The 916,416-nt window shown below is 62.6% G+C and carries 844 protein-coding genes, 10 tRNA genes, 2 pseudogenes and 1 riboswitch (1 of these 857 only partly in view); of the genes and pseudogenes, 415 read left to right on the top strand and 441 right to left on the bottom strand.

Features of this window, described 5'->3' with window-relative positions; genetic code table 11:
- Positions 1-111 precede the first annotated feature (111 nt).
- The 9 genes from metK (at position 112) to ACPS74_RS16935 (ending at position 8,971) form a co-directional block, all read left to right on the top strand.
- Positions 112-1,302, top strand: a complete 1,191-nt coding sequence (gene metK, locus ACPS74_RS16975) for a methionine adenosyltransferase (protein ID WP_029649510.1) — start codon at positions 112-114, stop codon at positions 1,300-1,302.
- Between the two features lie 145 nt (positions 1,303-1,447).
- Positions 1,448-2,131 (top strand): tRNA (guanosine(46)-N7)-methyltransferase TrmB, encoded by a 684-nt coding sequence (gene trmB, locus ACPS74_RS16970; protein WP_029649511.1) that lies wholly within the window; start codon positions 1,448-1,450, stop codon positions 2,129-2,131.
- Between the two features lie 67 nt (positions 2,132-2,198).
- Positions 2,199-3,092, top strand: coding sequence for a thioredoxin family protein (locus ACPS74_RS16965; RefSeq protein ID WP_051381732.1), 894 nt, complete (start codon positions 2,199-2,201; stop codon positions 3,090-3,092).
- A 16-nt stretch (positions 3,093-3,108) separates the two neighbouring features.
- Positions 3,109-3,777, top strand: a complete 669-nt coding sequence (locus ACPS74_RS16960; protein WP_029649514.1) for an LON peptidase substrate-binding domain-containing protein — start codon at positions 3,109-3,111, stop codon at positions 3,775-3,777.
- Positions 3,778-3,791: 14 nt separating this feature from the next.
- Positions 3,792-4,016: a Trm112 family protein gene (locus tag ACPS74_RS16955; protein WP_026222882.1), complete on the top strand. Its 225-nt coding sequence runs from the start codon at positions 3,792-3,794 to the stop codon at positions 4,014-4,016.
- 14 nt (positions 4,017-4,030) lie between these two features.
- Positions 4,031-4,906, top strand: a complete 876-nt coding sequence (locus tag ACPS74_RS16950) for an acyl-CoA thioesterase (protein ID WP_029649518.1) — start codon at positions 4,031-4,033, stop codon at positions 4,904-4,906.
- A gap of 352 nt (positions 4,907-5,258) precedes the next feature.
- Positions 5,259-5,597 carry a P-II family nitrogen regulator gene (locus tag ACPS74_RS16945; RefSeq protein WP_029649519.1) on the top strand — a complete coding sequence of 113 codons (339 nt, stop codon included), beginning with the start codon at positions 5,259-5,261 and terminating at the stop codon, positions 5,595-5,597.
- A 32-nt stretch (positions 5,598-5,629) separates the two neighbouring features.
- Entirely contained in the window at positions 5,630-7,105 is a 1,476-nt protein-coding gene (locus tag ACPS74_RS16940; RefSeq protein WP_029649521.1) for an ammonium transporter, read from the top strand.
- A gap of 357 nt (positions 7,106-7,462) precedes the next feature.
- Complete coding sequence (locus ACPS74_RS16935; RefSeq protein ID WP_029651901.1) at positions 7,463-8,971, top strand: bifunctional metallophosphatase/5'-nucleotidase; 1,509 nt, start codon at positions 7,463-7,465, stop codon at positions 8,969-8,971.
- Here ACPS74_RS16935 and ACPS74_RS16930 read toward each other — a convergent pair whose 3' ends face one another.
- On the bottom strand, positions 8,972-10,420 hold the full coding sequence (locus ACPS74_RS16930) for an NAD-dependent succinate-semialdehyde dehydrogenase (protein WP_029651902.1): 1,449 nt from the start codon (positions 10,418-10,420) through the stop codon (positions 8,972-8,974).
- Between the two features lie 147 nt (positions 10,421-10,567).
- Between ACPS74_RS16930 and ACPS74_RS16925 the strand changes: the two genes are divergently transcribed.
- The 6 genes from ACPS74_RS16925 to ACPS74_RS16900 all read left to right on the top strand — a co-directional run bounded on the left by ACPS74_RS16925 (position 10,568) and on the right by ACPS74_RS16900 (position 17,197).
- The gene (locus tag ACPS74_RS16925; RefSeq protein WP_029651903.1) at positions 10,568-12,478 is read left to right on the top strand and encodes an extracellular solute-binding protein; all 1,911 of its coding nucleotides are present in this window, start codon (positions 10,568-10,570) and stop codon (positions 12,476-12,478) included.
- 66 nt (positions 12,479-12,544) lie between these two features.
- Positions 12,545-13,657, top strand: coding sequence for a microcin C ABC transporter permease YejB (locus tag ACPS74_RS16920; RefSeq protein WP_029651904.1), 1,113 nt, complete (start codon positions 12,545-12,547; stop codon positions 13,655-13,657).
- Positions 13,654-14,829: an ABC transporter permease gene (locus ACPS74_RS16915; protein WP_029651905.1), complete on the top strand. Its 1,176-nt coding sequence runs from the start codon at positions 13,654-13,656 to the stop codon at positions 14,827-14,829. Before ACPS74_RS16920 ends, ACPS74_RS16915 begins: the two co-directional genes overlap by 4 nt.
- Before the next feature lie 31 nt (positions 14,830-14,860).
- Positions 14,861-15,085 (top strand): hypothetical protein, encoded by a 225-nt coding sequence (locus ACPS74_RS16910; protein ID WP_029651906.1) that lies wholly within the window; start codon positions 14,861-14,863, stop codon positions 15,083-15,085.
- Positions 15,086-15,089: 4 nt separating this feature from the next.
- Positions 15,090-15,557 (top strand): type II toxin-antitoxin system VapC family toxin, encoded by a 468-nt coding sequence (locus tag ACPS74_RS16905; protein WP_055725729.1) that lies wholly within the window; start codon positions 15,090-15,092, stop codon positions 15,555-15,557.
- Positions 15,557-17,197, top strand: a complete 1,641-nt coding sequence (locus tag ACPS74_RS16900; protein WP_036242314.1) for an ABC transporter ATP-binding protein — start codon at positions 15,557-15,559, stop codon at positions 17,195-17,197. The genes ACPS74_RS16905 and ACPS74_RS16900 overlap by 1 nt, the downstream gene beginning before the upstream one ends.
- Here the strand turns inward: ACPS74_RS16900 and ACPS74_RS16895 are convergent.
- The 3 genes from ACPS74_RS16895 to ACPS74_RS16885 are packed head-to-tail and all read right to left on the bottom strand — an operon-like array spanning position 17,180 to position 19,934.
- Positions 17,180-17,689: a MaoC/PaaZ C-terminal domain-containing protein gene (locus ACPS74_RS16895; protein ID WP_029651909.1), complete on the bottom strand. Its 510-nt coding sequence runs from the start codon at positions 17,687-17,689 to the stop codon at positions 17,180-17,182. The genes ACPS74_RS16900 and ACPS74_RS16895 overlap by 18 nt on opposite strands.
- Positions 17,686-18,549, bottom strand: coding sequence for a C40 family peptidase (locus tag ACPS74_RS16890; protein ID WP_029651910.1), 864 nt, complete (start codon positions 18,547-18,549; stop codon positions 17,686-17,688). The genes ACPS74_RS16895 and ACPS74_RS16890 overlap by 4 nt, the downstream gene beginning before the upstream one ends.
- Entirely contained in the window at positions 18,546-19,934 is a 1,389-nt protein-coding gene (locus tag ACPS74_RS16885) for a leucyl aminopeptidase family protein (RefSeq protein WP_029651911.1), read from the bottom strand. The genes ACPS74_RS16890 and ACPS74_RS16885 overlap by 4 nt, the downstream gene beginning before the upstream one ends.
- A 283-nt stretch (positions 19,935-20,217) precedes the next feature.
- On the opposite strand from ACPS74_RS16885, the gene ACPS74_RS16880 reads away from it, so the two are divergent.
- From ACPS74_RS16880 to rpsI, 4 genes are all read left to right on the top strand, one after another.
- Entirely contained in the window at positions 20,218-20,568 is a 351-nt protein-coding gene (locus ACPS74_RS16880; RefSeq protein ID WP_275548818.1) for a P-II family nitrogen regulator, read from the top strand.
- Between the two features lie 31 nt (positions 20,569-20,599).
- On the top strand, positions 20,600-21,967 hold the full coding sequence (locus ACPS74_RS16875) for an ammonium transporter (protein ID WP_239754681.1): 1,368 nt from the start codon (positions 20,600-20,602) through the stop codon (positions 21,965-21,967).
- Positions 21,968-22,204: 237 nt separating this feature from the next.
- Positions 22,205-22,675, top strand: coding sequence for a 50S ribosomal protein L13 (rplM, locus tag ACPS74_RS16870; protein WP_029651914.1), 471 nt, complete (start codon positions 22,205-22,207; stop codon positions 22,673-22,675).
- 2 nt (positions 22,676-22,677) lie between these two features.
- A complete protein-coding gene (gene rpsI, locus ACPS74_RS16865; RefSeq protein WP_018407795.1) occupies positions 22,678-23,157 on the top strand; it encodes a 30S ribosomal protein S9 in 480 nt (159 codons plus the stop codon).
- Positions 23,158-23,215: 58 nt separating this feature from the next.
- Here rpsI and ACPS74_RS16860 read toward each other — a convergent pair whose 3' ends face one another.
- The 6 genes from ACPS74_RS16860 to ACPS74_RS16835 all read right to left on the bottom strand — a co-directional run bounded on the left by ACPS74_RS16860 (position 23,216) and on the right by ACPS74_RS16835 (position 27,285).
- Positions 23,216-23,566, bottom strand: a complete 351-nt coding sequence (locus ACPS74_RS16860; RefSeq protein WP_029651916.1) for a hypothetical protein — start codon at positions 23,564-23,566, stop codon at positions 23,216-23,218.
- Between the two features lie 34 nt (positions 23,567-23,600).
- A complete protein-coding gene (locus ACPS74_RS16855) occupies positions 23,601-24,896 on the bottom strand; it encodes an MFS transporter (RefSeq protein WP_029651917.1) in 1,296 nt (431 codons plus the stop codon).
- A gap of 27 nt (positions 24,897-24,923) precedes the next feature.
- The gene (locus ACPS74_RS16850; RefSeq protein ID WP_029651918.1) at positions 24,924-26,273 is read right to left on the bottom strand and encodes a peptide MFS transporter; all 1,350 of its coding nucleotides are present in this window, start codon (positions 26,271-26,273) and stop codon (positions 24,924-24,926) included.
- A gap of 70 nt (positions 26,274-26,343) precedes the next feature.
- Positions 26,344-26,808: a flavodoxin family protein gene (locus ACPS74_RS16845; protein WP_029651919.1), complete on the bottom strand. Its 465-nt coding sequence runs from the start codon at positions 26,806-26,808 to the stop codon at positions 26,344-26,346.
- A gap of 9 nt (positions 26,809-26,817) precedes the next feature.
- Positions 26,818-27,003 (bottom strand): hypothetical protein, encoded by a 186-nt coding sequence (locus ACPS74_RS16840; protein WP_029651920.1) that lies wholly within the window; start codon positions 27,001-27,003, stop codon positions 26,818-26,820.
- Positions 27,004-27,081: 78 nt separating this feature from the next.
- Entirely contained in the window at positions 27,082-27,285 is a 204-nt protein-coding gene (locus tag ACPS74_RS16835) for a DUF1289 domain-containing protein (protein WP_029651921.1), read from the bottom strand.
- A gap of 143 nt (positions 27,286-27,428) precedes the next feature.
- Here ACPS74_RS16835 and argC point away from each other — a divergent pair, with 143 nt between their 5' ends.
- Positions 27,429-28,364, top strand: coding sequence for an N-acetyl-gamma-glutamyl-phosphate reductase (gene argC / locus ACPS74_RS16830; protein ID WP_036242315.1), 936 nt, complete (start codon positions 27,429-27,431; stop codon positions 28,362-28,364).
- Positions 28,365-28,503: 139 nt separating this feature from the next.
- Here the strand turns inward: argC and ACPS74_RS16825 are convergent, their stop codons facing one another.
- Together ACPS74_RS16825 and ACPS74_RS16820 are read right to left on the bottom strand one after the other, a co-directional pair.
- Positions 28,504-29,580, bottom strand: coding sequence for a transglycosylase SLT domain-containing protein (locus ACPS74_RS16825; protein WP_036242333.1), 1,077 nt, complete (start codon positions 29,578-29,580; stop codon positions 28,504-28,506).
- A gap of 249 nt (positions 29,581-29,829) precedes the next feature.
- Complete coding sequence (locus ACPS74_RS16820) at positions 29,830-30,276, bottom strand: outer membrane protein assembly factor BamE (RefSeq protein ID WP_036242335.1); 447 nt, start codon at positions 30,274-30,276, stop codon at positions 29,830-29,832.
- Positions 30,277-30,455: 179 nt separating this feature from the next.
- Here ACPS74_RS16820 and ACPS74_RS16815 point away from each other — a divergent pair, with 179 nt between their 5' ends.
- From ACPS74_RS16815 to ACPS74_RS16775, 9 genes are all read left to right on the top strand, one after another.
- Positions 30,456-31,013, top strand: coding sequence for a YceD family protein (locus tag ACPS74_RS16815; RefSeq protein ID WP_036242337.1), 558 nt, complete (start codon positions 30,456-30,458; stop codon positions 31,011-31,013).
- A gap of 152 nt (positions 31,014-31,165) precedes the next feature.
- Complete coding sequence (gene plsX / locus ACPS74_RS16810) at positions 31,166-32,242, top strand: phosphate acyltransferase PlsX (RefSeq protein ID WP_018407784.1); 1,077 nt, start codon at positions 31,166-31,168, stop codon at positions 32,240-32,242.
- Positions 32,243-32,250: 8 nt separating this feature from the next.
- The gene (locus ACPS74_RS16805) at positions 32,251-33,228 is read left to right on the top strand and encodes a beta-ketoacyl-ACP synthase III (protein ID WP_029651925.1); all 978 of its coding nucleotides are present in this window, start codon (positions 32,251-32,253) and stop codon (positions 33,226-33,228) included.
- 245 nt (positions 33,229-33,473) lie between these two features.
- Complete coding sequence (locus ACPS74_RS16800; protein ID WP_029651926.1) at positions 33,474-33,827, top strand: integration host factor subunit alpha; 354 nt, start codon at positions 33,474-33,476, stop codon at positions 33,825-33,827.
- Between the two features lie 64 nt (positions 33,828-33,891).
- Complete coding sequence (gene radA, locus ACPS74_RS16795) at positions 33,892-35,292, top strand: DNA repair protein RadA (protein ID WP_029651928.1); 1,401 nt, start codon at positions 33,892-33,894, stop codon at positions 35,290-35,292.
- Positions 35,293-35,506: 214 nt separating this feature from the next.
- Positions 35,507-36,139: a CvpA family protein gene (locus tag ACPS74_RS16790; RefSeq protein WP_029651929.1), complete on the top strand. Its 633-nt coding sequence runs from the start codon at positions 35,507-35,509 to the stop codon at positions 36,137-36,139.
- Between the two features lie 99 nt (positions 36,140-36,238).
- The gene (gene purF / locus ACPS74_RS16785; RefSeq protein WP_018407779.1) at positions 36,239-37,735 is read left to right on the top strand and encodes an amidophosphoribosyltransferase; all 1,497 of its coding nucleotides are present in this window, start codon (positions 36,239-36,241) and stop codon (positions 37,733-37,735) included.
- A 236-nt stretch (positions 37,736-37,971) separates the two neighbouring features.
- Positions 37,972-38,268 (top strand): type II toxin-antitoxin system RelE/ParE family toxin, encoded by a 297-nt coding sequence (locus ACPS74_RS16780; protein WP_029651930.1) that lies wholly within the window; start codon positions 37,972-37,974, stop codon positions 38,266-38,268.
- Positions 38,269-38,274: 6 nt separating this feature from the next.
- A complete protein-coding gene (locus ACPS74_RS16775; protein ID WP_029651931.1) occupies positions 38,275-39,021 on the top strand; it encodes an SDR family NAD(P)-dependent oxidoreductase in 747 nt (248 codons plus the stop codon).
- Positions 39,022-39,042: 21 nt separating this feature from the next.
- Here the strand turns inward: ACPS74_RS16775 and ACPS74_RS16770 are convergent, their stop codons facing one another.
- Positions 39,043-39,591 (bottom strand): DUF992 domain-containing protein, encoded by a 549-nt coding sequence (locus tag ACPS74_RS16770; protein WP_029651932.1) that lies wholly within the window; start codon positions 39,589-39,591, stop codon positions 39,043-39,045.
- Between the two features lie 247 nt (positions 39,592-39,838).
- Here ACPS74_RS16770 and ACPS74_RS16765 point away from each other — a divergent pair, with 247 nt between their 5' ends.
- Complete coding sequence (locus ACPS74_RS16765; protein WP_029651933.1) at positions 39,839-40,693, top strand: EcsC family protein; 855 nt, start codon at positions 39,839-39,841, stop codon at positions 40,691-40,693.
- A 171-nt stretch (positions 40,694-40,864) separates the two neighbouring features.
- Here ACPS74_RS16765 and ACPS74_RS16760 read toward each other — a convergent pair whose 3' ends face one another.
- The 5 genes from ACPS74_RS16760 to ACPS74_RS16740 all read right to left on the bottom strand — a co-directional run bounded on the left by ACPS74_RS16760 (position 40,865) and on the right by ACPS74_RS16740 (position 45,099).
- Positions 40,865-41,272 carry an SRPBCC family protein gene (locus tag ACPS74_RS16760; protein WP_029651934.1) on the bottom strand — a complete coding sequence of 136 codons (408 nt, stop codon included), beginning with the start codon at positions 41,270-41,272 and terminating at the stop codon, positions 40,865-40,867.
- 231 nt (positions 41,273-41,503) lie between these two features.
- Positions 41,504-42,781, bottom strand: coding sequence for an alginate O-acetyltransferase AlgX-related protein (locus ACPS74_RS16755; protein WP_036242317.1), 1,278 nt, complete (start codon positions 42,779-42,781; stop codon positions 41,504-41,506).
- A gap of 5 nt (positions 42,782-42,786) precedes the next feature.
- A complete protein-coding gene (locus tag ACPS74_RS16750; protein WP_029651936.1) occupies positions 42,787-44,208 on the bottom strand; it encodes an MBOAT family O-acyltransferase in 1,422 nt (473 codons plus the stop codon).
- 262 nt (positions 44,209-44,470) lie between these two features.
- Positions 44,471-44,863 carry a PIN domain-containing protein gene (locus ACPS74_RS16745; RefSeq protein WP_029651937.1) on the bottom strand — a complete coding sequence of 131 codons (393 nt, stop codon included), beginning with the start codon at positions 44,861-44,863 and terminating at the stop codon, positions 44,471-44,473.
- Positions 44,860-45,099 (bottom strand): AbrB/MazE/SpoVT family DNA-binding domain-containing protein, encoded by a 240-nt coding sequence (locus ACPS74_RS16740; RefSeq protein WP_083481422.1) that lies wholly within the window; start codon positions 45,097-45,099, stop codon positions 44,860-44,862. Before ACPS74_RS16740 ends, ACPS74_RS16745 begins: the two co-directional genes overlap by 4 nt.
- A 122-nt stretch (positions 45,100-45,221) precedes the next feature.
- Here ACPS74_RS16740 and tyrS point away from each other — a divergent pair, with 122 nt between their 5' ends.
- The gene (gene tyrS / locus ACPS74_RS16735; protein WP_029651938.1) at positions 45,222-46,490 is read left to right on the top strand and encodes a tyrosine--tRNA ligase; all 1,269 of its coding nucleotides are present in this window, start codon (positions 45,222-45,224) and stop codon (positions 46,488-46,490) included.
- A 9-nt stretch (positions 46,491-46,499) separates the two neighbouring features.
- Here tyrS and ACPS74_RS16730 read toward each other — a convergent pair whose 3' ends face one another.
- Entirely contained in the window at positions 46,500-50,006 is a 3,507-nt protein-coding gene (locus ACPS74_RS16730; protein WP_029651939.1) for an AsmA-like C-terminal region-containing protein, read from the bottom strand.
- A gap of 123 nt (positions 50,007-50,129) precedes the next feature.
- Between ACPS74_RS16730 and ACPS74_RS16725 the strand changes: the two genes are divergently transcribed.
- Entirely contained in the window at positions 50,130-50,648 is a 519-nt protein-coding gene (locus tag ACPS74_RS16725; RefSeq protein ID WP_051381851.1) for a peroxiredoxin, read from the top strand.
- Positions 50,649-50,672: 24 nt separating this feature from the next.
- Here ACPS74_RS16725 and ACPS74_RS16720 read toward each other — a convergent pair whose 3' ends face one another.
- Positions 50,673-51,623: a tetratricopeptide repeat protein gene (locus ACPS74_RS16720; RefSeq protein WP_029651941.1), complete on the bottom strand. Its 951-nt coding sequence runs from the start codon at positions 51,621-51,623 to the stop codon at positions 50,673-50,675.
- Between the two features lie 321 nt (positions 51,624-51,944).
- Here ACPS74_RS16720 and rnd point away from each other — a divergent pair, with 321 nt between their 5' ends.
- A complete protein-coding gene (gene rnd, locus ACPS74_RS16715; RefSeq protein WP_018407767.1) occupies positions 51,945-53,117 on the top strand; it encodes a ribonuclease D in 1,173 nt (390 codons plus the stop codon).
- A 249-nt stretch (positions 53,118-53,366) separates the two neighbouring features.
- Positions 53,367-53,753 carry a hypothetical protein gene (locus ACPS74_RS16710; RefSeq protein WP_029651942.1) on the top strand — a complete coding sequence of 129 codons (387 nt, stop codon included), beginning with the start codon at positions 53,367-53,369 and terminating at the stop codon, positions 53,751-53,753.
- 83 nt (positions 53,754-53,836) lie between these two features.
- Here the strand turns inward: ACPS74_RS16710 and ACPS74_RS16705 are convergent, their stop codons facing one another.
- From ACPS74_RS16705 to ACPS74_RS16640, 14 genes are all read right to left on the bottom strand, one after another.
- Entirely contained in the window at positions 53,837-54,883 is a 1,047-nt protein-coding gene (locus ACPS74_RS16705; RefSeq protein WP_029651943.1) for a linear amide C-N hydrolase, read from the bottom strand.
- Between the two features lie 44 nt (positions 54,884-54,927).
- A complete protein-coding gene (gene ppx / locus ACPS74_RS16700) occupies positions 54,928-56,454 on the bottom strand; it encodes an exopolyphosphatase (RefSeq protein WP_029651944.1) in 1,527 nt (508 codons plus the stop codon).
- Positions 56,447-58,681 (bottom strand): RNA degradosome polyphosphate kinase, encoded by a 2,235-nt coding sequence (locus tag ACPS74_RS16695; RefSeq protein WP_029651945.1) that lies wholly within the window; start codon positions 58,679-58,681, stop codon positions 56,447-56,449. Before ACPS74_RS16695 ends, ppx begins: the two co-directional genes overlap by 8 nt.
- Positions 58,682-58,747: 66 nt before the next feature.
- A complete protein-coding gene (locus tag ACPS74_RS16690; RefSeq protein WP_029651946.1) occupies positions 58,748-59,443 on the bottom strand; it encodes a DnaA ATPase domain-containing protein in 696 nt (231 codons plus the stop codon).
- Entirely contained in the window at positions 59,440-60,657 is a 1,218-nt protein-coding gene (locus ACPS74_RS16685) for an AI-2E family transporter (protein WP_029651947.1), read from the bottom strand. Before ACPS74_RS16685 ends, ACPS74_RS16690 begins: the two co-directional genes overlap by 4 nt.
- A gap of 1 nt (position 60,658) precedes the next feature.
- Entirely contained in the window at positions 60,659-61,207 is a 549-nt protein-coding gene (locus tag ACPS74_RS16680; protein ID WP_029651948.1) for a CDP-alcohol phosphatidyltransferase family protein, read from the bottom strand.
- A gap of 6 nt (positions 61,208-61,213) precedes the next feature.
- Positions 61,214-62,035, bottom strand: a complete 822-nt coding sequence (locus ACPS74_RS16675; RefSeq protein ID WP_036242320.1) for an ABC transporter permease — start codon at positions 62,033-62,035, stop codon at positions 61,214-61,216.
- The gene (locus ACPS74_RS16670; RefSeq protein WP_029651950.1) at positions 62,032-62,946 is read right to left on the bottom strand and encodes an ABC transporter permease; all 915 of its coding nucleotides are present in this window, start codon (positions 62,944-62,946) and stop codon (positions 62,032-62,034) included. Before ACPS74_RS16670 ends, ACPS74_RS16675 begins: the two co-directional genes overlap by 4 nt.
- Complete coding sequence (locus tag ACPS74_RS16665) at positions 62,943-63,995, bottom strand: ABC transporter ATP-binding protein (protein WP_029651951.1); 1,053 nt, start codon at positions 63,993-63,995, stop codon at positions 62,943-62,945. The genes ACPS74_RS16670 and ACPS74_RS16665 overlap by 4 nt, the downstream gene beginning before the upstream one ends.
- Positions 63,992-64,765, bottom strand: coding sequence for a class I SAM-dependent methyltransferase (locus ACPS74_RS16660; RefSeq protein ID WP_029651952.1), 774 nt, complete (start codon positions 64,763-64,765; stop codon positions 63,992-63,994). The genes ACPS74_RS16665 and ACPS74_RS16660 overlap by 4 nt, the downstream gene beginning before the upstream one ends.
- Positions 64,766-64,806: 41 nt before the next feature.
- A complete protein-coding gene (locus ACPS74_RS16655; protein ID WP_029651953.1) occupies positions 64,807-65,286 on the bottom strand; it encodes a DNA polymerase III subunit chi in 480 nt (159 codons plus the stop codon).
- Between the two features lie 179 nt (positions 65,287-65,465).
- Positions 65,466-65,777, bottom strand: a complete 312-nt coding sequence (locus tag ACPS74_RS16650) for a BON domain-containing protein (protein WP_029651954.1) — start codon at positions 65,775-65,777, stop codon at positions 65,466-65,468.
- 58 nt (positions 65,778-65,835) lie between these two features.
- Positions 65,836-66,231 (bottom strand): DUF4383 domain-containing protein, encoded by a 396-nt coding sequence (locus ACPS74_RS16645; RefSeq protein WP_029651955.1) that lies wholly within the window; start codon positions 66,229-66,231, stop codon positions 65,836-65,838.
- Positions 66,232-66,552: 321 nt separating this feature from the next.
- Entirely contained in the window at positions 66,553-68,103 is a 1,551-nt protein-coding gene (locus ACPS74_RS16640; RefSeq protein ID WP_029651956.1) for a leucyl aminopeptidase, read from the bottom strand.
- Between the two features lie 389 nt (positions 68,104-68,492).
- On the opposite strand from ACPS74_RS16640, the gene lptG reads away from it, so the two are divergent.
- The 8 genes from lptG to aat all read left to right on the top strand — a co-directional run bounded on the left by lptG (position 68,493) and on the right by aat (position 76,544).
- Entirely contained in the window at positions 68,493-69,578 is a 1,086-nt protein-coding gene (gene lptG, locus ACPS74_RS16635) for an LPS export ABC transporter permease LptG (RefSeq protein ID WP_029651958.1), read from the top strand.
- Entirely contained in the window at positions 69,578-72,160 is a 2,583-nt protein-coding gene (locus tag ACPS74_RS16630; protein ID WP_029651959.1) for an LPS-assembly protein LptD, read from the top strand. The genes lptG and ACPS74_RS16630 overlap by 1 nt, the downstream gene beginning before the upstream one ends.
- 79 nt (positions 72,161-72,239) lie before the next feature.
- On the top strand, positions 72,240-73,028 hold the full coding sequence (locus tag ACPS74_RS16625) for a DsbA family protein (protein ID WP_029651960.1): 789 nt from the start codon (positions 72,240-72,242) through the stop codon (positions 73,026-73,028).
- A gap of 92 nt (positions 73,029-73,120) precedes the next feature.
- Positions 73,121-73,564 (top strand): type II 3-dehydroquinate dehydratase, encoded by a 444-nt coding sequence (gene aroQ, locus ACPS74_RS16620; RefSeq protein ID WP_018407746.1) that lies wholly within the window; start codon positions 73,121-73,123, stop codon positions 73,562-73,564.
- Positions 73,565-73,571: 7 nt separating this feature from the next.
- Positions 73,572-74,096, top strand: a complete 525-nt coding sequence (gene accB / locus ACPS74_RS16615) for an acetyl-CoA carboxylase biotin carboxyl carrier protein (protein ID WP_029651961.1) — start codon at positions 73,572-73,574, stop codon at positions 74,094-74,096.
- 13 nt (positions 74,097-74,109) lie between these two features.
- Positions 74,110-75,468 carry an acetyl-CoA carboxylase biotin carboxylase subunit gene (accC, locus tag ACPS74_RS16610; protein WP_029651962.1) on the top strand — a complete coding sequence of 453 codons (1,359 nt, stop codon included), beginning with the start codon at positions 74,110-74,112 and terminating at the stop codon, positions 75,466-75,468.
- Positions 75,469-75,486: 18 nt separating this feature from the next.
- Positions 75,487-75,807, top strand: a complete 321-nt coding sequence (locus ACPS74_RS16605) for an MliC family protein (protein ID WP_036242326.1) — start codon at positions 75,487-75,489, stop codon at positions 75,805-75,807.
- Positions 75,808-75,875: 68 nt separating this feature from the next.
- Positions 75,876-76,544 carry a leucyl/phenylalanyl-tRNA--protein transferase gene (gene aat / locus ACPS74_RS16600; RefSeq protein ID WP_029651963.1) on the top strand — a complete coding sequence of 223 codons (669 nt, stop codon included), beginning with the start codon at positions 75,876-75,878 and terminating at the stop codon, positions 76,542-76,544.
- Here aat and ACPS74_RS16595 read toward each other — a convergent pair.
- Both ACPS74_RS16595 and ACPS74_RS16590 read right to left on the bottom strand, forming a co-directional pair.
- Positions 76,541-77,296: a DUF2155 domain-containing protein gene (locus tag ACPS74_RS16595; protein WP_029651964.1), complete on the bottom strand. Its 756-nt coding sequence runs from the start codon at positions 77,294-77,296 to the stop codon at positions 76,541-76,543. The genes aat and ACPS74_RS16595 overlap by 4 nt on opposite strands.
- An 86-nt stretch (positions 77,297-77,382) precedes the next feature.
- Complete coding sequence (locus tag ACPS74_RS16590; protein ID WP_029651965.1) at positions 77,383-77,790, bottom strand: NADH:ubiquinone oxidoreductase subunit NDUFA12; 408 nt, start codon at positions 77,788-77,790, stop codon at positions 77,383-77,385.
- Positions 77,791-77,916: 126 nt separating this feature from the next.
- Between ACPS74_RS16590 and ACPS74_RS16585 the strand changes: the two genes are divergently transcribed.
- Positions 77,917-79,128 (top strand): FAD-dependent oxidoreductase, encoded by a 1,212-nt coding sequence (locus ACPS74_RS16585; protein WP_029651966.1) that lies wholly within the window; start codon positions 77,917-77,919, stop codon positions 79,126-79,128.
- Between the two features lie 152 nt (positions 79,129-79,280).
- Here ACPS74_RS16585 and ACPS74_RS16580 read toward each other — a convergent pair whose 3' ends face one another.
- The 3 genes from ACPS74_RS16580 to ACPS74_RS16570 all read right to left on the bottom strand — a co-directional run bounded on the left by ACPS74_RS16580 (position 79,281) and on the right by ACPS74_RS16570 (position 81,467).
- On the bottom strand, positions 79,281-80,102 hold the full coding sequence (locus ACPS74_RS16580; protein WP_036242346.1) for a YncE family protein: 822 nt from the start codon (positions 80,100-80,102) through the stop codon (positions 79,281-79,283).
- Positions 80,103-80,335: 233 nt separating this feature from the next.
- A complete protein-coding gene (locus ACPS74_RS16575; protein WP_029651968.1) occupies positions 80,336-80,905 on the bottom strand; it encodes an SRPBCC family protein in 570 nt (189 codons plus the stop codon).
- Between the two features lie 10 nt (positions 80,906-80,915).
- Positions 80,916-81,467, bottom strand: coding sequence for an SRPBCC family protein (locus tag ACPS74_RS16570; RefSeq protein WP_029651969.1), 552 nt, complete (start codon positions 81,465-81,467; stop codon positions 80,916-80,918).
- Between the two features lie 211 nt (positions 81,468-81,678).
- On the opposite strand from ACPS74_RS16570, the gene ACPS74_RS16565 reads away from it, so the two are divergent.
- Genes ACPS74_RS16565 through ACPS74_RS16555 form a run of 3 tightly spaced genes read left to right on the top strand, consistent with a single transcriptional unit; the run spans position 81,679 to position 84,136 of the window.
- Positions 81,679-82,095 (top strand): hypothetical protein, encoded by a 417-nt coding sequence (locus ACPS74_RS16565; RefSeq protein ID WP_029651970.1) that lies wholly within the window; start codon positions 81,679-81,681, stop codon positions 82,093-82,095.
- A gap of 31 nt (positions 82,096-82,126) precedes the next feature.
- Positions 82,127-83,272 (top strand): extracellular catalytic domain type 1 short-chain-length polyhydroxyalkanoate depolymerase, encoded by a 1,146-nt coding sequence (locus ACPS74_RS16560; protein WP_029651971.1) that lies wholly within the window; start codon positions 82,127-82,129, stop codon positions 83,270-83,272.
- 48 nt (positions 83,273-83,320) lie between these two features.
- A complete protein-coding gene (locus tag ACPS74_RS16555; RefSeq protein ID WP_036242329.1) occupies positions 83,321-84,136 on the top strand; it encodes a lysophospholipid acyltransferase family protein in 816 nt (271 codons plus the stop codon).
- A gap of 186 nt (positions 84,137-84,322) precedes the next feature.
- On the opposite strand, the gene ACPS74_RS16550 is transcribed toward ACPS74_RS16555, so the two are convergent.
- Positions 84,323-85,231 (bottom strand): GNAT family N-acetyltransferase, encoded by a 909-nt coding sequence (locus ACPS74_RS16550; RefSeq protein ID WP_029651973.1) that lies wholly within the window; start codon positions 85,229-85,231, stop codon positions 84,323-84,325.
- Positions 85,232-85,515: 284 nt separating this feature from the next.
- Between ACPS74_RS16550 and ACPS74_RS16545 the strand changes: the two genes are divergently transcribed.
- The 6 genes from ACPS74_RS16545 to ACPS74_RS16520 all read left to right on the top strand — a co-directional run bounded on the left by ACPS74_RS16545 (position 85,516) and on the right by ACPS74_RS16520 (position 92,422).
- On the top strand, positions 85,516-85,914 hold the full coding sequence (locus ACPS74_RS16545; RefSeq protein WP_239754706.1) for a hypothetical protein: 399 nt from the start codon (positions 85,516-85,518) through the stop codon (positions 85,912-85,914).
- A gap of 664 nt (positions 85,915-86,578) precedes the next feature.
- A complete protein-coding gene (locus ACPS74_RS16540; protein ID WP_029651974.1) occupies positions 86,579-90,217 on the top strand; it encodes a vitamin B12-dependent ribonucleotide reductase in 3,639 nt (1,212 codons plus the stop codon).
- Positions 90,218-90,289: 72 nt separating this feature from the next.
- Entirely contained in the window at positions 90,290-90,493 is a 204-nt protein-coding gene (locus tag ACPS74_RS16535) for a hypothetical protein (protein WP_055725730.1), read from the top strand.
- A 399-nt stretch (positions 90,494-90,892) separates the two neighbouring features.
- The gene (locus tag ACPS74_RS16530) at positions 90,893-91,465 is read left to right on the top strand and encodes a hypothetical protein (protein ID WP_018407723.1); all 573 of its coding nucleotides are present in this window, start codon (positions 90,893-90,895) and stop codon (positions 91,463-91,465) included.
- A gap of 84 nt (positions 91,466-91,549) precedes the next feature.
- Entirely contained in the window at positions 91,550-91,906 is a 357-nt protein-coding gene (locus ACPS74_RS16525) for a hypothetical protein (RefSeq protein WP_239754708.1), read from the top strand.
- A gap of 39 nt (positions 91,907-91,945) precedes the next feature.
- Positions 91,946-92,422: a hypothetical protein gene (locus ACPS74_RS16520; protein WP_239754710.1), complete on the top strand. Its 477-nt coding sequence runs from the start codon at positions 91,946-91,948 to the stop codon at positions 92,420-92,422.
- On the opposite strand, the gene ACPS74_RS16515 is transcribed toward ACPS74_RS16520, so the two are convergent.
- The gene (locus ACPS74_RS16515; RefSeq protein WP_202968012.1) at positions 92,419-92,757 is read right to left on the bottom strand and encodes a septal ring lytic transglycosylase RlpA family protein; all 339 of its coding nucleotides are present in this window, start codon (positions 92,755-92,757) and stop codon (positions 92,419-92,421) included. The two genes, ACPS74_RS16520 and ACPS74_RS16515, sit on opposite strands and share 4 nt — an antisense overlap.
- Positions 92,758-93,198: 441 nt before the next feature.
- Between ACPS74_RS16515 and ACPS74_RS16510 the strand changes: the two genes are divergently transcribed.
- The 5 genes from ACPS74_RS16510 to glyS all read left to right on the top strand — a co-directional run bounded on the left by ACPS74_RS16510 (position 93,199) and on the right by glyS (position 98,499).
- A complete protein-coding gene (locus ACPS74_RS16510; RefSeq protein ID WP_425622385.1) occupies positions 93,199-93,810 on the top strand; it encodes a hypothetical protein in 612 nt (203 codons plus the stop codon).
- A gap of 82 nt (positions 93,811-93,892) precedes the next feature.
- On the top strand, positions 93,893-94,318 hold the full coding sequence (locus tag ACPS74_RS16505; RefSeq protein ID WP_029648924.1) for a hypothetical protein: 426 nt from the start codon (positions 93,893-93,895) through the stop codon (positions 94,316-94,318).
- 116 nt (positions 94,319-94,434) lie between these two features.
- Positions 94,435-95,397, top strand: a complete 963-nt coding sequence (gene trxB / locus ACPS74_RS16500; protein WP_029648925.1) for a thioredoxin-disulfide reductase — start codon at positions 94,435-94,437, stop codon at positions 95,395-95,397.
- A 77-nt stretch (positions 95,398-95,474) separates the two neighbouring features.
- Positions 95,475-95,969, top strand: a complete 495-nt coding sequence (locus ACPS74_RS16495; protein ID WP_239754713.1) for an endonuclease domain-containing protein — start codon at positions 95,475-95,477, stop codon at positions 95,967-95,969.
- A gap of 55 nt (positions 95,970-96,024) precedes the next feature.
- Positions 96,025-98,499 (top strand): glycine--tRNA ligase subunit beta, encoded by a 2,475-nt coding sequence (gene glyS / locus ACPS74_RS16490; protein ID WP_239754724.1) that lies wholly within the window; start codon positions 96,025-96,027, stop codon positions 98,497-98,499.
- Between the two features lie 3 nt (positions 98,500-98,502).
- Here glyS and ACPS74_RS16485 read toward each other — a convergent pair whose 3' ends face one another.
- Complete coding sequence (locus ACPS74_RS16485; RefSeq protein ID WP_029651185.1) at positions 98,503-98,988, bottom strand: hypothetical protein; 486 nt, start codon at positions 98,986-98,988, stop codon at positions 98,503-98,505.
- Positions 98,989-99,083: 95 nt separating this feature from the next.
- On the bottom strand, positions 99,084-100,310 hold the full coding sequence (locus ACPS74_RS16480) for a penicillin-binding protein activator (protein ID WP_029651186.1): 1,227 nt from the start codon (positions 100,308-100,310) through the stop codon (positions 99,084-99,086).
- Positions 100,311-100,493: 183 nt separating this feature from the next.
- Here ACPS74_RS16480 and rsmI point away from each other — a divergent pair, with 183 nt between their 5' ends.
- Both rsmI and ACPS74_RS16470 read left to right on the top strand, forming a co-directional pair.
- On the top strand, positions 100,494-101,408 hold the full coding sequence (rsmI, locus tag ACPS74_RS16475; protein WP_029651187.1) for a 16S rRNA (cytidine(1402)-2'-O)-methyltransferase: 915 nt from the start codon (positions 100,494-100,496) through the stop codon (positions 101,406-101,408).
- A gap of 161 nt (positions 101,409-101,569) precedes the next feature.
- On the top strand, positions 101,570-101,950 hold the full coding sequence (locus tag ACPS74_RS16470) for a YraN family protein (protein WP_029651188.1): 381 nt from the start codon (positions 101,570-101,572) through the stop codon (positions 101,948-101,950).
- Positions 101,951-101,954: 4 nt separating this feature from the next.
- On the opposite strand, the gene ACPS74_RS16465 is transcribed toward ACPS74_RS16470, so the two are convergent.
- Positions 101,955-102,701, bottom strand: a complete 747-nt coding sequence (locus ACPS74_RS16465) for a metallophosphoesterase (protein WP_029651189.1) — start codon at positions 102,699-102,701, stop codon at positions 101,955-101,957.
- Positions 102,702-102,858: 157 nt separating this feature from the next.
- On the opposite strand from ACPS74_RS16465, the gene ACPS74_RS16460 reads away from it, so the two are divergent.
- Both ACPS74_RS16460 and haoB read left to right on the top strand, forming a co-directional pair.
- The gene (locus ACPS74_RS16460; protein WP_029651190.1) at positions 102,859-104,568 is read left to right on the top strand and encodes a multiheme c-type cytochrome; all 1,710 of its coding nucleotides are present in this window, start codon (positions 102,859-102,861) and stop codon (positions 104,566-104,568) included.
- Between the two features lie 248 nt (positions 104,569-104,816).
- Positions 104,817-105,785, top strand: a complete 969-nt coding sequence (haoB, locus tag ACPS74_RS16455; protein ID WP_029651192.1) for a hydroxylamine oxidation protein HaoB — start codon at positions 104,817-104,819, stop codon at positions 105,783-105,785.
- Between the two features lie 9 nt (positions 105,786-105,794).
- Here the strand turns inward: haoB and ACPS74_RS16450 are convergent, their stop codons facing one another.
- Positions 105,795-106,664: a fatty acid desaturase gene (locus tag ACPS74_RS16450; protein WP_029651193.1), complete on the bottom strand. Its 870-nt coding sequence runs from the start codon at positions 106,662-106,664 to the stop codon at positions 105,795-105,797.
- Positions 106,665-106,880: 216 nt separating this feature from the next.
- On the opposite strand from ACPS74_RS16450, the gene tolQ reads away from it, so the two are divergent.
- The 4 genes from tolQ (at position 106,881) to tolB (ending at position 110,816) form a co-directional block, all read left to right on the top strand.
- A complete protein-coding gene (gene tolQ, locus ACPS74_RS16445; protein ID WP_029651194.1) occupies positions 106,881-107,624 on the top strand; it encodes a protein TolQ in 744 nt (247 codons plus the stop codon).
- A gap of 9 nt (positions 107,625-107,633) precedes the next feature.
- Positions 107,634-108,083, top strand: a complete 450-nt coding sequence (locus ACPS74_RS16440) for an ExbD/TolR family protein (protein WP_018407708.1) — start codon at positions 107,634-107,636, stop codon at positions 108,081-108,083.
- 11 nt (positions 108,084-108,094) lie between these two features.
- Positions 108,095-109,249 (top strand): hypothetical protein, encoded by a 1,155-nt coding sequence (locus ACPS74_RS16435; protein ID WP_029651195.1) that lies wholly within the window; start codon positions 108,095-108,097, stop codon positions 109,247-109,249.
- 247 nt (positions 109,250-109,496) lie between these two features.
- A complete protein-coding gene (gene tolB / locus ACPS74_RS16430; protein ID WP_029651196.1) occupies positions 109,497-110,816 on the top strand; it encodes a Tol-Pal system beta propeller repeat protein TolB in 1,320 nt (439 codons plus the stop codon).
- 73 nt (positions 110,817-110,889) lie between these two features.
- On the opposite strand, the gene ACPS74_RS16425 is transcribed toward tolB, so the two are convergent.
- Positions 110,890-111,564: a hypothetical protein gene (locus tag ACPS74_RS16425; protein ID WP_029651197.1), complete on the bottom strand. Its 675-nt coding sequence runs from the start codon at positions 111,562-111,564 to the stop codon at positions 110,890-110,892.
- 123 nt (positions 111,565-111,687) lie between these two features.
- Here ACPS74_RS16425 and ung point away from each other — a divergent pair, with 123 nt between their 5' ends.
- Positions 111,688-112,356 (top strand): uracil-DNA glycosylase, encoded by a 669-nt coding sequence (ung, locus tag ACPS74_RS16420; RefSeq protein ID WP_029651198.1) that lies wholly within the window; start codon positions 111,688-111,690, stop codon positions 112,354-112,356.
- Between the two features lie 59 nt (positions 112,357-112,415).
- Here ung and ACPS74_RS16415 read toward each other — a convergent pair whose 3' ends face one another.
- Both ACPS74_RS16415 and ACPS74_RS16410 read right to left on the bottom strand, forming a co-directional pair.
- A complete protein-coding gene (locus ACPS74_RS16415) occupies positions 112,416-113,060 on the bottom strand; it encodes a glutathione S-transferase family protein (protein WP_029651199.1) in 645 nt (214 codons plus the stop codon).
- Between the two features lie 20 nt (positions 113,061-113,080).
- Complete coding sequence (locus ACPS74_RS16410) at positions 113,081-114,190, bottom strand: calcium:proton antiporter (protein WP_029651200.1); 1,110 nt, start codon at positions 114,188-114,190, stop codon at positions 113,081-113,083.
- 179 nt (positions 114,191-114,369) lie between these two features.
- Between ACPS74_RS16410 and uvrC the strand changes: the two genes are divergently transcribed.
- On the top strand, positions 114,370-116,358 hold the full coding sequence (gene uvrC / locus ACPS74_RS16405; protein ID WP_029651201.1) for an excinuclease ABC subunit UvrC: 1,989 nt from the start codon (positions 114,370-114,372) through the stop codon (positions 116,356-116,358).
- A 6-nt stretch (positions 116,359-116,364) separates the two neighbouring features.
- Here uvrC and ACPS74_RS16400 read toward each other — a convergent pair whose 3' ends face one another.
- Both ACPS74_RS16400 and ACPS74_RS16395 read right to left on the bottom strand, forming a co-directional pair.
- Complete coding sequence (locus tag ACPS74_RS16400) at positions 116,365-118,242, bottom strand: potassium transporter Kup (protein ID WP_029651202.1); 1,878 nt, start codon at positions 118,240-118,242, stop codon at positions 116,365-116,367.
- A gap of 344 nt (positions 118,243-118,586) precedes the next feature.
- Positions 118,587-119,000: a lysozyme inhibitor LprI family protein gene (locus ACPS74_RS16395; protein ID WP_029651203.1), complete on the bottom strand. Its 414-nt coding sequence runs from the start codon at positions 118,998-119,000 to the stop codon at positions 118,587-118,589.
- Between the two features lie 57 nt (positions 119,001-119,057).
- On the opposite strand from ACPS74_RS16395, the gene ACPS74_RS16390 reads away from it, so the two are divergent.
- The 3 genes from ACPS74_RS16390 to ACPS74_RS16380 all read left to right on the top strand — a co-directional run bounded on the left by ACPS74_RS16390 (position 119,058) and on the right by ACPS74_RS16380 (position 123,440).
- Complete coding sequence (locus ACPS74_RS16390) at positions 119,058-119,903, top strand: YihY/virulence factor BrkB family protein (RefSeq protein WP_029651204.1); 846 nt, start codon at positions 119,058-119,060, stop codon at positions 119,901-119,903.
- A gap of 81 nt (positions 119,904-119,984) precedes the next feature.
- A complete protein-coding gene (locus ACPS74_RS16385) occupies positions 119,985-122,465 on the top strand; it encodes an FtsK/SpoIIIE family DNA translocase (protein WP_029651205.1) in 2,481 nt (826 codons plus the stop codon).
- Positions 122,466-122,534: 69 nt separating this feature from the next.
- Complete coding sequence (locus tag ACPS74_RS16380) at positions 122,535-123,440, top strand: outer-membrane lipoprotein carrier protein LolA (RefSeq protein WP_029651206.1); 906 nt, start codon at positions 122,535-122,537, stop codon at positions 123,438-123,440.
- A gap of 89 nt (positions 123,441-123,529) precedes the next feature.
- Here the strand turns inward: ACPS74_RS16380 and ACPS74_RS16375 are convergent, their stop codons facing one another.
- From ACPS74_RS16375 to ACPS74_RS16335, 9 genes are all read right to left on the bottom strand, one after another.
- Positions 123,530-124,564 carry an aspartate-semialdehyde dehydrogenase gene (locus tag ACPS74_RS16375; RefSeq protein ID WP_029651207.1) on the bottom strand — a complete coding sequence of 345 codons (1,035 nt, stop codon included), beginning with the start codon at positions 124,562-124,564 and terminating at the stop codon, positions 123,530-123,532.
- A 35-nt stretch (positions 124,565-124,599) separates the two neighbouring features.
- Positions 124,600-124,968 carry a hypothetical protein gene (locus ACPS74_RS16370; protein ID WP_029651208.1) on the bottom strand — a complete coding sequence of 123 codons (369 nt, stop codon included), beginning with the start codon at positions 124,966-124,968 and terminating at the stop codon, positions 124,600-124,602.
- 70 nt (positions 124,969-125,038) lie between these two features.
- Positions 125,039-125,827, bottom strand: coding sequence for a succinate dehydrogenase iron-sulfur subunit (locus ACPS74_RS16365; RefSeq protein ID WP_029651209.1), 789 nt, complete (start codon positions 125,825-125,827; stop codon positions 125,039-125,041).
- Position 125,828: 1 nt separating this feature from the next.
- Entirely contained in the window at positions 125,829-127,661 is a 1,833-nt protein-coding gene (gene sdhA, locus ACPS74_RS16360; protein WP_029651210.1) for a succinate dehydrogenase flavoprotein subunit, read from the bottom strand.
- Positions 127,662-127,806: 145 nt separating this feature from the next.
- A complete protein-coding gene (gene sdhD / locus ACPS74_RS16355; RefSeq protein ID WP_029651211.1) occupies positions 127,807-128,202 on the bottom strand; it encodes a succinate dehydrogenase, hydrophobic membrane anchor protein in 396 nt (131 codons plus the stop codon).
- A gap of 13 nt (positions 128,203-128,215) precedes the next feature.
- On the bottom strand, positions 128,216-128,623 hold the full coding sequence (gene sdhC, locus ACPS74_RS16350; RefSeq protein WP_018407687.1) for a succinate dehydrogenase, cytochrome b556 subunit: 408 nt from the start codon (positions 128,621-128,623) through the stop codon (positions 128,216-128,218).
- A gap of 162 nt (positions 128,624-128,785) precedes the next feature.
- Positions 128,786-129,511 carry an outer membrane protein gene (locus ACPS74_RS16345; RefSeq protein WP_029651212.1) on the bottom strand — a complete coding sequence of 242 codons (726 nt, stop codon included), beginning with the start codon at positions 129,509-129,511 and terminating at the stop codon, positions 128,786-128,788.
- A 159-nt stretch (positions 129,512-129,670) separates the two neighbouring features.
- Positions 129,671-130,897: an MFS transporter gene (locus ACPS74_RS16340; RefSeq protein ID WP_029651213.1), complete on the bottom strand. Its 1,227-nt coding sequence runs from the start codon at positions 130,895-130,897 to the stop codon at positions 129,671-129,673.
- 167 nt (positions 130,898-131,064) lie between these two features.
- Entirely contained in the window at positions 131,065-132,588 is a 1,524-nt protein-coding gene (locus ACPS74_RS16335) for a PLP-dependent aminotransferase family protein (protein WP_029651214.1), read from the bottom strand.
- Positions 132,589-132,830: 242 nt separating this feature from the next.
- Here ACPS74_RS16335 and ACPS74_RS16330 point away from each other — a divergent pair, with 242 nt between their 5' ends.
- Positions 132,831-133,028 carry a hypothetical protein gene (locus tag ACPS74_RS16330; RefSeq protein WP_029651215.1) on the top strand — a complete coding sequence of 66 codons (198 nt, stop codon included), beginning with the start codon at positions 132,831-132,833 and terminating at the stop codon, positions 133,026-133,028.
- A gap of 61 nt (positions 133,029-133,089) precedes the next feature.
- On the opposite strand, the gene ACPS74_RS16325 is transcribed toward ACPS74_RS16330, so the two are convergent.
- The 3 genes from ACPS74_RS16325 to ACPS74_RS16315 form a co-directional block, all read right to left on the bottom strand.
- Positions 133,090-133,368 (bottom strand): hypothetical protein, encoded by a 279-nt coding sequence (locus ACPS74_RS16325; protein ID WP_029651216.1) that lies wholly within the window; start codon positions 133,366-133,368, stop codon positions 133,090-133,092.
- Between the two features lie 101 nt (positions 133,369-133,469).
- A complete protein-coding gene (locus ACPS74_RS16320; RefSeq protein ID WP_029651217.1) occupies positions 133,470-133,730 on the bottom strand; it encodes a hypothetical protein in 261 nt (86 codons plus the stop codon).
- Between the two features lie 160 nt (positions 133,731-133,890).
- Positions 133,891-133,965: transfer RNA gene (locus ACPS74_RS16315), tRNA-Val, on the bottom strand.
- A 251-nt stretch (positions 133,966-134,216) separates the two neighbouring features.
- On the opposite strand from ACPS74_RS16315, the gene ACPS74_RS16310 reads away from it, so the two are divergent.
- From ACPS74_RS16310 to ACPS74_RS16300, 3 genes are all read left to right on the top strand, one after another.
- Positions 134,217-134,396, top strand: a complete 180-nt coding sequence (locus ACPS74_RS16310; protein ID WP_018407662.1) for a YdcH family protein — start codon at positions 134,217-134,219, stop codon at positions 134,394-134,396.
- Between the two features lie 108 nt (positions 134,397-134,504).
- Positions 134,505-135,920: a protein adenylyltransferase SelO gene (locus ACPS74_RS16305; protein ID WP_029651218.1), complete on the top strand. Its 1,416-nt coding sequence runs from the start codon at positions 134,505-134,507 to the stop codon at positions 135,918-135,920.
- A gap of 102 nt (positions 135,921-136,022) precedes the next feature.
- A complete protein-coding gene (locus tag ACPS74_RS16300) occupies positions 136,023-136,238 on the top strand; it encodes a YdcH family protein (protein ID WP_029651219.1) in 216 nt (71 codons plus the stop codon).
- Positions 136,239-136,281: 43 nt separating this feature from the next.
- On the opposite strand, the gene ACPS74_RS16295 is transcribed toward ACPS74_RS16300, so the two are convergent.
- Positions 136,282-137,490, bottom strand: coding sequence for a cation:proton antiporter (locus tag ACPS74_RS16295; RefSeq protein WP_029651220.1), 1,209 nt, complete (start codon positions 137,488-137,490; stop codon positions 136,282-136,284).
- Positions 137,491-137,680: 190 nt separating this feature from the next.
- Between ACPS74_RS16295 and purE the strand changes: the two genes are divergently transcribed.
- Together purE and ACPS74_RS16285 are read left to right on the top strand one after the other, a co-directional pair.
- Positions 137,681-138,145: a 5-(carboxyamino)imidazole ribonucleotide mutase gene (gene purE, locus ACPS74_RS16290; RefSeq protein WP_029651221.1), complete on the top strand. Its 465-nt coding sequence runs from the start codon at positions 137,681-137,683 to the stop codon at positions 138,143-138,145.
- On the top strand, positions 138,145-139,221 hold the full coding sequence (locus ACPS74_RS16285) for a 5-(carboxyamino)imidazole ribonucleotide synthase (RefSeq protein WP_029651222.1): 1,077 nt from the start codon (positions 138,145-138,147) through the stop codon (positions 139,219-139,221). Before purE ends, ACPS74_RS16285 begins: the two co-directional genes overlap by 1 nt.
- Here the strand turns inward: ACPS74_RS16285 and nhaR are convergent.
- Positions 139,218-140,108: a transcriptional activator NhaR gene (gene nhaR / locus ACPS74_RS16280; protein WP_029651223.1), complete on the bottom strand. Its 891-nt coding sequence runs from the start codon at positions 140,106-140,108 to the stop codon at positions 139,218-139,220. The genes ACPS74_RS16285 and nhaR overlap by 4 nt on opposite strands.
- A gap of 185 nt (positions 140,109-140,293) precedes the next feature.
- On the opposite strand from nhaR, the gene ACPS74_RS16275 reads away from it, so the two are divergent.
- From ACPS74_RS16275 to ACPS74_RS16265, 3 genes are all read left to right on the top strand, one after another.
- On the top strand, positions 140,294-140,962 hold the full coding sequence (locus ACPS74_RS16275) for a carbonic anhydrase (RefSeq protein WP_029651224.1): 669 nt from the start codon (positions 140,294-140,296) through the stop codon (positions 140,960-140,962).
- 43 nt (positions 140,963-141,005) lie between these two features.
- Entirely contained in the window at positions 141,006-142,571 is a 1,566-nt protein-coding gene (locus ACPS74_RS16270) for a SulP family inorganic anion transporter (RefSeq protein ID WP_029651225.1), read from the top strand.
- A 132-nt stretch (positions 142,572-142,703) separates the two neighbouring features.
- Positions 142,704-143,393 (top strand): DUF2490 domain-containing protein, encoded by a 690-nt coding sequence (locus tag ACPS74_RS16265; RefSeq protein WP_036241977.1) that lies wholly within the window; start codon positions 142,704-142,706, stop codon positions 143,391-143,393.
- Between the two features lie 22 nt (positions 143,394-143,415).
- Here ACPS74_RS16265 and ACPS74_RS16260 read toward each other — a convergent pair whose 3' ends face one another.
- The 5 genes from ACPS74_RS16260 to ACPS74_RS16240 all read right to left on the bottom strand — a co-directional run bounded on the left by ACPS74_RS16260 (position 143,416) and on the right by ACPS74_RS16240 (position 148,379).
- Positions 143,416-145,425 carry an acetyl-CoA carboxylase biotin carboxylase subunit gene (locus ACPS74_RS16260; protein WP_029651227.1) on the bottom strand — a complete coding sequence of 670 codons (2,010 nt, stop codon included), beginning with the start codon at positions 145,423-145,425 and terminating at the stop codon, positions 143,416-143,418.
- A 73-nt stretch (positions 145,426-145,498) separates the two neighbouring features.
- Positions 145,499-146,134: an ATP-dependent Clp protease proteolytic subunit gene (locus tag ACPS74_RS16255; RefSeq protein WP_029651228.1), complete on the bottom strand. Its 636-nt coding sequence runs from the start codon at positions 146,132-146,134 to the stop codon at positions 145,499-145,501.
- Positions 146,135-146,341: 207 nt separating this feature from the next.
- Positions 146,342-147,685, bottom strand: a complete 1,344-nt coding sequence (tig, locus tag ACPS74_RS16250) for a trigger factor (RefSeq protein ID WP_029651229.1) — start codon at positions 147,683-147,685, stop codon at positions 146,342-146,344.
- 75 nt (positions 147,686-147,760) lie between these two features.
- Positions 147,761-147,845: transfer RNA gene (locus ACPS74_RS16245), tRNA-Leu, on the bottom strand.
- 216 nt (positions 147,846-148,061) lie between these two features.
- Positions 148,062-148,379 carry a hypothetical protein gene (locus tag ACPS74_RS16240; RefSeq protein ID WP_029651230.1) on the bottom strand — a complete coding sequence of 106 codons (318 nt, stop codon included), beginning with the start codon at positions 148,377-148,379 and terminating at the stop codon, positions 148,062-148,064.
- A gap of 112 nt (positions 148,380-148,491) precedes the next feature.
- Between ACPS74_RS16240 and ACPS74_RS16235 the strand changes: the two genes are divergently transcribed.
- The 3 genes from ACPS74_RS16235 to ACPS74_RS16225 all read left to right on the top strand — a co-directional run bounded on the left by ACPS74_RS16235 (position 148,492) and on the right by ACPS74_RS16225 (position 153,326).
- The gene (locus ACPS74_RS16235; RefSeq protein WP_370646317.1) at positions 148,492-149,844 is read left to right on the top strand and encodes a multicopper oxidase family protein; all 1,353 of its coding nucleotides are present in this window, start codon (positions 148,492-148,494) and stop codon (positions 149,842-149,844) included.
- Positions 149,845-150,095: 251 nt separating this feature from the next.
- Complete coding sequence (locus tag ACPS74_RS16230) at positions 150,096-151,028, top strand: crotonase/enoyl-CoA hydratase family protein (RefSeq protein WP_029651232.1); 933 nt, start codon at positions 150,096-150,098, stop codon at positions 151,026-151,028.
- Positions 151,029-151,031: 3 nt separating this feature from the next.
- A complete protein-coding gene (locus tag ACPS74_RS16225; protein ID WP_029651233.1) occupies positions 151,032-153,326 on the top strand; it encodes a putative bifunctional diguanylate cyclase/phosphodiesterase in 2,295 nt (764 codons plus the stop codon).
- Between the two features lie 17 nt (positions 153,327-153,343).
- Here the strand turns inward: ACPS74_RS16225 and ACPS74_RS16220 are convergent, their stop codons facing one another.
- Positions 153,344-154,036: an enoyl-CoA hydratase-related protein gene (locus ACPS74_RS16220; RefSeq protein WP_239754751.1), complete on the bottom strand. Its 693-nt coding sequence runs from the start codon at positions 154,034-154,036 to the stop codon at positions 153,344-153,346.
- A 409-nt stretch (positions 154,037-154,445) separates the two neighbouring features.
- Here ACPS74_RS16220 and ACPS74_RS16215 point away from each other — a divergent pair, with 409 nt between their 5' ends.
- A complete protein-coding gene (locus ACPS74_RS16215) occupies positions 154,446-155,024 on the top strand; it encodes a hypothetical protein (protein ID WP_018407643.1) in 579 nt (192 codons plus the stop codon).
- A 7-nt stretch (positions 155,025-155,031) separates the two neighbouring features.
- Here ACPS74_RS16215 and ACPS74_RS16210 read toward each other — a convergent pair whose 3' ends face one another.
- Genes ACPS74_RS16210 through proS form a run of 3 tightly spaced genes read right to left on the bottom strand, consistent with a single transcriptional unit; the run spans position 155,032 to position 158,338 of the window.
- Complete coding sequence (locus ACPS74_RS16210; protein ID WP_029651235.1) at positions 155,032-155,715, bottom strand: ABC transporter ATP-binding protein; 684 nt, start codon at positions 155,713-155,715, stop codon at positions 155,032-155,034.
- A gap of 5 nt (positions 155,716-155,720) precedes the next feature.
- A complete protein-coding gene (locus tag ACPS74_RS16205) occupies positions 155,721-157,001 on the bottom strand; it encodes a lipoprotein-releasing ABC transporter permease subunit (RefSeq protein ID WP_029651236.1) in 1,281 nt (426 codons plus the stop codon).
- Positions 156,998-158,338, bottom strand: a complete 1,341-nt coding sequence (proS, locus tag ACPS74_RS16200; protein WP_029651237.1) for a proline--tRNA ligase — start codon at positions 158,336-158,338, stop codon at positions 156,998-157,000. The genes ACPS74_RS16205 and proS overlap by 4 nt, the downstream gene beginning before the upstream one ends.
- A 176-nt stretch (positions 158,339-158,514) precedes the next feature.
- Between proS and ACPS74_RS16195 the strand changes: the two genes are divergently transcribed.
- Positions 158,515-158,850, top strand: a complete 336-nt coding sequence (locus ACPS74_RS16195) for a GNAT family N-acetyltransferase (RefSeq protein ID WP_370646318.1) — start codon at positions 158,515-158,517, stop codon at positions 158,848-158,850.
- Between the two features lie 105 nt (positions 158,851-158,955).
- Here ACPS74_RS16195 and ACPS74_RS16190 read toward each other — a convergent pair whose 3' ends face one another.
- The 3 genes from ACPS74_RS16190 to ACPS74_RS16180 all read right to left on the bottom strand — a co-directional run bounded on the left by ACPS74_RS16190 (position 158,956) and on the right by ACPS74_RS16180 (position 162,257).
- Complete coding sequence (locus ACPS74_RS16190; RefSeq protein ID WP_029651239.1) at positions 158,956-159,489, bottom strand: c-type heme family protein; 534 nt, start codon at positions 159,487-159,489, stop codon at positions 158,956-158,958.
- 54 nt (positions 159,490-159,543) lie between these two features.
- Complete coding sequence (locus ACPS74_RS16185; RefSeq protein WP_083481382.1) at positions 159,544-160,299, bottom strand: RNA polymerase sigma factor; 756 nt, start codon at positions 160,297-160,299, stop codon at positions 159,544-159,546.
- A 98-nt stretch (positions 160,300-160,397) separates the two neighbouring features.
- Positions 160,398-162,257: an ABC-F family ATP-binding cassette domain-containing protein gene (locus tag ACPS74_RS16180; protein ID WP_029651241.1), complete on the bottom strand. Its 1,860-nt coding sequence runs from the start codon at positions 162,255-162,257 to the stop codon at positions 160,398-160,400.
- Positions 162,258-162,398: 141 nt separating this feature from the next.
- Between ACPS74_RS16180 and ACPS74_RS16175 the strand changes: the two genes are divergently transcribed.
- A tRNA-Glu gene (locus ACPS74_RS16175) sits at positions 162,399-162,474 on the top strand.
- 128 nt (positions 162,475-162,602) lie between these two features.
- Here the strand turns inward: ACPS74_RS16175 and ACPS74_RS16170 are convergent.
- The 4 genes from ACPS74_RS16170 to ACPS74_RS16155 are packed head-to-tail and all read right to left on the bottom strand — an operon-like array spanning position 162,603 to position 168,533.
- Positions 162,603-164,648 carry a TonB-dependent receptor gene (locus tag ACPS74_RS16170; protein ID WP_029648911.1) on the bottom strand — a complete coding sequence of 682 codons (2,046 nt, stop codon included), beginning with the start codon at positions 164,646-164,648 and terminating at the stop codon, positions 162,603-162,605.
- Complete coding sequence (locus ACPS74_RS16165) at positions 164,645-164,962, bottom strand: hypothetical protein (protein ID WP_029648910.1); 318 nt, start codon at positions 164,960-164,962, stop codon at positions 164,645-164,647. Before ACPS74_RS16165 ends, ACPS74_RS16170 begins: the two co-directional genes overlap by 4 nt.
- A 47-nt stretch (positions 164,963-165,009) precedes the next feature.
- The gene (locus ACPS74_RS16160; RefSeq protein ID WP_029651242.1) at positions 165,010-166,215 is read right to left on the bottom strand and encodes a PepSY-associated TM helix domain-containing protein; all 1,206 of its coding nucleotides are present in this window, start codon (positions 166,213-166,215) and stop codon (positions 165,010-165,012) included.
- A gap of 2 nt (positions 166,216-166,217) precedes the next feature.
- Positions 166,218-168,533: a TonB-dependent siderophore receptor gene (locus ACPS74_RS16155; protein WP_239754762.1), complete on the bottom strand. Its 2,316-nt coding sequence runs from the start codon at positions 168,531-168,533 to the stop codon at positions 166,218-166,220.
- Between the two features lie 771 nt (positions 168,534-169,304).
- Between ACPS74_RS16155 and ACPS74_RS16150 the strand changes: the two genes are divergently transcribed.
- The 4 genes from ACPS74_RS16150 to ACPS74_RS16135 all read left to right on the top strand — a co-directional run bounded on the left by ACPS74_RS16150 (position 169,305) and on the right by ACPS74_RS16135 (position 172,095).
- Positions 169,305-169,982, top strand: a complete 678-nt coding sequence (locus ACPS74_RS16150) for a response regulator transcription factor (RefSeq protein ID WP_029648906.1) — start codon at positions 169,305-169,307, stop codon at positions 169,980-169,982.
- Positions 169,979-171,346: a sensor histidine kinase gene (locus ACPS74_RS16145; protein WP_029648905.1), complete on the top strand. Its 1,368-nt coding sequence runs from the start codon at positions 169,979-169,981 to the stop codon at positions 171,344-171,346. The genes ACPS74_RS16150 and ACPS74_RS16145 overlap by 4 nt, the downstream gene beginning before the upstream one ends.
- 255 nt (positions 171,347-171,601) lie before the next feature.
- A complete protein-coding gene (locus ACPS74_RS16140) occupies positions 171,602-172,042 on the top strand; it encodes a hypothetical protein (protein ID WP_239754764.1) in 441 nt (146 codons plus the stop codon).
- Positions 172,020-172,095: transfer RNA gene (locus ACPS74_RS16135), tRNA-Glu, on the top strand. The genes ACPS74_RS16140 and ACPS74_RS16135 overlap by 23 nt, the downstream gene beginning before the upstream one ends.
- 216 nt (positions 172,096-172,311) lie before the next feature.
- Here the strand turns inward: ACPS74_RS16135 and ACPS74_RS16130 are convergent.
- Positions 172,312-173,019: a Crp/Fnr family transcriptional regulator gene (locus ACPS74_RS16130; protein ID WP_051381805.1), complete on the bottom strand. Its 708-nt coding sequence runs from the start codon at positions 173,017-173,019 to the stop codon at positions 172,312-172,314.
- Positions 173,020-173,420: 401 nt separating this feature from the next.
- On the opposite strand from ACPS74_RS16130, the gene ACPS74_RS16125 reads away from it, so the two are divergent.
- Complete coding sequence (locus tag ACPS74_RS16125) at positions 173,421-173,774, top strand: hypothetical protein (protein ID WP_157055267.1); 354 nt, start codon at positions 173,421-173,423, stop codon at positions 173,772-173,774.
- Positions 173,775-173,959: 185 nt separating this feature from the next.
- Here the strand turns inward: ACPS74_RS16125 and ACPS74_RS16120 are convergent, their stop codons facing one another.
- The 6 genes from ACPS74_RS16120 to ACPS74_RS16095 form a co-directional block, all read right to left on the bottom strand.
- Positions 173,960-174,955 (bottom strand): polysaccharide deacetylase, encoded by a 996-nt coding sequence (locus tag ACPS74_RS16120; protein ID WP_029651245.1) that lies wholly within the window; start codon positions 174,953-174,955, stop codon positions 173,960-173,962.
- Positions 174,952-176,064, bottom strand: coding sequence for a hypothetical protein (locus tag ACPS74_RS16115; RefSeq protein WP_029651246.1), 1,113 nt, complete (start codon positions 176,062-176,064; stop codon positions 174,952-174,954). Before ACPS74_RS16115 ends, ACPS74_RS16120 begins: the two co-directional genes overlap by 4 nt.
- 108 nt (positions 176,065-176,172) lie before the next feature.
- Positions 176,173-176,760 (bottom strand): hypothetical protein, encoded by a 588-nt coding sequence (locus ACPS74_RS16110; RefSeq protein ID WP_029651247.1) that lies wholly within the window; start codon positions 176,758-176,760, stop codon positions 176,173-176,175.
- A gap of 45 nt (positions 176,761-176,805) precedes the next feature.
- Entirely contained in the window at positions 176,806-177,306 is a 501-nt protein-coding gene (locus ACPS74_RS16105; RefSeq protein WP_370646332.1) for a (2Fe-2S)-binding protein, read from the bottom strand.
- 11 nt (positions 177,307-177,317) lie between these two features.
- A complete protein-coding gene (locus ACPS74_RS16100) occupies positions 177,318-180,092 on the bottom strand; it encodes a xanthine dehydrogenase family protein molybdopterin-binding subunit (RefSeq protein ID WP_029651249.1) in 2,775 nt (924 codons plus the stop codon).
- 258 nt (positions 180,093-180,350) lie between these two features.
- Complete coding sequence (locus ACPS74_RS16095) at positions 180,351-181,586, bottom strand: M48 family metallopeptidase (protein WP_029651250.1); 1,236 nt, start codon at positions 181,584-181,586, stop codon at positions 180,351-180,353.
- A gap of 333 nt (positions 181,587-181,919) precedes the next feature.
- Here ACPS74_RS16095 and ACPS74_RS16090 point away from each other — a divergent pair, with 333 nt between their 5' ends.
- The 3 genes from ACPS74_RS16090 (at position 181,920) to ACPS74_RS16080 (ending at position 184,783) form a co-directional block, all read left to right on the top strand.
- Positions 181,920-182,321: a DUF423 domain-containing protein gene (locus ACPS74_RS16090; protein WP_029651251.1), complete on the top strand. Its 402-nt coding sequence runs from the start codon at positions 181,920-181,922 to the stop codon at positions 182,319-182,321.
- A 32-nt stretch (positions 182,322-182,353) separates the two neighbouring features.
- Complete coding sequence (locus ACPS74_RS16085) at positions 182,354-182,791, top strand: response regulator (protein ID WP_026222846.1); 438 nt, start codon at positions 182,354-182,356, stop codon at positions 182,789-182,791.
- Between the two features lie 153 nt (positions 182,792-182,944).
- A complete protein-coding gene (locus ACPS74_RS16080) occupies positions 182,945-184,783 on the top strand; it encodes an AsmA family protein (protein WP_239754789.1) in 1,839 nt (612 codons plus the stop codon).
- Positions 184,784-184,793: 10 nt separating this feature from the next.
- Here the strand turns inward: ACPS74_RS16080 and ACPS74_RS16075 are convergent, their stop codons facing one another.
- From ACPS74_RS16075 to ACPS74_RS16060, 4 genes are all read right to left on the bottom strand, one after another.
- Positions 184,794-185,006 (bottom strand): hypothetical protein, encoded by a 213-nt coding sequence (locus ACPS74_RS16075; protein WP_018407614.1) that lies wholly within the window; start codon positions 185,004-185,006, stop codon positions 184,794-184,796.
- Between the two features lie 178 nt (positions 185,007-185,184).
- A complete protein-coding gene (locus ACPS74_RS16070; protein ID WP_018407613.1) occupies positions 185,185-185,388 on the bottom strand; it encodes a hypothetical protein in 204 nt (67 codons plus the stop codon).
- Positions 185,389-185,547: 159 nt separating this feature from the next.
- Positions 185,548-185,618 (bottom strand) — tRNA-Cys (locus ACPS74_RS16065).
- A 94-nt stretch (positions 185,619-185,712) separates the two neighbouring features.
- Positions 185,713-186,198 (bottom strand): cupin domain-containing protein, encoded by a 486-nt coding sequence (locus ACPS74_RS16060; RefSeq protein WP_029651253.1) that lies wholly within the window; start codon positions 186,196-186,198, stop codon positions 185,713-185,715.
- 109 nt (positions 186,199-186,307) lie between these two features.
- Here ACPS74_RS16060 and topA point away from each other — a divergent pair, with 109 nt between their 5' ends.
- Together topA and rnr are read left to right on the top strand one after the other, a co-directional pair.
- A complete protein-coding gene (topA, locus tag ACPS74_RS16055) occupies positions 186,308-189,232 on the top strand; it encodes a type I DNA topoisomerase (protein ID WP_029651254.1) in 2,925 nt (974 codons plus the stop codon).
- A 143-nt stretch (positions 189,233-189,375) separates the two neighbouring features.
- The gene (rnr, locus tag ACPS74_RS16050) at positions 189,376-191,637 is read left to right on the top strand and encodes a ribonuclease R (protein ID WP_029651255.1); all 2,262 of its coding nucleotides are present in this window, start codon (positions 189,376-189,378) and stop codon (positions 191,635-191,637) included.
- Positions 191,638-191,821: 184 nt separating this feature from the next.
- Here rnr and ACPS74_RS16045 read toward each other — a convergent pair whose 3' ends face one another.
- From ACPS74_RS16045 to ACPS74_RS16035, 3 genes are all read right to left on the bottom strand, one after another.
- A complete protein-coding gene (locus ACPS74_RS16045) occupies positions 191,822-192,259 on the bottom strand; it encodes a hypothetical protein (protein ID WP_029651256.1) in 438 nt (145 codons plus the stop codon).
- Between the two features lie 18 nt (positions 192,260-192,277).
- Positions 192,278-192,472: a hypothetical protein gene (locus tag ACPS74_RS16040; RefSeq protein ID WP_157055268.1), complete on the bottom strand. Its 195-nt coding sequence runs from the start codon at positions 192,470-192,472 to the stop codon at positions 192,278-192,280.
- 161 nt (positions 192,473-192,633) lie between these two features.
- On the bottom strand, positions 192,634-193,629 hold the full coding sequence (locus ACPS74_RS16035; protein ID WP_029651258.1) for a hypothetical protein: 996 nt from the start codon (positions 193,627-193,629) through the stop codon (positions 192,634-192,636).
- Positions 193,630-193,998: 369 nt separating this feature from the next.
- Between ACPS74_RS16035 and rpmG the strand changes: the two genes are divergently transcribed.
- The 5 genes from rpmG to ACPS74_RS16010 all read left to right on the top strand — a co-directional run bounded on the left by rpmG (position 193,999) and on the right by ACPS74_RS16010 (position 197,270).
- Complete coding sequence (rpmG, locus tag ACPS74_RS16030) at positions 193,999-194,166, top strand: 50S ribosomal protein L33 (RefSeq protein WP_014892635.1); 168 nt, start codon at positions 193,999-194,001, stop codon at positions 194,164-194,166.
- 478 nt (positions 194,167-194,644) lie between these two features.
- A complete protein-coding gene (locus tag ACPS74_RS16025; RefSeq protein WP_029651259.1) occupies positions 194,645-195,058 on the top strand; it encodes a hypothetical protein in 414 nt (137 codons plus the stop codon).
- A gap of 4 nt (positions 195,059-195,062) precedes the next feature.
- Positions 195,063-195,809: a 3-deoxy-manno-octulosonate cytidylyltransferase gene (locus ACPS74_RS16020; RefSeq protein WP_029651260.1), complete on the top strand. Its 747-nt coding sequence runs from the start codon at positions 195,063-195,065 to the stop codon at positions 195,807-195,809.
- Positions 195,806-196,669 (top strand): prephenate dehydratase, encoded by an 864-nt coding sequence (locus ACPS74_RS16015; protein ID WP_029651261.1) that lies wholly within the window; start codon positions 195,806-195,808, stop codon positions 196,667-196,669. Before ACPS74_RS16020 ends, ACPS74_RS16015 begins: the two co-directional genes overlap by 4 nt.
- 166 nt (positions 196,670-196,835) lie before the next feature.
- On the top strand, positions 196,836-197,270 hold the full coding sequence (locus ACPS74_RS16010; protein WP_018407604.1) for an HIT family protein: 435 nt from the start codon (positions 196,836-196,838) through the stop codon (positions 197,268-197,270).
- 80 nt (positions 197,271-197,350) lie between these two features.
- On the opposite strand, the gene ACPS74_RS16005 is transcribed toward ACPS74_RS16010, so the two are convergent.
- Together ACPS74_RS16005 and ACPS74_RS16000 are read right to left on the bottom strand one after the other, a co-directional pair.
- Positions 197,351-198,931, bottom strand: coding sequence for a DEAD/DEAH box helicase (locus tag ACPS74_RS16005; RefSeq protein ID WP_029651262.1), 1,581 nt, complete (start codon positions 198,929-198,931; stop codon positions 197,351-197,353).
- A 242-nt stretch (positions 198,932-199,173) separates the two neighbouring features.
- A complete protein-coding gene (locus ACPS74_RS16000; RefSeq protein ID WP_029651263.1) occupies positions 199,174-199,530 on the bottom strand; it encodes a hypothetical protein in 357 nt (118 codons plus the stop codon).
- A 267-nt stretch (positions 199,531-199,797) separates the two neighbouring features.
- On the opposite strand from ACPS74_RS16000, the gene clpS reads away from it, so the two are divergent.
- Entirely contained in the window at positions 199,798-200,154 is a 357-nt protein-coding gene (clpS, locus tag ACPS74_RS15995) for an ATP-dependent Clp protease adapter ClpS (RefSeq protein WP_018407599.1), read from the top strand.
- Between the two features lie 9 nt (positions 200,155-200,163).
- The gene (gene clpA, locus ACPS74_RS15990) at positions 200,164-202,602 is read left to right on the top strand and encodes an ATP-dependent Clp protease ATP-binding subunit ClpA (protein ID WP_029651264.1); all 2,439 of its coding nucleotides are present in this window, start codon (positions 200,164-200,166) and stop codon (positions 202,600-202,602) included.
- A 111-nt stretch (positions 202,603-202,713) separates the two neighbouring features.
- On the opposite strand, the gene uvrA is transcribed toward clpA, so the two are convergent.
- Positions 202,714-205,713, bottom strand: a complete 3,000-nt coding sequence (gene uvrA / locus ACPS74_RS15985) for an excinuclease ABC subunit UvrA (protein WP_029651265.1) — start codon at positions 205,711-205,713, stop codon at positions 202,714-202,716.
- Positions 205,714-205,889: 176 nt separating this feature from the next.
- On the opposite strand from uvrA, the gene ACPS74_RS15980 reads away from it, so the two are divergent.
- The 4 genes from ACPS74_RS15980 to ssb all read left to right on the top strand — a co-directional run bounded on the left by ACPS74_RS15980 (position 205,890) and on the right by ssb (position 208,775).
- Positions 205,890-206,153: a hypothetical protein gene (locus ACPS74_RS15980; protein WP_029651266.1), complete on the top strand. Its 264-nt coding sequence runs from the start codon at positions 205,890-205,892 to the stop codon at positions 206,151-206,153.
- A complete protein-coding gene (locus ACPS74_RS15975) occupies positions 206,150-206,572 on the top strand; it encodes a type II toxin-antitoxin system VapC family toxin (protein WP_029651267.1) in 423 nt (140 codons plus the stop codon). The genes ACPS74_RS15980 and ACPS74_RS15975 overlap by 4 nt, the downstream gene beginning before the upstream one ends.
- Before the next feature lie 181 nt (positions 206,573-206,753).
- Entirely contained in the window at positions 206,754-208,064 is a 1,311-nt protein-coding gene (gene dctA, locus ACPS74_RS15970) for a C4-dicarboxylate transporter DctA (RefSeq protein WP_029651268.1), read from the top strand.
- A gap of 207 nt (positions 208,065-208,271) precedes the next feature.
- Positions 208,272-208,775, top strand: a complete 504-nt coding sequence (ssb, locus tag ACPS74_RS15965) for a single-stranded DNA-binding protein (RefSeq protein WP_018407593.1) — start codon at positions 208,272-208,274, stop codon at positions 208,773-208,775.
- A 13-nt stretch (positions 208,776-208,788) separates the two neighbouring features.
- Here the strand turns inward: ssb and lpxB are convergent, their stop codons facing one another.
- From lpxB to ACPS74_RS15895, 14 genes are all read right to left on the bottom strand, one after another.
- Complete coding sequence (gene lpxB, locus ACPS74_RS15960) at positions 208,789-209,931, bottom strand: lipid-A-disaccharide synthase (protein WP_029651269.1); 1,143 nt, start codon at positions 209,929-209,931, stop codon at positions 208,789-208,791.
- A 3-nt stretch (positions 209,932-209,934) separates the two neighbouring features.
- On the bottom strand, positions 209,935-210,723 hold the full coding sequence (lpxA, locus tag ACPS74_RS15955) for an acyl-ACP--UDP-N-acetylglucosamine O-acyltransferase (protein ID WP_029651270.1): 789 nt from the start codon (positions 210,721-210,723) through the stop codon (positions 209,935-209,937).
- Positions 210,724-210,860: 137 nt separating this feature from the next.
- A complete protein-coding gene (gene fabZ, locus ACPS74_RS15950) occupies positions 210,861-211,325 on the bottom strand; it encodes a 3-hydroxyacyl-ACP dehydratase FabZ (protein WP_029651002.1) in 465 nt (154 codons plus the stop codon).
- A gap of 66 nt (positions 211,326-211,391) precedes the next feature.
- Positions 211,392-212,462 carry a UDP-3-O-(3-hydroxymyristoyl)glucosamine N-acyltransferase gene (lpxD, locus tag ACPS74_RS15945; protein WP_029651001.1) on the bottom strand — a complete coding sequence of 357 codons (1,071 nt, stop codon included), beginning with the start codon at positions 212,460-212,462 and terminating at the stop codon, positions 211,392-211,394.
- Positions 212,463-212,544: 82 nt separating this feature from the next.
- A complete protein-coding gene (gene bamA / locus ACPS74_RS15940; RefSeq protein ID WP_425622384.1) occupies positions 212,545-214,908 on the bottom strand; it encodes an outer membrane protein assembly factor BamA in 2,364 nt (787 codons plus the stop codon).
- Between the two features lie 349 nt (positions 214,909-215,257).
- Positions 215,258-216,412, bottom strand: coding sequence for a M50 family metallopeptidase (locus ACPS74_RS15935; protein WP_029650997.1), 1,155 nt, complete (start codon positions 216,410-216,412; stop codon positions 215,258-215,260).
- A 55-nt stretch (positions 216,413-216,467) separates the two neighbouring features.
- Complete coding sequence (dxr, locus tag ACPS74_RS15930) at positions 216,468-217,715, bottom strand: 1-deoxy-D-xylulose-5-phosphate reductoisomerase (RefSeq protein ID WP_029650994.1); 1,248 nt, start codon at positions 217,713-217,715, stop codon at positions 216,468-216,470.
- A gap of 10 nt (positions 217,716-217,725) precedes the next feature.
- Positions 217,726-218,604 (bottom strand): phosphatidate cytidylyltransferase, encoded by an 879-nt coding sequence (locus ACPS74_RS15925; RefSeq protein WP_029650992.1) that lies wholly within the window; start codon positions 218,602-218,604, stop codon positions 217,726-217,728.
- Positions 218,601-219,380 carry an isoprenyl transferase gene (locus tag ACPS74_RS15920; protein WP_051381791.1) on the bottom strand — a complete coding sequence of 260 codons (780 nt, stop codon included), beginning with the start codon at positions 219,378-219,380 and terminating at the stop codon, positions 218,601-218,603. Before ACPS74_RS15920 ends, ACPS74_RS15925 begins: the two co-directional genes overlap by 4 nt.
- Positions 219,381-219,431: 51 nt before the next feature.
- Complete coding sequence (frr, locus tag ACPS74_RS15915) at positions 219,432-219,992, bottom strand: ribosome recycling factor (protein WP_014892614.1); 561 nt, start codon at positions 219,990-219,992, stop codon at positions 219,432-219,434.
- Positions 219,993-220,163: 171 nt separating this feature from the next.
- Positions 220,164-220,892, bottom strand: coding sequence for a UMP kinase (pyrH, locus tag ACPS74_RS15910; protein WP_029650988.1), 729 nt, complete (start codon positions 220,890-220,892; stop codon positions 220,164-220,166).
- A gap of 158 nt (positions 220,893-221,050) precedes the next feature.
- Entirely contained in the window at positions 221,051-222,040 is a 990-nt protein-coding gene (locus ACPS74_RS15905) for an SDR family oxidoreductase (RefSeq protein ID WP_029650986.1), read from the bottom strand.
- A 382-nt stretch (positions 222,041-222,422) separates the two neighbouring features.
- Entirely contained in the window at positions 222,423-223,349 is a 927-nt protein-coding gene (tsf, locus tag ACPS74_RS15900; protein WP_029650984.1) for a translation elongation factor Ts, read from the bottom strand.
- Positions 223,350-223,438: 89 nt separating this feature from the next.
- On the bottom strand, positions 223,439-224,479 hold the full coding sequence (locus ACPS74_RS15895; RefSeq protein WP_029650983.1) for a 30S ribosomal protein S2: 1,041 nt from the start codon (positions 224,477-224,479) through the stop codon (positions 223,439-223,441).
- A 422-nt stretch (positions 224,480-224,901) separates the two neighbouring features.
- Here ACPS74_RS15895 and ACPS74_RS15890 point away from each other — a divergent pair, with 422 nt between their 5' ends.
- A complete protein-coding gene (locus tag ACPS74_RS15890; RefSeq protein ID WP_029650981.1) occupies positions 224,902-225,093 on the top strand; it encodes a hypothetical protein in 192 nt (63 codons plus the stop codon).
- 180 nt (positions 225,094-225,273) lie between these two features.
- Here ACPS74_RS15890 and ACPS74_RS15885 read toward each other — a convergent pair whose 3' ends face one another.
- The 3 genes from ACPS74_RS15885 to cobO form a co-directional block, all read right to left on the bottom strand.
- Positions 225,274-226,185 carry a DMT family transporter gene (locus tag ACPS74_RS15885; RefSeq protein WP_029650979.1) on the bottom strand — a complete coding sequence of 304 codons (912 nt, stop codon included), beginning with the start codon at positions 226,183-226,185 and terminating at the stop codon, positions 225,274-225,276.
- Complete coding sequence (locus ACPS74_RS15880; protein ID WP_029650977.1) at positions 226,182-227,225, bottom strand: sterol desaturase family protein; 1,044 nt, start codon at positions 227,223-227,225, stop codon at positions 226,182-226,184. Before ACPS74_RS15880 ends, ACPS74_RS15885 begins: the two co-directional genes overlap by 4 nt.
- A gap of 180 nt (positions 227,226-227,405) precedes the next feature.
- Positions 227,406-228,026, bottom strand: a complete 621-nt coding sequence (gene cobO, locus ACPS74_RS15875; protein ID WP_029650975.1) for a cob(I)yrinic acid a,c-diamide adenosyltransferase — start codon at positions 228,024-228,026, stop codon at positions 227,406-227,408.
- A 48-nt stretch (positions 228,027-228,074) separates the two neighbouring features.
- A riboswitch (cobalamin riboswitch) is annotated at positions 228,075-228,270 on the top strand.
- Between the two features lie 51 nt (positions 228,271-228,321).
- On the opposite strand from cobO, the gene ACPS74_RS15870 reads away from it, so the two are divergent.
- Genes ACPS74_RS15870 through ACPS74_RS15815 form a run of 12 tightly spaced genes read left to right on the top strand, consistent with a single transcriptional unit; the run spans position 228,322 to position 240,857 of the window.
- Positions 228,322-228,507: a CbtB domain-containing protein gene (locus ACPS74_RS15870; RefSeq protein ID WP_029650973.1), complete on the top strand. Its 186-nt coding sequence runs from the start codon at positions 228,322-228,324 to the stop codon at positions 228,505-228,507.
- A gap of 12 nt (positions 228,508-228,519) precedes the next feature.
- Positions 228,520-229,182: a CbtA family protein gene (locus ACPS74_RS15865; protein ID WP_029650971.1), complete on the top strand. Its 663-nt coding sequence runs from the start codon at positions 228,520-228,522 to the stop codon at positions 229,180-229,182.
- Entirely contained in the window at positions 229,179-230,210 is a 1,032-nt protein-coding gene (cobW, locus tag ACPS74_RS15860) for a cobalamin biosynthesis protein CobW (protein ID WP_029650969.1), read from the top strand. Before ACPS74_RS15865 ends, cobW begins: the two co-directional genes overlap by 4 nt.
- A gap of 6 nt (positions 230,211-230,216) precedes the next feature.
- Entirely contained in the window at positions 230,217-233,645 is a 3,429-nt protein-coding gene (gene cobN, locus ACPS74_RS15855; RefSeq protein WP_239754803.1) for a cobaltochelatase subunit CobN, read from the top strand.
- Entirely contained in the window at positions 233,629-234,909 is a 1,281-nt protein-coding gene (cobG, locus tag ACPS74_RS15850) for a precorrin-3B synthase (RefSeq protein ID WP_029650121.1), read from the top strand. Before cobN ends, cobG begins: the two co-directional genes overlap by 17 nt.
- The gene (locus ACPS74_RS15845; protein WP_029650123.1) at positions 234,906-235,538 is read left to right on the top strand and encodes a precorrin-8X methylmutase; all 633 of its coding nucleotides are present in this window, start codon (positions 234,906-234,908) and stop codon (positions 235,536-235,538) included. Before cobG ends, ACPS74_RS15845 begins: the two co-directional genes overlap by 4 nt.
- The gene (locus tag ACPS74_RS15840; protein WP_029650125.1) at positions 235,535-236,299 is read left to right on the top strand and encodes a precorrin-2 C(20)-methyltransferase; all 765 of its coding nucleotides are present in this window, start codon (positions 235,535-235,537) and stop codon (positions 236,297-236,299) included. The genes ACPS74_RS15845 and ACPS74_RS15840 overlap by 4 nt, the downstream gene beginning before the upstream one ends.
- The gene (cobJ, locus tag ACPS74_RS15835) at positions 236,296-237,048 is read left to right on the top strand and encodes a precorrin-3B C(17)-methyltransferase (protein WP_029650126.1); all 753 of its coding nucleotides are present in this window, start codon (positions 236,296-236,298) and stop codon (positions 237,046-237,048) included. The genes ACPS74_RS15840 and cobJ overlap by 4 nt, the downstream gene beginning before the upstream one ends.
- On the top strand, positions 237,045-238,247 hold the full coding sequence (locus tag ACPS74_RS15830; RefSeq protein ID WP_029650127.1) for a bifunctional cobalt-precorrin-7 (C(5))-methyltransferase/cobalt-precorrin-6B (C(15))-methyltransferase: 1,203 nt from the start codon (positions 237,045-237,047) through the stop codon (positions 238,245-238,247). The genes cobJ and ACPS74_RS15830 overlap by 4 nt, the downstream gene beginning before the upstream one ends.
- Positions 238,226-238,642, top strand: a complete 417-nt coding sequence (locus ACPS74_RS15825) for a cobalamin biosynthesis protein (RefSeq protein ID WP_029650129.1) — start codon at positions 238,226-238,228, stop codon at positions 238,640-238,642. The genes ACPS74_RS15830 and ACPS74_RS15825 overlap by 22 nt, the downstream gene beginning before the upstream one ends.
- Entirely contained in the window at positions 238,639-239,403 is a 765-nt protein-coding gene (gene cobM / locus ACPS74_RS15820) for a precorrin-4 C(11)-methyltransferase (RefSeq protein ID WP_029650131.1), read from the top strand. The genes ACPS74_RS15825 and cobM overlap by 4 nt, the downstream gene beginning before the upstream one ends.
- A complete protein-coding gene (locus ACPS74_RS15815; protein ID WP_029650133.1) occupies positions 239,400-240,857 on the top strand; it encodes a cobyrinate a,c-diamide synthase in 1,458 nt (485 codons plus the stop codon). The genes cobM and ACPS74_RS15815 overlap by 4 nt, the downstream gene beginning before the upstream one ends.
- A 228-nt stretch (positions 240,858-241,085) precedes the next feature.
- Here ACPS74_RS15815 and ACPS74_RS15810 read toward each other — a convergent pair whose 3' ends face one another.
- Positions 241,086-242,345 (bottom strand): L,D-transpeptidase family protein, encoded by a 1,260-nt coding sequence (locus ACPS74_RS15810; protein ID WP_051381646.1) that lies wholly within the window; start codon positions 242,343-242,345, stop codon positions 241,086-241,088.
- Positions 242,346-242,497: 152 nt separating this feature from the next.
- Positions 242,498-243,463, bottom strand: coding sequence for an acetyl-CoA carboxylase carboxyltransferase subunit alpha (locus ACPS74_RS15805; RefSeq protein ID WP_018407560.1), 966 nt, complete (start codon positions 243,461-243,463; stop codon positions 242,498-242,500).
- Positions 243,464-243,636: 173 nt separating this feature from the next.
- Between ACPS74_RS15805 and ACPS74_RS15800 the strand changes: the two genes are divergently transcribed.
- Positions 243,637-244,521, top strand: a complete 885-nt coding sequence (locus tag ACPS74_RS15800) for an alpha/beta fold hydrolase (RefSeq protein ID WP_029648014.1) — start codon at positions 243,637-243,639, stop codon at positions 244,519-244,521.
- Between the two features lie 119 nt (positions 244,522-244,640).
- Here ACPS74_RS15800 and ACPS74_RS15795 read toward each other — a convergent pair whose 3' ends face one another.
- The 3 genes from ACPS74_RS15795 to ACPS74_RS15785 all read right to left on the bottom strand — a co-directional run bounded on the left by ACPS74_RS15795 (position 244,641) and on the right by ACPS74_RS15785 (position 250,333).
- Positions 244,641-245,867: a TolC family protein gene (locus ACPS74_RS15795; RefSeq protein WP_244471390.1), complete on the bottom strand. Its 1,227-nt coding sequence runs from the start codon at positions 245,865-245,867 to the stop codon at positions 244,641-244,643.
- Positions 245,868-246,007: 140 nt separating this feature from the next.
- Positions 246,008-249,154 (bottom strand): efflux RND transporter permease subunit, encoded by a 3,147-nt coding sequence (locus tag ACPS74_RS15790; protein ID WP_029648018.1) that lies wholly within the window; start codon positions 249,152-249,154, stop codon positions 246,008-246,010.
- Between the two features lie 9 nt (positions 249,155-249,163).
- Positions 249,164-250,333: an efflux RND transporter periplasmic adaptor subunit gene (locus tag ACPS74_RS15785; protein WP_051381648.1), complete on the bottom strand. Its 1,170-nt coding sequence runs from the start codon at positions 250,331-250,333 to the stop codon at positions 249,164-249,166.
- 300 nt (positions 250,334-250,633) lie between these two features.
- Between ACPS74_RS15785 and pepN the strand changes: the two genes are divergently transcribed.
- Positions 250,634-253,270 carry an aminopeptidase N gene (gene pepN, locus ACPS74_RS15780; protein ID WP_029648022.1) on the top strand — a complete coding sequence of 879 codons (2,637 nt, stop codon included), beginning with the start codon at positions 250,634-250,636 and terminating at the stop codon, positions 253,268-253,270.
- 135 nt (positions 253,271-253,405) lie between these two features.
- On the top strand, positions 253,406-255,844 hold the full coding sequence (locus tag ACPS74_RS15775) for a PAS domain-containing sensor histidine kinase (RefSeq protein ID WP_029648023.1): 2,439 nt from the start codon (positions 253,406-253,408) through the stop codon (positions 255,842-255,844).
- Here the strand turns inward: ACPS74_RS15775 and ACPS74_RS15770 are convergent.
- The 4 genes from ACPS74_RS15770 to ACPS74_RS15755 all read right to left on the bottom strand — a co-directional run bounded on the left by ACPS74_RS15770 (position 255,736) and on the right by ACPS74_RS15755 (position 260,242).
- Positions 255,736-257,148: a sensor histidine kinase gene (locus ACPS74_RS15770; protein WP_083481277.1), complete on the bottom strand. Its 1,413-nt coding sequence runs from the start codon at positions 257,146-257,148 to the stop codon at positions 255,736-255,738. The genes ACPS74_RS15775 and ACPS74_RS15770 overlap by 109 nt on opposite strands.
- The gene (locus ACPS74_RS15765) at positions 257,132-257,815 is read right to left on the bottom strand and encodes a response regulator transcription factor (protein ID WP_029648028.1); all 684 of its coding nucleotides are present in this window, start codon (positions 257,813-257,815) and stop codon (positions 257,132-257,134) included. Before ACPS74_RS15765 ends, ACPS74_RS15770 begins: the two co-directional genes overlap by 17 nt.
- A gap of 173 nt (positions 257,816-257,988) precedes the next feature.
- Entirely contained in the window at positions 257,989-259,506 is a 1,518-nt protein-coding gene (locus tag ACPS74_RS15760) for a Do family serine endopeptidase (RefSeq protein ID WP_051381647.1), read from the bottom strand.
- A 151-nt stretch (positions 259,507-259,657) separates the two neighbouring features.
- Complete coding sequence (locus ACPS74_RS15755) at positions 259,658-260,242, bottom strand: nucleoside 2-deoxyribosyltransferase (RefSeq protein ID WP_029648031.1); 585 nt, start codon at positions 260,240-260,242, stop codon at positions 259,658-259,660.
- Positions 260,243-260,299: 57 nt separating this feature from the next.
- Here ACPS74_RS15755 and ACPS74_RS15750 point away from each other — a divergent pair, with 57 nt between their 5' ends.
- Positions 260,300-260,983: a hypothetical protein gene (locus ACPS74_RS15750; protein ID WP_029648033.1), complete on the top strand. Its 684-nt coding sequence runs from the start codon at positions 260,300-260,302 to the stop codon at positions 260,981-260,983.
- Positions 260,984-261,035: 52 nt separating this feature from the next.
- On the opposite strand, the gene corA is transcribed toward ACPS74_RS15750, so the two are convergent.
- The 6 genes from corA to ACPS74_RS15720 form a co-directional block, all read right to left on the bottom strand.
- Entirely contained in the window at positions 261,036-262,040 is a 1,005-nt protein-coding gene (gene corA / locus ACPS74_RS15745) for a magnesium/cobalt transporter CorA (protein ID WP_029648034.1), read from the bottom strand.
- Between the two features lie 14 nt (positions 262,041-262,054).
- A complete protein-coding gene (gene grpE / locus ACPS74_RS15740; protein ID WP_029648035.1) occupies positions 262,055-262,651 on the bottom strand; it encodes a nucleotide exchange factor GrpE in 597 nt (198 codons plus the stop codon).
- A gap of 56 nt (positions 262,652-262,707) precedes the next feature.
- Positions 262,708-265,518: a [protein-PII] uridylyltransferase gene (locus ACPS74_RS15735; RefSeq protein ID WP_029648037.1), complete on the bottom strand. Its 2,811-nt coding sequence runs from the start codon at positions 265,516-265,518 to the stop codon at positions 262,708-262,710.
- Entirely contained in the window at positions 265,515-266,492 is a 978-nt protein-coding gene (gene gshB / locus ACPS74_RS15730; protein ID WP_036241116.1) for a glutathione synthase, read from the bottom strand. The genes ACPS74_RS15735 and gshB overlap by 4 nt, the downstream gene beginning before the upstream one ends.
- A gap of 138 nt (positions 266,493-266,630) precedes the next feature.
- Complete coding sequence (gene cysE / locus ACPS74_RS15725; RefSeq protein WP_029648041.1) at positions 266,631-267,470, bottom strand: serine O-acetyltransferase; 840 nt, start codon at positions 267,468-267,470, stop codon at positions 266,631-266,633.
- Between the two features lie 3 nt (positions 267,471-267,473).
- Positions 267,474-268,070 (bottom strand): LemA family protein, encoded by a 597-nt coding sequence (locus ACPS74_RS15720; protein WP_029648042.1) that lies wholly within the window; start codon positions 268,068-268,070, stop codon positions 267,474-267,476.
- Between the two features lie 137 nt (positions 268,071-268,207).
- On the opposite strand from ACPS74_RS15720, the gene ACPS74_RS15715 reads away from it, so the two are divergent.
- On the top strand, positions 268,208-268,630 hold the full coding sequence (locus ACPS74_RS15715; RefSeq protein ID WP_029648043.1) for a SufE family protein: 423 nt from the start codon (positions 268,208-268,210) through the stop codon (positions 268,628-268,630).
- 511 nt (positions 268,631-269,141) lie between these two features.
- The gene (locus tag ACPS74_RS15710) at positions 269,142-270,863 is read left to right on the top strand and encodes a tetratricopeptide repeat protein (protein ID WP_239754805.1); all 1,722 of its coding nucleotides are present in this window, start codon (positions 269,142-269,144) and stop codon (positions 270,861-270,863) included.
- 548 nt (positions 270,864-271,411) lie between these two features.
- On the opposite strand, the gene ACPS74_RS15705 is transcribed toward ACPS74_RS15710, so the two are convergent.
- Together ACPS74_RS15705 and ACPS74_RS15700 are read right to left on the bottom strand one after the other, a co-directional pair.
- On the bottom strand, positions 271,412-272,116 hold the full coding sequence (locus tag ACPS74_RS15705; protein ID WP_239754807.1) for a DUF6456 domain-containing protein: 705 nt from the start codon (positions 272,114-272,116) through the stop codon (positions 271,412-271,414).
- A 150-nt stretch (positions 272,117-272,266) separates the two neighbouring features.
- Positions 272,267-272,611 (bottom strand): helix-turn-helix domain-containing protein, encoded by a 345-nt coding sequence (locus ACPS74_RS15700; protein WP_029649922.1) that lies wholly within the window; start codon positions 272,609-272,611, stop codon positions 272,267-272,269.
- 147 nt (positions 272,612-272,758) lie between these two features.
- Between ACPS74_RS15700 and ACPS74_RS15695 the strand changes: the two genes are divergently transcribed.
- Positions 272,759-273,706 (top strand): IS1595 family transposase, encoded by a 948-nt coding sequence (locus tag ACPS74_RS15695; RefSeq protein WP_029649921.1) that lies wholly within the window; start codon positions 272,759-272,761, stop codon positions 273,704-273,706.
- Between the two features lie 52 nt (positions 273,707-273,758).
- Here ACPS74_RS15695 and ACPS74_RS15690 read toward each other — a convergent pair whose 3' ends face one another.
- Positions 273,759-274,184: a hypothetical protein gene (locus ACPS74_RS15690; RefSeq protein WP_029649920.1), complete on the bottom strand. Its 426-nt coding sequence runs from the start codon at positions 274,182-274,184 to the stop codon at positions 273,759-273,761.
- A 397-nt stretch (positions 274,185-274,581) separates the two neighbouring features.
- A complete protein-coding gene (locus tag ACPS74_RS15685) occupies positions 274,582-274,872 on the bottom strand; it encodes a hypothetical protein (protein WP_157055232.1) in 291 nt (96 codons plus the stop codon).
- Positions 274,873-275,560: 688 nt separating this feature from the next.
- On the opposite strand from ACPS74_RS15685, the gene ACPS74_RS15680 reads away from it, so the two are divergent.
- Positions 275,561-275,893, top strand: a complete 333-nt coding sequence (locus ACPS74_RS15680) for a DUF6477 family protein (RefSeq protein WP_029649918.1) — start codon at positions 275,561-275,563, stop codon at positions 275,891-275,893.
- Positions 275,894-275,967: 74 nt separating this feature from the next.
- Positions 275,968-276,786 (top strand): hypothetical protein, encoded by an 819-nt coding sequence (locus ACPS74_RS15675; RefSeq protein ID WP_029649914.1) that lies wholly within the window; start codon positions 275,968-275,970, stop codon positions 276,784-276,786.
- Between the two features lie 20 nt (positions 276,787-276,806).
- Here ACPS74_RS15675 and ACPS74_RS15670 read toward each other — a convergent pair whose 3' ends face one another.
- Both ACPS74_RS15670 and ACPS74_RS15665 read right to left on the bottom strand, forming a co-directional pair.
- Positions 276,807-277,892, bottom strand: a complete 1,086-nt coding sequence (locus ACPS74_RS15670) for a hypothetical protein (protein ID WP_239754819.1) — start codon at positions 277,890-277,892, stop codon at positions 276,807-276,809.
- Positions 277,893-277,919: 27 nt separating this feature from the next.
- Positions 277,920-278,456, bottom strand: a complete 537-nt coding sequence (locus ACPS74_RS15665) for a SixA phosphatase family protein (protein ID WP_029651517.1) — start codon at positions 278,454-278,456, stop codon at positions 277,920-277,922.
- A 138-nt stretch (positions 278,457-278,594) separates the two neighbouring features.
- Between ACPS74_RS15665 and ACPS74_RS15660 the strand changes: the two genes are divergently transcribed.
- Positions 278,595-280,301: a hypothetical protein gene (locus ACPS74_RS15660; protein WP_029651518.1), complete on the top strand. Its 1,707-nt coding sequence runs from the start codon at positions 278,595-278,597 to the stop codon at positions 280,299-280,301.
- A gap of 42 nt (positions 280,302-280,343) precedes the next feature.
- Here the strand turns inward: ACPS74_RS15660 and ACPS74_RS15655 are convergent, their stop codons facing one another.
- The 3 genes from ACPS74_RS15655 to ACPS74_RS15645 all read right to left on the bottom strand — a co-directional run bounded on the left by ACPS74_RS15655 (position 280,344) and on the right by ACPS74_RS15645 (position 282,636).
- A complete protein-coding gene (locus ACPS74_RS15655; protein ID WP_157055285.1) occupies positions 280,344-280,814 on the bottom strand; it encodes a hypothetical protein in 471 nt (156 codons plus the stop codon).
- Positions 280,815-280,894: 80 nt separating this feature from the next.
- Positions 280,895-281,653, bottom strand: coding sequence for a hypothetical protein (locus tag ACPS74_RS15650; protein WP_029651519.1), 759 nt, complete (start codon positions 281,651-281,653; stop codon positions 280,895-280,897).
- A gap of 182 nt (positions 281,654-281,835) precedes the next feature.
- Complete coding sequence (locus ACPS74_RS15645) at positions 281,836-282,636, bottom strand: enoyl-CoA hydratase (RefSeq protein ID WP_029651520.1); 801 nt, start codon at positions 282,634-282,636, stop codon at positions 281,836-281,838.
- A 331-nt stretch (positions 282,637-282,967) separates the two neighbouring features.
- Between ACPS74_RS15645 and ACPS74_RS15640 the strand changes: the two genes are divergently transcribed.
- The 6 genes from ACPS74_RS15640 (at position 282,968) to ACPS74_RS15615 (ending at position 289,407) form a co-directional block, all read left to right on the top strand.
- Entirely contained in the window at positions 282,968-283,657 is a 690-nt protein-coding gene (locus ACPS74_RS15640; protein ID WP_029651521.1) for an RluA family pseudouridine synthase, read from the top strand.
- Positions 283,658-283,718: 61 nt separating this feature from the next.
- A complete protein-coding gene (locus tag ACPS74_RS15635) occupies positions 283,719-285,257 on the top strand; it encodes a TldD/PmbA family protein (protein WP_036242077.1) in 1,539 nt (512 codons plus the stop codon).
- 3 nt (positions 285,258-285,260) lie between these two features.
- Positions 285,261-286,595 (top strand): TldD/PmbA family protein, encoded by a 1,335-nt coding sequence (locus ACPS74_RS15630; RefSeq protein WP_029651523.1) that lies wholly within the window; start codon positions 285,261-285,263, stop codon positions 286,593-286,595.
- 218 nt (positions 286,596-286,813) lie between these two features.
- Positions 286,814-287,800: an ABC transporter substrate-binding protein gene (locus tag ACPS74_RS15625; protein ID WP_029651524.1), complete on the top strand. Its 987-nt coding sequence runs from the start codon at positions 286,814-286,816 to the stop codon at positions 287,798-287,800.
- 15 nt (positions 287,801-287,815) lie between these two features.
- On the top strand, positions 287,816-288,610 hold the full coding sequence (locus ACPS74_RS15620) for an ABC transporter ATP-binding protein (RefSeq protein WP_029651525.1): 795 nt from the start codon (positions 287,816-287,818) through the stop codon (positions 288,608-288,610).
- Entirely contained in the window at positions 288,607-289,407 is an 801-nt protein-coding gene (locus tag ACPS74_RS15615) for an ABC transporter permease (RefSeq protein WP_083481401.1), read from the top strand. The genes ACPS74_RS15620 and ACPS74_RS15615 overlap by 4 nt, the downstream gene beginning before the upstream one ends.
- Before the next feature lie 4 nt (positions 289,408-289,411).
- Here ACPS74_RS15615 and ACPS74_RS15610 read toward each other — a convergent pair whose 3' ends face one another.
- Both ACPS74_RS15610 and ACPS74_RS15605 read right to left on the bottom strand, forming a co-directional pair.
- Complete coding sequence (locus ACPS74_RS15610; RefSeq protein WP_051381829.1) at positions 289,412-289,867, bottom strand: hypothetical protein; 456 nt, start codon at positions 289,865-289,867, stop codon at positions 289,412-289,414.
- 17 nt (positions 289,868-289,884) lie between these two features.
- A complete protein-coding gene (locus ACPS74_RS15605) occupies positions 289,885-291,282 on the bottom strand; it encodes a L,D-transpeptidase family protein (protein WP_239754839.1) in 1,398 nt (465 codons plus the stop codon).
- Positions 291,283-291,397: 115 nt separating this feature from the next.
- Between ACPS74_RS15605 and ACPS74_RS15600 the strand changes: the two genes are divergently transcribed.
- Together ACPS74_RS15600 and ychF are read left to right on the top strand one after the other, a co-directional pair.
- Positions 291,398-293,206 carry a di-heme-cytochrome C peroxidase gene (locus ACPS74_RS15600; protein ID WP_051381702.1) on the top strand — a complete coding sequence of 603 codons (1,809 nt, stop codon included), beginning with the start codon at positions 291,398-291,400 and terminating at the stop codon, positions 293,204-293,206.
- 118 nt (positions 293,207-293,324) lie between these two features.
- Positions 293,325-294,422 carry a redox-regulated ATPase YchF gene (gene ychF / locus ACPS74_RS15595; RefSeq protein ID WP_029648902.1) on the top strand — a complete coding sequence of 366 codons (1,098 nt, stop codon included), beginning with the start codon at positions 293,325-293,327 and terminating at the stop codon, positions 294,420-294,422.
- A 212-nt stretch (positions 294,423-294,634) separates the two neighbouring features.
- Here the strand turns inward: ychF and phaR are convergent, their stop codons facing one another.
- On the bottom strand, positions 294,635-295,261 hold the full coding sequence (gene phaR, locus ACPS74_RS15590) for a polyhydroxyalkanoate synthesis repressor PhaR (RefSeq protein WP_029648901.1): 627 nt from the start codon (positions 295,259-295,261) through the stop codon (positions 294,635-294,637).
- A gap of 244 nt (positions 295,262-295,505) precedes the next feature.
- On the opposite strand from phaR, the gene ACPS74_RS15585 reads away from it, so the two are divergent.
- From ACPS74_RS15585 to ACPS74_RS15570, 4 genes are all read left to right on the top strand, one after another.
- Positions 295,506-296,678 (top strand): acetyl-CoA C-acetyltransferase, encoded by a 1,173-nt coding sequence (locus tag ACPS74_RS15585; protein ID WP_029648900.1) that lies wholly within the window; start codon positions 295,506-295,508, stop codon positions 296,676-296,678.
- Between the two features lie 117 nt (positions 296,679-296,795).
- On the top strand, positions 296,796-297,521 hold the full coding sequence (gene phbB, locus ACPS74_RS15580; protein ID WP_026222828.1) for an acetoacetyl-CoA reductase: 726 nt from the start codon (positions 296,796-296,798) through the stop codon (positions 297,519-297,521).
- Positions 297,522-297,734: 213 nt separating this feature from the next.
- On the top strand, positions 297,735-298,862 hold the full coding sequence (locus tag ACPS74_RS15575) for a lysylphosphatidylglycerol synthase transmembrane domain-containing protein (protein WP_239754841.1): 1,128 nt from the start codon (positions 297,735-297,737) through the stop codon (positions 298,860-298,862).
- A gap of 13 nt (positions 298,863-298,875) precedes the next feature.
- The gene (locus ACPS74_RS15570; RefSeq protein WP_036242392.1) at positions 298,876-299,481 is read left to right on the top strand and encodes a L,D-transpeptidase; all 606 of its coding nucleotides are present in this window, start codon (positions 298,876-298,878) and stop codon (positions 299,479-299,481) included.
- Between the two features lie 36 nt (positions 299,482-299,517).
- Here ACPS74_RS15570 and ACPS74_RS15565 read toward each other — a convergent pair whose 3' ends face one another.
- The 3 genes from ACPS74_RS15565 to ACPS74_RS15555 form a co-directional block, all read right to left on the bottom strand.
- The gene (locus tag ACPS74_RS15565; protein ID WP_029652024.1) at positions 299,518-300,525 is read right to left on the bottom strand and encodes a sulfate ABC transporter substrate-binding protein; all 1,008 of its coding nucleotides are present in this window, start codon (positions 300,523-300,525) and stop codon (positions 299,518-299,520) included.
- Positions 300,526-300,633: 108 nt separating this feature from the next.
- The gene (locus ACPS74_RS15560; protein WP_051381857.1) at positions 300,634-301,533 is read right to left on the bottom strand and encodes a pirin family protein; all 900 of its coding nucleotides are present in this window, start codon (positions 301,531-301,533) and stop codon (positions 300,634-300,636) included.
- 75 nt (positions 301,534-301,608) lie between these two features.
- A complete protein-coding gene (locus ACPS74_RS15555; protein WP_051381856.1) occupies positions 301,609-301,809 on the bottom strand; it encodes a hypothetical protein in 201 nt (66 codons plus the stop codon).
- 283 nt (positions 301,810-302,092) lie between these two features.
- Here ACPS74_RS15555 and ACPS74_RS15550 point away from each other — a divergent pair, with 283 nt between their 5' ends.
- Entirely contained in the window at positions 302,093-302,353 is a 261-nt protein-coding gene (locus ACPS74_RS15550) for a hypothetical protein (RefSeq protein ID WP_193392197.1), read from the top strand.
- 616 nt (positions 302,354-302,969) lie between these two features.
- Here the strand turns inward: ACPS74_RS15550 and ACPS74_RS15545 are convergent.
- Positions 302,970-305,069 (bottom strand): elongation factor G, encoded by a 2,100-nt coding sequence (locus tag ACPS74_RS15545; RefSeq protein WP_029652020.1) that lies wholly within the window; start codon positions 305,067-305,069, stop codon positions 302,970-302,972.
- Between the two features lie 157 nt (positions 305,070-305,226).
- Here ACPS74_RS15545 and rph point away from each other — a divergent pair, with 157 nt between their 5' ends.
- A complete protein-coding gene (rph, locus tag ACPS74_RS15540; protein ID WP_018407504.1) occupies positions 305,227-305,940 on the top strand; it encodes a ribonuclease PH in 714 nt (237 codons plus the stop codon).
- Between the two features lie 128 nt (positions 305,941-306,068).
- Here the strand turns inward: rph and ACPS74_RS15535 are convergent, their stop codons facing one another.
- From ACPS74_RS15535 to coxB, 10 genes are all read right to left on the bottom strand, one after another.
- Positions 306,069-306,671: a GNAT family N-acetyltransferase gene (locus tag ACPS74_RS15535; protein WP_029652019.1), complete on the bottom strand. Its 603-nt coding sequence runs from the start codon at positions 306,669-306,671 to the stop codon at positions 306,069-306,071.
- A gap of 21 nt (positions 306,672-306,692) precedes the next feature.
- On the bottom strand, positions 306,693-308,099 hold the full coding sequence (thrC, locus tag ACPS74_RS15530) for a threonine synthase (RefSeq protein WP_029652018.1): 1,407 nt from the start codon (positions 308,097-308,099) through the stop codon (positions 306,693-306,695).
- Between the two features lie 93 nt (positions 308,100-308,192).
- Positions 308,193-308,930 (bottom strand): SURF1 family protein, encoded by a 738-nt coding sequence (locus ACPS74_RS15525; protein WP_029652017.1) that lies wholly within the window; start codon positions 308,928-308,930, stop codon positions 308,193-308,195.
- Entirely contained in the window at positions 308,927-309,304 is a 378-nt protein-coding gene (locus tag ACPS74_RS15520) for a DUF983 domain-containing protein (protein ID WP_018407500.1), read from the bottom strand. The genes ACPS74_RS15525 and ACPS74_RS15520 overlap by 4 nt, the downstream gene beginning before the upstream one ends.
- 71 nt (positions 309,305-309,375) lie before the next feature.
- Positions 309,376-310,266, bottom strand: coding sequence for a cytochrome c oxidase subunit 3 (locus ACPS74_RS15515; RefSeq protein ID WP_029652016.1), 891 nt, complete (start codon positions 310,264-310,266; stop codon positions 309,376-309,378).
- A gap of 76 nt (positions 310,267-310,342) precedes the next feature.
- Positions 310,343-310,939, bottom strand: a complete 597-nt coding sequence (locus tag ACPS74_RS15510; RefSeq protein ID WP_029652015.1) for a cytochrome c oxidase assembly protein — start codon at positions 310,937-310,939, stop codon at positions 310,343-310,345.
- Positions 310,939-311,115: a hypothetical protein gene (locus ACPS74_RS15505; RefSeq protein ID WP_029652014.1), complete on the bottom strand. Its 177-nt coding sequence runs from the start codon at positions 311,113-311,115 to the stop codon at positions 310,939-310,941. Before ACPS74_RS15505 ends, ACPS74_RS15510 begins: the two co-directional genes overlap by 1 nt.
- A 45-nt stretch (positions 311,116-311,160) precedes the next feature.
- Positions 311,161-312,093 (bottom strand): heme o synthase, encoded by a 933-nt coding sequence (locus tag ACPS74_RS15500; RefSeq protein WP_029652013.1) that lies wholly within the window; start codon positions 312,091-312,093, stop codon positions 311,161-311,163.
- A 113-nt stretch (positions 312,094-312,206) separates the two neighbouring features.
- A complete protein-coding gene (ctaD, locus tag ACPS74_RS15495) occupies positions 312,207-313,868 on the bottom strand; it encodes a cytochrome c oxidase subunit I (protein WP_036242400.1) in 1,662 nt (553 codons plus the stop codon).
- A gap of 55 nt (positions 313,869-313,923) precedes the next feature.
- Entirely contained in the window at positions 313,924-314,787 is an 864-nt protein-coding gene (coxB, locus tag ACPS74_RS15490) for a cytochrome c oxidase subunit II (RefSeq protein WP_029652011.1), read from the bottom strand.
- A 326-nt stretch (positions 314,788-315,113) separates the two neighbouring features.
- Here coxB and ACPS74_RS15485 point away from each other — a divergent pair, with 326 nt between their 5' ends.
- On the top strand, positions 315,114-315,650 hold the full coding sequence (locus tag ACPS74_RS15485) for an invasion associated locus B family protein (RefSeq protein ID WP_029652010.1): 537 nt from the start codon (positions 315,114-315,116) through the stop codon (positions 315,648-315,650).
- Positions 315,628-316,275 (top strand): hypothetical protein, encoded by a 648-nt coding sequence (locus ACPS74_RS15480; protein ID WP_239754843.1) that lies wholly within the window; start codon positions 315,628-315,630, stop codon positions 316,273-316,275. The genes ACPS74_RS15485 and ACPS74_RS15480 overlap by 23 nt, the downstream gene beginning before the upstream one ends.
- 77 nt (positions 316,276-316,352) lie before the next feature.
- Here the strand turns inward: ACPS74_RS15480 and ACPS74_RS15475 are convergent, their stop codons facing one another.
- The 5 genes from ACPS74_RS15475 to ACPS74_RS15455 all read right to left on the bottom strand — a co-directional run bounded on the left by ACPS74_RS15475 (position 316,353) and on the right by ACPS74_RS15455 (position 319,058).
- Positions 316,353-316,832 (bottom strand): ATP F0F1 synthase subunit B, encoded by a 480-nt coding sequence (locus ACPS74_RS15475; protein ID WP_029652008.1) that lies wholly within the window; start codon positions 316,830-316,832, stop codon positions 316,353-316,355.
- Positions 316,833-316,843: 11 nt separating this feature from the next.
- Positions 316,844-317,413 carry an ATPase gene (locus ACPS74_RS15470; protein ID WP_036242395.1) on the bottom strand — a complete coding sequence of 190 codons (570 nt, stop codon included), beginning with the start codon at positions 317,411-317,413 and terminating at the stop codon, positions 316,844-316,846.
- 89 nt (positions 317,414-317,502) lie between these two features.
- Complete coding sequence (locus ACPS74_RS15465) at positions 317,503-317,724, bottom strand: F0F1 ATP synthase subunit C (RefSeq protein ID WP_014892520.1); 222 nt, start codon at positions 317,722-317,724, stop codon at positions 317,503-317,505.
- A gap of 45 nt (positions 317,725-317,769) precedes the next feature.
- Positions 317,770-318,537, bottom strand: coding sequence for a F0F1 ATP synthase subunit A (locus ACPS74_RS15460; RefSeq protein WP_018407488.1), 768 nt, complete (start codon positions 318,535-318,537; stop codon positions 317,770-317,772).
- Positions 318,538-318,710: 173 nt separating this feature from the next.
- Complete coding sequence (locus ACPS74_RS15455) at positions 318,711-319,058, bottom strand: AtpZ/AtpI family protein (protein WP_026222820.1); 348 nt, start codon at positions 319,056-319,058, stop codon at positions 318,711-318,713.
- Between the two features lie 309 nt (positions 319,059-319,367).
- On the opposite strand from ACPS74_RS15455, the gene ACPS74_RS15450 reads away from it, so the two are divergent.
- Positions 319,368-319,967, top strand: a complete 600-nt coding sequence (locus ACPS74_RS15450; RefSeq protein ID WP_029652007.1) for a CPBP family intramembrane glutamic endopeptidase — start codon at positions 319,368-319,370, stop codon at positions 319,965-319,967.
- Here the strand turns inward: ACPS74_RS15450 and ACPS74_RS15445 are convergent.
- From ACPS74_RS15445 to smc, 5 genes are all read right to left on the bottom strand, one after another.
- On the bottom strand, positions 319,922-320,608 hold the full coding sequence (locus ACPS74_RS15445) for a ceramidase domain-containing protein (RefSeq protein WP_029652006.1): 687 nt from the start codon (positions 320,606-320,608) through the stop codon (positions 319,922-319,924). The two genes, ACPS74_RS15450 and ACPS74_RS15445, sit on opposite strands and share 46 nt — an antisense overlap.
- 57 nt (positions 320,609-320,665) lie before the next feature.
- Positions 320,666-321,091 carry a PIN domain-containing protein gene (locus ACPS74_RS15440; protein WP_239754852.1) on the bottom strand — a complete coding sequence of 142 codons (426 nt, stop codon included), beginning with the start codon at positions 321,089-321,091 and terminating at the stop codon, positions 320,666-320,668.
- Between the two features lie 14 nt (positions 321,092-321,105).
- Complete coding sequence (locus ACPS74_RS15435) at positions 321,106-321,348, bottom strand: type II toxin-antitoxin system Phd/YefM family antitoxin (RefSeq protein WP_029652004.1); 243 nt, start codon at positions 321,346-321,348, stop codon at positions 321,106-321,108.
- Positions 321,349-321,452: 104 nt separating this feature from the next.
- Positions 321,453-322,493, bottom strand: a complete 1,041-nt coding sequence (locus ACPS74_RS15430; RefSeq protein ID WP_036242385.1) for an AI-2E family transporter — start codon at positions 322,491-322,493, stop codon at positions 321,453-321,455.
- Positions 322,494-322,750: 257 nt separating this feature from the next.
- Positions 322,751-326,206 (bottom strand): chromosome segregation protein SMC, encoded by a 3,456-nt coding sequence (gene smc, locus ACPS74_RS15425; RefSeq protein WP_425622383.1) that lies wholly within the window; start codon positions 326,204-326,206, stop codon positions 322,751-322,753.
- Positions 326,207-326,684: 478 nt separating this feature from the next.
- Here smc and ACPS74_RS15420 point away from each other — a divergent pair, with 478 nt between their 5' ends.
- A complete protein-coding gene (locus ACPS74_RS15420) occupies positions 326,685-327,281 on the top strand; it encodes a gamma-glutamylcyclotransferase (protein WP_029648920.1) in 597 nt (198 codons plus the stop codon).
- Positions 327,282-327,402: 121 nt separating this feature from the next.
- Here the strand turns inward: ACPS74_RS15420 and ACPS74_RS15415 are convergent, their stop codons facing one another.
- From ACPS74_RS15415 to ACPS74_RS15400, 4 genes are all read right to left on the bottom strand, one after another.
- The gene (locus ACPS74_RS15415; RefSeq protein ID WP_239754853.1) at positions 327,403-327,837 is read right to left on the bottom strand and encodes a hypothetical protein; all 435 of its coding nucleotides are present in this window, start codon (positions 327,835-327,837) and stop codon (positions 327,403-327,405) included.
- A gap of 279 nt (positions 327,838-328,116) precedes the next feature.
- Positions 328,117-329,049, bottom strand: coding sequence for a glycine--tRNA ligase subunit alpha (locus tag ACPS74_RS15410; RefSeq protein ID WP_029648918.1), 933 nt, complete (start codon positions 329,047-329,049; stop codon positions 328,117-328,119).
- 32 nt (positions 329,050-329,081) lie between these two features.
- A complete protein-coding gene (locus ACPS74_RS15405; RefSeq protein WP_157055209.1) occupies positions 329,082-330,044 on the bottom strand; it encodes a hypothetical protein in 963 nt (320 codons plus the stop codon).
- A 182-nt stretch (positions 330,045-330,226) separates the two neighbouring features.
- A complete protein-coding gene (locus tag ACPS74_RS15400; protein WP_029648916.1) occupies positions 330,227-331,264 on the bottom strand; it encodes a hypothetical protein in 1,038 nt (345 codons plus the stop codon).
- Between the two features lie 924 nt (positions 331,265-332,188).
- On the opposite strand from ACPS74_RS15400, the gene ACPS74_RS15395 reads away from it, so the two are divergent.
- Positions 332,189-333,253, top strand: coding sequence for a DUF2778 domain-containing protein (locus ACPS74_RS15395; RefSeq protein WP_029648913.1), 1,065 nt, complete (start codon positions 332,189-332,191; stop codon positions 333,251-333,253).
- Positions 333,254-333,545: 292 nt separating this feature from the next.
- Positions 333,546-335,096, top strand: a complete 1,551-nt coding sequence (locus tag ACPS74_RS15390) for a radical SAM protein (RefSeq protein ID WP_029649882.1) — start codon at positions 333,546-333,548, stop codon at positions 335,094-335,096.
- Between the two features lie 96 nt (positions 335,097-335,192).
- Here the strand turns inward: ACPS74_RS15390 and ACPS74_RS15385 are convergent, their stop codons facing one another.
- The 3 genes from ACPS74_RS15385 to ACPS74_RS15375 form a co-directional block, all read right to left on the bottom strand.
- A complete protein-coding gene (locus ACPS74_RS15385) occupies positions 335,193-336,005 on the bottom strand; it encodes a hypothetical protein (RefSeq protein ID WP_157055231.1) in 813 nt (270 codons plus the stop codon).
- Positions 336,002-336,205 carry a hypothetical protein gene (locus ACPS74_RS15380; protein WP_157055230.1) on the bottom strand — a complete coding sequence of 68 codons (204 nt, stop codon included), beginning with the start codon at positions 336,203-336,205 and terminating at the stop codon, positions 336,002-336,004. Before ACPS74_RS15380 ends, ACPS74_RS15385 begins: the two co-directional genes overlap by 4 nt.
- 129 nt (positions 336,206-336,334) lie before the next feature.
- Complete coding sequence (locus tag ACPS74_RS15375) at positions 336,335-337,015, bottom strand: tRNA1(Val) (adenine(37)-N6)-methyltransferase (RefSeq protein ID WP_029649876.1); 681 nt, start codon at positions 337,013-337,015, stop codon at positions 336,335-336,337.
- A 243-nt stretch (positions 337,016-337,258) separates the two neighbouring features.
- Here ACPS74_RS15375 and ACPS74_RS15370 point away from each other — a divergent pair, with 243 nt between their 5' ends.
- Positions 337,259-338,269 (top strand): polyprenyl synthetase family protein, encoded by a 1,011-nt coding sequence (locus ACPS74_RS15370; RefSeq protein ID WP_029649874.1) that lies wholly within the window; start codon positions 337,259-337,261, stop codon positions 338,267-338,269.
- Positions 338,270-338,405: 136 nt separating this feature from the next.
- Here ACPS74_RS15370 and ACPS74_RS15365 read toward each other — a convergent pair whose 3' ends face one another.
- Entirely contained in the window at positions 338,406-338,735 is a 330-nt protein-coding gene (locus tag ACPS74_RS15365; protein WP_029649871.1) for a PsiF family protein, read from the bottom strand.
- A 162-nt stretch (positions 338,736-338,897) separates the two neighbouring features.
- On the bottom strand, positions 338,898-339,068 hold the full coding sequence (locus tag ACPS74_RS15360) for a hypothetical protein (RefSeq protein ID WP_157055229.1): 171 nt from the start codon (positions 339,066-339,068) through the stop codon (positions 338,898-338,900).
- A 153-nt stretch (positions 339,069-339,221) separates the two neighbouring features.
- Here ACPS74_RS15360 and ACPS74_RS15355 point away from each other — a divergent pair, with 153 nt between their 5' ends.
- Positions 339,222-341,384: a S9 family peptidase gene (locus ACPS74_RS15355; RefSeq protein WP_029649867.1), complete on the top strand. Its 2,163-nt coding sequence runs from the start codon at positions 339,222-339,224 to the stop codon at positions 341,382-341,384.
- A gap of 58 nt (positions 341,385-341,442) precedes the next feature.
- Here the strand turns inward: ACPS74_RS15355 and ACPS74_RS15350 are convergent, their stop codons facing one another.
- A complete protein-coding gene (locus ACPS74_RS15350) occupies positions 341,443-341,748 on the bottom strand; it encodes a hypothetical protein (RefSeq protein WP_029649865.1) in 306 nt (101 codons plus the stop codon).
- Between the two features lie 150 nt (positions 341,749-341,898).
- Between ACPS74_RS15350 and ACPS74_RS15345 the strand changes: the two genes are divergently transcribed.
- Entirely contained in the window at positions 341,899-343,197 is a 1,299-nt protein-coding gene (locus ACPS74_RS15345; RefSeq protein ID WP_029649863.1) for an O-acetylhomoserine aminocarboxypropyltransferase/cysteine synthase family protein, read from the top strand.
- A 695-nt stretch (positions 343,198-343,892) separates the two neighbouring features.
- On the opposite strand, the gene ACPS74_RS15340 is transcribed toward ACPS74_RS15345, so the two are convergent.
- The 4 genes from ACPS74_RS15340 to ACPS74_RS15325 all read right to left on the bottom strand — a co-directional run bounded on the left by ACPS74_RS15340 (position 343,893) and on the right by ACPS74_RS15325 (position 347,519).
- Positions 343,893-344,486, bottom strand: coding sequence for an outer membrane protein (locus ACPS74_RS15340; protein ID WP_029649861.1), 594 nt, complete (start codon positions 344,484-344,486; stop codon positions 343,893-343,895).
- A 289-nt stretch (positions 344,487-344,775) separates the two neighbouring features.
- Positions 344,776-345,831, bottom strand: a complete 1,056-nt coding sequence (locus tag ACPS74_RS15335) for an extracellular catalytic domain type 2 short-chain-length polyhydroxyalkanoate depolymerase (RefSeq protein WP_029649859.1) — start codon at positions 345,829-345,831, stop codon at positions 344,776-344,778.
- A gap of 51 nt (positions 345,832-345,882) precedes the next feature.
- The gene (gene cobU / locus ACPS74_RS15330; RefSeq protein WP_029649857.1) at positions 345,883-346,413 is read right to left on the bottom strand and encodes a bifunctional adenosylcobinamide kinase/adenosylcobinamide-phosphate guanylyltransferase; all 531 of its coding nucleotides are present in this window, start codon (positions 346,411-346,413) and stop codon (positions 345,883-345,885) included.
- Positions 346,410-347,519: a cobalt-precorrin-5B (C(1))-methyltransferase gene (locus ACPS74_RS15325; protein ID WP_029649855.1), complete on the bottom strand. Its 1,110-nt coding sequence runs from the start codon at positions 347,517-347,519 to the stop codon at positions 346,410-346,412. The genes cobU and ACPS74_RS15325 overlap by 4 nt, the downstream gene beginning before the upstream one ends.
- 92 nt (positions 347,520-347,611) lie before the next feature.
- Between ACPS74_RS15325 and ACPS74_RS15320 the strand changes: the two genes are divergently transcribed.
- The 4 genes from ACPS74_RS15320 to ACPS74_RS15305 all read left to right on the top strand — a co-directional run bounded on the left by ACPS74_RS15320 (position 347,612) and on the right by ACPS74_RS15305 (position 351,495).
- Positions 347,612-348,166: a YbhB/YbcL family Raf kinase inhibitor-like protein gene (locus ACPS74_RS15320; RefSeq protein ID WP_029649853.1), complete on the top strand. Its 555-nt coding sequence runs from the start codon at positions 347,612-347,614 to the stop codon at positions 348,164-348,166.
- Positions 348,163-349,125, top strand: coding sequence for an adenosylcobinamide-phosphate synthase CbiB (gene cbiB / locus ACPS74_RS15315; protein ID WP_029649851.1), 963 nt, complete (start codon positions 348,163-348,165; stop codon positions 349,123-349,125). The genes ACPS74_RS15320 and cbiB overlap by 4 nt, the downstream gene beginning before the upstream one ends.
- Before the next feature lie 153 nt (positions 349,126-349,278).
- Complete coding sequence (locus tag ACPS74_RS15310; RefSeq protein WP_029649850.1) at positions 349,279-350,580, top strand: polyhydroxyalkanoate depolymerase; 1,302 nt, start codon at positions 349,279-349,281, stop codon at positions 350,578-350,580.
- 75 nt (positions 350,581-350,655) lie between these two features.
- On the top strand, positions 350,656-351,495 hold the full coding sequence (locus ACPS74_RS15305) for a class I SAM-dependent methyltransferase (protein WP_029649849.1): 840 nt from the start codon (positions 350,656-350,658) through the stop codon (positions 351,493-351,495).
- A gap of 141 nt (positions 351,496-351,636) precedes the next feature.
- Here ACPS74_RS15305 and ACPS74_RS15300 read toward each other — a convergent pair whose 3' ends face one another.
- A complete protein-coding gene (locus ACPS74_RS15300) occupies positions 351,637-352,686 on the bottom strand; it encodes a WcbI family polysaccharide biosynthesis putative acetyltransferase (protein ID WP_036241709.1) in 1,050 nt (349 codons plus the stop codon).
- A 162-nt stretch (positions 352,687-352,848) separates the two neighbouring features.
- Here ACPS74_RS15300 and ACPS74_RS15295 point away from each other — a divergent pair, with 162 nt between their 5' ends.
- The 4 genes from ACPS74_RS15295 (at position 352,849) to ACPS74_RS15280 (ending at position 356,582) form a co-directional block, all read left to right on the top strand.
- Entirely contained in the window at positions 352,849-353,913 is a 1,065-nt protein-coding gene (locus tag ACPS74_RS15295; RefSeq protein WP_029649846.1) for a GSCFA domain-containing protein, read from the top strand.
- A 78-nt stretch (positions 353,914-353,991) separates the two neighbouring features.
- A complete protein-coding gene (locus ACPS74_RS15290; RefSeq protein ID WP_029649844.1) occupies positions 353,992-354,420 on the top strand; it encodes a DUF1772 domain-containing protein in 429 nt (142 codons plus the stop codon).
- 93 nt (positions 354,421-354,513) lie between these two features.
- The gene (lpdA, locus tag ACPS74_RS15285; RefSeq protein ID WP_029649843.1) at positions 354,514-355,938 is read left to right on the top strand and encodes a dihydrolipoyl dehydrogenase; all 1,425 of its coding nucleotides are present in this window, start codon (positions 354,514-354,516) and stop codon (positions 355,936-355,938) included.
- 77 nt (positions 355,939-356,015) lie between these two features.
- On the top strand, positions 356,016-356,582 hold the full coding sequence (locus ACPS74_RS15280) for a hypothetical protein (protein ID WP_029649841.1): 567 nt from the start codon (positions 356,016-356,018) through the stop codon (positions 356,580-356,582).
- Between the two features lie 301 nt (positions 356,583-356,883).
- Here the strand turns inward: ACPS74_RS15280 and ACPS74_RS15275 are convergent, their stop codons facing one another.
- Together ACPS74_RS15275 and ACPS74_RS15270 are read right to left on the bottom strand one after the other, a co-directional pair.
- Positions 356,884-357,027, bottom strand: a complete 144-nt coding sequence (locus tag ACPS74_RS15275) for a hypothetical protein (protein ID WP_018407452.1) — start codon at positions 357,025-357,027, stop codon at positions 356,884-356,886.
- A gap of 237 nt (positions 357,028-357,264) precedes the next feature.
- A complete protein-coding gene (locus ACPS74_RS15270; RefSeq protein ID WP_029649839.1) occupies positions 357,265-357,876 on the bottom strand; it encodes a L,D-transpeptidase in 612 nt (203 codons plus the stop codon).
- 278 nt (positions 357,877-358,154) lie between these two features.
- Between ACPS74_RS15270 and ACPS74_RS15265 the strand changes: the two genes are divergently transcribed.
- On the top strand, positions 358,155-359,057 hold the full coding sequence (locus tag ACPS74_RS15265) for a histone deacetylase family protein (RefSeq protein WP_193392183.1): 903 nt from the start codon (positions 358,155-358,157) through the stop codon (positions 359,055-359,057).
- Between the two features lie 88 nt (positions 359,058-359,145).
- On the opposite strand, the gene ykgO is transcribed toward ACPS74_RS15265, so the two are convergent.
- The 3 genes from ykgO to queC all read right to left on the bottom strand — a co-directional run bounded on the left by ykgO (position 359,146) and on the right by queC (position 362,537).
- Complete coding sequence (gene ykgO, locus ACPS74_RS15260) at positions 359,146-359,271, bottom strand: type B 50S ribosomal protein L36 (protein WP_018407448.1); 126 nt, start codon at positions 359,269-359,271, stop codon at positions 359,146-359,148.
- Positions 359,272-359,379: 108 nt separating this feature from the next.
- A complete protein-coding gene (locus ACPS74_RS15255) occupies positions 359,380-361,665 on the bottom strand; it encodes a TonB-dependent receptor (protein WP_029649835.1) in 2,286 nt (761 codons plus the stop codon).
- A gap of 128 nt (positions 361,666-361,793) precedes the next feature.
- A complete protein-coding gene (queC, locus tag ACPS74_RS15250; protein WP_029649832.1) occupies positions 361,794-362,537 on the bottom strand; it encodes a 7-cyano-7-deazaguanine synthase QueC in 744 nt (247 codons plus the stop codon).
- Between the two features lie 131 nt (positions 362,538-362,668).
- On the opposite strand from queC, the gene ACPS74_RS15245 reads away from it, so the two are divergent.
- Genes ACPS74_RS15245 through kdsA form a run of 3 tightly spaced genes read left to right on the top strand, consistent with a single transcriptional unit; the run spans position 362,669 to position 364,774 of the window.
- Positions 362,669-363,280 carry a glutathione S-transferase family protein gene (locus ACPS74_RS15245; RefSeq protein WP_029649830.1) on the top strand — a complete coding sequence of 204 codons (612 nt, stop codon included), beginning with the start codon at positions 362,669-362,671 and terminating at the stop codon, positions 363,278-363,280.
- The gene (locus ACPS74_RS15240; protein ID WP_029649828.1) at positions 363,280-363,921 is read left to right on the top strand and encodes a uracil-DNA glycosylase family protein; all 642 of its coding nucleotides are present in this window, start codon (positions 363,280-363,282) and stop codon (positions 363,919-363,921) included. Before ACPS74_RS15245 ends, ACPS74_RS15240 begins: the two co-directional genes overlap by 1 nt.
- A 13-nt stretch (positions 363,922-363,934) precedes the next feature.
- Positions 363,935-364,774, top strand: coding sequence for a 3-deoxy-8-phosphooctulonate synthase (kdsA, locus tag ACPS74_RS15235; protein WP_051381744.1), 840 nt, complete (start codon positions 363,935-363,937; stop codon positions 364,772-364,774).
- Here kdsA and ACPS74_RS15230 read toward each other — a convergent pair.
- Positions 364,771-365,160: a type II toxin-antitoxin system VapC family toxin gene (locus tag ACPS74_RS15230; protein ID WP_029649824.1), complete on the bottom strand. Its 390-nt coding sequence runs from the start codon at positions 365,158-365,160 to the stop codon at positions 364,771-364,773. The two genes, kdsA and ACPS74_RS15230, sit on opposite strands and share 4 nt — an antisense overlap.
- Complete coding sequence (locus tag ACPS74_RS15225; RefSeq protein WP_029649820.1) at positions 365,157-365,426, bottom strand: type II toxin-antitoxin system Phd/YefM family antitoxin; 270 nt, start codon at positions 365,424-365,426, stop codon at positions 365,157-365,159. The genes ACPS74_RS15230 and ACPS74_RS15225 overlap by 4 nt, the downstream gene beginning before the upstream one ends.
- 126 nt (positions 365,427-365,552) lie before the next feature.
- On the opposite strand from ACPS74_RS15225, the gene ACPS74_RS15220 reads away from it, so the two are divergent.
- Positions 365,553-366,635 (top strand): HoxN/HupN/NixA family nickel/cobalt transporter, encoded by a 1,083-nt coding sequence (locus ACPS74_RS15220; protein ID WP_029649818.1) that lies wholly within the window; start codon positions 365,553-365,555, stop codon positions 366,633-366,635.
- On the opposite strand, the gene ACPS74_RS15215 is transcribed toward ACPS74_RS15220, so the two are convergent.
- The 3 genes from ACPS74_RS15215 to ACPS74_RS15205 all read right to left on the bottom strand — a co-directional run bounded on the left by ACPS74_RS15215 (position 366,547) and on the right by ACPS74_RS15205 (position 369,653).
- Positions 366,547-367,785 (bottom strand): adenylate/guanylate cyclase domain-containing protein, encoded by a 1,239-nt coding sequence (locus ACPS74_RS15215; protein WP_425622382.1) that lies wholly within the window; start codon positions 367,783-367,785, stop codon positions 366,547-366,549. The two genes, ACPS74_RS15220 and ACPS74_RS15215, sit on opposite strands and share 89 nt — an antisense overlap.
- A gap of 569 nt (positions 367,786-368,354) precedes the next feature.
- Entirely contained in the window at positions 368,355-368,816 is a 462-nt protein-coding gene (gene queF, locus ACPS74_RS15210; protein ID WP_029649814.1) for a preQ(1) synthase, read from the bottom strand.
- Between the two features lie 60 nt (positions 368,817-368,876).
- Complete coding sequence (locus tag ACPS74_RS15205; RefSeq protein WP_029649811.1) at positions 368,877-369,653, bottom strand: hypothetical protein; 777 nt, start codon at positions 369,651-369,653, stop codon at positions 368,877-368,879.
- 239 nt (positions 369,654-369,892) lie between these two features.
- On the opposite strand from ACPS74_RS15205, the gene eno reads away from it, so the two are divergent.
- Positions 369,893-371,176 (top strand): phosphopyruvate hydratase, encoded by a 1,284-nt coding sequence (gene eno / locus ACPS74_RS15200; RefSeq protein ID WP_029649808.1) that lies wholly within the window; start codon positions 369,893-369,895, stop codon positions 371,174-371,176.
- 150 nt (positions 371,177-371,326) lie between these two features.
- On the top strand, positions 371,327-374,035 hold the full coding sequence (locus ACPS74_RS15195) for a valine--tRNA ligase (protein WP_029649805.1): 2,709 nt from the start codon (positions 371,327-371,329) through the stop codon (positions 374,033-374,035).
- On the opposite strand, the gene ACPS74_RS15190 is transcribed toward ACPS74_RS15195, so the two are convergent.
- Positions 374,032-374,775, bottom strand: coding sequence for a phosphodiester glycosidase family protein (locus ACPS74_RS15190; protein WP_029649802.1), 744 nt, complete (start codon positions 374,773-374,775; stop codon positions 374,032-374,034). The two genes, ACPS74_RS15195 and ACPS74_RS15190, sit on opposite strands and share 4 nt — an antisense overlap.
- 230 nt (positions 374,776-375,005) lie before the next feature.
- Here ACPS74_RS15190 and ribB point away from each other — a divergent pair, with 230 nt between their 5' ends.
- Complete coding sequence (gene ribB, locus ACPS74_RS15185) at positions 375,006-376,133, top strand: 3,4-dihydroxy-2-butanone-4-phosphate synthase (protein WP_370646320.1); 1,128 nt, start codon at positions 375,006-375,008, stop codon at positions 376,131-376,133.
- Between the two features lie 254 nt (positions 376,134-376,387).
- Here ribB and ACPS74_RS15180 read toward each other — a convergent pair whose 3' ends face one another.
- Together ACPS74_RS15180 and ACPS74_RS15175 are read right to left on the bottom strand one after the other, a co-directional pair.
- On the bottom strand, positions 376,388-377,374 hold the full coding sequence (locus tag ACPS74_RS15180; RefSeq protein ID WP_029649796.1) for a tyrosine recombinase XerC: 987 nt from the start codon (positions 377,372-377,374) through the stop codon (positions 376,388-376,390).
- A gap of 36 nt (positions 377,375-377,410) precedes the next feature.
- On the bottom strand, positions 377,411-377,734 hold the full coding sequence (locus ACPS74_RS15175) for a DUF1476 domain-containing protein (protein WP_029649793.1): 324 nt from the start codon (positions 377,732-377,734) through the stop codon (positions 377,411-377,413).
- A gap of 269 nt (positions 377,735-378,003) precedes the next feature.
- On the opposite strand from ACPS74_RS15175, the gene ACPS74_RS15170 reads away from it, so the two are divergent.
- The 5 genes from ACPS74_RS15170 (at position 378,004) to purQ (ending at position 380,953) form a co-directional block, all read left to right on the top strand.
- Positions 378,004-378,273, top strand: a complete 270-nt coding sequence (locus ACPS74_RS15170; RefSeq protein WP_026222811.1) for a hypothetical protein — start codon at positions 378,004-378,006, stop codon at positions 378,271-378,273.
- A 312-nt stretch (positions 378,274-378,585) separates the two neighbouring features.
- Complete coding sequence (purC, locus tag ACPS74_RS15165) at positions 378,586-379,380, top strand: phosphoribosylaminoimidazolesuccinocarboxamide synthase (RefSeq protein WP_014892432.1); 795 nt, start codon at positions 378,586-378,588, stop codon at positions 379,378-379,380.
- Between the two features lie 19 nt (positions 379,381-379,399).
- Positions 379,400-379,963 (top strand): Uma2 family endonuclease, encoded by a 564-nt coding sequence (locus ACPS74_RS15160; RefSeq protein ID WP_029649791.1) that lies wholly within the window; start codon positions 379,400-379,402, stop codon positions 379,961-379,963.
- A 64-nt stretch (positions 379,964-380,027) separates the two neighbouring features.
- On the top strand, positions 380,028-380,264 hold the full coding sequence (gene purS / locus ACPS74_RS15155) for a phosphoribosylformylglycinamidine synthase subunit PurS (protein ID WP_029649790.1): 237 nt from the start codon (positions 380,028-380,030) through the stop codon (positions 380,262-380,264).
- On the top strand, positions 380,264-380,953 hold the full coding sequence (gene purQ, locus ACPS74_RS15150) for a phosphoribosylformylglycinamidine synthase subunit PurQ (protein WP_029649789.1): 690 nt from the start codon (positions 380,264-380,266) through the stop codon (positions 380,951-380,953). Before purS ends, purQ begins: the two co-directional genes overlap by 1 nt.
- A gap of 3 nt (positions 380,954-380,956) precedes the next feature.
- Here purQ and ACPS74_RS15145 read toward each other — a convergent pair whose 3' ends face one another.
- Complete coding sequence (locus tag ACPS74_RS15145; RefSeq protein ID WP_029649787.1) at positions 380,957-381,649, bottom strand: winged helix-turn-helix transcriptional regulator; 693 nt, start codon at positions 381,647-381,649, stop codon at positions 380,957-380,959.
- A gap of 57 nt (positions 381,650-381,706) precedes the next feature.
- Here ACPS74_RS15145 and ACPS74_RS15140 point away from each other — a divergent pair, with 57 nt between their 5' ends.
- The 3 genes from ACPS74_RS15140 to ACPS74_RS15130 are packed head-to-tail and all read left to right on the top strand — an operon-like array spanning position 381,707 to position 383,147.
- Positions 381,707-382,141 (top strand): VOC family protein, encoded by a 435-nt coding sequence (locus ACPS74_RS15140; RefSeq protein WP_029649785.1) that lies wholly within the window; start codon positions 381,707-381,709, stop codon positions 382,139-382,141.
- Positions 382,138-382,494: a DUF1428 domain-containing protein gene (locus ACPS74_RS15135; RefSeq protein WP_029649783.1), complete on the top strand. Its 357-nt coding sequence runs from the start codon at positions 382,138-382,140 to the stop codon at positions 382,492-382,494. Before ACPS74_RS15140 ends, ACPS74_RS15135 begins: the two co-directional genes overlap by 4 nt.
- Entirely contained in the window at positions 382,494-383,147 is a 654-nt protein-coding gene (locus ACPS74_RS15130) for a glutathione S-transferase family protein (RefSeq protein ID WP_029649781.1), read from the top strand. The genes ACPS74_RS15135 and ACPS74_RS15130 overlap by 1 nt, the downstream gene beginning before the upstream one ends.
- A gap of 10 nt (positions 383,148-383,157) precedes the next feature.
- Here ACPS74_RS15130 and holA read toward each other — a convergent pair whose 3' ends face one another.
- The 4 genes from holA to ACPS74_RS15110 all read right to left on the bottom strand — a co-directional run bounded on the left by holA (position 383,158) and on the right by ACPS74_RS15110 (position 388,169).
- Positions 383,158-384,183 (bottom strand): DNA polymerase III subunit delta, encoded by a 1,026-nt coding sequence (gene holA, locus ACPS74_RS15125; protein ID WP_029649779.1) that lies wholly within the window; start codon positions 384,181-384,183, stop codon positions 383,158-383,160.
- A gap of 25 nt (positions 384,184-384,208) precedes the next feature.
- Positions 384,209-384,838 (bottom strand): LPS assembly lipoprotein LptE, encoded by a 630-nt coding sequence (locus tag ACPS74_RS15120; protein WP_347372276.1) that lies wholly within the window; start codon positions 384,836-384,838, stop codon positions 384,209-384,211.
- The gene (leuS, locus tag ACPS74_RS15115) at positions 384,825-387,461 is read right to left on the bottom strand and encodes a leucine--tRNA ligase (RefSeq protein ID WP_029649774.1); all 2,637 of its coding nucleotides are present in this window, start codon (positions 387,459-387,461) and stop codon (positions 384,825-384,827) included. Before leuS ends, ACPS74_RS15120 begins: the two co-directional genes overlap by 14 nt.
- Positions 387,462-387,605: 144 nt before the next feature.
- The gene (locus ACPS74_RS15110) at positions 387,606-388,169 is read right to left on the bottom strand and encodes an HdeD family acid-resistance protein (protein WP_029649772.1); all 564 of its coding nucleotides are present in this window, start codon (positions 388,167-388,169) and stop codon (positions 387,606-387,608) included.
- Between the two features lie 197 nt (positions 388,170-388,366).
- On the opposite strand from ACPS74_RS15110, the gene ACPS74_RS15105 reads away from it, so the two are divergent.
- Positions 388,367-389,038, top strand: coding sequence for a YggS family pyridoxal phosphate-dependent enzyme (locus tag ACPS74_RS15105; RefSeq protein WP_029649770.1), 672 nt, complete (start codon positions 388,367-388,369; stop codon positions 389,036-389,038).
- A gap of 214 nt (positions 389,039-389,252) precedes the next feature.
- Here ACPS74_RS15105 and ACPS74_RS15100 read toward each other — a convergent pair whose 3' ends face one another.
- The gene (locus ACPS74_RS15100; RefSeq protein ID WP_029651672.1) at positions 389,253-389,795 is read right to left on the bottom strand and encodes a L,D-transpeptidase family protein; all 543 of its coding nucleotides are present in this window, start codon (positions 389,793-389,795) and stop codon (positions 389,253-389,255) included.
- A gap of 82 nt (positions 389,796-389,877) precedes the next feature.
- Here ACPS74_RS15100 and ACPS74_RS15095 point away from each other — a divergent pair, with 82 nt between their 5' ends.
- The 5 genes from ACPS74_RS15095 (at position 389,878) to ACPS74_RS15075 (ending at position 394,798) form a co-directional block, all read left to right on the top strand.
- A complete protein-coding gene (locus ACPS74_RS15095; RefSeq protein WP_029651673.1) occupies positions 389,878-390,510 on the top strand; it encodes a winged helix-turn-helix domain-containing protein in 633 nt (210 codons plus the stop codon).
- 60 nt (positions 390,511-390,570) lie between these two features.
- Positions 390,571-391,041 (top strand): cyclic nucleotide-binding domain-containing protein, encoded by a 471-nt coding sequence (locus tag ACPS74_RS15090; RefSeq protein WP_029651674.1) that lies wholly within the window; start codon positions 390,571-390,573, stop codon positions 391,039-391,041.
- Positions 391,042-391,175: 134 nt separating this feature from the next.
- A complete protein-coding gene (locus ACPS74_RS15085; RefSeq protein WP_029651675.1) occupies positions 391,176-391,631 on the top strand; it encodes a hypothetical protein in 456 nt (151 codons plus the stop codon).
- Between the two features lie 136 nt (positions 391,632-391,767).
- Entirely contained in the window at positions 391,768-393,408 is a 1,641-nt protein-coding gene (locus ACPS74_RS15080) for an alpha-D-glucose phosphate-specific phosphoglucomutase (RefSeq protein WP_029648656.1), read from the top strand.
- Positions 393,409-393,478: 70 nt separating this feature from the next.
- Positions 393,479-394,798 carry a DUF3422 family protein gene (locus tag ACPS74_RS15075; protein WP_029648657.1) on the top strand — a complete coding sequence of 440 codons (1,320 nt, stop codon included), beginning with the start codon at positions 393,479-393,481 and terminating at the stop codon, positions 394,796-394,798.
- A 3-nt stretch (positions 394,799-394,801) separates the two neighbouring features.
- Here ACPS74_RS15075 and ACPS74_RS15070 read toward each other — a convergent pair whose 3' ends face one another.
- Together ACPS74_RS15070 and ACPS74_RS15065 are read right to left on the bottom strand one after the other, a co-directional pair.
- Complete coding sequence (locus tag ACPS74_RS15070) at positions 394,802-395,059, bottom strand: exodeoxyribonuclease VII small subunit (RefSeq protein ID WP_029648658.1); 258 nt, start codon at positions 395,057-395,059, stop codon at positions 394,802-394,804.
- Between the two features lie 33 nt (positions 395,060-395,092).
- On the bottom strand, positions 395,093-396,505 hold the full coding sequence (locus tag ACPS74_RS15065) for a cation diffusion facilitator family transporter (protein ID WP_036241402.1): 1,413 nt from the start codon (positions 396,503-396,505) through the stop codon (positions 395,093-395,095).
- 115 nt (positions 396,506-396,620) lie between these two features.
- Between ACPS74_RS15065 and ACPS74_RS15060 the strand changes: the two genes are divergently transcribed.
- From ACPS74_RS15060 to ACPS74_RS15050, 3 genes are all read left to right on the top strand, one after another.
- Positions 396,621-397,061 carry a VOC family protein gene (locus ACPS74_RS15060; protein WP_029648660.1) on the top strand — a complete coding sequence of 147 codons (441 nt, stop codon included), beginning with the start codon at positions 396,621-396,623 and terminating at the stop codon, positions 397,059-397,061.
- 408 nt (positions 397,062-397,469) lie between these two features.
- Complete coding sequence (locus ACPS74_RS15055; RefSeq protein WP_029648661.1) at positions 397,470-397,856, top strand: hypothetical protein; 387 nt, start codon at positions 397,470-397,472, stop codon at positions 397,854-397,856.
- 105 nt (positions 397,857-397,961) lie between these two features.
- The gene (locus ACPS74_RS15050) at positions 397,962-398,603 is read left to right on the top strand and encodes a DedA family protein (protein WP_029648662.1); all 642 of its coding nucleotides are present in this window, start codon (positions 397,962-397,964) and stop codon (positions 398,601-398,603) included.
- A gap of 19 nt (positions 398,604-398,622) precedes the next feature.
- Here ACPS74_RS15050 and ACPS74_RS15045 read toward each other — a convergent pair whose 3' ends face one another.
- Complete coding sequence (locus ACPS74_RS15045) at positions 398,623-399,114, bottom strand: DUF2244 domain-containing protein (protein WP_029648663.1); 492 nt, start codon at positions 399,112-399,114, stop codon at positions 398,623-398,625.
- Positions 399,115-399,162: 48 nt separating this feature from the next.
- Here ACPS74_RS15045 and nth point away from each other — a divergent pair, with 48 nt between their 5' ends.
- Positions 399,163-399,864 (top strand): endonuclease III, encoded by a 702-nt coding sequence (gene nth / locus ACPS74_RS15040; protein WP_029648664.1) that lies wholly within the window; start codon positions 399,163-399,165, stop codon positions 399,862-399,864.
- A gap of 293 nt (positions 399,865-400,157) precedes the next feature.
- Here nth and ACPS74_RS15035 read toward each other — a convergent pair whose 3' ends face one another.
- Together ACPS74_RS15035 and ACPS74_RS15030 are read right to left on the bottom strand one after the other, a co-directional pair.
- Positions 400,158-400,670: a hypothetical protein gene (locus ACPS74_RS15035; protein WP_051381690.1), complete on the bottom strand. Its 513-nt coding sequence runs from the start codon at positions 400,668-400,670 to the stop codon at positions 400,158-400,160.
- Positions 400,671-400,785: 115 nt separating this feature from the next.
- On the bottom strand, positions 400,786-401,634 hold the full coding sequence (locus ACPS74_RS15030) for an ATP-binding protein (protein ID WP_029648666.1): 849 nt from the start codon (positions 401,632-401,634) through the stop codon (positions 400,786-400,788).
- A gap of 130 nt (positions 401,635-401,764) precedes the next feature.
- Here ACPS74_RS15030 and ACPS74_RS15025 point away from each other — a divergent pair, with 130 nt between their 5' ends.
- The 7 genes from ACPS74_RS15025 to ACPS74_RS14995 all read left to right on the top strand — a co-directional run bounded on the left by ACPS74_RS15025 (position 401,765) and on the right by ACPS74_RS14995 (position 410,362).
- Positions 401,765-404,722: a bifunctional [glutamine synthetase] adenylyltransferase/[glutamine synthetase]-adenylyl-L-tyrosine phosphorylase gene (locus tag ACPS74_RS15025; protein WP_029648667.1), complete on the top strand. Its 2,958-nt coding sequence runs from the start codon at positions 401,765-401,767 to the stop codon at positions 404,720-404,722.
- A 125-nt stretch (positions 404,723-404,847) separates the two neighbouring features.
- A complete protein-coding gene (locus ACPS74_RS15020; RefSeq protein ID WP_029648668.1) occupies positions 404,848-405,750 on the top strand; it encodes a peptidylprolyl isomerase in 903 nt (300 codons plus the stop codon).
- 243 nt (positions 405,751-405,993) lie between these two features.
- A complete protein-coding gene (gene argJ, locus ACPS74_RS15015) occupies positions 405,994-407,241 on the top strand; it encodes a bifunctional glutamate N-acetyltransferase/amino-acid acetyltransferase ArgJ (RefSeq protein ID WP_029648669.1) in 1,248 nt (415 codons plus the stop codon).
- A gap of 8 nt (positions 407,242-407,249) precedes the next feature.
- Positions 407,250-407,930: an HAD family hydrolase gene (locus ACPS74_RS15010; RefSeq protein ID WP_029648670.1), complete on the top strand. Its 681-nt coding sequence runs from the start codon at positions 407,250-407,252 to the stop codon at positions 407,928-407,930.
- A gap of 67 nt (positions 407,931-407,997) precedes the next feature.
- The gene (locus ACPS74_RS15005) at positions 407,998-408,519 is read left to right on the top strand and encodes a carboxypeptidase-like regulatory domain-containing protein (RefSeq protein WP_029648671.1); all 522 of its coding nucleotides are present in this window, start codon (positions 407,998-408,000) and stop codon (positions 408,517-408,519) included.
- Positions 408,520-408,527: 8 nt separating this feature from the next.
- A complete protein-coding gene (locus ACPS74_RS15000) occupies positions 408,528-408,929 on the top strand; it encodes a (deoxy)nucleoside triphosphate pyrophosphohydrolase (protein ID WP_029648672.1) in 402 nt (133 codons plus the stop codon).
- A gap of 65 nt (positions 408,930-408,994) precedes the next feature.
- The gene (locus tag ACPS74_RS14995; RefSeq protein WP_029648673.1) at positions 408,995-410,362 is read left to right on the top strand and encodes a DUF2252 domain-containing protein; all 1,368 of its coding nucleotides are present in this window, start codon (positions 408,995-408,997) and stop codon (positions 410,360-410,362) included.
- Here ACPS74_RS14995 and ACPS74_RS14990 read toward each other — a convergent pair.
- Positions 410,343-411,410, bottom strand: coding sequence for a sensor histidine kinase (locus ACPS74_RS14990; RefSeq protein WP_029648674.1), 1,068 nt, complete (start codon positions 411,408-411,410; stop codon positions 410,343-410,345). The genes ACPS74_RS14995 and ACPS74_RS14990 overlap by 20 nt on opposite strands.
- A gap of 60 nt (positions 411,411-411,470) precedes the next feature.
- On the bottom strand, positions 411,471-413,486 hold the full coding sequence (gene parE / locus ACPS74_RS14985) for a DNA topoisomerase IV subunit B (RefSeq protein WP_029648675.1): 2,016 nt from the start codon (positions 413,484-413,486) through the stop codon (positions 411,471-411,473).
- Between the two features lie 194 nt (positions 413,487-413,680).
- Here parE and ACPS74_RS14980 point away from each other — a divergent pair, with 194 nt between their 5' ends.
- The 6 genes from ACPS74_RS14980 (at position 413,681) to ACPS74_RS14955 (ending at position 419,236) form a co-directional block, all read left to right on the top strand.
- Positions 413,681-415,231 (top strand): alpha/beta hydrolase, encoded by a 1,551-nt coding sequence (locus ACPS74_RS14980; RefSeq protein WP_029648676.1) that lies wholly within the window; start codon positions 413,681-413,683, stop codon positions 415,229-415,231.
- Positions 415,228-415,722: a DUF6790 family protein gene (locus tag ACPS74_RS14975; protein ID WP_029648677.1), complete on the top strand. Its 495-nt coding sequence runs from the start codon at positions 415,228-415,230 to the stop codon at positions 415,720-415,722. The genes ACPS74_RS14980 and ACPS74_RS14975 overlap by 4 nt, the downstream gene beginning before the upstream one ends.
- A 32-nt stretch (positions 415,723-415,754) precedes the next feature.
- A complete protein-coding gene (locus ACPS74_RS14970) occupies positions 415,755-416,516 on the top strand; it encodes an MBL fold metallo-hydrolase (protein WP_239754892.1) in 762 nt (253 codons plus the stop codon).
- A 266-nt stretch (positions 416,517-416,782) separates the two neighbouring features.
- Complete coding sequence (locus ACPS74_RS14965) at positions 416,783-417,769, top strand: ABC transporter substrate-binding protein (protein ID WP_029648679.1); 987 nt, start codon at positions 416,783-416,785, stop codon at positions 417,767-417,769.
- Positions 417,766-418,521: an ABC transporter permease gene (locus ACPS74_RS14960; RefSeq protein WP_029648680.1), complete on the top strand. Its 756-nt coding sequence runs from the start codon at positions 417,766-417,768 to the stop codon at positions 418,519-418,521. Before ACPS74_RS14965 ends, ACPS74_RS14960 begins: the two co-directional genes overlap by 4 nt.
- A complete protein-coding gene (locus ACPS74_RS14955; protein ID WP_029648681.1) occupies positions 418,463-419,236 on the top strand; it encodes an ABC transporter ATP-binding protein in 774 nt (257 codons plus the stop codon). The genes ACPS74_RS14960 and ACPS74_RS14955 overlap by 59 nt, the downstream gene beginning before the upstream one ends.
- Before the next feature lie 12 nt (positions 419,237-419,248).
- On the opposite strand, the gene ACPS74_RS14950 is transcribed toward ACPS74_RS14955, so the two are convergent.
- On the bottom strand, positions 419,249-419,926 hold the full coding sequence (locus ACPS74_RS14950) for an SDR family oxidoreductase (protein ID WP_029648682.1): 678 nt from the start codon (positions 419,924-419,926) through the stop codon (positions 419,249-419,251).
- 131 nt (positions 419,927-420,057) lie between these two features.
- Between ACPS74_RS14950 and ACPS74_RS14945 the strand changes: the two genes are divergently transcribed.
- Positions 420,058-421,218: a YjgN family protein gene (locus tag ACPS74_RS14945; protein ID WP_029648683.1), complete on the top strand. Its 1,161-nt coding sequence runs from the start codon at positions 420,058-420,060 to the stop codon at positions 421,216-421,218.
- Positions 421,219-421,222: 4 nt separating this feature from the next.
- Positions 421,223-422,287 carry a M48 family metallopeptidase gene (locus ACPS74_RS14940; protein WP_029648684.1) on the top strand — a complete coding sequence of 355 codons (1,065 nt, stop codon included), beginning with the start codon at positions 421,223-421,225 and terminating at the stop codon, positions 422,285-422,287.
- A 6-nt stretch (positions 422,288-422,293) separates the two neighbouring features.
- Here ACPS74_RS14940 and rpoH read toward each other — a convergent pair whose 3' ends face one another.
- From rpoH to ACPS74_RS14925, 3 genes are all read right to left on the bottom strand, one after another.
- Entirely contained in the window at positions 422,294-423,181 is an 888-nt protein-coding gene (rpoH, locus tag ACPS74_RS14935) for an RNA polymerase sigma factor RpoH (RefSeq protein ID WP_018407378.1), read from the bottom strand.
- Between the two features lie 183 nt (positions 423,182-423,364).
- Entirely contained in the window at positions 423,365-423,580 is a 216-nt protein-coding gene (locus ACPS74_RS14930) for a DUF2283 domain-containing protein (protein WP_029648685.1), read from the bottom strand.
- Positions 423,581-423,882: 302 nt separating this feature from the next.
- On the bottom strand, positions 423,883-425,403 hold the full coding sequence (locus ACPS74_RS14925; RefSeq protein ID WP_029648686.1) for a helicase HerA-like domain-containing protein: 1,521 nt from the start codon (positions 425,401-425,403) through the stop codon (positions 423,883-423,885).
- 153 nt (positions 425,404-425,556) lie between these two features.
- On the opposite strand from ACPS74_RS14925, the gene ACPS74_RS14920 reads away from it, so the two are divergent.
- From ACPS74_RS14920 to yidD, 14 genes are all read left to right on the top strand, one after another.
- Positions 425,557-425,910: a hypothetical protein gene (locus tag ACPS74_RS14920; protein WP_026222806.1), complete on the top strand. Its 354-nt coding sequence runs from the start codon at positions 425,557-425,559 to the stop codon at positions 425,908-425,910.
- Positions 425,911-425,981: 71 nt separating this feature from the next.
- Positions 425,982-426,629 (top strand): SCO family protein, encoded by a 648-nt coding sequence (locus ACPS74_RS14915; RefSeq protein ID WP_029648687.1) that lies wholly within the window; start codon positions 425,982-425,984, stop codon positions 426,627-426,629.
- A gap of 117 nt (positions 426,630-426,746) precedes the next feature.
- Complete coding sequence (locus ACPS74_RS14910) at positions 426,747-427,514, top strand: M48 family metallopeptidase (protein ID WP_029648688.1); 768 nt, start codon at positions 426,747-426,749, stop codon at positions 427,512-427,514.
- The gene (locus ACPS74_RS14905; protein WP_029648689.1) at positions 427,511-428,038 is read left to right on the top strand and encodes a DUF3280 domain-containing protein; all 528 of its coding nucleotides are present in this window, start codon (positions 427,511-427,513) and stop codon (positions 428,036-428,038) included. Before ACPS74_RS14910 ends, ACPS74_RS14905 begins: the two co-directional genes overlap by 4 nt.
- Positions 428,039-428,053: 15 nt before the next feature.
- Positions 428,054-429,046, top strand: a complete 993-nt coding sequence (locus ACPS74_RS14900; protein WP_029648690.1) for a bifunctional enoyl-CoA hydratase/phosphate acetyltransferase — start codon at positions 428,054-428,056, stop codon at positions 429,044-429,046.
- 287 nt (positions 429,047-429,333) lie between these two features.
- Complete coding sequence (pheS, locus tag ACPS74_RS14895) at positions 429,334-430,413, top strand: phenylalanine--tRNA ligase subunit alpha (RefSeq protein WP_029648691.1); 1,080 nt, start codon at positions 429,334-429,336, stop codon at positions 430,411-430,413.
- 194 nt (positions 430,414-430,607) lie between these two features.
- Positions 430,608-433,022 carry a phenylalanine--tRNA ligase subunit beta gene (gene pheT / locus ACPS74_RS14890; RefSeq protein WP_029648692.1) on the top strand — a complete coding sequence of 805 codons (2,415 nt, stop codon included), beginning with the start codon at positions 430,608-430,610 and terminating at the stop codon, positions 433,020-433,022.
- Positions 433,023-433,114: 92 nt separating this feature from the next.
- On the top strand, positions 433,115-433,411 hold the full coding sequence (locus tag ACPS74_RS14885; protein ID WP_239754896.1) for a hypothetical protein: 297 nt from the start codon (positions 433,115-433,117) through the stop codon (positions 433,409-433,411).
- A 500-nt stretch (positions 433,412-433,911) separates the two neighbouring features.
- Positions 433,912-434,427: a 50S ribosomal protein L10 gene (gene rplJ, locus ACPS74_RS14880; RefSeq protein ID WP_018407366.1), complete on the top strand. Its 516-nt coding sequence runs from the start codon at positions 433,912-433,914 to the stop codon at positions 434,425-434,427.
- A 42-nt stretch (positions 434,428-434,469) separates the two neighbouring features.
- Entirely contained in the window at positions 434,470-434,847 is a 378-nt protein-coding gene (gene rplL / locus ACPS74_RS14875; protein ID WP_029648694.1) for a 50S ribosomal protein L7/L12, read from the top strand.
- Positions 434,848-435,024: 177 nt separating this feature from the next.
- Positions 435,025-439,161 carry a DNA-directed RNA polymerase subunit beta gene (gene rpoB, locus ACPS74_RS14870; protein ID WP_029648695.1) on the top strand — a complete coding sequence of 1,379 codons (4,137 nt, stop codon included), beginning with the start codon at positions 435,025-435,027 and terminating at the stop codon, positions 439,159-439,161.
- Between the two features lie 156 nt (positions 439,162-439,317).
- Positions 439,318-443,496 (top strand): DNA-directed RNA polymerase subunit beta', encoded by a 4,179-nt coding sequence (gene rpoC, locus ACPS74_RS14865; RefSeq protein ID WP_029648696.1) that lies wholly within the window; start codon positions 439,318-439,320, stop codon positions 443,494-443,496.
- 103 nt (positions 443,497-443,599) lie between these two features.
- Complete coding sequence (locus ACPS74_RS14860; RefSeq protein ID WP_029648697.1) at positions 443,600-444,097, top strand: AAA family ATPase; 498 nt, start codon at positions 443,600-443,602, stop codon at positions 444,095-444,097.
- A 313-nt stretch (positions 444,098-444,410) separates the two neighbouring features.
- Positions 444,411-444,767 carry a membrane protein insertion efficiency factor YidD gene (yidD, locus tag ACPS74_RS14855; RefSeq protein WP_029648698.1) on the top strand — a complete coding sequence of 119 codons (357 nt, stop codon included), beginning with the start codon at positions 444,411-444,413 and terminating at the stop codon, positions 444,765-444,767.
- Here the strand turns inward: yidD and ACPS74_RS14850 are convergent.
- The 3 genes from ACPS74_RS14850 to ACPS74_RS14840 form a co-directional block, all read right to left on the bottom strand.
- Positions 444,764-445,333 carry a L,D-transpeptidase gene (locus ACPS74_RS14850; RefSeq protein ID WP_029648699.1) on the bottom strand — a complete coding sequence of 190 codons (570 nt, stop codon included), beginning with the start codon at positions 445,331-445,333 and terminating at the stop codon, positions 444,764-444,766. The genes yidD and ACPS74_RS14850 overlap by 4 nt on opposite strands.
- A 103-nt stretch (positions 445,334-445,436) precedes the next feature.
- A complete protein-coding gene (locus ACPS74_RS14845; protein WP_036241383.1) occupies positions 445,437-446,108 on the bottom strand; it encodes a phosphoribosyltransferase in 672 nt (223 codons plus the stop codon).
- A 7-nt stretch (positions 446,109-446,115) separates the two neighbouring features.
- Positions 446,116-447,240, bottom strand: coding sequence for a hypothetical protein (locus ACPS74_RS14840; protein WP_425622402.1), 1,125 nt, complete (start codon positions 447,238-447,240; stop codon positions 446,116-446,118).
- A 213-nt stretch (positions 447,241-447,453) separates the two neighbouring features.
- On the opposite strand from ACPS74_RS14840, the gene ACPS74_RS14835 reads away from it, so the two are divergent.
- The 3 genes from ACPS74_RS14835 to ACPS74_RS14825 all read left to right on the top strand — a co-directional run bounded on the left by ACPS74_RS14835 (position 447,454) and on the right by ACPS74_RS14825 (position 450,067).
- The gene (locus tag ACPS74_RS14835) at positions 447,454-448,098 is read left to right on the top strand and encodes a dienelactone hydrolase family protein (protein ID WP_029648703.1); all 645 of its coding nucleotides are present in this window, start codon (positions 447,454-447,456) and stop codon (positions 448,096-448,098) included.
- 61 nt (positions 448,099-448,159) lie between these two features.
- Positions 448,160-449,176, top strand: coding sequence for a ribose-phosphate diphosphokinase (locus ACPS74_RS14830; RefSeq protein WP_051381692.1), 1,017 nt, complete (start codon positions 448,160-448,162; stop codon positions 449,174-449,176).
- A 51-nt stretch (positions 449,177-449,227) separates the two neighbouring features.
- Complete coding sequence (locus ACPS74_RS14825; RefSeq protein WP_029648705.1) at positions 449,228-450,067, top strand: GNAT family N-acetyltransferase; 840 nt, start codon at positions 449,228-449,230, stop codon at positions 450,065-450,067.
- Here the strand turns inward: ACPS74_RS14825 and ACPS74_RS14820 are convergent.
- Both ACPS74_RS14820 and ACPS74_RS14815 read right to left on the bottom strand, forming a co-directional pair.
- On the bottom strand, positions 450,037-450,780 hold the full coding sequence (locus tag ACPS74_RS14820) for an SOS response-associated peptidase (RefSeq protein WP_029648706.1): 744 nt from the start codon (positions 450,778-450,780) through the stop codon (positions 450,037-450,039). The genes ACPS74_RS14825 and ACPS74_RS14820 overlap by 31 nt on opposite strands.
- Before the next feature lie 18 nt (positions 450,781-450,798).
- Positions 450,799-451,083 (bottom strand): hypothetical protein, encoded by a 285-nt coding sequence (locus tag ACPS74_RS14815; RefSeq protein WP_018407351.1) that lies wholly within the window; start codon positions 451,081-451,083, stop codon positions 450,799-450,801.
- A gap of 388 nt (positions 451,084-451,471) precedes the next feature.
- On the opposite strand from ACPS74_RS14815, the gene ACPS74_RS14810 reads away from it, so the two are divergent.
- From ACPS74_RS14810 to ACPS74_RS14800, 3 genes are read left to right on the top strand one after another with little or no spacing between them, the layout of a single operon-like run.
- Entirely contained in the window at positions 451,472-451,714 is a 243-nt protein-coding gene (locus ACPS74_RS14810; RefSeq protein ID WP_029648708.1) for a hypothetical protein, read from the top strand.
- A complete protein-coding gene (locus tag ACPS74_RS14805; protein ID WP_051381693.1) occupies positions 451,711-452,052 on the top strand; it encodes an antibiotic biosynthesis monooxygenase family protein in 342 nt (113 codons plus the stop codon). Before ACPS74_RS14810 ends, ACPS74_RS14805 begins: the two co-directional genes overlap by 4 nt.
- A gap of 29 nt (positions 452,053-452,081) precedes the next feature.
- Entirely contained in the window at positions 452,082-452,639 is a 558-nt protein-coding gene (locus ACPS74_RS14800; protein WP_029648710.1) for a peroxiredoxin, read from the top strand.
- On the opposite strand, the gene ACPS74_RS14795 is transcribed toward ACPS74_RS14800, so the two are convergent.
- Positions 452,623-453,579, bottom strand: coding sequence for a dimethylarginine dimethylaminohydrolase family protein (locus tag ACPS74_RS14795; RefSeq protein WP_029648712.1), 957 nt, complete (start codon positions 453,577-453,579; stop codon positions 452,623-452,625). The two genes, ACPS74_RS14800 and ACPS74_RS14795, sit on opposite strands and share 17 nt — an antisense overlap.
- Positions 453,576-454,643 (bottom strand): ornithine cyclodeaminase, encoded by a 1,068-nt coding sequence (locus ACPS74_RS14790; RefSeq protein ID WP_029648713.1) that lies wholly within the window; start codon positions 454,641-454,643, stop codon positions 453,576-453,578. The genes ACPS74_RS14795 and ACPS74_RS14790 overlap by 4 nt, the downstream gene beginning before the upstream one ends.
- Before the next feature lie 132 nt (positions 454,644-454,775).
- Between ACPS74_RS14790 and ACPS74_RS14785 the strand changes: the two genes are divergently transcribed.
- Entirely contained in the window at positions 454,776-455,192 is a 417-nt protein-coding gene (locus tag ACPS74_RS14785; protein WP_036241384.1) for an Lrp/AsnC family transcriptional regulator, read from the top strand.
- A 61-nt stretch (positions 455,193-455,253) separates the two neighbouring features.
- Here the strand turns inward: ACPS74_RS14785 and ACPS74_RS14780 are convergent, their stop codons facing one another.
- Together ACPS74_RS14780 and ACPS74_RS14775 are read right to left on the bottom strand one after the other, a co-directional pair.
- A complete protein-coding gene (locus ACPS74_RS14780) occupies positions 455,254-456,690 on the bottom strand; it encodes an ATP-binding protein (protein WP_029648715.1) in 1,437 nt (478 codons plus the stop codon).
- On the bottom strand, positions 456,687-457,412 hold the full coding sequence (locus tag ACPS74_RS14775) for a response regulator (protein ID WP_029648716.1): 726 nt from the start codon (positions 457,410-457,412) through the stop codon (positions 456,687-456,689). Before ACPS74_RS14775 ends, ACPS74_RS14780 begins: the two co-directional genes overlap by 4 nt.
- Positions 457,413-457,684: 272 nt before the next feature.
- Between ACPS74_RS14775 and ACPS74_RS14770 the strand changes: the two genes are divergently transcribed.
- From ACPS74_RS14770 to ACPS74_RS14735, 8 genes are all read left to right on the top strand, one after another.
- Positions 457,685-459,505 (top strand): SulP family inorganic anion transporter, encoded by a 1,821-nt coding sequence (locus tag ACPS74_RS14770; RefSeq protein ID WP_029648717.1) that lies wholly within the window; start codon positions 457,685-457,687, stop codon positions 459,503-459,505.
- Positions 459,506-459,565: 60 nt separating this feature from the next.
- Positions 459,566-461,563: a hydrogenase 4 subunit B gene (gene hyfB, locus ACPS74_RS14765; RefSeq protein WP_029648718.1), complete on the top strand. Its 1,998-nt coding sequence runs from the start codon at positions 459,566-459,568 to the stop codon at positions 461,561-461,563.
- A complete protein-coding gene (locus ACPS74_RS14760) occupies positions 461,560-462,513 on the top strand; it encodes a respiratory chain complex I subunit 1 family protein (protein WP_029648719.1) in 954 nt (317 codons plus the stop codon). Before hyfB ends, ACPS74_RS14760 begins: the two co-directional genes overlap by 4 nt.
- Positions 462,513-463,175, top strand: coding sequence for a hydrogenase-4 component E (locus ACPS74_RS14755; RefSeq protein ID WP_029648720.1), 663 nt, complete (start codon positions 462,513-462,515; stop codon positions 463,173-463,175). The genes ACPS74_RS14760 and ACPS74_RS14755 overlap by 1 nt, the downstream gene beginning before the upstream one ends.
- The gene (locus ACPS74_RS14750) at positions 463,172-464,620 is read left to right on the top strand and encodes a hydrogenase 4 subunit F (protein WP_029648721.1); all 1,449 of its coding nucleotides are present in this window, start codon (positions 463,172-463,174) and stop codon (positions 464,618-464,620) included. The genes ACPS74_RS14755 and ACPS74_RS14750 overlap by 4 nt, the downstream gene beginning before the upstream one ends.
- A gap of 17 nt (positions 464,621-464,637) precedes the next feature.
- Entirely contained in the window at positions 464,638-466,155 is a 1,518-nt protein-coding gene (locus ACPS74_RS14745; RefSeq protein ID WP_239754900.1) for an NADH-quinone oxidoreductase subunit C, read from the top strand.
- Between the two features lie 12 nt (positions 466,156-466,167).
- Positions 466,168-466,683, top strand: a complete 516-nt coding sequence (locus tag ACPS74_RS14740; RefSeq protein WP_029648723.1) for an NADH-quinone oxidoreductase subunit B family protein — start codon at positions 466,168-466,170, stop codon at positions 466,681-466,683.
- A gap of 257 nt (positions 466,684-466,940) precedes the next feature.
- Entirely contained in the window at positions 466,941-468,689 is a 1,749-nt protein-coding gene (locus ACPS74_RS14735) for a porin (RefSeq protein WP_029648724.1), read from the top strand.
- A gap of 118 nt (positions 468,690-468,807) precedes the next feature.
- On the opposite strand, the gene ACPS74_RS14730 is transcribed toward ACPS74_RS14735, so the two are convergent.
- A complete protein-coding gene (locus ACPS74_RS14730) occupies positions 468,808-469,839 on the bottom strand; it encodes an HAD family hydrolase (protein WP_083481304.1) in 1,032 nt (343 codons plus the stop codon).
- Between the two features lie 756 nt (positions 469,840-470,595).
- Positions 470,596-472,878: an HWE histidine kinase domain-containing protein gene (locus ACPS74_RS14725; protein ID WP_036241387.1), complete on the bottom strand. Its 2,283-nt coding sequence runs from the start codon at positions 472,876-472,878 to the stop codon at positions 470,596-470,598.
- A gap of 137 nt (positions 472,879-473,015) precedes the next feature.
- Between ACPS74_RS14725 and ACPS74_RS14720 the strand changes: the two genes are divergently transcribed.
- Together ACPS74_RS14720 and ACPS74_RS14715 are read left to right on the top strand one after the other, a co-directional pair.
- Positions 473,016-473,786 (top strand): DUF4239 domain-containing protein, encoded by a 771-nt coding sequence (locus ACPS74_RS14720; protein WP_239754902.1) that lies wholly within the window; start codon positions 473,016-473,018, stop codon positions 473,784-473,786.
- Positions 473,787-473,906: 120 nt separating this feature from the next.
- A complete protein-coding gene (locus ACPS74_RS14715) occupies positions 473,907-474,737 on the top strand; it encodes a class I SAM-dependent methyltransferase (RefSeq protein WP_029648729.1) in 831 nt (276 codons plus the stop codon).
- A 388-nt stretch (positions 474,738-475,125) separates the two neighbouring features.
- On the opposite strand, the gene ACPS74_RS14710 is transcribed toward ACPS74_RS14715, so the two are convergent.
- Together ACPS74_RS14710 and ACPS74_RS14705 are read right to left on the bottom strand one after the other, a co-directional pair.
- Positions 475,126-476,502, bottom strand: a complete 1,377-nt coding sequence (locus ACPS74_RS14710) for a tryptophanase (protein WP_029648731.1) — start codon at positions 476,500-476,502, stop codon at positions 475,126-475,128.
- 316 nt (positions 476,503-476,818) lie between these two features.
- Positions 476,819-478,129: a hypothetical protein gene (locus tag ACPS74_RS14705; RefSeq protein ID WP_029648732.1), complete on the bottom strand. Its 1,311-nt coding sequence runs from the start codon at positions 478,127-478,129 to the stop codon at positions 476,819-476,821.
- Between the two features lie 419 nt (positions 478,130-478,548).
- Here ACPS74_RS14705 and ACPS74_RS14700 point away from each other — a divergent pair, with 419 nt between their 5' ends.
- Positions 478,549-479,352: a lytic murein transglycosylase gene (locus ACPS74_RS14700; RefSeq protein WP_029648733.1), complete on the top strand. Its 804-nt coding sequence runs from the start codon at positions 478,549-478,551 to the stop codon at positions 479,350-479,352.
- Positions 479,353-479,426: 74 nt separating this feature from the next.
- Here ACPS74_RS14700 and ACPS74_RS14695 read toward each other — a convergent pair whose 3' ends face one another.
- Positions 479,427-480,179, bottom strand: coding sequence for a hypothetical protein (locus ACPS74_RS14695; protein ID WP_029648734.1), 753 nt, complete (start codon positions 480,177-480,179; stop codon positions 479,427-479,429).
- Between the two features lie 459 nt (positions 480,180-480,638).
- Between ACPS74_RS14695 and ACPS74_RS14690 the strand changes: the two genes are divergently transcribed.
- The 9 genes from ACPS74_RS14690 to ACPS74_RS14650 all read left to right on the top strand — a co-directional run bounded on the left by ACPS74_RS14690 (position 480,639) and on the right by ACPS74_RS14650 (position 496,131).
- Positions 480,639-481,406 (top strand): Bax inhibitor-1/YccA family protein, encoded by a 768-nt coding sequence (locus ACPS74_RS14690; RefSeq protein ID WP_018407322.1) that lies wholly within the window; start codon positions 480,639-480,641, stop codon positions 481,404-481,406.
- A gap of 112 nt (positions 481,407-481,518) precedes the next feature.
- Positions 481,519-482,247, top strand: a complete 729-nt coding sequence (locus ACPS74_RS14685; protein WP_029648735.1) for a cytochrome c biogenesis CcdA family protein — start codon at positions 481,519-481,521, stop codon at positions 482,245-482,247.
- Positions 482,205-483,422 carry a DUF1624 domain-containing protein gene (locus ACPS74_RS14680; protein ID WP_239754911.1) on the top strand — a complete coding sequence of 406 codons (1,218 nt, stop codon included), beginning with the start codon at positions 482,205-482,207 and terminating at the stop codon, positions 483,420-483,422. Before ACPS74_RS14685 ends, ACPS74_RS14680 begins: the two co-directional genes overlap by 43 nt.
- Positions 483,423-483,577: 155 nt before the next feature.
- Positions 483,578-486,172, top strand: a complete 2,595-nt coding sequence (locus ACPS74_RS14675) for an MMPL family transporter (protein ID WP_029648738.1) — start codon at positions 483,578-483,580, stop codon at positions 486,170-486,172.
- A 72-nt stretch (positions 486,173-486,244) separates the two neighbouring features.
- The gene (locus ACPS74_RS14670; RefSeq protein WP_029648740.1) at positions 486,245-486,817 is read left to right on the top strand and encodes a DUF2147 domain-containing protein; all 573 of its coding nucleotides are present in this window, start codon (positions 486,245-486,247) and stop codon (positions 486,815-486,817) included.
- A gap of 280 nt (positions 486,818-487,097) precedes the next feature.
- Positions 487,098-488,642: an efflux transporter outer membrane subunit gene (locus ACPS74_RS14665; protein WP_029648741.1), complete on the top strand. Its 1,545-nt coding sequence runs from the start codon at positions 487,098-487,100 to the stop codon at positions 488,640-488,642.
- Complete coding sequence (locus ACPS74_RS14660) at positions 488,639-489,877, top strand: efflux RND transporter periplasmic adaptor subunit (RefSeq protein WP_029648742.1); 1,239 nt, start codon at positions 488,639-488,641, stop codon at positions 489,875-489,877. The genes ACPS74_RS14665 and ACPS74_RS14660 overlap by 4 nt, the downstream gene beginning before the upstream one ends.
- Positions 489,878-489,889: 12 nt before the next feature.
- Positions 489,890-493,027, top strand: a complete 3,138-nt coding sequence (locus ACPS74_RS14655) for an efflux RND transporter permease subunit (protein WP_029648743.1) — start codon at positions 489,890-489,892, stop codon at positions 493,025-493,027.
- Positions 493,024-496,131: an efflux RND transporter permease subunit gene (locus ACPS74_RS14650; protein WP_029648744.1), complete on the top strand. Its 3,108-nt coding sequence runs from the start codon at positions 493,024-493,026 to the stop codon at positions 496,129-496,131. The genes ACPS74_RS14655 and ACPS74_RS14650 overlap by 4 nt, the downstream gene beginning before the upstream one ends.
- 1 nt (position 496,132) lies before the next feature.
- Here the strand turns inward: ACPS74_RS14650 and ACPS74_RS14645 are convergent, their stop codons facing one another.
- The 6 genes from ACPS74_RS14645 to ACPS74_RS14620 all read right to left on the bottom strand — a co-directional run bounded on the left by ACPS74_RS14645 (position 496,133) and on the right by ACPS74_RS14620 (position 504,266).
- Positions 496,133-496,420, bottom strand: a complete 288-nt coding sequence (locus ACPS74_RS14645) for a hypothetical protein (RefSeq protein WP_029648745.1) — start codon at positions 496,418-496,420, stop codon at positions 496,133-496,135.
- Between the two features lie 148 nt (positions 496,421-496,568).
- The gene (gene bluB / locus ACPS74_RS14640; protein ID WP_029648746.1) at positions 496,569-497,294 is read right to left on the bottom strand and encodes a 5,6-dimethylbenzimidazole synthase; all 726 of its coding nucleotides are present in this window, start codon (positions 497,292-497,294) and stop codon (positions 496,569-496,571) included.
- Positions 497,284-498,312, bottom strand: a complete 1,029-nt coding sequence (gene cobD / locus ACPS74_RS14635; protein WP_036241420.1) for a threonine-phosphate decarboxylase CobD — start codon at positions 498,310-498,312, stop codon at positions 497,284-497,286. The genes bluB and cobD overlap by 11 nt, the downstream gene beginning before the upstream one ends.
- Positions 498,309-499,766: a cobyric acid synthase gene (locus ACPS74_RS14630; protein ID WP_029648748.1), complete on the bottom strand. Its 1,458-nt coding sequence runs from the start codon at positions 499,764-499,766 to the stop codon at positions 498,309-498,311. The genes cobD and ACPS74_RS14630 overlap by 4 nt, the downstream gene beginning before the upstream one ends.
- The gene (locus ACPS74_RS14625; protein ID WP_029648749.1) at positions 499,763-500,557 is read right to left on the bottom strand and encodes a cobalt-precorrin-6A reductase; all 795 of its coding nucleotides are present in this window, start codon (positions 500,555-500,557) and stop codon (positions 499,763-499,765) included. The genes ACPS74_RS14630 and ACPS74_RS14625 overlap by 4 nt, the downstream gene beginning before the upstream one ends.
- A gap of 193 nt (positions 500,558-500,750) precedes the next feature.
- The gene (locus ACPS74_RS14620) at positions 500,751-504,266 is read right to left on the bottom strand and encodes an indolepyruvate ferredoxin oxidoreductase family protein (protein ID WP_029648750.1); all 3,516 of its coding nucleotides are present in this window, start codon (positions 504,264-504,266) and stop codon (positions 500,751-500,753) included.
- A 203-nt stretch (positions 504,267-504,469) separates the two neighbouring features.
- On the opposite strand from ACPS74_RS14620, the gene ACPS74_RS14615 reads away from it, so the two are divergent.
- The 3 genes from ACPS74_RS14615 (at position 504,470) to ACPS74_RS14605 (ending at position 508,090) form a co-directional block, all read left to right on the top strand.
- Positions 504,470-505,183: a DUF1007 family protein gene (locus tag ACPS74_RS14615; protein ID WP_036241390.1), complete on the top strand. Its 714-nt coding sequence runs from the start codon at positions 504,470-504,472 to the stop codon at positions 505,181-505,183.
- Positions 505,180-506,184, top strand: a complete 1,005-nt coding sequence (locus ACPS74_RS14610) for a high frequency lysogenization protein HflD (protein WP_036241397.1) — start codon at positions 505,180-505,182, stop codon at positions 506,182-506,184. The genes ACPS74_RS14615 and ACPS74_RS14610 overlap by 4 nt, the downstream gene beginning before the upstream one ends.
- A gap of 145 nt (positions 506,185-506,329) precedes the next feature.
- Positions 506,330-508,090 carry an AMP-binding protein gene (locus ACPS74_RS14605; RefSeq protein ID WP_029648753.1) on the top strand — a complete coding sequence of 587 codons (1,761 nt, stop codon included), beginning with the start codon at positions 506,330-506,332 and terminating at the stop codon, positions 508,088-508,090.
- An 8-nt stretch (positions 508,091-508,098) separates the two neighbouring features.
- On the opposite strand, the gene ACPS74_RS14600 is transcribed toward ACPS74_RS14605, so the two are convergent.
- The 4 genes from ACPS74_RS14600 to ACPS74_RS14585 are packed head-to-tail and all read right to left on the bottom strand — an operon-like array spanning position 508,099 to position 511,494.
- Positions 508,099-509,370, bottom strand: coding sequence for an adenosylmethionine--8-amino-7-oxononanoate transaminase (locus tag ACPS74_RS14600; protein ID WP_029648754.1), 1,272 nt, complete (start codon positions 509,368-509,370; stop codon positions 508,099-508,101).
- Entirely contained in the window at positions 509,367-510,002 is a 636-nt protein-coding gene (gene bioD, locus ACPS74_RS14595) for a dethiobiotin synthase (protein ID WP_029648755.1), read from the bottom strand. Before bioD ends, ACPS74_RS14600 begins: the two co-directional genes overlap by 4 nt.
- Entirely contained in the window at positions 509,999-511,132 is a 1,134-nt protein-coding gene (locus ACPS74_RS14590; protein ID WP_029648756.1) for an 8-amino-7-oxononanoate synthase, read from the bottom strand. The genes bioD and ACPS74_RS14590 overlap by 4 nt, the downstream gene beginning before the upstream one ends.
- 17 nt (positions 511,133-511,149) lie before the next feature.
- On the bottom strand, positions 511,150-511,494 hold the full coding sequence (locus ACPS74_RS14585) for a ClpX C4-type zinc finger protein (protein WP_029648757.1): 345 nt from the start codon (positions 511,492-511,494) through the stop codon (positions 511,150-511,152).
- A 152-nt stretch (positions 511,495-511,646) separates the two neighbouring features.
- Here ACPS74_RS14585 and ACPS74_RS14580 point away from each other — a divergent pair, with 152 nt between their 5' ends.
- The 3 genes from ACPS74_RS14580 to ACPS74_RS14570 are packed head-to-tail and all read left to right on the top strand — an operon-like array spanning position 511,647 to position 515,854.
- Entirely contained in the window at positions 511,647-512,132 is a 486-nt protein-coding gene (locus ACPS74_RS14580; protein ID WP_029648758.1) for a methyltransferase family protein, read from the top strand.
- Between the two features lie 37 nt (positions 512,133-512,169).
- Positions 512,170-514,923: a heavy metal translocating P-type ATPase gene (locus ACPS74_RS14575; protein WP_029648759.1), complete on the top strand. Its 2,754-nt coding sequence runs from the start codon at positions 512,170-512,172 to the stop codon at positions 514,921-514,923.
- A 43-nt stretch (positions 514,924-514,966) separates the two neighbouring features.
- Complete coding sequence (locus tag ACPS74_RS14570) at positions 514,967-515,854, top strand: SDR family oxidoreductase (RefSeq protein ID WP_029648760.1); 888 nt, start codon at positions 514,967-514,969, stop codon at positions 515,852-515,854.
- A 2-nt stretch (positions 515,855-515,856) separates the two neighbouring features.
- On the opposite strand, the gene ACPS74_RS14565 is transcribed toward ACPS74_RS14570, so the two are convergent.
- The 7 genes from ACPS74_RS14565 to ACPS74_RS14535 all read right to left on the bottom strand — a co-directional run bounded on the left by ACPS74_RS14565 (position 515,857) and on the right by ACPS74_RS14535 (position 522,674).
- Positions 515,857-516,783 (bottom strand): nickel/cobalt efflux transporter, encoded by a 927-nt coding sequence (locus ACPS74_RS14565; RefSeq protein ID WP_029648761.1) that lies wholly within the window; start codon positions 516,781-516,783, stop codon positions 515,857-515,859.
- Positions 516,784-517,156: 373 nt separating this feature from the next.
- Positions 517,157-518,419: a bacterial ammonia monooxygenase, subunit AmoB gene (gene amoB / locus ACPS74_RS14560; RefSeq protein WP_018408664.1), complete on the bottom strand. Its 1,263-nt coding sequence runs from the start codon at positions 518,417-518,419 to the stop codon at positions 517,157-517,159.
- A gap of 161 nt (positions 518,420-518,580) precedes the next feature.
- Entirely contained in the window at positions 518,581-519,339 is a 759-nt protein-coding gene (gene amoA, locus ACPS74_RS14555) for a bacterial ammonia monooxygenase, subunit AmoA (protein ID WP_014892304.1), read from the bottom strand.
- Between the two features lie 275 nt (positions 519,340-519,614).
- Positions 519,615-520,385 carry a bacterial ammonia monooxygenase, subunit AmoC gene (gene amoC, locus ACPS74_RS14550; RefSeq protein WP_026222791.1) on the bottom strand — a complete coding sequence of 257 codons (771 nt, stop codon included), beginning with the start codon at positions 520,383-520,385 and terminating at the stop codon, positions 519,615-519,617.
- Between the two features lie 571 nt (positions 520,386-520,956).
- A complete protein-coding gene (gene folK, locus ACPS74_RS14545; protein WP_029649668.1) occupies positions 520,957-521,436 on the bottom strand; it encodes a 2-amino-4-hydroxy-6-hydroxymethyldihydropteridine diphosphokinase in 480 nt (159 codons plus the stop codon).
- A gap of 2 nt (positions 521,437-521,438) precedes the next feature.
- Positions 521,439-522,284, bottom strand: a complete 846-nt coding sequence (folP, locus tag ACPS74_RS14540) for a dihydropteroate synthase (protein WP_036241678.1) — start codon at positions 522,282-522,284, stop codon at positions 521,439-521,441.
- A gap of 12 nt (positions 522,285-522,296) precedes the next feature.
- Positions 522,297-522,674 carry a 4a-hydroxytetrahydrobiopterin dehydratase gene (locus ACPS74_RS14535; RefSeq protein ID WP_018407292.1) on the bottom strand — a complete coding sequence of 126 codons (378 nt, stop codon included), beginning with the start codon at positions 522,672-522,674 and terminating at the stop codon, positions 522,297-522,299.
- A gap of 100 nt (positions 522,675-522,774) precedes the next feature.
- Here ACPS74_RS14535 and ACPS74_RS14530 point away from each other — a divergent pair, with 100 nt between their 5' ends.
- Entirely contained in the window at positions 522,775-523,743 is a 969-nt protein-coding gene (locus ACPS74_RS14530) for a beta-ribofuranosylaminobenzene 5'-phosphate synthase family protein (protein WP_029649663.1), read from the top strand.
- A 63-nt stretch (positions 523,744-523,806) separates the two neighbouring features.
- A complete protein-coding gene (locus ACPS74_RS14525) occupies positions 523,807-524,148 on the top strand; it encodes a hypothetical protein (RefSeq protein ID WP_029649661.1) in 342 nt (113 codons plus the stop codon).
- Between the two features lie 20 nt (positions 524,149-524,168).
- On the opposite strand, the gene ACPS74_RS14520 is transcribed toward ACPS74_RS14525, so the two are convergent.
- Together ACPS74_RS14520 and ACPS74_RS14515 are read right to left on the bottom strand one after the other, a co-directional pair.
- Complete coding sequence (locus ACPS74_RS14520; protein WP_029649660.1) at positions 524,169-524,540, bottom strand: cupin domain-containing protein; 372 nt, start codon at positions 524,538-524,540, stop codon at positions 524,169-524,171.
- Positions 524,525-525,235, bottom strand: coding sequence for an ABC transporter substrate-binding protein (locus ACPS74_RS14515; RefSeq protein WP_029649659.1), 711 nt, complete (start codon positions 525,233-525,235; stop codon positions 524,525-524,527). The genes ACPS74_RS14520 and ACPS74_RS14515 overlap by 16 nt, the downstream gene beginning before the upstream one ends.
- Before the next feature lie 162 nt (positions 525,236-525,397).
- Between ACPS74_RS14515 and ACPS74_RS14510 the strand changes: the two genes are divergently transcribed.
- On the top strand, positions 525,398-526,258 hold the full coding sequence (locus tag ACPS74_RS14510; RefSeq protein WP_029649657.1) for a tRNA nucleotidyltransferase: 861 nt from the start codon (positions 525,398-525,400) through the stop codon (positions 526,256-526,258).
- A 69-nt stretch (positions 526,259-526,327) separates the two neighbouring features.
- Here ACPS74_RS14510 and ACPS74_RS14505 read toward each other — a convergent pair whose 3' ends face one another.
- The 12 genes from ACPS74_RS14505 to ACPS74_RS14450 form a co-directional block, all read right to left on the bottom strand.
- The gene (locus ACPS74_RS14505; RefSeq protein WP_051381742.1) at positions 526,328-527,686 is read right to left on the bottom strand and encodes a hypothetical protein; all 1,359 of its coding nucleotides are present in this window, start codon (positions 527,684-527,686) and stop codon (positions 526,328-526,330) included.
- Between the two features lies 1 nt (position 527,687).
- Positions 527,688-528,209, bottom strand: coding sequence for a Mov34/MPN/PAD-1 family protein (locus ACPS74_RS14500; RefSeq protein ID WP_157055226.1), 522 nt, complete (start codon positions 528,207-528,209; stop codon positions 527,688-527,690).
- A complete protein-coding gene (locus ACPS74_RS14495) occupies positions 528,163-528,648 on the bottom strand; it encodes a DUF7665 family protein (RefSeq protein ID WP_029649652.1) in 486 nt (161 codons plus the stop codon). Before ACPS74_RS14495 ends, ACPS74_RS14500 begins: the two co-directional genes overlap by 47 nt.
- Positions 528,649-529,137 carry a hypothetical protein gene (locus ACPS74_RS14490; RefSeq protein WP_029649650.1) on the bottom strand — a complete coding sequence of 163 codons (489 nt, stop codon included), beginning with the start codon at positions 529,135-529,137 and terminating at the stop codon, positions 528,649-528,651.
- A gap of 86 nt (positions 529,138-529,223) precedes the next feature.
- On the bottom strand, positions 529,224-532,583 hold the full coding sequence (locus ACPS74_RS14485) for an ATP-dependent helicase (protein WP_029649648.1): 3,360 nt from the start codon (positions 532,581-532,583) through the stop codon (positions 529,224-529,226).
- A gap of 2 nt (positions 532,584-532,585) precedes the next feature.
- The gene (locus ACPS74_RS14480) at positions 532,586-533,203 is read right to left on the bottom strand and encodes a hypothetical protein (protein WP_029649646.1); all 618 of its coding nucleotides are present in this window, start codon (positions 533,201-533,203) and stop codon (positions 532,586-532,588) included.
- Positions 533,200-533,853: a hypothetical protein gene (locus tag ACPS74_RS14475; RefSeq protein ID WP_029649644.1), complete on the bottom strand. Its 654-nt coding sequence runs from the start codon at positions 533,851-533,853 to the stop codon at positions 533,200-533,202. Before ACPS74_RS14475 ends, ACPS74_RS14480 begins: the two co-directional genes overlap by 4 nt.
- A gap of 601 nt (positions 533,854-534,454) precedes the next feature.
- Positions 534,455-535,108: a ubiquinol-cytochrome c reductase iron-sulfur subunit gene (gene petA, locus ACPS74_RS14470; protein ID WP_029649642.1), complete on the bottom strand. Its 654-nt coding sequence runs from the start codon at positions 535,106-535,108 to the stop codon at positions 534,455-534,457.
- A gap of 185 nt (positions 535,109-535,293) precedes the next feature.
- A complete protein-coding gene (locus ACPS74_RS14465; protein WP_157055225.1) occupies positions 535,294-535,434 on the bottom strand; it encodes a hypothetical protein in 141 nt (46 codons plus the stop codon).
- Positions 535,435-535,565: 131 nt separating this feature from the next.
- On the bottom strand, positions 535,566-536,021 hold the full coding sequence (locus tag ACPS74_RS14460) for a hypothetical protein (protein ID WP_157055224.1): 456 nt from the start codon (positions 536,019-536,021) through the stop codon (positions 535,566-535,568).
- Between the two features lie 396 nt (positions 536,022-536,417).
- Positions 536,418-538,376: an enoyl-CoA hydratase-related protein gene (locus ACPS74_RS14455; protein ID WP_029649638.1), complete on the bottom strand. Its 1,959-nt coding sequence runs from the start codon at positions 538,374-538,376 to the stop codon at positions 536,418-536,420.
- Positions 538,377-538,454: 78 nt separating this feature from the next.
- Positions 538,455-539,480, bottom strand: coding sequence for a GlxA family transcriptional regulator (locus tag ACPS74_RS14450; RefSeq protein WP_051381738.1), 1,026 nt, complete (start codon positions 539,478-539,480; stop codon positions 538,455-538,457).
- 356 nt (positions 539,481-539,836) lie between these two features.
- On the opposite strand from ACPS74_RS14450, the gene ACPS74_RS14445 reads away from it, so the two are divergent.
- From ACPS74_RS14445 to ACPS74_RS14435, 3 genes are all read left to right on the top strand, one after another.
- Positions 539,837-540,832: a L,D-transpeptidase gene (locus tag ACPS74_RS14445; RefSeq protein ID WP_029649636.1), complete on the top strand. Its 996-nt coding sequence runs from the start codon at positions 539,837-539,839 to the stop codon at positions 540,830-540,832.
- A gap of 127 nt (positions 540,833-540,959) precedes the next feature.
- Positions 540,960-542,177, top strand: coding sequence for an LL-diaminopimelate aminotransferase (locus ACPS74_RS14440; protein WP_029649634.1), 1,218 nt, complete (start codon positions 540,960-540,962; stop codon positions 542,175-542,177).
- A gap of 152 nt (positions 542,178-542,329) precedes the next feature.
- Positions 542,330-542,797, top strand: coding sequence for a protein tyrosine phosphatase family protein (locus ACPS74_RS14435; RefSeq protein WP_029649632.1), 468 nt, complete (start codon positions 542,330-542,332; stop codon positions 542,795-542,797).
- Here ACPS74_RS14435 and dapE read toward each other — a convergent pair.
- From dapE to dapD, 3 genes are all read right to left on the bottom strand, one after another.
- Entirely contained in the window at positions 542,760-543,929 is a 1,170-nt protein-coding gene (gene dapE / locus ACPS74_RS14430; protein ID WP_029649630.1) for a succinyl-diaminopimelate desuccinylase, read from the bottom strand. The genes ACPS74_RS14435 and dapE overlap by 38 nt on opposite strands.
- A gap of 181 nt (positions 543,930-544,110) precedes the next feature.
- Complete coding sequence (locus tag ACPS74_RS14425; RefSeq protein WP_029651574.1) at positions 544,111-544,584, bottom strand: hypothetical protein; 474 nt, start codon at positions 544,582-544,584, stop codon at positions 544,111-544,113.
- Positions 544,584-545,441 (bottom strand): 2,3,4,5-tetrahydropyridine-2,6-dicarboxylate N-succinyltransferase, encoded by an 858-nt coding sequence (dapD, locus tag ACPS74_RS14420; RefSeq protein WP_029651575.1) that lies wholly within the window; start codon positions 545,439-545,441, stop codon positions 544,584-544,586. Before dapD ends, ACPS74_RS14425 begins: the two co-directional genes overlap by 1 nt.
- Before the next feature lie 411 nt (positions 545,442-545,852).
- Between dapD and ACPS74_RS14415 the strand changes: the two genes are divergently transcribed.
- On the top strand, positions 545,853-546,362 hold the full coding sequence (locus tag ACPS74_RS14415) for a DinB family protein (protein WP_029651576.1): 510 nt from the start codon (positions 545,853-545,855) through the stop codon (positions 546,360-546,362).
- On the opposite strand, the gene ACPS74_RS14410 is transcribed toward ACPS74_RS14415, so the two are convergent.
- The 12 genes from ACPS74_RS14410 to ACPS74_RS14355 all read right to left on the bottom strand — a co-directional run bounded on the left by ACPS74_RS14410 (position 546,359) and on the right by ACPS74_RS14355 (position 556,678).
- Positions 546,359-547,063 (bottom strand): pyrimidine 5'-nucleotidase, encoded by a 705-nt coding sequence (locus ACPS74_RS14410; protein WP_018407272.1) that lies wholly within the window; start codon positions 547,061-547,063, stop codon positions 546,359-546,361. The genes ACPS74_RS14415 and ACPS74_RS14410 overlap by 4 nt on opposite strands.
- 115 nt (positions 547,064-547,178) lie before the next feature.
- A complete protein-coding gene (locus ACPS74_RS14405; protein WP_029651577.1) occupies positions 547,179-547,874 on the bottom strand; it encodes an NAD-dependent deacylase in 696 nt (231 codons plus the stop codon).
- Positions 547,875-547,976: 102 nt separating this feature from the next.
- A complete protein-coding gene (gene argB / locus ACPS74_RS14400; RefSeq protein WP_029651578.1) occupies positions 547,977-548,843 on the bottom strand; it encodes an acetylglutamate kinase in 867 nt (288 codons plus the stop codon).
- A 250-nt stretch (positions 548,844-549,093) separates the two neighbouring features.
- A complete protein-coding gene (gene yihA / locus ACPS74_RS14395) occupies positions 549,094-549,747 on the bottom strand; it encodes a ribosome biogenesis GTP-binding protein YihA/YsxC (RefSeq protein ID WP_029651579.1) in 654 nt (217 codons plus the stop codon).
- On the bottom strand, positions 549,744-551,525 hold the full coding sequence (yidC, locus tag ACPS74_RS14390) for a membrane protein insertase YidC (RefSeq protein WP_029651580.1): 1,782 nt from the start codon (positions 551,523-551,525) through the stop codon (positions 549,744-549,746). The genes yihA and yidC overlap by 4 nt, the downstream gene beginning before the upstream one ends.
- A complete protein-coding gene (rnpA, locus tag ACPS74_RS14385) occupies positions 551,522-551,947 on the bottom strand; it encodes a ribonuclease P protein component (RefSeq protein ID WP_029651581.1) in 426 nt (141 codons plus the stop codon). The genes yidC and rnpA overlap by 4 nt, the downstream gene beginning before the upstream one ends.
- 32 nt (positions 551,948-551,979) lie before the next feature.
- Positions 551,980-552,114 carry a 50S ribosomal protein L34 gene (gene rpmH, locus ACPS74_RS14380; RefSeq protein WP_026222788.1) on the bottom strand — a complete coding sequence of 45 codons (135 nt, stop codon included), beginning with the start codon at positions 552,112-552,114 and terminating at the stop codon, positions 551,980-551,982.
- 292 nt (positions 552,115-552,406) lie between these two features.
- The gene (locus ACPS74_RS14375; RefSeq protein WP_051381833.1) at positions 552,407-553,525 is read right to left on the bottom strand and encodes a cytochrome-c peroxidase; all 1,119 of its coding nucleotides are present in this window, start codon (positions 553,523-553,525) and stop codon (positions 552,407-552,409) included.
- Between the two features lie 164 nt (positions 553,526-553,689).
- Entirely contained in the window at positions 553,690-554,355 is a 666-nt protein-coding gene (locus ACPS74_RS14370) for an SCO family protein (protein ID WP_162231979.1), read from the bottom strand.
- An 80-nt stretch (positions 554,356-554,435) separates the two neighbouring features.
- A complete protein-coding gene (locus ACPS74_RS14365; RefSeq protein ID WP_029651584.1) occupies positions 554,436-555,719 on the bottom strand; it encodes a selenium-binding protein SBP56-related protein in 1,284 nt (427 codons plus the stop codon).
- A 32-nt stretch (positions 555,720-555,751) separates the two neighbouring features.
- Positions 555,752-556,021: a DUF4242 domain-containing protein gene (locus ACPS74_RS14360; RefSeq protein WP_029651585.1), complete on the bottom strand. Its 270-nt coding sequence runs from the start codon at positions 556,019-556,021 to the stop codon at positions 555,752-555,754.
- Positions 556,022-556,084: 63 nt separating this feature from the next.
- Complete coding sequence (locus ACPS74_RS14355; RefSeq protein ID WP_029651586.1) at positions 556,085-556,678, bottom strand: TetR/AcrR family transcriptional regulator; 594 nt, start codon at positions 556,676-556,678, stop codon at positions 556,085-556,087.
- A gap of 545 nt (positions 556,679-557,223) precedes the next feature.
- Here ACPS74_RS14355 and ctrA point away from each other — a divergent pair.
- Complete coding sequence (ctrA, locus tag ACPS74_RS14350) at positions 557,224-557,925, top strand: response regulator transcription factor CtrA (RefSeq protein ID WP_018407261.1); 702 nt, start codon at positions 557,224-557,226, stop codon at positions 557,923-557,925.
- Positions 557,926-558,090: 165 nt separating this feature from the next.
- Positions 558,091-558,660 carry a DUF4142 domain-containing protein gene (locus ACPS74_RS14345; RefSeq protein ID WP_239754925.1) on the top strand — a complete coding sequence of 190 codons (570 nt, stop codon included), beginning with the start codon at positions 558,091-558,093 and terminating at the stop codon, positions 558,658-558,660.
- 97 nt (positions 558,661-558,757) lie between these two features.
- Here ACPS74_RS14345 and chpT read toward each other — a convergent pair whose 3' ends face one another.
- Positions 558,758-559,444: a histidine phosphotransferase ChpT gene (gene chpT, locus ACPS74_RS14340; RefSeq protein ID WP_029651588.1), complete on the bottom strand. Its 687-nt coding sequence runs from the start codon at positions 559,442-559,444 to the stop codon at positions 558,758-558,760.
- Between the two features lie 189 nt (positions 559,445-559,633).
- On the opposite strand from chpT, the gene cysQ reads away from it, so the two are divergent.
- Both cysQ and ACPS74_RS14330 read left to right on the top strand, forming a co-directional pair.
- A complete protein-coding gene (gene cysQ, locus ACPS74_RS14335; protein WP_029651589.1) occupies positions 559,634-560,491 on the top strand; it encodes a 3'(2'),5'-bisphosphate nucleotidase CysQ in 858 nt (285 codons plus the stop codon).
- A 126-nt stretch (positions 560,492-560,617) separates the two neighbouring features.
- On the top strand, positions 560,618-561,214 hold the full coding sequence (locus tag ACPS74_RS14330; RefSeq protein ID WP_029651590.1) for a DUF1134 domain-containing protein: 597 nt from the start codon (positions 560,618-560,620) through the stop codon (positions 561,212-561,214).
- A 39-nt stretch (positions 561,215-561,253) separates the two neighbouring features.
- On the opposite strand, the gene ACPS74_RS14325 is transcribed toward ACPS74_RS14330, so the two are convergent.
- Entirely contained in the window at positions 561,254-561,679 is a 426-nt protein-coding gene (locus ACPS74_RS14325) for a hypothetical protein (RefSeq protein ID WP_036242109.1), read from the bottom strand.
- A gap of 294 nt (positions 561,680-561,973) precedes the next feature.
- On the opposite strand from ACPS74_RS14325, the gene ACPS74_RS14320 reads away from it, so the two are divergent.
- The 3 genes from ACPS74_RS14320 to ACPS74_RS14310 all read left to right on the top strand — a co-directional run bounded on the left by ACPS74_RS14320 (position 561,974) and on the right by ACPS74_RS14310 (position 563,872).
- Positions 561,974-563,017, top strand: coding sequence for a hypothetical protein (locus tag ACPS74_RS14320; RefSeq protein WP_239754927.1), 1,044 nt, complete (start codon positions 561,974-561,976; stop codon positions 563,015-563,017).
- A gap of 154 nt (positions 563,018-563,171) precedes the next feature.
- On the top strand, positions 563,172-563,453 hold the full coding sequence (locus ACPS74_RS14315) for a YciI family protein (RefSeq protein ID WP_029651594.1): 282 nt from the start codon (positions 563,172-563,174) through the stop codon (positions 563,451-563,453).
- Entirely contained in the window at positions 563,453-563,872 is a 420-nt protein-coding gene (locus ACPS74_RS14310) for an EVE domain-containing protein (protein WP_029651595.1), read from the top strand. Before ACPS74_RS14315 ends, ACPS74_RS14310 begins: the two co-directional genes overlap by 1 nt.
- Here the strand turns inward: ACPS74_RS14310 and ACPS74_RS14305 are convergent, their stop codons facing one another.
- Together ACPS74_RS14305 and sucC are read right to left on the bottom strand one after the other, a co-directional pair.
- A complete protein-coding gene (locus ACPS74_RS14305) occupies positions 563,873-565,585 on the bottom strand; it encodes a tetratricopeptide repeat protein (protein ID WP_036242114.1) in 1,713 nt (570 codons plus the stop codon).
- A gap of 243 nt (positions 565,586-565,828) precedes the next feature.
- A complete protein-coding gene (gene sucC / locus ACPS74_RS14300; RefSeq protein ID WP_018407248.1) occupies positions 565,829-567,025 on the bottom strand; it encodes an ADP-forming succinate--CoA ligase subunit beta in 1,197 nt (398 codons plus the stop codon).
- Positions 567,026-567,376: 351 nt separating this feature from the next.
- On the opposite strand from sucC, the gene ACPS74_RS14295 reads away from it, so the two are divergent.
- Positions 567,377-568,024, top strand: coding sequence for a methyltransferase domain-containing protein (locus tag ACPS74_RS14295; protein WP_029651598.1), 648 nt, complete (start codon positions 567,377-567,379; stop codon positions 568,022-568,024).
- A 45-nt stretch (positions 568,025-568,069) separates the two neighbouring features.
- On the opposite strand, the gene ACPS74_RS14290 is transcribed toward ACPS74_RS14295, so the two are convergent.
- From ACPS74_RS14290 to ftsY, 6 genes are all read right to left on the bottom strand, one after another.
- Positions 568,070-568,145 (bottom strand) — tRNA-Glu (locus ACPS74_RS14290).
- A gap of 62 nt (positions 568,146-568,207) precedes the next feature.
- On the bottom strand, positions 568,208-568,768 hold the full coding sequence (locus ACPS74_RS14285; RefSeq protein WP_029651599.1) for a bactofilin family protein: 561 nt from the start codon (positions 568,766-568,768) through the stop codon (positions 568,208-568,210).
- Positions 568,769-568,854: 86 nt separating this feature from the next.
- A complete protein-coding gene (locus ACPS74_RS14280; RefSeq protein ID WP_029651600.1) occupies positions 568,855-569,808 on the bottom strand; it encodes a tyrosine recombinase in 954 nt (317 codons plus the stop codon).
- 50 nt (positions 569,809-569,858) lie between these two features.
- Positions 569,859-570,002 (bottom strand): hypothetical protein, encoded by a 144-nt coding sequence (locus tag ACPS74_RS14275; RefSeq protein ID WP_029651601.1) that lies wholly within the window; start codon positions 570,000-570,002, stop codon positions 569,859-569,861.
- Positions 570,003-570,152: 150 nt separating this feature from the next.
- Entirely contained in the window at positions 570,153-570,755 is a 603-nt protein-coding gene (locus ACPS74_RS14270) for a septation protein A (protein ID WP_029651602.1), read from the bottom strand.
- Positions 570,756-570,760: 5 nt separating this feature from the next.
- Positions 570,761-571,822: a signal recognition particle-docking protein FtsY gene (gene ftsY, locus ACPS74_RS14265; protein ID WP_029651603.1), complete on the bottom strand. Its 1,062-nt coding sequence runs from the start codon at positions 571,820-571,822 to the stop codon at positions 570,761-570,763.
- 176 nt (positions 571,823-571,998) lie between these two features.
- Here ftsY and ACPS74_RS14260 point away from each other — a divergent pair, with 176 nt between their 5' ends.
- Positions 571,999-572,253: a hypothetical protein gene (locus tag ACPS74_RS14260; protein ID WP_029651604.1), complete on the top strand. Its 255-nt coding sequence runs from the start codon at positions 571,999-572,001 to the stop codon at positions 572,251-572,253.
- A 24-nt stretch (positions 572,254-572,277) separates the two neighbouring features.
- Here the strand turns inward: ACPS74_RS14260 and ACPS74_RS14255 are convergent, their stop codons facing one another.
- Positions 572,278-574,431, bottom strand: a complete 2,154-nt coding sequence (locus ACPS74_RS14255) for a family 2A encapsulin nanocompartment cargo protein cysteine desulfurase (protein WP_029651605.1) — start codon at positions 574,429-574,431, stop codon at positions 572,278-572,280.
- A 58-nt stretch (positions 574,432-574,489) separates the two neighbouring features.
- Entirely contained in the window at positions 574,490-575,437 is a 948-nt protein-coding gene (locus ACPS74_RS14250) for a family 2A encapsulin nanocompartment shell protein (protein ID WP_239754933.1), read from the bottom strand.
- Positions 575,438-575,577: 140 nt separating this feature from the next.
- On the opposite strand from ACPS74_RS14250, the gene epsC reads away from it, so the two are divergent.
- Complete coding sequence (gene epsC, locus ACPS74_RS14245; RefSeq protein ID WP_051381743.1) at positions 575,578-576,510, top strand: serine O-acetyltransferase EpsC; 933 nt, start codon at positions 575,578-575,580, stop codon at positions 576,508-576,510.
- A gap of 45 nt (positions 576,511-576,555) precedes the next feature.
- Here the strand turns inward: epsC and ACPS74_RS14240 are convergent, their stop codons facing one another.
- Both ACPS74_RS14240 and ACPS74_RS14235 read right to left on the bottom strand, forming a co-directional pair.
- On the bottom strand, positions 576,556-577,044 hold the full coding sequence (locus tag ACPS74_RS14240) for a VOC family protein (protein ID WP_029649680.1): 489 nt from the start codon (positions 577,042-577,044) through the stop codon (positions 576,556-576,558).
- Positions 577,041-577,517 (bottom strand): MarR family winged helix-turn-helix transcriptional regulator, encoded by a 477-nt coding sequence (locus ACPS74_RS14235; protein ID WP_029649679.1) that lies wholly within the window; start codon positions 577,515-577,517, stop codon positions 577,041-577,043. The genes ACPS74_RS14240 and ACPS74_RS14235 overlap by 4 nt, the downstream gene beginning before the upstream one ends.
- A 240-nt stretch (positions 577,518-577,757) precedes the next feature.
- Between ACPS74_RS14235 and ACPS74_RS14230 the strand changes: the two genes are divergently transcribed.
- Entirely contained in the window at positions 577,758-578,228 is a 471-nt protein-coding gene (locus tag ACPS74_RS14230; protein ID WP_029649677.1) for a VOC family protein, read from the top strand.
- 143 nt (positions 578,229-578,371) lie between these two features.
- Here ACPS74_RS14230 and ACPS74_RS14225 read toward each other — a convergent pair whose 3' ends face one another.
- On the bottom strand, positions 578,372-578,680 hold the full coding sequence (locus ACPS74_RS14225) for a hypothetical protein (protein WP_029649674.1): 309 nt from the start codon (positions 578,678-578,680) through the stop codon (positions 578,372-578,374).
- A 1,751-nt stretch (positions 578,681-580,431) separates the two neighbouring features.
- Between ACPS74_RS14225 and ACPS74_RS14220 the strand changes: the two genes are divergently transcribed.
- Together ACPS74_RS14220 and ACPS74_RS14215 are read left to right on the top strand one after the other, a co-directional pair.
- Positions 580,432-581,337 carry a ferritin family protein gene (locus tag ACPS74_RS14220; RefSeq protein ID WP_026222778.1) on the top strand — a complete coding sequence of 302 codons (906 nt, stop codon included), beginning with the start codon at positions 580,432-580,434 and terminating at the stop codon, positions 581,335-581,337.
- A 91-nt stretch (positions 581,338-581,428) separates the two neighbouring features.
- Complete coding sequence (locus tag ACPS74_RS14215) at positions 581,429-581,908, top strand: ferritin-like domain-containing protein (protein WP_029648287.1); 480 nt, start codon at positions 581,429-581,431, stop codon at positions 581,906-581,908.
- Positions 581,909-581,923: 15 nt separating this feature from the next.
- On the opposite strand, the gene ACPS74_RS14210 is transcribed toward ACPS74_RS14215, so the two are convergent.
- The 9 genes from ACPS74_RS14210 to ACPS74_RS14170 all read right to left on the bottom strand — a co-directional run bounded on the left by ACPS74_RS14210 (position 581,924) and on the right by ACPS74_RS14170 (position 595,542).
- Positions 581,924-584,524 (bottom strand): PAS domain S-box protein, encoded by a 2,601-nt coding sequence (locus ACPS74_RS14210; RefSeq protein ID WP_029648288.1) that lies wholly within the window; start codon positions 584,522-584,524, stop codon positions 581,924-581,926.
- Positions 584,525-584,527: 3 nt separating this feature from the next.
- Positions 584,528-587,875, bottom strand: coding sequence for an NAD-glutamate dehydrogenase domain-containing protein (locus ACPS74_RS14205; RefSeq protein ID WP_244471395.1), 3,348 nt, complete (start codon positions 587,873-587,875; stop codon positions 584,528-584,530).
- Positions 587,876-587,951: 76 nt separating this feature from the next.
- On the bottom strand, positions 587,952-588,410 hold the full coding sequence (locus ACPS74_RS14200) for an ATP-binding protein (RefSeq protein WP_239754938.1): 459 nt from the start codon (positions 588,408-588,410) through the stop codon (positions 587,952-587,954).
- Positions 588,407-588,739, bottom strand: coding sequence for an STAS domain-containing protein (locus tag ACPS74_RS14195; RefSeq protein ID WP_029648291.1), 333 nt, complete (start codon positions 588,737-588,739; stop codon positions 588,407-588,409). The genes ACPS74_RS14200 and ACPS74_RS14195 overlap by 4 nt, the downstream gene beginning before the upstream one ends.
- A gap of 123 nt (positions 588,740-588,862) precedes the next feature.
- The gene (locus ACPS74_RS14190; RefSeq protein ID WP_029648292.1) at positions 588,863-590,140 is read right to left on the bottom strand and encodes a cystathionine gamma-synthase family protein; all 1,278 of its coding nucleotides are present in this window, start codon (positions 590,138-590,140) and stop codon (positions 588,863-588,865) included.
- A gap of 63 nt (positions 590,141-590,203) precedes the next feature.
- On the bottom strand, positions 590,204-591,463 hold the full coding sequence (locus ACPS74_RS14185) for an aminotransferase class I/II-fold pyridoxal phosphate-dependent enzyme (RefSeq protein ID WP_036241213.1): 1,260 nt from the start codon (positions 591,461-591,463) through the stop codon (positions 590,204-590,206).
- Positions 591,441-592,433 carry an NAD-dependent epimerase/dehydratase family protein gene (locus ACPS74_RS14180; protein ID WP_029648295.1) on the bottom strand — a complete coding sequence of 331 codons (993 nt, stop codon included), beginning with the start codon at positions 592,431-592,433 and terminating at the stop codon, positions 591,441-591,443. Before ACPS74_RS14180 ends, ACPS74_RS14185 begins: the two co-directional genes overlap by 23 nt.
- 51 nt (positions 592,434-592,484) lie before the next feature.
- Positions 592,485-593,930: a 2-oxoadipate dioxygenase/decarboxylase HglS gene (gene hglS, locus ACPS74_RS14175; protein WP_029648296.1), complete on the bottom strand. Its 1,446-nt coding sequence runs from the start codon at positions 593,928-593,930 to the stop codon at positions 592,485-592,487.
- A 73-nt stretch (positions 593,931-594,003) separates the two neighbouring features.
- Positions 594,004-595,542, bottom strand: a complete 1,539-nt coding sequence (locus ACPS74_RS14170) for an L-piperidine-6-carboxylate dehydrogenase (protein WP_029648297.1) — start codon at positions 595,540-595,542, stop codon at positions 594,004-594,006.
- A gap of 131 nt (positions 595,543-595,673) precedes the next feature.
- Here ACPS74_RS14170 and rocD point away from each other — a divergent pair, with 131 nt between their 5' ends.
- Positions 595,674-596,912: an ornithine--oxo-acid transaminase gene (rocD, locus tag ACPS74_RS14165; protein WP_036241214.1), complete on the top strand. Its 1,239-nt coding sequence runs from the start codon at positions 595,674-595,676 to the stop codon at positions 596,910-596,912.
- A 9-nt stretch (positions 596,913-596,921) separates the two neighbouring features.
- Here rocD and ACPS74_RS14160 read toward each other — a convergent pair whose 3' ends face one another.
- Positions 596,922-599,369 (bottom strand): GcvT family protein, encoded by a 2,448-nt coding sequence (locus tag ACPS74_RS14160; RefSeq protein ID WP_029648299.1) that lies wholly within the window; start codon positions 599,367-599,369, stop codon positions 596,922-596,924.
- A complete protein-coding gene (locus tag ACPS74_RS14155; protein ID WP_029648300.1) occupies positions 599,366-600,256 on the bottom strand; it encodes a choline kinase family protein in 891 nt (296 codons plus the stop codon). The genes ACPS74_RS14160 and ACPS74_RS14155 overlap by 4 nt, the downstream gene beginning before the upstream one ends.
- A 163-nt stretch (positions 600,257-600,419) precedes the next feature.
- Between ACPS74_RS14155 and ACPS74_RS14150 the strand changes: the two genes are divergently transcribed.
- The 5 genes from ACPS74_RS14150 (at position 600,420) to ACPS74_RS14130 (ending at position 606,048) form a co-directional block, all read left to right on the top strand.
- Positions 600,420-601,799, top strand: a complete 1,380-nt coding sequence (locus tag ACPS74_RS14150) for an ethanolamine ammonia-lyase subunit EutB (protein ID WP_051381666.1) — start codon at positions 600,420-600,422, stop codon at positions 601,797-601,799.
- A gap of 2 nt (positions 601,800-601,801) precedes the next feature.
- The gene (gene eutC, locus ACPS74_RS14145; RefSeq protein ID WP_029648302.1) at positions 601,802-602,587 is read left to right on the top strand and encodes an ethanolamine ammonia-lyase subunit EutC; all 786 of its coding nucleotides are present in this window, start codon (positions 601,802-601,804) and stop codon (positions 602,585-602,587) included.
- A gap of 117 nt (positions 602,588-602,704) precedes the next feature.
- On the top strand, positions 602,705-603,712 hold the full coding sequence (locus tag ACPS74_RS14140) for a methyltransferase (RefSeq protein ID WP_083481285.1): 1,008 nt from the start codon (positions 602,705-602,707) through the stop codon (positions 603,710-603,712).
- A gap of 3 nt (positions 603,713-603,715) precedes the next feature.
- Entirely contained in the window at positions 603,716-604,639 is a 924-nt protein-coding gene (locus ACPS74_RS14135) for an iron-containing redox enzyme family protein (RefSeq protein ID WP_036241215.1), read from the top strand.
- Positions 604,640-604,647: 8 nt separating this feature from the next.
- Positions 604,648-606,048 (top strand): phosphoribosylglycinamide synthetase C domain-containing protein, encoded by a 1,401-nt coding sequence (locus tag ACPS74_RS14130; RefSeq protein ID WP_083481286.1) that lies wholly within the window; start codon positions 604,648-604,650, stop codon positions 606,046-606,048.
- Here ACPS74_RS14130 and pdeM read toward each other — a convergent pair.
- The 4 genes from pdeM to ACPS74_RS14110 are packed head-to-tail and all read right to left on the bottom strand — an operon-like array spanning position 606,002 to position 611,932.
- The gene (gene pdeM, locus ACPS74_RS14125) at positions 606,002-606,700 is read right to left on the bottom strand and encodes a ligase-associated DNA damage response endonuclease PdeM (protein WP_029648307.1); all 699 of its coding nucleotides are present in this window, start codon (positions 606,698-606,700) and stop codon (positions 606,002-606,004) included. The genes ACPS74_RS14130 and pdeM overlap by 47 nt on opposite strands.
- Entirely contained in the window at positions 606,694-609,174 is a 2,481-nt protein-coding gene (locus tag ACPS74_RS14120; protein WP_029648309.1) for a ligase-associated DNA damage response DEXH box helicase, read from the bottom strand. The genes pdeM and ACPS74_RS14120 overlap by 7 nt, the downstream gene beginning before the upstream one ends.
- Positions 609,171-610,901 carry an ATP-dependent DNA ligase gene (locus ACPS74_RS14115; protein WP_029648310.1) on the bottom strand — a complete coding sequence of 577 codons (1,731 nt, stop codon included), beginning with the start codon at positions 610,899-610,901 and terminating at the stop codon, positions 609,171-609,173. The genes ACPS74_RS14120 and ACPS74_RS14115 overlap by 4 nt, the downstream gene beginning before the upstream one ends.
- Positions 610,898-611,932 carry a ligase-associated DNA damage response exonuclease gene (locus ACPS74_RS14110; RefSeq protein ID WP_029648311.1) on the bottom strand — a complete coding sequence of 345 codons (1,035 nt, stop codon included), beginning with the start codon at positions 611,930-611,932 and terminating at the stop codon, positions 610,898-610,900. Before ACPS74_RS14110 ends, ACPS74_RS14115 begins: the two co-directional genes overlap by 4 nt.
- Before the next feature lie 253 nt (positions 611,933-612,185).
- On the opposite strand from ACPS74_RS14110, the gene ACPS74_RS14105 reads away from it, so the two are divergent.
- The 8 genes from ACPS74_RS14105 (at position 612,186) to ligD (ending at position 620,601) form a co-directional block, all read left to right on the top strand.
- Positions 612,186-613,910, top strand: a complete 1,725-nt coding sequence (locus ACPS74_RS14105) for a thiamine pyrophosphate-binding protein (protein ID WP_029648312.1) — start codon at positions 612,186-612,188, stop codon at positions 613,908-613,910.
- Positions 613,911-613,924: 14 nt separating this feature from the next.
- Positions 613,925-614,482, top strand: coding sequence for a carboxymuconolactone decarboxylase (locus tag ACPS74_RS14100; protein ID WP_029648313.1), 558 nt, complete (start codon positions 613,925-613,927; stop codon positions 614,480-614,482).
- A gap of 167 nt (positions 614,483-614,649) precedes the next feature.
- Positions 614,650-615,042, top strand: coding sequence for a CsbD family protein (locus tag ACPS74_RS14095; RefSeq protein ID WP_029648314.1), 393 nt, complete (start codon positions 614,650-614,652; stop codon positions 615,040-615,042).
- A gap of 101 nt (positions 615,043-615,143) precedes the next feature.
- A complete protein-coding gene (locus tag ACPS74_RS14090; protein ID WP_051381667.1) occupies positions 615,144-616,199 on the top strand; it encodes an AI-2E family transporter in 1,056 nt (351 codons plus the stop codon).
- Positions 616,200-616,289: 90 nt separating this feature from the next.
- A complete protein-coding gene (locus tag ACPS74_RS14085; RefSeq protein ID WP_029648316.1) occupies positions 616,290-616,610 on the top strand; it encodes a hypothetical protein in 321 nt (106 codons plus the stop codon).
- An 18-nt stretch (positions 616,611-616,628) separates the two neighbouring features.
- Entirely contained in the window at positions 616,629-617,126 is a 498-nt protein-coding gene (locus ACPS74_RS14080) for a hypothetical protein (protein ID WP_029648317.1), read from the top strand.
- Positions 617,127-617,172: 46 nt separating this feature from the next.
- Positions 617,173-618,033, top strand: coding sequence for a Ku protein (locus tag ACPS74_RS14075; RefSeq protein ID WP_029648318.1), 861 nt, complete (start codon positions 617,173-617,175; stop codon positions 618,031-618,033).
- A 6-nt stretch (positions 618,034-618,039) separates the two neighbouring features.
- Positions 618,040-620,601, top strand: coding sequence for a DNA ligase D (gene ligD / locus ACPS74_RS14070; RefSeq protein ID WP_029648319.1), 2,562 nt, complete (start codon positions 618,040-618,042; stop codon positions 620,599-620,601).
- On the opposite strand, the gene ACPS74_RS14065 is transcribed toward ligD, so the two are convergent.
- Entirely contained in the window at positions 620,598-621,407 is an 810-nt protein-coding gene (locus ACPS74_RS14065; protein WP_029648320.1) for a Ku protein, read from the bottom strand. The genes ligD and ACPS74_RS14065 overlap by 4 nt on opposite strands.
- Positions 621,408-621,547: 140 nt before the next feature.
- Here ACPS74_RS14065 and ACPS74_RS14060 point away from each other — a divergent pair, with 140 nt between their 5' ends.
- Positions 621,548-621,835: a NepR family anti-sigma factor gene (locus ACPS74_RS14060; RefSeq protein WP_055725704.1), complete on the top strand. Its 288-nt coding sequence runs from the start codon at positions 621,548-621,550 to the stop codon at positions 621,833-621,835.
- Between the two features lie 499 nt (positions 621,836-622,334).
- On the opposite strand, the gene ACPS74_RS14055 is transcribed toward ACPS74_RS14060, so the two are convergent.
- The 8 genes from ACPS74_RS14055 to ACPS74_RS14020 form a co-directional block, all read right to left on the bottom strand.
- A complete protein-coding gene (locus ACPS74_RS14055; protein WP_018407191.1) occupies positions 622,335-622,538 on the bottom strand; it encodes a CsbD family protein in 204 nt (67 codons plus the stop codon).
- A 106-nt stretch (positions 622,539-622,644) separates the two neighbouring features.
- The gene (locus ACPS74_RS14050) at positions 622,645-623,160 is read right to left on the bottom strand and encodes a YchJ family protein (RefSeq protein WP_029648322.1); all 516 of its coding nucleotides are present in this window, start codon (positions 623,158-623,160) and stop codon (positions 622,645-622,647) included.
- A 115-nt stretch (positions 623,161-623,275) separates the two neighbouring features.
- On the bottom strand, positions 623,276-623,548 hold the full coding sequence (locus ACPS74_RS14045) for a formate dehydrogenase subunit delta (RefSeq protein WP_029648323.1): 273 nt from the start codon (positions 623,546-623,548) through the stop codon (positions 623,276-623,278).
- Positions 623,538-624,365 (bottom strand): formate dehydrogenase accessory sulfurtransferase FdhD, encoded by an 828-nt coding sequence (gene fdhD / locus ACPS74_RS14040; protein ID WP_029648324.1) that lies wholly within the window; start codon positions 624,363-624,365, stop codon positions 623,538-623,540. Before fdhD ends, ACPS74_RS14045 begins: the two co-directional genes overlap by 11 nt.
- Positions 624,362-627,241: a formate dehydrogenase subunit alpha gene (gene fdhF, locus ACPS74_RS14035; RefSeq protein WP_029648325.1), complete on the bottom strand. Its 2,880-nt coding sequence runs from the start codon at positions 627,239-627,241 to the stop codon at positions 624,362-624,364. The genes fdhD and fdhF overlap by 4 nt, the downstream gene beginning before the upstream one ends.
- Before the next feature lie 10 nt (positions 627,242-627,251).
- Positions 627,252-628,802, bottom strand: coding sequence for a formate dehydrogenase beta subunit (locus ACPS74_RS14030; RefSeq protein ID WP_018407186.1), 1,551 nt, complete (start codon positions 628,800-628,802; stop codon positions 627,252-627,254).
- Positions 628,802-629,275 (bottom strand): formate dehydrogenase subunit gamma, encoded by a 474-nt coding sequence (locus ACPS74_RS14025; protein WP_029648326.1) that lies wholly within the window; start codon positions 629,273-629,275, stop codon positions 628,802-628,804. The genes ACPS74_RS14030 and ACPS74_RS14025 overlap by 1 nt, the downstream gene beginning before the upstream one ends.
- A 125-nt stretch (positions 629,276-629,400) precedes the next feature.
- The gene (locus tag ACPS74_RS14020; protein WP_029648327.1) at positions 629,401-630,300 is read right to left on the bottom strand and encodes a LysR family transcriptional regulator; all 900 of its coding nucleotides are present in this window, start codon (positions 630,298-630,300) and stop codon (positions 629,401-629,403) included.
- A 189-nt stretch (positions 630,301-630,489) separates the two neighbouring features.
- Here ACPS74_RS14020 and ACPS74_RS14015 point away from each other — a divergent pair, with 189 nt between their 5' ends.
- The 5 genes from ACPS74_RS14015 to ACPS74_RS13995 all read left to right on the top strand — a co-directional run bounded on the left by ACPS74_RS14015 (position 630,490) and on the right by ACPS74_RS13995 (position 636,076).
- Positions 630,490-631,890 (top strand): HAMP domain-containing sensor histidine kinase, encoded by a 1,401-nt coding sequence (locus ACPS74_RS14015; RefSeq protein WP_029648328.1) that lies wholly within the window; start codon positions 630,490-630,492, stop codon positions 631,888-631,890.
- On the top strand, positions 631,887-632,531 hold the full coding sequence (locus ACPS74_RS14010; RefSeq protein ID WP_018407182.1) for a response regulator: 645 nt from the start codon (positions 631,887-631,889) through the stop codon (positions 632,529-632,531). The genes ACPS74_RS14015 and ACPS74_RS14010 overlap by 4 nt, the downstream gene beginning before the upstream one ends.
- A gap of 104 nt (positions 632,532-632,635) precedes the next feature.
- Positions 632,636-633,196, top strand: a complete 561-nt coding sequence (locus tag ACPS74_RS14005; RefSeq protein ID WP_029648329.1) for a DUF3280 domain-containing protein — start codon at positions 632,636-632,638, stop codon at positions 633,194-633,196.
- A gap of 156 nt (positions 633,197-633,352) precedes the next feature.
- Positions 633,353-634,771, top strand: a complete 1,419-nt coding sequence (locus tag ACPS74_RS14000; protein WP_029648330.1) for a D-alanyl-D-alanine carboxypeptidase family protein — start codon at positions 633,353-633,355, stop codon at positions 634,769-634,771.
- Between the two features lie 102 nt (positions 634,772-634,873).
- The gene (locus ACPS74_RS13995; protein ID WP_029648331.1) at positions 634,874-636,076 is read left to right on the top strand and encodes a CobW family GTP-binding protein; all 1,203 of its coding nucleotides are present in this window, start codon (positions 634,874-634,876) and stop codon (positions 636,074-636,076) included.
- Here the strand turns inward: ACPS74_RS13995 and ACPS74_RS13990 are convergent.
- On the bottom strand, positions 636,073-637,389 hold the full coding sequence (locus tag ACPS74_RS13990; protein ID WP_029648332.1) for a cation:proton antiporter: 1,317 nt from the start codon (positions 637,387-637,389) through the stop codon (positions 636,073-636,075). The two genes, ACPS74_RS13995 and ACPS74_RS13990, sit on opposite strands and share 4 nt — an antisense overlap.
- Positions 637,390-637,616: 227 nt before the next feature.
- Here ACPS74_RS13990 and ACPS74_RS13985 point away from each other — a divergent pair, with 227 nt between their 5' ends.
- Genes ACPS74_RS13985 through ACPS74_RS13975 form a run of 3 tightly spaced genes read left to right on the top strand, consistent with a single transcriptional unit; the run spans position 637,617 to position 639,073 of the window.
- Positions 637,617-638,384, top strand: a complete 768-nt coding sequence (locus ACPS74_RS13985) for a ComF family protein (protein ID WP_029648333.1) — start codon at positions 637,617-637,619, stop codon at positions 638,382-638,384.
- A 21-nt stretch (positions 638,385-638,405) separates the two neighbouring features.
- Complete coding sequence (gene grxC / locus ACPS74_RS13980) at positions 638,406-638,678, top strand: glutaredoxin 3 (protein ID WP_018407176.1); 273 nt, start codon at positions 638,406-638,408, stop codon at positions 638,676-638,678.
- Complete coding sequence (locus ACPS74_RS13975; RefSeq protein WP_029648334.1) at positions 638,675-639,073, top strand: DUF1178 family protein; 399 nt, start codon at positions 638,675-638,677, stop codon at positions 639,071-639,073. The genes grxC and ACPS74_RS13975 overlap by 4 nt, the downstream gene beginning before the upstream one ends.
- Before the next feature lie 193 nt (positions 639,074-639,266).
- Here ACPS74_RS13975 and ACPS74_RS13970 read toward each other — a convergent pair whose 3' ends face one another.
- The 3 genes from ACPS74_RS13970 to ACPS74_RS13960 all read right to left on the bottom strand — a co-directional run bounded on the left by ACPS74_RS13970 (position 639,267) and on the right by ACPS74_RS13960 (position 641,359).
- The gene (locus tag ACPS74_RS13970; RefSeq protein WP_255722950.1) at positions 639,267-639,401 is read right to left on the bottom strand and encodes a hypothetical protein; all 135 of its coding nucleotides are present in this window, start codon (positions 639,399-639,401) and stop codon (positions 639,267-639,269) included.
- The gene (locus tag ACPS74_RS13965) at positions 639,401-640,411 is read right to left on the bottom strand and encodes a hypothetical protein (protein ID WP_029648336.1); all 1,011 of its coding nucleotides are present in this window, start codon (positions 640,409-640,411) and stop codon (positions 639,401-639,403) included. Before ACPS74_RS13965 ends, ACPS74_RS13970 begins: the two co-directional genes overlap by 1 nt.
- A 249-nt stretch (positions 640,412-640,660) precedes the next feature.
- Positions 640,661-641,359 carry an imm11 family protein gene (locus tag ACPS74_RS13960; protein ID WP_051381668.1) on the bottom strand — a complete coding sequence of 233 codons (699 nt, stop codon included), beginning with the start codon at positions 641,357-641,359 and terminating at the stop codon, positions 640,661-640,663.
- Positions 641,360-641,621: 262 nt separating this feature from the next.
- Here ACPS74_RS13960 and ACPS74_RS13955 point away from each other — a divergent pair, with 262 nt between their 5' ends.
- Positions 641,622-641,987: an ArsR/SmtB family transcription factor gene (locus ACPS74_RS13955; protein ID WP_029648338.1), complete on the top strand. Its 366-nt coding sequence runs from the start codon at positions 641,622-641,624 to the stop codon at positions 641,985-641,987.
- The gene (locus tag ACPS74_RS13950) at positions 641,984-642,517 is read left to right on the top strand and encodes an SRPBCC family protein (RefSeq protein ID WP_029648339.1); all 534 of its coding nucleotides are present in this window, start codon (positions 641,984-641,986) and stop codon (positions 642,515-642,517) included. The genes ACPS74_RS13955 and ACPS74_RS13950 overlap by 4 nt, the downstream gene beginning before the upstream one ends.
- Before the next feature lie 997 nt (positions 642,518-643,514).
- Here the strand turns inward: ACPS74_RS13950 and ACPS74_RS13945 are convergent.
- From ACPS74_RS13945 to ACPS74_RS13935, 3 genes are read right to left on the bottom strand one after another with little or no spacing between them, the layout of a single operon-like run.
- A complete protein-coding gene (locus ACPS74_RS13945; RefSeq protein WP_029648341.1) occupies positions 643,515-644,117 on the bottom strand; it encodes a DUF1254 domain-containing protein in 603 nt (200 codons plus the stop codon).
- Positions 644,108-644,698, bottom strand: a complete 591-nt coding sequence (locus tag ACPS74_RS13940; protein WP_029648343.1) for a DUF1214 domain-containing protein — start codon at positions 644,696-644,698, stop codon at positions 644,108-644,110. Before ACPS74_RS13940 ends, ACPS74_RS13945 begins: the two co-directional genes overlap by 10 nt.
- A 15-nt stretch (positions 644,699-644,713) precedes the next feature.
- Complete coding sequence (locus tag ACPS74_RS13935; RefSeq protein WP_029648344.1) at positions 644,714-646,951, bottom strand: transglycosylase domain-containing protein; 2,238 nt, start codon at positions 646,949-646,951, stop codon at positions 644,714-644,716.
- Positions 646,952-647,092: 141 nt separating this feature from the next.
- Here ACPS74_RS13935 and ACPS74_RS13930 point away from each other — a divergent pair, with 141 nt between their 5' ends.
- From ACPS74_RS13930 to ACPS74_RS13760, 35 genes and pseudogenes are all read left to right on the top strand, one after another.
- The gene (locus tag ACPS74_RS13930) at positions 647,093-647,710 is read left to right on the top strand and encodes a YcgN family cysteine cluster protein (protein WP_029648345.1); all 618 of its coding nucleotides are present in this window, start codon (positions 647,093-647,095) and stop codon (positions 647,708-647,710) included.
- 410 nt (positions 647,711-648,120) lie between these two features.
- On the top strand, positions 648,121-648,663 hold the full coding sequence (locus ACPS74_RS13925; RefSeq protein WP_029648346.1) for a hypothetical protein: 543 nt from the start codon (positions 648,121-648,123) through the stop codon (positions 648,661-648,663).
- Complete coding sequence (locus ACPS74_RS13920) at positions 648,617-649,948, top strand: DNA-packaging protein (protein WP_193392171.1); 1,332 nt, start codon at positions 648,617-648,619, stop codon at positions 649,946-649,948. The genes ACPS74_RS13925 and ACPS74_RS13920 overlap by 47 nt, the downstream gene beginning before the upstream one ends.
- 177 nt (positions 649,949-650,125) lie before the next feature.
- Positions 650,126-651,283 (top strand): annotated as a pseudogene (locus tag ACPS74_RS13915) (phage portal protein); the annotation flags it as partial.
- A gap of 957 nt (positions 651,284-652,240) precedes the next feature.
- On the top strand, positions 652,241-652,648 hold the full coding sequence (locus tag ACPS74_RS13910; protein WP_029651529.1) for a hypothetical protein: 408 nt from the start codon (positions 652,241-652,243) through the stop codon (positions 652,646-652,648).
- Positions 652,649-652,703: 55 nt separating this feature from the next.
- Positions 652,704-653,015, top strand: coding sequence for a hypothetical protein (locus ACPS74_RS13905; RefSeq protein WP_239754946.1), 312 nt, complete (start codon positions 652,704-652,706; stop codon positions 653,013-653,015).
- Between the two features lie 29 nt (positions 653,016-653,044).
- Positions 653,045-653,356 carry a hypothetical protein gene (locus ACPS74_RS13900; protein WP_425622381.1) on the top strand — a complete coding sequence of 104 codons (312 nt, stop codon included), beginning with the start codon at positions 653,045-653,047 and terminating at the stop codon, positions 653,354-653,356.
- 154 nt (positions 653,357-653,510) lie between these two features.
- Positions 653,511-654,221, top strand: coding sequence for a phage portal protein (locus ACPS74_RS13895; protein ID WP_370646322.1), 711 nt, complete (start codon positions 653,511-653,513; stop codon positions 654,219-654,221).
- A gap of 9 nt (positions 654,222-654,230) precedes the next feature.
- Positions 654,231-654,473, top strand: a complete 243-nt coding sequence (locus ACPS74_RS13890) for a hypothetical protein (protein WP_029648571.1) — start codon at positions 654,231-654,233, stop codon at positions 654,471-654,473.
- A 57-nt stretch (positions 654,474-654,530) separates the two neighbouring features.
- Positions 654,531-654,878 carry a hypothetical protein gene (locus tag ACPS74_RS13885; RefSeq protein WP_029648572.1) on the top strand — a complete coding sequence of 116 codons (348 nt, stop codon included), beginning with the start codon at positions 654,531-654,533 and terminating at the stop codon, positions 654,876-654,878.
- A gap of 176 nt (positions 654,879-655,054) precedes the next feature.
- Positions 655,055-655,639 (top strand): RNase A-like domain-containing protein, encoded by a 585-nt coding sequence (locus tag ACPS74_RS13880; RefSeq protein ID WP_083481300.1) that lies wholly within the window; start codon positions 655,055-655,057, stop codon positions 655,637-655,639.
- A 19-nt stretch (positions 655,640-655,658) separates the two neighbouring features.
- A complete protein-coding gene (locus ACPS74_RS13875; protein ID WP_029648573.1) occupies positions 655,659-655,952 on the top strand; it encodes a hypothetical protein in 294 nt (97 codons plus the stop codon).
- 2 nt (positions 655,953-655,954) lie between these two features.
- Positions 655,955-656,191, top strand: a pseudogene (locus ACPS74_RS13870) (phage portal protein); the annotation flags it as partial.
- A 227-nt stretch (positions 656,192-656,418) separates the two neighbouring features.
- Positions 656,419-656,595, top strand: a complete 177-nt coding sequence (locus ACPS74_RS13865; RefSeq protein WP_029648575.1) for a hypothetical protein — start codon at positions 656,419-656,421, stop codon at positions 656,593-656,595.
- Positions 656,595-657,206 (top strand): HK97 family phage prohead protease, encoded by a 612-nt coding sequence (locus tag ACPS74_RS13860; RefSeq protein WP_051381683.1) that lies wholly within the window; start codon positions 656,595-656,597, stop codon positions 657,204-657,206. Before ACPS74_RS13865 ends, ACPS74_RS13860 begins: the two co-directional genes overlap by 1 nt.
- A gap of 152 nt (positions 657,207-657,358) precedes the next feature.
- Positions 657,359-658,585: a phage major capsid protein gene (locus ACPS74_RS13855; RefSeq protein ID WP_029648577.1), complete on the top strand. Its 1,227-nt coding sequence runs from the start codon at positions 657,359-657,361 to the stop codon at positions 658,583-658,585.
- 70 nt (positions 658,586-658,655) lie between these two features.
- Complete coding sequence (locus tag ACPS74_RS13850; protein ID WP_029648578.1) at positions 658,656-659,231, top strand: head-tail connector protein; 576 nt, start codon at positions 658,656-658,658, stop codon at positions 659,229-659,231.
- Positions 659,228-659,554, top strand: coding sequence for a phage head closure protein (locus ACPS74_RS13845; RefSeq protein ID WP_029648579.1), 327 nt, complete (start codon positions 659,228-659,230; stop codon positions 659,552-659,554). The genes ACPS74_RS13850 and ACPS74_RS13845 overlap by 4 nt, the downstream gene beginning before the upstream one ends.
- Before the next feature lie 10 nt (positions 659,555-659,564).
- On the top strand, positions 659,565-659,960 hold the full coding sequence (locus tag ACPS74_RS13840; RefSeq protein ID WP_029648580.1) for a DUF3168 domain-containing protein: 396 nt from the start codon (positions 659,565-659,567) through the stop codon (positions 659,958-659,960).
- 12 nt (positions 659,961-659,972) lie between these two features.
- A complete protein-coding gene (locus tag ACPS74_RS13835; RefSeq protein ID WP_029648581.1) occupies positions 659,973-660,380 on the top strand; it encodes a phage major tail protein, TP901-1 family in 408 nt (135 codons plus the stop codon).
- A 161-nt stretch (positions 660,381-660,541) separates the two neighbouring features.
- Positions 660,542-660,898: a gene transfer agent family protein gene (locus ACPS74_RS13830; protein ID WP_029648582.1), complete on the top strand. Its 357-nt coding sequence runs from the start codon at positions 660,542-660,544 to the stop codon at positions 660,896-660,898.
- A 62-nt stretch (positions 660,899-660,960) separates the two neighbouring features.
- Complete coding sequence (locus ACPS74_RS13825; RefSeq protein ID WP_083481301.1) at positions 660,961-661,134, top strand: rcc01693 family protein; 174 nt, start codon at positions 660,961-660,963, stop codon at positions 661,132-661,134.
- Positions 661,131-661,724: a phage tail tape measure protein gene (locus ACPS74_RS13820; RefSeq protein ID WP_029648583.1), complete on the top strand. Its 594-nt coding sequence runs from the start codon at positions 661,131-661,133 to the stop codon at positions 661,722-661,724. Before ACPS74_RS13825 ends, ACPS74_RS13820 begins: the two co-directional genes overlap by 4 nt.
- A gap of 15 nt (positions 661,725-661,739) precedes the next feature.
- Positions 661,740-662,378: a DUF2460 domain-containing protein gene (locus ACPS74_RS13815; RefSeq protein WP_029648584.1), complete on the top strand. Its 639-nt coding sequence runs from the start codon at positions 661,740-661,742 to the stop codon at positions 662,376-662,378.
- A 121-nt stretch (positions 662,379-662,499) separates the two neighbouring features.
- A complete protein-coding gene (locus tag ACPS74_RS13810; RefSeq protein WP_029648585.1) occupies positions 662,500-663,390 on the top strand; it encodes a DUF2163 domain-containing protein in 891 nt (296 codons plus the stop codon).
- Complete coding sequence (locus ACPS74_RS13805; RefSeq protein ID WP_029648586.1) at positions 663,387-663,818, top strand: NlpC/P60 family protein; 432 nt, start codon at positions 663,387-663,389, stop codon at positions 663,816-663,818. The genes ACPS74_RS13810 and ACPS74_RS13805 overlap by 4 nt, the downstream gene beginning before the upstream one ends.
- 137 nt (positions 663,819-663,955) lie before the next feature.
- Positions 663,956-667,837 carry a baseplate multidomain protein megatron gene (locus ACPS74_RS13800; RefSeq protein ID WP_029648587.1) on the top strand — a complete coding sequence of 1,294 codons (3,882 nt, stop codon included), beginning with the start codon at positions 663,956-663,958 and terminating at the stop codon, positions 667,835-667,837.
- Between the two features lie 8 nt (positions 667,838-667,845).
- Positions 667,846-669,441 (top strand): DUF2793 domain-containing protein, encoded by a 1,596-nt coding sequence (locus ACPS74_RS13795; protein ID WP_425622380.1) that lies wholly within the window; start codon positions 667,846-667,848, stop codon positions 669,439-669,441.
- 166 nt (positions 669,442-669,607) lie between these two features.
- On the top strand, positions 669,608-670,219 hold the full coding sequence (locus ACPS74_RS13790) for an N-acetylmuramoyl-L-alanine amidase (protein WP_029648155.1): 612 nt from the start codon (positions 669,608-669,610) through the stop codon (positions 670,217-670,219).
- A gap of 40 nt (positions 670,220-670,259) precedes the next feature.
- On the top strand, positions 670,260-670,436 hold the full coding sequence (locus tag ACPS74_RS13785; RefSeq protein ID WP_193392170.1) for a hypothetical protein: 177 nt from the start codon (positions 670,260-670,262) through the stop codon (positions 670,434-670,436).
- Between the two features lies 1 nt (position 670,437).
- Positions 670,438-670,659 (top strand): hypothetical protein, encoded by a 222-nt coding sequence (locus ACPS74_RS13780; protein ID WP_029648154.1) that lies wholly within the window; start codon positions 670,438-670,440, stop codon positions 670,657-670,659.
- On the top strand, positions 670,625-670,840 hold the full coding sequence (locus ACPS74_RS13775) for a hypothetical protein (RefSeq protein ID WP_210165920.1): 216 nt from the start codon (positions 670,625-670,627) through the stop codon (positions 670,838-670,840). The genes ACPS74_RS13780 and ACPS74_RS13775 overlap by 35 nt, the downstream gene beginning before the upstream one ends.
- Before the next feature lie 75 nt (positions 670,841-670,915).
- Positions 670,916-671,284: a PepSY domain-containing protein gene (locus ACPS74_RS13770; protein ID WP_029648152.1), complete on the top strand. Its 369-nt coding sequence runs from the start codon at positions 670,916-670,918 to the stop codon at positions 671,282-671,284.
- Positions 671,285-671,306: 22 nt separating this feature from the next.
- Complete coding sequence (locus ACPS74_RS13765; protein WP_029648151.1) at positions 671,307-671,984, top strand: response regulator transcription factor; 678 nt, start codon at positions 671,307-671,309, stop codon at positions 671,982-671,984.
- Positions 671,985-671,988: 4 nt separating this feature from the next.
- Positions 671,989-673,365, top strand: coding sequence for an ATP-binding protein (locus ACPS74_RS13760; protein WP_029648150.1), 1,377 nt, complete (start codon positions 671,989-671,991; stop codon positions 673,363-673,365).
- Between the two features lie 75 nt (positions 673,366-673,440).
- Here ACPS74_RS13760 and ACPS74_RS13755 read toward each other — a convergent pair whose 3' ends face one another.
- Positions 673,441-673,836: a DUF3126 family protein gene (locus tag ACPS74_RS13755; protein WP_018407137.1), complete on the bottom strand. Its 396-nt coding sequence runs from the start codon at positions 673,834-673,836 to the stop codon at positions 673,441-673,443.
- A gap of 122 nt (positions 673,837-673,958) precedes the next feature.
- A complete protein-coding gene (locus ACPS74_RS13750) occupies positions 673,959-674,471 on the bottom strand; it encodes a hypothetical protein (protein WP_036241169.1) in 513 nt (170 codons plus the stop codon).
- A 188-nt stretch (positions 674,472-674,659) separates the two neighbouring features.
- On the opposite strand from ACPS74_RS13750, the gene ACPS74_RS13745 reads away from it, so the two are divergent.
- From ACPS74_RS13745 to ACPS74_RS13720, 6 genes are all read left to right on the top strand, one after another.
- A complete protein-coding gene (locus ACPS74_RS13745) occupies positions 674,660-675,289 on the top strand; it encodes a DNA-3-methyladenine glycosylase I (RefSeq protein ID WP_029648148.1) in 630 nt (209 codons plus the stop codon).
- Between the two features lie 4 nt (positions 675,290-675,293).
- Positions 675,294-675,926 (top strand): HD family hydrolase, encoded by a 633-nt coding sequence (locus ACPS74_RS13740; protein WP_029648147.1) that lies wholly within the window; start codon positions 675,294-675,296, stop codon positions 675,924-675,926.
- Between the two features lie 21 nt (positions 675,927-675,947).
- The gene (locus ACPS74_RS13735) at positions 675,948-676,472 is read left to right on the top strand and encodes a tyrosine phosphatase family protein (RefSeq protein ID WP_026222762.1); all 525 of its coding nucleotides are present in this window, start codon (positions 675,948-675,950) and stop codon (positions 676,470-676,472) included.
- Entirely contained in the window at positions 676,432-677,460 is a 1,029-nt protein-coding gene (locus tag ACPS74_RS13730; protein WP_029648146.1) for an NUDIX hydrolase, read from the top strand. The genes ACPS74_RS13735 and ACPS74_RS13730 overlap by 41 nt, the downstream gene beginning before the upstream one ends.
- Before the next feature lie 86 nt (positions 677,461-677,546).
- Entirely contained in the window at positions 677,547-678,314 is a 768-nt protein-coding gene (locus tag ACPS74_RS13725; protein ID WP_029648145.1) for a hypothetical protein, read from the top strand.
- A 372-nt stretch (positions 678,315-678,686) separates the two neighbouring features.
- A complete protein-coding gene (locus tag ACPS74_RS13720) occupies positions 678,687-680,153 on the top strand; it encodes a DUF882 domain-containing protein (RefSeq protein WP_347371814.1) in 1,467 nt (488 codons plus the stop codon).
- A 100-nt stretch (positions 680,154-680,253) separates the two neighbouring features.
- Here ACPS74_RS13720 and ACPS74_RS13715 read toward each other — a convergent pair whose 3' ends face one another.
- Positions 680,254-680,379 carry a hypothetical protein gene (locus ACPS74_RS13715; protein WP_255722951.1) on the bottom strand — a complete coding sequence of 42 codons (126 nt, stop codon included), beginning with the start codon at positions 680,377-680,379 and terminating at the stop codon, positions 680,254-680,256.
- A gap of 184 nt (positions 680,380-680,563) precedes the next feature.
- Positions 680,564-681,526, bottom strand: coding sequence for a malate dehydrogenase (gene mdh, locus ACPS74_RS13710; RefSeq protein WP_026222759.1), 963 nt, complete (start codon positions 681,524-681,526; stop codon positions 680,564-680,566).
- Positions 681,527-681,767: 241 nt separating this feature from the next.
- Between mdh and ACPS74_RS13705 the strand changes: the two genes are divergently transcribed.
- The 3 genes from ACPS74_RS13705 (at position 681,768) to ACPS74_RS13695 (ending at position 684,140) form a co-directional block, all read left to right on the top strand.
- Positions 681,768-682,319: a hypothetical protein gene (locus tag ACPS74_RS13705; protein WP_029648143.1), complete on the top strand. Its 552-nt coding sequence runs from the start codon at positions 681,768-681,770 to the stop codon at positions 682,317-682,319.
- Positions 682,320-682,430: 111 nt separating this feature from the next.
- Positions 682,431-682,506, top strand: a tRNA-Lys gene (locus ACPS74_RS13700).
- A gap of 599 nt (positions 682,507-683,105) precedes the next feature.
- Positions 683,106-684,140, top strand: coding sequence for an AI-2E family transporter (locus ACPS74_RS13695; RefSeq protein ID WP_029648142.1), 1,035 nt, complete (start codon positions 683,106-683,108; stop codon positions 684,138-684,140).
- Between the two features lie 602 nt (positions 684,141-684,742).
- Here ACPS74_RS13695 and ACPS74_RS13690 read toward each other — a convergent pair.
- Positions 684,743-685,423, bottom strand: a complete 681-nt coding sequence (locus ACPS74_RS13690; protein ID WP_036241156.1) for an HD domain-containing protein — start codon at positions 685,421-685,423, stop codon at positions 684,743-684,745.
- 931 nt (positions 685,424-686,354) lie between these two features.
- On the bottom strand, positions 686,355-687,374 hold the full coding sequence (locus tag ACPS74_RS13685; protein ID WP_029648140.1) for a patatin-like phospholipase family protein: 1,020 nt from the start codon (positions 687,372-687,374) through the stop codon (positions 686,355-686,357).
- 376 nt (positions 687,375-687,750) lie between these two features.
- Here ACPS74_RS13685 and ACPS74_RS13680 point away from each other — a divergent pair, with 376 nt between their 5' ends.
- Complete coding sequence (locus ACPS74_RS13680; protein ID WP_036241163.1) at positions 687,751-689,352, top strand: alpha/beta hydrolase; 1,602 nt, start codon at positions 687,751-687,753, stop codon at positions 689,350-689,352.
- A gap of 73 nt (positions 689,353-689,425) precedes the next feature.
- On the opposite strand, the gene ACPS74_RS13675 is transcribed toward ACPS74_RS13680, so the two are convergent.
- Both ACPS74_RS13675 and ACPS74_RS13670 read right to left on the bottom strand, forming a co-directional pair.
- Positions 689,426-689,755, bottom strand: coding sequence for a hypothetical protein (locus tag ACPS74_RS13675; RefSeq protein ID WP_029648138.1), 330 nt, complete (start codon positions 689,753-689,755; stop codon positions 689,426-689,428).
- 131 nt (positions 689,756-689,886) lie between these two features.
- Complete coding sequence (locus ACPS74_RS13670) at positions 689,887-690,933, bottom strand: AI-2E family transporter (protein WP_036241162.1); 1,047 nt, start codon at positions 690,931-690,933, stop codon at positions 689,887-689,889.
- 1,056 nt (positions 690,934-691,989) lie between these two features.
- Here ACPS74_RS13670 and ACPS74_RS13665 point away from each other — a divergent pair.
- A complete protein-coding gene (locus ACPS74_RS13665) occupies positions 691,990-693,015 on the top strand; it encodes an adenylate/guanylate cyclase domain-containing protein (RefSeq protein ID WP_029648135.1) in 1,026 nt (341 codons plus the stop codon).
- A 248-nt stretch (positions 693,016-693,263) separates the two neighbouring features.
- Positions 693,264-694,292 carry a hypothetical protein gene (locus tag ACPS74_RS13660; RefSeq protein ID WP_239754951.1) on the top strand — a complete coding sequence of 343 codons (1,029 nt, stop codon included), beginning with the start codon at positions 693,264-693,266 and terminating at the stop codon, positions 694,290-694,292.
- Between the two features lie 84 nt (positions 694,293-694,376).
- Here ACPS74_RS13660 and ACPS74_RS13655 read toward each other — a convergent pair whose 3' ends face one another.
- Positions 694,377-697,406, bottom strand: coding sequence for a bacteriophage N4 adsorption protein A (locus tag ACPS74_RS13655; RefSeq protein ID WP_239754952.1), 3,030 nt, complete (start codon positions 697,404-697,406; stop codon positions 694,377-694,379).
- Between the two features lie 121 nt (positions 697,407-697,527).
- On the opposite strand from ACPS74_RS13655, the gene ACPS74_RS13650 reads away from it, so the two are divergent.
- The 4 genes from ACPS74_RS13650 (at position 697,528) to ACPS74_RS13635 (ending at position 702,766) form a co-directional block, all read left to right on the top strand.
- A complete protein-coding gene (locus ACPS74_RS13650; protein WP_157055181.1) occupies positions 697,528-697,878 on the top strand; it encodes a hypothetical protein in 351 nt (116 codons plus the stop codon).
- A gap of 200 nt (positions 697,879-698,078) precedes the next feature.
- Positions 698,079-699,155, top strand: coding sequence for a non-hydrolyzing UDP-N-acetylglucosamine 2-epimerase (gene wecB, locus ACPS74_RS13645; RefSeq protein WP_051381656.1), 1,077 nt, complete (start codon positions 698,079-698,081; stop codon positions 699,153-699,155).
- A 114-nt stretch (positions 699,156-699,269) separates the two neighbouring features.
- Positions 699,270-700,727, top strand: a complete 1,458-nt coding sequence (locus ACPS74_RS13640) for a glycosyl transferase family protein (protein ID WP_029648131.1) — start codon at positions 699,270-699,272, stop codon at positions 700,725-700,727.
- A gap of 167 nt (positions 700,728-700,894) precedes the next feature.
- Positions 700,895-702,766 carry a CHASE3 domain-containing protein gene (locus tag ACPS74_RS13635; protein WP_029648130.1) on the top strand — a complete coding sequence of 624 codons (1,872 nt, stop codon included), beginning with the start codon at positions 700,895-700,897 and terminating at the stop codon, positions 702,764-702,766.
- Between the two features lie 71 nt (positions 702,767-702,837).
- On the opposite strand, the gene ACPS74_RS13630 is transcribed toward ACPS74_RS13635, so the two are convergent.
- Both ACPS74_RS13630 and ACPS74_RS13625 read right to left on the bottom strand, forming a co-directional pair.
- Complete coding sequence (locus ACPS74_RS13630; RefSeq protein ID WP_029648129.1) at positions 702,838-704,274, bottom strand: SagB/ThcOx family dehydrogenase; 1,437 nt, start codon at positions 704,272-704,274, stop codon at positions 702,838-702,840.
- 1 nt (position 704,275) lies between these two features.
- On the bottom strand, positions 704,276-706,543 hold the full coding sequence (locus ACPS74_RS13625) for a TOMM precursor leader peptide-binding protein (RefSeq protein WP_029648128.1): 2,268 nt from the start codon (positions 706,541-706,543) through the stop codon (positions 704,276-704,278).
- Between the two features lie 1,044 nt (positions 706,544-707,587).
- On the opposite strand from ACPS74_RS13625, the gene nikR reads away from it, so the two are divergent.
- On the top strand, positions 707,588-708,055 hold the full coding sequence (gene nikR / locus ACPS74_RS13620; RefSeq protein ID WP_029648127.1) for a nickel-responsive transcriptional regulator NikR: 468 nt from the start codon (positions 707,588-707,590) through the stop codon (positions 708,053-708,055).
- 126 nt (positions 708,056-708,181) lie between these two features.
- Entirely contained in the window at positions 708,182-710,602 is a 2,421-nt protein-coding gene (locus ACPS74_RS13615; RefSeq protein ID WP_029648126.1) for a TonB-dependent receptor, read from the top strand.
- A 6-nt stretch (positions 710,603-710,608) separates the two neighbouring features.
- On the opposite strand, the gene ACPS74_RS13610 is transcribed toward ACPS74_RS13615, so the two are convergent.
- On the bottom strand, positions 710,609-710,746 hold the full coding sequence (locus tag ACPS74_RS13610) for a BrnA antitoxin family protein (RefSeq protein WP_239754955.1): 138 nt from the start codon (positions 710,744-710,746) through the stop codon (positions 710,609-710,611).
- A 196-nt stretch (positions 710,747-710,942) separates the two neighbouring features.
- Between ACPS74_RS13610 and dnaG the strand changes: the two genes are divergently transcribed.
- Complete coding sequence (dnaG, locus tag ACPS74_RS13605; protein ID WP_029648125.1) at positions 710,943-712,847, top strand: DNA primase; 1,905 nt, start codon at positions 710,943-710,945, stop codon at positions 712,845-712,847.
- 212 nt (positions 712,848-713,059) lie between these two features.
- Positions 713,060-715,075, top strand: a complete 2,016-nt coding sequence (gene rpoD / locus ACPS74_RS13600; protein ID WP_029648124.1) for an RNA polymerase sigma factor RpoD — start codon at positions 713,060-713,062, stop codon at positions 715,073-715,075.
- Between the two features lie 4 nt (positions 715,076-715,079).
- On the opposite strand, the gene ACPS74_RS13595 is transcribed toward rpoD, so the two are convergent.
- The 5 genes from ACPS74_RS13595 to ACPS74_RS13575 all read right to left on the bottom strand — a co-directional run bounded on the left by ACPS74_RS13595 (position 715,080) and on the right by ACPS74_RS13575 (position 719,810).
- The gene (locus ACPS74_RS13595; protein ID WP_157055180.1) at positions 715,080-715,295 is read right to left on the bottom strand and encodes a hypothetical protein; all 216 of its coding nucleotides are present in this window, start codon (positions 715,293-715,295) and stop codon (positions 715,080-715,082) included.
- A gap of 4 nt (positions 715,296-715,299) precedes the next feature.
- Positions 715,300-716,640 carry a S8 family serine peptidase gene (locus ACPS74_RS13590; RefSeq protein WP_162231959.1) on the bottom strand — a complete coding sequence of 447 codons (1,341 nt, stop codon included), beginning with the start codon at positions 716,638-716,640 and terminating at the stop codon, positions 715,300-715,302.
- 196 nt (positions 716,641-716,836) lie between these two features.
- Positions 716,837-718,141: an MFS transporter gene (locus ACPS74_RS13585; RefSeq protein ID WP_029648122.1), complete on the bottom strand. Its 1,305-nt coding sequence runs from the start codon at positions 718,139-718,141 to the stop codon at positions 716,837-716,839.
- Between the two features lie 7 nt (positions 718,142-718,148).
- A complete protein-coding gene (locus ACPS74_RS13580; RefSeq protein ID WP_036241147.1) occupies positions 718,149-718,871 on the bottom strand; it encodes a DUF1345 domain-containing protein in 723 nt (240 codons plus the stop codon).
- A 6-nt stretch (positions 718,872-718,877) separates the two neighbouring features.
- A complete protein-coding gene (locus ACPS74_RS13575; protein ID WP_029648120.1) occupies positions 718,878-719,810 on the bottom strand; it encodes a polyprenyl synthetase family protein in 933 nt (310 codons plus the stop codon).
- A 337-nt stretch (positions 719,811-720,147) separates the two neighbouring features.
- Between ACPS74_RS13575 and ACPS74_RS13570 the strand changes: the two genes are divergently transcribed.
- From ACPS74_RS13570 to ACPS74_RS13555, 4 genes are all read left to right on the top strand, one after another.
- Entirely contained in the window at positions 720,148-720,438 is a 291-nt protein-coding gene (locus tag ACPS74_RS13570) for a hypothetical protein (RefSeq protein ID WP_018407096.1), read from the top strand.
- 508 nt (positions 720,439-720,946) lie between these two features.
- Positions 720,947-721,159 (top strand): hypothetical protein, encoded by a 213-nt coding sequence (locus tag ACPS74_RS13565; protein ID WP_239754956.1) that lies wholly within the window; start codon positions 720,947-720,949, stop codon positions 721,157-721,159.
- Between the two features lie 444 nt (positions 721,160-721,603).
- Positions 721,604-722,044, top strand: a complete 441-nt coding sequence (locus tag ACPS74_RS13560; RefSeq protein WP_029648118.1) for a hypothetical protein — start codon at positions 721,604-721,606, stop codon at positions 722,042-722,044.
- A gap of 27 nt (positions 722,045-722,071) precedes the next feature.
- Positions 722,072-722,269 (top strand): hypothetical protein, encoded by a 198-nt coding sequence (locus ACPS74_RS13555; protein ID WP_239754957.1) that lies wholly within the window; start codon positions 722,072-722,074, stop codon positions 722,267-722,269.
- Between the two features lie 559 nt (positions 722,270-722,828).
- On the opposite strand, the gene ACPS74_RS13550 is transcribed toward ACPS74_RS13555, so the two are convergent.
- From ACPS74_RS13550 to ACPS74_RS13515, 8 genes are all read right to left on the bottom strand, one after another.
- Positions 722,829-723,713, bottom strand: a complete 885-nt coding sequence (locus ACPS74_RS13550; protein WP_029648893.1) for a hypothetical protein — start codon at positions 723,711-723,713, stop codon at positions 722,829-722,831.
- A 213-nt stretch (positions 723,714-723,926) separates the two neighbouring features.
- A complete protein-coding gene (locus ACPS74_RS13545; RefSeq protein ID WP_157055205.1) occupies positions 723,927-724,802 on the bottom strand; it encodes a hypothetical protein in 876 nt (291 codons plus the stop codon).
- 228 nt (positions 724,803-725,030) lie between these two features.
- A complete protein-coding gene (locus ACPS74_RS13540) occupies positions 725,031-725,450 on the bottom strand; it encodes a hypothetical protein (protein WP_029648895.1) in 420 nt (139 codons plus the stop codon).
- Positions 725,451-725,557: 107 nt separating this feature from the next.
- Positions 725,558-726,841, bottom strand: a complete 1,284-nt coding sequence (locus ACPS74_RS13535; protein WP_157055206.1) for a hypothetical protein — start codon at positions 726,839-726,841, stop codon at positions 725,558-725,560.
- 209 nt (positions 726,842-727,050) lie between these two features.
- Complete coding sequence (locus tag ACPS74_RS13530) at positions 727,051-728,187, bottom strand: hypothetical protein (RefSeq protein WP_162231962.1); 1,137 nt, start codon at positions 728,185-728,187, stop codon at positions 727,051-727,053.
- The gene (locus tag ACPS74_RS13525) at positions 728,087-728,983 is read right to left on the bottom strand and encodes a caspase family protein (protein WP_083481309.1); all 897 of its coding nucleotides are present in this window, start codon (positions 728,981-728,983) and stop codon (positions 728,087-728,089) included. Before ACPS74_RS13525 ends, ACPS74_RS13530 begins: the two co-directional genes overlap by 101 nt.
- Before the next feature lie 14 nt (positions 728,984-728,997).
- A complete protein-coding gene (locus tag ACPS74_RS13520) occupies positions 728,998-729,900 on the bottom strand; it encodes a hypothetical protein (protein WP_157055208.1) in 903 nt (300 codons plus the stop codon).
- Between the two features lie 57 nt (positions 729,901-729,957).
- Positions 729,958-730,359, bottom strand: a complete 402-nt coding sequence (locus tag ACPS74_RS13515; protein ID WP_029648899.1) for a hypothetical protein — start codon at positions 730,357-730,359, stop codon at positions 729,958-729,960.
- 133 nt (positions 730,360-730,492) lie between these two features.
- On the opposite strand from ACPS74_RS13515, the gene ACPS74_RS13510 reads away from it, so the two are divergent.
- A complete protein-coding gene (locus ACPS74_RS13510; protein ID WP_239754958.1) occupies positions 730,493-730,690 on the top strand; it encodes a hypothetical protein in 198 nt (65 codons plus the stop codon).
- 235 nt (positions 730,691-730,925) lie between these two features.
- Here the strand turns inward: ACPS74_RS13510 and ACPS74_RS13505 are convergent, their stop codons facing one another.
- The 3 genes from ACPS74_RS13505 to ACPS74_RS13495 form a co-directional block, all read right to left on the bottom strand.
- Complete coding sequence (locus ACPS74_RS13505) at positions 730,926-732,419, bottom strand: pentapeptide repeat-containing protein (RefSeq protein WP_239754959.1); 1,494 nt, start codon at positions 732,417-732,419, stop codon at positions 730,926-730,928.
- A 1,099-nt stretch (positions 732,420-733,518) separates the two neighbouring features.
- Positions 733,519-734,472 carry a hypothetical protein gene (locus ACPS74_RS13500; protein WP_029651996.1) on the bottom strand — a complete coding sequence of 318 codons (954 nt, stop codon included), beginning with the start codon at positions 734,470-734,472 and terminating at the stop codon, positions 733,519-733,521.
- Between the two features lie 884 nt (positions 734,473-735,356).
- The gene (locus ACPS74_RS13495; RefSeq protein ID WP_029651994.1) at positions 735,357-736,715 is read right to left on the bottom strand and encodes a hypothetical protein; all 1,359 of its coding nucleotides are present in this window, start codon (positions 736,713-736,715) and stop codon (positions 735,357-735,359) included.
- A gap of 518 nt (positions 736,716-737,233) precedes the next feature.
- Here ACPS74_RS13495 and ACPS74_RS13490 point away from each other — a divergent pair.
- Together ACPS74_RS13490 and ACPS74_RS13485 are read left to right on the top strand one after the other, a co-directional pair.
- Entirely contained in the window at positions 737,234-738,412 is a 1,179-nt protein-coding gene (locus ACPS74_RS13490) for a DUF3095 domain-containing protein (RefSeq protein WP_029651993.1), read from the top strand.
- A 181-nt stretch (positions 738,413-738,593) separates the two neighbouring features.
- Complete coding sequence (locus tag ACPS74_RS13485; protein WP_029651992.1) at positions 738,594-740,378, top strand: class I poly(R)-hydroxyalkanoic acid synthase; 1,785 nt, start codon at positions 738,594-738,596, stop codon at positions 740,376-740,378.
- A gap of 331 nt (positions 740,379-740,709) precedes the next feature.
- On the opposite strand, the gene ACPS74_RS13480 is transcribed toward ACPS74_RS13485, so the two are convergent.
- The 6 genes from ACPS74_RS13480 to ACPS74_RS13455 all read right to left on the bottom strand — a co-directional run bounded on the left by ACPS74_RS13480 (position 740,710) and on the right by ACPS74_RS13455 (position 745,492).
- Positions 740,710-741,552, bottom strand: coding sequence for a hypothetical protein (locus tag ACPS74_RS13480; RefSeq protein ID WP_051381853.1), 843 nt, complete (start codon positions 741,550-741,552; stop codon positions 740,710-740,712).
- A 71-nt stretch (positions 741,553-741,623) separates the two neighbouring features.
- Positions 741,624-742,718, bottom strand: coding sequence for a hypothetical protein (locus tag ACPS74_RS13475; protein WP_157055308.1), 1,095 nt, complete (start codon positions 742,716-742,718; stop codon positions 741,624-741,626).
- Positions 742,719-742,757: 39 nt separating this feature from the next.
- Positions 742,758-743,000, bottom strand: coding sequence for a hypothetical protein (locus ACPS74_RS13470; protein WP_051381852.1), 243 nt, complete (start codon positions 742,998-743,000; stop codon positions 742,758-742,760).
- 159 nt (positions 743,001-743,159) lie between these two features.
- On the bottom strand, positions 743,160-743,462 hold the full coding sequence (locus ACPS74_RS13465; RefSeq protein WP_029651989.1) for a hypothetical protein: 303 nt from the start codon (positions 743,460-743,462) through the stop codon (positions 743,160-743,162).
- 414 nt (positions 743,463-743,876) lie between these two features.
- Entirely contained in the window at positions 743,877-744,488 is a 612-nt protein-coding gene (locus tag ACPS74_RS13460) for a tyrosine-type recombinase/integrase (RefSeq protein WP_244471445.1), read from the bottom strand.
- A 182-nt stretch (positions 744,489-744,670) separates the two neighbouring features.
- On the bottom strand, positions 744,671-745,492 hold the full coding sequence (locus ACPS74_RS13455; RefSeq protein WP_036242350.1) for a hypothetical protein: 822 nt from the start codon (positions 745,490-745,492) through the stop codon (positions 744,671-744,673).
- Positions 745,493-745,504: 12 nt separating this feature from the next.
- On the opposite strand from ACPS74_RS13455, the gene ACPS74_RS13450 reads away from it, so the two are divergent.
- Positions 745,505-746,119, top strand: a complete 615-nt coding sequence (locus ACPS74_RS13450; RefSeq protein WP_029651986.1) for a hypothetical protein — start codon at positions 745,505-745,507, stop codon at positions 746,117-746,119.
- Positions 746,120-746,157: 38 nt separating this feature from the next.
- Positions 746,158-746,673 carry a hypothetical protein gene (locus tag ACPS74_RS13445; RefSeq protein ID WP_239754970.1) on the top strand — a complete coding sequence of 172 codons (516 nt, stop codon included), beginning with the start codon at positions 746,158-746,160 and terminating at the stop codon, positions 746,671-746,673.
- A gap of 258 nt (positions 746,674-746,931) precedes the next feature.
- On the opposite strand, the gene ACPS74_RS13440 is transcribed toward ACPS74_RS13445, so the two are convergent.
- The 7 genes from ACPS74_RS13440 to ACPS74_RS13410 all read right to left on the bottom strand — a co-directional run bounded on the left by ACPS74_RS13440 (position 746,932) and on the right by ACPS74_RS13410 (position 757,491).
- Entirely contained in the window at positions 746,932-747,087 is a 156-nt protein-coding gene (locus ACPS74_RS13440; protein WP_157055276.1) for a hypothetical protein, read from the bottom strand.
- A 186-nt stretch (positions 747,088-747,273) separates the two neighbouring features.
- On the bottom strand, positions 747,274-748,587 hold the full coding sequence (locus ACPS74_RS13435; RefSeq protein ID WP_029651431.1) for an McrC family protein: 1,314 nt from the start codon (positions 748,585-748,587) through the stop codon (positions 747,274-747,276).
- Positions 748,587-751,157 (bottom strand): AAA family ATPase, encoded by a 2,571-nt coding sequence (locus tag ACPS74_RS13430; protein ID WP_244471435.1) that lies wholly within the window; start codon positions 751,155-751,157, stop codon positions 748,587-748,589. Before ACPS74_RS13430 ends, ACPS74_RS13435 begins: the two co-directional genes overlap by 1 nt.
- On the bottom strand, positions 751,158-754,412 hold the full coding sequence (locus ACPS74_RS13425) for a TM0106 family RecB-like putative nuclease (RefSeq protein ID WP_051381818.1): 3,255 nt from the start codon (positions 754,410-754,412) through the stop codon (positions 751,158-751,160).
- 420 nt (positions 754,413-754,832) lie between these two features.
- Positions 754,833-755,444 carry a tyrosine-type recombinase/integrase gene (locus ACPS74_RS13420; RefSeq protein WP_239754990.1) on the bottom strand — a complete coding sequence of 204 codons (612 nt, stop codon included), beginning with the start codon at positions 755,442-755,444 and terminating at the stop codon, positions 754,833-754,835.
- A gap of 117 nt (positions 755,445-755,561) precedes the next feature.
- Positions 755,562-756,728: an EVE domain-containing protein gene (locus ACPS74_RS13415; protein WP_051381795.1), complete on the bottom strand. Its 1,167-nt coding sequence runs from the start codon at positions 756,726-756,728 to the stop codon at positions 755,562-755,564.
- A 79-nt stretch (positions 756,729-756,807) separates the two neighbouring features.
- A complete protein-coding gene (locus ACPS74_RS13410; protein ID WP_036241932.1) occupies positions 756,808-757,491 on the bottom strand; it encodes a hypothetical protein in 684 nt (227 codons plus the stop codon).
- A gap of 392 nt (positions 757,492-757,883) precedes the next feature.
- On the opposite strand from ACPS74_RS13410, the gene ACPS74_RS13405 reads away from it, so the two are divergent.
- Entirely contained in the window at positions 757,884-758,486 is a 603-nt protein-coding gene (locus tag ACPS74_RS13405) for a hypothetical protein (protein ID WP_239754991.1), read from the top strand.
- A 38-nt stretch (positions 758,487-758,524) separates the two neighbouring features.
- A complete protein-coding gene (locus ACPS74_RS13400) occupies positions 758,525-759,040 on the top strand; it encodes a hypothetical protein (protein ID WP_239754993.1) in 516 nt (171 codons plus the stop codon).
- Positions 759,041-759,262: 222 nt separating this feature from the next.
- Here ACPS74_RS13400 and ACPS74_RS13395 read toward each other — a convergent pair whose 3' ends face one another.
- Positions 759,263-759,505 carry a 3'-5' exonuclease gene (locus tag ACPS74_RS13395; RefSeq protein WP_029651435.1) on the bottom strand — a complete coding sequence of 81 codons (243 nt, stop codon included), beginning with the start codon at positions 759,503-759,505 and terminating at the stop codon, positions 759,263-759,265.
- 256 nt (positions 759,506-759,761) lie between these two features.
- Between ACPS74_RS13395 and ACPS74_RS13390 the strand changes: the two genes are divergently transcribed.
- The 5 genes from ACPS74_RS13390 to ACPS74_RS13370 all read left to right on the top strand — a co-directional run bounded on the left by ACPS74_RS13390 (position 759,762) and on the right by ACPS74_RS13370 (position 767,187).
- Entirely contained in the window at positions 759,762-759,962 is a 201-nt protein-coding gene (locus tag ACPS74_RS13390; protein WP_029651436.1) for a hypothetical protein, read from the top strand.
- A gap of 182 nt (positions 759,963-760,144) precedes the next feature.
- Complete coding sequence (locus ACPS74_RS13385; RefSeq protein WP_239755002.1) at positions 760,145-763,156, top strand: type I restriction endonuclease subunit R; 3,012 nt, start codon at positions 760,145-760,147, stop codon at positions 763,154-763,156.
- A gap of 16 nt (positions 763,157-763,172) precedes the next feature.
- Complete coding sequence (locus ACPS74_RS13380) at positions 763,173-764,393, top strand: restriction endonuclease subunit S (RefSeq protein ID WP_051381825.1); 1,221 nt, start codon at positions 763,173-763,175, stop codon at positions 764,391-764,393.
- On the top strand, positions 764,390-765,568 hold the full coding sequence (locus ACPS74_RS13375) for an AAA family ATPase (RefSeq protein WP_029651439.1): 1,179 nt from the start codon (positions 764,390-764,392) through the stop codon (positions 765,566-765,568). Before ACPS74_RS13380 ends, ACPS74_RS13375 begins: the two co-directional genes overlap by 4 nt.
- Entirely contained in the window at positions 765,565-767,187 is a 1,623-nt protein-coding gene (locus tag ACPS74_RS13370; protein WP_029651440.1) for a type I restriction-modification system subunit M, read from the top strand. The genes ACPS74_RS13375 and ACPS74_RS13370 overlap by 4 nt, the downstream gene beginning before the upstream one ends.
- Positions 767,188-767,289: 102 nt before the next feature.
- On the opposite strand, the gene ACPS74_RS13365 is transcribed toward ACPS74_RS13370, so the two are convergent.
- From ACPS74_RS13365 to ACPS74_RS13330, 8 genes are all read right to left on the bottom strand, one after another.
- Positions 767,290-772,242 (bottom strand): AAA domain-containing protein, encoded by a 4,953-nt coding sequence (locus ACPS74_RS13365; RefSeq protein WP_157055277.1) that lies wholly within the window; start codon positions 772,240-772,242, stop codon positions 767,290-767,292.
- A 132-nt stretch (positions 772,243-772,374) separates the two neighbouring features.
- Positions 772,375-773,592 carry a tyrosine-type recombinase/integrase gene (locus ACPS74_RS13360; RefSeq protein WP_029651442.1) on the bottom strand — a complete coding sequence of 406 codons (1,218 nt, stop codon included), beginning with the start codon at positions 773,590-773,592 and terminating at the stop codon, positions 772,375-772,377.
- A gap of 236 nt (positions 773,593-773,828) precedes the next feature.
- Complete coding sequence (locus tag ACPS74_RS13355) at positions 773,829-774,833, bottom strand: tyrosine-type recombinase/integrase (protein ID WP_029651443.1); 1,005 nt, start codon at positions 774,831-774,833, stop codon at positions 773,829-773,831.
- 168 nt (positions 774,834-775,001) lie between these two features.
- The gene (locus tag ACPS74_RS13350) at positions 775,002-775,454 is read right to left on the bottom strand and encodes a hypothetical protein (RefSeq protein ID WP_029651444.1); all 453 of its coding nucleotides are present in this window, start codon (positions 775,452-775,454) and stop codon (positions 775,002-775,004) included.
- A complete protein-coding gene (locus tag ACPS74_RS13345) occupies positions 775,451-775,732 on the bottom strand; it encodes a hypothetical protein (protein WP_157055278.1) in 282 nt (93 codons plus the stop codon). The genes ACPS74_RS13350 and ACPS74_RS13345 overlap by 4 nt, the downstream gene beginning before the upstream one ends.
- 112 nt (positions 775,733-775,844) lie before the next feature.
- Positions 775,845-776,831, bottom strand: coding sequence for a hypothetical protein (locus ACPS74_RS13340; RefSeq protein ID WP_029651446.1), 987 nt, complete (start codon positions 776,829-776,831; stop codon positions 775,845-775,847).
- Between the two features lie 6 nt (positions 776,832-776,837).
- Positions 776,838-777,209 (bottom strand): helix-turn-helix domain-containing protein, encoded by a 372-nt coding sequence (locus ACPS74_RS13335; protein WP_029651447.1) that lies wholly within the window; start codon positions 777,207-777,209, stop codon positions 776,838-776,840.
- Entirely contained in the window at positions 777,209-777,469 is a 261-nt protein-coding gene (locus ACPS74_RS13330; protein WP_157055279.1) for a hypothetical protein, read from the bottom strand. The genes ACPS74_RS13335 and ACPS74_RS13330 overlap by 1 nt, the downstream gene beginning before the upstream one ends.
- A 407-nt stretch (positions 777,470-777,876) precedes the next feature.
- Here ACPS74_RS13330 and ACPS74_RS13325 point away from each other — a divergent pair, with 407 nt between their 5' ends.
- Both ACPS74_RS13325 and ACPS74_RS13320 read left to right on the top strand, forming a co-directional pair.
- On the top strand, positions 777,877-778,431 hold the full coding sequence (locus tag ACPS74_RS13325; protein WP_157055280.1) for a hypothetical protein: 555 nt from the start codon (positions 777,877-777,879) through the stop codon (positions 778,429-778,431).
- Between the two features lie 85 nt (positions 778,432-778,516).
- Entirely contained in the window at positions 778,517-778,816 is a 300-nt protein-coding gene (locus tag ACPS74_RS13320; protein WP_029651451.1) for a putative quinol monooxygenase, read from the top strand.
- Between the two features lie 1,325 nt (positions 778,817-780,141).
- Here ACPS74_RS13320 and ACPS74_RS13315 read toward each other — a convergent pair.
- Both ACPS74_RS13315 and ACPS74_RS13310 read right to left on the bottom strand, forming a co-directional pair.
- Positions 780,142-780,444 carry a hypothetical protein gene (locus ACPS74_RS13315; RefSeq protein WP_029651453.1) on the bottom strand — a complete coding sequence of 101 codons (303 nt, stop codon included), beginning with the start codon at positions 780,442-780,444 and terminating at the stop codon, positions 780,142-780,144.
- Positions 780,445-780,457: 13 nt separating this feature from the next.
- A complete protein-coding gene (locus tag ACPS74_RS13310) occupies positions 780,458-780,835 on the bottom strand; it encodes a hypothetical protein (RefSeq protein ID WP_157055281.1) in 378 nt (125 codons plus the stop codon).
- Positions 780,836-781,131: 296 nt separating this feature from the next.
- Here ACPS74_RS13310 and ACPS74_RS13305 point away from each other — a divergent pair, with 296 nt between their 5' ends.
- Both ACPS74_RS13305 and ACPS74_RS13300 read left to right on the top strand, forming a co-directional pair.
- Positions 781,132-781,371 (top strand): hypothetical protein, encoded by a 240-nt coding sequence (locus ACPS74_RS13305; protein ID WP_157055282.1) that lies wholly within the window; start codon positions 781,132-781,134, stop codon positions 781,369-781,371.
- Between the two features lie 115 nt (positions 781,372-781,486).
- Positions 781,487-782,164: a hypothetical protein gene (locus ACPS74_RS13300; protein ID WP_157055283.1), complete on the top strand. Its 678-nt coding sequence runs from the start codon at positions 781,487-781,489 to the stop codon at positions 782,162-782,164.
- A gap of 599 nt (positions 782,165-782,763) precedes the next feature.
- Here ACPS74_RS13300 and ACPS74_RS13295 read toward each other — a convergent pair.
- The 4 genes from ACPS74_RS13295 to ACPS74_RS13280 all read right to left on the bottom strand — a co-directional run bounded on the left by ACPS74_RS13295 (position 782,764) and on the right by ACPS74_RS13280 (position 786,236).
- Positions 782,764-783,114 (bottom strand): hypothetical protein, encoded by a 351-nt coding sequence (locus tag ACPS74_RS13295; protein WP_029651457.1) that lies wholly within the window; start codon positions 783,112-783,114, stop codon positions 782,764-782,766.
- A gap of 505 nt (positions 783,115-783,619) precedes the next feature.
- Positions 783,620-784,249 carry a hypothetical protein gene (locus ACPS74_RS13290; RefSeq protein ID WP_029651458.1) on the bottom strand — a complete coding sequence of 210 codons (630 nt, stop codon included), beginning with the start codon at positions 784,247-784,249 and terminating at the stop codon, positions 783,620-783,622.
- 521 nt (positions 784,250-784,770) lie between these two features.
- On the bottom strand, positions 784,771-785,562 hold the full coding sequence (locus tag ACPS74_RS13285) for a hypothetical protein (protein ID WP_051381824.1): 792 nt from the start codon (positions 785,560-785,562) through the stop codon (positions 784,771-784,773).
- 599 nt (positions 785,563-786,161) lie between these two features.
- Positions 786,162-786,236: transfer RNA gene (locus tag ACPS74_RS13280), tRNA-Thr, on the bottom strand.
- A 181-nt stretch (positions 786,237-786,417) separates the two neighbouring features.
- Between ACPS74_RS13280 and ACPS74_RS13275 the strand changes: the two genes are divergently transcribed.
- On the top strand, positions 786,418-786,864 hold the full coding sequence (locus tag ACPS74_RS13275) for a transposase (protein ID WP_029651461.1): 447 nt from the start codon (positions 786,418-786,420) through the stop codon (positions 786,862-786,864).
- 6 nt (positions 786,865-786,870) lie between these two features.
- Here ACPS74_RS13275 and ACPS74_RS13270 read toward each other — a convergent pair whose 3' ends face one another.
- The 3 genes from ACPS74_RS13270 to ACPS74_RS13260 form a co-directional block, all read right to left on the bottom strand.
- Positions 786,871-787,707, bottom strand: coding sequence for a transglutaminase family protein (locus ACPS74_RS13270; protein ID WP_029651462.1), 837 nt, complete (start codon positions 787,705-787,707; stop codon positions 786,871-786,873).
- A 10-nt stretch (positions 787,708-787,717) separates the two neighbouring features.
- Positions 787,718-788,665 carry an alpha-E domain-containing protein gene (locus ACPS74_RS13265; RefSeq protein ID WP_018407091.1) on the bottom strand — a complete coding sequence of 316 codons (948 nt, stop codon included), beginning with the start codon at positions 788,663-788,665 and terminating at the stop codon, positions 787,718-787,720.
- Positions 788,666-788,732: 67 nt separating this feature from the next.
- Positions 788,733-790,193: a circularly permuted type 2 ATP-grasp protein gene (locus ACPS74_RS13260; RefSeq protein WP_029651463.1), complete on the bottom strand. Its 1,461-nt coding sequence runs from the start codon at positions 790,191-790,193 to the stop codon at positions 788,733-788,735.
- A gap of 211 nt (positions 790,194-790,404) precedes the next feature.
- Between ACPS74_RS13260 and ACPS74_RS13255 the strand changes: the two genes are divergently transcribed.
- The gene (locus ACPS74_RS13255; protein ID WP_036242045.1) at positions 790,405-792,627 is read left to right on the top strand and encodes a carbohydrate porin; all 2,223 of its coding nucleotides are present in this window, start codon (positions 790,405-790,407) and stop codon (positions 792,625-792,627) included.
- Between the two features lie 296 nt (positions 792,628-792,923).
- On the opposite strand, the gene ACPS74_RS13250 is transcribed toward ACPS74_RS13255, so the two are convergent.
- The 3 genes from ACPS74_RS13250 to ACPS74_RS13240 are packed head-to-tail and all read right to left on the bottom strand — an operon-like array spanning position 792,924 to position 795,157.
- Positions 792,924-793,145, bottom strand: a complete 222-nt coding sequence (locus tag ACPS74_RS13250; RefSeq protein ID WP_347372154.1) for a hypothetical protein — start codon at positions 793,143-793,145, stop codon at positions 792,924-792,926.
- On the bottom strand, positions 793,142-793,618 hold the full coding sequence (locus ACPS74_RS13245) for a glutathione peroxidase (protein WP_029649095.1): 477 nt from the start codon (positions 793,616-793,618) through the stop codon (positions 793,142-793,144). The genes ACPS74_RS13250 and ACPS74_RS13245 overlap by 4 nt, the downstream gene beginning before the upstream one ends.
- A 36-nt stretch (positions 793,619-793,654) precedes the next feature.
- Entirely contained in the window at positions 793,655-795,157 is a 1,503-nt protein-coding gene (locus ACPS74_RS13240; RefSeq protein ID WP_029649094.1) for a sigma-54-dependent transcriptional regulator, read from the bottom strand.
- A gap of 280 nt (positions 795,158-795,437) precedes the next feature.
- Between ACPS74_RS13240 and rdgB the strand changes: the two genes are divergently transcribed.
- From rdgB to ACPS74_RS13220, 4 genes are all read left to right on the top strand, one after another.
- Positions 795,438-796,067 carry an RdgB/HAM1 family non-canonical purine NTP pyrophosphatase gene (gene rdgB, locus ACPS74_RS13235; protein WP_029649093.1) on the top strand — a complete coding sequence of 210 codons (630 nt, stop codon included), beginning with the start codon at positions 795,438-795,440 and terminating at the stop codon, positions 796,065-796,067.
- A 104-nt stretch (positions 796,068-796,171) separates the two neighbouring features.
- On the top strand, positions 796,172-797,689 hold the full coding sequence (gene adh, locus ACPS74_RS13230; RefSeq protein ID WP_029649092.1) for an aldehyde dehydrogenase: 1,518 nt from the start codon (positions 796,172-796,174) through the stop codon (positions 797,687-797,689).
- A gap of 130 nt (positions 797,690-797,819) precedes the next feature.
- A complete protein-coding gene (locus ACPS74_RS13225; protein WP_029649091.1) occupies positions 797,820-798,218 on the top strand; it encodes a DUF779 domain-containing protein in 399 nt (132 codons plus the stop codon).
- Between the two features lie 191 nt (positions 798,219-798,409).
- A tRNA-Tyr gene (locus tag ACPS74_RS13220) sits at positions 798,410-798,494 on the top strand.
- Positions 798,495-798,527: 33 nt separating this feature from the next.
- Here the strand turns inward: ACPS74_RS13220 and clcA are convergent.
- Positions 798,528-799,847, bottom strand: a complete 1,320-nt coding sequence (gene clcA, locus ACPS74_RS13215; protein WP_029649090.1) for a H(+)/Cl(-) exchange transporter ClcA — start codon at positions 799,845-799,847, stop codon at positions 798,528-798,530.
- 179 nt (positions 799,848-800,026) lie between these two features.
- On the opposite strand from clcA, the gene ACPS74_RS13210 reads away from it, so the two are divergent.
- The gene (locus tag ACPS74_RS13210) at positions 800,027-801,124 is read left to right on the top strand and encodes a HupE/UreJ family protein (RefSeq protein ID WP_029649089.1); all 1,098 of its coding nucleotides are present in this window, start codon (positions 800,027-800,029) and stop codon (positions 801,122-801,124) included.
- A 2-nt stretch (positions 801,125-801,126) separates the two neighbouring features.
- Here the strand turns inward: ACPS74_RS13210 and ACPS74_RS13205 are convergent, their stop codons facing one another.
- The 3 genes from ACPS74_RS13205 to ald form a co-directional block, all read right to left on the bottom strand.
- Positions 801,127-801,909 carry a hypothetical protein gene (locus ACPS74_RS13205; RefSeq protein ID WP_029649088.1) on the bottom strand — a complete coding sequence of 261 codons (783 nt, stop codon included), beginning with the start codon at positions 801,907-801,909 and terminating at the stop codon, positions 801,127-801,129.
- A 68-nt stretch (positions 801,910-801,977) separates the two neighbouring features.
- Complete coding sequence (phaC, locus tag ACPS74_RS13200) at positions 801,978-804,050, bottom strand: class I poly(R)-hydroxyalkanoic acid synthase (RefSeq protein ID WP_029649087.1); 2,073 nt, start codon at positions 804,048-804,050, stop codon at positions 801,978-801,980.
- Positions 804,051-804,295: 245 nt separating this feature from the next.
- Positions 804,296-805,426: an alanine dehydrogenase gene (gene ald, locus ACPS74_RS13195; RefSeq protein ID WP_029649086.1), complete on the bottom strand. Its 1,131-nt coding sequence runs from the start codon at positions 805,424-805,426 to the stop codon at positions 804,296-804,298.
- 123 nt (positions 805,427-805,549) lie between these two features.
- On the opposite strand from ald, the gene ACPS74_RS13190 reads away from it, so the two are divergent.
- The 3 genes from ACPS74_RS13190 to ACPS74_RS13180 all read left to right on the top strand — a co-directional run bounded on the left by ACPS74_RS13190 (position 805,550) and on the right by ACPS74_RS13180 (position 807,962).
- A complete protein-coding gene (locus ACPS74_RS13190) occupies positions 805,550-805,951 on the top strand; it encodes a DUF3775 domain-containing protein (protein WP_029649085.1) in 402 nt (133 codons plus the stop codon).
- A 97-nt stretch (positions 805,952-806,048) separates the two neighbouring features.
- Entirely contained in the window at positions 806,049-806,387 is a 339-nt protein-coding gene (gene smbP, locus ACPS74_RS13185) for a small metal-binding protein SmbP (RefSeq protein WP_029649084.1), read from the top strand.
- Positions 806,388-806,537: 150 nt separating this feature from the next.
- Positions 806,538-807,962, top strand: coding sequence for an amino acid permease (locus ACPS74_RS13180; RefSeq protein WP_029649083.1), 1,425 nt, complete (start codon positions 806,538-806,540; stop codon positions 807,960-807,962).
- A 55-nt stretch (positions 807,963-808,017) separates the two neighbouring features.
- Here the strand turns inward: ACPS74_RS13180 and hpnE are convergent, their stop codons facing one another.
- The 9 genes from hpnE to dnaK form a co-directional block, all read right to left on the bottom strand.
- Positions 808,018-809,265 carry a hydroxysqualene dehydroxylase HpnE gene (hpnE, locus tag ACPS74_RS13175; RefSeq protein ID WP_029649082.1) on the bottom strand — a complete coding sequence of 416 codons (1,248 nt, stop codon included), beginning with the start codon at positions 809,263-809,265 and terminating at the stop codon, positions 808,018-808,020.
- On the bottom strand, positions 809,262-810,137 hold the full coding sequence (hpnD, locus tag ACPS74_RS13170; protein ID WP_029649081.1) for a presqualene diphosphate synthase HpnD: 876 nt from the start codon (positions 810,135-810,137) through the stop codon (positions 809,262-809,264). The genes hpnE and hpnD overlap by 4 nt, the downstream gene beginning before the upstream one ends.
- The gene (hpnC, locus tag ACPS74_RS13165) at positions 810,134-811,036 is read right to left on the bottom strand and encodes a squalene synthase HpnC (protein ID WP_029649080.1); all 903 of its coding nucleotides are present in this window, start codon (positions 811,034-811,036) and stop codon (positions 810,134-810,136) included. The genes hpnD and hpnC overlap by 4 nt, the downstream gene beginning before the upstream one ends.
- A 37-nt stretch (positions 811,037-811,073) precedes the next feature.
- On the bottom strand, positions 811,074-812,291 hold the full coding sequence (locus ACPS74_RS13160; protein WP_029649079.1) for a glycosyltransferase: 1,218 nt from the start codon (positions 812,289-812,291) through the stop codon (positions 811,074-811,076).
- A gap of 81 nt (positions 812,292-812,372) precedes the next feature.
- Positions 812,373-812,579: a ChaB family protein gene (locus tag ACPS74_RS13155; RefSeq protein ID WP_029649078.1), complete on the bottom strand. Its 207-nt coding sequence runs from the start codon at positions 812,577-812,579 to the stop codon at positions 812,373-812,375.
- A gap of 14 nt (positions 812,580-812,593) precedes the next feature.
- A complete protein-coding gene (gene pyrF, locus ACPS74_RS13150; RefSeq protein WP_029649077.1) occupies positions 812,594-813,286 on the bottom strand; it encodes an orotidine-5'-phosphate decarboxylase in 693 nt (230 codons plus the stop codon).
- A complete protein-coding gene (locus tag ACPS74_RS13145; protein WP_036241531.1) occupies positions 813,283-813,885 on the bottom strand; it encodes a class I SAM-dependent methyltransferase in 603 nt (200 codons plus the stop codon). Before ACPS74_RS13145 ends, pyrF begins: the two co-directional genes overlap by 4 nt.
- 163 nt (positions 813,886-814,048) lie before the next feature.
- Positions 814,049-815,161 (bottom strand): molecular chaperone DnaJ, encoded by a 1,113-nt coding sequence (gene dnaJ / locus ACPS74_RS13140; RefSeq protein ID WP_029649075.1) that lies wholly within the window; start codon positions 815,159-815,161, stop codon positions 814,049-814,051.
- A gap of 122 nt (positions 815,162-815,283) precedes the next feature.
- Positions 815,284-817,182: a molecular chaperone DnaK gene (dnaK, locus tag ACPS74_RS13135; protein WP_029649074.1), complete on the bottom strand. Its 1,899-nt coding sequence runs from the start codon at positions 817,180-817,182 to the stop codon at positions 815,284-815,286.
- Between the two features lie 360 nt (positions 817,183-817,542).
- Here dnaK and ACPS74_RS13130 point away from each other — a divergent pair, with 360 nt between their 5' ends.
- From ACPS74_RS13130 to ACPS74_RS13100, 7 genes are all read left to right on the top strand, one after another.
- Positions 817,543-818,640 (top strand): efflux RND transporter periplasmic adaptor subunit, encoded by a 1,098-nt coding sequence (locus ACPS74_RS13130; protein ID WP_029649073.1) that lies wholly within the window; start codon positions 817,543-817,545, stop codon positions 818,638-818,640.
- A 10-nt stretch (positions 818,641-818,650) separates the two neighbouring features.
- Positions 818,651-821,779: an efflux RND transporter permease subunit gene (locus tag ACPS74_RS13125; protein WP_029649072.1), complete on the top strand. Its 3,129-nt coding sequence runs from the start codon at positions 818,651-818,653 to the stop codon at positions 821,777-821,779.
- Positions 821,776-822,396, top strand: a complete 621-nt coding sequence (locus ACPS74_RS13120; RefSeq protein WP_083481317.1) for a TetR/AcrR family transcriptional regulator — start codon at positions 821,776-821,778, stop codon at positions 822,394-822,396. Before ACPS74_RS13125 ends, ACPS74_RS13120 begins: the two co-directional genes overlap by 4 nt.
- 133 nt (positions 822,397-822,529) lie before the next feature.
- Entirely contained in the window at positions 822,530-823,354 is an 825-nt protein-coding gene (locus ACPS74_RS13115; protein WP_018407060.1) for a carbon-nitrogen hydrolase family protein, read from the top strand.
- A gap of 211 nt (positions 823,355-823,565) precedes the next feature.
- A complete protein-coding gene (locus ACPS74_RS13110) occupies positions 823,566-823,898 on the top strand; it encodes an integration host factor subunit alpha (protein WP_029649070.1) in 333 nt (110 codons plus the stop codon).
- Positions 823,899-823,981: 83 nt separating this feature from the next.
- Complete coding sequence (locus tag ACPS74_RS13105) at positions 823,982-826,081, top strand: ABC transporter ATP-binding protein/permease (RefSeq protein ID WP_029649069.1); 2,100 nt, start codon at positions 823,982-823,984, stop codon at positions 826,079-826,081.
- The gene (locus tag ACPS74_RS13100) at positions 826,078-826,776 is read left to right on the top strand and encodes an RlmE family RNA methyltransferase (RefSeq protein WP_029649068.1); all 699 of its coding nucleotides are present in this window, start codon (positions 826,078-826,080) and stop codon (positions 826,774-826,776) included. Before ACPS74_RS13105 ends, ACPS74_RS13100 begins: the two co-directional genes overlap by 4 nt.
- 8 nt (positions 826,777-826,784) lie before the next feature.
- Here ACPS74_RS13100 and ACPS74_RS13095 read toward each other — a convergent pair whose 3' ends face one another.
- From ACPS74_RS13095 to map, 4 genes are all read right to left on the bottom strand, one after another.
- Positions 826,785-827,807 carry an adenosine deaminase gene (locus tag ACPS74_RS13095; RefSeq protein ID WP_029649067.1) on the bottom strand — a complete coding sequence of 341 codons (1,023 nt, stop codon included), beginning with the start codon at positions 827,805-827,807 and terminating at the stop codon, positions 826,785-826,787.
- A gap of 76 nt (positions 827,808-827,883) precedes the next feature.
- Positions 827,884-829,272, bottom strand: a complete 1,389-nt coding sequence (locus ACPS74_RS13090; protein ID WP_029649066.1) for a DHA2 family efflux MFS transporter permease subunit — start codon at positions 829,270-829,272, stop codon at positions 827,884-827,886.
- Positions 829,273-829,333: 61 nt separating this feature from the next.
- On the bottom strand, positions 829,334-830,059 hold the full coding sequence (radC, locus tag ACPS74_RS13085) for a RadC family protein (RefSeq protein WP_029649065.1): 726 nt from the start codon (positions 830,057-830,059) through the stop codon (positions 829,334-829,336).
- Positions 830,056-830,892: a type I methionyl aminopeptidase gene (map, locus tag ACPS74_RS13080; RefSeq protein ID WP_029649064.1), complete on the bottom strand. Its 837-nt coding sequence runs from the start codon at positions 830,890-830,892 to the stop codon at positions 830,056-830,058. The genes radC and map overlap by 4 nt, the downstream gene beginning before the upstream one ends.
- Positions 830,893-831,098: 206 nt before the next feature.
- On the opposite strand from map, the gene ACPS74_RS13075 reads away from it, so the two are divergent.
- The 6 genes from ACPS74_RS13075 to ACPS74_RS13050 all read left to right on the top strand — a co-directional run bounded on the left by ACPS74_RS13075 (position 831,099) and on the right by ACPS74_RS13050 (position 834,512).
- A complete protein-coding gene (locus ACPS74_RS13075) occupies positions 831,099-831,860 on the top strand; it encodes a competence/damage-inducible protein A (protein WP_029649063.1) in 762 nt (253 codons plus the stop codon).
- 26 nt (positions 831,861-831,886) lie between these two features.
- Entirely contained in the window at positions 831,887-832,408 is a 522-nt protein-coding gene (gpt, locus tag ACPS74_RS13070) for a xanthine phosphoribosyltransferase (protein ID WP_029649062.1), read from the top strand.
- A 45-nt stretch (positions 832,409-832,453) separates the two neighbouring features.
- Positions 832,454-832,542, top strand: a tRNA-Leu gene (locus ACPS74_RS13065).
- A gap of 22 nt (positions 832,543-832,564) precedes the next feature.
- Positions 832,565-833,953, top strand: a complete 1,389-nt coding sequence (locus tag ACPS74_RS13060; protein WP_029649061.1) for a hypothetical protein — start codon at positions 832,565-832,567, stop codon at positions 833,951-833,953.
- A gap of 53 nt (positions 833,954-834,006) precedes the next feature.
- Complete coding sequence (locus ACPS74_RS13055; protein ID WP_157055210.1) at positions 834,007-834,156, top strand: hypothetical protein; 150 nt, start codon at positions 834,007-834,009, stop codon at positions 834,154-834,156.
- 11 nt (positions 834,157-834,167) lie between these two features.
- Entirely contained in the window at positions 834,168-834,512 is a 345-nt protein-coding gene (locus ACPS74_RS13050; RefSeq protein ID WP_029649060.1) for a Rieske (2Fe-2S) protein, read from the top strand.
- A 140-nt stretch (positions 834,513-834,652) separates the two neighbouring features.
- Here ACPS74_RS13050 and ACPS74_RS13045 read toward each other — a convergent pair whose 3' ends face one another.
- The 3 genes from ACPS74_RS13045 to ACPS74_RS13035 form a co-directional block, all read right to left on the bottom strand.
- The gene (locus ACPS74_RS13045; protein WP_029649059.1) at positions 834,653-835,294 is read right to left on the bottom strand and encodes a hypothetical protein; all 642 of its coding nucleotides are present in this window, start codon (positions 835,292-835,294) and stop codon (positions 834,653-834,655) included.
- A gap of 117 nt (positions 835,295-835,411) precedes the next feature.
- The gene (locus tag ACPS74_RS13040; RefSeq protein WP_029649058.1) at positions 835,412-836,164 is read right to left on the bottom strand and encodes a hypothetical protein; all 753 of its coding nucleotides are present in this window, start codon (positions 836,162-836,164) and stop codon (positions 835,412-835,414) included.
- Between the two features lie 10 nt (positions 836,165-836,174).
- Positions 836,175-836,546: a Rieske (2Fe-2S) protein gene (locus tag ACPS74_RS13035; RefSeq protein WP_018407047.1), complete on the bottom strand. Its 372-nt coding sequence runs from the start codon at positions 836,544-836,546 to the stop codon at positions 836,175-836,177.
- Between the two features lie 164 nt (positions 836,547-836,710).
- Between ACPS74_RS13035 and ACPS74_RS13030 the strand changes: the two genes are divergently transcribed.
- From ACPS74_RS13030 to ACPS74_RS13020, 3 genes are read left to right on the top strand one after another with little or no spacing between them, the layout of a single operon-like run.
- Positions 836,711-837,001 carry a helix-turn-helix domain-containing protein gene (locus tag ACPS74_RS13030; RefSeq protein ID WP_018407046.1) on the top strand — a complete coding sequence of 97 codons (291 nt, stop codon included), beginning with the start codon at positions 836,711-836,713 and terminating at the stop codon, positions 836,999-837,001.
- 21 nt (positions 837,002-837,022) lie between these two features.
- On the top strand, positions 837,023-838,996 hold the full coding sequence (gene shc / locus ACPS74_RS13025; protein ID WP_029649057.1) for a squalene--hopene cyclase: 1,974 nt from the start codon (positions 837,023-837,025) through the stop codon (positions 838,994-838,996).
- 45 nt (positions 838,997-839,041) lie between these two features.
- Positions 839,042-839,773 carry a phosphorylase gene (locus tag ACPS74_RS13020; protein ID WP_029649056.1) on the top strand — a complete coding sequence of 244 codons (732 nt, stop codon included), beginning with the start codon at positions 839,042-839,044 and terminating at the stop codon, positions 839,771-839,773.
- Here the strand turns inward: ACPS74_RS13020 and hpnH are convergent.
- A complete protein-coding gene (hpnH, locus tag ACPS74_RS13015) occupies positions 839,714-840,865 on the bottom strand; it encodes an adenosyl-hopene transferase HpnH (protein ID WP_029649055.1) in 1,152 nt (383 codons plus the stop codon). The genes ACPS74_RS13020 and hpnH overlap by 60 nt on opposite strands.
- A gap of 323 nt (positions 840,866-841,188) precedes the next feature.
- Between hpnH and ACPS74_RS13010 the strand changes: the two genes are divergently transcribed.
- Complete coding sequence (locus ACPS74_RS13010; protein WP_029649054.1) at positions 841,189-843,396, top strand: hypothetical protein; 2,208 nt, start codon at positions 841,189-841,191, stop codon at positions 843,394-843,396.
- Between the two features lie 113 nt (positions 843,397-843,509).
- Here the strand turns inward: ACPS74_RS13010 and ACPS74_RS13005 are convergent, their stop codons facing one another.
- Both ACPS74_RS13005 and ACPS74_RS13000 read right to left on the bottom strand, forming a co-directional pair.
- Positions 843,510-844,331 carry a hypothetical protein gene (locus ACPS74_RS13005; RefSeq protein WP_051381711.1) on the bottom strand — a complete coding sequence of 274 codons (822 nt, stop codon included), beginning with the start codon at positions 844,329-844,331 and terminating at the stop codon, positions 843,510-843,512.
- 78 nt (positions 844,332-844,409) lie between these two features.
- Positions 844,410-845,387, bottom strand: coding sequence for a hypothetical protein (locus ACPS74_RS13000; RefSeq protein ID WP_029649052.1), 978 nt, complete (start codon positions 845,385-845,387; stop codon positions 844,410-844,412).
- Positions 845,388-845,489: 102 nt separating this feature from the next.
- Here ACPS74_RS13000 and ACPS74_RS12995 point away from each other — a divergent pair, with 102 nt between their 5' ends.
- From ACPS74_RS12995 to ACPS74_RS12980, 4 genes are all read left to right on the top strand, one after another.
- Positions 845,490-846,419 carry a 50S ribosomal protein L11 methyltransferase gene (locus ACPS74_RS12995; protein WP_029649051.1) on the top strand — a complete coding sequence of 310 codons (930 nt, stop codon included), beginning with the start codon at positions 845,490-845,492 and terminating at the stop codon, positions 846,417-846,419.
- Between the two features lie 154 nt (positions 846,420-846,573).
- On the top strand, positions 846,574-848,388 hold the full coding sequence (locus ACPS74_RS12990; RefSeq protein ID WP_029649050.1) for an aminopeptidase P family protein: 1,815 nt from the start codon (positions 846,574-846,576) through the stop codon (positions 848,386-848,388).
- Positions 848,389-848,455: 67 nt separating this feature from the next.
- Complete coding sequence (locus ACPS74_RS12985; protein WP_051381710.1) at positions 848,456-848,974, top strand: hypothetical protein; 519 nt, start codon at positions 848,456-848,458, stop codon at positions 848,972-848,974.
- A 221-nt stretch (positions 848,975-849,195) separates the two neighbouring features.
- On the top strand, positions 849,196-849,807 hold the full coding sequence (locus tag ACPS74_RS12980) for a phosphatase PAP2 family protein (RefSeq protein ID WP_029648356.1): 612 nt from the start codon (positions 849,196-849,198) through the stop codon (positions 849,805-849,807).
- Positions 849,808-849,847: 40 nt separating this feature from the next.
- Here the strand turns inward: ACPS74_RS12980 and ACPS74_RS12975 are convergent, their stop codons facing one another.
- Both ACPS74_RS12975 and ACPS74_RS12970 read right to left on the bottom strand, forming a co-directional pair.
- Entirely contained in the window at positions 849,848-850,453 is a 606-nt protein-coding gene (locus tag ACPS74_RS12975) for a GNAT family N-acetyltransferase (RefSeq protein WP_029648355.1), read from the bottom strand.
- Positions 850,454-850,682: 229 nt separating this feature from the next.
- The gene (locus ACPS74_RS12970; RefSeq protein WP_029648354.1) at positions 850,683-851,828 is read right to left on the bottom strand and encodes a type III PLP-dependent enzyme; all 1,146 of its coding nucleotides are present in this window, start codon (positions 851,826-851,828) and stop codon (positions 850,683-850,685) included.
- A 651-nt stretch (positions 851,829-852,479) separates the two neighbouring features.
- Here ACPS74_RS12970 and ACPS74_RS12965 point away from each other — a divergent pair.
- Positions 852,480-854,048, top strand: a complete 1,569-nt coding sequence (locus ACPS74_RS12965) for a glucan biosynthesis protein (protein WP_029648353.1) — start codon at positions 852,480-852,482, stop codon at positions 854,046-854,048.
- Between the two features lie 3 nt (positions 854,049-854,051).
- Here the strand turns inward: ACPS74_RS12965 and ACPS74_RS12960 are convergent, their stop codons facing one another.
- Positions 854,052-854,867, bottom strand: a complete 816-nt coding sequence (locus ACPS74_RS12960; RefSeq protein WP_036241227.1) for a creatininase family protein — start codon at positions 854,865-854,867, stop codon at positions 854,052-854,054.
- Between the two features lie 57 nt (positions 854,868-854,924).
- The gene (locus ACPS74_RS12955; protein ID WP_029648351.1) at positions 854,925-856,109 is read right to left on the bottom strand and encodes a hypothetical protein; all 1,185 of its coding nucleotides are present in this window, start codon (positions 856,107-856,109) and stop codon (positions 854,925-854,927) included.
- Positions 856,110-856,276: 167 nt separating this feature from the next.
- Between ACPS74_RS12955 and ACPS74_RS12950 the strand changes: the two genes are divergently transcribed.
- Positions 856,277-856,747: a DUF411 domain-containing protein gene (locus ACPS74_RS12950; protein ID WP_029648350.1), complete on the top strand. Its 471-nt coding sequence runs from the start codon at positions 856,277-856,279 to the stop codon at positions 856,745-856,747.
- Here ACPS74_RS12950 and ACPS74_RS12945 read toward each other — a convergent pair.
- A complete protein-coding gene (locus ACPS74_RS12945; protein ID WP_239755050.1) occupies positions 856,675-858,051 on the bottom strand; it encodes an NAD(P)/FAD-dependent oxidoreductase in 1,377 nt (458 codons plus the stop codon). The two genes, ACPS74_RS12950 and ACPS74_RS12945, sit on opposite strands and share 73 nt — an antisense overlap.
- A gap of 76 nt (positions 858,052-858,127) precedes the next feature.
- Here ACPS74_RS12945 and ACPS74_RS12940 point away from each other — a divergent pair, with 76 nt between their 5' ends.
- On the top strand, positions 858,128-859,150 hold the full coding sequence (locus tag ACPS74_RS12940) for an RluA family pseudouridine synthase (protein WP_036242135.1): 1,023 nt from the start codon (positions 858,128-858,130) through the stop codon (positions 859,148-859,150).
- Between the two features lie 293 nt (positions 859,151-859,443).
- Positions 859,444-860,460, top strand: coding sequence for a ribonuclease T2 family protein (locus ACPS74_RS12935; RefSeq protein ID WP_029651655.1), 1,017 nt, complete (start codon positions 859,444-859,446; stop codon positions 860,458-860,460).
- 182 nt (positions 860,461-860,642) lie between these two features.
- Here ACPS74_RS12935 and typA read toward each other — a convergent pair whose 3' ends face one another.
- From typA to epmA, 3 genes are all read right to left on the bottom strand, one after another.
- Complete coding sequence (gene typA / locus ACPS74_RS12930) at positions 860,643-862,463, bottom strand: translational GTPase TypA (RefSeq protein WP_029651656.1); 1,821 nt, start codon at positions 862,461-862,463, stop codon at positions 860,643-860,645.
- 175 nt (positions 862,464-862,638) lie between these two features.
- Positions 862,639-864,114 carry a hypothetical protein gene (locus ACPS74_RS12925; RefSeq protein ID WP_157055290.1) on the bottom strand — a complete coding sequence of 492 codons (1,476 nt, stop codon included), beginning with the start codon at positions 864,112-864,114 and terminating at the stop codon, positions 862,639-862,641.
- Positions 864,115-864,246: 132 nt separating this feature from the next.
- Entirely contained in the window at positions 864,247-865,290 is a 1,044-nt protein-coding gene (gene epmA, locus ACPS74_RS12920; RefSeq protein WP_029651658.1) for an EF-P lysine aminoacylase EpmA, read from the bottom strand.
- Between the two features lie 95 nt (positions 865,291-865,385).
- Here epmA and efp point away from each other — a divergent pair, with 95 nt between their 5' ends.
- The gene (gene efp, locus ACPS74_RS12915) at positions 865,386-865,955 is read left to right on the top strand and encodes an elongation factor P (RefSeq protein WP_029651659.1); all 570 of its coding nucleotides are present in this window, start codon (positions 865,386-865,388) and stop codon (positions 865,953-865,955) included.
- Positions 865,956-866,080: 125 nt separating this feature from the next.
- On the opposite strand, the gene ACPS74_RS12910 is transcribed toward efp, so the two are convergent.
- Together ACPS74_RS12910 and ACPS74_RS12905 are read right to left on the bottom strand one after the other, a co-directional pair.
- Positions 866,081-866,449: a very short patch repair endonuclease gene (locus ACPS74_RS12910; RefSeq protein ID WP_051381707.1), complete on the bottom strand. Its 369-nt coding sequence runs from the start codon at positions 866,447-866,449 to the stop codon at positions 866,081-866,083.
- Between the two features lie 130 nt (positions 866,450-866,579).
- Positions 866,580-867,794, bottom strand: a complete 1,215-nt coding sequence (locus ACPS74_RS12905; protein ID WP_029648979.1) for a DNA cytosine methyltransferase — start codon at positions 867,792-867,794, stop codon at positions 866,580-866,582.
- 223 nt (positions 867,795-868,017) lie between these two features.
- Between ACPS74_RS12905 and ACPS74_RS12900 the strand changes: the two genes are divergently transcribed.
- Positions 868,018-868,326 carry a hypothetical protein gene (locus ACPS74_RS12900; protein ID WP_029648977.1) on the top strand — a complete coding sequence of 103 codons (309 nt, stop codon included), beginning with the start codon at positions 868,018-868,020 and terminating at the stop codon, positions 868,324-868,326.
- Positions 868,327-868,354: 28 nt separating this feature from the next.
- Here ACPS74_RS12900 and ACPS74_RS12895 read toward each other — a convergent pair whose 3' ends face one another.
- From ACPS74_RS12895 to ACPS74_RS12810, 18 genes are all read right to left on the bottom strand, one after another.
- Positions 868,355-870,025 carry a ribonuclease J gene (locus tag ACPS74_RS12895; RefSeq protein WP_029648976.1) on the bottom strand — a complete coding sequence of 557 codons (1,671 nt, stop codon included), beginning with the start codon at positions 870,023-870,025 and terminating at the stop codon, positions 868,355-868,357.
- A complete protein-coding gene (locus ACPS74_RS12890; protein WP_083481313.1) occupies positions 870,022-870,810 on the bottom strand; it encodes a biotin--[acetyl-CoA-carboxylase] ligase in 789 nt (262 codons plus the stop codon). Before ACPS74_RS12890 ends, ACPS74_RS12895 begins: the two co-directional genes overlap by 4 nt.
- A gap of 30 nt (positions 870,811-870,840) precedes the next feature.
- The gene (gene nuoN / locus ACPS74_RS12885) at positions 870,841-872,274 is read right to left on the bottom strand and encodes an NADH-quinone oxidoreductase subunit NuoN (RefSeq protein ID WP_029648974.1); all 1,434 of its coding nucleotides are present in this window, start codon (positions 872,272-872,274) and stop codon (positions 870,841-870,843) included.
- A gap of 13 nt (positions 872,275-872,287) precedes the next feature.
- Positions 872,288-873,796 carry an NADH-quinone oxidoreductase subunit M gene (locus tag ACPS74_RS12880; protein WP_029648973.1) on the bottom strand — a complete coding sequence of 503 codons (1,509 nt, stop codon included), beginning with the start codon at positions 873,794-873,796 and terminating at the stop codon, positions 872,288-872,290.
- On the bottom strand, positions 873,796-875,832 hold the full coding sequence (gene nuoL, locus ACPS74_RS12875) for an NADH-quinone oxidoreductase subunit L (RefSeq protein WP_029648972.1): 2,037 nt from the start codon (positions 875,830-875,832) through the stop codon (positions 873,796-873,798). Before nuoL ends, ACPS74_RS12880 begins: the two co-directional genes overlap by 1 nt.
- 8 nt (positions 875,833-875,840) lie before the next feature.
- Positions 875,841-876,152, bottom strand: coding sequence for an NADH-quinone oxidoreductase subunit NuoK (gene nuoK / locus ACPS74_RS12870; protein WP_018407012.1), 312 nt, complete (start codon positions 876,150-876,152; stop codon positions 875,841-875,843).
- Between the two features lie 11 nt (positions 876,153-876,163).
- Entirely contained in the window at positions 876,164-876,766 is a 603-nt protein-coding gene (locus tag ACPS74_RS12865; RefSeq protein ID WP_029648971.1) for an NADH-quinone oxidoreductase subunit J, read from the bottom strand.
- A gap of 108 nt (positions 876,767-876,874) precedes the next feature.
- The gene (gene nuoI, locus ACPS74_RS12860) at positions 876,875-877,363 is read right to left on the bottom strand and encodes an NADH-quinone oxidoreductase subunit NuoI (RefSeq protein ID WP_018407010.1); all 489 of its coding nucleotides are present in this window, start codon (positions 877,361-877,363) and stop codon (positions 876,875-876,877) included.
- A gap of 7 nt (positions 877,364-877,370) precedes the next feature.
- A complete protein-coding gene (gene nuoH / locus ACPS74_RS12855; RefSeq protein ID WP_370646324.1) occupies positions 877,371-878,420 on the bottom strand; it encodes an NADH-quinone oxidoreductase subunit NuoH in 1,050 nt (349 codons plus the stop codon).
- A gap of 11 nt (positions 878,421-878,431) precedes the next feature.
- Entirely contained in the window at positions 878,432-880,492 is a 2,061-nt protein-coding gene (gene nuoG, locus ACPS74_RS12850) for an NADH-quinone oxidoreductase subunit NuoG (RefSeq protein WP_029648970.1), read from the bottom strand.
- Positions 880,493-880,526: 34 nt separating this feature from the next.
- Positions 880,527-881,831: an NADH-quinone oxidoreductase subunit NuoF gene (gene nuoF, locus ACPS74_RS12845; RefSeq protein WP_029648969.1), complete on the bottom strand. Its 1,305-nt coding sequence runs from the start codon at positions 881,829-881,831 to the stop codon at positions 880,527-880,529.
- 20 nt (positions 881,832-881,851) lie between these two features.
- Positions 881,852-882,466 carry an NADH-quinone oxidoreductase subunit NuoE gene (gene nuoE, locus ACPS74_RS12840; RefSeq protein WP_018407006.1) on the bottom strand — a complete coding sequence of 205 codons (615 nt, stop codon included), beginning with the start codon at positions 882,464-882,466 and terminating at the stop codon, positions 881,852-881,854.
- Positions 882,466-883,686 (bottom strand): NADH-quinone oxidoreductase subunit D, encoded by a 1,221-nt coding sequence (locus ACPS74_RS12835; protein WP_018407005.1) that lies wholly within the window; start codon positions 883,684-883,686, stop codon positions 882,466-882,468. The genes nuoE and ACPS74_RS12835 overlap by 1 nt, the downstream gene beginning before the upstream one ends.
- A gap of 10 nt (positions 883,687-883,696) precedes the next feature.
- On the bottom strand, positions 883,697-884,299 hold the full coding sequence (locus ACPS74_RS12830; RefSeq protein WP_029648968.1) for an NADH-quinone oxidoreductase subunit C: 603 nt from the start codon (positions 884,297-884,299) through the stop codon (positions 883,697-883,699).
- Positions 884,300-884,459: 160 nt separating this feature from the next.
- Positions 884,460-885,050: a NuoB/complex I 20 kDa subunit family protein gene (locus ACPS74_RS12825; RefSeq protein ID WP_018407003.1), complete on the bottom strand. Its 591-nt coding sequence runs from the start codon at positions 885,048-885,050 to the stop codon at positions 884,460-884,462.
- Complete coding sequence (locus ACPS74_RS12820) at positions 885,041-885,403, bottom strand: NADH-quinone oxidoreductase subunit A (protein WP_014891230.1); 363 nt, start codon at positions 885,401-885,403, stop codon at positions 885,041-885,043. The genes ACPS74_RS12825 and ACPS74_RS12820 overlap by 10 nt, the downstream gene beginning before the upstream one ends.
- Before the next feature lie 184 nt (positions 885,404-885,587).
- Positions 885,588-886,400, bottom strand: a complete 813-nt coding sequence (locus ACPS74_RS12815) for an ATP12 family chaperone protein (RefSeq protein ID WP_029648967.1) — start codon at positions 886,398-886,400, stop codon at positions 885,588-885,590.
- A 52-nt stretch (positions 886,401-886,452) separates the two neighbouring features.
- Complete coding sequence (locus ACPS74_RS12810) at positions 886,453-887,526, bottom strand: RluA family pseudouridine synthase (protein ID WP_193392178.1); 1,074 nt, start codon at positions 887,524-887,526, stop codon at positions 886,453-886,455.
- Between the two features lie 175 nt (positions 887,527-887,701).
- Here ACPS74_RS12810 and ACPS74_RS12805 point away from each other — a divergent pair, with 175 nt between their 5' ends.
- The 3 genes from ACPS74_RS12805 to ACPS74_RS12795 all read left to right on the top strand — a co-directional run bounded on the left by ACPS74_RS12805 (position 887,702) and on the right by ACPS74_RS12795 (position 891,048).
- Positions 887,702-888,523, top strand: coding sequence for a hypothetical protein (locus ACPS74_RS12805; protein WP_029648965.1), 822 nt, complete (start codon positions 887,702-887,704; stop codon positions 888,521-888,523).
- 47 nt (positions 888,524-888,570) lie between these two features.
- Entirely contained in the window at positions 888,571-889,188 is a 618-nt protein-coding gene (locus ACPS74_RS12800; RefSeq protein WP_029648964.1) for a MotA/TolQ/ExbB proton channel family protein, read from the top strand.
- A gap of 81 nt (positions 889,189-889,269) precedes the next feature.
- Complete coding sequence (locus ACPS74_RS12795) at positions 889,270-891,048, top strand: sodium:solute symporter (RefSeq protein ID WP_029648963.1); 1,779 nt, start codon at positions 889,270-889,272, stop codon at positions 891,046-891,048.
- A gap of 81 nt (positions 891,049-891,129) precedes the next feature.
- Here ACPS74_RS12795 and ACPS74_RS12790 read toward each other — a convergent pair whose 3' ends face one another.
- Positions 891,130-891,723 carry a hypothetical protein gene (locus ACPS74_RS12790; RefSeq protein WP_029648962.1) on the bottom strand — a complete coding sequence of 198 codons (594 nt, stop codon included), beginning with the start codon at positions 891,721-891,723 and terminating at the stop codon, positions 891,130-891,132.
- Positions 891,724-891,820: 97 nt separating this feature from the next.
- Positions 891,821-892,630: a sterol desaturase family protein gene (locus ACPS74_RS12785; RefSeq protein ID WP_029648961.1), complete on the bottom strand. Its 810-nt coding sequence runs from the start codon at positions 892,628-892,630 to the stop codon at positions 891,821-891,823.
- A gap of 221 nt (positions 892,631-892,851) precedes the next feature.
- Between ACPS74_RS12785 and ACPS74_RS12780 the strand changes: the two genes are divergently transcribed.
- The 5 genes from ACPS74_RS12780 to ACPS74_RS12760 all read left to right on the top strand — a co-directional run bounded on the left by ACPS74_RS12780 (position 892,852) and on the right by ACPS74_RS12760 (position 897,852).
- Complete coding sequence (locus ACPS74_RS12780; RefSeq protein ID WP_029648960.1) at positions 892,852-893,379, top strand: SRPBCC family protein; 528 nt, start codon at positions 892,852-892,854, stop codon at positions 893,377-893,379.
- Between the two features lie 12 nt (positions 893,380-893,391).
- On the top strand, positions 893,392-893,844 hold the full coding sequence (locus ACPS74_RS12775; RefSeq protein ID WP_029648959.1) for a PAS domain-containing protein: 453 nt from the start codon (positions 893,392-893,394) through the stop codon (positions 893,842-893,844).
- A 147-nt stretch (positions 893,845-893,991) separates the two neighbouring features.
- Positions 893,992-894,261, top strand: coding sequence for a 30S ribosomal protein S15 (gene rpsO / locus ACPS74_RS12770; RefSeq protein WP_029648958.1), 270 nt, complete (start codon positions 893,992-893,994; stop codon positions 894,259-894,261).
- A 195-nt stretch (positions 894,262-894,456) separates the two neighbouring features.
- The gene (pnp, locus tag ACPS74_RS12765) at positions 894,457-896,607 is read left to right on the top strand and encodes a polyribonucleotide nucleotidyltransferase (protein ID WP_029648957.1); all 2,151 of its coding nucleotides are present in this window, start codon (positions 894,457-894,459) and stop codon (positions 896,605-896,607) included.
- Positions 896,608-896,778: 171 nt separating this feature from the next.
- Positions 896,779-897,852 carry an AI-2E family transporter gene (locus ACPS74_RS12760; protein ID WP_029648956.1) on the top strand — a complete coding sequence of 358 codons (1,074 nt, stop codon included), beginning with the start codon at positions 896,779-896,781 and terminating at the stop codon, positions 897,850-897,852.
- Here ACPS74_RS12760 and addA read toward each other — a convergent pair.
- The 8 genes from addA to ACPS74_RS12720 all read right to left on the bottom strand — a co-directional run bounded on the left by addA (position 897,849) and on the right by ACPS74_RS12720 (position 913,235).
- Complete coding sequence (addA, locus tag ACPS74_RS12755) at positions 897,849-901,337, bottom strand: double-strand break repair helicase AddA (protein ID WP_051381705.1); 3,489 nt, start codon at positions 901,335-901,337, stop codon at positions 897,849-897,851. The two genes, ACPS74_RS12760 and addA, sit on opposite strands and share 4 nt — an antisense overlap.
- Positions 901,334-904,441, bottom strand: coding sequence for a double-strand break repair protein AddB (addB, locus tag ACPS74_RS12750; RefSeq protein WP_029648954.1), 3,108 nt, complete (start codon positions 904,439-904,441; stop codon positions 901,334-901,336). The genes addA and addB overlap by 4 nt, the downstream gene beginning before the upstream one ends.
- Before the next feature lie 5 nt (positions 904,442-904,446).
- On the bottom strand, positions 904,447-905,139 hold the full coding sequence (locus tag ACPS74_RS12745) for a nucleotidyltransferase family protein (protein WP_029648953.1): 693 nt from the start codon (positions 905,137-905,139) through the stop codon (positions 904,447-904,449).
- 34 nt (positions 905,140-905,173) lie between these two features.
- Complete coding sequence (tsaE, locus tag ACPS74_RS12740) at positions 905,174-906,724, bottom strand: tRNA (adenosine(37)-N6)-threonylcarbamoyltransferase complex ATPase subunit type 1 TsaE (RefSeq protein ID WP_029648952.1); 1,551 nt, start codon at positions 906,722-906,724, stop codon at positions 905,174-905,176.
- On the bottom strand, positions 906,721-909,225 hold the full coding sequence (locus ACPS74_RS12735; RefSeq protein ID WP_029648950.1) for an ATP-binding protein: 2,505 nt from the start codon (positions 909,223-909,225) through the stop codon (positions 906,721-906,723). Before ACPS74_RS12735 ends, tsaE begins: the two co-directional genes overlap by 4 nt.
- 560 nt (positions 909,226-909,785) lie before the next feature.
- Positions 909,786-911,195, bottom strand: coding sequence for an adenosylhomocysteinase (ahcY, locus tag ACPS74_RS12730; RefSeq protein WP_029648949.1), 1,410 nt, complete (start codon positions 911,193-911,195; stop codon positions 909,786-909,788).
- Between the two features lie 255 nt (positions 911,196-911,450).
- Positions 911,451-912,281, bottom strand: coding sequence for a transglutaminase-like domain-containing protein (locus tag ACPS74_RS12725; RefSeq protein WP_029648948.1), 831 nt, complete (start codon positions 912,279-912,281; stop codon positions 911,451-911,453).
- Positions 912,282-912,332: 51 nt separating this feature from the next.
- Positions 912,333-913,235: a transglutaminase family protein gene (locus tag ACPS74_RS12720; protein WP_029648947.1), complete on the bottom strand. Its 903-nt coding sequence runs from the start codon at positions 913,233-913,235 to the stop codon at positions 912,333-912,335.
- A 121-nt stretch (positions 913,236-913,356) separates the two neighbouring features.
- Between ACPS74_RS12720 and ACPS74_RS12715 the strand changes: the two genes are divergently transcribed.
- Positions 913,357-914,154: an N-formylglutamate amidohydrolase gene (locus ACPS74_RS12715; RefSeq protein ID WP_029648946.1), complete on the top strand. Its 798-nt coding sequence runs from the start codon at positions 913,357-913,359 to the stop codon at positions 914,152-914,154.
- 237 nt (positions 914,155-914,391) lie between these two features.
- On the top strand, positions 914,392-914,574 hold the full coding sequence (locus ACPS74_RS12710) for a hypothetical protein (RefSeq protein WP_029648944.1): 183 nt from the start codon (positions 914,392-914,394) through the stop codon (positions 914,572-914,574).
- Positions 914,575-914,630: 56 nt separating this feature from the next.
- Here the strand turns inward: ACPS74_RS12710 and ACPS74_RS12705 are convergent, their stop codons facing one another.
- A complete protein-coding gene (locus ACPS74_RS12705) occupies positions 914,631-915,647 on the bottom strand; it encodes a sensor histidine kinase (RefSeq protein WP_239755107.1) in 1,017 nt (338 codons plus the stop codon).
- A gap of 270 nt (positions 915,648-915,917) precedes the next feature.
- Positions 915,918-916,416 carry the 3' portion of a L,D-transpeptidase gene (locus tag ACPS74_RS12700; protein ID WP_029648941.1) on the bottom strand. The gene runs 212 nt beyond the window's last position, so only the last 499 of its 711 coding nucleotides appear in the window; its start codon lies off the right edge, out of view; the stop codon is at positions 915,918-915,920.

Here is a 916,416-nt window from a genome sequence, read left to right as displayed (position 1 = left end):
AAAACGAACGATTTGGCCTTTTCGGCTTGACGCACCGAACAGGCGCTGGCAGATGACTCCCCCTGCTCCGCAGTTATTCAACTTTTCCTCAAAGCCAACGGAGATTTGGAAGTGACCCGGAAAAATTATCTTTTCACGAGCGAGTCCGTTTCCGAAGGCCATCCGGACAAGGTTTGCGACCGTATTTCAGATGAAATCGTTGACGAGTTTTTCCGTGAAGGCCCCAAGGCGGGCATCGACCCCTACGCCATTCGCGTCGCGGCGGAGACTCTCGCGACGACAAATCGCGTCGTCATCGCCGGAGAAGTGCGCGGGCCGCATGTTCCCTTCGATCGCATCATCGAGATCACGCGCGGCGCGATTCGCGCCATCGGCTACGAGCAGCGTGGGTTCCACTGGAACACCGCGAATGTGGAAGTGCTGCTGCACGAGCAGTCCGTCGACATTGCGCAGGGCGTGGACGCCGCCGGCAACAAGGACGAAGGCGCGGGCGACCAGGGCATCATGTTCGGCTACGCCGTGCGCGAAACGCCCGAACTGATGCCGGCGCCGATCTATTATTCGCATAAGATTCTGGAGCTGCTCGCCCAAGCGCGCCATAGCGGCAAGGAAAAAGGCCTCGGTCCCGACGCCAAGAGCCAGGTCACGGTTCGCTACGCTGACGGCAAGCCCGTCGAGGCGACGCAGATCGTGCTGTCGCATCAGCACGTCGACGAGACCCTGTCGCCCGCCGACATTCGCAGCATCGCCGAACCCTATATTCGCAACGCGCTGCCCGATGGCTGGATCACCAACACGACCGTCTGGCACGTCAACCCGACTGGTAAATTCTACATTGGCGGCCCCGACGGCGACGCCGGGCTGACCGGCCGCAAGATCATCGTCGACACTTATGGCGGCGCTGCGCCGCACGGCGGCGGCGCGTTCTCCGGCAAGGATCCGACCAAGGTGGATCGTTCGGCCGCTTACGCCGCCCGCTATCTCGCCAAGAACGTCGTCGCGGCCGGGCTCGCCGACCGCTGCACGCTGCAGCTGTCCTACGCGATCGGCGTCGCCGAGCCGCTCTCGATCTATGTCGATCTGCATGGCACCGGCCATGTGTGCGAGGAGAAGGTGGAAGAGCTGCTGCCCCAGCTCATTCGCCTCTCGCCGCGGGGGATTCGCGAGCATCTTCAGCTCAATCGTCCGATCTATGCGCGCACCTCCTCCTACGGTCACTTCGGCCGGACGCCTGACGCGGACGGCGGCTTTTCCTGGGAGAAGACCGATCTCGTCGACCAGCTGAAGTCGCATTTCGCGTAAGTTCGGCCGGTTCGGCGAGCGGCTCTGAAGGCGAACGCCGCAGCGGGGAAATGCTCTGTCCGTCGCGAGATGGCTCTGTTTGTGACGCGGGCGCAAGCGCCACAAACTGGACGACGTTCCAAATGATCGCGGCCAATTAGCGCTTATGAGCGAGACCTCTCAGCAACGCGGCGCTCACGCCCGTCTTTATGGCCGCTCGAAAGGCAAGGCGCTCCGAAAGCGTCAGGCGGCTCTGATCGACGAGCTCTTGCCGCGTCTGTCGCTCGACCTTGCGCAACCGCCGGAGCCAACGGCCGGCGAAAGACGCCTCGAGATCGGCTTTGGCGGCGGCGAGCATCTGATTGCGGCGTCGAGCGACAGCCCCGAGGTTGAATTCATCGGCTGCGAACCTTTCCTCAACGGCGTGGCGAAGCTCCTCGCCCGGATTGACGAGCGTGGACTGACGAATATCCGCCTGCATCAAGGCGACGCCGCAGAAGTGCTCGACTGGCTGCCCGAAGACAGCCTGTCGCGCGTGTATCTGTTTTACCCAGATCCTTGGCCAAAGAGGCGCCAGCGCAAGAGGCGATTCGTCGCGCGAGAAAATCTCGACCGTCTGGCGCGGGCGATGCATGCGGGCGCGGAGCTGCGCTTTGCGACGGATATCGACGATTACGCCGCCTGGACCTTGGCGCGGCTGCGCGCCCACCCAGCCTTCCGCTGGCGCGCGCAGCGCGCGGAGGACTGGCTAACGCCGTGGCCAGACTGGACCCGAACCAAATATGAAGCCAAAGCCATGGCCGAAGGCCGCAATCCGGTCTATCTGACCTTCGTCCGGGCGTTGCGCTAAGCCGCCTCCAAGCTGCAAAGACGTCACAAAATCACACGGCCGATGATGGCGACTAGGGGAGAAGCGCATGGTTGAGACGGCGGGAATGGCTAAGGCGCCGACGACGCCGGTCGAAACGACCACGGATCGTTTCCGCGCCGACGTTCTCGACGCTTCGATGCGGCAGATCGTGCTCGTCGATTTTTGGGCGCCATGGTGCGGCCCCTGTCGCCAGCTCGCGCCCGTCATCGAGCGTCTGGTGGCCGCCTCGGGCGGCAAGATCGCGCTTGTTAAAATGAATATCGACGCCGATCCGCTGATCGCCGATCAGCTTGGCGTCAAGTCGATTCCGGCCGTCGTTGCGTTTCAGCGCGGACGGCCGATCGATGGTTTCGTCGGCGCGCTGCCCGAAAGTCAGATCAAGGGCTTTCTGGAGCGGCTGATCGGCCCGATCGAGGACGAGGGCGATGCGCTCGAAGCGGCACAGGCGATGGTCGCGGAGGGCGATCTCGCCGGCGCGGAATCGCTGCTGAGCGAACTCGCCGGCGGCGAACCGCCCAACGCCAATGCCGCCGCCGCCCTGCTGCGTCTTTATATCGATTCAGGACGTTTCGATGAGGCCGGGGCGCTGTTTGAGGCCCTTCCCGACGCCATACGCCGCGACAGCGGCGTCGCGGCGGCTGGGGCGGCGCTTCAGATCGCCCAACAGGCCCAGGATCTCGGCGAACTCGACGAACTGAGAAATCGCGTCAACGGCAATCCTAACGACATGCAGGCCTGTTTCGATCTGGCGCTCGCGCTCAACGCCAAAGGACTGCGCGAGGAAGCGGCGGATGCGCTGCTTGACATCATCCGCCGCGACCGTAGTTGGAATGACGATGGGGCAAGAAAGCAGCTCATTCAGTTTTTTGAGGCGTGGGGACCGATGGATAAGGCGGCCGTGAGCGCACGGCGGCGGCTGTCCACGTTGCTCTACTCCTAGGGAGGCGTTCGCCAATATGAGCCTGAACCGTCCCTACGCCGACATCGACGAATTGCCGAGGGTTCTGCCGCTCTTCCCACTTTCGGGCGCCATATTGTTGCCGCGCGGCGAACTGCCGCTCAATGTTTTTGAGCCGCGCTATCTCGCAATGGTCGACGACGCGATCGCCGGCGCGCGCCTGATCGGCATGATCCAACCGCTGCCGGGCGACGAGACCGTCGGCGAAGCAATGCAGCTCTATGATGTCGGCTGCGCCGGACGGATCACGCGCCTCGCCGAGACCGGAGACGGCCGCTATCTCGTCACCCTCACCGGCGTGGCGCGGTTTCGCGTTCTCGAGGAGCTTAAAGTTCGAACGCAATACCGGCAGTGTCAGGTCGCATATGACGAATTCTTTGAGGATTTGACGACGGGCGCCGGCGCCGACGCGGTCGATCGCGAAAGCATGGTGTCAATGTTGCGCAACTTCGCCGAATGTTCGAAACTCGAAGTCGACTGGGCGAGCATAGACGCGGCGCCGACCGAAACGCTCGTCAACGCGCTCGCGATGATGTGTCCCTTCGGCGCCAACGACAAGCAGGCGCTGATCGAAGCCATCGATCTGAAAACCCGCGCGGAAACGCTTATCGCGCTCGCGAAGCTCGATCTCGCGCAACGAAACGGCGACCGGCCGCAATGGCATTGAAGGAAATTGACACCATGACTGACGAACGCGATTCCGGCGCCGAGAGATTTGAGTCCCCTGCGGAGCCGACACGGATTGATCCGCGCCTGCTCGAAATCCTCGTCTGTCCACTGACGAAGACGACTCTCGAATATGACAGCGCGCGCCAGGAGCTCATTTCGCGCTCGGCGCGGCTTGCCTATCCGATCCGGGACGGCATTCCGATTATGCTGCCCGAAGAGGCGCGCCAGGTCGACTGACCGGCTCGTCCGCAATGGACGAAAACGCGCCATCAAAGCTTCCGGCGCTTCTCGATCTTGAGGAGCTCGGACCAGACCTCTTCCGCGGCCATAGCCCGGCGTCTTCCGGCCGTCAGGTCTATGGCGGACAGGCCGTGGCTCAGGCGCTCGTGGCCGCGACGCGGACGGCGCCCAAAGACCGCCCCGTTCATTCACTGCACGGCTATTTCGTCCTCGCCGGCGACCCCTCGATTCCAATCGACTTCGCCGTCGAACGCGTGCGCGACGGCAAGAGCTTCACGACGCGGCGCTGTAACGCCACGCAGCGCGGACACACGATCTTCTCAATGGAGGCGTCGTTTCAGCGTCGAGAAGAAGGTCTTGCCCACGCCGCCCCTATGCCGGACGCGCCGGACCCAGAGGGTCTCGACGACGTGCACGCGCTCGTCGAGCGTTTTCGCGCCTTCCTTCCGGAACAGGCCGAGAGCTGGCTGAAGCGGCGAAGCGCCCTCGATATGCGCGTCGTCGCGCCCGACGACGTATTTTTTCCCGAACGTCGCGCAGCCGGCCAGATGATCTGGTTTCGCGTGCGCGGCGCGGTCCCGGACGACCCCGCCATTCATACAGCGCTGCTCGCCTATCTTTCCGATATGACGCTGCTCAATACGGCGCTGCTCGTTCACGGACTTACGATCTTCGATCCGAAGATTCAGGTGGCGAGCCTCGATCATGCCCTGTGGATTCACGGGCCGTTGCGGGTCGACGAATGGCTGCTCTACGCGCAGCAAAGCCCCTGGGCCGGCGGCGCGCGCGCCTTGACGCGCGGGCAGATTTTCACCCGCGAGGGACGCCTCGTCGCCTCGGTGAGCCAGGAAGGCCTGGTGCGCCAGCGCGACTCGGCGCGAACCTGATACCTGCGCACATTTTAGGCAACAGGCCAATGTCTGCATAATTTCTAGGCGCATTACCGGCCGGCGGCGCCCTAAGCGAAAGCGCTCGGGCGAACCGAGGCCGACGCTGACTCTCGCGCATAGTCGAGGCGGACAAAGGCAATAGCCAACCCGCTGCAAGCTGCAGCACAGTCGGTGTCACAGCAGATACGCCTTCCGGCCTGTAGATTTCAGGCGTCAGCGCGGCTGGCATGGCATTTGAAGGCGGTAGTCGCCGACGCGGCGGCGTCCTCCCCGCGAATTGCAATCAAGAGACGCCGCCGTCACGCGAGCGACGCTCGCCAACGAGGTCGATAACCAACAGGATTGGCAGATGAAAATCGTCACAGCGATCATCAAGCCGTTCAAGCTCGATGAGGTCCGCGACGCGCTGACCAACATCGGCGTGCACGGCCTTACCGTGACTGAGGTCAAGGGCTACGGACGTCAGAAGGGACATACGGAAATTTATCGCGGCGCAGAGTATGCGATCAGTTTCTTGCCAAAGCTAAAAATCGAAGTCGCCGTCGACGCCGCCCTCGTCGATCAGGTGATCCAGGCAATCTCCAACACCGCGCGCACCGGACAGATCGGCGACGGAAAGATTTTCGTCACGCCGCTCGAACGCGCCATCCGCATCCGCACCGGCGAAACCGACACGGACGCGCTTTGATCGCCTCCCCGCAACATCAGGAGCTTTTACACATGAAACTTCCTTCGCCTCGAAGCGCTTCTGTCGCTTCGGTCATCGCGGGAGCGGCGATTTCGGCATCATTGGCGTTTCCGGCCTTCGCCGCGAACGATCCGACCCCCAATCCCGGCGACACCGCCTGGTTGCTGACGTCTTCGCTCTTAGTGTTGATGATGTCGATCCCGGGCCTCGCGCTGTTCTATGGCGGCCTGGTGCGCGCCAAGAACATGCTGTCGATCCTGTCGCAGACCTTCGCGATCGTCGCCCTCGTCGGCGTGATCTGGACGGTTTACGGCTATTCGCTCGCCTTCGGCGACGGCGGTTCGCTGAGCAACTATATCGGCGGCTTCAACAAGCTGTTTCTCAAGGGCGTGACGGCCGCTTCCAATGCGGCGACCTTCACCCCCGGCCATGTCATTCCGGAATATGCTTATTTCGTCTTCCAGATGACCTTCGCGATGATCACCCCGGCGCTGATCATCGGCGCCTTCGCCGAGCGCATGAAGTTTTCGGCGGTTCTGCTGTTCGTCGCCTTCTGGGTGACGGTCATTTACTTCCCCATCGCGCATTGGGTGTGGGGCGTCGCCGATCCGAACGCGCTTGTCGACGCGGCGACCCAACTCGCCGCAGCGGGCGACGAGGCGGCCAAAGCGGCCGCGCAGGCGAAGATCGATGAGATCAACGCCGCCGTGGGCTGGCTCGCCGGCAAGGGCGCGCTGGACTTCGCGGGCGGCACGGTGGTGCACATCAACGCCGGCATCGCGGGTCTCGTGGGCGCAATCATGGTTGGCAAGCGCATCGGCTACGGCAAAGAAGCCTTGCCGCCGCATTCGCTCACCCTGTCAATGGTCGGCGCCTCGTTACTGTGGGTCGGCTGGTTCGGCTTCAACGCCGGCTCGAATCTCGAGGCGAACGGCACGACGGCGCTCGCCTTCGTCAACACCATGGTGGCGACGGCGGCTGCGGCGCTCTCCTGGATGATCGTCGAGTGGTTGGTGAAGGGCAAACCGTCGATGCTCGGCCTTATCACCGGCGCGGTCGCGGGCCTCGTCGCCGTGACGCCGGCGTCGGGTTATGCAGGTCCGGTCGGCGCCATCGTCCTTGGCCTCGCCGTTTCGCCGATCTGCCTCTTCTTCGTCGATTTCGTGAAGAAGATGGCGGGCTACGACGACGCGCTCGACGTCTTCGGCGTGCACTGCATCGGCGGCATCACCGGCGCCTTGGCGACCGGTATTCTGGTCAGTCCCGATCTCGGCGGCGTCGGCATCACCGACTACACCAATCTGGAAACCTTCGCCGGAACCTACGACATGATGGCGCAGATGAAGGCGCAGGGAATCGCCGTCGTCGCGACTCTCCTGTGGTCCGGCATCGGGTCGGCGATCCTCTATAAGCTCGTCGACCTCATCGTCGGACTGCGGCCGACTCCCGATCAAGAGCGCGAAGGCCTCGACATCACCGATCACGGCGAGCGCGCTTACAACTACTAAGTTTAGTCTCCTGAACGATGCGAAGCGGCGCCCACGGGCGCCGTTTCTTTTTCTTTTATAGCAGACGCAAATTGTTATGGCGCAACGCTTGCCGCCCCTCTCCCCGCGGAGAGCGGGGAGAGGTGGGGCGTTTGAAGAGAAGGGCGGCTATACCTCCCCCTTGCGGGGAGGTCGCGACGCGAAGCGGCGCGGGTGGGGGTGATGACGTTTCTCTCAGCGCAAGTCACCCCACCCGGTTCGCTTCGCGAACCACCCTCCCCGTCAAGGGGAGGGATTTCGCCTCCCACCATGACGTATTGCCCTCGTCATCGAGGGAAGGCAGATTGCGCGTCTTTCCAATCGGATTAGGGCTGGCCTATGTCGCGGTTTGTTAATCGGCGCGTTTTCCTTCTTTGCTTAGCTGTCGCGCTCGGGATCCCGATTCTTTCCGCCCGCGCCGCTGAGCGCGTCGTCAATCTCACCTTCGTCGTCTTCAGCGACATCTACGAAATGGCCGAGAGAGACGGACGCGGCGGGTTCGCCCGGATCGCCGGCGCGCTGAAAGCCGAGCGCGCGAAGGCGAAGAATATCATCGTCGCGCACGCCGGCGACACGCTGTCGCCTTCGCTCACCTCGAGCGTCGACAAGGGCGCGCATATCGTCGAGCTCCTCAACCGTGTCGGCCTCGACGTGTTCACGCCCGGCAATCACGAGTTCGATTTCGGCGAGGCGGTTTTTCGCCAGCGCATGGGCGAAGCGAAGTTTCCTCTGCTCGCCGCGAATCTACGCGATGCCTCCGGCCGCGCCCTCCCCGGCTTTGCCGACAGCAAGATCATCGATGTCGATGGGGTGAAGGTCGGAATTTTCGGCCTGACCGACGACGAGTCCGCGAGACGGTCCAGTCCCGGAAGCCTGAAACTTCTGCCCGCGATCGAGACGGCCAAGCGCGAGGCGCAGGCGCTGCGCGACGCCGGCGCGGATCTTGTCGTCGTCGTCACGCATTCCGAATGGCAGGACGATCTGCGTCTGGCGAAGCTTGGACCAATCGACATCGTTCTGTCTGGCCATGACCATAATCTTTATGTCGCCTATGACGGCCGCGCCGCCATCGGCGAGACACAGGCGGACGGCGTCAATCTCGTCGCCATCGATGTCGAGATGCGGATCGCCGACGACGGCGTCAAGCGCTGGACGCCCAGGTTCCGCATCATCGACACGGCGGACGTGGCGCCAGACGCCGCGATTGCGGAGCGCGTCGCGCAATATGCAGCCGAGATCGACAAAGCGCTGGACATCGACATCGGCGTCGCAAAGACGCCGCTCGACAGCCGAAAGGCGAGCGTGCGCGGTGAAGAGACCGCGATCGGCGACTTTTTCGCCGACGCGATGCGCGCCGCCGCTGGCGCTGACGTAGCAATCATCAACGGCGGCGGCATTCGCGGCAATCGCAGCTATGCACCCGGGACAACGCTGACGCGCAAGGACATCGCCAAGGAGCTGCCGTTCAACAATCAGCTGGTGACTCTGGCGCTTACAGGCGCCGATCTTCGCGCGGCGCTGGAAAACGCCGTTTGGCTGATCGGCAAGGACGCGGGGCGATTCGCGCAGATTTCCGGCGCCCGCATTGTCGTGCGGCGCGACGCGGTTCCTGGCTCGCGGCTTGTTTCAATCGAGGTCGGCGGCAAGCCGCTAGACGACACGAAGCTCTACAAGCTTGCGACGATCGACTTCCTGGCGCGCGGCAAGGACGGCTATATCGCGCTTGCGCGGGGGAAACCGCTCGTCAGCGACCTCGAGGGTCCGCTGCTGACGAACGTCATCATCGACGCCATCGAAAAGGCCGGCGCGATTGCGCCCGTCGTCGATGGCCGCATCAGGATCGAATGATCAAAGTCCGCCGAGGCAGACATATTTGATCTCGATGTAATCATCGACGCCGTAGCGCGATCCTTCGCGGCCGAGACCGGAGTGTTTGACGCCGCCGAAGGGCGCCACTTCCGTCGAGATCAGCGTTTCGTTGACGCCCACCATGCCGAATTCCAACTGCTCGGCGACACGGATGACGCGCGCGACGTCGCGACTGTAGAAGTAAGCGGCTAGACCGTAAGGCGTCGCGTTGGCGAGACGCACCGCTTCAGCCTCGCTTTCAAAGGAAATCAGCGGCGCGACGGGACCGAAGGTCTCCTCGTTGAAGATGAGCGCGTCAGCCGGCACATTCGCGAGCACGGTCGGCTGAAAGAAAGCGCCGCCGAGCGCGTGGCGGGAGCCTCCGGTGAGAACCTTCGCGCCGCGGGCGATGGCGTCGGCGACGTGACGCTCGACCTTTTCGACCGCAGCTTCTTCAATCAGCGGACCGATGGCGACGCCCGCCTCCGTCCCTTCGCCGACCTTTAACGCGCCAGCCGCCGCCGCGAGCCTTTCGGCGAAGACGTCGACGATCGACGCATGCACGAGGATGCGGTTCGCCGAAACGCAGGTCTGACCGCTGTTGCGGTATTTTGTGGCGATCGCGCCCTCGACGGCGCGCTCGAGATCGGCGTCTTCAAAGATAATCAGCGGCGCGTTGCCGCCAAGCTCCATCGAGCATTTCTGGATGTTCTCGGCCGCCTGCCGCAGCAAGATTTTCCCCACCTCGGTCGAGCCGGTGAAGGTCAGCTTGCGCACAAGCGGATTTTGCGTGAATTCGAGCCCCACGGGCGCAGGGTCCTTCGCCGTCACCACATTGATCACGCCGGCGGGCACGCCGGCCCGTTCGGCAAGTTCGGCCAGCGCCAGCGCGGAGAAGGGCGTCAGCTCAGCAGGCTTCACCACCATCGTGCAACCGGCGCCGAGCGCCGCGCCGACCTTGCGCGCGAACATGGCGGATGGGAAATTCCACGGCGTGATCGCCGCGGTGACGCCGATCGCCTGTTTGAAGACGAGCAGGCGACGGTCTGTCGGACCCGGTATCACGTCGCCATAGATGCGCCGGCCCTCCTCCGCGAACCACTCGATGAAGCTCGCCGCATAGGCGATTTCCCCGCGGGCTTCGGCGAGCGGCTTGCCCATTTCAGCGGTAATGATGCGCGCCAGCCGCTCCTGATCGGCCATGATCAATTCGAACCAGCGGCGCAGGATATGCCCGCGCTCCTTGGCGGCGCGATCGCGCCAGCTTGGCAGCGCCCGCGCGCAGGACTCGATCGCCCTGCGCGTTTCGGCTGCGCCCATGTCGGGAACTTGGCCGAGGACCGCGCCTGACGCCGGATTATTGACGGCGAAGGTTACGCCGCTGTCGGCGCCGACCCAAAGCCCGCCGATGAATGCTTGCTCGCGAAGGCCTAGGCTGACAGAGTTCATTCGACTTCCCCTGGGCGCGCGTCGCGCATTTTTGCTACAAAGGGCCAAAGCGGCGTGACGGTCCTTAACGGGCCGCTCGCGAACCCGCAAAAAAACCGACATAATCGCGGTTCATGGGCAAGCGCCCACCGCCGCCTGAGGTCACATTTGGCTCATTCCACAATCGTCGATCTGACGCGCATTCGCCTGTCCCGTCGCTCTGTTATCGGCGCCGGCGCCGCCGCCTTGATCGCACCGCGCGTGCTGGCCAAGCCCGAAGCGCCGACCGCCGCCTCCAATCGCTTCGGTCCGCTCGCGCAGGGCGAAGTCGAGAGCCACGGCCTTTCGACCTTTGGCGACCTTGGCGAGCCGGCCGACTTCAAATATTTCGGCTACGTGAACGCGAAAGCCCCCAAGGGAGGGACTTTGGCGCTGTCGCCGGCAAGCTCGACCTATGACAGTTTCAACGCCTATGTGTTGCGGGGCAATCCCGCGACGGGCATGACGCTCGTCTTCGACAGTCTGATGAATCAGAGCCTCGACGAACGCGACGCCTACTACGGCCTCGTCGCCAAGAAGGTGCGCATCTCGCCCGACAAGCTCACTTACGCATTTCTGTTGCGTAAAGAGGCGCGCTTTCACGACGGCTCACCGCTCACGGCGCATGACGCCGCCTTCTCGCTCAACATTCTCAAGAGCAAGGGCCATCCTGTCATCAGCCAGATGCTGCGTGACCTCGAAAGCGCCGAAGCGGAGGCGGACGACGTTCTCGTGCTGCGCTTCACGCCCGATCGCACGCGCGATCTGCCGCTCAGCGTCGTGGGTCAGCCGATCTTTTCGCGCGCCTATTACAAGGACCGCGACTTCGCGGCGACGACGATGGAGCCGCCGCTCGGCTCCGGGCCCTACAAGGTCGGCGCCTTCGAGCAGGGCCGCTACATCGCCTATCATCGCAATCCCGACTATTGGGCGAAGGACCTGCCGATCACGACAGGCCAGGCCAATTTCGACGTCGTGCGCTTCGAATATTTCGGCGATAGCCAGGTCGCCTTCGAAGCCTTCAAGGCCGGCGCATTCACCGAGCGAGAGGAAAACATCGCGCGCGTTTGGGCGACGGGCTATGATTTTCCGGCCTTCAAGGAAGGGCGCGTCAAGCGAACGACGACGCCCAACTACAACATTCCGCAGATCCAGGGATGGTTCTTCAACACGCGCCGCAAGATTTTCAAGGATCCGCGGGTGCGCGAAGCGATCGGCTACGCCTTCGATTACGAATGGACAAGCCGCAACCTGATGTATGACGCCTATAAGCGCATCTCGTCTTATTTCGAGAACTCCGAGCTTGAAGCCAAAGGCTTGCCGAGCGAACAGGAAAAGGCGCTGCTGGTGCCCTTTCGCGCTGATCTGCCGGCGGAAGTTTTTGGCGAGCCCTTCGTCGCGCCGGTTTCCGACGGCACGGGTCAGGATCGCGTCCTGCTCAAAAAGGCGAATGATCTGTTCGTCGCGGCCGGGTGCACGCGCAAGGATGGCGTTCTATGCTTGCCCGACGGAACGCCGCTGGAATTCGAGTTTCTCGACAATACCAACGTCTTCGAGCGGCACACCCAGCCCTTCATCAAGAATTTGAAGCTGCTCGGAGTCAACGCCCACATCCGCGTCGTCGACGCCGCGCAATACAAGCAGCGACTTGAAAACTTCGACTTCGACGTCGTTCATGACGTGCTGATGATGAGCTGGAACCCCGGAGAGGAGCTTCGCGCTTATTTCAGTTCGAAGACCGCCAATGTGCCCGGCTCACGCAACCTGCCGGGGGTCTCGAATCCGGCGATCGACTCGCTCGTTGAAAAGGCGCTCCAGGCGCAAACGCGCGAAGAGCTCGTCACCTGCAGCCGTGCGCTCGACCGCGCTTTGCGCGCGCAGCGCTATTGGGTCCCGCACTGGTATAATCCGGTGCATCGCTTCGCCTATTGGGATCTCTTCGGCCAGCCCGAGCGCCCGCCGAAATTCGACACCGGCGTGCTGTGGACTTGGTGGTGGGACGAAGATAAGGCGAAAAAAATCAACTTCACGGGACGCTAAGGGGATTTCCCGGCGCCGTCCATCGGGAGCCGAAATGCGGCCGATGCAAAAGAACGCGAGACGTTAATGGGAGCCTATATCGCCCGCCGCGTGCTGCTGATGATCCCGACGATCCTCGGCATCATGCTCATCTCTTTCGTCATCGTGCAGTTCGCGCCGGGCGGTCCGGTGGAACGCATCATCGCGCAACTGCAGGGCTTCGACGTCGGCGCAACCGGACGCTTTTCCGGCGGGGGCGGCGACGTCGGACAGGGCGGCGCGAGCCAGACCGGAACGATGGCCGCCGAAACCGCCTCGAAATATCGCGGCGCGCAGGGGCTCGACCCGAAATTCATCGCGGAGCTCGAAAAGCAGTTCGGCTTCGACAAGCCGGCGTGGGAGCGATTCCTGCTGATGGTGAAGAATTATGCGATGTTCGATTTCGGGCGCAGCTACTTTCGCGACGAGAGCGTCCTCAAACTGATCGGCGAAAAACTTCCCGTGTCTATTTCGCTCGGCCTTTGGATGACGCTTCTCTCTTATTCCATTTCGATTCCGCTCGGCATCGCCAAAGCGGTGCGCGATGGAACGAAATTCGACATGTGGACGTCCAACGCCATCATCGTCGGCTACGCCATTCCGAGTTTTCTGTTTGCGATGCTGCTGATCGTGCTCTTCGCCGGCGGCTCCTTCTGGCAGATCTTCCCGCTGCGCGGCCTGACCTCGGACGATTTCTGGCAGCTGTCGCTGTTCGGCAAGGTGAAAGACTATCTCTGGCACATCATTCTGCCCGTCTCCGCGATGACGCTTGGCGCCTTCGCAACGCAGACCTTTCTGACAAAGAACTCTTTCCTCGACGAGATCCGCAAGCAATATGTTCAGACCGCGCGCATGAAGGGCCTAACCGAGCGGCGCGTGCTCTATGGACATGTGTTTCGCAACGCCATGCTGATCGTCATCGCCGGTTTTCCCGGCGCCTTCGTGCACGCCTTTCTCACCGGCTCGGTGCTGATCGAGACGATCTTTTCGCTTGATGGACTGGGCTATTTGTCTTTCGAGAGCATCGTCAATCGCGACTATCCGGTCGTGTTCGCTAATCTCTACATCTTTGCGCTGCTCGGACTTGTGGTGAATCTCATTTCCGATCTCACCTATACCTGGATCGATCCGCGCATCGATTTCGAAACGCGCGAGGTATGACGGTGAGCGCAGCAGCAGCCGACGCCGAAACGCATCTCGCTCCGCCCCTTCATCGCGAAGGCTGGCTGCGGCTCACGCCGCTCGATCGGCGACGCCTCGACAGTTTCAAGGCGAACAAGCGCGGCTATTGGTCGTTCTGGCTCTTCATGACGCTGTTCATCATGGCGCTCGGCTCGAACTTCCTGGCGAACGACCGGCCGATTCTGGCCTGGTACAAGGGCCAATTGCTGTTCCCCGCCTTCGTGTCCTATCCCGAAGATAAATTCGGCGGCTTCCTGGCCCGCACCGATTATCGCGATCCTGTGATCGCCGACGAGATCAAAGCGCATGGCTGGATGCTTTGGCCGCCGATTCGCTTCTCCTATGACACGCATAATCTCGAGCTGCCGACGCCCGCGCCCTCTCCGCCGACCTGGATGCTGACGCAGCAGCAATGCGAGGTCGCCGCGGCGAAAGGGCTGCGGCCAGGCGAGATCAATCGCGGCTGCGCCGCGCTCGAATATAATTGGCTCGGCACCGATGATCAGGGCCGCGACGTCGTCGCGCGACTGCTTTATGGATTCCGCATCTCGGTGCTGTTCGGACTGATCCTGGCGACGATCTCCTCGATCGTCGGCGTCGCCGCGGGGGCGATACAGGGCTATTTCGGTGGGCGCGTCGATCTTGTGTTCCAACGCTTCATCGAAGTCTGGTCGTCGCTGCCGCAGCTCTATCTGCTCATCATCATTTCATCCTTCTTGACGCCCGGCTTTTTCGTGCTGCTCGGCATCCTGCTGCTCTTCTCCTGGGTGTCGCTGGTGCATGTCGTTCGCGCCGAGTTCCTGCGCGCGCGCAATTTCGAATATGTCAATGCGGCGCGCGCGCTTGGGCTGAGCAATTTCAAGATTATCGTCAAGCACCTGCTGCCGAACGCCACCGTGGCGACGCTGACCTTCCTGCCCTTCATTCTCAACTCGTCGATCACCACGCTCACGGCGCTGGACTTTCTGGGGTTTGGCCTGCCGCCGGGCTCGCCCTCGCTCGGCGAACTGTTGCTGCAGGCAAAATCCAATCTTCAGGCCCCATGGCTGGGACTGACCGGCTTTGCGATCATCGCGCTGATGCTGTCGCTTCTGGTCTTTGTCGGCGAAGCGGTCCGCGACGCCTTCGACCCGAGGAAGAATTTCCGGTGACGGCGTGGTAGATTGCAGGCGGAGCATCACGATGAACAGAATTGTGCGTGAACATTATCCGGCGGCGAAGCTTCCCGAGGAACTAAGGGATGGCATCGATTCGAACGCCACCGTGACGATAACCGTCGAGATCGAACCCCCGCCTGAGCAAATTCTCTCTTTGGAGGAAATGTTTGCGCTTCGACGCGATGTGTTTATGTCAATTCGCGACGTCGACGAACACGTCAGCGCCATGAGAGACGAGTGGAGCCACTAGCAAAGTGCGCGCCCCGCCAGTCTATATCGACACAAATGTGTTTATCATTGGCTTCGAGTCGCCCCTTGAGCTGGCCACGCCGGTCCAGAAGCTGCTCCTTGCAATACGTGAAAAGCCGCTTTCGGCCGTAACAAGCGAACTCACGCTCGCAGAGTTGTTGGCGCCGGTCATCCGCCCACAGGCTCTGGTTCCGAGCCAAAGGCGGCGTCTATACCTCGATCTTCTTACTGGTAGTCGACTTGTCGAACTGAGGCCAGTGACTCGAGATATCCTCATCCAAACAGCTGAATTGAGAGAAGCGACGCCCTGTAAGCTTCCTGATGCGATCCACGTCACAACGGCTGTTCAAGCCAAGTGCGGATTTTTCCTCTCCAAGGATAGGCGAATGCGACTTCCGCCAGGCATGATTCAAGTGGGCCCCGACCATTCTGGCGTTGATCGCATCCTAGCCGCTTCGTCGCAATTATCGTGATGCCAACGATGTCCCCTTCCCTCCTCAACATTCGCGATCTCTCGGTCACCTTTCGGCAAGGCGGGCACGAGACCAAGGCGGTCGATCGCGTCTCCTTCTCCCTTGAGCGGGGAAAGACGCTGGCGCTCGTCGGCGAATCCGGCTCCGGCAAGTCGATCAGCGCTCTGTCGATCGTACGGCTGCTTCCCCCTGGCGCGATCGCGTCCGGCGAGGCGCTGTTCGGCGGCGAGAATATGCTCACGATCGACGACAATCGTCTGCGCGCCATTCGTGGCGCAGGCATCACAATGGTGTTTCAGGAGCCGATGACCTCGCTCAATCCGCTGCACATGATTGAGCGGCAGATTGCGGAGATTCTCGAACTGCATGGCATGCGCGGCGAAGACGCGGTTCGGAACCGAGTCGTTGAGCTTCTGGGCGAAGTCGGCATCCCTGATCCTCAGGCGCGGCTGAGCGCCTATCCGCATCAGCTCTCGGGCGGCCAGCGTCAGCGCGTCATGATCGCCATGGCGCTCGCCAACAAGCCGGATCTGCTGATCGCCGACGAGCCGACCACCGCGCTCGACGTGACGGTTCAGGCGCAGATTCTCGCGCTGCTCGAGCGGCTTCAAAAAACTTACGGCATGGCGATGCTGTTCATCACCCACGACCTCCGGCTCGTGCGCCGTTTCGCCGATACGGTCTGCGTGATGCAGCAGGGCCGCATCGTCGAGCAGGGCGAGGTGGGAGAGGTCTTCACATCGCCGCAGCATCCCTACACCAAGGCGCTGCTCACGGCGGAGCCCAAGGGCGCGCCGATTATCGAAGACACGCAAGCGCCGGTCGTCGCATCGGCTGAGCAGCTGCGCGTCTGGTTTCCGATCCGCCGCGGCTTCATGCGTCGGATCGTCGGCCATGTGAAGGCGGTGGACGGCGTCACCCTTTCGGTGCGCGAGGGCGCGACCGTCGGCGTGGTCGGGGAGTCGGGCTCCGGCAAGACAACGCTGGCGCTGGCGATGCTGCGCCTCATTCGCTCGGAAGGTCCGATCGTCTTCCTCGGAGAGCGCATCGACGGCAAAAGCGTCGACGCCATGCGTCCGCTTCGCCGCGACATGCAAATCGTCTTCCAGGACCCTTACGGCTCGCTCTCGCCGCGCATGTCGGTCGCGGAAATCGTCGCCGAAGGACTGACCGTTCAGCGGCCCGAACTTACGCTCAATCAGCGCCGCGAAATCGTTGCGCGCGCGCTGCAGGAAACCGGGCTTGATCCATCGACGATGGACCGCTACCCGCATGAGTTTTCCGGTGGCCAGCGGCAGCGGATCGCGATCGCCCGCGCCATCGTGCTCGAGCCGAAATTCGTCGTGCTCGACGAGCCGACTTCCGCGCTCGACATGTCCGTACAGGCGCAGATCATCGATCTCCTGCGCGACCTGCAGCGTCGCCGCTCGCTCGCCTATCTCTTCATCAGTCACGATCTGCGCGTCGTGAAGGCGCTCGCCGCCCATCTCATCGTCATGCGCTATGGCAAGGTGGTCGAGGAAGGGCCGGCGAGCCAGGTGTTTTCCCAGCCCAAGAGCGAGTATACGCGCGCGCTCTTCGCAGCGGCGTTTCGCAACGAGGCGGAGCCCATTCCGGGCAACTCAGTCGCCGGAAAATGATCCCGGAATCGCCGTGGCGCCGTTTGAACTTACGCCTGCGCGCGCAGGGTCGCGGAAGGCGACGACTGTGACGCTCTGCGTCAGCACGACTTCGCCGCGCTGGTTGTAGGTCGCCATATCCATCGAAACGAAGCCGCGATCGGCATAGTGGCGCGGATGAACAATCCGCGTGACTTCGGCTTCCACTCTCAGGGAATCGTCTGGCCGCACCGGCAGTTTCCAGGCGATATGCGCCTCAACGCCGACGAGCCCGCCAGCAAAAGGCGGGTCGGCTGAGTCGATGAGGAGTTTCACGCTCAGCGCGCCGGTTTGCCAACCGCTGGCGACGAGCCCGCCGAACATGCTGTCTTTGGCCGCCTCTTCATCGAGATGAAAATACTGCGGATCGCTGTCGCGCGCGAAGCGGATGATGTCCTGCGCGGTGATCTTGACGCTCGCTGAGCGTAACCGCTGCCCAATGCGAAGATCTTCCAGATAAAGCCTTTTCGTCATGCCAAAATGTCTCTCGGCAACCGCTTCAAGCTCGTGACCGGTCCAGCCCCCGCGGCCTCGTTGCGCGCGCGCACGACGTCGAGCGGCTCGCTGGTGACTTGCATATGCGTGGCGTTGGCGTGAAGCAGCGTCACGGGGTCGCGCATGACCCCGACATGCCCCTTCCAAAAGACGATGTCGCCGCGCAGGAGTGGGACGCCGGGATCGAGCAGCGCGCCGAGCGCAGCTTCCTGCATATCGGTGTCGCGAGGCGCTTTCACCCCCGCCATCAACAGCGAAATTTGCACCAGTCCGGAGCAATCAACGCCCATCCAAGACTTGCCGCCCCAGAGATAGGGCGCGCCGATGAGCGTCTCGGCCACGGCGACAAAGTCCGGCGCTTTCGCCTCGCAAGGCGCGAGATGTTTGCGATAGATGAATCCGAGTTCCGGCGTCACGCCAAAGCCGCCGCGCTCCTCGGCGATCGTGACTTCGGCGCCGAGCGGCAGCGCGTTGAGCGGCGGCAATTTGATGTTCGGACCCGGATAAATGAAGGTTCGCGGAACGCAGATTCGATGCGTCGGCGCGCTCAATTCGCGCCACAGCGTATTCGCCGCGATCCAGCCGACATAATTGTCGCGCGCAAGTTGCGCCCACGCCCAGCCTTCTTCCTCATCGTAAACGGTGACGCGCTCGCCATAGATCGCCTGAGTGTCGACGGCGGCGTCGGGACGCGGTTCCCGCCGAAGGTCGACGACGCAGTCTCTGACCTCCATCGCGACGCCTTCGACATAGCGCTCGGCGCTCACGCGTCCCTTGAGATAGGCGGCCGCGACTTCCGGGCGCGCGGGCGTCAGCCGCCGATCGAACTCTTCGCTCACGGCTTCGCGTTCCTCTGCTCGGCGCGCGCCTCGATCAATTCATAAAGCAGGCGCGCCGCCTGCACCTCGCCGCCTTCCGGGCGGCCGGGCTTCGTCGACGGATTCCAGCAATAAACGTCGAAATGCGCCCAGCGCTTGGGATTCGCCACGAAGCGTCTCAGAAACAGCGCCGCGGTGATCGATCCGGCGAAGGGACCGCTCGTGACATTGACCAGATCGGAGATCTTGCCGTCGAGACCGCTGTCGTAACTGTCCCATAGAGGCATTCGCCACACGGGATCGTTCACGGCGCCAGCCTGCCCGGCGATCTCTTGGGCGAGCGCGTCATCGCCGGTATAGAACGGCGGAATCTCCGGACCGAGCGCGACCCGCGCGGCGCCGGTCAGCGTCGCGAAATCGAACAGGAGATCAGGCGGCGTCTCGCTCGCATAGGCGAGCGCATCGGCGAGAATGAGCCTGCCCTCGGCGTCGGTGTTGCCGATTTCGACGCTCAGCCCCTTGCGGCTGCGGTAAACGTCGCTCGTTCGAAACGCCGACGCCGAAATCGAATTCTCGACGATCGGAAGCAGCACGCGCAAACGGACCGGCGCATTTCCCTCAAGCAGCATCGCCGCAAGCGACAGAGTCGTCGCGGCGCCGCCCATGTCCTTCTTCATCAGCGCCATCGCGCTCGAAGGCTTGATGTCGAGACCGCCGGTATCGAAACAAACGCCCTTGCCAACGAGCGTAACGCGCAGACCGTCCTCCGGGCCGTGCTCAAATTCGACGAGCCTCGGCGCCTGAGCGGCTGCGCGCCCGACGGCGTGGATCAAGGGAAAGTTTTCCTCAAGCAACGCATCGCCGACAATGACGCGAGTCTTGGCGCCATGTTTCGCCGCGAGAGCGAGCGCCGCTTCGGCGAGCGCCTCCGGCCCCATGTCGTTGGTCGGGGTGTTGACGAGATCGCGCCCGAGGCCGACGGCGCCGGCGATGCGCTCGATGCGCGCGCGGTCGACGCCCTGCGGCGCGCACAGACGCGGGGCTTCCCTCTTTGGCGCCTTGTAGCGCGAGAAGGAATAGGTCGACAGAAGGAACGCCAGCGCCGCCTGCGCCGGCGCCTCGACGCCATCGCCAAACCGGTAGAGCCCCTTGGGCAGCGCCGTCGCGAGCTTTCCCGCAAAGAACGGATCGCGCGCCTTTGGCGCCCTGCCCTGAGCGCCGAAAAAGACCCGCGGCGCGCCGTCAGGGTCAGGCGCGATCAGAAGCGAGCCGGGCTTCGCCTCAAAGCCCGCGAGCTCCGCGAGACGCGCTGCAGGCTCGGGAAGCTTTGCGCGGCGTTCGGGCCAGTCTTCCTTATTCACGAAATCGATGGCGGTCGCCTCGGGCGACCAGTCTTCAAGCTTCATCCGCTCCGCCGCTTTCTGCGCTCCCGACGATCGGCTTCTACCTCTACCGGGCGCCCGCATCACAAAAAAGCGAAAGATCGCCAATCTCAAGCGGCGTACCGGCGAAGGCGGCGAGCCGCGCCCATTTCAGCCGACAATGTACGCATAGTGTATAAAACTTAGCCGCCTGGCGCCTTACGACTGGCCAGGCTCGAACTCGACGCCAGGATGCAAAACGATTATTTTATGCGCATAATGGCATGCCAATTGCTGAGACAATGTTCAATCCGCCATCCATGAGGGCATGTCTGCGCAAATGAAGATCATCACGGCGATTATCAAACCCTTCAAGCTCGACGAGGTGCGCGAGGCGCTGACGGAAATCGGCGTGCACGGAATGACCGCGACCGAGGTGAAAGGCTATGGCCGACAGAAGGGCCATGCCGAAATCTATCGCGGCGCCGAATATATCGTCGCGTTCCTTCCCAAGGTTAAGATCGACATCGCGCTTCCTGAAGCGCTCGTCGATCGCGCCATCGAGGCGATCAGACTCGCCGCCTATACCGGTCATATCGGCGACGGCAAAATTTTCGTCTCGCCGCTGGAGCGCGCCATGCGCATCCGCACCGGCGAGACCGATTCCGACGCGCTCTAAGCGCCTTCCCCATCATCAATCAGGATTCACGATGCAGAGCTCGTTTGCGCGCGCGGCTATAACATTCGTCGGCGCGAGGATTCCGCGAGTCCGGTGGGATCGTTTTGGCGCGGCGCTTGGCGCGACCCTTGTGGCCTGCCCGGCTCTCGCGCAGGACGGCGGGGGCAAGATCGACGGCGCCGACACCGCCTTCATGATCGCGGCCACCGCGCTGGTGCTGATGATGACGCTGCCGGGGCTCGCGCTCTTTTACAGCGGTATGGTGCGCAAAAAGAATGTTCTCGCCACAATGGCGCAGAGCCTCATCGCCACCGCCCTCGTCTCGCTGCTGTGGATCGGCGTCGCCTACAGCCTCGCCTTCAGCGGCGAGGGCGCCTTTATCGGCGACGCGTCGCGGACGCTTCTCGCGGGGATCGGGATCGACACGGTGAGCCCATTCGCCAAGACGATCCCCGAAATCCTGTTCATGCTCTATCAGATGACCTTCGCGGTGATCACCTGCGCGCTGGTCGCCGGCTCGGTCGCCGAACGCATGAAGTTCTCCGCCTTCATGCTGTTTTGCGCGCTGTGGCTGTTCATCGTCTATGTGCCTTCCGCGCATTGGGTCTGGGGCGGCGGATTTTTGCAGAAGATGGGCCTCCTCGATTTCGCCGGCGGGACCGTCGTGCATATCAACGCCGGAATCGCCGGCCTCGTCTGCGCGCTCGTGCTCGGAAGCCGCGTCGGTTTCGGGCGTGAAAACCTCTCGCCCTTCGATCTCTCGCTGGCGGTGGTCGGAACGGGGCTGCTCTGGGTCGGCTGGTTCGGCTTTAACGGCGGCTCGGCGCTCGCCGCCAATTCCCGCGCGGTCTTCGCCATTGTGGCGACGCATCTTGCCGCCTGCGCAGGCGCGCTGGTGTGGAGCGGCCTGGAATGGTTTCAGCGCGGCAAACCGTCGGTGCTCGGCGTCATCTCGGGCGCCGTCGCCGGCCTGGGCACGATCACGCCGGCCTCGGGCTATGTCCTGCCTTGGCACGGCGTCGTCATCGGAATGATCGCCGGCGGCGTCTGCTATTGGTTCTGCACAGTCGCGAAATACAAATTCCGCTACGACGACACGCTCGACGTCTTCGGCGTGCATGGCGTCGGCGGCATCATGGGCACGCTGCTCGCCGGAGTCTTCGCCACCCGCGCGATCACGGCTTCGGAAGGCGATCCGGGCGTCGCTGGTCTGTTGGAAGGCGATCCGCATCAGCTTTACGTGCAGGCGATCGGCGTCCTCGTCACGATCGTCTGGGGCGTGATCGGCACTTTGGCGACGCTGAAAATTGTCTCGATGATCACGCCGCTTCGCGTGACTCACGACGATGAACGCGAGGGCCTCGACATCGCGCTGCATGGCGAAGCGCTGCATCAGTAGCGAGCGCCCGGATACAAGTCTCCTATTATGTCATGGCCGGGCTTGTCCCGGCCATTTCGCGTCGCAATGCTGCTCCAGATCGGGGCAACATATAAGGTATCATAATACCAATATACCTTAGCGCCCAGTTTTATTGGGGTTCTAGAGACTTTGCCGCGCAAAAATGACTTGACCTCCCTTCGCCCATCCCCTATCCAACGGCCTCCGAACACACCGTTCACACGGAATTCCCATCCCATGTTTGGCAAGACCTATTCGGCGACTCCCGCCGACATCGAAAAGAAGTGGGTGCTGATCGACGCCTCCGGGCTCATCGTCGGCCGCCTCGCCTCCATCATCGCGCTGCGTCTTCGCGGCAAGCACAAGGCGACGTTCACGCCGCACATGGATGACGGCGACAACATCATCGTCATCAACGCCGAAAAGGTGGTCCTGACCGGCCGCAAGCGCGACCAGAAGGTCTATCACCACCACACGGGTTTTCCCGGCGGCATCAAGGAACGCTCGGCGAAGTTCCTTCTCGACGGGCGCTTCCCGGAGCGAGTCCTGGAGAAGGCCGTGCAGCGCATGCTGCCGCGAGGCCCCTTGGGCCGCAAGCAGTTCGGCAATCTGCGCGTCTATAAGGGCGCGGAACATCCGCACGAGGCGCAGAGCCCACAGACGCTCGACATCGCCGCCCTGAACGTCAAGAATAGCCGGAGCGCCTGATCATGGCCGAGTCCACTCTTTCCTCGCTTTCCGACCTTCAGGGAAGCGTCGCCACGGCGCCTGAGTCGCCGCGCTATGTGCAAAAGCTCGACAAGCAGGGCCGCGCCTATGCGACCGGCAAGCGTAAAAACGCCGTCGCCCGCGTCTGGATCAAGCCGGGCCCCGGCAAGATCACCGTCAACGGCCGCGACGTCGAAGTCTATTTCGCCCGTCCGGTGCTGCGCATGATTCTTGCCCAGCCGTTCGGCGTCACCAAGCGCGCGGGTCAATATGACATCGTCGTCACGGTCGCCGGCGGCGGACTTTCGGGTCAGGCCGGCGCGGTGCGCCACGGCCTCGCCAAGGCGCTGACCGCTTACGAGCCGGACCTGCGTCCCGCGCTCAAGAAGGAAGGCTTCCTGACGCGAGATTCCCGCGTCGTCGAGCGCAAGAAATACGGCAAGCGGAAAGCCCGCCGCAGCTTCCAGTTCTCGAAGCGCTAAGCTTCGCGATCTTCAAGGCAAGCATTTGCAAAGCGGCGCTTCGGCGCCGCTTTTGTTTTCAATAGACGCAGATCTTGAAGTCGCTTCCGATCCAGCAGGCGGGATCGGTCTTGGAGCGTTTCGCCTCTCCCCAACGGGAGTTGATTCCGTCGCGGGTCAGTCCTCTCACTTCCGCCACTCCAGGCAAAGTGACAGAGACGCTGATCACCGTCGCGCCGTCGAAGGCGCTTTTTCCAACGGGCGTGATCGAAAAGCTTCCGCCCGTTTCAGGCGAAAACTCGCATTTCCCGTTATATGGCGCCGCGCCGGCGCCATTGACGACGCATCTCGCGGGTCTGGCGATCGCCTCCCCGAGCAGAAACTGCTGCGTCATGATGAAAGACGCGATCCAAACAGCAATTTTCTTCATCAAATCCTCCCGTCGCAAGACCCCGGGTCCGGGCCTATTCGAGTACCGGCTCATGTAGCCGCTCGTGTAGACCCGCGACGCCCATCAGTCCGACGACCGCCCCGAACATCAGATAGAACGCCGGCGCGATCGGCGTGGCGAGGTAGTCGATCAACCAGGCGACGACGAAGGGCGCGAAGCCGCCGAAGATCATGACGGCGACATTATAGGCGATCGCCAGCCCCACGGTGCGGACATGCGTCGGAAACTGCTCGGCGAGCGCCGTCGAGAGCGCGCCAAAGAGGCCCGAGAGAATGACGCAGAAGGCCGTCTGCGCCACTGTCAGCGCCAACAGCGTGCGCTCTGCCTGCAGCCAGACGAATAGCGGATAGACGCAAAGAAGCAGCATCCCATACGACGCGAGGAGCAAGGGCCGCCGGCCGATCGCGTCGGAGAGCGCGCCGATGAGCGGGGTCAGCACGATCAGCAACACAAGACCCGGCGCCTGGGCGATAAAGGACTGCGCGAGGCTCAGTCCCATCTCCGTCTTTCCGTAGGTCGGCATGTAAACGAGGATCACGTAGAAGGAGATCGTCGCGCCGATCGTGGCGGCGAAACAGGCGAGCAGTCGATCGCCCCGCCGCCGAACGAGATCGAGAAACGCGCGCGCGACGCCTTCTTCCTGCGGCGACGCCTTGAAAGCTGGCGTTTCGTCGAGATGACGTCTGACATAGAGCCCTACCGGGCCGATCAGCAGGCCGGCAAAAAACGGAAGCCGCCAGGCCCAGTCGTGCAGCGCTTCGACCGAAAAGACGCCCGCGACGAGCATGCCGGCGAGCGTCCCGAGCAGGATCGACAGGCCCTGCCCCACCATCTGCAGAGAGCCATAGACTCCACGCCGACCGGCGGGCGCGACTTCGATCAGAAACGCGGTCGAACTGGCGAATTCTCCGCCGGTCGCAAAACCTTGCAACAGTCGGCCGATCACGATGAGCATGGGGGCGAAGAGGCCGATCGTCGCATAGGTCGGGGCGAAGGCGATGACGGCGATCGCGACGGTCATCACGAACATGATGAGTTGCAGCGCCGCCTTTCGCCCTTTCCGATCCGCGTAAAATCCGAAGAAGAGGCCGCCAAGCGGGCGCGTGCAGAAGCCCGCGCCAAAGGTCGCGAGCGCCAGCAAGAGCGAGGCCGTCTCGTCTCGGCTTGGAAAGAACGCCTGCGCCAGAACCGAAGCAAAAAATCCGTAGACGACGAAATCGTACCATTCCAGCGCATTCCCAATCACGGCGGCCGCGATCTGCTTGGGCGCTGGCGCTCTCGCTTGGGGGAAGTTTTGGCGCATATGCATGCAGATTTCTCGATTGTCCGCGCGCCGCTAGCGGGAAGACAGGAGGCCGCCAAGCGGTCGCCGCGCAGCCTCAACGATCAGCGCGCCGACGACGCCGAGCGCGCCCATCATCAGGAATAAATACACGCTGGCGACGCTCGACCACAAACTGCCGAGCCATCCCGCCAGGAGATTGCCGAGAAACATCGATGTGAACCACACGCCCATCAGCGCCGAGCGCGAACCTTCCGGCGCGACATGCGACACGAGCGACAGGGCAATCGGCGAGAAATGCAGCTCCGAGACGGTGATGACGGCAAAATAGGCGAGGAGCCAAAGCCAACTCGCCGCGCCGCCGTCGCTCGTCCATGCCGCAAGCGCCATGACGCCGTAGCTCACAGCGACGCCGAGACAGCCGAGCGACATTTTACTGATCGTCGAGGGCTCGCGCCCAGCCCGAGAAAGCCGACTCCAAAAGGAGACGAGCGGCGGTGTGAAAAGAAAAATCATCAGCGGATTGAAAGCCTGGAACCATGTCACCGGAATTTCGGCGCGCCATCCGAAAACGTCGACGCTGCGATCCGTCGACTGGGCGGCCCAAAGCGCGATCGTGTTGCCCTGCTGCTCGAAGGCGGCCCAGAACAGCGCGGAAGGCGCAAAGAGCAGCATGAGGATGCTGAGCGACCGGCGAAACTGCGCGCGCGCCTGCGCCGTCGGGGCGCGCCATTGGCCGCGCATCGGCTCGGGCGGCAGGCTCGGAAGACCCATCACATACGTCGCGAGGCCGATCGCCATGCCGACGCCGGCGCAGGCGAAGCCATAATGCCAGCCGATCGTCTCCCCGACCGTTCCGCAAACCAGCGGCGCGAAGAACGCGCCGATATTGATGCCGACATAAAAAATCAAATAGGCGCGGTCGCGACGGGCGTCGGTCGGCGCATAAAGCTCCCCGACCTGGACGGAGATGTTCGGCTTGAAGCCGCCGCAACCGAAGGCGATGCAAAGCAGCGCGATCAGAAAGAGGCGATCGTACGCCATCATGAAATGGCCGATGGCCATCAACGCCGCGCCGATGACGATCGTGCGCGTGCGCCCCAACCAACGATCGGCGATCGCCCCGCCCAGAATCGGCGCGAGATAAACGAGGCCCGTGTAGAGCCCGTAGATTTGCGAGGCGAAAGGCTGCGGGCCGAGCGGACCGGAAATCGTCTCGAGTCCGCGCTTCAAGGCGTCTAAGCCGAGCGCCGCGTCCATGCGCGCCGGCGTCAGCAAATAGTCGACCATGTAGAGGACGAGAAGCGTCCGCATCCCGTAATAGGAAAACCGCTCCCACATTTCGGAAGCGAAGAGAAAACCGAGCCCACGCGGATGGCCGAGAAAATCGTCGCTTCGCTGCATTCGCCCTGCCGGACCATCGTCGCGCCGGCCTGCGGCCCGTGCGGTTGCTATAGACGATGGCTTGATCGGCTCAAATGGCGCCGACGTCGAGGCCTGCCGCCACGAGCATGCCCAGTTCGCGGCACGCGTCGACGAAGTCCTCCCGCCATTCGCCCCGGCAAATGAGCGGCTCGCGGATCGCCCGCCAGCGCAGGCCGGTCACGATCGTCTCGACGCCGCGCCGCGTTCCTGTTCCGTCGTGGCCGGCGCGAATGTAGAGCGCGTAAGGCAGGCCCTGCGTGCGCTCCAACAAAGGATAGTAGCAACGATCGAAGAAGTCCTTGAGCGCCCCGCTCATGTAGCCGAGATTTTCGGTGGTTCCGAGAATGACGGCCTGGGCGGCGAGAACATGCTCGGGCGTCGCCGCGAAAGGGCTGAGCGTCTCGACCTCGACGCCCTCGATCTCGGGCGCCCGCGCGCCGGCGGCGACCGCGTCCCTCAGTCGCTCGGTATTGCGCGACGGCGCATGCGCGACGATGAGCAGGCGCTTGGGCAATGAGCGCGGCTACCAGGGATGAAATTCTGGCACGTAAATAATTTTCATGAAGATCGCCAGGCCGATGACCGCGAGCACGCCCAACAGCGCGCTGTATCCGATCACCGAATAGACCGAGACGTTGTAGACCGAATCCAACAATCGCAGCGCGAACGCTCTCAGCGCGCCGTCTGTTTCAGTTACCTGCTTCGCCATGATCTCCCCTCCTCCTGGAGGCGGTCAAAACTCATTTCGTGAAAATCAATATAGAGCCCAGAACGTCGCCGTCAGGGCCTAATCGCTGGACGCGATAAGACAGTCGCCTTTGTGGCTGGCGCTCCAAGCGCGTTTGCGCCTTTCCGCCAACTCGACGACCTGGGCTTTTTGCGCGTCGGACATCGATATCCAGCCGGCGATCTCGGCGCGCGTGCGGCCGCAGCCGACGCACACGCCGTCGCCATTGAGTTCGCAGATCTTTATGCACGGACTGTCGACCATTGGCTCCACTTTTGACTGCGCTTCGCCCGGATTGCGGCGGATGCGTCCCGCCGCGCTATAGGATGGCGCGCCGCGCGGGTCAAAACGCCCATGGACTTGGAGACAATCTTTTTATCCTTGTCCAAATCGATTAGATGCGGGCCATGACGACGAGAACGAAGATCTTCATCGACGGCGACGCCGGCACCACCGGGCTCGAAATCCGCGAACGGCTCGCCGGACGCGAGGACATTTCGCTCGTCTCGCTCCCGCCCGAGACGCGCAAGGACGCCGCCGCGAAACGCGACATTCTCGCTTCCGTCGACATCGCGGTTTTGTGTCTGCCGGACGACGCGGCCAGAGAAACCGTCGCGCTCTGCGACGCGCTCGGCGATGAGAGCCCGCGATTGCTCGACGCCTCCACCGCCCATCGCGTGGCGGCGGGTTGGGTCTACGGCTTCGCGGAGCTTTGCAAAGGACAGGCGGCGGCGATCGCCCGCGCGCGCCGGGTGGCCAACGTCGGCTGCTACGCCACGGGCTCGATCGCGCTCATTCGTCCGCTCGTCGACGCCCAGCTTATCCGGTCGGACCAGCCGCTGACGATCAACGCCATCTCGGGCTATTCGGGCGGCGGACGGCAGATGATCGAAGCCTATGAGCGGGGCGAAGCGCCGGCGTTCGAGCTCTATGCGCTCGGGCTCGAGCACAAACATGTGCCCGAGATCATGGCCTATTCGAAGCTTTCCGAGCGGCCGCTTTTCGTGCCCTCCGTCGGTAATTTCCGCCAAGGCATGCTGGTCTCGATACCGCTCGCGCTCGACGCCTTGCCCGGGAAGCCCAAAGCCGTGGATTTCGAAGGCGCCTATGCGGGTCACTACGCCGAGGCGAAACATGTCCGGCTGGCGCTCGCGCCGACAAGCGGCAAGCTCGCCCCGCTGGCGCTGAACGGGACCGACGATATGGAGCTCTTTGTCGTCGCAAACGAAGCGCGCCGCCACGCCCTTCTCATCGCCCGGCTCGATAATCTCGGCAAGGGCGCGGCTGGCGCGGCGGTGCAAAATCTCGACCTGATGATGGGGAAGACCGCCGTCTCAGCTTAGAGCGCTTCCCGATCACATGGACTCATGTGATCGATAAGGAAGCGCTCAAAATCAAAATGTTGAGCAGGTTCTAATCGAAAAAGTCTGTCAACTTTTTCGGAACCTGCTCGAGCGCCGACGGCGACGCTCGGGCGCACGCCTATTCGGCATAGGCGGTGGCGCCGCCCGGCAGTTTCGCAGCGACGTCCTCATAGCGGCTGGTGCGCATGTCCATCATCGTCTCGAAGGCTTCATGCACCTCCTGGACCGAGCGAACTTTGAGCCGGCGGCCCTGCTGCTCATAGAAGATCGGCCTGTTGGCGCGCGCCGGCCTCGGCAGTAGCGACGCGGCCGACGTGTGCGGCGCCTCGTCCATGGTCCGCATGAAGCGCTCGGCGTCGTCCGGACCCAGGAAGTGGATGAGGTAGGTTTCGCCGCGGGTCAGAGGACGGCCGATCTTCTCGGCGATCCTGGTGCTGTCCTTCTTAAGCATTTCGGCGGCGAGAACCGCGGAAAGATAGGGATCGTTGCGCAAGCCCAGGATTTGCGCGCGCTTCTGTCCGCTGACGCGCGCCGAATCGTCGCTTGCGATCACCGCCGCCGTCTCGCCGTGCCCATGGCGCCAACCGAAGGTTTTCATCGCCTTAAGCCAGGTCTTCTCGACGAATTGGAAGAGCCCGCTGGCGGAAGACGTCCGCGCCTTCGCGGTGGAGGAGAAATTCGACTCCTTGTCGGCGATGGCCATGAGCAGCGCCGGGTCCATTTCGGTCGTCTGCGCGGCCTTGACGACGCGCTCGACAATCGACTGCTGCACCTTGACGGACCCGAACCGCATCACGCCAGGCGTATCGAAGGCGTCGTCACTCCCCAGCCGATGCGACCAGGTGAGCGCCGCCTGCTCCAAAGAGAAATCCGAGTCGAGCGCCGTATCGTCTTCGGCGGATTGCGTCAGCGTCGCCAGCGTCGTCAGCGGAGATGCGGCGACGCGGGCGCGTGCAGCGCGCGCGGTCCGCTCCGGACGACGAGTCTCGTCGCGCTCGGCGGTCATCGCCAGGACGGCCAGCACAGAAAGCAGGGTCGCGACGCAAAGCGCGCGCAACAAAGGAGAACAGGATTGATCAAGCAGCAAGCCCGGCAGGGTCGCCTGGGGCGACGCCTTGGACTGCCGGCCTGAGCGAGGCGACGCGACCTTCTCGTCCTTGGAAGGCGGCGGGGCGTTCGTCACCGTGACGGTCATGCTTCGCGGTTTCTCCACAATTACGCAAAGTTTGCGTAAACAGAAGGTTACCTGCGATACGGGGCGAAAGATCGGCGGCCGAAGCCATGCTCACGCCATAATTAAGCTCGCGCCACGGGCGCGCTGAAGCTGAAAAGCTTGTTAGTACAGGGCGTTACGCAGACAGGTCCTTCACTGTCGCCACAATGACGCCACTAGCCGAGACGCGAACTCGCTGCCGCGGCGTCTCGTAACGAGAGGCGGGTGTCTCTAAAAGAGATTCGACACCTTGGAGAGCATGCCTTGGAGCAGATGATACTCGGGGCCGGCGCTGGGCGTCGTGCGGGTGATGAAGTCGATCGGCTTTCCGTCTTCCATGCCGTAATCGGCCACACGCTGAACCTTCTTCGACTTGTCGAAGTAAACCGCGTAGACGCGCTGATCGGTAATATTCTGAGGCATGAAGGCGAACTGACGCTCGGTACGTTGACTGACGTAATACCAAGCGTCGCCGCCGACAGTCGACGTCGTCGAGGGGGTGCCAAGGACCGTCATCACCTGCTGCGCCGACATGCCAGGCTTGATTTGCCCGGTGCTGCGCGAATCGAGGACGGCGCCACGGTTGACGACGCCCTCGTACCCCAGACACCCTGCAAGCGAAACCGCGAGGCCGGCTACAGCCGCCAACCGAGAAAAGACGCGCAAAGCTTGCGCCATGAATATCTCCGAAATCTCCCGCCGCAGCGCGCCTGCGCCCGGTCGATCGTCCTTCGCCAAATCCGTAATCTTCGAACGCAGCGAAAGCAAGACGGCTGTTCTCGCGCTGCGCCGCGCTGGCGTCCGTGCGCCAACGCACATATTTGATTATTGAACGCGCGCGACCTGGAGACGACGCCATGAACAACACTTTCGACCCGCATCCGCCGCTTTCGCGCCGTCTCGCCGTCTCTGAAGTGCCGCCCGAAGGTCTCGACGTCGACCTTCGGGCGACGCCGGCCGAGTGCGCCGCACTGGCGCAGCACAATGCGCTGCCCGCTGTCCATTCGCTCCAAGCAGAGCTGCGCGCGCGGCAACGGCGCGGCGACGGATTGGAGATCGAAGGCGAGTTGCGCGCCAGGCTTCGGCAAACCTGCGTCACGACGCTCGAAGAATTCGATTCGGAGCTTGTCGAACCCATTCAGATGCGCTTTGCACCGCCGCGGGGCGAGGCGCCGCGCGGTCGCAGGCGACACGAAGAGACGACTGAAATCACGTTGGATGAGGATCCGCCTGACCCGTTGATCGGCGGCGTCGTCGATCTCGGCGCCGTCGTTTCCGAGTTCTTCACGCTGGCGCTTGATCCCTATCCACGCAAGCCGGGGGCGAATTTCGTCGAACCCCAACCTGGGGACGGAACTCAGGCAGTCTCGCCTTTCGCCACCCTGGGACGGCTCAAACCGCGCCGCGAGGCTTGAGGCGAGACAGAATAGGCACTTGCGCCTGTGGCCAGCAAATGGCAAGTCGCCCGCAAGGGCGGGAGCGCGAACGCGCTTCTCGGACGCGTCACAAAGGCCGGCCAAGAATTAAGGCGGCGAATCCAGGCGCGCAGTCGGGAGAAACGGGTTAAATGCCGCAAACTATCCGGATCGCGCTCGACGCGATGGGCGGCGATTTTGGTCCGAAGGTGACCATCGCGGGCGCCGCCAACGCCCTTGAACGGCGTCCCGAGAGCCGCTTTCTATTGATCGGCGACGAGCCGGCGATCCGCGCGCAGCTTCAGCGTCATCCGCGCCTCGCCGAATGCGCCGACGTGCGCCACTCTTCGGTGTCGATCCGCATGGACGACAAACCGAGCCAGGCGCTGCGCTACGGGCGGCGGGTCTCGTCGATGTGGCTCGCGATCGAAGCGGTCAAGAAAGGCGACGCCGACGTCGCTGTCTCCGCCGGCAACACCGGCGCGCTCATGGCCATGGCGAAAATTTGCCTGCATACGATGGCGCGCGTCGACCGTCCCGCGCTCGCCTGCCTTTGGCCGACGCTAAGGGGACAATCCGTCGTGCTCGATGTCGGGGCCTCGATGGGCGCCAACGCCAGCCACCTCGTCGATCTGGCGATCATGGGCGCGGCGATGGCGCGGGTCATCCTGGGACTTGAGCGCCCGACCGTCGGCCTGCTCAACGTCGGCACCGAAGAAATCAAAGGCATTGAGGAAGTTAAGGCTGCATCGACCTTGCTGCGCGACCTCAACCTGCCGGGCTTCGATTATCGGGGCTTCATGGAGGGCGACGGCATCGGCAAAGGCGTCGTCGATGTCGTGGTCACCGAGGGCTTTACCGGAAACATCGCCCTTAAGACCGCCGAGGGAACCGCGGCGCAGGTCTCCGCCTATCTTAAAGAGGCGATGGGCGGATCGCTGCTCGCCAAGCTCGGCTATCTGCTGGCGCAGGGCGCCTTCCGCGAGCTTCGCGCGAAGGTGGACACGCGGGCGACAAATGGCGGCGTGTTCCTTGGGCTCGAAGGAATCGTCATGAAGAGCCACGGCGGCGCCGATCCAATCGGCTTTGCGCGCGCGATCGAGATCGGCCACGAGATGGCGGGCAGCGACCTTCTCAATCGCATCCGCGACACTGTCGCGCTGGCGCACCGCCTCGAAGGGCAGGACGGCGCCGATTCGACCAGTCCTCCCCGGGAAGCCGCTCAGTGACCACAAGCATGCCTCAACTGCGTTCCGTCGTTCTTGGCGTGGGCGCCTATTTGCCGGCGAAGACGCTTAGCAATGCCGATCTGTCCAAGCTCGTCGACACGAGCGACGAGTGGATTGTGCAGCGAACGGGAATCAAGGAGCGCCATATCGCCGCGGAAGGCGAGACGACGTCGATGCTCGGGGAATTGGCCGCGCGCGACGCCCTCGCCAACGCGGGAATTACCGCCGCCGACATCGACCTGATCGTCGTGGCGACGTCGACCCCCGACTGGACCTTCCCGTCAACAGCGACGCAGATTCAAGCGGCCCTCGGCATTACGCATGGTGTGGCGTTTGATCTGCAGGCCGTCTGCTCGGGATTCGTTTTCGCCGTCGCCACGGCGGAGAAATTTCTGCGCTCGGGCTCGCACAAGCGCGCGCTTGTCATCGGCGCCGAGACATTCTCTCGGATCATCGATTGGACCGACCGCACGACCTGCGTGCTGTTCGGCGACGGCGCCGGCGCGATGGTGCTCGAGGCGCGACCCTCGCAGGGCGGGTCAGAGGAGCGCGGCGTGTTGACGACTCACCTCCGCTCTGACGGACGCCATCGCGCGAAACTCCATGTCGACGGCGGCCCTTCCGCGACTCAAACCGTCGGTCATCTGCGTATGGAGGGGAAAGAGGTGTTCCGCTTCGCGGTTGGCCAAGTCACAGACGTCGTCAAAGATGCTTTCGCCGCGACGGGAATGACCCCCGAGGATCTCGACTGGTTCGTGCCGCATCAGGCGAATCGCCGAATCATCGACATGTCGGCGCAAAAGCTTGGGATTGCGCCGGAAAAGATCATCGCCACCGTGCATTTACACGGCAACACCTCCGCCGCGTCGGTGCCCCTGGCTTTGGCCGTGGCCGCAGCGGACGGACGAATCAAGCAGGGCGATCTCGTCATGCTTGAAGCTGTCGGGGGCGGCTTTACCTGGGGATCGGCGCTGATACGCTGGTAAGCTGGCGTAATACAACAACTATTTCAATGTAAGCAAATATTGGCAAGAAAATTACACGCGCGGTTACAACCTTCGCTTGATTTCCCCATTCAATTCTGAAAAATTCCGACAATAGCCGGTGGCGAATACCCGCTGTGGGCGGGTTTCGGAGCGCTAACGCGCCGCCCCTGATCGCGCCCCGTCGTCCCCCCGGCGCGCTCCGGACAGCCCACGACCGTCGTTTTTAATGAATTGTAGGGCAGAAAATGGCCAAGGGGGACGCGACCGCTAAGCCCAACGGCGAAGCGACAGAAGAGCGCATAGCGAGCCGGGGCACCGTGACCCGTTCGGACCTTGCAGACGCAATTCATCGGAAAGTCGGAGTGCCGCGGGCGGAATCCGCGAAATACGTCGAAATGGTGCTGGAAGAGATCTTCGAGCGCATCGTCGCGCGCGAAGACGTCAAGCTCTCTTCCTTTGGCGCCTTTGTCGTGCGCTCTAAGAAGGAGCGGCTGGGACGCAATCCGAAGACTGGCGCAGGCGCCAAGATTTCGGCGCGGCTGGTCGTCTCCTTCAAGCCGTCCAACATCATGCGCGCAAGAATTAACGGCGACGAATGACGCTTGCGCCGGCTGGCGCGCTTACCCGCTTGACAAGCGTCGGCGCGTCATGCGCCAAGCATGCATGGCCAAAAGCCGTGCGGTCTACGTCTGTCAGAACTGCGGCGCCGTCGCGTCGCGGTGGCAAGGTCGCTGCGACTCCTGCGGCGAGTGGAACAGCCTCGTTGAAGAGTCGGACGCCGGCGCGCCCGCCGTGTCCCGCCGCGCCGCGCGCGGCCGCGTCTTCGAACTCGAGGGGCTGGCCGGCGAAGGCCGGGCGGCGCCAAGAATTGCGACAGGAATCGACGAATTCGACCGCGTCACCGGCGGCGGCTTCGTGCCGGGCTCGGTGCTGTTGCTCGGCGGCGAGCCGGGCATCGGCAAATCCACTCTGCTCATCCAGGCCTGCGCGACTCTGGCGCGCCGCGGCGCGCGCGTCGTCTATATTTCGGGCGAGGAAGCCGTCGCCCAGGTGCGCCTGCGCGCAACGAGGCTCAATCTCGCCGATGCGCCGGTGGAGCTGGCCGCCGCAACTCAGGTCGAGGACATTCTCGCCACCTGCGCGACAGGCGCGCGCCCGGCGTTGATCGTCATCGATTCGATTCAGACGATGCACACCAACATGGCGGAGTCGGCGCCTGGAACGGTGACGCAGGTGCGCGCAAGCGCCCAGGCGCTCCTGCGCCACGCCAAGACGACGGGTTCGACGATCGTTCTCGTGGGCCATGTCACCAAGGACGGACAGGTCGCAGGTCCGCGCGTCGTCGAACACATGGTCGACGCCGTCCTGTCCTTTGAGGGCGACGGCGCGCATCATTTCCGCATGCTGCGCGCCTCCAAGAATCGCTTTGGCGCCACAGGTGAAATCGGCGTCTTCGAGATGACCAGCCTCGGACTCGCAGAAGTCGCCAATCCGTCGGCGCTTTTTCTCGCCGGCCGCGATTCTGGCGCGCCGGGCGCGGCGGTCGTCGCCGGCATGGAGGGGCAGCGTCCGCTGCTGATCGAAATCCAGGCGCTCGTCGCACCGACATCTCTGGGCACGCCGCGACGCGCCGTGGTCGGGTTCGACCAGAATCGGCTGTCCATGATCCTGGCCGTGCTCGAAGCGCATGGCGGGCTGAAGCTTGGCATGCACGACGTCTATCTCAACGTCGCAGGCGGATTTCGCGCCCACGAGCCGGCCGCCGACCTTGCCGCGGCCGCCGCCCTCGTCTCGTCGCTTACCGGCGCCGTCCTGCCGCCCGACATGTGCTTTTTCGGCGAAATTGGGCTCTCCGGCGCCGTGCGGCCCGTCATTCACGCCGGCATGCGACTGCGCGAGTCGGGCAAACTCGGTTTCCATCACGCCGTCGTCCCGCAGTCCCAACAAATTTCCGATGACGGGCGCGGCTCCGGCGTGACGATCCGTCCCTGCGCGGACGTCGGCGGCCTCGTCGCCGCCATCGCCCGCATATCGACGCGCGAAAGAACGATCGCGCGCGGCTAAGGAGGTCGCGCATTAGTGTTTCCGGCTGGCCTCAAGATGCGTTAGAAGGCTGCCAGTGCGAAAGCGAGACGCCTGCCGGACCGACGCTTGCCTACCCGCGGCGGCGCAAAGTTGACACAGGTTCTGGAGAGGGTCGTGCGGATGCCGCCCGGAAGGCGGCCAACAGCCCATTCAGAAGCGTTCAGAGCTCGGGCGAACAAGCAAGGGGCCAGCAATGCCGTCATATCTTGATTTGGCTGTGATTACCGTCGTTCTGATTTCGGGGATGCTCGCTCTTTTGCGCGGCTTCACCCGTGAAGTCCTTGCAATCCTGTCCTGGGTTGCGGCCGCGGCTGCGGCGTATTTCTTTTATCCGCTCGCCCTGCCCTACATCAAACCATACGTCAGCAAGGACGAGATCGCTCTCGCGGCTTCCGTGGCCTCCGTATTTTTCGTCTCTTTGATCGCCGTTTCTCTTGTCACGGTGAAGCTCTCGGACGTCATCCTCGATTCGAAGGTCGGCGCCCTCGATCGCACGCTCGGCTTCCTGTTCGGCGCCATTCGCGGCGCCCTGCTCGCCGTGGTCGCCTTCGTCTTTTACAGCTGGCTCGTGCCCGAAACGAATCAGCCGGAATGGGTCAAGGACGCACGCGCCAAGCCCTTCCTCACGGCTGGCGGCGAGAAGCTGCGCGAAATGCTGCCCGACGACATCGACAGCCTCGTCGCAAAGATCAAGGCCAAGAAGGGCGCTCCGAATGAGGAGCCGCCGGCCGACGTCGAGCCGGACAAGATTCAGCCTGCGCCGACCGACGCCAGCTCCGAGGCGCCGGCCGAGGCGGCGCCAGCGTCGGGCGATAAGCCTGAATGATGGTCTTGCGGATGGGCCCCGCCGCTGGCACATATGACGGGAATACGACGCCCGGTCGTTTGGGAATGCTGAGCGGCGGCGCGTCACGGGGGACGAAGCATGACCGAGGCCGCCGAGGATCTTCAGCGATCCTCATCGCGCGAGATTAACGCGACAGACGATCTCGACGGCGACAGGCTTCGCGAATACTGCGGCGTGTTCGGCGTGTTCGATCTGCCGGACGCCGCAGCGATCGCCGCCTTGGGCTTGCACGCCCTGCAGCATCGCGGCCAAGAGGCGGCGGGCATCGTCAGCTTCGACGGCGGCCGCTTTCATGGCGAGCGCCGATTGGGCCTGGTCGGCGACCACTTTTCTCAAGAAAACACGATCAAGCGCCTGCCCGGCGCCGCAGCGATCGGGCATGTGCGCTACGCCACCACCGGCGAAACCATGCTGCGCAACGTGCAGCCGCTGTTCGCGGAGTTGAACACGGGCGGCTTCGCGGTCGCCCACAACGGCAACCTAACCAATGCCCAGACGCTGCGCCGCGAACTGATCCGCGAAGGCGCGATTTTCCAATCGACTTCGGACACCGAGGTCATCCTTCATCTCGTGGCGCGCAGCCGCCGGCCGCTGCTCATCGACCGTTTCATCGAAGCGCTTCGCTCGATCGAAGGCGCCTATTCGCTAGTCGCGCTCACCAACAAGAAGCTGATCGGCGCGCGCGATCCGCTCGGCATCCGGCCGCTCGTCATCGGCGAATTCAACGGAAAGTATATTCTCGCGTCGGAGACTTGCGCGCTCGACATTATCGGCGCGCGCTTCGTGCGCGACGTGATGAATGGCGAGATCGTCATTATCTCCGAGGACGGAATTCAGAGCTTGCGGCCGTTTCCGCCGCAGCCGATGCGCCCCTGCATCTTCGAATATATCTATTTCGCCCGTCCCGATTCCATCGTCCATGGCCGTCCGGTCTATGAGGTGCGCAAGGCGATGGGCGCCGAGCTGGCGCGCGAGCGTCTGATCGACGCTGACGTCGTGGTGCCCGTGCCGGACTCCGGGGTGCCTGCGGCGCTCGGCTATTCGCAGCAGTCGGGCGTGCCGTTCGAGCTCGGCATTATCCGCAATCACTATGTCGGGCGCACCTTCATCGAGCCCACGCAAATCGCCCGCGATTTCGGCGTGCGCATGAAACACAGCGCCAATCGCTGCGTCGTCGCCGGGAAGCGCGTAATCCTCATCGACGATTCCGTGGTGCGCGGCACGACCTCGGTGAAAATCGTGCAGATGATGCGCGACGCCGGCGCGACGGAAGTGCATTTCCTGATTTCATCGCCGCCGATCACCAATCCGGACTATTACGGCATCGATACGCCGCAGAAGGAGAATCTGCTCGCCGCGACGCATACGCTCGATGAGATGCGCGAATATATCGGCTGCGACTCGCTGGGCTTCCTGTCGGTCGACGGCATCTACCGCGCCATGGGCTACGAGCGTCGCGATCCCATCCGGCCGCAGTTCACCGATCACTGCTTCACCGGGGATTATCCCACGTCGCTGACCGACCTTGTCGGCGAAAACCGGGCGCAGCTGTCGCTGCTGGCGGAGGCGAGCTGATACATGACAATCGCGCGAACGAGATCCCCATGCCATGGCGAGTGAAGTAACAGCATCGGCGGTCATGCCCTCCGCCACGCCCACTGAAGCGGAGGTGGAAGACTGGGGCCGGCTGCCGCGAGACGAACAACTGCGCCGGCTGCGCGAAGTACTCGCAGATGCTGATGGCGCCGCTGCGTCAGAGACAACGATGGAAGAAGTTTTAGCGGAAGCTCGTCGGCGCGCTGACCAACGGCGTGGCTGAATTCAGACTTTCTCGTCGCGCGCACGCCGATTTGCTCGACATTTACGCCTTTACCGAAGCGACGTTCGGATCCTATCAGGCCGAAGCCTACCACTCAGGATTAGCGCGCACATTCGGCCTGCTGGCTGACTTTCCTGCTATAGGAGTCAGCAGGGAAGAGATTCTCCCGCGCCTTCGACAGTTTCGTTTCCAGTCGCATTTGATTTTCTATTGCGACGAAGGAGACCATGTCTTCATCCGAGCGCTGATCCATGTGCGTCAGGGCCTCAGGCCATCCTTGTTCGAATAGACTGTCATGACGCTTCTCCCTTCCGACCGCATCGCACTTGTCACCGGCGCTTCGCGCGGCATTGGACGCGCCCTGGCGCTCGAACTCGCGCGCGACGGCGCGCATGTCATCGCCCTGGCGAGAACGCAGGGCGCGCTCGAAGAACTCGACGATGAAATCCGCGCGCAGAGCGGACAGGCGACGCTCGTTCCCTGCGATCTGGCCGACTTCGACGCGCTTGACCGTCTCGGCGCCGCGTTGTTCGAACGCTGGGGCAAGCTCGACGTCTTCGTCGGCAATGCGGGGATTCTAGGACCTCTGTCGCCGCTCGCGCACGTCGACCCGAAGGACTGGAACCGCGTCATGGCGGTCAACGTCACCGCGAACTGGCGGCTCATCCGTTCACTTGATCCGCTCTTGCGCGCGTCAGGCGCCGGACGCGTCCTCTTCATCACCTCAGGGGCGGCGCATCGCGAGGCCATGAAGCCGTTCTGGGGCCCTTATGCGATCTCGAAGGCGGCGCTCGAAGCGATGGCCCGCACTTATGCATCCGAGGCCGCCGGCGATGGCGTGACCGTCATGCTCGCCAATCCGGGTCCGCTGCGCACGCGCATGCGCGCTCTGGCGATGCCCGGCGAAGATCCGATGACGCTCAAAACGCCTGAAGAATTCGCACAAAAAAGCCTCGCGCTGCTGGCGCCGGAATGGCGCGAGAGCGCGAGGCTTTATGATTTCCCCACCGACCGGCTGCTGAGCTTCACCGCGCCTGCCTAAGGCGAGGTTTACGCTGAAGATTTAGCCGTGATGGTGGTGATAATGGTGATGATGGTGGACGTGATGGCGGCGCATCATGGGCGCCGGCGGCGGGACATAGGTGAGCGTCAAGCGCTCGACGCCAGCCGTCCAACCGACGCCGGAGCCGGCCTGGATGTTGAATGGCTGAAGCGAGAAAGTGTCGTTGGATCCGCCGACGAGCGCCGCGCCGCCGCCGCCGACCACAACCTTGGCTGAGAAGCCCGGGCCATAATAGGAGCCCGCGAGCGCGCCCGGTCCGATATGACTGGTGGCGGAGACGACCCCCCAGGCAAGCTCGCCAGCACCGTTGATCGTCACATTCGCGCCGACCTTGGTGAGCGCGCCGACGTAATGAGCAGGAACAGCGCCTTCAGCGTCATCGCGATACATGCAGTCGATCTGCTGATTTTCGACCAAGACGCTGATGCCGTTGCCAAGCAGCCGGCACTGCAAGGAGCCGATGCGGTCGCCCGCGAAAGCGCTCGCCGGCGCCAGCAGGGCTAGAGCGAAAACGCCGCTCAGCGCGCGACCCAATCCAAACTTCCGCATTTAAATCTCCTCTTCCTGATCTGCGCGCTCCGTCTGAAGCGGAGCCGCAGAAGCACGTCTGCAGTACATCACGACCGGCGAAATGCAACAGCGCCGCTCCCGCCACGCAGCTATAGCGTCTGGAGGGCGGATCATGTGCGCGGACGCACGAGCGTGCGCGCCTGCTGCTTCGCCACACCTTTGCCGCGCTTGCAAAGGACGTGGAAGAGTCCGATTTCTAAAGTGATCTAAAGAAACCGAGGATTCCGTGGCGAACTCCTATCCGCTTCCCGTTCTCGTGAACCAGGGCCTGTCCCAGTCCGACGTCGAAGCGCTGCGCGCCGCCGTCGCGGCGCTGGAAAGACAGAGTTTTGCAACGCGGCTTGCCGGATTGGCGAGCCGGCAGCTGAGTTTTGGCTCGATGACGCTGCCGCCGCGACTGCAGGCGACGGTCGCCTCGGCGACGCAAAAGGCGCTCGCCGCGGCGATGAAGTTGGCCTTGGCCAGCCTCGACGCGCAGCCGGCGAAGGACTCCATACGCATTCACCGGCGTCTGGCGGCGCTGACGGGAGGCGTCGGCGGCGCCGTTGGACTTGCCAGCCTGCCGCTCGAACTGCCGCTGTCGACGACGATCATGTTGCGCTCGATCGCGGAAATTGCGCAGTCCGAGGGAGAAGACCTGCGCCACCCGGGCGCCGCCCTCGCCTGTCTCGAAGTTTTTGCGCTGGGCGGCCCTTCCGCCGAAGGCGCCGTTCTAGAGGGCGGCTATCTCGCGCTCCGCGCGCTTCTCGCGAAATCCGTGTCCGACGCTGCACGTTTTATGACTGTCCATCAGATCTCCAGCGAAGCGGCGCCCGCCCTGGCGCGTCTGATCGGCGCGATCGGGGCGCGCTTCGGCATGGTCGTGTCGCAAAAAACCGCGGCGCAGGCTGTCCCGATCATCGGCGCGATCAGCGGCGCGGCGATCAATGTCGCCTTCACCGAGCACTTCCAGAGCCTCGCGCGCGGCCATTTCGTGGTCCGCCGACTGGAGCGGCTTTACAGCCCGGCCCTGGTGCATGCGGAATACGCGAGGATCGCCCGCTCAGAGGGCTATTGGGATGATCCGTCGCAGGCGGCGTGAGCGGCGAGCGTTTGATCCCGCTGCAGATGGGTGATGTCTCAATTGAGAATTTCGGCCCTTGGGTGAACCCCGGAAACATTTGGCTGGCAGCCGGGATGTTCGCATCGCGCCAAAAAAGCGAGGTTCCATGATGGCGGGTCATGCGAATGCTATGCACGATCGCCGCTATCTTTAAGCCGTGGCCTCGACGTATTTTTTGAAGTTGTTCAAAATTGTTTGCCACCCATCGCGCTGCTGTTCGATTGAGTGTTCGGTTTCTGCATCGAAGGTGCTGCGCACTGTTACGCCATTCGCACTTTCCAAAAATTCCACGGCGCCGCTACGGTCTCCGAAGGAATATTCGATCAGCTCGTGCCGAACGATCTTGGTGTAAGTTCCGGCAAAGTCGAAACCAAAGCTGCCGTCTTTGGCCTCCATGCGGGAGGAGAAGGCGCCGCCCTCGCGCAGATCGACTGTGGCGCGCGGGCAATGCCAAGTGTCGATCGCGAAGTTCCACTTCGTGATGTCGGCCGGTGTGGTGTAGGCAGACCAGACTCGGGCGATCGGCGCATGGACAAGCGTTTCGACAGTAAGTTTCATTGATTGTGATCCTGCGGCATAGTTTTCTCGAATTAGACTCTTGAAGTCCGCATTTCGCGAGCCGCGCTTTCTGGCGACGTGGCGAAACAATTGATACGTTCAAACGCGCATCCCGATATCTCCCCGCTTGCGGGAGATAGTCAAGGTGAGGGGAAGGGCGATCGGGTGAAGAGCTTCCTCTTCATCCTGAAGAGCGTGCGCAGCACGGATTCACTTAATTCCGCATCTTCACTAAGGCACACGGCGCAACGCCTCGGCGAGATGCCCGACCTGCTTCGTCGTGGCGATGCTCGATTCATTTTCTTCGAGCAGGATGAAATCAGCGCCCGCGAGGTTCTCATCGAGTTCCTCTGTCGTGGCCGGCAGCCGTTCGCCGTTCGAGGCGTCGCCAGGCGCGCGCCGGTAATGGCCGAGTTCGACACTGTTGTCCTCAGTCCGCATGTAGAACCAATAATCGACTTGAGGCGGACAGGGCGCGAGGGTCGCCGCCGCCAGAACTTCATGCAGAAAGCTTCCGCCCAGCGCGAGCAGCCGCGGCGGGCGTGCGCAATCGCCCTTCTCCCCTGCCCGGCCGATCGCCGCCGTGGGGTAATGCGCGTCCGGCGATAAAAGATTGAGGAGATCCAGCAGGTCGCGGTCGGTGCCCAAAGCTTCCGGCGCCGGCGCTGAAGTAAAGTCCAGCACGCCGACGGGAGAAGCGGGAAGCGCGCGTGTGGCTTCACGCATGGCGAGCGCGCTGCCGACGCTGTTCCAATGCGTGCCGCCGCGCGGAAAGAGCGGTATCGGTTGTTTGGGCTTTTCCGCCGCAATGAGCGCCGGGCCGTCCACATAGCGCAGCTGAGCTTCATCGAGCGCCGCACGGTAAGGCGCAAGCTTTTCGGGCATCGCCGTCGCGCGCAGGGCGCAAGCCGCCGACTTTGGCAGATCTTCCGGGTAGCGCGCCGCCTTTGACGGCGAAATGAGATAGACGAAGCTCTTGCCGCGCGCCTGCGCGCTCTCCTGAATTTCGCGCAGCGTCGAAGACCACGCGCCGAGCCGCGCGGAATCGACGGCGCCGTCGCGTCCGCAAAATTCATCGATGTAGAACTGCTCATAGAGCTGGCCATTGCGGCCGATCACGACTCCGGGCGCCGCCGAGCCGCCGAAAAGCGAAAAGACGAGCTGATTTTTCGCGCGAACGGAGATCGGAAAAACCGGCGACATTCGGCCAAGATTGATGGAGACCGCCTTTTGCGTTTCTCCTGACAGGAAGGCGTCGAGAGTCCAGGACGCGGGCTTTGGCTTCGCGACGCCGTAAAGCGGCCAGGCGCTGCGGATGCGCAGCTTCGGCCAATCGCCTTCGACGGCGAAATTCCACAGATTGGCGAGAAAGAGGAAGGCGATGAAGCCGGCGCAACCGAAAATCGGCAGGCGCGCAAGCGTGAGCGCCTTCATGAAGGCGCGTCGTGTAGCGACGCTTTCTCCTTCAAGTCGCACGGCGGGCTTATTCTTTTCGGCGAGATCGCTCATGCGACTCAAAACCGGAAGTAGATGAACGGCTTGAAAGGATCGGCAAGTCCCTTCGCCAAGGCCGCAAGGAAGAGCATGGAAAGCGCGCCGTTCGACGCCAGAGCGAAGCGCTGCGCCGCGACTCCCCAGTCGAAGTGTTTGACATAAAGCGACAGGCGCTGCGCGACGCAGATTGCCGCGGCTATCAGCGCCACGACCACATATTCGGGAGGAATCGCGATAGGCGCGCTGGCGTGCGCCCACGGAGTCGCCATCAACGCGAGCAGCGCGCCGGCTTGCGTGAGAGAGGTTGCGCGAAAGAATGTCCAGCCGACGATCACGATGATCATCGCGATGATGTTGGCGACCCAGTCCGGCAAGCGCTGCAAGCGATTGACGAGAAAGAGCCGGTCGAGCACGAGGAACACGCCGTTATAGGCGCCCCAGGCGATATAGGTCCAAGCCGCGCCGTGCCAGATTCCCGAAGCGAAGAAACAGATCCACAGATTGAGGTAGGTGCGCGCTTCGCCGCGCCGATTGCCGCCGAGCGGGAAATACAAATATTCGCGAATCCAGCTCGTCAGAGAGATGTGCCAGCGCCGCCAGAAATCGGTGATGCTCGTCGCGACATAGGGCATGTTGAAATTTTCAAGCAGCCGGAAACCGAACATGCGCGCCAGCCCAATCGCCATGTCGGAATAGCCGGAAAAATCGAAATAGATCTGGAAGGTGAAGAACAGCACGCCCGCCCAGGCTTCCACGAAGCCAAGGGAGCTGACGTCATGCGCGAAGATCAGGTCCGCGCCGCTGGCAAGCGTATCGGCGAAGAGCAACTTCTTCACGACGCCAAGCATGAAGCGGGAAAAACCCACGACAAAGTCGTCGACGTCGGCGTGCGGCATCGCCTCGAACTGGCGCGCGATGTCGTGATATTTGATGATCGGGCCGGCGAGGAGCTTGGGAAAGAAAAAGACGTAAAGCCCGTAAAGCAGCGAACTACGCGCCGGCGCCGTGACGCCGCGATAGACGTCGACGAGATAGGTGATCTTTTCAAAGACGATGAAGCTGACGCCGATCGGCAGCGCGATCTGCGGGATGTTGATTCCCGGCAGCGTCAACGCCTTCAGCAGCGCGTCGACATTGAGCGCGAGAAAACCCGTATATTTGTAATAGACGAGGATCGCGAGATTGGCGACGACGCCGAGCGCGAGCCAGCGTTTGGATGTGTCGCTCGCGGCCGATGTCGCAATCTTCTGCCCCACGTAAAGGTCGAGCCCGACCGACGCGAAGACAAGGAGGATGAAGACCGGCTCGCTCCAGGCGTAAAAGACGACGCTTGCCGCAAAGAGGATGACGGCCCGCCGCGCGCGGACTTCTCCAAAGAAGAGATACAGGAGGTAAACCGCCGGGCCGAACAGGAACAGGAACAGCGGCTCGTAGAAAAGCATGATTGTCCTGCGTTTCTCGGCGCGCTGGCGCGAGCGCGAAGGCCTGCGGCTTTTACCAAAAGCCCAGCAGTGGAGCAAGAAAGCGGCCTCGGAGGTTCTAACGTGCTATCGCGAGGCGTGACGACGGCCCGCTCTCTTCTCCCGCGGCGCGAAGCGCCGGATGGAGGAACTCGCCGACATGCAAGAAACACCGACCCCTCCCAACCCTCCCCCGCTTCGCGGGAGGGGGCGGATCGCGCCCATCATTAGGGCCGCGGACCGCTCACCGGCCAAGCAACTCGACGCCGGCGAGTCGGGCGAATTTGCGGTCGAACGTCACCGTCATTTGACACTGTCGCGACCTGCCCACCTCGTGAATGATCGCGTCGACAAGATCGACGCTGGAATGATTCAGCGCCGCACGCACGGCGTTTGCCTCGCCGATGACAATCTGCCGCGTATCGAGAAGCGCTTTGAGGATCGAAACAACGTCCGTCCTTTTCAGATCATAGCGGCTTTCGAGCACCCAAATGATCTCGCAAAGAACGATCGCCGAAATGAACCCTGGATCGCCGGCCGTCAGCGCCTCTTCGATAAATCGCGTCGCGGCTTTGGCTTGCTCGCGGTCGTCCTGGGCGAGGTAGCGCACGAGCACGTTTGTATCGAGTGCTATCACTTTCCGCTGGCCCGGCTTCGGATCGCCGCTTCCATTGCCTCGAGCGTGACTGGCGTCGCGGGCGCCGGAACAACGCCTTTAAGGCGTCGTATGTCTCCAGAGGCGGCGCGAACGAGAAAGGCGTCGCCGCTTGTCTGTTCGAAAACCAGACTGTCGCCAGTATCTACCCGCAAGGCTCGGCGTACTTCGGCGGGCAGAGTGATTTGACCCTTGCTGGTTAGGGTCGCCTTCGACATTGGGGGCCAAGCTCCTTCTCGTTAGAACTCCTTACATATCGTAAGGGGCCATTAATTTCAACCAGAACTCTCAAGCCGGGCTCGCTTGCGCGGGCGCCGCGTTGCGCCTATCACCCGGCCTCATGACTTCCCAGAGCGATTTCACCCCAAAATCCGACTTCCTGCGCGCGCTGATCGAGCGCGGCTTCGTTCATCAGTGCTCCGATTTCGAGGGCCTGGACGAGAAGGCGCGCTCCGGGACGCTTTCCGCCTATATCGGCTTCGACTGCACGGCGTCCTCGCTCCATGTCGGGTCGCTGCTGCCGATCATGATGCTCGCCTGGCTGCAGCGCACCGGCGGCAAGCCGTTGCCGCTGATGGGCGGCGGCACGACGCGGGTCGGCGATCCTTCTGGCAAGGACGAGAGCCGCAAGCTTTTGACCGTCGAACAGATCGACGCGAACAAGGCGTCGATCCGGACCGTCTTCGAACGCTTCCTCACATTCGGCGACGGCGCGAGCGACGCGCTGATGCTCGACAACGCCGATTGGCTGGCGAGTTTAAACTACATCGACTTCCTGCGCGACGTCGGCCGCCACTTCTCCGTCAACCGCATGCTGACGATGGATTCGGTGAAGCTGCGGCTTGAACGCGAGCATGAACTCTCCTTTATCGAGTTCAACTACATGTGCCTGCAGGCGTATGACTTCGTCGAGATCAACAAGCGTTACGGCGCGCTGCTGCAGATGGGCGGCTCGGACCAGTGGGGCAATATCGTCACCGGTCTCGATCTCGGCCGCCGCATGGGCTGCCCGCAACTTTACGCGCTCACCTCGCCGCTGCTGACGACGGCGTCAGGCGCGAAGATGGGCAAGACCGCCGCCGGCGCCATCTGGCTCAACGCCGATATGCTGTCGCCCTATGACTACTGGCAGTATTGGCGCAACACGGAAGACGCCGACGTCGCCCGCTTCCTAAAACTCTTCACCTTCCTGCCGATGGAAGAGATCGCGCGCCTCGCCGCGCTGCAAGGCGCCGACATCAACGAAGCCAAGAAGACTCTCGCGACGGAGGCGACGGCGCTCATTCACGGCCGCGCGGCGGCGGAACAGGCGGCGGATACCGCGCGCACGACCTTCGAAGAGGGCGCGCTCGCTTTGTCGCTCCCCAAGGTCGCCGTTTCGGCTGAGGAAGTCGCCGCCGGCCTCGGCGTGCTGACGGCCTTCGTCAAAGCCGGTCTCGTCGCGTCGACCGGCGAAGCGCGACGCCAGATCAAGGGCGGCGGGCTGCGCGTCAATGATGCGCCGGTGACGGACGAACGCACCGTCATCGGCGAAGCGGCGTTTGCGAGCGACGGCGTCGTCAAACTCTCGCTCGGCAAGAAGAAGCACGTGCTGCTTGAGCGCGCGTAAGCTCGAAGACTACCGCTCCTGCGGCATGCGCGCGGTGCCGTCGATGACGCCCATGATCTTGCGCATCAGGCCCGGCGCGATCGCCGAGAGCGGATTGACGCTGATCGAAGGCGATGGGAGCGCGCCATAGAGCCGATAGCTTAGCGCAAATACGCCCTCATGCTGTCCGCCGGCGAGCACGACGCCGACCACCGGAATATTCGACAACAGATTGTTCAACGCATAGGCGGGCACATATGAGCCCACGAGGTCCAGCCGCTCGCGCGGGAAGTCGATGTAGCCGTCGAAGGTGAGGCCGATCTCGGGACCCGAAAGCACGCCCTCGCGCACGGTCAGCTGTCCGCCCGACCAGCTGAAGTCGCTCTCCAATCTGCCGACGCGAACGAGGTCGGGGTCGAAGCGGTAATTGCCGCGATCATCCGCGCGCGCCGTTCCGCTTTGCGCCATCAGCTGGCGAACGGTCGGTTCGCCGCGCACGAAGAAGTCGCGAATGCGCAAAGCGCCATCGGCGCGGTTTTGACTAAGTTGCACGGTCGCGCTCAGCGCGCCGCTGTCCATCTTCCGATAGATGTCAAAGAAGGAGAGCAGCGAGCCGCCGTCGTTTGTCGCAATTTCGAGTTGCGACTGGTTGTCCTGACCGCGCCCCATGCCGACCGTGAGCTGCTCGCGGCCAAAAAAGCCCTTAAGCGCCACCGCGCGGGGCTTGCCGCCGCGACGCTCCAATTTCAGTTCGACGTTTGCGAGAATTTGCTTGCCGTAGCCGGTGACGATCGGCGACTTGAAGTCGAGATCGAGGTCGTCGACGCTGCCCTTGCCGCGTTCGGCGCGCAGCAATCCCTGCATGATCGGACGTGCGTCGAAATTCGCGCCGCGCGCGACGATCTTGACCAACTCGCCGCTGCGCTGCACGTCGACGCGCATGTCATCTCCGGGCGAAAGTCGCGCCTGCGAGAGACGGGCGGCGCGGAAAGCGCCTTCGCGTCCGAATTCGATGACGCCCTGCGCCTGCGTCGGTCCCGCGTCAAACACGAATTGCTCGAGCGACATCGCCTCGCCGTGGCGCGTCAGCGTGAACGAAGACTTTGCCGGCTTTCCCGCCGGCTTGACGAGGCCCGGGAGCGGATTGTCAAAATTCGTCCGGGTAAGATCGAGATCGATCTGCGTGTCGACGTTCTCCACCGGGAGGGGCGTGCGTATCGTCGCCAGAATTGGGCCGCTGACGCCGGCGATGGCGTAGCCAGCGCGCTGGCGCGCGGCATCGTCAAAAGTGAATGCGACCTGCGCCTGCGCGGGGCCTTTGTCGCCAAAGCCGCGGCGAACGTCGAGGGTCGCTGGCGCGCCAAAGATTTTGCCGGTTCCGTTCACGCGCAGTCCGGCTGGATCAGCGACGATATGCAACGCGCCGCTCTCGAGCTTCTCCCTGCCGATCAGCTTCTCGATCACAAGGTTCGACGTCGTCGCGTCGATGGCGAACGTCGTGGCCGCGTCGCGCGCGGTCGCCCCTGTCTCGAAATCGACGCGCAGCCGACCTTCGAGGGTTCCTTTCAGCGCGCCTGCTTCGACGGGGATAGACGCGTGGTCGGCGATCGCCGGCAACGAAAGCAGGTCAGAGACGGCTTCGACGTCGCCGCCCACAGCAACCTCGACCATCGCGGGCGTCGGGCGCAGCGCGCTGTCGGCAACGAGAAAGCGGCCAGACGACAGTGCGAGGCGTCGACCTGGCCCGGTCTCCATGGCGCCTGAGTTCGCGTCGAAAGACGCCGTCTGTCCGGTGATCCGCAGTCGGCCGTTGATGCCGGTGAGCGGCGCCATGCTCGGTAGGATGTCGGACACTGTCGCATCGACGATGTCGCCCTCGGCGAACAGGGAGCGATCCGGCGGCGCCTGCTCGTAGCGCATCGCGTTCAGCGCCGCGCCGTCGAAGTCGGCGGCATATTGGGCGCGCTTCAGGACGCCGACCGGCACATGATCGACGAACCAGGTGCGCACGGACGGCGCGACATGGGTCGGCCATAGACGCGCGAGCGCGCGTATCTGCGTGTCCTCGATTCCCATCTTGAGTATGACGCGGATGTCGTCGCGCCAACTCAATGCGCCGTTGAGGTCGACGCGCGCATCGGGACCGGCAAAGGCGAATTTGTCGAAGACCATCTGACGTTCGTCGCGAAACAGGCGCGCATTGAGCAGTCCGTTGTCAATGCGGACATTTTTCTCTCCCGCGCGCTCAGGCGCGACCACAGTTGGCGCTTTGAGCCGCAACGCAATCGTCCATGGCCCATCCAGGCTCGCCGCATCGGCGATGGTCCTCGCCCCGTCAGGTGGGCGCGCCTCGCCGACGATGGTCATGTCGAAACCGCCAGCCTTGAACACGAGCGGCGCGATTGCGACCTTGCGCGCGGCCCTGTCCCACACCGCGACGCCGGCGATCTTCTCGATCATCACCGGCTCGTGATCCGGCTCGTCGAAGCGGAAATAGCCCCGGCCGATTTCCATTTGGCCCGACGCTTCCAGAACCTCGTCGCCTGGACCGAGCGCGAATCTCAGGTCGAAGGAGAGCGGCGCGTCGGTGTCGAAGGCGGTTGTGCGGAAACCGCCGGCAAGCGAAATCTCATCGATCGAAAAATTGCGAAACTGCGCGTGGAAATCGCGCCGTCCTCCCGGCGCGCCCTTTGCGACCGCGACGGCCGTCCAACGCCCCGAGGGACCATTGGCCGCCGCGGAGAAGCGCATGCCGTTGTCGCCCTTGTCGAGGCTGAGCGTCACGTCTTCATAGCGGATGGCGCGATCGATCGTGCGGTCGTCGATGGTGAGCCGGCCGTGCGCCACGCCAAGGCGATCAAGCGCGGCGATTGGACTGTTCGGGCTCGTGGCGAAGTCCATGAGCCCGCGCAGGGCCCCCGCCGCGCCGCGCAGCAGAGTCACGCGCTCCGACCCGGCGCCGTTCGCCGCCGCTCCGGACGCAATCACTGGCGCCTTGGCCGGAACCGGATGCGCGCCCGCGGAAATGGCCACGGATCCATCCGGATCGACGGAAAGTCGCAAGTCCAGATCAAGTACCTCGAGCCGGCGCAGCTTTATGCGGCCGATCAACAGGGAGCGAAGGTCGAGCGACAGCTCCGCGCGCGGCGCCGCCACGATGGGACGACCCTCTTTCTTGACGATGAAATTGTCGACGGACAGCGTCGGGCCATGATCGCCGTTGCCGATCGCGGCGGCGCCCAGCGAAAATTCGTAGCGGCCGCCTGCGAGTTCGTCGAGCGATTCGACGATGCGCGGCGCGAGCCAAGCAAAGGTGATGGAGCCCTGCGAAAGCAGCAGGAAGAAGCCGCCGAACGTCAGCGCACACAGCAGCACGGCGGCAAGCCCGCTGAGCATGATCAGGCGGGGAAGTCCGCGGGGCAGCGCCCAAAAAAATGGCGATCGCCACGCCGCGCGACACACCCGCTGAATCGCGCGCCGCGCCCTGTCGACGACGATATCGCCGCCGCTAGGCTTGCGCCCCGTCCTGTCGGTCAATTGGCCTCGCTCTCGGCTCGATCGCAGCGCGGACGCGGGCGGTTACGCCGGTCTTGCCGGCTGGCGCGCAGTCTGCATTCTACGCACTGATTTTAGCTGCAGATGCGACGAAAGGAAGGCGCCATGAGCACGACCGTCGGCAAGGCCGAAACTACACTTAAGGAGGGAGCGAAGAAGGGAGGCTTGAAGGAGGGAGATTTGGCGCCTGCCTTCGATCTCCCAGGGGCTGGCGGCGAAAAGATCTCGCTCGCCGCGCTGAAGGGCAAAAAAGTCGTGCTCTATTTCTACCCTAAGGACGACACGTCGGGCTGCACGAAGGAAGCTATAGATTTCAATGCCTTACGGGAGAGTTTCGCAAAGGCCAAGGCCGTGGTCGTCGGCATGTCGCCTGACCCGATCAAGAGCCATGACAAATTCCGCGCTAAGTACGAATTGTCGCTGCCCCTCGCGTCAGATGAGGGAAAGGACACGCTCAGCGCCTATGGCGTCTGGGTCGAGAAAAGCATGTATGGCCGAAAATATATGGGCGTCGAGCGCACGACGGCGCTCATCGGTCCGGACGGGCGCATCGCCAGGATTTGGCGCAAGGTAAAGGTTCCGGGCCACGCCGAGGAAGTTCTGGCGGCGGCCAAGGCGCTGTAACGCGCCTTTCGGCCTCCGGGGGCTTCAGTTGTGGTCGTGTTCCGCTTCGGCAGGGGCGGAATCAGCCGGAGTCGCCGCGCCCGAACCCTTTTTGGCGATGAGCCTGGCCATGTCCTCCGATCCCTTCTTCGCCGCGGCGAGATCAGGCTTGGCCGCCAGCGCCGCTTCGTAATCGGCCTTGGCGCGGGCGAAGTCCTTCTTGGCCCGCCAGGCGTTGGCGCGGTTGACAAGCGCGCCGACGTAGCTGGCGTCGATTTTCAGCGCCGCGTCGAAGTCGGCGATCGCCTTATCGAATTCGCCCTTGGCGTAGTGGCAGGCGCCCCGTCCATTGCGCGCCGCGGCGAGTTTTGGATCGCGCTTTGCGGCCTCGGAAAATGCGGCGATGGCCCGGTCATGATCGCCTTTCCCGTGATAGAGCGCGCCTGCGGCGACGTCCGCCGCCGTTGATTTAGGGTCGGCTTTCGCGGCGTCCCCGAGATCGGCGAGAGCCTTCTCGACATCGCCTTTCGCGCGCCAAACATAGGCGCGCGCCAAAAGCGCGGCGGCGTTCTTTTTGTCGGCGGCGATCGCCTGATCATAGTCGGCGAGCGCGCTGTTGAGGTCGCCCTTGGCATGATGCGCGGCGCCGCGCGCGGCCAGAATCACCGATGATTTGGGTTCAAACTCCAGCGCTTTGCCGAAATCCTCGAGGGCGTGCGCGTAGTCGCCCTTCGCCTGATAAGCGCCGGCGCGATTGACATAAGCGGCCACCTTGTTGTGCGGGGTCTCCTTGTCGATCTCCTGAATGACTTGCGTGCAGCCTGCGATGCGCGCGTCGGGGTCAGGCGCGCGGCACTGGCCCCACGCGGGGCTGACGCCGCCCTTATGCGCAGCCATGGCGGGCGCGCTGATGACGAGAAGTGAAGCGGCGATAACAGCCGCCGGACACCGCGCCCGCGCGGCCGCGCGCGCTGCGAGAGTGAGACGCTCATGCATGAATTGGGTGGCTCCCCGGATAGAGTGGCGGCGGCATGCTACCCCATCAGGCATCGGCCGCAACTTGGAAATCTTGAACTCCAGAGGCCGGGACTGTCTTTTTGCGACAGTTGAGCGTCTATGCGCCCCCCTGCTGCACCGCATCCGGCGCCACGTTGCAGCTTTGCCCGGTCCAGGGCGGACGTGGCCTCAGATGGTCTGCGAATTTTCGGCAAAACCGTGTATTTTGGTCGGGCCAAAGCCGGCCGAGCGCCGCTGAAACGTCCTAAGTCGCTCCTTGGGACTTCAGACCGAGACCAAAAACGTTTAGAACCAATTCACATGAGTCTTCTTACCACCAATCCCGAACTGACGGCGGTCTGCGACCGTTTCGCTCAGCATCCCTTCGTCACCGTCGACACCGAGTTTTTGCGCGAAACCACGTTCTGGCCGCAGGTCTGCGTCATCCAGCTGGCGTCGCCGGAAGAGGCTGTGGCGATCGACGCCCTTGCCGATGACCTTGATCTTTCGCCGTTTTTTGGCCTCATGGCCAATCCCGACGTCGTCAAGGTGTTCCACGCCGCGCGCCAGGATCTCGAGATTATCTGGCGTCTCGCCCGACTCATCCCCGCGCCGATCTTCGATACGCAGGTCGCGGCCATGGTCTGCGGATTCGGCGAACAAGCGTCCTATCTCGAACTGGTGAAGGCGATCACGCGCGCCAGTCTCGACAAATCGTCGCGATTCACCGACTGGTCGCGCCGGCCGCTGTCAAACGCCCAGATCGAATACGCCATCGCCGACGTCACCCATCTTCGCGACATATACACCGCCTTGCGGGCGCGGCTCGAACGTTCCAATCGCCTCGACTGGCTCGTGGACGAGATGCAGACGCTCACCTCGCCCGCGACCTATGAGCAGCATCCCGAAAACGCCTGGGAACGGCTGCGCCATCGCGCCCGCAAGCCCCGCGATCTCGCCGTTCTGATGGAGCTGGCAGCCTGGCGCGAGTTCGAAGCCCAAACGCGCGACGTGCCGCGTTCGCGCGTCCTGAAGGACGACGTGCTCCTCGAGATTGCTCAAGCCGCGCCGCGCTCTGTCGAAGCGCTCGGCAATTTGCGGTCGTTTCCGAAGGGTATGGAGCGCTCCCGCGCGGGAACCGACATCATCGCCGCTGTGGAGCGCGGCCTCGCGCGCGATCCCGCCACAGTGCCGCGCATCGAACGCGACCGACGCAACTCAAACGGCGCGACGGTCGAGTTGCTCAAGGTCTTGCTGCGTCAGGTGTCGGAGGAGACGGGCGTCGCCGCCAAGATGATCGCGACGGTCGAAGACCTCGAAGCCGTCGCGCATGACGATCACGCCGACGTTCAGGCGCTGAAGGGTTGGCGCCGCGCGATCTTCGGCGAAAAGGCGTTGGAGTTGAAGCGGGGCCGCCTCGCGCTCTCAGTGGAAAACGGCCGGGTCGTCACCTTTGACTGGCAGGCCGCGGACGAGCCCGCAAACGTTGAATAAGCCTCATGCTCTACTGCAGCGCAGCAATACGGCAGCGCCATTTTTGCGCGCAAGCAAGCGGCTGACGAATATTTGTGCGCCATAAAAAATCGTTTAGTATCAAATATATAACGCCACATTACGATAAGTTATTGCACTGCGATATTGCCGTGCTGCAATGCAGTAACTACCTTCCAACTCGAGTGGGGCGCAGTTCGCTGCGACGGCTGTGCGTTACGCCGGCCCTGCTCCGAAACGGAAGGATAAAATATGACTACAGGAAATCGAATTGTCGCGGCGGCGTTCGGCGGAGCGCTGTGCCTTGCAGCAAGCTCGGGCCTGTCCGCCGCTGATGCTTCCCTGACGATGAAGCCGCTTATGGCGGCGAGCTTTGACGCCGGCCCGAAGCATGTCGTGAGCTATTTCGTAGGCGGCGAGAACGGCTGCCGTCTGACCATGATGGTCATCGATTCCGCGTTGGAGGAGGATCCGACGCCCGTGACCCCGGCGACGCGTCTCGTCGTCACCGTCGCGGACGGAAAAGCAGCATTTTTCGACTCTGCCGTCGGCACGTCGTTGCGCTTCAATTGCGCCAATGGCGCAGAGACCATGCGCGTCGACAAGATCAATCGAGTCGCGCGCGCTCCGGGTGAATAGTGTCCGGGTGAATTGTGTCAGAGAGCGGCGCGTCTTGTGACGCGCCGCCAAAGGCCAAGAAACGCCAAGAAATGCCCTGCGCGTCAGTGCGACAGGAATTTGAACGGCTCGGCGGGAACGAATTTGTCTGAAACATCGCCCGCGAGAATTGGACTGCCCGTGAGGTCGAGCTTCGCGGGCTTGGCGCCCGGTTCGAGCTTCAGTTTCGTCAGATCGACCCAGAAAATCGAAGGATTCAGCGTCGGCTCAAAATAATAGAGCCGATCCTTGATGTCAGTGACCGAACGCCATCGCGTCGAGGCGATGTTCGGCTCCTGCGGATCAGTGATGCCGAGCGGCACCGAGACGTTCCGAATGATGGAAAAGACGCTGGCGATCGCCACGCGCTTGTCGTCGACTTTCGGCGTCGCATCTAAATTCCAACTGGCACGGGCGAAGCGATCGGACGCGCGATGCGTGCCGGGAAGGAATTTCGACCCCCCGATCTCGACCCAATAGGTGTTGAGCGCAAGCTGCTGATCGAAAGGCGGCGAATTGGTCATCACCGTGTATTTCGGGTTGTGGTGAATGACGAGCTTGCCGCCGAGATATTCGAGGATGGCGCTGTCGCCCGATTGATCGGCCAGCGCCATATGGCTCGCCGCTTTGACGCCGCCGGGAAGATCAGGCGCGACGATCGCGAAGGGCTCCTTTTGCAGCGCCTTCACCGCATCAGCGACATTCGCGTAATTGTCGAGAACATATTGCGCCCAGCCGCCGACGGACAGCAGCGGCTTCTTGGAGGCCTTCGGGTCTCCGTAATCCGCCTCGGCCAGATAGAGAAGATTAACCGCCAGCCCTGCGTCGTTCATGCCTTCAGCCGTGGCCGCGTTGTAAAAGTCGGCGATGAGCGAACCATATTTCGCGGTCCATTTGATTGACCCCGGACCAACGCCGCCGTCACGCGCCATGCCGCGCGGGAAAGACCACAGGCTGGTTCGCGGATCGACGTCCCAATCCATCGTCCGCCCCACAAGATAGTCCTTGTCGCTGGTCCCATAGAGCACGCGCGTGCAGGCCTGGGCGCTCGCGCTTGTCAACGCGATCGCAACGGCGGCCGACAGAAGCCCTTTTGCGAATTGCTTGTCCATATCGAATTCCTTTCAAATAAGTTGGAGAGTGAACCGCTTTTGGTTCAGGGCGCGATCTCGATCTGCGCGTCGGCGCCCATGAGCTTGCCGAGCGCCTTCAGACGATTGAGCACGCGCTCGCTCGCAAGATCGGCGTAAGCGGCAGGCAAAGTGAGCGTCGCCGCGCGATCGCAGACCCGCAAACGCGTGCGCGGCAACACGCCGGGCATCGACGCTGACAATAAATAGGCGACCCGCATGAGCGCCCCCAGAATGCGCGCGCGCGCGAACAGTCGCGTCGTCAGCAGCGTGCGCAAATCCGAAAGGCCCTCCACCCCGTCGAGTCCTTCGTGACGGAACACGATTGCCAGCGACAGGAAGGCGCGGCCCGGATGATCAATGGCGACGAAGGGCCCCTGCGTCACGATGTTCATGGCGCGCTGCGCGCGATATTCGGGATGAGCGCGCCACGCGATGTCGGAGAGCAGGCAGGCGGCGTGGCGCAGCCGGCGCTCCTCGTCAGTTTCATCTATGCCGCTCTTTTCCATATAGGCGTCCGTCCAATCGATGAGATCGTCGCCATAGCCCGGCGCGCGCGCGAATGTCGCTTCCAATTCGCGCGTCGCCGCGAGCAAGGGGTCGACGCGCCGCTCGGCCGGCGACAGGCGCTCATACAACAAGCCTTCCCGCACGCCCGCGGCTGAAATGACGATTTCGCGAGGCTTGGCGCGGCGGATGATCTCGTCAAGCACGATTGCGCCATAGGCGAGCAGAGGCCGGCGCGCCGCCGAAACGAAGTCGATGTCCTCAAGCGCCTCACTGTCGATATGTTCGACAAGTTCAGCGAAGTCGGCGGCTTCGCTCGTCTGGATGCGGTAATGATGCATGACGCCGAGCGCATAGTTGCGCTGACGCATGTGGAGTTTGGCGAGCGATCGCCAGGTGCCGCCGACCGCGTAAAAGGTGCGGCCCTTGAGATGATCGAGCGGCTTCGCGTCGGCGATCGCCTTGCGGGCGATGCGCGTCGCTTCGCGCATGGAGCGCCGCGAGGCGTCCATCAGCGCGAGTCCGCCGAGCGGCAGGGTGATCCCCTTGCCGAGCGCTTCCTTGTGGACGTCGATCAGTTCGAGCGACCCGCCGCCGAGATCGCCCACGACGCCGTCCGGCTCATGGATCGCCGAAATGACGCCAAGCGCGGAAAGCTCCGCTTCGCGACGGCCGGAAAGCAGCGAAATGTCGCGCTGAATGGCGTCGCGCGCCGCGTCGAGAAAAACGTCGCCGTTCTTGGCGCCGCGCACCGCCGCCGTGGCGATCACCTCGATGTCGTCGACGCCCATCGTCTCGCAAAGCGCGCGATAGCGGCGCAGCGCCTTCATCGCCTTGTCGACGCCTTCGTCGGGCAACCGGCCTGTCGTGACGACGCCCTTGCCGAGACCGCACATCGCCTTTTCGTTGAAGATCGGGGTCAGCGCGCGCGCGAGCGCCTGATAGGCGACGAGACGCACCGAATTCGAGCCGATGTCGACGATCGCGACGGGTTTTGGCGCGGAGTCGGCGCGCTGCGTCGCGCCACGCGCCGCCGCCTCAAGCATTTTGGCCGCGCTTTAAGAGCGAGCGCGGCCGCCAGTCCTTGAGCGACTTGCCGCGCCCCGAAAGCGAAGGATTGGTCATGAAATATTTGTGCGCGTTGAATCGCTCCTCGCCCTCGGGCGGAACAATGCGCAGCGACGAGCCGTCCGGCAGGACGCGATAGCTCTGCTCGTTGTCGATCAGATTGGCGAGCATGATCTGATCGAGCACCTGCTGATGCACGGTCGGATTGACGATCGGCATCATCACCTCAACCCGGCGATCGAGATTGCGCTGCATCAGGTCGGCGGAAGAGATGTAGACGTGCGCGCGCGGATGCGGCAGCACATGGCCGCCGCCGAAGGCGTAAACACGCGCGTGTTCCAGAAAGCGGCCGACGATCGACTTCACGCGTATGTTGTCGGAAAGTCCCGGGACGCCGGGGCGCAGACAGCAGATGCCGCGCACGATGAGTTCGACCGAGACGCCCGCCTGCGACGCCGCATAAAGGGCGTCGATGATTTCGGGATCGACAAGCGCGTTGCATTTGGCCCAGATGACGCCAGGCTTGCCGGCTTTCACAAAGGCGATTTCCTGCTCGATATGTTCGAGAAGCTTCTTCTTGAGCGAAATCGGCGACACCGACATGCGCTCAAGCCCGGCGGGCTCCGCATAGCCGGTGATGTAATTGAAGATGCGCGAGATGTCGCGTCCGATCACCGGATCGGCGGTGAACACCGAAATGTCCGTGTAGATGCGCGCCGTCACCGGATGATAGTTGCCAGTTCCGACATGGCAGTAGGTGACGAGGCCGCTGCCTTCCCGGCGCACGACGAGCGACAATTTGGCGTGCGTCTTGAGCTCGATGAAGCCGAAGACGACTTGCGCGCCGGCGCGTTCGAGATCGCGCGCCCAGCGAATATTCGCTTCCTCGTCGAAACGAGCCTTCAATTCGACGAGCGCGGTGACGGATTTGCCCGCCTCGGCGGCTTCGACAAGCGCGCGCACGATCGGGCTGTTGTTGGAGGTGCGATAGAGCGTCTGCTTGATGGCGATGACATTGGGATCGCGCGCCGCCTGTTGCAGGAACTGCACGACGACGTCGAAAGATTCGTAAGGGTGATGGACCGCGAGATCCTTCTGCTTGATCGCGAGGAAACAGTCGCCGCCATTGTCGCGCACCCGTTCCGGAAAGCGCGGGTTATAGGGCTTGAACTTCAGTTCCGGCCGGTCGAGCGCGACGAGTTCGGAAAGATCGTTGAGCGCCAACATGCCGTCGATCTCGAAAGTCTCCGGCTCGTTGACGTCGAGCTCCTCGGCGACGAGCGCGCGCAAGCTCGCGGGCATATCCGCCGCCACTTCGAGCCGGATCACCGATCCGCGCCGGCGCCGCTTCAGCGCGGTCTCAAAAAGCAGCACGAGATCTTCGGCTTCTTCCTCGACTTCGAGATCGCTGTCGCGGATGACCCGGAACAGCCCCTGCGCCCGCAGCAAATAGCCGGGAAACAGCCGCTGCGCGTTCATCGCGATCAGCGTTTCGAGCAGCATGAAGCGCTCACGGCCGGCGACTCCCGCCGTCGCCGGCAAACGCACGAAGCGCTCGATCTTCGGCGGCAAGCGAACCAGCGCCTGCAGCGTCTTGCGATCGCCGGGGCGCACGAGTTCGAGCGCCAATGTGAAGCCGAGATTGGGGATGAAGGGAAACGGATGCGCGGGATCGACCGCGAGCGGGGTCAGCACCGGAAATATGCGGCTCAGGAAATATTCCTCGAGCCACTCGCGGTCGGCCTTGGACACGTCCGCGGGCTCGACGATAATAATGCCAACGTCTTCAATCTCGGCGCGCAGCTCGCGCCAGCGCCGCAATTGCTCGCTGGTCAAGAGCGTGACGCGTTCGGTGATCTTCGTCAGCTGCTCGGCGGGCGTCAGGCCGTCCTCGGAGCGCGCCGTCACGCCGGAGCGCACCTGCCCGCGAAGGCCGGCGACGCGCACCATGAAGAATTCGTCGAGATTATTGGCCGAGATCGACAGGAAACGCAGTTGCTCAAGCAATGGGTGATTGCGGTTGGAGGCCTCCTCCAACACCCGCCGGTTAAATTCCAGCCAGGACAGCTCCCGGTTGATGAAACGCTGTGGAGAGACCGCAAGCTTGGCGGGATCCTCCACGAGAATCCCGTCGGCGCAATCCATAACGGCGATATCGGCGCCCGTACGCTGGGCTGCGAGCTTATCTTGAATATGCGGCTTCATTTCCACTTCCGGGTCCCAGCCATCATGCCACAGGCCTGTGCGGCGACGAAATTATTCGACCAACCATCAAGTAAACTTCTCAATAACCTTGGCCGCGAGCGCCCGTGTGACAGGCCGCCCCTGCGCCAACGCCTCGGCGTCGAGAGCGGCGACAAAGGCGCGTGCCGCTGCAAGGGAGCGCTCCAGCCTCAGCGCGGCGAAGGCCAGCGCCGGCGGTTCCACGAGGAGTTGTCGATCCGCGAAGAGCTTCACCAGAACCGCGCGCATCAACGTCTCGTCCGGCGCGCCGATTTCGACGATCGGGGCGCGGCGCAAACGCGACAGCAGGTCGGGAAGCCGAATGTCCTCCGCCCGCGGCGGGCGGGCCGCGCTCATCAGCAGGAAGGCGCCGCTTTCGTTCACAAAATTCAGGAGATGGAACAGCGTGGTTTCGTCAGTCGCCCGGTCGATATCGTCGATGACGATGGCGCGCGGCGCCTGCGCAACCAGCCCTTCCAGCGTCGGCAGGGCGTCGGGCGCAACGACAAGCGCGCCCGCGCGCGCCGCCCAAATGGCGCAGAGGTGGGATTTGCCCGCGCCGGCGGGCCCGATCAGCGCGAGAACCAGATCCGGCCAATCCGGCCAGCGTTCGATCATTTCGAGCGCCGCGAGGTTCGACGCGGCGGGCAGAAACTCTTCGCGTCCGAAGCGCGGCGTCGTCGGCAGGTCGAGCGGCAACTGACGTCCCGGCTCGCATGTCTCCGGCGCGCCGGCCTTGCTCATGCGCGGTCGGGGATCGGATGCTGATAGAGCGCGCTCCCGCGGTAGCGTTTAGCAAGGAAGCGCATGAAGGCGCCGAGCGCCGCCGCGACAGGCACGGCGACGATGAGGCCTGTAAAGCCGAACAGCGCGCCGAAGGCCAGCAAGGCGAACATGAGCCAGACCGGATGCAGCCCGACGGAAGCGCCGACGAGCCGCGGCGACAGCACATAGCCGTCCATGATCAGTCCGGTCGTCACGATCGCCACCGCCTCGATCGGCAGATTGATATGCGGCCAGCCCTGAACGATCGCGACGATGATCGATAAAACGAAGGCGGTGACGGAGCCGACGTAGGGGATGAAGCTCAGAAAACCGGCGAGAACCCCGATGAGGAAGCCGAAATTCAGCCCAATCGCCGAAAGCCCTCCCGCATACCAGACGCCAAGAAACAGGCAGACAAGCGACTGCCCGCGCACGAAGCCGGCAAGCGCGCGATCGATGTCGCGGGCGAGCGAGCGCACGTCATCGCGATGGCGCGGCGGGATCAGATCATCGATGATGGCGACCATGTGATCCCAATCGACCAGCATGTAGAAGGCGACGACCGGCGTGATCACGATGAGCGAGATCACGTTGATCAGCGCATAGCCCCGCCACAACAGCGATTTTACGAAATCGCCGAGCAACGTCGCGCCCTGGCTCGTGAGATCGTTTATGTATTTTTGCGCATCGAAGGAGGCGGCGGCGCCGCCCAGCCCGAATTCCTGCAACCAGCCATTGATGGAATCGCTGGTGAAGCGTTCGCTCCATTGCGTCAGGAGCCCATGCAGCGTCTGCAGATAGCCCGGCAGCGAGGTGATGAAGCCCGCAAGCTGATGCGAAAGAATCGGCACCAGAATAACGGCCGCGGTCCCGACGACTAGAAGAAAGACGACGAGCAGGAGACCCGCGGCGCCCAGCCGCGACAGGCCCAGCCGCTGCAGCCGGTCAGCCACGGGATCGAGCAGATAGCCGAGCGCGGTTCCGGCGACAAAGGGCGCAAGCACCGGGCTCAGGAAATAGAGCGACAGGCCCAGCGCCAGAAGCGTCAAGCCCCAGAGCGCAAGCTGCCTTTCGAGGCTCAGCCCCGCCCATTGCAGCTGCCGCATCTCGGCGCCGTCGCCCGCGTCGAGCGGCGGCGGAATGACCGCCGGCTGCGCAGTATCCGAGCTGAGCGACGGTTTTCTCTGTGACATGTCACAGCCTCATATGCTGGACCCAAAGCCACAGATAGACGCAGGCGGAAGCAACGGTCAATGCGGCGACGAGGGCGATGAGCGTCACATTTAGCAACGGAATATGAAGGCCGTATGCCTGAGAGGCCAAAACCACGCCCGCGAACACCAGTTGCGCGGCGGTGGTCGCCTTGGAAGAAAAGTGTGGATGCACCTTCATCGGCCGGCCCATGAGCCAGGACAGCGACACCGCGCCAGTGATCATGACATCGCGAAAGACCACCATGATGGTGAGCCACGCCGGCAGCGCGTCGACAATGGCGAGCGTGACGTACATTGAAACGATCAGCGCCTTGTCTGCGATGGGATCGAGAATCGCGCCGAGTTCAGATTGGAGATGGTAGGTCCGGGCCAGCCAACCGTCGAGGGCGTCGGACAGGCCGGCGACGGCGAACAGCAGGAAGGCGGCGGTCCATTGCCGCTCGACGATCAAGATGATCGCCGCCGGCGTCAGCACGAGACGGCCGATGGTGATGAAATTCGGAAGAGAAGCGAACCAATTTTTTGTCATGATGCATTATCTGGCGCGCGCGCCAAGCTTGTCACCACTTGGCCATCGCGCCGCGCGCGCGGAAGAAACAAGCGCCGCGAGTCCAAGCGCTACGGCGACGAGCGCCAGAAGCAGCGTCGAAATGGCGTTGATCTGCGGCGAAACGCCCAAACGCACTTGTGAGTAGATGCGCATCGGCAGCGTCGTCGCGCCAGGGCCCGTCGCAAAACTGGCGATGACAAGATCGTCGAGAGAAAGCGTGAACGCCAAGAGATAAGCGGTGACGATCGCCGGCGCGATCTGCGGCAACGCCACGCGGACGAAGGCTCCCAAAGGCGTCGCCCCCAGATCCATCGCCGCTTCTTCGAGCGCCGGATCGCTGTCGCGTAACGCCGCGAGAATCGCAACCGTCGTGAAACACATTGTCAGCGTCACATGACCGATGACCAGCGTAATGAAACCTCGTCCGACCCCGAACGCGACGAAACACGTAAGCAGCGCAAGGCCGAGCACGACCTCCGGCAGAACCAGCGGCGCGTGCACGGCGCCAAAAAACAGGAAACGCGTGCGAAAGCGGCCGAAACGCGTGAGCGATATGGCCGCCAGGAGGCCCAGCAGGGTCGAGATCGTGGCCGAGGTCAGCGCGGCGGCGAGACTGATCTTCGCCGAATGGAGAAGCTGCTCATTCTCCAGGAGCGCCGCATACCATTTCGTTGAAAATCCGCCCCACACCGAAACGAGACGCGACGCGTTGAAGCTCATGACCGCGAGAATGACGATCGGCGCGTAGAGGAAGACGAAGCCGACAAAGAGAGTCGCGCGACGCGCCCAGGAAACGACCGCGCTCATCCGGCGTCGTCCTCATCGGCAAGCCGCGCCCGCTCCCACAACAGTAGCGGAATCATCAACACAGCGACGAGCACGATCGCCGCGGCCGAGGCCGCCGGCCAGTCGTGATTGGAGAAGAAGTCGTTCCACAAGGTTCGCCCGATCATCAGCGTCTCGGAGCCGCCGAGAAGATCTGGAATGACGAATTCGCCGACCGCGGGAATGAAGACGAGAAGCGCGCCGGCAACGACGCCCTCACGCGAAAGCGGCAACGTCACGCGCAAGAATACTTGCGCCGGCGACGCCCCGAGATCCGCCGCCGCTTCGCGAAGGCTCGGGTCCTGGCGCTCCAGCGCCGCATAAAGCGGCAACAACATGAAGGGCAGATAGGAGTAGACGATGCCGACGACGACAGCGCCTGGCGTCGCGTACATCTGCAGCGGCGCGGATATGACGCCGAGCGCGATCAGCGCGTTATTGATGAGTCCCTCGTCTTTCAAAAGCGCGATCCAGGCGTAGACGCGGATGAGAAAGCTCGTCCAGAACGGCGCTGCGGCAAGGCCGATGAGGAGTGGACGCAGCCGCTCCGGCGCGCGCGCCATGGCGAGCGCGAAAGGATAGGCGATGATCAGCGTGATCAGCGTCGAGACCGCGGCGATCGTAAGCGAGGATAGATAGGATTCGAGATAAAGCGTGTCGCTGACGAGGGCGCGATAGGCGTCGAACGTAAAAGTCTGCGCCTTGGCCCAGATGTCGGCGAGACTGTCGGAAAATTCGAAAATTGGTCGATAGGGCGGGCGCGCCAGCACCGACTGCGAAACGGAGATCTTGGCGATAAGCAGCATCGGCGCAAGAAAAAAGGCGGCGATCCACAGATAAGGCGCTGCGATCACGAGCCGCTCGCCCAGCGAGAGTTTGCGGCGTGCGCTCATGGCCCCTCCGCGAGAAGCGCGCCGGCGCCAGGCGGGAAGCTGAGCCTCACCGAGTCGCCGATCGCGTGGCGCTCGCCATGGCTTGCCGCCGCCCGCAGAACGATGTTGTTGGCGACGCGCACCCGCAGCAGCGTCGTTTCGCCGCGAAACACGAAATCCTCGACAAAGCCCGCGATTCCCTCGCCGTCGCGCGCAACGCCGATCCGCTCGGGGCGCACGCTGAGCGTCGCCTGCGCGCCGTCCGGAAGATTTCCGGGCTCGCAGGGGATTCGTCCATACTCGGTGATCAGCGCCGCAGCGCCATTGCGGTCCAGGCGTCCCTCGATGAAATTCGTTTCGCCGACGAAGCCGGCGACGAAACGCGTCGCGGGCCGGTCGTAAATCTCCATCGGCCCGGCGATTTGCTCCACCCTGCCCGCCCGCATCACTGCGATGCGATCGGCGAGCGCCAGCGCTTCGTCCTGATCATGCGTGACGATCAGAAAGCTCGTCTGCGTCCGCCGTTGAATTTCCTTGAGCTGAAACTGCGTCTCTTCGCGCAGCTTGCGATCGAGCGCGCCGAGCGGCTCGTCGAGCAGCAGCATTTTCGGACGCGGCGCGAGCGCTCGCGCCAGCGCGACGCGCTGCTTCTGTCCGCCCGACAGCTCGGTGATTCGCCGAGGGCCAAAAGCCGAAAGCTGCGTCATCGCGAGCAATTCGTTGACGCGCGCGTCGATGGCGTCTCTGGTCTTGCCCTGCCGGCGCAGTCCAAAGGCGATGTTCTCAAAGACATTGAGATGCGGAAACAGCGCATAGGATTGAAACATCATGTTCACAGGGCGCCGGTTGGGCGGCACGCCTGAAAGATCGACGCCGCTCAGCGCGATCGTTCCGGCGTCGGGCGACTCGAAACCCGCGATACAGCGCATCAGAGTGGTTTTGCCGCAGCCCGACGGGCCGAGCAGCGCGAAGAATTCGCCGGCCCCCACGTCGAGCGACACGTCCTCGAGCGCAACGACCGCGCCGAATTTTTTGCTGACGCTTTTAATCGACAGCAGCGGCGCGCTCACCCGCCAGCCTCGTCGCGACGAAACTCCACGCGCCAATGGCGAGCGAGATGACCGCTCGGTGGAATATCTTCTAGTGAAACGAGCCGCAGGCCGTCGACGGCGAACGCCTCAATGTCCTTCCTCGCGAGCGGCCAAGGCGGGCCGCCAATCTCCTCATTGTCGTCGCGCGCCCGCGAGATGACGAGCAGCGTTCCGCCCGGCGCGACAAAGGCGGCGAGCGCCCGCGCGGCGTCAGGCAGAAGCGCTTCCGGCAGCGCCTGCAGCGTATAAAGCTCGTGCACGAGATCGAACGCGCCGCGCCACTCCGATGGCGCATCGAAGAGATCGGCGATTTGATAATCGACCTTGCTTTGCGGAAAGCGCTCACGCGCCCACTGCACGGCGCGCTCGACGAGATCGAACGCCACGACATGCGCGCCGGCGCGCGCCAGCGCTTCGGCGTTGTCGCCCAGTCCGCAGCCGACGTCGAGCGCGCGAAGGCCGACGATCGAGCGCGCGGCCAGCCAGTCTTCAAGCAGCGGGCGCGGCTCAAGATGCGCCCAAGGCACGCCGGCCGGATCGCCTTCCGCCATCGAATAGACGGTTTCAAACCATTCCCGGCGCTTGGGATCAGCCTCGATCCCGCCGGGACGCTTATGCGGATCAACGGCGTCGAGCCTTTCGCGCGCTCGTGCCCGGCGCTCGGCGAAATCTTCGCTAAGAGCGCGCTGCGAAAAAGTGGAATCCGGTTTTTCGCCTGGAGCGCGCTCTGCGGCTTTGGAATCGATCACGTCATCTGCATCTGGGCGATCCCGCCCAGATGCAGCGTGATCTATGCCTTCGGTTCGCGCGCCTTCTCTACCCATCCGCCGCCCTCGCTCTGCTGGTGATAGACGAGGCTATAGCCTAGATCGCGCAGTTCTTTCCATTGCGCGCGCGCGTCGGCAAGTTCGGCGTCGTCGTGTCCGTCAAAAACCAGCGCGGCGCGTTCGCGCGGCGCGCCAGAGCCGGCGAGCGCCGGGGCGATGCGCGCGCCTTCCACGAAGAATCGCACATCGGCGTCGTTGGGATTGTCGTTCTCGCAAGTCAGATAGATCGGCTGCGCCTCCGGCGCGCCGTCGGCCTTCGTCCCGTGCGGGAGAAAGCTCTCCGGGCGGTACGACCAGAGATCGGCGTCGAGCCGCTGGAGACGCGTTTCGCTCATCGCCTGCACGACGGCGCGCCAGCCGCGCGCGCGCGAACGCTCGAGGAGCGTCGGCAGCGTCTGCTCCACAGTGGCGCGGGTGAGATGATAGAAGGCGATCTCGGGCATGGCGGGCGCCTTTCAAACCCCGCTATGTCGGAACTCTCCCCCTCGCGCAAGTTCGAGTGTCATACACTCCCGGTAAAAACGTGTGAATTTTTGAGAAAGAGCCGAAAGGGCCGGACACGGCGACAGCAAAGCTCAATCAGGGCAAGGCGCGCGCGGTTGTGTTGAGGCTTGAACGCGCCTTACGTCTCGCCCGGCGTCCAGGAGGGCGGATCGCTCGCCGGAAAGGATTCGACCCCGGCCTGGTAGACGTCGTCTTTCGGCGCCTCCCAAACCCCGCTGATGGTCAGGGCGTTTTTGACCTTGAGGGGCGAAGCGGCCGTTGAAGCGGCATATTCCGCCTCCATCCACTCAGCTGACGAGGCGACGGAGCCTTTCAGTACGACTTCTCCCTCGACGATCTCGACCGAGATCGACTTGGCGTCCGCCAGAGGGCTCTTGTCGAGGGCCTCGCGGACGGCGTCGCGAAGCTCCATTGTGTCCATACCGGTCATCGCAGCCTCGGCCCAAAGCGCCGCAGCCCGAAGGCTGCGGCGCGGCGCTTTGCAGCTTTTACATATGGGCCGTGGTGACCGATCGTTCCATGGGCTTCGTGAAGCCGATCGCGAGCAGGACGACAGCCAGGAATGCATGCAGCCAGTGGTCGGCGTGGTTCATCTCCACCAGCCCACCGAACTCGGCGACGTTTGGCGCAAGGAAACCGAGAATGGCGATCGCCGTATAGACGATGGCCACGGTGCGAATCATGAGGACCGGGACGCCGAAATAGGGGCTGAGCAGCAAGAGCGCTCCGGTGATGAGATGCACGAAGTTGTGCGCTGCATTGACGTGGAAGTAGCCGCCGTCAGAGACGATCGGATTGGGGATGAACCCCAGCAGGCCGACCGCCACGAATACGACGCCGAGAATGGTCGCGATAAAATCCGCGTTCCATCGAGATTCGATCATGATGCGTTCCTTTCAGTCCAGGACAACTGAACTGACCATCAGATTGGGCGGCGAATAGATTTTTCCATTAAAAAGGGGACAGAATAATGTATTTACGCATGCTGGCTGAAGCTTTAGCAGCAATGCCGGCGTTAACGCGGCAATATTTAATGCTTACTGCTGCATCTGTTTCTTGACGCTATTCATTGCGTCTGCCTACGCTAGCGCCCAATCTTCTGCTCGGCCGTAAGAATCGAGAGCCCAGCAACAGAAGAACTTCCGCAGTCTGGCTGAAGCGACAGTCGGGGCCTATCGCTCCGGCCTAGATTGAGTGACCGGCAGCTACCCCTCATAATAATCCCGCACCAGCCGGTCGAGCAGCCGCACGCCCCAGCCGGCGCCCCAGCTCTGGTTGGTGTCGCTCATCGGCGAGCCCATGCCCGTGCCGGCGATGTCGAGATGCGCCCAGGGCGTCTTGCCGACGAAACGCTGAATGAAATGCGCGGCGGTGATCGAGCCGGCATGCCGGCCGCCGGTGTTCTTCATATCGGCGAATTTCGAGTCGATCAGCTTGTCATAGGCGGGACCCATCGGCATGCGCCACAGCTTCTCGCCGATGTGGTTCCCGGATTTGGTCAGGCGTTCGGCAAGTTCGTCGCTATTGGTGAAAAGCCCGCAATATTCCTGGCCCAGGGCGACGAGAATGGCGCCGGTGAGCGTCGCCAGATCAATGACGGCGGCGGGCTGATGCTTCTCTATAACGTATGTCAGCGCATCGGCGAGGACGAGCCGGCCTTCGGCGTCGGTGTTCACGATCTCGATCGTCTGGCCCGACATGGATTTGACGATGTCCCCCGGCCGCTGCGCCTTGCCGTCCGGCATGTTCTCGACGAGGCCGAGCACGCCGACGACATTGGCCTTCGCCTTGCGGGCGGCGATCGCGTACATGGCCCCGGTCACGGCGGCGGCGCCGGCCATGTCGCCTTTCATGTCCTCCATCGAGGCGGCGGGCTTGATCGAAATGCCCCCGGAATCGAAAACGACGCCCTTGCCGACGAAGGCGAGCGGCGCCGCGCCCTCGGCGCCGCCGCTCCAGCGCAGCACGACGAGCCGGGCGCCCGCCTCGGACCCCTGCGCGACGCCGAGCAGCGCCCGCATCCCGAGTTCGGACATCGCCTTCTCGTCCAGGACCTCGACCTCAACGCCAAGCTTCATCAGCTCCGACGCGCGGCGGGCGAATTCGGGCGGAGTCAGGACGTTCGCCGGCTCATTGACGAGCGTCCTTGCGAGCATGACAGCTTCCGCCAAATGGCCGCCATCCGACATCGCGGCGCTATGGCCGTCCGGATCGGCCAAGGCCACGACGACCTCCATCGGCCCGTCGCGATCCGCCTCGTCCTTCTTTTTTGTCTTGTAATGGTCGAATTTGTAGGCGCGCAGCCAGCCGCCGAGCGCGAATTGACCGACCGAGTCGTGAGTGGCGGAAATCCCTTCCGGCAGATCGAACAGCACGACCGCCCGCGCGCCCGCACCTATTTTCGCCGCGGTTTGTCCGCCAAGCGCCACGAAGTCCTCGAAGGGCTTGGCGGCTTCGCCGCCGTCGGTCTCCTCCGCGGCGCCGAGGCCGATCAGAATCACCCGGCTCGCCGGCGCGCCGGGAGCCGCCAGAACCTCAAGCGACGTTCCCGATTTGCCCTTGAATTTCGCCGCCGCGGCGGCGCGCGACAGATGCGCGGCCGCATCCTTGAGCACGCTCGCGGCGCGCTCGCCCATGGCGAGGTCGCGGCCCACGAAAACGACGAGCGTTCGCGGATGCCCGGCTTCCTCGGGCTGGCGCAGCAGCGCTTCAGCGGCGTCGAATGGCTGGAGTTCATATTTGGCGTTGACGAGCATCAGGGCCTCTTGCCTCCTCCGCCGAAGCGGAAGTCGTTCCGGCGCGAATGCGTCGGTTTTTGAGAAAGTTAGCGCCGGCGGCGCGCCAGGCGCGCAATTTAACGGGAGCGGCCCGCAATATCTTCCCGCGGGCGACCGGGGTCAATCGCGGCTCTGGTCATTTTTTGAACTATTCCAGATTCGCATCCCGCCGCGGAATCGCCGCGATCTTTACGCAGAAATCCGGCGTGGCGCAAAAGCAACGCTTGCGAATTGAATATGTTGGGGCGGCTCAGAAGAGCCGCGCAACGCTTGCGCGGAAAGATGCGAGCGTCTAGCGATCGTTAACAGGGCTTTAACTGCTCCCGCCTGGGGCGGCGCGCCAGAACACTAGGAGGACAGCCGCAGCCATGATCGGGGCGACGATCACGCGCTATTTTGCGCTGCGGTTTATGCGTACGATTCTGGCGATCTTTTTTACGATTTTCTGCCTGATGTTCGTCGTGGTGTTCGTCGAGATGCTGCGGCGCGCCAGCGACAATCCGCAGGCCGGCGCGGCGACCGTCGCGCTGATGACGGCGATGCGGGTGCCGGCGGCCGCCGAGATGATCCTGCCTTTCGCCGTTCTCTTCGGATCGATGGCGACCTTCGTCGACCTCACCAGGAAACTTGAATTGATCGTCGCTCGCGCCGCCGGCATGTCGGTTTGGCAGTTCATTGCCCCCCCGGCGCTCACCGCCCTGCTCATCGGGGTTGTGTCTGTGGCGATTTACAACCCGCTCTCGGCGTCGATGAAACAGCGCTCCGAGCAAATGGAGTGGGATCTTTTCGGCGTGCCCGGCAGTTTGCGCATCGACCACGGCGTCTGGCTGCGCCAGCATGGCGTCGACGGCCTCGCGATCATGCACGCCATGAACTCCTCGAATGGCGGCTCGGAGCTCTCGGAGGTCAGCGTCAACATTTACGCGGCGCGCGGCGGTTTCCTGGAGCGGGTCGAAGCGCGTCACGCGCGCCTCGAGCCCGGGGTCTGGGTGCTCGAAAACGCGCAGGTCAGCCTGCCCGGAGAGCCGGCGCGCAGCGTCGGTTCTTACATGCTCGCCACCGACCTGACGCCCGAGCAGGTTGCGGCGGCGACGACGCCGCCGCAAGGCACGCCGTTTTGGTCGCTGCCGGAAATGACGGCGCGCACCGCCGAAGCGGGTCTCGACGCGACCGGCTATCGGCTGCAGTTTCAGACGCTTCTTGCGCGACCGCTGCTGCTCGTCGCCATGGTTCTCGTCGCCGCTTCCTTTTCATTAAGATTCTTTCGATTTGGCGGGGTCGCAAAAACCCTTTCGGGTGGCGTGGCCGCGGGCTTCGTGCTTTACATCGTTACTAAAGTCCTCTCGGATCTCGGCGGCGCAGGCATGGTCAGCCCTGTAGTGGCCGCATGGTCGCCTGCGCTTGTCGGGAGCATGTTGGGCACGGTCATTTTGCTCTATTCGGAGGACGGCTGATGGCGCTCACCAGCTCCTCCCGGCGCCTATCCCTTCTTGCGGGCGCGCTCGCTCTCGTCGAGGCGGCCTTCGCCCCGCACTCCGCCGCTGCCGCGCCGCCGGCCGCGGGCGCCGAGGCGCGCATGGTCGTCGAGGCCAAGGAGCTCGTCTATGACGAGAAAAAGAACACCGTCACGGCGCGCGGGGCCGTCCAGATCTATTACAAGGGCCGGCTGCTCGAAGCCGACCGCGTCACCTATGACCGCAACACGTCGCGCGTCTTCGCCGAGGGCCACGCCACGCTGACCGAGACCGACGGCTCCATCGCCAGGGCCGAGCGTTTCGACTTCACGGACGATTTCAAGAACGGGTTCATCGAGAGCCTGCAGGTCGACACCGTCAACAACACGCATTTCACCTCGCCGCGCGCCGAGCGGACCGGCGAGACGACGACCTTTGAAATGGGCACCTACACGGCCTGCGAGGCCTGTCGAAACGATCCCGCAAAGCCGCGCACGTGGTCGGTTCGCGCCAAACGGATCATTCACGACAACGTCGAGAAGATGGTCTATTACGAGGATGCGTCTTTCGAACTTCTTGGCGTGCCCGTCGCCTATGTGCCGTTCTGGTCGTCGCCGGACCCGTCGGTGAAGCGCAAGTCCGGTTTTCTGTCGCCGGTATTCATCTATCGCCAGCAGCTCGGCGCGGGCGTCGGCGTGCCTTACTTCTGGGCGATTGCGCCGGATTACGACCTCACCGTAACGCCGATTTATTTTTCCCGGCAGGGCCCGTTCGTGACGGCCGAATTCCGTCAGCGCTTTGATAATGGCGGATATACGATCCGCGGTCAGGGCACGCATGTGGGCGACACAGGCGCCTTCGCGCAAGCCCCGCTTGGCGCCGGCAACAAGCAGTGGCGCGGCGCCCTCCAGTCTTTCGGCGAATTCTGGCTCAACGACCGTTGGCGCGCTGGCTGGGACATCACGGCGCTGTCCGATCGCTACTTCCTGCAGGACTACCAGCAGTACAACTATCTCCTGCAGAACTATTTCTTCCGCGAAGCGTCATCGACGATCTATCTGACCGGCCAAGGACCGCGCAGCTATTTCGACATGCGCGGCTATTATTTCCAGCTGCTGTCGCCCAATGACGTGCAGGCGCAGCAGCCCGTCGTCCATCCGGTGATCGACTATAACCGCGTCTTCGACATCGATCCTGCGGCGACGGTAGGAGTCGGCGGACAGGTTGAACTCGACGCCAATGTGACGAGCACTTCCGCCAACGTCGCGAACTTCGAGTCCATCCAGCCGCGAACGCTCGACCGCATCTATAGCCTGTACAATGTTTGCCAGATTTACGGGCGGGCGCCCGACCCGGCGCAGAGCGGCTGTCTGTTGCGCGGCGTCGGCGGCGATTACCAGCACGCGACGATCAGCGGCGCCTGGAAGCGTAAAATCATCGATCCGGTCGGCGGCGTGTGGACCCCGTTCGCGTTCGCGCGTTTCGTCGGAAGTTATCTCGATTACGACCGGCAAGGCTTGTTCCCGATCTATAACCAAAGTCTGTCGGCGATCCCCAATGCCGCGCAGGGCCAGTTCTTCAACGGCGCCGACAACCGCTTCCGCGGCCAGGCGCTCCCGGGCTTCGGCGCCGAATGGCGCTACCCGATCCTCGCCAGAAGCTTTATCGGCGACATCGTCTTCGAACCGATCGCGCAGGTCATCGCCCGCCCCAACGAGACTTCAATTCCGTCGCTGGTGAACATCGACGCGCAAAGCCTCGTTTTCGACGATTCAACGCTGTTCGAGTGGAGCAAGTTCTCTGGCTACGACCGTTTCGAGACAGGCACGCGCCTCAACTATGGCGGCCAGGCCACCCTGTCGTTATCCAATGGCGGCTTCATCAACGCGATGATCGGCCAGTCGCGGCAGATCGCCGGCGCCAACTCCTATGCGCAGGCTGACGCGGCGAATGTCGGCCTCGATTCCGGCCTCGACTCGCGCGCGTCGGACATCGTCGGGCGGTTCGCCTTTGCGCCTTCATCCGTTATCAGCCTCGTCGCCAAGGGCCGCTTCGATAAGGGCAACTTGCGCGCGCGCCGGCTCGACGTGTTCGCGACAATGAATCTGGATCCGATCTCGCTCCAGCTCCAATACGCGAATTACGCGTCACAGCCGGCGATTGGCTTTGACGTGCGTCGTCAGGGACTGTCCGCGACCGGAAAATACGACATCACCAAAAACTATTTCCTGATGGGCACCGTCACCTTCGATATGAGCCGCTACCTCTATAACTCGCTCACCAATCCAACGACCACCTACTACGGAACGACGCTTACGGGCTCAAATCTCACCGGCACGGCGCCCCTATTCTCGGTCGCAACGCTCGGCGGCGGCATCGGTTATCAAGACGAATGCACGACGCTTTCGATCAATTATTCGCAGATCTATCAGCCGCAGTCCTACACGGGCCTGCCGGCGCGCAACCAGACCGTGATGGTCACGCTCCAGCTACGCACCCTGGGCGAAGCGAAGTTCAACTATGGCATCGGTTCAATGCTGGTGAACGATGGCGTGGGGACCGCCGCCGCCCTACCCCGCTAGATAATTGTTCTATCCTCGGTCGGGAGGACGCCCGCCGCCCCCTGTGCTAAAAGCGCGGCGACGAAGGGACCCGACACGAATGCGCTGTCGCGCAAAGGAGAATGCAATGAGCTTTTTTATCTCGCTCGCCGCCGGCGCATGTCTCGCTCTAGGCGCAGCGACGCCGCTCTTCGCCGAGGAGCTTTCAGGCAAGCAGAAGGTTGAGATCGAGAAGGTCGTGCACGACTATCTCATTGCGAACCCGGAAGTGGTCCGGGAAGCAATTGACGAACTTGGAAAGCGCGAGAAAGTCGCCGAGGCCGCCACGCGCGAAAAGGCCGTCGGCCAACACGGTGATAAAATCGTGAACTCGCCCAACCAGGCCGTCGTGGGCAATCCCAGCGGCGACGTCACGCTCGTCGAGTTCTTCGACTACAACTGCGGCTACTGCAAGCAGTCGATGGCTTCGGTCGCCAAGTTGATCGAGGCGGACCCCAAGTTGCGGGTGGTGCTCAAAGACTTCCCCATTCTCGGCCCCGACTCCGTCGAGGCGGCGCAGGTCGCGACCGCTGCGCGCATGCAGCTCGACAGCCAGAAGTTCTGGGAGTTCCATCGCAAGCTGCTCTCGACTCGCGGCCACATCGGCAAGCAACAGGCGCTGGCGGCGGCGAAGGACGTCGGCGCCGATATGCCCCGTCTCGAGAAGGACATGTCGAGCGCGGAGACAAAGGCCGCACTGAAGGAAGTCGCGACGCTGGCCGATGAGCTGCGGTTCGATGGAACGCCCGCCTGGGTGATCGGCAAAGAGGCGATCGTCGGCGGCGTGCCCTACGCGCAACTGAAAGCCAAGATCGAAAACATGCGCAAATGCGGCAAGTCCGACTGCTAGCGCGGCGACGGGCTTCCTTTGCGGCGACAACGAGGCTAAGACAGGCGGCCTGCCGCCCTTGAGATTTTTCTGGGAACGTTTTCGGAAGCGCTATGTCAGCCGTCCATGTGCTTAACGGTCCCAATCTCAATCTTCTCGGCAGGCGTGAGCCCGCGATCTACGGAACGGCGTCGCTCGACGATATCCGCGCGACGCTGGAGAAGCGTTGCGCCGAACGCGGCGTGTCGCTGGTTTTCCGGCAATCCAACCACGAAGGCGATCTCGTCGACTGGATCCATGAAGCCGGCAGCGCGGGGGCGCCTGTCATTTTGAACGCTGGCGCGCTGACGCACACATCGATCGCGCTCTATGATGCGATCAAGGGCGCGGAAGCTGTGGTCATCGAAGTGCATCTATCCAATGTGCACGCGCGCGAAAGCTTTCGGAGCCATTCCTACATCTCGCCCGCGGCCCGCGGCGTGATCGCGGGGTTCGGCCCGCTCTCATACATTCTTGCCCTCGACGCTGTCTTTGAAAACGAACTGAGAAAGAGCTGAGACACTTATGGCGCGCAAAGCTCAACCGCCTCGAACCGCTTCCTCCCGCAAACCGGCGTCGGTCTCCGCGCCCGCGCCCGTCATCGACTCGGATCTGCTGCGAACGATTGCGGAGCTCGTCGCAAACTGCAATTTGACCGAATTTGAGGTGGAGAAGGGCGACTTGCGTATCCGCGCGGCGCGCACGCCTGCCGCAGCAATCGCGAGCGTCGTCGCGCCGTCGGTCCAGCAGCCCCTGCCGCCGCCAGCGGCAAAGCCGGTCACGTCCCCGGCTCCCGTCGCGGAGCCCCCCGAATACCTGGATGCGGTGAAGTCGCCCATGGTCGGCACCGCCTATCTTCGGCCGAACCCCGACGCAAAGCCCTTCGTCGAGATCGGCGCGCGCGTTTCGCTCGGCGACAAGCTCTTGCTGATCGAAGCGATGAAGACCTTCAACGACATCGTCGCCACCAAATCCGGCATTGTGACGGCCATACTGGTCGAGGACGGCCAGCCAGTGGAATACGGCGAACCTCTCCTCGTGATCGAGTAGGCGGCGGTAAGAGATGTTCGACAAGATCCTTATCGCCAACCGCGGCGAAATCGCGCTGCGCATCCTACGCGCAGCCAAGGAATTAGGCGTCGCAACGGTCGCCGTGCATTCGACCGCCGACGCCGACGCCATGCATGTCAAGCTCGCCGACGAGTCCGTCTGCATAGGGCCTGCCCCCGCCCGCGACTCCTATCTCAATATTCCCGCCCTGCTCTCCGCCTGCGAAATCACCGGCGCGGACGCCGTGCATCCGGGCTACGGTTTCCTTTCGGAGAATGCGCGCTTCGCGGAGATTCTCGAAGAACACAACATCACCTTCATCGGCCCGAAATCCGAGCACATCCGCCTGATGGGCGACAAGATCGAAGCCAAGGCGACCGCAAGGAAGCTTGGCATTCCTTGTGTGCCAGGGTCCGACGGGCCGATCCTGAGCGAAAAAGAAGGGCTGAAGATCGCCGAAAGGATCGGCTTTCCCGTTCTGGTGAAGGCGGCGTCCGGCGGCGGCGGCCGCGGCATGAAGGTCGCGCGCGACGCGCATGACCTTCCCATCGCGATCGCCACCGCGCGCACCGAAGCAAAGGCCGCGTTTGGCGACGATACGGTCTACATCGAGAAATTTCTCGAAAAGCCGCGTCATATCGAGTTCCAGATTTTCGGCGACGGCAAGGGCCAGGCGGTTCACCTCGGCGAGCGCGACTGTTCGCTCCAGCGCCGACACCAGAAGATCTGGGAAGAGAGCCCCTCGCCCGCGCTCAACGACGCCCAGCGTTCGGAGATTGGCGAGATCTGCTCACGCGCCATGCGAGACATGCAATACGCGGGCGCCGGCACGATCGAGTTTCTCTACGAAAACGGCGAATTCTATTTCATCGAGATGAATACGCGCATTCAGGTCGAGCATCCGGTGACGGAGGCGATCACCGGCGTCGATCTCGTCTGCGAACAGATCCGGGTCGCGGCAGGCTCGCCGCTCTCCCTGCGACAGCAAGACATGTGGTTCTACGGCCACGCCATCGAATGCCGCGTAAACGCCGAGCACCCCACGAGCTTCAGGCCCTCGCCGGGGCGCATCGCTTATTACCATCCGCCCGGCGGCGTCGGCGTCCGCGTCGATTCAGCGGTCTATCAGGGCTATACGATCCCCTCCAACTACGACTCGCTCATCGGAAAACTGATCGTTCACGGGCGCAACCGAACGGAAGCGCTGATGCGACTGCGTCGCGCGCTCGACGAATTTATCGTCGACGGCATCGATACGACGCTGCCGCTGTTCCGCACGCTCGTGCGCAACGCCGACGTTCAAAACGGCATTTACGACATTCATTGGCTGGAGCATTTTTTGGCGACGGGCGGCATCGAGCCCGGTTTTTAGAGCGAAGGGTGGAAGTAGATGAACCGATCCTTGGTCATCGTCGCAGCAGTTCTGGCGGCAGCTGCGCCGATCTCATCCGCCCACGCAAAAACCACCATGCGCGGTCCCTTCGTCTTCACTTGTTCGGGCGATCCCAACGCGGCTCTGAGCGTCACTTTCCTTGGCGCGAACGCCAATCGCGCCAAACTTGTCTTTAAAGGCGAGACTGTGATGGCCAAACAGGCCATGGCCGCGAGCGGCGCGCGCTACGTCGCAAAGAATATCGAGTTCTGGAACAAGGGCGACGACGCGATGGTCGAGTGGCGGGGCGCGAAGCTCAACTGCACGACGCATAATTAATTCGATTTCTTTAAAGAAACTCGCCGCCGAGGGTGGCGCGGCGTTCTCGCGCCGCTATCCTTGAGTATATGTCCCGCCTCAACGCCCCCTATGCGATCACCCCGCATCTTCTGCTCCGCGCCTATTCCATCGGGCTTTTCCCGATGGCCGAGAGCGCTGACGACGATCAGCTTTACTGGGTTGATCCGGAGCGGCGCGCGATCTTTCCGCTCGACGACTTCATCGTGTCGCGCTCCCTGGCCAAGACCGTAAGGTCCGACCGCTTCGAGGTCATCGTCGATCGCGATTTCGACGCGGTGATCGAAGCTTGCGCCGCTCCCGCGTTTCGACGCGAGCGGACCTGGATCAACGCCGAAATTCACAGGCTTTACCGCGAGTTGTTCGATATCGGCTTCGCACATACGGTCGAATGCCGCCTCGATGGGCGTCTCGTCGGAGGGCTCTACGGCGTCGCTCTCGGGAGCGCGTTTTTCGGGGAGAGCATGTTCCATCTGGAGCGCGACGCCTCAAAGGTCGCGCTCGTCCACCTGATGGGGCGACTACGGGCGGGCGGCTTCCAGCTGCTCGACACGCAATTCATTACGCCGCATCTCGCCTCGCTCGGCGCGATCGAGGTTTCACGCGAGGAATATCATCGCGCGCTCGAACAGGCGCTCCCGGAGAAGGCCAACTTCAACGTCTGGCCCAAGAACGCGCCCGTGAGCGGCGCTCAGGCGCTGGCCGCGCTTGCGGATTAGAAGGGAAACAGCGGGTTGCTCGCTGGAGGCGGCGCCGCAGCGGGGCTGGGCTGTTCGGCGCGCCGCTTCTTCTTCTTGCGCCCGCCCGCTGACGCGGCAGGATCTTCCGCTGGCGCAGGCGCCGCCTCAGGCTCGACGGGCGCCGGAGCGGCCTGATCTACGGGCCCGATCGGCTGATTTTCCATCGGCGGCGGCGCTGCCGGCTCGACTCTGCGCGAGCGGCGCTTCTTGCCGCTGGCGCCTTCAGGAGCAGTGGTCGCCTCGGCCTCGGCAGGCGGAGCCGCCGGCGCGGCCGCCTCGGCGGGCGGCGCGACCGTCTCCTTGCCGCCTTTGCAGTCGACCAGCCAGACGTCATAAACCGGATGTTCGACGCCGTGGAGACCGGGACTTGCGGCGAACATCCAGCCCGAGAAGACGCGCTTCGCCTCTTGTTTAGCGTCGGTCTTGACCGATTCGGGCTTGGGGTCGCCCCGGCGTTCCGGCTTGAGGATGAGTTCGTCCACCTCGACGAAGCTCGTCGTCTGCGGCGTTTCGGTCTGCGGTCGCGTGTTGCACACACGCGGCGTCACCTGAAGGGCGCCGAACTGCACGGTTTCGTCGATCGCGACGTCAAAATTGATGATGCGGCCAGTGGTTTTGTCGAGGCCGGCGAAGATCGCGGTCGGGTGCCGGATCGGCTCGGCTGACGCGGCGACCGCAAATAAAGCCCAAGCGCCGACAGCCGCTGGCGTCAGGGATAAGGGCAACTTCATCCGATCACCGCATGATTCTCCGCCCGCCTCAACAACAGGCCGGGGACGAAAGCAGGCAAGAAAGGCCTTTCCAAGGAGAGAGCCGCTCAGCCTTCGGGCCGCCAAGGGGCGTAGTCGCCGCCGGCGGGCGGCCGCTCGCCCAGCGCAAGCTGAGAGCCCGGCGGCCGATAGGCCTGCGGCGTTCCGGTCAAATTGGCCTGATGCGGAAGCTCCCAACCGCGCGGCCGATAGGTCTCATCCGTCGGCGGCGTATCCACCGTGTGGTGCAGCCAGCCATACCATCCGGGCGGCGTCGCCGAACCCTCGCAATAGCCGTTATAGATCACCCAGCGCCGTTCAAAGCCGAGCGCCGAATCGATCTTGCCGCCGCGCCGACGGTAATAAACATTGCCGAATTCATCTTCGCCGACGCGCTCGCCGTACAGCATCGTCCACAGGCCGGTGCTGAGCGTGGCGCGGTTCCACCAGGTGAAGAAGCGAACGATATAGGACATGTATTTGGCGTCCTCGATTTTGTGGCCCCTTATTGCGTCTGATGGCGCCAATGTCCAGCCTTGCCGCAATCCCGCAATGGCAGCCGCTCGCGCTTCCGCTTGCGACGCCCCCAGACGGAGTAGTGCATGTCCGCGACACTTTCGACCCAGTGCTGCGTCGTTGGCGGCGGCCCTGCCGGCTTGATGGCCGGATTTCTGCTCGCGCGCGCCGGCGTCGACGTCATCGTCCTCGAAAAACACGCTGACTTTCTGCGTGATTTTCGCGGCGACACGATTCACCCGTCGACGCTGCGCATCATGGACGAACTCGGCCTGCTCGATGAATTCCTGCGCCTTCCGCACCACAAGACCTATGAGCTTTCGGCCTGGATCGGCGAGCGTCAATACAAGGTCGCCGACTTTTCGAGCCTGCCCGGCGAAGGCAATTTCATCGCCTTCATGCCGCAATGGGATTTTCTCGATTTCATTGCTGAGCATGCGCGCGCGCTGCCGAATTTCCGCCTTCTCATGCAGACCGCTGGCGACGACCTCCTGTTTGACGGCGATCGCGTCTGCGGCGTTTCGGCGAATGGGCCAGAAGGAGAATTGAAGATCGAGGCCAAGCTCGTCATCGCCGCCGATGGGCGCAGCTCGCGGATGCGCGAGGACGCGAAGCTCCCCGTCGAGGATTTTGGCGCGCCGATGGACGTGCTGTGGTTCAAACTGCCGCGCAAGGACAGCGATCCCGACGAAAGCTTCGGCCGAATCGCGCCGGGGCGCATGCTCGCGATGATCGATCGCGGCGCCTATTGGCAATGCGGCTGCGTCATCCCCAAGGGCGACGCCGAAAAATTGCGCGAGAAAGGCATCGAGTCGTTTCGCGACTCCATCGCCGGCTTAACGCCCTTCCTTGCCGATCGCGTCAGCGCGCTTAAGGATTGGACCGACGTGAGCCTGCTGACCGTGCAGGTCAACCGCCTCAAGATTTGGAGCCGCCCCGGATTGCTGTGCATCGGCGACGCCGCGCACGCCATGTCGCCGGTTGGCGGCGTCGGCGTGAACCTGGCGATCCAGGACGCCGTCGCGGCCGCCAATCTCCTTGCCGCAAAGCTGCGCGACGATGCGCTAAGCGACGACGATCTCGCCGCCGTGCAGCGCCGGCGGGAGTTTCCGACCCGCGTGACGCAGGCCCTTCAGCTCGCCATCCAAAATCGCGTGGTGCGCAGCGTGCTCTCGGCGCAAAAACCCTTGGACGCGCCGCTGGCGCTGCGACTCCTTAGCGCCATACCGTTGCTGCGCAGATTGCCGGCGCGGCTCATCGGTCTCGGCGTGCGGCCCGAGCATATTGAAACGCCGTGATGCAATCCCTCTTGTCATTCCCGGCAGGCCGGCGGCCTGACCGGGAATCCAGAGCCGATCCAAGAACGCTGGCTTTACTCTGGATTCCCGATCGCGCTTCGCGCGTCGGGAATGACATCCTAACCGTTCAAACGACTGCTGTATGGCTGCGATCACTCGGCGTCGCGAATAAAGGCGCCGAAAGCGCGCGGGCCGTCGCCGGTCTCGGCTTTCCCGAGAACTTTCAGCGTCTGCGCGTCGAGCGCCCAGAGTTCGTTCGAGAACCAATTGGCGACATAGACTCGCGCGCCGTCGCCACTGACCGCAAGCCCTTCCGGATATTCGCCGACCTTCAGAGTTTGAAGCGGCGCCAAGGTCTCGGCGTCAAAGACGCTGACGCTGTCGGCATGCTGATTGGCGACGAAGATTCGGCCCTTGGCGAGCGCCACCGTGTAAGGCCGGCTGCCGCATTTGAGCGTCGCGACGACTTTGCGCGACGCGAGGTCGATGACGCTGAGGTCATCCGACTCCACGTTCGCCGAATAGGCGCGCGCGCCGGAAGCGTCGATCGTCACGCCGAAAGGATGCTTGCCGACCGCGATGGTCGCGACGCGAGAAAACGTCGCCGCGTCGATCATGGAAAGCGCATTGTCGTCGCGGTCGGCGACGATGATCGTCTTGCCGTCCGGCGTGACGGCGACGCCCGACGCCATTGCGCCGACGCCGACGCTGCGCTGCGCGCCATTCGCCAGATCAATCTCGACGAGGCGCCGGCCATAGAGATCGGCGACATAGACGCGCTTGCCGTCCGGGCTTGCGGCGACGCCGAGCGGCCCGCCGTCGACCGGAATGCGCTTCTCGATGGTGCGGGTCGCCGCGTCGATGACGGTGAGAAACTTGCCCTCGGGGCTGGTGATGAAGGCGCGCGCGCCGTCGCGCGACACCGCGACTCCCGCCGGCTTGCCGCCGATGGGCAGAGTCGCGACGGTCTGCATTTTGGAAAGATCGACAATCGAGAGGGCGTCGGCGCCTTGCGCGGTGACGAAAGCCTCGTCGGCGAGGGCGGGCGCGGAGAGAAGAAGGAGAGCGGCGAATAAGGCGCGCGGTCCCTTCTCCCGCTTGCGGGAGAAGGGACCGCGAAGCGGGGTCGGATGAGTGCCCTCACCCGTCACGCGTTCCGCGTGACACCCTCTCCCGCAAGCGGGAGAGGGAATTCGCGGCCACAGTTTCATCGCCCCTCCACCTTCGCCTTCAAGGCGGCGAGATAGGCGCGCTGCATCGCCGTGACCGCGGCGATGGCGACGTCGTCGTTCAATTCCGGCGGCGGGTTGTTGTTGGGATAGCCGCGGTAGAAGCGCGCCTTCCATTCGACCTGCGTCTTGCCGTCTTCGGCCGGCCGCAGCGTAATCAGCGCGGTGTAATTGGTCGCCGGCAGCCGCTTCACATCATCGCCTTCGCGATGCACGCCAAGCAGCATCCGTTCGGCGTCGCGCTTCGTCAGCAGTTCCTCAATGACGCCGCCGTCGGCCATGATCAGCCTGCGCCGCGCCTGATCGGGAACATCGTCGCCCGACGCTTCGACGCGGGCGACGCCCGGCAGCCAGTCGGCGTGAGCGAAGTCAGAGACGACCGCCCAGACTTTTTCGGGCGGCGCATCCACGATCGACGTCTCGACGACTTTCAGCGGCGACGCGCCATGCGCCGCGAATGCGATGACCGGGGCGAAGACGGAAAGCGCCGCCACCGCGCCGAGCAGTTGGCGGCGCGTGACGGCGATCGTGACCGGCGCTTTGCGCATGGCGCGGCGCTTACTTGCTCTCCGCCTTGGCCTTCAACGCGGCGAGGCCCGACTTGTAAATATCGCCCACCGCCTTCAGCCCCGCCTCGTCGGAAAGTTCCGGCGGCGGATCATTATTCATGAAGCCGCGATAAAACGCGCCCTTCCATTCGACGACGCTTTTGCCGCCCTCTTCCTTCACGCTGATCGTCGCAGCGTAGTTATTGACCGGCAGGACTTTCACGTCGACGGCGTCGATCTTGTAGCTCAGCGACTTGCCGTCGGCGTCATATTTGGTCAGCGTCTCGTCAATGACGCCGCCGTTCTTGAGGGTCAGCTTGCGCTTGGAGTCGACGGCGTTGCCGCCCGTCCCTTCGGTCTTTGCAATGCCGGGATGCCAGTTCCAATCCTGGAAATTGCCGACGATCTCCCAGACCTTCGCGGCCGGGGCGTCGATTTCGATCTTTTCGACGACCTTCTGGCGCGACGGGCCGTGCGCGAAGGCGGGACCGGCGAGCAGCCCGGCGGAAAACAGCGACAGGGCCGCAACGACACATGCGCGGCGCGCAAGCACAAACGTCATTAGGATCTCCCAGAAAGCCTGATCTTGGCCGCCAGTGTGAGCGGGCAGGCGCACATAAGGGCGCCTAAAGCGGCGGCGTCAAGAGTAGCGAAGAACTCGACCGCGTGGGCGCAGTCATCAGGTCGACGATGGCATAAAGGTCGTGTGCGCCACTTGCGCCCCAAGTCACGACCATCCATATACCATCCAGACGGATGGTAAGAGGATGGCGATGGCGGACCTACACAAATTACGCGAAAGGCCGCCGGAGGCCGAGAAAATCACGATCAATGTCGGATATGTCGATCTCGGCCATATCGATCTCTTGGTGCGCGAAGGCTTCTACTCCAACCGCACGGACTTCATCCGCACGGCGATTCGCAACCAGCTCGGCGCGCATGCAGACGCGGTCAAACAGTCCATCGTGCGCAACACGCTTGATCTCGGCCTGCGCCACTACAGCCGCGAAGACCTCGAGACCGTGAAGGCGGCCGGCCGCAGATTGCGCATCCATGTCCTGGGACTGGCGTCCATCGCCGAAGACGTAACGCCGGAACTCGCGCGCGAGACCATCGAATCCATCACCGTGCTCGGCGCGCTGCAAGCGAGTAAGTCCGTCAAGGCGGCGCTCCACGACCGCATCAGTTGACCTTCCCCATTCTCCCGCGAGGCGTAGACAAATGAAAAACCTCCTGACGAGCGCCTTCAACCGGGCGACGCAATTGACGCGCGAGCGAAATCTCGCGGAAGCGACGCGCGTGCTGATGGGCGCGCTGACGGCCGGCGGCGCTGCGACGCCAACGCCGCAGCCCGCCGCACATGCCGAGCCGCATCCCTCGACGTTTCGTCTGCGCCGCCCGCTCGGCGAGACGGTGGAGTTGCTGCGCCATGCCGGTCTTCCGGGCCTCAATCAAAGCGGCGCGCCGCTCGTCGGCCTGCGAAAAGCCCCCAACATCGACGTTCCGCCGGGCGCCGCCTATCTCTCGCGCAGCTATGTCGGCCCGGCCGGCGCACGCGACTATAAGGTCTATGCGCCCAATGGCGTTGGAGACGGCGAACGGCCTTTAATCGTGATGCTTCACGGCTGCTCGCAGAACCCCGACGATTTCGCCGTCGGCTCGCGCATGAATGAGCTGGCTGACGAACATGGTTTCATCGTCGCCTATCCGGCACAGTCGACCCAGGCCAATCAGATGGGCTGCTGGAACTGGTTCAACCCGGCGGATCAGACCCGCGAGAAGGGCGAGCCGAGCCTCATCGCCGGCCTGACCCGCGCCATCATGGCGGAATGGCGCGTCGATGAGTCGCGCGTCTATGTGGCGGGTTTGTCGGCCGGCGGCGCCATGGCGGCGACAATGGCCGCGACCTATCCGGAACTCTACGCCGCGGTCGGCATACATTCCGGTCTCGCGCATGGCTCGGCGAGCGACGTCGCCTCCGCCTTCGCGGCGATGGGCGGTAAATTCGAGCTCGGCGCGGCGCGCAGGTCGCTGTCTGACGACTACGTGCGGACGATCGTTTTCCACGGCGAAGCCGACCAGAAGGTGCATCCGACCAACGGCGAAACGATCATTGCAAAGGCTCGGCTCGATCTTGCCGATGCGATCGCCCGCGAAACGCGCGAGACCGGATCGGCGGGCGGGCGCAATTACAGCCGCACCGTCATCGCGGACGCGCGCGGCGTGCCGCAGCTGGAACATTGGGCTGTCGAGGAGCTCGGCCACGCCTGGTCGGGCGGCAATCCCGACGGCTCCTTCGCCGATCGCCATGGTCCCGAGGCCTCGCGCGAGATGGTGCGGTTTTTCCTGGCGGACGCGACGCCGTAGCGCAGGCGCTGTCACACGCCCGTCTTAGAGGCGCTGCATCTGCGCGCCATGGCCTATCTGCGCGCGCTCGCCTTCGTCCTCACGCTGGCGGGCGCTTTCATTTTCCTTGTTCCGCTCCAAGCGCTCGCGCGCCGGCGCGGCTGGCCGATTCAGCATGCGATCCAGATGCGCTTCTGCCGCGCGGTCTGCGCCGTCATCGGCATAAGGGTTGAGGCGCGCGGCGCCCTGCCCGCGACGGCGCCGCGCTTTGTCGTCGCCAACCATGTGTCATGGACCGACATCATCGCGCTCGCGAGCGTCTATCCGTTGGTCTTCCTAGCGAAGAGCGAAGTCGCAAGCTGGCCTGTGCTCGGACTGCTCGCGCGGCTGCAAGGCACGGTCTTCGTCGAACGCGGCGCGAGGCAGAATATTGCGCGCGTCAATGAGGCGCTCGCCGATGTGCTGCGCGCGGGCGGCGATCTCGTCGTCTTTCCCGAAGGCACGTCCAGCGACGGCGCGGCGGTCCTGCCCTTCCGCTCGGCGCATTTCGCGCCGCTGGAGGCGATGGCCGCGCGCGGCGAAGCGCCAACGCTCGCGCCTGTGGCGATCTCTTATTCAGACGGGTTGGAGAGGATAGATGTAGGCTGGTATGGCGACATGACCTTCCTGCCGCATCTGTGGCGATTGATGAAGCGCGGCCGCACGCGGTGTCGCATTGTCTTCGGCGAGGAAACTGAGACGAGCGGCAAGGACCGCAAGACGCTGGCGGCGGAGACGCGCGCGAGGGTGCGGGAGCTGCTCGTGTCGCATGGCCGCAACCGTGAATCGCCGAACTCCTCGTGCTTCGAGACGGTTGCTACGCAACCTCCTCAGCATGAGGCCTGACGAGACGTGGTGCACGAAACCCAACGCTGCTCAATAGTGCTTCGAGACAGCGGCTCCATTTGCGCAACCCAAGGCGCCTTATCCTGAGGAGCGCGCGCAGCGCACGTCTCGAAGGACAAGGGGCCGCTTTCACTGGCGCACTGTCATTCCCGGCAGGCCCTTCGCGCGTCGGGAATGACAGAGCGGCTAAGCGGCGCGGCGGTGCGGCGCGCCGCCGAAAAATTCCAGATAGCGCGCGTCGATCTCGGCGACTGGCATGACGACGAAAACATCCGTCGTGTTGAATTTGCGGTCGACGACCGCGCCATCGCCAAAACGCGCGCCGAGCCGCAGATAGCCTTTGATCAGCGGCGAGAGCGCGTCGCGCGCCTTGCGCGGATCGAACGCGTCGCGCGCCAGCATTCGCATCGGCGTGTGCAGCTCGTCTCGCGCGCTGACGCGCCACGTCTCTTCCGCCGGGGCGTAATGCGCCAGATAGCTCAAGGCCTGCGCGTGGGCGAGCGGATTGGCGCCGTGCAGGCTGGCGCAGCCGAACATCACGTCGATGTCATGCGCCCGCACATAGGCGAGAAGCCCGCGCCACAGGAGTTCAATGGTGCGCTTGCCGCGGTAGGGCGCGAGCACGCAGGAGCGCCCGAGTTCCAGCGCGCGCTTGCCGGCGTGACGGGCAAGGAGCGGCCCGACGTCATATTCGCTCTCGGAATAGAAGCCGCCGGCCTTCTTCGCCATGTCGTCGCGCATCAGCCGATAGGCGCCGACGATCTTCGGCCTGATCTTGCCGCGCCGCGTCTGCGCCGCGTGATCGATGACGATGAGATGATCGCAATATTTGTCGAAACGGTCGGCGTCGCGGCGGGTGAAGGCCGTGCGCGCATCGGGAATGGCGCCGCCTTCCTTGTAGAAGACGTCGTAACGCAGGCGCTGCGCCTTGCGCACTTCCCTCTTGCCGCGCGCGAGCCGCACTTCCAGCGCGCCGAGACGGCCGAGCGTTTCACTGAGCGTTTTCTTGGCCGCTTTCGGCTTTTTTGCATCCGCTTGCGGAAAATTGACGAGGGCGAAGATCGTCTGACCGAAATCCGCGTTGACCGTCCACATGTGCGACTCGCTCCGCTGCGATCTCCCCGCTTGAAGATCACGGGGAGGCGAAGCTTTTGTGACGCGAGAATTGCTGCTGTGACGCACCAGTTGCGGTTTACACTTGAACGTCTCGCTCCAGGAGTCCGAATGTTCAAATCTCATCTGATCTGCAGCGCGATCTGCGCTTTTGTTTTCGCAACGGTCGCGGCGCAGGCGGAGCCGCTCCCTTCGCTCGGCTGTTACGCGCGCGCCTATGACACGGCGCATCTTTCCGCTCATAAAAAGCAGATCGTCGACAAAGCGTGGCTGTCGATCGAGACGCGAAAAGACACGCCGCCCTATCCCTTTTCGGCGACGCTGCAATTTTCGACGAAGGGGCGCGCCAAGAGAACCTTTTCCACCTTCGGCCCTGCAAGGCGGACCGCGGCGCCCTCTTATGCAACGCGTCGCTTTCCGCCAAGGAAACCGACCGCTGCAAGGCCAAGAACGACGGCGTGCATCATTGCCGGATCGGCTACAGCGAGTCCGGCTCCTTCCGGATCGCCGCGCAGCCCGAGGGCGTGCTCGTGACTGTCGTCGAGCGGCTGGAAATGCCGGGGCCCGATGCGGGCGGGCGCTCCAGCTATCTCTATCTGAGCCCCGACAATGCGGAGAACCACGCCTTTCTGCTCCGGCACGCGGACGCGAAAGCCTGCAAGTAGCGGCGGAGGACAGTCCTCCTCGAGCGATGAGGAGCCATCTTCAGTATGCGCGTAAGAGCCGAGCCCGTTTCTGAAGGCGGGCAGTCCTCGTCCTTCGAGACGCCGCCTTCGGCGGCTCCTCAGGATGAGGACTGCTGGCGCACCGTGAGCTCAAGCGCAATGCGCAGTTAACCAAACGCAACGTCCACCCCCATGCCCTCACCCTGAGGAGCCTGCGATAGCAGGTGTCTCGAAGGGCGAGGGCTGATGCGCGCTGATGCAGCTCAAAAAGTCGCGCTTGCCGAATCTGCGCAGATGCCGGACGCTCGTTCCCGCCTGACTGGAGTTTTCCCCTTTATCCACTAACTTATCCACATGTTGTCGCTTTTTTAATTTTCATCACTATATCTTGACGTCGTCGCAGGACTCACGCAGTCTGGAGGCAACACGCAATGGCGACGCGGCGAACGATCTTTAAGACGTTCGGCGGCTCTCGGCGACAGCCGGACGTGAGCGTTGCTTTGCGTGGGCGTGATCCTCGTTTTCGGCGTGCTTTCAATCGCGGCGTATCCACCCGCCAGCGCGGGGCGCGCGTCTTTCGAGTTCAGAATTGGCAAGAAATTGCGTCGCGGGCCGGCGAACGGCTGCGTGCGGGCGGACGCCTGCGCTTTGAGGGGATGAGACGATGAAAATTGAGCGGCGCTACACCAAGGCGGGCGAATCTCCTTATGCGAACATTCCGTTCCGCACGACGAAGAGCGAGATCCGCAACCCCGACGGCTCGATTGTCTTTTCCCTCGACAATATCGACGTCCCCAACCAGTGGAGCCAGGTCGCGGCCGACGTTCTGGCGCAGAAATATTTCCGCAAGGCCGGCGTGCCGGCGCGCTTGAAGCGCGTCGAGGAGAATTCCGTCCCGTCCTTCCTGTGGCGCTCCGTCGCCGACACGGAAGCGCTCAACGAACTCCCCAAGGACCAGCGCAACGGCTCCGAAATCTCGGCCAAGCAGGTCTTCGACCGTCTCGCCGGCGCCTGGACCTATTGGGGCTGGAAGGGCGGCTATTTCGACGCCGAGGAAGACGCCCAGGCCTTCAGCGACGAGCTTCGCTACATGCTCGCCATGCAGATGGCGGCGCCCAATTCGCCGCAATGGTTCAACACCGGCCTGCACTGGGCCTACGGCGTCGATGGGCCGAGCCAGGGGCATTTCTATGTCGACTACGCCAACGGCAAGATGGTGAAGTCGAAATCGGCCTATGAGCATCCGCAGCCGCACGCCTGCTTCATCCAGTCGATCGCCGACGATCTCGTCAATGACGGCGGCATCATGGATCTCTGGGTGCGCGAGGCGCGGCTGTTCAAATACGGCTCCGGCACCGGCACCAATTTCTCCAAGCTGCGGGGCGAGAAGGAGAAGCTTTCGGGCGGCGGCTCGTCCTCTGGCCTGATGTCCTTCCTCAAGATCGGCGACCGCGCGGCGGGCGCGATCAAATCCGGCGGCACGACGCGGCGCGCGGCGAAAATGGTCGTCGTCGACATCGACCATCCCGACGTCGAAGCCTTCATCGATTGGAAGGTGAAGGAGGAAGAGAAAGTCGCTTCACTCGTCACCGGTTCGAAGATCGTCAAGAAGCATCTGAAGGCGATCATGCGCGCCTGCATGAATTGCGAAGGCCCCGGCGACGATTGCTTCAACCCCGAGATCAATCCGGCGCTGAAGCGCGAGATCAAGCTCGCGCGCAAAAACGACGTGCCGGACAATTACATCAAGCGCGTCATCCAATTCGCCAAGCAGGGCTACAAGGACATTCACTTCGACACCTATGACACGGACTGGGACAGCGAAGCCTATCTCACCGTCTCGGGTCAGAACTCCAACAACTCCGTGCGCGTTACGGACGCGTTCCTGCAGGCGGTCGAGAAGGACGACGACTGGTCCCTCATCAAGCGCCTCGACGGCAAGACGGCGAAGACGCTGAAAGCCCGCGATCTGTGGGAGAAGATCGGCTACGCCGCCTGGGCGTCCGCCGATCCGGGAATCCAGTTCCACACGACGATCAACGACTGGCACACCTGCCCGGCGGGCGGCCCCATCCGCGCGTCCAATCCGTGCTCGGAATATATGTTCCTCGACGACACGGCGTGTAACCTTGCGTCTCTAAACCTGCTTCAGTTCCGTGATCTCGAGACCAAGCGCATCGACGTCGATTCCTACGAGCACGCCGTGCGGCTGTGGACCGTCGTGCTCGAAATCTCGGTGCTGATGGCGCAGTTTCCCTCAAAGGAAATCGCGCAGCTGTCCTACGACTACCGCACGCTGGGCCTCGGCTTCGCCAATGTCGGCGGCCTGTTGATGTCGTCTGGCGTCGCCTATGACAGCGACGCCGGCCGCGCCATCGCCGGCGCGCTGTCGGCGATCATGACAGGCGTCTGCTACGCGACCTCCGCCGAAATGGCCAAGGAGCGCGGCCCCTTCGCGCGCTTCATGGAGAATCGCGAAGCGATGCTGCGGGTCATCCGCAATCATCGCCGCGCCGCGCATGGCGAACGCGTCGGTTATGAGCAGCTCGCGATCACGCCGGTGCCGCTCGACGTCGCCTCCTGCCCCGATCAGCTCTTGGTCGAGCGCGCCGGCGCCGCCTGGGACAAGGCGCTCGCGCAAGGCGAGCTCTACGGCTATCGCAATGCGCAAGTCACCGTCGTCGCGCCGACCGGCACCATCGGCCTGGTGATGGACTGCGACACCACCGGCATCGAGCCCGATTTCGCGCTCGTCAAATTCAAGAAGCTCGCGGGCGGCGGCTATCTCAAGATCGTCAACCGCGCCGTGCCGGAAGGGCTGCGCTCGCTCGGCTATCGCGAGAGCGACATCGCCGAGATCGAGGCCTATGCCGTCGGCCACGCCTCGCTCTCCAACGCGCCCGCGATCAACACCACGAGCCTGCGGGCGAAGGGTTTCACCGACGAGAAGATCGCGGCGGTGGAAGGAGCGCTGCGCAGCGCCTTCGACATCAAATTCGTCTTCAACAAATGGACGCTCGGGCAGGACTTTCTCACCGGCGTGTTGAAAGTCCCAGCGGCCGCGCTCGACGACAAGAACTTCGATCTGCTGACGCATCTGGGGTTCTCGCGCGCCGACATCGACGCCGCGAATGTGCATATCTGCGGCGCGATGACCCTGGAAGGCGCGCCGCATTTGAAGCGCGAGCATTATCCGGTGTTCGACTGCGCCAATCCCTGCGGGCGCACCGGCAAGCGCTATCTTCTGGTCGACTCGCATATCCGCATGATGGCGGCGGCGCAGCCCTTCATCTCGGGCGCGATCAGCAAGACCATCAACATGCCCAATGACGCGTCGATCGAGGATTGCGAACAGGCCTATCTGCTGTCCTGGCGTCTCGGGCTCAAGGCCAACGCGCTCTATCGCGACGGCTCCAAGCTCTCGCAGCCGCTCTCGGCGCAGCTCATCGCCGGCGACGACGACATCGACGCGATGGACGTCGTCGAGGAACTCGTGACCGCCAATATGCCGGCGCGCGCCGCGGCCATCGCCGAACGCATCGTCGAGCGCGTCGTGCATCAGGTGATCCGCGAGCGCGAAAAGCTGCCGAACCGGCGCAAGAGCTACATTCAGAAGGCGACGGTCGGCGGCCACAAGGTCTATCTGCACACGGGCGAATATGAAGACGGGCGCTTAGGCGAAATCTTCATCGACATGCATAAGGAAGGCGCGGCCTTCCGAAGCCTGATGAATAATTTCGCCATCGCGATTTCGCTCGGCCTGCAATATGGCGTGCCGCTCGAGGAATATGTCGACGCCTTCACCTTCACCCGCTTCGAGCCCGCGGGTCCGGTGCAGGGCAATGACGCGATCAAATATGCGACCTCGATCCTCGACTATGTGTTCCGCGAGCTTGCCGTCTCCTATCTCGGCCGCAACGATCTCGCGCATGTCTCGCCCGAAGACGTCGGCCATGACGTGCTCGGCAAGGGCCAGCATGAGGGCAAGGCGCCCGAGACGAATTCCGTAGTCTCGCGCGGTCTCTTACGCTCCAAGACCGACAGGCTGATGGTGGTGCAGGGCGGCGGGGCGGTCGCTTTACGCGAGACGCCGGACGCGGCGCATGAGGCGGACGATCCGACCTCGACGCTCGGCTGGACCGAGCCGACGAAGACTGTCACCGGCGTCGCCGAAAAACGCGCCGAAGCGCGCATGAAAGGCTATGTCGGCGAGGCCTGTCCCGAGTGCGCGAATTTTACGCTGGTGAGGAACGGCACGTGTCTGAAGTGCGAGACGTGTGGGGCGACGACGGGGTGTTCGTGATTCGTCCTCAGCGTCACAGCGGTTATTAATCGGCCGCCAATGACGCGGAACGGAAAGGCGAATTGCGCGCTAATGGCACGGCAAAAAATCGAAAAACTCGGATGGGCGTTCATGGCGAGCGGCCTTGGCGTCCTTTTGCAAACCTTCCATATGATGCAACGTTCAGATGCGTGGTCGTTAGTGGGCGTTTTTCTTTTTGCGTTTGTGATCGGTTGTTTAGTCGGTGCCCGCGAGCTGGATAAATGGATCGATGCGCTGAACGCCAAACCAAATTAACGCGACTCGTCTTGGCTGGATTGCCCAAGTTTAATTGTCACGCCTCTTCGAGGCGCAGTCCTCGTCCTTCGAGGCGCGCCTGCGGCGCTCCTCAGGATGAGGACTGCTTCTGGTGCCTCGAGGGTGAGATCGGAACGCGCGGTCACAATCGGGACGTTCACGCGACGTTGCGCAACATAAGGCGCCTCATCCCTGTAACTTAAACCGTGCGGGATCGGCTAGCATTGCCGCTGCGGTGGCGGACGGGACGCCGGCTCGAAGCACGAGGGGCAACAGTCGGCCACCAGCTTTTCCCCTCCCAACAATTTTCCCTGCCCGTGGCCTCTTGAAGACCGGGCGCGCCGCTCTGTTTAATCAAGAGCGCGGCCGCGCGCGAAATCGCCGCGCAGGAGCAAAAACATGGACGCGAAGAGAGCCACCACCCCCGAAGAACGCCATGAGCTGCGCGAGGTCGTCGGCCTGTTCGACACCGTCGACACGCTGCAGTCGGCGATCGACGATCTTCTCACTGGCGGTTTCGACCGCTCGGAGATCAGCCTACTCGCCGAAGAGGACACAGTGCGCCAAAAGCTCGGCGACACGGATGTGAGCGCCGACGCGCTTGAAGACAGTCCCAGAGCGCCGCGCACGCCATACATCGACAGCGAGTCGCTCAATATCGGCAAGGCCTCGATCGTCGGCGTGCTGTTCTACGTCGGCGTCTTCATTGGCGCGGGAGTCGCCCTTGCCTGGGCGCTGTCGCTGACGAGCGCCATCGCGGTTGGACTTTTGACCGGCGGCGCAGCCGGGGTTTTGGGCCTGCTGGTTTCCAAGCTCGTCGGCGACCGTCAGACCAAATGGGCGCAGTCGCAATTGAAGCATGGCGGACTGCTGCTTTGGGCTCGCGTCTGGAACGAGGAGCGAGAGCGCGCGGCGATGGAAATCATGCAGCGCCACGGCGGCCGCGACGTTCATGCGCATGTGGGGGCATAAGCGCAACCGTCGGTTGTCAACAGCTCGGATCGCTTCTAGCATCGCCTTGTAAGGCCCGCGGCGGATCGGCGGCGGGCGGGTTCCGTGCGTGTCGCCATGCGTGTCGCTGTGCGTGTCCTGGCGGTTTTTATCGTTTTTTGCTTTGGGGTCGTTGCGGCGCAGTCGGCCTTCGCTGGCGCGTGGCTCATGCCGCCCGGAGAGGGACAGGCGATCGTCACCACGACCTTCGCCGACGCGCGCAAAGCCTATGACGCCAGCGGCCGACTGATCCAGACGCCCTCCTATCGCAAGTTCGAGACGCGCCTATACGTCGAGCACGGCCTCTTTGATTGGCTGACGATCGTCGCCGAAGGCGGCTATATGAATTTCTCCGGCGCGGCCGGGCCTTACGACCACCTCAACCTGCTCGTCGAGGAAGCCAAGGCCGGCCTGCCGCTCTAGCTCCAGGGACCGGCGGGCGCGCGCTATGACGGTCTCGGATTGGGCGCGCTCGGCGCCCGCACGCTGCTCTTCACCTGGGGCGATTACATCGTCTCGCTGCAGGCGGGGGTGCGGGCCGCCTCGCCGGCGGCGCGGCGGTTCCTCGATATGCGCGATCCCGTGCAGGCCGACCTGCGGCTGCTCGTCGGACGGCCCTTCGAGCTTTTCGGCTTTCCCGCCTTTGTCGACGCCCAGCTGGGTTATCGGTCGCGCGGACAGAATGGCGACGAGATCCGTGCCGACCTCACCGCTGGGCTACGACCCCTGCCCCCGATCCTGCTTCTCGCCCAAAGCTTCTCCGGCTTTGCGCCGAGAGGCGGCCCGGCGGGCGTCGTCGCCGCGCAGAAATTTCAGTTGAGCGCGGTCTACGACATAACCGCGTCGCTTTCGTTGCAGATCGGCGCGATCGCCGCGCTTGGCGGCGTCAACTCGCCTGCCGAGCGCGGCCTGATCAGCGCATTCTGGTGGCGATATTAGTTGGCGACCTGCTCTACCCTGACATGCGCGACGCCCGCCGATCTAAAGCCGAGGCTGTCGGCGGCCGCGACGGAAACGTCGATCACCCGCCCGCGCGTGAAAGGCCCGCGATCATTCACCGTGACGACGATCGAACGATTATTATGCAAATTGGTCACCCGCACCTTCGATCCGAAGGGCAATGTCCGATGGGCCGCCGTAAGGGCGCCGACATGCGCGCCGCTCGCCGTGCGCCCCCTGTGCGCGTAATAGGACGCTTGGCCAACCCACTCGCCCGCTTGCGTCGCCGTCGGAGCGAGCAGGCTCGCGGCGAAAAGGGCCAGAACTCCGGACATAACTCTTTTCACAACATTCTCCTTTGCAAGGGTCGCAAGCGACTCCGCGGATCTCTGGCCAATATAAATCGCTCGTGACCAAACAATGGCGAGCTTAGAAGCGTCACGCCGCCATCCGCGGAACACTTAAGAGAATGATGGAACCGCGCTTAAACCTACATTGTTCCATTACTGCTTATTATTGTCTTTGATCGTCATGACCGCTTTGCATAAACTTGTCTTTTTGGCTTGCGACATAAGCGCAACACTCCAGGACTATTTTTATCAGGAAGCTCCTTCCCCTGCTCGAGCGTAGAGCGCAGCACTTCTTGAAGTGCGTGCGCCCCGCGCGATTTAGTGACGTTGGGCGGGGTTGGCGGCGAATATTCAGCGCGCCAGGACCGCGCATGAAATTTTCGCCCGCCAGCGCAAACACGTTGAGACCACGATCAGGAGCTGGAAATGTCTCAATCGGTCAAAACGGCGGTCGCGACGGCCGCGTTGGTTTTCGGGTTGCTGGCGCATACGGACATCGCTGAGGCGCAAAGGGGCGGCTTTGGCGGCCGAGGCGGAGGGTTCGGCGGCGGCGGTTTCGGCGGGTTCAGGGGCGGCGGCTTCGGCGGCGGACTTGGCGGCGGACTTGGCGGCTTCAGGGGCGGTGGTTTCGGCGGCGGTTTCCGTGGCGCGGTTCTGCCCGGCGGCGGCTTTAGAGGCGGCTGGGGCGGCGGCGGCTGGCGCGGGCCCGGCTGGGGCGGCGGCTGGCGCGGCGCGGGCTGGGGCGGCGGCTGGCGCGGCGGCGGCTGGGGCAGGCCTGTGGTCGGCGGTTGGGGTGGCGGCTGGGGCTGGCGACGCCCCTGGGCGCGTTCATATTGGCCGTGGTATGGCGCGGGCCTGATCGGAGCCGGGTACGGCTTGGGTTGGGGTTCGTCCTATTATTCCGACATCGGCTACAGCGGCTGCTATCAGCTTCGCAACGTGTGGACCAATTGGGGCTGGCGACCCCAGTGGGTGAACGTCTGCTACAGCGGCTGGGGCGGCGGTTGGGGCGGCTGGAACACCGGCTGGGGCTGGTAGCGCCGATCGCTTCGCGTCAGCATTTTGAGACACGCGCCCTCCCGGTCTGGGAGGGCGTTTTTTCATCGGAGAGGAGCTGGATATGTCTAAAGCAATTAAAGCGGCGGCCGCGACCGGCGCTCTGCTCATTGGCTTAATCGCTCATTCCGGCGCCGCGCAGGCGCAGCGATGGGACGGATGGCATGGCTTCGGCTGGGGCGGCGGCGGCTTCCGCGGCGCGGTGCTGCCCGGCGTCCACTGGGCCGGCCGTTGGGGCGGCCGCGCCGGCCCGGGCCGGCCGGTGGGCTGGGGCGAGCCTTGGGGCTGGAGCTATTACCGCACAGACCTGCCCGCCTATTCGCCGGGATACGGCGCGGGCGTTGGTTGGGGCGAGGTCTGGCCCAGCTACGCCAACGCCGGATATGGCGACTGCTATCAGATCCGCAGAGTGTGGACCCATTGGGGCTGGCGACGCCAATGGATGAACGTCTGCCCGGGCTGGGGCGGCGACGGCGGTTGGGGCTGGTAAGCTCTTCCAATTTTCCGGGAGGCCTTTTGCATTGGCCGCCTGCCCGGCAGCCCGAGCGGTTGCGGCGACGCTGATAATAGCTAGATTGCGGGCTTCGTCACTCGCGAGGCCACCTCATGCCGCATCATGCGCGCGTCATCATCATTGGCTCCGGCCCGGCCGGCTATACGGCGGCGATCTACGCCGCCCGTGCGTTGCTCGAGCCGGTGCTCATCGCCGGTTTCGAGCAGGGCGGTCAGCTCATGATCACGACGGAGGTGGAGAACTACCCCGGTTTCGCCGAGCCGATCCAAGGGCCCTGGCTCATGGAGCAGATGCGCCTGCAGGCCGAACATGTCGGCACGAAGCTCATCTCAGATCATATCGTCGAAGCGCATCTCGACGAGCGGCCGTTCAGGCTCACCGGAGATTCGGGCAAGTCATACACCTGCGACTCGCTCATCATCGCCACCGGCGCCAAGGCGAAATGGCTCGGCCTGCCGAGCGAGGAAAGGTTCAAGGGTTTTGGCGTCTCCGCCTGCGCGACTTGCGACGGGTTTTTCTTTCGCGGCAAGAAAGTACTTGTCGTCGGCGGCGGCAACAGCGCGGTCGAGGAAGCGCTGTATCTTTCAAATCTCGCGTCGCAAGTGACGATCATCCACCGCCGCGACGAATTCCGCAGCGAGCGCGTATTGGTGAAGCGTCTGCTCGCGCAGGAGAATGTCTCGATTCTCTTCAATCACGTGATTGATGAGATCGTCGGCGACGAGAACCCGCTGAGCGTCACCGGCGCGCGCGTCAAGAATGTCGCGACCGGCGCGATCCACACGCTCGCGGCGGACGGCGTCTTCGTCGCCATCGGCCATTCTCCGGCTTCCGAACTGTTCCGTGGCCAATTGACGATCAAACCGTCGGGCTACATCGCCGTCGAGCCAGGAACGACGCGCACCAGCATGCCGGGCGTCTACGCCGCAGGCGACGTCGCCGACGAAGTCTATCGTCAGGCGGTGACAGCGGCGGGCCTCGGCTGCATGGCGGCGCTTGAAGTCGAGAAATTTCTCCTCGATGCGCCGACGTCGGCGGTCAAGGAAATCGCCTGAGATATTGTCGCAATGGGCGTTTGCACTCCCCTCCCCCCGCTTGCGGCGGGGAGGGGCTAGGGGTGGGGGGTCGCGCAATGAACGATAAAACAGATCGTTCAGACCCTCGAACGCCCCCCGCGCGAAAATTGCGCCGCGACGCGACGCCGGCCGAACGGCGGCTCTGGACACAGCTCCGACAACTTGAAATCAAAAATGTTCATTTCCGCCCACAAGCGCCGATCGGCCCCTATTTCGCGGATTTCGCATGTCATCGCACGCGCATCGTCGTCGAGCTAGACGGCGAGCAGCATGGCTTTGACGCTGAAGCGCTGCGCGATGAAAAGCGCACGCGATTTCTTGAGAAAAGCGGCTACCGCGTGCTGCGATTTTGGAATCATGAGATTTTGCGCAATCTTGAAAGCGTTGTGGACACGATCTGCGCCGCGCTCTACCAAACGGGAGAGCGCGCAGAGAAAAAGTGGAGTCCGGTTTTTCGCGTAAAGCGCGCTCTAAACGTTTGGAATCGATCACGTCATCTGCATTTGGGCGCTTCCGCCCAAATGCAGCGTGATCGAGCCCCCCACCCCTAGCCCCTCCCCGCCGCAAGCGGGGGGAGGGGAACGAAGCGCAAGCTGATCCAACGTAATGTCTGATCTCCTTCTCGAACTCTTCTCCGAAGAAATTCCGGCGCGCATGCAGCGGCAGGCGGCTGACGATCTGAAGCGGCTCGTCACCAACGCGCTGGTCGATCGCGGCCTGACCTATGAGGGCGCCGTCGCCTACGTCACGCCGCGCCGTCTCGCGCTGCAAGTGGTCGGCCTGCCTTCGCGCCAGCCCGACATCCGCGAAGAGCGCAAAGGCCCGCGCGTCGGCGCGCCGGAGGCGGCGGTCGCCGGCTTCCTGAAGAGCGCCGGACTCGCCTCGCTCGATCAGGCGACGATCGCGAAGGACAAGAAGGGCGCCGAGTTTTATCTCGCCGTCATCGAGCGCGCCGGCGCCGAGACGATCGACGTTCTGGCTGAGATTCTGCCGGCGATCATCAAGAGCTTTCCCTGGCCGAAATCGATGCGCTGGGGCGCGGCGTCCGAGCGGGGCGATTCACTGCGCTGGGTGCGCCCCCTCCATTCCATCGTGGCTACTTTCGGACCGGAGACTGAATCTCCCGATATCGTCCGCTTCGAGGTCGACGGAATCGCGTCTAGCAATGTGACCCACGGCCATCGTTTCCTGGCGCCGCAGCCCATTCGCGTGAAGCGCTTCGAGGATTATGCGCTCTCGCTCGAGCGCGCCAAAGTCGTCATCGATCCGGCGCGCCGGCGCGACATCATTTTGCATGACGCGAAGGATCTCGCCTTCGCGCAGGGGTTGGAGCTCGTCGAAGACGCCGGCCTTCTCGAAGAAGTCGCGGGACTCGTCGAATGGCCGGTGACGCTTTTGGGCGCATTCGACGAGAGTTTCCTTTCGATTCCACCGGAAGTCATTCGGGCGACGATCCGCGTGAACCAGAAATGTTTCGTGTTGCGCAACCACCCTCCCCTTGAGGGGGAGGGTCGCGCCGAAGGCGCGGGGTGGGGTGACACCCCCTCCCGGCAGGCTTCGCCTGCCGACCTCCCCCCTCAAGGGGGAGGTGAACTCGCGCCTCGCTTCATCCTCGTCTCGAATATCGAAGCCTCGGACGGCGGCGCGACGGTCGTCGCCGGCAATGAGCGCGTCATCGCCGCGCGTCTCTCGGACGCGAAATTCTTCTATGAGACTGATCTCAAAACGAAGCTTGAAGACCGACTGCCAAAGCTGGACGCCATCGTCTTTCACGAAAAGCTGGGGACGCAGGGCGAGCGCGTGAAGCGCATCGCGGCGCTGGCGAAAGAGCTGGCGCCGATCGTCGGCGCCGACGCCTTTCTCGCCGCGCGCGCGGCGACGCTCTGCAAGGCCGATCTCGTTTCCGAAATGGTCGGCGAGTTCCCCGAACTGCAGGGGCTGATGGGCCGCTACTACGCCGCTGCGCAGGGCGAAGACGCCAGCGTCGCCGCGGCGATTGAGGAACATTACAAGCCGCAGGGGCCGGGCGACCGTATCCCGACCGATCCGACATCGATCGCGGTGGCGCTCGCCGACAAGCTCGACACGCTCGTTGGTTTCTGGGCGATCGATGAAAAGCCTACGGGCAGCAAGGACCCCTACGCGCTTCGCCGCGCGGCGTTGGGCGTAATCAGGATCGTGCTGGAAAATGGATTGCGACTAAGCCTCGTAAAGGCTGCCGAACTAGACACTGAAGTATGGTTTGACGCCAAGACCGAGTTTCGAAAGTGGGTTGAGCGTGAAATTGCGCGCTTGTGGGAGGATCACCAAAAGCACCACACACTTTTGGGGGCGAACCTTGAAGCGGTTCTTGATCGCGCGCCTCAAGTCCGACAAGCCTTCAAAAGTGAAATCGGTAAGAGAGACAATACAGATAACGGGTTGCCGCTAGTTCCAGCCCAAGAATTTTTTCGTTTCGAGGCTCCTCGCGTTATTCGGCGAAATGCAATCGACCTCCTCGAATTTTTCGTCGATCGCCTGAAGGTCTACTTGCGCGACAAGGGGGCCAGACACGATCTGATAGATGCGGCGCTCGGGGCTGTTCCGGAGACGGAAGCCCCTAGCCCCTCCCCGCAAGGGGGAGGGGAAGCGCCGCTACAGGACGACCTGCTCATGATCACCCGCAAAGTCGAAGCGCTCGACACATTCCTCTCAACCGACGACGGCAAGAATCTGCTCGCCGGCTATAAGCGCGCCAGCAACATTCTGAAGGCCGAAGAGAAGAAGGACGGGCCGGACGCCTATGCGCATCGCCATGCGCCGAACCTGCGCATCGAGCCGCAGGAGCATAAGCTTGCCGCCGCCATCGCTCGCGCGCGCGAAGAGACCGCCGAACATCTTTCGAAGGAAGATTTCGCCGGCGCCATGCGCGCGCTGTCAAAACTTCGCGAGCCGGTCGACGTCTTCTTCGACGATGTGACGGTCAACGCCGACAACGCCGATCTGCGCTTGAACCGGTTGCGGCTTCTTGCCGAACTGCGCCGCGTGATGATGGGCGTCGCCGATTTCGGCAAGATCGCCGGCGAAAGCGCAACCGCTTAACCGCTAGCCGGGGCAGGCGCTGCAACCCAGCATGCAGGAGATCTGCGCAAAGGGATCATCCGGCGGGTTGGGAACCTGCGCGCAAGCATTGACGCAATCATGGCAAGCGTCGCGCAGGCCAGCCTTTCCCGCCTCAAGCAAGATCGGCGTCACCTTCCGCATGATGGACAGCAACGCGGTCTCCATCCCCTTGAAGAAGGCGGCGAAGGCCTGACCTTCGGGCGAACTCGGATCCTTCATGCGCAGGCGGACATGCGGATAGCTGTCCGCGCCGCACTTCGCATCTCCCAAAACTTCGACGTTTTCGACAAGCGCGATGGGCACGTTAATCCAGACATCCCGCGCGACATCCAGAGCGAACAGAATGGAGTTCTTGTCTGCGCCCGGCTTTGAGACGCCGACAACGGTCAGCGGGAGCAGACAGGCGTCACCGCTCTGGCGTTCCAGGAATTCCGAGGGCGAATAGACGTTCGTGCGGTTGGTCGCCATGATATCCTCCACTAGAAATCAATGAATGCTGACTGAGCTTACTCATACTTAGAGCGCCGGAATGGCGCGTCGCGAAGGATGAGCGAAACGAACTGCTACGCGCCGTTGCCGGTGAAATTGCGCGGCGCGGGCGAGATGATCTTCGCCGAACCGCCGCCGATCTCCAGCACCGACAATCCGCGTTCATTGCCGCCGTCCGGCTTGAAGCGGAAGACGCCGTCGGCGCCGTTGAAGCCGGAAGGATTGGTCAGCACGCTTTCCGAATAGCGTTGCGACCCTTGCGAGCGCGACAGCGCGATGGCGAGCGACACCGCGTCATAGGCGAGCGTCGCGACGCGCGCCGGGTCGGAGCCGTATTTGGCCTTGTAGCGCTGCGCGAAAGCGTTGAAGCCGGCGTTCTCCGGCGCCGTGAACCAGGCGCCCTGCAGCGCCGGCAGGCTCAGCGTCCGCGCGTCGTTCCACAGGCCGGTCCCGAAAATCTGCACCTTCTTGGAGTCGATGCCGTTCGCCACGAGTTCCTTCGACACGGCCTGCATCTGCTCGGCCTGCTCGGGAATGAACAGCGCGTCGAACTGATCACGCGCGGCGGCCAAACGCTTCACAGACTCGCCGGGCGCGCCGGGCTTGTATCGCTCGATGACCGGCACGCGGATGCCGTACGTCGCAGCGCTTTGCTGGAACTGCGCCATCGCCAGCGTGCCATAGTCGTTTTCCGGCACCAGCGCCGCGATCGACTTCTTGCCGTGCTGCGACGCGAAGCTGACGCCGCGGTCGACATAGCCCTCAACCGGGAAGGACAGCAGATAGCTGCCGCGGCCCGCGGCCGAGGAGTCCGTCGAGAACGCGATCATCGGCTTATTGGCGGAACGCGCGACGCGGCTCGCCTCCTTGACGCCGGCGCCAAACACCGGCCCCAAAATGACTTCGGCGCCCTCGTTGATCGCCGCCTGAGTCGCCGCGGCGGCGCCCGACGGCGTCGAGCGATCGTCCTTGACGAGGATTGTCACGTCATTGGCGCCGCTGTCGGCATAGGCGAGCTTTGCGGCGTTGAGAAGCGACGCGCCGACCGACGACGGACCCGAGGGGCCCGTCAGCGGCACGATCAGCGCGATTTTCACCGCGCCTGTTCCGATCGTCTCGCCCTCTGCGGGCCCAGTCTGGGTCGCGCCGCTGAGCTTGAGATCGCGCGCACCAGGGGCCCACGGCCCGCTCGTGGGACTACAGGCGGCGAGCGTGGCCGCAAGGCCGACGAGCGCAGCGCGCATCGTCACGGCCCCGCGCGTGAACGCGCCGGCGCGCGAGCGAGAAGACAATGTCGACATGAAAACCCCCTGCGGCGCCGAGGGCTCTCGCCATGGCGCGGCTATTCCGCGCTAAGGGTCCGAGTCCCTAGCCGAAAGTCAATAGACGGTCCATTTGGAGGAATTGCGGCTGGCGCGCAGTTGGCGCTTGTCCTCTTAAACGAACATCTAATATCTTAAAACGAACGAAGATCGGCGACGCGCATGACCATCGAGGCCATTTCTCCGCCTGCTGCGAGCTACACCGCCTTTGGCCTGCGGGCCGAAGCCGAGAGAATCGAGCCGGGACTGCACCTCGTCGCGACTCCGATCGGCAATCTCAAGGATGTTTCGTTTCGCGCGCTCTCGACTCTCGCCGCAGCGGATGCGGTGGTCGCCGAGGACACAAGGGTCACCAAGACGCTCCTCGCCCATTACGGGATTTCGACGCCGCTCGTCGCCTATCACGAGCACAACGCCAGAGTGATCCGCCCCCACCTGCTGGCGCGCCTCGAGGCGGGGGCGAAGCTCGCGCTCGTGTCCGACGCGGGCACCCCGCTCGTCTCCGACCCCGGCTTCAGGCTCGTCCAGGAGGCGCTCGAGAAAGGCGTGCATGTGACGTCGGTGCCCGGCCCTTCCGCCGTGCTGGCGGCGCTGGTCGTCGCCGGATTGCCGACCGATCGCTTCTTCTTCGAAGGCTTTCTCCCCCACAAGAGCGGACCGCGGCGCGCAAGGCTCGCGGAACTCGCGCCGATTCCCGGAACGCTGGTGTTTTTCGAAAGCCCGCGCCGGCTGGCCGAAACGCTCGCCGATTGCGCCGCGATTCTCGGCAAGCGCAATGCGGCGATCGCCCGCGAACTGACCAAGATGTTCGAATCGGTGCGGCGCGGGGCGCTCGATGAACTCGCGGCGACTCTCGCCGAAGAGGAGCCGCCGAGGGGCGAGATCGTGCTGCTCGTCGCCCCGCCCGGCGCCGATGCGGCGCTGACCGCGGCCGCCGATCTCGACGCCAAAATCGAAGAGGCGCTCACGGCGCATTCGGTGAAGGATGCCGCGAGCGTTGTGTCCGCCGCGACTGGCCAGCCGCGCCGACAGGTTTACGCGCGGGCGCTGGAGCTGGCGGCGGGACGGGGGAAGTGAGATGAGCTTGCGCCCCCTCCCCAACCCCCCCCGCTTCGCGGGAGAGGGAGTCCGACTCGGGTCCCTGCAATGAAACCGCACGATCTGCGTCGTTAGGGTCCCCTCTCCCGCGCAGCGGGGGAGGGACAGGGAGGGGGCATAGTGATCGCGCCCGTTTCATTGTGAGCGAGACAAAGGACGACGCCCGCCGCGCCGCCTATGTCTATGGCCTTCGCGCCGAGACGGCGGCGACGCTGTGGCTGCGGGCGCGGCTCTATCAAATTCTGGCGCGCAATTTTCGCGCACATGGCGGCGAAATCGACATTGTCGCGAAGCGCGGCCGCACGATCGTTTTCGTCGAAGTGAAGGCGCGCGCCGATCTCGAGGACGCGGCCATCGCCATCACGCCGCAAAAACACCGCCGCTTCTCGCACGCCGTGGGTCGCTGGCTCGCCGCGAATCCTTGGGCGTTGAATTATACGCTGCGCGCCGACGCGATTTTTCTCGCGCCGGGCAGGCTGCCGCGCCATCTCGAAAACGCCTTCGAGCTGCGCATCGGGTGACGCCTCACGCGGTCTGAATAAACCGTCGCTCGGCGCCGTCCAGCGCCACCGCCGTCAAGACCCCGGTCTTGAACGCATGCGTGTCGAGATTGATCCGGTTCGGCAAATCCTCGACGTTGTTATGCGGCGTGTGCCCATGCACGATCACCTTTCCGAAGGACTCGCCGCAGTCGAGAAACCCCTCGCGGATGTTCATCAGATCGTGGGGAGCCTGCAAATGCAGCGGCGCGCTGCGCCGCACGCCCGCGTGGCAGAAGAAATAGCCGCCATATTCCGCCCAAAGCCGCGTTTCTTCGATGAAGCGGCGATGTTCATCCGGGAAATGCGCGAGAAATTTCACGCGCACCTGTGAGGCTCCGCCTTTCGCCACCTCCTCGCCGGCGTCGACGCCATAGGAGTGCAGCGTCATTAGCGCGCCGCTGCCGACCCAATCATCGAGCGCCGCCGCATCATTGATGAAGCTCAGCATCGTTTCCTCATGGTTGCCGCGCAGGGTCACGACGGGCGTCGGAAAATCCCCGGTGGACAAACGTTTCAAAACGCCATTCGAGCCAAGTCCGTGGTCGACGTAATCTCCGACGAACACGGTGACCGCCTGTTCGCAGCGGCGCGCCGCGAGATCTTCGGCGATCGCTTCGGCGAGAACGTGCAGAAGATCGGCGCGGCCGTGAACGTCGCCGATCGCATAGATGCGCATGCCGGGCGGCGCCTCGGCGGTCGTCAAAGCTGAGGGGAACCAACGCGTCGTCATGGCTTCTCCAGAAAATCATCATTTATCGTCAGGAAGCGTTTTGACGAGCCATAGGGCCGACCGGGGGGTGGCCTCATGGGCGGGAAGGCCTGTGGTCCTTTCCTGTGGCCGCCTCGGCCCCGACAATGCAGCCAGACGCAGAAGGGGCGAGGGGAGCATGGTGAGTTCAATAAGGTTTTCTCATTACGCGGCATGCCTCGCGCTGATCTTCGCCTTTGCCGTGACCTTTGTCCTCTGCGCGCCGGCCCTTGCGGATACGCCGGATGAAACCTTCAAGGCGCTGGGTCTTGCGAAGACCGCCTCGCCCAAGGAGCTCTATGACGCGCTGACCAAGCGCTACTATGACGAATCGCAAGGCGCCGGCAAAGGCTCGTTCGCGAAATATTGGGAGCCGATCCCGATCTCGAAATATCTCAACCCGCATGATTTCTATAAGCCGCCGCAAACGATCGACGTCGACGCGCAGCGCGCGCAATGCGTCGAATGCCACAGCCAAGTGACGCCCGGCTGGACGCACAGCTGGAAGGGCAGCGTGCACGGCAATCTCGACGCGATCCGCAATCTGCCCGACTCGGATGCGCGCGCCTATAAGAAGGCGATGATCACGGAGGTCGAGAACAACCTCCGTTCGATGGGAACGCTCAAGAACGGCGAGGCGCTGAAGGAGGTCGGCTGCATCGACTGCCATATGGGAGTCGGCAAGGATCACGGCCAGCACAAAACCGAATTGCGCATGCCCGACGCGGCCGCCTGCGGACAATGCCATGTGCAGCAGTTCTCCGAACGCGAGTCCGAACGCGACACCTTCACCTGGCCGCAGGATCAATGGAAGCCGGGCCATCCGTCGCACGCGCTATCGATGAAGGCCAATGTCGAGAACGCCGTGTGGGCGGCGATGGAGCAGCGCGAAGTCGCGGAAGGCTGCACGTTCTGCCACACGCCGCAGACGACGTGTAACTCCTGCCACACGCGCCACGAATTCTCGGCCGTGCAGGCGCGTAAGCCGCAAGCCTGCGCCATTTGCCACAACGGCGTGGATCACAATGAATTCGAAGGCTACATGCTGTCGAAGCACGGCACGATCTATCAGACGCGCGGCGACACATGGGACTGGAACGTCCGCCTCGCCGACGCGATGGAAAAGGGCAATATGAACGCCCCGACCTGCGCCTTCTGCCACATGGAGTATCAGGGCAAATTCACGCACAACATGGTGCGCAAGTCGCGCTGGGCCTTCGTGCCGATGCCGAAGATCGCGGAGAACCTCAACCACCCCTGGTTCACGCAGCGCAAGGAATCGTGGGTTTCGACCTGCTCGAACTGTCACTCCGACAGCTTCGCGCGCGCCTATCTCGACGGCATGGATAAGGGCATCGTCTCCGGCCTCGACATCACCGAGAAGGCGCGCAGCGTCCTGGTCAAGCTCTACAACGACAGACTGCTGCCAGGTCAGACGAAGAACCGTCCGGCGCCGCCGGCGCCCGAGAAGGACGACGCGGGCGGCTTCTTCCAGCTGTTCTGGCAGAAGGGCAATAATCCGAGCGCCATCGAATATGTCTTCGCCGACATGTGGGAGCATCATCAGATCAAGCACTACAAGGGGCTCGCCCATATGAACCCCGGCGGCTACACCTATACCGAAGGCTGGTCGCAGCTCATCGGCGCGGCGGCGAAGATCAACGACGAGGATACGAAGCTGCGCGAATCCGCGGAAATCCGCGCCGAGCTGAAGCGCATCGCCGGCCAGAAGCGCGGCGACCTCGATCTCGATTCGCCGACGCGACGCGCCTGGGCCGGCGGTCTGGGCGTCCTCGCCATGCTTGCCGGCGCCGGCCTGCTCATGCGCCGTGGCCGCAAAGGCGGGTGAGAGAACGGCGTCAAGGCCGTCATTGCGAGCGAAGCGAAGCAATCCAGAATCGCGCCCACGGCTCTGGATTGCTTCGTCGCTTCGCTCCTCGCAATGACGCCATTATGAAATCGCGATTGTCATTCCCGGCGCGCGAAGCGCGACCGGGAATCCAGGGGCGTTCTCGAAATATTTCGCCGTTGCTCTGGATTCCCGCTTTCGCCGGAATGACAGTCGGGTGCGGCAATGACACATGATAATGGACGCGCATGACTCCCCGCATTCGGCTCATCGCCGGCGTCGCTCTCATCGTCTTCGGCTTCGCCCTGCTCGGCTGGGCGATCTACGCCGGACTCAATCCCACCGCGCCGTTTGAAACGCGGCTCGCGCCAATCTCGGCGGACGCGGCGAAGGATGTCGAAGGCTTCGAACTCACGCCCGAGCGCCTCCAGCAGATCGAGGTGTCGGCGAAGGACGAGCGCCGCCCTATCGCCACTGGCGTCGTCGCGCGCGATGATGCAGGCCGCCTGACGCCGCTCACATGGCGCAATCAGGTCACGGAGCCGATCTTCTTCGCAGAGGTTTCGGCAGCCTATGCGGCGAAGGTGCTCGCGGCAATTCGCGAACATACGCCGCAGGACGCCGTCGTGCTGGCGTGGTGGGACTTGTCGCGCGCGATCCGGCTTGTCGCCGGGCGCGCCGCGCCGCTCGACGACGCAGAGGCGCGCGGACTTCTGTTGCCGGCCGCCTGGTCGGCTGCGGGGGCGGCGGAGCGCGCGCGATGGGGCGCGGGAGTTCCGACTTCGTCAGCCAACAGCTTCACGCGTTTTATTGACGCGCTGCTCGACGCCGATGAAACGCGCGCGAGCGAGGCGTTGAAGAAGCTTGCGGACGGCAAGCCCGCCTATGTCGCCGTGCGCATTTCGGACGCGTGGATGCTCGCCGCCGCACGGCCGCAACAGCTCTCCATCGCCTATAAGGATTTCGCCGCGACCGGCGTTTCGCACGGCCTCATCAAATCCGCGCAACAATGGATGCGCGATCAAAAGATCGAAAGCGGCTTCGCCGTCGAACCGATGGGCGGCGCGACGCGGCTGCATTATTTCCAGCGCAAGAGCGACGGCGACAGGCTTATTGCGCGGCTATTGCCGTTCTCCACTTCCCTGCCCTCGCCGCTGACGCGACTTTCCCTTGTCTATCAGCACAAGGGATGGTGGATTTATAGGCTGAATGACTGAGCCCTGCCCCTATGAAATTCCGCACAGCACATGCAGCGGGAAATGCAGGAACGACCAGTTGACGCTCGTCACCAGACGCGGCGGAATATTCTTTTCGATGACGCGGTGCAGAGTCGGCAATTCGCTCCAATGCGCGTTCGGGTAAAGATGATGGGCAGTATGAAATCCTAGATTTCCGCTGCGGCGGTTAAACACCGCATGGGTCGTGTTATTGGCGATAACAAAAGGATTGCCGGACGACTCCTTGCATCCGCAGTGATTGAGAAAATCGACATAGCGCGTGAAAAAGAACACGGCGAAATGCCACGGCAGAACGAAGCCGAGCGTGAGCCACGGCCGCCACGCGAATAGCGCGCCGATCAGCGCGAGATAGAGGCACTGCTCCACGAAGGCCCAGCGGTAATCGATGGGCTCCCTGATGTTTTTAAGGAGGCCCTGCTCGTAGGCTTCACGGAAGGGTCCCACGATCGTCGGCCACATCGAGCGCCAGCAAAACGCCAGAGCGCGGCGGCCCGAGAAAGCTGCGCTCATGTCAAAATCCCGCGCGCGAAATTTCGTCTCGCGGCCACAATGGTGGCCGTAGACATGCTGGATGCGCCAGTTCGAGGCGGTGATCCCTGTCGCCGCGCCGAGCATGAGATCGAGCAGAAGATTGAATGCGGGCGAAGTGGTGAAGGGATGGTGGACGTGCAAATGCAGCAGGTAATTGGCCGAGCCGTTCACGGCGACGAGCGCCAGCAGATAAGCTGCCAGCTCGGCGAAGGAGAGAGGCAGAAAATAGGGAAGAAAAAACGCTGCAGGCGTGATAAGCGCCTGAAGAATTTTGCAAATATCCTCTCGCCGGCAGAATGGCCGGCCGTCAAAAACCGCAATGCGCATCACGCAAACCCAGCAAAAAAGTCCGGAGTCCGCCTCTAGAGAACCCCGCCCTTCCGACCTTCCAAGCTTTGCTTAACCCTTACGGCTTGTTAACGCATCCTCACTATGGTTTGTTGCGCGACGCACCGCAGCCCCACAAATGGCGAAATTGCGGGCGATAGACCGGGCGTCGCAGCCAAAGCCGCCGCAGAGCGCCTGCCGACTCAAGGACAAATCATGAATCCAGCCGAGATCGCCGCGAGCCCTCTCGCCGCTCCTGCCGCCGACATCACGATTTGGAGCATGTTTTGGGGCGCCCATATCGTCGTCAAGATCGTCATGGTCGGACTGCTCGCCGCCTCGGTCTGGTGCTGGGCGATCATCATCGACAAGACGCTGCTTTTTGCGCGCATGCGTCGCGCGATGGACCGCTTCGAAGAAAGCTTCTGGTCGGGCAATTCGCTCGAGGAGCTTTACGGCAAGCTCTCCGAGCGGCCGCAGACCGGCACGGCGACGCTGTTCGTCGCCGCCATGCGGGAATGGAAGCGCTCCTTCCAGGCGGGCGCCAGCGCCTCCTTCATGGGCCTGCAGGCGCGTATCGAGAAGGTGCTCGACGTCTCGATCGCCCGCGAGGTGGAGAAGCTTGAATCCAATCTGCTCGTGCTCGCGACCGTGGCGTCCGCCGGCCCCTTCGTCGGCCTGTTCGGCACGGTCTGGGGCATCATGACGTCGTTCCGCTCGATCGCGGCCTCGAAAAACACCTCGCTCGCCGTCGTCGCGCCGGGCATCGCCGAGGCGCTGCTCGCCACCGCGATCGGTCTTTTCGCCGCCATTCCCGCGCTGATCGCCTACAACAAGATGCAGGGCGACGTCGCCAAGGCGCAGGCGCGCATGGAAAGCTTCGCCGACGAGTTCTCCGCGATCCTGTCCCGGCAGATCGACCAGCACACGGCCTCGTCGAACCGCGACCGCGCGGCGTAAGGAGCGAGCATGGGCGCTTCCCTCTCGACCCCGGGACGCAAGGGCGGCAGGCGTCGACGCGGCGTGCCGCGCTACGGCGCCATGGCCGAAATCAACATGACGCCGTTCATCGACGTCATGCTGGTGCTGCTCATCATCTTCATGGTGGCGGCGCCGCTGCTCGCAACCGGCGTCGCCGTCGATCTTCCGCAGACCAAGGCCGGCGCGCTCAACATCGATCAGAAGCCGGTCTCGATCGCCATCGACGAGAAGGGACAGGTGTTCCTGATGGATCAGCCGGTCGAGACGACGCAGCTGCTCGACAGGCTGAAGGATGCCGTGAAGCAGGGATTCGACGAACGCATCTATGTGCGCGGCTCCAAGGCGGTCAACTACGGCCGCGTCGCCGAAGTGATGTCGCTTGTCATCAGCGCCGGCTACAAGAAGGTCGCGCTGGTGACGGAGCAGGAGAAGAAGTGAGCTGAGCGGAAGTGAAAATTTCGCGCTCCGAACCCGGTTTTCCCCTCTCCTCGGCGATCCACGCGGGATTGCTTCTGGCGGCGTTCGTCCTGTTTTCCGACGCCCGCAAGTTCGATGATGCGGTGGAGACGGTTCCGGTCGACCTCGTCACCGACAGCGAACTCACCCAGATCATGAAGGGCGAGAAAACCGCGCGAGAGATCAAGCCCACGCCGCGCGTGGACAAGGTCGCGCCGGAAGCCGAGACGAAGCCCGAGCCGCCGCTCGCACAGGCGAAGAAGGACATAGCGACGCCGCCGCCGCCCGCGCGGCCCCTGCCGCAGCCGACCGCCGACGATGCGCCGCCAACCCCGCCCAAGCGAGTCGCCGCGCTGCCGCCGAAGCCGGAGCCGCCGCCAAAGCCTGTGGAAAAGCAACCCGAGCCCAAACCGGTTGCGAAGCCTAAGGCCGCGGCGCCGGAACCCGACAAAAAAGAGCCCGAGAAGAAAGAACCTGAAGAAGCCGAAGTCGTGAAGCCAAAGCCGCCCGCCCGCACGAAGCCGGACCACACGGCGAAGGACGCGGCGGCGACGGAGAAGCCGAAAGAGCGGCTCAAGATCGACGAGGTGGCGAAGCTGCTCGATAGCAAGAAGCAGCAAGACAAGCCTGAGCCCGAGACATCGATCGGCGAACTCGCCGAAAAGGCCGTCAAGGAGTCGAAGCCGAAGTCAGGCGAGGAGAATGCGCCAAAGTCCAAATTCGACGCCGCCAGCATCTCGAAATTGCTGAGCCGCGAAGCGCCGCAACGCAAGGCCGCGACCGGCCGAGCGACGCAGGCGGCGGCGCTCGGCGCGCCAACGGGAGCGGCGGCAACGATGTCAGCTTCGATGGAGGCGCGCATCGCCGCCTATATCCACGATCACTATTATCCTTGCTGGGCGTCTGGATTGTCGCTCGGCGGGCAGACCTATACGCCGATCGTGGAGTTCCATCTTTCGCGCGACGGCGAACTCGAAGGGCGTCCGAAACTGCTGAACGCCTCTGCGAGCCCGACCGAACACGCCCGCGGCGAACAGGCGATGCAGGCGGTGCGCCGCTGCAGCCCGATGCGAATACCGCCCGAGTTCATGCCCTACTACGAAGAGGCTCTGCGCGAAGTCACGATCCGCTTCCAGGATGCGAATTAGTGAGCGGGTTCGTTCGTGGCGAAAGGCTTCACCCCCTTCCCGACCCTCCCCCGCTCTCGCGGGAGAGGGAGCAAACACTGTGCTTCATCGGCCTCGCGCAAACGCCGATCGTGAGCGTCCCCTCTCCCGCGAGCGAAGCGAAGCGGGGGAGGGACAGGGAGGGGGCTGAAACGCCGCATCCAACAACTTCGTCCATCGCGGCAAAGCGCTACGCTTTCTTCACGCCGATGCCTGAAAGATATCGCCTATGAAACGCTGCATCACCCGCCGCGCCGCCGCCGGACTCCTTACCGGCGCGACGTTCGCCCCTTTCCTTCCCGCTTCTCTGGCGCGCGCCGGACGCATCATCGATCTCAAGGGAGGCGGGTTTCAGCCGGTCAATATCGCCGTCGCGCCTTTTGTCGGCGACGACGCCGCGCGCACCGTGACTTCCGTGACGCTCAACAACTTCAAGCGTTCGGTGTTCTTGAATCCTATCGATCCGGGCGCCCTGCCCGCGAACGCCGCGCCGCCGGACGGCACCCCCTATCTCGCCGCCTTCAAGGCGGTGAACGCGCAATTTGTCCTCACAGGTCGTTCGCAACGCGCCGGCGACGGCAGGCTGAAGACGGAGTTCCGACTCTTCGACGTGACGACGGGCGAACAAGTCGCGGGGCAGCAATATGTCACCGAGGCCGCCAATATGCGGCGCGTCGCGCATCTTCTCTCTGACGCGGTTTTTTCCCGCATCACTGGCGAGAAAGGTTTCTTCGACACGCGCATCGTCTTCGTCGATGAAACCGGCTCAAAGGACAGGCGCCGCAAGCGCCTCGCCATGATGGATCAGGACGGCGCGAATGTGCGCTATCTGACGCGCGGCGACGAACTCGTCGTCACGCCGCGGTTTTCGCCCAATTCGCTTGACGTCACCTACATGTCGTTTGGCGCCGACGGCGACCCGAAAGTCCTGTTGATGAATATTGAAAACAGCCAGCGCGAAGTGGTCGGCAATTTTCCGGGCATGACCTTCTCGCCGCGGTTCTCGCCCGACGGACAGAAGATCATCATGTCGTTGGCGCAGGGCTCGACGACCAATCTTTACACGATGGATCTGCGCTCGCGCACGACGATGCGCCTGACCGACACCGGCGCCATCGACACCGCGCCCTCCTACTCGCCCGACGGCGCGCGCATCGTCTTCGAGAGCGATCGCGGCGGCTCGCAGCAGATATATGTCATGGGCGCGCATGGCGGCGAGGCGAAGCGCATTTCATTCGGCGGCGGGCGCTATTCGACGCCGGTCTGGTCGCCCAAGGGCGACTACATCGCCTTCACCAAGCAGAACGGCGGCAATTTCTCGATTGGCGTCATGAAGATTGATGGTTCCGGCGAGCGCATTCTTACCGAGGGCTTTCACAATGAAGGGCCGACCTGGGCGCCGAACGGTCTCTTCCTGATGTTCTTCCGCGATTCTTCTGGCGGCGGCGGACCGAAAATCCACATGGTCGACGTCTTCGGTCGTTCGGAGACTCAGGTTCCGACCCCAGGCTATGCGAGCGATCCCGCCTGGGGCCCGCTGCAGGATTGAGGCGGCGGGCACGAAAACTGCGGAGGATGAGCGGTAAACGCAAATGCTCCGCCAGCGCTTGCGGCTGCAAAAACTAGCCTTTCATGATCGAGCCGACCATCCGGATCGCAAATCCGCTGACGATCCCGATGACGAGCGCATATCCAACAAACAATCCGGCGCCGAAAACCGTCCCCAAGCGACTGAAATTGATAAGCAAGTTCGCGCCATCGAAAATAGCGTCGGACATTCTCGGCAGAAAGTACGTCAGATAGGAGGCCGAAACATTTGCGAAAAAACTTGAGATAATGTCATCGCTCCAGAAGTCGCTTGTAGCGCAATAGCCGGATCCATCTCCTCTCCCACATGAGTCTGCAGTTTCAGGAGTCCTGAAAGACCTGCTGACGCCCTTCACGACATCCGCCATCAAAATTTCGTGAGCGGAATTGTCGGGCGCGGCGCCGCCTTTTATGATGCCTATGACCCTATGCGCATCGACGTCTTTGAAGGTTGGATCGACGAGGATGCGCATTATCTCCGCGTTGTAGTCGCATCCGCGATTCATGAGGAAAGTTACGTAATTGCGTGGATCAATCCGTCCAGAAAACAGATCGTCTTTTGTATTGTAGACGACTCCATAGGGAACATATCCTCCGAACGTGATTCCGTAGCCGACGACATACGGCGCGGCGATGAGCCCGCCAATAATCAACGCCAGCCAGCCTGCGCCCGCAATCAGCGATTCGCTTCGGGAAACTTCTTTCGCCATGGGCCGCCTCCAGGCAGCAACATCACCAAATGTTATTCACAACGCCATGCTGGCATTATATCGCATGTTGGCTTTATCTCCCAAGCGAACGCCTCCTATCGACAACCGCGATCTTGCTTCAAAATGACCAAACCCGTCCGCATCGAAGAAAGCTGGCGCAAACATCTCGCTGCGGAATTCGACCAGCCCTATTTCCGAGCGCTGCGGGAATTTGTCCGCGGCGAATATGTCGCCGGCCGGATCTATCCGCCGGCGCCGCAGATTTTTCGCGCCTTCGACGAGTGTCCATTCGACACGGTGAAAGCCGTCATTCTGGGGCAAGACCCCTATCACGGCGCCGGCCAGGCCTGCGGCCTTTGCTTCGCCGTCGGCGCGACGACGCCGCCGCCGCCCTCCCTCCAGAACATCTTCAAGGAAATCGAAGCCGATCTCGGCCGTCCGGTATCGCGTGATCCCGATCTTTCGCGCTGGGCGCGCCAGGGCGTGCTGCTCCTCAACGCGACGCTCACCGTGCGCGAGAACGCAGCCGGCTCGCACCAGAACAAGGGCTGGGAGCAATTCACCGACGCCGCCATTCATGCGCTATCGCGCGAACGCGAAGGCGTTGTGTTTATGCTGTGGGGCGCCTACGCCCGGCGCAAGGGCGCGAGCATCGATCGGCGCAAACATCTCGTGCTCGAATGCGCGCATCCGTCGCCGCTTTCGGCGAACAATGGCTTTTTCGGCTGCAAGCATTTCTCGAAGGCGAATGATTACCTGATCGCACACGCGGAAACGCCGATCGAGTGGTGACGTTTGAGAGCACAAAAGTCGTGCGCGAATCTCTCTCCCATCAGGAGAGAGAAGACGCCTCATTTGCCCGCCGCCGCCGCTTCATGAATCTTGAGCAGCTCTTCGTCAGTCTGCGCAACGCGCGCAAAGCATGGACGCGACGTCACGCGTTCGACATAGGCGGAGATGTGCGCGCTTTCGGGAACAAGGCCGAACCCGACCGTCCACCGCAGCGCGCCGCCCCAAAGAATGTCGGCGGCCGTGAAGCGCTCGCCGAAGAGATAAGGGCCTTGCGTCAATTGCGCGTTGATCAGCGCCATGACGCCATCAAAATCCCCGTAGGGACTTCTGCTTGCGGGCGCCGGCTCGCGCTTCATCGAACGATCGACGATTGCAGGCTCGAACGCCGACCCGTAGAACACGAGCCAGCGCAGATAAGGCCCGCGTAAGGCGTCGCCAATCGCGGGCGCGAGACCTTTCTGTGGAAAGGCGTCGGCCAGATAGATGAAAATCGCGCCAAGCTCCGTCACAAGCGCGCCATTGTGAACGATGGCCGGCACTTTTCCGAGCGGATTGACGGCGAAGTATTCCGGCTTGCGTTGTTCGCCAAGCTGGAAATTCAACACGCGCAGCTCGTAGGGAACGTCGAGTTCCTCAAGCAGAGTCAGCACGCTTGAGGCGCGTGTGCGCGGCGCGTAATATAGGATCGGATTGTCGTCGTTCATTGGCGCTCTTTGCGTGAAGATTAGGGGACGAACAACAGAAAAATATATGTCACGAAAACGACGAGATGCACCAGCCCGGTCATGAGATTCGTGCGGCCGGCGCCGAAGCTTACAACGCTCAGCACCAATGTCAGCAGCAGCAAGACGGTGTCGCGTTTTTCGAGACCGAAGACGATCTCCCGGTTCGTTGCGACGCTCAACAGCGCCACGGCGGGAACCGTGAGCCCGATCGTCGCGACGACAGAACCGAGCGCGCCGTTCAGACTTGTCTGAAGCGCGTTGCGCGTCGCGGCGCGGATGGAGTTCATGGATTCTGGAAGCAGGACCAGCATCGCCACAGCCGCGCCGGTCACCCGGTTCACGTCGTCGACGCCCCCCCAGCGAAGCGCCTCTTCAAGACCGGGAATGACACGCTCCGCGAGAAGCGAGACGCCAAGCAGGCTGGCGCCCAGTCCCACAACTGCGAATATCGTCGCCGCGCGCGAAGGCTTCTCCTCGCCGTGGCCCACGGCGGCGACATGCACGTCGATGAAATAGGACCGGTGCCGCACGGTCTGGATGAAAAGAAATGCGCTGTAGAGCAGCACCGACAGAACGCTGACGAAAATGAGCTGAGTTGTAGACAGAGTAGGTCCGTAGCTCGACGTGGTATAGTCGGGTAGAATGAGCGTAAGAACGGAAAGCGCGATCAGGATGGCCAGATAGGCGCTCGTCGCCATCGGCTGGAGTTCCTGCTCGTGGTGACGGAAGCCGCCGAGCAGAAGGCAGAGGCCGACGAGGCCATTGCAAACGATGATGATTGCGGAGAACACCGCCTCGCGCGCTTCGGTGGGATCCTCGTCGCCATGTTCGACCATCGATGCCATGATCGCGACTTCGATAATTGTCACGGCGATGGTGAGGACGAGCGTGCCATAGGGTTCGCCCGTCTTGGCGCCGAGAATTTCAGCGTGCTGCAAGGCGGCGAAGACGGCCCCGATCAAAAAGACCGCTGCGAGAGTCGACGGCATAAAATCGATGGACGCCGGAATTTTCGAAATCCAGCGCTCGCCGAACAAAAAAACCCCGGCCAGCCCCAGCGCCAGCGCCGGAAACAGGACCGCGCGAACGGTGATCCTCGCCGCCTGCATGCCGTCCCCTGATCGTCGCAGCCCAAGCTTTGCCGGACTGTGGCCAGACGGTCGGGCGGGCGCAAGGCGGCGCGCCGGGGAAATGCGCCAGGGGTCGAGGTTCTACACAGAACTTTGATCCGGCCGGCCGCCTCCAGCGAGCCTTTCCATCGCGGCCGGCGGCGAATAGATCTAGGTGAATGACCGCTCACGCAAATCCGCGCGATCTTCCCCCTGAAGAAGACGATGTCTTTGATGCGCCCGAGGTCGCGGCGGAGGCAGAGGCGGAGCTGTGCGATTCGGGAGCCGAAGCGCCCGAGACGCCCGAAAGCGTCAAGCGCGGCGTCGACGTCATCAAGAAGCATTGGCGGCACGCGCCGAATGGGCCCGGCGTCTATCGCATGATCGCTGAAAGCGGCGAGGTGCTCTACGTCGGCAAGGCGAAAAACGTGCGCAAGCGCGTCGCGAGCTATACGCGTCTTGCGGGTCATGTGAACCGCATTGCGCGGATGATCTCGGCGACGACGACGATGGTGTTCATCTCGGTCGAGACCGAAACCGACGCGCTACTTTTGGAAGCCAATCTCATCAAGCAGTTGAAGCCGCGCTTCAACGTGCTGATGCGCGACGATAAATCCTTCCCTTACATTCTGATCGCCATGGATCATGACGCGCCGCAGATCCTCAAGCACCGGGGCGCCCGCGCGCGCAAAGGAGACTATTTCGGCCCCTTCGCCAGCGTCTGGGCGGTCAATCGGGCGCTGAACGCGCTGGAACGCGCATTTCTTTTGCGATCCTGCTCGCAAAGCTTTTTCGACAATCGCACGCGTCCGTGCCTCCTCTATCAGATCAAACGCTGTTCGGGCCCGTGCACCGGCGAAATCTCCATGGAGGATTACGCCGAGCTCGTGCGGGAGGCGCGGGATTTCCTCTCCGGCAAAAGTCGCAACGTCCGCGAACAGCTGGCGCGCGAAATGACCGAAGCCTCCGAGCGACTGGAATTCGAGCGCGCGGCGCGGCTGCGCGACCGAATATCGGCGCTTTCAGCCGTTCAAGGCGCGCAGGGGATCAATCCACGCAGCGTCGAAGAAGCCGACGTCTTCGCCATCGCCAAGGACGCCGGACGCTTCTGCGTCGAAGCGTTCTTCTTTCGCGCCTATCAGAACTGGGGCAATCGCTCCTACTTCCCCCGCGCCGACGCAACTCTTTCCGAATCCGAAGTTCTCGACGCCTTTCTCGCGCAGTTTTATCAGGAGCACCCTTCGGCCCCCTGCGTCTTTCTCTCCCATCCGATCGAGGACAGCGCGCTGCTTGAAGAAGTGTTGACCGCGCGGCTCGGCCGCCGCGTCGAAGTGCTCGCGCCGCAGCGCGGCGAGAAGCGCGAACTTGTGGACCACGCGCTTCAGAACGCGCGGCAAGCGCTCGGGCGCAAGCTCGCCGAAGACGCAAGCCAGCAGCGCCTGCTCGGGGCGCTTGGCCAAGCCTTTGGACTCGTCTCGGCGCCGCGGCGTATTGAGGTCTACGACAATTCCCACATCGGCGGCGCGCAGGCGATCGGCGCGATGATCGTCGCGGGGCCTGCAGGATTTATGAAAGCCCACTACCGCACCTTCAACATCAGAAGCGCGGAGATCACGCCGGGGGACGACTTCGGCATGATGCGCGAGGTGCTCACCCGCCGGTTCGCGCGGCTCGCCAAGGATGGCGAAACGGAGCAGGATCGCGAGGCTTTTCCGGCAAAGCCCGATCTCATCCTGATCGACGGCGGACGCGGCCAATTCGACGTGGCGCGCGACGTCTTGCGCGAACTCGGAGTCGAAGGGGTGGCGATCGCGTCGATCGCCAAGGGCGCCGACCGCAACGCCGGGCGCGAGACATTCTTCGTCGAAGGCCGCGAGCCGTTTCGCCTGCCGCCGCATGATCCGGCGCTCTACTTTGTGCAGCGCCTGCGCGACGAAGCGCATCGTTTCGCGATCGGCACGCATCGCGCGCGGCGCAAAAAAGAATTCACCAAGAATCCGCTCGACGAGATCGCCGGCGTCGGACCATCGCGCAAACGCGCGCTGCTCCTGGCGTTTGGGTCGGCGAAAGCGGTGTCAAGGGCGGCGCTTTCGGATCTGGAGAAGGTTCCCGGCGTCAACAAGACGACGGCGCGGCTCGTCTATGAGCATTTCCAGCGCGGAGAATGAAAGCCGTCAAATCTCGACCTGCCCGCCAAGCTCGACGACGCGGCCTGGCGGAATTTGAAAGAACTCAGTCGCGGGAAGAGCGTTGCGGTGGAGAAACTGATAGATCCGCAGCTTAAATCTCCGCCATTTCGAGAGGCCAGCCGGGACGATCGTCAAGCGGCCGACGAAGAACGACGTTTCCATCATGTTGAAGTGAAACGGAACGGAAAGCGACTCGAGAAGCAGCGCGCGCGGAATGTCGGGTTGCTCCATGAAACCATAATGAATGGTAATCGCGTAAACTTCGTCGTCGAGCACCGTTGACTCGACGCGTTGCGAAGGATTAACGCGCGGGATTTGCTCGGTCTCGACGTGCAGCAGCACGATGCGTTCATGCAGAACCTTATTGTGCTTGAGATTGTGCAAGAGCGGAACAGGAACGACGTCGCTGCGACTGGACAAATAAACCGCAGTGCCTTTTACGCGCGGCTTGCCGCGAAATTGCGTAATGAAGCTCGGTATGGGGAGCGTGTCGCGCTCCAACGCGGTGCGCATATCCTTGTAGCCCTCCGCCCAGCAACTCATCAGGAAGTACAAGACCGCGGCGGTCGTGATCGGTATCCATCCGCCATCGAAGAACTTCACCATGTTGGCCGCGACAAAGGAGCCGTCGACAAGGATGAACAGACCTGCAACGACCAGACTCACGGCCAAGCTCCAGCGCCAGATTTCACGCATCGCGAGGAACATCAGGATGCTCGTGAGCAGCATCGTCAACGATACGGCGATTCCGAAAGCCGCCGCGAGATGTTCCGACGACCGAAAGGTGACGGTCAGAACGAGAGTGAGCGCCATCAAGGACCAATTGACAAAACCGACGTAAATCTGACCGTAACTTTCTTCCGATGTCTGCGTGATGTGTATGCGCGGCAGCAACCCAAGCTGGATGGCTTGTCGCGTCATCGAGAAAGCGCCGGTGATAATCGACTGGCTCGCAATTACGGTCGCGACCGTCGCCAGCCCGACGAGCGGCAGTTGCAACGCAGTTGGACAGAGATCGAAAAACGGATTGGGGGATGCCTCGGCAGGGCGATCGACAAGGAGCGCGGTCTGACCGGCGTAATTGAGCAGCAACGCCGGCAGGACGAGGCCATACCATGCGAGTCGGATCGGCCCTCGACCGAAATGCCCCATGTCGGCATAAAGGGCTTCGGCGCCCGTGGCGCACAGGAACACTGCGCCGAGCAACAGAAATCCAGCCATCCCATGCGTCGCGAGATAGTAGAGGCCGATGGTGGGATTGAGCGCCCAGAGCACCTCGGGATGCTTGACGACGCCCCCCAAGCCCAAAGCGCCAATAACAAGGAACCATAGCGTCATGACCGGCCCGAAGAGCTTCGAAATGCGCGCCGTGCCTTGTGATTGCAAGCTGAACAAGCCGATGAGAACCACAACGGACAGCGGCGCGACATAGGGGGCAATCGCAGGGGCCGGCGTCTTCAATCCTTCAAGCGCGCTCAAAACTGAGATCGCCGGCGTGATCGCGCCGTCGCCGAACAGCAGCGCAGCGCCGAGCATTCCGATGGCGATAACGAAGGGGCGGCGCATGTGCTTGACGCCGAGCAGCGACATCAGCGCCAGAATGCCGCCCTCGCCCTCGTTGTCGGCGCGCATGATGACCGCGACATATTTGATCGATGTGATGATAATCAGCGTCCAGACGATCAGCGAGAACATGCCGAGCGCTTCTTCCGGCGTGACGGCGCCGCCGGCCCATTCGACTGCTGTTTTGATCGTATAGAGCGGGCTGGTGCCGATATCGCCATAGACGACGCCCAAAGCGCCAAGAGCGAGCGCTCCAAGGCGAGCGCGATGGCTCTCCGTCGTAGCCGCGCTACCCACCATCAACGCCCCCCAATTTTGGCGATGTCGAATTTGGATCGTAATGAATGTCCAACGTCCGAGCCGAGCGGCGGGACCGAATCGGAGTTCGCCGCTGATACAGGCTAATCAATTCTCTTATAAAGGGACTATTGGAAAAACGGCGCCGAAGACGTTCACGGTGCCTCGACCGCGTCGTCATGAGCGACGCCCGCCTTCAGCAAGGACAATCGCCCGCACAGTGATCGCTAACGGGCGAAGGAGAAACCCTCCACGAAGCGCGTACAGCGTCGATCGCAGCAACGCCCGCGGCGAAATTGGTCTGCGCATGTCGAATCTCGGCTTTTTGCAGGGATTAAGCGGCCACCCTACTGACCGCCGCAGGAGACGTCGCCTTCTTCGCAGGTGAGTTGATGCTGCAACCGTTTCGTCTGCTGCTCGGTCACATCCGCGAGACATTGCGCCGAGACCATGCTGTGAATGCTGCCGTCGATCGTCCCCAGAGTCTCAAAGGCGCATTGCGCATCCCGGTAGGCGATCCAGGATTTTTGCGCCTCCCGTAATTTTGACTGCCCCGCCGCGCTGATCTTTTTCAGCAATTTGGCGTAGACGGCGTTGAGTTTCGCGTCGGCCTGTTTGAAATTCTCTCCCGCGCACAAATTGAGGTCCGTCTGAGAGCCGCGACCGTCGCAGTCCTTGGCGAGCGCACAGTTCATCGAATGCGCCAGAACGACAAAAACCGCGCTGATGGCGGCGGCGCGCCGTAAAGGAAAGCCTCTCATTGGCGGATTCTCCTTGCGCCTTCGCCAATCCCGGTCGGCACGCTATCATGGGTTGTCATGCGAACGCTTTTTCGAATCTTTTATCACGCCTATCTCAAGTTTGACCGCGATGACGGTTGGGCGGTCACGAGCTATATCGCGCTCGCCATCCTGACTTCGATGTTTCCGTTTCTCATCTTTCTGACGGCGCTCGCCGGCTTTTTCGGCTTGGGTCAGGAAGCGGACGCCGCGAGAAAACTGCTCTTCGACACATGGCCCCCGGATGTGGCCGGGCCGATTTCTCGGGAGATCAGCAATGTGCTGACGCAGCCGCGCGGCGGGCTGCTGACGCTGGGCGCGATCTTCGCCATATATTTCTCCTCTACCGGAGTGGAAGCGCTGCGCGTCGCGCTGAACCGCGCCTATGACCTCAAGGATAAGCGCCCCTGGTGGCTGACGCGCCTCGAATCAATTCTTTACGTCTTTCTCGGCGCGGCCGCGCTCCTCGCCGTCGCTATTCTGCTCGTGCTGGGGCCTCTCGCGCGCGCGATCGCCGAACGCTACATCCCCGCCCTCGTGCAGGATCTTCAGCCCCTTTACGCGCCGGTGCGCTATGGCGTCACCACCACCCTGTTGGCCATTGCCCTGTATGCGGCTCATAAATTTTTGCCCGCGGAGCGGCGCAATCTGACCTTCATCGGGCCAGGCATCGCGCTGACGCTGATCGCGTCGCTCGCGCTCGGCGCCGGCTTCGGCGCCTATCTCGCGAGATTCGCCGGCAGCTATGTTTCGACCTACGCCGGCCTCGCCTCGATCGTGATCGCCATCGTTTTTCTTCAGATGCTGGCGGCGATCTTCATCTATGGCGCCGAACTCAATCAGACGGTCGCGGCAGGCGGCGACAGCCCGGAAAACCAGGGTTAAGCGCACCTTAACCGAGATTTTTTACGCTGCCGCATCCGCGCGCCGTTGGCGGCGCTGCGATCAAGCGAGGCTTCTCCTCATATGCGCAGCCATGCAAGGGGCCATTTTACCGAGCAGCTTCGCGAGTTTGCGGCGCGCAGGCTGGCGGAAATCCTGGGCGCCGCCTTGCTCGTGAGCGCCGCCGCGCTCACACTGGCGCTCGTCAGCTGGTCCGCCCGCGATCCTTCGCTCAACCACGCGACCTCGGGCCACGTCCGCAATCTGCTCGGCGGACCGGGCGCGATCGTCTCCGATCTGTTGATGCAGCTCGTCGGCTTCGGCGCCATCGCCGCCATCGTGCCGATCGCCGCCCAGGGATTGCGTCTCATGCGACGGCGCCGAATCGGCCGCGTGATGCTGCGCGTCGGCCTCTGCGTCCTTGGCGTTTTCGCAACCGCCGCGACCGCGTCGCTTCTGCCCGCGACCAACCGCTGGCCGCTGCCCACCGGCCTCGGCGGCGTCGTCGGCGACGCCATCCTGACCGTTCCGCGGCTGATCTTTGCCGGCTCCGGCGTCCTGACCGCGCTCTTTGGCGCCGGCGCCGCTCTCGTCGCGATCCTCGCCGTGACCGGCGCAGCGGGGCTGGGCTTCGAATCCGAAGCGGATATGCGCAGCCGCTCCTCTGAAGATGACGCGAAGATTCGTCCGGGCGCCGACGATGACGACGACGCCGGCGGCGAGCCTGGCGTCGCGTTGATCTCGCTCGGCGCGCTGATTCATCTTGGACTGGCGCTGAAGGCCTGGATGCTCCGCGCCGCCGCAAGATTCAGACGTCGCGCCGCGACGACGGACCGGCCGCCGCCGCCGCGCTATCCGCGCGTCGAGCCGACCTTCGAGGATCTGGACGTTTTTCCCGGCTTTGCGTCGGCGGGAGCACAAGATCTCGACGAGCCGCCCTTTGAACCCGCGGTCTCCCCGCCCGCGCCTGCGCCCCGCAGGCCGCGTGCGCCTGCCCGCGCCGCGCAGCCCCGCTTCAATACGCGCTATGAAACGCCGCCCCTGACCCTTCTCGCCGAGCCGAAGAAGCAGGCGAGCGGCGTCAAGCTCCCGCAGGAGGCGCTCGAGCACAACGCGCGTCTGCTTGAAGGCGTGCTCGAGGATTTTTCCGTCAAGGGCGACATCATCAACGTCCGCCCCGGGCCGGTGGTCACGCTCTATGAGCTGGAGCCGGCGCCCGGCATCAAGAGTTCGCGGGTGATCGGCCTCGCCGACGACATCGCCCGCTCGATGTCCGCCGTCTCCGCCCGCGTCGCCGTCGTGTCGGGGCGCAACGCCATCGGCATCGAACTGCCGAACCAGCGTCGCGAGATGGTCTATTTGCGCGAACTCATCGCCTGCGAGGATTTCGTCCGCTCCAACCACAAGCTCGCCATCGCGCTCGGCAAGACGATCGGCGGCGAGCCGGTGATCGTCGACCTCGCCCGCATGCCGCATCTCTTGGTCGCCGGCACCACCGGCTCCGGCAAGTCGGTCGCGATCAACACCATGATCCTGTCGCTGCTCTATCGGCTGAAGCCCGAAGAGTGCCGGCTCATCATGGTCGATCCGAAGATGCTGGAGCTCTCCGTCTACGACAACATTCCCCATCTGCTGACCCCCGTCGTCACCGACCCGAAAAAGGCGGTCGTGGCGCTCAAATGGGCGGTGCGCGAGATGGAGGATCGCTACAAGAAAATGTCGAAGCTCGGCGTGCGCAACATCGACGGCTACAATGTCCGCGTCGCCGACGCGCAGGCCAAGGGCGAGACGATCACCCGCACGGTGCAGACGGGCTTCGATCGCGAGACCGGCGAGGCGATCTTCGAGCATGAGGAGATGACGCTCTCGACGCTGCCTTATATCGTTGTGATCGTCGACGAGATGGCGGATCTTATGCTCGTCGCCGGCAAGGATATCGAGGGCGCGATCCAGAGACTGGCGCAGATGGCGCGCGCAGCCGGCATCCATCTGATCATGGCGACGCAGCGCCCCTCCGTCGACGTCATCACTGGCACGATCAAGGCGAATTTCCCGACGCGCATCTCCTTCCAGGTGACCTCAAAAATCGACAGCCGCACGATCCTGGGCGAACAAGGCGCTGAGCAGCTGCTCGGCCAGGGCGACATGCTCTACATGGCGGGCGGCGGCCGCATTTCGCGCGTGCACGGGCCTTTCGTGTCCGACCGCGAAGTCGAGGACATCGTCGCCCATGTGAAGACGCAAGGCGCGCCGCAATATCTCGACGCCATCACCGCCGAGGACGATGTTGGCGAAGACGGCGAAGCGCCCCTGCCCGGCTCGATGGACGCGGAGGAAGGCGGCGACCTTTACGACCGCGCCGTCAATATCGTGCTGCGCGACAAGAAGTGCTCGACGAGCTACATCCAGCGCCGCCTCTCGGTCGGCTACAACAAGGCCGCTTCGCTCGTCGAACGCATGGAGCAGGAAGGCGTCGTCTCCGCGCCTAACCACGCCGGAAAGCGCGAAATTCTCGTCGGGGGCGGCATCGATCGCGGCGCCTTCGATATCGAGGCGGCGGAGTAGGCTTCGCCCCCAATTCCGCCAACTTATGCTAGGAAGACGGCGACAGCTTCCTCTGAATCGGAACCCGCCGTGACATACGTTCACTTTGCCGCCCTGCTCGCCGCGCTTTCATTCGCCGACCCGGCCGCCGCTGCGACGATCGCGCGCGCTGCGCCGCCGTCTCAGGGAAGCGTTCCGGCGGTCGCCGAGAATAAAGCAGCGGAGGCGAAGCCCGCCCAAGCCAGTCCCGCGGAAGCGAGGTCGAAATCGGCTGAGGTCAAGCCTGAGGACGAGAAGAGCGTCGACCCCAAGGCGGCGACGGTGAAGCCCGCGCCTGCCAAGCCCGGCGAGGCGAAGCCTGCGGACCCCTCGTCAGCCGGGAAGAAGGGTGCCAAGCCATCCGCGCAGGGGCCCTCCCCCTCCTCTGCCGCCGCCACGATCGCGCCGCCGCCCGCGCCGGAGCCGGAGAAGCCGCTCACCCGCGCCGAAGCGCTCAAGCGCGCCAACGCATTTTTCAACGCTTCGCCGGTGATGACCGCCGATTTCGTGCAGATCGGCGGCGACGGCAAGCGTTCGGAAGGCAAGCTTCACGTTCAGCGCGCCGGCCGCGTGCGTTTCGAATACGCGCAGCCGGCGACGATGGAAGTCGTGGCCGATGGCGCGCAGGTCGCGGTGCGCGACCGTAAGCTCAACACGCAGGATCTCTACTTCATCACCCAGACGCCGCTCAAATTCCTGATGAAGGACAAGATCGACCTCGAAAAGGATGTCATCGTCGAGGATGTGAAGATCGACGATTCCGGCGTCACCATCGCTATTGAGGATAAGGCGACCTTCGGCGGCACGTCGCACGTGCGTCTGATCTTCGACCCCAAGACCTTCAAATTGAAGCAGTGGGAGGTGAAGGACCCGCAAGGCTATGAGACCTTGATCTCGATCTTCAACATCGACCAGGCGAAAGTGCCAGATCCGACGCTGTTCAAGATCAACAAATGAGCCGTTGCCGTCGGCAATTCGCTTTCGACCGCGATCGCCCACTTGGCGCTGGGCTCGGCCCATTTGGCGATGATGATCGCCTTCGGGCGTTACGCCGCCCTTTTCTTAGGCGCGAGCAGCTTGCGGTTCATCAGGACTTCCGCGATCTGAATGGCGTTGAGCGCCGCGCCCTTGCGCAGATTGTCGGAAACGCACCACAGAACCAGCCCATTATCGACGGTCGGGTCGGTGCGGATGCGCGAGACATAGGTGGCGTCTTCGCCCGCCGCTTCATGCGGCGTGATGTAGCCGCCGGCTTCGTGCTTGTCGATCACCAGCACGCCGGGCGCCGCGCGCAAAATATCGCGCGCCTCGTCCGCCGAAATCGGCTTTTCGAATTCGATGTTCACCGCCTCCGAATGGCCGATGAAGACCGGCACGCGCACGCAGGTGGCGACAAGCTTGATCTTGGGATCTAGAATCTTCTTTGTCTCCGCGACCATCTTCCACTCTTCCTTGGTGAAGCCGTCCTCCATGAAGACGTCGATCTGCGGAATGAGATTGAAGGCGATGCGCTTGGGAAATTTCTTCGCTTCGACGGGGTTGGCGACGAACACCGAACGGGTCTGCGCGAAGAGTTCGTCCATGCCCTCCTTGCCCGCGCCGGAGACCGATTGATAGGTCGAGACGACGACGCGCTTGATCGTCGCCGCGTCGTGCAAAGGCTTCAGCGCGACGACGAGCTGCGCCGTCGAGCAGTTCGGATTGGCGATGATGTTCTTTTTGGAAAATCCCGCCGCGGCGGCGGCGTTCACTTCCGGCACGACCAACGGCACGTCAGGGTCCATGCGCCAGGCCGAAGAATTGTCGATGACGACGCAGCCCTGCGCGCCGATCCTGGGCGCCCATTCCTTCGCGACGGCGCCGCCCGCCGACATGAGACAAATATCGACGTCGGAGAAATCGTAGGAGTCGAGCACCTTGCACTTCAGCGTCCTGTCGCCGAAGGAGACCTCCGTGCCAATCGAGCGCGGCGACGCCAGCGCAACGACCTCCGAAACGGGGAAGCGGCGCTCGGCGAGAATGTCGAGCATCTCGCGGCCTACGTTGCCCGTAGCGCCGACGACCGCAACCTTATACGCCATGATCAACTCCAGCCGGCAATCCCGGCGCTAAGATTTCAGAAGGGGAGACCGACCGACATATTTCCCGACGGCGAAACGCCAATGGGCAATTTCCCGTTCGGCGAACTCGGCGTCTCGTCTTCCTTCTGCTTTCCTCCGGGGGGCGCCGCCTTGCCGGTGGACCAACCCTCAAGCTCGCCAAACTGGCGGCTGCCGCCGCCGCCCTGCTGCTGCTGGCCGGCGCCGGCGCGCGGGGCTTGCTGCGCCTTCGCTTTCTTGGCCTTCGGCTGCGTCGTGACAGAACCCGAAGCGTCCAGCGCTCCGGGATCGACCTGAAGCTGCTGCGCCGAGGCGGCCCGAGGGCCGGCGATCAGGCAGGCGGCGATGAGAAGAGAAGCGCAACTACGACGAGCGCTGGTCGACATGACGCAGATCTCCCAAGACGTTTGGTCCGTCCTAAACCGGCGGCGCGGCGGGATCAAGGCGGCCCCGCGCTCAGCGCGACTCCGCTTCGTCCTGGGCGATGGCCATGTTTTTGAGTTCCGCGATCGCCTTGGCCGGCGACAGACCCTTCGGGCAGACCTGGGTGCAATTCATGATCGTGTGGCAGCGGTAGAGACGGAAGATGTCGTCGACATAGGAGACGCGATCCTCCGTCGCGTCATCGCGCGAGTCCTGCACCCAGCGGAACGCCTGCAGCAGCGCCGCGGGACCCAGGAAACGATCGGCGTTCCACCAATAGCTCGGACAGGCCGTCGAGCAGCAGGCGCACAGGATGCATTCGTAGAGCCCGTCGAGCTTGGCGCGCTGCTCCGGCGACTGCAGCCGTTCTTTCTCGGGGTCTGGTCCGGCGCGCAGCCAGGGCTGAATCGCCGCATATTGCTCATAGAAGATCGTCAGATCCGGGACCAAATCCTTCACCACCGCCATATGCGGCAGCGGATAGATTTTGATCGCGCCGTCGATCTCATCCATGCCCTTGGTGCAGGCGAGCGTGTTCAGGCCGCCGATATTCATCGAGCACGAGCCGCAGATGCCTTCGCGGCAGGACCGACGGAAGGCCAGCGTCGGGTCGATCCGGTTCTTGATCCAGATCAGCGCGTCGAGAACCATCGGCCCGCAGTCATCGGCGTCGATGAAATAAGTGTCGATGCGCGGATTGGCGCCGTCGTCAGGATCCCATCGATAGATGCGCAATTCGCGCAGGCGCTCGGCCCCTTCCGGCTTCGGCCAGGTTTTGCCTTCGGCGACGACAGAATTCTTGGGGAGGGCGAATTCGACCATCTTAATACACCCGCGCCTTCGGCTCGATGTAGGCGACCTCATTCGTCATCGTGTAGCTGTGCACCGGGCGATAATCGATCGAGGTGGTCTTCCTCTCGCGATCGATCGTCGCGAGCGTATGCTTCATCCAGTTTTTGTCATCGCGATTCGGGAAATCCTCGCGCGCATGCGCGCCGCGCGATTCGGTGCGGTTGGCGGCGCTTTCCATCGTCGTGACGGCCTGCACGATAAGGTTGTCGTATTCCAGCGTCTCGACGAGATCGGAGTTCCAAATCAGCGAGCGATCGGTGATCTTGACGTCGGCGCCGTCGCGCCAGACGGCGTTGATCTGTTCGACGCCCTCGGCGAGAACCTCGCCGGTGCGATAGACGGCGCAGTGCGACTGCATCGTGCGCTGCATCCTGTCGCGCAATGTGGCTGTCGATGTCCCGCCGTTGGCGTTGCGGAAAAAATCGAGGCGCGACAGCGCGAGATCGGCCGAATTCGCGGGGAGTTCCGGCTGCGTATCGTTGGGCTTGATGAGTTCGGCGGCGCGCTGCGCCGCAGCGCGGCCGAAGACGACGAGATCAATAAGCGAATTCGAGCCGAGGCGATTGGCGCCGTGCACGGAAACGCAGGCCGCTTCGCCGAGCGCCATCAGACCTGGCACCACCTCGTCGGGATTGCCGTCGCGCTTGCGCAACGCCTCGCCGTGATAATTCGTCGGTATGCCGCCCATGTTGTAATGCACGGTTGGAATGATCGGAATCGGCTGGCGCGTCACGTCGACGCCGGCGAAAATTTTCGCGCTTTCTGAGATGCCAGGCAGCCGCTCATGCAGAATCTGCGGATCGAGATGCTCGAGATGCAGATAGGCGTGATCCTGATTCTTGCCGACGCCGCGGCCTTCGCGAACCTCGACGGTGATGGCGCGCGAAACCATGTCGCGCGGCGCGAGATCCTTCACTGAAGGCGCGTAGCGCTCCATGAAGCGCTCGCCTTCGCTGTTTGTCAGATAACCGCCTTCGCCGCGCGCGCCTTCGGTGATCAGGCAGCCCGCGCCATAGATGCCGGTCGGATGAAACTGGACGAACTCCATGTCCTGCAGCGGCAGCCCCGCGCGCAGCACCATGGCGTTGCCGTCGCCGGTGCAGGTGTGGGCAGACGTCGCCGAGAGATAGGCGCGGCCATAGCCGCCGGTCGCGAGCACGGTGAGCGCGGCGCGAAAACGATGGATCGTTCCGTCATCGATCTTCAGGCACACGACGCCCCGACAGGCGCCGTCCTGATCCATGATGAGGTCGAGCGCGAAAAATTCGACGAAGAACTTCGTGTCGAGCTTCAGCGCCTGGCCATACATCGTATGGAGCATCGCGTGGCCGGTGCGATCGGCGGCCGCGCATGTGCGCTGCGCCGGCGGGCCGTTGCCGAAGTCCGTCGTCATCCCGCCGAACGGACGCTGGTAGATCGTCCCTTCGATGGTGCGCGAGAAGGGGACGCCCCAATGCTCCAGCTCATAAACGGCGGGCGGGGCGTTGCGGCACATATATTCGATGGCGTCCTGGTCGCCGAGCCAGTCGGAGCCCTTGACGGTGTCGTACATGTGCCATTTCCAATTGTCCGGCCCCATGTTGCCGAGCGCGGCGGCGATGCCGCCCTGCGCCGCCACGGTATGCGAGCGGGTTGGAAAGACCTTGGTGACGCAGGCGACGTTCAGTCCAGCCTCGGCGCAGCCGACGACGGCGCGAAGGCCTGATCCGCCTGCGCCGACGACGACGACGTCAAAGGTGTGGTCGACGATCGCATAGGCGCGACCGCCCACCGACACATTTGATGCAGGACCCTTTGCAACCATTGATCAAGCCTTCTCGAATCTCATTCGCGTCGCGCGCAGCGTCGCTGCGTCGTCACAAGACGGGATCACTGCGATTAAAGCAGCCCCGTTGCGCGGCTTCCTGCTCTCGCCTGTCACGTCGACGTCCGTGAATTGCATCGTCCGACTACTTCGGCGCAGCGATGAGGAGGATCGCGAGGACCCAGATCGCTGCGATGGCGCGCGACGCCCATGTGTTGGCGACGATCGCCTGCGCCTTCAACGCTTTGTCGTGCACGTAATCTTCGATGATGTCGTCCATGCCTTGTCGCGCATGGATCATGCCGACCACGCCGAACGCAAGAAGCACGAGTGCGGGAAACGGTCTGCCGATTTCGGCGCGCACGCCTTCAAGCGACTTGCCGGCAACTCCAAGAATCCACCAAGCGCTCAACACGCCAAGCGGGACCAGCGCATAAGATGTCAACCGCATGAAGCGTGCGTGTGGCGAACCGCTATGGTCGGAGACATAGGCGTCGCCGGGTCCGGTTCGACCGCTCTTGAACCTTGTCGCAACCGTCATGAGTTCGCTCCGCTCAGCCCGCCAGCGTCTTGAAGATGAAGACGAGCAGCGTCAACAGGATGCCGCCGACGAGCGTCCCTTGCGCCAGCAGTTCCCGCCCTTTCGCGTCCATGTATAGCCCGCGGTCCCAGAGCGCGTGACGCACGCCGCCGAGCAGATGGTGGAAAATCGCCCAAACGATCATCAGCACCAGCAGATTGCCGATGAAGCCCGACCCGATCCAGGACACGGCGGAGAAGGCGCCGCCGCCAACCGCGGCGCCGAGCAGGAACAGCGCCAGAAGCGCCATGCCGACGTAAAGCCCTGCCCCGGTGATTCGATGCGCGATCGACATCATCATCGTCAGGATGGGCTTGAAGACCGTCAGATGCGGCGACAGCGGCCGCCGCGCGGCGAGCCCGTCAGTGTCGGCGTCTGCCATGTAGAACCCTCTCGCGTGCGGCCGATTTCTTCTCGGAACGCTTCCAAAGCAGATAGTTCAAATGTTGCGGCGCCGCAACTACGCGGGCGGCGCCTTCGACGGCCACATATGCAAAAGCCCCGTCGCCGGGGCTTTTGTCGCTCATCCTTGTAGCATTCGCGTTCAGTAGGCGGCCATTGGCGGGCCGGGAGGCGCAAGCAGCCAGTTGAAGCGATAATTGACGCCGGCGCGCACGGTATTGAGATGCGCGCGCTGCTGGGATTCGACGATGAACGGCGCAACGTAGATAGAGTCGTAATTCGCGCCGATGTTTGTGTAGAGATATTCGACCTTCGCCGACCAGTTCGGGAGGAAGGCGTATTCAAGCCCTCCGCCCGCCGTCCACCCGGTTCCTGTGCGGGCCTGAGAGCCAAGCCATCCGTAGTTGAGACGCAGGTCGCCATAGGCGAAGCCGGCCGTGCCGTAAAGGAGCAGCTGCGCGTTCAGCAACGACACGCCCGCGCGCCCGCGCACTGTGCCGAACCAGTCGACGCTGCGCGTTGCGCCCCACCCCTGATTGCCGCCGCCGCCGACGCTCGATCCTTGAAAATCGGTTTCGAGACCGACGACGAAGAGCGGGGTCAGCTGATAATTGTAGCCGATCTGGGCGCCGCCGACGACGCCGCCACTGTTCGACGCGCTCGAGGGCGCCAGCCAATGTCCATAATCGTATCGATCAAGCCACCCGCCGCCAAGATTGAGACCGGCGTAGACCCCGGTCCAGGTGAAGATTGGCGGCGGCGGATAATAGACCGGCGGCGGCTCCTTGCGCGAAGGCAGGTCTGCGGCCGACGCCGACAGGACGGAGAGGCAAGCCGCGACGGCGACGCCGAAAGCTCGTTTTTTCATTGGTCCCTCAATGGTGCGTTCTTGAAACGCCAGCGCCCCCGCCAGTTCTGAAATGAGTGATCAACAATGGCGCAATTGCGATAATTTATCGTTCATTTTCAATGTTTAATTGACATGCTTAGCCATCCGTTAACCGGCCTGAATTCCGCCCTGAAGTTCTTAACGCGCCGGCTCACCCCGGCCTGGGGACCGGCCGATCCGACCGCCGCCCCCCGCGAGCCCAACGAGCGCCAGCGACGCCAAAAGCGCGCCCGCCCAGAAGGCGGACGCGGACCCAAAGGCGTCCCAGAGCGCTCCGGCGCCGGCGCTGGCCGCAAGTAGCGCGACCCCGCTTGCCAGGTTGAAAACGCCGAAGGCCGAGCCGCGTAACGCCGCCGGCGCGACGTCGGCGACGAGCGCGGCGAGAAGTCCCTGGGTAAGGCCCATATGCAGACCCCAAAGCGCCACGCCGAGCCACACGAGCGGCATGTGATCGGCGACCGCCAAGGCGGCGTCGGCGGCGATCAGCGCGACAAGGCCCGCCATCAGCGGCGTTTTTCTGTCGCCGCGATCCGAGAAGGCGCCGACGGGATAGGAAGCGCCGGCATAGACGACGTTCATCGCCACGAGCGCCAGCGGCGCGAGCGCCACCGGCAGTCCGACGTCGCGCGCCTTCAGGATCAGAAAAGCCTCCGAGAAACGCGCCAGACTGAAGACGACGCCGATCGCCACAACGATCCAGAAGGGGCCGCCAAGCCGACGGACTTCCTCGATGTGCAGCGGAAAACGCGCCGGCCGCGGCGGGCGGGAGGCTTCCGGCTCGCGCACGCCGAGCGCCAACACCACAACGGCGAGCGCCGCCGGAAATGTCGCGATCCAGAACACGAAGGGGATGCTGTTGGCCGAGAACCACATCGCGGCCACCGCGACCGCCGGCCCGAGAAAGGCGCCGATCGTGTCGAGCGACTGGCGGAGTCCGAAGGCCGCGCCGCGAATGGAGGCCGGCGCGATATCGGCGACGAGCGCGTCGCGCGGCGCCCCGCGTATGCCCTTGCCGACGCGATCGATGAAGCGGGCGGCCATGACCCAGGCGACATTCGGCGCCAGCGGGAACATCGGCTTGGTGAGCGCCGCAAGCCCATAGCCGATGATCGCCAGCTGCTTGCGGCGTCCGAACCAGTCCGACAACGCGCCCGAAAAGATTTTCACGATCGAGGCGGTCGCCTCGGCGACGCCTTCGATGATTCCGACTTCCGCCATTGAGGCGCCCATCGCGCCGACAAGATAGATCGGCAGCAGCGCATGGATCATCTCGGAAGAGAAATCCATGAGCAGCGAGACGAGCCCAAGCGCCCAGACGCCGGACGGAATGGCGCGCAGACGCGAGCGGGCGCTGAAATCGTTCATGACTTGAGTTTGCTCGCGCGAAACCCTCTCCCTTTGGGAGAGGGTCGGTCCAAAAGGACCGGGATGAGGGTTATGGCCACTTCGCAATACGCAAACTCGCGCGAAGCGGAAACCCCTCACCCGGTTGCTTCGCAACCACCCTCCCGATGGGAGAGGGTTGGCGCGCGCTACGCCTTCAGCGCCTGCGCCAGCCGCGCGATTCCGGTCTCGATTTCTTTTTCGGTGAGCGCGACGAAGCCGAGCATCAGCAGCCGGTCGCCGCCGTCATTGTCGTCGAAGCGCAGCGCCGAGCCCGTCGCCAGCGAACAGACGCCAACGCCGGCGGCAAGGCCCTTCTTCTCCACCTCGGCCGCGTCCGGAAAACCTTCCGGCAGCTTCCAGACGAGATGCATGCCGGCCTGGTCGCCGTAGATCTCGCAGGCGCCGAAGTGATTCCGCAGCGCGCCCAGCAGCGCGTCGCGCCGATCGCGATAGAGTTGGCGGATGCGCCGCAAATGGCGCCCGAACTCGCCGCTCGACATGAAATCCGCCATCGCCGCCTGTTCGAGCCAGCTTTGGCCGTTGTTCATCAACATTTTCATGCGCCGCCCGGCTTCGGCAAGACGGCGGGGCAGCACGACATAGCCGAGCCGCAGGCCGGGCCCCATGCATTTCGAGAAAGTGCCGAGATAGATGACGCGCTCGTTGCGATCGAGGCCCTTCAGCGCCGTCAGCGGCGAACCGACAAAGCGAAAGTCGCTGTCATAGTCGTCTTCCATGATGTAGGCGTCGTATTGCGTCGCCCAGGCGAGAAGCTCGAGCCGCCGCTGCAGGCTCATGGTCACGCCGACCGGATATTGATGCGACGGCGTCACATAGGCGACGGCGCCCCTGGTTTTCGGCAGTCGCGACACGTCGAGTCCGTCCTGGTCCACGGGCACGGGATAAAGCGTCGCCCCAAGGCTTTCGAGCACGAAGGCCGCGCCCTGATAGCAGGGCGACTCGACCACCGCGGTGGAGCCCGGCGTGACGAGCAGCCGGCCGACGAGATTGAAGCCGTCCTGGCAGCCGCCGACGATGACGATCTGCTCCGGATCGGCGACGACGCCGCGCGCCGGCGCAAGATGTTTGGCGACAGCGCGCCGCAGCTCCATCAATCCTGCGGCGTCATTGTAGCTCGTGAGATTGGAGCCGACCGCCTTCAACCGATTCTTGATGTGATGCGACCAGGCCTTGAGCGGAAAGGATCGCGCGTCCGGCCTGCCCACCCAGAAATCGGCGACGAGACGACGGCGCTCCGGGTCGGCGAGGCGATGCGTGCGCAAAACACCGCAGGGCGGCTGAACTTCAATCGTGGCGCCCTGCTCTTCCTTCTGCGGCGCGCGGTGATCGGCCGACAGAAACGCCGTGTCCGGCAGATCCGGCGAAACGAAGGTGCCCACATAAGGCTTCGTGCGAATATATCCTTCGGCGATCAGCCGCTCATAGGCCAGCACGGCCGTATTGCGTGAGACGCCAAGTTGGCTGCTCAGCTCGCGCGTGGTCGGCATCGGATCGTCGCATTTGAGCTGACCGTTGAGAATCATCGAGCGGATCTGGTCGAAGATCTGGTTCTGCAGAGTGTTCTTGTCTGACTCAGCCAGAATGATCGACAGTTGCACATGCCCGCTCTTGACGATGGGCGCTGGACGATCCGTGGTCGTTAAGGTCATCGCTGCAATCTCCCCTGGGCGGAAGCTAATGCGCTTCTAACCCGCGCGCATAGGTCCACAGGGAACGTAAGCATTGGCGCCAACTTTCGAGCCCATTGCTAACTAGCACGCCAGCCAGAGAGGAGAACCGTTTGATCTGGCGCCATCAGGTTGCTTGCTCCTGGCGCTTTTACTTGGACGCACATTGGGGAAAGCTGCAGTTGTCCAATCAGAGGCGCCAAGAAAAATCGAGGGAGACCAAAATGCCGTTTTCGAAGTCGCGCTTCGTGCCCGTGGCGTTTTGGGTTGGATTTCTCGCCCTTGGCCTCGCCACCAACGTCAACCACGAGCAAAAGACTCGCGGGGTCGCCCACAGCAGGCAGGAGATGAGCGTCGCCAGCGCCTCGGCCAAGCGCCTGCCCCTGCTGATACAGGATCGCAATCAGATCATTCGCGACTAGCGCGCGGACAGATTCGCTCCTCGGCGCCGCGCGAGCGGCGTTTTTTTTTTGCCCTGAATTCCTATGGTTTGCGCAGAGGCACGAGCCGGTTCAGCACGGTGATCGACAAGAAGCCGCCGATCCAGGCGCCCACCGCCGCGAACGCCACATAGGCCCAGTTCGACGTATAGCTGATCACCGCGAAGGCCGAGAGCAGATACCAGATGCTGCTCCAGCTCGCGGCGGCGACGCGCCGGCGCTCCGACACGGCGGCGTTGAAGAACACATAGACCGCGTCGGTGATGGCGGTCGAGACGGCGACGCCAATTCCGATCAGCGGGTCAATCGCAGGCAGGTCCATGGTCTCCTCCGCTTCGCCCGGTCAGGGCGGATGGGAGCAGCTATGAACGCCGCAATGGACCGAGGCAATCAACAGGGCGAACGCGCCTTAGCTGCGAGCATTTATTCAGCGCCGACGACCTGAGCGGGCGGCTTTCCACACGCCCAAATGCACGTCTTCGCGGATTTGCCATCGCAGAACGGCTGATAAAGGACGTAGTACCAGACCGAGTAAGGGATCTGACCGTAAGGGCGCGTCGGGGCGCCCCCTGGCGTGCGAAGGATCGGCAAGCACTTTTTGGGCGCCTTTGCTTGATCTTTCGACTGAGCCGCGCCGGCGGCAAGGGTGAGGCCAAGCAAGGTGAGGAGTAGATATTTCCACATGCGCTGGCCCTGATCTTCACCGAAGCAAGACGCCAGATGGCGTGCGAATCTGCCTGGGCAAGCGAGCAGCTACAGTTTCAAGCGCACGTCGGGATGACGCACGGTCGAGTCAATGTTGCAAGGCTTGCGGCGATGGGCGAACCGAAAGGGGTCGCTAGAATGGTGGGCGCGACAGGGATTGAACCTGTGACCCCTACGATGTCAACGTAGTGCTCTCCCGCTGAGCTACGCGCCCCCAGGCCCGTGGGCCGGAGCGCCCGTCTATACTGACGTACGCGGCGACGCGCAAGCGGGCTTTGCCTGCGACGTTGGGAATCAGCCTTGACCGCAAGCCACGGAAAGAATTGACGTTCCGTAAAGGCCATGAGCTTCGCGTGCAAAAGTTTTGTGACGTTGGGCGATTTCGAGTCTTGCGGCGCGCCCGCTTTGTGGCAGACTTAACGCCGCTCCCGCTTGTCGAGCGGAGAGAAGTTAAGGAGGTTTCGCATGTCCTTGCAGGGCCATATCGTCGAACTCCAGCGCCGCCATGACGCGCTCAAAAAGGAGATCGAGCAGGAACAGCTGCATCCCCAATCGGACGAACTGAAGATCCTGGAACTCAAACGCAAGAAACTGCAGATCAAGGACGAGCTCGCCAAATTGTCGATTAGCGAAACGCGACATTAGCGTTTCCCTTCGCTCACTTTCTGCTTCACGCCATGGGCGGAGAGAGATCTCCGCCTTATTTTTTTGGGCGTTCGCGCCGCGGCGCGCGATTTGCGAGACCCGGTCCTTATGCCCGTTACCGAACTTTATCGCCCCGAGACGTTACACGAAGGTCTCGGCGAGCCCTTCTTCGACCGCGTCGCACCCGCCACCTTCCCCGAACATCGACTCCGCTACCGCAATCAGCGCTGGGCGGCGCGGGTCGGCCTCGACGGGCTGAGCGATGCGGAGTGGATCGAACATTTGGGGCGTTTTTCGCCGCTCCCGGGCGGGTTCGCGCATCCGCTGGCGCTGCGCTATCACGGCCACCAGTTCCGCGTGTACAACTCGGATCTCGGCGATGGTCGCGGCTTCCTGTTCGCGCAGCTGCGCGACGCCAAGGACGGCCGTCTGCTCGATCTCGGCACCAAGGGCAGCGGCCAGACTCCCTGGTCGCGGCGCGGCGACGGGCGGCTGACGCTCAAGGGCGGCGTGCGCGAAATTCTGGCGACGGAGATGCTGGAGGCGCTCGGCGTCGACACCTCCAAGACCTTCAGCCTGATCGAAACGGGCGAGGCGCTGATGCGCGGCGACGAACCCTCCCCGACGCGCTCCAGCGTGCTGGTGCGCCTGTCGCATTCGCATATTCGCATCGGAACGTTTCAGCGCCTCGCCTTCCATGACGACGCCGCGGCGATCGAGAGGCTGCTCGACCATGTCTGTCGCTACTATTTTCCCGCCATCGCCGATCTGCCGGCGCCGGAGAGGGCCCTCGCCTTTCTCGAAGAGGTCACGGCGCGGGTCGCCCGGCTCGGCGCCGGCTACATGTCGTCAGGCTTCGTTCATGGCGTGCTGAATTCCGACAATATCAACGTCACCGGCGAGAGCTTCGACTACGGGCCATGGCGCTTCGCGCCGGTCTACGACCCGACCTTCACCGCCGCCTATTTCGACGAAAGCGGGCTTTACGCCTTTGGCCGTCAGCCCGGCGCGCTGGGCTGGAATCTGTCCCGTCTGGCCGAATGTCTGATCCCCCTCATCGGGCTAAAGACCGCCGAAAAGGTTCTGGCGAGCTTTCCCACGCGTATCCAGCAAGAATTTCGCGCGGCGCTGCTCAATCGGCTCGGGCTCGCCTCGGCCGGCGACGAAGTTGACGCGGCGCTGGCGAAGGCCTTTGTCGATTTTCTGACAGTGACGCAGGCCCCCTTCGAACGGACCTTCTTCGACTGGCGCGGCGGCATGGCGTCCGCGGCGCGCGCCAAACACAGTCCGTCCGCGGCGCATTACGAAGCGGAAGCTTTCACGCCGCTGCGCGCCGCTTTGGCCGCACACGAGCCGGCGCCGACTGCGCGCCTGGATCACCCCTATTTCCAGGGCGCGGCGCCCTGTACGATGCTGATCGACGAGGTCGAGGCGCTTTGGGCGGCGATCGCCGAGCGCGACGACTGGGCGCCGCTCTACGCCAAGATCGCTGCAATCGAGGAGATGCGGAGCGCCTATGAATGACGACAGAGCAATTCGCTTGAACGCGCCATGGCTGCGGCGCGATAATTGCGGTCTAGCGCCATCGATTCCCCAGCGTTCAATGGCGCTCAACGGCGGCTGTCAATGAACGACACGAGCGAAATCGACATGAGCGCGACACGCGCTGAAGTCGCACGGCTTCGGCTGGAGCATCACGATCTGGAGACCGCGATCGACGCGTTGCTGGCGGTCGGCGTCGCCGATCAGCTGCAGATTCAGCGGCTGAAAAAACGCAAGCTGCTGCTGCGCGACCGCATCGCCTATCTAGAAGACCAGCTCACGCCCGATATCATCGCTTAAGCTGGTTTTTCCTCTTCCGCCGCTCGGAGCGCCTGTTCGCCGATTACCGTCCGGGCAGGAAGCCGAGCGCGCGGAGCAGCAGCGGCATGGTCAGGCCCTGGACCACAATCGAAAAACCGACCACCGCAAAGGTGGTGGCGACGATTTCGTCCCGTAGCGGCAGATCGTCGGAGAGCGACAGCGCCAGAGCGAGCGCAAGGGCGCCGCGCAACCCGCCCCACCACAGCACATGCTGCTCGCGCCACGAGATCTTCCATCGTGACGCGAAGAACAGCGAACTCAGCGGATAGACGGTGACGGCGCGGGCCGCCAGCACCGTCGCGATCGCCAGAGCCAGAGGCGTCGCTCCGACGGCGCCAAATGGAATCGCGGCGACATCCGCGCCAATCAGCAGAAACACCACTGAATTGGCGAGGAAGGCGGCGAAATCCCAGAAGGACAGAACGAATTCGCGTCCCTTGAGGCTGATGTAGCCGCCTTCCTGCTCGCTCAAGAGGCCCAGATTGCCCATGACGAGGCCAGCCGTCACCGTCGCCAGCACGCCGGAGACATGGAAATACTCGGCAACGAGGAACGAGCCGAATGCGGCGATCGTCGTCAGCGCCGCTTCGATCAGATGTTCGGAAGTGCGCAGCGAGACGAGGATGGTGGCGCCGCCAAACAGCGCTCCGACGACGACTCCGCCCAGCACAATTTTCGCCAGGGTCAACGCGGTGGCCACGGCGGTCTGATCGGCGCCGCCGCTGCGCGCATAGGCGAGCGCCATGACGAAGAGCACCGCCGCCGCGCCGTCATTGAGCAAGCTTTCGCTTTCGACCAGAAGCCGCATACGGCCCTTGATCCTGTTGTCCTTGAACATCGCGATGATTGCGACCGGATCTGTGGCGGCGATCAGCGCGCCGAAAACGATCGCCGAAAATAAAGGCCACCCCAGCAACGTGGTCATCGACATGGCGACGAAAGCCGCGGACGCCAGCGTTCCAAGTCCGGCGAGCGCCAGCAAAGGCAGCGAGTCGCGAACAAGTTCGCGCCAGGACAGAGTCAGCGCCGCCTCAAACAGCAGCGGCGGCAAGATCAAATCGAAGATCAGATCATGCGTGAGATGCGGCGCGAAGTCGGCTCCTGACAACGCGACGACGGCGCCGACGATGACCAGCCCGACGGTATAGGGCAGTCTGATTTGACGGGCGGCGATCGCCACGATCATCGCCACCGCCAGCACGGCGACCGCTTGCCTCAGGCTTTCGTCCATAATTCGTCCACGCCGATAGAGAGAATGCGGTGAGTCTTAGCGCGGGCGCCGCACTCTCGCGAAGCGAAATCGGCCCGCGATCGACGCAGATCGCGCGCTTGCCTATCGAGAAGCCATCGTCTATGCCGCATGGCTTCCCTTCGTAAAGGAATGCAGAGTGGGGAAGTCGAAACCGCCTGTCGCCGTCATCATGGGGTCGCAATCCGACTGGGCGACGATGCGCCACGCGGTGGAAACTCTCGCGGCGCTCGATATCGGCCACGACGCGCGCATCGTTTCGGCCCATCGCACGCCCGATCGACTGGCGGCGTTCGCGAAGGGCGCTGAATCGGAAGGCTTCCAGGTCATCATCGCCGGGGCTGGCGGCGCCGCGCATCTGCCGGGCATGACAGCCGCGATGACGCGGCTGCCGGTCCTCGGCGTGCCCGTCGAATCGGAAGCGCTGAAGGGCCTCGATTCGCTGCTCTCGATCGTCCAGATGCCGGGCGGCGTGCCTGTGGGAACCCTCGCCATCGGCAGGGCCGGGGCGATCAACGCCGCGCTGCTCGCCGCCGCAATTCTTGCCCTCGCCGATAAGGCGCTCGCCGCGCGACTCGCGGACTATCGCGCGCGTCAGACGGACAATGTAGCGGCGACGCCGCGCGACGGCGCTTGATGCTCGCGCCGGGCGCAACGATCGGCATTCTTGGCGGCGGCCAGCTCGCGCGCATGCTGGCGCTGGCGGGCGCACGGCTCGGACTGAAGGCGCATGTCTTCTCTCCAGTGTCCGACGATCCGGCCTTCGACGTGTGCGCCGCCCGTACGCAAGCCGGCTTTAACGACGAAGCCGCTCTCGCCGCCTTCGCCGAATCTGTCGACGTCGTGACTTACGAATTCGAGAACGTGCCCGCCCGCACGGCGCACGTGCTCGAGGCGCATCGGCCGGTGCGGCCCAATCCGAAGGCGCTGGCGCTCACCCAGGACAGGCTCATCGAAAAGCAGTTCGTGCAAAGCCTCGGAATCGCGACGGCCGACTTTGTCCCGGTCGACAACGCCGGCGCGCTTGCGCGCGCCGTCGCGCAGCTCGGCCGCAACTCGATCCTGAAGACGCGGCGCCTCGGCTACGACGGCAAAGGTCAGACTCAGTTGCGCGACGGCGGCGACCTCGCGGTCGCCTTTCGCACGCTTGGCGGCGCGGCATGCATTCTGGAGAGCGTCGTGCCGTTCGAGAAAGAAGTGTCGGTTGTCGCCGCGCGTGGACTGCACGGCGAATTTCGCGCCTATGACGTCTCCGAAAACCTCCACGAGCATCACATTCTGGCGAGGACCCTTGCGCCCGCCGAGATCGCCGACGAAACGGCGACGCAGGCGATCGACATCGCTCGGCGCCTCGCCGAGGCCGCCGATTACGTCGGCGTGATCGCGGTCGAACTGTTTGTCGTCCGCGATGGCGGCCGTGAAACCTTGATCGTGAATGAAATTGCGCCGCGCGTGCATAACTCCGGACATTGGACGCTCGACGGCGCGTTGACCTCACAATTCGAGCAGCATATGCGCGCGGTCGCCGGCTGGCCGCTCGGCGCCACGCGCCGGCACGGTCGTCGCGTCGAGATGCGCAATCTGATTGGCGACGACGTCAACGCATGGCCTGAGCTGGCGCGTGAAGACGGCGCCTGTCTGCATCTTTACGGAAAAAAAGAGACGCGCGCGGGCCGCAAAATGGGTCATGTGACGCGCGTGTTCAACGATTAGACCAGCCAGTCCCGCGCGCTCTCGAGAATGGCTGCGACGCCCGCGTGCTTGATTTTTCTTTGCGCGGTGATCGCATAGAATCGTTCGCTGACGCCGTCCAGCGTCGCGATATATCTGACGCCATATTGCTCCTCGACCTGAGCGCGAACGGCGGTCGGCGCCATGAAGACGCCGGCGCCCCCCGCCCCGAATGTCTTGAGCAGGGCGCTGTCCTCGACTTCCGCGACGATCTTCGGAAAGAGACTGTTGACGTCCAGCCATTGGTCGAGCGAACGGCGCAACGCCGTGTTCGTGGTCGGCAGCAAGAGCGGCGCGCCGTCAAGGCAACGCGGGAAATTCTTCCGATAGCGCTGCTGCAGTTCGAGCGTCGCAAACGCAGCCACGCCGCACTCGCCGATCGGATGATTGTAGATGCGCGCATCCGCGGCGCCTGTCGCAGGCCAGTCTGAAAAGACGAGATCGACTCCGTGCACCGGCAGTTCGGCCAGGAGGCGCTCGGTTTTATCCTCATGACAGACGACTTGATTATGCGCGGCGAGAGCGGGTTCGAGCAGACGATAGACGAGGAGTTTCGGCAGGGCGTTGGAGACGCCGACGCTCAGCCTGACGCTTACCGCCCCGGCGCGGTTCTTCAAGGCGCTGCCGAGTTCGCGGCCCAGCGAAAATATTTCGTCGGCGTAATTGAACACCGTGCGTCCGGTTTCGGTCATCACGAGATTGCGGCCTTCCTTGCGGAAGAGCTGCGCGCCGATCGACTCCTCCAGAACCGCGATCTGGCCGCTGATCGTCGGCTGCGCCAATCCGAGCTTTTCGCTCGCACGGGTGACGCCGCCCTCCCGGGCGACGTTCCAGAAGTAGAACAGATGCTGATAGTTGAGGCGTTCCATGATCCAATAGTTTTTATCTATGTAACTAATTTATATATCCTTATTTTCAATTTCAATCCCCTGCGCCATCTTTGAAGACGTCACCGTTGCGATTGCCTGAAGAGAAAGGCGCACGCTTCCGATTATGAGCGGCGCGCTACTTCAACGGGACACCGCGTGAGCGCGTAAGCAATAGGAGCCCAAGAATGCAGCGGTTAATCGAAGGCCTCCACCACTTCCAGTCGCAGGTGTTCGGTAGCCAGCGCGAATTGTTCCAACGCCTGGCGCAAGGCCAGGCGCCGGAGACGCTGTTCATCACCTGCGCCGATTCGCGTATCGACCCGTGCCTGCTCACCCAGTCGGCGCCTGGAGACCTTTTTATCCTGCGCAACGCCGGCAATCTCGTGCCGCCCTACGGCGCCGTACGCGGCGGCGAAGCGGCGACCATCGAATTCGCGATCGCCGGCCTTGGCGTCAAGGACATCATCGTCTGCGGCCATTCGCATTGCGGGGCGATGAAGGGCCTGCTCGATCCGCCGCCGGCGGCAGCCTTTCCCGCGCTGAGCGACTGGCTGTCGCACGCTGAAGCCACACGGCGCATCATGCACGAAAAATACGCGGACAGAACCGGGGCCGAACAGCTCAACGTCGCCATCCAGGAGAATGTGCTCGCGCAACTCGAAAACCTGCGCACGCATCCTGTCGTCGCCTCCGCTCTCGCGCAAGACAAACTGAGGCTGCATGGCTGGGTCTACAAGATCGAGACAGGCGAAGTCTTTGTTTATGACCCCGCGACGCGCCAATTCGCGCTTGCGCCGACGCCGCCGGAAGCGCCTGCGCGCGAAGAGAGAGAACGCGTCAGCGTCGAGGTTTGACCTCGCGCCGCCTCCGCGAACCTGAACAATAAAGGATGCGAAAATGTCTTTAGAACTTGATGTCGCGCCTTCTCGTCTCTCGAGGATTAAAGACGACGTCTTCGCTTCCATCGTCGTGCTGCTCGTCGCCCTTCCCTTGTCGATGGGTCTCGCGCTCGTCGCCGGCTTTCCCTTCGAGAACGCCGCCGCCGTCGGCCTCATCAGCGGCGTCATTGGCGGCATCGTTGTCGGCATGCTTTCGGGCTGTCCTCTGCAAGTGAGCGGCGCGGCGAATGGCGCGGCAGTTATGGCCGCCGTGTTCATTAAGGACCTCGGCTTCGAGGTCTTCGGGCTCATCGTGATAATGTCGGGCGTGATTCAGATTGCGGCCGGCGCCCTGCGTTTCGGGCCGGTGTTCCGGGCGGTCGCGCCGGCGCTGATTCAGGGCATGCTCGCCGGAATCGGCTTGCTGATTTTCGCCTCGCAATTTCATGTGATGGTCGACGATACGCCGCCCGGGACGGGACAGGAGTTTGGCGGCGTCATCAATCTCTGGTCGCTGCCACTTGCCGTTTGGAAGGGCGTGACGATGGAGGCGCACCAATCCGCCGCCCTGATCGGACTGTTCACCGTCGCCGTTATTCTCTCGTGGCGCCGCTGGGCGCCGAGATGGCTGTCCTTTCTCCCCGCCCCGCTTATCGGCGTAGGCCTGGCGACGGCGGCCGCGGCGTTCTTCGCCCTCGACATCAAATATGTCCCGGCGCCGGACGATCTTTTCGCCGCGGTGAATTTGCCGACAACGCACACCCTTGGCCGAATCGGCGAAGGCGCGCTCTGGGCGGCGGCGTTGTCGCTCGCGTTCGTTTCGAGCGCGGAATCGCTGCTGACGGCGACCGCCGTCGACGCGATGCAGCGACGCACGCCGCGAACCCGTTACAACAAGGAGCTTGTCGCGCAAGGCGTCGGCAATTTCCTTTGCGGAATTCTTGGCGTGCTGCCCATATCGGGCGTCATCGTGCGCAGTTCGGCCAATGTCACGGCGGGTGGACGCACGAGACTCTCGACCGTGCTGCATGGCCTGTGGATTCTGCTGTTCATCACCCTCGCGCCCGACGTGCTCCGCATCATCCCCGTGGCGAGCCTCGCGGCAGTGCTGGTCTACGCGGGCATCAATCTGATCAATCTCGGATTCGCGCGCTTTCTCTGGGGTCAGGACCGTATCGAGACCGGCATCTATGCGGCGACGTTGGCGACGGTGGTCGCGACCGACGTATTGACCGGCATTGCGGTTGGCGTCGGTCTGGCTGTCGCGCGCTTGCTCTACACGTTCTCGCATCTCAACATCCGCAGGGAGCAAATCAACGGCATGACCGTGATCCACTTGGAGGGCGCCGCGACTTTCATACGGCTGCCGCAACTCGCCGCCGCTTTCGAAGCCCTGCCGCCGGGGGCGCGGGTGCATGTGCATCTCAACGAGCTGAAGTATATCGATCACGCCTGTCTCGATCTGCTCGCGAGCTGGGACGAGCAACTTCGCAGCGACGGCGGCGAACTGGTGCTCGATTGGGATGCGCTGCACGGCCTGTTCCGGGAGCGGGCGCGTCCCACGCCCACATCAGTCGCGGCCTGATCGACCATCTCTGTGGTTTGACTGGCGTGAGAGGAGTCGCTCCAATGCGCTGGGTGCTCGATTTCCACGGAGACGGCGGTGTCAGCGGCGACAATTCAAAGGACGAGGCGGCTCGCCGTTTGCGGCGGGTCCTTGCTCGGAATTTTCGCGACGACCGGCCCGGCGGCGGCTGTCGACGAAGATTTCAGGATCTGGGAAAACGTCACGACCATCGCCAAGCTGGGCTCGATTGATCCGAGTCTGGAAAAATGGCGGCTGTGGCTGGAAAGCCAGGGGCGCTTTCGGAACGACGGCACCACAGCTGATCAGGCGCTGGGGCGCGCCGGCGTCGGCTATGCGCTATCCGACAAGGCCAGCCTGTGGCTCGGCTACGCGCATATCGCGACCTTTCCGCAAGACGCCAAAACACAACATGAAAATCGGATCTGGCAACAGGTCCTGCTGACCGACAAGGCCGACTTCGGCGACCTGACAAGCCGCACGCGCCTTGAACAACGCTTCATTCAGAACGTGAATCCCGTCGAATGGCGCCTGCGCCAATTTGTGCGCTTTTCGCATCCGCTCTGGGAAAACGCCCCTTTGAGCCTCGTGCTGTGGGATGAAGTTTTTGTCCGGCTGAATTCAACGACGCCTTCAACGCGATTTGGCTTCGATCAAAATCGCGGCTTCGCCGGCCTCGGCTATAGTTTCAGCGAGAAGGCGCGCGTGGAGATCGGCTACATGAACCAGCTCATCCAATCGCGCGTCGTCTCGCAGCGCGCGCAGACGCTCGATCACCGGATCAATCACATTCTTTCGGTGAGCATGTTCCTCAACCTGTAACTCGCCGTCAGCGCGCGACGCCTTAGGCGAACTCCATGATCACCGCGTCGACAGCAAGACTGTCGCCGGCCTTCGCCAGAATTTTCTTGACGGTCACGTCGCGCTCGGCGCGCAGCACGTTCTCCATTTTCATGGCTTCGACCATGCACAAGGCTTCCCCGGCCTTGACCTCCTGGCCTTCGGTCACGTCGACGGTCTTCACCAGGCCGGGCATCGGACACAACAGGTGCTTAGAGGCGCCGGCGTCCTTCTTCTTCGGCATGAAGGCGACAAGTTCCGCCTCGCGCTTGGTGTAGACGCGCGCCGTGACGTCGACCCCCTGATGCGACAGCGCGTAGCCGTTGAGGATGGGCCGCGCCTGCACATAGACCGTGCGGCCGTCGACATCGCCTTCGAGCACGAGTTCGCCGGGACGCCACTGGGTCGAAACGCGATGGGCGCGCTGATCGCCCTCAGCGAAACGCACGATCAGCGCTTCGCCTTGCGCCTCGACGCAGACGTCGAATCTTTGATCGCCGAGCATGCACACGCGTTCGCGCTCGAATTCGACCGGCCGTCCGCCGCGCAATTGCCCGGAGATCTTGCGTTTGCGCTCATTGCCGATGTGGTCCATGAGCGTCGCGATCGCGGCAAGCGTGTGCGCCAGATCTCCGCGAGGCTCGGGCGAAGAAAATCCTTCCGGATATTCTTCGCTGATAAAGCCCGTCGAGAGATTGCCGGAGCGCCAGCGCGGACTCTGCATGAGCGACGACAGAAACGGAATATTGTGGCGAATTCCATCGATCACAAAGCGATCGAGGGCGTCGGCCTGCGCGACGATCGCCCGAAGGCGGTCCGGCGCATGCGTCACCAGCTTGGCGATCATCGGATCATAGTGGATCGAGATTTCGCGGCCTTCGGTGACGCCCGTGTCGTTGCGCACGGTGACGCCGCCTTCGCGCTTCTCTTCCGGCGGCCGGTATTTGACCAGTCGTCCGACCGAAGGCAGGAAGTTGCGCGTGGGGTCCTCGGCGTAAATACGGCTCTCGACCGCCCAGCCGTTGATCTTGACGTTTTCCTGCTTGAGCTGCAGCGGCTCGCCCGCCGCGACGCGGATCATCTGCTCGACAAGATCGATGCCGGTGATGAGCTCCGTCACCGGATGCTCGACCTGCAGGCGCGTGTTCATTTCAAGGAAGTAGAAGCTCTTGTCCTGACCGGCGACGAATTCGACCGTGCCCGCCGAATCATAGTTCACGGCCTTGGCGAGCGCGATGGCCTGCGCGCCCATTTCGCGACGAGTCTTCTCGTCCAGCAGCGGCGACGGCGCTTCTTCAATCACCTTTTGATTGCGGCGCTGAATAGAGCATTCGCGCTCGTTCAGGTGAATGACATTGCCGTGCTTGTCGCCGAGCACCTGAATTTCGATGTGGCGCGGATTGACGATGAATTTCTCGACGAAGACGCGGTCGTCGCCGAAGGACGACGCCGCCTCCGAACGCGCGCGCGTGAACCCTTCGATCACTTCGGCGTCGGTGAAAGCGACGCGCATGCCCTTGCCGCCGCCGCCAGCCGACGCTTTCAGCATCACCGGATAGCCGATGTCCCTGGCGATCGTAACGGCCTCTTCGGCGTTCTCGATGACGCCAAGGTAGCCGGGCACGACGCTGACGTTGGCGGCGGAAGCGAATTTCTTCGACTCGATCTTGTCGCCCATCGCCTCGATGGCGCGAATATTGGGGCCGATGAAAACGATATTCGCCTCTGCGAGCGCATTGGCGAAGGCGGCGCGCTCGGACAGAAAGCCATAGCCGGGATGCACCGCCTCGGCGCCGGTTTCCTTACAGGCGGCGACGATCTTATCGATCAGCAGATAAGACTGGGCGGCGGGGGGCGGGCCGAGACGGACGGCCTCGTCGGCCATTTCGACATGCAACGCGTCGGCGTCGGCGTCGGAATAGACGGCGACGGTTGAAAGTCCCATGCGCTTCGCCGTCTTAATGATGCGACAAGCGATCTCGCCGCGATTGGCGATTAGAATTTTACGAAACATGCGCGCCCCGTGCCCCAATCCCTCAAGTAATTGGCGCCGGACGCTCAGAAAACGCGGCCGACGCCTTCAGCGTTTAGCGCTTGGCGTCGCTCTCGTCGTCAGGCCGTCGCTCCTGAACGGCGTCGACGATTCCGAAATTCCGCGCCTCCTCGGCCGACATGAAATGATCGCGGTCGAGCGTGCGCTCGATCGTCTCATAGTCCTTGCCCGTGTGACGGACATAGATGTCGTTGAGGCGCTTTTTGACTTTCAGAATGTCTTCGGCGTGGCGCTGGATGTCCGACGCCTGACCCTGGAAGCCGCCGGAGGGCTGATGCAGCATGACGCGCGCGTTCGGGAGCGCATAGCGCAGACCGTCGGCGCCCGCGGCCAGCAGAAGCGAGCCCATCGACGCCGCCTGCCCAACGCACAGCGTCGAGACCTTCGGCTTGATGAATTGAATCGTGTCGTAGATGGCGAGGCCGGACGTCACCACGCCGCCCGGCGAGTTGATGTAGAGCGAGATTTCCTTTTTGGGGTTCTCGGACTCTAGAAACAACAGCTGCGCGATGATGACCGACGCCATGTGATCTTCGATCGGCCCGGTGATGAAAATGATGCGCTCGCGCAGCAGGCGGGAATAGATGTCGAAACCGCGCTCGCCGCGGGAAGTGTTCTCGATCACCTGTGGAATGAGATATTGGCTGTAGTTTTCGATTGGGTCGCGCATCGCGTATCGCCTCTGTGGTCCGGCGGAGGCTGATGCGCCTGCGCCGGGAACTCTTGACCCGTCATATATCTGCGCTTGCGCCGGACGCAAAGACTCGATTGCGGCCGTTACGCCACGATCTCCGCAGCGCGCCGTGCGCATGAGCCTGAGATCCCGGATTTCCTCGCGGCGCGCCGCCGCCTGCGGGGAAGACAGCCGGACGACCGACTATTCCTCTTCCTTGAACAGCTCTTCGCGGGAGACGGTCTTGTCGGCGATCTTGATCAGCTTGGAGAGATGGTCGACGACGCGCTCCTCGTAGATCGGGGCGCGGAGCTGGGCGAGGGCCTGCTCATTGTTGCGGTAATAGTCCCAAACCGCCTTCTCCTGGCCTGGGAACATGCGCGCCCGCTCGACCAAAGCGTCAGTCAGATCCTTTTCGTCCACCTTCACGTCGGCGCTTTTTCCGATCTCCGCCAGTACGAGCCCCAACCGCACGCGTCGTTCGGCGATCTTGCGGAACTCGGCCTTCGTCTCTTCCTCCGTCTTGCCGTCTTCGGCGACGGATTGGCCCGCCCGCTGGCTTTCCTGCTCGTGCTGGCCCCAGATATTGGCGAATTCCTGCGCGACAAGGCTCTCCGGCAGCTCAAAGGAATAGCGTTTGTCGAGCGCGTCGAGGAGCGCGCGCTTCATCTTTTCGCGCGACGCCTTGTCGAAATCGGCTTCAAGATTGCCGCGAACGGCGGTCTTCATCGCCTCGAGCGACTCGAAGCCGTATTTCTTGGCGAGCTCCTCGTCGAGCCCCAGCGACTTGGGCGCCGCAACGGACTTCACCGTCACGTCGAACTCGGCGTCCTTCCCCGCGAGCTGCTTGGCCGCATAGTCCTCGGGGAACCGGACCTTGACGACCGGCTGGTCGCCGGCGGCGGCGCCCTCGAGCTGCTCCTCGAAACCGGGGATGAAGGTTCCCGCGCCGAGCACCAGATCGACGTCGCCGCCCGCGCCGCCCTCAAAGGGCTCGCCGTCGAGCTTGCCCGTGAAATCGATCGTCAGCCTGTCGCCCTTCTCCGCCTTGCCCCCATCTGGCCTGGCCTCGAATTCCTGAGCACGATCGGCGAGAGATTGCAGCGCCTTCTCGATATCGTCATCCGCCACTTCGGCGACGGGACGCTCCAGGGAGATGTCGTCGAAGGCGCCGATGTCGAACTTCGGCAGCGTTTCGAAGGTGACGACATAGGAGAAATCGCCCTCTGCCGTTAGCGCGCGCTCGACTTCCTCCTGCCCGCCGGGGAAATCGATCTTCGGCTCGAGCGCGATTCGCAGCTCGTTCTCCTCAACGATCTTGCGATTGGCGTCATTGACCGCCTCCTGCAGCACGTCGCTCATGATGCTCTTTCCGTAGAGCTTCTTGAGATGGCCAATCGGCGCCTTGCCGGGACGGAATCCCTTGATCTGACTCTTCGCCTGGATCTCGGTGAGTTGGGCGGCGAGCTTGGCGGCGAGTTCGCCGGCCGGCAGAACCACCTTGTATTCCTGCTTCAAACCCTGCGAGGAGGTCTGCGTTACTTGCATCTCGATAGCCTTCTTAATGACTGCGGCGTCGCCGGCGCGCGACGACGATTATGCGACTGCCACGGTAGGCGGCTCTGGTGCGGGCGGAGGGAGTCGAACCCCCACGACTTTCGTCACCGGAACCTAAATCCGGCGCGTCTACCAGTTCCGCCACGCCCGCGATCGGCGGATAGGCCGCCTCAATTCCCTGCCCGCGAACCGGGATCGCTTGAGATGAAATCGAACCGTTCGACTTCCTCTCAAACGATCCTGTTCCCCCGAAAAGGCGCAGTCCCTTGCGCGTTTTGAGGGCGCGCCAAGGCGCTCCCAAGCGCGAACTCGATTCGTCGGGCGTCGCTCTATAGCATGGACGCGGCGGGATGCCAGCCGCCGCTGGCTATTGTGGCGCCACGCGGTGATCCGCCCCCTCGAGGCCGCGGATCAGCGTAATGACCTTTTCATGACCCTGGGGATCGCGCCATTTGGCGTTGCAAAGCGTCGGACCGCAGACGACTTCCGGAAACTTATAGAGGGGCTTGCCGCGGGCGGTTTTCAGCCCGTAGCCGACGTTGGGCTTCCAGCCGCCGGCGATCAGCGACTGGCGATAATCGGAATAGCCTTGCGAAGCCTGCGCCCACGCCGCGAGCGGCAGTAACCCGCACGCGCTGCAGAAGCCTAAAATAGCGGCAATCTTCTTCATGCGCGGCGCGCTCATGTCTCTAGCCTCCTCGTGTTTTGGCCGTTCTCGCGCTCCCCTCACGGCGCGTGAGACGTTGAAGCTCTCAATCATTGCCCAACGGGCCGGGCTGCGCCATAGCTAGATGGCGATGTCACAACACCTCTCCCGCCGCGTGATTCTTTCTGGCGTCGCCGCCAGCCTGGCGGCGCTTCCGGCGATAGCGCAGTCGCCTCCGCGCTCCCTGCGGCAGATCGAGGCCCGGCCTGGGAAGGCGCGCCTGTCCGGCGTCGGCGACACCAACATTCTCGGTTTCGACGGGATCACGCCGGGGCCTGTCCTGCGCTACCAGCAGGGCGACGACCTCGCCGTCCGTTTCTTGAATAAGCTTGATCAACCCGCGACCATTCACTGGCATGGCTTGCGGGGCGACAATGCGATGGAGGGCGTCGCCCCGTTGACGCAGGCGGCAGTCGCGCCTGGCGGGTCCTTCGATTACCGCCGCACGCTCGCCGATCCCGGCCTATTCTGCTACCGGCCAAGCGTCTACGGCGCGACGCCAGAGCTTGTCGGGCGCGGCCTCAAGGGCCTGCTGGTCGTCGATGAGCCGACGCCGCTGCCCGCAGACGCCGACCTGCTCCTCGTCCTCGACGACTGGCGACTTGATGACGCAGGCCAGATCGTCGGCGGCTTCAACGATCCGGCGGCGGCAAGCGGCGTCGGCCGGGTCGGCCCGCTGCTCTGCGTCAACGGCAAGGCTGCGCCAGCCTTGCAGACCCTGGCGCCCGGCGCCAGGGTGCGGCTGCGCCTGGCCAATCTCAGCAACGCGCGCATCATGGTGCTGTCCCTCGCCGGAGCGCAGCCTTTCGTCATCGCCATCGACGGCCAGCCGTGCGACGCCTTCGAACCGATCAAGCGCAGCATTCCCGTCGCGCCGGGCGCGCGCTTCGAACTGATGTTCGACATGCCGGAGACCGAGGGCGCCAAGGCCAATTTGATCTTGCGCGGACCGAATGGCGAGGATCGCGACCTTTTCGTCGCGGACGCCAAGGGCGCAAAGGCGTCGAAGCGTCCGCCGATAGCGTCGCTCCCGCAGAATGCGGCGCTTCCTGCCGAGATTAAGCTTGCGAGCGCCAAAAAAGTCGATCTCGTGATCGAACCGCGCAGGAATGCGGCGGGCGCCGCCTGGACGATCAATGGCGCGTTGACGAAAGGCTACGAAGGCCAGCCTCTTTTCAAAGTGGCCCGCGGAACCCCGGTGACGCTGGGATTTGTCAATAAGTCGGGAACGGCGCTCGCGATGCATGTTCACGGGCAGTGCATGCGTCTTCTGCATGACCTCGATGACGGATGGGAGCCCTATTGGCGCAACGGCGTGATCGTCCCCCCCGGCAAAACCAAGCACGCCGCCTTCCTCGCCGAATCGCCTGGAAAATGGGCCGTGCATGATGATATTCTGGAGCACGAAGCGGGCGGACTGGCGACTTGGTTCGAAGTCGCCTAGAGCAAGCGTCACAAGGGTTAATAGAAAACCGAAATAGAACCACGTTTTTTCCGTCTGTTCAGACCTTCGTCTGAACTTCTAGGACGGAAAAAGCTTCGAATACGAGTTGAAGGCATTGCCAAATGCTGGATCGAACTCACTTGAAGCTTGGCGGCTTAGCCCGCCCGCGCCGCCGCGCCTTGCGTCGGGACTCGGACGGCTCGTTTTTTTGCGTCATCGAGGGGGGAGGCCTTGGCCCCGAAGTATCAGATATGATCGGCGCCGCGCACCTACGGCACCCTCCCCAAGATTTTCCGCACTGGCGCTTCGAACACCTTGAGATTGAATATGACGCGCCGACGCAATCGGCGTGGATGAATTATCGCGCAGACTCGCCGCACTGTTACACTTTGCGGATGTTGCAGGAGGCGATCGAGTTCCGCGACGCGATCAAACGTCTGGCGCAGACGGAGGGCTCGAAGTGGCCGATCCGCTACATCGTGATGGCCTCGAAGAAGCCGCATGTATTCAGCTTGGGCGGCGATCTTGCGACATTCGTTTCCTGCATCAGGAACAATGACCGTGATTCCCTGTTAACCTACGCCTACGCCTGTATCGAGGTGATGTACGCGCTGACCTCGGCTTTCGATCTTCCTGTCCTGACGCTCTCCGTCGTCAGGGGACAGTGCATGGGCGGCGGCTTCGAAGGGGCGCTGGCCACCGATTTTGTCATCGCCGAGGAGAGCGCGCGTCTTGGAGTGCCCGAGATCGCCTTCAACACCTTCCCGGGAATGGGCGCGGTGACGTTTCTCACCAGGCGCGTGGGGCCGGCGCGAACACAACAGATCCTCTCGGCCGGCCGCGTTTATACGGCGCGCGAACTGTTCGATCTCGACATTGTCGACGTCGTCGCGCCGGAAGGCCGGGCGCTCGAAACCGCCCATGAGTGGATGCTCGACCCTGATGGCGCCAACTGGCGGCGCCGTCAGGCCCTCGTTAACTTTCGCAAGCAATGTTTCCCCGTGCGCAAAGAAGAATTGCTTCGGGTGGTCGAGCTTTGGACGGATTGCTCCATGGCCATTTCACGGCACGACCTGCGCTATATGGAACGGCTTGTCTCGGCGCAGTCGCGTCTTCCCCGCGACGAGCTTCCCTCCGGCAAGGGCGAGGCTTTAAAAGAGCCGCCGCCTTCCAAAGAGGATTAGCTCATGCTCGTCCGCGCGAAGCCAGCCGCCAGCGAAAGCACCGATGTTCAAATCCATAGCGACCTGGTTGAAACCCTGTTCGGCACCGCCGGTTCGTTTTTTGCGGGCCTTCTCGGCGGCCTCATCGCGCCTGCGCTCGCTTGGCTCCTTCTCGGCGATCGAATCTACCTCTACTTCGTGGCGCTGATCGCCGTTCTCGGCGCCTTTCGCCTGTACGTTTTCTTTGCGCATGCGAACACGCCGGTCTCGCTTCGCCGACGGGATTCGCTGGAATGGGAGAGGCTCTACGCGATCGGCGCGGTCGGCTTCATGACGGCGGTCGGCGTGTCCGTCGCGGTCCTGTTCTACAACCACTACAACGACGTGCTCGGCATTTACAGCATCGTCATCATGATGAGCGGCCTTAGCGGACTCGCGGGTCGCAACGCCGGCCGTCCCTGGATTGTTTTGGCGCAATCGCTCGGCCTCGCGCTTCCGCTTGCGATCGCCGCGATGATGCATGAAGAACGGCGCTACCTCGGCCTTGCGCTGATTGTCGTGCTGCTGATCGTCTCCATTCATTCAACGACGAAATTTCTGCACGGCAATCTGGAGTCGGCGCTGCGCAACGGTTTGGACGCCACCCGCCAGCGGCAGAAATTCAGCCTCGCGCTGAACTCGATGACGCACGGTCTGTGCATGGGCGACGCCGACCTGTCCGTCACGGTCGTGAATCGGCGCGTGATCGATTTCTTCGGCATCGTGGCGGCGACGACGCCGATCCGACTGGAGGCGCTGGCGCATGCGATCGGCAAGAGCGTCGGCATGTCGCCGCAGGAAGGCAAAATCTTTTTTGAGCGATGGAAGCGGCACGTCACAATGCCGCGTGCGAACATCTTCACGCACAAGCTCGGCGAACGTTTTTTTGAGTTTCACTGCGAACGCGCCGAAGCGGGATCCTTCATTACCGTCATCGAGGACGTGACGATTCAAAAGCGCGCGCTCCGTGAGATCGAGCGCATCGCGCATTTCGACGATCTGACCAATCTCCCGAACCGCTATCAATTTCAGGAGACGCTAGAGGAGGAAATGGTTCAGCTGAGGCAGCGCGGGCTCCACGCCGCGCTGCTCAATATTGATCTCGATCGGTTCAAAGACGTCAATGACACGCTGGGCCACTCCATCGGCGATCAGCTGCTGTCTGCGGTCGGAGCGCGTCTCGCCGCCTGCGTGCCGCATCCGCATGTCGTGGCGAGGCTCGGCGGCGACGAGTTCTGCGTGCTGCTGCGCGCCGGCGAACGCCTTTCTGACGTTGATGAACTCGCCGCCAATATACTTGCCGAGATGCACCGCACCTTCATCGTCGAAAACCACGTCATCAACATCGGCGCGAGCATCGGGATGGCTGCGGCGCCCAAAGACTCGGAGACCTCCGGCGGCCTGCTCAAATGCAGCGATCTCGCGCTTTACCAGTCGAAAGCTGAAGGACGCGGCAAGGCGATTTGGTATTCCCAGGAGATGCAGGATGCGCTGACCCGCAAACGGGCAATCGACACCGAACTGCGTCACGCGTTCCTGGCGAACGAATTGATCGTCTACTATCAGCCGGTCGTCGATTCCCGCACAGCGACCATCGTTTCCATGGAGGCGCTGCTGCGATGGCGCCACCCGACCCGAGGAATGATCTCGCCGGGTGAATTCATTCCTGTCGCCGAAGAAACCGGCATGATCATCGAACTCGGCGCCTGGGCGCTGCGGCAGGCGTGCAATGACGCGAAATCATGGCCTTCGAACGTCCGTGTCGCCGTCAACATCGCGCCGAGGCAGTTCCAACAGAAGGATCTCGCCGAGATGGTCGCGGCGACGCTCCGTGAATCTGGATTGGAGCCCGACCGTCTGGAGCTCGAAATCACCGAAACGACGCTCATGGTGTCAGATGACGTCGACAGTAAATTACGCGAGATCGAAGCGCTCGGCGTCCGTCTCTCGCTCGATGATTTCGGAACCGGCTACAGCAGCCTCGGCTATCTCAATCGTTTCCCGGTCAAGAAGGTCAAGATTGATCGCTCCTTCGCGCGGCAGGCGATCGAGTCGCCGAAGACGCAGGCGATCATTTCGGCGATCTCTGCGCTGGCGCGGGATCTGTCCATCGATCTCGTCGCCGAGGGCGTCGAAACTGACGCTCAACTCGCCTTCATGGCGAGCAAGAATATTTTTCTCATTCAGGGATATCTTTACACGAGACCGCGGCCAATCGAGGAGCTGAGACCGCTCCTCAAGTATTGGCGCGACGCGCCGCGCCTCGTCAGCGCGGCGTGATTTGCGCACGACAAGCATCAGTTGCGCTCAAGCGCCACCAGGCTCCGCCGATCAACCCCAGGTTGCACCATACGTTGCGCGCGAAAAATCGCGTGCGAGGCGTTATAGCGTCGACCGAATTGAGCGAGGTAGCGCTCTATCGCAGCGGCGCCAGGCTGCGGCTCGACGACGTCTCTAACGATCAGCAGTTCATGGGCGTCTTCGGCGGTGAGCGCCGTATTGCTTTCCATGAGACGTTCCGCCTTGACGAAGCCGAGCGTCCGGCCAACCGCCGCGTAAAGTCCCAGAAGATCAGAGGGATCTCCCGAGAAGGAGAATTGCGCGTCCCTTTCGGCGACGATGGCGGAGCAATGCATCGCGAAGTCGAAATCGGAGCCGCTCATCAGGCCGCGCGCCCAGGCGAGCGTGATCACCGGCGTATCGACGATCAGCTCGGAATTTTCGGCAGCCATCTCTCCGAAACCCTCGGCCGGCCTCGGCGCCTCTCGCACGCCATGCGCGAAATCATAGACGAGGTAGCGGAGCTCGTTCAGCTCCCCTCGGTCGATCGCCGACAAAATCTCGGAAATTGTACGGATCGTTAACGCGTCAAAACCCGGCCGAGTCTTGCGCAATACTAGAGCCTGATGGTCTTTCAACCAGATGGTCGACAGGCTGCCGCCAGCGCCAGAAAGTTCAGTTTGGTCGCGCAGATAAGGAAAGTTCAACATGTGTCCCGCCATAGTTTGGTGAAGGCTCGATTAAGTTAAATGAAAATTTAACTTCGCCAACCCTGGCGCTCATGATTGCCTTGAAATTGCGCCGAAGTTACGCCAAGTGCATGACGTTTAAGCAACTTCTCTAATGGCTGCTTCTGACGAAAAAACATCGTCAGGCGACGAGATTGTACAATAAAAAGCCGCGTAAACTTTTTTCGCGGGCGTGTGGCCCTTGGTCGCGGGACAAGTGAGCGCAGCTAATTTATATTAACTAAAGCGCTGCTGGAGGTTCCGGAATCTTGGCCGTCGCAGCTCGCATTCGGTCAATGGGTGTGCGAAAACTGGCGCGTCGGAACCGGACCTGCGCGCCAAGAAGAGACCGCTCATCGCAGAGCGGCCGGTTCAGAAGGGAGAAAACCAGATGATCATGCGATTTTTCGCCGTTTTGCTATTTGCGGCGGCCGGCTGGGTCACGCAAGCACACGCGCATGGCGACGTCGGCATCAATCAGGGCCAGTGCCTGATGAAACTCGGCCCCGATACAATGACTTTCACAGGGTATCAGCCGCAAAAGTCGCGTGAACAGTTCTGCGACGACATTCCAGACGCCGGTCCCACCATTATCACCCTGGATGCGCAGCAGGACGAACTGCGAGACATGAATCTCGAAATGCGCGTCGTCCGCGACGTGGGCCAGAAGGACGACACCGAAAATCTCGAGGCGAATACAGAGTATTATTCTCCGCCCAAGAAGTATAAGTCTGGCACACTCACCTTCGAACACGTCTTTCCGCAGGAAGGCAAGTTCATCGGTCTGGTGAAGGCGAAAAGCGACGATGGCGCGAAAGAATATGTCGCTCGCTTCCCCTTTTCTGTCGGCTTGACCCAATCCAGGGAAATAACGATCGCCGTGTTCTTCGCGGGTCTGGCGCTCGTTGGCTTCGGGCTCTGGTACAAGAATCAATTCATCGACAAGAAGAAGTCTGCGCCAAAGGCTTAAATCGGCTTCAGCTGAGCAGCTCTACTCGACCGTCGCGTAAGGTTACGCGGCGGTCCATTTGTTTGGCGAGCTCCAGATTGTGAGTCGCGATGAGCGCCGCCAGTCCGGTGCTGCGCGCAAGCGCCAATAAAGTCCCGAAAACATGCTCCGCGGTGCGCGGGTCGAGATTGCCCGTCGGTTCGTCGGCAAGCAGAAGATGCGGCGCGTTCGCGACCGCGCGGGCGATGGCGACGCGCTGCTGTTCGCCGCCGGAAAGCTCCGAGGGACGGTGCGACGCGCGGGGCCCCAGACGCAAATAGTCGAGCAATTGTTGCGCCCGCAGGCGGGCTTCATTCGCGCTCAGGCCATTGATCATCTGCGGCAGCGCCACATTCTCGAGCGCCGAGAACTCCGGCAGCAGATGATGGAACTGATAGATGAAGCCGACGGTGGCGCGCCGCAGACGCGTGCGCTCGGCGTCGGACATGCGCGACGTCGGCGCATTCTTGATCAGCACTTCGCCGCCGTCCTGGCGCTCCAAGAGTCCGGCGATATGGAGGAGCGTCGACTTGCCGGCGCCAGAGGGCGCCAGCAGCGCGACCGTCTCGCCCGGGTAGATGGACAGATTGATGTCCATCAGAATGTCGAGCCGCGCCTCGCCCTCGCGATAGTGGCGCGCGATGCTGCGGAGTTCGAGAACGGCCTCGCTCATCGCGACTACTCGTGCCGCAGCGCTTCGATCGGATCGAGCGATGCGGCTTTCCAGGCTGGATAAATCGAGGCGAGAATGGCGAGCGTGAGCGTCATGGCCACAATGGCCGTCACCTCGCGCGGGTCGACGATCGCCGGCAACCGCGAGAGGAAATAAAACTCCGCGGGGAAGAGATTGGCGTCGAACAGCTTATTAACGCCGAGGCGGATGGTGTCGAGATTTTTCGCCAGCGCCAGACCTAGCGCAAAGCCTGCCAGCGTGCCGACGACGCCGATCGAAGCTCCGATAATCAGGAACACGCGCAGGATCGCGCCTCGCGTCGCGCCCATCGTGCGCAGTATGGCGATGTCCTGAGTCTTGTCCTTTACGAGCATCGTCAATCCGGAAATGATGTTGAAGGCCGCGACCACGACGATCAAAGCGAGAATGATGAAGAGGATGTTTTTCTCGACCTGCAGCGTGTCGAAGAACGTCTTGTTGCGCTGGCGCCAATCGGTGATGATCAGCGGCCGGTCGATCGCCTTTTCGACGTTGATGCGAAAATCGTCCATCTTCTCGGGATCGGTGACGAAAGCTTCGACGACCGTCGCCTCATTCTCCCTGTTGAAGAAGAGCTGCGCCTCGGTGAGCGGCATATAGACGAAGACGCTATCGAATTCGGACATGCCGATAGAGAAGATCGCGACGACTTTGTAGGCTTTGATGCGTGGGGCGACCCCGAAAGGCGTCTGCACGCCCTTGGCGATGAGCAGGCTGACCGAGTCGCCGACGCCGACGCCGAGCGTCTCCGCCAACCGCTGACCGATGGCGACGCCGCCGGCCTTATCGAATCCCGCGAGCGCGCCACTCTTGACGTTGCCCGCCACGCCGGGAAGCCGCGTCAGATCCTTCTCGCGCACGCCGCGCACGAGCACGCCCGACTGGCCGAACTGAGTCGATATGCCGGCCGCGCCCTCGACCATGGGAATCGCCAGCTGGACGCCGGGCAACTTCGCCGTCTTCGCGGAGACCCGGTCCCAGTCCGTGAACGGAGTCTCCACCGCCTGTAAAAATGCGTGGCCGTTGATGCCGATGATCTTGTCCATCAGCTCGCGATGGAATCCGTTCATCACCGACGTGACGACGATGAGCGTCGCGACGCCCAGCATGATGCCGAGGAACGAGAAGCCGGCGATGACCGAGACGAAGCCGTCGGCGCGGCGGGCGCGCAGATAGCGCAGCGCCACCATCCCCTCGAAGGTCGAAAAGGCGCCGGCGCCTCTTGCCGGTTGCGCCGCTTCGGTCATGCCTGAGCCTGTCTCATCGCGGCGACGATGCGGGTGACGGCGTCCTGAGGCGCGAGAAGCTCCCGCTCTCCGGTGCGGCGCTGCTTCACCTCCACCCTGCCCTCAGCGAGGCCCTTGGGCCCGACCAGGACCTGCCAGGGCAGGCCGATGAGATCGAGAGTCGCGAATTTTGCGCCGGGACGTTCGTCGCGGTCGTCATGCAGCACGTCCAGTCCCGCGTTCTGGAGCTGCTCGACGAGATCGGCGCAGACCTTGCCGGTCGCCGGGTCTCCGACTTTCAGATCGGCGACTCCGACATGGAAGGGGGCGACGGATTCGGGCCATATGACGCCATTATCGTCATGGCCAGCCTCGATGATGGCGGCGGCGAGGCGCGACGGTCCGATGCCGTAGGAACCCATTTGCACGACGACCTCCTTGCCGTCCGGTCCGTTGACGACGGCCCTCATCGGTTCGGAATATTTGGTTCCGAAGTAGAAAATATGGCCGACCTCGATGCCGCGCGCCGCGACCCGCGCGTCCTCGGGAACGGCGGCGAAGGCGGCGGCGTCATGCATCTCGCTCGTCGCCGCATAGCGACTGGTCCATTTGTCGACGACCGCCTGCAACGCCGCCGCATCGTCGAAATCGATCGAAGCGGGCGGCGGCGCGAAGGATAGAAAATCTTTATGGCAAAAGACTTCGCTTTCGCCGGTTGAGGCGAGGATGATGAACTCGTGGCTGTTGCCGCCGATCGGGCCGGACTCCGCCGCCATTGGAATGGCGGTCAGACCCAGGCGCGCAAAAGTGCGCAGATAGGCGACGAACATCTTGTTATAGGAATGCTGACCGGCTTCGGCTGTGAGATCGAAGGAATAGGCGTCCTTCATCAGGAATTCGCGCGAGCGCATCACGCCGAAACGCGGCCGCACCTCATCCCGGAATTTCCACTGGATATGAAAGAGATTGAGCGGCAGATCCTTGTATGAGCGCACATAGGCTCGAAAGATCTCGGTGATCATCTCTTCATTGGTCGGGCCGTAGAGCATCTCGCGGTCATGGCGATCGGCGATGCGCAGCATTTCCTTGCCATAGGCGTCATAGCGCCCCGACTCGCGCCACAGATCGGCGGACTGAATGGTCGGCATCAGACATTCGATCGCGCCGGCGCGGGTCTGCTCCTCGCGGATGATGGCGTTGATCTTATTCAGCACCCGAAGTCCGAGCGGAAGCCAGGCGTAAATGCCGGCCGATTCCTGTCGGATCATGCCCGCCCGCAGCATCAGCCTGTGCGAGACGATCTCGGCTTCTTTCGGCGTCTCGCGCAGGATGGGCAGAAAATAGCGGGAAAGGCGCATGTGGGATCCAGTGGGACGAATCGAAGGAGCGGCGAGCATAGCCCGTTCGCCGCCCGGAAAAACGGCGCGGGCGGAGCTTTTGAACCCGGCGCGGCCGAAAACGCAAGCCAAAGACGCCCTTCCCTTTTCGCCGGGCCTGGCCCATTTCGGGAACATGAACGCTTGAGGAGGCCGGCATGGGCAAGGCTGTGGGCGAGACTATGGGCAAGGCTAAAGGTGAGCCTGCGAACAGACATCCCTGGGGAAGCGTCCGCGACAATCCCGAATTCAGTCGCTTCGAACTCGACATCGACGGAGAGACCGCGCTCGCCTATTACCGCATCGACAATGACGTGATGGTCTTCACCTCAACGCAGACGCCGCCGAGCCTGCGCGGTCAGGGCGTCGCCTCAGAGCTCATCCGCAACGCGCTGGAATTTGCGCGGGCGCGCGGCCTGAAGGTTCAGGGCGATTGCGCCTTCGTCGCGGACTATGTGGGAAGACATCCGGAGTTCCGGGATCTTCTTCCCTAAGCGATCGGCCCACCGGCAGCCCTTCTCTGCTCCCGTCTCAAAAAAGAGGCCTCGATACATGCGTCGAGGCCTCTTTCAATTTATCGCCCGCTCGACGGCGCTGGCTTATTTCACCACCGGCATGGTGTAGGACAAAGCGCCGATATTGCCCTTGTCGCCCTTGAAATGCGCATGGCACATCACGCAGTTTTCGGACACGACGGGTATCCCCGTCGCCATGCGCAGATAGCGCTTGCCATCCTTCTCCATGATTTCTTCATAGGCCTGCTCGCCGCCGCGCAGCCTTTTCGCCGCTGTCTTTTCAAAGGCGTCTTTGGGCTCATCGTCGGGATCGCCGACTTTGTCCGTCAGCCCGATCAGCCTGACGTCGTACCAGCCGTTCTTTTTCATCGCGGCGAAGAGCGCCTTGGCGGCCGACGCGGCGGATGGGTCCGATGGGTGTTTGACGTAAGTTTCGTCGATCAGCACCACCGCCGTCTTGAAGACGTCATCGAGCATTTTGATGTGCTGCCGCGTGCGCTCGATCTCGGGATCTTTGATCGGGGCGGCGTTTTCGGCGGATGCGGCGAGCGTCAAGCCGGCCAATCCGCCGACCATCGCAACCGCCATAACGATCTTTCTCTTCATTCCCTTGGTCATCTCTTCCTCCCGGCCCCGGGCGACCGCCTGTGGGCGCATGGGCGCCAACTTCGCTCACGACTGCTGCGTGACGGTCATTGGATGAAGGCCGGCGGAAAAGGTTCCCGAATATTCATGTGGCGATGACAATCGCGCCAGAACGGCGCGCACGCTTTGCGCGCAGCGCGCCCCTCCGAAAGGAAACGCCTCCATGACGAAGGGGCCGATGTCCTTTTCCAGCTGGTCGCGAATGAGACGGCGGGCGCGATGCAGGCGAGTTTTTACGGTCTCCGGCCGCAATTCGAGGATCTGCGCGACCTCGGCGACGGAGAGGCCTTCAATGACGCGCAAGACGAAAACCAGGCGAAAATCCTCAGGAAGCCTCTCGGTCGCCTGCTCGACGAGGCGCAGAATTTCGCGTTGGGCCAGAGATTTCTCGGGATCGTCGCAGTCTTTCGCCTGTGAAGAGAAAACGCCGTCCGAGTCACTTTTCTGCGCGCCGAAGACATGAATGAGCTTCGCCCGGCGGCGGACTCGCAGCCGCGCCGCGGCCTCGTTGATCGTGATTCGCGCGAGCCAGGTGGCGAGCGCGGCCTCGCCGCGAAATTCGTCGAGATGGGTGAAGGCCTTCAGGTAGGCCTCCTGAACCACGTCCTCGGCCTCATGACTGTCGAGCACGATGCTGCGGGCGATCCGATAGAGACGGCGATTGTTGTCCGCCATGATGAGGCGCAGCGCCTCTTCTTCACCCGCGAGAGCGCGCGCCGCGAGCAAGCGTTCGTCTCGCCTCTCCACCTCAGGCGTTAATTGCGTAGCGTGCGTGCCTTCCATCCGATCGGCCTTTCGACGCCCTCAAGGATAAGGCTTATCAGGCGCGACCATAGATCCAGTGAAGGCGCATTTATGCGGGCCCGCGCGGATAGGAGAACTTACGCCTCAGCCTCAGCCGCGATCTCCAGCCATTGTTCCTCGGCGGCGGCGAGCGCCTGCGCGAGTTCCTCGCGTTGCGACGCGAGCCGCGCCGCCTCCTGCGGATTGCGCGCGAAAGCGTCGGGCGCGGCGAGCGCCTCGTCGACGCGGGCGATCAGCTGGGTGAACTTGTCGACGCGCGCCTCGGCGGCGGCGAGCTTGCGCCGCGCCTGCCCCGCGTCGCGGCGCTTGGGCGCCTCTTGCTTTGATCCCTCTTGCGCCGGCGCAACGGGAATGCGCCTCGGCTCTTCATCGCGCGATTTCGAGAGCACCTGCCGCGCATAATCGTCCATATCGCCGTCGAAGGCGCGCACGGTTCCGTCGTCGACCAGCCACAGGCGATCGGCGCAGGCCTCGAGCAGATAGCGGTCATGCGAGACCAGAACGACGGCGCCCTCGTAATCGTTGATCGCCTCGATCAGCGCGGCGCGGCTGTCGATGTCGAGATGGTTCGTCGGCTCGTCGAGGATCAAGAGATGCGGCGCGTTGAAGGTGGCGACGCCCAGCAGCAGCCGCGCCTTTTCGCCGCCCGAAAGCTTGGCGATGAGGGTTTCGGCCCGCGCGCCGGAAAATCCGGTCTGCGCCGCGCGACCGCGAATGCGCGCCTCGGGAGCGCCCGGCATCAGCCGCGCGAAGACGGCGTAAGGCGTTTCGCCCTCATTCAGATCGTCGACCTGATGCTGCGCGAAAAATCCCGCCTCCAGCTTCGGCGCGCGCACCATCTCGCCGGCGCAGGCCGAAAGCCGCCCGCCGAGCAATTTGGCGAAGGTCGACTTGCCATTGCCATTGGCGCCGAGCAGGCCGATGCGGTCGTCGTTGGAGATCGACAGCGTGAGCCGCGACAACACGACCCGATCGCCATAGCCGACCGCCGCTTTCTCCAGCGCGATGATCGGCGGCGACAGCGGCTTCTCGGGCGACGGCAGACGGATCGGCAGGACCGAATCGTCGACGATCGCCGCGATCGGCTCCATTTTGGCGAGAAGTTTCAAGCGCGACTGCGCCTGGCGCGCCTTCGTCGCCTTGGAGCGGAAGCGATCGACGAAGGCCTGCAGATGTTTGCGCTGCTCTTCCTGCTTCTTGGCGCCCTTGACGGCGAGGAGCTGCGCCTCGCGTCGCTGTTTTTCGAAGGAGGAGTAGTCGCCCTTATAGAGCGTCAGCTTGCCCCGCTCGAGATGCAGAATATGCGTGGCCACGTCGTCGAGCAGATCGCGGTCATGGCTGATGACGACGACGCTCGCCGGATAGCGCGACAGATAATCGACCAGCCACAGCGTGCCTTCGAGATCGAGATAATTGGTCGGCTCGTCGAGCAGCAGCAGGTCCGGCTGCGCGAACAGCACCGCCGCCAGGGCGACGCGCATGCGCCAGCCGCCGGAGAATTCCGACAGCGGCCGGCGCTGCGCCGCGGCGTCGAAGCCCAGCCCGTGCAGGATGGCGGCGGCGCGGGCGGGCGCCGAATGGGCGTCGATGTCGGCGAGCCGCGTCTGAATGTCGGCGATGTCGTGCGCATCATGCGCGGCCTCGGCCCGCGCCAGCAGGTCGGCGCGCTCAAGGTCGGCCGCCAGCACGAAGTCGATCAGCGCCGTCGGACCGCCCGGCGCCTCCTGCTCGACGCGACCGAGCCGTGTGCGGGCGGGAATGGAGATCGCGCCGCTTTCCGGGGCGATTTCGCCGCTGATCAGCCGGAACAGCGTGGTCTTGCCGGCACCATTACGGCCGACGAAGCCCGCGCGGGAGCGTCCCGGGAGGAACACCCCGGCGTGGTCGAACAGCAGCCGGCCGCCGAGCCGGTAGACGAGATCGTTGATCGTGAGCATTGCTGCGATGCTTTAGGGCCTGGCCCCAAGGGGTGCAAACGCGAGGCCATGCGCGGCGATCTGGCGCCGCGGTCGGCCTTGTCTTGCGCCGCCCGCGCCTCTATACACGCCCTCGCGCCGCCGCAATGCGGCCGCGCAGCCGCGCCCATCGTCTAGAGGCCTAGGACGTCGCCCTTTCACGGCGAAAACAGGGGTTCGAATCCCCTTGGGCGCGCCACTTCAAACTGGGAACGCCAATTCCCGCTGTTTTCCCGCCTGATGCGGCGACAAGCGTGCGCAGGGGCGCGCTCTTGTGGCCCGTGCGCGATTGATTCGGCGCCAAAATGCAATGCGGCCCGTCCCACCTCAATATTTACATATGAGGGTGGCGGCGATGGTCGTTGGCTCGCCATGGAAGAGAGCGCCGTTTGAGGTCCAGTTCGGGCGGTTGGTGAGATTTGCCGCGTTGAGTTCGATTTTGAGATTGTCGTTGAAGCTGTAGGCGAGCGTGGCGCCGAGCATCTGTTGCGGCGCCAGGGTGAAGCCGTAGGTGTTGGGCAGCGTCGCCTCGAGGCGGCTCGCGTAATAGTAGCTTGCGCCGAGTTCGAGGCCCTTGAGGTCGCCCGAGTCGAATGTGTAATTGGCGGAGAAGGCATAGACGCGCCTTGGCGCGCCCAGAAGATCGCTGCCCTGTTGCGAGGGGATGTTGTCGTCCTTCGAGACGAGCGCATGCAGGAAGGTGGCGACGGCGTTGATTTTGAGGTTCGGCAGGATTTCGCCGCCGAGATTGACCTCAACGCCATGGCTGTGCTGCTGGCCGGTGACGACCGAATAGAAGCCGCTCGGATTGGCTGGATTGGGAATCGCGACATTGTCGCGAGTGATGTCGAAGAGCCCGACTTCGAAACTCATCTTGCGATCGAGAAACTCGCGCCTGAATCCGAGTTCATACTGGGTGTCCTGCTGGGGCGGCGGCGCTTCGCCGCTTTGAATGCGCACGCCGGTATTGGGGATGAGCGATTTGCCGTAAGCGGCGAAGAACTGCGTCTGCTCATTGGGCCGATAGAGAATGCCGGCGCGTGGGCTGAAATAGCCCTTGGTTCCCTTGCTCAGGCTCGATGTCGGCTCTCCCGTCAGCGCGCCGAAGGGATCGAAGACGCGCTCGCGCTGGGCGAGAAGATCGTAGCGCCCGCCGATCAGAATGCGCCAGTTCTCATTGAGATCGATGAGGTCCTGGCCATAGACGGAGCGGCTGATGGCGCGCGCCACGCCTTTCGACCAGAAGGCCCCGGCGTAACTGACGCCGGGCGAATAGATGGGCGCGAAGATGTTGAGCGGCGCGGCCTCATAGCGCGCGATATCGTTGTTGTAGCCGAAATAGAAGTCCCAATGTTCGAGGCCGAGAAAGACGGTATGCGCCAGGAAGCCGGTGTCGAAGCGCCCGTTCAGGCGCAATTGGGCGTCGAAGCTGCGGTTGGCGGTGCGGGCGCGCACCGGATTGCCGAAGACGACCGACTGGAAACCGTCATAGCCCCAGCCGGTGAACCAGCCCCAGCGGCTCGCATAGAGGAAATAGTCGACGACCGCGGCGACCTTCCAGTCGGCGTTGAAGGCGTGCTCGTAGCGCAAGGTGAGATCGTCGAAGAACGGCGTCTCATGTTCATTCGCCGGCAGGCCGGCGTAGAATTCGCGCGGGATGTGCAAGAAGACCGGATCGGCCGGCACGCCATCGCGCCAAACGAGCCTTGCGCCATTGTGCTCGGCGCGCAGGCTGACGCGGTCGCCATTGTCGGCGGTGAAGGCCAGCATCGGCGCGATATCGAAGCTGCGCGTGCGCGTGAAATCGACGAAACTGCCGAGGCTTTGCGCCGAGCCGGTCATGCGGAACAGCAGGCTTTTGTCGTCATTGAGCGGCGCGTTGACGTCGGCGGTGAACCTTGTGACGTCGAAGCTGGCCTTGGTGGCGACGGCGCGGGCGAAACTCTCCTGCGTCGGCGCCTTGCGGATGTAATCGGCGGCGCCGCCATAACCGCCCAGCGCCTTGCCGAACAGCATGGCGCTCGGCCCCTTGTAGAATTCGACATGATCGACGGTCGAGAGATCGACGTCCTGGGCGGTGAAGCCGTGCGAAGCGCCGTCGAACAGCGTGACGCCCGCCGGAAAGCCGCGCATGACGAAGCTCGGCGAATAGGCGCTATTGGTCGCCGGGGCGTTGACATAGACGCCGCTCTGATCGCGCCCGAGGGTTTGCGCGCGCGGCGCCTCCGCCGACGTTTCGAGGTTCGTTTCTTCTTTCGCGCGCCGCTTGCTCTCGCTTCGGGGCTTTTCCTTGCGCTCGTCTTCCTGCGCATCTTCGGCCAGCGCTTGCGCGCTGCAAAACGCCAACAGCAGGGCGACGAGCGACGCCTTCATGCGCCGGGTCGACAGAAATGCCGCCGGCGCACGGCATTCGGCGCAACGGCGCGGCGGCGCTCGAGCGCGAGTTGCGCGAGCGGCGCGACGAAGCCACGCCCTTCAACTTCCCCCGCGATGGTGAAGCGGCACATCAGGCCGCGGTCATCGCCCGCATCAAAAACGTCGATCACCTTCAACCGCGGCGAGCCCGGGCCGATCACGCCCCGCGCGCGCAGAAATGTCAAAAGCGCCGGACGCGCATGCGCCGAAACTGGAATGGCGCGGCGCAGATTTTGAACAAAGCATTCCTGTCTTTTGTGATCGAAATCCATTTTCTTCTCAATCGATGGAGAGTGAATTGGCGTTCCAACCACAGACGTCACTCCGCCGGCGCAGGCCGCGGAAGAGTCCGCCGAACATGCGCCAACCGCGCCGCCCGCTTCTTCCACCAGATGTAAACGCCGGTGACGGAAAGCATGGTGATGACTAGCCCCAGCGCGCAGACGAAGATGCGGTAGGGAAGACCGAAGAGATTGGCCGTGTGCAGCTCGACGAGCCAGGTGGTCAGCGTCATTCCGCTGCGATGGCCGGTCGGCAGGCTAAGGGTCTTCAACGCGCCCGAGCGTGAATCGAACAGGATCGAGGTCGAGCCCGCCTTGTCGCCAATGTCGCGCGACGAGCGCACGCGATATTCGTAAAGGCCCTTGTCGCGCAGATTGTAGAGCGCCAGCGGGCGTTCGATCGTAAAGTTGTGTCGGCGCCCCTGCTCCGCCATCAGACGCTCGCCGGTCGCTTGCGCTGACTCCCATTCCATCGGCGCACGCGCATCATTCTGCGGCGTTCCGTCCTGCGCCCAGACGGGCGCCTCGTAATCCAAAACGAGCTGCGTCGCGCGCGTATAGAAATTCGGCAGCGTGAAAAACACGCTCGACCAGGCGTAGACGAGCAGCATCGCCCACAGCCACAAGCCTGCGGCGCGATGCAGATCGAAGTTGGCGCGATAGAAGGAGCTCTTGAGCTTCACGAGCCATGACGGCTTCCAGCGCGCAAAGAATCCTTTGCGCGAGCGCTCGCCGCCCGCCGGCAGCGTCAGATAAAAACCGACGAAGCAATCGAGCGTCCAGATGAGCGCCACGGCGCCGAGAATCCACTCGCCGACGCCGCTCATCGCGAGATACATGTGAAGGCCATAGACGAACGGCATGATGTCGTTCTTGCGTCTCGGCAGCCCATGCCAGGTGACGCGCCCGAGTTCATGGCCATCGATCGGATCGAGATGGATGTATTCGAAATCGAGCGGCGGCGCGCCGTCGCGCGCCTCCATGCCGATCGAGACCGAGCCTGGATGGCCCATGTAGACGGTCGCTGCGCGCGCCTGCGGGACGATGGATTCGGCGCGGCGCGCCAGCGTCGCCGCGTCGAGTTCTATCCCAGCGCGTTTACCGGGATAAAGTTCCGGCGTCAGCCAGTGGTTCAACTCGCCCCAGAACGCGAGCAGGCTTCCCGTCAGGCCGACCACGATCAGGAAGCCTGTCATCGCCAGTCCCGCCCAGCGATGCAGCCATACGAACAGCGCGCGCGGCATCGCTAGAACTCCACTCTGATCTGGCCGGTCGCCGTGAAGGGATTAGCGGGAATGGCATTCAGCGGTGGAACATTGTAGTTGAAGAAATCGTCCACACCGGTGAAATACTGCGCGTTATTGATGTTCTTGAGATTGAGTTGCGCCGTGAGCTTATAACCGTCGACCAGCGTCGCGTAGCTCGCGAAGGCGTCGAGACGCGCCCATCCTGGCAGCACAAAGGTATTTTGGATATCGCCCCACGCCCGCGTCGAGGCCGTTACGCCGCCGCCGACACGCAATCCGAGGCCGTTGTCGCCAAAAGCGTAGGTCAGAAAGATTTTGCCCGAATGACGCGGAACATTGTCGAGGTGGTTGCCGAGAAGGCCGCCGCCTTCGCCGAAGATCGTGGAATCGTAAAAGCCAAAAGGGTTCAACCGATTCACCGGACTGTCGGCGATAACCTTCGCGTCGATCAATGCGTAGTTGCCCACGATCGTCATGCGATCGGTGATGCGGCCGACTACGTCAAACTCGATGCCGCGGCTGCGCTGCAATCCGGCAAGCTTCTGCGCCATCGAGGCCAATGACGCGAGATCTCGTGTCGGGACACCGGATTTGGTGATTTGGAAGATGGCGAGCGTGGCGCTCAGACCCGGCAGAGGCTCGGCCTTCAGACCGACTTCCCATTGCAGGCCGCGCTGCGGCCCTAAAGGCTGTTTGTCGGCGGTAAAGCCGTTGTTCTGACCGAAGGATCTTGAGTAGCTGCCGTAAATGCTGACCTGCGGAAGGATGTCGTAGACGACGCCAGCGCGCGGACTCCACCCCCTGTCGATGGCCGTCGGCGATCGCAGTCGACTGGCGATCGCCAAGTCCTTGCTCGCATCGTAAACGCCGCCGCCATTCTCAAAGCTCGAAGACGTTCCTATCGTTTGGTCCGCTACATCGTAGCGGACGCCGACAAGCACATGCAGACGGTCAAACCATGTGACATAATCCTGGACATAAAGCCCTTTCTGTCTGGCGAGCACAGACGAATGAAATTTGAATCCAGATCCAATTTGTGAATCGAAATAGGCAAAGGACGGGACCGTTCCATAGATCGGGGAAAAAATGTCTATCGGATACAGGGCGGCGCCGTTGGCGAAGTAATAGTCGTAATAGGTGTTCAGATAATCGAGCCCCATCAGAAATGTGTGTTTGCCGCCAAGCGCCTCAAACTTTCCTTCTAGGTCAATATTGGTCGAGAAGGTACGACCGGACGCGAACTGGTATTGCCCGATGCGTTGCAGCGTGCGCCCATCCGCGTCGACGCACATCGGCGTCACGCAGAGCGGCGTGATATTGGGCTTATCGAAAATGGGGGCGGCGGCGTAAAGAAAGCGGTTGGTGACCTTCCAGTCCTCATTGAGATTCTGACGGAGTTTATAACTGACCAGATAGTTCTCTATCCGGTCGCGCGGATCATTGGCCTCCTGGAACGAGCGGCTCAACGGAACTGACGCGGGGCTGGGCCCGATTGTCGGTATCCCGACGTCGCTTTGCGCCTTCTGACCTGAATATTGTCCTTCGAGAGTGAGTTCGGTCCAGGCGCTTGGGCGGTAGCTCACCACCGGCGCGACGATCACGCGCTCTCCGCCCCCTGAATATCCGCGAAATGAGCCGTTGTTCTGATAGGCGCCTGAGAGACGGTAGGCGAGCCCTGGCACTTCAGCGACAGGAGAGGTGAAATCCCACTGCGTGCGATACCAGTTGAACGATCCGATCTGTTGGTCGACAACGTAGCGGGCGCGATCGAGCGGCTGCTTGGTCACCAGATTGATCAATCCGCCGGGCTCGGCCCGTCCGAATAGTACCGACGCTGGCCCCTTAAGCACCTCAATGCGCTCCAGATTGGCGGTGTCGAGGATACCGGGGTTGGCATTGCCGAACGACAGATTGTTGCGATAGATGTTGAGACTTTGAAAGCCACGAATCTTGAAGTTGTAACCTTCCAACTCGTTGTTGTTGGACCGCACGCCCGGCACATTCTCTAGCGCTTCCTGGACGGTTGTATTGTTTTGGTCGATCATCACTTGCTTGGGAACCACATTTACCGACACAGGAGTTTCCCTGATTGGGATATCGGTCTTAGTGGCGGTAATGGCGTCGTTTGCCACATAGCCTTCGGCCGGCGTCTTCGGCTCGCTCGGAAAATTGGAGGACGGACCCGGATCGGATGTGGCGGGCTCTCCCGTTGGCGGTCCCGACACGTGAGTCGATGGCGCGCGCTGCCGCCCGCCGACGCTGATCGTAGGCAAGGCTTGCTGAGCATGGGCGCATTCAGAGGCGAAGGCGAGCAACAGTGCGCCGGCGGAAACGCCGCGCAGGAGAACGGACGAGTTCATTGAGAAACTCCAGAGCGACTGTCACGGCGCTCGAGCAGACGAGAAGAAAAAGCAGGTTGAGCTTAGGGCGCGAGTCGCGAATCAGGCCTGCCGCGGCGGGGCGCGCGAGGACCAGGCGCTCGCCCAACCGGCAAGCGCGAGTCGGCTCCGTGCGGGAGCGCGCCGCTTAACAGCGTCAGCCGCCAATCGGCGCCAGGGCGCCAGGCTAAATCCCGCTCCCGCGAGACCAAACGTCGGCGCCTCGCAACTCGCCAAGCAACAGAGCCCGGCCAAAGAGCACTTATGCGGGTGACCGTCGCTCGCTGGCGAGCGCGTGTCATCTTGCGCACAATCGACGACGGCCGCGATCGAGACTGCGGCAATCTCTTCATGAGAAGCGCTTCGCGCCCAGGACGAGGCGAGAACAACTCCCTGAACCGCCATGACAAATGCGATGAGGCTGAGCAGGACCGCGCGGATCCGCCCGAGGCGCCTGCGTGCGCTCTCGTTCGTCGTTGTCGTATGGCGTGGAATTTGCCGCATCGTCGCCGTGCTTCGCCTGGTGGAGAATAAATAGCCAAAGTGGGACTGATGCGCCTGACATGAGTCTGACGCGAGAAATTTTGGCGCGAATTCGGAACGCTGTGTCTTTCGGGCAACAGCCGGCCGTTCGCGGGGGTCTGTCCTGTCTTGCGAATTTAGCGACCAAATTCGATAATCGACGGCGCGAAGGGGAGCGGCGCCCACATGCGAATATTATTGGTTGAAGACGAGCTGGATGCGGCGCGTTTGACGGCGTCGTTAGTCGCCCAGGCCGGTTTCGACGTTGATCAAGCCGGCTGTCTGAGCGCTGCACGAGAAGCCGTCGAAGGCTCGAATTACGACCTCCTTCTGCTCGATCGTCGTCTTCCTGATGGCGATGGCCTGTCGCTCATGCCGCTCGCGCGAGAACTGCGGCCAGGCATTCGCATCATGATGCTGACGGCTATGGACGACATGGCGGACAAAGTGTCGAGTTTCGATCTCGGCGCCGACGACTATGTGACGAAGCCATTCCAGGGAGAGGAGTTGGTCGCGAGAATACGGGCCTGCGTTCGGCGTCCGGGAAGCGGCGCGCCAAAGCCGATCGTCGTGGGCGCGCTATCTTTTGACCCGACGACGCGTGACGTCCGTATCTCGAACAGAATCGTCACGCTGCACCGGCGGGAATTGGTCCTGCTCGATTCTCTTCTGCGGCGCGTCAATCGTGTGGTTTCGCGCGAGACTCTTCTCGACGAGGTCTTCTCTCCACACGACGACGTTCAGGACAACACGCTCGATATGGCGGTGTCGCGCTTGCGGCGACGGCTCATCGTGTTGAACACTGGCGTCGCCATTCACACTATTCGCGGCGTTGGCTATATGGTGACGGAGTTGCTTGATTGAGACGGCATTCGCTCGTATTGCGCATTGTCGGCTGTCTATTCCTTGCACAAATTATCGCCTTTCCGATCGCTTGGCTGGTAACGATCGGCATCGGCCTTACGGGAGTAGAATTTTTCGCCACATCGCTCGATGAGTTGTCGGCGATTCGCGCAAAAAAGCAGATCATCGCATCGTTGGCGATGAATGAAGATAAAATGCTGGAGATCAGGCCGACGCCGGACCTGCTAGAAGATCTGAAGCGCGCGCCCGCTATGAAGTTCGCGGCGTTCCGAAGTCTGAGCCGTGACCCAGTCGCCGGTTCCTCTCCAGAGCTCATCGCGATGCTGAAGCCTCTCATCGAGATCAGCCCAACCCATGTGCATTTCATCCTGCCTGGCGATCCAAGCGCTATTCGTACGGGCCTTATGGAGCCGGAACGGACTCCCTTCGGGCGCCTTCACATCGCCGTCTACGGACAGAAATTTCGTTGGAGCGACATTGTCGACGCCGCCATTGAGGAAACGCGCTGGTTGACCGCCTACCTGGTCATGGCAATTTTGATGTCGGCAGGCGCGGCCTGGTTCGCCGTGCGGTGGGGATTGAGGCCGCTCAGACGCGTGGCGGTGCAGGCGTCACGAATCGACATGAACAGCCTAGACCAACGCCTCGATGCAAATGACGTATCGAGCGAAGTTGGACCCCTCGTCGACGCGGTAAACGACGCTTTGGCGCGGCTCGATGCCGGCGTCGCCCGACAACGGCGTTTTACGGCAAATGCCGCGCATGAACTTCGCACGCCCATTAATGTGCTCGGCGTGCGACTTGATGCGCCTGAGGAGCCGACCTTTAAGAATGATCTAAAGCGCGATCATCGGCGAATACGCAACATCGTCGAGCAGCTGCTAGCTTCCGCGCGGCTCGATCAACAATCGACAAAGCGTGATCACACGATCGACCTCGTCGCGTTGACGAGAACGATCATTGCGGACGCAGCGCTTCTGGCGCTGAAGGCGCGGCGCCAGATCGTTCTCGACGCGCCCAGCGCGCCTGTTCTTATAGAGGGCAATCGGCCGGCGCTTGAATCCGTCATCTCGAATGTTATCGACAATGCTCTTCGCGCCGAGCCGGAAGGCGGCGCCGTGCATGTTCGCGTCACCGAGAACGCAACGCTGGAAGTGATCGATCACGGTTGCGGCGTGGAGAAGGCGGATCGCGATCTCATCTTCGAGCCATTTTGGCGGAAGAATGACTCGATCCCCGGCACGGGCTTGGGGTTGGCCATCGCCAAAGAGCTGGTCGAGGCGCATAATGGCCGCATATGGGTCGAGGCGACGCCAGGCGGCGGGGCCACGTTCAAGCTGTCATTTCAGTTAAACGCAAAATGATGATGAACCCACTAAGCGCTAACGAGAGCAGACTGGCGTTTAAAAAGCCGAAGGCGGCCTGACTAACCGGCGGAGTGCAATATCTCACGGAACCGAAAATTTATCGTCGGAGCTGCGCTTTTATTTGCCGTTCTGCTTCCCGACGAGAGCGGTGCGCAAGATCCAATTGATCGCGTCACAGGTTTCGCGCGCGAAGCGATCCACACCGCCGCCTGGCCTGGCGGCAAAAAGGTCGCGGTCAGCTTCGCGTTCTTCGTGGAGGAGTTCGGATTCGGCCAAGGTCCGATCTTCCGCCGCCCAGATCTTGCGTCCCGCAATCCTGACCTCGTGAACGAGGCGTTCCGTCAATATGCAATCGACTGGGGCATTGTCCGCGTCGGCCGGCTATTTCAAGAACTTCACGAGCCGCTCACTATAGTGGTGAACGCGGAATTTTTCGGCAAGCATCCATCGGTCTGGAAGGAGTTCCGCTCGATGGCGCCGAACGCGCCGATCGTCGCTCACGGCATGAACAACACCAGCGACATGCTGCCGCTCCGGCGTGGGATCGCCGCGCAGAAGGCCTACATTCGCCGCACATTGGATCTCATCGCCGAAGCTGCCGGCGTCAAGCCGACGGGCTGGTCGAGTCCGAGCGTCTACGCCAATCGCGACACGATGCGGCCGCGCAGCCGCGCCCATCGTCTAGAGGCCTAGGACGTCGCCCTTTCACGGCGAAAACAGGGGTTCGAATCCCCTTGGGCGCGCCAATAAAATCAATGAACTACGAATGATGTTCGGCCAGAGCCGCTCAGATACGGAAATTTTACGGAAAACCCCTCCCGGAACGCCGTTGAATTTCGGCGAACGCAGCGCCTATCCCTCCGACGCTCGCCGGTCTTCGCGCTGTGGGCGTCCGGGGCGCGCACATATGGTGCTTGGACCCCGGACCATTGCATTTTGTCATCGCAAACGGTGGCGCTTTCTCATTCCGGGCTCTGATCGGGATTGTCAACTTGAGAGCTTAGCGCCGCGCGCGGATCGTCGTGCAAGACGACGTTTAGTAAGGAACTGTGGATGGTAAAGTGTCCATTATATTCGATGAACCCCAATCGCCGAAATTTATTCAAAAAGAAACTGACGCGCGATCGCGTTGTGCCAATCATGTCGGCGAGCGTTTCCTGAGTGATCGACGCCAATATCGGCTGCGGACTGCCTTCCTGGCAAAAATTAGCGAGGAGCAAAAGGAGACGCGCGAGTCGTTTCTCGCTTGAATTAAAGAGCTGGTCTATGAGGTCGGCTTCGATCCGAATGTTGCGTGCGAGCAAATACGTCATGAAAAGCGCCGAGAAATCGGGATTGTCATGCAAAAGACGGATGACCGTCGCCTTTTCCACGCGCGATAATGTGCAGTCGGTGATCGCCGTCAGTGTCGAGATGCGCAGCTTCTGACCGGCGAGACATCCCTCCCCGAAGAAATCGCTTGCGCCAAGGATGGCCACTACAGCTTCCTTGCCTTGCGTGGAGAGAGTCGTGACTTTGACTTTGCCTTCCTGAATAAAGAATAGCGCATCCGCAGGATCGCCCTGAGAGAAAATGACTTGGCCCTTATTCCAGTTTGAGGTGCTTCTTCCGGCGCCGGCGATGGCGAGAAACGCCTTTGGGTCGAAGACCGATTTGGAAACATTCGACATTCAACATGCTCGGCTAGAATTCTACGACTATTTATAGCGCTATTTCTAATCTCTCTTTTTTATCATTGCAGAGCTGTTTTGCACAGACTCTGGCCCTGCGGCTGCTAACTTTGCCTTCGCCCGAGAAACGCTCGCGCTGGTTGAAGCGGACCTCCGGAAATTCCCGCTTCTTTTCGGACAACAGCTTCAACCAAAGCGTTTCCTTGCGGCCCGACGCCTGGTCCGAACTTCCTCCCCTCACGGGCCAGGCGTCACAACCAAATTAACACTGGTCGTTGGCTATGGAGATTCGCGCTGCCGCCAAACATCACGGCAAAGGCGACCGCGCAAAAGGTCATTCTGAGATGGCGCATTCACACTCTGAGAAGGCACATGGCATATTCAAGGAAGCGAGAAGCAGAATGAATCGCTTCGTTCTCGTTGATAGGAAAAGAAGTCGAGTCTGCTGTGATACGGCGTCAGTGGGTTGGCATGCGCCGATCTGGACAACGATTGCGGCCCATCTTGAAAATGTGCCGGTCCTATCTGCGTCAGCCGCACGTCTTGTAGACCAAAGTCTAGGCAAGGCCGCTGAGGATTACATCTTCACCCCTTTTGCGGCGGACCAAGATTCAGAGGGCTATCTGGTTTTTATTTGTAGCCGCGAAGAAGCTTTTTATCCGCCGATGGCGTCTGAATCGCTCAGCTCTGATGAGGCGGTTACATCAGTCACAACAAGCTGGAAATATGTCGGTTACGTGCGCCGCGCTCACTGAATTTGACGCGCGATGCGGGGCATCGGCGTTATGTCCAGAGCGCCTAAACGGAGGACGAAGAGTCGCCTACGCGATGCGCAAGCGAAGCGGCGCGTTAGATGACGGCTGGCGCGGTCACGCCGCTTCCCCGCGTTCGGGATCAAGCGAGCGATTACGCATGAAGTCGTCCGAATCGACGGCTGCGCTCATCTCAGGCGAGCCGCCTTCAAAATGGCGTCGGCGTCCGCCAGCCATACGGCGTCGTCGGCCTTGAGACGCAACAGAACGCGCCGCAGCGCCAAGGCTCCGTCAGGCGTGCCGACGACAAAGGGGTGAATTCCGATGACCACAGTCGTGGCGTCTCGCGCCGGGTTGGCGCGCGCCTCAATGACCAGTTCCGAGACATAGTCCAACCAGAGCGCTTCGATCTCTCTGGTCGTCTTCATCCGCGCCAGATATTGTCCCATGTCGACGGTTACGGCCGGATAGGGCAGCAGAATGAGCGAACCTTCGGGCGTCTTCAAACGTGAAATGATATCCGAATCCATCTGGTCGAGCGTGTAGGCGACGCCTTCCGCGGCCAAGGCCCGCATGGTGTCGCGATCGGCGTAGACGCTCGGACTCGACCAGCCCGTCGGCCTGACGCCGACAGATTCGGCGATGAGATCCAGTGTGCGGCGAATGTAGGCCCTCTGCGCGGCGATCCCACTCCGGAGCGGCAACATGCGGCTCGTGTTGTTCATCCCGTGCGCGACCAGCGGCGCGTTCGGCAGCATCGAACGGAACTCCTTCCATACCGATGGATGCTTGCCGAAAAACTCCGCATTCACCACGATGGTGAGCGGCACATTCAGTTCTTTAAATAGCCGGCCGACGCGGACAACGCCCCAGTCGATCGCGTATTGACGGAACGCCTCGTTCACGAGGTCAGGATTGCGCGACGCAAGATCAGGACGGAAGATCGGACCTTGGCCGAAGCCGAATTCCTCCACGAAGAATGCAAAGCTGACAGCGACCTTTTTGCCGTCAGGCCAGGCGGCGGTGTGGATCGCTTCGCGCTCGAAACCCGTGACGGGGTCAATGCGATCTTGCGCGCCGCTCTCGAGGGGAAGCAGAGCGGCAAAAAACAGCGCAACTCCGACGATGAGGCCAAACTCAGGAGCCTTTCGCGCCGTGATCCTGGCTACAGGTTTCGAATTCACGGAAGATCGCTCAAGCTCTTCGCGCCGGGCCCCGGCGTAATCAGCGTCGGCCATTGACGCGAGCCGAACGGCACTTGCGGCGGCAGCACCACATTCATCTTGCGCTTCGCGTCTTCGTCGATGATCGCTTGCCGGGCGTCTCCGCCCATCAATTCAAAATCCATAAGATGGTAATCGCCGAAGAATGCGGCGCCCACCGAGCGGTCGGCGATGATCCGCGTCAGCGACTCCAGCATGTCGTCGGGCGTCGTAGTGAAGGATATCGTCTCGATCAGCATCAGGCGATCATTGATCGCCTCAGGGCCGAAGAACTGCGCGAGCACGCTAAACAGGACATTGTTCTGGCGCGCGACATAGATCGTATTGCTGGCCGCATAGGTTTTGTCCCAGTCGGCGCCAAGCGTCTCTTTCCAACCGCCGATGACATCCATCCAATGGGCGACCTGGGTTTGCGCCGCCCAGGCGATATTTTTCTTCAGCAGCGGCGACTGCTTCTTGGCGAATTTTTGCAGGCCTTCCGCTGAGATCGCGTTGTTCTTCAGGCACTCGTCCATGAACGCGATATTGTTTTGCAGAATGCTTCGATTGTTCGTTCGCCAGTCTTTTTGCATGCCGCTCGCATCAAGCGTGTCGAGCGCGGATTGCATGCGGCTCCTATACGCCGCCAAGGCGCCGCGCCACGTCGTGTCCTTGGGACTGTTCAGATACGGAACGACGACTTCGGCCAACGCCATGGTGCTGTGGCCGACCGATTTCAGCAACTGATAGACGATCGGCGGCTGCGGCGCCTCAATCGGCGCCATGCCGGGGCGATAAAGGATAAATCGCCCGCCGGCGCCGGAAAACAGTCCGAGAATGACCGGATGCTTCGCGAGGATGTTTTTCTTGAAGATCTGCGCGGCGTCGCCATACAACTGGAACATCGTCGTGTTCAGCTGCAGCACATTTTTGTTGGCCATGTCGGCGGGGCTGGCCGTCTCGGCGCCGACAAGTCCTGTGAAGTAGCTTGGCAGCTCCGTCGCGCACGCGGGCGAAACCGATAATCCAAAAACGACAACCGACGACAGCAGCGTGCGAAGACGGCTTGTCGCGAGCGTGGTGGGCATCATGAGACTCTCCAGTGAAATGAGGACAGCAAACGCGCGGCGCGGCGCGGACGATTCGAAGGGCATCGGACGATCGCCGCTGGAAGCCGCGCCGGGTTCGCTTATCCTCCGCTATTTCGGGCACACTGCCCCGGTGTTGATCCAAGCTTCGACGAGCGCCCCCGCCTCCTTCTGCGTTCCGGGCGCGGGCTGGCGGCCAAATCCGGGCGACCAAGCCCAGCCGACGAGCGTGTCGCCGCCAATGTGGCGTGCAAGCGCCTCCAGCGAACGGCCGCCGTTGCGCGCCTGATCTTTGATCTGCGCGCAGATCTCACCGAGCGTTTTGCCTTCCCAGCCCATCTCTCGCGGCGCGAGACGCCATTCGTGGTGGCCGGGAACGCGGCCGGGATCAAAATTGGCGTCCTGATGGCAGATCGGACAGCGCATCGCCGCGAGGCCTCGGCCGTCCGGTCCTCGCTCGACCGGCGGCTGGTGAACCCGGCCCAGTTCACCCTGATGCGGACGATCGCCGGCGGGATGGCAATTGACGCAGCGCGGGTTGGTCAGGACTTTGCCGAGTTCGGTAAACAAAGCCGCGGAACGCGCCGCGGCGTCGCCGATGCCGGCAAAATTTTCTGGAGTTGCGAGCGTCGCCGATCGGCTGTCGGACGTCACGCATGTCATTAGCCCCACGACCCCTGCGAGAACCGCAAATTTCATCTTCGGCCCCCCTCCTGCGCCGCACTCATGCGAAACGCCGTTTCGCTACGTCAGATATCGCCCCGGATCGGCGAGAATGACGTCGCGCATAGCCTCGTGATATTTGAAGTAGCCCGTGCAACGGCACAGATGTCCGTCAAACGCGTCAGCGATTGCTTTCTCGAGATCGGCGCGCGCCACCGGCGTCTTCGCCAGACGCTCCAGCAGAACCTGTCCCTCGTTCAAGAAGCCGGCTGTGCAATAGCCGCATTGAAACGCAAAATGGTCGATGAACGATCTTTGCAGCGCAGTGAGTTCGCCGTTCGTCGCATGGCCTTCCACGGTACGAATGGATTTCCCGTTGAAGCTCGCCGCCGGAACAACGCAAGTTGGACTGGTGTGGCTCGTCCCGTCCGGATCGTCGATGATCACCGCGCAACTGAGGCACTGCCCGGCGCCGCAGCCAAACTTGGTGCCAGTGAGCCCAAGGCTCTCGCGCAAGAAGTCATTCATGGTCATCTCGTCGCGCACCTTCACCGGGCCATATGCGCGTCCATTGATCCTCATGCGCACAGTCGTCACGTGAGCGCTCCCTTGAGCTCTTGTTGAGTCACCGGCAAGGCGTGGAAGCGACGCCCCGTCGCGTCGAAGATCGCGTTCAACAACGCCGGAACAATGGGAATCATAACGACCTCAGCCATGCCCTTTGGCGGATCGTTCGGCAGCGGGGGCAATATTTCGATCTCGAGCGCTTGCAAAGGCAGGTCGGACCCGCGCGCGATCAAGTATTGTCCGAGATTCCATTGCCCGTTGCCGGGTCCGTCTTCATAGAGCGGAAGCGATTCGAGCAGCGCGTAGCCGACGCCCATCGCGAAACCGCCCTGCGCCTGGCCAAGCACGATTTCAGGCGTCAGCGCGCGACCACATTCGAGGACAGTATATGCCCGGTCGATGCGCAAGGCGCCGGTGTCGCGTTCGATCTCGACACGAACCAGCGCGCCGCACAACGATGTGTAGGAGGTCCCGATCCGGTTGAACAGGGTGGGCGGGTATTTGACGTCGGCGCGATCTAAGCGAACGAATTTTCCTGAGCCTTTTCGCACCGCCAGCGCATCAATTTCCGCCGTCCACTCTTGCCCGCCGATCGCAAAGGTCGCTTTCGACCATGACCAGCGCGAGAAGCTGTGCGCCATCGCCGCTGTCACGCCTTTACGCGCATGGGCCCTTGCGGCGATTTCCGATAGCGGCAAGGCTCTCAGCGCCGGCATCACGAGCCGCCCCTGCTCCCAACGCGCCGCGTCCCATTTCGCCGCCCTCGGATCGGTTGGCGCGAGTTCCCACAGTTCGAGCGCCGCGGGCCACAAGCCGAACCGATAGATGACGCGGGCCGCTTCGGACGCCGAATGAGTCCCGACGTGCGCGCCAATCGAGGAACTGGTTGGCGAACTTATCGCCGGAACCCAGCGCGGATCGCGTTGCGCGGCGTCCTGCGTCGCCTGGTCCATCGTGTAAGGGTCGCCGGAGGTGACGAGCCCGAGCGCGGCGAAACGGTCGACTTCCGCGACGGCGACTTCATCGGCCACGGCGCCGAGATGAGCCGCGACCCGGTTCGCAAGCGCCGTCCCTATGCCGTTCCCCATCTCGACGTGATCGCAGCGGATCGAGATCCGACCCTTCGGGTCGACTTCAACTGACGACAATGAAGTGTCGGCTCCGCTGCCGTAATCCTTGGTGACGCAAGCCACGCCCGTGCCGACGACACTCCCTGGGCGCCGTCCACGCGCTTTCTCTTCGGCGCGCTGTCGCCAGATCGCATGCTTTTCCAGTCTGTCGAGAATCTCGGGCGTGCGAACCACGACGTCATACGTGTTCCCCGCCATTGTCCGACCGCCGGTCTTCAGCGCGTTGCGTCGGCGAAATTCGATCGGATCGATCGCCAGCGTCGACGCCGCCTCGTCAATCAACACTTCCAGCGCCGTCATCGTCTGCAGCGTGCCATAGCCGCGCATCGACCCGGCCGTCACGCCGCGTGAATGCAGCGCGACTGTGGTGACGTCGACTTTTGGAACATCGTAGATGCCGATCGCGGCATTGGCGGAAACCGCCGCCACGCTCGCCGAATAATTGGCGAGGCCGCCGCCATTCAGCACATGATCCGCGGCGAATGCGGAGATTTTGCCTGTCGCTCGATCGACGCCGATGCGTGTGCGCATCTTGAACGCATGCCGCTTAATTCCCCCCTGGAACTGCTGATAACGATCTTGGGAGAGCCGCACGGGGCGACCGGGAAGGAACATCGCCGCCAGCGCAACGTAAAGCGGGAATGGCGTGTGGTCGCGTCCCCCAAATCCGCCGCCCATATAAGCGAAATGCGCGTTGATATGCGCCGGCTTGAAGTTGGCGCGGGCGTTGCCCAGCAGAGTTGCGACGGAGGTTGCGGCGTCGTACGGCGACTGCACGCCGAGAACGAGTTCGAGGTTTTTGCGCTCGGCGTCATACCAGGCGAGACCGCATTCAGGCTCGAGAAACATTGGATCAACGGATTGGGTCTCGAATTCGCGGTCGAGAACGACAAGATTTGGAGTGTCGGCCTCAAGGTCCGCGCGGATCTGTTCGCCGTAGCTCGCCGCATTGGCGTAAGCGGCCCCTGTCGGCACGGGGAGCCGCGCCCATACTGGCCCGCCCCCGTCTTGAAAGAACCCTGGACTGACCCAGCCATCCTTGACTGGCGAGTAAACGTCGGGCGCGTCGGGCGTCGCGCCGGCGACGCGCGTGAATCGAAACGCGCCGTAGCTGCGCTCGACGACGGGACCCGTTTCCGCGCCAAATTTCAGAATCGTCTCGTTGCGTAACGCGAGCCGTGCCTGATCGAAATTGTCGAAGCTTTCATAGATCAACAGAGCCGCCGGCTGACCGAGATACAAGGGCGTCTTGCCAACGGGGCAGAACAGGTCGCCTGAATAAAATTTGGGAACGCGAGCGCCGATCCGCGCGAGATCAGCTGCGGTAACGATCACGGAGGGTTTCAAAGCGCCGCTCAAGCGCGAGAGATCGACGCCCTCATATATGTGCGTGGCGTTCGCCGTCCGGATGAGCATAGCGTGCGCGGTATGCGTCGGCCATCCCGGGAGATCCGCGGCGCGGAAATCGGACGCGTACAGCTTCGCCCCTGTGACTTTGGCGACCCCATCAATCCGGCCTGCGCCCGTGGCGGCCGGATTCCAGCGCTGTCTTCCGGGCAGCGTCTCGCGTGCGGCGAATTCAGGTTCATTCGCTAGGGTAATACGCGACAGGCTGAGCGCAATGCCGCTCGCGGTGACCAATTTGGCGAACTCGCGTCGAGAAGCATCCACGCTCCGACCTCTTGGTTCCACCTCGGCGACCGCCAACGGCGATGCTTTTATTCGCACGGGCATAGATCGCCAGCAAGCTCAGCTCTCCGCGCCTTGGCGTCTCGCTGATCCCCGGAGATCAATCCGACCCAATTGACTCAGTCGCCGTAAGCGCTTCGCGCGATGGGTTCGCACGACTGCGACGGCGTTATCGCCGTCGTCGATCACAGCGAAGGGATCGCGCCTGCGACGAAGTGCCGGCCGATGGCCTCGCGCCCGCTACGCGGTCGCGCGTAGTTGCGCGACCCGCACCGGCACGGGCGGATGCGAGAAATAGAAGGTGGCGTAGAGCGGGTCGGGGGTCAGCGTTGCGAGGTTGTCGCGCGTCAGCCGAGTCAAAGCCGAGATCATCGGCTCCTTGCCGACGATATCGCGGGCGAAGGCGTCGGCTTCGAACTCCGCGCGGCGTGACCGCCACGCCAGCAAGGGCGACAGGACATGCGAGATCGGCTCTCGCGCAAGCAGCAGCGCGACGAGCACCACGCCGGGATCGTTCGGCAGGCCGAACCAGCCGGCGAAGACATCCGAGCCGAAGGCCCACCACAGCACAGCGAAACCGACGAAGGCGATCGCGGCCGCCAGCGCCAGCATCTGCCGCACATGGCCGAATTTGAAATGACCGAGTTCATGCGCGAGAATCGATTCGATCTCGTCCGGCGAATGTTTCTCGAGCAGCGTGTCGAAAAAGACGATGCGCTTGGCTTTGCCGAAGCCGCTGAAATAAGCGTTGCCATGCGTGGAGCGCGTCGAGGCGTCCATCACATAGAGGCCTTTCGACTCAAAGCCGCATCTGGCGAGCAGCGCCTCCATGCGCCGCTTCATGGCGCCGTCTTCAAGCGGCGAAAATTTATTGAAGAGCGGCGCGATGACGGTCGGATAGATCACTGTCATCGCAATCGCGATGGCGAGGAAGATGACATAGGCGATGAGCCACCATGTGTCGGGGGCGGCGCCCAGAAGCCAGAACATGCCGAAGAGCAAGGGCGTCGAAATGACGAGTTCCAGCGCGCCGGACTTTGCTTGGTCGACGAGAAACTTTTGCGGCGTCAGCCGATTAAATCCGAACCTGTCTTCGAGCCAGAGGGCGCGCGCTGCGGCGAAGGGCATGTCAATCAAACTGCCGATCACGCCGAAGACGAGAACGAACAGAACGCTGCGAACGAGGCCAGGTTCGACGAAGGCGGCGATCGCCGCGTAAAGCGGCGCGAGCCCCAGCGCCAACCACGCGATAGACATCGCGGCGTCGAAAATCGTTTCGGCGACGGAAAACTTTGTTTTTGCGATCGTGTATTCGGCGGCGCGGCGATGATCGTCGAGCGTGACTCCTTGCGCGAAATCCGGCGGCACTTGATCGCGATGGGCCTCTACCGTCGCGGTCTGCCGCATGCGCAGATATACGCCAAGTCCGGCGGAGGCGGCTATCGCCAGACAAATCACGACGCCCATTGCGCTCATTCTTCTCTCCCGCAAACTTTCATGCGGCAATATAGGAAAGCGCGCCCGGCTTTGCGAGAGCGCCGCCTTATGTCGCGCCGAGCTGGGCCGCTGCGCGCGCGCTCGTCGCTAAAGCTGATCTCGCCTTTCATGCAGACGAGCCTTCTTCTAGCCGTGGCAGTGCGAAACCAAAGCCTGGACACTGCTATGTTGCGACACGACGGTTTCAGGGGGCGATCCGCCACGAAGATCGCTGGTCGATTCTGCTCGATGTCTATAATTTGGCGATGACGCCTGCGACTCTCCTTAAGGTTGAGAACGCCATCCAGCGGAGGCGCGAAACGGAGTTCGCCATTGAGACTGTCGTTCGCCATCGCGACCATCGCCGCACTTCAAGGAGCGGCCGGCGTGTCACTCGCCGCCGCCGCGGCCCATGCCGACGCGAGTCCTTTTCTCGCCACGGCAAGCCAATTTCTAATGATCCACGCCGCCGCCGGCGTCGGCCTCGCGGCGCTTATCCGCACGACGCCGCGAGCAAAGGCGAATTGGCTCGCGGCTATCGCGCTGGCGCTCCAGGCGGGGGTCACGCTGTTCGCTGGCGACCTTGCAGCGCGGGTCTTTTTATCGGGAAGACTGTTTCCTCTCGCCGCGCCGATCGGCGGGGGGCTGACGATCCTGAGCTGGTGCGCTCTGGCCGTCTGGGCGGCGTTCGCCATGTTCGCAGCAAATTCGCTGCAAAAGCCGCCCGAAAGCTAGACAACTGCGGCATTCCGCCCCACCATTTATTCATGTCGGTTTCCAGCTCCGGCCTTTCGTCTTCGGCCGCTCCGAGAGATGACTCCCAGCGCACGAGCGATCCTTTGCTCGGGCGACGGCTGCTGATTGTCGAAGACGATCCCTATATCGCGCTGGCGCTGGAAGAGACGCTCGCGGAATTCGGCTTAGTTATCGCGGGGATGGCGCGCAGCGTCGACGAAGCGGTGCGGCTGTCCCGCGAGGATGGAGTCGATCTGGCCTTGCTCGACGTCAATATCGGCCACGAAAGGATTGATCCGGTCGCCGACGCGCTCGCCGCCCGCGGCTGCCCCTTCATTTTCACGACGGGATGCGGACGCGCAGGACTGCCAGAGGCGCATCTCGAGCACGCCATGGTCGAAAAACCGTTTTACGTCGAGGAGATCCTGACCGCGCTCCGCAGCGAACTCTCGCGCGCCGAAGCGCGCTAGGCTCGGCCTTTCGCCACTATATCGCCGCCCTTGGCCGCGACAAGCGAGGTCCGAAGACTCGCTTCAGGAGCACGGCTGCTGCCCTCCGCCATAACCGACAAGCCTTCCGCATCGCTGAAAGCGCGCCGCCCTTCAGGCGCTGCGCTTCGGCTATTGGCGACGGCCTTGGCGGCGGCGGCGGCCCTGGCGGCGATCGCCGCCGTCGTTGCGCCGTGGCTGTTCTCGCCTGGCGCTCTCATGGACGCCGTCGCCGACCAGCTCCAAGGCTCTTCGGGGCTCTATGTCGCCGCGCGCGGCCGAACGAGCTTCTCGCTCTTTCCGCGTCCGAGCATCGCCGTCGAAGGCGTCGCTTTCGCCGACCGGAATGGCGCGCTGCTTATCGAGTCGAGCGAACTTCGCGGCGACGTCGACGTTCTGCCGCTGATCGCAGGGCGCCTCAAAGTCGCCTCGGTGAAGCTCGTCCGGCCGCGCGCCCGCATCGATCTTGACAAAAAGCCGGCCGGCGTCGCCGGCGCAGCCGCCCGAGCGGCCGCCGCAAAGCCGGCGACGCTGGAAGCTGCGGCGGCCGATAACGTGCGGTTTGGCGTGGTGTCGATCGTCGACGGCGACGCACGGATCACCTACCGCAGCCGCATCTACGCGCTGGAGCGAATCAACGCGAATTTTGAATGGCGCCGCATCGGCGAGGCGGCGGCTCTGACGGGCGCGTTCGATTTGAACGGCGAACGGCTCGAGGCGATCTTCTGGGTGGCGCGTCCAGGAGCGCTGTTACGTGGAGAACCGTCCGTCGTGACGGGCCGGCTTGACGGCGAGATCCTTCGGGTTGAAGCGCAAGGCGTGGGACAACTCGGCGCCAACGCCCGCTTCGAGGGGCGCGCGGCGGCCAGCGCGCCTTCGGCGCAACAAGCGCTGCAGCTCTTTGGCGTCGCCGCGCCCCTGCCCGGCCCCTTCACAGACGCGCAATTCTCCGCGCAAGCGACGCTCGCGCCCGGAGAGGCGCACTTCAAGGGCGCGCGTCTATTTGTCGACGGAAACGAATTTCGCGGCGATATCGACCTTCAGAAGGAAGATGGCCGCCCGACGCTGACGGCGGCGCTCCAAAGCGAGTTCCTCTCCCTGCGGCCGTTTCTCGCCGACGCGCCGCCGCTTGTCGCGCCGAACGGACAGTGGAGCAAGCAGCCGTTCGATCTCCCGGACCTCTCCGGCGCCGACGTCGATCTGCATCTCGCCGTCGGCCACGCCAGACTCGGCCGGCTGAAGGTCGAAGACGCCGCCATCGAAGTCACGTTGCGCGACGGCGCCGCGGAATTCGCGATAACTCAGGCGCACGCCTATCGCGGCGGACTCAAGTTTCGGGCTTCCATCGCGCCTTCGCCCGACGGGCTGGCGCTGCGCGCCAATGCGCAAATGACGGCGGTCGAAGCGGGCCCGCTGCTCTGGGACTCTTTTGGAAAACCCGTTTTGGCGGGAGCGCTTAACGCGACTCTCTCGGTCGACGGCGTCGGCGACCGGATGGCGACGCTGATGCAGAGCCTGAACGGCCGCGCCAACCTCGCTTTAGTCGACGGAGAGATATCCGGCATCGATTTTGAGAAAGCGCTCCGCCGACTGGAGACGCGGCCTCTATCGAGCGCCGTCGACATCCGCTCGGGCCGCTCGACGCTCGACGCCGCCAGCGCCAGTGTAAAGATAGAGAACGGCGTCGCGGACATCTCCGAGGGCGTCGCGCGAGGACCCGGCTTTACGCTTGCCTTCGGCGGTTCGGCGCGCCTCCCGGAGCGCCACCTCGCAGTAAAAGCCATCGCGCGCGAAGCCGACAGCGCCGGACAAACCGCCGACTCTGCGCCGGGCATCGCGCTCGAACTCGCCGGCCCCTGGGACGAATTGGCGTTGGGGCTGGACGCGCAAGCCTTCATCCGTCGCTCCGGCGCGGCCGCGCCGCTGCTGCCGCGACTGGACCCGCCGCCCGCCAAGGAACCCGGGGGACGATGACCCGAGAAGGTTAGACGTCCTCCAGCTGCGTCTCGTGCAGCAGCCTTGTCAGTTCGTCAGGGATATCGAGATAGCGGAAGCGGCGAAGCTCAAAACCGACCTCGACGACGCCCCAGGGCGGCGCGTAGGTCCGCCAGGGCGAAACTTCCCCAAGAATAACAACGTGACCGCCATCTATGCCGCGGGCGATCCGCGCGACCGTGTAAATAACGCCACGGGCCAAGCCCTCGCAACGGCCATAGGGGCCCGCAGTCGCGTCTACGCAAACTACCTCGGCGCCGGGAGGCGTTTCAGGACTAATCATTTGGCGACCTCGTTCTGCGGCGCGATGAACGCGCGCTCCTAAAATTAATTATGGAGCGCGCGTCGGCCGACGAAAGAGCCGACGCGCCGCAGAGCGATCACCAGACTTTCAAAAACCCCAAAAAGCCTCTCTTCAGCTTCTTGCGGTCGAGAGCGCTGAGTTCGTCATAGACGCGGCGCGCCGACGCCCGCAATTCCAGAAGCCTGTCATCTGAGACGTCGAAATCAAGCACGGCGGATTTCAACTCGCGGCGCGCCTGGTCCAGCCGCGCCTGCGCATCCGCAATCAACGCATTCAGCATCGTTACCCTCTTCGATGTGATGTCGCCCCAACTATACCGCAACTGCGAAGAAAACGAACCCAAATGCAGCGCGGATTGACCGCGCGGCCCGCTTCTTCTGCGCTATCGTTAAGTGCGCGCCTTCAAATTATGGCGCCAAATTCTCGCGTGAGAAAGGCGAGGCCTCGGAGGGAATCGAACCCCCGTACAAGGATTTGCAGTCCTCTGCGTAGCCACTCCGCCACGAGGCCTTAGCACGGCGTGCGCCGCGTGCGACCGCTCATACAGGAGGGCGTGATGGCGAGCAAGCCAGGTCGCGCGAACCAGGTCGCCCGCGTCCGCGCATCAATAGGGACGGCCGTCCTTGTGCGTCATGATCCAGTGGCCGTCCGGGCCGAGCGTCGCAGCGAGGTCGTCGTCGGGATAGCTCGCCGCGTCGCCTGCCGACCGGTCGCCGATTTCGAGATAGACAACATCGCGATCGGTCCGATTGACGAGGCAGTGGGCTGCGCCCTGCGCGGGGAAGCCGGCGCACATGCCGGCGCGCAGGAGGATCTCTTCATCGTCGCGCAGCAGCGTCGGCTCTCCCTCCAGGATAAAGACGAATTCGTCCTGCCGGCTGTGGCGATGCTTCAGCGCCGACTGCGCGCCGGGGGCGAGCGTCGTGAGATTGACGCCAAAATTGGTCAGGCCAAAAAAGTCGCCAAGCGACCGTTTCTCGCGGCCACGAACCCGCGCCGCGAACGGGTCGGGGTAGCCCGAGCGCTTGGCCCGAGGGGCGACATCCGCCGCCACGACTGCGGCCGACAGGGGCCTGATCGGCTTTTCCATGGCGCAGCTTTCCTTCAGGTCTGCGGGCTGGCCAATTTGACAGGGGGCGCCCATTTTGACCATCTTCCGCCGCTCGCCAAGCCGGCGCGCCTCCTGGAATGATCACGAAATGAATGTCGTCATCGTCGAATCAGCGGCCAAAGCGCAGACGATCAACAAATATTTAGGCAAGAATTTCAATGTGTTGGCCTGCTATGGCCATGTTCGCGACCTTCCCGCCAAGGACGGATCGGTCGACCCCGACCAGGATTTTCTTATGGTCTGGGAAATGGACGCCAAGGGTGCAAAGCGCGTCGCCGCCATCGCCGAGGCGGTGAAGGGCGCCGACAAAGTCATCCTCGCGACCGACCCCGACCGTGAGGGAGAGGCCATCTCCTGGCACTTGCTCGACATTTTGAATAAGAAGCGCGTGCTCAAGGATAAGAAGATCGAGCGCGTCGTCTTCAATGCGGTCACCAAGTCGGCGATCCAAGAAGCGATGGCGCATCCGCGCGAAATCGATCAGGCGCTGGTCGACGCCTATCTCGCCCGCCGCGCGCTCGACTATCTCGTGGGCTTCACCCTGTCGCCGGTGCTGTGGCGTAAGCTCCCCGGCGCCCGTTCGGCCGGCCGCGTGCAATCTGTCGCGCTTCGCCTCGTCTGCGACCGCGAGCTCGAAATCGAGAAATTCGTCGCACGCGAATATTGGTCGCTCGTCGCCCATCTGACGACCAAGGCGGGCGAGCCCTTCACGGCGCGCCTCGTCGGCGCTGACGGCAAGAAGATTTCGCGGCTCGACATCGGCGCGGGTCAGGAGGCCGAGGACTTCAAGAAGGCGCTGGAGACCGCCGCCTTCGTTGTGCGCTCGGTCGAGGCGAAACCCGTCAAGCGCCACCCTTACGCGCCCTTCACGACCTCCACTTTGCAGCAGGAGGCTTCACGAAAGCTCGGCCTCGCGCCGGCGATCACCATGCGCATCGCCCAGCGGCTCTATGAAGGCGTCGACATTGGCGGCGAGACGGCGGGTCTCATTACTTATATGCGAACCGACGGCGTCGACATGGCGCCCGAGGCGGTCGCCAGCGTGCGCGGCGTGATCGGACGGGAATATGGCGAGCGTTTCGTTCCCAAGGTTCCGCGCAAATATACGACGAAGGCCAAGAACGCGCAGGAAGCCCATGAGGCGATCCGCCCGACAGATCCCGCGCGATTGCCCAAGGATGTGGCCAAATATCTCGAACCCGAGCAGGCCAAGCTCTATGAGCTGATCTGGACGCGCACCATCGCCAGCCAGATGGAGTCGGCCGAGATGGAGCGAACCACCGTCGACATCGACGCCAAAGCCGGCGCCCGCGCGCTGGAGCTGCGCGCGACGGGTCAAGTCGTTCGTTTCCCGGGCTTCCTTGAGCTCTATCAGGAAGGCCGCGACGACGGAGAGGACGAGGACGGCGGTCGCCTGCCGGCGATGGCGCAGGGTGAGCCCTGCACGCGCGAAAAAATCGACGCCACCCAGCATTTCACCGAGCCGCCGCCGCGCTTCACGGAAGCGACTCTGGTCAAGCGCATGGAGGAGCTCGGCATCGGGCGGCCTTCGACCTACGCCTCGACGCTCGCCGTGCTGCGCGACCGCGACTATGTGCGGATCGATAAGAAGCGCCTCGTGCCCGAGGACAAGGGACGCCTCGTCGTCGCCTTCCTCGAAAGCTTCTTCTCGCGCTACGTCGAATTCGACTTCACCGCAGACCTCGAAGAAAAGCTCGATCTCGTCTCCAATAATGAGATCGACTGGAAGCAGGTGCTGCGGGATTTCTGGAAAGATTTCTCGGCGGCCGTCGACGGCACCAAGGATCTGCGGGTCAGCGAGGTGCTCGACAGCCTCAACGAGCTGCTGGGCCCGCATGTCTTCCCCTCAAAGGAGGACGGAAGCGATCCGCGCCTCTGCCCCGCCTGCAACAGCGGTCAGCTCTCGCTCAAGATCGGCAAGTTCGGCGCCTTCGTCGGCTGCTCCAACTATCCCGAATGCCGCTACACGCGAACCCTGTCGCCGCCGACGGGCGACGCCGCCGACGCGGCGAGACCGGGCGTCAAGGTCCTGGGCGTCAATCCCGAGACGGGCGCGGAAGTCACGCTGCGGGATGGCCGCTTCGGCGCCTATGTGCAGGAAGGCGAGCAGGAAGAAGGCGGCGAAAAGCCCAAACGCGCGTCGCTCCCCAAGAGCATCAGGCCTGACGATCTGACGCTGATGCAGGCCATCGCTCTGCTCGCGCTGCCGCGCGAAGTCGCGAAACATCCGACGAGCGGCGATCCGATCGTCGCCGGCATCGGGCGCTTCGGGCCCTATGTCCAGCACGGCAAGACCTACGCCAATATCGGCCGCGACGACGACGTGCTGAGCATTGGCGCCAACCGCGCCATCGATCTCATCGTGCAGAAGGAGTCGGGCGGCGGCGGCTCCCGTTTCTCGCGCGGCCCGGCGGAGCCGGCGCGCGTGCTGGGCGATCACCCCCAGGGCGGATCGGTGACCGTCAAAGCTGGCCGTTTCGGTCCTTATGTGAACTGGGGCAAGATCAATGCGACGATCCCGCGCGCCATCGATCAGGCGTCGCTGACGCTCGAACAGGCGCTCGAGCTTCTCGCCGAGAAGGCTGCCGGCGGCGGCGGCGCGACGGGCGGCGGGGGACGCTTGCTGGGCGAGCATCCCGAGGGCGGCAAGGTCACGGTGCGCCCCGGCCGCTTCGGCGCTTACGTCAACTGGGGCAAGATCAACGCGACGCTGTCCAAGGGCGCTTCGGCCGAGGAGGTGACTCTCGAAGAGGCCCTGCAACTGATCGAAGCCAAGGGCGGCGCGCCGAAGAAATCGGCGAAAAAAGCGCCGGCCAAGAAAGCGGCCGGTAAGAAGGCGCCGACCAACGCCAAGAAGAAAATCGAAGACAGCGACGAGGCGCCTTTTGATGAATCGCAGCCCGTGAACGTCGCGCCGACCGTCGCAAAGAAACCTGCAGCCAAGAAGGCGCCCGCCAAAAAGCTGGCGACGAAAAAAGCTGCGGCGAAGTAGAGGAACGCGCTCTCGAATTTCGCCGATCTTGAAGCAGCGTTTCAACTTTGCCGCCGGCGTCCTATATGTGTGATGCCGAGTCCGGTTGAAGTGCGCGCCCGCCGCGTCGAACGGCGATTTTATTGCCTCTTTTGAGCGAGCCCTTGGCGAAAGACGACACAGCAAAACACACGCCCTCCCGCGAAGACATCCTCGCCTTCATCACCCGCGAAACCGAGGCAGGCGGCCCGCGCAAGATCGGCGTGCGTGAAATCGCCCGCGCCTTCGGCGCTGCGGGCGACGACCGCATCGCCATCAAGCGCCTGCTCGCCGAGATGGCGGATGAAGGCCTCCTGGAAAAGCGCGGCAAGCGCGTGAACCGCAAGGGGACGCTGCCGCCGGTTTCGCTCGTCGACATCATCGCGCGCGACCGCGACGGCGAGATGGTCGCCGCGCCGGTCGAATGGGACGAGGACGAGCTGGGGCCGGCGCCGCGCATCCGCATCCACGCGCCGCGCCGCGCCCGGCCGGGCGAGCCCCTGCCCGGCGTCGGCGATCGCGCGCTGGTTCGCGCCGAGCCCGACCGCGAGGCTGGACCGGCCGAGCCGCCCTATGTCGGACGCGTCGTCAAACTCCTGTCGCGCCAGCGGCAGCGCGTGCTCGGCGTGCTGCATATCGAAGCGAATGGCGCCGGCCGCATCGAGCCGATCGACAAGAAGCAGGCCGGACGTGAACTCGCCGTCGCGGCGGCCGACATTGGCGCAGGCAAGCACGGCGATCTCGTCTCGATCGATCTCGTCGGCAAGACGCGCTTTGGCGCGCCGCGCGCCCGCGTGCGGGAAACGCTCGGCTCGGTGACGGGCGAAAAGGCGGTGAGCCTCATCGCGCTGCGCGCGCATGACATTCCGGACGTGTTTCGCGCCGAGGCGACGACGGAGGCCGAGCGCGCGCGGCCCGCGTCTCTGCACGGCCGCGAAGACTGGCGCGATCTGCCGCTCGTCACCATCGATCCGCCAGACGCCAAAGACCACGACGACGCTGTGCACGCCGCGCCTGACAGTGCGCCCGATAATGACGGCGGCTTCGTCCTGACGGTCGCGATCGCCGACGTGGCGCATTATGTGACGCCGCGCTCGGCGCTCGACCGCGACGCCTTGGAGCGCGGCAATTCGGTCTATTTCCCTGACCGCGTCGTGCCGATGCTGCCCGAACGCATCTCCAACGACCTGTGCTCATTGCGGCCTAATGAAGATCGGCCGGCGCTCGCCGTGCGCATGCGCGTCACCAGCAAAGGCAGGAAGATCGACCATAGTTTTCATCGCGTGATGATGCGCTCGCACGCCAAGCTCGCCTATGCGCAGGCGCAGGACGCGATCGAGGGGCGCACGGATGAAACCACGAAGCCGCTGCTCGCCCCGGTGCTGCGGACGCTTTACGCCGCGCATGAAGCGCTGCAGCACGCGCGCAATCTGCGCGCGCCGCTCGATCTCGATCTGCCCGAGCGCAAGATCCTGTTGAAGAAAGACGGCTCCTTCGACCGCGTCATCATTCCGCCGCGGCTCGAAGCGCATCGCCTGATCGAAGAATTCATGATCCTGGCGAATGTCGCGGCGGCCGAAACTTTGGAGCAGCATCGCCAGCAGCTGATCTATCGCGCCCATGACGAACCTTCGCGCGAAAAGGTCACGGCGCTTTCGGAATTTCTCGCGACGATCGGCGTCAAGCTCGCCAAGGGCCAAGCGCTGCGCCCCGCGCATTTCAATGTGATCCTGGGTCGCGTGAAAGGCCTGGAGCACGAGAACATCGTCAACGAGATCATTCTGCGCACGCAGGCGCAGGCCGAATATACGCATGAAAATTACGGGCACTTCGGACTCAATCTGCGCCGCTACGCGCATTTCACCTCGCCCATCCGCCGCTACGCCGATCTCATCGTGCATCGCGCGCTCATTCGCGCCTTGAAGCTCGGCGAAGGCGCCTTGCCGGAGATGCCGGTCGGCGAACTTGCGGAGATCGCCGCCCGCATCTCCGCGGCAGAGCGGCGCGCCATGGCGGCGGAGCGCGAGACGGTCGATCGGCTCATCGCGCACCACCTCGCCGACCAGATCGGCGCGCGCTTTCAGGCGCGCATATCGGGCGTCACGAGATCCGGTCTGTTCGTGCGCCTCGCCGAGACAGGCGCCGATGGATTCGTGCCGGCGGCGACGCTGGGCCGTGAATATTACGCCTATGACGAGGCCGCCCATGCGCTCACCTCGCGCTCCGGCGTCAGCTACCGGCTGGCGGATATTATAGAAGTGAAGCTGATCGAGGCGGCGCCGATCGCCGGCGCCTTGCGCTTCGAGGTCGTGAGCGGCGGCGAGCGCCGCGCGCCGCCGCCGCGGGCGAAAAAGGAACGTGAACGGAAGCCCGCGCGCCGCAAATGATAGTTTGATACGGGTCCGGCTGATGAGTTCGCTTGGACCGCTGTCATTCCCGACAGGCCGAAGGCCTGATCGGGAATCCAGAGCCGATTCCAAGAACACTGGTTTGCTCTGGATTCCTGATCGCGCGCTTTGCGCGCGTCGGGAATGACAGCCGAGCCGTTCGAACGGAGCGTCGATCGAGGCCCTATGTGATGCCCGTCACAACCGACTCTACTTTTCGCCAAACGCCGTTGCGCTTTTCGAGAATTACCGCCACGACCATAAATTCGAGAGGTAAGGGCGTCACCTTACCGTCTGGCCATCGTATGAATTGCCGTTCTTCAACAACTTTGACGAACGCAGCCTTACGAAATCTGGTGTCGAACACCGGAAAAGAATATTCTGAACGCCTATAGTATTCAGATAGAGGAGAAGCTTCAATCTTACGCTCATCTCGCAATTTTATTTTTTTCTTGAATGCTTCAAACAACTCGTGAAATTCTTCTTTATCCTGATCTTCTGTGCAGAAAGCTTCCGGCTGCTTGCCTTCCGGATCGAATATTTTCTTGACCTCATAGAAGCCAGAAGGATTTTCCGCGGCCAGTCCCGCCAGCGCCTTGATCCCGAAATATTTGCGCGACAAACCCTCGGGAATGCTCGTCTACCTCCAGCTCGCCGCATAGAAGCAGCGCGGCAGTGGATCGGGAGTGTCTTTAGGGTGCATGACTCCATAGGCGCGAAAGAGCGCGATCGCCTCCTTCACAACCCGCTCCTCTGACTCCTCCGCCAGAGCGACGCCTGAAAACAATATGGCGGCGAGCGCGAAAGCGGTCGCGATATGATGTTTGAATCTCAATTTGGCCTCCATCGAAAAAGCTGAATTCACGCCTTCGAGAAAACGCAAAAGCCCCGCCGCTAACGATGGGCAGGGCTGCTATTGTATCCAAAGTCGCCGGCGGGCGCGCCGCGCCCTCCGATTATTCTACGCGAGCGAAAAGCCGATAGGCCCGGCGCGCCTCACGCGCCTTTCGCGCAGATGAAGACCTGTCGGCGCCGGCCCCAGCACTCACCTGTTCGATAGACCTTGCCGAGGCTGCGGCCGCCGAGGCTCGCCGTCCACGTCCGTCCATGATCTTGCGTCAGAACGACGGCGTCGTCTCCGGCGTTGAGCGTCAGCGTCGAGCGCCTGGGCTGGCCGAGCATGCAGCTGCGCTCGAAGAGAACCCGTCCATCGACCTTGACGAAGCATTTGGCGCGGCGGCCCTCGTTCGCGGGCTCGTCCTCACGCTGGCTTTCGCGCGCCGCGGTCCGCGCCGCTGGCGCCGCGTCGTCCGGCTCCGCCGTCGCGGCCGCATCAACGGGCGGCGCGGCGTCGAAGGCGGTGTTCGGCAGCGCCGCGCCGAGCGGCGGAACCGCCGCCGCGCCGAGCGTTGACGTGGCGGCGGGAACGTCGGCTTTTTGGGGCGGCGCCAGCGGCTCCGGCAAGGGCTCCGCCGCGGCCTGAGCCTCCAGAAGCCGCTGCTTTAGCTCCTTGGAGTCGGGTGTCGGCGGCGTCGGAGACGCAATTGTGTCCAGCGGGGCGCTAACGGTAAGCGACGAGGATGGCGCGACGTCGGCGGCCTGTGCGGCCTCGGTCACGGGCGCCGGCGCCGGCTGCTCGATCCGCACAGGCGTCGTCGGCGTTTCGACTTGACGCAGCGTCGCGCCATCGGCGCGCGGCGCGGGCGCGCCTCTCATCGCGAGAGTCGCGACGACGACGCCTCCCAGCAGGATGGCCCCGGCGACGACATAAAACCAGATCGGCGCTCTGAATGACGCGGCGCCCTGGACCGCGCGCCACTCGCCAGCGACGTCGCTCGAAAAATCCCTGATCCAGCCCATCGCCCGCGTGTTGCGGAAGGGCCTTTCCAAGCTTTCGAGCTCTCTTAAGAGGCGCCGCTTCTCTTGGAGTATCCGCCGTTCAAAATTCTCCAACTCCGCGACTTTGCGCCGCTTTTCGAGTGTTACGCTCATACTACTCACTCCAAGCGCGTTCGCGTGAAGGCGAAGGAAGTACTTCTTCACGACGAGACATGCAGGCTCTGCGCTCGACGGCGCGCGCGAGCACCAGCTACTTACGAGATATTTCTCCCCGCCCGAGTATTGCCGCGCAATTCGCCGGAGTCGTTCCGGCCCTACGCTGCTCCTCTTGTGGATTAACCAACAAAATTATGGCTGTTCTTTGCCGCATCCTCTTGACGAGGCGCGAATCGCGCACGACTGAGGTCGGCCCCGCGCGCCTTCTTGACATCGTTCGCACCGCACGTATGTTGCCGGCCAATTCGCTCCCGGCGCGCTCAGCGACCGGGACGATTTCATTTCTCTGATAGACTGGGATGAGCGATGGCCAAGTCCGCCATGATCAAGATCAAGCTCCTGTCCACGGCGGATACGGGCTATTTCTACGTGACGAAAAAGAACGCGCGCACGAAGACGGAAAAGCTCGTTTTCAAGAAATACGATCCCGTCGTGCGCAAGCACGTGGAATTCAAGGAAACCAAGATCAAGTAAGCGCGCGCGGATAAAGGCGCGCGCGCCTTGCCAAGGCGTTCGTCACAACCGCTGGTCTAGCCAGGAGGAGCGTCGCCGCAGGGGGACGCTTCCAAACTTTATTGGCTGCAAACTTTATTGGCTGGGTGAGGAACCGCTTGGGGAAGGCGGCCGACTGACGATGGCTTCAAGGAGGCCACTCCAACCACCGCCAGTCGGCCAACCCCACGGACCCAGGAGATGCGGCGGACCTGAGCACTCCGCAGGGTATTCAAAGTTGTGCCGAATACGCATCAAACGCTTACGCACGCCATGGGTCTTGTTGCAGGCCCTTCGACGCCGCCAGACGCGCAACTCATTTGGCGCAGTCACGTTACTCCGGCTGCACAAAAATGCAACTATCTGATATGAATTTTCACAGACGCCGAGTTGTGAAGCGTTTGTGCAACAGCGTAACAAATAACATCGCGCTGCGATGAACGCGGCGCCGGAGGAATAGATGACATCTCGATTCCGCTTTGTTCTCGGGCTTGTGGCCGGCGTCTCAATCACCCTGACGCTTTCCGCTTGCGGCGACCATATGCCCGGCGACGCCACCGGCGCGAAGGTGTTGCGCAATCTTCTGGAGAAGAACGGCGTCGACGCCAAGCTCGTCTCCTTCAAGAAGGTGCAGGGCCGCGAAGTGAAACGCGAGAACATCGACGCTTACGAATTGATGTATGAGGCTGAAATTCTGTTTCCCGAGGGTTTCGAAGCCAAATGCGCTGATGAGCGCGAGCGCGGAACATGCGCCTTTCTCGGCCTCGACAACGACCGGACATTCACCAAGGCCGAAGTGCACACGAGCGAAGGCACGCTGCATTTCGTGAAGAGCGAAAAGGGCTGGATGGCCGAGGATAGCAACGCCTATTAGCGCCGTGCAGGCGCTCGCGCCGATCGTCATCATTCCGGCGCGTCTGGGCTCGACGCGTCTTCCCGGCAAGCCGCTCGCCGAAATCGACGGTCGTCCCATGATCGTCCATGTCTGGGAACGCGCATGCGCCGCGGCGCTCGGACCCGTCGTGGTCGCGACCGACTCTCCTGAGATCGCGCGCGCGATCGAGTCGGTCGGCGGACACGCGGCGCTCACGCGCGGCGCTCACGTCTGCGGCAGCGATCGCATCGGCGAAGCCTTGCGGGCGCTCGACCCACAAGGCCGGCATGGCGCCGCCGTCAATCTGCAAGGCGACCAGCCCTTGCTTCCTGACGGGGCGCTCGAAGCGGCGCTCGCGCTTCTCGACGATCCGGCCGTCGACATCGGCACCCTCGCCTGCCCGGCCGGCGCCGAAGACGCCGGCGATTCCAACGCCGTCAAGCTCGTGGGAGCTCCGCTCGCGCCTGGTCGGGTTCGCGCGCTTTACTTCACCCGAGCGCCCGCCCCCCATGGCGATGGGCCGCGTTTGAAGCACATCGGCGTCTACGCCTTTCGCCGCGCGGCTCTGGAACGCTTCGTATCGCTACCGCCCTCCTCGCTTGAACTGCGCGAAGGGCTTGAGCAGCTGCGCGCGCTCGAGGCCGGCATGCGCATCGACGCCGCGCTGCTGGACAAAGGAGCCCCATCGGTGGATACGGAACGCGATTTGACCGCGCTGCGCGCCGCGGCGCGCGAACAGGACCCAAAGTGACGCAATATATCGCCTATCAAGGAGAGCCCGGCGCGAATTCCGACCTCGTCTGCCGTCAGGCCTTTCCGCAACTGACGCCGCTTCCTTGCGCAAGCTTTGAGGACGCCTTCGCGTCGGTGACCGAGGGGCGCGCCGTGCTCGGCATGATCCCGATCGAAAATTCGATCGCCGGACGCGTCGCCGACATTCATCATTTCCTGCCGCATTCCGGTCTGCATATCGTCGGCGAGCACTTCCTGCCGATTCATTTCCACCTGATGGCGCCGAGGCGCGCGACGCGGCAGGGGCTCAAGAGCGTCTACAGCCATGTCCATGCGCTGGGTCAGTGCCGCCGCGCCATCCGCGAACTCGGCCTCGCGGCGCATACCGCCGGCGACACCGCCGGCGCCGCGCGCGAAGTCGCCGAATGGGGTGATCCGACGAAGGCCGCGATCGCGCCGCGACTCGCCGCCGACATCTACGATCTCGACGTGCTGGCGGAGAATATCGAGGACGAGGCGCATAACACGACGCGCTTCATCGTGCTGTCGAAGACCAAGCAATGGGCGGCGCCGAATGCGGGTTCGACCATCACCACCTTCATCTTTCGCGTGCGCAACGTGCCGGCCGCGCTATACAAGGCGCTCGGCGGCTTCGCCACCAATGGCGTCAACATGACCAAGCTCGAGAGCTACATGGTTGACGGCGAATTCGCCGCGACGCGGTTTCTCGCCGACGCCGACGGACATCCCGAACAGCCGGCGATGGCGCGGGCGCTTGAAGAACTGCAGTTCTTCTCCAAGGAAGTTGAGATTCTCGGCGTTTATCCCGCGAGCGATTTCCGCCTCACCAATATCCGCGCCTTCGCCTTTGGGGATTGACAGGCCTCAACCGCAATTGCTTTCCTTGCCGGCCTTCTTCAGCGGGAACGGACTGTCGCCCCAAGCGACGCTTCGTTCGCGCCATGAGCGACGTCCTTCGAGACGCAAGCGCCCGTCGGAACGGCCAAAATGATTTTCAGGAGCAAGCGCTCGAAGGGAACAGCCCATGGCCGTCGCCTATGATCCCAATAATATTTTCGGCAAGATCCTGCGCGGAGAAATCCCTGCGCATAAGGTCTACGAGGACGACGTCTCGCTGGCGTTTATGGACATCATGCCGCGCGCCGAGGGCCATGTTCTGGTGATTCCGAAGGAGGGCGCGCGCGGCCTCCTCGACGTCTCGCCGGAAACGCTCGGCCAATTGATCAAGCGCGTGCAGCATGTCGCGAAGGCGATCGAAAAGGCCTTTGCCTCGGATGGCCTGACTCTACATCAATTCAACGAAAGCGCCGGCGGACAGGTGATCTATCACCTGCACTTCCATCTGCTGCCGCGTTGGGAAGGCGTCGCCTTGCGCCCTCCGGGGACCATGGCCGAGGATGCAAAGCTCGCTGAACAGGCGGAGAAAATTCGCGCCGCCATGGCGCCGTTCGAAGGATGAGGCCGCTGCGGCAAGGGCTTGCCTGATCGGCAAGCCTTTGACCAGGCAAGCCTTTGACCGGGCAAGCCTTGCTGGAAGACCTATTCCTCGCCGACCTTCGCCGGCCTCAGCGCCACCGGGCGCAGCAGGAAAGACGGCACGTGGTCGCCCAGTCCAATGACGGGCGGCCCATCGTCTTCATGATGGCGCGGGCGGCGCTCACGACGGTCTGCGACAGGCGCCCCGGCCGGCGCCCCATAGGCTGGAGTTCGGAGACTTTCTCCCTCCGCCTTGGCGCGGCCGCCGCGCGTCCGGCCCATGCTCACGGGCGCCTCGCGTTCGGCGGCTGGCCGGCGGTGATGCGCGCCCGCTTCGCCCTCGACGGCGGCTGGCCGGCGGGTGACGGGCGCTTCGCGTTCGGTGGCGGCTGGCCGGCGGTTAACGCGCGCTTCACCCTCGGCGGCGGCTGGACGGCGTCCCCGCTCCCGGCGCGGGCCGCGTTCGGCCCGCTCGCCGCGGCGCTCTTGCGGGCTCGTCTCCATGGGCGGCGGCAAGGCGTCGAAGCCCGGCCCCTCCCAATCGATCGCCTTGCCGATCAGGCTCTGGATCTGGTCGATGTATTTCATGTCGTCGCCGGTGACGAGCGTGATCGCCACGCCCGATCGGCCGGCGCGGCCGGTGCGGCCGATGCGGTGCACGTAATCTTCGCTATGAGTCGGGACGTCGAAGTTGAGCACATGGCTCACGTCCGGAATGTCCAGGCCGCGGGCCGCCACATCCGAACACACGATCAGCGACACATCGCCGTTCTTGAACGCGTCGAGCGAGGCCATCCGCGCCAGCTGATCCATGTCGCCGTGCAGGGCGCCAGCGGAAAAGCCGTGTTTGACGAGCGAGCGATGAAGGGTCGCCACGTCGCGCTTGCGGTTGCAGAAGATGATCGCGTTCTTGAAGTTGTCGGCGTCGCGAATGAGCTTGCGCAACGTCTCACGCTTGTCGGCGTGGCCTCGCGAAGCAACGAGAACTTGCCGGATCGTGGTCGCCGTCGTCGCGGCGCGCGAGACTTCGCAACGGATCGGATTATGCAGAAAGGCTTCCGTCAGCCGCGTGATTTCAGGCGGCATGGTCGCAGAGAAGAAGAGCGTCTGCCGCGTGAACGGCACCAGCTTGCAGACGCGTTCGATGTCGGGAATGAAGCCCATGTCGAGCATACGGTCGGCCTCGTCGATGACGAGAATTTCGATGCCCGTGAGCAGCAGCTTGCCGCGATCGAAGAAGTCGAGAAGGCGGCCCGGCGTGGCGATCAGCACGTCGGCGCCGCGCATGATTTTGGTTTCCTGCTCGCCGAAGGCGACGCCGCCGATCAGCAACGCGACGTTGAGACGATGGTTCTTGCCGTATTTGGCGAAGCTTGCTTCGACCTGCGCGGCAAGTTCGCGCGTCGGCTCGAGAATAAGGGTTCGGGGCATTCTGGCGCGGGCCCGGCCGCTTTCGAGACGGCTCAGCATCGGCAGGGTGAAGGCGGCGGTCTTGCCGGTGCCCGTTTGGGCGATCCCAAGAATGTCGCGCCCCTGCAAGGCGGGTGGAATAGCCTGCGCCTGAATTGGCGTGGGGGTCGTATAGCCGGACGTTTGGACGGCTGCGAGAACCTTTTGGGAAAGGCCCAGTTCTTCGAATGTCATTAATTATCCTGAATTACGGCTCGCATGTGCGGAAATTCCGCTTGCGCGCCAGCCGTAAAGAAGCGCGCGTGGATTGTTGAGAGAAGTCGCCGTCGTCGCCGCAACGGCTATCTGGCCCGCCGACGGTCCGCCGCAAAGAAGCGCGGGCGATAGCCACGGGAATGCTTTAAGGGCAATTGCCCGATTGTCAATAAATATATGCGCCTGTCGGGCCGCGCACACGAGGGGTGGGCGCAAAAAAACTAATGATCGGCGATTTCGCCAGCTTCGCCGCAAGGCGTTAACGCCTTCCGTCCTTTGCGCCTGTCCGGGATCGTGCCTGTCGGCGAACGGTCGACGTCGACCTCGCGTTGTCCGGTCGGCGCCGGCGCCTCGGTTTGCGGCGCCGCCTTGGCAAGACCGGGCAGATCGGTTTCTGCTCCCCGGGAAAAGCCTGCGGGCGCCAGCGCTTCGGGAGGCTCAAACATATTTGAGAGCAGCTTGGCGCCGAGCACGCTGCACAAACAAGCGGCGATCGATAGCGCCGCGAGACTCCAAACGCCCGCCGGAAGGCCGGCGCGGGGGTGGCTTAAACGGCGATGCTCGAGGGGTCGACGCACTTGAATGCCTGAAGGTTAGCGGTGTGACGCTAATCTTGCGCAGGTAAATTTTTTATTGATGCGGCTTTCGACAAAACTCGGCGCCGGCGAGTCGCGCGACCCCTTGCCAAGCCGGAGGGAAAGCTCAAAACTAGCGATATTCTTGATTTCCCCCACCGTGGAAATGGCCCAGATTCTGCGAGGCGACCCTAAAAGAACCACTGTAACGACCTACATGAAAAGGATCGAAAGGGTGAAGACGTGGCGGCGGAGGATTTAACGCTAGCGATGGCGGCCAATGCGCCGCGAGCGGCCAAGGAGCCGCGTAAGGGAGGCGACGTCGGTCCCGGGGCCGGAACCGCCCTCGTCACGCGAACGCGTCCTCAGACGCGCAAGCCCAATATGTATCGGGTGCTTTTGTTGAATGACGACTACACGACGCAGGAGTTCGTGGTGATCGTGCTGCGGAAATATTTCAACAAATCCGTGGAGGAAGCCACGCGCATCATGCTCCACGTTCACAATCACGGCGTCGGCGAATGCGGCGTTTACACCTACGAGGTCGCTGAGACCAAAGTCACCCAGGTCATGGATTTTGCAAGGAAGCATCAGCATCCCCTGCAATGCATCATGGAAAAGAAATAGGACGAGCGCATGCCGACCTTCTCGCGCAATCTCAAGCAGACCCTCGACCGTGCGCTCGCCTCCGCCCGCGAGCGGCACCATGAATATGCGACGCTCGAGCACCTGCTGCTGAGCCTCGTCGAGGACGTCGATGCGTCGGCGGTGCTTCGCGCCTGTTCCGTGGATCTCGATGTGCTGACCAAGAATCTGCGCGACTACATCGATCGCGAGCTCGACAACCTCGTCAACGAAGACGCGGATGAATGCAAGCCGACCGCCGGGTTCCAGCGGGTCGTGCAGCGGGCGATCATCAGCGTCCAGTCGTCCGGCCGCGAAGACGTCAGCGGCGCCAATGTTCTTGTCGCGCTGTTCGCCGAGCGCGAAAGCCACGCCGTCTATTTCCTGCAGGAGCAGGACATGACGCGCTATGACGCCGTCAATTTCATCAGCCATGGCATCGCCAAGCGTCCGGGACTTTCGGACGCCAGCCGGAGCCCGCGCGGCGTCGACGACGACGGCGAGCGCAGCGAAGGCCGAGAGGGCCGAGAGGGCGAGAGCCGCAAGAAGGAAGGCGCGCTCGAGGCCTATTGCGTCAATCTCAACAGGAAGGCGCGCGACGGCCGCATCGACCCGCTGATCGGCCGCGAGCCGGAGGTGCTGCGCACGATTCAGGTCCTGTGCCGCCGGCAAAAGAACAATCCCCTGCTCGTCGGCGATCCCGGCGTCGGCAAGACCGCGATCGCCGAAGGCCTCGCGCGCAAGATCGTTTCGAACGAAGTGCCGGAGGTTCTCGCCGGCGCGACGGTGTTCGCGCTCGACATGGGCGCGCTGCTCGCCGGCACGCGCTATCGCGGCGACTTCGAAGAGCGCCTGAAGCAGGTCGTGAAGGAAATCGAGAATCACAAGAACGCGATCCTCTTCATCGACGAGATCCATACGGTGATTGGCGCGGGCGCCACCTCGGGCGGCGCGATGGACGCCTCGAACCTTCTGAAGCCCGCCCTGGCGCAGGGCGTTCTGCGCTGCATCGGCTCGACGACCTACAAGGAATACCGGCAGTATTTCGAGAAGGACCGCGCGCTCGTTCGCCGCTTCCAGAAGATCGACGTCAACGAACCCTCGATCCCCGACGCGATCGAAATCGTGAAGGGGCTCAAGCCCTATTTCGAAGAGTTCCATAAGATCCGCTACACCAACGACGCGCTGAAGGCCGCGGTGGAGCTCTCGGCGCGTTACATTCATGACCGCAAGCTGCCGGACAAGGCGATCGACGTGATCGACGAAACCGGCGCGGCGCAGATGCTGGTCGCGGAAAACAAGCGCAAAAAGACCATCGGACTGAAAGAGATCGAAACGACGATCGCCACCATGGCGCGCGTGCCGCCGAAGACCGTCTCCAAGGACGACGCCGAAGTTCTCGCGCATCTCGACGAGACGCTGCGGCGCGTCGTCTATGGGCAGGATAAGGCGATCTCGGCGCTGACGTCGGCGATCAAGCTCGCGCGGGCGGGTCTGCGCGACCAGGAGAAACCGATCGGCTGCTATCTCTTCTCCGGACCGACCGGCGTCGGCAAGACCGAAGCCGCGCGCCAGCTCGCGACATCGCTCGGCATCGAGCTCGTGCGCTTCGACATGTCGGAATATATGGAGCGCCATACGGTGAGCCGGCTGATCGGCGCCCCTCCCGGCTATGTCGGCTTCGATCAGGGCGGGCTGCTGACCGACGCCATCGACCAGCATCCGCATTGCGTGCTGCTGCTCGACGAGATCGAGAAGGCGCATCCCGATCTCTACAACATCCTGCTGCAAGTGATGGATCACGGGAAGCTGACCGACCACAACGGCAAGACCATCGACTTCCGCAACGTCATCCTCATCATGACGACGAATGCGGGCGCGCAGGATCTTGCCCGCACGCCGATCGGCTTTACGCGCACGCGCCGCGATCTCGACGACAGCGAAGCGATCAATCGGCTCTTCGCGCCGGAGTTCCGCAATCGTCTCGACGCCATCGTGCCTTTCGGTCATCTGCCGGTCGACGTCATCAAGCGCGTCGTCGACAAATTCATCATGCAGCTCGAAGCGCAGCTTGCCGACCGCAACGTCACGATCGAGCTCACCGATGAAGCGCGCAGCTGGCTCGTCGAGCACGGCTATGACGAAGCCATGGGCGCCCGGCCGATGTCGCGGGTCATCCACCAGCACATCAAGACGCCGCTCGCCGACGAGGTGCTGTTCGGCCGTCTGAAGAACGGCGGCGCGGTGCGAGTCGTCGTCGTGGGCGACGATAGCGGAACGAAGTCGCTGGGCTTCGTCTTCCCGGAGGGACCGGTGTTGCCGCGGCCTGAGCGCGACATCTTCGAGGCCGGCAAGAAGCGCGCGGCGGAGGAAGCCGCATCCGGAGATGATTCGGGGATTCGCAGCGCCGAAGCGGAACGCGACGAACGTCCGGCGCCGCTGAAGAGCTAAACGCCTAACGGGCGCGCGCCGCACAACAAACATGGGCCGCTTCGCATGCGCTGCGAGGCGGCTTTTTTTTGAGGAGAAGACGTGGCCGCGACGCTCGCCGCGACGGGCTTTTTAAACCGTTCGCGCTTTCTTGGGCTTCGCCAGCGCCGCCACGGATGGTTTGCGCGCCATCGCTTCAGCGAGATAGCGCCCGGTGTGGCTGCGCGTTTCCTTGATGATCTGAGACGGCGGTCCGGTCGCGACGATTTCGCCGCCGCCGTCGCCGCCCTCCGGCCCCATGTCGATGATCCAGTCCGCCGTCTTGATGACTTCGAGATTGTGCTCGATCACGACCACCGTATTGCCCTGTTCGACAAGCTCATGCAGCACTTCGAGCAGCTTGGCGACGTCGTGGAAATGCAGACCCGTCGTCGGCTCGTCGAGAATATACAGCGTGCGGCCTGTGGAGCGGCGCGACAGCTCCTTGGAGAGCTTGACGCGCTGGGCCTCGCCGCCCGACAGCGTCGTCGCCTGCTGGCCGACATGGATGTAGTCGAGGCCGACGCGTTTTAAGGTTTCCATCTTGTCGCGGATCGAGGGCACCGCCTTGAACAGAGTCGCCGCCTCCTCGACCGTCATGTCGAGCACGTCGGCGATGGATTTTTCGCGATATTTCACTTCAAGCGTCTCGCGATCGTAACGCTTGCCCTTGCACACGTCGCAGGTGACGTAAACGTCCGGGAGAAAGTGCATCTCGATCTTGATGACGCCGTCGCCCTGGCAGGCTTCGCAGCGGCCGCCCTTGACGTTGAAGGAGAAGCGTCCCGGCGCATAGCCGCGCGCCTTCGCCTCGGGGAGGCCCGCGAACCATTCGCGAATCGGCGTGAAGGCGCCGGTATAGGTCGCCGGATTGGAGCGCGGCGTACGCCCGATCGGCGATTGGTCAATGTCGATGATCTTGTCGATCTGCTCGAGGCCTTCGAGGCGATCGAAGGGTGCCGGGTGCTCATGCGCGCCGGAGAGCCGCCGCGCGACGGCCTTGTAGAGCGTTTCGATGACGAGCGTCGACTTGCCGCCGCCCGAGACGCCCGTGACGCAAGTGAAAAGGCCAAGCGGCACTTCCGCCGTAACCTCCTTGAGATTATTGCCGCGCGCGCCAAAGAGCTTGAGCCAACGCCCGGGCGTCGGCTTGCGCAGCTTGTGACGAAGGATCACCCGCTTCTCGCCGGTCAGATATTGCCCGGTGAGCGAAGCTGGATCATTCATGATCTCCTGCGGCGTCCCCTGCGCGACGATTTTGCCGCCGTGAATGCCGGCGCCGGGTCCGACATCGACGACATAATCCGCGGCGAGAATCGCGTCCTCGTCGTGCTCGACGACGATGACGCTGTTGCCGAGATTGCGCAGCCGCCGCAGCGTGTCGAGCAGACGGTCATTGTCGCGCTGATGCAGCCCGATCGACGGCTCGTCCAACACATAGAGAACGCCGGTCAGCCCCGAGCCGATCTGCGACGCGAGGCGGATCCGTTGGCTTTCGCCGCCCGACAGCGAGCCTGAATTGCGCGACAGCGTCAAATAGTCGAGGCCGACGTCGACGAGAAAATTTAGCCGGTCGCGAATCTCCTTCAAGATGCGGAAGGCGATTTCATTGCGCTTCTTGTCGAGCGAGTCGGGCAGCGCGCGAAACCAGTCGAGCGCGGCGCGCACCGAAAGCTCCGAGACTTCGCCGATATGTTTGCGCGCGACTTTGACGGCGAGCGCTTCGGGCTTCAAGCGAAAGCCTTCGCAGGCGAGACAGGGCGTCGCCGACATGTAGCGGCCGATCTCTTCTCGCGCCCATTCGCTGTCGGTTTCGAGATAGCGCCGCTCGAGATTGATGACGACGCCTTCGAACGGCTTCTTCACGTCATAGGCGCGAAAACCGTCGTCATAAGAGAAGCGGATCTCCTCCTCGCCCGATCCGTAGAGAATGACGTTCTTCGCCTTGTCGGAAAGCGTCTCCCACGGGACGTCGAGCCGAAACTTGTAATGCTTGCCGAGCGCTTCGAGCGTCTGCTGATAATAGGGCGAGGTCGATTTCGCCCAGGGCGCGACCGCGCCTTTGCGCAGCGTCAGCTTTGGATTGGGCGCAACGAGGTCGGCGTCGACCTTCTGCTCATGGCCGATGCCGCCGCAGACCGGACAGGCGCCGAAGGGATTGTTGAACGAAAACAGCCGCGGCTCGATCTCCGGGATCGTGAAGCCCGACACGGGACAGGCGAATTTCGACGAAAACAAAATGTGATGCGGCGCGTAATGCGTCGAGACGTTCGCCGCCGCCTGTACAGGCGTGAGCAGAACATTCTGGCCCTTTGGCGCGTCGGCGAATTCGACGACGGCGAGGCCGCCGGACAAGTCGAGCGCGGTCTCAAAACTGTCGGCCAGTCTCGCGCTCATGTCGGGACGCACGACGATGCGATCGACCACGACATCGATGTCGTGCTTCAATTTCTTGTCGAGCGCCGGCACGTCGGCGATCTCATGATAGGCGCCGTCGATCTTGAGGCGCTGGAAGCCTTTCTTCGTGTATTCGGCGATCTCCTTTCGGTATTCGCCTTTGCGGCCGCGCACGACCGGCGCGAGCAGATAGAGCCGAGAGCCTTCAGGAAGCGCCAGCACGCGATCGACCATTTGCGAGACGGTCTGACTCTCGATCGGCAGCCCTGTCGCTGGCGAATAGGGCACGCCGACGCGGGCCCAGAGCAGGCGCATATAGTCGTGAATCTCGGTGACCGTGCCGACGGTCGAGCGCGGGTTTTTGGATGTCGTCTTCTGTTCGATGGAGATCGCCGGCGACAGCCCGTCGATCTGATCGACGTCGGGCTTCTGCATGATCTCCAGAAATTGCCGCGCATAGGCCGACAGCGACTCGACATAGCGTCGCTGGCCTTCGGCATAGATGGTGTCGAAGGCGAGCGACGACTTGCCCGAGCCGGACAGGCCGGTGAACACCACCAGCTTGTCGCGCGGAATCGTCAGATCGACGTTCTTGAGATTATGTTCGCGCGCGCCGCGGATGGAGATGGATTTCGAGTCTGCGCTGGAGTTAATTGATGCGCCCGCTCGCGCGTCCTTTTGCTTGATGATCGCCATTCACAAAGGCCGGAAGGAGAGTGGAAGCGTCATTTAGGCGCTGAGCAAGGCAAATGCCACGCGCCGCCGCATAAATCCATCTGAAGCGCATCCGGTGCTCGATCAGCTGCCCTGCATGTCAGCCTTGATATCGCGCCCGCATAGCGATATCATTGATATCAAACGCGGAGGTTGGCATGCCTGACATTCTGTTGAGAGACGTTCCCCCGGAAATGAAGCGCCAGATCGAGGATTTGGCGCACGGGCATAAGCGCAGCATTTCGAACCAGGCGAAATTGTTGCTCGAACGCGCTTTGTCTCAGGCTATCCTGCCAGAGCGCGCCCGAGGGGCCGGAGGACTTGGAACGCGGCTCAAGCGTCTCGTGTCGCAAGAAGACTGGACGGACGATTTCATTCAGCCTCGTGATCAAAGCGACCGCGCCCCGCCAGATTTCGAATGATCTTGCTCGACACGAACATCGTCTCTGAAATGATGAAGCCGATGGGCGACGGTAACGTACGGCGCTGGATGGACTCCTATTCCGAGCTCGATTTCTTCATCGCGACGCCAGTCATCGCGGAGCTTCGTTTTGGTCTGGCGCTGCTGCCTGAGGGGCGAAAGAAGGATGTTTTGACCAAAGCCTGCGACGCGATCGAAGATGAGATTTTCGCCGGCCGCATATTGTCGTTTGATCAACGCGCGGCGCACGCCTTCGCTCGTTTGCGTGGCAGACGCAAGATGCGAGGCAAGCCGCTCGCCGTCATGGATGCGATGGTTGCGAGCATCGCCGCCGCCCACGCAATGACGCTCGCGACGCGCAACGTCGCGGATTTCGTCGATCTCGACATCGCCGTCGTCAATCCGTTCGACGCGCGCTAGCGATACGCTTTGGAAATCCCTCGCCGTCATTGCGAGGAGGCGCAGCCGACAAAGCAATCCAGAGGCGGCGGCGGACGGCTGGATTGCTTCGCTTCGCTCGCAATGACGGGCGGTTTCGACGCGAAAGGTGATACTAAAATATGCGTTACTCCCGTTACGCGCGGCAGGCGCCAATACCCTCATGACCGCCAATCCCTCCGCTACCCGCAAGCCACTTTACCGCCATCTCTATGTCCAGGTGCTCGCGGCCATTGCGCTTGGCGCGCTGTTCGGCTGGCTGGCGCCGCACACCGCCGCGCAGGACTGGGTGAAGGCGCTCGGCGACGGCTTCGTCAAGCTCATCAAGATGGCGATCGCGCCGATCATTTTCTGCACGGTCGTCTCCGGCGTCGCCCATATCGAGGACGCGCGCAAGGTCGGCCGCGTCGGGCTCAAGGCGCTCCTCTATTTCGAGATCGTCTCCACATTCGCCCTCGCGCTCGGCCTGCTGATCGGAAATCTTGCGCAGGTCGGCGCCGGCTTCGCTGGAAAACCCGACCCTTCCGCCATCGCCAAATATACGGCGCTCGCGGAAAAGCGCGGCGGCGTCGATTTTCTTCTCGACATCATTCCCGACAGCGCGATCGGCGCTTTCGCCAAGGGCGATATTTTACAGGTCCTGCTGTTCTCGCTGCTTTTCGGCTTCGCGCTCTTAGCGCTCGGCGAGCGCGGCCGCGCGCTGCGGGTGATCATCGACGACGTCGGCCACGCCATGTTCGGGGTCATCGCCATCATCATGAAGGCCGCGCCGATCGGCGCTTTCGGCGCCATGGCCTATACGGTGGCGAAATATGGCTCAGCCGCGCTTCTGTCGCTCGCCGGGCTCGTTGGTCTGTTCTATCTCACGGCCGGGCTCTTCGTCGTCTTCGTGCTAGGCGCCATCGCGCGCGCCGCCGGTTTCAACATCTTCAGCCTTATCGCCTATCTGCGCGACGAGCTGCTTATCGTGCTTGGCACATCTTCATCGGAAAGCGCCCTGCCCGCTCTGATGGAGAAGCTGCAATGGCTCGGCTGCTCGAAGTCGGTCGTCGGACTCGTCGTGCCGACCGGCTATTCCTTTAATCTCGACGGCACCAACATCTATATGACGCTGACGACGCTGTTCATCGCGCGCGCGATGGGCGTCGAGCTAGATCTGTCCCATCAGGCGACCATCCTCATCGTCGCCATGCTGACGTCGAAGGGCGCGAGCGGCGTTTCCGGCGCGGGCTTCATCACTCTGGCGGCGACCTTGATAGCGGTCGATCCGCAGCTGGCCCCAGGCATGTCCCTCGTGCTCGGCGTCGATAAATTCATGAGCGAGTGCAGAGCCTTGACCAATTTCATCGGCAATGGCGTCGCCACCATCGTGGTCGCCGCCTGGGAGGGCGAGCTGGACCGCGCCCGGCTGACCGCAGGGCTCGCACGCAAAATTGATCCTTCCGATGTCGCGATCGGCGTCACGACGGAGTGACGCCAGGGGCCCGCAACCGCTAAGCTTCGGAAAAAGAGAACAAAATTCCGCTATGCTTGCGCGATCTTACGACCGCTGCTAGAACAAAAATCGAACGTTCCGGGGTCGAGAGGCGCAACCACATCAGCTGTGGACAAGCCGAGCCGGCCCGCCCCAGAACCGGCCTTTGCACTAGAGTGCCACGCGTCAAAGCAAGCGGAGAGCGACATGGCGGGCAGCGTCAACAAGGTGATCCTGATCGGCAATCTCGGCCGCGATCCGGAGGTGCGGACGCTGCCGTCCGGCGATCGCGTCGTCTCCTTCTCGGTGGCGACCACCGAGTCCTGGCGCGATAAGAACACCGGCGAGCGCAAAGATCGCACCGAGTGGCACAATGTGTCGATCTTCAACGAAAATCTCGGGAAGATCGCCGAGCAATACTGCCGCAAGGGCTCCAAGATCTATCTCGAAGGCCAGTTGCAGACCCGCGAATATACCGACAAGGACGGCAATCAGCGCAAGGCGACCGATGTCGTGCTGCAGCGTTTTCGCGGCGAGCTGACTCTGCTCGACAGCAAGGGCGGACGCAGCGAGGGCGACTACGACAGCGGCTACAGCCAGAGCGGCGGATCCTTTGGCCGCTCCTCGCCGATGGAACGCGGTCCCACCGAGCGGCGTCCCGCCCCCGCCGGCAAGCTCTCCGACCAACTCGACGACGACATTCCTTTCTGATCCCAGAAGCGCTCTAAAAGCGACCGCGCGACGCATATTCAAGGATGATGTCAGCCGCCCGAGCGCTCGGCGTCCGGCCGGTCTCGAGCAGGCGCGCGCGGACGCGCTTGAAGGCTGCGAGCTGCGCTTCGCGCGCGGCGCTCTCGCGCAAGAGCGGCCTCAGCGCCTCGGCGAGCGCGCGCGGCGTCGCCGCCTCCTGCAGGAATTCCGGCACAATATTCTCGCCGATGATGAGATTGGGCAGCACGATCGATTCGACTTTGACGAGAAAGCGCAGCAGCGATTCGACGCGCGAGACCTTATAGGCGACAGCCATGGGAACGCCGGCGAGCGCCAGCTCCAGCGTCGCGACGCCGGACGTCACAAGTGCGGCGCGCGCATGTCGGAACGCGGCGAATTTCTCCGCCTGGCCAATCAGACGCGGCGTCAGCGGCCATCCCCGCAGTTCGCGTCGCAAGGTCTTCTCAACATTCGGGGCGACAGGAATGACGACCTCGAAGTCGGCGCGTTCGCGCAAAAGCAGTTCGAGCGCCTCGCCGTAGATTGGCGTCATGCGCCGCACTTCCGCCAGACGCGACCCGGGCAGAACGAGCAGCGACCGCGCCGCGCCGCGATCGTGAGAAGGCCGCGTCAGCTCGTCGAGCCGCTCGACAAGCGGATGGCCGACATAGACGCATCGCGGGCCGCCGAGGCGAACATGCGCCTGCGGCTCGAAGGGCAGCAGCGCCAGCAGGCAATCGACATAATCGCGCATCGCGCGCGCGCGGCCGGGCCGCCACGCCCATACGGTCGGGCTGACGTAATCGACGATCGGCAGGTCAGGTCGGGCGGCGCGCACGCGACGCGCGACGCGATGGCTAAAATCCGGCGCGTCGATGATGACGAGACAGTCCGGCGCCTGATCGACGACCGCCCGCGCCGTCTGTGCGATGCGCCGGACAAGGCGTGGCAGCCGCGCCAAGACGGGAATGAGGCCCATCACCGCGATGTCTTCGAGCGGAAACAGCGAAACGAGGCCTTCGCGCGCCATCGCCTCGCCCCCGACGCCGGAAAAAACGGTCTCCGGACGCGCGGCGCGCAAAGCCCGCATCAGCGCTGCGCCGAGCTGATCGCCAGAGGCTTCGCCAGCGATAAGGAAGATGCGCGGCGCGCTCATGGTTCAGCGCGCGCGAGGCGCGCAGAGCGGCCGCGTCGAGGGCGCCCGCAGAAATTCGACGATCGCCGCAATGTCGGCGTCGCCGGCGAAATCTCGCGACAGACAGTCGATGCGTTCGCTCAGCGCGCGCGCCTCTTGCGCGAAGAGCAGGCGATACGCCCGGCGTAGCCGCTCGATGCGCTCCGGCGCAAAACCACGCCGCTGCAGGCCGACGCGGTTGAGGCCGAAAAGATGGGCGCGGTTGCCCGACGCGAGCGTAAAGGGAATGACGTCGCCTTCGACGCCCGAGAGGCCGCCGACGAAGGCATGCGCGCCAATGCGCACATTCTGATGCACCGCCGTGGCGCCGCCGATCATCGCATGGTCCCCGATCTCGACGTGCCCGCCCAGCAGAACCTGATTGGACAGTATCACGTCGTCGCCCAGCCGACAGTCGTGAGCGACGTGCGAAGCGGCAAGAAAGACGCAGCGCGCCCCGATACGCGTGCCCTCGCCTACGCCTGCATTGATGGTCACGCCTTCGCGAATGACGCACCCTTCGCCGATCGTCAGCACGCCCTCCGCGAGCGCAGCTTTGATATCTTGGGACGGCAATCCCACGGCGGCGAAGGGGAAAATCCTCGCGCGGGCGCCAATGCGCGTACAGCCGCCGACGACGACATGGGAGTGGAGAGTCGCGCCGTCGCCGATCTCGACGCCGGCGCCGATATGGCAAAAGGGGCCGATGGCGACGCCGACGCCCAGCCGGGCGCCGTCTTCGACCACAGAGGACCGATGAACCGAAGGGTTCAATGTCGCACTCGCCGCGCCGACGCTAGAGCGCGTTGCGAAAAAGTGGGAACCGGTTTTTCGCATAGAGCGCGCTCTAAACTTTGGGAAATCGATCACGTTATCTGCATTTGGGCGATTCCGCCCAAATGCAGCGTGATCTAGGCACCCATCATGACGCTGATCTGCGCCTCGCAGACCAGCGCGCCGTCGACCAACGCGCGCCCAGAATACCACCAGATGTTTCGCTTCTGCGCGGTTTTGGCCATGTGGAATTCGACGCGGTCGCCGGGCGTCACCGGCTTGCGGAATTTCGCCTTGTCGATCGTGACAAAATAAACGAGGCGCGACCGATCTGCGCCTTTCAGCGCCCGGATGGCGATGACTCCGGCGGTCTGCGCCATCGCCTCGATGAGCAGGACGCCGGGCATGATCGGACGCTCGGGAAAGTGCCCCTGAAACTGCGGCTCGTTGACCGTCACGTTCTTCACGCCGACGCAGGATTCATCGCCACGGATGTCGAAGATGCGATCGACCAGCAGGAACGGATACCGATGCGGCAGTTGGCTCATGATCTGCATAATGTCGGCGCTCTCCAGAGTCGCGCCGGCCGCGGCCTCGGGCATTTCTTCCTCCCTCTCGAGGGCATGGCGAGCGCCATCCCAGTTTTTGCTTGTTTTCGCCGGCTTGTCTTACGTCGGCTTGTTCTTGCGCGCGAGTCGGTCGAGCAGCGCTGCGCCGCGCAAGAACCGCCGCAACGGGCGCGCTGGCGCGCCGCCGACCCGCGACCCGGCCGGCAGGTCGCGCATCACCCCGGATTTGGCCGCTACCGCTGCGCCTTCGCCGATCGTGAGGTGGCCGGCGACGGCGGATTGTCCGCCAAGCGCGACGAAATCGCCGATCTCACAGGAGCCGGCTACGCCCGATTGGGCGACGATGGCGCAAAAACGGCCGATCACCACATTGTGGCCGATCTGCACGAGATTATCGATTTTGGTTCCCTCGCCGATGATCGTGTCGCGCGACGCGCCTCGATCAATCGTCGTATTGGCGCCGATCTCGACATCGTCCTGCACGATCACGCGACCGACCTGCGGCGTCTTGAGATAGCCTTGACGCGTTGGCGCGAAGCCGAAGCCATCCTGCCCAAGCCGCGCCCCCGGGTGAATGACGACGCGGTCGCCGATCAGCGCATGGGTGAGGCTCGCATGCGCGCCGATCGAACAGTCGCGGCCGATGCGCACATTCGGACCGATCACCGCCTGCGGCCCGATAATCGTTCCAGCGCCGATCTCGGCGCCCGGCCCGATCACGGCGCCGGGATCAACGACCACGCCTGGTTCGAGTCGCGCCTGCGGATGCACCGCCGCTCCCGGAGAAACGCCGCTGGACTGGAATAAGGAGCCGGGCCGCAGCGCGTCCGGAAAGAGATGCGCGGCCGCGAGCGTCATCGCCCTTTGCGGATCGTCGACGACGAGCGCGACGACGGACTTGGGCAGCAAATCAAGATGGCGCGCGCGCAGGAAGCAGGCGGTCGCTCGGCACTCCAAGAGGGCCTTGCGATAACGCGGGTTGTCGTAGAAGCAGAGGTCGCCCGGCCTGCTCCAATCGAGCGTGGCCACGCCGATGATAAGGGGCGGCGCCGCAAGCTCGCCAGACGCTTGCGCGCCGTCACGACCGCCGCAAATCTCGGCGCCGGCGATCTGCGCAATTTCGCTCAAAGGGGCGGGTCGCGCCAAGGGAAAGAAGGCCGCTGCGCTCACGCTGCAAAATCCAGCGCGGCAGCCCAAGCCAAGCCTTCAGCCGTCCGCCGGGCGCGGTACGCCCGGCGATCGTCTCCGATCATCAGAAGTTGGTGCCGCCGCTGAAGCGGAAGTTCTGAGTGATGTCCTCTCTCGCCTTCGAGGTCACGACCGCGTAGTCGAAGCGGATCGGCCCCATCGGCGAATTCCAAAGCACCGAGGCGCCCACGGACGACCGAACCCTGAAGGAGTTGGCGTTCGGCACAACGCAATTGCCCTGCCCGAAGCCCGCCTCCGGCGTATAGGCGCCGATGCAGGTCACGCCGGGAATCGTGGGCAGATTGTTGGCGTAGTTCGTCTTACCGCTAAAATTCCATAGCGAACCGGCGTCGGCGAAGACCGCCCCTCTCAGCCCCAGATCCTTGGGCAGGTACCAGAAGGGGAACTGAACTTCGAGCGATGCGCCAACATAGTTGGAGCCGCCGAGTGAGTTGCCGCGATTGTTGTTGAAGCTCGTCAGAACGTTCGAGTCGCGTGGGCCTATGCCGCCCGGCGCGAAGCCGCGCACCAGGCTGGGGCCGAGGTTGAAGTTGTCCTGAATGCGCGGCTTGTAGCCGCCGAAGGTCGACAGATCGCCGCCCTGCAGACGGGCGATGCCGACGACATCGTCGATATAGGGAATCTCACGGAAGTAGCGAATATCGCCGGTCGTGCGCAGATAGCGCGTGCCGCCGCCGAGACCCGCAACGTCCTGATTGAGCGTCGCCAGCCAGCCGTTATGCGGATTTTTGAAGTTGTCGATGGTGCTGTAGTTCAGCGAATAGCCGACGAGCGACGTCAGCAGCCCCCCCTGCGACTCCTTGATCGCGAGCGACGCCTCGCCGTTCGACTGACAGTTCACGAAGAGGCTCGTCGTCGGCATGAAGGGACTGAACCCCGGCGTGTAGCCCAACACCGGCACCAAACAGTCGTTGTAAGGACGATTCTTGTCGTTCGGGATTGAGATCGTCGTTTGATAGATCGAGTAGTGCGGCGAGAAGCTGAGCTCTTCGGTGATCGGGATGCCGAAGCGCAACGTGCCGCCGTAGGACGTCGAGCTGTAGATCGAGTAGTTATAAGCGTCCTGTTGACGCACGAAGACGTCGAAGCCGGCGGCGATGCGCTGGTCGAGGAAATAAGGCTCGGTGAAGCTGAACGTCACGCCGCGGGCGATCTGGCCGCCCTGCACCGAAAGGCGAACCGCTTGGCCGCGACCCATGAAGTTGCTTTCCGACACCGACACTTCGGCGATAAAGCCCTGGTTGGTCGAATAACCGCCAGAGATGCCGAAGTTGCCGGTGGGCTGGTCCTCGACGTCGACGTTCAGGATCACGCGGTCCGGCGCTGAGCCCGGCTCATTGGTGATTTTCACCTTTTTGAAATAGCCGAGGCCATTCAGCCGGCGTTCGGCGCGGTCGATCAGGACGCGGTTATAGGCGTCGCCCTCGCCGATATCGAACTCGCGGCGGATGACGTAGTCGCGCGTGCGCGTGTTGCCGCGAATGTTGATGCGTTCAATGTAGACCCGGGGTCCTTCCTCGAGCAGGAACTGGATCGCGACCGTCTGATCGGCCGGATTGCGTTCGCCGCGCGGGCGCGCCTGGGTGAAGGCATAGCCCTTCCGGGCGATTTCGCGGGTCAGCGCTTCGACGGTCTTCTCAACCGCGTCGCCGTTGTAGACGTCGCCCGGCGCGAGCCGCAGCAAATCATTCAACGCGGCGCCATCGACGTCGGGGAGATGGGATTCGACGCTCACCGTCGACACCCGATACTGCGGGCCCTCGTTCACGACGATGCTGATGATGTAGCCGCCAGCCGCCGGATCGAACTGCACGTCGGAGCTGATCACGCGGAAATCGGCGTAGCCGTTCTTGAGATAGAATCGACGAATGAGTTCGAGGTCCGCCGCGATGCGGTCGGGATCATAAACGTCGCTTGTCTTGAGGAACGACAGGAAGTTCATTTCTGTCGTCTCCATCATGCCGACGAGACGGCGTGTGGAGTAGACCTCATTGCCGATGAAACGGATCTCCTTAACGCCGGTCTTGTCGCCTTCAACGATGCTGAAGACCAGGTCGACGCGTCCGTTCGGCAGATCAACCGTCCGAAAGCTCACTTTCGCCGCAGCGCGTCCCGACCGGCGATAGACTTCCGTCAATCGCGCGACGTCGGCCTCGGCCATCTGCGGGTTGAATTCTGTGCGGGCGCGCGAACGCACCTGCTCCTGCAAGATGTCAGTCTTGACCTTGCTGTTGCCCTCGAACGCGATGCGATTGATGTCGGGCGCGGCGAACGCCGGAACGCTAAACGCCAGCAGAGCGGCCACAACCGCGAATAGGAACGATGATTTCCAAATGCCGCTGATAGAGCGCATATAGTGCAGGTCCTCGTCGCAACGTCGCCGCCCGGGCCGCGGCACGAAACTCATGTAAATGCGCCGACGATCGGCGCTTCGCCAGCGTTGAGCGATTCCTTCTACAAGGTTTACCCGACCCTGCAAATGCAGAATAAATGTTGTCGCCGCAATTTGTCGAAGGCGTGACGTTAAAGCCACGATTCATGGTCAGCGCATGGTTAAGACGTGGCGCCACAAACGTCATCATGTCCAAATTACGACAGGAATCGCGCGCTTACACGGCGTACGTCATTGGAGCGGCTGCGTGCGCTAAAGCAGATCCGAAAAAGTTGACGGACTTTTTCGATGAGAACCTGCTCCAGCATTTTTATCTAGAGCGATTCCTATCGATCACCTGATTCCAAATGATCTTGGAAGCGCTCTAGGAGCCTGAGCCGGTGAGCTTGTGAATGAGCCGCGCGATGTCGTTATAGGTCGAGAAAATCATCAGCGCGCCAACCATCGCGAGACCCACTCGGAAGGCGACTTCCTGCGCGCGCTCGTTGAGCGCGCGGCCGCGCGCCGCCTCTATCGCGAAGAACAGCAAATGTCCGCCGTCAAGCAGCGGCACCGGCATAAGATTCAGCAGGCCGATGGAGACCGAGAGAATCGCGATGAGGCTCAGCAGCGGCGCGATGCCGACCTTGGAGACCGCCTGCGCCATTTGCCCCGAGACTTGCGCGATGCCAATCGGTCCGGAGAGCTGATCGGCGCTCTCGCGTCCGGTGACGAGTCCGCCAATGTAATTTCCGGTGCGGCGCACGACCGTCCAAGTTTCCTGCACGCCCATCGCCACCGCGTCGGCGGGTCCGTAGCGTTCCCGACGGATGTCGGCTGCGGCCTTTGACGCCTGAATGCCCAGCATGCCGATTCGGATTTTGCCGATCGCGCTCTCAACCTCGCGCAAGGCGGGAACGACCGGCAGCGTCAGCTGCTCATCGCCGCGTTGAATCACGAAAACGAGTTTTTTGTCGGCCGAACCCGAAACGATTTCCTGCAGATTCGAAAAGGAGTCGACCGGCGCGCCGTCGACGGTCAGCACCAGGTCTCCGGCCATGAAGCCCGCAGCGGCGCCAGCCCCGCCAGGCGTCAGCGAACCGACGCGCGGCGCGTAGACCGTCCGCCCATAAACGCCGAAGAGAATTGCGAAAATCGCGATCGCCAGAATGAAATTCGCAAAAGGACCGGCGAACACGATGGCGGCGCGCTTCCATACCGACTGCGCCGCGAAGGTCACCGCGCGCTCGCTCTCGGGCATCGCGCGCACCGCTTCGGGGTCCGGCGCGCTGGCGGCGTTGGCGTCGCCATGGAAGCTGACGTAGCCGCCGAGCGGAATGCTGGCGATACGCCAGCGCGTGCCGAGACGATCCACCCGAGACCACAGCTCCGGTCCGAAGCCGATGGAAAAGGCGTCCACCTTCACGCCGCACCACCGGCCGACGATGAAGTGCCCAAATTCGTGCACAAACACGACGAGCGTGAGAACGAGCACGAAGGGGATGAGATAAAAGGCGAAGGTCGTCAGGAGGTCTAGCAAAGCGCTGTCTCGCAGGTCTCGCTTGCGCCAACCCTGTCGGCGGCGCGCGCCATGATCACTGAAGCAGCATGCCTGATGCGGCACGCCCGGCCAAGGCCGATCGTGATCTTTCTCTGACAATATGGTCCACCGCGAGGGCATCCTCAACTGTTGCGGGCGCATTTGCGGTTCCATCGCGCAAAGCGGCCTCGCAGGCCTCGGCCACATGGCGAGCGATCCCGTCGAAGGAAATGCGGCGATCCAGGAAGGCTTCGACGGCGATTTCATTGGCGGCGTTGAGCACGGTCGGCAGGCCGCCGCCGGCGCGCAGCACGTCGAGCGCCAGTCTGAGCGCCGGAAACCGATCAAAATCAGGCGCCTCGAATGTCAGGGTGGCGATTTTCGCCAGATCGAGGCGCGGCGTCGGGGTCGTCAGCCGATCAGGATAGCCCAGACAATGGGCGATCGGCGTGCGCATGTCCGGCACGGCGATTCCCGCGGTCACCGAGCCGTCGGAAAAGGCGACAAGGCCGTGGATGATCGACTGCGGATGGACCACGACTTCGAGCTTTTCCGCCGGAATGCCGAAGAGATGATGAGCCTCGATCAGTTCGAGCCCCTTGTTCATCATGCCGGCCGAGTCGACGGTTATTTTCGGGCCCATCGCCCAATTGGGGTGGTTGAGCGCTTCATCGACCGTCGCCTCGGAGATGCGCTCCTTGCTCCAGGTGCGGAACGGGCCGCCGGAGGCCGTGACGATCATGCGTTCGATGCGGGAGGCGTCCTCGCCGCCAAGCGCCTGAAAAATGGCGTTGTGCTCGCTGTCCATCGGCAGCAGCCGCACGCCCATTTCCGCCGCCATCCGCATGAAGGGCACGCCGGCGCAGACGAGACATTCCTTGTTGGCGAGCGCCACGTCGCGGCCCGCGGCGAGCGCGGCGTAGGTCGGCTCGACGCCGGCGGCGCCGACGATGGCCGAGACCACGAGATCGGCGTCGCGCAGCGCGGCCTCGATGACCGCCTCGCGACCCGCGGCGACCTGAGTGTTGGTCCCGGCGAGCGCTTCCTTGAGCGCCGCATAGGCGCTCTCGTCGCGGATCGCGGCGAATTCAGCTTTGACCGCGCGGGCGACGCGCGCGAGCGCCTCGACATCGCGGCCGCCCGCCACCGCCGACACCGAAAATCCTTCCGGATCGCGTTCGAGAAGGTCGACCGTCGAACGGCCGATCGAGCCCGTCGCGCCCAGCAGCACGATGCGGCGCGGCGCCGGCGCCCGCGGCTGAGCCGGGGCGTGCGCGTGAAACTGTCCGTTTGCTAATGCCATTGGCTCCGCCCTACCAGAAGAAAAGACCGGCCGCCACCGACGGCGCGCCGCGCAGCAGGCCCACCGCCGCCGCGAAGGCGCTGGCGAAGATGAAGCCGTCGAGCCGATCCATGACGCCGCCATGGCCGGGAATAAGCTGGCTCGAATCCTTGGCCCCAAAGCGGCGCTTGACCGAAGATTCGAAAAGATCGCCGACTTGCGAGAAGGCGGCGGCGGCCAGTCCGACTAGGAACACACGCCAGTTCGCAAGTTGCGGGCCGGCGCCGAGGTAAACGGCGACAAGGCCAAGGAATGCGCCGCAGAGGACGCCAGTGATCGTGCCGGACCATGTCTTACCGGCCGAGACGCGCGGCCAAAGCTTGGGTCCGCCGATCAGCCTGCCGCCGAAATAGGCAAAGATATCGGTGCCCCAGACCACGGCGAACAGGAAGGCGAGCGCGAGCGCGCCGACTTCGGCGGACTCGCGCAAGAGACAAACGGAGAAGGCGAGCGCGCCGGCGTAGACGATGCCCGTCGCCGCCCAGAGACGACGCTCGGCCCCCGCCAGCGCTGCGCCCGCAAGGGCAAAAGCGGAAATCGCAAGCGCGGCGGCGCCGGGCATGGAGACGCGTCCGAACGCCATTGCGGCGGCGACCGCCGCGCCGCCGACGGCGATTCTGGCGGCGCGACCTTCGCCGCCGATCAGGTTCTGCCACTCCCAGCTCACCCCGAAAGCTGCCGCCAGCCAGAAGAGCGCAAAGACGTCGCCGCCAAGATAGAGCGCGCCGAGCGCGGCGATGACCATCGCTGCGGCGGAAGCGACGCGCGGACCAAGGTCGGCGAAGCCTCCGGCGGACGGCTTTCCGGGAGATTGCCCGGCGCTGCTTATGTCCCTTCGATCCGCGGTCATGAAGCGGTCTTGGCGCTGCGCGCCGCGGCTTCAAGCCCGCCGAAGCGCCGATCGCGATGGGCGTATTCGGCGATCGCGGCCGCTAGCGCCCCCTCGTCGAAATCGGGCCAAAGAATCGGCAAGAAGACGAACTCGGCGTAAGCCGCCTGCCACAGCAGGAAATTCGACAGCCGCTGCTCGCCCGACGTGCGGATAATCAGGTCGGGATCGGGAATGTCCGCGGTGTCGAGCCGCTGCGCGATGGCGTCGGCGTCGATCTCCTCGGGCGCCAGTCGGCCCTGCGCCACCATTTCCGCGAGCGCGCGGGCCGCCGCCGCGATCTCCTGCCGCGCGCCATAGTTGAACGCGACGACGAGGGTGAGCCCGGAGTTCGCCTGCGTCATCTGCTCGGCCTCGCGCAGCAGGTCCGAGATGTCGGGCGCGAGCTCGGCGCGCGCGCCGATGACCCGCACGCGCACATTGCTGGCGTGCAACTCCGCCAGATCGTTGCGGATGAAGCGATGCAGCAGCGAGAGGAGGCTTTCCACCTCCTCACGCGGGCGCGACCAGTTTTCCGCCGAGAAGGAATAGACCGTCAGATAGCCGATGTTGAGCTTGATCGCCGCCCGCACCGTGCGGCGCAGCGCCTCGACGCCGCGCCGGTGCCCTTCGAATCGCGGCAAGCCCCGCTTGGCCGCCCAGCGGCCGTTGCCATCCATGATCAGCGCGACATGACGCGGCGCCGCGCGCGCGCGCTGCGCGTTCGTTTGCGCCTCCAGAATGTCGCTTTCCGTCATATTCGGGTTCCGAATGGCCATGGGACCTGCGCCAGGCGACGTCGCAGCTTCCTAGACCTGCATGATTTCCTTTTCCTTGGCGGCGAGCGCGGCGTCGATCTCCTTCACCGTCTCGTCCGTCGCTTTCTGCACCTCTTGTTCGTGGCGCTTCTCGTCGTCCTCGGGAATCGCGTGATCCTTTAGCAACTTCTTGAGAATGTCGAGGCCGTCGCGGCGCACGTGGCGCACGGAGACCCGCGCCTCCTCGGCGTATTTATGCGCGACTTTGACGAGTTCTTTGCGGCGCTGTTCGTTCAGCTCCGGCATGCGTATGCGCAAGTTCTGACCTTCAACCGTCGGCTGAAGACCGAGATTGGCCTCGCGAATCGCCTTGTCCACGGCGATGACCAGCGCCTTGTCCCATACTTGCACCGAAAGAAGTCGCGGCTCGGGCACGCTGACGGTGGCGACCTGATTGAGCGGCGAAACCTGCCCATAAGCTTCCACATGAATCGGATCGAGCAAGCTCGTCGAGGCGCGTCCCGTGCGAAGCCCGCCGAATTCGTGCTTGAGCGTCGCGACCGCGCCCTGCATGCGGCGCTTCATATCCGCAAGGTCAAAAGTTTCCGCCATGTTCACAACCTGTCTTTGATCTGTCGCCGCTCTCACGAATACTCGCGCGGCTCGGCTTCTTATGTTTTCCAATATGGCGCCGCGAAAAGGCGCACGCCGCCGCCCTCGCCGGCGCTGCGGCTCCGCGGCGCAGGATTTATTGCACGATTTCTCGTCGCGCGCGAAAGGGGCTTACGGCGCGACGAGGGTGGCGCGCCCCCGACCGGAAAGCGCCCCGTCGATGGCGCCGGCCTCGGCGATCGAAAAGACCAGAATCGGGATCTTGTTCTCGCGGGCGAGCGCGAAGGCCGCCGTATCCATCACCGCCAGGTTTCCGGCGATCGCCTCGTCATGGCTCAAGCGGTCATAGCGCTGCGCGGTTGGATCGCGCTTGGGATCGGCGGTGTAGACGCCGTCGACCTGAGTGGCTTTGAGCACCGCGTCGGCGGAGAGCTCCGCGGCGCGCAACACCGCGCCGGTGTCGGTCGTGAAGAAGGGATTGCCGGTGCCTCCGGCCGCAATGACGACGCGTCCCTTGGCCAGATGATGCAGGGCGGCGCGGCGCGAAAAGGATTCGCATATGGACGGCATGGTCACGGCGGAGAGGCAGCGCGCCTGTCGCCCCTGCCCTTCGATGGCCTGCTCCAGCGCCAAGCCGTTCATCACCGTCGCCAGCATGCCGATCGAATCGGCGCGCGCGCGCTCGATCCCGGTGTCGGCCCCCTTGATGCCGCGAAAGAAATTGCCGCCGCCGACGACGACGGCGATCTCATGCCCCGCGTCCGCGGCGGTCGCGAGGTCGGAGGCGATGCGGGCGAGCGTGACGGCGTCAAGCCCGTGCGGCGCCGACCCCTGCAGGGCTTCCCCGGACAGCTTGACGACCACACGCTTGAATCGTCGCGTCGACGTGAGGTCGGACATGAGGCGGATCTCGCTGGCTGAGGCGGGGCGCGATCTTCATACGGAGACCGAGCGGCGCCTGCAAGTGAGGCAGTCGCACGAGTCTGAATGAAGCCACTGTCACGAGCCAACCGGAGCCGCGACGAAGGAATTGAAACGTACAGACTTGGGGCGAGCGATTACGGCCCAACCTCGCCGCCCGTCGCGCCAAACACCTGGCCCGTCGTGAAACTCGCCTCGTTTGACGCGAGCAGCACATAAAGCGGCGCGATTTCCGCCGGTTGTCCCGGGCGACCCAGCGGCGTGTCGGCGCCAAATTCGGCGAGGTGATCGGGAAATTGTCCGCCGCTGGGCTGTAGGGCCGTCCAGAACGGGCCGGGCGCGACGGCGTTGACCCTGATCCCTTTGTCGGCGAGCTGCTTCGCCAGACATCTGGTGAAATTGAGTATGGCGGCCTTGGTCGCCGAATAATCCAGAAGCTGCGGCGAAGGATCGAAGGCGACGATCGAACTCGTATTGATGATCGACGATCCCGGCTGGAGATGCGGAATCGCGGCTTTCGTGATCCAGAACAGCGCGTAGAGATTGGTTTGAAACGTCCAGTCGAGATCCTCGGTCGTAATGTCGAGGATCGATTGGCGCGCATGCTGACGCGCGGCGTTGTTGACAAGAATATCCAAGCCGCCGAGATCGCGCGCCGCGTCGTCGACCAGCTTGCGGCAAAATTCTTCGTCACGAATATCGCCCGGAAGCGCCACCGCATTGACCTCGGCCTCGCCCAGGAGCGTCATGACCTCCCTCGCGTCCGCCTCCTCCTCCGGCAGATAGTTGATCGCGACATCGGCGCCTTCGCGTGCAAAAGCGATCGCCGCGGCGCGGCCGATGCCGCTGTCGCCGCCGGTGATGAGCGCCTTGCGGCCAAGGAGACGCCCCGAGCCTCGGTAGCTCTCCTCGCCATGATCGGGACGCGGCGTCATGAGGCCGGCGAGACCCGGCCAGGGCTGGGTCTGCTTCTCGAAGGGCGGCTTGGGATAGAGCTCGCGCGGATCGCGCAGGTCCCGCAGGGAACGCGCATCGTCAAAGCCGAGCACGGAGGTCGCGGCGTCGATCGCGCTCTCAACGCGCGGTCCGCGAATCATTTCGTCTGCGGCGGTCTTCTTGGCGCGCATGCGCTGCTCCCTCTGCTCGATCTTCGCCTTGCGACGAAAACCAATGTCCGGAGCCTAAACGCCGCCCGCCCGCGATTGTTTCGCGCGGGCGGCGACAACCGAGCGCATCGCCAACAGCTGTTGCATTCTTCTACGCGCATGCGGCGCGAATGAAGAAGAGGCGGAGGCGAAGGTCGCGGCGGCGATGCGGGGGGAGTCACTGCGCGGACTTCCCGCCGTCATGGCCGGGCTTGTCCCGGCCATCCACGCGGCGCCGCTGAGTAGATTGGTGGGCGCCCGGCACAAGGCCGGGCATGACGCGGAGAGGTTCGCGGACACAAAAAAGGCCGGGGTCAACGCCCCGGCCCGCACTAATCTTTTCACCACAAGCGGAGGGAGTGACTTACCCCTTCGCGGCGGCCGCGACCTCGGCGGCGAAGTCGCTCGTCTGCTTCTCGATGCCTTCGCCGAGCGCATAGCGCACGAAGCCCTTGATGGCGATCGGCGCGCCGGCCTTGCCTTCGATCTCCTTGACCGCCTGGGCGACGCTCTTGCCGCTGTGGTCAGGATGGTTGGAGACCTGATCGAGCATGCAGACCTCTTTGGCGTAGGTCTTGATGCCCGAATCGATGATCTTCTGCAGCACATTCTCGGGCTTGCCGGCGTTCTTCTCGGCCAGCAGCTTCTTTTCGCGCTCGACCGTCGCCGGGTCGAGGCCCGAGGCGTCAAGCGCCAGCGGATTCGCCGAGGCGACATGCATGGCGAGCTGGCGCGCGAGCGTCGCCAGCACGTCCTTGTCGCCCTTCGATTCGAGCGCGACGATCACCGCGATCTTGCCCTGGCCGTCGACGACCTGCGCATGCACGTAACGGCCGACGACGCCCTCGCCGACGCTGAGCGCGGCGGCGCGGCGCAACGTCAGGTTCTCGCCGATGCCGGCGATCGCTTGGGTGATCGCTTCGCTCACCGTGCCGCCGGCGGGATAGGCTTCCTTGCCGAGCGCCTCGACGTCGCTCTTGCCGCTCTTTAAGGCGACTTCGGCGATGTTCTTCACAAGCGTCTGGAAATCGGCGTTGCGGGCGACGAAGTCCGTTTCCGAATTCACCTCGACGACGACGCCGGAATTCTCCGACACGAGCGCGGCGACAAGCCCTTCGGCGGCGACGCGATCGGCTTTCTTCGCGGCCTTGGAGAGGCCCTTCTTGCGCAGCCAGTCGACCGCCGCTTCGAAAGCGCCGTCCGTCTGGGTGAGCGCCGCCTTGCAATCCATCATGCCCGCGCCGGTGCTCTCGCGCAGTTCCTTCACAAGGGCGGCGGTGATCGTAGCCATGGCTGAAATTCCTTCTTAAGGGAGTCATGCGACGACGCCGGCCCATTGGACCGGCGCGCGCGTCTTAAGCATTGGACCTGACGGATCGATTAGGCGGCGAGAAGCGCCTTCGCCTGATCGACCCAGCCGTCGCGCGCAATGCGGCCGTTCAGCTTCAACTCGCCGTCGAGTTTTTCGACGTCCGCCGAAGTCATCGCGGCAAGCTGCCAATAGTGATAGACGCCGGCGTCGTTCAGCTTCTTGACAAGCTGCGGGCCGACGCCGTGCAACTTGGCGAGATCGTCCGGCGCGCCGCGCGGCGCTGACAGCAGTTCGAAGGCCTCGAGAGGCGTCTCCGCATCCGCGCCTGCGGCTTCGGCGGGACGCAAATCTTCGCGTACCACCGGGAGCGTCTCGAGCGCCGGCGACTCATCGGCGCCGATATCGATTCCCACCGAGCCCTGGCTGCGCGAAATGCCGTCGATGGCGGCTCTCGCCACGAGATCGCAGTAGAGCGCGATGGCGCGGCCCGCGTCGTCGTTGCCGGGGATCGGATGGGTGACGCCGTCCGGATCGCAATTGGTGTCGAGCACGGCGACGACGGGAATCTTGAGGCGATTCGCCTCCTTGATCGCGAGCTGCTCTTTGTTGGTGTCGATCACGAAGATCAAATCCGGCGTGCCGCCCATATCCTTGATGCCGCCGAGCGCCTTTTCGAGCTTGTCGCGCTCGCGGGTCAGCAGCAGGCGCTCTTTCTTAGTGATGCCCGAAGCGCCGGCCGAAAGCATCTCGTCGAGCTTGCGCAGACGGGTGATCGATCCGGAAATCGTCTTCCAATTGGTGAGCGTGCCGCCCAACCAGCGAGAATTGATGTAATATTGAGCGCTGCGCTTGGCGGCGTCGGCGATCTGCTCCTGCGCCTGGCGCTTGGTGCCCACGAACAGCACGCGGCCGCCCTTGGAGACGGTGTCCGAAATCGTCTTCAGCGCCTGATGGAGCAGCGGCACCGTCTGGGCGAGATCGATGATGTGGATGTTGTTGCGGGCGCCAAAGATGAAAGGCGCCATCTTCGGGTTCCAGCGATGCGACTGATGGCCGAAGTGAGCGCCGGCCTCCAGGAGGCCGCGCATGGTGAAATCGGGCAGAGCCATAGTGTCTTTTCTCCGGTTGAACCTCGGCGAGAGAGTAAAGAGGCCGGAGATCCGGCCACCGGAGCGACGTCTTGAGGCAGACGCCGCGTAACTCTCGCCTGTGGAATGGCGCGCTTATAGGCGATGCGCCTACATCCGGCAAGGGCCGCCGCCGACCAACCCGCGCGGACGCTTTAGTCGTTCGACGCCTGGCTGGCGCATCCGCGTTCGAAGGGAAACAAGGACAAGGAAATGCGCTTAATTTTTTGAAATGTCCGCGACGTTCTGTCGCATGTTAAGTTATTGAAAATAAGAAGCAATGTTGCTTTTTTGGCTGGCGTTTGCGTCCACGCAGGAGCGCATTGCCATCCGATCCGAAACAAGCTAGGCTCCCTCTCGATGCGGCAAGCATTCACGTAAAATCAAGAACAGGGGGAAAACGCATGGCCGTCAACGTTCACAATACCGGCGATATCGGCAAGATGCTGCTTTGGATCGCCGCCTTCGTCGCGTTCGTCGTCGTCGCTCTGACCTGGGTTCCGGATTGGATTTCTCCTGAAGGAACCAACGGCACGGGCAACCGCAACGGCATCCAGGGCGATGGCGTTGGCTCGACTGCCCGCATGATCCAGTAAAACATACCCCTGCCGAAAAGACTCGCCGGGCGCGCAAGCTCCCGGCCCTTGTCTTTCTGGCGGGTGATCGGCCGGTTACCGCGCAGATCATTTTGGAGCCGACGTTCTCGACGTGATCGAGCGTCGGCTTCCACTTTTTCGGACGGCTAGCGCGCCCTATTCCACAGACGCTAGCGCGCCCTACTCCGACAGCCGACTCCAGTATTGCGACGCCCATATATTTTGCGCGGCCGGTCCAGCTTCGACGAGCACGGCGCTGAGCAAGATGAGCAACCCGCCTAGCATCGCCGGCGTGGTGAGGCGCTCGGACAGCAGGATGACGCCCGACAAGGCCGCGAAAACGCTCTCCAGCGACATGATAAGGGCGGCTTCGGCCGCTGGCGTATAGTTGAGCGCCACGATTTGAAGCGTGAAAGCGATCCCTCCGGAGCAAAGCCCCGCATAGAGAATCGACGGGAGGGCGGCGCTCAACCCCTCGAGCGAAAAAGGCTCGCCGCCGAGGCCCACAACGGCTCCAAGAACGCCGATGACGCCGAACTGCGCGAAAGCCAAAAAATACGGCCGGTTGGTCCGAGCGAGAAAGGTCGGGACGAGACTGATCCCGGCCGCCCACGCGACGTCCGCAATCAAAACCAAGGCGTCGCCCGACGTCCAACTCTGGAGCTGCCCGCTGTCCGTCAGAAGCCAGGCGCCCACAATGGACCCGAGGCCCGCGACGAGAACGACCTGCCGGGGTCTAACGCCGGTCTGCGCAAAGACGAACACCGGAACGAGCACGACATAAAGCGCCGTGAGAAATCCGCCGTTGGTCGCCGTCGTCGTGGCAAGGCCGACTTGCTGCAAAGCGGCGGCGGCGAAGACGCAAAAGCCGATAAGGCCGGCGAGAGGCAAATCGCCCTTTTTCAGCGGAGAGCTACTGTGACGGCGCTCATAGAGCGCCAGCGGCGCGAGCGCGGCGCAGGACAGGAGAAAACGGACGCCGACGAAGGTGATCGGCCCCATAAGCTCGCCGGCGTTTTTTTGCGCGATAAAGGCCGTCCCCCAGATAAAAGCCGCCAGCACAAGCAGCAAGTCGGCGCGAACACGGCTCATAATATGCCTGTGCTCTTGAGCCTTTGACGGCGCTGCTCGAGTCGCTCGGTTCCTGCATTCCACGCATCGGCGAGCGCGCCCCAGAGCGCGAGGGCGGCTCTATAAATCGGGGTCGCCAATAATCCGAATGACGAATGCGGGTCCGCGGCGTCTTCCTCGACCCCGTATTTAAGGCGCGGGTTTTTGGTCGAAGGCATCTCAAGCGATCCGAACATCCAGTCCCAAATGGCAAGAACGCTGCCGAAGTTGCGATTGAAGTGCTGCGGATCTGTCGAATGATGGATCTGGTGATGCGCGGGGCTTAGGACGACGTGTCCCAAAATCCCGCGAAAGGGAATCCAGAATTGCGAATGTTGAAGATGCCCGATCGTCCAAAGGAAGAAGATGAAAAGGATGTTCTTCCCGTCGACCGTGAAGGATTCAGTGGTTCGCCCAAAGACCCACGCCAATACGCCTGACGCGCCGCCAATGAACATCGCCAGCATGTAGCCGAAAAAAATGTTGTCGATTGGATGATTGCGAAAATTCGTCACCGGGGTCAGCACCTCGGCGGTGTGATGCACCTTGTGGAACTCCCACAAAAACGGAATCCGATGCTTGAGATAGTGATCGACCCAATAGCCGATCTCATAGGCCAAAAAAAGCACGGCGGTAGAGAAGAGCTTTATCGAAAGGTCACAGCAAGAGACCGGCGCAAAAGCGCCAAATGAACTACGCAGCGCGGCGCTCACGGCGGTCGCAACGCCGTTCGTCGATAGAACGAGCGCGCCCACCACGACCGGCATGAGAACGACGCTCAGGACGAAGAGCTTGACGTCCGCGGCAAATGACTTGGATTGCAGGAGTCTCTTGTCGAATATTGCCCGCGCGATGGCCCGGAGGTTGACGCGCCCCCGGCGCATCTTGCGCTGATAGGCCAGCGCGGCGACGGCGATGACAAACGTCGTCGCCAGCGAATAGACCGAAAAAATCGATCCCGCCGAAAACAATTCGTTGGAGATTCTCGCAGCGGAAAAGCGGAGCGCGTCGTAAACGTCCATCGAGCTTTCGGGTCCAGATGATGTTGAGAGTTCAGCCAGGACTGACGCGCCTCGGGATGCCTGCTCGCGTCGCTGGCGCGCGTCCCTGTCCGCCGCGGAACTGCCTGCCTGCAAAGCGTATTCTCTACGCGAGCCGCTGCCAAGAGCGACCTGCCGGCGGGCTTCAGAACAGGTTTCGGGTTAGAATTCGATTCCCTCCTGCGCTTTGACGCCGGCGCCGAAATGGTGCTTGACCAGGGTCATCTCGGTGACGAGATCGGCGGCGGCGATGAGCTCCGGCTTGGCGTTGCGTCCGGTCACGACGACGTTGAGATCATCGCGCCGCGCGGCGAGCGCGCCCAGTACTTCCTCCAGCGGCAAATGCTCGTAGCGCAGCGCAATGTTCAATTCGTCGAGCACCAGCAGGCGAATGTGAGGGTCGTCCATCAGTTCGCGCGCCTTCTCCCAGGCGCGCCGCGCCGCCGCCTCGTCGCGCGCGCGGTCCTGAGTCTCCCAGGTGAAGCCCTCGCCAAGCGTATGCCAGGCGACCTGACCGAACTCTTGCCCGAGCTTTTCGAGCATGTTCCGCTCGCCTGTCTGCCACTGGCCCTTGCCGAACTGAACGACGCCGATCTTCCAGCCATGGCCAAGCGCGCGCAACGCCAGCCCGAAGGCCGCCGTCGACTTGCCCTTGCCGGCGCCCGTGTGGACCATCAGCAGGCCTTTGCGGGCGACCGTCTTGCCGGCGACCTCGGCGTCCTGGACGGCCTTGCGCTTCTCCATCTTGAGACGATGCCGCCGCGCCTCGTCGTCTTCGTTCATCTCGGTCACAGGCGCTCCTCGGCCGGTTTGACGGAAGCATGAGCCGCGCATATGACTAGTCGGGACGGTCCTTCGCAAGAAGTGAAAAGGGAACGCGGCGCGGGCATTACGCCTTTTTCCGCGGCTGCCCCCGCAACTGTAGCCGGCAAGGTCCGCGCCATCTGCCACTGAGCGTGAGGCTTGGGAAGGCGGCGCGATCCGACGACCCGGGAGCCAGGAGACCTGCCGTCAAGGCGATCGTTTCGGATCGCCGCGCGCATCGCATCGCCGCCGGTGGGGCGGCAGGGAGACCGATATGAACGCCAAATCATCCGCCAACGCCGCCGCCCTCCCCGCTTCGAGACTTGAGGCGCTGAAGGCCGCCGTTGTTGCGCTCACTCTCGGCTTCGGGCTCGTTTGGCTTGCGGGCTTCGCCTATCCAGAAAGCGTGCATGACGCGGCGCATGACACGCGCCACGCGCTCTCCTTCCCCTGTCACTAGGCCGCAACGCGTTTGATCGCGCGCGTTTTGACGACCGGCCTGATCGCCGGCCTTGTCGCCGGGCTTGCGGTCGCGGCCCTGCAGCACTTCACCACGACGCCGCTCATCCTCGCCGCCGAGGTCTATGAGGCGGCGCAGCATGCGCATGACGGGGCCGACGCGGGCGCAGCGCTTGCCGGCCTGAGCCGCACGGCGGCGACCAGCGTCGCGACGATCGCCGTCTCGATCGGCTATGCGCTCATCCTGCTCGCCGCGATGCTTCTCTCCGGCGACGCCATCGCGCCGCGCCGCGCCGCGCTCTGGGGCGCCTGCGCCTTCGCCGCGACGGGACTCGCAACGAGTCTTGGCCTCGCGCCGCAGCTTCCCGGCATGGCGGAAACCGAACTCGCCGCGCGCCAAATCTGGTGGCTTGCGACCGCGCTGTCCACCGGCGCCGGACTCTTCGCCTTGTTGCGGCTTGACTCGACCGCGGCAAAAATCGTCGGCGTCGTACTGATCGTCGCGCCGCATTTCTTCGCGCCGCAGCCCGCGACGCCCGAGAGCACGGCGCCGGCGGAGCTCGCCGCGCGCTTCGCGGCCGCCTCGCTCGCCGTTCAGGCGATCAGCTGGGCGCTTGCCGGCGCGCTCGCCGGTCTCGTCTGGCGACTCCAGTCGCGCCAACAGGAATCCTCATGAGCGCCAAAATCCCTGCAACGATTGTCACCGGCTTCCTTGGCGCGGGGAAGACGACGCTCATCCGTCATGTGCTCGAAAACGCCAAGGACCGGCACCTCGCGCTCGTCATCAATGAATTCGGCGACGTTGGCGTCGACGGCGAAATCCTGCGCGCCTGCGGCGTGGAAAACTGCCCGGAAGAAAACATCGTCGAACTCGCCAACGGCTGTCTGTGCTGCACCGTCGCCGACGATTTCATCCCGGCGATCGAAGCGCTGCTGGCGCATGAAAAACGTCCCGATCACATCATCATCGAAACCTCTGGACTGGCGCTGCCCAAGCCGCTGGTAAAGGCGTTCGACTGGCCGGCGATCCGCTCCAAGCTGACGGTCGACGGCGTCATCGCCGTCATCGACGGCAAGGCCGTGGCGGAGGGCCGTTTCGCTGACGATCTCGATGCGATCGCCAAGGAGCGCGAAGACACGCAGACGATCGACCACGACAATCCGCTGGAAGAAGTGTTCGAAGATCAGCTCGCCTGCGCCGATCTTATCATCCTCAACAAGACCGATCTGCTGGGCGCCGACGAAGAACGCGACGTCGCAAACCGCTTGGCGCTAGGCGCCCGGAAAGCGGCGAAGATCGTGCGCGCCAGCGGCGGGCGCGTCGATCCGCTCGTGCTGCTCGGCCTTTCGGCGGCGGCGGAGGATGATCTCGCGACCCGTCCGTCGCATCATGACGCCGAGCCGGAACATGACCATGACGACTTCGATAGTTTCGTCGTGTCGCTCTCGGCCGTCGCCGATCCGGCGGCGCTGGTTGCGCGACTGGCCGAAGCGGCGCGCGCGCATGACGTGCTGCGCATCAAGGGATTCGTCGAAGTTATCGGCAAGCCGATGCGCCTGCTCGTGCAAGGCGTCGGCGCGCGCATCGAACATCATTTCGATCGGGCGTGGAGACCCGATGAGCAGCGCATGAGTCGCGTCGTGATCATCGGCGAGAAAGGCCTCAATCGCGACGCGGTGATCGCGACGCTGGCGCAGCCGTGATACGCCATGCATCTACTCCCGCGCGATCTCCATAATCTCGACGACGCCGGCGCCGCCGTCGATCTTGGACAATCTCCCGCGGAGATCGTGTTTCTATCCTTCTCTGATTCAGAGCTGCGGCTGCTGGCGGGGCTTTATGAGCAAAGCGGCGCGACTCTCCCGAGCTTTCGCTGCGCGTCGCTCGCGCAATTGAAGCACCCCTACTCCGTCGATCTCTATCTCGACGCCGTCGCGCAACATGCGCGGCTGATCGTCGTGCGGCTGCTCGGCGGCAAAGACTATTGGCCCTATGGAGTCGAGCAGCTCGAGGCGCTGGCGCGCGCGAAGGGCATCGCCCTCGCGATCGTTCCTGGCGATGCGCACGACGACGCACGTCTGAAACAAGCGTCGACGCTCGACACAGAAACGCTCAATCGAATTTGGCGCTTCTTTCAGGATGGTGGTCCCGACAATCTGCGTTCATTCCTCGGCTATGCCGCAACTCTTGCCGGCGATCCGGCGCAGTGGCGCGAAAGCGCTCCCGTCGCCAGCGCCGGGAAATTCCAATCCACTTGCCGCGCCGGCGGTGCCTTACGCGCGACGATCGTCTTCTATCGCGCCATGTTCCTTGCCGATGACGTCGCGCCGATCGTCGCGCTCGCCGATGCGCTGGCTGAGCGGGGGTTCTCCGTCGAGGCGATCTATGTCGCGAGCCTGAAGGAGGCGGAGAGCGAAGCTTTCGTTTCGGGCGCGCTCGAATCCTTCGCGCCCGACGTCATCCTCAACGCCACCGCCTTTTCGGCGCGTCGCGACACGGGAAGCGTGCTCGATGGCGCGGACGCGCCGGTGCTGCAGGTCGCACTTGCCATCTCTTCACGCGAAGCATGGGAAGGCTCAACGCGCGGCGCGAACGGCGCCGATCTCGCGATGAATGTCGTTCTGCCGGAAGTTGACGGGCGCATCTTCACGCGCACGATTTCCTTCAAGGAGGAAGCGCCGCTGCGTCTTGCGGCGGAATTCAGCGAGACGCGCCATGCGCCGGAACGCTCGCGCATCGACTTCGTCGCGGACCTCGCGTTGAACTGGGCGCGGCTGCGCCGCAAACCCAATGCAGACAAGAGCCTCGCGCTTATTCTTTCGGATTATCCGGCGCGTCGCGGCCGCGGCGGCTACGCCATCGGCCTCGATGCGGAAGCAAGCGTGCATGAGATCGTCTCGGCGTTGGTCGATGCGGGATATGAAGTTGGCGTCGACTCTGAGCGCGATATCCTTCTCCCGCTTGCGGGAGAAGGTGTCGCCACGCAGTGGCGACGGATGAGGGCCCTCTCCCGACCCGGCTTCGCCGGGCCACCCTCTCCCGCAAGCGGGAGAAGGGAACGCGCGTCATCTTTGCTGCGTGATCTGGAAGACCGGACGTTCGTCATCGAAGTCTCGCTTGCTGATTACCGCGCTTGGCTTTCAACCCTCCCCGCAGCTTTCGTCGCAAGCGTCAACGACGCCTGGGGCGCGCCGCAGGATGATCCTGCCCTCGTCGACGGCGTCTTCCGATTTTCCTGTCTCGAAGCCGGCAAGCTCATCATCGCGCTGCAGCCCGATCGCGGCGCGCGCACGGAGCGTTACGAGTCCTACCACGACGTTCAGCGCCCGCCGCGTCACGCCTATGTCGCTTTCTATCTTTGGCTGCGACATGTGCGAAAGATCGACGCGCTCATTCATCTTGGCGCGCATGGCACGCTCGAATGGCTTCCCGGAAAATCGGTCATGCTGTCCGAGACGTGCGCGCCGGAAGCGGTGCTCGGTCCGACGCCGCTCATCTATCCTTTCATCGTCAATGATCCCGGCGAAGCGGCGCAGGCGAAGCGACGCACATGCGCCGTGACCATTGGCCATCTGACCCCGCCGCTCGTCGACGCCGAACTGTTCGACGCGGCGGCGAAAGTCGAAACGCTGCTCGATGAATATGCGACGGCGAGCGCGCTTGACGCGCGCCGCGCAAAACTCATCGCCGGCGCGATCATCGACGAAGCCGAGCGCAGCGGTCTTGCCGCCGAATGCGGCGTCTCGCGCGAGATGGACATCGCCGAGACATTGACGCGGCTCGACGCCTGGATGTGCGACCTCAAGGACATGCGCATCGGCGACGGACTCCATGTCTTCGGGCGCGCCGAAGAAGATTCAGACGTGGATCCTGCGCGCGGCGCCTGCGCGCGCGCCGAACGCAACGCGCTTATCGCCGCGCTTGCGGGCCGCTTCGTCGAGCCCGGCCCCGCCGGCGCGCCGTCGCGCGGACGCGCCGACGTTCTGCCGACCGGCCGCAATCTTTATTGCATCGATCCGCGCCATGCGCCCACGCAAACGGCCTATGACATTGGCCGCCGCGCCGCCGCCGAGGTGATGACGCGCCACGCGCAACTGCATGGCGAATTCCCGCGCCACATCATGCTCGACCTGTGGGGCAGCGCGACGATCCGCACCGGCGGCGAGGATTTCGCGCAAGCGCTCGCGCTTCTTGGCGTCGCGCCACGCTGGGATACGGCGAGTGCGCGCGTCATCGGCTTTGAAATTTTGCCGCAGGCGCGGCTCGAGTTTCCGCGCGTCGACGTGACGCTGCAGGTTTCGGGGCTGTTCCGCGACATGTTCGGAAATCTCATGGCGCTGTTCGACGACGCCGTGCGCGCGGTCGCCGCGCGCGATGAAGACGCTGAAATCAATCCGCTGAAAACGGTCGACGATCTGCGCCGCGTCTTCGGGGCCGCTGACGGCTCTTACGGCCTTGGCGTAAGCGATCGCGTGCAGCGCGGCGAATGGTCGGACCGCGACGATCTTGCGCGCGCCTATCTTTGCGCCGCGGGTCACGCCTATGATCGCGCCGGCGAAAGCAACGAAGCCGTCGCCGCGTTCAGCGCGCGCGTCGCTGACGCCGATGCGCATGTCCATGTGCAGGACATGGCCGAAGTCGACGTTCTGATCGGACCCGCCTTCGCCGATTACGAGGGCGGTTTCGCCGCCGCTAACGCCATGCTTGGCGGCGACGCCGATTTGGTGCATATCGATGCGACGCGGCCGGAACGGTTACGGCCGCGCGCTCTGAAAGACGAAATCGCGCGCGTCCTACGCATGCGGCTCGCCAATCCCCAATGGCTTCAAGGCCAGAAGCGGCACGGCCACCGCGGCGCCGGCGAAATCGCCGAGACGATAGACAATCTCTATGCTTTCGCCGCGACAAGCGGCCTCATTAGCGATGCGCAATTCGATCTCGCTTTTGACGCCACCTTAGGTGATGATGCGACACGGGATTTTCTTGCTATAGAGAATCCCCGCGCGCTCACCGCAATCGCGCGCGTTTTTAGCGAAGCGCTTGTGCGCGGCTTGTGGAATACGCAACGCAACAGCGTGCGCGGCGCCTTAAGCGATATCGAACGCCAAGAGGGAGGGCGTCTTGCAGCCGAGGCCTGAGATCAAAGGCTGGTGTCCCGGAGCCTTCGCGCCGATGCCGAGCGGCGACGGTTTGCTGATCCGCGCCAAGGCGGTCGGCTCTCGCATGAGCGCGGCGCAGGCGCGCGAGATCGCGCGAATTGCGGACAGCTGCGGCAATGGGCTGATCGATCTCTCGCAGCGCGCGCAACTGCAGCTGCGCGGGATCAGCGAGGCGACGATCGCCGAAGCCCTGCGCGGCCTCGAGGCGATCGGCATGCTCCCGCCGAGCGCCGACGCCGAACGCGTGACGAATGTCATCACGTCGCCGCTCGCCGGACTCGTCGCTGGCGCTTTCGACGCCAACGCCATGGCCGTGGAGCTTGCTGCGGAAGTGCAGCGCGACTCGGCGCTGCGTGCGCTTCCGCCGAAATTTCTGTTTCTTCTCGATGATGGCGGCGCGCTGTCGCTTGCCGATGTCGAGGCCGACATTCGGATCGAAGCGATTGCAAACGGCGACGTCGCAATTCGCATCGCCGGCGTTTCCAATCGCGCCGTCGTCGTCTCGACCGATGACGCGCTCGACGCGGCGTTGCGCTTTGCACGCGCCTTCGTGGAGCTGCGCGACCGTCATGCAAATAGCTTCAGGCGCGTCCGCACGCTGGTCGAGGCGCTCGGCGTCGACGCGCTCGCGCGTGCGGCCGGACTCGTCATGGGCGTTTCTAGGGAAGCGCCCGCGCCTGCGCGATGGTCGCAAATTTTTGGCGCCCAGCGCTGCGGCGCCATCGCTTTCGCCGGCGTCGGCGCGCCTTTCGGCCGCTGGCGCGCGGACGAACTCGCCGCGGTCGCCGATTTTGCACAAAGCGAGGGAATAGGCGAACTGCGCCTCACGCCGTGGCGCGCCCTGCTGATCGTCACGCCCAATGAGGACAACGCGCGTCGCGTCGTCTCGCGCGCGGAAAACCGCGACTTCATCACGTCGGCCAACGACAAGCGCCTTGCCGTCATCGCCTGTCCCGGCGCGCCGGAATGTCCGCAGGCGATCGCCGAGACGCGCGCGCATGTGATGGATCTCGCGCCGCTTGCGCAAAAGATCGTCGGCGTTGACGGCGTCGGCCTACATCTTTCGGGCTGCGCCAAAGGCTGCGCCCGGCAGAGCGCCTCGCCCATCACGCTGCTTGCCTGCGCTGAAGGATTCGATCTCATCGAGAACGGCGGCGCCGATGGCGCGCCGCGCTTCAGATCGCTGACATTCGAGGCCGTCATGCGCGAACTCTCCGCGCGCGCAAGCGGTCGGACGCAATGAGCCGCCGCTTCGACTATATCCACGAAGGCGCGCAGATTTATGCGCGCTCTTTTGCAACCATTCGCGCCGAGTCGAATCTCTCGCGTTTCACGCCCGAGCAGGAAAAGATCGCCGTGCGCATGATCCACGCCTGCGGCATGGTGGAACTCGCCGACGACATCGAATTCTCGCCGGACTTTGTTGCGGCGGCGCGCGACGCGCTACAGAAGGGCGCGCCGATTCTATGCGACTCCAACATGGTCGCGCATGGCGTCACGCGTTCGCGTCTGCCGGCGGAGAACCAGGTGGTCTGCACGCTGCTCGAGCCGCGCGTGCCGGCGCTCGCCGCCGAGATCGGCACCACGCGCAGCGCCGCGGCGCTGGAGCTGTGGCGCAATCGTATGGATGGCGCATTGGTCGCGATCGGAAATGCGCCGACCGCGCTGTTCCGCCTTCTCGAGATGATTGACGAAGGCGCGGCGCCTCCGGCCGCCATCATTGGCATGCCGGTCGGCTTCGTCGGCGCGGCGGAGTCGAAGGACGCGCTGCGCGAGTACGGCCGCGTTCCCTTCGTGATCGTGAAAGGCCGCAAGGGCGGCAGCGCCATGGCCGCCGCCGCCATCAATGCGCTGGCGAGCGAGCAGGAATGAACGCGCTCGCCTCGACATCGCAAGAAGCCGTCGCGACGCTCGGCGCGCTGATCGGCGTTGGACTGGGTCCCGGCGATCCGGAGCTTGTGACGGTGAAGGCCGCGCGCCTGATCGGCGCGGCGAACGTCGTCGCCTTCTTCGCCAAGAGCGGACGCGCAAGCCACGCGCGCGCGATCGCCGCGCCCTATCTCGCGCCGGGCTGCGAAGAGATCGCGCTGCTCTATCCGGTGACGACGGAGATTCCTTTCGATCAGCCGGAATATGTCTCGTCGCTTCAGCACTTCTATGAAGATTGCGTGATGCGCATTCGCGCCGTGCTCGAAGCCGGACGCGACGTGACGCTGCTCTGCGAAGGCGATCCGCTGCTCTACGGTTCCTTCATGCATATGTTCGCGCGGCTCGACGCGCGCTTTCGCATCGAGATTTGCGCCGGCGTCTCCGGCATGTCGGGATGTTTCGCCGCGGCGCGCCAGCCGATGGCCTGGGGCGACGACATTCTCACCGTTCTGCCGGCGACGCTCGACGAAGACAGACTTGCGTCACGCCTCGCCGAAACCGACGCCGCGGTGGTGATGAAGCTTGGCGGCAATTTCGCCAAGCTGCGCCGCGCGATGACTCGCGCCGGCGTTATCGATCGCGCGATCTATGTCGAACGCGGCGCGATGCCCGGCGAAAAGATCATGCGCTTCGCCGACAAGCGCGACGATGACGCGCCCTATTTCTCGATGGCGCTTGTGCCGGGGCGAGGCCGGCGCCCTTGAGCGGCGCGCTCGACATTGTCGGCCTCGGTCCGGCCGACGCGCGATGGCTGACTCACGAGGCGCAAGAAGCGCTCGACGCCGCGCAGGACATCATCGGCTATGCGGCTTACGTCGCGCGCGTTCCCGAGCGCGCAGGGCAGACACGGCTTGCAAGCGACAACCGCGTCGAGATCGACCGCGCGCGGGAGGCGCTGGCGCGCGCCGCGCAGGGTCGCCGCGTGGCCGTCGTCTCCGGCGGCGATCCCGGCGTCTTCGCCATGGCGGCGGCGGTGTTTGAAGCGGTCGACGGCGGCCCGCGCGAGTGGCGCGATCTCGATATTCGCGTGCTGCCCGGCGTCTCGGCGATGCAGGCGGCGGCGGCGCGGCTCGGCGCGCCGCTCGGCCATGACTTTTGCGCGATCTCGCTCTCTGACAATCTCAAGCCGTGGGACGTGATCGCCAAGCGGCTGGAACATGCCGCGCAAGGCGACTTCGTGATCGCGCTTTACAATCCGGCGTCGCGCGCGCGGCCGACGCGCATCGACGACGCCTTTGCGCTGCTGCGTCGTCATCTTCCCGGCGAGACTTTCGTCGGCCTCGCGAAATCCGTCGGCCGCGAGAATGAAGAGATCATTCTGACGCGACTTGATGAAGCCGAGGGCGACAAGGTCGACATGTCGACGCTGGTCGTGATCGGCGCCAGCGGCACGCGGCGCATTTCGCGCGATCGCGCGCGCGACTGGGTCTATACGTCGCGGAAGGCCACATGAACGCGCCATGGTTGTCGCTGATCGGCCTCGGCGAAGACGGCGCCGGCGCTCTCGCGCCGGCGGCGCGCGCGCTCGTCGCGCAAGCCTCGCTGATCGTCGGCGGCGCGCGACATCTCGCGATGATCGACGCGCCGGCGGAGCGCCTGCAGTGGCCCTCGCCGCTCTCCGACGCCTTGCCGCGAATTCTCGCGCAGCGCGGGAGGCCCACGGTGGTTCTCGCCTCAGGCGATCCCTTCTTCTACGGCGTCGGCGATCTCATCGCGCGTCATGTCGCGCGTGACGAGATTTTCTGCGTTCCGGCGCCTTCGGCGTTTTCACTCGCGGCCGCACGGCTCAAATGGAGCCAGCAGGACTGCGCCCTCCTCTCGCTGCACGGCCGCGCCTTTGAGCGCGTGACGCCGCATCTGCAGCCGTGCGCAAAGATTATCGCGCTCTCCTGGGACGAGACGACGCCCGCGCGCCTTGCGCGCCACCTCGCCCTGCGCGGCATGGGCGGATCGCGCCTCCATATGCTCGAGCGGCTCGGCGGTCCACATGAGCGCGTCCGCGACGCGCGCGCCGACGCCTTCGGGCTCGATGACATTGCGCCGCTCAACACGGTCGCCGTCGAAGTGGAAGCCGGCGGAGATGCAGTCGTCATTCCGCTTGCGCCGGGTCTGCCTGACGATTGGTTCGAGCATGACGGGCAGCTCACCAAGCGCGACATCCGCGCCGTGACGCTCTCCGCGCTCGCGCCGCGCAAGGGCGAATTGCTGTGGGACATCGGCGCAGGCGCCGGCTCCGTCGGCATCGAATGGATGCTGAGCGATCCCTCAAACCGCGCCATCGCCATCGAGCGGGACGCCACGCGCGCGGCGCGCATCGCGCGCAACGCGCTGTCGCTCGGCGTTCCGGATCTCAGCGTCGTCGCGGACGAAGCGCCGCTAGCGCTCGCCGAACTCGATGCGCCGCAGGCGATCTTCATCGGCGGCGGGGCCGATGCGGCGACGCTCGCCGCCGCGTGGGACGCGCTGCCTCGCTTCGGACGCATCGTCGTCAACGCCGTTACGATCGAGACTCAGTCGCTGCTCGCCGACGCCTATCGCGACAATGGCGGCGAGCTTATACATCTGCAGATCGCGCATGCGCGTCCGATCGGCCGCTTCCATGCGCTCGATCCAGCAATGGCGGTCACGCAATGGCGAGCGACAAAGAGATGAACGCGACATACGCCTTCGGGCTCGGCGCAAGACGCGGCGTCGCCGCGAACGATATCGTCGAACTCGTGCGCCGCGTCGCGCAAACGCACAACGTCGACCTGCGCGAGGCGCAGCTTTGCGCGCTCCAAAGCAAGGCGCAGGAAACCGGTCTGCACGAGGCGGCGCGCGAACTCGGGCTTGAACTCGTCTTTCTGCCGCTCGCCGCGCTGCGCGCCCGCAAGGCGACCGCGGCGACGCATTCGCCGCGCGTGCAGGCGATGTTTGGAGTCGGCAGCGTCGCCGAAGCCGCGGCGCTTGTCGGCGCCGGGCCAGGGAGCCGCCTTGTCTCGCCGCGCATTACGACGCCGGTCGCCGCCTGCGCGCTGGCAAAGCGCGGCGAAGAGAACAACTCATGACCGTGCATTTCATTGGCGCCGGTCCTGGCGCCGCCGATTTGCTTACCCTGCGCGGGCGCGATCTCATCGCGCGATGCCCGGTCTGCCTATACGCCGGCTCGCTCGTGCCCGCGGGCGTGCTCGCGCATTGTCCGCCGGGGGCGCGCATCGTCGACACCGCGCCGCTGTCGCTCGACGACATCGTCGCCGAGATGAAGCAGGCGCATGACGCCGGCCTCGAAGTCGCGCGGCTGCATTCGGGCGATCTTTCGATCTGGAGCGCGGTGGGCGAGCAGATGCGCCGCCTCGACGCGCTCGGCATTCCTTGCACAATGACGCCCGGCGTTCCCGCCTTCGCGGCGGCGAGCGCCGCGTTGATGCGCGAACTCACCCTGCCCGAAGTCGCGCAGTCGCTGGTGCTGACGCGCACCTCGGGGCGCGCCTCATCGATGCCTGAGCGCGAAAGCCTCGCGACATTCGCGCAATCCGGCGCGACGCTCGCGATCCATCTCTCGATCCATGTTCTCGCGCGGGTCGTGGAGGAGCTGACGCCCTATTATGGCGGCGGCTGTTCCGTCGCGCTGGTCTACCGCGCCTCATGGCCCGATGAGCGCATCGTGCGCGGCACGCTGGCCGATATTGAAGCGCGCGCCGCCGAGACGCCGATGGAGCGCACCGGGCTCATTCTCGTCGGACCGGCGCTCGCGAGCGAAGATTTCCGGGAAAGCGCGCTTTACGACGCGGACTATGATCGCCGCTTTCGGCCGAGCGGCGAAAGGTGACCGCGCCCGGCCTGCTGATCGGCGCTGCCCGCTCCTCCTCGGGCAAGACGACGCTGACGCTCGGCTTGATGCGCGCGCTGATGCGGCGCGGTTTGCGCGTCGCCCCGGTCAAATGCGGGCCGGACTACATCGACCCCGCCTTTCACGCGGCGGCGACCGGCCGCGCCGGCGTCAATCTCGATTCATGGGCGATGGATGCGGCGCTGATTGCGCGGCTCGCCGCGCGGGCTAGCGAAGGCGCGGACATCGTGATCGCTGAAGGCGCGATGGGGCTGTTTGACGGCGCGCCCGGCGGGGCGGCGGGAAGCGGCGCCAGCGCCGACGTCGCCGCCTTGCTAGGCTGGCCGGTCGTGCTTGTTCATGACGTCTCCGGCCAAGGGCAGACGGCGGCGGCGATTGTCCGCGGGATCGCCGGACACGACGCGCGCGTAAAGGTCGCCGGCGTCGTATTGAACCGCGTCGGCTCCGAGCGGCATCGCAGGCTCGCCGGCGAAGCGATCGAGGCGCTGGGCATCCAGGTGTTCGGCGCGCTGCCCCGCAACGAGGCGGTTGCTCTCCCCGAACGCCATCTGGGGCTGGTGCAGGCCGGCGAAACGGCAGGTCTCGACGGGCGTCTCGAGGCGCTCGCGGATTTCGTCGAAGCGCATGTGGATGTGGGTGCAGTGACCGAGACTGCGCGCGCCGCCCCCTCCCCGACCCTCCCCCGCTTCGCGGGAGAGGGAGCAAGGCGGCGCACGTCATCAGCAACACGCGAAACCATCGTTAGCGTCCCCTCTCCCGTTCGAAGTCGGCTGTTGCCGACTTCGGATTCGATGCGCAAACCGGGAACACCCGGTTTGCGAAAGCGGGGGAGGGACAGGGAGGGGGTCCTTCCGCCCCCCGCCCAGCGCATCGCGGTCGCGCGCGACGACGCTTTCTCCTTCTTCTATCCGCATCTCGCGCAGAGCTGGCGCGACGCCGGCGCGGAGCTTTGCTTCTTCTCGCCGCTCGCCGATGAGGCGCCGCCTGAAGATTGCGATCTCTGCTGGCTGCCGGGCGGCTATCCGGAGCTGCACGCCGGCCGGCTGTCGGCGGCGCAAGGCTTCATAAAGGGGTTGCGGCGTTTCGCTCAGAGAGGGTGGCTCCACGGCGAATGCGGCGGCTACATGGTTCTCGGCCGCGCGCTGATCGACGCGGCGGGCGAGGCGCATGAAATGGCCGGACTGCTGGAACTGGAAACGAGCTTCGCCGAGCGGAAATTGCATCTCGGCTATCGGCAGGCGCAACTCGCGGCGGACCACCCGCTGGGCGCTGTCGGATTTCGACTGCGCGGCCATGAATTTCACTACGCGACTGTTCTTCGCGAAGAGGGCCTGCCCTTCGCGCTGGCGCGTGACGCCTATAGCGATGATGAACGCCCGGCCGGACTGGCGCGAAACGGCGTTTCCGGCTCGTTTTTTCACCTGATGGCATAAAAAAGGGCCGCCGGACGAACCAGCGGCCCAAGTCAAGGGAGGAAACGCCCAAGGAGGGCTACGAAGCAAGACAACTCTCGCTGCGTCGCACTTTTATATTGCTGCGCCGCACAAGAGTCAAGATATTTTTCGCTACACGGCAAAGCTTCAGCTAGTCGCCGGCCACCGCTCTGGAAAAAAAGAAAGCCGCGCCTAGGCGCGGCTTTGAGTTCGAAGGATCCGAGAGTCTCAAAAAGATTTGGATGAATGAGCGGCGGCGGTTTTCCTGACGCCAATAGAGGCCGGCGGCCTCGGAATATCTCCCGCCGATGCGTCCCGGTTCGAACGCACCAATTTTTTAAGGCTGTTGGTGGGACTTGGATCAGAGGCTGCGAGCGCAGACAGGTCGCGGTGCTCGCTGCGCATCGGCGCCATCGCGACGACGCGCGTTTGCCGGCTTTCGTCAGCGGCCTTCGCCCCGGCCAAGGTCACGACCGGAGATTTGACGGCGAGATTGGCCGCTGCCGACGCGGCGCCTCGATTTGGCTTCTCGTCGAGGGTGATTTCGGTCGGCGGAACGATCGTTTCCGGGCGGCTGACCTCTGGAACCCGCGACGCAAAGGCCGGGTGCTGGCCGCCGTCCTGATAAACGATCCGCACCGGCTTCACGCCGCTTTGCGCGAGCTGGGCGATTTTGGCTTCATCCTTGGCGCTCTTCTCGGCCACCGCCTGGGCGATCTCCGGATCCTGTTTGAGCGGCGGACAGGCGGCCTCCGGATCGAGATTGGCCGCGCCGGCGGCGTTGAACACGTAACGCCGGTTGCAGAAGGCCACTTGCGGCTCCTGCAAGGTCACCTCGAAATGATCGGAGCCTTCCTTGAGCTGCTTCCAGAAGTCGATGTTCGGATCGAGACGATGTTTGGCGAGATTTTCCGCCGTCATCTTGAAGGGGAAGGATTGCATCTGAATCGCGCGTTGACCGCCGCCGAGCGAAGAGCGGGCGATCGCGTAGATTTCGGCGATCTGCTTGTCGGTCATGGAGAAGCAGCCGGCCGACGAGCAGGCGCCATGCACCATGATGTCGCCGCCGGTGTGGCCAAGGGCGCGGTCGAGCGCGTTCGGATAGCCGACGTTGAACGACAGATAATAGCTTGAGTTCGGATTCATCTGCGCCGGGCCGATGGAGTAAAAGCCCTCCGGCACTTGGCGGTCGCCCTGGCGACGCTTGGGGCCGAGCTGACCCGACCAGCGGCACATCGGAAACGTCTTCAGATGGACGTAATGACCGTCCGACCGCATCTTCCAGATTTCGAGTTCCGCCTCCTTCTTATAGGCGCGGATCAGCATCGGCGCTTCCTTGGTCGTGCCGGCCTGCTCCATCAGAGCGACAGTCTCGGAGGGGATCGGCGCAAGCGAGCGATGCGCGAGACCGCTCTGCTCGCAGGCCGAGAGCGCAAAGGCGGCCAGGACGGCAAGCCCCAGCGCCGGCGCTATGCCTCGAGTCTTCATAGTGTCCCCTCTGGCGGCGCAGTCGCCTCGCAGGTCTCGGAAGCGAGCCGCCGCGCTGATCACGAAAGACAAATAATGGGACGAGAACATGTCCGAATTAGCGAAGAATCGCCCACGTACGCGCTTTTAGGGCCAATCTTCTGGAATTTACGTTAACGCTTCTCTTCAAGTTTCCGGCCCATGGCCAAAAACTTGTCGGCGCGGAATTGTCTCAGCTGTTCGCGCGAAAGATTGGCCAGGCCGGCAAGCTCCTTGGCGAGCGCGTCGCCGACGGCGCCAATGGCCGCCTGAGGATCGCGATGGGCGCCGCCGGGCGGCTCCGTCACAATCAGGTCGATGATGCCGAACTTTAAGAGATCCTGCGCTGTGATTTTCATGCTCGTCGCCGCCTCCTGCGCCTTGGCGGAGTCGCGCCACAGGATCGAGGCCGAGGCTTCGGGCGACGCGACCGTGTAGACTGAGTGCTCAAGCATCAGCACTCTGTTGGCGGCGGCGATCGCGATCGCGCCGCCGGAGCCGCCCTCGCCCACCACCACCGCGACATTGGGCACGCCGAGCAAGAGCGACACGTCGGTGGAGCGGGCGATCGCCTCGGCCTGCCCGCGCTCTTCGGCGTCAATGCCCGGAAACGCGCCAGCCGTGTCGACAAGCGAGACGACCGGCAAACCGAAACGGTCAGCGAGCTCCATCAGGCGGACGGCCTTGCGATAGCCTTCCGGCCGCGCCATGCCGAAATTGTGATGAAGACGGCTCGACGTGTCCGAGCCCTTCTCCTGGCCGATGACGCAGATCGGCTCGCCGCGGAAACGCCCGAAGCCGCCGACGATCGCGAAGTCCTCGCCGAACAGCCTGTCTCCGGCGAGCGGCGTGAACTCGTCGAAAAGCTGCCGCACATAATCGGAAAAATGTGGTCGCTGCGGGTGCCGCGCCACCTGGATCTTTTGCCAGGGCGTCAGGCCGGCGTAGAGATCCGCGAGCGCCTTCGCGGCTTTGGCCTGGAGCTTGTTGAGCTCCTCGCCGATCGAAACGGCCTCTCCGTTTTCGGCCAGCGCGCGCAGTTCGTCGACCTTGGTTTCGAGTTCTGCGACGGGCTTTTCGAAGTCGAGATAGGAGCGCATTGAGGCGGCGTTTTCCTTTAGGCGAGGGACGCCTCGCGGGCGCGGGCAAACTCGCCGCAACCGGCTTTGAAGTCAAGGAACACAAAGCGCCAGCGGCGCGGTTGAAAAACCCGATTCATCGCGTCAATGTCGCTGCGACGGGGGCAGGTTCATCATGCGGGAATGGTCGTTCCATGACATCTGGGCAAGAGCCGGTTAGCCGCTACATTCGCGCGGCCGACGGGCTCCGCTTGCATTATTTGGACTATCCCGCGCCGCCGGGCGGCGCCGGGAGTCCGCTCCTCCCGATCGTTTGCCTGCCGGGGCTTGCACGCTCGGCCGATGATTTCGATCGCATCGCCAAGACCCTGCAAGCTGACGGCCGGAGGGTTCTTGCCCTCGACTATCGTGGACGCGGCCGGTCCGACTGGGATCAGGACTGGCGCCGCTATGACTTCGACGTCGAGCAAGCCGACATTATGGCTCAACTTGCCGACGCGGGCGTCGAGCAAGCGGTGTTCATCGGGACGTCACGCGGCGGTCTTCACACAATGCGCATCGCGGCTCGCCGGCCGGGCGTCGTACGCGGCGCCGTGCTCAACGACATCGGACCGAAGATCGAGCACGCCGGCCTGCTCCGCATTAAGCGCTACGTTGGGAGACTGCCGCCGATCGCCTCCATGCGCGAAGCGATCGCCTTGATGCGGATGACCGCCGGCGTCGATTTTTCCGGCGTCTCGCCGCAGGAGTGGGAGGACTATGCGCGCCTCACCTTTGTCGAGAAAGACGGCAAGGTTCAGCTGCGTTACGATCCCGACCTGTCACATACGCTCGACGCCGTGGCGCCCGATGTGGAGCCTGAAGAATATTGGGACGACTTCGCCGCGCTGTCGACTGTTCCAATCCTCGCCATCCGCGGCGCGAACTCGGACATTCTCTCGCCCGAGGTCTTTGACGAGATGGCCCGGCGCGCGCCACGCCTTGAGCGCGCCTGGGTCGAAGGCCAGGCGCACGCGCCGCTGCTGCTTGATCAGCCGACGATTTCGCGCATCGCGGACTTCGTGCGCCAACGTCCATAAATCGGGTCCGCCGATCGCGCGGCGGTTCAGAAAGCGTTGACAGACATTCGATGAGAACCTGCTCCAACATTATGATTTGCGCGATTCTTATCGATCGCATGATGTGACCGGGAAGCGCTCTAAGGCGCATATCCCTGCGCCTGATTAAGTCGGGAGATCGCGGTCCCCACCGCAATTGCGGCATTCGCCTGCATGCGTTGAGCGTCAAGCTGTATCTGTCGCACGCGGTAAAGATCGAAGGCGCTAAGCTCACCGAGCTTGAACGCCTTGCGCGACAGTTCGAATTGCTCGTTTGCAACAGTGAGCCGGCTATTTGCTAGGCTTGCCGCCCGCTGCGCGGCGGCAAGCGATTCGCGTGAAGCCTTTATCTCCGCCAATACCATTCGCTTTGCGCGTTCATATTCCGCCGTGGCGCGGTCCATCTCGGCGAGGGCCTCGGCGCGTCTGGGTTCGTTGCGCCCCTCGGTCGGGATTGGAATGCGTATGCGCACCCCCACAGTGGTCGCATCCGTGCGCTGATTCGTTATCGGCTCCAAAGGATCCAGCGAACGGTCGGTCGCATATTGATCATTGTGTTCCTGCCGGCCGAAAATGCCGATCTCGGGATTGTCAATTGGCGTCGCGTCGACAAGCTCCGCTTGCGCCCGTGCGCGAACGAGCGCGGCGCGAGGCGTGCGCAGCGCTGGATGCTCCTCGATATCGATGGCGGGTCGGACTGACTCGAGCACCCCATCGGGCGGCGCGCCGCCCGTCAGGGCCACGTAGTTGACCTGCGCGACCTTCAGCGCGCCCTCGGCCTGCGCAAGTTCGGTTTCCGCACCGAGCGTTTCGTTCTTCGCAAGCAGTGCATCGGTTTGGGGAGACTCGCCCAGTTCGACTCGGCGCGTCATATCCGCGCCGATGTCACGCGCCGTTTCAACGCGCGAGCGCGCAACTGACACGTCGCGCGCCGCGCGCTGCGCATTCCACCACGCGTTGCGTAAAACCCCCGCGACTTCCAGCCGGCGAAGCGCCAGCCGTTCCTCCACTTCAAAGAGACCGGTCGTCACCGTCGCGGCAAGGGCGTCGCGCTGGCCGGGCAGCCACAAGGGCATGCCGACCTCAGCTTCGGTTTCGTTGTAATTGCGAAGATTGCCCGCGACAGCGTTGCGTTGATAGCCGGCGAAATAAGGCGAACCCGGACTGATTGAGTTGACCGTCGCATAGCGTCCCGTGATGGCGCGAAACTGCGCCTCGAGCGACCGGCTCTGGGCGTCGATCAGAACAGCCATCTCAAGATGTTTCGCCAACACGCCGCCGCTTCGCTGGGATGGCGGCCGCGCGCCGGCTTTCTTGGGCGATGTCACGCGCGCTTTCTTGGGTGACGGCTTAACAGACGCCTTTATCTGCATCTCCGCCGGCTCGTTCTGCTCCTGTGCAAAGACTCCCGTCTCGAAAAGCGAAGCGAACGCTATCAGGGAAAATGCTGTGAAAACCGCGCCGACCCTCATGCGCGAGCGTCCTCGCGCTCACGCATCGGCGCGGGGCGCCGCATCGCGCGCGCGCGGAACTTCTGACGAATGACCAAGCCCAGATTGGCGGTGCGGTCATAAAGAATCGGCAGCAGGATCAAGGTCAGCACCGTGGCCGAGAGCAACCCGCCGATGACGACGATGGCGAGCGGACGCTGGATCTCGGCGCCGGGCCCATGCGCGAACAGGAACGGTATCAAGCCGAAGGCCGCGATGGTGGCGGTGAGCATAACGGGCCGCATGCGCCGACGCGCGCCCTCTAACACCGCTTCGCGCGTGCTGCGCGTGCCTTCGGCCACAAGCTTGTTGATGTAGGAGATGAGCACGACGCCATTGAGAACCGCAATTCCGATAAGCGCGATAAAGCCGACCGACGAGGGCACGGACATAAATTCTCCCGAAAGCCACAGGCCCAAAATGCCGCCGATCGCCGCGAAAGGCACATTGCAGAACACCAGCGTCGCCTGTAGCACCGAGTTGAAGGTTAGATAAAGCAACAGGAAAATCAGCGCCAGCGCGATCGGCACGACGATCGCGAGTCGGGCCGATGCGCGTTGCTGGTTTTCGAACTGGCCGCCCCATTGATAGCGATATCCCGGCGGCGTCTTTACGTTTTTGGCGACGGCTTTCTTGGCTTCGTCGACGAATCCGACAAGATCCCGTCCCGTCACATTGGCGAGGACGGTGGCGAAGCGACGGCCTTCCTCGCGAATGATCTGGATCGGCCCGTTTTCCACGCGCACGTCGGCGAGTTGCGACAGTTCGACGACTTTGCCTTCCGACGACACCATCGGCAGCCGCGCGAAATCGACGGATGAGCGGCGCGAAGTCTCCGAGCCGCGGATGACGAGCGGCGTGCGGATCGGCCCTTCCAGCACGATGCCGACCGGCTGACCGTCGACCCAAACGCGCAGCGCGTCCTGAATTTCGCCGGCGTTGAGGCCAAAGCGCCCGGCAGCCAGCCGATCGACGCGCGCCGTCAGATAGCGCATGCCGTCATTCTGCAGACCGAAAACGTCGCGCGATCCCTTGATCTTGCGCAATGTCGCGGTAACCTCGCGGGTGAGGCGGTTAAGCTCATCGAGATCGTCGCCAAATATCTTGACGACCACGTCGCCGCGGGCGCCGATGATCATTTCCTGAACGCGCATGTCGATCGGCTGCGAAAAGGCGTAGGAAATGCCGGGCATGCTATCGAGCACAGCGCGGATCTCGCCCATCAGCCAATCGATATCCTTGCCGCGCCATTCGCTTTGCGGCGCAAGCGTCAGGAAATTATCGGTGTCGTTGAGGCCGACGGGATCGATGCCGAGCTCGTCGGCGCCGGCGCGGGCCATCATTCCCTTGACTTCCGGCACGCGCTCCATGATTGCGCGCTGAATGCGCATGTCGGTCTCCGCAGCCATATTGACGCTGATCGTCGGATGTTTGCGGATGGTGATGACGGGCGTGCCTTCGTTCATCACCGGCATGAAGGTCTGGCCGATGCGCGCATAGGCGGTGAAGGCGACGACGAGGCCAATGACGGCGACGGCGCCGACAATTACCGGCTTGTCGAGGGCGCGCTTGAGCAGCGGCTCGTAGACGGCGGCGAGCTTGCGCACGAGCCAGGGCTCGTCGGCATGGCCCGGCTTCAGCAACGTCGCGCTAAGCGCCGGCACGACGGTGAGCGACAGCACGAGCGCCGATCCGAGCGCGAAGGCGATGGTCAGCGCCACCGGCGCGAACAGACGCCCTTCCAGCCCTTCGAGAGAGAGCAGCGGCAGGAACACGGTGACGATGATGACCACGCCGGACGTGAGCGGGACGGCGACCTCGCGAGTCCCTTCGAGCGTCATGAAAATGCGATCGGAAAGACTGACATCATGCGCGTGCGCCATGCGATGTTCGACGTTCTCCACGACGACGACCGCGCAGTCGACCAAAAGTCCAATGGCGATCGCAAGACCGCCGAGCGACATGATATTCGCCGAGAGCCCCCACCAGCGCATGATGCCGAACGTCGCGAGCGCGGCGAGCGGCAAAATGACCGACACGACGATCGCGGCGCGAAGATCGCCAAGAAACAGGACGAGCAGGATGACGACAAGGACAATGGCCTCGATCAGCACTTTCTGCACGGTCCAGACCGCCTTGCCGATCAATTCGCTGCGATCGTAGAAGATTTCAATCTTGGCGCCTTTCGGCAGCGTCGGCTCGATTTCGGCCAGTCGCTCCTTCACGCCCTTGACGACCATGCTCGCGTCGGCGCCGCGGAGACCCAGAACGAGCGCCCACACCGCCTCGCCTTCGCCGTTACGCACGACGACGCCGTTGCGCGGCAACGCGCCATTGCGCACTTCGGCGACGTCGCCGACGCGCACGATGCCGGTGTCCCGCGCGGCAATGACGACAGACCGTATTTCCTCCAGCGATCGCAAGCGGCCTTCGGCGCGCACGAGCAACGCTTCCTCGCCATCGCGCACGCGCCCCGCGCCGTCGTTTTTATTGTTGTTGGAAAGCGCCGACTGGAGCATCTCGACCGTGACGCCGCGAGACGCCATGGCGGCGGGGAACGGCGCAACTTCGAAGGTGCGCACGAAGCCGCCGAGCACGTTGAGGTCGGCGACGCCTGGCAGACCACGGATCGCCGGGCGTATTGTCCAGTCGAGCAACGTGCGTTGCTCCGTCGGCGTGAGGTCGCCGCCGACAATGGTGAACATCACCATCTCGCCGAGCGGCGTCACGATGGGCGCGAGGCCGCCGGAGACGCCTTCCGGCAATTGGCTCTGCGCCTGCGCCAGACGCTCGTTCACCTGCGCGCGCGCCCAGTAGATGTCGGTCCCTTCCGAAAATTCGAAGGTGATCAGCGTCACCGAATATCGCGTCGTCGAGCGCATGCGAACGAGGTTGGGAATGCCCTTCGCCGCGAGCTCGATCGGCACAGTGACGCGCGCCTCCAACTCCTCGGGCGTGAGGCCCGGCGCGCGCATGGCGACCAGCACCTGCACCGGCGCGACGTCTGGAAATGCGTCGATCGGCAGTTTGAAATAGCTGACCGCCCCCCACCCGGCGATGCCGAGCGCGCCAAGAAAGACGAGCAGCCGCTGCTGGAGCGCGACACGGATCAGTCTTTCAAGCATTGCGTATCGTCACCTTTCGGCCTCGGCGAGTTCCGCCAGCAAGGTCAGCAGGCCGCGGGTCGCAACGCGCTCGCCTGCCTTGAGCGCGCCCTGGACGGACGCGGACTGCGGCGTCTCGGAAAGTAGCGTCACCGGGGTCGCGACAAAGCCTTCCGGCGAGCGCACGAACACCCAATTGTGATTTTTGAAGTTCACGAGCGCGTCGGCGGAAACGCGCCACTGGGAAGCGTCGCCGCCTTTAAGGCGCAGGATCGCCTGGACCGCTTGGCCAGGGCGCAGCGGACTCGATCCAGTCCGAAACTCGGCCACGGCCGTGACCGACTGCGTCGCCGCGTCCACGGTGCGGCCGATGCGAATAAGTCTGCCGTCGATGCCCGCTAACGGCAAATGCACGCGGTCGACGTTGTCGAGTCCAGCGGCGCGGCCAAGGGGCACTTGCAGATTGACCCAAATGGGGTCGAGCCTCGCAATGGTGATGAGCGGCGCCGAGGCCTGCACGCGCTCACCGGTGGTTCCATGTCGCTGCAAGACGGTGCCGGTGACCGGCGCGCGCACGACAAGCGCACTTGCGAGCTTGCGATCACGCTGAAGCGTATTGATCTCCTGATCCGTCATGCCGGCCAGCGACAGAATTTGTCTGCGCTCATCGAGCGCCGAGCGCGCCTGAGTCGCCTCGGCGCGCGTGACGATCAATCGCCGCTCAGCGATGATATGCTCCTTGAACAGCTGCTCGTCGCGCCGCAGCTTCTCCGCCGCGAGGTTCGCCTCCGAGACAGCGTGCAGGAAGGCGCGCTGGGCTTCGATGAGCTCCGACGACTTCAACGTCGCGATCGGCGCGCCTTGTTTGACATCCTCGTCGATTGCGACGAGCAGAGTCTCGACGAGACCGGCGGCGGGGGCCGCCACAATGAGGAGTTGCTGCGGCGGCACCGCGACGACGCCGGGCACGACGAGCTCGCCCATGCCGGACTCCTTCTCGACGGGCTGAGTCTCAACGCCGGCGACGCGCATCTGATCTTCGCTGATTTTGACGAGGATCGGCTCCAGGTTCTGGTTTTCTGCGGGTGCAGCTTGCGCGGCTGGAGCGCTGAATGTCAGAAGGCCGCCGAGAACGAAAAAGCCCGAGAGAACAAGAAGGCCAAAGATAGGAGCAAGCGCCCGCCGCATGTGAATGATCATAACCTTCGCTTTGCAGGCCGTCCGCCTGCCTTCCGCTGTCGAGGGCATTGGGACGCGCTCCACGCGAAGCGGCGCACGCTGAAGTGACGCGCACAACAGCGGCCGCCGCATTCCTACGGCGCCGCCATGGCTGATTTTGCCCGGATGCGGCGACAGGCTCAAGGCAATTCGGCCGCTCGCCGGAGATTTTCCAAAAGAAACAGGCCGTGCGGTTCCGTATTCGGCGGCTCTGGACGTCGCAAACGACGGCTACCGTTCTATAATCACCGCAGAAACGTGGCCCTAGCCCTGAGGAGCGAAATGCGTCATCCTTCGACCGCCGCCATCCGGCTCGCCGATTATCGTCCTGCCGATTTCGCGATCGATTCCGTCGAACTCGATTTCAGCCTGCATCCCACCAAGACCCGCGTCTCCGCGCGACTGGCGCTGCGCCGTAATCCAGCCGGTGATTCTTCTGCGCCACTCGTGCTCGACGGCGACGAATTGATGCTGCTGGGCGTGAAGCTCGACGGCCGCACGCTCGGGCCCGGCGAATATGAAGCGACGCCCGATCGCTTTACGCTCACCAATGTTCCCGACGCGCCTTTTACGCTGGAAGTCGACACGGAGCTCAATCCCAGCGGCAATACGCAGCTTTCCGGGCTCTATCGCTCCGGCTCGGCCTATTGCACGCAATGCGAGGCGGAAGGTTTTCGCCGCATCACCTATTTCCTGGACCGGCCCGACGTGCTCAGCGTCTATACGACGCGCATCGAAGCCGAGAAAAGCGACGCGCCGATCCTGCTGTCGAACGGCAATCCGGTCGAGCATGGCGATGTTGCAGGCTCCAATCGCCACTATGCTCTCTGGCGCGATCCGTTCCCAAAGCCCTCTTATCTGTTCGCGCTCGTGGGCGGCGATTTGGGCGTTGTGCGCGACCAATTCACGACAATGTCGGGCCGCGTCGTCGAACTGGCCATCTACGTCGAACATGGCAAGGAATCGCGCGCGGCCTATGCGATGGACGCGCTGAAGCGCTCGATGCGCTGGGACGAAGAGAAATTTGGCCGCGAATATGATCTCGATGTGTTCAACATCGTCGCCGTTTCCGACTTCAACATGGGCGCGATGGAGAACAAGGGCCTCAATATCTTCAACGACAAATATGTGCTCGCCTCGCCAGACACCGCGACCGACGGCGATTACGCCGGCATCGAAGGAGTCATCGCGCACGAATATTTCCACAATTGGACGGGCAATCGCATCACCTGCCGCGACTGGTTCCAGCTGTGCCTCAAGGAAGGGCTGACAGTTTTCCGCGACCAGGAATTTTCGGCTGACATGCGCTCGCGCGCGGTTGAGCGCATCGGCGACGTGCGCGGCCTGCGCCTCGCGCAATTTCCCGAAGACGCAGGTCCGCTCGCACATCCCGTGCGTCCGGACGTCTATCAGGAAATCAACAATTTCTATACGTCGACCGTTTATGAGAAGGGCGCTGAAATCATCCGCATGCTGCGGACGCTGATCGGCGAAGACAACTTCCGCCGCGGCATGGATCTTTATTTCGAACGTTTCGACGGGACGGCCGCAACGATCGAAGATTTCCTCTCCTGCTTCGCCGCATCGTCCGGCCGTGACCTGACGCATTTCGCGCGTTGGTACAGTCAGGCGGGGACGCCCGTCGTGACGACGTCAGGCGAATATGATTCCGCTGCCCAGACGTTCGCCTTGAAGCTTTGTCAGCAAACACCTCCAACGCCGGGTCAAAGCGACAAGAAACCGGTCGTGATCCCGGTGGCGCTCGCGCTCTTTGGCGAGAATGGCCAAAAGCTCGATCTCGTGAGCGAGGACGCCGCGCCGACTGAACTTGCCCGAGGTTTGATCGAACTGGACAGCGCCGAGCGCGTCATCCGTTTCCGCGAGATTCCGTCACGGCCCGTGGTCTCGCTGCTGCGCGGCTTTTCCGCGCCTGTGCGCCTCGAGCCGGCGCCGGCCAGCGAGGATCTCGAGCGCCTGCTTGCCTGTGACGACGATCCGTTCAATCGCTGGCAGGCGTCGCAAAGCCTCGCCTTGCGGGCGATCTTCGGCCGACTCGAAACCGGCGCTCTTGACGCCCGGGGGTTGAGCGAGGCGCTGCGACTGCTGCTCGCCAAGGCCGAGGACGATCCTGCTTTGGTCGCACAGGCGCTGTCGCTGCCGTCCGACATCGATCTTGCGCGCGAAAAAGGGCGCGACGTCGACCCGGATCAGCTCTTTGAGGCGCGCAGGGCGTTGCGCGCGGAGATCGGCGAGTCGCTCGGCTCAGAACTCGACGCGATCCACGCGCGCTTTTCCGCCGCTGGCGCCTTTACGCCCGACGCCGCGAGCGCTGGACGCCGCGCATTGCGCAACGTGACGCTTGATCTCCTGGCCGCGGGCGATGCTGACAAGGGTAGATCTCTTGCCACGGCGCAGTTCGAAACCGCCGGGAATATGACCGACAAGCTCGCCGCGCTCGCGACATTGGCGCTTCTCGGCGGCCATGCGCGCGAGGAGGCCTTCGCCCGGTTCTACGCACAATATGCCGGCGAAGCGCTTGTCATCGACAAATGGTTCTCGCTGCAGGCGATGATTCCGGAAGCGGCGACCACACAGCGCGTATTGGGTCTGATGACCCACCGGGAATTTTCGATGAGCAACCCCAACCGCGTGCGCGCGTTGATCGGCGCCTTCGCCAACGGCAATCTCACGCGCTTTCATGCGCTCGACGGGTCGGGATATGATTTGCTGACGGCCGTGGTTCTCGAAGTCGATCCGAAGAATCCCCAGGTGTCCGCACGGCTTCTCTCGGCGCTGCGGTCCTGGCGCACGATGGAGTCGCGGCGCCGCGACCTCATTGAAGCCCGGCTCAAGCATATCGTCGCGCAGGAAAATCTTTCGGCGGACCTGCGCGACATCGCCACGCGGGCGCTTGGCTGAGGCGCTTGGCTGAGGCGCCCAAAAAAGAGTCGTTAACGTCGCGTTAAGTTCTGGACAATCGCGCGTCGAGAGATTCGAATGAAGGTGATTCGCTCGTAAGCCGCGTTCGCATCACAATCAATTTGGAGGCTATCGATGGCGCGCGCTCCCGCTGCCCGCGTGAAGACTCACGCCCATACCGTGTGGGGAGCGTGCCGCTTTGATGAGGACGGCGCAAAGGGCCTGAAGGACTTCTCCTGGCTGCGCCCTCTGGCGTTCGCCGCCTGCGCGGTTTGCCTCGTCTCTCTCGCCGCCTTTGTCGTGTCGCTGACCAGCGCGATGCAGGATCGACTGGTCGAACAGGCGGTCGACGATCTCGATCTTTTCGTTCGCGCCGTGTCCCAGGACCTGCGCGATAAAATCCAGACCGACGCGCAAAAGCCGTTCGGCGCGCCGCTCAATCAGCTTGTGCCGCAAGGCGCGCTGGCGCGAGGACGACGCATTCTGGTGACGGACGACCGCGGCCGCGTCGCCGCCGCCTTTCCGCCAATTCCTTCGAAAGACCTTACGCTGTCGCAAGCCATCGGCGCCGAAGATGCGCTCGTCGACTTCGCCGACAACGCCGGCGTCTTGCGCGTCACTTTGCCGGATGGCGTTCCCGCCCTCGTGAGCGTCAGAAAGCTGCCGACCCCATTCGGTCAGGTGGCGATGATTTATCCGGTGGACAATGTGCTGGGCGAGTGGCGCGTGATCGCGTCCCGCTATGCGCTGCTGTTCGCCTGCACCACGCTGCTGCTGCTCGTCATCGTCCTCGCCTATTTCCGCCAGAGCCGGCGCCGACAGGACGTCGAACGCGCCAATACGTTGATCCGCAGGCGCCTCGAGGCGGCGCTTTCGCGCGGCCGATGTGGCCTTTGGGAATGGGACATTGCGCGCGGCCGGATCTCCTGGTCGGACTCCATGTATGAAATGTTGGGGCTGCCGGCCGACCGCCGCTCCCTCTCCTATACCGAATTGAGCGCGCTGCTGCATCCCGACGACGGCGACTTCCAAACGATGGCCGACATGGTCGCGAGCGCACGGACGAACAGCGTGGATCACGAGTTCCGGCTGAAGAACGCCGCCGGCGAATGGATCTGGCTGCGCGCGCGGGCGCAGATCGTCGAAGATGGTCGGGAAGCCGGCAAGCATTTGATTGGAATCGCAATCGACGTTTCGGAGCAACGCGCGCTCGCCGAACAAACGGAGATGGCCAATTTGCGCCTGCGCGACGCGATCGACGCCATTTCCGAAGCCTTCGTGCTGTGGGACGCCAAGAACCGCCTCGTGACCTGCAATTCGAAATTTCTCTCGCTGCATGGGCTTTCGCTGGAAGCCGCATCCGCCGGAGCCAACTATCGGCAGATCATGAGCTGCGCCACCGCGCCGCTGATCCGCACCCAGGTCGCTTCGCCCGACGGACCTTCGCCAGACGCCCGCACCTATGAGGCGCAGCTTATCGACGGCCGCTGGCTTCAGATCAACGAGCGCCGCACCAAGGATGGCGGCTATGTCTCCGTGGGCGCCGATATTACGGCGCTCAAGCGCAACGAGGAGAAGCTGCGTGAATCGGAGCGCCGACTCACTGCGAGCGTCGCCGATTTGACCCGCTCGCGACAGACGCTGGAGATGCAGGCGCAGCAGCTCGCGACTCTCGCCGAGCAGTATCATCATCAAAAGGCCGAGGCGGAAGCCGCCTATGTGGCGAAATCAGAATTCCTCGCCAATATGAGCCACGAGCTGCGCACGCCGCTCAACGCCATCATCGGCTTTTCGGAAATGATGGAGGCGGAGCCGTTCGGCGCGCTCGGTTCGCCAAAATATCTCGAATATTGCTGCGGCATACGCCAGGGCGGCAATTACCTCAACGAAGTTCTGTCCGACATTCTCGACATGTCGCGTCTCGAAGCGGGCCTCGTGCGTCTTGCCGAACGGGAGATCAACGTCGCGGAGGCGCTGCGCAAGGCCGTCGGCGCCTGGCGCGCGCGCGCCGACGTGAAGAACATCGAGCTTGTCGCCGACGCCCGCGAGAACCTGCGTTGCGTCGGAGACGAAGCGGCGATCGTCAAGACGCTCAGCATCTTTCTATCCAACGCCGTCAAATTCAGCGAATTCGGACGCATCGTGCGGGTGCGCGCGCGAGCGCATGGCGGCGCGATCGACGTCTATGTCGAGGATTCGGGGCGCGGCATCGACCCGCGCGCCATCCCCAAGCTCGGCAAGCCGTTCGAACAATGCGCCGATCTGATGGAAAACGGCATGCGGGGATCGGGGCTCGGCCTCGCCATCGCCCGCGCCCTCATCGAGCTGCATGGCGGCGCGCTGCGCGTCCGCTCCCGTCTTGGAGAAGGCACGGTCGTCATGATGCGGCTGCCGGCCGCCTCGGCGACGGTGACCCCTTTGAAGGCGCGCGCCGTCGAACCCGGCGCATCCGCGAAGATTGCGCCTTATGCGCGCTCCATCCGCGCGGTCGGGCCGACAGTTGTCCGCATCGCGGGCAGCGACAGCGCCACGCGCAATCCAGGCGCGTTGTCTTCGATCCGCAACGCGCCGTGATGCATCCGCGCAACCGCCGCCGCCAGCGACAGCCCGAGACCTGAGCCCGGCCGCGAACGGGAATTCTCAAGCCGCACGAAACGTCCCACCACGCGCTCGCGATCCGACGGCGCGATGCCGGGTCCGCGGTCCGCGACGATGATCTCCACACGATCGCCGACGCGACGCGCCTCGATGGCGATACGCGGCGCGTCGCCTGTCCCGCCATATTTCAGCGCATTGTCCACGAGATTCACCAGCGCCTGCCCGAGCAGTTCGCGGCTGCCGGTGACCGCAAGTCCGTCCTGCGCCGCGACATCGAGAAAGACGCCCTGCTCTTCGGCGACGGGCTCATACATCTCTGCGATGTCGCGCACGACGGAATCGGCGTCGAAGACGGCCATATTGTCGCTCGAATATCCCGCCTCCGCCCGCGCGATCATTAATAGCGCGTTGAACACGCGGATCAGGTTGTCGGACTCTTCGATCACGGCGGCGAGCGCCGCACGATGCTCGCTGTCGTTTGAGCCCGCCCGCAAGGCCGCCTCGGCGCGGTTGCGCAATCGGGTCAACGGCGTCTTGAGGTCATGCGCGATGTTGTCGGAAACTTCGCGCAAGCCGGCCATCAGCTCGCTGATGCGCTCAAGCATGGCGTTGAAATTTTCCGCCAGACGATCGAGTTCGTCGCCGGCGCCCGAGATGGCGAGTCGCTCGTGCATATCGCCCGCCATGATGCGGCGCGCCGAGCCCGACATCACGTCGACGCGCTCCAGCATGCGATGCGACACGAACAAGCCGCCAAGCGCGCCGACGAGCGCGAGCCAGAATAGCGACACGCCCAGCGCGCGCCGCAATATCCCGCGAAGCACTTCATGATCTTCGATGTCATGGCCGATGAGCAGGCGAAAGCCGCCGGGAAGCAGAAACAGCCGCAGCAAAGCCGGATGCTTGACGCCCGGCTCGCCGCGTCGCTCATAAGGCGTCTCGACGAGTTCCGTGCCGCCGGAGGGCGTGAAACTCGGCGGCTCGATATTGCCGACGATAACGTCCCCGGCATGACTCGAGAGCAGATAGAGCGAACCGCCGGGCGCGCGCACACGGCGCTCCACCGCATTGACGAGCTGGCGCAGGCCGCCCTGCGCATATTGTTCGGATAGCGCCCGGATTTCCGCGTCGACGGTCTGCTCGATCTGCTCATCGAGCACTTCCTTGACGCGTGCGCCGACGCGCGCGAGCACGAGGCCCGCGCCAATCGAGAACAGCACGAGATACGCGATCGACAGTTTGAACGCCGTCGTGCGGAAAAGCTTACCGAGCGCCGTCACGGATCATATACCCAGCCCCGCGGATGGTGTGCAGAAGCGGGTTCTCGCGGCCTTTGTCGATCTTGGATCGCAGACGGGAAATATGCACGTCGATGACATTGGTCTGCGGATCGAAATGATAATCCCAGACATTCTCGAGCAGCATCGTGCGGGTCACCACCTGGCCGGCATGTTTCATCAGATATTCCAGCAGCCGGAACTCGCGCGGCTGAAGCACCACCTCCTGGCCGCCGACCGTCACCTTGTGCGACAAGCGATCGAGCTCCAGATCGCCGACGCGATATTGGGTTTCTTCGCCCTTGGGCCCGACCCGGCGGCGCGCCAGCGCCTCGATCCGCGCCAGCAGTTCCGAAAAGGCGTAGGGCTTCGGAAGATAGTCGTCGCCGCCGGCGCGCAGACCCTTCACGCGGTCGTCGACCTGGCCGAGCGCGGAGAGAATGAGCGCCGGCGTTTGAACGCCTTGCTCGCGCAAGCCCGAGATCAGCGACAGCCCGTCCATCTTAGGAAGCATCCTGTCGACGATCAGCACGTCGTAACCGCCTTCGCTGGCGCGTCCATAGCCAGAAAGCCCGTCGGCGGCGTGTTCGGCGACATGGCCTTGTTCACGGAACGCCTTGACGAGGTATTCGCTCGCTTCGCTGTCGTCTTCAATGATCAGAATGCGCATGTTTCACTATAGCTGAGATTGCAAAAAAACGGCAGGCCGGCGCATTGTGCGCCAGCCTGCCCCGCGTTCGGAAGCCAGGAGGGGACTGGCTCTGCCCGACGCTCTTCGTTGCGGAGACCGGCTGCGGGCGGGTGCAGTGCGACGGTCTCGACGCAAGAAGTCCTTAAGCGGCCTTAGCCGGCTCCGCCTTTCACCGGAACGGCGATGAACTTCGCGCCGTCCGCAGATTTCACACGCAGCAGCAGCGAACGCCGTCCCTCTTTGCGAGCCGCTTCAAGTGCGGACGCGAGCTCGCCGCGGGAACTCACCGGCTGCCCGGCGGCCTCGATAATCACGTCGCCCCTGCGCAATCCCTTTTGCGCGGCGGCGCCGGAGGGATCGAGATCCGTCACGAACAGCCCTTCCCGGCCTGCCCCGCGGATGTCGGCCGCCGGGGCGACCTCGAGCCCAAGGCCGGACAGTTCCGGCCCCCGCTCCGAGAAGCCTTCATCATCGGCGCGCGCTTCCCGTTCGTCGGGAAGGGAGCCGAGTTTCAGCTTCACCGTCTTTTCGGCGCCCGAGCGCAGGTAGGTGATGTCCGCCGTCTTGCCAGGGCCAAGGGTCGCGATGCGGCGCGCGAGATCACGCGACGTGTCGATCTTGTCGCCGTTGACGGCGACGATGATGTCGCCAGACTTCAGGCCGGCCTCTTCCGCCGGAGCGCCCCGCTGCGGCTGCGCGATCAGCGCGCCTTTCGTAGACTTCAGCCCCATGCTGTCGGCGATTTCCGGCGTCACGTTCTGAATCTTGACGCCGATCCAGCCACGCGACACGGAGCCCTTTTCCTTGAGCGCCGCGACGACGTCCTTGGCCACCTCGGCCGGAATGGCGAAGCCGATGCCGATCGAACCGCCCGAAGGCGAATAGATCGCCGTATTGACGCCAATCACATTGCCGCGCGAATCAAAGGCCGGACCGCCGGAGTTGCCGCGATTGACCGGCGCGTCGATCTGCAAGAAGTCGTCGTAGGGGCCGGCGCCGATGTCGCGGCCGCGCGCCGAAACGATGCCGGCGGTGACTGAGCCACCCAGGCCGAACGGGTTTCCGACCGCGATCACCCAGTCGCCGACGCGCGGCGCCGTAGAGCCCCAGTCAACATAGGGCAGTTTGGCGCCGTCGCTGATCTTGAGCAGCGCCAGGTCGGTGCGCTTATCCGTGCCGACAACCTTGGCGGGCAGCGTCCTTCCGTCGTCGAGCGCAACGTCGACTTCGCTGGCGTGTTCCACGACGTGGTTATTGGTGACGACATAGCCGTCCGGGCTGATGATGAAACCAGAGCCCTGCGACATCGTCATGTGTTTTTGCGGACGGCCCCCCTGACCTTCGCCGAAGCGCTTGAAAAAGCGATACATGGGGTCGTCGGGCGACACGTCCGGCATCTCGAAGATGCCGCCGCCCTGCTGATCATCGACGGCCTTGACCTTGATGGCGACGACAGCGGGCTTGACGCGCTCGACGACGTCCGCGAAGGAGGCGGGTCCGGCGGCGGTGACAGATCCTGAAAGCGGCGCTTCGGCGTAAGCAGGCGTCAGCGGCGCCGGACCGATCGCTGCGCTCAGCGCGAACGCCGCCGCAGCGCCCATCAGCGCCAGACGGGACGCGCGGCGCGGCGCTTCAACGGCGCGGGCGCGAGGATTGTTTGCGATAGGCATTTTTCGAAAATCTCCATCTTGAACGACGCCGCGTGGAGGAGAAGCGCAACGTCGCCGCAAGATGGAAGATGGAGATCACCGCTTTGCCGGCCAATGGCGGCGGGATGAAACTTTCGTAAGGCGTGGCTCTCGGAAACTTGGGGCGGGCCGCCTATGCAGCTGCAGCGCCGTTTCGCCCTGAGCGAAAGAAAGCCGCAGCCTGCCGCAAACAGCGGTCGAACCCCTCGAGATCAGTGAAGCGGCGGTCCGGGGCCGCGTCTCGCACGACGATCTCCCAGCCCTGCGATCGCACCGCTTCAGCGATCATGAGATTGTCCGCGAGGCCGAAATTCTCGACGCTCATGCCATCGTCGGCGAATTCGCGTCCCGCCGCCCGGCGGCCTTCCCCAAATGCGCCGACGACGCGATCACGGTAAGGCGTCGCCACATTCGTGTAGGCGAAAACCGGCTTTTCCAACGCGAAAGCGAAACCGACTTCGAAAGCGGTGCCGGGGTCAATGCTGAGACCCCGGAAAGGCGTAATGTTCGCGATCACCGCCGCGCACTGGCGCATCAGCGCGACATTCGCGTTGAATATGCGTTCCGATATGCCATCCTGACGCGTAAGCGCGAGTTCCGCGTCGAGGGGAAACACGCCGACCAGGCCATGATCGCTGCAATGCGCTTTTTTCGCGCATCCGATGTCGATCGCATCGGCGAGGAAGACGTCAGGCCCCGCCAGATAAACGGACGCCATCGGCGCCTCCGCATGGATTCGTTCAGCATACTATAGCGGCGTTGGAGCCTCATTGCGATGACGAATAAAACCTCCACGAAGATAACGGACTTCGATCTTACTAAATTGGGCGACTCCACGGAGCCGCGGACCGCTCAGATCCTCACGGCGTATAATGCGCTGCGCGCCTTCGAAAGCGATTACGACAAGGCGCAGGGCCAATTGCGCGCCATCGCTTCGGCTTGGCTCCTTGCAGGAGTCGGCGCCTGCGGCTTTCTCGTCAACGCTGAATTCGCCAAGGACGGCTGGGACCATTGCGCAGCGGCGCTCGCGCGCCAAATTGTTATTTTCGTCGTGGCGCTCGGCGTTTCCGCGCTGTGGCGACTCGACCAGAAGGTTTATCAGCGACTTCTCCACACCGTTTATGCGCTCGGTTACCGCATCGAAAATGAATATCCATGTGTGCCGCCCACGCGTCGCGCGCTCTATGCGCTAAATAGCGACATCACGGGCGAGCTCGGTCATTTCTATGCCCGTCCGCTCGAACTTACCTTTTATGCCGGTCTCATCAACGCCGTCGCTGTGATCCCGCTTTTCTCGCTATCGATTGCTCGGACCCCTCAGCTCAACACAACGGAAGCGGGCTGGACCCTTGTACTCTGCTTCGCAATCGTCGCGGCGCACTATATCTATTGGAATGCCGTAAGTAAGGAGTCTCAAAGCTGGGAAAGCCTAAAGCAGTATTTGGACAGGGGCGCTTAGGGACCGACCCGGAAGCATTTATCGGCGGCCGGCGGTCTCAACCCGTTGAGAGCTAGATCCAGCCAGCGCGACGGAGCCGGAAATAAAGATAGCCGCAGATACTCACCGTCACGCCGAGGACGACGTAATAGCCATATTCCCAGTCGAGTTCGGGCATGTGACGGAAGTTCATGCCGTAGATGCCGGCGATGGCCGTGGGCACCGCTAGAATCGCGGCCCAGGCGGCGAGCCGGCGCGAAATGTCGGTCTGCTGGATCTGCGCGTTCATCAGGCTCGACTCGAAAGCGAAGGCGAGCGTCTCACGCATGGTGTCGATGCGTTCCTGAACGCGGCGCAGATGGTCGCGGACGTCGCGAAAATGCGGCCGCATCTCCCGGTCGATGGCCACGACGTCGCTGCGCTCCAAGCGACGGCAGACGTCCGAAAGCGGCGTCACGGCGTTGCGCAGATGCAGGAGGTCGCGCCGCAAACTATAGAGCTGCTCAATTTCCGGCTTGCCCATCGTCGTCGCGAGAACATGATCCTCGATGTCCTCGACCTGATCGTTGATCGCGTCGAGCACCGGAAAGTAGTTGTCGACGATGAAATCGAGAATGGCGTAGACAATGAAGTCTTCGCCCTCCGAGAGGCGTTCCGCGCGCGCCTCGCAACGCTCGCGCACATGCGCATACGAGCTCGACGCGCCATGGCGCACGCTCACGACATAGCCGGCGCCGATAAAAATATGCGTCTCGCCAAAGGCGATGCGCCCATCAACCATCTGCGCGGTGCGCGCGACGATGAAAACGCTGTCTTCATATTCTTCGAGCTTGGGAAACTGATGCGCCTTGAACGCGTCTTCGATCGCGAGATGATGCAGCGCGAACTGTTTCCCGACGCGCTCCAGCAGCTCTTGAGAGGGCTCGTAGAGCCCGATCCAGACGACATAGCCTTCGCGCTTGGTCCACTCTCCGGCCTCGTCGATCTCGATATCGGCGATCTTAAGTCCACCGTGATAGACCGCCGCCGCGACAACCCCGGCTTCCGTGGGCTTTGTCGCGGTCGCTCGCTCGTCCATGCGCCCTGCCCCGGTCAGGACGGCTTTGATCCGCCGCGCGCCACGCCGACTTTTGCGGGGCGCAACACGCGTTCGCCGATCATGTAGCCTTGCTCAACGACCTGAGCCACCGTGCCCGCCGGTTGCGTCTCGTCGGGAATTTCGAAGAGCGCTTCATGCTGATTAGGATCAAAGCGCGCGCCGTTGGCGTCGATCTTCCTGACGCCGAAGCGCGCGAGCCGCGCAAGAAAATCGCGCTCCATCACGTCGACCCCCTCAAGCAGCGACGCGACCGCCGGCTCGGCGCGCGCCCCCTCGGGCACGCTCTCTATGGCGCGGCGCAGATTGTCGGCGAAGGACAGCATCTCCCGCGCGAAATTCGCCACGCCATAAGTTTTCGCGTCGGCGATCTCGCGCTCGGCGCGACGGCGCACGTTCTCGACTTCGGCGAGCGCGCGAAGAAGCTTGTCTTTTAACCCTGCGTTTTCTGCATAGAGATTTTCGAGCTCGGTGAACGGCTCCGGCTGCGCAATGTCGGATTCGGCCGACGGCTGCGACAAGGATGAAGGCTCAGCGCCTCCCCGATTCTCCGTCGACTCAGCCTTTTTGTCCGCGTTCGTTGGATCGCTCATGCTGTCACCATCATTCTTTCGTAAAGGCTTCGATATCTGCGCGCGAAACGTCAAAATCAAGTCGCGGCGGCCGCTGGCGTTTTGGCCCCGCGCGCGCCGGGACCGCGAAACACGTCCAGGAGCTGGCGCTTGATTGTCGCCTGCCGCTGGGGTGAGGCGATCTTCGCTCCCGTCAAATCCGTGACATAGAAGGCGTCGACGGCGCGCTCGCCAAAGGTGACGATATGCGCCGAGGCGATATTGAGATTGAGCCGCGAAATCGCGTTGGTGAGCTCGAACAACAGCCCCTCGCGGTCGAGTCCCGAGACCTCGATGACCGTATAGACGTTCGACAGGCTGTTATCGACGACGACCTCAGGCGCGACCGAGAAGGCGTCGGTCGGCAGATGCGCTTTGGCGCGCGCCCGCAGCTCTTCAGACACGACGACCTCGCCGCGCAGCGCCCTGGCGATGAGGCCGGCGATGCGCCCGGCGCGGCGCATTTCGTCTTCGTCAAAATCAAAGGCGCGCGAGAAGAAGATCGTGTCGAGCGCGAGACCATCCGCAGTGGTAAAAATATGCGCGTCGACGATATTGGCGCCGCCAGCCGCGCAGCCGCCGGCGATGATCGACAGCAGACGCGGGTTGTCCGGCGCGACGACGGTCAGCTCCACGGCGCCGCGCGTCCTATCGAGTTCGACCGCGGTCGCCAGCGGCGCCGATGCGCCATTCATCTGGCGAAGCAGCTCCGCGTGGCGCAGCTTGCGGGCGATGTCGACCTTGAGCCAATAGGCCGGATAGTGACGCTTGGCGTAGGCGTCGAACTCGTCGTCGCTCCACTCTGGAAGCGCCGCGCGCAGCTCGGCCTTCGCGGCGGCGACGCGACTCTTGCGATCAACCGCCGAATGGCCGCCGCCGAGCACAACCTCCGTCTCCCAATAGAGCACGCGCAGCAGCTGCGCCTTCCAGGCGTCGAGCACGCCGGGCCCGACCGCGTTGATGTCGCAGACGGTGAGAACGAACAGCATCTTCAGCCGCTCCATCGTTTGAACGATAGCGGCGAAATTTTCGATGGTGACGCGGTCGGAGAGATCGCGGCTCTGCGCGAAGCTCGACATGGTGAGATGATGCTCGACGAGCCAGGCGACGGATTCGGTCTCGCCAGGGGTGAAGCCCAGACGCGGACACAGGCTGCGCGCCACCTCCATGCCGGCGAGCGAGTGATCCTCCTTTCGGCCTTTGGCGATGTCGTGCAGGAGCAGGCCCAGATAAAGCACCTTGCGGTTGACGATCGTCGGCAGGATTTCGTCAACGAGCTGCTGATGCTCCGGCATGCGTCCGGCTTCGAGATCGGACAGTCCGCCGACCACGCGCAGCAGATGCTCGTCGACCGTATAATGATGATACATATTGAATTGCATCATCGCGACGACTTTGCCGAAATCCGGAATGAAACGCCCAAGCACGCCGGTCTCATTCATCCGGCGCAGGGTGATTTCAGTCATGTTGCGCGAGAGCAGGATTTCGAGAAACAGCCGATTGGCTTCCTTGTTCGCGCGCAGATTGGCGTCGATGAGACGCAGCGACAGAGTCACCGCGCGCAAAGCGTCGGGATGCAGCGGCAGGCCGTGATGATCGGCCATCCAGAAAAGCCGGATGATGTTGACGGGATCGCGCTTGAACACATCCGCGTCGACGATGCTGATGCGGTCGTGATCAACGATGAAGTCACCCTGCGGGGCGCGACTGCGCCGGCGCCGAAACGGCTGCAGGAAGCGCTCGAAGATGGCGCGCGGCTTCGCCTGCTTTTCTTCAAGCGCCGCGCAGACGATCGCGGTGAGATCGCCGACTTCTTTCGCGACGAGAAAATAGTGCTTCATGAAGCGCTCGACCGGCGACAGCCCGCTGCGGTCGTGATAGCCCAGGCGCCTGGCGATCGTCGTTTGCACGTCGAAGGCGAGCCGCTCCTCGGCGCGTCCCGTCGCAAAATGCAGATGACAGCGCACGCGCCACAAAAACTCCTCGCAGCGCTCGAAGAGACTGAGCTCCGCCGCGGTGAAGAGGCCCGCGGCGACGAGCTCCTTCGCCTCACGCACGCGATAGACATATTTGGCGATCCAGAACAGCGTGTTGAGATCGCGCAGGCCGCCTTTGCCTTCCTTCACATTCGGCTCGACGAGATAGCGCGAGGCGCCGGCGCGCATCACGCGCGCGTCGCGTTCGGCGAGCTTGGCGGAGACGAATTCGCGCGCATCCGAACGGGCGATCTCGCGATCGAAGCTCTCACGGAACTCGCTGAACAGCTCGGCGTTGCCGAGAATGAAGCGCGCTTCGAGAAGCGTCGTTCGAATGGTCATGTCGGCGCGGGCCTGGCGCATGCATTCGGCGACGGAGCGCGTCGCATGGCCGACCTTCTGCCGCAGATCCCAAAGAATATAAAGGATCGCCTCGATGACGCTTTCGCCCCAGGGGGTCTGTTTGTACGGCACGAGAAACAGCAGATCGATGTCCGAGCCCGGCGCCAGCGTCCCGCGCCCATAGCCGCCAACCGCGATAATGGCGAGACGCTCGGCAAAGGTCGGATTGTCGACGACGTAAACGTAGCGCACGACATAATCGTAGATGGCGCCGATCAGTTCGTCTTCGAGCCCCGAGATCAATCTCGCGCACGCCAGTCCCGAGCCGCGCGCCTCAAGCCGCACGCGCGCGATCTCGCGTCCTTCCGCCAAAACCGAGCGAAACAATTCGACGATCGCCGTGCGCCGCGCATGGCCGCGCTCACCCTTGCAGATCGCGGCGACCGATGGCGCGAGCGCCTGCCGCAGACCGCGAAACTGCTCGTTGGGATCAAGCCCGGCGAAAACGCTGAGCGGCGCTGCTTCGTTCATGGAGTCAATTCCGGCGATCTGCCCGATGCGCGCAGGGCGCGAAGACGCGCCTCGATGGCGTCGAAGAGCGGCGGCGCAAGATCCGGCCCGCCGATGCGTTTTAGCGCGCGCAGCCCCGTCGGCGAGGTCACGTTGATCTCGGTGAGCCAGCCATCGATCACGTCGATGCCGACGAAGACCAATCCGCGCCGTTTCAGCTCTGGCCCGAGCCTCGCGCAAATGTCTCTTTCGCGCGCGTTGAGTTCGGACGCCGCCGGCGCCCCGCCACGAACCAAATTTGAGCGGATGTCGTCATCGGCCGGAATGCGGTTGATCGCGCCGAGCGCCTCGCCGTCGATGAGAAGGATGCGCTTGTCGCCCTTGACGATCTCCGGCAGGAATCGCTGCACGACCCACGGCTCGCGGAAAGTCGTCGCGAACATGTCAAAGAGCGAACCGAAATTCGGATCGCGCGGCGCGACCTTGAACACCGCGGCGCCGCCGTGGCCGTAGAGCGGTTTCATGACGATCTCGCCATGCTTGGCGCGAAAGCGCTCCATCGCCGCGCGGTCGCGCGTGATCAGCGTCGGCGGCATCAGATCGGCGAACTCCATCACGAAGATTTTTTCCGGCGCGTTGCGCACATGCGCAGGGTCGTTGACGACGAGAGTCGTCGGCGCGAGCCGCTCCAGAAAATGCGTGGAGGTAATATAGGCGAGATCGAACGGCGGGTCCTGACGCAGCAGCACCACGTCCATGGCGCCGAGTTCAAGGTCGGTGGCCTCGCCCAGCGTGTAATAGCGCGAAGAATCGTCGAAAACGTCGATGCGGCGCGCCCGCGCCGTCAGCCTCTCGCCTTCAAGCGACAGTTGGTCCGGCGTGTAGAACCACAGGCGATGGCCCCTGCGCTTCGCCTCCAGCATCAGCCCGAAGGTCGAATCTCCAGCAAAATTAATGCGTTCCAAGGGGTCCATCTGGACCGCGATCTCGAGCATCGATCCCCCTGCTCCGGCAGCCGCCGCCCTGCGCCGGCCCTTGGGAACGGCGCCGCCGCCCGGCGACACATAGCAGGAGAACCGTGGCCCTGCGCAAGCCTCAATCACCCCGGCGCTTAGCGGCCGTGGCGGCGCGGGTCAGATGACGTAATCGAAAGAATCATAGGCGAGGCCGCGCAGGATCTGGTCCATGTCGCGCGCCGGCTCCATACGCGATTCGGTCCCGACCACCTTCGCCGGAACGCCGGCGACGATCGAATTGGGCGGAACTGACTGCAGCACCACCGAGCCCGCGGCGATCCGCGAACAGGCGCCGATCTCGATATTGCCGAGAATTTTGGCGCCCGCCCCGATCATCACGCCGCGCCTGACCTTCGGATGACGGTCGCCCGCGACCTTGCCCGTGCCGCCCAGCGTCACCCCATGCAGGATGGAAACGTCGTCGTCGACGACCGCCGTCTCGCCGACGACGAAGCCTGTGCCATGGTCCAGGAACAAGCCTTTGCCGAAGCTCGCGGCCGGATGAATGTCCGCCGCCAGCGCGTCGGAGGCGCGGCTCTGGATATAGAAAGCGAAGTCGTGGCGCCTCGCGCGCCACAGCGCATGCGCCAGCCGGGCCGACTGGATCGCGTGAAAGCCCTTGAAATAGAGCAGCGGTTCGATCATCCGCCCACAAGCGGGATCGCGCTCGACATAGGCGGTCAAATCGGCGCGGAAGGCCGCAACGATGGTCTCGTCTTCACGCACAGCTTGCATGAAGGCGTCGGCGATCGTCTCGGCATCCACCGCCGAGGCGCCGAGTCGCGCGGCTATGCGATGCACCACCGCCTCTTCGAGCGATGCGCGATTGAGGATCACGCCAAGCATCAGCGGCGTCAGCGACGCGTCGAGTCGCAGCGCCTCCTCGGCTTCGCGGCGCATATGCGCCCACATCGCCTCCAGCGCGATCAGCTCTTCTGTCGGCGCGTCGGCGCTCATCGTTTAGAACTTCACCTCCGGCGGCGATTGCGCCGCGCCGGCCGCGGAAAATTCCGCCATTGGCTTCGTGCCGGCGAAGAAGGTCTTCGCCCACAGAAGCGTCGGGAAGGTGCGCAGCGACGTGTTGAATTCCCGTACCGCGTCGATGTAGTCGCGCCGCGCGACATTGATGCGGTTCTCGGTGCCTTCGAGCTGCGACTGCAGGGCGAGAAAGTTCTGGTTGGATTTCAGATCCGGATAGGCTTCGCTCACCGCGATCAGCCGGCCGAGCGCGCCGGTCAACTGATTTTGCGCCTCCTGAAACTGCTTCATTTTTTCAGGGTCGGTCAGCGAACCCGCGTCGATCTTGACCGACGTCGCCTTGGCGCGGGCCTCGACGACGGAGGTGAGCACGTCCTTCTCCTGCCTGGCGTAGCCCTTCACGGTCTCCACGAGATTGGGGATGAGATCGGCGCGGCGCTGATATTGCGACTGCACGTCCGACCATTTCGCCTTGGCGTTTTCTTCGAGCGTCGGAATCGTGTTGTAGCCGCAGCCGGCAAGACCCAGGGTCAGAAAAATCACGGCGGCGACGGCGCGCCAGCGGGAAAAGTCGCTCATATAAATCTCCGTGAGAGCGGCGCGGCGCGCCAGCGATCATCGCGCGGAATGTAAGGCGTGGCCCTCGCCAAGGAAAGGGCGCGGCTGAGCGCCGAAATGAGGTAGAATGCGCCTTCGCCGGAAGGATGCGGACCAAAATGCAGATCGACGAGATCATAGGCAATTTCGAGCTGCTCGATGAGTGGGAGGATCGCTACCGCTATCTCATCGAGCTTGGGCGCACGCTCGAGCCGCTGCCGAAAGAGGCCTATACGGACGCGAACAAGGTGCGCGGCTGCGCCAGCCAGGTGTGGCTCGAAACGACGCCGACGCGCGACGCCGACGGACGCACCGCGCTCGCGTTTCGCGGCGACAGCGACGCGCATATCGTGCGCGGCCTCGTCGCGCTCGTGCTGGCGCTCTATTCGGGGCGGCCGGCGCAGGAGATCGTCGACACCGATGCGGCGCCGCTGTTCAAGGAGCTTGGCCTCGCCGAACATTTGACGCCGCAGCGCGCCAACGGCCTGCGGTCGATGGTCGAGCGCATCAAGAAAGAAGCCAAAGAGGCGATGGCGGCGTAGCGCGCCGCACCCTCCGCGTCATGCCGGCCTTGAGCCGAGCGTCCACGGTTGCGGCCCCGTTTAGCGGAGATGGCGGGGACAAGCCCGGCCATGACCGGCTGGCCCACGACCTCGCGCCGACGCCTCTCGCGCGACGGCTCCGCTCATGTTACGCGTGGCGATATTAAAGACGATATCGCTGGGGCATTTTATGGGACGTCAGTCGGCGATCGCCGCCAAAGGAAAATATTTCCGTCGGCCTTTTTTTGACGGCGTCGAGGCGATGTCAATTCATGCCGCGCTCCTGGCCATCTTCGCCTGTCTCAACCCGATCAAATCCGATGCTGCGCCACGCGCTTCGCATATGCGTAATGCGCAATCGGCGGAGCATTTCGCGAAGCGTGGATCTTTGTCGCCGTCCGATAACAATCGGCTAGAGTTGGCGCGCGAAGCGGAGGCGTTTTACAAGCGAGGAATTGCATCTGGAGATAAATCCGCGTTTGACGCGGCTATTGATCGCTGGAAAAAACTTTTGGACCTGCTCCCGCGCCGAACGTTTCCGCTCCAATGGGCGGGTATTCAGAACAATCTCGGCAATACGCTTTGGGGGCGCGGGGAGCGGGAGAGCGGGACGGCGACGCTGCAACAGGCGGTCGCCGCCTACCGAGAGGCGCTCAAGGAAAGTACGCGCTCGCGTGAGCCGCTCCAATGGGCGATGATCCAGAACAATCTCGGCAGCGTGCTTCTTGCGCTGAGCGCGCGAGAGAGCGGGACGGCGACGCTGCAACAGGCCGTCGCCGCTTACCGCGAGGCGCTCAAGGAATACACGCACGCGCGGAATCCGCTCAAATGGACGACGATCCAGAACGATCTCGGCTTTGCGCTTTCGCGGCTTGGGGAACGCGAGAGCGGGACGGCGGCCTTGCAACAGGCCGTCGCCGCTTACCGTGAGGCTCTCAAGGAATACACGCGCGCGCGAAATCCGCTCCAATGGGCGATGGCCCAGAACAATCTCGGCTTTGCGCTTATGCGGCTCGGCGAGCGCGAGAGCGGGACGGCGACCTTGCAACAGGCCGTGGCGGCTTTGCGAGAGGCGCTCCAGGAAAGGACGCGCGAGCGCGTTCCGCTCGACTGGGCGATGACCCAGAACAATTTGGGCAATGCGCTCGCAAGGCTGGGTGAACGTGAGAGTGGGACAGCGATGCTGCAGGAGGCGGTCGCTGCTTACCATCAGGCGCTCCTGGAAAGGACGCGTCGGCGGGTTCCGCTCGATTGGGCCGCGACGCAGAACGATCTCGGAAGCGCGATTGCACGGCTCGGAGAGCGCGAGAATGGGATTGCGACCCTGCAATTGGCCGCGGCGGCCTTTCGCGAGGCGCTCCAGGAAAGGACGCGCGAGCGGATTCCGCTGCAATGGGCGACGACGCAGAGCAATCTCGGCCTTGTGCTTACGAGACTAGGCGAACGCGAGAGCGATCCGGCGACGCTGAGACAGGCAGCGGCGGCTTTCCAAGAGGCGCTCCTCGAAAGGACGCGCGAGCGAGTTCCGTTCGATTGGGCGATGACCCAGAACAATCTCGGCCTTGTGCTTTTTAGACTAGGCGAACGCGAAAGCGATCCAGCGACGCTGAGACGGGCCGCGGAAGCCTTCCGTGGGGCGCTCAAGGAATGGACGCGCGAGCGGGTTCCACTCCAATGGGCTGGGACTCAGAACAATCTCGGCCTTGCGCTTATGCGGCTCGGGGGGCGAGAGACCGGAACGGCGACGCTGCAAGAAGCGGTGGCGGCTTTCCGCGAGGCCCTCAAGGAAAGCACGCGCGAGCGGGTTCCCCTCGATTGGGCGACGACGCAGAACAATCTGGGGAGTGCGCTAGCGACGCTCGGTGAGCGCGAGAGCGGTTGGGCGACGCTGCAAGAAGCGGTGGCTGCTTTCCGCGAGGCGCTCAAGGAAAGAACGCGCGAGCGGGTTCCCCTCGATTGGGCGACGACACAGAGCAATCTGGGGAGTGCGCTGGGCCGGCTTGGGGAGCGCCAGAGGGGAACGACGGCTCTGCAAGAGGCGATAACGGCCTTCCGCGAGGCGCTCAAGGAAAGGACGCGCGAGCGCGTTCCGCTCGATTGGGCGATGACACAGAACTGGCGCGGCTTGGGGGACGCGAGAGCGGGACAGCGACTCTGGAACAGGCCGTCGCGGCCTTCCGCGAAGCGCTCACGGAAAGGACGCGCGAGCGCGTTCCGCTCGATTGGGCGATGACGCAGAACAATCTGGGACTTGCGCTGGCGGCGCTCGGTGAACGCGAGAGCGGGACAAAGACGCTGCTTCATGCTGTTGTGGCCTATCGAGCGGCGCTTGAGGAATGGACGCCCGAAGCTGCTTCCTACCAGCATGAATTAGCGCAGCGAAATCTCAGTCGTACGCAGGCGTTAATTACGCGACGAAGAAGAGAGCACGGTAGAAATCAAGAATCTCCGCTCTGGCGCGATCCGTGCTCAACGATGGAGCGCATCAGAGGAAAGCGCGCGACCCGATGGCGGCGTAGGCCCCCACCCCAACCCTCCCCCGCTTCGCGGGAGAGGGAGTCAGACGCTGCGCTTCATGAACGCTGCTCAGAATTATCCGTGCCCCATGGCGCCGTAGCGCGGCACCGCTCGTTAGGGTCCCCTCTCCCGCGAAGCGGGGGAGGGACAGGGAGGGGGCTGTTCTCACACTCTCGGCCGGTAATCCTCGGCGCCCCAATGCAGCAACGACTCGGCGCGGTCGCGGCCGCGCGCTTCAACCGTCCCCTCAAGGGGAGGGTGAAATCACACCCTCGGCCGGTAATCCTCGGCGCCCCAATGCAGCAGCGACTCGGCGCGGTCGCGGCCGCGCGCTTCGACCGCGAGCCCGTAATGGCGCGCCAATCGATCGAGCGCGATTCTCAGCACGACTTTCGCCGAGCGGGGCGGCCAGCCGCGCTCGCTTTCGACGATCTCCATGCCCTTGAGATAGCCGCAGACGTCGGTCAAGAGGCCCCCCAGTTCCGGCCCGACGGCGTCGAAAGCGCGCGCGAGTCGCCGGCGCGCGTCGATCGCAACCTCGGAGACGGCGCCGGCGTCGGCCCCGCGGCGCGCGGCGTTGATCGAAGCCTCCCAATTCGCGGTCACGCGCTGCAGGAGCTGCGCCTGCTCGATGTCGCGGCGGAAGCGCTCGCCGGCGTCGAGCTGAGCGGCGTCGAGAAAGGTTCGGCCGTCGCGGTCCTTTCGCCGCGCCAGCCAGGCGAGCGGACTTTCGGCGTCATTGACGAGCGTCGGCCGCGCGGCCTTTTCGAGCTGGCGCAGCGCATAGGATGCGTGCTGGGCGCGAAACGGCTCCGCCTGATCGACGGCCGGCGCGGACAAGCGGCGCAGATGCGCGCGGCCGGCGTCGGTGAGCGCCAGCCGGCGCTCGCCGCCTTCCTGCTCCCATCGCACGAGCCCATCGGCGAGCGCGGCGTCGCCGGCGGCGGCTGCAAATCGCGCGCGCGCCACGGTGACGCTTTTTTCGCGCGGCGAGCACGACGAGCGTCGAGGCTTCGAGCGGGCTGAGCCCGCCGCGCGCGCCCGGCTCGGCGAGCGCCTGCAGCAACCTGCGCATGGCGCGGCCGGTTTCCTCCCGGGTGGGGGTTCCCGCGCTTTTCTTCATTGCGCGCTCCCTTGCGCAAGGAGGGCGCAAATCATGTCGCGCTGCGCGGCCAGCGCCGACTCTAGGCGGCGGGCGCCGGCGTCGAACAGCGGATCGTCGCGCAAATCTTCGATCGTCGCGCAGGCGTGACGAATGGTGGCGCGGTCGCGCGCGAAAGCTTTGGCGCAGGCCGAAACGCTGGCGCCGAGCGCAACATGGTGGAGATAGACGGCGAGCTGACGCGCCCGCGCGACCGAGGCGCGGGAACGGCGGGGGGAAAAGAGATCGGCGAAGGGCGCGCCCTGTGCGGCGGCGGCCGCGGCGGCGCTAAGCCCCGGAATGAGCGTCGGATCGAGAAACATCGAACTCTCCAGCTGGGTGACGCGCAAGCGTAAGCTGGAAAATAATCCCAATTATATACTTGACAAAGCGCCGTCAAGTTCATAGAGTTGGCGAAATCGAGCGGTTCTCGCTCGAATGCCTGTATTCCTATTATAGGAACGAATTCGATGGTCGATCTTACCGCCCTGATCTTTACCGACGCCGAAGCGGCCCGCCGGCATCTGGAGGCGCAAGTTTGGCCAAACGGTCCCGTCTGCCCGCATTGCGGCAACGCCGACGGCGAGCGCATCACCGCTCTCAAGGGCACATCGCATCGCCCCGGCCTTTACCAGTGCATGGAATGCCGGGAGCAATTCACCGTGACGGTCGGCTCCGCCTTTGAGCGCTCGAAAATCCCGCTCAATAAGTGGTTGCTCGCGACCTACCTCTTGAACGCCTCCAAGAAAGGCTACAGCGCGCATCAGCTTCACCGCACGCTTGGCGTCACCTACAAAACCGCTTGGTTCATGTTCCACCGCATCCGAGAGGCGATGAAAGACGATGTTGCCACGTCCGGCCCGCTCGGCGGCGAGGGCAAGATCGTCGAGGCCGACGAAACCTATCACGGCAAGAAAGAGACCGTCACCAAGCGCACGAAGCGCGGCAAGCCTTCCCATAGCTCCAAGCGCTCTATCGTGGCCCTTGTCGAGCGCGGCGGCCGCGTTCGATCTTTCCATGTCGAGACCGCGACCAAGGAAAAGGTCCGCGAAATTCTCGTCACCAACGCCAGCCGAGCCTCAAGACTCCATACCGACGAAAGCAACCTCTATATGGCGGTCGGCAAGGAATTCGCTGGCCACGAAACCGTTACGCACAGCGCCGACGAATACGTTCGCGGCGACGTTCATACGAACACGATTGAAGGCTTCTTTTCGATCTTCAAGCGCGGGATGCGCGGCGTCTACCAGCACTGCTCAGAGAAGCATCTGCACCGCTATCTGGTCGAATTCGACCATCGCTACAATCACCGCGTCAAACTTGGCTTTGACGACGCCATGCGCGCCGACAAGGCGCTTGCGGGCATCAAAGGGCGGCGGCTCTACTATCGCAGACCTGACGAAGCCGCGAACGCTTAAGCAGCGAGCTCGTAATTTTCTGCGCTGGCGCTGGTCGCACGATAAATAATCCTTACTTTTTCATCCGAAGCTTCAATTCGGCTAGTTTCTCTTGCGTGGCTTCTTCCTCACCATTTTCGGTGCAAATTATATAATCGTTAATAGGACGTTTTTTTACTAGTCTCTCTCGGTCCTTGCGGCGGATGTCGTGAAGGTTGTGATGACAATCGTCACCGTCAACAGTCTTTTGTTCTACGCGTGCGCCACTCGGAAGATCGGCGAATGAGAATTTCCAAAAAATCGGCGGTTCGCCGATGGCCGCGTAGCTTGCTCGCGCATGTCGACAGACTGAGCCGTTGGCGGCAGTGGCGCAGTCAACGCATATGACTGACACTCCATGGTCGTCTGAGGATTCGGAAAAGCAGCCACTTTGAAAGCGCCCAAGAGTGATGTCGTAGTCGTCGATGTCGTAAAGACGGAAATAGGCGTCGCACCCCATCTATTCTCCTGCTTATTCTGCACCTGCCGCGTCAACATCTGTGCGATAGAAGAAAGCGAGTCGCATTGTTCGTCAACGATATCGTCACCATTTGATTCGATTACCAGTCTATAATCCCCGTTTAACAAGCATAAAATTTCGCTGTGCCATTCATTATAATAGCCGGTGACAAGTATGGTGCCGTCTTCATTCAAGAATGCGCCAGTTTTATTAGCCCCGCATGCACGCGTCACTTGGGCGGCAAGTAGCGCATTGACGATCATATCGACGCATGGTTTCGTCCCCCGCCCGTATTTCCACCCACTTTTACGTGAGGAAAACGATATTATCCGAGGGACCGCTTCGTTTTCATCGGAATAGTCTACCAGATTTGCGAAACTTTCAGTTAGGCAAAACATCAATTAGCCTCCTCTGAAAGTTTCTTAAGTCCTGCTTCAACCTCGCTACTGACCATTATTTTATGGTCTGTAGCTTTCTCTAAAGCCTCTACAGCGTTGACGAGCATTTCTCTCAGAGTTTTGGCAGATGTGTATGACATATGAAGCTTTAGCGACGGAGTTCCATCCAATAGGAGGACTATAGATACGTCCGCCGCCCCTACATTCGTTATGAACCCATTGCAATAAGCAAGCGGAACATTCTGAGGGAACAGCGGGATTTGTAACTCCTGGCGTTTCAGTTCTGCCATAAACTATCCTTGCCGACTTTCCTCAAGTTTCTTACGAGTCGCCCGTCGCTCTTTTCCGTTAGACACGACCCGCCCGGATTTTGCACTCAATCCATGCGGCATCGGAGATTTCTTATGCATCTTTTTGAGCGTCTCATTCATCCGCTCTAGCGCTTCGTCTTTGGCTGGCTCGGTCATCCCTGTCCCCAGAACGTTGCGCACGCACATCCGGAGCCGCTTGAAGTCCTCAAGCGACTCACATAATCCTTTCTTGTTCCTTCGACGGGAGCGAATCACCCTTCCAAGACGGTTCGCTCGCCTTTCAGGCCCAAGGAACTGGCGGTCCCCACTACGGGGTCACTTAGGCGCGCCGTCGGCGCCTATTTTTTGCAGCGATTTATCAACGCTCCGTAAAGCCTACGCGGCTTGATCCCTCCCATAACCAAGCAACCATGTGCCCGGTTCCCCAGTGATTCTGGGTTATTCGTTGTCCCACAACCCTGAGACAATTATCGTCACTTGGCAATCGAAAAATAGGACTTCTCCTACTGCGCTCGCCAAGTGTGGCCGGCCTGTCACGCCGAATCACTCTAATGTCAAGTTTACGCTTTGTCACGTATATAATTGTGAAAATAATCCTATTCAAGGATAAAAAGCTTATCCTCATCCGTTCGAGGGAGAACATTCTGAGCGTCACGGAGGATGATCCATGACGCACAGGCCAGTTCCCGCCCCGCAAGGCGACCGCCCCGCCCGCTTCGCCGCAGAAGCTGGCGCGGCGCTCGACGCCGCCCTCGTCGCGGGTCTCAACGCCTATGATCGCACGCGCGCATTGGCGCGTTTCCATCGCCTGTCAGCTGACACGATCGCCAGCGAATCGCCCGATGCGGCGCGCGCCGCGCTCAAGGAAATCGAGCGCGCGATGCGCGGCGAACGCGCCCGGCGGGGGCATTGGAGCTATGATCTCAACCGGCATATCAGCCTGCTTGTCGCCCATCGCGCCGAGACCGCGCGGCTTCATCGCCTGTTGAACCGCGCATGAGCGCGGCTCCGCTTCCGCCCACCTGCGCGATGCTTTAAGCTCCGCGTTTTCCGTCAGAGACGCAAAGGCCGGCGATGTATCTGGAGAAAATTCTGGCGCTGCTGGCTGCGGCGCTCGTCGCGGTCGGAGCCGGCATCGGCTTGACCTGGCTGGCCCTCAATCCCGCGCCGCGCATGGCCGATGCAGGATCGGGGATCGCGGCGCCCGCCAATGGGCAAATCGACAAGGGAAGCGCGCGGCAGCAGATCGAGGCCCTGATCGCCTCGACGCCGGATTATGCGCGCTACTTCGCCCGGCTCCGCGAGACCTTCACGGCCGATTACGAAGCGGCGATCAATGATTTCGCCACCCGCCTCGCGCAGACGAAAGAAGAGCAGAGCGTCGATTATTATCTGTCCGAGGCGGTGCGCCGCGTCCGAACCTCGCGCGGCGCCCTGGCGGCGAAGGCCGAGCCAGAACCGATCGCCCGCGTCTTCGAAAAGCAACTGGAAGTGCTGCAGGCGGTGGCGCGGGAGGACAAACGCATGTGCGTCGCCTTCCTCTACGGCGCGACCAATCTCGACTTTCAGCGATTCGCCGCCTCCCGCCGCCAGATCGTCTCGGACATGGCGCTTGCGGGATTAGAGGCGATCGTCAGCGGACAAGCCAAAAAGATCGATCGGACCGCGCCGACAGAGGCGGACTTCCGAGTGTTGGAGAATGCGCTCGCCGCGCGCGGTCTGAACAAGATCGAGATCGACGCGCTGCTCGACGGCAAGATGCCGACGCCGCCGCTCGAAGACGCCCGCATGTGCGGCGCCGGGCAGACCTATTTCGAAGTGCTGAAAACCCTGCCCGAACCCGCTCGCACGAAAGTCTATGGGCTGGCGCTGGAACTGATGGCGCGCTCGTAGCGTAGAGAAGCGCTTGGCGCTCATCGCCCCGCATGCGCCGGGGGGCGCGCCGGCGCAGCATCGCCTGACGGCTTCGCGGACCCCTCCAGCATCTGGCGCAGTTGCGCGACGGCGATCCGGATCAGCGCGTCGCGCGGCCGCGCCGGGCCGATCTCGACCGCCGCCATATTGGCCATCACCTTGGCCAGATTTTCGGTCGGCGCGCCGTCGGCGGTGAACAGCGCCAGATCCTCGTTGGCGCCGCCGACGACGCCCTGGGCCATATTGGCCGCGTAAGTGGCGATCCGCGCCAACTCCCCGGAGCAATTCGAAACGCCAAGCGGCGGCGGCCGCGGCGCGGGCGACGGCGGCAGGTCGGCGATTGTCAGCCGAGGCGCCGGTTCGATCAGCTCGGCGAGCTTTTCCCGCCGCGCGGGAAGCTCGGAGACGCCCGCCATGATCGAGGGCGCGGGAATAAGGTCGACAGGCCTTGCGAGGGGTCGCCGCGCCGTCTTCAGATTGACCCCGCCGCGCCCATGCGCCGCCAGCCAGCGCGCGCGAAGCGTGCTTTGAATGCCGCGCAGCGCGATCCCCATTGGCGCGACGTGCTGCGGCGACATGCGCGCCAGGGCGCCGCGCGACGCCGGCAGCCCGGGAGCGGCCGCCGGCCGAGGCGCGGCGGGCGCGAACACAAGCGAACATTGCGCCGGCGCCCAGCGCTCGACGATGGCGCGCGCCGTGCGCCGCCCATAGTTGACGTAGTATCGGCGCAGCAGCAGCGCGGCGACGGCGGCGCCCTCCTCCGCCGAAGCGAAGGCGACATGGCCGTCGGCGTCGGCGGCGATCTCGCCGTTCCACCCCGCGCTCTTGATGCACCAGTAATTGTTGAGCTTGACGCAGCGGGCCGGTTCGCCAGCCTCCGCGCCGAGCGCCCGGCGGATCGCGGCGAGGGGCGCCATCTCCAGCGCCAGCGCGCTTTCGAAGCGCCAATTGTCCACGGCGCGCGCTTGGGGCTGATAGGCGGGGCTTGGCGTCGCGGCGAACATCGACCAGGGCGCGACCATCGCCGCCGGCGCCTTGTGGGGCGCAGCTACGGCCAGCATCGTCAGGAGCGCTTCGATCAGCATGGCCGCCTTGCGGGTTTGCGAACTGCGCTAGTCGGGGTCTTCCGTCGCCTCGCCCCGTAGAATGCCCGGCGTGACGAAGTGCGCAAGTCGCGCCCCGCCCCTGCCGACGTCCGCCCAATGATCGGACTCGAAGTCGAGCATCGCCAGCGCCGCCGTTGGGAATTTTGAGCGCATCAGCGCCAAATCTTCCGCCTCGCCGGAACCGGCGAGCCAGGAGGCAAGTTCGGCGAAGCCCGGATTGTGACCGACGGCGAGCAGCGTCGCGACCTTGTCGGGCGTCTGCCGCAAAATTTCGACCAGATGGTCGACGGTCGCAAGATAAATCGTATTCTCGATCAGATGCGTGACATGGCCTGGGAACGCCTCCAGCACCTGGTCGAGGGTCTGCTTGGCGCGACGCGCATCGGAGGCGACGGCGAGGCCCGGCACGATGGCGGCGTCGCGCAGATACTCGCCCATGCGCCGCGCATCCTCCATCCCCCGACGGGTGAGTGGACGTTGGCGGTCGCCGCCGGCCGAATGCCGGTCGGCCTTGCCATGGCGCAGGAGCAGGAGTCGACGCATGCGGCCTCTCTATCACGGCGCCGCCGCGCCGCCACGCGCCGCCCCCCGCGAAACGCCGGCTGCGACGAAACTACGCGCCTCTTTACCCCGAAAGGCGCGGCGTGCAAGCTCTCCCCTTCTTCTTCCCAAGGTTTCCTGATGCGCAGATCCCTCGCTATCGGCGTCGTGACGTCGCTTTCGCTCATGAGTTTTGCCGCGCCTTCTCCGGGCGCCGGCGAAAAGCCGCTCACGCTCGACAATCTCGTCCTCACGCTCGGCGCGACGACCTATCGTATCCCGCACATCGAAATCGAAGGCGCGAGTCTGCCGGCGCTGGAGTTGGCCGCGCTGTTTTTGAGCGGCGACGGAAATGTCGCGGCGCGTCTTGCGCGCGTTTCGGCGCGGCGAATCGCCGTGCCTTCCATGTCGAGCGAAAGCCGCAATGAGTCGAACATTGAACGCGCCGTCTATCGCAAGCTGCTCTTCGAGAACATTGTTTCCGGACGCGCGGCGACCGTGCGCGGCGACGGCGGCGAGGAAACGATCGAATCCGCGAAAGGCGGCGTTCAGCGCGTCTTCTGGGGCGCCTCTGTCGCCAAGGGCGTCGATCTTGCCGAAATCGCGCGTCTGGCGCTCTCCACGCGCAGCGAGGCCAATGCGCCGCTGAAGCCATTGATCGAGGAGGAACTCGTCGAATCGTCGCGCCTTGAAGACGCAAACGCCGATCTCGTTCTGACGACGGGCCGCCTGAAGATCGAGGGCGTGCGCGGGCGGGCGCTGCGGACCCCCGCGGGCAAGCTCATCGAACGATTCGAGAAGCACGACCCGGCGAAATCCGAAGAGGATCCAGCGCTGATGCGCGATGTCCTCGACGCGCTTCAATCGTTTGAAGCCGCGGCGATAGACATTGATAATGTCGTCGCCGCTGGCAAGGGCGAACCCGCAGGCAAGCCGTTCACGGCGAAGATCGCGCGCGTCGGCATGCGCAAAGTCGCGGCCGCCGGCGCCGGCGAAATGTTTTTCGACGATTTCTCGCTCGCCGCGTCGGACGGCGGCCATCTGTCGGTCAAGCGATTTGCGCTGAATGACGTGCAACTGGCTCCGGTTTTAGAGGGCGCCGCCTATCCCAAGCTCGCGCGCATAGAGGCGCGCGGCGTCGCCGCCGATATTCCCGACTCCAAGACCAGCGAACCGTCACGAATGAAATTCAGCGTCGAGAACGCCAGCGCGACGTTCGAGAATTTCCTTGCAACGACGCCGACAAAATTCTCCGGCCGCGTCGACAATTTCATTGTCGATCTCGCCGCGCGCGGCGAAACCCAGACGACGGCGCACTTCCTGGCGCTTGGCTATCGCGAACTCGCGCTCTCCGGCGTCGCCGCTGGAGAGTGGCGCGAGAAAACATCCGAAGCGGCGTTGGAGCCGGTTGTAGTCAATGGCAAGGACATGGGCGCGGCGCGACTCTCCGCGATGTTCGGCAATGTCTCGAGCGCGGCGTTCTCGTCCTCGCCCCTCATCTCGCGCGCCGCCATGCTCACAACGTCAGTCAAATCGATCGATCTGACGCTCGAAGGCGATGGTCTCGTCGATCGCGTGCTCGCGCTTGAAGCCAAGGAGCAGAAAACATCCGTCGACAAGGCGCGCGCCGATTACGCCAAATCCGCCGCGACCGCGATCAATGCGCTCGGCGGCGGCGGCGCGAACGCCAATCGAATCGCCGACGCGGTTTCGGCCTATATCGAAAAGCCGAAGCGCCTGCATCTGCGTTTCGCCGCGCCAAAGGGCGTCAACGCGATCGACGTGCTGGCGCGAAAGCCGAGCGAGATTTTGGAAAGCCTCGAGGTCGAGGCGAGCGCCGATCGATGACCCGCCAGCCGGGGGCTGCTGCTAACCGGCGGTCCGCCAACGTTACTGCACTGTCGCTGTCACTTCTCCGTTTATTGCTTCTATTTTCACGAGAAGTCGCCTGGAACAGATCGCGCCTGGCGCATCTCTATCTTTATCTGATAGTTCCAATGGATATTTCCTCCTTGAAGTAGTCGTTAACCATACGTCGAAAACTTCCACATGAGGCTTGCTGTCCCAGCTCGCGACAATCCGCCAGCGCACTGCATTGCTCGAATAATCATCATCTTCTCCTGGAACTGAAATCTGCTTTTTAGGGAGCGCCCTTCGAATAAATTCGTTCACGTTGGCGTCGGGCGGAACAACGCATATCGTGTCCGCAGAGAACAAATTGTTCAGATCCAAGATTTGGTTTTGACGAGGCGCGGACAATACGAACTCTGTGACGTCATGCCCAGAGTCATAGGGCCATAAATATTGAGCAAGTCGAAACAACGGCAAAATACCAATAATCACAAACGAAAGAGCCACCATAGTCAGCACAAAATATTACACGCGTCTTTCAGTTTTGCTGGGAATCATTTCACTGGCATATTTTTCGGGGCAAACGTGTTCTACTTCTGCCGCAGAATTACCGTCCCTGCTTTCTTCAGAGCTTCGCGCTCGTAGGCAGAAGAAGCAAAACCAAACGGCGATTCTTCTATTACGTTGAGAACAGACTTGTTGGTAGTCCTCAGTCCATGATTACCTATGGCAAAGAAATGGCTATCTGGACTGTCTCCAACTTCGTTGCAACCAGCAGCAAAAACGCTCTTTCTGTGATCCGCTGCACGATATACATCAACATCGACGAGATGATCCATTCTGTCGAATTCCGGGGGACCGTGCAAAGAAAACGTCCTTACCGGCAACCCGGCGTCTATGACAATTCTCGTATGAAATGCATGATAATTGATGTTACAGTTTTGGGGATAGAATCGCGGATCTTTAAATTTAGGCTCTGTACGTTCTTTTATGATCTCCACGTCTTTGTAGGCGCAATATTTCGTGTTTTCGCCCACGGAGATGTAAGCCAGACCCCTCGAATTCGACGCGTCCTTGACCGAAATGACGTTGTTCTCAAGGGTGAACTTTATGTCCGAATATTTGGTCGAGCGCGCCGCGGAAACGCCGGGCGGCGCGGAAAAGCGGTTGAGAATGTTGTAGTCCGAACTGCACTCGTAAGAGTCAGGGTCGCTGCCCCGATAGGTCTCCGCTGCTTCGGCCGACGCGGCGCTGCCGACAAGCACCGCGGCAAGCAGAAGCGCGCCGAGGCGCAGCCTGCCTCCAGCGGCAGACGATGATCTGCGCAAACGCTTGTTGAAAGGCCTCAAGACAATCCTTCCCGTAATTCGCCGCTACACGGGGATAGGCATCGCCAATAGTCGCTGAAACAGTAACCGCTATGCCCACGCCGTCAAGCCGACCTGCATAAGCAACAGGGCTCCGAATCCAGGTTAACAAGGCGTCCTCTTACCGCGTCATGGCCGCGCTTGTCGCGGCCATCCACACGCCGTCAGCGCCCGGAAAAATTCGGCTCGCGCTTCTCCAGGAACGCGGCGCGCCCTTCCATGTAATCCGCGCTGTCGAAACAGGCGCTCGTCAGCGCTTCACACTGCTCATGCGACGACGCGCCGGGCAGGCCTGCGGCGGCGCGGATCGCCGCCTTGGCGGCGCGCAAGGTCAGAGGCGCGCCGCCGGCGATGGTTTCGGCGAGCGCATGCACCGCGCCTTCGAAACTCTCGGTGGCGAAGAGGCGGCTGACGAAGCCGCGCTCCTTGGCTTCGACGGCGGTGAGGCGACGCGCTGTGTAAAAGAGATCGAACGCGAGTTGCGGGCCGACCGCGGCCACGACATAGGCCATCGCCGCCGGCGGATAGCCGACGCCGAGCTTCGCCGCCGGAATTGCGAATGTCGCTTGCGCATCGGCGATGCGCAGGTCGCAAGCCGCGGCGATTCCGAATCCGCCGCCCATGCAGAAGCCCGACACGGCCGCGATCGTCGGCTTGGAGAGATTCGAAATCGAGTCGAAGGCCTCGACATTGGCGTTCTCATAGATGCGCCCGCCTTCGCTTGTCGCGCGCAGGTTGGAGAATTCGCTGATGTCGGCGCCGGAACAGAACGGCAGACCCGGGGCCCCGCTGATGACGAGGACGCGCGCGTCCTCCGCCGCGTCGACGGCGCGCAGCAGCGGCGGCAGCGCGCGCCACATCTCGAAGTCGAACGCGTTACGCTTGGCGGGATTTTCGATGTAGAGGCGCGCGACGCCGAATTCGATTGTGACGCGCAGCTTCGGGGTCGCAGATATGATCGCCATTGTTCCTCGTACAGCAAAGTTTCAACGTCGCCGGATCGCTCAATAGCAGCCATTCGCCGTCCATGTCGGCTTGTTTGGCCCCCCGACAAGGTCGTCCTCATGAACGGCGTCAACGACGCCAACTAGCGCATCGGCGCTTCGGCCTCTGTCGAATATACGGGAAAACTCGTCGAGTATTTCACCGACCGCCGACCCTCTACAGAGCCGTCAAGCATGCGATATTGAGCTGTTGCTACGTCGGAGAGTTCATCGGCGGCGCGGTTTCGCTCGGAAAAGCCGCGCCGGCCGTGAGATAGCGCCTTCTTGCGCGCGTCGCTGCTATAAGCCCGCCATGGACCTCCTTTCTCGCCTGCTCCACCGCGACGGGCTGATGCTGATCATCGACAAGCCCGCGGGCGTCGCCGTCCATCGCGGGCCGAAGGGCGGCGCGAGCCTTGAAGACGCGTTCGACCAGCTGCGCTTTGGCCTGCCGCGGCCGCCGGCGCTGGCCCACCGACTGGACAAGGACACATCCGGCTGCCTCGTTCTTGGGCGCCACCGTAAGGCTCTCGAGCGGCTCGGCAGGCTGTTCAAGTCCGGCCGAATCGGCAAGACCTATTGGGCCGTGGTGGAAGGCGCCCCGGCGGGCGAGGAAGGCGAAATCGATCTCCCGCTCGGACGGCTCGACGCGACGCGCGGCTGGTGGATGCGGCCGGACCCGCTGGGCCTGCCCGCCAGAACATCCTGGCGCGTGCGTGGCAGAAGTCCGGATAACGCGCTGACGTTCATCGAATTCACGCCGCACACCGGCCGCACGCATCAGATCCGCGTGCATGCCCAGGCGATGGGATGGCCTATTCTCGGCGATCCCATCTACGGCTCAGGTCGCCGCGAGGACTCAGCTCCGCTACATCTTCATGCGCGCGCCGTGAGCGTGCCGATGCAGGACGGCAAGCCGCCCGTGGAAGCTGTCGCTTCGCCGCCCGCGCATATGGGCGAGGCGCTCGCCGCATGCGGATGGAACAGCGACGCGCAACCGTAACACGGCGATTGCAAATCACCGCCGAAACGACCAACATATCGAGGGAATTATGGAGCGACCAATGGCGCCCGCCGCCCCGCCTTCGACGAACGAAGCCTCGTGCCCGAGGGGCCGCAGCGCCTTCGCGCTGGATCGTGCGCTGCTCTACGATCTCGCCGATATCGCGCTGACGGGCGCACGGCAAAATGGCACCAGCTACGCCGACGTCAGAATCGGCGAAACGCGGCGCGAATACGCCTTCGCCAAGGACGACCGCTTGGAGAGTTTCGACGAGCGGGCGTCGCAAGGCTTCGGCGTGCGCGTGCTGCTCGATGGCTGCTGGGGATTTTATGGCGCGCGGCGGCTCGACCCGCAGAGCTTGCGCGATGGCGTCGAGCGCGCGCTGGAGAACGCCCGCGCGGTGAAGCGGATACAAACTCAGCCGATCGCGCTTGAGCGGCTGCCCGTGCATGAAGCCGAATGGATCATGCCCATGGGCGTCGATCCCTTCGAAGTGTCCGCGAGCGAGAAGGCGGACCTGCTGCTGTCGATCATCGCCAGCGCGCGTGATCATGGCGCGGATTTTTGTTCCGCGTCGCTTTCGGCGACCTGCGAAGAGCGATTCTTCGCCAATAGTCTTGGCAGCCGCATTCATCAAACCCGCACGCGCGTCGCGCCGAACTTTCAGGCGACCGCCATCGACCGGGCCAGCGGCCGTTTTGCGACGCGCGAGTGCCTGGCGCCGGCGCGAGGCGCCGGCTGGGATTACATCGTCGGCGCCGGTCTGATCGAGGAAGCGGCGCGGGCCGGCGAGGAGGCGCGCGCGAAGCTTGGCGCCAAGCCAGTGACGCCGGGCGACTACGACGTCGTGATCGACCCGACGAATCTGTGGCTCACCATTCACGAGACCGTCGGCCATTCGACCGAGCTCGACCGCGTGCTGGGCTGGGAGGCGAATTTCGCCGGAACGAGCTTTGTCAAACCCCATATGCTCAACAAACTGCAGTTCGGCTCCGAATTGATGACGATCGTCGCCGATCGCGCGCAGCCCGGCGCACTCGCCACGATCGGGTTCGACGACGACGGCGCCGCCGCGGAAGCCGCCGAGTTCGCCATCGTCGAGAAGGGCGTGTTCAGGAATTTCCAGATGGCGCTTGGACAGGCGCATCTCATCGGCCTGTCGCATTCGAACGGCTGCGCCTATGCGGACAGTCCGACGACGTTTCCCATTCAGCGCATGCCGAATATCTCGCTCAAGCCCAATCCTCAGAAATGCTCCTTCAGCGATCTCATCAGCGATGTCGAGAACGGCATTTATGTCGTCGGCGCCGGCAGCTGGAGCATCGATCAGCAGCGCGACAACTTCCAGTTCGGCGGACAGCTCTTCTATGAGATCAGGAACGGCCAGCTCGGCGAACTGCTGCGCGACGGCGCCTATCAGGGCCGCACCACGCAATTTTGGAACTCTCTCGCAGGGCTATGCGACGCGAGCGCCTATCATCTCGACGGCACCTTCACTTGCGGCAAGGCCGAGCCGGTGCAGGTGGCGCCGGTCTCGCATGGCAGCCCCCCGGCGCTCTTTCACAACGTGCGCGTATTGAACACGAGCGACGACGCATAGCGCATGTTTCTTTCTTCAGACGACGCAAAGTCGATCGCCGACAAGGCGCTCACGCGGTCCAAGGCCGACGCCTGCGCCGTGCACATCCAAGGCGGCTTGGATCAAAGTCTGCGCTTCGCGCGCGGCGGCGCGACGACCAATCTCGCGACCGCCGAAGCCACTCTGCGCATCTCGTCACATATTGGCGGGCGCATCGGCTCTTGCAGCATCTCGCGTTTCGACGACGCGGCGCTGGCCGGCGCCGTGGCGCGCTCGGAAGAGATCGCGCGGATGTTGCCCATCGACCCGGATTATGTCGCGCCGCTCGGCCCGCAGAATTACGGTTTCTCCGGCCGCTATGACGACGCGACCGCCAATCTGCGCCTCGACGCCCTCGCCGACGCGGCGGCGCGCGTCATCGAGGAAGGCGCGCGCATCGGCGTCGACACCTTCGGCTGCGCGACGACAGCACGGCGATTCGACGCATATGCGACGAGCGCCGGCCTTTTCGCCTATGAGCGGCGCAGCGAAATCGATCTTTCCGCCACGGCGCGCAACCGCGCCGACGCTTGGTCGGGCTGGGCCGGCGCGCATCAATTCTTCGCCGATCGTCTCAATGCGGAAGCGATCGCGCGCGTCGCCTGCGCCAAGGGCGCTCATGACGTAACGCCGGTTGATCTCGAACCCGGCGCCTATACCGTCGTTCTCGAGCCGGAGGCGACGACCGAGCTCGCTTTTTGGCTCATCAGAACAATGGAGGCGCGCGCCGCCGACGAGGGGAGAAGCTTCTTCGCGCGTCCTGGCGGCGGCGCGCTTTTGGGCGAGAAGCTCTTTGACGAAAAGCTGACGATCCGCGTCGATCCGGCCGATCCGCTGGCGCCCGAAGCCGCCGTCGGCTACGAGGGCGTGCCGCATCGCGCCCGCGCGTTTGTGGAGAACGGCGTTGTGACGACGCTCTATCGTTCGCGCGCCTGGGCGCAAAAGACCGAATCCGAACCAATCCCCTTCGCGCAGAATTTCGTAATGTCCGGCGGCGACGTTCCACTGGACGACATGGTCCGCTCGGTGCGGCGCGGCGTCCTGGTGACGAGGTTTTGGTACACCAATATCGTCGATCGGAAGAGCCTGCTGCTAACCGGCCTCACCCGCGACGGCAATTTCCTTATCGAGAACGGCCGGATCGTCGCGCCCATGCGCAACATGCGCTTCAATCAGCGATTGGGCGAGCTGTTCAGCAATATCAAAGCGCTCGGTCCCACCCGTCGGACCTGGCGCGCGGCCGGCGAAGGCGGCGCGCCGGCGGCGCCGGCGATGCTCGTCGAAGGCTTCAATTTCTCGTCGAAGTCGAGCGGGATATAGAGCCCGCGCGCGTTCATGTATGATCGCGCGTACGAAGGAGCGCTTGGTCATACGGAATCGCAAATCGCTGCGTTTACATTACTGTCATTCCCGACAGGCCGAAGGCCTGATCGGGAATCCAGGCTTCTTCAAAACGCCAGGCTTGCTCTGGATTCCCGATCGCTTCGCCCCAGCGAAGCGTCGGGAATGACACTCAAGCAACCCGCCGGAGCCGAACCATGCGCCTTGTCGCCTTGCTCATCGCTCTCCTCATCGCGGCGCCCGCCCTCGCGCTCGACAAGGTGCGCTTCGCCACCAATTGGCGGGCGCAAGCCGAGCACGGCGGCTTCTATCAGGCTATCGCCGACGGCACGTATGCGCGCTACGGACTCGACGTGACCCTTTTGCAAGGCGGTCCGCAGCTCAACGCGCGGCTGCTGCTCGCCGCAGGCCGGGTCGACTTCGCGATGGGCGCAAACACCATCCAGATGTTCGAATCCGTGCAGCAGAACGTGCCGGTCGTCACCGTCGCCAGCATGTTTCAGGTCGATCCGGTGATTTTCATGTCGCATCCTGCCGTCGGCCTCGATCGTTTCGAAGATCTGCCCAAGGCGACGGCCTTCATCGCCAGCGACATGCGCGCTTCCGTCTGGCAATGGCTGAAGCAGGCCTATGGGTTCAAGGACCAAAACGCCAAGCCTTATAATTTCAACTCGGCGCCATTCCTTGCCGACAAGACGTCGATTCAGGAGGGAATTCTCACCTCGGAGCCCTACGCGATCGAGCGTGCGGGCGGTTTCACGCCCAACGTCTTTCTTTTGCACGACTACGGCTATGACGGCTATTCGACCACGATCGAGTCGCGCGCCGACACGATCGCCAAAACTCCCGACCTCGTGCAGCGCTTCGTCGACGCCTCGATCGTCGGCTGGTACAATTATCTCTACGGCGACAACGCTCAAGCCAATGCGATGATCAAGCGCGACAATCCGGAGATGACGGACGGTCAGATCGTCTATTCCCTCGCCAAAATGAAGGAGCGTGGGATCGTCGATTCCGGCGACGCGCTGACCTATGGCGTCGGCGTCATCACCGATGCGCGGATGAAGAGCTTTTTCGATAAAATGGCGAAGGCCGGCGTGGTTCCCGCCAACATTGATTACACGCGCGGCTACACGCTGCGTTTTATCGGCAAGAAGGTCGGCATGGAGCTGCGGCCGAAATGACGCCAGGGATCCGACATGAGCGCGCGTGACATCGCGGAGACGCAAGTGGCGGCGCCCGCGCTCGTTTCGTTGCGCGCCGTCGGTAAGACTTTCCCAAGCGGGCTCGTCGCGCTCGCCGACTATGATCTCGACGTGCGCGACGGTGAGATCCTGACGCTGCTCGGGCCATCGGGCTGCGGCAAGTCGACGGTGCTGCGACTCATCGCAGGGCTCGCGAGCCCGACCGCCGGCGCGATCGACTGGAGCGCGCCTCAAGTGAAGGACAATATCGGCGTCGTGTTCCAGGACGCCACCCTGCTGCCCTGGGCGAGCGTCTTCGACAATGTCTTTCTGCCGCTGCGGCTTAAGGGCGTTCCGCGCCAAGCGGCGTCGCCGCGCATCGAAGAGGCGCTCGCGCATGTCGGTCTTCTCAACTTTTCGCGCGCGCTGCCGCGCGAACTCTCCGGCGGGATGCGGATGCGCTGCGCCATCGCCCGCGCCCTGGTGACGCGGCCCGAACTCATGATGATGGACGAACCTTTCGCCGCGCTCGACGAGGTGACGCGCTTCAAGCTCAATGATGATCTGCTCGCGCTCAAACGCCGGTTCGGCGCGACGATCGTCTTCGTCACCCATTCGGTGTTCGAAGCCGCCTATCTCTCGACGCGCATCGTGGTGATGTCGCGGCGCGCCGGCAGACTCATCGACGAGATCGAGATCGACCCGGCGATCCCACGTGACGACGACTACCGGTCGAGCAGGACTTTCGCCGACGTGTGTCGCCGGGCGTCGCAGGCGCTTCGCGTCTCAATCGAAGAGGCGACGCCGTGATCCAGAAACCAAGCGCGATCGCCTGGCGCGACATCGGCGTGCCGCTCGCAGTTCTTCTCGCCGCTTTGGCGCTGTGGGAAGCGCTCGTGCGGTGGAAAAACATCCCGCCCTATATTCTCCCGGCGCCGAGCGTCATCCTCGCCAAGCTAATCGAGGACCGTGAACTCCTGTTCTCGTCGCTATTGGTGACGCTCGGCGTCACTATCGAGGCGCTTATCATCGCCACCGTCTGCGGCGTCGCGCTGGCGCTGCTTATCGCCCAGTCGAAATGGCTGGAGCGCGCGCTGCTGCCCTTCGCCATCACTTTGCAGGTGACGCCGATCATCGCCATCGCGCCATTGCTGCTGGTTTATTTGCAACCCGGCAATGCGGTGCTGGTCTGCGCCTTTCTCGTCGCCTTCTTTCCGATTCTTTCGAATACGTCGCTCGGACTCGCCTCCGTCGACTTCGGCTTGCGCGACCTGTTCGATCTCTATCGCGCCTCGCCGTGGCAGAAGCTGATTTATTTACGCCTGCCGTCGGCGCTGCCGCAATTCCTTGCCGGCTTGCGCATCGGCGGCGGATTGGCGCTCATCGGCGCCATCGTCGCAGAGCTCGCCGCGGGCGCATCTGGTCAGGGAACCGGCCTCGCCTATCGCATCGTCGAGGCGGGCTTTCGTCTCGACATTCCGCGCATGTTTGCGGCGCTCGCGCTCATCTCGCTGAGCGGGCTGGCGATCTACGGCGCGCTCGCCGCGCTCTCTTACGTTCTGCTGCGCGGCTGGCACGAGAGCGCCAGAGATTCAACTGAGCGATGAGACGTTATTTGTTGGTGGCCACGTTGCTCAACACCTCCCAATTTCCGATCTGGTCAGGCTTATTTTCTTTGAGCCATACGAGAAAGCGCTTCCCCTCACGAGAAAGTTTGTGGTCAAGAAGCGAAAGATTGGACAAGGCTCTCACGATTATCTGGACGACCTCATTGTCCTCGATCAGTAATTTCTCATGAGGAGACTCAGCAACGTGTTTCAGCCAATTCCTAGCTTTATTCAGATAGTCATCTGAAATTTCCTTCGCCGAAATATCGAATTCCATCGCCAGGTCGCGCGACAGCGTTTTATGTGCGCTAGGCTGCACCAGCTTGCCAAGGATTTCTTCGGCCGCTCCCGCTAGCGTGATCGACGGCGCATAGGCCCGATGATCAATCAACAGGCGAATAGCCCAGTCGAGCTGGTCAACAGCAGCTTCGATCTGATTGATCTCAATTTCGTTGGTCAAGTCGCTATAAACCCTGCCTATTGCTCGGCGATTCCGCTGATTTCGTCGAGATGATAGACGTCGTCGCGAAAATGCACGAGGCCGTCCGCCGACGCCCAGCCGGTCATATAGACCCACGCCACCGGCACATGCTGCGTCAGCCGCACCTCCTCGCGTTCGCCCGACGCGATTTTCGCGTTGATCTCATCCTTGCTCATCAGCGGGCCGGATTCGCCGTCGAGCAGCCAGGCCGCGAGATCGACGACGCCCTGCACGCGCACGCAGCCATGCGAGAGGAAACGATAGTCATTGGCGAAGAGATTCCGCGACGGCGTGTCATGCATGTAGACGGAATGGGAATTGGGCATCGAAATGCGGATCGAGCCCAGCGAATTGTCCGCGCCGGAATCCTGCCGCAGCGTGTATTGGGCGGCGCGCTCGCTCGCCCAGTTGATCGAGCGCGGATCGACCTCCTCGCCATGGCCGTTCAGCACGCGAATATGCGAGCGCTGCAGATAGGTCGGATCCTTCAGCATCTTCGGCGCGATCTCGTTCTTGATGATCGAAACCGGAACGGTCCATGTCGGATTGATGTTGACCGCGACGACCTTCGCCTGCAGCTCCGGCGAATGGTGCTCGGGATCGCCGACGATCGCGGCGTAGCGGCGCGCGACGCGATCGTCTTCCACCGCATCGACCGCCGTCGACGGAATGTTGACGACGATGTAGCGCGGACCAAAGGCGAAATCGAACGCGGTGAGCCGTTGTGCGGTGGACTCGAGCTGATGGAAGCGGGTCTCCGCCGGAACGTCGAGTTCGCGTAGCGTCGCGCCCGCGACGACGCCCGTCTGTTTCAGCCCGAGGCGAAACTGAAAGCGCTTCACCGCCGCGGTGAGATCGGCGTCCCACTTTTCTTTCGCCGTGTCGACGAGTCTGTCGTCTTCGGCCGCGAGGCGCCGGCGCAGCGTCGACACCGCGGCTCCCTTCGCGCCAGGCCGAAGCGGGACGCCCACTCTCGGCCATCCGCCCCGATCGACGATCTGCCGATAGCGATCCGCCGCTTTCGAGGTGGTGAAAAATGTCTGAGGCTGCAATGCGGGCGTCGGATCATCGGATAGCGCGGTTTCGCGCGGCGGCGCAGGTTTTGGCTTTGGCTTTTTTACGGCGGTCTGAGCGGGCGCTGGCGTTGTCGCTTGCGGCGCGGCGGGCGCGGCGCTGACAGGCGGCGCAGATGTCACGGGCGCAGACGTCACGGGCGCAGGTTCGGGCGGCGCCGCGGGCGCCGGCGGCGCTACGGGCGTCGGCGCCGTCTGCGCGGGCGCCGGCGGCGATTCGGGCGTCGCGGTTTCAGCGCGAAGCGGCGCGCCTGTCGCGAGCATCGACATGAGCGCCCCAATCAGGAAGCCAATACGAGAAGCGGAAGGAGTTTTGTTCATTTTCATGCCATGTCGGCGCGTGCATCGCGCACAGCGGCGGCGCGCCGCCGCCCGTTGTGAATCACGCGCGCCTATGCTCTAATTTCATCGCATATTCTATTGTTTTGGGGGAGCCATGATTGCAAACAAAGCACTGCGCACGCCATTGCGTGCGCACATCGCCGCCGCTGCGCTGCTCGCACTCGCCGCGGCAAATCCTGCGTCAGCCGAAGTGAAATACGCCGATCAGGGGGCCCATTGGGCGCCGGCGGACCGCGACGACTTCTATAGTCTCGACCAGGGCGCGCGAATCATGCCGCTCAACTGGTTTAAAGCGCTGAGACATTCTGACGGCAAACATTTCCTCGATGATCAGCTGACTCGCTACGGCTATCTGCCCAATCCAAACAGCCCGACTCCCGGACTGCCGGTGGGCTTTCTCGCCGCCTCCGAAGAGGGCGCACAATTCTTCAGCATGACATGTTCCGCCTGCCATACGCGTCAGATCGACGTCAACGGCGTCTCCTGGCGGATCGATGGGGGGCCGGCGCTCAGCGACTTTCAAAGCCTTCTCGCCGACATCGACACGGCATTCCAAAAAATTCTCGCCGACGAGGTCGCCTTCGACGAATTCGCCAAAGAGGCGCTTGGCGGCGACCCCAACGAACGCGCGCTCAGGAAACTGCGAAAGGAGGTCGAGGTCTGGTTCCAGCCCTACGACGTTCTGATGCGCAAATCGCTTCCCAAGCCTGGTTGGGGCGTCGCGCGCGCCGACGCGGTATCGATGATCTTCAACCGAGTGGCCGGACTGGACATCGGAACGAGCTCGTCGCGGATCATCGAGCAGAACATCGCACTGGCCGACGCGCCGGTGCGTTACCCGTTCCTGTGGAACGCGCCCATTCAGGATTGGACGCAGTGGCCGGGATTCGCCCGCAACGGCGACGACATTCTTGGTCTGGCGAGGAACGTCGGCGAAGTCTACGGGGTCTTCGGCATCTACCGTCCGACGCCTCTCACGCTCGCATTGCCGCAACTCGTCAAATTCAATTCTTCCCGGCTCCCCAAACTCATCAACTTCCTCAATGATTCCTCGCTGAATTATCCGGGCCTCATGCGTCTTGAAAATTTGATCCAGCAGATCGGCCAGCCGAAATGGCCGTGGAGTCTCGATCCGAAACTCGTCGCGCAAGGCGAGGAAATTTTCAATCGCGATCCCAAGCAGGGCGGCTGCGCGACAGGTTGTCACGAAGTCGCGAAAGGAACGCCACGTCTTTGCAATCTCAACACGTGGAAAACGCCGCTTCAGGATGTCGGTACGGACGTGCGCGAATACAACGTGCTCGGACGCGAGGCGGACACCGGCGTGCTCAATGGCGCAGCGATCCCCTTTGTCCCCGGGATCGACACGCCGCTAAAACCGAAAGACAAGATCATCAGCATTCTCGGCCTCTCGGTGATTGGATCAATCCTCGAAGCGCCGCTCCATTTCGGCCTCGACGTGTTCAAGCCGATCGTTGAAGAGTGCATTCCGGAGTCTCGACAAGCCAGGACGGAGACGGCCGCCAGTCTCATTACCGCCAAGTTCTCGGCGGACCTGCAAAATCTCTACAAGAAGCCCAGCGCGCAACCAGCCCCGGTCTTTGAAGCGCGGGTGATGCGCGGCATCTGGGCGGCGGCGCCTTATCTGCACAATGGCTCTGTGCCGACGCTCGCCGATCTCTTGAAGAAGCCCGCCGACCGCCCGGCCTCTTTCAAGGTCGGCCCAGCCTATGACATTGAGAACGTCGGTTTGGCGAGGGAGCAAGGCGCATTCAACTCGACCTACAACGCCGACGATTGCTCGAAACGCGATTCCGGCAACAGCCGCTGCGGCCACGACTTCGGAACCTCGCTTTCGGATCCCGACAAGAAGGCGCTTCTCGAATATTTGAAGAGCCTCTAGCGCAATGACCGCGCGACGATCGTAGCATGAAGACGAGGGGGACGCGCGTCCCCCTTGCCTTTTCTCGCGCCGCCCCGCATACCGCGCCGCAACGCGCAATCGAAAAACCGGGACGGATATGGGGTTCAAATGTGGCATCGTCGGCCTGCCCAACGTCGGCAAGTCGACCCTTTTCAACGCCCTCACGCAGACCGCCGCGGCGCAGGCCGCGAACTATCCCTTCTGCACGATCGAGCCCAATGTCGGCGAAGTCGCCGTTCCCGATCCGAGGCTTGAGGAACTGGCCAGGATCGCCGGGTCGAAAGAAATCATTCCGACGCGCCTGACCTTCGTCGACATCGCCGGCCTCGTGCGCGGCGCCTCCAAGGGCGAAGGGCTCGGCAATCAGTTTCTCGCCAATATCCGCGAATGCGACGCCATCGCCCATGTCGTGCGCTGTTTCGAAGACGGCGACGTGACCCATGTCGAAGGCGGCGTCGATCCGATCCGCGACGTCGAGACGATCGAGACCGAGCTGATGCTCGCTGATCTCGACAGCCTCGAAAAGCGCGTCGTCGCCATGGAGAAGAAAGCCAAAGGCGGCGACAAGGAGGCGAAGGAACTCGCCGACCTGATGAACCGCTGCCTTGTCCTGCTGCGCGAGGGCAAGCCCGCGCGTCTCGCCAAGGTCAGCGCGGAGGAGCGCATCGCCTTCGCGGGTCTCGGGCTGCTCTCGTCGAAGCCCGTTCTTTACGTCTGCAACGTCGAAGAGGCGTCGGCGTCCGAAGGCAACGCCCAATCAGCGAAAGTCGCTGTGCGCGCCGCCGAGGAAGGCGCGGCCGCGGTGGTCGTCTCCGCAAAGATCGAAAGCGAGATCGCCGTGCTGCCGGCCGCCGAGCAGAAGGATTATTTGGAGGCGGTCGGCCTCGTCGAGCCCGGGCTTAATCGCGTCATCCGCGCCGGCTACGACCTCCTGCATCTCATCACCTATTTCACCGTCGGCCCGAAGGAGGCGCGCGCCTGGACCATCGAGAAAGGCGTGCGCGCGCCGGCGGCGGCAGGCGTGATCCATACCGATTTCGAGAAGGGCTTCATTCGCGCCGAGACGATCGCCTATGGCGATTACATTTCAAACAAGGGCGAGGCGGGGGCGCGCGACGCGGGGCGCTTAAGGCTGGAAGGCAAGGAATATGTTGTCGCCGACGGCGACGTGATGCATTTCCGGTTTAATACGTAATCTGCGGCGACTCCCCTCTCCCGCATGCGGGAGAGGGTGGCCCGGCCAAAGGGCGTCTGTAAAGACGCCCGTCGCTAACGACGGGCTTTTGGCCGGGTCGGGTGAGGGCGTCGCAATTTCCTGAACGCCGTTGCCCTCATCCGTCGCGCCTTCGCGCGACACCTTCTCCCGCTTGCGGGAGAAGGAGAAACTCAGCATTACGCTAACCAGCCTCACCCCTTCGACAGATTATCGATCCGCTTGTTCAGCTCGTCGAGCTGGCGCTTCAGGTCGGCGACGTCGCCGCCTTCCTTGCGAACGCCGCCAGTCTCCTGCTCGTCGAGCGACGGCGCGGTGGTCATCATGCCTTCCGTCGGCACGCCGAAGGGATTGAACATGGTCAGCGCCTGACGGAACACGGCCATGTTCTTGCGCGCCTGCTCTTCGAGCGATTGGAACGCCGCCCGTGTCGGCTCGGCGAACGGCGCGCCCCCGACGCCGAGCGCCGAGGTGAACTGATCCCGGAATCTTTGCTGTTCCTTCGTCAGCTTGTCGATCGAGAATTCGAGATAGCTCGGCACCAGCATCTGCATCGAGTCGCCGTAGAAGCGGATGAGCTGGCGCAGGAAGGCGATCGGCAGCAGGCTCTGGCCTTCCTTGCCCTCCTGCTCGAAGATGATCTGGGCCAGAACCGGGCGGGTGATGTCGTCGCCGGTTTTTGCATCGCACACGACGAAATCCTCGCCGCGCTTCACCATCCCGGCAAGGTCCTCCAGCGTCACATAGGTGCTCGTTCCGGTGTCATAGAGCCGACGATTGGCGTATTTCTTGATCGTTGTGGGTTTTTTCTCAGTCGCCATACGCCTGACATGCTCCCCTCGCCCCACGGCCGCCACCCGCCTAAAAACAGCCGTCTAGCGTTGGACGATACGCGCAAATTGGCGCCTGCGGCAATATTTTCATGCCGAAAGCCTTTCGCTACCGCTCGATTCCGTGCAAAACGGGCCGCGCTTGCCCACCGCAAGCGCGAAAGGGACCAACACTTCGCCCCCTGGCCGGCTAAGGCGGTCGGGCGGTTGGACTATTTTTTAAGGAGATCGACAGATGACCGATATCGTGATCGTTTCCGCGGCGCGCACCGCCGTCGGATCGTTCAACGGAGCCTTTGGAGCGGTTCCGGCCCACGAGCTCGGCGCCGTCGCCATCAAGGCCGCTCTCGAGCGCGCCAACGTCCAGCCCAGTGAAGTGAACGAGGTCATTCTCGGGCAGGTGCTCGACTCCGCGCAGGGCCAGAATCCGGCGCGTCAGGCGGCGATCAAGGCCGGCGTTCCGGACATCGCCACGGCCTTCGGGATCAATCAGGTCTGCGGCTCCGGGCTGCGCGCCGTGGCGCTCGCGGCCCAGCAGATCCAGGCGGGCGACGCCAGCATCATCGTCGCCGGCGGTCAGGAGTCGATGTCGCTCGCGCCGCATGCGTCGCAGCTGCGCACGGGCACCAAAATGGGCGACGTCAAATTCGTCGACACCATGATCATCGACGGGCTCACCGACGCCTTCAACAATTATCACATGGGCGTCACCGCCGAGAACGTCGCCCGGCAGTGGCAGATCACCCGCGAGCAGCAGGACGAATTCGCGGTCAAGTCGCAGAACAAGGCCGAGGCCGCGCAGAAGGCCGGCAAGTTCAAGGACGAAATCATCCCCTATACGATCTCGACCAAGAAGGGCGACGTCGTCGTCGACGCCGACGAATATATCAAGCATGGCGTGACCATGGACGGCGTCGGCAAGCTGCGCCCGGCCTTCGCCAAGGACGGCACGGTGACGGCGGCGAACGCCTCGGGCCTCAACGACGGCGCCGCGGCGCTCATCGTGATGAGCGCCGATGAGGCCAAGAAGCGCGGCCTGACTCCGCTGGCGCGCATCGCCTCCTGGGCGACCGCCGGCGTCGACCCGTCATTGATGGGCTCCGGGCCGATCCCCGCGTCGCGCAAAGCGCTGGAGAAGGCCGGCTGGAAAGTCGCCGACCTCGATCTCATCGAGGCGAACGAAGCCTTCGCGGCGCAGGCGCTCGCGGTCAATAAGGACATGGGCTGGGATCCGGCGATCGTGAACGTCAACGGCGGCGCGATCGCCATCGGCCATCCGATCGGCGCCTCCGGCGCGCGCGTGCTCACCACGCTCCTGCACGAGATGGCGCGTCGCGGCTCCAAGAAGGGCCTCGCGACGCTCTGCATCGGCGGCGGCATGGGCATCGCGCTGACGGTGGAGCGGTAATCCGAGGCAGTCGGCGATAGGCGATCGGCAGTCGGGTTGCGATACTCTCCGACTGCCTGCTCACAACTGCCGACCGCCGTTTCAAACGATCAACAAATTCTGGAGGAGACTCTTTAAATGGCAAGAACTGCAGTTGTGACAGGCGGCACGCGCGGCATCGGCGAAGCGATTTCCAAGGCGCTGAAGGCGGCGGGCTACACTGTCGCGGCGACTTACGCCGGCAATGACGAAGCCGCCAATAAGTTCAAGGCTGAGACGGGCATTCCGGTCTTTAAGTTCGACGTGTCCGACTACGACGCCTGCGCCGCCGGAATCGCGCAGATCGAGAAAGAGATCGGCCCGGTCGACATTCTCGTCAACAACGCCGGCATCACCAAGGACCGTCTGTTCCACAAGATGGAGCTTGCCCAGTGGCAGGCGGTGATCAACACCAATCTGAACTCGCTGTTCAACGTCACGCGCCCGGTCATCAACGGCATGCGCGATCGCGGCTTCGGCCGCATCATCGTCATCTCGTCGATCAACGGCCAGAAGGGCCAGGCCGGCCAGACCAACTATTCCGCCTCCAAGGCCGGCGACATCGGCTTCGTGAAGGCGCTGGCTCAGGAGAGCGCATCGAAGGGCATCACCGTCAACGCCATCGCGCCGGGCTATATCGCGACCGAGATGGTGAAGGCCGTTCCGCAGGACGTGCTCGACAAGCACATCATTCCCTATATCGCCGTCGGCCGCCTCGGCGAGCCCGAAGAGATCGCGCGCGCCGTCGTATTCCTCGCCGCCGATGACGCCGGCTTCATCACCGGCTCGACGCTGACGATCAACGGCGGCCAGTATCTGCACTAGATCACGCTGCATTTGGGCGGAATCGCCCAAATGCAGATAACGTGATCGATTCCCATAGTTTAGAGCGCGCTCTACGCGAAAAACCGGTTCCCACTTTTTCGCAGCGCGCTCTAAGCGGATGGTCTGTGCGGGCCAGAGAATAGGCCGGTCTTCGCGCCGGCCATTTTTCTGGCCTATGAGGCGAAGCGCTATTCCGCGCGTAGCGAGATGGCCATGAGCGTAGAGGACGATCGACTTCGACCGACGCGTCTCGCGCCCGAGCTGCGATTGAGCGAGATTGTCTCGCCGGTCGGCGGCCTTCGGCCTTTGTCCGCGAGCTCCGCGCCGCAGCGAGCGGCCAACTCAATAAAATTTATCTCTCAGCGCAGCGGATATGTCGCGCTGATTCTAAACGCCGCCTTTTTTGCCTACATTTCCTACTGGCTCTATCAGAACATCGAGTTCGCCGATCTGTCGCAGGAGCTGAAGCAGATCCCCTTAAGCGCGGTTCTGATCGCAATGACGATGAATGTGTTCGTCTTGCTGTTCTATGGATCGCGCCTGTCGACGCTGCTTGGCGGCGGACTTTCGTCCGGTTTTCTGATCGCCACGATGGGATTCACCTTCAACAGTTTAATTCCGTTCCGGGCTGGCGAAGGCGTGAAAATCTATTTTGGACATTCCTATTTTAATTATGCGATCGGCGGCATCAGCGCCGCAGTCCTGCTGGAAAAACTCTACGACGTTACCGCGATCGTCCTTTTGTCGTTGCTCATCCTTGCGAACTCCGATTCCCGCATCATCGATCCGCGCCTGTTGACCGCAGCCGCCGCGATCCTTTCAATTGTTTTTTGCTGCATGTTCGTCTTCCGGCGAAAAGCCGTCGTCTGGCGCCTTCCGGATTGGCGCATCGTAAACGCCTTGCGGCTGGACGCTTTTTTCAAACAGGCAGGCGGATTGGTCGCCCATCATCGCGCGGCGAGAACGGCTTTCTTCACGGCCTCGATATGGATGACCAATGTCTGCCTGGTCTATGTCGCCTTCAGAACGCTGCTGCCTGAAATCGATTTCACCCTCATCCACGCGATTACATTATTGATGATCGGCGCGCTCGCGGTCGCCGTTCCCGCAAGCCCCGCCGGCCTGGGGCTGTTTGAGGCCGGCATCGTCGCCTATCTCGTCAACGGCTACGGCCTCCAGAAGGAACGCGCCATTTCCGCGGCCTTGGCCTATCACTTCTCGATCACCGCGCCCCACACGCTGATCATCGTCGGTTTTCTTGGAATTGCATGTTTCAGATGGTTGAAAGAACGCTTGCGGCCTGAGGGCGCCGCGCAAGATTCCGCTTCGACGCTCAGCTGAAGGAATTTCCCGCGTGCGCCGCCGCACGGCATGCGGGCGGCGCCTCTTCTACAACGCGCTCATCGAGACATCGAACATCGAGCGCAAGACAATGAACCGCCGCACTTCCAAGATCGCCCAATTCGTTTTCGCCGCCGCCATCATCGGCGCCGCCTCGGCGCCGCAGGCCGCCGCCGCCCGCGAATTCGTTCATTATCACTCCGAGCTCGATCCCGGCTCCATCGTCGTCAGCGAGCACGAGCGCAAGCTCTATCTCATCGTCGATCAGGACGACGCTATCGCCTACAAGGTGGCGGTGCCGAAGGCGGGCAAGGAATGGAGCGGCGTCGTGCAGATCAACGCCAAATTCGTCGCGCCCGATTGGACGCCGCCGGAAGATGTGAAGCACGATCATCCGGAACTGCCGGAGGTGATCCCCGGCGGCGCGTCGAATAACCCGATGGGCGCCCGCGCCATGACGCTCAGCGAGGGTCAGGTCGCGATCCACGGCACCACGCAAAAGATGCGCAAGTCGATCGGCTCCGCCGCTTCCTATGGCTGCATCCGCATGCTCAACGAGGACGTCGTCGATCTCTACGACCGCGTCGCGGTGGGCGCCACCGTGGTGGTGGAGCCGTAACTTGATTTCTCTCCTCGCCGACGGAAACAACGCTCCTTAGCGCTTCTGTATCTCATCGAAGATGCCGCCGTCGGCGAAGAATTTCTTCTGCGCTGCTGGCCAGCCGCCAAACTGCTTATCAATGGTGACAAGTTTGATTTTGGCGAAGCGTTTAAGATCTTCTTTCGAAGCGTATTGGGGAGAAGCCGGACGATAGCCGAATTTGGCGATCAGCGCCTGCGCCTTCGGCTTGAACAGGCTATCAAGATAGGCCTCGGCGAGCTTGCGCGTGCCTTTCGCGTCAACGTTTCCGTCGACGATCGAGACGGCGGGCTCGGCGAGTATCGAAATCGACGGCGTGACGATCTCAAATTTGTCCGCGCCAAATTCTTGCAGCGTCAAGAACGCTTCGTTTTCCCAAGTGATCAGCGCATCGCCGATGCCGCGCTGGGCGAATGTCGTCGTCGAGCCGCGCGCGCCGGAGTCGAGCACCGGGGCGTTGGCGTAAATCGCCTTGACCAATTCTTGCGTCTTCGCCTCGTCGCCGTTGAATTTGGCGAGGCCATACGCCCAGGCCGCAAGAAAATTCCATCTCGCGCCCCCGCCTGTTTTCGGGTTGGGCGTCACCACTGCGACGCCGGGTTTTGCAAGATCGCCCCAATCCCGGATCGCCTTTGGATTTCCCTTACGCACAAGCAGCACGATCGTCGACGTATAGGGAGAAGAATTGTTCGGCAGGCGCTTCTGCCAATCGGCGGGAATTTTACCGCTTCTCGCGGCGATTTGGTCGATGTCGTTGGCCAACGCCAATGTCACGACGTCGGCGGCGAGGCCGTCGATGACCGCCCTCGCCTGAGCGCCAGACCCGCCATGCGACGTTTTGATCTCGACTTCTCCGGCGCCGCTGGCTTTCCAGTCGGCCACAAAGGCTTCGTTAACCGCCTTATAGAGTTCGCGCGTAGGATCATAGGAGACGTTCAGCAGCGTCTGACCGGCCAAGGCTGGCGACAGAAACAGACCGATAACGAGAGAACCCAGGCCTGCGGCCGCGAACTTTCCTGGCATTTGCGAGTCTCTCCATTATCCTTGGTTAGTCTACCGTATTAGTAGCCTAATAGCCCATCGATGCGTGGAGAGCAAATTGTCCCGCAGGACAGCCGGAGCTGTGAGCGATCATTCTTCCGGCAGCGGAATGAACTCCGCGTCGCCCGGCACTGAAGGGAACTTCCCTTCCCGCCAGTCGCGCTTGGCCTGTTCGATCCGCTCCTTGGCGGAAGAGACGAGATTCCACCAGACATAGCGGCGTCCGTCGACCGGCGCGCCGCCAAGCAGCATCATCCGCGCATCGGAAAGCGCGCGGATCGTGATCGCGGCGCCGGGGCTGAAGATCAGCAGTTGCGGCTCATCGAAACGTTCGCCGGCGATCTCAATGGCGCCCTCGACGAGATAAAGCGCGCGCTGCTCATAATCGGCGTCGAGCGGCGCGGAGGCGCCGGCCGAGAGACGCAGCTCGACATAGAACCAATCCGACAGGGTCTCCACGGGCGATGTCGCCCCGAACGCCGCGCCGGCGATGACGCGCGCGAACACGCCTTGATCCTCGACGATGGGAAGAACGTTCGCGCTAAAATGCTGGAAGCTCGGCTCGGTTTCTTCTTGCGCCAGCGGCAAGGCCAGCCAGCTTTGCACGCCGAGCATCTGTTGACCCGCCGCGCGCGGTCCCGGCGGCGTGCGCTCGGAATGAACGATGCCGCGCCCGGCGGTCATCAAATTCATCGCGCCAGGCGCGATCTCCTGCACATTCGCCAAACTGTCGCGATGCAGAATGCGACCGTCGAAAAGATAGGTGACGGTCGCAAGCCCGATATGGGGATGCGGACGCACGTCTATCCCCTGTCCCGGCGCGAATTGAACCGGGCCGAAATGATCGTAAAAGATGAACGGCCCGACCATCTGGCGCCTGTCGTCGGGCAAGGCGCGCCTGACGCTAAAGCCGCCGAGATCGCGCGCGCGCGGCGCAATCTGCAATTCAATCGTCTTCGCCGCCGTCTCGGCGCCGCCGGGGATGGACATGCTGAGCCTCTCCTCGCGCATAGGGGATGTTGCGCCACTAGCTATGTCCGCCGGTCGACGGATCAAGCGCCCCTATCACGCGCTGCGGCGTTTGCCCTTCATGACGCATCCGACGTTCGCCTGACGCATTTTTTTGCTCTTAACGCAACGCGGCGACGGATTGGCGTCGAGGGTCATCGCCTGCGGCGCGGAGGTCGATGCGCCCTTCAGGCCGCCAGCGCTCGAATAGAGACTGAAGGTCATGGCGAGAGCGGCGGCCACCAGGAATATGAACATTCGCATCTCATCGTCCCCCTGCGAAGAAGGCGTCGATGATCATTCAAAGCGAATTCACTTACTGTGCTCGCGCGCACAGGTGCGCGGCCCGATTGGGGAGACTCACGCAGCGGAGTTAGCCAACGTAAGCGCGCGCTCTTGTATCTGCGATATCAAGTTGCGTGACGACCCCTCTGCGCTCGGTTTCCCAGCGCGACTTTCCGCGCTAGTCGCTCTCAGATATTTGATGTACAGCCACAGGCGTTGGGAACACTCATCCGTCTTTCAGTTCTAAGAAGCCCTAATGACCGAAAATACACGTCCAATATGCGGCATCGTAATGCCAATTTCAGCACTCGACGGCTGCTCGGAACAGCATTGGGTCGAGGTACGAGAAATACTCGAGGTTGCAATTGAGCAGGCAGATTTCGAACCAAACTTGGTAAGCGACGCTCAAGACGTTGGGATAATTCAGAAAAGAATACTTCAAAATCTTTACGATAACCCGATCGTGGTCTGCGACGTTAGCGGCAAAAACCCAAATGTAATGTTCGAACTTGGTTAAGGTTAGCATTCGACAAACCCACGATAATAATTAAAGATGATAAAACAACCTATTCGTTCGATACCTCGCCAATCGAACACCTCGAGTATCCGAGAGATCTAAGATACAATGCCATATTAGAATTTAAAGAGAAACTTTCTGAAAAAATCTCAGCAACACACAAGCGTGCTTCTGATGATCCGGCATATACAACATTTCTCAAGCATTTCGGTGAATTCACCGTCGCAAAAATAAGCAAAAAGGAAATTCCCGGGCAGGAATTTATTATGCAAGAACTAAGTCAAATCAAACAGATGATCTTGCGCGAAAGATCACCTCGTATCACTTCCAGACCAATAAAGTGGAATATAGACCTTTGCATGGAAAATTTGCCATATGAAAAAGTAAAAACGGCGTTTGATTTCCTCGGCAGCCTGAGCAACGTTGACCAAATTCGTGTTCAAGAGCGAGGGACCGACCATAAACACGTCCAGGCAATACTTAAAGGATCAAGCCAGGGAGAGCTTCGAGCGGTCGCGGAATCGCTAAAGAGTCTCGTTGGACCGAAAAGAATTTCGATCAAGACCGAGGAGGGAGAACGTATTTCCGTAAAGTAATACGGGCTCCCTTGGCTCAGCTACCCCGCGTTCGCCTTCGCCGTATGCGCGGCGACGATGTCGCGCGCCTGCTTGCCGACGACTTCCGCGAGATGGTCGAAACGCGCTTGATAAAAGCCCGCGCCCGCGGTCGCGGAGCGCAATTCGACGATGAGATTGTCCATCTCCGCTTCCGGGATCAGAGTTTCGAGCTTGTCCCAGCCTTCCCAACCCTCGCGCGGACCAAAGCCCATGATCTGGCCGCGCCGCGCCGAGACGATGCCGGTGGCGCGCGACATCGCGTCGCTCGGCACGAAAATATCGACCGCAAGCACCGGCTCCAGCAGGATCGGTTCGGCCTTTTCCAGGGCTTCGCTCATGCCGATGCGCGCCGCCGTGCGAAAGGCCATGTCGGAAGAATCGACGGAATGGTACGAGCCGTCGGTCAGCACCGCCTCGACGTCGACCACCGGAAAGCCCAACGGGCCGTGCAGCAAGGCGTCCTGACAGCCGGCGTCGACGGACGAGAAATATTGCCTGGGCACAGAGCCGCCATGCACGCGCTCGCTGAAGGCGAATCCTTCGCCGCGGCCGCGTGGCGCGATCTCCATCACGACGTCGCCGAACTGGCCATGTCCGCCCGACTGCTTCTTGTGGCGGCCGCGGACGGTGACCTTATGGCGGATCGTTTCGCGATAGGCGACCGTCGGCTTTGAGCAGTCGACCGCGACGTTGAAGCGCGAGGCGAGGCGTTCGAGCGCGACGCGCAAATGCATCTCTCCCTGGCCGAAGAGCTTGATCTGCGACAGCTCCTGGTCATGAACGAAAACGAGCGAAGGATCTTCCTCGATGAGCTTCGTCATCGCCGCGGCGAGGCGCATCTCGTCCTTGCGGTCCTTCACATTAAGCGCCAGGGCATGCACCGGATCGGGAGCTTGCGCGCGCGTCTTCTGCAGATCCGCCGCGCCAGCGCGCGCGTCGGCGACGATCGTGTCGCCGGTCTGCGCATGATCAAGACGCCCGAGAGCGACGACGTCTCCGGTCTTCGCCTCCGTCGTCTTGCTCGTCGCCGCGCCCATCAAATGCGACATGCCTGAAATGCGATCCTCCCCCTGCGGCGAAGCGACGGTCTGGCCGTCCGCGAGGGCGCCGCGCAGCACGCGCGCAACCGACATTTTCCCGCCGTGCGGCGTGTGGATCGTGCGGAAGATGCGGGCGAGCGCGGGGCCGCCCTCGCCGACGCCAAGCCGCACGCGGGTCGCTTCGATTCCCGGCGCCTCGTGACGCATCGCTTTCAACAGCCGCGTCACGCCGGCGCCTCGTTCGGCCGAGCCGATGAACAAAGGCACGACCAGTCCGGCGCGCAATTCCTTGGTGAGGTCGTCGAAAACCTGATCGCGCGGCGGCTCGATATCGGAAATCAGCTCCTCCATCAGCGCGTCGTCATAGTCGGCGAGCCGCTCCAGCATCGAGTAGCGGGCTTCCTTCTCGGTCGCGACGTCGCCTCCGGAAATGTCGACGACTTCCGACGGCGCATGTTCGCGATAGACATAGGCGCGCTCCAGCGCGAGATCGATGAAGCCGATCGCGACGCCATTGTTCCAGATCGGAACCTGGCGCAGCAGCAGCGGCGTGCGCGAAGCCTGCTGCAGAATGCTGAGCGCCTCGCGCACATCGATGGTCGCGGCGTCGATCTTGTTCAGGAAAATGAAATGCGGCACGCCGAGCTCTTCGAGCTGGCGCAAAATGAGCTGCAGCGCCGGTATCTTGCGGGGGTCGGCCTCGCAAACAACGACGGCGGCGTCGACCGCCGGCAGGATATTGCGCGAGTCATGGGCGAATTCGACGGAGCCTGGCAGATCGACGAATGTGTAGTGGTCGCCCATATAATCGACCGTCGCGACATTGGCCTCGACGCTCATCTGATGGGCGCGGGCTTCCGGACTGGAGTCGCCGACGCTGGCTCCTGCAGCGACGGGGCCCTGCCGCGGGATCGCGCCGGCGTGGGCCAGAATAGCCTCGAGAAGTGTGGTCTTGCCGCATTGAAAAGGGCCCGCCAGCGCAATCAGCCGGGGGCCCTGGGCTCTCGCCTCGTGAGAATGCGCTCCTTGGGACGACGCTTGGGACAACATCTGGCCCATCACTCCCTCCTTATGGTCGGAGCCTGGTTTCGGCCGGCCCCGTTAGCTCATGGTTTCACCATGCGGCCGCCAGCGCAAGACGCCGTCGCTCGCCCGGCGCTTTCACGCTCGCCGAAAGCGCGATAGAAGGCGCAACCCATACGACAACGGAGCTATTATGCGCCCCAGTAAACGCGCGCCCGACGAGATGCGCCAGGTGAGTTTCGAGCGAGGCGTCGCCCGCTACGCCGAGGGCTCCTGCCTCGTTAAATTCGGCAATACGCAGGTGCTCTGCGCGGCGTCGCTCGAGGACAAGCCGCCGCCGTGGCTGCGCGGCCAGGGCCGAGGCTGGGTCACGGCGGAATATTCCATGCTGCCGCGCGCCACCCACACGCGCACGCGTCGCGAGGCCGCCGCCGGAAGGCTCTCGGGACGCACGCAGGAAATCCAGCGCCTCATCGGCCGCTCGCTGCGCGCCGTCACCAATCTGCCCGCGCTTGGCGAGCGGCAGATCGTCGTCGACTGCGACGTCATCCAGGCGGATGGCGGCACGCGCACGGCGTCGATCACCGGCGCCTGGCTGGCGCTGCATGATTGCCTTGATTGGATGCGTTCGCGCTCCATCGTCAAGGAAAGCCCGCTGCGCGATCATGTCGCCGCCGTGTCCTGCGGCATCTTCAACGCAACCCCGGTGATCGACCTCGATTACGCCGAGGATTCGACCGCGGCGACCGACGCCAATTTCGTTCTCACCGGCTCGGGCGGCCTCGTTGAAATTCAGGCGACAGCCGAAGTCGCGGTGTTTTCCCAAGATGAGCTTTCGGCCATGCTGGCGCTCGCCCAGCAAGGGGTTGCAGACCTCGTCGCTCTGCAGAAAGCGGCGCTCGCGTGAGCGATCTCGGCGCCAGCAGCAAAAAGGCGGCGATGGATTTTGAAAGACGGCGCGGCTCAAGCCGCACGGGAAGCTCGTCCCGCGCCGCGCGCCCAGCATCGATCGCGGGGCGTTTCTTTCAGCACCGCTTACGCCGGCGATGGCGGATTGATCGGCTGAGGATCAGTTTCCAACATCGCATACAGCAAATGGTCGCGCCACTGGCCGTTGATGTTGAGATAAGAGCGCGCATAGCCCTCCTGCTTGAAACCGACGCGCTCCAGCAGACGCTTAGAGGGCTCGTTCGTCGGTAGGCAAGCCGCCTCGATGCGATGGAAGCCGCGCTTCTCGAAAGCATAGGCGCAAGCGGCGCGAGCGGCGCGGGTCATGTGGCCCTTGCCGGCATAGGGTTCGCCCATCCAATAGCCGAGCGTCGCCGCCTGCGACACGCCCCGCCGGACATGACCGAAGGAGAGGCCGCCCATCAGCGCGTCGTCCTCCTCACGGAAGATGAAGAAGGAATAGGCCTCGTCACGGGCCATTTCCTCGGCGTGGCGGCGCACGCGATAGCGAAAGCTCGCCCGTGTGAGATCGTCGATTGGCCAGAGCGGCTCCCAGGGCGTCAGGAAGGAGCGGCTTTTTTCGCGCAGTTCGGCCCACTCCAAGTAATCGCGCATTTCGGACGCGCGCAAATAAAGACCGTCGCCTCTAATCGGCAGGTCGCGTCGCCCGATTACGCTGAAGATCGCCATCGTGCTCCTTGCCAGACCTTGTCAGTTCTTCGCCGCGCGCGCGTGCGATGAAATAAATTCGGCGACTCGCGCGCCATCATTTTCAAGAATCGTGAATCGTTCCGGCGCGTCAAGTCGGGCCGCAATATTTTCAGGCGGCTGCGGACGCAGTCCGATGGCGCGCTCAATGGCGTCTGGAAACTTTGCCGGATGCGCCGTCGAAAGGGCGATGACGGGCGTCGCCGGATCTTTCGCAAGCCGCGCGCGCGCCGCGGTGACGCCGGTCGCCGTATGCGGATCGAGCACATAGCCGGTCTCGCGCCAGGTGCGGCGAATCTCCTCCGTCGTCTCGGCTTCGCCGACGGACTCGGCATCGAATTCGGCGCGAATGGCGGCGAGCGCCGCAGCTGGAATCTCAAAGGCGCCGGATTGATCGAGCGAGGCGAAAGCGGCGCGGACCACCGCCGGATCGCGCCCGCTCGCGTCGAATAACAAGCGCTCGAAATTGGATGAAACCTGAATGTCCATCGACGGCGACTGAGTCGGCGTCACGCCGCGCGGCTCGTAACGCCCGCTTGCAAGCGCGCGCGCAAGAATGTCGTTGGCGTTGGTGGCGACGACCAGTCTCTCGATCGGCAGACCCATCCGCTTGGCGACATAGCCGGCGAGCACGTCGCCGAAATTGCCTGTCGGCACGGCGAAGGAAATATGCCGATGCGGCGCGCCGAGCGCCACGGCGCTCGTGAAATAATAGACGGTCTGCGCGACGACGCGCGCCCAGTTGATCGAATTGACGCCGGCGAGTCCGACGCGCGTGCGAAAGTCGGCGGCGCGAAACAGCCGTTTCAATATCGCTTGCGCGTCGTCGAACGAACCCTGCAGCGCGATCGTATGAACATTGGCGTCGTCGACCGTGGTCATTTGCTTGCGCTGCACGTCGGAGACCCGGCCGTGCGGAAACAGGATGAAGACGTCGACGCGGTCCAGACCCTTGAACGCCTCGATCGCCGCGGCGCCCGTATCGCCGGACGTCGCGCCGACGATGGTGGCGCGCAGATTTCGCTCTTCGAGCACATGATTCATCATGCGCCCGAGGAGCTGCATCGCCAGATCCTTGAAGGCGAGCGTCGGCCCGTGAAAAAGTTCGAGAACGAAGAGATTGTCGGCGATCTGCGTCAGCGGCGCGATCGCGCGGTGACGAAACCCGCTATAGGCGCTCTCTGTCTGCGTCCGCAAAACCTCACGCGAAAACGTCTCGCTGAGATAAGGCGCGATCACTTGCGCCGTCGCTTCGGCATAGGACCGGCCCGCGAGCCCGGCGATCTCGGAAGGCGCGAGACGCGGATAGGCGAGCGGCGTGTAGAGCCCGCCGTCGGTCGCGAGACCGGCGAGCAGCACGTCGTCAAAGCCAAGCTGCGCGGCCTCGCCGCGGGTTGAGAGATAGCGCAACCGTCGATCCATGGATGGAAGAGCGCGCGCCGCTCGCGCGCGTGTCAGTGCGCTTTTCATAGCATATTCGACAGCGCTGCAAGCCCGAGGTGGCTAGATGCGCTCATGTGCAAGAACGCCGCGTGCGTAGATCCCAAAAACGACGAGCAGCGCGAGCGACAGACTGAACCAGGTCACGGCGTAGGAGAAATGATTATTGACGATCGTTGGGACGCCCCCCGCCGGGCGCGGCCAATCCGGCCCCGCCGCAGGAACCGCGTCGAGGACGAGCGCGAAGGGCGCGGCGTCGGCTAAGCCGAGAGCGCCGGCGATCGCCAGCGGATCGCGAGCGTAAAAGACGCCCTTTTCGGGTTGGTCAGCGGGCGTGAAAGGGTTGCGGCGCTCCGGCGCGCGCAGCAGTCCGACGAGCGTCACTTCGCCCGGAGGGGCGGCGCGCACGGCGGCGTCGCCGGCTTTTGAGGCGGGGAGGAATCCCCGATCGACAAGCACGAGGCCGCCGCCCATCAGCGCGAAAGGCGTGATCAGCCAATAGCCCGGCTCTCGGCTCGCGCCCTCCGGCGGCGCGGCGAAGACGAGCGCGTCGCGGCCGCCGATAAAACGACCCGCCGCGCGCACATGCATGAAGTCGTAATCTTCAGCGCGAAGGCTCGCCCATCGGTCAGGTGGCGGAATCGGCTGCGGCGACTGCGTGGAGCGCTGTTCGACGCGCGCGATCAGCGCCTCTTTTTCGCCGAGCCGCCGCACCTGCCAAAACCCCAGACTGACCAGCAGCGCAAAGAGCAGCGTCGTCGCAACCGCCGGCCCCAGAAGCGCGCGGACGGCGGCGTTCACGACTGATGACGGCTTTCTTCAGCCTTGTTGAAATATTGCAGGGCGATCAGCAGGCCCTTCATCGGCCGCAGCAGCCCGACGCAAAGAATGGCCGACAGGGGCACAAGAATCGCGGCATGCACCCAATAGGACGGCTGATATGTCACCTCGACGTACCACAGCACCGCGATCGCGACGAAGCCGACGACGGTCATGACCATGATCGCCGGACCATCGCCCGCGTCGGCAAAGGAGAAATCGAGCCCGCAAACCTCGCATGTCGGCGCAACGGTCAGCAGGCCGCGGATCATGTGGCCCTTGCCGCAGCGCGGACATCTGCCGAGGATTCCGTCGACATAGAGCGAAACGGGCGGATAGACGTGCTCTTGTGACATGTTGGTCCTCCAACGAAAACGGTCACGGGCGCGCCCGTGACCGTCCAATGTTCAGACTGGCGTCGGCGCGCCTATTCCATTGTCCCGCCCCAGTTCCCCCACACGTAAATGCAGGCGAACAGAAACAGCCAGACGACGTCGACGAAGTGCCAGTACCAGGCGGCGAATTCGAAGCCCAAATGCTGGTCCGGCGTGAAGGCGCCCCTGAAGACGCGCAGCAGGCACACGATGAGGAAGATCGTGCCGACGATCACGTGGAAACCGTGGAAGCCGGTCGCCATGAAGAAGGTCGAGCCGTAATTCGTCGCCGCCGGCTTCGCCGGGTCGAAGGCGAAGGCGAAGGGCGCGTGGAGATATTCATAGGCCTGGATCGTCGTGAAGAGCAGACCGAGCGCGATCGTCGCGATCAAGCCCTTCTTCAAGACGCCGCGGTTGTTTTCCAGGAGGCCGTGATGGGCCCAGGTCAGAGTCGCGCCGGAGCTGAGCAGAATGAGCGTATTGAGGAGCGGCAGCTTCCAGGGGCTCAGCACTTCCATGCCCTTGGGCGGCCAGACGCCCTGGAACAATTCGGTGCGCATGACCTGCACCGCATCGGCTGGGAAGAGCGCCGAATTGAAGAACGCCCAGAACCAGGCGACGAAGAACATCACCTCCGAGAAGATGAACAGGATCATGCCGTAGCGATGATGCAGCCGCACGACCGGCGAGTGAAATCCGCCGACGCTCGCTTCGTGAATGATGTCGCTCCACCAAGCGTACATCACGAGGAGAATGCCGCCCATGCCGACAAAGAACATGGTGCCGCCGAAGGTCATGCCGCCGATCGGCGCGCCTTTGTGCTGCGCCATCCACATGACCGCGCCGATCGCCGTGATGAGCGCGGCGAACGCGCCCACAATCGGCCACGGACTCGGATCGACCAGATGATAGTCGTGTTCGGGTTTCGCGTGTCCGTCCGCCATCTTGCTCTTCCTTGTCATCGGCCGGCGGTACCGGCCAGTCCCCTAGTTTGCCGCGCGGTCAAGTCGCGCGGCGCCGTCAACCCTTCGGCTTTGCGATCGCCGTCTCGCTGGTCTTCGCCGCAGTGGAATCCTTGATGGCGAAGAACGTGTAGGAAAGCGTGATCTCGCGAACGCCGCGCATGCCTTCTTCACGCTCAAGAGCGGGATCGAGATAGAAAACCACCGGCCATTCCTCGGCCTCGTGCGGTCCGAGCCGCTTCTCCTCGAAGCAGAAGCAGGCGACCTTGACGAAGAAGGCGCCGGCCTGGCCGGGCGTGACATTGTAGGCCGCCTGGCCGCTGGTCTCGCGATCAGAAAGATTGGCGACCTTGTAATAGACGGTTTTCGTCTCGCCGGTGCGCAAGGAGATCTTGGCGACCTCGGGCTCGAAGCGCCACGGAAGATCGCGGACGACGTTGGCGTCGAAGCGCACGGTGAGCACGCGCTCGCCCGGAGACGGCGCGCCGGCGAGATCGGTCCTCGGCGTGCCTCCAAAGCCGGTCGCCGCGCAAAAGGCGCGGTAAAGCGGAGCCGAAGCGAAAGACAGGCCGAGCATCGCCGCCGTGCCCACGACCAGCGCCGCCGCGATCATCTGCGGGCGTTTGCGTGAACGAGGCGCCGGCGCGTTCATCATCAGATCGTCCGGTTGACGACGGCCGCGCCAAACTTCACCAGCGTGACGGCGTAGAACAGCACGGCGAGAAGCGCGATCGTCACGCCGATCGCGATATTGCGCGTCCGACGGCTACGCGCCTGCTCTTCGGTCAACACGACCCCTGGCCGGTCGAATAGACTGGCACGCTCTTTCATCTTGTCTCCTGCATCGATCATTTCGCTCACCATTCGCTTAGCCGCCTAGATCAGCGCGAAAATATGCGCGGTCTGCTCGACGACGAGGACCAGGAACAGCAGGAATAGATAGAGGATGGAGAACAAAAACATCCGGCGGGCGGCCAGACGCGCCGCATCGCCTTCGCGCCGCCTGAAGACCATCGCCGCGCCAGCGACGAGCGCGATCCCGCAGCCTATTGAGACGAGGCCGTAGGCGAGCGAGGCGAAACCCAGCAGCCATGGCGCAACGCCAAGCGGCGCGAGCGCCAGCGCGTAGATGAGGATTTCGAGACGCGTGCGGTCTTCGCCGTGGACATTGGGCAGCATCGGCACGCCGGCGCGGGCGTAGTCCTCGCTTCTCAGCAAGGCGAGCGACCAGAAGTGCGGCGGCGTCCACATGAAGATGATCGCGAAAAGCACGACGCTCGCAAGATTGATCTCGCCTGTCGCGGCGGCATAGCCGACCATCGGCGGAAGCGCGCCGGCGGCCCCGCCGATGACGATGTTCATCGGCGTCCAGCGCTTGAGCAGCATCGTATAGATCACGACATAGAAGAAGATGGTGAAGGCGAGCAGCGCGGCGGCGAACCAGTTCGCGACATAGCCGAGCGTAAAGACCGACAGCGTCGCCAGCACGAGACCAAAGCCAAGCGCCGCCTCGGGATCGAGCCGGCCGGCCGGGATCGGGCGCTTGCGCGTGCGCGTCATGAGCGCGTCGACGTCGGCGTCGTACCACATGTTGAGCGCGCCCGAGGCGCCGGCGCCGACGGCGATCGCCAGGAGCGAAGCAAAGCCGATCAGCGGATGCGGCGGCGTCGGCGCGAGCAACAGGCCGGCGAGCGCGGTGAACACCACAAGCGACATCACGCGCGGCTTGAGAAGCGCGAAATAGTCCGACGGCGACGCGACCGAGATGCGCGGAGCCTGTTCGTCATGCAGATAGGATGCGTCGCTCATGGCGTTTCACTCAAAACCTTGGCCGCCGAGGCGGGCGCTGTGAGCCACGTCATGCTCGCCGGCGCCGGCTTGCAGCGACGGCGCGAGTTCGCTCGCGCCGTCGCGTCGTTTCGTTACCGCGTCGTCCCGGTGATGCGCGGCAGAACCTGGAACTGATGGAACGGCGGCGGCGAAGACAGAGTCCATTCCAGCGTCGTTGCGCCCACGCCCCAAGGATTGGCGCCGGCCAGCCGCTTCTTCATGAAGGCGTCAATGATCGCGTAGAACCAGACGATCAGCGAGAGCGTGACGAAGATCATGCCGGAGGACGACACCAGGTTCCAAAGCGCGTAAGCGTCCGGATAGTCGATGTAGCGGCGCGGCATCCCGCCCAGTCCGAGGAAGTGCTGGGGGAAGAAGACGACATTGACGCCGATGAACAGCAGCCAGAAGTTCGCCTTGGCCAGAGTCTCCGAATACATGTAGCCGGTCATTTTGGGGAACCAGTAATAGAACCCCGCATAGAGCGCGAAGACCGCGCCGAGCGACAGCGTGTAATGGAAGTGCGCGACGACATAGTAGCCCTCGTGGAACTGCTTGTCGGCGCTGGCGTTGGCGAGCACGACGCCGGTGATGCCGCCCATCGTGAACACGAAGATGAAGCCGATCGCCCAGACCATCGGCGCGCGGAACGAGATCGACCCGCCCCACATCGTCGCGATCCAGGAGAAGATCTTGATGCCGGTCGGCACCGCGATCACCATGGTCGCCAGCGTGAAGTAGCGCTGCGCATTGAGCGACATGCCGACCGTATACATGTGGTGCGCCCACACGATGCTGCCGAGCACGCCGATGCTGACCATCGCATAGGCCATGCCGAGATAGCCGAACACCGGCTTTTTCGAGAAGGTGGACACGATCTGGCTGATGATGCCGAAGCCGGGAAGAATGACGATGTAGACTTCCGGATGGCCGAAGAACCACAGCAGATGCTGGAACAGCAGCGGATCGCCGCCGCCCGCCGGATCATAGAACATCGTGCCGAAGTTACGGTCGGTGAGCAGCATCGTCACGCAGCCCGCAAGCACCGGAAGCACGAGCAGCAGCAGGAAGGCGGTCACGAGCATCGACCATACGAACAGCGGCATCTTGTGCAGCGTCATGCCGGGCGCGCGCATGTTGAAGATCGTCGTGATGAAGTTGATCGCGCCAAGGATCGACGAAGCGCCGGCAAGATGCAGCGCCAGGATCACGAAATCCATCGCCGGGCCGGGCGAGCCGGTGTTCGACGACAGCGGCGGATAGAAGGTCCAGCCGCCGCCAAAGCCCTTCATGCCCGGCGCGCCCTCGACAAACATCGAAATGACGGCGAGCACGAGCGAAGCGAAGAGCAGCCAGAATGAAATGTTGTTGAGGCGCGGGAACGCCATGTCCGGCGCGCCGATCATGATCGGCACGAACCAGTTGCCGAAGCCGCCGATGAGGATCGGCATGGCCATGAAGAAGATCATGAGCACGCCATGGACCGTGATGAACACGTTGTAGAGGTTCTTGCCCGCATCCAGCGCCATCGACGGATCGGCGCCCTGGAGCGCTTCCGCAAGACCCGGAAAAATCTGCACGCCGGGATACGCCAGCTCGAGCCGCATGCCGAGCGACAGCAGGAAGCCGATGACGCCGCCAATCGAACCGAGGATGATGTAGAGCGTGCCGATGTCTTTGTGGTTGGTGGAGAAGAGGAAGCGGCGCAAACCCCTCGGATGATCATGCGCCCCGGCCATCGTCGAACTCGCCATCGTCATGTTCCTTAGAAAACTAGTGTGTTCCGTTGCGTCTCGTTTCAGCGGCTATTCAGTGGCTCTCGGCGGCGACCCGCACCCGCGAGTCGGCGCTGGCGAACTTCTGCTTCGCCTGGGCAAGCCACTCATTGTATTTCTCGCGGCTGACCGCGCGGATCACGATCGGCATATAGGCGTGATCCTTGCCGCAGATGAAGAAGCACTGGCCGTAGTAGACGCCTTCCTTCTCGATCTTGAACCATGTCTGATTCAAACGACCGGGGATCGCGTCCATGCGAACGCCGAATGACGGAACGCCGAAAGCGTGGATGACGTCGTTCGACGTGATGTGCACGGCGATGACCTCATTGACCGGCACAACCGCCTCATTGTCGACGGACAGCAGACGAAGATCGCCGGGCTGGAGTTCGGATTCGGGCTTCAGCATCTGATCGAAGCCAAAGCCGCCGCCCTGATCCTCCGGATACTTATAGGACCAATACCACTGGTTGCCGGTCACTTTGATCGTGACGGACGCCTCTGGCACCTCAACCTGCTCCGCCAGCAGTCGCAGCGACGGAACGGAGATGAACAGAAGGATCAGAACCGGAATCAAGGTCCAGATGATTTCGAGCGGCGTATTGTGCGTCAGCTTCGAGGGAATGGGGTTCTTCTGCTCGTTGAAGCGATAGCTCACATAGACCAGCAAGCCCAAAACGAAGAGCGCGATGAACGAAATGATCGGCATCAGCACCATGTTGTAGAATTGCTGAGTGCCCAGGCCGACCGGCGTCACCATGTTCGGCAGGCCGAGGCCGCCCGGGGTGGGCTGCCCTTCAACTTGTGCGAGGGCGAAGCCGGCGAACAAAGTCGCGGGAATCGCCACGGCGGCCGCCAATGCGCCACGTGTGAGCATTCGTCGATTGACGTTAAACATTAAAGCCGCCTTTCGAACCCTTCGCCAGACAGTCATTGTTCTTTTTGTGATTTCCGCGCGCAGCCCGCCCAAAGCCCGCCCCGCTCGGTAGTCGGCCGGTTCAATCACAAACCGTCGGTCCGCGCAATTGTTGCAACGCCAGATTCGACAGACAAATCGTCGCGTCAAAGCGTTTGCCAAACAATGCGGCGCGAACGCCGACGACCTTGACAGTTGAAGTCCATTTGATAGGCAACGACCTGTCGCGCTGGACGGCCCGCGTCGACCGGCCACTTTCCCTGCGTTACGAAATTGAACGGCCACGGCGCCGTCAGCCAGGAGCCATCATGAAGCCCTTGCGCGCTGCGAGAACGCGTCGCCTGTTGCGACATCAGGTCGCGGCGGCGGCCTCATTGCTATTGCTCGGACTCAGCGCCAACGCGAGCCACGCGCAAGGCGGCCCCGCCAAGGCCAAATTCGGCGATTGGGAAATGCGCTGCGAAAAGCCCGCAGGCGCGGCGGCTGAACAATGCGCATTGATTCAGAGCGTGGTCGCCGAGGATAAGAGCAACGTCAACCTCATCGTCATCGTCTTGAAGACAAGCGACGGGAAGAGCCGTCTGCTGCGCGTGATCGCGCCGCTCGGCGTGCTCCTGCCCAACGGGCTCGGCTTGAAAATAGACCAAACCGACGTCGGCCGCGCCGGCTTCGTCAAATGTCTGCCGACGGGCTGCGTCGCCGAGGTGATGATGGACGACAAGCTCATCGATCAGCTGAAGAGCGGCAAGACCGCGACCTTCATCATTCACCAGGTTCCGGAAGAAGGCATAGGACTGCCGCTGACTCTGCAGGGATTCAAGGATGGATTCGCAAAGCTGCCGTAACGAATGCATGAAGCGCCCGGTGGGCAAGCTCTCCAGAAGTGCGCAGAGCCGCCTGGCCATTGCTGTTTCAGCGTCCATCGCGCTTACGCCTGTGGCGGCGGCTTTCGAACTGCCGCGGCTTCGCGTGCCCAGCATCTTCGGCGGCGGCGAACAAAAAGAGGGGCAGCCCGCGCCGCCCGGCGCCACGCCTGATTGTCCCGAAGTCTTCGTCGAAAGCGGCGCGGCCATGCTGCGCTCGCCGCCGGACGCCGATAGCGCCAATGTGCGCTATCAGCTTTCGCTGGGCGAGACGGCGCGCGAATGCGTGGTCGACGGCGATCGTCTGACGATCAGAGTGGGCCTCGAAGGCTCCGCCGTGCTCGGTGCGCTCGGTCAGCCCGGCGCCTTTGGCGCCAATCTGCGGGTGGCGATTCGCCGTCTGAAAGACGATACGCTCGTCGCCTCGAAGACCTATCGCGTCAGCGCCTCAATCCCAAAAGGCGGCACGCGGGGCGAATTTCAAGTCGTCGCCGATCCGTTCACGGTGCCGCTCATGAGCCCCCGCGCCCAGGACGATTACGAAATTCTGGTCGGCTTTCAGGGCGCAGAAAAGCCCGCAGTCGAGAAAAAGCGCAAGGGCGGCTAGAGCAGGTTCCGAAAAAGTTGATCGACTTTTTCGATAAGAACCTGCTCAAGCATTTTGATTGTGAGCCGCCCGGCTCATCAGTGCGCGAGCGACTTCAATTCCTTGATGCCGTCGCCGACGAAATCCTTGCCGGCGCCCGCGCCGGCGGCGAGCGCGCGCTCGGCGATCTTAACCGCGGCGTCGGCGGCGGCGGCGCGCACTTCGGCCGAGGCCTGCGCCTCCGCCTGAGCGATCTTCTGTTCGACCTGCTTGACGCTGCGGTCCATGAATTCGCCGAGGCGACGACGCCCCTCGGCGGCGATCAATTCCGCCTCTTCCTTCGCCTGCGCGACGATGGCCTTGGCTTCGGCTTCCGCTTCCGCCCGCTTCTGTTCGAAGGACGCGAGGAGCGCCTCCGCTTCGTTGCGCAGGCGTTCGGCTTCGGCGAGTTCGCCCTTGATGCGGTTAATGCGCGCATCAATGAAGGCGGCGAACTTCGAATGCGCGCCGACCCAAATCATCACGAGAAGGAAGATCGTGAAGCCGACGGCGACGTAGAATTCCGCGTCGAAATGCATTGAGCCTCTCCTCAGTTCGACGATGTCGCGTGCTTGGCGAGCGCGGCTTGGTCGATTCTGGCTCCGGTGAGCTTCTCGACGATGGAGGCGGCGGCGTCGACGGCGATCTGCTCGACATTGGCCAGCGCCTGAGTCTTTGCGCTCGCGATGCGCTCGTCGGCGGCGCGGATCTTCTCCGCGGCCTGCGATTCGGCGAGTTCGCGCTGCTTTGCGGTCTCAGCGGCGATCTTGTGCTGCGCCTCGCGGCCGATGCCTTGCGCCTCGTCGCGGCGGCGACGAAGATTTTCGTCATTCGCCGCGGCGGCGGCCTGCGCCTTCGACTGCATCTCGCGCGCAGCGCCGAGATCTGAAGCGATCTTGGCGCCCCGGTTCTCGATGATGCCGCCGACGCGCGGAAGTGCGATGCGCGACATCAGCACGTAGAGCAATCCGAAAATGACGACGAGCCAGAAGATCTGCGGCGCGAAATTTTCGGTCTGGAAGGGCGGAAACGCGCCCTCATGATGCGCTTCGCCGGCGCCGACGGTCTCGTGCGTCGTCTGCTCGCCCTCGGCGGCGAAAGCGGAAGAGATGATCGCCATGGACATGATCCAAGTCTCGGACAAAGGCCGCGCGGCGGCCGCGCGGCGCATGAGAAAGCGCGCCCGGCCGCAAGGCCGGACGCGAAACGTCACTGCTTCAGGAAGAGCAGGATTGCGATCAGAAAGGCGAAGATGCCCAGGCCTTCGGCAAGCGCCGCGCCGATGATGGCGTTGGTGAACTGGGAAGCGGCCGCCGACGGGTTGCGCAGCGCGCCGTTGACGAAATTGCCGAAAATGATGCCGACGCCGATCGCCGCAGCGCCGGTGCCGATCGCCGCCAGTCCGGCGCCGACGAGTTGCATTTCTGACATATCTTACTCCTGCTGAATGGGGCGACGTTTATTGTTCGATTTTTATCAGTGGCCCGGGTGAATTGCGTCGTTCAGATAGACGCATGTGAGAACGCTGAAGACGAACGCCTGCAGACAAGCGACGAGCAGCTCGAGCGCATAGAGCGCGACGATCGCCAGGATCGGCACGGGCGCGAGCGCCGCCCAGGCGCCGGCTCCGAGCAGCATCACCACGAAACCGCCGAACACGGCGAGGGTGATGTGGCCGGCGAGGATATTGGCGAAGAGACGGACGGAAAGCGACACCGGCCGCGACAGGAAGGAGATGATCTCGATCGGCACCAGCACGACGAGCACCGGCAGCGGCACGCCATGCGGCACGAAAAGATTGAGGAAGCCGAAGCCGTGGCGATAGAGGCCGTAAACGACAACGAGCGAGATCACCACGATCGCGAAGGCGAAGGTGACGACGATCTGGCTCGTCACCGAATAGGTGTAGGGCACAAGCCCGATCAGATTGGCGATGAGAATGAAGGCGAAGAGCGTGAAGACGAAGGGAAAGAACTTCATCCCTTCCGTCCCGGCGGTCTGACGCACCATGCCGGCGACGAATTCATAGAGCATCTCTGCCATGGCCTGCACGCGGCCCGGCACGATCGCCTTCTTGGAGGTCGCAAGAATCATCAGCGCGACGACGCCAAGCGCGGCGAGCAACATGAACAGCGAGGCGTTGGTGAAGGACGTCTCGACGCCGTTGATCTCGAAGGGCCACAGTCGATGCAGTTCGAACTGCTCGATGGGATTGGACTTTGCGGCTGCTTCTTCCGGATTCATCGCTTTTTCCGGGCGTCGCCGCCCGGCCCCGCTTGGCGCAAGGACGCGCCTTCGTGTTCCCTAGAGCGCCTCCCGATCACAACATGTGATCGATAGGAATCGCTCAAAATCAAAACGTTGGAGCAGGTTCCCATCGAAAAAGCCTGTCGCCTTTTCGGAACCTGCTCTACTCCTCACTCCTCGCCCGGCGCTTTCGGCTTCGCCACGCGATAGACATTCCAAAATCCCGCCGCGACGCCCAGTCCGAGCATGACGATCAAGAGCCATGGCGTCGTGCCAAGCCACTGATCCGCCTGCCAGCCGATAACGGCGCTGACCAACACCGCCCCGACGAATTCGGAGAACGCGTTGAGGCCGACGCGCATGGCGCGCGTGAAGCCTTTGCGCTCCGTCCGCGGCGCCGCTTCGGCGGCGGCCTGCTCTTCATCGACCTTGCGCAAGGCCGCGTTGAGCTTTTGAAGCCGCGCGTTGAGCGCCGCGCGCTCCGCGTCTTCCGCGTCGTCGTCGTTTTCGTCGCTCATCGGCGTTTTCGCCTCGCAGATTGCGCCATGGCAAAAATTGAACGATGGCGCGACGCCGCGCGACGGAAAAGTCGAACCGTTCGGGAGACGGCGCGAAATTCTCGGCTTGCGGCCAATCCTTTCGAGCCGCGCGCAACATATTTCCGGTCTTTCATTTAGTCAAGGCGAGGCTCGTCAAGATAACTCATTGAAACAAAAGCCGGTTTATCGGAGCAGACCCATCTGCTCTCCATCAAGGCGCCGCGGCGCGGCAATTTGCCGGAGCTCGGGCGCACGGAACTGTGACAGAGGGAAGTCTGTTACGCTTTTATGACGCTTCCCTTGCGATCCCTGGCGCCGCTGATCGGCTTCCTGCTCTTGCTGCTCGCGCCGAGCCTCGCGATCGCGGGCGGCGCGCTGTCATTCCAAATCCGCTTCGAAGCGCTGCTCGTCGTCTCCTTGCTTTGCATCGCGGCCTGCGTGCTCGGCGGATATTCCTTCGCTGAACTCGGTCTGGGCGCGCCAAGAGGCGGTCGCGCCTGGCTGATCTGCGGCGCGCTGACTTGCCTTCTTCTGGCGGGAATCGTCATCGAGGCGCAGTTCCTGACTCATTCAAATCCCGAGCCGAACTGGATCGCCTTCGCGCCCTTCTACTTGCTGGTGTCGAGCCCCTGCCAGGAGATCGTCTGCCGCTCGATCCCCAAGCTGATCGCCGATCGGCTGCAGATGAGCGGACGCAACTACGTGCTGTTTTCCTCGGCGGTTTTTTCGCTGATGCACGGCGCCTATGGCGATCCCGTCCTGCTCGCCAACACCTTTCTCGCCGGAGTTGCGTGGAGCACGGCCTATCTTTTCACGCGCAACGTCTGGCCGCTGACCGCCTCTCACGCCGCGGTCGGCTCTTTCGCATTTTGGATCGGGCTCGCCTGATCGCCCCGCGGTCCGGCGATGATCGCCGCGCGCAGCAGCAGCCACAACACGCAGGCGTTCAGCATATGCCACAGGACATGCGCGCCGAGCGGAATGGCGGGACAGATCGCGCGGTCGATCGTTCGAAAGACCAGCGAGATCGCGAAAAGCAGCGCGGCGGCGGCAAGCGCGCGCCCCGTCTCGCGCCTTGATGTCCAAAGCAGCGCGGCGAAGATCGCCAGCGCCGCGAGCGCCGGCAGATAGCCGACCGAACCGTTCAGCGCGTCGACTGTCGTTGCGAAAGACGAGCCGGCGGCGAAGCCGAGCGTGATCGCCGTCGCCCAAACGATCGACAGACGAAAGTAGCGGCGAAGCGCCAGCAGGAAATAGCCATAGATGAAGAGCGCGATCGGAACGACGTCGAGCAGCATGGCGCCGCGCGTCGCCACCGTATGGAAGACGAAACTCCCGACGCCGACCGACGCGGTGACGATGATGAGCGCGAGCGCAGGATAATCGGCGCCGCCCCGCCGTCGCCAAAGAAGAAAAGCGCTGGCGGCCGCGATCACGAAAGCGAAATTGCTCAGCGCATTCGCCGGCTCCGCCCAGAAGGCCGAACTCTGCCTTTCGCAATAATCCATTACCGGTGCGCGCCAATCCATGAACGGTTCTTTGCAATCCAATTGCTACGGCAGGACGACGGCGTTCGTCGCAGGACGCTACGGCAGCCTCTCAAGCGGATCCACGAAGTCGGCTCCCAGCGCGGCAAAATGTCTGCCGATACGGGTCAGCACCAGCGCCGAATGCGCTTTCGCCGTCGCGGCGATCAAGACATCGGCAAGCCCAGGGTGTGCGCCGGCTGCGATTGCAGCGTCGGACATAGCGCCGGCGAGACGCGCGACGACCGCGTCGACGACCAGAACGCGATCGCCGAAATCACACAGAATCGCATTCAACCATTCCGTAAGTCGGTCAGCCCGCGCCGACCCTCCCGCTCGGACAAGCTTCTTTATTCCCTGCTCAATTTCGAGAACTGTGACCGCGGAAAGAAACAGCTGGTCTTGCCGGCTGTCGATCCACTTCACAAGGTCGGAGTTCAGTCGCGGCCGCTCAGGCGCAAGCAATGAAATGACGGAGGTATCCAACAGATAATTTAAGGTCACAGGTCAACGTCGCGCGGCGGCGAGGCGTTGCGCTCGAATTCGACGCCGCCGGGAAAGGACAATAGGAGATCGGCGAAACTGCGCGTTTTCTGCGGATAAAGTTTTCGCGCCGCTTCCATGGGCGTGAGAACCGCCACGGCGACGCCGTGCCGCGTAATCGTCGTTGGCCGACCCTGCGCCGCGTCTTCGATAAGCGCGGAGAGAAGCGCTTTCGCATCTCTGAGTTTTACTGTTTTCATTCATGCAGCCTCGTGACTACATGTGGTTACATACGAGTTTCATTGGCGTCCGTCAACGCGCAGGCGGCGCTTTTCAATTTGATCGCCGCTCCGCGAGATTGAACTCATCCACCGCCAAGCAGACTCTTCCGATCCGCCTTCTCTCCTGGCAGAGGCGTCGACTCGCCGAGCGTGTCGCGCACATAGAGCTTGATCACCGCGACATAGATGACGACCGTCAGCGGCGCGGCGAAAATCGTGGCGCCCAATCCGAACAGCGTGCCGAACAGCGCGATCGAAATCAGCATGAGCGCCGGCGGCACGCGCACCAATTGCCGCTGGATGAGCGGCATGATCATGTTGCCGTCGAGCTGATGAATGGCAAGGTAAGCGAGGATTGTCCAAAGCATCGTGTAGGGTCCGATCGTGGCCGCGACCGCCACTGAAGGAAAGATCGCCAGAATCGGCCCGATATAGGGAATGAATTCCGAGAGCCCCGATATGGCGCCAAGCGCGAAGGGCGACGGCAGGCCGATGAGCCAGACCGCCACGCCGGCCATGACGCCCATCGTGACCATTTCAATCATCTGACCGAGCAGCCAGCGGCGCAGCGCGGTGGAGACGTGACCGAGCGTTTCGCGCGCTCTGTTGCGCCAGCGCGGCGCAAACAGCAGCGTGAAGCCTTCGCTGTAGAGCGCCGGCTCGCTCGCGATGAAGACGCCGGCGAAAAAAGCGACGAGCCCGCCAAGAACGGCCTCGATGCTGATGGTGAATGAACGTCCAATCAGATCCGACAGCGAAAAATCTTCGCTCAACGATTTCGGCAGATAGTCGGCGAGTCCCGATCGGGTGATTTCGAGCGAGATGGCGTCCGCCGTCTGCTCGGCGCGGCGCAGCACGTCGTGAAACTCGCCAGCCATCGTACGTCCGAAGAGATAGAAGGTTCCGCCGATGATCGAGGCGATCAGCAGGCCCGAAAGCGTGAGCGCCACGCCGCGCGGCAGGCGGAGCTTGAGAAACGGCGTCGCGACGAGATGGATGAGCGTCGCGACGAGCACCGCGCCTGTCGCAAGCACGATGACATTGAAGAGCAGCCAAATGAGAAACGGCGCGAGCGCGATGGCGACGAAAATCGCCGAACGCAGAACGAATTCGCTTCTGGTCATGTCAGCTTCGCCCGGTCATACGATTTTCGTTCGAGCCGCTCGCAGGTCATTCCCGACGCGCGTCTTGCGCGCGATCGGGAATCCAGAGGCAAAACCAGCATTCCTGGATCGGCTCTGGATTCCCGGTCAGGCCTGCCGGGAATGACGGCGTTGCGAACAAGATCAACCGAAATTGGGCATCACGCGTTCGCGCCCAAGCAGAGGCCAAGCGCGTCCTCGTCTGCGACATTTAGGGCGCTTAGAACGATCTCGATCCATCAACTCGCCAGCGCGAATTTCTCCGCCTGCTCGAGATCGACGGAGACGAGCTGCGAGATGCCGCGCTCGGCTTGCGTCACGCCGAACAGCCGGTCCATGCGCGCCATGGTGATCGGATTATGGGTGATGGTGACGAAGCGCGTGTCGGTCTTCTTGCGCATCTCTTCCAAAAGATCGCAGAAGCGCTCGACATTGCTGTCGTCGAGCGGCGCGTCGACCTCGTCGAGCACGCAGATCGGCGACGGATTGGTCAGGAACACCGCGAAAATGAGCGACATGGCGGTCAGCGCCTGCTCGCCGCCCGACAGCAGCGTCATCGTCGTCGGCTTCTTGCCGGGTGGGCGCGCGAGAATGTCGAGGCCGGCCTCAAGCGGATCGTCGCTTTCGACAAGCTGCAATTCCGCCGCGCCGCCGTCGAAAAGCAGCGTGAACAGCTCCTTGAAGTGCGCGTTGACCTTGTCGAAGGCGGCGAGCATGCGCTCGCGCCCCTCTTTGTTGAGACTGGCGATCGCGGCGCGCAATTTCTTGATGGCTTCCGAAAGATCGTCGCGCTCGGCGATCATCTTTTCGCGTTGCGCCTCGACCTCGGTGAGTTCGTCCTCGGCGCGCAGATTGACGGCGCCGAGCCGTTCGCGGTCGGCGCGTAAATTCTCCAGCCGCCGTTCGATGTCGGCGATCTCCGGCAGATCGTCGCCGTCTTTGACCTCGGCGAGTTGCGCGAGCGCTTGCGGCGTCGATTCGAGATCATGCGCGATGGCGCGCTCGACGTCGGCGACGCGCTGGCGCGCGGCCTCCAGCTGCGCCTCGCTGCGCGCCATCTCTTCGCGCGCGGCGCTCATCGCCTCGAGGGCGGCGCGGGCGGCGCGGTCGGTTTCCGCGAGACGCGTTTCGGCGCTGGCGCGCGCGTCGGACGCATCGCGGCGGGCGGCCTCGGCCTCTTCGAGCGCATTCATCAGCGCGCGGCGCTGGCCGATGAAAGCGTCGGGCGCGTCGCCTAGGCGCGCGTTTTCCTCTTGCGCCGTCGCCAGCCGCTCTTCCAATTCGCCGATTCGGTCCTGCGCGCGATCGCGGCGCTCCGCCCATGACGAAGTTTCTCGCGCGATCGCCGACAGCCGCGACGCGCGGGCGGCTCTTTCGTGGCGCAGAGAGGCGACCGCAGCACGCGCCTCGCCGGCCTGGGCGCGCTCGGCCATGGCGCGGCCGCGCAAATTCTCCAAAGCGCCGGCGAGAAAGGCCGGCTCCTCAAGCTGGTCGAGCGCCTGCGTCACGCTTGCGCGCTTCTGCGCGGCCTCGTCGCGATTGGCGAGCGTCCGCGCCTTGGCTTCCTGCAGCGCCGACAGGCGCTGGGCGATTTGCGCCTGACGACGCTCCGCCGTTGAATGGCGTTCGCGCGCTTCCTCCAGGCGGACGCGGGCCCGCCGATGCGCGTCGCGCGCCTCCGCTTCTGCCTGGGCGGCCGCTCGTGCGGCCTCGCGCGCGGCGTTCAGCGCCTCGGTCAGCGAATCGGCCGCGGCGCGCGCGGCGGCGGCTTCGACGCGCAGATCGGCAAGCCGGTTCTTCTCGGCGAGGCGGCGCGCGGCGGCGGTCGGCGCCTCGGCGGCCTGAGTGAAGCCGTCCCAGCGCCACAGATCGCCTTCTTTGGAGACGAGCCGCTGACCGGGCTTCAAGAGTTTGCGCAGGCTCTCGCCCTCGGTGCGCAGCACGACGCCGATCTGCGCGAGGCGACGGCGCAGCGCCGGCGGCGCGTCGACAAGCGCGGCGAGCGCGCGCACGCCATTGGGCAGGGCTGGATCGCCCTCCCCGGACGTCACCGACCAATGCGCCGGCGCCGAATCGTCAGCCGAGGCGTCAAGATCGTCGCCGAGCGCGGCGCCCAGCGCGGTCTCATAGCCTTTTTCGACGGTCATGCTCTCGACGACCGGCGCCCAGAGGCCGCCGGAGCCGGTTTGCAGCAGATGTTCGAGCGTGCGGATCTCGGTCTCGAGCCGCTGCGCGCGCAGCGCCGCCGGCTCCAGCGGCGTGCGAGCGGCGGTCTCGGCGTCGCGCGCCCGCCGCGTGGCGGCCTCGGTCTCCTGCGTCGCTTCTTCGGCGGCGCGCGCGTCCTGCGCCGCTTGTTCGAACGCCTGCGCGAGACGCTCGACCTCGTCGGCGCCGCCGCCCTGCCCGGCGATGAGGGCAAATTCCGTCTCGATGCGGGTGAGTTCCGCCTCGAAGCGCGCGACCCGCTGATTTTCGTCGCGCAGTCCCGCCTCGAGCGCCGCCCGCTTGGCGTTGACGCCGGCGAGTTGCTCCTGCGCGCTCGACAGCTCGGCCTCGGTCGCCGCCAGCGCCGCTTCGATGTCGATCAGCCGCGCTTGCGCCTCGGTCTCGCGGCCGGCGTCGTGGGCGTCGCCGCCTTGCAGCTCGGCGCGTTCTTCTTCAAGCCGCTGCGCGACCTCAGCCGCATCCTGGATCAGCGCGCGTTCGCGCTCGAGATCGCGGCCGAACTGTTCGATATGGTGCTGAAGCTCGGCGATTCGCTGCTTGGCGCGCTGCTCGTCGGCCTCGAGCGCCTGACGCGCGACGACGAGCCGATGCAGCGCCGCGCCGGCCTCCGCCTCCTTGTCGCGCAGCGGCGGCAGCTCATGCGCGGCGACCGCCTGAAACTTCGCCGCCTCCGCCTGCTCCAGCGTGCGTTCCTGAACGCTGCGCCGGCCGGCGTCGAGCTTTTCCGCGGCGCCCTGCAGCTGCTGTGCGGCGAGCTGATAGGCGAGAAGCGCCGCCAGCGCCTCATTCTTGCGGATCTGCGCCGCGAGCCCACGGTATTTTGTGGCCTGGCGCGCCTGCCGCTTCAAGCTGTCGGCCTGGCTGTCGACCTGCTTCAACACGTCTTCGAGGCGGGTGAGATTTTCCGACGCCGCGTTCAGACGCAGCTCGGCCTCGTGCCGGCGCGAATGCAGCCCGGCGACGCCGGCGGCGTCTTCGAGGATGCGGCGGCGCGCCTGCGGCTTCGCCGAAATGATCTCCCCGATCTGGCCCTGGCGCACGAGCGAAGGCGAGCGCGCGCCGGTGGCGGCGTCGGCGAAGAGAAGCTGCACGTCGCGGGCGCGCACCTCGCGGCCGTTGATTCGGTAAGTGGAGCCCTGCTCGCGCTCGATTCGCCGCGTGACCTCGATCGCGTCGGCGTCGTTGAAGGCCGCCGGCGCGGTGCGCGATGAATTGTCGAGAACCAGCCCGACTTCGGCGAGATTGCGCGCCGGGCGCGAACCGCCGCCCGAGAAAATCACGTCGTCCATGCCGGACGCGCGCATGTTTTTATAGGAGTTTTCGCCCATCACCCAGCGCAGGGCTTCGACGAGATTCGACTTGCCGCAGCCATTGGGGCCGACGACGCCGGTCAAGCCCGGCTCGATGAGGAAATCGGTCGGCTCGCAGAAGCTCTTGAAGCCCAGAAGGCGCAGGCGCTCGAATTTCATTGCCTAAAGACCGCCACAAACTGCAGGGGAAAGCAAGAAAACCGACGCGATATGTTGTGGGTAGGCTCTACCGAAGGGCGCTCCGGAAGGGGCGCGCGTCGCATTTCGCCGCCGAATCACGATTTTCATTGCATCGCAGGATTGCGGCGGAAAAAATAGGTGAGACTCGGTCTTAGGATCGCTGGGACAATGGGTTTCCTCGTCCTTCGAGACGCCTGCACCGATCTCGGGTTTACCCGAGATCGGCATTTGAAGCCCAAGTCGGGCAAGCCCGACTTGGGAGCAGGCTCCTCAGGATGAGGAAACCCATTGTTCGTAGGAAACTGCTGCCTCAGGAAGGTGAAAGCTGCGCTCCCCTTGACCTCATCCTGAGGAGGCTCCGAAGGAGCCGTCTCGAAGGACGAGGTCAAAGGAGCGACGTTCGACCGAACGCTGCGGCTTGGCCGCATACGTAATCGCGAGGCTTAAAAGGCGTAGAATGGGTTCAGCCAGTCCGCGGGACGAAGATTTCTGGGTGTTCGGCTACGGGTCGCTGATGTGGCGGCCGGGCTTCGACTTCATCGACAGCGCGCTCGCCTGGGTGCATGGCTATCACCGCGCGCTGTGCATCTTCTCGCATGTCCACCGCGGCACGCCGCAGCGGCCGGGGCTGGTGCTGGGGCTCGATCGCGGCGGCTCCTGCCAGGGCGTCGCCTTCAAAATCGCGGCGCGCGACCGCGACAAAACGATTCGCTATCTGCGCGAACGCGAACTCGTCACCTCGGTCTATCTGGAGAAAACGCTCGGCGTGCGATTCGCCGACGGCGGCTGCGCCAAGGCCCTCGCCTATGTCGTCGACCGCACGCATATCCAATATGCCGGGCGGCTGCCGGAAGACGAGATGATTCGCCTGATCGCCGAGGGCGTCGGCCTCAATGGCGACAATCCCGCCTATGTGCGCAACACCTACGAACATCTGCTGCGGCTCGACATCCATGACGCCGAACTCGCCGGGGTCGTCCGCCGGCTCGATCACGAGTCCTGCAGGACCGGGCCGGAGACCGGCGGCGCCGGCGATGAGCCGACGCCGCTTTGACGCGACGCCATACGCAACGCTTTTGCACAACGCTTTTGCGCAACGACGCAACGCTTGCGCGCACAGACTTGCGCGCACGAAACTCGCGACGCAACGCTTACGCTACAGACGGTCCGCCTGATCAGTTGAGCAGCGACGCGGAAAGATCGCGCAGCGACGCGGCGTCGGCGCAAAAATGCACATGCCATTCGGCGACGCCGAGCTCCCGCGCGATCTCGCGCAGCCCGCGGCGGTCGCCGTAGCTGCGTTCCTGCGCGAGAAAGACGCAGACCGGCCGCGTCGCCGCGCCCTCCCGCGCGACGCCGATGACCACGCCATTCGTCACGTCGGCGACGAAAGACTCCTCGCCCGACTGAAACACCGAGCACACATAGCGGCGGCCGGAAGCGCCGCGCCAGGAAAAGAATCGGCTGCGCAGCGAATCCGTCTCGGCGAGCGATTGAAGCGCCTGGCCGCGCGGCGCGGAATCCTCAAGCGTTTGCCCCAAGACGCTGCTAGAGGCGCTGCGAGAGACGCTGCGAGCGATGCTGAAAGACGGATAACGGGGCTGATACATGGCACGATCCGCTAATCGAGGACTAACACGGAACATGACTAGAACGAAACGAGCACATCGTCAAGGAGCGCGCGCCCATCCATGTCTCTTGGGTTCCTGGCAAAAGACAGGACAGGCGCGCACGCGCCGCTACTCGCCAACGGCGCAAGACGGTTGCCCGTCTCACGCACTGTTATGCATGGCTTCGATCTTGGAAGATGTGCGCCAACGCGCATGACAAACGCATTTACCTCTTACGAGGTGGGCGTCGATTGAGGCTTTCGCAATAGCGCCGGAGCCCTATCCGTTCGCGCCGCCGCCCGCCGTCCGCAGCCAGGCCGCGCCGCAGGCTTTCGCGAGTTCGCGCACGCGCAGAATATAGCTCTGGCGCTCGGTCACCGAGATCACACCGCGCGCGTCCAGAAGATTGAAGGCGTGGCTCGCCTTGATGCATTGGTCATAGGCCGGCAGCGCCATGAGATGCATCTCGTCGCCCGAGCCCGCGCCAAAATGTAAGAGGCGCTCGCATTCGGATTCGGCGTCCTTGAAATCTTCGAAAAGTTTTCCCGTGTCGGCGGCTTCAAAATTGTGACGCGAATATTCCTGCTCGGCCTGCAGAAAGACGTCGGCGTAGGTGACTTTCTCATGGCCGTCGCGGCCGTTGAAATTCAGCTCCATGATGCTGTCGACGCCCTGCAGATAGCAGGCGAGACGCTCCAAGCCATAGGTGAGTTCGCCGGCGACCGGCGCGCATTCGAAGCCCGCCACCTGCTGGAAGTAAGTGAACTGCGAGACCTCCATGCCGTCGCACCAGCATTCCCAGCCTAGCCCCCAGGCGCCGAGCGTCGGGCTTTCCCAATCATCCTCGACGAAGCGGATGTCATGGAGCTTCGGGTCGACGCCAATCGCAGAAAGCGAAGCGAGATAGAGCTCCTGCAGATCGGGGGGCGAGGGTTTGAGGATCACCTGGAACTGATAATAATGCTGCAGGCGATTGGGGTTCTCGCCATAGCGCCCGTCCTTGGGACGCCGGCAGGGCTGCGCATAGGCGGCGCGCCACGGCTTTGGCCCGAGCGCGCGCAGCGTCGTCGCGGGATGAAAGGTGCCCGCGCCCATCTCCATGTCATAGGGCTGCAGAATGACGCAGCCCTGCGCCGCCCAGAAATTCTGCAGGGTGAGGATGAGCCCCTGGAAGGAGCGGATGGGGGAGAGATGGGGGGAAACGGGGGGCATGGGAGTGGGCTCGAAAAGTTAAGCGCTTAGGCCTAAGCGCGACGAACTATCGGGTCAATAGGAGCCGACCCTAACCTCTCGAACCATACTGCGTCCCAGAGCGTTTCAAAGTTTTCTAAGAACCAAGCGGCGCAATCTTCTGGATTGGGTTCGATAATCCGCATCGTGGGTTCTGCATCCGCCCCCGCAGCAAGAGCTGCCGATACCATGGCACTAATTTCTCCCATGTCGCCCGCACACAACAGCTCGCTCTGATCCCACCATCGCCAACCGCCTGCGTGCGCACCATGTTCATTCCGAATGAAACAGACGTAATTGGCTAACTCACTCTGGTCTGAGGATAGACCAAGTTCCTGGCAAACCCAGTGACGGCTTTTTGAATGGTCGAGCCCTTTTCTGCGCACCAAGAAGCTGCCTAGCAGTTCAACCACGCAGTCAAAGGCAACTGTCGCCTCTATATAATACTCCTTTCGCCTCAAATCCTCAGCGCGTAGGAAATGGAAGATAGCTTGATGAATGAAAGGGTCGAGCGTGTTTCGCGCCAGCCAATCAGACTTCATAACCCTTATTTTCTCCGTGGCTGGCCCCCAAGCGGCTTTTGCGCTCTCTAACGCGCGACTGAGGGCTTCATCCCTTGAAGGAGCGGGCTCGATAACACCGTAGCGTTGCGAAATTAGGCTCGAAGCAAAAGGATGAAGGATGCGCCCATCCATCTCCCATACCGCCATCAGCACCTTGGTGACATCAGAACGATGGATGTATTGCCGCGCGTAGTGCATGAACAAAGAAAGAATTTCGTGAACTTCTTCGCTTTTTAGAACGCTTCGCCAGCCAAAGCCCCACCCCGGAACAATGGTAGCAACCGCCAAGCAATTTGAGCATGGCGCTGCTCGAAGGCGATTGGCGGACATCGAAACCGAAAGACCTTCGCTGTTGTCCAGAGCAACGGCTAAGGCCTCTATCCATTCGGACCGACGTTGCAGATCAGTCAGCATGGCTCTAACGCCACTCAGCAGTTTTCGTCTGACCTTAGGGTCGCCCTTCGAGCCATCGAACCACCTTGCGAACCGCGTTTTGATAATTGCCTCTCGCTGCGAGAGAAGTATCGCGAAATCTGCGTTTAGGGATGAATGCTGCATCATCACGGGCAACCGAACGGCAAATTGGCGAGAAGCGGCTACTCGTTCAGACCACCGCGGCGATTAGGCCTTCGGCCAATGCTCCATTTCTTGCCTATTATCGGCCAGTGGTACCGAACGAAAATGGCCTTGTCGATTCGCGTCATCGCGACGTCGAGGTCGAAGACTATTTGCATGAGCGATTCGTGAGAGTAGCTGTGATCGAGTATTGCTCGGTGCACAAAATCGTGCCGCACCGCGACCAATTCATCTAGCATTTCGAATAGGCTTTTCCGCCGCCCTCGATAAGGTCGACGAAGAACGCTAGCCAAATCCAAGTCTTTATCGAGGCTCTTGAAGTGCTTGCAGGCTGACGAGATTTTTTGAAACGATAGCGTTTCGGCTACGAGAGCCTCAACAGAAACTTCCTTGCTTGCAATGCGCGCGAGCTGATCGCCCTGCAGCCTCACGTTCCGAAAAAATGTGCCTCTAGATTCAGAGTATTTGAGCAGCGCGATAAATACCGATTTGAGGTAGTCCTCCACAACGGAAATGAGGCACGCAATCACCATATTATTGGACAGTGCACGTGGACTCATTTCCACCACGAAATGGGGAAGGTTGGCCTTGTCATTGATCTCACCTTGGAACTGGACCGCTTGTAGATAGCCTAGGACTTTGATTGCATTCGTCCCGAATCGCCAAAAAGCAAGGTGACACCCAGACGCCGCCGGTTCGGGAGGGCCGTGCGCAGGACGCAGGTACCGACCGCTTCCCTCATCGGTCTCGAATGACCCGCCAAATCTCCTGCGGAGCGCGCTAACGGTGTTGTTCTGCTGCACCAAATCGTAATAACTTCGACTTACCCTGCTCCTTGTAGTAACTGTTAGCAAACGATCCTCGGCGTCGACATATACACAAAGTTCTACGCCAGACCAAGATTTGTATTCAGCTTCTTCGAACCAAGAGTAATCGTAGAATTTTATTCCTTCACTCCCCCAAACCAGCCCCTTTCTAAACCCGAGCATTTGCACGAACTCTCTTACGTCCGCGAGCCTCGTGCCGGCACAAAGTTTATTCACTGTCGAATAGGACATTTCATGCTGTCGTTGGGAGTTCTGTCGAGCGTTTATGCATTAATTTGGACAGTTATCCATTAGCCACACTTCCGTTCGCATAAATTGGGTAGTTTGCAAATCGCTTACCCATAAAAGCCTACCCCCTCTGTAACTACCCTCCACGCTCAGGCAGCCAAACGGCGGGACCGACAACGGCCCACCGTCTGACGCCAGGCGCGTAAGATCTTCCCTCAAAACTCCTGCGCCGTCGGCCTGATCACAATCTGGTTCACATGGACATTCGAGGGCGTAGCGAATCGCGGGCGATCGAACCGGCCGAGATCGCCTGCTTATAAAAATTGTCGACGAATGTGCGGCTCGCCGCGTCGGACGTCCCGGTCTATTCGGCGCCATCCGCGCCGGGCATGATCATCGTCGTGCGGACTTTGTTGCCGACTTCGTGCGCGCAGCCCTTCCGAAATCGCCCCCGCGCCGCGAGATCGCGCCCCGCGACTGCGCCGAGGCGCTCGACGCGCCCGTAACGGCCAACCTTGCATCCGATGGGCGCTTCGAATAGTTCGGACCGCGTCTCCTTTCACAACCCTTTTTCAGAACGACTTGAAGCAGCGCAGCTTTCGCCGTCGCGCGTCGTCAAAATGCGCCTGCGAGAGAGCGCCAATTTGGGCGCCACATTTGGCGCCAAAGCGGCGGCGAACTTGGCCCCGCCCTGCCGGGACATTTCACGAAACCCGGCGTTTTCAAAGCCTTAACTATTCGTCTTTACCGTAAGCGCGGACAAGAATTCGCCCTAAAGCAGCCAAAGCAAGGCCGCTTAGTTCTGGTGAGAATATGTGAAGGCGTTCCGTGCAGTTCTGGCTTTCGCCGAACTTTGACGCGATTTCGCGCAAATGTCAGCGAAGCTCAGAGCCTTGCGACGGAAGAGTAATTCGGAGGTAGGGGCGGATGATGCAAGGGATCGGTGCGCCAATCGATTTCATTTCTTTGGATCGTCGCATTTATTCTCGCAAGAGCTCGTCTCATCTGGTCATCGCCGGCGTCGCGCTGGCGGTGAGCCTGTCGGCGGGGTGGTGGGCGCTCTCGCAGCGCCCGGCGACCGCCAGCTCCGAGACAACCGCGGCGGCCCTCAGGCAGAGCGCCTCTATCGCGCAAAACCCATACGGCGCCATCGTCGGCCTCGGCGGCCGGCGGCAGACGCTGGCCTTCGCTGAACCGACGCTGCGCGGCGCGCTTGACGCCAGCATCCAGCCCGCGGCGCAGACGCCGCCCGCCAGCGTTCCCGAGCGCCAGGACATCGACGGTGCCCAGGTCGCCTCGGCGGATGATACGCCGCTGCCGCCGCGCCGCCCGGTCGAACTCACCGTCGCCAATCGCGGCCTTTATGAAGGTTCGCTGCGCCGCATGGCGCGCACCACCGTCGTGCCGGGCTCGGGGCCCGACGACCGCTCGATCTTCGAGAGATTCTTCGGGCTCGGCGACGCCGCGCAATCGGCGCAAGAGGCGCGTCAGCAGCAGCCGCGCGGACAGGCGCTCGCCTATGCGGCGCCGGACGGCGGCACGCTTTCCGACCTGAAATCCGGCATTCTCGGCGGCGCGGCCGGCGCGGCGGTCGGACCTGCGACGCGCTACGACCGCTACACCGCCGTCTATGACATCTCGTCGCATACGGTCTATTTGCCGAACGGCGCAAAACTCGAGGCGCATTCCGGCCTGCGCGAACATCTCGACGATCCGCGCTACGTTCATTTGCGCATGCGCGGCGCGACGCCGCCGCATGTTTACGATCTCAAGCCGCGCGAAGCGCTGTTCCATGGCGTCGAGGCGCTGCGTCTTACGCCGGTCGGCGGCGAAGGCGCGATCTTCGGCCGCGCCGGCCTTCTCGCGCATACCTACATGCTCGGCCCGAACGGCGATTCGAACGGCTGCGTGTCGTTCCGCGACTATCAGGCCTTCCTGCGCGCTTATAAGAACGGCGAGGTTCGCCGGCTCGCGGTCGTCGCGCACCTCTAGAGCAGGTTCCGAAAAAGTTGACAGACTTTTTCGATGAGAACCTGCTCCAACGTTTTGATTGAGCGATTCCTTATCGATCACATGATTCCATGTGATCGGGAAGCGCTCTAAGCGTTTATTTTTACGCCCGAAAATGAAAAGCGGCCCATAGCGGCCGCTTTTTTCTTGCGCGCTTTCTTGCGCTTTTTTCTTGGGGTTTGCGCGCCGTCCTTCACTTTGGAATGACGGCAAGTTCTTGTCGGGATTGCAAAGTTCAATTAGCGTACGGCTCGAAGCGCATGAGGGGATTTGCATGGCCGTTTCGATTTATCTCATCAATCCTGCTGGCGATTTTCCAACTTATTTCGGCGGCGAGGCGCTGGCGGCGTCGGGCGTGGCGGGCGGCGTGATGATGGCGGACCTCGCCACGGCGACCGTCGCGGCGCTCGCGCCCAAGGATTTCGCGTTCGAACTCTGCGAGGAGCAGGTCGAACCGGTGAATTTCGACCACCCCGCCGACTACATCGCGATCACCGGCAAGGTCAGCCAGCGCGGCCGGATGATCGCCATCGCCGACGAATTCCGGCGTCGCGGCAAGCGCGTCATCATTGGCGGCCCCTATGCGAGCCTTTCGCCTGCGCGGCTGCGCGACCACTGCGACGTGCTGGTGAGCGGCGAGATCGAGGAAATCGCCGGCGAGATTTTCGCCGATCTTCGCGCCGGCAAGCCGAAGGACAGCTATGTCGGCGACAAGCCGTCGCTCGCCGCCTCGCCGCCGCCGCGCTGGGATCTTTATCGCAACGACCGCGCGATTCTCGGCGCGGTGCAGACCTCGCGCGGCTGTCCGTTCGAGTGCGAATTCTGCGACGTCATCCAATATCTGGGGCGCAAGCAGCGCCACAAGCCGATCGCCAACGTCCTCGCCGAACTCGACGCGCTCTGGGCGGCGGGCTATCGCACGGCCTTCCTCGCCGACGACAATTTCACCGCGTATCGCGCGCACTGCAAGGAGCTGCTCGCGGCGATCGCGCATTGGCGCCGCGATCGTCCGATGGAGTTCGTCACGCAGATCTCCATCGACGCGACGCGCGACGAGGAACTGCTCGACATGTGCGTCGCGGCGGGCCTGACGCAGGTCTTCGTCGGCATCGAGACCCCCAATGTCGAAAGCCTGCGCGAGACCGGCAAGCGGCAGAATCTCAAGATCAGCCTCGTCGACGAAATCCAGAAGCTCGTCGACCACGGCATGTCCGTCATGGGCGGCATGATCGTCGGCTTCGACCATGACGGTCCGAACGTCTTCGCCCAGCAGTATGATTTCGCCATGGCGACGCCGATCCCGATCTTCAGCCTCGGCGCGCTGATGGCGTCGGAAGCGACGCCGCTCTTCGACCGCATCACCCGCGAAGGGCGGCTGCTCACCGGCGGCGTCGAGACCCAGGCGGTGCCGTGGAGCTCCAACATCCAGTGCCAGACGATGAGCATGGAGGAGCTGCATCACGGCATGCAGAATCTCTGCAACGCGATCTACGCCCCGGCCGCCTTCGGCGAACGCATGCTGCGCCTGATCAGCACTTTCGGCCGCCATCGCAAGGCGCCGGCCCCGCAGCCCTTCGATCCGAAATCGCTGCGCGAGGTCGAACAGCAGGCGATGCAGGTCGGTATGGACGTGCGCAAGATGGGCGAGGCGGAAGGCCGCATGTGGAACAAAGTCTGGGGCGCCGCCGTGCGCAAGCCCGAGACCATCACCATCGTCGCCCGCATCATGTTCCAATATGCGCAGGCGCGGCACATGTTCGATAAGGGCAATTATTGGGAGCCGCAGCTCTCGAGCCCGCCAATCGCGCCGTCAAGAGCGGCGTGAGCGCTACAGCGGTCGTGAGTTTTTGCCGCGCCGTCTAACCGCTAATTGCCCGAACATTGAAGAATAGGCGCGCGCCGGCGACCGCGCTAGTAATTATTACAGTCGAAGAAGCGTAGGAAATTTGCCCTGCCCATAAGCTTCAATTGCCTTCTCCGTTCCCCGAACTGTATACTCGTTAAACTCTGACATGTTTCTTAAAAAAAGCTCAGTCACCAATTTATCGTCCCCGCTTGAAGCCCACCCCTCCATTAAACGAGCAGTATATGAAATGTGCCGCAACTCGTCATGCTGTAATGACTTGAGTTGCATCTCGACATACTCTTTCTTATCTTCGCTGGCGAGGGAGTATAGGATGGGGGCAATCAAATGTAAATTCATCAAAGTCCTGACTTCTGATAGATTAATCTGAACAAGGTAATCGATAGTTATATTCTCAGGTAGAGCGAGTCCGGATTTCTCAAAGCATCCATCCTTAAATTCTATCAAATGAGAAAAAATTTTATTTGCCTTATCTTCAGGTATAAAAGCTGGAAATACATTCTTCACAAGATGGAAAAATACGCGCGAATGCCGTGCTTCATCTTTTGCATGGGCAAGCAGCCCGTCCTCGACTTCTTTATTGTAGGTTATTGCCTGCCACATCTTGAAAAGTGATGTAGATCCGTCGCTTTCTGAAATTGCGCTCTGCAAGATAACGCTCTGCACCCAGCCGGGCACGGTCGTTGTACAAGTCCAAAAGAACTTTTCGTAATCGGGATGTATGAATATTGGTTCGGCGGCGTCAAACGCGTGAAGCAATGACGACAAATAATGTGAACAGCCACCGACACTTGCTTCGATGGCTGTTAGCGAATTTCGTACATAGCGAGGCCTGTGATGGCCGGAGACCCGATGTATTTTTAAGTTCATTTGATAGGATCGCCAGCGCGCTTCGAAAACGATGGGTTGCACGCAACATAACCCAACTTCAATTTTCCATTTTCCAGCGCTGATGCAGTATATGTAACATTTAGTAAGCCAGACTGCTTATCCTTAAGCGCAGAGAGGATCTTTTCTTGTTCGGGCGTGAGCTGAAGTTCAAGCACATCACTAGGTTTTACGTTGGCCATAGGACTTCTCCATAAAAAGTAAAAACTATTCCGGAGGCAGGACCTTGCTAAATACTGGCAAGGCGAAATCCGCCCCTCGGAGTTTAAACGGTTGAAGGCGAATTTCGTTCCTTCCGCGGAGTCGCCGGCTTAGCCGCGAGAGATCCCCTTCAACAACGCCAGCGGCGCTTTGGAGCCCTTGACGCCGGCGAGAAGAATGCGCGTCGCCGGCGCATTAGTTCGCGTGTGGATGGGCTGGATTGAGACGCCACCTATTCTGCCCTCGACAGCCGCGAGACATTCGGCGAGCGCGTCGGCGCGATGGATCATCACGAAGGTTCCGCCAGGCGCGAGCAGCGCGAGACAGGCGCGCGTCCAATCGACAAGCGGCGCGCTGGCCACATGGGCGCGCGCTTTCGCCGCGTCGGGCGTGACGCGCACCTTGCCGGCGTCATGAAACGGCGGATTGGTGAGAACGAGCGCCGCCCTCTCGTCGATCAGTCCAGCGGCGCGGCGCGATTTCGCCGCGAGAACGTCGGCTTGGTAAACCGTCGCCCTTGCGCCGAGCGCATTCTCGGCGACGTTTTCGCGGGCGAGCGCGCAAGACTCGGGGTCGATCTCCACAAGCCCAACGATCGCGCCAGGGGCGCGCAGCGCCGCCATCAGCCCGACCGCGCCCGACCCCGCGCCGACGTCGAGAATGAGCCCCTGCTGATGTTGCGGCGTCGCGGCGGCGAGCAGCTCGGCCTCCGTGCCGGAGCGGTGGCCGGCGGCGCTTTGTCGCAGGCGCAAGCGCCCGCCGAGAAAACCATCCAAACTCGCGTCTTTCATAGGAGCCGAGAGACTCACATCCCGCGCGCTCCACCCTCCCCTTGAGGGGGAGGGTCGGCGCGCAGCGCCGGCGCGGGGTGAACCCAAAGTCTTTGCCGCCTGTCACCCCACCCCCCATGGCTATCGCAATGCGACCCTCCCCCTCAAGGGGAGGGTGATTGCGATAGCCTCCGCCGCCGACTTGCCGCCTCCATCCCAAAGCCGTAAGTTCGCGCCAGAAAACGTAAGGCTTAAGGGGGGTCCGTGGGTATCGTCATTCCGCTCGATGAGAAAAAGGACGCCGGCCTCGACAGTCTCCTCGAACTCATCAAGCCCGACCTGGAGCGCACCAATCAGCTGATCATTCAGCGCATGGGCTCCGACGTCACGACGATTCCCGAGGTCGCCAATCATCTCATCTCCGCCGGCGGCAAGCGCCTGCGGCCGATGCTCGTTCTCGCCACCGCCGGCATGTGCGGCTACAGAGGCGACGGGCATCTGAAATTCGCCGCTGGCATTGAATTCATGCATACGGCGACGCTGCTCCACGACGACGTCGTCGACGAAAGCGACATGCGCCGCGGCAAGATCGCCGCCCGGATGCTGTGGGGCAATCAGACCTGCGTGCTCGTCGGCGACTTCCTGCTCGGCCACGCCTTCAAAATGATGGTCGAGCCCGGCGTCATCGCGCCGCTCTCCGTGGTTTCGCAAGCCGCCGCGGTGATCGCCGAAGGCGAGATCATGCAGCTCAACGCCGCGAAGGACACGACCACGACCGAGGACGCCTATATGGGCGTCATCCGCCGCAAGACGGCGGAGCTTTTCGCCGCCGCGGCCGAAGTCGGGGTGATGCTCGGCGGCAAACCGAAGGCAGATGAAGCCGCCGCGCGCAGCTATGGCATGAATCTCGGCGTCGCCTTCCAGCTTATCGACGATGCGCTCGATTATGGCGGCTCGTCCACCAAGCTCGGCAAGAACGTCGGCGACGACTTCCGCGAGGGCAAGATCACGCTCCCCGTGGTGCTCGCCTTCCGTCGCGGCAATGAGAAAGAACGCGAATTCTGGCGGCGCACGCTGGAAAAGGCCGAAATCAAGGACGGCGACGTCGAGACCGCCTGCGGTCTGATGAAGAAGCACAAGGCGCTCGACGATACGATCGAGCGCGCGGCGCATTACGGCGCGATCGCACGCGACGCGATGGAGATTTTTCCCGCATCGCCATGGAAGAGCGCGCTGCTCGAAGTCGTCGACTTCTGCATCGACCGCGTCTACTGAAGCAGGTCCCGAAAAAGTTGATCAGACTTTTTCGGTGAGAGCCTGCTCCAAGTATTTTGAGCGATTCCTATCCATCACAATGTGATCGATAAGCGCTCTAGCGCCGCCGGCCGCCGGAAAGCGACCGGCGAACTCGTCATCCCTTCAGACAGTCGGATTTGAAGTGTTTGCGCTCTTTGCCGTGAAGCCCTTTGGCGTCGGCTTGCGTGCGGCAGTCTTTTTCTCTCTCCGCATGCGTCCTGGCCGGAGCGGCGCTCGTTGGCTGCGCAGCGGCCGCAGGCGCTTCGGCGCTTGGCGCCGGCGCATCTGAAGGCGCGGCGCTCTTCGGCGCGATCTCGGCGGGCGGCGCCCAGGCGGTCGGCGCGGTCGTTGGCGCAGACGCCTTCGGCTCGGCGAGCGCGGCTGCGCCGAAGGAAAGACTGGCGCAAATGACGCCAGCGGCGATGTTTTTCATGCTCGTGAACATTTTAAGTTTCTTCTGCGTTTCGAGGCGCGCCGCAGCGCCGTGTTGATGGGTTGCGGCGCGACTCCATCACGCGCAAGCGCGCGTGCGCCATCGGCCACACCTGAAGCTTAGGCGATTTATGACAGTTTGTCTTTGACGCAGCGCAGCAGCGCCAAAAAATGACTAGCGTCGCCACCACACATAGATCGCGACGACGGCGATGAAGCTCGAATAGACGATCTTCCATGCGAGCCGGCGCAGCGTGAACGCAGGGCGGACAGGAATGTCGTTGAGGCGGGAAGTCCTTCGCTCGCCGATTGAAACCGGACTGAGCGCAGCGTGGGAGTAACGCATGAATCGCTCCTCATCCAAAAGCGGATAGGTCTTGCGGCAAGGCTAAGGCGCGATTGATTTACAAATTGCTTCGATCTCAATCCGCCCGAGAGATCTCTGCGCTGCGCTGCAAGCAGTGATAAAAGCCTCGGAAAGCAATCGGCGGAGGACGACATGGCCCGCGATACGACGGCGAAGACATCAGATTGGCGGTTTGATCTTACAGGCGCCACAGCGCCTCTCGCCACGCAGCGCCCCACGCGCAGAGTCATCCATGGCCGCGTGCTCGATGATCCTTACGAGTGGCTCGCTGCGAAGAACTGGCGCGAGGTGCTGCGCGATCCGGACGCTCTTCCCGTCGACATCGCCGAGCTGATCGAGGCGGAAAACGCTTACTGCGATCGCGTCATGGCGCCGCTCAAGAATTTGCGCAGGGCGCTCGTCGCCGAAATGCGCGGCCGCATCAAGGAGGATGACAGCGAGGTTCCCGAGCCGGACGGGCCTTACGCCTATTACGAACGCTTCCATGAGGGCGCGGAACATCCGCTCTACTGCCGGACGCCGCGAGACGGCGGGGCGGAAACTGTCCTCCTCGATGGCGACGCGCTCGCCAAAGGCCACGACTTCTTCGATATCGGCGACGCGGCGCATGCGCCCGATCACGCGCAGCTTGCCTGGAGCGTCGATGACGCCGGTTCAGAGCTATTTGACATCCGCACCAGGGCGCTGAGCGATGGCCTCGACCGCGCCGACGTCGTGAGCGACAGCGACGGCGTCATTGTCTGGCAGGCCAATTCGAAAGCCTACTATTATGTGCTGATCGACGAGAACCATCGCACCGCGCAGGTCTTTCGACATGACGTGGGCGCCGATCCCGCCGACGACACGCTGATCATCGAGGAGACTGACAGCGCCTGGTTCGTCAGCCTGCATGAAAGCCGCTGCGGGCGTTTCGCCATTGTGTCCATCCACGGCCACGACGCGACGGAATGCTGGCTGATCGACCTTCGCGAAGACAATCCGACGCCGCGCATCGTCGCGCCGCGCGAACCGCGCCTGCGCTACGACGTCGAGCCGCACGGCGACCTTCTCTACATTCGCGACAACGCCGACGGCGCCGATGATTTCCGCATTTCCGTCGCGCCGCTCGCAGAGCCCGGCCGTGAAAACTGGAAGGACGTCGTTCACCATCGCCACGGCGTCTTAATCGACTCCTTCACCGTTTATGCGCGCTATCTTGTCTGGCTGCGTCGGGAAAGCTCCTTGCCGACGATCGTCATCCGCGCGCTCGCCAGCGGCGAGGAACATGCGATTCACTTCGAGGAGGAAGCCTATGCGCTGTCGATCGACCCGGGGCTTGAATTCGACACTGACATATTGCGCTTCGCCTATTCGTCGATGACGACGCCTGATGAGACTTATGACTACGACATGGCTGCGCGCACGCGCGTCCTGCGCAAGCGCCAGGAAATTCCCTCCGGACATGATCCCAAAAATTATGTGACGCGGCGCCTTCTCGCGACGGCGCGCGACGGCGAAAGCGTGCCGATCACGCTCCTACATCGCGCGGACTTCACGCCCGGCGGAGACGGCGCGCCACTGCTGCTCTACGGCTATGGCGCCTATGGCTATGCGCTGTCGGCGGGCTTTAACGAAGACGCGCTATCGCTCGTCGATCGAGGCTTTGTCTATGCGCGCGCCCATATTCGCGGCGGAACCGACAAGGGCTGGCGCTGGTATGAGGACGGCAAGCTCGAGAAGAAGCAAAACAGCTTCACCGACTTCATCGATTGCGCACGCCATCTAATCTCGGCCGGCTACACGCGCGAAGGCGGCGTCGTCGCGCAGGGCGGATCGGCGGGCGGTCTGCTGATGGGCGCCGTCGCCAATGAGACGCCGGAGCTGTTCGCCGGCATCATCGCCAGCGTGCCTTTCGTCGACACGTTGAATACGATGCTGCGCGACGATCTTCCGCTGACGCCGCCAGAATGGCTCGAGTGGGGCAACCCGATCGCCAGCGCCGAAGCCTATGATCGCCTCGCGTCGTACTCGCCTTACGACAATGTGCGCGCGCAACGCTATCCGCCGATACTCGCCGTCGCCGGCGTGACCGATCCTCGGGTCACCTATTGGGAGCCGCTCAAATGGGTCGCGAAGCTGCGCGCGACGATGAGCGGCGGCGGACCCGTGTTGCTGTTCACCCATACGGGCGCGGGGCACGCCGGCGCCTCGGGCCGTTTCGAGGCGCTTGAAGACACGGCGCTGGAATATGCCTTCGCGCTGGCCGGCGCCGCGCGCGTCTTCAAAGACGACAGGGATGTCCTGGCGGAAGGCTGAGGCGAACCGCTGGGATCTCCTCATTTTTGGCCGGGACGCTCTTGCCGCTGAACTGACGCTACGAGGCTGGCCCCTTCTTCCGCCGGAGCTCTTCCGGCGGCTGCCATTCCTGGCCGCTTTGCGTTCCTTTCTTTCCCTCGACGCCCGGCGAGCCGGCGGAGGTTCCGCTCGGTCCCGCCACACCGCTTTCGTTGACATCAGCCGCTTTCGGATTGTCCTTCTGCACGGCTCCCGATGGCTCGACGGGGCTTCCAGCCGCCGGCCCAGAGGTCACGCCTTGATCCTGCGATTGCACTTCCGCAATGGCCGCAGGCGCGAGAAAGGCGAGAGCAAGGCTTGCGATGATGGCGATGCGTGTCTTCATGTCGAACTCCTGCGGCGCGGCGAATGGGTAACGATGGCCCCCGCCGGTAAATGGAGGGGCGCGTAAAACAAGCAATGGAGAAAGGCGCGCCATGTAGCGCGGGCGTTTTCTTTGATTTATTGAGCTTACGCTCACGCCAGGAGGAAGATGATGGCCGTCGACAGCAAGCACGCCGAAACGATTGCGCTCCACGCCGGCTGGCGCGCGGACGAGACCAACGGCGCCGTCGCCGTTCCGATCTATCAGACGACCTCCTATCAGTTTCGCGACACCGAGCACGCCGCCAGTCTTTTCGCGCTGAAAGAGCTCGGCCACATCTATACGCGCATCGGCAACCCGACGACCGGCGTATTGGAGTCGCGGCTCGCGGCGCTGGAGGGCGGCGTAGCGGCCCTGGCGCTGGCTTCGGGACAGGCGGCGTCGGCGCTGTCGATACAAAATCTCGCCCGCGTCGGCGACAATGTCGTCTCGTCAACCGATCTTTATGGCGGCACCTGGAACCTCTTCGCCAATACGCTGAAGGACCAGGGGCTCGAGGTGCGCTTCGTCGATCCGGCCGATCCCGAGAATTTCCGCCGCGCCACGGACGATCGCACGCGCGCCTATTACGCAGAGACGCTGCCCAATCCCAAACTCACCGTGTTTCCGATCGCCGAAGTCGCGGCGATCGGCCGGGAACTCGGCGTGCCGCTGATCATGGACAACACCGCGGCGCCGATTCTCTGCCGGCCGATCGATCATGGCGCGGCGATCGTCGTCTATTCGACCACGAAATATCTTGGCGGCCACGGCACGTCGATCGGCGGCGCCATCATCGACTCCGGCACTTTCGATTGGGAGAAATTTCCGCAGCGTCAGCCGGCGCTGAATACGCCAGATCCGAGCTATCATGGCGCCATCTGGGTTGAGGCGGTCAAGCCGATCGGCCCCGTGGCCTACATCATCAAGGCGCGCGCGACGCTGTTGCGCGATCTCGGCCCAGCGCCTTCGCCGTTCAACGCTTTTCTCACGCTGCAGGGCGTCGAGACGGTGACGCTGCGCATGGAGCGTCATGTGCAGAACGCGCAGAAGGTCGTCGACTTCTTGAGCAAGCGCAGCGAAGTGACGCGGGTCATTCATCCGTCGCAGCAGACAGGCGAGATGCGCCGGCGCGCGGACGCCTATCTGAAGGGCGGCTATGGCGCGCTGCTCGGCTTCGAGCTGAAGGGCGGTCTCGACGCCGGCCGCAGATTTATCGACGCGCTGGAGATGTTCTATCACGTCGCCAATATCGGCGACGCGCGCAGCCTCGCCATCCATCCGGCGACGACGACGCATTCGCAACTCGCCGAGGAAGCGCAGCTCGCGAGCGGCGTCACGCCCGGCTATGTGCGGCTTTCGATCGGCATCGAGCACATCGACGACATCATCGCCGATCTGGAGAAAGGACTGGAAGCGGCGGGCGCGTAAGGCGCTCCCTACTCCCGTGAAGCGGGAGAGTGGCCCCGCGACGCGGGGTCGGATGAGGGCGATGGCGACGACATTTCTTGGTTTACAGGCGACGACACCTCAGAAATTCAAGAAGCCATGTGAGCGAATCGTCCATCGTTTGGCGTTGATCACGAGGCGCGGTCGCCCGAGCGTGATCGTTTCGGACAACGGCACGGGTTCACTTCGAGCGCGACGGCAATCCGCGCTTTAGTGAAGCTTATCGACACTCGCCTCGCATTCGGCGCTGGTGTCCGTCCTGACGATCGGACCTGCCATTCGTCAAAAAAAAGGCAGAGGCGGAGGAGGAGGTGGTGGTGGCGGTGGCGGTGGCGGCAATCGACGCCATCGTCTGCGACGTGGTCCCCACGAGTCTGGGGGCGGAGGCGGCGGTCCCCAGCCGGGCCCCGGAGGCGGCGGTCCCCAACCAGGCTCCGCTTGTGCGAAAGTCGCTGACGCAACTGAGACGACGCCGGCGAGCGCGGCCAATTCGCTACAACAAATAGCAAATGCCAGTGCTCCCGCCGTCGAGGTCAGCCGTTGGCGCCGTCGAGACGACACACCATTGTTACACATGATGTCTGCCTTCACGCTTGATAGAAAGGAACGCGCTATGGTGATGAACATCGCCAGTCGGCTCAGCGTATCCGTGGAATATCTGCGACCTTTGGGAACCCTTAGAAGGCCTTTGGCGGGCTTAGAAATGCATAAGGATCGAAGCGATAGTTGAGTCCCGCTCGCACGACGTTGAAACCCTGGTCGCCATGTCGACGTGGCCCAAAATCTTCGTTCTGGGAAAGGCGGACATAGAGGTATTCAACCTTCGCGGACCATTTCGGAGCGAAAGCCCATTCAACGCCGCCGCCGGCGGTCCAGCCTGCCCCCGCGCCGCCGCTTCCGCCATAGGCGAATCCTCCGGTCCCATAAACGAGCAATGTTGGATTAATTACAGTTGTGCCCAAGCGTCCCCGAACCGTTCCAAACCAATGCACGCCACTCATGCTTGATCCTTGGATATCGGTTTCAAGGCCGGCAACAAACAGCCGCGAAAATTGGTAATTGTAACCCAGCTGACCGCCGCCGATTACGCCGCCGGCTCCCCTATTCGGCACTCCTCCTCCGAGGTTTGCGCCAACATAGAAGCCGGTCCAAAGCGGAGGTGGCGCAATCAAGTACGGCGGCGGCGAAGATTTATTGGAAGGCAAGTCCGCCGCCTGTGCGCCCACTGAAATCGCGCTAAAGGCAATGAGCGCGCCAAGCGATCTTTTCATATCCTTACCCCTTTTTTATCCACGCCGGCCGGGGTCGAGCGAACGCAGTGACGTCCGACATTTCCGAGCCGCGCCTTGCATATGGGGCTACTTCCTCAGCCGGACTGAGGCCAATTGATTTCAATTTGTTTCGGGCAGTCGCTCGTGTGCAAATGACGCGCCCTAATTCGCAATTTGGCTATTATTCCGATAGCGAACGACGCCAAAAGCCACACCCAAATTGTCACAACAATCGCCATCTCCCGCCATGCGCAATGATGAGCACAAGCACGACATGGGGCGCTAAGCCTCACGGCTTCGTCGCGAGCCGGTCCACGATCGCGCGAATGGCGGCGATCTGCGGACCTTTCTTGGTGTGGTGCTCGGCGTTGTCGTAGCCCCACCAGTCCCAGCAAGCATTGGGGTTCAAAACGAAGTTCAACGTATAGAACGGCCAGCCCCAGCCCCAGCGACTGATGGTTTGCGGATAGACGACGATGATGTGGTTCGTATCCGCCCAGCGATTGTAGCCGGCGTGTTTGTAGAACGCGTCGCCAACTTCGGCGGCCTGCTGTTTGCAGCCATGCAGGGCGACATGCACGCGGCACGTCTCCAGCGCGCAGACATGCGGCACATAGGCGTAGCCGACATCGCTTAAACTGTGATTGTAGGGATTGCCGTCGGGCAAAAATTCCTTTTGATCGAACTCGACATATTTTCCGGCGGGCTGCGCGCTCGGCGCGTTGAGCGGCCCGTAAATCTGCTCGAGCAAGGCTTTCGCGGCGTCGAAGTCGCAGTCGACGATGAACGGAGCCTTGTTCGCGCTGCATTCCTTGTCGCCATAGTCCTCGGTCACCATCGCGTGACCCGCGCCGATATCGTTTCGATAGACGATGCGATCCGGCGGCACATAAAACGAATAATAGTCGTGCGCCGCATCCATCACGACGGGATGCACCACCTCATCCTTGCGACCGGAAAACAACCAGACGCGCGCATCGTTCAAATTGGCGACGTCGTCTATGGCCCCGGAGCGCGCGAGCGCGTCGGTGATGTTCGTAAGATGCGCCGGATCCGGGACCGGATGGGCGGCGTCCGGCTTCATGCAATTGCTGGTCGCTTGGTTCGAACTCTGCTCTGCGCAGTCGTAAGGCACGCCGGCGACGATCCCGGCGCCTTTCACAATGCCGGAATGCGCCACATGGAATTGCAACGCCATCGCCGCGCCCGATGAAAGCCCTGACACGGAAGTCTCGGACAGATTTGCGCCGTAAGCCGGGAGGCGCTCGGCGCCCGACGCGGCGTCGGCTGCAAGACAGCACGTCACGGCGACGGCGATGTGCAATCTGCGCAAAGGAATAAACATGAACTTCTCCTCTAAAATCGTGTGGCGAAGCTTTAGCGGCGGCGGAAACGATCACATGATCGACGGCCCTTTCGCAGTCAGCGGATTGCCTGCGACGACGAGGACGACCCGTCCCGCACTCCGCGAAACAGCCTGATGCAATTCGCCTGCCGCATCTCGAAAAGAACGCGCCAGCGCATTGTCGGGCACGATCGATAAGCCAACCTCGGACGAGACGGCGACGGTCGGCGCCGAGCGGGACGACAACGCATCAACAAGCGCGGCGCGATCGCGTGAAAGATCGGCGCCGCCAAGCAGCCGATTGCTCAGCCAGAGCGTGAGACAGTCGATCAGCAACGGTCCATCGACCGGCGCCTCGCGAATCGCGTCGACGAGCGTCTGCGCCGCTTCGACCGTGCGCCAGTCCTCGCCGCGTCTTGCGCGATGCGCGTCGACGCGCGCGCGCATTTCCTCATCCAGAATGTCCGCCGTCGCAATATAGGTCCAGGGCGACGGATGCGTGACGATGAGACTCTCCGCATATGCGCTTTTGCCGGAACGCGCGCCGCCGAGCACAAGGGTGAGATGCGGATTTTCGCTCATGTCTGGGCTCTTTGGAGCGGCGTGCGGGCGAGCAGAGCCCCCTCGCGGTCGAATAAGATGATCTCCAATTCGCTCTCCGCCCCATCGAGCGCGCGCGCGGCGGTTTTCCATGCATCGCGCGCGACCGGCGCCGAAAGATCGATTCCCGCACTTTGTCCGATCTGCAAAGCTTCGAGCGCGCTGTTGGCGCTCTCGATGAGCGCGGCAATCTCTTCGCCCGCGCCGACCTCGCGCGCGATGTTAGCGAGCCTCGCGAAATCGACGCTCGAGCGCCCCGAATGCAGATCGAGTCGTCCTTGCGCGAGCTTGGTCATCTTGGCGAAGCCGCCGCCGATCGTGACGCGCGCGACCGGATGGGTGCGAAGATATTTCAACAGTCCGCCGACAAAATCCCCCATTTCAATGAGGGACGTCTCCGGCAGATCATAAAGCCGCTTCACGGCCGCTTCGGAGGTCGAGCCCGTCGTGCCGGCGACATGCGTCAACCCGCTGGCGCGGGCCACATCGACGCCGCGATGGATGCTGTCGATCCAGGCGGCGCACGAAAAGGGCGTGACGATGCCGGTCGTGCCGAGAATGGAGAGTCCGCCAACGATGCCGAGCCGTCCATTCAGCGTATGCTTGGCCAATTCCTCCCCGCCAGGGACCGAAATTTCGATGTCCGCGTCCGCGCCAACGCCGATCCTCGTGCTCGCCTCGATGATCGTGTTGGTCATCATCTTACGGGGCGTGGGATTGATCGCCGGCTCGCCGGGCGCCAGCGGAAGCCCCGGGCGCGTCACGACGCCGACGCCCTCTCCCGCGAAAAACCGCACGCCCGCGCCGGGAACGCCGCGGCGCACCTTCGCGCATATCAGGGCGCCGTGGGTGACGTCCGGATCGTCGCCGGCGTCCTTGACCACGCCGGCGCGGGCGAAATCCTCGCCGCGCTCGAAGGTCGCCAGCGCGAAGGCGACGCGCTTTCCCGACGGCAACGCGATCTCGACCGGATCGGGAGGCGGCGCATCCGTCATCAGCGCCTCGAAGGCGGCGCGCGTCGCGGCGGTCGCGCAGGCGCCCGTCGTCCAGCCACGGCGCAAAGGACGCCCACTTCCCGCATCGCTCATGCGCCCTCTTTACCGCGAAGCGCGAGCGCGCGACACCGGCGCGCCGATCCGCTAAAGATGCGGCGATTTCCAGATTTGAGGAGCACGCTTACATGTTGCGCAGCGTTTCATCCTTTCTCGGTCTTATCGCGCTGGCCGCCGACTCGAGCGGCGCCCAAGCGTTCGAGCTCACAAGCTCTGACATCGCCGAAGGCAAGACGATCGACATGAAGCATGTCTATGATTCCATGAGCTGCACCGGTGAGAATATCTCGCCGGAGCTCCATTGGAGCGACCCGCCTCCTGGCACCAAGAGCTTCGCCGTCTTTGTGCATGACCCCGATGCGCCGACGGGCGGCGCCGGGTTTTGGCACTGGCTCGTCGTCGATATTCCGGCCGACGTTCGCGGCTTGAAGCGGGGCGCCGGCGACGCTTCGGGGAAAAACCTGCCGTCCGGCGCGCATCATTTGGAGACTGACTTCGGCGACAAGGCCTATGGCGGCCCCTGCCCGCCGCCCGGCAAGCCGCACCGTTACGTTTTCACCGTCTACGCGCTAAAGACCGAAAAGCTCGGCGACGCCGCGCATGGCCGCACCGCCATCGCCGGCTTCACCATCAATCAGAATGCGCTGGCCAAAGCCTCGATCACCGCGCTTTTTGGACGGTGAATTTCGGCGTTGCGCTTCTGGCGCTCGCCATCGAGGCGGGCGCCGGCTATCCGGATGCGCTTTTTCGCAGGATCGGCCATCCGGTGACATGGATGGGCGCGCTGATCGCCGCGCTCGACCGAGGGCTGAACCGTGAGGGCGACTCCTTCGCGCTGCGACGGCTGAAAGGCGCCCTCGCGCTCGCCGCGCTTCTTGTCATCGCTGTTGGAAGCGGCGCGCTGATCGAACGCGCGGCGCTCGCGCTTCCGTTCGGCTGGATTGCGCTCGCTGTCGTTGCATCCAGCCTTCTGGCGCAGCGCAGCCTGCATGCGCATGTCGCCGCGGTCGCGGAGGCGCTGACGATCTCGGTGGAAGACGGCCGGACGGCGGTGGCGAAAATCGTCGGACGCGACGTATCGGCGCTCGACGAATCCGGCGTCGCCCGCGCCGCCATCGAGAGCCTTGCCGAAAATTTCTCCGACGGCGTCGTCGCGCCGGCGCTCTGGCTCGCGGTCTTCGGCCTGCCGGGCGCGCTGGCTTATAAGATGGTCAACACCGCCGACAGCATGATCGGCCACAAGTCGGCGCGCTATCTCGCCTTCGGCTGGGCCGCGGCCCGCTGCGACGATCTGATGAATGTTCTCCCCGCGCGCGCGGCTGCGGGCCTGCTGACGGTCGGCGCCTTGGCCGTGAGCGGCGCCTCTCCGGCCAAGGCGCTGGCGGCGGCCTGGCGTGATGCGCCAAAGCACGCCTCTCCCAACGCCGGCTGGCCCGAAGCGGCGGCGGCGGGCGCTCTTGGCCTCAAGCTCGGCGGACCACGCTCCTACGGCGGGGCTGAAGCGGTGGAGGGCGCGAGTCTTGGCGACGGCAGGCGCGAGGCTAATGCGGCGGATATTCGCCGCGCTTTGTCGCTCTATGAGATTTCAACCGCCACGCTCTGGTTTTCGCTTGCAGTCTGCGCCTTGGCTGGGAGAATATGACAGAGCTGCAAATTTTCAGGTCCGTGGCGCCACAGCTCTGCTCGCCAGATTTCTAACTTTGCTTATCTTGAATATGTTATAAGTTTGATTGTGCGGTGCAGCATGAAACGCAGCGCGGCGGCTGCGACGGGGGTGGCGGGGAGAAGCGTAAAGATGGACCGTATGTCGTACCAGCTCTACGAAATGTTGCACTTGGCTTTCGCGCCGGCGCGGGCGGCGACGGACGCGATGTTGCACGCGATGAAAAATCCGCTCAATCCGCTGCATCACACGTCGTTCGGCCGCAACGTCGCCGCCTCGGCGGAACTGTTCGAGCGCATGACCCGCCGCTACGGGAAACCCTTGTTCGGCCTGGACACGACGATTGTCGATGGCGCCGAGGTCCAAATCGTCGAGGAGGTTGTCTGGAACCGGCCGTTTTGCGGCCTGCTACATTTCAAGCGGCTGTTTACTGGTCCGGCGCCCCGACAGTCGAAATTGCTGATTGTCGCGCCGATGTCCGGCCACTACGCCACGCTGCTGCGGGGCACGGTCGAGGCGTTCCTGCCGACCTACGACGTCTACATCACGGATTGGAGCGACGCGCGCACGGTGCCGCTCGTCGACGGCTCCTTCGATCTCGATGATTACATCGATTATCTCAGCGAAATCATGCGTTTCCTCGCCCTGAACGGGCCTGAAACGCCCTTGCATACGCTTGGCGTCTGTCAGGCGTCAGTGCCGCTCATCTGCGCGATCGCCGCAATGGAGGCGGACAATGATCCTGACGTTCCCGAATCCATGGTGCTGGTCGGCGGCCCCATCGACACAAGGGTGAATCCGACGGCCGTCAACAAGCTGGCGCAGCAGCGCGGCATGGATTGGTTCCGCAGCCATTGCATCCACAGCGTGCCGTTTCCGCACGCCGGCATGGGACGCCAAGTCTATCCGGGCTTTCTGCAGCTCTCCGGCTTCATGTCGATGAATTTCGAGCGCCATATCTCGGCTCATCTCGAAATGTTCAACCATCTCGTCGAGGGGGACGGCGACTCCGCCGAAAGACACCGCGATTTTTACGACGAATATCTCGCGGTGATGGATTTGACCGCAGAATTCTATCTGCAAACCGTGGATCGCATCTTCGTCCGCCACGAAGTGCCGCTCGGCCTGTTGCGCCACCGGGACAATCTCATCGACCTCAAAGCGATCAGCCGCACCGCGCTGTTTGCGGTCGAGGGTGAAAAGGACGACATTTCCGGCGTCGGCCAGACCGAAGCCGCGCTGGATCTCTGCGCCAATATTCCTGCCGCCCGGAAACGCCACTATGTTCAGAAAGGCGTCGGCCATTACGGCGTCTTCAACGGCTCGCGCTTTCGCGACGAGATCGCGCCGCGCATCCGCGCATTCGCGGCCGACATGGAGAGTGTCGACGGCTTAGGGGCGACGCGTCCTCGCCTTGCATGGAGCGCGGAATAAAGGCAAACTCCGCGCCCTCGCCGCGATTAGACTGGGCGCTTTCGCGCGCCCGACCAATCATCCAAGGAACATTCGATGGACGTGCAGGACGCAGCCTCGCGCGAAGCGCTGCAAAAAGAAATTGACGCCATTCATTGGTATCATGAGTTCGATTTCGGAAACGGGCTGCGCGCCCTCAGCGTGTCGCAGGCCGACGATCATCGCCGCATCTGGCGCTTCATCGAGAGCGAGCTCGACAAGATCGATTTCGCCGGCAAGAGCGTGCTCGAAATCGGCTGCTGGGACGGATACTGGAGCTTTTACGCCGAGCGGCGGGGCGCCAAGCGCGTTGTCGCCACCGACGACGTCAGCCAGAACTGGGCGAGCGGCGCCGGGCTGCGCCTCGCCAAGAAGCTTCTAAACTCCAATGTCGAGATCAATCAGAACGTTTCGATCTACGAAGCCTCGAAGCTTAATGAGACCTTCGACATCATCATCTGTCTCGGCGTCTACTACCACCTTGTCGACCCCTTCGCGGGATTCGCCGAAGTGCGGCATCTCATGCACGAAGGATCAATCGCGATTTTCGAAGGCGACGCGACGCTCGAATTGCGACCCGACACTTTTTACTGGGACATGTCGGACTCGGCGAAGTCCTGCTTCGTGCCGACGCAGTGGGGCCTCAACCACATGCTGAAGACAACCTATATGGATGTCGTCGCGCAGAGCTGGATGCGTCCGCCGCCGGCATTCAAGGTCAATGTCGATCCGGCGCATCTTTTCGGTTACACGGGGGCGCTGGATCCTTCAGGCTTCCCGCCCCTGAAACATCGCGAGCGCATTCTCACCGTGGTGAAGCCGTTTAGCGGCGAAAATCCGCTGCATCCCTATAAGCCGCCCTTCAATCTCGCGAAATTCGACACGCGCTGGAAATAGTACGGATATCCGTGCGTTTGGGCGGTGTCATTCCCGGCAGGCCAAAGGGCTGACCGGGAATCGAGGCCGATCCAAGCGTGCTGGTCTTGCTCTGGATTCCCGGTCGCGCGTTTTGCGCGCGTCGGGAATGACGCAAGCAGCTTACAGCGTAGGCGTGAGGCCCGCGACGAAATTCTCGCGCGCCAATCTCATCAGCAATCCGCTCGTCGCCTCGTCGGCGACCCAGGCGTCGACGCGCGGATTGCTAAGCTGCGAGGGATCGTGGCCGCTATAGATCTTGTAGCAGGACGCGATGTACTGCGGCAGCGTCAGGAAATCGCCCACCGTCGTCGATATATGGTGGTTCTGCAGCTTGAACATATAGCCGCCCTGCGCCCCATATCGCTTCGCGATCGACGGATAGATCGGGAAGATCTCGCTGCGCGCGAGATCATGAATGGCGTAATAGTTGAAATTCACTGTCCGCGGCTTCAGTCCGACCGTCTCGAACAGCTTCTTGGAGAGATCGAACAGCACAAAGCTCATCGGATGCACGGTGCTGTACATGAAAACGCCGCGGCGCGACCAGTTCATCAGCTCGGCCGAAAGATCGAGGCCATATTTGTCGCGCGTACCATCGACCAGTTCGCGCGACGCGTCGTTCCACATGTCGAAATAGCCGAGCGCGTCAAAGACGTTCTCGTTGAAGAGCGCGTTCGCCATCTCGACCGACAAGCCCTTGCGATAGGCGAAAAGCGCGATCGCCGAATGGTAGGGACCGATCGGCCCGCAAACGAAACCGTGCATGCGCGACAGATCGTGAATATAGACGAGATCGGGATGAAAGGCCGCGAAGGTGATCGCAGGAAAGATCATCGTCTTCGGCAGGCGCTTGCATAATTCTTCTGAACCGCCGCCGCGCACGTGACCATCAAGAAAGTCATGCGAGAAGACGTAGTCGTAAGTCTCCAGCGTCTTGGCGAAGAGGCCCATCGTCGAGCGGGCGCGGGCGATCATCGAAAAATGGTCGACGGTCGCGCTCGGATCGAGCACTTTCATCGCATAGGCGACGCCGAAACTCTGGCAATTGCCGATGATGGCGATCCGCGGCCCGGTGTTGCGCATGACGCGGCCGGTGATCTTCGCGAGCCGCGGCTCGACGGCGTATTGCCGCCAGGATTTTAGAATCTGTCTGTCAACCTGCGTTAACATGCGGTCTTTCATGGATTGGCGACGGCGCGGGCGTTCTCAGCGGCGCCGCCGGGTGACAAGCGGTCGGGCGCCGTTTATGTTGCGACGCCAGAGGGCGGCTCGCGAACGACGCGGGAAAAGCTCGATCCGCGACCATCGGCCGGATCAGAAAGGAGTGCGACCATGGCGGAGAACCCCTATAGCTCCCTACCCGACCATCGCTTTTGGCGCAAGGCGGTGACCTCGCTGCCGCCCTTCGCGCTCGATCCAATCATTCGCACGCCTTTTAAGATTTCGCCGCAGGACAAAGTCGCGACGGGCGGCAGCTGCTTCGCGCAGGAGATCGCGATGGGCCTGCAGGCGAGCGGATTCCATTATTATCTCGCCGAGCAGCCGCCGGCCGGCATGTCCGCGGATGAGGCGCTGCGCCGTAACTACTCAATGTATTCCTGCCGCTACGGCAATCTCTACACGACCGTGCAGCTGCTGCAGTTGATCGAACGCGCCTATGGACGCTTCACGCCGCAGCTCGATCACTGGAACAGGCCGGAGGACGGCCGCGTCGTCGATCCGTTCCGTCCGCGCATCGAACCCGACGGATACGCCACTGTTGAAGAGATGCGCGCCGATCGCGAGCGGCATCTCGCCGCGGTCCGCCACATGCTCGAGACGATGGACGTCTTCGTTTTCACATTCGGCCATACCGAGACCTGGCGCCACAAGCCCGACGGCGCGATCCTGCAGCTTGCGCCGGGCGTCGCCGGCGGCGCCTGGGACCCGAGCGTCTATGAGTTCTACAATATGACCGTCAGCGAAGTCGTGCGCGACTTCATGGCCGCCGTCGACCGCATTCGCGAGGTCAATCCCAAAGTGCGCATCGTGCTGAGCGTGTCGCCGGTCGGCATTATCGCGACCTATGAAGACCGGCACGTCATTGAGTCGAACTGCGCCGTCAAGGCGATTCTGCGCGCCGCCGCCGACGAAGTCGTCCGGGCAAGGCCGAATATCGCCTATCTCCCATCCTATGATCTCGCCACGGTTTCCCCGAACGTGCCGATGTTCTATCGGGAGGATACGAGACGCATCAATCCCTATGGCGTCGATCGCGCGATGAGGGTGTTTTTCGACCATTTCACGGATCGCCGAAAAGAGCAGGATGCGGTGAAGGCGGTGAAAATCGACGTCGCCGCTGAAGCCGAGAGCAACTCCCGCGTCGTCTGCGACGAGGAAGCAATCGAGTCAGCTTAAGAACAACGGCGGCGGATCGGCGGTCGGAGTCGATTCGCCAGCAACGCCGGGTCATGCCGACCGCCAAAGGACGCTTGAATGATTATTGGTTCGCTTGCGCTCGCGACGGCTGGCGCTTTCACCGGCGCCTCGCTTTATGTCAATTACGTCGAACAGCCGGCGCGGCTTGCGCTCACTGACGACGCGCTGATCAAGGAGTGGGAGCCCTCCGATCATCGCGGCTTCATTGTGCTCGCAAGTTTTGCCGCGCTTGCCGCCCTCTTCGGCTTCATCGCCTATCGCGAGCTCGATGACGTCAGATGGCTTTTCGGCGCGCTCATCGCGATTGCGACCTGGCCCTACACCTATCTTGCCATCGTGCCGCTCAACAATCGCATCCTGGCGCTGATCCAAGCCGACGCGGCGCATGAAGCGCGCAAGGTCATCGATCTTTGGGGTCGCCTGGAGCTGGGTCAAACCGCGCTCGGGGTCGTCGCAACGCTCATCTACGTCTGGGCCGCCGGCTGATTTCCGAGAGCGGCGTTTAGCCAAAGTTCATCTCGGATGCGTTCATCTAAGAACGGATCTTGGAAGCGGCCCCATATTTGAATTGCGGATGACATGACCTACGATCTTGTCGTGATCGGATCCGGTCCAGGCGGTTACGTATGCGCGATCCGCGCGGCGCAACTTGGATTGAAGACGGCCGTCGTCGAGAAGGATTCGACGTTCGGCGGCACATGCCTCAATGTCGGCTGCATTCCGTCGAAGGCGCTGCTCCACGCTTCACATATGTTCGAAGAAGCGGCGCATGGTCTGGCGCCGCTCGGCGTCATCGTCGATCCGCCGCGTCTCGATCTTGCGGCGATGATGAAGCACAAGGACGACACCGTCGGCGCGAACGTCAACGGCGTCGCCTTCCTGTTTCGAAAGCACAAGATCGAGTCGTTTCGCGGCGTCGGCCGCCTGAAAGGCGCCGGGCGAGTCGAGGTCACGAGCGCGGACGGCGCGGTTCAGACGCTGGAAACGAAGAACATTGTTCTCGCCACCGGCTCAGCCGTCGCACCGCTGCGCGACGCCTCCGGCGCGGAGATCGCGATCGACGAGAAGCTGATCCTTTCGTCGACCGGCGCTTTGGCCTTGGCGAAGACGCCGAAGCGGCTGGTCGTCGTCGGCGCAGGCGTCATCGGACTCGAGCTTGGATCGGTCTGGCGGCGGCTTGGCGCCGAAGTGATTGCGATCGAATATCTCGATCGCATCCTGCCCGGCTTCGATCTCGAGATCGCCGCACGCTTCCAGAAGATCCTCGAAAAACAGGGCTTCGATTTCCGCCTCGCCTCCAAGGTGACAGGCGTGCGGCGCGAGGGAACCGGCAAGGCCGAGCGCGCTGTCGTCTCCTATTCGTCGGTCGATGGCGCGTCATCCGACACGATCGAGGCCGACGCCGTGCTCATCGCGACGGGCCGCATCCCGTTCACGCAGGGCCTCGGACTCGAGGACGCCGGCGTCGCCCTGGAGCGCGGACGAATCGTCATCGACGAACATTTCGCGACTAATGTTCCGGAAGTCTACGCCATCGGCGACGTGGTGCGCGGGCCGATGCTCGCCCACAAGGCTGAGGACGAAGGCATCGCCATCGCCGAAATCCTCGCCGGACAGGCCGGGCATGTGAATTACGGCGTCATTCCCAGCGTCGTCTACACGATGCCGGAAGTCGCAGCGGTCGGCATCACCGAGGAAGAGGCCAAATCCGGAGGGATCGAGGTCGCGATCGGCAAATTCCCCTTTACCGCCAATGGCCGCGCGCGCGCGATGCGCGCGACCGACGGTTTCGTGAAGATCATCGCCGACGCGGCGACCGACCGGGTGCTGGGCGTCCATATCGTTGGCGCGGCGGCCGGCGAATTGATCGCTGAAGCTGCCGTGTTGATGGAATTTTCCGGCTCGTCGGAAGATCTCGCGCGCACCTGCCATGCCCATCCGACGCTCTCGGAGGCGATTCGCGAGGCGGCCTTCGCCGTCGCCAAACGCGCCATCCACATTTGAGCTGGCGGTCCATGTGGCCGTCGTGATTCACGCCGCGAGCTCGCGCTTCGCACCCGCCGCATGCGAGAGGAAGACGTATGGAAAATTGGAAACAGCGCCTGAAGGAGGCGTTTTGGTTCACGCTCGCCGTCCTCTTTCTGGTCGAAACCTGGCTGTGGGATCATTTCAGCGAATGGCTGCACGATCTTGGACGCGCACTTGGGCTTGAACGTTACGAGCAGCAGTTCAAGGATTTCGTCGCGACGCTTACGCCCCTAAAAACATTGGCGATATTTATCACGCCAGCGTTCGCGATTATCCCGGCCAAGCTGATTGGTTTTGAGTTAATCGCGCATGGCCATGTGTTCACGGGGCTTTTGGCGATTCTTCTCGCCAAAACGCTGGCGCTCGGCGTCATGTCGTTTCTTTTCGACATCTGCCGAGACAAGCTGATGCAGATCGACCGGTTCTGTCAGATCTATTCAATTGTCCTCGAGATTCGCGCCTGGGCGGCCAGACTGGTCGCGCCGTTCAAACAGCGCGTCTACCAGACCGCCGACGCGATGTGCGGGCGAATAGAAGCGTTCATCGGCGTTGAAGCAGGCTCGCTGACGCGCAGCATCGCGCGCATGCGCGAACTGGCGCGTCAGAAACGGTCCGCCTGATTATTCGCAGATTGCATATCCAAAGCAGAAATCGTCGCCGTTGGGCGACGGTCGGGAGAGAAAAGTCGTGGCGCTTGCGACACCAGCCGCGAACAGGAACAGCATCAAAACGTACAAAACCAAATTGCGCATGACAGGCCCAGCCTTCCGCCTCTCGCTGCAACAGTTATTAAAACTTGAAAGGCGCGGCGCTCCGAGTCTCCGCTCTTTCGAGCATCGATTTTGGGCACGCCGGCCTTTCAGAACAGAAACGCAAATGTCGCGCGTGCGTTCCACGATTTGCGCGACAGAATGAAAATTTTTACTGGCAAATCGCATAGCCGTAGCAAGGGTCCGAGGGTTTCGCTTGCGCGGACGACGCGAGGTAAGCGCCCGCGCCGGCGACTTCCAGCAAGAGAATGCTGACCACCAGGACTAAGCAGCCCATGCTTGTCGTCGGACGCATAATCAATCCCCTTCTTCGATCGCCCGCACCCTGCGAACATCCGCGACATTAAGGTCCGCTTTACCAAGGCGCCGTGCGAGAGCGCACACGGGCGAATGCCGAGGGCGGGGCGTCGAAAAACCTCGGTCTACTCGGGCGCGCGCGGAGCGACTGCCCGGTAATCGTATGGCAAAAACGACGACGCCCTCGCGCGCGGGGCGGAGGGCGTCGCAGGAAGCTTGATAAACGGGCGAAGCCTTAGAGGACGACGACCTTGGTGCCGACCTTCACGCGGTTGTAAAGATCGATCGCATCGATGTCGCGCATGCGGATGCAGCCCGAGGATACGGCCTGTCCGATCTTATCCGGCTCATTGGTGCCATGGATACGATAGAGCGTATCCTTGCCGTTCTGATAGAGGTAGAGCGCGCGCGAGCCGAGCGGATTGTCGGGACCGCCCGGCAGACCGCCGGCGTCCGCCGTCGGCTGGAGATGCGGCCAACGCTCGAGCATGTCTTTTGGCGGGATCCACCGCGGCCATTCCTGCATGCCGCCCACATAGGCCCGGCCGGTGAAGGCCATCGCGTCCTGACCGGTGGCGACGCCGTAGCGCACGGCCTTTCCGCCCGGCAAGACATAGTAAAGAAATTTCGAGCGGTTATCGACGATGATCGAACCGACGGGCTCGTTCGTCTTATAATCGACGAGGTAGCGTTCGTATTGCGAACTCACCCCAGCCTTGGGAGCAAGCGCCATGAATTCGGCGTCGCGACCATTAAGCCTCGGATCGGGAAGAGGCGTTCCGCCGTTGCAACCCGCAAGAAAAACAGCGAGAAGCGCAGACGCCGCTGTCACATATCTGAAACTCATTTCAGGCACTCCTTTCCGCCGCAAAACAGTTGTTACGATTTTCTTATCATGAACTTTGGCGCTGGGATCACGTCTTCCGAATTATTCCCTTACTGTTGCGCCGGCGCCACGCTAACCGCCGCGGCCCCGCGCTTGAGCTTTACTGTTTCTTTTTCATGGACAGGAGGCTGTGGAAGGCCGAAAATCCATGCGTTGACTGGCGTAGCGTCGCCCGCTTGGATTGCGTCGCAGCATTGAAAACCCTCCTCGTCACACATGAAAGCGGGCTCCTTCACGAGATGGGTCCCGGCCATCCTGAAGCCCCCGAACGGTTGCGGGAGATCCAGCGCGGCTTGGAGCAAGCGCGATTCGCGTCGCTGAGCCGGATGAGCGCGCCCCAAGCGCAAGCGGAATCCCTGCAACGCGTCCATCCCCAATCCTATCTTGCCGCCCTTGAGCACGCGGCGCCGCGCGAAGGCTATTCGGCGCTCGACAGCGATACGCTGATGTGTCCGCAGACGATCGAAGCGGTTTGGCGCGCCGCCGGCGGCGCCGTCGCGGCAGTGGACGAAGTCATGTCGGGACGGGCCGACAACGCCTTCGTCGCCGTCCGCCCCCCTGGGCATCACGCCGGCGTGCACAATCCGATGGGTTTTTGCTTCGTCAACAATGTCGCCGTGGCCGCGCGCCACGCCCTGGCGGCGCATGGGGCGGAACGGGTGGCGATCGTCGATTTCGACGTCCATCACGGCAATGGCACGCAAGAAATTTTCTGGGCCGACGACAAGGTGCTGTTCTGCTCGACGCATCAGGCGCCCTTTTATCCCGGCACCGGCGGGCGCAATGAAACCGGCGAACATGACAACATCGTCAATGCGCCGCTCCTCGCCGGCTCGACGGGGCACGCCTTTGGCGAAGCGCTCGCCGACCGAATCCTGCCGCGGGTGCGCGATTTCGCGCCCGACCTGATCCTGATTTCGGCGGGCTTCGACGCCCATGAGCGGGATCCGCTCGGCGGCCTGCGGCTTCGCGAGACGGATTTCGGCGATGCGACCAAACGGCTGATGGACATCGCCGACCGGCGCTGCGGCGGCCGCATCGTCTCAATGCTCGAAGGCGGCTATGACGTCGACGCTCTCAGCCGCAGCGTCAACGCGCATGTGCTGGCCCTCATGGGCGTGGCGGAGGACGGCGGCGTCTAACGCGGCGGTACGCGATTTAGTGCAAAAGGGCCGCGAGCTGACGCTCCGGCCCTTCTTCATGCGTCTGGATCAACAGGCGTGGCGGAACTCAGCCCTGGCGCGCCTTATAGCGCTTCTGCACCTTGTTGATAATGTAGACGCGGCCTTTGCGGCGCACGATCTGGTTGGCGCGATGGCGCGAACGCAGAGATTTCAAAGAGTTGCGGACTTTCATCGGTCTATCCCCGGCAATGGTGAACTGGCCGGGATAACGCCCAGCGCTTCGTTGGCCCCGCCTATGCCCTATTTCGCCCCGGCGATCAAGCCGTGACGGCCTAGAACGTCAAAACCGCGCATTGGCGAAAAACCGCAGATTTGCGCCCGGGAGCAGCACCTCGTCCTTGCGGAAGGAGACGCTGTTGCGGATGTCCTCATTGAGGAGATTGTCGCCGACGAGTCCCAGCCGCAACTCGCGGCTCAGCGGATCGCCCGGATCGAGCAGCATGCGGTAGCTGATTTCGGCCTTCAGCAGATTATAGCCCTTCGTTGGGGTTTCATTCGTTGGGTCGATGTTGCGCTGCGCGAAGGCGTGCAAAAAATTGACCCGCAGCAGCCAATTCGAATCTCGCCAGAACAATCCGCCGCCGAGCCGAACGGGCGGGATGCGGGGGACGTTGCCGCCGCCCACGAATGTCGCGCGCACCACGTCGAACTGGTGCTCCGCCCCAAAGACGCCGCCTGCCAGCGTCGCGACGTCGAGTTGGCTTTGAAACTCGCCGCCCCGGAAAAGCGCATTGCGCTGCGAATAGATCGCCTCACGCAGATCGCCCTCGCCGTCCAAGGCGCAGCTCGCAATATCGCCCTCGCAGACCGCGCCGGTGAGATTTCGGAAGATAAAGCCGTCGAAGCGCGTGAGGTAGGCTGTCGCCTCGAAGCGGAATGGACCGACTGGGCGGCGCAGGCCGATTTCGATGGTCTTCGCCCCTTCAATTCGCAGATTCGGATTGCCGATGTCGAAAGTTCCCGTCGCCTCATGGATTCCGCGCGAAAAGAGCTCGGGCGCGCGCGGCGCGCGTTCGACATATTGGGCGGTCAGACTCGCGACGACGCCTTGCGGCAGATCCTGGAGGAAACCAAAGGCTGCGCTCTTTGGCGTGAAATTTCGCACGCGGGCGATTTGCAGCGCCGGATCAGCGAGGAGTTCTGGAAATGCGCCGGAGACCAGGAGTTCGGGAAATGCGCCGGAGACGGTCGCATGTTCGATGCGTCCGGCCAGCTGCATTCTCGATGTGTCGGTCAGCCTGAATTCATTGAACCAATAGCCGGCGACGCTTCGCGTCCGATTGGGGTCGAAGAGCCCGCCCTCGCGTCCGGGCGAGGTCAGGATCTGATGCATGCCCTGCACGCCGAAGGCGCTGGTCAGAGTCGCGAAGGACAAATCGACCGGGCGAAGCTGGGTTTCGACCCGCGCCTCGAGATCCTTGTTGGTGAAGGTCTGCTGAACGCCGTCGAATCCCCCCTCATTGGCGAGTTCGTGGTGCTTGTAGTCGGTCAGACCCGCCCAGAAGCGGACCGCTTCGATATAGGCCGACTGCGGACGGAACTCGCCCTTGGACGTCACGCGCGTCTGGCGAAGTTCGATGCGCGTATTGGTCTCCGTCGGCTCAATGCCGGGGATGCGATAGCGCGAGTTGAACTGCGTCACCGCGACGCCGACGAAGCCGCCGTCGAAAAAATAGGAGCCGCCGACCGAACCGCCGGCCGAGCGCATCGATGAATTGGGCTGGCGCCCGAAGACCGGCGGCGGCGGATCCGGCGGAAAAAGATAAGGATAGCCGGGAATAAGGTAGTCGCTGCTGCGACGGCCATGGACATCCATGTGGAAGGCGACATTGCCGCGGCCGACGTCGAGCAGCGTCGCGTTCTCGAGCGCGTTGTCGACGGTCATCACCGCGCCGCGAGTCTCGACGACCGAGCAACCCTCCGTCTCGGCCGTCAGGATGAGCGCGAGACGGCAGGGCAAGGCCGTGGGAATGCGGTTATTCTCGACATTGACGACGCCGCCGATCGCTTGCGACCCCCAGCGCAGCGTCGCCGGGCCGCGCACCACCTCGACCTGGCTCGCGGCGACGGGATCGAGCGGTACGGCGTGGTCCTCGCCAAGTTCCGAGACGCCGCTGTTGCTGACGCCGTTTTCCTGGATTCGCACCCGGTAATTGTCGAGACCGCGCACGATGGGACGACTCGCCGCGCCGGGCGCGAAAGTCGATCCGGTGACGCCCGGCTTGGCGAAGAGCACGTCGCCAAGGGTCGCGCCCGGCGAGCGACGCAGCTCCTCATTGGTGACAACCGTCACCGTCGCGAACTGATCGGCGACGATGGGAAGGACGCCTTGCGGCGCCACGGCCGGTTCGCGCGGCTCGGGTCCGCTCGGGCCGGCGACGCGGTTGCGCCCGCCGGGCGCAGGGGGAGTCTGTGGCGGGGAGACGATCTTGGCGCGCTTGATCGGACTCACAGAGCCGACTTCAATCGGCGGCAAGGCCTGCTGAGCCAAGGCGCTCGCGACGCTGGTGAAAATCCCGATTATTGCGCCGCCGGCCGCTGCGCCGACCCAAACGCTCTTCCTCATAAATGCCCGCTCCGGTCATCATATGTTATAACATAACATATCCGGGCCGAGGCGAAGCCTGTCAATGCGCCGGTCACGCGGCGCGAGAGATCAGTGCATTCTGTGGCCGTTGCGCCACACGTGAGCGATCAGAAGGGCTCGGCCGACGGGCGCGTCTGTCCGGTGCGATAGTTCTCCCAGCCATGCGCGCGCAGGTTGCAGGCAGGGCATTCGCCGCAGCCATAGCCCCAGTCGAAGCGGCGGCCCCTCTCGCCGAGATAGCAGGTGTGGGTTTCTTCGACGATGAGCCGCACCAGCGCTTCGCCGCCGAGCGATTCCGCCAGTCGCCAGGTCGCCGCCTTGTCGATCCACATCAGCGGCGTATGGATGTTGATGCTGCGGTCCATGCCGAGACTGAGCGCCTGCGCCATGGCGCGGATCGTCTGGTCGCGGCAATCGGGATAGCCCGAATAATCCGTCTCGCACATGCCGCCGACGAGATCGTTGACGCCGCGGCGATAGGCGAGCGCCGCGGCAAAGGTCAGAAACAGCAGATTGCGCCCTGGAACGAATGTGTTGGGAAGCCCGTCGGCGGCGAAGGCGATCTCCGCGTTGCGCGTCAACGCCGTCTCGGAAATCGCGCCGAGCGCTTCGATCGAAATCGTGCGATCTTCGCCGAGCCGCTCGGCCCAAAGCGGCGAGAGGCGCATAAGGCCGTCGCGCAACCCGGCGCGGCGCGAAAGCTCGACGCGGTGGCGCTGGCCGTAATCGAATCCGACCGTCTCGACGCGCTCGAAGCGCGACAGCGCCCAGGCGAGGCAGGTCGTGGAATCCTGTCCCCCGGAAAACAGCACGAGGGCGGCGGCAGGTTGAGTCGGGAGATCGTTCGTCATCGCGCCTCACTTAAATCATCGCGCTCAAACTGCGAACCGCCGCTGACGAGCGGGCACGTGTGTAAAGTTTGCACGCCGCCCTCACCAATCGCAGCAAAGCCCCCCATATCGAAACCCGAACCGAGACCGACATGCTGCTCTACAATACGCCGCTGGCGCCAAATCCCCGGCGGGTTCGCATTTTCCTGGCTGAGAAAAACGTCACGATTCCCATTCGCGACGTCAACCTCATGACGCATGACCACAAGCAGGAGGCCTATGCGGCGGTCAATGCGCTGGCGGAAGTTCCGGCGCTCGTGCTCGACGATGGCGCGACGCTCACCGAATCGGTCGCCATCTGCCGCTACATTGAATCGCTCTACCCCGACCCGCCGCTCTTTGGCCGGAACGCGCGCGAACAGGCCTTTGTCGAGATGTGGCAGCGCCGGGTGGAGTTCCGCCTGTTCACGCCGGTGGCGCTCGCGTTTCGCCATAGCCATCCGGCGCTGGCGCGGCTCGAGTCTCCGCAGCTCCCGCATTTGGCCGAACATCAGCGGCCGCGCGCGCAACAGATGATGCGCTTTCTCGATGGGGAACTCGCCGCGCGGCGCTTCATCGCCTCCGACGACTTCACCATCGCCGACATCACCGCCATCGTCGCCATGGATCTCACGAAGCTCGCGCGTGTCGAGATCCCTGAAGCACTGCCAAATCTCTCCCGCTGGCGGGCGGAAGTCTCGGCGCGTCCGAGCGTCGTTCCCTGATGCGGCGCGTGTCGGGCAGACAACTCGATGAGATCGCGGCGCGCATCCGCGCCTGCCGCGTCTGCGCCGAAACGCCAGAGGGCGCGATACTGCCGCATGAGCCGCGCCCGGTGTTGCGCGTCTCACCCACCGCCCGGCTTCTCCTGGCAAGCCAGGCGCCCGGCAATCTCGTCAATCTGACCGGCGTTCCTTTCAACGATCCTTCCGGCGATCGGCTGCGCGACTGGATGGGCGTGGATCGCGAGACCTTCTATGACGTCTCGCGTATCGCCATCGTGCCCATGGGCTTTTGCTTTCCGGGATATGATTCGGCAGGCGGCGACCTGCCGCCGCGCCCTGAATGTCGTCCACGCTGGCACGATTCGCTGTTCGCGACGCTGCCGCAGATCGAGACGATCGTGGCGATCGGCAGATATGCGCAGGATTATCACTTCGCGCGTCTTGGCCATGCTTTGCCGAGGAGCGCGAGCGTTTCGGAGATCGTCGCGCGCTGGCGCGAGTTTCAGAGCGCGACGCCGCTGATCTTTCCCCTCCCCCATCCATCCTGGCGCAATATCGGCTGGCTGAAGCGCAATCCCTGGTTCGAAGCCGAAGTCCTGCCGGCGCTGCGCCTAGAAGTCGCGCGACTGATCAAAACGTGAGACAAGGCGCGCCGTGACGAGAGTACTCATTGGACATGGCGCGCGGCGCGTCGAGATCGGCGACGACCTGCCTTTGACGCTGATCGCCGGCCCCTGCGCGCTGGAGAGCCGCGATCTGGCGCTCAAACTCGCCAGTGAACTCGCCGCGATCGGCGAGCGACTGAAGATCGGCGTCGTCTTCAAGGCGTCCTTCGACAAGGCGAACCGCACCAGCGGCGGAGCGGCGCGGGGCGTCGGCCTCGACGCGGCGCTGCCGATCTTTGCTGAAGTCAGAGAGAAGACCGGCTTGCCCGTGACGACCGACGTGCATGAAGCATGGCAATGCGCGCGCGTCGCCGAGGTCGTCGACCTGCTGCAGATTCCCGCCTTCCTCTGCCGTCAGACCGACCTCATCGTCGCCGCGGCGAAAACCGGACGCCCCGTCAATATCAAGAAGGGACAGTTCCTCGCGCCCTGGGACATGGTCCACGCCGTCGAGAAGGCGCGTGAGGCCGGCGCCGGCGGCGTCCTCGTCACCGAACGCGGAACGAGCTTCGGCTATAATGCGCTGGTCGCGGACATGCGCGCCCTGCCGATCCTGAAGGAGACCACCGGCGCGCCCGTCGTCTTCGACGCGACGCATGCCGTGCAGCAGCCGGGCGGACAAGGGACATCGTCGGGCGGCGAGCGGCGCTTCGTCGCAACGCTCGCCCGCGCCGCCGTGGCGGTTGGCGTCGCGGCGCTTTTCATCGAAACGCATCCCGATCCGGGCGCTGCGATCTCGGACCCCGCGACGCAAGTCCCGCTCGGCGAGCTCGAAACAATGGTCAAGGAGCTGATGGCGTTCGACCGTCTGGCGAAGGCGATCCGCTAAGCCTTGCGCGCAGCCAACGGATGGTCGAGAAGCGCGGGATCAATCGTCACGAGACGCAACGCCTCGATTTTGCATTGCGCCAGCAACAGGCGATCGAACGGGTCGCGCGTGTGCGGCTCAGGTTCGACCGCGACGAGCGCATGCCGCGCGTTGATTGAGATGACCTCGATCCCCATCGCTTCCAGCAGTTCGGGAAGCATCTCAAGATTTATCGCGAGTTCGAGTTTGCCCAGTCGCCACTTGATGGCGATCTCCCAAAGACTCGCGACGCTGACGACAAATTCCGCATCTTCATTCTTCAGCAAAGACTGCACGCGCGATCCGAACTCGGCGACACGGTTTTCAATCAGCGCCAGCAGAATATGCGTGTCGAGCAGCAGCCTCATGCATCATCCGGCAGCGGGCGCAGCAGGAAGTCTTCCGGCAAGGGCGCGTCAAAATCCTCAGCGATGAAAGTGACGATGGACTGGAGGCCGTGTCGCTTCTTGAATTCGTCGACGGCGTCGAGCCGCAATCCGCGTCTTGGTTGATGAGGAACCAGATCGAACACCGGTTTCCCATTCCGCGTCACGACGATCGTTTCGCCCTTCTCGACCTGTCGAGCAAGTTCGGTCAGGCGATTTTTCGCGTCTTTGATCGAAACCGTCGTCATGGGTCCGATAGTGGCTACTTGTAGCCACTCAGTCAAGCGTTCGTCCTCCTCCCGCTGACCAACGTATGAACTTTCATAATTAAGCGATTACGCTAGAATGTTGCATTGCTCAGGCGGGCGGGGGTCATGGCGCTCAATCCTTTCGATGACCAAGGCGACAATTTCAAAGCCAAGGCTGCGGCGACCTATGGCTTGATTATCGCGGCGAATGTCTTCGCCTGGACTTGGGCGTGGACGGCCTTCTCCGATCGGCCGGGCCTGATGGGAGCGGCGGTTCTGGCGTTCATGTTTGGACTTCGCCACGCCTTCGACGCCGATCACATCGCCGCCATCGACAATGTCGTCCGCAAATTGATGCAGGACGGCAAGACGCCCTATTCGGTGGGATTTTTCTTCTCGCTCGGCCACTCCACCTTCGTCACCCTCGCTTCGGTCATGATGGCGGCGGCGGCCGTGGCCATGCAGGGCCAGGCGGGTGACTTTCAGGCCCTCGGCGGCGCCGTCGGCACGATGGCGTCCGCTTCGTTCCTCATTGTCATCGGCCTTGCAAATCTTCTCCTGCTCAGAGGCATCTGGTCGGCTTACAGCCGCGCCCGACTCGGCGAGCCGGTGCTCGAAGAGGACCTCGACCGTCTGCTCAACGGGCGAGGCGTGTTCACCCGGGTTTTCCGCCCGCTGTTCCGCTTCGTGTCGCGGTCATGGCACATGTATGTCGTTGGATTTCTGTTCGGATTGGGCTTTGACACGGCGACGGAGATCGGCCTGCTCGGAATTTCGGCGGCGCAGGCCGCGCAAGGCATGTCATTTTCGACGATTCTGGTGTTTCCGGCCCTGTTCACCGCCGGCATGACCTTGATGGACACCACGGATAGCCTCGTGATGACTGGAGCCTACGGCTGGGCGTTCGACGATCCGCTGAGGAAACTTTGGTACAATCTGGTGATGACCGCGATGTCGGTGATCGTCGCCATTTTCATCGGCGGCATCGAAGCGCTCGGCTTGATCGGCGATAAGCTCGGCTTCGAAGGCGGCCTTTGGCGCCTCGTTCAGGGGCTTAACGACAATCTCGCCAATTTCGGCTTTGCGATCGCCGCGATCCTGATCGCGAGCTGGCTCATCTCTATGCTCGCCTATCGAAGCCCGGGACAAATGAAGGCGTATCGCGGCGCAGTCGGGATGGACTATCCGGCGCGCCGCCAGGAGTCGTGAACTCCAAAACTCCCGGCATCTGCGTCTTTTTGCCGATCAGGAAGAACGAGCGCGTCGCCTCTTTGCCTTTTAATTCGACGGTCCCGCCGTCCAGGAATACGTAATCGTCGCTGAGACGCACCTTCACCGCTTCGGACACGTGAATCTTGTCGGGCTTGGAAGTCGATTCGAATCGGCTGGCGACATTCACGACATCGCCCCATAGATCGTAGGAAAATCGTTTTTTTCCGACGACGCCGGCCGCCACCGTGCCGGTGTGCACGCCCATGCGCATTTTGAGCGGGTAAGAGAGCCCTTCCGCGAAACTCATGATGAAACTTTGCGCGTCTAAAGCGAAGTCCGCGATGTGCTGACAGTGCAACGGGTCCCGGTTCGGAACTCCGCCGACCACCATGTAGCTGTCACCAATCGTCTTAATTTTTTCAACGCCGTGCTTTTCGACCAGTTCGTCGAATTTCTCGAAGAGGACGTTGAGCATGTTGACGGTGGCATGCGGACCAAGCTTTGCCGAAAGTTCGGTGAAACCGACAATGTCGGAGAAAAATACCGTAACTTCAGGGAAAACTTCCGCGATCGTCTCCTCTCCGCCACGCAGTCTTTCGGCGATCGCGGCGGGAAGAATATTGTGGAGCAGCTTTTCCGAACGGGAGCGTTCGATCTCGAGGTCCGACAAGGCTTTGCCCGAAAGCTTTATCTTGTCTTCGAGCTTGTCGAACGCGACGTTCAGATTTGCAGCCATCGTGTTGACGGTGGTGGCGAGTTCGCTGATCTCGTCGCTTCCGAAGACCGAGGCTTGAGCCGCCAGATTTCCCGAGCCAATCTCGCGAACGACCGACATGAGATGCGACGCTCGAACCGCGAAGCGGTTGCGCAAAAAAATCAGGGACAGAACAACCACGCCAAACAATCCGATATTCAAGTAAGAGTTGGCTTCAAACAATTGGCTGGCGAACGCCTGTTCTTGCGAAATTCGGCCTGCGTATCTCTGCCGAATCAAGTTCTGCATCTGCGCAATTCTCAGAGTCAGATCTCCATTGAGCTTGCGGTATTCATCGCTAAACAGCAGCTTTGTCGCTAAAGCGCGATCGGGCTTGCCCTTGCGGGAATAGGTTCCAGCGCCATCATCGAATTCGCCATCCACCGCATGCATTGCGGCGCGTTCGATCGCGACTACTTTTTCCAGGAAGCTTCGCGCTTCCTTAAGCTTGTTCAATTCATGCGCGGTGACATTTTGGCTTAGAAAGCGCTCTTCGATGGAAACCGCGCCGGCGCTTTTCTTTTCGGGCGGCGGAATGATTCCGCCATTCACGAGGTCCCAATAGCCAGAATCATAGTCTTTCGGTCGAGCGACTTTGCCGTCTAGTATGTCTTCGATCGTGTTGTACCACTCAACGCGTCTCGGATCGTTGCTGGAGATGTAACCTCGCGCAAAGCGAGTCTGCCACTGCGAGGAAAAAACCAAATCCTCGGCAAGCGTGGTCAAGGATTGCAATTCTCGGTGCGATGTCTCCAGATTCTTCTGAGCTTTTTCCAGAAAAACGCCCAGCGCCAAATTGCCGCCCGCGAGAGCGACGAGCAACAGGAAGAAGATCGAGAAAAACGTCCGAAGCTTCATGTTCTCTGGGTCCCGCGATCGGACGGTCTCTTTGTCAGGAGACCGCTGTGACCCATAGGTGATTTACTGGCGGAGGCACAAGGTTGGGCTTTGCGGCCAAACGTCTAGCCTCGCCCCCGGTAGGGCGGCACGCCCTGGTCCGGAAGCCATAGCCCCTCTGGCGGGGTGCCGGTCTGCCAGAAGACATCGATCGGCATGCCGCCGCGCGGATACCAATAGCCGCCGATGCGCAGCCATTTCGGCGTCATCGCCGCAACGAGATCGCGCGCGATCCGCAGCGTGCAGTCTTCGTGAAAGGCGCCGTGGTTTCGGAAACTTCCAAGGTAAAGCTTCAGCGCCTTCGACTCGACCAGCCATTCGGCCGGGACATAGTCGATAACGATATGCGCGAAATCGGGCTGTCCCGTCACCGGGCAAAGCGAGGTGAACTCCGGCGCGGTGAAGCGCACGAGATAGTTCGCGTCCTTATGCGGATTGGGAACGAGATCGAGTTCGGCCTCGTCCGGCGAAGCCGGCAGCGCGGCCATGCGGCCGAGCAGCGCGGCGCCCTTATGCGTCTTGGTCATGCGAGTAACTTGGTCATGCGCGTAACAAAGGCGCGATCGCCGCCGCGTCAAGCGCCAAACTCACGGGTCGCGCGAGTCGGGACATTCGCCCGCGCGCAAGGTGATCGGATGCGCCGACATCCAGCCGGAGAGAAGGCGATTCTCGGGGCTCTCCAGCGCCTTCAGCATTTCGACGCGCACCATTTCGAGCCATTTCTCGCGCCTGTCCGGCGTGTTCATCTCCGCCGGCACGGCGATTTCGAGGGCCTTCACCGCGAATTGATAGGGCAAGGTGTTCCACACGGCCACGCCGCCACGCTCGAGCATCCCCGACACGTCCTTTTCCGGCATATGCGCGATCTGCTCCTGTTCTTCGATCGGCACGGCGCCCGGCATCCCGCTTTTGGGCGCGACGATCGCGACGCCGTTGCGATAAAAGCGATTCTGCTTCACGCCGCTGCGCGCCGCGATCAGATTGCCGCCAATGACAAAGCTGGCGCCTGTGCTGTCGAGCGCGCATTTCAACGTCCGGTCGAAACAATGGCCGGCTCCGACCATCAGCGCGCTGCATGAGGTTTCGACCCAGCGCGCCAGAGTTTCCGGCTTGACGTCGAGCACATAGGCGAGGCCAGGCATGTCCTGGTTCTGATATTCGCACCGCTGCACGAGGCTCGCCGGCCAGCCCAGAAAATCTTCCTGCGCCGGCGCGCAATTGCCTCGGACGGGAGATTTCTCCAAAGTCGCCTTGGCGGCGGCGACGTGCTCCGGCGATTGAGCCCAAGCGCTGGCCGGACTGCAAAGCCCAAAGCAAAGGGTGAACACGACGCCACGCGCGAATCGCGTTGTGCTTAGGGCCATCCGAACCTCCCGCCGACCGTCGCGCTTGGCGGCGAACGTCCGCTCCTTAATCAAGCTCAAGGATAGGGAGGTCCCCTCCCCAGTCAACGGATTTCACCGGCGCGTCTCGCCGCGGCGCAGCACAGATCCCACAAAAGCCCGCAGCGGACGCAGAACCTTTTTGCGGCTGAGGCTTTTCCGGACGGCGCAATAGGTCTAAGAAGTCGCGCCGCTCCGCGCCGCATCATGAAGAGGCATCCATGACCGAGATCGTCGACATCCACGCCCGCGAAATTCTGGATTCTCGCGGCAACCCGACCGTCGAGGTCGACGTCACCCTGGAGGATGGATCGTCTGGACGCGCGGCGGTGCCGTCCGGCGCCTCGACCGGCGCGCATGAAGCGGCGGAAAAGCGCGACGGCGACAAGTCGCGCTATCTCGGCAAGGGCGTGCTCACGGCGGTCGACAACGTCAACGACGAAATCGCCGGCGCGCTGCTCGGCTTCGAAGCTGAGGATCAGGTCGCCCTCGACGAGGCGATGATCAAGCTCGACGGGACGCCGAACAAGTCGCGGCTGGGCGCCAACGCCATTCTCGGCGTGTCACTTGCCGTCGCCAAGGCGGCCGCAGAAGCGTCAGCGCTGCCGCTCTATCGCTACGTGGGCGGCGTGCAGGCGCGGGTTCTGCCGACGCCGATGATGAACATCGTCAACGGCGGCGTGCATGCCGACAATCCGATCGACTTCCAGGAATTCATGATCATGCCGACCGGCGCGCCGAATGTGCGCGACGCCATCCGCTGGGGCGCGGAGATTTTCCACACGCTCAAGGCGGCGCTCAAGAAAGCCGGCCTCAGCACCTCGGTCGGCGACGAAGGCGGTTTCGCGCCCAACCTTCCCTCCGCCGAAGCGGCGCTCGACTTCATCATGAAGGCGATCGAGACGGCGGGCTTCAAGCCCGGCGTCGACGTGCATCTGGCGTCAGACTGCGCGGCGACGGAGTTCTTCAAGGACGGCAAATATGTCTACGAAGGCGAAGGCGTGACGCGCTCGATCGACGAGCAGGTCGCCTATCTCGCCAAGCTCGCCGGCGCCTATCCGATCGTGTCGATCGAGGACGGCATGGCCGAAGACGATTGGGAGGGCTGGAAGAAGCTCACCGACGCGATCGGCGACAAAGTGCAGCTCGTCGGCGACGATCTTTTCGTCACCAATGTCGTGCGCCTTAATGAGGGCATCAAGATGGGCGTCGCCAATTCGCTGCTCGTCAAAGTCAATCAGATCGGCACGCTGACCGAGACGCTCGCTTCGGTCGAGACCGCGCATCGCGCCGGCTACACCACCGTCTTCTCGCATCGCTCCGGCGAGACCGAGGATTCGACCATCGCCGATCTCGTCGTCGCGACGAACAGCGGCCAGATCAAGACCGGCTCGCTCGCCCGTTCCGACCGCACCGCCAAATACAACCAGCTCATCCGTATCGAGGAAGAGCTGGGCGACGCGGCGATCTACGCCGGCAAAGGCGCGCTCAAGGCGCTGGCGTAACCCCCTCCCCCAACCCTCCCCCGCTTCGCGGGAGAGGGAGTAGATTCGAGCCTTCACTGACGTGCGACGAAACGCCGATCGTTAGCGTCCCCTCTCCCGCCAAGCGGGGGAGGGACAGGGTGGGGGCCAAAAGGCTCCTGCCCAATGACCATGGAAAAAACCTTCGCTCCCGCCTCGATTGAATCGCGCATCCGAGACGCGTGGGAAGAGGCGCAAGCCTTTCGCGCCGGACGGCCCGAACGCGCGCAGGCGGCGCCCTACGCCATCGTCATTCCCCCGCCGAACGTGACCGGCAGCCTGCATATGGGCCATGCGCTCAACAACACGCTGCAGGACATTCTCGTGCGCTATCGCCGCATGAAGGGCGACGACGTGCTCTGGCAGCCAGGCACCGACCACGCCGGCATCGCGACGCAAATGGTCGTCGAGCGCCAGCTGATGGAGCGCCAGGAGCATCGCCGCGAACTCGGACGCGAGAAATTCGTCGAGCGCGTGTGGGAATGGAAGGCGGAGTCAGGCGGCAAGATCGTCGAGCAGCTGAAGCGGCTCGGCGCCAGCTGCGACTGGTCGCGCGAACGCTTCACGCTCGATGAAGGCCTGTCGCGCGCCGTCGTGAAAGTTTTCGTGCAGCTCTATCGCGACGGGCTGCTCTACAAGGACAAGCGTCTCGTCAATTGGGACCCGGCGCTGCACACGGCGATCTCCGATCTCGAAGTGCAGCAGGTCGAAGTGAAGGGACATTTGTGGCGCTTCAAATATCCCATCGTCGACGACGCTGGTAAAGAGACCGGCGAATATATCGTCGTCGCGACGACGCGCCCCGAGACGATGCTTGGCGACACGGCGGTCGCCGTGCATCCGGAAGACGAGCGCTACACGGCGCTCGTTGGAAAACGTGTGCGTCTGCCACTCGTCGGCAGGCTGATCCCGATCGTCGCCGACGAATATTCCGATCCCGAGAAGGGCACCGGCGCGGTGAAAATCACCCCGGCGCATGACTTCAACGATTTCGAGGTCGGCAAGCGGCACGGATTGCGGCTCGTCAACGTGCTCGACCCGCAGGCGCAGATGACGCTTGCCGCCAGCGCCGAGTTTCACGAAGGCGTCGACCCCTCCCCCGAACTTGCGGCGACAGTCTCCGCGCTCGACGGGCTCGACCGTTTCGCGGCGCGCAAGCGCGTCGTCGAATTGATGGAGGCGCGCGAGCTGCTCGAGGGCGTCGACGACCATAAGCACATGGTGCCGCATGGCGACCGCTCGGGCGCGGTGCTCGAGCCGCGTCTCACCGACCAGTGGTATGTCGACGCGAAGACTCTCGCGCAGCCGGCGCTCAAAGCCGTGCGCGAGGGCCGCACGGCTTTCGTGCCGAAGAATTGGGAGAAAACCTATTTCGAGTGGCTGGAGAATATCCAGCCCTGGTGCGTGTCGCGTCAGCTCTGGTGGGGTCATCGCATCCCCGCCTGGTATGACGCGGACGGCAACGCCTATGTCGAAGAGACCGAAGAAGCGGCGCTTGCCGCGGCGCGCGCCAAGCTCGGCGACGGCGTGACGCTCACGCGCGACGAAGACGTGCTCGACACCTGGTTTTCCTCGGCGCTCTGGCCCTTCTCGACTCTCGGCTGGCCGGAGAAGACGCCGGAGCTCGCGCGCTATTATCCGACGAGCGCGCTCGTCACCGGCTTCGACATCATCTTCTTCTGGGTCGCCCGCATGATGATGATGGGCCTCTATTTCATGGACGAGGTTCCCTTCCGCGACGTCTATATCCATGCGCTCGTTCGCGACGAGAAGGGCGCGAAGATGAGTAAGTCGAAGGGCAATGTCATCGACCCGCTGCGCCTCATCGACGAATATGGCGCCGATGCGCTGCGCTTCACGCTCGCGGCGATGGCGGCGCAGGGACGCGACATCAAGCTCTCGACGCAGCGCGTCGAAGGCTATCGCAATTTCGCGACGAAGCTGTGGAACGCCTCGCGCTTCGCCGAGATCAACGGCTGCGCGCGCGTTGCGGGCTACGATCCGCGCGCCAATCAGATTACGCTGAACCGCTGGATTATCGGCGAAGCGGCGCGCACGGTCGCGGACGTGAGCGCGGCGATCGAAGCCTATCGCTTCAATGACGCGGCGAACGCCGTCTATCGCTTTGTCTGGAGCGTCTTCTGCGACTGGTATGTCGAGCTGGCGAAACCAATGTTGCAAGGCGCCGATGGCCCTGAAAAGGACGAGACGCGCGCGACGACAGCCTTCGTTCTCGACCAGATCTATGCGCTGCTGCATCCCTTCATGCCCTTCCTCACCGAGGAGCTTTGGGCGATCAAGGGCGCGGACGGTCCCAAGCGCGAGACGATGCTGGCGCTCGCCGCCTGGCCCTCTCTCGAAGGACTCGAAGATGCGGAGGCCGAAAGCGAAATCGGCTGGGTCGTCGATCTTATTTCCGAAGTGCGCTCGCTGCGTGCGGAAATGAATTTGACGAGCGAGACCGAGCTGCTGCTGATCGGCGCCGATGACGCGTTGAAAGCGCGCGCGACGCGCTGGGACGAGACGATCCGCAAGCTGGCGCGCCTCTCGCACATCGGCTTCGCCGAGGCGGCGCCAAAGAGCAGCGCCCAGATCATCGTGCGCGGCGGCGTCGCCGCCATGCCGCTCGAAGGCGTGATCGACCTCGGCGCCGAACGCGCGCGGCTGGCGAAAGAGATCGGCAAGCTTGAAGGCGAGGTGAAGAAGCTCGACGCCAAACTCGCCAATGAGGGCTTCCTCGCCAAGGCCGAAGAAGAGGTGATCGACGAGCACCGCGATCGGCGCGAAGAAACGGCGGCGCGCGTCGAAAAGCTCAATGCGGCGCTTACGCGACTGAGCTAGCGGTTCGCCTTCTCGACCACCCCGAGGATCGGCCCCATGGTCGGCGCGAAACGGTCGTGACGCGAGAGCGACGGCGCATACAGCGCCGACGCCGAGCCGCCATCGAGAAAGAGCGCGTCGGGGCAATGCAGGCGATCGCGAAAAAGCAGCGCGAATTGATGAAACGTCACCGGCTGGTTGGAGATCGCGAAGCGGATGATATGGCCGTCCTCGACGCAGACGCCGTTGCGAAATTTCTGCGACATGCCGTCCCCATGAATGCGCGGATGAATGCGCCCGCCGATGACGAGCATCGGTCCAGACTGCGTGGCGAATTGCGCCCGCTGCGGGTTTTTTAAGTAGCGCGCGGTCTCGGTGACGCCGGCGCGCCCATCATTGACCCAGAACACGCCATTGGGCTTCAGGTGGAAATTGCCGGCGCCCGGGCGCGTATTCGCGCCGCTCAGCGTGCGGCCGTTTTCGACATAGAGGCCGACCGGCGTGCGATCTTCCGCATACATGCCGGCGTTCATCGCGAAAACGAGCATTTCGCCCTTATTCGCCAGTCCGTCCGCAAGCCGCGCGAAAGAGCCATAGATTTCGCCTTTCTCGTCGCGCAGAAAAAGCCGAACGTCGCTCTTACGCGCGTCGAAGTCGCATACCGTGTAGGCGGCGCCGCCCTCCTCGACATCGGCGCAGGGGCTTGCGCCCGCGCGCGCAGGCGGCGATAAGAACGCCAGCGCGGCCACGACAGCCGACATCCCCAAGAAGCTTGAGATCAAGCGCGTCTTCAATTTCGCGTCGAGCAACCGAGTCTCCTTTCTACCTGGCCTTGCGCCATGTCATTCCCGGCAGACGACGGCCTGATCAGAACTCCAGAGCGCCGTCAGGAACTCTGGTCTTTATTCTGATCGCACGCCGCGCGTCGGGAATGACAATTGCGAAAGCTGCGCAGCCGCCCGTTTGAAACGTCGCCGCGGCAAGGCTAGATATGCGACGCAGGCGCCGCAAGCGGCGGGTTCCGGAGATCTCATTGTCCCATTCCATCACTGAAGCCGTCGAAGCCGTGGCGAGAGGCGAGATCGTCGTCGTCACTGACGATGACGATCGCGAAAACGAAGGCGACCTCGTCGTCGCCGCGTCGCTCTGCACGCCCGAGAAAATGGCCTTCATCATCCGCCATACGAGCGGCATCGTCTGCGCGCCGCTCACGCTCGAGGAGGCGCGCCGTCTGCATCTTGCGCCCATGGTCGCGGAAAACGACGCGCCGCTCGCCACGGCATTCACCATTACCGTCGATGCGCGCCACGGGCTCACCACCGGCATTTCCGCCGAGCAGCGCTGCAATACGGTGCGCGCGCTCGCCAACGGCAATATGGGCGCGAGCGACTTCGTGCGGCCCGGCCATGTCTTCCCGCTGATCGCCAAGGACGGCGGGGTGCTGATGCGCTCCGGACATACGGAAGCCGCCGTCGATCTGTGCAAGCTCGCCGGCCTGCCGCCGGTCGGCGTCATCTGCGAACTCGCCAATGACGACGGCACGGTGATGACCGGACGCCAGATCGAGGAATTCGCGCGCGCGCACGCCCTCAAACTCGTGTCGGTTTCCGATCTTATCGCGTTCCGGCAGGCGCGCGAAAAGCTCGTCGAACGCGTCGCGACGTTCCCGGTCGAGACAGAGGCCGGGGCAATGATCGGCCACGCCTATGTGACGCCGTTCGACAGCGTGCAGCACTTCGCCTTCGTTCTGGGCGCGATCGGCGACGGGCGCGACGTGCCGACGCGACTGCATCGCGCCGATATTCTCGCGGATGTGTTCGGTGGCGCCGACACGATCAAGAAGACGCTGCATCGCTTTGCGCGCGAAGGGCGCGGCGTGCTCGTCTATCTGCGCGACGGCGCGGCGGGCGTGCCGGCGAATATCGTCGGACGGGGCCAGGAGGAGAATGCCGAAGAGACGCGCAAGCGGCAGTGGCTCGACGTCGGTCTTGGCGCGCAGATTTTGAAGGACCTCGGCGTCTCCTCGATCCGGCTGCGCTCGTCGTCCTCTAAGCCCCGCGCGTTCGTCGGGCTCTCGGGCTTTGGAATCGAGATCAGCGCGGTGGAGCCGGTGGAGTGAGAGTTGCGCACGCTGCGCGAAATCGAGCGGCGTCGACGGTGCTACCCTCCCCTTGAGGGGGAGGGTCGGCGCGAAGCGCCGGGGTGGGGTGGAGCCGCATCTCAAAATATTGTCGCTCTACGAGCGGTTCGGTGCGCGCCATCCTTTTCAGTCATCCGAGCTGTCACCCCACCCCGCATTGCTTCGCAATGCGACCCTCCCCCTCAAGGGGAGGGTAGAGTTCGCGGCTCCGGGGTTCCACGCGGCCTTCAGCGTCACTTCGCGCGCGGATGCGCCGAGCGATAAGCGTCGAGGAGCCGCGTCTTATCGACGGCGGTATAAATCTGCGTCGTCGAAAGCGAGGCGTGGCCAAGCAATTCCTGGATCGTGCGCAGATCGCCGCCGCGACCCAGAAGATGTGTTGCAAAGGAATGACGCAGCGCATGCGGCGTCGCGCTCTCGGGCAGGCCGAGCGCTCCGCGCAGGCGCTGGACGGCAAGCTGAATGATGCGCGGCGAGAGCGGCCCGCCGCGCGCGCCCACAAACAGCGGCCCGCCGGCAAGATCATAGGGACAGAGCGCGAGATAGGCCTCGATCGCCGAGCGCACCGGCGCGATGACCGGCACGGTCCGGCTCTTGCCGCCCTTCCCCAGGATCGTGACCCGATCGGCGGCGCCGACCGGCGCCTCGGCGCTCCCGATCGACAGCGCCTCGGAAATTCGCAGTCCGGCGCCGTAGAGCAGCGCCAGCACGGCGGCGTCGCGAGCGATCACCCAGGGCTCTCGCGCTTCGCCCGCTCGTTGTTCGGGGTCCACAACGTCGCGGGCGTCGGGCACGGTGAGCGCCTTGGGGAGGCTATGCGGGCGCTTGGGCGGACGCACGGCGCCAAAGACGTCGGTGCGGGCGAGGCCCTTCTTCTCAATGAAGCGCAGAAAATTGCGAACGGCGGCGAGCGCCCGCAGCAGCGACCGGCTTTCCAAGCCATCGCGGCGACGCTTGGCCATGAAAGCGCGCAAGTCGGGGGGTTGAAGCGACTTAAGCGCGGCAGCGTCCGGCCGCTCACCCCTATGCTGCGCCAGAAAGCCCAAAAACGTGGCGAGGTCCCGGCCATAGGCGTCGACTGTGTGCCGGGAGGCGCGCCGCTCGCCGGCAAGATAGCGCAACCATAGCGCCGCTTCCTCGGCGATCGCCGGCGCCGCCTGAAAATAGGAGGCGTCGGGAAGCGGCTTCTGTCGGGGCGCTCTTAAGGACGAATCGCGCATAAGCGAGGATCGCCCAAGAAAATGAATAAAGGCCGGCTATTGGCCCGACTTGATCTCGGCCTTCGCCTTGGCCAGCATCTCGTCCATGGTGCGGCGGATCTGATGCTCGGACTGGTTCACGGCCGCCGCCTCAAAATCCTTCTTGATCAAGGCCACGACCCGCTCATCGGCGTCGGCGGTCACTTCCGCTGCGACCAAGGCGTCCGCGTAGGCCTGCGCCTCGGCGCCCGTCTTGCCGAGTTTTTCGGCCGCCCAGAGGCCAAGCAGCTTGTTGCGGCGCGCTTCGGCGCGGAACTGCAGCTCCTCTTCATGGACAAAGCGTTTTTCGAAGGAATCTTCGCGCTGGTCGAACGTGCTCATGTCCATCCTCGGCCGGGTTGTTCTTATAATCAGGACTCGGCGATCATGCGCCGCATCGGCGTGGGCTCGATATATGCGTATTCGCGCGCAAAGCCAATGCCGGAAAGCGTGGTCCTGGCCGCGACGAAACCGCCCCCCGTCCCTGCCCGCCGCGGTGCGAGCGCGAACAGAGCCGCGCGCCGCGCCGAATTGCAATAAGCGCGCCGGTGCGGCTATTTGTCGAGGCGTAGTGTTTTCCGTCCGGCCATCAGACACCGTAGGAGCGTTTCATGAAGAAATTTGCATGCGCTATGTTATTCGCCTTGGCGCTTACGAGCCCGGCCTTCGCCCAGAAAATGACGAGCGACGACCTCAAATGGATCAATCAGTGCATCAGCGATAACAAAGGCGAGGAAGGCGGGACGCCCGACATTATCCGCGCCTATTGCATATGCATGAACGAGAAGATGGACGATAACGAAACCCGGTCCGTCACCCAATGGGAAAAGGCCAATCCTGAGGCCCAGCAGGACTGCGAGAAGAAGGCCGGCTGGAAATAGCCAAGGCAGCTTCCGTTTGCGCCCTGAGCGTCGCAGGGGCGAGCGGGCGCATTCGAAAAAATCGGCGACCAGATGCTCAAATTACGGGCGCCGACGCGTGCGAAAGACTGACACGGCGACGGCGCCGCTTGGCCGCCGCCCTCTCAGTTTCATTGTATCGTCTTTCCCTTTGCGATAGAGTGCCCTGTCGGCTTGTCACTGGCCGCCAAAGACGCTAGGACCGCCGGTGCTCGCGGCAGGGCGCACGCCCGCCGCCGCTCCCACCCAGAAGCCGGCATGGGTTCACACTTCGGAGGAGCGACGACCCGCCACATGGACTTCCTCAAGCCCCGGTTGATCCCAATGAACCGCCGACGCCGCATCTACGAAGGCAAGGCCAAGGTCCTCTATGAGGGCCCGGAGCCCGGCACTTTGATTCAGCACTTCAAGGACGACGCCACGGCCTTCAACGCGAAGAAACACGAGGTGATCGACGGGAAGGGCGTGCTCAACAACCGGATCTCCGAGTATATCTTCCAGCATTTGAACAGCATCGGCGTGCCGACCCACTTCATCCGCCGGCTGAACATGCGCGAGCAGCTCATCCGCGAGGTGGAAATCATCCCGCTCGAAGTCGTCGTGCGCAACGTCGCGGCCGGCTCGCTGGCCAAGCGTCTCGGGATGGAAGAGGGCACGCAACTGCCCCGCTCGATCATCGAATTCTACTATAAGAACGACGCGCTCGACGATCCGATGGTGTCCGAGGAGCATATCACCGCCTTCGGCTGGGCGACTCCCCAGGAGATCGACGACGTCATGGCGCTCGCCATCCGCGTCAACGATTTTCTCTCCGGGCTTTTCCTCGGCGTCGGCATCCGCCTCGTCGACTTCAAGATGGAATGCGGTCGGCTCTGGGAAGGCGACATGATGCGAATCGTCGTCGCCGACGAGATTTCGCCCGACAGCTGCCGGCTGTGGGACATCAAGTCGAACGACAAGCTCGACAAGGATCGCTTCCGCCGCGACTTGGGCGGGCTGGTCGAGGCTTATACCGAAGTCGCGCGCCGTCTCGGCATCATGCAGGAAAACGAGACGATCCGCACCGGCGCGCCGAAGCTCGTGCAGTAGGCAATCCCGAAGGGCCGCCATGGGCGTTCCTCATCTCGATTCAGGTCCGATGCGCGCGGAGGAATTCTTCGCGTTCACCGCGACGCGCCCCGACGACGAAAAATGGGAGCTGATCGAAGGGGAGCCGGTCTTGAACGCTTCCGCGAGCCGTCTGCATCAGACGATCATTCGCAATCTCACGGTACTGCTAGATGCGCTGGCGCGCGAGACCAGCGCTCCTTGGGAGGTGCTGCCGGGGCTGGGCGTCCGCATTTCCGACATCAGCGTGCCAGTTCCTGACGTTCTGATTCGACCCGCGACGTTCACTGGCGTCGAATGCAATGACATGATCATCGCGTTTGAGGTTCTTTCGCCATCCACAGCTAACAAGGATCTGCGCTGGAAACGGAAAGCCTATGCGACGCTGCCGTCGCTCAGGCAGTATGTGGTCATCGCGCAGGACGCGGTTGAAGTCGTCTCCTTCGATCACGCCAACGAGTTCTCGGAACGCCGTTTCGAGACGGCGGAGAGCGTGCTCGACCTGCCCGTCATCGGCGCGTGCATCAACTTGCGCGAGATTTACCGCGGCACGGGTCTGCTCTAACGCACGGCTTGCGCAGCGCGCGGCGAGCCGCTAACCGTTCCGCCATCTGAAGTTGGAACAGCGCATGAAAGCCCGCGTCGTCGTCACCCTCAAATCCGGCGTCCTCGATCCGCAGGGCAAGGCGATCGAAGGCGCGCTGAAATCGCTAGGCGTCGAAGGCGTCGCGAACGTGCGGCAAGGCAAGGTGTTCGACGTGGAGCTCGCCTGCGCCGACGCCAGCGCCGCCAAGGCGCAGTTGCAGGCGGCCTGCGAGAAGCTGCTCGCCAACACCGTGATCGAAAACTATCAGATCGATCTGTGATGAAAGCCGCCGTCGTCGTTTTCCCCGGCTCCAATCGCGAAGGCGACATGGCCCGCGCGCTGACACAGGCGACCGGGCGGGCGCCCTCGATGCTGTGGCACGCCGACCACGAGCTCCCCGCCGGGACTGACCTCGTCGTATTGCCCGGAGGCTTTTCCTACGGCGATTATCTGCGCTGTGGCGCGATCGCCGGCCGCGCCGCCATCATGGACGCAGTGCGCGCGCACGCCGCGCGCGGCGGTCTGGTGCTCGGCGTCTGCAACGGCTTCCAGATTCTCTGCGAAAGCGGCCTGCTGCCGGGCGTGCTGATGCGCAACGCCAATTTGCGCTTCGTCTGTCGGATGCAGCATCTCAAGGTGGAGCGGAACGACACCGCCTTCACGCGGCAATACGCAAAAGGTCAGACGATCGAAGTCTGCATCGCGCATGGCGAGGGCAATTACGAAGCCGACGATGCGACGATAGATCGGCTGGAGGGCGAAGGCCTCGTCGCCTTTCGCTATTGCGACTCCGCCGGCAACGTCGGCGGCGAGGCTAATCCCAACGGCTCGCGCAACGATATCGCCGGCATTTATTCGGACAGGCGCAATGTGCTCGGCCTGATGCCGCATCCTGAAAATCTCATCGACGCGCTCGTCGGCGGAACCGACGGCCGCGGCCTTTTCGAGAGCCTCGCCAGCGCGGCGTGATCCTCACGCTTTTTGCGGCAGCGGAAAGAGCCTGGTGAATCGCTTTGCGAGAGTGCGGTCGCCCTCGATCGCGAGCGCCTTCTCAGCCTCAAGCGCCTGAAGCGGCGCGCCGCCATAGACCGCCGCGGCGATCGCCCTCGCCGGCCCGGCGAAGACGACGTCGGCGCCATCCAATGCTTGTCGCGCAGCCTCGCATGCGCCGCCATGGATCTGCACGAGGAACGTCTCGTCGCCGATGCGAAACCCGACGCGCGCGTTCAGTCCCTTCGCGCTGCTCGCGTCGAACATCGTCTTGAACGACAGCATCAGCGAGGCCGCGCTCAAAGGCAGCGTCGGGTCGTGCAGCGGCGAGCGCGCCGCCCAGCGGCCCAAGACGCTTAAGACGGGCTCGATCTCATAGCCCCAGGGCGTCAATTCATAGACATGACTCGCCGCCGGGGGCGGCAGCTTGCGCCGGCTCAGCGCGCCAATTTCCTCCAGCCGCTCCAGCCGCTGCGTCAGCACATTGGCGCTGATTCCGGGAAGATCGGCGCGCAGGTCGCTGAATCTTTTCGGCCCGAACATCAGTTCGCGCATCACCAGCAGCGCCCAGCGTTCGCCAATAAGATCGAGCGCATGGGCGGCGCCGCAGGCGTCGTCATAGGTGCGCGCGGAAGGGCGAGTCCTATCCTTTTTAGTTATTTTTACTAACTTCATTGTTGCATTTTATAACTTGTGCGGTAGGTTCGGCAACGTGCGGTTTAAGGAGCTTCCATGTCCAAGCTTGTTTTCATCAATCTTCCGGTCGCCGATCTGCCCAGGGCGACCGCTTTCTACGAGGCGGTCGGAGCCAGGAAGAACCCGCAGTTCTCCGACCACACCGGGTCCTGCCTGGTTTTCTCCGACACCATTCACGCGATGCTTTTGACCCATGAGAAATTCCGTCAGTTCACGACGAAAGAGATCGCCGATGCGCATAGGAGCGCAGAAGTTCTGATCTGTATTTCGGCCGACAGTCGCGCCGACGTCGACGCCGTCGTTGAAAAGGCGACGCGCGCCGGCGGCGCGGCGGATCCGATCCCGACCCAAGATTTTGGCTTCATGTATGGCCGCAGCTTCGAAGATCTCGACGGTCATATCTGGGAGATTATGTGGATGGACGCCGAGGCCGCCTCAAAGGCGTGTCAGAAAGAAGGAGCGGCGCAATGAGCTATGTCGACGGTTTCGTGATTCCCGTGCCGGCGGAAAACAAGGACGCCTACAGGAAAATGGCCGCACTCGCCTGGCCAATCTTCAAGGAATTCGGCGCGCTGGAACTGATGGAATGCTGGGGCGACGATTTGCCTGACGGCAAGCTCACCGACTTCAAACGCGCGGTTGCAGCGCAATCCGGCGAGCAGGTGGTTTTCTCATGGATTGTCTGGCCGTCGAAGGACATACGCGACGCGAGCCACAAGAAAATGTATGAGGATCCGCGCATGAAGGCGCTCGGCGATATGCCCTTCGACGGCAAGCGGATGATCTTTGGCGGCTTCGAGCCTCTGCTCGATGAGAAAGCGTGATGACGCTGAAGCTCTATGGGCATCCGTTTTCGTCCTACACGCAAAAGGCGCTGATTGCGCTTTACGAGAACGACACGGCTTTCCAGTTTCGCTCGCTCGAAGACAAGCAAGCGGCAGCGGAGTGGGCCGCGCTTTGGCCGATCAAACGCTTTCCGCTTCTGCTCGACGAAGACCGCAGCGTCATGGAGGCAAGCGTCATCATCGAATACCTCGACCTGCGCCATCCTGGCCGAACGACGCTCGTGCCGCGCGATGCGCAGGCGGCGGTAGATGTCCGCTTCATGGATCGGTTCTTCGACAATTACATCATGACGCCGATGCAAAAGATCGTGTTGGATCGTCTGCGGCCGGAAGAGAATCGCGATTCATTTGGAGTCGCTGAAGCGCGTCGGGCGCTCGACACGGCATACGGCTGGCTGAACGAAAAGCTGAAAGGTCGCGAATGGGCGGCGGGAGAGGATTTCTCGCTCGCCGATTGCGCGGCGGCGCCGGCGCTTTTCTACGCCGACTGGGCGCACCCCATCGACAACGCGCTGGTCAATGTGAAGGCCTATCGCGGGCGGGTGCTCGCGCGCCCCTCCTTCGCGAGAGCCGTGGACGAAGCAAGACCTTATCGCGCTTATTTTCCTCTCGGCGCGCCGGACCGGGACTGACGCCGCGCTCTTACCGCCGCGCCGCGCGCGCGACGTTCCACAGCGCGCGCTCTGCCTCCATCTGCGCCACGCCGGCGTTGGCGCGCGCCTGCATCTGTGCGGCGCGCAGCGGCTCGATCAGCGCGCCGAGACGCGCGGATGACCAGCTCTTGAGCTGTTCATCCATCAGCGCGCGGTGCATGAAGCCGAACCCCGCGCGCATCAGCGCCGTAACGCCGGCGTCGGTTCGCCCGCCCTCGCGCTCCATGGCGAGACGGGCGCGGTGCAGCGCCACGGCGTAGCGCAGCGCCCCGATGACAAGCTGCTGCGCATCGCCGTCCTGCGCGAAATAGGCGTCGAGCGCCGCGCCGATATCGGCGGCGCCCGCGAAAGCCGCCGTCACCATGCGATCCGACGCGATGTTCGATGCATGCGCGACGATCGCTTCGACGTCCTTTGCCTCGACATGTTCGCGGCCATGCATGTAGAGCGCGAGCTTTTCAAGCTCGGCGCGACTCATCAGCCGGTCTTCCCCAAGCGCGCCGAGCAGCAGGCCGCGGGCTTCCGGACTCGCGACAAGGCCGGCGTCGCGCAGGCTACGATCGATCAGCGCCTGCAAATCAGCTTCCGCGTCGGGCTGGCACTCGATCGCCGCGCCCTGCTTGGCGCCCTCGACCAGCTTGCGCAGCGGCGCGTCGCGCCTCAGCGCGCCAGCGGTCAGCACGACCGTGCAATGCGCCGGCGGGGCTCCGATAAGCGACGTCAGCGCCGGAATGACGGATTTGCCGCCGGTCTCGACGAGGATGGCGCGCCGTCCGCCAAAGAGCGGCGTGGTGTTGGCCTCGTCGAGCAGCGCCAGCGGGTCGGAGGCGACGCCATCGCCGCTCATCTCGACGAATTGGAAGGGATCGCGGCGATCGTCGACGCGTTTTGAGACGAGCGCGAGCGCGCGCTCACGCACCATGCCCGCGTCTGAGCCGAAGACCAGGAAAAGAAAGACGCCCTCGGGCGGCGCGGCGATGAAGCGTTCGGCGTCGCGACTCTTGACCGCCGTCATGAGGCGCTATTGTCGGTCTCCGCCGTCAATAGCGAACGACGGCGGGAGCCGGGACAGGCGACAGGCGCGTAGCGAGCACGGTGGCGATTCTGGTGCGGATCGAATCGGCGATGACCCGCGCGTTACGGATCTCGGCGTCGCGTGCGGCGCGCACATTGGAGAAACGGTTCGAGAATCGATCGTAGCTCGCGACGTTGAAAGCGATGCCTTTCGTGACCTCCACCTCATCAGGGATGGTGACGAGCCGATATTCGGCGTCGACGATCACCGTCGCCGAAGTGGCGCGGCCGGTCACGGTGTCGAGAATCGGCGTCTGCACGCGCTCGCGGAGCACGACCATCAGCCGGTAGCGCGGCGGCGGCTGCGAGCCAGTGCCGTTCAGGCCGAAAATCAGCTCATTTCGGACATAGTGGCCGAGCCGCTGCGGAATTTCGTCAACCGCGACCGACTGCAGCTCGGCCGCGAGCGGCGCGGAGTCGAGCCCAAATCCTGCCGGCGCATAAAGCGGCTGGATGCAGCCGGCGAGCGGCAGGGCGAGCAGCGCCGCCAAAACAACCATCACTTGCCGGAACAGGGCAATCGGCGGTCGGCCATCGGCAATAGGACCCGCGCCGACTGCCGACCTGCCGACCGCCGATTTGCTAGACGACAACATTGACGATCCTTTTCGGAACGAGAATGAACTTCCTCAGCGGCTTGCCTTCCATGGCGCGCTGAACGCCATCTTGCGCCAAAGCCTCTTTGCGAATCGTTTCTTCGTCCGCGTCATGGGCGACAAGAATTTCGGCGCGCTTTTTGCCGTTGACCTGCACCGGCAGGCTTATCATCTCCTGGGCCAACAGGGTAGGATCGGCCGCCGGCCACGACGCTTCAGCAACCAGACCTTTGTGGCCCAAATCGGCCCAGCATTCCTCGGCGACATGCGGCGTCATCGGCGCGACAAGCCGAATGAGCGCGTCCGCCGCCTCGCGGAAGGCGAAGGCGAGATCGTCCGGAACGGGCGTTTCGGTCACGGCGTCGAGCGCGCTGGTCAGCTCATTGGCGAATTCGCGGATGCGGGCGATGGCGCTGTTGAAGCGCAACCGCTCGATATTTTCGCTCGCCTGGGCGATCGAACGATGCGTCGCCTTGCGCACGGCGAGCGCGAGATCGTGAAACGCCGCCGGCGGCTCAGCCCCGACGGGCGCGGCCACATGCCCCAGTTCGCCGGTCAGCCTCCATAGGCGCTGAACGAAGCGCCATGCGCCCTGCGCTCCCTCGTCCGACCAGATGACGTCGCGATCGGGCGGGCTGTCGGACAGGACGAAGAGGCGCGCCGTATCGGCGCCATAGCTCGCCACGATATCGTCGGGATCGACCGTGTTCTTTTTCGACTTCGACATTTTTTCGATCGGGCCGATGCCGATCTCCACGTCGCCGTCGACGAGAAAGGCGCGGCGACCGCCGTCCTTGGCTTCGATCCGGACATCATACGGCGCGACCCACTGGCCGTCCGGCGCGCGATAGGTCTCATGCACGACCATGCCCTGGGTGAAGAGTCCGGCGAACGGCTCCGCCACCGCGGCATGGCCGGAATCGCGCATGGCGCGGGCGAAGAAGCGCGAATAGAGAAGATGCAGAATCGCGTGCTCGATGCCGCCGATATATTGATCGACCGGCAGCCAGCGCGCGAGCGCCTCGGCGCTCGCCGGCGCCGTCTCATTATGCGGGTCGGCGAAGCGGGCGTAATACCAGGACGAGTCGACGAAAGTGTCCATCGTGTCCGTCTCGCGCCGCGCCGGCGCGCCGCATGAGGGACACGGGACATTTTTCCAGCTTGCGTGGCGATCGAGCGGATTGCCCGGCTGATCGAAGGAGACGTCTTCGGGCAGCCTGACCGGCAGATCGGCCTCGGGAACCGGAACCGGCCCGCAAGTCTCGCAATGGATAATGGGGATCGGGCAACCCCAGTAGCGCTGACGCGAAATCCCCCAGTCGCGCAGCTTGTAATTCACCTTCCGCTCGCCCTGAGGATGGCCGAACAGCGCCGTCGTCGTCAGACGGTTGGTGACGTCGTCCTTCGCCTGCGGCACGGTCATGCCGTCGAGAAATCCGGAATTCACCAGCCTCCCCTCAGCCTCGAAGGCTTCGCCGCTTGTCGCGATCTGCGTTTCGAGCTGCTGCGGATCGAGATTTTCCGGGCAGACGACGACCTTGAAGCCGAGCGCGTATTTCGTCGCGAAATCGAGGTCGCGCTGGTCATGCGCCGGACAGCCGAAGATCGCGCCCGTCCCGTAATCCATCAGGATGAAATTCGCGACATAGACCGGCAGCGTCCAACTCGGGTCGAAGGGGTGAACGACGCGCAGCCCCGTATCGTAGCCCATCTTTTCCGCGGTCTCGATCGCTTCAGCGGACGTCGCCCCGCGCCGGCACTCCTCGGCGAAGGCGGCAAGCGCCGGGTCCTTCTGCGCGGCGGCCTTCGCCAGCGGATGATCGGCGGCGAGCGCGACGAATTTCGCGCCAAACAGCGTGTCGGCGCGGGTGGTGAAGACTTCGATCTCGCGCGTTTCTCCGAGCGGCTGCGCCAGCGCGAAGCGCACGAGCATGCCTTCCGAGCGCCCGATCCAGTTGCGCTGCATGAGCCGCACCTTGTCGGGCCAGCGCTCGAGATCGTCGAGCGCGGAGAGCAGCTCTTCGGAATAGTCGGTGATCTTGAAGAACCACTGCGTCAGCTCGCGCTGCTCGACGAGCGCGCCTGAGCGCCAGCCACGGCCGTCGATGACCTGCTCATTGGCGAGCACCGTCATGTCGACCGGGTCCCAATTCACTTTCGACTTCTTGCGGTCGACGATGCCGGCTTTCAGGAAATCGAGGAAAAGCTTCTGCTGGCGCCCGTAATATTCGGGATCGCAGGTCGCGATCTCGCGCGACCAGTCGAGCGACAGCCCCAGCGTTTTGAGCTGCGCCCGCATCGCCGCGATATTGGCGTAGGTCCATTGCGCCGGATGCGCGCCGGTCTGCGCCGCGGCGTTTTCGGCGGGCAGGCCGAAGGCGTCCCACCCCATCGGATGCAGGACGTCGAAGCCCCTGGCGCGCATGAAGCGCGCGATGACGTCCCCCATCGAGTAATTGCGCACATGGCCCATGTGCAGCCGACCCGAGGGATAGGGAAACATCTCGAGCACGTAATATTTGGGCGCGCCGGCGCTGTCGCCTGCCTTAAAAGACTGTTTTTCTTCCCAAATCTTTTGCCAGCGGGGCTCCGCCTCGGCAAAATTATAGCGTTCGGGTCTCATTTTGCTGGCGAGTCCGGTCAAAGGCTTGCGGGATTGCGCCTCTAATGCCGGTCGGTCGGAGGGATGTCAAAGGGAGGAGCCATTCGCAGAAGCGCGAAAAAGCTCGGGGGCCGCCAGCACGGCCCCCTACAGTTCGCCATGAACTCAGGCCTTCGCCGAAAGCCCAACGGTGATCCAGCTGACGCCCTCGAAGATCAGATTGATCGCGAGGAAGAGGCCAAGGATGTAGAGGCCTGACATCGGCCACTGGGCCAGGACCATTCCGCCCAGCACGATGCTGATCACGCCCGAGAACGCCACGAGGCCCCAGGGGCCGACGTCGCGGATGTGCCAGGCGAGGATCAGCTTGAACAGGCCGGCGGCGATCAGCGCGACGCCGATGATCGCCGTCAACGACACCGCCGCGAGCAAAGGATCGCGGAAGACCAGAAAGCCCGCGACAATCGTGATCAGCCCGATCGCGCCCCAGAGCAGCGCCCTGGTCCAGGGCCGGATCTGAACGGCCGTGATAATCTCCATCGCGCCGGCGACGAGCATCGCCGCGCCGACATAGAACACGGTCACGAGCGTGGCGGTCGTGACGTCGTAGAGTGCGAACAGTCCGCCCGCGAGCATGAGCGCGCCGAGCGCGACGATCCATCCCCATTTGCGGCGCAGATGATGCAGTTGCATCGTGCGCCCGTCGTAAGTCAGGCTGTCATTGACCATTATCGGCCTCCAATTCGGTGGGAACAATCCTTGGTAGGCGGGACGCGTTTCTCAATAACGTGTGCGACGATACCGCCCCTCGCCCGCCCTTCCGCCCGCCGCAAGCTTAACGCGCCGGACTGCGCGAAGTTCCGCGCTGCGAAGGCGTAAAAAATTCGGCGCTTGACCCGGCCGCCGAAATCGCGATTTTTCGCGCCATGGGAGCCGCCGATCGCCTCGAATCGACACGCGAAGCGATTCGCCGCGCAGCAGTGGACTGTGGCCGCGATCCTCGCGCCGTTCGCCTCGTCTGCGTCACCAAGACCTTTCCGGCCGAGGACGTGGCGCCGCTTCTGGAAGCGGGCCATCGCATTTTCGGGGAAAACCGCGTGCAGGAGGCTATGAGCAAGTGGCCCCAATTGCGCGAAAAATATCCGGACATCGAATTGCATCTCATCGGCCCGCTGCAGTCGAATAAGACGCGCGAGGCGGTCGAGCTCTTCGACGTCATAGAGAGCGTCGACCGCGAAAAGATCGCCAAGGCGCTGTCCGAGGAAATCGCCAGGACCGGCAAACGCCCGCGGCTCTTCGTGCAGGTCAACACCGGCGCCGAGCCGCAAAAGGCCGGCGTCCTTCCCGAAAACGCCGACAGCTTTCTGGCCGCCTGTCGCGACGCTTATGGATTGAAAATCGAAGGGCTGATGTGCGTGCCGCCGCTCGACCGGCAGGCCTCGCCGCATTTCGCGCTGCTCGCCGACCTCGCCGCGCGCAATGGAATCGCCGAACTCTCCATGGGCATGAGTTCGGATTTCGAACTCGCGATCCAGTTAGGGGCGACCTATGTCCGGGTCGGCTCGGCGATCATGGGCGAGCGCGACTATCCCGCGTGAGGCGGTGGCCCTCCCAGACTCGCGCGGATGATGGCGGCCCTGTGCCCCACCCCAGCCCTCCCCCGCTTCGCGGGAGAGGGAGTTAGGTTCGGCGTTTCATCGGCACTGGCGTCACGCTTCAACGCTGCGGTCGCGCCATTCAATGCCCGCGAATGCCGCTCGTTAGCGTCCCCTCTCCCGCGAAGCGGGGGAGGGACAGGGAGGGGGCTCGGCGCTATTCGATCAACAGCGCGAGCTTGCGTCCCAGCCGCGGCAGAAGCCGCGCCATGTCGCGCGCCCGCAATGCGACGCAGCCGGCTGTGGGCGAAAGATCATCCGTGGCGATGTGAAAGAAAATCGCGCTGCCGCGACCTCGCACACGCGGACAAAGATTATAGCCCATGACGCCGACGGCGTCATAGAGCGCGTCCTTGCGCCACATTTCCTCATGGCCGAGGCGCGACGGCGCCTGCAGCGGTTTGTTGTAAAGAAAGGAGCGCGGATCGTCGCACCAGAGATCGTGCGGCCGCGTGCGACGCCACCGCAGGCGCAGGGGATTTGGCGCGCGCAGGTAAAAATAGAGGAGCGGCCAACGGCCGGCCGGACTGGCGCCATCGCCTTCGCGCTTGTTGCGCACAACGCCGCTGCGGCCAAGCGCGCAAGGAAGAACGAGCGAGCCGGCGATCAGCCTTCCCTCATGCGGGCGGCCGCCAATGCGCCGCGCGACGCGCAGCAAGTCCAGTCCAGCTGGTTTCGTCCGGATCGTTCGTAGAGGCATGATACGTTATATGCCCGCGCGCCGGCGCGCCCGAGCGCTATAGCAGGAATATCCTTTTTGACGCGAGGAGCGCCACCAACTGATGTCCCTTTTGCGTACTTTGAGCATCGCCGCCAACGCCCCGTTGCGGGCGATGCTCGTCGAGCAATTCGCCGCGCTCGGCCGCTATGCGCCGCGCGACGGCCAGCTCGGCGCGCCGGGAGACGATTGGCCGGATGCGGCGATCATGGACGAATGCCATTGCGACCCCAAAGCGCTTGCCGATGTGCGCGCGCGGGGCTGCAGGACCCGCGTCGTGCTCATCGCCGATGAGCCGAAATCGCCGCCGCTGGGGGTCGACGCCGTCGTTACGCGTCCCATCCGCTTTGCGGAATTGGTGGCGCTCATCGATTCCGCGCCGGCGCGGGCCGCAGTCGGCCCCTATCATTTTGAGGCCGGCGAACTCCGGGCGACTTCTGGCGCGCGCTTGAAGCTGACCGAAAAAGAGACGGCGATTCTCGCGAGGCTGGCGCGAGCCCATGGCGCGGCGGTCTCGCGCGAGGCGCTGCTTCGCGACGTGTGGGGCTACGGTCCGAATATGTCGACCCGGACGCTCGAAACGCACATTCACCGTCTAAGACGCAAACTCGAGCCATCGCCCGAACAGCCGCGCTGGCTCAAAACGGAACGCGACGGATACCGGCTCGCCGCCAGCGAAGAAGACCCCGCGTCTTAACGCTTACGCCGCGCCGCCGGCGCATGTAGAGATAGCGCGGGGGACGCCGAACAAAATGACATGACGCTGGACGACGATATCGACAATCTCGCGCGCATCCCTCTCTTTTCGATCTTCGAGCCGAACGCCCTGCGTATGCTCGCGCTTTCCGCAGAAACGCGCCTCCTACGAGCCGGCGACGTCCTGTTTCGACGCGGCGAAATATCGGACGGCGGCTATGTGCTCACCGAGGGGTCGATCGCGCTGACCGCCGCAAACGACGGACGTCCTCAGTCGAAGATCGTCCGGCCCTGGACGCTGATCGGCGAAACCGCCCTCCTCGCGCCCTCGACCCGCCCCGCCGGCGCGATCGCGCAGGAGCCGGCCACGGCGCTCAAGATTCTGCGGCCATTGTTTCATTTGATCTTAGAGCAGCATCCGGCGACCGCCGCTCGCGTGCGCGACTTCTTTCGTTGCAGGCTTTTGGATTTGATCCACGATATCAGCGCCGAGGCGTCGGCGTCTGACAGCGACGTCGGGCGCTTAAGGTAAACGCCAAAAAAAGTCACGTTTCAGCCTCTCGCAGCGGATCAATTTGCGCCTAACTAAGTTGTTAGTGCAGCGTGAGCTCCAGAGGAGCGCGCGACGCCGCGCGGCGGGACACCGCGCCAGGAGGAGGATGAACGATGCGAAAAGGCCTGAAATTGGCGCTGTCCGGCGTGCTCTGCAGCGCGACATTGGCGACCGCCGTTCCGGAAGAAGCGATCGCCGGGCCGATGAGCGCGCCCGATCGGTCAATTGTCGCACCTTCGAGCCCGGTCGAAAATGTTTGGTATCGTCGCGGCTGGGGCTATCGCGGCGGCTGGGGCCGGCGCTACGGCTACCGGCGCGGCTATTACAACCCAGGCGGCGCCATCGCCGCGGGCGTTGGCCTCGGCCTGCTCGGCGCCGGCCTCGCCGCTGCTTCGAGCGGTTATGGCGGCTACGGCTACCCCTATGGCTATGGCTATTACCCGGCCGCCTACAGCGGATGGGGAGATCCCTGGGGCGGCTGGGGCGGTGGCTGGGGCGGCGGCGGCTGGGGCGGCGGCTGGGGTGGTGGCTGGGGCGGCGGCGGCTGGGGCGGCGGCTGGGGCTGGTAAGCTCAACATTTCTCCAGACAGTCGGAACGGCGGCGCGTGACTCGCGCCGCCTTTTTGCCGTTGCCCGAGACGAATTGTAGAAGCGGACGCCGCGCCCCCCGCGGCGCCGACAAACACGCGAGGCCTCCGCTCCAAAATGGGGAATTCACAGGCGAACATCATCGCAACGACGCCCTTTGCCGATCAACGCCCGGGCACATCCGGCCTGCGCAAGAAAGTCGATGTCTTCAAGCAGCGCCACTATCTTGAAAACTTCATTCAATCGATTTTCGACAGTCTGGAGGGCTATCAGGGCGCAACGCTCGTGGTCGGCGGCGACGGCCGCTATTACAACCGCGAGGCGATTCAAAAGATCCTGAAGATCGCCGCCGCCAACGGCGTCGGCCGCGCCGTCATCGGACAGAGCGGCATATTGTCCACGCCCGCAGCGTCGGCGCTCATTCGCGGGCTTATGGCCTTCGGCGGAATCGTGCTGTCCGCCAGCCACAACCCCGGCGGCCCGCACGGCGACTTCGGCGTCAAATACAATGTCGCGAATGGCGGTCCGGCGCCCGAAAAGGTGACGGACGCGATCTACGCGCGCACGCGCGAGATTACGTCGTTCAGGATCGTCGAAGCCCAAGACGTCGATATCGACAGGCTTGGCGAAACGCGCGTCGGCGACATGCGCGTCGACGTCGTCGACAGCGTCGCGAATTACAAAGCGCTGATGCAGACGCTCTTTGATTTCGATCGCATCCGCGACGCTTTTCGGTCGGGCTTCACCTTCACATTCGACGCCATGTCGGCCGTCACCGGCCCCTATGCGCGCGTGCTGTTCGAAGAGGATCTCGGGGCGCGACCGGGCAGCATCATCAACGCGACGCCCCTGCCCGATTTCGGCGGCCATCATCCCGACCCCAATCTCGTCCACGCCAGGCATCTTTATGATCTCGCCATGTCGGACGCCGCACCCGATCTTTGCGCCGCGTCGGATGGCGACGGCGACCGCAATCTGATCATCGGCCGCGGCCGTTTCGTCACGCCCTCGGACAGTCTCGCGATCCTTGCCGCCAACGCCACGATCGCGCCGGGCTATTGCAAGGGGATCGCAGGAATTGCGCGATCGATGCCGACGAGCGCCGCCGCCGACCGCGTCGCGGAAAGGCTCGGCGTTCCGCTCTTCGAGACGCCGACGGGATGGAAATATTTCGGCAATCTGCTCGACGCCGGTCTCGTGACGATCTGCGGCGAGGAAAGCGCCGGCGCCGGCTCCGACCATGTGCGCGAGAAAGATGGGCTATGGGCGGTGCTGTTCTGGCTCGACATTCTCGCGGCGCGCAAGGAGAGCGTCGACGCCATCGTCCGACAACATTGGACGACCTATGGGCGCAATTATTATTCGCGCCACGACTATGAGGAAGTCGCAAGCGACGGCGCCCATGCGTTGATCGACGCGCTGCGCCAACGTCTGCCGACTCTCAAGGGCCAATATTTCGGCGGCCTTGACGTCGCGACGGCCGACGACTTCGCCTATCACGATCCGGTCGACGGCTCGGACTCGAAGCATCAAGGCCTGCGGGTGATTTTCACTGATGGCTCGCGGATCGTCTATCGGCTCTCGGGCACCGGCACGGCCGGCGCGACGCTGCGGGTCTATATCGAGCGCTACGAACCCGATCCCGCGCGGCAGCATCTGGAGACGGAGGCGGCGCTCGCCGATCTCGTAGGCCTATCGCGCGAACTCGCCGCCATTGAACGCTATACGCAGCGCGCTGCGCCGAGCGTCATCACCTGAGCCCCAGGCCGGTGAATAGGAATTCAGTCGCGTGAACGATACAGCCCGCCAATGCGAGCCAAGAGACGCAATGGAAATCAGCGAAGACGAACCCAAGACTCTCCGCGAGCATCCCTTCCGCGAGGCCGTTCTCGCGGAGCTGCACGCCCGGCCGTTCCTGCCGCTCGACGCGCCGCGGCGCATCTATCACTACGCCTTCGCCACGGACCACGAAGCGGCGGCCGCCGATCGTGAAGCGATCGGCGCGCTCGCGCTCGCGCATGGCGTGCTGGCGCCGGATCCTGGCGCGCGATTCCACTACTTTATCTTTGGCGACTGGCGGCTTCGCTGGGAGCAACATAGCGAATTCACCACCTACAGCTGGTCGACTGGCGTCGGCGCCGATATCCCCTTCGCGCATGCCGACCCGTTCAAAGCCGGCGAAATCTCCTTTAAGCCGCCGGGCGTTCTCATCGTCGCGACGCAGCTCTGCGTCGTCGACGGCGCGCGATCGGTCGAAGAGCTTGCATCCTATTTCAATTCGCAGAGTCTGTGCGTCGTCGGCGTCGAAGATCGCGACGCGCAGGTTCTGACCGACTTCGCCGTCGACGCCTACGGCTTTACGCGCATGCTGATCCGCGGAAAGGCGCTGCCGCGTTTCGAAGCCGGCCGTCTCGCGCAGCGCGTCCTCGAGATCGAAACTTATCGTACGATGGCGCTGCTCGGGCTGCCGCTCGCGCGGCAAGTGTCGCCGCAACTCGCCATCATGGAGCGAGAGCTGTCGGGCATCACCGAAGCGCTGAACGAAGCGCATGATATGCGCGTCAATTACCTTTTGCTGAAGCGGCTCTCGGACCTGCTCGCGAGCAGTCAGGCGCTGTCGACGCGCACGGCCTTTCGTTTTGACGCGAGCCGCGCCTATCGCGCGCTGGTGAAGAACCGCCTCTCCCAGCTGCAGGAACGGCGCGAAGGACAATATGTGACGATTTCTGAGTTTCTTAGCGCGCGACTCGATCCGGCGATCGAAACCTGCATCGCCGTCGAGGCGCGCCAAACGCGCTTCTCGGCGCAGGTCGAGCGCGCGACCGATTTGATGCGCACCGGCATCACGCTGGAGATGGAGCGGCAGAACGGCGCGCTGCTTGAAGAGATGAACCGCCGCACGCGGTTGCAGATGCGGCTCAACCGCATCGTGCAGGGAATCACGATCGCCGGGCTCGCCTATTTTCTCACCGGGCTCTTCAGCTTTATCGCTAAGGGGCTCAAGGCCGCCGGCGCCCTTCCGCCGCAGGTCTCCGCCGATCTCGTCGCCGCCCTCGCGATGCCGATCGCCGTGCTCATCGCGATCGCGTTCATGGCCCGCGTCCACAGATTGTCGCGAGAGGCGGCGGAGGAGGAACAGTTGGATTAACGTCTATTCGACGTCGAAGGGCGCGACTCCTGTCGGCTGGCCGTTTTCGCCAAGCGTGATTTTCTCGATGCGCGCTTCGGCCTCGGCGAGAAGAGCCTCGCAGCGCGCCTGCAGCGCCTTGCCGCGCGCATAGAGCTTTACCGACTCGTCGAGCGAGACAGCGCCTTTCTCCAGGTCGGCGACGATGCGCTCAAGTTCCTGCATCGCCTGTTCGAAGGGCAATGATGCGATGTCAGCGGCGGCGTCCGACTGCTGTGTCATGGCGTCTCTCATAGACGAAGCGGGCATCCTTGGCTATGCGGCGGCTGAGCGATCGCCCGGCTCGGCGCGGCCGACGATGCGCAGAATCGATGGAAACTCCTCGCGTGTGCGGCGCTCGATCTCGTCAAGCGCATCATGGGCGCTTTGCACGGAAACGGCCGCGTCCAGCCGGCAGCGGAAGTTGACGACGATGCCTCCCGCCGTTTTGCGGACTCGCACGTCCCGCACGTGCGCCGGCGGCCGGGTCTGAGCGGCGACGCGCGCCAGCGCCGCCTTGATGGCCCCAGCGATGGCGGGGTCGGCGGCCTGCGCCGCGAGCAATTGCAGCTCGAGCGGCTCGATATGCGTGTCGACTTCAGCGTCGGCGCCAAATTCGTCGCGCAACGCGCTCTCGAAGTCGGCGGCGATCGCGTGCGCGCGGCCGAGCGGCATGGCGCCATCGAGTTCGACGTCGACGCCGATCGATAGCCTGCCCTCGATTTGCTGGGCGATGACATGATGGGCGTGAATGTGGCGACGCGCCCCGACCAGCAGGATGCGTTCCGCGATCGTTTCGTCGTCAAGCGCCCTTGGCTCGATCGACAGCGTGATCCGGGCGCGCGGCGTGACCGTGGCGATCGCTTCGGCGACGGCCGATTTGATGCGCGCCGCCTGCTCGACGCGCAAGCCGCGCGACACGCCAATCGTCGCTTCGCCGACGATGTCAGGGCCAATCGTGCGCAGTCGCAGCGAATCGATCGCGATGACGCCCGGCACGTCGACGATCGCCCGCTCGAGATGCGGCGCCATTTCGCGTGGCGCGGCGTCGAGCAAAGTGTCGATGGTGCGACGGCCCAATCGAAAACCCGCGACGGCGATGAAAACGGCGACGCCCAAGGCGGCGAGCGCGTCGCCGCGCTCGAACCCGTAATGCGCCGCAACGAGACCGAGCAGCACCAGCGCCGATGACACCAGATCGCTCGAAAAATGCAGCGCGTCAGCGGCCAGAGCGTCGCTGCCCTCTTCCTTTGCGATCCGCCGCAACTGCCGCGAGCGCACAAAATCGACGATGATCGAGACGACCAGAACGCCATAGATTGGCCAGCCGGCGTCGATCACGACATCCGTCTCCTGCAGCCGCCTCCAGGCTTCGCCGACGATGAACAAGGCGAGGCCGAAGAGGAAGCCGGTTTGGATCAGCGCGGCCAGCGCCTCATATTTGCCATGGCCATAGTGATGTTCCTCGTCCGCCGGCTTTTCTGCTTCGCGCACCGCGAAGAAGGTCAGCACTGTCGCGCCGGTGTCCACGAAGGCGTGCCCCGACTCGGACAGCAGCGCGAGCGAGCCAGACCACAGACCGGCCGCGAGTTTCGCCGCCGCAAGCAAAGCGCTGGCGGCGATCGACGCCTTGGCGGCCGCCAGCTTGACGCTGGTCGCCGCTCGCGGAAGAGCCTTCGTCTCGGTCACGTCGATACGCACCTATGTTGGGGAGCGCCAGCGCTCTAGCAGGCGCTCGGCGTGGGCGCAAATCCGCGCCAGCGGAACGCTATTAATGGCGGACGCATCAGACAGGAGCCCGCATATGAGATTTCTGCACACCATGATCAGAGTCGGCGACCTCGACCGCGCGCTGGCGTTTTTTTGCGGCATGCTCGGTCTTCAGGAGGTGCGCCGCACCCAGAATGAGAAGGCCCGCTACACGCTCGTCTATCTCGCCGCGCCAGAGGACGCCGCGCAAGCCAAGGAAAATGGAGCGCCGACGATCGAACTCACCCATAACTGGGACGAACATGCGTATGCCGGCGGGCGGAATTTTGGTCACCTCGCCTTCGCCGTTGAGAATATTTACGACGTCTGCGCGCGGCTGAAAGCGGCGGGCGTGACGATCAATCGGCCGCCGCGCGACGGCCATATGGCCTTCGTGCAATCGCCGGATTTGATCTCCATCGAGTTGTTGCAAAAGGGCGCGCCGCTGCCGCCAACGGAACCCTGGGTTTCGGCGCCCAACATCGGCGCTTGGTAGAGGCGAGGCTACTGCGGCGCCACAAGATCTTTTGCGCCGCAGCTACGAATTTTTCAGCTTCTCGGAACTATTGCTCTAGCCACGAGTTGAGTCCCGAGTCGTGCTGCGGCCTCAGCTCGGCTGATCACTATGTTATTGATATACCGGAGGACTTCGTCGTGAAGCTGTCACGGCCTTCAGTTAGAAGCCAGCAGCGCGCGGCATGTGAGCAAAGTCTCTCGGCTTTTGCGCCGACAGCCTTGTTCGCCGGGCTTGAGAGATCCCATCCGATCGTAGGATGCGGAAGTTTTTCAATACAGATAACGTTCAGCTTGACTGTATAGCTTGGGGGGAACGAACGCCCCAACGGGCGAGGAAACTGTGATGTCGCGGAGATAAAGCAACGCGCGGCCAACAAAGGGTTCCAAAATGGAACGTTCAAGGGCGGAGGTCGTCATGGTCATCGTGGATCTGATCAATTCCTGCTCGAACGACAAGGTGGCGCATGCCGCCCTGGCTTGCATTGGCGGCGGCTTCGCCGAACGCGTGCGAGCAGCGGCTGAAGAGAAAGGCGTCAGCGTCGGCAGATTCGTCGCGATGGCGGTGCGCGATTTCGCGTGCCGGTCGGATGAAGCCGCGCAAGAGGCGCTTCGGGCCAAGGTCGTCCGCGACGACCAGCCTCTGCTGCGAGGATTGCGGGAGGTCCTTCAAGTGGCGCTGGAGCGCGACCCCTTCGTCTTCGACACCGAGGCTATGGCGGCGACGCCGCCCTACGCCTTCAGCGCCGCGCGAGAGAACGCGCTGCAATATCACTGACCCTTTCGATTGACGTCCCAAAAATGGCGACCTCGCTTCGGCGACGTCGCCATTTGCGCGTTTAGGCCTACATGAGAGTGACGTGAGACACTTTCCGGGCCAGGGATGACGCATTTTCTCGATCAGTCGCAGATCGCCGCCATCCTTTCGACCTACGGCTATTGGGCGATCTTTATCGTCGTGGCCCTGGAAAGCGCCGGCATTCCCCTGCCCGGCGAAACCATGCTCGTCGGCGCGGCAATTTTCGCGCGCCTCTCCGGAGCGATCGCCATCGAAAATATCGTCGTTGCCGCCGCTGCAGGGGCGATCGTCGGCGACAATATCGGCTACTGGCTGGGGCGGGAATACGGAACGAAGCTTCTTGAACGTTACGGCCGTCATGTCGGCCTCGGGCCGGAGAAGCTGCGGCTAGGCCAATACCTCTTCTATCGTTGGGGCGGCGCGATCGTCTTTTTTGGCCGCTTCGTCGCGCTGCTGCGCATTCTCGCGGCCTCGCTCGCAGGCGCAAACCATATGCCGGCTGGCCGCTTCTTCATCTATAACGCGACGGGCGGCGTCGTTTGGGCCTGCGTATTCGGCTTTGGCGCTTATTACCTCACCGCTGGCTTCGAAAAAATCGAGGGCCCGATCGCCATGGCGCTCGTCGGCGGACTCGTCATCGGGCTGTTTGTGCTTTGGCGCTACTATAAGCGGCACGAGGCGCGGCTGATGCGGGAAGCCGACGCCATGCTGAGCCAGCGACGCTAGATCACGCTGCACGTACGTTCTAGCCGAAACGGGCGCCCATGCGCGCGTCGATGAGCGCGCGGTTCAGTTCGCGCGCCAGCTCCGCTTTCTGATCCGGGCCTAAAAAGGCGCCGATCTCGATGCATTCGCCGCGCGAGATCAGCGCCACCCGCTCCGTCCCGAATTCTTCGTGGACCGTCTGTTCAAGCCGCACCCAGGAAGGGTTGAAGCGCCATTCCTTTCGCTGTCCGCGCGCGCCGATTTGCGCGAAAACCAGCTCCAGCGGCGTAAGGTCGAGCGTCTCATGACTGCGGGCGGCGAGGAAGCTGGCGCGGAAGGCGAAATAGAGTCCGACCGCATCGAGGCCCATGAAGCCGGCGACGGGCCAGGCGCCCATGAAGAAGAAGGGCAGCGCAAACAAGGCCTGTCCGAAACAAAAAATCATGATGAAAAGGTAGAAGGCGTGCGGCGTCATCGACCGATGCGGCGTCAGCCGCGCTTCGTAAATTTTCCGCTCGAAGGGGTCGGACATTTCTCCTGCCGGCTTTGTCCCTCAGATTCTAAAAGTTATAACGCGCCGATGGCGGAAACAATCAGTCAGCGCGCGCGCGTCGCTAAAAAACCACGAGCCGGCCGGCGGCCGGCGGCCGCTGAAGCTGCGCGCATCGAAGAGATTTTTGCGCGTCTCGCAGCCGCGAATCCTGAACCCAAGACCGAACTCGGTTACAAAAACCCCTTCACGCTGCTCGTCGCCGTCGTGCTGTCGGCGCAAGCGACCGATGCAGGGGTCAACAAGGCGACTCCCGCGCTCTTCGCGCTCGCCGACACGCCCGCCAAAATGGCGGCGCTCGGCGAGGAGCGCGTGCGCGATTTGATCAAAACGATCGGCCTCTACCGCGCCAAGGCGAAAAATATCGTCGCCCTGTCACGATTGCTGATCGAACGGCATGGCGGAGACGTGCCGCGCACGCGCGAGGAATTGACCGCGCTCCCAGGCGTCGGCGGCAAGACCGCGAATGTCGTGCTCAATGTCGCCTTCGGCGAGCCGGTGATCGCGGTCGACACGCATATCTTTCGAGTCTCCAACCGGCTGCCGCTCGCAAGCGGCAAGACGCCCGAAGAGGTCGAAGCAGGACTCGCGAGGATTACGCCAGAGAAATATCTGCTGCACGCGCATCACTGGCTCATTCTGCACGGACGCTATGTGTGCAAGGCGCGCACGCCAGACTGCCCGCGCTGCCTGATCGCCGATCTCTGCCGGTTCAAAGCCAAGACGCTCTGATCTTCCGATCCTTGCAGCCCCACGCGGCGATGAGGACAAAGTCACAGACGCCCATCGGGCGACGTGGGATTTTGCAAATCAAGCCGAAGGTCGAAGGCTGTCGGAGCAGAAACGCGATGAAGTACAAAATGGCGATCATCATTATGGGCGGACTGCTGCTTGTCGGCGCCATGATCCCCTATGCCTACAAGCCGCGATGCACGACGGCGGACTGCACGCCGGAGCGTCCGTATTAATCCGCCAGACGGCGATCCGAGACGCCTGCCGTGCAGGCGTCTCGCAATGTTCTCGCGTCAATTGACCTGGCAGGTCGACTCATATCTTCCGCAGGCCCGGGCGTCGCCGTTGTCACAGCTCTGCTTCCAGGTCCGGCAACCCGGCTTTTTCCACGGCTGGCTTTCAAATTCGCTCGTTCGTTTACGTACAGGCACGCAATTATCCGTTTCCGGAACGGGCCGCGTTCCGGGCGGGCAGCCGTGCATCGAATGGCCTTCCTCGCCGCGACCCGGCCGCTGTCGCTGGCCGCTGTCGACGCAGAACTTCTGGGAGATGAAGCACGTCACCCTCCCGCCTTCCTGGCAGGAAGACCTGGCGGGCTGATAATGAACAGCGCCGCTCCCATAATTCGCTTCGAGCCTTCGAACCTCCACGAGCCCCTTGTTGTTGGCCTTTGAAAGCGCTTCGTCTCTGGAATAGCCGCTGGCCGAAGCCTGCAACACGCCGCAGAAAGCAGAGGCGCTTCCAGAAAGAGAAACCAGCGAGAGAAACATTGTGGTCGAGATAAGCGCAATATGTCTGAAGTTCATGCCGCCCCCCTTTTTCGCCCCAGCTCAGGCTAGGCCTGGCGCGGAACGAAAGCTAGCGAGGGCGAAAATAAAACCGGGGGAAGTTTAGGCGCGGACGCGTAAACGCCGGACGATCCTAAGACAATTCTTTGCCCAATCGCCCCGCGAGATCCTGCACGAACTGCCAGGCGACACGGCCCGAGCGCGCGCCGCGCGTGATCGACCACTCCAGCGCCTCGGCGCGGATCGTCGCTTCTGGCGCGCTGAGGCCAAAATGACTGGCGTAGCCGAAGACCATCGCCAGAAAGTCGTCCTGGCTGCAGTTGTGAAAGCCGATCCAAAGTCCAAAGCGATCCGAGAGCGAGATTTTTTCTTCAATCACCTCGCCGGGGTGGATCGCGGTGGCGCTTTCGTTCTCCATCATGTCGCGCGGCAACAGATGGCGGCGGTTCGACGTGGCGTAAAACAGCACATTGTCCGGCCGCCCTTCCACGCCGCCTTCAAGGGCGGTCTTGAGCGCCTTGTAGCTCGTCTCCGCGCCGTCGAACGACAGGTCGTCGCAAAAGACGATGAAGCGGAAGGGCGCCTGCGCCAGCGCGCCGAGCAGCGCGGGCAGCGCTTCAATATCCTCGCGATGGATTTCGATGAGTTTCAGCCCCTTCTCGGCGAGCGCCCCGTGAATTGACTTCACCAGCGAGGATTTGCCCATGCCGCGCGCGCCCCACATGAGTGCGTTGTTGGCGGGCAGGCCCTGCGCGAAGCGGCTGGTGTTGGCGAGAAGCATGTCGCGCTGACGGTCGACGCCCTTGAGCAGCGCCAGATCGACGCGATTGACCCGGCGCACGGGATGGAACGCCCCTCCCGCCGCGCGCCAGACGAACGCCTCGGCGACGGAGAAATCCGGCGCCGACGGCGGCGGCGGAGCCAAGCGCTCCAGCGCCCCCGCGATGCGGGAAAGCAGCTGCGCGACATCCTCTTGCGACATGAATTTCCCCGCAGTTGCTTTGAAATTAGAGACGCCCCGGGGCCGTTGGCCCGCCGGGGCTGATTTGCGCGACGCGCGGGATTATACCGAAGGGCCAGCGCCGCATCGACGGCTCAGCCGGGAAAAGATTTTGACGCCGACCGAACATTCGCTCATCGACCGCGCCAAGGTCGTCATTCAGCCTCTCGACGCGAAGAGGGCCGAAGAGGCGCTCGCCCGCGTGCTGGAGAAGGATGGAGCCGCCGATGGCGCGCTCGCGGCGCTTTTGCTGGAGCGGCCGCAAGCGCGCGATCTGCTGCTCGGCGTATTGGGCGCGTCGCCCTATCTGACCGACCTTTCCGCCCGCGATCCGGCGCGGCTCGCCCGCATCCTCATCAGCGATCCCGCGCAGCGCATTGAAGCGCTCATCGAAGAAACGCGAAACATCGAAACCCAAGACGAAGCCGAGCTGATGCGCCTGCTGCGCCTCACGAAGCAGGACGCCGCGCTCGTCATCGCCCTCGCCGATCTTGCCAAAGTCTGGGACATGCCGGAGGCGACGCAGGCGCTCACGCGGATCGCCGACGCTACGCTTTCCGCCGCCATCCGCTTCACCCTGCGCGCCGCTGCGCTCGCCGGCAAGATCGAACTCGCCGATCAGCGCGACCCCGAACGCGGATCGGGTTGGATTTTTCTCGGCATGGGCAAGGGGGGCGCCTTTGAGCTGAACTACTCCTCCGACATCGATCTCATCGTGTTCTTCGACCGTTCGCGCGCGCGCCTCGCCGACCCATCGGAGGACGTCGATTTCTTCGTCAAACTGACGAAGCGGATCGTGCGGATCATGAGCGAGCGCACCGTCGACGGCTATGTGTTTCGCGCCGATCTGCGGCTGCGTCCCGATCCGGGCGCAACGCCGATCGCCATCCCGCTCGAAGCGGCGCTGAGCTATTACGAAAGCATGGGCCAGAACTGGGAGCGCGCCGCCTATATCAAGGCGCGGCCGGTCGCGGGCGACATCTTCGCTGGCGAACAATTTCTGCAGGAGCTCGCGCCCTTCGTCTGGCGCAAATATTTCGACTTCGCCGCGATCGCCGACGTCCATTCCATCAAGCGGCAGATTCACGCGCATAAGGGACATGGCAAGATCGCCGTCGCCGGTCACAACATCAAGCTCGGACGCGGCGGCATTCGCGAAATCGAATTCTTCGTGCAGACGCAGCAGCTGATCACCGGCGGGCGCGATCGGCGCCTGCGCGGGCGCTCGACTCTGGCGATGCTCGACCAACTCGTCGAGAGCGGCTGGGTGGCGCCGCAAGCGCGCGACGATCTGCGCGAAGCCTATCTCTTTCTTCGCGACGTCGAGCATCGCATTCAGATGGTCGCCGACGAGCAGAAGCACACGCTGCCCGAGACTGAAGACGGAGTCGCCGTCATCGGCTCCATGATGGGGTTTTCAGGCTACGCCGACTTCGCCGAGGCGCTGCTGAAGCGGCTCGACGTGGTGCAGAGTCATTATGCGAAGCTTTTTGAAAGCGCGCCGCAGCTCACCTCGTCGGCCGGAAATCTCGTCTTCACCGGCGATGACGACGATCCGGGAACGATCGAGACGCTCGCGAATATGGGTTTCGCCAACCCCAAGACGGTGACGGCGACCATTCGGGGCTGGCATTTCGGCCGCTATGCCGCGACCCGCTCGACCATCGCGCGCGAACGGCTGACGGAGCTGACGCCCATCCTGCTCGAAGCCATCGCCGCGACGGAGAACGCCGACGCCGCCTTTCTCGCCTTCGACAGACTCATCGCAAAACTGCCGGCAGGGGTGCAGCTCTTTTCCCTACTCGTCTCGCAGCCGCGGCTTCTCAAACTGCTTGCCGCGATTACGGGCGCGGCGCCCAAGCTCGCCGAAACGATCTCCCGGCGCCCGCGCGTGCTCGACGCGCTCATGGAGCCGGCGTTTTTCGAGACGGTGCCGACGCAAAGCGAACTGGAGGAGCGCCTCGCTTCGCAATTCGTCGAGGCGCGCTCCTATGAAGACGCGCTCGACCGCGCCCGCATCTTCGGACAGGAGCAGAAATTCCTCATCGGCGTACGCATTCTGACCGGATCCGTGTCGGTCGCTGAGGCCGGCTTCGCTTATACCCGCCTCGCCGAAACGCTGATCGCTCGTCTGTTCGCGCGCGTCTGCGAGGAATTCGCCAAAACGCATGGAACGATCGATGGCGGCGCCTGCGCGGTCGTCGCCATGGGCAAGCTTGGCGGATGCGAGATGACGGCCGCGTCCGATCTCGATCTGATGCTGCTCTACGACGCCGACCCACTGGCGGAATCAAAGGGCGGCGGACGGCCGATTTCAACGCAGCAATATTACGGCCGTCTCACGCAGAGGCTGATCAGCGCCCTTTCCGCTCCCACGGCCGAAGGCCTGCTCTATGAGGCGGATTTTCGTTTGCGCCCTTCCGGCAACAGCGGACCGCTCGCAGTAAGTCTCGCCGCCTTTTCGGATTATCAGGCCCATGAAGCGTGGACATGGGAGCACATGGCCTTGACCCGCGCCCGCGTCGTCGCCGGTCCCGAGTCGTTCACACAAAGCGTCGAAGCGGCGATCCGCGTGGCGCTGACGCGTCCGCGCGACGCGCAAAAACTCAAGGACGACGTGTTGTCCATGCGCCGGCGGATCGAAAAGGAAAAGGGCGCGACAAGCCCTTGGGAGGTCAAGCAGGTCCCCGGCGGATTGATCGACGTCGAGTTTGTCGCGCAATATTTGATGCTGCTGCATGGCCCGCAGCATCCTGAGCTTTTTTCAACGAACACAACGGTCGCCCTGCAGCGTGTAAAAGACGCCGGGTTTCTCGACGCCGGCGCGGCGGACGCGCTCGCGGAGGCCTCAAAGCTCTACCAAGGGCTGACGCAATTGCTGCGGCTCGCCATCGACGACGCTTTCCGTCCCGCTGACGCCCCACGCGGACTGGCGGAGCTGTTGCTGCGCGTTGGCGACGCGCCAGATCTTTCCAATCTGGAAGCGCTGCTCGCCGATACGCAGAAGCGAACCCGGGAAATTTTCACGAGCGTGGTCGGAGAGGTCGCCGAGCGCCCGGTTTCGGCGTAGCCGGGAGTTGTCAGAACCGGCTCCTCGGGCATAGATACGCCGGATTCCTCGCGCAGGAGCATTTTCCGCCGGCGGCGACGGCCGCTTTTGTTCAGGGCCGCCCTGGCCTCTTTTTGGAGCACATCATGTCTCACGCCCGCAAGAATGCGCGTTCTCTCGCCCGCGCCGCGCTCGGAGCGACCGCGCTCGCCGCCCTGCTGGCGATGAGCGCCGGCGGCGCGACATCTGCGGTCGCGAAAACCCTCGCCAAGGTCAATGGCGTCGAGATCACCGACGAGGACCTGAAGCTCGCGATGGAGGATCTTGGCGCCGCCATTCCGCGTCAGCTCGAAGGAAAGGCGCGTGAAACCTATGTGCTCGACTTCCTGATCGACGAGCAGCTCGTCGTGCAGAAGGCGCAGGCCGACAAGCTCGCCGAAACGCCGGAATTCGCCAAAAAGCTCGCCTATTTGCGCGACAAGGCGCTGATGGAGACGCTGCTCGGCGACGTCGCCAAGAATGCGGCGACTGACGCGGCGGTCAAGCAGACCTATGACGAAGCGGCGAAGAACCAGAAGCCCGAAACGGAATATCACGCGCACCACATTCTGGTGCCGACCGAAGAAGAGGCGAAGGCCGCGCTGAAGCGCATCAAGGCCGGCGAGGATTTCGGCAAAGTCGCGACCGAACTTTCCAAGGACCCCGGCGCCAAGGGCGGCGACCTCGGCTGGTTCACGAAGGACCGCATGGTGCCGGAGTTCGGCGACGCGGCGGCGAAGATGGAGCCGGGTCAGGTCTCCGATCCGATTAAGACGCAGTTCGGATGGCACGTCATCAAGCTCGACGAGAAGCGCCCGAAAGTCTTCCCGCCGCTCGATGAGGTGAAGGATCAGGTCGCCCGCTATGTCGTGCAGAAGGCGCAGAGCGAACTCGTCATGAAGTTGCGCGACGGCGCCAAGATCGAACGCGCCGACGCGCCGGCCGAGGGCTCGCCCGGCGCCAAGCCGGCTCCGGCGCAAAAGCCCGCCGAAGCGCCGAAGAAAAAGTAAGCGCCCACGCGCCCTCACCCTTTCTGAGGGCAGGCCACTTGGACGGACAGCAGATCTCCTGAATAAGGGGCTGGCCCACGCAGCAGCGAGGCCGGCCCCTGCCCCGTCTAACGGCCCATCCCGCGGGACATGATTCCTCGATGCGCGAGGTGACAAAGCAGGCCCGCCGCCAGTCACAGCCTTGACGCGCGACTCGCGCAGGGTCCAAACCGCGCAGATCAACTCCGACTCTCAGGGCTGAAAATGGCTCACGACGCTCCCGTTTCGCCGCTCGCGCCGACATCCGCGCCCGAAATCCCGCCGCTCGAAGGCGTTCGCTTCGCCGTCGGCGCCGCGGGCGTGCGCTACGCCGGACGCACCGATGTGATGCTGGCGTTGCTCGATTCGGCAACGACGGTCGCGGGCGTCTTCACCAAATCCAAATGTCCCTCGGCGCCGGTGGACTGGTGCCGCGACCGGCTCAAAGGCGGCAAGGCGCGCGCGCTGCTCGTCAATTCGGGAAACGCCAACGCCTTCACCGGCAAGACCGGCGCACAGGCGGTCAAATTCTCGGCGAAGCTCGCCGCCGCGGCGACCGGCGCGCCCGAACGGCAGATTTTTCTGGCGTCCACGGGGGTCATCGGGGAACCGCTCGACGCGCATAAATTCGATGGCGTGCTGGAGAGGCTCGCGCAGGAGGCGCGGCCCGACGGCTGGCTGGACGCCGCGCGCGCCATCATGACGACCGACACCTATCCGAAGCTCTCCACCCGAAGGGCGACGATCGCCGGCGTCGAAGTGACGATCAGCGGCTTCGCCAAAGGCGCGGGCATGATCGCGCCCGACATGGCGACGATGCTCGCCTTCGTCTTCACCGACGCCGCCATCGGCGCCGAGGCGCTACAGACGATGCTTGAGAGCGGCGCAAAGGGCAGCTTCAACGCCATCACGGTCGACGGCGACACGTCGACCTCCGACACGCTGCTGCTCTTTGCGACAGGCGCGGCGAAGACGCGAGGCGCGCCGAAGATCGAAAAAGCGCGCGACAAGCGGCTCATTGAGTTCAAGCGCGCGCTCGACGCCGTGCTGCTCGATCTCGCCCATCAAGTGGTGAAGGACGGCGAAGGCGCGCGCAAATTCGTTGAAGTGACGGTGACGGGCGCCGATAGCGCCAAGGCGGCGAAGCGCGTCGCCTTCTCCATCGCCAATTCGCCGCTCGTGAAAACGGCGATCGCCGGCGAGGACGCCAATTGGGGCCGCATCGTCATGGCCGTCGGCAAGGCTGGCGAGAAGGCCGATCGCGACAGGCTCGCGATCTGGTTCGGCGGCGTGCGCGTCGCCCACAAGGGGCTGCGCGACCCGGACTATGACGAAGCCGAAGTGTCGCAGCTCATGAAGCGCGACGATATCGTCATCAACGTCGATCTTGGACTCGGCAAAGGCGCGGCGACCGTGTGGACCTGCGATCTCACCAAGGACTATGTCGCGATCAACGGCGATTACAGGAGCTGATCCGCCGGATGATTCTGCCGAACGCGGTTCGCGCCGCGATTTTCGATATGGACGGCACGCTCCTCGACACGGAGCGGCTCTATTTGCGCGCGATCAGCGATGCATGTTCCGCCATGCGGTTAGTCGCGGACGACGGGTTCTTTCTCCAGATGCTCGGAACGCCCTGGTCGAATTGCTACGCGCTGATGGAAAGCCGGTTCGGCGGCGGTTTCGTGCGGGAGCGTTTCGACGGCCTGTTTGAGGATCGCTTCGGCGCGCTGACCCGCGATGGCGTTGCGGTAAAGCCCGGGGTGCGCGAACTCTTGGCGCATCTTCAGTCCAGGGCCACGCCCATGGCCGTCGCGACGTCGACGAGCGGCGAGATTGCAAGACGCCAGCTCGAGCGCGCCGGTCTTCTGAATTATTTCGCGGCGCAGGTCACGGCGGATATGGTGAAGGACGCAAAGCCGGCGCCGGAAACCTTTCTGAAGGCCGCAGAGAAGCTTGCTGTCGCGCCCCAGTATTGTCTGGCGCTCGAAGACTCCCCTGCCGGCGTTCGATCCGCCGCGGCCTCCGGCGCGATGACCATCATGGTGCCCGACCTCGCGCCAGCGACGGCGGCTGAGCGGTCGCTGTGCGTCGCAGTCGTCAGAACGATGCATGACGTGCTAGATTGCCTCATCGCCGCCGAAGCCGCCTCGCCGGTCTGATCTGGGGACGTGCGGCGTCGGCGCCGGTCAAAGTGTGCGAGCAGCGTTCTCGTGGAGCGTTATTGTCATGCGTTGCGTCAAGCTTCTTTTCGTCGCGCCGCTTGCCATGCTTTCAGCATGTAACGCCGGGCGCGGCCCCGAGCCGGGCGTCGGCTTCGATCCGTCGCAGGCGAATTACATCAGAGCGCCCGGCAGGGGCGTCATCGCCGGACAGGCCTTTCTGCGCGATGGCTCGGGGCAATCGAATGTGCGCTACGCCGCCGGCGAAACCGTAAGGCTGATACCGGCCACGACCTATGCGCAGAGCCGCATCAAGAATTTTTACGGCTCGGTGAAATTCCTGCCGGCCGCGTCAATCCCGAAGGTCGAGCCGGACACGCAATACGCCTCTCTGACCCGCACGACGACGACGGAGTCGAACGGACGATTCACCTTCGAGAATGTCGCCCCCGGACGCTATTATCTCACCACCCAGCTCATCTGGAAGCCGAAGGATGCGCCCACGCCTGAAGGCGGCGCGATGTATGAAGAAGTGACGCTCACCGGCAAGGAAAACGGCCCGGTGAAAGTCGTTCTCTCCGGCAATTGAGCGCTCCGGTGAATTTGCTGCTCGTCGTGGCGGCGGCGCTCGTCGACGCCGACAATCGCGTGCTCATTGCGCAACGCCCCGAAGGCAAGCAGCTCGCCGGTCTGTGGGAGTTTCCCGGCGGTAAGCTAGATCCCGGCGAGCGGCCGGAGGATGCCCTCGCGCGCGAACTCGAAGAAGAACTTGGCGTGCGGGTCTGCACGCCCTGCCTCGCGCCCCTGACTTTCGCGAGCCACGCCTATGACGACTTCCACCTTCTGATGCCGCTTTACGTCTGCCGTAAGTGGGAGGGCATTATTTCGCCGACGGAAGGCCAAGCGGTGAAATGGGCGCGCGCCCGCGATTTGCGCAACTATCCGATGCCGCCCGCCGACGCGCCGCTGATCGGGCCGCTGATCGATCTGCTGGGTTGATCGGATGGCCGGCTGACGAGATTTTTTTTAAGCGTTGATTCTATGAGCTGAAGGATTTGCTGATCATGATCATTGACGGCGCTGCGCATACAGAAAGCTCCAACCGTCGCGCGCGCTACGCGGCAGGAAAGACCCTGCGCAAGATCCTCCCGCGCGAGTCGCTGGCGGACTTTACGCCCGCCGCAAACCGAAACGCTCTCGCGATCATCGCCGAAACCGAGCGCGATCGGATTCAATCCCTACTTCCGCTTCGCTGCGAGTCGATGGCCAAATCGCCTCATGCTTTTCTACGCGGCGCCGCCGACGTCATGGCCGCCGATCTTTCGGCGCTGCCGGCCCCAGGAATTCGCGCGCAGGTCTGCGGCGACTGTCATCTGATGAATTTCGGCGCCTTCGTTTCGCCGGAAGGACATCCGCTCTTCGATCTCAATGATTTCGACGAGACGCTGCCCAATGTCGATGTCACGGTCGATTTGCGCCGCTTCGCGACAAGCGTCGTCGTCGCAGCGCTTTGCGCAGGTAAAAGTGAGCGAGCCTCAAGATCAACGGCGCGCGCCGCCATTAAGGCCTACCGCAGGGCCGTGACAGACCTCGCCGCCATGTCGCCGCTCCAGGCCTGGAACACCCGCGTGCCGCTACGTGATGTCGTCGCGGAACTCCGTAACCGAGTTCTTCCCGCCGTTGCGCACGCCGCTCAGTCCGCGCGTGGGGACGAAGACGATCACGCCGACGATTTTCCGAAGATTTCGAATGGAGCAAACGGCGATTTGCGAATCGAAGATAGGCCACCGCGGCTCTTTCACTTCAACGAAAGCGTCGCCAACCAATTCGATGTCAACGGGCTCATAGCCGCCGCGTTCGCGAATTTGCCACCGCACGCCGCCGCTTTATTGGGCCGCTACCGTTTGTGCGACATCGCTTTCAAGGCCGTTGGCGTCGGCAGCCTCGGAACCTATTGCACGATCGCGCTGTTTATGAGCCCGGACGACGAGCCCCTGTTCATCCAGGTGAAAGAAGCGAAGCAATCCGTGCTGGAGCGCTTTGGCTTGGGCGTCTGGCCCGGCGTTCAGGGCGAGCGCGTCGTCAGAGGCCAACGCATGATGCAGGCGGCGACCGACGTTTTTCTCGGCCCCACGCGCGACCCGGCTTCGCAGCGAGAATTCTACCTGCGTCAGCTGAAGACGCGCCGTCTCGGCGGGCTGACCGAATTGCTGCAGCGTCGTGACTTGCTCGATTACGCGAAACTGTGCGGGCGCACCTTGGCGCGCGCGCATGCGCGTTCCACCGATGCGGCGACTCTTTTGGGATACATGGGGAAAAGCGAGGCATTCGACGACGCGCTCGCGTCCTTCGCGATGCTCTATGCGCAGCAAAACGCTCAGGACTACGAAGCGTTCTGTGCGCAGCGAGGCGTTACGCCTGCTCATCCCTGACGGTCGCGTAGCTCGCCGGAATCGACAGCGTCCAAATCAATCCATCGGGCGGAAAGTTGAGCGTCGCCGTCCCATCCAGCGCCTGCGCGACAAGTCGCTTGATGACCTTATGGCCGAAGCCTTCGCGCGGCGGCATCGCCACCGCCGGGCCGCCGCTCTCGCGCCATTCGATATTGAGCCGCCCGTCTTCGAAGCGCCATGTCAGCGAGACGGCGCCGTCCGGCCGAGACAGGCCGCCAAAACTTAGCGCGTTCGTGGCAAGTTCATGCAAAGCGAGGCCGATGTTCTGCGCCGCCTCCGGCTTCAGCATGATTTTCGGGCCATCGATCGTTGCGCGCGACGACACGTCGCCCTGTGGCACGTCCATGCAATAGGCGAGCTGAGCGCGCACCAATTCGCGCATCGAGGCGCCGCGCCAATCCTGCGACACGAGCAGATCATGCGCCATCGACAGCGCCTGCAGGCGGGCGCCGAATTTGCGCTGAAAATCTTCGACCGAAGGCGAACCGGCGGCCGTCTGCCGCGACATCGCCTGCACCACCGCGAGCAGGTTCTTCGAACGATGCACGAGTTCGCGCAGGAGCACGCGCACATGCTGCTCGCGCTGCTTGCGCGGCGTGATGTCGCGCGCGGTGCCGAGAATGCGGACGGCGCGGCCTTCGTCGAAAAAAGTGCGGCCGCGCACCGAGACCCAGCGCTCGATGCGGTCGGTCTGACCGATGACGCGATATTCGATCTCGTAATCGCCCTCGTGCGTGGGATCGAGCGCGACGCCGACAGCCTCTTTCGTACGCTTCTTGTCCTGCGGATGCAGCGCGCTGCGGAAAATCTCGAAACTCGCCGGAACGCCTTCTGGAAGGCCCCACAGGCGGCGCACGCGCTCGTCGATATGGACTTCGCCCGTCAGCAGGTTCCAGTCCCAGATGCCGGTGCGCCCGGCGTCGAGCGCAAGCTGCATCCGCTCCAGGGCGAAGGCCTGCTCGTCGCAGAAGGACCGCGGGGCGCGCGCATCCTCGGTCGTCGTTGGGCGAATTTCCGTGTCGGTCACGCGGCGCCTGTCTGTTGGGAGGCCGGCAGCATACTCCCAGATGCGCCGCAGCGCGAGCGGTTAGATATCGACCAGCTCCGTCGCGAACGCGGCGCGCTCCTGGATGAAGGCGAAGCGCGCTTCCGGCCTGTTGCCCATCAGCCGCTCGACGCAGTCCGCTGTCTCCTCGCGATCTTCCGGCTCGACGACGACTTTGAGGAGCGTGCGCTTGCTCGGGTCCATCGTCGTTTCCTTGAGCTGAGCCGCACTCATCTCGCCAAGCCCCTTGAAGCGGCCGGTCTCGATTTTTCCCTTCCCGGTCAGCTCCTTGCTGATCAACTCGTCGCGATGTTCATTGTCGCGCGCATAGACGGTCTTCGCGCCTTGCGTCAGCTTGTAGAGCGGCGGCTGCGCCAGATAGAGATGGCCGTTCTCGATGAGGCGCGGCATCTGCCGATAGAAGAAGGTGATGAGCAGCGAGGCGATATGCGCGCCGTCGACGTCGGCGTCGGTCATCACGATCACCTTCTCGTAGCGCAGATCCTCATCGCGGTAATGGGCGCCCAGTCCGCAGCCGAGCGCCTGGGTCAGATCGGCGAGCTGCTGATTGGCGAGGAGCTTGTCCTTCGTCGCCGAGGCGACATTCAAAATCTTGCCACGCAGCGGCAAAATGGCCTGCGTCGTGCGGTTGCGCGCCTCCTTCGCCGAGCCGCCGGCGGAGTCGCCTTCGACGATGAACAGCTCCGAGCCCTGCGCCGAATTATTCGTGCAGTCGACAAGCTTGCCGGGCAGCCGCAGCTTGCGGGTCGCGGTCTTGCGGGCGATGTCCTTCTCGGCGCGCCGGCGCAGGCGCTCCTCGGCGCGCTCCACGGCGAAGTCCAAGAGCTTATTGGCCTGCGAGGGGGCGCCCGCGAGCCAATGGTCGAAGGCGTCGCGCACCGCGCTCTCGACGATGCGCGCCGCTTCGGCGCTCATCAGCCGGCTTTTGTTCTGGCCCTGAAACTCCGGCTCGCGAATGAAGACCGAGATCATCGCGGCCGACTGGCCCATGAGATCATCGGCGCCGATGTCCTTGGCGCGCTTGGCCTGCCCGACTCGCTCGGCGTGATCCTTGAGCGCCTTTAGGAGCGCGGCGCGAAACCCGGCCTCATGCGTGCCGCCGTCCGGCGTCGGAATCGTGTTGCAATAGGAGTGGACGAAGCCGTCATCCTCGGCGAGCCAGGAGACCGCCCATTCGAGCGAGCCATGACCGCCTTCGCGCGTGATCTTGCCGACAAAGGGCTGATCGGCGACGAGTTCCTTCCCGTGAATCTCGCGCGCCAGATAATCCTTCAGGCCGCCGGGAAAGCGCAGCACCGCCTCAGGCGGCGTATCGGCGCCGGGGTCGATCAGCGAAGGATCGCAGCGCCAGCGGATTTCGACCCCGCCGAAGAGATAGGCTTTGGAGCGCGACATGCGGAAGAGCCGCGCCGGCTTCCAATGCGCGCCGGCGCCGAAAATCTGCGCGTCGGGCTTGAAGCGCACCTTGGTGCCGCGCCGATTGTTGACGCGGCCAAGCGTCTTGAGCTTGCCGAGCGGCAGGCCCCGCGAAAACTCCTGGCCGTAAAGCTGGCCGGCGATCGCCACTTCGACTTCAAGCTTTTCGGACAGCGCATTGACGACCGAGACGCCGACGCCGTGCAGGCCGCCGGAGGTCTGATAGGCGCCGGAATCGAACTTGCCGCCCGCGTGGAGCGTGGTCATCACGACTTCCAACGCCGACTTCTTGGGAAATTTCGGATGGGACTCGACCGGAATGCCGCGGCCGTTGTCGTTGACCGTGAGCCAGCCGTCAGTTTCCAGCGTCACTTCGATGAAGGTCGCATGGCCGGCCACGGCCTCGTCCATGGCGTTGTCCAGCACCTCGGCGAAGAGGTGATGCATCGCCGCCTCGTCGGTGCCGCCGATATACATGCCGGGGCGCCGGCGGACGGGCTCGAGCCCCTCCAGCACTTCGATCGAGGCGGCGGAATATTCCGCCGGCCCGCGTTTTGGGGCGGGTTTCGACGCGGGCGCCTTGCGCGGCGCGCCGCTGAACAGATCGGGTTTTGAAGCCATGGGCGATCTTAGCGCGATTCGCGACAGCGTGGGTCGGTTCGGCGCACGCGCATTCGCGTGGCCGACACAGGGAATTCACAAAAAAGGCAGACGAGGCTTGCGCTTGTCGCACAGGCGACGCTGAGGCATGCTCGCGCCCCGGCTAAATACTCACTTAAGGATTTTTGCTCAACCGAAAAAATTGGAGCTCATCCATGGCGCATGACGAAGAATTATCGGTGTACGAGGTCGTCCCTCCACCTGCCGCCAAGGCGTTCACGCCCGCTTTCTTCGTCGAAAGCACGGCGCCCGATAATATCGACGACAGGGAAAATGCGCCGCCAACTCCTGAAAATTGCCAAGCTTCGGAGATCGATAAGATCGTCCAGGTATTGGCCAAACAGGAGAGCCCCAAACTCTTGATTACCGTCCACGGCTTCAACACGCCGCGAAAAAAAGTTCTCGAAACCTTCAAGGAGTCGTTCATCGCGTTGAACGACGACGATGAGCTCAAAAACCGCGGCCTTGTTTGCATCGGTTATCGTTGGCCGTCGGAAGCGATGGGAACCCCTTGGCGAAGCGGTTTGAACGCCGCGCCATTATTCCTCCTTGGCATTCTCATCGTCTCGCTCGCCGCCGTATATCTCGTGAACTTCTCTTTCGAAATTTGCGACTGGTGGAAGCTTACGCGCGTCATCGTGACGGCTGTGACGGCGGCGATGGCCATCATTCCCCTCACCCTTTTTGGCTTGCGGCTCATCGTCTATTTTCGTGACGGCTTCCGGGCGACGAATTACGGCGTGCCGGACCTCGTCAATCTGATCCGAGACATCGACGACAGACTTGCCAAACGGCTGAGCGATGACCCCGACGATCTTATCGGAAGGGTTGAGCTGTCTTTTATCGGCCACAGCATGGGCGGCTTCGTCGTCACCAACGCCGTGCGCATTCTCTCCGACGTGTTTTCCCCACTCGCGATCGCCGCCATGCGCCACCGCCCGGAGACGCTCGGAAGCGAAGAGGAGCGCCGGGGGCGCGAGCTCAGATCGAAGATTGGAAAAAATTTTATCTTGCGCCGCCTCGTGCTGGTCTCGCCCGACATTCCATCAGAGGTGCTGCTGCTCGGCCGAAGCAATGCGCTGCATTCGTCGTTGATCCGCTTTCAGGAGGCCCATCTTTTCTCCAATGAAGGCGACGAAGTTTTACGCAACATTTCGACGACGGCGAATTTTTTCTCGCTGCCGACGAAGAGCCGCAGCTTCGGCTATCGGCTCGGAAATGTCGGCGTGCTGACCGGCTGGGGACTTTCCGAACATCTGACGCTCGGCAATCTGCGCGTCGGCGCGCGCACCCTTTACGAGCTTTACGCTGAACTCGACGCCGTGCAGTCCGAAGAGTCATTTGCTCAGAGGCTGACCTATTTCGACTGCACCGACAGCATCGACGCCGAAGGCCATGGCGTGGTGACGGACGCTGCGCCTGGCGTGTCGCCGAACTTATCCTGGCTTGGACATCTGCGCCTGCTTTGGATCTATGTCAGAGGCGAGGTTGACGTCCACTCGGGCTATTTCCTGAGGCCCAGCCTGGTACGTCGGCTCATTTATCGATTCGCGTCCATCGGCTATGGCGATACTGAGGAGCTTTACGGCGGCCTCGCAGCGTTGAGCGCGGAATGTGAAAAATATCAGATCAAGGCGCTGAAGCCGGGCCAGCGCAGCGTCGCGGCCGCTGCGGCGGAAGACGCGAAAGCTGCCGCCTCGCCATGATCGGGCTCATCGTCGCGCTCTTCAGCGTGCTGCTGCCGCTGGCGCATCTCGCGCTAAGCAGAGTCCCAAGGACTCGTGCGCGCGTGATTCGTCTCCTGCTGCTTTACGCGCTGGTTCTCGACGTCGGCGTCATCGGCCTGCCGCTCGGCTTCTTCCCGCATGTGTTCTTCGCCGATGAAACCGCGCGCAGCATCGGCTGGGCGCCGGGCAGCCCGTTCCAATTCGAAGTCGGCGTTCACGACGGCGCCTGGGGCGTCCTCGGCTTTCTCTGTATCTGGATTCGCGGCTCATTCTGGCTCGCGACAGGGCTTGGGTGGTCGCTGTTCATGCTGGGCGCGACCTATGGCCACGTCCTGCAAACGCTTCGCGCCGGCGATTATGCGCCCTACAATTTTTTGACGATCTTCTCTGACGGCTTTATCGCCTTCTGGCTGCTCCTGCTTCTTTATCTCTGGCGCCGCTGGGACGCTACGGACGATAAGCAGAGATAGGAGTCGCGCAAACCGATGATGCGGCGATTGAATTGAGCCTGAGGTTGGAGATGGAAACGAAGGTCGATGAAATCGCCGAGCGCGTCTACCGCTTTTCGACCTTCGCGCCAGAGATCGCGGCGCCGGCCGGTTTCACCTTCAACCAGTTCCTCATCGACGCCGACGAGCCGCTGCTCTTCCATTGCGGCCCGCGTGCGCTGTTTCCGTCCGTGTCGCAGGCCTTGGGCGCGATCATGCCGATCGAGCGGCTGCGCTGGATTTCCTTCGGCCATGTCGAAGCCGATGAATGCGGCGCGATGAATCTGTGGCTCGCGGCTGCGCCGCGGGCGCAAGTGGTTCATGGCCAGACGGCCTGCATGGTGTCGCTCAACGATCTCGCCGACCGGCCGCCGCGCGCTCTTGGCAATGGCGAGATCATGGACATCGGCGGAAGGCGCGTGCGCTACATCGATACGCCGCATGTGCCGCATGCGTGGGAATCGGGCCTGATCTATGAGGAGACGACCCGCACGCTGTTCTGCGGCGATCTTCTCACGCAAATCGGTGAAGGGCCGGCCGTCACGAAAGAGAGTGTGCTCGAAGCGGCGATAACGGCGGAGAACGCCTTCCAGGCCACGTCGCTGACGCCGATGACGGGCCCGACGATCCGCATGCTCGCGGCGCTCGAACCGCGTCGCCTCGCCGTGATGCATGGCTCGAGTTTCGAAGGCGATTGCGCCGCCCTGCTCTCGCAGCTCTCGGATTTTTATGACGCGGCGCTTGCGGCGAAGAGCGCGCATCCGGCTTCCCCTTGATGGCGAAGCGCGTAACCGCACCCTCCCCTTGAGGGGGGAGGGTCGCATTGCGACCGCAATGCGGGGTGGGGTGATACCGGGATGAATCCGTCAACAGGCGCGCGTCGAGCCGTCCGCTTAACGACGATCCTTTACGATGCGGCTCCACCCCACCCCGGCGCTGCGCGCTGACCCTCCCCCTCAAGGGGAGGGTGAGCGTCGCGTGCGCGCAATCGACGAGTCGTCCATCCTGCGGTAAGACATTCAGGAAAAATCCAAGGGAAGAAATGCAACGCTTCTTCGTCGCTCTCGCCGCCGGTCTCGCTAGCGTCTTTCTCCTCGCCGCGCCGCCGGCGCAGGCGGAAAAACTGCGCATCGCGCTGCAGAAAACCGGCACGCTCGGCTGGGAGCTCGCCGTCGCTAAGGCGTTCGGCCTCGACACGGAAGCGAAGCTCGACATCGACGCCACCGAGCTCGCCTCGACCGACGCCGGCAAGATCGCCATCCAGGGCGGCGGCGCCGACATCATCATCTCCGATTGGCTGTGGGTGGCGCGTCAGCGCGCGCAGGGCGCGAAGCTGACATTCTATCCGCATTCGTCGGCGATCGGCGCGGTGATGACAAAGGACCCCGCAATCAAGAGCGTTAAGGACCTCGTCGGCAAGAAACTAGGCGTCGCCGGCGGGCCGCTCGACAAGAGCTGGCTCATGCTTAAGGCCTATGCGCTCAAGAACGGCGTCGATCTCGACAAGGCAGCAACCGTGCTCTACGGCGCGCCGCCGCTCATCGCCGAAAAGGCGCTGGAGGGCGAGATCGACGCGGCGCTCGAATTCTGGAATTTCGCCGCCGATCTTGAGGCGCAAGGCTTCACGCGCGCCGTCGAACTCACCGACGTCGAAAAGGCGCTCGGCGCCACGGGCGACGTCGTCGTCACCGGCTATGTCTTCGACGAAGATTTCGCGGCGAAGAACAGGGACACGCTGGCGCGCTTCTTCGCCATGAGCAGGAAAGCTCAGCAGCTGATCGCGACATCCGACAGGGCCTGGGGCATAGTCATCGCGCAGCGCCTCGGCGGCAAGGACGCCAGGACCCTCGAGATCTACCGCAAGCGCTATGTCGCCGGCGCGCCGAAACGCTCGATCGCGCAGGAAGAGGCCGACGCGCGCGCGCTCTATGGCGCGCTCGCTGCGCTCGGCGGCGAAAAGCTCGTGGGGCCGAGCCAGACGCTTGATCCCGGAACCTTCTACAAGGGCGCCGAGGTCAAGCCGCATTGATCCGGTTCATCTCGCTTGCGGCTCTACTCCTGCTTTGGCAAATCGGCGCGTGGCTTTCCGATCCGCGCCGACTTCCGGGACCGATGGCCGTCTTCGAGAAAATTTATGAAGAAGCGGTCTCCGGCGCCCTCTTCTCCAATCTCGCGATCACGCTGGCGCGCGTCGTCGCCGCCTTCGCGCTCGCCATGAGTTTCGGCGCTGCGATCGGTTATGTCATGGGTCGCAACAGGCTCGCCGACCGGCTGCTCGATCCCTGGCTGGTCACGCTGCTCAATCTGCCGGCGCTGGTCGTCATCGTGCTCGCCTATGTCTGGGCGGGCCTCACGGAAGTCGCCGCGATCGGCGCCGTCGCGCTAAACAAGCTGCCCAACGCCATCGTCGTCGTGCGCGAAGGCGCCCGCGCGCTTGATCCGCATCTTGAGGACATGGCGCATGTGTTTCGCTTTTCCCCCGCTGCACGCTTCAGGCATCTCGTCCTGCCGCAGCTCGCGCCCTATCTTGCGGCGGCGACGCGTTCCGGCCTGTCGCTTGTCTGGAAGATCGTTCTCGTCGTCGAGCTGCTGGGGCGCTCGAACGGCGTCGGATTCGAAATCAACATGGCCTTTCAGCTCTTTGACATGAGGCTTCTGCTTGCTTACGCGCTTCCCTTCGTCGCGCTGATGCTCGGCGTCGAAACCTTTCTGGTGCAGCCGCTTGAACGACACGTCTCCCGCTGGCGGCGCGGCGTCTCTCGACGTCTCGATCGCAACTAAGGATTATCATTCCGCCAGCGGCCGGCCGCTTCGGGCGCTGGAGGGGCTGCGGCTGACGCTGCCCGCGGGACAGGCGGGCGCGGTCGTCGGCCCTTCCGGCTGCGGCAAGACCACTCTGCTGCGACTCATCGCAGGCCTCGACAAGGACTATGTCGGAACGATCGTTCTGCCCGAACACGGCCGGCTCGGCATGGTTTTTCAAGAGCCGCGATTGCTGCCCTGGCGCAGCGTCATCGACAATATCCGCATCGCCGCGCCGTATGCGCGCGAAGACGAGATCGCCGCGCTCCTTGACGAACTCGGGCTCGCCGACCACGCGGCGCATTTCCCCCGCGAACTTTCCCTCGGCCTTGCCCGGCGCGCGGCGCTCGCGCGCGCGCTCGCCGTCAAGCCGGACCTCCTGCTGCTGGACGAACCGCTCGTTTCGCTTGACGCGGCGCTTGCCCGAGATCTGCGCGAGATGATCGCAAGGCTTATCGACGAGCGGCGTATCACCACGCTCATCGTCACGCACGATCTGCGCGAGGCGATTGCGCTTGGAGACAGGCTGTTTCTGTTGGCGGCGCGTCCCGCCCATGTCGTCGCCACGATCGATGTGCCGTCGCCGCGAAGGGCGTTGGAGAAAGAGACGGCGGAAAGGCTTGAAGCGCAGGCGAGAGACGCGTTTGTTGCGGCGCGCGCCGGGTCATCGCAGCCGAGACATCCTAGCGCTTGAGCATGTCCTGGTTCACCAGGGAATGTCTTGGCCGCGGTAGTCGAGATAGCGGCGCGTATCGGCGAGGGTGAGCGACTCGGCGACACGAATGATTCCGGCCACGCTGTCGCGCACGTCGAGCGTGGCGTCCGCCCCACCCATGTCGGTGCGCACCCAGCCGGGATGCATCGCGACGACGATGACGCCTTCCGACTTCAGATCGGCGGCGAGACATTGCGCGATCTTGTTCAGCCCCGCTTTAGATACGCGGTAGGCGACGTTGAATGTCCCATCGAGCGACATTGAGCCGAGTATGCTCGACATCATGACGATGCGGGGACGGGCGCCGCGTTTTACAAGCGGCAGAAAGGCCTGGACGACGCGCAGCGGACCCAGCGTATTGACCGAGAGAAGATCGAGCGCGCCTTCGAAATCCATATCGGTGGAGGATTGGCGCTGCGGCCCATAGGCGCCGGCGTTGACGATGAGCGCGTCGACAGGATCGGATACCTGTGCGGCGGCGGCCTCAATCTCGGCCTCATTGCGAACGTCGAACTGCAGGATCGCCGCCTGAGGCGCGGCCGCTTTCAGCGCCGCCACGCCCGCCGCGCTGCGCGCGCTCGCGGTCACGCGCTCCCCGCGCGCCGAAAGCTGACGCGCAGCCTCCAAACCAATGCCGCGGCTCGCGCCGGCGATGAGCCAATGGGACATGTCTATCCACCCGCGTTCTGAAATTGGTCTCTTATTGCTGGTTCTTAATATAGCGTCGATGCGGCGCGGGACAGGCTTGCCCAAGGTCATGTGGCGGTGCAGTATTCTCCCCGTTCAAGGGGGCTTTTTTCATGAACGACATGACAGTAGACGCGGCGCAGCGCGCGCCGGAGTCGAGCGACATTGTTTTCACGGGCCACGACGACGAATTTCGCGACCTTCTGCGCAAAGGCGCGCTTCTTGAGATCGTCACCTTCGGCTTCTACCGCTTTTGGCTGGCGACCAAAATCCGCCAGCATCTGTGGTCGCATACAATGCTGGACGGCGACGCCTTCGCCTATCTCGGCACGGCGCGCGAACTGCTCATCGGCTTTCTCTTCGCTATCGCGATCCTCGCCCCAATCTATCTCGCGTCTTTCCTGCTCGGCGTCGAAGCAGAACGCGCACAATCGTTTGCGTCGTCCGTGTTCGGCGTTTTCTTTCTGACTTTTTGGCAGTTTGCGATTTATCGGGCGCGGCGCTACCGCTTGCATCGCACCGCCTGGCGAGGGCTGCGCTTTCACATGGAAGGCTCCGGCGTTTCCTATGCGCTGCGCGCCATGGGCTGGGGTTTTGTCAGCATCGTCACGCTCGGGTTAGCGCTGCCGTGGATGCAGGCGGCAATGGAACGCTACAAGATGCGCCATACCTATTACGGCGATCTTCGCGGGGATTTCGTTGCAACCGGCGGCAGTTTCTTCAAACAGGGCTGGCTGCTTTGGATCGGCGCCGCCTTCACGGCGGCTGCTTACTTCGTCGGGCCTGTCCTCTATGAACTCACGAAGCAAGGGGCTTGGTTCTTGTTGATGCTGCCGACCCTTCCAGCCTTGGTTTTCATATATGCGCGGTTTAAGGCCCTGCAGTGGAAGTGGTGGCTGGAAGGCGTGCGCATCGGCGACGTGCGGGCGACCTCGACCCTGGAGCGCCACGCGCTGACTGGAAATTATTGGATTTTCGTCGGCCTTTTCCTGGCTTCGCTGTTGGCGGCGGGGATCGGCGTGACGCTCGCCGTCGGCTTCCTGCCCAAAATCCTCGGCGTCGTCTTGGCTGTATTCTTCTATCTTGCGCTGATCGTGCAATATTCGATTCTGTGGCGGACTTACTTCATCCAGCGGGTGTGGCGGATCGTCGTCAATTCGCTGACGATTCATCATCTGCACACGGCGCAAGAAGTCTCGATGCGGCTCGACGCGTCATCGCCCACCGCGCTCGGCGAAGGCTTCGCCGATAGTCTCGACGTCGCCGGGTTCTGACGGCGTGAACGAGAAATTCGAGGCGATCTATTTCGACGGCCTGGTCAATAAAAAGCGCCGCGTCACCCTAACCTTCAGCGACGCGCTGGAAATATGGGAGGACGGCGCGGTTCTCTCGGCGTGGTCTTACGCCGACGTGCGCCGCATTCCGGCGCCAGCCGACCTGATGCGGCTGCGGTCGATTAGCGCCGCGCAATTGGCGCATCTCGACATCCGCGACGGCGACGCTCAGCGCGAGGTCGAACGCCATTGTCCAAAGCTCGCGGATGACGCGGCGCACGACGGTTCGACGCTCAAAATCGTGGCGTGGTCGCTCGCCGCGACGGCTTCGATCGTCGGCCTTGTTTGGTTCGGCGTTCCCTCCGCCGCGGACCGCTTGGCGCCGCTCGTGCCCCTTTCATGGGAAAACCGTATTGGCGAAGTGGCCGAACGGCAGATGCGCCAAATGTTCGACGGCAAGAACTGCACAACGCCGAAGGGCTCGGCCGCGCTCGTGAAGCTCTCCAAACGCTTGCAGGACGCGTCCGGCCTTCACGTGACGGCCACCATCGAGGCGCTCTCCGAAAAAACGCCAAACGCCTTCGCCCTTCCAGGGGGTAAGGTGTTCGTCCTTGCGGGACTATTGGAGAAGGCGCAGTCGCAGGATGAAATCCTGGGCGTGTTGGCGCATGAACTCGGCCATTTGCAGAACCGCGATCATCTGCGCCGCATCATCGCCGATGGCGGAACCGCCTATCTCTTCGGCCTGCTGTTTGGCGACGTGGCCGGCGGCGGCGCCGTGGTTTTCGCCGGCAAGACCTTGCTTAACGCCGCCAATTCGCGGGAAGCGGAGGCGCGGGCCGACGCATTCGCGGCGCAAACGCTCGCCCGCCTCGGCCGGCCCGCGAAACCGATGGGCGAATTGCTGCTGCGCGTGACAGGCAAGGAAAAAGACGGCTTCCTCACCATCCTCCACGATCACCCCTTGAGTGAAGACAGACTCGCCAAGCTCTCGGCCGCGGACAAAGCCACGGCCGATCCCGTGCTCACAGACGACGAATGGAAGGCGCTGAAGACGATCTGCGACTAGCGCTATCTACGGCGCCGCCGGCGCGGGCGCCGCTTCGATCCGCGCGACGCCGTCGCGCACCGCCGCCTGCACCTTCTCGAAGGCGCGCACCTCGATCTGGCGCACGCGCTCACGCGACACGCCGAATTCCTCGGAGAGCGTTTCGAGCGTGACAGGATCGTCGGACAGTCGGCGCGCCTCGAAGATGCGCCGCTCGCGCGGATTGAGCACGTCAAGCGCGCCGCGCAGCGCCTTCAGGCGATTGTCGCTTTCTTCGTGGGCGACGAGCAGATGCTCCTGATCGACGCTATCGTCGACCAGCCAGTCCTGCCATTCGCCTTCGCCCTCCTCGCGCAACGGCGTGTTGAGCGACGAGTCGCCGCCCATGCGGCGATTCATGTCGATGACGTCCTGCTTGGACACGCCAAGCCGATGCGCGATCTTTTCGACGTTCTCGGGCTTCAGGTCGCCTTCCTCGAAGGCCGAGATGCGGCTCTTGGCCTTGCGAAGATTGAAGAAGAGCTTCTTCTGACTCGCGGTGGTGCCCATTTTGACGAGCGACCAGGAGCGCAAAATATACTCTTGGATGGAGGCGCGGATCCACCACATTGCGTAGGTCGCAAGGCGGAAGCCGCGCTCGGGCTCGAAGCGCTTGACGGCCTGCATGAGGCCGACATTGCCTTCGGAAACGATTTCCCCGATCGGCAAGCCGTAGCCGCGATAGCCCATGGCGATTTTCGCCACGAGCCGCAGATGCGACGTGATCAATTCCTGCGCGGCTTTTGCGTCTTCATGCTCGCGCCAGCGCTTGGCAAGCATATATTCCTGCTGCGGCTCCAACATTGGAAACCGCCTGATTTCAGAAAGATAGCGGGCTAGGCCGTCTTCTGAGACGATTGGCAAGGCATTCGCCATAAGTCCCTCCTGACGAACCCCCTGAGTAAGGCGGGTCCGCGAAGCGCGGCCACAAAACGCCGGCCGCGACAGGGGGTCATTATAGGGCGCCCCTAGTGGGCTGGAAAATGACAATTGCGTGAAGGGAGGCTAAAGCACGGATTAAGATTCAGCAATGTGAATGACGCGTTTCAAAAGAGCAGGTCACGCCACTTTGGCGACTCGCACGGGCAATGAAATCGTTTCAAGCGTGGTGAGATCGAGTTTTTTCGAGGCGTGGTCGATATCGAGTCCGACCACGTCGCCAGACGCGTAAATATCCACGTTGAGGCCCGATACAACCTCTCGCGTCTCCGTTCCTGGGCCGGACTTCAATTCTATGTAGAGACTGTCGGTGTCAGGGTAGTAGTGCAGTTTCATTGGTCTTCTTTCCTAAAGTCTCGGTCAAAAAAGGCGTTGTGCAGGGTTTCGCCGTCCTCGAGCGTGATGACCCTCAATATACGCTCATTTCCGTCGCGTGTGTCGGCCACCGATCCCCAATGACGAAGCCGACCATCTGGTTGGACCAGCCGCTTTAGCGGTGACGCTATAACGGCCTTGCACATCGACACACTAATATAGGGTCACTTGCGCAGCACTTGTTCAGAAAAATAGCGCGTCGACTTCATGACGACGTCCATGTCAACGAATGGGTTCGATGGCCATCCTGATTTCGCCCGAACTCACTTCGACATGCCGCCCAGCACGCCGCGCAGAATTTGGCGCGCGATCTGTGTCCCGGCGGACCGCGCCGCCGATTGAATCGCGGCGCGCGCCGCGAGTTCGGCCGGCGACATCCGATTCTTGTCGCCCTTGCCAAAAATGCCGCCCAATATGCCGCCAAGCGCGCCGAGCAAACCGCCGCCCGCGCCGCTTTCGGCCTCGGCCTTGCCCTTGGCGCGCGCTTGCAGCATTTCGAATGCGGATTCGCGATCGACCATTGTGTCGTATTTTCCTCCGAAGGCGCTCGCGGCCATGACGGCCTTCCGCTCCTCTGGCGATATTGGTCCAACGCGGGCGGACGGCGGCGCGATCAACGTTCGTTCGACGACTTCGGGCGTTCCCTTGGCGTCGAGCATCGACACCAGCGCTTCGCCGACGCCAAGCTGCATGATCGCCTCAGCTTCCTCGAGGGCGCGATTGTCGCGAAAGGTCTCGGCGGCGGCGCGCACCGCCTTCTGATCGCGGGGCGTGAATGCGCGCAGCACATGTTGAATGCGGTTGCCGAGCTGGCCCAGAATCGTGTCGGGCACGTCGAGGGGATTTTGGGTGATGAAATAGACGCCGACGCCTTTCGAGCGGATGAGACGCACGACCTGCTCAATGGCGGACAGCAGCGCCTTCGGCGCGTCGCTGAATAGAAGATGCGCCTCGTCGAAGAAGAAAACGAGCTTCGGCTTGTCGAGATCGCCGACTTCCGTCAGGGCTTCGAACAGCTCGGAAAGCATCCAAAGAAGGAAGGTCGCGTAGAGCCGCGGCGCGCGCATCAACTTGTCTGCGGCGAGAATATTGATGACCCCGCGTCCGTCGCGATCGACTCGCAAGAAATCCATGATGTCGAGCGCCGGCTCGCCGAAGAAACTCGCGCCGCCTTGCGTCTCCAGCACCAACAGCTGCCGTTGAATGGCGCCGACGCTCGCGGGCGCCACATTTCCGTATTTCTGTTTGTAGGCCGCGGCGTTCTCCGCAACATGCGCGAGCATCGCCCGCAAATCCTTCAAATCGAGCAGCAACATGCCCTGCTCGTCCGCAACCTTGAAAACGACATTCAGAACGCCCTCTTGGACGTCGTTCAAATCGAGCAGGCGCGAAAGAAGCAGCGGCCCCATTTCCGAGATCGAAGCCCGAACCGGGTGTCCCTGTTCGCCGAAAACGTCCCAGAAGGCGACGGGAAACCGGTCGGGCTCGTAGGGAACGCCAATCTCCTTGGCGCGTGCGACGAAGCCCGACTTGCCTTCGCCCGGCTGCGACAGGCCCGCGAGATCGCCTTTGACGTCGGCGAGAAAGACGCAGCTTCCGGCGTTCGAGAAGCCTTCGGCGAGCCGCTGCAGCGAAACGGTTTTGCCGCCGCCGGTTGCGCCCGCGATCAAGCCATGGCGATTGCCAAGCGCGAGCAGAAGGTAGTGGTAAGCATGCGGCTTCCCGTCCTTCATGCTTGCGCCGACGAGGATTTTGCCTGGAACGGCGCTCGGGGTTTCGCTCATGGTTAAAGCGCTTTCACAGTCAGGAATCGCAATTGCGCGAAGCTACACCATCGGCGCAGGACGCGCATGTCCGCCCCGTTCGGCGCGGTCTGGGCGCGACAGCGCTTGGCGAATGCAAAAGGGCGCGATAAGTTCCCGCCGGGAGAAAGTCCGATGAAGCTACGCTTGGCGATGATCGGCGTCGTCGCCGCCGCCGGCGTCGCGCAGGCGGTCGGCGCGACGAAGCCGCGAACGGCGCCGGCGAAGCTGGCGCAAACAGTCGATCTGGAAAACCAGCGTCCCGTGCCGCTGAAAAGCTTCGAGATCGTCATGGCGGCAAAAAACAAAACGGCGCCGGAGGCCATCGTCGGCAAGCTCGATAAGCCGCTGGCCGCCGGAGGCCGCACGCGGTTTCCGATCACCGGCGCCAGAGGCTGCCGCTTTGAGGCGCGTTGGGCGTTCGACGACGCGAAAGATTCAGGCGACGTGGACTTATGCAATGACGCCCATATAGTTTTCGCGGATTAATCCTATTCGCGGTCCGCTCAGCGGACCCGCTGCGGCGCGCGCCGCCCATGACAACAATCAGGAAACGCACGATGGCCAACGGATCGAAGGGTGGCGCAAAGGGAGTCAAGCGCGGCGCAAAGGGCGCACAAACCGCCAGCGGACAAGGCATTTCGAAGCCGCTGTTGATCGGCGTCGGCGCTGTCTTCGCGCTCATGTTCGGCGCCTTTGTCTACTTCACCAGCGGCAAGCCCACGACGTCGACGGAAACCATCGGCGGACCTTTTCAGCTCACCGCGCATACCGGGCAGCAGGTGACAGAGCAGGATTTTCTGGGCCGCCCCTTCCTCGTCTTCTTCGGCTATACGCACTGTCCCGACATTTGTCACACCACGCTCTTCGAGATGTCGGAGATCTTGCGGGCGATGGGGCCCGATGCGAAAGTCGGCGCGCTGTTCGTCACCGTCGATCCGGAGCGAGACACGCCCGAGGCTCTCAAAGATTATCTCTCCAATTTCGATCCGCGCATCATCGGCGTCACCGGTCCGCGCGCGTCGCTCGATCCCGTGTTGCGCGAATATCGCATCTTCTCTAAGCGTGCGCCCGGCAAGGAAGAGGACTATTCCGTCGACCACACCACTGTCGTGTATCTGATGGACAAGAACGGCCGCTTTGTAAGCCCGTTCAACGTGGCGCGACGCCCCGCCGAAGCCGCGCGTGAGCTTGAACGCCATCTGTAGCGCGCGCAGTCGCCTGCGTCGGAGAGCGCGCAAAAAGGCAACGCAAGGGAAATATTTTCATCAAGCTGCAATTTTGGAACTCGCGACTCATATGGCCTTTGCGCTAGCATGAGCGTTATGCTTCGACTCCTGCGCCAAGGACCGACGCCAACTGGCGGCGCGTCAATTCTCACATTGGTCCACGCCGGCGAAACAATTCTCGTCGCTTTGCGTCGGTCACAGAATGCGCGGCGGTTCACTTTGCGTGTGCGCTTCGCCGCACGCGATGCGGTGTTGACGATGCCGAAGCGCGCGTCATTGCGCGATGCGCGAGATTTCGCCCAGCGCCACGCCGCCTGGCTCGCTTCGCGTCTCGACAGGCTTCCGGCGACCATTCCTTTCGCGCATGGGTCGGTCGCGCCTCTTCGCGGCGTCGATCATATGATCGCCCATCATCCGGACCGCCGGGGGGTCACCTGGATCGAGCCGAGAGACGACGCCGAGGCTCCCTTCACGCTTTGCGTCGCCGGACAGACCGAACATGTGCACCGCCGCGTTCAGGATCACCTGAAGCGGGAGGCGCGGCGCGACCTCGAAGAGGCGGTCGCCCGCCACACTGGCGCACTGAGTCTCCCGCCTCGCGGCGTCGGCCTGCGCGATCCGATCAGCCGATGGGGATCATGTTCGGCCTCCGGCTCGTTGAACTTTTCCTGGCGGCTGATCATGGCGCCGCCGTTCGTCCTCGATTACCTCGCCGCCCACGAGGTCGCGCATCTCGTGCATCTCGACCATTCGCCGCGATTCTGGAAGCTGACGCGGCGGCTCTGCGCCGACACGGATCACGCCGAAGCCTGGCTCTCCGCCCATGGGGCGCACCTCCACAAATATGGAGCCAAGGCGCGATGATCGACCGCCGCGGCCTGCTCGGATGCGCCCTGCTCCTGCCCCTCCCGCTGTCGCAAGCCGCGTCGGCGCTGGCCGAAGAGCCGCGCAAACGCCTGCTCGTTCTCGATTTCGAGCTGGTCGACACGTCAAACGAGCCTGTCGACCAAAGCGCCGAGCATGCAAAGCGACTGGCGCGGGCGCGTGACGACATCGGCGCGGGACTCGCCGCGCGGCGCGTCTATGACGTCGTCGACCGGGCTCCCATCGCGGCGGATCTCGACGCGATCTTGAAGCAAACCTACATTCGCACCTGCAACGGCTGCGAATTGTCGCTCGCCCGCAAGGCCGGCGCCGATCTCGTTCTGACGGGCGTCGTCAACAAGGTCAGCACGCTTATCCTCAGCATGGGCGTGTCAATCGCGCGCGTCTCGACGGGCGAATTGATCTATCATCAAGGGTTCGATTTTCGCGGGGATAATGATCAATCCTGGACGCGCGCGACGAAATTCTTCGTCGATCGCATCGCCCGTGATCCGCTGAATTGAGCCAGGGAGGACCGTATGAGCCAGAGCGCTGGCTGTGAACCGACGGCGACGTCGCGACCCCCCTGGTCGATGGTGGCGCAGGCCCGCGCGCGCGGCGCCTTGCTCGACGCGCTCGTGCGCCGGGCGCAGGCGCTGCCGCCCATCCGCATGGGCGTCATCCACCCTTGCGACGCGCGCTCGGTCGAAGGCGCGATCGCCGCGCGCGACAAAGGGCTGATCGTCCCGACGCTTATCGGACCGCGAGCGAAGATCGAGGCGGCCGCGCAGGCGAGCGGGGTCTCGCTCGAAGGCGTCGAGATCGTTGACGCGCCGCACAGCCACGCCGCCGCCGATCAGGCGGTGGAGCTCGTGCGCCGCGGCCGGCTGCACGCGCTGATGAAAGGCGCGCTGCATACGGACGAACTGATGACCGCGGTCATCCGCGACGGCGCGGGACTGCGCACGGACCGGCGGATCAGCCATGTCTTCGTGATCGACGCGCCGTACTACCACAAATTGCTGCTCGTCACGGACGCCGCGATCAATATTGCGCCGACGCTCGACACCAAGCGCGACATCGTGCGCAACGCAATCGATCTCGCGCATGCGATCGGCATCGAACGTCCCAAAGTGGCGCTGCTTTCGGCCGTGGAGACGGTCGAAGGAAAAATCCCGTCGACCATCGAGGCGGCGGCGCTCTGCAAGATGGCCGACCGTGGCCAGATCGCCGGCGCCGCGCTTGACGGTCCGCTGGCCTTCGACAACGCCATCTCGCGCGAAGCGGCCGACGCCAAGCACATAGAGTCCGAGGTCGCCGGCGACGCGGACATTCTGGTCGCGCCCGATCTCGAGGCTGGCAATATCCTGGCGAAGCAGCTCGTCTTCCTCGGCGGCGCCGACACCGCGGGGCTGGTGCTCGGCGCGCGCGTGCCGATCGTGCTGACGAGCCGCGCCGACGACGTCGATTCGCGCGTCGTCTCTTCGGCGCTGGCGCAGATTTTCACCCATCGGCCGCGCGCCGCGCCGTAGAGCGCGCTGCGAATAAGTGGAACCCGGTTTTTCGCGCAAAGCGGGCGCGCCCAAATGCAGCGCGATCTAGCGTTCTCGACAGAACGCGCCCCACGTGGCAAAACCGCCGCCGCCCGACAGATTTCCCGAAATGGGCGGCTGACCTTCACCCGCATGCTTCGAGACGGCTCCAGCGGAGCCTCCTCAGCATGAGGGCGCAAGCGGCGCGCTTTACGTTTCCCTCGTCCTGAGGAGCCCGCGGAGCGGGCGTCTCGAAGGACGAGGAAACGTCCACATTAGAAACCCATATGACCGACCTCGCCAAACTCGAAGAAGATACGCTGCGCCAGATCGACGAGGCCGCCGACGAGGCGGCGCTCGAAGCCGTGCGCCTCTCCTCGCTCGGCAAGAAGGGCGCGATTTCGGCGCTGCTCGCAACGCTTGGAAAAATGTCGCCCGAGGAGCGCAAGACCGAGGGCGCGAAGATCAATGCGCTAAAAGACAAGGCGGCCGAGGCGATCGCCGCGCGACGCGAACGGCTTGCCGAAGCGGCCTTGGAAGCGCGCCTTACGGCCGAGACGCTCGATATGACGCTGCCTGCGCCGGCGGGTCCGCTGGAGCGCGGGCGCATCCATCCGATTTCGCAGGTCACGGACGAGCTCTCCATCATCTTTGCCGATATGGGCTTCGCGGTCGCCGAGGGACCGGACATCGAGAGCGACGACTATAATTTCACCAAGCTCAACTTCCCCGAAGGGCATCCCGCGCGGGAGATGCAGGACACGTTCTTTCTGACCACCGACTCAGGCGAGAAGCGGCTGCTGCGCACCCATACGAGCCCGGTGCAGGTGCGCACCATGCTGTCGCAGACGCCGCCGATCCGAGTCATCTGCCCTGGCCGTGTCTACCGCTGCGACTTCGACCAGACGCATACGCCGATGTTCCATCAGATCGAGGGACTCGTCATCGACGAGACGACGCATCTTGGACATCTCAAATGGACGCTCGAAGAATTTTTAAGGAGCTTCTTCGAGGTGAAGGGCGTCAAGCTGCGCTTTCGACCCTCCTTCTTCCCCTTCACCGAACCCTCGATGGAGGTCGATGTTCAGTGCCGACGCCAGGGCGGCGAAATCCGCTTCGGCGAGGGCGAAGACTGGATGGAGATTCTGGGCTGCGGCATGGTGCATCCCAATGTGCTGAGAAATTGCGGGATCGATCCCGACCGCTATCAGGGCTTCGCCTTCGGCGTCGGCGTCGACCGGCTGGCCATGCTGAAATATGGCATGTCGGATCTGCGCGCCTTCTTCGACGCCGACACGCGCTGGCTGGAGCACTATGGGTTCAGGCCGCTCGACTTCCCGACGCTCGCGGGCGGATTGAGCAGCTAGCGACAATCTCTCCCGCGTCATGGCCGGGCTTGTCCCGGCCATCCACGTAACGCCAAACAGTAATAGAGACACAAAACCAGAATGGCGCCGCTCACTTTCATTATTCCGCAGCCTCACGGCGTGGATGCCCGCGACAAGCGCGGGCATGACGAGTCCTTGGCGCCTGCGCTCGACAACTTCAAAGTTCTCAACAAATGAAAATCACGCTCTCCTGGCTCAAGGAACATCTCGACACGTCGGCCTCGCTCAGCGAGATCGTCGAAACGCTGACGCGCATCGGCCTTGAGGTCGAATATGTGCACGACCCCGCCGCGCAGCTCAAAGACTTCACCATCGCGAAGGTGATCGAGGCGACGCCGCATCCAAACGCCGACCGCTTGCGCGTCTGCATGGTCGACACGGGGAGCGGCGCGCCGGTGCAGGTGGTCTGCGGCGCGCCCAACGCCCGCACCGGCATGAAGAGCGTCTTCTCGGCGCCGGGGACATATATTCCAGGCAAGAAGATCACGCTCGGCAAGGGCGTCATCCGCGGCGTCGAGTCGCTCGGCATGCTGTGCTCTGCGGCTGAACTCGAACTTTCCAACGATCATGAAGGCATCATCGATCTGCCCGACGACGCGCCGGTCGGCGCGGTCTATGCGCAATGGGCCGGGCTCGACGATCCGATCATCGAGATCAATCTGACGCCCAATCGCCCTGACGCCGCCGGCGTCTACGGAATCGCGCGCGACCTCGCCGCGGCGGGCCTGGGCGTCCTCAAGACCAAGGACATTTTGCCAGTTGAGGGCAAGTTCCCCTGCCCTGTCGGCGTGACGCTGGATTTCGCGCAGGAAGACAAGCATCTCGCGCCCTTCTTCGGCCTGCGCCTGGTGCGCGGCGTCAAAAACGGACCCAGCCCCGCCTGGTTGCAGGCGAGGTTGCGCGAAATCGGCCTTCGTCCGATCAACGCGCTGGTCGACGTCACCAACTTCCTCACCTTCGATCGCGCACGGCCGCTGCATGTCTTCGACGCGAAAAAGGTGAAGGGCGATCTTGTCGTGCGCCTTGCGCGAAAAGGCGAGAGCCTGCACGCGCTCGACGGGCGGACCTATGAACTCGACGAAAGCATGGTCGTCATCTGCGACGGGGCCGGACCGGAATCACTTGCGGGCGTCATGGGCGGCGAGGCCTCAGGCTGCGATGAATCGACGACCGACGTGCTGATTGAGACGGCGCTGTGGGACCCGATGAATATCGCGCACACCGGCCGCAAGCTCGGCATTGTCACCGACGCGCGCTACCGTTTCGAGCGCGGCGTCGATCCGGCCTTTGCGCTGCCGGGGATCGAGCTCGCGACGCAGCTCGTGCTGGAATTCTGCGGCGGCGAGCCGTCCGAACTCACGCTCGCCGGCGAATTGCCGCTGCTCTCGCGCGCCATCAACTTCCCCTGGAGCGAAACCAGGCGGCTCACGGGCCTCGACGCGCCGCGTGAAGACGCGGCGAAGATTCTCGAGCGCCTCGGCTTCAGCGTCGAGAACGCCGGCGCCGACATCGCCCATGTCGCCGCGCCAAGCTGGCGTCCGGACATCGAGGGCAAGGCCGACATCGTCGAGGAAATCGTCCGGATGATCGGCGTCGACAATGTGCCCTCGACGCCGCTTCCGCGCGCCGAGGGCGTCGCGCCGTCCGTCCTGACCATGATGCAGAAGCGCGCCCGCAACGCACGCCGCGCGCTCGCCGGCCAGGGCCTCGTCGAGGCGGTGACCTGGTCCTTCGTCTCCAAGGAGCAGGCGGAGGCGTTTGGCGGCGGCAAGCCGTCGCTGGCGCTCGCCAATCCGATCGCCGCCGATCTTTCCGACATGCGGCCGAGCCTGTTGCCGGGCCTCGTGGCGGCCGCGGGCCGCAACGCCGCTCGCGGACTTGGCGATCAGAACCTGTTCGAAGTCGGCCAGATCTTCCTCGATGCGACCGAGACCGGCCAGCGCCTCGCAGCGGCGGGCGTGCGGCGCGGACTGGCGGGCGCCGGGCGCCACTGGTCAGCGCCGGCGCGCGCGGCAGGCGCTTTCGACGCCAAGGCCGACGCCATGGCGCTGCTGAATGCGCTCGGCGTCGCTGCCGGCGGCCTGCAGATCGTCTCCGGCGGGCCGACATGGTTTCACCCCGGCCGCTCGGCGACGCTGCAATTTGGGCCAAAGAACATCGTCGGCCATTTCGGCGAACTGCATCCGCGCGCGCTGAAAGTCATGGACATCGAGGGACCCATCGCGGCTTTCGAGATCATTCTCGACGCGCTCCCCGCGCCCAAGGCGAAGCCGACCAAGATCAAGCCGAAGCTGGACATTTCGGATCTTCAGCCGGTTTCGCGCGATTTCGCCTTTATTGTCGATCGCACAGCGGCTGCCGGCGATCTGGTGAAGGCGGCGCAGGGCGCCGATCGGATTCTGATCACCGATGTCTCCGTCTTCGACGTCTATGAAGGCAAGGGCGTCCCCCAGGGCAAGAAATCGATCGGCGTCGCCGTCACGCTGCAGCCGCGCGAAAAGACTCTGACGGACGCGGAGATCGAAGCGGTGGCCCAGAAGATCGTGGCGGAGGCGCAAAAGAAATGCGGCGCGACGCTGAGGGGATGAGGGGCCGTCGTCTCCAGCGACATGAGGCTATCAAGAGCCGTGAAGCGGCCGCTGGATGGCTTTTTCGCGCCGCTCGTCGCAGCGGCTTGTCCTTGGCGATTGCGGCAGCCCTAGCTGTTTTCGCCACTCCCGCGCTCGCCGCGCCGCGAAGCATCGACGATTGCGAAGCGATCAAGGAGGCGGACGCCTATAACCGCTGCCTCGCCTCCTTCGGGCCCATGCGCGGCCAGCATGGGGCGACCTATCCCGGCGTCGCCGCCGAAGGCGGCCACAGCGGGAAAGCTTCGGGCCACAGCGCCTCTCGCCCGCCGTCTCGCTCCGGCGCCGCGCGGCTTTTCTCCAGCCGGGGCGGCCGCGTTCGGATGGAGTTCACGCCGGGACGGCGGTAACGCGGCTGAACTGGGTGAGAAACGTCGTTTTTCCCCTTGGCAAACTGCTCCAGTCCCCTTAAATAGACGATCCGGGGCTGGCCAATCGACCTGCGGCCCCCTTTTCAGTTTTGAGCTTCCGCCTCGACTCAAGTCCTTACAGGGCTTAGGAAAAGGCGGTGGATAGGCCGGCGGACCCGGGGGTTCTCCCTCGTGTCCCGTCCGGCCATGTCCTGTCCGAGACTGCCGGCGCACGCAAGGGGCTTCAACCCTGTAGCGGCTCAATCGGCCCAAGGAAAGGCGGAGCGATCCGTCTTCTCGAAGGCGGCCTGCACAGACGGGGAAACCGGAATTTTAGAGGCCGCAAGCGGGCTTCCCGCGTGCGTCCTTCGAATTTGGTTCGCGCCCCTTCAACCGCCGCGGCGTTGCGCCGTGACGGGGACAGGATCTACGGCGCCGCTCGCCTCAAGCGAGCGGCATGTCGCAACCGGCGGGATTTCCCGCCAGTAGAGAGAGCAACCGTGGACAGAGCGGAGAAAAAGGAAGCGGTCGCGGCGTTACGCGAAGTCTTTTCGAAGACCGGCGTCGTCGTCGTCGCTCACTACTCCGGCCTGACCGTGGCCCAGCTGCAAAACCTGCGCAAGCAGGCCCGCAATGCTGGCGCGACGGTCCAGGTCGCGAAGAACCGCCTCGCCAAGATCGCTCTCGATGGCGCCGACGTCGCCTCCATCGCGCCCCTGCTCAAGGGGCCGACCCTGATCGCCTATTCGGACGATCCGGTGGCGGCGCCGAAAGTCGCCGTGGCCTTCGCCAAGGACAACAACAAGTTTGTCATCCTGGGCGGCGCCATGGGCAAGACTGCTCTGAATCCGGACAGCGTCAAGTCGCTTGCGACGATGCCGTCCCTCGACGAACTGCGCGCCAAGCTCGTGGGCCTTATCCAGGCGCCCGCGACCAAGATCGCTCAGCTCTCGACCGCGCCAGCCGCCAAGCTCGCGCGCGTCTTCGGAGCCTACGCCAATCGAGACGCGGCCTAAGAGGCCGACAACCAGACAAACCAAATTCAAAGGACGCAACAAATGGCAAATCTTGAAAAGATCGTCGAAGACCTCTCGGCGCTGACCGTCCTCGAGGCGGCTGAACTCGCGAAGCTCCTCGAAGAGAAGTGGGGCGTTTCCGCCGCCGCCGCCGTCGCCGTCGCCGCCGCTCCTGGCGCCGCCGCCGCTGCGCCGGTCGCGGAAGAGAAGACCGAGTTCAACGTGATCCTGGCCGCGGCCGGCGAGAAGAAGATCGAGGTCATTAAGGAAGTCCGCGCGATCACCGGCCTCGGCCTGAAGGAAGCCAAGGACCTGGTCGAAGGCGCGCCCAAGCCCGTCAAGGAAGGCGCGACCAAGGACGAGGCCGAGAAGATCAAGGCCGCCCTCGAAAAGGTCGGCGCCAAGGTCGAACTCAAGTAACGCGTCCGCCGCCTTTGGCGGCGTTGCGATCGTCGCAGCCCCGGCGCGCCGGGGCTGCGGCCAATAAACAAAAGGCGCTCACGGACGCGGGAACCCGCCGCAAGACGAGCGCCTGACGGGCAAGGACCTCTCGCAGCGGGATGGTCGGCCAACGAAGAAAGAGGCTCGAAAAGCGACATGGCTCAGACGTCGGCGAGAAAGTTCACCGGTCGCAAGCGCATCCGCAAATTCTTCGGACATATCCGCGAAGCGGCGGAAATGCCGAATCTGATCGAGGTCCAAAAGGCCTCCTACGATCAGTTCCTCCTTGTCGACGAGCCGAAAGGCGGCCGTCCTGACGAGGGGCTGCAGTCCGTCTTCAAGTCCGTCTTTCCGATCTCCGACTTCTCGCAGGTCTCCCTGCTCGAATTCGTGCGCTACGAGTTCGAACAGCCGAAATATGACGTCGACGAGTGCCGCCAGCGCGGCATGACCTACGCTGCGCCGCTCAAAGTGACGCTGCGCCTCATCGTGTTCGATGTCGATCCCGATACGCAGGCGAAGTCGGTCAAGGACATCAAGGAGCAGGACGTCTACATGGGCGACATGCCCTTCATGACGTCGAACGGCACCTTCGTCGTCAACGGCACCGAGCGCGTCATCGTCTCGCAGATGCATCGCTCGCCGGGCGTGTTCTTCGACCACGACAAGGGCAAAAGCCATTCTTCGGGCAAGCTGCTGTTCGCCGCCCGCATCATTCCCTATCGCGGATCCTGGCTCGACATCGAGTTCGACGCCAAGGACATCGTCTATGCGCGCATCGACCGCCGCCGCAAGATTCCGGTGACGTCGCTCCTGTTCGCGCTCGGCCTCGACGGCGAAGAGATTCTGTCGACCTTCTACAAGACCATCCTGTACACCCAGGATGGCGAGAACTGGCGCATGCCGTTCGACGCCGAGCGCATCAAGGGCGTGAAGGCTGTCGCCGATATGGTCGACGCCGACACCGGCCAGGTGATTCTCGAGGCCGGCAAGAAGCTCGCCGTGCGCGCCGCGCGCCAACTCGCCGAGAAGGGCGTGAAGGCGATTCGCGTCGCGCCCGAAGAGCTCTACGGCCAATATCTCGCGCAGGACCTCTTCGACCCCGCCACCGGCGAGATTTTCGCCGAAGCGGGCGAGGAGATCACCGTGAAGACGCTGCCGCTGCTGATCGAAAAAGGCTTCGATGAGCTGCCGGTGCTCGACATCGACCACATCAATATCGGTCCGTACATCCGCAATACGCTCGCCGTCGACAAGAACTCGATCCGCGAAGAAGCGCTGTTCGACATCTACCGCGTCATGCGTCCCGGCGAGCCGCCGACGATGGACACGGCGGAAAACATGTTCCACTCGCTGTTCTTCGATCCGGAGCGCTATGATCTCTCGGCCGTCGGCCGCGTGAAGATGAACATGCGCCTCGATCTCGACGCGCCGGACACGACGCGGACGCTGCGCCGCGAGGATATCCTCGCGGTCGTCAAGGCGCTCGTCGATCTGCGCGATGGTCGCGGCGAAATCGACGACATCGACCATCTCGGCAATCGCCGCGTGCGTTCGGTCGGCGAACTGATGGAGAATCAGTATCGCCTCGGCCTGCTGCGCATGGAGCGCGCCATCAAGGAGCGCATGTCGTCGGTCGATATCGACACGGTCATGCCGCAGGATCTGATCAACGCCAAGCCGGCGGCCGCCGCCGTGCGCGAATTCTTCGGTTCGTCGCAGCTGTCGCAGTTCATGGACCAGACCAATCCGCTGTCGGAGATCACGCATAAGCGTCGTCTCTCGGCGCTTGGCCCGGGCGGACTGACCCGTGAAAGGGCGGGCTTCGAGGTGCGCGACGTGCACCCGACGCATTACGGCCGCATCTGTCCGATCGAGACGCCTGAAGGTCCGAACATCGGCCTGATCAATTCGCTCGCGACCTTCGCCCGCGTCAACAAATACGGCTTCATCGAAGCGCCGTATCGCCGCGTGCGCGACAGCAAGGTGACCGGCGAAGTCGCCTATCTGTCGGCGATGGAGGAGGCGAAATATCACGTCGCTCAGGCGAACGCGCAGGTCGACAAGGACGGCAATCTGACGGAAGACCTCGTGCTCTGCCGCCACGCCGGCGACGTCATGCTCGTGCCGCGCGAGAAGGTCGACGCGATGGACGTGTCGCCCAAGCAGCTCGTATCGGTGGCCGCGGCGCTCATTCCGTTCCTTGAGAACGATGACGCCAACCGCGCGCTGATGGGCTCGAACATGCAGCGCCAGGCCGTGCCGCTCGTCAAGGCCGACGCGCCGCTCGTTGGCACCGGCATGGAGCCGATCGTGGCGCGCGACTCCGGCGCCGCCATCTCGGCGCGCCGCACCGGCGTGGTCGATCAGATCGACGCGACCCGTATCGTCATCCGCGCGACGGAAGAACTTGATCCCGGCAAGCCCGGCGTCGACATCTATCGGCTGATGAAGTTCCAGCGCTCGAACCAGTCGACCTGCATCAACCAGAAGCCGCTCGTCCGCGTCGGCGATCTTGTGGTGAAGGGCGACATCATCGCCGACGGTCCGTCGACCGACCTTGGCGATCTGGCGCTCGGGCGCAATGTGCTCGTCGCCTTCATGCCTTGGAACGGCTACAACTTCGAGGATTCGATCCTCCTCAACGAGCGCATCGTCAAGGACGACGTGTTCACCTCGATTCACATCGATGAATTCGAGGTGATGGCGCGCGACACGAAGCTTGGTCCGGAAGAGATCACCCGCGATATTCCCAACGTTTCGGAAGAGACGCTGAAGAATCTCGACGAGGCGGGGATCGTTTATATCGGCGCCGAAGTGCAGGCGGGCGACATTCTCGTCGGCAAGATCACGCCCAAGGGCGAAAGCCCGATGACGCCGGAAGAGAAACTCCTGCGCGCCATCTTCGGCGAAAAGGCCTCCGACGTGCGCGACACGTCGCTGCGCGTGCCGCCGGGCGTTCAGGGAACCATCGTCGAAGTGCGCGTGTTCAACCGCCACGGCGTCGAGAAGGACGAGCGCGCCCAGGCGATCGAACGCGAGGAGATCGAGCGTCTCGCCAAGGACCGCGACGACGAGCTCGCGATCCTGGACCGCAACGTCTATACGCGTCTGTGTGAAACGTTGATCGGCAAGGTCGGCATCGCCGGCCCGAAGTCCTTCAAGAAGGGCGAGAAGCTGACTCAGGCGATCCTCGACGAATATCCCCGCTCGCAGTGGTGGACCTTCGTCGTCGAGGATGACGCGCTGATGGCGTCGATCGAAGCCGTGCGCAAGCAATATGACGAGTCGAAGAAGGGGCTTGAGAACCGCTTCCTCGACAAGGTCGAGAAACTGCAGCGCGGCGACGAACTGCCGCCCGGCGTGATGAAGATGGTCAAAGTCTTCGTCGCGGTGAAGCGCAAGATTCAGCCCGGCGACAAGATGGCCGGCCGTCACGGCAACAAGGGCGTCGTTTCGCGCATCGTGCCGCAGGAAGACATGCCGTTCCTCGAGGACGGCACGCCTGTCGACATCGTGCTCAATCCGCTCGGCGTGCCGAGCCGGATGAATGTCGGACAGATTCTCGAGACGCATCTCGGCTGGGCCTGCGCCGGTCTCGGCAAGCAGGTCGGCCAGGCCGTCGACGCGTATTATCGCAGCAAAGACATCAAGCCTTTGCGCAAAGCGTTGACGGAAATCTACGGCGATGATCCGGAACTCGCCTCGCTCAGCGAGGCGAGCCTCGTGGAAGTCGGCAAGGATCTGAAGCGCGGGGTTCCGATCGCGACGCCGGTGTTCGACGGCGCGCGCGAGAAGGACATCGTCGAAATGCTGGAGAAGGCGGGACTAGCCTCGTCAGGCCAGGTGAGGCTCTTCGACGGACGCACCGGCGAGACCTTCGACCGTAAGGTGACCGTCGGCTACATCTACATGCTGAAGCTGCATCATCTCGTCGACGATAAGATCCACGCGCGCTCCATCGGCCCCTACTCGCTCGTCACCCAGCAGCCGCTGGGCGGCAAGGCGCAGTTCGGCGGACAGCGCTTCGGCGAAATGGAGGTCTGGGCGCTCGAAGCCTATGGCGCCGCATACACGCTGCAAGAGATGCTGACCGTGAAGTCGGACGACGTCGCCGGCCGCACCAAGGTCTATGAGTCGATCGTGCGCGGCGACGACACCTTCGAATCGGGCATTCCGGAGAGCTTCAACGTGCTCATCAAGGAGATGCGCTCGCTGGCGCTGAACGTCGAACTGACCAACGCGGAGCCGGAAGAGGAAGCGCCGCCCACAGCGGCCGAGGCGGCGGAGTAATCCCTGCCGATGAAGCTGCAGAACGTCATTGCGAGCGAAGCGAAGCAATCCAGGATTGCTTCGCCGTTTCGCGTCTCGCGGTAACGTTCTGAATAAGGATTTCACGGCGCGCGGAAATGGCTCGAAGCCGCATTCGCAGCGCCCTAGGAGAAGACCATGAATCAGCAAGAGGTCATGAATCTCTTCAATCCGGTCGTGGCGACGCAGGCCTTCGACCAGATTCAGATTTCGATCGCAAGCCCGGAGAAGATTCTTTCCTGGTCTTACGGCGAGATCAAAAAGCCCGAGACGATCAACTACCGCACGTTCAAGCCAGAGCGCGACGGACTATTCTGCGCGCGCATCTTCGGTCCGATCAAGGACTATGAGTGCCTGTGCGGCAAATACAAGCGGATGAAATACAAGGGCGTCATTTGTGAAAAGTGCGGCGTCGAGGTCACCCTCGCGCGCGTGCGGCGTGACCGCATGGGCCACATCTCGCTCGCCGCGCCCGTCGCGCACATTTGGTTTCTGAAGTCGCTGCCCTCGCGCATCGGCCTGTTGCTCGACATGACGCTCAAGGATCTTGAGCGAATCCTCTATTTCGAGTCGTATATCGTCCTCGACGCGGGCCTGACGCCGCTCAAAGAGCGTCAGTTGCTGTCGGAAGACGAATATGTGCGCGCGCAAGACGAATATGGCCAAGACACGTTCACGGCCATGATCGGCGCGGAAGCGATCCGCAAACTTCTTGAGTCGATGGACCTGGAAGCGATCGCCGCGTCGCTGCGCATCGAGATCTCCGAAGCGAAGACCGAGCTCAAGCCCAAGAAGCTGGCCAAGCGCCTCAAGATCATCGAGGCCTTCCTCCAGTCGGGCAATCGCCCCGAATGGATGATCCTCAAGGAAGTTCCGGTCATTCCGCCGGATCTGCGTCCGCTCGTGCCGCTGGACGGCGGCCGCTTCGCGACATCGGATCTGAACGATCTCTACCGCCGCGTCATCAACCGCAACAATCGTCTGAAGCGGCTGATCGAATTGCGCGCGCCGGACATCATCATCCGTAACGAGAAGCGCATGTTGCAGGAGGCCGTCGACGCGCTGTTCGACAACGGCCGCCGCGGACGCGTGATCACGGGCGCCAACAAGCGTCCGCTGAAGTCGCTCGCCGACATGCTGAAGGGCAAGCAGGGCCGCTTCCGCCAGAACCTGCTCGGCAAGCGCGTCGATTATTCCGGCCGTTCGGTGATCGTCGTCGGTCCGGAGCTGAAGCTGCATCAGTGCGGCCTGCCCAAGAAGATGGCGCTCGAGCTGTTCAAGCCCTTCATCTATTCGCGTCTCGACGCCAAGGGCTATTCGGCGACCGTCAAGCAGGCGAAGAAGCTCGTCGAAAAGGAAAAGCCGGAAGTCTGGGACATCCTCGACGAGGTCATTCGCGAGCATCCGGTGCTGCTGAATCGCGCGCCCACTCTGCACCGTCTCGGCATTCAGGCGTTCGAGCCCGTGCTGATCGAGGGCAAGGCGATCCAGCTGCATCCGCTCGTCTGCGCCGCCTTCAACGCCGACTTCGACGGCGACCAGATGGCCGTTCACGTGCCGCTGTCGCTTGAAGCGCAGCTCGAAGCGCGCGTGCTGATGATGTCGACGAACAACATCTTGCACCCGGCCAATGGTCAGCCGATCATCGTGCCGTCGCAGGATATCGTTCTCGGCCTCTATTATCTCACGCTTGAGCGCGACGGCGAACCCGGACAGGGCATGGCTTTCTCGAGCCAGGGCGAGATTGAGCACGCGATCGCCGCCAAGGCGGTCACGCTCCACACCAAGATCAAGGGCCGCGCCTGGACCTATGATGAAAAGGGCAAGCGCGTATCGAAGATTTTCGACACGACGCCCGGCCGCATGATGCTCGGCCAGCTCATGCCGAGACATGACAAGATTCCCTTCGACGTCGTCAACAGACTGATGACCAAGAAGGAAATCTCGAACATGATCGACACCGTCTACCGCAACTGCGGTCAGAAGGAGACGGTCATCTTCTGCGATCGCATCATGTCGCTTGGCTTCCGCGAAGCCTTCAAGGCGGGAATCTCCTTCGGCAAGGACGACATGGTCGTGCCGGAAAACAAGGAGGCGATCGTCTCCGAGACGCGCGCGGCGGCCAAGGAATATGAGCAGCAATATAACGACGGCCTGATCACTCAGGGCGAAAAATACAACAAGGTCGTCGACGCCTGGATGAAGTGCACCGACAAGCTCGCTGAGGAGATGATGCAGCGCATCTCGTCGGTGAGCAAAGACGAGCACGGCCGCGACATGCCGATCAACTCGATCTATATGATGTCGCATTCCGGCGCGCGCGGCTCGCCGCAGCAGATGAAGCAGCTCGCCGCGATGCGCGGACTGATGGCCAAGCCCTCGGGCGAGATCATCGAGAGCCCGATCATCTCGAACTTCAAGGAAGGCCTCACCGTCCTTGAATACTTCAACTCCACGCACGGCGCCCGCAAGGGTCTCGCCGACACGGCGTTGAAGACGGCGAACTCGGGCTATCTCACGCGACGCCTCGTTGACGTTGCGCAAGATTCCATCATCTCGTCGACCGACTGCGGCTCCCAGAACGGCATCCGCATGCGCGCGATCATCGACGCGGGACAGGTCGTCGCCTCGCTGACATCACGCATCCTCGGCCGCACGGCGGCGGAGGCTCTGATGTCGCAGGACGGCAAGACCGTGATTGTGCCTGCCGGCGAGATGATCCAGGAGCAGCACATCGACGCGATCAACGCCGCCGGCATTCAGGAGGTGAAGATCCGCTCGGTCCTGACCTGCGAGGCCAAGAACGGCGTCTGCGGCAAGTGCTATGGACGCGATCTCGCGCGCGGCACGCCCGTCAATATGGGCGAAGCCGTCGGCGTCATCGCGGCGCAGTCGATCGGCGAACCGGGCACGCAGCTCACCATGCGCACCTTCCATATCGGCGGCGCGGCGCAGCTGGCTGACCAGTCGTTCATCGAGTCGAACTTCGAGGGCAAGGTGCATGTGCGCAATCGCCATCTCGCCCGCAACTCGGACGGCGATCTCATCGTCATGGCGCGTAACGTCGCCATCGTGATCCTCGGCCCGAATGGCGAAGAGCGGGCGGTGAACCGCCTCCTCTATGGCGCCAAGATGAAGGTCGACGAGGGCGACAAGGTGAAGCGCGGCCAGCGACTGGCCGAGTGGGACCCCTACACGCGTCCGATCATCAGCGAAGTCGACGGCGTCATCGGCTTCGAGGAACTCGTCGAAGGGCAGTCGATGTCGGAGACGGTCGACGAATCGACCGGCATCACCAAGCGCATGGTCATGGACTACCGCCTCAACCTGCGTTCGGCGAGCCTGAAGCCCTCGATCCTGATCAAAGGCGCCGATGGCAAGATCGTCAAGCTGGCCCGCGGCGGCGACGCTCGGTACTTGCTGCCCGTCGACTCGATCATCGCCGTCGAACCCGGCGGCACGGTGAAGGCCGGCGACATTGTCGCGCGTATTTCGGTGGAGAGCGCCAAGACCCGCGACATCACCGGCGGTCTGCCGCGCGTCGCGGAGCTTTTCGAGGCGCGCCGTCCGAAAGATCACGCGATCATCGCCGAAATCTCCGGCACGGTCGCCTTCGGCAAGGACTATAAGAACAAGCAGCGCATCACCATCACGCCGACCGAGGAAGGCGCGGATCCGGTCGAATATCTGATCCCGAAGGGCAAGCATATCCATCTTCAGGATGGCGACGTCGTGGAGAAGGGCGATTACATCGTCGACGGCAATCCGGCGCCGCATGACATTCTGGCGATCAAGGGCGTGGAGGAGCTTGCAGCTTACCTCGTCAACGAGATCCAGGAGGTCTACCGGCTGCAGGGCGTCAACATCAACGACAAGCACATCGAAGTGATCGTGCGTCAGATGTTGCAGAAGATCGACATCGTCGATCCGGGCGACACCGGCTTCCTCGAAGGCGAGCAGGTCGACAAGCTGGAGCTCGAAGAGGCGAACGCCAAGGCGCTCGAGAATGGCGGCAAGCCTGCGACAGGCACGCCGGTGCTTCTCGGCATCACCAAGGCTTCGCTGCAGACGCGCTCCTTCTTCTCGGCCGCCTCCTTCCAGGAGACGACCCGCGTCCTCACCGAGGCCGCCGTCAACGGCAAGATCGATCCGCTGGTCGGACTCAAGGAGAACGTCATCGTTGGCCGGCTCATTCCGGCCGGCACCGGCGCTGCGATGTCCAAGTTCCGCGCCGTCGCGGGCGGGCGCGACGAACTCATTATCGAGCAGCGCGCCGAAACCGCTGAACCTGCGCCGGCGCTGCCGCCGGCGGAGTGAGGCTGCGCTACACGCTAAGATCGAAAAGGCCGCCCTCGCCGGGCGGCCTTTTTCAATATGACGCCGAGTTTCGTTTTCGAATTCCGACTGGCGGATGATGATCGTGACTACGCATCAACCCACCCTCCATTTGGTTTGCGGCAAGATCGCCGCCGGCAAATCGACGCTCTGCGATCGCCTCGCCGCGGCGCCGGCGATCTTGCTGGTCAGCGAAGACAGGTGGATAAAGCGCCTTTACGGTCCCGAGATGCATTCGGTGGATGATTATGTGCGTTACTCGGCGCGTTTCCGCGATGTGATGGGCCCGCATATAGAGGATGTGCTGCGCGCGGGGCTGTCGGTCGTCCTGGATTTCCCGGCGAACACCGTCGCTACTCGGCAATGGATGCGCGGCATTTTCGAGAACGCCGGCGTCGCGCATCAGCTTCATTATCTGAAGGCTTCAGACGCTCTTTGCAGAGCGCGCATGCATGCGCGTTACGCTCGCGGCGAGCACGAGTTCCTTGTAACAGACGATCAGTTCGACTTAATCACGAGCTATTTTGCGCCTCCGGCGCAGTCTGAGGGTTTCAATACCATCGTCTATCGAGAATCGGACTGATGCATACCCGCCCAATTCTCAAGAAACACAATCCTTCCCAATTCCCTCCTGCGCGGCGATCAGGGCTTTGTCGTTGGCCATGTAGTATCGCTAGGCGACGATGGGGGCCTTCCGCCTTCACAATCTCGGCGCCGAGCGCATAAGGGGTCACCGCTCCATAGCCGTAAGGGTGGAAGAACGAGGCAAATGCGCTGCGTCGAACATTGCGGGCGATGCCGTTTGCTGCCCTCGATGCAAGCTAGCCGTCTCGCTCAGGCTCGGAAATGTATCACGCGCCCTTCAGATTCGCGTCCGGCGGAAATAGATTGCGTTTGTGCCTACCCTCCTTGCCCTGCTGCGATCCCTGCCCGCTCGCGCGGCGCGCGCGCTGATATTCGTCTACCGCGTCACCTTCTCGGCCTTCGCGGGACGCTTCTGCCGCTATGCGCCTAGCTGCTCGGAATACGCCGACGAAGCCATCGTCAAACATGGCTTTTGGGCTGGCGGCTGGATGGGGTTCGCGCGCATCTGCCGATGCCGTCCGGGCGGCGGCGCGGGTTTCGATCCCGTGCCCGAGGCTCTGCGCGCCGACGCCAGCCCGCTGACGCCCTGGCGCTACGGCGTCTGGCGCCAGCGCCCGGTCTGCGACGCCGTCGAGCCCGGAGACAAGGTGGACGCCGGGCACGCTTAATTGAGCACGACGACTTTCGTCCCGACCTTAACGCGACTGTAAAGATCGACGACGTCCTTGTTGGTCATGCGGATGCAGCCCGATGACACCGCGGCGCCGATCGTGTCCGGCTCGTTGGAGCCGTGAATGCGATATTGGCTCGAGCCGAGATAGAGCGCGCGCGCGCCAAGCGGATTTTCCATGCCGCCGGCCATATGGCGCGGCAAATCCGGTCTGCGTTTGAGCATCTGCGGCGGCGGACTCCAGTCCGGCCACTCCCGTTTGCGCGAAATCGTTTTTTCGCCGGACCAGGTGAAGCCCATTCGGCCGACGCCCACGCCATATTCAATCGCGCGTCCATCTCCGAGCACGTAATAGAGCCGACGGTCTTTGGTGGAGATGACGACCGTGCCGCGCTTGAATTCCGGATGGCGCCAATAGACGACCTGCCGCGGTATCGCCTGCTCGCGAAACACATTGAGGAAGTCGGCGAGCGGACCGCGATTGATCGGGCTCTCAAAAGCCTGCGCCGGGGCCGCCGTGAAAAGAAGCGCGGCAAAAATAATCGATCCGCTGTTTTGGCGCATGGTTGATCCCCTAAAAGCCGCGGACCGAGCTTTTTGGGCGATTATGGCTGATTTCGGGTCGCCGATATCGACGACATAGATCCAATACGCTGCGTTCGGCTGCTCAGATCGTCGCGTTCGACGCGCCCCCGGCCCTCTTGGCGCATCGGTTGAGGATTTCGATCACTTCATCATCGCTGATCTGGCGAAAATCACTGTAGAAAAAGCCTATCGCGCCGAACGCGCGAGGCGTCTCAAGACAGACAATCTCATCGACTTCAGCGCTAAGAGACTCCAGCGTATCTGGAGGCGCGACCGGCACGGCGAGCACAAGCTTTTTGGGCGCACGCGCGCGGACGGCGCGCAAGGCCGCGCGCGTCGTCGCGCCGGTGGCGACGCCGTCATCGACGACGATGGCGATGCGCCCTTTCGCCTCCGGTCGTTCACGACCTCCAAGATAGAGCCGACGGCGCCGCTCGATCTCCTCAAGCTCGCGCGCGCACACGTCCTCAAATTCTTGTTCGCTCACATTCGCCATGGCGATCACGTCCTCATTGCGCACGATCACCGGCGCGCCGCCATCCGCCACGGCGCCCATCGCCAGCTCCGGCTGGAAGGGCACGCCGATTTTCCTGACGAGCACGAGATCGAGCGGCGCCTTCAGCAAAACCGCGATCGGCTCGGCGACGGGCGCGCCGCCGCGCGGCAGAGCGAAGACGACAACATCCTCCCCCTTGAATGTCTCAAGCTCGGCGGCAAGGCGACGTCCAGCGTCGGTTCGGTCGTAAAAGGACATGGCGCCCTCACCTTTCTGTCGGGTCATCGGCGTCGAGCGCCGCTTGCGCAAGATCGAGATAGCGCGTCGCCAGCGGCTCCCACTTCCTTGGCTCGCGTGGCGATTCATCGAGAAGATGCGCCACAGACTGCCGCGCGCGCAGCACCGCGCGCCAAGCCGCGTAAAGCGACACCAGGCGTCGCGGGGGTTCGCAGGAGAGGCGCTGCGCCACTTTGTCGACGAGTTCGACGCCGAGCGCATTCGCGCCAAGCAGCGCACATTCGACGCCAAGATAGGCAAGCTCATCGAAGGGATCGACCTGGCGCAGTTCGGCGTTGAACTCCAGACAGTCGAATATGGCGATCGGGTCGCGAAAGCAGATATGCTCCGGGCGCAAGTCGCCATGCCCGTCGACGACCCGGCCCTGCAGCACGCGCTCTTGCAACTCTGATCGGCTGGCCGCCAGTCTTGCATCGAGAAGGTCGAGCAGAACGGGCGTGCGCCCATGATCGAGCGCGAAATCCCGCCGCGTCAGAACGTCTCGATTCTTTTCCTGCTCGCGAAAAAACCGCAGCGCATAGTCCTCGGCGCTGATCGAGGAGCGTTCAACGCCGCGATAGAACGCCGCCAAGGTGTCGCAGAGCGCGTCAATCTGCGCCGCGCTCAAGCGCTCTTCGGCGATCAGCCGATCGAGCATCGCGCCGCGCGGCAGGCGGCGCATCTCGACAAGCCAGTCGACGACCGCGCCATCGCCGCCAAGCGCCATGCCGCTCTCGGCGCTATAGGTCAGCTGCACGACGCCCAAATACGCGTCGGGCGCGAGTCGGCGGTTGAGGCGCACCTCCTCGCGACAATTGTGTTCGCGAGCATCGATCGTCGAGAAGTCGAGAAAGGGATAGCGAACCGGCTTCTTGAGCTTGTAGACCTTTTCGCCTGCCAGAAAGACATAGGACATATGCGTTTCCAGCACGGCCACCGACGCCGGAGCGTGCGCATAGGCGCCGGGCGCGCTGAGAAATCGAACCTTCTCGGCAGTTGAGGGCGAGCCCGTGTCGCCAATGGCGCTCGCTCCGCTATCGAGCATCGACTCCATCGCCGCGGTCGATTTGCTGCGCGCCGCGGCCTTCGACCAAGCCGTGACAGGCTGTCCCACGTTCAAAGCGAACTTCGAGCTTTTCGATCATGCGCATGATCCTCTCTTGCGCTCGGATGGCGGCTCAAGGCCCTGAAAATCGATCTGCCGCTGCGTTAGCGAGCCTCCCTAAGGGAATATGGCGAGGCCTGAGCGGTTTCTCCAGAAAGATTCATACTGCGACGCCATGTTGGACGCCATGTAGGCCGAAACGGCTAATTGCACGAGGTCCCGATGACGAGCGACTTTACGACCGCCGACGTCGCAATCGGCCCCCATCGATTGGAGGGATCGCTGTACCTGCCTCAATCGCCGCAGGGCCTTGTCATTTTCGCGCATGGCAGCGGCTCTTCGCGCTTCAGTCCGCGCAACAGATATGTCGCCGAGCGACTCGTCGCGCAGGGATTCGCCTGTTTGCTGTTCGACCTCCTCACCGCCGCGGAAGGCGAATTCCGGCGCAACGTCTTCGACATTGAACTGCTCGGCGCGCGCGTCGGCGAGGCGATCGACTGGACGAAGGACAGCGATATTGCTCGCTTGCCCATCGGGCTGTTCGGGGCGAGCACAGGCGCCGCCGCCGCGCTCGTCGCCGCGGCAGACGAACCACGCGTCGCCGCCGTCGTCTCGCGTGGCGGTCGGCCTGATCTTGGAGGCGACGCGCTGCGGCGGGTTCTAGCGCCAACATTGCTGATCGTCGGCGGACTGGACTATGGCGTGATTGAACTTAATCGCAGCGCGCAGCAGCTGCTCAAATGCCCCAACCGTCTCGACATCGTCCCCGGCGCCACCCATCTTTTCGAGGAGCCCGGCACATTGGAGAGCGTCGTCGAGCGCGCGGCCAAATGGTTTGTCGAATATCTTTGCGCGCCTCAGGCGTGACCCAAGAGTAACGCCCAAGAGTAACGCATGCCAAATTTTTCTTAGCGCAGAAGGTTTGAAAATGATGACGATGGCGCTGACCGAACCGCCGCGCGAAGCGGATAGCAGCCTTGCGCTATTCGCGCTCGGCGCCAGCATATCTTTTGGCGAAGACGTCGCACAATTGCTTGGCGCTGAGCTCGCGCCGCTGGAAGACCGCGAGTTCGAAGACGGCGAATATAAGATCCGGCCGCTCGAAAATGTGCGCGGCCGCGACTGTTACGTCGTTTTTACCCTAAATGGCGACGATGTCGCGAGCAGCGCCGACAAGCTCTGCAAACTGCTGTTCTTCATCGGCGCGCTGAAGGACGCGGGCGCTCAGCGCGTCACGGCCGTCACGCCTTATCTGTGCTTCGCGCGCAAGGACCGGCGCACCAAGCCCCGCGATCCGGTCACCACGCGCTATGTCGCGCAGCTGTTTGAAGCGCTTGGAACTGACCGTGTGGTCTGCGTCGACGTACACAACATCGCCGCTTTTCAGAACGCCTTTCGTTGCGAGACGGTTCACCTTGACGCTCAGGCGCTGTTTGCGCGTCATGTCCTGGCCAACATCGGGGACAGGCCTGTCGCCGTCGTTTCTCCCGATCTTGGCGGCGAGAAGCGCGCGGAGCTTTTTCGCTTGCGGCTTGAACGCATGCTGAAGCGGCCCGTGGCCAAGGCCTTCATGGATAAATACCGAAGCGAGGGCCACGTCGTTGGCGATATTTTCGCGGGCGACGTTAAGGATCGCACCGCGATCATCATCGACGACCTCATCGCCGGCGGCGGCACGGTGGCGCGCACCGCTGCGGCCTGCCGCGCCAATGGCGCGGCGCACGTCTGGGTCGCGGCGACCCACGGCGTCTTTTCCGAACAGGCGGCGTCCGCGCTAAAAAACGCGCCGATCGACCAGTTCATCATCACCGATACAACGCCGCTGCAACAGTCCGCGCTTGGCGATCGGCTGATGGTGGTCAGCGTCGCCGGTCTTTTGGCCGAAGCGATCCGACGCCTGCACGCAAATGGTTCGATCACGCAGCTTCTGGAGGACGGGCCCTAGCCGCTTAGCGCTCTGGTTGCTTCCGGCACAGAGTCGCGCCAAAAACCTCGCATGAACGTGGAAGACATCGTCATTCGCGAAATGTCCAAGAGCGAACTTGATCGCGCGCTCGATTGGGCCGCGGCCGAGGGCTGGAATCCCGGACTGTATGACGCGGAGAGTTTCTACGCCGTCGATCCGAAAGGGTTCTTTATCGCCGAACGCGCGGGCGAGCCCCTGGGCTGCGTCGCCGCCGTCGCCTATGACGACTCATTCGGCTATGTCGGGCTATTCATCGTTCGTCCGCCCTACCGTGGACAGGGCGTCGGCCTTCGGCTCTTGGACGTCGCACTGCAGCACGTGCAGGGCCGCAATGTCGGGCTCGACGCCGCGATCGACCTTCAGCAGACTTATGCGCGCTACGGATTCACATTCGCCTATCGCAACATACGTCATCGATGCGTCGGCGGCGGCGAAGCGCCACCCGACCTGACTGAATTGGCTGACGTCCCCTTCGACGAGATTGTGCGATATGACCAGACGGTCTTTCCGACGTCGCGACCGAATTTTCTTTCGCGCTGGATTGCTCAGCCGCGCAGCGCGGCGCTCGCCGTGGTGAAGCAAGGCCTTGCCGGCTATGGCGTGCTGCGCGCGTGCCGCGACGGCTACAAGATCGGGCCGCTGTTCGCGGATGATTCGCAAATCGCCGACGCGCTGTTTCAAGGCTTATGCGCGCGAGCTGCGGGCGCGCCGGTGTTTCTCGATACGCCCGAAGCAAATGCCGACGCCATCGCGCTTGCGCAGCGACGCCAGATGACCGCCGTGTTCGACACCGCGCGCATGTATACGGAAGGCGCGCCGCCGGGTCGTATCGACCGCTGCTACGGCGTCACGACCTTCGAACTCGGGTGATTCGCTTCGCCGGACAGGGCGCCGAGGCGATCGATAAGATCAGTGGCCGCGAGGCTCGGCGCGATCAGCGTCGGATCGTCGTCGGCTTCGCCTGAACGGTTGACGCGCGGCGACACGGTCCATTCCTGCAGAGCCTCGTCGGACGGCGCGCGTAGCAATGCCCCGGGATCCTCGCCTGTCATCCATGCGTTGGCGTCGCGCCAGTCGAGAATGACCGGCATGCGATCATGGAAACGGCGCATCCAGCCATTCGCTGGACCGACGATGATCGTCGCGGAGTCGATCGTCGCATCGCTTTCAATATCGCGACAGCTCTCGCACAAGCCGGCGAATGCGAGCGGGCGGCCGTCGGGCGCCGTGAAATAATGCGGATTCCTGGCGCCTTTCGCCCCGGTCCATTCATAGAAGCCCGACGCCGGGATGATGCAGCGCCGAGATGCGAAGGCCGAGCGGAACATCGGTTTTTCGGCGACCGTCTCGGCGCGCGCATTGAAGGTTGCAGGCAGTTCGCGCAGGGGCTTCTTCCACCAGGAGGGCGCAAAGCCCCAGCGCATCTGGACAAGTTCGTTTCCCGCCGGCGTCGGCCTGATGACTTCGATCATCGTCGTCGGCGCCACATTGTATCGGGGCTGCAGATTGCGCGGCTGGCCGATCAAATCGGCAAGCCGCTGGAGCTCTTCCCAGGAGAGATGCTGCGTGAAGCGCCCGCACATAGGCGAGATCGTCCTGTCTCAGTAGTAGTGCCGATGACGGCGGTAATAATATGGGCGCGGCGCCGTCGCGGCGCCAATGATCGCGCCGCCTGCTGCGCCGACCGCCGCTGTCGCGAGAGTCGGCCCGGCGAGTCCGCCTGAGGCAAGCGCGCCGATGCCGGCGCCGCCCAGACCGCCGATGACGCCGCCGCCGAGAGCGCGTTCCGCGGGCGTGTAGCAGCCATAAAGCGGCATTGAGGCCGTCAGAAGCGTCGCAAGGACGAGGGCTTTCTTGGCCCGGCGGGGCGTGGCGATGCTGTGCATTTTCATTCCCTTGTTCAAACTCTTCTCGCTGCGTTGGCGCTGAAGCCAAGCCTTCGCGGCGCATCGCCGAATGAACCCAGATTTGCGCCAGAACGATGGCCCTGTCGTGAAGCCACAGGCCGAACGATGGCCTTGGCGTGGTGGTCACAGCCGGGGCGCTCGATGACGACGCGCTTCCTTCTAACTGGAATATTTCGCAAGTAAGAACGCCGCGAACAGCGCTTTCTGAAAGACTTCCGATGAGTGATCAATTGTATTGACGCAGCAAGTCGCCTGTTAAATCTTTATACCATGCACGCGGCGCCGCTGAGACTTTCAGCATCGAACCCTCGAGCAAAAAATCAGGCGCGCAACCCCACGCGTGACGTTCCGTGCCCTCAAGGAGAGAATGATGTGCGATCTGGCGCGAGAGAGAAAACGCATTGATTCGATCCTCGCCGATGCGATGAACCAAAACTCGGTTCGACTGTCGATCGATGAAGTCGAACTCGCCGGCTATGGGCTTGCGGCGTTGCGCAGCCACTATGCGCTTTCCTGTCCGGATGAATGCATGCGCAAGAGATGTGACGAATTCGCTGCGCTCATCGCGTTGACGCGTCGTGCGCAGCAGCATGCGATGCATGCGCCATGAAATATTCGGCAACAGGAAAGAAGGAACGCGCGATGTTCATGGCCTCGAACCAGTTCAAGGTCGTCAAGGGCTGCGAAGCAACGTTCGAAACGGCTTGGCGAGAGACAAGCATCCGGCTGCGGGAAGCGGCCGGTCTCATCGGATTTCAATTCCATCGGGGGAAGGAGAGCGGTCCGCACGTGCTCTATTTCTCGGTGACCATGTGGGAGACGGAAGAGCGCTTCCTCGATTGGCGACGCGCTGAACTCTATGGGCTGCCGAACGGCGGCGCCGGACCGCGCTGCGCCTCGAGGCTGGAGGAATTCGACGCGACGGTCTCCAGAAGCAATCCGCAATAGGCGCCGACGGCGTTTTCTAGGAGAAAAACATGTTGGGAATTGGGGACAGCATACCGCCTTTCGTTGTGACTGGCGTCAAGCCGGGATTTAACGAGATCGAAGAAAACGGCGAGACAGCCTTCGAAACGCTCAGCGAGACGAGCTTCCCAGGCATGTGGAAAATCATCTTCTTCTATCCGAAAGACTTCACCTTCGTTTGTCCGACGGAAATCGCGGCCTTCGCGCGCTTGTCGAAGGATTTCGCCGAGCGCGACGCCGTCGTTCTCGGCGGCTCGAGCGACAATGAGTTCGTGAAGCTCGCCTGGCGGCGCGACCACCGTGACCTGAAGAGCTTGCCGATCTGGCAGTTCGCCGACTCGAAGGGCGATCTGATCGATGGCCTCGGCGTGCGCGCGCCTTCAGGCGTCGCCTATCGGGCCACCTTCGTCGTCGATCCTGGCAATGTCATTCAACATATCTATGCCACCAATCTCGACGTCGGCCGCGCGCCGGACGACACGCTGCGCGTCCTCGACGCCTTGCAGACCGGCGCGCTCTGCCCCTGTAGCCGGCCAGTCGGCGGAGACACGCTTATCCCCGCGGCATGACCTTGGACGCGGCGCCCGGCAACTGCAGCGTCAGACATTTCGCGGCGCCGCCCGCCTTCATGAATTCCGAAAGCGGCGTCACGACGGGCGTGAATCCCGCGTCGAGAAGGCGTGAGCGAAGATCGTCGGAACAGGCGTTGAGGAAAACGCGCCCGGCGACTTCTACAGCATTGCAGGCGAAGGAGAGCGCGTCTTTCTCGCCGACTTCGATCCGCTTCTCCACTGGCGCGATGGCTCGGATCGCTTCCCGCGACGCGATGTCAAAGGCATCCGGGTAATACATCAGCCAGCCGCCGCTCAGCGGGCAGAAGCAGGTGTCGAGATGATAGAAGCGCGGGTCTATGAGCCTCAGCGCGACGGCGCGACGGCCGAAGATTCTTTCAAGATGCTTGGGCGCTTCTTCGCCTGAGCGCCAGCCGTATCCGCACCAGACAATGCCCCGCGCGTGATCGAGGAGCGCGTCGCCGGCGCCCTCGAACGGAACGTTCTCCGGCCAGGGCGCGATTGAATAGCCTTGCGCTTCGAACCATTCACAAAACAGACGCTCCTCGGGCCGCCGTTCCTTGGCGTTGAAACGACTCACGACAGCCGTGTCGCCGATCGCAAGCCCGGCATTGGCGGTGAAGACCATATCCGGCAGGCCCGGCGTCGGCGCGACGAAGGCGATATCGCTATGCGCCGCCAGCTTGCCGCGCAAGTTCTCCCATTGCGCCTTCGCGCGCGGCAGCGCCGCTTGCCCAATCTGATTTTCCATCCATGGGTTGATGATGTAGTCCACGCCGAAATGGTCCGGCGCGCACATCAATAGCGCGCGACGCGCAGGGGCAGGCCGTGGCGGTGCAGCCGCGCGCGCGTCGCTTCGCGGCGCATCGCTCAACACAGCGGCTTCAGCGTCGAAGCTCGTCAGCGAATTCTCTGGCATTGAACGTCCGTCGATCATGCGGTCTGTTCCGTCCTTACGCGAGTTGCGACGTCTTCCTGCTCCGCGTCGAGCGGATGCAGCAGTGAGAACAGATCCTTCGGGTCTGCAGGTTCAGCGATCAGCTCGATCGTGCGGCCGACGCCCGTCTCCCGCGCAAGGTCGCGCAACAGGCGCAACACCGAAAAATCCTCGATGGCGAAACCGACGCTGTCGAAGATGGTGATCGCGTCTTTCGAGGTGCGCCCTGGTCGATGACCAGCCAGAATCTCCCGCAGTTCCGTCACCGGATGCGCCGGGCCGAGTTGCTGAATTTCGCCCTCGCTGCGCGTCTGCGGCGCATATTCGACGAATATCTGAGAGCGCAGCAGCAGGTCGCGCGCAAGTTCCGTCTTGCCAGGACAATCGCCGCCGACCGCATTGATGTGGGTTCCAGGCCCAACCATGTCGTCGGCCAGTATCGTGGCGAATTTCTTATCCGCCGTGATCGTCGTGATGATGTCCGCGCCGGATGCGGCGCTGCGCGCGTCGACGCACCGAATGATCGTCAGGCCGAAGTCGGCCATGTTGCGCTCGAACTTCTCGACGGCGTCAGGATCGACATCGAAGACGCGAAGCCGGTCAACGCCAAGAATGGCGTGAAAGGCGCACGCCTGAAACTCCGATTGGGCGCCAAGGCCGATCAGCGCCATTGTCTTGCTGTCGGGCCGGGCGAGATGCGCCGCCGCCAGAGCCGAGGTCGCGCCGGTTCGAAAGGCGGTGGCGAGCGTCATGTCGGCGATAAGCGTCGGATAGCCGGTTTCGACATCGGCGAGGGCCCCGAAGGCGACGACGGTCTGAAGGTTGAATTGTGTGTTGCCGGGATGACCGTTGACGAATTTAAAGGCGAAAGCCTCGCCGTCGCTCGTCGGCATCAGTTCAATGACGCCGCGCGGCGAATGGCTCGCGTAACGCGGCGACTTCTCGAACGCGTCCCAGCGCATAAAATCCTGACGCAGATAGTCGACGAGCAGCAACCAAAAGCGTCGCGCGCCCACTTCTCCAACGATGCGGGCGATATCTCGCGCGCTCAGAAACATCACCATGCTTTCTCCCATCGATCCATGTCGGGAGACTAGAACGCGTCGCCGCTAATCAAAATCGCCATATATTGTCGAAACGGCTCGAAATTTGTCATTTCGGTCATAGATATTGACTGTTTCAACAGAGGCGTGGGCATGGACGACCTCGACCACCGACTGATCGCGCTGCTGCGAACGGACGCGCGCGCCTCCTTGTCCCAGCTCGCCAAGGCGTTGGGCGTCTCGCGCGGGACGGTCCAGAACCGACTCGACAAGCTCATCGCGTCCGACGTGATCCTGGGCTTTACGGTTCGGCTGAAAAATCCTTCCGCTTCCGATCGCATCCGGGCGATCATGATGGTCGAAGTTTCCGGCAAGAATTCCCGTCGCGTCGCTCAGGCGCTGCGCGGGCTCCCGCAGATCCACACGCTTTACAGCACCAACGGGCCTTTCGACCTCATCGCGGAAATCGAGTGCGCCAATCTCGAGGAATTCGATCGGGTGCTGTCGGGCGTGAGGATGATCGAGGGGATCGCTCGAAGCGAGACAAGCCTGCTGCTTGCGCCCGCATGAACGCCGCCTGGCGCATCTCGCGCGCATGGGGGGCGCGCCAAAACGAACCGTCCGATATCGTTCAAATGAGCGCCGGCGCGGCCTTGGAGTCCGTCGGAAACGGCTTTTCGTCCCCTTCCACTGCGCGGGGCAGACAGACGCGCGCGATCAGCCCGTTGGGCTCCCGATCGAGCAGCGACACGGATCCGCCATGGTGCTCAACGAGCGAGCGCACAATCGATAGGCCGAGACCAAATCCGCTGTGCTCGTCAAGCGTTCGTCCCGGCTGACCGCGAACGAAGGGCTCAAATGCGGTGTTCTTGCCCTCCGCTGACATTCCCGGTCCGTCGTCGACGACGTCGACTTCGATGAGCGCTCCCGGGCCTTCCGCGATGTAGATGTCCACGGTCTTCGCGTGATGCGTCGCGTTTTCGACGAGATTGGTGAAAATACGTTGCACGTCACAAAGCGATCCGAAGACCATTTGGTGACCATCGCCATGGTAGGTCACATGATGCCCGAGGTCGCAGAACTCGTCGGCGACAGTTTGCAGAACGCTGTCGAGATCGACCAGGGAACAGTCGGACTTGTCGTCTCCTTCAGCGCGCAAATACTGCAGATTCTTGAACAGCATTGCGTCCATCAGATCGACGTCGCGCATCATTCGCTGCTGAAGGCTTTGATCTGACACAAACTCCGTTTTCAGCTTCAGGCGCGTGATAATTGTTCGCAAGTCATGACTCACCGCCGCAAGCACATGGGCGCGCGCGGCGATCATCTTGCTGATGCGCGCCTGCATGCGATTGAGCGAGCGGGTCAATTCGCGCACCTCGTGAGGACCTCGTTCGGGAAGCGGCGTCTTCGTATCGATGTCATTCGGAATCTGCTCGGCGTATTTCGCGAGTCGCTGCAGCGGCGCCATGATCGCGTTCAGCGCCCAGAAGACGAAGATCGCGGTGAATATGATGAAAGATAGCGCCGTTCGCGCTCCGGGAGTGACGATGATCGGTTCGTCCTCCGCGTGCTGCCAGAGCCACCGCCAGATTGAGCCAGGCGACTTTTGGTGCTGCGCGATCGAGATGGTCGCGTAGCCGCCCTTGCGCAGTTCGACGGCGAGAACGCCGTAGTCCCCTGGCGCCGAGCTGGCGACCTCGAACACGTCCGCGCCTTTCCACAAAAGCGAATCGATGTGACGGATCTCGTTATCGAAGGCCACGTCGCTTCCCCCCGAGGCGTCCGCCGCTGCTGGGCGAGTCTCCTGGATCTCGATATTGGCGTAGGGAACGGCAAGAGAAAGCTCTGAAACGATATTCGCTCTCTCTGCATTCGGCGCGACGTCCAGAGCGAGGATGATGCTCGCTATGAAATCGCCCTGATCGACAATGTGCCGCCGGCCGAACACATGGAACATGCCGATCACAATCGTTTGGAATGCGACGATGGACACAAGCATGAGCAGCGTGATTTGCACGGCCAGCTTGTTGAGCCGGAAACGCCAGGGAACGCGAGTTGAGTTCATGCGCGCGCCACGTGAGTGGAGAAAATATAGCCCTCGGAGCGAACCGTCTGGATGAACGAGGGCTTTTTTGGATCCGCTTCTATCTTCTGTCGAAGCCGGCTGATCAGCACGTCAATGCTCCGCTCAAAGGGCCCGGTCGTCGGGCCATGCGTCATGTTGATCAGTTGTTCGCGCGTCAACACCCGGTTGGGATTTTCGCACAAGGCATGCAACAGATCGAATTCGGCGCCCGTCATGGCCACTTTTATGCCGCACGGCGCGACGACCTCCCGCGCCAGCACATCCACACGCCAGCCCGAGAAAAGATACGATTGCCGTACAGCGCGCCCGTCGACGGCGTTCGCGTTCGGGCTTTCAGTTCGCCTTAAAACGGCGCGGATACGCGCCAGCAGCTCGCGCGAATTGAAAGGCTTGACGATGTAGTCATCGGCCCCGAGCTCCAGACCCAGTATTTTGTCGATGTCCTCCGACTGCGCCGTCAGTATGATTATGGGGATGCGTCTCTCGGATCGCACCCGCCGGCAGATCGACAAGCCGTCTTCGCCGGGAAGATTAAGGTCGAGGATCAGCAGGTCATAGGCTCCGGCGCTGAACGCAGCGTCCATTGCCTGGGCGTTTGCGGCCACCTGAGCCTGAATATCGTGCGCCGCGAGATAGAGCGAGATGAACTCGCCGATTTCGGCGTCATCCTCGACGATCAGAATTGAAATGGGAGGGGTCAAAGGGGACGCAATCGCTTTCGTTGGAGCTCACTGGAACTATGCGGAACCTAATAATGCAGTGTTTCTAGAGTGTTTCCATCAAAAAAAGGACGCCGTCCGGCGACGCTTCAGTAGCTCTTGTCGGATCTCGTCGGATTTGGGAAAAGAATCAGAAACAATCTCTGTGGTCTGAAAAACTGGAGAAACACCACAGCCACTGGCCTATCCTATGTTGCGGCCGAGCTACCCGGTTAGCGCCAAGGTTTCGACTGGCGCGATGGCAAGGACAACATATGAAAAGTAAGGCTCAGGCTGTCACGCACGACCTCGAAGCGAACCCGGCAGACGCGAACGCCTCTCAGCGCGCCGGATTGTCGGCGCAGGACGGATGGCTGGGCTTAGGCGGATCAGACGCAGATTTCGTCGGCGCGACAGGAACCAGTCACATCGCCGTGGACGACAATCACTCACGAGGGACGCTTCCACCAAGGTTCACGCCGAAGACCGGCCTCGCCGGATTGGCTCAAAATTGGCGCGCGGACGTTCTGTCCGGCTTTCTGGTCTTTCTTATCGCGCTGCCGCTCTGCCTTGGCATTTCGATGGCGTCGGGCTTTCCGCCGCAGGCGGGCATCATCACCGCCGTCGTCGGCGGACTGCTGGTGTCACGAATCAATGGCTCCTTCATCACCATCACCGGCCCGGCGGCGGGCCTCATCGTGGTCATTCTGGATTCTGTGCAGGCGCTCGGCGGCGGCGACGCCAAAGCCGGCTATCACTACACCTTGGCGGCGATCGTCTGCGCCAGCGTCATTCAGATGCTGATGGGCATCATGAAAGCCGGCAAGATGAGCGCCTTTTTTCCGTCCTCGGCCGTGCATGGCATGTTGGCGGCGATCGGCATCATCATTATGGCCAAGCAGATTCACGTCATGCTCGGCGTGAAGCCGGATGCGCAGACGCTGTTTGAGACGATCGGCGCGATCCCCGCCAGCCTTCGCGACATGAATCCCGAAGTCGCCATGATCGGCGGCATTGGGCTTTTGATCCTGATCGCCTGGTCGCTGGTGAAGAGTCGCCGACTAAAAATGATCCCGGCGCCGCTCGTCGTCGTCATCATCGGCATGGCGCTCGCGCAATATTACGATCTCGACGATGAACACATCTATCTCTTCCTGCCCGACACGCCGTTTCTGCCGCATCACGAATTCACGATCGGCCCGAAATTTCTGGTCTCGATTCCGCAGAACTTCCTGTCCGGCTTCGCCTTCCCGGATTTCTCGCTGATCGGCTCCAGCATGTTCTGGCAGCAGGTCTTCGCCATCTGTCTTGTTGGCAGCCTGGAGAGCCTGCTCAGCGCGGCGGCGGTCGATAAGCTCGATCCCTATAAGCGCACCTCAGATCTCAACCGCGACGTCGCGGCCGTCGGCTTCGGCAACATCATCTGCGGCCTTATTGGCGGTCTGCCGATGATCGCAGAAATCGTGCGCAGCTCCGCCAATGTGAATAACGGCGCGCGCACGGGGTGGGCGAATTTCTTCCACGGGTTGTTCCTGCTGATCTTCGTCGCGCTTTTCCCGAGGGTCATTCATGAGATCCCGCTTGCCTCGCTCGCGGCGCTGCTGGTGTTCACCGGCTACCGACTTGCGTCGCCGCTCGAGTTCAAGAAGACGCTGGCGATCGGCTGGGACCAGCTCACCGTTTTCGTGATCACCATCATCGGCGTCCTGGCGACCGATCTCTTGATCGGCGTCGCCATCGGCATCGCCGCCGAGTTCCTGTTCCACTTCTGGCGCAGCGTCAATTGGGCGCAGGTCTTCAAGTTGCGTCGCGACGTCGTGGAGACCGAACCCGGCGTCTATCAGGTCAAGATCGGCGGCGCCGCGTTTTTCGCCAATTACCTCGCGCTCAAGGGCGATCTCGCGAAGCTCCCAAAGGGCAAGACGGTGATCTTCGACCTCTCGGAGTCCTGGTGCGTCGATCATACGGTGATGGAGAACCTCCATCACTTTTGCGAGGACTATGAAGCAAACGGCGGCCACGCAGAGATTTGCGGACTGGATCATCACGTCGCGACGTCAAAGCATCCCCTCGCCCCGCGCAAGCGCAGCGTCTAGTCCGTAAAGTTCACGCAACGCGCGACCGACGACCGTCGCGTCGATTCGAAGGTGACACGTATGCCGCTCTACCTGGCGCTGACCTCTGTCAGCGCCCTGCTCGCCGTCAGCGCCTACGCCATCATTGACAGGCGGAACCATGACGTTAGCCGTAACGTCTACCGCCTTTGCATCGGCCTCTGCGGCGTCATCTTTCTCGCAGCGGTCATGCCAAGGGGCGCTCATGTCGTTTCCACGACTTTGCCGCTCGGACTGCCGTGGATCGGCATGCATGTTCGCATCGACGTCCTGACCGCCTTTTTCCTCGCCGTCGTCAATCTGGGCGGCGCGGCGGCGAGCGCCTATGCGATCGGCTATGGCGCGCATGAGAACGAGCCGATGCGCGTGCTGCCGTTCTATCCGGCTTTTCTGGCTGGCATGAACCTCGTCGTGCTGGCCGACGACGCCTTCACCTTTCTCGTCGCTTGGGAGTTCATGTCGCTTGCGTCATGGGCTCTCGTGCTGACGCATCATCATGAGGAGGAGAACAGGCACGCCGGCTTCGTCTATTTGTTGATGGCGAGCTTCGGCGGTTTTGCGCTGTTGATGGCGTTTGGCGTTCTCGGAGGCGTCGGCGGCGCTTATGACTTCGCCTCGATTCGCGAGTCGACTAAGGCGGGCTGGACCTCGGGCCTCGTCCTGGCCCTCGCCATTGTCGGGATGGGGTCCAAAGCCGGACTCGCGCCCTTGCATATCTGGCTGCCGCTCGCCCATCCGGCGGCGCCGAGCCATGTCTCGGCCCTGATGAGCGGCGTTATGACGAAGGTCGCCGTCTACGGCTTCATTCGCGTCGTGTTCGATTTGCTCGGGCCGCCGGCCTTCTGGTGGTCGGTCGAGCCGATGACCTTTGGCGCAGCGAGCGCGCTCATCGGCGTTCTCTTCGCGACGATACAGAGCGATCTGAAGAAGCTGCTCGCCTACAGCACCATCGAAAACATTGGCGTCATTTTCATCGCGCTCGGGCTTGCCTTGGCGTTCAAGGCCAATGGCATGGCGCTGCCGGCCGCCCTCGCCTTCACGGCCGCGCTCTTTCACGTTTTCAATCATTCGCTGTTCAAGAGCCTGCTGTTCTTTGGTGCCGGCGCGGTGCTGAACGCGAGCGGCGAAAGAAGCATCGAGCGCCTCGGCGGGCTCATTCGCTCCATGCCGAAAACGGCGTTCCTTTTTCTCGGCGGCTGCGTCGCCATCGCCGCCCTGCCGCCGCTGAACGGCTTCGTCTCGGAATGGCTGGTATTTCAGGCGATCCTGCTGAGCCCGTCGCTGCCGCAATGGACCGTGAAGCTCCTCGTTCCGGCGGTCGGCGTAGCGCTGGCGCTGAGCGCGGCGCTCGGCGCCGGCTGTTACATACGCGCCTATGGCGTCGCCTTTCTGGGACGCCCCCGCAGCGAAGCGGCGCGCAAGGCGCATGATCCAGATCGCTGGTCGCTCGGGACCATGGCGGTTTTGCTGACGCTCTGCCTCATCGCCGGTCTGCTGCCGAGCCTCCTCATCGACACGATCTCACCCGTGGCGAAAGATTTTGTCGGCGGCCGCATGCCGACCCAGGCTGAACTCTCCTGGCTCTCGATCGCGCCCGTCGCCGAAAGCCGCAGCTCCTACAATGGGCTCCTGGTCTTCGTGTTCATTCTCTTCTCCGCCTATTCGGCGAGATGGGTCATCCACAAATTCGGCACGGCGCGGTCGCGGCGCGCGCCGGCCTGGGACTGCGGCTACATCGAAACCAGTCCCATGACGCAATACACAGGCAGCAGCTTCGCGCAGCCGATCCGGCGCACCCTTGGCGTCATCGCCTTTTCGGTGCGGGAGCGCCTCGACATGCCCGCGCCTGGCGATACGCGGACCGCGCGCCTGAGCGTCGACATCAAGGATCGAATCTTCGACTATCTCTATGCGCCCCTCACGCGGGCGGTTGAGTCCTGCGCCACCGGGCTGAACATCCTCAGTCTCCTGACGATCCAGGAATATCTCGCGCTGGTTTTCGCGGCGCTCGTCTTCCTCCTGGTCCTGGTGGCGATATGACGCTTCTTTTCAACCTTATGGCCCAGAGCCTACAAATGCTTTTGGTGCTTGCGCTGGCGCCGCTGCTCATCGGCTTTGTTCGAAAGATGAAGGCGCGTCTCTTGCGCCGCAGAGGGCCGCCGATCATTCAACCCTGGCTCGATCTCATTCGGCTGCTGCGCAAGGAGGTCGTCCTCGCAGACAACGCGTCGTGGCTGTATCGCGCGGCGCCGTATCTGATCTTTGCGATGATCTGGGTCGCCGCATCGCTCGTGCCGACATTCGCCACGGGACTGACGTTCAGCTGGTCGGCCGATCTCATCGCCATCATCGCCCTGCTCGGCAGCGCCCGCTTCTTCCTTGCTCTCGCCGGCATGGACATTGGAACGAGTTTTGGCGGCATCGGCTCCAGCCGCGAGGCGATGTTCGGCTCGCTCGCGGAGCCGGCGATGATGATGATCGTCTTCACCGTCTCCTTCGTCGCCGGAACGACGCAGCTCTCTGAAATTGCGGCTTACATGGTCGCGAATATGGAATTACGCGCCTCCGTCGGCATGGCGCTCGTCGCGCTCCTCATCGTCGCCATCGCAGAGAATGGACGGATTCCCGTCGACAATCCGGCGACGCATCTCGAGCTGACGATGGTGCATGAGGCGATGGTTCTCGAATATTCCGGGCGCTATCTCGCGCTCATTGAACTCGCCTCGGCGCTCAAACTGCTCCTTTATCTCTCGCTCATCGCCTGCGTCTTTTTCCCGGTTGGACTCGCGTCGCATGATGCGGGCGCGGAGGCGATGATGATCGGCCTTGGCGCTTACGTCCTCAAGCTGGCGATCGGCGGCGGCGCGCTCGCGCTGTTTGAGACATCCACGGCCAAGATGCGCATCTTCCGCGTGCCGGACTTTCTCGGCGCCGGGCTGATGCTCGGCCTCCTCGCGACGCTGCTCGTTTTCGTGACACGGAGCCTCTGATGGAGCTTCTGACAATCGACATCGCCCATGTGCTGGCGGGCGCGCTCCTGCTGACGAGCTTCATGCTGCTGTATCAGGACAGACTGTCGGGACTGATCAATATCTACACGCTCCACGCCGTCATTCTGTCTCTGTCGGTCGCCTGGCAGGCCTATTACCAGGATGCACATCATCTCTATCTCACGGCCGCCATCGCGGCGATCTTCAAGGCGCTGATCATTCCGTTCAGCCTCCGCGGCATCATCAAGCGCTTGCGCATCCACCGCACCGTGGAGGTCGTTGGCGGCGTCGGCATAACCATGCTCATCGGCATATTTCTCGTGGCGCTGTCGCTCGTCGTCATGCTGCCGGCGACCGCCTCCGCTGATCCGCTGTCGCGCGAGGACATCGCATTCGCCTTGGCGATCGTGCTGCTGGGGCTGTTGATGATGGTGACGCGACGCAACGTCGTGAGCCAGATCATCGGTTTCATGTCGCTGGAAAATGGTCTGGTGCTGGCGGCGGCAGGGGCGAACGGCATGCCGCTCGTCGTTGAGATCAGCGTCGCCTTTTCCATTCTCATCGCCTTCATCGTGATCGGCATCTTCCTGTTTCGCATCCGCGAGCGATTCGACAACGTCGACCTTTCTGAACTCGATCGCGTACGCGGAGGACGTTCATGAGTTCCGATCTCTTCATGGTCTCGAACGCGTTAGTGGGCATTCCCGCCGCCGCGGCCATCGCCGTCGCGCTCGAACCGGCCTACCGACGCTCAGCGATTATCAACCTCTGCGCCTCCGGCGCGACGTTTCTCTTCGCGCTTGTGCTTCTCGTCGTCGAACCCGAACGCGGCGGCTATCTCTTCGTCGACGACCTCAACATCGTCTTTATTGTGCTCTCGACCTTCATCGGCTTCACCACGAGCGTCTATAGCGCGAGCTATATCGACCATGAGATTGAAACTGGCCGGCTGACCACGAGAAACGTCCGCTTCTATCACGCGATGTATCAGTCGCTGATGTGCGCGATGAATCTGGCGCTGCTCGCCAGCAACATCGGCCTCATGTGGGTCGCGGTCGAAGTCGCGACCCTGACAACCGTGTTGATGGTCGGCATGTACCGCACGCCACACGCGCTCGAGGCCGCTTGGAAATATTTTATTCTCGGCAGCGTCGGGATCGCGCTGGCGCTCTTTGGCACAATCCTCATTTACATGGCGGCCGAGCCGGTTCTGGGACAGGGGTACGACGCCATGGTCTGGACGACGCTGATGCAGCAAGCGCCGCAGTTCAATCCCCGGATGCTCAACGTCGCCTTCGTGTTTCTGATGCTCGGCTACGGCACCAAGGTTGGGTTGGCGCCGATGCACGCCTGGCTTCCGGATGCGCATGCGGAAGGCCCGACGCCGATCTCGGCGGTCTTATCCGGCCTCCTTCTGAATGTCGCGCTTTATGCGGTGCTGCGGTTCAAGATGCTGCTGACGGCGAATGCGGCGGCGATTACGCCAGGCCCGCTGATGATCACGCTCGGCCTTGCATCGCTCATCATGGCGGCCTTCATGCTTTACCGCCGCGGCGACATCAAGCGGCTGTTCGCCTACTCCTCCATCGAGCACATGGGCATTATCGCCTTCGCCTTTGGCATGGGCGGACCGCTCGCCAACTTCGCCGGTCTGCTGCACATGACGATGCACAGCCTGACGAAGTCCGCGATCTTCTTCTCGGTCGGTCACATCGCGCAGGTCAAGGGCACGCAGAGAATCGCCGACATCCGAGGGCTGACGCAGAGCCAACCGGCGCTCGGCTGGTCCCTCGTCGCTGGCGTCGTCGCAATCATCGGTCTGCCGCCGCTCGGCATCTTCATGAGCGAATTTCTCGTCGTGAGTTCGACCTTCGCACGCCAGCCCCTCCTCGCTATTCCACTGGTCTTCGGCCTCCTGCTGGCCTTTGGCGCTTTGCTGTTGCGACTCACCGGAATGGCGTTCGGCGAGCCGAGCCGCGACCAAGGCGAGGTGAAGGCTTCGATGTGGCCTGTCTACGCGCATCTCTCGCTTGTGCTGCTGGCGGGAATCTACCTTCCCTCTCACGTCGTGACCTGGTTCCAGAACGTCGCGCGGCTCTTGGGTTGAGTTCAAAGGATGAAAAGATGAACTTCGCCAGCAAACAGATAGAGGCCCAGCCGTCGCCGCCGACGTGCCTGCCCTGGCCGCGTGAGATCGTCGACAGAGCTGGTTGGCTCGCTTTCGCCGAAAGTCTTGCGAGAGGCGAGCGCGAACTCCTCAGCCTGTGGGGCGAACCTGCGAGCCTTCACATGGCGGTGCTCGAAGAGCGGGAGCCGCGCCTGCGCATCATCACATTGGAGTGCCCTGAAGGCTCCTTTCCATCCGTCGGGCGATTGCATCCGCCGGCGTCGAGGCTCGAGCGCGCGATCCGCGATCTTTATGGGCTGCGGGCCGAAAACCCGCCCGATGAGCGGCCCTGGCTCGATCATGGCCGCTGGGGCGTGCGTCATCCCTGCAACGACCCCGAAAAGATCGACTCCGCCAGTGACAGCTACACGTTCCTTCCCGCAGAAGGCGAACCGCTCCACCAGATACCGGTCGGACCCGTGCACGCCGGCATTATCGAGCCGGGTCACTTTCGTTTCTCGGCCAATGGCGAAACCGTCGTGCGGCTTGAGGAGCGGTTTGGCTTTGTGCACAAGGGCGTCGATCAACTGATGGCCGGCGCCTCGATCGAGCGCGCCGCGCGTCTCGCGGCGCGCGTGTCCGGCGACAGCACTGTCGCCTATAGCCTCGCCTTTTCGCAGGCGGTCGAGGCGGCGTTCGACGTCAATGTTCCGCCGCGCGCGACATATCTGCGCGCGTTGATGGCCGAACTGGAACGCCTCGCCAATCATTTCGGCGATATCGGCGCCATCTGTAACGACGCGGCCTTCGCATTGATGCATGCGCAATGCGGCATCGTCCGCGAACGCATCTTGAGAGAAGCGGCAAATTGCTTCGGACACCGCCTGATGATGGATCGCATCGCGCCGGGAGGCGTCGTCGTCGATCTGGAGCGAGAGAACGTCACGGCGCTCTTCAAGCTGATCGAGTGGATCGAGCTGATGACTCCCCGGTTCATCGCGCTCTTCGGCGACACGACGTCGCTGCAGGATCGGACCGTCGGAACAGGCTTCGTCAGCGAAGAGCTTGCCAAGCAATATGCATGCGGCGGCTATGTTGGACGCGCCTCGGGCCGGGAGTTCGACGCACGCAAGGCGATCGGTTACGCCCCCTACCCGCAGCTGACGTTCGAGATCGGCGCCTCGAAGGAAGGCGACGTCGATGCGCGCGTCTGGGTCCGGTTCGACGAAATCAAAGCCTCCCTCAAAATCGTCAGACAGATTCTCGACGAAATGCCGGAGGGGCCGATCATCGCCGCCTGGGCGCTGCCGGAAGACTGGACGCGCGAAGGCGCCGCGCTCGTCGAAGGCTTCCGCGGCGATATATTCGTCTGGCTGCGCATGCGCGCTGACGGCGTGGTGCAGCGCTGTCATTTGCGCGATCCGTCCTGGTTCCAGTGGCCGCTGCTCGAAGCGGCCATCAAGGACAACATCGTCGCCGACTTCCCCCTCTGCAACAAATCCTTCAACTGTTCCTACTCGGGGCATGATCTTTAGGACACGCGCGCGATGCAGAAATTCTTGCTTCAGGGCTTGCTCCGCCGCGCTCTGACCGAACAGGCCCCCATTCCGAATCCGACGTCGGTCGCGGAACTTGGCTACACGCTGGGACGCGCCGCGCGCCAGAAACTTGGCCGCAGTCTGTCGATCCGCGAAGTCGACGCGGGCTCCTGTAATGGCTGCGAACTGGAGATCCACGCGCTCAACAACGCGTATTACGATCTCGAAAGATTCGGCCTGCGTTTTGTCGCGTCGCCGCGCCATGCCGACGTCTTGCTTGTCACCGGTCCGGTGACGAAAAACATGCGCGAAGCGCTTGAGCGAACCTATGTGGCGACGCCGGATCCAAAATGGGTGATCGCCGTCGGCGACTGCGCTTTTGACGGCGGCGTTTATTGCGAAAGCTACGCATGCGTGGGCGCCGTCGCGAAAGTCATTCCCGTCGATCTTCACATTCGCGGCTGTCCGCCTGATCCGACGACGCTGCTCAAAGGGCTGATCGCCTTCGTTGAAACGATGAGCTGACGACTCGGCCGAGGCCTCCTTGCCCCTCGAATGTGGTGACGTGCTGTCACTCGGCCGATTCTCGAAATGCGCGAGCAATATTTCCTCGCAAAGAGAAAAACTCGGGAAAAACCTACGTACGAAAACTTGGCTAGAACGGAAGCGTGCTTAGCGCTTCGCATATGCGAGTCGCGGCGTTCAACGCGATGAACTTGCTGTCTTGATTCGCGGCAAAGCGCTCGCCGCTCACGCGAATGAAGACGCAAGCGAGGCTAGTCATGAATCTCCCAGGCTGGAAGCATGTCGCGGCAAGCGGACTTGTCGTGGTTCTCTCGACAACGACGGCGCATGCCGCCTCAAGCGACGTGATTGAGGCGAGGCTGCGAGCGCTGGAGGCGGAGATCGCAAAACTGCGGCGAGAGGCTCGTCAGGCCAAAGAGGACGCCCAGCAGGCTTCCCAGTCCGCTCAACGAAGCGCCGCGAAGGCCGAGGCGGCGCAGACCGCCACGCCGCTTATGCCGCCGGTTTTCGTCTCATTCAAGAACGGCCTTTTCGTCGAGAGCGCGGACAAGGCATATAACTTCAAGATCGGCGGACGCATGCAGTTCGACGGCGGCGGCGCGGCGCAGCCGCTCAACGGCTGGTCAGGCCAAGCCGGCGTTCGCCAGGTGCGTCTCGAAGTCGAGGGGAAGGCTGCCAAATATTGGTTCTACAAACTGCAATATGATTTCGCCGGCTCGCAATATGGCACGCCATTCAATGCGCCCGTGCAAGGCGGCATTCGCGACTTCTATCTTGGCGTACAACATCCCCTTCTCGCGCTGCCCTTCACGAAGGAGCCAGCCTTCATCCATATCGGCAGCTATTTCGAACCCTTCAGCCTCGAATTCACCGCTTCTTCGCGATTCCGAGACTTCATCGAACGCGCCATGGCGGTCGAAGCCATCGCGCCCAGCCGCCATCTCGGCGCGGCGATCGGCGCCTATGGCGACAACTGGACGGCAAAAGGCGGCATCTTCACGACAAGCTTCGAGGATCTGAACACAAATCCCACAGTCGGCGTGCCCCCGTTGTTCGGGGTTCCCGCGAAGGCGGGCTGGGCGCCAACGGGCGGCGGCCAGTATTTCGATCTGACCGGCCGATTGACCTACGCGCCGATCATGACCGAACACGATCTGCTGCATGTCGGCGTCTCGGGCCGCTATCACCAGCCAAACAGCGCCACGGGATTATCCGACGATCGCGTGCTGCGGATTGGCAACCGCATTCGCTCGGAAGCCTATATCCTCAATCAAGGGCTGCTCGGCACGCCCGATCTCTCCTGCGGAACCGTCGCTCTGCCGGGATGGGGCGCCGCCGCCGCTGCGCATTGCGTCAACAACGTTCAATCCTTCGGCGTGGAGTTGTCCGCGGCGCATGGACCGTTCTCGCTGCAGGCCGAGTATCTGGGGCAGCAAGTCAATCGCAACACGACCAACATTGCGCTCGCGCGCCTGGCAGGCGCTTTCGCGCCGGGCGGCGCCTCGCATTATTTCAGCGGCTTTTATCTTTATGGACAATGGTACCTGACTGGTGAGGAGCGCGCCGCCGCGTATGACGTGACGAACAAAATCGGGGCGAACTTCAATCAGATCACGATCAAGCATCCAATGAGCGCGGGCGGCTTCGGCGCGGTTGGGCTCGCCGCGCGCTACAGCGCGCTCAATCTCAACAGCGGACCCTATAGCGGTTCAAGCCTGTACAATATGCTCGCCTATACGACGCTCATCGCGCCCAATCCCGCGGCCGCGTCTTATATCGGCAACGCGGGCGTTGTCGGCGGTCGCCAGCAAAACGTCACTCTGGGACTCAATTGGTACCCCGAAAATGGATTCCACTTTCAGTTCAACTGGGTTCATGTGCTGCAAGCCTCTGCGCCGTTCAATGATTACGCCTTGTTCACGACGGGCGTTCCGACGCGGCAAGGCCCTTATTTCAACGGCGCCCATCCCGATCTCTTTGAAGCGCGCGCGCAGGTCTATTGGTAGGCGATCCGCCGCCGAGCGACGCGGTTCTCGAGCGACGCGGTTCTCTTGTCCGCAAAAGAATCCGGCGCTCATGCCGCTCCGCCTATCGCCTGCTTTGGAGGGCGTTTCCCCATTCGCTTCATTGTTCGAACGCCCATATCCGGTTCCAGTCGCTCTTCATGCTGATGACGAACCATCCTCGCCGCTGCGCCTCGTCATACAAAGACTGAGGAAAAGTCCCAATTTTGGTGTCAGGCAAGCCGAGCGCCGGACCATAGGCGTATTCGCGCTTGGGGTCGTCGTGCAAAACCAACATGCCAAACCGCGCGCCGTCCCCCGACGTCGTATATTCGAGCATCTGCCGGTCGCCCGTTGAGTTCCCGAACGCGGCGCGCGGCCGACGACCAATCATCAAATGGATGGCCTCGGGCTTGCCGGCGCCGACGTCGCTGAGCAGCGTTTCAGGGCTCTCGATCAGAACGGGACGCCCGCGCTTGTCATAACGATAGCTTACGCTCTCCAGAGTCCCGACAACCTGCTCGGGCGGAACGCCATAGGTCTTCTCTGCGTAGACCCGCACGAAATCCTGCCCGCCTCCGGTGACGATGTAGGTCTTATAACCGTTGGCGCGCAGATGCTTCATCAGCTCGAGCATCGGCAGATATGTCAGCTCGGTGTAGCGGCGGCCCCAGCGCGGGTGTCTTGCAGTCTCAAGCCATTGCTCCGCATCGGCTCTGAACCGCTCCACGCTCATGCCGCTCAGCGGCGCGCCCATGATCTTGATGAGGTCCTTCGTCGAAAGCTTTGATATCGCCTCCATGTTGCGCGAGAGCGCTGTCCTGAAGGGCTCGATCTTCGCAAGCGCCGGTCTTGCCTTTACGACGGCAGGCAGGCGATCCAGACAATACATCAACTGCGGATAGATTGGATGGGACGCCCAGAGCGTGCCATCCTGATCGAAGACCGCGATGCGCTCCTCGGGCGGGACGAATTTCGTATTGGACGGATCGGTCGTCGCTCGAATGAATTCGACGATGGCATGTTTCGTCGGCGCTTCGTTCCATGACGGAAGCGGATCGCTTCCAGCGCCGGCATCAGATGATCCCGCCAACAGGAATGTTGTGGCCATCACAGCGATCAGGAAGCCCAATCGAACCAGCGCTTTCATCATTCCTCCCTGATAAGCCGAAAGTCGTCCAAAGAGCGCCTCCGACGGCGTCGCATGTCCGCGCTAACGACTGGCCGACGATAGACGATGGGCGACCATTCATAAGCGATTTGCGTGATCGATTGTGGTTGCGATCTGCGTGTTGAACATGGGTCCCCAATGAGCGCGGCGCTCGACTTTTGGAGCAGCTGCTTTGCGCCGAAAATCGCTTGAGAGCCATAAAGCGCCGCGACAAATTTGCAACGCCTGGCGCAATTCTTCGACGAAAGACGCGAGATGATCGGAACAGAGCTTGATTTGATTCGTTGTTAGGATGACGCTCTTAAACAGGTTGTTCAGTGGTCCGTCTCTAAAGAAGGAGATTTCCAATGACCACCAGGAAGCTTCAGCGAAGGCGAAGCGCGATTAGATCGCTTCTCCAGAATCTCGAAACTCGTCCGTTCTGCGAGGATCAATTGCCGCACTCTGGCGGATGGCTGAGTCAGCCTCGGCCGAAGCTGTCGCGCGGTTCGACCAACGTCGGCGGGCACGGCGATCGTCGATAGATATGGGCGGCGGCGGGCGTGAGCGCGTCTGCCGCAAGCATTGGACGCGCCGACACGGTAGCAAAAGAACGCCCCGACCGTGATGTAACGGCGGGGCGTTCTGCATAGAGCGGCAAAGATCTCAGCAAGTGTGCCGGCCTCGATAGCGAGTTCGCGTCGACGAGCGCCTCGCCCAAGAGTGCGAAAGGCGTAACAGCCACATGCTGCGGCGTCGCTATTCGGCTCGGGAAGCTTCCGTCGCCTCCAGCACATTCTCGATCGGACAGTTGAAGTCCCAGACGACGCCTGCGCTGTCGTATTGGAGCCTTGCATCCCCTCTGAGGTTCAGTCTTATCATATCGCGAATGACTGTGGACCCGAAGCCCTTACGCGCAGGCGCAACGACCGTGGGACCCTCCGTCTCACGCCAGCTCATCGTGAAGCGCCGGCCCTCGCCATCGCGCTCGCGGACGCCCCATTCGATGTCGACGCGGCCATCCGAGTTGGACAGCGCGCCATATTTGACGGCGTTGGTCGCCAGCTCATGCAGCGCCATGCTGAAAGATTGCGACGCCGCGGCCGAGATGGTCAGCGGCGGGCCTTTTAGCGTGATGCGATCGTCGATCAAATCCTCCAGATGAGCGAGCTGCGAGCGCACGAGATCGCTTAGCGTGACGCCCTGCCAATCACTGGCGACCAGCAAGTCCTGGTTCGCGGCGAGAGACAAAATGCGCTCTTGAAACGTTTCCTCGAAGTCGCGTCCTGGATCGCCCGCGGTCGCTCGTGCGATGGCCAGCACGATGCTCAACATATTTTTCGAGCGGTGATTGAGCTCACGCATGAGAAGCGCGCGCTGTTCCTCGGCGCGCACGCGCTCAGTCACGTCCCTCGACAGCACGGCGACTCTTGGTCTTTCCGCTTCCTCGATGCGGAAGACAAAGGCGTCATAGATCTTGCCGAGCGTTCGCGCTCTGCGGACGACGCGTTCGGCGTTCCCGGATGCCGCGACTCTGCCGATCGTATCGATCCAGTCCTTTTCCAGACTGGGCACAAGCTCGCGACCGCTCCGCCCTTCAACGTTTTTCAGTCCAGTGATAGCCTCAAATGCCGGATTGACTTCAAGGAAGCGGTAGTCGGTCGCATCACCTTCCTCGTCATAGAGCGGCTCGACCACCGTGAAGCTTTCGTCAATGGATTCAAACAGCAGGCGATACCGCGACTCGCTCTCGCGCAGCGCCTCTTCCGCGCGCGCCCGCTCGATCGCCGACCACGTTCGCTCGGCGACGTCTTCTGCGACCGCCGCCTGAGCGGCGCTCCACGTCCTCGGTAGCCGCGAATGAACGGTGACCACCGCGACCAGCCGGTCGTCCTTGACCAGCGGCGCGGCCAGAAAAGCGGAAACCGAGCGGTTTTCGAATGACCTGAGGGTTTCAGGCGCCGCCGTGCGCGGGTCGTTGCGGACGTCGTTAACGGCGATTGTTCTGCCGCGCTTGAGGTCTGCGAGCAGGGCCCCTCCCCAACTCGCGAGACGATGGCGCCCGGCGTTGCTTGGCGCCGCGCCGTCGTTCCAGTCGTGCTGAACAGTTGCGTATTCGCCGGCCTCGTCGATCTCCGCATAGGCCGCCTCGTTCGCCTCGAGATGACGGCCCAGGACCTCGCTCGCCGCAGCCTGAATGGCCATGTGATCCGCCAACGGGCGCAAACGGTCGTTCAGATCGATCAGGAGGCTTTGCCGAGCCTCACGGTCCCGACGGCTCGCCTCGCGCGTCCGCTGCTCTGTCGTGTCGCGTATGGCCAGAAGGATCAGGTTAAGCTGGTCGAGCCGACGCCCGTTCAGCAGCATCACCCGAGGACCAAACCCTTGGAACACGCGTTCGATCCGGTAGTCGTCGAAACGCTGGCGGAGGGGAAGAATGTCCTCAAGCAGCCGTCGCAGCTCCGGTGTGTCCCACTGGCCATTGCCCAGCTCGTAAATGGAGCGCCCTTCCGTCTCCTTGGGATCGCCGCCGAAGAGTTGATAGAAGGGCCGATTCGCCGAGTGAACCGTGAGGTCCCCGTGGAGAATCAGCAGCGCTTCATGCACGCTGTCGATCAGTTTCTCGGCGAATTCTTTTCGACCCTCGAGTTCATCACGGAGCCGCTCGCGCTCGGTGTCATCGGTAATCGCCAGCAGGATCCATTCTTTTTCATCCGGGCTTCGGATGCGCTGGGCGTTGAGCCGCAGGATGCGCCGGCCGATCTGCTCGACGTCATGCTCGACGCGGTAGTCCTTGATCGTGCTGTCCCGCCGCTCGACAATTTGCTCTAGCAGCCGGCGCAGCTCCGGGATGTCCCACTGCCCGTCGCAAAGCTCATAAATTGGCCGGCCGACTGTCTCCCCGCAGGTCACCTGAAACTGCCTGAGGAACGCGTCATTGGCGAACTCGACCGTGAGCTGTGAATCGAGCGCCAGCAGCGGCGAGCCCACGGTCTCCAGGATCGAACTCGCATAGGCGGAAATGTCCGTCTCGGTTGTCATGCCTACCGAACTCAGATCGACGATCAGCCTTGCTGAAGGTAACGCGTTTGGACGCGAGAGGAACCCCATACGATCGTCTGGCGAATCTCGATTATGATGCCCTTCAATCGCCATTGACTGTCGATTCGAGGGAACACGTGATTCTAAAACTCTGGATGTCGCAGACGACGCTCGTCATGGCGCTCATGCTCACAGGGGCCATGGCCGCTGTCGCGCTTTTCCTGTGCTGGCTCAGCTTCGCCTCGCGCTTCGCCGCCTATGCACAGAGCTGGAAAGGCGTCGTGCCGCCCTTCGTGGCCGTCCCGGCGACCCTGTTTGGCCTGCTGATGACGTTTCTCTCGCAGGACGTCTGGGACGCCAATCGCAGCGCCTATCGCGCCATCGCCATGGAGCGCGAACAATTGGCGACGCTCGCAGCGCTTTCCGGCAATCACGGAGACCACGCGGACGATATTCCGCGCGCCGTGCGTGACTATGTGGAAACCGCCGTTGGCCTCGAATGGAAAACCATGGAAGACGGCAAAGAATCGCCGGAAACCGAGGCCGCGCTGAACAGACTCACGCGCGCGGTCGCCAGCGCGAGAATCGAGGCGGCCTTCCAGCGCGCGCTCGTCGATACGGTGATGCGTTTGCGGTCGGCGCGGGAACAACGACTCGCGATTGCGGGGGCCTTTCCCGACGATCGCAAATGGGCGGCGGTGATCATCATCGCCTTCATCACGCAAATCGCCCTTGCCGTCGTCCATCTCGACCGCCCGAGGCCTCAGCTTCTCGCGCAGACAATTTTCGCTTTGGCGGCGATCGTCCCGATATCGCTCGTCGCATCCGTGGACGAGCCCTATTCGCCGCCCAATGCGGTGAGTTCCGAGCCGCTTGCGCAACTGCTGGAGCGCTATCCTCAAAAGTGACTGGCTCACTTTTGATACGCCCTGCAGACGCAGCTAAGAGTTCCCGGAAAATTGCATTAACCTTCAAAGAACGCCGCAACGCGTTGCTGCGCCGAACCCGAGTCCGATCGAGACGAGCCCATGACCAAAATTCAAAAAGTGGTTGGCACCGCTTTTGTCGTGGCGGAATTCCGCAATGACGAAAACACGCAAGCTCATCCGCTCTACCGTGATCCCTTCGTGCACCTGTTCCTCGATCGGGAAACGAAGGAGGCGGCGGATCGCATTTCCCAGTCGTTTCCGCCGATCAGGAACAATGTGCGATTGAGGACTCGCTACTTCGACGACCGGCTTCGTCATCAGATCGACCAAGGACGCCGACAGATCCTCATACTGGGCGCCGGTCTCGACACAAGGCCGCAGCGGATCGCGGCCGAAGGCGTCGCCTATTTTGAAATCGACGCTCCTGAAACCCAGGCGTTCAAGAAGGCGAAGCTCGAAGCCAGCGATGTTGATCCCAACACGACATATATCGGGGCGGATTACGTGACGGATGGCATGATTGATCTCCTACGAGAAAACGGATGTGATTTCCGGCTTCCCACCCATGTCATATGGGAAGGCAACACAATGTATTTGAACGAAGCTTTTGTTTGCCAAATCCTGACGGACCTCATGCGCCATATCGAGCGCTGCTCCGTGTCCTTCGACTATATGGCTGAGGACGTAATCAGCAACGCCACCGGCGATCCTGAAATCACGAGCGTCGTCGAGAGATTCGCCGCCATGGGCGCCCCCTGGACGTACGGGATCGACGATCTTGCCGAACTCGCGGCGCGTTGCGGCGCAAGAGTGCTCGATCGAGCGACGCTCGCCGACCTTCATCGAACCTATTGGCCGGATCAGCCGTTAACCTCGCCCCTTTACGGATATTATACGCTTTGCACGCTGCAGAACGCGGTGGCGTTGTAATGCGCACGCCGCGGGGCCAGCCGGGGGAATAAGCGCAAACGACGTAAAGATCGTCGGGGAGGCGGACCAGCGCTACATGAATATCTAAAGTTATAAGACAGGAGGCCCCCATGCCAAAAGGCATTCAGTTCACCGGCGATTTTGAGGTATCCGCGATGCCGGCGCTCATCCCTGGCAGCTGGTATATTGGATTTGCGTGCAAACAGTGCCGACAACGCTTTGCTTTTCTGAGCGAGCTGACAGGCACGGGCGCTCTGGAGATATCCGGACCCGCCACATTTAAGGTGACGTGTCCGAACTGCGGAGCGCGCGGAGAATATTCGGCCACCGAGGTCATACAGTTTCAGGCCGCTCAGGGCGGCCCATCGTCGACCGCCTAGCTCGCGGCTCAACCGACCCGTTCGTAATGGGCGGTGAAATGCCGCAGAAATGGCGCCTGTTCGGTGATCCGGTAGGCCGGGATTGCTTCGCGCCGGCGGCCGATGGCGTCGAGCACTTCGATCAGATAGTCGAAATGGCTCTGCGTATAGACCCGGCGAGGGAACGCCAACCGCACCAATTCGTGCGGCGCCGCGATCTCCTCTCCCCCTCCCGGCGCAGGCTTTCCGAACATGACGCTGCCGAGCTCCACGGCGCGAACCCCGCCCTCGAGATAAAGCGCATTGACGAGCCCGATGCCGGGATAGTCGCTGGCCCTCAAATGCGGGCAAAACGCGGCCGCGTCGATGAATATGGCGTGACCGCCGGCTGGGCGCACGATCGGTATGTCGCGCGAGATCAGCGCCGACGCCACATATTCGACGGTCGCATGCCGATAGCGCTGATAGTCGTATTCCAACGCCTCCAACAGGCCGACGGAGATGGCTTCCAGATCACGGCCGGCGAGACCGCCATATGTCGGAAATCCTTCCGTCAGGATGAGCAGGTTGCGAAAGTCATCGGCCCATGAATCATTGTTGCAGGCCAGAAATCCTCCGATATTTGCGAGCCCGTCCTTCTTTGCGCTCATCGTCGCCCCATCGGCGAATGAAAACATTTCCCGCGCAATCTCTAACAGCGTTCGATCGGCGAAGCCTTGCTCGCGTTCTTTGATGAAGAATGCGTTTTCGGCAAAGCGGCAGGCGTCGATGATCAGCGGAATGCCGCGCTTGTTCAAGATTTCCTTGACGCTCCGGACGTTTTCCATCGACACCGGTTGGCCGCCGCCAGTGTTGTTGGTCACTGTCAGCATGCAGAAGGGAATGTTTCCGGCGCCTTCGGCCTCGATCAACTGTTCGAGCTTGCCGAGGTCCATATTTCCCTTGAACAGTTTCTCAGATTGCAGTTCGCGCGCTTCGGTCGACGGCAAATCCGTCGCAACGGCGCCGACATATTCGATGTTCGCGCGCGTCGTGTCGAAGTGACCATTGTTGGGAACGACGTTCCCTTTCTTGAGACGCGTCGCGGCTAGAATGCGCTCGGCGGCGCGCCCCTGATGCGTGGGAAAAATGTGTTTGAAGCCGGCAATCTCGCGCACGGTTTGCTCGAAGCGTCGCCAAGAGCGGCTTCCGGCGTAGCTCTCGTCGCCAAGCATCAGCGCCGACCATTGGCGGTCCGACATTGCGCCCGTGCCGCTGTCGGTCAGCAAGTCGATGGTGACGTGGTCGGCGTCCAAGAGGAAAACATTGTTGAAGGCGCTGGCGAGAAGCGCCTCACGCTCGCTGCGCGTGGTGATGGGCAGCGCCTCGGTCATCTTGATGCGAAACGGCTCGATGATCGTTCTCACGGGAATGCTCGCGATTGGTAGCCGAACCGACCGGCTGTCGGCCACGTGCTACTCAAATGGGCCACGTCGCACGGCTGGTCCACTTCCAAGCGCCAACGGCGGGCATCGCCGCTCTTTCACTGCGGCCTGCAAGCTTCTTTCTCTCTCGTGGATTTAATCTTGGGGATCGTCGGGCAGTTCGGCGCGTTCTAGCGTTCGCGCGTTTGACGCGGCGCGTGCATGCGGGCGACTGGACGCCGAACCGATTACGCCAAGACTGAGTCGCGGCGCGGAAGCGGCCATCGATTGTGGCGACTGCGTCGATCAACGGCGATCGTTACTGCTTCTCCCCGAGCCGTCCGAAAAACTTGCGAACCGAATTCGCCGTGCGCTTCAGAAAAGTGGAGAAGCCGTCGGGCTTCCGAGAGGTTTGATGGCTGGCGTTCTTGTCCTTGGCTTGATGCTTGGGTTTGGCGTCCGCGCCGGTATTGACGGCTCCCCGTTTGGACTCAGAGGCGTTTTGCTCTTGTTCGGGCTTGATCTGCTCACGCGATCTTTCCGGGGCGACGGTTGCAGGCTCCGCAGTTGAATTCTTGTCCGGCTTTGCAGGCGCGGCGGCTTCGGGAGCGGCGGGCGCAGCCGGCGCCGGCGGAGGCGCCGCTGGCGCAGCCTCCTTGTCAGGGAGAGCCTTGTCTCCCTGCTCACGCTGCTGGGATGGAGAGCGCGCTTTGCTTCCTTGCTCGCCGCCTGGCGCAACAGGATTCGGTTTCGAGCTTTCTGACGTTGCGGCCGGAGGCGCGGCGATGATTGCGGCGTCGCTCGGCCCTGACGGCGCGGCGCTGCTCGGATGTGGCGGCGCGTCGTTTGTCGGCGCGCGCTCCTTCTCCATGGGCTTTGCCGCCGGGGCGCCCGTCTCCGCCTTGGGCAATGCGCTCTGGATGGGATTGACCTTTTCCTGTCTTGTCGGCGGCGATGCGCGGGGCGCGCCCGCGCGTTTGGTTGAATCGACAGAGCCAAAGAGCAATGTTTTGACGCCAATGACGGAAACCAAACCGCCAACAACGACCAGACCGGCGATCATGATGAGCCTGCCGGCGCGACGCGGCGGCTTGTCGAGAACCGTTCCGTCGTGGCGGCTTACAAGAGGCACAAGGGCTGTTGCTGTAGCTTCATTATTGGCGGCTATCGCGTCTTCGTTCGCAGACCCGCGATCCTCGGACAGGCTGATGCGCTCCATGACGACGTCGCCATCCGACGGCGACGAGTCCAGATCCGAAAGGGAATGATCGTCGCCAACATTCCGCGCTTCTCCTTCATCAGTTCTGGCGATCGTTTCTCGTCGCCGATTTTCTTGCTGGTGACGCTTGAAGCCTTCGATGAGCCAGTTATCGACGGGAACTTCCTTGCCGGCGGCATGCATATGTGCGCCGCGGGATTGATGGCTCGCCGCTTTTGCGCGCTCTTCCTCTTGCCGGCGCCTGAAGGCTTCAGCGATCCAATTATTGCCGGATCCGTCGTGAGCGCGGCGCGTTTCGCCGATGTCGGCGCCGCCTGGGGAAGAGCTGCGCTCGCTGCTTCGCCGCGCGTCTTCACGGCGTTTGAAGGCGGCCAGCGTCCAATCGCTCTCGAGAATTTCTTGCAAAATCATATCCCCACTCACCGGCTCCGCTCCTGCGCTCATGGCTGCAGCGATGATCATCCGGGAACGCATGAGGTTTACACGAATGATCGATGCTAGCTGACTGACGGCGCGCGTCAATGATCCTGGGCTGGACTCCGCCTTGGTCAGGTAGCGGCGAGCGAAATCTGCGCGCGAACAGCCTCCTAACGCAAGCGTCGCTGGAATAAGAACAGCCGCGGCACGAGTTCAATGCCGAGCTTACGACACGCCATGAGGACGCGCCATGAGGACGCGCGATGTGACGGTGGCGCTGAAACGGCCATTCGGGGTAAGCTCTCGCTAAGCGGGAAGAGGTGAGAGAAGCTGGAACGCCGCGGCGGCCGCGCGGCCGCGCCTGACGGCCACGACGGAAGCGAGTCCAAAAATTTAAACAAAGGAAACAGACTATGCGGACTGTCCTCAAATTTTCGATTGCGTTCGCGTTTGTTGGAATCTCGTATCCCGCTGTGGCGGCCCAGTGTGGACACTCGGCTGCGGGCTTCGACAATTGGAAGCAGGAATTTGCCCAGGAAGCGCGCGGCCAAGGGATAGGTCAGGCCGGCATCAGCGCGTTAATGGGCACCCATTACAACGCGCCGACGATTTCCGCCGATCGCGGCCAGAAGAGTTTCCGCCTTTCGCTCGACCAGTTCCTCGCCAAGCGCGGCGGCTCGGCCATTGTGTCGCGCGGCCGCGCGCTCAAGCGCTCCTATGGCGGGCTCTTCGCCCAGATCGAGCAGCGCTACGGCGTGCCGCCGGGTCCTCTTCTCGCGATCTGGGGGATGGAGACCGGCTTTGGCGCGGTGCATGGCAACCAGCACGCGCTCTCGGCTGTCGCGACACTGGCCTATGACTGCCGCCGCTCCGACTATTTCACCGATCAGCTCTATGCCGCGCTGACGCTGGTCGATCGCGGCGCGCTGTCGCCGAGCGCCCGCGGCTCGATGCATGGCGAAATCGGCCAGACCCAATTCCTGCCGAAAAACATCCTGAACTACGGCGGAGGGGGCAATCTCGACAACTCGGCCGCCGCCCTAAACGCCACGGCGAATTTCCTTCACGCTCATGGCTGGCGCGCCGGCGGCGGCTATCAGCCTGGCGAAAGCAATTTCGGCGCGATCCAGGCCTGGAACGCGGCCACGGTTTATCAGCGCGCGATTGCGCAGATCGGTCGCCAGATCGACGGCGGCGGCGCGTCGGCGGACCAATGACGCGCTAAGCCGCCCAAAAAAACGCCGGCGCGATTGGCGCCGGCGCAATTCCCAAACGCCTACGCGAGGCGCCATCACTCAGCCGGAGTCGCCTCCGGTCCGTGATCCTCATCGGGCGCACTCGGCGGCGGAGGCGGCGGCGGGGGTTTATGCGCCTTGGCCGCGGTCGTCGTGTCACGACGGCGATGGACGAGATAGATTAAGAAGGCGGCGATCGTGCCGAGGCCGAGCGTCAGATAGACTGGCAGATCGCGCATGAAGCTCTTTCCCACCGAGAAGGGGAAGCGAGACACCCATCGCTCACCGTGATCGCCCGTGACCGTGACGATGCCGACGAAATAGCCCGGCTCATTGAACGTATGTTCGAAATTGATCGTGCCTGTCGGGTAGCTCTTGGGCTCCCGGTAGGCGACGGTGACGGCCTGGAGATCCTCGTTTTCCTTCTCCTCCCCGCCGATATCCTTCACGATGCGCAGTTCGACCTTCATGTCGCGCAGCTCTTCCTGCTCCGCGTCGAAAACCATGATAATCGGCCCGGTGGCGGGAATGTCTTCGCAGAATTCGTTCTTGGACGCTTCCGGCAGGTAGCCAGTAAAATTCATGATGTCCGGCCCGATGAACAGCCGGCACCGGCCTTCAGCCGCCCCCAAGCGCCCATGCGCCTCGGCCGGAGCGGGCGCGCCCGCGACCATCGCCACGACAACGGCCGCAGCCGATAAAACAGTAAGGCGAAGGCCTCTAGCGAAACGGCAAGCGTTCCGCTGCGCGAAGCGATCTTCGCTCACGTCCGGCGCGGGATGCGCTTCCGGATTTCCACCATCACGCATGATGACCTCCTGGGTCTTCGTGTGACAAGAACACGCGACTCTCAGAAATGTTGCCTTTGCGCCGCACAAGCTACTCCCGTCAGGCTTACGCTCGGGGGTCGCTCCTAACAACGCCTGAGGCTTGATGTTAGCGGATTCCGGCGCATCAGCAAGGGTGCGACAATCAGCCGCTGTTTCCGCGCTGCGCAACGTGGCGGCTCTCTCTACGCGCGGCGCTCCTTGGAAACCGCCAGCAGTCAAATGAACGCCGCTCCGAGAAATGCATTTTGCAGCGCGAAATGAAATTGACTAAAATCAGAAAAATATTCTCGGGCGGCTCTTCGTCGTGAAACCACCTTAACAAGAGTTCATCACGGGGAAGCTTGCCTCCCAATTAAGGCGGAGCCATATTCAGCGCGAGGCTGGGAGCGCTTTCTCTATCGCGAAGCGCGGAACGGCCAAACAGACCAAGAGGATCACATGTCCAACTTCGACCGCAACACCAGCTTCGGCTACGGGCGCGGGGTCGCGCGGCCGACCACGGCTGAGATCGACCAGGGCCTGCGCAGCTATATGCTTGGCGTCTATAATTATATGACGCTGGGCTTGGCCGTGACCGGGCTCGTCGCGCTCGGCGTTTATATGCTCGCCGTCGCCAGGGTGGCGCCCGGCGCGATTGAACTGACGTCCTTCGGCCACACGCTCTACGCCACACCGCTGCGCTGGGTGGTGATTCTGTCGCCGCTGGCGTTCATTTTCTTCCTGGGCGCGCGCGCGAACACCATTTCGGCGGCGACGGCCCGCAATCTTTTCATCGCCTTCGCGGCGGTGATGGGATTGTCGATGTCCTCGCTTCTTCTCGTCTTCACGGGCGTATCGGTTGCGCGGGTCTTCTTCATTACCGCGGCGGCGTTCGGCGGGCTGAGCCTTTACGGCTACATGACGCAGCGGGACCTGTCGGCCTTCGGCTCCTTCCTGGTGATGGGCGTCTGGGGGCTCGTGATCGCCGGCCTCGTCAACCTGTTCCTGCAGTCGACCGGCCTGCAGTTCGCGTTGTCGATCATCGCGGTGTTGGTGTTCGCCGGCCTGACGGCCTGGGACACGCAGAACATCAAGGACATGTATTACAGCAGCGACAGCTATGAAGTCGCGCAGAAGAAGAGCGTTTTTGGCGCGCTCTCGCTCTATCTGGACTTCATCAACATGTTCCAGTCGCTGCTGTTCCTGTTCGGCCAGCGCAACAACTAAACGGGCGCCCGCCCGAGAAAAGCCCCGCTTCGGCGGGGCTTCTTCTTGCGTAAGCCTTTGCGGTCCGGCCCGCCCTGTGGCAGACGCGCCGAGCGACCAACGAGGAGCCTTAATGGCGGATGTCACATTCCCGGCCGCTGCGGCGGCGGGACTACTGTCTTTTCTCTCCCCCTGCGTCCTGCCTCTCGTGCCGCCCTACCTGACCTATCTCGCGGGCGTCAGCATGGAGGATCTCGAACTCGAGACGCGCTCCGCCGCGCGGCGCGACATTCTGCTGTCGTCAATTCTCTTCGTCCTTGGCTTTACGACGGTCTTCGTCGCGCTTGGCGCGACGGCCAGCGCCTTCGGCGGCGTGCTGCGCGCCAATATGCATATTCTGTCCTGGGTCGCGGGCGGCATCATCATTCTGATGGGCCTGCACTTCATCGGGCTTCTGAAAGTCGACCTGCTGTATCGCGAGAAGCGCGCCGAGATCGCCAAGCCCATGGGGCTTTTCGGCTCTTATGTCATGGGGCTTGCCTTCGCTTTCGGCTGGACGCCCTGCATCGGGCCGATCCTCGCCGCCATTCTCGCCGTCGCGGGGACACAGGAGACGGTGCCGCTCGGCGCCGCTCTGCTCGCCACCTATTCGCTCGGCCTCGGTCTGCCTTTCATCGGGGCCGGCTTGGCGCTCGGCCGCTTCCTCGCCTTCGTTGCGCGTTTCCGCCGGCATTTCGGAAAAGTCGAAAAGATCGTCGGCGTGCTGCTCATCTTCACCGGCATCGCATTTCTCACGGGCGGCGTGCAGGAGATGTCCTATTGGCTACTGGAACTGTTTCCTGGCCTCGCCAGGCTCGGATAGGCGGCGCGCAAAACCCGCTCTATGACGAGCACCGGCTGCCGGAGATCGACCGGCTGCGCGGCCTCGTCATGGTCCTCATGGCGCTCGACCATATGCGCGATTTCTTCGACGCGGACGTCATGCGGTTCTCGCCGACCGATCTCGATCACACCTATCCGTTTCTATTCTTCACGCGCTTCATCACGCATTTCTGCGCGCCGACCTTCACCGTTCTCGCCGGAGTGAGCGCCTATCTCTACGGCGTGAAGGTGAAAGACCCCGCGGCGCTTACGAAATTTCTGGCTGCGCGCGGCCTGTGGCTCATCTTGCTCGACGCCGCCGTCATAAGCCCGATCTGGAGCATGGGCTGGGGCCGAATCGAGCTGTCGACGCTTTGGGCGATCGGCTGCAGCCTTGTGGCGCTCGCCGCCCTCTCGCGCCTGTCGCCGCGAATTGTGCTGCTTATCGGCGTCGCGATCATCTTCGGCCATAATCTCCTCGACGGGATTCATGCCGCCGATCTCGGCGCGTTTGGACCATGGTGGTCTCTGCTGCATGAGCCCGGCAAATTGCCCTTTGATGTGCCGGGCGGCGTCCTCTATCCGGCGCTTCCCTGGATCGGCGTCGGCGCGCTGGGTTACGGACTCGGACCGCTGTTCCTCAAGCCGGCGATACTGCGCGACCGCACGCTTTATTTTGCTGGCGGCGCGGCGCTGGCGCTTTTTGTCGTGCTGCGCTTCTCCAATCTCTACGGCGATCCGCGTCCTTGGAGCGTGCAGCGTGACTCCGTCTTCACCCTGCTCTCCTTTCTCAACGTCACGAAATATCCGCCCTCGCTGCTCTATCTTCTGGTGACGCTTGGCGGCGCGGCGTTGACGCTGCCCGCGTTGGCGCGCGCCGGAAAAAGAATCGGCGACGCGCTGACGGTCTTCGGCCGCACGCCGTTGTTCTTTTATGTCCTGCATCTTTACGTCGGCGCCCTCGCGGCGCTGGCGCTCACCTTCGCGCGCGGCTATTCCCTGCAGGACGTCGCAGCCTGGGCAAAGAGCGGAGGGCCGCCGCCGGAATTCGGCGTTGGGCTCGCGGGCGCTTACGTCGCGTGGATATTGATTGTTTTGGCGTTGTACCCGCTGTGCCGCTGGTTTGCGGAGGTGAAGCGTCGACGCCGCGATCTCTGGTGGCTGACGTATTTATGACGACGCGGCGTCAAATTGACGCATCGCGTCGCCATTAAGGTTTCGGCGTAAGCCGCCTTGGTGGTCGCGCAGCGCGCTTGTATAGAGGAACCCGACCGAAGAGCGCCGGTTCCCGCTCATATTAGGTCTTACGCCAGAAGGCGGGAAAAAACGGAATGCTTGAAAAGCTGGTCGCCTTTTGTCTCCGCTGGCCCTGGACAGTGGTTTTGCTCACTCTCTGCCTGACGGCGGGGGGCGTTTATGTCACCGCTGAGCGGTTCGCCATCGATACGGACACCGGAAATCTTTTCTCGCCAGATATCCCTTGGCGCAAGAATGAAGCGGCGCTCTACAAAGCCTTCCCGGACCTCCTCGACGTCATCGTCATCGTCATCGACGGCAAAACCAGCGAAGAGGCCGACGACGCCGCGAAGCGGCTCAACGCGGCGCTGCAGGACAAGCCTCTCCTGTCGCGCGTATGGCGCCCGGACGAGCATGAATATTTCCGTAAGAACGGCCTGCTGTTCCTGCCGGTCTCCGACATCGAAAAAAATGTCGGCGTGATGATCGGTCAGCGCGACGTTCTCCAACCGCTCGCCGAAGATCCAAGTTTGCGCGGCCTGGCGAGCGTGCTCGTCGGCAACTTCAAGTCCGCTTCCGGCAGCGACCGCGCGATGAAAATGTACATCAGCGGCGTCGAGGAGTTTTCCGCCGGGATTGAGCAGGCGCTCGCTGGAAAGCAGGCGGAGGTCGACTGGGGCAAGCTGCTGGCGTCAGGCGGCAGCGCGCCCGCCGCGCCTGAAATGGACAAGCGACGCATCGTGATCGCCAAGCCGGTCGTCAATTATTCCGACCTTGAGCCGGGCGCCGACGCGATCAGGCTGGTGCGACAGACGGCGGCCGATCTGCATCTCGACGAACAACACGGAGTCAAGCTGCGCTTGACGGGTCAGGTGCCGCTCGCGGACGACGAATTCGCCACGATCTCGGAAAACATGACCCTGAACACGGTTGGCACGCTCGCCGTGGTGACGCTCATCCTGTTCGCCGCGCTGCGTTCGCCAAAGCTCATTCTCGCCGTCCTCGCCACCCTGCTCGCAGGTCTCGCCATGACGTCGGGGCTTGGGATCTTGATGATCGGCCGCTTCAACCTGATCTCGGTCGCTTTCGCCGCGCTGTTCATCGGACTTGGAGTCGACTTCGGAATCCAGTTCGCGACACGCTATCGCGAAGAACGGCACAGCGACGATCATCTCGAACGCTCGCTGCTTTCCGCGACCCGGGGCATCGGCAGCTCGCTGACGCTCGCCGCGGTGTCGCTGCTCGCGGGCTTCTTCTGCTTTTTGCCGACCTCGTTCAGCGGCGTGTCGGAACTCGGACTCATCGCGGGCGTCGGCATGATCGTCGCCTATATCGCGACCCTCACGTTCCTGCCGGCGGCGATCAAATTGCTGCGCCCGCGCGCGGAGCATGTGCCGATCGCGACGACCTCGCTCGCCGCCGTGGACCATTGGATCGCGCATCACCGCGCCTTCGTGCTGATCGCCACGGCGATCGTCGTGCTCGCCGGCATGCCGGCGCTGATGCATCTGACCTTCGACTCCAATCCGATGAACCTGCGCGATCAGAAGGTGGAATCGGTCGCGACTTTTCTCGATCTCTCCAAGGACCCCAAGACGGCGCCAAACAAGATCGAGGTGCTCGCGCCCTCGATCGAAGCCGCGCGCGAATTGGAAAAGAAGATCGCGGCGCTGCCTGAAGTCGATCACGTCGACTCGATCGACTCATTGGTCCCCAAGGACCAGGACGACAAGCTCGCCCTCGTCGACATGGCGGTTTCGCAATTACGCGGCGTGCTGAATCCGAAGCTGAAATCGCCGCCAAGCGACGCCCAGACCGTCAAGGCGCTGACGGACGCCGCCAAGGCGCTGCGCCGCGCGACGGCGAAGAAGCCCATCCCGGCCGTGACGCGCTTCGCCGACGACCTTGACGCGCTCGCCAAGGCGAGCCCGGAGACGCGCGCGGCGGCGCGCCAGGCGGTGTTCGGCGGCTTCGACAAGATGCTCGGTGAAATCCGTCAGGCGCTGCAGGCGCAGCGCGTGACGGTCGACACGCTGCCCCAGGATTTGCGTCGCGACTGGATTTCCGACACCGGCGTGGTGCGCGTCGAGGTGACGCCCAAAGGCGACAGCAACGACCGCGTCATCATGACCGAATTCGCTCAAGCGATGCAGGCAATCGCGCCGGACGCGAGCGGTCCGCCGGTGATCGTGTCGGAAGCGCAAAAGACCATTACGCGCGCGTTTCTCGAAGCTGGACTCTACGCCTTTATCGCGATCTTCATCATCTTGGCGGTGGCGCTGCGCAATCCGCTCGACGTCGCCTTGACGCTGGGCCCGCTGGTTCTCGCCGGCATCATGAGCCTTCAGGCCGCAGACTTACTTGGCATGTCGCTTAATTTCGCCAACATCATTGCGCTGCCGCTGATGTTCGGCGTCGGCGTCGCCTTCCACATCTATTATGTCATCGCTTGGCGAAAGGGCGTCGTCGACATGTTGGCGTCGAGCCTGACTCGCGCCATCTTTTTCAGTTCTCTAACGACGGGCACCGCATTTGGCAGCTTGATCCTGTCGAGCCATCCCGGAACCGCGAGCATGGGCCAACTTCTCGCCATTGCGCTGTTCTTCACATTGCTCGCCGCCTTCATTATCGTGCCGGCGTTTCTTGGCCCGCCGCGCGCCCCCTCGACGGATGCGGGGGACGTGGCTTGACGGAGTCGGCGTTCCGCCGTTCGCTACTTTGAGCGAATCGTATTCATTGCAACCAAACAGAGGTCCCGCGTCATGAGAAAAGCATTTCTACGCATCGCGATGGCGACGGCCCTCTGCGCCCCCACGGCGGCGTACGCCGCCGACAGCGTTTACGGCGTCTGGGTTCGCGAAGGACATCCGAACGACAAGCTGGAATTCTACGACTGCTCGGGCAAGCTTTGCGCCAAGGGCATCGAGGCGATGCCAGATGGCTCGCCGGCCCCTCAGGTTCTGCGCAACGCCGCAAAAACAACGCCCAACCACTGGGAGGGCGATATCAATGATCCCGAAAGCGGCAAGACCTACATCGGCAAGATCGCGCTTGATTCGCCAACGACGCTGACGATGACCGGCTGCCTCGTCTCCTTCCTGTGCCAAAGCGAGACCTGGACGAAAATTTCCGGCCCGACCAAGCCGGCGGCCGACGCCAAGCCCGCCGGACAGCCTGCCGCCAAAACGGCCGCGCCCGCGCCGGACGCGAAGGAGCCTGCTGCGGCGAAACCCGCCGCCCAAGAACCAGCGGCCAAGGAGACGGCGAAGCCCGCGGCCAAGGCGGCGAAACCGGCGAAAGGCAAGACGACAGCCCCTCCAGCCGCAACGGAATAGCGGCCCGTTACGGCGCGCGGCAGGCGGTCCTTACAGATACGTAACTTGACCGTCGCAGCGCGCCGCGCGAGCTTAGAACTCACAGCTTTTCGCGCGTTGACGGCCAGCGCGCGCCTCCCCGCCGCCGCTCCGAGGCCCGCAACTCGCTGCTCGTTAAGTCTTCGGACGAGCGAAAGCGAGCCGCAGAGACGAGCGAGAAGCCTTCCCGGCGCCTTCGCCGGCGCTTAAGGAAGGGGATGCTCGCGGCCGTTCCCGCGATCCTTCCGGAGACGCCTGCTACTTGACCGCGCCCGCTCTGTCTCGCTCTTTTCGACCAGCGCTGGCGGCCGCCGCGACGCTCGCGGCGGCGCTCGCCGGCTGTGATCTGGAGTGGGACAAGCCCGATCTCTCGGCCCCGCCGCCTGCGCAATTTCGGGAAGCGAAGCCGCAGCCACAGCCTCCCATCGCCGGCGGGCGGGATTTCGCCGCCAAATTTGGTTCGAAGGAACTGACCCAACTCGTGGAGCGCGCGCTCGACGACAACCAAGATATCGCAGCCGCAATCGCCCGCATCACCCAGGCCGACGCTCAAGCGCGGGTCTCGAGCGCTGCGCTGTTCCCGACCGTCAACATGACCGATATTGCGCGGTCGACGCGCGTTCCCGGCACGACGATCAACGTGGGCTCCTCAAGCACCGGCATCAATCCTTCGACGTCGAGCACGGGATCGCAGCAAGGCTTCGACGCGCGGACCTTCGGCTTCTTCCAGCTTGCTCTTACGGCGAGCTACGAGGTGGATTTTTGGGGCAAGAATGAGAACGCGTCAAAAGCCGCGCGCATCCTCGCCAATGTCTCGCGCTTCGATCGCAACGTTGTTGAAATCTCGACCGTCGCGGCCGTGCTGAACGCCTATTTCCAGGTGCTCACGGCGCAGGACCGTCTACGCATCGCCAATCAGAACGTCACGATCGCGCAAGGGGTCATGGACGCGATCAACGCGCGGCTTGAAGCCGGAACGGCGACCGTGCTCGACACCTCGCAGCAGGAAACGATACTGGCTCAACAGCGCGCGACGATCCCGCCGCTCGAACAGACCTTGCGACAGACGCGCAACAACCTTGCCGTATTGCTGGGACAGACCCCCGAAAGCATGACTGTAAAGGGCGGCTCTCTCGTAAAGCTCAAGTTTCCGCAGATTGCGCCAGGGCTGCCCTCCGAAGTGCTGCTGCGCCGCCCAGACGTCGCCGAAGCGGAAGCGCGCCTCGCATCCCAGGAATTTTCGGTGCTGCAGGCGCGGGCGGCCTTTTTTCCGTCCCTGACTCTGACGGGGCTGTACGGGTTCCAGAGTTCGATGCTGTCGACGCTCATTATGAGGCCGGACGCGATCGCCTGGCAGGTCGCCGGCTCGCTCACGCAGCCCGTGTTCGACGGCTGGAACCTGCAGGGCCAATATGATCTGCAGAAAGGCCGATATTCCGAATTAGCGGCGCTTTATCGCAAGCAGATTCTAACCGCTCTGTCGGATACTGAGAACGCGCTGATTGCAATACGCGAAACGGACCGCCAGATGAAGCTCCTGGGCGTCGCCGTCTCCGCGGCTCGACGCGCATTGGACGCCGTAGAGATGCGTCTGCGGGAAGGGACAATCGATATCGTGCAGCTGGCGCAGACGCAGACGACGTATTTCCAGACGGAGGATCAGCTCGCGATCGCGCGTCTCTCCCACTTCCAGGCGGCGACGAGCCTGTATCAGGCGCTCGGCGGCGGCTGGTCGCCGACGACTCGCGAAATCGAGATCACGCGCTCCAACGCCGCCTATGAGGCCGACAGAGGACCTTGGCCATGAGCCGCATCAGCCGAAGGGTGCTGCTTGCAGCCGGCGCGCTCGCGCTCGCTGGCGCCCTTGCGTGGGCGTATCAGACGGGCAGGCTTCCCGGCTTCGCGGCAAAGGACCAGGGCCCGGTCGCTGGACGTTCCGGCGGCGGGCGCAGCGAGGGGACCGTCACCGTCACCGCCACGAAGGCGCGTCTCGACGACGTGCCTGTGACCATTGACGCTGTCGGCACCGTGCAGGCGCTCAACACGGTGACGATTCGCACGCAGGTGGACGGGAGGCTGATGCGCCTCGCCTTCACGGAGGGACAGGACGTCCGCAAAGGCGACATTTTGGCCGAAATCGATCCGGCGCTGTATCAGGCGCAGTATGATCAGGCGGTGGCCAAAAGAGCGCAGGACGAAGCCAATCTCGCCAACGCTCGCGTCGATCTCGCGCGCTACGAAAGACTTCTCGTCGGCGCCTACGCCTCGAAGCAGCAACACGCCACTCAAAAGGCGTCCGTCGCCCAGCTTGAAGCGCTGGTGCGCGCCGACAAAGCGGCGATCGACAACGCCAAAACCACGCTGGACTATGCGACGATCCGTTCGCCGATCGACGGACGCGTCGGCATCCGCCTCGTCGACGTCGGCAATATTCTACACGCCTCCGACCAGACCGGCATTGTCGTCATCACGCAACTGAAGCCGATCTATGTTGTGTTCACATTGCCTCAGCAGGCGTTGCCGGCGGTGCAGAAGGCGCAGGGAAAGGCCAAGGTTTCGGCGCTTGGTCCGGACAACGCCACGCCCATCGAAATCGGCGAGCTGACCGTCATCGACAATCAGATCGATCAGCAGACGGGCACGGTGCGTTTGAAAGCGACCTTCGCCAATCCGAAGCTCGCGCTCTGGCCCGGCCAGTTCGTCAATGTGCGGCTGATGCTCGATACGATGAAGAACGTCCTCGTGGCGCCGAGCCAGGCTGTGCAGCGCGGGCCGAACGGCGCCTTCGTGTACGTCCTGGGGCCAGACAACGTCGCGACGATGCGCCCGGTGACGACAGGCCGACAAGATGAGACGATCGCCGTTGTCACTTCCGGGATCGCGCCCGGCGACATCTTGGTCACGAGCGGCTTCTCGCGGCTGTCGGATGGCGCCAAGGTGCGCGTCATGAGCGCGCCGGAAACCGCCAACGCCGAGAAAAGCGGTGGCGCTGAAGACGAGCGCGGCGCGCAAAGCGACGGCGCGCCTGCGCGTGCGAGGTGATCGAACAAAACAATGAACGTTTCGGCGCCCTTCATCCATCGGCCGGTGGCGACGTCGCTCTTGGCGTTCGCCGTGCTGCTGTTTGGCGTGATGGGCTATCTGCGGCTTCCCGTCTCGCCGTTGCCGCAGGTCGACTTTCCCACGATCCAGGTGACGACGCAGCTTCCGGGCGCCAACCCTGACACAATCGCCTCACTGGTGACAGCGTCGCTCGAACGGCAGTTCGGCCAGATTCCGTCGCTGACCAGCATGTCGTCGCAAAGCTCTTTCGGGCTTTCGCAGATCACGCTGCAATTCGACCTTGATCGCGACATCGACGCGGCCGCGCAAGACGTTCAGGCGGCGATCAACGCAGCCGCCTCGACGCTGCCCCGCAACCTTCCCTATCCGCCGGTCTACGCCAAGGTGAACCCCGCGGATACGCCGATCCTGACGCTGACGTTGCGTTCGAAGACCGCCACGCTGCGCGATTTGAGCGATCGGGCCGACACCTTGATCGCGCCGCAGCTCTCGCAGGTCACCGGCGTCGGGCGCGTGTCGGTGCAGGGCGGAGTCCGCCCCGCCGTGCGCATTCAGGCCGATCTTGGCCGCCTCGCCGCCAATCGCATCGGTATGGAGGATCTGCGCCTCGCCATCGCCGCGGCGAACATCGCCGGGGCCAAGGGTTCGCTCGACGGCAGGCGGCAATCCTACACGCTTGACGCCAACGACCAGATTATGCGCGCCAGCCAATACAATGACATCATCGTCGCGTGGCGCAATGGCGCGCCGGTGTCGCTTCGCGACGTTGCGCAGGTTGTCGACGGGCTCGAGAACTCCCGGGTCGGCGGCTGGCATAATGGCGAGCAGACGGTCGTTCTCGACGTGCTGCGACAGCCCGGCGCCAATATCATCAATACCGTAGAGTTGGTGAAGAAGGAGCTGCCGCAAATTCAGCGTGCGCTTCCCGCCGGCATGTCTCTTGAGATCGTCAATGACCGGACCGTGACGATCCGGGCCTCGATTTTCGAGGTGCAACTAACGCTCGTCATCGCCGCGGCGCTCGTCGTGCTCGTGGTGTTGATGTTTCTGCGCAGCTGGCGGGCGACGATCATCGCCGGCGTCAGCCTGCCGCTCTCGATCATCGCCACCTTCTCGATCATGTGGGCCGCGGGCTTCTCGCTCGACAATCTGTCGCTGATGGCGCTGACCATCGGCACCGGCTTCATCGTCGACGACGCGATCGTGATGATCGAGAACATCGTGCGCAATATCGAGGAAGGCAAAGCGCCGCGTCAGGCCGCGCTCGACGGCGCGCGCCAAATCAGCTTCACGGTCGTATCGCTCACCGTCTCGCTTATCGCCGTCTTTATACCGCTGCTGTTCATGACCGGCATTGTCGGGCGGATGTTCAGCGAATTCGCGCTGACATTGACGATCGCCGTCGTCGTCTCGGCGGTGATCTCGCTGACCCTGACGCCGATGCTCTGCGCGGTCCTGCTGCGTTTTGCTCCGCCGCGGGGCCCCTCACGCTTGGAGACGCTTTCGCTTGCGCTCGACCGCGGTTATTACGTGTCGCTCGACTGGGCGCTCAAGCGCGAAAAACTCATGCTCGCGATCACTGTCGCGACTCTCGCGCTCACCGTCGCGCTCTATGTGGTGATTCCCAAAGGCTTCCTGCCGCGGCAGGACACCGGCGTGCTGTCGGTGGTTCTAGAGGCCTCGGCGGACGCGTCCTTCGACAAAATGACGGCGCTGCAGGCGAAGATCGCCGAGGAGTTTCGCCGTGACCCGGACGTCAGGGCGGTGACGTCTGTGCTCGGCGTCGGGCCGCTCAATGCGACGACCAATGTGGCGCGGCTCACCGTGATGCTGCGCCCGCATAGCGAGCGCCACGAGAATGCTGAAAAGATTGCGGACCGGCTGAAGGCCGCGGGGCAAAAACTCCCTGGCGTCGCGCTATACGTCCAGCCGGTGCAAGACATCCAGATCACGACGCGGCCGAGCCGCTCGCAGTATCAGTATACGCTCACCTCCCCAGACCGCGAGGAATTGCTGACCTGGTCGAATCGATTGCTCGACAGCCTGCGTGAGACCCCAGGGTTACGCAATGTCGCCGCCGAAACGCAGGACGGCGGCCTGCGCACGCTTATGCGCATCGACCGAGAGAAGATGGGGCGGCTCGGCATCACCGCGCAGATGGTCGATGACGTGCTCAACGACGCCTTCGGACAGCGGCAGATCTCGACAATCTACACGCAATCGAACCAGTATCGCGTCATTCTCGAAGCCGCCGCGCAATATCAGCGCGACCCGTCGGCTTTGGAAAAGCTCTATGTCGCGCCGCTTGGCGGCGGACCGCAGACGCCGCTTGCGAGCTTCGTGAGGCTGGAAAACCTCTCGGCGCCGCTGACCGTCGCGCATGAGGACCAATTTCCGGCGTCGACGATCAGCTTCGATCTTGCGGATGGCTATGCGCTTGGCGATGCGGTGAAAATGATCGCCAAAGCGGAGGCCGCGATCGGCATGCCGTCGTCGATCCTTGGCGTATTCAGCGCCGACGCCGCCGAATTCAACAAGTCTCTGGCGAGCGAGCCCTGGCTCATACTTGCGGCGGTCGTGTCGATCTATGTCGTGCTCGGCGTTCTTTACGAGAGCTTCGCCCATCCTTTCACCGTTTTGACGACTCTGCCCTCGGCGGGCGTCGGCGCATTGCTCGCGCTTCTCTTATTTCGAATTGAGATGTCCATCGTCGCGCTGATCGGCGTCGTTCTGCTGATGGGCATCGTCAAGAAGAATGCGATCATGATGATCGACTTCGCGCTGGACGCCGAGCGCGACGACGGACTCTCGGCGCGCGACGCGATCGTGCGCGCCTGCCATCTGCGCTTCCGTCCCATCATGATGACGACGCTTGCCGCGCTCTTTGGCGCGCTGCCGCTCGCGCTCTCGCATGGGCCGGGCAGCGAGCTGCGCATTCCGCTGGGCGTCGCGATCATCGGCGGCCTGCTGCTCTCGCAGGCGCTGACGCTTTACACGACGCCGGTCATCTATCTCGCCGTCGAGCGGCTGCGCGTGCGGCTCTCGCCGCCGGGCGAGCCGCCGACCGCCGAGGAATTCGAGCCGGTCGGCGAACTGCCGAAGCCGCCGGCCCGGGAGGCTGCCGAGTGAATGTCTCCGCGCCCTTCATCAGGCGGCCAGTCGCGACGACGCTGCTTGCCAGCGCGCTCTTCCTCGTCGGCGCCGTCGCTTATTTTTTCCTGCCGGTGGCGAGCCTGCCAGCAGTGGATTTTCCGATTATCGGCATTTCCGCGTCGCGGCCCGGCGCCGATCCGCAGACCATGGCGGCGTCCGTCGCGGCGCCGCTCGAACGGCGTCTGTCCAGCATCGCCGGCCTCAATGAGCTGACATCGGCGAATTCGCTTGGCTCGACGCAGATCATCGCGCAATTCGACATCTCACGGCCGCTGGACGCGGCAGCGCGCGACGTTCAGGCGGCTATCAACGCCTCCATCACCGACCTGCCGTCGGATCTGCCGATGGCGCCCGTCTATCGAAAGGCGAGCCAGTCGAGCATGCCCGTGCTCGTGCTGGCGATGACCTCTGACACATTGCCGACGAGCGCGATTTTCGATGCGGCCGATTCCGTGATCGCGCAGCGGATTTCGCAGATCCCAGGCGTCGCCGAGGCGCGCCTCGCGGGCGCCGAGCAGCCGGCGATCCGCGTCCAGGTCGATAGCGCGCGTCTCGCCGCGATGGGGCTTGGCGTCGACGCCGTCGCCAACGCGCTCAACGCCGCCAACGCCCATTCCGCCGTAGGGGCGCTCGGCGGCGATACGCGGGAGATCACGCTCGCGACGACCGATCAGCTGTCGACGCCCGAAGACTATCGCAACATCGTCATCGCAGCGCGCGGCGGCGCGGTGGTCAAGCTCGGCGACGTCGCCACGGTCGAGCTCGGCGTCAAAAACCGCAACGCCGCCGGCTGGTTCAACGGCAAGCCGGCCGTTCTGCTTATTGTCACCAAGCAGCCAAACGCCAATGTGATCGAAACGGTCGATCAGATCAAAGCGATGATGCCGCAATTTCAGGAGTGGATTCCGAGCGGCGTCAAGATCGATGTGCTTGCCGACCGCACCCAGACCATCCGCGCCAGCATTCACGACATTCAGCGGACGCTGGCGATCTCCGTCTTTCTGGTGATGATGGTCGTCTATGTGTTTTTGCGCCGCGCGACGCCCGTCATCGCCGCCGGCATCACCGTGCCTCTCTCCCTGGTCGGCACCTGCGCCGCGATGTGGGTCGCGGGCTTCTCGATCGACAATCTGTCGCTGATGGCGCTGACGATCTCGGTCGGCTTCGTCGTCGACGACGCCATTGTCATGATCGAAAATATTCAAAGCAACGCGGAGCGCGGTCTCAGCCGCATCGAAGCGGCGCTGGTCGGCTCCAAGCAGATCGGCTTCACCGTCGTTTCAATCAGCCTGTCGCTCGTCGCCGTCTTCATTCCGCTTCTTTTCATGGAAGGCGTGATGGGCCGGCTGCTGCGCGAGTTTTCCTGGACGCTGACCTTCGCCATTGCGATCTCGACGGTCATCTCCCTGACCGTGACGCCGATGGTCTGCGCGCGCCTGCCGGCGCCTCGGGAAAGAGCGCCTTCGCGCTTCGACCGGCTCATCGAAGGCAGTCTCGATCGAATCGTCGATCTCTACGCGCGCAGCCTGCGGCCGGTGATCGATCATCCCTGGGCCACCCTTATTGTCGTGGTCGTCTCGATCGGCTGGACGGTGCGTCTCTACCAGACGATCCCCAAGGGCAGCCTGCCGCAAGACGACATTGGTCTGATCAATGGAACGACCGAGGCGGCGGGCGACGTGTCTTTCACGGAGATGGCGCGTTTGCAGCGGCTCGCCTCCGACGTGCTGGTCGCCGATCCCGACGTCGCCAATGTCGGCTCATTCATCGGCGCCAGCAACCTGACCGCCTCGACGAATCAAGGCCGGCTATTCGTCGCCTTGAAGCCGGCAGACGAACGGAGCGCATCGAGCAAGGATGTGATCGCGCGCCTGCGCGGCGAATTCGCGAAAATTCCGGGCCTCAGCGTGTTCATGGTGCCGTCTCAGGATCTGCGAACGGGCGGACGGCTGAGCAAGTCGCAATATCAGTTCACCCTGTCGAGTCCATCAATCGAAATTCTCGAGATCTGGCGTGACAAAATGCTGGAGCGCCTGAAGAAGGCGCCCGAACTCGTCGACGTCGCCTCCGACCAGGAGCGGGGCGGGCTGCGCGCCAAGGTCGTCATTGATCGCAGCGCCGCCTCCCGAATGAATGTGCAGATCGCCGCAATCGACGCCGCGCTGAACAGCGCTTTCGGCCAGAGACAGGATGCGATCGTCTATACCCAGCGCAACCAATATCGCGTGATCTATGAGACGCCGCTCGAACGTCAGCGGGACATTCGCGACCTCGCCGGCGTTTATGTCTCCTCAACAACCGGCGAGCAAATTCCGCTGACAGCGCTCGCCCATATCGAGCGCAGCTCAATGCCGCTCGTCGTCAACCATCAGGGCGTCGTGCCGGCGACGACAATCTCTTACAATGTCGCGCCAGGCTACAGTCTTGACGCCACCGTCGCGGCGATCGAACTGGCGATCGCCGAGCTCAATCCGCCGGGCGGCCTGCGCGCCGAATTCGCCGGCGACGTCGCGGATTTCCGCAAGGTGGCGGCGGGAATGGCGGTGCTGATCCTCGCCGCGCTGCTTTCGGTGTACATTATTCTTGGCATTCTTTACGAAAGCCTCATCCATCCGATCACGATCATCTCGACGCTGCCCTCGGCAGGCCTGGGCGCGCTGCTGTCGCTCGAACTATTCAATGTCGAATTCACCATTATCGCCTTCATCGGCATTTTGTTGCTGATCGGCATCGTCAAGAAGAACGGCATCATGCTCGTCGACTTTGCCTTGCAAGCGGAGCGCGACGGCGGCATGTCCGTGCATGACGCGGCGCTCGCGGCGGCGCGCGAACGCTTCCGTCCCATTCTGATGACGACGCTTGCCGCGATTTTCGGCGCGCTGCCGCTCGCCTTCGCAACCGGGATCGGCGCCGAACTCCGGCGTCCGCTCGGCATCACCATCGTCGGCGGATTGCTGCTCAGCCAGGCGCTGACGCTCTACACGACGCCGGTGATCTATCTGTTGATGAGCAAGCTTCGGCGCAAACCCGCCGCGCCCGCGCAAGCGCGGGTCACGCCGTTAAAGGTCAGCGGAGCTTAGGTCAGTGCGCTGGCGGTTGTGGCGCCGCGAAGAAGAAGCGCAGCACCTGGGCCGCGCCGCAATCCTCAATCGGGACGTGCCAGAACTTGGAATCGAGATCGGGAAACCTCTCCATCGGCAGCTGGATCTGCGTGAGCCGCGCGTGATTGTCGAAGCCTCGGAGCATGGCGCGTTCGAGCAATTTTAGCAGCTGCTCTTCGCAGTCTGGCACTTCCGTGACGGTGAGAATGGTGTTGTTGGCGAGGGGGAAGTCTTTATCGAACAGCTGTTCCAAATTAACCGGCGCCATGTTCGCGTCTCCGACGCCCCCGAGATGGAGCTTCGACAATTCAGGAATTCCTAACGCCTCAACCCTTAACATCACGCCAAAAGATGAGTGACGCTAACAGGTTGTCTGTAGGAGTCCACAGGAAAGCCGCGCTCAGCCTTTCAGTTATTTAAGGCGGGTTTGTGGAAGCGACCAGTTCTCCCCAGCTGTCCTCGAAGATCAGATTCTCCAAAGGCAGCCGCGCAGCCCAGCGTTTCGCTTCCAGCTCCGGCAGTTTATAGGCCTGCGCGACATAGCCGACGCAGAGATAGGCCACGATGGCTATCTCTTTGGGAATTCTAAAGATCTCGCGCAGATCTGCATCCCTGACGATACTCACCCAGCCGACGCCGACGCCTTCGGCGCGCGCCGCAAGCCAAAGATTTTGAACAGCGCAGGCGGTGCTCAGAATATCGGTGTCGGGCTGCTGCGTGCGGCCAAGCCCGGTTGCGCCAAACCGCGCGCGATCGCAGGTGACGCAGATATTGAGCGGCGCTTTCACGATGCCCTGCAGCTTGAGGCTGCGATAGAGCGAGCGACGCTCCGGCTCCAGCGCCAGTTCCTCGGCTTCGCAGGCGCGTTGAAAGGCCGCATAGGCGGCGCGCCGTTTCTCGGCGTCCCGGATGACGATGAAGTTCCATGGCTGCATGAAGCCGACGGAGGGCGCATGATGCGCTGCGTCTAGGATGCGCAGCAGAACGTCGCGCGGCACGTCATCAGGCAGGAACTCGTCACGCACGTCGCGGCGCGCGTGGATGACGCGGTAGATCGCCGCGCGCTCGGCCTCGCTGAAGGCCGCGGCGGGCGCCAGATCCGCTGGCTTCTCGTCCGGCTTGTTCGGGGCCTCAATCGCCATTGACGCTCTCCAGCGCCGCGGCGAGCCGCGCCCAGGCGGGCTCGTTCGGCGGCAGACCGAACCGCAGCCAGTCTGACTTCCCGGCGAAGGCTCGGGTCAATATGCCGCGCGCGGCGAGATGCGTGAAACAGCGAGAGGCCTGCGGATGCGCCGCCAGCCGAAACAGCGTCGTTCCGCCCATGATGTGAAAACCGGCCTGCGTCAAAAGCGCGTCGAGGCGCGCAGCGTCGCCCGCGCAGGCTCGCGCGGCGTTCGCCCGCCATACGTCATCCGCAAGCGCACGGGCGCCGATGGCGAGCGCCGGACCGGAGACGGCCCAGGGTCCGAGCGCCGCGCGCAGCTTCGCCCCGCGCCAACGCGAACAGAGCGCGAAGCCGAGCCGCAATCCGGGAAGCCCGTAAGCCTTGCCGAAGGAGCGCAGCACAACGAGGCTCTCATTCTGCGCGAAACGCGCGACGCTCCCTTCCGGCGTGAAATCCATGAAGGATTCATCGACGATCAGCAGACGGCCGCGCTGCGACATCTGCGTGGCGGTGGACAGAAGGTCCTGCGGCTCGACCACGCGTCCGTCCGGATTATTGGGATTGACGATCACGCCAACGTCGGCGCCCGCAAGCGCGTCTAATGTTTCCACCGTCTCGACCTGCGCGCCCATTGCCCCCCAACAGGCGGCGTGCTCGGCGTAAGTGAAGCCGAGGATCGCGACGCGTCTGGCCGGGAAAACGCGCGGCAGCATCTGAATGAAGGCTTGCGCGCCGCCGCCTGGAACGACGTCGGCTCCTGCGGGCGCGCCATAGGCCTTGCGCGCGGCGCTGTCGAGCGCGGCGAAAGCGTCGTCGTCGGGTAGCCGCGTGAAAACCTCATCGGCGAGCGGCGGCAGCGGATAGGCGCGCGGATTGACGCCCGTGGAGAGGTCGATCCAGGGCCGCGGCGCGTCGGGATAGAGTCGGCCCGCGGCGTCTAGTCGCCCGCCATGCGCCACGACCGGCGACGCCCCGATTGCCGAATGCGCCGTCACCGCGCCATCTCCCACAGCGCGTCGAGATCGATATGGCGCCCGCAATGCGCCGCAAGCGCGTCGAGCGTTTCTTCGATCGATTCTTCGTATCGAAGCGACGATTGCGGCGCGTCAAGCATGCGCAGCAGCGACGCGCGCAAGGAATCATCCGCGAAGATTCCATGCGCATAGGCGCCCGCCACACGCCCATCGCGCGAGATCGCGCCGTCCGCGCGCCCATCCGCCAGTTGCAGCGCCGGCCGCGCGCAGTCGGGACCGGCAGTTGCGCCAACATGCATTTCGTAGCCGCAGAACGGCGCGTCGAAAATCGGCGCGTGGCCGCTGACCGGGCTCAGTGTTTTCTCACCCGTCAGCGTCGTTTCAACATCGAGGAGACCCAAGCCCTGCGCTTCGCCGGCGGCGCCTTCGACGCCGAGCGGATCGCGGATCACGCGGCCCAGCATCTGATAGCCGCCACAAATGCCGAAAACACGCCCGCCGCGTCGCACATGCGCGAGAATGTCGATGTCCCAGCCGTTGGCGCGCAGCGCCGCGAGATCGGCGATCGTCGCTTTCGATCCCGGCAGGATGACGAGTTGCGTTTCCGGCGGCAGCGGCTCTCCATCCTTGAGGAAGACCAGGCGCACGCCGGGCTCGGCTTTCAACGGATCGAGGTCGTCGAAATTAGCGATATGCGGCAGCAGCGGCGCGGCGATCCTCACGCCGTCGCGCGGATCGCGGCTGCTCGTACGCAGTCCGAAGGCGTCCTCTGCTGGAAGCCGCGCCGCGGCCTCAAAAAAAGGCACAAGGCCGAGCGAACGCCAGCCGGTCCGCGTTTCGACAAAGCGCAGGCCATCGTCGAACAGCGAGGCGTCGCCGCGAAACTTGTTGACGATGAACCCTTCGATCATCGCCGCGTCGTCATCGCCGAGCGCCGCCTTGCAGCCGACGAGTTGGGCGATGACGCCGCCGCGGTCGATGTCGCCGACCAGCACGACCGGAAGGTCGGCTTCTCGAGCAAAGCCCATATTGGCGATGTCGTTCTGGCGAAGATTGATTTCGGCGGCGCTGCCGGCGCCTTCGACGATGACAAGCTCGGCTTCAGCTTTCAGCCGCGCATAGCTTTCGAGCACGGGCTGCATCAGGCGCGGCTTCAAATCCTGATAGTCGCGCGCCTTCGCCTGGCCGACGACGCGTCCCTGCACGATGATTTGCGCGCCCGAGGCGCCTTGCGGTTTGAGCAGCACGGGATTCATGTCGATGCGAGGCGTAAGCCGCGCGGCGCGCGCCTGCAAGGCCTGGGCGCGGCCGATCTCGCCGCCGTCGACCGTCACCGCGGCGTTGTTCGACATGTTTTGCGGTTTGAAAGGCGCGACCCTGACGCCGCGATTGGCGAAAGCGCGGGCGAGCCCGGCGACGAGCAGCGACTTGCCGACGTCGGAGCCCGTGCCCTGGAGCATCAGCGTGCGGCTCATGACGCGAGGAAAGCCATCGCCGCGTCGATGCTATGCGTCGTCGCGGCGTCCGCGCTTGCCGGACGCGCGATCATGACAACGTCAAGCCCGAGCGTCCGCGCCGCTTCGATCTTGGCGTAGGCGAGCGCGCCGCCGCTGTTCTTGGTGACGACGATCTCGATGCGGTTGTCGCGCATCAGCGCGATCTCATCCGCGAGCGCAAAGGGACCGCGGCCGAAGATCACCTCGCAGGAGCGCGGCAGGTCATCGGAGTCGGGCGGTTCGATCACCCGCAGGAGGTAGTCGTGCTGCGGCGCGGCGCGAAAATCGGCGACGCCTTGCCGGCCGATCGCAAGAAAGACTCGGCGTGGCGCGGCGCCGAGCGCGCTTACCGCTGCGGCGTTGTCGTCGACGTTGATCCAGCGATCGCCCTGCGCAGAGACCCATGGCGGGCGCGTCAGGACGAGCAGCGGCAGTTTGGCGACGGCGCAGGCGGCGCGTGCGTTGGCGGAGATGCGCGCGGCGAAGGGATGCGTCGCGTCGATGACATGCGAAATGCGCTCTTCGATGAGATAGCGCGTCAATCCTTCGACGCCGCCAAACCCGCCCACGCGAGTCGGCAGATCATGCGCGAGCGGCGCGCTGGTGCGGCCGGCGAGCGAGATGACGCCTGCAAGACGCGGGTCGGCGGCGATGCGCGTCGCAAGCGCGCGCGCTTCGCTCGAGCCGCCGAGCACGAGCGCGCGGCGATGCTCGGTCGAAGCGGACGAAGGAAAGCGCGTCGACTCCGCACTCTTGGCGCCGTTTTCCATCAATCCATTCACGCGCGTCACACAACCCAATCGAAGTTTTCACGAATGTCATTCCCGGCGCACGCAGCGCGATCGGGAATCCAGACTCTTATCTCGATACTGGATTCCCGATCAGGCCTTTGGCCCGTCGGGAATGACAGCCCGGAAGCTCCGGCTACTGAGCTTTATATCGCCGCATCGTTCGGAGCGGGGCTCACTCGGCGGCGAGTTTCACCGCGCTTGGCTGGCGATATTCGGCCATGAGCCGCTCGCGCTCGGCGTCCGCCGCCGCGATGTGACGCGCCTTGACGTGGCCAAACCCGCGGATGTATTCGGGCACGCGCGCCAGCGCCACGGCGCTAGCATGGTTTTCCCGCGTCAGCGAAGCGGCAAATTCCTCGAGCAGCGCTTCGTAGTCCTTCAGCAACCTGCCCTCGACCACGCGATCGTGGTCGAAACGGAAGACGTCGAACCAGGTGTTGCGCAAGCTCTTCATCCGCGCCAACAGGCGCAGCACCTTGAACATCCAGGGACCGAAGGTGATCTTGCGCGAGCCGCCGAAGTCGGTCTTGCGCTGAAGGGACGGGAAGTTGGGCGCAAGATGCAGTTCGAGGCGAAGATCGCCCTCGAAAGTTTCCTTAAGCTGACGTTGGAAGGCGCCGTCCGTGTACAGCCGTCCGACTTCATAATAGTCTTTCGCCGCCATCAACTTGAAGAGATAGCGGGCGACCGCCTCGGTGAGTTCGCGCGAGCCTGGCGCGCGCGCAGCTTCGAGCCTCGCGATCTTTTCGACGCGCGCGCGATAGCGGGCGGCGTAGGCTTCGTTCTGGTAACCGACGAGAAAAGCCGCGCGACGTTCGATGATGTCGTCGAGCGTCTTCGCTTTCTCGCGATCGCCATTGGGCTGGCGCAGCGACTTAACGGTGGCGAGCACGCTGCTCAGATCATGCGCGGCGCGCCGACCCCACAAAAAGGCCGATTGATTCATCGGCACGGATTCGCCGTTCAGTTCGATGGCGCGCAGGATCGCCGCCTCCGACAGCGGGAGATAGCCCTTCTGCCACGCGTAGCCGAGGATGAAAATATTCGCGGCGATCGAGTCGCCGAGCAGCGCCTGCGCGAGCGCCGTGGTGTCGATGAAGCTCGATTCCGGCCCGCCCGCGCGGCGGATCGCCTGCTTGATCTCTTCCGACGGCAGCACGAAGTCGGGATTGCGCTCGATATCGCCGGGGAACACTTCGGCGCTGTTGACGAGCACCGCCGTCTTGCCCTGCTCGACGGCGGCGAGCACCTGTTTCGCGCCGGCGACGACGAGGTCGCAGCCGAGCAGAAGATCGGCTTCGCCCGCAGCGATGCGGATGGCGTGAACGTCCGCCGGCGTGCGGCCGATTTTCACGTGGCAATAGACCGCCCCGCCCTTCTGCGCGAGGCCGGCCATATCGATGACTCCAACGCCTTTGCCCTCGAGATGCGCGGCCATGCCGAGAATGGCGGAAACGGTGACGACGCCCGTGCCGCCAAGACCGGCGATGAGAACGCCGTAAGGCACGGCGCCGATCTCGGCGATCGCAGGCTCCGGCAACGCCGGCAGTCCGCCGTCGTCCTGCGTCGAGGGCAGCGGCGCCTTCTTCATGCGCCCGCCATGTACGGTGACGAAGCTCGGGCAGAACCCCTCGAGACAGGAAAAGTCCTTGTTGCAGGCGGACTGGTCGATGCGCCGCTTGCGGCCGAATTCAGTTTCAACCGGCTGCACCGCGACGCAGTTCGACGCCGTGCCGCAGTCGCCGCAGCCCTCGCACACGAGTTCGTTGATGATGACGCGCGAATCCGGATCATTCATCAGCCCGCGCTTGCGCAGGCGACGCTTTTCGGTCGCGCAGGTCTGATCATAGATGAGGACGGTGACGCCGTCCGTTTGCGCCAGATCGCGCTGCACCTCGTTGAGGACATTGCGATGATGGATCGTCAGGCCCGGCGGCCAGCCGATCGTCGGCGCATATTTGCCAGGCTCATCGGAGACAAGGGCGATCTTCTGCACGCCTTCGGCCGAGACCTGCCGCGCGATCGTCTCGACGGTCAGCTCGCCTTCATGCTTCTGGCCGCCGGTCATCGCGACGACGCCGTTGAAGAGAATCTTGAAGGTGATGTTGGTGTTGGTCGCGACGGCAAAGCGGATGGCGAGCGATCCCGAATGATTATAGGTGCCGTCGCCGAGATTTTGGAACATATGCTTGCGCGTCGAGAACGGCGCCTCGCCGATCCAGTTCGCGCCTTCGCCGCCCATATGGGTGTAACCCTCCGTCGAGCGGTCCATCCATTGCGCCATGTAATGGCAGCCAATGCCGGTGTAGGCGCGCGAGCCCTCAGGCACATGGGTCGACGTCGAATGCGGGCAGCCGGCGCAAAAATGCGGCACGCGAACGGTGACGTCGGTCATCGTCCGGCGGCGATCCTGCAGCTTTTCGAGCCGGCGCACGCGCGCCTCCAGCTCTTCGAGCGAATGATATTTCAACAGCCGTCGGCCGATAGCGATGGCGACGTCGTTGGAGTCGAGAGCGCCCTTGACCGGGAACAGCCATTCGCCGCGCTCGTCCTTCTTGCCGATGCAGAGCGGCTGATGCGGCGCGCCGTACAGTTCCTCGCGCAGCTGCACTTCAATGAGCGAGCGCTTCTCCTCGACGACGATGATGAGGTCGAGGCCGCGGGCGAATTCACGCAGACCCTGCGGCTCCAGCGGCCAGGGCGCGGCGATCTTGTATAGGCGCAGACCGAGATCGTTCGCCTTCACCTCGTCGAGGCCGAGATCGTCCATCGCCTGGCGCACGTCGAGATAAGACTTGCCGACGGTGATGACGCCGATTTTCGGATTGGCGCCGCCGGAGGTAATGATGCGGTTCAATCGATTGGCGCGGATGAAGGCGAGCATTGCGTCGCGCTTGCTCTCCTGCATGCGCGCTTCCTGCGAAAGGACCGGATCGCCAGGACGGATGTTGAGGCCGCCCGGCGGCATGAAGAAAGAGGGCGGGACGATCGGCCGGATGCGGTCGAGCGAACCGTCGATCGACGCCGTCGACTCGACCGTATCCTTGAGGAGCTTGAGGCCGACCCACACGCCCGCGAAGCGCGACAGGGCAAAGCCGTAAAGCCCGTAATCGAGAATTTCCTGCACGCCGGCCGGCGACAGGATCGGGATCATCACATCGACGAAATGATAATCCGACTGATGCGCGGTGGTTGAGGATTCGGCGGTGTGATCGTCGCCCATGAGGGCCAGCGCGCCGCCGTAGCGCGACGTGCCGGCGAGATTGACGTGGCGGAAGGCGTCGCCGCTGCGGTCGATGCCTGGACCTTTGCCGTACCAGAGCGAGAAGACGCCGTCATATCTGCCTTCGCCGCGCATCTCGGCCTGCTGCGCGCCCCAGATGGCGGTCGCGGCGAGATCCTCGTTGAGCCCGGGCATGTACAAGATATTGTTGGCGTCGAAGAGCGCCTTGGCCTTGTGCATCTGCGCGTCGACGCCCCCGAGCGGCGAGCCGCGGTAGCCGGTGACGAAGCCCGCAGTGTTCAATCCAGCGCGGCGGTCCGCCTCCTTCTGCATCAGGAGCATGCGCACGATCGCTTGGGTGCCGGTGATCAGAACGCGCGACCTGTCGAGATCAAATCGATCGGAGAGCGACGCCTCGGCAAAGGCGGAGCCGGTCTTTGCGTCGCCGGCGGCGATGTCCGCCATTACTGCTCTCCTGCGAGAAATCGGGGCGAAGCGCGCTTGGGACTCTTGCGCTCACACGCTAAAGCAAGGATCAACCCGTGAATGAATCCGGTTCAACGACCCAGCCGGGCGGCCTTCCGCCGCAGAGGCGCCCCACTAGCGCCGATTCTATTCCGCCACCTTATGCCACACGGAAGCGCCTTTTCAAGGACGGATCTGCTAGCATGCACAGGCTCGAAGCGGGAGCCTGCGCCGCGTTTTCGCCGCCTTCGCCGCCTAAGCGCGAGACTCGCATGAAGCTGAAAATAAACTCGATTCTCATTCTTTTGACGACGGCGCTGGGAATCGGCGCGGCTTTCGCGCACCCCCATGTCTGGGTGGCGGTGCGCAGCGAGGTCGTATTCACGCCAGACGGGAAAATCTCGGGCGTTCAACACGCTTGGGAATTCGACGAAATGTATTCGGCCTATGCCGTCCAGGGGCTCGGAAAAGACGGCAAACCGCCCACCCGGGAAGAACTTGCGCCGCTCGCCAAGACGAACGTCGAGTCGCTGGCCGAATTCGAATTTTTCACCTTCGCCAAGCAGAACAGCGCCAAGCTTGCGTTCAAAGAGCCGGAGAATGTGACGCTCGAAGCCAATGACAAGAAGATCGTCACGCTGCGCTTCTTCCTGCCGCTGCAGCAGCCGGTCGCGGCGAAAAAGCCGTTCTCCTTTCAGGTTTATGACCCGACCTATTTCGTCTCCTTCGGACTGGAAAAGAAGGATCCCGTGACGCTCGCGGGAGCGCCGGCCGGATGCTCGCTCAGTCTCGTCGAACCTGCGCCGCTCGTGGCGAATGAAAGCCAGAAACTGAGCGAAGCGTTCTTTCAGAACATGTCGCCGGGAGCCGATTTCGGCATGAAGCTGGCGACGCGCGCGATCGTGGCCTGTCCGTGAAGATTGGGCGGAGGGTGGTTTGGCTCGGCGTCGCCGCCGCGGCGCTGGCCCTGATGGCCGCCTCATCGGCTTGGGGCGCGCCGCGCCACCCGTTTGCGGTCGGCGCGCAAGAATCGACCGCGACTGCGACGGGCGTCGCCGGCCTTATCCTTGCCTGGCAAAGCAAGTTCCACGCTGAGCTACACGCCGCCGTCCGCGCGCTGAAGACCGATCCTTCCGCTTTCTTCGCGCTCGCGGCGGCGAGTTTCGCCTATGGCGCCTTTCACGCCGCCGGACCCGGCCACGGGAAGGCGGTGCTTGCATCCTACATGCTCGCCAATGAAACGGCGCTGCGCCGCGGTCTGCTGCTTGCGACGCTGGCCGCGCTGCTGCAGGGACTTGTCGCGATCGCCGTCGTCGGCGCGGCGGCGGTGTTTTTTCGCGCGACCGCGAGTCAAATGAACGGCGCGACCCGCCTGATCGAACTTGCGAGCTATGCGGCGGTCGCGGCGCTCGGCGCGCGGCTCGCCTGGGTGAAAGGCCACGCGCTCGCGGCGGCCCTCCGCATGCCTGCAATCGCCCCAACGGCGCGCGGCTTCATTTGCGAGGCCATCGACGACCCGACGCATGTGCATGACGCGACCTGCCGCCACGCGCCGGACCCTTCGACATTGGGAGGGCCAAAATTTCGCCTCGCCGACGCGGCCGCGACCGTCGTCGCCGCCGGCCTGCGCCCCTGCTCGGGGGCCATTCTGGTGCTGGTCTTCACCCTGTCGCAGGGTCTTTTCGCCGCCGGCGCCGGCGCTGTCATCGCCATGTCGGCGGGAACGGCGATTACGACGAGCGCCCTCGCCGCGACGGCTGTTTACGCCAAGAGCGCCGCGATGCGGTTTGGCGCGAAGGATTCGCGGCGCGCGGTCATCATCGCCCGCGGCGGCGAGTTCATCGCCGCAATTCTCGTTCTGGCGCTCGGCGTTTCGCTGCTCTTCGGCCTCGGGCTGGCGCCACCCGGGACGGCGTGACGCCGCTCGCGGCGACGCAACATAATGATTGCGGCGAGAATGGCCTCATGCGACGCGAGACGCGCTATCTTGAATATAAGCACATGGGCGGCGCGGACGATTCGCAATGCGAGATCGACGCCGCCTCGCGGAGGTCCAGGACGACATGACAAGCGCGGAACAACAACGAGAGGACCCCTACGTCAAGCGGCCCTGGCTCTCGTCCTACCCCGCTGGCGTCCCGGCGGACATCGACGAATCTTCCTATTCGACGCTGGTCAATATTTTCAACGCGAGCGTTGCGGAATTCGCCGAGCGGCCGGCGATGGAGAGTTTCGGCGCCACGCTCACCTTCGAGGAACTCGGCCGCGCGGCGGTCGCCGTCGCCGCCTGGCTGCAGACGCGCGGACTAAGAAAAGGCGATCGGGTCGCGATCATGTCGCCCAACGTCCTTGCCTATCCGGCGACGCTCTTTGGCGTCCTGCTCGCTGGCGGCGTCGTTGTGAACGTCAATCCGCTGTACACGCCGCATGAGCTCGAGCACCAGCTGAACGACTCCGGCGCGCGCTTCTTGTTCGTGTTCGAAAACTTCGCGCATACGGCGGCCGCCGCCTGGCCGCACATGAAAGTCGAACGTGCGGTGATCATGAAGCCCGGAGACCTGATGGGTCTGCGCGGACTGATCGTCAATTTCGTCTCGCGCTGGGTCAAACGCATGGTCCCCGCCTATCGGCTGCCCGGCTGCGTCGGCTTCGCGCATGTGTTGCAGGCGGGCGGCGAGGAGACGCTTAAGCCGCCGCCAATCGGGCCAGACGACATCGCCTTTCTGCAATATACCGGCGGCACCACCGGCGTCGCCAAGGGGGCCATGCTGCTGCATCGCAACGTCGCCGCCAATGCCGAGCAATCCTGGGCCTGGCTGAAGCCTTATCTCGGAAACAAGCCGCTGATCATGGTGACGGCGCTGCCGCTCTACCATATTTTCGGACTGACCGCGTGCCTGCTGCTTGTGGTGAAGACCGGCGGTTGCTGCCTGCTGATCGCCAATCCGCGCGACATCAAGGGCCTGATCGCGACACTGCGCAAATCGACATTCACGCTGTTCTCCGGCGTCAACACGCTTTACGCGGCGATCGCCGACCATTCCACCGCCAGCTCGGTCGACTATTCCAATCTTCTTCTGACCATCTCCGGCGGCATGTCGACTCAGGAAGTCGTGGCGAAGAAGTGGAAGGCGCTCACCGGCAAGCCGATCGTCGAAGGCTATGGACTGACGGAAACGTCGCCGATCGTCACGATCAACAAGCCGACAATCGCAGAGTTCACCGGCGGGATCGGCTACCCCGTGCCATCGACGGAAATCTCGGTGCGCTCGCCCGAGGGCGAGCCCGTCCCCCTTGGCGAGCGCGGCGAACTCTGCATCAAGGGGCCGCAGTTGATGGGCGGCTATTGGCGCCGGCCGGATGAAACCGCGAAAGCCCTGACCGCCGACGGTTTTCTCAAGACGGGCGACATCGCGGTGATGGCGCCCGACGGGCTCATCAAGATCGTCGATCGGTTGAAGGACATGATTCTCGTCTCGGGATTCAACGTCTATCCAAACGAAGTCGAATCCGTCCTCGTCGAACACCCCAAGGTGAAGGAAGCAGCTGTCATCGGCGTGCCGAATGAACATTCCGGCGAAGCGCCGATGGCGTTTGTCGTGGCGCGCGATCCGAGCCTCACACGCGAAGAGTTGCGCGCTTTCGCGCATGAGCAACTGACGAGCTACAAGGTTCCGCGTTATTACGAATTTCGCGAGAGCCTGCCCAAGAGCAACGTCGGCAAAATTTTGCGGCGCGCGCTCAAGGACGAATTTCTCGCGCGCAAGAATACCGTCGCCGATGAGGGGCGCGGCAAGAGCGTGCGCACCGAGCTCAAAGGCTAACGATCGCTTTACGTAGAGCCGCCGAAGCAATCGGCCGCCTCGCTGATCGCGTCATAGACGAGATCGAGTTCGGCCGCCTCGACGCAGTATGGCGGAAACACATAGATCGTCGGCCCGAGCGGACGCATCAAAAGTCCGCGCGCGTTGAAGAAGCGCATCAGATCGAGCGCGATCGTCGCCAGATAGCCGCCCTGCACGATATTGAGATCGAGCGCCGCGATGATTCCGAGCTGGCGGACGTTGGAGAAGCGCGCATCGGACGCAAAGCGCGCAAGCCGCGTCGCCTGCATGTCGCACAGCGCCGCGACGCGGGCGGCGGGTTCGCCCGTCGCCCAGACGTCGAGATTGGCGAGCGCCGCGGCGCAGGCGATCGGATTGGCGGTGTAGGAGCTCGAATGAAAAAAAGCGCGCGCGCGCTCCGGCGATAGATGCGCCTCGAAAATTTCGCGCTTGCACATGGTGACGGCGAGCGGCAGCGCGCCGCCGGTGAGGCCCTTGGCGTAGCAGGCGATGTCCGGAACGACGCCCGCCTGCTCGGAGGCGAAGAGCGTTCCCGTGCGGCCAAAGCCCGTCATCACCTCATCGGCGATGAACAGCACGCCGTGTTGCGCGCAGATGCGCTGCATCTCCGCAAGCGTATCGGCGCCGTAGAAGAGCATGCCGCCCGCGCCAAGAATGAGCGGCTCGACCAGCAGGGCGGCGGGTCGGTCGCGGCAGGCGCGCTCCAGCGCGTCGAGCGTCTCCTGCTCGCGCCCACGCGAGGGGAAAGGAATGCGCGAGACCTCATAGAGCAGCGGCTCGTAAGGCGCATTGAAGGGCGATCGCGCGCCGACGGACATCGTGCCGATCGTATCGCCGTGATAGCCGTGTTCGAGCGCGACGATGCGCGTGCGCGCTTCGCCGCGATTGCGCCAGAAGCCGAGCGCCATCTTGATCGCCACTTCGACGCAGGTGGAGCCGCTGTCGGAATAGAACACGTAGTCGAGTCCCGGCGGCGTCAACGCCACAAGGCGCCGCGCCAGCGCTTCCGCGGGCTCATGAGTGAAGCCGGCGAAGATGATCTGATCGAGCCGCTCGGTTTCTTCGCGGATCGCCTGCATGATGGCCGGGTGGCGGTGGCCGTGCGTGATGACCCACCAGGACGAAATGGCGTCGAGAAAGCGCGCGCCGTCCTCGGCTTCAAGCCAGGCGCCTTCGGCGCGCGCGATCTTGAAGGCGCCGGGCTGCAGCGCATGCTGCGTGAACGGCCGCCAGACCGGCGAGTCAGTGACGATGCTCATGCGCAGCTCCCGAAAGCGTCGCGCGCGATCGCGGCGCTAAACGCCGCGCCGAGCGTCTTTTTATTCAGAGGATCGAGCTTCGGCAGACGGCCGAGAATGCGCGCGCCGCCGATCGTCTCGATCGAATGTTGCGCATCGGCGTCGGCGTCGCCGACGAAAATGATTCCGGCGATTGAGATTCCGCGTCTGCGCAAGGCTTCGAGCGTGAGCAGGCTGTGATTGATCGTGCCAAGGCGCGTGCGCGCGACGAGTATGACCGGCAAGCGCCAGCGTTCGAGCACGTCGATGGTCAGCGCGCGGTCGCTGAGCGGCGTCAGCACGCCGCCGGCCGTCTCGATGATCAGAGGAGCGTCGCATGGCGGGGGATTCAGCGCGGCGGCGTCGATTTCGACGCCCTCGTCGCGCGCGGCAAGATGCGGCGAGGCCGGTCGACGCAGCCGCCAGGCTTCTGGGAAAATATGCGCGGCCGGGGCGCCCGAAAGCCGCGCGACGATCTGCGAGTCCGTCTCGCCATCGAGGCCCGACTGCACCGGCTTCCAGTAACAGGCGTTGAGTGCGCCGACGAGCGCGGCGGAGACGACCGTCTTGCCGACGTCCGTATCGGTTCCCACGATCACGAAGCGGCGGTTCATGGTTCGAGCCTCGCGAGTTCTGCGCCAAGATGCGCGATCATGCGCGCGACGTCATCTTTGCTCGTATTGAGCGTCAGCGCGATGCGCAAGCGCGCGGAGCTGTCCGGCACGGTCGGGGGACGAATGGCGCGAATGTCATAGCCATGCGCCTGCATGCGCGACGCCAGAGTCGTCGCACGGACGTCGGCGCCGACGATGATGGGCTGGATCTGGCTGCCCGAAGGTTCGATCGAGCAGAGCCTGCGCAGTTCGGCGCCGGCGAAATCGATGCGCGACATCAGCTCGGCGCGCCGATCGTCGGCTGCTTCGATGATCTTGAGCGCCGCACGCACGCAAGCGGCCATAACGGGCGAAGGCGCAGTCGCGAAAATGAACGGCCGGCAGCGATTGACCATGAAGTCGCGCATGACGCGCGGCAGACAGAGCAGACCGCCGGCGATTCCCAGCGCCTTGCCGCACGTATGCAGCGTGACGACGTTCTCCGCGCCTTCAAAACGCGCCGCAAGTCCACGCCCGCCTGGGCCATAGACGCCCGTCGCATGCGCTTCGTCGATCAGCAGAAAGGCGTCGTGCCTAGCGGCAAGCGCATAGAGATCATCGAGCGGCGCCTTGTCGCCGTCCATGCTGTAAAGGCTTTCCACGACGATCCAGATTTGCCCGGTTCCGCCCTTTCCGCGCCAGGCGCGGATCGCATCCTCGGCGGCGCCGACGTTATTATGAGGGAATTTCGCATTTGGCGCGCGCGACAGTCGCATACCCTCATGGGCGCTGGCGTGCGCGAGCGCGTCATAGAGAATGAGATCGTCACGCTGCGGCGCCGTGGAGAGCAGCGCTTCATTGGCGGTAAAGCCGCCACTGAAATAGAGCGCGCTTTCCGCGCCAAAAAAACGCGCCGCGTCCTCTTCCAGAGCTTCATGCTCCGGATGATTGCCGCGCAACAGCCGCGAACCGCCGGCGCCAACGGGAACGCCGCGCGCGAGCGCCGCCGTCACGGCCGCGGCGAGTTCCGGCGACTCGGCGAAAGCCAGATAGTCATTCGACGCGAAATCCAGTCCGGCGCGCGAAGCGAGCGAGCGCAGCCTGCCGCGCGCGGCGAGGCTCGCAAGATCTTGCGCGTAGCGCTCAAGCATGGAGGATCGATGCTCGATCAGGAGAAACGCTCCCAGGCGGCCTGACGGGAAACGCCCAGGACCTTGCCGATCGCCGTCCAGCTCACCTCGCGTTTGCGAAGCGCCGCGACTTGCGCGTGGATCAGTGAATGCAGCGCCGCCACGCTGGCCTCGCTCGCCTTGATCGAGGTCAGCAGCTGCTCGTCGGTGAGGTCGTCCCAGCTTTTGAACGGCGAAGGCGCTGCGTCAAGAATCGTGTTGCAGATTCCGACGCAATCTTCGCAAATATAGCCCCCGGCGGCGCCGCCGATGAGCCGCGCGACCTGCGTCTCCGACTTCTTGCAGAATGAGCAGCGCAGTTTACGTTTAGGCAAGGCCAGCATGCAGCTCTCGCATGTCCAGGGGCGATCGGATGTCAAGCCGATCTTGACAGCCTCCAGGACAACCGTCAAGCCGCTCTTGACAAGGGCGCACTTGAAACGAACGCCCGCAACCGCGATCTAAAGAGAAGCGTTTTCCACTGATAGGAGCCGCGATGAACGCGCAGATCGGCGCAAGCGCGCCCCCCTCCCGTATGCCCTGGCCGCCGATCCTGATGGCGATGACCTTGGCGGTCGGGCTGGCGCTCGACGCCGCGACAGGGGCTTCGCTCACCGATCGCGCCTTTTCTTCTATCACCCAGCTCGCCGGCGCAGCGATCGTCGTCCTCGCGCTGGCCAATGACGTCTGGTGCTTTCGCATCCTCTCGCGCCATCAAACAACCATCATGCCGCATCGCGCCGCGTCCTTTCTCGTGACCGAGGGGCCGTTCCGCTTTTCGCGCAATCCGATCTATATCTCGCATGTCGCCTTGATCTTTGGACTTGGTCTCTTCCTCGGCTCGCCCTTCACGCTATTGTTAACGCCAGTTCTCGCTTTTGGGCTGACGAAGCTGGCGATCACGCCCGAAGAGCGGCATCTTCTTGGGAAATTTGGCGACGATTATCGGTCCTATATGGCGCGCACGCGGCGGTGGCTTTAAACTGATGCGCGTGGGCGTTGTGAACGAGGCGGCAAGTATGAACGCTCAAACTCCTTTACCTGGCGGGGAACGCCTCGACTTCACCGTCCGAGGCATGACCTGCGCCTCCTGCGTGTCGCATGTCGAGAAGGCGCTTGCGCATACGCCGGGCGTTAACGCCGCCAGCGTCAATCTCGCGACTGAACGGGCGGAGGTTTCTCTGGCGCCGGGGGCGAGTCTCACGCAGCTGGTAAAATCGGTCTCGGACGCGGGCTACGAGGCGGTCGTCGAGACGATTGAGATCGGCGTCGGCGGCATGACCTGCGCCTCCTGCGTCTCGCATGTCGAAAAAGCGCTCAGCGCCGTTCCAGGCGTGATGGAAGCGAAAGTCAATCTCGCGACCGAACGCGCGACCGTGCGCGCGCTCGCCGGGCCCGGCCTGACAGACCGCCTGCGCCGGGCGATTTCACAGGCCGGCTACGAGCCGCGCGCGATCGAAACCGATTCCGGCGGCGCCGATCGCGAGAGGCTGCGACGTGAGGAAGAGATGCGCGCGCTGCGCTTCCGCCTCATCGTCGCCGCGACTCTGACGGCGCCGATCTTCGTGGTCGAAATGGGCGGGCATCTGATCCCCCCCGTCCATCACTGGACGATGGGCGTGATCGGCGAGGCGAGGATCCGCGAGATTTCCTTCCTGCTCGCCAGCGTCGTGCTGTTTGGACCGGGCCTGGTTTTCTTCCTCAAGGGGATTCCGTCGCTGTTGCGGCGCCAGCCCGACATGAACGCCCTCGTCGCCACGGGCACGCTCAGCGCCTATCTCTATTCCGTCGTCGCGACCTTTGCGCCCCAGGTGCTGCCGGCCGGCTCGGTGCATGTCTATTATGAAGCGGCGGTCGTCATCGTCACCCTCATCCTGTTTGGCCGCTATCTCGAGGCGCGCGCCAAGGGCCGCACGTCGGAGGCGATCCGGGCGCTGGCGCGGCTTCAGCCGAAGACCGCCCGCGTCGAGCGCGACGGCGCGACCGTCGACGTCGATATCGACGACGTGCGCGTCGGCGACATCGTGCTGGTGCGGCCGGGCGAGCGCATTCCGACCGACGGCGTGGTCACGCAGGGCGCGTCCCATGTCGATGAGTCGATGGTCACAGGCGAACCGACGCCGGTTGCAAAGAGGACGGGCGCCGCCGTCACCGGCGCGACCGTCAACGGCTCCGGCGCGTTCTCGTTTCGCGCCACCCGTGTCGGCGCCGATACGACGCTCGCCGGCATCATCCGCATGGTCGAGCAGGCGCAGGGCGCCAAGCTGCCGATTCAGGCTGTGGTTGACCGCGTCACCGCCGTCTTCGTCCCGGCTGTCTTCGCCGTCGCGGCGCTGACCTTCGTCGTCTGGATGCTGATCGGGCCGGAGCCGCGACTGACCTATGCGCTCGTCAACGCGGTCGCCGTGCTGATTATCGCCTGCCCCTGCGCCATGGGGCTGGCGACGCCGGCGGCGATCATGACCGGCACCGGCCGGGCGGCGGAGCTCGGCGTGCTGTTTCGCAAGGGCGAAGCCCTGCAGACGCTGCGCGACGTCACCCTCATCGCCTTCGACAAGACCGGCACGCTGACGTATGGCAAGCCGCGCCTGACCGATCTCGTCGCGACGCCCGGTAAGAACGAGAACGAGCTTCTGCGGCTTGCCGCGAGCGTCGAAGCGCAGTCCGAACATCCCGTGGGCGCGGCGCTGGTCGTCGCCGCCAAGGCCGCGAATCTGGCGCTTTCCCCCTGCGCCGACTTCAAATCGATCGCCGGCATGGGCGTCACGGGGATCGTCGACCGAAAGACCGTCGCCATTGGCGCAGAGCGCTTCATGGCGTCGCTCGGCCTCGACGCTTCGCCCTTCGCGCAGGACGCCCAGAGGCTCGCCGGGGAAGGCAAGACGCCGCTTTACGTCGCGGTCGACGGGAAGCTCGGCGCCATACTCTCCGTCGCCGACGATCTGAAGCCGACGAGCCGCGCCGCGATCGACGCGATCCATTCGCTCGGCGTGAAAACCGCGATGATCACGGGCGATGACGCGCGTACGGCGAAGGCCATCGCCGCGAGACTGGGAATTGACGAGGTCGTCGCCGGCGTCCTTCCCGACGGGAAAGTCGCGGCGCTCGAGCGCCTCCGCGAGACCAACAAGATCGCCTTCGTCGGCGACGGCGTCAATGACGCGCCGGCGCTCGCCGCCGCCGACGCCGGGATCGCCATCGGCACGGGAACCGACATCGCGATCGAAGCCGCTGACGTAGTGCTGATGTCGGGCGATCTCGCCAAGGTGCCGGCGGCGCTCGCAATCTCGCGCGCGACGATGCGCAACATCCAGCAGAATTTGTTCTGGGCGTTCGGCTATAACGTCGTGCTCATACCGGTCGCAGCAGGCGCGCTCTATCCCGTCAACGGCATGCTGCTCTCGCCGATGTTCGGCGCGGCGGCCATGGCGCTGTCGAGCGTTTTCGTACTGACCAATGCGTTGCGACTGCGCCGCTTCAAGGCTCCCGTCATCGCAAGCGCCGATTCCGGCGCGGAGGCGGCGCCTGTCGAAACGGAAGCGGCGGAAAAAGACAACAAGGAGGAAGCGATGACAACATTCAATGTTCAAGACATGACCTGCAATATGTGCGTGAAACATGTCACCAAGGCGGTGCAAGCCGTGGAGCCGAACGCCGACGTCAAGGTCGATCTCGCCACGGGCAAGGTCGATGTCACGCCCGCCCCCAAGGACGCCCAGGCGCTCGCCAAGGCGATCAGCGAAGCGGGCTATCCGGCGCAGGTCGCCGCGTGAGGCGGCGCGCGCTTTCCATGACGAATGCCGGCGGGAGCGCGCGATGACGCCGATGACGACGCGCTCGCTCGCCGGAAAGACGCTCTTTATCAGCGGCGCGAGCCGAGGAATCGGGCTCGCGATCGCGATGCGCGCCGCGCGCGACGGCGCGAATGTCGTCGTCGCGGCGAAGAGCGTGACCGAAAATCCGAGAATTCCTGGCACGATCTACACTGCGGCGGCAGAGATCGAAGCGGCGGGCGGTCAAGCGCTCGCCATTCCTTGCGACATTCGCTTCGAGGATCAGGTTCAAGCGGCGGTCGGTCAGGCCGTCTCATGCTTTGGCGGGATCGACATCCTCGTCAACAACGCCAGCGCCATAGATCTGCGCGGGATCGACGCGCTCGAGATGAAGCGCTTCGATCTGATGCATCAGATCAACGCGCGCGGAACCTATATGTGCTGCAAGGCGGCGCTGCCGCATCTGCGCAAATCCGCCAATCCCCACATCCTGACGCTATCGCCGCCGCTCGATCTGAACCCCAAGTGGTTTTCGCCCAACCTCGCCTACACAATGTCGAAATATGGGATGAGCCTCGTGACGCTCGGCCTCGCGAAGGATCTCGCCTCAGATGGCGTCGCCGTGAATTCGCTGTGGCCGGAGACCGCGATCGCGACGGCCGCGGTGGGCAATCTTCTGGGCGGCGACGAACTGCTCCGCCGGTCGCGAAAACCGGAGATCGTGGCGGACGCCGCGCACGCCGTTCTCGTTCGTGAAGCGAAGACCTGCACCGGCAATTTCTTCATCGACGTGAGCGTTCTGGCGGAAGAAGGCATGACCGACTTCTCGACCTACGCCGTAGATCCGAGGGTTGACGCCGTGCTCGACTTTTTCCTCGAGGCCCCGATCACCGCAAATGTGACGAAGTCGGCGTTTCACCTAGGGAAATAGCCTTACGCCAGCGCGGCTGCGCCCATTGCGATCGTATAGGCGCCGACGGCGGCGACGATCGCGCCTGAAACATAGGGGGCGCGGGACGCCAGCGCTTCCAATCCTGGCCAGCGCGACGCGGCGTGACGCATGCCGAGCGCCGCCGCCACTCCGACAAGCACGAGGGTCAGCGCCAGACCGACGCTGAAGCAGAGCACAAGCAGCGCGCCAAGTCCGATGCGCCCGACCTGCAGGCAAAGCAGCAGAACGGTGATCGACGCGGGACAGGGGATGAGTCCGCCCGTCAGGCCGAAGAGAATGATCTGTCCAGTCGTCACGCGGCGACTGGCGAAGCGCCGCTCGATATCTAACGCATGTTCGCGCTCATGCGCGTCAGCATAGACGGTGGGATCGACGTCCAGGAGTTCGCTCTCGAATTCCTCTTCCTGATGGCTATGCGGAACGCCGCCGTCATGGACGTGAACATGCTCGTGAACATGCCCGTGAACATGCGCGCCATTGTGCGAATGGTCATGAGCGGCGCTGGCGCCGGCCGGAAGCAGCCCGCCTTCGCACGCAGCCGCCGTCACGGCGCCTTTGGCGGCGATATCGCGCCAGCTTCGCCAAATCATCCAAAGCGCGACGGCGATGATCAACACGCCAGAGACAATCTGCAGATAGGGTTCGTTCGCTTCGACGTTCAGTTGCGCGCCGAGATAAAGCCCGGTCAGCGCCACGGCCCAGACGATCGCCGTATGGGAAATGGTCGCCGCGAGGCCGAGCAGCACCGCTTGCGCCACCGTGCCACGAACCGCGACGATGAAGGCAGCCATCATCGTCTTCGAGTGACCCGGTTCGAGCCCGTGCAGCGCGCCCAACGCCACTGCGCTCGGCGCGAAAATCCAGGCGTTCGCCGCGCCGGCGCGGAAGACTTCGGTGAGGTCGGACATCGTGTTCGCCGTGGGCTCCTCAGGCGCAATGCCGAGGCGATGGAAGGGGCGCAGCCTCTGAGCGGGGCTCGAATGCGCCGCCGGCTAGAGGCAGCCTCAACCCCCGTATTTTATAGTGAGCGTCGCTTGATGAAACAAGCGCCAGTAGAAACAGAGAAATAGAAGCAGCGAGGCGCCAAGGGCGCGAAGGCTGTCGTTTCGTTTCATTTGGCCGCGAATGCGCTACCTCTGTGCGCAGCCGTTTGCTACGCCGCGGCGCTTTGCTGCGCGACTGCGGCGCATCCCCGATCCGCAAGGCTTCGCGGGGCCGCCTTAAAAGAAAACCCCCGGCTTTATGGGCCGGGGGCTTTTTAGTTCAATTCGTCAGTATCGCTTAGGGCATATCGCCCGCGACGAACTTCGGAATGACCGGACCGCCGATTTCGGCCGCGAAGCGGCGACCCGTCGGCGAGAAGAACATCAAGAGGCCGCCGATCTGGCTGTCGGTGTCGTAAGCCAGGTCAGACAGACGCTCGATGTCCCAACGCGCGTCCTGCACCTTCACGGCGATTTCCTTGGTCTCGCCCGGCGCGATCGGCGTCGGGTCCGTCGACAGACCGCGGTCGGCCAACAGATAGTCCGGGAAGTCGGGCTTCGTCGTGAACACGTCAGGGTTCAGGAAGCGCAGGCCGGCCGCCGTATATTCGCCAAGGCGAAGCGGCTCGGAGGTCGTGTTCGTGACCTTGACGTTGATCGTCAGCTCACGGCCAGGAACCTTGTAGACGCCGCCGTTCAGATCGGCCGTCACGCGCTCCTTGCCGACGCCCGCCGTGCCGTCCGTAACGAGCGGCGTCAGAGGCTTCTGCAAGCCCGCCTGAAGCGGGATCGTGCGCGGGAAGGTCGAGTTCGTCACAGCGTAGCCGACGATCGTCGCCAGAATGGTCAACGCCAGGACAATCGCGCCAATCCGCTTGTCGTCGTCAGTCACCTGCTCATCAACCTTGCCGGTGGCGACACGGAGATAAGAAGCGATGACGCCCTTACGGACGAACCAGAACAGGATCCACGCCGCGCCAACCGCAAGCCACGGCAGATGCCACGCGTAAACGCGGCTGATGCCGTAGGTCTCGAGGTCGACCGTCGAGCCATCAAGCAACGTCACCGGATCGGTGAAGTCCTTCATGTCGCCCTTGATCTCGATCCACTGGCCGGGGCCGATGATCGGACCGCCGCCCTCGACGTTGACCTGCGCATGAACGTGCCAACGGCCCGCGCGACGACCGCGAAGGTTGATGGAGAAGGCGTAGTCGTTGCCAGGAACAAGCGACACCGAACGCGGCGCAAACTGATCGCCGATGAACTGCGCCGTACGAACCAGAACCGGACCGGGCTCGCCGGCGTTCAGGAACGACACGCGCGGATTGGCGACCGCCTGCGGCCAGGCGGAGAACACATGGATCTTGCCCGACAGCACCATCTCTTCATTGACGTTCACCGTCGTCTTCGACCACTGAACGTCATACCAGTTCAACGTGCGCATCCGAAGAAACGCCTGCTGAGACTTTTCGCCGTGCGCCGACGCAGGAGCAACAGCTCCCAGGGTCGCCGCCACAGCCGCCGCCGCGCCAATCGCGGCGAGCTTGACGAACTTTTTCATCGATAAACCTCCCAGGTTCCTCTTCCCGGCCGCCGCCTCGCGCGCCAACCGGTCTTGTCTCTCGCAGCGGACCTTCGCTCTTAAAAAAGCTTCCAGCCCGCCGCTCTTCTTTCTTGCAGGCCGCCGCGGCGCCCGTTCAGCGCCGCAGCACCCGACGTGGCTTAGATCGTGTCGATGATCTTGGTCGTCGAATACCAACGACCCATGAACCACCACAGGAAATACACCATCATCGAGACGAAGCCCGAGAAGAACGCCGCAACCGGCACAACGTCCTTACCGAAGGTGCGCAGCGTGCCGCGCTCGACCATGCGGATATATTCCGGCATCGAGGTGCGGACGAAGTGGAAGCCGATCAGATCCGCAAGCGTCATCAGCTGACCATGCTGCTCCGTCGCCTGGTGGAACGCCGCAATCGCCGGCCAGTTGTTCGGGTAGAACAACAGACCCCAGCCGAGCGAACCAACAATCGCCGTGATCACATAGGAGCCCGACAGAAGCAGGATCACGTCAAGCCAGATCGCCGGAACGATCAGAGCGGACGGGAACACAAGGCTGATCGGGAAGTAGGTCCAGCCCCAGAAGTTGACGTAGCGGTTGATCCACTCGCCAATCAGCAGGCCAAGAGCCGCGAACACCGCGCCGAACGGCAGACGGAAGTTCACCCACCAGAACGCCTGCGCCGCGGCGCAGAAGGTCACGCCGAGAATCGGCACGACCGTCGGCCACATACGACGATCCTTCCAGTCAACCCAGAAGTCCCAGTCGCCCGCCGTCAACATGAAGTGGACGTGGTAGCCGCCAAGAACGGCGAAGAACAGAAGAACAAGAAGCATCCAGTCGACCGTCTGAACGCAACCCGCCGCCTCGGCGACGGAGTTGAACGGACCGACCGCCCCCCCGCTTTTCGATTGTGACATCACTCTTCTCCTTGGTGTTTCTCGAACCCGTAAAGCCCGAGTTCTTTCCTTATGGCTCCGGCAGGCCTTCCCGCCGCCGGCGCCCGGACGGCGGAGCTCCCGCCGGCCGCATCGCTTAAAGCTTTTCGCCCCCGATCAACCCAGAGCCCGAAGACCCCTTCTCGACCGCAACAAGCCACCCCATTCGCCAAAGCGACAGGCAAAAGCTCTCTGGTTTTCGCGAAAAGCTCAGAGCCAGACGCCGCCCGCCTTAAAGCGGGCGGCGAAGTCTCGGATTACTCGGTCAGGAGGGCGACGCCTTCCTTGCCGATCAGGCGCTGAATGTTCATCAGCAGCTGAAGCACGACGCCGAACACGCCGAGCGCCATCCAGCCGAAGAACACGAAGCCCCAATGCAGCGGCGCAACGAACAGTTCTTCCATGAACCAGAACGTGTGGCCCCACTCATTCAGGCCGACGTTCGGGATGATCATGAACGGGCCAATCGCCACGATCAGATAGGCAACCGAATAGCCCTTGGAGAAATACGGAAGACGCGTCTTCGCATAGAAGAAGCCGCCCACCGCGATCACCGAGTAAATCGGGTAGCTCATGTAGAACTCGATGATGTGCGACGGCGTGAAGTCCGTGTCGCGAATCACCGTCATGTGCCAGGTGCCGTCCTGCTCCGTGAAGAACGACGCGCCCCAGTAAATGGCCGCGGCGTAAACAACGAGCCATTGCACTTCGACAACCAGGCGGCGCATCTCTTCGCGCGGCGCCAGGTTCGAGAAGTCGCGCGTGCGCGTCTTCCAAAGAAAGCCCGCAAGGCCAATGCCGGAGATCAGCTCAAGCGGAATCTCGGTCCAAAGGATCGACATCCAATATGTCTGAAACTCCGGAGCGAACGAATCAAGGCCGGCGCGCCAGCCAAAAACCTGCTCGTAAATCCGGACGACCAGATAGAACCCGTTCAGAACGGCCAAGCCGATCCACATGCCCTTCAGGTCTACTACAGCTTCCGTGCCAGCAGCAGCGCGGGCTGCTGTGTCAGTCGTTGAGCTCATACCCTTCTCCTCCAATGTGCTCCCAGGGAATTGCGCGTGACCGGTATCGCTCCGCCTCCCACAACGGAGCCGCTTCGTCCTCGTTTCGTAAAGCAAAGCGAAAGCGCGTCTTCTTCTAAAAACACGCAAAACCGCCCTTGTCTGCCGCAGCCTTCCCGAAAACCCCGGAGCCCCCCGCCCAAAGGCGAGCAAATCCCCAAAATCCCCAGAACCCGGCTGCTTGTTGTTATCGGACGAAAACCGACGTCGCCGCCTAAGCCAAAATCCCCAACCCGCCCCTTGAAAGAGCAGACCGTAGACCCAGCTCAGCGTGCCGCAACATTCCAATAACCCCCGATAATCACAATACCCGTTAGTATAGAGCAAAACAATCTATCGAATAGCCAATACAACCCTAGTGGATGGTAAAATACCTACCCTAGCGAGGCTCCAAGCGTAATCATAGCGCGGCGCACAATTCTTCACAGCCTATTGTAATATATTATTATTTACGATCACAAAATTTACTGCCGACGCCCGAGCGGCAGTGAATGCTGCGCCGCGAAGATAGGCAACCATCCGGGGTGGGCCGCTATTCGTCCGACCACAGACGCACGCCGCTCGCGTCAGCGCCGGCCAGCGCCGCGCGCATGGTGACGCCGTCCAGTTCAAGTTCAGGGGCAATTTCGGCAAGCGGCGCGAGAACGAAACCGCGGCGAAAAAGCTCCTTATGCGGCAAGGTCAGCTCCGGATCGTCGATCGCGTGGTCGCCGAGGAACAGAATATCGACGTCAATCAGCCGCGGCCCCCAACGCCGCGTCGGCGCGCGGCCCATATCCGCCTCGATCTTCTTGACCGCGGCGAGCAGCTCATAGGGCGCGAGCGTGGTGTCGCCGATGGCGCAGGCGTTGGCGAAATCCCCCTGGTCGAGATCGCCCCAGGGCGGCGTGCGGTAGAGTCGCGAGATCCGATCGAGCCGCGCCAGCCCGCGCGCCTCGATCAGCCGCAGCGCCTCACGAATATTGGCCGGCTTGTCGCCGAGATTGCTGCCAAGCCCAAATCCGACCCGCATCGTCAACCTCCCGCGCGCGCAGCGAGAATGCGCATGACTTCGAACGCCGCGCGATGCTCCGCGGCGTCATGCACGCGAAACACCTGCGCGCCGTCGCGCGCGGCGAAAAGATTGGCCGCCAGCGTGCCGACAAGCCGTCCCTCGAGGACGCCGTCGCCCAGGCCCTTAAAAATCGATTTGCGGGAGACGCCGATGAGCAGCGGAAAGCCGAGCGCCAACAGCTCCGGCGTCGCGCGCAGCGCCTCATAGTTCTGCTCGCGGCTCTTGCCGAAGCCAACCCCCGGATCGAGCAGAATATGCCGCTCCGGCACGCCGGCGCGCCGGGCGATCTCGAGCGAGCGGGCGAAGAAGCGCTTCATGTCGGCGACGATGTCGATCTGTGACTCCGTCGTCTCGCGGTTATGCATGATCACGACGGCGGCGCCGGCTTGCGCGATCGTTGGCGCCATCAAAGGATCGCGCTGCAGGCCCCAGATATCATTCACGAGACAGACGCCGAGCGAGAGCGCGCGCCGCGCCGTCTCGGCTTTGTAGGTGTCGATCGACACCGGCGCGCCCGCCTGCGCCACCAGCGCGGCGAGCAGCGGCTCGAGCCGCGCCCACTCCTCTTCCGCGGTGAGCGGCGTGTGGCCAGGGCGCGTCGACTCGGCGCCGACGTCGACGATGTCGGCGCCATTGCTGACGAGCGCCTGCGCCAGCGCCAGCGCGGCGTCACGCGTCGCGAACAGCCCGCCGTCCGAGAAGGAATCGGGCGTGACGTTGACGATCCCCATGATGACGGGGCGCGTTCCGATCAGCGAAAGAAAGCGATCGCGCGCTGTCGCGATCGCCTGAACGTCGAAAGCCAAGCGCGCGTTCCGTCAGTCGTCGTATTTCACATAGGCGAAGCGCTGGTCGCTCTCGGGCGTGCCTTCGAGCGCGCCGCCGGCCTTGCCCGGGCGCCAGGAGACGACCTCCTCGATCTTCTTGGCGAGTTCGAAATCCTTGTCGGTGATTCCCTTGGCCGTATGGGTCTGAAGCTTCACCTCGACCCATGCGTAGGACGCGGCGATGTCGGGGTGGTGCCAGGCGGCCTCAGCGAGATGGCCGACCGTATTGACGACCATCAGCGTGCCCTTCCAGCCATGCGTCTTGAACTTGCGCCTGATCCATCCGTTTTCGTAGCGCCAGTGCGGCAGTTCGCTCTTCAGCCGCGCGGCGATCTCGTCTTCGGAATATGCGCGCTCTTCCTTCGCCATCTCAGGCTCCCCTCTTGCGCTCTGCGCCGCAACATTCTTTCGCTGAGACGCGTTATAGCCTAAACCGACCCGAAGTCTTCAGTTGCACCAAAGAGGCGGCATGCCGGCAAAGGTGAGCGTCGCGGCCAGCGCCCGGCTGCATCTGGGTTTTCTCGACATGAACGGCGGCCTTGGGCGCAAGTTCGGGGGCGTCGGCCTTGCGCTCGACGCGCCGGCGACCCGGCTGACCCTGACCCGCGCCGACAAAAATCGCGTCGAGGGCCCCGAGGCCACGCGCGCCGCCGCGCTGCTGGCGCGCGCACAGGAGGCGCTTGGCCTGACGCAGCGCCACAGGCTGACGCTGGAGGAAGCGATTCCCGCCCATGCGGGCCTGGGCTCCGGCACCCAGCTGGCGCTCGCGGTGAGCGCGGCGCTGCGCCGTCTCGAGGACCTGCCGAACGACCCGGCCGCCGACGCGGCGCTGATGGCGCGCGGCGCGCGCTCCGGGCTCGGCGCTGGCCTCTTTCAGCTCGGCGGCGTCGTCGTCGACGGCGGACGCGGCCCGCAGACGACGACGCCGCCCGTCGTCGCGCGCGCCGAATTTCCCGATGCGTGGCGCGTGCTGCTGGTCTGCGATCCCGGCGATGTCGGCCTGCATGGCGCGGACGAGCGCGACGCCTTCGCCGAACTGCCGCCGTTCGGCGCCGAAACAAGCGGCGAAGTCTGCCGGCTGGTGCTGATGCAGATCCTGCCGGCGCTCGCCGAAAAGGAGCTTGCGCCCTTCGGCGCCGCAGTGACCCGCATTCAGGAGATCGTCGGCGATCATTTCGCCCCGGCGCAGGGCGGACGCCGCTTCACCAGCGGCAAGGTCGAGGCGATCGTCGCGCGGCTGCTCGCCGACGGCGCGACCGGCGGCGGCCAGACGTCCTGGGGTCCGACCGGCTTCGCCTTTGTCGAGAGCGACGCGGCGGCGCGCCGCCTGCTCGGGCGCCACGGCGCGCAGGCGCGCGAAGACGGGCTCGACATTTCGATCCACCGGGGCCTCAACCGCGGCGCGAAAATCGACGCGGTCTACGCGCAGATCGCCTAACCGCGCATCGAAAACGTGCTGCTCAGACCTACTCGCGCCGCATTTTTGTGGCCTGCTTAAAAGATGATGTTCGCGCGTCTCGCCCTCGTTCTGACATTCAGCCTCGCCGCCGGCGCCGCGCTCGCGCAGGAGGCGCCGTCGAGCGGCGGCGCCTTCATCGGGCGGATCTTCGACGCGACCGGGCTGCGCACCCCGCCGCCGCCGGCGCAGGATTTCGTGCGCGACTCGCGGTCCGAGCAGTTGCAGTATCGCGCCTTCGACCCGACGCCGGCCAAAGACCCCAAGCGCAAGTCGGCGGCCGATCTGCGCGCCATGGGCGCGGGGCTCGAAGCGGCGGCGGCCGAGAACCGGCGCCGGGCGGGCCGCGTCGCCGCGCCCGACGCGCCGGCGAAACCGGCCCGCTAAGCGCGGTCTGCAGCAGCGCTCTACGTGATCGCGCTACCCGCCGCCGGAACGGACTCGGCAAGCTCGATGTATACGCGTCGCCACGGCTGATCGTCGATGAGCCGCCAGCGATGTCCCGTTCCGGTCGTATCGGCGGCGAGCAGAATATCCCCTGGGCGCAATATAAAGGTCTCGCCGTCGCGCGTGATGAACTCCAGCGTGCCGGTGAGCGTAATGACGAATTGCGCGCACGGCGCGGTGTGCCAGTCGAGCGCGGAGCCCGCCGCGGTCTCCTCGAAGCGCGCCAATTTGGCGTGACGCGCGACGCCGAGCTCAATTTCCGTATGTTCCACATGCGAGCGGCCGTCAGCCCCCGTGAAGAGCCGGATGCAGCCGATTACGCTTCGAGCCATTTCTTCACCAATCGCGCAAGAGCGCCGCGCTCCTGCAGTTGCGCCTGCGCGCCGTTCACCGCCGCGCGCAACGCTTCGTCGCCAAGGCGAACGGCGACGCCGAGCGCTTCCTCGGTGATCCGCTCCTGCACCACCCGGAGCCGGGGCCGGTGTCTGATCATCCAGCGCATGACGGGCGCAAGCTTCATCACGCCGCCGATTTTTCCAGCGGCAAGATCGTCCAGCATCACGCCGATGTCGTGATAGGCGTAGGTCCGCACGTCGGCGATCCGCCCTTCATCTTTGAGACGATGCGCCACCGGCTCCGATGTGTTGCCCTGCTGCACCCCGAGGGTCATCCCGCGCAGATCGTCGATCGAGCGCACATGCGGCGTCGCCTCGATATTGCAGACCAGGCTTTGTCCGGAGCGGATGTAGGGCGCGCAGAACGACGCCAGCCGCTCGCGCCCGGGCGTGATCGTCGCGCCCGATGCGACGCAGTCGCAAGTTCCCTTGGTCAGACCCGCGAAGACGCCGTTGAAATCCGCGCCGTCATAGGGAACAAGCCGCCAGGCGAGACCGAGCTCTGCGGCGATCGCCTGCATCAGCTCGACGTCAAAACCGCGCGCTTCGTCGCCGTCCATGAATTCAAACGGCGGATCGGGCAAGGCGGAGCCGACGGAGAGGACGCCGGGTAGGATTGTGCTGACGCCCATGGAATGACCTGCCCGAACGGCTCATGTCACGGGTAACAAACGCCTCCGCGGCGCACAAGCCGTCGCCGGCGGGGCCGCGACGCCCAAGGGGGCGCGACGCCCCAGGGGAAATGCGCGGCAAGAGCTTTGCTTGTCGTCGCAAGACTTGTGATGATGGGCCCCATGGCTTCGAAATCTGCTCCCCCGTCGTTCGACTACGGACAAACCGACCCTGGCCTTTCCGTGCTGCGCATGGCGGCGCTGCTCGCCGAGGCGGAGGACGGTCCGGACGAGGAAACGCTCGATCTGTTGTTCGAACAGGTCGAGGCCGGCCATCTCGTCGACGCCGACCCCGCGCAGATGTGGCCGGAGCTGGTTCGCGGGTTGATGAGCCCGGCGCCGTCGAAAATGATCGGGACCCTGCGCGACTGCGGCGCTCTCTTCGAGATCCTCCCCGAGGTCGCGGCGCTGTTTGGCGTGCCGCAGATTTCCGATGGCGAGGACGAGGTCGATCTCGGCGAACATCTGATGACGTCGCTCGATACGGCGGCAAAACGCGGCGCGTCCTTGCCCACGCGCTTCGCGCTGCTGGTGATGAATGTCGGCAAGTCGGATTCGCCGCGCGAACATCTTCCCGTGCATTACCGACATGTCGAGCGCGGGCGCCCGCGCATCGAAGACATCTGCGCGCGCTTTCGCGCCCCGGCGGAATGCAAGGCGCTCGCGCTGCTGGCGCTCGCCGAATGCGAACGCGTGCATCGCGTCTCGAAAATGCGCGCCGGCCCCGTCGCCTTGATGCTCGAACGCTTGGGGGCGTTCGACGGGCCGGAGCGCTTTCAGGAAATGATGATCGTCTGCGCCAGCGATTTTTGCGCCCATGAAGGGCGCGAGGGCCAGCCTTACCCCAAGGCGGCCCTGCTGGAGATCGCGCTCAAGGCCTGCGCCGACATTGCGGAGAACGACCTGGAAGCGCGCCAGAGCGCCCGCGCCGAAGCGATCGCACGGGCGTTTCGCTCGGAGCGCTGGTCGAACGAGGTGGCGTAGGGGTGCCTTAGAGTAAACGTCTGCATTGCGCCAATAGCAGACGTTGGCTCCGACGCCGAAACCGGCCCCTCAGCGCCTGACGGGGCAGAAGCCGAACTCGTAGACCTGTGACTTCCCCGCGCAGACCTCCACATCGTCGAAACAAGTGACGGAACCTGCGATCACTTCACAGGGGACCCCTCCGTTCAATCGCCGCAGAAGCTCTGAAATGACCAGCGCAGCGGCAATCAGTCCCACGAACGGAACTCCGACAGTTCGCGTGGCGAGCTGAGCGAGACCGCAAGCGTCAGCACCCTTTTCCTTGAGGTTCGCGTAGGCCGGCATGTGCGACACATCCGGGCCTTCCGCTGAAAGCGTCGTGGGCCAAAGCTCGGTCGCGCGTCGCGGGCCTGGAAAGGTGTGCATCGCGAAATTGCGGAAGCTCTGCGGGCCGGCGCCCAGCCCGGACTCGATGATGAGATCGAACCCGGCCTCCTCCAGCGCCGCACGCGCAGCGGCGTTATCCACCCCGCACAGCGCCACTGCCGGCTCGTCAGCCTGTCGCCGCGTCCCGCCGCCAAACCGACGCTCTTCAAGATAGGTCTTGAAGCCGCGCGCCTCCAACCATTCTGCGGCCCAGCGAGTCTTCATCCGGCCGAGCCTATCGAGGCTCGTCAGGACGGATGTGCTGTCGTTGGAAAGCGCCAGACGGTCGAAGTCCTGGAGCACCAGTTCGAGCCCGCCGGCCGAATAGGGCAGGCATGCTAGAAGCCAGGAATAGGCTTGGCCGAGATTGCCTAGGCCGATCAGCCAAAGTCGTGAAGGTAGAAACGCTAGGGTCGGCTCCGTCTCATCGGCCTCAGTCCAGTCGGAACCTGGACGCCAAAGTGAGAGGCCTGATGCGCGTTTCCCAGCCAGCGGGTGATCGCACGCGTGGAGTGCGAACACCTCGGCGGCGCAGATCGATGCGGCCAAGGCCGGTGCAAGCGGCATGGCCTCGTCATCGCTCATCGCCCAGCCGTCGCGGCTCGGCACTGCGCCCGCCCGCCAGCCTTGCCAGGTCACACGCCACGCGCGCGCATTTACCGTCTGCATCTCGACCGAACCGATGGCCGCCACGGGCCAATCGGATCGAGCCTCCGGCACAGCACGTCCGCCAAGCTTGGAAACTTCAGCATCAAGGCTGACTTCCAGTGCGAGCGGGGTAAGGACCGGCGCATCGCCCAGGCCGACGATCTCGACGCCGGCCAGGAACGTCCGCCGCGCGAGGTTCACCAGGGTGAGCAAGGCAATCTGTGCGGCCGGGCTTGTCCGGATTTCCGGCCCGCAAGCGATGGTGAGGCCGAAGGATTTCAGGAGATCCATGGCCTCCTCGGTCGTCTGTGCGCGACCGCTGTCCATGAAGTATTTCGCCGTGCGATGCAGCGACGTGTGAAGCGGTTCGGTCATGTCAGCTCCATAGGCCGGTGTAGAAGAAGCCACGGCGCACGCGTGGCGACCGGTCGTGCCATTGATGGTCGCCCCGGTATTCGTAGATGCCGATCTCATCCCAGTGGATGGGCGCGACCGCGAAGTCCGGCAGGATCACGCCGAGGTGGCCAGCGCGTGCCACCATGGGGTTGGTGCGGTCGACTTCACTCTGGATCGCCCGGCCGCCGTGCGTATGCACATCCGCTACGACGGTGAGCTTACGCTCCCGACATAACGACCAGAGCTTGGCGAATGCGGGCGCGTGCAGAACGCAGACGCCCGTCGAATAGGCCTGCGGATCAAGGTCGTCATAGAAAACAACGTCCGTGATCTCCCGCCGCTCGCCCTTGGCGTCGCCGAGAAGAAACGCACCTGCTTCGTGGACACGCTCCCCCCGGCGGTCGAGTTCGTGGGTCACCGCATCCCACAGCCGCCAGGGGCAGCTCACGCGGTGATCAGGCGCTACGAACGCCCGAATAGTCGCCTTGATGGAAAAGATCATAGAGCTGCTCCAGGTAACAGATGATCCCGCGGCGCGGCTGCCAGAGCCGGCTGGGGTGTTCGTTGCGCCAGTTGTCATGGCCTTCGATGGAAAAGCGGTCGCAGGGCAAATACAGGCACTGGCCACCTTTCCAGTCTGGCCGGAAAATGGACGGAAGGATCGTTTTGCCCGTCGGCCATTGGCCGAACGGCAAGGGCCGATTGGCCTGGATGTCCCAGGGCTGGGCCGTTGCCGGGCTCTGGCGATAGCCGGAACACTCGAAGCGGAACCCATACTCGTCGGGCGCGCCAGGCCGCGCGTCCGCGCTGACGGCGATGATCGCATGCGGCCAGGTGGTGGACACATGCCTCCAGCGGCCCTCTATCTCGCCACACCGGAACTCCGGTGTGGCGAGGTCTTGTTCGAGGAGCTGCCGGTCCGGGGAGACTGCGATGTTCATCTAGCCCTCGACGCGCTTCTCGGGGACGAGGTCGAAGCACACCGAACAGACCGGGCCCTTGGTCAGCTCGTGTAGGGGCGTGTCCGTCGCCGGCCGGTCCGTCGAGCTGCACAGTTGGAGCACGTGCTCGGCGGCGTCGTGGTGGTTGAGCTTGAACTTCTCGACCGCCCAGGCCTTGACCTTCTTGACCCGCGCCCCGGGGGCGAAGGTGTGCTCTTCGGTCTTCTCCAGATAGTGCGCCGTGACCTTGATCTTGCGGCACTTGCTGACGTGGATACGGCAGCCGCGCTTGATGGGTGGCAGGGGCTCGTGGTGCTTGTGCACCAGCGGCTCTTCCTCCTCGTCGATGAAGATGAAGGTGTCCTGGTCGAGTTCGACCCCGAGTGCGGCGATCACGCCGTGCAGGTGCTCGTGGGTCGCGTCCTGCGGCAGTTCGGCGTCGATGAGGCCGTCCCGCTCGTGGACCTGAATGAAAACGATGGTGGTCATAGTCGATCCTTTCCGGTGCCAGAATGGCGTCCTGGGAAAGGAGCGAAGTCAGCGGGGAAAAACCGGAAGCCGGGCGTTCGCGCGGTTCACGCGTCGCAGATGAAGTAACACTGACAGTTCGGACATTGTCGTGGTTCACGCTCAACAGGGAACTCGCCGCGCTCGATGGCGCTGATCGCATCCGCATATTCCCGAAGCAGTTTTTCGTCGTTCTTGGCGACCATCGGAATCGCTTCGTCCGTGGCCGGATAATAAGCTTCCACGGAAACCGAACGGCCGGGATAGCGCGAAGAAGCGCCCCGCCTGATCAATGCGTACACGCGGTTATCCGACTCCGACTTCGTCTTGCGGCCCGTGCGAACACGCTGGACGCGAATGCGGCCGTCCGGCGCAATGACAACCCGGTCCGGTGTATAGGTGATTGTCCTACCGCCTAACTGCACCGACCACGGCTCTCTGTCATAAGTCCCGGTCTCGGAAGCGATGAGCCGGGCGATTGACACAACCATCGTTTCGGCCGCCGCGCGGTAGTAACCTTCGAACCCGTGGCCCCCCGGGCCATGCACTTCCCATTGCCGGGCAAGTTCCTGCATTGCCTTGTCCGCGCTGGCCGGCTGCCCATCCTGCGCTTGTTGTTCAAGCCATCCCATCGTGCGGTGGACACAGCGATGGAACCGCAAATAAGCGGATGAATCGCGTCCGCCGCGCAGCCCATCCAGTATCTCATAGCGATAGCGCGCCGGGCATCTCAGATAGACATCAAGTTCGTGCTCGTCATAGCCGTCCCTTGGAGCAAGCGGCGTCCAGGTGCGCGCAGCCTTGAGTGTGGGCGCCGGACCGCTGAAGCGCTTCACCTGAAGATGGCGGGACACGGTGTCGAGGAACTTCGACGCGCTGGCGTTGACCTGGGTGTAGCGCTCAGCCCTGGTCAGACAGAGGTGGTCACGTGCACGCGAGAGGCCGACAAAGAACAGGCACTCCTCTTCCGCGTCATGATCGTCCTTTTGCATCGTGAGCTTGCCGAGCGTTGCCGGCGGCGGGCATCGCACCCATTGGCGATTGGTCGGCATGTAGCGCGTGGCAAGCGCCGGCAGGTGCACGCCTCGGAACTCCAAGCCTTTGCTGCCGTGGATCGTCATTACCCGTACCGCATCGAAATCCCCCGCCTCGGAGACGACAGCCCGATAGCGGCTGTCCTGGTTTAGCGCTTCGATCCGGCGGATGCGCTCGAGGAAGGCTTTGCGGTCCGGGTCTCGCAGATCAGTGTGCCCCTCAACATCGTGCTGCTCGCTGCAAACTTTGAGGAGCTGATAGATCGCAATCAGCTTCTGTTGCGCCCGGGCGTCATTGGCTTCGAGCAACGGGCGAAGGTAGTTGCTGCGTTCGAACAACCAGGTCGTCAGCAACGCCCATGCCGACGTCGCAGGCCCCATGCCCGCGAGATGTTTGGACAGCTTTCCAAGTCCAGCTCGGCCCGGATCGCTCAACCCCTCGATTTCGTTCAGTCGGCCAAGCGCTTCGAAGACGGTGAGGCCCTGCTCCTGAGACCAGCGAATGACGGCGAGCGCGTCGCTCTTGGTCGCATAATATTCCGGAAGCTGCGCGACCCGCACGAGTCCGATACCGCCAAATTCCGCATCGATGGCGACAAGGGAGAGAAGATCCCGGACATCGTCGCGTTCGAACAGGTCCCCGAGATAAAGCAGCGGCACTCCCAACTGCTCCAGCACATCGGTGATGCGCGAGAGCGTTAGGTGACTCCGCGCAAGGATAGCCTGATCGCGGTAGGCGATGCCGTTTGCGCGAAGGGCCTCGATCTGGTCTCGGATCGCTGCCGCCTCTTCCGCGACCGTCCCCGCTACGGTGAGCGAGACCTCTCCGACTTCGCCTCGGAAAGCCCCCCAGTTCGCGGCTGCGCCAGGATCGGCCGCCATATGCCGCGAGAACTCCGAAAACGCGCGCACCACCGGACCGCCCGAACGGTAGTTACTGGTGAGCGACAGCTTGGAGCCGCTGAAATCGGTCTGGAAGCGCTCAACATTCGTGGGCGACGCCCCGCGAAATCGATAGATGGACTGGCGTTGATCGCCCACCACCCACACGTCCTGACAACCGCCGGCAAGCAGTTGCAGAAGTCGGGCGCTCGCGAAGTTCACGTCCTGATATTCGTCCACCAAGATGTGTTGGAACCGCTGCTGGTACTCCGTGCGGATGTCCTCGTGCTCCGCTATCAACTGTGCCGGCAGCATGACGAGATCGCCAAAATCGACGGCGTCCGCCTCGCGCAACGCGTCCCAGTAGACCTTGTAGATTTCTCCGACTTCGACCGCCTTCTCGGCAGCGTCGAACTCGTCAGGCCCCGCCTGAGCAAGCTTGGCGATTGCCTCGGCCAGATATTCCTCGGGTGTGATCAGCTCATCTTTGCAGCGAGAGATCGCCTGCAGGACGTAGACGAGTTCATAAGCGGGTTCGAACAGGTTCTGGTAGTGGCGCAGCGGTAGGCGCGCGAGGTTGGCTTCCAAAAGCGCAAGCTGAGCAGTCTGATCGAGGTTTTTGACGTCCAACGTCCGCCCTAATCGCCCCGGCCACTTCGTGACCATCTCCAGCCCGAAAGCATGAAAGGTTCCGACCCACATCTCGATTGCCGCATCTTGATGGGAGTCCGACAGTCGCTCCCGCATCTCTTCCGCTGCTTTGTTCGAGAATGTCAGCGCAAGGATCGACCCTGAGAGTGCTCCTTGACCAAGAACATGACCGATGCGGTGAACAAGTGTGCGCGTCTTGCCCGTTCCAGGGCCTGCATCCACCAATAGAGGACCGCCACTCCACGTCGCCGCCTGGCGCTGGCTTTCGTCCAGTTCGACGACCGGCACAGGCGCTTGAGCGTCCGGTTCGCGAAGCGGCGGCAGCAACAGGGCGCGGATTGCCTGATTGAGCACCAGACCGAAGGGGAGGCCCAACTCCTCCGCAATCTCCGATGGCCGTCGCCCGGTTTCGACTAGCTCGGCGCGCAGCCAATCGGCGGGACATAGAAACTCACCCGCGAAGATGTCAGCTTGAACTTCCTTGCGTTCGCGCGGTGAGTAGCCCTCCACAACACCTGCGCCACTGTCGATGGGGTCTCCGCCGAGCTGGGCCTGAATATTCTGAACTTCGTTGCTCGGATCATGATGGAGTTCTGAGTGGCCGATCTCATGAGCGATCACCACCACTTCATCTTGAGGGTCCTGACCGGTGACGACGTAGACGAGACCATCCGCGCGCTCGAAGGAACCGCGCACGCCAACGCCGAAGACCTCACCCGGCTGGCAATAACGCAGCTCCCAGTCGCCATTCGTCAACGCGGCATCGACGAGCGCACGACCTCGGCGATCGCCTTCGGCGGTCGCCAGGGCCTTCACATGGCAGTTCCGGGCTTTCAGCCGGATGTCGCGCCAGGCGTCCATACCTAGTCCTCTTCAAGCCAGTAGGACTTCCGCTCCGCGGACATGTTGCTTCGTCGAATGCTTTCCTCATAGCTGCACTGGACGACAGTAGGCTGCTGCGCAGCGCTCGCGTGCCCCATGGAAGGATGGGCCTGCGAATAGGCCAGTGCCTGTTCGAACTGAGCTTGGGTAGCCTGAAGCTTGTCGAGCAGCGCCCTAACCAATCTTGGCCCGATAGGCGGACGCATGCGACCACGAAAAAGGTCCGAAAGGACATCGCGGCCGACATCGATGGCGCGGCCGAGCTGTCGCGTATCCAACCCCACGTTGGAAAGGAGTTGGTCGAACGTCGTTTCCTGCGCAGCCTGAGCGTCTGTCCGCTCGGCCGTCTGAGCATTGTAGATCGCGTTGAGCGTTCGGCTGCGGGCACGGTTCATCATCAGCTCATCGACTGCTTCGTCCTCCGCTTCATCGTTCGCGGTCCAGTCACGCATGATCCCAGCATGCGCACGGATGTCGTCAGCGAACTCGGGATAGCGCTGGGTCCAGTCGATAATCTGATCCACCGTCGGGGTGGCGCACTCCCGATGGAATGCGAACAGGACCTCGTCCCGCCTCGTGGCTTTGGTTTGGTCCGTCATGGCTTAACTCCAAGAATGGTTTTGATCTCTTCCTCTGTCTCCTTGACCCAGGTCTCGGCGGTCTTCGCGCTCACGCCGAGCGCCGAAGCGATGGACTCGACCTTGGTGGAGTTGCGCGGCACGCCATCCATATGAAGACGGAAGGCGAGACGCTTGCGCGGATCAGCGATCCGCTTCAGCACGCCTTCAACGTAGGCGCGCTCCTCTTCCGGCGACGACAACTCCTTATGGCCGTCTGTCGCTGGCATTTCTTCCTCCGAATACGCGTAACGGTCGAAGTGAAGCTCCTCGCGCCTGATCGCGTCGGCGGCGCGAAACCTCACTGTCGCGACGAAGGCGGTACGCATCGCCGTGCCGTCGGCGGACCTGGGCAGAAGAACCGCGTCGATCAGTTCGCCATGCGCCTCCTCGATCATGTCCCACCCCTCATTGCGGTGGTTCCGGCCGATGTGCTTGCGCAGGATGCGCATGATGCGGTCAGAGATCTCGTTCATGAGAGGGTTGATGAGGCGCCGGTCGAAGGACGGCCCTAGTTTCTGAGCGGCCGCCACAAGCCGATGGCCCGGAATTCTCGAAAGCGCTTGGCTTTCGATTACCTGTCGCCAGGCGGCAATATCGCCGAGGTCCGGTCCCTCTTCCTTTTTGTCCATATTCTTTCCTTAACAGCCTAGCCGACGCGGTTCAGACGTGGAGCGAAAGCGGCCCAAGAAAACCGGAAGCGCTCCGCGAAATATTTCCGCCGTCAGATAGTCACGCTCAAGTTAGCGGCGAACAATCCATGAACAAAGGGGCGCTGCGATGGCTTTTAGCTAGCCTCAGGTACTTCGCGTCTCGCGCAGGATCTCAACCATTCGGGCCATGACGCGGATGTTCCGAACGTCGCCTAGGGGTCTTGGCTGTGTGAAAACTCCGTGGTGCGCGTACAGCAGAAAAACAGCGACGAAATTTCGAGGCCTCAGGCCGATCAGATCGAGGAAAATCGTATGAGATGAGGCTCAGGGAGGCCACTTTCGATCGAATTCAAATTGGGCATCGAGTTTTCACACAGCCAGGGTCAGGAGCCGCCATCCGCGACGTCTGCTTCGCGCCAGAAGCGGTCGTTCGAAACAGACGGGGATAATTTATGCGCGGTCGCGAACAACTATTCATTTGCGGGACAGAGGCGCGCATATCCTGGAGTCGACTGTGGCATTTGGCACGGCTGAGAACAGTGTGGCCACCAGCGGCAGGCGCGCCACCGGCTGATCATCTTCACATTTGTCGGATCGTTGAAAAGTCGAAGTCCTCGTTCGGCGGATTTTCCCCGACTCGAATTGTCGTATCGCCCGTGAAGCGATATGGCGGAACCGGTAAATTATAGGGAGCGGGAACGTCACGAAATACGCGCCCCGCAAGATCGTATTTTGAACCATGGCATGCGCAAAAATATCCGCCCAACCAGTTTGGGGCCGGGTCGGAAGCGCTAGGAAGCGGATCAAATTGCGGGATGCATCCCAAATGCGTGCATATCCCCACAAATACTCCGATTTCCGGCGTCAACGAGCGGTGCCAGTTTTTGGCGTAGGGAGGTTGCTGAAGATATTTCGAATCCGGATCAGCTAGCTCAATCAACAATTGGCGACTTTGAAGAACCTGCAGATTTTCCTCAGTTCGAAACACCACAAAGATCGGTTTTTTTCGCCATAGAATGACAACCTGTCCGCCCGGTTCCACCTGGCCGAGATCGATGTCTACCGGACCGCCGGCCGCGAGAGTTGAAGCATCGGGATTCATCTGGTCGATTAGCGGCACTAAGGAGGCCGCCGCCCCCGCAACCCCTGTTACGGCCGTCGCGATATAAAGGAGATCGCGGCGCGTCGGCTTATCTACCCTGACGTTGGAAGGCGGTGGAGACGCATTGACCATTTCAAACCCCTAAGCTTTGAGGCCTCGGCCACCCAATCCTTTGGACAATAGGGCTCAAAGCGACTTGTGGGGAGTTCCTCCCGCCAGTGAACGGAGGCGCAAGGGACTTGCGAAACTCGCCCAAGCGCCGCGCTCAAACAGCGCGGCGCTTATTGTCTCATGACAGCGACAGCGTCGCCTCTCGATTACAGAAACGATCCGATGAAGGCGCCGCCGATTCCCGCAAGCACCGCCGTGGCGAGGACACCCGGCAGCCCAAAGAGCGCGCCGCCTAGACCAGCGCCGATGGCCGCGCCGACGATCGCGCCGACAGCCGCCATTGTCATGTGTTCCTTGGCAGATATCATCGTCTCCTCCATGACCTACGCGCCTCATTGATAGAGGCCTGACATGGAGTTAGAGCCTGCTTTGCAGGGGGCAAGGGCTCTAGCTTTTTTGCCCGCCGGCCATCAAAATCTCACAGCTTCCCTTCATCTGTCAGCGACAGCACGTCGGCGACGATTCCGCGTTTGACGAGACAGCGCCAGGGCGCGCGATCCGGGCCGACGCCGATCATCACTGTATTGTTCGCCTCCGAGGTTTCGACGCTGAGCACAACGACCTTGGGATTATTGGTCTTCCGCTTCACCGCCAGCAGGCAGGCGGTCTTGTCGCCGCGCAGCCCGCCGTCGGCCGGCTTCGTCGCGGCGCCGGCCCCTGCCCCCGTTCCTGCCCCCGTCCCTGCGCGCTGATCCTCGGCGGCGCGGCAGCCGTTCTTGTAGGATTCGCCGTGCTGGTTTTCATCCCAGCGGCCGGCCTTGCAATCGGCGTAGCCGCGTTTGTATTCGCGCTGCGACGCGGTCGAGGCCGACGCGCCGGCGGCGATCATCGTCAGGGCGATGACGCTGATCATGGCGACAATGTTGTTCTTCATATGCGCGTCTCCGAGCGAAGAGAATAATCCGAAGGATAACGCCGGGGCGCCCGACCGCGCCAAGCGATTCTCATACTCAACGCGCGACACATCCCCGCTGCGGGCGCTTGCTGAATGCGAACGCGTGCATCGCGTTTCGAAAATGCGCGCCGGGCCCGTCGGCCTGACGCTCGAACGTTTAGGGGCGTTCGACGCGCCGGAGAGATTTCGCGAATTGATGATCGTCTGCGCCAGCGATTTTGCGCCCATGAAGGCCGCGAGGGCCAGCCTTACCCCAAGACGGCGTTGCGGGGGATCGCGCTCAAAGCCTGCGCCGAATTGCGGAGAACGACCTGGAGGCGCGCCAAAGCGCTCGCGCCATCGCGCGGGGCGTTCCACGTCTCATTCGCGAAATCGTCAGGGAGCCGGTGCAAAGAGCCGCCGAATGGTGACCTGCAGCAGATCCGTCCACGCCCGGGCCAGATGTAATGGCGCGCGGTCATTCTCCGGCGCCCGCCCCGAGGGCGTTTCACGATTCGCAGGCTGACGCGCGCTTCTCCAACGCGCCAATTTAGCGTCGCCGCGCTGGAATGCCGAAGTCTGTTCGCTTGAGACGCGCATCGGCGGGGCGCCCTTGAAGACAAATCGCCGACGCGCCTCATGATAGGCAGGGTCAGGTCCAAAGAAATTCGCCCGCATCCACTGGAGCTCCTCGTCGCGATAGCTCGCCAGTGGTTTGGCGAATTCGTCATCGAGCCGCCGCTGGAGTTTTTTCACCAAGAGCGCGGCGTAATCCGGCCCCTGCGCCAGCGCCATGGCGCGCTGTCTCAGCTCTTGTTCAAACATCTCTAAATCTTCGCCGAAGACCTCATCGAGAAAGCCGATCTCGCAAGCCTTTCGCGCGCCGAGAGGCTGGCAGCCCTGCGTAAGCTCCAGCGCTTTATCTTGCCCCACGCGCTTTGGGAGCAAATAGGTCCAATATTCGGAACCATAGAGTTCCCCCATGCTGCGGTAGTGAGGATTAAGAACAACGCTGGGGCGCGCAAAAACCTGATCGGCCGCCAACGCCAGAATCGCGCCGCCCGCGCCGGCGTTGCCGCGCATTCCCGCGATCACGATATGCGACATGGTGTTGATGACTTCATGCACCAGATCGTCCATGGCGTTGATGTTTCGCCATGACTCTTGAGCCGGATCGGCGCTCGCTTCGATCACGTTCAAATGGATGCCGTTCGACCAGAAATCGCGTCCGCCGAGCAGCACGATGACTCTGGTCGGGCGCGAGCGGGCGTAAAGGAAAGCGTCGCGCAAACGCTTGCATTGCGCGGTGCTCATCGCGCCATTGTAAAAGTCAAACGAGAGATAGCCGACTTTGTCTTCTTCGCGATAGACGATTTCCCTGTACGTCTGATGGTCGTCCGGCGCATCGATCGCCAGCGGCGTCTCGGGCGTGTCGCGAAGGAGCGGACCCAACACCTGAGTAGCCGGCAACTTGATTCCGGACGCCGCGCAGAATTCTTCAGCGCATCGTTCGCAGCCAGCGCCGATCTGAGCCAGGCGGCAAATATCCCTGTTCGCCTGATCGCTCTTCGCCTTCAGATGGGAGATCCAAACGGCGCCATCGACGGCGCCGATGCAGATCGCGCCATCACGCCGCGCAAGGATCTGACCGGGCGCGCCTCTAAGGCGATCCTCTGCGTGAGCGCCGAACAGGAAGCAGTCTACGTCCAGCAACTTGCTCAGAACGCCCGGCGCGCTGTCCGCGGCGCGCAATTTCCTGATGACCGTCGACGCCGAGTCCTTGCCCCAGTCAATCGAGCGATCTGCTTGCTTCATCGGTGGGCGCAGGCGGCCGCGCGCGTATGACATGGCCTCGCAGAGCGGCTCCGGCCGCCAGTCTCCGGACTGAACTTCGCCCCTCTCGATCCGCGCAATCGCTTCGAGCACGCCGGACAAAGCGGCTTCAGTGACGGGACCGCGATAGAGACTGCTTTTGCTCGGCGGATCTGCATCGATAGCGAATTCCGGAGAGGCCCAAATTGGCCCCGCGTCGAAATCCTCAGCGGCTTCCAGGATGGTGACGCCCCATGCCTTTTCGCCGCTCGTGATGGCCCAATCGAGCGACGATGGTCCTCGGTCGCCTTTGATGCCCGGATGCACAATCAGACATTTCGTGCGGGTATAAACTGCGGTTGGAATGGCGATCTTCAACATCGGCGCGATGATCAGATCCGGCGCGTGCCGCTCGGCGGATTCGACCATCTCCGCGCCGCTGGCGACAACGCTCACCCGAATTTGGTGCCCGCGTTCGGCGAGTTCGACAAAGAGCCGCTGGCTGAGGCTGTTATGTGCGGAAGTCAAAAAGAGAATGCGCATGGGGGTTCCTCCCATGTTGTCGTTGGATCAAGTTGAATGAAGCTGTTTGCGCCGAATTCGCCGTTTCGCGGCCCTAAGTCAGGCGTCTAGCGTCGATCTAAAGCGCGCTCGATAGTCGACCGGACTAGCGTCGAAAAGGCGCTGAAACGTGCGTCGCATGCGTTCGGCGTTTCCAAAACCACATTCCATAGCAATCACCTCAATCGATGAATTCGTGTGCTCAAGCTTGGCGCGCGCCGCGTCTGCGCGCGCGCACTCGGCGAATTCGGCGGGCGTCTGCCCAGTCTCACTGCGGAACAGCCGCGAGAAACTGCGCTCGCTCATCGCCATACGGTCTGCCAGCGCGGGAACGCTCAGGTCCGCCTCAGGATGCGCCAGCATCCACGTCTGAAGTTCGCTGACGTCCGCTCGTAAAGGCTTCTCCAATACGCTCGTATGCCCCTTGAACTGCGATTGACCGCCCGGTCGCCTCGGGAACACCAGCAGCGCGCGCGCGACGCCGAGCATCGTATCCCTGCCCAGATCCTCCTCCACCAGAGACAGGGCGAGGTCGATGCCTGCTGTGATCCCGCCTGATGTGTAGACATTCCCATCGCGGACAAAGATGCGGCTGGCGTCGACTTCGATGGACGGATACGCCTTCGCGAGACGGTCTGCATAAGTCCAGTGCGTTGTCGCGCGCCTGTGATCCAAGAGGCCTGCCCGCGCGAGAACAAACGCGCCAGTGCAAATCGAAACGATCCGCCGCGTCCTGGGCGCTATCCACCGCACCCATTGGAGGAGCGCAGAGTCTTCGGTGACGGCCTCGCAACCCATGCCGCCGACCACGACTAAGGTGTCCAGTCCCTCGACCATCTCGCCGTAGCTGTGGGAGGCGACGATCTGCAGTCCGGACATCGTCGGGACAGGTCCCGCCGCTTCAGCGATCACGATGGACTGGTAGGTCGGCGGCTTCCTCAGCACGCTCAACATAAGGTTGGCCCAATGGAACGTTTCGAACGGACCTGAAAGATCAAGGCTCTGGCAGTCCGGGTAGACCAAAAACCCGACCCGACGGAACCGGGCGTCTTCAGGGGACCGCTTTTTTGAGAGTTCCTGTTCCATGACGCGATCGTCACGCCGGCTTCGACTCGCCGCAAGGACAAAATACCCTCGTTTTCGGCCAAGCAGTCGGGGCCAAAAGCGCCCCCGCGTCCGCTGCAGCCATTAGCGCAGCGGGCCTCCGCCACATGGCGGGTTTGGGGCCTTCGGGCCGTTCCGCTGCACGCCCCTTGCGCGCGACCTCTTTCCGCGCGGGCAGAGGTTTGCAACGCGCGATACATCCCCCTGCAGGCGCGCGCGTTCGAACGCGCGCGCGCAATTCGGTTGTGCCCTACCGCACTTTGTGCGCCTAGACGTCCGTGTTACCCCGCAATTCGTTACGCATGGACCTTGGGGGGCCATGTTTCGGGGGGCATGTCATGACCATCATTGCAGCGAACCGCCGTAAATTTTTGGGCGCGATGCTTCTGGCGAGCGCCGTCATCACCGGGCGCCGCGCGTTCGGCGACGAGAAGATGGCGGAGATCGGCCGGCTCAAGCCGGGCGAATACATCTGGCGCCCCGAGCTCGCCTTGAAGGGACCAGTCTCCGTCGTCGTGTCGCTTCCCCAGCAGCGCGTGCATGTCTATCGCAACGGCATCCGCATCGCCGCCTCCACCTGCTCGACCGGCAAGCCCGGACATACGACGCCGACCGGCGTCTTCGTCGTGCTGGAGAAGGACCGGAATCATCACTCGTCACTTTACGACGACGCGCCGATGCCGAACATGAACCGCCTCACCTGGTCGGGCGTCGCGCTGCACGCCGGCAATCTCCCCGGCTATCCGGCGTCGCATGGCTGCGTGCGGCTGCCGGCGAAATTCTCCGAATTGCTGTTTGGCGTCACCCATATCGGCACGCCGGTCATCATCGCCGGCGCGCATACCGACCCCTGGGAATTGACCCATCCGGGCATGGTGCTGAGCGGCTATGCCGAACAGGAGTTCGAGCAGGTGCTCTCCGGGCTTGAGGGCAAGAAGCATCCCGCCGACTGGACGGAAGCCGAGAATTTCCCCGTCACCAGCGTCGTCGCCTCCTCCGCCGACCATGTGATCGAGCTGATCGAGAACGACCATGTGGTGGCGCGATCAGTTCTTGGCTTGGAGGGCGCCGACAAGCTCGGCTCGCATGTGTTCGTGCTGAACGGCGCCGACCAGACGTCGCGCGGCATGCATTGGAGCGCGATCACGCATCATCAGGAGGATGCGACGCTTGCGCCGAACCAGGATGTGATCCAGCGGCTTCGCGCCGACCCGGCCTTCAACGCGGCCATGCAGGAGCGCATGCATCCCGGCATGACCATGGTGCTGACCGACACGCCGCTGTCGCCCGACAGCCGTTCGGGCAAGGATTTCGTCATCGTCACCACGGAATGATGGGGTCGCCGGACGTCGGGTTTTGGCGGGGGCGAGCCGCGGCGCCCCGCCCCTGACGCCCGCGCCAAAATGCGCTAGACTTGCCGCTTCAGACTTGCCGCTTCGCGCCCTCCGGAACAAATACAGAATGTCGGATTTCTATCGCATCAAGCGTCTGCCGCCTTACGTCTTCGAGCAGGTGAACCGCCTCAAGGCGCGCGCCCGCGCCGGCGGCGCCGACATCATCGACCTCGGCATGGGCAATCCCGACCTGCCCGCCCCCAAGCATGTCATCGAAAAACTCGTCGAGACCGCCGGCAAGCCGCGCACCGACCGCTATTCGGCCAGCAAGGGCATCGCGGGGCTGCGCCGCGCCCAGGCCGGCTATTACGCGCGCCGCTTCGGCGTGACGCTCGACCCCGAATCGCAGGTCGTCGCGACGCTCGGCTCCAAGGAGGGCTTCGCCAATATGGCGCAGGCGATCACCGCGCCGGGCGATGTGGTGCTGGTGCCCAACCCCTCCTACCCGATCCACGCCTTCGGCTTTCTAATGGCCGGCGGCGTCATTCGCTCCGTGCCCTCGGCGCCGACGCCCGACTATTTCGTGGCGCTGGAGCGCGCGATCATCCACTCGATTCCCAAGCCGATCGCGGTGGTCGTCTGCTATCCGTCCAATCCGACGGCGGAAGTCGCCTCGCTCGACTTCTACAAGGATCTCGTCGCCTTCGCGAAGAAGCATGAGATCTTCGTGCTCTCCGACCTCGCCTACGCCGAAGTCTATTTCGACGACAATCCGCCGCCCTCGATGCTGCAGGTGCCGGGCGCGATGGATGTGACGGTCGAATTCACCTCGATGTCGAAGACCTTCTCGATGGCCGGCTGGCGCATCGGCTTCGCGGTCGGCAATGAGCGGCTGCTCTCGGCGCTGGCGCGGGTGAAGAGCTACCTCGACTACGGCGCCTTCACGCCGGTGCAGGTCGCGGCGGTCGCGGCGCTCAACGGGTCCGACGACTGCGTCAAGGAGATGCGCGCGATCTACAAGCGGCGGCGCGACGTGATGGTCGAAAGCTTCGCGCAGGCCGGCTGGCCGATCCCGGCGCCGCGCGCCTCGATGTTCGCCTGGGCGCCGGCGCCCGAGCGCTTCCGCAACATCTCCACGCTGGAATTTTCGAAGCTCCTCATCGAGAAGGCCGACGTCGCCGTCGCGCCGGGCGAGGGCTTTGGCGAGCATGGCGAGGGGTTCGTGCGCCTCGCGCTCGTCGAGAACGAGCAGCGGATCCGGCAGGCGGCGCGTAATCTGCGGCGCTTCTTCGAAACGGCGGATTCGCAGCTGCACAATGTCGTGCCGCTCGCCGCGCGGGGGTGACGAGGCCTCGCCGTCTCGGGAAACGCAGCGCGTGAGATAGGCCGGCATCCGAATCGAGGTTAACGAGGAACCATCTCGCCGCGTCATGGCCGCGCTTGTCGCGGCCATGACGGCTGAAAGTGAGCTGAAATTAATCCGAGTTCGGAGCCCTGATGACAGAGGCCATGGCCGATCCCGTCGACATCTACAATTGGCTGCGTCTCGATGAGCGGACCACGACGTCCGGCCAGCCGACGCAAGCGCAGTTTGATGAGATCGCCGCGGTTGGCGTGCGCGAGGTGATCAATCTCGCGCCCGCGACCAGTGAGAAGGCGCTGAAGAACGAGGCGGAGATTCTGGCGACGCTGGGCCTGCGCTACACGCATATTCCGGTCGATTTTCAAAATCCCACAGAAGAGGATTTTGACCGCTTCTGCGAGGCTTTTGAAGGCGCGAGCGAAGTTGCGGCGCATGTCCATTGCATCGCGAACTACCGGGTCTCGGCCTTCGTCTATCTCTACCGGATCAGCGCAGGCATGGAAGAGGCGCGCGCCCACGCCGACCTCGAGAAGATTTGGACCCCCAACCCGGTTTGGGCCGCCTTCATCGAGCGGATGCGGACTCGAAATAGCGCTCGATGATGCGCGCATAGACGGCGCAGAGCCCGTCGATGTCGGCGACGCGCGCGTTCTCATCGAAAGCGTGAATCGTCTCGTTCGTGAGGCCGAATTCCAGCACCGGACAATAATTGACGATGAAGCGCGCGTCGGATGTGCCGCCGGTCGTCGAGAGTTCCGGCGTCAGGCCCGTCACCTGCCGCACGGCGTCAATCACGAGTTCGGTGAAGGCGCCGGGCTTGGTGATGAAGGACATCGCGTTCGAGGGCGGGAATTCGACTTCGACATTCGCGTTCGGCGCCGCTTCCTTGATCACCTGCAGAATGCGTTCTTTCAACGACTCATGCGTCCAGACGTCGTTGAAGCGGACATTGAACTGCGCGCGCGCCTCGCCGGGGATGACGTTGACCGCCGGATTGCCGATGTCGATCGTGGAAAATTCGAGATTGGAGCGCTCGAAATGCGTCGTGCCCTTATCGAGATCATGCCCTGAGAGCGCAGAGACGATGCGCGCGATGATCGGCGCGGGGTTTTCGGCGCGCTGCGGATAGGCGACATGGCCCTGCTTGCCGATGACGCGGATGCGTCCGCTGAGCGAACCGCGCCGGCCGATCTTGATCATGTCGCCGAGCGTCGACGCATTGCTCGGCTCGCCGACGATGCAGTGATCGAAGCGCTCGCCGCGCGCGCGCGCCCATTCGAGCAGCTTCACGGTGCCGTTGATCGACACGCCTTCCTCATCGCCGGTGATGAGCAGCGAGAGCGTTCCTTTCGGCGCGCCATGACGCTCGACGTAAGCGAGCGCCGCCGCAGCGAATGCCGCAATGGCGCCCTTCATGTCCGAGGCGCCGCGGCCGTAGACGCGGCCGTCCAAGACTTCCGCGGCGAAGGGTTCGAAGCGCCAGCGCGCGGGATCGCCCGGCGGCACGACGTCGGTATGGCCGGCGAAGGCGAGATGCGGCGCGCCTGCGCCGATCTTGGCGAAGAGATTGTCGATGTCGGGCGTGCCCGGCGCGGAGAAGACGATTCGATGCGTCTCGAAACCGACCGCCTTCAACGCCTTTTCGACGACGTCGAGCGCGCCGGCGTCGGCGGGCGTCACGGACGGACAGCGGATGAGTTCGCGGGTGAGCGCGACAGCGCGGGACTCCGACATCGTCAATTCGCTTTGTTCAGTTCGAGCAGGCAGCATCGTTGACGGTATCAGACGCTCACCCTCCCCTCGACGGGGAGGGTCGCCTTGCGCAGCAAGTCGGGGTGGGGTGAATACTGTATCTCACCCCCTCCCGGCAGGCTCCGCCTGCCGACCTCCCCCATCAAGGGGGAGGTAAAGCGCACTACGACAGCGACTCCTCCCGCCAACCCAATTCGTAGATGGTCCACAGAGCGGCGGCGACAAAGAGCGCGTCGACGCCCCAGACATACCAGCGCGACATGACTTCCGCGATGCGCGGCTGCAGAAAATGCGCCGCGCCGGCAAGCAGCGCCAGGAGCGGCGCGAGGCTCGCGAGACCGAGCGGAGGCGTGAGGCCGCGGTCGCGACAGCGCTTGGCCGAAAGATTGATGAAGCTCACGACGATGAGCATCACGGCGAAGGCGTAAAAGATGACATAGACGTAGGCGAGAATCGTCATCGGCGCGAAGAACGGCGTCGTCGCCAAATCGTGGACCGAATAAGGCGCAAGCGCGAACCAGATCAGCGTCAGCGGCAAAAGCACCGCGACGAGCGCGCCCGCGCCGCGCCGCCAGGTCGCGCGATCGATGCGGCCCTGATCGGTTCGGTAGAGAAAGCGCAGGCGCTCGGCGTCCATCAATCCCTCAGCAGCTCGTTGATGCCGGTCTTGCTGCGCGTCTGCGCATCGACCGTCTTGACGATCACCGCGCAATAGAGCGACGGGCCGGGCGTACCGTCCGGCAAGGGCTTGCCCGGCAGGCTGCCGGAGACGACCACCGAATAGGGCGGCACATAGCCCATGTGGATCTTGCCGGTAGCGCGATCGATGATCTTGGTCGAGGCGCCGATGAAGACTCCCATCGACAGCACCGAGCCCTTGCCGACGACGACGCCTTCGACGACCTCGGAACGCGCGCCGATGAAACAGTCATCCTCGATGATGGTGGGATTGGCCTGCAAGGGCTCGAGCACGCCGCCGATGCCGACGCCGCCAGACAAGTGAACATTCTTGCCGATCTGCGCGCAGGAGCCAACAGTGACCCAGGTGTCGACCATCGTGCCGCTGTCGACATAAGCGCCGAGATTGACGAAGGAGGGCATCAGGATCGCGCCCGGCGCCACATAGGCCGAATGGCGCACGATCGCGCCCGGCACGGAGCGGAAGCCCGCCGCGCTATGTTCGGATGCGCCCCAGCCGACGAATTTTGAGGGGACCTTATCCCACCAGGTCGCGCCGCCCGGCCCGCCCGCAATGACGGACATATCATTCAAGCGGAACGACAGCAGCACGGCCTTCTTCAGCCACTGATTGACCGTCCAGCTTTCCGGGCCTTCCTGGCCTTCGATCTTTTCGGCGACGCGCAGCTTGCCGGCGTCGAGCAGACGCAGCGTGCTGTCGACGGCGCGGCGGATGTCGCCCTGCGTTTCGGTGGTGATATTGGCGCGATCCTCGAAAGCGGCGGCGATGAGCGTCTCAAGTCCCGTGTGCGGCATGAATATCCCGAAATTGATGCGGTGAAGCTGGCGCGGTTGTAAGGCTATGGCGAGGGGAGTTCAACAAGCGAGGTAGAGCGCCCTTCTTCCTCACCCTCAGCTGGGGAGCCGCCGCAAGTCTGTGACGCAACTTGTGAAAAAAAGAATGTCGCAACCTCTCCGCGTCATGCCCGGCCTTGTGCCGGGCATCCACGCGTCGACGTGACGCGAGTCCCGCAGCATTGGCGCAGCGTCTTGGCTGGAATGGCGGGACAAGCCCGGCCATGACGCGGAAACCATTGGCAAGCGCTGCGGCGAAAAGCTATCCATTCGACGTCGCGCTCGCGGACGCCGTCGGAAGCCGGAAGTGGCGCAGGCTTTGGCCAAGGCAAGGACGTTGCTGCAATAGGCGTTCAGAAGCAAGACACTCACATGATACGCTCCACATTTGTACAGACCATGGCGCGCTACAATCGCTGGCAAAACGCCAGCCTTTACGCCGCCGCCGACAGCCTGTCGGACGAAGCGCGGCGCAAGGACCGCGGCGCTTTCTTCAAATCGATTCATGCGAGCCTCAACCATCTTCTCTGGGCGGACCATATGTGGCTGAGCCGCATTTCCGACGCCCCCAAGCCCTCCACGCCGCTGAGCGAATCAGCTGCGTATCGAGACGATTGGGACGGCTTGAAACGGGACCGCCTCGCCTGCGACGACAGGCTGATCGCCTGGGCGGACGCCGTCACCGACGACTGGCTCGCCGGCGATCTCATCTGGCGTTCAAGCCTCATGCAATCGGATGTCGTCAAGCCGAAGTGGCTCGTCGTCAGCCACATCTTCAATCACCAGACCCATCACCGGGGCCAGATTCATGCGATGCTGACGGCCGCCGGCGCCAAGCCGAAAGACACCGATCTGATCTTGATGGAACAGCGCGCGACTTAATCCCCGATCAATCCCTCCAAAAACGCCACGAGATCGTCCGTCACGAAATCCACATGCGGCTCGTCGCCGGTGGCGATTTCCCAGAGCTCCCGCTCGGGGCCCTCATCATGCGCCGGCAGCACCAGCACCGTCGTCATGCCGCGCGCATGCGGCACGACGAGATTGCGGTCGATGTCCTCGAAGATCACGGAACGCTTGGGCTCGATCTTCAGCTTCTCGAAAAAGCGCATATAGGCGCCTTCCTCGGGCTTATTGATGAAGTCCGCGGCGATGATGTCGAAGATGTCCTCGAAGCAATGGTCGATGCCAAGTTGCTTTGCGGTTTCGACCGCGTGATGGCGCGAGGCGTTGGTGAGGATGAGCTTGCGGCCGGGCAGCGCGGCGATCGCCTCCGCCAGCGAGTGATTATGCGCCAGCGACGAGCGGTCGATATCGTGCACAAAGGCCAGATAGGCCTGCGCGTCGATCCCATGTTCGGTCATCAGCCCGCGCAGCGTCGTGCCGTATTGACGATAATAATGTTTCTGCAACGCGCGCAGCGAAATGGCGTCGAGGCCGAACAGCCGCATCATGAACAGCGTGATGCGCGCGTCGATCTTGGGCCAGAGATCGGCGGTCTGCGGATAGAGCGTATTGTCGAGATCGAACACCCAGGTGTCGATCGCGGCGAAGCGCGATCTGTCGGGCAAAAGTTTGGTCATCGCATCGGTCGCCGCATGTCATTCCCGCGAAAGCGGGAATCCAGAGCAACGCCAGCGGTTGTTGTGGTTGCTCTGGATTCCCGATCGCGCTTTGCGCGTCGGGAATGACACTGATTCATCGCGCTAGTATCTCCGCCACCCATGACGGCACGATCTCGCTCGCGCGGCCATAGCGTCTGTCGTCAAATTGCGTTGCGTTTTCCGACGCCTCCAGGTTGATCTCGCAGCAGCGCAGACCTCTTGCGCGCGCCTCGCGCACGAAGCCTGCCGCCGGATAGACGGCGCCTGACGTGCCGATGGCGACGAATAGATCCGCCGCTCCGAGCGCCGCATAGATATCTTCCATATAGAGCGGCGTCTCGCCGAACCAAACGACATGCGGCCGCAACGCGCCATCGCATCCGCAACGCGAATCGGTCGAAAGGTCTTCGCGGCAATCGCTCACCGCGCCGCATGAGGCGCAGCGCGCCTTGAGCAATTCGCCATGCATATGAATGACGCGGGTCGAACCGGCGCGCTCATGCAGATCGTCGATGTTCTGCGTCACGAGAGTCAATGCGCCGCCGCGCCGCGCGAGACCGGCTTCAAGCCGCGCCAGCGCGGCATGGGCGGCGTTGGGCGACGCGGCGAGCAGGTTGCGCCGACGCGCATTGTAAAACTCGTGCACCAGCACCGGATCGCGCATGAAGGCCTCGGGCGTCGCGAGCTGCATGGGATCGTAGCGCTTCCACAGCGCCGCGCCCGGCCCGCGAAAGACGCCAAGGCCGCTTTCGGCGGAGACGCCCGCGCCAGTGAGGATGAAGAGGTTCATCGAAGCGCCCTCATCCGACCCTCGCTACGCGAGGGCCACCTTCTCCCGCAAGCGGGAGAAGGCATGCGCCATGAAATTGCGACGGATGAGCGTCCGTTCCTTTCACCGCGTGATCAGCGTGCCGGCGCCATGATCGGTGAGCAATTCGATCAGCACGGCGTGCGGCAGTTTCCCATCGAGAATGACGACGCCCTCGACGCCGCGCTCGATGGCGTACATGCAGGTCTCGACCTTCGGAATCATGCCGCCGGTGATCACGCCCTCGGCGATGAGGCCGGGAATATCGCCGACCTTCAGCTCCTGGATAATCTGCTTGTCCTTGTCGAGCACGCCCGGCACGTCGGTGAGGAAGATCAGGCGCTTGGCGTGAAGCGCGCCGGCGATCGCGCCGGCGAAGGTGTCGGCGTTGACATTATAGCTTTCGCCGCGCGGACCTTCCGCGACGGGCGCCAGCACCGGAATGAGTTCGCGGCCCAGCACCTGATCGAGCACGGTCGTGTCGACCTTGTCGGGCTCGCCCACAAAACCGAGGTCGACGCCGTCGGGGCGTTCGATCTTTTTTGCGGTGACCATGCGCCCGTCCTTGCCGGTTAGGCCGATGGCGCGTCCGCCTTCCGAATTGATGTAGCCGACGATCTGCTTGTTGATGGAGCCGGCGAGCACCATCTCGACGACGTCCATCGTCTCTTCGTCGGTGATGCGAAGTCCGTCGGCGAAGCGCGACTCGACGCCGAGCCGCTTCAGCATCGCGCCGATCTGCGGCCCGCCGCCATGCACGACGACCGGATTAACGCCGGACTGTTCGAGCAGCACCATGTCGCGCGAAAAATCGCGCGCCACCTGATCGTCGCCCATGGCGTGGCCGCCGTATTTCACCACGACGATGGCGTCGTCGTAGCGCAGCATATGCGGCAGCGCCTGCATGAGAATGCGGGCTTGCTGGAGCGCATTGTCGACGGCGTCGGTCATCTGAGAATCCTGACTGAAGGCTGCCTCAAAAACGCCCCCTCCCTGTCCCTCCCCCGCTTCGCAAACCGGGTGTTCCCGGTTTGCGCATCGACCCCGAAGTCGGCGACAGCCGACTTCGAATGGGAGAGGGGACGCTAACGAGCGGCGTGAGCGACCTCTACAAAGCGCCGAATCTACTCCCTCTCCCGCGAAGCGGGGGAGGGTTGGGGTGGGGGTTCTAAATTGACCTAGCCCGCCGCGCCCGTCGCATTCAAGCGTTTCGTTCGGCGAGGAGCTTGGCGATCGCGGCGCGAAGTTCGGCGATTCCCTCGCCGCCGTGCGCCGAGGTGAAAATCACTTCAGGAAAGGCGGCGGGACGCTTCTCCAGCGCCTTCATCGTCGCGGCGAGGACCTCGTCGCGCTCGGCGATCTTCAATTCGTCATGCTTGGTCAGAATGACCTGATAGGAGACGGCCGACTGATCGAGGAGATCGAACATCTCTTCGTCGAGCGGCTTCACGCCGCGGCGCCCGTCAACGAGCACGAAGACGCGGGCGAGGCTGGCCCTCCCCTTCAGATAGTCGCGCATCAGCTGCGACCAGTTCGCCACCTTCTCCTTGCCGACGGCGGCGTAGCCGTAGCCCGGCATATCGACGAGGCGCAGCCGCTCGGCGCCTGGCGCGCCGCCCAGCGCAAAGAAATTGAGCTGTTGCGTCCGCCCCGGCGTGTTGGAGACGCGCGCGAGCGTCTTGCGGTTCGTCAAGGCGTTGAGGAGCGAGGATTTGCCGACGTTGGAGCGCCCTGCGAAGGCGATCTCCGGCGGGCCGATGACCGGCAGATCGCTCGACTTGGCGCTCGCGAAGATGAAGTCGCAGGGGCCGGCAAAGAGCAGCCGGCCCGGTTCGCTGAAGTCGGTTTCGGTCACGCTCTCTGGAACGTCTTGCGCAGATTGTCCCAGAACTCGAACCTCACGCCGGCGCGTTTCATGATGACGCCCTGCTGGACGATGGACAGGAGATTGTTCCACGTCCAGTAGATCAGCAGGCCGGAGGCGAAGCCGCCCATGGTGAATGTGAAGATCACCGGCATCCAGGCGAACATCGTCTTCTGAATTTCGTCGGCGGGCTCCGGATTCATCTTCATCTGCAGCCACATCGAGACGCCCATCAGCAGCGGCCAGACGCCGAGCGCGAGATAGGGGCCGAAGATCGCGACATGCGTTGGGTCGAACGGCAGCACCCCGAACAGGTTGAAGACATTTGTCGGGTCCGGCGCCGAGAGATCCCTGATCCAGCCGAAGAACGGCGCGTGACGCATTTCGATCGTGACGACCAGCACCTTATAGAGCGAGAAAAACACCGGGATCTGCACGATCACTGGCAGACAGCCGCTCGCCGGGTTAACCTTCTCCCGCTTGAAGAGCTCCATCTGCTCCATGTTGAACTTGTGCTTGTCGTCGCCGTATTTTTCCTTCAGCTCTTTGATTCTTGGCTGAATCGCCTTCATTTTGGCGATCGACTGATAGCTTTTGTTGGCGAGCGGCAGGAAGGCGAGCTTGACGATCACCGTCACCGCCAGAATGGCGAGGCCGAAATTCCCCAGGAGCTTGTAGAGGAAGTCGATCAGCCGGAACATCGGCCGGGTGATGAAGTAGAACCATCCCCAGTCGATCAGAAGATCGAAGCGCTTCAGGCCAGGATTGGCTTTATAGGCGTCGAGCACGTCGACGACCTTGGCGCCGGCGAAGACATAGGTCGTCGCCTCCGCCGACTTGCCGGGCTCGATCGTCTTCTGGTCGCTGACCGTATCGGCCTGATAGGTTTTCACCGCGCCGCCCATCGAGGCGAAGCGCGCCTCCATGGGCAGATTCTGGTCGGGAGCGACCACGGCCGCCCAATATTTGTCCGTCAGCCCAACCCAGCCGCCGACCCCCTTATAGGTCTTGACCGCGTTGTCCTCTTTCTCGATCTTGTCGTAGGTGACTTCCTCTCCCGTCTCGCCGACGACGCCAACGAAGCCTTCGTGCAACGCCGCATAGCCCGCGGATGGCGGGTGGCCGAAGCGGCTCACGCGCGCGTAGTTAAAAAGCGTGACGGGGGCGCCCGCTTTGTTCTCGACGCTGTCCTTGACGGTGAAGAGATATTCGTCGTCGACCGAGATGACGCGCTTGAAAACGAGGCCGTGGCCATTGTCCCAGGTCAGCGTCACCGGCTTTGCCGTCGTGAGCCCGTCGGCATCCGTGGTCCACAGCGTCTCGGTGGTCGGCAGCACCGGCGCGTTTTCCGTTTCGGCCGTCAGATAGCCGAGTTCCGCGTAATAGGGGCTGGGGCCGTCCTCGGGCGAGAGCAACGTGATGATCGGGCTCGAGGGGTCGACGGTCTCGCGATAATTCTTCAAGGAGACGTCGTCGATGCGCCCGCCCTTCAGCGCGATCGAGCCGGAGATTGATCTGGTGTCGATGGCGATCCGGGGGCTGAGCGCCAGCGCTTCAGCGCGTGTCTTGGGCGCGGCCTTTACCGGCGGCTGGCCGGCTGTGACCCGCTCGGGCGCGCCGAGCTGAGGAACCTTGGCGATCTGCTCCTGCTGCGTCTGCGCCCGGCGCTGCTTATCGATCTCGGGGAAGGCGTAAAAATAGTCCCACAGGCCGATGAAGACCAGCGACAACGCCGCGGCGAGGATCATGTTCTTAACGTTTTCACTCATGACCGCGTAAGCCTGTCTTCCTGTTTGCGTCTCGGGCGCGCCGCGCCGCGATCGTTCAACCTGGCGAGTCCTTCAGTCATCTGCGCGAGCAGTTCGGCGAATGGCGCGGAGAGGGACACGGGCCGCGCGACGAAGACGTAATCGCGACCAGGCTTCGCGCCAAGGGCGCCGCCGAGCCGCAGCGCCTCGCGGAGCCTGCGGCGAATGCGGTTGCGACCCACCGCGCCCGCAACCTTCCGCGTGACGGTGAGGCCGAAACGGGCCGGCGCATGCGCGTCCGTGAGTTCCCGCGGCGCCATCTGCACCGTAAAGGCGGGCAGTGCGACCCGCGCGCCGCGCGCTGCGCGCACGAAATCTCCGCGCCGGCGCAGAGTCTCCGGGCGCGGGGATTTTTCATCTTCGGCGGGGACTTGCGCCTTCATGCAGTCATCCGCCTCGTCCGCATTGAGCCGGATCAGGCCGAGAGGCGCTTGCGTCCGCGGGCGCGCCGCGCGGCGATGACGTTACGTCCGCCGACCGTGGCCATGCGGGCGCGAAAGCCGTGACGGCGCTTGCGCACAATGTTGCTGGGCTGAAATGTCCGTTTCACCGTTCTTCTCCGCTGGCGAAAGGGGCTTGCGCCCGGCTCCCGCGCTCGTCTTGCCTGTCGCCGTCGACGGCCGCGCCGCAGACAGCTCAAAAAAGTTTCGGCGCCCGCGACGACGCACAGCCGTCACAAAACATTCGCCGCCCCTTTTGGAGCGGCGCCGATCGCAGGCATATAGGAGAAAGCGCAGGTTCAAGTCAATGTTCGTCCCGCCGGTTTTGCGCCGGCGCCTCGCGAAAATGGCCGAATACGGCGCGACCGAGGATCGGCGAGTTCCCGCCCGCCGCTCTCCCAGTCAAAGCGCCTCGAGGAAGACGACGATCGCGGCTTTTTCGTCTGGGGTCAGACCCAGCGGACGGATTTTCGGGTCGAGCGACGGATTGGCTCCCCCGCCGCCATCGTAGAACTCGACGACCTCGGCAAGCGTCGTCAAGCTTCCGTCGTGCATATAGGGCGAACTCTCGCTGACGCCGCGCAGCATCGGCGTCGTATAGGCCCATCGGTCCGTGGGCGCATTGGTGATCTCAAAACGGCCGACGTCATTCGGCGCGCCCGTCTGAGCGAGGCCGATCGCCGCAATGTCGACATTTTGGAGAACCCCGGGCGCGAGCTGCACCAGCCTTTTGCCGCGCGTCGCCCCGGAGCGAAACGCGACGCCTGTGTTATGCCAGGACTGATCCGTGAAAAGCGCCGTCTCAGGTCCAAGCACATGGCAGGCGGCGCAGCCGGCCTTGCCGATGAAAAGCTCATAGCCGCGCCACTCCTGAGGCGTCAGCGCCGACCGTTCGCCGCCAAAGACGGCGCGATCGAAACGCCCACCGCCGCGCAGCAGCGAAGCTTCATAGGTGGCGATGGCGCGCCCGAGCGTCATCATCGTCGCGCCCTCGCCCGGAAAGGCCGCCTCGAACGACGGCCCATAGTCGGCGTCGGCGCGAAGCCGGGCGATGAGCGGACCGATCCCGGAATTGCCCATCTCGTCGGGCGCGAGCAGCGGCCCCCAGACCTGCGCGGCGAGATCGGTTTCGCGGCCGTCGTAAAACAGGAATTTCTTGAAGGCGACATTATAGAGCGAGGGCGCGTTGCGCCGCAGCGACCGCCCCTCCATGCCGATCGAGAGCGCGCTCTGATTGGAGGCGAAGCCCTGCGCGGGAATGTGGCACATGGCGCAGGACAGCGTGCCGTTCGCCGAAAGGCTGCGGTCGAAGAACAGTTTCTCGCCGAGCCTGCGCATGGCCGGCGTTCCCGCGACCATTGCGGGAACGGGCGGAAGCCCCAGCGGCGATTGGATGTCCTGCGCTGCGGCGTGGCCGACGCAAAACAATAGCGCCAGCGCGTGCAGAACGCGCGCAATGCCTCCCCCTTGCGGGGAGGTCGCGACGCGCAGCGTCTCGGGTGGGGGAAAAAGCCGCCCCACCCCGAACCGCTTTGCGGTTCGACCCTCCCCGTGAAGGGGAGGGATGACGCACCCGTCCGAATGACCGCCGTTATTGCAAGGGAAGCGAAGCGATCCAGAGCTTCGCGTGCGGCGCTTGGACTGCTTCGTCGCCGCGCTCCTACGAATGGCGAACGGCAGGACGCTCACCTCGCGGCGCCCGCATTGTTCGCCTCCGGAAACTCCATGGCGAGCGTGCGCGCGTCATTGAGCAGATTTTCCGGCGTGAGGAAGGCGGCGCTATAGATCTCGCGCACCCAGCCGTCGGGATCGATCAGAAAGATCTTGAGCATATGACTGATCGCGCCCGAACGCCGCCCAGCCTGGTCGGCTTCGAAAGCGATGTCCTGACCCATTTGCGCGATCAGCGGCGAGAGGTCGCTCAGCGAACGGCTGGTGACAAACGCCCAGGGAACTTTGTCGGCTTCGTTCTCGCTGCTTTGCAGCAGGCGCATGACGTTGGGCGTATCGTGTTCGGGATCGAGGCTCGCGAAGACGAGCCGCAATCTCGACTTGAGCAGCGGATCGTCATTGGCGTCGCGCGCGACCGTCTCGAAGGTCGACCAGGCGAGAGGACAGCCTGCCGGATCGACGCACTGCGCATAGAAAAAGGCGAGAGCCGTCACCGCGCCGCGCGTATAGGCGGAGAGCTGCGCCGCCCTGCCCTCGGCGTCGAGCAGTTGCGCCTCGGGGGCGCGCTGAATGCGCTGAAGAACATAAGCGCCGGGTCGCGGAAGATTAGCGGCCTCGGCCTTCGCAGGCTGCGCGCGAGTCTCGGCCGCGCGCAGCGGCGCGACCAAGGGTGCGGTCAAGAGCGCCGCCAAAAGCAGGGCTAGACCGACGAACGCGGCGAAGGGCGCGAGTGCGCCCTCCGTCTGTGGCGCTTTGCCCGTCACGGCAGCTCGGCCTTCTGGGCGCGCGCGGTGAATTTCATATGATGCGCGCGGCCGAGGCCTTCCTTATGGAAGTCGACGACGAAATCGTCCCTAAGCTCCTTCCCGTCCCATGAGTAGCCCTTGAGGAACTGCTCGTTGTCAGCGTTCTTCTTGTCCCAGTTGGCGAGCAGCGAGGTGGTGAAATAGACGCGCTTCCCGTCCCAGCTTTGCGAGACCATATTCACCTGCGCGCCGATCTTTTTCGCATAGACCTGTTTGGGCGCTTCCGGATTGGAAAGATCGAACAGCCGCGCCGTTCCGTCCATGAATGTGTTGACCCAGAGCGACGATGCGTCGGACGAAATCGAGATGTCGACAGGCAAGGGAATTTTCGATGGATCGCCGACGTCGGCGACGGCTTTCGCCTGCCACTCGTGCTTCTCGTCCTCTTTGATCAAGTAGAGTTTCGAAGTGAGCGCGCCGGCGGTGATCGCCCAATTGGCGCCCGGCTTCAGCGCCCAGCGAATTTCGAGCGGCGCGCCGGGAACGGAAAACACCTTGAGAGGCTGCATCGCCTTCAAGTCCCACATCACCATCGTGTTCCCGAAATTCTTCATCGCGGAATCGTCTTGGATGAGCTGGGAAAGATCCATCATATAATTGGTCCAGCCGGTGAAGCTCGACGTCAGCATGCGGTTCTGGGCGGGATTGATGGCGATGTCGTAGCCATAGCCGTCGCCGCCGTCATTGAGCGGCATCGGCGTCGTCGTGACGAGTTCGCCGGCGTTGTTGTAGGTGATCAGCCCGGTGACGCCGCCGTGATCCTTCTTGTTCGAAAGCGCTTGCACCAGCATGCGGCCAGGCAGCGCGTAGAAGGTGTGCGGGCCGACATAGCCCGTGCTCTCGGCAAGATTGTCGATGGTTTTGACGAGCTTCGGCGTCGAGGGATCGGAGCCGACGTCGAAGATGAAAATCTTGCTGTCGTCGAGACGGCCCGCCCAGAGATATTTGCGATCGTCGGTGAATCCCATGTGATGTGCTTCGCCGCGCCCGCCGACGGCGATCGTGTGAATCACCTTTCCGTAGGTCGCGGAGCCGGGAATGACGTCGATCGTGACGAGCTTGTCGGATCCATCGCCGACGCCTTTCTCGCCGAGCGTCCAGACGTGGAGATATTGCTCCTGTCCCTTGATCAACCCGCTCATGAAGGGCGAGTTGCAGGTCTCATCCGCGATGGCGGGCGCAAGCGCGCCCCCCAAAAGAAGCGCGCAGAGAACTGCGCGTGACGGCAAGTTTTTCATTCGAACCACTCTCCTTGTTGGTCAGGCCCCGGTCAGGCGGTCGCAGGGTCAATGATCGCCCTGATTTCGCTGATCCGATTGGCCGGAAAGCCTCCTTGCTCCGCATGCTCTTTGATCGCCGCCGCGTTCTCGGCGATGTAGACGCAGTAGACCTTATCGTCGGTGACATAGCTTTCGACCCATTGGGTCTGCGGGCCAAGCGCGCGCAGGACGGCGCAGGAGCGCTGCGAGATCGCCTGGAGATCGGCCTGCGTCATCTTCCCGGCGCCGGGGATGTCCCGTTCGATGATGAATTTCGGCATCGTCTTTCCCCTACTTAGAGCCCAAAATGATATGACCGGTCGTCTCATTAGGGCGCAAATGGATCACGCCTTGAAGTAGCCGTTGAGCAACATGTCGCAGAACTGCGTCAGCGGACGCACCGAGCGCTCGATCTTCATGCGCAGCAACGCGCCCTGCCAGAAATTGACGAGAAGGTCAGCCATTTCCTTCGCGTCCATGTCCGTGCGGAAACTGCCCTCCCGCTGAGCGCGGGCGATTCCCTCCCGCAGCTTGTCGCGATAGCGGTGCACGGCCTCGCGCAGCGAAGTCTGGCAGAGATCGCTCGTGTCGCCGATCTCGCCGATGAGATTGCCGAGCAGGCATCCGCCCCGGAAATCCAGGCGTTCCGTCTCTTCAATCAGTTCGTCGAAGTAGGCGCGCAGCGCCGTCGCGGCCTCAAGATCCTTTCGCTGAAGCTGTGCGTCGAGCCGTTTGATGAACGGTTCGATGTAATGTGCGACGACCTCGGCGCTGAAGGCCTCTTTGCTCTCGAAATAGTTATAGAAGGAGCCCTTCGGCACGCCGACGCTCTTGACCAGCTCCTGGAGCCCGGTGCCGTGATAGCCCTGCTCCATCAGCAGGGCGACTCCCCGGTCCAGAAGCTTCTCCTTCAGCTCTTTGGCGTCGCGTCGGCTCATGGCGTCATAATATGACCAGTCGTCTCAGTTTGGCAAGAGCGCGCGGACGGTGCGAAACGACTGGATCAGAAGCGTGAAGCGTTTTGCGCGTCATCGGCTGCGCTCTCTTGGTAAGCGTGTCGTCGCCCGCCTCATTGAGGCCGCGTATGGGGCGCGGCGATGGCGCTCGTGAGACCAACGAGCGCCCAACAAGCGCCCGATGAGCGCCCTGCCCGCATGCGCGCCGTGCGCGGCGCAATTCGTTACGCGCCGCGTATTTTGTCTTTGCCCCACAGACTCGCGGCGGCGTATAGATTGGAAATGACGCGTGATTCGCGCGTCGCTGTCCGTGTCCTTCCAGACGTAGCGTGACGCGTCCGCCTTGCTTACCGCCCAAGATTAAGATTTAGGGCAGCGTTTGAGGCGTAAGTGAAGGTTTATTAACCAATTCCGCTTACCTTCGCTGGAAGGTCGGTCAGGTCGCTGAGGCGAGGACTCTCGCCGGCCGCCGGCGCGCGTCCTTCGCGCGATCGGTCGCGGACGATGGAGCTCGGTGGGGAACCAACATGCGCGTTTTATTGATCGAAGACGACAGCGCGACGGCTCAAAGTATTGAGCTCATGCTCAAATCCGAGAACTTCAACGTCTATACGACCGATCTCGGCGAAGAGGGCATCGACCTCGGCAAGCTCTATGATTACGACATTATTCTTCTCGACCTTAACCTACCCGACATGTCCGGCTATGAGGTGCTGCGCACGCTGCGCGTCGCCAAGGTGAAGACCCCGATCCTCATTCTCTCCGGACTCGCCGGCATCGAAGACAAGGTGAAGGGCCTAGGCTTCGGCGCCGATGACTATCTGACGAAGCCCTTTCACAAGGACGAACTCGTCGCGCGCATTCACGCCATCGTCCGACGCTCGAAGGGCCACGCCCAATCGATCATCATCACCGGCGACCTCATCGTCAATCTCGACCAGAAGACGGTGGAAGTCAGCGGCGCCCGCGTGCATCTGACCGGCAAGGAATATCAGATGCTGGAGCTGCTCTCGCTGCGCAAGGGCACGACGCTGACGAAGGAGATGTTCCTCAATCATCTTTATGGCGGGATGGACGAGCCCGAATTGAAGATCATCGACGTGTTCATTTGCAAATTGCGCAAGAAGCTCGCCAACGCCAGCGAAGGCCGCAACTACATCGAGACCGTTTGGGGCCGCGGCTATGTGCTGCGCGAGCCCAGCGAAGCGGAAGAACGCATCACCGCCTGATACGGCGCCATCGCCAACGTTGAAGCAAAAGCGCGATCACGAGCGCAAGGCCAAACGCCGCGTCCGAGGATGCGGCGTTTTCTTTTTGCCAACTGAAGCATCTCGCGGAACAGCCGTGTGCGCGATCAGTTTACGGTGCGGGGGCCAAACGTCGAGGAGACGAAGATGAGGAAACCCCTGTTGGCGGGAGCCATTGCGCTTTCGCTTATGGCGCCCGGTTACACGCTGGCCGCGTCGTGGTCGAAATCCGGCTCAACGGCCACGATGACCCGAACAAACCGAGTGGACGCCACGACCCAGAACTTCGTGGACAAGGCCTGGAACATCGGCAATTTTGAAATCCAGGCCGGACGCGAAGCTCAGAACAAGGCGAACACTCAGGACTTCCTCGACTATGCCCGTAGGATCGTAAGAGATCATACGAACATGGACGACGAACTGAAGCCGATCCTGCAGCAAGGCGGGATCAACGCTCCGAACGCGCTCGACAAAGAACACCAGAATCTTCTGCAGCAATTGACTTCAGCGACTGGCGCGCGCTTCGAAGACCGCTTCCGGACACAGCAGATCGACGGACACGAGAAGGCTGTGAAGCTTTTCGAAAGCTACGCGAAGAACGGTCAGAACGCCGATCTGAAGCGATGGGCGCAGAGCGCCATTCCGATGCTGGAGAATCATCTGCGCGACGCCAAGGCGTTGCCGCGCGCGACTCAGCGAAGCACCAGCGCCGAATAACACGGCTGCGCATAGCTGATACGCTTCGTCGAAAACGGCAGGATCCGCGCGGGTCTCGCGCGGATCCCGCAACGCTCGCCCCTCCCCGGCCTTGGCTTCAGGCGACGGCGCTCTCTGCAGGCGCATCCATCCCCGCCGCCGCTTGGACAGGGATCGCTTCGATCGTCACGAGTTCCGGCTCGCTGGAAACAACAACCTGCATGCCGCAGGAAGTGGCCACGAGACCGGCGTAATAGGCCTGAATGGCGCGGGCGTCGATCGCGCCCTCTTCCGATTCGCCTTCCAGCAACCGAGGAACGTTCGACGCGACACGCGCATTGACGCCTTTCGCCTCGATCCTGAACGTCACCCGATCGTCTTCACCCGCCGAGCTCACGGAAATCACGCCGCCACGCGGGATCGCCGCGTCGGCCAAGACGCAGAGGTTCAGCAGCAGCTTGACCTTGTTCTTGGACATCAGCACGCGCGGAACGCTCCAAAAGAGTTGCGTGCGATCGTCGGCGATCAGCTGGCGCGTCACCAGTTCGGCGTCGCCCGTGTCGATCGAGGCGCCCTTCGAACCCGCGGCGCCGAAGGCGAGCCGGCAAAACTGCAGCCGCGCCGAAGCCTCATTGGCGCTCGATTTGATCAGCGCCAGCGCATGGCCGCGCATCTCGGCGTCCTTCTCCTCCTCGAGCACTTCAAGACCATTGACGATCGCGCCCACCGGCGAAATGACGTCGTGACAGACCCGAGAGGACAGGAGCGCGGCGAGATCGAGTGGGTCGAGCGAGAATTTGGTCATGATGCCATCCAAAGCGGGTGAAGGCGGCGACGTCTCAAGAAAGCTTGATCCCGTCTTCCTATATGATGCGCGGCGGACTGACGCGGCGCGCGAATCACTGCGTTCAGGCTAAAACGAAACTAGCGGGCGCCGCGCGGATTGCAAATGACATGCGCGTGAATCGCCAACAAACGTTGGGGGAATCGAACGATGGCGGGGGAGAGATTTGTTCAGTCGGCGAGCGCGTCTGGCGACATCGAAGACCTCGCCCGCCTTTTCGCGAATATGGCGATTGCGGCGGGCGCGCTGGCGATGGAGACGCTGGCCAATGCAAACATCGAGTCGCGACTCAAGGGCGATACGTCGCCCGTGACCGAAGCGGACGAGCGGATCGAGGCCTATCTGCTCCGCGAACTCGAAGCGGCGCTGCCCGGCGTGCCCTTTTTGGCCGAGGAGAGCGTCGCGCGCGGCAAGACGCTGGACGCTGCCGACGCCTTTTTGTTGATCGATCCGATTGACGGGACGCGCGAGTTTCTCGCCCGCAGCTCGGATTTCACCATCAATGTGGCGCTCGCGGAGAAGAACGCGCCGCGCGTTGGCGCGGTTTACGCGCCGGCGCAAGGCCGCATCTGGTTCGCCGGCGCGCAGGGCTATGAGGCGCAGGCGGTCCCCGGCGGGTCCTTGCCGCCGATGCAGGACTGGCGTCCGCTGCGCGCGCGGCAGCGTCCCCCGGAAGGGCTGGTCGCGTTGATTTCGAAGTCTCACCTCGACGAGGCGACGAAGACGTTTCTCTCGCGACAGCGCATCGCGCGCAGCGCGCCCGTCGGCTCCTCGATTAAATTCTGCCTGCTGGCCAACGGCGAGGCGGACGTCTATCCGCGTTTCGGACCGACGATGGAATGGGACACCGCTGCGGGCGACGCCGTGCTGCGCGCGGCCGGCGGCGTCACGCTCGATCCGGATGGCGCGCCGCTGCGCTATGGCAAGAAGGCCGACGATTATCGCAATGGTCCGTTCATCGCCTGGGCCGACGCGGCGGCGCTCGAAGCCGCCGCAACGCTTCCTTAACTACGGCGCGCGACTTTGACGGGCGCAAGTCCGCCTGTCGCCTTTGCGACGCAACTGCGCCGCGGGTCGGCCATCGTTGACGCCGACGCATGGCGCTTGAACACGTTCGTCCTGGAGTTCGTCGTCATGAGCAAATCTTCGTTCAACGCCGCCTCGCGCCGCGACCTGTTTCGCCTCGCCGCCGCTTCGGCCTGCGCTTGGGCGGCTCCTGGTTCTTTCGCCCGCGCGGCGCAGCGGCCCGAAACCTATTCCAGCGGAGAGATCGTCGAGAACGGCCACCGCTTTTTCGGCTCTATTTCGCGCGGCCTCGCCGAAGGCGTCGAGCGCGCGTCGCGGCAGTGGGGCAGTCCGAACGCTTACATCCTCGGCGAGGAAGCGAGCGGCGCTTTCGTTGGCGGGCTCCGCTACGGCCAGGGCAGGATGTATACGCGCAACGCCGGCCAGCAGCGCGTGTTTTGGCAGGGCCCATCGATTGGCCTCGACGCCGGCGCCGACGGCGATCGGACGATGATGCTCGTTTATAATCTGCCGTCGGTCGACTCTATCTATCGGCGGTTCTCCGGCGCCGCCGGATCAGCCTATCTCGTCGGCGGCCTCGGATTCACTGCGCTCAACAATGACGAGGTCGTCGTCATGCCGGTGCGCTCGGGACTTGGCGCGCGGCTCGGCCTCAATCTCGGCTATCTGAAATTCACGCCGGAATCGACCTGGAACCCGTTCTGATCCGATCCGACGCGCCGACTTAAGGCGCAAAAGCCCCGTTCAAAGGACCGGGTGGCGGCGCGCGCCCGCGCGCGGCGGAGATGGAGCGAGCGGCTCCCTGGCGACGAATCCGCAAATCCCGCAGGCCTCGTCGCCGCGCTGCCCGCGCCAGCGGCAATCATGACGAATGCTGCATTCGTAGGCGGGACTGCGCTTCAATGGCGCAGCCGCCTCAGCGAGCAGTTGCGCGATGCGGCCGAGCACGGCGCATCCGCCGCCGCTCCAATGCGCACAGTCGTTTTCAACGCAAATCGGCGCGAATCGGATGCGCGCAGCCGGCGCGGCCTGCGTTTGCGCCGCGGCGAGAACGCTTTCATCCGCCGCAAGCGTGGTGGCGAAGACTCGCTCATTGGCGCCTTGCGGGCTTCTTTCGGCCGGATCGCCGACAAGAAGCGCGGGAGCGCCGGGACAGCGCATGGCGCTCATCGGCGAGCCTGCCCGAATCGCGGCGCGCCGGGCGCGCCGCCACCGCAAAAAACGCCAGCGGATAAATTCATTTGGCTTCTCCTGCTTTCAGCGAGCAACGCCAGCGGCCGTTGCTTCCGCCGTTCTGCAGCCCGCTAGGGGCAAAGTCGTCATCCAAATGGACGACGCGGCGCGCCGCGGTCGTATTGCATCGCGCGCGCCGACGAACCATAGCCCGTGCTTTGCGTTCCGCGTCATTACGTGGCAAAATCCGCAGCGCCGTCCGCCTTGAGACGGATCAAGGATTGCTGCGTCTTGATCGAACAAGCGATGTATTTCGCGCTCGGCTTCCTCGTCGCCGGGCTTTTCGCCTTGATGTTCCTCCCCGCTTTCTGGCGGCGCGCGCTTCGTCTGTCGATGCGACGGCTGCAGATGCTTGCGCCGATGTCGATGGAGGAAGTCGTCGCCGAGCGCGATCTGCTGCGCGCCGAATTCGCCGTGCGCGAGCGGCGGCTCGAACAAGCGATGGAGGCGACGCAAGCCGCGCGGGCGCATGATCTCGCGACGGTCGGGCGCCATGTCGCCCGGATCGCCGAACTCGAAACGCAGCTCAATCGCGCCGAAGCCGACAACCGCGACATGAACATGCGCGCCAATGAGGCGGAGAAGGTTTTGGGCGAACGCACCGAGCTTTTGAACGCCACCGAGAGAGCGCTGCATGAAATGACCGACCGCGCCGAAAGCCGCGTCGCGCAGCTGCGCCTGATTCGATCGGAGACGGCGGCGCAGGACGAAGGCGCCGGGGCGCAGCTCGACGGCTTCGTCGCCGCCTATGAGGCGCGCGTCGCGGCGCTGCATCAGCACAATAGCGAGATGCAGCGCGAACTGCAGGTCTTGCGCGACGAGCATGTGCGCGCCGCACAGTCGGGCGCGCGGGCCACGGAGCTTGAAGATCTGCTAACGCGCATGTCGGGCGAACTTGCCGCGACCCGCACGCTGGGCGAGACGCTCGCCGCCGAGCTCGACTCGGCGCGGGCGCAGCTCAAAGCCGCTGAAGAACGCCAAAAGAACGACGGCGACCAGTTGGAAGGCGCGCTGCGCGTGGCCCGCGCCGAAGCGAACGACGCCGCCGGAAAGCTCGAATCGGCGCGCGCCGACAACGCCATGCTGCAAGGCGCCGTCGAGGCGCTGCGCGCGGAGCGGGCCAATCTGCGCCGCGCCGCTAACGGGTCCAAGGCTTTGTCCGTTGTTCCCATCGCGGCGAGCGACGCCGAAATCGCCGCTTTGCGCGAAGCCATCATCGATTTTGGCGACCGCGTCGTCGCGCAGGAGCTCGAGGCGCCGGCGACGCGCGCCTAAAGCGCGCCTCCACACCCGATCGCCTGGCGCCTTCCCCTTCCAGAAGCCCTCGCCTCTTCGAATATGAAATCGTCATTTCGGCGGCGGCGCTGTTGACCCGCGGCGCGCGCTTTGGAACAAGTTGCGCCTTCGTCACGCTTACGCGAGGCCCCTTGTGTTGTTCGTCGCCCTTTGCCTGGACAAGCCCAATCACGTCGAGCTGCGCATGTCGACCCGCGCCGCGCATCTCGCCTTCCTCGACAAACACGCCGCGCGCGTGAAGCTCGGCGGTCCCTTTCTCGACGGCGAGACCCCCGTCGGCTCGATGCTCATTCTCGACTGCGAGAATGAGGCGGCGGCGCGCGCGCTGCTCGGCGAAGACCCTTACGCCGCCGCCGGCCTCTTCGCCTCGGTGGAGCTGAAACCCTGGAAACGCGTGGTGGGAGCGCAGCTCTAGTGGCGCATTGGCTGTTAAAAAGCGAGCCGTCGAGCTGGTCCTGGGATCAGCAGGTCGAGGCCGGCGCCAAGGGCACGTTCTGGAACGGCGTGCGCAACCACTCGGCTAAACTCAATCTGATGGCGATGAAGAAGGGCGAAAAGGGCTTCTTCTATCATTCGAACGAGGACAAGGCGGTCGTCGGCATCGTCGAGATCATCAAGACCTACTATCCCGACCACACCGACGAGAGCGGCAAATTCGGCATGGTCGATGTGAAGGCGATGAAGGCTTTGAAAAAGCCGGTGACGCTTGCCGAGATCAAAGCCGAGCCGCGCCTCAAGGACATGGTGCTCGTCAACAATTCGCGCCTCTCCGTGCAGCCGGTGAGCGACGAAGAATGGCGCGTCGTGCTGGAGATGGCGGGCGAGAAGGCGTAATCACCCGCCGTTCTGCGCCGCCTTGTCATGGGCGAGCGTCGGATTGTCGGCCATGCCGTTGTTGATCTTATCGAGAATCTTCGGCAGTTCGTCGGGCTCGGGATTGAGGTCGCGCGCATGGTTCCACTGGAACCGCGCTTCGAGCTTGCGGCCCACGCGCCAATAAGCGTCGCCAAGATGATCGTTGATCACCGGGTCTGACGGCTTCAGGTCGATCGCCTTCTCCAATTCGCGCACGGCGTCGTCATAGCGCCCCAGGCGGTAATAGGCCCAGCCGAGACTGTCGACGACATAGCCGTCGCGTTGCCGCAGATCGACGGCGCGGCGCAGCATCTTGAAGGCTTCGTCGAGATTGGAGCCCTTGTCGACCCAGGAATAGCCGAGATAGTTCAACACCAGCGGCTGGTCGGGGTTGAGATCCAGCGCCTTTTTGAGATCGGCTTCCGCCGCCGGCCAATCCTTGCGCCGTTCATTGGCGATGCCGCGATAATAGTAGAGCAGCCACAGACTCTTGTCCGCCTTGGACCGCAAATCGAGCACGCGCGTATAGGTCACGGCGGCGTCGGCGAAAGCCTTGCGCGAACGCTGAAGATTGCCGAGCGCCGTCAACGCCTCCTGATTCTTGGGGTTGGCTGCGACGATCGCGGAGAGATTATCGCTCGCCTCTTTGGTTTTGCCGAGCGTCTCCAGCAGCAGCGCCGCCTGCACGTCGGCGTTGACGCGCAGCGGACTGTCTTTCGGCACGCTTTGATAAAGATCGATGGCGGCCTCTTCCTGCTTCATGCGCTCATAGACGTCGCCGAGCGTGACGATGGCGAGAGCGTTCTCCGGCGCAAGATGCAGCGCGAGGCGCAGATAGATCAGCGAGGCGAGTTCGTCGCCCTGGCGGCCGCCGACGGCGCCCAGCCCATACAGCACTTCGCCCGCGCCTTCGTCGGCGGTGCGCACGAAGGGCGGCAACGGCTTGCCTTCATCGAGCGCGGCGAGGCCGGCGACGACGATCGGATGATTGGGCGCGACCTCGTCGAAGGAGAGGTAGAGCTGCTTCGCCTCGTCGCGCCGTCCGTTCGTCGCGAGAAAGCGCGCATAGGCGTCGACAAGCCGGAGCGTGTTCTTCTCGGCGGTATAGGCGGACTTGAAGCGCTTTTCAGCCTCCGCCTTGTCGCCGCCGAGATCGGCGATCAGACCCGCATGATAGTCGCGAAACACCACGAAGGCGTCGTCAGTGAGCGTATCGAGCGTTGCGAGGGCGCGACGCGTGTCCTTGGCGCCGGCGTAACTCCATGCGGAGAGCAGCGTCGAGGTGATGTCGCGACGGCGATCGCCGCCGCCCTTGGCGAGTTCGGCGCGCGCGGCGGCGTATTTGCGAGTCTTGATCAGATCGACGCCGCGGGCGAGATGCGCGAGCCCGTTCGTGCGGTCATGCGCGATCACGCGGCCGGTCAGCGAGAGGGCCTCCGACATATTGCCGTTGGCGAGCGCCGCGACGAAGGCGCGGTCGGCGAGATCGGTGTTCTTGGGATCGTCGCGCAAGGCCTCGCGGAAGAAGGTCGAGGCGGCGAGCGTGTCGCGCTGCGCGCCGGCGACGATCGCGGCGAGATAATTGCCCGACAGGCTGGAGCCGACCTCGAAGGGCCGGGCGACGATGATATTTTCCCGCGCCGCGAGGCTGCTGTCGCAGGAGAGCCCGAAGGCGCCGGATCCCGCAAGCAAGATGCACGACAGGCGCGCCAGAGCGCGTCTCGCGCGGCTGGCCGGAGACGCAAACAGAAGAGCTGAATTGGGCACAGGCGCTTCCCTAAAAGGCGACAATCGCGCGCAAAGGCCGCCCCACGCGGAACAGCGGCCTAAAAGTCCAAGGTCGCGCCTAAAGATGGCCCTTTTGGGCCGATGACGCAAGGCGGAAGAAATCCCGGCAGGGCTTCTCCCATTTGCGGGAGAAGCTCAAAGGAAAGCTTACGCCTGCCTGATCGCGGCGACGATTTTTTGCGCCGCGTCGTCGAGATCGTCGGCGGGAATGACGTTCAGCCCCGACTCATTGATGATCTTCTTGCCAAGATCGACATTGGTGCCCTCAAGCCGCACGACCAGCGGCACTTTGAGGCCCACTTCCTTCACGGCCGCGATCACGCCTTCGGCGATGGTGTCGCAACGCATGATGCCGCCGAAGATATTGACGAGAATGCCCTTCACATTCGGATCGGCGGTGATGATCTTGAACGCGGCCGTGACCTTCTCGGTCGTGGCCCCGCCGCCCACATCAAGGAAGTTCGCCGGAAATTCGCCGTAGAGCTTGATGATGTCCATCGTCGCCATGGCGAGGCCGGCGCCATTGACCATGCAGCCGATGTTGCCGGGCAGCGAGATATAAGCGAGGTCGTATTTCGACGCCTCGATCTCCTTCTCGTCCTCTTCGCTCTTGTCGCGCAGCTCGACCATGTCCGGGTGGCGATAGAGCGCGTTGTTCTCAAAGCTGACCTTGGCGTCGAGGCAGCGCAGCTTCCCGTCCTTGGTGACGATCAGCGGATTGATCTCCAAGAGCTCCATGTCCTTGGCCACAAAGGCGGCGTAGAGCTTTTCGGTCAGCGCGCCCGCCTGCTTGGCGAGATCGCCGGTGAGGCCGAGCGCCGCGGCGACCTGGCGGCCGTGATGCGGCATCAGCCCCGTCGCCGGATCGACAGAGAAGGTCACGATCTTCTCGGGCGTGTCATGCGCCACCTTCTCGATGTCCATGCCGCCTTCGGTGGAGACCACATAGGCGATGCGCGAGGTCGCGCGATCGATCAGCATCGACAGGTAGAATTCCTTGTCGATCGCGGCGCCGTCTTCGATGTAGAGGCGGTTGACCTGCTTGCCGGCCTCGCCGGTCTGCTGCGTGACGAGCGTCGCGCCCAGCATCTCTTTGGCGAAGGCCTCGGCCTCGTCGATGGATTTGGCGATGCGCACGCCGCCCTTGTCGCCGGCGCTGGCTTCCTTGAACTTGCCCTTGCCGCGCCCGCCGGCATGGATCTGCGCCTTCACCACATAGACCGGGCCGGGGAGCTTTTCAGCCGCCGCGCGCGAATCTTCGGCGCGCAGCACGGCGAAGCCTTCAGCGACGGGCGCGCCGAACTCGCGCAGAACGGCCTTGGCCTGATATTCGTGGATGTTCATGGGCTATGTCTCCCTGGCGCAATGGCGCGCCGGCGCGGCGAAAAAATCGCGCTCAATGGGCATAGGCGGAGCCGTTTCGTCAAGGCGGCGGGAGGACGCGGGGAGAGCGGCAATTTTTGCTGTGATCGCGTTCATGAAAGCGCCGCGTCGCGCCGCTTGGAACAATTTTGAGCGCCGGCGGTTCAATGACACGGAGCTCCCCTCTCCCTCTTCGACTGCGCTCGGCCAACCTGGCCGGGCGCTTTTTCTTGAGCCGAGGCGTTTGGCGATGGGCGTGAGCGGCTTCCCTCCCTTGCCTGGGATCGATCCCTATGATCGAGTGCGAAAAGCTCAGCCTCATGCGCTCTCGTGATGACCAGCATCGATAATCCATTCGGCGAAGGCGCCCAAAAATACTGGGATCGTCGCTACGAGCTGTTTTCAAAATGGGATGAGGGCGTCGAAACCGATGAAGTGGGCCTCTTCTCCGTCAAGCCGGAACGCTTTGCGCTGGAGATCGGCAATCTCCTGAGCGGTCACACCGTATTGGACGCCTTTTGCGGCATCGGCGGCTCGGCGATCGGCTTCGCCCGATGCGGCAAGCGCGTCATCGCCGTCGACGTCGATCGCGACCGGCTGTCCATGGCGAAGCATAACGCCGAGATCTATGGCGTCTCAGAGCGCATCGACTTCATTCATGACGACGTGATGGAAGCCTATCCCAAGCTCTCATTCGATGCGCTGAATATCGACCCGCCGTGGGGCGGACCGGAGTATTTCAAGAAAGCGCGCTTCGGCTGGCGGGATTTTTTACCAAATCCGCTGCCGCTTATTCGGAAGGCGATCCATTCCAGGATTGCCGTCGCTGTGGGATTGCCAGCGAATTTTTCGGCCGATGAACTGCGCGAGCTGCCGCCTGAGACTGTCATACGAGAGTCGAGGGACGCAACGCGCGTTCTGTTCCGGACGGCCTATTATCCGCCGGTGGCGTGCGCGCGGCTTGGCCGAAGCGAAATTTGAGAAAAGAGCGACCGCACATAGGCGGCTTCGCCAACGCTTATCTGTTGGCGCTCCCTAGGGGACTCGAACCCCTGTTTTCGCCGTGAGAGGGCGACGTCCTAGACCGCTAGACGAAGGGAGCGGGAAGGAGCGTTCTATAGACCGCCGCCGCCCGCCGGGCAAGCTGTCGCGCAACGATCAGCCTCAACCGCCCGCTGAAGTTTTGCGGCCGAGCAGCGTGCGCGTCGCGACGCGCTTCGCCTCGCCCTCGGCGGCGAGATAGAGCGCGCCCTTGGCGCCCTTGGCGCCGCGCACCGCCTCGTTGATGCGATCGATCGAAGAGGGTTTCGGCGGCGCGGCCGCGATCTCCACGCGTTCGGCGGCGGGCTTGGCCGGCGCGGCCTTCGCGGCGCGATAATCATCGATCGCGGTCAGTTCGCCGGCGATGACGGCGCCCTTCTCCAGCTCGATCTCGCCATAGGTGATTTTACCCTCGACGCGTCCGGTGGCGCGCACGACCAGCAGCTGCTTGATCTCGATATGATCGGAAATCCAGCCGCTGACGTCGGCTTCCGTGGCGCTGACCTTGCCGCGGATGACGCCGCCCTGCCCGACCTGAATGACGCGCGCGGAGACGTCGCCCTCGATCGCGCCGTCGACGATGATGAGATCCGAGGCGGAGATTTCGCCCTTGAGCGTCACGCCGGCGCCGATATAGGCGACATTCTCTTCCTCGGGCCGAAAGTCCATCGCGTTCTTCGCCATCGCCAAGCTCCTCGGTCGCGCAAATGCGCGGAAAAGCTTACGTTGAGCGCGTCTCAACATTCAACGGAAAAAGCGCCCAAGGCGGCTCAACCCGGCTTGTCCGTCGTCTCCGACAGCGGATGCAGATCGCGCACCATCGCCCGCATGCGCTCGTCGAGCACATGCGTATAGATCTGCGTCGTCGAGATGTCCGCATGGCCGAGCAGCTCCTGCACCACGCGCAGATCGGCGCCATTCTGCAGCAGATGGCTCGCAAAGGCATGGCGCAGCGCATGCGGATGCATGTCGGCGGCCGGCAGGCCGGCGGCGCTCGCCAGCACCTTGAGATCGCGCGCGAAGGCCTGGCGCGTCAGATGACCGCTGTCGCTGTCGGCGGGGAAGAGAAAGCTCGAGCCGGCGCGTTCGGGCGCCATCTCCTCAAGCAGCTTGCGGTAGGAAAGAAGCGCGCGGCGGGAGCGATCGGTCAGCGGCGCCAGGCGCTCGCGCCCGCCCTTGCCACGAATGGCGATGAAAGGATCGCGCGAATGCGCGGCGCTTTTGGGCAGCGAGACAAGTTCGGAGACGCGCAGGCCGGTGGCGTAAAGCGTTTCGAGCAGCGCATAGAGCCGCGCCGCCCGCAGCCGTTCGCCAGCAGGCCGCGTTTCGTCATCGAGCCCTTCGCTCGCGACCGTGAGCAGCCGATCGATTTCCGCGGTGGAGAATACGCCGGGCGCGCTGCGCCGCATCCGCGGTCCGTCGAGCGCCGAGGCAGGGTCGTCGCCGCGATGGCGGTCGACGTAGAGAAACTTGTGGAACTGGCGAATCGCCGAAATGCGCCGCGCCACCGTCGCCGCCGACATGCCGCGCGGCTCCAATGAGGCGAGATAGGCGCGGATGTCTTCCGTCGTCGCGGCGCCGGGATCTCGGCCATTCGCGGTAAGATGCGCAATGTAATCGGAAAGATCGCGCCGATAGGCGTCCTGCGTGTTGCGCGCCGCGCCGCGCTCCGCGGCCAGCATGTCGAGAAAGGCGTCGAGCTGGCGCGCTGCGCCGGCTTTCATGCGCTTAACTCCCCAGCATCATTCCGCACAGGCGTCACGAATGACAGCCGTCACTTGTTCAACCGCTGCGCCGGGATCGTATAGGTCATCTGGCGCGGTTGCGGCGTCACATAAGCGACGAGGGCGACCATGGCGCCGTAGGCGATCGCGACGAGGGCGCCGACGATGATCAGAAAGCGGATGAGACTCGGCAAGGATTCGACTCAGCCCCCCATAAACCTGAAGACTCTCTTCGCCCGAACGCGCCTCGATTGCAACCCGCGCGCGATGGTCGGCGCGCATGCGCTTGAAATCATCGGCGCGGAACGCGGCCGATCGCGTTCAAAGGCGCGCGACGCCGGCCCTTAGAAATGCGATTCGGGATCTTCGTCCTCGGGGCGAATTTCGTGGCGCATGATGAGCGGCGCCTGCGACAGCGCGAAGACGAGCGTCAGCGGCAATATGCCGAAGACCTTGAAATTCACCCAGTCGTCGGTCGTCAGAATGCGGCGCAGGACTTCATTGAGCCCGGCAAGCGCGAAAAAGAACAGGCCCCAGCGTATGGTGAGCTTGCGCCAGCCCGCGTCGTCAATGTGGATCGCCATGTCGAAGACGATCGGCAGCAGCAGCTTGCCGAAATAGAGCGCCCCGATCAGGCCGGCGCCAAACAGCGTGTAAAGGATCGTCACCTTCAGCTTGATGAAGGTTTCGTCGTGCAGGAAATAGGTGAGCGAGCCGAAAACTAGCACCAGCACGGCGGTCACCACCGGCATCGCCGGCAGATGTCGGGTGATCGCCCATGAGACGGCAAGCGTCAGGACGACGCCCGCCATCAGCACGCCGGTCGCGGCGAAAATGCCGTATTTGGAGTTGACGACGAAGAACAGCAGGAGCGGTCCTAGTTCCAGTGCGAGCTTCAGCCAGGGATTGAGCTTTCTTTTTGCCGCGATGGCCGTTTCCTGCGTCATCTCTCTTAGCTTTCCGCCTCTGACGTTTCTTCAAGCCCTGCAATCGCCCGTGCGAAGTCGCGCGCCGCAAACGGCTCCAGATCGTCGGCGCTTTCGCCCACGCCGATAAAGTGGATCGGCAGGCCGTAAGTCTCGGCGATTGCGACCAGAATGCCGCCCCGCGCGGTGCCGTCGAGCTTGGTCATCACGAGGCCGGTGACGCCGGCGACCCGCTCGAAAACATCCACCTGCTGCAGCGCGTTCTGTCCGACGGTGGCGTCGAGCACGAGCAGCACCGCATGCGGCGCTTCGGCGTCGGCTTTTTTCATCACGCGAACGATTTTTTCAAGCTCGGCCATCAACTCGGCGCGATTTTGCAGTCGGCCCGCCGTGTCCATGAGCAAAATATCGGCGCCCTGCTCTTTCGCGCATTTGATGGCGTCGAAGGCGAGCGCGGCCGGATCGGCGCCTTCCGCGCCCGAAACGACTTCGGCGCCCAGCCGCGCGCCCCAGACTTTGAGCTGCTCCACCGCCGCGGCGCGGAACGTGTCGCCGGCCGCAAGCACGACCGTCTTGCCCTCGCCGGTCCATTTTGCGGTGAGCTTGGCGATGGTCGTCGTCTTGCCCGAGCCGTTGACGCCGACGACGAGGATGATGAAGGGCGTCTTGCTGTCGTCGACGACGAGCTCTTCGGCGACCGGCGCCAGCACGCGCTCGACTTCGCGCGCGAGGATTTCGCGCACTTCTTCGGGCTCGATGTCGCGCTCGTAGCGCGCCTTGCCGACCGCCTCGGTGATGCGCGTCGCGGCGCCCACGCCAAGATCGGCCCGCAGCAGCACGTCTTCGAGCTCCTCGAGCGTCAGCGCGTCGAGCTTGCGCTTGGTGAAAACGTCGGCGACGCCCTGGGTGATCGCTTGCGAGGTCCGCGAGAGGCCGCCGGACAGGCGCGACCACCAGGAGCGCTTTTCCTCCTCAGGCGCCGGCTCGGGCGCCTCTTGGGGCGCCGCTTCGGGCGCGGGCGCGCTCTGGCCGCCGCCAAACAGGCGGGAGAACATGCCGCGCTTTTTACCTTCGGTTTCCTGGCTCATTCACCGGATGGCCTACACGAGTTGCGCCGAAAGGGCCAGCGGGCGGAGTCCCTTGCCGCGCGCGTGGCGCCAGTGAAGAAAATGCCCGCAAAAATGGCGGCGCTCGCCATGCGGACGGAACATCCCACAAAACGCCAGGTTGTTCTCGCATCTAAGGGTTCGACGGGAGGCGCGCAATGCAAGCCAGGACGCGACAGCTCTTCGCCGGCGCTTTCGCCTTGACGCTGATCAGCGCCTCGGCGGGCTCGGCCTTTGCTCAGTCCCCGGGATATCATCCAGGCCCGCCCGGCTGGTATGGAAGGGCGCGTCCCCCCAGCTACGCCGGAGATTGCAAATTCCCTTATCCGCCGGGTTACCGCTACGATCTGAAAGACTTGCGCACCGGCTTCACCGATCGCGATTTTTCCTGTTACAGGCTCGATAACGACTAAGCAGCTCATCTCGACAAACGCTGGCTAAAAGGCGTTGCCCGTCTGCAGCCGCAGCAGCGCGCTGACCAGCGCGTCGACGTCCGCGCATGTGTTGTAGAAGGCCAGCGACGGGCGCACGGTGGCTTCGAGGCCGAAGCGGCGCAGGATCGGCTGCGCGCAGTGATGTCCGGCGCGAACGGCGATTCCCTCGCGGTCCAGCGCCTTGCCGACCTCTTGCGAGTCGTGTCCATCGAGCGTGAAAGAGAGCACCGAGGCTTTCTCCGGCGCCGTGCCGATGAGGGTCAGTCCTGGAACGGTCGTCATCTTTTCGGTCGCATAGACGAGAAGATCGTGCTCGTAACGGGCGATCACCTCCATGCCGATGGCTTCGACATAGTCGAGCGCCGCGCCGAGCCCGACGGCGTCGGCGATATTGCCCGTGCCGGCCTCGAAGCGCTCCGGCGGGCCCTGATAGATCGTCTTTTCGAAGGTCACGTCGGCGATCATATTGCCGCCGCCCTGCCACGGATCGAGATGTTCGAGCACGGCGTCCTTGCCGTAAACGACGCCGATGCCTGTCGGGCCGAACACTTTGTGGCCGGAGAAGACGAAGAAGTCGCAGCCGATCGACTGGACGTCGACCGGCATATGCGAAACCGATTGCGCGCCGTCGACGAGCACGCAGGCGCCGTAGCGATGGGCGATCGCCGTGATTTCCTGGACGGGCGTAATTGTGCCGAGCGCGTTCGAGACCTGCGAGACCGCGACGATCCGCGTCTTCGGGCCCAGGAGCTTCTCATATTCCTCGAGAATGAGCGCGCCGCGGTCGTCGACCGGCGCGACGCGCAGCTTCGCGCCCTTCTCGGCGCACAGCATCTGCCACGGCACGATATTGGCGTGATGTTCGAGGTGTGAGACGACGATCTCGTCGCCCTCGCGCACATTGCGCCGGCCCCAGCTCTGCGCGACGAGATTGACGCCCTCCGTCGCGCCGCGCACGAAGATGATGTCCTTGACGTTGGGCGCCTTCAGAAAGCGGCGGACTTTCTCGCGCGCTTCCTCATAGGCGTCGGTCGCGCGCGCCGCGAGCGTATGCGCGGCGCGATGAATGTTGGAGTTTTCATTCTCATAGAAATAAGCGAGCCGGTCGATCACCGACTGCGGCTTTTGCGTCGTCGCGGCGTTGTCGAGCCAGATCAGTTGTCGTCCGTTGACGCTCTGATTGAGGATCGGGAAGTCGCGCTTGACGCGATAGGGATCGAAGAGATGCCGCGTGGCGACGGTTTTCTCGGGTTGGCGTCCCTGCCGAGGCGCCGCGTAAACGCTATCGCCATAGGGCGCTTGCGCCGCGCCATGGATCTCGCGACCGCCGGCGCCCGGCGAGTGTGGCGCGGCGCTATGCGCATAATCGGACGCGCCGCCGCCTTGGGCGAATTCCCCCGGATGCAGCGGATAGGCGCCCTGCGTCGCGCCGCCTTGCGAGTGACGCGAGACGAGTTCGTCGCCACGCATCGCGCCGCTCGTCTGCTGCGGCGAGAAGGGGTCGGGATGGCCATAGCCCGCGCCGGTTGAGGGCGCGCGCGTTTCATAGCGCAAGGGCTCTGCGGGTCCAGGCGCCGGCGCTGTTGGAAGAAAATAATAGTCGCCTGCCGGTCGTGCGGCCGCGTCGTTGTCGACGAGCGAGAACTCCTGCGCAAGGCGGCGCGTCGGCTCGCTGTAATCCAATTCGCCGGGGACCGATGATGTCGCGCCGCCGAGCGAAGCGCCGGGCTGCGGAATGTCGGCGAGGCCCAACGGCCGCGTCGAGGAATGCAACGTCTGCGGCGCCGAGGGCGCCGGGACATTCGGGGTCGGGACAACGGAAGGAATCGTCGTCGGCGGAAAGTCCATGGGACCGAAAGGCGCGCGCGCCGGCGCATGCGGGGCGACGCTCGTCACGATCGACGGCGCCGGAATATCGGTCAGACTGGGCGTCACGGCGGGCAAGGCGCCGGCAAGCGCCGACGCGCCGGATTGCTGCGTCACGGCGCCGGTCGTCGGCAGCGACGCATGGGGCAGCGCGCCAAAGAAGGCGTTGGCCATATGCGCGATGATCTGCGCGTCGGGCGCGGCGGCGTCATGATGCGTGAACGCCTCCTTAGACGGCAGGCCATCGATGGGGAAGTCGACTAATTGCGGCGTCTGCGGCGCAGTAGGCATGTATTGCACACCTCAGGTGACGGAGAATCGGCGCGCTCAGCGCCGATCCCATAGGGACTCACGCATATTCGTCGGGATATTTGTGATATTTGCCGACGTCGACATCTTCGAGCACGCCAAGCGCGTCATGCGTCAGCACGGCCGCCGAGCAATAGAGCGAGATGAGATACGAGGCGATCGCCTTGCGATTGATTCCCATGAAACGCACCGACAGGCTCGGCGCGACTTCTCCGGGGACGCCCGGCTGAAACAGGCCGACGACGCCCTGTTTCTTCTCGCCGGTGCGCAGCAGCAGAATATTCGTCTTGCCCGCTTCATCGACATAGAGCTTGTCGCTGGGGATCAGCGGCAGGCCGCGCCAGGTGATGAAGGGCGAGCCGAACAGCGTCACGGTTGGCGGCGGCACGCCGCGACGCGTGCATTCGCGCCCGAACGCCGCGATGGCGCGCGGATGCGCGAGGAAGAAGGCGGGCTCCTTCCAGACTTTCGCAATGAGGTCGTCGAGATCGTCGGGCTGCGGCGCGCCGGTGCGCGCGCTGATCTTCATCGCCGGATGCGCATTGGCGAGGAAGCCGTATTCGGCATTGTTGATGAGTTCGGCTTCCTGCCTCTCCTTCACCTTTTCGGTGAGGAGCCGCACCTGCTCCTGAATCTGATCGTAAGGATGATTGTAGAGATCTGAGACGCGCGTCTGCACGTCGAGGATCGTCGTCACCGCATTCATCGAATATTCGCGCGGCGCATCCTCGTAGTCGACGAAGGTCTCCGGCAGGTCGGCGTCGCGGTCGCGCGCCGGGCTGCACTGGACGTCGGCGTCACTGAGCGCCGTCGCCTCCTTGACCCGGTTGAGACGATAGATGCCCGCTTCCACCGGCACCCAGGGCAAGAACGACACCAGCCAGCGCGGCGTGATGCCCGACCATTGCGGACGCGTCTTCGTCGCATTGGCGAGCTGGCGGGCCGCCGATTCGCTCAATGTTCGGCGAACTTCAGGTTCTGCGGTCATTAATCCTCTTCCCTCGACAAGATAGCTCCACGCGGCCCGCGCCATTCGACGCCGATACTCGCTTACTATAGCTTGTCTATAGAGTATACATATCTTATGGTCAAGCCAGGGGTCGGAACCCATCGGCGAGCGAAAGCAAGATGACGATGCTGCGAGAGTTTTTTTCCAAGGACCACGACATCGACGCGATCGTTTCCGCCTTGAGCGCGCTGCGCCGAGCGTCGCAGGCGCAACGTTACGGAAACGCCGCGCCGCCGCAGCTCCCGTCGAAATTCGTCATGGCGTCGATCGTTGAGGGGATCACTGCAGCGCTTTATCCCCGGCATTATGGACCGCCCGAACTGCCCTTCGACAGCACCGACGAATTCATCGCGTCGACGCTAAAGACGTGCCTTGGGGGCCTGCGCGAACAGGTCCGGCGCGAGTTCGCGCTTTTCCCGAGCGATGCGTCGGACGAACAGACGCGGCTGCGCCCAACGGACATCGTCGACGCCTTCGCGCGTGCGATTCCGCGCGTGCGGATGCTGCTCGACGCCGACATCCGTGCGGCTTATGCCGGCGATCCGGCCGCGAAAAGCCTCGATGAGATTATTTTCTGCTATCCCGGCGTCGCCGCCTTGATCAAACACCGGCTGGCGCATGAGCTCTATCGACTCGGCGTTCCGATGCTGGCGCGCATCGTCGCGGAAATCGCGCATTCGCAGACCGGCATCGACATTCATCCGGGCGCCGAGATCGACCAGGGCTTCTTCATCGATCACGGCACTGGCGTCGTCATCGGCGAAACGGCGCGCATCGGCAAGAATGTGCGGCTCTATCAGGCGGTGACGCTTGGCGCGAAGCGATTCGACGTCGATGAAAGCGGCGCGCTCGAGAAAGGCAAGCCGCGACATCCGATCCTCGAAGACGACGTCGTGATCTATGCCGGCGCGACGGTTCTCGGCCGCATCACCATCGGCCGCGGATCGACGATCGGCGGCAACGTCTGGCTCACGCACTCCATTCCGCCCGGCAGCAACATCACGCAGGCGAAAGCGCGGATCGAGCTCTTCGATCACGGCGCGGGAATTTGATTGTGCTAAGACCAAGCGGGCCGGCTTCCCGGCCCGCTTACTTCCTCAGGCCGTCGCCTCGGCGCAGCCCTGCGCCATCGCCGCGCGCCCCGCCTCGATCATCTCTTCCGGCGTCATGTCGCGCACATGCGTCGCGATCGACCATTCATGGCCGAAGGGGTCGACGACTTTCCCATAGCGGTCGCCCCAGAACATATCGGCGACCGGCATTTTCGCCGTTGCGCCTGCAGCCACCGCGCGCGCGTAAACCTCGTCGACATTGTCGACCATGAGATGAATCGTGACGGGCGAGCCTTTGAGCGACTTCGGTCCCAGCGCGCCCCATTCCGGCATTTCGTCGACAAGCATCACCATGGAGTCGCCGATCTTCACCGCCGCATGCATCAACCTTCCGTCGGGTCCGGGCATGCGCATCATCTCTTCGGCGCCGAACGCCTTCTTGTAAAATTGGATCGCGTCGGCGGCGCCGGCGCAAATGAGATGCGGCGTGATCGATCGCATGCAGGCGGGATTTTTCTCGACATTGGCGTTCATGCTTTGACGTCCTTTCCTTCGGTTTGAGTTTCAGCCCCTAATATGCGCAGCGCTTTACGAAGCTTTTGTCCTTCGCTGGGCGAAAACCCGGCGTCGAGCGCGGCATGTTCGCGACGCCAGATCGGCAGCGCGGCGGCGAGCAGGTCGCCGCCGGCGCTTGTCAAAAACAGTCTGCGCGCGCGGCGGTCCTTTTCGTCAAGACGCGTTTCGACGAGCCCGCGCCGCTCCAGGGATTTCAGCGCAGCGGTGAGCGTCGTGCGATCCATGGCGAGCGCCTGCGCGAGTCGCCCCAGCGTCGGCGCCTGCGGGGCGTTGAGCATCATCATCAGCGAAAACTGGCCATTGGTGAGTCCGAGCGGCGCGAAGGCGCGATCGAAGCGCCGCGCGAGGGTGCGCGCCGCGCGCTGCGTCGCAAGGCAGAGACAGGCGTCGCGAACCTCATGAACGACCTCGATCGGGAGCTTCTTTGACATGGCGTCCTTATGTTGATATCAACGTTTATTGCGTTTGTCGAGTCTTTCGCATCACCGCCCAACTTCGCCCTCATGCTGAGGAGCCGCCGAAGGCGGCGTCTCGAAGCACGAGGGCGAGCCTAAAGGCGCGCATGAAGGTTTCCTCGTCCTTCGAGACGCGTGCGCCGCACGCTCCTCAGGATGAGGAAACCTTCACCCGATCGCGCGTTGGAAATGACAGACACGAAAAAAGGAGCAGCCATGCAGTCGAAAGTCAGAACCTGTATCGCCTTCAAGGATCAGGCGGAGGAAGCGGCGCGCTTCTATGTCTCGATCATTCCCGACTCGGCGTTCGAAGGCGTGTTCCGCCTCCAGCCGGACGGGCCGGCGCTGCTCGTCTCCTTCACCCTCGCCGGCACGCCCTATCAGGCGCTGAACATGGGCCGCGAGCCGAGCCACAATGAAGCCTTTTCGATCTCGGTGATGACCAAGGATCAGCGCGAAACCGACGCGCTTTGGGACAAGCTGCTCGCGGGCGGCGGCGCCGAGATCGAATGCAGCTGGCTCAAAGACCGCTACGGCATCCACTGGCAGATCGTGCCGGAAGCCTTGCCGCGCATGTTCACGGATGACGACCGCGCCGCGGCGGGCCGCGCCTTTCAGGCGATGCTTGGCATGCGCAAGATCGACCTCGCCGCGGTCGAAGCGGCGTTTCGCGGCGAATCCCCTTAAGCCGGCGGCGAATGAAACGCGCCCACCGGGGCTACTTCGCAACCATGCGAGCCTGGAGGCTCGCCGTCCGGGAAGCGCCGCGCTTGATGCCGCCTTGGACCGCGAGCCTCCAGGCTCACAAGGCGCCTGCGACTAGCGTCGCCTCAAGCCGAGCGCGCGATCGGCGCGGCGTCGCTTTTAGCGGCGACGGCGTTCCACTCCTTTTCCCAGAAGTCGGCGACGCCGAAGCGCGCGATGACCGCGCCCTTTTCGTCGAGAACGATCACCTCGTCGAAATCGACGACGTCGAGCGCCTTGGGACTGGAGAGCTCCATCTCGAAGAAGCGGCTCACCTCGGCGATGACGCTCGCCGGATCGGAGGATTCCCGCTCATATTCACGCAGCGGCTTCAGCTTCACATGGCCGCCTTCTGTCTCAATGAATTTGACTTCGCGTACACGATAAATCGCCATTGCCTTACCCTCGCTTGCGCCGGGCACATGAGGGTGAAATTGGCTGCGCAAGCGGCGCGTCAAGAGGTTTAGCGGGACCGTCGCTGTCGTTTGGAAGCACAGGTCAACCTGTCGTTCCAACGCGCGCGCTTGGGCGCATGCCGCGATGTCATTTCCGACGCGCGCTTTTGGCGATAGGCGGTGGTGTCATTCCCGACGCGCGCATCGCGCGCGATCGGGAATCCAGAAAATGCAGATCACTTGCGAATTTGCTCTGGATTCCCGATCGCGCATGACCGCCATGGGAGTCGTCATTGCGAGCCGCAGGCGAAGCAATCCAGAATCCGCCAGCGCTTCTGGATTGCTTCGTCGCGGCGCTCCTCGCAATGACGCCCTCAACACAAAAGCAAAGTTGCCCCATTAGGCCTTTGACCTGTCGGGAATGACGCTTTGTCAGCTTCCCCCAAGCGCTGCGTTGCGCAGCCTGGCCATTCCCGATGCGCGCGTTTGAATTTTGACACGGGTGTCATTCCCGACGCGCGCATCGCGCGCGATCGGGAATCCAGAAAATGCCGATCATTCGCGAATGTGCTCTGGATTCCCGATCAGGCCTTCGGCCTGTCGGGAATGACACTGGACAGCGCCATCATACTCGCCTCCTCATGCTGAGGAGGCGCCGAAGGCGCCGTCTCGAAGCATGCGCCCTTCAGCAAAACATAGCTTGTCGCGCCGTTCTCGCCCGCGAGCCACATTTGAAATCGCCGGCGTTATCGTCCCCAGCCGATGCGAATTGATTTTCGAAAGCTGCAGCCTGCTCAGCCACGCACGGCTCGGAACTCAGGTTTATTTAGCTCATTTTCAGTTGTCATGGCCGGGCTTGTCCCGGCCATCCACGCCAGGACATCGCGAAGCGTTTCACGCCGAAAAGGCGTGTTCGGCTCATACTCTCACATTTCAGCACGTCGTCGCGTGGATGGCCGCGACAAGCGCGGCCATGACGCGGTGAGCAGGCTTCCCGAGCGCCTCTTGACATTCCTGGAATAAATTCCTATCCTCCGCCCGCCTTCGTCAAGCGAGGGCGCGGCTCAGGGTCGAGCGGCGCCGGCGAAGGACGGATCCGGCGGGACGAACGACCCTCGTTCCCTGATCCGGCGGCGCGTCGCCGGTCTGGGCTTCTCTCCTTTGCGCGGAGACGCATGAGAACTTCGAAGAGCCGCAAGGCTGAGCGAACCTCATGTGCAGGCTTTGAAAGCCCGGACCACAATATCCGAGGATGGCGCAGGCGTCGGTTACCCGAACGATGGGGAGCGGCTCCCTCAGCCCGGAGGCGGCGAGACGACGCGATCCGTGTCCGGGAGAAACCGGCCGTCGAAGACAATTTTTTGCGCTGCGGCCAGCGATGGCCGGGGCGTCCCGGACCGCTCGCCCCCCGCGCCTTATCGGCGGCGGGATGTCTTCGCGCGCCCCCTGCTCGCCCGGTACTTGGCGCGCCTTGTCAGCGCACTTTCAGCGCCGCCTTGGCGAGTCGCCATGCGGCGCGACGATCGGATTCACGTCAGCCTCGTCGCCATCGCATCAGTAATACCGCACGCGTGCGACAATGCGTCCTCCAGCGCGTCGTATTGCGTGGCGAGATTTCTGCTTTGCAAAGTCTCTGGCAAGATAACGGGCCGGGCTGCCGCTTAGAATAACTCCGGTGAGCTTACTTTTAGACCCGGATTGCCCCTTAAACGCCAAAACATGTCTGAGTTCAGACAAAAGGAGCAAAAACAGTGGCTAATGTGACATTCTCATCCCCCGTCCTTGCACGCGACGTTACTGTCTATGCGATCGCTGGAGACCGCGGCACGATCCTGGCGGTGGCCAAGGCGCATAAAATTCCCATTCCCTTCGACTGTCAGGACGGCGAATGCGGCTCCTGCCTCGTCGAGGTCACGCATCTCAGCCGTAACCAGAAATACGGCATCGCGCTGACCGAGAAGGAAAAGGAGATGCTGCGCCAGCTCGGCAAGATCAGCAAAGCCGAGATCGAGGCCGCCGAAGTCAACGACATGCCGCCGCGCTATCGCCTGGCGTGCCAATGTTTCGTCCGTAACGAGGACATCCTCGTCAAATTCGAAGGCGATCAGACGCTGCCGGCGCAAGGCGCCCATATCACCCATGCCGCCAAGCGCTTCACGGGCGGCATCGAGATTTCCACGGTGGATGAATTCATGGGTTACGCCGTCAAGGTCGAAGAGGACGCGGCGATACATTTCGATGAACTCGCCGGCATGATGGAAAGCTGCGGCAATGCGGAAGTCGCCAAATTGTTTCGGCAACTCGCCGGCTTTTCACGCCTGCATCTCGCCGAGGCCAAGAAGCGCGCTGGATCGATCGACCTCGCGGCGGTCATTCCGCCCGATTACGTGTGGCCCAATCATGCGACCCCGGAACGCACGGAAATCTGGGCCGCCGACCCAACGCTGTCGCGGCTCGACGGCTTGAAGGCCGCCCTGCAGGGCGAACGCCGAGGCTATGAGTTCTATCGAGCCGTGGCCGCCAAAACCAAATCGCCGGAAATCGAAGCGATGGCGAAGGAATTCGTCAAGGAAGAGGCCGAGCACGTCAAAATTCTCGAAGCCTGGATCACGCGCGAAGAATGGACCATAAAGAACCCGCCAAGCGCCAACGCTTGAGCGAGAAGCCTGACAATCGGCTTGAGGCGGGGGCGGCCTTTTTTGGCCGCCGCTCGCTGACAAATCTGAGCTCGGCGAGCGAGGGGGAGACATGGAATCGGTCGAGGAATTTCTCGCTTATGCAATCCATCTCGAATTCGAAGCGGCGACCCGCTACGGGCAATTGGCCGACGCCATGGAGTCAGGCGGCAATCGCGAAGTCGGCAAACTGTTTCGTCGATTGGCGGATTACTCCAGACTGCATCTGGCCGAGGCGCAGGCCCGCGGCGGCTTTCGTGAATTGCCAAAGATGAAGCCGGATGAGTTCGTGTGGCCCGGATTGGAGAGCCCGGAGACGGCGGCGATCTGGGCCGCCGATCCGTTTATTGGACGCGAACAGGCGCTTGAGATCGCGCTCGACGCCGAGACCGCGGGCCTCAAATATTACCAGCACGTTCTCGACACGACGTCCGACCCCGAGATCAAGATCCTCGCCAGGGAGTTTGTCGCGGAAGAGCTTAGTCACGTCACTGAACTGAATAAGTGGATCGCCGCGAACAAGGCTGGGAAAGTTCTGACCGTCGATCCTTGAGTTCATCGTTCGACGTCAGCACACTTGCGCCACCACCATGGCGACGTCATCCGACGCCGGCGCCTCGCCGCGGAAGGCGCGCACGTCGGCGAGCACCGCCTTGATGAGGTCTCGCGGCGAGAGGCTGCGATGCTGCATGAACGCGGCGGACAGGCGCTCGAGTCCAAAGAAGTCGCCCTGCCGGTTTTGCGCCTCGGTAATTCCGTCGGTGTAGAACAGCAGCTTGTCGCCTGCGGCGAGTTCGATGCTCCCCTCCTTGAATTCGACCGCGCGCATGACGCCGAGCACCAGGCCGTCGGCGTCGAGCTGCACGCACACGGCGCCCTCCGCGCGCAGCAGCAACGGCGGGTTCTGGCCGGCGTTGGCGTATTGCAAGGTGCGCGTGCGCGGCAGGAAGCGGCAATAGAACATGGTGATGAAGAGGTCCGCGGCGGTCAGGTCCTCGTGCAGGAGCTCATTGAGGTCGTGCAACAGCTCCGCCGGCCCGGTTAATGCGTTCGTCGCCTTTCGCGTTTCGGCGCGCAGCGTGCTGCGCACTTCGGTCATGATCAGCGCGGCGCCGACGCTATGGCCGGAGACGTCGGCGATGACGATATCGATCACGCCGGAATTTTCGAAATAGTCGAAATAATCGCCGCCGACATGGGTCGCCGGCACGCAGATTCCGGCGATCTCCATATGCGGGGTGCGCAACGGCGCGTTCGGCAGCAGCGACAGCTGGATCTGCTTGGCGATTTCGAGTTCGTGGCGATTCTCTTCGACGCGCCGCCGATCGGAAATATCGGCGTGAACGCTGACGAAGTGGGTGATGCGCCCCGCCTCATTGGCGACCGGCGAGATGGAGAGTTCGTCCCAGAAGGAGACGCCATCCTTGCGGTAGAATTTCACCACCACCTGGCAGCTCGTGCGATGCACGATGGCGTTGCGGATTTCCTCGAGCGCCGCAGGGTCCGTCTCCGGCCCGCGCAACAGATGCAGGCTGTGCCCGAGCAGCTCTTCGCGGGTGAAGCCGGTGATCCGGCTCAGCGCCGGATTGACGTAGATGTTCGGAACGCGAGGCGCCTGCGCATCCCAGACCGCAATGCCGATCGGGACGGATTCGATGGCGCGATTGCGCACGCGCAGCGCGTCTTCGAATTTTTTGCGCGAGGTGATGTCGTGGTCGACGCCCCGCCATTTCACCAGTCGGCCGCCTTCGTCGAAGATCGGCGCGCCGGTCGACTCGGTGAAGACGTCGCCGTCGTTCTTGTGCCGGTAGTGGTTGACGACGCGATGGAAGGCCCGTCGCAGCGCGATCGGACTCGGCGCCGTCTTGAGAGCGGCGTCTTCCGCGCTCTCCTTGGCGAAGAGATCGACATAGGTCTTGCCGAGAACCTCTTCGGGCGTCATGCCGAGCACGTCCTCGACGGCGCTGCTGCTATAAGTGTAGCGGCCGTCCTGATCCTGCTCCCACAGCCAATCGCCGGCCATGTCGGCGATCTGCCGAAAGCGCTGTTCGCTCTCGAACAGCGCCTCCTTGTCGCGCTTCTGTTCGGTGATATCCTGCTGCATGGCGAGATAATGGGTGATCTCGCCATTCGCGTCGCGCAGGGGCGTGACGATTTCGGAAGCCCAATAGAGCTCGCCGTCCTTTCTTCTGTCCTGTATCTGTCCGCGCCATTCAACGCCGGCGCGAATGCTCTCCCAAAGCCGCCGATATTGATCGCCCTCGGTCCGCTTCGATTGAAGCATCCGCGGGTTCCGGCCGATGAGCTCATGCGGCGGGTAGCCGGTCAGGCTGGCGAAGCGGCTGTTCACATATTCGATTTCACCGTGCTTATTGGTGATCATCACCGCGATCGGACTTTGCTCGACGGCGGCGGAAAGCGTCAGCAGCCTATCCTCGGCGCGCTTGAGCCGCGTCAGATCATGCGTCACGCCGACGAAGTAGCGCGTTCCTTCGAGCCAGATTTCGCCAATCGACAGATACATAGGGAAGGTGGTGCCGTCCTTGCGTCGCCCGACGACCTCTTGGCCGACGCCAATGATCTTCTTGACGCCGGTTCGCCTGTAGGCGGCAAGATAACGGTCATGCGCCTCGCGATAGGGCGAAGGCATCAACAGCTTGACGTTCCTTCCGAGCGCTTCCTCGGCGTGGTAGCCGAACAGCTTCTCCGCGCCTCTGCTGAAGAGCAAGATGTCGCCGGCCTCATTGATCACGACCAGTCCATCGACCATGCCGCCGAAGATGGTTTCGAGCTTTTTCGTCGTCTCGTCGAGCGCATCGGGCTCATTCGGCCCGTCGAGCGAACGAAGTTTGAGCAACGATCCGCCATCGCCATTGCCGGAAAGCGGGTCGATCTCGCAGCGAACGTCAAGCGTTGGTCCATCCTTGCGCCGAATGCGCAGAGACAGCCGCTGGCGGCCGTGCAGCGAGGGCGACGAAGGCTCGAAATCATCGGCGTCTGGCGCGAGAACCCGCGGAAAGAAAGGCTGGCCGCGAAGCTCCCCTTCGCGATAGCCCGTGAGACGTTCGGCGGCTCGGTTCATCGATCGCAGGGCACCCGACGATTCGACGATGCAAATAGCTTCATCAAAAGCGTCGAGAATGGCGCGATCGGCCGCGACCGTTTCCATGCGCTACGAAGCTCCTGCTTCCGAGGACGCGCGCCTTGGCTTTCGCGCCCTCTCCGCGCCCTCCGCCGAGCGGCTGCGATAAGCGGCGTCGCACGCGTCGACCAGGGCGTTCAGCTCGGCGACGAACGCTGCGAAGGGCGTCAGCGTCGTTAAGAGCGACGCCTCGAGTTTGAACGCCAGCCGCTCAAGCCCGGCGAGGCGAAACTCCAGGCCGACGTTTCGAAACAAAGCCCGCGCGTCGGCGATGCCGCTCAGCAATTGCATGGACGCGATGCGGGCGGACGCATCCCGCATTCGCGCGTCGAGCGCGGCCTGCAACTGCTGCTCCCAGAGGTCTCTTGGCTTCACATCCGCGAGAAGGGCGGTAAGCTTTTGCAGTCCAAACAGATTGGCGGCCTTATCAAAATACGCCCCGGCGACCCGCATGTCCGCTCCCGATTCGCGGGTAAGCGCGACAAGAAAAGGAAAATTCCGCAGCCGATCGAAATAGGGCGCCGCCACAGACTGGTCGCCCTGCGCCTCGCTCATGCCCACGCGTTCACGATAGGCGCCCAGATCGGAACGCCAGCGCTCGATGTCTTCGTCGTCGGGGCTCAGCCGATGCCCACGTCGCATCGACCAATGGCACATGTACGCCAGCGCGTCTTCGAGTTGGAGAAGCAGCGCATACTGGCGCGCGGCGTCCAATTCGCGGCTTTCGCGAAAACTGGCGCGCCATCGATCGCCCTCGAAGATTCGATCGAAGGAAAGATAGAGCTTGACGGCATAGCTGAGCAGAGTTGGGACCAGCCCCTCGCCCAGCAGCAGGAAGCAAACTCCCGCCTGATCGACGACCTTGTTGCAGATCACCGTGACGACGATTTCCCGCGCGAGTGAATGACTCCTGATCCGCTCCGAAAAATGAGACCGCAAATATTCTGGGAAATAGCTCGCCAAAAATTCATACGACCAGGACCCCTGCAGAAACGCCTCGTCTTCCAGCAGCCTCTGCTTCAGCGCCAACTTCGAACCGGCCATCAGCACGGCGAGCTCCGGTCGCGTCAACTCTTTCGTCTCGCGCGCCGAGACATCCTTTCGTGCCGGAAAGGCCTCGGCCGCAGGATTGATATAGCCGGCGTTTTCCAGTTGCTCCGCGAGGTCCATGAATGGATCGAGATTGATGCGGCACCGCGCGCGGTCCAGCGATAGGCAAAGACTCTGTCGGTCGTTGTCCTGCAGTACGGACGCGCAAACCTCTTCGGTGAGGGATTGGAGCAAGCGATCGGGATCCTCGACGTCTGGCGTGTGTTGGTCCGGCCGCGTGTGCAGCAGAGTCTTCAAATTGACTTCGTGATCGGAGAGATCAACGCCGGCCGAATTGTCGACCGCGTCGGTATTGATCCGTCCGCCTCTCAGGGCGTATTCAATGCGCGCCCGCTGCGTGAAGGCGAGGTTGGCGCCCTCGCCGACGACCTTCGCGCGAAGCTGCAGCGCATCGACGCGCGCGCCGTCGTTAACGCGATCGCCAACGCTCTCATTCGTCTCCGAGCTCGCCTTGACATACGTGCCGACCCCGCCCATCCACAACAGATCGACGGGCGCGATCAAGAGCCAGCGGACCAGCGCTTCGCCATCGATCGCGCTATGCCGCACGCCCAGCCACGCGCGCACCTCCGGGCTCAGCGGGATATCCTTGGCGTCGCGCCGATAGACGCCTCCGCCGTGTGAAAGCAGCGCCGGGTTATAGTCCCGCCACGTCGACTGCGGCAGTTGGAACAGACGGCGTCGCTCGGCGAAGGAAATGAGCGGATCGGGGTTTGGGTCGATGAAGATGTACTGACCGTCGAACGCGCCAAGCAGCCGAATGTTCGGCGTGTGCAGCATGCCGTTGCCGAAGACGTCGCCATCCATGGAGCCGACTCCGACGACCGTAATCAGCTCCGCATCGACGTTGCGACCGAGCTCATGGAAGTGCCGTCTTACACAGACCCAGGCGCCGCGCGCAGTAATGCCCAGTCGCTTATGATGATAGCCATGCGCGCCGCCGCTCGCGAAGGCGTCGCCGAGCCAGAAGCCATAGGAGTGCGAAATCTCATTGGCGACATCGGCCCAGGAGGCGGTGCCCTTGTCGGCCGCGACGACGAGATAAGGATCGGGGCCGTCATAAGCGACGAGCGCGGGCGGCCTGACGATCTTTGAATCCTTCAGATTGTCCGTGAGATCGAGAAGGCCGCGCAGGAACTGCGAGTATGCCTCCCTCCCGAGGCGCTGCCGCTGCGATGCGTCGTCAACGGGAAGCTTGAGAACAAAGCCGCCCTTGGCGCCCTGCGGCACGATGAGGGCGTTCTTGATCATCTGAGTCTGCATCAGCGCCAGGACTTCGCCGCGAAAGTCTTCGGGCCGGTCCGACCAGCGGATTCCGCCGCGCGCGACTTTGGCGCCCCGCAAATGCACGCCTTCCATTGAAGTGGAATGAACATAGATCTCCGCCATCGGCTTTGGAGCCGGCATATTGAACACGCCCAGACTGCTGATCTTTAGAGAAATGAACTTCCGCGCCCAGTCGCCGCAAAAATAGAAATTGGTGCGCACCGTCGCGTCGATGAGATTGAAGAGATCGCGAAGAATGCGATCGTCGCCGCCGTCCGTGACCCTGTCCAATACGTCGACGAGCTGAGCCCTGATCGGCGTGAGCGACTCCAACTCGATCTCGAAGGAGTCGCGTCCGTCGCCATCCGGCTTGAACCGCGCTTCGAAGTAACGATAGAGAAGTTGGACGGCCGCCGGACTGTGCAAAAGCGCGCGATAGATTCGCGTGCGCTCGATCCGCAGACCGAGCTGCTGATAGTAGTTGCTATAGGCGCGAAAGAGATCGATCTGCCGCCAGTCAAGCTCCGTGACCAAGACCAGGCCGTTCAAGGCGTCGCTCTCAACCCCGGCTGAAAGCACGGCTTTGAGCGCCGCCAACAATCGACCGTGCGATCGTGCGACGCTCGCGCCGCCGCCCATGGAGGGCTCGACGATGAAACTTCGAATAAACCGCGGGCCGATGCTGAGATTGAGCGCGAACTGAATTTGATCTTCGACGCGTAGTCCGAGGTTCTGCAGCATCGGCAGAAGTTCATCGAGCGCATGGTCTTTGGCGCCGATCAGCCGAACCTCATATCGGCCTACATCCGCTCCGGGGCCTGGCAGCGGACGCAATTCGACGATCTCGTTCCCGCTTTGGTTGGCTGCTGCAATCAGCGCCAGATCGCGCGCGGCGCGCCGCGCCGGGACGAGATAGCGATAGGCTTTGGGCAGCGCGTCAAGCGCCTCGCCGGAAAGATTCAGCCCAGAACGGCGCCCGGCGCGGCGGAGGAAATCCCGCACCACGGAATCCCAGTCCGCGACGCGGGGCGTCTCAAACGTCAATGTGTCCGGAGAGCGAAGCACGGGCAACCATCAGCTAGGCGATCTTCTTGCGCATTTCGAGAACATTGCCCGAATCCGTCTTGTGATATTGAACAGAGTCCATCACAGAGCGAATGAAGAATATGCCCCGGCCGCGTTCGCGAAGTTCATCGAACTCGGGCGACGGCAGAGCAGCAAGGTCGAAACCTCCGCCGTGATCGAAAACCCGGACGGAAAGATAGGCGTCGTCCACTGAGAAGCAGATCCGCACAGAGTCGGTCGACTTTGCCGCGGAGCTGTACTGAATGGCGTTGGCGACGGCCTCGGTTAGCGCAAGATTGAGGTGAAAAGCCAGGGTGTCGCGAGTGTCCTCCTGAACGTCCAGCTCCTTCGCAAGTTGCTCGGCGATCGCGCCGACGAGGCGCAAATATCGTGTTTGACTGGGAACGACGATGTCCAGATTGACGAATGTCTCGCACATCTCGATCACCGCCCACCCCATTCGCGGACTCACGCGCTCAGCGCCAACTGCAAGCTTGGATAGATGTCGAAAACGCGGTGCAGTCGCGTCAGTTCGAACATCGACCTGACACGCGGCTGCAGACCCGCCAAAGCGAACCCGCTGGAGCGCAAGCTCGCATTCTTGTAGCCGGAGAGCAGCGCCCCGAGCCCTGAGCTGTCGATGAACTGAACTCTCGCCAAATCAATGACGACGTTTTTAGCGCCGCCTTCGAGCGTTTTGAGCACCAAATCCTTGAGCTCGCCGGAGTTGTGCGCATCGATGCGATCCTCCTGGATGCTCAGAACGGTTCGGTCGTCTCGCACTTCCTTCGCTACTCTCATTGTCCAGTCTCAGCTCGATTATGACCACGAAAGTCTCTTGGAAATTAGATATGTCTGCGGCGAGCGATTAACAGGCCCTAGCGCGCAGTCTCCGCTATGCCGACCGCGACGGTTAACTTCGCGTTAAGCGAAGGCCTGAGCCAGATCGGCGATAAGATCATCCGGATGTTCGATGCCGATCGAAGCGCGAATGAGCGAAGGCGTAATGCCGATCTCCCGGCGGGCCTCTTCGCTGAGCCCCGAATGCACGGTGGTCGTCGGATGACAAATCAACGATTCGGTGCCGCCGAGGCTGACGGCCAGCTTGAAGATCTGTAGCCGATTGAGGAAGGCGAAGGCTTCGGCTTGTCCGCCCACGACCTCAAAAGAAAAGGTGGAGCCGGCGGAACTCGACTGGCGCGCCATCAACAACCTTTCGGGATGATCAGCCGGCAGCAGCGGCGGGTAGTGAACGCGAGTCACCTTGGGATGACCCGCGAGAAATTCCGCGACGATCGCCGCGTTCTCCGCCGCCCGGTTCATGCGCAAAGACAATGTTTCAAGCGAGCGGCCAAGCATCCAGCAGGAATGCGCATCGAGCTGCGTGCCGATGGCGCTGCGCATCGTGCGAATAATCTTCAGATGCGCGCAGGACCCGACGACCGCGCCGCCGATGAGATCGCTGTGCCCGCCGACATATTTCGTCAGCGAATAGAGCGACAAATCGGCGCCGTGCCGGAGCGGCGACTGGAAAACCGGGCCGAGCAGCGTGTTGTCGCAGCAAATGACCGGCCTTGAGCCCTGCTTTTCTGCGATGTCTTCGGCGATACGTCGCACCAGCGCGATATCAACGAGGCTGTTCATGGGATTGGACGGCGTCTCGATGAAGATCATCGCGATGCGTCCGACGTCCATCGCGCGCGCGGCCGCGGCGCGGATATTGTCTTCGTCGAGCCCATTGGTGAAGCCGACGCCGGTCAATCCAAACGGCGCCAGCGTCTTGTCGATGAGAACTTCCGTCCCCCCATAGAGCGGGCGGCTGCGCAGGATCGTTTCTCCCGGGCGCGCGAAGGCGAGAAGCGTGGTGACGATCGCCGACATGCCGGAGGAAAAGACGAGACCGCATTCGGCGTGCTCGTAGATCGCCAATCGGTCCTCGACGATCTCGAGATTGGGATGGTTAAACCGTGAATAGACGAGTCCGGATTCTTCGCCTTCCGGCGGCGCACGACGGCCGGCCATATAGTCGAAGAAGTCGCGCCCCTCTTCGGCCGTTCGAAACACGAAGGTCGACGTCAGAAATACCGGCGGCTTAACCGCGCCTTCCGACAGCGTCGGATCGTAGCCGTAGCCCAGCATGAGCGTTTCCGGCTGAAGCAAGCGGTTTCCGATGCTCGCCTTGTGGTAGCGCGCGCTGTCCATGGATGCTTCCTCGGCTGTCGCCGCGCTCGAAAATCAGGCGGCGCCGCCACGGTAGATAGCGCGCTACAGCTGCTTCGCCCGCGCCAGCGAGACATTCGCCTCGGCCATCTCGGCCAGCGCCGCCAACGCCGCATCGATGTCGGCGGCCGTGTGATCCGCGCTGATCTGAAAGCGGATCTCCTCGTCACCCCTCGGCACGACCGGATAGGTCAGCCCGGTAACCAATATGCCTCGCCGCCGCAGATGCTCGACGAGCGCCACGGTGCGGGCGCTGTCGCGGGTCACGAGCGGCGCGACCGGATGCTCCCCGGGCAGCGTCTCGAAGCCGAGTCTGACAAGCCCCGCCTTAAAGCGTGCGGTCATGGCGCGCAGATGCTCGAGCAACGACAGGCCGTTCGCACTGTCCAGCAGGTCGATCGCCTTATGCGCGGCGGCGGCTTCCGCCGGCGTGATGGGATTCGAGTAAACGTAGAAGGGCGAGCGCTCGCGCAGGTAGCGGATGAGGATTTCGTCGCCGACGACATAGCCGCCATTGACGCCGAAGGCCTTGCCGAGCGTCGCCACCAGAATGTCGATCGGAACTGACCGCGTATATTCTTCCGCGCCGCGCCCGGTCGCGCCAAGCGCGCCGACGCCATGCGAATCATCGACGACGACGATCGCGCCCTCCACGAAGGCATTATCGCGACTGCGCGCCAGCGTCATGATGCGGTCGAGCGGCGCGTGATCGCCGCGCATGCTGAACACGCCGTCGGTCACGATGATGGCGCGGGTGCATGATTTCGCGGTCTCGTCGAGACAGCGCTCGAGTTCGCCCATGTCGAGATGTCTGTAGATCCGCTTCTCCGAAGGCGCCGCGAGAGAGATCGCATTGATGATGCAACTGTGGTTGAGCTCGTCGCTGATGACGGCGGTCTTCTTGCTGACGAGCTGTGGAATGAGGCCCATGATCGCCGCATAGGCCGACGAAAAGATGATCGCCGACGGCCGCGAATGAAAGGCGGCGAGCCGACGCTCCAAGGCGACATGAGGCGACCAGGTGCCGCTGATGAAGCGCACCGCGCCGGGCCCGGCGCCATAGTTCGTCGCCGCCGCATCCTCGGCGTCAATCACCTCTTCGCGCAGCGACATGCCAAGATAATTGTTGGCGTTCATGCGCAGGAACGGCTTGTCGCCTTCGCCTTCGATGAGAAAGCGCGGACCGCAGCCGCCACGCGGAGCAATGACGCCGCAGAGCACGCTTTCCGCGCCCTTGAGCAGCCCGGCCTGCGAGAGTTCGCCGAGCTGCGCGGCGAGCGCCTTAGCCAAACCCTGCATTGGCATTGGGGACCTCGTCAGAATTCGGATCGTCAAACGGATCTGTCGCCGCGCCAAGACGCGCGAGCATATCCCGCGTCATGGCGGCGAGATCGAAGCGTGGGCTGAAATCCCAATCGACCCTCGCGGCGCCGCACTCGAGCGATTGCGGCCAGGAATCGGCGATCGCCTGACGCTTCGGATCGACGCGATACTCGACGGCGAACGACGGCGCATGTTTGCGGATTTCCGCGGCGATTTCGCGCGGCGTGACGCTCATGCCGGAGACGTTATACGCATTGCGAAACCGCAGGCGCTTGGGCTCAGCCTCCATGAGCTCCATGATCGCGCGCGTCGCATCCGGCATATACATCATGTCGAGTCGGGTCTCTGCGGCGAGGAAGCAGAAATAGCGCTTGCGCCGAACAGCCGCGCGAAACATTTCGACGGCGTAGTCGGTCGTGCCTCCGCCGGGCGGCGCCGCGGAGGAAACGAGGCCCGGCAGGCGCAATCCGCGCGCGTCGACGCCAAAGCGCGTCGCGTAATAGTCGCAGAGCAATTCGCCGGCGACCTTGGTGACGCCGTAGATGGTCGTTGGCCGCTGAATGGTGATCTGCGGCGTGCCGCGGCGCGGCGTCGACGGGCCGAACGCCGCAATCGAGCTTGGGAAAAACACCTGGCAGCCGAAGCGGCGCGCCGCCTCCAGCACATTGTAGAGGCCGCTCATATTGACGCTCCAGGCGTCCTGCGGCCTATCCTCGGCAATCGCCGAGAGCAGCGCTGCGAGGTGGTAGACGACGTCGATGTCGCGCCGGCTCATGAGATCGGCGACCGCCTGCGCTTGCGTGCAGTCGAGACGTTCATAATGATCGTCAGATGGCCGCGCCTCTGCGAGGTCTGAGGCGATGACGCGCGCCGCGCCATATCGCTTTCGAAGCGCCGGCGTCAGTTCGGCGCCGATCTGGCCGAGGGCGCCCGTAACCAGGATGCGTCGCATGCGCCTTCCGATACCGCGGCGCCTCCGCCCATGCGTCGAGCGCCCTACTCCTCAGTTATGGCTGCTTTCCGCCGCGCCAATAGGCGCGGCGCCCGTTTTTGGCGCTTGAACCCAAGCGGCGCGATCGACGCCAAGCGCCCGCAGGCTTGCGCCTAAGGAGCGCGTCTCCGCTTCCTCGTAGAGTGCGAGCTCATTGAAAACCGGCGCGCCGAGCGCGGCCTCGAAGGCGCGTCGGTCGGCGCGCGCGATCAATTCCTCTTCGCCATGCTCCCCGAGATTCGAGCGAAAGATCCCTGCGGCGCTGACCGGCAGGAAATCCTCGTAAACGATCGGGTCGGCGCGCAGAGCTCCCGTCCGCAGAAGATCGTCCAACGAGCCGGCAGATGTCGACTCACCTCCCCCCGCGCTTGTATCGACCGAATAATGGAAGAAGGCGAGCTTTTCGCGCCGCAGCGTCTCATCATCATCGGGAAACGCCGCGAAGCGCCGCGCCAACTCCTCGTTAAAGGCGAGCGCATTGGCGCCGTCCGTCGCGAGCGGAACCGCGGCCTGAGCTTCGGCGAGAAGCCTGTCATAGAGCGCGCGTCCCTTCGCAGTCAGCGCCGCGCCCCTCTGCTCGATCTCGCCAAAACGTGCGGCATGGGCGCCCGTCACGCGCCCGCCGTCTTCCTCGATGAATTCGACAGGCTCGGGACGCGCCTTGAAGCTCGTCTGGCGCAACAGGATCGGGCAGCGGCGAGGCGGCGGGCCCTCGACAATCGTCTTCGGATTCATGCCGCGCGCCGCCATGGCGCTGTGCGCGGCGTCGATATCGAGCGCGTGCAAGGTGAGATGGTTGATGTGCGGTCCTTTGAAACAGACGATGTCGGCGAGCAGCGGATGCGTCGCATTGAGCGTCCGATACACCGCCGAAGAGACCGTCGCCTGCCCGTTCCAGCGAAAAATCTTCGCCGCTTCCAGGACAAATTCGCGCGCCTCTCCGTCGTCGAACCCGCGTCTTTCGAAGAGATCAATCAGGGCTCGGCAGCGGGGCGTAAAAATGTCGCGCTGCGCCAGAACCTTGGCGGCGATCTCGCGCGCCTGCGCATTCCCGATGAGATCCAGCCTGAGAAGAGAAGTGAAAATGCGAAAGGGATTGGCCCGCAATGCCCTTTCGCCAATTGGACGGAATGCCGTCGAATGCACTGGAATTCCGGCGATCGACAGATCGTAATAGCCGACGGGCGCCATTCCCATGATCGCAAAGAGCCGGCGCAGCGTCGACAGTTCCTCGGCGGTTCCGACGCGAATCGCCCCATGGCGCTCAACGTCGAGTGCCTCGAGTTCGTTGTTTTCCTCAAGTCGCCGCTTGAGTTGCGGCGCGTCGGCGAGCGTCTCCTTGTTCACGTCCGCGACGAGCGCCTTCATCGCGCGATACTGCGGCGCTTCGGCCTGATACATGTCCGAGACCGCCGATGCGAACATGGTCCGAATCGAGTCAGCGGAAGCGTCGTTCATTTTTTTGTGACCTTCGCTACCCTTCGGGTATGTAATCCATCAGCGGCGGAAATCATGAGCGTAGCGTCATGCGCTATATGTCCAGATCGAATTTGACGCCCTGCGCCAGCGGCAGTTCGCCCGAATAGTTAATCGTGTTGGTGGCGCGGCGCATATAGAACTTCCAGCAGTCGGAGCCCGCTTCGCGGCCGCCGCCCGTATCCTTCTCGCCACCGAAGGCTCCGCCGATCTCGGCGCCGGAAGGCCCGATGTTCACATTGACGATGCCGCAATCCGATCCGTCGGCGGCCATGAACCGCTCGGCTTCGTCCAGACGCGCGGTGAAGATCGACGACGCAAGGCCATGTGCGACATCGTTATTGAGCTCTATCGCTTCGTCGAGGCTGCGGAACTTCATCACATAAAGGATGGGCGCGAATGTCTCCCGCCGAACGACGTCCGTCTGCCCCGGCATTTCGACGAGCGCCGGGCGGACGTAGAACGCGTCGGGGAATGTCTCCGTCAGCACGCGCTCTCCGCCGAGGATCACGCCCCCTGCTGCGCGCGCTTCATCGAGCGCGCCGCGCATCGCGGCATAGGCGTCCTGATCAATGAGCGGGCCGACAAGCGCGGCGCCGTCGCGGGGATCGCCGACCGGAACCGTTGTGTAAGCGCGCCGCAAGCGGCCGAGAAGCTCGTCATAGACATCTTCATGTACGATCAGCCGCCGCAGCGTCGTGCAGCGCTGACCCGCGGTGCCCATGGCCGCGAACGCAATTGCACGAACGGCGAGATCAAGCGACGCAGAGGCGCAAACGACGGCGGCGTTGTTGCCGCCGAGCTCCAGAATTGATCTCGCGAAACGACCCGCGAGGCGCGGCGCGATGGCGCGCCCCATCGCCGTCGAACCCGTCGCGGAAATAAGTTGAATCCGCGCGTCTTCGACAAGCGTTTCACCGACGTCGCGCCCGCCGACAAGCACGGTTGAAAGCCCGTCCGGCGCGTCGCCGAAACGCGCTGCGGCGCGTTCGAACAGCGCTTGGGTCGCCAGCGCGACAAGCGGCGTCTTGTCCGAAGGCTTCCAAATCAGCGTGTTCCCGCAGACCAGCGCAAGCGCGGCGTTCCAGGCCCAGACGGCGACGGGAAAGTTGAAGCTGGTGATCACGCCGACGACGCCGAGCGGGCGCCAAGTCTCCATCATCCGATGGCCTCGACGCTCCGTGGCGATCGTCAAACCGTGGAGCTGACGCGAGAGGCCGACGGCGAAGTCGCAGATGTCGATCATCTCCTGGACTTCACCGAGGCCCTCCGTGGTGATTTTGCCCGCTTCGATCGTGACAAGTTGCGCCAGCTCGGTCTTGGCCGCCCGAAGCTCCTCGCCCAGCAGGCGCACGAACTCGCCCCGACGCGGCGCCGGGACGCTGCGCCAGCTGCGAAACGCATTCGCGCCGCGGGCGATGGCGCCATGCACGGCCGCCGAGTTCGCGCTCTCGACGCGCGCGATGGCCTCGCCAGTAATTGGCGAGCGAGCCGTCACCGAGCCTCGCTCAAACGTCTGTGATTGGACCCCAAGCTTGCGCAGGAGGGCCGCAGCTTCCCCGGCGAGGCCACGATCTAAAGCGCGCGCCTCCATTTCAACTCCCGATTGTTCGCGGCTGATGCGCGGCTGGCGCCGCGCCCCGCATGTGCCCATGTAATGTAGTCAGCACATGGAACGTTCGCACGCATTTATCCAATGCGAATGCGCGCCAAAAGCTCTCGGATATGGACAATACGGAGTTCAGTAACCCGCACGTCGCCGGAAACTACGACCCGCTGCCTGTCCTACTGACGCGCGGTCAGGGAGCGTATTTGTGGGATGTCGAAGGTCGGCGCTACATCGACATGATGAGCGCCTATTCGGCAGTGAGCCTCGGTCACGCGCATCCTCGAATCCTCACAAAGCTCGCTGAGCAGGCGCAGCGGCTCGCGGTGCCGTCCCGCGCCTTTTACAATGATCGGCTCGCGCCGTTTCTCGAGGAGCTCTGCAAACTGACGGGGCTTGATGTCGCTCTGCCGATGAACTCCGGCGCGGAGGCGGTTGAGACGGCGATCAAAGCGGCGCGCCGCTGGGGCAATCGCGTAAAGGGCGTCGTCGACCCAGAGATTATCGTCGCCGCTGGCAATTTCCACGGCCGCACCACCGCGATCATCAGCTTCTCCTCGGAGCGCGAATATCGAGACGGGTTTGGCCCCTTCATGCCGGGCTTTTGCGCCGCCCCGTTTGGCGATCTCGCGGCCTTCGAAGCCGCCATCACGCCGCGGACCGCCGCTATTCTCGTGGAGCCGATCCAGGGAGAGGCGGGCGTCATCGTGCCGCCGGACGGCTGGCTCGCGGGGCTACGCCGACTGTGCGACGAACGCGGCGTTTTGCTGCTGCTGGACGAAATCCAGTCGGGTTTGGGGCGCAGCGGCGCCTGGTTCGCCTTTGAGCATGAGAATGTCCTTCCCGATGGCGTGATGCTGGGAAAGGCGCTCGGCGGCGGTGTGCTGCCCGTCTCCGCCTTCGTGGCGAAACGCGAAGTGATGGATGTTTTCACGCCGGGCTCGCACGGATCGACCTTCGGCGGCAACGCTCTCGCCGCCGCCGTGGGACTAGAAGCGCTGCATGTCATTCGTGACGAACGTTTGGTCGAACGCAGCCAGGCGCTTGGCGCGAGAATGCTGCAACGGCTGCACGCGATGCGCGCCCCGGCGATCAGCGAAGTTCGCGGGCGCGGCCTGTGGGCCGGCGTCGACATAGACCCGCGTTACGCGAGCGCACGAGAAATCTGCGAGGGCTTGCTTGCCAAAGGCGTGCTGACGACCGCGACGCATCACACCGTGGTCCGGCTGGCGCCGCCCTTCGTCATATCGCAAGACGACCTCGATCTCGCGCTCGACGCGGTCGAGGAAGCGATCTCGAAATTTCACGCGCCGCGCAATCGTGGCGCCGCCAATGTCGGCCATTCACTTGAAGCATAGCTGCAGCGGTTATGCCCGAATGCGTTCGCCTTTCGGATCATAGAACGGCGAAAGAGAGACGGTCGCCGGCCGGCGCTCGCCGGCGATTTCGAGTTGATATTCGCCAGAGAGCACAAAAGTCGGATCGACTCCGTCCGAGTTGCGGACATAGCCGTAACCGACCGCCTTGCCGATCGAATAGCCATAGCCGCCGCTCGATAGCCATCCGACGCGCAGGCCACTGCGATAGATCGTTTCGCGCCCGAGCAGCACGATCTCAGGATCGTCGACGGCGAAGCCGGCAAGAAGCCGCGGCAATGGCGATCCCGCAGCTTGATCGAGCGCGTCTCTCCCCTGAAAGGGCGCGCCCGACTTCATCTTGACGGCCCAGCCAAGTCCCGCCATCGGCGGCGTGTGATCCGGACCGATATCTGCGCCCCAGGCGCGGTAGCCCTTCTCCAAACGCAGAGACTCGATGGCTCGATAGCCCGCGTCGACAAGGCCGAAGGGCGCGCCCGCGCCAACCAGCGCGTCATAGACGGAGACAGCGAAATCGACAGGGATGTGAAGCTCCCAGCCGAGTTCGCCCACATAAGTGACGCGGATCGCCAGCACTGGCGCGCCCGCCAAGCGAATTTCGCGAGAAGTCATGAATGGGAATGCGGCGTTCGAAAGATCGTCGTCGCAGCACGATTGCAGAATCTCTCTCGCGCGCGGACCCATCAACGCGAGCACGGAATTTGCCGAGGTGACGTCGATCACGCGCGCGTCCATGCCTTCGGGAATCAATCGCCTGATCCAGTCAAAGTCATGCGTGCCGAAGGCCGTTCCCGTCACGACATAGAAGCGGTCCTTCGCCAATCGCGTGATCGTCAGATCGCATTCGATCCCGCCCTTGCGATTTAACAACTGCGTATAGGCGACGGCGCCCGGCGGCTTGGCGACATTGTTGGCGGCGATCCAGGACAGCGCCGCTTCGGCGTCATTGCCGACAATCAGCGCCTTGGCGAAGCTTGTCTGATCGAAAAGCGCCGCCGCCTCCCGGCATGCGCGATGCTCTCGCCCGACCGCATCGAACCAGCCCGGCCTGCCGAACGAATAGCGATCCCGCGGCGCTTCGCCCGCGCTCACATCCGCGAACCAATTGGGTCGTTCAAAGCCCATCTTTTCGCCGAAGCACGCGCCCTTAGCCTTGAGGCGGTCATAGAGCGGCGAGCGCCGCAGCGGCCGGCCCGACGTAAATTCTTCGAAGGGCCAGGCGATGCTGTAGTGGCGCGCATAGGCTTCGAGCGTCCGCACGCGCACCCAGTTCGGATCCCTGTGAGGCGCGCCGAAGCGGCGGATGTCGACCGGCCAGAGATCGAACGGCTGTTCGCCGTCGGCGGCCCATTCCGCGAGCGCCATGCCCGCGCCGCCCGCAGACGCAATGCCGAAAGCATTAAAGCCGGCGCCGACGAAGAAATTGCGCACCTCCGGCGCTTCGCCAATCATCCAATTGCCGTCGGGCGTGAAGCTTTCGAGGCCGTTGATCATCTGCTTGACGCCGGCCTCGGCGAGCGCCGGCACGCGGCCGAGCGCCAGATCCATGATCGGCTCGAAATGATCCCAGTCGTCTTCGAGAAGCCGAAAGGCGAAATCCTCCGGCACGGCGCCCGACGACCAAGGCACTGGGTTGGGCTCGTAGCCGCCCATGACGAGTCCGCCGACCTCCTCCTTGTAATAGGTGAGCCGATCCGGATCGCGCAGCGTCGGCAGATCGCTCGTCACGCCGCTAATCTTTTCGGTCACGAGATATTGGTGATGCACCGCCGAGAGCGGAACGGCGACGCCGGCGCGCGCCGCGAGCGGCTGGGTCCAGAGGCCGGCGCAGAGCACGAGCTTCTCGCAGGCGATAGCGCCGCGATTCGTGACGACGCCGCGCACGCGATCGTTCTCAATGATGAAATCCGTGACGGCGACGCCCTCGACAAGCTTGGCGTCGGCAAGCCGCGCGCCTTTCGCGAGCGCCTGGGTGATGTCTGAAGGATTCGCTTGTCCATCGGTCGGCAGGAAGGCCGCGCCGACGACGTCATCGACATTCATCAGCGGCCAGAGCGCCTGCGCCTCCTTGGCGCTTAGGAGTTGCATCTCCAGGCCGAAGCTCCGAGCGGACGTCGCCTGCCGCTTGACTTCGATCCATCGGTCGGCGTTGCAGGCGAGTCGCAACCCGCCATTGCGTCGCCAGCCCGTCGCATAGCCGGTCTCTGCTTCGAGCCGATCGTAGAGCTCCACCGAATAGCCGAGGAGCTTGGTGATATTGGCGTTGGTCCGCAACTGACCGATCAGTCCCGCCGCATGCCACGTCGAACCCGACGACAATTGATGTCGTTCAAGCAGCAGCGTCTCGACGCCGCGCTTGGCGAGGTGGTAGGCCACCGAGCAGCCGACGATGCCGCCGCCCACGACGATGATCTGCGCACTTGCGGGGAGATCCGTCATGACTTTTCCATCTGCTGAAACGCAGCCCAGGCGTCATCGAAGCGCGTCAGATTTTGTTCTGAGTAAGCGACGTAATCGAAGTCGATCGTTGACCGACTCTCTGAGACAAGGCTCCACAACGCTTCGCGCAACAGCGAGGCGCAAAGCATCGCCTTGAAGCGGCGCCGCAACGCATCGGTCGGCGCCGCCTCGAAATAGTCCTCGAGCATCGCGTCGCCGTCCGCGGCGTCAAAGCCATTATTCGACGAGAGTCCGCCAAGATCGAACAGCGGCGTATTCCATCCCGCATAATCCCAATCGACGAGCCAAAGGCGACGCCCGTCGTCGATGAAATTCGCGGCGAGGAGATCATTATGGCCGAAGACGAGGTCGATCGCGCCCATCGCTTTTTCCAAATTCTCGCTCGCGGCGAGCAAGCGCGGCAATTTGGCCGCCATCCGGCTTTTGTCCTCGATCAGCGTATGGGCGTAGTCGCGAATGATATGGAAGACGTTGAACGCCAGGGTCGGCCCACGCAAATGCAGCGCAACCTCACGATGAACGCGCTTGATCAGATCGACGCAGCGTCTGCGGTTCGCCCGCATGTCCTCGGGCTCATAGGTGCGGCCAGAAATATATTCGAGCGCCATCGCCATCGGCGCGGCATACAGAACTTTCGGCGATATGCCGGCGGTGCCTGCAGCCCTGCTCGCCGCCAATTCGTTAAAGCGCATGACGCCATGAACCGGAATGTCGCCGCCAAGGCGAACGACGACGGATCGATCGCCATCCTTGACGATATAATTCTTGTTGGTGATGCCGCCGAGCAACGGCGCGATCCCGATCGGCCCGCGCCAGAGCGGAAGCGCGCGTATCAGGGCTTCTGGATCTGCGGTCTGGGCTGACATCGGCTCCGGCGGGGCAATATAACAAACTCTGACTGAGCTAATATATGCGGCTGGCGCGCAAAGGCCATGGGCTACGAAGGGCCTTGGGGAAAACCTTACGCGCGGACAGTGACATGTCCGCTGGGGCGCCATAGCCTGTGAGAAGGTCTTTCGAGGTCTGGCCATGTATGCAACGACGATACGTGGAACGAGCTACAGGTTTCCAGACCTTAAAACGCTGATGGCCAAGGCGACCCCATTGCGTTCCGGGGACTGCCTCGCCGGCATTGCGGCGACGAGCGCCGCGGAACGCGTCGCTGCGCAGATGGCCCTCGCTGATCTGCCCTTGAGCGTGTTCTTGAACGAAGCGCTTGTCCCCTACGAAAAGGACGAGGTCACGCGACTGATCCTCGACGGCCACGACCGAAACGCCTTTGCGCCAATCGCCTCGCTGACCGTCGGAGAATTTCGCGACTGGCTTCTCTCCGACGCCGTCGATGAGGACACGCTCGCCGCCTTGACCTTCGGACTGACGCCTGAAATGGCCGCAGCGGTCTCGAAGATCTGCCGCAACCAGGACCTGATTCTGATCGCCGCCAAGCGGCGCGTCGTCACGAAATTTCGCAATACGCTCGGCCTGCGCGGGCGACTGTCATCGCGCATTCAGCCCAACCATCCGACCGATGATGCGCGCGGCGTCCTCGCAAGCGCCATCGACGGGCTTCTGCTCGGCAATGGCGACGCAGTCATCGGCGTCAATCCCGCGTCCGACAGTCCGGAGCAGTGCTACGAACTCCTGAGCCTTCTCGATGAACTGCGCGAGACGCTCAGCATTCCGACGCAATCCTGCGTGCTCGCCCATGTGACGACGACGCTTCAGCTGATGGAGCGACGTGCGCCCGTCGATCTGGTGTTTCAATCGATCGGCGGCACGCAGGCCGCCAATGCCAGCTTTGGGATCGACCTCGCAGTGTTGCGCGAGTCGCGCGAGGCGGCGCTTGCGCTCAGACGCGGAACGATCGGCGACAATGTCATGTATTTTGAGACTGGCCAGGGCAGCGCGCTTTCAGCCAATGCTCACTGGAATTGCGATCAGCAGACGCTTGAAGCCCGCGCCTATGGCGTCGCGCGGGCATTCGATCCTCTGCTGGTCAACACCGTCGTTGGGTTTATCGGCCCTGAATATCTCTTCGACGGCAAGCAGATCACGCGGGCGGCGCTCGAAGACCACTTCTGCGGCAAGCTGCTTGGACTGCCGATGGGCTGCGACGTGTGTTACACGAACCACGCCGAAGCCGACCAGAATGATACGGATGATCTGCTGACGCTGCTCGCCGTCGCCGGCGTTAATTATGTCATGGGCGTCCCCGGCGCGGACGACATCATGCTGAATTACCAGAGCACCTCCTATCATGATGTGCTTGCCGTTCGGCGCATGCTGAATCTGGCGCCCGCTCCCGAATTTGCGCAATGGCTCGCTGACGTCGGTTTGACGGACGCGCGTGGCGAATTGCAGCCGCTGGCGCTGCCTGCAACCTTTGCGCCGCTTCTCGAAAGAGCCTGAGGATGGCCGATGATCGCCCGACGCCTCTCGACAAAATTGCGATCCTGCGTTCGGCGACGTCGGCAAGAATTTTCCTCCCACGCGCCGGAGCGGCGCTGACGACGCGCGCTACGCTCGATTTCCAGTTGGCGCATGCCGAAGCGCGGGATGCGGTCGAAGAGCGGCTCGACGCCGACTTGCTCCTTGATGAGCTGACCTCGCGCGGGCTGACGGCCATCCGCGTGAAGAGCGCCGCCCGCGATCGGCGAAGCTTTCTGCTGCGTCCCGACCTTGGTCGAAAACTGGACGACGATTCCCGCGAGCATCTCAAAGCTTTCGCGGGCGATTACGACCTATCGTTCGTCATCGCCGAAGGGCTTTCCGCCCGCGCAATCGCCCGGCACGCAATTCCAGTGCTCGAAAGAGCCCTGAAGTCTCTCGATCGAACATCGTGGAAAATCGCGCCGATCGTTCTCGCCGAACAGGGGCGGGTCGCTCTCGGCGACGATATCGGCGAAACGCTTGGGGCAAGGCTTGTCGCGGTTTTCATCGGCGAACGACCAGGACTCTCCTCGCCGGACAGCATGGGCGTCTATCTCACATTTGCGCCGCGCGTCGGCCGCACCGACGCCGAGCGCAACTGCCTCTCGAATATCCGCCCGCAAGGTCTTTCCTATGCCGACGCCGCGCACAAGCTGCTTTATCTTTGCAACGAAGCGCGCCGACGCCAGCTGACCGGCGTCGATCTCAAAGACGAAGCGAACACGCTCCCATCGGGAGAACGGCGCGCGATCGACGCCAAGAGTTAGCTACCCGCTCTCGCGCTTGCCGCAGGCTTTACGATCCAACTTTGGCGCAAGCACAAACGTATCGGAACTATCGTCATCGCCGCGAGTTGAGACCTCTCTTGGCGCTTGGGGCGATGGATGCAACTGGATCTCTGCTCTGACGAGACGGCTACCGCGCCGTCGACGGCTACTCACCAAGGTCTGAGCGTCGCGGACGAGGCGCTGCTACGGCTGGGCGCGTTCCTTCGGGACCAGAACTACCGCTTCACCACCACGACGCCGCTGACGCATAACCGCGTCGTGCAACGTCCGGCGGTGGATGGATCGAATTTGACGTGCGCATTCGGGTGGAGTCTGCCCTTTTCTGCGAGTGATCTGCCGGCGCCGATGTTGCGCACTCTCGCCGAGGCGAAGGCGCTAGCGCATTGCAACGGACTCTTGCGCAGCAAGGTCCGTTTCTCGACTCTTAAGAACCAGCTCTTTGCGCACTCGGCCTTTCCCACGGACGCCGCTGACTCTGTTTTCTTCGGACCTGACACTTACCGTTTCGCGCGGTGCGTCGAATCTGTCCTCAATTCGCAGCCTCTCTCAGCCTCGGCGCCTCGCCGTTTCGTCGACATCGGGTGCGGCAGCGGCGCGGGCGGGATTTTCGCGGCGAGCCTGATGAGACCCGGCGTCGAGCTGCTGCTCGCCGACATCAATCCCCAAGCGGTGCGATATGCGCGCGTGAATGCTGCGTTGAACGGATTGAAGCGCACACAGGCTGTTCACAGCGATCTCTTCCAGAACGCTGGCGGACTGTTCGACTATATCATCGCCAATCCGCCCTATCTCGTCGATGACTACCAACGTCTTTATCGCCATGGGGGCGGCGAGTTCGGCATCTCCCTTTCCGTCGACATTGTACTGGAGGGCATCCCGCGTCTGACGGAAAGCGGAAGGCTCTTGCTCTATACCGGCTCGCCGATCGTCGGCGGCGTGGACCAGTTCCTTGCCGCCGTGACGCCAATCCTCGACGCCTCGCCGGTAACCTTCGATTACGACGAGGTCGACCCTGACGTCTTCGGCGAAGAGCTGGAGCGCTCCGCTTATGACAATGTTGACCGCATCGCCGCAGTCTTCCTCAACATCAAGAAAGAAGGCTGACATATGCGTGACCCCGATTGGATCGCCCTGGCCCCGGCGCTCAACGGCGCGGCCTTTGAGCGCTTCCAGAGAGAACTTTGCCGACGAAATGGCGCCCGGCTCGAGCCATTAACGCCCACCGGCGACTGGCGCGCTGACGTGCATGCGCGCGCCGCTCTCGCCGAGGCGGAGATCGCCTATGTGGAGAGCGTTCGCGCGGCGATCGCGCCCTTCGTCGCCGATATTCCAAGCGACGCCGACGCCTTCCTGAACTGGTATGAGCGCCTTGCCGAGAAGGGACCAGGCCAGAACGATCCGCTGTTCCCCTGGCTCGAGCGATTGGCGAGCTTCGAGGACATGAAATGGTTTCTTGAGCAGGAAGTGTCCGGCGAAGCAGGGTTCGACGATCTCGTCGCCCTCACGCAAATCAAAATGCCGCAGACGCCCAAGCTCGAAATGGCGCGAAATTACTGGGACGAAATGGGCCGAGGCAATGCGCAGGGGATGCACGGTCCGATGCTGGCGCGGCTCGCCGCCTATTTTTGCGTCGACGCGCGGCCGGAGCACGTCTGCCCGGAGTCGCTCGCGCTCGGCAATATGATGGTGGCGCTCGCCAGCAATCGTCGCTACGCCTTCCATTCGATCGGCGCGCTCGGCGCCATCGAGATGACGGCGCCCGGACGCGCGATCCATGTCGAACGCGGGCTGCGGCGACTCAAAGTTCCTGGCAAGCAGCGGCAGTATTTTTCGCTGCATGCGATTCTCGACGTCAAACACTCCGAGGCGTGGAATCGCGAAGTTCTGCGCCCTCTCGTTGAGGAAGATCCGCGACGCGCGCAGGCTATCGGCGAAGGCGCGGTTCTTCGGCTTTGGCATGGCGCGCGATGCTTCGAGCGCTACCGTCGTCATTTCCGGCTGCAGATGGAGTCGCCGCGCGAAGCGGCCTAGGAGCGTCCATGCGGGTTCTGGGGATTGGGAACTACTGCGACCTCGCCGCGCTCTATCTTCGACTTTCGGCGGAAGGACATGAGGTCAAAGTCTTCATCGACGCGCCGCTTTGCCGGAACATTCTGAACGGAATGATCGCCAAGACAGACGATTGGCGTTCGGAACTGCAATGGGTGAAGGGCGCCGGCGACGAGGGAATCATTCTCTTCGAAAACGTCTCATGCGGCGGCTTGCAGGACGAGTTGCGAAAAGACGGATTCAATGTCATCGGCGGAAGCGCTTTCGGCGACCGGCTTGAAGTTGACCGCGCCTATGCGCAGAGCCTTCTCGCTGAACTCGGCCTCTCAACCGTGGAGACCCGCCATTTTTCGAAAAGGCAGGAGGGGTTACGCTTCCTTCGCGAGCGCCCCAGACGCTATGTCCTGAAATTCAATTCGCCCGATTTGGCGCATCGCAACTTCGCCGGCGGTCTCGCCGACGGACGCGACATTTCCGCGCTGCTGCAAAATCTGCCGGACACTCCGGCGGACGAAGCCGGCTTCGTCCTGATGGATTTCATAGATGGCGTCGAGATGGGCGTCGGCGCTTATTTCGACGGCGAGAAGTTTTTGCGGCCTGCCTGTCTCGACTGGGAGCACAAGCGCTTCTTTCCGGGCGACCTTGGCGAGCTGACAGGAGAAATGGGCACCGTCGCTACATTCGAGAACTCGACCCTCTTCTTTGAGAAAACATTGGCGAGAATCGAGCCTTTGCTTAGGCGTCACGGCCACTGCGGCTATGTGAACCTGAACACCATCGTCAATGAGCAAGGTACCTGGCCGCTCGAATTCACCTGCAGATTCGGCTATCCGGGCTTCGCTATTCTGTCGCCGTTACAGCGAACGTCCTGGGCTGAATTGTTTGAGGCGATGGTCCGCCGCGACAGGGATCATCTGGACGTCGATGACGGGTTCTCGGTCGGAGTTGTCCTAACGGTCCCGCCTTTCCCCTATTCGCGGCGACAGGCGGAAGAGCCGATCGGCATGCCGATCCTCTTTGACGGCGCATTGTCCTGCAGGGACCAGGAACATCTGCATTACTGCGAAGTGGCTCTCGACAACGGCCAGCTGGTCACCGCGGGCGCCTATGGCTGGACGATGGTGGCGACGGGCTGCGGGCGAACGATCCAGAGCGCGCGCCGCGACGCCTATCGGCTGATTGAGCGCGTGCATATCCCCAACATGCGTTACCGACGCGACATTGGAGAACAATTGATCGCGGCGCATTACGCCAAAGTGAAAGCGCTTGGCCTGCTGGGAGACGAAATCAAATTGCACCGTCATCCGCCCTCGCCGCCTGTCGCCACGCTCATGCAACGCGCAGCTAGCCAGCAACGAGCCATCGTTCATCGACGATCGCGCAGGTCCTGACATCGCGCCCGCGCACCAGCGCGCCGCCCGTGAACGCGCCGAAGGCGGGCAGCACGACCTGTCGCGCCTGCAGCACAAAGCAGGGAAGACGAACGCTGTCGCGCGCGGCCCCGCTCAACCGGACACATGGGTGAAGATGCCCCGCAAGAATGGTCGCCCCCTGCCCTTCGCATTCGTCGGACGCGAGCGGGTGGTGACGTGCGACAATCCCTTCTGCGTCGTAAGACTCGTCGACAAGCTCGATTCCGAACTGTTCTGAAGGATCGCCTGCGCGCCGATCATGATTGCCGCGCACGAGCGTGAGGCGCAACGCGGCGCGGCGCCTGCGCCAGTCGAGAAACGCGGCCGCCACGCTCGGCGCATGCGCCTGCCGCGCGTGAAACAGATCGCCCAAGAAAACGAGCCGGGTGGGATTGAATCGATCTATAAGCGCGTCGAGCCGGTCGAGATTGTCGCGCGTCGTTCCCGTCGGCGCCGGTTGGCCGAGCGTACGAAATGTCGCCGCCTTTCCAAGATGCGCGTCGGCGACGAACAGCGTGCGCGTCTCAACGCGCCAGACGGCGCGCTGCGGCAACAAAACCAGGCCGCGATGCTCGTGAGAGGAGACGAGGCCGGCGCCTTCTCTCCGCAACGTCTTTTCAGGCTCTAACATTTGTCCGCGGCGCGCTCCAGCTGCGAAATCATGCGCTCGATGCGCGCCGCGAGCGTCTCATTGCTGAGGCGCTCGCGCATTCTCTCGACCATCAGCGGAAAGGCGAGCGGCGAGCAGCGCTGCAGCGCGACATGGACGATCTCTCTATTTTGCAGCCGCTCGAAGCTTTCGGCAAGACGCGCGATGTCGAGCGCGTCTTCCAGGACCTCGCGCTCAGCCTGGCGCAACAACCCGTTTTCCGGATCGAATTTGCGAAAGACGTCGTAGAACAGGCTGGATGACGCCTGCAACTGGCGCATACTCTTATGTTGTCCGGGATAGGTCGTCACAACGAGACCGGCGATCTGCGCAATGTCGCGAAAACGCCGGCGCGCCAACTCCGCAGCGTTCAGGCTCGCGAGCGTTTCATGCGTCAGATCATGAATGGCGCGCGGCGCAATCAGTTCCGGCAGCATGGCGGCCCAGTCGCGCGGGTCGGCGCTCAACAGCTCGAAGCCGTAATCATTCACGGCGATCGAGAACGTGCTGGCGGATTTCTGCGCCGCGCGCCAAGCGATGAGGCTCGCCATGCCGATATGCGCAATCCGGCCCGCAAAGGGATAGAGGAACAAATGCCAGCCGTCGCGGCTCTTCAATGTCTCAGCAAGCAACGTCGTCGGCGTCGGCAGATGCGACCAGCGCGCTTGCAATCTCAGCATTTTCTCAGCCGCCCGCAGCTCCGGCGTGTCATAACGCCCCTCGGCCGCGCGCTGCAATTGCTCGACCATGGCGTCGGCCAGAGTCGTGGAAAGCGGCATTCGCCCGCCGTCCCAGCGCGGAACGGCGCCGCTGCGCGCCTTCGCCGGACGGACATAGGCGATGAGATCGCGCAAGCGCACGAACTCCAACAGCCGTCCTGAAAACCAGAAGCTGTCGCCGGGTTTCAGCCGCGCGATAAAGCTTTCCTCCACGACGCCGAGCTTTTGACCCGGCGGCGCGGGTCCGTATTGAACGAGCACGCTCGCGTCCGCCGTGATCGTCCCGATGTTGAGCCGATGGCGCAAAGCGATCTGCTTGCTCGCGACCCGCCACACGCCGTCGGCGCCAGGGCCGCAGCGGCGATATTCGGGATAGGCCGAAAGGCTCGGTCCGCCGCCGCTCACGAAGTCGAGACACCAGCGCCAATTCTCTTCGGAAAGATGTTCATAGGCCGCCGTCGAACGAATTTCCGCGAGCAATTCGTCAGGCCTGAACCCGCCGCCCAGTCCGATGGTGACGAGATGCTGCACCAGCACGTCAAGCGGCGCATTCGGCGTGCGGCGGCTTTCGATGCGGCCCTCGCGCACCGCCTGCTGCACGGCCGACGATTCGACAAGCTCGAGCGCATGGCTCGGGACGAGCGTGATGCGCGACGTGCGCCCCGGAGCATGGCCGCTGCGGCCGGCGCGCTGCAGAAGGCGCGCGACGCCCTTGGGCGAGCCGACCTGCAGGATGCGTTCGACGGGAAGAAAATCGACGCCAAGATCGAGGCTGGACGTGCAGACGACCGCTTTAAGCTTGCCGAACTTAAGTCCATCCTCAACCCAATCGCGCGACTCGCGCACCAGCGAGCCGTGATGCACGGCAATGAGCCCCGCCCAATCGGGTCGGGCGCGCAAGAGATTGTGATACCAGATTTCCGCCTGCGAGCGCGTGTTGGTGAAAATGAGCGATGTCGGAGATTGCTCAATCTCCGCGACCACCTGCGGCGCCATTTTGATCCCAAGATGCCCAGCCCAGGGAAAGCGCGCGAAATCTTCAGGCAACAACGTGTCGATGACGATTTCCTTGCGCACGCCGCCCGCGACGATCGCGCCGCGCGGCGCATCGGCTGGACCGAGCAGGACGCGCTTTGCTTCTTCAAGATCGCCAAGCGTCGCCGACATGCCCCAAATCAGCAGATCGGGACGCCAACGCTTCAACCGCGCCAGCGCGAGCTGCGTCTGCACGCCGCGCTTATTGCCGATGAGTTCGTGCCACTCGTCGACGACAACGCATCTGATCGCGCCGAGATATTCGCGAGCGTCGGCGCGCGAGAGCATGAGCGACAGGCTCTCCGGCGTCGTGATCAACACGCTAGGCGGACGACGCGCCTGCCGGGCGCGTTCGGCGGAGGCCGTATCCCCGCTGCGAACGCCGACCGTCCAGCGCTGGCCATGCGCGGAGAGACCGTCAAACGCCTCTTTGAGCGCCTTGGCGGTGTCCGCGGCCAGCGCCCGCATCGGCGTGACCCAGAGAACACAGAGTCGTGGCGGCTCTTCCGCGTCATCCGCGAGCGCCTGCCAGGCGCCGAGCGCGACGGCCAAAGTTTTGCCGGCGCCTGTCGTCGCGTGCAGCAAGCCACTGCGTCCCTCCGCCATTTCACGCCACATGTCCCGCTGGAAGGGAAACGGCTTCCAGCCGCGCTCCGCGAGTAAGCTCTTCACGGCGGACTGTTTGGCGCGTCGTCCGCTCATGCGCCGCCGCCAGGCAACAGCGCGTGTAGCGCCTCGATCGTATCAGCGTCCTCCACGGGCTTGTCCTGTCGCCAGCGCAACATGCGCGGAAATCGCACGGCGATGCCGCTTTTGTGACGGTTGCTGGCGCCGATTCCCTCAAAGCCAAGTTCGAAAACCATCGTTGGGCGCACGCTGCGCACCGGCCCGAAATTCTCGATCGTCGTCCTTCTGATCGTCGCGTCGACCTTGCGCATCTCCTCGTCCGAAAGCCCGGAATAGGCTTTGGCGAAGGTCAGCAGCGTGCGGTCCGTCTGCTCCGGCGGGCCGCTCCACACCGCAAACGTGTAGTCGCTGTAAACGCCGGAGCGTCGCCCGTGTCCCCGCGCGGCGTAGATCAGCACCGCGTCGACGCTCATTGGATCGAGCTTCCATTTCCACCAGAGATTGGCGCCGCTTTTCTGGCGTCCGACGCCATAAGGCGCGCCCATCGCCTTCAGCATCATCCCTTCGGCGCCGCGCGCCCGCGCCTCTTCGCGCTGTCGCGCGAAGGCATCCCAATCGGGTTGCGTCAGCGCTGGACTCAGTCGCAACGGCAAATCGGCGCCCACCTGCATCGCGGCAGAATGCGCGCGCGACACGACCTCCTCGAGAAGCACGCGACGCTCCCGCTGCGGCTTTTCGCGCAGATCGTGGCCGTCTTTTTCGAGAAGGTCATAAGCGATCAGCGCCACTGGCCTGTCGCGCAGCATTTTTGGCGTGAGAACCTTGCGTCCGAGACGCTGCTGCAATTCAGAAAAGGGGCGCAGATCGCTAAGATCGTCCACCGCGGAACGCGCGTCCGAACGAGGCGCGACGACGATGAGCTCGCCATCGAGGACAATATCGTCGGGGAGAAAATCGACGAGCGCGGCAAGCTCCGGAAAGCTGTCGCTGACGAGTTCTTCGCCGCGCGACCACAGCCACCACTCGCCGGCGCGATGAATGAACTGCGCGCGTATGCCATCGAATTTCCATTCAACGAGCCAGTCGTCGACGGGGCCGAGGAGTTCTGGAAAGGCCGAGAGCGGCGCCTGAAGCGAATGCGCGAGAAAGAACGGATAAGGCTGACCACGCAGAGGCCGCCCATCTTCGCCCGCCTCGGCTGGCGCGACGAGCGCGACGAAATCCTGCGCCTGAGGCGCGCGATTCGCCTGCGTGTAGCCCATCATCCGCTGCGCGACGAGCTTGGCGTCAAGCTCCGTCGCCTGGGCGATCGCTTGGGTCATTTGCAGCTTCGAGACGCCGATGCGCAACTCGCCGGTGACGAGCTTGAAGAACGGCAAGCGGTCGTCGGATGGCATGGCGTCGAGCCAGTCGCGTAGCGCCGACAGCCGGGCGGGCTCATCAAGCTCGCGCAAGGGCAATAGCCGTTCATTCATCCAGACGTCGAGCGGCGCGTCTTCCACGCGGCTCGGCGGCGGCAGCAAGAGCGCCAGAGTCTCGGCGAGGTCGCCGACGCTGTGATAGCACTCGTCAATGAGCCATTCGGGCAGATCCGTCGCCTCCAAGGCGAGCTGGCGCAGGAGCTTGGTCGAGATCATCTGGCGCGGCTTGCCGCCGGCGAGAAAATAGACCGTCCAGGCGGCGCTGGCGTATTGCTCCGGATCGCCGACCGCAAGGCGCAGATAGTCGATCAGCGCCTGTCTCTTATGCTGCGTCGACGTCGCGGCGTCGATGCGCCGGTAGAGCGTGGCGAAGGTCTTCATGCGCCGTCTGTGTCGGTGTCGGCGTCGACGTTCGGCTCCGCCTCGCCCTCTTCGTCGCCATATTCGGTCGCCATCGGCCGCGCGTCATATCCTTTTTCGCGCAGATAGCGCGAAAGCGCCTCCCCGCTTCCATGCGTGACAAGGATACGCTCTGCGCCGGTTGCGGCGATCGCCTGCAACAGACCCGGCCAGTCGGCATGATCGGAAAGCGCGAAGCCTTGGTCGACGCCGCGGCGTCGCCGATTGCCGCGCAGTTGCATCCATCCGCTGGCGAACGCGTCGGAATGATCGCCAAAGCGTCGAATCCATCCGCTTTGTACGGCATGGGGCGGCGCCAGCGCAAAGCAGCGCGAAAGCCCCGCCTTGTCGAGCGCGCCGACGTTGAGGGTTGGCGGCAGCGCTATGCCGAGATCGCGATGAATTTCATTGAGCGGTTCGATCGCGCCATGGCAGACGATCGGGCCGATATTCGCGTCGAGATGTTTGAGCAGGCGCTGCGCTTTGCCAAGCCCGTAGGCCTGCATGACGCTGGCCCGTCCTGCGCGCGCATTTTCCGCCCACCATGAATTAATGTCGGCCATCACTTCGGCTTGCGGGCGCCAGCGATAGATCGGCAGACCGAAAGTCGATTCGGTGATGAAGACGTCGCAGGGGACAGGCTCAAAAGGCGCGCTGACGCCATCCGCTTCGAGCTTGTAGTCGCCGGAGGCGACCCAGACCTCGCCGCGATGCTCGATGCGCACCTGCGCCGAGCCGAGGACGTGGCCGGCGGGATGCAGCGAGAGCCGCACCTCGCCGATGTCTCGGCTCTCGCCATAACGCAGCGTCTCGATGCGAACGTCGCCGAGTCGTCTGCGCAGGATCGGCGCGCAATCCTCGTGACAGAGATAGGCGCCGCTGCCCCATCGCGCGTGATCAGAATGGCCGTGCGTAATCACCGCCAGAGCCGCCGGGCGCCATGGGTCGATGTGGAAATTTCCAGGCGGGCAGTAGAGGCCCTCTGCGACGGGAACGATCAGATCCTTGGTCATCTAGCCGAAGATGTGAAAAGCGCGTCGGCGCGGCCGTTGGAGCAGCGCCGACAGCATAAATAGGAACTCGGTCGCACGGATTCACTTCCGGCGACGGCCGAGTTCGCGATTTGCCGCAAGACGGCGCTTGCTCCCGCCGCGCCTGTCGCGGTTAAAATCCTCCATTGATCCTCAAGCTTGCGCTCGACTATATGAAGTGCTGGCGAATGCGCTTTTTTTTTCACGCGCGCCTGACGCGTCAATGGAGCTGGGAATGCACCTAGGGGTCGATTTCATCCTCGAAGCGCTGGCGCGCGAAGGACTCGACCATGTGTTCATGGTGCCCGGCGGCCTCGTCGATCCTTTTCTGCCTGCTTTCGGAAGGCAGGAGGCGCTGACGCCGATCGTGGCCGCGCAAGAAGGCGGCGCCGCCTATATGGCGGACGGCTACGCGCGGGCGAGCGGAAATTTCGGCGCCGCGCTTTGCATCGGCGGACCCGGACTCACCAATACGGTCACCGCGGTGGCGACGGCGCAGTCCGATGGGTCGCCGCTTCTTCTGATGAGCGGCGAAGTGGCGACTGTCCTCGAGGGCTTGGGCGTATTCCAGGACGCAAGCCCCCAGACGCTGGATGACGTCGCGATCATGAAGCCGCTGACGCGCTATTCTTCTTCCGTCGACAATCCGAAGAATATGCCGCATCTGTTTGAGCACGCCCTGCTACATCTTCGTACTCGTCCCGCCGCGCCCGTGCATCTCTCCTTGCCAGGCGACTGCCTGGCCGCCGAGATTTCCGTCAGCCATACGCCGATTGATCGGGCCTTGGTCGATTACAACGCGCTGTCGATGGCGGCCGCCGAGTCGTCGCTCGAACATTTTCATGGCGGTTCTGGCGGCAAGCCGCCTGTCAAGATCGCCATATTGGCCGGCGCGGGCGTCGAGCATTCGAAAGCCGCCGATGCGCTGAAGGAATTCGCCGAGACCTGGCGCATTCCCGTCGCGACGACACTGCGCGGAAAGGGCGTCTTCCCAGAAGACCATCCGCTTTCGCTCGGCGTGTTCGGCTATGCGGGGACGCACCATTCCCGCGCCGCCTTGATGGACCCCTCGCTCGATCTGCTGATCATTCTGGGGTCAGGACTAAACGAGCGCGACACGATGCATTGGGCGCTCCAAGTCAAACCCAGTAAGACGATCTGCGTGAACTTGCTGCCCTCCGCGATCGGCACGCATGTCCAGGACGGCGGGATCGTTGGCAGCTGCGGCGCCTATCTTGCCTATCTGCTCGACCAAGGTGATAAATTGCGCGCGGCTCTCGAACCGACGCTCTCCGCACGCGCGGCTTGGGTGTCCGAGATCCGCTCCCAACCCCGCCTGCAGGATCCGGAAAACTGCGGGAGCGATGCGGCTCCGATTCATCCGGCGCGCGTCATCAGCGAACTCAGAAAGGCATTCCCGCGCGACGGCGTTCTTGTCGTGGATTCCGGCGCGCATCGCGCTTTCGCCGGCCATTACTGGGAGGCTTACGAACCCAAGACCTATGTGTCCGCCACCAATCTAGGCCCGATGGGCTGGGCGATCAGCGCTGCGATCGGCGTCCAATGCGCGCAGCCGCACCGCCGCGTGGCGGTCGTCACGGGCGATGGATGCATGCGCATGGGCGGCATGGAAATCGCGACCGCGGCGCGCTACCAGCTGCCGGTGATCTATGTCGTCATCAACAATGCCGCGCTTGGCAATGTCTGGTTGCGCGCGCATGTACTCGGTCCAACGCCCGACGAATTGACGCGATTGCCGGATCACGACTGGGCAGGGTTCGCACGGGCCCTGGGCTCTCGCGCCGAAACCGTGCGCTCTCCGGGCGATCTTGCCGCTGCTTTCGAAAGAGCCTTGCAGGGCGTGGGCCCCTGCCTCATCGACGTCAAAGCCGAAAAGGCCTTCACGACGCCCGTCAAGGACTGGGCCGAGGCCATTGCGGCCTATTCCTACCACGAGTGACAGGGGACGCGCCGATGGCTCAGTTGCCTTTTGATCCTTCAACGCTGTCGCCGGCCGATCGTGCGCGCTACGACCGCATGGTCGAACGGCGGAAGGCGCAAGGCGCGGGCTTCGGCGGCCCCTACGCCGCCCTGATGAACCATCCGCAGCTTTGCGAAAAAATTGAGGACCTCGGCTATTATTTGAAATTCCAGGGCCATCTGCCCCGTGAGGTCTATCAGTTCATTGTGCTGCTCGTCGCGCGTCGGACCGGGGCCGACTTCGAATGGGCTGATCATGTTCAGCACGCCGAAGCGGCGGGCGTTCCATCCTCGCTGATCAGCGCCCTGGAAAGAGGCGACGACTTAGGCGCCGTCGCTTCATCGCCCTATGATCTCGTCACTGAGGTGCTGGCGTCGACATTGTCCTGGCGAAATATTCCGCAGAGCGTTCAGGACGAAGCCATCAAGGCGTTCGGCGTCGAAGGGTTTATCGAACTCGTCGTCCTGTCCGGCTTTTATCAGATGTTTTCGGCGATCAACCAGGGGTTCCACGTCGCATTGCCGCCAGGCGTCGAGAAGCCGTTCAAGTAAATTGCGCATCGCCATTTTCGTTACGCCGCTTTTTTATTTAGCAGCCGCTGCGAGCCTCGAGCTGCGCAATACGCGACTGCGCGAGCCCTCGGAACATAGAACCCTTCAAATCAGTTTTCATCCTGGCGGGCGGCATTGGCCGAACCCAGGAATTGAGATTTGGGAGCATGGAATCGATGGATGCGTTAACTGAAAATGGCGGGGCCCCCATTATCTGCGCCTATGAAGAACGCCGTTCTGGCGATGCATCGAATCCACCAGCGAGCGAGGAAAATTCTGTCGATCTGGAGCGCTCAACTCGGGCGCGCTACTCGGTCGCGCAAGTGAAGGATTCGATGTGGGAAGCGCTCGACAACCTTGTGCAGTCGGGCGCAACCGATCAAATGCGCGGTTATGCCAACGAGGCCATGGGCAAGACCAAGTTGACTCTTGGACTTGCGACGCAGTCGACCCATCTCACGCTCACCGGACTAGCGCAGATCGTCGTTGGCGAATTTCAAAAATCGATAGGCGAAGCGAAACTTGCCGAAGACGGCAAGGACATCTTTCCGGGACTGTAAAAAACGACTGCCCGCAAGCTGGCGAGCGGGCGCAGTGGAACATTGGCGGGCGCCGTTGAGTTACGTCTCCGCCGAATTGTCGCGCTTTCCCGGGGCTCAACTTGCCGACGCAGACGGTCCAAGACCAGCCGCTGGAATCCTCGCTCGATCTCCAGAGAATCTCATCCTGGGCGCTCATTGGCATGTTCGTGCTGATGCTCGCCGTCGCGATGAGCCTGGCGCAAACCCTGTTGGTGCCGCTCGTTTCGGCAGGCGTGCTCGCTTTCATGCTTGGGCCGTGGGTGACCACCCTGCGAAAATGGGGCCTGCCGCCCAGCGTCTTTGCAGCTGCGGTCGTCTTGGGCGCCTTATTGATTATTCATGCAGCGATTTTTCAGGGCTCGACGATCGCCGTCGACTGGGTTGGTCGCGCGCCCGAACTGTTGGCCTCATTCAGCGATAAGCTGCAATCGGCGTTTGGCCCGGCGTTTTCGCTGGAGCGGCTGCAAAGCACATTCGCACGAACCGGGGGCGGCTCCTTCGACGCAGCGGCAGTCCTGCAATCAACGATGAATTTTCTTACCCCGACCATCGGCGAGTTGATTGTATTTCTCGCGGCCTTGTTCTTCTCCTTGTCCGGTCGAGAGGAGCTGCGCCGCTACCTTGTCTTCGTCTTCGATGACAAGGAAACGCGGTTGCGCACGCTGCGGCTTCTGAACAACATCGAACGCGATCTCAAGAGCTATATGGCGGTGGTCGCCGCCATCAACCTCGTTCTGGCGCTGATCGTCGCCGTGACCGCTTTCGCTGTCGGCCTTCCAAATCCGCTGCTTTGGGGCATCGTCGCCTTCGCTCTCGAATTTATCCCTTATGTCGGCCCGATCGCGATCTACGTCGCATTGTTTCTGGTCGGCTTCGCGACGTTCGGATCACTTTCGCAGGCGCTCGTCGCTCCGCTCATTCTTCTCGTCGCAGATACGTTAGAGGCCAATGTCGTATCGCCGAGCGTCATCGGCAGGCGACTGACTCTGAATCCCGGACTGGTCTTCCTGGGACTCGTGTTCTGGACATGGCTCTGGGGCCCGGTCGGGGCGATTCTCGCGACGCCTCTGCTCATCGCCGGAACAGTGACCATCAGCCACGTGTTCCCTCAGCACGAGATCAATCTTCCAGAGTAGCGTGCGCCAGTTGGGCCGCGGCGAGGAACAATCAACCGATCTGGAAGTTCAGTATTCGCCCAGCGGGGCAGTAACAGCGGAGAAGCGGGCATGAGCATAACATCGCAAGTCACGAACAAGGTCCAGGAAGCGCAAGACGCCGTGACCAAGGCGTCGGCGAACGCCGCCGCGAAGGCCGGCTCCATAGCTGACGACGTCAGCGCTAAGTACGACGATACCATGGAGAGGGCTGAGGCCGCATTGACGACAGTGGGCGAGCAGTCCCGGGAAATCGCGGAGAAGGCCAGGTCGGCAGGCGAAGGGCTCAAGACAACGGTCGAGGGCGCGGTGCGCGAACAGCCGGTGACGGCGCTGTTGCTCGCCATCGCGGGAGGATTTCTCGTCGGGGCCATGTGGAAGGGCCGCAGCTAAACTGGAGCGGGCAAGATCATGATGCTGGATCCGCTATTCCATCGGGTTGACGAGAGTATCGCGAACGCGACGCGAGGCGCGTCGCGACTCGCCATCGTCACGATCCTCGCGCTGCTCGCGCTCGGCTTCGCAACGGCCGCCGCCCACGCCTACGCAATGAGAACGTGGGGAGAGATCGCCGGCAACCTTGTCCTCGCCGGAGCTTTTCTTTTCGCGGCTCTCATCGTCTATCTCGCGACAAAGGACTCAGCCTCGCTGGAAACTCAAGCTCCAGCACCCGAAGTCGAACAGAGCAGCTTTCCGCAGCTCCCCTTCCTTGATCAGCTGCTCAAGCCGGATGGAAATTTGGTGCGCTCGATCGGCTCCACCATCGGTTCGATGGCGCCCGTGGCGGCGAAAGCAGTGGCCGAACGCGTTGCGCCAAACCTCCATCTGATCATCGGCGCGGCCGTCGGACTAATGCTTGCGTCAAAAATCTCCGAAAAGCTTGACAATATGAAGTCTCCGGAAGCGTAATCAGCGGGCGAGCGTTGAGCTCGCCCGCGAGCGTAAGAGGTTTGCGTTGGCGCCAAGAGCGAACTGGAAGGGCTCTCTAAAGATTGCGGAGCTCGCCTGTCCGGTGGCGCTCTACTCCGCGACGTCGACGTCTGACAGGATCGCATTCCACACGATCAATCGATCGACAGGTCACCGCGTCCGACGGACCTTTGTCGATAGCGACACCGGCAAACCTGTGGAATCCGGCGATCAAGTCAAAGGCTATGAGGTCGGCAAGAACGAATATGTCGTTCTCGAACCGGAGGAAGTCGCTCAGGCGACGCCAAAGAGCGACAAAACTCTGGCCATCGAGACATTCTTGGATTGCGGCGAAATCGACGCCGTCTATTTTGACAAGCCCTACTATCTCTCCCCCTCCCAAAGCGACGCGAACGAACTTTTCGTTCTGATACGCGAGGGTATGCGCAAGAACAAAGTCGCAGCCCTCGCGAAGACCGTGCTCTTCAGGCGCGCGCGCACCGTTCTGATCAGCGCTTATGGCGACGGCCTCCTCGCGACGACTCTGAACTTCGACTATGAGGTGCGCTCGGCGCAACAGGCGTTCGACGAAGTGCCCGAGGTTAAAGTTCAGGGCGAAATGCTTCAGCTGGCCAAGCACATTATTGACACCAAGCGGGGCGCCTTCGACCCATCCACGTTCGAAGACCGCTATGAGGCCGTCCTCGCCGAGTTTGTAAAAGCGAAGCTCGAAGGCACGCCAGTCGCGCCGCCGCGTAAGGCTCGGGAAGCCAAGGTCGTCAATCTGCTCGAGGCGCTGCGCGAGAGCGCGGCTCTTTCCGAGCAAGGCGACAAAGCTGCAGCCAAGAAGCGAGCCGCCCAGCCTCGCAAGACCAGGCCAGCCGCGACACGCCGGAAAGCGAGCTAACCGCGCATGTCGCTTGCCGACTATCGCAAGAAGCGCGATTTTGGGGCGACGCGCGAGCCCAAGGGGCGAGGCGCTCGAAAGACCGGCAGCAGCTTCGTCGTCCAGAAACATGCCGCGAGGCGGCTGCACTACGATCTTCGCCTGGAGATGGACGGCGTTCTGAAAAGCTGGGCTGTGACCAGAGGCCCAAGTCTCGTGCCGGGCGAAAAGCGGCTTGCCGTTCACGTCGAGGACCACCCACTCGACTATCGCAGTTTCGAAGGCGTCATTCCGGAAGGCCAATATGGCGCCGGCGAAGTGATCGTATGGGACAAGGGCGTGTGGATTCCCGAAGGCGACCCGCACAAGGGCTATGCCAAGGGCCACCTCGATTTCGAGCTGCGCGGCGAAAAGCTCGGGGGCCGTTGGCATCTCGTGCGCATGGCGCGAAAGCCGCGCGAGAAGCACGACAACTGGCTTCTCATCAAAAGCGAAGATGCATTTGCGCGTGCGCCTGAAGACGAGGACATACTTGAGGAGATGCCGCGCTCGGTAGACACCGGGCGCACGATCGGCGATGTCGCAGAGAACAAGCCGGCGCGGCGCTCGAAAAAAGCCGCCGCGCCAAAGCAGGCCGCGGCGCCCCGGTCAATCAAGACAAGCGCCGTCGCGCCAACGCATGCGCATGCCGCGGACATCGACCCATCGCGTCTCAAGGGCGCAAAGAAAGCGCCGCTGCCGAATTTCGTTGCGCCGATGCAGGCCAGTTCCGGCGCCGCGCCGGCGAGCAAGGAATGGATTCACGAAATCAAATTCGACGGCTATCGCGTGCAGGCGCGCATCGAAGCGGGACGCGTACGGCTGCTCTCACGCAGCGGTCTCGATTGGACGAAGAAATTTGGCGATGAAGTCGCGTCGGCGCTGCGCGCCCTGCCTCTCGGCGCCGGGCTCATCGACGGCGAAATCGTCGTCGAGACGAGTTCAGGCGCGTCGGATTTCTCCGGGCTGCAGGCCGATCTGAGCGCAGGGCGGACCGATCGCTTCGTCTATTGGGTCTTCGATCTTCTTTACCTTGACGGCTATGATCTGCGCGGCGCGACCTTGCGGGAACGCAAAAAATTGCTGGAAGCGCTCTTGGGCGCTGAGAACGGCGACAGGGTTCGTCTGAGCCTTCACTTTGAGGACGGTGGCGCGGTCGTGCTGTCGCACGCGTGTCGGCTCGGTCTCGAAGGCGTGGTGTCCAAGCTGCGGGATTCGCCCTATCGCTCCGGCCGCGTGAAGAGCTGGATAAAGGCCAAATGCTTCGCGCGGCAGGAATTCGTCGTCGCAGGCTATACGCCTTCGACGGTGTCGCGCCATGCGATCGGCGCCCTCGTGCTTGGCGTCTACCAGAATGGCGTCCTTTGCCATGTTGGCCGCGTCGGGACGGGATTCACGGCGAATATGGCGCATGAGCTTTTCACGAAACTCGATCCCATGCGCACTCCCTCAAGCCCATTCGGCGCGCGCCTCAGTGCGGAGGCCGCGCGCAATGTACGCTACGTGCGGCCCGAACTGGTCGCTGAGGTGGAATTTCGCGGCTGGACAGCCGAGCAGGTTCTTCGGCACGCCTCCTTTCGCGGTCTGCGCGAAGATAAGGACGCGCGCGACGTCGTTCGCGAAAAGGCGCCGCCCCTTGAGCGGGCGACAGCGGCGAGAGCGGAGCAAAGCGTCGTGAGGCTCACCCATCCCGATCGGCTCTATTGGCCGGATCAAGGCGTCACCAAACAGGGCCTCGCCGATTACTACACCGAAATCTGGCGCTATATCGCGCCCTTCATCGTCAATCGCCCGCTGGCGCTGCTGCGCTGCCCCAACGGCGTCGAGGGAGAGAAATTCTTCCAGAAGCATGCTTGGAAAGGCATCGATCCGAACATCGTGCTCATCGACGACCCGAAAGGCGAAGAGGAACCCTTGCTCAGCATCAAGGACCTCAACGGCCTGATCGCGCTCGTTCAATCCGGCGCCCTGGAAATTCATCCCTGGGGCTCGACGGCGTCGGACTGGGAACGTCCTGACGTCATCATCATGGATCTCGATCCCGGCGAAGAGGTCGCGTGGGAGTCCGTCATTGCGGCCGCGGAAGAAACGCGGGAGCGACTTCAAGACCTTGGGCTCGCCGCCTTCGTGAAAACATCTGGAGGAAAGGGCCTTCATGTGGTGGCGCCCGTGAAGCCCAAAGCGGAATGGCCGGAGGTGAAAGCTTTCACCAAAAGCATCGCCGATGCGATGACACGGGACAGCCCGAGCAAATATGTTGCAACGATCACCAAATCGAAGCGCCGCGGAAAGATACTCGTCGACTATCTGCGCAATCAGCGCGGCGCGACGGCTGTCGCGCCATACTCCACGCGCGCCCGGCCCGGCGCCGCCGTGTCGATGCCGCTCTCCTGGGACGAACTTAGCCCGGCGATCGGACCTGACTATTTCAGGATCGTGAAAACCCTCGCGCGCCTCGAGTCGCTGCAGAGCGATCCGTGGGAAGACTTTCGTCAAGCGGCGGCGCCGATCGAAACGCCGCAGACGACGCGGAAAAAGAGAAAAGCCTAGCGACGCTTGGAGCCACCGCGCTTTTCCGCATCGATGCTCTTGCGGAGCGCATCCATGATATTGACGACATTGCTGGGAGCCGCCGGCGCTTGCTTTGTCCCGCGAGCGGGTTTGTGCTCCTTCTTCTTTCCGGAAATGATGTCGAGCAATTGCGCTTGAACGGGATCATGGGTCATCGCCGGGTCCCAGTGACTCTTGCGCTCATCGATCAATTTGGAAATCAGGGTGAGAGCTTTCGCGTTCGGCGGTTCGGCGCCAATCTTGTCGAGGTAGTCCTTCGGATTGCGCACTTCGTCGGCGAAGCGCAGCGTCCATAAGACAAGCCCCTTGTCGCGCGGCTCGACCATCACGGCGCGCTCGCGCCGATACATCACCAGCCGCGACAGGCCGACTGTTCCCGTCGCTTTCATCGCGTCGCGAATGACGGAAAAGGCCTCAACGCCGATCGGATCATCCGGCGCCAGATAGTGAGGCTTATCGAACCAGATCCAGTCGACGCTGGCGGCCGGAGCAAAGGTCTCGATATCGATCGTTCGCGTGCTTTCGAGGCTTAAGGCGTCAAGCTCTTCATCTTCAAGCAGCACGTAATCGTCTTCGCCGCGGGGATAACCTTTCGCCGCGTCGTCTTCGCCAATCGGCGCGCCGGAGACCGCGTCGACATATTGACTGACGACGCGGTTGCCAGTGTTCCGATTGAGGATGTGGAAGCGAACTTTTTCACCTTCAGTCGTGGCCGGCGTCATTGCGACCGGACAGGTCACAAGCGAAAGCTTCAAATAGCCTTTCCAGAACGACCGCGGCGCCATCTAAACCCTCCGAGGGCCGGGAACTTCTCCGATAACGCTCCGTCGAATGCATCGTTCCGCTTCCGCCCTAATCGCCACAATAAAAGATGGTTAGCGCTCCAAAAGGGAACTTTGGCGCTCGAATATTGTTGAATTCGATCATGACCCTTCACCTGCCCGTATTCATTGGAGTCGACGGCGCCGATATCCAGAGCGCCGCCCAAGGGCTCTTCGACATGAATAAGAAAGCTGAAAAGCAAATCTCGAAGGGTCGCCGGGGCGCGCCGGCGGCGGAGCGATGTGACGCTGCCCACCAGCTCTCGTTTCTTGGCATCGATGGGGAATTGACCTCCGGGCTGCGCGACATATACGCGACGAGCCTCTTAGAACCGATGCCTGAGAAGTTTCTCGACTTACTGGCGCGACTTTCAACGTCGGTCGCCAAATAGGCTGTAGCGGTGTTGCTCCGTTCTCGGAAAGCGCACTGGCGCCTTGAGTTGAGACGCTAAGTGACGAGAAATGAACAAAAAAATGATTGCCTGTCGTTCAACAGGCAATCATCAAGAGTTTATGGTCGAGGGAATCATTTTCGGCTGCGCAACCACTGCTCGATCTCCGCCTGTCGCGGTTCGCGAACATGGATGAAACGCTTTCGCGGCGCTTCGACTTGCGGCAAAAGCAGCATCCTGCGGACTGTTTCCAAAGCGCGCCGCCAGTCTACACCAAGTTTCGGCTTCGAACTCATTTCGGCTCTCCTTTCAACGGAGACGGGTATGAAAACAACTCTGCCTTTTTAAGAATGTTCCAAGATGTCGGCAAAGCTCTGTTCTCACCGCTCTTCGCCCGGCGAACTGGCTGGGCGTCGATAAAAAAGCCCGAACCTGAGGTTCGGGCTGATCGAGAAGCGCCAGGAGCGGCGTCACGCTAAGCCCGCGACGCGCTAAAAATTCACGAGTTTAGAGTCTTCAGCCAGGTGTCAACCTCTTCGCGAATGCGGTCCCGCCCTTCGCCGTAGCGCTCTTGGAGAACGCCCTCAAACTGTTCGCGCTTGCCGTCCATGCGCGCAAGATCGTCGTCGGTGAGTTCCGCCCACTTCTCTCTTACCTTGCCCTTGAACTGCTTCCAGTTGCCTTCGACTCGATTCCAGTCCATCGCCGTTTCCCCAAGGTTAAGGAGTTCTACGCCGACGCAACGCGGGCGGAACCGCTTTGTTCCAGGATTTGGCGGCAGGTGAATCGCAGCGTAGGCCAATTGCCGCTCAGGCGGCTGCGCCGCAGCACTTCTTATACTTCTTGCCGGAGCCGCAAGGACATGGATCGTTACGGCCCGCCTGCTTGCCCTTCACGACGGGCGCGCTCTTGCGATTGGCCTCTTCGAGGAAATACCAGCGGCCATCCTGCGCGTCATGTCGAAACAGCGAGCGCTCCCGATGCGCATAGCGTTCGCCTTCGCTGGAGAAGTGCGCGACGAATTCGACGTAGCCGGTTTCATCGCCCTGCAGCCCCTGTTCCGTCGACAGGATCTCAAGCCCAAGCCATTGCGAGCTGCGCGACCAATGCGTGATGGCCTTGCGATCGAAATCGTAACGCGACTCCGGCGCCAGGGAGTCGACAAGGTAGTCGATGTCACCCAATGCAAAGGCGGTGTAACGCGAGCGCATGAGCGCTTCAGCGCTTGGCGCCCGCTGTTTCTCTTCGATGTAACGGGCGCAGCAGGCCGCATAGGAAAGCTGTTGCGCGTCCATCGCGCGGCAGGGACATGTTTGGTCGTTCATCGCTCAGTCGGAGTAAGAATGATCGCGCGGCTGCGCCGGGATCTCAGACCTAGGCGACGAACGCGCCGACGTCCAATGTTTTGCGACATGGAGAGTGCGAGCAATCGAGCGTTCGTCAGCCGTCGGAGCCGCCTTCGCCGGGACGCAATTCCGAAGCAGCGGCGCCCGCTGGATGTTTGAGGCGTTTCACCGCCTCGATCGCGATCGGATCGAGGCCGGCGCCGCCATGATCGACATGCGCGACGATAGCGTTCCGCATACGCGGGTCCCAGAACTTCTTCAAATGATCCGTCATGCTCGCGACGCCTTCAGGATGCTTCTGAGCCACGAAGAACGTGCCGATCTGGTTAGCCATTCTGACGAGCTTATCGACCGAATCATGCGACATGTGCGGAAACCTGTTCGAGGATGCGTCCTGGATGGGTGAAGACTTCGAAGTCCCGGCCGCGCATGACGGCGACGAGAGTCATGCCGCAGTGTTGCGCGTTGCGCACCGCGAGCGCGGTCGGCGCCGAGACGGCGGCGATGATCGGCGCGCCCATGCGCGCGGCCTTCTGCACGAGTTCGACGGAAACCCGGCTCGTCATCAGCACCACGCCTTGCCCCGCCGCGATGGCTTGGCGCGTCAGCGCGCCGGCGAGCTTGTCGAGAGCGTTATGGCGGCCGACGTCCTCACGCGCGATCAGCGCCCCGGAGCCGGGATTCCAGAAGGCCGCGGCGTGGATGGCGCGGGTCTCCTGATTATATTTCTGAGCGGCGGGCAGACGCTCCATCGCCTCGATCAAGGCGTCGGCGCGCACCGACAGCGCACTGTCGAGAGTCGGCAGAATGCGCGTCGCCGCCTCGAGACTCTCAATGCCGCAAAGGCCGCAGCCGGTCGGCCCCGCCATCGACCGGCGCCGCTCGACATAGGCTTCCTGCCGTCCGCCCTTGAGCCAGGCGCGCAGTTCAATGCCGGCGTCGGAGACGACGATCTCGACGTCGCCCGCCTGCTCCGGCGAATCGATCAGCCCCTCCGTGAGCGCGAAGCCGATCGCGAAATCCTCGAGATCCGCCGGCGTCGCCATCATCACCGCATGGGTGGAGCCGCCAAAGGTGAAGGCGACCGGCGTCTCTTCGGGGATCACGCGAGAAGAACGCGCCGTCACATCGTGACGGCGCGCCAGGCATTCCACCCGTAGTGTCGGCGGCGGCCTCTCCGTCATTCCGCCGCGTCGATCGTGCTCGCGATGCGACGGCTCTGCTCCGTCAGCTCGCGATATTGATGCTGCCAGTCGGTCGGCCCGTTGGTGGTCGAGACCTGAACCGCCGTCACCTTGTATTCGGGACAATTGGTGGCCCAGTCGGAATTGTCGGTCGTGACCACATTGGCCTGAGTGTTCGGATGATGGAACGTCGTATAGACGACGCCCGGCGCCACGCGATCCGTGAGCTTGGCGCGCAGCGTCGTCTCGCCGGCGCGGCTCGCCACCTTCACCCAGTCGCCTTCACGCACGCCGCGATCTTCTGCGTCGTGCGGGTGGATCTCGAGGATGTCCTCAGGATGCCACTGGCTGTTCTCGGTGCGTCGCGTTTGCGCGCCGACATTGTACTGCGACAGGATGCGGCCGGTCGTGAGCAGCAACGGGAAGCGCGGCCCCACCTTCTCCTCGGTCGGCACATATTCGGTGATGACGAATTTGCCTTTGCCGCGCGCAAAACCGTTGATGTGCATGATCGGCATGCCCTCAGGCGAGTCGTCATTGACCGGCCATTGCAGCGAACCGGCCTCGGCGAGATGCTTGAACGACACGCCTGCGAAGGACGGCGTCAGCCGCGCGATCTCGTCCATGATCTCGCTGGCGTTGGCGTAGTTCCAATTAAGTCCCAGCTTGTTGGCGAGCAGCTGGGTGACTTCCCAGTCCGCGTAGCCGTTCTTCGGCGACATCACCTTGGTGACGCGCTGGATGCGGCGCTCGGCGTTGGTGAAGGTGCCGTCCTTCTCAAGGAAGGTCGCGCCCGGCAGGAAGACATGCGCGTAGTTCGCCGTCTCGACCAGGAAGAGATCCTGCACGATGACGATTTCCATGTTCGCCAGCGCGCGCGACACGTGACGCGTGTCGGGGTCGGACTGCAGAATGTCCTCGCCCTGAACGTAAAGCCCCTTGAAGGTGCCTTCGATCGCCGCGTCGAACATGTTGGGAATGCGCAGGCCCGGCTCCGGGTCGAGCGAAACGCCCCAGTCCTTCTCGAACGCCTGACGCGCCGCATCGTTGGAGATGTGGCGATAGCCCGGCAGCTCGTGCGGGAACGAGCCCATGTCGCAGGAGCCCTGCACATTGTTCTGACCGCGCAGCGGGTTCACGCCGACGCCGCGGCGGCCGAGATTGCCGGTCGCCATGGCGAGATTGGCGATGCCCATGACGGTGGTGGAGCCTTGGCTATGCTCCGTCACGCCGAGGCCGTAGTAAATCGCCCCGTTGCCGCCGGTGGCGTAGAGACGCGCAGCGCCGCGAATGTCGGCGGCCGGCACGCCCAGCACGCTTTCAAGCGCCTCGGGGCTGTAGCGGTCGTCGGCGACGAAGGCGGCCCAGTCCTGATATTCGTCCCAGTCGCAGCGCGCTTTGACGAAGTCGAGATTGACGAGGTTTTCCTTGACGATCACATGCGCCAGCGCCGTGACCATCGCGACATTGGTGCCCGGCTTCAGCGGAAGGTGATAGTCGGCCTCGACATGAGGCGAGCGCACGAGGTCGATGCGGCGCGGATCGATGACGATCAGCTTGGCGCCCTCGCGCAGGCGCTTCTTCATGCGCGAACCGAACACCGGATGCGCGTCGGTCGGATTGGCGCCGATGACCAGAATGACGTCGGCGTCGTCGACCGAGTCGAAATCCTGCGTGCCGGCGGAAGTGCCGAAGGCCTGCGCCAGTCCGTAACCCGTCGGCGAATGGCAGACGCGCGCGCAGGTGTCGGTGTTGTTGTTGAGGAAACCTTGACGCGCGAGCTTCTGAACGAGGTAGCTCTCCTCATTGGTGCAGCGCGACGAGGTGATCACGCCGACGGCGTTCTTTCCGTATTTCTCTTGCGCCGCTTTCAGCCTGTCGGCCGCGAAGCCGATCGCTTCATCCCACGAGACGACGCGCCAGGGCTGATCGATCGACTCGCGGATCATCGGATCAAGAACTCGGTCGCCGTGATGGGCGTAGCCGTAGGCGAAGCGGCCCTTGACGCAGCTATGGCCATGGTTGGCCTTGCCGTCTTTCCAGGGAATCATGCGGACGACTTCCTCGCCGCGCATCTCCGCCTTGAAAGTGCAGCCGACGCCGCAATAGGCGCAGGTCGTGACCTCGGAATGCTCCGGCTGACCGACGGCGACCACCGACTTCTCGATCAGCGTCGCGGTCGGGCAGGCCTGAACGCAGGCGCCGCAGGACACGCATTCCGACTCCATGAAAGCTTCGTCCATGCCGGCGGAAACGCGCGATTCGAAACCGCGGCCCGATATCGTCAGCGCGAAGGTGCCCTGCACTTCCTCGCAGGCGCGCACGCAGCGGTTACAGACGATGCATTTCGACGAGTCGAAGGTGAAGTAGGGGTTCGATTCGTCCTTCGGCTTCCAGTCGAAATTCACTTCGCCATTGTTGCGGGCGAAGACATGATTGGCGCCGTCATAGCCATAGCGGACGTCGCGCAGGCCCACCGCGCCCGCCATGTCCTGCAGTTCGCAGTCGCCATTGGCCGCGCAGGTCAGGCAGTCGAGCGGATGGTCGGAAATATAAAGCTCCATCACGCCGCGGCGGATCGCGGCGAGGCGCGGGGTCTGCGTCTTGACGGAGATGCCGGGCGCAACCGGCGTCGTGCAGGAGGCCGGCGTGCCGTTGCGGCCCTCGACCTCGATGACGCAGAGCCGGCAGGAGCCAAACGCCTTGATGCTGTCGGTGGCGCAGAGCTTCGGGATCTCCGTGCCGACCTGCATCGCCGCGCGCATGATCGACGTGCCCTCCGGCACGGTGACGCTCTTCCCGTCAATGGTCAGCGTGACCGACTTTACGGATAGGGACTCAGGCGTGCCGTAATCGATTTCTTTGATAAGCGTCATGGCGGCTACCTCACTCGGCGGCTTCAAGGGCCGGCTTGCGGAAGTCCTCGGGGAAATGTCGAAGCGCGCTCTCGACCGGATACGGCGCAAAGCCGCCCAATGCACAGAGCGAGCCAAACTTCATCGTATGGCAGAGATCCTTGAGGAGCTCGATATTCGCATCGACGTCCATGCCGTTGCGAATCTTGTCGATAGTCTCGACGCCGCGCGTCGATCCGAGCCGGCACGGCGTGCATTTGCCGCAGCTTTCGATGGCGCAGAACTCCATGCCGAAGCGCGCCATCCAGGCCATGTCGACGGTGTCGTCGAAAACCACAAGACCGCCATGGCCGATGAGACTGTCCTTGGCGGCAAAGGCTTCATAGTCGATCGGAAGGTCGAAAAGCGACACGGGCACATAGGCGCCGAGCGGACCGCCGACCTGAACCGCGCGGACGGGACGACCAGAGCGGGTGCCGCCGCCAATCTCGTTGACGACCACGCCGAGCGGAATCCCGAAGTCCGTCTCAAAGAGGCCGCCATATTTGACGTTGCCGGCGATCTGCAGCGGCATAGTGCCGCGCGAGCGGCCGACGCCGAGATCGGCGTAATGCTTCGCGCCCTTCTCCATGATCATCGGGATCGTGGCCATGGACAGGACATTGTTGATGACCGTCGGCTTGCCGAAGAGCCCGACATGCGCCGGCAGCGGCGGCTTGGCGCGCACGATGCCGCGCTTGCCCTCGAGAGATTCGAGCAGCGAGGTCTCCTCGCCGCAAACATAAGCGCCGGCGCCGATGCGCAGTTCGACGTCGAAGTCGAAGCCCGAGCCCTTGATGTTCTTGCCGAGCCAGCCCGCCTCAAGCGCCTTCTCGATCGCCGCCTGAAAGACCTTGGCGACGATGGGATATTCGGAACGCAGATAGATATAGCCCTTGGAGGCGCCGACCGCGTATCCGCAAATGAGCATGCCTTCGATCAGCGAGAGCGGATCGCCCTCCATGATCATGCGGTCGGCGAAAGTGCCGGAATCGCCCTCGTCGGCGTTCACCACCACATATTTTTGGCCCGGCGGACAGTCCGCCACCGTCTTCCATTTGATGCCCGTCGGAAAGCCCGCGCCGCCGCGGCCGCGCAGGCCCGACTTCGTCACCTCTTCGACGACGGCCACGGGCCCGATCTCGAAGGCGCGCTTCAGTCCCTTGAAGCCGTCATGCGCCTCATATTCGGCGACCGACAGCGGGTCGATGACGCCGCAACGGACGAAGGTGACGCGGTTCTGCTTCTTCATCCAGGGATGTTCGTCGACGATCCCGATGTTCAGCAGATGCGCGCCCCCGGTCAGGAACCCGGCGTCAAACAGCGACGCGACGTCCTTAACCTTGGCCGGGCCATAACCGACACGGCCCGCGGGAGTCTCCACCTCGATCAGGGGCTCGAGCCAGAGCATTCCACGCGAGCCGTTTCTCACGATCTCGATTGTTTCGCCGCGGGCTGCGGCCTCTTGTGCGACGGCGGCGGCCAGTCTGTCGGCGCCCATCGCGACGGCGGCCATATCCAGCGGGATGTAAAGCTTCACCATCAGTCGCGCGCCTCCGCGGCGATTTCGTCAAGCATTTCAGCGTCGACGCGGCCGATCGGCTCGCCGTCGTAAAGCGCTGAAGGGCTGTGGGCGCATAGTCCCAAACAATACACCGCCTCGACCGAAAGGGCGCCGTCCGGCGTCGTTCCGCCCCAGTCGAGCTTCAACTTGTCGAGGAATGCTCGCGCCTGTCTTTCCGCGCCCATCGACTGGCAGGATTCGGCCCGGCAAATTTTCAGCGTGTGGCGCCCGTGCGGGGCGCGATGGAAGTCATGGTAGAAGGTCACGACGCCATGCATTTCGGCGCGCGAAATATTCAGCGCCTCGGCCATCTCCTTGACGGCGGCGTCGGGCACATAGCCGAATTCTTTTTGAAGCGCGTGCAGAATGGGCATCGCGGGTCCCTCAAGACCCATATGGGCGGCGATGATCTCCCGCGCGCGCTCGTCGCTATACTGAGCAGCGCCAGACATTTCTTCCCTTTCAGCCTGGACGTTGCGCATATGCGGTCGTCCTATTTAGACTAATTCCGAGAACAGTGCCGGAAATCCAAGGCGCGATCAATAGCGACCATCCGTTGTGCGATAGGGCGATCCTATCAACCGTCCAGCGTGTGGCTTTCCGCCAGCTTTTTTGCCTCCGAGACCAAGGCGGCGACCAGCGGAATCACCGGTTCACGCTGCGGCGCCACAAGGCCAATTTCATGCACAGCCTCCGGCTCAACGATGGGAATCGAGCGTAACGGCGCCGCCACGTTTAGGGTCTTCGCGAGCTTCTCCGGCAGCACCGTCGCCCAGCGGCCGGACCTCACATGGTCGAACAGCAAGATGACATCGTTCGACTCGAGGATCGGCACGGGCTCGGACCCGCCCTTGCGAATGAGCTGCTCGACGATGCGACGGTTCTGCATGTCCGGCGTGAGCAGACAGAGATCGATGCGCCCGACGTCAGCCCATGTCACACGGTCGCGGTTCCCCAGCGGGTTGTCGGCGAAGGTCAGCAGCCGGTAGCGTTCGGAGCAGAGCGGCACCGTGCGCACGCGGCCAAGCGGCTCATTGTCGAGATAGGTGATGCCGGCGTCGATCTCAAGATTGTCGAGCATGGTCAGCACTTCGCTCGACGACGCGGAGATCACGGAAAAGCGCACCGCCGGATGCTTCTCGCGGTAGGGCGTCGTCAGCGCCGAGACGATGCCAAGCGCGGTCGGGATGACGGCGATCTTCAGCTGGCCGGTAAGGCCTTCCTTGAGGGTGCGAACTTCCTGGCGCATCGCGCGCGCATCGCCGACGATGCGCTTCGCCCATTCGAGCACCCGCTCGCCCTCGGCGGTCAGCCCGTGGAAGCGCGAGGAACGGTTGACGAGCAACACGCCGAGCGAATCTTCGAGCTGCTTGACGCCGGCCGAGAGCGTGGGCTGGGTGACGCCGCAAATCTCCGCCGCGCGAGAAAAGCTCTTCTCTTTGGCGACGGCGATAAGGAATTCAAGCTTGTCGATCACGACCTAGTCCAACCCGCATGGGCGTCACATTAGCATATCCGCCCAGGCCGCGCCGAAATTTTGAAACGAATCCAAATCCCTCGCGCCCAGGCAATTTGCCCGATCAGAGCCTAAGCGCGTGATGCGCGCTGGACCTCGTTTCGATTCCTGCTCTACTGAGCGACGGGTTTTTCGTCGAGGAATGCGCCAATGCGGTTGATCGTTCGGCTCGTCTTGCAGCTTGTCGGCATCACTCTCATCTGCCTTACGCTGACCGCGGGCTGGGTGATGGTCGACGCGCACCGCGCAATCGAAACGGAAGCGGCGACGTCCGCCGAGCGCGTCGCGCATCATCTCGAAAATCTCTACTGGCAGGCCATCCTCTGGCGGGGCAGCATGCGGCGCGACAAAATTCTGCCCGTTCCCGACTGGGAGTCGCTTTCGACCTTGAAGCTCGTTTCGCCGGGCGTCTGCATCAGCTATGCGCCGGGCGACGAAGAGCCGCGGACGCTTTGCAGTCAGCTCGAGGGCGTCGGCTCCACCGCGCCGGCATGGTTTGCGGCGGCCTATGAGCGCATATTCGGCGCACATGCGCCGATCGTTCGACCCTTGACCGTGCGGCAACCGGAAACCGGCGCAATCCTGGTCAGGGCGGACGCCGGCGCCGCCATCCGACAAGCCTGGCGGCAGATCTCGATCATCGTCGGCGTTGCGGCCACGATGGCGATCTGCATGTGCCTTCTGGCGGCAGCCGCCATCGTCCATGCTCTGGCGCCGACCCGAGCCATCGTCTGCGGGCTGCGCCAGCTGGAGCAAGGAAACTACGCCAGCCGGCTTAAGGCGCTGACAAAGGGCGAGTTCGGGCTGATCGCGCGCGCGGTCAACGACCTTGCCGAACGGCTGGCCCGAACCACGGCGGAACGCGCCGCGCTCACGAAGCGGCTGTTCGAAGTCCAGGAGGAGGAGCGCCGCGCCCTCGCCCGCGACCTCCACGACGAATTCGGCCAGTGCCTGACGGCGACCCTCGCCTTCGCCGGCTCGATCGAGGCGGCGGCGGCCCGGATTGATCCCGGCGTCGCCGAGGACGCCCGCTCAATCGCGCGCGTCGCCAAGCGCATGATGACGACCCTGCGCGACGCGCTTGCCCGGCTGCGCTCGCAAGACCTCGACGAACTTGGGCTCGAAGCCTGTCTTGTTCAGCTCGCGGCGAGCTGGAACGCCAAAGCGGAGCGAAAGGCGCTCATCCACCTGCGGCTCACGGGCGACCTCGCCGACCTTCCTCAGACGATTTCGACGAGCCTCTATCGCATCGCGCAGGAATGTCTGACCAACGCCATGCGGCACGGCGACTCGAAAAATGTCTATCTGCGCGTCGAACGCGCGGCGCCAGACGACGGGCTCGTCGCGCTGACGGTCGAGGATGACGGCGGCGGCGACGCCTCCCGCCTCGCCGCAGCCTCCGGCCACGGCATTCTCGGAATTCGCGAGCGCATCGCGGCTTTTGGCGGAAGTCTGTCGATCAGCGACGCCACAAAAGGCGTGCGCGTCGTCGCGCGCATCCCGCTTATCGCCTTCGACAACGCGCCGATGAAAGGTCTGGCGCCCGCATGACCGCAATTCTTCTCGTCGACGACCACCCGATCGTTCGGGAGGGATATCGGCGGCTTCTGGAGCGCCAGCCGGATTACAGAATCGTCGCCGAAGCCGCCAACGCCGCGGAGGCCTACCAAGCCTATCGGAAGGTTTCGCCCGACATCGTCATCATGGACCTTTCTCTCCCCGGCGCGAGCGGCGTCGAAGCGGTCCGCCACATCAAGCAGTGGGACAAGGGCGCGCGCATTCTGATCTTCACCATGCACAGCGGCGCGGCCTTTGCGCTGAAAGCCTTCGAGGCCGGCGCGTCCGGCTATGTCACCAAAAGCAGCGACGCGGCGGAGCTGCTCCGCGCCGTGGCGATCGTCGCCAAGGGCGGCCGAGCGCTCAGCGACGACGTTGCGCGAGAGATCGCCGCGGAGCGATTGGGCGAGGGCCGCGCGCTCGTCGATGAGCTTGGCCCCAGAGAGACGGAGATCTTGCGGCTCGTGGCGTCTGGCCGAACGACCGAGGACATCGCCGGCATCTTAAATCTCAGTCCGAAAACCGTTCAGAACTACCATTATCAGATCAAATCCAAGATCGGCGCGCGCACCGACGCCCATCTCGTGTGGCTCGCCATCGGCGCAGGACTTGTCGGCGACGCGTCGGCGACCTGATCGGCGGCCCCCAAGGAAATTTGCCCAGACCGCCGCAGGCGAAAGGCCGAAGCTTCCAACGCTTCACGCAGCTACGCCTTCAACTGCAACAGCGGAGCCTGGCGATGGTTAAGAAGACGCTCACTCACCTTTTGTTATCGGCGCTCGTCACAATCGCGACCGGAGCCGTCGCGACCGGCGCTCGCGCGCAATCCTCGCCGCCGATGAAGCTCGCGGTCTTCGACATCGAGCTCGACGACTTCACCGCCGGGGGGCCGATCGCCGGCGAAAGCCCGGAAGAAACCGCGCGCCTCCAACGAATGACGGCGCTGGCGCGCGAACTCCTGGCTCAATCCGGACTGTTCGAAATCGTCGATGGAAGCGCGGCGACGGATCAGAGGGTCAAGGACCATTGGCTGCGCAAGTGCAACGGCTGCGACGCCGAAATCGCGCGCACGCTCGGCGCAGACCTGTCCTTCGTCTGCTTCTTTCGAAAAGTCAGCGTGATGGAGCAATATCTCGAACTGCGCATTCGCGACGCGCGCACGGGAGAACTGGCGCATATCTCGCAGACGGATCTGCGCGGGGAAACCGACCAGTCTTGGACCCGTGCGCTGAAATTCCTGATGAGATATCATCTTGTCGGGCCAGAACTCGCGCGTCGAAATCACCCGCTTCAGCCGTGACGGCGGCGCGCCCTTACTCATGGTTAACAGGTTATCAACAACCGCCCCCGAATCGCCCAATTCCACGCCTATTCCGGCTATGCGCCTCAGGCGCTATTATATAGATGGCGTTTCATGCGATCCCGCGCGTTCAGCGCCGGGTAACGGGGCTAGGCGATGAACTTCTCGAAGTCCACATTGATTGCGGCGGCCAGCGGATTGCTGATCCTATTTGGCGCCGCAGCGCCCAGCCGCGCGAACCCGTCGATCGTCGTCGACGTCGCGTCGGGGGCCGTGCTCTCTCATGATCAGGCGACCGCTTCCTGGTATCCCGCTTCCGTGACGAAGCTGATGACGGCCTATGTCGCGCTCGAAGCGGTGCGCCAGGGACGCATCTCGCTCGAGACGCCGGTGATGATGTCGCCGCGCGCATGCAGCATGGCGCCTTCCAAGATGGGCTTCAGACCCGGCTCGGAAGTCACCCTGCACAATGCGCTCGTCATGCTGATGGTGAAATCCGCCAATGACATCGCCGTCGCCATCGCCGAAGGCGTGTCCGGCTCGGTCGAGGCCTTCGCCGATGAGATGAACCGCCACTCCGCCGCCCTCGGCATGACGCAGTCGATATGGGTCAATCCCAACGGCTTGCCCGATTCGCGGCAGGTCACGTCGGCCCGCGACCTCGCCATTCTCGGCCGCGCGCTTTACCTGCAGTTTCCCGAGCACGCCAATCTGTTCAACATCGGCGCGATGCAGCTCGGCAAGCAGATCATCCCCACGCATAACCATCTTCTCGGCCGCTACGCCGGCGCGGACGGCATGAAGACCGGTTTCACATGTTCGGCCGGATTTAATCTTGTCGCCTCCGCCACGCGCGGCGGCCGGCGTTTGATCGCCGTCGTCCTCGGCGCGCCCAATCCGATTCTGCGCACGGCGAAGACGGCGGCGCTGCTCGATCGCGGCTTTCAGAGCGGGGCGGCCGTCGCCTCTTTGGCGTCCCTGCCCAGCTCCGGCCCAACGGCGGCGCCCGACTTGCGCGAGTCGGTGTGCCATCACCGCGGCCCGGCGGCGGCTGAATTCATGGCGGAGATCGAGGACGCCTCGGTCCCGGTCAGCTCAGGCGTTCCGCTGCTCGACACGCTCAGCGGCGCTCCGCAGCAGCAGATGAACGCCAAGGAGATCGCGCACCTGCCGCGCCCGCGTTTTGAGCCCGTGTCGGTCTATGTCGGTCGCGCGCCGGGCTATGCCGGACCAGTGGCGCGGGCGCGCGCGCCGGGAGCGCCGGTCGGCGAGCAGCCTGATCTTGCCGCCTATGCGTCGCAGCCGGAGGCCGGCGACGCCAGCGCCTCGCCGATCAGCAAGCCCGCGCCCGACGCGGTATCGCTGCGACGCGCCAAACACGCCAAGGCCGCTAAAGCGGCGCGCGCGGCCGCCAAGGCGGCAAAGGCGGACGCTGTAAAGGTCGAAGCCGTCATCGCCGAAGAGCCAGCTCCCAAGCCCAAGGCGGCGAGAAGCGCGACGAAGCCGAAAGCGGCCGCAGCGCAAAAGCCGGCGGCCTCAAAGGCGCACTCCGCCGCCGAACCGGGCAAGAGCTGAGAACTCAAAGATCGTTCGTTCTGGCAACGGACGGCGTTTTCGGCGAAGATGCGCGCCTTCCGCGAGCAGGAATTTCTTCTGCTCCGGCGCGAGTTCCGCTGAATGAACGATCTGACCATGGCCGCCGCGAGTCGCGCGACGCGCGCGGCGCCGCCGCCAATTCCGCTGACCGTCATCACCGGCTTCCTTGGCGCCGGCAAGACGACGCTGCTCAACCGACTGCTCGCCTCGCCGGCGCTCGCCGAGACGCTCGTGCTCATCAATGAGTTCGGCGAGATCGGCCTCGATCATCTCTTCATCGAGAAGATCGACGGCGACATGGTGATGATGAGTTCGGGCTGCGTGTGCTGCTCGATACGCGGCGATCTGGTGAACACGCTTGAAGATCTGCTCAAGCGGCTCGACAACGGCCGGATCAAGCCGTTCAAGCGCGTCGTGCTGGAAACGACGGGCCTCGCCGATCCGGCGCCGATCCTGCACACGATCATGTCTCACCCCTATCTGATGATGCGCTATCGGCTCGATGGCGTCGTGACGCTCATTGATGCGGTGAACGGCGAAGCGACGCTCGATGCGCATGAAGAAGCCGTCAAACAAGCCGCTGTCGCGGATCGGCTCGTCATCGCCAAGACGGATCTGCCGCAAGGCGCCGAGCGTCTCGACGCGCTGAAGGCGCGGCTGGCGCGCCTCAACCCGGGCGCCTTACAGCTTGACGCCGCCAAGGGCGAAGCGACGCCCGAGGCGCTGATCAACTGCGGCCTCTACGATCCCGAGACCAAAACGCCGCGCGTGAAAGAGTGGCTCAACGCCGAAGCGGTGGAAACAGCGCAGGCGCATGATCACGCGGACCATGACCATGACCATGAGCATCACCGTGATCATGAACACGAAACGCATGGCCATCGTCAGGACGTGAATCGGCATGACGCGCATATCCGCGCCTTCTGCTTTTCCTCCGAGACGCCGCTGACGCCCGCCTCCTTCGACATTTTCATCGACCTTCTGCGCCACACCCACGGGCCGCGGATGTTGCGGGTGAAGGGAATCGTCGCGCTGGCCGACGATCCGTCGCGCCCCGTGGCGATCCATGGCGTGCAGCATGTCTTTCACCCGCCGCACCGCCTCGACGCGTGGCCCGACGCGGACAGGCGCACGCGCATCGTCTTCATCGTCAAGGATCTCGACGAGGGCTTCGTCCACGGACTCTACGGCGCGCTCGTCAATCACCCCGCGCCCGGCCGCCCAGACGCGCAGGCGCTCGCCGACAATCCGCTCGCGCCCAGGCTGGGCGGCCTGTTCGGCTAAGGGCGGTTGAACAGATCGGAGACGCGACGCTCGGCGTTCTGGAGCGTCTCGATCCATCGAGTCGGCAGTTTGGCGAATGCGCCCGACGCTTGCGAAGAGAACCAATCGGCGACGGCGTGAGCGATCGACGATATGCTGCTCTCAAGGCGCGACGGCTGACGCGTTCCACGCAGCCAGAAGGCCAGCGTTGGAAACGCCGTGACGGTCACCATCGCGGCGCCGACAAGCGCGGACGCCGTCTCTGGCGCCATCTGTCCCCTCCCGACGCCCAGATAGGTGAGCGCGACAACAAGCGGCAGGGTGGTTGACGACAACAGCCCCAACGCCGGGATGTCCCGCTCGGGCAGCGTCCCGCGAAAGAGATTCAGCGGCGCGAGACGAATGAGCAGGAAGGCGACGCAGAAAAACGCGAAGAGCGCGACGGTCGCGGGGCTCCTGACGAGCGCCACAAAGTCAAATGACGCGCCGCTCTCGATAAAAAACAGCGGAATCAAAAAGCCGGAGCCAATGGCGGTCAAACGATCCTTGAGGATTTCGGCCTTGGTGCCCCGCACCAGGACCGCGACGGCCATGCCCGCCATATAGGAGCCGACCACAAGCTCCATCCCCAGCCTGTCGGCGAATGAGACGAAGCCAAGCAAGACGACGAGCGCGATTCGAATAGGCAGAAGCTCGCCGTCGCCAAGCCAATACACAATGCTTTCGGCGAGTCGGTCCGAACGCACGGTCTTGAGAAAAAAGATCGCGGCAAGTCCGAGCACGATGAAAAGCGCGCTTAACAGCGTCTGGTGCAGATGATGATTGTGTTGCGCCAGAACGATGGAGGCGAGAATGAGCGGTCCAAGTTCGCTGACAGCCGCCACGCCAAGGACGTAGCGTCCGAATTCATTATCGAGGTCCCCCGACTGCCGCAAAACGGGGATCAATATGCCGAACGCCGTGGTCGGCAAGATCAGCGCGACGAGAAGCGGCGCCTCCACGAGTCCAACAAGATAAAGCAGTCCGGAAATAACGATCGAGAGGCTCAATGAAATGAGCCATGCGAAAAGTCCCAGGCGAAGCGGCTTTCCGCTTATTTCCTTCTGATTGAACTCGAAGCCCGCCTGAAAAAACAAATAAACGAGGCCAAACTCCATGAGAAAGGTGACCGCGCTATCCGCCGTCAGCAGTCCCACGCCGCTTGGGCCGACAAGCATGCCCAGCAACAGTTCGACGGCGACGATCGGCGCGCGCGCAAAAGCCGGAACTCTGTTGAGCAGCGGCGCGAGCACGGCGATGCAGGAGATGACGAAGATCGTGTGGAATTCGCTCATGGGGGCGCAATCTCCTAAGGGCTCCGCTTAGCGCAGCAAAGGCGCCCTCGCCGCCCGGCTGGACAATGATTCTTTTGCTGACCCCTACGATGCGTTAAGGTTCCGCCTGTGCTCAAGTCCTGATTTGTGACCAAGGGTTCCTGAGTTCCTGGCGCCACGCATTGCGCGCATCAGGTCGCAAAGAGCGGCCTGCCAAGCTTCTTGCAAGGCTTATTGAGTGGTTGCTGATGACGCGGAGCCGAGCGACTGGCCTGCTTCGACCCCTGGCGCGGGCGGGACATGCGCTCCTCGACCTCATTTATCCGCCATCCTGCCTCGTCTGCCGAAGGGCGGTCGCCGCCCATGGCGCGATCTGCCCCGAGTGCTGGCGCGACATCGCCTTCATCGAACGCCCCTATTGCGAGCGGCTCGGCACGCCGTTCGAACGCGACCTGGCGCAGCCGGGGCTGATCTCGCTGGAAGCGGCCGCCAACCCGCCCGCCTTCGGCCGCGCCAGGGCCGTCGCGCGCTACGACAGCGACAAGGCCCGCGCCTTGGCGCACCGGCTGAAATATTACGACCGGCTGGAGCTCGCCGAGCCGATGGGCCGCTGGATGGCGCGGGCCGGCGCCGAACTCCTCGCCGACGCCGACGTGATCGTGCCCATCCCCTTGCACCGGCTGCGTATTCTGGCGCGAAGGTTCAACCAGTCGGCGGCCCTCGCGCAGGCGATCGCGCGAGAGAGCGCCGTGCCGGTGGAGACCTTGGCGCTGCATCGCGTCAAGCCGACGGCGCCGCAGGTGGGGCTGACGCGGGCGCAGCGGGCCGCCAATCTCTCCGGCGCCTTTCGCGTCGACCCGGAGCGGGCGGACGCCATCCACGGCCGCAATGTCGTGCTCGTCGACGACGTGCTGACGACCGGGGCGACCGCCAACGCCGCGACTCGCGCTTTGCTCAAGGCGGGCGCGGCGCGCGTCGATCTCCTCGTCTTCGCGCGGGCCGTGACAAGCGCGTAGGCGCAGGCGTATAAGCGCGCCATGGCTCCCCGCATCGAAATCTACACCACGCCGACCTGCCCCTATTGCCTCGCCGCGAAACGGCTGCTGACGCAAAAGGGGGCCGCCTTTGAAGAAATCTCGGTGGCGTGGGACCCGCTCGGACGCCGCCGCATGACCCAGCGCGCCAATGGCCGCTCGACCGTTCCGCAGATCTTCATCGACGACAAGCACATCGGCGGCTGCGACGAGCTACACGCGCTCGAAGGCGAGGGAAAGCTCGACGCGCTTCTCGCCAGCGGAGCGACGCCATGATCCGCTACTCCCTCATCTGCGACGCCGGGCACAGCTTCGACAGCTGGTTTCGCGACAGCGCGGGATTTGAAAAACAGGCGGCCGAAGGACAGATCGCCTGCCCCTTCTGCGACTCGACGAAGATTACGCGCGACGTCATGGCGCCCCATATCGCCAAGCCGCGCGACGACGCGGCGCATGATCTGCGCGTGAAGCTGCGCGAGCTGCACGACACGGTGGTCGCGCATACCGAGGACGTGGGCGACCGCTTCCCCGAGGAGGCGCGCGCCATGGAGGACGGCGAGACCGAGCGACGCGCCATTCGCGGCCGCGCCACATTCGAAGAAGCAAAGGCGCTGCTCGAAGAGGGAATCGAGATTCTGCCGATCCCGGGTCTGCCCAGCGACAGCAACTAGCGCGCGCCCGTCTCGCGCCGTTAAATGCAAGCCTCGCCGGCTGTCATTCCCTACGCGCAGGCCTCTGCGCGCTGTCATTCCCGACGCGCGAAGCGCGATCGGGAAACCAGAAAAAACCAATCGTGCATGGCGTCGCCCCTGGATTCCCGATCAGGCCTGCGGCCTGTCGGGAATGACGCGGCAATCTGAGTCGTCATTGCAACACGCAAAAAACCATCGTGCCCATTCGCGCAAAAACCGGCGCCCGAATGAAACGGGCTTCGCGTCGATGAATGGCCAGCCGACAGGCGTCGAGCATGACGATGTCCTTACGATTGAGCGCCGTCATCACAATTGTCCTTCATTCAATTGGCCAATTTCGAACGTGTCCAAAAGCCGTTCAAGCTTCGACTTGATCTGCGGCCACATCGGCATGAATATTCGTGGGAACCTGGCCTCGATCAGAGCGTCCAGGCGGGCATAGCGGAAAAACATCTGGCATTCGGGGCGACGATTCCATCCCGAATCTTCCGTGTGATCCTTGATTTCTTCCGCCTGACACTTGAACCAGAGATCGATCGGTTTTCTGTCGACATAGTAGAAATCGACGGCCTCACCCCCCCCTAGTTCGGTCTTGTAGCGGCTCATATCTCCAATGGCGCCGACGCGCTTCAAATTGAACTTGTCCGGCTTTGGGCCAACAGTCAGGTGGCTTGATTTCAAAGACACGCTCTCTGGATCAAGAAAAATCCGTTGTGTGTCATAGAAATCCTTTTGAATCACTTGAACCTTTTCAGCCTCCCCACCCTGAACCTTTGCTTGGGAACTCAGCCTCACAACCATTTTTGTCGTGTCGAGACCTCGATTCCAGATGTGTCGATCGCTCGGATGCAGGACCGCGAAATCCGGCAGATTCACGCCGATGCGGAATCCGTGCACGTAGACGTCCCGATAGTTCGGATCTGGATAGCCGGGCATTGTCGCAGACTCGCATCCGACATCGGCCCATATCACATATTCGGCGGGCGCGCGCAGGCGGACGCGCCAGCCCGGCGGGTCCATCAGCCAGCGCAGTTCGAGAAAACGACGCCCATCCGGATCATTGACGAAGCGTTCGTTAGGGATGCAGTCGGTCTTCTTGGTTTTCACCGCGAAGACATTGCCGCCGATCTGGTTCGCCACCCAAAAAAACGCGGCGACGATTGCGAGAGGGCCAACAAGCCACGCCGCAAACCGATGAATGGAAATGCCGGAAAGTATGGATGTGAACGCGGCGGAGCGGAGGCGAGTCCCCGCGATAAAACTGGCAAAGGCGGATAGGCTCATGTGAAGCCCGCGCGGCCGAACGATGCCGCTCATGGCTTGCTCCGGCGAAATGGTTCAGCCGTTGTCAATGCGCTTCACAGCCTGCCGCCTCTTGAGAGGCGATGAGATATCGCCCAATGTCGTTTCCGACGCGACGCCTTTACGCTGTCATTCCCGACGCGCGAAGCGCGATCGGGAATCCAGAAAAAAACCAATCGTGCGTGGCGTCGCCTCTGGATTCCCGATCAGGCCTTCGGCCTGTCGGGAATGACGCCGCAATCTGACTGGAGTAGACTCGTTCACTTACCAATGATCGACGCCGATCTTTAGAAAATCGCCGCCCTTGATGCCTGCCTCTTTGTAGGCGTCCTTGAGAGTCTGGTCGCAAAAGATCGCTTCTCCGAGGCCGACGATGCGAAAGAGGTGAGCTGAGCCGACCGCGTCGGACTTGAGATGAATAAATGGATAACCGCCCGTCACCGGATATGATGGAAAGCCATCGGGCCGGATGACGACCGTCATGTTCTTGGATTTTTCCAAATCGATCACGTCCCATCCGAAAAGCAGCCGGGTGACCGAACAGAGCCAATATTCCGGTCCCGCTTCGCCCGAGGACCAAACAGTGTCGCATTTGCGGAATTCGCATGCGCCCGGATCGACCCGCCCCAGAAAGGCTTTCATCGCGGATGTGACGAACCAGAGGCCGTCTTGATTCTCGACGTCCCGCGCCGGCCGGCCGAACTTCTTGTCGAACAGGAGCAGTGGCGGCTCGCGATAGTCCGGAAGGCGCCAGGGATGACGTGGCAGCCGCGCATAGCCGTCCGGCCAGCCAAGCTCGGCAAGAAGCGAACCGCATTCCTGCAGCCGCGCTTCATTCGCAAGCTTGAAGTAAGGCGGCCGCACATTGAGCGCCGCGTTGAATTTGTAATATTGAGGCGCCTTGGGCTTTCGTCCGCGCATGCGCCGAGTCTCCGCTGCAATTTCAGCCGCCGCCTGCGTCATGCGCCGCCCCTCCCCTGAAATCTTAGGCCGCTCGTTCCCGCTCAGGCCTTCGGCCTGTCGAGAATGACACGATAATGCGAGTCGTCATTGCGCCGCAGCAATCCGTCGTCGCGCCGTTGCTCTGGAGTGCTTCGTCGCCGCGCCCCTCGCAATATGGCGCCCGCCATCATCGAAAAACGACCAAAGCAATTGAAAAAGCGCCCATAACCAGTCATTCAACCAATTGGTTGACATTCGCGGATGAGCCGATATATTCAACCATATGGTTGAATTAGAAGCGCCTCAACTCGATGCCGTCTTTCACGCGCTCGGCGACGCCACGCGCCGGCGGATGCTTCGCGAACTCGCCAAGAGCGAACGAACCGTCGGCCAGCTTGCGGCGCCTTTCGCGATCTCGCTCGCCGCCGCCTCGAAGCACGTCAAGGCGCTTGAGAATGCAGGGCTGATCCGGCGCGAAGTGCGCGGCCGCGCCCATATCTGCCGCCTCGCTTCCGGTCCGCTCGCCAGCGCCCACGAGTGGCTGAGTTTCTACGCGCGCTTTTGGACAGACCGTCTGGATGCGCTCGAAGGGCTCCTCCTGACGGAGGACACACGCCGTTCCGACGCCCGCAAAGGAGACGACTCATGACTGATCTCGCAACGCCAAATGCCTATGGCGCGCTTACCGAGCCCGCCACCTTGACGATCGAACGCCTTCTCCCCGGCCCCATAGAGCGCGTCTGGGCCCATCTCACGGAGAGCGAACTGCGCCGCAAATGGCTGGCGGCGGGGCCGATGGAGATGAAGGTCGGCGCGCCCTTCGAGTTCGTCTGGCGCAACGACGAACTGACCGATCCGCCTGGTCAGCGGCCGACCGGCTTTGGCGACGAGCATCGGATGCAAAGCCGCATCACCGAGGTCGATCCGCCCCGCAAGCTTGCCTTCGCATGGCAAGGCAGCGGCGACGTTTCTTTCGAGCTCGAGCCAAGGGGCGATCATGTTCTGCTGACCGTGATCCATCGACGTCTGCCCGACCGCGCAACCCTGTTGAAGGTCGGCGCCGGCTGGCACATGCACCTCGATATCCTGGTCGCCCGAGCGACAGGCAGGAACCCGGCGCCATTCTGGGAAGGCTGGAGCCGCCTGCAGAAGGAATATGACAAGCGGATGCCCGCCTGACGGCGCGTCTTTAGGGTTGGCGACCGAAAGCCCGTCGCCCATAACCGCTACGGCGGGAAACCGCGCTACCCCTGCGGCAGATCGAAACGCTGGCAATGAGTATCGAGAATAGAATAAGGAACGGCACCGAAACTTGCCCGGGCGCGAGCCGAACATTTCAGTGCACACGACGATCTTCGTCGCCGCATCCGCCTGATCGTATCGCCGTCCTTGATGACAGGCCCATTGACATAAACGCTACACACGACCGTCCCTGTCATCGAAAATTGACCAAAGAACGTGAAAGCACATAAAACCAATCACCCAGATCCCTGCACAGAGCGACAATTTCGTAGAAAACCAAATTTTAGCTACAATGATGCTATCGAGACTAGACGCATATGGCTCATACTGATAGATCAAAAATAGCAATGCCACCCCAACTAGAATCAAACTACATACAATAATCGTATCTCTCCAAAACTTTATTGGAGGCTTACCGTTTGAGGCCGCGCGGCGGTTTAGCCGCTGAGGCATTGATCGCCCAATCAACATACTACCTATAATAACGATTATACTATACGCGAAAAAAAGCCTCTCGAACGAGCATACTTCCTGCGCAGATAAAAAATTGTATTCGATAAATGCTTGAATTGCGGGCGCTGCGGAAAAGAATCTAAGCGGTCCACGACATAAATCCGCCCTTGAGCCCGCTATCGGTATAAGAAACCCGAAGACCGCAGCAGCCCCCATGAAGATCTCGAAAATCCTTTCCTCGGCGGAAATTCTCTCCTTAGGAATCATGACGGTCGCTGCCATCGAAAACCGACCAAAGCACACCCTCTTCATCCGAAGCGCAATAAACACGCCGTTCCTGATGAGAGTTTTCAGACATAGCATTCCTCAAGCGGACATCGGCGGATGAAGAGTCCCCGTGGGAGATCAGCGACAATAACGTGAATGAGAAAATCAGAGCGCAGCCGGTCTCGCGATGAGATCCATCGCCGCTGACGGCGCCTTATCCCTGCGGCAGATCGAAACGCTGGCAGCTGATCGCGCTCAAGCGGCTGCGCGCGCGCTCCTGATCGGACGGGCGCTTGGCTAAGGAGCGGATCAGAATGAAGCCGCGCTTCGCCGGCGCCGTGAGCCGCACTTCCTGCGGCGGCGGCGCGTCGCCCTCATCCGCGCTCGTCAGCGCGTCGATCTGGCGCGCGTCGCCGACGACGATGTCGATCTTGCCCTTGATCGCCGAACGATCGGTCATCGAATGATAGATGCGTCCGGCGACGCCGTGAAATGAGAGCCCGAGAAAATCCTCGCCGTCGACGCTCGTCTTGACCCGCAGCGGACCCTTGGCGAGATCATAGACGCAGACCGCCTCGGCGAAGGCCGGATCCTCGAAGGGCAGCGTCTCGGCGCCGGGCGCCATCTGCGGCAGCATCACCAGGCCTTCCGCCGGCGCGGCGCTCTTCACATAGGACGCGAGTCGCGCGAGCGCGTCGTTCGGCGCCAGGGTCGGCATCAGCAGCACCGAAACAATATGCACGATCCCCGCGACAAGCAGCGTCGCGAACAGCCACGGCAAAAGGTCGAGATAGCGATCGGGAATGTTCAGGCGCATCCGAGTTTCACGATTTTTGGAAAGGAATTTGGATCTGGAGCCGACTCGATGTCGAGCGGCGTATCATAAAGCCGCAGCATGACGACAAAGTCTTTCGCCTCGCCCGGCGACAGCCAATTGCCGGGCCGCGCCTCGCGCGCGACGTCGATCTCAAAGGCGCCGCCCTCGCTGCGCAGAACGTCGACCGAGGAATAGCCGTAGCGCTCGGTGGGATTGGCGAGGAGCCGGCCGTGGGGGTTCGCCAGCGCGATCGTCCAGAAGCGCGCCGCGGGCAAGGGATCGACAATCCGATATTCGCATTCGGCGCTGAGCGGCGCGCCATTGGAGTCGGCGCGCGCGATGAAGGCCAGTCCTTGATCGCGGCCGAGCGGCGCTTCTCCGGAACGCGAGATGACCGCCCGCGCATAAGGGTCGATATCGGCGCCGCCGACATGCGGCCATGCCTTCCAGGGGCCCGCGCGCAGAGAATTGAAGCCATAGCCGGCGTTGAGCGACAGAATGGTCACGAACAGGCCGATGCCGACGCCGGCGATCATCGCCGAGGCGGCGCGTAGATAATTTGCGTAGGGCTTGAGGTCCAAGGTGCGCTCCCGCCGCTAACGGATGACGCGGACGGCGGCGCCGCTCGCGCGCTGCGCCTCGTGCCGCCCGACGTCGGAAGCGGCGGGTTCAGACGCTTCGAGCGCGCTCTGCTTGTCGCCGCCGACCGCCTTGATCTTCATTTGGAGCGATTCGAGCGCCTGTATCGCGCCCTTGGACAAAGTCGCAGGACGCTGCGGCGCGCCAAGTTCGAGCGGCTTGACGACATTGGCGTTCACGGCGGCTGTGGCGCCCTTGGGATCCGGCTTCAAGCCGACGATGGGCTTCAGGGTCGCGCCCTGATGCGCATAGGCCATGATGTCGTGCCAGGTGCCTGCCGGCAGCGTGCCGCCGGTCATGTTGTTCATCGGGGCGTTGTCGTCATTGCCGTACCAAACGCAGCCGCCCATCGTTCCGGAATAGCCGCAGAACCAGGCGTCCTTATAGCCATTTGTAGTGCCGGTCTTGCCGATCACGTCGATGCCCTCGCCGAGCTGCGCGCGTTTGCCGGTGCCTTCCTCGACGACCTTCTTCATCATGCCGGCGAGTTCGACGACCTTCTCGAGCGGCACCGCCTGCGTTTGGGGCGGCGCGTCGCGGTCGTGGCGATAGAGCAGATCGCCCTGGCGGTTGCGTATCTCGACGGCGGCGTAGGGCGTCACCTTTTTGCCGCCGTTGACGAAGGCGCCATAGGCGGCGGAATGTTCGAGCGGAATGACGTCGCTCTGTCCGACCGGAAGCGAGGGCGTATCCTCGAGCGGCGTGGTGATGCCGAGCCGCCGACAGGTTTCAATGATCTTGGCGCGGCCGATGCGCGAATCGCCCTTGCCGATCGCCTGCGACAGTTGAATGGCGACCGTGTTCAAGGATTTCGCCAGCGCCATGGCGAGCGGCATAGAGCCGGCATAGCCGCCGCTGTAATTATGGACGCAGTAATTGCCGATGCAGGTCGGCCGGTCGGTGACGATGGTCGTCGGCTTGAAACGGCCGGTCATCAGCGCGGTGAGATAGACGTAGGGCTTGAAGGAGGAGCCCGGCTGGCGCGCGGCGTCGGTCGCGCGATTGAATTGGCTTGCGCCATAATCCCGTCCGCCGACGATGGCGCGCACGGCGCCGTCGGGCTCCATGACGACCGCGGCGCTCTGCTTGACATGGAAGCTGCGGCCTTGCTCGCGCAAATTGGTTTCGATGACGTCTTCGGCGCGCTTCTGGACGTTGGAGTCGAGCGTGGTGCGCACGCTGAGCACGCGATTGTCGCCGAGCTTGCCTTCCTGCGCGAATTTGCGGATTTCGCCATAGGCGTAATCGAGATACCAGTCGGGGCTCGTCTCGCGGGCGCGGTCGATCGGCGTCGCCGGACTGCGCTGCGCCGCGATGATCTGACTATCGGTCATGAAGCCGGAGTCGACAAGATTGTTCAAGACGTCATTGGCGCGCGCGCGCGCCGCCGGCAGATTGACGTGCGGCGCATATTTCGTCGGCGCCTTGAAGAGGCCGGCGAGCATCGCCGCCTCGGAGAGCGTGACGTCTTTGACGGACTTGCCGAAATAGAATTCAGCCGCCGCCTGAATGCCGAACGCGCCGCCGCCCATATAGACGCGATCGAGATAGAGCTTGAGGATTTCGCGCTTGGTCAGATGGTGCTCGAGCCACAGCGCCAGAAAGGCCTCATTGATCTTGCGGGTGATGGTGCGCTCATTCGACAGGAAAAGATTCTTGGCGAGCTGCTGGCTGATGGAGGAGCCGCCCTGCACCACGCCCGATGACCGGGCGTTGACGGTGAGCGCCCGCAGCGTGCCGATCACGTCGATGCCGAAATGTTCGTAGAAGCGGCGGTCTTCCGTCGCCAGCACCGCCTTGATAAGATAATCGGGATATTGATCGAGCGGCACGGCGTCGTCATGCTTGATTCCGCGCTGGCCGACTTCCGCGCCATAGCGATCGAGGAAGGTGACGGCGAGGTCGGTCTGCTTGAGCCAGTTCTCGTCGCTGGTCATCTGGAAGGCCGAGGACGCGAGCGCCATGGCGACGATGCCGGCGCCCAGACCAAGAGTCAGCGCCTCGCAGGAGAGCTCCACGCCGACCCGGGCAAGGCCGGAGACATGGAACCGCTCCATGAAGGTCGAAAAATCCTCATAGAGTTCGCGGGCGCGCCGCCCACTCTGGTACATGGCGGAATCGATGCGCGCATCGATCGCGAGCAGGATGCGCCGCAAGCGCTTGGCGAAAGCAGAAGCCTGGAAACGCTCCAACACAGCTCAAATGCCTCCCGCGGCCGGCAAAACTTACCGGCGCTGCTTGGACTTTTACACTTTTTAAACCATCTTGACGACAGTCCGCGCGACCCACACTGCGTTATGGTTTCTGTCGCGCAAAGCGCAAGCCGAAAGAGAAGGATGGCGTTAAAAAAAGGCGAAAATGCCCCAGATCACGCTGCAGGCGGCTGGAGCCGCGGGACTCCGAAGAACGGGACGGGGTCCAAAAGCGTCGAGCGCGCCGAAAAACCTCTTGCCAGTATTTCGCAGCGCGCTCCGGCGGGGACCGCGCAGACCGAGACGCCGTTCTGGGAACAGCCGCTTTCGGACCTCACCCGCGCCGAGTGGGAACAGCTCTGCGACGGCTGCGGCCGCTGCTGCCTGGTGAAGCTTGAAGACGAGGACACGGGCGCGATTCACCACACGAGCGTCGCCTGCAAATTGCTCGACCAGCACAGCTGCCGCTGCGGCGACTATCCGCGGCGGCGGCGCTACGTGCCGGACTGCGTGCGGCTCACGCTGGAGAAACTTACGGATATTCCCTGGCTGCCGCCGACCTGCGCCTATGTCCTGCGGCATCAGGGCAAGCCGCTGCCGCCCTGGCATCCGCTGATCTCCGGCGATCCGGAGAGCGTCGCGCGCGCCGGCGTGTCGGCGCGCGGGCGGATCGAGGCCGGCGAGGACGACGTCGAAACCGACGATCTGCCGGATTTTATCAGGCTGTGGCCAAAGCGCTGGCCGAAGAAGGCGCGGTGGTGACGGGCGCTTGAGATTTTTCTATTCTGTAGGTATTTATTCCTTGACAGCCGGACGATGGTCCTATAGAAAAGCGCCATGCTCCAAAATTGCGCTTGAGCGGCGCGAACGAGTTTACCGGCGCGGCGTCCTCTCCTCCCGTTCCCCCGCGCCCGCCTGATCCCCTCGCGCTTCGAGACGCCTTGCATCTTGGGCCGAGGGGATTTTTTTGGAGAATTCCTGAAAACCGACTCGTCAGTCTCCCGGCTTGTCATTCCCGACGCGCGGAGCGCGATCGCGAATCCCGGGGCGACATCAAACACGCTTGTTGTGACTCTCGATTCCCGATCCGGCCTGCGGCCTGTCGGCAATGACACCCGAGTCACTTGAGTAAATCAAACTCAGAACCAACAGCTCTTCCCGGAGACTCGCAGATGCGAGCCAAATCCGTCCCGCCCTGCGATGAAAAGATCGCGCAAGCGAAGCTTCTCTATGACTCGGGCGTCACGCCCATCGGCGAAATTCTCGAACTGCTCGGCATGAGCGTCGGGCAGTTCCGCCGCTTTCGCGAACAGAACGGCTGGCCGCTGCGCGCCTCCGCCTGCGCGCCGAAAAAGCCCCAAGAGGCTGCGCTCGCCGCAAAGAAGCCGCGCGACGCGGGGCGGCTCATCGCGCGGCTCGAAGACGCCGTCGAACAGGAATTCGCCCGCGCCGAAGCGGCGCTCGCCAAACATGCGCCAAAGACCATCGAGGCGAGCGCCCGCACGCTCGCAAGCCTCGTCAAAACGCTCGCCGAATTGAAGCGCATGCGGCGTGAGAGCGAGGATAAGAAGAACGACGCAGACGATGACAGCGACCAATCCGTCGGAGACGCGAGCGAAGGAGGCGGCGACGCGCCGCCCCGCGAATTGGCCGAACTCCGCGCGGAGCTTGCTCGACGGCTTGAGCGCCTGCGCGGCGCAGGGCCGACTGAATGAGGCGCTCGACGGTCTGAGCGCGCGAGAACTGGCGCGGCTTCTCGACGAGTGGGAATTCGTTGCGCGCCGCGATCAATGGCCGCCGCATTTGGCCGCGAGCGGCGCGCCGTGGCGCACATGGCTGATCCTTGGCGGACGCGGCGCGGGCAAGACTCGCGCCGGCGCCGAATGGGTGAAGGCGCTGGCGCTCGGACGCGCGCAATTTTCAATGCGCCCGCTCGGCCGCATCGCGCTTGTTGGCGAGACGGCGGCCGACGTTCGCGAAGTGATGGTCGAAGGCGTCTCCGGCCTGCTCGCGGTGCATGGGCGACGCGATCGGCCACGGTGGGAGACGACGCGAAAGCGGCTCGTCTGGGACTCGGGCGCCGTGGCGCAGGCGTTTTCGGCGGAAGATCCGGAAAGCCTGCGCGGCCCGCAGTTTCACGCCGCCTGGTGCGACGAGCTCGCCAAATGGCGCTACGCCAGGGAGACATGGGACATGCTGCAATTCGGCCTGCGTCTCGGCGACTGGCCGCGTCAGCTCGTGACCACGACGCCGCGTCCGTTGCCGCTCCTAAAACAGCTGATCGCACATCCGGCGAGCGTCGTGACGCGCGCCTTGACGCGAGAGAACGCCGCCAATCTTGCGCCGTCGTTTCTCGAAAGCGTCGTCGCGCAATATGCCGGCACGCGATTGGGTCGCCAGGAGCTCGATGGCGAGATGGTCGACGAGCGCAAGGATGCGCTGTGGACGCGCGACATGCTGGAGCGCGCCCGCGTCCATGACGCGCCGCCCTTGAGGCGCATCGTCGTCGCCGTCGATCCGCCGGCGAGTTCGGGCAAGCGCGCCGACAATTGCGGGATCGTGGCGGCGGGAGTTGAACAGGCAGGAACGCTTTACGTTCTCGCCGATGCGACATTGTCGGCGGCGCGGCCGGCGCAATGGGCGCGCGCGGCGACCGCGCTCTATCACAGGCTTTCCGCCGACGCGCTTGTCGCCGAAGTCAATCAGGGCGGCGAAATGGTGCGCGCCGTGCTCAACGAAGCCGATCCGTCGGCGCCGGTGACGATGGCGCGCGCGACGCGCGGCAAATATTTGCGCGCCGCGCCGGTCGCGCAGCTTTACGAACAAGGCCGCGTCAAACATGTCGGCGCCTTTCCGGCGCTCGAAGACGAGATGTGCGATTTCGGCGCCGACGGGCTTTCGTCGGGGCGCAGTCCCGATCGACTCGACGCGCTGGTCTGGGCGATCACAGCGCTGGCTTTAACGCCGAAGGCGCCCGAGCCGCGCATGCGGCGGGTGTGAAAGGGCGCATCCCCACCCTCCCCTCGACGGGGAGGGTCGCGACGAAGTCGCGGGGTGGGGTGGGTTCCTTATCGTTTCCATTGGTCACCCCACCCCGAGCCGCTTCGCGGTTCGACCCTCCCCATCAAGGGGAGGGTGAGCGCGCGTCCCATTGAACGCTTCTCTCAAGGACCTTTCATGCCCTCACTGCTCTCGCGCCTCATCGGCGCGGTCGCGCCGACGCGCGAAACCAAATATTCGCGCGCGGCGAAACTCCTCGCCATGCATGCGCTCGGACAGCCGCATTGGAGCGCGCGCAATTCGACGGTGCTGACGCGCGAAGGCTATGAGCGCAACGCCGTCTGCCATCGCTGCGTGCGCATGGTGGCGGAAGCCGCCGCCTCCGTTCCCTGGCTTATTTATGAGGGCCGCGAAGAGGCGATCGACCATCCGCTGATCTCTCTCATCGAGCGGCCCAATCCGCTCGACACCAGCGCCTCCTTCATCGAGACGATCTGCGCCAATCTGCTGCTTTACGGCAACGCCTATGTCGAATCGGTCGTCATCGACGAGGCGCTGCGCGAACTCTACGCGCTGCGGCCCGACCGCATGAGCATTGAGGCCGGGCGCAACGGCTGGCCCGCGGCCTTCATCTATCGCGCGCTGGGACAGGAAGCGCGCTACGAGATGCGCGGCGAAGGGATCGAGCCGATCCTGCACATCAAATTCTTCAACCCGCTCGACGACTACTACGGCTTTCCGCCGCTCGCCGCCGCGCAGGTGGCGCTCGACACGCATAACGCCGCGAGTTTCTGGAACAAGGCGCTGCTCGACAATTCGGCGCGGCCATCGGGCGCCCTCGTCTATGCGGGGCCGGAAGGCGCGCATCTCACCGACGAACAATTCTCCCGGCTTAAGGAAGAGCTGGAAGAGAATTTCTCCGGCGCGACCAACGCGGGAAGGCCGCTGCTGCTCGAAGGCGGGCTCGACTGGAAGGCGCTGTCGCTTTCGCCAAAGGACATGGATTTCACCGAGTCGAAAGCGGGCGCCGCGCGCGAGATTGCGCTCGCCTTCGGCGTGCCGCCGCTCCTCTTGGGCCTGCCCGGCGACAACACGTTCAGCAATTACGCCGAGGCCAATCGCGCCTTCTGGCGCCAGACCGTGCTGCCGCTCGTCGCACGCGTGCAGAAGAGCTTTCATGCCTGGCTGCAGCCGGGCTTCGGTTCCTTTCGCCTCGACTATAACGCCGACCGTCTCGAAGCCTTGGCGAGCGAGCGCGCAAGCGAATGGGAGCGCGTCGGCAAGGCCGCCTTCCTCACGCTCGACGAACAGCGCGAGGCGGTGGGCTACGGCCCGGCGCCGAAAGAGGCGCTCGTCGCCAAAGGCGATCTCGCGCTGGAGCGCCGCTACAGCCCGGATCAGCCCCGCGTGCCGGCGGGAAATTCCGGCGGCGGGCGATGGACGAGCGGCGGAGGCGGCGGAGATTCGGGAGTGGGGTTTAGCAGCGCGCGAGATGATCGCGCACGGCGGCGCGATGCGGAGGGCCGAGTCCGGACTGCGATGAACGCGAATCCAAATGTCGCGAGCGATGCGGACAACCCCATCACGCGTGTGCAAAGTCGGCGCGTCGGGGGCGGTGCCGGCGCCACGCCGGCGCAGTTCGCAAGAGAGACAATCACGGCAGAGCGCGCCGCACGAGCGATGACGCGCGTGCAACAACTCGATCCGGACTGGCGACCTCCTCAGACTCTCATCGATCCGGAGAACATCGAACATCGCATCGAACGCAATGAGAGCGACATCCGCGAGGCCGACGCGCGTTACGCCGAGCTTCTGCGCGCAAAGTTCGGCGACAACGTGCCGCCGCGTGATCCATTTCGTCGGCTACGAACACGTGAATCGGTGATCGAAGAATTTTATCCTCGGGGCATTACAGGCCCGGAGCAGGATCGGATCGATAGTCTGGCGCGGGACCCTGATTCGCTCGGTCAGCCACGCTGGCCAGAGGTCGCGACAATATTGCGGTTGGAGAAAGAAACTGGCAGACCCTTTAAGAGGTCGAACGCCTCTGGCGCAGATTTCCAGGACGAATTTGGCCAAACATGGGATGCGGTAGGGAGTGATGTGTCGGATCAGTTTTTCAATTACGAAAAGTTCACGCGTCGCCTGCAAGGGAAGCTTCGCAATCTTGCCGTTGACCGATACGTCGTTGATCTTTCAGCGCTGGGCGGCGAGAATGTTGCAAGAATATTGACATACATTTGGGGACTGCCCGTTGAAACACAGGCGCGCATCAAAGTTCTGAGGTGAAATATGTCCTCTCTCGTTACATTCGATGCTATCGATAAGGAATGGCTGCCGCTGTCCAGAGGCCAGTTCGAGTCCGTATTGGGAGGAGCCTACGAACTCTACCTCGATCATAGCAAGGCACCGGGTATCGCCAAGGATTTGTGGCCGCAAGTGCTCGACTTTCTTCACGACGGCTGGCCGAGCAAATATGAGTTGCCCAATGGGAAAGCTCTCGACTTCTTCGAGTTCAGCGACCACCCGCGCGAGGAGCGGCTTGAATTGCTGCGCGCGATGGAGGCCTATTACGCCGACTTTCAGCGCGATCAACTCGGCCCGGAGTTGAACTGGATGCGTGGCCGCCGTCCAAATTTCATCGCCGCTTTCGAACAGGTGATCGCACTGATGCGCGAGGAACTCGCGGCGACGTCGTAGGCGGCGTCGGAATACCTCTGAGCAAGCCTAACTTGCGCTCAACGGGGGAATGGTGATGTCAATTTTTGTAACATGTTCGAGCGCTTATTCCCCTGAAGAAGCTCGTCAGAAAATTGCCCAAGCGGACGATCGTTACCACGACATCCTGAAACACTTCTGGATTTCGGAAGTCGGCGAGCCCTTGCCGCACGAGCGCGAGCGAGCTGCAGAATATGGCGTCACCGCCAACAGCGGCTTCCTGATTCAGTGGAACAAGGAGGGCGGAGCGGAATACATCCCGGAAATCCCCCACCTCATTTACGAGGTCTTTGGCCGAGACAAGGTATTGGTGTTCGATCTTAATGACGAACTCATTTCGCCTTCCTGAAGTGAGCCGTACATGAGAGGACGCTGGTGATGTCGATTTGTTTCGCGTGCGCGAGTTCATTGAGCGTTGATGAAACGCGGAAGAGGATCGCCGACGCCAGAGAACGCTTTGGCGACATTTTGCAGCACTTCTGGATATCGGAAGGTCGCGAAGCGCGGGACTTTGATCGCGAGGACACGGCGCAATATGGTTTAACGGCTAACAGCGCCTTCATGATTCAATGGAATAAGGAGGGCGGATCGGAATACATTCCGGAAATCCCCCACCTCATTTACGAGGTCTTTGGCCGAGACAAGGTATTGGTGTTCGATCTCGACAACGAAGTCATTCCACCTTCTTGAAGGCGCGACGACGGTGGGCGGTCCAAATACATCTAGATTTTCACCCTGCTTTCGAGGAAGCGATCGGACTGATGCGCGCAGAGCTCGTGGCGACGTCGTAGGCGGCGCCCGAGCCTAAGCGGGCGCCGCGCGCGAGATCGCGCTCGCCTTCGGCGTGCCGCCGCTGCTGTTGGGTCTTCCCGGCGACAACACCTTTAGCAATTACGCCGAGGCCAATCGCGCCTTCTGGCGCCAGACCGTGCTGCCGCTCGTCGCGCGCGTGCAGAAGAGTTTTCAGGCCTGGCTGCAGCCGGGCTTCGGACCTTTTCGTCTCGATTATAACGCCGACCGTCTCGAAGCCTTGGCGGGCGAACGCGCAAACGAATGGGAGCGCGTCGGCAAGGCTGCCTTCCTCACGCTCGACGAACAGCGCGAGGCGTTGGGCTATGGCCCGGTGCCGAAAGAAGCGCTCTTCGCCAAACGCGATGCCGCGCTGGAGCGCCGCTATAGCCCGGATCAGCCGCGCGTGCCGGCGGGAAATTCCGGCGCCGGACAATGGACGAGCGGCGGAGGCGGAGAAGGCGTTGCAGGTGCGGAGAGTGACGCTGAATCGCCTTCGGAGGGAAGGAGACCGCTCGGAGACCATGGGCCTCGAACTGGAGGGTTCCGTTCTTTCGAGATTGCTGGCGGATTCACTCCGGAACAGCTGGATATGTCAGTGCAAGACTTTGTTTCCAACTTCTGCAAAGGCTCGATAAATAGTGAGCTGCCAAGCCAGTTTTTCAGCGCGACGGTCAAAGAGGTCCTGGAACAAGCCAAGAGTGGAAGTGTCGCTGCAAACAAGTGCAAAAAGTTGCTGGGACAGGATCGGTTCAGAAAGCCATAGGAGATAAAGATGGGGCTTCATGGTCTCAAAGGAATGCTCGAGTTCCTTGCTTATTTGCGCAAAAAGAAGATCATGTACCGAATTGAGCAGCAGGTCGATGACGGGCTTGAAGTTTCCTTCGCGCTCGTCGGCTATCGATTCGAAGTGACTTTTTTCGCAGACCACATGGAATTCAGCTATTTTACCGGCCACGAGGATGTCGAAACGGACGAAAAGAAAATGTTCGACCTTATCGAGAGTCACTCTGACTGAGAGACAAAGGCAAGAGCCAGCAGCTAACGCCAAGACGATGCGAAAATGCCTACACGAATGTCCGACGAATTTGAAGGATTTTGCCTTGGGCTTGATATTGCGCTTTCGCGCGATCACGCTAAAGCCACGACGCAGGAGGCATCCCTGAAGCGACTGGATGACGCCATATCGGAATCTCTGTCGTGTTTCGATCTGGCTGGCCTCGAGAGATTGAGGGCATTTTTGTCAAACGTCATTGAGAGCAAGAACCCAAGCGTGGAGTTCGAGACGCTTTGGTTAAGCCTGAAGCCAACCAAAGTGTTTTTTGGGCCACCAAAAGCACAGCAAGAAGACACCGGCTACGTCTTCATCTTCAAAAGGGCCCGGCAAATCGTAGAAAACAAAATGGCTTCGCAACACGAATAAGACTGGCTCGGCGAAAGAGGGCGAACGCGCCGCCGAATGGGAACGCGTCGGCAAGGCCGCGTTCCTGACGGACGAGCAGCGCGAGGCGCTGGGGCTATGGCCCGGCGCCGAAAGAAGCGTTCGTCGCCAAACGCGATGTCGGTCTGGAGCGCCGCTACAGCCCGGATCAGCCACGCGTGCCGGCGGGAAATTCCGGCGCCGGGCAATGGACGAGCGGCGGAGGTGGCGGAGAGAGCGACTGGAATGCAAGCGACGATTCGACTGATGCTTCAACCGTTGCGCCAAGGCTTAGAACCGCACAAAATGAGAATCGTGATCGCTACGTCGTCAAACTGAACGATGAAGAAGACTACGGACATACAATTGAGAGACACGTTGGCAAAAGCGATGATGAGTTGCTCGCAAGAATCGAAAATGAACGGCGCCGGACGACATTAGGGCCACTTGGAAGTATCGTGGAATATCAGCCAACTGTGGGATCGTTCGATTCCAAAGAATCGGCAAATGATTTTGTCAATCGCGTTCTGGAAGCCAACAAGGAGTTGGTGGATGCGGTCGCTGAGGGAAAAGTGCCGGTTGCAACGATCGATCGCCTATTCGGATATCGGACCGGCAGGGAAGCTTATTTAGCGTCTGGAATTTCCACTCCCGTCATCCGACCGACATTTGCTGTGCGGGTTGTCATACACAGGGATTCAAAGGCTGAGAATGGCTACAGGGTCCGAACCGCATTTCCGATAAACCCGCGGTCGCGCAACTAGTCGAACGAAGGACATTGCGATGATTGTTCCTCATTCATTCTGGAATATGTGCGTTTGGTTCAACCGAGAATTGGAAGAGGACATCCCGGAAGGCTCAGACGACATTGATTACGCTATCAGCAATATAGATCAGCGGGAAAAGCAAGACGTCCGAGATTTTCTGGCCAAGGCCTTGACGAGCGACCTAAGCGACGAGGAGCTAGAAGACATCTGGTTTCGCGGTGGCGCACTCGTTGGTTTTGTCGATCGACGACACTATCGAGTCTATCTTGAAGAGATATGGCGACGGCTGAAAGCTAAGGGCTCTTCCTAAGGAAAGCGCTGTCGCTTTCGCCAAAGGACATGGATTTCACGGAGTCGAAAGCGGGCGCTGCGCGCGAGATCGCGCTCGCCTTCGGCGTGCCGCCGCTGCTTCTGGGCCTGCCCGGCGACAACACCTTCAGCAATTACGCCGAGGCCAATCGCGCCTTCTGGCGCCAGACCGTTCTGCCGCTCGTCGCGCGCGTGCAGAAGAGCTTTCAAGCCTGGCTGCAGCCGGGCTTCGCGTCGGCAATGACTGACGAACGCGCCTCCGCCGGAAATACGAAACCGCCCATGTCCGACATTTTGAACGCCATCTTGGAGCGCGGCGATCTCGCGCATCTTGCGCTGTTTCTGTGGGCCTGCGCCGCCACTGCGCAAGCTTATTTCGCCTTGCGGGAACTCGGCGAGGCGACGCGTCGCCTTGACGCCTTCGTGCGCGAACTCGCGCGCTTCAACCGACGTTGCAGGAGCGATCCATGAGTCAGAACAATTGGCTGCCGCATTTCTTCAAGCGTCCGCGCGCGCGCCATGCGCGCATGCGGGACGATCCCTCCGCCGTGTTCAAGACCTTCGTCGAACTGCTGGCGCAACTGCGGGCCGAAGCTCGCGCGGCGACCCATGCGCCGATCAACGCCCACGCGGAGAAGAGCTGATGACGGCGCTGCGAAAAACGACGCCGAGCGCGGGCGCGCCGGAAATCAAGCGCGCCGAGCTGCCGTTGCTACAGGCCAACGAGGCTGGCGCCTTCTCGGGCTACGCCAGTCTCTTCGGCGTGGTCGATTCAGGCGGCGACATGGTGATGGCCGGCGCCTTCGCGCGTTCGCTGATCAAGCGCGGCGCGCTGGGCGTGAAAATGCTATGGCAGCATCAGGCGGCCGAGCCGATCGGGCTTTGGACCTCGATCGTCGAAGATGCGCGCGGGCTGAAGGTCGAAGGGCGCCTCGATTTGTCGGTGGCGCGGGCGCGCGAAGCCCTGTCGCTGATGCGCAAGGGCGCCATCGACGGACTCTCCATCGGCTTTCGCACGCGGCGCGCCACGACCGAAAAATCGAGCGGCGTGCGCCGCCTGCACGAAATCGATCTGTGGGAGATCTCCATCGTTACCTTTCCGATGCTGCCGCAGGCGCGCATCGGGGCGGTAAAGCAAACTCACAGTGGCGCAGCACGCCTGGAGGCGCTCGGCGCGAAGCTCTCGCGCCTGAGGGCGCAGCGGGCCGCGCTTGAATTCGCGCAGGAGCTGCGGCGCGCCGCCGCACGCTGCTGACCGACGCAGAAGCGAACAATCGCATCGATTCCCGCCTTGCCGTCGGGCGCAAATGAACTTCGAGACGGTCTTTCCTAAGCGCGCGGACTTCCCGGCGACTCCAGCCGCGGGGCGCTTTTCCGCGCGCCGCGCTCAAACACGAGGCTCTATACATGTCAGCAGTTGAATCGAAATCCGCCGGCGACGACATTTTCGCCGATCTCAATCGCGCCTTCAGCGCCTTCAAGGAGACGAACGACGAGCGTTTGACTCAGCTCGAGAGCCGCCTCGGCGCCGACGTCGTGACCGAGGAGAAGCTCGCGCGCATCGACCACGCGCTCGACGACACCAAGAGCCGGCTTGATCGGCTGGCGCTCGAAATGCCTCGGCCGCGTATTGGCGGCAAGTTCATCGACGACCCCAGCGGACGCGAGCACAAGAGCGCCTTCAATCACTACATGCGCTCCGGCGAAGCGAGCGGCCTAAAGGCGCTCGAAGCCAAGGCGCTGTCGCGCGGCTCGGGCCCCGACGGCGGCTATCTCGTGCCGCTGCCGACCGAGCGCGAAGTTCTGCGCAGACTCGCGAAGTTCTCGCCGATCCGCGCGATCTCCAGCGTGCGCGAAATCTCCGGCGCGTCGCTGCGCCGCGCCTTTTCAACGACAGGTCCCGCCGCCGGATGGGTGGCGGAAGCCGATCCGCGCCCGCAGACCAACAATCAGCAGCTCGCCGACATGACCTTCCCGGCGATGGAGCTTTACGCCATGCCGGCGGCGACACAGGCGCTGCTCGACGACGCCGTCGTCGACATCGAACAATGGATCGCCGAGGAGGTGCAAACAGCCTTCGCCGAACAGGAAGGCGCGGCCTTTGTCACTGGCGACGGCGTCAACAAACCGAAGGGCTTTCTCTCCTATACAAGCGTCGCCGATGCGAGCTGGTCCTGGGGCAATATCGGCTATGTGGCGACCGGCGCCGCCGGCGCCTTCGCGGCGAGCGACCCCTCCGACGCGCTGGTCAATCTGGTTTACGCATTGCGCGCCGGCTTCCGCCAGAACGGCAAATTCGTCATGGGGCGGCGCGCGCAATCGCTGGTGCGCCAGTTCAAGACGACGACCGGCGATTACATCTGGGCGCCGCCCGCAACCGCCGACGCCAGCGCCTCGCTGATGAACTTCCCTGTCATCGAAGCCGAGGACATGCCGGACCCCGCCGCGAATTCTCTCTCCATCGCCTTCGGCGATTTTGAGCGCGGCTATGTGGTGGTGGACCGCGTCGGCATTCGCGTGCTGCGCGATCCCTACTCCGCCAAGCCCTACGTCCTTTTCTACACGACGAAGCGTGTCGGCGGCGGCGTGCAGAATTTCGAGGCGATCAAGCTGTTGAAATTCGCCGCATCCTAATCAGCCCGCCCCGTCGAGGCCGCGACGAGTAAGGTCGCGGCCATCTGCTCACCACAACCTAGGATGCGAGATGCGACCGATGCTCATCGGCGCGCCGGCGATCGAGCCCGTCTCGCTCGCCGACGCAAAATCATGGCTGCGTGAAGACGGCGTCGAAGAGGATGAATTGATTCAGGCGCTGATCGTCGCCGCGCGCATGACGCTCGAAGCCTATACAAAGCGCTTCTTCGTCACGCAAAGCTGGCGTCTCGTGTTCGACTCCTGGCCCACTTCGGTCGCCTCGAACGCGACGCTCCGCATTCCCTTCGCACCATTTCACTCGGTGACGGCGATCCGTGTGTTCGACGCCAACGACGCGCCGCAGACGCTCAATGCGGCGACCTTTCGCGCGCCCGAATCGATGGAAGGCGGCCGAGTCAGCTTCACATCGGCGCCTCCGGCGCCTGGACGCGCGAGCGATGGAATCGAGATCGACTTTACCGTCGGCTATGGCTCCGTCGCGAGCGACGCGCCGCAACCGCTGCGCCAGGCGATTTTGACGCTCGTCGCGCAGTGGCGCGAAAACCGCGGCGATAGCGGCGACGACGCTTTGCCCAAAACGGTCGCGCAGCTCGCTGCGCCCTTTCGAAGGGAGCGGCTGCTGTGAGCGGGCTCGCCATCGGCGCGTTGCGCCATCGCGTGACGCTCGAGGCGCCCATCGACGCGCCCGATGGCGCTGGCGGCTTTTCGCGCAGCTTTACGCCCGTCGCTGATCTTTGGGCGCGCATCGCGCCTTCCGGCGTGCGCGAGGATTTCGTCGAGCAACGCGCCGAACAGGCCGCAACTCTCGTCGTAACGATCCGCTGGCGTGACGATGTCTCAAAGGACATGCGCTTTGCTTATCGCGGTCGAAAACTTCGCATCCAATCGGTTGTAGATCCCGATGAGCGTCGGCGTTTTTTAATCTGCGCGTGCGAAGAGATCACTTAAAGGACTCGCCATGAGCGTTTCACCCGTCGTCGCGCTGCGCAAAGCGATCCGCGCCTATCTGCTCGCGGATGCGGGGTTCGGCCAAAAGCTTTACGACGAGGCGCCGCACGGAACCGAACCGCCCTATGCGCTTTTTGGCGAAGCGCAGCTGCGCGACTGGTCCGCCGATCTCTCGCCTGGCGCGGAGCAGCTCTTTACGATCGGCGTCACATCGACGATGCGGGGGCTAAGCGAAGCGCTCCAACTGGCCCAGCGCATCGCCGATCTTCTCGATGAGGCGGCGCTCAGTCCCGAGGGGCATCGGCTGATCGACTTGCGCTTCCTCTCTATGGAAACGCGTCGCGATCAGAACGGCCGCTTCGCGCTGGTCAATCTGCGCTTTCGCGCCACGACCGAATATCTTTAATGGAGCTCATTGATGGCCGCCCAGAAAGGCAAGGACCTTCTCTTGAAAATTCATGACGGCGCGAGCTTCGTCACGGTCGCCGGCTTGCGCACGCGACGCCTCGCGCTGAATGCCGACACGGTCGACGTGACCGACGCCGAGTCGAGCGGTCGCTGGCGCGAACTGCTCGACGGCGCCGGCTTGAAGCGCGCCAGCCTTTCCGGGACAGGCGTGTTCAAAGACCAGTCGTCGGATGCTCTCCTGCGCCAGACCTTCTTCGACGGGCTGCTGCGCGAATGGCAGATTGTCATTCCGGACTTCGGCGTGCTCTCGGGCCTGTTCCAGATCGCCAATCTCGATTACCGCGGCGAATATTCCGCCGAAGTGACTTTCGATATTTCGCTGGAATCGGCGGGCGCGCTCGCCTTCGCGGCGCTGTGAGGTTTGAACGGCTCAACTGTCATTCCCGACGCGCGAAGCGCGATCGGGAATCCAGGGGCAAAATCAAACATGCTTGTTGCGACTCTGGATTCCCGGTCAAGCCTTCGGCCTGACGGGAATGACAATTCCAGATGGACCAGCGCATTTCATGTGAGGACGCAATGGCGAACCGCAAGCGCGGCGAAATCGACGCGACGATCGACGGCAAAAGTTACACGCTCTGCCTGACGCTCGGCGCGCTCGCCGAACTTGAAAGCGGCTTTGGCGCCAGCGATCTTGTTGCGCTCGCGAGCCGATTTGAGGAACGACGACTTTCCGCACGCGACATACTGCGCATCATCGGCTGCGGGTTGCGCGGCGCGGGCAACAACATAACCGACGAAGACGTCGCCAGAATGAAAGTTTCGGAAGGTCTTGCGGGCTATGTGCGCATCGCGGCCGAACTCCTCGCCGCGACCTTCGGCGATGCGCCGGAGCAAAGCGCGACCGCAAACCCTCCGACGCCGCAGGACGCCTGAGGCAAACGGAAAAAGCGGCGCGCGACGCCTCCCATCGCGCGCCCTTTCCGTTTGCGCGCGCCATGGCCTTCGGGCTTGGCGTCCTGCGGCTCCCGTCGCGCGATTTTTGGTTGATGACGCCGCGCGAACTTTTTCGCGCGGTCGAGGGCGTCTATGGCGTCGCGCCGGGCGCGCCGTCGCGCGCGGCGCTTGAAGAAATGATGCGCCAATTTCCCGATTCTCAAGGATCGACATGACGACAACTTTCGACTCCTTCCCGGACCCGTTTAATGCACCGGGCGCGAATGAGCCTATCGCGACAGCTAACCTTCAAGCGACGAAACTTCTGCTCGATCAGATCAACGTCTCGGCGGGAAATGTCACGAAGACGCTTCACCTGGGTTTCGGGTCAGCGGCGGCGAGCGGCCGCAGCTTCAACGACGTGCTGTCGACGATCGCCCAGTCGCTGACGCGCATGGCCTTGCGCTCGGGAACCAAGGCGCTTGCCGAAGGACTGGTGAGCGGATTGAGCGGCATGTTTTCCGGCGCCTTCGGCGGCGCCGGTTCCGTTGCGCCTTTCGCGCAGGGCGGAGTCGTCGCAAGTCCAACCTATTTTGCAAGCGGCGGCGCGATGGGGCTGATGGGCGAGCGCGGCGCCGAGGCGATCATGCCGCTGGCGCGCGGCGCGGATGGCCGGCTCGGCGTCGTCGCGCAAAGCGCAGGCGCGCGTCCGGTGTCGGTCACGGTCAACATCGCTGCACAGGATATCGAAAGCTTCCGCCGTTCGGAGGCGCAGATCACGGGCGCCCTGGCGCGAGCCGTCGCGCGCGGCCAACGCAATCTCTAATCGGGCGCAGCCGGCATGAGCGATTTTCACGAGATCCGCTTTCCGCTTGATGTCTCGCTCGGCGGGCGCGGCGGACCGGAGCGGCGCACCGAGATCGTGACGCTCGGCTCCAATCGCGAGGCGCGAAACGCCCGCTGGGCGCATTCGCGGCGCCGCTATGAAGCTGGCTACGGCGTCAAGAGTCTCACGCAGCTCTCGCAGATCATCGAATTTTTCGAAGAGCGGCGCGGCCGGCTGTATGGCTTTCGCTGGCGCGATCGCGCCGATTGCGCCTCCTGCGCGCCGGGCGCGACGCCGAGCCCAACGGATCAAACAATAGGAATGGGAGATGGCGCGCGCGCCACATTCCAGCTTGTGAAGACGTACGGCGGCGCCTTTTCCGCTTATGCGCGCGACATCGTAAAGCCTTTCGCCGGAACGGCGCGCGTCGCGGTCGATGGCGTCGAGAAGTTGACGCCGGATGTGAGCGTCGACGTCACCATAGGAATCGTGACCTTCGCGCCGGGCGCGATACCCTCGGCGGGAGCAATCGTCACGGCCGGCTTTCTCTTCGACGTGCCGGTGCGCTTCGATACGGATTTTCTCGAGATCGACATGCACGCCTTCGAGGCCGGGGCGATTCCGCATATTCCGATCGTCGAAATCATTCCGTAGCTCCGTCATTGCGAGGAGGCGAAGCCGACGAAGCAATCCACAGATCGCGGACCGTGCTCTGGATCGCTTCGCCTTCGGCTGGCAATGACGCTGAAAGATCACACAAAAGTGGAATCCATCCATGCTCTCGCTCTCTCCTTCGATGCAGGCGAAGCTCGATCAGCGCGCCACCACATTCTGCCATTGTTGGCGCGTTTCGCGCAGCGACGCGACCGTGATGGGCTTCACCGATCATGATCGCGATCTGACTTTCAACGACGTAGTCTTCCGCGCCAACACCGGTCTCTCAGCGTCGCAACTCGAATCGAGCGTCGGCTTTGCGCCGGGAACGGGCGAAGCGGCCGGCGCCTTGAGCGACGAGAGCCTCATCGAGGCGGATCTGCTGAACGGCCTCTATGACGGCGCCTCGGTCGAAACATGGCTCGTCGACTGGACGAATGTCGCTGATCGCGCCTTGCTGGATATCGCGACGATCGGCGAGATACGCCGCGGCGAGAACGCTTTTTCTGCGGAGCTGCGCTCAAGCGCACACCTTTTCGATCAGCAGCAGGGCCGCGCCTTTCAACGCAGTTGTTCGGCGGATCTCGGCGACACGCGCTGCGGTCTTGACGTCATGGCGCCTGGCTTTCACGCGCCGGGCGTCGTCGCCGCCTTCGTCGGCGGCGCGATCGACGTCGATCTTTCGGAAAGTTTCGACAGCGGCTTTTTCACGGGCGGCGCGCTGACCTTTACGAGCGGCGCAAATGAAAACGCCCGCCAGACCGTCAAATCGCATCGCCAGGAAAATCTGCGCGCGAGCGTCACGCTATGGACGCCGCCGGGCGGCGCGATTGTCGCCGGAGACGCCGTTCTCATGACGGCGGGATGCGACAAGTCGCCGACGAGCTGCCGCGCCAAGTTCGACAATATCGTCAACTTCCGAGGCTTCCCGCATATGCCGGGCAATGATCGCGTCATCGCCTATCCGAGCGCGCTTGCGCCGGCGATGGACGGCGGGAGTTTTTTTAGATGACCCGCGCCGACATTGTCGCGGCGGCGCGGCGCTGGCGTGGCACGCCTTACGTGCATCAGGCTTCGCTCATGCAAGTCGGCTGCGACTGCCTCGGGCTCGTGCGCGGCGTCTGGCGCGACGTCGTCGGTAACGAGCCGGAGACAGCGCCCGCATATACGCCCGATTGGGCCGAAGCCTCGGGCGCCGAGACATTGCTTGACGCGGCCCATCGGCATTTCAGAGTGGCGGCTTTAAGCGATTTTCGTGAAGGCGACGTTCTGCTGTTTCGCTTTCGCGAACATCTCCCGGCGAAACATCTCGGCGTCGCGACATCGACGACGCATATGATTCACGCCCATGCCGGCGCCTGCGTCGCGGAGGTCGCGATTGGCTCGCATTGGCGCAACAAGCTTGTCACCGCCTTCGCCTTTCCGGGCGTGACTGACTGAATTCTTCCAATTTGTCATTCCCGGCAGGCCGAAGGCCTGACTGGGAATCCAGAGCCGCTCACGCGAGTCTCTGCAATGGTCTGGATTCACGATCGCGCGCGATGCGCGCGTCGGGAATGACATTCGACGAGATTTTCATGGCCACTCTTGTTCTGCAGACGATCGGCTCTGTCGCCGGCGGCGCGATCGGCGGACCTGTCGGTTCCTCTATCGGCCGCGTGCTCGGCGGCTTTGGCGGCTCCTTCGTCGACGCGGCGCTGCAACCGCATGCATCGCCGCGCTATTCGATCGGTCCGCGGCTGAAATCGATGGACGGGATCACCTCAACGGAAGGCGCCGGCGTGCCGCGAATCTATGGCCGCGCGCGCATCGGCGGACAAATGATCTGGGCGACGCGTTTTCTCGAACGCGTCAATGTGTCTTTTGCGCAGACACAGCATCAGGGCAAAGGCGGCGGGGGCGGCGGCGGCTTCAACGTTCAGTTCACCTATGCCTATTCGGCGAATTTCGCGATCGGGCTGTGCGAAGGGCCTGTCGCCTTCGTGCGACGCATCTGGGCTGACGGGTCAGAGCTCGACATGACGACGCTGCCGATTCGTATCTATCCCGGGACTGAAGATCAGGAGCCCGATGCGCTGATCGTCGCCAAAGAAGGGGCGGAGAACGCGCCCGCCTATCGTGGCCTCGCCTATATTGTTTTCGAGGATCTAGCGCTCGCGCCCTTCGGCAATCGCATTCCGCAATTTACGTTCGAAGTCGTGAAGCCCGTCGAAGGACTCGGCGCGATGATCCGCGCCGTCGACCTCATTCCCGGCGCGACGGAGGCCGGCTATCACCCTGCCCTCAAGCTCAATTTCTACTCTCCCGGCGCCACGGCGGCGGAAAATCGCCATCAGCTCACCGCGGCGACGGACTGGACCGCGTCGATCGACGCTTTGCAGGCGCTTTGCCCCAATCTCGAAAGCGTCGCGCTGGTCGTCGCCTGGTTCGGCGACGATCTTCGCGCTGAACATTGCACGATCGCGCCGCGCGTCGACGCGACATTCAAGACCATCGGTCAATTCAACTTCATTCTCGGCGGCTTCTGGCCGCCGGACTGGTCCGTCGCCGGGCTGACGCGCTCCACCGCGCGGCTCGTTTCGCAAATCGAGGGACGCTCGGCCTATGGCGGAACGCCCAGCGACGCGTCGGTGATGGCCGCTATCGCCGACCTCAAGGCGCGCGGCCTCGCGGTCACTTTCTATCCCTTCGTGATGATGGACGTGCCGCCAGGCAATACGCTGCCCAATCCTTACACAGGCGCCGTCGAACAGCCGGCGTCCCCATGGCGCGGACGCGTCACCTGCGATCCGGCGCCGGGTCGGCCGGGTTCACCTGACGCAACCCCGGCTGCTGCGGCGCAGCTCGACGCCTTCTTTACGCGCTATCGCGCCTTCATTCTGCATTACGCCAATCTTTGCGTTGCGGCCGGCGGCGTCGAGGCCTTCCTCATCGGCTCCGAGCTGATCGGCCTGACGCGCGTGCGCTCGGCGCCGGGCGAATATCCCGCCGTCGCGGCGCTGATGACTCTAGCGGCCGATGCAAAGGCGATCCTTGGCGCGCCAACCAAAGTCTCTTACGCCGCCGACTGGACCGAATATGGCGCGCATGTTCCTGTAAGCGGCGAGGCGCGCTTCCCGCTCGATCCGCTGTGGGCGTCAAGCGCCGTCGACTTCATCGGCGTCGACGTCTATTGGCCGCTCTCCGACTGGCGCGACGGCGACGCCCATCTCGACGCGCAGGAAGCGGCGAGCATTTATGATCTCGACTATCTCAAGTCTCGCGTCGCCTCGGGCGAGGCCTATGATTGGCATTACGCCGATGCAAACGCGCGCCTTACGCAAGATCGCACGCCGATCAGCGATGGGCTCGGCAAGCCTTGGATCTTCCGCCAGAAGGATTTTCTGTCGTGGTGGTCGCAACCGCATTACGAGCGCGTCGGCGGCGCTGAGCTGGCGGCGCCGACGGCATGGGTCCCGCAGTCGAAGCCGATCTGGATCGTCGAGACCGGATGTGCGGCGGTGGATCGCGGCGCCAATGCGCCGAATGTTTTTCCGGACCCGCGTTCGAGCGACGGCGGTCTGCCCTATTTTTCGCGCAACGGCCGCGATGATCTCATGCAGGCGCGATTCATCGAGGCGATGATCGCGCATTTCGATCCAACGGCGACCGGCGGCGCTGCGAGCAACCCGACGTCCAGCGTCTACGCCGGGCCGATGGTTGATCCGGCGCGCCTGCACATATGGTGCTGGGATGCGCGCCCCTTTCCGGCCTTTCCGACGCAGACCGACGCATGGAGCGACGCCGCCAATTGGGAGACGGGCCATTGGTTGAACGGACGACTCGAAGGCGCGCCGCTCGACCGCCTCCTGCCGGCGCTCGCCGGCGCCGTCTCCGCGCCTGAAATTGTCACACAGCGGCCAGACGTCGCCGGCTTTCTTGACGGCTATGTGCTGGAGCGACCGATGTCGCCGCGCGAGGCGATCGATCCTCTTGCCGCGCTCTTCGGCTTCGACGCCGTGGCGAACGGCGGCGCCTTGCGCTTCGTCGATCGGCGCGGGAAGCCGGTGTGCGAAATCGACGAAGACGATCTCGTCGCCGGCAAAACCGCCTCGCTCGTGACGCTGACGCGGGCGCAGGAAAGCGAACTGCCGCAGGAGATCGCGCTCTCCTTCTCCGATTCCGAGAACGACTTTCAGATGGCGCGAGTCTTATCTCGCAGACTTGAGGGCCGCTCGGCGCGCCAGAGTGAAGCGCAAGCCGCGGTGATGACGAATCGCGCCAATGCGCAGTCGCTTGCGGAGAGCTGGCTGCAAGACTTGTGGATCGGACGCGAAACCGCCGAATTTTCGCTGCGGCCCGGCCTTCTCGCTTTGCAGCCCGGCGATCTGGTGCGGCTCGCCGCAGCCGGCGGCGGCCGGCTGTTTCAAATTCAACGCATCACGGACGGCGCCGCGCGACAGATAAGCGCGCGCGCGGCGGACGCTTCCGTCTATGATTCGGCCGCGCCGCTGCTTGGACGCGCGAATGTCGTCTCGCCGAAGATGGTCGGACCGCCGAGAGTGGAAATTCTCGACCTTGCGCTCTGGCGCGACGAAGAAGCGCTCTCCTATGTCGCGGCCTTCGCCGATCCCTGGCCCGGTCCGCTCGCCATCTGGAGGATGACGTTCGGGGGCGGCTACGAGCAGATCGCCATCATCGACAAGCGCGCAACCATCGGCGAGACGCTCGACGTCCTTCGCGCCGGTCCCGCCGGACGTTTCGATAATGGAAGCAGCCTCACTGTCAGGATCGGCGCCGGGCAGCTTTCGTCGGTCGCCGACCTCGCCGCGCTCGCCGGACGTTCGGCGATGGCGATTCGCGTCGATGGCGACTGGGAGATCTTCGCTTTCGTGCAGGCCGAGCTGATCGGCGAAAAGACATATCGGCTGTCAAGGCTCCTTCGCGGCCTCGGCGGCGAGGAACATCTCGCCAAGCGCGATGCGCCGGCCGGCGCGACCGTCGTGCTGCTCAATGACGCGATCGCGCCACTTGCGCGCAAGGTCGCCGAGATTGGCGCGCCGACGACCTATCGCATCGGACCGGCGGATCGCGACTATGCGGAGCCGATCTTTGTTCAGCCGACGGTCGCCGCGACGAACAAGGCGCTGCGCCCCTACGCGCCGACGAAGGCGCGCGCGCGGCGCACGCCGGCCGGCGTCGTCATCGATTTCGTGCGGCGTGGACGCCTCGATTCTGACGCCTGGGAGACGCTCGATATTCCGCTCGGCGAGGCGAGCGAATCCTACGAAGCCGATATCTCGCTGCCGGCGAGCGGAACGCGCACGCTCACCGTCGCCGCAGCGTCGATGCTTTATCCCGCCGCCGACGAACTCGCCGATTTCGGCGCGCCGCAAAGCGAACTGACGCTGTCGCTTTATCAGATGAGCGCGACGGTCGGACGCGGCTTTCCAATGACGACGACTCTCACCGTCCAATAGGAATAACGATGACGCAAACCACGCATCTTGCGCTGCCCTTCATCGAAGCGGCGCAAGCGCAGAAGCACGTCACGCATAATGAAGCTCTGGCGCTGATCGACGCGCTGACGCAGCTTTCGGTCTCGGCGCGAGACGTGACGTCGCCGCCGGCGACGCCGGCCGAAGGCGATCGCGTGCTCATCGGCGCCGGCGCGACGGGCGCCTTCGCCGGCAAGACTGATCAGATCGGCACATTCCTCGCGGGCGGCTGGACCTTCCTTTCCGCGCAAGCCGGTTGGCGCGCCTATGTCGAAGCGGAATCGCTTCTGCTGCTCTATGACAGCGCGGGATGGATCGACTGCGGCCTGTCTCTGCGCCAGCTGCAAAATCTTGCGCTGCTCGGGATCGGCGCGACAGCCGACGGCGCCAATCCGCTGCTCGCCAAACTCAATGCCACGCTCTTCACCGCAAAAAGCGTCGGCGAAGGCGGCTCCGGCGATCTGCGCTTTGCCCTCAACAAGGAGAGCGCGGCGAAAACCGTCTCGCAGCTTTATCAATCCAACTATTCGGCGCGCGCCGAAACAGGACTGACCGGCGACGACAATTTCCACGTCAAAGTCTCGCCCGACGGTTCGGCATGGAATGAGTCGATCGTCGTCGACCGCACGACGGGCGCCGTCGCCTTTCCAAGCGGCGGGCCGACGAAGGTCCGCGTCTTCGCGTCGAGCGGCTCCTATACGCCGACGCCCGGGCTGCGATTTGCCGAAGTGCTGCTCTTTGGCGCCGGCGGCGGCGGCGGCTCCGGGGCGCGAACGGCCTCTGGCGCCGCAGCTTCCGGCGGCGCTGGCGGCGGCGGCGGCGGGCTGGCCCGCGGACGATTCACCGCGGCTCAGATCGGCGCCTCGAAAGCGGTCGCGATCGGCGCCGGCGGTTCCGGCGGCGCCGCGCAGACGACGAACTCCACGAACGGAAACGCTGGTTCCGCCGGCGGCGTCACCACGTTCGGAACGCTGCTGCACGCAGGCGCCGGGGGCGGCGGCGCGGGCGGACAGATCGGTGGCGCCTCGGGCGGCGGCGGCGCGGGCAGTCAAGCCTCGTCAGGCCTCTCAGGTTCAGGCGGAACTGGCGGTGTCGGCTCTTTTGGCGTGGGCTCGGGCGGTTCAGGCGCGGTCGGCGCCGCCGGGTCGCACGTTTTCGGCGGCGGCGGCGGCGGCGGATGCAACGCCGCCGGCTCGACGGCGGCCGCTGGAGGCTCATGCCTTTACAACGGCCCCTCCGGCGGCGGAGCCGGCGGCGGGATCACCGCAGCCAACGCCGTCGCGAACGGCGGGGCGGGCGGCGCCGTTTATGTCGCCGGATTACCCGTCATCGGCGCGGCGGGAATAGCCGCGAGCGCCGTGAATGGCGGCGTAGGCGGCTCATGGGTCGCAAGCGCCGGCCCATTTGAACAAGCCGGCGGCGGCGGGGGCGGCGGCGCTTCCAGCCTCACCGGGCCTGGCGCGGGCGGCGCCGGCGGTCTTGCTGGCGGAGGCGGCGGAGGCGGAGGCTCGGTTCAGAACGGCGCAAATTCCGGCGCCGGCGGCAATGGCGGGGACGGCTACGCCCTCATCTTTGAATTTTTCTGATCGAAGCGAACTGACCGCGCCGCTGGCGCGTCTGAACGCTGACGAGGGGAGCCGCATGGGTCCTTCTCGCTCATCTTGAGCGAGAAGCGCGCCGCGACCGCCCAACCATCGCGCTTTTTAGAAAGCGCTTTTCACAATCCATTCGACGAATTGAAGGAGTCGGCTCATGGCCTTCGCCGTGAAGAATCACGTCCTGCATTGCGACGGCAAGCCCGTCGCTCAAAAGCCGACGCCCAATGTCGGCGGCGTTTTGAAGCCCTCGCTGCTGATCATGCATTACACCGCCGCTCAGTCGGCGAAGGGGGCCATTTCCTGGCTGTGCAATCCGAATGCGAAAGCTTCCGCCCATCTCGTCATCGATCTCGACGGCGCGGTGACGCAGCTCGCGCCGTTCAATCGCGTCGCATGGCACGCGGGCAAAAGCGTTTGGAAGCGGCGCTCGAACTGCAACGCCTTTTCGATCGGCATAGAGCTCACGAACGCCGGACCGTTGACGAAGCTCGCCAATGGCAAATTCGCCGATGCATACGGAAAAAATGTGCCGGCGAGCCAGGTGGCGATGCTCGCGCACAAACTCGACAAGGGCGGGGAAAAGCCCTGGATGATCTATCCCGCCGTTCAGATCTCCGTCGCTGTCGATATCGCCAAGGCGCTCTGCCAGACCTACGGCATCAATGACATCGCCGGTCATGACGATATTGCGCCGACGCGCAAGCGCGATCCGGGTCCCGCCTTCGCCATGGAATCGTTCATCTCGCGAGTCCTCGGCCGCAAGTGAAACCGCGCCGGCGGCTTCCGGCACTAAAAAGGAGTTCTCAATGCAAGGCTATCGCACTTTTGTCGCCGCCGGACTCGTCGCGCTGTTTGGCGCGCTCGCCTCGACCGACTGGATCGCCTTCCTCAACGATCCGAAGGCCGGCGCCATCGCCATTGGTTCGGCGGCGTTGATGGCGATCATGCGCAGCATCACTTCGACGCCGCCGGGAACAGCCTGACATGCCCAAGCTCATCGCGCTGGGTCTCGTCGCGGTCGCCGGCGTCGTCGCCTATGCGCTTGGGCGCGCAATGTTGGCGCGACTTGTCGCCGGCGGCGCCGCTAACGAGAAAGCGCGGCGCGCCGAATCCGATCTGCGCGCCGCCAAGCGCCAGGCCGAAATCATGGTTGAGCGCAGGAGCGTGGAAGATGTTTCGCAAGATCTCGATCATGGTCGCTTTTAGCCTGGTTCTTGCGGCATGCCAGTCGACGGGCGGCGGCTGTCCGCCGCTCGTCGCCTACTCTCTCCAAGAGCAGAAGATTGCGGCGAAGCAGTTGCTCGCCTTGCCCCAAAACGCGCCTCTCGCCGCCATGATCGTCGACTACAAGAAAATGCGGGACGCCTGCCGCGCCTCGGAGAGCTGAGGCGCGCGGCCGCATTTTTTGACTATTCATTGCGCATTCAGGGCATTCGGCCGACTATGCGCCGGGGAGAGGCGCATGCGGGCCGCCGGAGCTTGTTGGAGACGGGCGCTCACCGTCGCCGCTCTCGCGGCGACGGCCGATTTCCTGTGGGCCGCCGCCAGCCGCGCCGAAGACGCTCCCGCACGGCTGCAGTGCTTCACCATGGCGCAGGCGCGCAGCAAGATGGAAGCGCAGAAGCTCGCCGATCCTTTCCGGTGCATGCGGGATGTCGCCCTGCGGCTGCACGCCGAGCCGCTCGGCGCGCGACTGTGCCAATTGGGCGAAGGACTTATTTATGAGATCAGCCTGCTGCGCCGGGACGGCCACATCGTCAAGTTTCTTGTCGACGCGTTCAGCGGGCGGCCTCATTCTAGCTCTATAGGCGCTGACTCTACAGACAATTGAGTCTCGCACGCGGGAGGATGCATTGCGGCTGCTGGTCGTTGAAGACGACAAGGATTTGAACCGCCAGATCGTTCGTGCGCTCGAACAGTCGGGCTATGCGGTGGACCGCGCCTACGATGGCGAGGAAGGTTGCCATCTCGGCGAAACGGAGCCCTACGACGCCGTCGTCCTCGACATCGGTCTGCCGAAGAAGGACGGCGTGACCATTCTCGAAGAATGGCGCGCGGCGGGACGCGACATGCCGGTGCTGATCCTCACCGCGCGCGACCGCTGGAGCGACAAGGTGCAAGGCTTCGACGCCGGCGCCGATGATTATGTTGCAAAGCCCTTCCACATGGAGGAGGTGCTGGCGCGCATCCGCGCGCTGCTACGCCGCGCGACGGGCCACGCGACGAATGAAATCGTCTGCGGCGCGGTGCGACTCGACACCAAAGCCGGCCGCGTCGTCGTGGACGGCGCGGCCGTGAAGCTCACTTCGCACGAATACCGGCTGCTCGCCTATCTGATGCATCACAGCGGACGCGTCGTATCCCGCAGCGAAATCATCGAGCATTTATACGATCAGGACTTTGATCGCGATTCGAACACGATCGAAGTCTTCGTCGGCAGGTTGCGCAAAAAGCTTGGCGTCGATCTCATCCAGACCGTGCGCGGTCTGGGCTACATGGCGGCCGCGCCGGCAAAGGACGCCGGACGCTAGGCGCATGCCCCTTTCCTTTGTCTCCATTCGCTCCATCGCCGCGCGTCTGTTCCTGACGGCGGCGGCGATGAGTTCGGTCGTGCTGATCGTCGCCAGCATTCTTCTTACCGCCTACTACCGAAGCGAAGCGGAAGAGGTTTTCGAACGTCGCCTCGACGTGTACCTGCGCGCCATCGTCGCGGACGTGTCGGAGTCGGGACAGGAGGGACGCACCGGCCCTGGCCAGCTCGGCGACCCGCAATTCGAATTGCCGGGCTCGGGGTGGTACTGGCAGATCACGCGTCTCGACGACAAGTCTCATGACATCAAGGCGTCGCGCTCGCTCTTCGCCAACACGCTGCCCAAGCTCTCAGAGCTTGGCGTCGCAGCGGAGGTCGGCGGCTTTCGTCGCGGCTATGGGCCTGGCCCGGACGGGCGCAGGCTGCGCATCGTCGAGCGCGTCATCGACGTCGGCGACCTCGGCATCTATCTCGTGCAGGTCGCAGGCAGCGGCGAAGAGATGGAAGAGCAAATCGCCCGCTTTCGCTTCGCGCTGATCGTCGCTTTCGCGGCGCTCGCGATTGCGCTCGCCATCGGCGCCGCCTTCCAGGTCCGCTTCGGCTTGCGGCCTTTGAGGCAACTGCAGCGCGAACTCGCATCGATCCGCGGCGGAGAGCGCGAGCGCATCATCGACGCCTACCCAAGCGAAGTCGCGCCGCTCGCCGAAGAGCTCAATCTGCTGATCAGCGCCAATCGCGACATTCTCGAACGCGCGCGCACGCAGGTCGGCAATCTCGCCCATGCGCTGAAAACGCCGCTCTCCGTCATCGTCAATGAGGCCGATTCCGCGCCAGGGCAACTCGCCGGAAAAGTTCAAGAACAGGCGCAGATCATGCGCGATCAGATCTCCTTCTATCTCGACCGGGCGCGGGCTGCGGCGCGCGGCGGCGCGCTCGGCGCCGCGACGCAGATTGCGCCGTCGATCGACGCCTTGCTGCGCGCCTTTAGTAAAATCTATGGCGACAAGGGCGTGATCTTTTCCGGCGGCGCCGATCCGCGTCTGCGCTTTCTTGGCGAGCGCCAGGACCTCGAAGAAATGATCGGCAATCTCCTCGACAACGCCGGCAAATGGGCGAAGAGCCGGGTGACGATCGACGTCTGCGTCGAAGGCGCGTCGCGGCCGACGCTGCGCGTCACTATCGACGACGACGGGCCGGGACTTGCTTCGCATTTGCGCGCGGCGGCGACGCAGCGTGGGCGGCGTCTCGACGAAACCAAGCCTGGATCAGGTCTCGGCCTGTCAATTGTCGTCGATCTCGCCGCCGCCTATGGCGGCTCGCTGCAGCTCAACGACAGCCCCAACGGCGGTTTGCACGCAGAGCTTCGATTGCCGGGGTTTTGAACGGCGTGAGTCCGGCCTAAGCAAGGCCCCGGACCGATCAGCGATGGAACGGCCGCCCCCGATTCGGGCAGCGCGTCACTCTTCTTCGAGATCGAAATCGAGAATGGCGACTTGCAGCGTGAAGCTCGACAGCTTCGGATCGTCAGCGGAGATGACGCCAAGAAATTCCCCGTCGGCGTTGAGTTCGACGGAATCCATTTTCCGCCCGCGCGCCACGATCGACAAGCGATCGTTTTCGAAGAGCTTGCGCAAATAGGACTGCAGCACTTCGCGTCCAACGGGAATTTTCATCTCGAAGGCGAAGGAACGATCGCCGTCTTCGTCGTCGACCGAGATCGAAGCGATCCTTCGCTCGCCAAGATGCACGGCCGCGTCGTCCGGATTCTTCGGATCCGCTGTGACGCGAACGCCCTCATTGCCGAGCGAACGGCGCAGGAACGCCTGCAGTTTTCGCAACTCGGTTTTATCCAAACGCCCGCCCTCGTTCAGCGATCAGCTTCATTCCCTCTGCCACGACGCCTTTCGCCGAGCAAGAGCGCAAGAAAAACGCCCGGCGGAGAGCCGCCGGGCGACGACAAAAAGCGCGAAGAACGTTATTCGCCTGCGGCTTTCAGCCTCTTGTTGCATTCGCTCCAATATTTTGGCCAGGTGATTTTTGAACCGGCCTTTTTGAGCTCAGCCTTTTTCGCCTTCCATTCCTCGCTGCATTTCTTCTGGCGCTCGCGCGTCGCGGTTTTCGGGTCCGTCGCGGGTTTGGGGCTCGGGGTCGCTTCGGTCGCGGCGGGCGGAGGAGTCGGCTCGACGGGCTTGGTCTCGGTCACCGGCGGCGGCGTAGGCTTCGACTCTGCGGCGGCCGGCGGCGGCGTCTCGGGCTTCGCCTCGGCAGGCTTGGTCTGCTCGGCCAGCCGCCCGCGACAGGCTTTCAAAAACTCCTGCCAGCTCTGGCCGCCGAGTTCATTAGCGGCTTTAGCCGCCTGGTATTGCGATCCGCATTCCTTCAATACATTGGCTTGCGCATACGCGTCCCCTGAGCTCGCGGCGAGGGCGACGGCGACGGCCAGAGCGCCGCCGGCCGCAGCGTAAGAAACAGCGATACGGATCCCCATATAAATCTCCATTGATGGACGGCGCGAACTGAGCCGCAACAACTGCGACGGCGCAACAGAAGCAGGACGCGCGCCATCTGCGCCCGCCGGGGCCGACGATAGTCCCAACTTGGTTGTGAACGCAATCCGAACGCGCGATAAAGCCCGAGCACGCGGCGTTTTTTCGTCCGCTTTATTAAAGGTGAGTCTTGGCAAGCGTTCGGGAACAGCCGGCAAGTTGGCGCGAACTCGCGGTCGTGTCCCATCTCGACGGGCTCAAACGTTGTCCGTGGCCCGGCGTCGATCCGCTTTACCTCGACTATCACGACAACGAGTGGGGGAGGCCCGAGCGGGACGGCCGGGCGCTCTTTGAAAAGCTGACGCTCGACGGCTTTCAGGCCGGCCTCTCGTGGATCACCATCCTGCGCAAGCGTGAGGCGTTTCGCGCCGCCTTCGACGGCTTCGAGCCGGCAAAGATCGCGAGATTTGATCAGAAGCGCGTCGCGGCGCTGATGGGCAATGATGCAATCGTGCGCAACCGCGCAAAAATCGAAGGCGCCGTGCTCTCGGCGCAGGCGTGGCTGGAGATTGAAGCGACGACCGGCTTTTCGGATTATCTGTGGGGTTTCGTGGACGGGCGTCCGATCGTCAATCACTGGACGCGCATGAGCGACGTGCCGACGCAAACCCCGCTTTCCGAACGCCTCTCCAAAGATCTCAAGGCGCGCGGCTTCAAATTCTGCGGACCGACGATCGTCTATGCCTTCATGCAGGCGGTCGGCATGGTAGACGATCATCTGACGGGCTGCCATCGCCACACAGGGGGCGAGGGCCACTAACGCGATGCGCGCTCCCCCAGCGAAAAATCTCGGGCGGCCGACGCCCGGCGAAGCGCCCCGCGCCTGGCAACGCATGTTGTCCGGACGCCGGCTCGATCTGCTCGACCCTTCGCCGCTCGACGTGGAGATCGAAGATATCGCGCATGGGCTCGCGCGCGTCGCGCGCTGGAACGGTCAGACAATCGGCGCGCATATATTCTCGGTCGCGCAACACAGCATGCTTGTGGAAAAAGTCGCTAGCGCGCTCGACCCGGCGATCGGTCGAACGGAGCGGCTTTACATGCTGCTGCATGATGCGCCGGAATATGTGATCGGCGATATGATCTCCCCCTTCAAGGCGGCGATCGGCGACGCATACAAAAGCGTCGAGGACCGCATATTGGGCGCGATTCTCCTGCGTTTCTCTCTGCCGCCGACGCCCTCTCCCGCACTGCGGCACCTGTGCAAAGAGGCCGATCGCGCCGCCGCTTTTTTTGAGGCCGTGCAGCTTGCGGGCTTTACACGGGGCGAAGCCGAGCGCATCTTCGGCCGCCCGGCGATCCCGCCGCAGCCCTTCATTGACGAACTCGCCCCGGCTCCCATTGAGGAGGCGCAGGCGCGTTTTCTCGCTCGGTTTCGGGCGGTCGACGAAAGTTGAAGAAGAACGTCGGGGAGAAAAATGCCGAATGGGCGTTTGTACGTCTGTTCCCTGACTAAGGTGGTCGACACGGTGCGCCAAAGCGGCGCACGCTCGCTTGTCACCATTCTTACCGCCGGGGCGTCGCTTGTTCGGCCTTGCGAAATCTCCCGCGAGCGCCATTTGCGGATCGCTGTCTCCGACATCGACGCGCCGCAGGGAGGGCACATCCTCCCTGGCGAGGAACATATCAATCGGCTGCTTGCTTTCCTTGAGGAATGGGACCGCTCCGCGCCTCTCGTCATACACTGCTACGCTGGGGTGAGCCGATCGCCCGCAGCGGCCTTTGTCGCGGCCTGTGCTTTAGCGCCGCGTCGCAGCGAAATGGAGATCGCGCGCGAACTGCGCCGCGTCTCGCCGACCGCGACCCCGAACAGACGGATGGTCGCGCTCGCCGACGAAAGGCTCGGGCGGAACGGGCGAATGTCCGCCGCGATCGCCGCGATCGGACGCGGGACCGACTGCTATGAGGGAGCGCCCTTCGCCCTGGAATTCGCCGACGCCTAGCCGAGCAGCCGAAGAGCTCGCGCCCCTTTCCCCGCCGGTCGAAATCGGCCTGACCGCCGCCATCGTCGCCGTTCGAGACGACGAGCCCTTGATCCTGACGACGCGCGCGGACGGGCCAGCCAGCATCGCCGCCCTTCCCTCCGGACCTTTCGATCCGATCCGCCATCGCACCTTCGAGATCGGCCTGCGCGAATGGGTCGCCGAGCAGACCGGCGCGCCGCTGGGCTATGTCGAGCAGCTCTATACATTCGGCGATCGCGGACGCCACGCCCGCGCCGGCGACCGCGATCCGCACGTCGTCTCGGTCGGCTATCTGGCGTTGACGCGCATCCGCGACGACGCCGATCGGCGCGCAAGCGTCTGGCGGAGCTGGCATGATTTCTTTCCCTGGGAGGATTGGCGCAAAGGTCCGCCCGTGGTCCTCGAGGAAACGATCGCGCCGGGATTGACGGACTGGGTGGCCGAGGCGCCGGACGCCGTCTCCTCCTCGGGCGTCTCGCGCCGGGTGCGGGTCAATCTTCTCTTCGGCGGCAAGGGACGCGCATTTAATGAAGAAAACGTCCTTGAGCGCTACGAGCTTCTTTACGAGGCCGGGCTTCTCGAGGAGGCGCTGCGCGATGGTCGTGAATCGGCGGAGAAGCGGGCGCCGCTGACGCCGCTCGGGACCCCGATGCGCCATGACCATCGCCGCATTCTCGCCACAGCCATGGGCAGACTGCGCGCCAAAATGAAATATCGTCCGGTGATCTTCGAGTTGATGGCGTCCGAGTTCACGCTGACTGAGCTGCAGCGGACAGTAGAAGCCATCGCTGGGCGACATCTGCACAAGCAGAACTTCCGCCGTCTGGTGGAATCAACGGCCATTGTCGAGCCGACGGGGGAAATGTCCTTAAAGACAGGCGGACGCCCGGCGGCTCTATTCCATTTTCGCCGCAATGTTCTGCAAGAAAGGCCCGCGCCAGGGCTTCGCGTCGGCATCCGGGGCTGATGTCGTTCCCTTTAAGGCGATGTTCACCGCGACATGGTGAATGTTTGCTGAAGCGAAGCCCGCAATGCGTAGAGTAGAGGTGCGTCTTGGGCTATTTGTCGCCGCCCCCCATGTCGGCGCCGGTCGTCGTCTACAAGGACGTCGGCGGTCTGGTCAGCGATTATGAAGCGCTCACCGAACGATATCGCCGCGAGAACCGCGAGGTCAGGCTGCATGAATGCCGCTCGGCATGCACGCTGGCGCTGAGCCTGCCCAACGTCTGCGTCTATCCGGACGCAAAGGTCAAATTTCATCAAGCCTATAACGCCATCAACCGGGAGGTCGACCTCGGCGTCTCGTCGCAGCTGTTCGCCTCCTATCCGACCGCCGTGCAGGCGCGTCTTGGCCATTTGACTAGAGAATATCGCGTGTTGACCGGGACGGAGCTGATCGCTCTTGGCATGCGCAATTGCGAGGGCGGCCCGACCATGATCGCCAGCCGCAAGCAGCGCGCGCCTTCGACCAGCGTCGCCAGCGCGCGGCCCGATGGACAGTCCGGCGCGAGCCTCGCCTCCTTTGGCGACATCGCGCAGAAGGTGCAGTCCGCCGTCGCCACCGCCCTTGCGAGCACAGGCGGCCAGACCGATCCGATCCATGTCGCCGTCGCCGACCGGCAACAGCTGACGGGATTGGCGCGCGGCGGCGAAGAAGCGAATGCGCTTCCCGAGCCCGCGCCGCTGCCCCCGCGCCGGCCGCCGTCCGAGGCCTTCGCGGGTCAGGATCCGGCGTCGCTATCTCCGGCCTATCTGCGCCTCATCAGCGGAGCGCAGCCCATCCTTGGGCCACAGCTCGTGCGCACGGTGGCCTCGAACTGAGCGGCGACGTCGCAGAAACGCCGCGGCGCCCGTACGGTGCGGCGAAGCTCGAGCAATTTTTCGCCACGATGTTGCCCTAGCCTCTGAATTGGTGGGGAATCAGGCGGTAACGACGCCGAGGGGCAAAGCCCGTCTAACTGCGTATTCCGCACCGGATATTCGCCGCGCCTTGCGCCACAGGGCGAAGGCGTCTTCTGGCCGAACGGCCAGAAGTCTTGTTAGTTTTCACGGGCGACGTCGGTTCAGGCGCGCTTCAAGCTGGACGGGAAGCAGCTATTGACGACGCCTCGCTCCAGCGCGCGCCTGATTTCCGCTCCGCTTTCGACAGTTCTAGGCCTTTTGGTCTTTTGCCTGGCGACGCTCGCGCCAAAGGTGACCGAAACCGCGGTCGCCAATGGCGACACAAGAACCATTCATCTCTACCACGCCCATACGCATGAATCGATTTCGGCGACGTATCTCGTCAACGGGCAATATGACGCCCAAGTCCTTCAGCAGTTGAACTGGTTCCTGCGCGACTGGCGGCGCGACGAGCCGACCAACATGGACCCCCGCCTCTTCGACGTCGTCTGGGAGGCCTATCGCCATGCGGGCGCCGGTGATCAGGTCGTGCATGTCGTCTCCGCCTATCGCTCTCCAGAGACAAACGCCATGCTGCGCGCCCGGTCGCGCGCCGTCGCCAAATATTCCCAGCACATGCTCGGCAAGGCGATGGACACCACCATGCCGGGAATGCCGATGTCGCAAATTCGCGAAATCGGCATGCGCATGCAGCGCGGCGGCGTCGGCTATTATCCGACGGCGGGCACGCCTTTCGTCCATCTCGACGTCGGCAATGTGCGGGCCTGGCCGCGCATGAACTACGACGAGCTCGTGCGGCTCTTCCCCGATGGCAAAACGGTGCATTTGCCGTCCAACGGCCAGCCGCTCGCGCGCTATGAAGAGGCGCGCGCCGAGATCGAGGCGCGCGGCGACGGCGCTTACGTCGTTGCGCCTCGCCGCACGTTCGGCGGCTTCTTCGCCATGCTGTTTGGCGGCGGCGCCGGGGGCGGCGAAGAAGACGACGCGGAGGTCACTGCGCCGGCTCCCAGCACCCGCAAGCAGTGGGCTTCGCTCGCGCCGCGGCAGGCGCGCGGGACAAGCGGCGAAATGGAAGAGCAAAGCGCGGCCGCCGCCCCGACCGACGCCTATCGCTACGGCGCGAAAGAGCTTTCGCGGGCGGAGTCCGATTTGCCGCGCGGCGAGACGACCCTATCAGCGCCGGGCGCAGAAGCGCCGGAGCAAGAGCCGCCCGCCGCGAAGCTCCCAACAGTTCGAGCGCCGCTGCCGCCGCAGCGTCCGGCCTCGCTCGTCGCCCGCGCGGATGGGCGGACGGCGCATGACAGGTCAGCCGAACTGCAAAGCGCGGTGGATTTCCAGGACGCCGACGGCGCTGAACGCCGTTCGGGCACAATGCCGGCGGCTGATGCGCCGCCACGCCGTTCAAAGCTCGCGTCTGCGCCCCTGCCCCCCACTCGGCCGGGGACCCCCCATGCGAAGGCGACGAGCGCGATCGCGCGGCTGGTCGACTCGCCCAAGAATGAGACGAGAAAGTCGAGAGCGGCGGCCCGGCAAGAGTCGCTCGCCTATGCGCCCGAGCCGCCGCAGAGCGTCGAGCCTTCGGACGCCGCCGTAGCGGCAAAAAATGCGATCGCGGCGCCCAATGAGGCAGCTGCTCGCAGCGCAACCCCACTCCTCGGCTCATCGACCGGCCTTCGGGCGGCCGCCCGCTCCCGCGGACGCAGTCACTTGAAACAGGATGTCTCAGCCGGACAAGACGTCGAGACCCACGCTCAGTGAAACTGGCGTATGGGCGCAGGTTTTTTTAGCTTTTAAAATTGCGCCGGACGAGCCACGCACTCGCGCCAGACGTAAAGATCCAGGCCTTGACGTTAAAAACTCAGGGTAAAAGAGCAACGGCGTTTACCGCCGCGGCGGCGATAAGGATTGCCGCGCGCGCTGCAAAGTAAAGCGTGCCGGCGATGGCGAGTATTTTAATAAAGCCAAAAGCGTCAGGGTCGAACATGGCTTCGCGTCCACTGGAGCAAGCCTGAACCTCTCCGGGAGAATCAGTCTTCAGACAGTCTAACCCCTAACTTGCAAAGAATGTTCCTACGGTCGCGCCCAAGCGCCAGTGGCCGGGAACCGCCGTCCCAGCTTGCGCCGCAAGCAAATTGCCGCCTGGATCGGCGGGCGCGGTCAGAGAAGCGTCAGGCGAAAGCCGGATCGAGCGCCTTGGCGGCTTCCAGCAGCGTCCGAACCGAGGCGACGGATTTTTCAAACATCGCCCGCTCGGCCGCGTCGAGCTTTATCTCCATCACCCTCTCGACGCCGTTCGCGCCGATGACCACGGGAACGCCGACATAGAGTCCGTTCACGCCATACTGGCCGGTGAGATAGGCGGCGCAGGGCATCACCCGCCGCTTGTCCTTGAGATAGCTCTCGGCCATGGCGATCGCCGCGGTCGCCGGCGCATAATATGCGGAGCCGGTCTTGAGAAGGCCGACGATCTCGCCGCCGCCCTTGCGCGTGCGCTCGACGATCGCGTCGATGCGCGCCTGCGTGGTCCAACCCATGGCCACGAGATCCGGCAAAGGCACGCCGGCCACCGTCGAATAGCGCACCGACGGCACCATGTCGTCGCCATGGCCGCCCAGAACGAAGGCGCTCACGTCTTCGACCGAGACATTGAGCTCCTCGGCCAGGAAATAGCGAAAGCGCGAAGAATCGAGCATGCCCGCCATGCCGACGATGCGCTGCGTCGGCAGGCCGGACGCCTTCTGCAGCGCCCACACCATGACGTCGAGCGGATTGGTGATGCAGATGACAAAGGCGTTCGGCGCATAGCGCTTGATGCCCGCGCCGACCTTGGCGATGACGCCGAGATTGACCGACAGAAGATCGTCGCGGCTCATGCCCGGCTGGCGCGGCACGCCGGCCGTAACGATGACGACGTCCGCCCCCTCGATCGCCGAATAGTCGGAGCCGCCGGTGAGTTTGGCGTCGAAACCCGCGACGGGAGACGATTGGGCGATGTCGAGCGCCTTGCCTTGCGGCACGCCGTCGACGATGTCGAAAAGAACGATGTCGCCGAGTTCCTTGAGGCCGGCGAGATGGGCAAGCGTTCCGCCGATATTGCCGGCGCCAATCAAAGCGATTTTTCTTCGCGACATAATCAAACTCGTTCTTTGCTTCTGGGAAACAGCTACCGCGCTTTTGCGGCGGTGGGAAGACTTCTCGGCGCTTGTCGTAAGCAGAGCCTTACAAGGAGGCGCGGAGTCTCCGCGACCCAACAGCGCGCCCAGCGGTTTCCGGGCGCGCGCGAATGTCGCAGGGATTGCGGGCTGTCGCGGCGCTCCTTACCTGCGAAGCTCGAGGGGAACGCGCGCGAGCCGATTGGCGGAAGGCCGACACATGAAAAGCGAGTTTTTGTTGAAACGCCTGTGCGCCGCCGCGATTGCGGCAGGCGCTTGTTTCGTTGGCCCGGCCGCGGCGCAGGCGGCGGACCCGGACGAGTCGGAGCTTCTGGAGCATTTCGAGAAAGTCGACGTCTGGCATGCTCCGGTCGACTATAGCGTCCGCTACAACAATCAGGACGTGATCGTCACCCGAGAGATGGTGGCGCAACCTGCCGCTGAGGGGGAGCTCTGCTATATCCGCTTCGATCTCATTAAGGGCGAGGGCGATTACGGCTACGGCTTCAAGCCGGGCGCGCCGCGTGACGCGCATTGGGGCTTCAATGTGCTGAAAAGAGGCACGGTTGTCGACCAGTTGGCCTCGCAGCTCAAGATGCACGTCATTTATTTTTACACGCAAGGGCCAAAGAACGAGGCGGCCAAGGCCGTTTGCGCGCGCAAACAGGCCGCGCCAACGCCCGCCGCGGGCAACGCCCATAAGGGCCCGTGGGCTGATCTCGTGACGAAAGCGCGTCTGATCCACGGATGGCCGGCGGCGCACGCGCCCTAATCCGGCGCAGGAAAATGCGGGCGGCCGCGCGTAACGCTGGACAGCGGCGAGCGGGTTTGATATTCGCACCGCTCGTTCGAAGCAGCGTCGCGCTCGCGGCGCTCGACGGACGGGCGCATAGCTCAGTTGGTAGAGCAGCTGACTCTTAATCAGCGGGTCCAAGGTTCGAGCCCTTGTGCGCCCACCACTTAACCACTTGCAAAGTATAGTCTGTTTGGCATGCCGTCCTGCGCCAGTTATTGGCGTTGGGCTGGAATAATCGAATGGGCAAAGCGCCCCTGGACGATACGCGCTGACGTGGCTGCGCCCAGCATCTTTGCAAAATCTCTATATTTCGCCACGACCGCCAGCTAGGTGGATTAACCACCTCCCCAGGCAACGGCCTGTAGCTGCGGCCGATGTGAGGCAAAAAGTCCGAAAACTTAGATTTGGTCCTCTCGATCGGCGGCGAAGGCTTGCTGGCGCGCTCGCGCACAGTGGCAACTCCCGCCCTATGATCGAGGCGCTGCTGAAACGCCGCTCAATATTGGTGCGTGAGCCGCGAATGATTTTGCGGGAAACCATTAGGCGGCGCCACGCCAAGGACAGAGTCGCCAAGGACACCTCTTCAGGAGCAAGCAACTGTTTGCGCGCACTTGACTGCGTCACCTTCCGATCATCAAAAATTGCTCTAAGGTTTTCAAATTCGCACAACCGGCCCGAGTCGTAGCCCGCGACCAAGAGTGTAACTCTTTCTCTAACGCGCGCGGTCGCTTAATATCTTGGTCCTAGCAGAGCGGATCCAAGATGAAGATCAATTTTCTGACCAAGAGCATCGATCAGAACGACTTCGCCTCTCGAACAGCCGTGGTGGCTATGATCGCGGCGGCGACCGTGGCCGTCGTATTTGTTGTTTGGCAGCTGACGGATCTTCTCCCGGCGGTTTTCGCGACGATTCTCATCGCGCTCGCTTGGCGTGGCGTCGCCGGGCGGATCTCCAGACTTCTTGGCCTTTCGCAGGGCGTGTCGCTCGCGTTGGTCGCGCTCGGCACGCTCGCTTCCATCGTTGTGGCGTTGATGCTGTTCGGCGGTCAACTCGTGCGTCAATATGATGAGGTCGCTCTCGACATTCCCGCTGCGATCGCCATGCTCGAGCGCTTGGTGGAAGAGCACCCGTGGGGACGTTTCGTCGAAAAATTTGTGGTGCACGTCGACTTTTCCAAAATGACGACCCCGGTCGCCCAGCAATTTGGCGCTTTCCTCGGTTCTGTCGGCAATGGCCTTGCCTATGGGATATTCACGATCATTGGCGCCGCATATCTTGCCGCCGATCCCGGGAGGTACGCGGCTGGCGTACTCGCCTTGACGCCTGCGTCGCGGCGCACCGACATGGCGCTGTTTTTGGACCGGTCAGGGGCCGTCTTGCGGCAGTGGCTTTTCATCCAACTCTATGTCGTCGCCATGAACGCGCTCTTCGCAGGGGCGGCTCTCTGGGCCTTTGGCGTCCCAGCGCCGCTGGCGCTCGCGACAATCAGCGGCGCACTAGCGTTCGTCCCCTATTTCGGCTCGATCATCGCAATGATTATCGGGGTGCTGGTCGCGTTGCCGCACGGACTGGACAACGCCGCCCTTGCGGCGCTTGCGATCGGATCCGCGAGTTTCATCGAAGGCTACCTGATCACGCCCTATCTACAGAGCCGTTCACTTATGGTGCCGCCGGTCGTGCTGCTATTCTGCATGCTTGCCTTCGCCTCGCTCTTCGGGACGATGGGCGTGGTGTTGGCGGTGCCCGCGACGGTCGTTCTGTCCGTCGCCTATGGCGTCTTCGCCGAAAATCGATAGGAGTCGCGCGCGCCGCGCTTTATTCAAAGCGGCGCGCGCGTCATTGAGCCAATAGCTATTGTTTAACCTCGGGAGCTGTCTGCGTGGGACCCGTGCGTCGCACGCGGGCGACGCGCCTATGACGGCGTGACCCTCTCGTTGAACTTCGGGGCCGTGACACACGCGGCTGGTGATGGAAGGTCGTAAATTGCCGCTCGTTTGACTCCAGCGCCTCCGCATCGGAGGACGCCAGCGTCGCCGCCGGGATCACAGCGGCTGCCGAAAACAGCGCTAAGATGAAGGAGCGGCGTGACAGTTTCCCGTCTTCTAAAATCTCGACATCCATTTTTTTATCCTCCCAAAAGCATTCTTCTGAGATTTACAATCCTGATCAGAATCACGAGACCCGTCAAGCGGACGCCACCCTGAACATGTCTTTTTGATGTGCGCTCTGCCGCGAGCGGCCGCGTAAATTTGAAAGCTCCGCTTTGCAGATCAATCGCTGAAGATGAGGGTCTGTAATCTGACGGTGCGTTGTGTCGCGTCCTTGGCCACGCCCGATGCTGTCCCACCCGGCTGCAGCTTCTCTCAGATCTCCCACTCAGAAAATCAGGTCACCGACGCTAAGGGACGACAACGTCGCCGGCTGAGAGATTGTTCAGGCAACGTCTTATGTTGGCCAACGCCGCCACCCGCCACATTTCTATTGTCTCCGGTCGCCGGAATAGCTTGTCCTCGTGCAACAGAAGATTCCTGAGAAAGGCCGCCTGCCCCGCGTTAAAAACCTCTTTGGGAATCCAACTGAATTCAAAGCGTATGTCTTGAAAATTTGCAGCGAACTGCTCCCATGGCAGGGCAAGCGGACTGAGGTCCAGATCGACGAACAGGTCCAGATCTCGCGAGAACCCCGCATAACGTTCTTTGCTGGCCTTGGCTTCAAGGTGATTGGTCGTCGCCATAATCATTTCGCGAACAGCCTCGACGTCAGCTGAATTCATGAGCGTATAGCTTTGAAACAGATCAGCGCTGTCTTGAACGTTCAAAAAATCCGCCCGTCTGGACTCGTCTGCGCCGCGCGTTCGATAGACGACGTCGTGCCAGAAAATAGCTGTCGCGATTAGCTCGGGCCGCGCTGCGAGCGCGGCAAGTTCTTCGAATGCTTGCAAGAGGTCGCTGATATGGCGCCAACTATGGTAGGCGCGCCCGAAATCGCCATAGGCGGCGTCAAGCACCTCCCAGGCCCCAACCTGATGGCTCGCTTGAAGTGGGACCCAGTAGCGACTTCTGATCTCAGGTGCGTTCATGTGATAGCTGCGGCGGTTCTGACTGGTGAAAACATGGAATGATTATTTCGTAGCCGGAGGGGGAAGGCGATAGCGTTTTTAGAGCCGCAATGGCCCTCTGTCGCCTTCCGCATTTTTTATAGCGACACGACGGCTCGCACGATCTTCAAAGAGCGCTCGACGAGATTGCGCGTCTAATCGCCACATGAACGACGCGTGCGGCGCCGCGAAGCGCACCGGCCTCAGCGCGTTACTGCGCCAATTACCTGAAAAGACATGCGTCGTTCGTCTTGCCGCTCCATTCGCGAGGGCGACGCTGAGGATCGAGAGAGTGCGTTTGCATGCAGGAAGCTTGACTTTCCCGTTGTATCGACAAGTATTGAAAATCTTAAAGGGTAAGCAGTTTGCTTAAAAAAGGGGAGTTTCCTCAATGCGCCGGAACCTGAAAACGCACTTGTTTGCGGTTACTTGTGCTTCGATTTTATTTGCGTCAAGCCCTTCGGGCGCGGCGGTTTTGTCCACGACGGCAGATCTCAACGTCGATGGCGCGTCGGCCTCTTCCTTCATACAGAAGACGACGCTCCACGCTCCTGCCGGACGTAAATGCATCAAATGGACCCGGACATGGAATCCGCGGCACGGAGTCGCGCGACGCCGATGTGTCCAATGGCGATAGAAAATACATTGGCCTGGGAGTTAGCGGCCGGCTGATTTCGATCATCGGTCGGAACCAACCAAGCCTTTCGGGCGAAACGGACAAACAAAGGGGCCCGACCGGGCCCCTTTTCAATATCAGCACAAGAACTTTTCTGATTGCCGCATGTCGCGGATCGCCTGATCCAGCGTAGCGTCGACATGGATCGCCGTAGCCTTCTCCCGTGCGGCGCGCCGACGCCTCTGGCGCACGAGCCGCCAAATAGCTTGAACCCTGTCGCCCGCAAAGCGCATCGCGTCAGACCCGCTCCAATAGCGCGTCAAGGTCGAGAGTGGAGCCGACTCCGACGTCGCGCTCATGCCGATCAAGGAAATCTTGCGCCGACCGGCGACCTTCGTCGCGCAGCATGCAAAGAAAATCCCATTCGGCGATCAGTTTCGAAGACGCGCTCAGCTCCGTCATCATCTGTGTCGAGATCCGATGCATGCGCATGCCAGCCCAGCGTGAGCCCTCGCTGTCGCCGGGATCGGCGGCGCGGCGCAGCAAGGCGATCATGCGGAGCTCCTTGAGCAAGACCGCGTTGAACGACACCTCGTTGAGGCGATTCAGTATCTCCGTCGCCGACCGCGGCGTGCCCTTGCGTTCGATAGGATTGATCTGGACAAGGATTGTGTCCCTCGATTCGCATTCGCGAACCAACGGCGTGATCGTTGGATTGCCCGAATAGCCGCCGTCCCAATAGGCCTCGCCGTCAATCTCGACGGCCTGAAACATAGTTGGCAGGCACGCCGAAGCCAGAAGCGCGTCCGGCGTTACATCCGCGTTTCTAAAGACGCGGCCGCGGCCGCTCGAGACGCTTGTCGCGGTGACGAAAAGCTTTATCCGCGCACGCGAAAGCCGCTCGAAATCGACGGTTTCGGCGAGAATCTCCCGCAGCGGATTGACGCCCTTCGGATTGAGGTCATAGGGCGAAAATAGGCGCGACATGATGTCGGTCGCGACGAAGAAGGGGGAAGCATCCAGCGTCCAGCGCCCCATCAGGACGTCGACAAGATTGCGCTGCAAGGGACTGAGCCGCGCCGCCTGCGAAACACGCCGCCAGAAAAGTTCGAGCGCTGCGCGCGCGCCGTCCGCCCCGCCATCAACATGGCCGCTGATGAGCGCCGCCGCATTCATAGCTCCAGCGGACGTGCCTGAAATGCCTTCGATCTGGAGCCAGGGCTCCTCCAGCAGACGGTCGAGAACGCCCCACGTATAGGCGCCATGCGCGCCGCCGCCCTGCAAGGCGAGATCCACGAGAATTACGTCGCGCGTCATATCCGCTGGCCTCCACCTCTGCGTCAGTCAGACCGAGCAGGTCTGGATCCAACCAACGGCCCTGCGCTTCATTCGTGTCCAAATCGTCCGATCGATTTATCCGCTGGGTTTGGGTCCGAAATAAATTATAGTCTGTGTGCGAAGCCTCGATTGGGCAAGCAGCTTTTGCGTGGAGTCGATTGTATAAGTCTGCGCGATCGTGAAAACTGCGCTTGCCGCTGTTTGCGAGAGCAACCGCATGTCGGGCGCGGCGCATTAACGTCGCTTCTCATCTAGTCGCTCTAGATGCTCGGCTCACCTGCAGGGGCGGCGTTTTGATGCGGAAGTCAGTTAACAGATTTACAGTGTGCCGGTCGAAGCATAACGGGGATGCATGATGCTGGGCATGGCGCTGAAAATGGCCAAATGGTTTTTGGCGTTGCTGAGCCTTTTCGTCGTTACGTTTTTCGCGGTGCGAATATACAACTCTCAGCGCGGACTGCCGCTTGATGTCTGGCACACTTACGTGCCGCAAGAGTTGAGCAAGACAGAAATCGACGCCGCCGATTGGGAGGCCTATCTCGAGGCGGAGGCGAAAATATTCGCTTCCCTGCGCACCAACGTCAGCCAGCAGTTGACGCCAGAAGAACAGGTTCCCTTCAATCGCTATTTCGACGGCAGTCCGGTCTACCCGGGACATTTTGCGCGGGATTGGAACCGGTCTTATCTGCTCGAACCCGCAGGACCGCCGATCGGCGCCGTCGTTCTCCTGCATGGATTGACCGACTCGCCATATAGTTTGCGCCATATTGCATCCCGCTACCGTGATCGCGGCTTCGCGGTGGTCGCGATCAGGCTGCCCGCGCATGGCACAGTGCCCGCGGCTTTGACCAAAGTGGAGTGGGAGACATGGCTGGCCGCGACGCGTCTTGCCGTGAGAGAGGCGCGGCGGCGCGCGCCTGAGCCGGCGCCTCTGCATGTCGTCGGGTTCTCGAACGGCGGATCGCTCGCGGTGAAATATACGCTCGACGCCATTGAGGATAAGCGTCTTCCTCGGGTCGACCGTCTGATCCTGATTTCGCCGATGGTCGGAATTACGAGGTTCGCGCGTTTTGCCGGCCTGGCTGGACTGCCGGCGATGTTGCCCGCCTTCGCCAAGGCGGCTTGGCTCAGCGTGCTGCCTGAGTTCAATCCATTCAAATATAATTCCTTTCCCGTGAATGGCGCGCGCCAATCCTATCGCCTGACGGATGCGCTCGGCACGCAGATGTCGCTGGCGCGTCGAGAGGGTCGATTGACCGCGCTGCCGCCCGTCCTGACGTTCCAATCCGTCATGGATTTCACTGTCAGCACCCAGGCCGTGCTTTCCGGGCTTTACGATCATCTGCCGGCGAACGGAAGCGAACTCGTCCTCTTCGACCTCAATCGCAACGTCAAATTCGGTCCGCTGCTGCGCGCCTCCGCGGAGTCCGCGCTCTCCCGCATCGTGCCGCCTCGCGTCAGGGATTACCGTCTGACGGTCGTGACGAACGCCGGCGAGGGCACTGAGGACGCGGTCGAACGCGTCGTTGAGGCCGGCGCAACGGCCGAGCGGATCCAAGCGCTGGGGCTACAGTATCCGAAAGGCGTGTATTCGCTCTCGCATGTCGCATTGCCCTTCCCGCTCAGCGACTCTCTTTATGGCCTGACGCCGGATGAAACCGAGAATTTTGGCGTTCACCTGGGTTCGCTGGCGCCGCGCGGCGAGCGCGGGACGCTGATCGTCAGTATGGACGCGCTGCTGCGCATGTCGTCGAACCCATTCTTTTCCTATATGGCGCAGCGCATCGAGGAGCATCTTCCGGCCCGGCCAGACGGCGATGCAACCGACCAAGGCGGAGCGCGCATCCAATCGCCGCCTCAGGCCGCACCGCCGCCGCGTCGCCTCCCCAGCGCAGCGCCCGACACGCCTGCGGCGGCCAGCAGCGACCGGCCCGCAAAAAAGCGCTCGCATCGTTGAAGCAGCAGGGTCCGTTCGACCTCGTCAAGAAGCGACGAGCCAAAACCCGGCCGCGAACCTCGTCAACGTAATCCTAGGACCGCCTCACGCGCCTCAGGAAAAGACGCCCCAGCAGTCCGATGAGATAGCCGCCGATCGTGATCGCCAAATAGACGACGATCACGAAGGCCCAGCGGTCGTTTGAAGAGGCCACTCTGCGGAATACATCCGTCAGGTAGTTTAGATCGATGAACCCGTTTGCGAACAGCCCGCAAGCCACGGCGAGCATGGGCGCGATCCACCACGGAGCCCTGAAATAGCCCAGCAATATGGCGAGCAAAAATACGATCAAACCGAAGATATGCAAAAACTCTAAGAAAATCGCTTGGGAAAGCAATCCCATGAATCGGATCAGCCAAAGCATCTGACGCCTCTTAGCGCGACCTCAGTTCATCTTATCCGAATTCGCCCGCGGCAGCTATCTCGTTCCAGGCGCGCGCACAGCGCGCTGTCAACGCGGCGGGCGAGAGACTTTTCAAGCAGCCCCCGCGCGGCTCACGCCGTTTGCCCGGTCGAAGCCCCGCGCCGCCCTCCCGACAAAATCTCCGCCACCCATCGGGTCGAGGGGAATTGTTCGCAGATCGTCAGAGCTGCGATCGAAAGCGGGACGCCGAGAAACGCTCCAAGCGCGCCCCACAGGAAAGTCCACAGAACAATCGAAAAAAGCACAATCGGAGGGGAGATCGAGAGAGCCGATCCCGAAAACACCGGCTCCAGATAGCTCCCAATGATGAACTGGATGACCGACACGCCCAAAAAAACGAGCAAGGGCGCTTCAAAGGTTCCGAACTGAACGAAGGCGAAAAGCGGCAGAAGCGCCGTGACGATGAAGGAGCCGATGTAGGGCAGGTAGTTTAGCGCAAAGGCCAGCACGCCCCATGCGCCGGCCATTTCCAGATTCATGAATTGAGCAAATCCCCATACCGCGAGACCTGTCGCGATGCTGGCGATCGTCCGAACGAACATATAGGTGCGAAATTTTTCGCCGATCTTCCTGCCGCTTTCAAGCAGGCGCCGGCTTGTCTCCTGATTTTCCAGCGCTGCAATCCGGGACTGAAAGGCATCGGTTTCCGCTAGTCCCAAAATCACATAGACGAGCACGATGACCGCGAAGGCGAGAACTGTGTTCACTCTCACGGCAAGCATGTGAAGAAGTCTGATAAGCGACGCGGTGTTGAAATGTTCCGCAAAGAGCGTGAAGACGAAAATGTCATGCTCTTCGAGCCACGATGTCGATGTCATCGCCGTTTCCTGAATGCGGTCGAGATTCTGTCTGACCCATTCCAGCACCTCATGGCCGCCCCAAGCGATCAGAGAAAAGAGCGCCAGGATCACGGCGGCGGTCATCGCGACCGTCACGCTCAAAGCGATGGCCTTCCCCAATTTTGGCTGCAGCGCCTTCTGCAGGGGCCAGGCGATCGCGATAATGAAGAGGGCAAAGGCCACGGGCTCGATGACCGCCTGCCCGAGCTTGCAGGCGGCGAGGACGATAAAGAGGATCACGGCGACGGAAGTCACGTTCGTGATGCGACTTTTTTCCATAGTGATCCTCTTGCCATCGGACGCGTGGTCGGTCGTCAAAGATAAGACGGCGAGCATTTGGGTGTGGCTGCTCTGACGGTCAAGTTTATGAGCCGGTCAGTTGGCGTTGCAAGCGGCCAATTGGAATGGCGCGCGACTGATCGCTGCGCGCGGCCATTCGCGGCCGCGCTCGCATATGACTGTTTTGGCGATGACCCGAGCCGGCGCGGGCTCGTCAACCCCGCCTATCCAGACGCTAGCGCTCTGCTCGGAAAGAACGAGCAGCCCGGAAAAGTAACCTCTCTCGCTATCTTCCTCGCCGTGAATTGGGCTCTACAATTTCAAGGGGCTTAGGGAGGGCGACGCCAAAACGGCAATTTTGGAGATTTGCCATGAGGACGACCTTTCCCCGAACATGTGCGCTCGCGCTTATTTTTTCTGTGACTGTCTCGGCTGCGATTGCGGCGCCGGTTGGCGCCGTTGTCTCGGCGTGCGATCGGATGCACGATGCAGGGCAAACCTGCAATTACGGCATCAAAGGCAATTCTCTGGTCGGATGCACAAACGACGTCGTCTTCGAATGTCCCGCCGACGGAAGCCGCCAATGCACCGGCTCGAAAAACACGAGCGGGAAATGCAACGAAGACGGCACCGCCGCGCGGGTCTCTACGCTGAAGGGCAATGATCTCTTGGACTCGCTTCATGCGAAAGATCTTCACCAAGCCAAGTAGGGATTCTGTCGACCAAGGAGTCCCTCAATAAGGGACTCCCTCAATAAGAGAAAAACGCTCCGCGCGTGCATCCGGGCTCGGGGCGTTCTCTCCTAGCCTGAGACTCAAAATTGATAGGGCTCGAGCTCGACCCGAGCGATGCAGCGCAAGCGCAGCGGATGGCGCTCGCCGTAGATCTGCGCCGAAATTTTTAAATCGCGTCAGGCGCGCCTTGCGGCAAATGGCCAAGGAACTTCGGCACTTGCGTCGGTTGCGTGTCGAGGATCGGTCCAGAATTGCGCGGACCAATTTGCGCGTGCGATAACGGCGGCGATCGACGCCCACCAGCTCGGATTGAAAGAAGCTCATGGATCATTCGCGCAATCCCGGATCTCCGCTCCCTCTGAGGCTGGCCAGAGTCTTACTCGGGCTGCTGAACGTCGCCCTGCTCATCGCGCTTGCGCTCGTCCTGCTGCCGCTCGTCACGCCTTATTTCAAGCATGCGGGTTCATACCGCTGGATCGAATATGTCGAAGTCTTCGACGCGCGGATGATCCGGCGGGTCAAGTCGGTAATCCCCACGAACTTCAAGGGCTATGAGCTGGCGCGTTGGTTTATCGTTGGCGGACTTCTCTTCGGGCGCATGTGGGTCGACAGCTTGCGGCGCAAGATTACGACCACGATCTACCGTGCGACGGTGCAGCGTGACTTCGAGGCGCTGCAGTCCGCCGCGCCGGCCGACGCGCGGGTGCTCGCGCCGGTCAAGGAAAAAATGAAGACGATGGACGCGCGCAACCCAAAGAGCCGCGCGGAGTTGCTCAAGGTCATGGGCGACGCCAAACGTCAGTTGGAGTCGATGGGCCGCGACCTCGCCTTTCTTTCCATTGACGTCGTCGACTCGACCAAGATGAAGCTCGGCGAGGACAAGACATTTATCGAGCACGATTTTCGTGAATACAAGGACCTCGTCGACAGCAAGCTCCGCAGCAACGGCTCGCTGAAGGCGGCGTGGACGCCCGACGGCGTCATGGCCTGCTTTCCCTCGATCGACGCAGCGCTGAAAGCCGCCAAGGAAGTGATCAGCGGTCTCGACGCGTTCAACGCCAATGTGAAGATGATCAAGTCGAATTTCACCGTTCGGTGCGGCATCAACGCCGGGCACGTTTATTACGACGAGCACACGCCGATGGAGGAAATGAGCGACCGCGTCATCGATATCGCCGGCCATATGCAGAAATATGCGCAGCCCGGGACGATCGCCTGCGCGAAGCAGATCATCGAGCCGGTGCAGCAGCGCGGAGGCTTCAACGACGCCGGCAAGGTGGTGGACGGTTACGAGGTCTACCAATGGACCCCGGCGAGCCGTCTGCAGGACGAGCGCGCGGTTTCCTGACGCAGCCTCAAAATTTGCGATGGGTTTGGCGCGCTCAACGATCGCTTGATGCGACATACGCGAAACCGAGCCGCTTCCGTCAGCCTCATGCGCGAAATCGCCTGTGGCCCGTCGCTCGCCCTTATTAAGCCTAGCCGTAGAATCTTAAGCTTAGCCGTCGAATCCTCATCGCCGATTCGCAAAGTTGAGTAAGTTGCGGTCTCGGAGCGTTGCGTGTGCGAGTGGGGGCCATCCGTGGCTTGGCTTAAATGAAATGGGCTTTTTTGCTGAGATCGATCGCCCTGGCGTCGATCTCATTGGCCGACGCCGCCGCCGAGGATGCGTCGACGCGCTCGGAGGCGACCAGGAACGCTCCCATCTCCACGCTGTCGGCGAAGCCGACGATGATCAATCCAGGTCAGGCGGCGACTCTGGCGTTTTCCGCAACGAACGCTGACGTCTGCACGGGTTCGAGCCGCCCGCGCGATCCGAATTTTGTCGTCCACGACATGTCGGGCAATGTTGTCGTGCGGCCCGCCCGCACGACGACCTATACGATAAAGTGCAAGAAAGGCACGGCGTCCACCTCACATCGCGCTGTCGTGACGGTAACGCCGGAACGCATCATCCTTTCGGAGATTTTCGACCGCGCGGTTCCTCACGCGCCTGAAACCCGGACTCAAGATGGCGAGCTTCTCGCTCACAATTGGAAGTCCGTTTATCACGGCTATGGTTCGAACTCGGTCGCTCGCCTGTTCGATGGCCAGGCGCTGGCGATACGCCCGAAGGAGTCAAATGCCGCGAATGAGACGCATGCGGGGTTGATCAGCGGACCACATCCGTCCTGGCCCGTCGACGTCAAGGGCAATTTGACGATCGAGGCTTCTTTGCACACAGAGCAGCAGTTGCGTCGCCAGAATGCGCCAAATCCGTGGGAAGTGGGCTGGCTGTTGTGGGACTACGCCGACAAAACCCATTTCTATTACTTCATCCCGAAGCCGAACGGCTGGGAGCTGGGCAAAGCGGACCCCGCTTATCCCGGCGATCAGCGCTTCTTGGCGTCGGGAACCCGACCGATCTATCCGATCGGAAATCGATATGTCGTCAAGATTGTTCAGGCCGTCACCCCGACGTCGACAACGATTTCGGCATTCGTCGACGGCGTTCTCTTGACCACCTTCACTGACCGGGAAAGGCCCTATTCGAATGGGCTCGTCGGATTCTATTCCGAGGATGCGGCAGCGTATTTCCATTCGGTCGTGGTGACGATTCCTCGCGCCGTAGCGACCTTGAAATAGGGACGTGGCCGCAAAGTCGAGTTCTGGGCGAGGGCCACGTCGCGCTATGCCGGCGTCAGAGGCGACCTCCGGACCTGCATGGGGTCAAAAGGAAATTCCGATTGTCGCGTTAAGGCCGCCTTGACGGCGACTCTCCCCGAAGGGAAACAGATAGCCAATTTGTGCAGTCAAGATGCCGTCAAAGGCGCGATAGAAGTCTCCGCCCAGCCATGTGCGCGCGACCAGCGCCGGACCTGCCCCAAAGGCGAATCGGCGGGTGTCCGCGCTATCATATGTCGCCATGCCCATTGCGGCCGCCCCGAGCACGACGCGCGAGTCAGCGTCCCAGTAGGAATAGCCAAGCAAACCCACCGCGTTCTGCAGATACCGGCGCTCGCCAGCCCTGTAGGTGCCGTAGGTCGCAAAGCTCGTCAGCGGCTGCCATGTCGTCTCATGGGGATAGCTCAGATCCGTCGGCTCGATCGCGCCGGCCGCTCCCGCGCTTGGGGCGCTCGAATAGGCGAATCCGCCGTAGCCATAGCCCCATGACAAGGCGAGCTGATTGAACGGCGCGTTTCGCGTGAAATAGTGCTGCCACTCAGCGCTCACAGAGAAATTTATGCCGTCGAACGGACGCAAGCGCAATCCGAGCCGCGAATAGCTCTCGGTGAAGCGCGTCTGGTCCTGGGACCAGAAGCCGCCGATCAAACCCTCGAGGCCGAATATGTACGGCAGGTGGCGACCATCGAACCGGATGACCGTTTCGAAGCTCGGCTGAAGCTGATGCCCGCCCCAGCGTCTTGGACGATCGGCGATGCTGTTGAACACCACATTGGAGCGAATGCTCGCATCCGCCTCGACAACCTGCGTTCTGATCACCTCTCGATCGCGGGGCGGCCGGGCGCTGAGTGAGGGATCGCTCGACCAGCGGTCGAGCGCTTCCCGAAAGAACTGCGACTCTCTTGAGCGATCGACATAGACGCTCGCATAGCCCGCGTTCAGCAACACTTCGCCGCTGCGCTCGACCGCGAGGCTATTCTCAAAGGCATCGACGGCGGCGGCATATTCCTTTTGACGCGCATAAAACTGGCCAAGCGTCGACCATCCGGCGGCGTAGCCAGGATGCGTATGCGCGAAGTTGAGGAGCTCGTCGCGCGCGCGCGTCAGATCTCCCTGTGTTTCATACGCCGACGACCTGGCGATAGCGATTTCAAGTTCGACCGCCACCCTTTGCGCTGGAGGCAAACCTCCCCGATCAAGCGCTTTCACAAAGTCCGCGAGCGCGCCGGGGCCGTCTCCGAGCGTCTTCCGAAGATAGGCCCTTTGCGCATAGGCTTGGCCCGTGGCCTTGCCTCGTGCGATGAGCGCGTTTGACGCCCGTAGCGCCTCGTCCGTGTGGCCAAGCCCTGCAAGCGCGGCGATCGTCACGCGAAAAACCGTCTCGTCGGCTCGGGGGAAAGCCTCGGCCGCCCGGCCATAACGCAACGCGCTCACCCAATCGCGAGCGGCCAGAGCCTTGAAGGCCTTTTCGGCGACGAGCGTGTAGCGCGCCTCATCGAGCGCCCGGGCGACATTGAGCTTCTGATCGGCCGGAAGTTCGTATTTCAAGGCCTGCTCGAAGTCTGCGGCGGCGCCGCTCACATCCCCGGCCTGACGACGCATGAACCCGCGCTGCGCGAGAACCCCCGGGCTGTCCGGCACGGACGCAAGGTAGCGGTTCGCTTCCGCAAGCGCCTCGGCTTTGCGCCCTTGGCGAAGAAGCGCCGTCAAGAGGAGGAGAACAGGCTCCTCCGCTTTGGGATCGAGATCATGCGCTTCTCTTGCCGCGCGCACCGCCTCGTCCGTCCGCCCCACTTTTAGCGCGTCATAGCCGCTGTTGAGCGCTTGCTGCAGGGGCGTCGCCTGCGCGCCGACCACCGAACCGCCCGATTCGTTGGCGCGTTCCGCTTCCGCAAGCGCAAGTTTTAGCCTCTTGGCTTGCGCGGGCTCGAGAGCCGGCTGAGCGAGCGCAGCACGGAAGTCCGCGATGGCGCCCGGCAGGTCGCCCGTCGCGCGCCGGCTGTATCCGCGCTGCGCGAGCAATGTCGAACTCGGCGTATTGTCCTTGATGAACGCATCCGCTTCTTCGACCGCTACTTTAGCCTGCCGCGATTTGGTCAACGCCGTCATGAGCGCAAATAGCGGCGCTTCGGCGGTCGGATATTTGGCGCGAAGGACGCGCGCCGCCTTCACCGCACGCGCGTAGTCGCGTTTCGCGATCGCCGCGTAAACCTGCGCGAGTTCGGCTTGCACGATGCTATCCTGCTCAGCCTTCGTGGCTTCTGCAAGCGCGTTGCGTAATGGTAATGTTTCGCTTGGCTCAATGTCGGGCGCGGCGAGCGCGGCTTCGAAATCCGACGCTGCGCCTTTCAAGTCTTTCATGGCGCGACGCAAATATCCGCGCTGCGCGAGAAGACGCCCGCTCGGCTTGTTTTGCGAGATATAGCGATTCAGCTCGTCGAGAGCCGCCTGCGCCCTGCCCTGTCGGCTATAGGCGTCGGCGATAAGCCGGACAGGAGCTTCCGCTTTTTCATCCAGTTTGTGCGCCGCTCGCGCATTTTCTATGGCTTCATTCAGCCGAGACCCGTTGAAGTCCTTATATGCGGCGCTCATTGCAAGATCGAAGAGCGCGACATTGACTGCGTCGTCCTGCTCTTGGGTCAGCGCGCCGCTGTCTCGTGCGCTGCGCAGATCCGCCTCGGCGCCGGCGACGTCCATGAGTCGTTTGCGCAGATGACCGCGCTGGGCGATCAGCGCCATCGAATGCTTATGGCTGGCGACAAAGTCGTTGATGACGTCGACCGCCTCGCCGCTTCGTCCCGATTTGTTTAGAATGTCGGCCAGCAGGCGGACGGGCATCTCGTAATCGGGCGCAAGGCTTCGTGCCCGCTGCGCGTATTTGAGTGCGCCATCGTAATCGCCCTTTGCCAGACGCGCGAACGCCAGGGCAAGCTCTTGGTAGCCGGGCTGGCCCGGCTGCGGCGCCTCGCGAACGCCGTCGTTGTCTCCAGCACGAGCAACGATCGGCGTTATGGACGCGAGCGCCAGCGCCAAAACGAGGATTGTTGCGCAAGGCCTGCGAAAAACGCGCCCCACGATTGGGCTCCATGTGCTTTGCAGAAACGGAATTCCGACATCACATTCTTCAAACGCGTCACGCGAATCAGGCACTAAACATATTGTTTTTATTAACCTAAATTGGTAGCAAAGCAAAATCTTGGCGAAACGTGTCTCAGAATGCGACGGCGCGATCTCGTTTTGGGTCGCCCCCGGCGTTCATCTGCTTCCTAAGATAAAAGGCCGCCGTATGCTGGTCACGGTGAAACCAAGCGAAAATCTATACTTATGCGCTTGCGGCTTCCGTGGCGCTCAGTTGGATGAGCCTGGCAAGCTAAATGCAGGAAGAAAGACAATGCAACTTATGGTACTCATCCTCGTATTGTTTACATTTATTTCCATCGCCGGCTTTATTGGGGCGCTCTTTTTCGGCACACCGGGAGCCGTAGCACTGACGGTGCTAGGTTTGTCCGTCTCCTTTATCGGGATTGCCTTCTTTATAGGACGCTAAACATGTCCAATTGTTTAGCTGAAGATGTCGAATTGTTCATTCGACAGATCCATTCTCTTCAAGTATACAGCTCGCTACACTGAATAGCGAGCAGGGCTAAGATGAACGGATTGACGAGCATCAAGAAAATCAACCTTCGCCCAAGTAAATCAAAACTTTGCTGTTTATGCATCGTGGGGACGCGGCCCGAAGCTATTAAGATGGGGCCTGTCATCGCCGAACTCGAGCGTTCGGACTGGGCCTATCCCTATGTGGTGACGACCGGCCAACACGCTGATGTCGTCGAAGGAGCTCTAAAGGATTTTGGCGTGGCTCCTTCGCGCCGGCTGAACCTCGAACGTCGAAACGGCTCGCTTAACGAGCTGTTTGGCAAGGTAATGGCCGAGATAGATCGCGTGATCGACGAAGTTCGACCTGACTGCGTCATCGCGCAGGGCGACACGACGTCGGTTGCGGTCGTGTCCCTCGCCGCTTTTCACAAGAACGTGCCCTTCATGCATATTGAGGCGGGGCTCCGAACGGGAAAACTCAACGATCCCTATCCGGAAGAACTCAACAGACGAATCGCCGGACTGACTGCGGCGATGCATTTCGCGCCGACCGCGACGTCGCTCGACAATCTCCTGCGTGAAGGCGTCGCTCCTGGCGACTGTCTCGTCACGGGCAATACGGGCATTGACGCCTTGCTGCAGACCGCGGCGCACCAATTGCCTGCCCCGAAAGACTTTCCGAATTTGCCGAGAGTCATTCTCGCAACGGCGCACAGGCGGGAGAGCTTCGGGGCGCCTATTGAAGACGCGCTACGGGGCATAAGGGCGGCGGTCGACCAGCATGACGACCTCGGGGCGTTTTTCGTCACGCATCCCAATCCGCGCGCGCATGAGCCGGCGCGCCGGATTCTCGGCGACCATCCGCGCATCGTGGTTACGGATGCGATCGACTACGCCGACATGGTCGCGGCGCTGAAGAGATGCTGGGTTGTCGTCACGGACAGCGGCGGCCTCCAGGAGGAAGCGCCCGCGCTGGGAAAACCCGTCCTCGTGCTGAGGAACACCACCGAACGGCCTGAGGCGGTTCGCGCCGGAGCGGTTCGCGTGGTCGGCACAAACCCCGCCGCGGTGTCGAGCGCGATCTCTCAGCTGTGCGACGATCCGGATCTATACGCACGCATGTCTGTTCCGGTTTTCCCTTATGGCGATGGCCAGGCGGCAAAGCGGATCGTCGCCGCGATGCGTGCGCGACTTGTGCGCTCAGTTCCAGCATTGTCGGCGGCCTAGGCCGCTTCAGCGCTTCGCCATGCCGCCCACAACGCGGCATGGCGCACAAACAAGAAGGTCCGACGCGCGCTCGATCTGCCGAACACGCGAGGCTGACGAGCTGAGGGACGACGGATGTTTGACCTGACGGACGCCACGGTCGCTTATGTCGACGCGCTGGTGGGACTGTTCTTTGTTTTTGGCGTCGCGATTATTCTTTATAGCCTCGACGATGTGTTCGTGGACATTATCTACTGGGTTATGAGATTTTCAGGAACGATTCGCGCCGAACGATCTCAGCTTTCTGAACAGGCGCTGCTTGAACAGCCGCAACGCCCCCTCGCGGTCATGGTGCCGGCCTGGCGCGAAGAGGCTGTCATTTACGAAATGTTGAAGACCAACGCCGTCCATTCCGCGACGACGGTTTTCTTTGTCGGCGCCTATCCGAATGATGCGGCGACTCAGCGGGAAGTGCTCAGGGCGGCGGCGGAACGCCCAGAGAATATTCGTCTCGTGATTGGTCCGCATAACGGGCCGACGACGAAAGCCGATTGCCTCAATGCGATCATCGCGGAAATCGGCGAATATGAGAAAACCGCAAACATAAAGTTTGAAGGCTTTGTGCTCCACGACAGTGAGGATGTCATCCATCCGCTGGAATTTCCGTTGTTCAGCGCGCTGATCGCCACCTTCGATTTCATTCAGATCCCCGTATACTCCTTTCGGCGCACGCTCCTTCAAATGACGGCGGGCACCTATATGGATGAGTTCGCGGAGTTTCATAATAAGGATCTGTTTGTCCGGCAGCGTCTTACAGGCATAGTTCCGTGCGCCGGCGTGGCGGCCTGCTTTAGCCGGAGAGCGATCGAAGCTCTGAAGTCCTGGCGTCGGGGCGAGGTGTTCGACCCCATCGCTTTGACGGAGGACTACGACGTCGCCTTCGCCATGAAGTCGCTTGGCCTGAAAGCCGCGTTCGCTCTCAATGAGGCCCCCTATACGCTCGATATTCCGCGGGGCGCCGATCAGGTGCAACGGATCGCGGAGCCGCTTGCGATCGCGACGAGAGAAAATTTTCCGAGCGACTACCGAGCCGCCTACCGCCAGCGCGCACGCTGGCTTCTGGGAATCGGGTTCCAGGGAGCCTCAAAGCTCGGCTGGGGAAATACGCTGACCGAGAAAATCTTTTTTCTACGCGATCGCAAGGGCATCCTGTCCGGCATCATCGCGGTCGTGGCTTATTTCCTGGCTTTCAACGCTGTCGCGATCCTTGTCCTTGGAACTTTGAGCGAAGAATGGCGTATCGCCGGCTATGCAATGCTCGACCCTACACTGCGGGTCGTGTTCTTCGTGAATATCCTGTTGCTCATCAACCGGCTCGTTCAGCGGATGATCTTTACGAGATCGATCTACGGGTTCGGCCAAGGGTTGATGGCGGCGCCGAGGGTCGTTTTCTCGAACCTCATTAATTTCTCCGCGGGGTTGCGCGCGCTCTATATTTTCGTTTGGCGCCATAAAGCGCGTGGGGAACCGCTGAGTTGGGACAAGACGAGCCACACCATTCCCAATCATAATGTTGAAGCGGCTCAGACTTGAATTGAAGAGCGCACGGTTTCGGGGCCGAGATAAGCCAGTCCCCCTTTTTTCAAGCATAACGATTACGCCTAATACGGAAGGACGGCGCGCGGGCCGGGTTGAGCATTTTGACAAGGACTGTTCTTATGTAAATTAATGGCGTCGCCTGTTTGGCGAGGTCCTGGAAAATGACAGTAACGGTTACGCTTCCGAAAAGGGCCGTGTCATGGGCCATCTTCGGATGTCTGATTGCGGCGATCGGCGGCGCCGCTATTTCGCTTCAAAGACAGGTCGCGGCGCAAACATGGGTCGAGCACACGCTCTATGTGCGCACGGCGCTTCTGCAAACCCTCTCCACCCTTCAGGATGCGGAAACCGGCCAGCGGGGGTTCTTGCTGACGGGCGACGAAATTTTTTTGGAGCCCTTCCGTAACGCCGATCGAACCATCGGCGAGCGTTTGGGCGCCTTGGAGCGGACTATCCTCGACAACGAAGTGCAAATGCAACGATTGAAACGTCTGCGTTCCGTCGTCGCAGACCGACTGGCTGCATTGCAAAAACGCATCCAAGAACGCGGCGCCATGCCGGACGCGACATTGGCCGATCGTCTTAAAGTCGGAAAACGTCTCATGGATGAGGCGCGCGGCATCATCGCCGAAATGCTCGCCGATGAAGAACGCCTTTTGACGACGAGAAACGCCGAAATGCGTTGGACGGTGACGTCGACGCAAATTGGCGTTGCAGGCGCTCTCCTGTCAGCGGCTCTCCTGGGTTGGGCGACCCTCAAAGACCGACAGAGGCAGGTCGCCGAACTTCAGACGGCCAATGTCGCGCTTCGAATTGCGCTCAAGCAGGCCGCCGAGCAAAGCGAGCGGCGGGAGCGCGTGGAAAGCCAACTCAGGCAAGCGCAGAAAATGCAGGCGGTCGGGCAGCTTACGGGCGGCTTGGCGCATGACTTCAATAATATGCTTGCGGTCATCGTCGGTTGCCTCAACCTCCTGAAGCGCAAGATGGCGCGCGGCGAGATCGACAAGGATAGCTTGATCGACAAGGCCATGGAATGCGTCGATCGCGCAGCAGCTTTGACTCATCGCCTCCTCGCCTTTTCGCGTCAGCAGCCGCTCACGCCCCAAACCGTGGACGCCAATAAGTTGGTGGGCGGCATGGCGGAGATGATCCGGCGCACCCTTGGCGAATCCATCAGTGTCGAGACGGTTCTCGCGAGCGGGGTCTGGCGGATCCACGTCGACCCCAACCAACTCGAGAGCGCGATATTGAATCTGGCGGTCAACGCCCGCGATGCGATGAACGACGAAGGCAAGGTGACGATCGAGACCTCGAACGCTTACATCGACGACAATTACGCGCGGGAACACGCCGAAGTGAAGGAGGGTCAATACGTATTAGTCGCCGTCAGCGATTCCGGAACCGGCATGCCGCCGGAGATCATCGCCCAAGCCTTTGAGCCGTTCTTCACCACCAAAGGCCCTGGCAAGGGAACGGGGCTCGGCCTCAGTCAAGTGTTCGGTTTCGTCAAGCAATCGGGCGGACACATCAAAATCTATTCGGAGATTGGCCAGGGCACGACGGTCAAGATCTATCTGCCACGCTTCGTTGGCGAGGGAGAAGTCGCCGGTCCAAGGCGTGAGCCGAGCGCCGCCGGGATGGCTTTCCGAGGTTCACCCGAGACGCTCATCCTCGTCGTCGAAGACGAGGATCGGATGCGGAGCATCGCGGTCGCAATGTTCCAAGATTTGGGGTACAGCGTGCTCGCCGCGGGGAGCGCCGTCGAGGCGCTTGCGCTTATAAACGCCAATCCTGATATCGATCTGCTGTTCACCGACATTGTCATGCCGGACATGAACGGTCGCGCGCTCGCGGAAGAGGCGCTGCGCCGTCGCCCCGATCTGAAGGTGGTGTTTACAACGGGCTTCTCGCGGAACGCTGTGATCCATAATGGCGTGCTCGACCGCGGCGTAAATTTCCTGCCAAAGCCATTCTCGATCGAGCAGTTGGCGCAGAAGGTCGGCGCGGTTCTTGGAGTTATGGAGACGACCTGAAGGCGCCCTCGACGCCAGTCATTGGACGATTCCTGACCGCCCGATCTGTCAGTCGCGCTGGCGACGCGCGGTCAATCGGCGAGCGGCGTTGAATCGCTTTGAACGCCGCGTCCGATCGCGACTTGGCCGACCGACCCTTCAACGTGAAACGCGAGGCCCGTCATCTTCGCAAAGAGGTCGATATCTCCGACGCCGACCGCGCAGGCGCCGATCTCCATCTCCGTGGCCATCAGATAGAGCGTCTGCATCAGCACGCCGACGTGTTTCAGAACGAGCGCATAGGCGAAGCCGCTGTACTTCCAGGACACGCGGCTAAAACGCGCCGACATTGTAATCAGGATTTGCGGGCCTGCCGGCGCGCCCATGGCGAATTGCGCGTCCTCCAGCATGGCCGTGAGCCAATGCGCGTTCGTCTCGATCAAAACAAGAGCGTGCTGGTTGGCGTCGTAATGATAGAAGCCGCGCGCCAGACCCTCACATCTGTCGACGGCGAGATAGAGCTCCAATTCGTAGCTCGCGCCGCCCGACGGATAGGGGCGAGGGGCGACCTCGGACTCATCTTCGTCTTCGTCAGTCTTTCGCTCTCGCGATATGATTCGTGCGGCGCCGTCGAGGAGCCGCGCCACCTCCGTCAGCGTGATCGGGCGCTGCTCATCGAAGACGCGAATCGAGCGTCTGCGCCGCAACAGTGTCGCAAAGGCCGAAGGCGGCGTGGTCTCAAGCGTCTTCAGGTCGATCGCCGGCCCAGGCCAGCTCGGCCGTACCGCGGGCGGCAGCGTTGCGAGATGCGCGTGGGCATAGATCCCGCCAGAAGGATTGGCGTGACGCCCGTTCGTGCTGCGGCTGTGGAACAGCAGATCGTGGAAATCCCATAAGATGAGATCGTCGCCTTCGGCCGCACGAAGCGCTTTGTCGGCGCCCGGACCGGGCGTGAACAGAATCTGGCTATCGAGGAGCAGCGCCAGCAGCTCGGTTCCCGCAAAGTCGGCCAAGGCGCAAAGCTCTCTCACCGTGCGCGCCTCCGACAGATGCGCGATCATTGCTGCAACGCTAGGATCGCACAGTCGGAAGAGCGCCATGGCGCGCGGCGACTCGAGCACCATGTCGGCGCCGCGCCGCCGAATATAGGCGAAGCGCGACAGCGCCAGAGCGCGATCCTCGTCGAGTTCGATCATCCGTGGCGCATAATCGCGCATCTGCGGTTCGATAACGATGAGATCGGGACCGTTCGGCGCGCGGGCCAGGCGATATTCCACGAGTCCGTAAAGCGCCAGTCTTCGGACGAGTTCGCTCATCTCGTCGTCCGGCTCGCCATCGAACGCCACACCCGTGTCGAAGTCGGCGGCGCGCTCTGTGACATCGGCGCCAAACTTTCCGAACTCCACGTTCCGACCATCGAAAAGGGCCGTGAGCCCGCCCGCGGCGTTACGCTCGAGCGCGACGCCAGGATTGAGTCGCGCGAAGAGCCGTGCCGGCGGCGGGGGCGGTTGGGACGTATCGCTAGGCAAGTTAGGTGCGGGGGAACAAGGGATTGACGTCGGCTTCGCGCACCGGCCGCTTGCGCAGACCCAGCGCGATGGGCACGTCGTAGAGACGTCCAGGGCCGAAGCGGCGATAGAAATGCCGCAGTCCCGGAACGATCACCCGGACCACCGGCACGTCAATGTCAGGGCGCGTCTGATCGAGGACGAGGAAATCGTGCCCAGCCCGCGCGGCGAGCTTAACGCAGGCCAGCACCTGGTCGCGGCCGTCGAGTTGGGCGAAATTCTTGAACCGCGACCGCCCGAAGGACGCCTTGCCCTGCGGCCGCATATAGGCGTGCTTGCGCAGCGGCAGAGGGTCGCCCCCATAATCGTCGTCGGGCCCGAGTTCGGGACGGCCGCCGAGGCTGTCGATGGCGAGAAACTGGTTGAGCTCGGTCATGGCGCGCAGCGTCGCGATCCTTGGATCGAAATGCGCGCCCGCTGCGACTTCGATATATTCCCGTCCGTTCTCAGTCCAATGGGCGACGGCGACGACGACGGGAATGCCAAGATCGCTCGTTATGTCCAGCGCCCAGACGTCGCGGCCCATCCTCGCGAAGACGGCGCGGAGGTCGCGCACATAGCTGTCGCCGAGCTTGTCGAGATCGATCTCCGGACGACGCAGACGGTTGTACCACCAGATCGCATAGGCGTCCCGCTCAACGAGTTCGAGGAAACCCTGAATAATGGCTTCCTCGATCGTATTGCCCGCCGCGCAACCGTTCGAATCTGCGCTGATCTGATTGGCGCAGCCGGACTCGTGGAAGAAATACAGAAGGCCGGTGGGAACGTATTTGAAACATTCGTCGCGCAGCGACCACACGGGCGACCATTCCGTCTCTGCGGCGGGATCGAAGCGCTGTGCGCCCTCGCCGCAGCCGCCGCTTTTCGCGCCCTGCTCATATTGCGCGTCGCTATAGAGCAGGATGTCGTTGGGCAGGATCGCCTCGCCGGCCGGGAAATCGGCAAATCGTCGGACGGTCCTGATCTCGTCACCCTGGAAAATCCCGCAGTAGCGCTCGATCGCCTCCATCAGCGCGCTGGCTTCGCCCTGTTCGGCGACGCTGCCCTTGCCATAGCTGTCTCCGCTCAGCCCGGCCTGAAGGGCGTCGACGGTTTCGGGGCGCGGTGAAAAATTATGTCTGGCGATGAAGCTCGCGTCGAGCGGCTGTTGGCTCTTGATCCGATCGAGATGCGATACGACGCCGGTCAGCGGGCTCACATGCTTGCGATTGCGCGCAAGCGTGTCGCCCGGCGCGACCGATCTGTAGCCCCCGCTCGTCACGACGCTCGCGCTGCCGGCATGCAGCGGGATGGGCGTGGGCGTTCGCGCGGGATCGCGCAGCTCGGGGTCGCCGCAGCTTGGGCATTGCGGCCGGGCCGGCACATAGTGACGTGCCACCGTCGAGCCCATCAGGTCCAGGCTCACGATGTGCTCGTGCAGATCGGTGCGGAAGCCGCTGGCGATCGCCTTGGCGATCTCCGCGGCGGCGATGCCAGCGCCGCTCAGGCCGAGCGGATTGGCGCCAAGCGGCGAAACAGCGACGCAGCGCGCCTCCTTGCGGCCGAGGAACGCTTTGACCTGTCGATTCCAGTTCATGCGATCGGCGAGGCATCTCCAGCAGGCGCTCTTGCCAGGGCTGAAAATCGGGCCGACCAGCGGGAAAACGCCGGAAGGCTGCACCAACAGCCAATCCTGCTTCGCCTCGAGCCGCCGGCGGTTGAACTCCGCGAGATGACCTTCAAGATAATCGCCGACCAAGGCGATGGTCAGATCGCCCCCGCGCTTCACGACCTTAACGCCGAAAACGTCCAGCGCCTTCTCCAGCTCCCGCGCGCCGCCGATCCCGATGGCTTCGATCTGAACCGAAACCTTCTGCAGATTTTTCGCGGCGACTTCCGGCTGCAAGCCGAGACTCGCCCAATAGGCCGCCGCGACGCCATCGGATGCGCCCGCCGGGACGACGAAGCGGCGATCGAATAGTCGCTTGAACGCCTCGTCTATTGAGTCGACGGGAAACTGTGCGGACAGCGCCTGACGTATGGCGTGGGTGTCCTCGCCTGCGCCGATCCTCTCCGCCAACGCGCAATAGAGTGCGCCTCGAAGGAAAAACTTTCTGTCCTCCGAATAAAGGCAGACAGCGTCAGGCGGCAGGACATAGACAGAAAAATTTGGCGCGAATCGTAGGGCGTCGCCTAACCGCTCTTGTGAAACCGGCTTCGGCGCAAGCGGTTTAGATACGTCAATTGTCATTTGGCTGTCGCGCGCTCCCCGTCTCGAGGCGCCCAGCGCGACGAGATCGCTCGATTACAGGATCAGGGAGACGAACACAGGCGCGCCCGGAACACAGAGATGCGTTCCACACGACGTGGCTGCGCTTCACCTCGCCCCAAGGCATCGACCCGAAGCGCTTGCGGCCGAGCGGAGCGTCCGCTCAGCCGTCAAATGTGCAGCGGTGCGTTACCAGCAACCGCGGCAGCCACAGCCGCGACAGCCGCAGCCCCTGCAGCCGCGACAGCCACAGCCCCTGCAGCCGCGGCATCCGACCCACCACGCAACCTGCTCGGTCTTCACCGCCGGCGCTTCTTCGCGATCGAAAAGGCGGAACGAATTCAGCCCCACGTCGAACACTTCCTGTTCGCGGAGGTCGATCGTGCGCGTCCGGCTTGTCGTCGGAGCCGTCGAAGCGTCAGCAGGAGAACTGTCGACGCAGGCAGCGCCCGCGAGCGACAAAGATACACCCATCACGCCCAGAGCTTTCTTGCCCCGACGTTTGTTCTGTGGGTTGTCCGATGAGCGCGCCATAGACTCCTCCCAAAAAATATCAAAACCACACCGGTGCAGACAATAGCGTCCATCGCGCGCTGGTCAATACTCATCCGGTAAATGGCGAGCCCGAATGTCTCGACGATAATCGATGGAGTGAAGCCAGCTAAGCATGCGCCCGCCAAAGCCTCCACGCGTATCTTCAGATCACATGGTTAACGTCACGGACCGGCTCGCCGGAATATGATCGCAAGCAATCTGCGTAGAGACTCTTTGGGAACGCGTCGCGCGCGCATGACGCCAGGAAATTGCAGGAGCCATAAACGGTGGCGAAACGCATGCGAGGTCACGCCCTAGAGAAACAAGTTAGCCGCAGAACCCCAAGGCGTCGGCGCTTTAGCTAACGGCCGACTTCAAACCGCGACGGCCATTGGCGGCCGATGCGCCTTAGCGTAAGAAATAGTGGTCGCGCTTGCCCGACTTTTTGCTGGGTTGAACGCTTGGCGAGGCGCGAACAGCCGGAGCCGTCATATGCAGCGCGTAACGATAACGATCGACGAAGAACTGATGAGCGCGCTCGATCAGTATATGGAGGCAGGCGGCCATCGAAATCGCTCCGAAGCGGTTCGCGATCTCGTCCGCGCCGGGCTGCTGAAAACACCCGAAGCCGATGACAGCGCCCGCCCCTGCATGGCGGCGCTCGTTTACGTCTACGACCATGAGACGCGACAGCTGTCGAAAAAACTGATGCATGACCATCACTCTCACGCCGATATGTCGATCGCGACGCTGCACGTGCACATCGATGAAGCGACCTGTCTCGAAGTGTCGCTGCTTAAGGGCCAGAAGACGGATGTCGAGCACTTCGCCGGCCATGTGATCGGCGAGCGCGGCGTTCGATACGGGCAGCTCGTTGTCTTGCCGGCGGATCTCGAGCAAGGCGAAACGCCCCACGTCGATCGTCACACGACCGGCCGCCACCCGCACCATTCCAGCTAGAGCGCGTCGTCTGTGGCAAATCGGCAACGCTTTCGGCAAATTGCATTGAGCCAATTGACCCAACGCATCGCGTAAGACAATTTTCAAAAAAAATCACAATAACGCGCATGCACGGGAACCCACGAAATGAGCCGCCGCCGTCTCGCGACCTCCGTCTCCTCCGTCGTCGTCGGCCTCGTTCTTCTGGACGCGGAAGCTTTCGCGCATACGATTTCCCTGCCGAAAATCGACGTCGGCGGGCAGCGGCGCACCGTGACCGTTCCGCATGTGCACACGCCATCGGGAACGCGCATCGTCAGTTCGACGCGTCCGTCGCCGGTCGCCCCCGCCGTCAGTCGCCCCCCAGCTGAGCCGTCGGGACCACAACCGCCGCCAATCACCTCGTCGAGCGAGAAATTCTTCACCGGCAAGGAGGTGAACGCGCTGCCCTTCAAGCAGCCCGGCGAGGCGCTCGAAATTGTGCCCGGTCTCATCGTCACGCAGCACAGCGGCGACGGCAAGGCCAATCAATATTTCCTGCGCGGCTTCAACCTCGATCACGGCACCGACCTCGCGCTCTATCTCGACGGCATGCCGCTCAATATGCGCACCCATGGTCATGGCCAGGGATACGCGGACGCCAATTTCCTTATTCCTGAACTTCTCGCCTATGTGCTGGCGCGCAAAGGGCCCTACGACGCGCAGGACGGGGACTTCTCCTCGGCCGGCTCGATTTACATGCAGTATAAGGACAAAATCGACAAAGGCTTTTACCAGGTCACCGGCGGAAGCTTCGCCTACGCGCGGGCGCTGGCCGTCGTGCCTTATAAGGATTTCGCCGGAGGCTCCGCCTACGGAGCCGTCGAGGCGCAATATTACAACGGACCCTGGGAGCGCGGCGACAATCTGCACCGGATCAACAGCGTCCTGCGCTGGGCGCGGGGAACGCAGCTCGATGGCGCCGCCGTCACGTTTATGGGCTACGCCAACAAATGGTATTCAACTGACCAGATTCCGGAGCGAGCGGTCTATAGCGGGTTGAAGTCGCTCTGGGGGACGCTGGACCCAACTGACGGCGGCGACACCACCCGCTTCTCGCTCTCTGGCCGCTGGAGCCAGACTGAGGGCAATCACGCCTCTCGCGTCGAACTCTATGTCATGCATTCGACGCTCGATCTCTACAACAACTTCACCTACTACCTCGCCAATCAAAACCTTGGCGACCAGTTCCGCCAATTCGATCGGCGGACCATGGTCGGCGTCAACGCCGAGCATGCGATCAAGTGGGACAGTTTTGGTCTTCCAGTCCAGACCCGCGTCGGCCTGCAAAGCCGTTACGACGACATTCGACTCGGCCTGCAAGACAGTTTTCGTCGCACGCCCTATGACACGGTGCGCAACGATGCGGTCGGCGAAGGCAGCGTCAGCGTGTGGACGGACACGACGGTGCAGTGGTCGCCATGGCTGCGCACGGTGACGGGCGGCCGCTTCGACTATTACAACGCCAACGTCAATTCGCTGCAGAGCCTTCTTGGCGCCCCGGTGATCGCGACCAGCGAGGGGCTGCCGGCCTTCCTCTGGACGGGGCCGTTCAACAGCAACTCGAAGGACGCGTCGCTGTTCAGCCCCAAGGCCTCGATCATCGTTGGGCCTTTCCAAAAGACGGAACTCTATTTCAACTATGGCGAAGGTTTCCATTCCACCGACGCGCGCGGCGCCGTGCAGAGCTTCTCGGCTTCCGAACTTTCCGACACCGACGGCTTTCTTGGAGTCTCCTCCATTCCACTTCTGGTGAAGTCACGCGGCGCGGAGATTGGCTGGCGCACCAAATATATCGAAGGACTTGATTCGAGCATGAGCTTCTTCTGGCTCAATCTCGATTCCGAGAACCAGTTCGAGGGCGACAGCGGCACCACGGTTTTCGGCCGACCGAGCCGCCGTTACGGCATCGAATTCGCCAATCATTATCGGCCGGTCTCGTGGATCAGTTTTGACGGCGACGTGGCGCTGGTGCATGCGCGCTATCGCGGCGTGGATCAGCTGCAGGCGTTCGGCTGGCTCGATCTGCTCACGCCTGAGGCTCTGCCCTATGGAACGTTCCTAGGAAACGCGCCGGGCAATTACCTGCAAAATTCCGTCGGCATTACAGCAATGGGCGGCCTTGAAATCGGCGAAGCGACAGGTTGGTTCGGCGCGCTGAAATATCGCTATATCGGCTCTCGCCCGCTGACCGAAGACGGCTATCTCCAGTCTCCTGTGACAGGCACCTTGAGCGCGCGGCTCGGCTATCGCTGGGCGGACGGCTGGCGGCTGCAGGTCGACGCGTTCAACGTGTTCAATTCACGGTCGGATCAAATCACCTATGGCTATGGCTCGCTGCTGCCGACCGATCCGCTGTATTCCGCATGCGTCAATGGCGTCGCGCCGGGCGCGGTCTGCGGCGTCGGGGTGATGGACCGGCATTTCAAGCCGCTAGAGCCCACAGCCGTGCGTCTGACGTTCAGCGGGCCGCTGAACTTCGATGCGCTGCCTGATTTCTCTGCTCCTTTGCGAGTCGTGCCGGACTAGCCGCGCTCAACCCGCCTTGCGCTGCTTCACATAGCTGCGCAGGACGGCGTTGATGCGCCGCTGATAGCCCGGGCCTTGCGCCTTGAAATAATCGATCAGGTCTTGATCGAGTCGGATCGAGATCGCCTGTTTTCTAGGAGGCACGACGACTTCCGCCTGGCTCCAGTCGACGGCCTCAACTCCGCCCAATCGGGATCGGCGGCGACGGCGGCGTCAATTTCCGCTTCGGTCATTTTCTGTCTCAACGTTATCCTCCGCTATCTGGCCGTGAGTCGGGCGGGCGAACCGAATGATCCTGGTGAATTCGCGCCCCGCCGCAAAGGAGTGCTAGGGAGAGCCGATGCGCTTTTCCCCTTCCTTCCTCGATGAGATACGGGCGCGCCTGCCCGTCTCCGACGTCGTGCGCCAGAAGGTCAAGCTCAGGAAGGAAGGCAGGGAGTGGCGCGGCCTGTCGCCCTTCAACGCCGAAAAGACCCCCTCCTTTTACGTCAACGACCAGAAGATGCGCTGGTTCGACTTCTCTGCGGGCAAAAACGGCAACATCTTCGATTTCGTCATGGAGACGGAGGGGCTCTCGTTCCCCGAGGCGGTGGAAAGACTGGCGGCCCTCGCGGGGCTCCCCCTGCCCGTCGAGACAAAAGAGCAGCAGGAACAGGATCGACGGCGCGCGACGCTTGGCGAGGCGCTGGAGGCGGCGGCGGTCTTTTTCGAAAAGCAACTCGCCGGCGCCGCAGGGCGCGAGGCGCGCGCCTATCTCGACCGCAGACAGATTTCCCTGGCCGCGCGCGAAAAATTCCGCTTGGGCTTTGCGCCGCCCGAGCGCCATGCGCTGCGCGATCACCTCGCCGACAAGGGCGCAAGCGTCGAAACGATGATCGAGGCGGGCCTGCTCGTTCATGGCGAAGATATCGCCGTCCCCTACGATCGCTTCCGCAATCGGGTGATGTTTCCGATCTGCGACCGCGCCGGACGGGTCATCGCCTTTGGCGGACGCGCACTGGAGGCGGACGCCCAGGCGAAATATCTCAACTCCCCCGAGACGCCGCTCTTTCACAAGGGCGCAACGCTCTACAATCTGCATAACGCCCGCAAGACGGCGCATGAGGCCGGCGCGGTGATCGCCGTCGAGGGCTATGTCGACGTCATCGCGCTGGCCGCCGCGGGCTTCCCCAACGCGGTCGCCCCCTTGGGCACGGCGCTGACGCCGGAGCAATGCGCCCTGCTCTGGCGCCTGGCGGAGGAGCCGATCCTCTGCTTCGACGGCGACAAGGCGGGATTGAAAGCGGCCTTTCGGGCCGTGGATACGGCGCTGCCGCTGATTGGCCCCGGGCGCTCGCTGCGATTCGTCCTTCTGCCGGACGGCCAGGACCCTGACGAGCTGCTGCGCTCAAGCGGGGCCGAGGCGCTCGCGGACGCTTTGAACCACCCCCTGCCGCTCGTCGATCTCCTGTGGATGCGCGAGACCGAATCGGCGACGCTGGATACGCCCGAGCGCCGCGCCGCGCTCGAGCGGCGGCTGCGCGAGATTGTCGGTCAGATCGGCGATGACGACCTGCGACGTCATTACCTCCAGGAGCTGGCGCAGCGGCTGGAGCGCCTCTTCGGCCGAAATCGGCGCGGCCAGTTTCGACGCCCGGACGTCCCGCGGCGAGGGGCGAGCGGTCGCCGGCGCGCTTCCGACGAGGGCGCCTTGACCATTGGTCCAGGCCTGGCGAATTCGCCGCTGTTTCGCGGCGTCAAGTCCGCGATTGCGCCGCGCGAGGCGCTTATCCTGTTGATCCTGATCAACCATCCGGATCTCATCCACTCTCGCGCGGAGGATCTGGCGACGCTTGATCTTGAGTCCGCCGACGCGCGCGGCTTGCGTGATGCGCTCCTGCGGTTCGCCGAAAGCGGCGCGGCCGACAAAGCTGAGCTTCACCTTTTTTTGGCGTCGCTTGGTCTTTCGCGGACCGTCGCCCGGCTCGAGGCGATGGCCGCCCATTCGACTCTGTGGAGCGTGCGCCCCGAGGCTGCGGCGGCGGACGCCGGCGAGAGCCTGCGACAGGCTTTCGCCTTGCATCGCAGATCATTGGCGTTAAATAGAGAGTTGCGCGCGGTGCAAGCGCTGCTCGCCGACAACCCCAACGAGCGGGATCATGCGCGGCTGAAGGATATTCAGACCCAGTTGTCGGCGCTTGAGGGCGCGGAAGCAGCGGTGGAAGGGTATGGGTCACTTTCCGGCCGGCCATCGCGCAATTTGTGAATTCGCATGGGTTGGCGCCGTGGCGAAGAGGGGATGGAAGACGCGCCGCTAGGGGGCGGCGCAAAGGTTTTTTCGTGGTCGGTCGGGCTTTTTTGGTCCGCTCGCCGCGCCTTGGCTTAGAGAGGGCCGGCCTCTCTGGCTTATTTTAGAAAACTTGCGCCTTGCCTGGTTCGGGGAAAGCCGATCCGGGGCGAGGCGTTTGGAGCTTGTGGATGGCGAAGAAAGACGAAACTAAGGTCGAGAACGAAACCGTAGCGGCCACGGAGGCTTCCGACGGACCGCTTCTCGATCTCAACGATGCCGCCGTCAAGCGGATGATCAAGCTCGCGAAAAAACGCGGCTTCGTCACCTATGCCGAGCTGAACGCGGTGCTGCCGTCCGAGGAAGTGTCGTCGGATCAGATCGAGGACGTCTACGCGATGCTCTCGGAAATGGGCATCACCGTCTCTGAGGGCGACGACCCGGACGACGTCGAGGCCGAAGAACAAAGCCCCGAGGAAGAAGAACCGGAAGGCGGCGAACTCGTCGAGACCCCGCGCGCGACCGCCGTGGCGACGCGCACGTCGGAGCCCGCCGATCGCACCGACGACCCCGTGCGCATGTATCTGCGCGAGATGGGCTCGGTCGAACTTCTGTCGCGCGAAGGCGAAATCGCCATCGCCAAGCGCATCGAGGCCGGACGCGAGGCGATGATCGCCGGGCTCTGCGAGAGCCCGCTGACCTTCCAGGCCATCATCATTTGGCGCGAGGAATTGGAGGCGGGCAAAGTCCTGCTGCGCGACATCATCGATCTTGAGGCGACCTACGCCGGCCCCGAAGGCAAGGCGACGAAGACCGCTGAGCCGGCGCCCGCCGCCGACCTAGCGCCCGCGACCGCGCCGCGCACCCCGCCCGCCGGTCTGCAGGAGGACGTCGCGCCCCCCGAAGAATCTTTCGAGGAAGAAGACGACATGGAAAATTCCGTGTCGCTCTCGGCGATGGAATTGGAACTGAAGCCGAAAGTCCTCGAAACCTTCGCGCGCATCGCCGACGCCTATAAGAAGCTGCGCCGGCTCCAGGACCAGAACGTCGAGAACAAGCTCAAGAACGAGACCCTGACGCCCGCGCAGGAGCGCAAATATAAGACGCTCAAGAAGGAAATCGTCGCCGACGTCAAATCGCTGTCGCTGAACCAGAACCGCATCGAAGCGCTGGTTGAGCAGCTCTACGACATCAATAAGCGACTCATCGGCTATGAGACGAAGCTCCTACGGCTCGCCGACAGCCACGGCGTGATGCGCGAAGACTTCATCGACAAGTTCCACGGCTCGGAGCTCGACCCCAAATGGGTCATGCGCGTCGCCAAGCTCGGCTCCAAGGGCTGGAGGGAGTTCGTCGCCGCCGACAAGGATCGCATCAAGGATCTGCGCGGCGACATTCATGCGCTTGCGACCGAGACGGGACTGGAGATCTCCGAGTTCCGCAAGATCGTGCATATGGTGCAGAAGGGCGAGCGCGAAGCCCGGCAGGCGAAAAAGGAAATGGTCGAGGCGAATCTGCGTCTCGTGATTTCGATCGCCAAGAAATACACCAATCGCGGCCTGCAATTCCTCGACCTCATCCAGGAAGGCAATATTGGCCTGATGAAGGCCGTCGATAAATTCGAGTATCGCCGCGGCTATAAATTCTCGACCTATGCGACATGGTGGATTCGTCAGGCGATCACCCGCTCGATCGCCGACCAGGCGCGCACCATCCGCATTCCCGTGCATATGATCGAGACGATCAACAAGATCGTGCGGACCTCGCGCCAGATGCTGCATGAGATCGGACGCGAGCCGACGCCCGAGGAACTTTCCGAAAAGCTCGCCATGCCGCTCGAGAAAGTGCGCAAAGTTTTGAAAATCGCCAAGGAGCCGATCTCGCTCGAAACGCCGATCGGCGACGAGGAGGATTCGCATCTTGGGGATTTCATCGAGGATAAGAACGCGGTGCTGCCGATCGAGGCGGCGATCCAGTCGAATCTGCGCGAGACGACGACGCGCGTCCTCTCCTCGCTGACGCCGCGCGAGGAACGCGTGCTGCGCATGCGCTTTGGCATCGGCATGAACACCGACCACACGCTCGAAGAAGTCGGCCAGCAGTTCTCGGTGACGCGCGAGCGCATCCGCCAGATCGAGGCGAAGGCGCTGCGCAAACTGAAGCATCCGTCGCGGAGCCGGAAACTGCGGAGCTTCTTGGATAATTGATCGCTTATTGCGGTTCTGGTTTGGAAAAGGTTGTCTCGGCGGAGATAATCCAATCGGGAAGTTGTTCTTTCAACTTTTCTATTGCGATGTCGTCCGCTTCGACGAGCACCGCCTGCGCTATTTCATGATCAATGACATGAACGCCGCGCGCTGCAGAGATCCTGCTGAGATCGCCTGCTGGGGGCGCGTCGCCTTTAAAGAATAGGACGAAGCGGTTCATCGCTTCAGACCGTAGGTGATTGCGGCATTCCGTAGCCTTCGAAGTTCAACCCGAATCCACGGCGCGCGCAATTGGTTTGAAGAAGACGTTCGATCGCATCGGAGCGGGCGCGATCGCGCGGCATGCGCCACACTTCGGGAGATTGCGATAAAAGGCAGGCCGCGGCGCCGGCGACAACCGGCGCGGCCATGGACGTTCCGCTGAGTGGACCGACCTTGTTGTTGGGCAGCGTCGAGATGGCTCCGACGCCGGGAGCGGTCAGCGCGATCTGAGGCCCGACATTCGAGAAATGCGCGATGAATTCGGATGGATCCGTTTTGGAATAAGGCGGCGAGACAATCTGCAATTCTTCGCTGGAGCCGGGCGGAAAGGTTCCCTTACGCCCCATGGCGGAGACAGGGGTCGCGCCCGCGTAAGCCGCAGGATAATTGACGCTGCTTCGGTAGGCATTGCCCGCGGCGACGACGATGAGCATCCCTTGATTGCGGGCGTCCAGGATCGCTTCACTAACGATCTCGTCGTGCGGCCCGCCGCCAAGGCTCAAATTGATGATGTCGCAACCGTCTTTGGCCGCTATGATCATCGCCTTCAGCAAGGCGTAATTGCTCGCTTGAGCTGAGCCAGCGCCATACACGCGATACGCGTTCAACTTGACCCGCGGCGCGAGGCCCCGCACGCCCTGAAATGTTGCGCCGTTCGCGCCAATCAGTCCGGCGACGTGTGTGCCATGATAGGCGCTGTCGGTTATCGCCGTCGCCGGTTCGCCTGTGACGGTATTGCTCCCTCCGATGATGTTTAGATCCGCGTGCGGACCGCATCCTGTATCGATCACGCCAACCGTGACGCCCATTTCGCTCTGGAAATTCGTGCTCCCAAAATAATAGCGGACGCTATCGACATACGGGAGCGTGAGCGGCGGCGCGACGATCTGTATGACGCCGCTCGCGGGAACATTGACGCGATAGCCGCTCCAATATCCGGAGCCTGGCGTCGGCGTCGCCGTAATGCGCTCGATCATCGGCGCCGGCGACGATAATCGAACGCGCCCGCTCGCGTCCGTGACGCCCTCGACTCCAAGCCTGTTCAGGAAATCCCAATACGCCGCAACCTGGCAGCCAACTATTGCGCGGCCGGTCGCCGCATCGGCGACCGTGACCTCGAAACCAAACTGAGAAACCCCGCCTCCCGCGAAATTTATGAAGCCGGCCGAAACATCCATCGGCTGGGGCAAAGGATAAAAGACCTCCTTAAACGCCCGTACCGGCGACCCCGACGCGTTGATTCTGGCGACTGCGTCAGGCTCGAGGTCGACGAGCTTGGGACCATTATCCGCGACTGTATCCACGACCGTCGCAGTCGCGCCGCCAAACATGTCCAGTTGAAACGAGACTGGTCTTTGCGTGCTGCGGACTCGCGGAAATCGTCCGAGCACATCGGATTGGGCTCCAAGCGAACCCATGACACCCCGTTTTGGAAGGATAATAAATCTTTCGGTCGCCATTTCTGGTCTCCAAATGCATCCTCACGACCCTGTCGAATGACTAGTCTCCAACCTCGATTCGCGAATTTTTCTTCGTATCCGGCATCGTCGCGTAGACGATGAGCGAAATGAAAATAGCGGCGCTCGCATAGTAGAAGAACCAGCTCTCATGCCCCTGCGCCTTGAACCAGAGCGCCACATATTCCGCCGAGCCGCCAAAAACGGAAACTGTCGCCGCATAAGGCAAAGCGACGCCGGTGACGCGGATCGCCGCCGGAAAGAGTTCGGCCTTCACCACGGCGTTGATCGAGGTGTAAAGCGCGACGATCAACCAAGCGCAGCAAATAAGAATAAAGGCTGTCCATGGATCGCGCATCGTCTGAATGGCTGACAAGAGCGGCGCGGTGAAGATCGTACCCAGCACGCCGAAGGCGATGAGCATCGGTCGCCGGCCGACGCGATCCGACAAGGCGCCGTAGATCGGTTGCAGACAGAGCGCGAAGAGAAGTGAGCCGGCCGCAATCCACGTCGTCTGCGCATCGCTCAATCCGACGGAGAGCTTCAAGAATTTCTGCATGTAGGTCGTATAGACATAGAAGGCGATGGTGCCGCCGAGCGTCAGTCCAACAACCGTCGCCGTCTCGCGCTTATGCGCGAGCAGCGCGGTGAGCGATCCACGCCTCCGCTCGGCGCGCGACGCCTTGAAGGCGGGCGTTTCCGCAAGATCGCGGCGCATATAGAGCGCCACGATGGCGAGCAGCGCGCCGAAGGCGAAAGGGATGCGCCAGCCCCAGTCGCGCAGCGCCTGAGCGTCGAGCACGACATTCTGCAAGATGAGCAGCACGCAAAGCGCCAGCAATTGGCCGGCGATCATCGTCACATATTGAAAGCTCGAATAGAAACCGCGGCGCTCGGGATGCGCCATCTCGGCGAGATAGGTCGCGCTCGATCCATATTCGCCGCCAAGACTGACGCCCTGAACGAGACGCGCGAAGAGCAGCGTCGCCGGCGCGCCGACGCCGATCGTCGCATAGGTCGGCGCGAGCGCGATGAGGAGCGACCCAAGACACATCAGCAGCACCGAGAGCATCAGCGCGGCGCGCCGGCCGCGCCCGTCCCCAATGCGCCCGAAGACATAGGCGCCGATCGGACGCATCAAAAAACCCAGCGCAAAGACGCCGGACGCCGACATCATCTGCGCGAGGGGATCTTCGCCAGGAAAGAACGAGTCGACGAAGTAAAGCGAAAAGGCCGAATAGACGTAAAAGTCGTACCATTCGACGAGATTGCCGACCGAGCCGATCAAAATCGCGCGCAGTCGCGCCGCTTCGGTCTTGATGTCGATCGCCGCCGCATCTTCTTTCATATGTCCTTCAGACCAGCTGGCTGGCGACGTTCACCATGAGCGCGAGAATGGTGGTGTTGTAGAAAAACGCGACGATGCCATGCGTCGCCACCATCAGCCTCATCTGCGACGAGCAGGTTTCAATGTCGGCCGTCTGAAAGGCGACGCCGATGACGTAGGAAAAATACAGGAAGTCGATGTATTGCGGCATCCTGGTGTTAGGAAAATGCAGTCCGCCGCGCGCCGTCGGCGGTTCGTCCGGATCATGCTCCTCCTCGAAGTAAAATTCATGCGCATAATGAAAGGCGAATGTCAGGTGTAGGAAAAGCCAGGAATTCAGCACCGTGATGATGGTGAGCGCGATGGCTGCGCCCTTCTCCCAGCCTTCCATTGACTTCACCGAACCAAGCTCGACGACCACGGCGCCGAAAGAGGCTGTGGCGATCGCGGTCGTGAGCAACAGCATGACGAAGCGGCCCTCGTCGAGCATCTGGGCGCGCTCGCGAATGGTGTCGTGCGTGGCGCCGACGACGAGCAGGTAGACGAGAACGAAATAGCACAGCGCGACCGCGTTCCATGCGACAAGCGCGCGGGCGACCGGCTGCATCGCCTGCGGCAGAAGCAATCCGACGATGACGCCGAGCGCGAGACTGAGAAAGAGCTGCGGGCGCGCGCGAACAATACGAAATGGCGCCAGGATCACCGAGGCGCGCCGACGGGTCTTGGACAGTCCTTGTCGGGGCATCGGCATGAGTCCTCAGTTGCGCCGCGCGGCGACGAAACGTGCGGCCTCTGCCAGAATGTCGGTTCCCTCCCCCAGTCCTGTTTCGCGCAGCGCCGCCGTCGCTTCGGCGACCAGCGCGTCCCGTCTCGCGCGCGCGGCGTCGAGACCGAGAAGACCGACGAGAGTCGCCTTGCCGCGTTCAGCGTCTTTGCCGGCGCGCTTGCCGAGCGCGGCGCTGTCGCCCTCTGCGTCGAGAATGTCGTCGGCGATTTGGAACGCCGCGCCGAGCGCTTCGCCATAGCGCGTCAGCGCACGCGCCTGCGCCACAGAAGCGCCGCCGATAATGCCTCCGGCGTCGACCGCGAAGCGCAACAGAGCGCCCGTCTTCATCGCCTGCATCTGCAAGGTTTCTTCGAGCGTGAGCGGCGTCGCCGCGGTTTCAGCGGCAAGGTCGAGCGCCTGTCCGCCGACCATCCCGCCGAGCCCCGCCGCGCGCGCCAAGGCGAGCACCAGCGCCGCGCGCACGCCGGCGTCTTGATGCGTTTTCGGATCGGCGACGACGTCGAACGCGTAGGTCAACAGCCCGTCGCCCGCGAGGATCGCCGTCGCCTCGTCGAAGGCCTTGTGAGTCGTCGGCCGGCCGCGGCGCAGATCGTCATCGTCCATCGCCGGCAAGTCGTCATGGACGAGCGAATAGCAATGAATCATTTCCAGCGCGCAGGCGGTGCGCAGCGCCGCTTCGCCGACGACGCCAAAGAGTCGCGCGGATTCGATGACGAGAAAGGGCCGCAGCCGCTTGCCGCCGCCGAGCGAAGAATAGCGCATCGCCTCGAGAAGGCGCGCGGGCCGGGCGATCTCGCCGGGAAGCGGCGCAGTCGCGAGCAGCGCGTCTAGCGCATATTCAGTGGCGTCGGCGGCGGCGTCGAGACGGCGTCGGAATTCCTCGGCGCATGCGGCAGCATCCATGAGAGCGATGTCCTTCAAAGCAAATGACAATGGCTGCTAGCAAATTTACGGTCCAATCCCAAGGGCGCCGTGCGCGCTCCTTTATGGCGAAAACTCGTCGCGTTTCGGGCTTTTCCTAAGCGGCGAACGCCTAAAACTCGCACGATGTTGTATTTTTGCGACAGTCATCGCAGGGCGCTTTTATTAAACTCCGCCCGACGCCAATGCGGCTTGCGGCATCCCCAAGCGGTCGTCGGCCGCGGCGTCGTACAGACTCTCGCGGCGCGCATACAATCGGATTGGTCCGGCGCCGCTTCGCCTGGATGCGGACGATCCAGCCTCACCCTAGGAGAAACGCATGAAGAAAGTTCTGCTGCTGACGACCGCCCTGGCGGCGGCCGCGCCGCTTGCGGCGTGCAATACTCCCGGTGAACGCGCAGCAGGCGGCGCCGTGATCGGCGGACTTGGCGGCGCGGGCATTGGCGCGCTCGCGTCCGGTGGACGCGCGGGCGGCACGCTCGCCGGCGCGGCGATCGGCGCGGCCAGCGGCGCCGTCGTCGGCGCGGCGACCGCCCCGCCGCAACGCTGTGCGCGCTGGGGCTGGGACTATTACGGCAACCGCGTCTGCGTCGCTTTCTATAACTACTAAGAGCACGCCGAAATTTTTTTAAACCGCAGGCCCCGTCGCCTGCGGTTTTTCTTTTCTTTTCCGCCCAGGCGATCGCGACGCTCTGGGCGCAACGCTTCTTGATCTTGGAGGTGAGACCGCTAATTTGAGGCGAGCGGCGCTGCCTGGAGAGAGTTCATGCCGGAAGGTTTAACGAGACTGATGATTCTAGGGGCGATCGGTTTCTTTCTCGGCGCTGCGATCGTCAGCTATTACTCCGGCTGAAGACGTTCGGTCGCCGCAAGTCGCGGGTTCAGGACCGGTTTCCGTCGCCCCGGCTAACGCGTTCGCCGGATCGACTCTGGCTTGTCTCGAAGCCGCCCTTACAGCTCAACGGGCCCGCGCGCCCGAGCAGTCTGGTGTGCGTCCGAGCGCCGCGCTTGCCCATGCCTAAGCCGCGCACGCGAGCTTGCGCGCTCATTGTTCATTAACCATGTTGATCTAAGTGATGCGTGCGGATGAGGCGCAATCAGGAGACGTAGCGATGGCGATGAGCAACAGGACCAAGATTGGTATCGTTCTGGCGGTTGGGGTTCTCGCCGGCCTCTCGTCGGGGTTGCTGTCCCTGCTGCTTTTGGCGGTGGCGGGCTTCCTGATCGCCTGGGGCCAGAACCCCAAAGCCGTTGAGGACTTTTTCGAAAGCCTTCCCTTTAGAGACTACAGCTCAAAAGCCTTCTCCCGCTTGAACTCGATTCTCTCGTAAAATCTCCCGGCGCGCCTCGCGTCGCCGTCTATCCGCTCGACAACATCGAAAAAGCCCGCCGGACTCTCTGGCGGGCTTTTTTCTGCGCGCAAGATCGGCCGTTTTACGCGCCGCCCGCATTCACGTCGAACTGACGGACAAATTGTTGAGCTGGTGCTGCAAGAGAGGATTGAACTCTCGACCTCTCCCTTACCAATAGAATTACCTTCTTTAAGCCTAATATAATCAACTACTTACGGTGCAGTTTCTAAGTGTAATAGGATTTTAATACTAACGAGCAGAGGCGTAGCCGGCCAAGTCTCCTGACGTGATGGCACTCATCCTCACTCGTAAAGCGCCATAAAACTTTTGATTTGAACAAAAAAAGCACGCTGCGGTGAGCTCGCGGTGTACATTTTTTGCGTGCTGAATATATTCCTTTTAAAGGCAAATTGGAGAAAAATCATGTCGAGCCTCAAGTCCCTCACTTTCGCTGCTGTCCCCGTCGTTAATAGCTCACCGATCCTGGCCCGCAGAGCGAGACTGATCGAAAGGCTGGAGGAGCAAAAGTCGCTGCTGAAGGACCCCAATCATGTTCGGATGGTCCAGAGGTGGATGAAGCGGGACGGCGAGAAGGTGCTGACCGAGAAAAGGCTGCGTGTTCGCCCCTGGTGGCGGACGGATGAGAAGGGACAGGTCGTATTCTTCATCCGAATCGGCTGGAAGACGGTCGAATTTGAGAAGGGAAAGGCCGGGGTTGTCGCCGGGTCAAAGGAGAGACTGCCGGAGGTCATCGACGTTTTGATTGGAGCCATTCGAGCCGGCGAACTGGACCCGATGCTCGAACATACAAAGGACCCTCGACCCCTGCCGAAGAAAAACACCGCCCACAGGGGCGGGTTCTAATTTGAACCCCGGAAGGGGAACGCTTCGATGGCTCAGAAGCCAACGATCTATCGCGCCGATTATTATTACAGACACACCGGCAGCGGCTCCTCGACCAGGACCCAGATTACGGGATCCGTGAGTCAACATCTCAACGGGGCGACGACGGAGAACGCCGTCGTTGCCTACCTTCGGCAGAAACATCGTGGGCACGAAATCCTTCTCATGTCCCTGGAATGGAAGTAGGCGTCCGTCCGAAGGCGCGCCCGTCGACTAATTTCCCCGTGACAGTAATACCTTTTTATCATTCTCTAAGCAAAAACATGGACCTACTGTCACAATTGATTCCAGCCCTTGCCCCCTGCACCACCGAACTCCCCCGACCGAAAGAGGGAAAGTCCCAGATCGGAATTCATCTTCCTCACTCAAATGCGTTTGACCTAGCCAACGAACCGGTTGGCGAGCTGTTCGAACTCGTGAGAGTTCTCGGCAACTTATCTCGGTCCAGCGCACAGAGTCTTTATCACTCGCGCGAGAAGATCGTCGCCTAAGTCAGCGACTAGAACCAGCGATGCTCGCGTTCTTCGCTCGGCTACCCGACGCCGGTGGATATGCGGCCAGTCTCACCGCAACAGGCGATCGGCTGCGCAACCTGGCCAGCTCCGCAGATCGCCTGTTGCTACATCCTACATCCGCGCCCTTGGGCGTATTCAAACACCGGGACTCTCGAGTCCCTGGGTGAAAGTTTAGGGGCCGTTCAGTAACGGGCAACACGGAATATGGCTTCAAAAAAAGCTCGGCTAGGTTATTGAGCCTCTAGCGTTGAAGCGATGGATTGGACCTTCTTCGACCAGTCCCCCAGGTCAAAATTTTGTGGATCGTCATGGGGGTCTTTTTTTGTTGCCAGACTATCGATGTTGAAATGCAACGCGGGAATAAGCCAGTGGCCCGCCCGCATGCTCGCGACTGTGTAACAAAGCGCTATGCGCTCCAGTTGCGCTGGCGTGAAACCGGGATCTGGAGCCTTCCAAAAATCCTTGGACCCCTCAGGTTTCAATCTCGGTTGAACATTCTCGATATGCACGAAAATCTTCCTTGCTTTCGGATATAAATCGGTCTGTTCAATTTTAAGGGCTGGCTTGGGCCGGTAGGCTGCAAAATCTTTATACTTTTTTGATTCTCCCAACCTGTTCGTGATTAGATTAACCCGATTTTTTGTATCCCTCCAAATACTCAAGTTGTTTGCTCTATAGGACTTCGTGTCTATCTCTGCGGGAAACACATTGGCGTCAATCTCGGGGTAGCTAGTGTCATGGATGACAAAATACTTAATTTCTTGAACGTCGGGCGTGGCTGGGATAGGACCTCCAACATCAGTTGCAGAGATTCCCTTGCTATCGAGATAGGCAGAAAGCTTTTTAGAAGAAATTCTAACCGGCTTAGTCACATGTTCTAGCAGCCAATTTGGAATTGTTTGCGGAGATGACTTGCTTCCGTGCGCCTCGACGCGTCTTAATAGGCACTTCGACTGTTCCTTAGGAGAGCCATCGAAAACAAGCCGCTTCGTATCAAATTGGCATAATCCGATTTTTTGGGCGTTTGAAGTGGACGTCGCGCAGTCTGCGAATAGGAAGCCAGTGAGGGCAACGATAGTGCGAATGCGTATGCGCGTACTTGTCAATTCGATCATCGAAATACTCCCACTCATTGTTGCGAACATTCTCTTACAGAGCGCAATCTTCTGGATGTTAGAGTGATACTGCGGACTTAAATGGTCAAGCTGCTGGCAGGTCAAGAAAGTCTGTTCCCGTTCTTCAAGAAATTGCTCGCTGTCTTTTTGGGGATGGCACGTCCGAGCGCAAGTCAGCTGAGCGCTTTCGACGATGCCGACGCTCTGATTGCCTCAGAAGTTGTCGCACGCGGCAACGTTTTTCTGCAGATACGTCTGTATCTGAGCGTACATTTCATCGCAGACGGGATAGATCCTCAGTTTCTGACAGCTACGCTGAATCTTGGGAGATTGCGTCCCCACGAAGCACTTAATGGGTCCGAACTCTCCATAAGCTCCCCCATTTTTGCGTAGAACAACGGAAGCATATTCAACCGCAAAGGCAGGGCAGCGCTTAGTCAACGCTTGCCATTGGACCCCGCTCAAATCCCTGGCATGTTCCGAATTCCAGTTTTTTAAGTCCATTTTTTTACATGTCACATTTTCTTTGAACACTCCAAGCAGACAGCCAGACTCGTCGCTTTGATAACTGCGAAAGAGCGGTTCAAGACTCTTGTCGGATTTATGGGCACCCCATGAGGTCTGAAATGGACCGGCCTCTGCCTGGTATGATTTGCTGTACCCCTGAGATGTGTAGCGTCCCTTGCAGTAATGACCGGAGCTTTCTCTGAAGGCGAGCCCTGTCAATATCAGATAGGTGTGCCGAAGCATCGTAGCCTTGTCCGGCGAGTTCGCAATTTTTAGACTCCGGAACTCTGCATCGAAGACGCTTGCAGCGTCTTTAGCGTTCTTGGTCGAAATCGGCGTCGAAGAGATCGATGAAGCAATTTGAACGATTTTGCTTTCCGGGCGGCATACCGCCTTTGCGAAGACCAGCGCCATCCCTCGGAAAAACGCCCTCGGTGCCTCTCTTAGTTTCGAACATTTCGAAGCATCGGCGATACGTTGAATTTCCTCCGGAGCGCCTCCAGATTGAGCGAGAGCTGAACAGCTGTGAAAAGTAAGAGACGCTGCCGCCAGCGCTAGAAAAAAATGTTGCATGGTCGCCATCCGAAAACTTCTGCTCAAAGTGTTGGTCTAGCGTCCAAATGCGCCCCGAGCCTCGAATAGATTGCCTCGGATCGAGGACTCTTATTTCCTCGACGTCGCACTTTCTTCCGCTGAAACATTGTCTGTAGAGCACGCTTCAGGCTCGTCGCCTTTCGTTGCGGAGGTGTTCGCGCCAGCCCGACATTCTGTAACAGCCGGTCCCCACGCCAACCAGTTCCACCAAGAGAGTCAGTACGAGTAATTGAGAACCCCTTTTCCTCCGACATTCTTGCTGTTTCGCGCTTTGACTAGGACGGCGAAATTAGTGGGTTTCCATATGCTCGTATTCAAGGGAAAGACAATTTTCTGATTGACGCGCAAGCCGTTCCAACTGCCGCCGCCACCATCCGACGAGCTCACCGCAAGATCATAGACGTCGTCGGGATCGATGATCCAGGCCTCGCAATTAACGGTGACACCGGCACCGTACTTGCTGAATTGATAAAGCGCGCCACCGGCGCCGTCCAATGCGAACTCGAAATTTTGTGTTCCACTCCCCTCAGCGAAAGCGAGCTCACTCGCGAGCGTGCGTCTTTCGTGATCATCCAGGATTTTCTTGACCGTCTCGATGACTTCGTCGAAAGCACTCTCAAAGGCTTGAACGACCATCAGACCACCTCAGGATTTAGGCCTGCTCACGCTCGGGACATAAAGACCACAAGTTCAACCTGGTTATCCGGCAAAGCCATGGCGAAGCTGCGCCTCCTGAAGTGCTGCTATTTTGCCGGACAGGTCGTAGGGCTCTTGAGGCACTGCTCGTACCGATTGTTTTGATAGATCTCATCGGCAAGCGATTGCGTCGATGACGCGCGAACGGCCGGGCTCATCCCGTTGATGACGGCGGTAATGGCGCCGCTCGAGTCTTTTGCAGCCCCGGAAAAGAGAGAAGACGCAGCCAGGCCTCTCGCGGAACTCGTAAACTTCGCCGAAATGATTTCGCCCGCATCCGTGAAGCTGATGTTCCAAGTCAGCTTCTCGAAAGTTTTGATGTTGGGAAGCTCTTGCGCCGTCCCGAACTGGCCGAAGGGAACGAACTGCGGCGAGGCGAGCAGCTTGCTCGGTTTAGCCGGAGGATTTTCTCCAGTCCACACCAGCAAGGGAATCAACGCAGCCTCTCGATAATCGTCCTCAGGACGCAAGCGCGTCTGCTTCCACTCGCCAGTCCAATGCGTCGGGTCGGCCTGGCTCAACAGCTGTCCATGCTTGAAATCGAGATATACTTTGACTTTGAGCCGTTCGCTGACAAAGTCCAGGTCGCTGTCTCCGGGATCGGACTGGGCTTTCGTATCCTTGTCAACCATCACGAACCACTTTGACTTCGCGAGTTGGTTTCGTGAAGGACCAATCTCCGCAACTTTCCCGTCGTTTGCAACGGCGCCGCCTTCTTTCCGGTCACGATACGAAGAAGTCAAATCGTCATCTGGGTCCACCTTTACCGGCGTCACGCCCGGGTCGATTGTGGCTTTTATCGTAATCGACAGCTGGTCTTTAAGGTTGTTGACTTTGGTTTGAGCAGCCTGGATCTGTGCGCTGATCGATTTCTGTCTATTTTGATCTATTTCTGCCGCAAGCTGACTCTGCAACTCGACGACGGAAGCTGCCGTTTTCTTTAATTCTTCGAAGGTCTTGGCTGTGTCAGGGCTACAACTGAAGTATTTGTTGTCCGCTACAAAAAGTGCACCAATTTTTGCAAGTGAGCCAACAAGACTTGCAAGTCCCCCGATAACATTTCCTATGATAGGCCCGGTCTGGTTAGTGCGCTCGGAGGAAAGGGCACTCAAGACATGCGTTCCCGCATTCGTCTGAATCGAAAAATTCGCGTCGTTCCAGTTGCTGACATACCTCGGTGGACGGAAGAGCCTCGCCGGAACCGATAGATCTGGAACGTATCGTGTCGTCAAGGTCGGCGTCAATTTGAAATGATTGTCCTGGTGGGTCGCGTCAAAATTGCAGTCGCTCAATGCAAATACGATATTGGCGTCGATAACCGTCTTCGGCAAGAGCCACGTGTATCTCCAATCTTCAGCCAAAGAAGAAGTCGTTAATGTAAAACAAACAACTATAGTACAGAAAAAGCGACAATATAGCATATCCAACTCCACGAGTTTGAACATATTCGAAAGTTGTGTCTTTGTTTTCGGAAGCGCCGCACACATTACGTTAACGCCGCAGGCCCGGCAGAAGCACAAGCCTGATATCTAACGGAACGCTAGGGTGTTGAGGTTATGCACAGCACCTCACTAACACTGTAGCCACACTTGTTTCCTGAAACAGAGGTCACCTGCTTTTTTATATATCGAGAGCAGCGACTCCCAGCCCAGCTATCAAAAGTATAACATGGAACATAAGCAGCACCTGGTGGACATCTTATTTGATGTTCTCCTTCGCAAACAAGCAACGTTTGAGGCGGCGAGGGGTTGTATGATGTCCCAAACCAGACTTCTATGGTTGTTGGAGCAGGCTTGCGATCAAAGTCGAGTAACGGCTTGACTGCAAACACCTCCCCAGTCAAACTTAAAAGTTTATCTGCGATCTGTTTGGAAACAAGCCTGTCTTCTTCAAAAAAGAAACGCACCTCGGACTTGGAAGGTGCCCTTCCTTCTACAACCTCAGCAGAGGGGAGCACATTTAAATTTAGGTTCGCGTCTCGCAAACCCCTTATCGCCCAGGTAGCGATCTCGCTCTGGCTCTTTGTTGCCACTTGAAAGAAAACTCTGAACTGCCCGTCCCTATTGTCAACATTGCGGCATACTACGACACGGATGTAATTCGGGATGTAAGATTTTGCTGTGCTGACATCCAGATCAAGGTCGTGGCCGGCAACATCTGAGATCAGCTGCGCTGTTGCGCGAATGCTCGCATCCGCATTTCTCGGTATCAAAATAGAATTTCTACCCAAGCTCACAGCTTCTGATACATCGCGCGATATAGAAATTGGCCGCATGCGCACCGACGCGATAAACGCGTCAGGCACTTCTGAGTTTAGCGCGCCCTTTGGAGCCCTGAGCTTTGCCAACGTAGAGATAGAAGAAGCTATCGCTACCGAATCGGACTTGCGTTGCTCTGCCCACGCATCTCCATCGCACCAAACCACATCAACAGTAAGTGGAGCACTCGTCGCAGAAAAATTCTCTATTTCAGAGCGATTTAAGCGGTAGATATCGATTTGCTCTCCGGCCCACGAAGGCCCACCCACGCTTGCCAACAAGGCCCCGACAAGTGCTATCTTCACAGGAAATCCCATTTTAACCACCACATTTGCGGAAGCAGGTTTCAGGTGGAGGCGGCATAAGCGATCCGGTTTCATCAGGAACTTGAGGCAATTGCGAATCTTTTGTTTTGTCATATACGGTCTTCACTACTCCCCGAATAACATGATCAACTGTGTCATGTTTCGAGAGTTCACTGGCAAACTGTTGGGCAAATGGACTGTTTCCGCCGCTTCCGTCGCTTGCTGGCTTTCCCTTCGCCGTCGAATAGAGCTGTTTTAAACCCGGCAAAGGTTCCCCTTTTTGCGGCCCTGAAACCATAGTGACGCCCTTACTCTTTAGCGCGGGAACCAATGGATTGTCGCGGCACGCATCAAGCACAAGCAACAGAGATCCATTACCAGGCTCTCCTATAGTTGATAGTATCTCGTCGCGAAGTTTGACGGCCCCTTTAAATAATCGCGCATTTGCGTGATTTTTTAGAATCTCAACCGTTTGGTTCACATCAAACTCAGTATCGCTTCCAAAAATATAGGTGTCGTCGTTGATTTGCACGCCATGCCCAGCATAGTATAAAAAGCCAAATGGCGCTTTAGATACCATAAACCTGAACGCAAATTTCTCAACAAGCTCCAGAATTTCTGCTCTCTTTAAGTTGCATGCAAGGCTCACATCCTTCTCTTCCCAATGAGCCTCAAGCAGACTCTTAGCAATTAGCTCCGCATCATTACAAGGGTTTCTTAGGTCATTCAGGTGATTTTTGAGCGTCTTGTCCTTTGGGGTGAAGCTCCCAGGAGTATTATAATTGCTATTACCTATAATCAGAGCGAATTTTTCTATTTCTTCTGCGCGCGACTTATCCGCAGTTGTATTGCAAAACAACACAACAAACGCGCATTTGATCAGCTGCAGCGTAAATACCCTCGTAAACATGCTTCGTTTCCAGATCAGTCCGTGGTAACACCGTCAAGCTTATTTATAAAGGTTGAGGGGGCGAGTTCCTTAGATAACTCCTCCTCAACCATTGAATCGACCACGGGGAGCCCTCTAACCTCTGGGTGCTCTTGTTCGATTAGCGTGCGAAGTCCCGCCTTAATCTGCGCGACCGCACTTGCGTAATCCCACGTCGCCGGATCGTGAATCCGTCCGCCATTTAAGATCGCACCGTTTTTGGAGCGAATTACGCCGCAGTCACGCGGCGCTGATGGCGTAGGCTGTGGGCAAAAGGGGCTGAAATAAGCATATCTATAGGCGAGCCCAGCATCGGGCTTGCCCTTCCCTTGAGCAGAAAAATATTTGAAACCTGCCACATTATCTGAATATACGTCTGTTTCTTTTGACATATTGTCAAGATAGCCCAAGAAAATCACGGCGTGCCCCGTACCAGAAGTTCTATTTAAATTAATAAAGTCTCCTTTTTTTAACTGTTCAAATGGCAGCTGCCGCCCCAATCCTAGCCGCTCAACTGCATAGCCGGTACCTTTGGAGCCGGCACCATCATACATAAAAATATTTGCGCGTAGGCTCGATATATTGCCACTTGTCCAGGCCTTGACAGGCAGCTTACTGTAAATCTGATCATCTTGGTCTTTTGCGTATAGATTAATCGCCTCAATAATAGTTTCGGCCACAGCGGCGACACACATTGTGGCAGGAGGCGCAGACGCCTTAATTAAATCCTGGTTGTAGCTTAAATTCCGGGTAAATGCCTTATTTATATCATACCCGCCGCCAGATCGCTTTTCCATCACTTCAGTAATTGCTCGGATTATATATGGATTGAAATCGTCAGCGCGCGAAACACTGCAAAAGAACAGAAGCGCGACCGCAAGTGGGCAAGCGAACTTCATGTAAAATCTCCACTAACAAAAGTGTTACTATAGTAACTGCAAATGTATCCACCAATTTTAGCGTTTGTCAATGGCATGGGCGCATCCGTGATAACGCGTCCGATTCGCCGCCAGCTTTGTCTGGCGAAGGGATTCTCGACTTTGTGGCGCTTGCGTTAAAGTGCCTGTTCGTAGTTGATGCCGATCTTCCTGCTTCTCGTTGACGGAATGCAAGGTCGCGCGTGCTTCGAGCGCCGCACGGAAACCGTCACTGCCATAGCCCTTGTCGGTGATCAGCGCCTCGGCTTTTGGCGACGCACCCCGCGGACGTCCAGGCCTTAACGCAGGCAGGTCTTGATCCTGCGTTTCCGGCGGACGATTGAGAACGGAGTATTCTTGATCCGGATCGGCTTTGAGCCGATCGAGTTCGAGAAAGGAAGGCAGGGTCGCGGGGTCAAAGGAGAAGCTCCCCGAAATCATCGACTCCCTAATCGGAGCCGCTCGTGCCGGCGAGCTGGACTAATTGGAACAGGCGAAGATCGCTCGTCCGATTCAAAGAAGACCGCTTGACAAGGGCGGGTTCCAATTTGAACCCCGGAAGGGGAACGCTTCGATGGCTCAGAAGCCAACGATCTATCGCGCCGATTATTATTACAAACACACCGGCAGCGGCTCCTCGACCAGGACCCAGATTACGGGATCCGTGAGTCAACATCTCAACGGGGCGACGACGGAGAACGCCGTCGTCGCCTATCTTCGACAAAGACATAGGGGGCACGAGATTCTTCTCATGTCCCTGGAATGGAAGTAAGCAGACGGTGGGAAATGGACTTGAAGAATGGTCCAATGGAGCGCCCTCTCCCGTGAGACACTCGGCACACGTCTTCTGAAGGGATGACGTAGTAATGAGTTACCCGCCACCATCGATATCGCGAAGTAGTCATGGCCGAACAGTCGAAGTCAGCAATGCGCCAGAAGCGGACCTGCATACTGGTCCACCTGATGCGAAGTGAAGCGCAGATGTCAGCCCGACCAAGAGATTGTCGTCAACGTGGCTTCTTCTTTTTCGACTGAGAACGCGGCGGAGACGGCGCGGGCGCAGGCGCTTGCAACGCCTCCTCTTTGGCTACGCGCTCCTCCGCCTCCCTCTTGATGTTCAGCAGGCTCGTCCTATCGTTCACGATCAGGGCGGCAGAGACGGGGCAGTTCTTTCCCTCGATGATGTCCCCGATAAGCACGGGCGCTTCGGGGCCGACGGCAAGCAAATTAACCGGCATGACACCGCGCAGAATATAAATGGCGTCCTCGCGGCCATCACAGACGAGGCTGCGCACGATTTTGGCGAGGGCCTTGGGATATTGCGCTCGATGGGTGTTGGCCGTTTCCAGTTCCGCGGCGAGCGGCTGTTGCGGCTTCGCACTCGTATCGCAAGCGGCAAGGTCCTTCCTGGCGCAGTCGAGCATCTCGATCTGCTCCAGCACTTTGTTGCGGCGTTCGCCTTCGGGGATGGATTTCTCGACCGCCGAGCGCAGCGCGACATAGCGCGCCGCGGTCCAAGGCTCGTTCGCGATAAGGTCAAACGTTTCGGCGCCCCAATGCAAATGTTGCGTCAGGCTCGCGGAAACGATCGGCGCGCCGACTGCGCGCCAAAGAAAAGCGCCGGTTAAATTCGTCGCCTCCATTTGAGCCCTATCGAGCGACGCGCCCTGAAGCTGCGCGCTATCGAGCGACGCGCCCTGAAGCTGCGCGCTATCGAGCGACGCGCCCTGAAGCTGCGCGCTATCGAGCGACGCGCCCTGAAGCTGCGCGCTATCGAGCGACGCGCCCTGAAGCTGTGCGCTATCGAGCGACGCGCCCTGAAGCTGTGCGCTATCGAGCGACGCGCCCTGAAGCTGCGCGCTATCGAGCGACGCGCCCTGAAGCTGTGCGCTATCGAGCGACGCGCCCTGAAGCCGCGCGCTATCGAGCCAAGCACCTTCCAGAGACGCGTTCCGCAGATCGACCCTGCCGAGCTGGGCCGAGCGCAAATCCGCACCTTCGAGATGCCGGCCGTGGAGGATGTAGCTGTGCGGTTTCTTGTCGAACTTCTCGTGGTCCTCGACCTTCACGGCCTCGTAAATGTCGAACTCCTTCAGGCGCAACGTATTTGTTGGCCAGCTCCCGGTGATGCGGTCCTTTTCATTTTTGTTTAGCGCATCGACCTTGCCGAAAATCGCCTGCGTCGCCGATGTCGCACTTGGTTCGAGGGCGGGGACAAGCGAATAGGGCCATTGTCGCCACTCGCCCGGAAAGGTCGCGACCAGCACGGAAAACGCCACAATTAGGCCGGTCAGGGGCCATGCGACAATGTTGCGCAACCACCACAAAAAGCGAGTCAAGAACCGCTGCCAGCGACTGGCCACTGTTCGCTCTCCGGCGTCCGAACGGCTCCGTCCGGAGAGGATTTTCGTCCACAGCCACCAGATGATCACGAGATCGAAAATGAGCACGCCGCGATGAAGCCACGTCACGCGGCTGTCGTGATATGGCAAGAACTGCATGTGCAAGAGAAGCAATAGAAGCACTGGTGCTAAGACAAGACCAATAAAGACTAAGGACCTTAAAAATAATCCGAATAAGCTCTCGCGGATATCCTCCGGACCTGCAAGCACCTGCGCAAAAATATCCGTCGTCTGACGCATTAGCTTACGTATTTCAGTAGCATTTTTTAATCCGTCGGATATTTCAAGTCGATCGTTGAACCGCCGCGCCTTCTCCGCTAAGAGCGTAAAGTAGGACAATGTCCACGCATGGACGAGGACAAAAAGAATAGGAGCGAAAAAGAAAAATGTCTCCAGTGGCAGCTCAGCGTTCATTAGAGGAAGTTTTACGGGTCTCTGCATCAGCATGTCGGCATGAGTTATTGACCCGACTACTACATACATAAAAAGTAGCACGAAGAGATACGAGAACCACATGCCGCCGTTGCCGCCCAGCAACTCTTCGACACCCCTGAGTCCGATCGCACCTCCAAGCATTCGGGATACGGCTGTGCCGGTCCGCGACTGGTCGTCCAGCGCCTTCTTCAATATCTCGAGATCATCTACTCTCAGATCGCCCCGCGTCCTCGCTTCGCGACGGCGTAGTGCCCGCATAGCGCGAACCATCCGCGAACGATTGGCTCCGCGCTGCCAGGGTGACAAGTATGGCATGTACTCGGTGCCAGTCCGGGAAGAGTAGTTTTCCCACGCGCAGCTCTAGTCGGATTAACCCCCGCCCTCGGCCGCCGTGGATGGTCCGAGTGTAGTTGCCGAACGCTCTCTAGACCAGAGTGGATCGCACGGCGGCCCCGCCTTGAACCACGCTCCGAGTCAGCGGCCGCTTTGGGTCATGAGCGGCATCGCTTCAATGGCTACTTCGCGCCAATAGTGGTCGAAAATCATCGCCCTGCGAAGGCTATGAATCTCCGCAGAAATCTCGTTCCAGAGATGAAGGTGGCGAGGTAGGGAGAACTCGCACATTCATTTAGGCCGATCTTCACGTTGACCGCACGCCGAAGACGCTGCCATGGACGGGGTCAAAATTGAACCCTTGAAAAGAGAGATATCAGAAATCGGATGTTCATGTCGATGAGATGAAGTCCGGCGACGTAGTAATGAGTTACCAACTCCCTTTCGATCCAATTATATATCCACGGTTATCTTTTCGTCGTTTCATCAGCCATACATAAAGAGCATCGAGCGCTTGAACCTCAGCAGCTGAAAGTCCGCGTTCGTCCTCGATTGTCTCACCGGTTCTGTCCGCTCGCCCAAGTCCAGCTCTCCACATTTTCGCCTCGACGTCTTCCGCTAAGTCACGTCCAAAGCCGGCATTGTATCGGAGGTTTTCATTGCCACCCTTAGTCACGTAAGCGGCGATCTTGTCCAGGTTGTCGGCAACCTTCCTGGATTTGAAAAGCCCCTTTATCTCCACCTGATATTTCTTGCTCCAGCATCCCCGTCGTTGGATGCGCTTTCGAAGTTCTGCTTCAGCGTTCTCATGATCGGAACCCAAGTCAACGACGACGTGAGAATGAACGAGCACTCGAGTGATGGCGCCAGAAACGGGGATCATGAGGCCATCAAACTCTTCCAGCTCAGCTAGATCGATGAGCACTTTGAGTTTGCGCGCCTCGCTGTCATTCAGCTCGCTGATCTTCTTCAGGATAGTCAGATTGACCATCTCAAGCTCGATTGCTCCACGACTCCATACGCCCATCTGACCGACGGTGTAATTGAAATCGCGTTCCATCGCTTCGACAGCTTCACGAACCTTCTCTGTGTCCGGTTCGACGACGGCCTGCAAAACCGTCATGAAGCGAAAGCGGTCGTTGGCTTCTTCCGGCCCGACTCTTTTGGCTCTCTTTCGCAGTTCGCCGGCCAACGTGGCAGCGTGGGCTTTTGCTACTTCGCCGTGAAGAAGTGAACCACTGCCAGCTACACCGGCCTGTTTCAACCGTGTCCTTTTGTGCGTTCCGAGATCAAACCGGAATGCATTTTTGATTGCCGTCTTTATGAGTTCAAAAAGCTCGCCGGAAAGCGCCTGCTCCCTTAATTCGTGAAAGTCGTTCGCCACTTCAGCTATCCAGTTCACTCCGATGAAGATCCGATTCTAGCAAATGACTGGTCAAATCCAAAGGCACGCCGCGGCGTGTTTAGTCTGTTTAATCGTGGATGTCTGATGTCGAACGATATTCGCGTCCGAACCGACGGGGAGATTACGATAAATTAAATTCCAGCGCGGACACCATACCGAGACAGGTTTTATAAATATCTCGTCAGATCGAGACATATGCGCGACCAAACCTGTTGAGACTGCTCGTGGGCGTGACAACCCAAGCCGTCAGAAAATCTCAGAGAGGGTGCAACGAATTTTTGAAATGATGATCTGCAAGAAGCGGAGAGAGCACGCCTCTCGAAGCACGATGAAGGCAACGCTGATACTTGCGACCTTCAAGCACTCGGCAGTCGCCTGATTGGCTCCGATGATGCTGGCGTTTATGAACTGGACAGAAACGGGAGATCGCTCAACCGCCCCGTACTCCTTCAAGGAGTGTTCCAAATCAGGGTGTGTGACGAAGGCGCTAGACGCAAGCGACGATGAATCACCATACTTCGGCGGACAGCCGAAGTATGTTCAAAAAACGCTCCGCAATCAGACCCTATCCTTCAATCTGATTTTTGATCCAATTCATTCCTTCAATCTCGAATCCTTCAATCCTTGACCAAACTGAGATACCGAAGGACGGCCCGAGGGAACCGAGGGACGTGAGCTATTCGACAATTGATCCTATCCAGTTTTTACAAATGAACATTATCGTCTGAAATTTGTTGACTGAATCCGAGCGGGCGCTCAACGGTCTGGTTTTGGACAGCCTTTGACCTGCACCTGCTTTTGACCCAAAGCGGAATCAATAGGACCTTCGGCACAACCTACCGCCGCTTAGCCGACCCTCGCAATCATGAGACCGGCGCTATAACGCTGTTCACCAAGCTCTGGTCATCCAGGCCAGCCGCATAGTCCAAGACACTCTGCAAGAAGCCTGTGGCGTACCGTTCGAGCGGGCTAGTGTAGAGGTACTCGCCAAGGTTTGTCAGTTCCAGATGCTCCAGTCGTGCGCTCGCCCGTGGATGGGTGTCCATTTGAGTCCGCATTTCGATCCGTCCACCCAGCCTCTCCCGCAGGAACTCCCCAGCGCGCTGGATGAAATCCATATAGGCAAATAAAAGATACACCGCGCCGAGGCTGAGCCGATAGTCATGAAGCGCAGCGGTGACATCGCTGATTCGGGTGACGTCCGCGCTCGCTTCGCTCGACGCGTCCGACGCAGTGCGTATCTTGACGAGCCTCGAGCGCATCAGGCCAAGCGCGAACGCGTCGGCTTCAAATTCGAACTTGTGACGGATTGTCGTCACGTCACGCCCTGGCACACTTTCGGCTTTCAGCCGAAGAGGGTGGTCGAGCGCGAAATGGCCGAGCTCGTGCATGACGATGAAATCGAGCTGTTCGGCGGTCAGTCGATGAGCCATGATGCCCATCTCTTCATCGTAGAGCATGGTCGATGAACTAGTCAGCCTCGTCGCCGCCACGTCCGACCAGAAATGCAGCACGGTCGGCACGATGCCTTCCCAAGCCCTGCTAAGGCGCTTCGGCCCAGCCATTTCTCGCGTGCAGAAATAGTGGAGCAGATACCTATTGAGATGTTTGAGGATGGGCTCAAGGGCGTAGTTCATGCCGATGAGCGCGCCACCATCGAGCACGAAGGTCGTCGCATTGAATTTCGCACGCTTCACCAGCGTGCAGGACACCCGATCGAGCCCATAGCGCGTGATATTGTCCAAGGGCACACCGACCATGACGCGCAAGAAACTGAGTTGGCCCCAATAGGGAAGCAGAGCGTCTGGTCCGCGGAACTGTCCCGCTAGATTGAGCGCGGTGTCGACGAGGACCTGATCGAGCACAAAATCGTAGGCCGCGGCGAATCGGATATCGTCTTCACTTTGGGGCTTCGGCCAGGTGAATTGAAATAACGAGCGCAAGGCAAGAAACATCATCTCCTCGGGTCGGATTGGCTCCGCCGCATGCAGCTTCGAGATAAATTGTCGTTGCTCGTCGGTGACACCCTCGAAGGTGCCGTAATCGGCCGCCTGAAGATGTTCGAGATCGAGAATGACCTTCGGCACCGGCCCCTGGCCGAGACCCTGAAAGACCCGGGCGGCCGTCTCCCCCAATATGGCGTTCAGCCGCTGCTGATCGATGACGGGAAGGCACAGGTCGATCTCGGTGCGGAGCCAGCGCTCGTAAGGGTTTTCGGTCATTCGTTATTGCTCGCGCACTTCGCGTTGTTGGCCCGCGTCCAAATCGTCCCCGCCGCCTATGGTCTACCGTCCTGCTTTTCGGGTAGCCGTTCTTCCGGTCAGCGTCGAATGTCTCGATCGCTGCGTTCTGCTCTTCAGCCAACTTCTAAAATGCGTTAAGGCAATTTGCCATGCCTCGTAGCCGGAGTCAGTGAAGGCTTGGGACGCGCTATTGACGCGTTGGGACCGGCCAGTTCCCTCAGGTTCCCCCCCGAGATCCCATCGAAAGTGGAAGTGCTGTTCCGGCCAGCTCCGGTCATCGGCAATGCTGGACGCCGAAAGTCCGCTTCTGGTGCGAAGCGGCCGTCCGCGAAAGGCTGCTCCTGACCCGTAGCGGACGATCCGGTAGGCGCAAATCCACAGTGCGTAGTTATCAAATCGGACGTTTGACCGCGGTTCCACTTAAGGCGCGATTTCGATAGAGTGTATGTGGCTTGACATAATCACGCCGACTCCCATGGAATGATGAGACCGATTTTATGGTCGATGAATCAACCAGCTTTTACTCGAGCCTACCGGTCATTTCCTCTTTCTCTGTCGCCGCGCGTCCAGAAAACCATGTTCCGCTCCCAGATGGCTGGGTTGTCGGATTTGCAGATGTCGTCGGCTCGACAAACGCGATCGAGCAAGGGAGGTATAAGGCGGTTAATATGGTGGGGGCTGGCGTCATTTCTGCCATCACAAATGCCATTGAACGCCGCCCGTTCCCCTTTGTGTTTGGCGGCGACGGCGCAAGCTTCGCGGTCGACCCTAATGACGCAGACGCTGCATCGCAGGCGCTTCAAGCGATGGCGGCTCATTCAAAGACTGAATTCAATCTTGAACTGCGCGTCGCAATGTTGCCAGTTTCGTCGATCCGTGCCGCTGGTGCCGACGTTTGCGTCGTTCGATACGAAGCCGGACCTGATTGCGTCTACGCAATGTTTTCGGGTGGAGGCCTAGGTTGGTTTGCAGATCAGGTCAAAGCTGGGAACCATCTTCTGGATTCCGCATCTAATGGAGCCGTGCCAGACCTGTCCGGGCTTAGCTGTCGCTGGGGCCTCGCCCCAGCCAAGCATGGCATTATTCTGTCTGCAATGATCGCTCCACGTGGGTCGGATCCGCGTTTCTCTGCCTTGATGGAAGAGATCATCGCCCTTATCGCGACACTAGAGAACTCGGGAAACCCCGTGACATTGAACGCGTTGGTGCCCGGTCCGGCCGCGCAGGCAATCAAACTTGAGGCAGCGGCGAAGACCGCGACCGGCGACTGGCGTTGGATGGCGTGGATAAAATCAACCCTACTTTACACGCTTAGTTACCTCGCCTTCCAATTTCGACCGAAGGCTGGAGGTCGCGATATGGATGTCTACATGGAGAGCATGATTACGAACGCAGACTTTCGCAAGTTTGACGATGCTTTGTACCTGACCCTCGACTGCTCGCCTGCGTTCGCCGAGGAGTTGGATCGGCGCCTTGAAACAGCCGCTGAGTTCGCCCGATATGGAACGTTCATACAACGATATGCACTTTTGACGTGCTTCTTGCTTTCCAATGAGAATATCGGCCGTCCTTTAAGGGGGAAAACCAACAGCCTTGCTCACATCCACTTTATCGATGGCGCCAGTGGCGGATACACCATGGCGTCGAAGGCTATGAAAAATCGATCATGGGAGTAAGCGATCAGAACCCAAGCAACGAGCGGCTTTCGAAAGAGTCCCCTTCTGGCACCTCTCCGCCCTTCGCCGAATGGGTGCTCATGACCCGTAAAAGACCTTCGGAGAGTCCGCTCGCGCCCAGCACTTGACCAGATGGTATGACAAGGATTGCATGGACGCTGAATGGACCGCAGGTGGGCATATGGCTCAGAATTCGACGCAGCCAACATGGGATCCAGCCGCTCTCGCGACGCAATTGGGCAAGATCGCCGAGCAGAGCCAGCGGCTCGTCCAGGACTTCCTGCTCGATCGGCCGGATATCGCGCAGCTCGGCATGGGCGATGTGACGACGCTACCCCGCGCCTTCATCGAACTGACGACGAAGATGATGACCGATCCGGCGGCGATCGCCCGCACCCAGATCGATCTATTCAACGATAGCCTGCGCGTTTGGCAGACGACGGCCGAGCGCTTGATGGGGCATAGCGCCGGGACCGAAGAACCGCCGCAGGACAAGCGCTTCAAACATCCCGACTGGACCGAGAGCGTGGTCTTCAATTTCGTCAAAGAGAGCTATCTCATTTTGGCCAAGGCTGTGCTGGCGGCGGTGCGCGGCGTCGAGGGGCTCGACCCGGCGACCGCGCGCAAGGTCGACTTCTATACGCGCCAGTTCGTCGACGCGCTCTCCCCGTCCAATTTCATCGCAACCAATCCGGAGGTCCTCGCTGCGACGCTCGAGACTGGCGGACAGAACCTTCTGCGCGGACTCGAGAACCTGCTTGAGGATTTGCAGCGCGGCAAGGGTCGGCTGTCAATCACCATGACCGACATGGGGGCGTTCCGCCTCGGTGACAACATAGCGGCGACGCCGGGCAAAGTCATCTTCCAGAATGACCTGATGCAGCTCATCCAATATACGCCGGCGACGCCCGACGTGCGTCGCCGACCGATGCTGATTGTGCCGCCGTGGATCAACAAATTCTATGTGCTCGACCTGCAGCCGAAGAATTCCTTCATCAGATGGGCCGTTGACCAAGGCCACACGGTCTTTGTCATCTCCTGGGTCAATCCCGACGAGAAGCTGGCCGAGAAGAGCTTCGAGGACTACATGCAGGAGGGTCCGCTCGCCGCCCTCGACGCGATCGAGATGGCGACGGCCGAACGTTCAGTCAACGCCGTCGGTTATTGCCTGGGCGGCACGTTGCTCGCCTCAACCCTTGCCTATATGACCGCGCGCGGCGACGCGCGGATCGCCAGCGCCTCCTATTTCGTCACGCTTGTCGACTTCGCGGATGCCGGCGACATGGCGGTGTTCATCGACAATGAGCAGCTCGCTTCGCTCGATGAGCGCATGAAGGAGCGGGGCTATCTTGAGGCGCAGGACATGGCGATGTCGTTCAACATGCTGCGCTCGAACGATCTGATCTGGTCCTTTGTGGTGAGAAATTATCTCCTCGGCAAGGAGCATTTACCGTTCGACCTCCTTTACTGGAACGCCGACTCGACGCGCATGCCGGCAGCCATGCATTCTTTCTACCTGCGCAATATGTATCAGATGAATCTGCTAGCGAAGCCCGGCGGCATCCGCCTATACGACGTGCCGCTCGACTTAACGCAGATCACGACGCCGACCTTCATCCTGTCGACGCGGGAGGATCACATCGCGCCGTGGAAGTCCACCTATGCGGCTACCCATCTTTACAAGGGGCCGGTCAAATTCGTTTTAGCCGCCTCGGGCCATATGGCCGGGGTGATCAACGCGCCGGGCGGAAAGTACGGTCATTGGACTAACGATGACCTGCCGGCGACGCCCGACCAATGGTTCTCTGGCGCCGCTGCGCAGCAGGGCTCGTGGTGGCCGATCTGGGACGAATGGGTGACGGGCTTCGCCTCCGGCCGGATGCCCGCGCGCCAGCCCGGCGACGGCAGGCTGACCGTAATCGAGGACGCGCCGGGCTCCTACGCCCGGGTGAGATCGGACGCTTGAAGCGGCGGCACACGGGGGCGTCAACTCTGTTGGGGTTTGGTGTCGCTGCGAAAGTCGGGTTGTGGCGCTAAGCAGATTCGGACAACTCACGTCATTCAAGGCAAGAGGCGCATTGCACAGGCGGCGCGCCCGAAACCGTGCTGACCGGTTAAATTCCCCATTCGGGCACGACACGGTCGAGTTAACGGCTCTCTTGCGTGAGCGCTGCCGGCAAACTGCGGCCAATCTCCGCAAGGGTTTCGTGGCTTTGATCGTTGCGGCGGAAACTCATTGCGAAACTTCCACCTTTTGCGACGTCGCGTAACGCTCATTATGAAACTACGACTGGTTTTCACGCCGCCTCCGGCGCATCCACATTTACTTTAAACTCGATCCGAATGGGAAGATCGCTCATGGCGTAATGCACAAATTGTTGCCCCAACTCTGTAAGTTCATATCCTTTGGTGTCCTCAAACGCGGACTCAACGGTGTTGGACGCTGGTTGCCTGCGGCGGCGCTGCGCGGGCACACGCAAAAAATTGCCTGTGTAATCCTTCTCACGGTGTTGGCGAATAATGCTGCCCGTGCTGAGGTCACGGATCAGTAACTTGAACAAATCGGCTTCGGCAGAATCTTCTCGAACTTCATCCTTGCCAATTTTCTCCCATATCCGCGCACGGGTAACCCCCTTGTCGTTATAAATCGACGAAATGACAGTGAAATGCATCTCGCTGTATATGCTTATCCACTGGAGAAACATCCTCACGACATCATCGCTGGTGAAGCTGGAGGCGGCAGCATTTGCGAGGATATTCCTAACAAATTTGCGCTTTTCCTCGCTCTCAGTCCCCGACCAATCTCGGAAAGCCTTGCGCACTAACGACTGATATTCGGGACTTGCGACACGTTGGGCGATTTTTTCGTCATTCATGTCGAGACGTGCCATGATTTCCAATATGGTCTGAGCCTTCTCAACCATTTCATCCTGTAGCATCTTCAGCCAATGCTCAAAAAAAGTGTTTATTTTCTCCTGTTCTTGTTCCGACCATGCGCCCGCGCCCGCCGATAAAATACCGCCTACAAATGGGATAGCGCCGCCCGCTGCATTGAGGACTGCTCGAATTGCTCGACCTCCGCGAAGTCCTTTCGGAGCTTCGTTGTCAGGATCATTGCCCGGCTCAGACGACTCAGACATTGGTGACCTCTGTTAAAGTTTCCGATCATGGACAGCTTGGCCTATGAACCCATGCCATCGGCAAATGCATTTTATGAAAACAGTCTAGCCATAACTTCCGCGACCCAGCTCCAAACCGTCGGCTGAACAGCGGTCGCAATGAGGCTGCCGATAGCGCCCTCCGTCAGATTGCGGAGTGTGCGCCCGGCCTGTTGAACAATGATCTGATCTGGCTCATCGGTGAGCTGCGCGCGAAGGGTTGCAAGTTGTGCGTTCGCTTTTTGCTTGTCCCGCGCATCAAGATTTAGCTCATGGAGGTGAGTTGTGAACTCATCAACAAACCGGACGAGGTCGGCTCGGTTCTCCGCGGTGTAGGCAGTCTGCTGGCTCTGCACCGCACGTTCGCCAGCTTGCTGCACCGGAGAGTTAATCGCTGTACCGATATTGGTTGTGTTGTTGACGATGTTATAGCTGACAGACGGAAAGCCTGGAATCGGCTCGTCCGGATGGCGTTGCGCGCCCTCAATCGCATCAATCCCGCTGGCATTGATCCGCGCTGTGCCCGGAATGCTAAACGTCTGAATAAGCCCCTTGTCCTTCAAATAACGCCAAGCCGCTTGTGATTCCTCATCGGTCAATCCAGTGATGGAACAAAGCTCCGACACGAAAATGGGCTCTGAGCTGGTACGATTCCTATCATAGAGACTGTTCAGCATGCGCCATGCCTTGTCTTGGTTCTTCTGAGACTCGGTCATGACCGCGCGGCCTCCAATAAATCCAATCTCGATGTCTCGAAGCGCGCCGTCGAGCCTATGCTGAAAAACTAGGGTGTATTGGCTGCGCATTTGTTGCTGGATTTGTGGAAATCCCGCTGATGGGATTTCCCCCAAAACTGTGTTGGCAAGGTTCTCAAGATGCGGGCGAGCCCAAGGGGTGATTTCCTTCGGAGGAACGTTCATCCTGCTGGCAAAATCGCGAATGATGCGCATTGCCTCCTCGATAGATTCCGCATGAATCTTATCGACACATTCCACAACCGAACTAATAAGGACGCCGCTTGAGGCCAAGCCACGGGCCGCCGCCTCACTGGTGAGACGGGCTCGCTCCGCTTGCGCCTTGTGGTGCGCAGCGTGCATTATCCTCGATAAATTGCGATCAAGGTCGCCTTTGGTGGGAGCATCATACATACGGGTGTCCTCAATTCAGGCGTGAAATCGTGCTTCTGCTCACATTGAACCGCCACGCAAGGTCGGCCTGCGTCGCGTTGGCTTTGGCGAGGTCTCGCAAGGCTTCGGCGCGCTGATGCGGCGTGAGGGCGGGGTCCGTCCCATGTGAACGCCGCGCGCCTTGGCGCGCTCGCGGCGCTCGCCGGTGCGGCCGCGCATCAAGTCACGCTCGAACTCGCCGGTGCCGATCGCACCGATCAGCGCGGCCCACCAGTCGCACCCCTTGATTTGCAATAATTGCATTCACGTTGAGCGGCAAAGAGACGATCCGTTCCATGTGTCCTGCCAACAGAACGCAGAACAGCACAACCTCTGTAGGGTGACACTCTGATCGGCAACCTTCAACGCAAAAAGTAGCGCCTATCGTCGCCCCACGCGCTCGGCCAAAATTTTCAGGAAGGTCTATGTAGCAGCGCGCGCGTATCCGTCCGAGGTCAGCCGAAAAACCACGCGGCCCTCGGAATCTTCGAGGCCGTCCTGTTCAATGAGGCCGGCCACAAGGAAATCATCAAAAATCGCGCGGGGCAATTCGACAGGACAAGATTGGAAGCCCTGCGGCGTGCTCAACGCAAGAGCACGACCGTCTTGCGTCGTGAGCGAGATAAAATCCCGCTTGATACGACCCGACGGCACGCCTTTCTCGAACAGAATATAACAGTTGTTTTTGGTGACCAGCCCGAGAAACTCGGTTGAATTGATGTGCATGGCCTAGGATCCGTAACGTTCAAGGTGAAATGGGAATGGCCAAGGTCGGTTGCAAGGCCAGATTTCTACACCTGTGTCTCGGAAGACCCCCCGCGTGCGCTTCAGAGCCCCGTAATTCGGGAGCAAAACAGCATATCAGCCATCTGGCTTCGAGGGTTTAAACTCCTCAACGTAAACCCTTGGGTCGTTAGCCTCGCAGGCAGAACACTCCTGAACTGTTTCCGGTGGCATGAGTGCGGGGATGCACGGCGAACATTGATTGAGCCGCTTTACGAACGAAACAAACACCGTTGGCACGCGAGCAATACGCCCGTCATTCGATCTTCATCAGCGCAATCTGTGATCACCATCCTGCTCGCAATAGTGCTGCTGCTACAAGCATCCATTTTTTTCCTTTTGTCCCGATAACGACCCTCAGATCACTTCCACTATCCTTCGCTGCGCGTCACCGTTCGCCTCGATGTAGCGCTGCGTCGTCGACAGATTCGAGTGTCCCGCGAGCATCTGCACGTCTCTTAACGATCCACCGACAGTCGAGATCTTTCGCGCCGCGTTGGTGATGAACGTTCGGCGTCCCGAATGGCTTGAGCATCCGCTGAAGCCCAGCTCGGCATACCAGCGTGCTATTAAGTTAACGATGGCCTGGGCTGATGTCCTGGTAGACCTCTCGGTCGAGACCACGAAGGCAGACGGGCGAACGACGGGTCGGGCTTCCTTCAATTCGTGAAGGGCCACCCTCAGCTGAGAGTTCATCGGGATGATCCGACCCGACCTTCCCTTGGAGGCGCTATCCTGAAGGTGAATCGCGGTTCCGATCGATCCCTCAGAATCAGTGACCATGTCCCACGTCAAAGACGCGATCTCCTTCGCGCGCAACCCCGCTCTAACCGAGAGGAGTACGATGACGCGGTTTCGAATGGGATGACGTGTTCGAGCGACGTAGCTAAGGAGAGCGTCGACCTGTCCTTTAGAGAGAGTCTTCGCCTGCTTCCCGAGGGCCATGAGGGTCTCCAGACTGATGATCATTTGTGAGTCTGGAGCTTCATTATAATCAGTTTCGTCCCGCCGTACACGGCGGATACGGTCCGCTCTCTTAAAAAACAATCCTTTAGAATAACTGATGATAGAATAGATATTAGATCATCAGTCCGCTGAAGCGCTAATGCGTTCTCTTGAAATCCCATCGAGGAGGAGCGTTCGCTCCCCGGTCATTTTCCAGATGGGATGGGCTGGTAGTCGCCTGGGAACTCGCCGTTGGCGACGTTTAGCATGATTTTCTCAGCCTTCTTAATGTATCGCTTTGCGGCTTTCAACGCGCGCTCTGTATCGGCGATGTCGTCCGGGTTGTACAGAAGGGTTGAAGGAATCTTGGCAACTTTGCGCGCGGCTCTCGTTTCGAACGAAGCATGAATGACTTTGAGGAGTCTTTCCCCTCGCAGCTTTCCCTTGTCCAAGGTTGAGATATAGACATTAAGAATGTCCGCCAGTTTTCCCCTTTTCACCTCGGACCCTGCCGTCATTCTATAACGCGCCGTTGAATTCTTTTTCTGCTTCGTCCTTGTCGATGCCCTTTCAGCCCAAGCGGCGCTGATGATCTCCTTAACGTCCCTAGACAGTTTCGTTGGCGATTGGGTCAGCGGAATTTCGACGATAATAGCGTTTGGGGCTCTCGACTTGTCCTGATCTGGATCCAGTCGGCGCACAACGTGGATCTCTTCGAAAAGCTCCGAGTGTGATTCCCACCATTCTTCGGGAAAGAAATATTCGTCGCCCCACGGCTCATAGAATTTTTCGCGTTTTTTCAGGACTGCCAAGATCTTGGGATCTTCGCTGAACCTGGCGAGCCAAAGGAATTCGTACCAGAGGAGATAGGCCTCTTCGAGTTCGACGAGCCGTCCCCTCAGTTGGACTTTGGGTCGTTTTGGACATTTTAGTGAATCGGACATCTGGCAGATTATAATCTTTGATCCGAGAAAAGCAATCTCCGTTGTGAGAGGGTCTCCCAAGTCGGCGTTATTGGCCGAAAGCAAGGAGATTCGAGTATGTCTGACGAGATCGAACTAAATGCTGCATCGACGGTTCAAAATGGAACCGAACCGACGAACGATGGCGTGGATCACTATGTGCAGAGGTTTAACTCACTCAGAAAAGAGTCAGCGGCGGGTGTGATCGACATCGCAAACGTTTTGACCGAAGCCGAAGGGAAGCTCACGAAAACGGACTTTGCGTCATTCTGCACCGAGGCAGGGGTAGCCAAGGGACGATCGTACCACAAGAAACTCCGCACGATCGGCAAGAACGCTTCGCGCCTCAGGCCGCATTTAGAGCTTCTGCCCCATTGCTGGACGACGATTTACAAGCTCGCTCAGATGCAGGCTGATAACTTCAGGCAACTTGTCGCATCGGGAACCCTTTCTCCGAAAATGACCGCGAAGGACATCGGCAAATTTCTCGGAACACCTGCGAGTAGAGAAGGCATGAATGAATCGTCGAGAAGCAAAGATGCAGGCCGGAGGGTCGTCATTTCCTTCGGCAAATTAGACGTCGATACAAAGAAACGAGTTGCCGCGGAAATCTTCGAGTTAGCCGGGGGCCTCCTGGCCTCGAACTCTGGATTGGATGCAGCTGCGAGCGACCCGCTCAATATCGCTGCGTGATTTCGAGCACTCAGTCTTTAGTAAAGGGAAAAATCGAAATGAGTGAGGATGCAGCCAAATTTGGCTCGGACAAAGATGCTTCGCTTGGCGGTAGCAGCAACGCGAACGTTGAGGTGTCTGAAGCGCGGACAGCACCACAGACAGTTGCAGAGGTCGAATTACCAGTTGAGGCAGGAGGGATGATTACGGGCGACTTGCACGCGTGGTACGAGGCACGTAAACATCAAGACGAGATCAATCGAGAAGAACCCAATAGCTGGCTGTTGAGCTACCCAGAGGACGAGCGATGGACTATCGAGCACCATGGATTTAATGAGGCGAACAATCCTATCAATAAGGAATACAACCAAAAGCTGCTACAGCTCTGTCACGAGTACAACAGCGAGCCATTGGACGACTACCCCGAAGAAATTCAAGGGGCGATAAATGCCTGGGTTTTTACAGAAATCTCAAATTTATTGTTCTTAAATTGGCCAAGTTACGTGGAATCTGGCGTCACCGATAGGCTCAGTTTCGATGAATTCCTAAAGGCAAAAGGAGCCGATCGTTATTAAAAGCGGCCGGTAGAGTAGCAGCGGAGCACTTCTTAATCTACGGTAAGTGGTATGGAAAGCTCGACGGGGCAAATCCCCGTCGAGCTGACAGCCTGGTCAAATGGGTGCCCCTCACCAAAAAGATCTCGGTTGTCCCGTTCTTCGGACGCTGCGGGATGCATCGCGAATCGAATGCGCAGCAGGGTAAGGCGGCTAAATGTCGTAGGTCAGTTTGAGACTGTATGAATTCCGTCCACTACTGCTTTGTCGCGTTCGGCGTCACGTCATGCGAGCCTGGTGACGAGCAAGTTCAATATTCACTTCGCGGAGCGAATGTGTTCCACCTTCTGTTAAGCCACGTTCGTCATAGCGGCGAGCGAGATCCTCGAGCGCGTCGGTTTCGATTTCACTGATGTCGCGGCTGGCGTAAATCATTATTCGCTTCTTCCATTCAGCTAAGTGATTTCGTTACCGATCGGAAATCGGACACAAGTCCTTTTTGCCCATAGCTGCGCTCTTCCATTTCATCCGCATTACCACAACCAATCTCGCAGCCATGTCGTAACCAAGAGGGACCTTCGACACGAATTAGGAGCGACGATTTCAAAGCGAATTGATACATCATGTCGTAGGTTGAACAACTGGCTCGTCGACTTGAATTAGACGTCGGATTCGATCGAGCACGTGATTACCGTTTGCCACGTCGAAACTTGCGATCTCAAGGATGGTCTCACGCCCCGTTATTCGGTGTCGAGCGTGAATGATATCCGCGCTGCCCAGCGCCGGATGATGCGGATACAGGAGTGTCAAGCGTGGGGCGCGGTAAAGCTGTGCATAGGCCATCATCTGGTAGACATCGCCTTGCGAGACACCCTGTTTTGGATCGTCAATTCGGGAAGAAATCCGCTTCCATTTTGTATCGATCACGTGGGTCACAATGCCCGCTCGCCGTATCAGGATATCGGGCTTCGTCTGGAAAAGCCTTCGCTCAGTAGTTTCCGCGGTGAGACAGAAAAGCCGTCCGCCCTGCAACGAAACGGTCAGATCAGTTCCCGCAAGGCACTGGGATATTAAGCGCCCAATATACTCCTCGAACAGAGCATTCATCTCGAAGAGCAACGCGGTACCCAGGCCCGCGCCGGTGGTGGTTGTCTGATAGCGGTTCAACAGGAAAAGTCGGGCCATCCCAAGTAGCTCTTGCCACCGACGATTGGTCCGATCGATCACAACTTCATCCCACCGGAGGGCTGACACCATATTTTCTGCGATATCCGCGTATACGAAAGCCAATTCGCGTAGCCGCTGCTGATTTGCCGAACTCCGCGATATCCTCGATAAGTGTGTGACCGCTGCCCTCATGATACGGTTCAAGGCAGTGTCTTCGGAAAGAACGTCGAATCGGCACGAAAGACGCGATGGATTTACTGCATGACGGGTGAACTGGCGCGCAACGTTGAGTCTACCACGCAAGGCTGACAGGTCGTCTTCCTCCTCGACATAACGGCGTGGCATCCCCTTGCGGACCGCCTCGGTAAGTTTTTCACAGAAGATGCGGATCAGGATTTCGAGAAGATTCTCACGCTGCCACGCAAGATCCGTGACCGAACCGAGCTCTATCTTCAGATCGAGCGCTACAGCCAGCATGTATATTAAGTGCTTCCGTATCGCGGCATTCTGATGGTTGTTACTCTCCCCGGGCGCAATATCGATCTTGGGCAGAATCTCCAGACTGCAGTCCTTCGCGGCCAAGATCCCGACCACGCCTCGCGCGCGCAGCGCGTGCCTGCCGTGTTCCAGCACACCGCTTCGGCCCCTGCCTGCAAATTCAGAACGTAGCGCCAATGTAGCCAGCCGATTTGCGAATTGTTCGGGGATCTGCCCGTCACGGTCACCATAGGTGAGCTTCTCCCATTCGCGGACCGAGTAGGACTTCATCAGGATTCGAACTCCAAGAAGTCGAATTCCGCTTTGACTGTCCAGCGCACTTTTTCGCTGCGGACTTCATCATCAAAACCCACGGGAGTCGTCAGCGTCTTTGCTTCGAGGAAGTAGGCGTTGACTGCCCCGGCACTGTCGCCGAGCACAGCGGCCACCTTCGACCAGTCCTCGTAGAAATACTCAGCTAGTAGCGGGATAACCCTGTGACGTATTACATCCTCCACATCTGCCCGACTGCTGCACCTGGTGAAGTAGGCGTGGCCGATCTGATGTTCGCGGTCGAAGAGATATTCGATCCGCTCGTTGATCGTGGTCAGCAGCTTGTTGAGATTGATGCCGTCGAGGTTGTCAGCGTCGAGCTTTCTGGCAACCATAGCTTTCTGAAGCTCTGAGGTGTCCGGCATCAATTCGCGGAAGGCGAACCGGCGACGGAGCGCGGTATCGAGCAGCGCGATCGAGCGATCGGCGGTGTTCATCGTGCCGACGATGTGCAGGTTCGGCGGAACGCCGAAGCTCGTTCCGGAATAGGGAAGCCGGACTCTAACTTCGTTCTCGCAGCCAAGACGTTTGTCTACCTCTAGCAGCGTGATCAACTCGCCGAAAACCTTGGAGATATTCGCTCGGTTGATCTCATCAATGATGAGGACATGTGGCCTTGCGCCTGCAACAGGGCGTTCCGCATTCGGATCTATAACAACCGTTTCTAGGGCGTCCCAATCAACCAAATCCGGATCCAGTCGATACACTGCCTGCCGCCTGAAATTCTTAGGATAGAAAGCTGCCCGTTCTGCCCCGTTGTTATCTCTCCAAATCCATTCGACCCTGCGTCTATGACGGTGAAAGCTCGCGGTCGGTTCGAATTCATACTCACCCGTTACCTTCCCAAACGCGCGGTATCTGTCTCTACCGTCCGAAACAACCACATAATCGCCGATCTGGAGACCCGACCTGAACGCGAAGGTCATCTCAATGTTGGGATCCTTGCCAGAAGCGTTCGTATGCTTCGCGTTCCACTCCTTTCTGATCTCCTCGAAATTATCGAACCGGTCATCGGACCAATCAATATCACCGCCCCAACCAATATGGATTAGCGAGTGGTCGAGCCCCTCACGTATCCAGTCTTCCTGGGTTCCGCGTTGCCCCAAGGCGATCTTGTAGATCGGCCTCGAGCGGTCGAGCCTCTTTGCCACGGCATTTCCCGTATCCAGTCGGGCTCTTTCGCTGATCACTTTGAACACGCCAGGATGGGCCTTGAGACTGAACCCGCCTGAGGCCACGGTGTCGCCCCGCTCGTCATCTGCCAACTCAGACTCGGTCGTCGGTCGGAGCCCCTCCACGAAATCTTCATACGAGAACGACGAATGGAAGGTTACGAATTCGATTCGACCGTCGCTGGCTAAACGGCGATACTCCGTCATTAGCGCGTCTCGGTCCTTTCGCAGCGGGGCCGCCGCTGCTTCGCCCATACACAGCCGCACCGCTTCCCAAGCAGTCGCATAGGTCTTACCGGTCCCTGGAGGGCCGTAGAGGATCAGATTGGTGGGCGAGGACATCTTGACAGACGGCTCTGATGCCATGATTTGTTGCCCTTCTGGCCCGGCGAGCTGGTATGTGAAAACTGTGGAGCTGCTAGGATTTGGCTCGGTGTGAATAGGCACCGGGACTTTGGCGAGCTTCTGTAGTTTCTCGCCGCTTAACGCGCTGCAGATGACTGGAAATGCGTTCTGCAGGCCCATGTCTTTTGCCAAATTCCCTGCGCGGATCGAGACCTCTCCCGCACCGCTTTCACGGGCTGGTTCGATGTAGTAGTTCAGCGCGCAAAGCCGTGTGCGGTCTGCATCGCGAATGAGGTGATCGTAACGTTCTGGAGGAGAAATGGGTCTGTTCTCTTCATCCACAATAATGAAGCCCGCATTATGCAGCCGGGCAGCTGCATCCATTTTCTGCCCCCAGCCACCGTTCAGTTCGATTTTCTTCAGGATGTAACCCACAAGAGGCTTGGTTGGGTACACGCGACTGCCACGCTCGCGCGTGGAGCGCACCCAATAGTCGCGCGGATCACCGAAATGACCAAAGATGTCGACGTGGTCACCATTCTGGCGATAGCGGTCAAAGGCATCCATTGCGGCTTCGATGTTGCGGCGAGAAAAATCTTCATTCGGCTCCGAGTCTTTATTGCCGAGCGCAGCAAGGAGAACACGAATGTCTTGAGGCTCGTTAATTTTCACGCAAAGGCAGTCAGATTCTGGAAAAGACCAAGGCCTGTTGAGGCCAGAGTGCCGCCCCCCGTCCTTTACTCCTTGAATAAAAGGCTTTCCTTCATATTCTAGGCGCGCGCGTTCGATTGCGTCTCGCCATTTTGGGGCGACGAAAAAATTTCGGGCTTGGCCGGTTAACTCCCAGATGATGGTGACCTCGGGCCCGTACGTGAAACCAACCATGTATTTCGTCGCGCCACCATTGGGTCGGAAGCCGCTGTCGCGGATGACCGCTAGCAATGCGTGACGTCTCGCGTTCGGTTTCTCAATCTCGTTCTCCGCTATGCGATCCTCAATGTCTTTCCACATTCAATCCTCTTTCCTTACTGGCAACGCACAGAGCGTATTCACCAGTCGCATCTGCCCGACCGTCTCACACTTCGCATCCCGCAGTCGCGGCGCTCCGAAGACGAGCGCAAGTCCCTTGGCGCGCGAAACCGCTACATTGATGCGATTGAGCGAGAATAGGAATTCCATGCCGCGTGGCGTCTCCTCAGCCGACGACGCCGTCATCGAGATAAGGCACACCGGCGCTTCCTGGCCCTGAAACTTGTCAACCGTCCCGACGCGGATACCTTCGGGCAGCGCGTCCCGCAGGGCGTTCACCTGAGCGTTATAGGGAGCGACGACGATTATGTCCGGCTCGCGCATGGGCCGAGTTGTGCTGTCCTTCTCCGTCCAGGCGCCGGACAATAGGTCACGCACAGCGGCTTGAATGGCGAGGACTTCTTCCTGTGCGATTTGGGCGTTGCCTTCATGCGTAACCGGCACCCAGAAGGCCCCAGCCTCGGGCAACGACGTGCCGGTTACGCATTGGCGAGCGGTGTCGGGATGGCTGGAGAGCCGCCCTTCATAGACCTGATCTGAAACGAAGCGGCAGACCTCTCGGTGCATGCGGCGCGAGACCGGCAGGAAGATACCGCGATTAGGCGGAACCGTCGCATGATCGCCAAGCATCCAGTCAAGGCACGACAGGTTCGCGGGCTCGGGATGCGCCCCTTGAATGACCTGCGGCAACTGACGCGGATCGCCTACAAGCACGATGTTGCGGGCACCCCGTCCCATGGCCACCATGTTGGCAAGTCCGACCTGTCCGGCCTCGTCCACGAAGAGCCAGTCGAAGGACTGCTCGAACTCGGGACGTGAGAAAAAGAAGGCGGTTCCGCCGACGACATGTGCCTGCGTCAACGCGGGATCATCGTTCGACGTCGCCCGCGTTACTCCTGTGAAGCCTTCGGGATAGCCGTCTTCGCCACCGCTGACTTTGTGGGCCAGTTCGACGTTCACCAGCGCTGTATCAGGATCGTCTTCCTCTAGCGCCGAGAGACAACCCATCAGCACGTTGCGGATGGCCTCATGGCTGTTCGATGCGACGCCGACGCGATGAGCCTTGCGCACCAGCGACAGGATCGCGCGAGCGGTGACAAAAGTCTTGCCCGTGCCGGGTGGCCCCTGGATCGGCAGAACCGTCCCATCCATCGCACTTACAGCTGCAATCGTGCCCAGAGTCGGATCGGCGCCGTCCAGCAGGTCGGGCCGCGCGCCGGTAGTCAGGCGGGGCACAGCGCGAGAGAGCAGATCATCGACCGCCGTGAACCGACGCGGCCCGCATTGATCGGCAATCACATCTCGCAAGGCGCCGGCAATGACGTCGGTGTTGAGCGGCCAGTCCGGGTGGAGCGTCAGACGGTCCGTAAGAAGATGCGCCTTCGCCGGGCCTGCCTTGACCGTGATTTCGCGCGCGGTCCGGTCAAGAGCCTCAATGCTGATCGTAGCAGGTGGCCCGTCAAAGACCGGCACCGTCGCGTTCTTGCCGCCCCGCAATTTCGTCTCCTGCGGCGGGAAGCGATAGGTGCGTGCCATCGAGCGCTTGACTGGAACAGCCGAGCCAGTGGCTTCCAACCCGGCAAGAGCATCGAGGTCGTCGATAAGATCATCCTCGTCTTTGCCCACGCTGTCGAAAACCGCCCATTGCGCCGGCTTCGCTTCGCGCTTGTGGAAGAGACCGAGTTTGAACAACACGTCCTGTCGGTCTTGCGGCAAGCCGGACGCTAAGAGGGCCGAACGCAGGGCCTGCGTGTCGGCATCCTCTTCGACCTCCTTCATACTCGCGTCCTGGCCGAGCGACGGCCAGGGTCCCGCAGGCCGAATGCCAACCAGCCAGACCCTCAATTCCTCGGTCGAAATGCAGTCGACGCGATTGTAGTCCTCGATCTCGTCTAGGATCTGCTGATCGCCGGTCTCGCGCCACCGCTCATAGGCGACGATCGAGCCCCCGGCGGTCTTCACCTCGCCGTCGCGCTTGCGGCCATAGAAAGCCTCCATCGACTTGATGGAATAATTGGGCTCAGATCCGATGAGCGCCCCGCGCACGACTGCAAACAGATCGACAAAACGACGTTCGCGCAAAAGACGGTCGAGGAAGGCTTCGCCGATGCCGTATTTCGTGGTCAGCCGCCGCAGCGCAGTGATTTCATAGGGCGCATAGTGATAGATGCTCGCGGCAGGATATGCCGCGAGACGCGCACGGAAGAAATCCAACAGATCGGTGAGTGCCCGCGCTTCGGCAGCATGATCGTGCGCCCAGAAGGCGCGGAACTGGCCATCGAACCAGACGCCATGCAGATATTCGAGACCACCCTCGAAATGCGGGTCGCCTTCGATGTCATAAAACAGATCGCCCGGTTGCGGTTCAGGCAGCAGATCGAACCCCTTGCCAGGCTCCGGGACGCGCAGTTCGAACGAGGGTGTGCCTGTCTTACGGGAATGTTGCAGCCGAGCTTGTGCCACCAGACGGAAGCGCGTGTGTTCCGCCATGCCGCGAACTGGATAGTCAAGACTGGCGAGCGCCTCCATGGTCCTGACGCTCGCCGCTTCCAGCTTCTTTACCTGTCCACGGCTGATGTTTGCCACGTTGAACAGGCTGTCTTCTGCGTCCCAAATGTCAGCGCAATGGTCGCCCCAACGGCAAAGCCCACAATCCACGCACGGGATGGGACGTGTTGGCTGCGGATCGGCCACAAAGCATTCGAGTCGAGTCCGCGCGATGCGCCCATAGGCGGCGTAATCCGACAGCCGCAAGGTGGCTCGGGTGCCATCACCGAGTTCAACATGGGCGAATTCTGGTGCCACGCCCTGAATTTCGGTCAGTAGGTCTGAATAAAGCACTAGTTGAAGCACATGCTTGGGATGCACGCTGCGCTTCAGCTTGGTATCAGCCACCTGGTAGCTGAACTGGCCGAGCGCAGAGGGCTTCTCGACACGCTCAAGAAAATCCGCCCAGCCGCCCCAGTTACCGGATAGGAACGCGCCCTGAAACACTACTTCTGTTCCAGTCGCCAGCGCCGCCCGCGTAGTTTCGGCGTTGCAGGCCAGGTCGCTTCGCGCGATCTCCACAACACCGCGTCCAGCTGCATTGAGCCGCGCAAGATGCGCCGCCTCATGGGCGTCGCCCTTTTTTTGGAGCAGCGCTGCATCCTCGCTATCGTTTCGTGGCTCTGGACTGGTCCCGCGCATGTAGGCCAAATCGAGGGCGGTTGCGTGAGCACAACCCATGAAGCGCATTAGGTCCGAAGCGGATAGTAGAGTACGGCCGTCGAGGTTCCTCAATTTCTGCTCCAATACGTGTGATGCTCAATCCTTAAGGGAATCGCCTCGACAGGCATCAAATTCATCTTAGGTTGTGAGGCTGTCAATTTCTGGCATAGAGGTCGAATGTCCTTCGCCGAGGCTCAGGATTTGCTCCGCCTTGCGCAGATGACGGCCTTTAGGCGCGGCGGCATGAGCCGTGAGGACACTTGTATCGAAGGACCGCATTGCCCACCTAAACATGGCTCGCGTTGGAGGCGACACAGCGCACCGGCCGTCCGGTATCCAGGGTTTAAACCCCTCCACGAAAACCTTCGGGTCGTTAGTCTCGCGCGAAGCAAACCCCGAGGCAGCAGCAAGCGTCAATTTTTTCACGCTCCTTTCCAAATCTGAACGTCAGATTGCTTCCACTATCCTACGCTGCGCGTCACCATTCGCTTCAATGTAGCGCTGCGTCGTCGACAGATTCGAGTGCCCCGCCAGCATCTGCACGTCTCTTAACGATCCACCGACAGTCGAGATTTTTCGAGCCGCGTTGGTGATGAACGTCCGGCGTCCCGAATGGCTTGAGCACCCGCTGAAGCCCAACTCGGCATACCAGCGGGCCATTAGGTTCACGATGCCCTGGGCCGATGTCCAGGTAGACCTCTCGGTCGTGACCACGAAGGACGATGGGCGAACGACGGAACTAGTTTCCTTTAATTCCTGAAGTGCGATCCTCAATTGCGAGTTCATTGGGATGATCCGACCCGACTTCCCTTTGGAAGCGCTATCCTGAAGGTGGATTGCGGTTCCGACCAGCCCCTCAGAATCAGTGACCATGTCCCACGTCAGAGACGCGATCTCCTTCGCACGCAACCCGGCTCTTATTGAGAGGAGTACGATGACGCGGTTCCGGATGGGATGACGTGTTCGAGCGACGTAGCTTAGAAGAGCGTCGACCTGTCCCTTAGAGAGGGTCTTCGCTTGTTTACCGAGGGCCATGATGATCTCCAGACTGATGATCATTTGTGAGTCTGGAGCTTCATTATAATCAATTTCGCCCAGCGGTACAGGGCAGATACGGTCCGCTCTCTTAAAAAACAATCCTTTAGAATAACTGATGATGGAATGGACATTAAATCATCAGTCGGCGAAGGTACGTTTGGCTCGCAACAACGAGGTCAGACGCTCCCGCATTTTGCCGTGGTGTATCTCTCTGTGGTGGGTTGGGCAGAGGCAAACTGTATTCTCGATAATGTCTTCTCCGCCCTGCGAAAGCGGGGTGAGGTGGTGCACCTCGACAAATTTCGCGCCGCCGTCAGTGACGAAGGTTGGAGATGGACAGCCTTCGACTTCGCAGAAATATCCCGCCCTTTTCCGGGTGATCGCAATGACGAGCGGGCGGCGTTCGTAGACCAGCTGTTGAACCTCCTCGCGTCTCGGCTTCCGAACGATCTTTCCGCTTCGGTAAGCGTCCATAAGCTGATCAAAAGATTTTTCCTCGAGTCTGCTTATCTCCTCGTCAAATGAGAACTCGCTCGCTTCGGGAGATTTCAACGACTCCCAAAGCCGCTCGTACTCATGGTTCAGTCTTTGCTGATCAATGTCGTTCTTTGCGATGTCGAAAAACTCTGCCCATACCTCACGATCGATCGCCGAGCCGCCAGGGAGTCCCTTACGCTCATCTCTCGGATCAATCGAACGCAGATTCATAAGCTTATTATAAACGCCAGTTGAGACTCGACCGAGCCGTTGCGAAAAGCGCTCAACTGGCGAACCTACGGTCTTTGAGATCGGCTTGTCCCAAATGCTCGCATAAAGATGCAACGCAGCTACGACTTCGTCCCTTTTCCAGTCTTGTCCAATCTTGGACCACAAGACCTTTAGTCGCGCTGCCTCGCCGTCTGTGACGGAGAAATTCGTTCCGGCGGGTCTGCGGAGAATAAGGAGGTTATGCAATACACTGTCGTCGGAAAGCCAGTCTCGCTTGAGCGCCTCCTTTTTGTTTGCCACTCTCAAAAGTTTCATTCGAACCCGAATGGCGACACCTCTTTTCTCTTCATCTCTCCAGAATCGTAACGCTGCCGGGTCGTTGGGTTGTAAGCGAGGCTGTTCCAGGACCTCACATTCGGCAACTATCCCGGCCTTCTCCTTCTCTCTCCCTTGAGCCTTCCAAATATATACGGTGTCGCCTACATCGACGTCACGGTGATAGGCGTTAACAAGCCAGGAGATTTCGTCTACCGCGTCATGAAGATAGCCATCGATATCGAAGATTTCTGGATTACCCTGAAAAATCCACGTCCGCACTTTTGTGTCCTTGTCAGAAAACGCCGGTCTTGATCTTCGAGCTCACGACCGCAAGCAGCTCGCAGAGGTTGCCCGCCACCTATTCGCCAGGGAAAAGTCCGTTTGCCACGTTGAGAACTATTTTCTCGCCCCTGTCTCTGTATTCCCTCACATTTTTGAGCATGCGAAGCTTGTCCCCAACGATATCGACGTTCTTTCGTGGGCGGAAAGGAGCTGGAATCTCAGACAATTGCTTATTTGGATAACCGCTGAGAAAATGCTTTTGTATTTCCTCGAGCAGTTCTTCACTGCTCAGCATTTTATTGAACCTCCAAATGTCATAGATGGCTAAGATATTAACAAGGACGCCGAGCTTCGGCTCAGAACCAGCTGATAGGTGGAAAAGAGCACGAGATGTCCTCTTGTCTTTCTTTCCCGTTTTTCCTCTTTTCTGGTACGCAGCTTGGATGATAGCTCCTACCTCTTTTGTCAGTTGGGTAGGTGATTTGTAGAGCGGGATTTCAAGGATTAGCGAGCGGTTATCTTCCGGCAATTCGCCCGGCTCCAACTCCCTGACATAGTCCATCTCTTCAAACAGCATATCGTTCTTCTCCCACCAAGTATCAAAGTCTTGGTAAGGAACAAGGTCCCAGGCCTCATAGAACTCCTCGCTAGCCTCCATAGCTGCCAGCACTTCCGGATTGTCACTCTCCTTTGCACGCCGGAGAAATTCATACCAAAGATGGTAAGCGAGCCTTGGATCGCTAAAGCGCTTTTCGGACATTTGGTCGGCGACCCTCCCGGAGTTGCGAATCATGAATTTGTTAAAAATGCACGGTGGCGTGCTGAAATCCAATCATCCGATGCTTTCCCGCTGGATGTAGCGTGGCCGAATGTTCCTGCCGCATCACTCCTCGAAAATTGCGCGGTTCAAAATTGAACCCGCGTTCGGGACAGACCTACTACCAGAGCGTTGGCTTTTGAGAGGCATCGATCAGGTTAGCGTCCGAATAAAGCGTAAGCAGAGTAGCTGGTCCAACCACCAAAGCGCAAAGCTCGGGTTCCGTCGCGAACACTTCTTTGTTGCGAAGTTTGGGTCCGTGAAAAACGAGCCACTCCGTGACATTGCTTCGACGTCGGTTGGACGTTCAAGCCTCTCATAGGAGCCTCAATATAATGGATCAGGAAGTTACGAACTTGAGTTCGCATTTTGCGGTTCAAGATCGAACCGTTGTGACAAACGACGGCGTCGATTACTACGCGGAAAGATTCGAGAATCTAAGGCAGGATTCTACCGGCTCGGTTCTGGACCTCGCCACGACCCTCGCAGACGCAGAGGATAAACTTTCTAAGGAGGACTTCAGGTCTTTCTGCGCCCGGGTCGGGGTTGCTGCGGGTAAATCCTATCACAAAAAACTACGCACAATCAGCAAGAACGCGTCGCGCCTTAGGCCGCATTTGCGTCTTCTGCCGCACTGCTGGACGACAATCTACAAGCTCGCTCAGATGCAGACCGGCAAGTTCAACGACCTTGTCGCATCTGGGGGCCTGTCTCCAGGAGTGACCGCGAGAGATATCGGCAAATTTCTCGGCGAAGGCATGAATGAACGGTCGACAAGCAAAGATGCAGGCCGGCGTGTCGTCATTTCCTTCGGCAAATTAGACGTCGATACGAAGAGACGAGTTGCCGCGGAAATCTACGAGTTAGCTGGGGGCCTCCTGGCCTCGAACTCTGGATTGGATGCAGCTGCGAGCGACCCGCTCAATATCGCTGCGTGATTTCGAGCACTCAGTCTTTAGTAAAGGGAAAAATCGAAATGAGTGAGGATGCAGCCAAATTTGGCTCGGACAAAGATGCTTCGCTTGGCGGTAGCAGCAACGCGAACGTTGAGGTGTCTGAAGCGCGGACAGCACCACAGACAGTTGCAGAGGTCGAATTACCAGTTGAGGCAGGAGGGATGATTACGGGCGACTTGCACGCGTGGTACGAGGCACGTAAACATCAAGACGAGATCAATCGAGAAGAACCCAATAGCTGGCTGTTGAGCTACCCAGAGGACGAGCGATGGACTATCGAGCACCATGGATTTAATGAGGCGAACAATCCTATCAATAAGGAATACAACAAAAAGTTGCTACAGCTCTATGACGAGTTCGAAAGCCAGCCATTGGACGACTACCCCGAAGACATTCGAGGGGGAATACATGCCTGGGTTTTTACAGAAATCTCAAATTTATTGTTCTTAAATTGGCCAAGTTACGTGGAATCTGGCGTCACCGATAGGCTCAGTTTCGATGAATTCCTAAAGGCAAAAGGAGCCGATCGTTATTAAAAGCGGCCGGTAGAGTAGAAGCGGAGCACCTCTTAATCTTCGGTAAGTGGTATGGAAAGCTCGACGGGGCAAATCCCCGTCGAGCTGACAGCCTGGTCAAATGGGTGCCCCTCACCAAAAAGATCTCGGTTGCCCCGTTCTTCGGACGCTGCGGCATGCATCGCGAATCGAATGCGCAGCAGGGGAAGGCGGCCTGGCCGGTCTATCGCACGGTAGAGAACTTTATGCGAACTGGGGTGTAGCAAAGTCCACGAAAAACTCCGACGCGGGCTGAACTCCAGAAACAAGAGGCCTGTCGCGGGCACGGGTGCAGGCGACGTAAAACAAGTTTCGTTCGGTGTCATGAACTTCATCGAGTTCCGACTCGTCGGCGACGGTTTCGATGCGCTCCTGCAAGGGCAATACGTCGTCGTCGCAGGCCATGACGGCGACGGCTTTGTATTCGAGACCCTTGGCAAGGTTCATGGTGCCGATGGCAACCCGCCCCTGTGGCTGCTCCGGAAAGTTCCAACTGCGTGTGACCGGCGGCTTTCACGGCGGCGCGCGCCCTGGCGAGCTGGTCGTTGGCGCGGACAAATAAACCGATCTCGGCGGGAGCGATTCCATCGGCCACGGACTGCTTGATCCAGTCGGCCACGCCCTGGATCTCGCGGTCGGCGTCAGCGAAGATCTGGATTTCCGGGTCGGGACCGTTGAACACGGACACGGTGCCGCGCCGATCTTGTTCGTTCCCGTCAACATCCTGCACGATCTTGGGAAGGAGGCGGTCGGCCGCCTGCCGGATTTGATGCGACGTTCTGTAATTGACCTTGAGAGTGCGCGGACCTGCCGCGAATATCGTTACTACGTCGTCCCGATTCCGATGCCTGACGCTGACACCGTCGATCCGCTTGCTGCCGAAATGGATCGAGCACTACAATGAGCTTCACCCGCACCGCGCGCTCCGATATCGTTCTTCAGGCGAGTTCATCTCCGAAGGATTAACCGCAAAGAGTGTGGAGCCTTGTCCGGTATATAAGGGGCTACAATACCTCGGCTTACGTCTGCTTGCACACCATGCAGTCGCATGCAATCGGCAGATCCAGAAAAGAGTAAATCCCCGCCATGGCGATGATCACACCCGAGCGCCAACTGGAAGAGTCGCTCGTAGCGAAGCTACGGGATCTCAAGTACGAATATCGCCCCGACATCCGCGACCGAGCTACGTTAGAAGCAAACTTCAGGAAAAAGTTCGAAGCCCTGAATCGCGTCACTCTCACCGACGGCGAGTTCCAGCGACTGCTCGACGAGATCGTCACTCCGGATGTGTACGAAGCCGCCCGCTCTCTGCGGAACCGGGAAGCGTTCATCCGCGACGACGGCACGCCGCTCAACTACACCCTCGTCAATATCAAGGACTGGTGCAAGAACGCCTTCGAGGTCGTCAATCAGCTCCGCATCAATACGGACAACAGCCATCACCGCTACGACGTCATACTCCTGATCAACGGCGTCCCCGTCGTTCAGATCGAGCTAAAGACGCTTGGGATCAGCCCCCGCCGGGCCATGGAGCAGATCGTCGACTACAAGAACGACCCCGGCAACGGATACACCAAGACGCTCCTCTGCTTCGTCCAGCTCTTCATCGTCAGCAACCGCACAGAGACCTATTACTTCGCCAACAACAACGCCCGCCACTTCGCCTTCAATGCCGATGAGCGCTTCCTGCCCATCTATCAGTTCGCCGGGTTGGACAACAAAAAGATCACCCACCTCGACTCTTTCGCCGAGACATTCCTCGTTAAATGCACGCTCGGGCAGACGATCAGCCGTTACATGGTGCTCATTGCCAGCGAGCAAAAAGTTTTGATGATGCGGCCGTATCAAATCTATGCGGTGAAGGCCATTGTGGACTGCATCACCCAGAACTGTGGCAACGGCTACATCTGGCACACCACCGGCAGCGGCAAGACGCTCACCTCCTTCAAGGCCTCAACCCTCCTCAAGGATAACTCTGACATCGAGAAATGCCTCTTCGTCGTGGACCGCAAGGACCTCGACCGGCAGACGCGCGAGGAGTTCAACAAATTCCAAGAAGGCTGCGTCGAGGAAAACACCAACACCGCGTCCCTGGTGCGCCGTCTCCTCTCGGACGACTACACCGACAAGGTCGTCGTCTGCACAATCCAGAAACTCGGCCTCGCGCTGGATGAAAACAGCAAGCGCAGTAAGCAGCAAAAAAAGGACGGCGGACGGACCTACAAGGAGCAGCTCGAACCGCTCCGCGACAAACGAATCGTCTTCATCTTCGACGAGTGCCACCGCTCGCAGTTCGGCGAGAACCATAAGGCCATCAAGGAGTTCTTCCCCCGGGCGCAACTCTTCGGCTTCACCGGCACGCCTATCTTTGAAGAAAACGCCAGCCGCGTGAAGATAGAGGATCAAGAAGCGTCGTTTCAGACGACCAGCGAGCTCTTTCAGAAGCAGCTCCACGCATACACGATCACGCACGCGATCGAGGACGCAAATGTCCTGCGATTCCATGTCGATTTCTTCAAGCCGGAAGGCAAAAAGCTGCCCAAGCCGGGCGAACCGCTCGCGAAGAAGGCCGTTATCGGGGCCATCCTCGCCAAGCACGACGCCGCCACCGGCGGGCGCAGGTTCAATGCCCTGCTCGCCACCGCCTCCATCAATGACGCCATCGAATACCGCCGTCTGTTCACCGAACTTCAGGCAGAAAAGCAAAAGGCCGACCCTGACTTCCAGCCGCTGAATATCGCTTGCGTCTTCTCTCCGCCTGCCGAGGGCGATGCCGATGTGAAGCAGATTCAGGAAGACCTGCCGCAGGAAAAAGAGGACAACGCTGTCGAGCCAGAGAAAAAGAAGGAAGCCCTCAAGGCCATCCTCGCCGACTACAACAACCGCTATGGCTCCAACCACAGCCTCGGCGAGTTCGACCTCTATTATCAGGACGTGCAAAAGCGCATAAAAGACCAGCAGTGGCCCAATGCCGACTACCCGCATGCGCAGAAAATCGACATCACCATCGTGGTGGACATGCTGCTCACTGGCTTCGACTCCAAATACCTGAACACGCTCTACGTGGATAAGAACCTCAAGCACCACGGCTTGATTCAGGCCTTCTCGCGCACCAACCGCGTGCTCAACGCCACCAAGCCCTACGGCAACATCCTCGACTTCCGCCAGCAGCAGGACGCCGTCGATTCCGCCATCACCCTTTTCTCGGGCGAATCAGCCGGAGAGCAAGCCCGCGAAATCTGGCTCGTGGACAAGGCCCCCGTGGTCATCCAGAAACTGGAAAGCGCCGTGCAGAAGCTGGACGCCTTCATGAAATCCCAAGGCCTCGACTGCGCCCCGGACGCCGTGCCCAATCTCAAGGGGGACGCCGCACGCGCCGTCTTCATCGAGCGATTCAAGGAAGTCCAGCGCCTCAAAACCCAGCTCGATCAATATACCGACCTAACCGACGAAAACGCCGCCGCCATCGAGCAGATTCTCCCCAAAGAAAACCTGCTCGGTTTCCGTGGCGCCTATCTGGAAACCGCGCAGCGCCTCAAGGCCCAGCAGGGCAAGGGCACGGACAAACCGAGCCAGGATGTGGACCAGCTCGATTTCGAGTTCGTCCTTTTTGCCTCAGCCGTCATTGACTACGACTACATCATGGGGCTCATCGCCCGCTACTCCCAGCAGACGCCGGGCAAGCAGAAGATGAGCCGCGAGGAGCTCGTCGGCCTAATCCAGTCCGACGCCAAGTTCATGAACGCGCGCGAGGATATCGCCGCCTACATCGCCACCCTGAAAGCGGGCGAAGGCCTCAGCGAAAAGGCCATCCGCGATGGCTACACCCGCTTCAGGGCGGAAAAGGAAGCGGCGGAACTGTCCGGCATCGCCACTAAGCACGGGCTCGCCACCGCCGCCCTGCAGGCCTTCGTGGACGGCATCCTGCAACGCATGATTTTCGATGGCGAACAGCTCACCGACCTGATGGAACCGCTCGGCCTGAACTGGAAAGCCCGCCGCCTGAAGGAACTCGACCTCATGGCCGACCTCCTGCCTCTGCTCACCAAACGCGCCGGGGGGCGCGACATCTCCGGGCTCAGCGCATATGAGCTGTAAGGCGAAAACCACGGCCATGACAAACGACGGCAAACCCGCGTTGACGCCCAAACTGCGCTTTCCGGAGTTTCGGGATGCGGAGGGATGGGAAATTGGAAAGGTCGATGCACTAGTTGATACGATCACTCCACCCAAAAAGCTGCCAACATCGCATTACGCCTCTAGGGGTGCGTTTCCGATTATCGACCAATCTCAAGCTAATATCTGCGGCTGGACCGATGACCATGAGGCTTTAATTCAAGGCGACCTTCCTCTCATTATTTTTGGAGACCACACCTGTATTCTGAAGCTAATCGACCGCCCCTTCGCTCAGGGGGCCGATGGCATCAAGATATTAAAATCCCGCCAGAAGGTGGGAACGACTTATCTATACCAGCTCCTCACTTTTCGGCCAGTCGTCACTCAAGAATACAAAAGGCATTACTCCATTCTGAAGGAGAAGTTGGTCTCCTTTCCTGACCTCAACACGGGAGAACAACAAAAAATCGCCGACTGCCTGACCTCCGTGGACGAGCTGATTGCCGCCCAAGCCCGGAAAGTGGACGCGCTCAAGGGCCATAAAAAAGGGCTGATGCAGCAGCTTTTCCCCCGCGAAGGCGAAACCAAACCCCGCCTCCGCTTCCCCGATTTCGAAGACGTCGGGGAGTGGGGAAAGAAAAAGCTCTATGAACTTGCGGACATTCAATCGGGGGCCACACCCTCAAAGGCAAATCCAGAATTCTGGAATGGCTCGATTCCATGGGTATCTGCGAAAGACATGAAGCGTTTATTCTTAGAAGATGCGGAAGATCATATTTCAGCGACAGCGATTGATGATGGGGCGAGGCTGGTTCCACCGGGAACTCTATTGGTGCTGACGCGTGGAATGACTTTGCTCAAAGACATTCCCATCTGCTTCTTGCGCCGAGAGATGAGCTTCAACCAAGATGTCAAAGGACTTCGACCCAAGGATGGAGTCGACGGACTCTTTTTGGCTTGGATGCTCACGGGCAACAAGGATCGTTTGCTCGCGATGGTGGACATAGCGGGGCATGGCACTGGAAAACTCGATACGGACGCGTTGAAGGCGCTAGAGTTGTGCCTTCCGCCGCCCCCCGAGCAGCAACGCATCGCCGAATGCCTCGCCTCCCTCGACGACCTCATCGCCGCCCAAATCCAAAAGCTCGACGCCCTCAAGACACACAAGAAAGGGCTGATGCAGCAGCTTTTCCCATCAGCGGATGAGGTTGAGGCATGAGCGGCATTCGCACCTATCAGAACTTGCGCACTTTGGTGACGCGGCTGCGTGACGACTTGAAGGACAAGCAACTCGTCCTCCTCTTCGCCTACAACCGCACAGGCAAAACGCGCCTCTCTATGGAATTTAAGGATGTAGGAAAGCGCAAGAATAACGGAAACGCCGACACCGTTTATTTCAACGCCTACACCGAAGACCTGTTCATTTGGGAAAACGACTTGCAAGGAGACAAAGTCCGCCATCTCCAACTCAATAAGGATTCAAAGTTCTTCACCGCTATAACTGAGCTTGCGCTCGACGAAACAATCGCGGGCTACCTCAGCCGTTACGCTGACTTTGATTTCGATATCGACTACGCGGCGTGGAGGGTGTCGTTTCGGAATGGTGAAACGGAGAACATCAAGATATCAAGAGGCGAGCAGAATATTTTCATTTGGTGCCTCTTCATGGCGATTTGTGAGCGGATGCTCGATGGTCATGTCTCGTATCAATCGAGCAAATACATTTACATCGACGATCCAATCTCTTCGCTAGACGACAATAATGCTATTTCTGTTGCCTGCGACCTTGCCAAGCTCCTGCGGCGCGCCGCCAGTCGGAAAGACAACGACGGTGCACCCGCCCCCATCAAGGTCATCTTTTCATCGCACCACGCGCTCTTTTTCAACGTCATGTGTAATGAGATCGGCAGGTCAGTGGAAGGTGAGCCCAAGGTGACTCACAAGCGCTACTTCCTTCACCGCCCAAGCAGCGACGGTGTCTATACCCTTCGCGCTACCGAGGACACGCCATTTTTCCACCATGTAGCGACCCTTGCTGAATTGCAGCGCGCCGCCGATCCGAACACCGGGAAGCTTTATACCTTCCACTTTAACGCGCTGCGCAGCGTCATGGAGAAGACGGCGTCTTTTTTCGGGCATACTGGAATTGCCTTCTGCCTGAAAGCCCTCGACAACGAAGATGATCGAGCGCTCTTCAACAGGGCTCTCAACCTGCTGAGCCACGGCCAGTATGCCATACATGAACCCACCGAAATGGGTGAGGACAATAAGAAGCTTTTTCGCCGTATCTTGAGAGAATTCATTGAAAAATTTGAATTCGCTTTGCCTGAAATTGTTCCAGCCCCAGCCGCCGAACCACCCGAACCAGCACTCGAAGAAGCCCCCACAGCATGAATGACTTATCTCAAAAACAACTGGGCAAGACGCTCTGGAACATCGCCGACCAACTGCGCGGAGCGATGAACGCGGATGATTTCCGCGACTACATGCTGTCATTCCTCTTCCTACGATACCTCTCAGACAACTACGAAACGGCGGCCAGAAAAGAGCTGGGGAAGGACTACCCGACGCTCGGCGCGGACGACCGCCGCGTGCCGCTGGCTCTTTGGTACGCTAAAAATCCGGAGGACGTCCCCGAATTTGAAAAGCAGATGCGCCGTAAGGTGCATTACGTTATCGAGCCGCGGCACCTCTGGAACAGCATCGCAAACATGGCCCGCACCCAGAGCGATGACTTGCTAATGACCCTTCAATATGGGTTCAAGTATATCGAAAACGAGTCCTTCCAGAGTGGATTTCTTGGTCTTTTCTCTGAGATTAACCTGTATTCGGAAAAGCTTGGAAAAAATCAAAGTGACAAGAATAAGAAGCTTTGTTCCATTATCGCGGAGATCGCCAAAGGGCTGGCGGAATTCTCCACGGATATCGATGCCTTGGGCGATGCCTACGAATACCTGATTGGCCAATTTGCAGCCGGTTCCGGCAAGAAGGCGGGCGAATTCTATACCCCGCAGCAGATTTCCGACATCCTCTCCGCCATCGTGACGCTCGACAGCCAGGAACCGAAGACTGGCAAGAAAGACCGCCTCTCCAGCGTGCTCGACTTCGCCTGCGGTTCCGGCTCGCTACTGCTCAACGTGCGCAAGCGCATGGGGCCACACGGCATCGGCAAGATTTACGGACAGGAAAAAAACATCACCACCTACAACCTCGCCCGCATGAACATGCTCCTGCACGGGGTGAAGGACACAGAGTTCGAAATCTACCACGGCGACACGTTGACCAATGATTGGGACATGTTGCGCGAGCAGAACCCCGCCAGGAAATCGCAGTTCGACGCCATCGTCGCCAATCCGCCCTTTAGCTATCGGTGGGAGCCGAGCGACGCTATGGGCGACGATGTGCGATTCAAGAACTATGGACTAGCGCCAAAATCCGCCGCCGATTTCGCCTTCCTGCTGCACGGCTTTCACTTCCTGAAAGACGAAGGCGTTATGGCCATCATCCTGCCCCACGGCGTGCTGTTCCGGGGTGGCGCCGAAGAACGCATCCGCACCAAGCTGCTCAAGGACGGCCACATCGACACCGTCATCGGCCTGCCCGCCAACCTGTTCTACTCCACCGGCATCCCGGTGTGCATCCTCGTGCTCAAGAAGTGCAAGAAGCCCGACGACGTGCTCTTCATCAACGCCGCCGAGCACTTCGTAAAAGGCAAACGCCAGAATCAGCTCACGGAAAAGCACATCGCTAAGATCGTCGACACCTACCAATTCCGCAAGGAAGAGGATCGTTACTCCAAACGCATCGGCATGGAGCGGATCGCCGAGGAAGGCTACAACCTCAATATCTCCCGCTACATCAACACAGCCGAACAGGAAATCGCGATCGATCTGTCGGCCACGCACAAGGAGTTGGTCGATATAGAGAAGCAGATTCAGGAGTCAACGGCAAAGCACAACGCGTTTCTGAAAGAGCTTGGGCTACTCCCATTGCCAGCGCCGACCAGTAATTGAAGAATTCTTCTCACACCTCCGTCTCATGATCGCGAACTCACATTGAAGGCGCATCAGTTCGCGTCTTCAATCGAAGACGGGCTTGAGCGCTAGATTTGTCAATCACGCTGCCTGGCGCGACTCGCGTTCCAGATTCATATATAAAATTGTGCGTTCGCGATCATCGACACGGAACCCGATTTCATCGCCTGGTGACGCATCTGCCAATGCTTTTGCAAGTGGCGACGATATTGACAGAAAACCATTAAGCGGATCACTCGCACATTCCGTAAGAGTATAGAATTCTGGCCGCGATCGTGGATCATCTAGGTAACGGATGACGATCCGGTCGCCCACCGATAAACGTGTGTCGTCGTCCTGCCCAGCGACAGACGTAGGATCGATTCCCACTTTGACAACGCGATGTTCAGTATAGCGCGAACTCGAGATTGTGCCGCCGACCGGCTTGATAGCCATCCGATCCAGGGTTTGGAACAAGTCATCCAAGACCCCCTCGCGATCCAAGCTGTAATTCGATCCGAAACAGCGCCAGAAAGTCCAGCCAACACGTTCCAGAATCCGTTGCCGACGCATGTCCTCAGCCCAGCGCTCAGGTCCGTGATAGAGATCTCCATCGCATTCGATCGCCAACCGCCGTCCCGACTCGCCTTCGACAACCAGATCGATCGAGAAGCCTTCCGATCCAACTTGTGGGATGACGCGATAACCGCGTCCAATCAAAACGCTAAACAGATCACGCTCAAACCCAGACTGGCAGAGATCAATCAGTGCAGCGCTTGCATCGGCCGGTTCTGGCATCGGTTGATGAAAATGACGAATGATCCTCGCTTTCAAATCATTCGGGTTTAAGTCCTCTTCCCTCACTGAACGCACGAGAACCATCCGGTCGCGGGCGCGAGAAAGAGCCACATTGAAGCGCTGCTCGTATTGCAACGCTGTCTGTGATTGCTTGCGTTTGAGATCCGCGATCATCGACAGAAACACTACATCGCGTTCGTCACCTTGGAAGGTAGCGCTATCGCCGCAGGTGATGCGATGACGAACCATCGCTGCTTCGCCGATGCGATCCATCAACCGTTTTTGTATGTAACGGGCTTGGTCCGAACCGATCAGTGAGACCACACCGATAGAGCGCGGTCTTGCTTCAATACCGCCAAGCGTCGAAAGATGCGGGTCGCTGATGAACCGTTCGATTTCATCGACAATGACTTCCGCTTCAGGCGGATTGACCTTCGATCTGCCGCGCCGTTCACCGTCCTCAACGAGGATATCCACCAACGGCGGGTCGAGGCGTTCGGGTCCTCTTGGTACGCGAAGCGGAATCAGTTGATCGTCGTAAAACTCCTTCGAAGAGAAGCGAATAACCGGCTCGACGCAGCGAAAATGCTCTTTCAACATCACGAATTTGTCGGGGAACATAACACGCGCGAGGTCGTAGAGAGATGCGCCGGGTTCAACCTGCACACGGAAAGGAAACTCACTCAGGAAATTTTCGCGCAGGCGCTGAATGTTGGCGATCGACAAGAAGGCCGCGCTTGGGCTCACCTGCCGGTCGTCGCCAACCACTAAAATCTTTTTCCCTCGTAGCAACGCGGGCAATTCCCTTGCGTCCGATTGAGACGCCTCATCGAGGATCACCAGATCAAATACGGCAAGGGCTGCTGGCAACTGTTCTGATACCCGCCAAGTTGGCATAATCCAGCATGGCACTGAACCATAGCAATTCTCCATCGCTTGCCTGGCATCCCGACGATAAAGCGCCGCGCGTTGGCCGGTCCCCCTGCCAAGACGTCGAATAAGGTCTGCGAAGGCTCGGAGCGATGATTTCGCTGTTCCTTTCATGGAGGCCGCGAGGTTGAAGAAGGTCCTTTCTTTCACGAGTTTCGCGAAGTCCTCTCTCAGCTCATTTTCGATCGATAGGCGCTCGTTATTCAGATTTGTAAGATCGCTGGCTGCGCCAATACACTCCAGATAGTTCAGACGCGCGGCCCAGTCCCATGCTGCCTTCCAGTCGCCCGGAATTACTGGGTCGCTATCCTCAGTCGCCGGTTCCGACATGAGCCTCGTCGCCCAGCGGGACGCGCCCACTTGAACCAACGTCGCACAAATTTCAGATATCTCGAGGAACGACGTTTCCAGTCCACGTAGGCGGCTAAGCTTGCCGCGAACCGCTATCCAAACTCTCTCAAGTTGCTTAGCGTCTACCTGGGGATCGCCAACGCTGGTCTTCAGCACTTGAATTGCGCTTGTCGCGAGATCACAGTCGCTTCCGGCAAATTTATGAGATAGCTCTTCGATTTTCTCTTTGACGGCACTCAAGCGAATAGAAGCGATCCGGCGCGCGAGTTCATCGGCAAAGGCAGCTGTCGCCGTATGGTGACGAAGGATTGCCAATGCCTCGTCACGACTCCCGAGCGCAGTTGTTAGGCGTTCGGTCAGTTGCTCGAGGGTTGAGGGCAATTCAACGAAAGCTGCTTGCAATCTGTCGGCAATGGAATCGAGCGCCGATAAATTTTCATGGCTGAAATGGACTCCGCTGGGAATAGACAGTTCGCCACGCAGCGTAATCCATCTGGCGGACAGGCTTGCGACTTTGTCATATAACTCAACATAGGTTTTGACATGTCGCCAGTCATTGGCGTCTGCTGGACGCAGGCCCGACACGCGAATTTGTTCGATGACGTCTTGATGTTCTCTCAGTCGAAAAGTGAGCAAGCCAAATGGGTTCTTGCCTTCGGCAAAGGTCCGCAAGATGTGGTCGCGATGCGGCTGTGGCGGGAGCTCCTTCGGCACACTAACCGGCTTGGCCACGAACGCGCTGCGTTGTTTGACTAGCTCAGTTACGTCGCGCAGGAAGGCGAGCGCCGTCGGTCGAACCCGTTGCATCGCAGGAGAGTCTGAAAGCTGACGCTCGACCAATGACCATACCCATGGCTCACTCATCAACTCGGTGATAGTCGTTGCGAAATCCTGGAGACCGATAGCGAGCTTCTCAGCGCTCTCCAGGCCGAGGTTGGCAATCACCCGTCGGACCAGCGGCTCCGAATGCGTGATCGTGTTCGTCAGAGCGCGCGCGGCCACCAGATCGCGGTGCCATCCCAATAGAATGGTCGGGCCAGGAAGATTGGCAGGACTCGGCAGACGTTCGTTGAGGAACGACAAATCGGCGCCGACGTGTTTTCGCGCCTCCGATAATGCCGTGATCGTCGGCTCGCCTATTCCTAAATCGCTAAAGGGACGATCTGGGCGATCCGTGAACCAATCGTATACCGGCTGTTCCTCGATAACGCGCTTGGCCGCCTTATAGGGCTTTTCGGAGCTTCCGGGAACGTTGGACAGATGCGTCTCGGCAATGGCAGCGAGTTGCGCATCAATCTCAACAAGTCGCTTGCGGTTCTTGACGATATTAGTCTCAAGCTCGCGAATGACGTTACGTTTTCGCGCGTGACTGCCGTCAACTTCATTCACGATGCCCAGCATCAGGCCAATCGCTTTTTCTACCTGCTTTAGTCCTTCACGCTCGGATGTCGTTACACTAATCGCGAGGTCGCGCACGCCTTCCGGTAGCTGATCGCGGATGACGTTCAGCGCTGTTTCACCATGAGAGACCACAAGGACCCGCCTGCCGGTTGCGAGCATGTGGCTAATGATGTTGGCAATCGTGTGCGTTTTTCCGGTGCCGGGAGGGCCTTGAACCACCAGCCCGTCAGACTTTTCCAGCCGGCGAATTATCTGAACCTGATCATCGTTGAACGGCTTGGGAAAAAAGAGGTCGCCGTGATCGGGATCGATCTGCTCCGCCTCAAATCCATCGCCAGCCGGATCGGACATGCCGATCTTGTCTCCGAGGGGCTGATAGACATCGCCGACGCCATCCGTCGGCCCCATAACGAGGGTCCGTGTGGCCCCCTCTAAGATCACTGGCTCGCCGTCACTCGACGAGAGGGATGTTTTGAGACGATCTATGTCCCGAAGAACAGAATTGGATGAGCGACGACGCGCGAACAACACATACCGATCGGAGACAGTCAGCACCTCGCCTTCGGCAGCTGGTACAGGCTCGGTCGCCGAAAGCGAGAGGAAATCCGGCAGATAGCGGCCTTCCGGATCGAGTTGACTCCCACAAATCTTCAGGATTGGCTCGAATGTCTCCTGCCGGAACGGAGACACGCCTTCGCTGTCCGCGACCTCAATGCCGCGCAGGCAACGACGTGCAGCATCTTCAGCCAGCGTTAGTCGTTCGGTAGCGAGCTTCTCGAAGGGGCGCAGTTCAACACGTGCGGACACTGATCGCGGACGCATCGTGATCGTCGCATTGGCTTGATCGGCGATTTCAATCTCGATACCACGTTCGATCATCGGAATGTCGATCGACCCTTCGGGACGGCTCCAGCGCGCCACCCCGATGCCCCAGATCAGTTCAACGGATTCATTGCCACCGGATTGCAGGAGACGCTGCGCTATTTCGAATAGGCGCTGATAGACCGCAATCGAACGACGGCGAGGCTGTTCGCGTTCAGCCCATTCGGCCCAAGGACCGGCACAATAGATTTCGATAGCTTCCCGTATCGTTGGGCGATCATCCAGACGCAGCATCGCATCGAAGAACACGCCCGGCGTTTCGTCTTGCTTGGCGGCCTTTACCGAAGGAATGCAATCGTCCGGGCGTGCTTCGCCAGCCCCAATCATGCGATCCTTTTCGGCTTCCAGCAAACGAAGGTGCCGCGTCTCACGGATCACAGGCGGCTTGGTCGGGTCATTTGGAACATCCACCCACGCACAGCACTCTTCATCGACCTGTGGAGGAGAGATCCGTTGAAGGCGTTCAATTCGTAACCAGATTGGCCCGTCAGAATCGCTGATATCGAATGTGATTCCGGGAACGCCTGCGAGTTCGTGCTGGTGAAGGATAAACTGCGATCCATCAGCAAGTTTGTGTTGAGCGAGCCGCGTTGCGGGACGCTCGTCGAGCTTCACAAGCTCCTCGACGTAGTCAAGTAATCCATTCAGCCGCAGAGCGGCGAGTTTATCTTCAGCCGTAATTTCTGTGGCCACGACTTGTCATTCTCACTTCGGCATCCATCAATGATCGCAGACGGTCTGCACGTATTTTGCGCAGATGTTGCTCCGATGAAAAGGCCTGTGTTCAGAGATTAACGCCGATCCAAGAATCGACTTATGAACCCATCACTCCCAAGGAAGTTTCTTTTTGTCTTGCACTCTGCTCTTGGTCAATTCGCTCGCCATCGCACGGTTCGACGTGTGCCCGTAGAACTGCTCCAGCATCCTCACGGACGTGCCCATATTTCTTGCCAAGGTATAGTGGTTCACGCCCTCTTGGAGCTGGTTCGTCGCGTAGGTATGGCGAAGAGAATATATCGTCCTCTTCTCCCCATTCCGATCAGTCTCCACGCCGGCCTTTTGGGTGACGTTGGCGAAGCCTTTCTTCATGCTATGCACCGGCCTGCCGTCGATATGGCAAAACACGTGCTCATTCATGTCGGGCTTGCCGCCGCTTAATTCGTCGCACCTGCTTTTCCACAGGAGTTCGAATCCCTGTTTGACCTCCGGGATCTGCGCGACCACCTCGCGCGACCCAGTCTTTCCCTTCACGTGAATGATCAAATAGGGGTTGTTAGGATCGTCGGATGGTTCCGTATCGAGATCGCTCCATCGAATTCCTCTGGCTTCGCCGACCCGGATGCCGGTGTAGGCCAGAATGACGATGTAGTGGCAGAGCATCTTTCGGTCACGGAAAATCGAGGTTGAGATGCCCCTCCCCTCCTCGAGCCAGGGGGCGAACGTTCCCAAGAGTTTTTTCCAGTCCCTCTGGTCGAAATGAGGTCGACGGACGCCATCTCGCTTCGGCCTCTCGATTTGGATCTCTCGATCCAAGTGGCCCCTTCGATGGCACCACTTCAGAAAGGTCGCGAACTGGCTGGTCTCATGAAGGATCGTCGTCTCCTTCGGCGATTTCCGCTTCGAGTTGGTCCTCCTCCAGTCGAAAAACTTGGCGATCTCCTTGGCATTGATGTCGGTGATTTTGTTCTTGGCGAAGTAGAGAACTGCGTAGGTCTTGAGAAAGGCGATGATGGAGAGATTTCTTTTCGTCGGCTCTCCCTTGGCCCGCGCGAAGGTCTCGAAATCCTCAACCATCTTGGCGAGGTTCGGGCCTGTGACGGACTGCCCGAGCTTGGTCTTGATCCGGAGCTCATCGAGCAACTCGTCAGCGAATTTCCTGGCTTGGTAAAAGTCCGAGGTGCCTGTTCCCCGATAGATGTAGCCAGTTCCATTTGGAACCTTTAGCCGGCAGAGCCAAAGCTTCTTGGGGCGATTTTCGAGCTGGTAGAGGACGACTTTCCCGTCGTGGAACGACTGCTGATTGATGACTTTGGAGGCGGCCATGGGGCAATTCTACCCCTGCCCAAGGTAAAATGACACCGTAATATCCTTGTAATATAGCCTTAGCTAGGCTGCTCCGTGAGCGCCGTAACTACAAGTCATTGATATTATTCGATAAAATGGTGCTGCAAGAGAGGATTGAACTCTCGACCTCTCCCTTACCAATGAAGTCGGCGACATGATGTAAGTCTCTCATTTCATTCCGTTTGAAGCCTCACGCAGAACGCAATACCCACATTTCACCCATTTTCCAGTCGGGGAAGCGCCTCGATCGCGGCGCGCAGGTGCTCCCGATTGACGTGCGCGTAGCGCGCAACCATGCGTTCCGACTTCCATCCCCCAGACTCTTTAAGCGCCAGCAAATCGCGGTGCGCCAGATAGTGCCAGGTGGCCCATGTGTGCCGACAGTCGTGCGGTCGGAAATTGACAATGCCCGCTCGCCGGCACGCGCCCTTGAAGGCGCTCGCGATGCGCCGCCCGGCCGATGTGTCGGCGTCGTCATCTTCGCTTGGCCGCGCATAAGGAAGGCCGTCAGGCCGCCTGAAGATCTCGCCCGAGCGATGCGGCAGGCTCGCCAGCGCGGCGATGGCTTCGGTATGCAAGGGCAATCCGCGCGACTCGCCGTTCTTCGTCCTCGGGAAGGCGACATGGCGGCGCGGCAGGTCTACGCAGGCCCAATCGAGCCATAGCGCCTCGCCGACGCGGGCGCCGGTGTAGAGCAGGAAAATCACGAGCGGCCGCAGCGACGGGTTGCAAGCGTCGACGAGGCGTTTCGCCTCCGAGGCCGAGAGCCAGCGCGGCGCCCGCTCCGCCTCTTTCCTCCGCCTGATCTTTGTATGAACGCCCGCGGCCTTGAGGACCGCGCTCATCGGCGCGTAGATTTGCCGATTTAGCGTCGCCGGCGCGCGGCCAGGCAGGAGCCGGCGCGCCGCGTCATCGAGATCCTCCTGCAATATTTCGTCGGTCGGCCGATCGCCGAAGAACTCTAGCAGCGGCGCGAGGAATCGCCGCTCGCCGCCATTCTCGACGTAGGTCACGACGGCCCCCGCGAATGTTGGCGCAGGGCGACGACCGAGCACGGCGCCTTGGACGTGATGGCGCGTGATTTCCGCGACGCGGGCGTTGAGCAGGATTTCGGCTTGGACCCTGTCAGCAGTTGCTGTGCTCTCCTCAAGCTTGCGGCCGAAGAGGGTTCCGCGAATGCGCCAGTTCTTGTCGCGTTTCCGCCGGTAGAGTTTGAGCATCTCCCTGCCTCTATGAGCGCAGCGACGTCGTGGTCAGTGAACCGCCACACCCTGCCGAGCTTAACCCCGATTCCGAATTTGCGCGCATGCTCGATTAGGGCGCGCTCGCTCATCTTGAAATTCCCGGCGACTTCCTCAGCCGTGTGCAGCGGCGACAGCGCCATCGCTTTAGCGGCGCTCCTCGGCGCGTTTGGCGTTGAGTCGCGCGACGATCTCGCCCCAACCGTGATCGGACTGCTTGGGGTTCGGGGCGTTTACAGGCGGCGCGGATTTGTCGCGCGCCATGGCATTCACGGTTCGCGCGGCGACTGCTCGAGTCTCACAATTGATTTCTGCGACGACATCGTTCCAGCCAAAATCGTCGTCGGCGCCGGCCTTCTCGTAACTGGCCGCCGGCGGTTCATTGATGATGTGCGCGAGGCTAACGCAGCCGCGACCTTCTTCGTTCTTGGTTGGCGAAGCGACAATGGGCGCTTGCTCTTTGCTGGGATATGCTTCCGCGAGCCACTTCCAAAAATCTCCGCACTGCCCCGCAGATGCGCGGCTCTCGCGGGCAGTTTCGTATTCCTTCCGCTTTTCCATCGGGTGGATCGAGTCGTCCCAGGCGCTATCCGCGGTCATGGCCGCTCCCTATTTTCCGCATTCACCTCGGCGATGATCTCGCCCCAGCCATGCTCGGCGTCAGCAGGTTTCGACGCATGCGCAGGAAGCGCGCGCTTCATCTCCGGCGCAAGATGTTCCGGCTTGAGTGCGCCGTTGACGGACGCCATTTGTCGAGCGAGGGGATAGCAGCACGCGAACCACTGCCAGAAGTTACCGGCCGATCGATCCCATGCGCCGGAAGCGCAATCGGCCTCGAATTCTTTGAGCTTGTTCAGTGGGTGCGCTCTATTCGTCATGGTCAACATCCCTCGCGTCCAAAGGAGTCGCCGGCCGCCGCGTTCACAGGGAGGATGGCCCTTTTTTCGGCGGCCGGCTTCACGCCCAGGTGACGGACCGGGCGATCCGAATTCATGCGCGAGGCTCCGGACAGGAGTCGGCGAGCCCCAGCACGGCGCGATAATCCGCGTCTGGGCGGCGCGAAATAAAAGCGCCGCCTTCTGCAGCGAGTCTGATCGCCATCTCTTCGAGGCGCTCGGCGGCAAGAATGTCGGCTTTCGCCTGCGCGATGCGCGCGGCGCGATCTTTGTCGGTCAACGCCGATGCGTCGTCCGCATCTTCGTCTATCGCCCGCTCGATCGCAGCGACGAGCTCATCCTTAAACAACCAGGCGAGCGTCGCTTGCACATCAATTTCATCGTGAAGCTCGCCCGGCCGTGCGACGCGCATCGCGAAGCGCGCCGGCTTGCGTCCCTCTAACGTCGTAAGCACATTCGGCCGACCGGCGCTCGCCAGCGTTTCGATGCGTTCGCGATTGATTAATTTTGCTTGGTCAGAGGGAATCGGTGCGTCGAGGGCGTCCTGCAGGGCAAGGCGCGCCTCGTCGGCGATTTTGCGATATCGAAGGACAGCGGCCATCGGCGTCTCGCCGCTCAGAAGTTTTTGTGTCACCGGCGGCGCTGACGTGAAAGGCCCGGTCGACCGGGCAAGATTTTCGTCAATATTCCTCAAGAGAAGGCGCAGCGGCGCGACCTTCTCCTGGCACTGACGGCGCTGCTCTTCGAGCGCTGCCAATCGCTTTTTCCCCAGCGCCAGCTTTTCCTCTTCAGCGGCGGCGATGGAGAGGCTCTCACGACTCGGCGAGCCGCGTTTCAGATCGGCGATCCGCTTCTCGCGCGCATAGTTCTCGTCACGTTGATCATGACATTCTTCATTTGCAGCGCGAGCCTCGCCGCCCAAAAGGCGTTCGAGCATTTTAAGTTTGTTCAGCGCGTCGCGCGCCTGCGCGGTCAATTTCTCTGCGGGGTCACCGGGACGCGAATTGAGCGTCAGAGCCTTGTAATTTGGCTCCGGCAATTGTCGGATTTCACGGGGATCGCGGTCGATATAGCTCATCATCGCCTCTCAATGTTCATCTTCAGCGTGAGCGCGCTCGTTCGCCATTGGAACCGGCGCGCCGTCGCCATTTTCGCCATTTTCGCCATTGGCCGATTTTTCCACAGCCAAGAGTTCGAGGACGGATCGTTCGGAGAATCGCCAGCCGCCGGCAGGCGTTTTTTCCCCAACGCCGAAGCGACGCGCCCAGCGATAGAGTGTCGAAGACGAGTCGACGCGCGCGAGCCGCATCGCTTGCTTCGTGTTCAACCAGCGGTCCGATTGTTTTGCTTCGGGCGGGCCAGCGCTTCGACCGTCGATGGTAGCTATGAGCTGCTCGGCCTCATCGGCGAGCCGGCGCTGCTCCTTCGCGATCTCGGCGAGGCGGGCGAGCGGTTGCATCACTCGGCGCGTCCCTGGTTCGAGGAGACCGCGCAGAGATGAGCGCAGTGCAGCGGCTCGAGCAGCTCATCAAGAAAACGTCGTCGCGCATCGGGACCCGCGGACAGCCAGGCCGCGCGCAGAGCCACAAGCTCTGGCGCCCACTCAGCGCGCGCCGCGATTCCGCGCTTCGTCGCTTCGGAAATTTTCCGCCGCACCTCCGGCGCCGCCATCCGTTCGCGCGTGGCGATCGAGATGAGCTGGCGTTGCTCAGGCGACATTGCTGCGCGCGCGGCGGCCATCGCCTTACGCAGCCTCCGGCTTATCGACGTTCTGCATTGAGCGAGCTTCTTGCGCGGCGAAATGTGCGATTAGCGTCGATTTTCTCGCGCAGAGGATTTGGCCAAGTCGAAAGGTCGGAATTTGCCGCTTTGCGGCTAATTGGTAGATGCGCTTCCGGTTCGCCTCTTTGGCGTCGCCGAAGATGAAAGCGGCAATTTCCTTTGCCTCTCTCAGGATGTCATCCGCAGCAGCTGATCCACACGTGATTCTCTGCATTGTGGGCTCCATAAATCCTAGACTTAGGATTAAATGGCGCACGCCAAATCCTATGTCCGCGACTAACGTAGACCAGATAGCAGTAAGTCGCAACGTTGAGATTTAAGATGCGTTGTGATTAACTTATGGCATGGAGACTGCCACCCTTCGATACGGACAGGTTGAGGAGCTACTCGCCCGCCTTCACGGCGCCGACCGTTCGGCGCAGACAGGCGCGCTGCGAGGACGTATTAAGCATCTTCGTCGCCTAGGGATGCCGTTCGGATCGTCGCCCGGAACCGGCAACAAAATCGAATACGAGAAATCCCAAATTTATCAGTTTTCCTTTTGCTTGGAGCTTGAGGAGTTGGGCTTAGATCCGGCTCTCATTGTGAGCGCGTTTGAAATGCACAAAGAGTTCGTTTTGCGCACATACGCGTCTGCCGAGCGAGAACTCGCTAAGGGCCGCGACTATTACTTTTTTTTGTTTACCGAGTTCATGCAAGCGAGATGGTCGAAAAAGAAATTAAAATTTCCTGGCCTTGCTACAATGACGGCCGGCCCAATCGAGAAAGTCGACATAGTCGTTTCATCGCTCGGAACAGTTCACCCACGACGCGTCGCAATCTTCAATATGACGCCTTGCGTTAGAGAAGTTCTCGACGCGATGCAGGACAAGATGGTTGAGGCTAATCCGAGCCGATGAACCAAGAATTCGATCGTCGTGCAAAATGCGTCGAAAGGTGCAAACATGACGTCCAGAAGGCCATAGGTTTCAAGCGAGGCGCGCAATGGTGAAATTTGGCATTTTGGCGACGCTGGAAGCGAAGATCGGCAAGGAGCATGAGGTTGCTGCGTTCTTGAAATCGGCACTGCCGCTCGTGGAAGCAGAGCCGGGCACGGTGTCGTGGTTCGTGATCCGAGTGCCGCATACGTACTTTGGCATCTTTGAAGCCTTTCGTGACGAAGCCGGCAGAGACGCTCATCTTGCCGGGGAGGTGGCGAAAGCGCTCATGGCCAAGGCCCCAGAGCTTTTCTCGCAGCCGCCGAAAATCGAAAAAGTCGACGTGCTAGCTTCAAAGCTAGGCTGAAACGCAAAAACGCCCGCCGTTACATCCACGGTCGGGGCGTTCGCTCGCTTGCCGGTGGACCTTACCTACTGAGGTAATAAGCGGACCCGCGCGGACGAACGCAAGGCCACAGGCTGCAGAAGCGCAGGATCACGGTCACGTGTAGTTACCGTGAAACTCTCGGAACCTGGCAACTGACAGTCGTCTGCAGACGATCGCGATCGTCGTCGCGCCCGATCGAATCGAGAAAGGTTGAACCGCTCGTCTAATCCGCAAAAGGTATCGCCATGGGACCTTTCAAAATTTTTGTTCCGTCCTGCTCGAATAAATTATACAGATATTTAATTGGCTTAAATTGCGTTTACAATTTTTTGACCAGGTGCCGGTCGCAACCAACCCGCTCCAATATCTTACTGAGGAGAAGTATCATGAGATTCACGTTCAATTGGATGTTGGCAGGTGTGATTGTGTTCGTCAGTACAAACGCGTCCGCTCTCTCGGACTGCAGGAAGTTCTCAGCAATAGGGCAGTTAGAAGAGCGGCTAAATTGTTTGGAAGATAATAATATAGAACTGTCCAAACAACTCGCCGAACTCAAAAATGGCGCGCTTTCCTATAATTCTGTTGTTTGGCTTGCTCAAGGTAACGCTTGTTTAACGAATGGACCTAATCAGAGGACATGTGGGTCATCTGAGAACAGTCCGAATTTCTCATGGACCTTGAGAAGTCCTAACTAGGGGATCATCAAGCGTCGGTTCGCTCGGAAACATACCTTGACCTCGCGAAAGGCAAGGTGGGCTGCGGGATCGTCGTCGCCGCTTTCGATAACCTTGCGCGCGCTGCGCACGCTACGCTCACTGACGTTTGTAAGTTGAGCAGCTTGCGGTTGCGAGCAGGTCGGCAAATTTGCCGACCTTGCATGGTCTGCGCGCTGTCCATCCCGCAAATTCGCCAAGCGCGCCGCGACTCAGTTTTTCCGATTCGCGTTTGTCGTGGCTTCACCGCAAATCCTCGGGCAAGAGCCGCTGGGCTAGCGCGTCGAGAGCATGCGCGCCGCGCATGGCCCACAGCGCCAGGCTAACGCGGCAGATGCGCACACAAAGCGGGCGAGCGGTGGCGTTGGCGGGCGTGATCATAATTGCTACTCCTCCTGATACTGGCGATTCGCTGTTTCGGTTCGGTCTCGGACCTCCTGCGCAAGGAGGCAGACCGCCTCCATGTCCTCTTTTCCAATCGGATACGGGTAGTTGTTGCTCAGTCCCGTCATGAGCATCCAGAGCGCGCGCGAAGCTCCATCGCCTCTCTGATATTTTCCTCAAGGGATCTGGCGGGGATCGGTTCGGCGCTCATGATAGCGCCCCCCGCTCTTCGAGGAAGTCGACCGCGCTGCGGATCGAATCGCCGAACTTGTCGGGTCCGTCCTGGTCGAGAGAGTCGGCCAAATATCTTAATAGCGCCATGGAGCCCGAAGGCGTCGTTGGGACAGTCGAGAGCACCTGCGCTTCTAATTTGCCAATGCGATCGAAGATCTCGGCCGCAGAAGAATTCCCTTCCTCCTCTTGCTCGTAGGCGGCGATCGCCACCAGGATGTCGGCGATAATTTTAACAATCGGATCGACCGTGCCGTTGTCCTCAATTTCATTGGTCATGACCGCGGCTCCTTCAACCCAAGTGCAAGCGAATAGCGGCCAGAATTGAAGGGCATTCTGTCGCGTCGGCGTCCTCCCCATGCAGGCTGTCATGGCAGGCGAGCATCTGCCGAATCTTCGCAAAAAAATCCGCGTCGGTCGCGCAAGGCGTTTCCGCCAATTCCCACAAGGCGCTGTCGGCCGGACCGTTGGCGGCGTCCATGGCGAAGTCGTCGCCGGCGTCCATCCAGGCGGCCCAAGCTGACGCCTGGCGCTGCATAGCTTCAACGAGCGGTCTTGAGAGAGCAGCGCCAGCGAGCGCGGGGAGCCCAGCGACAGGCGCTGCGGCGAGGCCGGCTATGACGGCGCGGCGGGAAAAAGGCGCACTTTTGGTATCTTGAGAATCAGCCATGGCGGACTCCAGTCAGATCAGCTGTGGTCAGGGCCGGGCGAGAGGTTGCCGCCTCTTGCTCGGCCCGCATATTTACGACATTATTTAATTCGCATGTCAATTGATAATGTCAAGAAATCGAGGGGCCGGCCTCCAGTCGAGAGTGAAGCGCTCACAGTGCGCATTCATCGAAAACAACTTGTCGCCCTGGACTCGTGGATCGCAAAGCAGCCGGAGCCGCAGCCGACGCGCCCGGAGGCCATCCGCCGCCTGCTCGAAAAGGCTCTTGGCAAAAAGTGATGTTGAGGGGAAATCAAATGCAGGAAGAGCCGCTCTATGTTGACGCTTCACAAGCAGCGCAGCTGGAACATGGGGCGATCACCGAAAACTATTTGACGCTGCAGGAAGCCAAGATCGTATACGACAAATTGCCCCAAGAGCGACAGGAGATCGCAAAGATTACCTCGGCTGGCAGAGTTTATTCGGCTTCAGAAATCGAGCGCTTCCACTACGGAGCCAGAACGACAAATAGTCGGCCGGCGTCGAGTCCACCATAGTGAACGGCGGCCCGCCCCGGCGTTCGGGGGGGGGGGAAGGCAAGCGGAGAGACGACCGAACGCAAAATTTGCGCTCGTCTTGTCCGTGAGGCGCGGCGGGATAGGCGAGCAAAAGATGTCAACGAATAATGAGAAAAAACATTTCTTGGATTGGGCCACTGGAGCACTGCTGACTTTGACGTTGCTTTGCACAGCAGGGGCTGCGCATTACACTGCTAAGCAATGGGAAACAGCGGTTGATACCGAGCAACGACAAATAAGGGCATATGTATTTCTGAGAGGCATTAGGTTAGATAAAAGAAATGAAGACGTTTATGACATTATCCCGGAATGGGAAAACACTGGAAACTCACCAACAGTTAATATGGTTTCCCGCATCAACAGGTTGATGTTCGTCAATCAACCTTTACCGAGCACTTTTATGTATGTGGATATCCCGACTAAAACTGTTCCAATAACCTTGGGTCCAAGGAGTATTTCAAATGTCAGTTTCACAAAAGTCCATGGCTATTGCTTAGAGAGATTCAACAATAGGGATCCATTTGATCGGTTTTTGATATGGGGATATACAGAATACAACGATGTTATGACGTTTGATAGGCATATCACTAGGTTTTGTTATAGCGTGGACCAAGTAGTGTTCTCAAGTGATCGCAATAGCGCCAAGCTGTCATACAGTTTGTGTGACGAAGGAAATTGTTCGGATAGGGAGTGTCCTACACCGCAGCGTCAGGCCTTCGCCGTTAAGGTGCCGCCCACCTGCGGCAGCGAACGTGGACATCAAGCTCCGTAGATTTCTGCTTGGGTCCAGAGTCATTCCAACTCGTGCGGCATTGACGATCTGATCAGCGGACGTGTCTGCAAAAGCTCACGGCCGGGCCGGCGCTGAATTCGGGCCTTGGCGTGCGGCTGAAAAAAAGGGGGCCGCATAGTGATATAGGCGCGAATATAAACCTTCGCCGCGCATGAAAATCTCGCCCGGCTCGCGGTGGCCGTCATCTTAGAACGATTGGAGAGAAGAGGTATTTTGCCGAACCTCGAGCCTGATACCGTAGGGGTCACCGGGGTCGGTCCTATTCCCATCCGCGATTAGGAGAATTTCGCCTCCTTGTTGTAGAGCGCATCATTGAGAGACCTGGTTGCAAAATTTTGAGTGTCCGTGCCGTAATATGACACCCAAACAGGAAAGCCGTGCCTGTTCACCCAGAGCTCACCCCCCGAACCTGCGTTTAAATCGTTCCTGAAGCCTGCTTCAGCTAGTTTTTCCCGACCCTCCGGAACAGAGGTCTTTGTAGGCTCATTTTGCATAACCACTACGCCCCAAACGAAAATCGGCCGACCCCAAGGCCGACCGATTATATGAGTCGCGTGATTCTTTCAAACTGTGAGCAATTACCCACAGTGGTTCAAACAGGTTCCAAGCACAGCGCTGAACGAAGTTTTTGATTTCCTGCTGAAGTCTACGAATTCATATCGCGATTTCTCTTGCACAGCTTTAGCCTCAGCCTTCGCGCTGGCAGTCCGCTTGGCTGCAAAGTATGCGTCGGCATATGCAAGCAAGGGATCTTCGATCGCTTTCACCAGCGACCCGAACTCCCTACATTGCTCCGGTTCCAGCAACAGGTTGAAACCCTTCAAATCGTCGCTATGGATGTAGAGGTATCCGTCCTCCTGGAACTCGCCGTCCAGATGGATCAGATAGCTGCTTTTCCTGAACCACTTGAAATGCTCAAGAAATCCCATCACATCCTCCTAAGTGCCGGCGCTACGATCATTGCTGTTTCTCAGCAATTTTCATTCCCTGCCGGTGTTCAGGCGGGGTGCCGTAGCCGCCCTGCGGCTATCGCCCGGGTCCAGTCAAGGATCCAGGTGTCTCTTTCGCTAGCGATTTGCCATGTTGCCCATGGAAATCGGCTAGTCAACGTCTATTATCTAACTGGAGAAGTTGCTGGCTGAGACAAGACGCGCCCAGTTTTATGGCGAAAACTTAATAAAATCTTTATATTATGCATAATCTTCTGAAACAGCGAAGGTGTGACATTTTGGCCAATATGTGCGCTTGCGATTTGGCTGTGGCATGCACTCGTTGGCAGAGTCGCGCTGCCTTTTTGGCGTTGATCCGACAGATCCGGACACAAGAAATCTCTCACTTTGGAACTCGCCAATAACCTGGTGCTTCCTTTCGTATTTCCTGCATCTGATTTGCAGACCTTAAAGCAGTTGATTGGAACGCCGAAAAAAACCCGCGTTAGGTCTTACTGTCGTCAGCACGGTCGTCTTCAATGAATTCCGGCTCAGCGGCGGCAAGCTCGGCGAATTCGGCAGCGAGCCGAGCACGGATCTTGCGGAATTCAGAGCGCAGCAGATGCGTCACGTCGCGCGCCGGTATCTGCCACTTCGCGGCGATCGCCGCAGCGAGCTCGGGGATGCGGCCATCAAATGAGGCGACGAGCTGCGCTGCAGCGCGGGTGGTTGCGTCGCGGGCATCGGCGCTGAGGATGTAGACGCCGCGCGAGAGGCGATCCTGCTCCTTGGCTCGCGAAGTTGCGAGCTGCGCCTGAAGGAGCTTCTCCCGCTTGATTTGGTCTTCGACCGACGGTTCAAAGGGCTGCACCGGCGGCCGAGCGGATGACGGTTGCGGGGAATGACCATGTGGCGTCGCCGGCGCGTCATCGAGCTTCGTCGAGATGCCGTTGAGGCCGAAGCGCTGACTCGGGTCCAGGCGTTCCTTTAGTTGAGCCATCGCGACATCAAATTTGATCCGCGCGCCGCGGCCCGCGCCGACCAAGGCCTCGTCGCCGATCTTGCCGCGAGAGATCCAATTCGCCACGCAGCTCGGCGTGACGTTACACGCCGCCGCGAAGTCTGATTTCGACATGATTGTCTCGCCCATTTCGCCATTACACCATTGTAAATTCACGTGAATTTCACGCTTTGAATTCTACTGTGACTGCCGGAATCCCGGGGCGCTGCGGCCCGCAGGCGGGGGAGGCCTAGGAAGGACCCGCGAGCCCTCACCCGATCTGCCGCATCAGCCACTTCTCGACCGCCGGGCCCACGCGGATCCTTTCCTGACGTTCAAGCCAGCGCCCGACGATCGGGGGCTGATCTTCCATCCCTTTGCCTTGATCCATCGGCGCGCGTCAGGCGCCTCCATGCGCCCGCTCGCGCGCCTGGACTTCGCTAAGATGGCAGCGCACCGGATCGCCTCTTCGCGCTCGGCTTCGGTCAGCTTTTCGAATTCCGCTCGAGCTGCTGCGCGCCGGTAGGGCACCGGATCGAACGGCCACGCGGCTGAAAAACGCTCCCATGCTTCCGCAGCATCGACAGGCGCTTCAAGCGGCAAATTTGCCGCTTGGTCTCCCGCCGCCCTAGCTGCCTCTGATGGTTGTGAGAGCATCACGCTCGCCGCCTCCACCTTGTTTCAGGAGGCTCTGAGCCTCTCCACTGCTCCTTTTCGCCGTGCCTTTTTTCATATGTGCTCTTGGTCGGGCTCACCATTTTCGGCGAATTGGACCCTATCCGGTCGGGACGATGAGCCGCCGGCCCGCGCTTGATCCACGTCAGCCACTCGGCGGACACGATGTGGACAACGTTGGTAAGGTTCTTTCTGCCGGGCTGCGGGCGCTCGGTGATTTTGATGTGCCCGAGTCGGCGCGCTTCATGCAGCGCATTTTGCACAGTCGAGCGACAGACGCCCGCGAGCGCGGCAATCTTATCGATCGGGAGATCGCAGTTACCGCTGTGTTTGATCTCTCCGGAGATGATGCACAACACCGCGCGCTGTCCTTCGGTGTAGTGGCAGCGGAGATTCGGCGGCATGACGGCCGAGCCGCCGAGCGTGCGCCGACGCTCGCGCGACGCCTGGCGATCGTAGGACCTGGCGCGCTGGCGCGGCACGAAGCGGCTGACGAGCTTTGCGACCCCGCGTCCACCTATGCCGCGTCTCCCGCAAGCGAGCGGTCGCCGGCGCTCGGCGAAGGACTGCAGAAAGTCGGCGTCGCTCTCGTCGATCGCGCCATGCACGACGCCTTGCCACACTTGGCTGACGAGCCGGTCAAGCTCGTCGGACCCGGTTGCGGCGCCGATGACGATGTAGAGGGCGGCCGCCGCCTCGCTGGCGAACGTCCGCGTCCTTGCATCGCAAGCGCCAAACTGCGGCGCTTGCTCTTTCGGAGCGAGAGCGGTCATCGCGCGCCCTCCCCGATAAAGGCGAGCAACGACGCGACGTCCGCCCCAGGAGCGCCGCTGGCGTCATCGCGCCATCGGCCGGTAAATCGATTGATCTTCAGCGCGGGCCACTTGCGGGCGAGCGTGGCGCGGCTCGGCAATAGCCGCGGATTAAAGGTAACGGGCGGTAACCTTTTAGCGTCGGGCGCGGAAACAGCGCCGCGATCGGCGATCAAACTTTCGTGATGCAAGTTTGAAATCACGGTAACGCTGCGCGACTGTGATGCCGAAGCTACCTTCGGCAAATTTGCCGGAGGTCTCTCAGTGGCACGCGACTCGATCAAGCTAGCATGTGGACAGCCAGATTTTGCGATTGCACAAAGGCCGGCGCGAACGTATTCTCGCGCTTGAAGGTTTCCCGCCTTCCCATTCGTTTTGCCGCCGCCCGCTTCCCCAAGCTGGGCGGCGGTTTCATTTCCGGGGTCCGGCGGACCAGAAATAGAACGCGCTACCCAGTTTTCACCCAACATTGCGCGGGTTTTCGCGTTCCGTTCCGTCTCGAAACGTTCTGAAACGCCGCGAGTGTCTTTCGCAAAGTGTTGGATTTCCTTAGGGAAAGCTGGTGCTGCAAGAGAGGATTGAACTCTCGACCTCTCCCTTACCAAGGGAGTGCTCTACCACTGAGCTACTGCAGCGCTTGATCGCCCGAAACGCATGAAATCGCGTCCGACGCGTTCGGCGCCTGTGTGCCACAGGGAAGCGCAAGTCGCAAGCGCGCGCGGTCCAGCACGCCAACGCACGTCTTCGCCGGACGACCCCGCCAAAACAGGTTGTGTTGCTATAAATTACAACCTAGGATAGAAATATCGATCGATCATGTCAGCCCTTCACAGCGAAGGCGCGTCCGGCGGGTCGACGTCGCAACGCGCCGCGACGGAGGATCTATTGATTGAACATTATCTGTCTGACGAACATTGGCAGGCCGTGGCGCCCCTCCTTCCTGGAAAACAAGGCGACCCAGGCTGTAGAGCCCGCGACAATCGGCTTTTTCTCGAGGCGGTGTTCTGGATCGTACGCACCGGCGCGCCCTGGCGCAGCCTGCCGCCGCGGTTCGGCAAATGGTACACGGCCTATACGCGCTACCATCGCTGGGACAGGAAGGGCGTCTGGCCGCGCATCGTGGCCGCGCTCAACGCATGTGATTTCCAATATGATGAGGACGGGCTGCGCTTCGCGCCGTGCGATGAAATTGACCTAGCCGAGCACGGGCGAAGCGACGCCGACGGGCGCCAGAGCGCGGTCAGTCAGTTGATCGGAGTTTGAGACAAGCTATTGTGATTGCGATTGCGACTGGCTGAAGGCCTCCGCCCGCGCGACGCGCACTTTGACGTCCAGCGTTTCGCCGCCGCCGCCGGAGTGCGCGCCGCGAATCGGCGCCGCGCCCAGATAGTCGAGCGCGATCGCGACGCGCACATGATTTTCCTGAGGCGCGACGCCATGTGTCGGGTCGAAGGCCACCCAGCCGAGATCCTCGACATAGGCCTCGGCCCATGCGTGGCCGGCGACCTGATCCTCGCCGTCGCTGCCGAGGAAATAGCCGCTCACATAGCGCGCCGGCGCGCCGATCCCGCGCGCGCAGGCGATGAAGAGATGCGAAAAGTCCTGACAGACGCCCTTGCGATGCTCGAAACATTCCGCCGCCGTCGTGCCCGAATGCGTCGCGGCGGCGTCGAATGTGAGTGATTCGTGAATCGCGCCAAGCAGCGCATGGAGCTTCGAGAGCGTTCCGCTTTCCTTTGACGTCGTTTCGCGCGCGAAATCGCAGATCGCTGCGCTCGGCGTCGTCAGCGGCGTGTCGCGCATGAACAGGACCGGCGGAAAGCGCTCGACCGCGCCCGATACGACTCCGGCCATGTCGAAGGTCGTCACTTCCCCTTCCACCACGGTGGAAATCGACTCAAGCGGCCCGTCCACGGAGAAGCGGTGCAGCGTATTGCCGAAGGCGTCTTCCGACTGCACCAGTCGGCAATCGCGATCGACGTCGATGCGCCAGTCGACGACATGCTGCCCGTCGTGACTGCGCGGCGTCAGGCGAAGATGCTGCACCGCCGTTCGCGGCGGATCGGCATAGCGATAGGTCGTTTCATGCCGTATGCGGATGCGCATCAGATTTCGCTCAAAAGAGATATTGCTCGGAGATGAGCGCGGCCAGTCGGTTGTTTTCCGAGATGAAGGATTGCACGAATTCGTGCAGCCCGCCCTGGAAGACGCTCTCCATATTCAGCTTTTCGAGCTTGCCGTAGACGCCGCGGGCGTGACGCTGCGATGAGCCCTGGCGCCCGTGCGCGCGGGCAAGATTGTCGAGATTGCGCACGATCGACTCATAGCAGGAAATCAGCGAACGCGGCATCTCCGGTCGCAGGATCAACAGATCGGCGACGAGCCAAGGCTTCATGCTCGTACGATAGACCCAGTGATAGGCGGTATGCGCCGATACGGCGCGTAGAATGGCCGACCATTGGAAATAGTCGAGCGAACCGCCGACGATCTCCTTCTCGGGCAGCAGCACATGATATTTGACGTCGAGCAGACGCGCCGTGTTGTCGGCGCGCTCGATGAAAAGCCCAACGCGCGAGAACCAATAGGCGTCGTTGCGCAGCATGGTGCGATAGGCGCCGCCGTCATAGGTCAGCGAGGTCTGCTTGATGACCTCAAGAAAGCGCGCCAGCTCCTGCGCGCAAGGGACGACGCCGCGCGACTCCAGCGCGCGCATTTCCAGATAGGCGTCGTTGATCGACTCCCACATTTCGATGGTCAACGCCGTGCGCACGGCGCGGGCGTTGGCGCGCGCCTGCTCCAGGCAATTGCGGATCGATCCCGGATTCTCCGGCGCGAAGGTGAGAAACTCGATGACGTTGGCTTCATCGACGGGGCGTCCGGAGGCATCGAACGATAGCGCCGCGCCCGACGACAGCAGCACGCTTTCCCACTCGGTTTCGTCGCCGCCATAGGCCTTGGGCAGCGCGGCGAGGCGCCGCGACGCCTGGATGGCGCGCGCCAGGAAGTCGGCGCGCTCCATGTAGCGGGCGAGCCAGTACAGATTGTCGGCGGTGCGGGAAAGCATCAGCACGTCCGTTTATGAGTCGCTTTGGAGATCATCGATGTTCATCGCGGCGTTTGCGAGCGTCTTCTCACGCTTGCCCCATCGCCTCTTCGGCGCTCCACGCGTCGTCGATCACCCAGGTGTCCTTGGTGCCGCCGCCCTGGCTCGAATTCACGACGAGCGATTTCTCCGTCATCGCGACCCGGGTCAGACCGCCCGGCACGACGCGGGCGCCATTGGCGCCCTGCAGAACGAAGGGCCGCAGATCGACGTGGCGTGGCGCGACGCCCGAGGCCATGGCGATGGGGCATGTGGAGAGCGCCAGCGTCGGCTGAGCGATGAAATTCTGCGGATGCGCCTTAAGCTTTGCGCGAAACTCCTCGATCTGCGCCTTCGTCGCATGCGGTCCCACAAGCATGCCGTAGCCGCCGGAGCCGTTCACTTCCTTGACGACGAGTTCATCGAGATGGTCGAGCACGTAAGCGAGCGCCTCCTGTTCACGGCAGCGGAAGGTCGGAACATTCTGCAGTAGCGGCGCCTCGCCGAGATAAAACTTAATAATGTCAGGCATATAGGTATACATCGCCTTGTCGTCGGCGGCGCCGGCGCCGACTGCATTCGCCAGCGTCACATTGCCTGCTTGATAGGCGCCCATCAGCCCGGCGACGCCGAGCGCCGAATCCGGCCGGAAGCACAGCGGGTCGAGGAAGTCGTCGTCGATGCGCCGATAAATGACGTCCACGCGGCGCGGGCCCTCGGTCGTGCGCATGTAGACGACGTCATCGCGAACGAAGAGATCGCGGCCCTCGACAAGCTCGACGCCGAGCTTGTCGGCGAGAAACGAGTGTTCGTAGAAGGCTGAATTGTACTGGCCGGGCGTCATCAAGACGACCGTCGGATCGCCGTTGGCGCGCGGCGGGGCGACCGAGCGCAAAGTCCCGAGCAGTTCGTCGGGATAGTTTTCGATCGGCGCGACGCGATGCAGCGCGAAGAGTTCGGGAAAAAGCCGCATCATCACTTCGCGGTTCTCAAGCATATAGGAGACGCCGGAAGGCGTCCGGGCATTGTCCTCGAGAACGAAGAAGCCCTGATCGTCGGTGCGCACGATGTCGACGCCAGCGATATGCACGTAAATATCGAAGGGCACGCGCCGGCCCGCCATATCGGGGCAATAGGCGGGGTTGCGATAGACGATATCCGCAGGAACGATTCCAGCCCTCAAGATCTCGCCGGCGCCGTAGATGTCGGCAAGAAAGGCGTTGAGCGCGGTGACGCGCTGGATCAGACCTTTTTCAAGCGTCGTCCATTCGCTGCGCGAGAGTATGCGCGGCAGGATATCGAAGGGAATGAGGCGCTCGGTCGCCTCCTGCGCGCCATAGACCGCGAAGGTGATCCCGATGCGACGAAAAAGCAGCTCCGCTTGCTCGCGCCGCGACGCCAGGAGCTCGGGCGGGGTTTCCGCGAGCCATTGGGAAAGCTTGCGATAAGGGGCGCGGGTGCGGCCGTCCGCTCCAGCCAGTTCATCGAACTGCGTTATGCGTGAGTCCATTGCAAGAACTCCCTCTTGGCGGCCCGCCTTTGTTTGCGCGGCTGGCGGCCGTTTTTTACAGTTCAAAGCAAGGACTGCGCCAATAGCCGCTGCGAAAATCTGTCACAGAGTTTTACTATTTGGCCAAAGGATGATTCGCGCTGCGCTTGGTTCTGAGCGCAGCCTTATCGCTATCCAACGGAGACGCCGCCGGCAAGGTTCTTAAGAGCGCATGCATTCACTGCGATCCTGCCCGCGTTCGAGCGCCGCCGCCATTCTACATACGGCGCCGGTGAGCGCCGCCGTGCGCCTGTCTTTTATCGCCCTTCTTGGCTTCGCCTTATGCGCGCCGAGTTCGAGCGCGCGGGCCGCCGACACGCCGCCGCCGGTCTTCAATTGGGCAGGCATGTATATCGGCGCGAGTCTCGGCGGCGGATTTCCGCTGCACAGAGGCGAACGGCTTCAGGCGGCGAGCGGCTTTGGGTCTCCTGCCTTCGATCTTTATCCGAGTGGCGTGACGCGCCCAGGCGCCACCGTTGGCGCCCAAGCTGGATATAATTGGCAGCGTGGCTCCTTCGTCTGGGGTTTCGAGACGGACCTGAGCCTGCTCGACGGAAGGCGCGGACCGACGGGCGCATATCTGGCTTCGCCCGCCTATTCGGCGGCGCCAGTCTTCACGCTGGCGTCGAATTCGAGCGCAAATTTTTTCGCGAGCATTCGCGGGCGCGTCGGCTATGCATGGGACCGCTCGCTCTTTTATCTCACGGGCGGCGTCGCCGCGGGCGGCGCGAGAGGTCCGGCGAACTTGACGCTCGGCGCGGGCGGACCCGACGCGATTTTCTACGCGCCTGGGTCGGTATCCTCGCGGATGAAATATGCGATCGGCGCAGGCTTCGAATACGCCTTCGCCGACAATTGGTCGGCGCGCGCCGAATATCTCTTTCTCAATCAGTCGCTGAACACACAGGTTTTCGATAATGGCGAGAATTTTATCTATGTGTCCCGCATACGAAACGAAAATCATCTGTTGCGCTTTGGCATAAATTATCATTTTGGCGACGACAATCGAATTCCCGGCTCGATCGAATATGGTTCCTTGCAAAGCGGTCGCAACGGCCATAATGGCGGCAATGGCCATAATGGCGGCAAGGGCGAAAGCGCTGACACGCACGACGCGCCGGAACTCTATAGCGTCCACGGACAGACGACTCACGTTGCTCAAGGCTACCCACGATTTCGTGCGCTCTATGACGGCCCCAACAGCTTCCCTTCCGGCGGCAAGGCCAATGTCGGCTCGACGACCAATCTCTTCCTCGGTCTGCGCCTGTGGGAGGGAGCCGCCGTCTATCTCAATCCCGAGATCGATCAGGGCTATGGCTTGGCGAATTCAGTAGGCGCTGCAGCCTATGTGAACAGCGCGGTCGCAAAGGTTGGACGCGCTGCGCCCTATATGCGGTTTCAGCGCTACTTTCTGCGTCAAATCATCGGATTGGACGAAGAGGGGGAAAGAGAAAGAGATCCGGACCAAGGCTCACGCAGCGAGGTGCTTGAGTCGACGCAAAACCAGATCTCGGGCAAGGTCGACAAGAACCGCATCGTCGTTACGCTCGGAAAATTCGCCGTCGGCGACGTGTTCGACGACAACGTCTATGCGCATGACCCGACGACCGGCTTTCTCAACTTCGCGTTCAACACGATGGGCGCCTTCGACTACGCAGCCGACGCCTGGGGCTATACCTACGGACTCGCCGCAGAGTGGAAGCAGGACTGGTGGACGGCGCGGGGCGGCGTGTTTCAGCTTCCGACGACCCCCAACGGTTTTGACATCGAGCCGCAAATATTTCGTCAATTCATGGGCGTCGTCGAATTCGAGGCGCGCTATGATCTGTTCGATCAGCCGGGCGCGATCAAATTTCTCGCCTATGGCGATAACGGATACATAAGCAAAATTGACGATGTGATCCGTTACGCCTATCTCGCCGGCGATTTCCCGCCTCGTTTCGATACCGCGCGGGGGCGCGCGGTGAAAACCGGCGGCGGGATTAACATCAAGCAGCAGATCGTGCCGAATCTCGGCTTCTTCCTGCGCGCCAGCATAGCCGACGGGCGCTATGAAACGGTCGCCTACACTGACGTCGATCGGCAACTCTCGATGGGCGTCGTGGCGGCGGGGGCTTCGTGGGGACGCGACGACGACGAGATCGGCGTCGCTGGAGCGTTGGGCGGCCTGCATGGCGACCGCGTGCGCTATTTCGGGCTTGGTGGAACCAGCGTCTATATCGGCGACGGCGCGCTCTCCTACGCCGGCGAGAAGAATATGGAGGCCTATTACAAAATCGGCTTCGGCAAGAATATTGATGCGACCTTCGATTATCAGCTGCTGGTCAATCCCGCGCATAACAGCGCGCGCGGTCCGATCAATGTCTTTGGGCTGCGTTTGCGCGCGGCGTTCTGAGAATTCGCTTCGCTCGCAATGACGGTCTCAACCAAGTGAACAGTGCTACCGGAACCCCTGCGATATGAAATCCCTTCGAACGGCTTGGCTGTCATTCCCGACGCGCGCGTAGCGCGCGATCGGGAATCCAGAGCAAGACAAGTTTCTGGATCGGCTCTGGATTCCCGGTCAGGCCTTCGGCCTGCCGGGAATGACACGGCCCAAGCGAACGGATCAGCCGGAACCCGCATGACGCTTCAGGGCGAGATAGTGCGGCAGCTTTTGCTCGAACTCCGGGAAATAGCCCGCGACGACGCTCATGTCGAAGCGCGCGAGAATGCTCTCCTTTGCTTCCGGTCGAGAAGAAAGCGGAAGGCGGCGTCTATAAATCTTTGCGCATCGGCGCCGCCGCCGAGCCGCAGTAGATCCTTTCGCGAGAGCCTGACGCGATGCTGCGTCTCGCTTCTCTGATCGCGCACCGTCACGTCGAAGACGAACGGATCGCCGTCTTCAATCATGCGCGCGTCGATGGCGGTCACAGCAGCGCCTCAACGTCCTTCGCGATCTGCTCGGGCGTGTCGGTCGGCGCGTAACGCTTCACGACATGCCCCTCGCGGTCGACGAGAAATTTCGTGAAGTTCCACTTGATCGCTTCGGATCCGAGAATTCCCGGCGCCTCGCGCTTGAGCAGGCGATAGACCGGATGCGCGTTTTCTCCGTTGACGTCGATTTTGCCGAACAGTGGAAAGGTGACGTCGTAATTCGCCGAACAGAAGGATGCGATCTCCTTCTCGGAGCCCGGCTCCTGCGCGCCAAACTGATTGCAGGGAAAGCCCAGGACGACAAATCCCCGATCGGCAAATTTGCGGTAAAGCGCTTCGAGCCCGGCGTATTGCGGCGTGAATCCGCATCGGCTCGCAACATTGACGATCAGCATCGCCTTGCCGGCGTAATCGGCCAGCTTCTTCGGCTGGCCGTCGATCGTCGTCGCTTCAATGTCAAACAGCGTCATGAAACCCTCGCACTGAAAGTAAGCGTGCGCCTCCGGCTAGGCGACGAGCGATCCCGACGGCTCAGGTTCGCTTTCCGTCCCTTCTTCGAGTCCATATTCCTTCATCTTACGATAGAGCGTCGAGCGGCCGATCCCGAGCCGTCGCGCAATTTCCGACATCTGGCCGCGGTAATGCGTCAAGGCGAAGCGGATCGTCGCGGTCTCGATGTCCTCGAGCGTGCGCATCTCGCCGTTCGATCCAATCAGCGACATCGCATTCGGATCGCGGATCTCGACGCGGACGATCTCGCGTTCGCGCGGCGCCGTCCCGGGCGCTCCCGGCGCGGGCGCGGGCGGCACGCGCACTTCATAGCCTTCGACATGGGCGGCGATTTGCGGAAATTCGGCGACCGTCAGCTCGTCGCCGTCGGCGAGCACGACGGCGCGAAAGACGGCGTTCTCCAATTGGCGGACGTTGCCCGGCCAGTCGTAGCTCGTCAGCAGCGACAGCGCTTCCGGCGTCACGCGGCGGATATTGCGGCCTTCCTCGGCGGCGAAGCGCGCCGCAAAGCGCTTGGCGAGATCGGCGACGTCCTCGCGGCGACCGCGCAGCGGCGGAATGTTGATCGGGAAGACGTTGAGCCGATAGAACAGGTCCTCGCGAAACAGCCCGCGTTTGACGAGATCGATGAGATTTTGATTGGTCGCCGAGATCAGTCGAATATCGACCCGGATTGCGCGCTTCGCGCCGACAGGATCGATTTCGCCTTCCTGCAGCGCGCGCAGCAACTTGACCTGAATGTCGAGCGGCAGTTCGCCGATCTCGTCGAGAAACAGCGTCCCGCCGTTCGCCTCAACGAATTTGCCGCTGTGCTTCTCGGTGGCGCCGGTGAAGGCGCCCTTCTCATGGCCGAAGAGAATCGATTCGACGAGATTGGCCGGCAACGCGCCGCAGTTGACGGTGACGAAGGGCTTGCCTTTGCGATCCGACGCGCCCTGGATGGCGCGCGCCACGATCTCCTTGCCGACGCCCGACTCGCCTTCGAGAAGCACGGGAATGGAGGAATGCGCCGCGCGTTGGCCGAGCCGGATGACGCGCTCCATGTCGTCGCTGCGCGAGACGAGGTCCTTGAATGTTAGGGCGCCCTGCGCCCGGCGGCTGATGCGGCGCACTTCGTCGGCGAGCGCATCGGCCGAGAGCGCGTTCTTGATGGAAATTTGCAGACGTTCCGCGCCGACAGGCTTGACCACGAAGTCATGCGCGCCGGCGCGCATCGCGGAAATGACGGCCTCGATCGACCCATGCGCGGTCTGCACGATCACCGGGGTCGCGAGTTTCATGTCGCGCATCCGGGTGAGCACGCCCATGCCGTCGAGGTCGGGCATGACGAGGTCCAGAATGAGCAGCGCTACGGACTTGGCGCCAGGCTGAGTCAGTCGGGCAATCGCCTGTTCGCCGCTTTCGACAGTCTCGGCCTCGTAACCAAATCGCCGCGTCATAGCTTCCAGCAGACGACGTTGAACGGGATCGTCGTCGGCAATGAGAATGGTCGAGGTCATTTCGTCCCTTGCATTCCGGGATAATCGAGCGGCGAAGTCGCCGCGTCAGCATTGGCGCGTCCCGGAACCGCCTCGGCGGCTCCTCAATCGTTGCCAAGCATAGTAAAGGCGGGGTTAACCGCGCCAAGACGTAACTTTGTAGCCCCTTCCGTCCCGTCGACCAAGACCCCCAGAGGGCGATCGTGGCGATTTGGCGGCAAATCGCTGCAAATATCTGAGATAATAGCGCTATGGCGACGCCCGCCGGCGCGCCAGGAGCCGCGCGGCGGGAGGAAATCTGATGGATCCGCGCAAAATCGCCGGCAGGCTCGTCATCGCCACGCATAATCCCGGGAAACTTTGGGAACTCAGGCAATTGCTCGAGCCGCATGGCGTCGAGGCGGCTTCCGCCGGAGAACTCGGCCTCGAAGAGCCCGAGGAGACCGAACAGAGCTTCGCCGGCAACGCGCTTTTAAAGGCGCGCTCCGCCGCGATGGCCTCAGGCCTGCCCGCTTTCGCCGACGACTCCGGGCTTTGCGTCGACGCGCTCGACGGCGCCCCCGGCGTCTATTCGGCGCGCTGGGCGGGGGAGGACCGCGACTTCACGGCCGCCTGCCTCCGCGTCGAGCGCGAACTCGAGGCGCGCGGCGCCGCGCCGCCCTATCGCGCGCATTTTACGTGCGCGCTCGCTGTCGTCTGGCCCGACGGGCATGTCGAGCAGTTCGAGGGCCGGGTGGACGGCGTTCTGGTCTTTCCGCCCAAGGGCGAGAAGGGCTTCGGCTATGATCCGATCTTCAGGCCCGACGGTCTCGACAAGACCTTCGGCGAGATGATGTCGGCGGAGAAACATGCGCTCCCCGGCGATGGCTCGCAGGCGCTGTCGCATCGCGCCCGGGCGTTTCAGGCGCTGGCGAAGGCGTGTCTCGACTAAGACAACCGGCTCGGGCGCTTGGCGTCAGGCACTTGGCGTAACGCCGCGCTCCAACTACCTTCTCAAAGAAAAAGCCGCCGCTGCGGCAACGCGAGGAACGCCCCATGACCAAGCATGAAACTTTCGCCGCGCTCAAACCGCCGTTTAAGGCCCGCTACGGCAATTTCATCAATGGCGCATGGGCGGACGCGAAATCCGGCCGCGTCTTCGACAATGTCTCGCCGATCACCGGCCAGAAGATTTGCGAGATCGCCCGGTCTGACAAGGACGACGTCGAGGCCGCGCTCGACGCCGCGCATGCCGCGAAAGACGCCTGGGGCAGGACGAGCCCGGCGGAGCGCGCCATCATCCTCAACCGCATCGCCGACGTGATGGAAGCCAATCTCGGTCTCCTCGCCGCCGCCGAAACCTGGGACAACGGCAAGCCGATCCGCGAGACGAGCGCCGCCGACATTCCTCTCGCGATCGATCACTTCCGCTATTTCGCCGGCGCCATTCGCGCGCAGGAAGGCGGCATCTCGGAAATCGACCACGACACCATCGCCTATCATTTCCATGAGCCGCTCGGCGTCGTCGGCCAGATCATCCCCTGGAACTTCCCGATTCTGATGGCCGTTTGGAAGCTTGCGCCGGCGCTCGCCGCCGGCAATTGCGTCGTCATCAAGCCGGCCGAGCAGACGCCCGCGAGCATTCTCGTCTGGGCGGAGCTTGTCGGCGAGCTTCTTCCCAAGGGCGTGCTCAACATCGTCAACGGCTTCGGGCTGGAGGCCGGCAAACCGCTCGCCTCGTCGAACCGCATCGCCAAGATCGCCTTCACCGGCGAGACGACGACAGGACGGCTGATCATGCAATACGCCAGTCAAAACCTCATCCCGGTGACCTTGGAGCTTGGCGGCAAGTCGCCCAACATCTTCTTTGAGGACGTCGCCCGCGAGGACGACGACTATCTCGACAAGGCGATCGAGGGCTTTGTCATGTTCGCGCTCAATCAGGGCGAGGTCTGCACCTGCCCGAGCCGGGCCCTGGTGCATGAGAAGATCTACGACCGCTTCATGGAACGCGCGTTGAAGCGCGTCGGCGAGATCAAGCAGGGCAATCCGCTCGACCCGGAAACCATGATCGGCGCGCAGGCCTCCTCCGAGCAGCTCGAAAAGATCCTGAGCTATATCGACATCGGCAAGCAAGAGGGCGCGAAGGTGCTCGCCGGCGGCGAACGCAACGCGCTCGCAGGCGACCTCGCCGGCGGCTTCTATGTGAAGCCGACCGTGCTCGAAGGCCATAATCGGATGCGCGTGTTCCAGGAGGAGATTTTTGGGCCCGTCGTGTCGGTGACGACCTTCAAGGACGATGACGAGGCCTTGGCCATCGCCAACGATACGCTCTACGGCCTTGGCGCGGGCGTGTGGAGCCGCGAGGCCAACCGCTGCTATCGCTTCGGCCGCGCCATTCAGGCGGGGCGCGTCTGGGTGAACTGCTACCACGCCTATCCGGCGCATGCGGCTTTCGGCGGCTACAAACAGTCGGGCATCGGCCGCGAGAACCACAGGATGATGCTCGATCACTATCAGCAGACGAAGAACATGCTGGTGAGCTACAGCGAGAAGAAGCTGGGGTTCTTTTAGCCCCCACCCCAGCCCTCCCCCGCTTTCGCGGGAGAGGGAGCGAAACTCGCCCTTCACCGGAGAAGGCGCGGAACGCCGATCGCTAGCGTCCCCTCTCCCGCTTCAGCGGGGGAGGGACAGGGAGGGGGTAGTGACTACGACAGTCAAACCCGCAAGAGTCGCCGCCACGCCCGCGGCGCTGGATCTCATCGCGCGGCTGCGCGGCGAACATGGCGCGGTCCTCTTCCACCAGTCGGGCGGCTGCTGCGACGGCTCGGCGCCGATGTGCTATCCGCAAGGGGACTTCCTCGTCGGCGACGGCGACGTTCTGCTCGGCGAGATCGGCGGCGCGCCCTTCTACATCGGCGCGGCGCAATTCGATTACTGGAAACACACGCAACTCGTCATCGACGTCGTGCCGGGCCAAGGCGGCATGTTCTCGCTCGACAATGGCACGGGGCTGCGGTTCCTGACGCGTTCGCGGCTTTTCTCCGACGCGGAGCAGGCGCAGCTGACCGCCGGCGCGGCGGCCGCCGATTCGCCAGCTTGAGCGCCTGCATTCGCGGCGCAAGGCCTCTGCGCGAGTTCTGGCGTCCCTTCGGGAGGCAAATGCGCGCTCGAGCGGGGCTCGGCCTCGCCCCCGACCTGCCGGGGAGTTTAAGGTTGACACTGCGCCGCCGGGGCCGCATATGCCGCTGCAACGGCCGCTTCATCGCGGCCGCCGTCTCTTTACGAGACGATGGGGGAATGTCCCGAGCGGCAAAGGGGGCGGACTGTAAATCCGCTGGCTAAGCCTTCGTAGGTTCGAGTCCTACTTCCCCCACCATCTCCAAGCATGGAAATTCTCCTACCGCTTCGATCAGCGAAGGAAGCGCAGGCGCTCGCGCAAGGCGTCGTAAAGAGGCGCGTCGCTCATCAGCGTAGGGATGAGCATGGCGGTAAAACAAGCCGCCAGCATCGGCAGGAGCAGGAGCGCGCTGCCTGTCATTTCCGTCGCGAGCACGAGCCCGGTCAGCGGCGCCCGCACCACGCCAGTAAAGAACGCGGCCATTCCAACCACCGCGAAGGCCTCGGGCTGAATGGGAAGGTCCGGGAACGCCAATCCGCAACCGGCGCCAAAGAGCAGTCCCAGTTGCGCGCCCAGCGTCAGCAGCGGCGCGAAAAGACCGCCTGGCGTTCCCGCCGAATAGGACAAGGCGCCGAACCAGAACCTCAGTTGAAAGAGGAACGGCAAGACGAAGAGGCCGGGCGCCCCAAGCAGCGCATTCTGGGTGAGATTATCTCCCCCGCCGACGCATTCCGGTCCGAACCAGGCGAGAACGCCCGCCGCGGCGCCGATCGCGGCGGCGCAGGTCTCCGCCGGCAGGCTGCGCACGAGGTCGACCGCGGCCAGCGTCGCCAGCACCGCCTTATTATAGGCGATGGCTACGGCTCCGCACACAACGCCAAGCATGAAGAACAGCGGGCCGATCGCCGGCGCCGGATACGCCAGCGGCGGCAATTGGAAATCCGGCGCGTCGCCCAGAATAAGATGCGCGACGGCGATTGCGGTCGAGGACGCCGCCAGCGCGGCGATCGCTATCCGATGCTCGAATTTTTGGACGAGCTCTTCCAGGACGAAAACCGCTCCGGCCATCGGCGCGTTGAAGGCGGTCGCGAGGCCTGCGCCCGCGCCTGCCGCCAGCAGAACGCGGCAATCCGGCCAGTCTCGGCGGAAGGCGCCGCCGAAGAGATGGCCAAGCACCGCGCCCATCTGCACGCTCGGGCCTTCGCGGCCGAGCGCAAGGCCAGAGCCGATCGCCAGACATCCGCCGACGAATTTCACCGGCAGGAGGACAAAGGGCGACGGCGCCGCGTCACCACGCAAGACCGCCTCGACATGCGGAATCCCGCTCCCCGACGCGTGTGGCGAATACCGCCGCACCAGCCAAGCGGCGGCGACGGCCGCCGACGCACAGCCGCCGACGAGCAGAATAAAGCCCGCGATTGAGTGGCTATGCGCCCAATCGATAACGGCTGCGCGAAAAACATCGGCCCGCTGCAGCGCGAGCCGGAAAAGCGCGCAGACGAGACCCGCGACGGCGCCAACCATCAGCGCCAGCGTCGCGAGAACCGTCAGATTGCCCTCTGAAGACGTCAAGGCCGTCGAGCGGTCCTCGTGGAGGTCGCGAAGAAGCATTGTCGCAGCGGCTCGGTCTGGGCGGTGCGCCACGGCGAAGCCATAGCACAATTGCGGCCGGGAACGCGCTCCTGGCGGCGTCGGCGCGCCGAATGCCGGCCAACGCTCGCGCTTGCGCTGTCTTGTCCAGCGCAGCGGCGTTTGGCATGTTGCGCCCGCCACGAAATGGGGGAGCGCGTATGACCGGGGTTTTCAGGATAGTCGCCGCCGTAATCTTGTTGTGCGTCGGCCTCGCGGCTCCGGCAATGGCCCATACGCCCGATATTTCGACAGGCAAAATCCTTCCCAAGGACAATCGAACCTATGCCGTCGAGGTCGGCTTTCTCGCCACCGATCTTGAGCGCCTGTTTCAGGACACGATGAGCGAACGCGCCAGCGTCGACCTCTCGGCGCCCGGCGCGCTCGAAGCGGAAATCGGCAAATTCGTCCAAAAACGTGTCGCGATGCGCGATGCGACAGGCCGCGCCTGCATCGCCAATGTCGAAAAATCCGGCGAAGACCCCACCAACCAGGACAGCGCGGTCATCGTCGTGCGCTTCGACTGCGGCGCAACGACGGGCACGCTCTTTTATGACGCGACGAAGCTCCTCGCCGCGCAGGGCGCGAAGGGAAAGCATCTCGTCACGCTCGAGGGAACTGAAAACGCCGGCCAGACCATGCTCTACCCCGACGATCCCCCGCTCGATCTGTCAAAGCCGATGGAGACCACCGCACAGCTGATGTGGAAATTTCTCAAAGCCGGAGTCGAACACATCGTCACCGGCTACGATCATTTGTGCTTCCTGTTCGCCCTCATTCTCTGGGCCACCCGCGTCTGGCCGGTCGTCAAGATCGTCACCGCCTTCACCATTTCGCATTCGATCACGCTCTCGCTGGCGGCGCTCAATATCTTCACGCTGCCCTCGACCCTGGTCGAAGCGCTGATCGCCGCTTCGATCGTTTTCGTCGCTGTGGAGAATTATTTCTCGCGCGACGTCGACAACCGCTGGCGCAACACTTTCTTGTTCGGCTTCATCCATGGCTTCGGCTTCGCCTCGGCGCTGACCGAGATGGGCGTGCCGCAAGGCGGGGTCGTGCCCGCGCTCGCGGCGTTCAACATCGGCGTCGAACTCGGCCAGATCGCCATCGTCTTCGCGGTCATGCCGATCCTGTTCCTGATCGACAAACAGACAGGCGGCAAGCGCAGCGAAAAGCTCGTCTACGTGGCCTCGGCGCTGATCGCGATTGCGGGCGTCTACTGGTTCTTGGAGCGAATCGGGGTTCTTCCCGGAGTTTGACGTCACGAGCACTCGATGAAGCCGGCGTCGCGCTTTTCGAGTCTGGGACACCATGAGCCGAGATTGACGACATAAGCGTCGCGCGCAGCCTCGCTCAACGACCGGATCTTCGGCAGCGCCGCGGTGGCCGCCTCTAGCGCGCTGAACTCGATGACGCTGCGATAGCGCCCGCGCTTCAGGCAAATGTAAGCGTTGTCGAATCCTTGCGCGGTCGCCCGCTTCACTTCGGCGCGCGCGGCGTCCTCTGTGACATCGGAGCCAAAAATCACGATCCAACGCGAGTCGCCGCGCGCCGTTAGCTCCTTCGCCGAAAAGATCGCGGCCGAGTTCTGCGACAACGCCTTATCGGCCTGTGCTTGAAAATCCGCAGCCCGTTTCAGCGCTTCGCCGTTCTGCGCAAGGATTGCGCGGACGCCCTCGTCCACCAGCGAAGGACTCTCGCCCGCATAAGGTCCCGATGTTCCTCCGAGCCCGCGCGAAGGCTGGCGCCGTCGTAGTTCCTCATTCTGAGCCGCCAGAATTTTGAGCTTTTCGTCGGATGTTTTGAGCTTTTGCGCAAGTTCGCTTTGCACGACTTGCGACTCCTGCAGATCTACGGCGACCTTCGCAAGAGCCGTCTTGCCCTTGAAGCCCCACAGGTCGAATTCAGCGACTCCGATTCCCGTTAACGCGCGATGCACGATCTGCGGAAAGAGGAAAAAAGAAACGACGATGGAGACCAGCGCGAGACTCTTGAGCAGCTCGAAGATTGATCGCCAAAGTTCGACAGTGTCTTTTGTGGACATGCCGACGCTCCCTGTTCAAAATCGAATCGCAACCCTACAAAAAATGCATTCGTTCAAAAGAAGCAGGCTTAGCCCCGCACCCGCACATATTCGCCGGGCGCGTTGCAGATGATCTTGAGCTTGCCGCCGCCGGGCTGGCGCGCGGGGACTTTCTTGGGCGCCTGCGCGGTCACCCAGCCCAACCAGTGCGGCCACCAGGAGCCCTTGGTCTCCTTTGCTTTCTTGATCCAGTCCTCGAAAGCGCCCTTCGCGGGACCGCCCGTCCAATATTGATATTTGTCTTTGGAGGGCGGGTTGATGATTCCCGCGATATGGCCCGAGCCGCCGAGCACGAAGGTTACGTCGCCGCCGAAGAATCTCGCGCCGCGGAACACGGATTGCGCCGGCGCGATATGATCCTCCCTCGTTGCGATCTCAAAGACCGGCGCCTTCACCTGACGCAAATTGAGCCGAACGTCGTCGATGACCATCTCGCCCCGGGCGAGACGATTTTCGAGATAGCAGCTGCGCAGGTAGAAGGAGTGATTGGCCCGCGGAATGCGCGTCGAATCGGAATTCCAGTACAAGAGATCGAAAGCGGCGGGCTCGACCCCCTTCATGTAATTGTTGACGACATAATTCCAGATGAGTTCGTTCGGCCGCAGCATATTGAAGGCGTTGGCCATCTTGTAGCCTTCGAGATAGCCGGTGCGCGCCATGCTTTCGTCGAGCGCCGCGAGCCGCGCCTCGTCGACGAAAATCTGTAGATCGCCAGCGTCGGAGAAATCGACCTGGGTTGCAAACAGGGTGACGCTGTCGATGCGATCGTCGCCGGTCGCCGCCATATAGGCGAGCGTCAGGGCGAGCAGCGTGCCGCCAACGCAATAGCCCGCCGCCGTGACTTTGCGTTCGCCCGTCGCCTTCTCGATCACGTCGAGCGCGGTCAGCACGCCCTCATGCATATAGGCCTCGAACCCCTTCTCGGCCTTGGTCTCGTCGGGATTGACCCAGGAGATGATGAAAACTGTGAAGCCTTGCTCAACGGCCCAGCGCACGAAACTTTTCTCGGGGTTGAGATCGAGCACGTAGAATTTGTTGATCCAGGGCGGCGTAATGAGCAGCGGCCGCGCATAAACTTCCGCCGTCGTGGGCTCATATTGAATGAGCTCCATCACGTCATTGCGCCAGATCACCTTGCCGGGCGTATTGGCCATATCGACGCCCAGTTCGAATTTCTGGTCCGCGCTCTGGCGGATCTTCAGCACGCCGCCGCCCGCGGAAATGTCTTCCGCCAGCATTTTCAAGCCGCGGACCAGATTCTCGCCCTTCGCGTCCATCGTCGCGCGCAACAACTCGGGATTGGTCGGCACGAAGTTCGATGGCGAAATCGCGCTGGAGATCAGCCGCGTATAAAAGACCGCCCTGGCCTTTGTCTGCGGGTCGAGGCCCTCGGCGCTCTCGACCATGTCGCCCGCCCAGCGCGACGCGAGCAGATAGGATTGCCGCAGCCAGTCGAAGAAGGGGTTCTCGTTCCATTCGGGCCCGGAGAAGCGCTTGTCGGAGCGGTCGGAAGGCACGATCGGGGCGACATCCTCGCCGCTGTAGCGGCGAAGCGTCTGCCGCCAGATTTCGCTCAACCCCTTGTAGAGATCGGCCTGGGCGACGGCGGCGCGATCGGGCTTCGACAGCCAATATTCGGCGACGGCGCCCAGAGTCTTGGTGGCGTCGGCGACGTTGGCGGCGAGTTCGCTGCGCGCTTCGTCGGGATTGACCCCGCCAATCGCCGCGGCCAGCGCCTTACGGGCCTGGTCCACGAGCTGCGCCATATTGTCGGCGATCGCTTCGATGTCGAGCTGGACGAATTTCTCGAGATTGGGACGCGGCGGGGGTGCGCCGGCGCCATTTGGCCGCGCCGGGGAGGCCTCCTGCTTCGGAGCGCTGGGCGCGGAAGGCTTTTTTGCCGCGGTCTTGTTCTTGGCCTTGTTCTTGACCTCGCTCTTAACCTCGCTCTTGGCCTCGCTTTTGGGTTCGCTCTTCGCCTCACTCTTGGCCTTGCGGGACGGCTTCACCGGCGTTTCGGACTTGCCGAGCGCGGAGACCTTTTCCGCCGTGGCCCCTCGTTTCCGGTTGGCGGCGGGATCCTGGTCCTGGTTCGCGCTCATGCCCTAAACCTGCTGTTTTCGAATGATGGGGCGCGCCGCTCCGCAAACGCCGCGTCGCTCTGGTCTAACAATTGCGCGCTGATGAGAAAAGCTCTGCCGGCCTGGCGCGAAACGACGCGCCCGGCGACATAAGCTCGAATTATTACAAAGCAATGCCGAATTGCTCCCCTGAGCAACCGCTCTCCAGGGTCGATTGTGCGAAAAGGTCGCACGGACCCGAATGGCTGACGTCATTCAGCAGGATGCTATGCGGCGCCGGCGCTGTCCAGCGCCATGAGCTGCGGCGACAGCGGCAGGCCATGCGCGGCGGCGACGGGCGGCGACAGTATCCGGCCGGCGGAAATTTCCAGCCCCGCGCGAAGATGCGGGTCGTCCTCGATGGCGCGACGCCAGCCCTTGTTGGCGAGCGCCAGCACGAAGGGCAATGTGGCGTTGTTGAGCGCGAACGTCGCCGTGCGCGGCGTGACTCCGGGCATGTTGGTGACGCAATAATGCACGACCCCGTCAACGACATAGATCGGGTCGGAATGGCTCGTCGGCCGTGACGTCTCGCAGCAGCCGCCCTGATCGATCGCGACATCGACGATCACGGCGCCGCGCTTCATCGTCGACAGCATGTCCCGCGTGATCAGGATCGGCGCCCTGGCGCCTGGCGCGAGCGCCGCGCAGATGACGAGATCGGCGCGCTTCACCGATTCGGCGATCGCGGCGCGGGTCGAATAAATGGTGCGCGCTGCGAAACCGAAACGCGTTTCGAGACGCCGCAGCGCGTCCGGGTTGCGGTCGGCGACAAGCACGCTCGCGCCCATGCCGAGCGCAATCGCCGTCGCCTGCGCGCCGACGCTGCCAGCGCCGAGAACCAGGACGTCGGCAGGCGGCACGCCGGGCGCGCCCGCGAGCAGAACGCCGCGGCCGCCCGCCTGCTTTTCCAGAAAATGCGCGCCGATTTGCGGGGCGAGCCGGCCGGCGATTTCCGACATTGGCGCGAGCAGCGGCAATCCGCCGCCCGGCGCCGTGACCGTTTCATAGGCGATGCAATGGGCGCCGCTCGCCATGAGTTCGCGCGTGAGTTCAGCGTCCGCGGCGAGATGGAAATAAGTGAAGAGCACATGGTCCGGCCGCAAGTAAGCAATCTCGCGCCGCTGCGGCTCCTTCACCTTCACGATCAATTGCGCGGCGGCAAAGAGCGCTTCAGGACCATCGACGAGCTTCGCGCCCGCGGCGGCGTAGTCTGCGTCAGATAGATCCGCGCCCTCGCCCGCGCCGCGCTCGATGAAGATTTCATGTCCCGCATGGGCGAGTTCGGCGACCGAAGACGGCGTCAAGCCCACCCGATATTCGTTGTCTTTGGTTTCTTTCGGCGCGCCGACACGCATTTCCGGCTCCAAAATACGGCGTCGACTTGGGTAAACATCTCGCCTTCGGGGAATATATGCAAAGGGTGGCCTTTCAAAACAAGGGCGAAGGTCAAGCGAGTTTCAAACGGCGGAGTGCAACAAATGCCGACCATCAATACGGACAAAGTCTGTTTCGTTGTCGTCAAGGCGCGTGAGCTTGAAAGCGAAGATGAGGGAATCGATGCGGACGCCTCAAACGCCACGGATGACGGTTTCGTCAGCGTGTTGACCGAGGACGCGTTCTCCACCACGCGCGATGAGGTGGCGTCCTTTATCGAAGCCATGGATATCGACGAGCAGGTTGAACTCGTTGCGCTGATGTGGGTGGGCCGCGGCGATTTCGCCGCGAGTGAATGGAACGAGGCTGTCGCGCAGGCGCGGGCCCGGCACGAAGGCGCGACATCGGCCTATCTGCTCGGCGTTCCGCTTCTCGCCTCGTTTCTTGAGGGCGGCCTGGCGGAATTCGGCGAGAGTTGCGAGCTTTTTGCCGCCGACCGGCAGTGATGCTCCCGCGACGTCGAGAATGCCGGACAGGACCTCGATACGAGAGCGAAGGCGACCATATTAACGTTCATGCGGCGAACCCTTGAGGAGATCCCCCATGAATCGCAGGATTTTTGCTGCGGCCCTGGCTCTGTCCATCGCGGCCTTTTTCGCCCCCCGATTGGCCTACGCCGAAGATCATCTGGGTGAAGCCATCACCCACACCAAACAGGCGATCAGCGAAGGCAAGCAGGGAAAGGCCGAGGCGCTGACGATGCACGCGGAAGAAGGCTTGAAGCACGCCAAGGCGTCCGAGTCCGAGAAGCCGAATGAGCATACCAAACAGGGCATCTCGCATCTCGAAATGGCCATCGACCACGGCAAGCAGAAGCACGCCGACGTCGCGACGAAACACGCCGAAGAGGCGCTGACGCATCTCGAGGCCGCCAAGAAATAGCCCGCCAAGAAATAGGCCGCCTGACAAAATGAAAGAGCGGCCACTGGCCGCTCTTTTTTTGCGCCTGCATGACGCCCCGGCCGCAATGACAGCGCCGCCCGGATCGCCTATGGACGTCGGGGCGGATACGCCCGCCGACGGGCCATTTTGATGAAGCTTTCCTCCTCGCTGCTGCGCGCCAAATCCATCGAATCGCTGCAAGCCGAAGCCGACCGGCCGGGCGGATTCCGTCGCGTGCTCGGGGTCTGGCAACTCACCGGCATCGGCCTTGGCGGGCTCATTGGCGTCGGCATTTTCGTGCTGACCGGCGTGGTGGCGGCTACACAGGCGGGGCCTGGCGTCGCCCTCTCCTTCCTGATCGCCGGCGTCGCGAGCGCCGCGGCGGCGCTGTCCTACGCCGAATTCGCCGGCATGATTCCCGTCGCCGGCAGCGCCTACACCTATGCCTACGCCGTGCTGGGCGAGCTCGCCGCCTGGATCATCGGCTGGGACCTTCTCCTCGAATATGCGCTGGTCGTCGCCGTGGTGGCGATCGGCTGGTCGGCCTATTTGCAGGCGCTGCTCGCGCAATTCGGGCTCGCGCTACCCGAATGGGCGAGCGGCGCGCCGGGAACGGGGCCCGGCCGCGTCGTCGACCTTTTCGCCGCGCTCGGCGCGCTGGGCGTCGCCGGCCTGTTGACGCTGCGCATCGAACTCGGCGCGCGCTTCAACACCGCGATGGTGGTCGTCAAAATCGCCGCGGCGCTGTTGGTGATTGTCGCCGGCCTCCCCTATGTGCGCGTCGAGAACTGGACGCCCTTCATGCCCTTCGGCTTTTCCGGCGTGGCGCAGGGCGCGGCGGTCGTGTTCTTCGCCGTGTTCGGCTACGACACGTTGACGACCGCCGCCGAAGAAGCCCGCGCCCCGCAGCGCGACGTGCCGCGCGCGGTTCTCCTGTCGCTCGTCGTGGCGCTGACGCTCTACATCGCCATGTCGCTCGTGCTCACCGGAATCGTGCGCTACGACACGCTCGACAATCCGGCGCCGGTCGCGACCGCTTTCACGTCGCTCGGCCTGCCCTGGATCGCTTTCGTGGTGTCCCTCGCGGCGGTCGCGGGCATCGCCAGCGTGATGCTCGCTTTTCTGCTCGCCTGCGCCCGCATCTGGTTCGCCATGAGCCGCGACGGCCTGCTGCCGGCCTGGTTCGCCAAGCTTCACCCGCGCTTTTCTACGCCCTATCGGCCGACGTTGATCGCCGGCGCGCTGACCGCGCTCGTCGCGGCGCTTTATCCGATCAAGGAAGTGGCGGAGCTCGTGAACATCGGCACGCTCTCCGCCTTCGTCGTCATCTGTTCGGCGATCATCGTGCTACGCCGCACCCGGCCCGACGTCCCGCGCAGCTTTCGCGCGCCTTTCGTCCCCTTCACGCCGCTCGTCGGCATCGGCTTTTCGATCTGGCTGCTGTCGCGCCTGCCGGCGGTGGCCTGGGAGCGCTTCGCGATCTGGATGGCGATCGGCCTCGCGATTTATTTTCTCTACAGCCGCCATCGCAGCCGACTGGCGCAGGGCGTCAACGCGGCGAAAGACCGCCGCTAATTTTCGTATTGATGAGGCGCAAGCGCGCTTGCTCACCATTCACGAAGGGTCGCGTTCAACTGGCCGTCGTCGCCAACTCCGCCGCTCTATTCCCTGATCGTATCGAACCCTCGATCGTCGCCGGCAGGCCCGTATTCGTCCAGTCGCCGGCAAGCCACAGATTGTCCCAGCGCGTCTTCGCATCCGGCCGGCGCTTCTCCTGCGCCGGCGTCGCGGCGAAGGTGGCGCGCTTCTCCTTGACGATCTGCCAGGGCGGCAGCGCCGCCGGCAGGCCCGTCGCGGCGGAGACCTCCGCCCAGATTTTTTCCGCAAGCGCTTCGCGCGACTCGTCGATCAGCCGGTCGGCGCCGCTGATCGTCACCGAGAGGCGATCGTCGAAGGCGAACAGCCATTCGGTGAGCGTGCCGATCATGCCGAGAAGCAGCGGCTGACCGGGCGGCGGCGCGATCTTGAAATGCGCATTGAGGATCGCGCGAAAATCGTCGGGCGCGACGAGACCGGGGAGAAGTTCCTGCGCAATCCACGGCGGCGTCGCGAGGACCACCGCGTCGCCTTTTTCCAGCGTCACTTCCGCGTCGCCGAAACGCAGCGCAGCGACGCGAGAGTCATCAAAAGAGAGTTCGCGCAGACGCGCCCCGAAGCGCGGCTCGACGCCTTTGGCGCGAAGCGTGCGCAGCGCCGGCTCGATGAAGGCGTCGCCGAGGCCGCCTTTCGCGACCATGGGGCGGCAGGCGTCGCCGCCCGCCGCGAGCGTCTCGCGCAGCACGGCGCCCGCGAGCGTGGCGGACGCCTCTTCAGGCTCGGTGTTCAGCGCCGAGAGCAGAACCGGGCGCCAAAGCTTCTCCCACAGCGGGCCGCGGCAACGCATAGTGTCGCCGATGGTCGCGCCGTCCTTCGCGAAGAGCAGCTTGCCGGCGCCGAGATAATCGAGCGGCGCCGTGCCGGGAACACGGCGGTCGGCGACAAACACCCACCAGGGAATGCGCGAGGCGTTGGGGCGCAGCGTCCAACGCTCAGCCGTTCGCGCATCGAGAAAATCGAAGGCGCATTCGCTGGGACCGACGAGCGCGTCGCTCGCGCCGATGCGTTGGGCGTAATCCCGCGCCGCCGTGTTGCCCGAGAGCAGCAAATGATTGCCGTTGTCGATCGTCAGGCCGAGCGACGCGTCGAAATAGGAACGGCAGCGGCCGCCGGCCATGCGCGCGGCTTCATAGAGCGCGACGCGCCGTCCGGCGTCGGCAAGGCGCAGCGCGCAGGCGAGCCCCGCGAGGCCCGCGCCGACGACGTGAACCGTGTCGCTCACGTGAAGGCGTGTCGCAAGAAGGCGCTGACAAGCTTGAGACGCGACGCCCGCACCGGCGCACGCGGCGCCGAAAAGCCGCGCGCCGCGAGATTGTCGAGGATCGAACGATAGCCGGCGGCCATGAGATACGGCGCTTTCACCGCGCGCTTGGGCAAGCCCGCCATCACCAGATCCGCCTGGTCATAATGTTCGCGGGCGCGGCTGAGGACCGGCGCGCACACCTCTTCGAGCGAAGGATGCGACAGCACGGCGTGCGGCGCGAAGCTCATGACCCCCGCGGACTCCAGCGCCTGGCGGGGCAAATAGAGCCGTCCCCGCGCGGCGTCCTCGTCGAGGTCGCGCAAAATATTGGTGAGCTGCAATGCGCGGCCGAGGTGGTAGGCGAGCAGTTTCGGCCCCGTCGGCAAATCGCATTCGGCGCCCGGCTCCTCCTCCGCGAGACCGAAAGCGCGCACCGACAGCCGTCCCACGGCGCTCGCGACGCGGTCGCAATAGAGCTCAAGCTTTTCCCAGTCGGGCGCGCAAATATCCTCCTCGACGTCCATGGCCATGCCTTCGATCACCGACTCGAAATCGGCGCGCTCCAGCCGGAAACGGCGGACGGGTTCGGAGAGAAAGCTGACGCGCGCGCGGATGCGGCCGGCGTAAAGCTCATCGAGGTCGGCGCGCCACTGGTCGAGCGCGGCGCGGCGCACGGCGCGGTCGCCCTCGTCGTCGGCGATGTCGTCAACGGCGCGGCAGAAGGCGTAAATGGCGAACATCGCATCGCGGCGCGGTGGCTCGAGGATGCGCATCGCAAGATAGAAGGAGCTTCTGGTCGCGATGGCGCGTGTGCGCAGCGTCGTGGAATCGGCAAGCGCGTCCATGGTCATTGGCGCGCCCCTGGGCGCGTGCTCGGGACGGCCGCGGAATCTGCGCGACGCGGACGCGAAATGCGGCGAAGAAGCGCCCCAAGCGCGCCCGCCGCGCCTTTGAGCGCGAAGCTGAACTTGCCGTCGTGAACCTTGTCGCGCAGCGGGTCGGCGACCGCGAGGCGCGCAACGAGCTGTTCGGCCAATGTCTGGATAGCGCCGATCTCCATGGCGAGCCGCACGTCGTCGATCAGATCGGCGAAGGGACGCGACTGCGCGAGCAGACGCCCGGTTTTTTCGTTGAGGTCGCGGATCGTCGCCAGGAGCGGCGGCGGCGCGCTTTCCTGCGCGAGCATTTCGACGGTCGCGCCATGCGCCGCGAGCGCATCCTGCGGCAGATAGACCCGGTCGAGGTTGCGGTAGTCCTTGCCGCAATCCTGCAAGTGATTGATGATTTGCAGCGCCGCGCAGAGCGCGTCATTGGCCGGCCAGACCCGGCCGGGATTCTCGCCGTGAAGATCGCAGACGAAACGGCCGACGGGCATGGCCGAATAGCGGCAGTAATCGACGAGATCGTCCCAGTCGCGATAACGCAATTGCGTCACGTCGCGCTTGAAGGCGAGGATCAGATCGCGCGCATGCTGCGGATCGAGACGCCGCTCCCGGCAGGTCTCGCGCAGGCGACGCGCCACCTCCGCATCCTCTTTCGCCTCTCCGATCAGGGCGGCGTCAAGCGCGTCCAGCAGATCGAGCTTCTCTTGCGCGGAAAGCGTCGGGTGGTCGGCGATGTCGTCGGCGGCGCGAACGAAGTCATAGAACGCCAGAATCGGCGCGCGATGTCGCGGCGCTATCAGAAAGGAGGCGACAGGGAAATTCTCGTCGCGATGGGTCTTTCCCGAACTCGTCTGCGCAATATCCATATGACGCCGTCTTGCCGCTCCACGGCGCTGGCGCGCCCTATACCTCGATTTGCCGGTTCGCCTCGATCTCGCCGGGCGTTTCGAAGCGCTGCGCCGACTTTTGCGCGCGCGGCGCCTGATAGCGGCCTTTCCATTCGCCGCCGCGGCCGCTTAGGTGCCGCCAAGCCGATTCAACCGTAAACCACGTATAGCATGCCGCGACGCCTGGCAAAGCAAAGGCGCGCCACCGCGACAGGCCGTAAAAGCGCAGGGTCGGCATATAGGCCTGCGCCATCAGGAGCCATGAGAGAAGCGCCGTCTCACGCGCCGGCGATTCGCCGAACAGCGCCAGATAGGGCGGCGCGAGATAGGCGGCCGCCATGCCGATGAGAGCGCCCGCGAGACGCCAGGGGGAATAGCTGAGCTGCGCGTAGGCGGAGCGCACGACCATTCGGGAGATATCGGCGAGGCGTGGATAGGCGCGCAGGCTGTGGACGTCTTCGGTCAGACCCAGCCAGATCGGACCTTGCGCCTTCATCAGCGCGCCGAGCGCGCAATCGTCGATCAGCGCGCCGCGAATGGCCCGCAGGCCGCCTGCGGTCGCGAGCGCCTCCGGACGCAGCAGCATGACTCCTCCCGCGGCGCCCGCCGCCGGGTGATCCGGATCATTGATGTGGCGGAAGGGGTAAAGCTTCTGGAAATAGAAAATAAAGGCGGGAACGAACCAGCGCTCCGCCAGGCTTTCGCAACGAAGCTTGACCATGAGCGAGGTCAGGACGGCGCCGCGCGCCTTCGCGCCCGACGCGAGGCGGGCGAGCACATGCGGCGAAAATTCGATGTCCGCGTCGCAAAACAGCACGAAATCCGGGTCGATCGGCAAGCTCCGCACGTGATCGAACCCGCGCTGCATCGCGGCCAACTTTCCCGTCCAGCCCGCATCGGGTCCGCGCGAGGAGAGAATCGTCAGGCGGCTCGAAGCGCCATTGGCGGCCGCGCAGCGGCGAGCCGCATCGGCGGTGCCGTCGTCACTCTCGTCATCAACGAGAACAACCTCGAAGCGGCCATGGAACTGTTGTGCGAACAGCGACGCCAGGCTTTTGTCGATGACGTCGGCTTCGTTTCGAGCGGGAACGATCGCCACGACATGAGTCGCCGGAACCGCGGCGTGACCGCCTAGGTTCCGGTCATGTTCGGTCAGACGCCAGAACCCGCCGCGAAGCGCGATCAGATAGAGCCAAACGAACAGCCCGAAGGCGGAGATGACAATCGCGAGCATGGGCGAATCGGGGTAAGGATCCGACGAAGACCCATTTTTATCACTCACGCTCTAGGCAGGCCAGCGCGCCTGCCCCCTGTCCTATCGCCTTGCCCAGCCCGCCTCGGTCTTGACGTAATATCGCTTCACCGCGGCCCAGGCGATGCGGTGCGCCGCCTCCTCCTGTCGCGGGTCGCCGCGATGGGCGTCGAAGGCGTGATTGAAGGCTTCGCGATAGATGTCCTGCGCGTGCTCCGGAAGGATGTGCTGGAGATTCTCGGGCAGATCGGCGTTGCTCTCGTAGGGCATATGACGGACCTCGATCAGGCGAGGGTCATCTCGCTCACCACCGCCTGCGCCGCCGCCGCAGGATCTGTCGCCCGCGTGATCGGCCGGCCGACGACGATATAGTCGGCGGAGGCTGCGACCGCCTGCCGCGGCGTCATGACGCGCTTCTGATCGCCGACATCTGCGCCCTCCGGCCGCACTCCCGGCGTCACCAGCAGCACGCCCTCGCCCACAAGCGGCCTAATCGCGCCAAGCTCCATCGGCGACAGGATGAGGCCGTCGACGCCCTTTTCCCTGGCTTGTCTGGCGCGGCGCGCGACGAGTTCGGCGACGCCGCAGGCGTAGCCGGCTTCTTTCAGATCAGCGTCGTCATAGGAGGTCATCACCGTCACGGCGAGGAGCTTGAGCGCGCCGCCTGAGGCGCCCTCGCGCGCCGCCGCCATCGTCTGAGGAAAGGCGTGGATCGTGAGAAAGTCGACGCCGAGCCGGGCGATCTGGCGGGTCGCGCGCTCCACGGTGACGCCGATGTCATGAAGCTTCAAATCAAGAAATACGCGCTTGCCCGCGGCCTTCAGTTCGCGCGCGAAGTCGAAGCCGCCCGGCGCATAGGCGAGCTCCAAGCCGACCTTGAAGAAGGAGACCGTCTCGCCCAGACCCGCGACCATCGCCCGCGCCTCTTCGACGCTTTCGACGTCCAGCGCCACGATCAGCCGGTCCTGCGGCTTCACGCCTTACGCTTTCCGGCGAAGCCGGCGTAACCCGCTTTGCGATAGCGCCAGACGCGCGCGGGTGGAATGTTGAGCACGACCGGCGGCGATCCCTTGCCGACATAGGCGCCGTTGACGCCATTGGCGTGCATGGGCATCGGCGATTTGGTCAGGCCATAAGTGAACTGGATGAAGAGCCCCTCGTCGCCCATCAGTTCGAAGGCCTGGTTCAACAGCTCAACCCGATCGCGCTCCGGCCGCACCAGGAGCGGCAGGCTGGAGACGACGGTGGCGATTTTCCCCGGGACCTTGCCGTCGAGAGTCGCCTTGAGGCTATAGGCGTCGCCCTGCACGATGTTGACGCCCGGAAAGCGTTCCGACAGCAGATGGCAGAACCGGCTCTCATATTCGACGAGGACGAGGCGCTCGGGCGCGATGCCGCGCGCGAGCAGCGCCTGGGTGACAGGACCGGTGCCGGGACCGAGCTCGACGATATGGCCCTCTCGATCCAGTTCGACGAAGCCGGCCATCGTCTTGGCGAGCGCGCGTCCGGACGGCGAAACGGCGCCGATGAGCCGCGGGTTTTCGATCCATTGACGGATGAAGCGCGCGTTATCCACGAGCCTCGCGCGCCCACTGGCTTTCTGCGTTTTGTGCGGCAACAGCGCCCCTCCCGACCGGCGCGATGAAACGCGCAAACGGCCCCCGCGATCGGAGGGCCGTTGGGCCGATGATAGGAGAGGCGCGCGTCAAAAACAACGCGGCGTCATAGAACTCTGCCGCCTAACCGCCAAACAGATCCTTCATCCGCGCGAAAAAGCCGGTCTCTTCGGGATGCGTGTCGTGCGAAGACTCCTCCTCGAATTCAGCGAGGAGCTCCTTCTGGCGCTTGGTGAGCTTTTGCGGCGTCTCGACGCTGATCTGCACATGCAGGTCGCCCTGGTCGCGCCCGCGCAGAACCGGCATGCCCTTGCCTTTGGCCTTGAGCTGGCGTCCGGACTGCGCGCCCTCGGGAATTTTGAGCTTCACCTCGGAGCCGTCGAGCGCGTGGACCTTGATCTCGCCGCCGAGCGCCGCACGCACCATCGAGATCGGCACGCGGCAATAGAGATCCGCTCCATCGCGCTGGAAGAACGGATGCGGCTTCACCGACAGGAAGATATAGAGGTCGCCGGGCGGACCGCCGCGCAGGCCCGCCTCGCCCTCGCCCGCGAGCCTGATGCGCGTGCCGTCCTCAACGCCCGGCGGCACATTGACGGAAAGCGAGCGTTCGATCGTCTTGCGCCCGGCGCCGGCGCAAGCTGGGCAAGGATTCTCGATGGTCTCGCCGCGCCCCTGGCAGGTCGGACAGGTGCGCTCGATCGCGAAAAAACCCTGCTGGGCGCGCACGCGTCCCATGCCGGCGCAGGTCGCGCAGGTCTTGGGCTTGGAGCCTTTTTTCGCGCCCGTTCCCGCGCAGGCCTCACAGGTCGCCGAGGTCGGGATTTGCAGCGAGGCGGCCTTGCCGTGATAGGCCTCGTCGAGGGTGATCTCCATGTTGTAGCGCAGATCCGAGCCCCGCTCGCGGCCGCCCGAGCGGCTGCGCCGCCCCATGACGTCGCCGAACAGATCCTCGAAAATGTCCGCCATGGAGGCGCCGAAGCCCTCGCCGCCGCCGAAGCCGCCGCCCTGTTCAAAGGCGGCATGGCCGAAGCGGTCGTATGCCGCGCGCTTCTGCTGGTCGCACAGACACTGATAGGCTTCGTTCAATTCCTTGAAACGTGCTTCCGCCTGCTTGTCGCCAGGGTGCCGATCGGGATGACACTGCATCGCCGCCTTACGGAAGGCGATCTTCAATTCGACTTCCGTGACCGTGCGGCTTACGCCCAGAACTTCGTAATAGTCGCGTTTGGACATGCTGGATTTCTGATGGTGCGCGGCGGGCCTGGCCGCGATCACATGAACGCAAGGAAACCCGGCGTATTCGCGCCGGGTTCCCGTTTCGCTACCGCATCGAAGCGGCTATGGCCAGTCCCGGCTTACTTCTTATCGTCGCCGACGTCCTTGAACTCCGCGTCGATCACGTCGTCCTTTGGCGCCTCCTCGGACGCGCCCGTCCCTGAGGCGTCCGCCTGCTGCGCCTTATACATCGCCTCGCCGAGCTTCATCGAGGCCTGACTCAATTCGTTCGTCCTGGCCTTGATCGCGTCCGCGTCGTCGCCCTCGACGGCGCTCTTCAGCGCGGCGATGGCGGCTTCGATGGCGCTCTTGTCCGCGGCCGAAACCTTATCGCCGAATTCGGCGACGGATTTCTCCGCAGCGTGGACCGCGGCCTCGCCATGGTTCTTGGCGTCGACGAGTTCGCGGCGGATTTTGTCTTCCGCGGCGTGCTCCTCGGCGTCCTTGACCATTTTATCGATGTCGGCGTCGCTCAGGCCGCCAGAGGCCTGGATGCGGATCTGTTGTTCCTTGTTCGTCGCCTTGTCTTTCGCCGTGACGTTGACGATGCCGTTCGCGTCGATGTCGAAGGTCACCTCCACTTGCGGCATGCCGCGCGGCGCCGGCGGAATGCCGACGAGGTCGAACTGGCCGAGCAGCTTGTTGTTCGCAGCCATCTCGCGTTCGCCCTGGAAGACCCGGATGGTGACGGCGGTCTGATTGTCTTCGGCCGTCGAGAACACCTGGCTTTTCTTGGTGGGGATCGTCGTGTTCCGGTCGATGAGGCGCGTGAACACGCCGCCGAGCGTCTCGATGCCCAGCGACAGCGGCGTCACGTCGAGCAGCAGCACGTCCTTCACGTCGCCCTGCAGCACGCCCGCCTGCACCGCGGCGCCGATGGCGACGACTTCGTCAGGGTTGACGCCCTTGTGCGGCTCCTTGCCGAAGAACTGCTTCACGACCTCCTGGACTTTGGGCATACGGGTCATGCCGCCCACAAGCACCACTTCGCCGATGTCCGCCGCCGACAGTCCGGCGTCCTTCAACGCCTTCCGGCAGGGCTCCACCGTGCGCTGAATAAGATCGTCGACGAGCGCTTCGAACTTCGCGCGCGTGAGCTTCAGCGTCAGATGCTTGGGGCCTGTAGCGTCGGCGGTGATGTAAGGCAGATTGATTTCAGTCTGCGTCGCCGACGAGAGTTCGATCTTGGCCTTTTCGGCGGCCTCCTTGAGGCGCTGCAGAGCGAGCTTGTCCTTCGTGAGGTCGATGCCCTGCTCTTTCTTGAACTCGGCCGCGAGATATTCGACGAGGCGCATGTCGAAGTCTTCGCCGCCAAGGAACGTGTCGCCGTTCGTCGACTTCACCTCGAAGACGCCGTCGCCGATCTCCAGGATCGACACGTCGAACGTGCCGCCGCCGAGGTCATAAACGGCGATCGTGCCCGACTGCTTCTTATCGAGGCCATAAGCGAGCGCCGCCGCCGTGGGCTCGTTGATGATGCGCAGCACTTCGAGGCCGGCGATCTTGCCGGCGTCCTTGGTGGCCTGGCGCTGAGCGTCGTTGAAGTAGGCGGGGACGGTGATGACGGCTTGGGTGACCGTCTGACCGAGAAAGGCCTCGGCTGTCTCCTTCATCTTTTGCAGAATGAAGGCGGAAATCTGAGAGGGCGAATATTGCTTGCCCGAAGCCTCGACCCAGGCGTCGCCATTATTCGCCTTGACGATCTTGTAGGGAACGAGACCCATGTCCTTCTTGGTCATCGGGTCGTCATAGGTGCGGCCGATCAGCCGCTTGATGGCGAAGAAGGTCTTGTCGGGATTCGTCACCGCCTGACGTTTGGCGGGTTGGCCGACGAGGCGTTCGCCGTCATCGGTGAAGGCGACAATCGAAGGCGTCGTCCGAGCGCCTTCGGCGTTTTCAATCACCTTGGGGCTCGACCCTTCCATGACGGCCACGCAGGAATTGGTCGTGCCGAGGTCGATGCCGATAATTTTGCCCATATCGTTTCCTTTCGCTGGTGAACGCCGGACCCCGAAGCGGTCCGGTTCAAAAGGCGAAGGACGGCGGCTCGCCATGAGCCCGCCGCGCGATCCTTCACGCTTAGCTCTCCCAAGATTGTGTTGCGCTCACCCGGCCGCAAGAGCAGGCCGCGTATAGAAGAATCATTTCCGTGCGACAAGGCGTCCGGGCTGCGCTGCGGCGCGTCCAGTCATGGACCGGGCCGGTTTAGCCAGCGCCTGGAACAAGATTTCGCTGCAACAAAATTTGTCTTGCCTGTTGACCAATCGCTGACGACTGACGATTATTAAAACTCGTCAGAAGGAACTAAACGCGGCCCTGGCGTCAATGGACGGAGTTCAATGCTCAGCTATCGCTCGACGCTTTATGCGCTCGCCGCCGTTCTGACCGCGGCGCTCGCCGGCTGTGACGGCAAGGGCGAACGGTCCGCCGAAGAGAGCGAGCGCTCCGAGCGGCCGGTGCTCGTCGCGCCGGCGCGCTACGCCGCGCAGTCGCAAGCGCGCGAATTTGTCGCCACCATTCGTCCCCGGGTCGAGTCCGACCAAGGTTTTCGCATCGGCGGGAAGGTGGTCAAACGCTTTGTCGAGGTCGGTCAGCGGGTCAAGGCTGGCGACCCGATCGCGGCGCTCGACGAGCAGGATCTGCGGCTGCAGAAGGAGCAGTCCGACGCCGAATTCGCCGCGGCGCGGGTGGCGCAAACTCAGGCCCTCGCCGATGAAAGGCGGGCCGCCGAACTGCGCGCCAAGGGCTGGACCGCCCAGGCGGCGCTCGATCGCGCGCGCTCGGGCGGCGAGGAAGCGCGCGGGCGGTTCCGACGGGCCGAACGCGCGGTCGAACTCGCCCGCAACGCGCTGGACTACGCCATGCTGCGCGCCGGGGCGGACGGCGTCGTCACGCAAACGCTCGTCGATGCCGGGCAAGTGGTCGCGGCGGGGCAGCCCGCCGTGCGCATCGCCCATGCCGGCGAACTGGAAGCCGCCGTCTCCTTGCCGGAAGCGTTCGCCGCGGCGGCTGGAAAGGGCGAGGCGACCTTGACGCTCTGGTCGAAGCCCGGCGCGGTCTATCGCGCCAAACTGCGCGAACTGAGCCCCGCCGCCGATCCGGTCACGCGCACTTTCGCGGCGCGCTTCTCTATCCTCAATCCGGATGCCGCCGTCGCGCTCGGCATGAGCGCCACGCTGCACATTTCCGCTTCGGATGCGCAGCCCGTCGTCAGCGTGCCGCTCTCGGCGATCTACAATCAGGGGACAGGCCCTTCCCTCTGGAAGGTCGACGGCGAAGGGAACTTGCAGCTCGTTCCCGTCACCTTGGTGCGCCTCGAAGCCGACGCCGCGCTTGTCTCTGGCGGCGTCAAGGACGGCGACAACATCGTCGTTCTTGGCGTCCACAAGCTCGATCCCAATACAAAAGTCCGCGTGATCTCGCGGCAATCGCTTTGAGGGTCTGGCCATGGCTGGCGTAAACCTTTCGCGCTGGGCCGTCCAACGGCCGACGCTGATGCTGTTTCTGATGATCGCGATCAGTCTGACCGGCGTCTATTCCTACATGCGGCTGGGACGCGCCGAGGATCCGTCATTCACCATCAAGGTCGCCGTCGTGACGGCCTCATGGCCAGGCGCGACAGCTACCGAGATACGCGATCAGGTCGCGGATCTGATGGAGAAGAAGCTTCAGGAGCTGCCCTTCCTCGACAAGATCGAGAGCTACACCAAGCCCGGCTTTCTGGCGATGCAGGTGACCTTCAAGGACACGACTCCGCCGAAGGACGTGCCGCAGCTCTTCTATCAGTTGCGCAAAAAGCTCGACGACATCGCGCCGACGCTGCCCGCCGGGGTGCGCGGCCCGCAAGTGAACGACGAATATGGCGACGTCGACACGGTGATGTATGCGGTGACTGGCGACGGCGCCGACTATCATGTCCTCGACAAGGTGGTCCAGACGCTGCGCCAACGGCTGCTCGCCGTGCAGGACGTGATCAAAGTCGACGTCTATGGCGATCAGGGACGCCGCATCTTTGTCGAATTCAGCGAGGCGAAGCTCGCGAGCCTGGCGATCCAGCCTCAGGCCGTCTTCGATTCGCTCTCCAAGCAGAACGCCATCAACGACGCCGGCGTGTTCGAGACCTCGTCGAACCGCGTGCGGGTTCAGGTGACGAGCGATCTCAAGGGCGCCGACGCGATCGCCGCGATTCCGATCGAAGCCAATGGCAAGGTGATCCGCCTCGGCGACTTCGCCAATGTCTACGCCGGCTTCGAAGACCCGCCGAGTTTTCTCGCGCGCTTCAAGGGCCAGCCGGCGATCGTCGTCGGCGTCGTTATGGGAAAAGGCGCCAACGTCCTCAAATTCGGCGAGAACGTCGGCGCAGCGGTAGAGGAGATACGCGGCAAGACGCCGGTCGGCATTGACATCGACCAGGTCGCCGATCAGCCGAAGGTCGTCGAGGAGGCGATCGGCGAATTCACGCGTTCGTTCCTCGAGGCTCTGGTGATCGTGCTCGGCGTGAGCTTTCTCTCGCTTGGCTTTCGGACCGGCATCGTCGTCGCGCTCTCCGTGCCTTTGGTGCTCGCCATCGTTTTTATCTTCATGGGGCCGCTCGGCATCGATCTCCAGCGCATCTCGCTTGGCGCGCTGATCATTGCGCTCGGTCTTCTTGTCGATGACGCGATCATCGCCGTCGAGATGATGATGGTGAAGATGGAGCAGGGCTTCAATCGGATCAAAGCCGCGACCTTCGCCTGGGAGTCGACGGCCTTTCCGATGCTCACGGGGACGCTTGTGACCGCTGCGGGCTTCCTGCCGGTCGGCTTCGCCAATTCCGGAGTGGGCGAATATACCGGTTCGATGTTCTGGGTGTTGCTCGTCGCGCTGATCGCCTCATGGTTTGTCGCGGTGATGTTCACGCCCTATCTCGGCGTGAAGCTTCTTCCCGATTTCGCCAAGCTGCATCCGCATCGCGATCCGGAGGAGATCTATCGAACGCCCTTTTATCGCTGGCTCCGCGCCGTCGTCACCTGGGCGGTCGACTATCGCGGCGTGGTGATCGCCGGCGTGATCGGCGTTTTCGCGCTCGCTGTCTTCGGCTTCTTCGTCGTGCCGAAGCAGTTCTTCCCCTATGCAGAGCGCCTGGAGCTCTTCCTCCAGTTGCGCCTTCCTGAAGGGTCGTCCATCGGCGCTTCGCTCGAGGCCGCGAAACAAGCCGAGACGCTCCTCAAGGACGATCCGGACGCCGCCCTTTACACGAGCTATGTCGGACAGGGGCCGCCGCGGTTCTGGCTCGGCCTCAATCCGCAGCTCCCGAATGAAGCCTATTCCGAGATCGTCATCGTCGCCAAGGACATCGCGGCGCGCGAGCGCTTGAAGAAGAAGCTGGAGACCGCCATCGCCAACGGCGCTTTGCCGCAGGCGCGCGCGCGCGTCGATCGCTTCTATTACGGGCCGCCGGTGGGGTTTCCCGTGCAGTTTCGCGTGGTCGGCTCAGATCCCGCGACCGTCCGCGCCATCGCCTATCAGGTGCGCGACGTGATGCGCGGCGACGAGGGCGTCGACGATCCGCATCTCAACTGGAACGAGCAGACCCCGCGCGTGCGGCTGGTCATCGATCAGGATCGCGCGCGGCTTCTCGGGCTGACGCCGCAGGATGTGTCGAACAGGCTGCGTCTGGCGATTTCCGGCGTGACGATCACGACATTGCGCGACGGGATCGATCAGGTCGAAGTGGTCGCGCGCGCCATTCCTCAGGAGCGCGGCGATCTCTCGAGGATCGGCGACATGGTGATCTATGCGCGCGACGGCAAGGCGGTGACGGTCTCGCAGGTCGCGAAGGTCGTCTACGACCACGAAGAGCCGATTTTTTGGCGGCGCAATCGCGACATGAGCATCACGGTGCGCTCCGGCGTCAAGGACGGCGTGCAGGCGCCGGATGCGACGATGCGCATCTGGCCGCAGCTTGCGCAGATTCGCGAGCATCTTCCGCCGGGCTATCGCATCGAGATGGGCGGCGCGATCGAGGAATCGAAAAAGGGCAACGCGTCAATCTTTGCGGTTTTTCCGCTCGTCGGCCTCGTCATGCTGACCATCGTGATGTTCCAGCTGCAGAACTTCACACGCGTCGCCCTCGTGATGGTGAGCGCGCCGCTCGGCGTCATTGGCGCATCGCTCGCGCTCAATGTCGCTCACGCGCCGTTCGGCTTCGTCGCGCTGCTTGGCCTCATCGCGCTCTCCGGCATGGACATGCGCAATTCGATCATTCTCGTCGATCAGGTGCGACAGGATCTCGAGCGCGGCGCGAAATATCGAGAGGCGATCATCGGCGCGACGATTCGGCGCGTGCGTCCCGTCGCGCTGACGGCGCTCGCTGCGATTCTCGCCATGATTCCGCTATCGGGCTCCGCCTTCTGGGGGCCGATGGCGCTGACCATCATGGGCGGGCTTTTTGTCGCCACTTTTCTCACGGTTCTGTTCCTGCCGGCGCTTTACGCGACATGGTTCCGCCGTCATCTTGGCGAGGGATTGGCCGAAGCCAAGGGCGCGCGGGCCCAGACCCTGGCCGACGGGCTTGCGAGGGGAGCGGCCGAATGAGCGTGATGGGGGCTAGCGCGCAGAACCCGCGCGAGACCGAGCAGCGCGCGAGAATCATCGCCACTGCAGAGCGTCTCTTCCGCGAGATCGGCTTCCAAAAGACCACGGTCGCCGATATCGCCCGCGAATTGCGGATGTCGCCGGCGAACGTCTATCGCTTCTTTGGCGCCAAATCGGAAATCAACGCCGCCGTCGCCCGCCATCTGATGAACGAAGTCGAGCAGTCGGCGCAGAGCATCGCGCATGGGCCGGGTTCGGCGGAACAGCGGCTGCGCGCGCTCATCCTGTCCAATGAGGCGATGAACGCCGAGCGCTACGTCGCCGACCGCAAGCTGCACGACATGGTGGAAGCGGCGCTCGACGAGAATTGGCCGATCATCTCGGATCACATCGACCGTATCGACGCCGCGCTCGAGGACGTCATTCGCTCGGGCATGGAGAGCGGCGAATTCGCTAAGGGCGATGCGCAGCTCGCGGCGCGGCTGGTGCATGCCGCCTGTATTCGCTACTGCCACCCGCGGCTGATGGTGGAATGCGCCGATCGCCCAACGCCGACCAGCGCGCAAATGGTCGAATTTTGCATTGCAGCGTTGCGCGCCGGCTTTTGCCCCAACTGATCCACGACGTTGTCGCGCTAAGCGCGATTCGACCTATACCTTCGGCGCCAGCGACGTATAATGAGCGGGCGGCGCTATTCGTTAGGATGCGACTTTGGGTCGCGGGAGCAACAGCGAAACAATCGGGCGGTCGATGAAGGTTACTCTGGTTCAGATGAATTCGGTTGGCGATAAGGCCTTGAACCTCGCCAACGCCCGCGCTTTGATCGAGCGCGCCGTGGTTCAGGAGCGTCCCGACTGGATTTGTCTTCCTGAGGTTTTCGATTTCATCGGCGGCTCGCGCGCCGAGAAGATGGCGGCGGCCGAGGAGCTTCCGGGCGGCCCCGCTTATGAAATGTGCCAGGCGCTCGCGCGAGAGCACAAGGTCTTCATACACGCCGGATCCATTCTTGAAAAAGCGCCTGGCGAGGAGCGGTTGCACAACACCAGCGTCGCCTTCAATCGCGAGGGCGAGGAGGTGGCGCGCTACCGCAAGATCCACATGTTCGACATCACGGCGCCGGACGGGGCGAAATATCACGAGAGCGCCGCGTTTAAGCCGGGCGACTCCGTCGTCACCTATGATTGCGAGGGCGTCACCGTCGGCTGCGCGATCTGCTACGACCTTCGCTTTTCATATCTCTTCCAGGCGCTCGCGGATAAGGGCGCGGATATCGTCGCGCTGCCGGCGGCGTTCACGCTGGTCACCGGCAAGGACCATTGGGAAGTGCTGTGCCGCGCGCGCGCGATCGAAATGCAGGCCTATCTCTGCGCGCCGGCGCAGACGGGTGCGCATAAGGCCGGGCATGAGACGCGCTTTACGTACGGCAATTCTCTGATCGCCGACCCGTGGGGCCAAGTCGTCGCGAAAGCTTCCGAGGGGCCGGGCCTCGTATCGTCCTATGTGGACGTCGACCGCATTCGTAAAATACGCGCCATGATCCCGGTGGCGCAGCACAAGGTGAAATTGGCCGTTTGAGGGTTCAGGTATCGCCTGCCCGCAGGTCAGAGTTTGATCGTTTGGTCGGGACGTAGAACACGTGATCGCCCTTGCATATCGGTCGTTTATGCGTACTATGCGGCCACGGGCGCAGCGCCCATTTATTGCCATGTTGCGATTGCCAGAAGCTTCGAGGGGGAGTTGTGTTCAGCCCAGTCCCGACAGAACGATCATTGGGCGCTCTTTTCGCATGGTAAGGAGAACCGCTCCAGGCAGCACCCTAACGCGGGCGGCGCTGCGAGAGGCCGTCTATGGCTGCTGCCCATCACTGTCCCGCGCCGAAGCTCGCAAGATCTTGGACGCGACTTTTGACGAGATCAGCGAAGCTTTGCTGCGCGGCGAATCCGTAAAATTGCGTTCCTTCGGGACTTTTAACGTGCGCGCCAAGCGAGAGCGCATCGGCCGCAATCCCAAAACCGGCGTCGAGGCCACGATAACATCGCGCCGTGTGTTGACCTTTAAGGCCTCGCCCGTGCTTGTCGCGTATGTCAATGGCGACGCGGTCATTCCTGAAGAGGACTGACTCCTCTATACATGGGGCTAGACGGCAATCGCCGGCGACACGGTCGCGGCGAGCCGAGCGGCTTCTCACATCCAAGGTGAAAGATGCAGAAATTGAGCGTGGCGGTCGCGATCTTCGCGGCGCTTACTGCGCTGGTCGGCGCCCATAAGGGCGACTCCAGCCTATTCGTTCTCGTCGCCGCGACGGCGCTCTGCGCCTATACGACGTGGCGCGCCGCCGACATGTCGAGCTTCCTGAAAAACTTCGCGTACATCTTCTCAACCGAGACGATCGTCTTCGGGCTCATTGGCCTGGCGCAGGCGGAAGGCCTGTGGCCCGAGTCGCTGAAAGACTATGCGCCGCCCGAAACCATGCCGCTCACCGTGGCGGTGTTCTCGATCATTGTCTACGCGATCTCGTACATTCCAGTCGTGCGGGAGATGACGCGCATCGCCGATCTCTATTTCGATTCGCCCGACCGTGGCGAAGGGCGCGTCTGGCCGTTCCAGCCCTTTGCGGCGCGAGAGAGCGCCATCGCCATCGCCATGGTGGTCGTCTTGGTGCTGCTCAATCAGGGCCAGGTCGGCATCACCGTGCGTCTGTCCTTCTTCAATCGCGACTGGTTCAACGCCATTCAGGAGAAAAACGCCGGGGAGTTCTGGCGGCAGCTTCTTTACGTTTTTACGCCATGGGCGTTCGTTTACGTCGCCTCGGTGATTATGGAATTCGTTCTGCAGTCGATGCTGATCATCCGCTGGCGTCGCTGGCTGACGGAGCACTATGTCGAGCGCTGGCTCGGCGCGCATACGCATTACGGCATGTCGCTCGCCGGGAGCGGCGCTGACAATCCGGACCAGCGCATCGCCGAAGACGTCAATCGCTTCATCAGCGGCGGAGAGGAAGGCTATGGCGTCTACTCCTATTCGATCCTGCTGATCGCCACCTTGAGTTCGCTTGTCTCCTTCGCCTATGTGCTGTGGGATTTGTCGGGCAATTATCCGCTGCCCGGAACTGACATCTACATTCCCGGTTTCCTGTTCTGGGTTGTGCTGCTCTATGCGTTGGTGGGAACGCTGGTGACGCATCTTATCGGCCGCTCTCTTACCGGGCTCTACTTCGATCGGCAGAGACGCGAGGCGGACTTCCGCTTTTCCCTGGCGCGAATGCGCGAATACAGCGAGCAGATCGCCCTGCTTGGCGGCGAGCCTGCCGAGCGCGGTTCGCTGCTGCGGCGGTTCGCCGGCATTATCGTCAACTATCTGGCGATCGTGCAGAAGCGCAAGCAGCTGATGGCGTTCACCTCCACCTACGGACAGTTGTCGCCGATCATTCCTTACGTGATCACGGCGCCCTTCTATTTCGCCGGGCGCATTACGCTCGGCGTCATGACGCAGACGGCGAGCGCCTTCGGGCGGGTGGAGAGCGCGCTGACCTTCTTCATCAACTACTACACCTCTCTCGCCAATTTTAAGTCCGTGCTCGACCGCTTGACGTCCTTTGACCACGCGATCGATACGGCCCGCCGGCAGACGTCTGCGACGCAAATTATCTCTCCGACTGACGGCGCTGACATTCGCCTTCGCGGGCTGACGCTTGCTTTGCCCGATGGACGCCAAATCGTAACGGTCGACGATCTGACGCTCACCGCCGGCCAGTCGGCGCTGCTCACCGGCCCATCGGGTTCCGGCAAGTCGACGCTGTTTCGCGCCATCGCCGGCATCTGGCCTTACGCTTCGGGCGAGGCGCTCACGCCGCGCGGCGCGAAGGTGATGCTGGCGCCGCAGCGGCCCTACATCCCCATGGGCGCGCTGGCCGAAGCGATCGTCTATCCGGGCCACGTCAGCGACTACTCGCGCGCTGAAGTGCAGGAGGCGCTGCGCGCGGCGCGGCTTGCGCCTTTCGTCGAGCGCCTCGACGAGGAAAACAACTGGGGTCAGCGGCTTTCAGGCGGCGAGCAGCAACGCGTCGCGATCGCGCGCGCGCTGCTCGCCAAGCCGGATTGGCTTTTCCTCGACGAAGCCACGTCGGCGCTCGACGAGCGGCTCGAAGAAGACATCTACGCCATGCTGCGCGAGCGGCTGCCCGGCACGACGATCGTCTCAATCGGCCATCGGTCGACTCTGCACGCCTTCCACGATCGAGACATCGTCATGGAGCCGGCGCCCGGCGGCGTCTTCAGCCCGCGCGACAAGGTGCACGCGTGACGAAAGAGTCGGGACGCGAAGGCGGGCGATCGCTCAAGACACGGGTCAAGACCGCGCGCAAGCGGTCGCTCTCCTCGACGCTCTGGCTGGAGCGCCAGCTCAATGATCCCTATGTCGCGCGCGCCAAGCGCGAGGGCTACCGCTCGCGCGCCGCCTATAAGCTCATCGAGATGGATGATCGCTATCATCTCTTTAAGCCGGGCGACCGCATCGTCGATCTTGGCGCCGCGCCCGGCGGCTGGTCACAGGTCGCCGCCGCGCATGTGAAGGCGAAAGAGGGCAAGGGCAAAGTCGTCGCGGTCGATCTTCTCGACATGGAGGCGGTCGACGGCGTCGAATTCGCGGTGAAGGATTTCAATGATCCCGACGCGCCGGAATTCATCAAGAACATGCTCGGTGGCGACGCCGACGGCGTGATGTCGGACATGGCCGCGAACGCCACCGGCCATCGGGCGACCGATCATCTGCGCATCGTCGCGCTCGCCGAGCTTGCCGCTGATTTCGCTTGCGACGTGTTGGCGAAGGGCGGCTTCTTCATCGCCAAAGTGCTGCAGGGCGGAACCGAAGGCCAGCTGCTCACGCGGCTCAAGCGCGATTTCGCGACGGTGCGGCACGTCAAGCCGGAGGCGAGCCGCGCGGGTTCGGCAGAGCTCTATGTCTTGGCGACAGGGTTTCGCGGGCGCCGCGACGACTAGGCGATGCGCTACGCGCCCTGCGCTTGCGCATAGGCGTCGACCTCGGCGATCCTCTCTTTCTTTTCATCGTCAGAAAGAAAGGAGGCGCTGAAACTGTTTTGGGCGAGCTGCGTCAGCTCGGCTGATCCTAATGCGAAAGCCTGCTGAATCGCGCGGTAGTTCTCGTTCACATAGCCGCCAAAATAGGCCGGATCGTCCGAATTGACGGTCACGACGACGCCTGCTTCGAAGAGCCGCTGAATCGGATGCGCGCGCATATCGGGATAGACGCAGAGGCGTATATTCGACAGCGGACAGACCGTCAGCGGAACCCGCTCGCGCGCGAGCCGCTGAACCAAAGCCGCGTCATCGATCGCGTGAACGCCGTGATCGATGCGCTCGACCTTCAAGCGATCCAGAGCTTCGGAGACATAGGCGGCGGGTCCCTCTTCGCCCGCATGGGCCACGGCGCGCAGACCGAGCGAACGGGCGCGCTCATAGACCTCAGTAAACTTGCCCGGCGGATTTCCGGCTTCCGCGGAATCCAGTCCGACCCCGGTGATGCGATCGAGCCATGGACGCGCCGCTTCGAGCGTGGCCATGGCGTCAGCCTCGTGGAGATCGCGCAGGAAGCACATGAGGAGGCGCGACGTCGGCCCGCCCTCGCGCGCGGCGTCGTTCAGAGCTGCGCTCAATCCCTCCACGACCGGGCCGAAGGGAACGCCGCGACGCATATGCGCCTGCGGATCGAAAAATATTTCAACGTGGCGGACGTTCTCATCGCGAGCGCGGTCGAGATATGCGCGCGCCAGATCGTAGAAGTCTCGCTCGGTCAAGAGCGCCTGCGTCGCCTGATAATAAAGATCGAGAAAATCCTCGAGGTTTTGAAAATCGTATAAGCGGCGCATCGCCTCGACCGAAGCGTAAGGGAGCTTGACGCCATTGCGCTCGGCGAGCGCGAAGGCCGTTTCGGGTTCCAGCGTTCCCTCGATATGAAGATGAAGCTCCGCCTTCGGGAGCCCGGCGATGAAGTCTTGGGCTGCGTTCGACATAACATCCTCGTTTCAGTCGATCTGGCGCGCGCGATCCTTATCGACAAGAGCTCTTCGCCCGTCGATCCCCGTGAGGTTACACGCGTTTTCGGCGGCCGGTCAGGTCGTCGCCCGCATTGGGCGCGAGCGGCAGGAAGCTCATCACCGACAGCGTCGAGATCAGCGCCACGACAGTGAAGGCCGGCGTGAAATCCGCCGCCTGCAGCGCGCCGCCGCCGCGCAGCGCGCGCGTCGCCTCCAGCGCCGCCGCGCCAATCGCGACGCCGGTCGACAGCGACAATTGCTGCGCGACGGAGGCGAAACTCGTGGCGCGGCTCATGGCGTCCTGATCGACGTCGGCGTAGGCGATGGCGTTGAGCGCCGTAAACTCCAGCGAGCGGAAGAAGCCGCCAACAAGCAGCACGCCCATGATCAGCACATGCGGCGTCGCCGCCGAGAAACTGGCGTTGAAGGCGAGAAAGCCGGCGGAGATGAGCGCATTGACGATCAGCACCCGCCGAAAGCTGAAAATCCGCAGGATCGGCTGCGCGGTCGTCTTCATCGCCATCGCGCCGGCCGCTGATACGAAAGTCAGAAGCCCCGCTTCGTAGGCGGAGAGTCCGAAGCCCGCTTGCAGCAACAGCGGCAGCAGGAAAGGCGTGGCGCCAAGTCCGATGCGAAACAGAAAGCCGCCGAAGACCGCCGCGCGGAACGTCGGGATCTGCAAGAGATCGAGGTCGACGATCGGATAGGGCGTGCGTTTGGCGTGGCGCGTATATGCGAAGAGCGCCCCTGCCCCGAGCGCGACGATCAAAACCACGACCGGCGCCGGCGCGAAGCCGCGCCCCGCGATGGTAAAGCCGAAGACGAGGCAGGAGAGGCCGACGCCTGAAAGGATCGCGCCGGCGATGTCGAGCGGCGGCGTCCATTCCTCGCGCATGTCTGGAATAAAGCGCGTGACCAGCATGACGCCGAGCGCGCCGATCGGGACATTAATCCAGAAGATGTAGCGCCAGTGAAAATAGGTCGCGATGAAGCCGCCGATCGGCGGGCCGATCATCGGGCCCATGAGCGCCGGGATGGTGAGATAGGCCATGGCGCGCACAAGTTCGTGGCGCGGCGCGGTGCGCAGCAGCACGAGGCGTCCGACCGGCGTCATCATCGCGCCGCCGAGGCCTTGCACGATCCGAAAGGTCACGATCGCGCCGAGCGAATTGGACAGGCCGCAGAGAATAGAGCCGAAGGTGAAGACGATGATCGCCGCGCGAAAGACGCGCCGTGCGCCAAAGCGATCCGCCGCCCAGCCCGAAAGCGGAATGAAGACCGCGAGCGAGAGAAGATAGGACGTCAGCGCGAGTTTCAGCGCCACGGGATCTTCGTGAAGGTCGGCGGCCATCGCCGGCAACGCCGTGGCGAGCACGGTGCCGTCGAGCTGCTCCATGAAGAGCGCAGTGGCGATAATCAGCGGCGTGACGAAATAGGACAATGCGCTCAGCCCGCTTTTGAAAGTGTCGCGTCAATCCTGACGCCTGTGGACGGACTTCGCGTCAAATGAGCTTCAGCCCTCTGAAGCTCGCATGGCCATGACGGCCGACGATGAGGTGGTCGTGGACCGTGATGCCGAACGGCTGCGCGATGGCGGCGATGTCCTTCGTCATGCGGATGTCCGCGGACGACGGCGTCGGATCTCCGGATGGATGATTATGGGCCAGGATGAGCGCGCTCGAGCCGAGCTCCAGCGCACGCCTGACGATTTCGCGGGGATAGACCGGCGTATGGTCAATGGTGCCGACGCCCTGCACCTCGTCGGCGATCAGCGCGTTGCGCTTGTCGAGGAACAGGATGCGGAACTCCTCGCGTTCGGCGAACGCCATCGCCGTCCGGCAATAGTCGAGCACCTCCATGAATGAGGAAAGCACAGGACGCTTCTGCAAGGCGCCGCGCGCCAGGCGTTTCGCCGCAGCCTCGACAAGCTTGATTTCGACGATCGCCGCTTCGCTGAGGCCGCCGACTTCGCGAAGCCTCTCCGGCCGCGCCGCGACGGTCTCGGCGAAGGAGCCAAAGCGCGTGATCAAGGCCTTTGCGAGCGGCTTCACGTCGCGGCGCGCGATGGCGCGAAACAACAGCAGCTCAAGCATTTCGTAATCGGCGAGCGCCGCTTCGCCTGCATCCATGAAACGATCGCGCAGACGCTGTCGGTGACCGTGGAAGTGAGGCGCAGAATCGCGCAGGCCTGAGCCGTCGCTTGTCGCGGCGTCAGCCGCCTTCTTCATGCGTCGGCGCGCGCGGCAGAGGGATTGTCGAGCCCCGCCGGCGATTTGGTGAAGACTTCCACGCCCGTTTCGGTGACGCCGACCGAATGCTCGAACTGCGCGGAAAGCGAGCGGTCGCGGGTGACGGCCGTCCAGCCGTCCGACAATATTTTCACCTGCGACCGGCCGAGATTGATCATCGGCTCAATGGTGAAGAACATGCCCGGCCGCAACTCGACGCCCTCGCCCTTCACGCCATAGTGCAGAATATTCGGCTCGTCGTGGAATACGCGTCCGAGCCCGTGGCCGCAAAAATCGCGCACCACCGAACAGCGCTCGCTTTCGGCATAGTGCTGAATCGCCGCGCCGATGTCGCCCGTCGTCGCGCCAGGCTTGACGGCGGCGACGCCCCGCTCAAGCGCCTCGTAGGTCACGTCGATCAGTCGTTGCGCCCGCCGCGGGATTTCGCCGACGGCGAACATGCGGCTGGCGTCGCCATGCCAGCCGTCGAGGATGAACGTCACGTCGATATTGACGATGTCGCCTTCGCGCAGGGGCTTGCTGTCCGGCACGCCATGGCAGACGACATGGTTGATCGAGGTGCAGATGGATTTGCGGTAGCCGCGATAGTCGAGCGGCGCGGGATAGGCGCCATGCGCCATGGCGAAGTCAAAAACCAGATCGTCGAGCGCCTGCGTCGTCACGCCCGGCTGGACGTGTTCGACCAGCATATCCAGCGCCTCCGCCGTCAGCTTCCCAGCGGCGCGCATGCCCTCGAAATCATTAGGACCGTGCAGCTTGATCTGTCCGCTTTTGCGCGCGGCGGGCGCGAGATGAGATTCGATAAAGGTCATGTAACGTGGCGGCTCGGCTTTTCTGGGCGACGGGTATGCTCGACAAGGTAATGGTTTGAGGCGGCAAAGCAAGGCTGGCGAGCCGAACTGCAATTGCCGCAGCAAGGCCTTCTCAGCCCTGGTCGGGAGCCTTGCCGATAACGAGGCGGCGCCAGGGCTGGCGTTCACGGCCGCCATGGTCATAATCGGCGACAGGGAGGCCGGTAATGGCGCAAGAAACGGCGGGCGACAGGCCGGCAAGCGCGGCGGTTCTCGTGATCGGCGATGAAATATTGTCCGGCCGCACGCAGGATGTGAACACACGCTATATCGCGAATTATCTGGCGCAGATTGGCGTCGATCTTCGCGAGGCGCGAATCGTGCCCGACGAGACGGAGGCGATCGTCGAGGCGCTGAATGCGCTGCGCGCCCGCTACACCTATGTCTTCACGACCGGCGGCATCGGTCCGACCCATGACGACATCACCGCCGATGCGGTCGCCCGCGCCTTTGGCGTCGACATCGGCGAGGATCCGCGCGCCATAGCGCTCCTTCGGGAACGCTTCTCCGAGGCGGAGCTGAATCCGGCCCGCCGGCGGATGGCGCGCATTCCAAAAGGCGCGGAGCTGATTTTCAACGCCATTTCCAAGGCGCCGGGATTCTGGATCGGCAATGTCATCGTTATGGCCGGCGTGCCGACGATCATGCAGAATATGATGGACGTGGTCGGCCCGCGGCTCGCGGCCGGCCCGCCAGTGCTCGTCGAGACGGTCGACGCTTACGGCGTTCCGGAAGGCGCCTACGCCGCGGGATTGGAAGCGATCGCGCGCGACCATGACGGCGTGAGCGTTGGCTCCTATCCGTCCTTTACGAGCGCCGGATTCAGGAATCAGATTGTGCTGCGCAGTCGCGACGCGGCGCTCTTGGCCCGCGCGACAGCCGCGGCGCGCGCGATGATTGCGTCGCTATCGACGGAAAAGGCGCGCTGACGGCGTGATCGGGAGGCTTGAAGCTGATGTACGGGTCCGACAAGATCTTTCCGGTCTCCTGGGACATTTTTCACCGCGACGCGCGCGCGCTCGCCTGGCGTCTCGCTTCTATCGGCGGATTCTCGGCGATTGTGGCGGTGACGCGCGGCGGTCTGGTGCCTGCGGCGATCGTGGCGCGCGAGCTCGGCATAAGGGTCATCGAAACGATCTGCGTCGCGAGCTATCACGAGGAAACCGAGCGTGGCGAGATCCAGGTGCTCAAGCCTCTGACCGACACGATTCTCGCGCGGCCAAGCTCCGAAGTGCTCATCATCGACGATCTCGTCGACACCGGCGCCACGGCGAAAGCCGTGCGGGACACGTTGGCGAATGCGCATTTCGCCACTGTCTACGCCAAACCGCAGGGCCTGCCGATGGTCGACACCTTCGTCACCGAAGTCTCGCAGGACACCTGGATCTTCTTCCCCTGGGACACGGGACTGTCGTTTCAGGCGCCGATCGGCACGCCGGACGCCAAGCCCGAGGGCCGGCGACGACGGCGCATATAATCCGCTTGGCGGCGTCGGGTCCCCGCCCCTATAAACGAGCGCTCCGCGGGCGTGGCGAAACTGGTAGACGCAACGGACTTAAAATCCGTAGGGCCGCAAGGCCTGTGCCGGTTCGATTCCGGCCGCCCGCACCATTTAACTAACCAAATGTCGCAAATGCCGCTGCAGCCCTTCGCTCAAAAAAACGTTGATGATTTTTTTAGTCTTGTTGGCCAACTGAAGGGCGGCCTTACGGAAGAGATTTTCAGCTTCGTCGCGATAAGGGCCGAAGATGGAATTTGCTTGGTCCAGGCGCGCTTGCTTTTGCTAGCGAATGATTCGAATGCCCCGCTTTCACTCTTCACCTCAGAGAATGTTCGAGCCGGTCGATACAGGTTGTCTGACCTGGGATGTGATTGCCACCAATTCGTCGAGCAGCTCCTCTCCGGGAAATTGAGCACACCCGACGGAGTATTATCCTTTCCGGGTAACAACGCCGACCAATATGGCGCAACATACACGGCCTTTCATCCCGATGGTTTGCTCACCCAGAGTCGAATAAGCGTTTTGAAGATCCTTGGTAAGGGGATGGTTCAATTTCAGCAGCCTGATCTCGATTGGGAAATCAAGGCTTCTGACACTCCTTATGATGGCCTTCAAGATTTGATGCAGGCCTATGATTTAGGCCCCTTGTCAGGCCCCACTAACAACGTGGAAGTAGCAGCTTTTAATGTTTTGTACGTTGACGCTGAGAAGAGTTTGGTCGATGGCGAAAAGGCACATATTCATGTTCGTGCGGGCAAGGGCGTCAATACCGACAGTGTGAAGATCGGTTATCGCGTGAACAGCAAGGGGAAGATCATTACGCGTGCTTCGATCCCTCGTGGCGATATAAATTGGTCAAAAGATTCGAGCGGCTTGTACGGAGAAGCGGGTATCGATGTTCCGCCAGCGGCGGTAGTCAATGCCGTTGTAGGCTACTGCGGGATTGCTCAAAATCATTTTTGGTTTGGTGACCCAAATGCATTCCAAAATCCCCGGCGAGCCGTATATGAGGCATTTGATCCCGGTTTGGCTTCCCTCAATGAACTCCTATCAAATGTAAAAGGAAAGGGGGACGCACGACAGTTTGAATCAGTGATTGCGTGGCTTCTTTGGATGCTTGGATTCGGTGTCAATCATTTAAACACTCCCAATATGTCGGAAGCTGTCGACCTAATTGCGGTGACGCCGTCAGGCAACTATGGCGTAGTCGAATGCACAACTGGTTTGCTGAACGCTAATAACAAGCTTTCTAAACTTCATGATCGTGCGGAGGCGGTGCGTCGCGGCCTAACAGTCTCGAACTATTCGCTGCTGAAAGTGCTGCCCGTTATGGTGACCTCGAAGCTTAAAGACGATGTCAAACCCGACTTGGAGCAGGCGCAACGCCTAGGAATTTTTATCGTAACGCGTGACGACTTCGATTCTTTCATCAGCCGTACGCTAATTTTGCCAAACCCAGATCAATTGTACGAAGAAGCAATGAGGATCGTTGCATCTCATGAGAGCGAAACCGAAAATTAAGATTGACCGCGCAACGAGACTGCACGGCAGAAGCCCCTAGTCGGGAGATCCCCATGGCCGAGGGCGCTCGCGGTTCGATTTCGGCCGCCGGCGTCAGGAAAAAGCCAAATGCGCCGCTGGTCTCATCACTTGCCTTGCGTATCGGCGGCAAGCCTGATTTTGGTCCGCAGCTTGCTTGCGCCGTTCAGAGACTGATTTTCTGAAGGCGATCACGATGGCGTTCACCGCGATCTGTAACACCGGCGCCGTGAGCGAAGGCGGCATGGGCCTCTTTCACGCCGGCAAAAAGAGCGTGCTTCTGGTTTGGCCGACCGGCGGCGAACTCAAGGCCTTTCGCGGGCGCTGTCCGCATGCGGACATGCCGTTGAGCGAAGCGACCTTCAACGGCCAGACCGTCACCTGTCCGCACCACCAATGGGGATTCGACAGCACAAGCGGCAAATGCGTGACGCATCTCGTCCGCAATGCGCTCCACCCCTATGCGCTTCGCGTCGAGGGCGACGAGATTCAGGTCGACGTCGGACCGGTCAAGCCGGCGCGCACGCCCGCGCCGGCGTGATTGCGAACTGCAGTCGCGCGCACAGACCTGCGCTCAGGTCGACGCAACGGACTTAATCCTTAGCGCCGCAAGTCCCGCGGACCTCTGGTCGCGCGCGTCCAGCGAGCGGGCGCAGCTTTGCGCCCTGCCCCGCGTCGGATTTACGCAGCCTTTTTTTGCAGCTCGGCGATATAAGCCGTCGCTTTTTCAACGAGCGCGGCGATCCGCTTCTGCACGACCGGCAGATTGTCCTTCGCTTTGAGAAGGGCCGACTTCAGCTCGCTGATAGCCTTAGTCGTCAGCGGATGCGTCTTCAGCTTCGTCCACTCGGCGCGCAAATCGAGAGTCGCCAGCCAGGCGAGCGTCTTCTCGGTCAGCGGATGCGTCTTCACCGCCTCGACCTTGGCCTGAAGATCAATCGTCGAGAGATAGGCCAGCGCCGCCTTCGAACTTTCCTCGGCATGCTTGCGCGCGACGGGGAGAAATTCGACGAATTTCACGGCGCCGCGTCTGGTCTCGCGCAGGGCGGCCTCCGTCAGAACATTGGCCTTCAGCAGCGCGTAGAGCCTGGCGTTCAGCTTGCGCAGCTCGCCTTCGAGCCGCAGGATCGTAAACTCCTGCTGCCTGAGCTGGTTGACGGCGCTCTCATGCAGCGAATTGACGCGCTGCAGCTCCGTCCTGACACGTTGCAGCTCGGCGTCGAGCTGATTCACATGATCCCTGATGGAGTCGACCATCGGGAAAGAAAACTTGCCGGCCTCGAGGTCGGCCAGTGCGCGTTCGCCTTCCGTGTTCGTAGCCATGCTCACTCCTCTCTCTCCGTTCAAACGACCATCGGCGGCCGATGGTTAAGACTTCGTTTCGCCCGGCGAAAACATCGGCAGTTTTTCGGTCGGATCGTCGCGGCGCTAAGGCGCGGCCTACACCCGCCGCGACAGCGAACGCAGGAACCCTTGCATCTCGTCGGTGAGATCGGTCTCGATCGCCGGGGCCATCTTCAGCAGCATATTGGCGATGAAGGCCTGATCGTTGCGCGTTTCGGCGAGGCATTCCTGCAACACCGGCACGCTGTCCTCGATATGGGCCATGAAGGCGACGCCCTTCTCCAGGGTCTCGGACCATTTCGCCCGAGTCCACAACGCCAGCGGATAGACGATCTCGTTCACGAAATTCGATTTACGCGCCTTTTCGAAGAAGCGCAGGCCGGCGTTCCAGTTTTCGCGCGCGCGCATGGGCGGCGGCGGGATGTCGCCGGCAAGCATTTTCTGCGCGGCCTGCCCGACATGATCTTCGAGGCTCATCGGCGAGGCGATGGGCGAACGAAAACTCCACAGCGCCGTCGACCCTGGATACTCTGGGCCGAGCTGCTCGGTGAGCGCCGCGTCGATCTTTTCAACGGCGGCCTTGTCGCCCTTCAGCGCCGCGGCCATGCAGAAGGCGAAGAGCGCGTCTCCCCCATAATTCACCGCGGCCGCGCCTTTGATCTGCTGCGGCGTCAGCTTTGGCGTCGCGCCGTCGGCGGGGACCTCGACGTCGCCCGCGCGCAGCGCCGTGATGAAACTCGTGATCTCGAGCCACGGCAGATAATTCGCGATGAAAGCGTCGGGATCGACATGCACGATCGCGAGATTGAGCGGTTGCTTTCGTTTTTGCAGTTCCGCCATATCGGTCATAGAGCGCCTTTCATTCTTCGGCGAGCAGCACGCCGGTGAGGCAGACGTCGCCCTCGTCGACGACGAGTTTGATCGGCGTCAGCCGTTGGCCCTGACAGGGGCCGATGAAGCAGTGGCCGGTGTCGATGTCGAACTGCGCATGATGCCGGCCGCATTCGAGAAAATTGCCTTCCTCGTCCATGAACTGGCCGGGATTGACGTCGAGCCGCTCGCCTTCATGCGGGCAGGCGTTCTCAAAACCATAGAAATTGTTGCCCTTGCGCGTGATCAGGATCGGATAGGGCGCGGCGTCGCCGCTCGCCTCGGCGCGCATCAGGACGAATCCCGTCGCCTCGGAGTCCTCGATCTCGTCTGTCCGACAAATCACATAGAGTTCGTCCATCGGCTCACCTTTCGGACAAAGTCGCACGCCGCACCGGCGCCAGGCGCCCTCGCCTACCCCTGTAGCAATCGATGAGCCAGACGCGGCTTGACGATATAGTCATTTCACTATAGCTCACGCTGATCGGCGCGAAATGGGCGTCAACCACATTTCCCGAACCCGAAATGACCGAAGACTCTCCCGCCGCCAAAGCGGCGCCCGACGACCACCTCCTCAAGGCGCAGCTCGTTCGCAAGATCGAAGCGCTGCTCAAGGAGCGCGGGTTGAAGCAGGTGCAAGCCGCGAAGCTCTTCGGCGTGAAGCAGCCGGACGTGTCGAAGCTGCTGCACGGCGATTTCCGGCAATTTTCGCTGGAACGGCTCATGCGGTTTCTCGTCGCCCTGGGGCAGGACGTCGAGATCGTCGTGAAGCCGCATCATGAGACGGCCAAATCCGCGACGCTGAGCATCGCGTGACGCACATACAAAGGAATTGCAATGAACGCCGCCGCGCGTATTGACGCTAATTTCGCCGCCGTTTCCACCGAGGCTTTGGAGACGAGCATTCAGAACGCCAAGCGCGCGCTGCTATCGCTCGGCAAAGGCGATGGACATTTCTGCTTCGAGCTCGAAGCCGACACCAGCCTCTCGGCTGAATATGTGCTGATGCGCCATTTCCGCGCCGAGCCCGTCGACGCCGAACTCGAGCGAAAGATCGGCGTTTATCTGCGCCGCTGTCAGGGCGATCACGGCGGTTGGCCACTTTATCAAGACGGGCCTTTCCACATCAGCTCCAGCGTGAAAGCCTATTTCGCGCTCAAAATGATCGGCGACGATGTCGACGCGCCGCACATGGCGCGCGCGCGCGCGGCGATCCTCGCGTATGGCGGCGCCGCCAAGAGCAATGTGTTTACGCGCGCGCTGCTGGCGCTTTACGGCGAAATTCCGTGGCGCGGCGTGCCGGTGATGCCGGTCGAAATCATGCTGCTGCCGAAGTGGTTTCCCTTCCACCTCGACAAGATTTCCTATTGGGGCCGCACCGTTCTCGTGCCGATGCTGGTGCTGATGACGAAAAAGCCGCGGGCGAAGAACCCGAGGAATATTCACATCGCCGAACTCTTCACGACGCCGCCGGAAGAGGTGAAGGTGTGGCCCAAGGGCGAACACCAGACCTGGCCCTGGGCGAATATTTTCGGGCAGCTCGACAAGCTTCTGCGTTTGATTGAGCCGCACATGCCCAACGGCCCGCGCGAACGCTCGATCGAACTCGCCACGACATGGACGACCGAGCGTCTCAATGGCGTCGACGGACTGGGCGGCATCTTTCCGTCCATGGTCAACAGCCTGCTGATGTACGACGTGCTCGGCGTGCCGGACGGCGACGAGCGTAAGAAACAGGCGCGCGAGGCGATCGAACGACTGCTCGTCGTGCATGATGCGGAAATCTATTGCCAGCCCTGCGTTTCGCCGGTGTGGGACACCTGTCTGACGGCGCACACGCTGCTTGAGACGGGCGACGAAGACGCGCGCGAACAGGCGCGCCAGGCCTGCGAATGGCTCGCGCCCTTGCAGGTGCTCGACGTCAAGGGCGACTGGGCGGCGCAGCGGCCGCACGTTCGGCCCGGCGGCTGGGCGTTTCAATACGCCAACGCCTATTACCCGGACGTCGACGACACAGCCGTCGTGGTGACGGCGATGGATCGCCTCACGGCGAATGACGCGTCCCGTCCCTATGACGAACGCATCGCCCGCGCCAAGGAATGGATCATCGGCATGCAGTCGAAGAACGGCGGCTGGGGCGCCTTCGACGCCGACAACACATGCCATTATCTGAATCACATCCCCTTCGCCGATCACGGCGCGCTGCTCGATCCGCCGACGGCGGACGTTTCCGCGCGCTGCGTGTCCATGCTGGCGCAGCTCGGCGATACGATCGACTCGAGCGAATGCCTCAAGCGCGGCGTCGACTATCTGCTCAAAGAGCAGGAAAAGGACGGCAGCTGGTTCGGCCGCTGGGGCGCGAATTACATCTACGGAACCTGGTCGACGCTATGCGGGCTCAACGCCGTCGGGCTGCCGCATGACCATGACGCTTACCGTCGCGCCGTCGCCTGGCTTGTGGCGATCCAGAACGAAGATGGCGGCTGGGGCGAAGACCTCTCAAGCTACAAGCTCGACTACAAGGGCTATGAAAAATCCCCCTCGACGGCCTCGCAAACCGCCTGGGCGCTGCTCGGACTGATGGCGGCGGGCGACGTCGACCATCCGGCGGTCGCGCGGGGAATCGCCTATCTGCAATCGACGCAGAACGACGCCGGCCTATGGAATGAGGCGCGATTCACCGCGACGGGTTTTCCGCGCGTCTTCTATCTGCGCTATCATGGGTATGGAAAATTTTTCCCGCTCTGGGCGCTCGCGCGCTATCGCAATATGAGGCGCGCCAACAGCAAGCGCGTGCAGGTGGGGCTCTAAAAGCATTCTTTCAATGAAGCTGATACGGCCTCGGCCGGAGGAGCAATGGCGCGCGCAACAGGCCGTAGGAAAACCGCCGAACTGAGCGCCCTCGCGCCGATTCTCGTCATCGTCGGCATGAAGCGCGAGGCCGCCTGCGCCGCCGGCGAAGGCGTCACGACGCTGTGCAGCGGCGCGAATGTCGCACGCCTGCGGCAAGCGCTCGACGCGCTTGGCGGCACTGATTTTTCCGCCGTCGTCAGCTTCGGACTCGCGGGCGGACTGGATTACGCGCTGCGGCCGGGCCATGTCGTCGTGGCCGACGCCATTGTCGGCGGAGTCGCGCGGCGCGACACCCATTCGCGTCTCTCGTCAGTGCTGATGAAAGGCGCCGCGGCCGCCGGCTGCAAGGTTACGCCGGGGGCGATCATCGGCGTCGACGAGCCGGCGATGAACCCGGGCGCCAAGGCGGCGCTGCGCGAAGGCGCGCAAGCTGTCGCGGTCGACATGGAATCGCATCTTGCCGAAGAATTCGCGCGGCGGCGCGACATTCCTTTCGTCGCGCTGCGTGCGATCAGCGATCCGGCGGCGCGCGCGCTGCCGCCGCTCGTCGCCAAAGCGCTGACGCCTGAAGGCGACATTCACGCCCTCGGCGTCGCCCGCGAACTGATCCGCGGGCCGCATCAACTTGGCGGCATGATTCGGGCGGGGCTCGACTCCCGCGCCGCCTTCGTCTCGCTAAGCCGCTGTGGACCGTTGCTCGGCCCTTTGCTGCGCCTCGTGCTCGCGGATCTCTGAAAGCCTGGCGATATTTTCGTCATAGACATATTCGGCCGGGCGCTGATTCTCCAGCGAGACGTCAGGCGCCATCGGCCCCTCGGTGCGCACGCCAAAGAGCGCGACGGCGGCCGCCCGCCAGGGCCGGCGAACCGAATCGGCGACGGCGGTCGCCTCAAAGCCGGAGTGCACCATGCAGTCGGCGCATTTCTCGTAATTGCCGACGCCGTAGGCGTCCCAGTCGGTCTCCTCCATCAGCTGCTTGAAGGTCGGCACATAGCCTTCGCCGAGCAGATAGCAGGGACGCTGCCAGCCAAACACCGTGCGCAGCGGCATCCCCCAGGGGGTGCAGCGATAGCTCACATTGCCGGCCAGGAAATTCATGAACAGCGTCGACTGGGTGAGTCCCCAGGCTTTCCCGCCCCGGCCGCGACGCAGAATGGCGCGGAACAATTCCTTGGTGCGGGTGCGATTGAGGAAGTGAGTCTGATCCGGCGCCCGCTCATAAGCGTAACCCGGGGAAAGCGTCATCCCGTCGACGCCGAGCGCCGTCGTCGCGTCGAGGAATTTCGCGACGCGCTCGGGATCGGCGTCGGAAAAGAAGGTGCTGTTGGTGGTGACGCGGAAGCCCTTGGACTTGGCGAGTTTGAGCGCCTCGACGGCGCGCTCATAGACCCCGTCCTGGCAGACCGCGCGGTCGTGCATCTCCTTGTCGCCATCGAGATGGATCGACCAGGTGAAATAGGGGCTCGGCTTGAAGTGGTCGATTTTCTTGGCGAGCAGCAGAGCGTTGGTGCAGACGATCGCGAATTTACGCCGCGCGACGATGCCTTCGACAATCTCCGGCAAATCCTTGTGCAAAAGCGGCTCGCCGCCGGCGACCACCACCACCGGCGCGCCACATTCGTCCACCGAGCGCAGCGCGTCCTCGACCGAAAGCCGCTTGTTGAGGATATGATCGGGATAGTCGATCTTGCCGCAGCCGGCGCAGGCCAGATTGCAGCGGAACAGCGGCTCCATCATGAGCACGAGCGGATAACGCCGCACGCCCAAGAGGTGCTGCTTGACGAGATACGCGCCGATTTTTGCGATATAGCGGAACGGAATGGCCACGGCTGACCCCTTGATGACTTGACGGGTTCAAGGCCCGTCAGCGCGAGTCGCGGCCGAACGGCCCAGCCGCAGACAATAATCTCGCCGTCTAGCACGAATCGTTCACGAAGGGGAAGCGGGGCGCCGCGCCGCACCACCAGGTCCGATAAGCGGCGCCCATCCGCCGGGAGCGCCGCCGACGCGCTGCGCAGCAGCGGCGGTTCGCCCTTGCGCCGAGGCGCAAATCCGTCTCAATTCGCCGGCAACGTCACCAACCCGACATAGTTTTCCAAGGGAGCGGACATGCGCAGCCGGCTGGTTCCAGCGTCGAGAGCGTCCGCGCGATGACCGTCTCTGCGCAGCAGGCGCGCGTCGTCGACGCCTCGGCCCCGCAGCGGCGCTTCGGTCTTTTCGACGCTCTGATTTCGCCGCTGTCGCGCCTGTGGAGCGGCGATCTCAACCTCGGCCGTGTCGGGATGGCCGCCGCCCTGCCTGTTCTGGGCTGGGTCTTCTACACAACCTCGTCCGGCATGATCGACATCATGCAGCGGGAACCCGGAGATGTGATCGGGATCGCGGGCACGCTGATCGCGACGACCGCCGTCCTCACCATGCTGGCCGCGACATCCTGGTCGCTGGGCGTCGATCTTGCGGCGCTGATCGCGCGGCGGCGCATGGCCCGCGAACGCATGATCATCAAGACCGGCGTGACGGCGCTGGTCTTCGCCTTCGTCTTCTCGATCTCCGCCTTTTTTTCATTCACCTATTACTACAACAACATCTTCAAGCTCTCCTCGCGCAAGATCGTCGCCGAGCTGCAGCCGATGGAGCTTGCGACGGAAGTCCTGCTGCCGGCGACAAAAGACATCGCCGCCGCTTACGAAGCGGCGTCGGCGCGCATCGCCGCGACGCCGAGCTACAAGGCTTATCTCGATTCGATCGACGGCCTTATCAACACCGCGCGCCAGGCCGGGCCGGCGCTGCGCGACGCCATTCGCAAGCGGCAGGAGGCGCAGCAGGCGGTGATCGCGCAGGCCGCGAGCCAGGCCGCGCTGGAAATGGAAAGCGCGCAGGCGGCGATGCGTCAGCTCGAGGATGCGCGACGCGACATCGAGGCGCTTGAGCGCAGCATCGCCGAGCTCGACGTCATCATCAAAGCGAAGCAGGACGAGATGACTTCCATGGCCGCCACGGCGCGTCAGGAAGAACAGCTCGCCGTCGACGCCGCGCACGGCTTAGATGGGCTGGGCGCGACCTGCGGCCCCAATTGCCGCGCGCATCAGGAGAAGGCGGCCGAAGCGATGCGACGCGTGTCGGCGCTCAGGCAGACGCTCGCCGGCCCCGCGAACGAACGCGCCAACGCGGTGAAGCGGCGCGACGCGCTCAACGCCCAGACAATCACGCTCAAACAGAAGGCCGAGACCGCGAGCGCCGCTTCCGGCCGGCCGATGCCGAAGGGCGAAGCCGCGCTCGATCTCGACGCGACGTTGCGCGACCTCGCCGCACTGCGCGACCAGCTGCGCCTGGAGCCGACATGGCGCGCCGTGCGCGAAGCGAAGCCCCTATGCGAACCGATTCTCGCGGCGGCGCGGCAATCAAATGCGTTGCCGGGAAGCGTTCCGCGCGATTTTACCTGCGAACCCCAGGGGGAGGCGCGCGATCTGCTCTCGGCGCGCGACGACACGATCGCCGCGCGCGCGGCCTTCGATAAAAAATGCGGATTGGAAGCCGGGCTGCGCGACGAACTCTCAGTGATTGTCGCCAAGATCCGCTCGGCGCCGGCGTCTGACAGGGGCGCCGCGGCAAACGGCTTCAACGACGCCAAAACCCTCGTCGACGCCTGCGTCGTCTCCGGCAAGGCGGCTGGGCTGTCAGACGACGAGGTGCGCGAGCTTTTGAAAAAAAGCGACGCCTATCTGCGCACGCACAGTTCCGAGCGCAATAAATTCGAACTGGCGCGCGAAGCCTTCTGGAGCTTCACCCCCGATTCGACGATGGCGATTGGCGTCGCGATGGCGCAGGACGCCTTTCTGTTCATCATGAAATTCCTGTCGGAGATTTTCAAACGCGGCTATGAGGCGCGCGAGCGGCGTCAGTTCGCCGCGCCGATCGATCTTTCCGACGACGAGGAGCAGCCCGTCGACATCCGTGCGATGAAAGCCGTGCTGCGCGCGGCGCGGCCGGTTCACGGCGACATGAGCGAGATCGACCCTGACGCCGAAGCAATGTCGTCGCTGCCGCCCAATGTGCGCGACAATATCATGGCCATCCTCAATCGGCTCGTGCGCGACGAAATCGCTCACGTCGACCGCAAGGGGGCCTATCTCGTCGACAATATCACCGTCGGGCAGATTGAGGCGCGGCTGTTCGCGGCGCTAAAGCCGCGCTCCGCCCGCGCCTTGCATTACGCTGCGGACGGCGTCCTCGCCAGCGGCCCCCGCGCCTATTACGCGGACGCCGGCGCCGCGAACCTGCCACGGCGGCGCTCCGGCGCGCTCGAGCGCTATCTGATCGCTGAACCGAGTCCGATGGACAGGCGTGCGCCCGGCTAGAGCAGGTTCCGAAAAAGTTGAGAGACTTTTTCGATGAGAACCTGCTCCAACATTTTGCTTTTGAGCGATTCCTGTCGATCACATGTTTCCATGTGATCGGGAAGCGCTCTAGTTCAGGCGGCGACGGGTGCTGCGCGCGCCGCCGCGCGTAGCGACGGAAGGTAGCGCAGGCAAAGACCCTGCGGCGCGTGAAGCAGACCGGAAACGACGCTGATCTCGCGCCAGCGGGGATAGCTCGACGGCAAAAACTGCAGTGCGAGGCCGACAGCGCCGAGAAACTCGGTTTCGCTCGCAAAATCGTCGGCGCCAAAGGTCAGCGTCGCGTCTTTGCCCGTTTCGGCGCCCCGCGCCAGAAATTCGAGCGTCGGCGTCGCCCAATGGGTCGCTTTCAGCGCATCCTCGAGCGCGCTCCAGACGTCCCGCGGATCGATGAAGCGAACGAGGTAACGCGCCGGCGCGGCGTTGTAGCGCGTCGCCTCGTCCTCGGTCACGAGATCTGGTTGCGCGTCGAGCTCGGAGTCCGCCATGGCGAGCAGCGCCGCCGGATGTTGGCGCCAGTCCGCGGCGCTCACGCTCCAAACGGCGCTCTGCTGATAGAGGCGTCCGTGGCCGCTTTCGCCGTCTTCGGGCCGGAAACGCGCGCGCAAAAAAATGGCGCGACGAGAATTGGGCTCCGGGGCGACCCGCGCGATGAAGGAGCCGCGTCGTCGCGAAGCAGGATCGACGAGGTCAGGCTCGAAGCGGCGAAGCGCCATCAGACGCGGCGGCGAAAGCAGCCGGTCGTCGGCCGGCTGCAGATTGCAACTGCGCAAGGTCACGCCATAGCCCGCGGTCGCCGGCACGCGCAGCGTCGCGCCAAAAGCGAGCTTCCCATAGTGCAGCCGTTCCAGAGAAATCTCGGCCGTTTCGTCGCCATTCGGCGCAGCTAGGCGCATCGCGCGTCCTTTCGCGCGGGAAATCCGCGCGATCACCCTATGCGCAGAGCCTTAAGCAAGAATTGACAAAAATTCGGTTCAGGCGATCTCTTCGATGCGCGCGTCGAGCTGCGCATAGGAGAAGGTGAAGGCGCTGTCGAGGCCAAGCGCGGCGTATAGAAACGGCTCGGCGGTGAGAAACGGCCGCCAATATTCATTATAGGCGCGGGCGCCTTCGAGGCCCGCGCGACGAAACCGGCGCTCGCCTGGCTGATGCGGATCGATGTTGGGATTTTGAAAGCGCTTGACGAAGCCATAGGCCGAGCAGACCGTGAAGCGCACCGACGCGCCGCCGTTCGGCGCCTCCAGAGCCCGCAGCCGATCCAGCCATTGCGCCGCGCGCAGCGATTTGCGCAAGGCGTGCAGCGCCACCGCCGGATCGCAGGCATAGGTGAAGGCGCTCGGCCCGAGGCGCGCGAACAAGCGCTCATATTGGGAGAAAACGACGACGAGCCGCTTGAGCTTTTTCTCAGGCGCCAGCGCCAATCGGTCGATGAGGCGAGCGAGATTGCCCGACCAGCCGGAATCCTCGAGCCGCACCAGCGGCAGCACGATGACGATCGCGTCCGCCTCAAGCATCTGCCTGGCGAGCTTGGCTTTGACATCATTGAGAATGGCGACTTCGGCGCCGTCCGGCGGCACGGCGATCTCGCCCGCCGAGTCGATGATCTCCAGAAGCCAGGGGCCTCGGAGCACCGCCGCCGGCGGGGCTTCGCCATTGACCGTCAGGCGGAAGCGATATTCGTAGGTGTCGAGCGTGTCGGTGGCGAGGCCGCCCTCGGCGAATTCGCGCCGCAGCCGCTCATAGTCGCCCTGTTCGACCTGCAGCAGGTTGGCTTTTTTGGGCTCGGCGCTCTCGGCGAAATATTCCGCCTCGGTGATAGGCTGCAGCGCGGGGCGCAGGCGCGGCGAATAGCCAAAAGCGCTTTGCGCGACGCAGTCGACGAGCGAGGCGAGCAGCGACGACTTGCCGCCCTTCTTCGGGCCGATCAGACAAATCGACAGTCGTTCGGTCATTCACGCCTTCAACTCGTTGGAACCAGCCTCTAGCGCGACAATACAGGCGGCTGGAGCCTAGCGAAAGGTGACGCGCGCGCCCCGGCCGTGGTAAGCGCGCTCATGCTTGAAGGCCTTCCCCCCAATAACGCCAGCCACATGCTGCGCCTCGATTGCGACGAAAAACGCGCCCGCGCCGTCGCCGACCTCATCGTCGAAACCTTTGAGCCGACAGAGACCGCCGCCGCCGCCTTCGAGGTGGATGACGGCCCCCGATGGTCCGTCGAGGTCTATTTCGCGGGCGCGCCCGACGAAGCGCAGATCCTTGCCCTGATCGAGGCCGCCGCCGACGCCGAAACGGCGCGGGCGGCGCGCTTTTCGACTGTCGCCGAGCAGGACTGGGTGGAGAACGCTCTTGCCGGATTGGCCCCGGTCCGCGCCGGCCGCGTGCTGGTGCATGGCGCGCATGATCGAGGCCGGCGGCGCGCGAACGACATCGGGGTCGAGATCGAGGCGGCGCTCGCTTTCGGCACCGGCCATCACGGCACGACGCTGGGTTGCCTTAGAGCGCTCGAGAGAATCGCCAAGCGCCGGCGCCCGCGCCGCATTCTTGATGTCGGAACCGGCACCGGCGTTCTGGCGATCGCCGCCGCGCTTCTCTTTCACCAGCGCGTCGCCTGCGGCGACATCGATCCCGTCGCCGTGGCGACAGCCTCGGCTAACGCCCGCGCCAATGGCGCCGGCGCCGATGTTCGCCCGGTCGTCGCGACCGGGCTCCGCCACGCGTCGCTGCAATGCCAATATGATCTGATCTTCGCCAATATCCTGGCGAAGCCTCTGCGATTGCTCGCGCCGGAGATCGCCCCCGCCGCGACGATTGACGCGGAGCTGGTGCTTTCGGGGCTGCTGGCGCGCGACGTGCGCGGCGTGCTCGACGCCTACCGCGCCCAGGGGTTTTTCCTCGCCGAACGGGGCGACATCGACGGCTGGGCGACTCTGGTTCTAAGACGCGGCGGAGCGTCCAGCGCCCCCTCCCTGTCCCTCCCCCGCTAAAGCGGGAGAGGGGACGCTAACGACGCAGGTTTTGCGGTTCTTCGCCGAAACCCGAACCGGACTCCCTCTCCCGCGAAGCGGGGGAGGGTTGGGGAGGGGGAAAGCGGATGCGCGAAGCATTGCCATGCGGGAAGCTCGCGACTAGCTTTGCTCCATGTTCGAAGCAAAATTCCAGACATTCGTCGACGACGCCTTACGCGGCGACAGCGCGGCGCGCCTCGAGGCGCTGCGCGCTGAGCTGAAACGGCAAGGACTCGACGGCTTTCTCGTTCCGCGCGCCGACGTCCATCAAAACGAATATGTGCCCAAATGCGCGGAGCGCCTCGCCTGGCTGACAGGCTTCACCGGATCGGCCGGCTTCGCCGTCGTGCTGGAGAAGGAGGCCGCGCTCTTCGTCGATGGCCGCTATGTCATTCAGGTGCGCGGCGAGATCGACGCGAAGCTCTTCAAGCCGCTCGACATCGCCGAAACGACGCCTGCCGCCTGGCTCAGCGAACATGCGCGCGAAGGCGCGCGCATCGGCTATGACCCCTGGGTGCACACCAGCCCGCAGATCGAACGCTTCGGGAAAATTCTCGCGGAAAAGAAGATCGAACTCGTTCCGCTCGACGCCAATCCGATCGATGCGCTTTGGATTGACCGGCCGGCCGAGCCGACAGGCGCGGTGGCGATTCATCCCGCGCTTTACGCGGGCGAGAGCGCGGGCGCGAAGATCAAGAAGCTGCGCGCGGCGCTGAAGGATGCGGACGCGGCGTTGATGTCCGATCCGCATGCGATCTGCTGGGCGTTCAACATTCGCGGCGCCGATGTCGCGCATACGCCGATCGCGCTGTGCTTCGCGCTGCTGCCGAAGGACGGCGCGCCTGCGCTCTATGTCGACGAGGCGAAGCTCGCGCCGAAGGTGCGCGCGGCGCTTGAAAAATTTCTGACGCTGAAGACGCCTGAAAGCCTCATCGAGGATCTCGTGCAGGCCGGCAAGCGCGGCGCGACCCTTCTCTTCGATTCGGCGACGGCGCCGGCGAAACTCGTCGAAACCTTGCGCGCGGCGGGCGGCAAGCCGCGTCTCGCCGACGATCCGGCGACGCTGCCGAAAGCGATCAAGAATGAAAGGGAGCTTGAAGGCGCACGCGCCGCGCATATTCGCGACGGCGCGGCGCTGACGCGATTCCTCGCCTGGTTCTCCGAAGCCGCGCCAAAAGGTGGGCTCACGGAAATTTCCGCGGCGGAAGCGCTCGAAACCTTCCGCCGCGAAAATGGCGACCTGCGCGACATCTCCTTTCCGACGATTTCGGCTTTCGGCGAACATGCGGCGATCCCGCATTATCGGGTGACGGAAACGAGCAATCTCAAGATCGGTCGCGGCGTCTATCTCGTCGATTCCGGCGCGCAATATCTCGACGGCACGACCGACGTAACGCGCACCGTCGTCGTCGGCCCGGCGTCGAAGCAATTGCGCGAACATTTCACGCGCGTGCTCAAAGGCCATATCGCCATCGCCCGCGCCGTCTTTCCCAAGGGCGTCTCGGGCGCGCAGTTGGACGCGTTCGCGCGCCGCGCGCTGTGGGAGGCGGGGCTCGACTTCGATCATGGAACGGGCCATGGCGTCGGCGCTTACCTCTCGGTGCATGAAGGGCCGCAGCGCATCTCGAAGCTCGGGACGACGCCCCTGCAGCCGGGCATGATCCTGTCGAACGAGCCCGGCTACTATCGCGCCGGCGAATATGGAATCAGGCTCGAAAATCTCGTCATCGTCGAGAAGCGCGAGATCAAAGGCGCGGAACGCGAGATGTATGGTTTCGAGACCATCACGCTTGCGCCTTTCGATTTGAATTGCGTCGAACCGAAATTGCTGTCGCCGGAAGAAATCATTTGGCTCAACGCCTATCACGCCCGGGTGCGCAAAATCCTATCGCCGCTTGTGGACGCGAAGACACGCAAATGGCTGCGAGAGGCGACGACGTCGATATGATGGATCTCAAAACGGATGACGTTGATCTGTTGATCCTCAGAACTCGGCTCGCTCGGAGGAAAATGTCATGAGCGCTGGCGCAGAATCGACTCGGAACGAACCCATCGCGGCATTGGCCGGCGAGGCCTTCGCCAAAGCCGTCACGACGCTGGCGCGCGGACGCATGTTGACGCCCTTCGGCGTGGCGCGGTCCGACGACGGCGTCGACCAGCCGCAACAATTCGTCGTCAGCGATGAAGGCAAGATTGATGTCGCCGAAAGCGTCGAGGCGGCGCTGCAATGGCTTGAAGACGAAGCGCCAAACGCCGACGTCTGCCTGATTATCCTCGACGGTTATTTCAGCAGTGAGGACGGCCGCATCGACGCGGTGGTCGGCCGCGCGCTGTCGCTGAAGCGACAGTTGATGGTCGAGATCGCGCTGCCTTACGAGAGCGCCGAAGACGAGGAAGGTCTCGAGTTCTCGGACCCGCAGTATCGCTTTTCCGGCGTCGCCGAAGACGGCGTGGAGATCGAAACGGTCGACGTCGACGCCGACGCTTTCGACGCGGTGTTTCGCAGCGCCTTCGCCAAACACGCGCCCGCCTAGAGCAGGTTCCGAAAACGTCGACAGACTTTTTCGGGAGAGAACCTGCTCGGACGTTTTGATTTTGAGCGATTCCTTATCGATCACATGATTCCATGTGATCGTGAAGCGCTCTAGCGGTTCATCAAAACATCACATAAGCGTCACGCAACCTCTATCCCAACGTCACCGAAACGCAGCGTCCGCGTCGCGAAACCGCAGCGTGCGTCGCGTAGCGTTGCGTCATGGCGTTCACATCGGACCAGCTGGCGAAGCTGACGCGAGACGCGTCAGCAAAGCCGCAAGCAGACATCGGCGTCGCCGCCACTTGGGGCCAACGTCTCCTCGACCTTGACCTCGCGGCGGTTCATCTTTTCTCACGAACGGCGCGCTCCGCGATCGGCAGATTCCTCGCCGTCGCGATCAGCAAGCTCGGCAATGGTTGGATCTATCTGATCCTCGCGCCCATCGTCCTCATCGGCCTCGGCTGGCAGGGGCTGCATGTCGCGGCGCTCGCGGGATTGAACGCCGCGCTGCTGCATATGCTCTATCCGATCATCAAGCGCCGCTTCGGTCGCAGGCGTCCGTTCCATGTCGACGCGCGGCTGCCGTCGCTGTTGAAGACGCTCGACGATCACTCCTTCCCCAGCGGCCACGCCATGACGCTCACCGGCGTGCTGGCGCCCATCGTCATCGCCTGGCCGGCGACGACGCTGTCGGCCGGCCTCCTTCTGCTGTCGATGGCCTGGTCGCGAATCGCGACGGCGCACCACTATCCGAGCGACGTCGCGGCCGGCGTGGCGCTTGGCGCCGGCCTCTCCTACCCGCTCGCGCGCGGCATTCTCGCCTATTGGTGAGCGTAGAGCAGGTTCCGAAAACGTTGACCGTGAAGCCGCTCTAAGCCGCCTGCGGCAAATCGAGCGCGGGGGTAGACGCGGGAATCACGCGCCCTTGCACGCTCAATAGCGCGCCGTCGACAAGCTCCAAGCCCAGAAAGCGCGCGCGCTCGACCGGTCCCGGCATCGTCAGCCGCTCGGTGAATCGCCGCTCGAAACCAAAGCGCGTATAATAAGGCGCATCGCCGACGAGCAGCACGGCGCGGTGGCCAAAGTCGGCGGCGCGCGCGAGCGACTCGCGAATCAGCGCGCCGCCGACGCCGAGCGAACGCGCTTGCGCCGCGACGGCGAGCGGACCCAGCAGCAGCGCCGCACGCCCGCCGGCGAGAACCGGCCAAAGCCGCAGCGTGCCGATGAGCCCGCCGACGCTGTCGGTCGCGACAAGGGCGAGGCCCGGCGCCGGCGCCGATCCGTCGCGCAGCCGCTGGCAGGTCTTCAAGAACCGCGCGGGACCGAAGGCGTCATCGAGCAAAGCTTCGCGCGCGGCGACATCGGCGAGCGTTTCTTCGGCGAGCGTAAATGGACCGCGCGCCTCCAGGCGCGCATGGGACATGGCGGAGCAGGCGCGCGGTCCAGCGTCAAAGTCGTGGTGAGCAAGAAAGGCCATCTTTTCCTCCCTTAAGAAGGACAAGCGACCCTCGCGCCTGGCGCATGACGCGCCCGCCGAACGGGACTGGGTTATTGGGAAGCGCTTATCGGTTCGTCATGCCCGCGCTTGTCGCGGGCATCCACGCGGCGCCGCTGTGCGAGTCTTTCAGCGTTCGCGTAACCTCTCGGCGTGGATGGCCGGGACAAGCCCGGCCATGACGCCGCAGTTGCGCCGCGCGCAGACCGACTCAGATCACATGCGTCTCGAGCGGCGGGAAACCGTTGAAGCCCACGGCCGAATAGGTCGTCGTATAGGCCCCGGTTCCTTCGATCAGCACTTTCGCGCCGATCTCGAGCGAGATCGGCAGCTGATAGGGCTGCTTCTCGTAGAGCACGTCGACGCTGTCGCAGCTCGGACCCGCGACGACGCAGGGACTCGTCGGCGCGCCGTCCGCCGGCGTGCGGATCGGATAGCGGATCATCTCGTCGGTCGTCTCGGCGAGGCCGTTGAACTTGCCGATGTCGAGATAGACCCAGCGAATCTCGCTGTCCTCCTCCGACTTCTTCGAGATCAGCACGACTTCCGCTTCGATCAGCCCGGCGTTGCCGACCATGCCGCGGCCCGGCTCGATGATCGTCTCCGGAATGCGGTTGCCGAAATGCTTCGACAGCGCGCGGAAGATCGCGGCGCCATATTGCTTCACCGCCGGCACGTTCTTGAGATATTTCGTCGGGAAGCCGCCGCCGAGATTGACCATCTGCAGATTGATTCCGCGCTCCGCGAGTTCGCGGAAGATCGCCGATGCCGACTTCAGCGCCGCGTCCCACATGCGCGGATTGGTCTGCTGCGAACCGACATGGAACGAAACGCCATAGGCGTTGAGACCGAGGCGATGCGCATGTTCGAGCACGCCCGTCGCCATCTCGGGGACGCAGCCGAATTTGCGCGACAAGGGCCATTCGGCGCCCGAGCCGTCGCAAAGAATGCGGCAGAACACCTTGGAGCCGGGCGCGACGCGCGCGATCTTCTCGACTTCCGCCTCGCAGTCGACCGCAAAGAGCCGCACGCCGAGGGCATAGGCGCGCGCGACGTCACGCTCCTTCTTGATCGTATTGCCGAAGCTGATGCGATCGGGCGTCGCGCCGGCGGCGAGGACCTGCTCGATCTCGACGACGGACGCCGTGTCGAAGCACGAGCCGAGCGAGGCGAGGAGCGAGAGCACTTCTGGCGCCGGATTGGCTTTCACGGCATAGAAGACGCGCGTATCCGGCAACGCCTTGGCGAAGCCGACATAGTTTTCGCGCACGACGTCGAGATCGACGACGAGGCAAGGTCCGTTGTCGCGCCCATTGCGTCGGCGCTCGGCGAGGAAATCGAGAATACGGTCAGTCATTGTGGCCCCCTTGCGCGGCGAACCGCGCCCAGATCGTTGAGCGTCAACGGACAAGCCGCTCCGTTCGCCCGCGCGCGATGGAGACGCGACGAACGTTGGGTTTAGCTGTCCAAGGCCACGCGAGCGCAAGCGCTCACACGGCTGGTTGATGCGCCGTTGACTGGACCGATGCGAAATGATGCACGCCTGAGCGCGCACGCTTCCGCGGGTACAGCCATCGATTGGAAGGGGAGAATCCCGATCCGCACGCCCGGCAAGAAAGACAAGCCTCTTCGGTACGCCGACCTTTGGAGGGTCGACAGAGACGAAAAAGCCCGGTCCGTCGTTGCTTTAAGTCGCGATCCTCCGCAGAGACGGAGTTCGCCGGTTCGCCTCCGGCTGCCGGTTTTACGCTGGCGGTTGACCGGCCTCTTGTCCGGATCCCCGCCTACCGACACACGACCACAGGCACGTGCGATTTGGGCAAGGACTTAGATACGCGCTTTTGCCGCTGTGACAAGCGGTTTTTGCCCCATGCGATTATTTTTTCAGCGGGTGATGCATCTTGGTCGCGCGAGCCCGCGTTGAGCCGCCGGCTTCTTGCGCAAGCGAGACGATGGGGCTAGAGCAGCAGTCAAATAGTGAAGGCAAGACCTTGGTTCGGACGCGGGAATGACGCGAATAACGCGGCGCCAATTCGCCGGGACGCTCTGTGCAATAGGCGCGCAATTTGCGCTCAAAGTCCCCGCGCTGGCGGCCTCAGACGCTCCCAAGCCGCGGTTCGGCTTTGAGAACGTCGTGCAGCGGGCGCACGACCTGGCGCTGGCGCCCTTCGACGCTGCGGTTCCGCCGCGTCTGCCGGATCCCTTCGACGCTTTGGACTTCGACACATGGCGAGGGATTCGCTTCAAGCGCGAGCATGATATTTTTGCGGGCGCGGACGGCGGCTTCCGGCTAGAGACGTTCCATCTCGGCTTTCTCTATCGTCGCCCGATGACGGTGAATATGATCCGCGATGGCATCGCGACGCCGATTCCCTATTCGCCGGCGCTCTTCGACTATGGCCGCCTCAAGGTCGAAAAGGCTCCCCCGGTCAACACCGGCTTCGCCGGCTTTCGCCTGCATTTCCCGGTCAACGAGCCTCATGTTCACGATGAGGTTATCTCCTTCCTCGGCGCGAGCTATTTCCGCTTTCTCGGCCGCGATCAGAAATATGGGCTTTCCGCGCGAGCGCTTTGCGTCGAGACCGGCTCCGAGCACGAGAGCTTTCCCTTCTTCCGCGAATTCTGGATCGAAACGCCGGAGAAGGGCAGCAATCACGCGACGCTCTATGCGCTGCTCGACGGCGAGGCTGCGACAGGAGCCTTCAGATTCGATCTCTTCGCTGGACAGGAGAGCGCGCTCGAAATCCAGGCGACGCTTTTCCCGCGGCGCGCGGGGATGAAGCTCGGCCTCGCGCCGCTCACGTCGATGTATCTGACCGGCGAAAACGACCGGGATGTGCGCGACGGCTTTCGCACGGAATTGCACGATTCCGACGGGCTCTTGATCCGCACCGGCGCCGGCGAATGGCTGTGGCGTCCGCTCACCAATCCTCCGCGGACGCGAATCTCGTCCTTTCTCGACAACAACAATCGCGGCTTTGGGCTGCTGCAGCGCGACAGAACGTTCGAATCCTATCAGGATCTTGATCTCGCCTATGAAAACCGCCCGAGCTATTTCGTCGAACCTATCGGCGACTGGGGCGAAGGCCGCGTCGAACTGCTCGAACTGCCGACGCGTGACGAAACCAACGACAATATCGTCGCGAGCTGGACGCCGGCGAAGGCTCCAGAGCCCGGCGCGCCCTTCGTTTACGCCTATCGCATCACCGCCGGTCTCGACATGCCGCAGCTCGCGCCCAATGGCATGGTCGTCAACACCTTCGAGGCGCCGGCGCGGGCGCTTGGCTCGGCCGAGCCCCTTGATCCCGCCGCACATCGTTTCATCGTTGATTTCGCCGGCGGCGATCTCGCCTATTACGTGGCCGATCCGGGTCAGGTCGAAGCGGTGGCGACAACGAACGCCGGGCGCGTGTTGCGCGCCAGCGTCGCCGCCAACGTGCATATCGGCGGACTGCGGGCGCTCTTCGACGTTTCGGTGCAGCCGGGCCAGACCGCCGATCTTCGGCTGTTTTTACGCGCGCACGGGCGGACGCTCACTGAGACCTGGACCTATCCGTGGACAGCGCCGGCGGCGTGACGCTCAGTCGTCCATGCTCTTGAGCCGCGTCAGGTCGAACGCCTCGACGTCGCGCAACAATTCGACGAAAGCCGTCGCCCAATAATCCGCCACCGCTTCGCCTTTCTCGGCGCTGGCTTTCGACGCGTCGCCCATGGCGCCGGCAGGCGAGAGATCCTGCGCCATCCAGCCGAACCCCGCGGGGCGGTCGGCGCGCAGCCAGGCGAAATCGCGCTCGAAGTCGAGCGTCGCCGGCGGGAAGTTTTTGGCGCGCGCCATGTCGACCAGCTCCGGCCGGAAGGCGAGCATGAGCGACGTTTCGATTTCGCCGCCATGAATCCCGTGGCGCAGTTCCGCCGCAGAGAACAGTCCGTCCGGATAGCCGAAACGCGCCCAGGAGACGATGACCGCCAGCGCGCCGAAACGGGCGCGCAGATCAAGCGCCGCCTGCGAAATGAGCGCGGAATTGCCGCCATGCGAATTGAGAATCACCAGCTTTCTCACGCCGGTGCGCAGGACGCCCTCAGCGATCTCGGCGAGGACGCGCGACGCAGTCTCATTCGTCAGCGTCAGCGTGCCCGGAAAGTCGCGATGCTCGGGCGAAACGCCGACGCTCTGGATCGGCAGAAAGGCCGCTTCGAGATCTTCGGGCAGGCGCGCCGCGACTAGATCGACGCATCCTTCCATGATCATGGCGTCGACGCCGAGCGGCAGATGCGGCCCGTGCTGCTCCACCGCCGCGATCGGCAGAACGGCGATAACGCGCGACATGTCATGCGCGCGCATGTCGCGCATCGAGAGCTCGGACCAGAAGGGCGACGGCAGCATGGCGCGCAGCATAAGCGTCTTGCCTCCCGAGGGGAATGCGGCGCGCCCAACGGAACGGCTTTATGTTCGTCAGAGTCCCGTCAGCTTCATGAAGAGCTTTTGAGCCATCTCGGCGACAGGATATTTAAACAAGAAGAGTGGCGGCATCGGCAGCAGCGCCGCGGCGAGAATGATCGCCAGCAGGCGAATGCTGACAGGCGCCAAACGCATATTGCGCACAACGCCGACGCTATTGCCGAGATCGGCAAGCGATTGCAGGTCGGGCGTCCCCAGCAAAGGCTCTCGGTCAGGAGACGCTTCGCCAAACCATTTGCGCTCGAAATCCTCGACGTATCGCGCCGCAAGCACCGTGTAGTCACGCAGTCCCCGTTCTCTGCATTCCATTAGCTTGAAGGCGAAGAAGCAGGGCGGACCGAGAAACAGCACGATGTCGAGGATCACAATGATGGCCGTCGCCAGATAGATTGGGTCAAAAGACGCGCCTTCCGACATTTCCTCGGCGAAACCGGCGGCGACAAGCAGAGAGATGGCGAACGCCAGTGGCGCCAGATGGTTTTGGACGACTTCGAGATATCCGAGACCCCCAACACCGTCGGGATGCGTCGGCGTCAAGTGAAGCTCCATTCGGGCCAAGCGCCACAGGAATCGCCACCAGAACGCGAGCCGCCAAACCCAACGAAACGCCAGAAAGCGAAAGAGCGGTAGACAGACCATCCAGTACCACAAGCCCGCAAGCGGCATGAGGGCCAAGGCTCGGCCCGATTCGGGCGACGCGGTCTTTCCGGACAGATGAAGTTGCGCCGCGAAAAGAAACATCAGCACTGTCGCCGCAAGCGAGGTCGCATCCGGAATCCAGGAATTGCTCCAGCGGGCGAGGCTGCGAACTTCAGCCTGCAGGGCCGGTAGAGTAGTTCTCGACGCCACGCCGGAACGCAGAAGAGTCGAGAGAAACTCCCTCGCTTGCCGATCAAACGTGGTTTCGCAAAAGAACAGCAGAGGAATGACCGCCAGCAACCGAATGTGCCCGCCGATGACCGAGAGCGTAAAGAACTTTCCGCGATCGCCTTCAAGCGCCGCCAAGGCGACGAGGACGATCCAGGGGACCAGCCCGAGGGCGATCCCCAGGGGTAGCGTATTCGGCCCCGGACGGACGAGGCCGAGCCGCCTTCCCAGCCTCTGAAGGGGGCCGCCAAGAAGCGAGAATTCGCTGAGCAGGTCGTCGGCGTTTTGCGGGCTGGCGGCGGATTGGCTCATGCACCCCTTCCGATGGTAAGCGCTGGGTTCGTTCGGGCGACGTCTTGCCGCTTTTGCCGGCGACACCGACATACTACCGCAAGCGACTTCGCGCGAATGCCGCTCCGACGATGCGCCCGCCTTCCGAACGGGCGCGCATAGAGCGCGCGAGACAAGGATCGACGCCGATGGCGAATAACCTCTTTACTCGACGCGAGACCCTGCGGCTCGCCGCCATCGCGGCGCTTATCCCCGGATGGGCGCGCGCCGAAGGCGCGACGAAGGTCGTAATGCATAAAAGCCCGACATGCGGGTGTTGCGGCGCGTGGAGCGCGCGCATGCGCGAGGCCGGCTTCATCGTAGAGGAGGTCGTCGAAGCCGATATGCCATCGGTGAAGAAGCGCCTCGGCGTGCCTGAGCCGCTGTCCTCCTGCCACACGGCCGAGATCGATGGCTACATCGTCGAGGGCCATGTTCCCCCGCAGGCGGTCGCGCGGCTCTTGAAGGAGCGGCCGAAAGCCATCGGCCTCGCCGCGCCCGGCATGCCGGCGGGATCGCCGGGCATGGAGGGCGGAGCGGCGGAAGTCTACAGGCTGTATTTGTTCGACGCTTCCGGATCGCGTCCGTTCGGCGACTGGCGGGGCGACAAGCCCGTCTGATCGGGCTCGAACGGCGCGACGGGTTTGTCGGGCGAAAGGCCGAGATAGCGGGCGGCGCCGCGACCCGCGGCCAGTCCGGTGGCGAAGGCCGCCTGCAGCAGATAGCCGCCGGTCGGCGCGTCATAGTCGAGCATCTCGCCGGCGACGAAAACGCCCGGCAGCTTCTTGAGCATTAGATTGTCGTCGAGTTCGTCGAAGGAGACGCCGCCGGCGGTCGATATAGCGCGCTCAAGACCGCCGACGCCCGTGACGGTGAGCGGCGCATTCTTGATGAGAGCGGCGAGCGTTTCCGCGTCGCGCGGCAGGCCCTCCCCGCGCCCCTCGCGCAGGAGCCCGATCTCGACTTTCGAAAACCCGGCCTTGCGCAGGAAATTTGCATGCGACTGTTTCTGCGGACGCCGCGACAGCTTGCGCGTCAGGCATTCGAGACTGGTGTCTGGCCGCAGATCGATCGACAGCGTCGTCGGGCCGTGTTTTTGCGTGACGTCGCGCAGCTGCGAGGAGAGCGCGTAAACCGGCCCGCCTTCGAGTCCGGCGCGCGTGACGACGACATCGCCGCGCGCCGTAGACGCGCCATGGCGCAGCAACGCCGTCTTGATCGGCTGGCCTTCGAAATCGTCGCGAAAGATCGCGCTCCACTCGATCAGCGCGCCGCTGTTGGCGGCGGCGAGCGGCGTAACGCGCACGCCCTGCGCGCCAAGCCGCGCCGCCCAGGCGCCGTCGGAGCCGAGCCGCGGCCAGGAGGCGCCGCCGAGCGCCAGCACCAGGGCGTCGACCTTGCGGGTGAATTCGCCGTCCGGGCCGATGAGGCGCAGCGCCCCCGATTCGGCGAAGCCCGCGAAGTCGTGGCGGGTCACGATCGTGACGCCAAGCCGCGTCAGCCGCCGCAGCCAGGCGCGCAGCAGCGGCGAGGCCTTGAAGCTTGCCGGAAAAACTCGGCCGCTGGAGCCGACGAAGGTCGTCTCGCCAAGCTCGGCGCAAAAATCGCGCAGCGCCTGCGGCGTCCAGGCGCGGATGAACGGCGCGATTCTCGCGGCCGCTGCGCCATAGCGGGAGATGAAGCGCTCCAGGCCTTCGCTATGGGTGATGTTGAGCCCGCCCCGCCCCGCCATCAGGAATTTGCGCGCGGGGCTCGCTTTGTGCTCATAGATAACGACGCGCGCGCCGGCGCGCGCGAGCGCATCGGCGGCGAAAAGGCCGGCGGGGCCTGCGCCGATGACGGCGCAGAACGGAGCCTCGGCGTCGCTAATGGAAGAGCCTCCCTTGGGCGGCGTTTTTCGATGCGCATAATGGCGAAGGTTCACGCCTCCGCTCGCGCCACGCCCGCGTTTCGGTGGCTCTCATATCATGTGCGCGTCGGCGCGCGGAAAAAAAGCTGAAATGACAGTCAAGGCTCTGCCTCAAATTGACGCATCCGCCGAGCGCTTCGAATTTCTAGTTGCGCCGCAGCATGCCGGCGCCCGGCTCGACCGCTTTCTCGCCGAACAGCCGGAGATCGTCGCCGCGCATCTGTCGCGCAGCCGCATCAAGGGGCTGATCGAGGACAACCGCGCGACCCTTGCCGGCGAGACGGCGCGCGATCCGGCCAAGAAGCTCGGCGCCGGGGATCACGTCACGCTCGACGTGCCGCCGGCGACTCCGGCGGAGCCGCAGGGCGAAGATATCGCGCTCACCATTGTCTATGAGGACGAACATCTCCTCGTCATCGACAAGCCGGCCGGCCTCGTCGTGCATCCGGCGAGCGCGCATGAGAGCGGCACGCTGGTCAATGCGCTGATCGCGCATTGCGGCGACAGCCTTTCCGGCGTCGGCGGGGTGAAGAAGCCCGGCATCGTGCATCGCATCGACAAGAATACGAGCGGCCTCTTGGTCGTCGCCAAGACCGACGCGGCGCATCATGGCCTCTCGCGCCTCTTCGCCGATCACGGCCGCAAACTGTCGCTGACGCGCGAATATTTCGCCTTCGTCTGGGGCGTTCCCGACCGCGCGCATGGAACGGTCGACGCGCCGCTCGGCCGCCATTCGACGCAGCGCGAGAAAATGGCGGTGGTGCCGGAAGCGCGCGGCCGCGAAGCGATCACGCATTGGGAAAAGGTCGAGGATTACGGCGTCGCCGCGCTCATGCGCTGCCAGCTGGAGACCGGCCGCACGCATCAGATCCGCGTGCATATGGCTCATATCGGCCATCCGCTGATCGGCGATCAAACCTATGGCGCGGGATTTAAAACCAAGGTCGCGAAACTGACGCCCGCCGCGCGCGAGATCGTCGAGCGGTTGGACCGCCAGGCGCTGCACGCCGCAACGCTGGGGTTCGAGCATCCGGTGACGAAAGAGGAGATGATGTTTGAAAGCGAATTGCCGGAGGATTTGGCGCAGCTGAGAGCGGCGCTCGCGGGCGTTTGAAAGCCGGCGCCAAAAACCTGGCGCTGCTACTTGGCGAACTTACCGGCGCAATAAGCGACGCGCATCCTGTGCACGTCATGCCCGGCCTTGTGCCGGGCATCCACGCGGCGCCGCTCCGCATATTTTGCAGCGCCGCGCCGCCTCTCGACGTGGATGGCCGGGACAAGCCCGGCCATGACGGGCTGAGTTCCCAAACGACGCGTTCACCGAAATCGAAGCGGGCCGATGCTTGCTCGCTTTCCCCGCCCGGATTACCCTTCCGCGCGTTGCTGATGTTTTTTGGAGTTGGCGTCATGCGCGCACGCGCTGTTCGAATGCTGTTTTGCTCGTGCTTATCGCTCGTCGCCTCAGGCGCGACGGCGGATACGCCTGCATCGGGAACTTTTCTAGCCCGTCAGTCCTGTCCCGCGCTTCAATCGATCAGAACCGGCGCCAATCCAGGCAACATCAGCGTCGAGCCGAATGGGCATTATTCCATTTTCGCCAAGAACAAGCCGAACGCGACGCATTATCTCATCGATGTCCCCGACGCTCAGCCGGGGCGCCGGTGGGTCGCGGTCGGATGCGGCGAGGCGACGCTCGCTGAGGGCGGCGGCCAGCCGGGGAGCGGCGGCGAACAAGCCTCCGGCGGGCAAGAGCCTGACGGCGGCTCCGCGGCGCAAAAGCCGGATTACATCCTTGCCGTGAGCTGGCAGCCGGCCTTTTGCGAAGGCAAGCCCGACAAGACGGAATGCGAAACGCAAAGACCCGACCGGTTCGACGCGACGCATTTCACGCTGCATGGGCTCTGGCCCAAAAAACAATATTGCAACGTCGATCGCCACATCGTCGCCGCCGATAAGGACAATAGATGGAACGGCCTGCCCGAGCCCGAACTCTCCGACGCGACAAGGCATGCGCTATCGGAAGTCATGCCGGGAACGATGTCGCTGCTCGAACGGCACGAGTGGATCAAACATGGCACGTGCTTTCCGGGAAGCGCGGCGGAAGCCTATTTTTCAAGGACGCTCGCGCTGGTGTCGCAGCTGAATAGCTCCAAGGTTCAGGGGCTTTTCGCGGCGCATATCGGCGAGGAAATCACGCGCGACCAACTCAAGGCGGCGTTCAATGAGACCTTTGGCGACGGCGCCGCCGATCGCGTGCGCGTCGCCTGCAAGAGAGACGGCGGCCGCAATCTCATTGTCGAGATGACCATCGGATTGGTGGGCGACGTCAAACCCGACAGCAAACTCGCCGATCTCATCGCCGCCGCGCCGGCGACGGACCCCGGCTGCCCAAGCGGCGTCGTCGATGCAGTGGGGTTGCAGTAGGCGGAGCGCCAATCCCCTCGCCCCTCATCGCTCTTCTCCCCGCAAGCGGGGAGAAGAGGCGTCAGGCGATTCGCGAAAAAATCATGCGCGCGCGACGTGCAGAAGGCGCTGCGCCGCTATCCCCTCTCCCCGCTTGCGGGGAGAGGTAAGGTGAGGGGCTTGGGCGATTGGCGAGCGCGCCCTCACTCCACCAGCGCGGCCTTGCCCTTCGCCTTCTTGCGGTCGTTGGGGTCGAGAAACACTTTGCGCAGGCGGATCGATTTCGGCGTCACTTCCACGCGCTCGTCGTCCTCGATATAGGCCAGCGCCTTTTCCAGCGTCATCTGAATCGGCGGCGTCAGGCGCACCGCCTCGTCCTTCGACTGCGTGCGGATGTTGGTGAGCTGCTTGCCCTTTAGGACATTGATCTCGAGATCATTGTCGCGCGTGTGCTCGCCGACGATCATCCCCTTATAGACCTTCCAGCCGGGCTCGATCATCATCGGGCCGCGATCTTCGAGCTTCCACATCGCGTAGGCGACGGCTTCGCCGGAATCATTGCTGATCAGCACGCCGTTGCGGCGGCCCTGAATCTCGCCCTTATAGGGCGCATATTCATGGAACAGCCGGTTCATGATCGCCGTGCCGCGCGTGTCGGTGAGAAGTTCGCCCTGATAGCCGATGAGGCCGCGCGTCGGCGCATGGAAGACGAGACGCAGGCGATTGCCGCCCGACGGGCGCATCTCGATCATCTCGGCCTTGCGCTCGTTCATCTTCTGCACGACGACGCCGCTATGCTCCTCGTCGACGTCGATGACGACCTCTTCGATCGGCTCAAGGATCTCGCCGTTCTCGTCCTTCTTGAAGACGACCTTGGGGCGCGAGACGCCAAGCTCGAAGCCCTCGCGGCGCATCGTCTCGATCAGAATGCCGAGCTGCAATTCGCCGCGGCCCGAGACGATATAGGCGTCGCCCGCCGGCGCGTCCTCGACGCGCAGCGCGACATTGCCTTCGGCCTCCTTGAAGAGACGCGCGCGGATCATGCGGCTCGTCACCTTGTCGCCTTCCGTGCCGGCGAGCGGGCTGTCATTGACGAGGAAGGTCATGGAGAGCGTCGGCGGATCGATCGGCTGCGCCTGCAGCGGCTCGTTGACTTCCAGCGCGCAGAGCGTGTCGGCGACGTTGAATTTTTCGAGGCCGGCGATGGCGACGATGTCGCCGGCTTCCGCCTCCTCGATCGGCTGGCGCTCAATGCCGCGGAAGGCGAGAATTTTCGACACGCGGCCCTGCTCGACGATCTTGCCGGTGCGGTCGAGCACCTTCACCGCCTGATTGGGCTTCACGCTGCCGGCGAAGACGCGACCGGTGATGATGCGGCCGAGATAGGGGTTCGCTTCAAGCAGCGTGCCGAGCATGCGGAAGCCGCCGTCCTCGACGGTGGGCGCCGGCACATGCTTGACGACGAGATCGAAGAGCGGCGCCATGCCGTCCTGCGGGCCGGTCGGCTCCTCGGCCATCCAGCCCTGCTTGGCGGAGCCGTAGATGATCGGGAAGTCGAGCTGCTCGTCGGTAGCGTCGAGCGCGGCGAAGAGATCGAAGACTTCGTTGACGACTTCCGACACGCGGGCGTCGGGCTTGTCGACCTTGTTGACGCAGACGATCGGCTTCAAGCCGATCTTGAGCGCCTTGCCGACGACGAATTTCGTCTGCGGCATCGGGCCTTCGGCGGCGTCGACGAGCACGATGGCGCCATCGACCATCGACAGGATTCGCTCCACCTCGCCGCCGAAATCGGCGTGGCCGGGCGTGTCGACGATGTTGATGCGCACATCCTTCCAGGTGATGGACGTGGCCTTGGCCATGATGGTGATGCCGCGCTCTTTTTCGAGATCGTTCGAATCCATCACGCGTTCGGCGACGCGCTGGTTTTCGCGAAAGGCGCCCGACTGCTGGAGCAGGCGGTCGACGAGCGTGGTCTTGCCATGGTCGACGTGGGCGATGATGGCGATGTTGCGCAGCTGCATGTTCAAAGGCCGGCCAGGTAAAACAGCCGCCTCTGCGGCCACCCGAGAGCGGCCGGGAACTGGAGACGCTGGCTGTTGTTGCGATGCAGCGTCTCATACCTCAAGGCGGGGGAATTTGGAAGCGGAGCCGGCCTGGGCGGTCCCGCCCAGGGCCAGACCCTGCCCGAACCGCGGGCTACCGCGCCGGGCACTGCTCCCGGCAGCGCCGCCAGGCGGGGATGCATTGCGACCCCAGGCCGCCATCGGCGAGACAGGAGTCGCGCTCGGCGTTGCATTCCCGCAGGCACTGCTCCCGCGGCGTCGGCTCCGGCGGCGGGGGCGGCGGAGGCCGTGGCGCGGTGAAGGTGGTGAGATCTCCGAGCTCCTGCTCGATCATGCTCATCGGGCTGAAGACAAAGGAGCTGCCGTCGTCTGGCCCTCCCCACAAAATGCCGTGCAGGCTCGCCTGGCTGCCGGTCGGCAGGATGGAGAAGACGGGGGAGCCGCTGTCGCCATTGTCCGTCAGCTTGTTCGTCCCGCTCACCCGCCCGACGCGGCTCTGGCACAGCAGCCTGACGTCGGTGTCCGCGACATTGACGTCGATGCAGGTCGCGCGCACGTCGCCGAAGGCCCAGCCCGTCGTGCGGCCGACCTTGTTGAGCCTCATGCCCACCACGGAGTCCGGCGTCTCGCTGACGATCAGAAATGTGCTCGGAGAGCCGTTGATCGTCAGCGAGCCGGTATTGTTCGTCGTTCGCGCGATTTCGAAACGCCCGCGGTCGATGCGATAATCGGCGTAGGCGCTGTCGCTGAAGCGGCATTTCTTGCCCGATGGGCACACGCCGCCGGTGAAGTATGGCGGGTCTCTGTCCTCGTCGCCGATCTTATTGCCGGAAAGCAGCGGATCATTCGGCTGATGGAAATCGTCGTCGTTGCTGACGCCGCGATTCTTGGTGCAGTGAGAATTGGTGATAAAGCCGTCGCGGCCGTTGCGAACGACATTGAATCCGAGCGTGCAGAGCTTGAAGGCGAAAACCCCAGTGTCGATTTCGATCTGAACGCCGGCGGGCACCGGCCGACGTTTATCGCGCAACGAGGCGTGAAAACGGATCGGCTGCGTTTCTTCGATGATCAGCGCTTCGAACGGAACGCCGAGCGATTTCGCCAGAGCTTCGAATCTTTGTCGCGACGGATCGCCGACGACGCCGATCGTCACGCGATTGCGACGTTCGTCGAGATCGACGAAGACGATCTCCTGGCCGTCGAGCGCCGGGCTGAAGCTTTTCTTCCATTTGGCGAGTTCGACGACGTCATAGTCGCCTTTGATGATGTTCGGTTCTTGAGCGCGGCCTTTGGCGGCGGCGTTTTGCGTCAGGAACTCCGCGCCGAGCACGCTGGCGATGGCCGACGTGACCTGCGACCGCGCGGCTTTCATCGCATCCGCACTGCGTAGTTCGGGGGCGTTTTTCATATAGACCTGCAGCGCGCCCTTCTCGTCGAAATACATCCCGCCGAAGCCAGGCGCCTGCTCGCCAATTTTCACGAGCTTGTCGTCGAAGGTGGAGACGGGCGTGGCCGGCGCTGCGGGCGCGTCGCTCTGCTGCGCCATGGCGGCTGTCGCGATCGTCATGGCGATCGCCACAACAGATTTCAGCAATAATTTAAGGCCCATCGCGCCCTCCATGAAATCATGCGCGGCGCGCGAGCGCGTATCGCTCGCGTTCGCCGCCAAATGGCGCCAAATATGGACGTCATTGCCAGCGTAGGACGTACCGGCCGGCATCGCGTCGTTTATTTGAATGAACTAGAGCGCCGTGCCGCGCTCGGCCACTGGCGTCCACAGCACCTGCTCGATGCGCGCCGCTCCCGTCGCCAGCATCACGAGCCGGTCGAAGCCGAGCGCGACGCCGCAAGCCGGCGGCATCTCGGCCAGAGCGGCGAGAAATTCCTCGTCGATCGGATAGGTCTCGCCGTAGATGCGGCGCTTCTCCAGCATCTGCGCCTCGAAGCGCTGGCGCTGCTCCGCCGCGTCGGTCAGTTCGGCGAAGCCATTGGCGAGCTCGACGCCGCAGACATAGAGTTCGAAGCGATCGGCGAAGCGCGGATCATCGGCGTTGGCGCGGGCGAGCGCGGCCTCGCTCACCGGATAATCCGTCAGGATCGTCGGCCGCTCGCGACCCAGCATAGGCTCGATCTTTTCCGACATGATCTTGCTGAACAGATCCGACCAGCCGTCGTCTTCGACGACCCTGATGCCGTCGCGGGCGGCGGCGCGCGCCAGCCCGTCGCGGTCATCGAGCAGCGACGCCAGATCGATGCTGGCGTGGGTCGCAAAGGCCTCGCAGACGCTGATGATCTGCGGTTCCTCGAAGGGATCGCAAACGCTGCCCATCCAGGCGAAATCCGTCGCGCCCGCCGCCCGCGCCGCGCTCGCCAGCAGTCCGGCGCAATCCTCCATCAGCCGCAGCGTCGGCGCCTCCGCGCGGTACCACTCCAGCATGGTGAATTCCGGATGGTGCAGGGCGGAGCGCTCGCGATTGCGGAAGACGCGCGCAAGGGTGAAAATCCGCTCCTCGCCCGCCGCGAGCAGTTTCTTGCAGGAAAACTCCGGCGAGGTATGGAGATAGAGCCGGCTCCGCTCTCCGGCCGAGCCGATCAGCTCCGTCGCGAAGGCCGAAAGATGCGTTTCATTGCCGCCTGATAGCTGAAGCGCCGCCGTTTCGACCTCGGCGAAGCCTTCCGCGGCGAAGAAGCGTCGGGTGGCGGCGGCGATCGCCGCCCTGCCCTTGAGAAAGGGCTTGCGGTCGGCATAAACATCCCGAGCCCACCAAGGCGACGCGCGCGTCATAAGGTCTCCCGCGAGGCGGGGCCCGGATTGCCGGCGCGCCCGAAATATGGTCTGACCGCCGTTCATAAACCAGGCCGGCAATAAGGGATACGGACGTGAAAGTCATCGCCAGTTCGATTCGCAAAGGCAATATCATCGAGAGAGATGACGGGCAGCTTTACGTCGTCCTGACCGCCGAAAGTTTTTTCCCCGGCAAGGGCACGCCGACGACGCAGATCGACATGCGCCGACTCTCGGACGGCGTCAAAACTTCGGACCGCTACAAGACGACCGAACAGGTCGAGCGCGCCTTCGTCGAGGATCAGGATTTCAGCTATCTCTACAATGACGGCGACGGCTATCACTTCATGAATCAGGCGAGCTATGAGCAGATCATCGTGCCCACCGATGTGATCGGCGATCAGGCGCAGTGGCTGCAGGAGGGCATGGTCTGCATTCTGTCGATGTTCAACGGCGTGGCCGTTGGCATTCAGTTGCCGCCGCGCGTGACGCTGGAGATCATCGAGACAGAGCCGGCGATGAAGGGCCAGACCGCGTCCTCGTCCTATAAGCCGGCGAAGCTCGCCAATGGCGCGCGCGTCATGGTCCCGCCGCATATTCAGCCGGGCACGCGCGTCGTGATCCAGACCGAGGACGGCGCTTATGTCGAGCGCGCCAAGGATTGAGGGGCGATAACCCTCTCCCGCTTGCGGGAGAGGGTGGTCGCCGGAGGCGACCGGGTGAGGGCCCTCATCCGTCGTCACTTCGTGACGACACCTTCTCCCGCCAGCGGGAGAAGGAGAAACGCCCCCTACCCCAGAAATTCGCGCAGCTGCTTTTCCACGCCGGCTTTATCCTTCAGCTCGCATTCCCAGACCGTGAGCGCGCGCCAGCCCAGCGCCGCGAGCTTTTCGCGGTGTGCGGCATCGCGCGCGATATTTTTCGCGATTTTCGCGCGCCAGTAATCGGCGTTGGCCTTAGGGCTGCGCGCGCCGCGCGGGCAATCATGCCCGTGCCAGAAGCAGCCATGGACGAAGATCGCGCGCTTGCGGCCGATGTAGGCGATGTCCGGAGTGCCGGGAACGTCCTTGCGATGCAGCCGATAGAACGGCGCGAAACGCCTCAACATCGTCCGCACGGCGATTTCGGGAGCGGTGTCGCGCCCCTTCACCGCCCGCATGATGGCGGAGCGCTGTTCGCGCGTTTCTTTGACGGTCACGCGCAATGCCCCCTCCCCAGCCCTCCCCCGCGGCGCTTCGCTTGCGGGAGAGGGGGCCTCCCTCTCCCGCGCAGCGGGGGAGGGTTAGGGCTCAAGCCGCCTCCTGTACGGCGCATGTATTCAGCAACGGCCCTAGCAGGCTCGCCGCGAGATGGCGCACGACCGGAACGACAACGCCATCACCTGTCAGATGATAGGCGTCGCTATAGGTCGCGGGGAGCAAATAATCTTCCGGCAGTCCCATCAGCCGCGCGGTTTCGCGCGCCGACATCAGCCGCGAACGCACCTTGCCCTTATTGACCACCAGCACATATTGCCGGCTCGAGCCGCCGGCCGGCGTGCGCAGACAACCGGCGATCTCGTCAAAGCGCGCCTCGGCGCGCTGGATTTTTTCGCCCGAGTGATAGCGCGTGCGACGATAAAGCGTGCCCACCATCTTGCGCCCGGCGCGCTTCACATCGGCGATCTTTGCGAGATTAACGTCGCTCATCATGGCGATGAGCGCATTTGTCTCGCTTACGCTATGCCACGCCACATCCGTCGGAGCGTCTTCAATCGCGTCGATCAGCGACTTATTGCGCAACGGCGGCGCCGGCAAATTCCACCAGAGCCAGTTGTCGCGTAGCCGCTTCAGCAGGCGTTCATGCGCCGCGACAAGCGCGCGGGTGTGAAACGTCCCGTCATTGCGAGCGAAGCGAAGCAATCCAGGGCCATGAGGCGATTTATGGATTGCTTCGTCGCTGCGCTCCTCGCAATGACGGATGGCGAGCGACGAAGGAACCGCGATATCCTCGCGCGCGGCGATGATGAACAGCCGCGGGCGCGATTGCGGAACGAACAGCGCGGCGTCAATGACCAGCGCGCCAAATCTGTAGCCCTCTTTCGCCAGCGCCTCGCAGATTTTGGTAAAATCCTTGCCGCCATGCGAAGTGAGCGCGCCGCAGACGTTTTCGAGCACGATGACCGACGGCGCACGGCCCTCCTCGCGGAGCGCCTTCATCAAATCCCAGAACGGCCAAAACGTCCCGGATCTTTCGCCCTTCAATCCGGCGCCGGCGCCGGCGAGCGACAGGTCCTGACAGGGGAAGGACGCCCAGGCGAGATCGGCGCGGCCGGGCAATTGCGCTGTGGATAACTCGCGCACGTCGCCGACGTGCAGCTCTTCGCCGCCCCAATTGGCGCGGTAGCTTTCGGCTTTCTTGCGATCGAAGTCATTGGCGAAAAGGCAGCGCCAGCCGTCGCCGAGACCGGCGCGGGCCATGCCGCCGCCGGCGAAGAATTCGTAAAAGGTGGGCCTATCGTCCATGCGCGATTCGCTCCAAGTGCAGCGTATCCGCCTGGCGCCGGCGCCGCGACCCAAAAGAAGGGTGACGGCGTTGCGAACGCGAAACCGAGAACACTGTCACATAGGTTTTATGCTTCTGTGATTGGGAAAACTCCCGACCTGCTGGCTGGGTCACCCGGGGCGACAGCTTCGCGCAGGCGCTGCCTGACGCACCTGCGCCTGCTCAGCGATGATGGAGTAAATAATGAAAAAGTTCCTGCCTCTCTTAGCGCTGATTTTATCGCCCGCCTTTGCTCACGCGGAGGAGGCCTTCGACTGCAGTAAAAAGTTCGACGGCGAGGTCGAATGCAAGGTCAAGCAGGACAAGGTCGCAGTTAAAGCCGTGGCGATCGACGGCGGCGAATGCGCCGCGCCGACCTCCTCGAAGGTCTACGGAAAGACCATGAAGAAGGGCGAGAAGTTCAAGCTGCCCGGCGCGCAGGAATGCTTTTACGTCAGCGGATTCACCATCACGACGACGGATGGCAAGACCCAAAAGTTTTACGCCTTCTAAAAGGCGATCCGCCTGAGCGCGCCGCCGCTCAGGTGGCCACGACCATCACATGCACGGTGGGCTTCTTGCCCCAGACGGACGATACGGCGCCGCGAACGGCGCGCTCGATCGCCTTTGAAACGGCGTCGGCGTCGCGGCGGCGCGGACGCGACAGTCCCTCGAAAGCCGCGAACAGCGCCTCGTCAATGACTTCGCCCATCTCCTCGCCGAATTTGCCGCGTTTCGGCACCCCGGCGAAGACGACGTCCGGATCGCCGACAAGCTCGCCCTTGCGGTCGACCGCCAGCGCGATGGAAATGACGCCGGTGACAGAGAGGCGCAAGCGGTCTCGCACGGCGCTGTCATCGTCAGTGATGACGACGTCGCCATCCTTCATCAGACGGCCGTGCGGGGCCTTGCCGATGATGCCCGGCGCGCCGGGCGCCAGTCGCACGATGTCGCCATTGCGCGCCGAGACGACCTGGGACACGCCATGCGACTTGGCGAAGGCCGCGTGCGCCGTGAGATGATGCGCCTCGCCATGCGCCGGCACGGCGATCTGCGGCCGGATCCATTCGTACATTTGCCTGACTTCGCCGCGGCGCGGATGGCCTGAGCAATGCACGAGGTGATCGTGGTCGGTGATGACCTCGACGCCGATGTCGCAAAGAGCGTTGATGACGCGAAAGACGTCGCGCGCATTTCCTGGAATGACGCGCGAGGAGAAGATCACCCGATCGCCCGCGACAAGCTTGATCGCCGGATGTTCGTTCGCCGCCGCCCGGGCCATGGCGGCGCGGTACTCGCCCTGGCTTCCGGTCGCGATGACGACGGTCTTGTCGCGCGGCAAGGTCGGCAGCAATTCGGGCGCATGAAATCCGGGCAGCCCGTCGAGATAGCCGCAATCTCGCGCGACCTGGATGGCGCGATCCATCGCCCTCCCGGCGACGACGACGGTGCGCCCGCAGGCCTGCGCCGCTTCGCCGATGCCGCGCAGCCGCGCAATATTGGACGCGAAAGTTGTGACCAGCACCCGGCCCGGGGCTTCGGCGATCAGCGTGCGCAACGTGCGCGCGACATCGGCTTCCGAAAAACTGTCGCCCTCGCGCAGGATGTTGGTCGAGTCGCAGATGAGCGCCGTGACGCCCTCGTCGCCAAGCGCGCGGAGCCGCGCCTCGTCGATGCGCGTTCCAACGCCGGGCTGCGGATCGATCTTCCAATCGCCGGTGTGGAGCAGCAGGCCGAGAGGCGTGCGGATCGCGAGCGCATTCGCTTCCGGAATCGAATGCGCGACGGCGACATATTCGACCTCGAATGGATCGAGATCGAGCTTTGCGCCGGCGTGCGTCAGGGAAATGTCGATCTTCGGCGCGCCAGGTTCGTTCAACCGCCGCACTTCCAAGAGGCCCGCCGCAAAGGGGGTGGCGAACACCCTGCATTTGAGCCGCGGCCATAAGGTCGCGAGCCCGCCGATATGATCCTCATGCGCATGGGTGATGCAAATGCCGACGAGATCGCGCGCGATCTTCTCGACGAAGGCGATGTCGGCGAAGACGAGGTCGACGCCGGGCGCCTCCGGCCCCGGAAAGCCCAGGCCGCAGTCGACCATCAGCCATTTGCGCGCTTTCGGCGGCCCGTAGCCGTAGAGCGCCATGTTCATGCCGATTTCGCCCAAGCCGCCGAGCGGCACGAAGACGAGGTCTGCGTCCGGCGTCGTCATGCGACGCCTCCCGCTGTGGTCTGGCGCGGACCGAGCGACACGTCGCCCGCCTCGATGACGCGCTCGCCGTCCTGCGTCGCTAATACGAGACGGCCGATCGCGTCGATGCTTGCGAGGCGCCCCTCGACGGTCTCGCGCGGCAGCTCAACGCGGATTTGGGCGCCGATATAGGCGGCGTCCTTGAGCCAAGCGTCTCGGATGCGGGCGAAGCCCTCGCCGCCCCGCCAAAGATCCAGCGTGTCGACGAGCGCGTCGGACAGATGCGTAAAGATCGTCGCAGCGTCTGGCGCGTTCGGCCCGATCGACGCAAGCGCGCGCGCTTCAAAGGGCAGATCGTGCGGCTTCTCGGCGCAGTTGACGCCGAGGCCAATGATTGCGACCGAGGCGCGCGGCGCGCGCGCGTCGCCTGTCGGCACGCCGACATTCTCAAGCAGAATCCCGCCGAGCTTGGCGCCATCGAGCAGAAGATCATTAGGCCATTTCAGCGTGAAGCGGCCGGCGCCGCCCGTCGCGGCGCGCAGACCGCGCATCGCCGCGACCCCCGCCACGAAGCCAAGCTGCGGCGCCACGGCGGCGTCGCCGAAATCGCCAAGAACAAGGCTCGCGTGAAGATTGCCCGGCGGCGAAATCCATTCGCGTCCGAGACGGCCATGGCCGCGCGTCTGCCGCGCGGCGACCACCCATAAAGGTCCGCGCTCGCCCGCCTCGATCAGACGTCGGGCTTCGTCATTGGTCGAATCGACGCTCTCCAGCGCGAGGAGGCGCACGCCGCGGGCGCGCGCCAATGATCCCAACTCCACGCGCGAATTACCTCCCTAGAAAAGCGACTTCGCCGCCGCCGCCGCCGCATCCATGACTGGGGAGGGATAGACCCAAAAGCCAAGCAGCGCCAGCGTGGAGGCGCCAAGCACCGCGCGCAGCGCCATCGGCGCACGGTCGAAGGCCGGCGCCGGTTCATCAAAATACATGACCTTGACGACCCGCAGATAGTAATAGGCGGCGACCGCGCTCGCCAGGACGCCGATGACCGCGAGGCCAAAGAGGCCAGCGTCGACCGCGGCGAGCAGCACGTAATATTTGGCGAAAAAGCCTGCGAGCGGCGGAACGCCGGCAAGCGAGAACATCAGCATCGCCAGGAAGAAGGCCATCCAGCTATTGGTGCGCGACAGGCCGGCGAGGTCCGAGACGTTCTCGACATATCTGCCTTCGACGCGCATCGCGAGAATGGCGGCGAAGGTCCCGAGCGTCATGATCAGATAGATCGTGAGGTAGATCGCGACGCCGCGCACGCCCGCCTCGTCGCCGGCAGCCAGTCCGATCAGCGCAAAGCCCATATGGCCGATCGAGGAATAGGCCATCAGCCGCTTGATGTTCTCCTGTCCGATGGCCGCGAAGGAGCCCAGCAGCATCGAAGCGATGGCGATGAAGATGATGATCTGGCGCCATTGGTCTTTCACGCCCGGGAAGGCGGTAATGACAATGCGCACGGTGATCGCCACCGCCGCCATTTTGGCGGCCGAAGCGAAGAAGGCGGTGACCGGCGTGGGCGCGCCCTGATAGACGTCGGGCGTCCACATATGGAAGGGCGCCGCCGACATTTTAAAGGCGAGCGCGGCGAGGACGAAGACGAGCCCGAAGATCACGCCGATCGGCGCCGAGGTCGAGACGACCGCCGCGATCCCGGCGAAAGACACTGTCCCCGCGAAGCCATAGAGCAGCGACGCGCCGTAAAGCATCATGCCGGACGAGAGCGCGCCGAGGACGAAATATTTCAGCCCGGCCTCCGACGATCGCCCGTCGTCGCGCGCGAAGGCCGCCATGACATAGAGCGCCAGCGACATCAGCTCGAGGCCGAGATAGAGCGCGATGAGGTTATCGGCCGAAATCAGCAGCAACATGCCGAGCGTCGAGAGAATGATGAGCACCGGATATTCGAATTTCTCGAGCCCGTTGCGTTGCAGCCAGTCGACGGACAGCAGAATCGACACGATCGCGCCGATGAGCGTCAGCGCTTTCATGAAGCGCGAGAACCCGTCGTCGATATAGGCGCCGTCGAAGATGCTCGTGTCGGGCGTGCTCGACAGAGCGATCGCGACCAAGGCGAGGCCCAGAATGCCGACGGCCATTTCGTCGACGAGGCCAAAACCGCGCTCGCCGCGGAAGGCGCCGATGAGGATGAGCGCCATCACGCCGACGGCGAGAATCGTCTCGGGAAGAAAGTGATGCGCGAGTTGAACAAAAAAGGGCATCGTCAGCGATCCGTCATTGGCCAGCGGCCGCGAGCTTAACCGCGTCGATGAGCGCCGTATGGGTCTGGATGAGATTGTCGACCGACGCCTGCGTCGCGTTCAGAATGGCCTGCGGCTGCACGCCGTAGTAAATCGTGAGCAGAACGAGAGGCGTGAAGATCGCAATCTCGCGCGGCGTCAGATCGGTGATGTTCTTGAGGCTGGCCTTGTCCAAGACCCCGAAGATCACGCGGCGGTAGAGATAGAGCGCATAAGCCGCAGACAGAACGACGCCGCTCGTCGCGATTAGCGCCACCCAGCTATTCGCCTGGAACGCGCCGGTCAGCGACAGGAATTCGCCGATGAAGCCCGTCGTTCCTGGCAGGCCGACATTGGCCATGGTGAACAGCATGAATACGAAGGCGTAGATCGGCATGCGGTTGACGAGCCCGCCATAGGCGGAGATCTCGCGCGTATGCATGCGGTCGTAGATCACGCCGACGCAAAGGAACAGCGCGCCGGAGACGAGGCCGTGCGAGATCATCTGGAAGATCGCGCCCTGCATGCCTTGCGCATTGAGCGTGAAGAGGCCCATCGTGACGAAGCCCATATGCGCGACGGACGAATAGGCGATGAGCTTCTTGATGTCTTCCTGAACGAGCGCGACGAGCGAAGTGTAGACGATCGCGATCACCGACAGCGCGTAGATGAGCGGCGCGAAATTGGTCGAAGCGTCGGGAAACATCGGCAGCGAGAAGCGGATGAAGCCGTAGCCGCCCATCTTCAGCAGAATCGCCGCCAGGATCACGGAGCCGGCCGTCGGCGCCTCGACATGCGCGTCAGGCAGCCAAGTGTGCACCGGCCACATCGGCATCTTCACCGCGAAGGAGGCGAAGAAGGCGAGCCACAGCCAGGTCTGCATCTCCTTGGGGAAGTCGGTATGCAGCAGCACGGTGATGTCGGTCGTGCCGGCTTTGCCATACATGGCGAGGATCGCGACCAGCATGAGGAGCGAGCCGACGAGCGTGTAGAGAAAGAACTTGAAGCTCGCGTAGACGCGCCGCTTGCCGCCCCAGATTCCGATGATGAGGAACATCGGAATAAGGCCGCCCTCAAAGAAGAGATAGAACAGCACGATGTCGAGCGCGCAGAAGACGCCGATCATCAGCGTCTCGAGCACCAGGAAGGCGATCATATATTCCTTCACGCGCTTCTGGATCGAATCCCAGGAAGCGAGAATGGCGAAGGGCATCAAGAAGGTCGTCAGCAGGACGAAGGGCATCGAAAAGCCGTCGACGCCCATCTTGTAGACAAGACCCGAACCGAGCCAGTTTTTCTCCTCGACGAACTGAAACGCCGCGCTTGTCGTGTCGAAGCCGGACCAGATGACAAGCGACAGCGCGAAGGTCGCGAGCGTCGTCGCCAGCGTCGCCCATCGGATATTGCGCAGGCTCGCTTCATCGTCGCCCTTCTGCGTGAGCAGGAAGGCGACGCCGACCAGCGGCAGAAAGGTGACGCCGGAGAGAATGCCGAAACCAAACATCAGCGCAGCCCCCCGGCGACGAAGTATGTGACGACCGCCGCGACGCCAATGAGCATGGCGAAGGCGTAGTGATAGACGTAGCCGGTCTGCAAGCGCACGGCGAGCCTGGCGCCATCGGCCACTCGCGCGGCCACCCCGTCAGGCCCGAGGCCGTCAATGATCGCGCCGTCGCCGCCCTTCCAGAACATTCTGCCCAGAGCAAAGGCCGGCCGGACGAACAGGAAGTCGTAGAGCTCGTCGAAATACCATTTGTTGAGCAGGAACTGGTAAAGCCGCGGGAAGGTTCTCGCGATCGCCTGAGCGGTTCCCGGCTTCAGCACATAGACATAGAGCGACACGAGGAAGCCCAGAACCATCATCACGGTCGGCGCATAGCCGGCCCAGGCGGGAATGGCGTGCATCTCGTGCAGGATCTCGTTGTGCGCGCCGGTAAAGATCGCGCCCTTCCAGAATTCGGCATAGGCGTGACCGGCGAAATCGGGCTCGAACACATAGCCGGCGGCAAGCGCGCCAACGGCGAGCACCGCCAGCGGGATCAACATCACCAGCGGCGATTCATGCGGCGCATGGTGGCCATGATCGTCATGACCGTGATCGTCGTGCGCGTGATCGTCGTGGCCGTGAGCATGCGCGTCCGCGGTCGCCGGTTCGTCATGCGAATGATTGACCGCGACGGGATGCGCCGCGCGATGGCCGAAGAAGGTCATGAACACCAGACGCCAGGAATAGTAGGAGGTCAGTCCCGCGGCGACGACGGTCGCGACGAAGCCGATCATCGCCGTTGTGTGGTGTTCCCCGGCGGCGAACGCCGCCTCGATGATGCCGTCCTTTGAGAAATAGCCTGACGTAAAGGGAAAGCCGGTCAGCGCCAGCGTGCCGATCGTCATCATCGCGAACGTGAAGGGTATGTCCTTGCGCAGTCCGCCCATGTTGCGCATGTCCTGCTCGTGATGCATCGCGTGGATGACCGAGCCCGCGCCTAGAAACAGCAGCGCCTTGAAGAAGGCATGCGTGAAGAGATGAAAGATGCCGAGCGAATAGGCGCCGACGCCTTCCGCGACAAACATATAGCCGAGCTGCGAACAGGTTGAATAGGCGATGACGCGCTTGATGTCGTTTTGAACGAGACCGACCGTCGCGGCGAAAAAGGCGGTCACCGCGCCGATGATGGTCACGAATGCGAGAGTCGCCGGCGCATATTCGAAAATCGGCGAAAGGCGCGCGACCATGAAGACGCCGGCCGTCACCATCGTCGCGGCGTGAATGAGCGCCGAGACCGGCGTCGGGCCCTCCATCGCATCCGGCAGCCAGGTGTGCAGCAGGAATTGCGCCGACTTGCCCATCGCGCCGATGAATAGCAGGAAGGTGGCGAGCGTCAGCGCGTCGACATCCAAGCCGAAGACATGGATCGTCTTGCCGGCAAGCCCCGGGACGGCGGCGAAGACCTCCTCAAAGCCAAGCGACTTCGTCAGCTGGAAGACGAGGAAAATCCCGAGCGCGAAGCCAAAGTCGCCGACGCGGTTGACGACGAAGGCCTTGATTGCGGCGGCGTTGGCCGAAGGCTTTTGATACCAGAAGCCGATGAGCAGATAGGACGCGAGACCGACGCCCTCCCAGCCAAAGAACATCTGCACGAGATTGTTGGCCGTCACCAGCATCAGCATGGCGAAAGTAAACAGCGACAGATAAGCGAAGAAGCGCGGGCGATCCGGATCCTCGTGCATGTAGCCGATGGAATAGAGATGCACGAGGCTCGACACCGTGTTGACGACGACGAGCATCACCGCCGTCAGCGTGTCGACCCGCAGCGCCCAGTCGACCTTTAGGTCGCCCACGGTCATCCAATTGCCGATGATCGGCGCATAGCCGTGATCGTGGCCGAGCGCGACGTCGAAGAAGACGATCCACGACAGCACGGCGCAGATCATCAAGAAGCCCGTCGTGACCAGCTCCGAGGCGCGCACCCCGATCCAAGGTCCGAGCGCGCCTGCGATCAGAAAGCCGACAAGCGGAAGAAAGACGATGGCGTAAATCATCGCTGGGGTCAGCCCTTCAAGGAATTGATGTCTTCGACGGCGATCGTGCCGCGGTTGCGATAGAAGGTGACGAGAATCGCGAGGCCGATCGCCGCCTCCGCCGCCGCGACGGTCAGAACGAAGAGCGCGAACACCTGACCTGTCAAATCGGCGAGCGACTGCGAGAAGGCGACAAAGTTCAGATTGACCGCAAGCAGGATCAGCTCAACCGACATGAGAATGACGATGATGTTCTTGCGGTTGAGGATGATGCCGGCGACGCCGAGCGTGAACAGGACCGCTGCGACGACGAGGTAATGCGTGAGGCCGATGGTCAGCATGGATGTCCTCGTTAGACGCCGGTCCGGAACGGAACTTTTTTGATCTCGATCACATTTTCGCGCGTGCGCGCGTTCTGCTCCTCGATCTTCTGCCGCTTGATGTTGGGCTTGTGATGCAGCGTCAGCACGATGGCGCCAATCATGGCGGTGAGCAGCACAAGCGCAGACGCCTGAAAGAAGATCACATATTTCGTATAGAGGATTTGGCCGAGCGCCGCGGTGTTGCTCATTTGCGGAATGATCGGATTGGCGGCGGCGTCGGCGGCCGAAGGCGCCGAACTCCATCCGAGCGCAACGAAACCCAGTTCCGCGAGGACGACGACGCCGACCCCGACGCCGACCGGAAGATATTTGGCGAAGCCCTGCTTCAGTTCGGCGAAATCGACGTCGAGCATCATGACGACGAACAGGAACAGCACCGCGACCGCGCCGACATAGACGACGATCAGGATCATCGCCAGGAACTCCGCGCCGGCGAGCAGAAACAGCCCCGCGCCATTGCAGAAGGCGAGGATGAGAAAGAGCACCGAGTGCACCGGATTGCGCGCGAAGATCACGACGCCGGCCGAGGCGATCATGATCGTCGCGAATAGGTAGAAAAATACGGCCTGCACGTTCTTCGTCCTCTCGAGCGCTGCGCTTCGCGCCGCTCACATGCGAGCCTGGGGGCTCGCGGTCCAATTCCTGCCCTGGACCGCGAGCCTCCAGGCTCGCAAATCCAATTACCTGTACTGCGCGTCCATCGCGATGTTGCGCGCGATCTCGCGCTCCCAGCGGTCGCCGTTATCGAGCAGACGCTCCTTGTTGTAGTAGAGCTCCTCGCGCGTCTCGACCGAGAATTCCGAATTTGGCCCCTCGACGATGGCGTCGACCGGGCAGGCCTCCTGGCAGTAACCGCAATAGATGCATTTGACCATGTCGATGTCGTAGCGCGTCGTGCGGCGGGTTCCGTCGTTGCGGCGCGGTCCGGCTTCGATGGTGATCGCTTGCGCAGGACAGATCGCCTCGCAGAGCTTGCAGGCGATGCAGCGCTCCTCGCCGTTCGGGTAGCGGCGCAGCGCGTGCTCGCCGCGGTAGCGCGGCGACTGCGGATTTTTCTCGTGCGGATAGTTGATCGTCGCCTTCGGCTTGAAGAAGTAGCGCATCGACAGCAGAAATGCGCCGACGAACTCGGTGAGGAAGAGCGACTTGGCGGCTTGATCGAGTTTCATGACGGCCTCAACTGCCTGCCGGTCCCGCCGGCCAGAACTGCAGCACGGCGGCGACGATGACGACCATGGCGAGGGAGATCGGCAGGAAGACTTTCCAGCCCAAACGCATCAGCTGATCGTAGCGATAGCGCGGCACGAAAGCCTTCACCATGGCGAAGAAGAAGAAGAAGAAGCTCACCTTCAGCGTGAACCAGATCACGCCCGGCACATAGGTGAACGGCGCGATTTTGATCGGCGGCAGCCAGCCGCCGAAGAACAGGATCGTCAGCAGCGCGCACATGGTGACGATCGCCACATATTCGGCGAGCATGAACAGAACGTAGGGCGTCGCGGAATATTCGATCATGAAGCCGGCGACGAGCTCCGACTCCGCCTCCACGAGATCGAACGGCGGACGATTGGTCTCGGCGAGCGCCGAGACGAAGAAGACGACGAACATCGGGAACAGGCGCAGCCAATACCAGCCGGCCATGCCGTAGGACGTATCCTGCGCATTGACGATGTCGGTCAGATTGAGCGAGCCGGCGCAGAGCAGCACCGTGATGATGACGAAGCCGATCGAGACTTCATAGGACACCATCTGCGCCGCCGAGCGGAGCGCGGACAGGAACGGATATTTCGAGTTCGACGCCCAGCCGCCCATGATGACGCCATAGACGCCGAGCGAGGACAGCGCGAAGATATAAAGGATCCCGACATTGATGTCGCCGACCGCCCAACCGTCGGCGACCGGAATGACGGCCCAGGCGGCGATCGAGAGCGTCGCCATGATGAAGGGCGCGAACAGGAAAACTCCCTTGTTGGCGACGTCCGGGATCACCGGCTCCTTGAGCGCGAACTTGAGGAAGTCCGCGAAGCTCTGCAGCAACCCCCAAGGTCCGACGACATTCGGTCCGCGGCGCAACTGCACCGCCGCCCAGATCTTGCGGTCGGCGAGGATCACATAGGCCACATAGATGAGCAACGCGACCGCGAGCAAAACGCTCTTCACGAGCGCGAGAACAAGCGGATACGCGATGAAGAAATCCGAAATGGCGCTCGCCCAACCGTCGCTCACGTCCAAAGCTCCTATTCCGCCGCCTGAGCAAGCCGGCCCTGCGCCAGCGCCGAACATTCCGCCATGACCGCCGAGGCGCGGGCGATCGGATTTGTGAAGTAGAAGTTTTGGATCGCCGGCGCGAAGGAATCCTTCATCGCCACCGCCGGATGGTTGGCGAGAGCGACCACCTGCGCGTGATCGCCCGGCGCAATCTCGTCCAGTTCGGCAAAGTGCGGGTGGGACTCGACGAGCAGCCGTCGCAACGCCGCAAGCGAATCGAAGGGCAGCGGAGCGCCGAGCGCGCCGGATAGCGCACGCAGCACCGCCCAATCCTCACGCGCTTCTCCGGGCGGGAAGACGACGCGGAAGGCGCGCTGCACGCGGCCCTCCGTATTGACGTAAAGCCCGGACTTTTCCGTATAGGCGGCGCCGGGCAGGATCACGTCGGCGCGATGCGCGCCGCGATCGCCATGCGTGCCGATGTAAACCACGAAGGCCCCGGGTTCGATGGCGATTTCGTCAGCGCCGAGGTTGAAGATGAGATCGAGCGCGCCGGCCTTCGCCATCGCGCGCGCATCCAACCCGCCGGCGCCCGGCGTGAAGCCGAGATCGAGCGCGCCGACGCGCGCGGCCGCCGTATGCAGGACCGAGAAGCCGTTCCAGCCATCGCCGAGACCGCCGAGCCTTTGCGCGGCCTGAGCGGCGAGCGTGAGCGCCGCCTCGCCGTCGTCACGCGCGAGAGCGCCCTGCCCGACGATGACGAGCAGCTTTTCAGCCGGCTTTGCGGCGCGGATGAACTGCAGAAGCGATTCCGGTCCGGCTCCGAGATAGTCGTAGTCGTAGGTGAGATCGGCGCGCTCGCCGACCAGCGAGATCTTGAAGTCGCCTCTGAGCCAGCGCTTGCGGAGTCGCGCGTTGAGAACAGGCGCTTCCTTGCGCGGATTGGCGCCGATGATGAGCGCGGCGCCCGCCTGCTCGATCCCCGCGACCGTCGCGTTGAAGAGATAAGAGGCGCGGCCGAATTTCGGATCGAGTTTGGCGCCGTCCTGGCGGCAATCGAGGTTGGGCGTTCCAAGCTGCGCGGCGACAAGCTTCAGCGCGAAGGTCTCTTCGACCGCGGCGAGATCGCCGACAAGCGCGCCAATGCGCGACGCGGGCGTCGCCTTGGTTTTGGCGGCGACGGCGGCGAGCGCCTCCTGCCAGGAGGCCGGACGCAGCCGGCCATTCTCGCGGATATAGGGGCGATCAAGACGCTGCGTCTTCAGACCGTCGACGATCTGGCGCGTCTTGTCGGAAATCCACTCCTCGTTCACGAGGTCGTTGATGCGCGGCAGAATGCGCATGACTTCACGGCCGCGCGAGTCGACGCGGATGGCCGAGCCAAGCGCGTCCATGACGTCGATCGTCTCGGTCTTCTGATATTCCCAGGGACGGCCACGGAAGCTTTGCGGCTTAGGCAGCAGCGCGCCGACCGGACAAAGATCCGCGACATTGCCCTGCAGCTCCGAAGTCATCGCGCTTTCGAGATAGGTGGTGATCTCCATATCTTCGCCGCGGCCGATCGCGCCCATGTCGCCCGTTCCGGCGACTTCCGCCGTGAAGCGGACGCAACGGGTGCAATGGATGCAGCGGTTCATCTCGGTCTTGACCAGGACGCCGATATATTTGTCCTCGACCGCGCGCTTGTTTTCATGAAAACGCGAGCTGTCGACGCCAAAGACCAGCGCCTGATCCTGCAGATCGCATTCGCCGCCCTGATCGCAGATCGGGCAATCCAGCGGATGGTTGATCAGCAGGAACTCCATCACCCCTTCGCGCGCCTTCTTCACCATCGGCGATTTGGTGAGGACTTCCGGCGGCGCGCCGTTCGGACCGGGGCGCAAATCCTTCACCGACATGGCGCAGGAGGCCTGCGGCTTCGGCGGCCCGCCCTTCACCTCGACGAGGCACATGCGGCAGTTGCCGGCGATCGACAGGCGCTCGTGATAACAAAAGCGCGGAATCTCGGCGCCGGCCTGCTCGCACGCCTGCAGCAGGGTGAAATCCCCGGGCACGTCCACTTCGACGCCATCGACGAGAATCTTGGTCACTTCGCTCTCTCCGAAGTCTCGATGGGTTCGATCATCACTCGGCCGCCACGCGGATCGGATCGGGATGCGGATTAGCCGCATATTGATCGATGCGCTGTTCGATCACATCGCGGAAATGCGTGATGAGCCCCTGGATCGGCCAGGCCGCGGCGTCGCCGAGCGCGCAGATCGTGTGGCCTTCGATCTGCTTTGACACATCGAACAGCATGTCGATCTCTTTTTTATGCGCGCGGCCTTCGACCATGCGCTGCACAACGCGCCACATCCAGCCCGTGCCCTCGCGGCAGGGCGTGCACTGGCCGCAGCTCTCGTGCTTGTAGAAATAGGCGAGGCGCGCGATGGCGCGGATGATGTCGGTCGATTTGTCCATGACGATCACCGCCGCCGTGCCGAGACCGGACTTCAGCGCCACGAGGCTGTCGAAATCCATCGGGCAGTCGACGATCTCATGCGACGGCACGCAGCGGACCGACGAGCCGCCGGGAATGACCGCAAGCAGATTGTCCCAGCCGCCGCGCACGCCCGCGCAATGGGTCTCGATGAGTTCGCGGAACGAGATCGACATCGCCTCTTCGACGTTGCACGGCCGATTGACGTGGCCGGAAATCGAAAAGAGCTTGGTGCCCGTGTTGTTGGGCCTGCCGATGCCGGAAAACCACGCGGCGCCGCGGCGCAGGATGGTCGGCGCGACAGCGATCGACTCGACGTTATTGACCGTCGTCGGGCAGCCATAGAGACCGACATTGGCCGGGAACGGCGGCTTCAAGCGCGGCATGCCCTTCTTGCCTTCAAGGCTTTCAAGCAGCGCAGTCTCTTCGCCGCAAATATAAGCGCCCGCGCCGTGATGGACGTAGAGGTCGAAGGGATAGCCGTGAATATTGTTCTTGCCGATCAGCCGCGCATCATAGGCTTCGTCGACGGCTTTCTGGAGCGCGATGCGCTCGGCGATAAACTCGCCGCGAATGTAAATGTAACAGGCATGCGCGCCCATGGCGAAGCTCGCGATGAGCGCGCCTTCGACCAGCGTGTGCGGATCGTTGCGCATGATCTCGCGATCCTTGCACGTGCCGGGCTCCGACTCGTCGGCGTTGATGACGAGATAATGCGGCCGCTTGGGATCGATTTCCTTCGGCATAAAGGACCATTTCAGGCCCGTCGAAAACCCGGCGCCCCCACGCCCGCGCAGACCCGACGCCTTGATCTCATTGATGATCGAGTCGCGACCTTTGTCGAGCAGCGCCTTGGTGTTGTCCCACTGGCCGCGCTTTCGCGCGCCGGCAAGCGATCTGTCGCCCAGGCCATAAAGATTGGTGAAGATACGATCTGCGTCGGAAAGCATGGTTTTTCCTCTTCCCTCCGCTACTTCGCGCCGTCGCCGTAAAGCGAGGTCAGACTCGTCAGCTTGCCGACCGGCTCCGAAGAGACGCGCCCGATTTGCGAGCCTATCTTCACTGGGCGACCCGCGGCGAGATTGTCGAGAAGCTTCTCGAAATTCTCGGCGGTCAGATCCTCGTAATAGTCGTCGTTGATCTGCACCATCGGCGCGTTGCAGCACGCGCCGAGGCATTCGACCTCGAGCCAGGAAAACAGCCCATCGTCGGTCACGCGCCGCTGGGGACCGACCCGGCGATGCAGCACCGCGATAAGGTCGTCAGAGCCGGCAAGCAGGCACGGCGTCGTGCCGCAAAGCTGGATGAAATATTTGCCGACGGGCTCGAGGTTGAACATCGAATAGAAGGTCGCGATTTCAAGCACGCGGATCTTCGCCATGCCGAGCGCATCTGCGACTTTTTCGATCGCCGCCTGCGACAACCAATTGTCATGCTGCTTTTGCGCCTGCCATAGCGCCGGCACGACCATCGAGGCCTGGCGGCCATCGGGATATTTGGCGATCTGCTTCTCAAGCCACGCCTTGTTTTCGGGCGTGAACTCAAAGCTCTCTGTCTGTTTCTCGGCGAGACGACGGACGGACATTAGCGATCGACCTCCCCGAACACGATGTCGAGCGAACCCAGAATCGCCGAGACGTCGGCGAGCATGTGGTTCTTGCAGAGAAAATCCATGGCGGACAAATGCGCGAAGCCCGGCGCGCGAATCTTGCAGCGATAGGGCTTGTCGCCGCCGTCGGACACGAGATAGACGCCGAATTCGCCCTTGGGCGCCTCGACCGCGGCGTAGACTTCACCCTCGGGCACGTGGAAGCCCTCGGTGAAGAGCTTGAAGTGATGGATCAAGGCTTCCATCGAGCGCTTCATCTCGCCGCGCGAGGGCGGCGTGATCTTATGATTGGGCGCCATCACCGGACCACGGTTTTCGGCGCGCATCAGCTTTTCGACGCATTGTTTCATGATCGAGGTCGACTGCCGCATCTCCTCCATGCGGATCACGGCGCGGTCGTAGCAATCGCCATGCTTGCCGACCGGGATGTCGAACTCCATCTCCTCGTAGCACTCATAAGGCTGCGCCTTGCGCAGATCCCAGGCGGCGCCCGAGCCGCGCACCATCACGCCCGAGAAGCCCCATTTCCAGGCGTCTTCGAGAGAGATGACGCCGATGTCGACGTTGCGCTGCTTGAAGATGCGGTTGCCGATGAAGAGTTCATCGAGATCTTCGACGACCTTGAGGAACGGATCGCAAAAGGCGCCGATATCCTCGACGAGCTGGTCGGGAAGGTCGCGCGCGACGCCACCGGGCCGGAAATAATTGGCGTGCATGCGCGCGCCCGAGGCGCGCTCGTAGAACACCATCAGCTTCTCGCGCTCTTCATAGCCCCAGAGCGGCGGGGTGAGCGCGCCGACGTCCATCGCCTGCGAAGTGACGTTGAGCAGATGCGACAAGAGGCGGCCGATTTCGGCGTAAAGCACGCGAATGAGCTGACCGCGGCGCGGAACTTCGACGCCGAGCAGACGCTCGATGGCGAGACAGAAGGCGTGCTCCTGGTTCATCGGCGCGCAATAGTCGAGCCGATCGAAGTAAGGCACGTTCTGCAGATAGGTGCGCGACTCCATCAGCTTTTCGGTGCCGCGATGCAGGAAGCCCACATGCGGGTCGACGCGCTCGACGACTTCGCCGTCGAGCTCGAGGATCAGGCGCAGCACGCCATGCGCCGCCGGATGCTGCGGGCCGAAGTTGATGTTGAAGTTACGCAGGCCCTGTGATTCGGGCTTCGCTGGCGCGGGGGTTTGATCGTTCATCTCGACGCGCTCACTTGCTCGCCTTCTCGTCGCCGGGAAGGTCGTAGTGCACGCCCTCCCACGGCGAGAGGAATTCGAAGTTGCGGTATTCCTGGCTGAGCCGCACCGGCTCATAAACGACGCGCTTCTGCTCGTCGTCGTAGCGCACCTCGACGAAGCCCGTCATCGGGAAGTCCTTGCGCAGCGGATGACCGTCGAAGCCGTAGTCGGTCATGATGCGGCGCAGATCGGGATGGCCGGAAAAGATCACGCCAAAGAGATCGTAAGTCTCGCGCTCGAACCAGTCAGCGCCGGGATAGAGCGTGACGAGCGAGGCGACAGGCGTTTCTTCCGACGCCGGCGTCTTGATGCGGATACGGCGGTTGTATTTGGGCGAGAGCAGATGCGCGACGACCTCGAAACGCTCGGCCCGCTGCGGGTAATCCGCCGCCGTCACGTCGATGAAGCACACGTAGAGGCAGTCGGGACTGTCGCGCAGATGGGCGGCGACCTCGAGCCAGCGGTCGCGCACGACGGTCAGCGTAAGTTCGCCATAGGCGACCTTCACATCCGTCACCGCGCCGAGCAAGGCGCCGCTGATTTTAGCGCCGAGAGCTTCCAACTCAGCCGACATTCTAAATTCCTTGGCCTGCCGCTCTTCCCTCTTCCTTCGAGACGGCGGCTGCGCCGCCTCCTCAGGATGAGCGAATTGCCTGACCCGACCTCATCCTGAGGAGCCCGCGCGAGCGGGCGTCTCAAAGGACGAGGGCGGACAACTCCTCAGTTTCGCGTCGTTAGCGCTCGATCGTGCCCGTGCGCCGGATTTTCTTCTGCAACAGCAGCATGCCGTAGACGAGCGCCTCCGCCGAAGGCGGGCATCCCGGCACATAGATGTCGACCGGAATGATGCGATCGCAGCCGCGCACCACTGAATAGGAATAGTGATAGTAGCCGCCGCCGTTGGCGCAGGAGCCCATCGAGATCACGTAGCGCGGCTCCGGCATCTGGTCGTAGACCTTGCGCATCGCCGGCGCCATTTTGTTCGTCAGTGTGCCGGCGATGATGATGCAGTCGGACTGGCGCGGGCTTGCGCGCGGCGCAAAACCGAAGCGCTCCAGATCGTAGCGCGGCATCGCCGCCTGGATCATCTCGACGGCGCAGCAGGCGAGACCGAAAGTCATCCACATCAGCGAGCCGGTGCGCGCCCAATTGATGACGTCGTCCGTGGCGGTGACGAAAAACCCCTTGTCGGCAAGTTCGTCGTTGAGATGCAGAAAGAACGGGTCGTCCGAGCCGACCGGTTTGCCGGTGCGCGGATCAATCAGTCCCTTGGGCTGCGGCGCGATCAGAGTCTGGCGCACGCCTTCCTTCTCGATCAGTCCCATTCCAGAGCTCCCTTGCGCCACTCGTAGACGAAGCCGACGGTGAGCACGCCAAGGAAGGCCATCATCGACCAGAAGCCGAAGGCGCCCGCTTCCTTGAAGGCCACCGCCCAGGGAAAGAGAAAGGCCACTTCAAGATCGAAGACGATGAAAAGCAGAGAGACGAGATAGAAGCGCACGTCGAATTTCATGCGCGCGTCATTGAAGGGATTGAAGCCGCATTCATAGGCGGAGAGCTTTTCGGGGTCCGGCGCCTTGAACGCAAGCAGGAAGGGCGCGACGAGCAATGCGCCGGCAATCACAGCCGATAGGGCGATGAAGATCACCAGCGGCAGATATTGTTCGAGCAGCGGCATGAGTCTGGTCCGACTTCGGCGGGGCGAGGGCCGGTCGCGGGAGCGTTTCCTTGGCGTTTTTCCTTAGAACGACTCCAGGCCGCGCGTTCCGTAACAAAGGCCATTGTGCAAAGCAAGAGAGGAAGCGCGCCGTCGGCAAATTGGCCGCAGCCTTTTGACGAGGCGCCTCTACATTGCGCTTCAGTCAGTCAGGAGTGGAATGGCGCGACACGGTCGCCGCCGCCTCGAACTCCTGCAGGCGCGCGGACCGTCTGGCCATCGCTTCGGCGTCTTCGCCCCAGGCGCGCATCTGCCAGTCTTCGTCGACGTTGGCCGCCTCCCAGGCCTTGCCGGCGTCTATTTCGTGTCGGGCGGCTGCAAGCGCAAGAACCGCGGAGCCCGATAGCGTCGTCATGACGTGGAGCGCCGCGAGCCTGAGCGGGGCGCCGGCGCCCTCGCCCACATAGTCGCGCACGGCGCGCGCAAACACGTCGAGCGCCGCCTGCGGCTGTTCGATGAACATGACGCCTTCGGCGAGCGCGAGCTTAGCGCCAAGCTTCTCGCGCGCGAAGGCGACGAGCGGGTCCCAGGCCGAAGATTGCGCCGCCGCCAGGCTCTCCGGCTCTCCGGCGCGGTAGCAGATGAGGTCGGAGGCGGCATATTTGACGATCTCGGCTTCGACCTCGGCCATTTGCGCCGCCACGCCGTCGAGCGCGGTGTTCATCAGCTTGGTGAGCGGCATCGTCGCCGGATCGATCGTCTCGCCCTGCTTCGCCCATTCGGCGGCGATCGCGTCCGCCAGCGACTGTGAGGGCGCGACCAGCCTACGCTTTGCAGGCGTGTTGACTGGCCGACCGTCCAGGAAAATCCCATAGCCGCCCTCTGCGGGCGCCGCGACCGCCTCCTTGTAGAAGCGCTTTGGTAGAGGGCGCGCCGGCTCGCGCGCGGCCTTCACCGGATCGCGCTCCTCCGGGGAGACGAAAAAATCGGCGTCGAGACCGGTCGGCTCCTTTGACATTTATCATCCTTGCCTGAGGGAAACGCCGTCCGCCGGGCTTTTCCCGGCCCCTTTAAGCGTCTGGCGCGTCCTCGATCGGGTCATGACGCTTCACGTCGAAGCCGAAAAGGTCCCAGCTCTGCTGCATATGATCGGGCAGCGGGGCGGTGACGTCCAGAATTCCGCCTCTCGGATGCGGCAACACGAGCCGGCGGGCGAGGAGGTGAAGCTTGCGCTCGAGCCCCTCCGGCACGGCGCGCAGAGGGTCGCGACGGCGGACCTCGTCCTCGGCGCGATGGCCATATTTGGGGTCGCCGAAGATCGGGTGGCCGATCGCCTCGGCATGGGCGCGCAACTGATGCGTGCGTCCAGTGAGCGGCTTCATCGACAGCCAGGCGCAGCGCGGCGCAACCTTGTCGACGATCGCGTAATAGGTCAGCGAATGCTGCGCGTCGGCCTCGCCATGTTTGGCGACGCGCATTTTCTCGAGGTCTCTTGCGCCGCCTCTGGATTTTTCCATGCCGGCGCCTTTCGCCAGATAGAGCGAGATCCGGCCCTGCGACGGCTTCGGCACGCCTTCGACAAGCGCCCAATAGACCTTCTTGGCCTGCCGGGAGCGGAAAATCTCGCCGAGGTCGGCGGCCATCCGCCGGTTCTTGGCGACGAGCAGCACGCCAGAGGTGTCGCGGTCGAGGCGATGCACCAACACGGGCCGCGTATCGCCCTTGGCGAGCGATTCCAGCATCCCGTCAATATGCCGCGTCTGGCCAGAACCGCCCTGCGTCGCCAGCCCATAGGGCTTGTTGAGGACGAGCAAATCCTTGTCCTCGAACAGCGTCATGTCGGCCAGCGCCAGCGCGTCCTTGGGGTCGGCGCGCTTCACCGCCGGCGCGGCGGGCGCCTCGATCTTCAAAGGCGGCACGCGAATTTTTTGGCCTTCTTCAAGCCGCGTCGAGGTTTCGACGCACTTGCCGTCGACCCGCACCTCGCCCTTGCGGCAGATCTTGGCGAGATGGGACAAAGCGAGCCCGGGATAACGACGCTTGAACCAGCGGTCGAGGCGCATCCCCGCCTCGTCCTCGGTGACGAGGGCGGTGGAGACGCCGCCCGCGGCGGCGGGCGTCTGCGAATCTGGACTGAGGGACATGGCCGCCTTATCCGCCAAAGCCGCCTCTGTGTCGATCACGATAGGGCGGCGCCGCTCGGCGATCCAGGCGCCACACAAAGCCGCACCCGCTCCGCCACGGCTTGAAGCGCGCTGTTTCACGCGCCTATGATGCCGCACGATTTTTAAGGCGCGTCGGCGGCGGAGCGCTTCACAAATGAATAATACAACGACACGCTCGAACGCGGGCGCGCCATTCGAAAAACGTCCCCTGCTCAGGCCTCGCTGGCTGTATCCCGTCGCAACCGCGTCGGTCGTCGGGATATTTCTCGCGTTCTTCGCTTCAGGCGTTTACTGGCCGCAGTCGCTGGTCGTCGACCTTGGCGGCATAAATGCAGACCTCATCCCCGAAGGCGTTTCGCTCGAGGCGGGAGATCCGGCGCCCGAAGGAGATTCGCTGGACGATCCCCTGCCGATTGAAACCGCCTCCCTCACCGACGAAGGGATGGACGAACTCATCTCCGACGAGCCGCCGCCGCCGCTGATCATGGAGCCCGATGCGGCGCCGACGCCCGCCAAAAAAGAAAAGACCGAAAAGAAAGAGAGGGTCGAGAAGCCGAAGAAGGCCGAACACAAGGCCCGCGAGCGCCGAGAGGCCGTGAACGACGGACGAGGCGCGGCTGAAAACGCAAGGCGCTACGGGAGACCCGGCGGCGCCGGCCAAGGGTCGGGATCGGCGCGCGTCGCCGGCCGTTTCGGATTGCCAGGAGGCAGCGGCGACGCTTCGGGCGCCTCGCAGGCGACCTGTCTTGCTCAAATCTACGCTTCAATTCGCGGACATACGCCCGCCGTGACGAGCCTTGGCCCGGGAACGGTCAATGTCACCTTCTATGTGAATTCCGGCGGCGGCATCTCGGGTATTTCCGCGTCTGGCGGAAGCCCCGCGCATGCGGCGCTGGCGCGGCGCATCGTCGCCTCTTCGCGCGGACCAAGCAGCTGCGGAGCCGTGTTCGCGCGGCAGGGAATCACGTTTCAATAAGCTTAACGCCGCGAGCTCAGGAGAGCGCTGCAATGGATTTTGCGCCGATGTCACTTGCGCCCATTTCACTTGCGCCGATGTCGCCCCTCGGCATGTTCATTTATGCCGGACCCGTCAGCAAACTGGTGATGGCGCTGCTTCTCGCCGCGGCGGTCTGGACCTGGGTGCTCATCATCGACGGAGTCTTTGTTCTGCGGCGTCTTTCCAAGGCGCTGGATCGCGTGCGGGCCGGCGGCGATGTTGGCGTCCTCTGGCCGATCGCCGAAGCCGCGCGCCAAGCGTCGCAAGCTGAATTGCCCAACGAATCCATTCACCAGAAGCGCGAACGAATCCTGCAGCAGATGAACCGCGCCGCGCGCGAATTCATGCTCGACGCCGAAGGCGGGCTCCCGGTTCTGGCCATCGTCGCCTCGGCGGGCCCCTTTGTCGGCCTGTTCGGCACGGTTTGGGGCATTATGTCGAGCTTTTCGGGGATCGCGCAGACTCAAGACACGAGTCTTGCAATCGTCGCCCCCGGCATCGCCGATGCGCTCGCCGCGACGGCCTATGGGCTCGCCGCCGCGATTCCGGCCGCGATCGGCTATAACCGCATGGGCATGGCGTTCGGCAGTCTCAAAGAGAGAATGAGCCGCTACATCATGACCTATGCGACGTCGATAGCTTAGGGCTGAGACGCGCGCGCCATCTTGGCCGGCGAGACGTCCTCATCTAGAGTCGCATCGTTTTCTGTTTTAGCGAGGGCCAGGATGAGCGATCGGTCGACCGAGCAGGCGGCGCTCGAAAGAGCCAATCTTGACGCCCGAATCGCCTTCGTCGCCGCGAGCTTTCTGCTGGCTTACGCCTTTGCGGCGCTTCTCGACCGCGTCGGCGCGCCGGAGCGCTTTGTCGGCGCGGCGCCGCCCTATTTCACCATCCTCGGCCTCGCCACGCTCGGCTTCCTTCTGCATTCGATGCGCGCGTCGGTCTATTACACCGCCGGCCGCGGACTGCCGGCCGCCTATGCCGGCTTCGCCAACGCCGCCATCGTGATCGCCCTGATGCTGCCTTTCGGCTCACGGCTTGCGGGAGGCAGCTGGGCTGTAGGCGCCGTCGCCGGCGTCTTCATCGGTCTCGCCGCGGCGGGTCTTTATGTCGGCCCGCTGCTACGCAAAACCGGCGTTTTTTCGATTTCCGAGCTTCTTTGCGCACGTTTTGCAAGCGCCGCGACCCGCGTCGGCTTCATCGGCGCGGTGGCGCTGTCTTCGACGCTGCTTGCCGCCGCCGGCGGCCTGATTGCGGTGAATGCGCTGGTCGAGCACACCGGCGCCAACCGGGGCTTCGCGGCATTTTTGATCGCCGCGGCCAGCCTGATCATCGCCGGTCCTGGCGGACTTTCAGGCGTCATGTGGGGGGCGGCCGCCGCCGCTGGCGTGGCGACGCTGGGCTTTGGCTGGCCGATCGCCGCGCTCAGTCTCCATGACGCGCTGCCGAGCGGTCTGATCTTTGGCGGCGGCGCCTCCGCGGAGGCCGCGAAACTGCTGGAGAGCTGGGGGGTGACGCCGACGCCCATGGGCCTGCCGGTGGAATTCGTCACGACGATCGCCGTGGCGCTCGGGATCGCGACGCTCGCGCCGGTGCTCGCGGCCTCGGTGGCGACCGCCGACGGGCGCAGCGCGCGGCGCGCCGGGATCTCCGCCCTCTTCTGGAGCGTCGTCATCGCGCTGCTGGCGGCCGCGGCGATCGCCGCTTCGGCGCTGTCGCTCGCCCGGGCCACAGCGGGACAGCCGCCGGAACGTCTGCCGCAAGCAATCTATCAGGCGAGCGAACGCGGGCTTCTCAGCGTTTGCGGCTATTACGTGCGCGGGCCGTCGGAAGCACAGCGCGCCTGCGCGGCAAAGGGATATGCGCCCGGCGCGCCGCTCGCCGCGGAGGAGATTCGACCGATCGACGGCGACTTTCTGCTCGGCGCGCTGCCGCAGGCGGCGGAGCTCGGCGCGGCGTCTTCAGGGCTTATCGCCTCGGCGCTTGTCGCCCTCGGGCTGGCGCTCGCCACCGCGGGCCTGCAAGCCTGCGCGACAGCCTTTGGCCATGACGCGCTCTATCGGCTGCGCGGCGAGATCGACCTGACGAGCCGGCGTCTCGCCGTCAACCGCGTCACGCTCGTGATCGTGTCGACTCTTGCTTACGTGACGGCCGTCACCGGAGTCTTCACGCCAGGCGCGCTCGTGGCGGCGGCGCTCGCAGTATCGGCCGCCTGCCTCGCGCCGCCGCTCGCCCTGGCCTTTTGGGCGCGGGCGGGCGATCGAGAAGCGCTCGTCGCGCTCTGCGGCGGCGCGGTGGGCCTGTTCACCGCCTTGGCCGTCGCGGGATCGCCCAATCGCATCGAAATCTATGCGCTCTGCGCGCTTGCGGGGATAACGCTTGGCGGCGCGCTTGGACTGTTGTCAGGACTGACCTCGAGAAGCGACAAGCCCGCGGCGCGCGCCTTCATCACCCGCATGTTGCGCGGCGACGCCCAAATGCTCCAGCCCGACAAAGGCGCCTAGAGCAGGTTCCGAAAAAGTTGACAGATTTTTTCGATGAGAACCTGCTCAAATATTTGATTCCTTTTTTTATCGATAAGCGTTCTAAGGCTTGGTGCTGAAGAAATCCTCGCCTGGCGTGATCTTGCCAAGGACGATCGGCGTGTCCTTGCCGCAGACGAAATCGCGGGCGTGTTTGTCGGCGATCTCGCGCGCCAGTTCATTGGCGTTTGGGTTGGCGAGCGCATCGACGTAGCCGAGGTGGCAGACGCCGCCCGGCGGCAGGCGCGTGACGACCAAGGCGCGGCCTCGGACCTCACGGTTCTCCATGTCGGCGGCGCGTTTCACATTCCATCGCATGATCGCGGCGAAGGGCTTGCCATTGGCGAGCCGCCATTCGACGACGCCCCTATAGAAGTCGTTGAAGGGCGCGAGCGTCTGTCCCGCCGCCGGTTCGTCCTTGGCCTTGGATCCGAAGCTGACATACATGCGCTGATCGCCCGCCCCGAGCCACATGGGCATGCCCGCATAGCCCTTGCAGCGCCAGTCGCCATAGTCCTCCACCGCCTTTCCAGGCCGGTGCGCGCAGTCGCGGCGCACGTCGAGCTTTGTGTAAGCGGAGGAGATGTCCTGCCCGGCGGCGGGCGCGACGCCGCTCGCGACGACAAGCGGCAAACAATAGCAGGCGATGCGGTTCATCAAGGCTCTCGTCACGCGGCGCCGAGGCGACCCTTGCGTCTATCGGCGCAATCGTGAGCCCGAAGAATCGCGCGCGCTTTGCACCAGCGCACACGGCCTAAGGAAGCGGCTTTCGGGGAACAAGATGCATGACGCGCGCAAGCCGCCGCTCGGTGAGAAACGCCAAACTGAACAGCTGCAGGAAATTTTCCGCCTCGATCAGCTCGAGGCCGATGGATTTCGGCGTCAGAACCTTTCGCGTGCGAAAGAGAATGTCCCAGATCGAAAGGACGATTCCGTAATTGCCGTCGTGCTCGCTGCGCAGCGTCGAATGATGGGCGCGGTGCAGAGACGGCGTGATGATGAAATAGGACAGAATCTTTTCTCCGGGAATCGCGATGTTGGCGTGGTGGAACAGCACGAAGAACATGCGCACAACCTCGCATACCACCACGACATGCGCGGGCGCGCCGATGACAATGGCGCAGACGCATTTCACGACGACTTCCAGCAACTGATCGAAGACATGGAAACGTAGCCCAGTCGTGACGTGAAAGCTCTTATCGCTGTGATGGATCTTGTGAAACAGCCAGAGCGCTTCCGACCTATGCCCGAGATAGTGCCACGCATATACCGCCAGATCGAACAACACGAAGCTTGCAATCCATTTCGACGGCGCGTCGGGCAGGCTCGATAGCAGGCCATAGTTCGAATAGTTCGAAGCGACGACGAGCAGGCTGGAAACGGACAAGACATTCATGATGACGTTGTTGATCAGGAAAGCAGAAGTGTTGGTGGAGAATGACGCCTTCAGGCCCGCGCCCGCGAATTTCTTGTAAGGACGGAATTTTTCGACGACGAGCAGGAGCGCGAAAAGACAGAATGCGGCGATAAACAACTGATTCTCAATATGTGGCGGAGCGCTCATCGCCGACCTCGCTGGTTTGGGATGGGCCGTTTTCAGGCGTGCGGCAAAGCGGCCCGATTAATGAGATGTGCGCCCTAGACGTCTCAAGGGACCCTCAATCTTCGCCAATTTGCCGCCGTTTTTAGACGGTGCCGAGGAAGTCGCCCGGATCGCCCTTGTCAGTCGCGCGAAAACGCCTAGCTCGTCTGAGGAAGCCCATCATCTTTAAGCAAGGGCGTCGCATGTTGGGACTTAACGTCAACCTCAAAGGATTGAGCCCGCCCCGTCCTCCAGCCGTCGGCGGCATCGCCAGAACCGTGATTTCACGGCCCCGTGACTTTGCTTTCGACTTCGTCGCCCGCGATTTTTTCGCAAATTATCAGCGATGGTGTCCGCAAGTGGTGGAGTTGGAGCCGAATGGAAGCGCGCCCGTGCGTGTCGGGATGACGGCGCGCCAAGTCACGATGGAGCGGGGCATACGCAGCGAGAGCACATTCGAGATCGTGAGCCTCGAACGCCCGCGCCTTTTCGCGATAGAAGGAATTTCCGAGCCCTTCTCGTCCTCCTACGAATTCGAGTGCGAGGCGCAAGGAACCACGCTGATTTTCACCTTCGAATTGCGCGAGATCGAGTTTTCGATGCGACCCTTCGTCAAATTGATTCGCGCCGCGTTGCAGGACGGCGCAGAGCAGATCGTCGAGAACCTTCGGGCGCTTATCGAAACCGGCGCGACTTCAGCCCAACCCGCCGGCGCGTCACAATCAAACTGAGGTCAGCGAAAAATGTTCGTCGTTCAGAAAGATGATGGGATCATCCCGAAGATTTTGACGCAGATTCTCGATTCATGCGTCAACGGCGTCACGCTGGCGGACCCGGATCAACCCGACGCGCCGATCATCTATGCGAACAAGGCCTTCGAAAGCATGACCGGCTATGGCCAGGACGATATCATCGGCCGCAACTGCCGTTTTCTGCAGGGCGACGACCGGGATCAGGAGGGGCTCGCGCCGCTGCGGGAGGCCATGCGCAAGCATCAACACATTGAAGTGACGCTGCGCAACTATCGGAAAAATGGCGAGTTGTTCTTCAATAAGCTCAATATCACGCCGCTGCTCGATAGTCGCGGCGCGGTGATCTACTACCTCGGCGTCCAATATGACGTGACCGAGCTTGTCCGCGCAGAAGTGGAAATCAACAGGCTGGGCCAGCGCCTGAAGGCGCTGGAGAAGGCGTAAGACCTCTATTCATCTCCTGCATTTCTGCTATAACGCCTCGGCACGCCCCGGTCCGCCGGGGCGGCTCCGTTTTCGCGCGACCCTGCTGGACGACATCCCGGCCTTGGCCGCGGAGCGCGGATCACCTCCAAAGACAAGGACAATCCGATGTCGATCTCGGCGGAGCGCAAGCAGTCGCTCATCAAGGAATATTCCACCAAGGCGAACGACACGGGCTCGCCCGAGGTGCAGGTGGCGATTCTCACCGAGAGAATCACCAATCTGACCGAACACTTCAAGACCCATGCGAAAGACAATCACTCGCGTCGCGGGCTCCTGAAGCTCGTTTCCCAGCGCCGCCAGCTCCTTGATTATGTGAAGGTGCGGGACGAACCGCGCTACAAGAGCCTGATCGAGCGGCTCGGCATCCGCCGCTAACCAGCTGAGCGAAAGCGGCGCGCCGATGCGCCGCTTTCCCCAAGATGGGCGTCCAGACGGACGCTCGCCACGACCAACGCGTAAAGTCATGGCAGGATCGCCGGACGCTGCGTCGACGCTTTACGAAACACCGCTGCCGCAGCTTCTCGCCGTCTTGCTCATGACGAACCGCAGGTTCATCAGAGAAAGACCAGCATGTTCCAAGTTCACCGCGAAGAACTCGATTGGGCCGGGCGCACGCTCGTGCTCGAGACCGGCAAGGTCGCCCGCCAGGCCGACGGCGCCGTGATGGCGAGTTGGGGCGAGACGACAGTGCTCGCGACAGTCGTTTCAGCCAAGGCGCCAAAACCCAGCCAGGACTTTTTCCCGCTCACCGTCAATTATCAGGAAAAAGCCTTCGCCGCCGGACGCATCCCGGGCGGCTATTTCAAGCGCGAGGGCCGGCCCTCGGAGCGCGAGACGCTGATCTCCCGCCTCATCGACCGCCCCATCCGCCCGCTCTTCCCCGACGGATATCGCAATGACACGCAGGTCATCGCGACCGTTCTTTCGCACGACCTCGAAAACGATCCCGACATTCTCGCCCTGGTCGCGGCGTCAGCGGCGCTGACGCTTTCCGGCGTTCCTTTCATGGGACCGGTTGGCGGCGCGCGCGTCGGCTGCATCAATGGTCAGCTCAAACTCAATCCGACGATCGAGGAGATGAAGCTTTCCGAGCTCGATCTCATCGTCGCCGGCACGCAGGACGCCGTGCTGATGGTCGAGTCGGAAGCCAAGGAGCTCTCCGAGGACACCATGCTGGAAGCGGTCATGCTGGGCCATCGCGGCTTCCAGCCGGTGATCGACGCCATCATCCGCCTCGCCGAGCGCGCCGCCAAGGACCCGCGCGACCTCGTCATCGCCGACACGACGGACGTCGCGAACGCCGTCGCCCAGATCGCCGAAGCCGAACTTCGCGAAGCCTACAAGAACACCGTCAAGCAGGAGCGTTACGCCGCCGTCGACGCCGTGAAGGCGAAGGTGACCGCCGCGCTCTTCCCGGAAGGCGGCGAAGCCAAATTCACCAAGGAAGAAGTCGGCGCGGCCTTTAAGGAGCTTCAAGCCAAGGTCGTCCGCTGGAACATTCTCGACACCGGCATCCGCATCGACGGCCGCGACGTCAAGACCGTGCGCCCGATCGTCGCCGAGGTCGGCGTTCTCCCGCGCACGCATGGCTCGGCGCTCTTCACCCGCGGCGAGACTCAGGCGCTTGTCGTCGCCACTCTCGGAACGGGCGAAGACGAGCAATATGTCGATTCGCTCGAGGGCACCTACAAGGAGCGCTTCCTGCTCCATTACAACTTCCCCCCCTACAGCGTCGGCGAGACCGGCCGCATGGGTTCGCCCGGCCGTCGCGAAATCGGCCATGGCAAGCTCGCCTGGCGCGCCATCCGCCCAATGCTGCCGGCGGCGGCCGAGTTCCCCTATACGCTGCGCGTCGTCTCGGAGATCACCGAGTCGAATGGCTCGTCCTCGATGGCGACCGTCTGCGGCACCTCGCTCGCGTTAATGGACGCCGGCGTGCCGCTGAAGGCGCCGACGGCCGGCATCGCCATGGGCCTCATCCTCGAAGGCGAACGCTTCGCCGTGCTCTCGGATATTCTGGGCGACGAGGATCATCTCGGCGACATGGACTTCAAGGTTGCGGGCACGTCCAATGGCGTGACCTCGCTGCAGATGGACATTAAGATCGCCGGCATCACCGAGGAAATCATGAAGGTCGCGCTCGCTCAGGCGAGGGACGGCCGACTGCATATTCTCGGCGAAATGGCGAAGGCGATCACGAGTTCGCGCGCTGAACTCGGCGAATTCGCGCCGCGCATCGAGACGATGAAGATCCCCACCGACAAGATCCGCGACGTGATCGGCTCGGGCGGCAAGGTCATCCGCGAGATCGTCGAGAAGACCGGCGCCAAGATCAACATCGAGGACGACGGCACGGTGAAGGTCGCCTCCTCGGACGGCAATTCCATCAAGGCGGCGATCAACTGGATCAAGTCCATCGCCTCTGATCCCGAGGTCGGCTTGATCTACGAGGGCACGGTGGTGAAAACCGCGGACTTTGGCGCCTTCGTCAACTTCTTCGGCGCAAAGGACGGGCTCGTTCACATCTCGCAGCTCTCCAAGCAGCGCGTGAACAAGACGACCGACGTCGTGAAGGAAGGCGACCGCGTGAAGGTCAAACTCCTCGGCTTCGACGACCGCGGCAAGGTGCGCCTCTCGATGCGCGTCGTCGACCAGGAGACCGGCGAAGACCTCGAGGCCAAGGAAAAGGCCGAAGCCGTCGCGGCGAACGGCGGAGAATAGGACCTTTAACGGGCGGCTTCTCGAAGCCGCCCGTTTTCTTGGCGGAAACGGCCGAACGAATTCATGAATGTTATTTACGCGGCCGCCTTGGACCGCGCAGATGTCGGGCCTCCTTGCCAAGCCCGCGGCGCGCCCTGTCTATAGGGTGGAAACGCAGCGACAGGGGCGGACATGAACGAGGAGCTGGAAGCGGCGGCGCTCGTCGAACAGGATCAGAACCTTTCAATCGACGTTTTTGTCCTCGCCAGGCTTGCCGTCACGCTTGCGTTTCTCTCCGCCGCGATTCTGATTTCTGCGCCATTTCTGCCGGCGCTCACCTGGGCGCTCGTGCTCGCGGTTGTGTTCATTGCCCCCCATCGCGTGCTGGAGCGCTTCTTGCCGCCCTCCCTTGCGGCCGGCGTCTCCATGCTGATCGTCGGGCTCGTCATCGTTGGACCGCTGCTGCTTGTGATCGAACGGCTCGTCAGCGAGGCCGCCGCAGGCGTCGATTACGTTCAGAAAACGGTGCAGCAAGGCGACTGGCAAACAATGCTCGACGCCCATCCTTGGCTCGGCCGCTTCCAAAGCTGGATCGCACGCAGATTCGATCTGCAAGCGACGTTCTCGCAGCTGGGCGCCTTTGTCACCAACATGACGGCGAACTTTCTGCGCGCGTCTACCGGTCAGATCATCACCACTCTCCTCGCCTTCTACCTCCTCTTCTTTTTCCTGCGCGACCGCGCCGTGGCGCTGCAGACGCTCGCGCGATTGTCGCCCTTCTCGAACATCGAAACAGGCAGGATCATCGTGCGCGTGCGCGATACGATCAATGCAATCCTCTTTGGCACGCTGGCGGTGGCGGCGCTGCAAGGCCTGCTTGGCGGACTCATGTTCTGGGTGCTGGATTTCAATTCGCCGGTGCTGTGGGGGTTGATCATGGGGCTTGTCTCGATCGTGCCGGTGCTCGGCTCTTTCGTCATTTGGATTCCGGCGACGATTTACCTTTTGATCGAGGACCGCTGGGTTGAAGCCATCATTCTCGGGCTGTGGGGCGGCGTGGTGATCTCCAGCATCGACAATCTGGTTCGGCCGCTGCTCATCGGCGACAGCATGCGGCTGCACACTGTTCCCGCGTTCATCGCGATGCTCGGCGGCCTGCAATTGTTCGGCGCTTCGGGCATCGTTCTTGGCCCCATCGTTATGGCGCTCAGTCCGTTGCTGCTGGAATTCTGGAGACGTCGCGTCGGACCCGACGAGTCGTCTTAACCTCGCACGCCCGACGCGCTTGACGCCGCAACGTCTTGCGTCAGCGCGCATGCAAGCGCCTCGGCCAGCGCCGATTCATCGGCTTCGAGCACGCTGGCGTTCTGCGTATAGATCAGAAAGCAGCGTAGCCGTTTGCCGGGAAAGAGCGGCGCGATCGCAGCGCGATAGAGCGCAAGCTGGCGCAAATGCGCGTCTTCGAGCTTGGCGCGCGGCCGTCCAGTCTTGAATTCGGCGATCAGCGCCTCGGTCGCCGTTGCGGCGACCCGATCGATGCGGCCGGAGACGACGGCTCCATTCTCGAGCGTCGCGACGATGTCGACTTCAGGAGTCGATTCTGGGCCAAAGAGCGGCGCAAGACGCGGGTCGGCGAGAACCGCGAGCGCCGACCGCGCCAGCGCCTCTCGCCTGTCTTCGCTAAGAAAGCCGCCGCGCGCCGAAAGAAAGCGCCGCGCCGCGCTTTGACGATGGTCCGTCGCGCAAGCCGGCAGATGCTGCAGCAGCGCATGGACGAGACGGCCGTGCAGCAGACGTTCCGCTTCGCCTCGACGCGCAGCGACGCCATCCGCGCCAATGGCGATGAGGTCTGCGCCGGCGAGCGCGCTCGAGGGACGCAGCGGCGGCGCCGGCGCGACTTCGGGACGCGCCTTGGTCGTGGCGAAGGCCGGAACGTCGACAGCGGCGGCCTGCGGCGCTTTTCTTGAAAGATCGAAGCGCGGCGGAACCGCGCCGCGGCGCAGAATCGTCGATGTCGCATCGAGGGGGTCGGACACAATCTCGCAGCTCGATTCGAGCGCGTTGCGAATGGCGTCGTACCAGCAGCCATCGGCGCGACCGCTGAGGCCATGCGCGCCGCAAATGTAAAGCCGCTCCTCCGCGCGCGTCAGCGCGACATAAAGCAGGCGCTGGCTTTCCTCGCGCTCGCGCCGCCGATGCGCCTCGCGCTCCTGCTGGAGCGCGATCGGGTCGCTGTCCTTGCCGATCGACCAGAGGAGAACCGCATCGCCATCCTCGCCGAGCGCATAGAGCTTCGGATCGTGCTTGCCGGCGGACGCCCCGCAGGTGTCCGGCAAAAACACGATCTTCGCCTCCAGACCCTTCGCCGCATGAGCGGTCATCACCCGCACGGCGCCGCCGGCAGATTCCATATCGCGCTTGATGGAAAGATCGAGCGACTCGGCCATCGCCAGGAAGGCCGTCAGCGACGGCGGCTGTTCGCGTTCGAAACTCGCCGCAAGCTTTAAGAATTCGTCGATAGCGTCCTCGGCTTCGCCGCCCAGTCTTGCCATGAGCTGCGTGCGCCCGCCGTCAGTCCCGAGAACGCTGCTGTAAAAATCGAACGGCGCCATGGCCGCAGCATCGCGTTGCAAGCGTTGCAGCCGCGCCGCGGCCTCCCGGCAACGCGCCTCTTCGGACTGCTCAAGCGCTTCGATCAGTGACGCGCGACGGGCTGGCGCAAGCGCGATGAGATCGTCGTCGTCGAAGCCAAAGAATGGCGACTTCAGGACGCTCGCCAGCGTCAGATCGTCTTGCGGCAACAGCGCCGCGCGTCCAAGCGCGACGAGATCGTGGACGGCGATGTGGTCGGCGAGATTCAGCCGGTCGGCGCCGGCGACGGGAACATGTTCGTTTTTCAACGCGCGAATGATCGCCTCGAAGAGCGGACCCCGCTTGCGCACCAGAACCAGTATGTCGCTGGCCTCGACAGGGCGCAGCGCGCCGCTGTCTTCGACGCATTCGCCGCTCTGAGGCGCAAGCAGCGCACTGATCTTGCGCGCCAGTCTTTCCGCCAGACGCTCACTGGGGTCGCTCGCATCGACATAGTCGAGCGGCAGGCGCCAATCGCTCGGCTCTTGCGCATTTTCCGCGCCGATCGGCTCCCAGATTTCGATGAGCGCCGCGACGTCGGATTTCCACGCCTCATGCCTTGGCGCCGGCTCCTGGGGATCGCAGCACAGGCCGAGGCGATTCTGTTCGATCGCGAAAATGTCGTCGACCGCTTGCAGCACGCCGGGCGAAGAGCGGAAGGATTGGGTGAGCGTCACCGCTTCGAAGCGGCGTTCGACGCATTCGAATCTTCGGCGAAACTCGCGCCGCATCGCATCGAATCGTTCAGGCTCCGCGCCTTGAAAGGAAAAGATCGATTGCTTCTCGTCGCCGACCGCAAAAAAACTGCGCGGCGGGCCGCCCCTCGCTTCGCGCGCGCTGGCGCCTGCGCAAAATTCGTCGGTGATCGCCGCCAATATGTCCCACTGCGCCGAACTCGTATCCTGCGCCTCATCGAGCAGGATGTGGTCAATCTGCGCGTCGAGCTTATAGAGCACCCAGGATGGGCTCGAACGATGAAGCAGGCGGCGCGCGCCCTCGATCAGATCGTCGTAGTCGAGTAGTCCCCGACGTCTTTTGGCATGCTCATATTCGCCAAGAATGGCGTCGCCGAGAACATACAGCGCCAGCGAGCGTTCGACCGCCGCCGCGGCCTTGCGCTTTTCGATGAGCGTGACGAGTCTGTCGCGCTCAGCCTCCATGCGCGAAAGAAGCTGTGGCTCGGATTTGGCGAGACCGCTGGTGACAATTCTTGTCTTGCCGATCCCGCGCGGCTCGCCGTCTTTCTTGAAGAAGGCTGAAAGATAGCTCTCGATACAGTCTGGATGCGGCGCAAGCGTAAAAGCGGAATCGAGCGAGTCGGCGAGCTTGCAGTCATTAGTCGAACCGCCGCGCAGCATTTTGGCGAGCGTCGGCCACGCGGACGGCGGCTCGCCGCCCTCGATGATCGCCGCTTCGATTCGCGCCAGCGTTTCTTCCGGGCGCAAACCAAGCGCGGTAAAGACACGCGCCTCATAGTCGTCCTGCTCGCGCATGCGCGCGATCTTTTGACGGTGATGCAGCAGTTCTTCGCAGAGCGCGTCGAATCCCGCAGCCGTCGTCTCGCGGGCGACAAGCTCCAGCGCTTTTCGCAGCGATCCTTTGTCTCGCGTCGCCGCCTCGAGCGCGCGCCGGCGCGCCGCATCCATCAGCTCGGCGCGCTCCAGATCGTCGACGACGCGGAAGGATGCCGGAACATTGGCTTCGAAGGGAAAGATATGCAGCAGCTTTTCGCAGAAGGCGTGGATGGTCTGAATCTTGAGCCCGCCGGGCGTTTCGACGGCGCGCGCGAAAAGCCGCCGGGTGAAGTCAAGATCGATGCGCGATTCGACCGTAGCGCCCATCCGAGCGATTTCATTGGCCAGCGCCGAATCGTCGAGCGTCGCCCAGCGCGCGAGCGCCTCGAAGACGCGCGAACCCATATTGGCGGCGGCCGCCTTCGTATAGGTGAGGCAGAGAATCTGCGACGGCCGCGCGCCGGCAAGCAGCAGCCGCAAAACCCGCTGCGCGAGCACATGGGTTTTCCCGGAGCCGGCATGCGCCGAAACCCAGGCGGACGTGAAGGGATCTGACGCCGTTTGCTGGCGTCGGATCGTCAGGGCGCCAACCGGACGCTCGCTCATGCCGCCTCTCCGCCGCCGCGCATCCATTCCTTGACGCGCGCCAGATGGTCGTAGTCGCCGACATCGCTCATAAAAGCTGGATGCGGCCGCGACGCATAGGGCGTCGATTCACTTGAAAACTGCGACAGCAGCTCTTCGAGCTGCGCGCGATGCGCCGCGACGACATCGGCGAAGCGCGCGTCTTTCCATTCGAGCCAGTGAGTCTCGCCGCCCTTTCGCAAGCCGATATAGGCGGCGCCGGAAACCGGCCGCACGCCGATTTTTTCGAAAGCGCCGGCCTCGATCATCGCCGCCTCCAAGGTCAGCTGCGGCGACCAGCCGGCCTTGACCTGCTTTTTGGACGGCGGCGCGCCCGTCTTGTAGTCGAAGACATAGGCCTGGCCCTCGCGGTCGACCTCGATGCGGTCGGCGATCGCGGTCAGGCGAAAGGTCGTTCCGTCGGTGAGGGCAAGCGCGATCTCGCCGCGCGTTTCGACATGGATGTCGCAGTCCAGCGCCCGACGCTCCTGTTCGAAGCTGAACGCATGATCGAGCCCCGCTTCGATGCGCGGCCATTGGAAACTCACGAAAGCCGGATCGGCCATGAAGCCATCGAGTTTCGCGCGCGCGAGATCGCGGAGAACGGCGCGGGCGCCAGAGGGAAGCGCGCCGCGCGGATGGCGCGCGACGAACGCCGCAAGCGCCTCATGTATCGCGACGCCAATTTCGCGCGCACCGGCCTCCGCGCCGATCGGCGGCAGAGGCGTGAGTTTGAGAATATATTCGGCGAAGATCGCGTAAGGGTCACGGCGCAGGCGCTCGACGCGGGTGACGCTCAAGCGTTGTGGGCGCAGCGCCGCGGGGGGGCGCGGCTGCGGCCGTTCGATCGCAATCGTCGCTTTTGGACGATCGAGCGCTGCGGCGATCGCGAGCATCGCGTCGCCGCGTTTCCTGCAGGCGTCGAATGCGTCGCCGGCAAGCGCCGAGAGACGCGCGATGAAGCGGGAAGGAACGGTTGGCGCGCCATTGCGCTTGATCGCGCGGCTGAGCACGACGCGCTCTGCGCCCAACGCCATGATGAAGTCATGTGCGCTTTGGCCGATGCGTCGCTCCGGCGCCATCAGGCCGAGTTGGGCGCGCATCGAGCGGTTGAGAAAGGCGCCGGTGTCCGTCTGCGGCGGCCATACGCCTTCGTCCAGTCCGGCGAGCAGGACGAGGTCGGCCTCGATAAGCCGCGCCTCCAAAGGGCCGAGGATCTTCAAGCGCTGATGGGCGCGTCGCGGGCCGCGCAGCATCGTCTCGGCGGCGACGCGGTCGAAGAGCGCAGTGTAGTTTTGCGCGTCAAAGCCTGCCGGCGCCTCAGCGTGCGCGAGCCGGTCGAGAAGTTCGTACAGCGTCGACGCGCCTTCTTCAACAGCGTCGTCGGCGCCGGCGATCACCGCTTCAAGCGCGCCGCTATGCGCGCGCGCGCGGTCCGACAGCGACGCCGTCGGCGTCAGCGCGGCGAAGGACGCGAAAGCGGCGTCAATACGCGTGAGCGCGTCTTCGATCGCCCGCCAATCCTCATCGCTGATGCGGCGCGCCGCCGGATGCGCATGCGGCGCGCGCGCCAATTCGCGTGCCGGCGGCACACGCGCCGCCCAGCCGCCGTCAGGCTGCGCGAATGTCCGCTGCACGCCAATCTCGATTGGCGACGCGAGCGATGCGACATGCGCGCGCGAAAGTCCGAGCGCGGTCAGCGGATGGGCGAGCAGCGCCGCGACGTTCACGGCGCCCGCGCGATCCGATCCGATCTCGGCGACGAGTCGCGCCAGCGCGCCGATGGGCGTTCTTGCGAGCGGCATGCCGCCCGAATCATCGATCTCAATGTCGAAGCGTCGTAACTCGGCGGCGACGCGCCGCGCAATGAGCCGGTCCGGCGTCACAAGCGCCGCCGTTCGGCCGGGCGTCTCCAGCGCCTCGCGCATGAAGAGCGCAAGCGCCAAAGCCTCTAACCGCTCGTCGGACGCTTCCAAGGCGATGACGCCGCCGAGCGCCTCTGCGAAGCCGCCGCTCTGCGCAGCCTGATAGTCGCGCCATGCCGACGTCGCGTCGGCAGGCGCCATCGCTTGCGAGACAAACGCGCGGCGCGCCGCCAGCGCCGGAGTCACGCGCGCAAGTTCCCGGGGCTCGTCGCGAGCCGCGCCCATGGCGGCGAGCAAGCGTTTCAGCATCATCTGCGGATGGGTGAAGGCCGGTTCTCCGCCTCTCTCGGTCTGACCCACGCTCGCCCAGGCCTCCGCGCTCATGATCTGATCGAGGCCCGGTAGGATCACGGCGCCGTTTTCGAGCCCGGCGATGGCGGCGAGCAGCCGCGCGGTCGTCGGCTGCGCGCCGGTCGAGCCGAGCGCGATCACCGGCGCGGTCGGCGGCGTGCGGGCGAGTTCCGCGATCTGCGCCTCAATCAGGCGTTTCTGGTAAGCGCTGGCGTCGATCCGTCTCCGGTCGGCGAGAATTTGCGGCCATTCGCGCAAGGCGATCTGCAGAAACTTCGTCGTGATCGCCCAGAAGTCGCTGTAGGCGTCATCGCTCAAAGTATCGAAGGCGTCGACCGAAACGTCTTCGATGTGCAATTCGTCGATGAGGGCGCCAAGCTCGGCGGCCAGCGCATAGGCGGCCGACGGCGTCGATGCGACGAGAAGCGGTTCGCTCTCATGCAGGCTGGGCGCGCCGCTTGTATCGACCGAGATGAGCGCGCGCCCGATCGCTTGCGCCCATTGCAGAATGAGCTGCGACAGCAGCAGACGTCGTTCCAGCTCTTCGATCGGCGCGGCGAGCGACGCATCAGCCTCGACGTCAAAATCTCCGGCGAGCAGAGCGGCGTTCTCGCGCTCCTCCAAAGCGCCGAGCGGCAGAATTCGCGGCAGCAGCGTCGCGCGCCGATCCAGCGCTTGCGCGAATTCGGCCGCGAGCGCCCGCGCCGCGCGCTGGGTCGGCACATAGATCGTTGCGCGCGCCATCGTCAGCGGCGGCGTGTCGCGCGTGAGGCCGGAAATGATCTCTCCGTCGAGCAGCGCCGAAACAAACGTCTTCAGAAACGGCGCGCCAGGCGCAATGGTGAACAGATTGCGCCGATGAGCGAGCATCGCGCTCAACTCCGGCGCACAGCGATCGCACGCTCGGCTTCTGCAATGGCCGCGACCGTGCCGACGTGAAGCCAGAGACCGCTGGAGACGACGCCATAGAGCCGCCCCTTGCGCGCCGCCTCGAAGAAGAAGGGCGCGAGCTTGAAGACATCATCCGCGACGCCGGCGAAGAGCTGCGGCTTCATGAGGCCCACGCCGGTATACACATAAGGTTTCTGGCCATCGCGGCGAATAATGCGCCCTTCAGCGTCCAGATCGAAATCGCCGCCCCAGTCGACTCCGACGCTTCCGGATGTCGGCGCGAGCAGCAGCGCCGCGTCCATCATCTCGGGGTCAAAGGCGTCCGCAAGCGCAAGGACATTGGAGCGCGCCGCGTCGATCCAGAACGCGTCGGTGTTGCAGACGAAAAACGGCTCGTTGCCGATCAGCGGAAGCGCTTTCTTGATCCCGCCGCCTTGATCCAGCAGCAGCGCGCGTTCGTCAGAAATGACGACTCGCGGTCGGACGCGGCTCGCGAGATGCGTTTCGATTTGATCGGCGAGATGATGGACGTTGACGATCGCCAGTTCGACGCCGGCGTTCTCGAATTCGTCGAGCGCGCGGTCGATCAGCGTGCGGCCGGCCACTGAAACGAGCGGCTTTGGCGTCTTCTCGGTGATCGGCCGCATGCGCGCGCCAAGCCCGGCGGCGAACACCATGGCGACGCTCGGCGCAGGCGCGAGCGCTCGCTTCTCAGGCGTCGCGAAACAAGCCGGGGATGTTGGCCTCATACCACGCCCTGATGTCGGCCAGCGCCGGATGGCGGAGGCTCTTTTTAAGATAGGATTCAACGCGCGGAAGATGCGCGAGATATTGCGGCTTGCCGTCGCGCTGATCCAGCCGCGCGAAGATCCCCAGGATCTTTGTCGCGCGCTGCGCCGCCAGGATCGCATAAGCCTTGGCGAAAGCGCCCATGTCGAATGCGGAGTCGGCGTCGCGGCGCAGTTTGGCGTAATGGGCGAGGAGCTTCAACTCCAAATCGTCGGGCACGTCGATGCGGGCGTCCTGCCCTAGCGAAGCAACGTCATAGGCGGGATGGCCGAGCACACAGTCCTGGAAATCGAGGATGCCGATCCGCGCCAGCCCATTCCGCTGCGCCAGCCACAAAAGATTGGGAGAGTGATAGTCCCTCAGAGTCCAAGTCGGCGTCCAAGTCGGCCCGGCACCCGCGACATCAACGAGCGCCTGGCGCCAAAGGTTGAGAAAGATGGCCTTGGCGCCGGACGAGACCGACGCCTTCTGGCGCGTGAGATACCAGTCGGCGAGCAATTCCACTTCGATCAGCAACGCGTCGATGTCATAGGGCGGGATGTGGTAATCGCCGTCGCCTTCGATCGTGATCGTATCCGGCAGGCGCTGCGCATGAAGATAGGCGAGCGCGCCCGCCGCTTCGAGATAGCGCTCGACGATCGGGCCGCTCCCGTCGACGACGCCCTCGCCGCCAAGATCCTCGATGATCAGCAAGCCGGCGTCGACATCTTTGGCGTAGACTTCGGGCGCCGAAAGGCCCACTCCGCGCAGCCCTTGAGACATGGCGACGAAAGGAACGACATTTTCGGCGAGGCGCGCGATCGCGCTATAGGATTTGCCGAAGCGGATCGGCGGTCCGTCCGGCCGCGCCGGCGAGATCATCAGGATCGCGCGCTGTCCATTTTCCTTTTCGAGCCGCTCATAGGCGCGCGTCGAGGCGTCGCCCTGCAGGAAATGGCGCTTGGCGCCGGCCCAGCCCGCCTTTCGCAGAAGTTCGCGCAGCGCCTTGAAGGACGCGAGGCGCGACACGAAGCCGCCATAGCCGGAAATGGTGAACCGACGCGCCTCGCGATTGTCGCCATCGACGAAACTCAGTCGCACTTCGAGACGATCGGGCGAGAGCGCTTCGCGCGCACGTTCGGCCCATTCGACGAGCACGATCGCGTCGTCGGTCGCCTCCTCCCAGCCTAATCCCTCAAGCTCGCCAGTGTTCTCCAGCCGATAGAAGTCGGCATGGACGACGCGATTGCCTGCGCCCTCGTAGACTTGCATCAGCGTGAAGGTCGGGCTTGGCGCCTCAAGCAGCGGGTCTTCGACCAAAGCGCGGATCATCGCGCGCGCGAACGTGGTCTTGCCGGCGCCGAGATCGCCTGAAAGCATGACGGCGTCGCCGTTGCGAACGAGCGCCGAAAGTTCTTGCGCGAGTTCGACCGTCTCGGCTTCGCTGGCGACGTCGAGGCGCCAGACCGATTTCGGCGCTGCCTCCTCGCTCATTCCGCGCCTCCAGCGCTCGCCGCCAGGAGAGGCGCCTCTTCCTGCGCGGCATGCGCCGGAAAGATACAGGTTACGGTCGTGCCTTCGCCAGGGGCCGAATCAATCAAGACCCTGCCGCCATGCAGCTCCATCAAGGCGCGCACGATGGAAAGGCCGAGCCCGACGCCGCGGTGGCGCGAACCGGCGGTGTGCGACTCAAAGCGATCGAAGATGCGTTCGAGGATTTCCGGCGAAATGCCGCGTCCGCGATCCGTGACTTTGAAGACGATTTCGGTCTCGCGCCGCAACACGGCAAGCGTCACCGTCTGCCCCGGACGCGAAAATCCGATGGCGTTCGAAAGAAGATTGAACAGGATCTGGCGCACGCGTTTGGCGTCGCCGCGGAACGTTCCGACATCGTCCATGGCGACGATCTGCACGTCGATTGAATTTTCGGCGAGTCGATCCTGCACGCCTTCGATCGCGGCGCGCATTGTGGCCTCGACGTCGACCTCGGATACTTCAAGCTCCAGCGCATCCTCGTCGATTGTCGCCAGATCGAGAATATCGTCGACGATGGCGAGCAGCGCCGCGGAGGATTTGTTGACATAGCCAAGATATTCGCGCTGGCGCGGATTGAGCGAGCCGGTCGAGTCCTCTCCGAGGAGATGCACGAAGCCGTTGATGTTGTTGAGCGGCGAGCGCAACTCGTAACTGACGTGATGGATGAAGTCGTTGCGCAGCTTTTCTGCGGCGAGCAGCGCCTTGTTGCGATCCGTCAAGGCGCGCTCGACATTCACGTCGGCGGAAACGTCGACGAAGGTGAGGAGCGCCGCGCCATCGAGCAGAGATTGCGCCGTACAGTCCAAGACGACGCCATCGCTGCGTTCGATGCGCCGGGTGAAGCCTTCGCGCAACTCATTGAGACCGGTGACGAAGCCTTGCAACGCCGCCCATGTCTCCTCTGTGGCGTGCAGCGCGCGACATCTCGCGGCGAGCGCGTCGAAGCGCGGGCGTTTCGTGAGTTCCTCGGGATCGAGCCGCCACAAACACGCGAAGGCGGGATTGCTGAACTTCAAACGCCCGTCGGAACCGAAAACCGCCACGCCCTCGTGCAGCGTCTCGAGCGTTTCGCTCTGCATGCGGGCAAGCGCGTTGAAGCGCGTCTGGAGATCGTAAGCCTTGGTGGTGTCGTCATAAAGATAGGTGACGCCGCCTTTGGGGTTCGGATGCGCGACGACGTCGATGATGCGGCCATCCGGCAGATGCCACGTGTGACGTATGGGCTCCGGCGAGCGATAGGCTTCGAACAGCCGCTCCTTCCAGGCCCTGTAATCCGACTCGACGGGCACGCGCTGCTCGGCGCGCAGACGGTCAAGAATCTGTCCGTCGGTCGGCCGTTGTTCGAGGAACCTGGGGTCAAGCTGCCACAGCTTGGCGTAAGCGTCGTTGCTGTAAATGAGGCGCCGCGCGCGATCGAAGCTCGCCACCGCGGTCGGCAGCTGATCGAGCGTGCGCACATGCGATTGCATCTGCTGCTCAAGATCGGCACGCACCGTCTCGACTTCATGACGATCGATGGCGAGGGCGGCGGCGGCGCCCGAGGCGGAGGCCTGCGTGACGTCGAGCCGATGACGCTCGCCCGCCACGACGGCGTTGACGCGCTCGCGCCAGACGCTGTTCTTGGCGCGCGCCGCCTCGGCGGCGATGCGGGCCGATTCGTCGAGCAACTCCAGTTTGCGGGCGAGGGCGTCCTCGGGATTCTTCGCTTCGACCGCCTGCGCATAGGCGTCGTTGACGAAGACGAGTTCGCCCGCGTCGTCGCGTATCCAAAATGGCGCGGGCAGCGCCTGGAGCATCGCGCGCAGACCGGAGAGTTCCGATTGCGCCGAGGCATAGCGCTCGCGAAGGCCGATCAGCTCCAACCGATCGCCGGAGACTTCACGGATGCGCAACACGACGCTGCCGCCCACCGCTCGCCCGTCGGCGTCAAAATGCCGACCGGCGACCCCGGCAAGCGCCAAGCGGAAGCTTTCGCCGCTCTTCCGCAGACGGTCCACGGCGCTTTCGAGCGCCTGAGCGTCCTTGGGCGCAAGCCAGGCGCCAAAGCTCAATATGCGGCGCGGCGCGGCGACAGCCCCGGTCATGATCAGCGACGAAGAATGGATGTCGGGCTCGGCGTCGGGCGTGGTCCAGGCGACGAAGATCTGCGGCTCGGAGGCGAGAAAGGTTTTCGCTCGGCCGAGCTGGGCGCGGGCGTCGTCGAGCTCGACGCTCAAGGCGGCTTCGCGGCGACGCCAGGCGGCGCGCTCGCGCACATGCGTCGCGACGATGGCCGCGGCGAAAATCGCCAGTCCGCCGCTAAAAGCAAAGCTAACGATTTGCGGATCGATCGCCAGATCCTCGAGGAAGCCTGACGCGCGCGCCGGCGTCGCCTCGAGCCATAGAAGCAAAGACCCGAGGGAAGCGCCGGCGAAGGGAGGAGCGCCAGAGTGGTTGATCGCACGCCGCCGTCGCGTCATTGCGAGAACGACTCTGCTGGCAAGCGATCGAATGGGCGCGTCATGAGAACCGGTCTCCACGATCAATTGCGGGTGCTCATCACAACAACGCCGTAAACGGTTCTTGCAAACGCGGACGCAGCCTGCCGAGCGCAGGCTGCGGATAGGCTCCGACGACAGGAAGACGGAGGGCTCCGTCGGTGGCCCGCCGCGCCGCACACGAATCAACCCCAATCTAAAGCGCAATTGCTCAAAACGGAATCTTTGAAAAGCGAATGTGCAGGGGCGTTCGGAAAGCTCGATCCCTCGCGTTAAGCGCGAAATACCTCCCCCTTGCGGGGAGGTCGGCGGACGCAGGCAAGTTTACGCAGCCTGCGTAAACTTGCCTGCGGACCGCCGGGTGGGGGTCTCGTCACGCCACTAGAGCAAATTTTTCCCCACCCGACCCCGCTTCGCGGGGCCACCCTCCCCGTAAAGAGGAGGGATGCGCAAACGCCCAACCTTCAGCCGACCGCTCTCAAAAGACGGCCTCGCTCCAGGCAAGGAGCGAGGCCGCAAATGTGCGAAAACCTGAACCGCGTTCAATACCGGTAATGTTCCGGCTTGAACGGGCCGTTCTTCGGCAGGTTTAGGTATTTGGCCTGCTCGTCGGTCATCTGCGTCAGCTTCACGCCGATCTTGTCGAGATGCAGCGAGGCGACCTTCTCGTCGAGGTGCTTGGGCAGCGTGTAGACGCCGACCGGATACTGGCCCTGCTTCGTCCACAGCTCGATCTGCGCCAGCGTCTGATTGGTGAAAGACGCCGACATCACGAAGGACGGGTGGCCGGTCGCGCAGCCGAGATTCACGAGGCGGCCTTCGGCGAGCAGCAGGATGCGCTTGCCGTCCGCGAACTCGATCTCGTCGACCTGCGGCTTCACATTGTGCCACTTCAGGTTCTTCAGGCCGGCGACCTGAATCTCCGAGTCGAAATGGCCGATGTTGCAGACGATGGCGCGGTCCTTCATGGCGCGCATATGGTCGACGGTGATGACGTCGACATTGCCCGTCGCCGTGCAGAAGATGTCGCCGCGCGGCGCGGCGTCTTCCATCGTCGTGACTTCATAGCCTTCCATCGCCGCCTGCAGGGCGCAGATCGGATCGATTTCGGTGACGAGCACGCGGCAGCCGGCGTTGCGCAGCGACGCCGCCGAGCCTTTGCCCACGTCGCCATAGCCGGCGATGACGGCGACCTTGCCGGCCATCATCACGTCGGTGGCGCGGCGCACGCCATCGACGAGCGACTCGCGGCAGCCATAGAGATTGTCGAATTTCGACTTGGTGACCGAGTCGTTGACGTTGATCGCCGGCCAGAGGAGCTTGCCCTCCTTGTGCATGACATAAAGGCGATGCACGCCCGTCGTCGTCTCTTCGGTGACGCCTTTGATCGCCTCGGCGTTGCGCTTGTAGAAGCCCGGATTGGCCTTCAGGCGCTTCTTGATCGAGGCGTAGAGAACCTCTTCTTCTTCATTCGAAGCCGTTTCGAGGAAGGCGACGTCGCCCTGCTCGGCGCGCAGCCCGAGATGAATGAGGAGCGTGGCGTCGCCGCCGTCGTCGAGGATCATGTTCGGGCAGCCGCCGTCGCCCCATTCGAAGATCTTGTGGGTGTAATCCCAATAGTCTTCGAGGCTCTCGCCCTTTTTGGCGAAGACCGGCGTGCCGGTCGCGGCGATGGCGGCGGCGGCGTGGTCCTGGGTCGAATAGATGTTGCAGGAGGCCCAGCGCACGTCGGCGCCGAGCGCCTTCAAAGTCTCGATCAGCACCGCCGTCTGGATGGTCATGTGCAGCGAGCCGGCGACGCGCGCGCCTTTCAGCGGCTGCGACGGGCCATATTCGCTGCGGGTCGCCATCAGGCCGGGCATTTCCGTCTCGGCGATGGCGATTTCCTTGCGGCCCCATTCCGCCAGCGAAAGGTCGGTGACGGCGAAATCGTTAAAGTGATGTGCGGTCATGCGAAATCCTTCTGTTTCTCGTGCGGCTCGTCGGCTGTCATTCCCGACGCTTCGCATCGCGAAGCGATGGGGTATCAGAGCAAAGCCGGCATCTCTCGGCTCTGGATTCCCGGTCAGGCCTGAGGCTGGCCAGGGACGACACGCCAAGCGAATGGCTCAACCGAATACGCGCCGCTGGATTACGCCAGCGGCTCGGACCGAGCCTATAGCAGGGGTGGGCGAGGAAGGCAATAAAGATATAAAGATGCGTTTATGTCAATTCCCGGACGCCGGCGCCGGCGCCGTGACCTCCTCGGCGATGACCCTGAAGCTCGCGAGCGTGCACGGGCCAAATGAGGTCACCATCGCGACGTCGGTCGCATCTCGTCCGCGCGCAATCAGGATGCGCCCGATTCGCGGGGTGTTGTGGCGAGCGTCGAACGTGTGCCAGCGGCCGCCGAGATAGACTTCGAACCAGGCGCTGAAATCCATCGCGGCGTCGTCCGGCGGCACGCCGATGTCGCCAAGATAGCCGGTGCAATAACGCGCTGGAATATTCATGCAGCGGCATAAGGCGACAGCGAGATGGGCGAAGTCGCGGCACACGCCGCGTCGATCCGCATTGGCGTCCCATGCCGTTCTTGTCGCGCTCGCATGCTCGTAATCAAACTCGATGCGATCATGGACATAGTCACAGATCGCCTGCACCAACGGCCAACCCTTCTGAACCTGACCGAAAAGCGACCACGCCAAATCCGACAGGCGATCGGTCTCGCAATAGCGGCTGCCGAGCAGATAAATCAGAACCTCCACCGGCAGGTCTTCGAGCGCGTGCTGCTCGGCCTGCGCGGCGATTGGGTCGGGCTCGCCATTGTCCTGCACAAGAAAGTCCGAGGACATTGTCAGCCGGCCCACAGGCGCGCGGATGACGTGGCAGAAATTGCCGAAACTGTCGTGATAGGTGTTGGCGGGGATGGGGGGATCGAGGCGCATGCGATCGGCGGTCAGCACATCGGCGATGCGTGATGGATGAACGCTCAGCGTCAGAATCATCGGCGTCGGCTGCGGGCAGTCATAGGTGATTTCGTAGCCGGCGCGAATTTTCATCGGGAAAGCCTCCTCTGCTCGAACAAGCGGAGCCGTCGCAACGGTCGGGCATTATCCTCCCGCGCACATGAGAGGGCCGCATTCGGCGTCCGCAGCAGCGGCGACTTTGACGGCGACCTTCATGGCGAGATGGTCGGACGCGGTCCCGATCCATGTTCCTTGCAGCGGAATCGCTTTCCTTGGCTCATCCACGACCGCGATGCGCACCAAGTTCCGATTCCCGAACATGCCGCTCGATGGATCGAAGTCAACCCAGCCAGGGCCGGCGATATAGGCCTGGACCCAGGCATGGGTGTTGCCCCCGATGTCGTCGCCGTCGTCATCATCGTCAAGATGCAGATATCCGGAGACGAATCGCGCGGCGATTCCAAGCGCGCGCAGCGCCGCGATCATCAGCGTCGCAAGGTCGCGACAACTTCCACTCGCGAGCTCCAAAGTCTGGATCGGGTCCTGCACGCCCTTCTCGTGTCGCGCCACATGCTTGAAGGTCCGGTTGATGGTCTGCGTCATATCGACGAGAAGCTTGTAGGTGTCGGCCGATCCGTCCTCACGCAGGAACGCGGCGGCCCAGCGATCGAGCCGGGGATGCTGCGACTGCGGCGTGAGGAAGCGCGCGAGATCGCGGCTTTCTTCCTCGCCGTAGGCGAACGGATGGCTCCGCGCAAAGTCCTCAATATCGGCTTCTTTGAAGTCGGTTGGCGCGTGGCGAAGACGCATGGTGCTTTCGACGCGAAGCTCGCAGGCCCGTTCCTCGAAACGAGCCGTCGCGACATGATTGCCGAAAATATCCCGCGTCCAGGAGATTTGGCTCGGCGCGGGCGTAATCTCGAGTTCGGACTCGAGCACGATTTGGTCGTCGTCGTCGCGCGGACGCAGCATCATCCGGTGCTCGCCGAATGCGACAGGCTGCGCATAATGGTAAGTCGTGACGTGTCGGACGGTGAGAATCGGCATTGCGGTCCCGCGTTGATCCAAGATGCGGATAATGCAAGTTCCGGTAGGACGCAATTTCCACGCCAGGAACAAGACTCGTTTATCGCTTTGCGCCGTCGCCGCTCCAACGAAGAGAACGCCCATGACTGGAACGCCATACAGACTGTTGGCGGCCGATGACCCCGCGCCGATCACGGTGCACAATGAAAACGGCCGCTCGCCGCTGCTGATCGTGGTCGATCACGCGGGCAACTCCCTCCCGCGCGCGCTCGGCCGGCTCGGCGTTCCGGAAAGCGAATTGGCGCGCCATATCGCCTGGGACATCGGCGTCGCCGCGGTTTCCCGCTTCGTCGCGGACGCGCTCGACGCCACTTTGGTGCAGCAGAACTATTCGCGCCTGGTCATCGACTGCAACCGCGCGCCGGGGTCAGAGACGTCAATCCCCGAAATCAGCGAGTTTACCCCGGTCCCTGGGAACGTCGGTTTGAGCGAAGGCCAGAAGGACGCGCGGCTGCGCGAGATTTTTCAGCCCTATCATCATCGGATCAAAGCCGAGCTTGATCGACGATGGCGGGAGGGCCGGCCGGCCGCGTTGATCGCGATGCATAGTTTTACGCCGGTCTACATGGGCGCGGCGCGGCCCTGGCATGCCGGCGTGCTGTACAATCGCGACGCGCGTTTCGCCGATCTGCTGATCGCTTCGCTCAGACGCGAAGACGGACTCATCGTGGGCGATAACGAGCCTTATAGCGTGACCGATGAGACGGATTACACCATTCCGGTGCATGGCGAGCGGCGCGGCCTGCTACACGTCGAGGTCGAGATCCGCCAGGACCTGATTGCCGGCGACAGCGAACAGCGCGCGTGGGGGGCGCTGCTCGCGCGTTTGCTGCCTCAGGCGTATCAAGAGCTGACGACGACGACGTCTCTGCGGCGCTAGAATTGGCGTTGTATAGAGGAGGGTAGTTGCCGCCGGATCCGAGGGGGCAGATCGCCTTCAGGTTTAGGGGCTTCCGATTATCCGCTTGGGGAATGCCCCAACCGGATGGCGAACGCATCCTGTTCCTAAAATCAAGCCTGCACTTCAGTCACGGCTAACATTTTATTTTTTCAATATTTTCCTTTTAGGAACAATCCTGGTGGGTAGGAGTTTACCTGCCTTCAAGGAGTATACATCATGCCCCACAATCCGCCGGTCAACAGGCGGAAGCTGGACACTTCCGCCCTGAAAGCGCAGTCCGATGCTCTTGAGAAGGTCGGCAAGCTTCTGCGAGCCAAGTTCGACAAAATCCTAACGGAGCCGCTGCCCGAGGGGATAGCTGATCTGCTCGTCGAGCTGCACGCCAGCAGACGAACCTGAATAAGCTTTGACGGCGCCAAACCGTTCTGGGAATGCTCACGGGTCGCCGAACTGAACTATGCGAGACGCGGACTGAAAGTCGTATGACTGATCGCCACGGTCAGTCCTTTCGGACTGCTTGTTGTTTCGATCTGCGCCTTGATCTGTTGTGTCAGCGCTTTCACGAGCGTGCTGCCTAGGCCCTCAGCGGGAGGCGCGACGCCATTCTCTTTTTGCTTGCCGACGCCGTTATCCGACACCGTGAGCCGCCAGTCGGCCCCGGAGGTCTCGTATCTGACGAGAATTTCCGCGTCGGGACGATTCTGAGGAAAAGCATATTTCACCGCGTTGATAACCGTCTCCGTCACGATCAAGCCGATACTTACCGCTTCCGTCGGAGGAATCATGGCGGAGTCGAACGCGTATTTGAGGGAAATCTTTTTCTCCTCGCCAATCACCGAGGCCGCAAGGCCATCGCATAGCGTCGTCAGATAGGGAACAACTTCGACCAGCTCCGATCGGCCCGCAGTATCAATATGCCTCTGCAACGTCGCGACCGACATCACGCGGGAATAGGCGTCCTCGAGATGGCGCCGCGCCTCTTCGGACGTCGTGATGCGCGTCTTCATCATGAGAATGTTCGCAATGATTTGCAAACTGTTGAAAATGCGGTGCTGCATTTCAAGCAGCAGCACTTCTTTCTCGCGAAGCAGCCTCCGGGTTTCGTTGTGAAGCGATTCTTTCTCTTTCTCAATTTTGCGCCGATCGGTCTCGTCTACGAAAGAGAGCAAAATAGCTTTGTGCGTGTTGCCAACAAAGAAGACTTCTCGCGCGTTCACAATCAGGGCGCGGCGCCCGACGCGCGGAAAGACGGCGTCGATTTCAAAGTCTTCCGCGGTGGCGTGCTCAGGCAAGACCTTATTTAATAGGGAGACCAGGCGCGGGATTTTGAAACAGCCGTGCAAGATTTCAAAAACGGAACGTCCGATGACGTCTTCGGGGCGCGCTTCAAAAACATGGAGAAAAGATCGGCTCGCTGCGGTTACGCCGAAATGGCAGTCAAGCACCAGCAAAGGGTCGCGCACAGTGTCCACGATCGCTTGCGCGAGCACTGCGCTATATTGGGGATCTAAGGGTTCGGTCGTAATTCGAAGCGCCCTTCTTCAATTCCGCCAGCCGATCGCGCGAGCGGCCACTCTGTCGAATAGCGAGTGAAACAGCAAGCGGGCGTGGTGAGGGGAGCGCTCTGTTTGGACGGCTGTGAAACGCTGTCCGCATTGAGTGGTCTCAGCAGCGGAGATTCTCCTCAGCTTGAGAGCGTTGCGGCCCTGTTCTTTGCGCCGCCGCGGTGGCGCGGGCGTTGGCTACGCCGGCAGCATCACCACCTTGGTCTTGACCGGGGTTCGGGCGTAAAGGTCGATCATGTCCTGGCTGAGGAGGCCGGTGCAGCCGCTCGTGATGCCCTGCCCGAGCGTATCGGGGTCGCTGGTGCTGTAGATCGTGTAGACCGTGTAGACGCCGTTTTTATAGAGATACAGCACGCGGGCGCCGAGCGGATTCTCCAGACCTCCCGGCATGCCGCCGGCATATTTGCGCGCCTCCGGCTGGCGGGCGATCATCTCCTTGGGCGGCGTCCAGGTGGGCCACTCGGCCTTGCGCCCGACATAGACTTCACCGCTCCACAGGAACCCGGGGCGGCTGACATTGGCGCCATAGCGCGTGGCCATTCCGTCGCCTTCGATGCGGTAAAGATGGAATTTGCCAGGATCGACGATGATCGTGCCGGGCGCTTCCTTGCTGTCGTAGCGCACTTTCTGGCGAAAATATCTCGGATCGACCCTGCTGATGTCGACCGCGGGGATC

Origin of the sequence: Methylocystis sp. SB2 (genome assembly GCF_049817085.1) — a bacterium.
GTDB lineage: Bacteria > Pseudomonadota > Alphaproteobacteria > Rhizobiales > Beijerinckiaceae > Methylocystis > Methylocystis rosea.
This window is presented reverse-complemented; position numbering and strand designations above follow the sequence as displayed.

Coding starts and splice junctions, on each gene's coding strand:
- ACPS74_RS15400 (WP_029648916.1), bottom strand. CDS start 331,264: ATGTCCTATTCGACAGTGAATAAACTTTGTGCCGGCACGAGGCTCGCG.
- ACPS74_RS16035 (WP_029651258.1), bottom strand. CDS start 193,629: ATGAGCGTAACACTCGAAAAGCGGCGCAAAGTCGCGGAGTTGGAGAAT.
- clpA (WP_029651264.1), top strand. CDS start 200,164: ATGCCGACCTTCTCGCGCAATCTCAAGCAGACCCTCGACCGTGCGCTC.
- ACPS74_RS16510 (WP_425622385.1), top strand. CDS start 93,199: ATGTCTCAATCGGTCAAAACGGCGGTCGCGACGGCCGCGTTGGTTTTC.
- ACPS74_RS13575 (WP_029648120.1), bottom strand. CDS start 719,810: ATGGATGCTGCCGCATGCGCCGAGGAATTCCGACGCCGTCTCGACGCC.
- ACPS74_RS15345 (WP_029649863.1), top strand. CDS start 341,899: ATGGCCGTCGACAGCAAGCACGCCGAAACGATTGCGCTCCACGCCGGC.
- ACPS74_RS16800 (WP_029651926.1), top strand. CDS start 33,474: ATGGCCAAGGGGGACGCGACCGCTAAGCCCAACGGCGAAGCGACAGAA.
- rpoH (WP_018407378.1), bottom strand. CDS start 423,181: ATGGCGAATGCCTTGCCAATCGTCTCAGAAGACGGCCTAGCCCGCTAT.
- ACPS74_RS13775 (WP_210165920.1), top strand. CDS start 670,625: ATGTTTCGCAAGATCTCGATCATGGTCGCTTTTAGCCTGGTTCTTGCG.
- ACPS74_RS16125 (WP_157055267.1), top strand. CDS start 173,421: ATGAATCGCTTCGTTCTCGTTGATAGGAAAAGAAGTCGAGTCTGCTGT.
- ACPS74_RS15980 (WP_029651266.1), top strand. CDS start 205,890: ATGCCTGACATTCTGTTGAGAGACGTTCCCCCGGAAATGAAGCGCCAG.
- addA (WP_051381705.1), bottom strand. CDS start 901,337: ATGAGCGAGCGTCCGGTTGGCGCCCTGACGATCCGACGCCAGCAAACG.
- ACPS74_RS12990 (WP_029649050.1), top strand. CDS start 846,574: ATGTTCGAAGCAAAATTCCAGACATTCGTCGACGACGCCTTACGCGGC.
- ACPS74_RS13770 (WP_029648152.1), top strand. CDS start 670,916: ATGCGGGCCGCCGGAGCTTGTTGGAGACGGGCGCTCACCGTCGCCGCT.
- ACPS74_RS16225 (WP_029651233.1), top strand. CDS start 151,032: ATGCTCGTCCGCGCGAAGCCAGCCGCCAGCGAAAGCACCGATGTTCAA.
- ACPS74_RS13340 (WP_029651446.1), bottom strand. CDS start 776,831: ATGATGAGCTATATCGACCGCGATCCCCGTGAAATCCGACAATTGCCG.
- ACPS74_RS15450 (WP_029652007.1), top strand. CDS start 319,368: ATGACGCTTCCCTTGCGATCCCTGGCGCCGCTGATCGGCTTCCTGCTC.
- ACPS74_RS14285 (WP_029651599.1), bottom strand. CDS start 568,768: ATGGCGAAGAACGCGATGGACTTTCGGCCCGAGGAAGAGAATGTCGCC.
- ACPS74_RS14525 (WP_029649661.1), top strand. CDS start 523,807: ATGATGTTCGCGCGTCTCGCCCTCGTTCTGACATTCAGCCTCGCCGCC.
- ACPS74_RS14250 (WP_239754933.1), bottom strand. CDS start 575,437: ATGACCGCAGAACCTGAAGTTCGCCGAACATTGAGCGAATCGGCGGCC.
- ACPS74_RS14140 (WP_083481285.1), top strand. CDS start 602,705: ATGCAACTGGATCTCTGCTCTGACGAGACGGCTACCGCGCCGTCGACG.
- ACPS74_RS14345 (WP_239754925.1), top strand. CDS start 558,091: ATGAGGAAACCCCTGTTGGCGGGAGCCATTGCGCTTTCGCTTATGGCG.
- ACPS74_RS14025 (WP_029648326.1), bottom strand. CDS start 629,275: ATGTCTGGCGCTGCTCAGTATAGCGACGAGCGCGCGCGGGAGATCATC.
- petA (WP_029649642.1), bottom strand. CDS start 535,108: ATGGTCAATGCGTCTCCACCGCCTTCCAACGTCAGGGTAGATAAGCCG.
- ACPS74_RS13320 (WP_029651451.1), top strand. CDS start 778,517: ATGGTGAAATTTGGCATTTTGGCGACGCTGGAAGCGAAGATCGGCAAG.
- ACPS74_RS15325 (WP_029649855.1), bottom strand. CDS start 347,519: ATGAGCGATGCGGGAAGTGGGCGTCCTTTGCGCCGTGGCTGGACGACG.
- ACPS74_RS13120 (WP_083481317.1), top strand. CDS start 821,776: ATGAGCGTGATGGGGGCTAGCGCGCAGAACCCGCGCGAGACCGAGCAG.
- ACPS74_RS16535 (WP_055725730.1), top strand. CDS start 90,290: ATGGCACGGCAAAAAATCGAAAAACTCGGATGGGCGTTCATGGCGAGC.
- ACPS74_RS14915 (WP_029648687.1), top strand. CDS start 425,982: ATGGCCAACGGATCGAAGGGTGGCGCAAAGGGAGTCAAGCGCGGCGCA.
- ACPS74_RS16440 (WP_018407708.1), top strand. CDS start 107,634: ATGGGCGCTTCCCTCTCGACCCCGGGACGCAAGGGCGGCAGGCGTCGA.
- ACPS74_RS14845 (WP_036241383.1), bottom strand. CDS start 446,108: ATGTCCTTTTACGACCGAACCGACGCTGGACGTCGCCTTGCCGCCGAG.
- bluB (WP_029648746.1), bottom strand. CDS start 497,294: ATGGCGATTGAGGCCCCGAACAAGCCGGACGAGAAGCCAGCGGATCTG.
- ACPS74_RS16690 (WP_029651946.1), bottom strand. CDS start 59,443: ATGAGCAAGGCCGGCGCGCCGGAGACATGCGAGCCGGGACGTCAGTTG.
- ACPS74_RS16210 (WP_029651235.1), bottom strand. CDS start 155,715: ATGAGCGAGGCCGTTCTCGAACTCCGCAGCATCGCGCGCCACTATCGC.
- ACPS74_RS14325 (WP_036242109.1), bottom strand. CDS start 561,679: ATGAGCGCCATGCGCTGTCCCGGCGCTCCCGCGCTTCTTGTCGGCGAT.
- ACPS74_RS15140 (WP_029649785.1), top strand. CDS start 381,707: ATGTCCAAGCTTGTTTTCATCAATCTTCCGGTCGCCGATCTGCCCAGG.
- ACPS74_RS16895 (WP_029651909.1), bottom strand. CDS start 17,689: ATGACGAAAAGGCTTTATCTGGAAGATCTTCGCATTGGGCAGCGGTTA.
- ACPS74_RS13615 (WP_029648126.1), top strand. CDS start 708,182: ATGAGCCGCCGCCGTCTCGCGACCTCCGTCTCCTCCGTCGTCGTCGGC.
- ACPS74_RS14015 (WP_029648328.1), top strand. CDS start 630,490: ATGCGGTTGATCGTTCGGCTCGTCTTGCAGCTTGTCGGCATCACTCTC.
- accB (WP_029651961.1), top strand. CDS start 73,572: ATGGCGCGCAAAGCTCAACCGCCTCGAACCGCTTCCTCCCGCAAACCG.
- ACPS74_RS14230 (WP_029649677.1), top strand. CDS start 577,758: ATGCAGTCGAAAGTCAGAACCTGTATCGCCTTCAAGGATCAGGCGGAG.
- ACPS74_RS14660 (WP_029648742.1), top strand. CDS start 488,639: ATGAGCCGCATCAGCCGAAGGGTGCTGCTTGCAGCCGGCGCGCTCGCG.
- ACPS74_RS13400 (WP_239754993.1), top strand. CDS start 758,525: ATGAGTGAGGATGCAGCCAAATTTGGCTCGGACAAAGATGCTTCGCTT.
- ACPS74_RS14330 (WP_029651590.1), top strand. CDS start 560,618: ATGAGCAAATCTTCGTTCAACGCCGCCTCGCGCCGCGACCTGTTTCGC.
- shc (WP_029649057.1), top strand. CDS start 837,023: ATGAACGCCGCCGCGCGTATTGACGCTAATTTCGCCGCCGTTTCCACC.
- ACPS74_RS14095 (WP_029648314.1), top strand. CDS start 614,650: ATGGAATCGATGGATGCGTTAACTGAAAATGGCGGGGCCCCCATTATC.
- ACPS74_RS12735 (WP_029648950.1), bottom strand. CDS start 909,225: ATGACGCGACGGCGGCGTGCGATCAACCACTCTGGCGCTCCTCCCTTC.
- ACPS74_RS15390 (WP_029649882.1), top strand. CDS start 333,546: ATGGCCGTTTCGATTTATCTCATCAATCCTGCTGGCGATTTTCCAACT.
- typA (WP_029651656.1), bottom strand. CDS start 862,463: ATGCAGCTGCGCAACATCGCCATCATCGCCCACGTCGACCATGGCAAG.
- rpsO (WP_029648958.1), top strand. CDS start 893,992: ATGTCGATCTCGGCGGAGCGCAAGCAGTCGCTCATCAAGGAATATTCC.
- ung (WP_029651198.1), top strand. CDS start 111,688: ATGACCAAACCCGTCCGCATCGAAGAAAGCTGGCGCAAACATCTCGCT.
- ACPS74_RS15070 (WP_029648658.1), bottom strand. CDS start 395,059: ATGACACAGCAGTCGGACGCCGCCGCTGACATCGCATCATTGCCCTTC.
- ACPS74_RS14360 (WP_029651585.1), bottom strand. CDS start 556,021: ATGCCGAAATTCATCATCGAACGGGACATCCCCGGCGCCGGGAAGATG.
- ACPS74_RS15120 (WP_347372276.1), bottom strand. CDS start 384,838: ATGTTGTCGTCTAGCAAATCGGCGGTCGGCAGGTCGGCAGTCGGCGCG.
- amoA (WP_014892304.1), bottom strand. CDS start 519,339: ATGTCACAATCGAAAAGCGGGGGGGCGGTCGGTCCGTTCAACTCCGTC.
- ACPS74_RS16220 (WP_239754751.1), bottom strand. CDS start 154,036: ATGTTGAACTTTCCTTATCTGCGCGACCAAACTGAACTTTCTGGCGCT.
- aroQ (WP_018407746.1), top strand. CDS start 73,121: ATGTCAGCCGTCCATGTGCTTAACGGTCCCAATCTCAATCTTCTCGGC.
- ACPS74_RS15100 (WP_029651672.1), bottom strand. CDS start 389,795: ATGCCTCTACGAACGATCCGGACGAAACCAGCTGGACTGGACTTGCTG.
- ACPS74_RS15430 (WP_036242385.1), bottom strand. CDS start 322,493: ATGACCAGAAGCGAATTCGTTCTGCGTTCGGCGATTTTCGTCGCCATC.
- ACPS74_RS13240 (WP_029649094.1), bottom strand. CDS start 795,157: ATGACCTCGACCATTCTCATTGCCGACGACGATCCCGTTCAACGTCGT.
- ACPS74_RS14805 (WP_051381693.1), top strand. CDS start 451,711: ATGAAATATTCGGCAACAGGAAAGAAGGAACGCGCGATGTTCATGGCC.
- uvrA (WP_029651265.1), bottom strand. CDS start 205,713: ATGGCGATCATCAAGCAAAAGGACGCGCGAGCGGGCGCATCAATTAAC.
- ACPS74_RS13730 (WP_029648146.1), top strand. CDS start 676,432: ATGAGGGAGCGCCCTTCGCCCTGGAATTCGCCGACGCCTAGCCGAGCA.
- ACPS74_RS14280 (WP_029651600.1), bottom strand. CDS start 569,808: ATGAAAGCCGGCGCAGCGCGCCAGCTCGACGCCTTTCTCGACATGCTG.
- ACPS74_RS13840 (WP_029648580.1), top strand. CDS start 659,565: ATGAGCGTTTCACCCGTCGTCGCGCTGCGCAAAGCGATCCGCGCCTAT.
- ACPS74_RS15810 (WP_051381646.1), bottom strand. CDS start 242,345: ATGAAGACTCGAGGCATAGCGCCGGCGCTGGGGCTTGCCGTCCTGGCC.
- dctA (WP_029651268.1), top strand. CDS start 206,754: ATGACCGCCAATCCCTCCGCTACCCGCAAGCCACTTTACCGCCATCTC.
- ACPS74_RS13430 (WP_244471435.1), bottom strand. CDS start 751,157: ATGTGGAAAGACATTGAGGATCGCATAGCGGAGAACGAGATTGAGAAA.
- ACPS74_RS14835 (WP_029648703.1), top strand. CDS start 447,454: ATGACGAGCGACTTTACGACCGCCGACGTCGCAATCGGCCCCCATCGA.
- ACPS74_RS14600 (WP_029648754.1), bottom strand. CDS start 509,370: ATGAGCATCGTCACTGACTCGCCGGTCTGGCGGCCGTTCACGCAGCAT.
- ACPS74_RS15360 (WP_157055229.1), bottom strand. CDS start 339,068: ATGCGTTACTCCCACGCTGCGCTCAGTCCGGTTTCAATCGGCGAGCGA.
- ACPS74_RS14980 (WP_029648676.1), top strand. CDS start 413,681: ATGGCGCATGACGAAGAATTATCGGTGTACGAGGTCGTCCCTCCACCT.
- argC (WP_036242315.1), top strand. CDS start 27,429: ATGACGACGAGAACGAAGATCTTCATCGACGGCGACGCCGGCACCACC.
- ACPS74_RS13585 (WP_029648122.1), bottom strand. CDS start 718,141: ATGAAAGAAGATGCGGCGGCGATCGACATCAAGACCGAAGCGGCGCGA.
- topA (WP_029651254.1), top strand. CDS start 186,308: ATGAATGTCGTCATCGTCGAATCAGCGGCCAAAGCGCAGACGATCAAC.
- ACPS74_RS14515 (WP_029649659.1), bottom strand. CDS start 525,235: ATGGGCGTCAGCACAATCCTACCCGGCGTCCTCTCCGTCGGCTCCGCC.
- ACPS74_RS13640 (WP_029648131.1), top strand. CDS start 699,270: ATGTTTGACCTGACGGACGCCACGGTCGCTTATGTCGACGCGCTGGTG.
- ychF (WP_029648902.1), top strand. CDS start 293,325: ATGGGGTTCAAATGTGGCATCGTCGGCCTGCCCAACGTCGGCAAGTCG.
- ACPS74_RS15635 (WP_036242077.1), top strand. CDS start 283,719: ATGGCGCCCGCCGCCCCGCCTTCGACGAACGAAGCCTCGTGCCCGAGG.
- ACPS74_RS14185 (WP_036241213.1), bottom strand. CDS start 591,463: ATGCCAATGCAGGGTTTGGCTAAGGCGCTCGCCGCGCAGCTCGGCGAA.
- ACPS74_RS16085 (WP_026222846.1), top strand. CDS start 182,354: ATGTCGGTTTCCAGCTCCGGCCTTTCGTCTTCGGCCGCTCCGAGAGAT.
- ACPS74_RS16465 (WP_029651189.1), bottom strand. CDS start 102,701: ATGACGACGCGTTGGTTCCCCTCAGCTTTGACGACCGCCGAGGCGCCG.
- ACPS74_RS15060 (WP_029648660.1), top strand. CDS start 396,621: ATGAGATTTCTGCACACCATGATCAGAGTCGGCGACCTCGACCGCGCG.
- ACPS74_RS14645 (WP_029648745.1), bottom strand. CDS start 496,420: ATGGCGCCGGTTAATTTGGAACAGCTGTTCGATAAAGACTTCCCCCTC.
- ACPS74_RS15280 (WP_029649841.1), top strand. CDS start 356,016: ATGGAAAATTGGAAACAGCGCCTGAAGGAGGCGTTTTGGTTCACGCTC.
- ACPS74_RS16840 (WP_029651920.1), bottom strand. CDS start 27,003: ATGGCGAAGCAGGTAACTGAAACAGACGGCGCGCTGAGAGCGTTCGCG.
- ACPS74_RS13075 (WP_029649063.1), top strand. CDS start 831,099: ATGGCGCAAGAAACGGCGGGCGACAGGCCGGCAAGCGCGGCGGTTCTC.
- frr (WP_014892614.1), bottom strand. CDS start 219,992: ATGGCGGAAACTTTTGACCTTGCGGATATGAAGCGCCGCATGCAGGGC.
- ACPS74_RS14465 (WP_157055225.1), bottom strand. CDS start 535,434: ATGACAATGGCGGCTGTCGGCGCGATCGTCGGCGCGGCCATCGGCGCT.
- ACPS74_RS13785 (WP_193392170.1), top strand. CDS start 670,260: ATGCAAGGCTATCGCACTTTTGTCGCCGCCGGACTCGTCGCGCTGTTT.
- ACPS74_RS15205 (WP_029649811.1), bottom strand. CDS start 369,653: ATGGCCCTAAGCACAACGCGATTCGCGCGTGGCGTCGTGTTCACCCTT.
- ACPS74_RS12775 (WP_029648959.1), top strand. CDS start 893,392: ATGTTCGTCGTTCAGAAAGATGATGGGATCATCCCGAAGATTTTGACG.
- ACPS74_RS13595 (WP_157055180.1), bottom strand. CDS start 715,295: ATGAACCGCTTCGTCCTATTCTTTAAAGGCGACGCGCCCCCAGCAGGC.
- ACPS74_RS16425 (WP_029651197.1), bottom strand. CDS start 111,564: ATGGCGAAAGAAGTTTCCCGAAGCGAATCGCTGATTGCGGGCGCAGGC.
- ACPS74_RS14770 (WP_029648717.1), top strand. CDS start 457,685: ATGAAAAGTAAGGCTCAGGCTGTCACGCACGACCTCGAAGCGAACCCG.
- purF (WP_018407779.1), top strand. CDS start 36,239: ATGACCGAGGCCGCCGAGGATCTTCAGCGATCCTCATCGCGCGAGATT.
- ACPS74_RS14410 (WP_018407272.1), bottom strand. CDS start 547,063: ATGACCAAACTTTTGCCCGACAGATCGCGCTTCGCCGCGATCGACACC.
- ACPS74_RS15320 (WP_029649853.1), top strand. CDS start 347,612: ATGTTGCGCAGCGTTTCATCCTTTCTCGGTCTTATCGCGCTGGCCGCC.
- ACPS74_RS15640 (WP_029651521.1), top strand. CDS start 282,968: ATGGACCTCCTTTCTCGCCTGCTCCACCGCGACGGGCTGATGCTGATC.
- ACPS74_RS14055 (WP_018407191.1), bottom strand. CDS start 622,538: ATGGACTGGAATCGAGTCGAAGGCAACTGGAAGCAGTTCAAGGGCAAG.
- ACPS74_RS14225 (WP_029649674.1), bottom strand. CDS start 578,680: ATGGCGATTTATCGTGTACGCGAAGTCAAATTCATTGAGACAGAAGGC.
- dnaG (WP_029648125.1), top strand. CDS start 710,943: ATGCGCTTTTCCCCTTCCTTCCTCGATGAGATACGGGCGCGCCTGCCC.
- ACPS74_RS13680 (WP_036241163.1), top strand. CDS start 687,751: ATGCTGGGCATGGCGCTGAAAATGGCCAAATGGTTTTTGGCGTTGCTG.
- ACPS74_RS15645 (WP_029651520.1), bottom strand. CDS start 282,636: ATGGCGATCATATCTGCGACCCCGAAGCTGCGCGTCACAATCGAATTC.
- ACPS74_RS13685 (WP_029648140.1), bottom strand. CDS start 687,374: ATGACGCGCGACGTAATTCTCGTGGATCTCGCCTTGCAGGGCGGCGGC.
- ACPS74_RS13050 (WP_029649060.1), top strand. CDS start 834,168: ATGGCGTTCACCGCGATCTGTAACACCGGCGCCGTGAGCGAAGGCGGC.
- ACPS74_RS14210 (WP_029648288.1), bottom strand. CDS start 584,524: ATGGAAACGGTCGCGGCCGATCGCGCCATTCTCGACGCTTTTGATGAA.
- ACPS74_RS14450 (WP_051381738.1), bottom strand. CDS start 539,480: ATGGAACAGGAACTCTCAAAAAAGCGGTCCCCTGAAGACGCCCGGTTC.
- ACPS74_RS13130 (WP_029649073.1), top strand. CDS start 817,543: ATGCTCAGCTATCGCTCGACGCTTTATGCGCTCGCCGCCGTTCTGACC.
- gpt (WP_029649062.1), top strand. CDS start 831,887: ATGTACGGGTCCGACAAGATCTTTCCGGTCTCCTGGGACATTTTTCAC.
- ACPS74_RS14615 (WP_036241390.1), top strand. CDS start 504,470: ATGCACAGGCTCGAAGCGGGAGCCTGCGCCGCGTTTTCGCCGCCTTCG.
- rpoD (WP_029648124.1), top strand. CDS start 713,060: ATGGCGAAGAAAGACGAAACTAAGGTCGAGAACGAAACCGTAGCGGCC.
- pnp (WP_029648957.1), top strand. CDS start 894,457: ATGTTCCAAGTTCACCGCGAAGAACTCGATTGGGCCGGGCGCACGCTC.
- ACPS74_RS14830 (WP_051381692.1), top strand. CDS start 448,160: ATGATGACGATGGCGCTGACCGAACCGCCGCGCGAAGCGGATAGCAGC.
- ACPS74_RS13480 (WP_051381853.1), bottom strand. CDS start 741,552: ATGTCTGAGTCGTCTGAGCCGGGCAATGATCCTGACAACGAAGCTCCG.
- ACPS74_RS16650 (WP_029651954.1), bottom strand. CDS start 65,777: ATGACCGGTATGGACACAATGGAGCTTCGCGACGCCGTCCGCGAGGCC.
- plsX (WP_018407784.1), top strand. CDS start 31,166: ATGCCGCAAACTATCCGGATCGCGCTCGACGCGATGGGCGGCGATTTT.
- ACPS74_RS14590 (WP_029648756.1), bottom strand. CDS start 511,132: ATGCTTGAGCGCTACGCGCAAGATCTTGCGAGCCTCGCCGCGCGCGGC.
- ACPS74_RS15920 (WP_051381791.1), bottom strand. CDS start 219,380: ATGACGGAAAGCGACATTCTGGAGGCGCAAACGAACGCGCAGCGCGCG.
- ACPS74_RS15800 (WP_029648014.1), top strand. CDS start 243,637: ATGACATCTGGGCAAGAGCCGGTTAGCCGCTACATTCGCGCGGCCGAC.
- ACPS74_RS16365 (WP_029651209.1), bottom strand. CDS start 125,827: ATGGTCGAATTCGCCCTCCCCAAGAATTCTGTCGTCGCCGAAGGCAAA.
- ACPS74_RS12825 (WP_018407003.1), bottom strand. CDS start 885,050: ATGGGACTGATCGAGAAGGAAGGCGTGCGCCAGACTCTGATCGCGCCG.
- ACPS74_RS13315 (WP_029651453.1), bottom strand. CDS start 780,444: ATGACCAATGAAATTGAGGACAACGGCACGGTCGATCCGATTGTTAAA.
- ACPS74_RS15340 (WP_029649861.1), bottom strand. CDS start 344,486: ATGAAAAGATCGCTTGGCGCGCTCATTGCCTTTAGCGCGATTTCAGTG.
- ACPS74_RS14100 (WP_029648313.1), top strand. CDS start 613,925: ATGGCTCAGTTGCCTTTTGATCCTTCAACGCTGTCGCCGGCCGATCGT.
- fdhD (WP_029648324.1), bottom strand. CDS start 624,365: ATGACGGAGAGGCCGCCGCCGACACTACGGGTGGAATGCCTGGCGCGC.
- ACPS74_RS14625 (WP_029648749.1), bottom strand. CDS start 500,557: ATGGAAAACGGCGCCAAGAGTGCGGAGTCGACGCGCTTTCCTTCGTCC.
- ACPS74_RS16790 (WP_029651929.1), top strand. CDS start 35,507: ATGCCGTCATATCTTGATTTGGCTGTGATTACCGTCGTTCTGATTTCG.
- ACPS74_RS15840 (WP_029650125.1), top strand. CDS start 235,535: ATGAACGCGCTCGCCTCGACATCGCAAGAAGCCGTCGCGACGCTCGGC.
- sdhA (WP_029651210.1), bottom strand. CDS start 127,661: ATGGTTGCAAAGGGTCCTGCATCAAATGTGTCGGTGGGCGGTCGCGCC.
- ACPS74_RS14195 (WP_029648291.1), bottom strand. CDS start 588,739: ATGAGAGTAGCGAAGGAAGTGCGAGACGACCGAACCGTTCTGAGCATC.
- ACPS74_RS13405 (WP_239754991.1), top strand. CDS start 757,884: ATGGATCAGGAAGTTACGAACTTGAGTTCGCATTTTGCGGTTCAAGAT.
- ACPS74_RS16640 (WP_029651956.1), bottom strand. CDS start 68,103: ATGCTCGTCAACGCCAAATATGAACTCCAGCCATTCGACGCCGCTGAA.
- ACPS74_RS16385 (WP_029651205.1), top strand. CDS start 119,985: ATGCGCAGCCATGCAAGGGGCCATTTTACCGAGCAGCTTCGCGAGTTT.
- trmB (WP_029649511.1), top strand. CDS start 1,448: ATGAGCGAGACCTCTCAGCAACGCGGCGCTCACGCCCGTCTTTATGGC.
- ACPS74_RS16205 (WP_029651236.1), bottom strand. CDS start 157,001: ATGACCGAAGCGGCGCAACCGGCAAGAGGCGCCGGCGCCTTTTCGACC.
- ACPS74_RS12725 (WP_029648948.1), bottom strand. CDS start 912,281: ATGAAAATTCGCGCCGGCTACGAAATCACCTATGACTGCCCGCAGCCG.
- ACPS74_RS14085 (WP_029648316.1), top strand. CDS start 616,290: ATGAGCATAACATCGCAAGTCACGAACAAGGTCCAGGAAGCGCAAGAC.
- ACPS74_RS15765 (WP_029648028.1), bottom strand. CDS start 257,815: ATGCGCATTCTGATCATTGAAGACGACAGCGAAGCGAGCGAATACCTC.
- ACPS74_RS15405 (WP_157055209.1), bottom strand. CDS start 330,044: ATGCTGACTGATCTGCAACGTCGGTCCGAATGGATAGAGGCCTTAGCC.
- ACPS74_RS13850 (WP_029648578.1), top strand. CDS start 658,656: ATGCGACCGATGCTCATCGGCGCGCCGGCGATCGAGCCCGTCTCGCTC.
- ACPS74_RS15660 (WP_029651518.1), top strand. CDS start 278,595: ATGCGCAGATCCCTCGCTATCGGCGTCGTGACGTCGCTTTCGCTCATG.
- ACPS74_RS13495 (WP_029651994.1), bottom strand. CDS start 736,715: ATGACCGAAAACCCTTACGAGCGCTGGCTCCGCACCGAGATCGACCTG.
- ACPS74_RS12820 (WP_014891230.1), bottom strand. CDS start 885,403: ATGCCGCTGCTCGAACAATATCTGCCGCTGGTGATCTTCATCGCCCTA.
- ACPS74_RS15505 (WP_029652014.1), bottom strand. CDS start 311,115: ATGAAAGAGCGTGCCAGTCTATTCGACCGGCCAGGGGTCGTGTTGACC.
- ACPS74_RS15050 (WP_029648662.1), top strand. CDS start 397,962: ATGACGCATTTTCTCGATCAGTCGCAGATCGCCGCCATCCTTTCGACC.
- hpnD (WP_029649081.1), bottom strand. CDS start 810,137: ATGACCATGGACGCGCTTGCCGATTCCACGACGCTGCGCACACGCGCC.
- ACPS74_RS14995 (WP_029648673.1), top strand. CDS start 408,995: ATGATCATTGACGGCGCTGCGCATACAGAAAGCTCCAACCGTCGCGCG.
- ACPS74_RS16260 (WP_029651227.1), bottom strand. CDS start 145,425: ATGTTTCGTAAAATTCTAATCGCCAATCGCGGCGAGATCGCTTGTCGC.
- ACPS74_RS13510 (WP_239754958.1), top strand. CDS start 730,493: ATGGCTCAGAAGCCAACGATCTATCGCGCCGATTATTATTACAAACAC.
- ACPS74_RS13305 (WP_157055282.1), top strand. CDS start 781,132: ATGCAGGAAGAGCCGCTCTATGTTGACGCTTCACAAGCAGCGCAGCTG.
- gshB (WP_036241116.1), bottom strand. CDS start 266,492: ATGCTCGAGATCGCGGTCCAGATGGACCCCTTGGAACGCATTAATTTT.
- ACPS74_RS15080 (WP_029648656.1), top strand. CDS start 391,768: ATGGGGAATTCACAGGCGAACATCATCGCAACGACGCCCTTTGCCGAT.
- ACPS74_RS14010 (WP_018407182.1), top strand. CDS start 631,887: ATGACCGCAATTCTTCTCGTCGACGACCACCCGATCGTTCGGGAGGGA.
- ACPS74_RS13910 (WP_029651529.1), top strand. CDS start 652,241: ATGTCCTCTCTCGTTACATTCGATGCTATCGATAAGGAATGGCTGCCG.
- ACPS74_RS15825 (WP_029650129.1), top strand. CDS start 238,226: ATGGCGAGCGACAAAGAGATGAACGCGACATACGCCTTCGGGCTCGGC.
- ACPS74_RS16900 (WP_036242314.1), top strand. CDS start 15,557: ATGCCAACGATGTCCCCTTCCCTCCTCAACATTCGCGATCTCTCGGTC.
- ACPS74_RS16630 (WP_029651959.1), top strand. CDS start 69,578: ATGGCGCTCACCAGCTCCTCCCGGCGCCTATCCCTTCTTGCGGGCGCG.
- ACPS74_RS12925 (WP_157055290.1), bottom strand. CDS start 864,114: ATGGGCCTTAAATTATTGCTGAAATCTGTTGTGGCGATCGCCATGACG.
- ctrA (WP_018407261.1), top strand. CDS start 557,224: ATGCGCGTTTTATTGATCGAAGACGACAGCGCGACGGCTCAAAGTATT.
- ACPS74_RS13260 (WP_029651463.1), bottom strand. CDS start 790,193: ATGGACTCACGCATAACGCAGTTCGATGAACTGGCTGGAGCGGACGGC.
- ACPS74_RS14630 (WP_029648748.1), bottom strand. CDS start 499,766: ATGAGCCGCACGCTGATGCTCCAGGGCACGGGCTCCGACGTCGGCAAG.
- ACPS74_RS15395 (WP_029648913.1), top strand. CDS start 332,189: ATGATGCAAGGGATCGGTGCGCCAATCGATTTCATTTCTTTGGATCGT.
- ACPS74_RS15895 (WP_029650983.1), bottom strand. CDS start 224,479: ATGGCTCTGCCCGATTTCACCATGCGCGGCCTCCTGGAGGCCGGCGCT.
- ACPS74_RS13750 (WP_036241169.1), bottom strand. CDS start 674,471: ATGGGGATCCGTATCGCTGTTTCTTACGCTGCGGCCGGCGGCGCTCTG.
- ACPS74_RS16955 (WP_026222882.1), top strand. CDS start 3,792: ATGACTGACGAACGCGATTCCGGCGCCGAGAGATTTGAGTCCCCTGCG.
- rplL (WP_029648694.1), top strand. CDS start 434,470: ATGGCAAATCTTGAAAAGATCGTCGAAGACCTCTCGGCGCTGACCGTC.
- ACPS74_RS15350 (WP_029649865.1), bottom strand. CDS start 341,748: ATGAAGACACGCATCGCCATCATCGCAAGCCTTGCTCTCGCCTTTCTC.
- ACPS74_RS15760 (WP_051381647.1), bottom strand. CDS start 259,506: ATGCCTATCGCAAACAATCCTCGCGCCCGCGCCGTTGAAGCGCCGCGC.
- pheT (WP_029648692.1), top strand. CDS start 430,608: ATGAAAATCACGCTCTCCTGGCTCAAGGAACATCTCGACACGTCGGCC.
- ACPS74_RS14800 (WP_029648710.1), top strand. CDS start 452,082: ATGTTGGGAATTGGGGACAGCATACCGCCTTTCGTTGTGACTGGCGTC.
- ACPS74_RS16815 (WP_036242337.1), top strand. CDS start 30,456: ATGAACAACACTTTCGACCCGCATCCGCCGCTTTCGCGCCGTCTCGCC.
- ACPS74_RS15465 (WP_014892520.1), bottom strand. CDS start 317,724: ATGTCAGAAATGCAACTCGTCGGCGCCGGACTGGCGGCGATCGGCACC.
- ACPS74_RS13530 (WP_162231962.1), bottom strand. CDS start 728,187: ATGACAAAACAAAAGATTCGCAATTGCCTCAAGTTCCTGATGAAACCG.
- ACPS74_RS16480 (WP_029651186.1), bottom strand. CDS start 100,310: ATGTCGACATTGTCTTCTCGCTCGCGCGCCGGCGCGTTCACGCGCGGG.
- ACPS74_RS14580 (WP_029648758.1), top strand. CDS start 511,647: ATGAACGCGCAGATCGGCGCAAGCGCGCCCCCCTCCCGTATGCCCTGG.
- ACPS74_RS14785 (WP_036241384.1), top strand. CDS start 454,776: ATGGACGACCTCGACCACCGACTGATCGCGCTGCTGCGAACGGACGCG.
- ACPS74_RS16165 (WP_029648910.1), bottom strand. CDS start 164,962: ATGGATTTCGATCACAAAAGACAGGAATGCTTTGTTCAAAATCTGCGC.
- ctaD (WP_036242400.1), bottom strand. CDS start 313,868: ATGGCGAGTTCGACGATGGCCGGGGCGCATGATCATCCGAGGGGTTTG.
- cysQ (WP_029651589.1), top strand. CDS start 559,634: ATGGCGGGGGAGAGATTTGTTCAGTCGGCGAGCGCGTCTGGCGACATC.
- ACPS74_RS16110 (WP_029651247.1), bottom strand. CDS start 176,760: ATGAAATTTGCGGTTCTCGCAGGGGTCGTGGGGCTAATGACATGCGTG.
- ACPS74_RS16875 (WP_239754681.1), top strand. CDS start 20,600: ATGCAGAGCTCGTTTGCGCGCGCGGCTATAACATTCGTCGGCGCGAGG.
- cysE (WP_029648041.1), bottom strand. CDS start 267,470: ATGAGCGCCGACGCGCCGACAGAAGAGCTGATCGCGCTGGAGGCGATG.
- hpnC (WP_029649080.1), bottom strand. CDS start 811,036: ATGGATATTGCGCAGACGAGTTCGGGAAAGACCCATCGCGACGAGAAT.
- ACPS74_RS14365 (WP_029651584.1), bottom strand. CDS start 555,719: ATGAAAAACTTGCCGTCACGCGCAGTTCTCTGCGCGCTTCTTTTGGGG.
- ACPS74_RS16850 (WP_029651918.1), bottom strand. CDS start 26,273: ATGCAGCGAAGCGACGATTTTCTCGGCCATCCGCGTGGGCTCGGTTTT.
- ACPS74_RS15680 (WP_029649918.1), top strand. CDS start 275,561: ATGACGCACAGGCCAGTTCCCGCCCCGCAAGGCGACCGCCCCGCCCGC.
- hglS (WP_029648296.1), bottom strand. CDS start 593,930: ATGAACGACGCTTCCGCTGACTCGATTCGGACCATGTTCGCATCGGCG.
- ACPS74_RS16680 (WP_029651948.1), bottom strand. CDS start 61,207: ATGACAAAAAATTGGTTCGCTTCTCTTCCGAATTTCATCACCATCGGC.
- ACPS74_RS15565 (WP_029652024.1), bottom strand. CDS start 300,525: ATGCCAGGAAAGTTCGCGGCCGCAGGCCTGGGTTCTCTCGTTATCGGT.
- adh (WP_029649092.1), top strand. CDS start 796,172: ATGACCAAGCATGAAACTTTCGCCGCGCTCAAACCGCCGTTTAAGGCC.
- ACPS74_RS14115 (WP_029648310.1), bottom strand. CDS start 610,901: ATGAAGACCTTCGCCACGCTCTACCGGCGCATCGACGCCGCGACGTCG.
- ACPS74_RS13210 (WP_029649089.1), top strand. CDS start 800,027: ATGACCGGGGTTTTCAGGATAGTCGCCGCCGTAATCTTGTTGTGCGTC.
- ACPS74_RS14675 (WP_029648738.1), top strand. CDS start 483,578: ATGCTTGAAAAGCTGGTCGCCTTTTGTCTCCGCTGGCCCTGGACAGTG.
- ACPS74_RS16370 (WP_029651208.1), bottom strand. CDS start 124,968: ATGTCGACCAGCGCTCGTCGTAGTTGCGCTTCTCTTCTCATCGCCGCC.
- ACPS74_RS14490 (WP_029649650.1), bottom strand. CDS start 529,137: ATGACCACCATCGTTTTCATTCAGGTCCACGAGCGGGACGGCCTCATC.
- rpmG (WP_014892635.1), top strand. CDS start 193,999: ATGGCCAAGTCCGCCATGATCAAGATCAAGCTCCTGTCCACGGCGGAT.
- ACPS74_RS13825 (WP_083481301.1), top strand. CDS start 660,961: ATGGCCTTCGGGCTTGGCGTCCTGCGGCTCCCGTCGCGCGATTTTTGG.
- ACPS74_RS16965 (WP_051381732.1), top strand. CDS start 2,199: ATGGTTGAGACGGCGGGAATGGCTAAGGCGCCGACGACGCCGGTCGAA.
- nuoL (WP_029648972.1), bottom strand. CDS start 875,832: ATGATTTACGCCATCGTCTTTCTTCCGCTTGTCGGCTTTCTGATCGCA.
- ACPS74_RS15170 (WP_026222811.1), top strand. CDS start 378,004: ATGAAGAAATTTGCATGCGCTATGTTATTCGCCTTGGCGCTTACGAGC.
- ACPS74_RS12745 (WP_029648953.1), bottom strand. CDS start 905,139: ATGGTGTTCGCCGCCGGGCTTGGCGCGCGCATGCGGCCGATCACCGAG.
- ACPS74_RS14475 (WP_029649644.1), bottom strand. CDS start 533,853: ATGGACAAAAAGGAAGAGGGACCGGACCTCGGCGATATTGCCGCCTGG.
- ACPS74_RS15605 (WP_239754839.1), bottom strand. CDS start 291,282: ATGAACAAAACTCCTTCCGCTTCTCGTATTGGCTTCCTGATTGGGGCG.
- sdhC (WP_018407687.1), bottom strand. CDS start 128,623: ATGGCAGACGCCGACACTGACGGGCTCGCCGCGCGGCGGCCGCTGTCG.
- ACPS74_RS14455 (WP_029649638.1), bottom strand. CDS start 538,376: ATGCGCATTCTCTTTTTGACTTCCGCACATAACAGCCTCAGCCAGCGG.
- map (WP_029649064.1), bottom strand. CDS start 830,892: ATGACCTTTATCGAATCTCATCTCGCGCCCGCCGCGCGCAAAAGCGGA.
- ACPS74_RS12835 (WP_018407005.1), bottom strand. CDS start 883,686: ATGAACGATCAAACCCCCGCGCCAGCGAAGCCCGAATCACAGGGCCTG.
- nikR (WP_029648127.1), top strand. CDS start 707,588: ATGCAGCGCGTAACGATAACGATCGACGAAGAACTGATGAGCGCGCTC.
- ribB (WP_370646320.1), top strand. CDS start 375,006: ATGCGACGCAGGCGCCGCAAGCGGCGGGTTCCGGAGATCTCATTGTCC.
- epmA (WP_029651658.1), bottom strand. CDS start 865,290: ATGACGCGCGCGTCGCCTTGGTGGGCTCGGGATGTTTATGCCGACCGC.
- ACPS74_RS14925 (WP_029648686.1), bottom strand. CDS start 425,403: ATGAGCGAAACCCCGAGCGCCGTTCCAGGCAAAATCCTCGTCGGCGCA.
- ACPS74_RS15510 (WP_029652015.1), bottom strand. CDS start 310,939: ATGATGAACGCGCCGGCGCCTCGTTCACGCAAACGCCCGCAGATGATC.
- ACPS74_RS13355 (WP_029651443.1), bottom strand. CDS start 774,833: ATGCTCAAACTCTACCGGCGGAAACGCGACAAGAACTGGCGCATTCGC.
- ACPS74_RS15175 (WP_029649793.1), bottom strand. CDS start 377,734: ATGAGCACGTTCGACCAGCGCGAAGATTCCTTCGAAAAACGCTTTGTC.
- ACPS74_RS12720 (WP_029648947.1), bottom strand. CDS start 913,235: ATGCCGATTCTCACCGTCCGACACGTCACGACTTACCATTATGCGCAG.
- ACPS74_RS14950 (WP_029648682.1), bottom strand. CDS start 419,926: ATGTCCCATTGGCTCATCGCCGGCGCGAGCCGCGGCATTGGTTTGGAG.
- ACPS74_RS14405 (WP_029651577.1), bottom strand. CDS start 547,874: ATGAACCTCTTCATCCTCACTGGCGCGGGCGTCTCCGCCGAAAGCGGC.
- proS (WP_029651237.1), bottom strand. CDS start 158,338: ATGCGCCTTTCCCGCTATTTTCTGCCCATCCTGCGCGAGACGCCGAAA.
- ACPS74_RS14815 (WP_018407351.1), bottom strand. CDS start 451,083: ATGCACAGCATCGCCACGCCCCGCCGGGCCAAGAAAGCCCTCGTCCTT.
- ACPS74_RS13900 (WP_425622381.1), top strand. CDS start 653,045: ATGTCGATTTGTTTCGCGTGCGCGAGTTCATTGAGCGTTGATGAAACG.
- ACPS74_RS15515 (WP_029652016.1), bottom strand. CDS start 310,266: ATGGCGGACGGACACGCGAAACCCGAACACGACTATCATCTGGTCGAT.
- ACPS74_RS13020 (WP_029649056.1), top strand. CDS start 839,042: ATGGCGCGCGCAACAGGCCGTAGGAAAACCGCCGAACTGAGCGCCCTC.
- ACPS74_RS16820 (WP_036242335.1), bottom strand. CDS start 30,276: ATGGCGCAAGCTTTGCGCGTCTTTTCTCGGTTGGCGGCTGTAGCCGGC.
- ACPS74_RS14655 (WP_029648743.1), top strand. CDS start 489,890: ATGAACGTTTCGGCGCCCTTCATCCATCGGCCGGTGGCGACGTCGCTC.
- ACPS74_RS16460 (WP_029651190.1), top strand. CDS start 102,859: ATGGTGAGTTCAATAAGGTTTTCTCATTACGCGGCATGCCTCGCGCTG.
- ACPS74_RS12980 (WP_029648356.1), top strand. CDS start 849,196: ATGGCGTTCACATCGGACCAGCTGGCGAAGCTGACGCGAGACGCGTCA.
- ACPS74_RS16565 (WP_029651970.1), top strand. CDS start 81,679: ATGGCGGACCTACACAAATTACGCGAAAGGCCGCCGGAGGCCGAGAAA.
- ACPS74_RS15845 (WP_029650123.1), top strand. CDS start 234,906: ATGAGCCGCCGCTTCGACTATATCCACGAAGGCGCGCAGATTTATGCG.
- lpdA (WP_029649843.1), top strand. CDS start 354,514: ATGACCTACGATCTTGTCGTGATCGGATCCGGTCCAGGCGGTTACGTA.
- ACPS74_RS15690 (WP_029649920.1), bottom strand. CDS start 274,184: ATGGGGTGCGACGCCTATTTCCGTCTTTACGACATCGACGACTACGAC.
- nuoF (WP_029648969.1), bottom strand. CDS start 881,831: ATGCTTTCCGACGCAGATCGTATCTTCACCAATCTTTATGGCCTGGGC.
- ACPS74_RS15160 (WP_029649791.1), top strand. CDS start 379,400: ATGGGCGTTCCTCATCTCGATTCAGGTCCGATGCGCGCGGAGGAATTC.
- ACPS74_RS16095 (WP_029651250.1), bottom strand. CDS start 181,586: ATGAGCGCAATGGGCGTCGTGATTTGTCTGGCGATAGCCGCCTCCGCC.
- ACPS74_RS13155 (WP_029649078.1), bottom strand. CDS start 812,579: ATGCCCTACGAGAGCAACGCCGATCTGCCCGAGAATCTCCAGCACATC.
- ACPS74_RS14215 (WP_029648287.1), top strand. CDS start 581,429: ATGGAATCGGTCGAGGAATTTCTCGCTTATGCAATCCATCTCGAATTC.
- ACPS74_RS13705 (WP_029648143.1), top strand. CDS start 681,768: ATGAAAAGCGAGTTTTTGTTGAAACGCCTGTGCGCCGCCGCGATTGCG.
- nuoN (WP_029648974.1), bottom strand. CDS start 872,274: ATGCCCTTTTTTGTTCAACTCGCGCATCACTTTCTTCCCGAGACGATT.
- ACPS74_RS13385 (WP_239755002.1), top strand. CDS start 760,145: ATGGCGATGATCACACCCGAGCGCCAACTGGAAGAGTCGCTCGTAGCG.
- ACPS74_RS14735 (WP_029648724.1), top strand. CDS start 466,941: ATGAATCTCCCAGGCTGGAAGCATGTCGCGGCAAGCGGACTTGTCGTG.
- ACPS74_RS14120 (WP_029648309.1), bottom strand. CDS start 609,174: ATGAGCGGACGACGCGCCAAACAGTCCGCCGTGAAGAGCTTACTCGCG.
- ACPS74_RS16710 (WP_029651942.1), top strand. CDS start 53,367: ATGACTACAGGAAATCGAATTGTCGCGGCGGCGTTCGGCGGAGCGCTG.
- ACPS74_RS15085 (WP_029651675.1), top strand. CDS start 391,176: ATGCGAAAAGGCCTGAAATTGGCGCTGTCCGGCGTGCTCTGCAGCGCG.
- ACPS74_RS15365 (WP_029649871.1), bottom strand. CDS start 338,735: ATGTTCACGAGCATGAAAAACATCGCCGCTGGCGTCATTTGCGCCAGT.
- rpoC (WP_029648696.1), top strand. CDS start 439,318: ATGAATCAGCAAGAGGTCATGAATCTCTTCAATCCGGTCGTGGCGACG.
- ACPS74_RS15625 (WP_029651524.1), top strand. CDS start 286,814: ATGCGCCTTGTCGCCTTGCTCATCGCTCTCCTCATCGCGGCGCCCGCC.
- ACPS74_RS15890 (WP_029650981.1), top strand. CDS start 224,902: ATGGCCGTCAACGTTCACAATACCGGCGATATCGGCAAGATGCTGCTT.
- radC (WP_029649065.1), bottom strand. CDS start 830,059: ATGAAGAAGGCGGCTGACGCCGCGACAAGCGACGGCTCAGGCCTGCGC.
- ACPS74_RS13420 (WP_239754990.1), bottom strand. CDS start 755,444: ATGATCATCAGTCTGGAGATCATCATGGCCCTCGGTAAACAAGCGAAG.
- ACPS74_RS13345 (WP_157055278.1), bottom strand. CDS start 775,732: ATGACGAATAGAGCGCACCCACTGAACAAGCTCAAAGAATTCGAGGCC.
- ACPS74_RS13450 (WP_029651986.1), top strand. CDS start 745,505: ATGTCTGACGAGATCGAACTAAATGCTGCATCGACGGTTCAAAATGGA.
- ACPS74_RS12795 (WP_029648963.1), top strand. CDS start 889,270: ATGAGCGATCGGTCGACCGAGCAGGCGGCGCTCGAAAGAGCCAATCTT.
- ACPS74_RS13505 (WP_239754959.1), bottom strand. CDS start 732,419: ATGCAGTTCTTGCCATATCACGACAGCCGCGTGACGTGGCTTCATCGC.
- ACPS74_RS14565 (WP_029648761.1), bottom strand. CDS start 516,783: ATGTCCGACCTCACCGAAGTCTTCCGCGCCGGCGCGGCGAACGCCTGG.
- ACPS74_RS14050 (WP_029648322.1), bottom strand. CDS start 623,160: ATGAACGACCAAACATGTCCCTGCCGCGCGATGGACGCGCAACAGCTT.
- ACPS74_RS15385 (WP_157055231.1), bottom strand. CDS start 336,005: ATGAACTTAAAAATACATCGGGTCTCCGGCCATCACAGGCCTCGCTAT.
- ACPS74_RS16685 (WP_029651947.1), bottom strand. CDS start 60,657: ATGTCACAGAGAAAACCGTCGCTCAGCTCGGATACTGCGCAGCCGGCG.
- ACPS74_RS14500 (WP_157055226.1), bottom strand. CDS start 528,209: ATGATCTTTTCCATCAAGGCGACTATTCGGGCGTTCGTAGCGCCTGAT.
- ACPS74_RS14530 (WP_029649663.1), top strand. CDS start 522,775: ATGCCGGCAAAGGTGAGCGTCGCGGCCAGCGCCCGGCTGCATCTGGGT.
- ACPS74_RS13735 (WP_026222762.1), top strand. CDS start 675,948: ATGCCGAATGGGCGTTTGTACGTCTGTTCCCTGACTAAGGTGGTCGAC.
- ACPS74_RS16835 (WP_029651921.1), bottom strand. CDS start 27,285: ATGGTCGACAGTCCGTGCATAAAGATCTGCGAACTCAATGGCGACGGC.
- dxr (WP_029650994.1), bottom strand. CDS start 217,715: ATGGCATTAGCAAACGGACAGTTTCACGCGCACGCCCCGGCTCAGCCG.
- ACPS74_RS16115 (WP_029651246.1), bottom strand. CDS start 176,064: ATGATGCCCACCACGCTCGCGACAAGCCGTCTTCGCACGCTGCTGTCG.
- ACPS74_RS15410 (WP_029648918.1), bottom strand. CDS start 329,049: ATGCCCCCCGTTTCCCCCCATCTCTCCCCCATCCGCTCCTTCCAGGGG.
- ACPS74_RS16185 (WP_083481382.1), bottom strand. CDS start 160,299: ATGGAAGGCACGCACGCTACGCAATTAACGCCTGAGGTGGAGAGGCGA.
- ACPS74_RS15020 (WP_029648668.1), top strand. CDS start 404,848: ATGTCTCACGCCCGCAAGAATGCGCGTTCTCTCGCCCGCGCCGCGCTC.
- ACPS74_RS13330 (WP_157055279.1), bottom strand. CDS start 777,469: ATGTCGCCTGAGCAACGCCAGCTCATCTCGATCGCCACGCGCGAACGG.
- ACPS74_RS12985 (WP_051381710.1), top strand. CDS start 848,456: ATGAGCGCTGGCGCAGAATCGACTCGGAACGAACCCATCGCGGCATTG.
- ACPS74_RS16770 (WP_029651932.1), bottom strand. CDS start 39,591: ATGCGGAAGTTTGGATTGGGTCGCGCGCTGAGCGGCGTTTTCGCTCTA.
- ACPS74_RS15295 (WP_029649846.1), top strand. CDS start 352,849: ATGGCGGAGAACCCCTATAGCTCCCTACCCGACCATCGCTTTTGGCGC.
- ykgO (WP_018407448.1), bottom strand. CDS start 359,271: ATGAAAGTCCGCAACTCTTTGAAATCTCTGCGTTCGCGCCATCGCGCC.
- ACPS74_RS13865 (WP_029648575.1), top strand. CDS start 656,419: ATGAGTCAGAACAATTGGCTGCCGCATTTCTTCAAGCGTCCGCGCGCG.
- ACPS74_RS15265 (WP_193392183.1), top strand. CDS start 358,155: ATGGGTCCCGGCCATCCTGAAGCCCCCGAACGGTTGCGGGAGATCCAG.
- ACPS74_RS16495 (WP_239754713.1), top strand. CDS start 95,475: ATGAACGATAAAACAGATCGTTCAGACCCTCGAACGCCCCCCGCGCGA.
- ACPS74_RS13360 (WP_029651442.1), bottom strand. CDS start 773,592: ATGGCCGCCTCCAAAGTCATCAATCAGCAGTCGTTCCACGACGGGAAA.
- ACPS74_RS14685 (WP_029648735.1), top strand. CDS start 481,519: ATGGCGGATGTCACATTCCCGGCCGCTGCGGCGGCGGGACTACTGTCT.
- ACPS74_RS13545 (WP_157055205.1), bottom strand. CDS start 724,802: ATGGCGACCATGCAACATTTTTTTCTAGCGCTGGCGGCAGCGTCTCTT.
- ACPS74_RS13625 (WP_029648128.1), bottom strand. CDS start 706,543: ATGACAATTGACGTATCTAAACCGCTTGCGCCGAAGCCGGTTTCACAA.
- ACPS74_RS13290 (WP_029651458.1), bottom strand. CDS start 784,249: ATGTCGAAATCAGACTTCGCGGCGGCGTGTAACGTCACGCCGAGCTGC.
- ACPS74_RS16920 (WP_029651904.1), top strand. CDS start 12,545: ATGGGAGCCTATATCGCCCGCCGCGTGCTGCTGATGATCCCGACGATC.
- ACPS74_RS16195 (WP_370646318.1), top strand. CDS start 158,515: ATGGGCAAGGCTGTGGGCGAGACTATGGGCAAGGCTAAAGGTGAGCCT.
- ACPS74_RS13890 (WP_029648571.1), top strand. CDS start 654,231: ATGGGGCTTCATGGTCTCAAAGGAATGCTCGAGTTCCTTGCTTATTTG.
- ACPS74_RS16400 (WP_029651202.1), bottom strand. CDS start 118,242: ATGGTGGGTAGCGCGGCTACGACGGAGAGCCATCGCGCTCGCCTTGGA.
- ACPS74_RS13300 (WP_157055283.1), top strand. CDS start 781,487: ATGTCAACGAATAATGAGAAAAAACATTTCTTGGATTGGGCCACTGGA.
- amoB (WP_018408664.1), bottom strand. CDS start 518,419: ATGAAAAAGTTCGTCAAGCTCGCCGCGATTGGCGCGGCGGCGGCTGTG.
- ACPS74_RS16645 (WP_029651955.1), bottom strand. CDS start 66,231: ATGATCGAATCTCGATGGAACGCGGATTTTATCGCGACCATTCTCGGC.
- ACPS74_RS16595 (WP_029651964.1), bottom strand. CDS start 77,296: ATGAAGTTGCCCTTATCCCTGACGCCAGCGGCTGTCGGCGCTTGGGCT.
- ACPS74_RS14355 (WP_029651586.1), bottom strand. CDS start 556,678: ATGAGCCGACGCGACGCCAAAGAGCTGAAGGAGAAGCTTCTGGACCGG.
- ACPS74_RS15460 (WP_018407488.1), bottom strand. CDS start 318,537: ATGAATCCGGAAGAAGCAGCCGCAAAGTCCAATCCCATCGAGCAGTTC.
- ACPS74_RS12960 (WP_036241227.1), bottom strand. CDS start 854,867: ATGCTGCGCGCCATGCTGCCGTCGCCCTTCTGGTCCGAGCTCTCGATG.
- ACPS74_RS15305 (WP_029649849.1), top strand. CDS start 350,656: ATGGACGTGCAGGACGCAGCCTCGCGCGAAGCGCTGCAAAAAGAAATT.
- ACPS74_RS14760 (WP_029648719.1), top strand. CDS start 461,560: ATGACGCTTCTTTTCAACCTTATGGCCCAGAGCCTACAAATGCTTTTG.
- ACPS74_RS13190 (WP_029649085.1), top strand. CDS start 805,550: ATGCCGACCATCAATACGGACAAAGTCTGTTTCGTTGTCGTCAAGGCG.
- fdhF (WP_029648325.1), bottom strand. CDS start 627,241: ATGACGCTTATCAAAGAAATCGATTACGGCACGCCTGAGTCCCTATCC.
- ACPS74_RS15035 (WP_051381690.1), bottom strand. CDS start 400,670: ATGAACTTCAGACATATTGCGCTTATCTCGACCACAATGTTTCTCTCG.
- ACPS74_RS13960 (WP_051381668.1), bottom strand. CDS start 641,359: ATGACGCAGGCGGCGGCTGAAATTGCAGCGGAGACTCGGCGCATGCGC.
- ACPS74_RS14495 (WP_029649652.1), bottom strand. CDS start 528,648: ATGAACATCGCAGTCTCCCCGGACCGGCAGCTCCTCGAACAAGACCTC.
- ACPS74_RS15105 (WP_029649770.1), top strand. CDS start 388,367: ATGGGAGCCGCCGATCGCCTCGAATCGACACGCGAAGCGATTCGCCGC.
- ACPS74_RS12790 (WP_029648962.1), bottom strand. CDS start 891,723: ATGAACCGCATCGCCTGCTATTGTTTGCCGCTTGTCGTCGCGAGCGGC.
- ACPS74_RS16805 (WP_029651925.1), top strand. CDS start 32,251: ATGCCTCAACTGCGTTCCGTCGTTCTTGGCGTGGGCGCCTATTTGCCG.
- ACPS74_RS14850 (WP_029648699.1), bottom strand. CDS start 445,333: ATGCGCCAAAACAGCGGATCGATTATTTTTGCCGCGCTTCTTTTCACG.
- ACPS74_RS16760 (WP_029651934.1), bottom strand. CDS start 41,272: ATGAAACTTACTGTCGAAACGCTTGTCCATGCGCCGATCGCCCGAGTC.
- ACPS74_RS15785 (WP_051381648.1), bottom strand. CDS start 250,333: ATGATCATTCACATGCGGCGGGCGCTTGCTCCTATCTTTGGCCTTCTT.
- ACPS74_RS13790 (WP_029648155.1), top strand. CDS start 669,608: ATGGCCTTCGCCGTGAAGAATCACGTCCTGCATTGCGACGGCAAGCCC.
- ACPS74_RS15805 (WP_018407560.1), bottom strand. CDS start 243,463: ATGCGCTCCTATCTCGACTTCGAAAAGCCCGTCGCAGAACTCGAAACC.
- ACPS74_RS15550 (WP_193392197.1), top strand. CDS start 302,093: ATGACCGAAAATACACGTCCAATATGCGGCATCGTAATGCCAATTTCA.
- ACPS74_RS12900 (WP_029648977.1), top strand. CDS start 868,018: ATGAAAAAGTTCCTGCCTCTCTTAGCGCTGATTTTATCGCCCGCCTTT.
- ACPS74_RS16560 (WP_029651971.1), top strand. CDS start 82,127: ATGAAAAACCTCCTGACGAGCGCCTTCAACCGGGCGACGCAATTGACG.
- phaC (WP_029649087.1), bottom strand. CDS start 804,050: ATGAGCGCGAACCAGGACCAGGATCCCGCCGCCAACCGGAAACGAGGG.
- dapD (WP_029651575.1), bottom strand. CDS start 545,441: ATGCCGCACACGGGACTTGAGACGCTCATCGCCGCCGCTTTCGAGGAT.
- ACPS74_RS14725 (WP_036241387.1), bottom strand. CDS start 472,878: ATGACAACCGAGACGGACATTTCCGCCTATGCGAGTTCGATCCTGGAG.
- rph (WP_018407504.1), top strand. CDS start 305,227: ATGCGCCCCAGTAAACGCGCGCCCGACGAGATGCGCCAGGTGAGTTTC.
- ACPS74_RS15055 (WP_029648661.1), top strand. CDS start 397,470: ATGGAACGTTCAAGGGCGGAGGTCGTCATGGTCATCGTGGATCTGATC.
- glyS (WP_239754724.1), top strand. CDS start 96,025: ATGTCTGATCTCCTTCTCGAACTCTTCTCCGAAGAAATTCCGGCGCGC.
- ACPS74_RS15010 (WP_029648670.1), top strand. CDS start 407,250: ATGATTCTGCCGAACGCGGTTCGCGCCGCGATTTTCGATATGGACGGC.
- amoC (WP_026222791.1), bottom strand. CDS start 520,385: ATGAGCTCAACGACTGACACAGCAGCCCGCGCTGCTGCTGGCACGGAA.
- ACPS74_RS15600 (WP_051381702.1), top strand. CDS start 291,398: ATGATTGCAAACAAAGCACTGCGCACGCCATTGCGTGCGCACATCGCC.
- ald (WP_029649086.1), bottom strand. CDS start 805,426: ATGCGTGTCGGCGCGCCGAAAGAAACCAAAGACAACGAATATCGGGTG.
- ACPS74_RS15470 (WP_036242395.1), bottom strand. CDS start 317,413: ATGGCGATCATCTCTTCCGCTTTCGCCGCCGAGGGCGAGCAGACGACG.
- ACPS74_RS16825 (WP_036242333.1), bottom strand. CDS start 29,580: ATGACCGTCACGGTGACGAACGCCCCGCCGCCTTCCAAGGACGAGAAG.
- ACPS74_RS13950 (WP_029648339.1), top strand. CDS start 641,984: ATGACTGATCTCGCAACGCCAAATGCCTATGGCGCGCTTACCGAGCCC.
- ACPS74_RS13490 (WP_029651993.1), top strand. CDS start 737,234: ATGGTCGATGAATCAACCAGCTTTTACTCGAGCCTACCGGTCATTTCC.
- ACPS74_RS12910 (WP_051381707.1), bottom strand. CDS start 866,449: ATGCGGGCGGTGAAGGGGCGCGACACCGCTCCCGAAATCGCCGTGCGG.
- ACPS74_RS13470 (WP_051381852.1), bottom strand. CDS start 743,000: ATGCAATTATTGCAAATCAAGGGGTGCGACTGGTGGGCCGCGCTGATC.
- ACPS74_RS12955 (WP_029648351.1), bottom strand. CDS start 856,109: ATGAGCCAATCCGCCGCCAGCCCGCAAAACGCCGACGACCTGCTCAGC.
- ACPS74_RS13485 (WP_029651992.1), top strand. CDS start 738,594: ATGGCTCAGAATTCGACGCAGCCAACATGGGATCCAGCCGCTCTCGCG.
- ACPS74_RS15685 (WP_157055232.1), bottom strand. CDS start 274,872: ATGGCAGAACTGAAACGCCAGGAGTTACAAATCCCGCTGTTCCCTCAG.
- dnaK (WP_029649074.1), bottom strand. CDS start 817,182: ATGGGCAAAATTATCGGCATCGACCTCGGCACGACCAATTCCTGCGTG.
- ACPS74_RS15075 (WP_029648657.1), top strand. CDS start 393,479: ATGGAAATCAGCGAAGACGAACCCAAGACTCTCCGCGAGCATCCCTTC.
- ACPS74_RS16860 (WP_029651916.1), bottom strand. CDS start 23,566: ATGAAGAAAATTGCTGTTTGGATCGCGTCTTTCATCATGACGCAGCAG.
- ACPS74_RS14105 (WP_029648312.1), top strand. CDS start 612,186: ATGCACCTAGGGGTCGATTTCATCCTCGAAGCGCTGGCGCGCGAAGGA.
- ACPS74_RS14110 (WP_029648311.1), bottom strand. CDS start 611,932: ATGACCAAGGATCTGATCGTTCCCGTCGCAGAGGGCCTCTACTGCCCG.
- ACPS74_RS16915 (WP_029651905.1), top strand. CDS start 13,654: ATGACGGTGAGCGCAGCAGCAGCCGACGCCGAAACGCATCTCGCTCCG.
- ACPS74_RS16570 (WP_029651969.1), bottom strand. CDS start 81,467: ATGACGTTTGTGCTTGCGCGCCGCGCATGTGTCGTTGCGGCCCTGTCG.
- tolQ (WP_029651194.1), top strand. CDS start 106,881: ATGAATCCAGCCGAGATCGCCGCGAGCCCTCTCGCCGCTCCTGCCGCC.
- ACPS74_RS14425 (WP_029651574.1), bottom strand. CDS start 544,584: ATGGACGCCGAGCGCCTGCGCTTTCTCTACCGAACCGATCAGGGCCGC.
- ACPS74_RS16410 (WP_029651200.1), bottom strand. CDS start 114,190: ATGCAGGCGGCGAGGATCACCGTTCGCGCGGTCCTGTTTCCGGCGCTG.
- cobM (WP_029650131.1), top strand. CDS start 238,639: ATGACCGTGCATTTCATTGGCGCCGGTCCTGGCGCCGCCGATTTGCTT.
- ACPS74_RS14065 (WP_029648320.1), bottom strand. CDS start 621,407: ATGGCGCCGCGGTCGTTCTGGAAAGGCTATTTGAAGCTTTCGCTTGTG.
- ACPS74_RS15620 (WP_029651525.1), top strand. CDS start 287,816: ATGAGCGCGCGTGACATCGCGGAGACGCAAGTGGCGGCGCCCGCGCTC.
- ACPS74_RS12935 (WP_029651655.1), top strand. CDS start 859,444: ATGCGCGCACGCGCTGTTCGAATGCTGTTTTGCTCGTGCTTATCGCTC.
- radA (WP_029651928.1), top strand. CDS start 33,892: ATGGCCAAAAGCCGTGCGGTCTACGTCTGTCAGAACTGCGGCGCCGTC.
- purQ (WP_029649789.1), top strand. CDS start 380,264: ATGAAAGCCGCCGTCGTCGTTTTCCCCGGCTCCAATCGCGAAGGCGAC.
- ACPS74_RS15560 (WP_051381857.1), bottom strand. CDS start 301,533: ATGTCCATCCCCGGCGGCGCCGAGACGGCGGCGAAGACGATTGAATTG.
- ACPS74_RS16010 (WP_018407604.1), top strand. CDS start 196,836: ATGGCCGTCGCCTATGATCCCAATAATATTTTCGGCAAGATCCTGCGC.
- ACPS74_RS13995 (WP_029648331.1), top strand. CDS start 634,874: ATGAACGATCTGACCATGGCCGCCGCGAGTCGCGCGACGCGCGCGGCG.
- ACPS74_RS13570 (WP_018407096.1), top strand. CDS start 720,148: ATGAAGAAAGTTCTGCTGCTGACGACCGCCCTGGCGGCGGCCGCGCCG.
- ACPS74_RS15290 (WP_029649844.1), top strand. CDS start 353,992: ATGATTATTGGTTCGCTTGCGCTCGCGACGGCTGGCGCTTTCACCGGC.
- ACPS74_RS13955 (WP_029648338.1), top strand. CDS start 641,622: ATGGTTGAATTAGAAGCGCCTCAACTCGATGCCGTCTTTCACGCGCTC.
- holA (WP_029649779.1), bottom strand. CDS start 384,183: ATGACGGCGGTCAAGAGTCGCGACGCCGAACGCTTCATCGCCGCGCCG.
- clcA (WP_029649090.1), bottom strand. CDS start 799,847: ATGCTTCTTCGCGACCTCCACGAGGACCGCTCGACGGCCTTGACGTCT.
- ACPS74_RS15245 (WP_029649830.1), top strand. CDS start 362,669: ATGCTGCTCTACAATACGCCGCTGGCGCCAAATCCCCGGCGGGTTCGC.
- ACPS74_RS14130 (WP_083481286.1), top strand. CDS start 604,648: ATGCGGGTTCTGGGGATTGGGAACTACTGCGACCTCGCCGCGCTCTAT.
- cobN (WP_239754803.1), top strand. CDS start 230,217: ATGCATCTACTCCCGCGCGATCTCCATAATCTCGACGACGCCGGCGCC.
- ACPS74_RS13945 (WP_029648341.1), bottom strand. CDS start 644,117: ATGCGCCTGAACATTCCCGATCGCTATCTCGACCTTTTGCCGTGGCTG.
- ACPS74_RS14790 (WP_029648713.1), bottom strand. CDS start 454,643: ATGGTGATGTTTCTGAGCGCGCGAGATATCGCCCGCATCGTTGGAGAA.
- ACPS74_RS16275 (WP_029651224.1), top strand. CDS start 140,294: ATGCAGCGGTTAATCGAAGGCCTCCACCACTTCCAGTCGCAGGTGTTC.
- ACPS74_RS12965 (WP_029648353.1), top strand. CDS start 852,480: ATGACGCGAATAACGCGGCGCCAATTCGCCGGGACGCTCTGTGCAATA.
- ACPS74_RS15300 (WP_036241709.1), bottom strand. CDS start 352,686: ATGTTAACGCAGGTTGACAGACAGATTCTAAAATCCTGGCGGCAATAC.
- ACPS74_RS16335 (WP_029651214.1), bottom strand. CDS start 132,588: ATGACCTTAACGACCACGGATCGTCCAGCGCCCATCGTCAAGAGCGGG.
- ACPS74_RS14755 (WP_029648720.1), top strand. CDS start 462,513: ATGGAGCTTCTGACAATCGACATCGCCCATGTGCTGGCGGGCGCGCTC.
- ACPS74_RS16940 (WP_029649521.1), top strand. CDS start 5,630: ATGAAACTTCCTTCGCCTCGAAGCGCTTCTGTCGCTTCGGTCATCGCG.
- ACPS74_RS16230 (WP_029651232.1), top strand. CDS start 150,096: ATGATCGGCGCCGCGCACCTACGGCACCCTCCCCAAGATTTTCCGCAC.
- ACPS74_RS14930 (WP_029648685.1), bottom strand. CDS start 423,580: ATGAAACTGCACTACTACCCTGACACCGACAGTCTCTACATAGAATTG.
- ACPS74_RS15480 (WP_239754843.1), top strand. CDS start 315,628: ATGGATTCGCAAAGCTGCCGTAACGAATGCATGAAGCGCCCGGTGGGC.
- cobU (WP_029649857.1), bottom strand. CDS start 346,413: ATGAGCGAAAATCCGCATCTCACCCTTGTGCTCGGCGGCGCGCGTTCC.
- ACPS74_RS14975 (WP_029648677.1), top strand. CDS start 415,228: ATGATCGGGCTCATCGTCGCGCTCTTCAGCGTGCTGCTGCCGCTGGCG.
- ACPS74_RS14690 (WP_018407322.1), top strand. CDS start 480,639: ATGTCCAACTTCGACCGCAACACCAGCTTCGGCTACGGGCGCGGGGTC.
- ACPS74_RS15880 (WP_029650977.1), bottom strand. CDS start 227,225: ATGGACGTTTACGACGCGCTCCGCTTTTCCGCTGCGAGAATCTCCAAC.
- ACPS74_RS15215 (WP_425622382.1), bottom strand. CDS start 367,785: ATGCATGCGGTGGATGGCGAATTCGATGATGGCGCTGGAACCTATTCC.
- ACPS74_RS13520 (WP_157055208.1), bottom strand. CDS start 729,900: ATGAAGTTCGCTTGCCCACTTGCGGTCGCGCTTCTGTTCTTTTGCAGT.
- chpT (WP_029651588.1), bottom strand. CDS start 559,444: ATGACCAAATTCTCGCTCGACCCACTCGATCTCGCCGCGCTCCTGTCC.
- ACPS74_RS12805 (WP_029648965.1), top strand. CDS start 887,702: ATGAATAATACAACGACACGCTCGAACGCGGGCGCGCCATTCGAAAAA.
- ACPS74_RS16330 (WP_029651215.1), top strand. CDS start 132,831: ATGCCGTTTTCGAAGTCGCGCTTCGTGCCCGTGGCGTTTTGGGTTGGA.
- ACPS74_RS16340 (WP_029651213.1), bottom strand. CDS start 130,897: ATGAACGATTTCAGCGCCCGCTCGCGTCTGCGCGCCATTCCGTCCGGC.
- ACPS74_RS15435 (WP_029652004.1), bottom strand. CDS start 321,348: ATGAAAACAGTAAAACTCAGAGATGCGAAAGCGCTTCTCTCCGCGCTT.
- ACPS74_RS13875 (WP_029648573.1), top strand. CDS start 655,659: ATGATTGTTCCTCATTCATTCTGGAATATGTGCGTTTGGTTCAACCGA.
- ACPS74_RS16575 (WP_029651968.1), bottom strand. CDS start 80,905: ATGCGCAAAGCGCCGGTCACGATCGCCGTCACGCGCCGCCAACTGCTC.
- ACPS74_RS14825 (WP_029648705.1), top strand. CDS start 449,228: ATGAACGTGGAAGACATCGTCATTCGCGAAATGTCCAAGAGCGAACTT.
- ACPS74_RS13975 (WP_029648334.1), top strand. CDS start 638,675: ATGATCCGCTACTCCCTCATCTGCGACGCCGGGCACAGCTTCGACAGC.
- smc (WP_425622383.1), bottom strand. CDS start 326,206: ATGAAATTCGAGCGCCTGCGCCTTCTGGGCTTCAAGAGCTTCTGCGAG.
- ACPS74_RS14160 (WP_029648299.1), bottom strand. CDS start 599,369: ATGACGGATCTCCCCGCAAGTGCGCAGATCATCGTCGTGGGCGGCGGC.
- ACPS74_RS13370 (WP_029651440.1), top strand. CDS start 765,565: ATGAATGACTTATCTCAAAAACAACTGGGCAAGACGCTCTGGAACATC.
- ACPS74_RS13325 (WP_157055280.1), top strand. CDS start 777,877: ATGGAGACTGCCACCCTTCGATACGGACAGGTTGAGGAGCTACTCGCC.
- ppx (WP_029651944.1), bottom strand. CDS start 56,454: ATGCTTGAGGCGGCGGCGCGTGGCGCGACGCAGCGCGCCGACTCCGCG.
- ACPS74_RS16555 (WP_036242329.1), top strand. CDS start 83,321: ATGGCCTATCTGCGCGCGCTCGCCTTCGTCCTCACGCTGGCGGGCGCT.
- rsmI (WP_029651187.1), top strand. CDS start 100,494: ATGACCATCGAGGCCATTTCTCCGCCTGCTGCGAGCTACACCGCCTTT.
- ACPS74_RS12785 (WP_029648961.1), bottom strand. CDS start 892,630: ATGAGCGCTCCGCCACATATTGAGAATCAGTTGTTTATCGCCGCATTC.
- ACPS74_RS16415 (WP_029651199.1), bottom strand. CDS start 113,060: ATGAACGACGACAATCCGATCCTATATTACGCGCCGCGCACACGCGCC.
- ACPS74_RS14155 (WP_029648300.1), bottom strand. CDS start 600,256: ATGTCAGCCCAGACCGCAGATCCAGAAGCCCTGATACGCGCGCTTCCG.
- pyrH (WP_029650988.1), bottom strand. CDS start 220,892: ATGTCCGACCTCACGTCGACGCGACGATTCAAGCGTGTGGTCGTCAAG.
- ACPS74_RS14535 (WP_018407292.1), bottom strand. CDS start 522,674: ATGGCGAAGGAAGAGCGCGCATATTCCGAAGACGAGATCGCCGCGCGG.
- tyrS (WP_029651938.1), top strand. CDS start 45,222: ATGACTTCCCAGAGCGATTTCACCCCAAAATCCGACTTCCTGCGCGCG.
- ACPS74_RS13715 (WP_255722951.1), bottom strand. CDS start 680,379: ATGTTCGACCCTGACGCTTTTGGCTTTATTAAAATACTCGCCATCGCC.
- clpS (WP_018407599.1), top strand. CDS start 199,798: ATGGCGGCCAATGCGCCGCGAGCGGCCAAGGAGCCGCGTAAGGGAGGC.
- ACPS74_RS16625 (WP_029651960.1), top strand. CDS start 72,240: ATGCGCTGTCGCGCAAAGGAGAATGCAATGAGCTTTTTTATCTCGCTC.
- ACPS74_RS16950 (WP_029649518.1), top strand. CDS start 4,031: ATGGACGAAAACGCGCCATCAAAGCTTCCGGCGCTTCTCGATCTTGAG.
- ACPS74_RS13635 (WP_029648130.1), top strand. CDS start 700,895: ATGACAGTAACGGTTACGCTTCCGAAAAGGGCCGTGTCATGGGCCATC.
- ACPS74_RS13525 (WP_083481309.1), bottom strand. CDS start 728,983: ATGTTTACGAGGGTATTTACGCTGCAGCTGATCAAATGCGCGTTTGTT.
- ACPS74_RS15675 (WP_029649914.1), top strand. CDS start 275,968: ATGTATCTGGAGAAAATTCTGGCGCTGCTGGCTGCGGCGCTCGTCGCG.
- purC (WP_014892432.1), top strand. CDS start 378,586: ATGGACTTCCTCAAGCCCCGGTTGATCCCAATGAACCGCCGACGCCGC.
- ACPS74_RS15240 (WP_029649828.1), top strand. CDS start 363,280: ATGCGGCGCGTGTCGGGCAGACAACTCGATGAGATCGCGGCGCGCATC.
- ACPS74_RS13285 (WP_051381824.1), bottom strand. CDS start 785,562: ATGACCGCTCTCGCTCCGAAAGAGCAAGCGCCGCAGTTTGGCGCTTGC.
- ligD (WP_029648319.1), top strand. CDS start 618,040: ATGTCGCTTGCCGACTATCGCAAGAAGCGCGATTTTGGGGCGACGCGC.
- ACPS74_RS14150 (WP_051381666.1), top strand. CDS start 600,420: ATGTATGCAACGACGATACGTGGAACGAGCTACAGGTTTCCAGACCTT.
- ACPS74_RS14820 (WP_029648706.1), bottom strand. CDS start 450,780: ATGTGCGGGCGCTTCACGCAGCATCTCTCCTGGGAAGAGCTCCAGCGG.
- ACPS74_RS14730 (WP_083481304.1), bottom strand. CDS start 469,839: ATGATGAAAGCGCTGGTTCGATTGGGCTTCCTGATCGCTGTGATGGCC.
- ACPS74_RS13350 (WP_029651444.1), bottom strand. CDS start 775,454: ATGACCGCGGATAGCGCCTGGGACGACTCGATCCACCCGATGGAAAAG.
- ACPS74_RS15220 (WP_029649818.1), top strand. CDS start 365,553: ATGGCGCTCAATCCTTTCGATGACCAAGGCGACAATTTCAAAGCCAAG.
- ACPS74_RS13040 (WP_029649058.1), bottom strand. CDS start 836,164: ATGACCGATATGGCGGAACTGCAAAAACGAAAGCAACCGCTCAATCTC.
- ACPS74_RS15110 (WP_029649772.1), bottom strand. CDS start 388,169: ATGGTCAATGACAGCCTGACTTACGACGGGCGCACGATGCAACTGCAT.
- ACPS74_RS13000 (WP_029649052.1), bottom strand. CDS start 845,387: ATGACCGAACGACTGTCGATTTGTCTGATCGGCCCGAAGAAGGGCGGC.
- ACPS74_RS14440 (WP_029649634.1), top strand. CDS start 540,960: ATGTCGGATTTCTATCGCATCAAGCGTCTGCCGCCTTACGTCTTCGAG.
- ACPS74_RS14750 (WP_029648721.1), top strand. CDS start 463,172: ATGAGTTCCGATCTCTTCATGGTCTCGAACGCGTTAGTGGGCATTCCC.
- sdhD (WP_029651211.1), bottom strand. CDS start 128,202: ATGACGGTTGCGACAAGGTTCAAGAGCGGTCGAACCGGACCCGGCGAC.
- ACPS74_RS14695 (WP_029648734.1), bottom strand. CDS start 480,179: ATGCGTGATGGTGGAAATCCGGAAGCGCATCCCGCGCCGGACGTGAGC.
- ACPS74_RS15830 (WP_029650127.1), top strand. CDS start 237,045: ATGAACGCGCCATGGTTGTCGCTGATCGGCCTCGGCGAAGACGGCGCC.
- ACPS74_RS15420 (WP_029648920.1), top strand. CDS start 326,685: ATGGGTTCAGCCAGTCCGCGGGACGAAGATTTCTGGGTGTTCGGCTAC.
- ACPS74_RS16880 (WP_275548818.1), top strand. CDS start 20,218: ATGTCTGCGCAAATGAAGATCATCACGGCGATTATCAAACCCTTCAAG.
- nuoE (WP_018407006.1), bottom strand. CDS start 882,466: ATGTCCGTCCGTCGTCTCGCCGAGAAACAGACAGAGAGCTTTGAGTTC.
- ACPS74_RS14240 (WP_029649680.1), bottom strand. CDS start 577,044: ATGAACGCCAATGTCGAGAAAAATCCCGCCTGCATGCGATCGATCACG.
- ACPS74_RS12815 (WP_029648967.1), bottom strand. CDS start 886,400: ATGTCAAAGGAGCCGACCGGTCTCGACGCCGATTTTTTCGTCTCCCCG.
- ACPS74_RS13265 (WP_018407091.1), bottom strand. CDS start 788,665: ATGCTTTCCCGCACCGCCGACAATCTGTACTGGCTCGCCCGCTACATG.
- ACPS74_RS16270 (WP_029651225.1), top strand. CDS start 141,006: ATGTCTTTAGAACTTGATGTCGCGCCTTCTCGTCTCTCGAGGATTAAA.
- ACPS74_RS12710 (WP_029648944.1), top strand. CDS start 914,392: ATGCCCCACAATCCGCCGGTCAACAGGCGGAAGCTGGACACTTCCGCC.
- ACPS74_RS15095 (WP_029651673.1), top strand. CDS start 389,878: ATGTCCCTTTTGCGTACTTTGAGCATCGCCGCCAACGCCCCGTTGCGG.
- cobW (WP_029650969.1), top strand. CDS start 229,179: ATGAGCGCCAAAATCCCTGCAACGATTGTCACCGGCTTCCTTGGCGCG.
- ACPS74_RS15870 (WP_029650973.1), top strand. CDS start 228,322: ATGAACGCCAAATCATCCGCCAACGCCGCCGCCCTCCCCGCTTCGAGA.
- ACPS74_RS15585 (WP_029648900.1), top strand. CDS start 295,506: ATGACCGATATCGTGATCGTTTCCGCGGCGCGCACCGCCGTCGGATCG.
- ACPS74_RS16070 (WP_018407613.1), bottom strand. CDS start 185,388: ATGCTGAATGCGTTGATTGCGGATGCGCAGGCGCGGCTGGACCAGGCG.
- tsaE (WP_029648952.1), bottom strand. CDS start 906,724: ATGAGCGAGGAGGCAGCGCCGAAATCGGTCTGGCGCCTCGACGTCGCC.
- ACPS74_RS15775 (WP_029648023.1), top strand. CDS start 253,406: ATGGCGCGCGCTCCCGCTGCCCGCGTGAAGACTCACGCCCATACCGTG.
- ACPS74_RS15190 (WP_029649802.1), bottom strand. CDS start 374,775: ATGTCGGCTGTCGTGGCCGCGCTGGCGTTCTTATCGCCGCCTGCGCGC.
- ACPS74_RS14605 (WP_029648753.1), top strand. CDS start 506,330: ATGACAAGCGCGGAACAACAACGAGAGGACCCCTACGTCAAGCGGCCC.
- ACPS74_RS13180 (WP_029649083.1), top strand. CDS start 806,538: ATGAAGCTTTCCTCCTCGCTGCTGCGCGCCAAATCCATCGAATCGCTG.
- ACPS74_RS13670 (WP_036241162.1), bottom strand. CDS start 690,933: ATGGAAAAAAGTCGCATCACGAACGTGACTTCCGTCGCCGTGATCCTC.
- ACPS74_RS13395 (WP_029651435.1), bottom strand. CDS start 759,505: ATGAACCTTGCCAAGGGTCTCGAATACAAAGCCGTCGCCGTCATGGCC.
- ACPS74_RS14740 (WP_029648723.1), top strand. CDS start 466,168: ATGCAGAAATTCTTGCTTCAGGGCTTGCTCCGCCGCGCTCTGACCGAA.
- ACPS74_RS15415 (WP_239754853.1), bottom strand. CDS start 327,837: ATGTATCAGCCCCGTTATCCGTCTTTCAGCATCGCTCGCAGCGTCTCT.
- ACPS74_RS14745 (WP_239754900.1), top strand. CDS start 464,638: ATGAACTTCGCCAGCAAACAGATAGAGGCCCAGCCGTCGCCGCCGACG.
- ACPS74_RS14570 (WP_029648760.1), top strand. CDS start 514,967: ATGACGCCGATGACGACGCGCTCGCTCGCCGGAAAGACGCTCTTTATC.
- wecB (WP_051381656.1), top strand. CDS start 698,079: ATGGGGCCTGTCATCGCCGAACTCGAGCGTTCGGACTGGGCCTATCCC.
- ACPS74_RS13820 (WP_029648583.1), top strand. CDS start 661,131: ATGACGACAACTTTCGACTCCTTCCCGGACCCGTTTAATGCACCGGGC.
- ACPS74_RS16695 (WP_029651945.1), bottom strand. CDS start 58,681: ATGAAGCCGCATATTCAAGATAAGCTCGCAGCCCAGCGTACGGGCGCC.
- ACPS74_RS14705 (WP_029648732.1), bottom strand. CDS start 478,129: ATGATTTTGCAAGAAATTCTCGAGAGCGATTGGACGCTGGCCGCCTTC.
- ACPS74_RS16320 (WP_029651217.1), bottom strand. CDS start 133,730: ATGTGGAAATATCTACTCCTCACCTTGCTTGGCCTCACCCTTGCCGCC.
- dapE (WP_029649630.1), bottom strand. CDS start 543,929: ATGTCGGAGTCCCGCGCTGTCGCGCTCACCCGCGAACTCATCCGCTGT.
- ACPS74_RS12950 (WP_029648350.1), top strand. CDS start 856,277: ATGGCGAATAACCTCTTTACTCGACGCGAGACCCTGCGGCTCGCCGCC.
- ACPS74_RS16515 (WP_202968012.1), bottom strand. CDS start 92,757: ATGTCCGGAGTTCTGGCCCTTTTCGCCGCGAGCCTGCTCGCTCCGACG.
- pdeM (WP_029648307.1), bottom strand. CDS start 606,700: ATGTTAGAGCCTGAAAAGACGTTGCGGAGAGAAGGCGCCGGCCTCGTC.
- ACPS74_RS16255 (WP_029651228.1), bottom strand. CDS start 146,134: ATGCGCGACCCAATCGAAAACTACAGCCAATATCTCATTCCACAGGTG.
- ACPS74_RS14905 (WP_029648689.1), top strand. CDS start 427,511: ATGATCGACCGCCGCGGCCTGCTCGGATGCGCCCTGCTCCTGCCCCTC.
- ACPS74_RS14045 (WP_029648323.1), bottom strand. CDS start 623,548: ATGTCGCATGATTCGGTCGATAAGCTCGTCAGAATGGCTAACCAGATC.
- ACPS74_RS15755 (WP_029648031.1), bottom strand. CDS start 260,242: ATGGCGTCCGTTTATCTGGCGGGGCCTGACGTCTTCCTCGCCGATGCG.
- ACPS74_RS16725 (WP_051381851.1), top strand. CDS start 50,130: ATGAGCACGACCGTCGGCAAGGCCGAAACTACACTTAAGGAGGGAGCG.
- mdh (WP_026222759.1), bottom strand. CDS start 681,526: ATGTCGCGAAGAAAAATCGCTTTGATTGGCGCCGGCAATATCGGCGGA.
- ACPS74_RS13335 (WP_029651447.1), bottom strand. CDS start 777,209: ATGCAACCGCTCGCCCGCCTCGCCGAGATCGCGAAGGAGCAGCGCCGG.
- ACPS74_RS15520 (WP_018407500.1), bottom strand. CDS start 309,304: ATGTCACAAGAGCACGTCTATCCGCCCGTTTCGCTCTATGTCGACGGA.
- ACPS74_RS13440 (WP_157055276.1), bottom strand. CDS start 747,087: ATGATTTACGCCAGCCGCGACATCAGTGAAATCGAAACCGACGCGCTC.
- ACPS74_RS13860 (WP_051381683.1), top strand. CDS start 656,595: ATGACGGCGCTGCGAAAAACGACGCCGAGCGCGGGCGCGCCGGAAATC.
- nth (WP_029648664.1), top strand. CDS start 399,163: ATGGCGGAAACAATCAGTCAGCGCGCGCGCGTCGCTAAAAAACCACGA.
- ACPS74_RS13425 (WP_051381818.1), bottom strand. CDS start 754,412: ATGCGCTTCATGGGTTGTGCTCACGCAACCGCCCTCGATTTGGCCTAC.
- ACPS74_RS13985 (WP_029648333.1), top strand. CDS start 637,617: ATGACGCGGAGCCGAGCGACTGGCCTGCTTCGACCCCTGGCGCGGGCG.
- ACPS74_RS14005 (WP_029648329.1), top strand. CDS start 632,636: ATGGTTAAGAAGACGCTCACTCACCTTTTGTTATCGGCGCTCGTCACA.
- phbB (WP_026222828.1), top strand. CDS start 296,796: ATGGCAAGAACTGCAGTTGTGACAGGCGGCACGCGCGGCATCGGCGAA.
- ACPS74_RS16885 (WP_029651911.1), bottom strand. CDS start 19,934: ATGAAGCTTGAAGACTGGTCGCCCGAGGCGACCGCCATCGATTTCGTG.
- ACPS74_RS14620 (WP_029648750.1), bottom strand. CDS start 504,266: ATGGCGGACATCGCCGCCGGCGACGCAAAGACCGGCTCCGCCTTTGCC.
- smbP (WP_029649084.1), top strand. CDS start 806,049: ATGAATCGCAGGATTTTTGCTGCGGCCCTGGCTCTGTCCATCGCGGCC.
- ACPS74_RS15455 (WP_026222820.1), bottom strand. CDS start 319,058: ATGAGCGACGAAAACGACGACGACGCGGAAGACGCGGAGCGCGCGGCG.
- ACPS74_RS16720 (WP_029651941.1), bottom strand. CDS start 51,623: ATGCATGAGCGTCTCACTCTCGCAGCGCGCGCGGCCGCGCGGGCGCGG.
- sucC (WP_018407248.1), bottom strand. CDS start 567,025: ATGAACATCCACGAATATCAGGCCAAGGCCGTTCTGCGCGAGTTCGGC.
- ACPS74_RS16160 (WP_029651242.1), bottom strand. CDS start 166,215: ATGCCGCGCGCGCTGTTCGTATGGCTGCATCGCTGGGCGGGACTGGCG.
- nhaR (WP_029651223.1), bottom strand. CDS start 140,108: ATGGAACGCCTCAACTATCAGCATCTGTTCTACTTCTGGAACGTCGCC.
- ACPS74_RS14910 (WP_029648688.1), top strand. CDS start 426,747: ATGCTTCGACTCCTGCGCCAAGGACCGACGCCAACTGGCGGCGCGTCA.
- haoB (WP_029651192.1), top strand. CDS start 104,817: ATGACTCCCCGCATTCGGCTCATCGCCGGCGTCGCTCTCATCGTCTTC.
- ACPS74_RS16285 (WP_029651222.1), top strand. CDS start 138,145: ATGCTCGCGCCGGGCGCAACGATCGGCATTCTTGGCGGCGGCCAGCTC.
- corA (WP_029648034.1), bottom strand. CDS start 262,040: ATGGACGAGCGAGCGACCGCGACAAAGCCCACGGAAGCCGGGGTTGTC.
- ACPS74_RS15375 (WP_029649876.1), bottom strand. CDS start 337,015: ATGAAAGACGCGAGTTTGGATGGTTTTCTCGGCGGGCGCTTGCGCCTG.
- ACPS74_RS15230 (WP_029649824.1), bottom strand. CDS start 365,160: ATGAGGCTGCTGCTCGACACGCATATTCTGCTGGCGCTGATTGAAAAC.
- ACPS74_RS13380 (WP_051381825.1), top strand. CDS start 763,173: ATGACAAACGACGGCAAACCCGCGTTGACGCCCAAACTGCGCTTTCCG.
- ACPS74_RS16190 (WP_029651239.1), bottom strand. CDS start 159,489: ATGACCAAGGGAATGAAGAGAAAGATCGTTATGGCGGTTGCGATGGTC.
- rpoB (WP_029648695.1), top strand. CDS start 435,025: ATGGCTCAGACGTCGGCGAGAAAGTTCACCGGTCGCAAGCGCATCCGC.
- rnpA (WP_029651581.1), bottom strand. CDS start 551,947: ATGAAGGCGCAAGTCCCCGCCGAAGATGAAAAATCCCCGCGCCCGGAG.
- folK (WP_029649668.1), bottom strand. CDS start 521,436: ATGCGGGTCGGATTTGGGCTTGGCAGCAATCTCGGCGACAAGCCGGCC.
- purS (WP_029649790.1), top strand. CDS start 380,028: ATGAAAGCCCGCGTCGTCGTCACCCTCAAATCCGGCGTCCTCGATCCG.
- yidC (WP_029651580.1), bottom strand. CDS start 551,525: ATGAGTGAAAACGTTAAGAACATGATCCTCGCCGCGGCGTTGTCGCTG.
- ACPS74_RS13815 (WP_029648584.1), top strand. CDS start 661,740: ATGAGCGATTTTCACGAGATCCGCTTTCCGCTTGATGTCTCGCTCGGC.
- ACPS74_RS14670 (WP_029648740.1), top strand. CDS start 486,245: ATGAGAAAAGCATTTCTACGCATCGCGATGGCGACGGCCCTCTGCGCC.
- ACPS74_RS15665 (WP_029651517.1), bottom strand. CDS start 278,456: ATGCGTCGACTCCTGCTCCTGCGCCATGGCAAGGCCGACCGGCATTCG.
- rpsI (WP_018407795.1), top strand. CDS start 22,678: ATGGCCGAGTCCACTCTTTCCTCGCTTTCCGACCTTCAGGGAAGCGTC.
- ACPS74_RS13375 (WP_029651439.1), top strand. CDS start 764,390: ATGAGCGGCATTCGCACCTATCAGAACTTGCGCACTTTGGTGACGCGG.
- tsf (WP_029650984.1), bottom strand. CDS start 223,349: ATGGCTACGATCACCGCCGCCCTTGTGAAGGAACTGCGCGAGAGCACC.
- pepN (WP_029648022.1), top strand. CDS start 250,634: ATGCGTCATCCTTCGACCGCCGCCATCCGGCTCGCCGATTATCGTCCT.
- bamA (WP_425622384.1), bottom strand. CDS start 214,908: ATGAGTTTCGTGCCGCGGCCCGGGCGGCGACGTTGCGACGAGGACCTG.
- leuS (WP_029649774.1), bottom strand. CDS start 387,461: ATGAGACCCGAACGCTATAATTTTGCCGAGGCGGAGCCCCGCTGGCAA.
- ACPS74_RS13115 (WP_018407060.1), top strand. CDS start 822,530: ATGAAGGTTACTCTGGTTCAGATGAATTCGGTTGGCGATAAGGCCTTG.
- ACPS74_RS16935 (WP_029651901.1), top strand. CDS start 7,463: ATGTCGCGGTTTGTTAATCGGCGCGTTTTCCTTCTTTGCTTAGCTGTC.
- nuoI (WP_018407010.1), bottom strand. CDS start 877,363: ATGAAACTCGATCAAGCCGCCAAGTCGCTCTTCCTCACCGAGTTCGTC.
- eutC (WP_029648302.1), top strand. CDS start 601,802: ATGGCCGATGATCGCCCGACGCCTCTCGACAAAATTGCGATCCTGCGT.
- ACPS74_RS16605 (WP_036242326.1), top strand. CDS start 75,487: ATGAACCGATCCTTGGTCATCGTCGCAGCAGTTCTGGCGGCAGCTGCG.
- ACPS74_RS13855 (WP_029648577.1), top strand. CDS start 657,359: ATGTCAGCAGTTGAATCGAAATCCGCCGGCGACGACATTTTCGCCGAT.
- ACPS74_RS15475 (WP_029652008.1), bottom strand. CDS start 316,832: ATGCATTTCGACGCGGAATTCTACGTCGCCGTCGGCTTCACGATCTTC.
- ACPS74_RS14810 (WP_029648708.1), top strand. CDS start 451,472: ATGATGTGCGATCTGGCGCGAGAGAGAAAACGCATTGATTCGATCCTC.
- argJ (WP_029648669.1), top strand. CDS start 405,994: ATGGCTCACGACGCTCCCGTTTCGCCGCTCGCGCCGACATCCGCGCCC.
- ACPS74_RS15715 (WP_029648043.1), top strand. CDS start 268,208: ATGCAGATCGACGAGATCATAGGCAATTTCGAGCTGCTCGATGAGTGG.
- purE (WP_029651221.1), top strand. CDS start 137,681: ATGGGGTCGCAATCCGACTGGGCGACGATGCGCCACGCGGTGGAAACT.
- ACPS74_RS16550 (WP_029651973.1), bottom strand. CDS start 85,231: ATGTGGACGGTCAACGCGGATTTCGGTCAGACGATCTTCGCCCTCGTC.
- nuoK (WP_018407012.1), bottom strand. CDS start 876,152: ATGCTGACCATCGGCCTCACGCATTACCTCGTCGTCGCAGCGGTCCTG.
- ACPS74_RS15925 (WP_029650992.1), bottom strand. CDS start 218,604: ATGACCGCGGATCGAAGGGACATAAGCAGCGCCGGGCAATCTCCCGGA.
- ACPS74_RS16235 (WP_370646317.1), top strand. CDS start 148,492: ATGTCACAACACCTCTCCCGCCGCGTGATTCTTTCTGGCGTCGCCGCC.
- ACPS74_RS12880 (WP_029648973.1), bottom strand. CDS start 873,796: ATGTTTGGTTTCGGCATTCTCTCCGGCGTCACCTTTCTGCCGCTGGTC.
- ACPS74_RS13805 (WP_029648586.1), top strand. CDS start 663,387: ATGACCCGCGCCGACATTGTCGCGGCGGCGCGGCGCTGGCGTGGCACG.
- ACPS74_RS13005 (WP_051381711.1), bottom strand. CDS start 844,331: ATGCGCCTAGCTGCGCCGAATGGCGACGAAACGGCCGAGATTTCTCTG.
- ACPS74_RS16025 (WP_029651259.1), top strand. CDS start 194,645: ATGACATCTCGATTCCGCTTTGTTCTCGGGCTTGTGGCCGGCGTCTCA.
- ACPS74_RS14135 (WP_036241215.1), top strand. CDS start 603,716: ATGCGTGACCCCGATTGGATCGCCCTGGCCCCGGCGCTCAACGGCGCG.
- ACPS74_RS13030 (WP_018407046.1), top strand. CDS start 836,711: ATGACCGAAGACTCTCCCGCCGCCAAAGCGGCGCCCGACGACCACCTC.
- ACPS74_RS15130 (WP_029649781.1), top strand. CDS start 382,494: ATGACGCTGAAGCTCTATGGGCATCCGTTTTCGTCCTACACGCAAAAG.
- ACPS74_RS15225 (WP_029649820.1), bottom strand. CDS start 365,426: ATGACGACGGTTTCGATCAAAGACGCGAAAAATCGCCTGACCGAACTT.
- rdgB (WP_029649093.1), top strand. CDS start 795,438: ATGGATCCGCGCAAAATCGCCGGCAGGCTCGTCATCGCCACGCATAAT.
- ACPS74_RS14945 (WP_029648683.1), top strand. CDS start 420,058: ATGAACGACATGACAGTAGACGCGGCGCAGCGCGCGCCGGAGTCGAGC.
- ACPS74_RS14585 (WP_029648757.1), bottom strand. CDS start 511,494: ATGCTGGCCTTGCCTAAACGTAAACTGCGCTGCTCATTCTGCAAGAAG.
- ACPS74_RS15485 (WP_029652010.1), top strand. CDS start 315,114: ATGAAGCCCTTGCGCGCTGCGAGAACGCGTCGCCTGTTGCGACATCAG.
- ACPS74_RS12940 (WP_036242135.1), top strand. CDS start 858,128: ATGACAGTCAAGGCTCTGCCTCAAATTGACGCATCCGCCGAGCGCTTC.
- hyfB (WP_029648718.1), top strand. CDS start 459,566: ATGCCGCTCTACCTGGCGCTGACCTCTGTCAGCGCCCTGCTCGCCGTC.
- ACPS74_RS12905 (WP_029648979.1), bottom strand. CDS start 867,794: ATGGACGATAGGCCCACCTTTTACGAATTCTTCGCCGGCGGCGGCATG.
- ACPS74_RS13800 (WP_029648587.1), top strand. CDS start 663,956: ATGGCCACTCTTGTTCTGCAGACGATCGGCTCTGTCGCCGGCGGCGCG.
- lptG (WP_029651958.1), top strand. CDS start 68,493: ATGATCGGGGCGACGATCACGCGCTATTTTGCGCTGCGGTTTATGCGT.
- ACPS74_RS14170 (WP_029648297.1), bottom strand. CDS start 595,542: ATGGAGGCGCGCGCTTTAGATCGTGGCCTCGCCGGGGAAGCTGCGGCC.
- ACPS74_RS15180 (WP_029649796.1), bottom strand. CDS start 377,374: ATGCGCGATTCGTCCTTAAGAGCGCCCCGACAGAAGCCGCTTCCCGAC.
- ACPS74_RS15335 (WP_029649859.1), bottom strand. CDS start 345,831: ATGTTTATTCCTTTGCGCAGATTGCACATCGCCGTCGCCGTGACGTGC.
- ACPS74_RS13965 (WP_029648336.1), bottom strand. CDS start 640,411: ATGAGCGGCATCGTTCGGCCGCGCGGGCTTCACATGAGCCTATCCGCC.
- ACPS74_RS15720 (WP_029648042.1), bottom strand. CDS start 268,070: ATGAGCGACTTTTCCCGCTGGCGCGCCGTCGCCGCCGTGATTTTTCTG.
- ACPS74_RS16375 (WP_029651207.1), bottom strand. CDS start 124,564: ATGGCGTATAAGGTTGCGGTCGTCGGCGCTACGGGCAACGTAGGCCGC.
- trxB (WP_029648925.1), top strand. CDS start 94,435: ATGCCGCATCATGCGCGCGTCATCATCATTGGCTCCGGCCCGGCCGGC.
- ACPS74_RS13295 (WP_029651457.1), bottom strand. CDS start 783,114: ATGGGATTTCTTGAGCATTTCAAGTGGTTCAGGAAAAGCAGCTATCTG.
- ACPS74_RS16060 (WP_029651253.1), bottom strand. CDS start 186,198: ATGGAAAAGCCGATCAGGCCCCTGTCGGCCGCAGTCGTGGCGGCGGAT.
- ACPS74_RS16930 (WP_029651902.1), bottom strand. CDS start 10,420: ATGAACTCTGTCAGCCTAGGCCTTCGCGAGCAAGCATTCATCGGCGGG.
- ACPS74_RS16675 (WP_036242320.1), bottom strand. CDS start 62,035: ATGAGCGCGGTCGTTTCCTGGGCGCGTCGCGCGACTCTCTTTGTCGGC.
- ACPS74_RS16750 (WP_029651936.1), bottom strand. CDS start 44,208: ATGCTTTTCTACGAGCCGCTGTTCCTGTTCCTGTTCGGCCCGGCGGTT.
- ACPS74_RS16505 (WP_029648924.1), top strand. CDS start 93,893: ATGTCTAAAGCAATTAAAGCGGCGGCCGCGACCGGCGCTCTGCTCATT.
- ACPS74_RS13665 (WP_029648135.1), top strand. CDS start 691,990: ATGGATCATTCGCGCAATCCCGGATCTCCGCTCCCTCTGAGGCTGGCC.
- ACPS74_RS16390 (WP_029651204.1), top strand. CDS start 119,058: ATGCGAACGCTTTTTCGAATCTTTTATCACGCCTATCTCAAGTTTGAC.
- rnd (WP_018407767.1), top strand. CDS start 51,945: ATGAGTCTTCTTACCACCAATCCCGAACTGACGGCGGTCTGCGACCGT.
- ACPS74_RS16395 (WP_029651203.1), bottom strand. CDS start 119,000: ATGAGAGGCTTTCCTTTACGGCGCGCCGCCGCCATCAGCGCGGTTTTT.
- ACPS74_RS16345 (WP_029651212.1), bottom strand. CDS start 129,511: ATGAAAAAACGAGCTTTCGGCGTCGCCGTCGCGGCTTGCCTCTCCGTC.
- ACPS74_RS14520 (WP_029649660.1), bottom strand. CDS start 524,540: ATGGCTCGAAGCGTAATCGGCTGCATCCGGCTCTTCACGGGGGCTGAC.
- ACPS74_RS16590 (WP_029651965.1), bottom strand. CDS start 77,790: ATGTCCTATATCGTTCGCTTCTTCACCTGGTGGAACCGCGCCACGCTC.
- ACPS74_RS16130 (WP_051381805.1), bottom strand. CDS start 173,019: ATGTCGAATGTTTCCAAATCGGTCTTCGACCCAAAGGCGTTTCTCGCC.
- ACPS74_RS13930 (WP_029648345.1), top strand. CDS start 647,093: ATGGCGTTAAAAAAAGGCGAAAATGCCCCAGATCACGCTGCAGGCGGC.
- ACPS74_RS12895 (WP_029648976.1), bottom strand. CDS start 870,025: ATGACGACGCCGGACGCAGACCTCGTCTTCGTGCCGCTCGGCGGCTTG.
- ACPS74_RS16300 (WP_029651219.1), top strand. CDS start 136,023: ATGAACGACACGAGCGAAATCGACATGAGCGCGACACGCGCTGAAGTC.
- ACPS74_RS14505 (WP_051381742.1), bottom strand. CDS start 527,686: ATGACCGAACCGCTTCACACGTCGCTGCATCGCACGGCGAAATACTTC.
- ACPS74_RS15885 (WP_029650979.1), bottom strand. CDS start 226,185: ATGAGCCGTGTTCGCGCCGACTTGCTGCTTGTGCTGGCGGCTTTTATC.
- ACPS74_RS12830 (WP_029648968.1), bottom strand. CDS start 884,299: ATGTCGGCTGAGTTGGAAGCTCTCGGCGCTAAAATCAGCGGCGCCTTG.
- pheS (WP_029648691.1), top strand. CDS start 429,334: ATGACCGACCTCGCCAAACTCGAAGAAGATACGCTGCGCCAGATCGAC.
- ACPS74_RS16855 (WP_029651917.1), bottom strand. CDS start 24,896: ATGCATATGCGCCAAAACTTCCCCCAAGCGAGAGCGCCAGCGCCCAAG.
- ACPS74_RS14030 (WP_018407186.1), bottom strand. CDS start 628,802: ATGGTGAAGCTTTACATCCCGCTGGATATGGCCGCCGTCGCGATGGGC.
- ACPS74_RS15310 (WP_029649850.1), top strand. CDS start 349,279: ATGGACCGTATGTCGTACCAGCTCTACGAAATGTTGCACTTGGCTTTC.
- ACPS74_RS14270 (WP_029651602.1), bottom strand. CDS start 570,755: ATGACGCAGGAAACGGCCATCGCGGCAAAAAGAAAGCTCAATCCCTGG.
- ACPS74_RS15750 (WP_029648033.1), top strand. CDS start 260,300: ATGACGAATAAAACCTCCACGAAGATAACGGACTTCGATCTTACTAAA.
- ACPS74_RS14900 (WP_029648690.1), top strand. CDS start 428,054: ATGAGCCAGAGCGCTGGCTGTGAACCGACGGCGACGTCGCGACCCCCC.
- ACPS74_RS15735 (WP_029648037.1), bottom strand. CDS start 265,518: ATGAACGAAGCAGCGCCGCTCAGCGTTTTCGCCGGGCTTGATCCCAAC.
- ACPS74_RS16740 (WP_083481422.1), bottom strand. CDS start 45,099: ATGTCGAAGGCGACCCTAACCAGCAAGGGTCAAATCACTCTGCCCGCC.
- ACPS74_RS15545 (WP_029652020.1), bottom strand. CDS start 305,069: ATGGGCCAGATGTTGTCCCAAGCGTCGTCCCAAGGAGCGCATTCTCAC.
- ACPS74_RS15145 (WP_029649787.1), bottom strand. CDS start 381,649: ATGAAGTTAGTAAAAATAACTAAAAAGGATAGGACTCGCCCTTCCGCG.
- ACPS74_RS16530 (WP_018407723.1), top strand. CDS start 90,893: ATGGACGCGAAGAGAGCCACCACCCCCGAAGAACGCCATGAGCTGCGC.
- ACPS74_RS16105 (WP_370646332.1), bottom strand. CDS start 177,306: ATGAGGATCAATGGACGCGCATATGGCCCGGTGAAGGTGCGCGACGAG.
- ACPS74_RS16310 (WP_018407662.1), top strand. CDS start 134,217: ATGTCCTTGCAGGGCCATATCGTCGAACTCCAGCGCCGCCATGACGCG.
- ACPS74_RS16910 (WP_029651906.1), top strand. CDS start 14,861: ATGAACAGAATTGTGCGTGAACATTATCCGGCGGCGAAGCTTCCCGAG.
- ACPS74_RS16170 (WP_029648911.1), bottom strand. CDS start 164,648: ATGAAGGCGTCGCTCGTCGCCCTGCTGTTGGCGTTTTGCAGCGCGCAA.
- ACPS74_RS12780 (WP_029648960.1), top strand. CDS start 892,852: ATGTTGGGACTTAACGTCAACCTCAAAGGATTGAGCCCGCCCCGTCCT.
- ACPS74_RS14965 (WP_029648679.1), top strand. CDS start 416,783: ATGCAACGCTTCTTCGTCGCTCTCGCCGCCGGTCTCGCTAGCGTCTTT.
- ACPS74_RS14260 (WP_029651604.1), top strand. CDS start 571,999: ATGCAAGCCAGGACGCGACAGCTCTTCGCCGGCGCTTTCGCCTTGACG.
- ACPS74_RS14715 (WP_029648729.1), top strand. CDS start 473,907: ATGACCAAAATTCAAAAAGTGGTTGGCACCGCTTTTGTCGTGGCGGAA.
- ACPS74_RS13160 (WP_029649079.1), bottom strand. CDS start 812,291: ATGCTCGCGATTGTCATCTCCGCCTTCGGGCTGTTCGTTTGGCTCTAT.
- ACPS74_RS13830 (WP_029648582.1), top strand. CDS start 660,542: ATGGCGAACCGCAAGCGCGGCGAAATCGACGCGACGATCGACGGCAAA.
- ACPS74_RS13970 (WP_255722950.1), bottom strand. CDS start 639,401: ATGACGGCGCTCAATCGTAAGGACATCGTCATGCTCGACGCCTGTCGG.
- ACPS74_RS14920 (WP_026222806.1), top strand. CDS start 425,557: ATGAAGCTACGCTTGGCGATGATCGGCGTCGTCGCCGCCGCCGGCGTC.
- ACPS74_RS13555 (WP_239754957.1), top strand. CDS start 722,072: ATGGCTCAGAAGCCAACGATCTATCGCGCCGATTATTATTACAGACAC.
- ACPS74_RS15790 (WP_029648018.1), bottom strand. CDS start 249,154: ATGCTTGAAAGACTGATCCGTGTCGCGCTCCAGCAGCGGCTGCTCGTC.
- ACPS74_RS16485 (WP_029651185.1), bottom strand. CDS start 98,988: ATGGCGACCAACCGCACGAACGTCTATTCGCCCTCGGAATTCCTGGAA.
- lpxB (WP_029651269.1), bottom strand. CDS start 209,931: ATGAGCGCGCCGCGCATCTTCCTTATCGCTGGCGAAGCCTCTGGCGAT.
- ACPS74_RS16705 (WP_029651943.1), bottom strand. CDS start 54,883: ATGGACAAGCAATTCGCAAAAGGGCTTCTGTCGGCCGCCGTTGCGATC.
- ACPS74_RS15355 (WP_029649867.1), top strand. CDS start 339,222: ATGGCCCGCGATACGACGGCGAAGACATCAGATTGGCGGTTTGATCTT.
- bioD (WP_029648755.1), bottom strand. CDS start 510,002: ATGAACCGCCGCTTCGTGATCGTGGGAACCGATACGGACGTCGGCAAG.
- ACPS74_RS13925 (WP_029648346.1), top strand. CDS start 648,121: ATGCGAGCCAAATCCGTCCCGCCCTGCGATGAAAAGATCGCGCAAGCG.
- ACPS74_RS13465 (WP_029651989.1), bottom strand. CDS start 743,462: ATGCACATCAATTCAACCGAGTTTCTCGGGCTGGTCACCAAAAACAAC.
- ACPS74_RS13460 (WP_244471445.1), bottom strand. CDS start 744,488: ATGATCATCAGTCTGGAGACCCTCATGGCCCTCGGGAAGCAGGCGAAG.
- epsC (WP_051381743.1), top strand. CDS start 575,578: ATGACGATGCTGCGAGAGTTTTTTTCCAAGGACCACGACATCGACGCG.
- ACPS74_RS14480 (WP_029649646.1), bottom strand. CDS start 533,203: ATGACGGACCAAACCAAAGCCACGAGGCGGGACGAGGTCCTGTTCGCA.
- ACPS74_RS16005 (WP_029651262.1), bottom strand. CDS start 198,931: ATGACATTCGAAGAACTGGGCCTTTCCCAAAAGGTTCTCGCAGCCGTC.
- ACPS74_RS13835 (WP_029648581.1), top strand. CDS start 659,973: ATGGCCGCCCAGAAAGGCAAGGACCTTCTCTTGAAAATTCATGACGGC.
- ACPS74_RS16755 (WP_036242317.1), bottom strand. CDS start 42,781: ATGAGCGATCTCGCCGAAAAGAATAAGCCCGCCGTGCGACTTGAAGGA.
- ACPS74_RS16305 (WP_029651218.1), top strand. CDS start 134,505: ATGCCCGTTACCGAACTTTATCGCCCCGAGACGTTACACGAAGGTCTC.
- ACPS74_RS14575 (WP_029648759.1), top strand. CDS start 512,170: ATGAACGCTCAAACTCCTTTACCTGGCGGGGAACGCCTCGACTTCACC.
- ACPS74_RS15575 (WP_239754841.1), top strand. CDS start 297,735: ATGAGCGTAGAGGACGATCGACTTCGACCGACGCGTCTCGCGCCCGAG.
- ACPS74_RS12810 (WP_193392178.1), bottom strand. CDS start 887,526: ATGTCCCTCAGTCCAGATTCGCAGACGCCCGCCGCCGCGGGCGGCGTC.
- ACPS74_RS15045 (WP_029648663.1), bottom strand. CDS start 399,114: ATGTCCGACCCCTTCGAGCGGAAAATTTACGAAGCGCGGCTGACGCCG.
- coxB (WP_029652011.1), bottom strand. CDS start 314,787: ATGTTTAACGTCAATCGACGAATGCTCACACGTGGCGCATTGGCGGCC.
- ACPS74_RS13410 (WP_036241932.1), bottom strand. CDS start 757,491: ATGTCCGAAAAGCGCTTTAGCGATCCAAGGCTCGCTTACCATCTTTGG.
- argB (WP_029651578.1), bottom strand. CDS start 548,843: ATGACCGACGCCGTCGACAATGCGCTCCAGCAAGCCCGCATTCTCATG.
- ACPS74_RS13565 (WP_239754956.1), top strand. CDS start 720,947: ATGAGCAACAGGACCAAGATTGGTATCGTTCTGGCGGTTGGGGTTCTC.
- ACPS74_RS15030 (WP_029648666.1), bottom strand. CDS start 401,634: ATGTCGCAAGAGGATGTCGCGCAGCTGCTTTCCCGCATCGCGGGGGCG.
- ACPS74_RS13275 (WP_029651461.1), top strand. CDS start 786,418: ATGTCAGCCCTTCACAGCGAAGGCGCGTCCGGCGGGTCGACGTCGCAA.
- ACPS74_RS13675 (WP_029648138.1), bottom strand. CDS start 689,755: ATGCTTTGGCTGATCCGATTCATGGGATTGCTTTCCCAAGCGATTTTC.
- ACPS74_RS14510 (WP_029649657.1), top strand. CDS start 525,398: ATGGCTTCGAAATCTGCTCCCCCGTCGTTCGACTACGGACAAACCGAC.
- ACPS74_RS16540 (WP_029651974.1), top strand. CDS start 86,579: ATGAAAATTGAGCGGCGCTACACCAAGGCGGGCGAATCTCCTTATGCG.
- ACPS74_RS13045 (WP_029649059.1), bottom strand. CDS start 835,294: ATGGCTACGAACACGGAAGGCGAACGCGCACTGGCCGACCTCGAGGCC.
- ACPS74_RS14795 (WP_029648712.1), bottom strand. CDS start 453,579: ATGATCGACGGACGTTCAATGCCAGAGAATTCGCTGACGAGCTTCGAC.
- ACPS74_RS13445 (WP_239754970.1), top strand. CDS start 746,158: ATGAGTGAGGATGCAGCCAAATTTGGCTCGGACAAAGATGCTTCGCTT.
- fabZ (WP_029651002.1), bottom strand. CDS start 211,325: ATGCCCGAGGCCGCGGCCGGCGCGACTCTGGAGAGCGCCGACATTATG.
- ACPS74_RS15630 (WP_029651523.1), top strand. CDS start 285,261: ATGTTTCTTTCTTCAGACGACGCAAAGTCGATCGCCGACAAGGCGCTC.
- parE (WP_029648675.1), bottom strand. CDS start 413,486: ATGGCTTCAAAACCCGATCTGTTCAGCGGCGCGCCGCGCAAGGCGCCC.
- ACPS74_RS16580 (WP_036242346.1), bottom strand. CDS start 80,102: ATGCAGACCGTCGCGACTCTGCCCATCGGCGGCAAGCCGGCGGGAGTC.
- ACPS74_RS14235 (WP_029649679.1), bottom strand. CDS start 577,517: ATGTCAAAGAAGCTCCCGATCGAGGTCGTTCATGAGGTTCGCGACGCC.
- eno (WP_029649808.1), top strand. CDS start 369,893: ATGACCGAGATCGTCGACATCCACGCCCGCGAAATTCTGGATTCTCGC.
- ACPS74_RS13255 (WP_036242045.1), top strand. CDS start 790,405: ATGCATTCACTGCGATCCTGCCCGCGTTCGAGCGCCGCCGCCATTCTA.
- ACPS74_RS13780 (WP_029648154.1), top strand. CDS start 670,438: ATGCCCAAGCTCATCGCGCTGGGTCTCGTCGCGGTCGCCGGCGTCGTC.
- ACPS74_RS13540 (WP_029648895.1), bottom strand. CDS start 725,450: ATGGTCGTTCAAGCCTTTGAGAGTGCTTTCGACGAAGTCATCGAGACG.
- ACPS74_RS14460 (WP_157055224.1), bottom strand. CDS start 536,021: ATGAAGAACAACATTGTCGCCATGATCAGCGTCATCGCCCTGACGATG.
- ACPS74_RS15905 (WP_029650986.1), bottom strand. CDS start 222,040: ATGCGCGCCAAGAAGACCGCCGCAGACGAAATGATTCGCGGACCGCGC.
- ACPS74_RS15555 (WP_051381856.1), bottom strand. CDS start 301,809: ATGTTCATATTCCTGGTGGCCGCCGCTCTCGCCATGACCTTCAGTCTC.
- ACPS74_RS15700 (WP_029649922.1), bottom strand. CDS start 272,611: ATGTTTCTCGATCCGACGCTCATTCCGGGGCTTAGCGCCGCCGCGGCC.
- ACPS74_RS13580 (WP_036241147.1), bottom strand. CDS start 718,871: ATGCCGATGCCCCGACAAGGACTGTCCAAGACCCGTCGGCGCGCCTCG.
- ACPS74_RS13660 (WP_239754951.1), top strand. CDS start 693,264: ATGAAATGGGCTTTTTTGCTGAGATCGATCGCCCTGGCGTCGATCTCA.
- ACPS74_RS12970 (WP_029648354.1), bottom strand. CDS start 851,828: ATGACTGACCGTATTCTCGATTTCCTCGCCGAGCGCCGACGCAATGGG.
- ACPS74_RS13060 (WP_029649061.1), top strand. CDS start 832,565: ATGCCGCTGCAGCCCTTCGCTCAAAAAAACGTTGATGATTTTTTTAGT.
- ACPS74_RS13905 (WP_239754946.1), top strand. CDS start 652,704: ATGTCAATTTTTGTAACATGTTCGAGCGCTTATTCCCCTGAAGAAGCT.
- ACPS74_RS14000 (WP_029648330.1), top strand. CDS start 633,353: ATGAACTTCTCGAAGTCCACATTGATTGCGGCGGCCAGCGGATTGCTG.
- rocD (WP_036241214.1), top strand. CDS start 595,674: ATGGACAATACGGAGTTCAGTAACCCGCACGTCGCCGGAAACTACGAC.
- ACPS74_RS14255 (WP_029651605.1), bottom strand. CDS start 574,431: ATGCCTACTGCGCCGCAGACGCCGCAATTAGTCGACTTCCCCATCGAT.
- ACPS74_RS13055 (WP_157055210.1), top strand. CDS start 834,007: ATGGCCGAGGGCGCTCGCGGTTCGATTTCGGCCGCCGGCGTCAGGAAA.
- ACPS74_RS13560 (WP_029648118.1), top strand. CDS start 721,604: ATGTCGAGCCTCAAGTCCCTCACTTTCGCTGCTGTCCCCGTCGTTAAT.
- ACPS74_RS14415 (WP_029651576.1), top strand. CDS start 545,853: ATGATACGCTCCACATTTGTACAGACCATGGCGCGCTACAATCGCTGG.
- ACPS74_RS13695 (WP_029648142.1), top strand. CDS start 683,106: ATGAAGATCAATTTTCTGACCAAGAGCATCGATCAGAACGACTTCGCC.
- ACPS74_RS13515 (WP_029648899.1), bottom strand. CDS start 730,359: ATGATTTCGGGGAGCTTCTCCTTTGACCCCGCGACCCTGCCTTCCTTT.
- ACPS74_RS13435 (WP_029651431.1), bottom strand. CDS start 748,587: ATGAAGTCCTACTCGGTCCGCGAATGGGAGAAGCTCACCTATGGTGAC.
- tig (WP_029651229.1), bottom strand. CDS start 147,685: ATGCAAGTAACGCAGACCTCCTCGCAGGGTTTGAAGCAGGAATACAAG.
- ACPS74_RS15655 (WP_157055285.1), bottom strand. CDS start 280,814: ATGGTGGCTCTTTCGTTTGTGATTATTGGTATTTTGCCGTTGTTTCGA.
- ACPS74_RS16325 (WP_029651216.1), bottom strand. CDS start 133,368: ATGGACCTGCCTGCGATTGACCCGCTGATCGGAATTGGCGTCGCCGTC.
- ACPS74_RS15005 (WP_029648671.1), top strand. CDS start 407,998: ATGCGTTGCGTCAAGCTTCTTTTCGTCGCGCCGCTTGCCATGCTTTCA.
- ACPS74_RS12995 (WP_029649051.1), top strand. CDS start 845,490: ATGCTTGAAGGCCTTCCCCCCAATAACGCCAGCCACATGCTGCGCCTC.
- ACPS74_RS14080 (WP_029648317.1), top strand. CDS start 616,629: ATGATGCTGGATCCGCTATTCCATCGGGTTGACGAGAGTATCGCGAAC.
- ACPS74_RS14190 (WP_029648292.1), bottom strand. CDS start 590,140: ATGGACAGCGCGCGCTACCACAAGGCGAGCATCGGAAACCGCTTGCTT.
- ACPS74_RS13795 (WP_425622380.1), top strand. CDS start 667,846: ATGACGCAAACCACGCATCTTGCGCTGCCCTTCATCGAAGCGGCGCAA.
- ACPS74_RS13475 (WP_157055308.1), bottom strand. CDS start 742,718: ATGTATGATGCTCCCACCAAAGGCGACCTTGATCGCAATTTATCGAGG.
- ssb (WP_018407593.1), top strand. CDS start 208,272: ATGGCGGGCAGCGTCAACAAGGTGATCCTGATCGGCAATCTCGGCCGC.
- ACPS74_RS13990 (WP_029648332.1), bottom strand. CDS start 637,389: ATGAGCGAATTCCACACGATCTTCGTCATCTCCTGCATCGCCGTGCTC.
- ACPS74_RS14445 (WP_029649636.1), top strand. CDS start 539,837: ATGACCATCATTGCAGCGAACCGCCGTAAATTTTTGGGCGCGATGCTT.
- ACPS74_RS14780 (WP_029648715.1), bottom strand. CDS start 456,690: ATGAACTCAACTCGCGTTCCCTGGCGTTTCCGGCTCAACAAGCTGGCC.
- ACPS74_RS13760 (WP_029648150.1), top strand. CDS start 671,989: ATGCCCCTTTCCTTTGTCTCCATTCGCTCCATCGCCGCGCGTCTGTTC.
- ACPS74_RS16670 (WP_029651950.1), bottom strand. CDS start 62,946: ATGAGCGCACGCCGCAAACTCTCGCTGGGCGAGCGGCTCGTGATCGCA.
- ACPS74_RS14700 (WP_029648733.1), top strand. CDS start 478,549: ATGCGGACTGTCCTCAAATTTTCGATTGCGTTCGCGTTTGTTGGAATC.
- ACPS74_RS14435 (WP_029649632.1), top strand. CDS start 542,330: ATGACAGAGGCCATGGCCGATCCCGTCGACATCTACAATTGGCTGCGT.
- ACPS74_RS16295 (WP_029651220.1), bottom strand. CDS start 137,490: ATGGACGAAAGCCTGAGGCAAGCGGTCGCCGTGCTGGCGGTGGCGATG.
- ACPS74_RS16150 (WP_029648906.1), top strand. CDS start 169,305: ATGCGAATATTATTGGTTGAAGACGAGCTGGATGCGGCGCGTTTGACG.
- ACPS74_RS16180 (WP_029651241.1), bottom strand. CDS start 162,257: ATGCTCACGATCAACGATCTCGTCTACCGGCTCGGCGGCCGGCTGCTG.
- ACPS74_RS12760 (WP_029648956.1), top strand. CDS start 896,779: ATGAACGAGGAGCTGGAAGCGGCGGCGCTCGTCGAACAGGATCAGAAC.
- ACPS74_RS16960 (WP_029649514.1), top strand. CDS start 3,109: ATGAGCCTGAACCGTCCCTACGCCGACATCGACGAATTGCCGAGGGTT.
- ACPS74_RS13810 (WP_029648585.1), top strand. CDS start 662,500: ATGCTCTCGCTCTCTCCTTCGATGCAGGCGAAGCTCGATCAGCGCGCC.
- ACPS74_RS16585 (WP_029651966.1), top strand. CDS start 77,917: ATGTCCGCGACACTTTCGACCCAGTGCTGCGTCGTTGGCGGCGGCCCT.
- ACPS74_RS13110 (WP_029649070.1), top strand. CDS start 823,566: ATGGTAAGGAGAACCGCTCCAGGCAGCACCCTAACGCGGGCGGCGCTG.
- addB (WP_029648954.1), bottom strand. CDS start 904,441: ATGCTCGCTCATCGGCGCAATCTGTTCACCATTGCGCCTGGCGCGCCG.
- ACPS74_RS13125 (WP_029649072.1), top strand. CDS start 818,651: ATGGCTGGCGTAAACCTTTCGCGCTGGGCCGTCCAACGGCCGACGCTG.
- ACPS74_RS15975 (WP_029651267.1), top strand. CDS start 206,150: ATGATCTTGCTCGACACGAACATCGTCTCTGAAATGATGAAGCCGATG.
- uvrC (WP_029651201.1), top strand. CDS start 114,370: ATGACCGCTCACGCAAATCCGCGCGATCTTCCCCCTGAAGAAGACGAT.
- ACPS74_RS16775 (WP_029651931.1), top strand. CDS start 38,275: ATGACGCTTCTCCCTTCCGACCGCATCGCACTTGTCACCGGCGCTTCG.
- queC (WP_029649832.1), bottom strand. CDS start 362,537: ATGACGAACGATCTCCCGACTCAACCTGCCGCCGCCCTCGTGCTGTTT.
- ACPS74_RS13550 (WP_029648893.1), bottom strand. CDS start 723,713: ATGATCGAATTGACAAGTACGCGCATACGCATTCGCACTATCGTTGCC.
- aat (WP_029651963.1), top strand. CDS start 75,876: ATGTCCCGCCTCAACGCCCCCTATGCGATCACCCCGCATCTTCTGCTC.
- ACPS74_RS13105 (WP_029649069.1), top strand. CDS start 823,982: ATGCAGAAATTGAGCGTGGCGGTCGCGATCTTCGCGGCGCTTACTGCG.
- ACPS74_RS12715 (WP_029648946.1), top strand. CDS start 913,357: ATGACTGGAACGCCATACAGACTGTTGGCGGCCGATGACCCCGCGCCG.
- ACPS74_RS14485 (WP_029649648.1), bottom strand. CDS start 532,583: ATGGACGCCTGGCGCGACATCCGGCTGAAAGCCCGGAACTGCCATGTG.
- ACPS74_RS15255 (WP_029649835.1), bottom strand. CDS start 361,665: ATGAGGAAGAGCGTTTGGGTCGGCGCAGCGGCCGGCGGCGCAATAATC.
- ACPS74_RS13310 (WP_157055281.1), bottom strand. CDS start 780,835: ATGGCTGATTCTCAAGATACCAAAAGTGCGCCTTTTTCCCGCCGCGCC.
- ACPS74_RS16215 (WP_018407643.1), top strand. CDS start 154,446: ATGATCATGCGATTTTTCGCCGTTTTGCTATTTGCGGCGGCCGGCTGG.
- ACPS74_RS13245 (WP_029649095.1), bottom strand. CDS start 793,618: ATGACGCTGTTTGACATTGAAGCGACGACGATCGACGGCCAGCCGAAG.
- ACPS74_RS13270 (WP_029651462.1), bottom strand. CDS start 787,707: ATGCGCATCCGCATACGGCATGAAACGACCTATCGCTATGCCGATCCG.
- ACPS74_RS15670 (WP_239754819.1), bottom strand. CDS start 277,892: ATGCTGATCGAAGCGCTCCTGACGATGCTGGCCGTAGCTGCGCCCCAC.
- ACPS74_RS16655 (WP_029651953.1), bottom strand. CDS start 65,286: ATGCCCGAGATCGCCTTCTATCATCTCACCCGCGCCACTGTGGAGCAG.
- ftsY (WP_029651603.1), bottom strand. CDS start 571,822: ATGAGCCAGGAAACCGAAGGTAAAAAGCGCGGCATGTTCTCCCGCCTG.
- ACPS74_RS14180 (WP_029648295.1), bottom strand. CDS start 592,433: ATGCGACGCATCCTGGTTACGGGCGCCCTCGGCCAGATCGGCGCCGAA.
- ACPS74_RS14295 (WP_029651598.1), top strand. CDS start 567,377: ATGACCAGCATCGATAATCCATTCGGCGAAGGCGCCCAAAAATACTGG.
- ACPS74_RS13035 (WP_018407047.1), bottom strand. CDS start 836,546: ATGGACGAACTCTATGTGATTTGTCGGACAGACGAGATCGAGGACTCC.
- ACPS74_RS13205 (WP_029649088.1), bottom strand. CDS start 801,909: ATGTCCACAAAAGACACTGTCGAACTTTGGCGATCAATCTTCGAGCTG.
- ACPS74_RS16945 (WP_029649519.1), top strand. CDS start 5,259: ATGAAAATCGTCACAGCGATCATCAAGCCGTTCAAGCTCGATGAGGTC.
- ACPS74_RS12800 (WP_029648964.1), top strand. CDS start 888,571: ATGTCACTTGCGCCCATTTCACTTGCGCCGATGTCGCCCCTCGGCATG.
- ACPS74_RS12975 (WP_029648355.1), bottom strand. CDS start 850,453: ATGGCCTTTCTTGCTCACCACGACTTTGACGCTGGACCGCGCGCCTGC.
- grpE (WP_029648035.1), bottom strand. CDS start 262,651: ATGAGCGATCCAACGAACGCGGACAAAAAGGCTGAGTCGACGGAGAAT.
- ACPS74_RS13885 (WP_029648572.1), top strand. CDS start 654,531: ATGTCCGACGAATTTGAAGGATTTTGCCTTGGGCTTGATATTGCGCTT.
- ACPS74_RS13740 (WP_029648147.1), top strand. CDS start 675,294: ATGCGCGCTCCCCCAGCGAAAAATCTCGGGCGGCCGACGCCCGGCGAA.
- grxC (WP_018407176.1), top strand. CDS start 638,406: ATGGCTCCCCGCATCGAAATCTACACCACGCCGACCTGCCCCTATTGC.
- accC (WP_029651962.1), top strand. CDS start 74,110: ATGTTCGACAAGATCCTTATCGCCAACCGCGGCGAAATCGCGCTGCGC.
- queF (WP_029649814.1), bottom strand. CDS start 368,816: ATGACCAAGACGCATAAGGGCGCCGCGCTGCTCGGCCGCATGGCCGCG.
- ACPS74_RS16240 (WP_029651230.1), bottom strand. CDS start 148,379: ATGAGCGCGCCGCGCATGAAGAAGATTGCCGCTATTTTAGGCTTCTGC.
- ACPS74_RS15135 (WP_029649783.1), top strand. CDS start 382,138: ATGAGCTATGTCGACGGTTTCGTGATTCCCGTGCCGGCGGAAAACAAG.
- ACPS74_RS15500 (WP_029652013.1), bottom strand. CDS start 312,093: ATGAGCGACGCATCCTATCTGCATGACGAACAGGCTCCGCGCATCTCG.
- dnaJ (WP_029649075.1), bottom strand. CDS start 815,161: ATGTCCAAACGCGACTATTACGAAGTTCTGGGCGTAAGCCGCACGGTC.
- cobO (WP_029650975.1), bottom strand. CDS start 228,026: ATGAACGAAGACGACGAGGCGCGGCGGCATCGTCTCAAGATGGAGAAG.
- ACPS74_RS15195 (WP_029649805.1), top strand. CDS start 371,327: ATGGAAAAAACCTTCGCTCCCGCCTCGATTGAATCGCGCATCCGAGAC.
- ACPS74_RS13690 (WP_036241156.1), bottom strand. CDS start 685,423: ATGAACGCACCTGAGATCAGAAGTCGCTACTGGGTCCCACTTCAAGCG.
- ACPS74_RS15535 (WP_029652019.1), bottom strand. CDS start 306,671: ATGGCGATCTTCAGCGTAATCGGGCGACGCGACCTGCCGATTAGAGGC.
- tolB (WP_029651196.1), top strand. CDS start 109,497: ATGAAACGCTGCATCACCCGCCGCGCCGCCGCCGGACTCCTTACCGGC.
- phaR (WP_029648901.1), bottom strand. CDS start 295,261: ATGGCGACTGAGAAAAAACCCACAACGATCAAGAAATACGCCAATCGT.
- ACPS74_RS15090 (WP_029651674.1), top strand. CDS start 390,571: ATGACGCTGGACGACGATATCGACAATCTCGCGCGCATCCCTCTCTTT.
- ACPS74_RS16450 (WP_029651193.1), bottom strand. CDS start 106,664: ATGCGCATTGCGGTTTTTGACGGCCGGCCATTCTGCCGGCGAGAGGAT.
- ACPS74_RS13010 (WP_029649054.1), top strand. CDS start 841,189: ATGACCGTCTCTGCGCAGCAGGCGCGCGTCGTCGACGCCTCGGCCCCG.
- ahcY (WP_029648949.1), bottom strand. CDS start 911,195: ATGACCGCACATCACTTTAACGATTTCGCCGTCACCGACCTTTCGCTG.
- ACPS74_RS15445 (WP_029652006.1), bottom strand. CDS start 320,608: ATGGATTGGCGCGCACCGGTAATGGATTATTGCGAAAGGCAGAGTTCG.
- ACPS74_RS15275 (WP_018407452.1), bottom strand. CDS start 357,027: ATGCGTCCGACGACAAGCATGGGCTGCTTAGTCCTGGTGGTCAGCATT.
- rplM (WP_029651914.1), top strand. CDS start 22,205: ATGTTTGGCAAGACCTATTCGGCGACTCCCGCCGACATCGAAAAGAAG.
- ACPS74_RS13095 (WP_029649067.1), bottom strand. CDS start 827,807: ATGTCGAACGCAGCCCAAGACTTCATCGCCGGGCTCCCGAAGGCGGAG.
- ACPS74_RS15270 (WP_029649839.1), bottom strand. CDS start 357,876: ATGAGTTTCAGATATGTGACAGCGGCGTCTGCGCTTCTCGCTGTTTTT.
- ACPS74_RS15380 (WP_157055230.1), bottom strand. CDS start 336,205: ATGGCCAACGTAAAACCTAGTGATGTGCTTGAACTTCAGCTCACGCCC.
- ACPS74_RS14060 (WP_055725704.1), top strand. CDS start 621,548: ATGACCCTTCACCTGCCCGTATTCATTGGAGTCGACGGCGCCGATATC.
- ACPS74_RS15695 (WP_029649921.1), top strand. CDS start 272,759: ATGGTCGATCTTACCGCCCTGATCTTTACCGACGCCGAAGCGGCCCGC.